We start from the raw sequence: 922,746 nt of genomic DNA, 5'->3' as shown, positions 1-922,746 counted from the left end.
AATCCATCCCGATGCTGCCAGCGCCGAGCCCACCGCTCAAGCCAGTGGCGCCCTGCTCTTCGCCAGCGCCTGTGCCGGTTGCCATGGCGCGGCGGCACCGATGCGCGAAATCGACGGGCGTCCGGCGCTGAATCGTACGTCAGCATTACAAGCCTCAAGCGCGCGCAACTTCCTGAAAACCGTACTCGATGGCATCCCGGCCACCCCGGGCGTGCCGGGTCCGGTGATGCCGCCGTTTGCCGCCAGCCTCGACAACGCCCAACTCTCAGCCCTGGCGTCATACCTGCGCCACCAGGCCAGTCCCGACCAACCCTGGACTGACCTTTCTGCCACCCTTGAAGCGATACGCCAGGAGACGAAATGACCCAAGTCACTCTCAATGTCAACGGCTCGCCCCAGACACTGGAGCTGGAACCTGACATGCCGCTGCTCTACGCGCTGCGCAATCACCTGGGGCTCAATGGCGTCAAATACGGGTGCGGCTTGGGCCAATGCGGTGCCTGTACCGTCATTGTCGATGACAAGCCTGTGTTTTCCTGCGTGACACCCTGCGCGGGCCTTGAAGGCAAACAGGTTAGAACGGTTGAAAGCCTCGGCACCGTCGAGCGCCCCGGCCCTTTACAGAAGGCCTTCATCGATAAACAGGCGGCCCAGTGCGGCTACTGCATCGCCGGTATGTTGATGCGCGCCCAGGCATTACTGGAAAGCAATCCGTCCCCGGACGAACAGACCATACGCCAGTACATGGCAGGCAACCTGTGTCGGTGCGGAACCCACCTGCGAATTATCGACGCGATCAGCCTTGTAGCCAGGCAAAACCGGAGTTCGCTATGACGCAGGTTAAAGAGATGGCTCACAGTCGCCGCGCCTTCTTGAAGGGCGGCGCCTTGTTGATGGCATTCACCCTCGCGCCGATGACCCGACGCGCATGGGCAGACACCGAAGTTGATACGCTTGGCACGGTAGTGCGGGCGCCGGACCTGCCCGGCAGCCTGCGCACCAACCCCTATCTCGATGCCTGGATCCGGGTCGGCGCAGATGGCATCACCGTCTACACCGGCAAGGTTGAGTTGGGCACCGGCGTCAAGACAGCCCTATTGCAAATAGCCGCGGAACGCCTGGAAGTCTCCCCGGCGGCGATCAATTTGCTTACCGCCGATACGGCTCTGACACCTAACGAAGGCTACACCGCCGGTAGCCACAGTATTTTCGACAGTGGGACCGCGCTGTACAACGCGGCGGCGCAGGTGCGTGAGTTACTGCTGGAGTCGGCCGGGCGTAGCTGGGAGGTATTGCCGGCACTGCTGAGCACCGAGCAAGGCATCATTCTCGGCCCCACTGGGCAGCGAATGAGCTATGCCGACGCCGTCAAGAATGTCGATCTGCACCTCTATGCCAAGGCCGAATCGCCAGTCATGCCGGCGACGCAATTCAAGCTGATCGGCCATTCGCTGCAAAGGCTGGATATTGCGGCCAAAGTCAGCGGCGGTGCCGCGTTCGTTCAAGACATTCGTCTGCCAGGCATGGTGCATGCGCGAGTCATCCGCCCGCCGCGTCCCGGCAGCAGGCTGGAGGTCTTCGATGCGAAATCGATCAAGATGCTGCCCGGGGTCGTGCAAGTGATTCGTGATGGTAATTATCTGGCCGTGGTGGCGCTTGATGAATGGCAAGCGATCAAGGCCATGCGCAGCGGATACGAATCGGCCTATTGGAGTGGTGGACAGGCAATCCCCGAGTCTGGATCGATCCATACCTTGCTCGAACGGCTCCCCTCACGCCGTTATCCAATCAGTCATGAAGGTACCCCGCAAGACGTGCCCCACCATAGCTACCGCGCGCGCGTAACCAAACAGTATTTGATGCACGGTTCCATCGGCCCGTCATGCGCCGTGGCCTGGCTCAAGGACGGCACCCTCACGGTCTGGACCCACACACAGGGTGTGTACCCCCTGCGCGCCGGGATTGCCGAAATGACAGGACTGCCACCCGAGCGCGTTCGCTGTATCCACACCGAAGGCTCGGGTTGCTATGGTCACAACGGCGCGGACGATGCAGCAGCCGACGCGGCGCTGATTGCCATGCGACTACCGGGCACCCCGGTTCGGGTGCAGTGGATGCGCGAACAGGAAAATCTCTGGGAGCCCTACAGCTCGGCGATGATTACCGAGGTCCAGGCCAACCTTGATGCGCAGGGTCGACTGCAGGACTGGAACTGCGAGCTATGGACCACGCCTCATAACGAACGCATCGTCAATGCCGGACGCTTGCTGCCGGCGCGGCTGCTGGCCCGCCCTTTCATCTCTGCGCCTTCGGTGCCTATCGCACAACCCGAAGGCGACGGCGATCGCAACGCGGTGCCCTTGTACACATTGGGCTCGACGCGCATCGACATGAACTTCGTCACCGAGATGCCATTTCGCACATCGGCCATGCGTTCACTCGGCGCGCACATCAACATTTTCGCAATCGAAGCCTGCATGGACGAGCTGGCCATCAAGGCCGAAGTCGATCCAGTTGCCTTGCGGCTTGCCCATCTGACCGATCCCAGGGCGCGGGCCGTGGTGGAGCGAGTTCGCGACGCCATTGCCTGGCCGCAAAGAAGCAGCGCTCCTGGCGCGGGCATAGGTTTCGCGTTCGCCCGCTACAAAAACATCATGGGGTATTGCGCCATCGCCGTGCACCTTCAGGTGCACCCTCAGACTGGCGAAGTTCAGATCGATCACGTCGTCACAGCCGTGGACGTTGGGCAGATCGTCAATCCCGACGGCTTGCGCAACCAAGTGCAAGGGGGTGTCGTCCAGTCAACCAGTTGGACGCTGTATGAAAAAGTCGCCTATGACCCCGGAGGCATTCGCAGCTACGACTGGAGTGGTTACCCGATCCTGCGCTTTTCGCAAGTGCCCAAAAAGGTCGACGTCCATCTGCTCGATCAACCGGGACAACCGTTTCTCGGCGCCGCCGAGATCGTCCAGGGACCAATGGCTGCGGCCATTGGCAATGCCATCGCGAATGCCACAGGGCGGCGCTGGTTGAACCTTCCCCTGACTCGCTCGCAGCAGCCGTCATGAACCCGCGCTGCATTGCGAATCACGCAATGCAGCGTGGCGAAGTGTGTGGATTATCAGGCGTCATCGCGCCGTTTAACTTAAGTACAGCCAGTGCCTGGCCCAGGTCAGACGCCACCCTGCCTGCACTTTTCGATTATTGGAGAACACCATGACGCCACATCTGTTTCGTCCCATCGCATTAGGTCCATACACACTTGCACACCGTGTGGCGATGGCACCGCTGACACGCTCTCGCGCCGGGCAACCGGGCGACATTCCGACAGCGATGAATGCCGAGTACTACCGCCAACGTGCAAGCGCCGCCTTGATCATCACCGAAGCGACGCAAATATCGCGACAGGGCCAGGGTTATGCCTGGACGCCGGGCATCTACAGCGATGAACAGGTGCAGGCCTGGGGCGAAGTCAGCGACGCCGTGCATGAGGCGGGCGGCTTGATCTTCATGCAGCTTTGGCATGTGGGCCGCGTATCGCACCCCAGTTTTCAGCCCGACAACGCGCTGCCGGTTGCCCCGAGTGCATTACCCGTACCTGGCAAGACGTTCATTGTCGATACCGATGGTCACGGCGTCTGGGGTGATGTGCCGGTGCCACGAGCGCTGCAAACCTCGGAGCTCGCCGGCATTATCAGCGACTACCGCAAGGCTGCACGCAATGCGATGAACGCCGGAATGGATGGTGTGGAAATTCACGCGGGCAATGGTTATCTGCTGGATCAATTTATCAACAGTAACAGTAACCAGCGCACTGACCGTTACGGCGGCAGCCTGGAAAATCGTGCTCGCCTGTTACTGGAAGTGGTGGCTGCCGTAGTCGATGAGGTCGGTCCAGAACGCGTGGGCGTGCGTCTGACACCCATGGGGCGCTTCATGGGCATGGGTGATGAAACCCCTGAGGCTACATTCGGCCATATCGTGCGTTCGTTGAACCACTGGAACCTGGCCTACCTGCACCTCGTCGAGCCCGCCGTCGTCGGCACTGTAAAAGATGAGAACTTCGATCCGCGCTGGGATGCCATTATCGGTCAGTTGCGTGCAGCCTGGGACGGCGTACTGATGATCGCCGGTGGCTACGATCCAAAGACGGCAGAACAGGCGCTGATCGACGGCCGCGCGGACATCATCGCGTTCGGCAGGCCGTTTCTGGCCAATCCTGATCTGCCACGGCGAATTCGCGAAGGGTTGTCACTCAATACGCCGGATTCGAGCACATTCTTTGGTGGCGACCAGCGTGGATATGTGGATTATCCGCTTCATTCCTGAGCTGTGACCGTTGTAATAGACCAAGCCAAAAGTCGGCCGCCACTGTGGCGGCTGACTTAATCTACGCCCGCCGCCAGCCTCCCACATCGCCCCGCCTCCTTAGCGCTACACTCACGTCATTGACGTACCACGCCACCGTTAGCAGGGAGCTCAACGTGCACCCAGGCAAAAGCAGACCCACGCCACCTATACAACACCAAACAAACACTCCACCCATCGTCCCAAGCGCCGCAATCCTGCCTTGTCTTGGCAACTCACCGATCTGCCCGATCAAGAGCCTTGACGGGAGGACCGCGTGACCACTCTCATTAAAAAATATAAATGGCCCGCCTTATTGGCTGTCGCGCTTGCTGTGTTTTCGGCCTTGATATTCTTTTTAGTCAAGTCCTACACCTACGACGCCTCCACCTATTTCGAGTCCCGGGATTTCATCCGCCAACTCAAACAATCCGACGCCAACTGGAACGTCAAAATCCTGCGAAAAAAGATCGGCATCAATAACAACCTGTCGCTGACCCCGCCACCTGAAGCGGCCAGTCGATGGGCGCAGTTGGAGCAGCTCAACAATTCTGGCCCTTTGGCGGCCCTTTGGGCATCCAGGCGCCAGGGCTATGTGGAGGCGGTGAAGAACAAAAGCCTGCTGGTGGAGCAGTTCCAGCAACACAACACCCGCTTACGCACCGCTTTGGATGCGCTGCCACTTGCCGAGGACGACATCCAGACACGGCTCAGGGAGATGGATGCCGACACTCCGATAAACCGCTTAGAGATTGCCTCCAGTGTCCTTGACCTGACTCTGACAACGCTTGAGTACGCCCTTTATGTCACCTCGGACAAGGCCGAAGAAGTAAGGAGCCAGCTCAATGCGCTGGAGCAATACATCGCCCAACTGCCCCCTTCCTACCAGCCGTCCTTTAGCACGCTGACACAACATGTCGAATCCATTATCCAGGAACAACCGATCGTCAATGACCTCATTGACCGCATCAGTGTGATCCCGGTCGCCCAAGAGCTCGACAGTATTAACGAGCTGTTGAACGAAACCCAACGCAGGACCGCCGAGACCGAACGCCAATATCACGTCTATCTGGCTGTATGCGCCGGCCTCATGGCCATTTTGATGATCTACCTTGCTGCGCGGTTGGTTCGCAGTTCCGCGCTCATCACTCAGATTAACCAGGAACTGCAATTCTCCAATGAACGGCTGGAAGAACGGGTGGAAGATCGCACTCGCGAGTTGATGCAGGCCGAACGTGAGCTGGTGGAGGCGGCGCGAATGGCGGGAATGGCCGAGATCGCGACCAACGTGTTGCATAACGTGGGGAACGTTCTCAACAGCGTGAATATTTCGGCGGACCTGGTGACCCGCAAGTTGAAAAACAGCAAGACGCTCGGTCTGGGCAAAGCGGTAAAAATGATGAATGAGCATGCCGAGGATTTGGGCCGTTTCATTACCCTGGATGAAAAAGGCAAATTGTTGCCTCGTTATTTCAATGAGCTGGTCGAGTCCATCAATGCCGAACAGGGACTGCTCATTGACGAGCTGGCACAACTGACCAAGAGTATTGACCACATCAAGGAAATCGTCGCCACCCAACAAACCTACGCTGGCGCCGCGAGATTGATCGAGCCGCTCAATGTCAGGGATTTGTTCGAAGATGCGTTACGCATGAACGCAGGCGCGCTGAGCCGGCACCATGTCACGGTCATCAAGGATTTTCAGGACATCCCCACCATCCTGGGAGACAAGCACAGGTTGCTGTTGATCCTGATCAACCTGATCAGCAACGCCAAGTTCGCAATGTCGAATGTTTCCGGGCATCCGCGGGAAATCACGCTGGGGATCCAGATCGTCGCTGAGAGTACGTTACGCCTCAGCGTCAAGGATCGAGGCGAGGGTATTGCGCCGCAGAACCAGGCTCGAATCTTTAACCACGGGTTCACGACCCGCAAGGACGGCCATGGATTTGGCTTGCACAGCTGTGCTCTGGCCGCGGTTGAAATGAATGGTCGTCTCTACGCCCACAGCGATGGGCCTGGTCAAGGGGCCTTGTTCACTCTGGAGATCCCGCTGGAACTGGCCAATACCTGAACCACTGGGGCGAGTTGGCTGCGTGCGCAGCATCCTCCGGGGGTTGCGCGCGTGCAGCCAACTCTTACCTGCGAACACGACCTTCTAGCGCTGCTATTTAGTGTTAGCCGATCGCTCGCTTCGGTTTCTGCGTACCGGCAACGCCGCCGCGTAAGCCAGCGCTTCCTCACGGGAAGCAAAGGAGCCAAGCCGGTCCACTTGGGTGCAGACCCGCCATGGGCCGCTGTTCACACTGAGTACGTCATAACCGTTGATGTGCACTTTCGTTAGCATCGCAGCACTCATAGTTACCTCCTGCCAGATAAACCTAAGGTACGCCCCTTACCTTACACTCAGTTGGCATCAGGGCATCAACCGGGCGTCGCAATTTCCCGGGAGCGGCATACTCGTCAGGGTGAGCCCGAACCCCACAACCTGTTCCACAACCCAGGCAATTGCACCGGCTCGGTGCCGTCTTTGACGGTGCGAGCCAGCGCTGCTCGCTCAAGCGCCTGACGGTCGTCATAAAATGGCTTGGTGTCGGTCTTCACCCCAGTCGCCTGGGCAGCGTCGATCAGAATCTGCAGGTACTCCCGGGCGTGTCGTGCGGTGTAGCGATTGAGATCATGAAAGGTCACCACCACCGGAATGACGCCATCAACGGCAGGTATCTGCCCGCCGGCGATACGTTCACGCACTTCGCTGAGCTGACGTATGAGGTTAATTCGCCGTCTCGGACTCGCCGTGATGCCCCAGACTTTGCCGTCGTTGGCACTCAGATCAGTGAGCAACATGTGCAGGCCATGGCGCCGATAGGCCTCGAAGGTGCGGGTGTCGAAGCTCCAGAACGGCGGCCTCACCAGCCTGGGAGCCGCCCCCGTGATGGCGGCAATGTCGGCGCTCCCATTGAGCAGCGACTGTTCCAGTTCATCTGGGCTGAGGAACCGGTGGTTGCTGTGCCCGGAGGTCGCGGTATGAAAGCCCAGCACATGCCCTTCCTGCTGTTCACGACGCATCACCGAACGCCCGATATCACTGCCACCGGCCCGCGACGCTCGAGTCTGCACAAAAAATACCGCCTTGATCCCCGGCTGCACCGGGTTTTGCGCCAGGGCATCGAGCACGCCCATGCTCGGGTTCCAGAAAGATGATGCGCTGGGCCCGTCATCGAACGTCAGCAGAAAGCGGATCGGCGGTTGCGTGCGAAGGCGTTGTTCGGTCTGCGCAGTCAGTTCGATGGGAGCGCCAATGCACCCCAGCAAAGCGCTGGCAAGGGCTACGAGAGACAACACCCTGGCGAAGATTTTCATTGTGTGCCTTTTATGGTGATCGCACTGACTCGCCTTCGATCCATGGCCCTTGGTGCTCAAGCCCAGCTTGGAGAAGGTTAACCGGGTTTGGTTCCCGGCCGCGAGCCTCGCCGCGCCCCCGATTTTGACCGTCTGGAGATCCGATGGAATTTTCCGCCCGCCTCTGCATCCATCCGTATAGAACTAATTAGGGAGGATTTATGGGCGGGCCATCGCTTTACATCATCGACTACATGCTCCATGGCGAGCCCAAGTCATTCATCATTCGTGCAGAAGTGATGAACAATTCCGAAGCCTGGCATTGGGCCAGTTGCGACGCGGGTGTCGGGCGCATCCCCAAATTCGGGAGGGAAAAGGTCAAGCGGGTGTCAAAACCACTGGCAGAAAAATACGGTATTACCGACGTGCGCTGGCGAGCCAGTGTCGCGCCGGCCTGGGTAAAAGAGTCAGGCTGAGTCCGCAACCCTCTTTGGCGCACCGGCCGTCCGGCCGTGCGCCGTTTTCTTCGCCAGACCCGAAATAACTCAACTACGCTTAATTATCGGTACAACCCGCTGCTGGCGGGCTTTGTGCTGCCCTATACACACTCAATGGAGGTGCGACATGTCTGAAAAAGAGTCCATCACCACCGTGCTCACCTTGCTGGAATCGCGTCAGGCGCGATTGGCGGCAGCCTGCAAAGAAATCGCTGACTGGGTCGACCATCAGGGCGGGCACCCTACCGCCGTGCGCATCCGGGATCGTCTCAATGACATCGAAAAAGACGCCCCCTCTATCCAGAGCGCGCTGACGTCCCTCAAGCCCGCCGAGCGACCACTGCCCAAGTTCCGCTAACGCATTGCGCTGCACAGGCTCTTCCCAAGCTCTACCGGTTGGAAAACCGATGGAACGCTGGCGTTCTTTGCGCCTCGATATGGATATGTATCGGAGCAAAGCCGCTAGAGGGAGAACACCATGTACGCCAGAATCGTGCTGTTGATCGCCTGTGCCTGCCCTTCCGTCGCCATGGCGCAAGGCTGCGATGTAATCACTCGGTCCCAGAGCCAAGCGATACCGAAGATCGAAACCCATAGTTGTTACGAATACAAAGGCGTGCCAGCCGAGGCGATTGGCTGGTCGTGCAGCAACGAAAGCAAAGGTGCACTGAGCACTGAAAAGAACCAGGTCGAACGTTGCGCCCAAGGCTATGTAGCGACGTGCCAGGCCCGGCTGACTCAGGAATCCCTGGCCAATCCGCACTCAACCAGCAAGGACCGTGGCGGCGAGTCAGCCAACATCCCTGACGATGCGCAAGTCACCCGGTACTACTACAACACCGAGCAACTGGCGCAAGCACAGAAAGATTGCGAAACCACCGGTGGGCGCTGGAAAAACCAATGAAGGGTCCCTAACCTTTGCTGTGCTCTGGCGACGACGGGCCTTCCTTCACACCGCGAGGGCCGGCAACGCCCCAGATGACCAGGCCCACCACAGGCAAGATGATCAACAACAGCGCCCATCCCGCCTTGGTCCCGACAGTCTTGTCACTGCGAAAGACACTGATGATCGCCCACAGATCCACAAGCAGCAAAAGCACCACAACGCCGATCCAGAAATAGCTGGCTAGTTCAGACATGGTCCAATCCTCTTAAGGTCTATGGTTTAGGCACACCCCCTGACGGTCCGTTCAAAGAATCTGGCTTCGCGTCCTCCACGCCCGGTATTTCGTCTAACTCCGCTCATTCAGATAGGCGACCCACCGTTCATAAGCGTCATGCTGGCGCTGGACGGCCTGCTCCCAAATCACCCCGCTCGTTTGATGTGCGTCGACGAGCGCCATCATTTCTGAGGTGGCCGCGTCCAGCTCCACGAGAAGCTCGTGGGATTTGATTTTGAAGTCTTCAACCGTGGTCATGTCTTCTCACTTCCCCTCTACCCGAGGTTGGCTATCCACCCAACATGGATACGTTTTTTCCAAGCTGATTCAGTCGAGGCGATGATCGGTCCAATGCCCAGTCCAGACACATAGCGAGTGCAGGGATGAAATGAAGTTCAGTCTTTCGCCGATTGCCGCGGTCGTATAGAGAGGCCCCGGTAAAAACTGTAGTGGACAGTCCGTATGACATCGGGCTCAAATATTGCAGTTATATTTCAATTTAATGACAGTCACGGATTGAGCAAGGCCATGAAAATTCGAGCGACCGTCATCTGCGAGGAAGATCGCCACATCTTGCTCGTGCGCAAGGCCAACAGCCGCTGGACATTGCCTGGTGGAACCGTTGAGCGCGGCGAAACCCATGCTGGGGCGGCACTACGCGAGTTGGCAGAAGAGACCGGGCTGGACGCGCACAACCTGCTTTATCTGATGCGCATCAGCGACGGTGAAACCGAACACCACGTGTTCGAAGCCGCGGTCACCGATTCAAAGACCGCCCGGCCACAGAATGAAATCAGCGACTGCCTCTGGCATCCGCTGGACGCTATCGCGCAACTGCAAATGAAAAAGGGCACCCGGGAGATTCTCGAGGCATTTCGGCGCAGGTTGTGAGCGCAGCTTGGATAAGATGGTTTCACGGAGCAGAAACGAACAAGGGTTTGCATTAGCTTTCGCTCGCAAACCCTTGATTTTAGATGGTGCCCGAAGCCGGAATCGAACCGGCACGCCCTTACGAGCGGGGGATTTTAAGTCCCATGCGTCTACCAGTTTCGCCATTCGGGCGGTAGCGCGGTCAACCTTATGGACATCAGCGTGGAGCAGATATGCCAGTCGAGGCTGGTGCAGCAAGAGGGGGGAATATATACATCCCTTCCCGGCGAAGCAAGGTTGCTGCTGTCCTTTTCAAGACAAAACCTGTCGCTGCTCCGAAAATAAAAAAGCTCCGTAAATCATGGATCTACGGAGCTGTTTTAAAGTGGAGGCCGAAGTCGGAATCGAACCGGCGTAGGTGGATTTGCAATCCACTGCATAACCATTTTGCTATTCGGCCTCAATACGTTTGATGCAAGAAAGCTACATCAACCGCGTACAAACCTGATCAGGAAACAAGACGCTTACGAAGCTCTATCTCCTTGAAAACATTGAGATTTTTTACGTCCCAGTGCGTTCGATGGGCGCAATTATGTACTCATTTGCCTAGGCTGACAACCCCTTGATTTCAAAAAAAATTCGTCCAAAGGCCAGCTTCCGCCCGACAACCACATAGGTGTGCGAAGGCTTCTGGGCCTGCGTCGCAACCCAGCGGAGCCAGCTCCCTCGTCACGGAGAACTTCAGGCCCCCTGGAGGCAGTCGCAGCCCTGCCCCATTTATGGGTAACATACCGGCCTTCCCCGCAGCCACCTGCGCCCTGCCAAGTAAGCCCATTTCATGCCTTTCGAACTCAGCGTTGACCTTACCACCCTCGCTATCCTGATCGTCGTCGCCTTCATTGCCGGGTTCATCGATGCCATTGCCGGTGGAGGTGGCCTGTTGACCACCCCGGCCCTGCTGACCGCCGGCTTGCCTCCCCATCTGGTCCTGGGCACCAACAAACTCAGCTCGACCTTTGGTTCGGCCACGGCCAGTTTCACGTTCTACAAGCGCAAGCTGTTCCATCCAAGGCAGTGGCCCCATGCCCTCGTCGGCACGCTGGTCGGTGCCTTGGCCGGCGCCATCGTCGCCCATTACCTGCCCGCCGAGTGGCTGAACAAGATGCTGCCGGTGATCGTCTTCGCCTGTGGCCTGTACCTGTTGTTCGGTGGCACGCCCAAGGCGCCGCTGGACAGCGATGCGCCGATCAAGAAGACCTGGCAAGCGCCCCAGGGTTTCAGCCTGGGCTTCTACGACGGCGTGGCCGGTCCTGGGACGGGTGCATTCTGGACTGTCAGCAGCCTGCTGCTCTATCCCATCGATCTGGTCAAGGCCAGTGGTGTGGCCCGCAGCATGAATTTCGTCAGCAACATCGCGGCGCTGTCGGTGTTCATTTTTTCGGGGCAAGTGGATTGGATCATCGGCCTGAGCATGGGGCTGTCGGTGATGGTAGGGGCATTCTTCGGCGCGCGCACCGCCATCAGCGGCGGCGCGAAATTCATCCGACCTGTATTTATCACCGTGGTACTGGGCTTGACCGTGCGTCTAGCCTGGCAGCACTGGTTCAGCGTGGCCTAAGCGCCGCGCCACATAGAGGTCGATCAGGTAGCGGGCGATGGAGCGCGAGGCTGGCAGCGGCGGCAGATTGTGCACGTTGAACCACTGGGCATCTTCGATTTCATCTTCCTGCCTGATGATGTCGCCACCGGCATATTCGGCATGGAAACCGAGCATCATCGAATGGGGAAACGGCCAGCATTGACTGCCGACATACTGAATGTTCTTCACCTCGATGCTGACTTCTTCGCGCACCTCACGAACCAGGCAATCCTCGGCGGACTCACCTGGCTCGGCGAACCCGGCCAGCGTGCTGTAGACCCCCGTGACGAAGCGAGGCGAACGGGCCAGCAGGACTTCATCGCCACGGGTGATCAGCACGATCATGCTTGGTGAGATTCGCGGGTAATGCCGCAAATCACAGGCATCGCAATACATCGCCCGTTCCCGGGCAATCTGGCCCATGCGTTTGCCACAGCTGCCACAGAAACGGCACTCCCGAGCCCAGGTGCCGATCTGCGCGGCATAGCCCAGGACCTTGTACAGCGTGTGGTCATCCTCGAGCATGAAGGCCCGCAGCCCCTTCCAACTGCAGCCGGGGATGTCCTGTGCGCTGTGCAGTTCCAGCAGATAGACCGGCTCGCCATCCAGGTGGCCAATGCCATGCTCGGCAAGGATCGACAGGTCCTGGCGCTTGAGCCAGTCGCGGGGAAACAGCGCGCCGTTGTCATCGAACAGAAAGCCTTCCGGGCTGCGGGCCACGGCCCAGCCCCCCGGGAGATCGGTATCGAGTACTGCGGTGGTCCAGCGTGAAATCATGATCAATCAATCCTGAAATTCAGGTTTCTGTTTGCTCATATGGGCGGCCATGGCCACGCGCAGGTCGGTCGATTGCAGCATGGCGGCGTTCCAGGTGGCGACGTATTCCAGCCCGTCGTCGATGCGGTGGTCGCGCATGTAGCTGATCATTTCCTTGGTACCGGTCACGGCGATCGGCGACTTGGCGGCGATTTCCCGAGCGATGCCCATGACACCGTCAAGCAGGCTGGCGGTATCACTGTAGACACGATTGACCAGGCCGATGCTGCGCGCTTCGTCGGCACCAAAGGTGCGCCCCGTATAAGCGAGTTCACGCAGCATGCCGTCCCCGATGATCCGGGGCAAGCGTTGCAATGTGCCAACATCGGCCGCCATGCCGATATCGATTTCCTTGATGGAGAACTGTGCATCTTCGGCGGCATAACGCATGTCGCAGGCTGAAATCAGGTCGATGGCGCCGCCCAGGCAATAACCCTGGATAGCGGCAAGCACCGGTTTGCGACAGTTGTCCACGGCGTTGAACGAGGCTTGCAGTTGCAGGATCTTGCGGCGCAACAGGCGTGCGTTGCGGCCCACGTCCTTGCCCAGCTCATTGGCGACGGCGGCCAGCATCATCAGGTCGATGCCCGAGGAGAAGTGTTTGCCGGCCCCGCTCAATACCACCACGCGCGCTTCGTCGGTGTCGTCGATCCATTGGAAGATTTCGACGATCTCGCTCCAGAACGCGGCGTTCATTGCATTGATCTTGTCCGGTCGATTGATCTGCACATGGGCGATATTGTCTGCAAGTTCGACGGTGAACGCTTGGTATTGCGACATGGCAGTGATCCTTTACCGGCTGAAAAAGAGGCCTGAACTATAACAAGTCAACGCACCGGGTCGTAGACAGTGCATCGGCCAAAAGCGGGACCTGGCGACCGGTCAGGTAAAGATGTCTCTGTGGCGAGGGGATTTATCCCCGTTGGGGCGCGAAGCGGCCCCTGCATCCCGACAGAGGTATCTGGGGTCTGCTGCGCAGCCCAGCGGGGATAAATCCCTCGCCACAGGGATCACCTTCAATCACGGATTATTCACTCACCTGCATCTGCCCATCCCACCCACCACCCAACGCGGCGATCAGTTGCACACTCGCGATCAACCGGCTCTGCTGCAAGGTCAGCACACTGCGTTCATTACTCAGCGCGGTGGCCTGGACCGTGACGACATCCAGGTAGGCGATCAGCCCTGCCCTGTACTGGTTTTGGGTCAGGCGCAAGGATTCGCGGGCGGCATCCAGGGCCTCCTGGCGCACGCGGGCTTCGTCTTCCAGGACTTTGAGCTGGATCATGTAATTTTCCACTTCGCGAAAACCGTCGAGCACCGTCTGGCGATAGGTGGCGACCGTCTGGTCGTAGGCCGCAACGGTGCGGTCGACTTCCGCCGAACGCTGGCCGCCATCGAACAGCGTCATCGCCAGCTGCGGTCCCACCGACCAGAAGCGATTCGGCACACTCACCCAGTTGTCGTAGGTACTGCTGCTGTAACCGCCGCTCAAGCTCAGGGTCAGGTCCGGGTAATAGGCGGCCTTGGCCACGCCGATGTTGGCGTTGGCGGCCATCACCGAACGCTCCGCCGAGGCAATGTCCGGCCGGCGCTCAAGCAACTGCGAGGGCAGCGCCACGGGGATTTGCGGAAGGGTCGGGATGTCCTGGGTTTCTGCCAGGCTGAATTCGGCCGGCGGCAGGCCGATCAGCACGGCGATGGCGTTTTCAAATTGAGCGCGTTGCCAGATCAGGTCGATCAACTCGGCCTGGGTAGTCTTGAGCTGAGTCTGCGCCTGGGCCACCGCGTCCCTGCCGGATACGCCCGCGCGGTATTGGTTTTCGGTCATCTTCAGCGAACGCTGATAGTTGTCCACGGTGGTCTGCAACAAGCGCTTCTGCTCGTCGATCACCCGCAATTGCAGGTAGTTTTGCACCAGTTCCGCTTGCTGGCTCAGGCGCATGGCGGCCAGATCGGCGAAGCTGGCTTCGGCGCTGGCTTCATTGGCTTGCAGAGTGCGACGCAACTTGCCCCAGACGTCCGCCTCCCAACTGACACCGGCCTGGGCGCTGTAGGTGTCGCGGATGCCACTGGCCGAACTGCTCAGGCTCGAATTACTGCTGCCGGTGCCCTGGCTGGAGCGGTTCTTGCCGACGGTCAGGTCAACGGAGGGGAAGAACGCGCCCCGGGCACTGCGAACCAAGGCCTGGGCCTGACGGTACTGGGCTTCGGCCTGGGCCACGGTCTGGTTGGAGGTGTTGAGTTTCTCCACCAGGCCATTGAGCCGGGCATCGCCGTACAACTCCCACCAGGCACCCCGAGCCAAGGCGTCGCTAGGATTGGCCTGGCGCCAACCCTCAGCCTCCTTGTACTGCACGGGCGCCGCGGCCACCGGGCGCTGGTAATCCGGGCCGATGGCGCAGGCGCTGAGCATCGCCACGCACAGCGTCAGGCTCAGCAGCCGCGAGCCACGGGCGGTCGCCAGCGGTGCGACAAGATTGAAAAGCGAACGGTCGGTCATAGCGGAGTTTCCAGGGCAGCATCAGTGCGCACGCCGCGCCAGCGGTTGAAGCGATGGCGCAGTTTGTCGAGATAAAGGTAAACCACAGGCGTGGTATAGAGGGTCAGGATCTGGCTGAACACCAGTCCGCCGATGATGGTCAGGCCCAGCGGCTGGCGCATCTCCGAGCCTTCGGCACCGCCAAGCAATAGCGGCAAGGCACCGAGGATCGCCGCCAGCGTAGTCATCAGAATCGGCCGCAAGCGCAGCAGGCAGGCGTTGCGGATCGAGTCCTGCGGCGACTGCCCGCCGCGCTCCAGTTGCAACGCCAGGTCGATCATCAGGATCGCGTTTTTCTTCACCACGCCAATCAGCAGGAACAACCCCAACAACGAGATCAGGCTGAACTCGCCGCCCAACAAATAAATCGACAGCAGTGCGCCGACACCGGCCGACGGTAAGGTGGACAGGATGGTCAGCGGGTGAATGTAGCTCTCGTACAACACACCCAGCACCAGGTACACCGCCAGCAATGCACCCAGGATCATGAACGGCTGGCTTTTCTGGGTTGCCGCGAACGCATCGGCGGTGCCGGCCATTTTTGCGATGATGTCTTCGGGCATCCCGAGCCTGGCAATTGCCCGCTCGATGGCGGCCGTGCCCTGCTCCACCGTCACCCCCTCGGCCAAATCGAACGATATGTCCTCGGAGGCGAACTGACCCTCATGGCTGACCCGATCATCCTCCAGGCTGCTCTCATAATGCGCGATGGTCGACAGGGGCACCCGCGCGCCGTCAGCGGTAATGACCTGGACCTGATCGAGGGTGCTCGGGTCCTGGGCGTACTTGGGGTTGACCTCCATCACCACCTGATACTGGTTGAGGCTGTCATAGATGGTGGATATCTGCCGCTGGCTGTAGGCGTTGTTCAACACCGAGGTGACCATATCCATGTCGATGCCCAGGCGCTTGGCCTGGTCACGGTCCACCACCAGCGTGATCTGCTGGGCGCCGCCGCCGTCGCGAGCGTCGATAGCGGTCAGCTCCGGCAAGGCCCTGAAGGCCGCCGCGACTTTGGGGTACCACTGACGTAGCGACGCCAGGTCACCGCTCTGCAGGATGTAGGAATACTGCGAGGTGGTCTGCTCACGTCCACCACCAAACTGCAGATCCTGGTCGGCCATCAGCATCAAGCGGCCACCCGGCACCAGGGGCATCTCCTTGCGCAAGCGCTCGATGACTTTCTGCGCGGAGATACCACGCTCGTTGATGGGTTTGAGGCGTACCAGCATGAAGGCATTGTTGGTGCCGTTGTTGCCGCCGATGAACCCCGCCACGCTTTCTACGGCTTCATCCTTCAGCACGGCGCGACGAAAGATTTCCATCTTCGGCTGCATGACGTTGAACGATAGGCCGTCGTCGCCGCGCACGAAACCGATCAACTGGCCGGTGTCCTGCTGAGGCATGAAGGTTTTCGGCACCACCACGTAGAGCGCGATGTTCACCCCTATGGTCACCAGCAGGCTCAGCAAGGTCAGGCGCCGATGGCGCAGCACCCAGTCCAGGCTGCGCGCGTAACCACGCACCATCCGCTCGTTGAGGCGCCGGCTCCAGCGCTGCAAGCGATTCTCCTGCCCCGGCACGTGGGGCTTGAGCCAGCGAGCGCAGAGCATCGGCGTGAGGGTCAGCGACACCACCAGCGAGACCACGATGGCCGCCGCCAGGGTGATGGAGAACTCGCGAAACAGGCTCTCGATAATCCCGCCCATGAACAGGATCGAGAGAAACACCGCCACCAGTGAGACGTTCATCGACAGCAGCGTAAAGCCCACCTCTTCGGCGCCCAGGTAGGCCGCCTTCATCGGCGGGACGCCTTCGTCGATGTGCCGGGAAATGTTCTCCAGCACCACGATGGCGTCGTCCACCACCAGGCCGGTGGCGAGGATCAACGCCATCAACGACAGGTTGTTCAGGGAGAAGCCGTAGAGGTACATCACCGCAAACGTACAGGGACACCGGTACCGCCAGGGTCGGGATCAGTGAGGCGCGAAAGTTGCCCAGGAACAGGAACACCACCAACACCACCAGGGCCACGGCAATCAGCAGGGTCATTTCCGCCTCGTGCAGCGTGGCCTTGATCACCGGTGAGCGGTCCATGGCCAGGTTCAGCTTGACGCTGGCCGGCAGCACGGCCTGCAACGCCGGCAGCTGGTTCTTGATCTCATTGACCGTCTCGATGATGTTGGCGCCAGCCTGACGGTTGATCACCAGCAGCACGGCTGCGTCATCGTTGAAGAAACCGCTGTTGTAGCGGTCTTCGACGCCGTCGGTGACTTTTGCTACGTCCTTGAGCCGCAGCACCGAGCCGTCCTGGTAACGGATGATCAGCGTTTCGTAGTCCTTGGCCTTCTCCAACTGATCGTTGGCCTGGATTTGCCACATGCGCTGTGCGTCCTCGACCGAACCCTTGGGCCGGCGAACGTTGCTGTCGGCAATGGCGCTGCGCACATCATCCAGGGCTACGCCGTACTGGTTGAGCAGTTGCGGCTCCAGTTCGATGCGCACCGCCGGCAAGGAACTGCCACCAATCTGTACCTCGCCCACGCCCGACACTTGGGACAGGCTCTGGGAAAGGATGGTTGAAGCCAAATCGTAGAGCTGGCCCTTCTCCAGCACATCCGAGGTCAGCGACAGCACCATGATCGGCGCCTGGGACGGGTTGACCTTCTTGTACGTGGGCATGCTGCGCATGCCGCTGGGCAACAGGTTGCGCGAGGCATTGATGGCCGCCTGCACTTCCCGCGCCGCGCCGTTGATGTCGCGGTCCAGGTCAAATTGCAGGATCACCCGGGTAGAGCCCTGGCTGGACCGGCTGCTCATGGTGTTGACCCCGGCGATGGCGCCAAAGGAACGCTCAAGCGGCGTTGCCACCGTCGACGCCATCACCTCGGGGCTGGCCCCCGGCAAGTTGGCCTGGACCACGATCACCGGAAAATCCATCTGCGGCAACGGTGCAACCGGCAGCAAGCCAAAGCTCACGCCACCGAGCAGCATGATTGCAAAGCTCAGCAGCATGGTCGCTACGGGGCGACGGATGAAAGGGCCGGAGAGGTTCATGGGTGACCGCTCCAGGCTTCAGACGATATGCCGTGAGGGATGGTCGGGCTCTTGTGGCGAGGGGATATATCCCCGCCCTGTGGGAGCAAAGCTTGCCCGCGATGAGGGCGATGCGGTCCTGCAGAATCGAGACGCCTGTTTCGCGAGCAAGCTTTGCTCCCACATAGCGGGAGCAAGCTCCCTCGCCACACAAAGCCCTCAAGCTCCGGGATGCCGGGTGCTGCCGTCATACCCGCACCTCTTCCCCATCAGGCTTGGCAAAGCGGCGCCCCAGGCGGTCGAAATACAGGTAAATCACCGGCGTGGTGAACAACGTCAGCACCTGGCTCACCAACAACCCACCCACCATCACCAGCCCCAAAGGCTGGCGCAGTTCGGCGCCGGAGCCAGTGGCGAGCATCAGTGGCACCGCACCGAACAGGGCCGCCAGTGTGGTCATCAGGATCGGCCTGAAACGCAGCAACGCGGCCTGGTAGATGGCCGTCTGCGGGTCCATGCCTTGGTTGCGCTCGGCGTCGAGGGCGAAGTCGATCATCATGATCGCGTTTTTCTTGACGATGCCGATCAGCAGGATGATGCCGATGATCGCGATCATGCCCAGGTCATTGCCGCTGATGATCAGCGCCAGCAAGGCGCCGATGGCCGCCGAGGGCAATGTGGAGAGAATCGTGATCGGGTGGATGTAGCTCTCGTACAGAACGCCGAGCACGATGTACATGGTCACCACCGCCGCCAGGATCAGCAGCAAGGTACTCGACAGCGAGGCCTGGAACGCCTGGGCCGCGCCCTGGAATTGGGTCTGCACCCCGACCGGCATGCCAATGTCCTGCTGGACCTTCTCGATCACGTCCACCGCGTGCCCGAGGGCTACATCGGGCGCCAGGTTGAACGACATCATCACCGCCGGGAACTGGCCGATGTGAGCAATGGCCAACTGGGCCTGACGCTCCTCGACGCGGGCCAGACTCGACAGCCGCACCTGGCCGCCATCGGTGGTCTTGACGTGAATCTGATCCAGCGCCTGCGGCCCGATGCGCTCCCCGGCCTGGGCCTGCAACACCACCCGATACTGGCTGGCCTGGGTGTAGATGGTGGAAATCTGCCGCTGGCCGAAAGCGTCATACAGTGCATCAGTGATGTCCGCCACCGACACGCCCAGGCGAGACGCGGCGTCGCGGTCGATCACCAGGTAGACCTGCAGACCTTTGTCCTGCAAGTCGCTGGCGACGTCGGTCAACTCCGGCTGCCGGGCCAAGGCTTCGACAAGGCGATCGCTCCAGAGGCTAAGCAACTCGGCATCCGGCGAAGACAGGCTGAACTGGTACTGGGTGCGGCTGACCCGGTCTTCGATGGTCAGGTCCTGCACCGGTTGCATGAACAGGCGGATGCCCACCAGCCGGTCCAGTTGCGGCTGCAAGCGGGCGATGATTTCGGTGGCGCTGTCATCCCGTTCGCTGTGGGGCTTGAGATTGATCAGCAAGCGACCACTGTTGAGCGTGGCGTTGTCACCGTCCACGCCGATGTAGGAAGACAGGCTCTGCACCGCTGGATCGGCCAGGATCACCTTGGCCAGCTGCTGTTGGCGCTCGCTCATGGCGGCGAAGGAAATCGACTGTGGCGCCTGGGAAATACCCTGGATCACCCCGGTGTCCTGCACCGGGAAAAACCCCTTGGGCACGGCCAGGTACAACACCACCGTCAACACCAGGCTGCCCACGGCAACCAGCAGGGTCAGCGGCTGATGCTTGAGCACCCACTGCAACTTGCGACCGTAGGCGGCGATCATCCAGTCGATCCAGGCGCCGCTGGCGCGGTAGAAACGCCCCTGCTCCTGCTCTTTGGGTTCGCGCTTGAGCAACCGGGCACACATCATCGGCGTCAGGGTCAGCGACACCACAAGAGAGATCAGGATCGCCACCGCCAGGGTGATGGCGAACTCGCGGAACAAGCGCCCAACCACGTCGGCCATGAACAGCAACGGGATCAGCACCGCGATCAGCGACAGCGTCAGCGAAATCAAAGTGAAGCCAATCTGCTTCGCGCCCTTGAGCGCGGCCTGCATGGGGCTTTCGCCCTCCTCGATGTAGCGGGCAATGTTTTCCAGCATGACGATGGCATCGTCCACCACAAAACCGGTGGCAATGGTCAGGGCCATCAGCGTCAGGTTGTTGATGGAAAAACCGGCCAGGTACATCACGCCGAACGTGCCGATCAGCGACAACGGTACAGCCACCGACGGAATGATCGTGGCGCTGACCCGACGCAGGAACAGGAACGTCACCATGACCACCAGGGCGATGGCGATCAGCAGTTCATGCTGTACGTCGGTGACCGAAGCGCGAATGGTCTGGGTGCGGTCAGTCAGCACCGTAACGTCCAGGCCGGCCGGCAGGTTGTCGGTAATGCTCGGCAGCAAGGCCTTGATCCGGTCTACCACCTCGATGACGTTGGCCCCCGGCTGGCGCTGGATGTTCAACAACACGGCCTGATTTTCGTTGGCCCAGGCGGCAAGGCGTTCATTCTCGGCGCCATCGACGATCTGCGCGACATCCTTGAGGCGCAACGGAGCGCCGTTGGCATAGGCGAGGATCAGCTCGGCGTAGTCCTTGGGTGAGGTCAACTGATCGTTGGCATCGAGCATCGAGACCCGGGTCGGTCCGTCGAAGTTGCCCTTGGGCTGGTTGACGTTGGAGGCGCCGACCAGGGTGCGCACGTCCGCCAGGTTCAGACCTGCGGCTGCCAGGGCCTCGGGATTGACCTTGATCCGCACAGCCTGGCGCTGACCGCCGGCGATCGAAACCATGCCGACCCCGCTGATCTGGGCGATTTTCTGCGCCATGCGGGTGTCCACCAGGTCATTGAGCTTGGGCAGCAGCATGGTCTTGGAGGTGATCGCCAGGGTCAGCACCGGGGTGTCGGCCGGGTTGACCTTGTTGTACACCGGCGGGGCCGGCAGATCGTTGGGCAGCAGGTTGGTGGCCGCGTTGATCGCCGCCTGCACCTGTTGCTCGGCGACATCCATGTTGATGTCGAGGCTGAAACGCAGGGTAATCACCGACGCGCCGCCGGAGCTGGTGGACGCCATTTGCGTCAGGCCCGGCATCTGCCCGAACTGCCGTTCCAGAGGGGCGGTCACGGCGCTGGTCATCACGTCGGGACTGGCGCCCGGGTACAGGGTCATCACGCGGATGGTCGGGTAATCGACCTGGGGCAATGCCGACACCGGCAGCAACCGATAGGCGATCAGACCGGCCAGCACGATGGCCAGCATGCTCAGGGTGGTGGCGACCGGGCGAAGGATGAACAGACGCGAGAGGTTCATGCGCCGCCCTTTTTCGCCTTGTCGGCCACGGCCGGTTCAGCCGGGGCCGCCGCCGTTTTGCCCTGCAGGTGTTCGGTCGGCGTGGTGGGCACGTCCTGGCTGTCGTTGACCACATCCACCTCACTGCCTTCCTTCAGGCGATCGGTGCCTTCAAGCACCACCCGATCCCCCGCAGCCAAGCCTTCGGTGACTACGGTGTGTTCGCCGTCGCTGGCGCCGATCTTCAGCTTTCTGATGGTGACTTTTTTATCGCCATCCAGGGCGTAGACGAAGGTGCCGTTGGTGCCGAACTGAATCGCAGCGGTCGGCGCCAGGACTACATTTTTGAGGGTGTCGGCCAACAGATGCACATTGACGAACTGGTTGGGGAACAGCGACTGGTCGCGGTTATCGTAGCGAGCCTTGAACTTCAGGGTGCCGGTGGTGATGTCGATCTGGTTGTCCAGGCTTTGCAGTACACCGCTGGCCTGCAGCTTCAGGTCACTACGGTCCCAGGCTTCCACTGGCAGCTTCGCCCCGCTGCGATAGCGGGCAAGCACGGTATCCAGGTTGGTTTCCGGCAGCGTAAACACGACGCTGATGGGTTGCGTCTGAGTGATGACCGCCAGCGCGGTAGTGTCGTTGGCGGCCACCAGATTGCCAACGTCCAGTTGCCGCAAACCGACCCGGCCGGAGATCGGCGCCCGGATCCTGGTGAACTCCAGATTGAGCTTGGCGTCGTTGACTGCCGCCTGGTTGGTCTTGACCGTGCCCTGGTACTGGCCCACCAAGGCGGCGGCGGTATCGAGGGTCTGTTTGGCGATGCTGTCCTCGGCATACAGGCCACGATAACGCTCGAGGTCTACCTGGGCATTTTTCAGTTGGGCCTGATTCTGCAGCAGCGTGCCTTCGGCCTGGAGCAAGGCGTTCTGGTATGGACGCGGGTCGATTTCAGCCAGCAGGTCTCCAGCCTTGACCATTTGCCCTTCTTCAAAGGCGATCTTGACCAGCTCGCCACCCACCCGGCTGCGCACGTTGATGGTATTGAGGGCCGTGACGGTGCCCAACGCCTTGTAGTAAAGCGGAAAATCACCGGTGACTGCCGGCGCTACCCGAACCGGTACCGGCCCTGTCGCCCCCCCAAACCCTGGCCGCATCCCGCCCGACCGCCCCGCCTGTTCAGCAGGCGCTTTTTGCCCTGCTCCGGGCTTTTGGTCCGTCCCGGCGGGCCAGAACTTCCAGGCCAGCGCCGCGACGATCAATACGACGACCAGGCCAAACAGCCAGCGACGGGATTTGTGGGAAACAGAGGATTGCATGGAATGATCAACCATTGGGCGCGTGGGCTTCTTTTACGGGAGGCTGAACGATAAGCACTGGCGGGTATTTAGCAAAGCGCCTTTACCGGCAATTTACCTTGGGCTTACCTATCGCGTAGTTGGCTAAGGTCTTGAAGCACAAATGAAAACGGCCTGGACAAGGCCAGGCCGTTAACAATTGTAATAAATACTTTATTTCAGTACAGCTAGAGCAGCGTCGTAGTTGGGCTCTTCAGCGATTTCCTTGACCAGCTCGCTGTGCAGCACGTTGTCGTTTTCGTCGAGCACCACCACGGCACGGGCGGTCAAGCCTTTGAGCGGGCCATCAGCAATCGCCACGCCATAGTTCTCGATGAACTCACTGCCGCGCAGGGTGGACAGGTTCTGGACATTTTCCAGGCCTTCGGCACCGCAGAAACGCGCCTGGGCGAACGGCAGGTCAGCCGAGATGCACAGCACCACGGTGTTGCTCAGTTCGTTGGCCTGGGCGTTGAACTTGCGCACGGAGGTGGCGCAGGTCGGGGTATCGACGCTTGGGAAAATGTTCAGCACTTTGCGCTTGCCGGCGAAATCCTTCAGGGAAACGTCGGACAGATTGCCGGCTACCAGGGAAAAGGCTGGCGCCTTGGAACCGGCTTGTGGCAACTGGCCGTTGACTTGAACCGGGTTGCCTTTGAGGGTGACTTGAGCCATGAACGGATTCCTTCTGACAGGTTTGAAAATGGTGAGGCCGGAGTTAACCATGAAATGGTTCTGCGACCTATGGTTGGACATAAAAAGTCATGGCTTGGCGGTGTAGGAGCTATCGAGTGCAACGAGGCTGCGACCTTTGCTAATGAATCGCAGGCTTCGCCAGCGCCTACAGCGACGCCTGTGGGCTATTTAGCCTTGAGCTTCAGAAACGACTGATGCAAGTCCGCCGCCCAACCATCGATCACACCTTTGACATCATCGGGCTTCATCACCTGGGCTTCGTTGGACAACGGCTTACCCGTGCCCTTGCGCACCACCTGGGCGACCACTGCATTGTTGCCACCGTCGAGGAATACCGCTTCAGTGCCCAAGGTGGTTTCCTGGTCGCGAATACCGCTGGCGGTACTGACCGCGGCCGCCACTAGCGCGATCGGAATCACTTCATAAGGTTTCAGGCCCTCGGTCTTGCTGCTGACGGCGGTGATGGCCGCGCGCATCACCAGTACTCCCGGCCCAGGGCCGGTCGCCAGGGGCAGGGATTTGCCCGCTTCCCGCTTGAGCGCCTGATCGTAGTAACCGGTAATGCCGGACAAGGTGGCCTGGGGGATCTTCACGGTCGGCTGCGGCTTGGGGTAAAGCTGTGTCGGCTCGACGTAAAGGCTGGTGTATTTGCTCAGGTCTGCCGTGGGATCAACCCAGCGCATCACTTCGGCCCCCGACGGCGACTTCTCCTCCTTGAGCCGGCTGTAATCACCCAGAAAGCCGGAGTACTCATCCGGTTGGGTGATCTTGCTGGAGCAACCCGCCAGGGCAAGCGAGGCCATGCACACGGTGCCAATCATTGACGCAAACTTCATGCTGTCACTCCTGTAAGCCACACGAAACGGGGCCGGGAATTACAGGTATAGCCAATGGGCGCGGTTTTGCCTGCTCCGACAGGAACAAGTCACTGGGCAAGCCCTTTGCTCGCCACCGCCTTCAGCCGCGCTCGCGGGGTATCAGGCTCTGCAATTGCTGCGCGAGGAAGTCCGCGTCGAAGGTAAAAGTATCCGGATCCTTCAACCCGTTGGTTCGACGCCATTGCCACTGCAACGAAGGCGGCAGGCAAACCAGCGAGATGCTGCCGTAACGCGTTGCAGTCAGCCCCATGATCGCCAGGGAAATCTGCCCGCCGGCCCCCATTACATCGGGTATGAATTCCACCGGCTTGCCAGTGATGGACAGTGTCAGCTTTTCTGTCTTGAAGCCGGAGGTTTCTGCCGGAACACTCGGCCCGTGGGCCACATACGCCTCACGGGTCAGCGTCAGAAGGCCGGGGGCCAGGACCGGCGCCAGCCATTGCTCGATCTGCCCGTACAACGCCTCGATCTGTGCGGCCCACACCGCCGCTTGCGCCTCGTGCTGTTGCTTCTTGTGCGCTTCGCTGTCTGCGTAGTGACGAAGCATCTCACCCAATTGCTTTACATCGTCCATGCGCTGTTCCTCGATTCAAGGGGTGCTGCCAAGCTGGATGATGACAGGTTCAAGACGCAGGCGTACGCAAAACCCGCCTGGCCCGTCACGCGCGGCATACATAGTCGTGCGTCAGCACCTTTGCCGCAGATAAGGAATACCTCCGGGAAATCCGATGAGTGGAGAGGTTTTTCTCTGGTTTTTTCGCCTCACCTGTCAGGAATGACAGTAGTCAAAGCCGCGGGCGGGAGGTTTGATGAAGCGAACCGCCAAGACGATAACTCCGACGACGCTTGGCAAGAGGAGGACGCGCCATGACCAGCCTGAGCCCGGACAATGAAATCGAAGTCATCAACCGTGTCATCATCATCGGGATGGTGACGGTTGAACACCCAGCAAACCCGCACGGCGGTATCCCGCTTCGTTTGCTCGCCAATGGATTGCTGCCATTGCTGGTGGAACCCTGGACCCAACAGGCCGAATATGACGACGCCCGCATCTTGCTGAGCAATTCCGACATCCCCGTGCTGAACAAGACCATTATGCCGGGTGAAGTGAATCAGCCATTCACGCTGAACCTGCCGGAAGCCCTGTTGAGCAACGGCATCAACCAGATACGCCTGAGCGTACTGCGTGTAGGTCAGACGATTCCCGAAACATCACAGTCATTGGACGTGCTCTTCCACCGGCCACGGCCGGGGGGCGAAGTCTCGACCCCAGGCGACAATCCCAACCTGACCCTCACCCTGCCCTCCGAGGTCATCACCAAGGGGGTGGATGCGGCAATGGCCAGCCAAGGGGTGATCCTTACCATCCGCTATCCCTACATGAGGGAAAAAGACGTCATCACAGTGGACCGTGACAGCCAGGAAATGACGCGCACCGTAAGCGCTACCGAGGCCGCTGCCGGCAGCGTGGACATCATTCTGCGGACCGCCGACTTCTGGCAAGACAATCCCCGGTTCGCTTTGCGGTTCAGAGTAACTGACCTGCTGGGCAACTCCAGCGGCCCGCAGGCGATATGGTCAAGGGCCACCTACATCGATGTGCACATTCGCCAACCGGCACTCGACCTCACCAAACCCAGGGTCCTGGAGGCCAGGGAACTCAATGGCGAGCGCCTGAATTTCGAAAGAGATTTCTATGACGCCCAATTCGCCAACGTCGAAGTGAACTACATCGGTTCGGCTCCGGGGCAGGACGTAAAAGTGTATTGGGTTGGGCGTAACTCCACCTGGGGCAGTGAGATCCAGACGGTATCGGTTGCTGGTCAAACGTTGAGATTCCAGGTACCCAGAAACGAAGTGGTGGATTGCATCGGCACCGGTGCGGAGGTCTATTACACCGTCAGAGCGCCTGGCACCACTACGGATATTCCATCGAGAGACCTGGACATTACGGTCACGCCACAAAAATACACGCTACGGGAACCGACGCTGGACGGCAGCAAAACCAATCTCCGGGCCTATCATCCAGCCCTGCTCACCGCGCATACCGCACGAATGGCGCTGTTTGGCGTGACGGCCCGCTACGGTGAGGAAATTCGGATAACAGCCGGTACCAGCCAAACCGACCTGTCCGTGCCCCCTGCCTGGATAGCGGAAAACCGCGGGAAGCCCATCATGGTCAACTGGACACTCCGGGAAACCGGCACCGGCACGCCGATCATCTTTTCATGGTTTCTGAGATTGATCGCCTGACTCGGTTTTTCAGCTAACCAACGGTTTTGACGCTGCTTTTCCATTGCAGGAGGACGTACCGTGCGTAAATTAATGGGGTTGCTGTTAATCACGTTGATGGTCGGGTGCGCACAAGTCACGACAGCACCGCCTGCCCCCATCACAATCAACGGAGTCCAGGTACTCGATGGGCCTGAGACCGCCAGTTTCCTGACCACGCTTTACCATCGCAAATTTCCCAACTGCAACAATTCCGACTCGCAACCCTCGTTCCTCTGCTCGGGTGTCACCCTCAGGGTGACGGTAAAAGACCCCGAAGAACAATACAAAGTCTGGGACCCCAGCCCAACCTCAATAACCAGTGGCGGAGTGTCTTTCTCTTATCTACGGGCAGACGCCAATTTCGGGCGGCTGGCGTGGGGCCACGGCAACGGCCTTATCCTCTACCCCATCTTCGGCGCACCGCCTGACAAGATTGACCTGGACTATCTGTGCTCATACCCGATGGATGCCTGGACCTGGCACCGTACCAGCCCTTGTGGCCACCACGTGGACTATCCCGCGTTAAGCCAACTCTGCCATCTGGCCGGCGTGACCACTGCGCAACAATGGCTGGGCATATGGACTATGCCGGGGGGTAATGAACACCTGCGCCAATGCGGATTCGATGTCAACGATGACCGCAATCAACTGGCCGGACCGGCGTTCTACGCCTCGGTGCTGGGCAAGGTTCTGATAGGGGCGAGAGGATTCGCTGAGCATAACGAGATCATCATCAAGACCTGGACACCAGGACGGCCAAACACTTTCCCCATCATGGCGTTCTTCTTTGTTGCAGGAGGCACCAACGAGGGGTTGCCCGACGCTCGCTACAACCAACGCGACTTTTATAACTCCACCAATCCGAAAATTGTCGTGCCGATCATTCGTCTGACACCTGCCAACAGTGCCACCGAAAGCGCCACGTTCACCTACGTCGCGTCCGATCAGGCGGTGACTCAGTGATTCGTTCGTGCTGGGACCTACTCAGCGCAACCGCGCCATCGCCAGGGTGTCCACCCATCGCCCGTCACGCACGGCGTAGTCGCGCAGCAGGCCTTCGGTTTCGAAGCAACATCTGAGGGGCGACCCCGGGTCGTTGTAGAGCGCGGTGACCCCACCGATATGAGCTTCATTGAAGCGAGTGAGGCTGATCGAAGGCTCGGACATGCGGCTCCTCCCTGGAGACCTGAAAAGGCCGTTCACTATAAGCCAGCGAACATTCAGGTATCCAGGGCCAAGCCTGTGGGAGCAAAGCTTGCTCGCGATTGCGGTGATCCGATTGCATCGATACTGACTGTGCCGCCGTCTTCGCGAGCAAGCTTTGCTCCCACATGGGGTTGGGCTTGAGTGCTCTCTTCGCTACTGATGCTGCACCTGAACCATTGAGTTCACCTGCACCCGCGCGTGCATCTGCTCTGCCCCGCCACCGCGGCGCATGCCGCGTACCGGACAGGCGTCGAGGTAGTCCAGGCCGACCGCCAGTTTCAAATGCCGATCCGGACAGGTCAGGCGATTGGTCACGTCGAAGCTGTACCAGCCGTCCTCCAGCCAGGCTTCAGCCCAGGCGTGGCTCGCCAGATGACTTTCATCTTCGGTGCACAGGTAACCGGAGACATAGCGCGCCGGAACCCCCAGGCTACGCGCGCAGGCCAGAAATGCGTGGGTATGATCCTGACAAACCCCCACGCCCCCGGCGAAGGCTTCGGCGGCGGTACTGCTGACCTCGGTCGTGCCCGGGCTGTAGGGCATGCGTGCAGCCAGGCCGTTCATCAAATCGGTCAGTGCCGAGCGATCACGTCGGGCTGCGCATTGCTCCACAGCAAAGGCCGCGAGAGCATCATCGGCCTGGGTGAGGCGGCTGGGGCGCAGAAATGGCAGCGGTGACTGGCTGTCCGGCTCCATCTGCACCGCCTGATGGATTTCCACCTCGCCATAAGCCGTGAGCACCAGAGCGCCATGGGGCTCGTCCATGGTCATCACATGCAGGATATTGCCGTAGGGATCGAGCTGGCTGCGCACCAGACGTGGCAATTCCAGATGCCATTGCAGGATGCGTTGACGCTGAGTGTCCTTGGGGGTCAAGCGCAGGAACTGGATGCTGGTGCACACTTCATCGGCATAGCTATAGGTCGTGTCGTGGCGTATGGAAAGTTTCATACCACCTCCAGATAAGACTCGTGAACGGTCTGGCCCAGGTGGCGAATCTGGCCAATGAGGTCAGTCAGCCATTGATGCAGGCCCGATGCCAGGATCTCGTCGATGCCGGAGTAACGCAGCCGCGCGTTCAGTTCAGCGGCCAGGCGTTGGGCCGGGCGGCCATTGTTGCCCGGCAGGCTGGAGAGGATCTGGTCCAGCTCCTCAATACAGGCATGCAACGAGCGCGGAACGTCGGCGCGCAGCAGCAACATTTCCGAGACCTGCTCGGCGTTGGGCGCATTGCGGTAGATCTCGTTGAACGCTTCAAACGAAGACAACGCCCGCAGCAAGGCGCTCCACTGGTAATAACCGCGTGCCGAGTTGTCGCTGACCTCTTCCGACTCCTCACCAAACATTTCGTAGCGGGCGTCCAGCAGACGCAGGGTGTTGTCCGCCCGCTCGATAAAGGTTCCCAGACGAATGAATCTATAGGCATCGTTGCGCATGATGGTGCCCGACGTCGCGCCACGGAACAGGTGCGAGCGCTCCTTGACCCATTCACAGAAGTGGCTGATGCCGTAGCGGCCCAGACCATTGCTGGCAATGTTGCGCATCTCCAGCCAGGTGGCGTTGATGTTCTCCCACATATCGGCGGTGATGCGTCCACGCACCGCATGGGCATTGGTCCGCGCCGCCCGCAGACAGCTGTAGATGCTTCCTGGGTTGGTTTCGTCCAGTGCGAAAAAATGCAACATGCGTTCGGTGTTCAGCGCGTCATAACGGGCGTTGTAATCGTCCAGCGTGCCGGCCGCCAGCAACGACATCGCCAGCTCGGCATGCCCGTCGCTGCGCCCGGCCTGGGGCATGAGCGACAGCGAGTAACTGACTTCGAGCATGCGCGCCAGGTTCTCGGCGCGCTCCAGGTAGCGGGACATCCAGTAGAGGTCCGAAGCGGTTCTTGAAAGCATGTCTTAGTCCTCCACTACCCAAGTGTCTTTGGTGCCGCCACCCTGGGACGAATTGACCACCAGCGAGCCGTCGCGAAGTGCCACGCGGGTCAGCCCGCCGGGCACCAGGCGAGTTTCCTTGCCCGACAACACGAACGGACGCAGATCGATGTGGCGCGGAGCGATACCGCTCTCGACGAAGGTCGGGCAGGTGGAAAGGCTCAACGTCGGTTGGGCGATGTAGGCTTCGGGGCGGGCCTTGAGGCGTGCGCGGAAGTCTTCGATCTGCGCCGCTGTAGCTGCCGGCCCTACCAGCATGCCGTAACCGCCGGAACCCTGGGTTTCCTTGACCACCAGGTCAGGCAGGTTGGCCAGCACGTGGGACAGATCCTGGGGCTTGCGGCACTGCCAGGTCGGCACGTTCTTCAGAATCGGCTCTTCGGTGAGGTAAAAGCGGATCATCTCGTCGACGTAAGGGTAGATCGATTTGTCATCGGCCACGCCCGTGCCCACCGCATTCGCCAGCACCACGTTGCCTGACCGGTAAACGGCGATCAGTCCGGGGACGCCCAACATGGAGTCGGGGTTGAACGACAGCGGATCGAGGTAATCATCGTCAAGGCGGCGATAGATCACATCCACCTGCTGGGGGCCTGCGGTGGTGCGCATGTAGACATGGTCGTCGCGCACGAACAGATCGGCGCCCTCCACCAGCTCCACCCCCATTTCACGGGCCAGGAACGCATGTTCGAAATAGGCACTGTTGAAACGACCGGGGGTCAGCACCACGGCGGTCGGGTTGTCCAGGGGACTTGAACTCTTGAGGGTGTCGAGCAACAGATTCGGGTAGTGATCAATGGGCGCCACGCGCTGGGCGGCGAAGAGCTCGGGGAACAGGCGCATCATCATCTTGCGGTCTTCGAGCATGTAGCTCACGCCGCTGGGCGTACGCAGGTTGTCCTCCAGCACGTAATAACTGCCATCACCGTCGCGAACCAGGTCGACACCGGCGATGTGGGCATAAATGCCTCGGTGCAAGTCCAGGCCTTGCATCGCGATTTGATAACCCTCATTGGCGAGCACCTGCTCGGCCGGAATGATTTTTTCCTTGAGGATCCGCTGCTCATGGTAGATGTCGGCCAGAAACATGTTCAGGGCCTGGACCCGCTGAATGCAGCCACGCTCGACCATCCTCCATTCGCTGGCCTTGATGCTGCGAGGAATGATGTCGAACGGAATCAATCGTTCGGTACCCTGCTCGTCACCGTAAAGGGTGAAGGTGATACCGGCTCGATGAAACAGCAGATCGGCTTCGCGACGCCGCTGTTCCAGCAGCTCCAGCGGCGTGTCCGCCAGCCAGCGTGAGAAGGCTTGATAGTGCGGGCGGCAGTCACCCTTTGCATCATACATTTCATTAAAAAAAGCTTGGGGCATAGCCAACTCCCAGCCGCGTTCTACACGGCATTTTTTATCACTTCGTCATTCCAGTGGTCCGGCCTTGCTTTGTTTTAATGAGCCCTGTTTTTCTGAGTACCTCGATTGCACCGGTCTCTGATCTGGCCTTTGCGTCTGGATGACGTGCGCCCCCTGATTAAATCTGCGCCGTGAATGCTCCTCTGATAACCCCGCGCTGTAGTGGCCTACTCTCTTGAACTCTAGCAAAGGCTGTGCCTAAGCCCGGTGCACCAGGACATTGCTGGAGAAACCGTCGTAGATGTACGCCCCCCGCGATATTTAGTTTCATTTTTGCGACATACGCTCCTTTATACGCTGAAACGTTTATTTCAGCTTTTCCCTACATGCGCCCGAACGAGTCGAATCGGTGCAATAAGTCAGGTAACAGATCGGTAATGCCCCGAAAGAGGGAAATTTATACTCACCGCCCTTCAGAGCGCTCAAAAGCGACTCTCACTTTAAGCAAAAGATTTATCCCGCAATCAGGAAATGGTGCTGCGTCACACCCACGTGCATACCGCCGACGATCCCGAAGGCTGGAAAATCGGCGCCCAGGCAATCTCCAAGTTCTACCGCACCTTCGATGCCTGGTTCGGCAACAAGCAAGTTCCGGTCAACGGCTTTCTGGCACCAAGCCCGGAAGAAAAATTCGCCGAGCGTCCGGAGTTCCAGCTGGAGAACATTCGCAAGAACACCGTGATCGGCACCCCGCAGCAGATCATCGATCGGATCAAGTATTACCAGGAATTGGGCGTGGATGAGTTCAGCTTCTGGTGTGACAACAGCCTGTCCCATGCCGAGAAGAAGAAGTCCCTGGAGCTGTTTATCCAGCAGGTGGTGCCGGCCTTCAATTGATATCCAACCCTGGAACCCACGGGGTCAGTTCCACCGTCATCGCGAGCAGGCTCGCTCCCACAGGGGGGCTATGGCGTTCACATAATGAGTGAACACCCGCGGCCAATGTGGGAGCGAGCCTGCTCGCGATGGCGGCCTGACTGAGACAACGATGTCATATCTGCCAAATTCCCCCACTTCCCCGTCGCCGCCCCGCAAACCCCTGTTCAGCGCCGATAAACCCCAATAACTTAACCGTTCAACGGATCAACTCTGATTAAGGATGATGGGCGTGGGGAGTTATCGGTTGCTGCTGGCCATGCTCGTGGCGATTTCCCACATGGGCGTGATGTTCGTAGGCTTCAACCCCGGCGTTGTTGCCGTGGTGTCGTTTCTGATTATCAGCGGTTTTGTGATGACGCCCTTGATCGACAGGAGCTACAACGTCCCAGGGAAAATCGGCCTGTTCTACCTTGACCGATTGTTGAGACTTTACCCGCAGTTCCTTCTGTATTTCGTCCTCTCCTGCACGGTGATTCATTTTCTGCTGCCAGGCACGCCACAGGCGGCGGCGCTGACAATCGAAAACATCGCCACCAGCCTGCCCATCGTGCCGCTGGGTTTCTATATGTTCGGCATCACTGTGCCGGAGATCCTGCCACCTGGCTGGTCTCTGGGGCTGGAGATGTGCTTTTACCTGCTGATCCCGTTTCTGATCCTTTATAAGGCCCGAGGCATTGCGTTCGCGGTGTCCGTAACGGTTTTCCTGGTCGCCTCGCTGGGCTACGTCAACACCGACATCTACGGCTACCGTCTACTGCCGGGCGTGTTGTTCATCTTCCTGTGCGGCAGCTACCTGTACCACGCCCAGGCCAAAGGACTATGGGTCGCCTCCATCACCACGGTCGTGGCAGCGATAATGTTCCTGGCCATTGTTGTCGGGTTCATTCCCCGCCGCCCCTTCAACGCAGAAGTAACCTTGGGCATAGTCTTGGGTGTGCCGGCGGTGCATGTGCTCAGCAGGCTCAAGCATCACTGGATGGATGAGTTTCTGGGGAATATCAGCTATGGCGTGTTCCTCAACCATTTTGTGGTGATGTACGTGTTGCGGGCGTTCTGGCCGGTTGAGTACAGCGCCCTGATGATTACACTGGTGCTGGTGTTGTCGCTGGCATTGAGTGGCTTGTCGTATTACTGCGTTGAGCGACCGGCGCTGAAGCTGCGCCACGCGTTGAGGGCGGGCGCTAAACGTGAGATCGCACAGATACCCGTGGGCCGCACACCGGCGTAGCCGCTGACCCCGAATAAAAAAATGCCCGGATTAGTTTCCGGGCATTTTTTGTTTTCAGAACAGCGCACTCAGAACGTCACGCTGGCACTCAGGCGGGCGGTACGCGGTTCGCCGACATTGACCTGCAATTGGCTGCCGGTGGAAGACGGGTAGTAATGTTTATCGAACAGGTTGTCCACGTTCAACTGCAACGAGGTCTTGTGCCCCAATACCGGTGACTCCCAGCGCAGGAAGGCATCAGCCACGGTGTAGCTGCTGAGCCAGAAATCGTTGGCGTTGTTGGCGGCGCGCTCGCCGACATAACGGGCACCGGCGCCGGCGTGCCAGGCGCCGAATTCGGCAGGCACGTTCAGGTGGTGGGTCAGGTACAGGCTGGCGGTGTGCTTGGGTGCGTTGGCCAGGCGGTGGCCTTCGTCATCCGGATCGTCGAGGATTTCCGTGTGGGTGTAGGCGTAGGTGCCGATCAGATCCCAACGCTCGGCCAGACGACCGGTGACGTCGAGTTCCAGACCTTGGGAGCCGACTTTGCCGGCGGCTTCTGCCAACGTGACGCCATTGACCGTGGAGGACGACGTTACGACGTTCTTCTTCACGATGTCATACAGCGCAAGGTTGATGTTCAGGCCCGGTAGCGGGTCGTATTTGGCGCCGATTTCATAACTGCGGCCCTCCTCTGGATCGAAGGTGTTGCCGGCATCGTCCACGTCATCGTTGGGCTTGAAGGAGCGACTGTAGTTGCCATACAGCGACAGGTTGTCGGTGGCTTTGTAGACCAGCCCCAGGAACGGTACAAAAGCGTCGCCGTTGTCATCGCGGTTGACCACATAACGGCTGCCCAAACCTTGGTCGCTGTATTGATCGTAATGCTGGTAGCGGCCACCCAAGACTAGAATCCAGTGGTCGTCGAGGTGCCAGTTGTCCTTGAGATAAACGGAGCTGGAGGTCAACTGGTTACTCAGGTCGCTTTGGGGAGCACTGATCTGGCTTGGCTCTGGCAGGTTGCCGTAGGTCGGCGAAGTGATGTCGAAACCACCCTGAGCAGTATTGCGGTAGGTCTTGCCACGAAATTGGTCAGACACTTGATTGTCAGCCCCAACCAGCAGGTCATGACGCTGACCAAACAATTGCTGCCTGCCGATGAAATCCCAGCTGGCGTAGCGGGTTTCATCGTCATAGTGAGCACCGTTGGCGGCACGGCGCAAATTATTACCCGTCAGCGAATTGGGCTGCGCAATCGAAAGACTATACCGATCATTGTTCCAGCCATAGGTCACGCGGGTCTTCCACGCCTCACTCAGCTCATACTCAAACCGCGCTGTCGCCGTTTCGCGAATCCCCACGCTTTTGGCCCAAGGCTCATCAAGGCGCTTGTTGTAGTCAATGTCGGCCGGATGCCCGTCGGTGAATACAGTGCCGCGGTCGAAGGGATTGGAATATTCGTTGTACTCATAACTGAGGTTCAACGAGGCCCGCTCACCCGTCCAGGCCAGGGACGGCGCCACCAGCGTGCTCTCGTTGACGCCATAGTTGCGCCAATAATCCTCATGCCCACGCTCGGCGATCAACCGATACGCCAGGCCGGTATCGCCCAACGGCCCGGTGGTATCCAGGGCCATGGTGCCGCCACCTTCGCTGTAGGCCGAGCCGCTCAGTGTGGTGCTCTGGGTGTATTCGGGTTTCTTGCTGATGATGTTGACCAGGCCGCCGGGCTCCAGCGCGCCGTATAACATCGAGGCCGGGCCCTTGAGCACTTCGACCCGCTCGGTGGTGGCGCTGAAGTTACGTCCCAGGTTCGAACGCACACCATCGCGCAGGATCGAGCCATCATCGTTGGTGCCGAAACCGCGCTTGACCAGCGAATCCCGCGAACCGCCCAGGGTATTGCCCTGGCTGACGCCGCTGACAAATTTCATCGCATCGCCCAGCGAGCGCACCTGATAGTCCGCCAGGGTCTGCCGGGTCACCACGTTGATCGACTGCGCCTCTTCCTTGATCGGTACATCGCTTTTGCTCGCGGTGCTGGCTTGCGACGCCGTGTACCCTTCGTCCTGAGTGATGCGACTGCCCTGGATGTCCGTGGTTGGCAGTTCGAGAATGTCCTGCGCCCACAAAGGGCTTGCAATGAAACAGCAGGACAGCGTTGGCAACACGCGTTTAAAAAAGGCGTTGCGGGTAGCGAGAGGGGTGGAACGATTCAAGACGCAGCACTCACAGAGGGATGTTAATGAGAGAGAATATACTTTGAGAATGATTCCCAGTAAATATTTCTAACGCTTTCCCGCTTGACCCGCGCAAAAAAAAGACGCCGGATCACTCCGGCGCCTTTGTTCGTTTCCCACCCCTGTTATCAGGGCTTACCGCACATCAATGATCGATGGCCGCACCCGCCCCCCTTGGAACCCGGATATCTTCCACCAGGTGCTGAATGTGCTCCGGCGGCGGCGCGGTAAAGCGTGACACCACCACCGCGGCTACGAAGTTGAAGAGCATCCCCAGGGTGCCGATGCCTTCGGGCGATACGCCCAGCCACCAGTGCTCGGCAGTGTTCATCGCCGGATTGATGAATTTGAAGTAGACGATGTAGGTGAATGTAAACGTCAGCCCCACAATCATCCCCGCGATCGCGCCTTCGCGGTTCATGCGTTTGGAGAAGATCCCCATGACAATCACCGGGAAGAACGAGGACGCCGCCAGTCCAAAGGCGAACGCCACCACCTGGGCCACGAATGCCGGCGGGTAGATGCCGAACAACCCGGCGATCAGCACCGCCACGCCAGCGGCGATCCGGGCGGCCAGCAACTCTTGCTTTTCAGTGATCCTGGGCATGATGTTGCTTTTGAGCAGGTCATGGGAGACCGATGTGGAAATCACCAGCAGCAACCCCGCTGCCGTCGACAGCGCCGCCGCCAGGCCACCGGCGGCAATCAGGGCGATGACCCAGCCTGGCAACCCGGCAATCTCCGGGTTGGCCAGAACCATGATGTCGTTGTCGACATACAGTTCGTTGGCCACCGGTGAAACCTGGTTGCTCAGCAGCCGCTGCTCGTTCGCCCCGCGTTCACCCGTGAAGCTCGGCGCGCCGACCAGGGCTGCCCCCGGGCCATACTGGATGATGCCGTCGTTGTTCTTGTCCGCCCAGGCGATCAGCCCCGAATTTTCCCAGGTCTTGAACCATGTTGGCGCGGTGGCGTAGCTGACGTTGGGGATCGAGGTCAGCAGATTGGTGCGCGCGAAAGCCGCCACGGCCGGCGCGGTGGTGTAGAGGACAGCGATGAACAGCAGTGCGTAACCTGCTGACTTGCGCGCATCACGCACTGTCGGGGTGGTGAAGAAACGCACGATCACATGAGGCAGGCCCGCAGTCCCGACCATCAGCGCCATGGTGATGAAAAACACGTCGGTGGTCGATTTGGTGCCGTCGGTATAGGCCGTGAAACCCAGCTCCGCACCCAGCCCGTTGAGCCGCTCGATCACACTCTGGCCGGAGCCGGTGACCTCGCTGATGAAGCCCAGTTGCGGGATCGGATTACCGGTGATCATGATCGAGATGTAGATCGCCGGCACCATGTAGGCAAAAATCATCACGCAGTACTGCGCCACCTGCGTGTAGGTGATGCCCTTCATGCCGCCCAGCACGGAATAGAAGAACACGATGGCCATACCGATCATCACGCCGGTATTGATATCCACTTCCAGGTAACGGGAGAACACGATGCCCACACCGCGCATCTGCCCTGCCACATACGTGAAGGAAATGAAGATCACGCAGATCACCGCCACCACCCGCGCCGTCTGCGAGTAGTAACGCGCGCCGACGAACTCCGGGACAGTGAACTTGCCGAACTTGCGCAGATACGGCGCCAGACACATCGCCAGCAGCACATAGCCGCCGGTCCAGCCCATCAGGTAGACCGAGCCGTCATAGCCGGCGAAGGCGATGATCCCAGCCATGGAGATGAACGAGGCGGCCGACATCCAGTCGGCCCCGGTGGCCATGCCGTTGAGTACCGGGTGCACGCCTTTGCTGGCAACGTAGTACTCGCTGGTGGAGCCGGCGCGCGTCCAGATGGCAATGGCGATATAGAGCGCAAAGGACGCGCCGACGAACAGGTAGATCAGGGTTTGGGTATCCATGCTCGTCGGCCTCAGTCTTCGTGGACGTCATATTTGCGATCGAGCTGATTCATCTTCCAGACATAGAAGAAGATCTCGAGCACAAAGACGTAGATGGACCCCTGCTGGGCGAACCAGAATCCCAGGGGCGTACCGAAGAAGCTGATGGTGTTGAGCTGGTCAACCAGCAAAATGCCAAAGCCGAACGACACCAAGAACCAGATTGCCAGCAATACCAGCATCCAGCGTAGGTTCTCCGTCCAGTAGGCACGCGCAGCCTGTTGCTTTTGAGTGGACATGGAAATCAACTCCCGTTGTTTTTATTGTTTTCCACTCAAACCGTAGCAGTCGCTGGGCAGAGCGCTAGTACGACTTTCGTCTACCTTCGCCACCCTGGATATTGACATCCGCGTTCCCTCACTTACTGGGACGGGTTAAAGATCGCGGAAACCGCCGCAGTGATATCAAATCGCCCATTTCCCTAAAGCTTTGCCGTGCGCGGTCGAATGTATGCAATCAAAGTGATTTTTTACCCGGGAGCAACGGATGCAGACGCTAAAGGCCTTGTACGAGTCTATCGAGATGCAGTTTTTCGATACGCTCACCAAAAAGCTGTCGAGCCTTTTCCTGCTGGTCGTGGTCAGTGGCTTGCTTTACTGGGTGGCAGTCAGTGCCCGCGCCGACATTGTGCTGCAGTTGCACACTGCGCAACTGGACCCCGCGCTGCTGGGGCAAGTCGAAGGCCGGCTCGACAGCCTCACCCATGCCCTGCTCTTCGGCGCGCTGCTGACGCTGTGCATGATCAGCTTCATGGTCTGGTACTTTCGCCACCTCATCGTGCGCCCCGTCACGGCCATGACCAAGGCCCTCGAGGAGATCGCCAGCGGCGAAGGCGACCTGTCCAAAGACCTGCCTCTGGTGACCCACGACGAAATCCGCGTGCTGGCCGACACTTGCAACCGCTTCCTGGCCAAGCAGCGGGAGATCATCAGTAATGTCCAGGCGCTGACCGTGCACATTGCGGTCGAATCGGCGCGTTCGTTGAAAAACATCAGCGACTCCAGCGACAGCGCTACTCACCAGGCCCGCTTCGCCAAGGAAGTGATGGACCAGAGCAACACCGCCGTAGGTCGCATCGAAGAAGTCTCGCGCCAGACTCAGGGCATTTCCAGCACCACTGCGCAGAACCTGAGCATGGCTCGCGACTCCTATGCAGAACTGCTGGAAGTGACGGGCAACATCAGTGAAATCTCCAGCAGCCTCAATGAATTCGCCACGCTGGTAGGCGCCCTGAACCAACGTTCTTCGAGCATCAAGTCCATCGTTGGGCTGATCCAGCAGATCTCTGCCCAAACCAACCTGCTGGCCCTCAACGCGGCCATCGAAGCCGCCCGGGCCGGTGAAAGCGGTCGGGGGTTTGCCGTGGTGGCCGATGAGGTGCGCACCTTGGCGCAGAATGTCAGCCGGGCTACCGACGACATCTCACGAAACATCGACGCCATGCTCGAAGAAGTCAGTTCCACACATGAACAGACCAACCAGATCAGCCACAGCGCCCGGGAAACCCAGAAAGTCGTGGAGCGTGCCTCGGGCCATTTCGAAAGCATGATCGGCGACTTCGAATCCACCAATGGCAAGTTGGCCGATATCGCGTCCCATATCCAGCTTTTCGCCGAATCCAACACGGGTATCAACGAACGGGTTACGCAGATCCATGCCGACAGCCAGTCGATTGACCAGCGCATGCAGCATTCGGCAACGGCGACCCGTGACTTGTCCGGTGTCGCTGAAAAGGTCCAGGCATTGTTGGGCCGGTTCGTGCTCGGCCATGGCAAGCTGGATGCCGCCATCACCCGGGCCAGCCAGTGCCGCGACGGCCTCCAGGTCCAATTGGAGGCGCTGCAGCAGGATGGCCTCAACCTGTTCGATCAGAACTACCAACTGATCCCCGGCACCGATCCCAAGCAATACATGACCAGCTACACCGAGCGTTTTGCCCAAGTCTGCCAGGAAGAATGCGACAAACTCACCCGCAGCACCCCGGGCGGCAAAGTCTCATTCATCGTCGACACCAAGGGTTATTGCCCAGTGAACAACAGCTGGGTTTCGAAACAACCGACCGGTGACCGCGCCGTCGACCTGCCGGTGTGCCGCAACAAGCGCATCTTCAACGACCCGATCGGCCTGCGCGCGGCGGGCAACACCCAACGCTTCCTGCTCCAGACCTACCTGCGCGATACCGGGGAAATCATGACCGAGATCGACGTACCGTTCTTCTTCGGCGGCCGCCATTGGGGCAACTTGCGGGTCGGGTTCGATGCGGCGGTGCTGCTGGCGGAGTGATTTCCAGGCACAACAGCGATATCAAGCCCGACAAATAACCTGCGCCAAGCCCTGAACGTGCAATACGACGGGGCTGGATGGTGGACACCACATAGCGCTCCGACGCACGGCACAGGGTGCCCAAACCTCGCTTTTACCTCCATGAAGACACCTGGCAAGTGCTGGTGACCGCCCCATGGCACGCCAGGGGCCAGTTGTAGAAGCCCCCCACCCTGACGCTGTTCGTCTATCCGCTGATCCCGCCGGCCTACAACGCCACCCCCCTTGTCTACAATCTTCAGGCCAAGGACTACGCGGCGCTCAACCTGATCGACGACAAGGGGGCGGTGAAGTTCTATGAACGACCAAACAGCATGTTTACCCCACAATCACTGGAACGTTCCGGTGCTCGCTAACAGGTACCGTCCCCTTGGCTTGGGCCGACGAAGTCGTGCGATGGCCAGACGCTTGCTGCTCGGGGGATTGCTGACCCTGGGCGCCGCGCAGATTGCCTCGGCGGCGACATCGGCAGACCCGCTCAATCGCCCGGCGCCCAGTGTGGCGCAACCGCAACGCGCCTTGCTCAATGGCATCGTACGCGCCGGGCAACGCCTGGTAGCGGTGGGTGAACATGGGCTGGTGATCTGGTCCGACGATAACGGCAAGGCCTGGCATCAGGCCGCGGTCCCGGTGGATGTCAACCTGACCGCCGTAGCCTTCGTCGACAAAAACCATGGCTGGGCCATCGGCCATCAGGGTGTGGTGCTGTCCAGCGAGGACGGCGGCGAAAGCTGGCGCAAACGACTCGATGGTATCCAGGCCGCCGCGCTGACGTTGGCCCAGGCCGAACAGGAGGCCGCCTCGCTCGATGAAGCGGCCCGAGACGAATACCTGAATGCGGCCCAGCGCTTGGTGGACGACGGCCCGGACAAACCTCTCCTGGCCCTGATGTTCAACGGCCCGAATCGCGTCAGCGTGGTCGGCGCCTTCAATCTGGCGTTGCGCAGCAGAGATGGGGGCAGGACTTGGCGGGCCTTCTCCGGTCAAGTCGAGAACCCGGACGGCCTGCACCTCTACGCCTTGCAAACCCAGGGTCGGACACGGTTCATCGCCGGGGAACAAGGCCTGCTATTGGCGACAAGTCCAGGCGGCGGCTCCTTCAAACGCGTGGCCTCGCCCTGTGAGGGCAGCTACTTCGGCTTGCTGTCATTGGCGAGCGACCGGCTCCTGTTGTTCGGCCTGCAGGCAAACGTGTTCCGTTCCGACGACGGCGGGCAACAATGGCAACCCGTCACCATTGATGGCGCCAAGGCCAGCTTCAACGCGGGCCTGCAATTGAGCGATGGCAGCGTCGTGCTGCTCGATCAGGGAGGCCGGGTGTACACCAGCCGGGACCAGGGCCGCAGTTTCCGGCCCGTCCCCTTCGGTTGGGGCGCGCCGCTGACTGCTGTCGCCCAAGCCACTGACGGCAGCCTGGTGATCACCAGCCTGGCCGGCATCGTGACCCTGCCGGCGGAGAAACTCGCCGCCCCCCTATCGATCGCCCAGGAGTCTACGCCATGAAGACTACTCACGAAGAGGCTCCGGTGATCGCGGATCTGCGCCAGTTCGACACCCGCTCGGGCTCGCTGCTCGAACGCCTGCTGTTCAACCATCGCCCCTGGCTGATGTTGGCCTGCCTGCTGCTGACCGGGTTCTTTGTCGCGCAGTTGCCTCAGTTGACGCTCAATGTCAGCTTCCAGCGGCTGATTCCCCAGGATCACCCGTTCGTCATCAACTTCCAGGCCAACCAGGACAGCCTCGCCGGCCAGGGCAACGTAGTGCGCGTGGTGGTGGAAAATACCCAGGGCAGCATTCTCGACAAGAACTATCTCGAAACCCTGCAAAAGATCAGCGATGAGGTGTACCTGCTCCCCGGGGTCAACCGGCCCTCTATGAAGTCGCTGTGGACCCCGACCCTGCGCTGGCAGGGCATCACCGAATCGGGCCTGGACGAGGGCCAGGTCATCGACTCGCACTACGATGGTTCGGCCGACAGCCTGGAACAACTGCGTCTGAACATCGAACGCTCGGGTGAAATCGGCAGCATCGTCGCCGGTGATTTCAAATCGAGCATGTTGCTGGTACCGCTGCTGGACATCGACACCGAAACCGGCGAACCGCTGAACTACGGGGTTTTCGGCGCCAAGCTTGAAGACATCCGCGCCAAGTACCAGAACGAGCACATTCGCCTGCACGTTGTCGGTTTTGCCAAGGTGGTGGGCGACCTGATCGAAGGACTCGCCCAAGTACTGACCTTTTTTGCCGTGGCCATCCTGATCGCCGGCCTGGTGATGTTCGCCTGCACCCGTTGCCTGCGCAGTACGTTGCTGGTGTTGTTTTGCTCATCGATCGCGGTGCTCTGGTGGCTTGGCAGCCTGCCGTTGCTCGGTTACGAACTGGCCCCCTACACCGTCCTGGTGCCTTTTTTGGTGTTCGCCATCGGCATGAGCCACGGAGCACAGACGATAAACGGCTACCGGCAAGACATCGGTCGTGGTACCCATCGCCTGATCGCCGCACGCTACACCTTGCGCCGCCTGTTCATGGTCGGGCTCATGGCATTGGCCTGCGATGCCGTCGGCTTCGCCGTGCTGCTATTGATCAAGATCGAGGTGATCCGCCAGTTGTCGCTGACCGCCAGCCTGGGTGTGGCATTCCTGATCGTCACCAACCTGATCCTGCTGCCTGTTCTGCTGAGCTACATCGGCGTCGGCCCCCAGGCCACGGCCCGCAGCCTGCGTAGCGAGCAAGCACAACGGGAGGAAAAGGTACACCCGCTGCTGTGGCGCTGGCTGGACCTGTTTACCCGACGCAAGGTGGCCGCGCCGACCTTGCTCGCCGCCCTGGCCCTGGGCGTCGGCGGGCTCATGGTCAGCCTGCATCTGAAAATCGGCGATCTCGACCCCGGCGCCCCGGAACTGCGCACCGACTCGCGCTACAACCAGGACAACGCCTACATCACGTCCAACTATGGCAGCCGCAGCGACGTGTTCATCGTCATGGTCACCTCGGCGCCACAACAGTGCACGAACTACGCCCTGCTCGAACGCATCGACCGGCTCGAATGGCGCCTGCGCCAGCAGCCCGGCGTGGTCGCCACCGATTCATTTGCCGCGTTCGTCAAGGTCATGACCAGCCAGCTCACCGAAGGCAACCCCAAGTGGATCGGCCTGCTACCCAACCAGGCGGTGATCAATAACCTGGTCAAATACGCGCCCCAAAGCCTGGTCAACCACAGCTGCGACCTGTCGATGCTCAGGATTTTCCTGCGCGACCACAAGGCCGAGACCTTGCAGGCGCTGGTCACAGAGATCCAGGCCTTTGCGGCAGCGAACGATCAAGGCGATGAACGCTTCCTGATGGCCGCCGGCAACGCCGGTCTCGAGGCCGCGACCAACAGCGTGGTGCAAAAGGCCAACCGTGAAATGCTGCTGTGGGTGTATGGCGCGGTGATCCTGCTGTGCTTTTTGGTGTTCCGCTCCTGGCGCGCGGTGGCGTGCGCAATCCTGCCCTTGATGTTGACCTCGGTACTGGCGGAGGCGCTGATGGTCTGGCTGGACATCGGCGTAAAAGTCACCACGCTGCCGGTGATTGCCCTGGGTGTGGTCGTCGGCATCGACTACGCCCTGTATGTGCTGAGCATCCTGCAGTTGCACCTGCGCCGCGGTGAGTCACTGTCCATCGCCTACTACCGCTCGCTGCTGTTCACCGGCCGGGTCGTACTGCTGACCGGTGCGACGCTGGCCATCGGCGTCGCCACCTGGGTGTTCTCGCCCATCAAGTTCCAGGCCGACATGGGCATCCTGCTGGCCTTCATGTTCCTCTGGAACATGCTGGGTGCCCTGGTGCTGCTCCCGGCCCTCGCCAGTTTCCTGCTCAAGCCGGCGCCTGGCCAGAAGCCCTACCCCCTCCCCGTGACTGCACTCAGGAGAACGGCATATCAAACGACAGCCTCTACGACATAGTCGGGCACCTGCTCGGGTAAACGCGGGCCGGATGGTACGGCCCCGAGCGGGCACGCTCCCACAGGGGATCTGGGGTGTAGGCAAATTCTGAGATCCCCACAAGGGGGATCGGTGGTGTATGCAAATCCCGAGGCCACCCCAAAACAACTGTGGGAGCGAGCCTGCTCGCGATGGCGGTGGGTCAGTCAACATCATCGTAACTGACCCGACGCCATCGCGAGCAGACTCGCTCCCACAGGGTTACCTCATCAACCTGAAATCAGTTGATCAACAGCACTTGGGTCCCGCCTTGCCACCGTATCGGGCTTCCTGGCGTTCGCGGAAGAACGCCTCGTAGTCCATCAACGGTTTGTCCGGGTGTTTGCTTTGCATGTGCTCGACGTAGTTGTCGTAGTCGGGCATGCCGACCATCAGGCGGGCGGCCTGACCGAGGTATTTACCGAGGCGACTCAAGTCATTGAACATCGTTGCAATCCTCGATTCAGGCGTCCGGCACGGCCTGGAAGGGCGCTTCTTTATCCGTGCGTTCCTTGTGACCCCAGGCAGCGATGCCGACCTTGAGCGCGTAGAACAGGATGCTGAAGACCACCAGCAGGAACAACACCGTCAGCGTTGCGTTGGTGTAAGCGTTGTACACCACGTGCTGCATCTGCTCGATGCTCTTGGCCGGGGCCAGGATCTGGCCGGCGGCCAGGGCATCGTTGTATTTGCGCGCCAGGGCCAGGAAGCCGATCGCCGGGTTGGCGTCGAACAGCTTGATCAGCCCCGCCGTGGTGGTGCAGATCAGCAGCCAGACCGCCGGCAGCATGGTCACCCAGACGTAGCGCTGGCGCTTCATCTTGATCAGTACCACGGTGCCGAGCATCAGGGCGATACCGGCCAGCATCTGGTTGGAGATGCCGAACAGCGGCCACAAGGTGTTGATGCCGCCCAGCGGATCGATCACGCCCTGGTACAACAGGTAGCCCCACAGCGCCACACAGCCGGCGGTGGCGATCAGGTTGGCGACCCAGGATTCGGTCCGCTTGAGGGCCGGGACGAACGAGCCCAGCAGGTCCTGCAGCATGAAGCGCCCGGCACGGGTGCCGGCGTCTACCGCCGTGAGGATGAACAGCGCCTCGAACAGGATTGCGAAGTGGTACCAGAACGCCATGGTGTTCTCACCCGGCAACACCGAGTGCAGGATCTGCGCGATCCCCACCGCCAGCGTCGGCGCACCGCCGGCACGGGCCAGGATGGTGGTCTCGCCGATGTCATTGGCCACCGCCTGCAGCGCTTCGGGGGTGATTGCAAAGCCCCAGCTGCTGACAGTCTGCGCCACGCTCACCACATCACCGCCGACGATCGCCGCCGGGCTGTTCATGGCGAAGTACACACCCGGCTCGATCACCGAAGCGGCGACCATTGCCATGATGGCCACGAACGACTCCATCAGCATGCCGCCGTAACCGATGTAGCGGGCGTTGACTTCGTTATCGAGCATCTTCGGCGTGGTGCCCGAAGAGATCAGCGCGTGGAAACCGAAACCGCGCCACAGGCGATGGTGATGAACAGGAACGGGAACAATCCGCCCTTCCACACCGGGCCCGTGCCGTCGGTGAACTGGGTCAGTGCCGGCATTTTCAGCTCGGGCATGGTGACCAGGATGCCGATCGCCAGGGCGACGATGGTGCCGATCTTCAAGAAGGTGGACAGGTAGTCGCGCGGCGCCAGGATCAGCCAGATCGGCAACACCGCGGCAACAAAACCGTAGCCGATCAGCATCCAGGTGATTTGCACGCCGGTGAAGGTGAAGGCCTCGGCCCAGACCGGGTCTGCGGCCACTTGCCCGCCGAGCCAGATCGAACCCAGCAGCAACAGCACGCCGATGAGGGAGATTTCACCAATGCGGCCCGGGCGGATGTAGCGCATGTAGATGCCCATGAACATCGCGATCGGGATGGTCGCCATCACCGTGAAGATCCCCCACGGGCTCTCGGCCAGGGCCTTGACCACGATCAGCGCCAGCACCGCGAGGATGATGATCATGATCAGGAAGCAGCCGAACAGCGCGATGGTGCCGGGAACGCGGCCCATCTCTTCGCGGACCATGTCGCCCAGGGAGCGACCGTTGCGACGAGTGGACAGGAACAGGACCATGAAGTCCTGCACGGCACCGGCCAGCACCACCCCGGCGATCAGCCAGAGCGTACCGGGCAGGTAGCCCATCTGCGCCGCCAGTACCGGCCCGACCAGCGGCCCCGCACCGGCAATGGCCGCGAAGTGGTGGCCGAACAGGATGTGTTTGTTGGTCGGGACATAGTCCAGGCCATCGTTGTTGAGCACGGCGGGGGTGGCCCGGCGCGCATCGAGTTGCATCACGTTATTGGCGATGAACAGGCTGTAGTAGCGGTAGGCGACCAGGTAGATGGCCACGGCTGCGACGACGATCCAGAGGGCGTTGATCGGTTCGCCGCGGCGCAAGGCCACGACACTCAACGCACAAGCTCCCAGAACAGCCACGGCAAACCAGGCAAGGTGTTTAACCAGACGGGTTGTCATTGCGTGTCTCCTGCCGATATCCAGTGGATTGCGGCGATTGTTTTTATAGTGTGCCCCGACTATTCGGAGCCGGCCCAATATCCGTGGAAGCCGTCAATAAATAAATCCGCAGTACTACGTACGGGCCACCTACGTAGTTCTACGTAGATTCTCGTGGAATCCCTCTGTGTGAGCCCATGCAAAGCCAATGCAGGCTAACGACTGTGGGAGCAAAGCTTGCTCGCGATAACGCTGGGTCTGTTGGCAACAGTCCAGGCTGATCCGTCGCGATCGCGAGCAAGCTTTGCTCCCACAGCGTTATGATGCCGACCATTCGCCTCCCCCCGTTGAGTCCGGACAGGAGTACACATGCTGCTCAAACACAAAATCGTCGCCTTGGGAATTCTGCCCCTGGTCCTGGCGATTGCCGTCATCTGCGCCTTGGTGATCTCGCTTAATCGCCAGTTGGGTGATCAACAGGCGCAACTGATCGAAGACAGCATCCTGGCCAGCAAGCGAGCAGAGCTGAAAAACTACGTCGAAATGGCGCAAAGCCTGATCGCCCCGCTGTATAACAACGGCCAGGGCGACGCACGCGCGCAGCAGCAGGTGCTGGAGGAGCTGCGCAAGCTCAGTTTTGGCATCAATGGCTATTTCTTCGTCTACGACCGCCAGGGGCGCAGCCTGATGCATGCCCGGCAGTCCGAACTGGTGGGCCAATACCTCTGGGACATGAAAGATCCCCAGGGGCTGCCGGTGATCCAGGCATTGCTCAAGAGCGCTGAATCCGGCGAAGGTTTCCAGCGCTACGCCTGGAACAAGCCCTCCTCCGGCCAGGTGACCGACAAGCTGGCCTATGTGGTGATGCTGGATCGCTGGGGTTGGATGCTCGGGACCGGGATTTACCTGGAGGATGTCGAGCGCGCCACCCAGCAAGCCCGCGCTGAAGTGGCCCAGGGCATCCACACCACCATGCAGGCCATCGCCGCCATTGCGCTGGTGGCGGTCCTGCTGGTGTTTGCCGGCGGCATGACCCTCAACGTCAGCGAACATCGCTTGGCCGACAAAAAGCTGCAACGACTGAACCAGCGCATCGTCAGCTTGCAGGAAGAGGAACGCGCGCGAGTTTCACGCGAGCTGCACGACGGCATCAGCCAATTACTGGTGTCGATAAAATTCCAGTTTGAACTGGCCAGTCACGTCCTCGAAAAGGGGCAGGAAAACGGCCTGGGCATCCTGAAGAACGCGACAGACCGGCTGGGGGAAGCCATTGGCGAGATCCGCAACATCTCCCACGACTTGCGCTCCTCCCTGCTCGACACCCTGGGCCTGTCCGCCGCCATCGGCCAGCTCGCGGCCGAATTTCAGCAACGCAGCGGGCTTGAAGTGTCGTACAAAAGCAACGAATTCGATTGCCGCCTGGAAAATGGAGCACCGGTTTCGCTGTTTCGCATTGCTCAGGAAGCCTTGACCAATATCGAGCGTCACGCCGGGGCGAAAAGTGTCGGCATCACCCTGTTCGGGTCCGGCCAGTCCTTGCGCCTGACGGTGGTGGACGACGGGATGGGTTTCAACGTACCGCAGGTCGAACGTGGCCACGCCGGCATCGGCCTGCGCAATATCCGCGAGCGGGTCGAGCATTTCGGCGGACGGCTGGAAATGACCTCGGTGCCGGGACGAAGCGAGCTCGATATCCTGCTGCCCATGAACATGATGGCGACACAAAGCTGATGCGCGCCCAACCTGACAAGAGCACCTGCCGATGAACCTGCCCTCTGTGATCCGCGTCGCGCTGGTCGATGATCATTCCCTGGTCCGCGATGGCATCAGGGCCCTGTTGTCCGTCATGCCCCAACTGGACGTGGTGGGCGAAGCCGAGAATGGTGCACAGGCCATCGAGATGGTCGGGCGCTGCCAACCGGACCTGTTGCTGATGGACATCAGCCTCAAGGACATGAACGGACTTGAACTGACCCGCCTGCTGGGCAAGCAATACCCCAACCTCAAGATCCTCATCCTGAGCATGTACGACAATTATGAGTATGTGAGTGAGTCCGTGCGCTGCGGCGCCAGTGGCTACGTGCTCAAGAATGCCCCTTCGCGGGAAATCATCGCGGCCATTGAAGCCATCATCAGCGGTGGCACCTTCTACAGTGCCGAGATCGCCCAACGGCTGGCCACCGACCCAACCACCGACAACGAGCTGACGCCGCGCGAGAGTCAGGTGTTGTACAAAATGGTCCAGGGGCTGAACAACAAGGAAATGGCCCGGGAACTGGACATCAGCGTGCGTACCGTCGAAACCCATCGCCTGAGCATCCGCCGCAAGCTCAACATCGACAAGCCCGCGGCCCTGGTGAAATACGCCATCGATCACGGGATCATTTCACGCTAGCAACCCCGGCTCGCGCTCGCGGCTTATGACTGAACCTCGGTGGGCCTTTCGATCCGACCCGGAACTTCATCGGCCACCGTGCGATTGCGCCCGGTTCGCTTCGCCTGGTAAAGCAAGGTATCTACGCGCTTGTAAAGATCCTGCCAGGTTTCCCTGGGGCCTAGACTGCCGACACCGAAACTCGCGGTGACCGGCCCGACAGTATCGCGCGTGACAGGCGTACCGTTCTCGATGGCCGCCCGCAAGCGCTCGGCACATTCGTAAGCTTCCCGGGCATCGGTGTCCGGCAGGAGCACAGCGAATTCTTCACCACCGAGGCGCCCGACGATGTCCCGTTTGCGCGCCGAAGTGCGCAGCAGTTGGCCAACTTCGCGCAAGACGTTATCGCCCACGTCATGGCCATGGCTATCGTTGATGTTCTTGAAGTTGTCGATATCGCACAGTGCCAGCGCTGTCGTGCCGCGCGGGCTCTTCATCAGCAGCATCGACACCCGTTCTTCGAAGCCGCGCCGGTTCAAGACACCGGTCAACGGGTCAAAGTCGCGTTCGCGACGCAGGTCATCGATCACGTCAGCAATGGCCGCGGCGAGAATCACAAAGGCAAGTCCGATACCGAGCACCGCCAGGGACAACTGGAGCGCCTGCCAGAACACCGAGTTGGCGAAAGCGACCCGGTCCAGCGGCACCGACAGCCCGACAGTCAGCAGGGTCCGCGGAAAGAAATGCAACGCGAAGACCAGCAACACCCAGAACAGCGCCTTGTCAACGAGTCGCCCGCGTAACAGCGATCTGAGCTTGACCGCCGCCACAAGCAAAATCGCACCATAGCCGAAGTTCTGGATGTAGATGCGCGCAAGCAGGTTGCGGTCGATATAAAAGAACCAGGCCAGTGCCAGGGAAATGACGCATACCACGGCCACGTCCAGCCGCCAGCCGAGGCGTTTTTGCGAGCGCAGCAAAACGCCTTCGGCCACTGCCAGGACCGCCGAGGTATACAGCGCGCCGGACACAATGGCATTGGGCCCGACCCCAGGAGGCCAGCCGAAAAGCTGCGACGTGGCACCACATGCGAACAGGCCACAGCCACCAGCCAGGAGCAGCAGATAGTCGCGTTTTTTGTCGATAAACCAGGCGCAGACGAACGCAACCCCAAAGACCGACAGGATCCCTGGGACCATCAACATAAGCGTAATTCTGACGACTGATGCGTCCATCCGAAACGTGTTTCTCCCCTGACCCAAGTCTGCCATCGCCCATGATGACAGAGGCGAAGGCAGCACACCTGCGAAGTTTGAGGCGCCAATGACAGCCCGCCAACCTTTTCACTACACTGCCCTTCTTGTCCCCTCCCTTGCGAGACGTGCAGTCCCTATGAAAAACATAACAAACACGATGACGTTCTGTGGCCTGCTGGCGTTCTGCGGCAGCGCCCTTGCCGAGCCAGCCCCTTCGCACCTTGATCAGGTCCTGCAACGCGGCGAGCTGAAAGTGTGTACGACGGGCGACTACAAGCCTTACACCTACAAAGCCGAAACAGGTGAATACGAGGGGATCGACATTGACATGGCCCGTTCGCTGGCCGCCAGCCTAGGGGTCAAGGTTCAATGGGTGCAGACCAGCTGGAAAACCCTGATGCCGGACATGGTCGCCGGTAAATGCGATATCGGCATGGGCGGGATTTCCGTGACCCTGGAGCGTCAGAAAAAAGCCAACTTCAGCACCACCCTGGATGTGGATGGCAAAATCCCGCTGGTGCGTTGCGAGGACCAGGCGCGCTACCAGACCATCGAGCAGCTCAACCAGCCTTCGGTGCGCCTGGTGGAACCGGCCGGCGGCACCAACGAAGCTTTCGTCCGGGCGTTCCTGCCCAAAGGGCAACTTAAGTTCCACGACAACGTGACCATCTTCCAGGAACTGCTGGACAAGCGGGCCGACGTGATGATCACCGATGCCTCGGAAGCGCTCTATCAGCAGAAACTCAAGCCCGGTCTTTGCGCCGTCAACCCCAGCCGTTACTTGCAGTATGGCGAGAAGGCCTACCTGCTGCCACGGGACGACATCACCTGGAAAATGTACGTCGACCAGTGGCTGCACCTGAGCAAAGCAAATGGCAGCTACCAGAAGGTCATCGGCCAGTGGCTGGCGGTGCCCCAGCAACAGTGACAATGCCTGCGCCGCACACGACTCACTCACCCAGGGTTTGTGTGCGGCCCCTGGAACTGGCATGTTGGTCTCTCAATTGATCAGCCACGAGGTTCCATGCAGATCGAGTTACTGGAAATCAGCGAGCACCTGCATCGTTTTCCCCCTTTCGATGCCCTGCCCCAGCAAACCCTGGAGGCCATAGCCCAGCGCGTCGAAGTCAGCTACTTCAAGGCCGGCAGCGATATTCTCGAGGCAGGCTCCATCGTCCACGACCTGCATTATGTGCGCAGTGGCGCAGTCGAGATCTACCGGCGTAACGGCCAGTTGTACAACCGTCTGGTGGAAGGCGATATCTTTGGTCAGGCCAGCCTGCTGCGCAGCAACAAAGTGCGTTTTCCGGCGCGGGCCCTTGAAGACAGCCTGATCTACTTCATCCCGGCGGATGTGTTTGCCCAACTGTGCGAGCAACATGACAGCTTCGCCGACTTTGTCGAGGCCGAAGGACACTCCAGGCTCAAATCCGCCGTAGAGGCCCAGGGCCGCGCCAGCGAACTGATCCAATTGAAATCCCGCGCGCTGATTTCCCGGGACCTGGTCTGGGTCACCCCGCACACCAGCGTTCACGAAGCGGCACGGTTGATGTCCCAGGAAAGCGTTTCCTGCGTCGTCGTCCTGGAACCTGCCGGGCATCACCCGGAAAAAATGCTCGGCATCGTCACCGACCGCGACCTGCGCACCCGGGTAGTGGCCGCCAACCGCAGCGGCGATACCTGCATCGGTGAAGTGATGTCGACCGATCCGGTGGTCATCCAGGCCGATGACTCGTTGTTCGAAGCCATGTTGTGCATGCTTCGCAGCAACATCCACCACCTACCGGTGGTGCACAAGGGACGCACGCTGGGGTTGATCAACCTGTCGGACATCATCCGGCACGAGTCCCAGAGCAGCCTGTACCTGGTCAACAGCATCTCCAACCAGACCTCTGTCGAGGGCTTGCGCTCATTGTTGCGAGATCTGCGCGGCACCTACATTCGCATGGTGCGCGACGGTGCGACGGCTCACATGATCGGCAGCGCCATCTCGGGCATTGGCCGCGCCTTCACCCAGCGGTTGCTCGAGTTGGCCGAGCGGGAACTGGGGCCGCCGCCGGTTCCGTACTGCTTCATGGTGCTGGGATCGATGGCGCGGGACGAACAACTGCTGGTGACCGACCAGGACAACGCCCTGGTACTGGATGATCGTTTCGACCCGGCCCTGCACGACGAATACTTCAAAAGCCTGGCCACCTTCGTCAGCGACGGCCTGGCAGAGTGCGGCTACAGCTACTGCAAGGGCGGCATCATGGCCACCAACGCGCAATGGCGGCAGCCGTTGCGAGTATGGCGCGAGTATTTCAGCCAGTGGATCGAGAAGCCCAATGCCGCCACCCTGCTCAACAGTTGCATCTTCTTTGACCTGGACGGGGTCTATGGGCAACTGGAAATGGTCAACGAACTCAAGGTGCTCTGCGCTGAAAAATCCAGGGTGACCCCCGCCTTCCTGGCGGCGATGGCCCGGAATGCCTTGAACCGCACGCCCCCCTTGGGTTTCTTTCGCACCTTCGTAATGGAAACCGACGGCAAGCAAAAACAGATCATCAACCTCAAGGGCCGTGGCACGGCGCCATTGACCGATCTGATCCGTATCCACGCCCTGGCCTGCGGGACCACGGCGCAGAATTCCTTTGATCGTCTCGAAGCCATCAGCACCACACAGCTCGTGCAACCGCAGGCCATTGAGCATCTGCGCTATGCCTTGGAATTCCTGTCGATGGTGCGTATCCGACACCAGGTCGACGCCATCGAACAGGGCCAGAAACCGGATAACTACATCGAACCGGAGCGCTTTTCCACCACCGAGCGGCACAACCTCAAGGAAGCGTTTCAGGTATTGAGCAATGCGCAGAAATTCCTGCGATTCCGCTACCCCGGTCACGCTCGGCCATCCCGATGAACAATCCGAAGGGGCAAGAAGCGCTGGATTGGGCGGCACGTTTCAAACGTCTGGAACAGCAAGCCCGGCACCCGCTGCTGCAACGCTTCTACCAACAGGGTGTCATAGATGCCGGGACTGCACTGGAGCAGGTGGAACTGCTGGCCATGGACCTTGAAACCACCGGTCTGAACGCGCGCACCGACAGTATCGTCAGCATCGGCCTGCTGCCGTTCACCCTCAGGCGCATACGCTGCGGTGAAGCCCTGTACTGGGTGATCAAGCCCTCGCAGCTCAGTCATGAGTCGGTGACGTTTCACCACATCACACACTCCGACATCCGTCATGCTCCCCGATTGCCGGACGTCATGGAGAAAGTGCTGGAAGCCATGGCAGGGAAGATCATGGTGGTGCATTACCGGGCCATCGAACGCAACTTCCTGGATCAGGCGTTACGCAATCACCTTGGGGAGGGCCTGCAATTTCCGGTGATTGACACGATGCAGCTGGAAGCGCGGCAGGTGCGCGGTCAGCGGCGTTGGCTGGACCGGCTGTTACGCCGTCCACCCGAGTCCATCCGGTTAGCGGACAGTCGCTTGCGCTACCACCTGCCGCCCTATCACGCCCATCATGCCTTGACCGATGCCCTGGCGACGGCCGAGCTGTTGCAAGCGCAAATAGCCACTCACTACAGCCCGTCCGTCCCTATCGGCCAGCTGTGGGATTAAAAGGTCAGGTGCGCGGTTCCGACATCAATCCCTTGACCAGGGAAATACAGCCCAGCAGCAGGACAATGGCAAACGGTAAGCCGGTGGAAACCGCCATGGCTTGCAACGCGATCAAACCGCCACCCAACAACAGCGCAATAGCGATCACACCTTCGATGATGGCCCAGAACACCCGCTGTGGAACGGGCGCATCGACCTTGCCGCCAGCGGTGATGGTGTCGATGACCAGCGAACCGGAATCCGAAGAGGTGATGAAAAACACGATCACCAGCACGATACCGAGCAGTGACGTGATCTCCTTGAGCGGAAGCCCTTCGAGCATGGCAAACAGCTTGAGCTCCAACACCGCATCCTTGACCCCACTCAGCCCCTGGAGGGTGGCCTGGTCGATGGCTGTCCCGCCAAAGGTGGTCATCCACAATACCGACACCAGCGAAGGTACCAGCAGCACCGAGATCAGGAACTCGCGAACAGTACGGCCGCGACTGACGCGGGCAATGAACATCCCCACAAACGGCGACCAGCTGATCCACCAGGCCCAGTAGAACGCCGTCCAGCCTTGGGTGAATTCAGTGTCTGTGCGACCGAAGGGGTTGGACAACGCCGGCAGGTACTCGGCGTAGGTCACCAGGTTCTTGAAGAAGCCGGTGAGGATCGCCAGGGTTGGCCCCACCACGATAATGAACACAAGCAACAACAGGGCCAGGCCCATGTTGATTTCGGAGAGCAGCTTGACGCCCTTCTCCAACCCGGCGAGCACCGACCACAGGGCAATCAGGGTGATGCCGATGATCAGCACGACTTTGCTCACGCTGGTCGATTGAATGCCAAACAGGTGTTCAATCCCCGCAGCGGCCTGCTCGGCACCGATGCCCAGCGAAGTCGCCAGCCCGAACAGGGTGGCGAATACCGCCAGGATGTCGATGATATGGCCGGGCCATCCCCAGACGCGCTCACCCAGCAGCGGGTAGAAGATCGAGCGTATCGACAGCGGCAAGCCTTTGTTGAAGGAGAACAGGGCCAGGGACAACGCGACAATGGCGTAGATGGCCCAAGGGTGCAGACCCCAGTGGAAAATGGTCGCGGCCATGGCCAGGTCGGCGGAGGCTTTCATATCGCCCGCCGCACCGCCCAGAGGCGCCCAGTCGGTACGCGCCCCGCTGGCGTCGAGTGTGACACCCCCCATAGAGGCAGCGTAATGGGACATGGGTTCTGCCACACCGTAGAACATCAGGCCGATGCCCATCCCGGCGGCGAACAACATGGAGAACCAGCCCACATAGGTGTGGTCCGGCGTGGCATCCTGGCCGCCCAACCGAACCTTGCCCAAGGGCGAGACGATCAGCGCCAGACACAGCACTACGAAGATGTTGGCCACGCTCATGAAGAACCAGGCCAGATGCTTGGTCAACCAACTGCGCATGGCGCTGAAAAGCGGTTCGACTTCATTCTGCAGTGCAAGTGTCACGATGACGAACAGCAGAATGGTCGCCGCGGAGATGATGAAAACTTTGCCGTGGATATCCAGAGAGAAAGAGAACTGACCTCGGATATTGTCTTGCCCGATCACGTAGTCGGTGTCGATGAGATTGGCTTTGCCGCTGGGGGCTGGTATCCCCTCTGTGCCGGTTGACTGGGGTTGTCCTGATAGATCGTCTACAGGGTTTTTTCCCACGAGAACCTCCTTTTGTTATCCGCGCGCTTGGGCGCGCATGGTCTGATAAGCCCCGCTGTTCCTATGGTAAAAACGAGATGTGTGCGCATGTATCTTAACAAGCTTATGAGCCAGTCTGGGACATTGCAGCCGTTCAAGCGTTCCCCGGCTGGGAAAATGGCCCGTGCGCGAGCCCTCAGGGGACCGGCATCACGGCTGGGAAAAGCCTGAATCGCAAAGAAAAAAAAGGCGCCGGGATTGCCCCGGCGCCCTTTGATCAGCCTGTGTTTCGCTCAGCTCACTGCGCGGCGCGTACCTTGGCAATTTCGTCGTACATCATCTTCACCAGATTGGCATCCAGGGACTTGGCGAACTTGTCGATCACCGGTTGCACACGCTCGCGAAAGCGATCTTTCTCGGCCGGGGTGATCTCGTTCACGGTCATCGCACCGGCCAGTGTTGCTTTGGCCTTGTCCATGCTCGCAGCGGTGACTTCCCGCTGGTACTTCTGCGCCTCGGCGGCGGCCTGGCGGATCAGGTTTTTTTCATCCTCATTCAGACGGCTCCAGGTTTTCTGACTGATGATCAGCGACTGGGGATTGAAGATGTGGCCGGTCACCGACAGGTACTTCTGCACCTCGAAGAACTTGTTGCCCTCAATCACCGTGAAGGGGTTCTCCTGGCCGTCGATGGTGTGCTGCTCAAGGCCAGTGTAGACCTCGGGAAACGCCATCGGCACCGGGTTAGCGCCCAGGGCGGTAAAGGTTTCCAGGTAGATCGGTGACTGGATCACGCGAATCTTCAAGCCCTGCATGTCTTCAAGCTTGGCCACTGGATGCTTGCTGTTGGTCAGGTTGCGGAAACCCAGGTCCCAGTAGCCCAGGCCAACCAGCCCTTTGCTGTCCAATTGCGCCGCCAGCTTCTGGCCGACCGGCCCGTCGATCACCGCGTGGGCTTCTTCGGCGTTGTTGAACAGGAAGGGGAAATCGAGCATCGCGAAATCCGCTGCCTGGGCGGCCAGGATGCCGGAGTTGAGCACGGTGATGTCCAGCGTACCGCCCTGCAGGGCCGAGACCGTCTGCACGTCACCACCCAGGGTTCCGCCGGGGAACAGACGGACCTTGAGCTTGCCGCCGCTCTTCTCGCTCAGCAGGTCGGCGAACTTCTGTGCGCCTTGCCCTTGGGGGTGCTCCTTGACGTTCTGGAACGCAAATCGCAGGGTACGCTCGCGGATCTCGTCCGCGTGGCTGACCACGCTGCCCAGCAGCAGCCCCGTTGCACATGCCCCGGCCAACAAGGTTTTCATCAGTTGTCCCATGTCACTCTCCGATCATTATTGTTTTAGAAGTCGAGCTACTACCGCTTGCACCGGCGTCAACCGGTGAAGAATTTCAAAGGTCCCAGAACCAGTTGCGGAAACAGGACCAGAAGGAACAGCACCGCCAGTTGCGCGAGCAGGAACGGCCACACGCCACGAACGATCTCTTCGATATTGAGTTTCGAAACCCCGCTCACCACATTGAGCACGGTACCCACCGGTGGCGTAATCAGGCCGATGGCAGTGTTGATGAGAAACAGCACGCCGAAATAAACCGGATCGATACCCGCCTGGGTCACCGCTGGCATCAGCACCGGGGTGAGGATGAGGATGGTGGGCGTCATGTCCATGACCGTACCGACCATGATGATCAACAGCATGATCACCACCAGAAGCAAGGTCGGGCTGTCCATGAACGGTTCGAGCACTGCCGCCAACTGGCCCGGCAAGTCGGCAATGGTCACCAGCCACGAGGAGACCATGGCCGCCGCCACCAGGAGCATCACCACCGAGGTGGTCTTGGCCGAGGACAGGATCACTTCGTACAGCTGGCTGACTTTCATTTCCCGGTAGATGACCAAGGACACAAACAACGAATAGACCGCTGCGACCACCGCCGCTTCCGTCGGGGTGAAAATGCCGAACTTGAGACCCAGGATGATGATCAGCGGCAGGCCCATGGCCCAACTGCCCTCGACCAGGGCCCGCATCACTTCGGCCCGCGAGCGCTTGGGTGGTGTCTGCACATGCTCGCTGCGGGAGATGAACCACCAGGCGATGGCCAGGGCGACACCGAGCATCAGACCCGGCACGATCCCGGCCAAAAACAGCTTGGAAATCGATACCCCGGACGCCACGCCAAACACAATGAAGCCAATGCTCGGCGGAATGACCGGGGCAATGATGCCTCCGGCGGCAATCAAGCCGGCCGAACGCGCCCGGTTGTGCCCCGCCAGCACCATCATCGGCACCAGCAAGGCCGCCAGCGCCGCCGCGTCGGCCACCGCCGACCCCGAAAGCGATGCCAACAGGCAGGACGCGATGATCGCCACGTAACCCAGGCCGCCACGCTTGTGTCCCACCAGCGCCATGGCGATGTTGACGATGCGTTTGGACAGGCCGCCGGAGTTCATCACTTCGCCGGCCAGCATGAAGAACGGCACAGCCATCAACGGAAAACTGTCGGCACCGTTAAGCAGGTTCTGGGCGATGATTTGTGCGTCAAACAGATCCAGATAAAACATCAACGCCACACTGACCACCAGCAAGGCAAAGGCAATGGGAATGCCCAGCGCCATGCTGCCTATCAATGACCCGAGGAAAATAACCAGTGTCATGGGCGGGTACTCTTGATGGGGTTATGGGCGATCACTTCGGCGGCGTCGTTGTCCTTGACCATGACCATTTCGTCATCCCTGAGCTTGCCGAACAGCGCCAGGTAGAGCTCATAGACCAGGATGGCGGCGGCGCTGGCGCCGAACACCAGGCCGGCAGCGTAGAACACTGCCATCGACATACCCGAGGCTGGCGCGACCACATCCAGGTTGATAACCGCCTGCTGCCAACTGCCGCTGAAGATCAGCCAGCAGATGTACAACATCATCAGGTGCCCGATGACCAGGCAGAGGCGCTTGCCGGCCGGAGGCAGGCGTTTGACCAGACTGTCGAGCCCCAGATGGGCACGGTCCTTGAGCGCTACCAAGGCGCCGAGAAAAATCATCCAGACGAAGAACCAGCGCGACAGTTCCTCCGAGACGCTGATGCCTGAGTTGAAGGCATAACGCAGCACCACATTGCCGAACACCAGCACGATCATTGCGACCATGCACAGCACAATCAGCAGTTTGAGCAGTTTGAAATACAGATCGACGACCTTTGTCATCTTGAAGACCTCCCGGACTTGTCGAGCGCCGGCATCCAGCAACCGGCGCGATAGGACCGCAACGATGGGCGGGAGCTATCGGGTCAGGACACAGCAGCTGAGCGTTGTTCCGGGTCCGGAGCAACGAAGCGAGGGATAGGGGCTGAGCGCTTGCAGACGGGTACGCATGGGGGTTCCTCAATTTTTTATTATGGTCTTGGTCAAGCTGAACAAGAGGTGTGCACCTAAAATGTACCAACCGGTTAGTTCGGTCAATCACCTTGGCGGGAGGCCCACACAAAGCGTGCGATTATCGGATAAGCGTGTGGGCCGGCTTATCCGGTATTTTTGGTGTTCGACACCGTGCCCAATGCGTTTTTTTATTTATCAACAGACAACTTTATTTATGAACTAGCGCCACACAAAACTGTTCAACTCCGCTGATCTGAAAATCCAATAATAAAATTGAACCTTATTTAACTTCCGCACTTCACCGGCAACCCGCCAACTCGATAATACTTCCAACCCCGACAACAAACAGGCGTCATTTCAATGACAGACATCCAGGCACCTTTATATAAAGCGGCGCCAGAAATAAGACCTCGATAGACTTGGCGTGATCAAGATGCCCTTTCCAGTACTCAATAAATCACGAAAAAACCTTATCATTCAAAATCTTACACCATTTTAATTTCAGAATAAGAGCGCAACTTTCCAACCTCCCCTCAACCCTTCTTAGTCAAAACAACAAAATACCTTTCAAATAAAACTTTGCGCCCGTGTTCTTTGGTGTTATTACTTCGCCGCTCCAAACTGCAATAGGCCATTACGCAACTTTCCGCGTGCGTAACGCGCCTGCCTGATATTGGATCCCACTTAATTCAACTTGCTTGTTTACTCAAACGCATGATCGCGCTTGGGCGAACGGCTGTGCAGCGCAGCAAACTGCGCGAGGAAGGGCGTCATCGCTACTCATCAGTCACGGATCAGGATTCTTTCGATCTTCGGTACCCGTCCGGAAGCCATCAAGATGGCACCTTTGGTCAAGGCCCTCGCCGCCGAACCGGGCATTGAGTCGCTGATCTGTGTCACCGGCCAGCATCAGAGCATGCTTGAGCAGGTGCTGGACCTGTTCGATCTCAAGGCGCATTTCACCCTCAACGTGATGACGCCGCATCAGACGCTCAACTCGCTGACGGCTGCGTTGTACGGCGCAATCGACCCGGTACTGGAACAGACCCGGCCGGATCGGGTGCTGGTCCATGGCGACACCACCTCGGCCATGGTGGCTTCGATGGCCTCCTTTCATCGACGCATTCCCGTGGGCCATGTGGAAGCCGGGCTGCGCACCGGCGATATCTACAGCCCATGGCCGGAAGAAATGAACCGTCGTTGCATCGACCTCAGCGCCGACCTGCTGTTTGCCCCCACCGCACAATCTCGCGATAACCTGCTGGACGAACGTCTGCAGGGCCGCTGCCTGGTGACCGGCAATACCGTCATCGATGCGTTGCAGATGACCGCCCGGCGCATCGAGCAGGATGCACAACTGCGACAAACACTGGACCAACAGTTCCCGTTCCTGCAAACCGGACGCAAGCTGCTGCTGGTCACCGGCCACCGCCGGGAGAACTTTGGCGAAGGCTTCCTGGACATCTGCAAGGCCTTGCGTCACTTGGCCCAGCGTCCCGACATCCAGATCGTCTACCCGGTGCATCTCAATCCCAGCGTACTGGGCCCGGTGACTGAACAACTGGGTGACCTGCTCAACGTGCACCTGATCAAGCCCCTGGATTACCTGGCGTTCGTGCGCCTGATGCAACACGCCCACGTCATCCTCACGGACTCCGGTGGTGTGCAGGAAGAAGCGCCGTCCCTGGGCAAACCGGTGCTGGTGATGCGCGACGTCACCGAACGCCCCGAAGCCGTAGCTGCGGGTACGGTGCGTCTGGTCGGCACCTCCCCGGCCTCGATCATTGCCGGCGTGGACGCACTGTTCGACGACAAGGCCTTGTGGCGCCGCGCGTCTCAGGCAGCCAACCCCTATGGTGATGGCAAGGCCAGCCAGCGCATCGTCGATACCCTGATGGGGCGCCCGATGGACGAATTTCTCGTGGGCCAGTCGCAATTGCCCCAAGGCTGGGCTCACCCACCGATGTACGCGCCACGCCAGTTGCTCGCCTCCTAATCGCTGCTCCCCCTTATCAGAATCGAGATTTACCTGAATGAAGCCTTCCGTTGCCATCTCTACGGGTGCGCTCAGCGCCCTTGCCTGTGGCCTGAGCCTGCTTGCGCTCATGCCAACCTTTGCCTTGGCTGCCGATAGCCCGCTTACCCAGGCAATCCATCGGCTCAACGCCGATACCCGCCAGGAGCGCGAAGTCCGCTTGAGCGACCTGGGCATCAGTGCGCCGATCCTGCTGGGCGCCAGCGATTCCCGACGGGAACTGTATCTACCCGTGCCGGCCGGGGTTGCCCTCAATGAGGCGACCCTGCAACTAGACGCCAGCTATCTCAATGGCGAAGGGGGCCGCAACACCCTGCTGCTGTCGCTCGATGGCTATCCGGTGCGCGCCGAAGGACTCAGCGAACCTCAGGGCAGTGCCAGCGCCACACTGGGCGTCGACAAGGCTGCGCGCGACAACGGCCTGGTGCGGCTGGGCATTGCCTGGTCTTCGGTGGTCTCCCGGCCGTTGTGCGAAGACGACCGAGTCATCGGCAACGTGCTGCGCATCCAGCCCGACACACGCCTGAACTACAGCTACGACGCCAGCCAACTGCAGGATGTCGGTGCCGCCTGGACGGCATTGCCTGCTCAACCCGGGATCCTGGTTGCACCCGGTTCGTTGTCCGCCGACAGCTATGACGCGGCCTGGCGATTGGGCGTGGCCCTGGAGCGAATGGGCAAGCACAGCCGCATCCTGCCGTTCCCTGCCGTACAAGACAGTGTGGATTTGAGCGCTCTGCGCATCCCGGCCGAACTGTTGAGCCTCCCGGCCTTCGCCAGCCTCAACGCGAAGGGCCAGCATCGCCTGGCCAACCCGGCAGAGATCGGCGCGCTGCTGATGCTGGGGCAAACCCCGAATGTACAGGCCGATCTGGCCATCAACGACCCGCAATTGCTCCAGGCCATCAATCAGTCCCTGGACGCGTTGCAGAGTCAGGTCCAAAGCGTCGACCCAACGGCGGCCAGTGCATTGACCCAATGGCGCGCACAACACGTCAACGCAGCCACGGCAGGCGCCGGTCCGGACGATGTGCGCCTGGCGCTGCTGGGTACTCGCCCGGTCCTGATGATCGCCCCGCACGCCACCGGCAAAGCCCTGTCGCTGCTTGGTTCAGCGTGGAACAAACTGGCGCGCAGCCGTCAGTTGACCGTCAGCCAAGCGCAAACGCCTTTGAGCAACGATGGCCGCGTGGCCCTGTCGCGACTGGGCGGCGCACCTGGCACCTATGACGTGGCCTCCCGATTCGACTGGAGCACTTCGTTCCCCTTGGGCAGCGTGGCGTATGACGGTCGCTTGCCGGTGACAGCCGTGGTGGACCTGTCCGCAGCACCGGGGGCTTCACACACCCCGCCCGTGGCCTCGCTGTTTTTCAACGATTTCCTGATCGGGGCCCAGCAGTTGACCACCGATGGTCAGTCACAACGCATCCAGGCCCATATCCCCAGCTATGCCCTGGGTTCAAAAAACGTATTGCGCGTCTCGTTCCAGCGCCAGCCTGTCAGCGATCGCTGCCTGGAAACACCCCAGGCCTTCCCGGTAGCGGTGCTGCCGAGCAGCCATATCGTGCTGGAAAAAATTGCCCTGGACGACGGTTTCTCCGGCATGGCCGCGCGCTTCGCCGTGGCGACCCAGATCCTCGTTCCCCAGGCATACCTCGACCAACCGGCCGCCAGTCTGGCCCGGGTGATCTCGGTGGCCGATGCCGTCGGTGTTTCACCGTTGCGCGCGCAGTTGAACGTCAGCTCCGATCCCAAAGCCGTGGTCAGCCCGGACAAAGCCTTCCTGGCGTTCGAGTTGCCGCTTGAGGACAGCAAGGAATCGGTCCTGGTCGATGAACAGGGACGTCTGCGCATCAACCATGAAGATCACTTGCTGCTGGATGTGCAGCCCCTCAACCAACTGGCTTCGCTACAAGTGGTGCAAGCCTCGGGACAGCATGGCCTGGTGTATCGGACCCTGGGCAGCCAAGCGCCCGACTTCGCCCAGCCGATTGTACTGACCCGTGGCGATGTGGCGATTCTCGGCGACAGCGGCGCGGTGACGATCATCGACAGCAAGGACCCCAGCGGCAGTCGGTTGCTCGGCCGTGAAGAACCCAAAGGGCTGGATGCCTGGCGTAAACCCTCGCTGCTCTGGCTGATCCCTGGCGCCATTGTGTTGTTCCTTCTCCTGTTGCTGGCTGGCCGTAGCGCCCGTCGCAATCGCCAGTAACGGTACCCTTCGATGACGTCGCTTTATTGGCCCTATTGGCTGGCCCACTACTACAACTACCTGGAAGCGGCGACCATCGTCGTCGCGGTGGTGATCCTGATCTCCAGCCTGGACGACCTGATCATTGACCTGTGGTACTGGTCTCGCCGCCTGTACCGCAAGCTCACCGCGGACCGCAAATACCGGTCGCTGACCGTCGACCAACTGCTGGCCCGGGACGAACAGCCCCTGGCGATCATGGTGCCGGCCTGGCTGGAATATGACGTCATCGCACCGATGATCGAGAACATGGTCTCGACGCTCGATTACCAGAACTACGTGGTCTTCGTCGGCACCTATGTCAACGACCAGCGCACCATCGACGAAGTCGAGCGGATGCGCCGGCGCTACAAGCAACTGCACCGCGTGGAAGTGCCCCATGCCGGACCGACCTGCAAGGCCGACTGTCTGAACTGGGTGATCCAGGCGATCTTCCTGCACGAGAAAACCCATGGCATGACCTTCGCCGGGGTGGTGTTGCACGACAGCGAAGACGTGCTGCATCCATTGGAATTGCGGCTGTTCAACTACCTGCTGCCGCGCAAGGACATGATCCAGTTGCCCGTGGTGTCGCTGGAGCGCAACTGGTACGAATGGGTGGCGGGCGTCTACATGGACGAGTTCGCCGAATGGCACGGCAAGGACCTGGTGGTGCGTGAAAGCATGACCGACACCGTGCCCTCGGCCGGCGTCGGCACCTGTTTCTCCCATCGCGCGTTGCGGGTACTGGCCGGCGAAACCGAAAACCAGCCGTTCAACACCGACAGCCTCACCGAGGACTACGACGTCGGCGCGCGACTGGCCAAGGTCGGCATGAACGCCATCTTCGTGCGTTTCCCGGTGCAGTTTCGGGTGCTGCGCAAATCCTGGTTCCGCAAGCCCTACGAATCGACCCTGACAATGCCACTGTGCGTGCGCGAGTTCTTCCCGGACACCTTCCGCACGGCGTTCCGACAAAAGGCCCGCTGGACTCTGGGCATCGGCCTGCAAGGCTGGGAACAGATGGGCTGGAGCGGCTCGTTGGCCAACCGCTACCTGCTGTTTCGCGACCGCAAGGGCGTGGTGACGGCGTTCGTCAGTATCATCGCCTACGTGATTCTGGTGCAGCTGCTGGGCTTGATCATTCTGCGCAACAGCGGCTGGTGGGACGTCACCTTCCCGACGCCCTTTGAAACCAACGACCTGATCAAATACCTGCTGGTGGCCAACGGCATTGCCCTGCTCTGGCGGATCCTGCACCGTTGTTATTTCACCACCGTGCTGTACGGCTGGCAGCATGGCTTGCTGTCGATCCCGCGCATGCTGGTGGGTAACTTCGTCAACTTCATGGCCGCGTCCAGAGCCTGGCGGATGTTCCTGGTGGGCAAGGTGATGAATCGCAAACTGGTCTGGGACAAGACCATGCACGACTTCCCTTCCACCGACCTGGTGGCCATCGCGCCCCGCCGCCTGGGCAGCGTGTTGCTGTCCTGGCAGGCCATTACCGACACCCACCTGCAGAGTGCCCTGGACCAGCAACAATCACGCAACATGCCCCTGGGGCGCATTTTGCTCAACAACGGCTGGCTGGACGACGAGACCCTGGCCGAAGCCATCGCGTTCCAGAATGACCTGCCCCGGGTCTTCGACGTGTCGCAAAAAGCCGCCGCCTCGACCTCGTCACTGACCGGCGAGTTTGCCCTGCGCTGGCGGGTCATTCCCCTGGGCCGCAACGCTGACGGCTGCGAACAGATCGCCGTTGCCAACCCCCTGTCCGACGAAGGCCTGCAACAGATCGCCGCCGAACTGGGCAGCGAGCCGGTGCAACTGATTGCCAGGGAAAGTGAAATTCTCGCGCTGTTGCGCCAATTGCCGGAACGCAACGGCCACGTCGTACCGAATGCCAGTGCACCGCTACTGGGTGACTTGCTGATCGAAATGGGCCTGCTCGATCGCGATCAGTTCAGCCGCGCCATGTTGCAGTATCGACCGCAGCACCACGGTCGGATCGGCGATTACCTGGTCGACAGCGGTGTGCTGCCCCGGGCCACTATCGAACAGGTGGTGGCGCGTCAGCACAGCGTCTACCCCATGGAGCTTCCGGCATGAACCGCGCCCTTCTGACCCTCTTGGCCACGGGGCTGAGCCTGATACCGGCCGTGGCTGCTGCCGAAACCTTGCCATTGCCGTTGTCCGGCCCGGCCTACACCGCCGCCAACCAAGCCTACAGCGCCTACGAGCGCAAGGACTACGACCTGGCCATCGCCAAGGCGCGCGAGGCCCTGCGCCTGCGCGCCGACGTGACGCGTCTGCACACCCTGATCGCCATGGCCGAACGTGACAAGAAACTGCGCGACCAGCCCCGGACCGCCGCTTCGTCCGCCGTGGCCGCGGCACCGGGTTTCATGGCCGCCACCCAAGGGGACAGGGCCTATGATCGCGAACGGTACGGTCTGGCTGCGCAATCGGCTCGCGAGGCGATTGCCCAGGCTCCCCGTCGCCGGGAGTACCGGCTATTGCTGATCGACGCCTTGCAGCGCCAGCATCTTCTGGTCGAAGCCGACCAGGCTGTGGGCGAAGCGCTCAGGGTCTTCGCCAACGATGACGCGCTCCTGATGCGTCGAACGGCGATTCGTCGCCAACTGGCGGCGCCGCTGGCGGTCCAGGGCTACCGTGCCTTGCAGCAAGGCGATGCGGTGCTGGCCGTGGACAAGGCTCGCCAAGCCATGGCTTGGGCTCCGGAAATCGCCGCCAACCAGCAATTGCTCAACAGCGCGCTGCTGACGGCCGAGGATCGCGACGCACCGATTCTCGAGTGCCAGGAAAGTACCTTCGGCCTGACGTGCGCCACCCGACCGGAGAACACCGAAGGACAGGCACCGGTCAGTGATTTGCAGCTGGCCTATGATTCAGTCCGGGCCGGTGACGACGAGGCGGCCCACGCCGCGTTCCGCAGGGCCGATGCCAGCACCCGGCTCGCCCCGGCAGCGGCTCAGGATGCAGCTTACAACGCCATGCGCGTTCATGAAGACGACGAAGCGGTGGCGTATTTCAAGCGCGTCATCGATGCCCAGGCAACCGCTGAGTCGCCCATGTCTGCACAACAGCTGTTCGATACCCGTCGTGCCGTGGGCGACATTTCACGCACCATGGGCTTGACCAGCACCACCAGCTATCGCGGCAACAGTTCCAGTGGCCTGAGCGCTGCTCCGGGCACCAGCAACAGCGGCAGCCAAAGCAATGATCAACTGCAGAACAGCACTGAGCTGTCCTGGCGGCCGCTGGGGTATCGCAATGCGCGTTTCGTCGAACTCTACGGGCGCGTCACCGACACCCTGTGGAGCAAGAACAGCGACTCGGACACCGGTGCGGATGCCTTGCAAGGGGCGCTGGGGGTACGGATCAAACCCTTCAGCTCCATCAACATCATGGCCGCCTTTGAACGCACCTTTCCCCTGGGCTCCTCGAACGTCGAGGGCGACTGGCTCGCGCGCCTGGGCTACGGTTCGAGTATCGGCACCGACCTGCGGGTCGATGCGCCCAGTTGGTGGACTTCGCAGCTGTACGCCGAAGTCGGTCGATACATCAACGACTCGCGCAATTATTTCAACAGCGAATGGCAAGTGGGACGCAGCTACGCCATCGGCGGCACCGGCTCGCGCTGGGTGACCTTCCCCCACGTCGTGGCGGCGCTCGACTACGATTCCAAGATGAAAAGCGGCGCCGACGGTGACTTCTCGTCAGGCAACGCCGGCGGGATCGGCGTGGGCAACAACGTACGCTACTGGTTCCGCGAAGACGCCTACAACGCCGCCCCGCGCTCCTATGTGGATTTTTCCCTGCAGTACAGGGCCAGGGTATTTGGCGAGGAACGCGCCAAAGGCGTGTTCGCTCGCTTGACCTACTCCTATTGAGGCCGTTGATGTGATGTGCAATTGCAGGAAGACGTTCGCTTGAAAATCTTCGGCCATATCATCAGTCGCACGGCTGTGGCGGCGCTCTCGCTGGCCACGGCCCTCGGCGCAGGCACAGGGACGTATTACATGATGAACCAAGAGGTTGCACCGGACATCGTTGGCATCGTCTGGCAGCCAGACAACCAGACCGTGGGCATCAAAGGCAACTGGGAAAAGCTGGGGGTGCGCGAGCTGCTGGTGCAATGGACGGTGGTGGATGACCAGGCCTTCGTGCCCGGCACCGGCCTGCCCAGCGTGCCGCTACTGCCTGACTGGGCGCGCATCGCCAAGGCGCCCTGGGCCCAGGATGTCATCCTCGGGCTGGCCGGCCATTTCAGTGAAAACCGCTCCAGGGACAACATCGAGCAACTGGCCACGGTGTCGGAGCGCATTGCGCAACTGCCGACGCCACTGCACGTGACCGGGTGGTACTTTCCGGCCGAGGTCGATCCCAGTTGGTCTCGCGCCAAGGAACTGCCCGCCTTGCTGGCCAAGCTGCCGCGCCCGTTGTGGATCAGCGTCTACGACGGCGCCAACATCGGCCCCGCCGCCACTGCCGACTGGCTCAAGCAATGGTTGCCGGACGATATTGGCGTGTTCTTCCAGGATGGCGTCGGCGTCTACGCCCGCACCGCCCCGGTGGCCCGGGACTACGCCGACACCCTGCGTGACCGGCTCGGGAAGGATCGCGTGCGGATCATCGTCGAAGCCTTCCGCCCCAAGTTCGGCGGCGGCTTTCGCTCGGCCACGGTTGCCGAACTCACACCCCAACTGGCCGCCTATGCCGGCTATCCGCTGTACCTGTTCGACGGCCCCCATTATCTGACGCCTGAGTTGGTGGAGCAGCTGGAGCAATCCTTGGCCAAGCCGTGATCATGGCTCGAGGCCTTCGTCCTGGCCTGGCCCCATAGATTTGTATCGCTGTGTATATGAACGGCGAGTTGATACGAAATCGCTGACTTCGAGCCTTGCCGACACACAACGTCGATACACCTTCGCGTTTAACTGTGATCACCGGACAGCAGCACACCCGTTGCCACCGGCCCACTCAATCAAGCGCAAGGAGAATCACCATGTTCACTTTCTCGAAAGTTTCGTCCCTGGCAATCGCTCTGACACTGATGGGCGGGCTCGGCCTGTCGAACATCGCTTCGGCCACGGCCATGAGTGCAGCGGCGAAGGGTCAGGCTGCACAGTTGGTGGTTGAAGGCGGCTCCGATCGTCTGAGCCAGAACCGCGTAGCCGAGGGTGGCTCCGATCGTCTGCTTCAGAACCGCGTGGCTGAAGGTGGCTCCGATCGTCTGCTTCAAAACCGCGTGGCTGAAGGTGGCGCTGATCGTCTTCAGGAACTGCGCGAACGCAACGCTTAAGAGTTGCCGATAGCCGTGCCGAGTTTGGATCGAAGTCTCAGCGCAATGGATTATTCGGGGTGAGGGAGCTTGCCCTCTCACCCCGAATGTTTGCCTGGCTCACGGCTTGATGTTCTTCAGCTCGTTGAGCAGCGCCAACAGTTGCTGCATCTTTTCTTCACCAAACTGTTCTTCGATGCGGCGATAGTTGCTTTCCATCCCCTCACTCATCGACACGAAGCACTGCTGCCCACGCTCGGTCAGCCCTACGAAAACCCGACGCTGATCCTGGCTCGACTTCTGCCGACGCACCAGCCCATCACGCTCCAGACGGCTGAGCACACCGGTCATGCTGGGTTTGAGGATGCAGGCCTGATGAGCGAGCTGGTGGCTCTCCAGCTCTCCTTGCTGATGCAGGATACGGATCACCCGCCATTGTTGTTCCGTAAGGTCATGCTGGTTCAGCGCCGGGCGGAAAAAAGCCATGGCCGCTTCGCGCGCTTGCAACAGGGTCAGTGTCAATGAAGGTCTGGGGTTGGCCATGTTCGGACTGTTTGGATGGACGAGCTGGCAGCTTAGTGTTGCGGACAAGCGGCTGCAAGAAACAACGCCGCGCACTGGACGGCTGCATGACGCCGGTGGCGAGTGCTCCACCAGCAGCGACGCTCAACGCAACCCCGATTGCCGCTGGCGATACTCCCCTGGTGTGAGCCGGGCGTAGCGCTGGAAGAAACGACTGAAATACGCCGGGTCCTTGAACCCGAGCTGGTAGCAGATTTCATTGGCTGAACTGCCGGTAAACAACAGCAACCGCTTGGCCTCCTGCATCAGCCGTTCCATGATCAGCTGCTTGGAAGGCAGGTCGGCGATCCGTCGGCACACATCGTTGAGCCGCGCCTCGGTGACGCCGATGCCCTCGGCGTAGCGCGACAACGGCCAATGTTGCAGATAGTGAGCTTCGATCAGCTCATTGAAGCGGTGGAAAATCTTCAGGTCCTCATGGCGGGCCGGTCGTGCCTGCAGAGAATTGGAACACAGACGCAGCAGACTGATCATGATCAGCCGCGTCAAACCGTCCAGCGCCGCGCTGCGCCCCGGCCGCTCGGCACAGACCTCCTCGCTCAGCTCCTCGAACAGGTACTCCAGTCGCCGCACCTCCCCCGCCTGTTCCGGCCCCAACTGCGCCAACGCAACGCAGGCCGCAGGCATTTGCACACCCGCCGGCGCCAGGCTCGGATCGGCGTCGATCAACTGCCACACCAATTGCTGACGAACGGTCAACACATGCCCGTCACTGTCGGCTTCGGTCACAAAAGAATGGGGAATGGTGGGTGGCGTAAGGAAAAACATAGGCCCGGATTCGACGTATTGCTGGTCGTCCAGATACACCCGTACGGCGCCGCTTTTCACGTAGTGAACCTGAAAGAAACGGTCATGCCGATGCACCGGCATATTGCGACCGAAGAAACCCGCCAGGTTGGCAAGCCGATCGTAGTGAACCTCGGCATCGCTGTAACGCTGGTCGTACACCTGGCCAATGTTGATGTTGGGGATTGGCTGACGGTCAGTCATCACGCATTTCTCGTTTTTTATTCTGATTCAGGCAGCGGCTTGGATTCATCCTGCGCCGATTTCCCGAGGGCAACCAGTGTCCGGTGATTCTGCCACGCTTGACGATAGTTAACATCTTAATTATAACTGTTAACACATTAACAATATCTGCAGAGCCCTCATCTCTGCCGCTGCCAGGAGACAAGCATGAGCCGTGCCCTGCATGACGTCGCGACCGGCACCCTGTTTGGGGTTGCACTGAACTATCAGGGGCTGCTGAAACAGCGCCTCGCCGAGTTCGAGCAACCGCCTTACCAGAAGCCGCCGGTCAAACCGGTGTTGTTCATCAAGACACCCAACACCCGCAACCGGCACGACGCCGACGTGGTTCATCCAGGTCACGGCCAGCGGCTGCAACCGGGGCCTGCGCTTGGCGTGGTGATGGGCAAGTCGGCCAGCCGTGTCAGCGCCGCCGAAGCACTGGACTATGTGGCCGGCTATACCGTGGTCAATGAATTCAGCCTGCCGGAAGACAGCTATTACCGCCCCGCCGTCAAGGCCAAGTGCCGGGACGGCTTCTGTGCCATCGGGCCTGAACTGGTGCCCACGGCCAACGTTGCCGACCCCCATAGCCTGACAATCAGGCTGTACGTCAACGGCGAGGTGCGCCAGCACAACAACACGGCCAATTTCGTTCGCAACATTCCCCAATTGATCGCCGAGATCAGCGAGTTCATGACGTTGCATGCCGGCGACGTTCTGATCACTGGCACGCCCGAGGGCCGGGTTGATGTCGTGCCTGGCGATCGCGTCGAAGTGGAGATCAGCGGCCTGGGCCGCCTCGTCAATAGCGTTGTGGCCGAGCACACAGGAGCACGTTCATGAAACACGCGCGCATTGGTTTTGAAGGCCAGGTCCACACGGTCACCGTTGAAGCTCACAACGCCGTTCGCCTGGCCGACGGTAGGCTGCTGGCCGAGGATCAGGTCCAGTGGTTGCCGCCGGCCACCGGCAGCATGTTCGCCCTGGGCCTGAACTACGCCGATCACGCCGCCGAACTGGCGTTCAAGCCGCCAACCGAACCGTTGGCGTTCATCAAATCCCCGGGCACCTACACCGGCCACAACCAGATGACCTGGCGCCCCGACAACGTCGCCTACATGCACTACGAGTGCGAGCTGGTGGCGGTCATCGGCAAAGCCGCGCGCAACGTCAAGCGCGAGGACGCGCTGGGTTACCTGGCCGGTTACACCGTGTGCAACGACTATGCGATCCGCGACTACCTGGAAAACTACTACCGCCCCAACCTGCGGGTGAAAAACCGTGATGCCACCACACCTGTCGGCCCGTGGATGGTCGATGTGGCCGATGTACCGGACCCCGGCAACCTGAAGTTGCGCACCTGGATCAACGGCGAACTGCGCCAGGAAGGCTCGACCCGCGACATGATTTTCGACATCCCCTACCTGATCGAATACCTGTCCAGCTTCATGACCCTGCAACCCGGCGACATGATCGCCACCGGCACGCCCGAAGGCCTGGCGGACGTAGTGCCCGGTGATGAAGTTGTGGTGGAAGTGGAAGGCGTCGGCCGCCTGGTCAATCGAATTGTCAGCGAAGCCGAGTTCTTCGCATCCCGTAAAGAGGCGTGAGCAGCATGATCAAGCACTGGATCAACGGCCGTGAGGTCGAAAGCAAAGATGTGTTCGTCAACTACAACCCGGCCACCGGTGAAGCCATTGGCGAAGTTGCCAGCGGCGGCGCCGAAGAAGTTGCCCAGGCCGTGGCTGCGGCCAAGGACGCTTTCCCGAAGTGGGCCAACACGCCGGCCAAGGAGCGCGCCCGACTGATGCGCAAGCTCGGTGAACTGATCGAGCAGAACGTGCCGAAACTGGCCGAACTGGAAACCCTCGACACTGGCTTGCCGATTCATCAGACCAAGAACGTGCTGATTCCGCGCGCCTCCCACAACTTCGACTTTTTCGCCGAAGTCTGCACGCGGATGGACGGCCACACCTATCCGGTCGACGACCAGATGCTTAACTACACCCTGTACCAACCGGTGGGTGTCTGTGCATTGGTCTCGCCCTGGAACGTGCCGTTCATGACCGCAACCTGGAAGACCGCGCCGTGCCTGGCGCTGGGCAACACCGCCGTGCTGAAAATGTCCGAGCTGTCGCCGCTGACCGCGAACGAGCTGGGGCGCCTGGCGGTGGAAGCCGGCATTCCCAACGGCGTGTTGAACGTGATCCAGGGTTACGGTGCCACGGCCGGCGACGCATTGGTGCGGCATCCGGATGTGCGGGCGATTTCCTTCACGGGCGGCACCGCCACCGGCAAGAAGATCATGCAGACCGCCGGGCTGAAAAAGTATTCGATGGAACTGGGCGGCAAGTCGCCGGTACTGATTTTCGAAGACGCCGACCTTGAACGGGCCCTCGACGCAGCGCTGTTCACCATCTTCTCGCTCAATGGCGAACGTTGCACCGCCGGCAGCCGGATCTTCATCCAGGAAAGCGTCTACCCGCAGTTCGTCGCCGAGTTCGCCGCCCGGGCCAAACGCCTGATTGTCGGTGATCCGCAAGACCCGAAAACCCAGGTCGGCTCGATGATCACCCAGGCCCACTACGACAAGGTCACCGGCTACATCAAGATCGGCCTCGAAGAAGGCGCCACGCTCCTGGCCGGCGGTCTGGAGCGCCCGGCCAACCTGCCGGCGCACTTGAGTCGCGGCCAGTTCATCCAGCCGACAGTGTTCGCCGACGTGGACAACAACATGCGCATCGCCCAGGAAGAAATCTTCGGCCCGGTGGTGTGCCTGATCCCGTTCAAGGACGAAGCACAAGCCTTGCAACTGGCCAACGAGACTGACTATGGGCTGGCCTCGTACATCTGGACCCAGGACATCGGCAAGGCCCATCGCCTGGCCCATGGCATCGAGGCCGGCATGGTGTTCATCAACAGCCAGAACGTGCGCGACCTGCGCCAGCCTTTCGGCGGCGTGAAGGGTTCCGGAACCGGCCGCGAAGGTGGACAGTACAGCTTTGAAGTCTTCGCCGAGATCAAGAACGTCTGCATCTCCATGGGCGGGCATCACATTCCGCGCTGGGGGGCATGATCACAGACAAATCGGGTGATTAATCTTGTGGCGAGGGGATTTATCCCCGCTGGGCTGCGCAGCAGCCCTACACCCGACGACTCGGTGTGTCAGGCCTATTGAGGGGCCGCTCCGCGCCCCAGCGGGGATAAATCCCCTCGCCACAAGTGCAGTGATCCACCCAGAGCATCAAGACCCGATTCACCCGTTATCCGAGATTCAACAAGAACAATTTTTCAGGAGAATCATCATGGGCGAAGTCGTCCTGGCTGCGAAAATCTGCCACGTTCCCTCGATGTACCTGTCGGAGCTGCCGGGCAAACACCACGGCTGCCGCGCAGCGGCCATTGCCGGCCATAAGGAAATCGGTCGCCGCGCCCGTGAACTGGGCGCCGACACCGCCGTGGTGTTTGACGTGCACTGGCTGGTCAACAGCGCCTACCACGTCAACAGTGGCGCGCACTTCAAAGGCATCTACACCAGCAACGAGTTGCCGCACTTCATCAAGAACATGGAGTACGAATACTCCGGCGCTCCGGAACTGGGCGAATTGATCGCCGCCGAGGCCAATGCCGCCGACGTGCGCACCCTGGCCCACAACATCCCGAGCCTGGAGCTGGAATACGGCACGCTGGTGCCCATGCGCTACATGCACATGGATGTTCCGCAAGACCAGAAATTCGACGTGGTGTCGGTTGCCGCCTGGTGCGCCTGGCACCGTCTGCAAGACAGCTTCACCTTCGGTGCCGCCGTGCGCCGGGCCATCGAAAAAAAGTGATCGCAAGGTGCTGGTGCTGGCTTCCGGCTCGCTGTCGCACCGCTTTTCCGATGATCGCAATGCCGAAGCCAACATCCACAACTGGACGCGCGAGTTCGACAAACAGGTCGACCTGCATGTCGTGGAGCTGTGGCGCCAGGGTCGCTGGAAAGAGTTCTGCGCCATGCTGCCCGATTACGCCGAGCACTGTTTCGGTGAGGGCAAGATGCATGACACCGCCATGCTTCTGGGGCTGCTCGGTGGGCCGGACTATGCCAAACCCGCCGAAATCATCACCGAACCTTTCGGCAGTTCCGGTACGGGCCAGATCAACGCCATTTTTCCAGTTTGAGCCACAGCGGCAGCCGACCACCCTCGACTTGCCGCTTGAAGCTTGCCACTCACAGCTGCCGACGCAGGAGGCCTCCATGCCCCACTTCATTGCCGAATACACCGACAACATCGAACAACAGGCCGATCTGCCCGGCCTGTTTGAAAAGGTTCACACCCTGCTGGGTGACAGCGGTGTGTTTCCCCTGGGTGGTATCCGCAGCCGTGGTGTGCGCCTGGATACCTGGCGCATGGCCGACGGCAAGCACGACTATGCCTTCGTCCACATGACCTTGAAGGTCGGCCATGGCCGTGACCTGGTTACCCGCCAGAAAGTGGCGCAAAAGCTCTTTGAAGTGATCACCGCGCACTTCGCCGAACTCCAGGCCCAACGCTTGCTGGCGCTGTCGTTCGAGATGATCGAGCTGCACGAACAGCTCAACTTCAAGGCCAACAACGTTCACGCCTTCCTCAACACCCAGGCCCATTAAACCCGCCTGCCCGTTCGCCCTTCGGCCTCTCTGACAAAAAGTACAAAATCATGAGCACAGCCAATACCGCCGACACTGCCGGCACAATCGCCCACGACCGCACCCATGCCACCGTCACCTGGCGACTGATGCCATTGCTGTTGGTCTGCTACCTTTTCGCCCACCTGGACCGCATCAACATTGGCTTTGCCAAGATGCAGATGAGCGCCGACCTGCAGTTCAGCGACACGGTCTATGGCTTCGGCGCGGGCCTGTTCTTCATCGCCTACGCGCTGTTCGGCGTACCGAGCAACATCGCCCTGGACCGGGTCGGCCCGCGCCGCTGGATCGCCACGCTGATGGTGGTCTGGGGGGCTTTGTCCACCGGCATGTTCCTGATCGAAAGCGCCGCCGGGTTCTACGTGTTGCGCTTTCTGCTGGGGGTGGCCGAAGCCGGGTTCTTCCCGGGCATTCTGGTCTTTCTCAACCGTTGGTACCCGGCACGGCGCCGCGCCCAGGTGACCGCGCTGTTTGCCATTGCCGTGCCGATGGCCGGCGTGATTGGCGGGCCCTTGTCGGGCGGCATCCTTGAACACTTCCATGACTTCGGTGGCCTGCGCGGCTGGCAGTGGATGTTCGTCATCGAAGGGCTGCCGGTGATTCTGCTCGGCCTGGTGGTGCTCAAGTGCCTGCCGGACAGTTTCGAGACGGTCAACTGGCTGACACCGCAAGCCAAACAGCAATTGCGCGCGCAACTGAGCGTCGAAGAACAACGCAAATCCATCACCTCGTTCTCGGCGATTCTCAACAACCCGCAGGTCTGGTTGCTGGTGGCGGTGTATTTCGCCGTGATGCTGGCGGTGAACACCCTGGCTTTCTGGATGCCCACGTTGATTCACGGCGCCGGAATCGGCAGCGACGGTCAGGTTGGATTGCTCAGCGCCGTGCCGTATCTGGCCGGCTGCTTTTTCATGATCGGCTGCGGCCGTTCGTCAGACCGCCATCGCGAACGGCGCTGGCACCTCTGCGTACCGCTGCTGATGGCGGCGGCAGGCATTGCCATCGCCGGTCTCTCACCCACCAGCCCAACCCTGGTACTGGGTGGCCTGATCATCGCGGGTATGGGTGCCAGTGCAGCGTTGCCGATGTTCTGGCAACTGCCGCCGGCCTTCCTGTCCAACAGCACCCAGGCCGCCGGCATCGCACTGATCAGCTCCTTCGGCAGCATTGCCTCATTCCTGGCGCCCTATCTGATCGGCTGGATGCGCGACACCACCCAGAGCGCCAGCCTGGCCCTTTATGTGCTGGCGCTGCTCATCGCCGTGGGGGGCCTGCTGGTGCTTCGCACCCAGGCCGCCATCGTCAACCCTCAATAAGAGATGCTCTTCATGCTCGATCAAAACCTCATCCAGCAGGCCGCCGCCCGCCTCGACCACGCAGAACGTTCGCGCGAACAGGTTCGGCAGTTTTCCCTCGACCATCCGCATATCACCCTGGACGACGCTTACGCCATCCAGCGCGCCTGGGTTGCGCAAAAGATCAAGGACGGTCGCAAGCTGGTCGGCCACAAGATCGGCCTGACCTCCCGGGCCATGCAGGTCTCGTCGAACATCACTGAGCCGGACTATGGTGCCCTGCTCGATGACATGTTCTTCGACGAGGGCACCGACATCCCGTTCGAGCGCTTCATCGTGCCCCGGGTAGAAGTGGAACTGGCGTTCATCCTCGGCAAGCCGTTGAAAGGTCCGAACGTGACGGTATTCGACGTGCTGGACGCCACCGAATGGGTGATCCCGGCACTGGAAATCATTGATGCCCGCATCCAGCAGATCGATCCACAAAGCAAGGCCACCCGCAAAGTCTTCGACACCATCTCCGACAATGCCGCCAACGCCGGCGTGGTCATGGGCGGGCGCGCGGTGCGCCCCACTGAAATCGACCTGCGCAAGGTGCCTGCGGTGCTCTACCGCAACGGCGTGATCGAGGAATCCGGCGTCTCGGCAGCGGTGCTCAATCACCCGGCCAAAGGCGTGGCCTGGCTGGCGAACAAACTGGCGGCCTACGACGTCACCCTGCAGCCGGGGCAAATCATTCTAGGTGGCTCCTTCACCCGTCCCGTGGCGGCCAACCCGGGGGATACCTTCCATGTCGACTACGACATGCTCGGTTCCATCGCTTGCCGTTTCGTCTGATCGGAGACTGACTCATGGACATGCCCATCAATACCTTCAAGCAACGGCTGCGCAGCGGTGAGGCGCAGATTGGCCTGTGGCTGGGCCTGGCCGACGCCTACTGTGCGGAACTGGCGGCCAACGCCGGCTTCGACTGGTTGCTGATCGACGGCGAACACGCGCCCAATGATGTGCGCGGGATGCTCGGCCAGCTCCAGGCCGTGGCCCCCTACCCCAGCCAACCGGTGATCCGCCCGGTGGTCGGCGACACCGCATTGATCAAGCAGGTGCTCGACATCGGTGTGCAAACCTTGCTGGTGCCGATGGTCGAAAGCGCCGGCCAGGCTCGCGAACTGGTGCGCGCCATTCATTACCCGCCTCAAGGCGTCCGAGGCGTCGGCAGTGCGCTGGCCCGTGCATCACGCTGGAACAGTATTGCCGGTTACCTCGATAAGGCCGACGAACAGATGTGCCTGCTGGTGCAGATCGAAAGCCGCGAGGGCCTGGCCAACCTGGATGCCATCGCCGCAGTGGAAGGTGTTGACGGGGTCTTCATAGGTCCGGCGGACCTGAGCGCGTCCATGGGTTTTCGTGGCAATCCCGGGCATCCGACCGTGCAAGCCGCCATCGAGGACGCCATCGCCCGCATCCGCCAGGCCGGCAAAGCGGCCGGGATTCTCAGCGCCGATGAAAAGCTCGCCCGGCGTTATATCGAGCTGGGCGCTGGGTTTGTCGCGGTGGGGGTGGATACAACCGTGTTGATGCGCGGTTTGCAAAGCCTTGCGGCGACGTTCAAAGACACACCAAAACCTGCGGCTAGCGGTGTGTACTGATAGCAACACAAACCTCTGTGGCGAGGGGGCCTGTGGGAGCAAAGCTTGCTCGCGAAACCGGCACCTCGGTTTCTGAGAGACCGCAGTGCCTTCATCGCGGGCAAGCCTTGCTCCCACAGAAGTTAACCAACCCGGGATCTCAACGCCTGATCGCTTTCAGGTCATTGAGCAACTCCAGTAACGTCTGCAACTTCTGCTCCCCCAACTTGCCCTGCAAACGCTGGTAATTCTCTTCCATGCTCTGGCTCATCGAATCGAAGCTCGCCTGCCCCTGCGGCGCCAGGCGCACCAGCACCCGCCGCTGATCCTGTTCGGCCTTGCGCCGTTCCACCATGCCCGCCGCTTCCATGCGCGTCAGCACGCCGGTCATGCTCGGTTTGAGAATGCAGGCCAGTTCAGCCAGGCGATTGATCTCCAGCTCGTCGTGCTGGCTGAGGATACGGATGACTCGCCATTGCTGTTCGGTCAAACCGTGCTGGTTGAGGGAGGGACGGAAAAAACCCATGGCCGCTTCACGGGCCTGTAGAAGGGTGAGGGTCAAGGATTGGCGCGGTTTGGGCATAGGTGTGTTCGCGAGGAAATTTAGTTAATGAGTTAACTAAATCTTAACAGCTTCGGCGCCAAGTTACCTTGGGGCGAAGGGATTTCTCTCCTCGCCACAAGGCTGAGTGTCGCGCTTGAACCCCTGTAACAACTCAAGCGCCTTTGATGACGCCTTTGAGCACGGCCTTGAAATGCTCCACCTGTTGCTCGCTGAACTGGCCGAATACCTTGTCCTGCTGCTCCTTGGCAATTGCCCAGAGTCCTTCGGTTTCGTCCACGCCCTTGACGGTCAGACGCACTCGCTCGCCCTCATCGGTGACCAGGCCCTTGCGCTTGAGGTTAGCCACGGCCTCTTCGATCTCACGCGCCGGCATCGCCACTTCCCGTTGCAGGTCGCACAGGTTCAGCCCTGCATCGTTTTCCAGCACCATCAACATCCGTGCTTCGCTGGTGCGCAGCCCGGTGGACAGCTGGCGCGGCTGGTAACTGGCCTGATAGGCCCGCAGCGCCTGGGTCATCAGGTAATACAGGTTGTGGCTCAAACGGCCCTGGAAGTGACTGCTGGGGGACTGTCCCTCCTCCCGTTTGGTCATGCGGGTGTGGGGCAAGATCATCGAGTAGGCGCCCTGGTGATAGAGCAACGGTGAGCGGCCGTAATCATCAAACGCCACGACTTTACCGATCATGATCCAGTGATCACCGCCATCGACCTGTTGGAATTTTTCACAGTGAAAACGCGCCGAGCAATCGACAAACACCGGAGCACCTCCCTCCCCGGCCTCGAACTGGATCTCGGCGAACCGATCCTCCTTGGGCCGAGCGAAGTTGTTCGACAGGTCGATCTGATCGGCGGCCAGCACGTTCACCGCAAAATGGCTGGCGGCCTCGAACACACCGTGACTGCTGGAGCGCTTGTCGATGCTCCAGAGAATCAGCGGCGGATCCAGGGACACCGAGTTGAAACTGTTGGCCGTCACACCGACCTTGCGACCATCTTCGGCGGCCGCGGTGACCACGGTCACGCCAGTGGCAAAGTTACCCAGGGCCCGGCGAAACGCACGGGTGTCGAAAGCGCTATCGCACACATCAGACATACAAGACTCCCGGCCGCCTCAGTCGACGGCCTCAATTGTTTTTATATGAGCCAGGCTCAGCGAGCAGGCGGTCAAACCATGGTGGGGTCGGGCTCCAGGCCCATCAGTTCACGGCCCAGAATCTGCGCGCAGACGTCGTAGTCGGTGTAGGCGTGAGCACCGGTCAAATGGGCATCGCGGAACAGTCGTTGCAGTTCATTGGTCTCGAACCAGGCGCCACCCCCGGCTGCTTCCATCAGGCGATCCACTGCCTGAATGCACATTTTGGTGGCGTACCCCTGGTTGGTCCGCCAGAACGCCAGGGTTTCGCGGCTGGGGTATTGGTGGCGCTCACTGTGCTCGGCATGCTCTTGCCAGGTTTTCTCCAGAAACGCCCGGGCTGCCGCCACCTGATGAGTGGACTCGGCCAGGCGCATCAGCGCTGGAGTGGCGGCGCCGACCGCCGCGCCGGTGTAGGCGCGCACGCGGGTTCGGGTTTTCTCGCGAAAAACCTCTAGCATGCGTTCCGCCACACCCAGGCTCACGGTGGAGAAACCGCTGGCGAAATACGGGCGATACGGCGAGTAGAAAATCTTGCTGTCGGGGTACAGGCCAAACCCGGCGGATTTGCCTTCCATCATGTCCTTGGCTTTCTGAATCCGGTGTTCCGGCACAAACGCGTTGTCGATGATCAAGGTCTTGCTGCCACTGCCGCGCATGCCTACCGCGTACCAGTCATCGCGGATTTCATAATCGTTGCGAGGCAGCACCGCGAAGCAATAGTCCTGGGTTCCTTCGGCATTTTTGCGGCGAAATCCCACGATCGCCCACTCGGCATGGTCACAGCCGCTGCTCCAGCCCATTTCGCCGCTGAACATCACACCGCCCTCGACCTCCTCGATGCGACCGAAAGGTGCAATGCTGCTACTGGCAGTCGCATCGGGATCGTCACCCCAGACTTCTTCCTGGGTTTTGGCCGGGAACATTGCCAATTGATGGCTGTGGGTGCACAACAGGCTCATGGCCCAGGCGGTGCTGGCGCAGGAGCCGGCCAGCAACGCGATGCAGTCGGCGAACTGCGGTAGCGATATTTCCATGCCGCCGTACTTTTTCGGCTGGAAAGCCCGGTGCATGCCGATACCTTTGAGCAAGGCTATATTTTCGACAGGAACGCTACGGTCCTTCTCTGCCTGGAAGGCATTGGCGGCAATGACCGGCAGGATAGGCTTGAGATCTTCGAGCAACGGATTTGGCTTTTTCATGGACGGGCTCTTTTATTATTGGCATCTGCCGATCCCGCCTTTGCCCGGCAACCCGGTGGTGCAGAAATGGCGGAATCAGTGATTAAGGCCCGTTCAGTATGGGTAATCCGGGGCAACTGAAAAATGCACCTTCCAGACCCAAGATTGTACTTTCCACGGTGCGACCTTCACTGCCATGGCGCGCTCGATCAAATCCGCCGGCACGGATGATCAAGACAGGCGCCAGCACCAGGGCTCTTAATAGGGCCATCGCGTGCAGTGTCTTGCGAAGGCGCTTGTCACGGCGTTTCTTTTCACTTTGTCAGGTTGCGTCATGATCAATATCGAAACGCCCACCTATTACACCGCTACCAAGAAATACAACCTCAGTTTCCCAACCCTGGAACAGGACGTGGAAGCCGACGTCGTGGTGATTGGCGGCGGTTTCTCCGGCATCAATACCGCGCTGGAACTCGCTGAAAAAGGCATTACCAATATCGTGGTGCTGGAGGCGCGTTACCTGGGGTTCGGCGGCACCGGGCGCAATGGCGGGCAGATCATGGCCGGCATCGGCCATGACCTGGAAAAAATCAAGAAGGATGTGGGAGAAGACGGGCTGCGGCAGGTCTTCGAGATCAGCGATCTGGGCGCGGACATCATCAAGGACCGCATCGCCAAGTACGACATCGATGCCGACTTCTGCCATGGCTACGGCTACATGGGCTTCAACGCTCGCCAGGAAAAAACCCTGCGGGCCTGGGAAAAAGACTTCAAGTCGATCAACAGCAAGCATGAGATCCGCTTTCTCGGCGGTTCCGACGTGCAGCAAATCATCGGGTCCAAGGCCTACAGCAGTGCATTGCTGCACATGGGCGGCGGGCACGTGCATTCGCTGAACCTGTTGCTGGGCGAAGCCAAGGCACTGGTCAGCCACGGCGTGCGGATTTTCGAGAACAGTCCGGCCCTGGAAGTCAGCTACGGCGAGCGCATCACCGTGCGCACCGGGCGTGGCTCGGTCAAGGCCAGCAAGCTGTTGTGGGCCTGCGACAGCTTCCTCAACAAACTGGAGCCGGAGCTGCATCGCTCGACCATCAATACCTATGCCTTCCAGATGATGACCGAGCCATTGTCGGAGGAGCTGATCCAGCGCATCAGCCCGATTCGCGGCGCCTACAGCGATATTCGCCCGGTGATCGACTACTACCGCGTCACCAATGAAAACCGCCTGCTGTTCGGTGCGGCGACGCCGTTGATAGAACACATCCCCCAGGACCTCAAGGCCTGGAATCGGCGCCTGATGCTGAAGATTTTCCCGTACCTCAAGGACGTGAAGATCGACCTGGCCTGGGGCGGCCCGATGGCGTGCAGCCCGAACCTGTTTCCGCAGATCGGCACCCTGCCCGGCCGCAGCAATGCGTTTTTCGTCCAGGGCTATTCAGGCTTTGGCGTCACCCCCAGCCACATCATCTGCAAGGTGCTGGCCGAAGGCATGAGCGAAGGCTCGGCGCGCTACGACCTGGTCAGCTCCGTCAGGCGTCCGACCATCATCGGCAAGGACGCCATCCGTCCACTACTGCTGACCGCCGGCAAGTCCTGGCACCAGCTGTCGGGTTACTGGAATGGCCGTCGCTGATGGCCATGATGCCAGTCAGTTAGGCGCTCCCACAGATCCCAGCGCCTTCACGGACCGGTACTAGACATACATACCCGCTGTTTTTTTCACTCATCAGGAGTCACTGCCATGCCCCTTATCAACCTCAAGAAAGACATCCAGCTGTCCGACCTGGACGCCTGGGGCACCGTCGCCGATCTCGGTTCGCAGATTCTCGAAGGCGAAGTCAAAGCCTTCGGCAAAATGACCTTCGGCGCCCCCACCGATGCGATCAGCAGCGCCTACTTCGGCACGACCAAGGGCAAGTTCCGAATGGTTTATCCGTTCGCCGAACAGGCCACCGTGGTCACTGGCGAAGTGGTGCTGACCGATGAAGCCAGCGGCCAGAGCACCCGCTACAAGGCCGGCGACAGCTGGTTCGTGACCAAAGGTACGCCGGTATTGTGGGAAGTGGTCAGCGAAAGTTTTGTCAAACACTACTTCGCGGTAGTCTGACCGGACCCGGCTGCCGGATTCACCGGCAGCCCTCTTGGCGAAGGTTGCGAGCATGTACGTCATCCACTCCCAGGACATCGCCGGCCATTGCCTGCACGCGTTCACCCAGCTCGTTCCCGCCAGTCGAGCGGCCTTCTATTGCGTCGACCGACAGTTGCAAGCCCATGACTTCAACCTGCATGGCATGAGCGGCGAGATGCATCGCGACTATCTGGACAATTATCGCCAGTTCGACCCGTTGCAGCCGCGCAACTACGTTTCCAGCGACCTGGCCGTGGTGCCTCTTGGCCTGGCCATGGCCCGCCAGCCAATCCGTGACAGCCATCGCTACCGCCATTTTTTACAGCGCTACGACGTGGTGGATGTGGTGGAAGTCTTCGCCCATCGGGGCAGTCGGCCTCAAGCGGCTATTTCCTTGTTGCGCACCGCCGAGCAAGGCGTCTTCACCAGCGAGCAACTGACGCAGCTCGCAGCGCTGCAAGCGTTACTGCAACTGGCCGTCGCCAACCTGCCGCCGCAGGACGACTCGCTCAGTAGCCTGACCCCCAAGGAACGCCAGATAGCGTTGCTGCTGCGCCAGGGCGTCAGTAACAAAGAGTTGGCCCGAGAGCTGGACGTCGGCCTGCCCACGGTCAAGACGCACCTGATCAACCTGTTTCGCAAGACCGGCGTGAGCAATCGAACCGAGCTGGTCAGCAGCCTGTTCCTCTAAGCCATTGCCTGTGCCGGTTCAACCATTCGGTTGATGGGCCAGCCCCGCGCAAGGCGCCATGATCCGGGTGGCTATCTCATCCAACCGGAGTCTTGCAATGACCACACCTACAGACTGGATCACCGTCGGCGCCCTGGCCGACGGCTTTGCCCCTGAAGCGTTCATCCTGCCGAACCTGGCCGACCTGAACGGTAAGACCTTCACGCTGAATTTCGCCAATGGCTGGCAGATCGAACACCGTTTCGAACAGCAAACCCTGTCATGGAACGCAGCCGATGGTCATTCCAGCGGCACCGCGCCTTATCGGGCCACGTCGGTGCGGCCAGGCCTCTACCTGGTGGATTTCATCAAGCACGAAGGCGCACAAGCCTGGTCGGTCAGCCTGGTACTTGATACCGCTCACGCGGCGTTCACCGCAGTGATCGGCAGCATGCCCGGGCAAGAACAAACTCGCGAAGGTCTGTACAGCCGCGCGCTGGCCGGCCAGCCACTGACGGGCGTGAAAGTGGAGTTCCTTCACGGCAGTCTCGACCGCCCCTGGCAGCAGGGCCTGTGCCCACATGCACCGACCACCAAACTGGTGGGCCTGCGCAACCTGTATCGCTACAGCCCCAGCGAAGTCTACGAACACATCTATCTCAACGACCGGTTCTATTCCTGGCAGTGCCTCAAGGGTGTCGAACAGGGCCTGTGCGATACCGACCGGTGTGACACCTACAAGATCGCCGATCAGTTGTACCTGTTCGTCTGGCGGGAAAAGATCATCCCGACCCTGGGCCTGGTGCTGATCGACATGCAGCAGCACCGCAGCGACGGCAAGATTTTCGGTTATGCCGGCGCGTCTTTCGATGAGTTTTCCAATTTCCCCGTCAGTTCCTACTGCCAGGTTCTCAACCGGACGGAATATCCCGATGCCTGAATTGCGCACCATCGTGATCACGGGCGCGGGCACTGGCATCGGTGCCGCCTGCGCCCGGTTGTATGCCGCTGACGGCGCCAATCTGGTGCTGATCGGCCGACGCCGCGAACCTCTGGCGCAACTGGCCGAGGAAATAGGCGGCCTGGTGCTGGTGGGCGATGCCGCATGCCCGACGACCTGGGACGGATTCGTCGCACAGATCCGCGAGCGTTATGGCCGGCTCGATGTGCTGCTGGCCTGCGCTGGCGGCATGGGCCTGGGCAGCGCCACCCAGACCAGCCCGCAGACCTGGGAAGCGGCCATGCGCAGCAATCTCGACAGCGCCTTCTACAGCGCCCGGGCGTGCCTGCCGCTGCTGCAGGAAAGCGCTGGCAACATTGTGCTGATCGCATCCATCGCGTCGTTGGCGGCAGGCCCGCAAGTTTGCGGCTATACCACCGCCAAGCACGCGCTGCTGGGGCTGAACCGCTCCCTGGCGCGCGATTACGGCCCGCGCGGGGTGCGGGTCAACGCCGTCTGCCCGGGCTGGGTGCGCACGCCGATGGCTGATGAGGAAATGCAGGTCTTGATGCAGTTTCACGGCGAAACGCTGCAGCAGGCCTACGACAGGGTCTGCGCGGACGTGCCATTGCGCAGGCCCGCCAGCGCGCTGGAGATTGCCCATGTGTGTCGCTTCCTGGCCTCGAATCAAGCCTCGATCATCACTGGCGCGGCACTGGTGGCCGACGGTGGCTCCAGCATCGTAGACGTACCAACCCTGGCCTTCAGCCGGATGGAGGTCACGGATGTCTGATGATCTGGATTTCAGCGCAAAAACGGTGCTGGTCACAGGCGGTGCCCAGGGTATAGGCCGGGCCATCGTCGAAGCCTTCGCCTGGCGTGGGGGCCGTGTGGTGATCGCTGACCTGGACCTGGCACAGGCCGAGGCGGTGGCGAGCGAATTGACCGCTACAGGTTGTCAGGTACAGGCCGTGGGCGTGGACCTGGCCGATGCAACGGCGATCAGTACGCTGATGGCTGATCTGGAGCAGCGTCTGGGGAGGCTGGATGTTCTGGTGCACAACGCCGGGTACTTTCCCCTGACACCCTTTGCCGGGATCACACCAGCGATGCTTGAGCGCACGCTGGCAGTCAACCTTTCGGCGCTGTTCTGGCTGACTCAGGGAGCATTGCCGATGTTCCGTCGGCAGGGCCAGGGCTGCGTGCTGGTGACCTCCTCGGTCACCGGCCCGCGGGTGGCTTATCCAGGGCTCAGTCACTATGCGGCGTCCAAGGCCGGAGTCAACGGGTTCATCCGCAATGCGGCACTGGAACTGGCGAGTGAGCATATCCGGGTCAACGGCGTCGAACCCGGGATGATCGCGACACCGGCCATGGCGAACCTGGGAGATGATGCGGTCAATCAAGACATCGCCCGTCGGGTACCGCTGGGACGCCTGGGCACCCCGTCCGACATCGCCGGCGCCATGCTCTTTCTGGCATCGGACCTGGCCGCGTATGTGACCGGACAAACCCTGGTGGTGGACGGCGGCTCGACCTTGCCCGAGGTTTGAGCGTGTGGGAGCGGTGCGTCGGCTGGCGATGATGTCGACGCAGCCGTCATCACCGGCAGCCCTGCTCCCACAGCCCCCATCCACCACCCATCCACTGTGGGAGCGAGCCTGCTCGCGATAGCCGTGGGTCAGCTTGAGCCGACCCTGAATGCGCCCACCACTCAAACCACCCCCTGTACCTGTTGCAGATGGCTGGCACGAAATTCCTTGGGCGATAGCTCGAACTGTTTCTTGAACGAACGGCTGAAATGGGCCGAATCGGTGAAGCCCCATTTGTAGGCGATCGAAGTGATGGATTCGTCCCGCAGGAACGGATTGGTCAGGTCATCGGCGCTGCGCTTGAGCCGGGCCCGCTGGATGTAGCGGCAGACGCTGTCATCCTGTTCTTCGAATAAGCGGTACAGGTGGCGCACCGAAATGTTCAGACGGTTGGCCAGGCCCACCGGGCTCAAGCCGGGCTGGGTCAGGGACTCGTCGATGACTTTCTGCACATAACTGCGCAAGTGACTGCCTTGCAACGCAACGCCGTCATCCTCCGATCCGGTGCCCTGCTCCAGGGCCGAACCGAGCAGCGAAACAAACGCATTCTGCAAAGCTTCGCCTTCTCCTGTGGCGCCCTCACCGTCGGGAGTGTCCTTGCACAGCTGATCCATCAAGACGTGCAACATGCGCCCACAAGCCTTGCGCGAGGAGATCTTGCCGAAGGTCCGGGTTTCCCCGCCCAGTTTCCTGGACACATCCTGGCGGGACAGAGACAACACCGCGTGTTCAATCAGGCCGAACGGGCTGATCTCGAGCGAGCCCACCGAATCCATCAATAGCAGTTCGCCGGGCGCCAGCTGGATGCTCAGGCCGTTCTGAGTAATGCGTGAATATCCACTGCGCTGACTGACCAGGAAGCAATCCTGGTCGTCATCGTGGTCGGGATTTGGCGAGTGACGCTTGATACAGCCAGCGTTGGTACGCAAGTTGGCGAGGGAAAGACCGCCACGGAAGAAATTCGACACCTCACCGATAAACAGCGCGCGATTAAAGGCCAGTTCCGTCTCGAAATGGCCGCAAGTCGCGCGCAGATCCCGGTTCCAGGTCTCCAGCCCGTCTTGCCCAACCTGATGCATGCTCATGGCGCTCTCCGCAGTGGCTTATTGTTTTTGTACGGCAATAGTTAACATGTTATCTATATGCACGCAACAAGTACCTGATCGCCAGAGCAGTAGCACAATTGATGCCAGGGCAAAGCCCACAAATCAGAGTGTTCCCAGCACCCTTTGCAAGCCGCTCAAGACCGCCCACAAGGCAATCCGTTGCTCGCGGCTCAAAGCAATGTAGCGCCGAAAGGCCGGCATCCGATTCACCACCTCACTGCCGCCCATGTGCTCCAGCCGCACGCACCACTGGTGGTCTTGCAGATCGATGCGCAGGCGTTTGAAGTCCAGCGGCATGAGGGCTTGGTACAGCGCCGGATCGCCCTCTATCGCCGTCTTCAAACGAGCCGACAGCTGATTGTCCCCTTCCCTGAGCCGACAACGAATACCCTGGCGACGCACGGCCCCGCCATGGTGCAGTTCCACGCGTGCCGTGCCCTCTCTCGACGCAGGCACGCGCAGCACGAACTCGGTCATCACCAGGTGCATCAACAACTGCGACTCGGTGCGCTCGACGATCTCCACCTGCAAGCAACCATCATCGGTGACGGCCATCGCCGTCACCGGGCCGGACATCTCGAATCGCGCCAGCCCGAGGTTGCGCCGCAAGTGTTCCAGCGTCACCCCGGGACGATAACCGACCGGGGCACGGTGGGCACTGAACAGCTCAGACAGTCTTCGCAGCACGTTCGTCAAACTCGCTGACAGGTTGCCCTGGCTCATGGGAAAACTCCTTGGCCAGCACGTCTTCCACCGACGCGGGCTTGAATGGATTGACCTTCTGCACCACCAGGGTCCAGAACAAGGCGTAGGCCGCAGTGCCACCGAGCATCACCGCGAATGGAACGTAAATGTCTGCCGGATTCATGCCTGGTGGAGTGATGAACCACATGCCGATGACGATGCCGACACTGGACAGGATCTGAGGCAGCGGGAAAAACGGTGAGCGATAGGCCCGTGGCAGATCCGGACGACGGATCCGCAGGCTGATCACCGACACGGTCACCAACAGGTAGGCAAAACTCCAGGCACACACTGCAGCCAGCACCAGGTGCATGATGTTGTCGGTATTGCCGCCGAGCCACAGCGCGTGCAGACAGGGAATCAGCATCGCCACAAGGATGCACAGCACGGGGGTCTTGAAACGAGGGTGCAGATAGGTGAAAAACCGCGGCAGCGCACCATCCACCGCCATGCCATACAGAATCCGCGGCACACCGGCCATCAGGGTGTTGATGGTCGCCGCTCCGGCAAACAGGAAGCCGATCCCCAGCCACATCGGGCCGATATCGCCCATGACCTGCTCGGCGAATCGCGGAATCGCCATGGGCGTGTCCAGCAAGTGCACGCCGCTGGTGGCATCGAGCAGCACGTTTTCGACCTGGCGCTTCATCGCCGCGCCATAAATGAACATGCACGTGGCAACGCCGAACAACCCCAGCATCATGGCCCGCGGCATGGTCGTGGCCGAGCGCCGCAGGTCCGGCGCCAGTGGCGTGACGAACTCGCAACCGACAAACATGAACATGGCCATGCCCACCAGCGACAGCACCGTCACCAGGTCGGTGCCCACCACGGATGCGCCAAACCACCCCTCCAGCTCCACCGCCGGAGCGGCGATCAAGCCCAATACGCCGAACACCATCAGGGTCGTCCACATGCCGAACGTGAGGATGATCTCGGCCCGGCCGAAGGCGCTGACACCAAACGCGTTCAGCACGCCGAAGACCACGACGAACCCCACGCCCAACAGCCAGGAGCCACCCGCCGATTCGGCCAGGGTGTTGAGGTGCTCGAAATTCACCAGGGCCATGACCCCGGCCAGGATCGTTTCCGCAGTCCCGGCGAACACATGGACAATCAGGTAGGCCGACAGCGTACCGGTGATTGCAAAAAAGCGTCCCATGCCACAGTTGATGTAGTCGTAGACCGAGCCGGTGGTGGGCAGGATCGAGGCGGCTTCGGCGAAAGTGGTCGCCTGGGCCAGCATCATGACCACGGCGATCAACATCGCCACGGCAAAGGCGCTGCCGCCAATACCGAAGCCCATGGTGGCGGTGAGAATCACCGGGCTTGCCATGATCAGGCCAATGGTGCTGGCCAACGCGGTGGGAAAGCCCACCGTACCCCGGTTCAAGTGCTCGGTGAGCCTGTCATTGATCGACATCGTGAAGATCCTCGAAAGCGGATTTTTAGTATGGATGCCACTGCCGTCCAGGAGCCGGCGCTCAAGCCTTCCCCAGCCAGTCCCTGATCGAAACGGCGTCGCGTGCAGGATCACTGTGCGCCGCCCTCGGCCCGAGCGTCTTGCCCGTGTCTGCCGCCGGTTTTGTTGCTGCCTGCCAGCGCTCGCGCCTTGGCGGGCTGGATCAATTATCTGGCAGGCAGGTAAAAGACTTCCCTGCCCCGGTCTCCCCTTAATGGGCGCTCTGATGTCCTATCACACTGGGGAAAACACCATGGAGCACACCCGCAATACACCTTTGCTGCGCAACGCCATCGGCCTTGGGATCGCCCTGCTGGTGGCTGATTCGTCGGCCCAGGCCTATGAGCTTTACGCCGACGACGACACCACGGTTACCGGCAACTTCCTGGCGGTCTACGGGATGTTCAATAGTCGCAAGAACTATGACGGCACCCGCGGCGGCTCAAGTTGGCGTGAGGGTTTTATCAAGTATGGCCTGAGTATCGACCAGACACTCGGCGCCATGGGCAGCGTCTACGGGACGGCCAATCTGGTCAGCTCCGGCACCTGGGGCGACGGCGATGCCGCGGGCCTGAGCGACGGATCCGAACACACCACCAAGTTCGATGAAGCGTTTGCCGGCTGGCGTTCAGGGGATCTGTTCCCGGCGCTGGGCAAGGACGGCGTCGACCTGTCCTACGGTCGCCAGGTCATTACCCTCGGCGATGGCTTCATCATCAATGACGACGGTCTGAATCTGGGCAAAGGCGTGGCCGACGGTGAGTTCAACCGCGGCGGCGCCTATTACCTGGCGGCCCGTCATGCCTTCGACAAGACCGCCGTGCTGCGCCTGGGCGGCCAGGAAGGCGTACACGGCAGCCTGATGTGGATCAAGTCCGACAACCGCGCCCAGGCCAATACCGAAATGGCCGCCGGTACCCTGCAATACAGCGCAGCACCAGGCACACTGGGGCTGACCTACATCCATGGCATCGACGTCGATGATCGCTACGCCAGCGAGTTCCAGAAGCAGCGCGAAGGCATGGACATCTACAGCCTGCGGGGCGCGGGGAATGCCGGCATCGACAATGCCCACTTTGCCTTCGAATATGCCTGGCAGGACAAGGACGCGGGCCCGGAGAAAGCCTGGTACACCGAAGCCGGCTACACCTTCGCTGAGCTGCCCTGGACCCCGGACCTGACCTATCGCTACAGCCGCTACTCCAAGGACTGGGACTCGATGTTCAACGGCACGAGTCGCGGCTATGGCACCTGGTTCCAGGGCGAAGTCACCGGCAACTATTCCGGGCCGTTCAACAGCAACACCGCTGTCCAGCACCTGGGGCTCAAGCTCAAGCCAACAGAGGCAGTGACTATCGGCGCGCTATTCTTCGACTACAAGACCCTGCACACCCGCGACGCGCTGAATCTCGATGGACGGGAGCTGGACCTGTATGTGGAATGGGCCGTGAACGAACACCTGATCGTCTCGCCACTGGTGGGTCTGTACAAGCCGGAAAAGGACGCGAGCAACGGCGGCAATCAAGTGAATGGCAACGGCACCAATGTCTACAGCCAACTGGTGGTAGCGGTTCCATTCTGAAGCAACCGGGAGCTGCCCCGAAGGCAGCTCCCGGGCGGATTATTGTTTGTGCTGATGCAACATGGTCTGGATCTGATGGGTCGCCTGACGAGTGCTTTCTGCCAGTTTGCGCACCTCATCGGCCACCACGGAAAAACCGCGCCCGACCTCGCCCGCCCTGGCCGCTTCAATGGCGGCGTTCAAGGCCAGCAGATTGGTCTGCTCGGCGATGCCCTTGATCACCCCCACCACGGTGGCAATCTGGGCGTAGGTCACTTGGTTCTGCTCCAGCATGCGCTGGTGGGTAGATTGGGCCGAGCGTTCATCGCTGATATCGCGCACCGCACCGATGACCCGAACCAGGCGTGCGTGCGAATCCCGTAACGCCCGACCACGCTCGCGACACCAGATGTAATCCCGGCTCTTATGGCGCATCCGGTATTCGAATACGTACTCGCCGCTGCCCTGGGAGCCAAGGATTTCCCGCTCGAAAATCGCCATGATCTTTGGCAGGTCGTCAGGGTGGGTGATGCTGACCTGGGCATCCCAGCCATCGGGTAACTCATCGGCGGTGTAGCCCAGCAGCGAGCGAAACTGACTGGAAAAACGCATGGCGCTGGCGGGGTGTTGTAGATCGCCATTGACCACCGTGATGTCCCAGCAGCCTTCGGTCAGGGTCGATTGCAGCAGCTCCCAGATGTGCGCTTGCTGCTGGAGTTGCTGCAACTGCTGGCGGTGTTCATCCAGGCGTGCTTCAAGCCGATGCTCGCGCTCCAGGGCCTGTTCCAACTGCTGGCGAGTCACCTCAAGTTCATGCTCACGTTGCCGGCCTCGCGCGCTCTGCTCGCTCACCTGTGTCCGGGCATTGCGCAGGTCTTCGCTTGCCTGCGTCATCTGCCGTGCGTGTTGCTCAAGACAGTCCCGCAGTGACGGATACACCTCCAGCATCGGGGCGTCGCCGCCCTCTCCGGCCAATGCGCGTTGTATTTGCGCGATCAACGCCAGCTTCTGTTTGTTGGTCTGGAGAAACATCGCCCGCCCCTTTGCCCGTCAGTCGAAACACTGATCTGAACGCAAACCGGTCGCGCTGGCTTGTACTTGGCTGCAATGGCTTTTGCTCCTGGCTGCCAGCCCCTCCCGGAAACTGGCAGCCACAGACATACCCCGCGGCAGGCACAGTCAAGCCGCATCGGCCCCCAGGGATTAACCTCCAGACTTTCCCTTGCCCGCGATCAGGAAACCCTCATGAGCGATATTGCCCTGCTGCCTCAGGTCGAAGCTTTTCTCGCCCGACACCACGCGCTGTTCATCGACGGTCGTTATGTCCAAAGCCAAAGCGCGCAGACGCTGGACGTCGTCAACCCCGCCACCGGCCAGGTCATCGCACAGGTCAGCGAAGCCTCGCCAGGCGATATCGATGCGGCGGTGGAGTCGGCGCGGCGCGGGTTCAAGCAGTGGTCTGCGGTGGCACCGGCCGTGCGCGGTCACGTGCTGCTCAAGCTGGCGGACCTACTGGAGCGCCATCGCGAAGAACTGGCGCAGATCGAAACCTGCCAGTCGGGCAAGATCATCCAGATATCCCGCGCTTTCGAGGTCGACCAGGCCGCGCATTTTTTGCGTTATTACGCCGGCTGGGCCACCAAGATCAGCGGCCAGACCATCACCCCGTCGCTGCCCTCCTTCGCCGGTGAACGCTACACCGCGTTCACGCTGCGCGAACCGGTGGGCGTGGTGGTCGGCATCGTGCCGTGGAACTTCTCCACCATGATTGCCATCTGGAAACTCGCCTCGGCACTGGTGACCGGCTGCAGCATCATCATCAAACCCAGCGAGTTCACGCCGCTGACCATCCTGCGCATCGCCGAACTGGCCATGGACGCGGGCCTGCCACCGGGTGCCCTCAACGTGGTGACCGGCGGTGGTCAAGTAGGCAAAGGGTTGATCGAGCACCCTGGCACAAACAAGGTTTCGTTCACCGGTTCCGTGCCAACCGGCCTCACCGTCGGCCAGAGCGCCATGGGCGCCGGGCTGACCCGTGCCACACTGGAACTGGGCGGCAAGAATGCGGCGGGTTTTCTGCCGGACGTGGCGGCGGACGTGGCGGTCAACGGCATCATCGAAGCGGGTTTTCTGCACTCAGGGCAAATCTGCGCGGCGGCCGAGCGGTTCTTTGTCCATCGTTCGCAGCTGGAACCGATCATGGACAAACTGGCCCAGCGCCTGAGCAAACTCAATATCGGCTCGCCCCTGGACGAAGCCACCGAGTTCGGCCCGGTCACCAACCGCCAGCATCAGCGCAAACTCGGTGAGTTCTTTGCCAAGGCCCGGGCGCAAGACAACACCATCATTCACGGCGGCAAGTTGATCGACGGACCGGGCTGTTATGTCGAGCCGACCATCATCCTTGCCAACAGTCACAGCGATACCTTGCTTCACGAAGAGACCTTCGGCCCGATCGCCACGTTCTTGCCTTACGACAGTGAAGAAGAGCTGCTGGAGCTGATGAACGACACGCCGTTCGGCCTGAGTGCCAGCCTCTGGACCAATGACCTGGGCAAGGCCCTGCGCATGGTGCCCGCCATCGAAGCCGGCACCGTATGGGTGAACATGCACACCCTGCTCGACCCGGCCGTGCCCTTTGGCGGCAGCAAGTCTTCGGGGATGGGCCGGGAGTTCGGCAGCGCCTTCATCGACGACTACACGGAACTCAAGTCCGTGATGATTCGCTACTGAGCCGCGGCGTGGCGCTCACCCCAGGTAACGCTTGAACCACTCAAGGGTGCGCCCCCACGCCAGTTCGGCAGCCGCTTCGTCATAGCGCGGGGTCGAGTCGTTGTGGAAGCCAAGGTTGACGCCCGGATAGATATAGGCCTGATAGGTCTTCTTCCCAGCCTTGAGCGCTGCTTCATAGGCCGGCCAGCCTTCGTTGATGCGGGTGTCGAGTTCGGCGTAGTGGATCAGCAACGGTGCCTTGATTTGCGGCACGTCCTCAGGTTTGGGCCCGCGCCCGTAGAATGGCACCGCCGCGCCGAGCTCGGGATACGCCACGGCGGCGGCATTGGCCACCCCGCCGCCGTAGCAGAAACCGGTGATGCCGACTTTCTTGCCGCCAATGGCGTCGTGTTTCATCAGAAACTCAACAGCAGCGAAAAAATCATTCATCAGCTTCTCGGGATCAACCTGCTGCTGAAGCTCGCGCCCCTTGTCATCGTTACCCGGATACCCGCCCACCGAGGTCAGGCCGTCCGGCGCCAGCGCCACGAAACCGGCCTTGGCCACACGCCGGGCGACGTCCTCGATATAGGGGTTCAAGCCACGGTTCTCATGGGCGACCACCACACCGGGCACCGGGCCGCTAGCCTTGGCTGGCCGGACCAGATAGCCGCGCACCTGACCGTGACCGTTGGGAGAGGGATAAGTGATGTATTGCGCCACGATATCCGGGTCGGTGAAGTTCACCTGCATCGCTTGGGCATAGTTGGGGCTCAACGACGCCAGCAGTGCGCCGGCCGTCAGCCCGCCCACCGCAAACTGACTGGCCCGCTCCAGGAAGATCCTTCGGGATATCTGGCCGTGGGCGTAAAAATCGTAAAGCTCGAGCAGTTCGGGGGCAAAGTCCTTGGCGGTCAGGCGAGTCATGGTTTGATCCTCTTCGGGGATCGAAAAATCATAGACGAAAAAAAACGCCGCTCGATGAGCGGCGTTTTTTATTCACCAGACAACGTCCGGTTTACAGCGCCATGTCGGCCGCCGGGTTGCTTTGCGGGGCAGCGGCCGGCGCAGTCGGTGCAGGCGCGGTGCGCTGCTGGCCGATCGTCGGTGGCGTGTCCAGCTGCAGGACTTCGCTGGTGTAAGCCCACTCCTGAGCCACACGCTCAGGGCTTTCGTTGAGCTTGGTGCCGTAGCTTGGCACGATCTGATGCAGTTTTTCCTGCCAGGCCGGGGTGGCGACCTTGTCCTTGAAGACCTTCTCAAGCACCGTCAGCATGATCGGCGCAGCAGTCGAGGCACCTGGCGAAGCACCCAGCAGAGCGGCGATGCTGCCGTCCTGGGAGGCGACCACTTCAGTACCCAGTTTCAGGACGCCGCCCTTCTCTTCATCACGCTTGATGATCTGCACGCGCTGGCCGGCCTGCCACAGGCGCCAGTCTTGTTGCTTGGCGTCCGGGAAGTATTCCTTCAGGGCGTTGAAGCGATCTTCGTCCGACTGCATCAACTGGCCGGCCAGGTATTCAACCAGCGGGTACTGTTCGATACCCACCTTGGTCATCGGCCACACGTTGTGGGTGGTGGTGCTGGTCAGCAGGTCAAAATACGAACCGTTCTTCAGGAACTTGGTGGAGAAAGTGGCGAACGGGCCAAACAGAATCACACGCTTACCGTCGAGCACGCGGGTGTCCAGGTGCGGAACCGACATCGGCGGTGCGCCAACCGAAGCCTTGCCGTAGGCCTTGGCCAGGTGCATCTGGGCGACGGTCGGGTTCTCGGTCACCAGGAACGAGCCGCCTACCGGGAAGCCGGCGTATTCACGGGCTTCGGGGATGTCGGCTTCCTGCAGCAGGTGCAAGGCACCGCCGCCAGCGCCGATGAACACGAACTTGGCGTCGGTCTCGGTTTCGCTACCGTCCTTCAGGTTCTTGTACGCAACGCGCCAGGTGCCGTCTTCGTTGCGGGTGATGTCCTGCACTTCGCTGGACAGCTTGAGGGAGAAGTTCGGTTTGGTTTGCAGGTGAGCAGCAAACTGACGGGTGATTTCGCCGAAATTCACGTCGGTGCCCAAGGGACTCCAGGTGGCCGCGACTTTCTGGCTCGGATCACGCCCTTGCATCATCAGCGGTACCCACTTGTTGATCTGCTCGCGATCTTCGGAGTACTGCATGCCGGCGAACAACGGGCTGGCCTGAAGGGCTTCGTAGCGCTTCTTCAGGAACGCGATGTTGTCCTCACCCCAGACAAAGCTCATGTGCGGGGTGGAGTTGATGAACGAGCGCGGGTTCTTCAGCACGCCGTTCTTGACCTGCCAGGCCCAGAACTGACGGGAAACCTGGAACGCTTCGTTGATCTCGATGGCCTTGGCGATTTCGACCTTGCCATTCTTGTCTTCGGGCGTGTAGTTCAGCTCGGCCAGCGCGGAGTGGCCGGTACCGGCGTTGTTCCAGCCGTTGGAACTCTCTTGGGCAACACCGTCCAGGCGCTCGACCATTTCCATGGTCCAGTCCGGTTCCAGCTCATTGAGCCAAACGCCGAGTGTCGAGCTCATGATGCCGCCACCAATGAGCAGGACATCCACTTTTTTTGCCTCGGCGGCGTGCGTGGTCGCAAGACCCATCGCCATCGCCAGGCCCAGCAGCGCCGTGTGTGTTCTCTTCAACATGTGTGTATCCCTAGGGTAGAACGCCATTCCGCCCACCAGTCCTGCAAGGATAGACCACGCCATGGCCGGCATACGGCATGACTGGGGTCGAGACGGGACTGGAGGACGGACCTACAGGGGCCGAGAATCATCGGCCTCGCTTTTATGTCTCTCCGGCGCTGACTTCTTGTAGGTCTTGGCTTCAGCTGGGTGAGGGACACTGCAAAACGCTTGTAATCGGGCCAGACATGGCCGCGCCCGATTGTCGCAGCGGGGGGAGTTTACAGAATGAACTAAACAGACCGAAGCCTCTTTTTTCATTCAAGGCATAAACACCGACCAAATGACGGCGTTTTGATGGCGCACTGGCTGAAAAATGTGGGAGCGAGCCTGCTCGCGATGGCGGTGGCGCATTAGAGTGATGCAAGCTGACCCAGTGCTATCGCGAGCAGGCTCGCTCCCACAAGGGATTGTTGGTGAAATCTGGCGTCACCTCGCCACTCGCTATCCGAGCAACTGACTCAACACCGCCCGCAATTTGCCGGGCTTGACCGGTTTGTTGAGCAGTGGCGCATTGAGTTTGCGCAAGGCGCGGCGGCACTGGTCGCTGCGATCGGCGGTGATGATCACCGCCGGGATCGTCTGTTGGAAATGCTCGCGCAAGTGCTTGACCACTTCGCACCCGACGACGCCATGATCCAGGTGGAAATCCGCCAGGATCAGTTCCGGCGCGCGGCCTTGCAGCACGTCAAAGGCACCCGCCTCGTCCGTGGCGGTCAACACGTCACACCCCCACTGCCCCAGCAGCGCAGCCATGCTTTGCAAAATGCTCAGCTCATTGTCGATGACCAGCAGACGGCGGCCAGGCAGCGGGTTACCGGCGACGGCCTGGGCGGGCATCTGGGCCATGGGCAGCAGTCTTTCAGCAGACAACGGCACCTCGATGCTGAATACCGAACCGCGCCCCGGGCGGGAACGTACCTGGACCCGATAACCGAGAATGTGGGCGATACGCTCGACAATCGCCAAACCCAGGCCGACACCCTTGCGATCGGCAGCGCGACCTACGTCCAGCTGGTTGAACTCCAGGAAGATCGACTCCAGGCAGTCGGCAGCAATACCGCGCCCCGTGTCCCAGACCTCCAGGCTCAACCGCTCGCCCCGACGCCGCGCGGCCAACAGGATGCCGCCATGAGCGGTGTAGCGACAGGCATTGCTGAGCAGGTTGCGCAAGATCCGGGTCATCAGCCGCAGGTCGGTCATCACTGTTTCGTCGCCGAAACGTACCCGTAGCTCCAACCCGGCAGCGCCAGCCACTGATTGAAACTCCGAAGCCAGCGGCGCGAGCAACTCATCCAGCCGATACGGCGCCAGGTCCGGCCTGACTGCAGCCTGGTCCAGCCGGGAGATGTCCAGCAGGTCGGTGAGCAGGTCCTCCGCCCCTTCGAGCGCCTGGTGGGTACGCTCCACCAGCACGTGTTCGGAGGTGGGCAGCGAGCGTTCGCGTAATGTGGCGATCAGTAAGCGTGCGGCGTTGAGCGGTTGCAGCAGGTCATGGCTGGCGGCGGCCAGGTATTTGTCCTTGCTGCGGTTGGCCGCCTGCGCAGCATCCCGAGCGTCGCGCAGTTGTTGTTCGATCAACTCGCGTTGGGTGATCTGTTGTTGCAGGTTGCGGTTGGCCTCCAGCAGCGCGTCGGTACGTTCGGCCACCCGCTGTTCCAACTGATCGTTGAGCTGTTGCAGGTGTTGCCGAGCCTGTTCCAGCTCATCGAGGCGCGCGGCCAGTTCCGGATAGTGGCTCTTGCGCGTGGAGTGATTGCCCAGACCGAGCAGCCCGGCCAGGGCTTTTTGCTGTTCGTCAGAGGGCTTCGCCATAGACGACCTCGACATCCCGCTGGCTCGACTCCCGAGGGTTGGTGAGAATGCACGGATCATGCATCGCATGTTGCGACAGGAACGGAATATCCGAAGTGCTCACCCCGTGCAGCCCCAGGGTTTCGTGAAAGCCGATGGTGCGTTTGAGGGCAATCAGGTGTTCCACCAGCCGGGTGCGGATCTGCCGGTGATTGAGGCCCCGGCAATCGATACCCAGCGTCTGGGCAATCACCTTGAAACGCTCGGGCGCCGAGTTGTAGTTGAACGCCACCACATGCTCCACCAGCACCGCGTTGCACAAGCCATGGGGCAAATCCAGGAACCCGCCCAGGCTGTGGGACATCGCGTGCACCGCACCGAGAATCGCGTTGGAGAACGCCAGGCCGGCCTGCATGCTGCCCAGCATGATCTTTTCCCGCAGGGCGACATCCGCCGGGTTGGCGATCATCTGCACCAGATTGCTGTTGATCAGCCGCATGGCCTCCAGCGCATGGGGGTCGGTGAGCGGGCCGTGGCCGGTGGATACAAACGCCTCGATGGCATGCACCAGCGCATCGATGCCGGTGCAGGCGGACAAAAACGGGTCCATGCTCAGGGTCGTTTCCGGGTCGATCAGCGACACGTCCGGCACCGCGGCCTTGCTGACGATGGAAAACTTCATGCGCTCTTGCTGGTTGGAAATGATCACGAACTGCGACACGTCCGCCGAGGTGCCGGCGGTGGTGGGAATCAGGATCAACGGTGGGCTGGGCACGTGCAAGGTGTCCACGCCTTCGAATTCCAGGATATTGCGACCATGGGCAACGACGATGCCGATGCCTTTACCGCAATCCATGGGGCTGCCGCCACCGACCGCGACGATGACATCGCAGTGGTTTTCCCGGTACAGCTCGGCCCCGAGCATGACTTCTTCGACCCGGGGATTGGGCGAGACGGCACTGTAGATGCAGTAATCGATGGCCTGAGCCTGGAGGCTGGCCTCGACGTCGGCGACCCATCCTGCGGCGATCACGCCGGGATCGGTGACGATCAGCACCTTGCGTGCGCCGAACGTCTTGGCGTAATTGCCGACATTGTGCCGGCAACCGGCGCCAAACATGATTTCAGGTGAAACGAACTTGCGCAGCGGACTGAGACTCTGGCTCATCGGTAAGCCTGTTCTTATTGTTCCGGGAATACCCTGAGCCTAAAGCATCCCACCGTGATTGCAATCAGACCAAATGGGTAGCCCGGCCTGAACATCTCAGGCCGGGCCAGCGCTCATCGGTTGGCGAAGTACATCGTCACTTCAAAGCCTATACGCAGGTCGGTGTACGCGGGTTTAGTCCACATGGGTCTTTCCTCTTCTTGTACCGGGCCATTCCGGCAACGTCATTAATGCACGCTGTACCCGGCGTTCGAATGCTACTTTCGAAGCGGTGGGTGGGGTGCGTTGGTAGCAATGCTGCAATCACACAAATCCAAATGTGGGAGCGAGCCTGCTCGCGATGACGTCGGAACATTCAACATAGAGGTTGAATGATCTACCGCTATCGCGAGCAAGCTCGCTCCCACAGGGGGGGGGGCTGGGTTAGAAGAAGCCCAACGGATTAACGTCGTAGCTCACCAGCAGGTTCTTGGTCTGCTGGTAATGGTCGAGCATCATCTTGTGGGTTTCACGACCCACGCCAGACTTCTTGTAGCCACCGAACGCGGCGTGGGCCGGGTACAGGTGGTAGCAGTTGGTCCAGACACGCCCGGCCTTGATTGCCCGGCCCATGCGGTAGGCTCGGTTGATGTCGCGGGTCCAGAGACCGGCGCCGAGGCCGAACTCGGTGTCGTTGGCAATCGCCAGGGCTTCGGCTTCATCCTTGAACGTGGTCACGCCCACCACCGGGCCGAAGATCTCTTCCTGGAACACGCGCATCTTGTTGTGGCCCTTGAGCAGGGTCGGCTGGATGTAATAGCCGCTCGACAAGTCACCCTCCAGGTGCTCTGCCGCACCGCCAGTCAGCAGCTCGGCGCCCTCCTCCCGGGCGATGTCCAGGTACGAAAGAATCTTGTCGTACTGCTGCTGGGACGCCTGGGCGCCGACCATGGTTTCGGTATCCAGCGGATTGCCGCGCTTGATCTTGGCGATCTTCTTCATGACCTCGGCCATGAACGGCGCGTAGATCGACTCCTGCACCAGCGCCCGTGATGGGCAGGTGCAGACTTCGCCCTGGTTGAAGAACGCCAGCACCAGGCCTTCGGCGGCCTTTTCGATGAACGCCGGCTCAGCCTGCATGATGTCTTCGAAGAAGATGTTCGGCGACTTGCCGCCCAGCTCCACGGTGGACGGGATGATGTTCTCGGCGGCGCATTTCATGATGTGCGAGCCCACCGGGGTCGAGCCGGTGAAGGCGATCTTGGCGATGCGCTTGCTGGTGGCCAGGGCTTCACCGGCTTCGCGGCCAAAGCCATGGACGATGTTCAACACACCGGGCGGCAGCAGGTCGGCGATCAGCTCGACGAACACGGTGATCGACAACGGCGTCTGCTCCGCTGGCTTGAGCACGATGCAGTTACCCGCGGCCAGGGCCGGGGCGAGTTTCCAGGCGGCCATCAGCAGTGGGAAGTTCCACGGGATGATCTGTCCGACCACGCCCAGCGGTTCGTGGAAATGATAGGCGGTGGTCAGTTCATTGATCTCGGCGGCCCCACCCTCTTGGGCGCGGATGCAGCCGGCAAAATAACGGAAATGGTCGGCCGACAGCGGTACGTCGGCATTGAGGGTTTCGCGCACGGCTTTGCCGTTGTCCCAAGTCTCGCTGACAGCCAGGCGTTCCAGGTTCTGTTCGATGCGGTCGGCGATTTTCAACAGCACCAGGGAGCGATCCTGCACCGAAGTCTTGCCCCAGGCATCGGCAGCGGCGTGGGCTGCGTCCAGGGCCTTGTCAATGTCAGCGGCGTTGGAGCGTGGGAACTCGGCGATGACCTCGCCGTTGACCGGGGACGTGTTGGTGAAATACTCGCCGTTAACCGGCGCGACGAATTCGCCGCCGATGAAATTGCCATAGCGCGGCTTGAAGGTAACGACGGCGCCTGGGGTTCCGGGTTGTGCATAGATCATAATGGGCCTCTGCCTGGTCGATGCCTGTCGCGGGACAGGCGATAGGCCGATGGTAGAGAGACCCGCATGCTGGACGAATGCGTCATTGGCAGGGGGGCTCTCGTTATTTGGTCGTAGGTTTGTGGATTTTTCAGGACACGAAAAGCGGGAACAAGCGCTGCCTTTGTGGCGAGGGGATTTATCCCCGCTCGAGTGCGCAGCGCTCGCAAAGATTTTGGGGCCGCTTCGCAGCCCAGCGGGGATAAATCCCCTCGCCACAAAAGCAGCCCCCGGCTCAATGACAACTCAGCGCTTGGCCACCAACTCTTTCGGCAACTTGAAGGTCCAGAGCATGCCGCCCTGGTTGAAGTCCTTCACGCGCTTGGCCACTTCGCCGCCCCACAACGGCACCGCGCCACCCCAGCCCGAGAGGACGGAGACGTATTGCTCGCCATCCATTTCCCAAGTGATGGGCGAACCGAGCACACCGGAGCCGGTCTGGAACTCCCAGACCTTTTCTCCGGTCTTGGCGTTGAAGGCCTGCAGGAATCCTTCAGGCGTGCCGGTGAACACCAGGTTGCCCTTGGTGGTCAGCACTCCGCCCCACAGCGGCGCGAAGTTCTTGTGACGCCAGACCTCCTTGCCAGTCTTGGGGTCGATGGCCCGCAGCACACCGATGTAGTCCTCGTTCAGCGGCTTGATGGTGAAACCGGCCCCCAGGAACGCCGCGCCCTTCTTGTAGGCGATGCCTTCGTTCCAGATGTCCATGCCCCATTCGTTGGACGGCACGTAGAACAACCCGGTGTCCTGGTTGTAGGCCATCGGCATCCAGTTCTTCGCCCCGAGGAACGCCGGCGCGACAAACACCGAGCTGCCCTTGGCTTCGCTGCCCGGCGCGCCCGGACGGCCGGCCTCGTTGTAGATCGGCCGCCCTTCCTTGTCCAGGCCGCTGGCCCAGGTGATCTTGTCGACAAACGGGAAGCCGCGGATGAACTTGCCGTTGGTGCGATCGAGCACGTAGAAGAAGCCGTTGCGGTCGGCGGTGGCCGCAGCCTTGATGTCCTTGCCCCCTTCCTTGTAGTTGAAGGAGATCAGTTCGTTGACGCCGTCATAGTCCCAGCCGTCGTGAGGGGTGCTCTGGAAGTGCCATTTGATGCTGCCGTCGTCTGGGTTGAGGGCCAGGCGCGACGAGGAATAGAGGTTGTCGCCAGGGCGCAGATGGGAGTTCCACGGTGCCGGGTTACCGGTGCCAAACAGCAGCAGATTGGTTTCCGGGTCGTAGTAGCCGCCCAGCCAGGGCGCCGCACCACCGGTCTTCCAGAGATCCCCCGGCCAGGTCTTGCCGGCTTCGCCACCGGAAATGCCATTCTCGATAGCCTTGCCGTCCTTGTAGACATAACCCATGTGCCCTTCCACGGTCGGACGGGTCCACAGCAGCTCGCCGTTTTTCGGGTCGTAGGCGCTGATCTTGCCCACCACGCCGAACTCGCCGCCCGCCACGCCGGTAATCAGCTTGCCATTGACGATCATGGGCGCGGCGCTGATGGAATAACCTTCCTTGTGGTCAGCGACTTTCTTGCTCCACACCACCTTGCCGGTGTCCTTGTTCAGGGCCACCAGCTTGGCATCCAGGGTGCCGAAATACACCAGGTCGCCATACAGCGCCACGCCACGGTTGATCACGTCGCAGCAAGGACGGATGTCATCGGGCAGGCGCGCATCGTATTGCCAGAGTTTCTTGCCGGTGCGTGCATCCACCGCGAACACCCGCGAGTAGGAACCGGTGAGGTACATCACCCCATCCTTGATCATCGGCTGGGCCTGCTGACCGCGCTGCTTTTCACCGCCGAAGGAGAACGCCCAGACCGGACGCAGATCCTTGACGTTATTCACGTTGAGCGTGTCGAGCGGGCTATAGCGTTGGCCCTGCACGCCGAGGCCGTTGGTCACGACCTGCTGCGGGTTTTTCGGGTCCTGGAGAATTTCCTGATCGGTCACGGCGGCCAAGGCCGAACCGGACAGCAGCATGGCACTGAGCAGCAGGCTCACGGCGAAGGGCTGGCGACGTGCGGGATGAGTCATGACGGCTACCTCTGCGGTTATTGTTATACCCGGGAAATTTTCCCGGTCTGCCGCAGATTCTTGGCCTTGGGGCCGTCGTCAACAATTGCCCGCTGTGTTGAGTTTTCTAGTTCCTTGGTACATGTGAAGACCGGATTGGACCGTTAAAACGCTGTTCCCTCAGGAAGCCGGTAAGGTGGCGCCAGCCTTACGTGAACGGCATGCCGGCTTCAGGGCGAGTCGGCTTGGAAAAAATCGCGCAAGATTCGGGCAAATTCGTCGGGACGTTCGTCGGCCGGCCAGTGTCCGGCACCTTCAATGACGGTCCCACTCAGGTGCTGCGCCACCGGTTCGAGGAGCAGGCTGGTCTTCTCGGCGAACCCCCATCGACCACCAATGCCGAGCACGGGCATCTGCAGTTTGCCCCGCCGAGCGTTTTCGGAATGGTCGTCCATGTCCTGCCAGACCGCAGCGTAGTAATTGAGGCCCGCTCGCAGCGCGCCTGGTTTGATGATCTGCCGGACATATTCCTCGAAGTCCTCGCCGCTCACGCCCTCAGGGTTGGCGGACATCTTCCAGAAGAACCAGGAGAGCAGCTCGCGCTCCTTTCCGCGAATGAACAGTTCCGCAACATCGGGTTGGGTGAAGAAGCTGAGTTGCCAACTGCTGGCGACGTCCCAGTCTCGAGATGGCGTCAGCTTGGCCTCGTAGCCGAACCCCGGCAGCGCATATTCGGCGAGGGCCAGCCGTCGAACCTCGTTGGGGTGCGCGCCGGCATATTGGTAAGCAACGCCAACACCGTGATCGTAGCCCACAAGGAAGACCGGCCCCAGGTTGAGCTTCTCGATGAGGGCTCGTAGATCGCGCGCCATGGTCCGCTTGTCGTAGCCCCCGGGCGTAATCGACGATCCTCCGGCTCCGCGCAGATCCGGGGCAATGATTAGATACTGGTCGGCGAGTTCCGCCATGACCCGATTCCACATCAGAGAGTGTTGTGGCCAGCCGTGGAGAAGGACGATCGGTGCCCCTTGCCCGGTAAACCGATAGTGCATTTCGATGCCATTGGCGTGGATTTTGTCGTGGAGGATTTTTGTGATGGTCATTTCATCGCTGCTCCAGAGTTCTGCCTTGCGTAGAAAGCACTCTGCGGCCATGACATCTTCGGTTCCGCGACTTCGGCTATTTTTTCAGGCACCACACCCCTGCTGTGTCCTTAACAATGACCTTAGACCAAGGCCCGCCTTTTTTCATTTTTGGCGCTAGCCGGGGGATTTGCCGGGACTACTGAATCTTGGCATCTACTCGCTTCATCCCTACCCGCTCATAACGCGGATAAAGATGACTGACACTGCGAATCAGCTCATACCGACTCAAGCTGATCCCGGCAAAACGCTCGGGGATGGGGCTGCGGATCATCTCGGCCATGTCATCGCCCCGGGCCGCGCCGTCGCGCATCAGTTGGTCGAGCCAGCTGAGGTAGTCGCGCATTTGCAAGAAAGGCCGGGCATCGCTCGCCACTGGACCATGGCCGGGTACGATCTGCTTCCACGACAGGCTTTGCAGGGTGTCCAGGTCCTTGAGCCAGACCTCCAGACCAGGGCTGTTCGGGGTGGTCAGGGCTCGTTCGTAGAACACCAGATCGCCGGCAAACAACACGCCGGTGGTTTCATCGAGGATCGCCAGGTCCGCCCCGGTGTGCCCGGCCAATGCCAGCAGACGCAACGAATGGTTGCCGACCTTCAGCGGACCGGGAACCAGCACTTGGTTTGGCAATACCACTTCGGTGCCACGCATCCAGTCACCGACCAGCCGGTACATGTTCTCGGCCATGGCATCGCCCTGCTGGCGCAACAGATCCGTGGTCCCCGCCAGCGCGCCGATGGGTACGTCGCTAAAGGCCTGGTTGCCCAAGACATGGTCGGGGTGATGATGGGTCAGCAACACCTGGACTACCGGCTTATCGGTGATCGCGGCAATCGCCTGGCGCAAGGCCTGCCCGTAGCGCCGGGACGGGCCGCTGTCGATGACCACCACGCCGGCCTCGGTGACAATAAAAGCGGTGTTGACGATGTTGCCGCCGTTGGCCTTGGCAAAATTGTCCGTGCTGCCTTCCAGCAGCCAGGTGCCTTCGGCGATCTGCCGGGGCTTGAGTGAATAGTCCGCTGCGGCCCATGTCGGCAGGCACAGGCCCAGCCAGATCAGCAACAACCAACGCATGGCGCGCTCCTTGTGGTCAGGGGACCGTTGCCTCGAATTCATTGCCGCTGTTGTCACGCAACAACAGGCGGGTCTGCCCGGGGCCTTGAATGTCGAAGCTCAGGTTGGGGTTTTCGCTGACGGCCGGGAACAGCTCCAGGCGCGCCAGCACCTGGCCGTCGGCGTCCAGCAACTGCGCCTGGTTGAGGTAAAACTCCGGGATGCCGCTCACCAGCCCATTGTCCATCGGGTGGGCGACTTGCAGGCGCAGGCGGCTGTCTTCACCTCGGGGGTAACGAGCTCCCAGCACTTCGCCCAAGTGTTCTTCCCAGCCCGGCTGGGTCCGCACCACGCTTGGCGCGGTGCAGCCGCCACCGGCCGCGTCGATCAACGTCGAGCCGACGTGCCACAGGCCGTCACGGGTCTGCACGGCGGCGCGCAACGGCGTGGCCTGCTCGATGCGAATGCGGATCGACAGCCAGGGCAGCACCCGCTCCCCCGGCTGGAAATCGACGATCTTGGGCAGCGGGTTCAGTTCGGCCCAAACCAGCATACGCACCACGTCGCCGGTGAATGCGCGGGCATCGATCTGCAACGGCACCTGGCGCGCGTCTTCGGCAAAAGGCGGCGCCAGCAATCGGACCCGGTCATCGAACACGAAGGGCGCCTCAGCCAGCAGTTGTTTGTGATAGAAGGCCCACATCACCGAGGGCACCGGGTCCTTCCCGGTCTCGAGCGCCGTCGCCGTCAACGGCAGGCAGCACAACAGCAGACCCCACGCTCGCCAGTTCATCCCTGCGCTCCTATTGATACATCTCGGGCACTTCGTAACGCAGGCCGTAATGGGCATAGATGGTTTTGAGACTGCCGTCGCGGATCAACCCTTCCAGCGCTTCTTCCACCGCATAAGCCAGCTGCCGGTTGCTCTCATGCACCGCCATACCGATTTCCCACCGTTGCTTGCCCATGTTCGGGTAAGCATTTTCGGCCAATGCCAGTTGCGGATCGGCTGCCTCATGCAGTTGCCAGTCGATCTCCCCGCGCATGGCCATGACCGCGTCGACCTGCCCGGCCCGCATGGCCTTGAACGCCTGGCCTACGCCGGGGAAGTGATGGGTCCTGGCGCTGAGCATGCCGTTGAACACCGAGGTCAGGTAGAACGACGGCACGCTGTCGACTTCAACGCCAATGGGGTGCTGCTGGAATACCGCGACACTGCCTACGCTTTCAAGCCGGCGGCGGTCGTACGCCACTTGCCAGCACTCCTGCTGATAAGGCCCGAACATGGCGACCTGGGCGTTTTCCAGTTCACCGATGTCGTTGCGCTTTTGCACGTAGTCGCGATCGTAAGGCACGCGCATCATCAGGTCGGCCAGTTGCCGACCATGCAGGGCGCTGCTGCGCCAGATGTAATCGCGCAGGTCGTCATCGAGCTTTTCGCCGGGCGGCGCCCAGATCAATCGCAGGCGCACGCCAAGGGCTTTGGCGAGGGCCTGGGCCAGCTCCACATCCACGCCCCGAGGCTGGCCGTGGTCTTCGAAGCTATAGGGGGCAAAATCCTTGTACACCGCCACTTTCAGCTCGCCGGCGGCGATCATTTCGTCGTAGTTGCGCACCTGTGCCTGAACCGTCTGGCCACACAGCAACAGGCTGCAGAATATCCACGCGAACAGGCGCATGGCGATCACTCCTCGACGTGCACGCTGTCGAGATAGGTGCGCACCGCCCACAAGGCTTCCTGGCTCAAATAGTCCGCCATTTTCGGCATGTAGACCCGGCCGTCGCGCACCGCGCCGTGACGCACGCGCTCGACAAACCACTCATCTCCGGCTTCGGCGGCATCCAGCATGCGCAGATCCGGCGCGATCCCGCCGGACTTGGCTTCCAGGCCGTGGCACGCGGCGCAGTTCTGGTTGTAGGCCGAGGCGCCGATTTCCACCGCTTTGTCTCGCTCGGGAGAACTACGGTAAGGGTTCTGGGCGACCCAACCATCGCCATCCAACGGCAGGCCGGTGTCCTTGATCGGGGTCAGCCCTTTGGTTTCCACTGCCTGGGGCACTACGTTGCCATGGGCCCACACGGAGCCTGCGCCGGTCAGCCCTATCAGCAATGCGGTAGCGATGATGGCGTTGCGTTTTGTTGTCATTGTTATGCCCTCGAATTTGCACGCAAGACCTCTCTACAGAGGCCGTGCCGTCATCTTAGGAACGCCTGCACCCCAGCCGAATGCTGCTTTGGTGGCCGCACTCTAGTTCCTTGGTAGCGGGTCATCCGGCGCGGTTCGCAAAGACAGCCGGTTCGGGAAGTCTTCCCGGCAAGGGCGGGACTTTTTCCGTATCGGTAGAGCCCTGACGCGACCCAACCTAGTCAGGCCAAAACCTCACTGGGAATGCCCACCATGACAATAAAAACGCTCCCCGCCCTCTCTTCCCTGACCGTGGCCTTGCTGCTGGCCGGCAGCCTGTCCCTGACTCCGCAGGCGAACGCCGCAGTCACCTGGGAAGACATCGCCAACGACCACCTGACCACCCGCGACGTATTGCAATACGGCATGGGCACCAACGCCCAGCGCTGGAGCCCGCTGGCCCAGGTCAATGACAAGAACGTGTTCAAGCTCACGCCGGCCTGGTCTTATTCATTCGGCGACGAAAAGCAGCGCGGCCAGGAGTCCCAGGCCATCGTCAGCGACGGCGTGGTGTACGTCACCGGCTCTTACTCACGGGTATTCGCCCTCGACGCCAAGACCGGCAAACGCCTGTGGACCTACAGCCATCGGCTGCCGGACAACATTCGCCCGTGCTGCGACGTGGTCAATCGGGGCGCGGCCATTTACGGCGACAAGATCTACTTCGGCACGCTGGATGCGCGGGTGGTCGCCCTGAATAAAAACACCGGCAAAGTGGTGTGGAACAAGAAGTTCGGCGATCACGCGGCCGGCTACACCATGACCGGAGCCCCGGTACTGATCAAGGACAAGACCAGCGGCAAGGTGCTGTTGATCCATGGCAGTTCCGGGGATGAGTTCGGCGTGGTCGGGCAACTGTTCGCCCGGGACCCGGACACCGGTGAAGAAGTCTGGATGCGGCCTTTCGTCGAAGGCCACATGGGCCGTCTCAACGGCAAGGACAGCACGCCGACCGGCGATGTGAAAGCACCGTCCTGGCCCGACGACAAAACCACCGAAACCGGCAAGGTCGAGGCCTGGAGCCACGGCGGCGGCGCACCTTGGCAGAGCGCCAGTTTCGACCCCGAAACCAACACCATCATCGTCGGCGCCGGCAACCCGGGGCCATGGAACACCTGGGCGCGCACGGCCAAGGATGGCAACCCGCAGGATTACGATAGCCTCTACACCTCCGGCCAGGTGGGCGTCGACCCGAGTACCGGCGAGGTGAAGTGGTTCTATCAGCACACGCCCAACGATGCCTGGGATTTCTCCGGCAACAACGAGCTGGTGCTGTTCGACTACAAAGACAAAGACGGCAAGCTGGTCAAGGCCACCGCTCACGCCGACCGCAACGGCTTTTTCTACGTCGTGGACCGCAACAACGGCAAGCTGCAGAACGCCTTCCCTTTCGTCGACAACATCACCTGGGCCAGCCACATCGACCTGAAGACCGGCCGCCCGGTGGAAAATCCAGGTCAGCGTCCGGCCAAGCCACTGCCGGGTGAAACCAAGGGCAAACCGGTGGAGGTCTCACCGCCCTTCCTGGGAGGCAAGAACTGGAATCCCATGGCTTACAGCCAGGACACCGGGCTGTTCTACGTGCCGGGCAACCAGTGGAAGGAGGAATACTGGACCGAAGAAGTGAACTACAAGAAAGGCTCGGCCTACCTGGGCATGGGCTTTCGCATCAAGCGCATGTATGACGATCACGTCGGCAGCCTGCGGGCGATGAACCCCACCACCGGCAAGGTGGTCTGGGAACACAAGGAAGCCTTGCCGCTGTGGGCCGGGGTGCTCGCCACCAAAGGCAATCTGGTGTTCACCGGCACCGGCGACGGCTTCTTCAAGGCCTTCGACGCCAAGACCGGCCAGGAATTGTGGAAGTTCCAGACCGGCAGCGGCATCGTCTCCCCGCCCATCACCTGGGAGCAGGACGGCGAACAGTACATCGGCGTGACCGTCGGCTACGGCGGCGCCGTGCCGTTGTGGGGCGGCGACATGGCCGAGCTGACCAAGCCGGTGGCCCAGGGCGGGTCGTTCTGGGTGTTCAAGATTCCGAGTTGGGATAACAAGGTGGTCCGCCAATAACCCTTGCGGGAGCGATCCTGCTCGCGATAGCGGTGGTTCAGTTGGCAGTGATGTTGAATGTGCCGACGGCTTCGCGAGCAAGCCCGCTCCCACTCTTGATCTCATTGGACACAGATTCTGTGTCTAGCAAAGATCCCTTGTGGGAGCGAGCCTGCTCGCGATGGCGGTGGTTCAGTTGGCAGTGATGTTGAATGTACCGCCGCAATCGCGAGCAGGCTCGCTCCCACAGTTAACTCGAGTTCCTGCCATGAACTATCCACTGGTTTTATTGATCGTGTTCGCCGCAAATGCCAGCGCCGCCGACCCCGACATGCCCCTGACCATCAACGGCTGCATCATCGCCGAGTCCAGCCAATGCCCCGGCGCCGACCTTCGCGGCGCCCGGCTGGCCAACCAGGACCTGCGCAAAATGAACCTCAGCGGTGCCGACCTGCGGGGCGCCGATTTGCGCCATGCGCGGCTGGACCTGGCCAATCTGGAAAAGGCTCGTCTGCAAGGCGCCAACCTGACCCGTGCCAGCTTGCAGCAAAGCAACCTGCGCCTGGCGGACTTCAGTGGGGCCACGCTCAAGGCTATCCAGGGCTGGGGCCTGTTTGCCCAGGGCGCGCAGTTCCAGAAAGCCGACCTGAGCGCCGCGTATCTTCAATTCGCCCGGCTGTCCGGCGCCCGAATGCACGAAACCAACCTGCAAGCCGCCGACCTGGAAATGGCCTGGCTGAGCAAGGCAGATCTCAAGGGCGCCGACCTGCGCGACGCCAACCTGCAGGAAGCCAAGCTTGGCGAAAGCAACCTGGAAGACGCCGACATGAGCGGTTCACGCCAGCATTACGGGAATTTTCAGGATGCGAATATGCAAGGGTGTACGGGTTGCCCAGTGTCCTGGGATCAATGAAGTCTCCAGATACATACAAAGCCTTGTGGCGAGGGGATTTATCCCCGCTGGGCTGCGCAGCAGCCCTAAAACAGCCAGCTCAATAGACCTGGCACACCGAGTCTTCAGGCTTTGGGGCCGCTGCGCAGCCCAACGGGGATAAATCCCCTCGCCACAGTTGAGCATCATTGCGAGAACATGAGGGGCTCACCCCGCCACCCGCACCACACCCATGTCGATCCCCAGGTGGACCAGTTCGGCATGGGAACTGACCTGCAGCTTGCTCTTGAGCAGCGTCAAGTGATTGGACACGGTCTTGGCGCTGATGCACAACTGTTCGGCAATGGTGCGAGCCGGGGTGCCCCTGGCGAGCATGACGAAGATCTCCAGCTCGCGCTGGGTCATGCATTGCAAGCGCGGGTCGGTGTCGTGTCGGGTACTGGCGCAGGCCAACTGGGTGGCCAGGGCTTGTTCGATGTAGGCATGGCCGGCCAGCACCCGGCGCACGGCCTCCACCAGTATCTGAGGTGCCGAATTCTTGGTCAGGTAGCCCGCAGCCCCGGCGTCCAGCGCCTGACGGACCAATGGCAGTTCATCGTGCATGCTGAAGAACAGCACCCGCAGTTGCGGCAGGCGCTGGCGCAGGCGCCGGGTGGTTTCCAGCCCGCTGATACCGGGCAGGCCGAAATCCATGATCACCAGATGAGGCACCTGCTCCAGCACTTGACTCAACGCCTCCTCACCGGTGGCGGCTTCGCGCACGTGCAGCTCCGGCATCAGCGCCCGCAATAGGCTGGCATAGCCCTGCCGAACCACCGCATGATCGTCGACCAACAAGATGTTCATCACGCCTCCAGGGGAATATTCAAGGCCAGCGCCCAACCGGCACCGGGCTGGCTGATGATGCGCAGTTCGCCACCCAGGCTGCGGGCGCGCTCGGACATCGAGTGCAGGCCAACGCCCGCTCGATGGGGCCCGGTCGCTCCCCGGCCGTTGTCACGCACCAGCACTCGCAAACGCCCGGCCCGATGCTGCAGGCGAATCCGCACCTGCGTGGCGCCGGCATGCCGGACGACATTGGTCAGCGCTTCCTGCAACAGGCGATACAGGTGGGTCTTGTTCGAGCCCGACAACGGCGGCAACGGCGCGTTGATCCGCAGCTGACAGGCGATGCCCTGGTTTTGTTGCCACTGAGCCACCAGCAGCTCGATGGCCTCGGACAGCGGCAAGTGCTGAAGCACCACCGGATACAGGTCTTGCACCAGCGCACGGAATCCCTGTTGCAGATGCTCGCAATGACCCTCGAGCTGGCTGACGGTCTGCTCCAGCATCGGCGGCTGATCGATCACCAGCCGCAGCAAGCATGCCCGGGCGCGGATCCCTGCCACGTATTGGCCCAGGTCATCGTGCAGGGTCCGAGCCAGCTGCGTGCGTTCCTGCTCCTGCACAGCCAGCAGGGCTTGAGTAAGCCGGGTGTTATCGGCCTGCGCCTGAGTCAGGGCAGCGGTCATGCGATTGAAATGCACCGCCAATTGCCGGGCCTCCGGGATAGCATCAGCGGCCAGCCGCACCCGCAGATCGCCGGCGCAGACCTGACGCAGGGCCTGCAGCAATTCATCGAGCAATCCCATACCACGGCGCACCGCCCAGCGGATCACCAGCAGGCTGACCAACAACGCCAGCGCACAGACGCCGAGCAGTTGCACCAGGGAATCGAGGACTTCTTCGATTTCGTCCCGAGGGTCGACCGCGATCCAGGCCCGGCGACCGTCGCGCAAATCCACCACCGCGGCAGCCGGAGCGTCGCCCAGTAACCAGCGACCAAGCCAGGCGCTCACCCCGCCCTCGCTGTTCCCCGGCTGCACCTGCCCCGCCGCCAACCAGTGCACCCGCACATGACGCAAACTGCCGGTCAGCCGCGACTGGAGACTGGCCGGGTTGCGCTCGGCGGTTTCACTCAGGTAATGCACCACGGACTCGGCCGATTGCAGCTCACGTTTCACATCAGCCGTGGCTTGATGCAGCAACAGGACCGCACAAGCCAGGGTGACCAGGGCGAAAAACGCCGTCACCCAGAGGTTGATTCGCCAGAGGGCCGACATGGTTAGCGGCCCAACCCCTGGCCGGCACAGTACTCCTGTGGGAGCGAGCCTGCTCGCGATGAGATCGGCACATTCAACAGCGCTGTCGACTGAACCACCGCTATCGCGAGCAAGCTCGCTCCCACAGGGGAACCTCTGTGCTCGCAGGTTTTGTGTTCGCGGCAGCTCTTTGGTTTGCCAGACAACCGATCCACGCCAATCAGACTCAAGATCAGCAACAACGGCAGCAGCAGGGCTTTGAGAATCCGCACGGTCTGTCCGCTCCTGATGAATGACGATGACTGGCATCCTAAAACCCCGGCGTCGACAGCGGGTTACTACCTTGGTACTGGCCCGGCGGTACTTTCTGCATATTTCCCCCTGGACACAGGCTTCCTATGCTGGCGCTACCCGCAATGGAGGTGTTATGCGCCGGCTCGTCAGTTACGCCTTGATCCCTTTGCTCGCAGCGGCCAGCGCCGGGTTGCCGGTCGCCGCCCAGGCTGGCGACGGCGCGCCGCTGCAAGTGCGCATCGGCTACCTGGGTTATCGCCCCGACCCGGGCCCGCTGCTGTCCAACGTCATTGAAGAGCCCGCCGATGCTGGGCTGCGCGGGGCGCAGTTGGCGATTGTCGACAGCAACAGCACCGGGCGTTTTCTCAAGCACGATTACCAGCTGCAAAGCGCCAGCGTCGACAGCCCCGAAGCCTTGCTCCAGGCCGCCCAAGCGCAGCATGACCAGGGCCTGCGGTTGTTTGTGGTCAACGCACCATCCGCCAGCCTGCGCCAACTCAGTGCCGCCCTGCCCGACAGCCTGCTGTTCAATGTCGGCAGCGCCGACGACAGCCTGCGCACCACCGATTGCCTGGGCAACGTGCTCCACAGCCTGCCCGACCGGGCGATGCTCGCCGATGCCTTGGTGCAGTTCAGCGTCGTACGCAAATGGCAGCGGGCGTTACTGATCGTCGGCCAGACCGCCGAGGACCAGGCCTATGCTGCCGCGCTACGACGAGCCATGAAGCGTTTCGGCATGAAGGTCGTCGCGCAAAAAGACTGGCAGTTCGACAACGACCAGCGCCGCAGCGCCCAGGCCGACATGCCTTTGTTCACCCAGACCGCCGAATACGACGTGGTGCTGGTGGCCGACGAGCGCGGCGACTTCGGCGAATACGTGCCCTATCAGACCTGGTACCCGCGTCCGGTGGCCGGCACGCAAGGCCTGACCCCCACCGCCTGGCACAAGACCGTGGAAACCTACGGCGCGGCACAGCTGCAAAAACGCTTCGAAGCCCTGGCCGGGCGCTGGATGAATGATCGTGATTTCGCCGCCTGGATCGCCGTGCGCAGCATCGCCAGCGCCGTGAGCAAACTGCGCCAGGACGACCCATTGGCCATCCGCCAACTGGCGCTGAGCGAGCAATTGCCGCTGGACGGTTTCAAGGGGCGCAAGCTCAGTTACCGGCCGTGGAACGGGCAACTGCGCCAGCCGATTCCCCTGGTTCAGCCGCGGGCGCTGGTGAGCACCTCGCCCCAGGACGGTTTTCTTCACCCTACCAACGAAATGGACAGCCTGGGCTATGACCGGCCCGAAGTGAGCTGCCGCTACCCCTGATCCCTTCAAGAACAACAATAAGGAAACCGCCATGCGCCGCCCCCTGCTTGACCTGACCCGGTTCCAACCTGCCCTGCTTTGTCAGACCCTCACCCTGGCGGCGGCGTTGTTGGTCGCCGGCCCCGCCGCCGCCAGCATCGCCTGGGTTTCCAATGAGAAAGACAACAGCCTGAGCCTGATCGACATACAGAGCCTGGAGGTCATCGAGACCCTGCCGGTGGGCCAACGCCCCCGAGGCCTGTTGCTGTCCCACGACAACCGCCTGCTGTACATCTGCGCCAGCGATTCGGACCGGGTCCAGGTGATGGACGTCGCCACCCGCAAGATCATCAAGGAATTGCCCTCCGGCAAGGACCCGGAACAGTTCGCCTTGCACCCCAATGACCGCTGGCTCTACGTGTCCAACGAAGACGATGCCCTGGTGACCGTGATCGACACCCAGACTTCCGAGGTGCTGGGACAGATCGGCGTCGGCGTCGAGCCCGAAGGCATGGCCGTCAGCCCCGATGGCAAATGGGCGGTCAACACCAGTGAAACCACCAACATGCTGCACTGGATCGACACCAGCACCCAGACCTTGGCCGACAACACACTGGTGGACCAACGGCCGCGTTTCGTCGAGTTCAGTCGTGACGGTTCGCAGCTCTGGGCCTCGGCGGAAATCGGCGGCACGCTGACGATTCTCGATGTCGCCAGTCGCCAGGTGCTCAAGACGCTGACGTTCCAGATCAAGGGCGTTCACCCCGACAAGGTACAACCGGTGGGCATCAAGCTCAGCGCCGACGGCAAACTCGCCTTCGTCGCCCTGGGCCCGGCCAATCACGTCGCCGTCATCGATGCCAAGACCTTCGAAGTGCTGGATTACCTGCTGGTGGGGCGGCGCGTCTGGCAACTGGCATTCACCCCCGATCAACGCCAACTGCTGGCAACCAATGGCGTCAGCGGCGATGTGTCGGTGATCGACGTGCAGAGCCGCAAAGTGCTCAAGTCGGTGAAAGTCGGGCGTTACCCCTGGGGTGTAGTGGTGACGCCATGAACGCCCTGGAAGTCAGCGACCTGAGCTTCGCCTACGGCGCGCGCGAAGCCCTCAGGCAGGTGAGTTTCAACCTCGCAGCCGGGCGCTTCGCCGCGTTGCTGGGCCCCAATGGCGCCGGCAAATCGACGCTGATTGCCTTGCTCACGCGCCTGTATGACGTGCAGCGTGGTGAGGTCCGCGTCGGCGGCCATTCGTTGCAGACCTCGCCGCGGCCGGCCTTGCGCCAGTTGGGCGTGGTGTTCCAACAGAGCACCCTGGACCTGGACCTGAGTGTCGAGCAGAACCTGCGTTACCACGTCGCGCTGCATGGCCTGTCGCGGCGCCAGGGCAGTGTGCGCATCGACGCGGAACTGGCCCGCCAGCAGTTGACCGAGCGGCGCCAAGAACGAGTGCGTGCCCTGAATGGCGGCCATCGTCGCCGGGTGGAAATCGCCCGCGCGCTGCTGCATGAACCGCGCCTGTTACTGCTCGATGAACCCAGCGTTGGCCTTGACCCGGCCAGCCGGCTGGCCCTGAACCAACACGTCCGCCAGTTGTGCCACGAGGGCATCAGCGTGCTGTGGACCACGCACCTGCTGGACGAAGTACAGCCCAGCGACGATCTGCTGATCCTGCATCAAGGCCGCCTCGTCGCTAGCGCACGCGCCGACGCCGTGAGCCAGGCACACGGCGGCACCCTCGGTTCGGCCTTCACACATCTGACCGCAGCGGGAGTTCACTCATGAACGCGTATTGGCAATGCTTCAGCGGCATCGTGGTGCGTGAATGGCTGCGTTTCGTGCTGCAACGCACGCGCTTTCTCAGTGCCCTGGTGCGGCCGCTGCTGTGGCTGCTGGTGTTCGCCGCCGGCTTTCGTGCGGCACTGGGCATCGCCATCATTGCCCCCTATGACACCTACATCCCTTATGAGGTGTACATCGTGCCTGGCCTTGCCTGCATGATCCTGTTGTTCAATGGCATGCAGGGTTCGCTGTCGATGGTCTATGACCGGGAAATGGGCAGCATGCGCGTGCTGCTCACCAGCCCTCTGCCGCGGGCCTTCCTGCTGGCGAGCAAGTTGCTGGCAACCTCGTTGATCTCGTTGTTGCAGGTCTACGCATTTCTCGCCATTGCCTGGCTGTACGGCATCCAGCCACCGGCCATGGGCCTGCTGCTGGCGTTTCCGGCGCTGCTGCTGGTGGCCCTGATGCTCAGCGCCCTGGGCTTGCTGCTGTCCAATGCCATCCGGCAACTGGAGAACTTTGCCGGGGTGATGAATTTCGTGATCTTCCCGATGTTCTTCCTGTCCTCGGCACTGTATCCATTGTGGAAAATGCTGGAGGCCAGCCCTTGGCTGTACTGGCTGTGCACGGTGAGTCCGTTCACCCATGGGGTGGAGCTGGTGCGTTATGCGTTGTATGAACGGTTCAATCTGCTGGCAATGGTGGTGTGCGCGGGCTTGACTCTGGTGTTCGCGCTACTGGCGGTGTGGACCTTCAATCCGCAGCATGCGGCGTTGCGCAAAGCAGGCTGATTGCACGACGAATATCCCTTGTGGGAGCGAGCCTGCTCGCGATAGCGGTGCGTCAGTCACGTCTCTGCCAACTGAACCACCGCTATCGCGAGCAGGCTCGCTCCCACAGGGGATAGAGCATGACCTAGGTTTCACACTTGTCTTTGAGCCCGAAATTACTACTTTAGTACCGGTTTTCCTGTCTATGGTCGCATTCACAAGACCTCGACCCTGGCATGTAATGGGCGCATAACAAAAAGGATAAATTCCCATGCCCCGTTTGCTGGTGATCGTCTTGCTGGGCCTGTGGCTGAATGTCGCCCAGGCTGACACTGCGCTGTTCTCCGCGCAGGGCTATCGCATTGCCCAGTACCGCAGCCCGACGCCCGCCACCGTCGATGGCGCAAAGACACTCGATACCCAGGCACTGCAACAACTGATGGGGCAAACGCCATCTGCGATCCTGATCGACGTCTATCGCCGCCCCTGGCTCCAGGGACGCTTCATCGACAACGAGCCCCACGCCAACCTCCCCGGCAGCCTGTGGCTGGCCAATACCGGCGACGGCGAACTCGACCCGACCTGGCAGGATTACTTCAACCATCACCTGGGAAAAGCCACGGGCGGGCGAGCGGATCAACCGCTGGTCTTTTATTGCCGCTCTGATTGCTGGTTGAGCTGGAACGCGGTAAAACGCGCCGCCGCCATGGGCTATAAACAGTTGTATTGGTACCGCGACGGCCTCGACGCTTGGGAGGCGGCCCGCCTGCCCTTGCAAGCGGCCCGGCCCGAACCCTTTCCCTGATTCAAATGAGTGCGTGCCCCCGCCCCACCCACACGACAATAACGAGGTGAATGGCCATGTATAAGATCCTGATAGCCGACGATCACCCACTGTTTCGCGAAGCCATCCACAACGTCATCAGCGACGGTTTTCCTGGCAGCGAGGTGATGGAAACCGCCGATCTGGACAGCGCCCTGGCGTTGACCCGCGAGCACGACGACCTCGACCTGATCCTGCTGGACCTGAACATGCCCGGCATGCACGGCCTCAATGGCCTGATCAACCTGCGCAACGAGGCGCCGACCATCCCCGTGGTGATCGTCTCCGCCGAACAGGACAAACAGGTGGTGCTGCAAGCCATTACCTACGGCGCGGTGGGGTTCATCACCAAGTCCTCGCCGCGCTCGCAGATGACCGACGCCATCGAGCAGATTCTCAACGGCAACGTGTACCTGCCACCGGACATCATCCGCACGCAGAAAAGCCCGATGGGCCGCCGCCTGAACGAAACCCCGGCCTTTGCGCCCGAGCTGCTCCAGGCACTGACCCGTAAACAATTGCTGGTGCTGGAACGCATGACCAAGGGCGAGTCGAACAAACAGATCGCCTACACGCTGGAGATCGCCGAAACCACGGTCAAGGCTCACGTCTCGGCCATCCTGCGCAAGCTCAATGTGCACAATCGGGTGCAGGCGATTCTCAGTGCCGGGGATATTGATTTCGGGGCTTATCTGCGCCGTTGAACCGCTGACACACATCCCTGTGGCGAGGGGATTTATCCCCGCTGGGGCGCGAAGCGGCCCTAAAACCTAAGAACTCGGTCTGCCTGGCAGATCCAGGGGGGCTGCTTCACAGCCCAGCAGGGATAAATCCCCTCGCCACAACAGCGTTCGGCTCAATGACTCTTGGGCCCACTCAACAAATGACTCATCGCAATCTTCAGTTTCATCGGCCGCACCGGCTTGTGCATCAGGGTGTGGCCGCGTTCGCGGATCTGCTGCTTGAGTTCGTTGCTGTAGTTGGCGGTGATCATCATGGCCGGGATCGCCGAGGCCCGGCGGGCGTTGATCCGGGCCACGGCGTCGACGCCGTTCTGCTCGTTGTCCAGGTGATAGTCGGCAATCAGCAGGTCGGCCTCGGCATGGTAGTTGTCCACCTGGCGCGCCAGGTCCTGCTCCGACAGCGCGGTCACCACCCGACAACCCCAACCTTCGAGCAACGTACGCATGCCGGCGCAGATGGCCGCGTCGTTATCCAGCACCCAGACCCGGGCCCCGCGCAAGCGCTCAAGCATCGGCTCGCTCATCTCCAGGCTCGGCAACGGCTTGGGCGCGGTGGCGCTCAGGGGCACGTCGATGGAGAACACCGAGCCCTTGCCCGGCCATGAACGCACCTGGATCCGGTGCCCAAGGATCCCGGCGATTTTCTCGACGATCGCCAGTCCCAGGCCCAACCCTCGATCCTGATCCGGGCGCTGCACATCGCCGCGCTTGAACTCCTGGAAGATCTCTTCAAGACGGTTTTCGGCAATGCCGATGCCGCTGTCCCAGACCTGGATGGACAAGCGCTGACGGTGCCGGCGACAGCCCAGCACCACCCGCCCGCTGGGGGTATAGCGAATGGCATTGCTCAGCAGATTGCGCAGGATCCGCGCCAGCAACTGCATGTCGCTGCGCACCAGGGCCGAACACGGCACAAAGTGCAGTTCCAGCCCCTCACTGCGCGCCACCTGGACGTATTCGGCGGCCAGGTTGTCGAGCAACTCGCTGAGGGCGAACGGCGCGATATCGGCCTTGATCACCCCGGCATCGAGCTTGGAAATGTCCACCAGCGTGCCCAACAGGTTTTCCACGTCCTGCAGCGAGTGGCTGACGTTGCGCACCAGTTGCGCGTTCGCTACCGGCTCACGGCGCTCGAGCAAAGCGCTGGTGAACAGCCGCGCGGCGTTGAGCGGTTGCAGCAGGTCATGGCTGACCGCCGCGAGGAATTTGGTTTTCGACAGGTTGGCCTGCTCGGCCTCGCGCTTGGCCTCGCGCAAGCGCAGCTCCACCCGGCTGCGCTCGTCGATTTCGCGCAATAGCTGGTCATTGAGGGAGGTCAGTTCGGCGGTGCGTTCCTGGACGCGCTGTTCCAGGTTCTGGTAGGCCTGGTGCAGCGCCTCGGCGGTGCGACGCCGCTCGGTGATGTCGCGGATCAGCACGAAGATTCCCACCACTTCACCATTGGCCAGCCGATTGGGCACGTAGGAACGCAGCATATAGCGTTCCTGGTTGTTGATATTGGTCTCGGCAAACTCGAACGTCACACTCTCACCGGCCAAGGCCCGGGCCACGTAGGCCTCCAGGCGCTGGTAATGCTGTTCGCTGTGGGCCTCGCGCAGGCTCTGGCCGAGCATCACGCCACGGGGCCAGCAATACCATTGCTCGTAGACTTTGTTGGTAAATTCGTAGACCAAGTCGGCATTGAGGTAGGCGATCAGCGCCGGCACATGGTCGGTGATCAGGCGGATCCAGCGTTCGCTTTCACTCAGGGCCTCGGCGTGCTGGTAGCGCTCGGTGATGTCGGTGAAGGTGTTGACGTAGCCGCCGGTGGGTAGCGGATGGGTGCGAATCTCCAGGACCCGGCCATCCGACAGGCGCTGCTCGCTTTCGTGGATGAGCCGGCCATTGCTGTCGCGACTGGCCGGGGTCAGCAGTTGCAGTTCACTGTCGGCGATCACCTCGGAAAACGGCCGATGGGCCGCCACTGGCGCCAGACCGCTGAGTTCCAGGAAGCGACGGTTCCACAACTCCAGCACACCCTGGGCATTGACCATGGCCACACCCTGGGAAAGGTTGTCCACGGCCCGTTGCAACAAGTGCGATTTCTGCGCGATGGCCTGTTCGCGACGCACGGTTTCACTGAGTTTGACGTCGGTGATGTCGGTAAACAGAATCACTCGACCGCCTTCCTGGGTTGGTCGTTCGCTGACTTGCAGCCAGCGCCCGTTCTGCAAGCGGTAAAGCACATGCTCGTCGGCCTGGCCACGCGGTTCTTCGCTGAACAACCCGTTGGCGGTCATCAGTCGCTTGACCTCGGAAATGCGCATCCCGGCGATGATACGCACGCGGCTGTGGGCCCAGAATGCCTTGAAGCGGCTGTTGAACAGGACGATGCGCTGTTGTTCGTCGAACAGCACAAATGCATCGGAAATGCTCTCAATGGCATCGATCAGGTGCCGGTGGGCGGTTTCCGCGCGCAGCCGCGCTTCGCCCAGCAGGTGATTGCCGGCCTTGAGCTCGGCCATGGCCTGGTTCAGGGCGTCGGTGCGCTCGCGAACCTGCTCAGCCAGCACCACTGAATGCTGGAACGCCGCATACGGGTCGTTGCCCCGGGTCACGCCGGACTCCACCCGTTCGATCAGTGCGTCGTTGATCCGCCGCAGTTTGCGGTTTTCGTGCTGCAGGCTGGCGATCTGCGCCTGCAGGTCAGCGGTGGCCGGGGACGCGATGGCGGGCAATGGCAACTCCGGTGAAGGTCTGGTTGATGTGCATGCCATTGAACTGCTCTCCGTAGGTGTTGAAGCCCATCACGCGATGGTCGCGCAGGAACTGGCCGATCTGCTCCAGGCCACCGCGATCTTCCAGTTCCATGCGCCTGAGAAAACAGTCACAGCCGATGGTCAGCAGCAAGTCACCCAGGCGCCCCTGCAAGCCGCTGAACAGTTCTTGCAGGTTGTGCAGCAAAGGGCCCGGGGTCATCGCCGTGAGCACGATGCCGTTCTCCACCGCACAGTAAAAACTCAGGCTCAGGTCTGGGTGCACCTGCTGGATCGCCCGCACGTAATACTGGTCGTTGATGCGCACCGCCAGCGGATGGGCGGCGAAGACCCGGTAGTTCAACGCGTTCACCGGCACACCGATGTGCCGGGCATATTCCTCGGCGGCGGGCTCGGCATTGAGCTCGTAGACACGCCGTGAGGTGCTGTCGGCCCCGGTCACGACCAACTTCTCCTCCCGAGGCAGGATGTGATGGGTGGTGAACACCTCGAAATCCAGCCAGGTGTTGATCAGCACCACCACGGCCGCGCCGCTGTGGAACTGACCTTCGTAGTACACGTGGGTGTGAGTCAGGTAGTTGTCGTCGCCGGCCGAACCGCCGAAATGCGGAATGTCCCCCAGCGCCGCGCTCAACGCCGCCAGCACCATCTCCTCGCGACTGGACAACCCATCGAGCAAGGTCAGGGCAAAGCTGTGGCCCTTGATCGGCGCCAGCGCATTGCTGCGGCAACCGCTGGCCAGTCGTTCGACCATTTGCTGGGCGTCGATCAGGCTGAAGTGCTCCATTTCCCCGATCAGCTCGGCGGCAATGGAAAAATGCCGATGATCGAAACCCACCGCTGTGACGCAGTTGCGGCCATAGCCTTGACTGGTGATTTCTCCGGCGCTGGTGCAGCCCACCAGGCGAATCCCGCCGAAGCTCTGGGAGAGTGCCTGGCCAAGAGCCGGCAAGTCGTATTCGGCGGAGCAGAAAAACAGCACGAAACCCAAGTGCGGGTGCAACAACTGCCGCGCCAGCTCCTGGGCAACTTGCTGGACGTTCGTTGCCTGGGACATGGCGCTTATCACACCTTCGCTCTGGGCCTTTAGCATCTTCGCCTCCGACGGGTGCGTGACAGGAACCTTGAGTGTACGAAGCGGCGCCCGACTCACGAATGCTACTTGGGTAGCGGGTAGACGCTTCCATGGGAGGAGAACAGTGGCGGCCCCTGCCGCGATGCGCACGGCAGGGACCACCACAAAAAACCCCGGGCTTCGGCTGGAATGCTCCTGTGGTGAGGGGATTTATCCCCTCACCACAGGGTTGTGCATTGCTCCCGATGGATCCTCTTTACCAGGTCAACACCGCCCCCACCGCAAAGGTGTCGGTGTCTTCGTTCTGGGCGCTGGTGTCATGGCCGTTGATTTCGAACTGGTTGTATTCGGCCACGAGCTTGAGGTTGTCGTTGACGTCATGGAACAGCGCTATGCCACGGGTTTCATAGTCGGCGCCGCTGCCCACCACGCCATTGCCGTCGTCCTCGGTCTTGCCGTAGGACAGCGCCAGGCGGTTCTTGCCCAGTTTGTAGGAGCCCTGCAACAGGTAGCCGGTACTGTCGACATTGCGCAACGTCGCTTCGCCGGCGTTGTTGGTGAAGAACGGGTTGATACCCTTGGCCTGGAACCCGGAACCGGTGAGCGACAGGCCGCCCATCTTCGCCTGTACGCCATAGCCCAGGCCTTTGGAGGTCACTGAATCGACCGTGGTGTCGGTGTTGTCCGAGGTCTGGTAGCTGCCGTTGAGCCAGCTGTAGATCTTCGCCCCACCCAGGTCGAACTGGTAGGTCACCTCACTTTCAGTACGCGGATTTTCCTGGTAGGCCTTGCCGGTGGCGCTGCTGTCGTTGGTGTCTACCGGGTCCATGATGCCCACCGCCACCCGCAGCCCATCCATCACCGGCGTGCGGTAAGTGATCTGCGAAGTCGGGAACGGATATGGGTAGCCGCTGCCGATGTTGCCGAACGACACCCCGCCGCCGTCCACCAACCCGAGGGTATCGCTGACCTGCCCGTAACCGGCCAGCAACTCGTCCAGCAGAATGTTGGAACGGGCGAACAGACCGAAGTCCTTGCCGACCAGCACTTCACCCCACTGCGGATTGGCGACGGTGCCGTAGAACTGCCGCACGTCGATGGCGGTGTCGGTGCCGTTGGTTTCGCTGTCGTTGATGGTCACCCAGAACGAGGCACGGGCGCCAAGCTTGAGGTCATCGACCTGCTTGCCCATGTTGAAGCCCAGGTAGTTGGGCAAGAAGCCCATCTTGACCCGCGCCTGCCGACGGTCGAACTGCTCCCCTGCCCGGTCAACATCGCTGTTGACGTAAAAGGCGTTGATATAGCCGTCGGTGGAAAAGGTGGTCTGGTCCTTGTCGTACAGCATGATTTCAGCCTGGGCCCACGACGTCAGGCCAAGGCTCGAAAGGCCGGCGATGACCGCAGGCAAAAAACGGTGGCGAGTATTTTTATTGTTGTGCATGGCGCGCTCCGCAACATGAGACGGGATGTCGGAGGCGATTATCGAAAGGCGACAGGCCGCGTCATACGCTGCCTTGGAGGCAATTGGCGGATGCTTTGGAGGCGCCGGCCCGGCGCGGCAGTTTGGGTGTAAGACTGCGATGTGACGGAGGGGCAATACTTAGGGCCTAACCCTGAAACTAAGGTGGGAGCGAGCCTGCTCGCGATGGCGGTGTGTCAGCCACCCTAAATGCTGCTGACCCAACGCCATCGCGAGCAGGCTCGCTCCCACAGGATCCTTGACTCAGAACCTCGGTTTGACGGTTTTCCAGTCCGGCTTGTAGCGCTGCATCTGCCGCACATCGTCGCGCTGGCGGATGCCGCAACTGAGGAACTGCTCATGCAGCTTGCCCAGTTGATCGCGGTCCAGCTCCAGTCCAAGCCCCGGCGCACGGGTGATTTTCACGCAACCATCGACAATCGGCAGCTTGCCGCCCTTGATCACCTCTTCATCCGGTTCCTGCCACGGGTAATGGGTGTCACAGGCGTAATCCAGGTTCGGCACCGAAGCCGCGACGTGGGCCATGGCCATCAGGCTGATGCCCAGGTGGGAGTTCGAATGCATCGACACGCCCAGGCCAAAGGTGTCGCACATTTTCGCCAGCGCCTGGGTGTCTCGCAGCCCGCCCCAGTAATGATGGTCGGCCAAGACGATCTGCACGCTGTTCAGCGCCACGCTGCGACGGAACTCGTCGAAATCGGTGACCACCATATTGGTCGCCAGCGGCAGGCCCGTGCGCTTGTGCAGTTCGGCCATGCCTTCGAGCCCTGGTGTAGGGTCTTCGTAATATTGCAGGTCATCGCCCAGCAGCTCGGCCATGCGAATGGAAGTTTCCAGCGACCAGTTACCATTGGGATCGATGCGCAGCGGGTAGCCGGGAAACGCCTGTTTCAACGCCTTGATGCAGGAAACCTCGTGTTCCGGCTCCAGGGTGCCAGCCTTGAGCTTGATACTCTTGAAGCCGTAGTCCTGGATCATGCGCCGGGCCTGGGCGACGATCTGCTGTTCGTTGAGCGCCTCGCCCCAGCTGTCCGGCGGATACGGCGAATCGACGTGCTCGGCGTACTTGAAAAACAGATAGGCGCTGAACGGGATCTCATCCCGAATCGCCCCGCCCAGCAGATCCACCAGCGGCACGTTCAGGTAATGGGCTTGCAGGTCCAGGCAGGCCACTTCAAACGCTGAGTAAGCATTGCTCACCGCCTTGCTCGCATGGGAACCCGGCGCCAGCTCCGCACCGGCAACGCTGGCGGGCCGGTGGGCGGCCACGGTGGCCTGGACGATGGCCCGCAACTGGTTGAGGTTGAACGGGTCCAGCCCGATCAACTGGCTTTGCAGTTGCTGCTGGATCGCCAGGGCCGGCGCATCGCCGTAACTCTCGCCCAGGCCGATGTAACCGTTGTCGCTCTCGATCTCGATGATCGAACGCAACGCGTAGGGCTCATGAATGCCGCTGGCGTTGAGCAACGGCGGATCGCGAAAGGCGATGGGTGTGACGGTGACGCGGGTGATCTTCATGCAGCGGCTCCGATCATTGTTTTTGTAGAGGACGGGTCGATGATGGACGGAGGGTATTGTTCCCGTCTAATCTAACTTGGCACTTGATTGATACCTGGATTGAATCAATGTTTGAACTGGCACAGCTACGCTGCTTCACCACGGTGGCGACCGAACTCAACTTCCGTCGCGCCGCCGAACGTCTGAACATGACCCAGCCTCCGCTGAGTCGGCAGATCCAGTTGCTGGAACATCACCTGGGTGTCGAACTGTTCACCCGCAGCACTCGCAGCGTGGCGCTCACCGCCGCCGGACGGGCGTTTTTCATCGAAGCGCAGAACCTGCTGGAGCAGGCGCAACAAGCCGCCGTGGCCGCCAAGCGGTTTGCCCAGGGCGACATCGGTTCAGTCACCATCAGCTTCGTCGGCAGCGCGGTGTATGAGTTTCTACCCAAAGTCATCGCCGAAGCCCGCTTGAAGCAACCCCAGGTAAAAATCGTTCTGTCGGAGATGAACACCTACCAGCAACACGAGGCCCTGCGCGCTCGCCGCATCGACCTGGGGATCGTCCGCTCGCCACTGCTGGAAACCGGCTACGCCACCGAGTGCCTGGTGCGCGAACCGTTCGTCCTGGCCGTGCCCGTCGGGCATCCGCTGGCCAGTGCCGATTCGGTGGGCGTCGAAGATCTCGACGGTGAACCATTCCTGATGTACTCCCACTCCGCCTACCCACCTTTCAACGAACTGCTCACCGGCATGCTGCGCTCGGCCCGCGTTGCACCGCAGTTCGTGCAATGGCTGGGTTCCTCACTGACGATCCTGGCGCTGGTCAACGCCGGCATGGGTCTGGCACTGGTGCCCCGGTGTGCCACCAGCGTGGTGTTCAGGCAGGTGGTGTTTCGTGAGATCGATCTGGGTGAAGGGGTACAAAGCGAGTTGCACCTGGTATGGCGCCAGGACAATGACAACCCGGCGTTTGCCATGTTGCTGGAGGGCATTCGCGGGGCGGTTCGCGAGGGTCTCTGAATCTGAAGCCTACCGATGTCGCCCTCCGCAGTGACCAAACTTGACGACCTATTCCCGCCACTCCAAACAAGTTGTACGATGACAGACGAGATCAGCCGAAAACGCTAATCCGCTCCGATACCTACAAAAATAAGGAAATACCCATGAAAAAAGCCACATTGGTCATCAGCTTTCTGTGCCTGTTCAGCGGCTACGTCGCGGCTGCCTCTTCATCGGCCGAGCAGGAAGTGGCCCAGGCCGTCGACCACCTGACCCAAGCCATGCTGCACAAAGACATCCCACAACTCCAGGCACTGGCCGCCGAAAACCTGACCTACGGGCACTCCAGCGGGAAGATTCAGGACAAGAAAGCCTTCATTGCCGACATCGAAACCGGCAAGAGCGCGTTCAAGACCCTGGAGATGAAGGATCAGAAAATCACCCTGTCAGGCGATGTGGCCCTGGTGCGTCACCACTTCTCCGCGCAAGCGCTCAAAGGCACCGAAGTGGTTCCGACGGAAATCGAGAACTTTCAGATCTGGCAGAAGCAGAAGAATGGCAAGTGGCTGCTGATTGGGCGGCAGGCGTTTCGGTTCTGAGCTAAAAATCTCCGTGGGCGCCGTTAGTTAACTTGAAGCGGCAGGGATTCAATGTGGCGAGGGGATTTATCCCCTCGCCACAGGTCACCGTTACTTCAATCCGCCGCCCACTGCTCCCGGTACTGCAGCAGGAAATCGACAAAGGCGCGCACCCGCTGCGGCACGTACCGACCGTGGGGATACAGCAAGGTGAACGGACGTGAGCGCCCCGCGAAAGGCGCAAGTACCTCCACCAATTGCCCGTTGGCCAGCTCCTGCTCCACGATGAATTTGTAGGTCTGGAACAAGCCGGCGCCATGTTTGGCCAGCGTCACGCCGCCGAGCACATCGTCCGAACAGCAATACCCTCCTTCGCCGAACACCTCCTTTTCCTTGCCGTCGACATTGAACAACCAGGAAATCCGCCGGCCGCTGCTGGGCAATTCGAACTGGATGCACTCATGGTCGTCCAGATCTTCAAGGACCTGCGGCGTGCCGGCCTTGCGCAAGTAATCCGGGGCCGCGACCACCACCAGTTTCGCGTCTTCCAGCAGCCGGGCGATCATCGATGAGTCGGGTTGCGCTCGCACCCGGATGGCGAGGTCATAACCTTCGGCAACGAAGTCGATGTTTCGGTTGCTCAGGTGCAGGTCCACCGTCACTTGCGGGTACAGCGCCCGAAAGGCCGGCAGCAAGGGCAGGATGCGGTGATGACCGTAGGTGGTGGGCAGGCTGATGCGCAGTTGCCCGGACGGCACCGATTGCGCGCCCATCATTTCCTGTTGCGCCTCCACCAGTTGCGTCAGCGCTTGCCGGCATTGCTCGAAATAGGTCTTGCCGGCTTCCGTCAGCCGAATGCTGCGTGTGGTGCGCACGAAAAGACGCGAACCCAGGCGCTCCTCCAGACGGAAAATCGAGCGACTCACCGCCGCCGGAGTCACACCGGCAAGCTGGGCCGCTGCGGTGAAACTCCCTGCCTCCGCCGCCAGGCAGAACAGTTCTATGCTGCCCAACTGCAAGTCTTCGAAATGACGCTTCATGATTCGTTACACCGCGTATCAACTGAAAGTTCCAGACACCTGTTTATCAGCCGCAGGCGTATAAATATAGTGGCCCCCGTGGCGCGGGAACCTCCTGCGCTCATTTCCCATCAGCAGGAGTGCATCATGCCTTTCGTCAATGTGCGTATTACCCGCGACGGCGTCACTCGCGAGCAGAAAACCCAGGTCATTTCCGAGATCACCGAAACCCTGCAGCGGGTGCTGGGCAAGGACCCGCACTTGACCCACATCGTGATCGAGGAAGTCGACACCGATAACTGGGGTTACGCGGGTATGACGACGACGCAATACCGAAGCTTGCCCAAAGAGTGACGGTTCTACCTTCCCGAGCCCGGTCCAACTGACCGGGCTTTTTTATGCCTGCCAACGAATATCCCTGTAGGAGCGAGCCTGCTCGCGATGACGGTGGACCGGTTACATTGATGTTGGCTGGGATACCGTCATCGCGAGCAGGCTCGCTCCCACATTGAATTAATTACATGACGTATCAACTCAAGTACCAGCCCCCGCATTTATCAAACCCAAGCGCATCAATACCCTGATCTCAACCACCGCCAACATCGGCGCAACGGTTTCAATTCAATTGATCAGGAGTCCAATCATGAGCCTCAACAAAACCGTCATCATCACCGGCGCCTCCAGTGGCATCGGCCTGGGTCTGGTCCAGGCGTTCCTGGATCGGGGCTATAACGTGGTGGGCAATGCCCGCTCTCAGTCCGGCCTGGACAGCGCCGCGCAACAGCTCGCCCACCCGGCGAACTTCATTGGCGTGGCCGGTGATATCGCTGACCCGGCGACTTCAACCCGTCTCATCAACAAAGCCATCGAAACCTTCGGGGCCGTGGACGGGCTGGTGAACAACGCCGGCTTCTTCCTGCCAAAACCTTTCATCGAATACAACCCCCAGGACCTGGAAGCGCTGCTGGACACCAACCTCAAGGGTCTGGTCTACGCCAGCCAGGCGGCTGCCGCACACATGATCGGTCGTCAGCAGGGTTTCATCATCAACATCTCCGCCGCCGTGGCCCTGCAACCGAACATCCAAGTGCCGGCGGCGCTGCCGGTGTTGATCAAAGGCGGAGTCAACCAGATGACCCGTGCCCTGGCGCTGGAGCTTTCGCCCCACAACATCAAGGTCAACGCGGTCGCCCCCGGCATCATCGACACGCCCATGCATGACCCGGCGCACCGCGACTTCCTCAACAACCTGGCCCCGTCCGGTCGCGTCGGTACCATCGAGGAAATTGCCGAGGCCGTGTTGTACCTGGCGGGCGCTGATTTCACGACCGGCGCGATACTGCCGGTAGACGGAGGGATGAGCACGGGCAAGTGGTAAAAAGAAAAACCCCGGAGGCACAACCTCCGGGGTTTTCATGACGCCTGGAGTTCAGAGCGTATAGGAGATGCCGGCCTGCACGGTTCGCGGTGCGCCTGGGTAGGCGTAGACGTTACCGAAAGCGCCTTCTTCGTAGTCGGCGTCGAACAGGTTCTTCAGGTCCAGGTTGAGGCGGATCCGCTCGTTGACCTTGTAGTAGCCGAGCAGGTCCACCACCGTGTAGCTGTCCATGGAGAACGCAGTCGCCGCCGTCTGGCCGGCCCGTTCATCCACATACTTGGCGCCTAGTCCCAGGCCCAGCCCTTTGAGGCCGCCATCCTGGAACTCATAGACGTTCAACAGGCTGAAGGTGTTTTTGGGCACGTTGAGCAAGCGGGTGCCGGACGGGATATTGATGTCCTTGGTCACTTCGGCATCCACATACGCGTAACCACCAATCACGCGCCACTCCGGCGTCAAATTGCCCGCCACGTTCAGGTCAAAACCACGGCTGCGCACTTCGCCAGCGGCCACGCTGAAGGTGGAATCCACTGGGTCAGTGGTGAGCACATTACGTTTTTCGATCTGGTACACCGCCGCATCGACACTCAACTGACGATCCAAGGCTTCCCACTTGATCCCCATCTCATAAGACTTGCCCTCTTCCGGCTTGAACCCGCCGCCTTCGCGACTGGCACCGTTGTTGGGTTTGAACGAGCGCGCGGTATTGGCATAGACAGCCAAGGTGTCGGTCAAATCGTAGATCACACCCAGGCGCGGGGTGACCGCGCTGTCGGTGACGTCCCAGTTCCGACTACCAGGCGGGGTCTGAGGGACGAAACTCTCGTACTGATGCTCGAACCGCTCAAAACGTGCCCCGGCCAACAGCTTCAAGCGCTCAGTCAGCGCCACCTGATCCTGCACGAATACGCCAAACGTCTTGAGGTTTTCCTGATCATCGGTGGGCGTGCGTGTCAGCGCCGGGCGTGGCTGGCCATACACCGGATCGAAGATATCGATCGGATAAGCACTGCTCCCCGCGGCGGAACGTTTGATGATGGACTGGTAGTCGTAGTCTTCATACTCGATGCCGGTCAACAGCGTGTGCTCGAACCCGCCAGTGGAAAAATGCCCGGTGAGGTTGAGTTGGGTGTCCCGGTCAGTCCACTCCAGCTTGCGATAGTTGAAATTGCGCCCCAGGGTACGCCCGTCGGCGGCGATACCGTTGCCTTCCACCGCGTTGCCCTGCAGGGTGCCGTCCAGCCATTGGGTACCGCCGGCCAAGGTCCAGTCGTCGTTGAGCATGTGCTCGAAACGCACCTGCAGCATGTTGTTGTCGTTGTGCAACTTGCCGGCGTCTTTTTCGCCGAAGAACGTATCGCGCGAGGCGGTGCCGCGCTGGCCGGCGTAATGGGTCAGGCCACGGTCCAGCGGCGCATTGTTGCGCATGAAGTCGCCTTCGAAGGTCAGGCGCGTGGTGTCGTTGACCTGCCAGGTCACCACCGGCGCAATGCCGTAGCGTTCGGTCTCGACGTGGTCGCGGAACGTATCGCCACCCTCGCCGATCACGTTCAGGCGATACGCCAGGCGTCCTTCTTCGTCCAGCGGGCCTGAGGCATCCAGGGTCCCGCGACGCATGCCCTGGTCGCTGACCTGGCTGCCCAGGGTCACAGTGCGTTCGGCCAATGGCTGCTTGGACACCACGTTGAAGGTGCCGCCTGGATCGCCGCGGCCGTACAACATCGTCGCCGGGCCGCGCAGCACTTCCAGGCGCTCGATGGTGTTGGCATCTGGCATGTTCGGGTAACCGCGGTTGATCGGGAAACCGTTGCGGTAGAACTCGCCCGTGGTAAAGCCGCGGACCGTGAACGTGGTCAGGCCCTGGCCACCGAAGTTGTTCGCCCTGCCGACCCCGCCGGCGTAATCGAGCGCGTCTTGTAGCCGGGTGGCGCTGAGGTCTTCCACCACGTCGCGCGAAACCACGGAAATCGACTGTGGGGTTTCATGAATCGCGGTGTCGGTACGTGTCGCGCTGGCCGAACGGGTCGCGTGGTATCCCTTGACGGGCCCCTGCGCGGACTCGATATCCGAAAGACCCACGATGTCCGTGGCTTGCAGTTCCACCGGTGCGGAGGTTGCGGCCATGGGCTCGTCTGCCCACGTGGATACGGAATAAGCCTGGAGCACACACAGTGAAACGAGAATCCGACGCATCGATGCACAATCCTAACGAAAATACGTCAGCCCCCCAGAGGCCGACAAGAATGTGTCGCGAAAGATACAGCAACTCATTCTTGTTTGACACAAATTCCCATTCACAACCTAGCAAAATACCCCTTCCTGGCACGTGCCAACTGCACAACGCGACTGCTGGCAAAGTCGTATACCATATCCCCAACCAAGCCAAACGACCGCCGCCGTGACCTTATCCAAGTTCAATCTGCCTGATCTGGGCAACACCCCTTCCACTTCGGAAATCATCACCCGTCATCTGCGCGAAGCCATCGTGGCCGGGCATTTTGCCGAGGACGAGCCCATTCGCCAGGACGACATCGCCCGGCAGTTCAACGTCAGCAAGATTCCCGTGCGCGAAGCCCTCAAGCGCCTGGAAGCCGAGGGGCTGGTGATGTTCCAGCGCAATCGCGGGGCGATGGTCACGCGCATTTCCGAGGCGGAGCTGGCGCAGATGTTCGAGGTGCGGATGCTGCTGGAAGACAAAGTACTGCGTCTGGCGATTCCCAACATGACCGAAGAGACCTTCGTCCGCGCCGAGAGCATCTGCCGTGAGTTCATCGGTGAAGACGACGTGGGTCGTTGGGCTGAACTGAACTGGCAATTGCATGCCTGTCTCTACGAGCCGGCGCAACGCCCCTTTCTGGTGGGTTTGATCCGCTCGGTGCACGACAAGCTGGAGCGCTACCTGCGCATGCAGATGAGCCTTTCGGCCGGCAAGGAACGCGCCGACCACGAACACCGGGAAATTCTTGCGGCCTGCCGCGCCGGTGATGTGGAGCGGGCGGTGAAGTTACTGGACGAACACATCGCCGGCGTTTGCAAGACGCTGTTTGAGTTCCTGCCTTCGAGCCATTGATGCGCCGCTGCTGTGCCGATTTCGTCATGAGTGACAGATAAATCCATCAAGCCGTCACCCCCCAGCGCGGGCCACGCTTGCCGTCACTCATCTGAACGGACGTGGCCCCCCATGAAACGCATTACCGTGATCGATTCCCATACCGGCGGCGAACCGACCCGTCTGGTCACCGACGGTTTTCCCGACCTGGGCCAAGGCAGCATGGCCGAGCGCCGCCAGCGTCTGGCGACACAGCATGACGCCTGGCGCACCGCCTGTGTGCTGGAGCCACGGGGCAGCGATGTGCTGGTCGGTGCGCTGCTCTGTGAGCCGCAGGATCCGAGCGCCTGTGCCGGGGTGATCTTCTTCAACAACAGCGGCTACCTGGGCATGTGCGGCCACGGCACCATCGGCCTGGTGACGTCACTGGCACACCTGGGCAAGATCGGCCCTGGCGTGCACACCGTCGAAACCCCGGTGGGCACGGTGCAAGCGACCTTGCATGAGGACCGTTCGGTCAGCGTACGCAATGTGCCGGCCTACCGTTACCGCAAGGCCCTGAGCCTGGAGGTGCCCGGTATCGGCCCGGTGGTGGGCGATGTGGCCTGGGGCGGCAACTGGTTTTTCCTGATCGCGGACCATGGTCAGCGCGTGGCGGGCGACAACCTCGACGCGCTGACCGCCTACACCTACGCCGTGCAGCAGGCCTTGGAACAGCAAGGTCTGCGGGGTGAGGACGGTGGCCTGATCGATCACATCGAACTGTTCGCCGATGACCCGCACGCCGACAGCCGCAACTTCGTGCTCTGCCCCGGCAAGGCGTATGACCGCTCCCCATGCGGCACCGGCACCAGCGCCAAACTGGCGTGCCTGGCCGCTGACGGAAAACTGCAACCCGGGCAGATCTGGCGCCAGGCCAGTGTCATTGGCAGTGAATTCGAAGGCTCCTATGAGTTCGACGGCGAGCGCATCGTGCCGACCATTCGCGGCCGCGCCTACATCAGCGCCGAAACCACGCTGGTCATTGAGCCGGATGATCCGTTCGCCTGGGGCATCGTCCCGTGAACGCCGGCCACGTCGCCGATGTGATCATCATCGGTGCCGGCATCATCGGCGCCGCCTGCGCCCGGACGTTGGCCCGGCGAGGCTTGAAGGTCCTGGTACTCGATGCCGGTTGGCACGGTGCCACGGCCGCCGGCATGGGCCACTTGCTGGTGCTGGACGACAACCCGGCGGAACTGGCCCTCAGCCAATATTCCCTGCAGCGCTGGCGCCAGTTGGCCCCGGCCCTGCCCGAAGCCTGTGCGTGGCGCAACAACGGCACCCTGTGGCTGGCGGCCAATGCCGAGGAAATGGCCGTTGCCCATAGCAAGTACCTGAACCTGCTGGCTCATGGCGAAGACTGCGAGCTGATCGGGCGTGCGGCCCTGCAGCAGCGTGAGCCGCAACTGCGCGAAGGTCTGGAGGGCGGCCTGCTGATCAAGGGCGATGGGATCCTGTACGCGCCGGCTGCCGCACGCTGGATGCTGGAGGAGGCCAATATTGCTCAGCAACGCGCCCAGGTCGTTGAAGTGGATGGCCATCGAGTGCGTCTTGAGGATGGTCGCCGGTTGAACGCAGAAGCGGTGATTCTCGCCAATGGCATCCAGGCCACCGAGCTGTGCCCGGAGTTGCCGATCGAAGCCAAGAAGGGCCATTTGTTGATCACCGATCGTTACCCCGCCACCGTCTGCCACACCCTGGTGGAGCTGGGGTATGTCACCAGCGCTCACAACGCCAGCGGTCCATCGGTGGCGTGCAATATCCAGCCGCGTCCGACCGGGCAGCTGTTCATCGGTGCCTCGCGACAGTTCGGCACCGTCGACCCGCAGGTGGAAGGCTGGATGCTGGCAAAGATGCTCAAGCGTGCTGTCGACTACATGCCAGGCCTGGCACACCTCAACGGCATCCGCGCCTGGACCGGTTTTCGCGCCGCCAGCCCCGACGGCCTGCCGCTGGTGGGGCAACATCCGCAACGCCCGGGCCTGTGGCTGGCGGTGGGTCACGAAGGCCTGGGCGTGACGACGGCCCCCGCGACAGCCGACCTGTTGGCCGCGCAACTGTTCAACGAAATCTCGCCGCTGGCGGCGCAACCGTACCTGCCACAGCGCTTTCTGGGAGAACCGGCCCATGCCTGATCTGTTTCTCGATGGTCGCCCGCTCACGGTCGTCAGCGGCACCAGCGTCGCCGCCGCCCTTGCCCTGGGAGCCGACGGTTGCAGCCGCACTTCGGTCAGCGGCCAGCGCCGCGCGCCTCTGTGCGGCATGGGCATTTGCCAGGAATGCCGGGTGATGATCGATGGCCATCGACGCCTGGCCTGCCAGACGCTATGCCGCGATGGCATGCAGGTGCAAACACGACCATGAACGAAACCACCGACCTGTTGATCATCGGCGCCGGCCCCGCCGGCATGGCTGCCGCCCTGGCCGCGGCAAGCAGCGGCATGCGCATTGTGCTGCTGGACGATAATCCATTGCCGGGCGGGCAGATCTGGCGCGACGGCCCCCAAGCTCACCTCCCCGCCGAGGCCCGACGTCTGCGCAACTCATTACAGGCCTGCGCCAATGTGCGCTGCCACGCCGGCACCCGCGTCATCGCCTGCGCCGCCGATAAAACCCTGCTGGTGGAAGATTCCGAACGCGGCTGGCAGATCACCTACCAGCGCTTGATCTTGTGCACCGGCGCGCGCGAACTGCTGCTGCCCTTCCCCGGCTGGACGCTGCCGGGGGTGACCGCCGTCGGTGGTTTACAAGCATTGATCAAGAGTGGCCTGCCAGTGCGCGGCGAACGGCTGGTGATCGCCGGCAGCGGCCCATTGCTGCTGGCCAGCGCCGCCACCGCCAAGCATCAAGGGGCGCAGGTACTGCGAGTCGCCGAGCAGGCCAGTCGTGGCGCCGTCGCTGGTTTCGCCGCGCAGTTGCCGCGCTGGCCGGGCAAGTTTTTGCAGTCGTTCAGCCTTTTCGATCCCCACTACCGCACCGGCACGCATGTGCTGGAGGCCCTGGGTCGCGAACGGCTTGAGGGCGTGCGCTTGCTGCAACAGGGCAAGACACTTGAACTGGCCTGTGACCGTCTTGCCTGTGGGTTCGGGCTCATTCCCAATACTCAGCTCGGCCAGGCCCTGGGCTGTGGTCTTGAAGGCCAGGCGCTAGCTGTTGACGCCTGGCAAGCGACTACCCGCCACGACCATTACGCCGCCGGTGAATGCACCGGTTTCGGTGGCAGCGAACTGGCGCTGGTGGAAGGCGCCATCGCCGGCCACAGCGCCGTCGGCAATAGTGTCGCCGCACAACGCTTGTGGCCTCGCCGGGCACGCTGGCAAGGTTTCGCCCGGGCTTTGAACAAAGCCTTCGCCCTGAACGCGCGACTCAAGACCCTCGCTCGGGACGACACACTGGTGTGCCGCTGCGAAGACGTGCCGTATGGCGAGCTGGTCGGCCAGCCGGACTGGCGCGCAGCGAAACTGGCGAGCCGGTGCGGCATGGGGGCCTGCCAGGGGCGGGTCTGCGCTGCCGCGCTGGAACATCTGTTCGGCTGGCCCTCACCCACGCCGCACCCGCCCTTCAGCCCGGCGCGGATCGAGACTTTGCTGCACCTGCAAGAAACCCCGCCCACTTGAGCCCGTGCAAGCCCCACCTGTGGGAGCGAGCCTGCTCGCGATAGCGCCGGTTCAGCAGCATTGATGTTGACTGAGACTCCGCTATCGCGAGCAGGCTCGCTCCCACAGTTGCTTCGGGTCATTCATAAAGAACTGTGCGAACCAGCGTGCGATTGCGAGGTGACAGGTCCCGTATTTTCGATTGACACTGCGCTACCGCGAGCACGCTCGCTCCCATCAGAAGGCGATGCTGGACCATGTACCCCTCGCTCACTTCCTTCGCCCCCTGCGATTTGCCGACCCTGCTCAAAAGCCTGCAAGCCATCGCGCCGTTGCTCGACACCCTGTCGGACGTGGTGTTTTTCATCAAGGACAGGCAAGCCCGCTATGCCTTCGTCAACCAGACCCTGGCCCGGCGTTGCGGCTTCAAACAAAGCGCTGACCTGCTGGGCCTGACTGCCGAGCAGGTTTTTCCCGAGCGTTTCGGCCCGCTGTACACCGAGCAGGACCGACGGGTACTGGCCAGCGGCCGGGAACTGGCCGACCAGCTCGAACTGCACCTGTACTACGGCAACCAGCCGGTGTGGTGCCTGACCCATAAACTCGCCCTGCATGAGCCGAACGGCCAGATCGTCGGCCTGGCCGGGATTTCCCGGGACCTGCAACTGCCCCAGTCGAGTCACCCCGCGTTCCACAAACTGGCGGCGGTGGATGCCCATATCAAGCAGCACTTCGCCCACCCCATCAGCCTGGCCGACCTGACCGCCATCGCCGGGTTGTCGGTGGCGCAGTTGGAGCGCCACTGCAAACGCATCTTCCAGCTCACGCCCCGGCAGATGATTCACAAGGCGCGGCTGGAAGAAGCCTCGCGGTTGTTACTGGACCACGACCTGCCCATCACCGAAATCGCCCTGCGCTGCGGCTACACCGATCACAGCGCGTTCAGCCGGCAGTTCCGTGCCTTGACCAGCCTTTCGCCCAGCCAGTATCGCGAAAATCAGCGCTGACCAGTGTTCCCTGGTGGGGCATGGGGACTGCGATTGCTCCTATCTGTAACACCGCACGCAAGCGTTGTTCGGCGTCTGACGCAGCTCCACGTCTTTTAATGCATGCACATCAAAGCCTTACCAATGACCGCTGACTCAACCTCAAACCGGCACGCTGCTTGCTTTATTTAATATCGTATACGAAATCCTCAATACGATATCTCATCCGCATTTATTCGACAGCGAGGCTTTTATGAAAAACCCTGCATTGGCTGTAGCCCTGAGCGTTGCCCTCACGCCCCTTTTCATCGCCCCCGCTCACGCCGACAAACTCGACGACATCATCGGCTCCGGCAAGCTGCGCTGCGCCGTGACCTTGGACTTCCCGCCCATGGGTTTTCGTGACGCTGGCAATAAACCCGCTGGTTTTGACGTGGACTATTGCCACGACCTGGCGAAAGTCCTTGGCGTGGAACCCGAAGTGGTGGAAACACCGTTCCCGGACCGGATCCCGGCGCTGGTTTCCGGCCGTGCGGACGTGATCGTCGCATCCACCTCCGACACCCTGGAGCGGGCCAAGACCGTGGGCCTGACCGTGCCCTACTTCGCGTTTCAGATGGTGGTGCTGACCCGCGACGATACCGGTATCAACAGCTACGACGACCTCAAGGGCAAACCTCTGGGTAACACCAGCGGCACCTACGAAGCCATCGCCCTGGAAAAAGACCAGAAGAGTTGGGGCAGCGGCAGTTTCCGCGCCTACCAGTCGCAGAACGACACGCTGCTGGCCGTCGCCCAGGGCCACATCGATGCGACCGTGGTGACCAACACCGTGGCGGCCGCGACCATCAAGTCGGGCAAGTACAAGAACCTGAAAATCGCGGGCAACGCGCCCTATGTCATCGACTACGTGTCCCTTGGCGCCAAGCGCAATGAGTACGGGTTGATCAACTACCTCAACCTCTTCGTCAACCAGCAGGTGCGCACTGGCCGTTACAAGGAGCTGTTCGTCAAATGGGTGGGCACCGACATCCCGCCGGCCGACCTGGTGGTGCCGCAGGTCTACTACTGAGGATTGGAGCATGCCAAGCACGCCTACCCGTGTGACGGGCCGAAGTCTGGTGGAGGGTGCCGCCCAGGGCGCCCTGCTGTACGCCGATGTGGGCCTGAGTTTCTGGGGCGGGGTCGATCCGGCCAGCGGCGAGGTGATTGACCGCCATCATCCGTTGAGCGGTGAACGCCTGGCCGGGCGCGTGCTGGCGATTCCCAGCGGGCGTGGCTCCTGCACCGGCAGCAGCGTGCTGATGGAGCTGATCAGCAACGGCCACGCCCCTGCGGCCCTGGTGCTGGCCGAGGCCGATGAAATCCTGACCCTGGGCGTGCTGGTGGCGCAGGTGATTTTCCAGCGTTCCCTGCCGGTGGTGTGTGTCGGGCACGAGGCCTTCAAGCGGTTGCGCGGCCAGGGTTTTGTGCGCATTGAAGGCGCTTGCCTGACCTTGTCAGGTCAGTGCCCCAACGATGGCTGGCACGGGCTGGACTTTCCAACCCCCGCGCTCAGCGGTTCAACCATCAGCCTCAGCCAACAGGACCAGGCGCTGCTGGACGGCAGCCACGGCAAGGCGGCCCAGGTCGCGATGCAGATTGTATTGCGCATGGCCGATATCCAGGGCGCCACACAACTGCTGGATGTGACCCAGGCCCACATCGATGGCTGCATCTATACCGGCCCGGCCAGCCTGCGTTTTGCCGAACAACTGGTGCAATGGGGCGCGAAGGTGCGCGTGCCCACCACGCTCAATTCGATCTCCGTGGACCAGCGGCGCTGGCGGGAACTGGGCGTCGACCCCGCCCTGGGTGAGCCGGCCAGCGCCTTGGGGGATGCCTACATGGCAATGGGTGCGCAGTTGAGTTTCACTTGTGCCCCCTACCTGCTCGACAGCGCGCCCAAGGCTGGCGAACAGATCGTCTGGGCCGAATCCAACGCCGTGGTCTACGCCAACAGCGTGCTCGGTGCCCGCACGCAGAAGTATCCGGACTTCCTGGACATCTGCATCGCCCTCTGTGGTCGCGCGCCATTGACCGGCTGCCATCTTGACGCACAGCGCAAAGCCGCGCTGATTATCGATGTACCGCCGTTGAGGTCCGTGGACGACAGTTTCTATCCGCTGCTGGGTTATCACATCGGCAGCCTGACGGGCCGTCTCATCCCCCTGATCCGCGGCCTGGAGCACGCCGCCCCGACGCGGGATGACTTGAAAGCCTTCGGCGCCGCGTTCGCCACCACCAGCGCCGCGCCGCTGTTCCACATCGCCGGGGTGACGCCCGAGGCCCTCGACCCGGTCGATGTCCTGGAACCGGGAGTCAGTTTGCCGCAGGACACTGTCAGCGCTGCCGGCCTGCTCGCCAGTTGGCGTGAACTCAACAGCGCCCGGCACCGCCAGGTGGACGTGGTCTCCCTGGGCAACCCGCATTTTTCCCTCAGCGAATTCGCCGCCCTGTCGGCCTTGTGCGCCGGCCGCCACAAGCATCCGGAGGTGGTGCTGGCGATCACCTGTGGCCGAGCGGTACTGGAACAGGCTCGCGAAGCGGGCCATCTGCAGGCTATCGAAGCCTTCGGCGCGCTCCTGGTCACCGACACCTGCTGGTGCATGTTGGGCGAGCCGGTCATTCCGCCTGAGGCCACCACCCTGATGACCAACTCCGGCAAATACGCCCATTACGCGCCGGGTCTGGTCGGTCGCGGCGTGCACTTTGCCAGCCTTGCGCAGTGCGTTGAAGCCGCGTGCAGCGCAACGGCCAGCGGTCAACCGCCGACATGGCTGCAACCGACTGTCCATACGGGGGGCCTGACCGATGTTTGACTACAGTTTCCAGTGGCGCCCGGCCTTACGTGCACTGCCCGACATGCTCGCCGGGGCCTGGGTCACCTTCGAGACCGCGGCGCTGTCGATGATCTTCGGCGTGCTGATCGCCCTGGTGCTGACGGTGATGCGCCAGGCCCGCCATCCGCTGCTGCGCGGCGTGGGCAATGGCTGGGTGTCGATCGCCCGCAACACGCCCTCGCTGTTCCAGATCTACATCCTCTACTTCGGCCTCGGCTCTCTCGGGCTGCACGTCAGTTCCTGGCTGGCGTTGCTGGCCGGGATCACCTTCAACAACGCCGGTTACCTGGCGGAAAACTTTCGCGGCGGCCTCAAGGCCGTGCCGAGTACCCAGATGCGCGCCGCCCGCTCCCTGGGCATGAGCGCCTGGCAAGCCTACCGGATGATCATCGTGCCGCAACTGCTGCGCATCGTGTTCTACCCGCTGACCAACCAGATGGTCTGGGCGGTGCTGATGACCTCCCTGGGTGTGGTGGTTGGCCTGAACAACGACCTGACCGGCGTCACCCAGGAATACAACGTCAAGACCTTCCGCACCTTCGAATACTTCGCCCTCGCGGCGGTGCTGTATTACCTGATCGCCAAGCTGATCGTCGGGCTGGCCCGGCTGTTGTCCTGGCGATTGTTTCGTTACTGAGGGCGCGTCATGTTAACCACCAGCCTCACCCTTAACGACCTGCTGTTCTTGCTCGACGGGGCCTGGGTCACGCTGCAACTGACCGCGTGGTCGATCCTGCTGGGCTCCCTGGCCGGCTTGCTGTTCGGCCTGCTGCGGGCATTGCTGCCGCGGGCCAGCCTGCCACTGGCCTGGGTACTGGACGTGTTTCGCAGCGTTCCGCTGCTGATCCAGTTCGTGCTGTTCAACGCCCTCAAGAGCATCGTCGGCCTGAACCTGAGCGCCTTCGCGGTCGGTTGCATCGTGCTCGGCGTCTACGCCGCCGCCTACTTCACCGAGATCGTGCGCGGTGGCGTGCTGGCGGTGCCGTTGAGTACCCGGCGGGCCAGTCGCTCCCTGGGCCTGAGTTACCTGCAGGATCTGCGCTACATCGTCCTGCCGATTGCCACGCGGGTCGCATTCCCTGGCTGGCTGAACCTGGTGTTGGGCGTGATGAAAGACACCGCGCTGGTGATGTGGATCGGCATCGTCGAACTGCTGCGCGCCTCGCAAACCATCGTCACCCGCATCCAGGAACCGTTGCTGGTGCTGTGCATCGCGGGCCTCATTTACTACGTCATGAGCCTGGTGGTCGCCCGCCTTGGCGCACGTCTGGAAAGAAGGTGGCAGGAAAATGATTGAGATCGAGAACGTACACAAATCCTTTGGCGAGCTGGAAGTGGTCAAGGGCGTGAGCCTGACGGTGGACAAAGGGGAAGTGGTGTCGATCATCGGCGGCTCCGGCTCCGGCAAATCGACCCTGCTGATGTGCATCAACGGCCTTGAGCCGATCCACAAAGGCAGCATCCGCGTGGACGGCATCGAGGTTCACGACCGCGCCACCGACCTCAACCGCTTGCGGCAAAAGATCGGCATCGTGTTCCAGCAATGGAACGCTTTCCCCCATCTGACCGTGCTGGAAAACGTGATGCTGGCGCCTCGCAAAGTGCTGGGAAAAAGCAAGCAGGAGGCCGAAGCGCTGGCGCTGCGACAGCTGGAACATGTGGGCCTGGGAGACAAACTCAAGGCCTTCCCCGGCAAGCTTTCCGGTGGTCAACAACAGCGCATGGCGATCGCCCGGGCCCTGGCGATGTCGCCGGACTACATGCTCTTCGACGAAGCCACCTCGGCCCTGGACCCGCAATTGGTGGGCGAAGTGCTGGACACCATGCGCATGCTCGCCGAAGACGGCATGACCATGGTGCTGGTGACCCACGAGATCCGCTTCGCCCGGGACGTGTCCGACCGCGTGGCGTTTTTCTGCGACGGGCGGGTCCATGAAATCGGGCCGCCGGATCAGGTGATTGGCCACCCTGCGCAGCCGGAGACGGCGGCGTTTCTCAAGTCGGTGAAATAGCGGACGGCCCTTTCGCGAGCAGGCTCGCTCCCACAGGTTCTGTGGCGTACGCAAAACAGTGTGGGAGCGAGCCTGCTCGCGATGAGGCCCGACCAGACAACCCAAGGAGCAGCCAATGCGCTCATCAAAAATCATCCATATCGTCAGCTGCCACGCCGAAGGCGAAGTCGGCGATGTGATCGTCGGCGGCGTCGCACCACCGCCCGGTGCCACCGTATGGGAACAGTCACGCTGGATCGCCCAGGACCAGACCCTGCGCAACTTCGTCCTCAACGAACCCCGTGGCGGCGTGTTCCGTCACGTCAACCTGCTGGTGCCGGCCAAGGACCCGCGGGCACAGATGGCCTGGATCATCATGGAACCGGCCGACACACCGCCGATGTCCGGTTCCAACTCGTTGTGCGTCGCCACTGTGTTGCTCGATAGCGGCATCCTGCCCATGACCGAGCCCCAGACGCGCTTGGTCCTCGAAGCGCCCGGCGGGCTGATCGAAGCGGTGGCCGACTGCCGCGACGGTAAAGTCCAGCGGGTGGAAATCAAGAACGTGCCCTCCTTCGCCGACCGCCTCGATGCCTGGATCGAAGTCGAGGGGCTGGGGTCGCTGCAGGTGGACACTGCCTACGGCGGCGACAGTTTCGTCATCGTCGACGCCCAGCGCCTGGGTTTTGCTATCCGTCCTGATGAAGCGGCCGAATTGGTGGCCGTGGGGTTGAAAATCACCCGGGCCGCCAACGAGCAACTGGGCTTTGTCCATCCGTTGAACCCGGACTGGTCGCATATCTCGTTTTGCCAGATTGCCGCGCCCATCGTCCTGGAGAACGGCATCGCCAGCGGTGCCAACGCCGTGGTGATCCAGCCCGGCAAGATCGATCGCTCCCCCACCGGCACCGGTTGCTCGGCGCGCATGGCGGTGTTGCACGCCAAGGGGTTGATGCAAGTGGGAGAGCGTTTCATCGGCCGCTCGATCATCGGCTCCGAGTTCCACTGCCGTATCGATTCATTGACCGAAGTGGCCGGGCGTCCGGCGATTTATCCGTGCATCGCCGGGCGCGCGTGGATCACCGGCACGCATCAGTTGCTGCTCGACCCGGCAGATCCCTGGCCACAGGGGTATCGGCTTTCGGATACCTGGCCTGGCGCATGACTTCTTGAATTGGCATCGCCCCCTGTGGGAGCAAGCTTTGCTCCCACAAATTCCCTCGCCACATACCATTAACAACCGGAGACAACCATGAGCAAACGCATCAACTGGAGCGGCGTATTCCCCGCCGTCACCACGCAGTTCAACGATGACTTTTCCATCAACCTGGAAAAAACCCATCAAGTGATTTCCAACGTCATCCGCGATGGCGTGTCAGGCCTGGTGGTCTGCGGCTCGGTGGGGGAAAACACCTCCCTGAGCGCCGAGGAGAAAATCGCCGTGACCGAAGTGGCGGTGGATGCTGCCCGGGGCCGGGTGCCGGTGATCTGCGGCGTGGCCGAGTTCACCAGCGTGCAGGCGGCCAAGGTCGCCAACGCGGTGCGCCGGGTTGGCGTCGACGGCGTGATGCTGATGCCAGCGCTGGTCTATGGCTCCAAGCCGTTCGAGACCGCCGAGCATTTCCGCTACGTGGCCCGGCATGCCGACGTGCCGTTGATGGTCTACAACAATCCGCCGATCTACAAGAATGACGTGACCCCGGACATCCTGATTTCCCTGGCCGATTGCGACAACGTGGTGTGCTTCAAGGATTCGTCCGGCGACACCCGGCGCTTCATCGACGTGCGCAATGAAGTGGGCGACCGCTTTGTGTTGTTTGCAGGCCTGGACGACGTGGTGCTGGAAAGCTTGGCCGTGGGTGCCGAAGGCTGGGTCTCGGGGATGTCCAACGTGTTCCCCCAAGAAGGCGAAACCATTTTCCGCCTGGCCCGCGCCGGGCGTTTTGCCGAAGCGATGCCGATCTATGAATGGCTGATGCCGATCCTGCACCTGGACGCCCGCGCCGACCTGGTGCAGTGCATCAAACTGTGCGAAGCCATCGCCGGTCGCGGCAGCGCCCTCACCCGCCCACCACGCCTGGCGCTGCCGGAGGAAGATCGCGTGTACGTCGAGCAGATCATGGCCAAGGCCCTGGCCAATCGGCCGGTGTTGCCGGATGTGGGGCTTTGACCGCAGGACATGGCGCTGACCGGCGGTGATAGCGCCGCCGCCATCGCGAGCAGGCTCGCTCCCACATTCACCACAAATCCCTGTGGGAGCGAGCCTGCTCGCGATAGCGGTCTGTCTGAATCGACTATGCTGGATGTGCCGCCCTCATCGTGAGCCAGCTCGCACACAAGGTGCCCCATGAACTATTTCCTGGCCCAGGCCCTGAACAACCAGTGGGCCAATCACCGACTACTCACTGCCTGCGCGCCGTTGAGCGAGGCCCAATACCAGGCACCGCGCACGGCGTTCTTCCCGTCCATCCAAGCCACGCTTTGCCACATCCTGGAAGTGGACCGCTATTACCTCACCGCCCTGGAAGGCGACCGTGATGGCCAGATAAAGGACTTCTCCCAGACCCTGGCCTTTGCCCAACTGCTGCACAACCAGACTCAAACCGACCAGCGGCTGGTGGGATTCTGCGAAGCCCTGCGGGAAACCGACCTCGCCCGCTCCGTCGACCTGGTGCGTGTCGACGGGGTGGTGCGCGAACGAATCGACCGGCTGCTGTTGCACCTGTTCGAACATCAGATCCATCATCGCGGACAGGTCCACACCATGCTCAGCGCCGCCCACATCAAGCCGCCGCAGCTCGATGAGTTCTTCCTCGACTGCGACCGCAGGTTTCGCGAAGAAGACGAGCAGTCACTGCAGCTCGGCGAAGACCGCGTCTGGCGCAACTACCTGCCGGGCTGAACCGATGATCCAACAGGAGACCTGCCATGAAACACATACTCGGTTGCATCGGCTTATCGTTGATGCTGGTGGCAACGACAGCCCTGGCCCATCACGGCTGGAGCGAGTACGACACTGACAACGCCCTGCAACTCAACGGCACGATAGAAGAATCCGGCTATTCGCATCCCCACGGCTTCGTGCGCCTGAAAACGGCGGACAAAACCTGGACCGTGGTCCTCGCCCCGCCATCACGCATGGAGAACCGAGGCCTGAGCAAGGACATGCTCAAGCCTGGCACCCAGGTGGGCGTGGCCGGCTATGCAAACCGCAACAAACCCGATGAGTTGCGCGCAGAACGCATCACCGTCGACAACAAGACCGTCGAGTTGCGCTGATGCAGGCCATCGAGGCAGGCAACGACCCGCAGGGCTGGCTGGACCAACTGGAGGGTTCGTCCCTGGCGCTGGCCATGCGCGGCGAACTGTGGCTATACCCGTTGGTGGAGGTAGTGCACATCATCGGGTTTTCGCTGTTGGTGGGCGCGGTGGTGATGTTCGATTTGCGGGTGCTCGGAGTGTCCAAGGACATTGCCGTGACGGCGCTGGCCCGCCATCTACTGCCCTGGGCCCTTGCGGCCCTGCTGTTGATCGTACCCGCCGGTTTGATGATGTTCAGCGCCCATCCCCATGACTTCGCCGGCAACGGTGTGTTTATCCTCAAGTTGTGCCTGATTGCGGCAGCGGGTCTCAACGCCCTGGTGTTTCACCTCGGGATTTATCGCACGGTCAGCCAATGGAACACCGCCAGCGCGGCACCAGGACTGGCAAAAGCGCAGGCGGTGCTGTCTGTGGCGATATGGTTCACGGTGGTGTTGTGTGGGCGCTTGCTGGCCTATACCTGAGATAAAAAGTGCGATGGCCTTGCCGGCCATCGCCAATCGCCCACCTCAGGCGCGCTCAGATCCGTGCGGGTGACACGATGATTTTCACGTTGTGCTCCTTGTTGTTGACCAGTTCCTCGAACCCCTGGCCAACGATCTGCTCCAGCTGGATGCGCCCGGTCACCAGCGGCGAGATGTCCAGGCGCCCATCGGCGATGAAGGCAATCACGTCGGCGAATTCACCGTTGTAGGCCAGCGCGCCAAGTACCTGCTTCTCGGTGGAGACCAGTTCAAAGAAGTTGAACTCGCTCGGTTCCTCGAAAATCCCCACCAGCACACATTTGCCCGCCTTGCGGATCAGGTCGATGGCAAGTTTGGCGGTGTGTTTGTTGCCGATGCACTCGAAACTGACGTCGGCCCCCAGACCAGCGGTCAAACGACGGACTTCGGCCAGGGCGTCGCACTCGTTCGGATCGATCACATGACTGGCCCCGACTTCCAGGGCCTTGGCCTTGCGCGCACCGGACATTTCCAGGGCGATCACCTGCGCCGCGCCGGCGGCCTTGGCGCACATGATGGTGCACAGGCCGATGGTGCCGGCGCCGACCACCACTACGTTCTGGCCCAACAGGCTGCCGGCCTTTTTCACCGCATGCATACCCACCGCCAACGGCTCGATCAGCGCGCCGGCTTCGGCGGGAAAATCAGCCGGCAGTTTGTAAAGCAGATTGGCCGGCACATTGACCAGCTCCGCGAACGCACCGTTGTTCATCAGCCCGGTGAACGCCAGGTTTTCGCAGATGTTGTAGAGCCCATGTGTGCAGTAATAGCAGGTGCCACAGTGCTGACAGGCATCGGCTGCCACCGGCTCGCCGACGCAGAAGCCCTCGACACCAGCCCCCAATTCGACGATTTCACCGCAGAACTCATGGCCGAGGATGCACTGGCCCTTGATGCCGGTCAGCGGATGCGGCGCGTCCACCGGAATGAACACCGGCCCGGCCACATATTCATGCAGGTCAGAACCACAGATGCCGCACCACTGCACGCGGATCTGCACCCAGCCGGCGGGCGGCGCTACGGGCAGCGGCACGTCTTCGACGCGGATGTCGTTGCGGCCATGCCAGACAGCGGCGCGCATGCTGCGGGTAGGCTTGATTGAAACGTTCATAGCGTTGCCTCCAGAATTTTGTAGGGGCGACGAATCACCGCGCCGCCCGCTTGGTCAGTGCTGCTCAATGAACCCTAGGATCAACCGGTTGACCTGCTCGGCCGCTTCCATTTGCACCATGTGCCCCTGGCCAGGCAGCACCTCGACCTGGGCACTCAGCCCATCGCTGTGGACCGCCGGGATGATCGCGTCGTCGCTGCCCCAGATCACCAGCGTCGGGACGTGGCCGGCCTGCACCACTTCGCGTAAATCCACCTGCTGGCGGCCGTCGGCGAACAGCGTCGCTGACAGTTGCAACAGCGCAGCGTCCACACCCTCCAGGCGCTTGTACTTGAGCATGTCATCGAGCATCTGCCGGTTGACCAGCTCGGCATTGGAGAACAGTTGCACCAGTTGCGGCTTGAGGGCGTTGCGGTTGGCCGCTTCGACAAAACCTTTGAGGTAGCTGCCATTGATCTGCGCGCCCAGCCCGGCACTGCCGATCAAGGTCAGCGACCGCACTCGCTGGGGCATCAGGCGCGCGGCGTTCAGCGACACCGCCCCACCCATGGAATGCCCCACCAGATGCACAGCGTTGATGTCCAGGTGATCGAGCAAGGCCAGCACCACGCCGCTCAGTTCGTCCAGGTCACCGCGTTGCAGTGTCTTGGCGGATTCGCCATGGCCCGGCAGGTCCAGGGCGATGACCCGACGCCCGGCCGCCAGTGCTTCGTGGTTGAACAGCCAATTGTTCAGGTCGCCGCCGAAACCATGCACCAGCAGCAGTGGCGTGCCGCCTTCGCCACGCTCGAAAAAGCGGATCACCCGGCCATCCAGTTCGACTTTCTGCGGTTTCGGGCCGCTGTCTTCGTCGGCAGCGTCGCCGGGCACAAAGGACGACTGGAACTGCTCGATGACCGCATCGATCTCGGCATCGCTCGCTTCACCGTCGACGACAATCCCGAGCAAGGCGCCGACCGCCAGGGTTTCGTCCTGTCGGGCAACCTGCCGCCGCAAGATCCCGGAGAACGGCGCTTCGACGCTGCTGGAAATCTTGTCGGTTTCCACGTCCATCACTTCATCACCCTTGGTGATGGCCTGGCCCTCCTCCTTGAGCCAGGCATCGACCCGGCCTTCGGTCATCGACAGGCCCCACTTGGGCATGGTCAGGGTATGAATCTGGCTCATCAGCGCTTGCTCCACTCGATCACGTTGAGCACGGCTTGTTCGATCTTCGCCGCGTCAGGGATGTACAGGTCTTCCAGGGCATCGGAGAACGGCACCGGGGTATGGGGCGCGGTGACCATTTCAATCGGCGCCTTGAGCGCGCCAAAGGCTTTTTGCGCCACCAGCGCGGAAATGTCGGTGGCCATGGAGCAGCGTGGGTTGGCCTCATCGATGACCACCAGGCGCCCGGTTTTCTCGACGCTTTCCAGGATGCTGTCCTCGTCCATCGGGCTGGTGGTGCGCAGGTCGATGACCTCGCAGTCGATGCCGCGCCCGGCCAGGCTGCGGGCCGCGTCCATCGCGGTATTGACCATGCGCCCGTACGAGACCAGGGTCACGTCTTTGCCGTCGCGCAGGAAATTGGCCTCGCCGAAGGGAATGGTGTAGAGCTCTTCCGGCACCTCGCCCTGCATGCTGTAGAGCAATTTGTGCTCGCAGAAGATCACCGGGTCGTTGTCGCGGATCGCCTGGATCAGCAAGCCCTTAGCGTCGTAGGGCGACGACGGGCACACCACTTTCAGCCCCGGAATGTGCGTCCACAAGGAGGTGAGCATTTGGGAATGCTGGGCGGCGGCGCGCAGGCCGGCACCGACCATGGTGCGGATCACCAGCGGCGTGGAGGCCTTGCCGCCGAACATGTAGCGAAACTTCGCCGCCTGGTTGAGGATCTGGTCCAGGCAGCACCCGGCGAAGTCGACGAACATCAGTTCGCACACCGGGCGCACGCCACAGGTAGCCGCCCCGACCGCCGCGCCGACGTAACCGATTTCCGACAGCGGCGTATCCAGCACACGCCCGGGAAACTGGTCGTAAAGCCCCTTGGTGACACCGAGCACACCGCCCCAGGCGTCGTTTTCACCGGGCGCGCCGGCACCACCGGCGACGTCCTCGCCCATGATGAAGACGCTGGAATCGCGGCGCATTTCCTGGGCCAGGGCTTCGTTGATTGCCTGCTGATAGCTGATTTTTCTCGCCATGATGGGATTCTCTGTTCTTGTTTTATGAAGAGCGTTCAGGGATAGGAGACGTAGACGTCGGTCAGCAGGTCCGCCGCGGTGGGCTTGGGATCGGACTTGGCTTTGTACACGGCGTTTTCGATCAGCAACTCGATCTCCTTGTCGATCTGGTCCAACTGCTCGACGGTGAGCAATCCGGCCCGCGTGGTGCGCTCGCGAAACTGCATCAGGCAATCCTGGTTCTCGCGAAAATGCTTGACCTCGTCGGGTGCCCGATAAGTCTGGGCATCGCCCTCGAAGTGGCCGTAGTAACGGGTCAGCTTGACCTCGATCAGCGAAGGCCCCTCCCCGGCACGGGCGCGTTCGACGGCGGCCCCGGCGGCTTCATGCACGGCAAAGAAGTCAAAGCCATCCACCGTCACCCCGGGCATGCCGAAACCGGCGGCGCGGTCGGCAATGTGATCGCAGGCCACCGACCAATTGGACGCGGTGGCTTCGGCGTAGCCATTGTTTTCAGCGATGAACAGGCACGGCAGGTTCCACACCGAGGCCATGTTCATGGCTTCGAATACCGCGCCTTCGTTGGAGCCACCATCACCGAAAAACACCACGGCGACGCTGTCGGTGCCCTTGAGCCGGGCGGCCAGCGCGGCGCCCACCACCAGGGGCGCGCCCGCCCCGACAATGCCATTGGCGCCGAGCATGCCTTTCTCGAAATCGGCAATGTGCATGGAGCCGCCCTTGCCTTGGCAGACGCCGGTCTTCTTGCCGTAGATCTCGGCCATCATCCCGTACACGTCCACGCCCTTGGCGATGCAATGACCGTGGCCTCGGTGGTTGGAGGCGATGCAATCGTCATCGCCCAAATGGGCCATGACGCCGGCGGCCGACGCCTCTTCGCCGGCATACAGGTGGACGAAACCGGGAATCTCGCCAGTGGCGAACTCCACGTGCAGGCGCTCTTCGAAAGCGCGGATGGTGCGCATCACCTGATAGGCGTGCAGCAGTTGATCGTGGGTGAGCGGTGTCGACATTTTTATTCTCCTGGGGTGTCTTCTTGAAGATTCAGAGGGTGTTGCGGGTGTTCGCGGCCGATGGCCAGCAAACGCTGTTGCGCGGCGTAGGCCAGCACCGCATTGACATCGATGCTCAGCGGGCCGCCGGCATCGAGGGTGACCGTGGGCCGGTCCTGCGCGTTGAATTCGATTTCCCGTTCGCCGTCCAGGGCCAGGGTGCCTCTGGAGAGCGACAGACTGTGGGCGACGCCGGGCTCCAAAGGGCCGGCGGCGAGCACGCCACAGCCTTGCAACAGACCAGGGGCCAGCGGCACCAGCAACGCTTCGGGCGATTGCGGGTCCAGGCGCATCCAGGCACCACCCGCTGCCTGGCGTGACACCGGGAACCACAAGCCGCACAGCGCCGACAGGCCGATGGATTGCGGCTCGGCGAAGGTCACGAACACCTCGGCCAGGTCCTGCGCCCGACTGATGGCCCGGGCGCCGACAAAGCGCAGCGGCGACACGGCGACGTCCACCAGGGCGACTTCGCGCAAACCGCGTCCGGCATCGCAGACCAACAGGCGTTTGTTGCGACGCAGGCCGATCTGCGCAGGTATCCGGCCGCTGGCGTACAACCCACCAGCCAATCCGGCACTGGTGGCTTCGCGCAGTTCGGGGAAGGCGTTATTGGTGCCCGTGGAGAGGGTCAGCAGCGGGATATCACCGACTTCGGCGGCCACGGCCTTGTGGGTGCCGTCGCCGCCCAGCACGGCGATCAGGCTCACCTCGCGTTCTGCCATCAGGCGGGCGGCCTGACGCGTATCTTCGACGGTCTGGCGCAGCGTCAGGTCGAGAAATTCCAGGGCCGGCCAATGGCTGCTGCGCGCCTGGCGGCTGTGGCTGTTCTTCAGCACGGCGGCGGCAATGCCGGTCATGTCGGTCGGCATCAGGACCTGCTCGATACCGGTGGCACCAAAGGCGGCCAGCAGCCGCTGGATCACCGAAACCTTGTCGGTGCTGGAAAACAGCCCAGCGTTGGCGGTCAGGCGTCGCACGTCGCGCCCCGACGCCGGGTTGGCAATGATGCCCACGGTCAGTGGACGGCGACTCATGGCGCCACCGGCAGTTGAGTAGATGGACGACCTGGGCAGCAAAACCCTCGGTGCAGAGACATGGGACACCTCGTTTTTTATTATTGGCAGTCCGAACGGGTCGGTTGCAGACGCTAGAGCAAGGGCGGTGCCAGATACCGATAGAACCGGCGAAAGGCCCGGAACAGAGCCCTCGCAGCGCCTCCTCCGAGGGAATCCACCCACGCGCTGTGAGACGCGACATGTCAGCCTGCACGAGGTTCTGGCGAGACCGTGAGACGTGGCGTCTCACACTTGCCGGTGCGGCTCGCCGAGCTTGTCTGCGCACAACGAACGGCGCTTAATGAGCGCACAACGATAAGAAGCTGAAACGGAGGCCCGTATGCTTTCCGCTCACTCCCGGGCGCATGTGGATTGCGTCAGCCGCGTACTGAAAAACGCGGCGCAACTGCCACAGCTGCCCGTCCCGGACCTGATCCTCGACTCCTGGCGTCGCTCCATGGAGCAACATCATCTGGACCCCGGTTCGCTGCAGGGCCCGCGCATCCTGTCCCAGGACGTGCTCAAGCAATGCCGCGAGCGCTCGGAACTGTTCCTTAATATCGCCAGCGAAGAAGTCGCCCGGCTGCATGGTCGGGTGCGGGATGCCGACTACTGCGTGCTGCTCACCGATGCCCAGGGCCAGACCATCGATTACCGGGTGGAAACCACCATTCGCAATGACTGCCGCAAGGCCGGGCTGTACTTGGGCACCTGCTGGTCGGAGGGGGAAGAAGGCACCTGCGGCGTGGCGGCGGTGCTCACGGCCAAAGCCCCGGTGACGGTGCACAAGCGCGATCATTTCCGGGCGGCGTTCATCGGCCTGACCTGCTCCGCCGCGCCGGTTTTCGACCCGCAAGGGCAGTTGCTCGGGGTTCTGGATGTCTCGGCGGTGCGTTCACCGGATGATCGACGCTCACAGCACCTGATCCGGCAGATGGTGGTCCAGAGCGCTCGGGAAATCGAACAGGCGTTTTTCATGAGCAGCGCCCAGGGCTACTGGGTGCTGCGGGCCCATCGCAACGCCGGCTACGTCGACAGCCAGCCAGACTTGCTGTTCGCCTGGGACGACGACGGTTGCCTGCAAGCCCTGAACCCCGCAGCCCGCCAGTACCTGCTGCAACACTACGGCCAACTGCCGCAGCACATCAGCCAGGTGTTCGACCACCAACTGCTGCACCGTGCCCGCGACGAGCGTCTTTATCCGCTGTCCAGTCCCGGCATCGAGTCGCCTTTGCATGGTCGCTTGAGCGCGCCGCGACAGCGGGCCAATCCGCGCCCCCGGGTTGCCATGGCCCCGGTTGAGCTGGATCCTCGATTGGCCGACAGCCTGCGTCTGGCGGTACGGGTCAAGGATCGCAACTTGCCGGTGCTGATCCAAGGCGAAACCGGCTCTGGCAAGGAGGTATTTGCCCGCCAACTGCATCAGGCCAGCCAGCGTCGTGACCGGCCGTTCGTGGCATTGAACTGCGCGGCGATTCCCGAAAGCCTGATCGAAAGCGAGTTGTTCGGCTACGTTGCCGGGGCCTTCACCGGGGCCTCGGCCAAAGGTATGCAGGGCCTGCTGCAACAAGCCGATGGCGGCACACTGTTTCTGGATGAAATCGGTGACATGCCGCTGGCTTTGCAAACGCGCCTGCTAAGAGTATTGGCCGAAGGTGAAGTGGCGCCACTGGGGGCGTCACGGCGCAGGGCCGTGGACATTCAGGTGATCTGCGCCACCCACCGGGACCTGGAGACATTGGTCGCCGCTGGCGGGTTTCGCGAGGATCTGTACTTTCGCCTGGGCGGCGCCCGCTTCCAACTGCCGCCGCTGCGTGAGCGCAGTGATCGGCTGGCGTTGATCAACCGCATCCTTGAGGAGGAATCGGCGCAGTGCGGGGGGATGGCGCAATTGAGCGGCGCAGCCCTGGAATGCCTGCTCGGTTATCACTGGCCGGGCAATATCCGCCAGTTGCGCCATGTGCTGCGCTACGCCTGCGCGGTGAGCGAGGCGAGTGTGATCCAGCTCAGTCACCTGCCCGAGTCATTGCACTGCACACAAGCGCCTATGGACGCACCACAACCCAGCGCCAGCCCGGAGCGTCAGATGCTGCTCGATGCGCTGGTGCGGCATCGCTGGAAGCCCACCGCCGCTGCACGGGCGCTGGGCATTTCCCGAGCGACCCTGTATCGAAGGGTTCACCTGCATGGCATCGAAATGCCCGGCAGAAGCCCGGCGTGAACCAACGCTTATCTTCGCGCCAGCGCATGCCGCACGCACTGTTCGTAGTAGGTCTGCTTGATGGCCGCGGGCTTGAGACGTGAAGCGCTGTTATAGGTCTGTTCGGTGATGCCCAGAGCGGTCATGCGCATCCACGGCCGGGGAAACTTGCGCACCTGCAACCTTTTACGCGCGCCGTACAAGGTGATCCCGGAAAGCTTCGACGCCTGGGCGCCGGCGGCAATGTCCGAACCCCAACGGCACACCGACTGCTGGTTTTTCGTCAGGGCCTTTGCCTGAGCCTCAAGCGAAACGGCGACCAAGAGACACGTCACCACGACCCACATAGAAATCCGCATAGGTTTGTCGCCCAACTTTCTGAAATAAAAGAAGTTTGACAACCTTGGAAAGAGCAAGGGGCCAGCACGGCTACGCAATTCCTAGTAGGGAGGGATTCATCTGTGGGAGCAAGGCTTGCCCGCGATGAACGATAACGCGGTTCAATTGTTCGACCGCGGTGCAGCTATCGCGGGCAAGCCTTGCTCCCACAGATCCCTTCGCCACAAGCAAGCTCCCTTGCCACGGGTTACTGGCTGGCCTTGGCTTCCTCCAACAATTGCTCAATCACCCGTTCCTGCTCGGCATACCGCCCTTCGCCAAAGTGGCTGTAGCGCACCTGACCCTTGGCATCGATGAAGTAGTGGGCTGGCCAGTACTGATTGTTGAAAGCGCGCCAGATTGCATATTGGTTATCGATGGCCACCGGGTAGTTGATCCCCAGCTTGCGAACCTGCTCGCGCACGTTGTCGATGATTTTCTCGTAGCCGTACTCAGGTGTGTGCACGCCGATCACCACCAGCCCCTCCTTCTCGTACTTGCGCGCCCAATCGTTCACATAGGGCAGCGTGCGCTGGCAGTTGATGCAGTCATAAGTCCAGAAATCCACCAGCACCACCTTGCCCCGCAGTGACTCGCTGCTCAAGGGTGGCGAGTTCAACCATTGCACGGCGCCCTCCAGGGATGGCATCTCGCCCTGAGGCTGAAGCGATTCCAGGGGGGCCGCGCTCGCCTTTTCGACCAGGTAATCGATGGCCTTGGGCACATTCTTCAGTACCCCCTGCTCCAGGGTCGCAGCCCCTTGGGAGGAGGTACTGGCCAACAGGCGATCATCGGCACCCGTGCCAATCGCCACGGCTGCCAGCAATACCACGACACCGGTACCCCGGCGCAGCCAGGTGGTGATCGGCAATGACAGCTTGAGGCGGTCGGCCAATCCGCGCCCGGCCAGGATCAGCACACCCAGCGACAAGGCACTGCCCAGCCCGTAAGCGAGCAGCAGCAGACTGGTTTCAGCGCTCGCGCCTTGCAGCATGGCCCCGGTCAGAATCACCCCGAGTATCGGCCCCGCGCACGGCGCCCAGAGCAGCCCGGTGGCGACCCCGATCAGCACCGAGCCCACAGGCCCGGCCATCCGTCCGGCGCCGTTATCGATACGGTTGCCCAGGCTCACCAGCGGCCGCGCCAGCCATATACCAACCCGGCTGAACATCAGCGACAAGGCGAACAGCACCATCACCCACAGAGCGATTTGCCGGCCAACGCTGCTGGCTCGCACCACCCACTCGCTGCTGACCACCGCCAGACTCGAAACCAGGGCAAACGTCAGCACCATGCCGGCCAGCGTCAGCAGTACCGAGCCCCGCGAGCGATTGGCCCGGGCAAACAGAAACGGCACCACCGGAAGGATGCAGGGACTGAGGATCGTCAGGATCCCGCCCAGAAAAGCGATCAAAAGCATGGCAACACCTCAACGGTAGGTAGATAGACTGAACACACCAAATCGGGCGGCGCCTCTGTGGGAGCAAAGCTTGCTCGCGATAAACGATGACGCGGTATTGCCAGGAATCGAGGCGCCTGCATCGCGAGCAAGCTTTGCTCCCACAGATTTACTGCCACAGGTTGGCTGCCACGGCGAGTCAGTTCTGGTTGCTGCAGTTGTCAGCCAGCTTGCGATAGTCCAGCGCCTGCTTGTGGCCCGCTGAGTCGAGGTAGGTCATGCGGGCATTCACCACGCCGCAGGCCGGGGTCGGATCTTCGCTGAGGGACAGGACCTTCTGGATATCCAGGTGGGTGCCATAGGCGTAGGTCTGAGCCTGGACGTGACTCTCGGCCCGAGCCGACAAGGTGCAGATGTTCAGCGCGGCGAAAAGGCAGGCGGCGTAGACGGCTTTGGTGTTCATGGCGGTATCCTCGATGCATTCAATGGGTGTGTTTTTCGGCCGGGGCGTGTTGTGCCGCCTCGATGGATGCCATTGAATGCCCGTGAGGTATCGCGTCTGTATCGGGCAACGCGGCTTTTTGAATCCCTGTGTATCCGCCGCGCGCCAGATACACTGCAATACAAACCGCCGCGAGCCGGGCTGGCCGGCGCCTGTAGACTGATCACAACGAAACGCCAAGGGGCAGAACACCATGGATCACGTCGATCATGTGTTGATCGTGGATGACGATCGCGAAATCAGAGAACTGGTGGGCAACTACCTGAAAAAGAACGGCCTGCGTACCACCGTGGTTGCCGATGGCCGGCAGATGCGTGCCTTTCTGGAAACGACCCCGGTGGACCTGATCGTGCTGGACATCATGATGCCGGGCGATGATGGCCTGGTGCTGTGCCGGGAACTGCGCGCAGGCAAACACAAGGCCACACCGGTGCTGATGCTCACCGCCCGCAACGATGAAACCGACCGCATCATCGGCCTGGAAATGGGCGCCGACGATTACCTGGTCAAACCCTTCGCCGCCCGGGAGTTACTGGCGCGGATCAACGCGGTGCTACGGCGTACCCGCATGCTGCCGCCCAACCTGGTGGTCACCGAAAGCGGTCGCCTGCTGGCGTTCGGCCGCTGGCGCCTGGACACCACTGCACGGCACCTGCTGGACACTGACGGCACCATGGTCGCCTTGAGCGGCGCCGAATATCGCCTGTTGCGGGTGTTCCTCGACCACCCGCAGCGGGTGCTCAATCGCGATCAGTTGCTGAACCTGACCCAGGGCCGGGACGCCGATCTGTTCGATCGTTCCATCGATCTGCTGGTCAGCCGCCTGCGTCAACGGTTGCTGGATGATGCCCGGGAGCCGGCCTACATCAAGACCGTGCGCAGCGAAGGCTATGTGTTCTCGTTGCCGGTGGAGATCCTTGAGGCGTCGGTATGACCCTGCCGCTGCGCTGGCCGCGCACCCTCGCCTCGCGCCTGTCGCTGATCTTCCTGATCGGCCTGATCCTGGCCCAGGGCCTGTCGTTCGGCGCCCAGTACTACGAGCGCTACCAGAGTGCCAAGACCACCATGCTCGGCAACCTGGAAACCGACGTCTCGACCTCGGTCGCCATTCTCGACCGCCTGCCGGCTGCCGAGCGCCAGGCCTGGCTGCCGAAACTCGCCCGACGCAACTATGGCTACCTGCTCGATGAAGGTCAGCCAGGCCAGCGAATGCTTCCTGACAACGCCCCGGTGTCGGTGACTTCAATCCAGGAGGCGATCGGTCAGGCCTACGCCCTGACGTTCACCGACATTCCCGGACCCAAGCAGCACTACCAGGCGCACCTGCGCCTGGCCGACGGCAGCCCGCTGACCATCGACGTGCGCCCGGCGATGATGCCCCTCTCCCCCTGGCTCCCGGTGGTGTTGCTGGGGCAACTGGCGCTGTTGATCGGCTGCACCTGGCTGGCCGTGCGCATCGCCGTCAGTCCGCTGACCCGACTGGCCCAGGCGGTGGAAACCCTGGACCCGAATGCCCACAGCGTCCGCCTCGACGAAAAAGGCCCGACCGAAGTGGTGCATGCCGCCAAGGCGTTCAATGCCATGCAGGACCGTATCGCCGCCTACCTCAAGGAGCGCATGCAGTTGCTGGCGGCGATTTCCCATGACTTGCAAACCCCCATCACGCGCATGAAGCTGCGCGCCGAGTTCATGGACGACGGCATCGAAAAGGACAAGCTGTGTAGCGACCTGAGCGAAATGGAGCACTTGGTGCGCGAAGGTGTGGCCTATGCCCGCAGCATCCATGGCGCCACCGAAGCCAGCTGTCGCATCAACCTGGATGCGTTTCTCGACAGCCTGGTGTTCGACTATCAGGACATCGGCCAGGACGTGCAGCTATCCGGGAAAAACGCCGCGGTCATCGACACCCGGCCCCATGCCCTGCGCCGGGTGCTGGTCAACCTGGTGGACAACGCCTTGAAGTTCGGCGGCGCGGCGCAGATCCAGGTGCAGCGCACTGACAGCGGACAACTGGCGATTCAAGTGCTGGACCGTGGCCCCGGCATCAATGAGCAGGAGCTGGCCGAGGTGCTCAAACCGTTCTACCGGGTGGAAAGCTCGCGCAACCGGGAAACCGGTGGCACCGGGTTAGGGCTGGCCATCGCCCAGCAACTGGCGATCGCCATGGGCGGTTCGCTGACCTTGAGCAATCGTGACGGCGGCGGGTTGTGTGCAGAGTTGCGGCTCAGCCGGGAAATTTAACCCCGATCCACCTGTGGGAGCGAGCCTGCTCGCGATGGCGTCGGTATAGCCGACATCTGTGCAAGCTGCACCACTGCTATCGCGAGCAGGCTCGCTCCCACAAAGGTTCAGCCCCAGGCTTTAATGTACTCGGGCTTTGTATGCCAATGTGTCCGCCACAGGCACGGTTACACAGGCTTGCAAACGCCCGAATTCCAGACACACCCCACTTACACCCGTTTGAAAAACTCCCTCGTGTTCCCGGTCGCTATTCAAGATCGGGCCCCACACCCAAGGAGCCTTCTCATGCCTGCTTCCACGTTTCGTTTCCAGGGCTGGTCGCTGTTCAGCCTGCTTGCCGCCCTGGTGCTGTTGATGACCGCACTGACCCTGGCGCTCAACCCGGACCTGACCGAGGGCGTGCGCAGCGCCATTCGCGCCACAGCCCGCTCATCCTTCGCCTTGTTTCTGCTGGCCTTTACCGCCTCGGCGTTCGCCGTGCTGGTGCCGTCGCCCCTGAGCCGGTCCCTGGTCCGCGAGCGACGTTTCATCGGTTTGGCCTTCGCATTTTCCCATCTGGTGCACGCCGTGCTGATCTACAGCTATGGGCAGCTCAACCCCGAGTTCTGGCCGGGTCGCACCACCGTTGGCAATATCCCCGGCTCCGTCGGATACGTGTTCATCCTGCTGCTGGCCCTGACCTCCTTCAAAAGCACCGCGCGCCTGATTGGCGGCAAAACCTGGAAACGCCTGCACGTCAGCGGCATGTGGGTGCTGGTGGCGATCTTTGCCTACTCCAACTTCAAGCGCATTCCCATGAGTGCCTGGTACGTGCTGCCCTTCGGCCTGACCTGCGCCGCCATCGCGATTCGTCTGGTGGGCAAGCTCGCCCAGGCCAACGCGCGCCGAAGGAGTTCATCCCCGTCGGGCCGCGCAGCCGCCCCTCTGGTTGCCACTGACCACTCGAATTGAGCCCCTGGGAGATCGATCATGTCTGCAGATGTTTTGAAAGGCCTGCGCACAACACTCGATCAGACCGGAACGTGGCTCGGGCCATTGGGCCTGCGCCTGTTCCTGGCCTGGGAGTTTTTCGAATCCGGTTGGGAGAAATGGCAGGGCGACAACTGGTTTGCCCAAATCCAGGCCGCGTTCCCCTTCCCCTTCAACCACTTGCCGGCCAGTTGGAACTGGGAACTGTCGATGTGGGCCGAACTGCTCTGCGCCCTCGCCCTGCTGATGGGCCTGGGCACTCGCCTTTCGGCGCTGGTGTTGATGGTCGTCACGGTCGTCGCCACCGCCGCCGTGCACTGGCCGGCGGATTGGTCAACCTTGAGTGAACTGGCCCAGGGGTACGCCATCACCAACAAAGGCCACGGCAACTTCAAACTGCCGTTGATCTATCTGGTGGCGTTGTTGCCGCTGCTGTTGCAGGGGGCCGGGAAGTTGAGTGTCGATGCGCTGCTCACTCGGGGATACCGCCGATAACATTGCCTGATACATATCCCTGTGGGAGCGAGCTTGCTCGCGATGGCGGTGGACCAGTCACATCGAAGTTGGCTGGAATACCGCTATCGCGAGCAGGCTCGCTCCCACAAGGAGGTTCTGCGCTTAACCGCCGGATTGCGCCTGCACGCCGACCACCCCTTCCCTGTGCATCTGGCGCAACAACATCACCGCGTTATCCATGAATTCGTTTGAATCCACCCCCGCCTCCCGCGCCAGCGCCAACAACTGATCGCGCCCAGCCAACCCGGGAAACTGCTCGATACGCTGCAACAGCCGCCAGGCCAACGGACTGAGCTCGGAAAAGCGCACCGCAAACCCAGGCGTTCGCCGCACCAGCAGCAGCGTCGGTTGCGGCGGTGGCGTCGTGGGCTGGTGGCCCGGCGCCAAGTGATGCACCGGCCAAAGGTACGCCAGCGGCCAGGCCAAAGGTGATACACGCAAAGGCCGATCGAGCAATGCTGCCTCGTCACTGGCCGGCAGCGACTCGGCTTGCGCTTGCAGCAGCGCCATTTCGACCCACTCGTAGTGAGCCAGCTCGGCCATGAACGCCGGCTCGTCAGGCGACTGCCGGGCCGCGAGATACCCCACGAACTCCCCGGAAATGTCTGCGAACCGGGGGGCGAGGCAACGATGCTCACGCAAGAAACGGCGTACGCAGGCCCGCCACGCCTCCTGACCCAGCACACTCACCAGTACCGGGAATGTGCCGCTGAGCAACGCGCGCATGTTCTCGAAAATCAGCTCGCGATACACCTGCGCCCGAGCCACGTCCATGCCCGGCGGAATCGGACAGTGATCAGGATCGCGCAGGTAGCGGGTCAACGCCTGTTGCTGTTGCTGCAGTGTCTGCATGATTTCAGCCATGGGCCACCGCCTGCCCCGGCTCGGCCTGATGCTGCAATCGGCGAATAGTCTGCAGTTCGGCGGCCAGCGCGGCGTAGGGCGGGAAATTGAAGTCCCGCTCGAGCAAGGTCGGCTGGACGCCGAAACGCGCGTAGGCCTGAGCCAGCAAAGCCCAGACCAGCGGTTTGACCGGCGCGCCATGGCTGTCGATTTTCAAGGTGTCGGACTCGTCGTAGTGCCCGGCCACGTGCATGCCCACTACCCGCTCAGGCTCAAGACCGGCCAGGAATGCCTGGGGATCGAAGCCGTGATTGACCGAGTTGACATAAACATTGTTGACGTCCAGCAGCAGGTCGCAATCGGCTTCGTGCAATACCGCGCGGGTGAATTCCAGCTCCGTCATGTCTTGCTGCGGGGCGGCGTAATAGGAAACGTTCTCCACGGCCAGGCGCCGCCCCAGTACGTCCTGGGCCTGCCGAATCCGTGCCGCTACGTGATGCACCGCTTCCTCGGTAAAGGGCAACGGCAGCAAGTCATACAAGTGCCCTTCATCGCCGCAGTAACTCAGATGCTCGCTGTACATCGGTACATTGAAGCGCTCCAGGAAGTCGCGCACCTGCGCCAGAAACGCCAGGTCCAGCGGCGCCGGTCCGCCCAAAGACAGCGACAGGCCATGACACGACAACGGATAGCGTTCGGCCAGCCCATGCAAAGCGGCGCCGTGAGCGCCGCCAATGCCGATCCAGTTCTCCGGGGCCACTTCGAGAAAGTCGAAATCCCCAGCGGGGGCCTCGCGCAGTTCATCGAGCAAGGCGCGGCGCAGACCCAGGCCTACTGAGGGTTTGGTAATTGAGGGGGTGACCTTTACGGCGGGGCCTTTCAGGCCTGAATGTTGAGGCATGGCACATCTCCTTGGGGTAAGAGATGGGAAGCCATGAAGGGCGATTGCCAATCAGTCTGTAAAAACCAAACCCTGTGGCCAGGGAGCGGCTCCCTGGCCACAGTTGTTCGCTCGACAGGGCATCACTGGCGCCTGCCCCGTCAGGCTTCCCACCGGTGAAAGTCAGGACTCGATAGCCGCCCCGCACTTGCCCTCGCCGCATTTGCCTTCGGCGCTCTTGGCCTGGCCCGCCAGGTATTTCTCGGCCTCAGGCAACGAGATGCCGCCATCATGGTTGGCGTCGATCTTGTCGTATTCAGCCGCGCGCTCCGGCGCCGCCGCAATGAACTCCTCGCGTGAAACCTTGCCGTCGTGGTTGGTATCGGTCTTGGCGAATTTATCTTCGCCGCACTTGCCCTCAGCGGGTTTCTTCACCGTATCGGCCGCCGCCAGGGTGTAGCCCTGGGCCAGATCGTTCATGGTCAGGGCCGAGGCTGCGGTGGAAAGGCCAAGGCCGCCGACCAGGGCCAGACCGAGTGCAAGAGACGAACTGCTGGAGAAGTTGAGCATGGGGGTGTTCCTCGAAAGATCAAATACGCCAGTCACCAGCACCGGGGATCGGTGTCGGCTGGCAGGCGTAGTTAACCGTCGATGTGTATCCGGGCTGTGTCGCCAGCCGAGGTGAAAACAAGCAAATGTATCCAGGCCGCCCTGCTACACACTGGGATACACGCCCATGCGCGCGTGGCCGGTCGATCCGAACGAGCGCGGCATCGTTGTGCAGATCGCCAAACAGCTGCCGGGGAATCGCCAGGACAAGGAATGAGCCAGGCCTCTGCGACGACCGTTTTGCCTGAAGGCCAATAGCCAAGCGCCTCTGCGCCGTGTCAACTGTCGGAACGGTTAAGTTAATTGAGCCGACAGCCGATACAGGGACGTGCGGGATATTTCGCGTTTAGCTGATGGCTTGTTTATGACTGAAGATGCTGGCAACGACTCCACTGTTTCGCCCCCAGGCCTGCCCAGCCAGAGCTTCACCCGTCGCACCTTCCCGGCCATCATGCTTTTGCTGTTCGTCATGTCAGCACTGGCTATCGCACTGTTGCTCAGCATTACCGGGGCCCAGGATAGGCGCGCCCGTGAACAGAGCCTGTTTTTCGCCCAGCGCGCCATCGACGGTATCCGCGCCGGCATCGGGCGGGACCTGAGTGACTATTCCAAGTGGAGCGACGCCTACCGGCATCTGCATGTCGAAATGGACAAAGACTGGGCCTATGACCAGGAAAACGTCGGCAGCAGCGTTTTCGGGCTCTACGGCTACCAGGCGGTGTTTGTCATTTCCCCGACCGGCAAAACCGTCTATTCGGTGATCAATGGCGATATGAGTGAGGTCGACGCCGACACGTGGCTGGCAGGTGACCTGCAAGGGCTGGCGAAGAAAGCCAGCGACCCGCAGAACCGCGATGAAGTCATCGTCGAGCTGCTGCATCACGACGGCGCACCTGCGTTCGTCGCCGCCTCGGCCCTCACTGTCGGCACCGACGACAGCGTGCCCGAAATCCCGGGGCCGCCCAGTTTGCTGCTGTTCGTGAAAGTCCTTGATGCCGCCTCTTTGCAAAACCTGGCGCGAGACTTTGCCCTGCCGGATGCCCACATCACCCATGCGCCGGAGCAGATGGACACGGCCCGGATATCCCTTGACGGCCAGACCGGCGAGGCTTTGGCGTGGCGTCCGGAGACCCCCGGCAACGACCTGCGCAAGGCCCTGCTGCCCTTGCTGGTCCTGGCGCTGCTGGTGTTGGCCATCCTCGCGCTGGCAGTGCTGCGCCATGCCCTGGTCATGCTTCGCGCCCAGGAACGTCAATACGCCAGCCTGTTGGCCCACCGCAAGGCACTGGAACGTAGCGAAGAACGTTTTCGGGATATTGCCGAAGTGTCCTCCGACTGGTTATGGGAAGTGGATTCGACCGGGACGCTGACCTACCTGTCGGAACGTTTTGAACAAGTGACCGGCTTCAACCCCACACAATGGCTGGGCAAGCCCCTGCATCGGTTGCTCCATCCCCACGGTGGCTCGATTTCGATTGCCCAATGGCTGCTCGGCGGGGCCAACAGCGATTCGTCGGCCCCGTTGTTATGCGAGTACACCGCGCGCAATCAGCGTATCCGCACGTGCAAACTTTCGGTCCGCGCCATCGAAGCCGGCACCTTGGGCTTTCGGGGCACCGCCACCGACATTACCGAGGAGCTGCGGGCGCTGGCCCAGATCAAGCACCTCTCGCTGCACGACCCGCTGACCGGGCTGGCCAATCGAAACCGCTTGTTCGATTGCCTCAGCGAACACCTGGACCCGGCCGACGGGGCACCGCTGGCGGTGCTGAACCTGGACATGGACCGGTTCAAGCCGGTCAACGATTCCCTGGGGCATGCCGTAGGCGACAAAGTGTTGCGGGAAGTGGCCCATATCCTTCAGCAGAACGTGCGCAGTTCCGACCTGGTGGCCCGTCTGGGCGGTGATGAGTTTGTCATCGTCATGCCCGATCCCGGCAGTCCCCGGGACCTGGAACAACTCTGTGAGCGCCTGATCGATTGCATGCAGCGCCCTATGCACCTGGACGGCAACACCTTGTACCTGGGCGTGAGCATCGGTGTGGCCTGGTCGCAACCCGGTGACGAGCGCGCCACTGAATTGTTGCGTCACGCGGACATCGCTTTGTATGCGGCCAAGGCGGCGGGCCGCAACACCTGGCGGGTCTATGAGGAGGCCATGGGCAACATGGCTCGCGACCGTCGGCGCTATGAGCAGCAACTGCGCGACGCCATGCAACGCGAACAACTGGAGCTGCGTTACTTGCCTCGCTTCGATGTGTGCGCCGAACAACTGCACGGCTTCGAGGCCCAGACTTTCTGGCACCATCCCGAGAAAGGTGAACTGGGTGGAGCGGACTTCATCCCGATCGCCGAAGCGTCTGGCCAACTGGAAGAGCTGGGAACCTGGATGTTGATCAACGTCTGCGAAGAAGCAGTGACCTGGCCCACCGCTGTCAACGTTTCCGTCGCGGTTTCGCCCAAGTGGTTCAGCAGCAGCTTCTTGCTCAATCAGGTGCGAACGGCCCTTGAGACAAGTGGCCTGGTCCCCCAGCGCCTGACCCTGGAAGTGGCCGAAGGGGTTCTGCTGATCGACCACAAAGCGGTCGCCAGTACCCTTCATGCGCTCAAGGACCTGGGCGTGCGCATCAATATCGACAAGTTCGGCACCAGCATCGCCTCCCTTCGCGAGGTACTGAACCAACCGTTCGATGGCATACGCTTTGATCGCAACATCCTGTCACAGCTGGGCCTGGAACACGATCGCGAAGGCGTGCTGGCGATGATCCGACTCAGCCGCAGCGTGGGTCTCATGGTCACCGCCGAAGGCATCGAAAACGCCCGGCAATTCAGCCAATTGCGCAGCGTGGCCTGCGACCACGTACAAGGCCCCTACTTCGGCTCGGCCCTGGCCCGCTCGGAAATGGCCTCGTTCTTTACAACACCCCGGTGGTTATAGGGCATCGTTCTGGATGACTTGAAACCACTCTTTGCGCTCATCCAGCGTGTGCCGAATCAATTCGACAAGCATCTGCACTTGCGGCATGTCCAGGGCGTGACTGCCCACGGCCATCCATAACTGACGCTGCATCGGGTGCTCGAATACCTTCGGCAACGCGATCAGGCCACGGTCCAAGCCACTCATGTACTGAGGCAACAGACCGATGCAGGCGCTGCAACGAATCATTTCCAGCATCAACGCGTAGGATTGCACCTGCACCACGCCCGCGCGGCGTTGCTCCATCAGAGCGTTCCACGGCGCGAAGCTGTCCACCTGACCGTCTGGCTGCCATTGCACAAGCATGTAGTCGCTCAGGTCGTCCAGGCACTCGGGGCGGGTAGCCGGGCGTGAGTAGCGCTTGGCGATGTGTGGCACATAGTCCAGCCGTGCCAGTCGTTCGGGTGATTGTGTGGGGAAACTCGGCCCCGGTCCCAAGGCGTGCGAATCACTCAACCACAGCACCAGGTCGGCACTGATGGCTTGCAGCGCCAGCTCACTGTCCAGGGTGATAATCTGCAACCGCACACTGGCGTTGCGCCGCAGCAAAGAGATCAGGTCACGGCCCAGGATGTCGTGCAGAATCGACTCGGCCACGGCCAGGCGGACCCGTGGTTGATCATTGTGCGGCACTGAGCTTTCGTGGACCTGTGCAATCAATCGCGCCTGTAGCTGCCGGCCCTCGCGACTGAGGGTCAAGGCGCTGCCCTGGAAACTGAACAACGAGCGTTGCAGCGTCGCCTCCAGCTGCGCCAACTGCTTGCGCAGCCAGGTCGCTTTGACGTTCAGGCTGCGAGCCGCCTGCATGAAACAGCCGCAACGAGCACTGACCAAAAAACACTGCGCCACCTGAGGCGAAATGCCGGATGCCTGGACCAGCCAGGGCTCAGCGATGCGCGACGGTGAGCGATACTCGGTGACAGCCTGGCGTCCTGCGGGCTCGATGAATGACATAGGTGACTCCCTGTCGGTTGTACGGGATAAGCGTTGATGCACATTCCAGCCAAGCACACCTCCCGTGGCGAGGGAGCTTGCTCCCGCTGGGCTGCGCAGCAGCCCCAATGAGGTTGCCGCGGTCCTCCAGCGGGAATCTGGATATAGCTTTTTGGGGCCGCTTCGCAGCCCAGCGGGAGCAAGCTCCCTCGCCACAAAAGCTTGGTGCGGGCTTGGCTAGCGCGCCTCCTCCAGCACCTTGCTCAACTGCGCGCCATCAATACTCAGGGTCGCGGTGTCAAGCATGCCGTCCAGGTAAGCCTTGGCAATCTGTTCCTGGCGCTGGGCACGCAAGGCCTGGGTCAGGCGCTCGCGTACTTCCTCCAGGGTTGCTTCCCGGGGCGGCTGTTGTTCAGTGAGTTTGATCACATGGAAGCCCGCCGCGCTCTGCACCGGGTCCGATACGGCGCCGAGCTTCAAACGCGCCACCGCCTCACGCACTGGCGGCACCAATTGCTGCAACGGTTGCAGGCCACTGTCGCCACCGCGCTCGGCACTGGTGCGATCCTGGGAAAACCGGGTCGCCAGGGCGGCGAACTCTGCGGGCGACGCCTGGGCTTTCTGGCTCAACTCGACGGCTCTGCGGCGCGTCGCCTCCATTGTTTGCGGCTCGGTCGCGGCCAGGAATATCTGGCTGACCCGGTACAGCGCCGGCACTGCCCAGTTGGCTTTCCCTGCCTCGTAAGCCTGCTGCAATTCCTCCTCACTGGGATACTCGGCCGGCACCTGACTAACCGACTGCAAGTAATCACGAAACACGATCTGCTCAGCCGCCGCCCGGGTCTGGCGTTCCACCTCCGGGCGCTGACGCCAGCCCTGGGCATCGGCCTGTTCCAGCACGGCTTTTTCCGCCAGCCGCGTACGGATCCAACCCTCCAGGACCGCTCGGTTGCCGAGCATCTGCTGACGAACTTCCGGCGCCAGAGCTGACAACAACACTTTGAGTTCTTGCGGGCTGACTTGCTGGTTGCCCAAGCGGGCCAGACTCGGCGAATCGGCCGAGGCAACTGTGACGGTCTGCACCGCCGCTACCGGATCGCTGCCCGGCCTCAGGCCAAGCACAACAGCCACGGCGACCAGGCCCAACGCGGCGGCGCTGATAACAAAAGTCGGTTTTTTCACGATGCGGTGGCCTCCTCCAACGGCGGCTCGGCGGGTTCAACCTGGGGCTGCATCCGTGCCGCGTTCTGGCTGTACTCGCGCAGATAAACGATGAATTCCTGCAACAGGCGATCCCACAATTCCAGGTTGCTGCGCAAGTGATCTGCGCTGACACCTGCGGCGACCACGACATCCATTTCCATCACCAGGAACTCGCCCTGCACCGACAACCTTGCAAAACGCCGCGAAGCGTTCCATAGCTCGGCCAGACCGGCCGGCAACTCACCCTGTACCCGCAAGGCGCAACTGAAGGTGAAGTCCAGATACTGATCAGGCGCGGCCGACAGGTTGCCGAAGCGCACCGCATAACCGATGCCCTGGCTGGCGCTAAGCAGTTGCACGATGCCGTTCTGTTCCGTTTCGTTGACCCGGTAGCCGGCGGCTTGCAACAGCTCGGTCAGGGACGTTGGGCTGACGTGTTCAATCAATGAAGTCATGGTCGACTCTTCCTTGCGCTATCAATGGGTGATCGAGGCCTGGGGCGCATCGAAACGGTTCTTGTAGAGGTCATCGCCAAAGCCCTGGGCCAGCTCTTCGAAACGCACCCGGGTCTTGGCGGCGAAGGGCTGGCGGATTTTCATGACGTCGGTGACGTCAATGGTTTCGTAGGCGTGGAGCAGCGTCTTGGCGACTTCGTACATCTGCTGATTCTTGACCGAACATTGCTGCACTTGTGTGTCACGCTCACTCAGTTGAGCTTCCAGACGAGCACGTTCGGCTTCCTTGCCACGGGCCAGGACCAGCAATTCGTCATAGGCTTTCTTGAACTTGCCGATCTGATCGTTGCTGGCCGCCACCTGGGCCTGGGCCTGGCTGCGCAGGCTCTGCTCGTGCCCGGCCAATTGCTCGTTCAGGGCCTGGGCCTTGCTCAACTGCGCGGTCAATTGCTTGATCTGCTCCTGGGCTTGCCGGGCCTGGTCTTGCGCCGCCTGCCGGGCGGCGCTGGCCTGGGCCTGTTCACTCTGCAAGGTTTGCAACTGCGCGGTGGTGCTGCGCAATTGCGCCCGCAGGCGTTCTTCCATTCCTTCGCCGTGGGCCGTGCCGCTTAACAGCAGGCCCAGCACCAGCAACGCTACCGGACAATGGTTCATGGCTCGCCTTTTCATGAGGCCTCCCTGCGCTTAGAAGCGCGTGTTGATTTCAAGCTGCAAGACATCGATGTCATACGGCGCGCCGTACACCGCTTCGGAACTCAGCCAGCGACCGGTGGCGAAGACGTTGCTCGCCAGACCGTAGTTGCCGCCCAGGAAGTAACCTTTGGCATTGGTGCCACCCAGGTGAAACGACGAATCGTTGAAACCGTCCGGCAAGGCATCCGGCTGGATGTACTTGTAGCCGGCGAACAGGTTCCAGTCGCCCTGGCGCTTGAGTTCCAGTGAGTTGCCCAAGGTGAACTGGAGCATCCAGGCGTTGGCGCCGCTTTCCACCTCACCGTTTTCGTCCAGGTTATTGGCGAACTGCCCTTCGGAGCGCTTGCGCATCTCGCCTTCGTCGTAGCCCAGGTTATGCACGTAGTTGGCCTGGCTGCGCAGTTTCAGGTCTTGCGGCAGATCGGTGTCCCACTGCAGATTCAGGTCCAGCAGGTTGAACTCCGAGGCCAGGCCGACATACTGCGGCTGTGGCGTGGTGGACGGGTTGAGAGGATTGGGCGTGATGTCCCGTAGCAGGAACACCGTGTTGCCCTTCTGCATGAACGCCACGCGCGAGCCATCGCTGTCGCAACCCGGGTCACCGGCCCACGGCTCGCACGGCGAGGAGCGCTGGCCTTCGATATCGTCGAAGCGGTAATAGGCCAGCGCGCCCTTGACGCGGTTGCTGTCGTTGATCGCCCAATTGGCCCCCAGCTGCGCCCCGTACAACCACTTGTTGTCGCTCTCCTCTTTGTCGGAACCGTTGCTGGTGCTGGTGTCGTTGGTGTACTCCACCGGGAACGCACCGACGGTGCCGAACAGGCCCCAGTCCTGATTGAGCTTGCGGTTGAAAATCGCCGCCACGCCGTCGAAGTTCAGGTCACCGGAATACAACAGGTCGGTGGAGTAAAACGGATTGGCGATTCGCCCGCCGGTCAGGGTCAAGTCGTCCGAGGGTTTCCAGGTCAGGTAACCCTGGTCGAGCCAGATGTCCTTCTTGCCGAAGCCGCCGCCCAGGGTCTGGGTGGTGGACACCGGGTTGTTGTCCGAGCCGGTGCCGATGCGAATGCCGGCGGTCCATTGCGCAGCGATCACCGCCTTCATGCCCAGGCGTGCGCGCAGGCGGAACAGGTTTTCCCGGTCTTCGCGAGTGTTGAGCAACGGCGGCAGACTGGAGCTGCTGTTGGGGTTGACGTCGTACGGTCCTCGGTCATTGAGCCGGGCGAAGTCGACGATTTCGTTGCTGTTGGTACCCGAGTAGTAGCGTGACTCATCGCGCAGACGAATGTCGCCATCAAAACTGATCCGCGAGACCCAATCCGGAAAGGTGTTGGGCTGGGCCCAGTTTTCCTGCTTGGCGGTGGCCATGACTTCAGCCTTGACCTGATCGCGAATCTGCTCGCGCACGATGTTTGGCACGTATTGCACCCGCACATCCCCCGGTGCGCCGGCCGGTGTTGCGACGACCGCCGTGGCCGCCTGGCGGGCCTGCACGGCTTCCCGTTCGGCCTGGGCGATCAAGCCATCGGCCTGGTCCTGCTTCAACACGCCCTGCTGTACCAGCAGGCGGATCAGATTGATCGTGGCGTTTTCCGACGGCGCCGGGGCGGCCGCCGCGTGCCCGGCCAGGCTCAATACAACCAGGCCGATTGCCCAAGACAATCGATTCACATTGGAAATCATCTGCACACAACTCCTGTTGGCAAACTTTCAAATATTCGGTTAACCCGGACGCCGTCCCTGCAAGGACAGGCGCACGGGCAAAGTCAGGGAGGCCGGTGGCCGTTCACTCAGAGGGGGAGCGGTGCGCAAGGCGGTGATGACTTGTTCATCCACTTGCCCGTTGCCGCTGGACTTGACCAGCTCGACCCGGGTGATCTCGCCCACGGCGCTCAGCCAGACGTCGGCCTGCAGTGAGAAGGCCAGGCTGCGCAGCTCGGGGTTTTCCCGAAGCAGGCGCTGGAAGGTGAACGCCAGGAACTGGCTGTAGGTGCCGTTACCCAGCCGTCCACCTCCAGCCCCGGCCATGCCACCGCCCTTGCCCGCACCGATGTTGAACGCGTCGTTGCCGGCCTGGGCATCACCGTCCATTTGCATGGGGTTCTCCAGGTCATCCACCGGTGACGGCGGCGCTTCTTCTTCGGGCTTGATCTCCTCGGGTTCCGGGGTCGGTTCTGGCTCGAGCACTTTCTCCTCGACCTGGGGCTCCGGCTCCTTGGGTTTTTCCGGCGGCGGCGGGGGCGGCGGTGGCAGCGGAATAATGGTTGGCACCTTTGGCGCTTCACGGCGCACGCCACTCATGTCGTTGGCCCATTGCCACAGCAGCCAGGCCACCACGCCACCCAGCACCAGGGCGGCGGCCCACTTGAACAGGCGCAGCGGCGCGTTCTTCACCGGGGGCGGGTTGATGGGAAGTTTGGCGGTCATGGTCAGCCCTGGCTCGGTTTGCCGGTCACGAGACCGACCTGTGACAGTTCCAGGCGCCGCAACAGATCCAGCACTTCGATGACTTTCTGGTACTGCACCGTGGCGTCGCCGCGCACGATCACCGGAAAATCCGGGCTCTGGGCTTTTTCGATACGCAGACGCTCCTCCAGCTCGCCCAGGGTCACCGGGTAGGCATCAAGGAACACCTGCCCGCCGTCGTTCACCGAAATGGCCTTGGTCTTGGCTTCGGACAACGACACCGAGGCGCTGGCCTTGGGCAGGTTGATCTGAATACCCGACACCTGCGCCGTAGCGGTGAGGATGAACATCACCAACACCACCATGAGCACGTCCACCAACGGCGTGATGTTGATGCTGTCCACTGCGGCGTCATCGTCGTCATCGTGTGAAGCGTTTACGCTAGCCATGACTGCGCTCCTCAGGCCGGTACGGGCGATTGAACGTGATGGTCACGGCGATGCGCCGCTTCACCGGACTGACCTTCGCCGTGCATCTCCGCCAGGCGCGTGATGAACTCGTCGACGAACACCCGCATGTCGGCGCTGACTTCCTTGTTGCGGGTGATCAGCCGGTTGTAGCCAAACAGCGCAGGGATCGCGACGAACAAGCCCATGGCAGTGGCGAGCAAGGCTGCGGCCATGCCCGGGGCAATGGCGTTGATGTTCACGTCACCGGCCATGGCCGTGCCGAGGAACACCACCATGATCCCCAGCACCGTGCCGAGCAGGCCGATGTACGGCCCGCCGGCGATGGCGTTGGACAAGGTCGAGAGTTTCGAGCTCAGTTGCTGGTTTTCCCGGGTGCGCACACCGTCCATGGAGCAGCGGATCGCTTCGATGGTGGCGGCCGACACCGACGAGGTATCGGCGCCCTGCTCGCGACGGGTGCGGATCTCCTTGACCGCCACCAGGTACAACCGCCACAGGGACGAATGTTGCAGGCGCTGGGCGAGGTCCTGATCGTCGGCGAACATTTCCAGGCGCGTGCCGATCGTGGCGAACTGCTCACGGAAGGCTTCGTTGGCGGCACTGAGGCGGCTGACCATGCGGTTCTTGCGGATCATGATGACCCACGACTGGAACATCATCAGCACCAGCACCGCGATGATCACCCAGGCGTCCAGCGGCACAGCGTTGAGCAGGAAACCCAGGCTGCCGAAACCGAAACCGGACTGCTCTTCATCGACACCATAGGCCACCAGTTTCGATTCAGCGCCCTGGGCATTGGCATCAGCCAACAGCAGCGGCGCCGCACGGGCGACCTTGGACAGCCGCACCTCGTCCATGGCCCCGCTGAACGGCACAAAAGCCCCGGTGGGAAGATCAGTTGAAGGGTCGGAGGCAAGCCCCGTAGAAAGATCGGCCCCCAGGGCCATCGGCGAATTGAACGCCGGCATCGCCACCGCCAGGCTCGCGGTTTCACGACCGTTGACGTACAGCACGACCCGGTCGCCCGAGGCGGTCAACGCCAGGTGTTGCCATTGGCCGGGGTTCAACGGTTGAGTCGAGACGGCACGCTGACCGTCAATGTCCAGGAATGGCACACCCTGGTTCACCCCCACCAACAGGCTGGCGGCGGCCTCACGGCGGGCCAGGATCACCTGCTCACCGCTGGCCTGATCCTGGCGCAGCCAGGCGCTGAATGTGAACGCCGCGCCGGCGCTGTGCTGCAATGAAGGGCTGGCCGGCAACAGCAGCGGCTGACCGTTGAATTGCAAGGCACGACCGATCACGCCATCGATGCTGGTTCCAGCGGCACCCTGGGCATTGTTGCCATACGCCGTGGCATCCCGGGGCGGTACACCGGTGGTGCCATCGAAGTGGTAAAGAGCGGTGTAATCCGGGTCGAAGGTCAATTGGCCGCTGCCGGTGGCCGGTGCCTTCTGGTTGCCGTAGTACATCCACAGATCCTGACGCTGGCCACCCTCCACGTTCGGTACATCGACCCAGATCAAGGCCATCCCCATCAACGGGTCGAAGCTTTCGATCTGGTGATTGAGCACGGTCTTGTCATCGGCACTGACAAAACGCAGGTCCGAGCCATCATCCTTGACACCGTCGAAGGTGAAGTTGCCGGTGTGCAGGCGTACCAGCAATGCGGTGCGGCCCAGGGCCTGGCTGATCGCCGCGCCTTGGGGCGTGGTGTCCACGGAAATCTGTTTGCGGTAGTGCCAGTCGTCCTGCCACCAAGCATTGGCCGTGGCTGGAAGCACCAGCCCCAGGCAGATAAACAGGGATAACAATAAGCGTTGCATGGACATGACTCCTAGGTTCAAAACGTCGCTTGCAGGTTGAAATGCAGGCGCGATTCCTGTTTCGAGGTGTTCGGCCCTTCGAGCAGCGGGTAGCCCCAATCGAGGCTGCCGGACAGCCATTTGCCCAGGCTCGCGCGAGTGCCGAGGCCGACACTGGCCAGGCTGTAATCCGCGTCCTGATCGGGCAGTTCGTCGCGCAAGTACAACTGCGCGCCTTCGGCGAAGGCGTAGAACCGCCACTCCTGGACATAACTGCCGAGGAACTTGGCAATGGAAGGTGTACGCAACTCCTGGGACAGCAGGTAGCCGTCATCCCCGGTACGCTCGGCGGCCAGATAACCGCGAACCGATGTCGCGCCACCGGCAGAGAATTGTTCGTTGGAAACCAGCGGCCCGGACGCCAGCTGGAACGCGGCTTTGGACGCGGTCTGCCAGTCGTTGGCGAAGGTGAAGGTGTAATTGCCGTCACCCTTGAGCACGGCAAAACTGGGGCTGGCGCGGTAGCGCTTGTAGTCGAAGTCTTCGTCGGAACTGCCATAGCCCAACAGGCTGCGGGTGCCCGCCACCAGGCTCAGGCCAAGGCCCAACTGGCTGTTTTCGGTGTAGCGAAAGCCGTTGTAGGCGAAGGTGAACGGCGCGTACTTGAGCGGTACTTTGTCGCTGGCGCCGCCCAGATTCAGCTCTTCCTCAAAGTCTTTGAAATCCACGCCAATGGAAAACGTATTGGCCCAGGCGGCGCTGGACGCCAAGGTGTAGATCGCCGAGACACCGTACGAATGGCCCCTGCCCAAGACGTTGCTGCCGCCGATGGTCGCCACGTTGCTGTCGGACTGGTAACCGGAGAACTGCACACTCCAGTGCTCGTCCAGCGGTGCGGTATAGGAGCCCGACCAGACCTTGGCGTTTTCGGTGTCCTGGGGCGCGGTGAAGAAGGTCAGCGAGAGGCTGTGACCCAATTGCCAAAGGTTGTTGTAGCCCAGGCTGGCGACTGTGCGCAGCTTCTCGGTGTCGGCGCTGTAATCGTTATTGAGCCCCAGGCTGGCTTGCCACGGGTTCTGATCCTCGACCTGCAAGTCCACATCCATGGTGCCGGGCCGCTGGCCCTCGCGCACCAACGGCATGACCTGGCGCCCCGGGGTCTTGTTCAACTGCGCCAACTCGGTCTGGACCTGGGCGAAATCGGGCACCTCGCCTTCCTTGAGCGCGGGCACGTCCTCGCGGATCTCCACGGGCGAATAATGCTTGGCACCCACCACGCGGACTCGGCCGACTTTGGTCTCGCTGACCTGCAGGTAGACGATGCCGTCTTCGACTTTCTGCTCCGGCAACTCGACGAACACCGATTGATAACCGCGCGCCTGATAGGCCTTCTGCAGCGCCTCCCGGGCACCTTCGATATCGCTCAAGGCCTTTTGCGGGCCGAGGAACGGGTACACCGCCTCCTCGATGGCCCGGGCATCGAGCACGGTGTTGCCACGCACGAAATACTCGTTCACGTCCACCAGGCGAGCCGGGGCCGATTCGACTTCCTGCTGCGCTTGCGCGGCGAACGCCGACGGCCCCCCGACCGTCAACACCAACCAGCCCCACAGCGCTGGCCGCGATTTGAAGAAATGCTCCACACCACCCCCTGAATTCAAAGTACCGCTCAATTGCTTGCAGTCGATGTCGTGGCGTGCCGCGCCAGCCAGGTGTGCAGCAGCGCGAAATTCAAGGAGAACTCCGGCATTTGCAGCAAGGCACCGCAGAACACTTCACCGATTATTTTCTGGATGAGCCTCACCGCCCGCGCATCGCCCAACAGCGTGGCGAGGTCTTTGCTCAAAACGTCGAAGCGCCAGACCTTCTGGTTCAGGTCCAGGCCGACGAACCAACGGAACAGCAGGTTGTAATTGAGTTGTTCGTAGAGTTGCTGCTCGCTGGGCACCGAATAGAGCAGTTGCAGTAAAAGGATGTGCATGACGGTCTGCGGTGCGATCAGCATCTCGGCGCTTGCGGTGAGGCCTTGCAGCACGTCGCGGTGGTCGTCCAGCAGGTCGTCGATTTGCGGACGCAGCAACACCAGTGAATGGCCTTGCGGGATGTAGCTGGACACTTCCTTGAGTGCGCCCTGCCAGTCATCCTGGGAAACGATCCAGACCCACGGTGCGCCGTAGCGATACACCGAGACCGGCTGCTTGCGCGCCGCCTCGACGATCTTCGACAACCGCTGGTCAAGCTCCTGCATGCCCACTTTCGAATAACGTTCCATAGTTCCCATCGCCTCACTCCCGGCTGCCTGCCCCGGTTCCAAACGACCTTGCAGGTCCCCTCGAACACGTCACACAGGCTTGACGGGAATGGCGATGTGCTACCGAACTTTTGTCATGAAAGCTTCATTTGGATGGACGTCGATGGGAACTTGAGCGCGGCTCCCGTGGCGAGGGAGCTTGCTCCCGTGGCGAGGGAGCTTGCTCCCGCTGGGCTGCGCAGCGGCCCCAAAAAGGCTGCTGGGGAGTATCTGACACACCGCGGTGATTGGCTTGGGGCTGCTGCGCAGCCCAGCGGGAGCAAGCTCCCTCGCCACAGGTACTGGGTGTCCAGCAACCCTGTGGGAGCGAGCCTGCTCGCGATGCCGGCGACTCGGTGTCAGCCGATCGCTACAAACTCAACCGCCCCCGCTCTTCCTCGGTCAAGCGCTGCCGGGTCTGTTCATCCAGGGGGCCGGCTCCCAGCACTTGCACCGGGCTGGCCGGGTCGTAGGCCCGTGGCGTGTCGCGGCTGGCACCGTCGCGGGACGGGGCCAGTTGCTCGGAGCCGAAGCTCACCACCTGCACGGTGAACACCGACGCCTGGTTTTGTCGCGCCGCGTTCTGCTGCTGGCGCGCCACGTCTTCCGCCGCTTGTGTCGCCGAGGACGCCGCCGAACTGGCCGAGGTGATGGCCCCGGTGTTAACCGTGGCCGCCAGTGGCACACCGGAGGATTTGCCCTGGGTCTGGATGTTGGCCGCGTTCACCACGGTCAATGCCGCGATGTTGACGTTGCCCGACACCCGGATCCCCGCCTCGCCCGCATCGATGGTGCCCAAGGGCGCGATCAGGTCGATGTCGCCCGGCGCCACTTCGGCAATCGGGTTGAGCGTGGCGATACCGGCGCCGGTGCTCGGCACCGACGGCGACAGGGTCACGTTGCCCCAGCTGTCATACAAGCGCTTGGGCGGCGTGTAGACCACGGTGGTCTTCGAACCGCGACCGGCGTTGATATCGCCCTGGGCCGACCAGCCGAGAATCGAACCGCCAAAGGTGGTCATGATCCGGCTCTGCCCTAGTAGAATGCTGTTCTGCGCATACAACTGGATATCGCCCTCACCCTGGGTAATGACCCCGGCGGTGGACGGTGGTGCGTTGCCTTCGATGCCGAACGTTTGCCCGCCGCCCGGCGTGAGCATCTGGATGCCACCGCCGAAATCGGTGTGCACACCCGCCCCGCCGAACATCGTGATATCGCCCTTGTAGGTGATCGCGTTACCCGCCACATCCTTGCTTGGGAACAACAAGTCGATAGCCTCCCGCCCGCGCAGGTAGCTGCCCTGGCGCACGCCGCCCACTTCGTTGTACTCACGACCACCGGCCTTGAGCTCGGCGAAGTACACGTCGCGGGCAAACACCCGCTGCTGCTCGGCCGGTAGCGCCGCGAAGTAGCTGCGGGCCTGCTCGGTGTCGCCGCTGAAGCCAAAGCGTTCCTTGAGCCAATCCACCAGTTCCGCCTCGTAGGTCTTGGCGACTTTACCGTCCTGGTTCGCCAGGGGCACACCGGTCAGGGCCTGGTTGGCCGGGTCCAGGTACGCCTTGACGAAGCGCTGGTAATCCGCGCCGTTGAGTCCCGCGCCGGCTTGCAGCACCAGGCTTGCGCCGGGGCGCGAATCCCCCGGCACCACAGCGCCGATACTGTTGATGCTGACCTTGTCGTCCATCAGCAGATTGCGCCCGGCGGTGATCTCCAGCAGGCCGGGGCCGGCGACGTTGAAACTGCTGTAGAGGATGTCGCGCCCGGCCGAGACGATGGAGATGTCGGTGGGGTTGTTGTGGATGAAGAGGTTGCCGGTGCTGGTGTAGTTCCCCAGGTAGAAGTTGCTGGCCAGCGAGCCGCCCAGAGGTATACCGCTGCTTACAATGTCTCGTCCGGCCCTCATCCAAACGGCTCCCATACCTTCGTAGGAAATCTGTCCGAATCGGCTATCGTTCTCGGAGGTGTACCTCATCGTTCGTCCACTCGCGACTGCCAGCAAATCGCCTGTGAGCGCATAAAAGCGAGCAGGATCCGTGTTGCCGACCCACTCGTTGGAGGCGCTGCTGGTATCGAAGGTAATCAACGGTAAAGTATCCGCGCTGGGAGGCACACGATTGGCATCAGCGGAGAGATTGCTGACCACTACACTGCCATTTACGAGCCCGGCAAAGGCTGGGCGCAACGGTGTCGCCAGGGCCGCAGACGATGCACCGGAACGACTGACCGACATATCGCCACCGTAGATGGAATCGCCGGCCATGAATTGCAACTCACTGTTGATGCCAGGAGCGAGCAGCAGGGCTGGACGATCGTTGCCGTTGTAGCCGGTTCCATCCCATACCGAGGATTGGCCATAATAAAGACTGCCATTGGCCGCCACAGCCCTCAGGATCGACGGGTAGACCACGGCTAAATCCGTGGCCGTCGCGCTAACGAAAGGCGTCAGGTTACCTCCCGACGACCACAAGTCGATCGCCGTGTTGGCGGTCCACAACGTAAACCAGCTGACACCCGATCCGTTGGTCGCACCACTTTTGAAGGGCGAAACGCTCATCATCGGCGCCCGGCCCGGGTCTGCTACGTCCATCACTACCAAGTCGCCCGAAGTGCTCAGATTGAACGTGGCATCGCCCGGCATCAGGGTCAGCCCGCCTGTTGGCAAGCTTCGCGTAGCTCTGAAAGAGTCATAAGCGCGTGTTTCTCCGGGAGACTGTACCGAAGCAACGTTGCCATAGCGCAGGTCGATTCGACCGATGGCACCGCTATCGATCTGCGCATGCCCCCGCAGGTTGATGACCGCGCCATTGAGATGCCCGTTCACGAACAGGCTCTCGGGATTCAAAGCACCACCCACACGCAGATCAAGATCACCACCACCGGTCAATTGCAGACTGCCATCAGCGCCCACACGCCCGGTGCTGCCCACGGCAAGAACCAGTCCTTGGCTGCGGCTGTTGCTGATCGGCACAAGACCACTCCCTGCCATTTGATCGAGCACCCCCGCATCGCCGGCCACCTGAACATTCAGGTTACCGCCGCCTAGAGTACCGAACCCCGTAAACCCGACCATCAAATCAGCCTTGCCGTCCTTCGCGGCGGTGTAACTGCCAAAATTGATCCACCAAGCGGTGGGTTGTGCCTGCGTGCCGGTTGCGACTGAGCCATTGCCCTGACGCCACAGCCAATTGCCGACGTTGACCGTATCGTAACCAACGTCTCCCCCATTGGGCCGCCCCCTATCCGTACTCGATACGTCCAGGCTATTACCGGTCAGATTGCCGCCAACCTTCAAGCTCAGGTTGCCGCCAAAGTCCGGGTACCAGGCACGATAAAGACTGTTGCTACCACCATCCACGAACTGCTCGTTTTCACCTAGTGCATCATTGAGCACCTTGCCCGCCGCCCCCAGCGCCTTGGGCTGATTGTACGGGTCGTTGGCATAAGTCTCGCTGGCTGAACTGCCGGCGGTGTAGACGCCGTACAGAGAATCCATTTTCAGATCGCCCGCCGACAGCAGCTCAAGGTCTGCCGCTCCGGTGCGGATCACACTCCAACGTTGGCTGCCTGCCTTGTATTCCGTTTGCCCAACAGCGGTGCAAAACGACGGGGTGTCGTCACACATTCCAGGGTAGGCAAGGTTTTCGAAATCAATCGGTTGACCCACGAGGTCTGGAACCCCGAAGTTTTCCGCCCCTTCCTCCGTCCAGACAAAGCCGCTACTGGCCTTGCAAAACGACGGGGTATCCTCACACATCCCTGGATAGGCAACGTTCTCAAAATCAATGAATTTACCTGCCAGGCTCGGATCTCCGAAATTTTCCGCCCCCTCTTCGGTCCACACCAGCCCCCCCGCCCCGGCCTTGCCAAACATGCCGTAGTGACTATCAGCCAAATGAAGATCTCCACCCGCCAACACAGGCTGCACAACCCGGCTGTCCGCCGCCTGCGTATCGGCGCCGGCCACCAGGCGCAACGACCAGGACTGCGAACCCTCGGCCAGCATCGGCGCAATGGCCCAGTTGCTCCCCGCCACTTCCGGACGCAACTGCACCGACTCGACACCGGCCGGCAACTTGATGTCGGTACCTGAAGGAATTTTCGAACCCACACTCAGCGCCAGGGCCCCGCTGAGACGCAGCACATTGGTCAAGCCGTTGCTCGCGCCCGCAATGCCTGGCAAGGCAACGCCTTTTGGCCAGATCAGGCTGCGTATTGTTGCGCCGCTGCCCAGCAGGCTGCCTACCCCCAGCACCGTGCCCGCCTCCAGGGTCTGGGTCGAAGCCAACAAAGTGCCAGCGGCGAACAACAGATTACCCGAGGCGTCATGCACCGCCGCAGCCAGCACCGTGCCCGCCGGCAGCACCAGTGGCTGATCAAGCGTCGCCGCCACCGGCAGGCGTGTTCCCGCCGCCAGGGTCGCGCCCTTAAGGGGTACGTCGAAGTTGAGCACCGAGCCCGCTGGAAACGCCGTGCCATCCGCCAGGGTCACACCGGTACCGGGCACGACAATATCACCCGCCGCGAAATCAATGCCCGGCAACAGCACCCAGCCCTTGTCGTCGTTGGTCGCGGGCGGTTGGGCGAATCCGTCGGTGATGCTGCCATAGATGTTCAGGTCACCCCCGGCGCGCAGCGTCAGCGCACCCGACTCACCGGAGCCGTACACGGCGGTTTTACGAGTATGCGGATTCACACTGGCGTAGCGATAACCGGACAGGTCCAGGTCACCCCGCACCACCAGATCACCGTCGGCCGTCGCGCTGACGATCTCCACACCGGGCCGCAGGTGGAACGCATCGGCATATCGAGCATTGTTCAGACCGGCGAGTTTACGTTGCATCAAATCGCCGTTGGCCAGCGCCGCGTTGATGAAGGCAATACTGTCCTGGTGCTTGCCATCCAGGTACGCTTGGTCGATGACCTGATAAGGGCGTCCGCTGGCTGCCGGATCGCTGCCGTAGGCTGCGTCGTTGTACTGCCACATACCGTTGACCGCGATGGACCGGGCGCCCTGGATATCCAGGCTACCGCGTGCATCGATGGCAATGTCGCCCTGGGTCGGAATCGAGCCGGCACGCCGTGCATTGAGTTCCAGCGTGCCACGGGCACGACCATCGTGCTGCCCGGCAGGCGCTGCGGTGCCATGACGCAGATCGATGCGTGCACCGTCGGCCAGGGTCAGCACGCCGTTGCGGGAAGTCAGGTCAACGATGGCACGGTTCGGCGAATCGATGATCTTGCCGTAGCTGTCCACCCGCAGACGATTACCGTGGGCGTCAAGCACCGCGTTGCGGCCCAGGGTCAGGGAGCGCCCGGCCGCGAGCCGGATGCTGCCGACCCGCTCGCCGCTGGCGTCCACCTTGCCGTTGACCAGCAGGCTGCCATTGTCCAGGGACACGTCAATGGACGAGGCCTTGAGTTCGTTGCCGATCACCAGGTCGCCCTGTTTGAGCTGGAAGCTGCGGGAACCGAACAGCTGTCCGTCATTCAACCGTTGGTTCAAGGCCGCGAACTGCTCGCTGAGGTTACCGCTACCGCCCAGGCGCTGTGCCTGGATCTCCACGCCACCGGCCAGGTACGGCATGGCTGTGCCGCCGGCGTCATATTCGCCGGTGCTGCTGCCGAGAATCCGCCCTTGCAAATCGACCACACCGGCCGCGCCGTCCAGGGCCACCGCACTGAGCCGGCCAGCCTGGTTTTTGCGCGCCGAAAGGTCGATGCTGGAACCAGCAGCCTGGCGGATGTTGCCGCTCTGGCTTTGCAGGATCACCTCGCCACCGGCGCTGTAGCGTGTCACATCGTTGAAGGTGACGGTGCGGCCCGCCACGTCGATCAGTGCCCCATCGGCCAGGGTCAGGTCATCCGTCGCGCTCAGGGTCAGCTTGCCGCTGGGCAGCATCACCGCGCTGGCAAGGTTCAGGCTCGCGCCTTTGATGGACAACTCGCCCCCAAGCCCGGAGACAGTGCCCGGCTTGGCGCTTGTGCCCGCTACGTTGACCGCGCCGCCTGCGGTGATGCGGTTGACCGAGCCGGCTTCACCGGTCAGCAACGGGGTGAGGATATTCAGGTTGCCGCCGCTGTAGGCGTAGCCCGTTTTCGCGTCATAGGCCCCCTGGCGTTGATACACCGCCAGGCTGCCTTTGTGGTTGGCGGTCAGGCGTTCGCTGGCGCTAAGGTTGACGTTGGCGAAGCCCAGTGCAAGACGGTCCAGGGTAGTGATCGAGCTCGGTTGGGCGAAATCGCCATAGCCGAATTCGATGCGCTGAGCCTGGATGTCCAGGCGACCGGCACCGGTGCCGGCCCCACCGGCAATCACCGAACCCGGCGCGCCAACGGCGCCGTTCCAGATCAGGTTGGCGGTGCGGATGGTCGCCACGTCGTTGACGCTGCCGGCGCCATAAATGGCCGGGGTGCTGAGCATCAGGTTATTCAGGCGCGACTTGCCTGTTGTCGGGTCATAGGTGTCCAGGCTGACGGTGCCGTAGAAATTCAGCGCCTGACTGGCCGACAGTTCGAGGGTTTCCAGGGCCGGGGCGCCGTATTCGGTGTCCCCGCGCAACAGGCGATCGACTACCGTCTGGCTCAGGGTCAGACCGGCCGGCAAGACCTGACGCGCCGCTGCGTCGCTCAATGCCGGGGCGGTGCCGACGTTGATATTGCTCAGGGCCAGGGTCAGGTGACGGGTGCCGTAGCGCACCTTGTCGTCCAATTCCAGGCTCCCTCCGGTGGCGGCGACGATGCCGCCCTCGGAATGAATTCGGGTGACGCCGCTGCATGGCGTCAGGCTGCAGCCGCCGATGTTGATGGAGCCGCTGCTGCCCGATGAGGGTGCCAACACGTTGAGCAAGCCGTTGGAGGCGGCCAGCAAGTTCTGACCACTCACATTGAGGTCATAGATAAAACCGTCATGGGCATCGTAGGCAGCCGCGCCACGACCAATGGTATTGATGGCGGCGCCTTGTTCCATCGACACCTCGCTGCTGGCCAGCAGGAAAACCTCCGGTGCCGCCAACGTAGCGCCTTCACGCAAGATCACTCTGGACGAGGTTCTACCTCCACTGCTCGAGGGCGTGATGTAGTTTCCGCTCTGACCATAGAGCGTCAAGAACTGCCCACCAATAACCTGACGCGATGCATTCAAGGCATTCAGGCTTTCGGCATTGAGGGTCACGCCCTCGAAGCCGGCCGTGGCCCCGCGCCCATCGGCAACGACCTCCAACGCCCCATTACCTCCAACCACCGTGACGGTACCGCCGTAGCCACCTTTCTGAGGCGCGAACTTGCCGATGCCTTTAAAGGAGAACGCCTGATCTCCCGCTCCTGGCGCGAGTTTCAACTTCAAAGTCTTGGCGTCCACCGGCAACAGGGCTCGTGGCACGCCCAGGCGTGCGGCATCGGCTACAGCGAACTGGGCGTAGCTGGTTTCGTTGTACTGCGAATAGCGACGCAGCACATCGCCCGAAGTCAGGATGACCTGGCTGGACAGACTGTTGCGCTGCCCGGTATTGACCACCGACAGCACCCCGGCGGTGGCCCAGGAGCCGTTGCGCATCTGCAACGCACCCGCCGTGGAACCCTGACCCGCCAGACCGTTGACCTCGACCCGGAACGCCCCCGGCAGCAAGGCATAGGTGGACGGCATCAGCGTATAGGTACCGGCGGCCAGCCCCGGTACACCGGCGCCAATGGTGATTTGTTGTCCGATCCTGGGGTCCACTGCGCCGCCCTCGGGCGCCACTGGTGCGTATGCACTCTGGTTGCCCGGCACAATGGCGTAGACCGGGTTGCTGGCCAGGCCCGGTAAAGTAAAGCCGCCGTTGGCACCGATTTGCACCAGCGGGTTGAAGCGCGCGTCGGTGGAGCCGCCACGGCCGGAAATGAAACCGGCACCCAGCAGATCACCGCCACCCGAAAGATCGAGTACCGAGCCTTCCTGGGCCGCAACAGACTTTCCGCCCAGAATCACACCAATATTCAGATCCCCGTTGCCATAGGAGATGGCCCCTTGCCCCAGAAGCACCACCTTCTTGCCCGCGTACTCATAACTCTGACCATCGACGGTACCGCCGTAAGGCAGAACCAGACCGAGGCCACTGACTGAAGTGAGGCTGTTCGGCAGCAAGTCCACTTGGCTAGTGATGCTAGTGCCGTCGTTGGTGCCGACCTCAATCAACCCCAGCGGGGCCCGAACCACCCCCCCCTGCTCGATATTCGCACTGCCCAGTTGTAAGTGACCGAATGCCGAATAAGGTACCTGAGGCGTCACCTGGGTAGTCCGCCCGATGACCAAGCTGCGCGCCGGGTCGTAGGCAGAGGTGCCACTCAAGCTATACCCCGCCAATACCCGAGCCCCGACCCCGGTCGCCGGATACAGTTGCGCCGCTTGCAGGATCATGTCCGAAGGAGTCATTAATTGCGTGCTAAAGCCCGTAGGCAATCCTTCGCTGGAGAATCCCGCCAGGAAGCGCAAATCACCACGGCTGCTTAACTGGACCAGGTCGAACCCGGCGCGCTCCAACTCGACCGTGGTGCCATTGGCCTGTCTCAGCGTGCCTTTGCTGCTGAATCTCACATTGCCCTGTACATCCAACAAGTCGGCGTTAACGGAAAGCACCGCCTTGTTCGCAAGTGGCGATACGTCGCCTTCGATCAGCGGTCGGGTATAGGAATCCATATTCGGTAGACTGGCCGCCGGCCCCGCCAGCAGCAAATGAGCTGCATTAAGTTGAACACGGGTGTCGGCTGGCGCGGCTGTGCTCAACCCGAAGCTACGCGCATATAGGCTCAGGCTTTGGCCGAGGGACAACGACACGTCGCCACGGATACTAATAATGCCGTTACTCAGCAGAGACAGGCTGTCGAAGCCGCCCGCCTGGACCTGGTCCACACCCAAACGCCCATGACCATAGATCAACGAATCCGCCGAGGCCTTGGCGGTGTCGCTTAGCGGGCTCGCCTGGGCGGTTTGTCCCAGCACCAGTTCACGCACCTGCAAGACCCGGTCATTGACCGCGCTTTTCAGGTAATACGGTGTCTCCAGCGCCACCGACAAACTGCCCCCTGCGGCCCCCGTGCCACCGGAACGGGCGCTGAATTCGCCGTCCAGGTACAGACCATTGGCCGACGCCAGGGAAATACTGCCACCGTTGCTCGTCACCGATGTGCGTCCCTGGCCAGGAACATCCAGCATTGCCTGGCTGCCATCCGCTTGCAGGCGTGCCCCCTCGCGCATCACCACGAACAATTCCGGCGCCGAAGCCGATCCTTTCGCGACATCAATCTGACCACCAATGACAATCTCGCCGCCGTCATGCACCAGGCCATAGGTCTGGCCGCGCATGTCTTGGGCAGTCACGGCCCGACTGGAGACATCGATCAATGCTTGCTCGCCTAACCAGATGGAGCGTCCATGGCCTTGGGCATTGACCGGGTTGCGAACTGGGTTGCTGACGCTCAGTTCGGTGAGACTGACTCGTCCGCCCCAGGCGTTGAGGGTGCCGTTGACGGTCAGTTGACCGATGCTGCGCAAGTCGATGCCTTGTCCCGGATCGACGCTGATCACGCTTCCACGCCCGATGTTCAATACCGTGCTGGCCATGTCTGCCGCGCTGGAGTTCGCGGTACCGGCAGTGAGGCTCAGGCTCGCGCCGTGGCGCTGGGTGAGAACACCTTTGATCGCATCTTCCTGATACAGCTCCGGCGTCCAGCGCTGCAAGGCATCAGCCGGCTCTGCGTTGCTGCCGGTAGTCAACGCCTGCTCGCCGAAACGGTACACCGGCATCGTCACATCGACCCGGGTCCCATCGGCCACCGTCAGGCCTTCGTTGCCGGTGATGTCATAGGCCGAGAAACCCTTGTCGAAAAAGTCGCCGTCCAGTTGCAACGTTCCCGGTTCCAGTGGCGAGCCACTGTTGCCGATCAGCACTTTGTTGGCCGCCAGCTTCAAGGTCCCGCCACCGCTCACCCCGGTGCCGCGCAGTTCACCGTCCAGGTTCAAGGCGCCGTTACCGGACGACGCGCCGGTACTGGCGGTCAGGGTCAAGTCACCGCCCTTGCCACCGCGGGTCTTGCCATCGGCCATGACCGCAGCACCGGAGCTGACGTCGATCAGGCTGCCCTGGCGCACATCGATATCGCCACTGCTGCGCACAGACACCGTACCGCCATTGATGAACGGCAGACCTTCACGGTCGTTGCCGTCGAGCAGCAAATTGCTCCACCGCCCAGCGGTGTTCAACGTCACGCCTTCGCCCAACGTGACCGCTGCACGCTGACCGGTGGCAGGCGAAAGCACGACGTCTACCATCTGGAAATTATCGGTTCTGACCTGTTTAAGCACGTTACCCAGGGCAATGCGACCGCTGCGGGCCGTCAGGTCGGCGTTCACTTCCACCTGCGGCGCGTAAAGCGTGATATCACCGCCATCGGCCACGTTGAGCGCGCCGTCGACTTTGATGCCTTGCGCCGCTGCCACCTTGACCGCGCCGAGTTGGAAGCCATTGAGCAGCTCATTGTCCAGCACCAACTTGCCTTGCCGATCAGTGCCGACCACCGAGGTCAGGTCAAGGCCCGCAGCAATCTTGTCGTTGACCTCGCCGACGGTGACCTGATCGAAGGTAGGGTTCAGGCCACTGTTGATCACACCGCTGGCCTTGTCGTAGATCGGCGTGTAACTGCCCACCAGCAACTGAGCCCGCCGGGCCACGGCGTTTTGCGATTGCTGGTAACCGTCGAGGTTGAGGTTCGGTGCCTGGTTCTGGCGTTCGCCCTGGTAGACCTCGCCGACGATCTGGCCTTCCAGCACCGCGTTGCGGGTCGACACCACCAGCTTGCCGGCATCGCGGCCAACGGTGTAGCCGGCCTCAAAGCGCTCGCGGGGGGCGATCAGTGGGTTGTAGTAGTAATCGGTCTGGCCCCAGCGTTGGCTGTGGTCTTCGTAACCCTTGTAGATGCCGCTGTAGAGGATGTCCCCCGGCGCCTTGGACAATTCATACAAGCGCCCATTGGGGCCCCTGAGCCAGGACTGCCGCAGGTAGCCGCTCTGCACATCCAGGGTACCGCCGGACAGGTTCAACTGCGCCGCCTGCTGGGTCACCACGTCGTTGCCGGTGAACGTCAGCGTGCCACCTTGGGCGGCCCATTCACCCATGCTGTGACCCCGTGTGCCCAGGTAGCCGCCGACTTCCAGCAGCCCACCCGCCGTGTACCAACGGTCGGTGGCATAACCGTTGGTGCCCGCCGGCACGTAGATCAAATCACGCACGTCCACCCAGACATCGTTGTTGGTCAACTTGCCGCCCTCGCGGTTGACCGGTGCGTCACGCTGTTCGTTGCCCTGTACGTTGACCTTGATGGAGTTGGACTCCATCGCCACCTTGACGCCGATGGCGCCGGACACGTCGATCACCGCACCATCGCGCACCAGGCTGCGACCGGCGGCGCTGACCGCGACCTGACCGCCGGTGGCCAGGGTGATGGAGCCGTTCTGGAAGTCGACGCTGCCGCCACTGACGATCTCGACCCGCGACTGGTCGGTGCGGTCGACCACGCTGCTGAGGTTGTTGAACCGACCGGTGATCAGGTTGTTCGGCGTACCGTCCAGGCCGGCGGGCCCGGCATTGTATTGGCTGTCCAGGGCACTGCCGCCGCCGGCGTCAAGCAGCACCGCCGTGGCACTGCCCTGCCCCAGGGTGACGCTGCCGGTGCTGTCGCTGAAGGCGTTGAGCAAGTGCACGGTGCCGCGGGTGTCCACCGAACTGCTCGCCACCGCCACGCCATTCTGCTGCACATTGTGCCCGGTGAGGGTGATGTCGCCGGTGCTGGCCTGGATCAGGCCGCTGTTGATCACCGTGCCGGCGCTGCTGCCCGGCTTGAGGGACGTCGCGACCTCGTTGCCACGGGTGGTGGAACGCGGGTTACCGCTGGTGCCCTGACCCCGGCGAATATAAAAACTGTCGCCCGCTGCCAGGGTGGTCTGGCCCTTGGCGGTGATGATGGAACCGGCGTTCTCCACTTCCGAGCCCAGCAGCAAGGCATAGCCGCCCCCGGCGGTGGAGGTGGCGGCGCGGTGGGTCTCGATCCGCGCACCGCGCTGCACTTCGATCTTGCCGGCGGCGTCAGTGAAGGTCGGCTGGGTGCCAGTGGCATCGACGTACAAGCCGCGCTGGCTGAACTGCTCGTCGCTGACGTTGGCCGCCACCGCCGCCAGGTTGCGCACGTTGACCTGGCTGCTGCCGCTGAAAATGATGCCGTTGCGGTTGACCAGCATCACCGTGCCGTTGCCCTTGATCTGGCCCTGGATCTGGCTCGGTCGCGCTTGAGGGTCGTTGACCCGGTTGAGCACGGCCCAGTCCGACTGCTGCTGGAAATCCACTGTGGTATTGCGGCCGACGTTGAAGGTTTCCCAGTTGAGAATCGCCTTGTCGGCGGTCTGCTCGATCTTCACCGTGGTCTTGCCGCCGACCTGGGTCTGCTGCGGTCCCTTGGCGTTGAGCCAGCCCTGGGTCAGGCTGTTATCGACCTTGAGCCCGCCCTCGCCCAAACCGTCGGGCACGGTCTGCACCTGCCCGAATGCGGCTTGCCGCCCCGCAGCCTGGGCCGCCTGCTGGGCCGCGATGGCGGCCACGGTGTTGTTGAGGTTGGTCAGCGAACGCTGCAACTGCGCATTGGCCCGTTGCTGTTGCGCCAGGGGTGGCGGCATGCCTGGCTGCGCGGTCGTAGGTCGCCCCGCGCCACCGGCCTGAGACGCGCCCTTGGCGGCAAACCAGGCCGAACTGAACGCCGTCGCCGCGTGGGCATTGCCGGCCACCATCAGCAGGGCAATGGCCTGGGCCAGCGGCTTGAGCCGCAACATCGACAACTCGCCATCGCGACGGGGGGCATTCAGTTTCGTCTGAGGTTTGCAGCGCAGCATCCTACTCATCCTTTCGGTTTGCTCTAAGGGGCACAACGCAGTGCTATCAAGCTGCCAGCGTTGGTTATAGGGGTTAGGCGGTTACAGCCGCTCGGGACCGAACGGATGTCATGAAAATTTCATGTGGCTGTGTTGGCGCCGGTGTGACGCAAAAATCAGCAACGGCTTGCACCGTTGCTGATCGGGTGTTGCAGGTCGCTCAAGCGTAGGCTTACAACGGACGACCGACGCTATTGCAGACGTTGGTGTTGCCGATGCTCAGAGCGTTAGAGGCGGTCAGGAAGCTGCCGCGGATCGCGGACTTCCAGGCGCCTGGCAGCGGCACGAAACGGTTGGCGGTGATAGCCGCGTCGTTGCTGCTGGCAGCAGTGGCGTTGTAATGGCGAGTGAAGAAGTCACGCACTTGCGTGGTTTGGGTGGCATCGGCGTAGCACTGGCTGAAGATCACGTTAGTGAAGCCCAGGATCGGGTAGCCGGTGGTTGGGTAAGCCACAACGCTTGGATCGCTAGGGTTGGTGGTTGCAGCGAATACCGGTACCCAGGCGTTCGGGTTAGCGCGGTTGGCGGCAGCAGGCACGGTGACAGCTGCGATTGCGGCCGACACGTTGGCCGGGGCTGGGGAAACACCGGCAACGCGAGCGACCTTGGTGGCGTCGTCCAGGCCGGCCAAGGTGGTGGCGGCGTAATCCGGGCTCATGTAGGTGATGCGACCTTGGGCAGCATTCACCGCATCCATCACAGCTTGGCTACCAGTGGCGGCTACGGCGCCGGCTGGCAGACCAAGGCTATAGCTGGAGGCGAAGTTGGTGGTGATGGCGAAAGTGCCGGGCACAGCGGGTACAGCTGTAGGGCACTTGGCGTTCAGAAAGCGGGTGAACAGTTCGGTAGTACCGCTGCTCTCAGCACGATAAGTCACAGTGATCGGGCCGGAACGGCCGGAACCGGTGATTTGGTTCCAGTCAGTCAGCGTGCCGGCGAATACGCCGCACAGCTGAGCGACGCTGAGGTCAACGTTGGCGGTGCCGGTCTTGTTGAAAGGAATGGCAACCGAAGTGGCGACCGAAGGCACTTGAATCAATGGGCCCCAGGCGGCGCCGTGGTTGGTGACGTAGGCGTTCAACTCAGCCTGGGTGAGCTTCGAATCGCTGCCCGCCCAGTGCACGTTCTTGCTGGTGTCACCAGGCACGAAACGGGTGTAATCGTTGTTCAGGAAAGCGGCCTTGCCAGCACCGCTGCCCACGCCAATGTAAGGGGCGAAACCGGCAGTCAGGACGCCGGAAGTCTGGTACAGCGGCTGAGGCAAGGTAGCGCCACCACCGTTGACATCAGCCATGGCGGCCTGAGCGGCGCAGAGGCCGGCGAGGGTCAGGGATACCGCGAGAACGTTGCGCTTAAACATGAAGAATCTCCTTTCATCGTGTTCGTACGTAGGTTGGGTGACGCGTGCTTGCCGTCATGGCGCTCGGTCCTGTGCCGATGGCGATGGGGTGAGGCCATGGGTTAGAAACTCGCAGTTTCCGGTGACAGATAAAGGAAAAAACCTCGGGAGCTGGAGGCTGTTTTTTGGGGTTTTTCCTCGGGTGTTCGAGGGCTCTGGGTTGGGGTTTCAGACAGGTTTTGTGACGGTGTTGCGCAGGGTGGGCGTGGAGATGGCGGCGGGTGGTTGTCTGACGATGGAAGATGACAGAACGAGGAACCCGAGTTTGGCGTTGGCGAGGGTCGGGAGGTGTTGCGGCACTGCAAAAAATAACTGACGGGTCCCTGCTGTTGTGGCGAGGGGATTTATCCCCGCTGGGCTGCGAAGCAGCCCCAAACCAGACACCTCGGTGTGTCAGGCTGGTTGCATTCAATCTGATTGGGGCTGCTGCGCAGCCCAACGGGGATAAATCCCCTCGCCACAAAATCAATGTTCACCACGGATTGCGTGCGCTTATTGAACCAACTGATTGATCTCGATAATCGGCAACAACACCGCCATGACGATCACCAGCACCACACCGCCCATGACCACGATCATCAGCGGCTCCAACAGCGCAGTCATGCCCATGGCCCGGCGTTCGATGTCGCGGGACAGGGTTTGTGCGGCGCGTTCGAGCATTGGCGGCAGGCAGCCGGTTTTTTCGCCGCTGGCAATCAGGTGGATCAGCACCGGCGGGAAGACTTTTTCCACCCGCAACGCCGCCGCCAGGTTGACCCCTTCGCGGACCTTGGCCGTGGCATCGCTGACGCTCAGGCTCAGGCGGTCGTTGGACAGGGTCTGGCGCGCCGCCTCCAGGGCTCGCAGCAAGGGCACCCCGGCGCCGCCGAGAATCGCCAGGGTCGAGGCAAAACGCGCGGTGTTGAGGCCCAGCACGAAACGCCCGATCAGCGGCAGGCGCAGGATGCGACTGTGCCAGTTCAACCGCGCCTGCGGGTTGCGCAAATACAGCCGCCAACCCCAGAACCCACCGGCCAGCATGCCAAAACACAACCAGCCCCAGGCGCGGATGAAATCGCTGGCGGTCAGCATCGCCACGGTCAACCCAGGCAGGTCCTGGCGGGCCTGGGAGAATGCGCTGACCACTTGGGGCACCACGTAGCTGAGCAGGAAAATCACGATGGCAATCGACACCAGCCCCACCACGCCCGGATAGATGAACGCCGTAAGGATCTTGCCCCGCAGGTTGTTGCGCTCCTCGATGTAGTCCGCCAGCCGCTCCATCACCTGGGCGAGGTCGCCGGACTCTTCACCGGCGGCGATCAGTGCCCGGTAGATGTCCGGAAAGTCCCGGGGTCGCGCCGCCAGGGCTTCGGCCAGGCGCATGCCGCTGCGCACATCGGCGCGCACTGCGCTGAGGGTCTGGGCGATGTGTCTGCGCTCAGCCTGTTCCACCGTGGCGCTCAACGCGGCCTCCAATGGCAGGCTGGCTCCCAGCAGGCTCGCCAGTTGCCGGGTGGCCCAGGCCAGGTCGTTGTCCGAGAGTTTGGCGCTGAACAGGCCGCCGCCATGGGCTTGCGTTGTATTGCGTTCGACCTGCACCTGCAACGCCGTCAGCCCGCGACTGCGCAGCAGGTTGAAGGCGCCACTCTGGCTGTCGGCTTCCAGGTGCCCGACCTCGATCTTGCCGGTGGCGTCGGCGGCCTCAAAACGGTAGCGATTCATCAGGCGTCCCGTGTCACGCGCAGGATTTCTTCAGGGGCGGTGGCGCCACTGCGCACCCAGCGTTCACCGTCCTCGCGCATGCTGAACATGCCGGCCTGGCGGGCGGCCGCACGCAGCGCCTGCTCCCCTGCCCCCTGGTGGATAAGCGTGCGGATATCATCGTCGATGCAGAACAATTCATGGATGCCGGTGCGACCGCTGTAACCGGTCTGGTTACAGCTCGGACAGCCCACCGGGCGCCAGGTGCCGGGGGTTGCCGGGTCAGCTTGTTTGCACTGCGGGCAGAGTCTGCGCACCAGGCGCTGGGCGAGTACGCCGAGCATCGACGAGGCCAGCAGGAACGGCTCGACGCCCATGTCAATCAAGCGGTTGATGGCCGACACAGAGTCGTTGGTGTGCAGCGTCGCCAACACCAGGTGACCGGTGAGGGACGCTTGTACGGCAATTTGTGCGGTTTCCAGGTCACGGATTTCGCCGATCATGATGATGTCCGGGTCCTGGCGCAGAATCGCTCGCAGGGCCAGGGCGAAGGTCATGTCGATCTTGGCGTTGACCTGAATCTGGCTGATGCCCGGCAGGTCGTATTCCACCGGATCTTCCACCGTGAGAATGTTGTGTACGCTGGCGTCGAGCCGGGCCAGGGCGGCGTAGAGGCTGGTGGTCTTGCCGCTGCCGGTGGGGCCGGTGACCAGCACGATGCCGTGGGGCTGGCGGATCAGGTGATCGAGTTTGCCCAGTACGTCCGGGTCCATGCCCAGGGTTTCCAGTTGCAGGCGCCCGGCCTGTTTATCCAGCAGGCGCATCACCACCCGTTCGCCATGGCCGGTGGGCACCGTCGAAACCCGGATGTCAATCGGGCGCCCGGCCACGCGCAGGGCAATGCGGCCGTCCTGGGGCAGGCGTTTTTCGGCGATGTCGAGCTGGGCCATGATCTTGATCCGCGACACCAGCGCGCCATGCAGGGCCTTGCGTGGCGAAACCACGTCACGCAGGGTGCCGTCGACCCGGTAGCGCACCACCGAATGGCTTTCGTAAGGCTCGATGTGGATGTCGCTGGCCTCATCCCGGGCGGCCTGGGTCAGCAAGGCGTTGATCATGCGGATCACCGGCGCGCCGTCCTGGGTGTCCAGCAGGTCGGTGATCTCGGGAATGTCCTGCATCAGTCGGTCGAGGTCCACCTCATTCTCTGCCGCGCCCACCACGGCGGCGGCGCTGCCGGTGTCGGCGTAGGCCGTGTTGAGCAACCCGTCGAGTTCCTCGTCACGCACCCGCTCCAGCCGCACCTCGCCGAACTGGCGGCGCACTTCACTGATGGACCAGCCTGGCGTGGAGGGACACACCATCAACACCGCGCCTTCATCCGACTCACGCAGCACCAGGCGCTGGGCCTTGGCCCAGGCGTATGGGAGGGTGTTCATGCTGACACCTCAGACCCAAGAAACACACATGTCCCCTGTGGGAGCGAGCTTGCTCGCGATAGCGGTGGGTCAGTTGCAATGATGTTGAGCGAACTGCCGTCATCGCGAGCAAGCTCGCTCCCACAGTGTCTTGGGGTGGCCTCAGTATTGTGCATACCGCGAACTCCCATAGGTTGGGTGTTCATCAGCGAGTGCCTCCTTCAACCGGAACCGCCTTGATCACCGCCCTGGGCGTTTGCAGCCCGGCGGGCGTGGCCTGCGGAATGGCCTTGGCCGAGGCCGGCAGTTGCGGGGCTTGCATGTCCGGCATCGCCCAGCTGCGCTCCGGTTGCAGCAGGCCCTGGGCGCGGCGCATGAAGTCGTAGCGGTTGAGGGTGATGCCGCGCCCCGCCGCCGTGTCGCGGATGATGTAGGGGCGCAGGAACACCATCAGGTTGGTCTTGGTGATCTGCCGCCGCTCGTTGCGAAACAGCGCACCAATACCGGGGATGGTCGACAGCCACGGCACCGCGTCGTTGCTCTGGCTGTAGCCGTCCTGCAACAACCCGCCAAGGACCATGATCTGCCCGTCGTCCAGCAGGATGCTGGTGTCGATGGCACGCTTGTTGGTGACAATCCCGCTGGCGCTCGAAGCGCGGTTGTCGACGCTGCTGACCTCTTGATAGATGTCGAGCTTGACCGTCCCGCCTTCGGAAATCTGCGGGCGGACGTTGAGCTTCAGACCCACCTCTTCACGGGTCACGGTCTGGAACGGGTTGTTGCTGGTGCCTCCGCCGCCGGTGACGTAACTGCCGCTGACAAACGGAATGGTCTGGCCGACGAAAATGCTCGCCGCTTCGTTGTCCAGGGTCAGCAGGTTCGGCGTCGACAACACGTTGGTGCCGCCCTTGCTCTTCAACGCCCGGGCCAGGACCTTGAGGTCGAGGATCTTGCCGATGCCGGGAATGTCCACCGTGCCGTTGACCAGACCCAGGTTCAAGCCCTGGGGCAACACGTCGATGCTGGTCTTGCCGTTGAGGTTGAGCCCGGTGCCACCGAGGTTGACGCCGCCGATCACGCCGCTGCCGCCCAGGTTACCGGTCTGCCATTGCACGCCGAACTCGCTGGCATCGTCCTCGCCGACCTCGACGATCAGGCTCTCGATCACCACTTGGGCGCGACGCTGGTCGAGCAGGTCGATGACTTCCCGCAGGTTGCGGTACAACGGGTCCGGCGCGGAAATCAGCAGGGTATTGGTGGTGGCGTCGGCCTGGATGGTCACGCCGCCGGCACTGAAGGCGGTGCTCTGATCGTCCTGCGGCGAAGCCGAGCTTTGTCCGCTACTGCCTTGGGCATAACCATTGCCAGAGGTCGAAGCGCTACCGCCCGTGGTCCCGCTGGTGCTGGCGCCATCGCCGCTGCTCTGGCCGTTGGTGCTGGCGCCCATGCTGCTGAGCACCGAACGCGAGTTATCACTGCCCTCGCCTTCGCTTTCCCCGGTGAGCAAGCCGCGCAGGGATTGGGCCAGTTTGCCGGCCTGGGCATTGCGCAGGTACACCACGTGCAGGTTGCTCGGGTTGTTCTGGGCGTTGTCGAGCTTGTAGATCAGGTTACGCGCCAGCTCGGTGCGCTCGGGGCTGCCGGCCCGAATGATGATGGCGTTGGAGCGAGGGTCGCCGATCACGTTGATCTTCTGGGTCTGGTCTCCGCCCTGGGTTTCCAGCAACTCGGAGACCATCTGCGCGATGTCCACGGCGATGCCGTTGTGTATCGGCACCACGTCGGTGTCGATGGCGCTGGGGGTATCGATGCCTTCGATGAGCTGCGCCACCCGCGACAGGTTCTCGGCGTAATCGGTGATGACGATGGTGTTGTTGCCGGGGTAGGCATTGATCGGGTTGTTCGGCGACACGATCGGGCGTAACACCGGGATCAGGTTCACCGCGTTTTCGTATTGCAGGCGAAAGGTGCGGGTCAACATGCCGTTGCCGGCCGGTCTGTCGGCGCTGTAGATCGGCCCGCCCAGCAACTTGGCGTCGGCCTCAGGCACCACCTGGGCCACGCCACCGACGTCCACCACGCTAAAGCCCTGCATGCGCAGCGCGGCCAGCAGCATGTCATAGGCCTGGTGCGCCGGCACCTGACCTTCGGACACCAGCGTCAGGTTGCCCTTGACCCGCGGGTCCACCAGAAACTGTTGGCCGGTGGAACGGGACAAGGCCCGCACCACCGCCTGAATGTCGGCCTCGACAAAGTTCAGGGTCACCGGTTGGTCACCCAGCGGGCTGCGTGCAGGCGTACTGCTGCGGGGCTCGCGGGCACGGGCGGTGAGATCGACCGAGTGCCGCACCGGCGGTTTCTGTTCACGCAAGGTCTGGGCCCGCTGACGGTCCAGCAGCGCATCGCCGCTGCGCTGAGTACTGCCCAGCGGAATGCCCAGTTCACTGTCCACCAGCAACGGTGGCTGCGACGTTGGCGGTGTGCTGTTGCAGGCGCTCAATGCCAGCAACAGAAACGGCACGCTCTTGCGCCAATGACGCGGGTATCGGGACCCCTTCATGAAGCTTCCTTAGCGCCTTGCGCCTGATCCATGCGAACGGTTCCGGACAGGGTGCCGGCGGTGTTTTCAGTGTTTTCGATGTTGTCGGCGTTGTCGGTGTTGGCCGGGGCCGTGCGCCGCAAACGGGCTTCAAGCACTTGCAAGGAAAATTGCCGTGGACTGCTCAACAGCCAGCCCATCACCTCATCGGCCGGCGCGTCGTTGAAAGTGAGTTGCCAAGCCGCGTCCACGGCCTGCAACTGGTAGTGCTCGCTCAAGCCGCCGGCATCCAGGGCCTGGCGCAGAGCCGCTTCCAGAGGCTGGCCTGACGCCGGGCCGCCGACGTCCCGCAAGAGCACTTCGAGGGCCTGGGTCTGCGCGCGCAACTTCGGCGTTTCGACCTGCCAATACGCAAGGGTTTGGAGCGGTGGCTGGATCAACAGCAACCAGACCAGCAGCCCGCCGAGTACCAGCGCCGCCAGCGACACGGCGCGCTGCTCGCGCACCGCCAGGCCCTGCCAGGACGTCCGGCCACGCGCGCGCAGGGTTTGCCACTGCGCCCATAGCCGTGCCGGGAATTGCTTATTCATCGTCGGCTTCCGGGGGGTGTTCGGAGGTGTCCTGCGCGCCCTGTCCGGGCAAAGCAGCACGCAAGGTCCAGCCCTGGTCATTGGCCGCAACGTCGATGCCGGCCTCGGTCAGGGGGATTTTCCAGTCGTCTGCGGCGGATGCTTTTTGTGCCTCGGCCACGAGCGTCAGGCGTAACTCACCGTTTTCAAACACCAGTTCCTGCACGTTGCCGCTCATGAACGGCATGGCGCTGCCCGCCTGTTGCACCAGGCTGGCGAAGCGTTGCGCCGGGTCCGCCGCTGTGCCGCTTTGGCGCGCGGCGATTTGCTGTCGGGCTTGTTGCAAGGGGTTGAGAATCACCGGCAGTTCGGGAAACGCCTGCTTTACCCGCTGGCTCATCTGCGCCTTGAGTCGTTGGCCCTGGGTGGCCTCACGGGTGGCGTAGAGATTGAGGCCGACCACCCACACCGCCAGCGCCACCGCGCAAAGCGTCGCCGCCCTGCCCCAACCGCCACGCTCGGCCGGGCCATGCGTCAGGCCAGCATGCAAGCCCCAGCCCGGCGCGGCACCAGTCCAGCGCTGGGGGGCGGGCAAGGTTTTGATCGAAACCTGCGGCGGCGAATCGCCCACCCACTGCAGCCCGGCCCCTGCCTCCAATAACCATTCATCCAACGCCTCTTCCAGCAGCGGCTGCACCACCGCGTGCTGCACGCTGTAACGCACCAGCAGGTGGCCGTCGTCGACGCAGGCCACCGGCCCGGACAACACTGGCAGGGCGTAGGCCGCCGGGTACAGCCCGTGCAGGTGCAGGCCGGCCTGGCGCAGCATCCGGCCCAGGGCATCGAGTGACTCTCGGTCGAGCCAGGCAATGTGCACCTGCCCGTCGGCACCGCGCGCGCTGTGAGCCACCTGCATGCGCTCGCTGGCACCGAGCATCAGCGCCTGGGCGGCGCAGTTCACCGCGGCGGTGATTTTCGCTGCCGGCAACTGCGGCAGTTCCAGACTGGTGAGCAAGCTGTCGCGCGGATGGAGAAAACATTCGACCCGCTGCTTCTTTGCACCCTGGCCGAGGTCCCGGAGGTTGCTGTGCCCCTGGTCGCGGACCTGGCCCTGGCGATCGAGCCAGGCGAATGCCACCGGGCTGTCGAGGCTCAAGCTGCCCAGTGGCATCAACGCTATGCGCAAGCGAGTCATACGCCCACCCGTGACCAGATCACCTGAGGCATCCGGTCCTGGCTGCGTTGCAGCAAAGCATCCAGCACGACCCGCCGCTGCCCACTGCGCGCCTGCCCCCGCAGGCGGAACCAGTCGCTGGTGATGCCGACCTTGACGGAGGCCATTTCCAGCTCAGGCATGCGCAGGCGATTGACGAAATCCCCACGGTTGATAAACCAGTGGCCGCCGTCTCGCTCAGCGATCAGCGCCTGGGCCCGCTGCAACGATAACCCCGGCACGTAAGCAGCCAGCACCGGGGCGCTGGCGGTGTTGCCGTTGAGCCAGGTATTGGCCGGCAGAATCGTCACATAAGGCGCCAGCGTTTCCAGCACCTGCGGGGTGACACCCTTGATGCTGCGCAAATCCTGCAACGTGCGCAGCATGGGGCGTGTCGGCGCCAACGGCGTACCGGAAGCATCCGGCGAGGTGCTGCGACCGCTGTCGAACGTACTGCTCACCGCGGCCTTGTCCGCCAACTCTGGGTTCAACAGCCGTGGGTACGCGGCAATCACCCGCGCGACGATGCGCGCACGTACCGTCGCGGCGATACCCAGTTGCTCGCACAACCGTTCGAAGGTGCGCACCTGTTCCTGATCCACACGTTCATTGGCGACCAGATTGCGCAGGTTGAATTTGCCTTGCTCATCTTCCAGTCGCCCTTCGAAGGGGATGTCAGCCAGGCTGGAACCGGCCATCACGAAAGGGTTGGCCCAAGCCTGACCGAAGCGCGTGAGCGGGTCGCGCTGCCGCGCATCCCACAACAACTGTCGGCTCAATTGCAGGCCGCCCTGCAACCGCGCCGTGCCCTGGATACGCAACTGCTCGGCCTCCAGGCTGCGGGTAAACAGGGTTTGGCGGGTGAGCATGCCCCCGGCGATGACCGCCACCACGGCGGCGATCAGCAAGGCACTGATGACCGCCATGCCCCGCTGCTTCGCCGCGAAGGGCGAATCCGTTCGCATCACGGCCCTTATAACTGCCAGGAGCCGATGTCGGCATTTACACCATCGCCGTCAGGCTGGCCGTCGGCCCCCAGGGAAAAGATATCGACTTCACCATTGGCGCCCGGGTTGAGGTAGTTGTAGGGACGGCCCCATGGATCGTTGGGCAGGCGCTCCAGGTAGGAACGCCATGTGCTGTTTTTTGCATCAGCGGGCCGTTCCACCAGCACCTTGAGCCCCTGGTTCATGCTCGGGTAACTGCCGTGGTCCAGGCGATAGAGTTTCAACGCCTGCATCAAACCGCCAATGTCCTGTTTTGCCGCCGTCGCCCGAGCCTGGTCCGGCCGGTCGAGGACCTTGGGCACCACCATCGCCGCCAGAATGCCAAGAATGACCACCACAACCATGATTTCGATCAGGGTGAAACCCTGCTGCCCACGAGGGCCTTGGAGACGGGCGTTGTAACGGGCGATCTGCATCTCGACGGTCCTTCGCTGGATTCAATTCGTGGCGCAGTGTTGCAAGAAAATATGTCAGTGATATTGAAAATGCTCAGGAGCTTACGTCGTCAATCGGTCAACAATGGCGGTTAAGCTCGGGGGCTGCCTTCGCCCATAGAGCTCGCGCGATGCCACGTTACGCCCCACAAGCCGGCTTCACCCTGATCGAAGTGCTGGTCGCCCTGGCGATCATCGCCGTGGCCATGTCGGCGGCGGTGCGCGTGGCTGCGGTGATGACCCAAAGCAATGGGCTGCTGCGAGACAAGTCCATCGCACTGCTGGCGGCCCGCAGCCAACTGGCGCAACTGCACTTGGAGGGGCGTTTTGTGCAGGGTTCAAAAGTCATCGAATGCGATCAGGGACGGTTGCTACTGCGTTGCGAACAGAACCTGCGCCCGGCGGAAAATGGCCGCATGTTGCGGGTTGAACTGACCGTGTCGGATCGCAGCCACGAAGCACCGCCGTTGGCGCGGTTGGAGACGTTGGTCAGCCGGGAAAAATAGCGGCTAGACACGGTCCCTCTTGGGAGCTTGCTCCCTCGACAAGAGGGCTCGTCGTGATCTCAAGGACGGGTGAGCGAGGGTAAAGCCACCGAATCCGGCAATCGGGCCAAGGCCAGCCGCGTTTGCTGATTGCCCCGCTCGATCACCACCGCTTGCGCCTCGATCGACACCAGCCGCACCCCATGAGCCACCCGCTCTCCAGCCAGGAAACTACGAGGTGGGCCGTCGTTGAGACTGAGGATCGCCACAGCCCCGCGAGCGCCGGCCAGCACACCGCTGACCTTGATATCCACCGGCGCCGGCTGGCTGGAGAACCATTGCCGTGCAGGATTATCGGAACGCTCGGCCAATCGTTGCGGGGCAACATCCGGCGTGCGGGATTCAGCCGATGTCAGTAGCAGCGAAGACCAGGTCGCCACCCCGGCCAATGCCGCCAACAGACCGAGTGCCTGGAGGAGTTGCGCCGGGGAAACTCGGTCGATGAACACCATGGTCTGGTTCTCCTTTTTTTATCCAGTCTCCAGCGTACGCCTCGATTCTCTCCGTTTTATTTCACATCCTTATCATCTTCACCGTGCAGGATGAAGACCGACGCAAAGGAGCGCGCATGAACCTTGGCAAGCAACGCGGTTTCACCCTGATCGAATTGATGGTGGTACTGGTGATCATCGGCATCGCCAGTGCCGCGGTAGGTTTGAGCATCAAACCCGACCCGCTGAAGTTGCTGCGCCAGGACGCCGAGCGGCTGGCGCAACTGCTACAGCTCGCTCAAACCGAAGCCCGCGTCGACGGCCGGCCGATTAGCTGGCGCTGGGATGCCAAGGGGTTCGGTTTCAGCCGTCGGCAGGATCAAGGGCCAGGGCTGGATCGCTTCAAGGATGATCCACAACTGCACCCGCGGCGGTGGCAGAGCCCGTCCATGGAGGTTCATGTGGAACCTAGGCAGCGGGTCGTGTTGAGCGCCGAGTGGATCGGCGCGCCCCTGAACATTCGTTTGTCGGACGGCCAGAGCAGCATAAACGTCCAGCGCAGCGCCGCTGGCCGGGTGCAGATTCAATGAACGGCCGGGAGACGGGCTTCACCCTGCTTGAAGTCATGGTGGCGATTCTGCTGATGGCGGTGGTCAGCCTGATTGCCTGGCGCGGACTGGACAGCGTCACCCGGGCCGACAGCCATTTGCAGGCCAGCACCGAACAGACCGAAGCCTTGCTGCGAGTGTTGAATCAGCTGGAACGCGACGTAGCATTACGCGCCAGCATCGAGTTGAGCGAACCGTCAAACCCTGGAGTCGATGACCAGCCCTGGACCGCGCCACCCGCCCTCACCGTGCGCAGCACAGAAGGTCGGGGGTTTCGCCTGGATGTGATCCGGGTGGCCGCCGCTCAAGAGGGCACGCTGCAAAGGGTGCGCTGGTGGCTCGAGGGAGACACGCTTTACCGAGCCCAAGGCCAGGCCCGCAGCCGCTACCCATTGCCGGCACCCGACGCGGGCGTGGCGGTGCTCAGCGAAGTCAGCAACGCCGGACTGCGTTACTGGGACAGGGAAAAAGGTTGGCGCAAGCTCAGCGGCAATCGCCAGGAAAACCCGCTGGGCATCGAAATCAGCCTGACACGGCAGACGCCACAAGGCGTGGAAAAGTATCGACAGGTGTTGGGGCCGCTGGAGTGAGAGCAAACCCAGTGTGGCCGCGAGCCTGCTCGCGATGAGGCTCATCCGAATAGCGCTGAATCAGCTCAGCACCACCACCCCGCCCGGCAACTCGGTGCATTTGGCGCCATAGGCATCGCGGATCAACAGCGCCACGCCAGCCAGTTGATCAAGACGGAACCGCGCCTGGACCTTGCGCTGGCCCAATTCGCGATTGAGTAACAGCAACATGCCGGGGCGATAGCGGTTGATTTCGTCGATGACGCTGGCCAGGGTCGCGTCGTTGAACACCAGCACCTGCTCGCGCCAGGCAGTGGCCGCCGACACATCTGCGTTCTTTGGAGTGCCCACCCGGCCGCTGTCGTAGGTCAGTTGCATGCCCGACTCCAGGTGAAAACTCTGGCCGCCCACCTGGACCTGCACCAGACCTTCCAGGCAGGTCGCGCAGACACTCTGGTCGATGTAGCGGATATTGAATCGAGCCCGAGCGGCGCTGATCAAGCCGGCGCCGGCCTGGACGCTGACCGTTGAAGCACTGCTTCCCAGCACTTCAACTTCGCCACCGAGCAACTCCAATCCTTCCCCTCCATCGGCCAACTGACGGCGGCTGAGGCGGGTTTGGGTATTCAGCTCAAGACTGACACCCTTGGCCAGTTCCACCCGGCGCTGTTCGCCAACCTCGGTGACGTAGTCGGCAGCGAGTCCGGAAACCCCACCGGGCACCGTGGCGCGGATCAACAGAAAACCTGCCGACGCCGCGATCGCGCCGCCGAGCAACGCCCGTCGCCCGAAATGTCGCGGAGCCCGCAACGCCTCGGCAGCCGGTTGCAGCCCGTGCCACAGCGCCTTGGCTTGCTCGAACGCCTGAGCGTGTTCGGGGCTTTGCCCGCACCAATGGCGCAGGGCCCGGGCATCGGCCACGGTGGCGCGGCCCGAGGTCAGCAGGACCAACCAGTCTTGGGCCTCGCTGGCCAGTCGGGCCTGAGGCGTGGCATCAGGGGAAGCAATGCTGAAGATGTTCAAGCGCACACATACTCACGAATTGGTCTGGTCTCTACTCTCAAGACTGTTTTCCCGCGCCGGGACCGAACCGCTGAATCACTTTTCTTTCCAGGCGCAGGGCGCAATGCCCCAGCGCGGCCTTGATTTCCTTCTCTACCATGCGCGTGGAAATGCCGAAACGTTGGGATATTTCCAGGTGCGGCGCTTCCTCCAGACGCGCGGCAATGAAAATCCTGCGACGCCGCGCCGGCAGCTCATACAGGGCCTTGAGCAAGGTCTGCAACTCCTTCTGCCCCCCCACCACCCGGGCCGGATCCAGCGCTTCATCGGAAATCTGCAGCAAGTCCTCGATTTCGCTGCCGGTGAGCAGGCGAGCATCGGCCTGCCGACGGTCGGCGGCAATGTTCAGCGCCATGCGATAGAGATAGGCACTGGGCTGGGCGATGTCCGGCGTCTCGACCATGCGATCGACCCGCAAGTAGGTTTCATGCAGCACATCGTTGGCCAGTTCCTCGGAGCCCAGGCGCTTGCGCAGGCGCACCTTGAAATCCTCATAAGAGGTGAGGAACAACTTGACCAACGGGCTGCGACCAGAGTGTTTCATCGCCCCAAAACCCCTTCCCCTGCTGTGCACTCCATGCTTGTTCCTGATGAGTCGGGTAATAAAAGCAGGGTTACCGGTTGGCGCAATGAACTGGGCGCCGGGCGGTCGATCCTGAGGTTTTGCAAACTGTTGACCAAGGCCTTGTCACGCATCGGATCGCCCGTGGAACTGACCAGGCGGCTATGCTGAACCACGCCGTCCCGGCCGATCCACACTTGCAGCACCGCCCGAAAACTTCCCGGGCGGGTGAGTGGTGAACGGCACAAGTTGCGCTGGATGACCGTTTGGATCGCCGCCGCATAGTTGCTGTCGCTCAAGCCCGGGGCCGCGCCGGAAGGCAGCGGCACCTCGTGAACCCGCACCGGTTGCAACGTGAACGCATCCGCTCGGGCGTAATGCGCCGCGAGCCCGGTGCCGCGAAGCAACACATTGAGCCCTTGAGAAGCGGTGAACAGTCCCTGGACGCCCAGCGTATGGCGCTGGCTGGATAGTTGCTGATCCACCAGCACCGCCATACCCGTCGCTCGACTGAATTGCTCCAGCGCCGTGGTCAGTTCCTGCGGGGCGATGTCCAGCTCCACCAGGCCGTTCGCCTGGATCGGCGCGGCCAGCAACCACAACAACGCCATCAGCCCCCCCAAGGGTGACCTGGCCAATCCACGCCTGCGTCCGCCCCCGGCTCTGCCTTGCTGCACGACTGACGTATCCGTTGAAAACCGTCATCCTGAGGGCTGTTTATGAATGTCGTATGACAACTGATACAAATCCCTCGGACCCCACTAAACTCGTGCTCTGACAGCGAACCGCCTTCTGGGCGGGCCAGGAGGTCGACAATGAAACAGTGGATGAAAATGATGGCGGGCCTCGGACTGCTCATGGCCCAGCCTTGGGCCCATGGCGAGGAGGTACCGGCGTGTATCGAGGTGACCGTCGGTGGCTACAGGACCGCGGACTACAACTGCCTGAGCCGGCAAATGGGCAATGATCCGCAGGCCGCGGCGGCCGCGCAACGCACGCAAGAGGCCTTGAATGTGCCCGTTAACAAACGCGCGCCGAACAGCATCGGCCTGGCGACCCCAGCGGCCACCAGCGTGCGCATGGGTAATACGTTTGGCACCTCGGTCAAGCCCCAGAGACCGCCGGTCCCGGCCAGCCCCTCGCCGCTGCCCAGATAACCGCTGTCTGTGGCCAGGGCACTTGCTCCCTCGCCGCAGGAGTGCGTTGCAACGTTGAGTGCTGGAGCCCCTACGCGCCTCAAAACAGGCTTTGCACCTGCTCCAGGACTGCGCGGTTCATCTGGCCGGTGTGGGTATGCAGGCTCACATAGCTTTGCAGCATGTCCAGCTTGGTGTTGAGCAGGTCCCGACGGGCCTGGAATAACCGTTGTTGCGCATCAAGGATGTCCACCGTGGAGCGCACACCGCCCTGGAAGCCTTTTTCCGTCGAAGCCAGTGCCCGCTGGTTAGACTCCACTGCGCGCTGCATCGCCTTGCTTTTGGCGAAGCCGGCCACCACGCCCAGGTAATCGGTTTCGATCGTCTCGGCCAACTGCTGGCGTTGCACGTCATAGTCCGACTGCGCACCGGCCAGTTGCGCCTGGGCCTTGGCCACCGACGCTCGCACCGCCCCACCGCGATACAACGGAATATCCAACTGCAGCCCCACGTAATAGGTGTCCTGGCGCGGGTCAAGTTCCTGGTACTGGCGGGTCTCCCGGCGAGTCAACTGAGTGGTCAGTGCCAAGGTCGGATAATGCCCGGCGCGCTGGCTGTCGGCCTGGGCCTCGGCCACTTTCACCGCCGCCAGCCGGGCCGCCAGCTCGGGGCTGGCCTCGCGGGCAATCGCCGTCCAGTACGGCAGATCCTGCTCGGGTGGGATCGGGCTGCCGGCGGCAAGCTCCTCGCGCATCGGCGCAATGTCATCGATGGGCACATTGGCACGACCGGACAACGCCCGCAGCGCGGCCACGCGACGAGCCTCGGCTTCGGCCTCCTGGGCCTCGACCAGATCAAGCCGCGCCTGGGCTTCATCGATATCGGTGATCGCGCCCTGGCCACCCTCGAAGAGTTTTTTGCTCTGGATGACCAACCCGTGGATGGCGGCTTTTTGCTGGGCGATTAACTTGATCTCGTTTTCCGCCCGGGCGACGTCGAAGTAGCCCTTGGCAACCCGGTCGAACAGCGTCTGGCCGGCGACGTCGAAAAGCTGGCTGCCCAGTTGCCCTCGTGCCTTGCCTTCCTGATACGCCGCCCAGCGCGCCTTGTCGTAGAGCGCTTGCTGCGCCGCCAGGGTGACGTTGTTGGCCTGGTAATCGTTGCTGTTGACGTAGCCGCTGTCGTCACCGCCATCAGTCCGCCCACCGCGGCCATAACGCGAAGTCAGCGACACTTGCGGATAGAGGCCGCCACGGCCAATCGCTTCTTCCTGCCGCGAGGCATCATAAGCATGGGTGGCTGACTGCAAAGTCGGGTCGTTGAGGCGGGAGGCATCGTACGCCGCGGTCAGGCTCAGGCCACCGTCGGCGGCCCAGGCGACATTGAGCATCGCCCAACTGGAGCACAGCCTCAGCAGCACGCGAGCGCTGTAACGGCATCGGTCGATCATGCTCATTCCTCTTTGAAGGCTGCCAGCAAGCGTTCGCGCAACGGTTTCATCAGGTAATTCATGAAGGTGCGCTCCCCCGTGACCACCGTCACATCGGCCAGCATGCCCGGACGCACCCACAACCCGGCGGCCTGCAACGAGGCGACCGTGTCGGCGGGAATCTCGACCTTGGCGGAGAAGTACGGCAAGTGCGTCTGCTCATCGATCAACTGGTCGGCCGACACCGTACTTACGGTGCCGGTTACCGTCGGCGTATCCACCCGTTGCAGCGCGGTGAAATGCACATGCACCGGCAACCCCGGGCGCAACTTGTTGGCCATCAACGGCTCGAAACGCGCGGTAATCGCCATTGGCGCATCCAGCGGTACCACCTGCATCAGGGTTTGTCCGGCCTGGGCCACGCCGCCAACGGTATGCAGGCTCACGTCCATGACCTGCCCGGCCACTGGCGCACGGATAGCGCCGTTGTCGACTTCAAATTGCAAGGCACGCATCTGATCGGCATAACCGGCCGCCTCGGCGGAGACCTCGCTGAGCTGGGTTTCAGCATCGCGACGAAACTCCTGCTGCACTTGCAACGCCTTGAGCCTGCTTTCGTTGATGGCCTGGCGGGTCCGCCCGACATCGCCCACGCCGGAGGCAATCTGGCCGGCCAGTTGGGCGGCGTTGCGCTCGGCCTCGAAGAGTTTGTTGCGCGGAACATAACCCTCACGGGCCAGCTCGCGCAGGCCTTCGAGCTCCTGTTGCTGAAAGCGCATCTGCGCGTCGTAGTTACGCTTGACGCCTTCATAGCCCTGCAATTGCTGCTGCAGCGCCGCGACCTCATGTTCGATGATCTGCAAACGGCTGCCCAGCTCCGCGCGGCGGGTCAGAAACAACTGGTTTTGCAAGGCCATGGCGGCCTTGACCCGCGGCTCGTCGGCGCGCGCCAGCAATTCAGCCGGCCATTGGATCTCGGCGCTGCCCAGACGCTCGGCAATCAACCGCGCTTCAATGCTGCGATCGTTGAGCAACTTGCCCAGGGTCACGTCCAGTTGCGACTGCGCTTGCACGGTATTGAGCTGCACCAGCAACTGCCCCTGGCTGACTCGATCACCATCGCTGACCAGCAGCTGGTCCACTACCCCGCCGACCAACGACTGCACCGCCTTGCGCTCGCCCGCCACCACCACGGTGCCACTGCCCACGACACCCTGGTCGAGGGGTGCCAGGAAGGCCCAGAGCAAAAAGCCGCCCAGCGTCAGGACCAGGAAGCCCACACCATACCGCGCAGCACCGCTGGCATCGGTACTGGCGCTGGGCAGGTTATTGGCGTCGAGCACGCTCAGCTGCTGCTCGCTGTGCGCCGATGCAGCCGGGGTCAGATCACGCATCTTCGCCAGCCTCCCTCACCGCAGCGGGCCTGGGCCCCGGCATCAATGCCTTGAGCACCCGGTCCCGTGGGCCGAAGGCTTGTTGGGCGCCGTCCTTGAGTACCAGGATGTGATCGACCACCGCCAGCACATTGGGTCGATGGGTGATCAGCACCACGGTACTGCCGGCGGCCTTGAGCGCATTGATCGCTTGTACCAGCGCCAGCTCACCTGCTTCATCGAGGTTGGAGTTGGGCTCGTCGAGCACAATCAGCGACGGGCGCCCGTAAAGTGCCCGGGCCAGGCCCAGGCGTTGCTTCTGCCCGCCAGACAAACCCAGCCCACCGGGGCCCAGTGGCGTGTCATAACCTTTGGGGAATCTGAGGATCATCTCGTGAATGCCGGCGTGACGAGCGGCGGCAATGATTTTGTCGGCATCCTGCTCGCCGAAGCGGGCGATGTTGTCGAACGCTGCCATCGAACAGCTCGATGTCCTGGGGCAAGTAACCCAGGTACGGGCCCAGGGCATCATGGGACCACTGGCTGATCTCGGCGTCATCCAGGCGCACCGAACCGCCGATGGCCGGCCATACCCCGACCAGCGCCCTGGCCAGCGTCGACTTGCCACTGGCGCTGGGACCGACTACGGCAAGCACTTCGCCCTTGGCCAGGCTGAAATTGATCCCGCGCACAATCGGTTGCGAGGCGCCGGGCGGGCCGACATACAGTTGCTCCAGGCGCACCGCGCCGGTGGGCGGCGGCAAGGGCATGCGCAGGCGCTCGCGGGGGTGCTGGGTAAGTAGCTGGCTCAGACGCTGATAGCTCTGACGCCCGGCGTTGAACTGTTTCCAGGAGCCGATGGCAATTTCCACCGGTGCCAGGGCGCGGCCCAGCAGCAGCGACATGGCGATCATCATGCCTGCCGACATCTGCCCCTCGAGCACCAGCAACGCCCCCAGGCCCAGGGCCAGCGACTGTCCCGATATGCGCACGAAACGGGTTGCAGAAGTGATACGGGCACCACGATCACTGGCGTGGGCCTGCGCGGCAATGATGCGTTGTTGCAGCAGGCTCCAGCGCTGGCGCAACGGCCCGAGCATGCCCAGCGCCTGAATGACCTCGGCATTGTGGAGCGTGCTGTTGACATAGACAGACGACTGCACCCCCAGGCGATTGGCTTCCCCCAACCGGGCGCGAGTCGCCAGCTCACCCCACAACGCCAGGCCGATCAGCACCAGGGCGAGCACCAGGGTCAACACCCCGAACCAAGGGTGAAAAATAAACGCCACCAGCAGGAAGATCGGCAACCACGGCGCGTCCAGCAAAGCGATCAGACCCTGGCCGGTGATCAACTGGCGCAACGTCGCCAAATCAGTGAGCACCTGGGCCGGGTTGGCGTTGTGCTCGCGCAGGCTGCGGGCGAAGGCGGCGTCGAAAATTCGCTCACCCAAGGCGTCGTCCAGCCCCGCACTCATGCGAATCATCACCTCGCCGCGAACCCACTCGATCAGGGCACTGAACAGAAACAGCGCCAGGGCGATCAAGGTCAGCATGAACAGGGTGGTTTCGTTGCGGCTGGTCAGGACCCGGTCGTACACCTGCATCATGTACAGCGATGGCACCAGCACCAACAGATTGATCACGCCGCTGAACAGCGCCAGCGACCAGAACACCCGGCGGTAACTTAATAAGGCAGCATCAATGTCATGACGCGGATCGAGTAGAAAGCGCATAGAGAATCAACCCGCAAAGGAATAGTCGGTCCCGGCGCAATCCATCGCGAGTTATTTGCCCGAAGGCGTCAAAAAAAGTGCGTCATGTCGCTGACGTGCAGCTATCTGGGTCGATCCTCGCCGCTACAGACGCCAAGTACTGACAACGTAACCACGGGTTAGTGCCAGCGTGGGGCCGGTGTTTTCACCTCAATACGGACAGGATGGGGCATTCAAGACAGACGGCGTGCGATCTTGAACCGGCACCGAAGGGGGGGATGCGCTGGCGCAGGTCAACGACCTTGCGCGGTACCCAAAGACTCGGCCATCCGAACGAGGTCGGCGAAAGACTTGGCTTGCATTTTTTTCATGGCATGGGCGCGGTGGATTTTCACGGTGATTTCGCTGAGGTTCATCTGCCCGGCAATCTGCTTGTTCATCAGGCCCTTGGCGGCCAGGGCCATCACCTCTTTTTCGCGGGTGGTCAACGTTGCATAGCGACTGTGCAGGTCCGCAAACTGCTGTTCGATCTCGCGCCGCCGAACGTCGGCCTCAAGCGCGGCAGTTACAGCGTCCAGCAGATCCTGTTCGCGAAAGGGTTTTGCCAGGAAATCCACGGCGCCGGCCTTCATGGCCTTGACCGACATTTCGATGTCACCGTGACCGGTAATGAAAATGATGGGGATACTGGCGTTGGAGGCGGCCAACTGGCTCTGGAAATCCAGGCCACTGCTGCCTTGGAGCCGGACATCCAGCACCAGGCAACTGGGGCCCGCTGTCCTGGGTTGGCGCAGAAACTCCGTCGTGGAGGCGAACGTCTCGACACGGATGCCGACGGAGCGCAAAAGATTACTTAACGCCTCACGCATGGAGGCATCGTCATCCACCACAAACACAACAGAACCCTGGCTGCCCGGCTCATCTGACGAGGGATTGCCATTCATGCACGATCCTCTTGGGAGGGGACGAAAAAAGTGTAGCACAGCGTTTTTGCTTGCAGAGTTCGCCCCGGCGGGTGCGCTCGGAGAGCAATAAACTATGCAATAAAGTGTGGTTCCAATGCATCAATCAACGCCAATACATCTCGGGGTCGACGCAAGTAAGCACTGACTTGGGCGCTGTAACTTTCTCCACTGATGCACCAACTGCAAAAGTGTTCGCAGTTATTGGAGAACACCCGATAGCGGTTTTCACCGAGTCTTGAACGCGCCCGATCAACGATCTCACGGCTGGAATAGTTGCATTGCTCTTGAAACCGCCAGACCGGCTTGCCCAGAGCGAAGTGTTCCAGATCAGTCACTTCGATAGGACCCGATCTAAACGAGCTGCTGAAACCCGAGTAATGAGCCACCTCTCCGCCGCCCAGATAAATTCCATGGTGGATATAGAATCGGCGCGGACTGATCAAATGCGCACCGACGGGTATGCTGTCTGCGGACCTCTCGATATCGACCAGCTTCAACGGGACATCCACCATGCGCCCAGGCAGATTGCTGCCGTAACGGGCTGCGGAACACAGATGACGTTCCGGCAGCGGCACACTCAAGCGGTAGAAAACGCTCGTCGTTAACAGTGCCATGCCAATCAGTACTAACGAGCGTAGCGAGGACAACTTATCAACGGTGTTGAGCGTTAAATGATTCATGTTGAATACTCCGCAACCCTTGACCGGTACTCTATCGCGGGGCTGGCGGCGCTTCATTTGTACATGCGATTGGTTTAAGTGACCTCTTTATATACGGTCTTTAAACCTAAGTATGAATAACCTGTTAGGCAGGCCGTTGTCAGCCCAATGTTGGCGCTGACAAAGCTGGGTATGGCCTTCATTGCTGAGCGATGGGCAGCGTGAATTGCACAGTGGCGCCCCGAGGCTGGTTTGCGTGCGCCCGCAGGCAACCGCCGTGGGCCTCGATGATCGAACGACAGATTGACAATCCCAACCCCAGACCGGTGGGCTTGGTGGTATAGAACGAAGTGAAAACCAGATCGGTACTCTGCGAGGCGAAACCTGGCCCTGAATCGCTCACACTCACGACCACGTTTCCACCATCGCCCGGCGCCGCGCGGATCAGCAACTGCCGTTCACCTTCGCCGACAGCACTCATCGCCTCCAACGCATTCATGATCAGGTTGAGCAACACCTGCTGCAGCTCGACACGGTCGCCTTCGATGAAAGGCATACCGTCCATCAATTGCGTCTGTATTGAAGCACCGCTCTTGATGATCTGACTGCGGGTAAATTCGATCATCTCGCTGATCGCAGCGTTAATATCCACCAACCCCTTCTGCGGCGGCGCCTTGCGGATATGCCCGCGAATGCGGCCAAGCACATCCGCCGCTCGATTGGCATCGACGATCAGGCGACCAAGGACCTGCCGGACCTCCTCGATCTCCGGTGGTTGGGCGTTCAACCAGCGCAGCGCGGCATCAGCGTTGAGAATGGCCGCAGCGATCGGCTGATTGACTTCGTGGGCGATCGAGGCAACCAACTGCCCCATAGTCGCGACGCGGTTCGCGTGGGCCAGTTCGGTTTGCACCTCGCGATAGCGACGCTCGCTCTCACGGATTTTTTCCTCCGCCAGCTTGCGCTCGGTCAGGTCCAGCACGAAGGCGACCCCTTCCCTGCTGCTGGCTTCGAACGTCACCAGCCCGACGATGACCGGCACGCGGCTGCCATCCTTCCTGAAATATTCCTTCTCATAGGGACTGGCTTGCCCGGTCAGCAGCGCCTGGGCCAACGAGCGCTCGCTGAGTTCGAGAAACTCCGGTACGGTCAGGTCTCTCCAGCGCAGACGGCCCGAGGTGAGGTCCTCTCGCGCATAGCCCACCATGCGCAGGAACGCATCATTGGCCTCAATGATGTCGCCCTCGGCATTCCAGAACAGAATCCCGATGATGTTGGCGTCCACTAGGCGCCGGATCTTCGCTTCGCGTTCGGCGACCTCGCGGTAAAGCCGGGCATTTTCCAACGAGATTGCCGCCCGGGAAGCCACCAGTTTCAACACGGCGATCCGGGTCGGGCTGAACACGCGGGCGGCAAGGTTGTTTTCCAGGTAGAGCGCGCCGACGAGCTTAGCCTGATTCATCAAGGGCAGACAGAGAATAGAACGAGCTTGTTGCTGACGGATGTAAGGATCTTCGGCAAACGTCCCGGCAACCAGCGCATCATCAAGAAAAACGGTCTCTTGGGTGCGCAGGACGTGATAAAGGATCGACTCTGGCAACAGCGTCGCGCTCACCGCAACGTCGTGCAATTGTGTGGTGTCGCCGCCGGTGGTGACCTGCGCCGCTACCCGGTACTCACCGCCGTCCGGGAGAATCAACAGCCCACGCTCGGCACCAGCCTGTTCAATCGCCGTGAACATGATCCTGTCGATCAGCTTCTCCAGGACGATTTCTCCCGACACGGCTTGGGAGACCTTGAGAACCGTGGCCAGATCAAGGTGGTCGACGAGAGTCGTCATCGTCGTCGGCCCAAGCGCAGGTTCTTCAGTGCTCAACGACGGGTACTTGCTCTCCAGATGTCGCACCTTGCCCTCGGCCCCCCAGCGCAGGTAACCGTAACGGGCGTCCTGCAGATAGACGCGAGCGACCTTGGCAAAGCCGCGCGCCGCGTAGAAGCGCGACGCCAGTTCATTGGCCAGCGCCTCGATATGCACGAAACCGCTCTGCTGCGCGGCGTCGATGGCTTGCTCGTAGAGTAGCTCGGCGTCGATCACGCGCCCTTCGACCCGGGCAATTTCGGCGCCGACCAGCGCGGCGCGACTCGCGAAGTTCTCCGGGCACTGCTGCGCCCAGGTCTGGAGCTGGCGGTGATCGGCGGCCATCGCGACCAGATACTGCCTCTGCTCATCCATTGGGGCGCTGTCACAGCAGGCGGCCCGCGCCAGGGCGCCATAGAAATGATATTCGGCTTCCTCAAAGAACGCCTGGCAAACCCAGAGCAAACGCTGCGCTTTGGTGGCCGCCTCAAGGGCCGATACAGGATCGTCGGCCAGATAGCGGGCCTGCAGTTTTCGGACCCAGTACAGACACTCAGCCAATACCAGATCCGGGTTGCTGGACAAGTGGGCTTCGGTGTCGATTTCGTTTGACGGGCCGCCATCCAGGCGGCCGAAGCCGCGGGTCAACCCTCGCAGCATCCGGATCAACGCCAATTGCGTGAGGATGAAATCGGTCACCAGCCCGAAGCGCACCTTCCTGGCATAGGCCAGGCCGCGTTCGGCCTCGTCCTGTACACCGGCCAGCGGCTCACCGGCGAAGAGCAGATCAGCGGTGAGGTTGTTGCCCGCGTAGGCGCCATAGGGCAGATCACCGATCCGGTTCGCCGCCACAAACGAGCGGCGCAACAGGTCTCGGCACTGCTCCACAGGCTTCATCCAGCGCACGGCAAAGCAGGAAAAGCACAAGTACGTGCTGGCCTCGAATCGCGTCAGACCGCGCTTTTCGACGAGTTCGCAGCCCAGCTGACCAAACCGCAAACCCACTTGGTAATCCCCGAAACGTCTACCAGCGACCCTGAACAAATTGGCATAGAGCACACAGGACGCATCGCAGTTGCCATGCTCAAGACTCAGGTTGACCGCCTTGCAGATCAACAGGTCCGCCAGGTTCGCTTCGCTCTGCAAGGCTGGCGCGAAGAGCTTGCCCAGCGCGTCGAGGGTCGCCAGGGCGGTCGCGTCTTCCATCAGAGGCAAATCGATAAGCTCCTCAATGGTCCGTTCTCCCAGCAAAGTCCCGATTCGATCATACTCGTGGCGCACGTCATCGTCGCTCGGATGGGCCGACCATACGATCCCCACATGTCGCAGGTAGTCGAGACAGACAGCGACCGCACCGTCACTGCGATCCAGAAGCAGGTAGACGTCCATTAGCAGACAAGCGACGCTGGCGCGTTCGATCACCGTCACAGCACGCTTGGCCAGCGCACTCAGGCGCTCGTCCGCGACACTCAGTTGCCCGGAGAGAAACTCGCACTCGGCCCTGTTGAGTTCCAGGGCGAAGATCAACTCATGGTGAGCCCCCCAGGCATCGTCGCCCAGCATCTGCGCCCCGGCGGTGAGGTAGTTGAGCGCTGAAGCAAAGGCTGTCGACGCCTTGGCCCGTTGACCGGCCATCAGGTTGAACGCCGCCAGTTGCTCTCGCTCGTCCTGGTCAGTGAGCAACGCAGCGCCGCGATTAAGCTGGCCGACGATCTCGAAAATCGCTTCCTCGCGCTCCTGAGCGGACGTTTGCGCCACCAGCAGCCGACCGATACGCAAGTGAGCAGCGGCGCGCAAGTCGGCGGGGATCAGTGTGTAAGCGGCCTCGTGAATACGATCGTGAACAAACCCATAACCACCGTCGCGCCGCTCGACCAGTTCCTGGCGAGTCGCCTCCCAAAAAAGCGCGCGGACCTGAGCCTTGGGCACGCCCAGAGCGGTGGACAGCGCCTTGAACCCGGCGACGCTGCCCAGGCAGGCAAGCTGCTGCAACGCATCTTGCGTTTCGCTCGGCAAGCGAACCAGTTTGCCAACCATCAAGTCCACAATGTTGTCCGTGTAGCCCTTGGCATGAATACGATCGGGGTCCCACCACCACTGCCGAGTTTCATGATCGAAAGTCAGCAGTTGCTCATCGGCCAATGCTTGCAGAAACTGGATCACAAAGAACGGGTTGCCGGCGGTTTTATCCAGAACCAACTGCGCCAAGGGCTCGATGCGTTCAGGTTCGTCATGAAGCGCATCGCCGATCAGTTGCTCGACATGCACTTTGCCCAGCGGCGCCAGCGAGATCTCACCGATCTTGCCACCTGCGCGGCGAATGGCCTCGAGTTTGGCAGTCAACGGATGCGAGGCGTCCACCTCGTTGCTGCGGTATGCCCCTACCAGCATCAAATGCCGCACGTCCGAACTGGTCAACAGATCCGCCAGCAGGTCGAGCGTGGCAGCGTCGAGCCATTGCAGATCGTCGAGAAACAGCGCCAGCGGATGCTCCTGGCGGGCAAATACACCAATAAAATGCCGGAACACCAGAAGAAAACGGCGTTGCTCCTGTTGAGGATCAAGCGGCGGCACCGGCGGTGGCTCACCGATGATCAGCTTGAGCTCGGGAATGAGATCGGTCATCAGCCGCGCATTGGCACCCAGCGCTTGCAGCAAAGCGTCACGCCAGCTCGCCAGTTCCGTGTCGTTCTTGCCCAACAGCGTGCGCACCAGGCTCTGAAAAGCCTGCACCAGCGTTGAATAGGGAACGTCACGCCGATACTGATCGAACTTGCCACTGGCAAAAAGCCCTCGTGGCGGCACCAGCACCTTGTGCAGCTCATTGACCACCGAGGACTTGCCAATACCGGAGTAACCCGTGACCAGCACCAGCTCCGGTGCACTGCTTTCAACGACCCGGGAGAACGCCGCAACCAGGGTAGCGACCTCACGCTCACGCCCGTAGAGCTTTTCCGGAATCAGCAGCCGCTCGGATGCCCCCTGCTCGCCCAGGACGAAGACATTGATCTGGCACAACTGCTGCCAGTCTGCCAGGCACCGTCGCAGATCATGCTCGACACTGGCGGCCGTCTGGTAACGTTCCTCGGCGGTCTTGGCGAGCAGCTTCATGACGATCCGAGAAAGCATTTGGGGAACAGAGGCGACCCGTTCGCGGGGTGACAAGGGCTTTTTGGCGATATGGCAGTGTACCCACTCCATCGGATCGGCTGCCGTGAACGGCAACGAGGCGGTCAACATCTGGTACAGCGTGACGCCGAAAGAATAGAGATCACAGCGCGAATCGATCGAGCGATTCATCCTGCCGGTCTGCTCCGGTGCCATATAGGCGAGCGTACCGGCCAGGGTCTCGGGCGCCTGCCGCTCCCGCGGCAGCCGCGAGGCAAGACCAAAGCCGGTAAGCCGGGCTTGCCCGTCGGTGCAGTTCACCAGGATATGGCTGGGCTTGATGTCCTTATGGACGAGGCCGCACTGGTGGAGCTTGCCCAGCGCCGAGGCGATGCTCACGGCGAGGGGTAAAAAGATTGCCGTGTCCATGGGGACGTTGAGCAACTGCACAAGCGGTTCGCCCCCTGGATCCTCGAGCACCAACTGCATTCGGGTGCCGTCGCGCACCATTTCCAGAGGCCGCACCGACCAGCTACTGTTCAGTTCATCCTTGAGACTAAACTCATGAGCCAGACGGTCAATACAGCCGGGAGGCGGTTGTTCGGCGGCAGGCCGCGCTATCAGGACGTTGCGATCGCCCTCTACGCCCAGTCGTGATTCGCGACAGAAAATTCGCTCGCCATCGTCCCATAATACTTGCATGTGGTTATCCATCGGCACGGATCAATCAGTTGTGTTATAGGCCGCACGCTGCCGTTGGGCTGTCGTCCTGTGTCATATCGCAAGTGCCGATGTCGTCGCGTGGGGCGGCTTCCGTGGCTTGGCTGGAGGACCGTTGATGAGGCTGTACCGGGATCCAGAACGGGTCGTGTTGTCAAAGCCTAGATTAGCGCCTCATCAAAGCCCTTCAAGTGATTTCATTGAGCGACAGCGGATTAATCGGCAATGCGCGCGCAGACCGGCGGTGGCGAATCTGCACCCGGCGATGGGCGCCAGTCTACGCAGGCAACCAGCCGAGGTCAGTTGTACCCGGGTACAGTGCAAGTATCCCCTGGGTTACGCGCCGCCGACCGTGAGTGAACGAATCAGGCCAACGTCGAGCCTTTAGTCTTAACACGCTATACGTAGGTATACTTTTACGCCCTTCGAGACCGCGTATCGTGTAATGACGACAGGCGCTGTCACGAGCGACCCACTATGCACGACACCCCAAAACGCAATACCGCGACGATAGCCGTCGTGGATGATGATGACGAATCCGTTCGGACAGCTCTGGAAGGCTTGTTGCGCTCCAGCGGCTATCAAGTCCAAACCTATCGCAACGCCCTGGCGTTCCTCGACGCCAACACCCTCGCAGAGACGCACTGCCTGATTTCCGATATCCAGATGCCGGGAATGAGCGGTGTGCAGTTGCACGAAAAACTGAACGCGATGGGTTTTCAGATCCCCACCATATTCATTACCGCTTACCCGCACCTGGGTGCCGACACACCGGGACTGGTTGCCTGCCTGCCCAAACCCTGTGAAGCCGGCCGATTGTTAGGCTGCATCGAAACTGCTGTGCTGCAACGGCACTGATCCCAGTAAGCCCCTCGCCCCTCCATACCTTCGTATATCTCCCCGCCACTGAGGTATGGCTTTGCTGAACCCATGTAGAAGTGCGCCTGCACGCCCGCGTCAATAACATGAATTCACAGCGAGCACGTCGCTGCCGAAGATTTATCGACGCCATGGCGCACGCTCGCCGGGCAACGCTGCAACCTTTCAGGAACAGGCAATGTCGGCTTTCAGAGAGTCACCCCCACGCATCCTGAAGTTCACGAGCGCAATCGCAACGCTTGGCGTGTTGTCCCTGGCCGGTTGTACGGCAGGCCCCGACTTCATGAAACCGGAAAGCGGGCTGAGGGCCGTAGAGCTGGCACCGCGGCCAGAACACGCGAATGTCGCCCCCATGTCCGACGCGGCAGTGCCCTCCCAATGGTGGTTGCTGTTCAACGACACGTTACTCGCCCAACTGCAATCGCGTGCCCAAGCGGGCAATCTTGATTTACAGATAGCCGGCGAACGCATTGAACAAAGCCGAGCGCAACTGGGCATCGCCTCTTCGCGCCTGCTACCCAGCGTGGATGCCAACGCCAGCTACGCCCGTGAGAGGCTCAGCGAACATGGCAAGTTCGCCGCGCTGGGTGCGCCTGTGGGCCCCGGCAATTTCTGGCAACTAGGCTTCGATGCCAGTTGGGAAATCGACCTTTGGGGCCGAGCGCAACGCGGGCGCGAGGGCGCTGCGGCGACCCTGCAAGCCACCATCCATGATCGCGAAGCCGCACGGGTAGCCTTGTCCGCCGAAGTGGCCAGAACTTATTTGCAATTGCGCGGAACCCAGGCGCAACTGGACATCGCCCAGCAAAACCTGACGATTGCCGAGCGCACGCTGGGGCTTGCCGAAAGCCGTGAGCGCAATGGTGTTGCCACGCGCTTCGAAACCTCGTCCGCTCGCGCGCAATTGGCGACAATCAAGGCCACGGTTCCCGAACTGACCCAACAACGCAATGCACAGATGAACGCACTGGCGTTGCTGCTGGGAGAGCAGCCCCGCGCACTGGATGTACAACTGCGTCAAGCCATGCCCTTGCCGTCGCTTCCAACCCACGTTCCGGTTGGCGTCTCTTCCGAATTGGCTCACCGACGCCCCGACATCCAGCGTGCCGAAGCGCAGCTGCATGCCGCTACCGCAGCCATCGGTGTCGCCAAGGCTGACTTTTACCCGCGTATCGGGCTCAAAGGTCGAATCGGCGTGGAAGCCTTCGAAAGCGGTGATCTCTCCAGTTGGGACTCCCGTGTTTTTTCCATCGGCCCGACGGTCTACTTGCCGATCTTCCAGGGCGGACGATTGACGCAACGCCTGGCCTTGAACGAATCACGGCAAAGAACGGCGGCGATCACCTATCGGCATACCGTATTGCGAGCCTGGCACGAGGTGGACAATGCCCTGGATGCCTGGGCTGCCCAACAGCGCCAGCACGAGGATTTGCTGGTTTCCTATGAACAGAACCGGCAGGCATTACGTGCCGCCGAACGAGGCTATGAACAAGGTGCAGCCGACTATCTGAGCGTGCTGACCGCGCAACTCAACCTGCTTGCCAGTCAGACCCGCCTCAATGCCAGCGCAACCGACGCCACGCTCACCGTGGTCAATCTCTACAAGTCGCTGGGGGGTGGTTGGGAGGCGGCGAGACTGCAGAGCACGCCGCAAGCGAGCATCGATGAGTCGCCCGCGTCTTCATCGGATGACCCGCTGGTCCGTGTCTCGCCTCGCTCATCTCGCTCAAGGGCCGCCCCATGAACAGCGCCACATTGTTGCCAGCAACCGTCACGGCCAGCATAGCCCCCCAGGCCACGCCTTCAAAACGTCCGCTGGTGGGTCTGCTGGGGATTTTCATCGCCGCGATGATGGCTGGGTTGAATATCCGGGTCGGCGCATTGGCGTTGGCTGACATCAGGGGGGCCATGGGCCTGGGCTTCGACGACGGCTCGTGGTTAACCACGGCGTACAGTGCCGGGGAGTTGATTGCCATGCCCTTTTCAGCCTGGTTCGCCATTACCCTTTCAGTACGACGCCTGGAACTGTGGATGCTCGGCATCTGTGCACTGCTGGCGGCAATCCTGCCCTTGATCCATAACCTGGACCTGCTGCTGGCCTTGCGTTTTGTGCAAGGCATTGCCAGCGGCACGACGATTCCGTTGCTGATGATGGCGGCCCTGAAATTCCTGCCACCGCCCATCCGCCTATATGGTTTGGCGCTGTATGCGATGACCGCGACCTTCGCGCCCAATCTGTCCATCTGGTTGACCGGACACTGGACCGATGGTCTGAATGATTGGCGGTGGGTGTATTGGCAAATCATTCCCCTGGCGCTCATCGCGGGATGCCTGATCGCCTGGGGCCTGCCGAAGGAATCCATCCAGCAGCACCGTTTTCCACAGGCCAACTGGTTCGGCATGGCTTGCGGTGTACCGGCGCTCGGCCTGATTGCCATCGCCCTGGATCAAGGTGTACGGCTGGACTGGTTTCATTCGCCGTTGATCATCTCATCGCTAGTGGCTGGCCTGGCCCTGTTGGCTATCTACCTGGTGAGCGAGTGGTATCACCCTTCACCGTTCATCAAGTTGCAAATCCTGGGACGCCGCAACCTGGGACTGGGCTGCACGCTGTTCGTTTCCCTGCTGGTAGTGTTGATGTCCAGTTCACTGTTACCGGCAAGCTATCTCACCCCGCTTCAGCAGTATCGACCGTTGCAGATGGCGTCCATCGGCCTGATCGTCGCGCTGCCACAACTGATCCTTGGGCCGTTGGTGGCGCTGCTGCTGTACCAGAAGTGGGTTGATGCCCGCGTGGTATTCGCGTTGGGGCTGCTGCTGATCGCGCTGGCGTGTCTGTGCGGCGCGCAGTTGACCAGCGAATGGAATCGCGACCAGTTCGTCCTGGCGCAAACACTGCAAGCCCTTGGGCAACCGATGGCGGTGGTGTCGATGCTGTTCCTGATCACCAGCGTGGTACAGCCCTCCGAAGGACCTTATGTGTCCGGCACCATCAATACGCTACGCGCCTTCGGCTCGCTGATCGGCGCGGCGGCGGTCACCCAACTGATCACCGTGCGCAGTCGTTTCCATGGGGAAATGTTGCTGGACCAAACCGCCCTGGTCAGCAACATCTCTGCGGTTGCGCCTGAGCCGGCACAGCTGATGGGCATCATCAGCCAGCAGGCGCTGGTGCTGTCGATCGCCGACGCCTATCGCGTACTGGGTTTGCTCGCGCTGTTGCTGATTCCTCTCGTGCTGCGGCTGACCTGCATCCCCCCGCCTGTCACGCAAGTAGCCCCGTCACCTTCCTCCTCACACGGGTAACCCACCATGGCCTTACCAAAGAAAGCCCAGATCATCAGTGCCGTGTTGCTCGTCGGGGCAATCGGCGGCGTGCTGTATTTCAATCGTCCCGAATCCAGTGCATCGATCCAGTCCACGGACGATGCGTACGTCCACGCGGACTTCACCACGGTCGCGCCGCAGGTATCGGGCACGGTTGAGACGGTGCTGGTCGAAGACAATCAGCCGGTCAACAAAGGCGACCTGCTGGCAACCCTCGATGACCGTGATTTCGTTGCCGCCGTGAACGCCGCCAAAGCCCAGCTCGCCAGCGCCCGTGCCGGAGTCGCCAGCTTGCAAGCACACCTGATCCAACAGGACACCGTCATACGCCAGGCACAGGCAGCGGTCGCCGCGGACGAGGCTGCGCTCAAGTTGGCCAAGGTCAATCATGCCCGTTATCGCAACCTGGCCACCGACGGCTCGGGAACCGTGCAAGCGCAGCAACAGGCCGAAGCGCAATTGAGCGTGCAACTGGCCAGTCGGGATAAAAGCCAGGCGGGTCTTCAGGCGGCTCGCCAGCAGGTAGACGTTCTCAAGGCCGACCTGGAAAAAGCCAAGGCAACCCTCGCCCACGCGCAGGCTGCGCTGGACCTCGCGAGACTGAAGCTGTCCTATACCCGAATCACCGCACCGATCAGCGGCACGATCGGGCAAAAATCGGTGCGCATCGGGGCTTTCGTCAACGCGGGAAAACCTTTGCTGGCAATCGTTCCGCTGGAGGCCGTGTACATCAGCGCGAACTTTCGCGAGACACAACTGGCCCGCGTCAAGACAGGTCAAACCGTGGAAATCGAGGTGGATGCGTTACCGGGCGAGGCGCTGCAAGGCACCGTACAAAGCCTGGGACCGGCCAGCGGCGTCAGCTACTCGACCGTGGCACCGCACAATGCCACGGGCAACTTCACCAAGATCGTCCAACGCTTGCCGGTGCGCATCCGCATCGATCCCGACCAGAGCGCTGCGGCAAAACTGCGGGTAGGCATGTCGGTCACACCGAGTATTCGTATCGGTGAATGATAGCTGGGACTGCCGGGTGCGAAGCGGCCGGAATTTTGCTCGGATGACTTGCGGCAGAGGGATCTGATCCGGATGGGGTATGCACGGCCAGAATCGCCTCCCCCCTCAGTGGCTAGTCGTAAAACGGCTCGACCAAGGTCCGACTGCCAAGAAAAAAGCTGTCCGCCACCAGACGCAACGGCTGCAGGTCCAGGTCGCTGGCCTGGTCAGCAATCAACTGCTGGAAATGCCGATACACCGCCGCGTATTCACCTTCCTGGGAAACGGTCTGGCGAACGCCGTCGATGCTCAGCACTGCCCCACCGTTGTCCAGGCGCAGGAGGCCTTCGGTGCAGCGAATCTCGATGCTCCAGAGTTCGTCGTGACCGTGGTCGAAATCGAACTCCGCACGGACATCCAGGTGTTGCGCGTCGGACATCTTGATGCTGGCGGCAATCGGCGATTGGCAGTTACTCGGCACGCGCAGTTCGGCGGACTCAACGAACAGCGGCAGCGCCAGCAGATGGGTCACGATTGAAAACGCGTTGATGCCGGGATCGAATACACCCAGGCCTCCAGGCTGCCAGATCCAGGCCTGGCCGGGGTGCCACTTGCGTACGTCTTCCTTCCAGTCGATCTTGACGCTTTGCAGGGTGCGGCTGGCGAGCCAGTCACGGGCCGCCTCGATGCCGGGCGCGTAGCGTGAATGCCAGGCGAACAGACCACTGACACCTTGCTCGCGTACCTGATCCACCAACGCCATCGCTTCACCCAGCGTGGCGCAGGGCGGCTTTTCTACCAGCACGTGTTTGCCCGCGGCCAGCGCTTGTTGCACCAATGCGAATCGCCCTTGCGGCGGTGTGCAAAACGCAATCGCATCGACCTGCGGGCCGTTTTCAAGCAGCTCGCCCAGGGACCGGAAATTCTCCACACCGGCGCAGGACTGCCCTTGGGTGGCGACAGACACCAACTGGAACGCAGGGTTGGCGAGGATAGCGGGAACGTGTTGATCCTGGGCAATCTTGCCGTAGCCCACCAGACCGAGACGAATCGGTTGCATCGATGACTCCTGATTATTTTTGTACTTTTGATGGGCCAGCAAACTAGCGGTAAATCGCGTGGCCGACAATGGCTCGCCACACATGCGCTTGATTGTCGTGGGCGCTACAGCACACGCTTCACGCCTGCCGCGGTTCGCAGGGCGCGCTCATGACGTTGGCAATCCTGCCCAAGAACGGCTCCAGGCGTTCACCCGGCGCGTCGTGCTCCACCACCAGGGCGGTAACTTCTTCACACGACGCCACCTGATAGTGGGCAATGCTGGAGAGTTTTTCATTGGTCACGGCCACCACCACCTGACCGCTCGCCGCGACGACCGCGCGCTTGAACTCCGCGTCATCCAGGCCGAACGCCGTGACGCCATTGTCCGGGTCGATGGCGCAAGCGCCGAGAAAACACAGGTCAACATTGAACTGCCGCAGTTGCTGCACAGCCGCCAGCCCGATCACCCCACCCGACACCGAGTTCACGCGCCCGCCCAACAGGATCACCTCAGCGCAGGGCAGCTTCATCAGTTGCACGGCAATCAACGGCGAATTGGTGCTCAGCGTCAACTGAAGGCGTGGATCGATGGCGCCGGCAATCGCCAGGTTGGTCGAGCCGGCATCGATGAACACATGCTGGCCCGCCCTCAGCAACGAGGCCGCCGCCAGGCCGAGACTGTCCTTGCGCTCGACGTTCTGCCGTACTCGAACGGCCATCGGCCGTTCCACGGCCGGCAACAGGATCGCGCCGCCATAGACGCGCTTGCATAACCCCGCAGCCGCCAATACGCCAAGATCGCGCCGTATCGAGTGCTCGGAGACATTGAATTCGCTGGCCAGATCGGCCGCAATCACCCGACCATACAGGGCCAGACGCTCGCTGATCCGTTGCTGGCGTTCACCGGGGAACACTTCGTGAGTTGAAGTCATGGCATCTATAACCTTCATAAACGAGCACTAATTATCACTAACGAGCAAATATGCCGATTGCAGAGCCTCTCGTCAAACCTCAACGCCGGGGCCAGCCACCGCTCGTTGGCAGCGGACTCAAGTGAATCTGCCCCCCTCTTCCCCACAGGCAAAAAAAACCCCGCCACCGAATGCGGTGCGGGGTAAAAAAATGGTTGGTTGCGGCCAACCAAAGGAGCACGGTGAAAAACCTGTACGGGCCGGCCTCAGATGCAGTCCTGTGCGGCGCGTTCAAAACTCGAAGGTAGGAAGCTGGAAGCCAACAGATGCCGCTCGTAGATGAATACCTTGCCACCGTTCCCGGCCTTGTAGGCTTCCAGCACGTTGTCCGCCGACACTTTGCTTGGCACCACGATCCGGTAGCCGCGTTGGGACTGGGAGACGGTCGGGCTCATCGCGTGGTCCTGCAATTTCGGCACGACACAGTCGGCGTACTGGGCCGGCGTCTTGCTGGTCTGCAAGGTCAGGGTCGGGTCGTTCGGCGCGCTGGCACAACCGGCGAGCAACAAGGAGGTAAACGCCATGGAAGACGCAAATAAAAGGCGCATTGGTCTGGTCCTGAAAATAAAAGGTTGGTTCATCAGGCAACGGAACTGCGTTACGGGTTGCCGCCACTGCCAGGTGCATCTGGTGTGTGGGTCAGATGAGTGAAACCTCATCGCCCCAACTGCTTGAGTTACCTGTTCGATGGGGGGGATTTTCCAGGCATTGCCGACAAAACAGAACTTGTGTTTCGTAATGATCACTATTGCTTCCAGCAATAGTTGCGGGCGGTGAAGACCGGTTCAGTGGCCTGTGCCGCCCCCCTGCTGATATTCGCGGGGCGTACAGCCAAACTCTCGACGAAACACCGTGTGCAGGTACTGCGCCGATTTGAAGCCGCAGTTCTGGGCGATGTCGGCAATCGCCGAGTCGGTGTTTTCCAAGCCCTGGGCGGCCGCTGCCAGTTTGAAGCGCAGGATCTCGTCGTGCACGCTGCAGCCCCGCGCCTTGCGAAAGTGCGCTTCCAGGGAGGAGCGCGACACGCCCACATAGGCCGCCACCTGAGCGGTCTTGATGCCCTGGCAGGCATATTGGCGAATGAACAGCAGCGCTTGCATGACGTAAGGGTTGCCTAACGGTTGGTGCAGACTCGAGGCCTGGACGTTGATCGCATCCGGAGGTATCAGCACCTGCGTGCCCGTGGACGGCATGCCGTGCAGCATCTGATGGAGCAGGCGCGCGGCGGTCCGGCCCATGGTTTCGGTGCCCTGGATCACCGAACTCAGCGGCACCCGCGTCAGGGTGCGGGTCAGGGGGTCGTTGTCGATGCCGATCAGTGCCACCTGCTCCGGCACGGCGATTCCGGCGGTCAGGCAGGCCTGCAGCAGTTGCCGGGCACGGGCGTCACTGACGGCGATGATACCGATGGGTTTGGGCAGGCTTTGCAGCCAGGCGATCTGTTGTTCGACGGCGCTGTCCCAGAGCGGCGCGCTGGTGCCCATGCCGCGATAGACCTCGGCGTGCAGACCATCGCGTTGCAGCAGCCGGCGAAAGGCGTTTTCCCGTTCCTGGGCCCAGCGATTGGCTTGTGCTTGCGGCAGGCTGAAGCAGGCAAAGCGCGTCAACCCGGCCTCGATCAGGTGCTCGTACGCCAGCTTCATCAAGGCCTCATTGTCGGTGGCGACATAGGGAATGCCCTTCGGATAAGCGCGCTCATCCTGGTAAGAGCCGCCCACCGCCACCACCGGCAAGCCGATCCCGGTCAGCGCTTCGCCGATCAGCGGGTCATCGAAGTCGGCAATGATCCCGTCGCCCTGCCAGCGTTCGATGCCTTTCAACCGGCAGAGAAAATCTTCCTCAAGGAACAGGTCCCAGGACGCGCGGGTGCTGCTCAGGTAGTTGCCGATGCCGCTGATGATGCCTCGGTCGTAGATCTTGCTGCCGTTGAACAACAACGCAATGCGGTGAACGGGCGGGACGGTTTTCATGGTTTTTACCCTGGGCCGATGACCACAGACTAGGCGCGTGACCGTCGGATCTCAATACTCAAAATCGCACTGTGCCTTGGTGATTTTCATAATCAGCGGCCACCGGGCCGGCGTTAGTATCGATACACCGCCAAGAACAATAAGGAAATCGCCCATGTCGTACTTTCCCGCCATCGACAAGGTTCGCTACGAAGGCCCCGCCAGCGACTCGCCTCTTGCTTTTCGCCACTACGACGCCGACAAACTCGTGCTCGGCAAGCCCATGCGCGAGCACCTGCGCATGGCGGTGTGCTACTGGCATACCTTTGTCTGGCCGGGATCCGATGTGTTCGGCGCCGGCACCTTCCAACGCCCGTGGCAGCATGCCGGCGACCCGATGGAACTGGCCATCGGCAAGGCCGAAGCGGCCTTCGAGTTCTTCTCCAAACTGGGCATCGACTACTACTGCTTTCATGACACCGATGTCGCCCCGGAAGGCCACTCGCTGAAGGAGTATCGCAACCACTTCGCGCAGATGATCGACCACCTGGAGCGTCACCAGGAACAAACCGGGATCAAGCTGCTGTGGGGCACCGCCAACTGCTTCAGCAACCCGCGCTTTGCCGCAGGCGCCGCCAGCAATCCGGACCCGCAAGTGTTCGCCTGCGCCGCCGCCCAAGTGTTCAGCGCGATGAACGCCACCCTGCGTCTCAAGGGGGCCAACTACGTGTTGTGGGGCGGTCGTGAAGGTTACGAGACCCTGCTCAATACCGATCTGAAACGTGAGCGCGAGCAACTGGGCCGCTTCATGGGCATGGTGGTCGAGCACAAGCACAAGATCGGTTTCAAGGGCGATCTGCTGATCGAACCCAAGCCGCAGGAACCGACCAAGCACCAATACGATTACGACAGCGCCACGGTGTTCGGCTTCCTGCAACAGTTCGGCCTGGAAAAGGAGATCAAGGTCAACATCGAGGCCAACCACGCGACCCTGGCCGGGCACAGTTTCCATCATGAGATCGCCACAGCCGTCTCCCTGGGGATCTTCGGCAGCATCGACGCCAACCGTGGCGATCCGCAGAACGGCTGGGACACTGACCAGTTCCCCAACAGCGTCGAAGAGATGACCCTGGCCACCTATGAAATCCTCAAGGCCGGCGGGTTCAGCAATGGCGGCTTCAACTTCGACTCAAAGGTCCGTCGTCAGAGCCTGGACGAGATTGACCTGTTCCACGGCCACGTCGCGGCCATGGACGTCCTCGCCCTGGCCCTGGAACGTGCAGCGGCGATGGTGCAGAACGACCGCCTCCAGCAGTTCAAGGACCAACGCTACGCCGGCTGGCAGCAACCGTTCGGTCAGGCGGTGCTGGCGGGTGAGTTCAGCCTCGCTTCACTGGCCGAACACGCCTTCGACAACGAGCTCAATCCGCAGGCTGTGAGTGGTCGGCAAGAGATGCTCGAAAACGTGGTCAACCGGTTCATCTACCCCTGACACCAGGCCCCGTTCGCTGCGCAGAGGTTGTTACATTCTCGCGACAAATCTCTGCTCGCGGCACGCCGGGAGTCTCTACAGTTCTACCCGCATCACGTTCATCGTCAGGCAGTGTCTTTCGAACAACAATAAAAGGACGCACCACCATGAAAAAACTGAAACTCACGCTGCTCGCCGGCGCCCTCGCCCTGCTCTCGCTTCCGGTCATGGCCGACGCTACTAACCCGAAAATCGGTTTCTCCATCGATGATCTGCGCCTGGAACGCTGGTCGCGGGACCGTGACTATTTCGTCGCGGCGGCGGAAAAAATGGACGCCAAAGTCTTCGTCCAGTCGGCCGATGCCAACGAGCAGAAACAGATTTCCCAGATCGAAAACCTCATCTCCCGTGGCGTCGATGTGATCGTCATCGTGCCGTTCAACGCCACCGTGTTGACCAATGCCGTGGCCGAAGCAAAGAAAGCCGGGATCAAGGTGGTGTCCTATGACCGCCTGATCCTCAATGCCGACATCGACGCCTACATTTCCTTCGATAACGAAAAAGTCGGCGAGATGCAGGCCAGCGGCGTGTTGAAAGCCGCGCCCAAGGGCAACTACTTCTTGCTCGGCGGCGCGCCCACGGACAACAACGCCAAGGTCCTGCGCGAAGGCCAGATGAAAGTGCTGCAACCGGCCATCGACAAGGGCGATATCAAGATTGTCGGGCAACAGTGGGTCAAGGAATGGAACCCCACCGAAGCCTTGAGCATCGTTGAAAACGCCCTGACCCGTAACGACAACAAGATCGATGGCATCGTCGCCTCCAACGACGCCACCGCAGGCGGTGCCATCCAGGCACTGGCCGCGCAGAAAATGGCCGGCAAGGTGCCGATCTCGGGCCAGGACGCCGACCTGGCAGCGGTCAAGCGAGTGATCGACGGCACCCAAACCATGACCGTCTACAAGCCGCTGAAACTGATCGCCACCGAAGCGGCCAAGCTCTCGGTGCAACTGGCGCGTAACGAGAAACCCACCTACACCTCGCAATACGACAATGGCAGCAAGAAAGTCGACACCATCCTGCTCACCCCGACCCCGTTGACCAAGGACAACATCGACCTGCTGGAAAAAGATGGGTTCTATACCAAGGCGCAGTTAGCCGGGCAGTGATCCCGGGACAACCCTGGGTTGAATGAGACCTGTGGGAGCGAGCCTGCTCGCGATAGCGGTGGTTCAGCTTGCATCGATGTTGTATGTGCTGCCGCCATCGCGAGCAGGCTCGCTCCCACAGGGGCTTTGCTTGGCTAGCTGCATCTGAGATGCCTGGCCCCAGGGCTGTCACCACCTCTGCCTATGTGTGAGCCCTTTTCATATGAGCCCTCGCCATGTCCGACTACCTGCTGCAAATGAACGGCATCGTCAAAAGCTTCGGCGGTGTCAAAGCCCTCAATGGCATCGACATCAAGGTCAGGCCAGGTGAATGCGTCGGCCTGTGCGGTGAGAACGGCGCCGGTAAATCCACGCTGATGAAAGTCCTGTCGGCGGTCTACCCGTACGGCACCTGGGACGGTGAAATTGTCTGGGACGGACAGCCGCTCAAGGCGCAGTCCATCAGCGAAACCGAAGCCGCCGGGATCGTCATCATTCATCAGGAACTGACCCTGGTCCCCGACCTGTCGGTGGCCGAAAACATCTTCATGGGCCATGAGCTGACGCTGCCCGGCGGACGCATGAACTACCCGGCAATGATCCACCGTGCCGAAGCCCTGATGCGTGAACTCAAGGTGCCGGACATGAACGTCTCGCTGCCGGTTTCACAATACGGCGGGGGTTACCAGCAGTTGGTGGAAATCGCCAAGGCGCTGAACAAACAGGCGCGCCTGCTGATTCTCGATGAACCCTCCTCGGCCCTGACCCGCTCGGAAATCGAGGTGCTGCTGGACATCATCCGCGACCTCAAGGCCAAGGGCGTCGCCTGCGTGTACATCTCCCACAAGCTCGATGAAGTGGCCGCCGTGTGCGACACCATTTCGGTGATCCGCGACGGCAAACACATCGCCACCACCGCCATGACCGACATGGACATCCCGAAGATCATCACCCAGATGGTCGGACGAGAAATGAGCAACCTCTACCCCACCGAACCCCATGACATCGGCGAGGTGATTTTCGAGGCGCGCCATATCACCTGCTACGACGTCGACAACCCCAAACGCAAACGGGTCGACGACATTTCGTTCGTCCTCAAGCGCGGGGAAATACTCGGCATCGCCGGGCTGGTCGGCGCCGGCCGCACGGAACTGGTGTCGGCACTGTTCGGCGCCTACCCCGGCCGCCATGAAGGCGAAGTCTGGCTCGACGGCCAACCGATCGACACGCGCACGCCCCTCAAGTCAATCCGCGCAGGCCTGTGCATGGTGCCTGAAGACCGCAAGCGCCAAGGCATCATTCCCGACCTGGGGGTGGGCCAGAACATCACCCTGGCGGTGCTGGACAACTACTCGAAAATGACCCGTATCGACACCGAAGCGGAGTTGGGCAGCATCGACCGGGAAATCTCGCGCATGCACCTTAAGACCGCGAGCCCGTTCCTGCCAATCACCAGCCTCTCCGGCGGCAACCAGCAAAAAGCCGTGCTGGCCAAAATGCTGCTGACCCAACCGCGCGTGCTGATTCTCGATGAGCCGACCCGGGGCGTGGATGTCGGCGCCAAGTACGAGATCTACAAGCTGATGGGCGCGCTGGCCGCCGAAGGCGTGTCGATCATCATGGTGTCCTCGGAACTGGCCGAAGTGCTGGGGGTGTCCGACCGCGTGCTGGTGATCGGCGAAGGCCAATTGCGCGGTGACTTCATCAACCACGAACTCACACAGGAACAGGTGCTCGCCGCCGCCCTCAGCCACCCCGAAGACCATAACAATAATGATCGGAAGTCCGCGTAGATGAATCAGGTCAAGCAACTCTTCAGCCGCTACAAAATGCTCGCGCTGGTGATCGCCGTGGCGGTGATCTGGCTGTTTTTCAGTTGGCAGACCGAGGGCGGGTTCCTGACCCCGCGCAACCTCTCCAACCTGCTGCGGCAGATGTCCATCACCGGGATTCTGGCCTGCGGCATGGTGCTGGTGATCATCAGCGGTGAGATCGATCTGTCGGTGGGTTCACTGCTTGGATTGCTCGGTGGCCTGGCGGCGATTCTCGACGTGATCTATCACATCCCGCTGCTGGCGAACCTGAGCCTGGTCGCCTTGTGCGGCCTGGTGATTGGCCTGGGTAACGGCTACATGACCGCCTACCTGCGCATCCCGTCGTTCATTGTCGGCCTGGGCGGCATGCTCGCCTTTCGCGGCATTCTGCTGGGGATTACCGACGGCACCACCATCGCCCCGGTGTCACCGGAGCTGGTCTACATCGGCCAGGGTTATTTGCCGCACTCCGTCGGCACGGGCCTGGGCGTGCTGCTGTTTGCCTTGACCCTGTTCCTGACCTGGAAACAGCGGCGCAATCGCGCCCTGCATGGCCTGGCGGCCCACTCTCTGGTGCGTGACGTATTGCGCGTGGTGCTGATCGGCGCAGTGCTGGCCGGGTTCGTCTATACCCTCAACAGCTACGACGGTATTCCGGTTCCCGTGCTGCTTCTGCTGATGCTGCTCGGCGTGTTCAGCTACGTCACCAGCCAGACCGTGTTCGGGCGACGGGTCTACTCGGTGGGCAGCAACATGGAAGCCACGCGCCTGTCCGGCATCAACGTGCAGGCGGTGAAGCTGTGGATCTTCGGCATCATGGGCGTGATGTGCGCCCTGGCGGGCGTGGTCAACACCGCTCGCCTGGCCGCGGGCTCACCCTCGGCCGGCAGCATGGGTGAACTCGACGCCATTGCCGCCTGCTTCATCGGCGGCACCTCCATGCGCGGCGGCTCCGGCACCGTCTACGGCGCCCTGCTCGGCGCGCTGGTGATCACCAGCCTGGACAACGGCATGTCCATGCTCGACGTCGACAGTTACTGGCAGATGATCGTCAAGGGCAGCATTCTGGTGCTGGCGGTGTGGGTGGATGTGAGTACACGCACGGGGCGGCGCTAGTGGTTAGGCGCTCACCTATGGTGGGAGCAAGGCTTGCCCGCGATGAAGATGACGCGGTCTTCCGGGGGACCGAGGTGCCTGCATCGCGAGCAAGCTTTGCTCCCACAGAAAGCCGTGCACTCACAGCGGTGCGGCAAGAGGTGATCCGAAAATCTCGTAGGAATTTACCTCTGTGGCGACGGGGCCTTGCTTGCGCAAGGTGTTTCCTGTCTTATCGAAGATCGGCTCGGATTGGGCCGTTCCTACTTCAACAAGGAGTGACTGCATGGAAGTCCACACTCAGCTACAACCCTGCGATTGCGCGAATATGGAAGACATCCGCCGCGAGATCGATGCCCTTGACCAGGCCGTTATCAAACTGCTGGGCAAACGCTTTCAGTACGTACTGGCAGCGTCGAAGTTCAAGACCTCAGCCACGGCGGTGCGTGCGCCGGAGCGCTTCCAGGCCATGCTGGCGACCCGGCGTCAATGGGCCGAGGCCGAGGGCCTTAGCCCGGATGCGATCGAGAAAATGTACAGTGACCTGGTGAATCACTTCATCGCCCAGGAGATGGAACACTGGACGGCTCTTCGATCCGGGACCTGATCGACACGACAAGCGCCCTGCGCTCAGGCCCAGGCAACCGTCAACAGGCCGGCGCCAAGCACGACACATAACGGTGAATAGACCCAGGTGTCGAGCTTGGCGAACGTCGAGCCCTTGACCTCCTTGAAGAAACCCACCAGGTTCGATTCGCCAATGGCGCGGGCGAACATCAGCAAGGCGATCGCGCTGATCAGCCATTGCAACGCTCGATGGGTGACGGGCGGTGCCAGCAAGCCGACCCGCAGGCACACCAGAACTGCAATCAGCAGCAACGCGAGGGCCACCAGCAGCGTCAGCCATCCCGATGGGTTGAACGCCGGACGCAGCGACTCTCCTTGCCTCACCGGAACCTGAGGCACGACCGCCAGGGCCGCCCATCGCCCGCCCAGGGCCCAATACAAATGAATCAAGCTGATGGTCGCAAATACTGCGACCAGCGACCGAGCCACTAAAAGCGTCATTCGCCAGCCTCCTTGAAAGGTTGAACAATCATCCTAGCTCGAATTCGGCATTTCGCCGCACGGGCGCAGACTGCCGGTTTTCGGCGAATGACGCATTGCTCAAGATCAAGAGTTCAACCTGGCGCGCTACAGACCGGCGGCGACTTTGTCGGCAACCTCCTTGGGCACCCAGGCCTGCCAGACCTGTGGATGGGCCTTGAGGAACGCCTCGGCGGCTTCACGCGGCGGTGTGTGCTTTTCGCTCATGTCGGCCAGGGCCTTGTTCAACGGCTCGATCGGCAGATCAACTTTACTGAAGAACTCGGCAATGTCCGGGTGTTGCTTCTGAAACGGCGCGGATACGCCAATCGACAGCTTCGAGGCCAGGGAGCGGGTTGGCTTGGGGTTGGGGTTGTCGGCATCGGTCAGGGTTTTCCAGGCCTCGGCATCGAACGCAGGCTCTTGCAACTGCACCAACTTGAAACGTCCCAGCAGCGGTGTAGGCGACCAGTAGTAAAACAGGATCGGCTTGCCCCGGCGGATCGACGAGCTGATCTCCGCATCCAGCGCCGCCCCCGAACCACTTCGGAAATTCACATAGCTGTCGGACAACCCATAGGCCTTGAGCTTCTGCTTGTTGACCACTTCGGAGGTCCAGCCGATGGGGCTGTTGAGGAAGCGACCCTTGCTGGGGCTTTCCGGGTCTTTGAAGACATGCTTGTAGCGCGCCAGGTCTTCGACGCTGCGCAAATCCGGCGCCAGAGGCTTGATGCCCCGGGCCGGGTCGCCCTTGATCACATACTCCGGGACCCACCAGCCTTCGGTCGCACCCTTGACGGTATCGCCCAAGGCGATCACCTTGCCTTCGGCCTCGGCCTTGACCCACACCGGGCTGCGACCGGCCCATTCTTCCCCGATCACCTGGATGTCGTTGTTGGCCAGCGCCGTTTCCAGCGTAATGGTGGTGCCCGGCAATGTGTCGGTCGGCAGCCCATAACCCTTTTCGACGATGACCCGCAGGATATCGGTGATCAGACTGCCGCTTTCCCAATTCAGGTCGGCAAAATGGATCGGCGCCTGCGCGGCCGATGCCGGGAGTGACGAAACCAACACCGCACAGGTGGCCCAGGCAGCCAACCACTGTCGAACTCGTTTCATGCGTTGCACCTCGTACCAGACACAGCGATAGCTCAACGGTCCTGCGTAACCGGACGCAAGCCTCTGAATAATTCAGTCAACTGACTGTAGCCGAGGTTCCACGCAGACCTTGCGAAAACCGTTGGCAGGGCGCAAAACCCGAACGCTGTGTCAGCCCGCCTATCACATCCATCAGGCTGACGTGGTGCACATCACTCGCTGGCCTTGAAGGTGACGAGTTCACCTTTGCGCCACTTGGCGGCTTTGGCGGTCACGGCCTTGAGGGTCTTGGTCAGGCCCTCGTGCAACTGCTCGTTGGCGGCGAAAACAGTCAGCACGCTGTGCCCTTCCTTGAACAGGATCGCGTGGCCACCGGGGGTGGCCACGAAAGCGTAATCCCCAAGGCCATAGACCGTCAGCTTGATATCGCGAAAGCGGATTTCAAACTTGCCACCTTCACGGCTGGGCAATACCGCTGCACGAAAATGATCACCGACTTTGAGTTCAAGCCTGGGCTTGTCATCGACCACCAGGGCCGATTCAGTATCGATTTCGGCAACATAAATACCTTCGGCGGTTTGCTCGGTGATGTAGACGAAGCGCGACTGGAACTGCTTGACCAGCTTTGCCCGCAGATCACCAAGTACGAATAACGCATGCATGTCGAGATTACTTACTGCCAAGGAAACATCCCCATCTTTGTAAACGGCCCGCCCTCTGAAAAGGACGGACCACGAGAACCCGTGCCGACTGTGTGTGTCGCAGTGGACCTGTAACTGAAAATTCGAAGTGAACGGCGTGCCCTGCCCCGGGGCGAGAGAAGACTAAAGGATTGCCACTCTCGCCGTCTTTCCCGCGGGGTCGTCAGAGGCTGAAGGAAAACGCCACTCTGAGCATCGGAAAAGGTGGGACTACTAACTTTAGGGAAATTTCTCACTTAGAAAAGCATTTTTCTGACATCGAGGGCAAAAAAAATTGCTTTAGATAGGCACAGCCATCCACACGGTGCTGCCGATTCTAGAGCAGCCGCAGGCGTGGAGACTACTCAAAACACTCGGTAATTCGTCGGTAAACCATAGAAAAGGAATTCACATGGCCACTTTCACAACCCTGACCCAACCCCTCACCCCTTGCATCGCTGACAAGCCTGACGGGTTTGACCAAGCCCATTACCTGCCGGTTTCTTTGTTTCAACCGCGTTATCGGGTGGTTCTGGCCGGTAAGTGCTTTTTCCATATTGAAGAAACCTCGACTGGCCGTGTAAGAGGTTTCCGTACCGATCATAACGAGGCCTGTTACCTGGCCAGGCGTCTGGAACGAAGCGTTTGACCTGAGATACCACACGCCCATCACTTAACTCAGCCGCGACAGGCAACTGCTGCCATACTGCCTGCCCAGCGAAGACCGTCCCCCATTGACGATCGCGCACCCATACTATGACTTGTGAAGGAAAGGCGCGACGTGACGGAATTTGATATTGGCGAGTTTTTCATCCGGGGTGAGGCCAGAGAGGTCGAAGGCGAATTTCAGGCTGTCATCGTGATGCGCGCCAAGCCCCCCTTGACCACCACCCGTTACCATCAGGTGGAAAAGGATCGCTGGTTCAAAACCCCCGAACTCGCCGCCGAGGCTGCGCGGGCAGCGGCAAAAGCCCTGAAACTCGCAGTGGATGAAGGCGCGTTGAAAGCCTGAACCCGATCGAACTCCTGACGGGCGTTTGCCTCAGATAAAGGGAAGCAACCGAGGCGCCATGACGGCGCCCACCCAAAGGAGAACCCCATGGAACAGCCCTCGCACGAACTGAGTACCTTGTTCGATCAACTCGGCCTGCCTTCGGATGACAAAGCCATTGATGACTTCATCATGGCCTATCCGCTGGAGCCGGAGATCAAACTGGTGGAGGCCGACTTCTGGTCGGAGCAACAGAAAGATCTACTGCGCGAATGGCTGCTCGCTGACGGCGAGGAGGCAGTGCTGGTGGATCAATTGAATGTCCGCTTGCACGACGGTAAATAACCCTCAACCCTTTAACCCCTGTGACAAGGGAGCTTGCTTCCGCTCGGCTGCGCAGCAGCCGTGCCCAGCCCCCCAGCGCGGGCCAGCCTAGCGCGGCTTCTCGGGCTTATAACCCAGCCGCAAACCACCCCAATGACGCCCCTTGAGCATGATCGGCACTGAAAGGTCATGCATCAGCTCACCCGTATCTCGGGTGTAGGTCTGCAACAGCACGGGCTGCTGGTGGCTACCGCAACGAATCCCGGTGCGGTCGGAGAACTTGCGTTTAGTGCGATTGTTCACCGTGTCCACTTGCGGATCGCCGGTCAGGGGTTGGCTGAAGACCTTGTTGTGGGTCGGTACATAACCTTCCTGAGTACAAGCAATGGCGAATACCAGGCCTTCGTGCCGGGCGAGCAAAGGTTCCTGGATAGCTGGCAGGACCTGATCGGTGTAGCGGTCGAAACGGGTCTGGAACTTGGCGGGCTGGGTATTGGGGATGGGCTGGTAGCTGCGGTCGAACAGGTCCTCCAGGCTGACACGACCCTGGTCAATGTCTGCCTCGAACTGGGCCGCGATCTGGCTCGCCCCTTCGCGCGCCAGGTCGTAGACCCGTTGGTGATAATCGTCCAGGCCAACCTCGGCCAGGCGTTCGCTGATGGTTTCGGCCTGGCCCTCCATTTGCACTGCCGCTTGGGCCAGGCGCTGGGTCTGCTGGTCGCTGATGGACAGGTCACTGCGCATCTGTTCGATGGCGTGAAACAGGCTGTCGAGTTGTTCGCGATTGGTGTCAGTGCCTTGGGCGATGGCGCTGACCTGGGTTTCAACGCCGGCCGCCAGCCGGGCTATGTTTTCCAGGTGCTGACCGGTGTGCTCGACCTGCTGCACGCCACTGTCCAGGTCGCTGGCCAGTTGCCGGATCTGCTCCACCACCTGGGCGGTGCGCTGCTGGATATCCGCAACCATGACCCCGACCTCGCCGGTGGCCGCGGCCGTACGCCCGGCCAGTCCACGGACCTCGTCCGCCACCACCGCGAAGCCGCGACCGTGCTCACCGGCCCGTGCAGCTTCGATGGCCGCGTTGAGCGCCAGGAGGTTGGTCTGGCTGGCGATCGACTGAATCACCAGGCTGACCCGCTGGATTTCATCGCTGCGCACGCTCAGCGCCTCGATCAACTCGCGGCTGTCGTTCGCGCGCTGGCTGAGCTGATGCATCCGGCTGATGGACTCCACCAGTTCGCTACGCCCGGCAACGCTACTGCGATGGGCCTCACTGGCGGCACTCAGGGCCTGCTGGCTGAGTTGCGAGGTGGCCTGTTCAGTGGTGATCATCGATTCGGCATTACCGACGATCTGCGCCGCCGCGTCGAGCTGCGACTGGACCTTGCCAGCCAGTTGCTTGACCGAATAGGCGACGCCGGCCGCCGACAACGCGTTATGGCTGGTGGTGTAGGACAGATCACGGGTCAGCTCGGCCAGCTTGTCCGCGGCTACCGGCTCAGGCGCGGCGGCCAGGCGCGATCGCAGGCGCGGCAGCCAGACGATGAGCATCGCCAGGGGCAGGCCCAGATACAACGACCAGCCGCCCAACGTCATGCCGCACAGCAGCAATGTCAGCGCCAGACTCTGCAAGGTCGGCGTCAACCAGCGCGCCATGCTGTTGGTTACAGGCACCTGCACCTGCGCCGCATTCGCCACGGAACCGTCTGTCGCCATGTTGATCACCCACATTTCTCGTTGTTATACCTGCATTAAACGCCACTACGGAGCCATTATCCATGGTCCATTAGTCGCGTTCTTGCGGGGGGTCAACGGAAGTAGACGAACAGGCGCAGAAAAAAATAAAAGATCGCAGCTTCCCGAAGAAAGCTGCGATCTTTTCTGAAACGCGGATCAGGCCTGACGCTGGTGCTTGTCGATCTGCTCGTGACGTTCCTGCGCTTCGATGCAGTACTTGGTGGTCGGGCTGATCAGCAGGCGCTTGAGGCCGATCGGCTCGCCGCTGTCATCACACCAGCCGAAGCTGTCGTCGTTGATACGGTCCAGGGCCTGCTCCAGCTGAGGCAGCATGCGCTGGTCGCGATCGATGGCGTTGACCAACCAGGTCCGCTCTTCTTCTACGGAAGCAGCGTCCGCCGGGTCAGCCGGGGTATCCAGGCTCTCAATGGCGATTCGGTTCTGTTCGATGCGCTCGTGGGTTTCCACTTTCATGTTCTGCAACAGCTTGGTGAAGAAAGCCAGCTGCTCGGCATTCATGTAGTCATCCGCCGGCATGGCCAGCAACTTTTCCTTTGTCATTGATTTCTCTATAAAAAAACGTGCATTAAGGCGAATTATGAAGCGTCCCGCAGCGCGCTGCCACGCTCATCGGGAAGGCGCCGTCTATTCCAAGCGCCACCCGGCACTCAATTTACGAGGGGCGGCAGTCTAAGGCCGAGTCGAAGCCTCAGCAACTGAAAACATAGGGAAAATGTCCGACAACCCTTCTAAATGTTCTCTGACAAGCTTTTGGCAGTCATCGGAGTGCGTTTATAACAAGAAATTCGATTCAATAGCTGTATCAAGAAGACAAATGGCAACGCCACGCGGGTCAGGCGTGGCGCTTTGTCGCAGCGTAAGGACCTTCAGCGTTTGAGTTTGCGCTTATTGCGGTACTGGTCGATGACCACCGCCACCACAATGATCAAGCCCTTGATGATGTCCTGAATGTAGGCATCCACGCCGACGAACGTGAAGCCACTGGCCATGACCCCGAGGATCAGCGCGCCGATCACCGTTCCGGTGATGCGCCCCACCCCACCGGCCAGGCTAGTGCCGCCGATCACGGCCGCAGCAATCGCGTCCAGCTCATAGGACATGCCCATGCCGGCCTGCCCGGTGGCGGCCCGCGCCGAGGCCACCACCCCGGCCAGCCCCGCCAGCAGCCCGGCGATGCTGTAGACGATCACCAGATGGCGTTTGACGTTGATGCCCGAGGTGCGTGCCGCCTGCATGTTGCCGCCGATGGCGTAGGTGTACTTGCCGTACTTGGTGTAGCGCAGGGCAATATGGAAGATCACCGCCACCACCAGGAAAATGATCACCGGCATGGCGCCATGGCCGATGGCGGTATAGGAATCGGACAACATGCTCACCGGCTGGCCTTCGGTGTAGTAACGCGCCAGACCGCGGGCCGAGACCATCATGCCGAGGGTGGCGATAAAGGGCGGGATACCCGTGATGGCGATGATGCTGCCGTTGATCGCTCCGGCCAACAGCCCAACGCCCAACCCCGCCACCACCGGTATCCACACCGGTAAGTCAGTCAGGGAGGGAAACACCGCCCGGGTGAAATCCGAGGTTTGGGCCAGGCTGGCGGCGATCATGGCTGACAACGCCAGCACCGAGCCGGACGACAGGTCGATACCGGTGGTGATGATCACCTGGGTCACACCGATGGCCAGCAGACCGATGATCGACACTTGCAGGATCATCAGCACCAGGCGCTGGGAGTTCATCAGGAAACTCTGGTCGCGCATGATCCAGCCAAACACTTCGAACACCAGGCCGATGCCGATCAGCACCAGGAAGATACTCAGTTCCGTCGGCAGCCGCCGACGCGTCCTGGCCGGTGCGGCCGCGGGTTTGTTTTCCAGTATCGCGTTCATAGCATTCACCTTTTTCTCTGTGGCGAGCTTGCGCCCTCAATTATCAGGACAGGCCAGAAGCCAACTGCATTACCCGCTCCTGGGTCGCCTCGCTACGGTCCAGCGTGCCCATCAGGTCACCTTCATGCATCACCATCACCCGGTCGCTCATGCCCAGTACTTCCGGCAGCTCCGAAGAAATCATGATCACCGCCATGCCTTCGCTGGCGAGGTAGGAAATGAGCCGGTAGATCTCGGCCTTGGCGCCAACGTCGATGCCACGGGTCGGCTCGTCGAGGATCAGGATGCGTGGGTTGGTCATCAGCCATCGGGCCAGCAGGGCCTTCTGTTGGTTGCCGCCGGACAAGGTGTCGATGCACTGTTCCAGGGACGGGGTCTTGACCCGCAACTTCTTGCACATGTCTTCGCACAACGCGCGCAAGGCTTTCTGCTGGATGAAGCCGTTGCCGACGTAATGGGGCAACACGGCCATTTCCATGTTTTCCAGCACCGACAGGCACGGGAACAGGCCACTGAGCTTGCGATCCTCGGTCAACAGCGCGAACCCCTTCTCGATGGCCATGTGCGGGTCGCTGATGCGCACCGGTTGCCCGTCGAGCAGGATCTCGCCGCCTGTGCTGGGCGTCACGCCGAAGATCGCCTCGGCCACGTTGGTCCGGCCCGAGCCCATCAGCCCGGCAATGCCCAGGATTTCTCCGGCATGCAAGTCGAAGGACACATTCTTGAAAATGCCCTCCAGGCTCAAATCACGCACCGACAGCACCAGATCGCCGATGGGTTTGTCCCGTTCCGGGAACAACTGGCTCAGTTCGCGCCCGACCATCATTGATATCAGGCTGTCGCCGTCCATGCTGTCGGCCCGTTGCAGGCCGATGTAGGCGCCGTCGCGAAACACCGCCACTTCATCGGCGATGGCGAACACTTCGTTCATTTTATGGGTGATGTAGATGATGCCCTTACCCTGAGACTTGAGGTCGGCGATGATCGAAAACAGATGGGCGACCTCCGTCTCGGTGATGGCCGAGGTCGGCTCATCCATGATCAGAATGTCAGAGTCGTAGGACACCGCCTTGGCGATCTCGACCATCTGCCGCTCGGCAATGCTCAGGTTGCCCACCTGCTCTTCAGGATCGAGGTTGATACGCAGGCGCTCCAGCAACTTGGCGGTGCAGCGGTGCATTTCCCCGTGATCGACCATATGCAAGCCGTTGAGCTGCTCGCGGCCGATCCAGATGTTTTCAGCGATGCTCATGTGGGGCATCAGGTTCAGTTCCTGGTGGATCATCGCGATGCCGGCCTGCAGGGCTGCCAGAGGTGTGTCGAACTTCACCGGCTTGCCCCGCAGGCGCAGTTCACCGGCGTCCGGCTGGTAGATGCCGGCCACGATTTTCATCAGGGTGGATTTGCCCGCACCGTTCTCGCCCATCAAAGCCAGCACGGAACCGGGGCGCACCCGCAATTGCACATCCGACAGGGCCACCACGCCGGGAAAGCCTTTGCTGACGTTGACGACTTCCAGCAGATACGGTTCATCAGGCATTACGTCCGGCCGGAAAGTCATCGCCGGGGCGCTCGAAGCAGTCGCTGAAGCGAACATGATCAGGTACTCCCTCGGCAAGGTCAGTGGGCGACCTCGCCTGTTTATTGTTGTGGTAGCAGTACGTTAAACGTCACTTGAACTGATCGACGTTTTCCGGCGTGATCAGGCGATACGGCACCCATACGGCCTGCTCGACCGGCTGTTTCTTGACCATTTTCACCGCCGTGTCGATCGAACCGTCGGCCTGGCCCTTGGCGTCCTGGAATACCGAGACCGCCATCTCGCCTTTCTTCACGGCGTTCAGGCCGTCCGGCGTGCCGTCGACCCCGGCGATCAGTACGCTGCCTTTCTCCTTGCCGACACCCTTGAGTGCCATGGCCGCGCCGATGGCCATTTCGTCATTGTTGGAGACCACGGCATTGAACTCACGGCCCTGAGTCAGCCAGTCGTTCACCAGTGTCATGCCTTTATCCCGCGACCAGATACCGGTCTGCTCTTGTTCGATCTTGATGTCGGGGTACTTGGCCAGCACTTCCTTGACACCCTTGGTGCGGTTGGTGGTGGAGTTGTTCGCCAGGTCACCCAACAGAATCACGATGTTGCCCTTGCCCGCCATTTTGTCGGCCAGGTATTGCATTTGCATCCGGCCGGCTTCCAGATCGTCGGACGCCACGGTCACCACGCCTGCGGGCAGTTTCAGGTCGTCGGGACGCCGATTGACGTACACCAACGGGATCCCGGCGGCGACCGCGGCCTTGGTAATGCGCTGGGTGGCGGCAGTGTCCACCGGGTTGACGATGATTGCGTCGACCTTCTGGCTGATAAAGCTTTCCACCTGGCTCAGTTGCTTGACCACATCACTGCGTGCATCTTCGAACTGCAAGGTGACGCCATCCGGCAGGGACTTGGCTTTGCTGTCCATCGACTCACGCAGGTACGTCAGCCAGGTGTCATCGAACTGGGACATGCTGACGCCGATCTTCAGGTCCGCCAGGGCGACGCCGCTGGTGAGCATCAACGACAGGGCCAGCGAGGCGATACGGGTCTTGGTCTTCATGAACGGTCTTTCTCCACTTTTTTGTTGGTTTTATGGATAAGGCGTGATGGATCTCAGGAACGGGGCAAACGCACGATGGGCGCACCGGGCATGCAACACACCACGGTGCCGTTGCGCTGAATGCACAGGGATTCGAACAGGGGAAGGATTGCGCACAGGCGCAGCGAGCTTGGCAGGTGAAACGCAGAACGGCTGAAGGTTTTCATCGACGGTACCTGGCTGTGTTTCTTGTTTTTGTTTTGTCCGTCATTTGCTCAAGGCTGACTTGGCAAAAGACGAACAGGGGTGTCGGTAACCTGGAATCGACTTTATTGGAAAATATTTTCCATATCAACTAATTTTAGAATTTTATTCGTTTTTTATTCCATGGCCGACAGACGTGGCCAAAACCACCACTTCGCCCTGCTCGGCGCTCAGCCTTGCAGCGTCGAGGATGCGGGTGGTGGCCAGGGCATCACGGGCCTCCACCGGCAAAGGACCAACGCCTTGCAACGCGGTTTGCAGACGCTGGTAGAACGTCATCCAGCAGCCGCGCTCCGATGCCACACGCTCGCGCTCGCTGCCTTGCTCGAACCAGCCCCAGCGCCGATGCTCTTCGCTCCCCCAGCGCTCACCCTCGGTCGCCGGGCTCAACCCGGCCAGCGCCTGGGCCTCCTGGCCGTCCAGGCCCTCGACGGTGTAGCAGCCTCCGGTGCCGCTGACCCGAAAGCGCGGGCGCGGTGCGTTTTGCAGGCAACTGCCGCTCAGGTGGGAAAGCACGCCGCTGGCATGGGTCAGGGAGATAAAAAAACCGTTGTCGAACACCTGCCCGGGTTGCCGGTAATCCAGCTCGGCGTAAACCCTGGTCACCGGGCCGAACAGTTGCAGCGCCTGGTCCACCAGATGGCTACCCAGGTCCCGCAGAAACCCGCCGCCGCTGCCTTTGCCGACCGATGTTGGCGAATAACGCTCGACGCTGGACTCAAAGCGAATGACCTGCCCCAGCGCACCGGACTCCAGCAGTTTGCGCAAAGTCAGGTAGTCCGAATCCCAGCGGCGGTTCTGATACACGGTCAGCGGCACGTTGCGCTGCTCGGCGGCCAGCACCATCGCCTCGGCCTGTGCGGCATCAAGGGCGAAAGGTTTGTCGCTGACCACTGCAATACCCAGTTCAATGGCCTGCATGACCACGGCCGGGCGACCGTCCAGCGGCGTGGACACCACCACCGCATCGACGCCTGCGGCCACCAACTGTTCGAGGGTATCGAAGGCTTGGGCGTGCGGGTGCTCGTTCGCCAGTTGCTGGCGCCGCTCAGCGGACCGCGTCACCACGCCGACAAACGTAGCCCCGGGCAGACTGCTGATCAGCGGTGCATGGAAAAACCGTCCGCCCTTGCCGTAGCCCACTAGTCCGATTCGCATGAAAGCTCCTGGTTAATCACTGAATGAATGCAACCCCTGTGGGAGCTGAGCTTGCTCGCGATGGCGGTGGATCAGCTTGCATTGATGCTGAGTGTGCCGCCGTCATCGCGAGCAAGCTCGGCTCCCACAGGCGCTCTTGGCTGCTCACAGATTCGGCGTCCGCCACCGAATCCTTGTGGGAGTACCTTCAGGTCAATCCGCTCCCACAGGAGATTGTGGTTAGCCGTAGAAACGCGGGCGTTCGGGCAGTTCGACCTTGACGATCTGCCCGCTCTGCTGCGCTTCAACACAGGCATCGGCCGCCACTGCCGCGGCGAACCCGTCCCAGGCCGACGGCCCGCCCACCTGTCCGGCGCGCACGCCGTCGATGAAAGCCTGCAATTCGACGTCGTAGGCCGCGATGAAACGATCCTTCCAATCCATCAGGATCGCATTGGACAGCTTGGCGCCACTGCGCAGTTGCACCTGGGACGGCTCCGGGAGTTTGGCGATGCCCGTCTCCCCCACCACTTCGCACTGGATGTCGTAGCCATATTGGCAATTGACGAAAACCTCCACATCGATGCGCGTGCCCTTGGCGGTTTCCAGTAACACGATCTGCGGATCGCGCAGGTGCGCCAGCGCCTTGCTGGTCTTGCGCGGGAATACCACCTGCACCGAAACGTAGTCATCGGCCAGCAGCCAGCGCAGCACATCCAGCTCATGGATCAGTGTGTCGGTGATCGCCATGTCGGTCTTGTAATTCTCCCCCACACTCGGATTGCGATGCGCGCAGTGCAGCATCAGCGGTTCGCCGATCTGACCGCTGTCGATCACCGCCTTGAGCGCTCGATAGCCTTCATCGTAAGGGCGCATGAAACCGACCTGAACCAGCCGCTTGCCATGGGCGACTTCGGCTTCGACGATCTTGCGACAGCCTTCGGCCGTGACCGCCAGGGGCTTTTCACAGAACACCGGTTTACCCGCCGCGATTGCCGCCAGCACGAACTCTTCGTGGCTCGGCCCCCAGGAAGTGACCAGGACCGCCTCCACGTCCGGCGCACTGATCAAGGCATGCCCGTCGGGATACACCTCGGCGGTCAGTTTCAAGTCGGCCAGCACCTTCGCCGCCTGGGCGAGGTTGATGTCGGTCACCGCCACCACCTGGCTGTTGAGCAAGGTCTGGCTGCAACGACGGATATGGTCCTGGCCGATGGCCCCGGTGCCGATGACGCCCAGCTTCAAAGACATGAAAAACTCCTTTCGTAGGGTTGGGGCTGTTAATACTGGCGAGCCTCGGCCAGTCGTTCATTGAGGGTTTGGGCGGCCGCATCGGTGCGCGCGCTGGTGGAGACTTGCGCCACGCCGACCCGCCACCAGGACAGGTAGCTGTGGATCATGGTCTTGGGCAAGACCTTGATATCGATGAGGGTCGAGACCGTTTGCAGCCGCGCATCGGCCAGGGCCGCGTGGAGTTCGTCGAGGGTCTTGACCTTGTAGGTCTTGCAGCCGTAGGCCGCCGCGCTCATGGCGAAGTCCACCGGCACGAAGCCGCCATCGAGCTTGCCGGTGTCCGGGTTGCGGAAGCGGAACTCGGTGCCGAAGCTGTCCATGCCGTTGCCCATCTGTAAATTGTTGATGCAACCGAACGTCATGTTGTCCAGCAGCACCACATTGATCTTGCGACGCTCCTGGATCGAGGTCGCCAGCTCCGAATGCAGCATCATGTAGGAGCCATCACCCACCAGGGCATAGACCTCTTTGTCGGGCTCGGCCAGCTTCACGCCCAGCGCCGCGTTTACCTCATAGCCCATGCACGAATAGCCGTATTCGACGTGATAGGTGTTGACCCCCTTGCTGCGCCAGCTGCGCTGCAAGTCGCCGGGCAGGCTGCCGGCGGCGGCAACGATGATCGCCTCATCGGCCAGGGTTTGGTTGAGGGTGCCCAGCACGCGGCTCTGGGTCAGGCAGGAACCGGTGAGTTCGATGAATTCACGAAACACCGCCGGGTCCAAGTGATCGTTGATCTCTGGGACGAAGTCCTGGGTCTGGAAGTCAGCCTGATAGATCCGGTCCACTTCGGCATCCAGTTGGGCTTTGGCATCAGTGATCTGCCCGCCCCATTCGGCACGATAGTCACCCATCGCGGCGGACAAAGCCTCCAGGCCTGAGCGCGCGTCGGCCAGCAGTTGCACACCGTCAAGCTTCAAGGCATCGCAAGGGCTGATGTTGAGGTTGAGAAACTGCACATCCGGATGCTGGAACAGCCATTTGGACCCGGTGGTGAAATCGCTGTAGCGGGTGCCGATACCAATGATCAGGTCCGCTTCCTTGGCCAGCAGGTTCGCCGCCAGGCAACCGGTCTCACCGACGCCTCCGACGTTCAGTGGATGACTGGACACCACCGCACTCTTGCCGGCCTGGGTCTCGGCAAAGGGGATTTCGAAGCGCTCGGCAAAAGCCTGCAACGCTGCGTTGGCCCCGGCGTATTTCACCCCGCCGCCGCAGATGATCAGCGGCTTGCGCTTGCCCTTGAGCAGCGCCTGGGCATCGCCGAGCATGGCTTCGGTGGCCGGGCGACGGTCGATGCGGTGAACGCGCTTTTGCAGAAAGTAATCGGGGTAATCGTAGGCTTCGGCCTGCACGTCCTGGGGCAACGCCAGGGTCACCGCGCCGGTTTCGGCCGGGTCGGTGAGCACGCGCATGGCGTGGATCGCGGCGCTCATCAGTTGCTCGGGGCGGTTGATGCGATCCCAGTATTTGCTCACGGCCTTGAACCCATCGTTGGTGCTGATGCTCAGGTCATGGAACTGTTCGATCTGCTGCAGCACCGGGTCCGGCTGGCGACTGGCGTAGACATCACCAGGCAACAGCAGCAACGGGATGCGATTGGCCGTCGCGGTGGCGGCGGCGGTCAGCATGTTCGCCGCGCCGGGGCCGACCGACGAAGTACAGGCGTAGATTTTGCGGCGCAGATGCTGCTTGGCGAAACCGATGGCAGCGTGGGCCATGCCCTGCTCGTTGCGCCCCTGATGGACCACCAGGTCACCGCTGTCCTGCTCCAGCGCCTGCCCCAGGCCCAGCACATTGCCGTGGCCAAAAATCGTAAAGACCCCGGCGACGAATTTGCTCTGGACGCCATCGACCTCGACGTACTGGTTATCGAGGAATTTCACCAGGGCCTGGGCCATGGTCAGTCGTGTTGTGGTCATGCTTGCACCTTGTCTGGAATGCAAATTTGGCGGCTGGCTCAGTCCACTGTGGGAGCGAGCTTGCTCGCGATAACAGTATTTCAGGCGACTTATCTGTTGAATGTGCTGCCGCCATCGCGAGCAAGCTCGCTCCCACAGGGGGGCTTCGTCATTCTTGAAAGTCGGGTCAGGCCTGGGAGCTTTGCAGGTGATTCATGCTCGCCCCCAACGCCTGGCGGATGTCGGCCAGTTCATGAATGCTCTGGGCAAAGGGTTCGAAGGACAGGTAGCCCTCGTAACCACCGGCCCGCAACGCCTCGATCTGCGCGGCATTGCCGAGAATGTCGGCCTCGCCCACCAGCACGCGGTGGCCGTCGCGGATGGTCGTCAAGGGTGCCTGGGCATCCTCGACACCGGAGATGTGCACCAGCCCGGTCAGCTCGGGGAAAAATTCCTGCTCACCGGCCAGGTGATGATGAAAGGTGTCATACACCAGACGGAACACATCCAGCCCGCCAATGGCCTTGATCGCTTCCACTGCCGTGCGCTTGCGTCGCAGCGAACACTCTTCAAACCCCAACGGCTCGATGAAACCGTAGATGCCGAAAGCCCGCAGGATCGGCGCCAGCTCACTGAGGGCCGTACGCAGCCCCGCGGCGCGTTCGGCCTCGCCGCGCGGGTCGTCGCGCTCGTTGAGCGGGCACATCACCAGCCCCTCGGCGCCGCATTCGCGAGCATAGTCGGCCAGCCGCACGGCTTGGGCACGGCGCTCCTCGTTCCATACGTCGAAGGGATACAACGCGTTGATCGACAACACCTTGATGCCCCGCTCCTCGCACAACTCACGCACCTGTGTCGGTGGCATGCCGTTTTCGATCTCGACGCCCTTCAGATCGTTGCGGATCTCGATGGCATCGGTTTTCAGCGCCAGCGCCAGGTCAATGAAATCGGGCAGTGACAGGCGCGGAGCAACCATTCGGTTCAAGGCAAAACGCAGGGGCTTGTTCATTGTTGTTATCCCTCCGGCATTCATAAACGGTTATTGGGCAGTCGGCATGCTGAACTCGGGGCCCTTGGCGATGCTGTCGGGCCAGCGCTGCATCACGCTTTTGTAGCGGCTGTAAAAGCGCAAACCTTCTTCACCGTAGGCATGGTGATCGCCAAACAGCGAGCGCTTCCAGCCGCCAAAGGAATGCCAGGCCATGGGCACCGGAATCGGCACGTTGATGCCCACCATACCGACCTTGATGCTGCGGGCAAACGCCCGGGCAATGCCGCCGTCACGGGTGAAGCAGGACACGCCGTTGCCGAACTCGTGAGCATTGATCAAGGCCACGGCGCTGGCGAAATCCGCCACGCGAACGATGCCCAGCACCGGGCCGAAGATCTCTTGCTGGTAGATGCTCATCTGGGCGTTGACCTGGTCGAACAGCGTCGCGCCGACAAAGAACCCCTGCTCGGCCCCCGGCACCTTGAAACCACGGCCGTCGACGATCAGGCGCGCGCCCTCGGCGACCCCGGCGTCGATGAAGCCTTCGACCTTGGCCTTGTGCTCGGCGGTCACCAGCGGCCCCATGTCGGTGCCGGGTTGCTGGCCGTTGCCGATCTTCAACTGATCGATGCGCGGCAACAGTTTGGCAATCAATTCATCGCCCACGTCCCCCACCGCCACGGCAATGGAAATCGCCATGCAGCGTTCACCGGCCGAGCCGTAGGCCGCGCCGATCAATGCGTCCGCCGCCTGGTCGAGGTCGGCGTCGGGCATGACGATCATGTGATTTTTCGCCCCGCCAAGCGCCTGCACGCGCTTGCCGTTCGCCGTGCCCTGCTGGTGGATGTACTCGGCAATCGGCGTGGAGCCGACGAAAGAAATCGCCTCGATGTGCGGGTGCTGCAACAGCGCATCTACCGCCACTTTGTCGCCCTGGACCACGTTGAACACACCGTCTGGCAACCCGGCCTCCGTCAACAGTCGGGCCATCAGCAAACTGGCGGACGGGTCACGCTCCGAAGGCTTGAGGATGAAACAGTTACCGGCGACCAGTGCCAGGGGAATCATCCACAGCGGCACCATCACCGGAAAATTGAACGGCGTGACTCCGGCACACACACCCAAGGGCTGGCGCAGGTTCCAGTTATCGATACCGCCGCCGATGTTGTCACTGAAATCGGTTTTGAGCAGGCTCGGCGCGCCGCAGGCGTACTCGACGATCTCGATGCCGCGGGTGACTTCGCCATGGGCGTCGGACAGCACCTTGCCGTGCTCGCGACTGATGATCTGCGCCAGTTCGTCGTGATGGCGGTCGAGCAATTCCTTGAACTTGAACATCACCCGCGAACGGCGCAATGACGATTGCTCGGACCAGCCCGGGAATGCCGCCAGCGCCGAGGTCACCGCGGCCTCGACGGTGCCCGGTTCGGCCAGCGCCACCCGGGCCTGTATCGCGCCGGTGGCCGGGTTGAAGACGTTGCTGAACCGCACCGTGTCGCTGTCCTGCACTCGACCGTTGATGTAATGGCCTACTACCGGGGCATCGCTCATTGTTCTTGTTCTCCGTGCAAAGGGTGGAAATCAGAGATCAAGCAGCCAACTGTGCTGCGGATCGTTATGGAACTGCCAGACCCGCTTCGGGCCGGCCATGACGTTCAGGTAATACGACTCGTACCCGTAGGGCACGCTGACCGGGTGGTAACCCTTGGGCACCACCACCAGGTCGCTGTTTTCCACGGCCATGGCCTGGTCGATGCTGCGGTCGTCGGTATAGACCCGCTGGAACACGAAGCCCTGGGACGGGTTGACCTGGTGGTAATAGGTTTCTTCCAGAAAGCTTTGGTGCGGCAGGTCGTCGGTGTCGTGCTTGTGGGGTGGGTAGCTCGACGAATGCCCCGACGGCGTGCGCACTTCCACCACCAGCAGCGAGTGGGCCGGCTCACTGTCGGGCAGGATGTCACAGACATAGCGGGTGTTGGCGCCCTTGCCGCGCACGCTGCGCTTCATGCTGTCCGGGCGGATCAGCCGTGGACCGTAACTGTTTTGCGCAGAACCCGGCGCAGCACACACGGCAATCTGTACATCGCTCAGGGCGGTGACCTGGGCCTGGCTGCCGGGGGGCAGGTACGCGGCGTAGGGCGATTTATCCTCGAACACCGACTGGCGATCACCGAGGTTGTCCCAATCGAAGGCACCCTGCCCCGGTGCTTCACCCTTGAGACTGATGCGCCCGCTGAGCAAGACCAGGCACAGTTCCTTGTCGGCGGCAGCCACCGGGAGCTTTTCACCAAGGCTCAAGCGGTAGGCGGCAAACCCGACATACTCCAGTTCGCCGGCGGGTAGCTGGACCATGGTCTGGCCGCTTGGCTGGCTTTTGATCAACAGGCTCATGACGCAGTCCTCTCTTGCAGCAAGGCGCGCAGGGTGTCGTAGCCTTTCTTGGCGTAGGCATAACTCGGTGCCACGGCCGGATCCTGTTCGGCTTCGACCACCAGCCAGCCGTGATAGTCGGCGGCCAGCAGCACGTCCAGCAACGCGGCAAAGTCGATGTCACCATCACCCGGTACGGTGAAGGTGCCGTTGACGATGCAGTCGGGGAAACTCCAGAGGTTGTTGCGCGCCAGTTGCACCACAGGCTTGCGCACGTCCTTGAAATGCACATGGCAAATGCGCTCGATGTGCTTGCGTAACACCTGCAAGGGTTCGCCGCCGCCCATGTAACAGTGGCCCGAGTCAAACAGCAGGCCAACCTCACTGCCGGTCAGGGCCATCAGTTTGTCGATGTCCGAAGGCGATTCGACATAGGCGCCCATATGATGGTGATACGCCAGGCGCACACCCCGGGACAGGGTGAAGCGCGCCAGTTCGGTGAGTTTTTCGGCATAGTCTTGCCAGGCTTCGTCCGTGTGAAAACGCGGTCGCTCGATCAGTGGGATGCGCTGGCCTTGAATGGAATCGGCCACCTCGCCGTACACCAGCACCGTCGCACCGTTTTGCGCGAGCAACTCGACATGGCTGGCGATGGCATCGATCTCTTCGGCCGCCGAGCGCCGGGCCAGACGACTGGAATACCAGCCGGAGACCAGCGCCAGGTCATAGGGCCGCAGCACATCGCCAACGCCCTTGGCATCCTTGGGAAATTTGCCGTTGAGCTCGAAACCTTCGTAACCGATTTCCTTGCCTTCGCTCAGCGCCGTACTCAACGGCGTCTCGCCACCCAACGATGGCAGATCGTCGTTGCTCCAGGAAATCGGGTTGATGCCAATTCGAATTGCGGGCATGGCTGCACCTTTTATTGTTTTTACCTAACCATTGAAGGCGGCGATGAACCCTGTGGGAGCGAGCCTGCTCGCGATAGCGGTGTGTCAGGCGACTTAATGTTGACTATCAGTCGGCTATCGCGAGCAGGCTCGCTCCCACAGGATCAGTGTTCACAGCTTTTAACTTCGCGCAGCACGCCACGCCTCGATCAACTCCACAAACCTACCCTGCACCTGCCGGATCAACGTTTCATCGTCGACTTCCCCGGCCAGCCAGGCACGGCTCGGTTCCTGGAAGATTGTCCGTCCCACGGCAAATCCACGGCAGGTTGTGCTCTGGCTGGCCTGGCGGAAACCCTCGGCCAGCACGGCGGCCGGGGCGTTGAGGCCCAGCAGTACCACACCTCGGCAATAGGGATCACGCTGTTGAATCAGCTCATCAAGTTGCTTCCATTCGTCGGCCGTCTGGGCTTCGATTTTCCACCAGGCCGGGAAGATGCCCAGGTTGTAGAGGCGTTTGAGGGCGCGATACAGCACGTCCGGGTGCGGCGACGGATGATCCTTGGGTGGAATGACTTCCAGCAGCAGTTCATGGCCGCTGACCTGGGACGCCTGATACAGCGCCATGAGTTGCGCCTCCTGTTCCAGGCGCAGCAGCGGTTCGTCGTCGGGGTGAAATTGCACCAGGCACTTGATGATCTGTTCCTGTGGCCAGGCGATCAGGTTGCTGCCGATAGAGCGCCCATGTTCGAACGCCAGCGGCCGTGAACCCTGCACCTCCACTGGCCGGGCAACCCACCAGTCACGTCCAGTGGCGGCGTTCAGCGAGTCCTGGCCGAAACGTTGGTCGGCCAGCAGACCGACATCGGCCTCGATGCCCTGACGTTTCAGGTCGGCTTCGACCCGTTCCACGGCCTGGATGAACAGTTGCTTGAGTTCGCTGATAGCGCCCAGCTCACGCCCGCCTTTGTGGGCCAGTTCCACCAGTTGCCAGCGATGATCGAAGGCAAAAATGAACAGTTGCTTCCACTGTTTGCGCGGCACGCTGACCTGATGCAGACGTTGCAATGCCGCGTCTCGATCCGGTCGGGTAATCGGCACCGGGCTATTGAACAGGTAGTCGAGTTCAGCCCGGGTCGGCATCGCTGGCGCACAGGCATGGCGCGACACCACCAGGCCACCGCAGGCATTGGCCAACTGGCAGCAGCGTTCATCGCTGGCGTCCTCCAGCCAACCGGCGAGAAAGCCCGACATGAACGCATCACCTGCGCCCAATACATTCAGGACCTCGACCCGTACACCAGGATAAATCGCGCCGTCTTCAAGCCGGGCCGGGATGGCGCCATGAATCACCGTGCAACCTTGCGGGCCGAGCTTGACCACCAAGGTCGCCGCCGTCAGCGAGCGCACGGTACGCAACGCGCTCAGCAGATCTTCGCTGCCGCCGGCGATCAGGAATTCTTCTTCGGTGCCGACGATCAGGTCGAAACGCGGCAGGATGCTTTGCACATGCTGGCTGACTTTCTGGTCGGCGACGAAACGGGTTTCCCCATCGGCCTTGCCCGCCAGGCCCCAGAGCACCGGGCGATAATCGATGTCCAACACGCGTTTGACGTTGTGTTTCTCGGCGTAATCCAACGCCTGGGTGCTGGCCTTGTAGACACTTTCGGTAGAGAAATGCGTGCCGGTGATCAGCAGCGCCTTGCTGGAGGCAATGAACGTTTCATTGATGTCCACGGCGCGCAGCGCCATGTCGGCGCAGTTTTCCCGGTAGAACACCAGGGGAAAGGTTTCCCGGTCCTTGATACCCAGCAGGACCATGGCCGTCAGGCGTTCAGGGTCGACCTTGATGCCGCTGACGTCGCAGCCTTCGCGGGCCAGGGACTCCACCAGGAAACGGCCCATATGATCGTCCCCTACCCGGCTCAGCATCGCCGACCTGAGCCCTAACCGCGCGGTGCCGAAGGCGATGTTGGCCGACGAGCCACCCAGGTATTTGGCGAAGCTTGCGACATCTTCCAGGCGCGCTCCGACTTGCTGCGCGTAGAGGTCGACGCCCAGGCGTCCCAGGCAGATCACATCCAATTGACGCCCACTGGCAAAACGAGTCTGGCCCATGCTGGCTCCTGTTATTTTTATCAGCCCGCGCTTGCCACCGAAACCGGCGCCAACGCTCTTGGTGGATGCAGACTAAAACGAGCAGCGGCCAATAATCAATAATTATTCTATAAATTTTTTACGTGGAATATTTTTTCCAATACGCTATCACTGAAGCGCGCCAGACGCGGTGCATCGTTTCAGCAGGTGTCGCAACGTTGTCTGCTCATGATTTTCCCCGCGCCTACGCTGTAGACTGCGATCAGCCAACCTATTGTCGAGGGCCGGCCCTTTTCCCGGGCCGCCCTATAAGAACAAGCCAGAAGGATTTTCTATGACCCGCCCCGATCTGCCGGCGCCGTCCGAGAGCGCGTCCGAACCCGCCCTTTCAAGCCCACCGATCAATGCCGAGCGCCTGCTGCAACTGATTACCGACGAGTATGAAAGCCTGCCGCGACAGCTCAAACGCATCGCCAGCTACATGAGCCAGCAAAGCGACCGGATCATGGTCGATCGCATCAGCGACATTGCGCGCGAATGCGAAGTGCATCCGTCGGCCATCGTGCGGTTTTCCCAGCGTTTCGGCTTCAGCGGGTTCAGCGAAATGCAGGCCTTGTTTCGCGAGGCCTATACCCACAAGACCACGCCGGTGCAGAACTACCAGCAGCGCATCCGCAGCATGATCGCCAACAAGTCGCAGAAAGCCAGCGGCGGCGACCTGGCGCGCGAATGCGTCAACGCCACCCTCTCGGGCATCGAGCGTCTGGGCCTGGAGCTGGACGATCAAGCCTTCGACAAAGCCGTAGACCTAGTGGTCAACGCCGACAACATCTATGTGGTCGGCGTGCGACGCTCGTTCGCGGTGGCCGATTACCTGGTCTATAACCTGCAACACACCAACAAGCGCATCCATCTGGTGTCCGGCCTGGGGGGCAGTTATCGCGAGCAAATGCGCAGCGTGCGGGCCAACGACCTGGTGATCGCCATCAGCTTTACGCCCTACGGCAAGGAAACCCAGCACTGCCTGCGCATTGCCCAGCATCATCAGGCCAAGACGCTGATCATCACCGACAGCAACCTGTCGCCCCTGGCCAAACGGGCCAATGCGGTACTGTTGGTGAACGAAGGCAGCTCTTTCGCCTTCCGCTCGTTGAGTGCCACGTTGTGCCTGTGCCAGGCGTTGTTCATCGCCGTGGCTTACCGACTGGAACTCAAGGTCGATGAAATCCATGAACAGGTCGGGTTCGAGGATTAACCCCGCAAGATTCTTCTGAAGGAGACGTCATGAAACTGATCGGCATGCTGGACTCGCCCTACGTGCGACGCGTCGCCATTTCCGCCAAGTGCCTGGGGGTTGCCCTGGAACACGAGTCCGTTTCGGTGTTCAGGCATTTCGAACAGTTCCAGCGCATCAACCCGGTGGTCAAGGCACCGACCCTGGTGCTCAACGATGGCAACGTGCTGATGGATTCCACATTGATCATCGACTACCTCGAAGCCTTGGCCGCGCCGGGCAAAAGCCTGATGCCGGTCGACAGTGGGCAACGGCTGCGCGCATTGCGCGTGATTGGCCTGGCCCTGGCGGCGTGCGAGAAGTCAGTGCAGATCTACTACGAACGCAACCTTCGGCCGACAGAAATCCAACACGCCCCCTGGGTCGAACGCGTGGAAGGCCAACTGGCGGCGGCCTATGACATGCTCGAACAGGAACTGGTGAAACAGCCCCTGGCCACCGATGGCACCCTCGATCAGGCGGGCATCACCGTGGCAGTGGCCTGGAGCTTCACCAACCTGGTGGTGCCGGATCAGGTGCAGGGAAAGTCATTTCCATCGATCAGCGCGTTTACCGCCTATGCCGAAGGGTTGGAGGCGTTCGCCAGCACGCCGATGGTATAGCGGACGAGCGCGGCTTGTGTGGGAGCGGGCTTGCTCGCGAAGACGGTGGCAGACTCAACATCATCGTCTCAGATAGACCGCTATCGCGAGCAGGCTCGCTCCCACAGTTGGTTCCTGAGTGACCATCGGATGAGGACCCCCCAGATCTATGTGGGAGCGAGCCTGCTCGCGATAGCGGTGGGTCAATCAACATCAATGGCACTGATCCGACGCCATCGCGAGCAGGCTCGCTCCCACAGTTTGGGGCCGGGGGACTGCAAAATTTGTGTTCGGCACAAAGAATTGCTTCAAGTCAGCTCCATTTCCTTTGGCTTTACCACCGGCACAACCTCGAAGCGATCCGCCAGGAACGGCGTGATGTCCAGCGGCAGGGGCTCGTTGTTCACCAGTTTGTCCAGCAGCACTCCGGTGATGGCCGAGGTCAGGATGCCGGTGCGAAAGTGCCCACAGGCATTTAGGTACCCTTCCACGCCGCGCATCGGGCCCAGGATGGGCAACTCATCAGGTGAGCCGGGGCGCAAACCGGCCCAGGTGCGTTTCAGGTTGATGTCGGCCAGCTGCGGTATGCAGCGCACCGCGCCCTGCACCAACCCCTCGATTTCCGGGTAGGTGGTGGTCACGTCGAAACCCTTGTCCTCGGTGGTACTGCCGATGAGGATTTCGCCGTTGTCCTTTTGCGCGACATAGCAGTCGCTGGTGGTCAGGCACCCGTTGAGGATCTTCGGCATGCGTTCGGTCAGCAGGATTTGCCCCTTGACCGGCTTGACCGGGATCCGCACACCGGTGGCTTGCTCGCTCAGGTCCGCCGCCCAGGCCCCGGCGGCATTGATCAGCGTCCGGCAGTTGAACGTCCCGGCTTCGGCGGTTCTCACCCCTGTCACCCGCGCCCCGTCTCGAAGCACCTGCGCCACGTTGGTGTTGAAGAACATATCGACGCCGTTCTGCCGGGCGCCCTCGGTGTAGGCATCGGCCAGCCGGAACGGGCTGACCTGATGGTCGCACAGAAACTCCAGCGCGCCCCGGGCCTCATGGCTGACATTCGGCTCGGCCTCGCGCAGGGCGGCCTGATCGAGCCAGCGTACCTGATCGGCCAGGTGGGGAATGCAGGCGACGATGTGCTCGGCATACAAACGGTCTTCATCGTCGTAGATCACGAACTTGAGCCCGGTCTCCTCGAACTTGAAGTCCATGCCGTGGTTGTCCATCAGCTCGCGGTGCAGTCGGGGATACATCGCGTTGGACTGCAAGGCGAAATCGAAGAACGACTGGGGCAGGATGTGCGGCGTGCTGGCGTCCACCGCCACGGCGGCGCCCTGGGCCTGGCGCTTGCGGTTGGCCGACATCATCCGAAAGAAGATCACCCCGCAGCCCAGGCCCACAGATTCACCGATGGCCCACAGGCCGCCGGCCGAAGCGCGGGTGGCGTTGCCGGGGCGCTTGGCGTCGATCAAGGCGATCTTCAGAGGCTTGCGTTTGGACAGTTGATAGGCACAGGACGCACCGATAACGCCTCCGCCGACGATAACGACATCATAGTGCTTGAGGTCTGGATGCTCAGTCATGCCGGAGGGCCTCCGTGCCGACGTTCTGAAAGGCTGAAAAGGGAATCGGGTCGATGGGGAAACGCGGCCGCAGCCAGCCAACGTCGGCACGCCCGGTGGCCTGGCGCAGGCGATCACTGCAATAACCCACGCACATCCGCCCCTGACAGTCACCCATGCTCACGCGGGTGCGCATTTTCAGGCTGGCCATGTCTTGCACGCCCTGCTCCAGGGCGCGGTCGATGTCGGCGCGGGTCGCATGTTCGCAGCGACAAATGACCGTGTCGGCGGTCGGCAACGCGGTTTGTCCGGCGCCGCGTTGCGTGTAGCGGTCCACGGCGGCGCGAAAGCGAATGATCCGCTCCAGTTGCGCCCTATACCGGTCGCGGTACTCCAGGGCAGTGGACGAATCCAGCAGGTCGGCCTGCATCAGGATCGACAGTGCGGCGATGCGCCCGCTCAACATGGCGGCTTCACCACCGCGAATCCCGCCCACGTCGCCGGCTAGGTGAATGTGCGCCTCGCTGCTTTGCTGCCAGGCATCGGACACCGCCCGCAAATAACCGTCATCGCTGAAGCCATGCTCCAGGCCCATCTGCTGGCTCAATTGGGTGCGCGGGATGAAACCATAGCCGACCGCCAGCGTCTGGGCCGGGACCTGTTCGGCTCGTTCGAGGTCGGGCTCCCAGGTACTGGAATACGGTGCAACGGTGACGATGTCCAGCTCGCCCTCGCCGTTGGCCTGTACCACTCCCCAGCCATAACGCACGGGGATGCGATGCAGTTTGAGATAAGCCAGCATGCTCAGGCCGTCGAGGAACAATTGTGGTTTGTTCAGCAATGCCAGGCTTTCCCTGGCGATCTTGCCGAAGGCACAAGCCTCATAGACGCCCGCCACGGCCACGCCCGAAGCGTGAAGTTGACAGGCCACCAGCGGCAGCAACGGACCTGTGCCGGCGATCACCACCGGCCCCGGCGGCTTGACCGCTCCGCTCTTGATCTGCAATTGCAGACCACCGAGCAGCATCACCCCCGGCAGTGTCCAGCCAGGGAACGGCACGCTGCGCTCGTGACAACCGGCCGCCAGCACCAGGTGGGAATAGCTGACCTCGCGCAGTTGTTCATCGGCGTTCAGCAGCATCAGCGCCTTGAACCCTTCGGCGCCGATGACGCGGTGGTTGAGTTGCACATCGATCAGCCCGGCGTAGCGCTGGAACTCACCGTGGAGTTTGTTCAGGGCTTCGCTGTAGCGCGGCCCGAGGTAATCCAGGCTCACCCCGTCGCGCAGCGGCCCGCGGTAGACCACGCCACCCAGGCGCGGCGCTTCTTCGAGTAGGGTGCAACGCACCCCGTGGGTGGCCAGCTCGATGGCCGCGGCCATACCCGCCGGCCCGCCGCCGACAATCACCGGATGGAGGTTCATGGTGCCTCCCTTTCGGCGATGCGATTGGCCCGGGTTTCGATTTGCATGCCGGGACGCACTTGGGTCTGGCAGGCGCGGCGCTTGTGGCGGCCGTCGATCTTGACCAGGCAACATTGGCACACGCCCATGCCACAGTATGCGCCACTGAGTTGGTCGTGATCGTTGCGTGCTACCTGGCGCTGGCCCAGGGCCTGAATGACGCTGAGGACGGTTTCACCTTGGGCCGCGCTGACGGACTGCCCGTCCAGGTGCACCGTCATGTCGGCCTGCTGCAGCGGCTGGATATCAAATTTTCGGCGTAGAAGGTCTTGAGGTTGCATCATGTTGCTCTTCCTTGAAGGTTCAGTGAGGTCTCGGCTCCTTGCGGCACACCATCACCGGTTCGTGTCAGTGCCCATCAGCGACAGCGCGCCAAAGCAGGGCAACGGACGCAGCATGATGGTGCGCACTAAATTTATGTTAGGGATTATTTGTGACCAAGTGTTGATCCAGGCCAGTGAATACCGCTGTCGGCGTCCATGAACATTTTTTCAGAAAGCCGACAGGTATTTTTTGGCAGAATGCTGCGCAATGGCTTCAATTTCTCACCCGGTACCGCCCATGAACCGCATTTTGACCATCGAAGACGACGCCGTGACCGCCCGTGAAATCGTCGCCGAACTGACCCGCAATGGCCTGGATGTCGACTGGGTCGACAACGGCCGCGAGGGCCTGGAACGGGCGGTGAGCGGCGATTACGACCTGATCACCCTGGACCGCATGCTGCCCGAACTCGACGGGCTGGTGATCGTGACGACGTTGCGCACCATGGGCGTGGCCACGCCGATCCTGATGATCAGCGCCCTCTCCGATGTGGACGAGCGGGTGCGCGGCCTGCGGGCCGGTGGCGACGATTATCTGACCAAGCCGTTCGCCACCGACGAAATGGCCGCCCGGGTCGAAGTCCTGCTACGACGCAACAACGGTGCCCGCGAGCCGGAAACCGCACTGCGGGTGGCCGACCTGGAACTCAACCTGATCAGCCGCGAAGCCAGCCGCAACGGGCAACTGCTCAGCCTGCTGCCCACCGAATACAAGCTGCTGGAGTTCCTGATGCGCAACAGCGGCCAGATCCTCTCGCGCATGATGATTTTCGAAGAGGTCTGGGGCTATCACTTCGATCCCGGCACCAACCTGATCGACGTCCATATCGGCCGCCTGCGCAAGAAAATCGATCCGCCGGGCCTGGAACCGCTGATTCGCACGGTACGAGGTTCCGGCTATGTCATTGCTGAACCCCGCTAAGGGCTGGCGCTCCTCCAGCAGTCGCCTGCTGGCGCTGTACAGTTCGCTGTTCGTGCTCTGGAGCGCGGTCCTGATGGGGGTGATGTATTACGAAGTGTTCGGTTACCTCGACAGCCTTGCCAAGCACTCCCTGATGCAGCGTCAGCACCTGTTCGCACGTATTCATGGCGATCAGTTGGAAGATGCTCTCATGGCCAGCCTGACCCTGGATGAACGCGGCGTCGACGCCTACGGCCTGTTCGATCCGCAATTGCGCCACTTGAGCGGACCGATCCGGCACGTCCCCCCCGATCTGCCGCTGGACGGCAATATTCATATGCTCGGCGGCTGCGTCGATTCCAGGGATCCAGGTATTCCTTCCGACAGTTGCGACGCGGTGGCGACCCGGACCCAGGACGGCCGCTGGTTGGTCCTGGCGCGGGACAACGGCTCGCTGTTCGCTGTCACGCGCATCATTCTGCACGCGTTGTTCTGGGGCGTGTCCCTGACCATTTTGCCGGGCATTGCCGGCTGGCATCTGTTGCGTCGGCGACCGTTGCAACGCATCCGCAAACTGCAGGCCAGTGCCGAGGCCATCGTGGCCGGTGACCTGACCCATCGCCTGCCGCTGTCGAGCCGTCGCGATGAGCTGGACATGCTGGCGGCAATCGTCAACGCCATGCTCGATCGTATCGAACGCTTGATGAACGAGGTCAAGGGCGTGTGCGACAACATTGCCCATGACCTGCGCACCCCGCTGACTCGCCTGCGCGCCCAGCTTTATCGCATCCAGCAGCAAGCCCCGGACGGCTCGTCCGAGGCGTTGCAGATGGATCAGGTGATTGCCGAGACTGACACCCTGATGGCGAGGTTTCGGGGCTTGTTGCGGATTTCCGAGCTGGAAGACCAGCAACGACGCTCAGGGTTCGTGCGCCTCGATCCGTTGCAGTTGTTGCAGGAACTGCACGATTTTTATCTGCCGCTGGCCGAGGAGCGGGAACTGACCTTCACCCTCCAAGTACCCGCTGCCCTGCCCTTGCTCAACGGCGACCGGGCATTGCTGTTCGAGGCGGTGTCCAACCTGCTGAGCAACTCGATCAAATTCACCCCGCCGGGCGGTGAGGTGATCCTGCGTGGCGTTGATCAGGGCGACAGCAGCCGCATCGAAGTACTCGACTCCGGGCCCGGAATCCCCGAGGCGGAGCGCAAGGCTGTGTTTCGCCGCTTCTACCGCGCCGAGGGCAGCAGCCAGCAGAGCGGCTTTGGCCTGGGACTGTCGATCGTCGCGGCGATTGTCAACTTGCACGGGTTCACGCTGGAAGTGGGCAGCAGCGAGCAAGGCGGCGCTCGGCTGGCACTCGATTGCCGGGCGACGCTGCTGTAGGTAGCGGCTACCAAGTTCAGCGGAAATGTTCAGCGGATCACTCAGGCGGGGTCACTTCGATACAGCGGGGTATTTTCAAGCTCATACCGCAACTCATCGATCAGCTTTGCCAGGCTTTCTTCCGAGCGGACGCTGTCGACGCTCATGCCACTCACCACCAGATCCACCTCCCCGCTTTCGCGGTGATACAGACGTACGGTAAGGGTTCCGTCGCCGTTGAGGCTGCATTCGCAGGCCAGTGGCTTGAAGCTTTCTTCGAGTCGGGCGCGCAGGGGGGCCAGTAGGGTCATCCGTTGCTCCTCAGCGCTGTAGCCGTGAGCGACCGGCGGGCAACTGCGGGCTCATAGGCCCGGCAAGCGTCCTGGCGATTGCACGATTGATTCGTTCACTGCTCATTGTGGCGTGTTCCTTGACTGTTTCGTGGGGGACGCGGCATTGCGCAGAGAATGCCGCACCCTCACAGCCTAAGGAGCCAACGGCGCGGGCAAAACCCGAATTTGCACCAGCACGCCCGGTGCATTTGCACTGGCCATCATGGTGCCTTCATTCGCCACTCGTTGGCGAACAAGCCACGTTCGCGCGCCCAGACGATTGCCTCGCTGCGGCTGTGAACATCGAGTTTGGAGTACAGCGTCGCCACATGATTGCGCACGGTATTGGGGGCCAGCTTCAAGCGCGCGGCGATTTCCTTGTCGGCCAGGCCCTGGCAGATCAGCCCCAGCACATCACGCTCCCGGGCTGTGAGCTCGGTAAATGAAGTGCTGGGCAACTGGGCGTTGATGCTCTTCACATTGGCCAGTTTTTCGATCAGGGTCCGACTGAACCAGGAGGCATCCTTCATCACCTCTTCGATGGCCGCCACCAGCTCCAGCTCCGAGCGTTTGCGTTCGGTGATGTTCATCAACACCAGCAAATAACACGGCTTGTCCTGAATGACGACAGTATCGGCTGCCATCTCGCAGTCGATCTGTTCCCCACCTTTTTTGTGAACCTTGACGTCGACGCTGGACACGGTTGCGGTTTTTTCCAGCGTGGCAAACAGTGCGGCGCAGGCATCCGCGTCGAGAAAGCCGATTTCCTCCACGGTTTTGCCCAGCAGTTCTTCACTGGCGTAACCGGTGGTCTGAAGAAAGGCTTCGTTGATCTCGAGCAGTTGCTGTTCGGCGCTGCACACCAGGGTTGGCACGGGCGTGAGACGGAACGATTTGGCAAAGCGCTCCTCGCTCTGGCGCAACGCCGTTTCGGCCTTGCGGCGCGGCTCCATGTCCATGAAGGAAAACAGCATGCAGTCTTCGTCATGCAGGTCATCCAGCGGCTGGCCCGCGACAATCACTTGCTTGCTGCCGCCCCCTGGCAGTTTCAACTCAGCCTGCATTTGCGGAATGGTCGCGCCCTGCCCCAGGCGCTCAATGGCCAAGTCACGTTTCTCGGCGGCCTCGAGCACGTCCAGCTCATACACCGAACGCCCGATCACCTGCTCGCGGCTGTAGCCGGTCATTTCCAGAAAGCCTTGGTTGACCTTGATATAGCGCAAGTCACTGAGGCGGCAGATTACCGCTGGCGCCGGGTTGGCCGCGAAGGTTCTTTCAAAACGCTGCTCGGCGCTGGCCCACTCGGTGGCATCGCTGAGAATCAGCACCAGCAATTCCGCCTGGCCGCTACGGTCGGTCAGCACCATGCTGCGAATCCGATGAACCCAGGTGCGATCCGGATCAGCCTCGGGCGTGACCTCCACCAATACATCGCTGAACTCATCGCCACGGGCGACCCGGGCAATGGGGTAGTTGTCCGCGGTCAGCGGGTGGTTGTTGCGATAACGCAAATTGAACCGCTGGGCGTATTCCTCGGCGTTGGCCCCCAGCGCCTTGAGGTCAGTGACCCCGTGCATGGTCAACGCCGCTTCGTTGGCCCAGGCGATGGTCTGATCGACTTCGATCAACATCACCCCGTCAGACAGCCCGGCGATGATTTGCAGCAGTTGACGACGATTGGTATCGGTAGTCGGGACATCCTGGCTCATCGGGTCTCCATGTGGTCAGAGGAGCATGGAGATTACGACCATTCGCGGCGATGACACGTTCCCCTATAGGAACTGTCGAGTGCAACGAGGCTGCGATCTTTTAATCCTCAAGCTGCTTCAAGCCGCCATGCGTCCCTCGGCAATCGCCTGTGAGGCGGCGAGCATCGCTCGCAGCAGCACCGCACACCCGGCAGCCAGATCATCCGGGGCGGCGTTTTCGATTTCGTTGTGGCTGATGCCGCCTTCGCACGGCACGAAGATCATCCCGGCTGGCCCCAGTTCGGCGAGGAAGATCGCGTCGTGGCCTGCGCCGCTGACGATGTCCATGTGGGACAGGCCCAGCCCTTGGGCAGCACCACGCACAGCTTCGACACAACCCTTGTCGAAGTACAGTGGCGGAAAGTCAGCCGTAGGGGTCAGTTCATACGTCAGGCCGTGTTGCTGGCAAGTGTCATCAATGACTTGCCTGACCTCGGCGATCATCGAATCCAGGCGTGCCGGCTCCAGGTGACGAAAATCCAGGGTCATGCGCACTTCGCCGGGGATGACATTGCGCGAACCGGGATAGGCTTGCAGGCAGCCAACCGTGCCACAGGCATGGGGTTGATGGCCGAGGGCCGCGCGGTTGACGGCGCCGACGATGATCGAAGCACCGACCAAAGCGTCCTTGCGCAGGTGCATCGGGGTCGGGCCGGCGTGGGCTTCGACGCCTCGCAAGGTCAGATCGAACCACTTCTGCCCCAGTGCCCCCATCACCACACCGATGGTCTTGCGTTCGTCCTCCAGGATCGGCCCCTGCTCGATATGCGCCTCGAAATACGCCCCCACCGGATGCCCGCTGACCGGGCGTGGCCCGGCGTAGCCGATGGCATTGAGTGCCTGGCCGACGGTAATGCCCTCGGCGTCGGTCTTGGCCAAGGTTTCTTCGAGGGTGAACTTCTCGGCGAATACGCCGGAGCCCATCATGCACGGGGCGAAGCGCGAGCCTTCTTCGTTGGTCCAGACCACCACCTCCAACGGTGCTTCGGTCTCTATTTTCAAATCATTGAGGGTGCGCAGCACTTCCAGGCCGGACAGCACACCGAAGCATCCGTCGAACTTGCCACCGGTCGGCTGGGTGTCGATGTGGCTGCCGGTCATCACCGGTGGCAGGTTCGGATTGCGCCCCGGCCGACGGGCGAAAATGTTGCCCACCGCGTCAATGCTGACGGTGCAGCCGGCTGCCTCGGTCCATTGCACGAACAAATCCCGGGCCTGGCGGTCCAGATCGGTCAGGGCCAGCCTGCACACCCCACCCTTGACCGTGGCACCGAGCTGCGCCAGGTCCATGAGCGACTGCCACAAGCGGTCGCGGTTGATGTGCTGCTGGGTGGACTGTAGAACGTCGACGGCTGCGTTCATGGGGGATCTCCAGTTTTTTCAGGCATTTTCTCGTTGTATTTGAGGCCGCTATCGCGAGCAGGCTCGCTCCCACAGGGGATCTGCTGTGCACACAGACTTGCGTTCACCCCAATCCAGTGTGGGAGCGAGCCTGCTCGCGATGAGGCCCTCCTTTACACCGCAGTTTTAGCGATGGACGGGCTCGCCCGCATACTGCACAACCCGTAATAAATCACCCCGCCCAGTGCCGAGCCGGTGAACCAGCCGTAGCTGTAGAACCAGCTGAATGCGTCGCTGCCCAGCGACAGCAGCGTCAGCACCACGGGCACGCCAAAGGCGATGAAGCCGTTCCAGTTCCAGGCCGGGTAGACGTCGTCGCGGTACAGCCCGGCCAGGTCCAGTTGTTGTTTCTTGATCAGGAAATAGTCCACCACCATGATCCCGGCAATCGGCCCCAGCAGGCTCGAATAGCCCAGCAGCCAGTTGGAATAGACCGACTCAAGGCTGACCTCGGAAACGATCAGACCGAGTTTCTTCAGCAGTTCGTGGGCCATCAGCGCCAGCCCTACCAGCCCGGTCAGCATCACCGCCTTGGTACGGCCGATCAGTTTTGGCGCCAGGTTCTGGAAGTCGTTGGTGGGTGAGACGATGTTGGCGGCGGTGTTGGTCGAGAGCGTGGCGATGATGATCAGCACCATGGCCAGGGCCACCCACAGCGGGCTCTGAATGTGTCCGATCAGGGTCACCGGGTCAGAGACGGTCACGCCCACCAGTTTCGCCGAGGCCGCCGTCATTACCACGCCGAGGGCGGCGAACAGGAACATGGTCAGCGGCAGGCCGATGATCTGCCCCACGATCTGGTCTTTCTGGCTCTTGGCATAACGACTGAAGTCAGGAATGTTCAGCGACAGCGTGGCCCAGAAACCCACCATCGCTGTGAGCCCTGCCAGGAAATAACTGGTCACGCCGGCACCTTCGGGCCGCTTGGCCGGCTGCGCCATCAGTTCGGTCAGGGAGACGTTGGGCAACGCCCACATCAGCAGGCCGACTCCCACCAGCACCAGCAGCGGCGCGGACAGGGTTTCCAGCCATTTGATCGACTCGGCACCGCGCAGCACCACCCACAGGTTCAGGACCCAGAACACCATGAAACCAATCACTTCGCCGGTGCCACCCAGGCTCTTCCAGCCTTCGAACACCGAGCCGAGAAACAGGTGAATCGCCAGCCCGCCGAACATCGTCTGGATTCCGAACCAGCCACACGCCACCAGTGCGCGGATCAGGCAAGGCACGTTGGAGCCGATGACGCCGAAGGACGAGCGCAACAGCACCGGGAACGGAATGCCGTATTTGGTCCCGGCAAAGGCGTTCAGGGTCAGGGGAATCAGCACGATGATGTTGGCGAACAGGATGGCCAGCAACGCTTCACCCACCGACAACCCGAAATAGGCCGTGAGCACGCCGCCCAGGGTGTAGGTCGGCACACAGATCGACATGCCGACCCATAACGCGGTGATGTGCCATTTATTCCAGGTTCGCTCATGCACCTGGGTTGGCGCGATGTCATGGTTGTAACGAGGGCTGTCGAGAACGTCGCTGCCGGCTTCAAGCTCGAATAACCCGTCGCGCTCGGTCACTGTTGATCTGGTCATGTCCGCTCCACTGTTTTCATTATTTTTGCTCATCGACTGGCGATGGCCGGAGTACTTGCATGTAAAGCGCGCGTTCTACCGGCGGCCCTGCCTGGCAGCGACAGCACTCAATAACTGTGCCGATTGCCTCGCCGGGTTGACCGGTTGAACGATATAACACTGACAACTTTATGATATTTAACGTTTTAATTTAATTTCATTGTCCGCTCGCACTGCGCGCCAGTGCCCTTGAGGCTAGATGACCTGCACGTTCTGTCGAGTCCGAGATTCAAAGTGGTGCACCCCACAATATTGCGAAGCGTCTAAACCGTACTTTAACGCCTTTCAAGCTGCTGATTTAGCATGATAAATCTCGCTCAAATAATGATCCTGTCAAGTGCGTCAAAATGGTGAGGCGGCTCACCATTTTGGTGATTTATAGATTAAATTGATATTTTTCAATGAGTTATACATTCCAAAAACCCATTAAAAATAATCTTGCCGATTCGTAAAACTCCAGCTAGCTTCTAATCCTGACAGCTGTGACAGGATTAGAACTCTGCACGACTTCATCACTTCCCCATCATGATCTATACAACATAAAGAACCGGCATCAGTCGGTCATGCCTGCGAGGAACTCGGAATGTCTTTGTTGATCCGTGGCGCCACCGTAATAACCCATGATGAACGTTATCGCGCCGATGTGTTGTGTGCCGAGGGTGTGATCAAGGCCATTGGTGAAAACCTGGATGTGCCCGCCGATGTCGAAGTACTCGATGGCAGCGGCCAATACCTGATGCCGGGCGGCATCGACCCGCATACCCATATGCAGTTGCCGTTCATGGGCACCGTCGCCAGCGAAGATTTTTTCAGTGGCACGGCAGCAGGCCTGGCGGGAGGCACGACGTCGATCATCGACTTTGTCATTCCCAATCCCCAGCAATCGCTGATGGAAGCCTTCCACCAGTGGCGCGGCTGGGCGGAAAAAAGCGCCAGTGATTACGGTTTTCACGTGGCGATCACCTGGTGGAGTGAACAGGTTCGTGAAGAGATGGCCGAGCTCGTCAGCCATCACGGGGTGAACAGCTTCAAGCACTTCATGGCCTACAAGAACGCGATCATGGCGGCCGACGACACCTTGGTGGCAAGCTTCGAGCGCTGCCTGGAACTGGGCGCCGTGCCCACGGTGCATGCCGAGAACGGCGAGCTGGTTGATCACCTGCAGCGCAAGTTGCTGGCCCAGGGCATTACCGGCCCCGAAGCCCATCCGCTGTCGCGGCCCTCGCAAGTGGAAGGTGAAGCCGCGAGCCGGGCCATCCGTATTGCCCAGACCCTGGGCACGCCGCTGTACCTGGTGCATGTGTCGACCAAGGAAGCCCTGGATGAAATCACCTATGCCCGCAGCCAGGGTCAGCCGGTCTACGGTGAAGTACTGGCCGGGCATCTGCTGCTCGACGATAGCGTTTATCGCCACCCCGACTGGCAGACCGCCGCCGGTTACGTGATGAGCCCGCCCTTCCGCCCTCGCGGGCATCAGGAAGCGCTCTGGCATGGCTTGCAATCAGGCAACCTGCACACCACCGCCACCGACCATTGCTGTTTCTGCGCCGAACAGAAAGCCGCCGGCCGCGAAGACTTCAGCAAGATTCCCAACGGCACCGCCGGTATCGAAGACCGTATGGCGGTGCTGTGGGATGAAGGGGTCAACAGCGGCAAATTGTCGATGCATGATTTCGTCGCCCTCACCTCCACCAACACGGCGAAGATCTTCAACCTTTACCCGCGCAAAGGCGCCATTCGCGTCGGCGCCGACGCCGACCTGGTGCTCTGGGACCCGCAAGGCAGCCGCACGATTTCGGCCAAGACCCACCATCAACAGGTGGACTTCAACATCTTCGAAGGCAAAACCGTGCGCGGCGTGCCCAGCCACACCATCAGCCAGGGCAAGCTGGTCTGGGTCGATGGCGACCTGCGGGCCGAACGCGGAGCGGGACGCTACATCGAACGACCGGCTTACCCGGCGGTGTTCGATTTGTTGAGCAAGCGGGCGGAGTTGCACCGGCCGGTTGCAGTGAAACGCTGATAGCGGCCTACGGCCTATCGCGAGCAGGCTCGCTCCCACACTGGATTTTGAATGGATACAAAATCTGTGTGCACCGCAGATCCCTGTGGGAGCGAGCCTGCTCGCGATGAGGCCAGTCCGGACACAAAAAACACTGCCCACCAGAGGCAGCACCTCAAACACCGTGAGGCCAATTCCATGATCCAGCCCTTGAGTCACCTCCCCCATTCCCAGGAAGACCCGACCACCCTGGCCGCGCGTTTCAGCGACCTGGCGCCGCCGCTCAACCCACGACAGGCGCACCTGGAAGCATCCCGTTGCCTGTACTGCTACGACGCGCCGTGCGTGAACGCCTGTCCGAGCGAGATCGACATCCCTTCGTTCATCCGCAACATCCATCAGGACAACGTCCAGGGCGCGGCGCAGAAGATTCTCTCGGCCAATATCCTCGGCGGCAGTTGTGCCCGGGTCTGCCCCACGGAGATCCTTTGCCAGCAAGCCTGCGTGCGCAACAACGCTCAAGAGTGCGCGCCGGTACTGATCGGCCTGTTGCAACGCTACGCCGTGGACAACGCCCACTTCAGCGAACACCCGTTCAAACGCGCCGCCGCCACCGGCAAGCGCATTGCCGTGGTCGGCGCGGGTCCTGCGGGGTTGTCCTGCGCTCACCGCAGTGCGATGCACGGCCACGATGTGGTGGTGTTCGAAGCCCGGGAAAAGGCCGGCGGCCTCAACGAATACGGAATCGCCAAATACAAGCTGGTGGACGATTATGCCCAGCGCGAACTGGACTTTCTGCTGGGCATCGGCGGCATCGAAATCCGCCATGGGCAAAAGCTGGGCGAGAACCTCAGCTTGAGCGACTTGCATCAGCAATTTCGACGCTGTGTTCCTCGGCCTTGGCCTGGCCGCCAGCAAACAACTGGGCCTGAGCGATGAACAGGCGCCGGGGCTGCTGGCCGCCACCGAGTACATCCGCGAACTGCGCCAGGCTGACGACCTTAGCCAGTTGCCGCTGGCCGATCGCTGCATCGTCCTCGGTGCCGGCAACACCGCCATCGACATGGCCGTGCAGATGGCCCGGCTCGGTGCCCGGGACGTCAGCCTGGTGTACCGGCGCGGCCTTGAGGACATGGGCGCCACCCGGCCATGAGCAAGACATCGCCAAGGCCAATCAGGTGCGTCTGCTGACCTGGGCCCAACCGCAACAAGTGCTGCTGGACGAGGCCGGGAATGTGCGCGGCATGCGTTTCTCCCGCACCCACCTGGAGAACGGTCGGTTGGTCACCGGTGCCGACACCTTCGACCTGCCCGCTGACGGGATTTTCAAAGCCATTGGCCAGGCCTTCGATGACCACGCGCTGGCGGACCCGCTGGCCCGGGAACTCAAACGCCAGGATGGACGAATCCTGGTAGACGAGCATTTGCGCACCAGCATCGCCGGCGTGTATGCCGGCGGTGATTGCACCAGCCTGGACCAGGACCTGACGGTGCAGGCCGTGCAGCACGGCAAGCTTGCCGCCGAGGCGATCAACGCTCAACTCATGCTCAACGTGGAGGCTGCGTAAATGGCCGATCTGTCGATTGTCTTCGCCGGCATCAAAGCCCCCAATCCGTTCTGGCTGGCCTCTGCGCCGCCGACCGACAAGGCCTACAACGTGGTACGTGCCTTCGAGGCCGGTTGGGGTGGCGTGGTCTGGAAAACCCTTGGAGAGGACCCGGCGGCCGTGAACGTGTCGTCGCGTTACTCGGCCCACTTCGGCGCCAATCGCGAGGTGCTGGGCATCAATAATATTGAGCTGATCACCGACCGTTCGCTGGAGATCAACCTGCGGGAAATCACCCAGGTGAAAAAGGACTGGCCGGACCGGGCGCTGATCGTGTCGTTGATGGTGCCGTGCGTGGAAGAATCCTGGAAACGCATCCTGCCCCTGGTTGAAGCCACGGGTGCCGACGGTATCGAGCTGAACTTCGGCTGCCCCCACGGCATGCCCGAGCGGGGCATGGGCGCGGCCGTCGGCCAGGTGCCGGAGTACGTCGAGCAAGTCACGCGCTGGTGCAAGACCTATTGCTCGCTGCCAGTGATCGTCAAGCTGACGCCGAACATCACCGACATCCGCGTCGCTGCCCGGGCGGCCCATCGGGGCGGCGCCGATGCAGTGTCGTTGATCAACACCATCAACTCCATCACCAGCGTCGACCTGGACCGCATGGTCGCCCTGCCCATCGTCGGCAGTCAGAGCACCCACGGCGGCTACTGCGGCTCGGCGGTCAAGCCGATCGCGCTGAACATGGTCGCGGAAATCGCCCGCGACCCGCAGACCCAAGGCTTGCCGATCTGCGGCATCGGTGGCATCGGCAGTTGGCGCGACGCGGCGGAATTCATCGCCCTGGGCAGTGGCGCCGTGCAAGTGTGCACGGCGGCGATGCTCCACGGTTTTCGTATTGTCGAAGAGATGAAGGACGGTCTGTCACGCTGGATGGACGATCACGGCCACGCCAACCTGCAGGCATTTTCCGGTCGCGCGGTGGGCAACACCACCGACTGGAAGTACCTGGACATCAACTATCAAGTCATCGCGAAGATCGACCAAGCGGCCTGCATCGGTTGCGGTCGCTGCCACATCGCCTGTGAAGACACGTCCCACCAGGCCATCGCCAGCCTCAAGCAAGCGGACGGGACGCACAAATATGAAGTGATCGATGAAGAGTGCGTAGGCTGCAACCTCTGCCAGATCACCTGCCCGGTGCAGGACTGCATCGAGATGGTGACGGTGGAAACGGGCAAGCCGTTCCTGGATTGGAACCATGATCCGCGTAATCCCTATCATGTAGCGGTCTGAAGAAGCTGTGGCGTCTGGACTGACGCCATCGCGAGCAGGCTCGCTCCCACACTGGGTCGTGTCGTTCACAGATTTTGTGTACGCCAGAAATCCACTGTGGGAGCGAGCCTGCTCGCGATAGGGCCATCAGCCTCAACACAGATCTCAAGGCTCCAACCCAATCCCCCGCAAAATCACACTGGTCACCGTCTGCACCGCCCGTTCGAACTGCATGTCGGACAGTGGCTGGTGATCATTGAGGATGTTGATCTGGTGGTCGAAGTCGGCGTAGTGCTGGGTCGAGGCCCAGATCATGTAGAGCAGGCTTGAAGGCTCTACGGGGAGGATGCGTTTGTCCTCCACCCACTGGCGGATTTTTGCCTCTTTCATCTTGGCCCAGTCATAGAGGCTGGCATCCAGCGCCTGGCCCAGGGTCGGGGCGCCGTGGATGATTTCGTTGGCCCAGACCTTCGAGCCGTAGGGCCGGCTACGGGAGTGGTTCATCTTGGCGCGGATGTAACTGCTGAGCACCACCCGCGGGTCATCGAACATCTCGAAGCACAAGGCATCCTGCTTCCAGACCTCCAACAGATCGAACAGCACGGCGCTGTACAGCTCGCTCTTGGTGCTGAAGTAATAATGCAGGTTGGATCGGGGCAGTTGCACCTCGGCAGCGATGTCGGCCATGGCGGTGCCGCCGAAGCCCTTTTCGGCAAAGACCTTTTCGGCGGCCAGCAGGATTTTCTCGACGTTACTGCGACGAATCTCGATCTTGTGATTGCCCATGAGGGCTCCCTGACGACAGCGTTGGTCAAGACTAGCATTCACCCACTGTCGAAAACACAGGTGTTAACCATGTCTCCCGATGATCGTTCCCACGCTCCTGCGTGGGAATGCCGCCAGGGACGCTCCGCGTTCCGCTTCTGGCAGTGACGCAGAGCGTCACGGGATGCATTCCCACGCAGAGCGAGGGAACGATCAAGGGGTGAGTCAGCTAGTGCGCTTCGACGTTATCCAGCACACGGTTCGCCAGCAATCCGCTCAGTTCGATCAATTGCTGGATGCCCAGGGCGATGTGGCGCCTGGACCCTTCCAGGTCGAAGGCCAAGTCACTGACCATGGCATTGGCCGAGGCCAGGTTTTCGCTGAGGTTGGCGAGCAGGGTTTCGGTGTCGACGCCATTGGCGACGGTGAACAGTTGGCCGGGATCGGCCTCGGATTTTCTGGGTTTGGGCTTGAGGTAGTGGTCGAGGATGCGGTCGGCGGCTTTGTCGAACGCCTTGGAATTGGATGGATCTGTACCGGGCGGGTTGGGGGTTACTTTGAACATAGGTGAATCTCCAAATCGAAAAATGGAGCCATCACTCTCGCTACCAAACGAAGGGTGGCGGCCATACGCGGGTTGGTAGACCGGTGACTTGGAGAACCGGCGCGTCCGAAAACGCCCTGCGCATGACCGCCATAAAACAGATACCAAAACGGACTGTATGACAGGGGCTATGCGTCAAGTCAAAAGCCGGGCTACCAAACCCGATCACTGATTCAATCAGTGACCCGAAAACGATAGAGCCCGGCCCCCAGGCGCACAAGCCGGCGGATTCTGGCGCAGTTGTAGGCAACGGCGCAAGACAACGTAGCCCGACCCCGAACGATCCTACATCTGGATAAACACAAACCCGTTTGGACCCGGCATAGGGTTAAACAACACACCCTTGTGGCGAGGGGATTTAGCGAAGCGTCGCACCGCCCCGCTGGACTGCGCAGCAGTCCCAAAGAAGCTGATAGAGATCAACCTGATTCACCGAGGTGACTGACGTTGGGGCTGCTTCGCAGCCCAGCGGGGCGGTGCGACGCTTCGCTAAATCCCCTCGCCACAAAGGACTTCACCGTCCGTTGGATCGTGCGCATTCGACTAATGTCTTAGACCAGTCATCGCACAACCAAGCACCCTCCCCGCTACTCTCAAACCACGCTTCGACACGGCGCCACGGCCTGCAATCTTGAGCTCGGCCAGCGCCAGCCATTGAAACGTCTCATTTTGAGCGCACCCGAGTTGGACAATTCCGATAATGGCCAGTTGACAACGAGGAGCAGCTTCCAAATAATCCACCTCATGTTGTACGACGACGTATGACAAATAAAAACAACAAAAAAGTAGGGAGCGTCATAGTGAGCACACGTGTCCGTTTTTCGCCCAACCCCCGTCAAAACCGCCGTACCTTTCTCAACGCCAGCCCCGCCCTGGTCCTTCTCGGTTGCAGCAGCCTTGCCGCGTTCCTGCCAATGACCGCCAGCGCCGAAGGCTTCGTCGATGACGCCAAGGTCAATCTCAACCTGCGCAACTTCTACATCAACCGCAACTTCACCAACCCGGCTAACGCCCAAGGCAAAGCCGAGGAATGGACCCAGAGTTTCATTCTCGACGCCAAGTCCGGCTTCACCCAGGGCACAGTCGGTTTCGGTGTAGACGTGCTGGGCATGTACTCGCTCAAGCTCGACGGTGGTCGCGGCACTGCCAATACCGCCTTGTTGCCGGTGCATGACGATGGCCGTCCGGCCGATGACTTTGGTCGCCTGGGTGTCGCACTCAAGGCCAAGGTGTCGAAAACCGAGTTGAAGGTGGGCGAATGGATGCCGGTGCTGCCGATCCTGCGCTCTGACGATGGCCGGTCCCTGCCGCAGACTTTCCGCGGCGGTCAGGTCACCTCCACCGAGATCAACGGCCTGAGCCTGTACGGCGGCCAGTTCCGCGCCAACAGCCCGCGTAACGACGCGAGCATGGAAGACATGTCGATGAACGGCCGCGGCGCGTTCACGTCCGACCGCTTCAATTTCGGCGGCGGCGAATACGCCTTCAACGACAAGCGCACTCAGGTCGGCGTCTGGTACGCGGAACTGTCGGACATCTACCAGCAAAAATATTTCAACCTGACCCACAGCCAGCCCATCGGTGACTGGACCCTGGGCGCCAACCTGGGCTACTTCATCGGCAAGGAAGAAGGCAGTGCCCTGGCGGGCGACCTGGACAACAAAACCGCCTTCGCCATGCTCTCGGCCAAATACGGTGGCAACACCTTCTACGTCGGCCTGCAAAAACTCAGCGGCGACGATGGCTGGATGCGCGTCAACGGCACCAGCGGCGGCACCCTGGCCAACGACAGCTACAACTCCAGCTACGACAACGCCCAGGAAAAATCCTGGCAAGTGCGCCACGACTTCAACTTCGCCGCCGTCGGCGTACCGGGCCTGACCCTGATGAACCGCTACATCAGCGGTGACAACGTACACACCGCTACTGTTAATGACGGCAAGGAATGGGGTCGCGAAAGCGAACTGGCCTACACCGTACAAAGCGGTGCGTTGAAGAGCCTCAATGTGAAATGGCGTAACGCGTCGATTCGTCGAGACTTCAGTAACAACGAGTTCGATGAAAACCGCTTGATCGTCAGCTACCCGATCTCGCTTCTTTAAGCCGGGATCGGTCGCCATGGCCGCTTTTCAAAAGGGCCATGGCGACGCGACAGCCAAAGGCAGGGACGCCGTTGTAGAGCGATTCGTCGATCAAACGTTGACAAGGTAGCGGTAGGATAAGGATATTCCCTCTCGGTCGTACGACAACTTATAACAACTGATACCTCTCACCGTTTGCTCAGGTAATTTCATGACTACGACACACATTCGCCACCCCTTCAATCGTCTGCTGCTGACCGGTGCTGCCGGCGGCCTGGGCAAAGTCTTGCGTGAACGCCTCAAGCCTTTCGCCCGTCACATTCGCCTGTCGGACATCGCCAACATGGCCCCGGCCATTGATGAAAGTGAAGAAGTGGTGCCGTGCGACCTGTCTGATAAACAGGCGGTGCATCAACTGGTGGAAGGCGTCGATGCCATTTTGCATTTCGGCGGTGTTTCGGTGGAGCGTCCGTTCGAAGAGATCCTCGGCGCCAACATCAGCGGCGTGTTCCACATCTATGAAGCCGCCCGCAAGCATGGCGTCAAGCGCGTGATTTTCGCCAGTTCCAACCACGTCATCGGTTTCTACAAGCAGGACGAGGCCCTCGACGCCCTATCCCCTCGCCGTCCGGATGGCTACTACGGCTTGTCCAAGTCCTACGGCGAAGACATGGCCAGTTTTTACTTCGATCGCTACGGCATCGAAACCGTGAGCATCCGCATTGGCTCGTCGTTCCCCGAGCCACAAAACCGCCGGATGATGAGCACCTGGCTGAGCTTCGACGATCTCACCCAACTGATCGAATGCTCGCTCTATACCCCGAAAGTCGGCCACACCGTGGTGTATGGCATGTCCGCCAACCGCGACGTCTGGTGGGACAACAGCCAGGCCGCGCACCTGGGCTACCAGCCCAAGGACAGCTCCGAAGTCTTCCGTGACAAGGTCGAAGCGCAGCCGATGCCAGCCGCCGATGACCCGGCCAGGGTCTACCAGGGTGGCGCCTTTGTCGCAGCCGGCCCGTTCGACGACTGATTCGCCTGTTTTTCATGGGATACGAACGAACCAAGGAATCGCCATGCAAGCCGAATTGATTGTCGATGCACGCAACGCCGTCGGTGAGAGCCCAGTGTGGGTTCCCGAGGAGAACGCCCTGTACTGGGTGGACATTCCCAGCGGTGGGTTGCAGTGCTGGAATGCCGGAACCGGACAGCTCAAAGGTTGGGAAACCCCCGAAATGCTCGCCTGCATCGCCCGTCACCAGGACGGGGGGTGGATCGCCGGCATGGAGAGCGGTTTCTTTCGCCTGCACCCCTTTGATGACGGCAGCCTGGACAGCGAATTGTGCGCCAGTGTCGAGCACGCCCGCACCGACATGCGCCTCAACGATGGCCGTTGCGACCGCCAGGGCCGCTTCTGGGCCGGCAGCATGGTGCTGAACATGGGGGCCAACGCCGACCAGGGGCGGATGTACCGCTTCGATGGCGGACAGCGCGGGCCGGTCGAGGCACAACTGAGCGGGTTCATCGTGCCCAATGGCCTGGGCTTCAGCCCCGATGGGCGCACGATGTACCTCTCCGACTCACATCCGTTGATCCAGCAGATCTGGGCTTTCGACTACGACATCGACAGCGGCACGCCCTCCAACCGACGGCTGTTCGTCGACATGATGCCCCTGGCCGGACGCCCGGACGGCGCGGCGGTGGACGCAGAAGGTTGCTATTGGATCTGCGCCAACGATGCCGGCCTCATCCATCGTTTCACCCCGGATGGCCGACTGGATCGCTCTTTGGCGGTGCCGGTGAAGAAACCGACGATGTGCGCCTTTGGCGGCAGCCGTCTGGACACCCTGTTCGTCACCTCGATCCGCCCTGGCGACGACACTGATCCGCAGTCCCTGGCCGGGGGCGTGTTTGCCCTCAACCCCGGCGTCAAGGGCCTTGCTGAAACGGCTTTCGGAGGATCGAAACCCGCCGCCAACTGACCTGCATTGCCGCTTCATTCGATAGACATAAAAACAACAACACTGGAGATTGACCATGAATTTCAAACGCACGCTTCTGATCGCAGCCCTCCCCCTGGCCTTCCTTGCGCAAGCGGCACAGGCTCTTGAGATCAAGTTTGCCGATATCCATCCTGATGGCTATCCAACCGTGGAAGCGGAAAAAATCCTTGGCAAGACGCTGGTCGAGGAAAGCAAAGGCCAAAAAGACCCGTTCACCTTCAAGATGTATTCCGGCGGTGTGTTGGGCTCGGAAAAAGAAGTCATCGAGCAGCTTCAGGTCGGTGCCGTCCAGATGGCCCGCGTCAGCCTGGGCATCGTTGGGCCGGTGGTGCCGGACGTAAACGTCTTCAACATGCCATTCGTGTTCCGTGACCAGGCGCACATGCGCAAGATCATCGACGGTGAAATCGGCCAGGAAATCCTCGACAAGATCACCAACTCCGAATTCAACCTGGTGGCCCTGGCCTGGATGGACGGCGGTACTCGCAACCTCTACACCAAGAAACCCGTGCACAAGCCCGAAGACATGCATGGCATGAAAATTCGTGTCATGGGCAACCCGATGTTCATCGAGACCCTCAACGCCATGGGCGGTAACGGGATTGCCATGGACACCGGTGAAATCTTCAGTGCTCTGCAGACCGGCGTGATCGACGGTGCGGAAAACAACCCGCCGACCATGCTCGAGCACAACCACTACCAGAACGCCAAGTACTACAGTTTGACCGGCCACCTGATCCTGCCGGAGCCGGTGGTGATGTCCAAGTTCACCTGGGAAAAACTCACCCCCGAGCAGCAAGCCCTGGTGAAAAAAGCGGCCAAGCAATCCCAGCTGGACGAGCGCGAATTGTGGGACAAGAAGACTGCCGCCAGTGAAGAGAAACTCAAGGCCGCGGGCGTTGAGTTCATCACCGTCGACAAGAAACCCTTCTATGACGCCACCGCACCGATCCGGGCCAAATACGGTGCACCGTACGCCGACCTGATCAAGCGTATCGAAGCCGTTCAGTAACACCTCTTAATCTGTACTTGAAAAGGCCAGGTGCGCCCGATGTCACGGGCGCGCCCGGTTACGGTGGAACCCGATGAAGAATTTGCTGCTGCGCATCAACGACAAGATTTACATGACTTGCATCTGGGTCGCCGGCCTCTCTGTCCTGGCAATTGCTCTGATGATTCCTTGGGGCGTGTTCGCCCGCTACGTGCTGGGTACCGGCTCAAGCTGGCCGGAGCCCACCGCGATTTTGCTGATGATCGTGTTCACGTTCATTGGCGCCGCCGCCAGTTACCGCGCCGGTGCGCACATGGCCGTGGACATGCTCACCAACCGCCTGCCCCCTCACTTGAAAACCGCGGCATCGGTGTTTTCCCAGCTGCTGATGGCGGTGATCTGCATCTTCATGATCAGCGGCGGCACCAAACTCTGCCTGTCCACCTGGAACCAGTACATGAGCGCCCTGCCCACACTGCGGGTCGGCATCACGTACATGCCCATACCGGTCGGTGGTTTTCTGACCCTGATTTTTGTCCTGGAAAAACTCTTGCTCGGTGATCAGAGCAAGCGCCGGGTCGTGCAGTTCGACCTGGTCGAAGAAAGTGAAGGTGCCGCTTAATGGACGCTCTGATTCTGCTGGGCAGTTTTTTCCTGTTAATCCTGATCGGCATGCCGGTCGCCTACGCCCTGGGTGCCGCTGCGCTGATCGGCGCGTGGTGGATCGATATTCCGTTCCAGGCCGTGATGATCCAGGTCGCGGGCGGGGTGAATAAATTTTCGTTGCTGGCCATTCCGTTCTTCGTCCTGGCCGGTGCAATCATGGCCGAGGGTGGTATGTCTCGCCGGCTGGTGGCCTTCGCCGGTGTGCTGGTGGGTTTCGTGCGCGGCGGTCTGTCACTGGTCAACCTCATGGCCTCGACGTTCTTCGGTGCCATTTCCGGATCCTCAGTGGCCGACACCGCCTCGGTGGGTTCGGTACTGATCCCGGAGATGGAACGCCGCGGCTACCCGCGGGAGTTCTCCACCGCAGTGACCGTCAGTGGTTCGGTACAAGCCCTGCTGACCCCGCCCAGCCATAACGCGGTGCTGTACTCCCTGGCAGCCGGCGGTACGGTTTCCATCGGTGCGCTGTTCATGGCCGGCATCGTGCCGGGCCTGCTGATGAACGCCTGCCTGATGGTGTTGTGCCTGATCTTCGCGAAGAAGCGCAACTACCCCAAGGGCGAAGTGATTCCCCTCAAGCAGGCGCTGAAAATCTGCCGGGAAGCCATGTGGGGCATGATGACCATGTTCATCATCCTCGGCGGCATCCTCTCGGGTGTTTTCACCGCCACCGAATCGGCCGCTATCGCTGTGCTCTGGGCATTCTTCGTGACCATGTGCATTTACCGCGACTACAAGTGGAGTGAGTTGCCGAAACTGATGCATCGCACGGTGCGTACCATCTCGATCGTGATGATCCTGATCGGCTTCGCCGCCAGCTTCGGCTACATCATGACGCTGATGCAGATCCCGGCGAAAATCACCACCCTGTTCCTGACTATCTCCGACAACCGCTACGTGATCCTGATGTGCATCAACGCGATGCTGCTGGTCCTGGGTACGGTGATGGACATGGCGCCGCTGATCCTGATCCTGACACCGATCCTGATGCCGGTGATCATGGGCATCGGCGTGGACCCGGTGCAGTTCGGCATGATCATGCTGGTGAACCTGGGTATCGGGCTCATTACACCGCCGGTGGGAGCAGTGCTGTTCGTCGGCTCCGCCATTGGCAAGGTCAGTATCGAAAGCACCGTCAAGGCCCTGCTGCCGTTCTACGGCGTGCTGTTTCTGGTGTTGCTGGCCGTGACCTACATTCCGGCGATCTCGCTGTGGTTGCCGCGTCTGGTGCTGTAAGAAACAACAACCATCCCCTTGTGGGAGCAAGGCTTGCCCGCGATGAAGATGACGCAGTCTCCCAGGAAACCGAGGAGCCTGCATCGCGAGCAAGCTTTGCTCCCACAAGTCCTCGCCACAGGGTTCGCACACAAAAATCCGGTTTTCCCCACAACCGTTTTTTCAACCTTGCTAAACAAGGTCACCATGACGCCTCCCCTTCTCCACCTCGAAGACGAACTGACCCGCCTCACCCTGGCCCCGCACCTGGGCGCCAGTCTCGTTGAATGGACATTGCGCAGCACTGGTGCTCCCCTGTTACGCCCGCCCGCGCCGCAAGCGCTGGAAAACGGCCTGCCGGGCAAACTCGGCTGCTTCCCGCTGATCCCATGGTCGAACCGGATCGCCCAGGGCGGTTTCGATTGCCCCGGCGGCTGGCTCGGTCTGGACGCCAACAGCCCCAACGACCCGTTCCCGATCCATGGCAGCGCCTGGCAACAACCGTGGCAAGTGATAGAGCAAAGCGCCCAGAAAGCCTTGTTGCAGCTCGACAGCCAACATCCATTCGCCTATTGCGCCAGCCTGCGGATCCGCTTGAGCGGCGGTCAGTTACAGATCGCGATGCACGTCACCCACCTGGCCGAACAGGCCGCGTGGCACGGGCTGGGTTTACACCCATACTTCCCGCGCACTGCTGGCACACGCCTGCAAACCCGTGCGACCGAAGTCTGGATGTGCGATGAGAAAAAACTGCCAACCACATTGGGCAGCGTTCCTCGAATCTGGGACTTCCAACAACCCCGCTTGCTGCCGGACACACTGGTGGACAACGGCTTTGGCGGCTGGGACGGGCATTGCCTGATCCAGCAACCGGACCTGGGTTATGAGCTGGAATGCCGAGCCAGCGGCAGCGAATACTTCTTGCTGTACTGTCCCGTGGGCCTGGATTTCTTTTGCGTCGAACCGGTCAGCCATCCGGTCAATGCCCACCACCTGCCAGGGCGGCCAGGGTTGCGCTTGCTGGAGCAAGGGCAGTCAGTGACGCTGGGGTTTTCGATGCAGTGTCGACTCCTGTAACCCCTCCAGACAGGTTTCTCTCCCGCTCGGCTGGGCGTCAGGTCCCCAAGGTCAAACCGTTGGCCGGCAAAGGCAGCGCCGTTTTATATCGAACCTGCTTGAGCGCAAAGCTCGAACGGATATTCGCCACCCCCGGGACCTTGGTCAGAAAGTCCATCATGAACCGCTCCAGCGACTGGATCGACGGCACCAGCACGCGGATCAGGTAATCCGGGTCGCCTGCCATCAGGTAGCACTCCATCACCTCCGGTCGGTCGGAGATCGCCTCTTCGAAGTGCTGCAACGCCTCCTCCACTTGTTTTTCCAGACTCACGTGGATGAACACGTTGACATGCAGGCCCAGCAGATCGGCATCCAGCAGCGTGACTTGCTCGCGTATCACCCCCAGCTCCTCCATGGCCCGGACCCGGTTGAAGCAAGGCGTGGGCGATAGATTGACCGACCGGGCAAGCTCGGCGTTGGTGATGCGGGCGTTTTCCTGAAGGCTGTTCAGAATGCCGATGTCGGTGCGATCCAATTTACGCATGAGACAAATAATCCTGTTTTTTATCGTTGTGCAGATTTTTTATCTGCAAATGATCTGAACAGCAACCCAACAGAGAAAAATATTCTTCTGCGTCGAGCCTATGATTGTTGTAGGACAATTTTCCTTACCCGGGAAAGTTCGTCAGCTAGCGCGCCCACTACAAGAAATTCACAAGATCGAGCGTAGAAAGCCATGAACCCAGCGTATGAACCGCTACGCCTGCACGTCCCCGAACCCTCGGGCCGTCCCGGCTGCCAGACCGACTTCTCCTACCTGCATCTGAGCGATGCCGGCACGGTGCGCAAACCCTCCATCGACGTTGAACCGTCCGACACGGCCGACCTGGCCCGCGGGCTGATTCGCGTGCTCGATGACCAGGGCAATGCCCACGGCCCATGGGCCGAAGACGTGCCTCTCGAGATCCTGCGCAAAGGCATGCGCGCCATGCTCAAGACGCGCATCTACGACAACCGCATGGTGGTCGCCCAGCGCCAGAAAAAAATGTCGTTCTACATGCAGAGCCTCGGCGAGGAAGCCATCGGCAGCGGCCAGGCCCTGGCGCTGAACATCGATGACATGTGCTTCCCCACCTATCGCCAGCAAAGCATCCTGATGGCCCGCGAGGTGCCGTTGGTGGGCATGATCTGCCAACTGCTGTCCAACGAGCGCGATCCGCTCAAGGGCCGGCAGTTGCCGATCATGTACTCGGTCAAGGACGCCGGTTTTTTCACCATCTCCGGCAACCTCGCCACGCAATTCATCCAGGGCGTGGGCTGGGGCATGGCCTCGGCGATCAAGGGCGACACCAAGATCGCCTCGGCCTGGATCGGTGACGGCGCCACCGCCGAATCGGACTTTCACACCGCCCTGACCTTCGCCCACGTCTACCGGGCGCCAGTGATCCTCAACGTGGTCAACAACCAGTGGGCGATCTCCACCTTCCAGGCCATTGCCGGCGGTGAAGCCACCACCTTCGCCGGACGCGGCGTCGGCTGCGGCATCGCTTCGCTGCGGGTGGATGGCAACGACTTCATGGCGGTCTACGCCGCTTCGCGCTGGGCCGCCGAACGCGCCCGCCGCAACCTCGGCCCGGCGCTGATCGAATGGGTGACCTACCGCGCCGGCCCGCATTCCACTTCCGATGATCCGTCCAAATACCGTCCCGCCGACGACTGGAGCCACTTCCCGCTGGGCGACCCGATTGCGCGCCTCAAGCAGCATCTGGTGAAAATCGGCCACTGGTCCGAAGAGGAACATGCCGCCGTCAGCGCCGAACTCGAAGCCGAGGTGATCGCCGCGCAGAAGGAAGCCGAGCAGTACGGCACCCTTGCTGGCGGGCAGATCCCAAGCGCCGCGACCATGTTCGAAGACGTCTACAAAGAGATGCCGGAGCACTTGAAGCGCCAGCGTCAGGAGTTGGGGATCTGACATGAACGATCACAACAACAATATCCAGCTGGACACCGCCATGACCACTACCACCATGACCATGATCCAGGCCCTGCGCTCGGCCATGGACGTGATGCTCGAGCGCGACGACAACGTCGTGGTGTTCGGCCAGGACGTGGGCTACTTCGGCGGCGTGTTCCGCTGCACCGAAGGCCTGCAGAATAAATACGGCACCTCGCGGGTGTTCGACGCGCCGATTTCCGAGAGCGGTATCGTCGGCGTGGCCGTGGGCATGGGCGCCTACGGGTTGCGGCCGGTGGCCGAGATCCAGTTCGCCGACTACGTCTACCCGGCCTCGGACCAGATCATTTCCGAAGCGGCGCGCCTGCGCTATCGCTCGGCCGGCGAGTTCACCGCGCCGATGACCCTGCGCATGCCCTGCGGCGGCGGCATCTATGGCGGCCAGACCCACAGCCAGAGCATCGAAGCGATGTTCACCCAGGTTTGCGGCTTGCGCACCGTCATGCCGTCGAACCCTTACGACGCCAAAGGCCTGCTGATCGCCTCCATCGAAAACGATGACCCGGTGATTTTCCTCGAACCCAAGCGCCTGTATAACGGCCCGTTCGACGGCCACCACGACCGCCCGGTAACCCCATGGTCGAAACATCCGTCGGCGCAGGTGCCGGACGGCTACTACACAGTGCCGCTGGATGTCGCCGCCATCACCCGCCCGGGCAAGGACGTGACCATCCTCACCTACGGCACCACGGTGTATGTGTCCCAGGCCGCCGCCGAAGAAACCGGCATCGACGCCGAAGTCATCGACCTGCGCAGCCTCTGGCCGCTGGACCTTGAGACCATCGTCAAATCCGTGAAAAAAACTGGCCGCTGTGTGGTCGTCCACGAAGCCACCCGCACCTGCGGTTTCGGCGCCGAGCTGGTGTCGTTGGTGCAAGAACACTGCTTCCACCACCTGGAAGCGCCCATCGAGCGTGTCACCGGTTGGGACACCCCCTACCCGCACGCGCAGGAATGGGCGTATTTCCCAGGGCCGTCCCGTGTGGGCGCGGCGTTGAAACGGGTCATGGAGGTCTGAATGGGCACGCACGTTATCAAGATGCCGGACATTGGCGAAGGCATCGCCGAAGTTGAACTGTCGGTGTGGCACGTCAAGGTTGGCGACATGGTGGTCGAAGACCAGGTGCTGGCCGATGTCATGACCGACAAGGCGATGGTGGACATTCCCTCGCCAGTACACGGTCGGGTGATCGCCCTGGGTGGCGAGCCCGGCGAAGTCATGGCGGTGGGCAGCGAACTGATCCGCATTGAAGTCGAAGGTGCCGGCAACCTCAAGGAGTCGGCGCAACCCGCCGTCGCGGCGCCAGCGCCGAAACCCGCGCCGGTGGCAACGCCTGAGCCGACGATAGAACAACCCGCTGCTGCGCCACGCCCCGCGCCGCAAGCGCCGGTGGCCCGCGATCCGGACGAGCGGCCGCTGGCCTCCCCGGCCGTGCGCAAACATGCGCTGGACCTGGGCATTCAGTTGCGTCTGGTCCAGGGCAGTGGCCCGGCCGGGCGTATCCTGCATGAAGACCTCGAGGCCTATCTGGCTCAGGGTCCAGCGACCCAGGCCAAAGGCAGCTCGGGTTATGCCGAACGCCACGACGAACAGCAGATCCCGGTGATCGGCATGCGCCGCAAGATCGCCCAGCGCATGCAGGAAGCGACCCAGCGCGCCGCGCATTTCAGCTACGTTGAGGAAATCGACGTCACTGCCCTGGAAGAACTGCGGGTGCATTTGAATGAAAAGCACGGTGCCCATCGCGGCAAGCTGACCTTGCTGCCATTCCTGGTCCGCGCCTTGGTCGTAGCCTTGCGGGACTTCCCGCAAATGAACGCCCGTTATGACGACGAGGCCCAGGTCATCCACCGTTCGGGCGCTGTGCATGTCGGCGTCGCCACCCAGAGCGATGTGGGCCTGATGGTGCCGGTGGTGCGTCACGCCGAAGCCCGTAGCTTGTGGGACAGCGCGGCAGAAATCTCGCGTCTGGCAACGGCGGCCCGCAATGGCAAAGCCAGCCGCGATGAGCTGTCCGGCTCGACCATCACCCTGACCAGCCTCGGTGCGTTGGGCGGCATCGTCAGCACCCCAGTGCTGAACCTGCCGGAAGTGGCGATCGTCGGCGTGAACAAGATTGTCGAACGGCCCATGGTGATCAAAGGCCAGATCGTGATCCGCAAGATGATGAACCTCTCCAGTTCCTTCGATCACCGAGTGGTCGACGGCATGGACGCGGCGCAATTCATCCAGGCCCTGCGCGGCCTGCTCGAACAGCCCGCCACGCTGTTTGTGGACTAATCATCAATGGAGCAGGCCATGCAAACTTTGAACACCACGCTGCTGATCATCGGCGGCGGCCCCGGCGGCTATGTGGCGGCGATTCGCGCCGGCCAGTTGGGCATCCCGACCATTCTGGTGGAAGGCCAGGCGTTGGGCGGAACTTGCCTGAACATCGGCTGCATCCCGTCCAAGGCGTTGATTCACGTCGCCGAGCAGTTCCATCAGACACGGCACCACAGCCAGGGCTCGGCCCTGGGTATCACGGTGTCGGCGCCAAGCCTGGACATCGGCAAGAGCGTGGAATGGAAGGACGGCATCGTCGATCGGCTGACCACCGGCGTCGCGACCCTGCTGAAAAAGCACAAGGTCCAGGTCATTCACGGCTGGGCCAACGTCGTCGATGGCAAAACCGTTGACGTCGGCGACACGCGCATCCAGTGCGAACACCTGCTGCTGGCCACCGGATCGAAAAGCGTCGAGCTGCCGATGCTGCCGATTGGCGGGCCGATCATTTCCTCCACCGAAGCCCTCGCCCCGACCTCGGTGCCCAAGCACCTGGTGGTGGTGGGCGGTGGCTACATCGGCCTGGAGCTGGGCATCGCCTACCGCAAGCTCGGCGCCGAGGTCAGCGTGGTCGAGGCCCAGGAGCGGATTCTGCCGGCCTACGACGGCGAACTGACCCAACCGGTGCACGAGGCGCTCAAGCAGTTGGGCGTGATGCTGTACCTCAAGCACAGCGTCGAAGGTTTCGATGCCCAGGCCAGCACGTTGCAAGTGCGCGATCCCGCTGGCGAGACGCTGAACCTGGAGACCGACCGGGTGCTGGTGGCCGTTGGTCGCAAACCTAACACCCAGGGCTGGAACCTCGAAGCGTTGGACTTGGCGATGAACGGTTCGGCGGTGAAAATCGACAACCGTTGCCAGACCAGCATGCGCAATGTCTGGGCCATCGGCGACCTGAGCGGCGAACCGATGCTCGCCCACCGGGCCATGGCCCAGGGCGAAATGGTTGCCGAGCTGATAGCGGGTCAGCATCGCGAGTTCAACCCGACGGCCATCGCAGCGGTGTGCTTCACCGATCCGGAACTGGTGGTGGTCGGCAAAACGCCGGACGAGGCCAAAGCCGCCGGGCTCGACTGCATCGTTTCCAGCTTCCCGTTCGCCGCCAATGGCCGGGCCATGACCCTGGAATCGAAAAGTGGCTTCGTGCGGGTCGTGGCACGGCGGGACAATCACCTGATCGTCGGTTGGCAAGCGGTTGGCGTTGGTGTGTCGGAGCTGTCCACCGCGTTCGGCCAGTCCCTGGAAATGGGCGCTCGCCTGGAAGACATCGCCGGCACCATCCACGCCCACCCGACGCTGGGCGAGGCGGTGCAGGAAGCGGCGTTGCGAGCGTTGGGGCATGCGTTGCATCTGTAACAGTTGTGGGTGAATAACCTTGTGGCGAGGGGATTTATCCCCGCTGGGTTGCGCAGCAACCCCAAAACCTGTCACCGCCGGGCGTCAGATATCTGAGCTAATGGGGCTGCTTCGCAGCCCAGCGGGGATAAATCCCCTCGCCACAGGCTGCGAAACAGCCCCGGAATGAAGTATTGTTGTCCCCATCCAAAAAACGTCAGAAGCCTTGAACCGTTTCGACGGTTGTTAAGAAATAGAGGGTGTCATGGGTAACGAGAGCATCAATTGGGACAAACTGGGCTTTGACTACATCAAGACCGACAAGCGCTACCTGTCGCACTGGCGCGATGGCGCCTGGGACGCCGGCACCCTGACCGACGACAACGTGCTGCACATCAGCGAGGGCTCCACCGCGCTGCACTACGGTCAGCAGTGTTTCGAAGGCCTGAAGGCCTATCGCTGCAAGGACGGTTCGATCAACCTGTTCCGCCCTGACCAGAACGCCGCCCGCATGCAGCGCAGCTGCGCGCGCCTGCTGATGCCGCAAGTCGAGACCGAGCAGTTCGTCGAAGCCTGCAAGCAAGTGGTCCGCGCCAACGAGCGCTTCATCCCGCCTTATGGCACTGGCGGCGCGTTGTACCTGCGCCCGTTCGTGATCGGCGTGGGTGACAACATCGGCGTGCGCACCGCACCCGAGTTCATCTTCTCGATCTTCTGCATCCCGGTCGGCGCCTACTTCAAGGGCGGCCTGACCCCGCACAACTTCCTGATCTCCAGCTACGACCGTGCCGCCCCACAAGGCACTGGCGCGGCCAAGGTCGGTGGCAACTACGCCGCCAGCCTGATGCCCGGCTCCCAGGCTAAAAAGGCCAGTTTCGCCGACTGCATCTACCTGGACCCGATGACCCATTCGAAAATCGAGGAAGTCGGCTCGGCGAACTTCTTCGGCATCACCCATGACAACAAATTCGTCACCCCCAAATCCCCTTCGGTCCTGCCGGGCATCACCCGCCTGTCGCTGATCGAACTGGCCAAATCGCGCCTGGGCCTGGAAGTGATCGAAGGCGACGTGTTCATCGACAAACTGTCGGACTTCAAGGAAGCCGGCGCCTGCGGTACCGCTGCGGTCATCACTCCGATTGGCGGCATCAGCTACAAGGACAAGCTGCACGTGTTCCACAGCGAAACCGAAGTCGGCCCGATCACCCAGAAGCTCTACAAAGAGCTGACCGGCGTGCAGACCGGCGACGTGGAAGCGCCGGCTGGCTGGATCGTCAAGGTCTAAGCAGCGCTCATGTGGCGAGGGAGCTTGCTCCCTCGCCACATGGGTTTGTCTCCCTTACTCCCGCCGCAAAACCAGCCATCGCCCCCAACGCTGGCGAAACCATCCGTAACCGCTGACCAGCAGAATCCCACTCAATACCAAAGCCGCACCGACGATGAAGTTCGGCTCCAGCGGTTCATCCAATAACCAGACACCAAAACCGATGCCAAACAGCGGCGTCATGAACGACAGCACCCCCAACTGCGAAGCCAGGTAGCGGCGCAGCAGGGAAAACCAGATCAGAAAACTGGCGAAAGACACCAGCAACACTTGAAAGGCCAGGCTGGCCAGCAGTTGCGGTGTGGGGGTGATCGACGTTTGCCCCAGCACCACCGACATCCCTACCAGCAGCACCCCGGCGCCGACCAATTGGTACAGCAACGTCTGGCTGGCGGGCAGGTTCGTCAAGCGTGAACAACGCACCGTCACCGTCGTAGCCCCCCAGAGCGCACCGGCCAGCAGCCCCATGCCATCACCCAGTAACGAACTGCCGTTCGCCGCCCCCGTCCCTCCGCTGAACGCCACAACAATACCGCCGAATGCCACGGCGATACCCAGCCATTGCAGAGGTTTTAGACGTTCGCTCGGCAGTTTCCAGTGCAGGCCCAGAGCGGCGAACATCGGCGCGGTGTAGAGGAAAATCACCATGTGCGAAGCCGTCGTATGGCGCAGGCCTTCGCCCACCATCACGAACTCCAAGGCAAACAACAGCCCCACCAACAGACCGGGACGCCAACTGCCATCGGCCAGGGACAGGCGTTCACCGCGCGCCAGCACCAACAGCCAGACCAGTACCGCAGCGATGGCCGAGCGCACGCCCAGTTGCAGCATCGGCGCCATGTCGGCGGCGCTGGCCTTGATCGCGACTTGCTGGAAACCCCAGATGGCACAGAGGCCCGTCATCAGGGCACTGACCTGGCCATCCAGGGCGCGGCGGGTGGTCATGGGAAAGGTCCTTGGGCAGAAATGGATGAAAGGATTGTCTGCCTGACACCTTTGCTGGATATAGTGATTACCCGACAAGCCATCCCGGTAATCCGCCATTACAGTCGATATGCAGCCTCCAGCTCAACATCTGAAGATTCCTCCGTTCGACGCGGCCCTGCCCTCGCCGATTTTCTTTCGCAGCGCCTGCATGCCGGCCCACGCCACTTATCCTCGGCACCGGCATGCCTGGGGAGAGTTCGTCTACTCCTACAGTGGGGTGATGGAAATCGAGATCGCCCAGCACCATTACCTGGCACCACCGCAGTACGGCATCTGGTTACCGCCGGACATGGAACACGTTGGGTTCAATCGGCATGAAGCCTGTCATTGTTCGTTGTACCTGGCGGCCGAACTGTGCGCTGCGCTGCCGGCCGTACCTTGCGCGCTGACCTTGAGCCCGCTGATCCGCGCGTTGCTGGAAGAGCTGCGCAGCGACCCGCCGAGCCAACCTCAGACGCCCGAGCAGCAACGTTTGTTGCAGGTGCTGGTGGACAAGCTGATCCAGGCGCCCCATGCCGGCAGTTACTTGCCCTCCTCGGATGATCCACTGCTGGGCCCCGTGTTGCGGACCCTTGAGGCGAATCCCAGCGACCCACGCTCCTTGCCGCAACTGGCCCGCGCCGCCAACACCACCGAACGCACACTGATGCGCCGGGCCCAGCGGGACCTGGGCATGTCACTGGTGGAATGGCGCCAGCGCCTGAAGGTCATCGAAGCCCTGGCCCTGCTCGAACGTGGCCAGAGCGTGGAAACCATCGGCCTGGACCTGGGCTACAGCAGCGCCTCGGCGTTCATCAGCATGTTTCGCAAAATGATGGGCACCACGCCGGATGAGTATCGGCGCAGGCACATGGCTGGATAATGAGGGTGGTTCGGGAATGGCTATCGCGAGCAAGCTCGCTCCCACAGGATCTGTCGGTGGCCATCGATCATGTGTTCAGCGCAGTTCCACTGTGGGAGCGAGCTTGCTCGCGAAGGCGGTGGATCAGCTTGAGGCCCCTTCGCGGGCAAGCCCGCTCCCACAGGGTCTGTCGGTGGCCATCAATCATGTGTTCAGCGCAATTCCACTGTGGGAGCGAGCTTGCTCGCGAAGGCGGTGGATCAGCTTGCATGGATGCTGGATGTGAAGGCCCCTTCGCGGGCAAGCCCGCTCCCACAGGGTTTGTCGGTGGCCATCAATCATGTGTTCAGCGCAGGTCCACTGTGGGAGTGGGCTTGCTCGCGAAGGCGGTGAATCAGCTTGCATGGATGTTGGATATGAAGGCCCCTTCGCGGGCAAGCCCGCTCCCACAGGGTTTGTCGGTGGCCATCGATCATGTGTTCAGCGCAGGTCCACTGTGGGAGCGAGCCTGCTCGCGATGGCGGTGAATCAGCTTGCATGGATGCTGGATGTGAAGGCCCCTTCGCGGGCAAGCCCGCTCCCACAGGGTTTGTCGGTGGCCATCAATCATGTGTTCAGCGCAGGTCCACTGTGGGAGCGAGCCTGCTCGCGAAGGCGCCAGCAGGGCCGACATCCATCTCGACATCGACACCCAATCGCGCCGCCATTTCCTTGCGCCCACTGGTCGTCAACGCCAGCGCCCGGCTATCCAGGTCCTGAACCACCCATTTGCGCTTGATCGCCACTTGCAGCAACGCCGCGCCCAAGGCGCCCCCCAGGTGCGGACGGCGCATGCTCCAGTCCAGGCAGGGACAGGCAAATCGGCGTCGCTGACCGGCAAGCGCCTGGACATCAATGCCCAGCCCTTGGAACAGCGCCTCGCCGGAGTCACTCAGGCGATACCCTTTGCCTTCCACATCCACCAGCCATCCAGCTTCAAGCATCCGATCATGCATGCGCACCGCCAGCGTGCCGGCCATGTGGTCGTAGCAGGTGCGGGCGAATTGCAGGCGATCCGGGGCGCGCGCGGTGAAGGTCGGGGCGGCGTTCTGGCCGATCACCATCAACGCTTCAAGCGCCTGGGCAACCCGCTTATCCGCCAGGCTGTAATAGCGATGTCGGCCCTGGACGTACAAACGCACCAAGGCCAGTTCCTTGAGCTTCGCCAAATGGCTGCTGGCGGTAGAGGCACTGACATCGGCGATGCTCGCCAACTCCGTGCTGGTTCGGGCATGGCCGTCCATCAACGCGCACAGCATTCGGGTGCGGGCCGGTTCGGCAATGGCCGCGGCGACCTGGGACACCCCAAGGTCATGTTGCTCTGCATTCATATTTCGCCCCCCGACGAATCGAGCCATGGCAGGACTTCAGATAGTAGCAACACTTTCAATCGTCGCGGGTCAGCACTTCCAGCAGCTCGATTTCGAAAATCAGATTGGCGCCCGGCTTGATGTGAGCGCCCATGGACCGTTCGCCATAGGCCAGATTCGCCGGCACCCACAGCTTGCGTTTGCCGCCGACCTTCATGCCCATCAGGCCGACGTCCCAGCCCTTGATCACCCGACCGGTGCCAATCACGCACTGAAAAGGTTTGCCTCGACTGTAGGACGAATCGAATTCGGTGCCGTCTTCCAGCGTGCCACGGTATTGGGTGGTGATCAGCGCGCCTTTGACTACGCTTTTGCCGTCGCCCTGCTCCAGGTCGATGATTTGCAGTTCTTCGTTCATGGGCTACTCCCGTGTGGTTCAGGCGCGGGTTTTCGCAGAAATCCGCGTGGCTGGCAAACTTTTGTGTATTGGGTGCACAAGGGAACCGCAGCAGTCGCTTCGGTTCACATGGGTATCGACCCTGTATTTCAGATAAGGATGTTCTGATGATCGACTTTCGCCCGCTCCACGGCTTCATTCCTCCCTATATCCTCAACCGAATCATCGCCCACGGTTCCGAACATCAACGCTCCAGCGCCCTCGGCACCCTGACCCACGTACGCAATCTGCGGCACAACCCCGGTCCGCCGCACACCCCGCCCGCCGCCGCAGCGCTGCCCAGGCCCGGCAAGCCAGGCCAACCCCAGCGCAGCGTGCATGACGCACAAAACACCATGGAACTGCCCGGCCAGCCGGTACGCCTCGAAGGCCAGGCAGCCACTGGCGACCCGGCCGTGGACGAGGCCTACGATGCCCTCGGCGCCACCTACGATTTTTTCTGGAAAGTGCTGGGGCGCGACTCCATCGACAACAAAGGCTTCGCCCTGGTGGGTAGCGTGCATTACGGCCAGGACTACGAAAACGCCTTCTGGAACGGCGCGCAGATGGTGTTCGGCGACGGCGATGGCGAAATCTTCCAGCGTTTCACCCGCTCCCTCGACGTGGTGGCCCACGAGTTGGCCCATGGCGTGACCGAAAGCGAAGCCGGATTGATCTACGCCAACCAGTCTGGGGCGTTGAACGAGTCCATGTCCGATGTATTCGGGGTGCTGGTCAAGCAGTTCGTCCTCGAACAGACCGCCGACCAGGCCGACTGGCTGATCGGCGCCGACCTGCTCACTGACAAGATCAACGGTGACGGCCTGCGCAGCATGTCCAACCCCGGCACGGCCTACGATGACCCGCTGCTGGGCAAGGACCCGCAACCGGCGCACATGCGTGAATTCGTCATCACCCGCGAGGACAACGGCGGCGTGCACATCAATTCCGGCATTCCCAACCGCGCCTTCTATCTGGCGGCCACCACGCTGGGCGGATTTGCCTGGGAAAAGGCCGGCCGGATCTGGTATGAAACCTTGTGCGACAGAAGACTGGCCAACGACGCCTCCTTCAGCGACTTCGCCCGCTTGACCGTCGAGCACGCCCGCCAGCGCTTCGGCATCCGGGAAGTGCAAGCGGTGCAGAACGGCTGGGCTCAGGTTGGCGTCGATTTAACCGAGGAGCACTGATGAAACCCCTTCCAAACCTCGATGATCACGCCGTGGTGCGGCTGTCCCGCCAGGGCGGCGTGGCGGCGATGCCCGGCTTGACTCGCCCTCGGGAAATCGATTTCTCCCAGTGCGATCTCGACCAGCGCACGCGTATCTGTTCGGTACTGGAAGGGTGTCTGCCGCTGGACTCGGCGGCACCGGGGCGCGGCGACCAGCGTTTTTTCCGGATCGAGGTGCGCTATCGCGCCAACGACCAGGACGACGAAATGGTGCTGCAGGTGCCTGAAGACCAGGCACCCGGCGAGCTGGTTCGCCTATGGGACAAAGGCGAAGTGAGCTCAAAGGACTAGCGTGTGGCGGGGGTGATTTTCAGGATCCGGCCGGAGGCAATTACTACCATCACGTATTTGTCATGGATCTGCACCCATTGCGCGCCTTCTTCGGGTGCTTCGAGCCCCTTCTCCTTCCAGTTTTTAATGGCCTTGTCCGAGCGCTGATATTCAGAAGGCGTCCGGTCGGCCTCCACCAACCGGCGACCATTGTTGGGTGAATGTTCCACCGCATCTCCGGTGGCCTCGACCGCTTGCGCCACAGGGCCAAAGGCTCCGAGACCGGCGATCAGGACCAGGCTGGCGATCAGGGTAGGCTTGCGCATAAAAACTCCAGTGATTTCGAGAATACTGAAATCTCCGACTTCAACGGCGGCGAATCATTCCTTTTACTGTAGCGACGAATCCGTCGCCGACTGTACGGGGCGGTGATGCCGACAACCGGCGTAGGCTGGCAAAAAAGCCATTTATAAAAACCGGGGCTCGCCATGCACATCGCCATTCTGACCTTCGACGGCTTCAACGAACTGGACTCACTGATTGCCTACGGCATGCTCAGCCGTATTTCCCTGATCGGCGATAAGGAGTGGCGCGTGAGCATCGCTTCACCTACCCCGCGCGTCACGTCCATGAATGGTTTGACCATCGACGCCCAGATCGACCTGGAGCAGGCCTGCAAGGCCGACGCCGTGTTGTTTGGCAGCGGCATGAAGACCCGGGAAGTGGCCGACAACCCGGCCATCATGAGCCGGCTGCGTCTGGACCCGACGCGCCAGTTGCTCGGTTCCCAATGCTCCGGCACATTCCTGCTGGCACGCCTGGGGCTGCTCGGCCAGGCACCGGCCTGCACCGACACCACCAGTAAACCATGGGTCGTGGCGGCGGGTGTCAACGTGGTCAACCAGGCGTTCCACGCCAATGGCAATATCGCCACCGCCGGTGGCTGTTTCTCCGCCCAGTACCTGTCGGCCTGGGTGCTGGCGCGGCTCAAGGGCCTGGAGACCGCGCGGGAAGTGCTGCATTACTTTGCCCCGGTGGGCGAGAAAGAGGCCTATGTGGAACGGGGGTTGGGGCATATCCGCCAGTATGTGAGTGAAGTGGCGCAAGTCTGAGGCCGCGGGAAGAACAACGATGTCCCTGTGGCGATGGCTACACATTGGCAGCCACATCCCCTATAAAGTCCAACACACCTCACCGCACGGACCCCGCCATGAGCAACGCCACCACCTCATCCCCTGCCCTCAAGGAAATCTTCAACGCCACACGCCTTGAGCACATCGCCAGTGAAATGAGCGCGGTGTATCCAGCTTTCGATAGCCGGACGTTCCTGGACATGGCCAATGACGGGCTGAGCGAGTTGTCGGTGATGCAACGCATGGCGCGAGTCAGTGAGTGCCTGCATGCGGTACTGCCCTTGGAGTACGAAGCGTCGCTGGATGTGCTGCGGGACCTGGCGCCCCGACTCAACAGCATGTTTGTCAGCATGTTCCTGCCCCACTACGTGGCGTCCTACGGCCGGCACAGCTTCGACCTGTCCCTGGATGCGCTCAAGTATTTCACCCGGTTCGGCTCCTCGGAGTTCGCCGTGCGGCATTTCCTGCGCGATGACCTGGCGCGCACCCTCAAAGCCATGCACGACTGGGCGCACGACCCCAACGAACACGTCCGTCGCCTGGCCAGCGAAGGCAGTCGACCGCGCTTGCCCTGGTCGTTCCACCTGGAGCCGATCCAGGCCAACCCCGACCTCGCCGCCGCGATCCTTGAGGCGCTCAAGGCCGACAGCAGCCTGTATGTACGCAAGTCCGTGGCCAACCATCTCAACGACATCACCAAGCAGCACCCTGATTGGGTGCTGGACCGGATCGAAGGCTGGCCCCTGCAAGATCGCCATACCGCATGGATCGCCCGCCATGCTTTGCGCAGCCTGATCAAACAAGGCAATTCGCGGGCACTGGCGGTTATCGGCGTCGGCGGCAAGGCGCACATCCAGGTGCTGGACTTACAGGTCACGCCGGCGGTGATTCGTCTCGGCGAACCGATTACCTTGTCGTTCAAGGTGCAATCAACCCTCGAGCAGAACCAGCGCCTGGTGATCGACTATGCCATCGACTACGTGAAAGCCTCGGGCGGCACCTCGGCCAAAGTCTTCAAGCTCAAGACCTTCGACCTGCCTGCCCTTGAGTGCGTCAGCCTCAGCCGTTCCCAGCATATTCGCGAACTGACCACCCGCCGACACTACGCGGGCCGGCATGCGGTGCATCTGCTGGTCAATGGCGAACGGCTGGGCAGCACGGCGTTCGACATCGTTCCCTGAGCGGCCGCTCAGGCCAGCGCCAGCCGTTGTGCCTTGCGAATGTCGTGCAGGAAGCGCTCGGCCGGCAGCGGGTGGCCCAGCAGGTAACCCTGCAGCGAATCGCACCCCAATTGAGTCAGGAAATCCTGCTGCATGTCGGTCTCCACCCCTTCGGCAACAATCCGCAGCCCCAGGGCCTGGCCGAGGGCGACGATGGCCGAGACAATCGCCGCATCATCACTGTCGTGCTCCAGGTCGCGGACGAAACCGCGATCGATCTTCAGCTCGTTGGCCGGCAACCGCTTGAGGTACATCAGGCTCGAATAACCGGTGCCAAAGTCGTCGATGGACAAATCCACGCCCATGTCCGAGAGCTGCTGCAGCACGGTCATGCTTGCATCGGCATCGCTCATCGCCGTGGTTTCGGTGATTTCCAAGGTCAGGCTGTTGGCTGGCAGATGATGAATTTCCAGCGCCGTGGCGACGCTCTGCACCAGGCCCACGTGGCAGAACTGCAAGGCCGACAGGTTCACCGCGATGCGCCAGTCGGTGTAGCCAAGCACGTACCATTCGCGCATCTGGCGGCAGGCCTCGTTCAACACCCATTCCCCGATGGGAATGATCAGCCCGGTCTTTTCCGCAAGGTCGATGAAAGTATCGGGCATCAACAGGCCCTGGTTTGGATGCGTCCAGCGCAACAAGGCTTCGGCCCCCACCGGACGGCCGTTGGCAGCGTCGAACTTGGGCTGGTAATGGAGGCTGAACTGGCGTTGCTCGACGGCGATGCGCAGGTCTTGCAGCAGTTGCAGTTGCTTGCGGGCGTTGCTGTTCATCGAGGCATCGAAAAAGCTGTAGCCATTCTTGCCGGCGCCCTTGGCGTGGTACATCGCCGCGTCGGCATTCATCAGCAGCTCTTCGGCGCTCTGGCCGTTGCCTGGATAAAGCGCGATGCCGACACTGGCGGATATCTGCAGGTCATGATCGGCCACCCGGAATGTGCGACCGATCAGCCCGACCTGGCGGGCCGCCAGGCGCAACGCATCGTCAGGCTCGGCCAGTTGCACCAGCAGCACGAACTCATCACCGCCGATCCGCGCCAGGGTGTCCTGGCTGCGCAAGTCTTCCCGCAGGCGCAGGGCCACGTCGCGCAGCAACAGGTCGCCCATGTGATGGCCGAAAGCATCGTTGACCGGTTTGAAGCCATCCAGGTCGATGAACATCAAGGCGAAACAGCCGCCCTGCTCATGCACCCGATGCATGGCCTGACCGATACGATCGGCCAGCCGCACGCGGTTGGGCAATTCGGTGAGGGGGTCGTGCAGGGCCAGTTGCGTCAGCTCACGGTTGGCCAGAGTCAGCGATTGGGCCAGCTCTGCGGTCCGGGCCTCCAGGCGCGCATCGAGAATCGACGTGAGCAAGGCGATGGCCAGTACCGCCAACGTGGTGATCAGCACCAGATTGTCCAGACCCTTGCCACTCAAGCCGTCCAGAGCACCGCAAAAGCTGCCGTCGCTGAAGCGCGCTGCGGCCATGCCGGTGTAATGCATGCCGACAATGGCCAGGCCCATCACGACAGCAGCGCCGGCGCGGGCCAGACGTACATGGGGGATGTTCTGGCGCAAGCGAAAGGCGATCCACAACGCAGCCGCCGAAGCGCCGACCGCAATCACCAGCGAAGCCCCGAACAACGAGGGGTCATAATCAATACCCGGCTGCATCCGCAGCGCCGCCATGCCGGTGTAATGCATGGCGCTGATGCCGGCGCCCATGATCAACGCGCCGAAAGCCAGTTGCCACGCCGGCAATTGCGGTTGACTGACCAACCACAGGGCAAAACCGCAGGACAGGATGGCGATCAGCAGGGACAAGGCGGTGATCGATACATCGTAGCCAAGCTCCACCGGCAAGGTGAACGCCAGCATGCCGATAAAATGCATGGACCAGACCCCGACGCCCATTGCCAGGGAACCGCCGGCCATCCACCAATGCGCCGCGCGCCCCTGAGTGGTCGCGATGCGGCCGGTCATGTCCAGCGCAGTGTAGGAAGCCAGTACCGCAACAAACAGGGAAATTGAAACAAGGGCCGGGGAGTAACTGCCGATGAGCATGGTTTTTTCTCGTGACTGGAAAGCCGAACTGCTTCCATGCCCGGTTGAAAGGCGGCGATTGTACTCAATTGCGGTACGGGCGTACCGACCAAATATCAAAAAGCCATCAACCCTGGAATATTTGCGACGAAGGACATCTTGTCTCCGGATGACTGAAGGCACCTGCGTCACAGGCCGTTCGGCTAAGCTGTGGTGGGCCATATTTCAGGAGACCCATCCATGATCGCCCCAACCACCGCGTTAGTGGTAATAGACGTTCAGAACGACTTCATCCCCGGAGGCCAATTGGCCGTACCGGGGGGTGACGAAATCGTGCCATTGATCAACCGCCTGGGTCGTTCATTCAGGCAGGTCATCCTCGCCCAGGACTGGCATCCGGCCGGGCATGCTTCGTTTGCCTCCAGCCATCCGGACAAGCAACCGTTCGACCTCATTCAACTGCCCTATGGCGAACAGAAACTGTGGCCCGACCACTGCATACAGGGCACCCAAGGCGCCGCGCTGCACCCGGCCCTGGACCTGCCGCACGCGCAACTGATCATTCGCAAGGGCTGCAACCCGGACATCGACAGCTATTCGGCCTTCATGGAAGCCGACCGCCAGACACCCACCGGCCTGACGGGCTACCTCAAGGAGCGCGGCATCGACACGGTGTACATGGTGGGGCTGGCGCTGGATTTCTGCGTGATGTTCTCGGCGCTGGATGCCCGGGCGGCGGGGTTCAATGCGTTTGTGGTGCTCGACGCCTGTCGGGGCATTGATATCGACGGTTCGATGGAGGCGGCAATCCGGCGGATGCAGCAAGCGGGTGTGGCGCTGATTGAATCGAGCGCAATAAACGCCTGACCCCTCCCCCAGCCTCACCGCGTTGGCAACCACAAGCGCAATCGCGCCCCACCCAGCGGCGAAGCTTGCGCCGTCAGCGTACCGCCCTGGGCTTGCAGGGCGCGACGGCTGATGGCCAGGCCCAGGCCAAAACCGCCCGTGGCGCGATCGCGACTGCGGTCCAGGCGATAGAACGGTTCGAACACACGCTCGCGCTCGCTGTCAGGAATACCGATACCGTCGTCGTCGACCCAGATCTCGCAACCCTGGACGCCGACCAGCACGCCGACCTGGATCCGCTTTTCGCAATAACGCATGGCGTTGCGTAACAGATTCTGCAACGCCCGGGCCGTCAGGCGCGGGTCCAGCACGAAACGCTCCAGCGTGCCGTGCAGCAGCACATCGATCACCACATCCGGCGCCGCCAGGTCCTCGTCGATACTGCCCAGGATACTGTCGATGAACTCGTCCAGCGCCACCTCCACGCGTTCGGGCAGAAGCTCGGGGTTCTGCAGACGGCTGTAAGACAGCAGCTCCAGCACCAACTCATCCAGCTCGCGGATGTGTGCCACCAACCCTTGCAGCCGTTCGCGACTGGCCGGCGGCAGGTCATCGGACAGCGCCAGGGCCAGGCCGAAATCGAGGCGGGTCAATGGCGTGCGCAATTCATGGGACACTGCATTGAGCAGATCGCGCTGCTGGTTGAGCAAGCGCTCGATGTCGCCGGCCATTGTGTCGAACACGTGGGCCAGGCTGCCGATGTTCGAGCTGGAGCCAATCTGCGTACGTTCGCTCAAATGGCCTTTGCCGAAGCGTTCAGCCGTGCGTTTGAGCCGTTCCAGATCGCGCCAATGCGGCCGCAACCAAAGCAGCAGGCACGCCAGCATCGTGGCACCGATCAACACGTTGATGCTCCAGTACAGCCAACTGACCTCGGTCGGGTCCGGGGGCACAATCATCTTGACCGCCGTGTGCTCATCCAGCGGCGCGGCAGCCAAGGTTCGCCAGGCCCATTCGCCCAGGCGCACCACGTTCTCGCCGCGCTTTAGACGCGCCTGCTCGTCGGTGCTGAAACCCTCATCCTCGATGGCCGCCAGTTCGATGCGCAGCGGCTCGAATTCCTTGTCCATCTGTGCCGCCAGTGCCGGCCACTGCTCGCTGGGCACGTTATGGAACTGCCGGACCATCAAGGTTTGCAGGCCACGGGAATAATCGAGGTTGTAGTTCAGGAAGCGCTCATGAAACAGCCGGACCACCAACTCCGGCATCAGATAGATCGCGGCGCTGTAGGACACGATGGTGACCAGGTAAAGGCGAATCAGCAGCTTCCACATCGACTCAGCATTCCCACTCGGAACGGCTGAACAGATAACCCTTGCCCCACACGGTCTTGATCTTGCGGGCTTCGCCGGCGTTGTCGTCGAACTTGCGCCGCAGCTTGGAGATCGCCACGTCCACCGAGCGGTCGGTGCCGTTGAACTCGATGCCGCGCAGACGCTGCAGAATCTGGTCGCGGCTCAGCACCTCGCCGCAATGCCGGGCCAGTACCACCAGCAGGTTGTATTCGCCGCTGGACAGCTCCACCGCTTGCCCGCGCCAGGTCACGGTGCGTTCGGACAGGTCGATGCACAGGTTGCCCATGAGAATGCGATCGTTGACCGTCTGCGGCTCGGTAAGGCTGCTGCGGCGCAACAAGGTCCGAACGCGTGCCAGCAGGACCCGGGGTTCACAGGGCTTGCTGACGTAGTCATCGGCGCCCATTTCCAGGCCCAACACCTGATCATGGCTGTCGTCCCGGGCGGTGAGCATCAGAATCGGCAGGGTCGCCGAATCGGCCCGCAACAAGCGGCAGACCTGCAAGCCGTCCAGCCCCGGCAGCATCAGATCGAGGATCACCAGGTCCGGCGGATCGACCCGCGCCCGTTCCCGCACATGATCGCCACGGCTGAGCACACTGACCCTGTAGCCGTTGCGCTCCAGGTAGCTGGCGATCAGTTCAGAGAGGGCGGTGTCGTCTTCCACCAGGAGGATGTTGGGCATTGGTGTTTCCAGAGTGCTGGGGCGCCTGGCGGATCGCCTTCGCGAGCAAGCCCCTCCCACAATGTTCATGTAAACCTTTGTGGGAGCGGGCTTGCTCGCGAAGGCGACATAACAGGCACCAAGGAATCAAGCTGCCAAGGATATACGCCCTCACCCACCCACGAGCAAACCCCTTACACAATTTCACACAGCACCTACAAAGCTTTACCGATGCGCCCCCTTCCCCCCCTAGCATGCAACGTTCACTGTCGGAGAAGCACCATGCCAAAGAACTCCCTCGCCACTCCAGGGCACAAGCACATTTAAGAGTCAGCCCGCCTGAGAGCTACTCAAAAAATCATAAATAAAAGAGCTTGTAAACTGTCAGGAATGACAGTTTACAAGCCTTTGAAAAACGCGTTCTCTAGAGTTCATCCAGCATTAGGGTCAACACGGCCTTTGGACACCTTAGTTCTAGCAACGGAGACCGAATCCATGAATGCTGCCACTTATCAATTGAGCTTTGCCCCCGGCAACTATGTCACCGCGTCAGCTTTCTCCACCAATGGTAAAGACTTCCCCGAGTTTGTCGCCACCTCTCGGCTGATCGAAAAGAAAAAGGCAGGTATCTCTCAGGCGGACGTCGTGGTGATTACCGCCATTGATCGGGAAGAAAAAAAGACGAGGGCGACAATCACCTCCACTCGCGAGCTCATTATCAGCATTCCGGCAAATTTCGAGCCGGGTAGCTATGAGTTGAACACACGGGATGATGTGGGCTTCAGCCTCAAGGAGTTCACCACTATTTACGAAGGTATTTCCGGCAGCATTGAATTGGTACCGGCCTCGGAGGGGAACGTAAGGGGCAACTTCAATGTTGATCTAGAACTGCCGGGAACCAATGGACAAACCATGCTGCTCAAAGGCCAGTTCCAGGTGCTCAAGGCTTGATAGTTCGCTGCCAACATCACGTAAAAAGGGAAGCCGAAGCTTCCCTTTTTTACATGACTCAGAATGAGTAGTGAGCGCCCAGATTGAAACCGATGTCCTTGGTGACATTGTCACCTTTGCTGGTATCGAGTTCGGCATGCACCTGCCAACGATCGCTCAATGTCCATGAGGCTCCCGCCGCCACTTCGAACCGGGTACCGGACAAGTCGTTGTTGAACTTGTTGTTGTTGACTCGAACTTCGTTGTGCTTGGCGAACTCCTGGACCACCGCGGTGCGAATATGCGGTTGCAGTACGCTGCCATCGTCCAGGGTCATACCCCGTCCCAGCGTCACACCCACTTTGCCCAGCATGGATCGCGTGGTGTCGGCGTCCGCCTTCAAACCATTATCGAGGTTGAAATCCTTGCCCTGCACTGTCGCCATCTGCCACTGAGTAAACGGCTCCACATAGTAGCCATCCTTGATATCGATGTGTTTACCAAACTCCACCGACGCACTGGCCCCCAGGTTGTTGTAGCCGCCCTTGGTCCTGGTGCCATCGCTCATCGTCACCTTGGCGTCGTTACGGAAATGGTTGAGCTTGGCGACGGTATCCAGGTAGTAACCGCTATCACCCAGCCAAGTGCCGTACATACCCAGGGAGGTGCTGTCGATTTCGCCTGAGCTGCCACGGCTCAAATCGAGGTTCGACTTGCTGTAACCGGCGAATACACCCAGCAACACCCGTTCGCCCGCGATCTGCACCGGGGTATCGACCCCCAGGGAGATGCCGTGTTGATTCTGACTGTAGCCGTTGCCGTAAGCGTTGGTGGTGACGCTGTATCGGTTACCGAACGAACGAATCCAGCCACCCGTCTGGCCGCCATTGACCCGCAGATCGCCCATCCGGGTGTTCAACAACGCCATCTCGCCATAGATCACTGTGGGCGCAGTACCGAAGATGGCCATGACCGAACGGGTCGGTGTGCTGATCACATCCTTATCAGGTTGCAGATACCAGTCATCTCCGTTCTTCACCAAGCGGTAGGTATAAGCGCCGACATCCACGCGATCATTGACCAGATCGTACTGGGCGTCTGAGGCGACACTCTGCACCACCTTGATCGAGTCATCATTGACCGGATCAAGACCGGTGCTGGCGACCAACAACTGATGATTGCCGGTAGCGCTGCCCGTGATATTCAGCAGGTCACTGATGCCCTGATTGAAGTCGGTGCCTATTTCGAACCTGCCATTACCCGCCAGATTGGCCACGTCCAGTTGGAAATATTGCTGATTGCTCCCCAGCCGAACGGTCCCGCCAGAGTTGAGCGTAAGATTGCTCACCGCCTGGCTGTCGGTCATCTGCCACAACGCCTGATTGCTGATGGCGAAATTGGATACGCCGCTCACCTGGCCGGTCAGGTTGGCGCCGTTATCCAAGGTCAGATTGGACACACTGTCGGCAGCGCCCATTACATCACCGACCATTACGCTGCGGTTGTTGATCGAGACATTGGCGACATCTTGCAAGTTGCCGGTGAGCGTAGAGGCGTTGTTGATCACCACATTCGAGGCGCCCAGCACGTTGCCCGTCATACTCGCCTGATTGTTGAGGGTCGCACTGGTGACGTTTTGCATATCACCGGTCAACGACGCCGCGTTTTGCAGGACGACGTTACCCGAACCACCCTCATCCACCACGATATTACCGGCCAAGGTACTGTTGTCGACGAGTAAATCAGCCGCGGCACCGGTACGCACTTCCAGCAACGTACCGTTCCCGCCGATCAGGGTTGAACCGTTGCGGACCTCGATGTTGGCCACACCTGGAATATTGGCCGGACTGTAGCCGACGACAATGGCCGAACCGCTTTGACCTTCTACCTGGGTACTGTCCAGCACGATCGACGACTGGATGACCGTTGACGCGTTGGCATCGGTGCCCACGATCAACCCGTTCAGGCCACCAGTGATCGTGCTGCCGCTGGCGGACAGCGCTCCCTCATGCAGACGTATCCCGAAACTGTTGGCGCCGGTGCCCTCCACCGTGGAGTCCTGAACAGTCAGGTCGCTGAAACGGTTGCCAGCGAGCCCTCCCACCAAGCCTCGGACCACACTGTTGTTACCCAGGGTGACCTGAGAGCCGCCAGCACTGTTGATATTACGTGCGGCTAATATGCCAATTCCCTGAGCACTGGTCACCGTGGAGTTATTCAACGTCGCACTGGCGTTGGTCAGCGCAATGCCCTGGGTCAGGCCATTCACTCCATCAGGGGTGACCGTGGAGTTGGTCAGGTTAACCGTGGCACCCGCAACGCCAGTGATGCCTAAGGTCGAGGCCCCCGAGCCTGTTAACGTGGCGCCGGTTTCAACGACCCAGGTTTCCACCGGGGTATTAGCGTCGATAGCCTGACTTTGCCCAGCGGGAACAGTGCCAGCTTGGGCCAGCGATGGATTGATCAGCAGCGGCATGAACAACAAGGCCGACACGCTGGTAGCTGTCTTGCGATAGGAAAATACAGACTTAGACGACATATTAATGAGTCCTACAAGATGACATTCCTTCAGGAACGAATGTCCGACTCAATGAGCGCGAGCCGGAATAAAAAACGGTCGCCAGACTAGTGTTTATCTATTCATCGCTATGTAGGATAAATCCGCATATGCATACGACTTTTCCCATTTAAATGTGGGATCTCTACATCTGAATCTACGGAATCTCGCTTCAACAGTTAAAGACGACAACAACTGTCGTCATTAACTGTTTGTATCTGCAGCGAGATCAAGTTGTAGTTGAAGCCACATCAAGGCGTCTCTGGACGCTCCACTTCGCAATACTTGAGGCTGGAGTTCAGGAGGGACACGCGTAGGGTGGCCGCTGATTCGATACCATTGACCGTGTAAGCGATATGGGCATATCTAAAGGGAGGGCGTACCCCTGCTCCTGGGCTCGGCAACTGGATCTCGCGTATTTTGGCGTAGTCATCCAGCCTGAAGTCCAGGTCGCCGGTCGGCGGCATGACCGCTGAATCCGTAATGCGAGTATTGGGAATGGCCGGCGCCCCCACTGCGTCGGTTTCGCGCCCTTCGAATACCAATGCCACCGTGGCACCCGATGGAATATTGGGGTCTCGCCGGATGCGGATTCGCAGATTGCGTGGCATATAGGGAGGCATGGGGCCATCAGGCACCGCCGGATGGTTGAGGCTCGGGCAATTGATCAAGGTCTCGATTCGTTCCGGCACCACCGAACCGTTTGCACCTCTGTATGCCGATACGACAACTTGTGGGGCGGGCAAGTTGATGACGATAGCCGTTACATCGACTTTGGTCGTTGGCGTCTGTTTCATCACGTTGTCACTGCCGGGGTATTCGATGGTGATGTAGGCCTCACGGGCGTTGCCACCAGCCACTGTGCCGTTCCCCTCAGCCAGAATCGTTCCCCAAGGCAATGGTGTCGTGACCGTTGTAGCACCTACCCGGACAGGCACTGGGCCGCCAACCTGTTTGCCTTGATAGTAGAACTTGACGATTTCACGGCCTGTGACGGGCCGATTGGTGTCAACCCAAACGGGCCAGTTCATGGCCGCGCCCAAACCTGCCTGATCCGGCCCCAGAGTGTTGGGAGCGGGGGGAGTGGTGCCTGCGCCTTGAACCACTACCGGAGCTATGTTGATGTTTTCCGGGTCCGGCAGATTGGGGTTTTCCGGTCCGGCATAGGAAAAGTCGAGGACCGCGAACTGCATGGGAGTCGAAACGGGATTGGGGGTAAGAGTTGCGCGTTCCAGTTCATACCAGTATTCGATCTCGGTTTCGTCGGTTTTATTTTCATCTCCGAAGAACGGAGCCAAGGTCGCGTAGTCCAGATCGAACGTCAATGTTGCAGTCGTGGGGGGAGTCGGGATGACCTGTTCGGGCAAAGCGGTTGGCCCGCTTTCGGTTGAATTGATATAGGGAATGATTCGATCACCACCAAGCGCGTGACGCGGAGGATCTATTTCCATAATCGCCCGGGTGCCGGGAGGCGCCACCGTCGAGAAAGTAATCGGCACGCCACCATCGGTGACCGGGATCCTTGGCACATCGAGAATCGGTGCCGGCGCCTTGACCCGATAGAAAAGAAAGGTGACTGGAGCGTGATTACTGATATTTCCCGGCAGGTCCGTGAGGTTGTAGGAATAATAATAGGTCCCGTCCTCCAACCCTTCCAAAAAAGTGCGGGGAATGTTGATGATCCCGGTAGCAGGCAAAGGGCCGCTAAACGCCGGCGTTTCTGCCTGCATCAAGTTGAAGGTCGTTGCTTTCGAAATGTAGAAAGTGACTTTATCGTCAAGTGCTTCGAACTTTGTATAGGCATTGGGGATAACGATGTTCAATCCGTTGGCATTGGCTGGGTCATTTAGCCAAGCGTCGTCAATGGTGGCGGAAACCGGGGTTATTGCTAGTGGGCGTGCCCCCTGTCCGTTCCCTGGACCTGGCTGCCGTTGGTAGGGCGCGGTCAAATCAACGAGGACGTCGGTAAATGGGCCGGAGGTGTCTATGTTACCGTCATCGTCTTCCAGAACAAACGCCATTTCGTACGCGGCGTAATCACCAGCGATATCGAATACATCGACCAGGCTATCGACCGGTACATCAAACTCTATCGGGAACGTCCAGACATCTCCTGCCTCATCAGCCCTTATTCTTTCTGCGACTATATAGGAGGGATCGTACGGGTCGGGATCGGTGACTGCACCTTGTGGAAATAAATGAAGGGTTATCCTTGCCCCTCCTTTGACTTTATCGTCGATGTCCGCAAGCTCAACTTTGAGCCGTCGATCTGTCTTGAGCTGTTGATAGGTGAGCCGGCCATCCGCCAATTGACCGGCAATCACTGGAGATTCGGCAAATACACCACCACCTGACTTAACCTGTGTGTTCATGTTTGTAGACTCCATCGATGATTGATTCATTGAATTGCCAACTTCATGAAACGCTGAGGCGCCCTCGGTATCTGAACCCAACCCCGCCACGCTACCTGGGCCACAGGGACGCGCCTCGCCCGGGATGATTCGATCGATCTTTACCAACCCAGGTGGTGATTTTCCCAATGCGTTGCCGTTTCGATACAGCGTGTAACTGGCCAAAGCCGATGCATTGCGCTCCATCGGTTTTATGTACTGTTCATATTTATCGCTGCCCAATACGAAATCGAATCCCTGCGTGGACGTGGCCTCTTCCTGAGTCAATAACTTAGGCAAGCGCAGCGCTGTACCCGGGATCGGGCCTACGCCATTGAGCGTGGTAAAACCCTCCCAATTCAGGACGCACTCATCATCCTTGGCGAACCGTCCTGGTTGAGCGGGAACATGAACGAATATGCTTTCCCATAACTTCGGCTGCGAAGAGCAATTGAGATAGCCCCATAACGTAGCGCTGGGAAAATCTGGTTCGGCCAGATTCACAGGAGTAGGCCGTTTGACAATGAACACTTGCGGGGAGGATGTATCCTCGTTTCCATCATCCCCCGTCGTCACCCGATAACGCAGGCGAATATCCCCCTCTATTTGAAGGTATTGCGGCGGCAATAGAACAAAATCCGGAAAGACCACCGGCACAGGAAAGAAGTTGCTGTAGAACCGTATTTCAATCGGGGAACCCGGCGGCACCACCCACACTTCCAGCAAGTCACTTTTACCGGTTGTCTGGGACGGAGCCTCCCACTCCGGAATGAATAGTTTCGCGCCCACGATGGAAGCTTCTGGCGGAAGCACGCTGTCTGCGCCGACCCCTTCAATACTCAAAGGTCTTGCCAGGACACCGATATTTCTTCCACTTTTACTTGACGAAGACATTCACAATTCTCCAAAGCCTGGATTGATCTGGCCTGGAGAAATTAGATGCGGATTTGCCGGTGACGCCTACTGTCAGATCTGACAGGTCTGACGGCCGTTCGTCGGACTGATCACCGTGGCCGCCTTTTGCCAGAGAAGACAATCAAGCTTGGGCTTGCTCCAGTGTTCCCGCCGCGCAACGGGTGATCCGATGGCAGGCCTCCTTGAGTTGTGGCTGGCCAACCACCAGGCCAATCCGTATATGCCCCGCCGCGCTCGCCCCGAACGCCTCGCCCGCCAGCACCGCCACACCAAAGCCGTCCAGCAGCCGCTCGGCAAATGCCTGGGCACCGAGGCCGGTCGGGCGTACGTCGACCATCACGAACATGCCGCCATCGGGCCGCACAGGCTTGAGACCGGGACAGCCATCAAGCATGGCGCACACCAGGTCCCGACGCTGGCGATACTCCTCGTGCATCTGCGCCACTTCAGGCAAGTCCTGCTCCAGTGCCACCTGGGCCGCCCGCTGGACGAAATCCGGCAGACCGAACAGCATGCACAACGACAGGTTGGCCAGATGTTCGGCGAGCGGTTCGGGACCGATCACCCAGCCGATGCGCCAACCGGTCATGGCGTGGGATTTGGACAGGCTGTTGATCGTCGCGGTGCGCTCGGCCATGCCCGGCAGGCTGGCCGGGCTGATGTGTTCGCCTTCGTACAGCAGGTCGCTGTAGACCTCATCGCTGATCAGCCACAGATCATGTTCGATGCACAACTGCGCCAATGCTTGCCAGGTGGACAGCGGCAGGCTGGCGCCGGATGGGTTGTTCGGGCTGTTGAGTAGCATCGCCCGGGTACGGGGAGTGATCAGCCGGGCGACGTCGGCCGGGTCAACCCGAAAAGCGTTTTCCGGGCGCACCGCCACCGGCAGCACTTTCGCTCCGCAGGCACCAAATACGGCTTCGTAGGTGACATACATCGGTTCGGCGATGATCACTTCATCACCGGGGTTGAGCAGACATTGCGCAACCGCATAGACCCCACACTGCGCCCCCGGCAACACGGTGACATGCTCGGCGCCTACCGGCTGGCCACAACGTTGGCGATGGCGCCGGGCAATGCTGGCACGCAGGGTGTGCAAGCCGCGCACGTCCGAATAATGCGTGTCTCCGGCGCGCAGGCTGGTCACAGCGGCGTCGATGATGGCGCGAGGGGTGTCGAAATCCGGGTCGCCCACCGATAACAGCAATACATCCATGCCCTGCTCACGCATGGCCAACGCCCGGTCGTGAATCTGCCACGCGGCGGCGCCGTCGCCGGTGATGCGGCGGGTTAAATCTGAAAAGCGCATGTACCACTCCTGTTTTGCGCGAAGTCCAACCTCAACCCTATCTCAAATTCAACGCCGTGGGAGCAAAGCTTGCTCGCGATACGGGCGACTCGATTCCTGGGAGACCGCAACGCCTGTATCGCGGGCAAGCCTTGCTCCCACTGGTCTATCGGGCGGCCACTCGCCAAAGCCGGGCGATGTCCCGGGCTCGCTCAGTCAGCAGGCGTGGCGCGTCGCCACAGGCCTCCTGCAGGGTCATCGGCCCGCTGACCAGGGCAAAGGCTGCTTCGATGCCGTGCTCATACAGCGCCTGATAACCCTCCCCCAGCGTGCCGGCGATGACCACCACCGGTACGCCATGCTGGCGGGCGATGCGAGCCACGCCAAAGGGGGTCTTGCCACGCAAGGTCTGGGCGTCGAAACGGCCTTCGCCGGTGATCACCAGGTCAGCGCCGTTGATCGCCTCGGCCAGCCCGGTCAACTGGGCGACGACGTCCACGCCGGTGCGAAAGTGCGCGCCCAGAAACGCCTTGGCGGCGAACCCCAGCCCCCCGGCGGCGCCGCTGCCCGGTTCGTCGCGTACATCCTTGTTCAACGCCTGGGCACAGTGTTCAGCGAAATGCCCCAACGCCTGGTCCAGTTGCTGTACCTGCCCAGGGGATGCCCCTTTCTGCGGGCCGAAAATCGCTGAAGCGCCGTGAGGTCCGCACAACGGGTTATCGACATCGGCGGCAATCTCGAAACTGACCTGGGCCAAGCGCGGGTCCATCTTGCTCAAATCGATGCGGGCCAGGTCGGCCAAGGCCAGGCCTCCCGGTGGAAGCGGTCGGTTGTGTTCATCCAGCAGGGCCACGCCCAGGGCCTGCATCGCGCCGGCACCGCCGTCGTTGGTGGCGCTGCCGCCGATGGCCAGGATCACGCGCCCGGCGCCTTCGTCCAGGGCGGCGCAAATCAGCTCGCCGGTGCCATAGGTACTGCTGGAACAGGCATCACGTTGCCCAGGAGGTACCAGCTGCAAGCCGCTGGCCTCGGCCATTTCAATGATCGCGGTGTGGCTGTCGGGCAACCAGCCCCAACGCGCTTCGACGCTGCCCCCCAACGGACCTCTCACCCAACTGCACCGCCACTGCCCGTTGCAGGCCGCCAGCACCGACTCCACCGTGCCCTCCCCGCCGTCGGCCATCGGGCACTTGATCAACTGCGCATCCGGCCAGACCTGGGCCAGGCCTTGGGCGACAGCATCGGCCACGCCCTGGGCGCTCAGGCTGTCCTTGAACGAGTCGGGGGCGATGACTATTTTCATACTTATTCTCCGGTTCCAGTGCACGGCACGGCAGTTGAGCGCAATTGTTCAAGTTCACGCAATCGGGTTGCCATCAACCTCGTTGTCGAGGCTGATGGCCTCATCGCGAGCAGGCTCGCTCCCACAGGGATCCGGGCTAGCTGAAACCTGTGGCCCAGGCAGATCAGTGTGGGAGCGAGCCTGCTCGCGATAGCGGTCTGCCTGTCAAATCTCTATCGAGTGCGTGGGTTGTTGTCCGGAGTGTAAGGGGTCGAGCGTGGCCTGCGATCTTTTCGTTTGCCACGCCCGGTTGTTCTGGGGTTTGATTGGGCCTTTCCCATCGATAAAAGGACCTTGTCATGAGCTACCGCACGCTAGGCCATTCCGGGTTGCAAGTCTCGACATTGACTCTGGGCACCATGATGTTCGGCGAACAGACCAGCACCGAGGATTCGCTGCGGATCATCGACAAGGCCTGGGACCAGGGCATCAATTTCATCGACACCGCAGACGTCTACACCAACGGTCGTTCCGAAGAGATCGTCGGCGAGGCGATTGCCAGTCACCGTCATGAATGGGTGCTGGCCACCAAGGTCGGCTTCGGCCCACCAGATGGTGTCCCCAACCGCAGCGGCCTGAGTCGCAAGCACATTTTCAATGGCATCGAGGCCAGCCTGACGCGCCTGGGCACCGATTACCTGGACATCTATTACCTGCACCGCGAAGACCACAACACCCCGCTTGAGGTCACGGTGTCGGCCATCGGTGACTTGATTCGTCAGGGCAAGATCCGCTACTGGGGCCTGTCGAACTACCGTGGCTGGCGCATCGCCGAGGTGATTCGAATCGCCGATCGCCTGGGCATCGACCGGCCGGTAATCAGCCAACCGCTGTACAACATCGTCAATCGCCAGGCCGAAACCGAGCAGATCACCGCCGCGCAGAACTATGGCCTCGGCGTGGTGCCTTTCAGCCCCCTCGCCCGCGGGGTGCTCAGTGGCAAGTACGCACCGGACGTGGCACCGGACGCCAACAGTCGCGCCGGTCGCCAGGACAAACGCATCCTGGAAACCGAATGGCGGGTCGAGTCCCTGCGCATCGCCCAACAGATCCAGCAATACACCCAGGAACGCGGCGTGGGCATTGTCGAGTTCGCCATTGCCTGGGTGCTGAACAACCGCGCCGTCACCTCGGCCATCGTCGGACCGCGCACCGAGGAACAATGGGATGGCTACACCAAGGCGCAGTCGGTGACGATCACGGCCGAAGATGAAGCCTTCATCGATTCGCTGGTGACACCGGGGCATGCCTCGACGCCAGGCTTCAATGACGTGGGCCACTTCGTACCGGGGCGGGTGGCGCGTACGTCATAATTTCGTCGACTCCGACGAACACTGTGGGAGCATGGCTTGCCCGCGATGGCCGCGCTGCGGTTCAAGGCCTGAACCGCGTTATCGTTCATCGCGGGCAAGCCTTGCTCCCACAGGCCATGCGCCACAGATAAATTTTCCAGTCACAAGTCCGGGTGTCGATGATCGCCCTCATGAGAACCACTGTGTCCAAAGGCATTGTTCTATCGGTCTCGGCCTCTGTGCTGTTCGCCGTCATGTATTACTACACCTCCCTGCTCTCGCCGCTGACCGGCGTGGAAATCTTCGGTTGGCGCATGCTGCTGACGATGCCCTGCATGACGGTGTTCATGCTGGTGGCAAAGGAGTGGAACCTGGTAACGGCGCTCGGTCGGCGCCTGATCGCCGCGCCGCGTCTGTTGCTCGGTGCCATGGCGTCTTCGGCGTTGATGGGCGCGCAGTTGTGGCTGTTCATGTGGGCGCCCCTCAACGGCTACAGTCTGGACGTGTCGCTGGGGTATTTTTTGTTGCCGCTGTCGATGGTTCTGACCGGACGCCTCGTCTATGGCGAGCGCCTGTCCTACCTGCAGAAAATCGCCGTGTTCTTCGCCACCCTCGGCGTGGTCAACGAGTTGTACCAGGTGGGTGGATTTTCCTGGGCAACACTGTTGGTGGTGGTGGGTTATCCGATCTACTTCATCCTGCGCAAACGCCTGGGGACTGACAACCTGGGCGGGTTGTGGCTGGACATGACCCTGATGCTGCCGCTGGCGCTCTGGTTCGTACAAAGTGGGGAGCAGGGTTTCGCTGTTTTCGACCAGTACCCTTGGCTGTCGCTGCTGATCCCGTTGCTCGGGGTGATCAGTGCTTCGGCGCTGGTGGCCTACATCGTTGCCAGCCGGTTGCTGCCGTTCAGCCTGTTCGGGCTGTTGAGCTATGTCGAACCGGTGTTGCTGCTGGGCGTTGCCCTGCTGCTGGGAGAAAGCATCCAGGCCAGTGAATGGCTGACCTACATTCCCATCTGGCTGGCCGTGGCAGTGCTGGTGTTCGAAGGATTCAAGCATCTGATGCGCCAGCGACGCCGGACCTGAAACTTACACGGACCTTGTGGGAGCGAGCCTGCTCGCGATATCGGCTGCACATTCAACATTGATGTATCTGACAGGTCGCGATCGCGAGCAGGCTCGCTCCCACATTGAGATCTGCTGGCCAATAAAAAACCCGTACGGTAGTTACGCCGCACGGGTTGTCTGTTGCCTCAGCCGTCACTCAGTAGCCAACACACCACGCCGCACCTGGTCACGCTCGATGGACTCGAACAACGCCTTGAAGTTGCCTTCGCCGAAGCCATCGTCGCCCTTGCGCTGGATGAATTCGAAGAACACCGGCCCCATCAGGGTTTCCGAGAAAATCTGCAACAGCAGACGCTTGTCGCCCTGTTCGGAAGCGCCGTCCAGCAAAATGCCCCGCGCTTGCAGTTCATCCACCGGCTCGCCGTGGTTCGGCAGGCGACCTTCGAGCATTTCGTAGTAGGTGTCCGGCGGCGCGGTCATGAAGCGCATGCCGATGCTTTTGAGCTGGTCCCAGGTCTTGATCAGGTCATCGGTCAGGAAGGCCACGTGCTGGATGCCTTCACCGTTGAACTGCATCAGAAACTCTTCGATCTGCCCGGCGCCCTTGGACGATTCCTCGTTCAGCGGGATGCGGATCATGCCATCCGGGGCGGTCATGGCCTTGGAGGTCAGGCCGGTGTATTCGCCCTTGATGTCGAAGTAACGGATCTCGCGGAAGTTGAACAGCTTCTCGTAGAAGCCGGCCCAATAGGCCATTCGCCCGCGATACACGTTGTGGGTCAGGTGGTCGATGATTTTCAGGCCCGCGCCCACCGGGTTGCGGTCAACGCCTTCGAGGAACACGAAGTCGATGTCGTAGATCGAGCTGCCTTCACCAAAACGGTCGATCAGGTACAGCGGCGCGCCGCCGATGCCTTTGATTGCCGGCAGGTTCAGCTCCATCGGACCGGTTTCGATGTGAATCGGCTGGGCGCCGAGTTCCAGGGCGCGCTTGTAGGCCTGTTGCGAATCCTTGACCCGGAATGCCATGCCGCACACCGACGGCCCATGTTCGGCGGCGAAGTACGAGGCCACGCTGTGGGGCTCGTTGTTGAGGATCAGGTTGATCGCGCCCTGGCGATACAGGTGCACGTCCTTGGAGCGGTGGCTGGCCACTTTGGTGAAGCCCATGATCTCGAAGATCGGCTCCAGGGTATTGGGTGTCGGGGATGCGAATTCGATGAATTCAAAGCCCATCAGGCCCATCGGGTTTTCGTATAGATCTGCCATGTTGGCGCCTCATCATGCTTATCAATTAACGGAGCGTTAGTTGCCGGCCATGCTGAGGGCACGCGGTGGCGCGCAGGAAATGCCGCGAACGGTGCGGGCGAGGAAATCGCCGTAGATCAGTTGAAACCCGAATATCTTCATTGTCGACCCAAGGCTCTTGCGGGCGAGGCTTCTGCTGCCAGAAGACGTTTATTCTTATATGCGTAACTCGATTCTACACAGCGTAACCATGTTTGTCCGCCTTCGGTATCAAATCGTCTTTTGCGGCGACCGCGCAAGGGGTTTGTTGCACAGGAAAATCCCCGTCAGGATCAGCCCCGCACCTACACCCATCAAGACGGTGAGCCGCTCGTCCAACAGCAGCGCCCCGAACAGCACAGCGGTCAACGGGTTGAGTGCGATGAACACGCCGGAACGGGTCGCGCCAATCCGACGGATGCCGTCGTACCAGGCTATATAGGCCAACGCCGACCCCAGCACGCCCAAGTACAGCAGGCTCAACCATTGCCGGATGTCCAGCCCGCGCAATGCTTCGACGCGAACTTCGCCTGCGGCCGCGCAGGCTAGCCACAACATCAAGGTGCCCAGCAGAATCGACCAGGTCACGGTTTGCAAAGGCCCGAGGCTTTCATTCAGGTTTTTGGAAAACAAGGAATAAATGCCCCAGCCCAGCACGCAGCCAAAAATCAGCAGATCGCCCAGCCAGCCCTGCCCTGCACTCTGTAGCAAGGACGGATCGCGACTGACGATCACCAGCCCCGCCCCGCCGATACACAGCACGATGCCCGCAACTTTCGCCCGACTCAGCCGTTCCTTGAACAGCCACCAGGACGCCAGTCCTATCACCGCCGGATTCAAGGCCACGATCAACGAGGCCCGCGACGCATTGATGTACTGCAAGCCATAGAAGAAACACAGGTTGTAGAAAAAGATCCCGAAGAACCCCAGCGCCGCCAATTGCAGCCCTTGTTTGCGGTTGGGCCTGGCCAGCGGGATCCCGGCCAGACCGAGAAACAGCAACAGCGCGAGACTGGCCAACAGAAACCGCAGGCTGGCGGCGAGCAGCGGGGTCAGGGCATCGGAAAGGATCCTGCCGGCAACGAAGGTGCCGCCCCAGATCATGGTGACCATGGCCAGTTTCAGGTAGACCGGCAGGTCCGAAGGGGTTGGAACGGATTGTTCGAGGGTTTTCATGGTTTCACCACATTGAAATAAAACGACTACCCGTGGCGAGGGAGCTTGCTCCCGCTGGGCTGCGAAGCGGCCCTTTTCTATGAGCGCTTCGCACTCAAGCGGGAGCAAGCTCCCTCGCCACAGGAAAGTGCGCTTGAGATACTCTATTGTTCGCCTCATGCTTGATCATCGTAAAATGAGTATTCCCTCATGACCCTCACCCAACTCGAAATCTTCTCCCAGGTCGCCGAGCTACGCGGTTTCACCGCCGCGGCGACGCGGTTGGGCATCAGCCAGTCAGCGGTGTCCCACGCCATCAAATCGCTGGAGCAGGAGTTGGGCGTAGAGCTGTTCAGACGTCATCAGACCCTCATCGAACCCAGCGACATTGGCCGGCAGTTGCTGCTGCGCGCCCGGGCCATGCTCGGGCTGGCCAATACCCTGCGCCAGGAAGCCGCCGATGCGCGGGGCATGCGCCGAGGCACCCTGCGCATCGGCTCGTTCGGTCCGACTTCGTCGATGAAGTTGTTGCCCGCCATCCTGCAACGTTACCGGGCTCTGCATCCGGGGATCGAAGTGCACATCGACGAAGGGCCGGACCGGCAAGTCATCCAGTGGCTGGATGAACGGCGGATCGACGTCGGTTTCGTGGTGCTGCCCGAAGACCGTTTCGACACGTTCGCGCTGATGCAAGACCAGATGGTCGCCGTGCTGCCCACCGCCCATCCCCTCGCTGCCCAAGCCAGCCTGAGTCTCAAGGACCTGTGCAACGACCCGTTCGTGCTCACCGAGGCCGGTTCTTCTGAACTGGTTTCGCGCCTGTTCAACGCAGCCCGGCTCACACCGAACGTGCGCTATCGTTGTTCGCAGCTGCTCAGTACCCTGGATGTCGTCAGCCGCGGCGAGGCCGTGACCCTGGTGTCCGAAGGTTCACTGCCGGGCGGCGACAACCCACGGTTCGTCACGCGGCCATTGTCGCCACAGGTTCCGCGTCAGATAGGCCTGGCGGTACTGGACAGCCGACAGGCCTCGCCCGCTACCCTGGCATTTATCGAGCTGGCGAGGCAGTCAGTCTGATCACCGGCAACCGAATACACTATCGAAGCTGTTCCTCAAGCCCTCACAGGTTATGCAGATGCCATTGACCGCCACTCGTTTGCGCAAGCGGCCCCGTCGCAACCTGATCACGCTGCTCTGCGGCGTGCTGCCGATACTGTCAGGGCTGGGCATTCTGTACATGCAGGCGGAACGGACACTGGAGCAACAGAGCCGACAGACCAGCGAAGAGTTGATCGGGCAGATCGAGGGGTCATTACCTTGGTGCTGGAACTGACCGAGCGCGAGCTGATCGAACCGACACCCACCACTCACCAGCTGTTCCAGCACCTGCGTGAACTGGGGGTGAAGATCGCAATCGACGACTTCGGCACCGGTCATTCCAGCCTGGGCTACTTGCGCCAGTTCAACGTGGACTTCCTGAAAATCGACCAGAGCTTTGTTGCCATGATTGGCGTCGATGCCCTGTCACGGCACATCCTTGACAGCATCATCGAACTGTCGGGCAAGCTGGACTTGGGTATCGTTGCCGAGGGGGTCGAAACCGTTGAACAAAGCAACTATCTGGCCGCTCACGGGGTGAACTTTTTGCAGGGTTATCTATTTGGTCGCCCGATGAGTGGCGCGGATTTCATTGCGGCGGTGTCCGTCATTGAAAGCCCTGGTGCTACGTCCCTCCACGGACAACCACAGTCGGACTGATAAAATTCGCATCCCTTGTTACATAACGAAAAAGTTACGATTTACACCCGTGGGTTTCACTACTACAATTTTTTTACCTGTGGCTAATAGCAGGAGCGTCATTATCACCGAGTCGCTTCAAGGCACTTGGCTTATAGCTTTGTTTGCGGTTGGTATCAGCCAAATATTCTGATTGGAGTAACGATATTGTCCAGACTCGCTGAATTTCGTAAAGCAGAACAGGACCTTCAAGAGCGGCTCAAGCAGCTGGAAAAGCTGAAGAATGATGCCGGGCTCAAGAAAGAAATCGAATTCGAAGAGAAGCTCCAGGGACTGATGAAAACCTACGGCAAGAGCCTGCGCGACGTCATCGCGATTCTCGACCCGAACCCGGCCAAGGGGGGCCTGCCATCGACCAAGCCTGTCAAAACCCGCCGTGCGCGAGTGGTCAAGGTGTACCAGAACCCGCACACAGGTGAACTGATCGAAACCAAAGGCGGCAACCATCGAGGCCTGAAAGCCTGGAAAGAACAGTACGGTGCAAAAACCGTTGACGCCTGGTTGCGCAGCTGAGAAAGCTGGCCGAATGAAAAAAACCCTGAGCCTGCTCAGGGTTTTTTATGGGGCAGGATTTCTGGATTAAGTAGTTCTAATACCGAGGGCTTTATAGTTTCAGGCTATTTCGTACCGACTGTATTTCATCCTGGTTTTCTACAAACTCCTGAGCCTGCCCCGCATAGGACAGCACATTAGCCCTGCCCTCCTTTAGTGCAGCGACGAGTGTCTGAGATAACACGTGCCGACCGTTTTGCGTGATCGTGCAAGTGGTCTCCAGTGCGGCAACGTCGCCCAACATCGAAGAATGAATCTTATTACAGACACTTTGATAACCGCTCTGATAAAAGTCCTTTTGAATTGATTTGCGCATTTCCAGTAACACGCCTTGCAAGTTGACTTGATGACCCGGCTCGATGGGCGTCGTGGTCAGTTCCATGACCATCACCGCCGTGCCCGCTGAATCACTCTTTGTCGCCCGTTGCCGGGTCGTTCCCGGCGCTGCCGACGAGGTGCCAGCATCAGAGGGCAATGGTTCGATGACCCAGCCTGGGGGCCAGGCGACCTGCGGTTCGGCGGCCTGGACAGCGACATTTGCCATCGCGGCCAGCAGCAGGACAAACAGCGAAAGGAACGGTCGAATCATTGCATTGCACTCAAGGACGATTCGTAAAGTCTGAAGCCCGCCGCCCAGGCAAGCAATAGCCAGAGGCGTTTGGCGATGCCGCGCCCCTTGCGTATCATGGGTGCACCTGCAAGGAAGCCGTTTAGCGCAAGCCCAGGACCGTCGCAGCAAAGTTGCGATGCCGTTTGCCCCACTTATTTTCCGGAGGGCCCATGAGCCTGCACGAACTCAACACTTTCCCTGGCGTCACCGCCCAACCCGATACCGCCACGGCCAAATTCGTCTTCAACCACACCATGCTGCGGGTCAAGGACATCACCCAGTCCCTGGATTTCTACACCCGGGTGTTGGGTTTTTCCCTGGTGGAAAAACGCGATTTCCCGGAAGCCGAATTCAGCCTGTACTTCCTCGCCTTGGTGGACAAGAGCCAGATTCCGGCCGACGCTGCACAGCGCACCGAATGGATGAAATCCATCCCCGGCATCCTGGAGCTGACCCACAACCACGGCACCGAAAGCGACCCGGCGTTCGCCTACCACAACGGCAACACTGACCCACGCGGGTTCGGCCACATCTGCATCTCGGTCCCGGACATCGTGGCCGCTTGCGAGCGCTTCGAAGCGCTGGGCTGCGACTTCCAGAAGCGCCTGAACGACGGTCGCATGAAAAGCCTGGCATTCATCAAGGACCCGGATGGCTACTGGGTTGAAATCATCCAGCCTGCGCCGCTGTAAGCGCCACCGTAGGGTGTGTGGGCAATAAAAATCCCACAGCCCCCTGTGGGAGCGAGCCTGCTCGCGATAGCGGCAGCGCATTCAACATTGATGTACCAGACAGTCTGCTATCGCGAGCAGGCTCGCTCCCACACGGTAATGCGTGATCCAAAAAACAAAACCCCATGAGCACTGGGCCCATGGGGTTTTGTTTTTTTCGCTATCGGCTGTTTATGCCGGCGCGGAGGTACGGATCAGATGGTCAAAGGCGCTCAACGAAGCCTTGGCCCCCTCGCCTACGGCGATCACGATCTGCTTGTACGGAACAGTCGTCACGTCACCGGCGGCGAACACACCCGGGATCGAGGTTTCACCGCGGGCATCGACAATGATCTCGCCGCGTGGCGACAGCTCGACGGTGCCTTTGAGCCAATCGGTGTTAGGCAACAGACCGATCTGCACGAAGATCCCTTCCAGCGCCACGTCCCGTACTTCACCGCTTGGGCGGTCTTTGTAGCGCAAGCCATTGACCTTCTGGCCATCGCCCGTCACTTCGGTGGTCTGGGCGTTGGTGATCACGGTCACGTTCGGCAGGCTGTGCAGTTTGCGCTGCAATACCGCGTCGGCACGCAATTGCACGTCGAACTCCAACAAAGTGACGTGGGCCACGATACCGGCCAGATCAATGGCCGCTTCCACGCCGGAGTTACCGCCGCCGATCACCGCCACGCGTTTGCCTTTGAACAGCGGGCCGTCGCAGTGCGGGCAGTACGCCACGCCCTTGTTGCGGTATTGCTGCTCGCCCGGCACGTTCATTTCACGCCAGCGCGCACCGGTCGCCAGAATCACGGTCTTGGCCTTGAGGCTCGCACCACTGGCGAATTTGATTTCGTGCAGCGCGCCATCCTTGCCTGGTACCAATGCATCGGCGCGTTGCAGGTTCATGATGTCCACGTCGTACTGCTTGACGTGCTCTTCCAGGGCGACGGCCAATTTCGGCCCTTCGGTTTCCTGCACCGAGATGAAGTTCTCGATGGCCATGGTGTCGAGCACCTGACCGCCGAAGCGCTCAGCCGCGACACCGGTGCGGATGCCCTTGCGGGCCGCATAGATGGCCGCCGAAGCGCCGGCTGGGCCACCGCCCACCACCAGCACATCAAAAGCCTGCTTGGCGCTGATCTTCTCAGCCTGGCGTTCGATACCACTGGTGTCGATCTTGGCGAGGATTTCTTCCAGGCCCATGCGGCCCTGGCCAAAGTTCACGCCATTGAGATAAACACTCGGCACGGCCATGATCTGGCGTTCGTCGACCTCGGCCTGGAACAGCGCGCCGTCGATGGCGACGTGGCGGATGTTCGGGTTCAGCACCGCCATCAGGTTCAGGGCCTGGACCACGTCCGGGCAGTTCTGGCAGGACAGCGAGAAATAGGTCTCGAAGTTGAACTCGCCTTCAAGGGAGCGAATCTGTTCGATGACTTCGACACTGGCCTTGGAAGGATGACCGCCGACTTGCAGCAAGGCCAACACCAGCGAAGTGAATTCGTGGCCCATGGGGATACCGGCAAAACGCAGGCTGATATCGGCTCCTGGGCGATTCAACGAAAACGAAGGCTTGCGCGCATCGGTGCCGTTGTCGAGCAAGGTAATCTGGTCACAAAGACTGGCAACGTCTTTGAGTAACGCGAGCATTTCCTGGGATTTCGCACCGTCGTCGAGGGAGGCGACGATCTCGATCGGCTGGGTGACCCGTTCCAGGTATGACTTCAACTGAGCTTTAAGATTGGCGTCCAACATACGGGCGATTTCCATTTTTTGAATTTCAGAAAAAACAACGCCCGAGCGAATCTCGCCCGGGCGTTTTTTGGGGCGAAGCGGCTTGCTTGATTAAGAGCGGATCGCCCTCGGATGACTCACAGACTTAGATCTTGCCGACCAGGTCCAGGGACGGAGCCAGAGTGGCCTCGCCTTCTTTCCACTTGGCTGGGCAGACTTCGCCCGGGTGAGCAGCAACGTACTGAGCAGCCTTGACCTTGCGCAGCAGCTCGGAAGCGTCACGGCCTACACCACCGTCGTTGATTTCAACGATCTTGATCTGACCTTCAGGGTTGATCACGAAAGTACCGCGGTCAGCCAGGCCAACTTCTTCGATCAGCACGTCGAAGTTGCGGGAGATGACGTGGGTCGGGTCACCGATCATGGTGTACTGGATCTTGCCAATGGCTGGCGAGGTGTTGTGCCAGGCAGCGTGAGCAAAGTGAGTGTCGGTGGAGACGCTGTAGATTTCGACACCCAGCTTCTTGAATTCAGCGTAGTTGTCGGCCAGGTCTTCCAGCTCGGTTGGGCAAACGAAGGTGAAGTCGGCCGGGTAGAAGAACACCACGGACCACTTGCCTTTCAGATCGGCATCCGAAACCTGGACGAATTCGCCGTTTTTGAAAGCGGTAGCGTTGAACGGTTTAACTTGGCTGTTGATGATAGGCATTGATGACTCTCCGTCAGGGGTTGAAAAGTTGATGACGTGAATCTTAACCACTCATCCCCCGGCAGGCTCATTGGCAAACCTGATGTGAATGATTGGTTTTGGCTATCAGCCGCTTAATAGATAGAAGAAAACCTAATATGGCGAGCGGGCTCGCTCGCCATAGATGGGTCCCAAGGATCAGGACGCGACGGGGGTTCGCATCGTGACGAATTCCTCGGCGGCAGTCGGGTGTACGCCGATGGTCTCGTCGAAATCACGCTTGGTAGCGCCAGCCTTGAGCGCGATGGCAAGCCCCTGGACGATTTCCCCGGCATCCGGCCCGACCATGTGGCAGCCCAGCACTTTGTCCGTTTGGGCATCCACTACCAGCTTCATCAGCGTGCGCTCCTGGCAGTCGGTGAGGGTCAGTTTCATCGGGCGGAAGCGGCTTTCGAACACCTGGACTTCCTTCCCCTCCTCCCTGGCTTGCTCTTCAGTCAGGCCGACCGTGCCAATATTCGGCAGGCTGAACACAGCCGTGGGGATCATCCGGTAATCCACCAGACGATACTGCTCGGGCTTGAACAGCCGCCGCGCCACCGCCATGCCCTCAGCCAGGGCGACGGGGGTGAGTTGTACCCGACCGATCACATCACCAATGGCCAGGATCGACGGCTCGGCGGTCTCGTACTTTTCGTTGACCTTGACGAAGCCCTTCTCGTCCAGCGTGACACCGGTGTGTTCAAGGCCCAGATTGTCGAGCATCGGCCGCCGGCCGGTGGCGTAGAACACGCAATCGGTGGCCAGTATGCGACCATCCTTGAGCTCTACCTCCAGGCTGCCATCGGCCAGTTTTTCGATGCTTTTGATGTCCGCGTTGAATTGCAGATCCAGGCCGCGACGGCTCAGCTCTTCGGCCAGATGCTTGCGTACCGCGCCATCAAAGCCGCGCAGGAACAGCTCACCGCGATACAGCAACGAGGTCTGCGCGCCCATGCCATGGAAGATTCCGGCGAACTCCACGGCAATGTAGCCACCGCCCACCACGATGACGCGCTTGGGCAGTTCCTTGAGGAAAAACGCCTCGTTGGAGCTGATCGCGTGCTCACGGCCCGGAATGTCCGGTATCACCGGCCAGCCACCTGTGGCGATCATGATGTGTTCGGCGGTGTAGCGCTGGCCGTTGATCTCGACCTCATGGGGTCCGGTGAGCCTGGCGTGGCCCTCGTGCAACACCACGCCGCTGTTGACCAGCAGGTTGCGGTATATCCCGTTGAGGCGATTGATTTCCCGATCCTTGTTGGCGATCAGCGTGGCCCAGTCGAAACTCGCTTCTCCCGTCGTCCAGCCATAGGCCGACGCTTGCTCGAGGTCCTCGGCATAATGCGCACCGTAGACCAGCAGTTTCTTCGGCACACACCCCACGTTCACGCAGGTACCGCCCAGGTAGCGGCTCTCCGCCACGGCCACCTTGGCCCCGAAACCGGCCGCGAACCGCGCAGCCCGCACACCGCCGGAACCGGCGCCAATCACATACAAGTCAAAATCGTAGGCCATTTTCTCTCTCCTTCGGCAGGCCATCAGCATACCTGCTGTTTTCACGCGAGGCAGCGTTGCGATGGTTATGGGGGCGAGAAATGAAAAAGCCAGGCGAAATGGGTAACACCGATCACTTGAGCCAGAACCTGTGGGAGCGAGCCTGCTCGCGATAGCGGTGGGTCAGCTTGTGGTGATGCTGGATGTGTGGGCGTCATCGCGAGCAAGCCCGCTCCCACAGGGGTTTTGTTGGAGTGAGAGCATTATCCAGACAAAAAAACGCCCCGAACCAGTCGGGGCGTTTTTCAAGGTGCGGCGCAGGCGATCAGTACGCCTTACCCGTCTTGTAGAAGTTCTCGAAGCAGAAGTTGGTCGCGTCGATGTAGCCTTCGGCGCCACCGCAGTCGAAACGCTTGCCTTTGAATTTGTAGGCCATGACGCAGCCGTTCTGGGCCTGCTTCATCAGGGCGTCGGTGATCTGGATTTCACCGCCCTTGCCTGGCTCGGTCTGTTCGATCAGGTCGAAGATGTCCGGGGTCAGGATGTAGCGACCGATGATCGCCAGGTTCGACGGTGCATCTTCAGGCTTTGGTTTTTCAACCATGCTGTGGACGCGGTAGATGTCGTCGCGGATCATTTCGCCGGCGATTACGCCGTACTTGTTGGTTTCCTGCGGATCGACTTCCTGGATCGCCACGATGGAGCAGCGGAACTGCTTGTACAGCTTGACCATCTGGGTCAACACGCCGTCGCCTTCGAGGTTGACGCACAGGTCGTCCGCCAGGACCACGGCGAAAGGTTCGTCACCAATCAGTGGGCGACCGGTCAGGATCGCGTGGCCCAGGCCTTTCATTTCGGTCTGGCGGGTGTAGGAGAACGAACATTCGTCCAGCAGTTTGCGGATGCCGACCAGGTACTTCTCTTTGTCGGTGCCCTTGATCTGGTTTTCCAGCTCGTAGCTGATGTCGAAATGGTCTTCCAGGGCGCGCTTGCCGCGGCCAGTGACGATGGAGATTTCCGTCAAGCCCGCAGCAAGGGCTTCTTCGACGCCGTACTGGATCAGTGGCTTGTTCACCACCGGCAGCATTTCTTTGGGCATGGCTTTAGTCGCTGGCAGGAAGCGAGTACCGTAACCGGCTGCTGGGAACAAGCATTTCTTGATCATATAAGTCCTTGAAAAGGCGGTGTGTACGAGTTTCGGCGCAGTCTAATCAGGCCGCAGGCACCTTACAATGCCCAAGCTGGCCAACCGATGCCATCATAGAGAAATAAAAAATGGCGGATAGTTCAATCATCTTTCATTGCGAGGGCCAAGCGGTCTCACTGTACGCTCATGGGCGCTGTTTGCGAGCATTTGACGTATCATGGCGCTCTTGATCCCGCCAATGAGGCAGTTAGATGTCGGCAACAAAAAACGCAAACGGTTATTCGGTCAGCCAGGACAAAGACGGTCAGTGGTGGATCATCAACTACCACGGTGAACAGGTCGCCGGCCCCTTGCCCAGCAAAGCGATGGCGGTGGAAGTGGCCGCCGTGTTTCAGGACGAGCGCGCTGCCCCGGCAACCAAAGAGCGTGAAACGGCTCCAGCGCGCAGCCCCCGTCGTAAAAAGTAACGAGACAAGCCTCAAGTAAATGTCGCCTGGACATGGAACGGGGCTTTGTTTATCTGTACCGAAATGGCCATTCGCTATAACCTCGCGCCAGCCCCTTCCTTCTCGATGACGATTCCATGAAAAAATTTCTGGCGCTGTTTGCAGTCCTGGCCCTGGCAGGCTGTGCCACAGCCGAAAAAACCTACCTGAACACCGGCGAACAAGGCCTGACCATCGATTGCTCGGGCGAAGCGAACTCCTGGGCCACCTGTTATGAAAAGGCTGACGCCTCCTGCGCCGGCACCGGCTACCGCATCGTCGGTACCGATGGCACGCCGCAAGCCAAGGAAAGCGACAAGACCCTGGGTGTGGATGTCGGCAACTTCACCAGCCGCAGCGTCCTGGTGGTGTGTAAATAAACCCGTGGTCTGACTCTCAGATGTGGATCTCGGCGAACTTGATCCCCAGGCCGCGGATGATCTCGATCAGGTCATCGAGGCGGCTGAAGGATTCAACTTCGTCCTGGTCGTCCACCAGAAAAAAGCTGCGTCCTGCGCTTTTCTTGAAAAAGACGATCCACTCCCCCGGGGTCGCCGGGTTCTGAATCACATGGGTGGCGCAGATAAGACCTTCTGCATGGCGCTCACGCACCTGCTCGCGCTTCATCGACTGACTCCATAAATGACAATGCCGCCAACGTCGACCGTGGCGGCATTTTTTTGTCGAGGGCAGCAGTTTATCCGATGCCCGGCCTGCTCGTCAGGCCGAGTCCTGGCTCAACCGGAAATGCAGGCGTTGGCCGCGTCCTGCACATCACCCGGACGCACGGGCACGTTGGACAGGCTTTCGTGCAGCTTGATACTGCTGCCACTGGAGCGCTCGTCAATGTCGAACACCGCCGCCGGCAGCGTCGACAATTTGCCGGGGACGATCAAGCGCACGCCATTCTTGTGAGGTTCCATTTGCAGCGGACCCCGAGTGCTGGCCAGCTTGTCAGCGACGCACTGGGCATATTCCTGAGGTTTCTTTCCGGAGATGACATTCATGGTGGGCGGCGTCTGGTTGATGTCCGATACCGATGCACATCCACTCATGGCCAATGCCAACACCCACACACTGCGCTTCATATGATTCCTCCGATAAAGATCCTCCGACAATGCAAACGCTGCTTTTCTCCAGCATCCTGCGTCTTTTTTTTGCGCATCCTGCGATAAATGAACAAAGCGTGGGGCGCAGGCCGGATATTAGCACCCGGTGCTGATAAACTGCGCAGCATTGACCTTGCTATCGTTTTGATTTGGTAGAAAAAGCCCTTCTGGAGGCGCCCATGAAATTCATACACCAGCGCGAACACCTCAACGAAGACGATATCGTCGTCATCGAATGCTCTCAAATGTGCAACATCCGCTTGATGAACGACGCCAACTTCCGCAGCTTCAAGAACGGCGGCCGGCACACCTATCACGGCGGCGCGTTCGACACGTTCCCGGCCAGGATCACCGCACCGAGCACCGGTTTCTGGAACATCACCATCGACACCGTCAACCGCCGTGCCATCAGCGTCACGCGCAAGCCGACCCTGACCCACAAAATCAAAATCATCCGGCGCTCCAGCTCGAAACTGAGCTGAGCATCGCCCTTCAAGACAGGCAAAACCGTGGCCCAGACAACCAAATACGTCATCAAGTACAAGCTCAACGGCGAACGCCGCTTCGAATTCGCGCAACTGGAAACCGGCACAAAGGAAGAAGCCATGGCAGCGCTGCAGGCGATCCATGGCCAGACCGATGATGTGATCAGCGACGTCAGGGTCAGTAAACCGTTGTAAAGGTTTCGTAGGCTCTTTGTGGCGAGGGGGCTTGCCCTGATTGGCGGCGCAGCATTCGTCAAGCCGGTGTACATCGCCTGCCGGAAGATTGCATCCTCCCCTTTGGACCGGCTGCGCCAACCAGCGCAAGCAAGCGCCCTCGCCACTAAGAATGCTTGCCTTATCTCAAATGTTGCACCGCAGGAAAATAAGACGATTTAAGTTGAAGAGTACTTCCCCCGGCTAAGTCTCTCACGACCCCATGGGTCTGATTCTCATGCCCGCGTCTCGCCCAATACCAAGAATTCGGCCAACCCAGTATCGAGGGTAAATCGCCTTCGTGCCGGTAGTTCCCAATGAAAGCATCATAGACAGCTTCCTCGAGTACCCCACCCTGCCCCCACATGACACTGACCAGAAGTGAGACTACCTGCACGCCCGAAACGGTAATGGTATAGGACGCAGTGATGCCGTCCCCGTCGGTGACAGTGATTTGCGCCTGGCCATTGCCCGCGGCACGCACATACCCCGTATCCGCGTCCACCACAGCCACTTGCGGGTTCGATGACGAGTATTTGTGGGGAGGAACCCCACCTACCGCGACACGCGTGTAACTCGCGTTGCTGGAGGGGATTGGATTGTTGGGCAATCGATGGTCCGCAATGACGTAGTTCTGCGTGGCCATGACATAGGCGTCCCCAAAACTCAGAGGGAACGCCACGGTCAGGTCTCTTGCCGACGACACCTGACCGCTACCGTAGAGCGCTTTCGCGGTAAAACTGTGCTCACCGAGAGCCAGACCGATGACGGCGAAGTTCCAGATACCGTTGCTGCTGACGTGGGCAGAGCCTTTGAAATCCACAACGTCAAAAATATCCACTCCTTTATCGCCACTGGCGGTGCCGCTGAGCATGACGGCCGTTTCCACAGTGCTTGCGCCATGCGGAATTTCAACTTCCTTGCCGTCTTTCACTGAGGTAATTTCTGGCGGAGCAAGACGGTTCAGGTGAATATCCAGAAAATAAACTGACGACTGACTGGAGTTGCCCAATTGGTCGAGCACCCTGAACTCGACCTGTGCCCTGCGGTTGTCACCCGCTTCCTGGAATTTGTCGGTGAACAGTGTCCTCACCTCCGGGACCGGGGCGCCGTCGGCTATCTCCCATTCATCGGTCGCATCGCCCAGCAGAAACTGAATACGATCGTAGGGCCGCCGGTTGCTGTAGTCGAAACCGAACGTCACCCCTTGCGCCGCCCGCTCGGCGCTGACCCCTTCGTCGATTACATCGGCTGGAATCAGCAGTTCCAGGCCTTCCGGCGCAGGTTCACCCGGAGCACGCAGGTGATACAGGACGGTCAAGTCATCCGAGACCTCGTCGCCGCCGCTGGCGCGGGTCACTTTGTAGTACAGCCGGTTGACGCCATGACGCAACCGCCTGTGGGGTACATACAAGCGCATGCGCAGGCTTTCCTCCCCCGGCCGGACTGTATCGCCTGTCACGGGAGCGGGCTCGTCATTGAGATACAAGTCAGCCCGATCATCCGCTTCCAATGTCCAGGAATGACTCTGGGCCAATACCCATGGATCAATCAGACATTCAAGGCCCTTGGGCTGGTCGTCGTAAAGGCTTTTGGGGATACCCACCTGAGCAATGCCGGCCGGTCTCACCGGGGTGACCCAACCCATGATGATCACGGGGTACAACTTGAATAGTTCGTTCAATGTGCTGGATTGGATATCCATCATGCTCTCCTGGTGGGTGACAATCGCGAGCCTCTCGGGAACGTCGTTATCACACTCCAGGGCGGGGGAACTGGCTACTGTCAGATCTAACAGGTGTCGTGACGTTTGAGACAAATGGTTGGGTTGAGCTCGGTCAAGGGACATTGACCGCAAGCCCCGGAGTGCCGCAGACCTGAGCGCCTGCCAGACTGACCGCACTCTATTTGCCAGGTCTTCGATCATGCTCCCGAGCCTTCATGCGCCCTCGCTGGCCCAACACGTCAACACCCTTGACTGGCCCTCCCTGGAACAAGACCTCGACCAGGACGGCAGCGCAATCATCCGTAACCTGCTTACGGCCGAGCAATGCAGGATGCTCAGTGGCCTATACGCCGAACCCAACCTTTTCCGTTCGAAGGTGATCATGGCCCGCCACGGATTCGGGCGCGGGGAGTATCAGTATTTTCGCTATCCGCTGCCCGACCTCGTCCAGCAGTTGCGTCAATCCTTGTATCCGCCGTTGGTACCGCTGGCCAATCGCTGGAACGAATGCATGGGCCTTGAGGTGCGCTACCCCTCCGAGCATCCGGCTTTCATTGAACGCTGTCACACCGCCGGGCAACGGCGTCCTACGCCGTTGTTGCTGCAATACGGCCCGCAGGACTACAACTGCCTGCATCAGGACCTGTACGGCGAGCACGTATTCCCGCTGCAGGTGGCGATTCTGCTGTCGGAACCGGGCCAGGACTTTACCGGCGGCGAGTTCGTTCTCACGGAGCAGCGCCCGCGCATGCAGTCACGTGCGCAGGTTATCGATCTGAAACAGGGCGATGCGCTGGTATTTGCCGTGCATCAACGGCCGGTCAAAGGCGTTCGCGGTTATTATCGGGTGAACATGCGCCATGGCATCAGCCGCGTGCACAGCGGTAGCCGGCATACACTTGGAATCATTTTTCATGATGCGCAGTGACGACACCCCTATCACGCTGGACCTGTTCGCCGACGAGACGCCGACGACACCCGGCCTGACCGAACAGATCGGCGAGCAAGCGTTTGTGTTGCGCGGTTTTGCCCTGCCCTGGCTCGAACGTTTGCTGCCGGCCCTGGAAGCGGTGTTGCTGGCCGCGCCGTTCCGGCAGATGGTCACGCCTGGCGGTTTTACCATGTCAGTGGCCTTGAGCAGTTGCGGCGCGCTGGGCTGGACCACCGACCGCACTGGCTATCGCTACACGGCCCATGACCCACAGACCGGCGCCCCCTGGCCCGACATGCCAGCGGTGTTCCGCGAACTGGCCCAGGCCGCCGCCCGGCAGGCCCACTTCGAGCACTTCGAGCCCGACGCCTGCCTGATCAACCGTTACGTGCCCGGCGCGCGAATGTCGCTGCATCAGGACAAGAGAACGAACGCTGCCTCAGCGTCCCCATCGTCTCCATGTCCCTGGGCTTGCCGGCGGTGTTCCAGTTCGGCGGGTTCGAGCGCAGCGACAAAAGTCTGCGCGTTCCACTGTTCCACGGCGATATCGTGGTCTGGGGCGGCGTGGACCGGTTGCGTTATCACGGCGTGCTGCCGCTCAAGCAAGGCCAGCATCCGAAGCTGGGCGCCCAGCGGATCAACCTGACGTTCCGCACCGCCGGGTAACCGTGCAGAATTCAACCGCAAGACCCGGAGTGTTGCCATCTCACAGGCTCGCTACCTTAGCCAAAACGGGCCAATGGACATAACGACCATGAACAGCACTTCGAACACCCTCACCGCTGAACAGGATCCTCGCTGGGCCGCCGTGCTCGCCCGGGATCCGCGCGCCGACGGGCAATTCGTCTATGGCGTGAAAACCACCGGCATCTATTGCCATCCCAGCAGCCTGTCGCGCCTGCCCAATCCACGGAACGTGGAATTTTTCGACACGCCGGAACAGGCCCAGGCGGCGGGGTATCGTCCCAGCAAGCGAGTGGCCAGGGACCAGACCCAGCTCGCCGCCCAACAAGCGGCCCGGGTCGCGGCCGCCTGCCGACAGATCGAGGCTGCCGAAGAACTGCCTGGGCTCAATGATCTGGCGCAAAGCGCAGGCTTGAGTCCCTTCCATTTCCACCGGGTGTTCAAGGCCGTCACCGGTCTGACACCCAAGGGTTATGCCGCCGCCCACCGCTCGCGCAAGGTGCGCGAGCGCCTGAGCGATGGTGGATCGATCACCCAAGCGCTGTACGACGCCGGCTTCAATTCCAACAGCCGCTTTTATGAAGCCGCCGACAAAGTGCTGGGCATGAAACCCGCCGATTATCGCGCCGCCGGGCAGAACACCGACATTCGTTTCGCCGTCGGCCAATGTTCCCTCGGGGCGATTCTGGTGGCACAAAGCGAACGCGGTGTGTGCGCGATCCTGCTGGGGGACGATCCGGACGCGCTGGTGCGGGATCTGCAAGACAAATTCCGCCGCGCCAACCTGATCGGTGCCGACCGCGAGTTCGAGCAATTGATCGCCCAGGTGGTGGGCTTTATCGAGGCACCGGCCCTGGGCCTGGACCTGCCGCTGGACCTGCAAGGCACGGCGTTCCAGGAACGGGTCTGGCAGGCCCTGCGGGATATTCCGCCGGGCAGCACCGCCAGCTATGCCGAGATCGCCCAGCGCATCGGCATGCCTAAAGCCGTGCGCGCCGTGGCCCAGGCCTGCGGGGCCAACAGCCTGGCAGTGGCGATCCCTTGCCACCGGGTGGTGCGCAGCGACGGCAACCTGTCGGGCTATCGCTGGGGCGTGGAGCGTAAACGTCAGTTGCTGGCGCTGGAGCGCTCGTCCGCGGACTGAACGCCGATGTAGATCGCCACCGAGTCGGGGCCGCTGTAGACCTCGAAATCGGTGGTGAAGCGGCGCAGCGTCTGCGGGTTGTCCGCGAAATATGCCCAGATCAGGCCCCAGGTCTGGATCACGCAATCGGGCATCGGTCCCTTGGCCGAAAACACCAGGTAATCCCCACCTTCGATGTCCACGGCGGGGTAGCCTGCGCTGGTCGCATCCACCTGCACCCCGGCCGTCACATCAAAGTAGCCGGTGGCGTCGGATTCATAGTTGGAATAGACCCCGTAGACAAACGATTCCGACTGCCTGGCGGGGATCTTGTCGAACAACCCTTCGCTGAAGAATTGCTGCCACATCGGGCCGATCCGTGCCGTGTCGGGCTGCTGTTCGTCAGCGTTGCGCGTGTGTACCTGCAGGCCGGCCACGGTGAAGGGTTCGACTGCCTTGAGTTTGACGTCCATGGGTCAGGCTCCTTGAGAAATGAAGCGCGCATGGTAACCCGCTCGCCGTCGGGATCAAGTTGCCGCATCCGATTGAAAAACTCGACTGGCCCTGGCCGGGCCACACCTGCTAAAAACGCTGTTTTCCTCTGCCGTCGGAGACCCGTACATGAGCCAGTGGCCAGACACTCGCATTCTTGACCTGCTTGGCATCGAGCTACCCATCATCCAGGGGCCGATGGCCGGAGTGACGGGGCCGGCCATGGTGATCGCTGCCTGCAATGCCGGCGGGCTGGGTTCGATGCCGGCGGCGATGCTGGATGTCGAGCAGTTGCGCCAGGCGCTGACGACGATCAGCGAACAGACCGACAAGCCGTTCAACGTGAATTTTTTCTGTCACCAGCCACCCGTGCTCGACGAGCCGCGCGCCGAGGCCTGGAAGCAGCACCTCAAGCCCTACTACGAAGAACTGGGCGCTGACTTCGACGCGCCGACGCCGGTGTCCAACCGCACGCCGTTCGATGATGCAGCCTGCCGGGTGCTGGAGCAGATGCGTCCTGCAGTGGTCAGCTTCCACTTCGGCCTGCCGGAGAAGTCCCTGCTGGATCGGGTGAAAGCCACCGGCGCTAAAGTCCTGTCGTCGGCCACCACCGTCGAGGAAGCCATCTGGCTGGAACAGCACGGTTGTGACGCGATCATCGCCATGGGCTATGAAGCCGGCGGCCATCGCGGGATGTTCCTCAGCGACGACCTCAACACCCAGGTCGGCCTGTTTGCCTTGCTGCCCCAGGTGGTGGATGCGGTGAGCGTGCCGGTGATCGCTGCGGGCGGTATTGGCGATGCGCGGGGTATCGTCGCAGCGTTTGCTCTGGGCGCATCGGCGGTGCAACTGGGCAGCGCCTATCTGTTCACCCCCGAGGCGAAGATCAGCGCGGCCCATCACCGGGCGCTGCGCACGGCCAAGGAAAGCCAAACCGCAGTCACCAACCTGTTCACCGGCCGCCCGGCCCGGGGCATCGTCAACCGGGTGATGCGCGAGATCGGGCCGATGAGTCCGATAGCGCCGGCCTTCCCCCTGGCTGGCGGTGCGTTGCTGCCGTTGCGCGCCAAGGATGAAGAAGACTTCAGCAACCTGTGGGCCGGCCAGGCGTTCCCCATGGGTCGGGAGCTGTCGACCGCGGAGCTGACCCGACAACTGGCCCAGGAGGCCCTGGCCCAACTGAACGGCCGTGGGCGGTCCTGACGGTCGTCATCGTCTGTTGGAACGCCATCGCGAGCAGGCTCGCTCCCACAGGGGATCGGTGGTGAACACAACATCTGGGCACACCACTGGACCTGTGGGAGCGGGCTTGCTCGCGAAAGCGGTGGGTCAGCCAATAGAAATGTTGAATGTACCGCCGTCTTCGCGAGCAAGCCCGCTCCCACATGGGTTCTGGTGTGGCAGCAAGAGGTGTGTTCGCCACAGATCCCCTGTGGGAGCGAGCCTGCTCGCGATGGCGGCCGCCCTCTCACACCAACGTCCGCAAAATGCCGCGTTCCGTTTATCGGCCATTCGCTATATATTTCCGTATATAGCGAAACCGACCTTTCGGAGCCTTTATGTACCTCACCCGCTTCGCGCCGTTGCTGCTGACTACACTCTTTTGCGTTGGCGCCGTCCAGGCCGATGAGGTGCAGGTGGCCGTGGCGTCCAATTTCACCGCACCGGTCCAGGCCATCGCCGCCGGCTTCGAGAAAGACACCGGCCACACACTGGTGGCGGCCTATGGTGCGACCGGGCAGTTCTACACCCAGATCAAGAACGGCGCCCCGTTCGAAGTCTTCCTCGCCGCACGACACCACCCCGGCCAGGCTCGAAAGCGAAGGCGACACCGTGAAGGGTTCGCGCTTCACCTATGCGGTCGGCACGCTGGCGCTGTGGTCGGCCAAGGACGGTTATGTCGACAGCCAGGGCCAGGTGCTCAAGGACAACGGCTTCCAGCACCTGTCCATCGCCAACCCGAAAACCGCGCCCTACGGTTTGGCCGCCAACCCAAGTGCTGGACAAACTGGGGTTGACCGGGCAAGTCAAAGGCAAGCTCGTCGAGGGCCAGAACATCACCCAGGCTTATCAGTTCGTTTCTACCGGCAACGCAGAACTGGGCTTCGTGGCCTTGTCCCAGGTGTACAAGGACGGCAAGGTGGCCAGCGGTTCGGCATGGATCGTCCCCGCCGAGCTGCATGACCCGATCAAACAGGACGCGGTGATCCTCAACAAAGGGCGAAACAACGCCGCCGCCTCGGCGTTCATGGATTACCTCAGAGGCCCGAAAGCCACCGCCATCATCCAAGCCTACGGTTATCAACGCTAAATGCCACTGACCAGTGCCGACTACGCCGCCATTTGGCTGACCCTGAAACTGGCCTCGCTGACCACAGTGATCCTGCTGCTGATCGGCACGCCCATCGCCCTGTGGCTGTCACGTACCCAGTCCTGGCTACGCGGGCCGGTGGGCGCGGTGGTGGCCCTGCCATTGGTGCTGCCACCCACGGTGATCGGCTTTTACCTGTTGCTCGCCCTGGGCCCCAACGGCTGGATCGGCCAATTCACCCAGGCCGTCGGGCTGGGCACCCTCACCTTCAGTTTCACCGGGCTGGTGATCGGCTCGGTGATCTACTCCATGCCGTTTGTGGTGCAGCCATTGCAGAACGCATTCTCCGCCATCGGCAGTCGTCCCCTGGAAGTGGCGGCCACTTTGCGGGCCGGTCCCTGGGATACGTTTTTCAGTGTCATCCTGCCCTTGGCCCGCCCCGGTTTCATCACTGCGGCAATTCTCGGCTTTGCCCACACCGTCGGCGAATTCGGCGTGGTGCTGATGATCGGCGGCAATATCCCCGAAAAGACCCGCGTGGTGTCGGTACAGATCTACGACCATGTCGAAGCCTTGGAGTACGCCCAGGCTCATTGGCTGGCGGCGGCAATGCTGGTGTTTTCATTTCTTGTGCTGCTGGCTTTGTATTCCAGCCGCCGAACCCGGGCCGGTTGGAGCTGATCGATGATTCATGCGCGTTTTCAGCTCGACCATGGAGACTTCTCCCTGGACCTGGATGTGCAACTGCCGGGCCGTGGCGTGACCGCGCTGTACGGCCAGTCCGGTTCCGGCAAGACCACCTGCCTGCGCTGCATCGCCGGGTTGGACCGGCCGACCCGGGGGTTCATCGAGGTCAACGGCGAAGTCTGGCAGGACAGCGAGCGCGGGGTGTTCGTGCCGCCCCATCGACGGGCGCTGGGGTACGTGTTCCAGGAGGCGAGCCTGTTCGCGCATCTGTCCGTGCAGGCTAATCTGGCGTTCGGCCTCAAGCGCATCGCACCGGCGCAACGACGGGTGGACATGGACCAGGCCACCGAACTGCTGGGCATTGGTCACTTGCTCGATCGACAGCCACACAACCTGTCCGGCGGTGAACGCCAGCGGGTCGGCATCGCCCGAGCCCTGTTGACCAGCCCGCGACTACTGCTGATGGACGAGCCCCTGGCCGCCCTGGATACCCGGCGCAAGAACGAAATCCTGCCTTACCTGCAACGCCTGCACGATGAGCTGGACATCCCGGTGCTGTACGTCAGCCACTCGCAGGACGAAGTGGCGCGCCTGGCCGACCACATCGTGCTGCTGGAGGCCGGTCGCGTGCTGGCCAGCGGGCCGATCGGCGAAACACTGGCGCGGCTCGACCTGCCACTGGCGTTGGGCGATGACGCGGGCGTGGTGGTCCAGGGCAAGGTCAGCGGTTATGACGCTGCCTATCAACTGCTGTCCCTGACACTGCCCGACAGCCTCTTGAACGTGCGTGTCGCCCACACGCCTCTGGCCATCGGACAGCCGTTGCGCTTCAAGGTCCAGGCCCGTGACGTCAGCCTCAGCCTGGCGAACGATGCCCAGACCAGCATCCTCAACCGTTTGCCAGTCACTGTGGTCAGCGAACTGGCCGCCGACAACGCCGCCCATGTGTTGATTCGGCTGGAGGCTGCTGGCACGCCGCTGTTGGCGCGCATCACCCGTTACTCCCGCGATCAGCTCAAGCTTCATCCGGGACAATTGCTGTGGGCGCAGATCAAGGCGGTGGCGGTGTTGGCGTAGGGTATCGCCCCAGACAAATCCCTTGTGGGAGCGAGCCTGCTCGCGATGGCGGTGGTTCAGTCAACATGGGTGTGAACTGATCTGACGCTATCGCGAGCAAGCTCGCTCCCACAGGTCCGGCGGTCCAACCCTGATTCGTGGGTGTTGCGGGCCACCTCAGAAACTTGGCACGACCGTCACGGGCTGCGGTCAATCGATCACAGGCCCCGGATTTGCTGCCAAGGATTCTTTCATGCCCGACACCCTGCCGCCGGATGCGCTGCCGGCCGATCTGCATTATGTCGATGACACCGCCCCTGGTATCTCCCGCAAAAAGTTGCGGGGCAAGTTCTGCTATTTCGATCCTCAGGGCCAGCGGATCACCGATGCGGCCGAAATCCAGCGCATCAACGCCTTGGCCGTACCGCCGGCCTACACCGATGTATGGATCTGCACCGACCCGCGCGGCCATCTCCAGGCCACCGGTCGGGACGCTCGTGGGCGTAAGCAGTACCGCTATCACCCGCGCTGGCGGGAAGTGCGCGATGCCGACAAATACTCCCGAATGCTGGAGTTCGGCCGTACCCTGCCGCGCTTGCGCAAACGCCTGGAGCAGATCCTGGCCACGCCCGGATTCAGCCGCGACAAGGTCATGGCCACGGTTATCACGTTGCTGGACGTCACCCTGATCCGGGTCGGCAACACCCAGTATGCCCGGGACAACCGCTCCTACGGCCTGACCACCCTGCGCAGCAAGCATGTGGAGGTCAACGGCAGCGCAATTGCCTTCCAATTCCGTGGCAAGAGCGGCGTCGAACACCAGATCACCGTGAAAGACCGGCGTCTGGCGCGGATCATCAAGCGTTGCCAGGAGATTCCAGGGCAGAACCTGTTTCAGTACCTGGACGACAACGGCGAACGCCACTCCGTCAGCTCGTCCGATATCAACGCCTACCTCAAGAGCCTCACCGGCGCGGACTTCACCGCCAAGGACTACCGCACCTGGGCCGGCAGCGCGGCGGCTCTGGCGGGGCTGCGACTGCTGTGCTGGGAAACCGAGAGCGAGGCAAAAAAACACCTCGCCGAGATGGTCAGGCAGGTTGCCCGGCAACTGGGCAATACCCCCTCCGTCTGTCGTAAATGCTACATCCATCCCGCCGTGGTGGAGGGTTTCCTGCTGGGTTCGCTGAGGGAGCTGCCCAACCCCCGGGTCCGCAAAGGCCTCAGCGAGGAGGAAGCCGCGCTGGCGATGTTCCTGCAACGCATGGCCCAAACTGCCGAAGCGTGCTGAACCCGGCGAACCACACCTGCTCGAACGCCAACATCCGGCCTCAGACGAGGAACATCCGCGCACCTGCGAACTCCCAACTGTACGGCGCCACCGCTGCGCAGACCGTTCAACGGGAAGTCGACAGGAGTTTGAAATGTCCGAACACATTGTCCATTTTCATTGCCAGATCGATCAGGGAACGACCGAGCGCTTCCGGGACAACTGCCTGGATGCCATTGAAAAAGGCGCCGACTCACTGATGCTCAATCTCTCGACGATCGGTGGCAGTACCAACTTCGGCTTTACCCTCTACACCTTCATCAAATCCCTTCCGGTGCCGGTGCGTGCCGTGAATGCCGGCAATATCGAGTCCATGGGCATCATCATGTACTTGGCCGCCAGCGACCGCACCACCACGCCTCACTCGCGTTTTCTGATTCACCCGATGAACTGGTATTTCGGCCAGAAGTCGGTGGATCACTCGCGTTTGCGGGAATACCTGTCCAGCCTGGACAACGACGTGGCGCGGTACGTGGAAATCTACGTCAAGGAAACCGCCGGCGCCGCCACTCAGTTGGACATTTTCAAATGTCTTTGCGCCGAAGAACGGGTCATCCCGGCCGAAAACTCTTTGGCCTTCGGCATCGCGCACCGGGTCGAGCAAGTGGTTTTCCCGGTGGATGCCAAGCATTGGAAAATCAGTGGTGGCGAGGACCAGTGACCCCGTGCGGTCAGTGCGTGCCGTTCGTCATCTGACGAAGCGTTTTCATTAAACTTTTGCCGGCCATTTCCTTTCACAAATTATGCGAGGCTCGTTGCTCGCGTAACCAAAATGAGGATGCTCGAAATGGCAAGTAGTGGAAACAAAAACCAAGGCAACTTCGCAAATGATCGGGAAAAAGCATCGGAAGCCGGCAAGAAAGGCGGCCATGCGTCGGGCGGTAACGTTGCAAGTGATCGTCAGAAAGGCACTGAGGCGGGCCGCAAAGGAACTGACCGCAACCAAGGCGCGGGCAGAAAATCGTAACCTGGAAAATCGCTGGGGCGCACGCCTGCTGCGCTCCGGCGCTTAATCTGTCATTGCCCTGAGGCGTCGATCAGCGTCCGCTATAAGCCTTTTTCACCATGTCGATCCAGATCGGGTCCAGCCGAGCTTGCTCGCTGTTGAGATTGAGCGCCTGCATCCTTGTCAGATGCTCATCAGCCTCTCGGGCGAGTGAGCCCTGGGCGCTGGAGTTGGCGTCCAGTTGATGCATCTGCGTCAATCCCAGATGATAAAACCGTAGCAGCTTCATGGCCGCCACGTCCTGGGCCTGCACACCGGCCTTCACCTGGTGCATCACATTGGTGATGCTCATCAGGCTGCGCTTGAGCTGCCAGCCGTACACCGCCGCGGCCATCCACGGCTGCGACCAGAAATACAGACGCATCAAGGCGACCATCACCAACACCGCGGCAATCACCCCGCCGAGATTGAAGCGAAAATTATCCCCCCCGGGTGTGCCGAACAGCATCACCGAAAGGCTGGACAACAGCATCGCCAGTGCCAGGAACGTCACGGCGACGATGAGGGTACTGCGTCGGGTCTGGCGTCGGTAGACTTCGGCGTCCCACGGCTTGAGCTCGAACATCGCGGTGCAATTTCCTTGTGCGGGGTAAAAAAAGTCCCGCATTATCGCCTGCCCGGTGGATTTAGCTATGCTGGAGCTCATTTTGTGTTGCAACCGACCCGAAGGATCCGGATCAAAGTCCATGGCGATACCGCAAGGATCGTGCGATCTTTCTGCGTGGACGTTTTTTTCAAGATGCCGTCGTTGTGAGTACGGCATCGTTTTCAAGGAAAGCTGAATGAATCAAAGACATGTAATCAACGCCTCGGTCAGCCCGAAGGGCAGCCTGGAGACTTTGTCCCAGCGTGAAGTCCAGCAACTGAGTGAAGCCGGTTCCGGCAGTATCTATACCCTCTTCCGCCAGTGCGCCCTGGCCATTCTCAACACCGGCGCCCATGTCGATAACGCCAAGACCATCCTGGAAGCCTACAAGGACTTCGAGATCCGTATTCACCAGCAAGACCGCGGCGTACGCCTGGAACTGCTGAACGCCCCGGCCGACGCCTTCGTCGATGGCGAGATGATCGCCAGCACCCGCGAGATGCTGTTCAGCGCCCTGCGCGACATCGTCTACACCGAGAACGAACTGGACAGCCAGCGCATCGACCTCAGCTCCTCCCAGGGCATCAGCGACTACGTCTTCCACCTGCTGCGCAACGCCCGCACATTGCGCCCTGGGGTGGAGCCAAAAATCGTCGTGTGCTGGGGCGGCCACTCGATCAACACCGAAGAATACAAATACACCAAGAAAGTCGGCCACGAACTGGGCCTGCGCAGTCTGGACATCTGCACCGGCTGCGGCCCGGGCGTGATGAAAGGCCCGATGAAAGGCGCCACCATCGCCCATGCCAAACAGCGCATCCACGGCGGCCGTTACCTGGGCCTGACGGAGCCTGGCATCATCGCCGCCGAAGCGCCGAACCCGATCGTCAATGAGCTGGTGATCCTGCCAGACATCGAGAAGCGCCTGGAAGCTTTTGTGCGCGTGGGCCACGGCATCATCATCTTCCCGGGCGGCGCCGGTACGGCGGAAGAGTTCCTCTACTTGCTGGGTATCCTGATGCACCCGGCCAACCAGGACCTGCCCTTCCCGGTTGTTCTGACCGGGCCCAAGAGCGCCGCGCCGTACCTTGATCAACTGCATGCCTTTGTCGGTGCGACCCTGGGCGAGGCTGCGCAGAAGCACTACCAGATCATCATCGACGACCCGGCCGAAGTGGCGCGCCAGATGACCCAAGGGCTCAAGGCGGTCAAACAGTTCCGCCGCGAACGCAACGACGCTTTCCACTTCAACTGGTTGCTGAAAATCGACGAAGGCTTCCAGCGCCCGTTCGACCCGACCCACGCCAACATGGCCAGCTTGGGCCTGAGGCGCGACCTGCCCGCCCACGAACTGGCCGCCAACTTGCGCCGAGCGTTCTCGGGGATCGTGGCCGGTAACGTCAAGGACAAGGGTATCCGCCTGATCGAAGAACACGGTCCTTACGAGATCCACGGCGATGCCGCCATCATGGAACCCCTCGACCGGCTGCTCCAGGCCTTCGTCGCCCAGCACCGCATGAAACTGCCGGGCGGCGCGGCGTATGAACCGTGCTATCGCGTGGTGACCTGACCGGTTCAACGATCACCACAGATCCAACTGTAGGAGCGAGCCTGCTCGCGATGGCGGCGGGTCAGATTGCATCATTGCTGAATGTGCCGACGCTATCGCGAGCAGGCTCGCTCCCACAGGGGGTCTGCTGCGATCACAGCGTCGGGTTCAGTCGCATCCGTCCGGCCTCATCCACCTCAAGGCCAAGCCCACGGTAATCCTTGATCAGCGGATGGGGGGTGGCCACCGGATGCGTATGCGTCGCCGTCACCACCCGCACATCCGCTCCCGCCGCCTCGCCGGCCTTGATACCCGCTTCGGCATCCTCGAACACCAGGCAATCCTGGGGGGCGACTTGCAAGCGCTCCGCTGCCAGTCGATAACAGGCCGGATTGGGTTTGCCGTCGCTCACATCCTCGGCGGTGACCATCACCGCCGGATGTGGAATGCCGGCCGCTTCCATGCGCCGCAAGGCCAGCGCCATGGGCGCCGAGGTGACGATGGCCCACTGCAGGGGCGGCAGGCTGTTGAGAAATGCTGCAGCACCGGGCACCGGCACCACACCTTCCACGTCTTCGATTTCCTCGCGGGTAATCTGCTCGGCCTCGGCCAGGGCATCTACCCCTGTCAGGCGCTGGCGGGCAATGGTGTCGATGGCGCGCACGCCGTGGATGGTCGGCAGAAAGCTCGCCACCTCCACACCGTGACGAAGGGCCCAGCGCGTCCAGATCCGCTCGGCCGCGGCGATGGAATTGAGCAGCGTGCCGTCCATGTCGAAGAGGAAGGCGCGATAGGAAACACTGGAGGGCGGGCGGGCAGACATCGAAATCCTCGGTGATGGCGGTAGGAGAATGCCGGCCACTGTAACATCGCCAGGCACCGAATCCCTGTGGGAGCGAGCCTGCTCGCGATGGCGGTGAGTCAGCGCGCATCGATGCCGAATGTGCCGACGCTATCGCGAGCAGGCTCGCTCCCACAGGTTTTTTGTTGTGTCAGAAAGCGCAGAGCTACACCAACCGCTCAATCCGCTGATGCTGCCAGACCATCTTGTAGTACAGGGTCTGCAACACCAGCATGCTCAAGTAAGCCACCGGAAACGCCATCCATACCCCTTGCAGGCCGAACTGCGCGTCCAGCAGGTAGGCCACTGGCAGCTGAACGCCGACGATGCAGAAGATCGAAATCGCCACCGGCATCAGCACCGTGCCGCTGGCGCGCATGATGCCGCCGACCACCGCCTGGAAGCCGAAGACCAGCAGGCTCCAGAGCATGATGTGCAGCAGGTGTTCGGCCTGGATTCGCGCCGCCGGGTCGGTGATGAACAGCCCTAGCAGCCAGTGAGACAACAGATATCCCAAGACCACCAGCCCACCGGTGAGCCAGACGTTGATCAACAGGCCGGTGCGCAGGATCGGCCCCAGACGCTCCAGACGCCCGGCACCGATGGCCTGGGCGCCGAGGATCGAGGCGGTGATGGCAATCGACAACGCCGGGAACTGCACGTAATTGACGATCTGCGTCACCGCGCCATAGGCGGCCGTGGCCTGGGACCCGTGGCCATTGACCAGCGCCAGGATCACCAGCTCCGACAGTGAGATCACCACCATCTGCAACCCCGTGGGCAGGCCGATGCGCAGCACCTTGCCGAGGATGTCCATGTCCAGGCGCATCGCCGCGAACAACGCCCGGTCCGGCGCCAGGGCGTGCTCGCGACGGTTCAGGCGCCACGCGAGCATGACCATGGCCGACGCCGTACCCACCAGCCCCGCCAGCGCCGCGCTCTCGATGCCCATCTGCGGCAGCCCCAGCCAGCCGCGAATCAGCGCCGGCGTCAGCAGCAGCCCGACGCTGGTGGACACCAGCAAGGCCAGCATGGGCGACAGCGTATCGCTCACCCCGCGCAGCAACTGGGTAAACACCACGAACACCAGCAGTATCGGCAGGATCCACATCATCACCCGGGCATAGGACACCGCGTCCTCCAGCACATCGGCCGGCGTCCCCAGCCCCTGCAGCGCCTGGCGCGCGAACACGGTGCCGAGCACCGCCGCCACCAGCCCGATGATCGCCGCCAGCAGCAACGTGGTACCGGCAATCGCCTTCACCGTGCCGGTTTCCCCGGCGCCGTAAGCCTGCCCGATCAACACCCCTGCTCCCGCGCCCAGGCCAATCACCAGCGCGATAAAGAAAAACAGGATGGGAAACATGCCTGATACCGCCGCCAATGCCTGGGTGCCGAGCATCTGGCCGATGTAGATGCTATTGAGCGTGCCGGACATCGATTGCAGGAAATTGGACAGGACCATGGGGGCCAGGAACAGAAGGTAGATTTTCCAGAGAGGCTGGGTGGGCATGAGGGCTCGTGATGGCAGGTTCAAAATCCGATGCGGGGTAATTTAGCTTATTCCCGGATGGTGGTGAGGGAATCTGTGGGAGCAAGGCGCAAGGGGTTGTGGGCGACTCATCTGTTCGTCAGGGCGCCTCGACATTTCAGCGACTGCGTCTAATCTCAGATAGCACAGTGCCACTCACTGGGCAGGTCAACGCCCTCGGCCATACCGGAATCGGACGACCGGTCTTAAAGTCCGGGGTGGGGTCGCAGATAACCAGTTATTCGCAAACAACCTGTTAGCAACACTGTTCAAGGACCGAACCATGACGTCGTATTCACACGGTCATTCCCATTCCCAAACTCCGCCGCGCATCCTTTGGTCCAGCTTGTTTGTGGCCCTGATCGCGAGCGTCGGCCTGTTGGTTCTCAACGGCCCAAGTACACAAAACCTGGGGTTGTGTGCCGTGCTCCTGGCCATTGGCGCCGGGGTCGGCGTGTGGGCTGCCCGCGCCCAGCACCAGCAGATCGACAGAGCCGTCGCCGCCGCCATTGCCCATCACGCGCTACACGCCGCCGACCACTTGAACCATAAGGCCAGCGCGCAACTCAACGAAGTCATCCTCGGTGCCATGCCGATCTGGGCCAAGCAGGTGGAAAGCTCCCGGCAGCAGACCGAAACCGCGATCGTCTCGCTGACCAATCGCTTCACCGGCATCTCTTCACGCCTGGAAGATACCGTGCAAGCTTCGCAACTGGCCGCCGGTGAGCTGGCCGGCAACAGCAGTGGCGGCGCCGTGCAGGTGCTGGCCCAAAGCGAAGGTGAGCTGGTCCAGGTCATCGACTCCCTGAAAGCCACCCAGGCCAGCCGCGATGAAACCCTGGCCCAGGTGCGCAACCTCACCGCCTACACCGGCGAGCTGCGGACCATGGCCGCCGATGTCGCGGCCATTGCCGCGCAAACCAACTTGCTGGCCCTCAACGCCGCCATCGAAGCCGCCCGTGCGGGCGAAGCCGGGCGCGGTTTTGCGGTGGTGGCCGACGCCGTGCGCAGCCTGTCGAGCAAGTCCAGCGAGACTGGCCAGCAGATGTCGGCCAAGGTCGACATCATCAATAGCGCCATCACTCAATTGGTCCAGGCCGCCTCCAGCGGCGCGGATCAGGACAGCCAGTCGGTCAGCGTCTCCGAGGACAGCATCCAGCGCGTGCTGGAACGCTTCAAGAGCGCCACCGGGCGGCTGGCCGAATCGGCCGACCTGCTGCAGCAGGAAAGCTTCGGTATTCGCGACGAGCTCACCGAAGTGCTGGTCAACCTGCAATTCCAGGATCGGGTCAGCCAGATTCTCAGCCACGTGCGCGACAACATCGAGGACCTGCATGTGCATATGCAGCAGGCCAGTCAGTCGCCCGACCAGGCCGTTTCCATCGATGCCCGCCAATGGCTGGCACGCATGGAAACCACATACGCCACCGAAGAACAACGCCGCAACCACCACGGCGAATCGGGCGCGCAACAGAATTCACAGGAAATAACCTTCTTCTAGGAGAGCCGTTCATGGCTAAAAGTGTATTGGTTGTCGACGACTCCGCGAGCGTCCGGCAGGTCGTCGGCATCGCGTTGAAAAGTGCCGGCTACGACGTGATCGAGGCCAGCGATGGCAAGGATGCACTGGGCAAGCTCAATGGCCAGAAGGTGCACCTGATCATCAGTGACGTGAACATGCCGAACATGGACGGCATCACCTTCGTCAAGGAGGTCAAGAAGCTGGCCAGCTACAAGTTCACGCCGATCATCATGCTCACCACCGAATCCCAGGAGTCGAAAAAACTCGAGGGCCAGGCGGCGGGTGCCAAGGCCTGGGTGGTCAAGCCGTTCCAGCCGGCGCAGATGCTGGCGGCGGTGTCCAAGCTGATTCTTCCTTGATTCGCGGAGAGTGAAATGCCCTTGCTGTACGAAACACAGGACGACACCGCGCAGGTGCAGATCGACGGCGAGCTGACGATCTACACCGCCGCCGACCTCGCCGCGCAGTTGCTGCCGCGCCTGGGGGCGACGCCGCGCATGGCGCTGGATCTGTCGCAGATCACGGAAATGGACGGCGCCGGCCTGCAACTGCTGATGATGGTCCAGCGCGAGGCTCCCAAGGCCGGTACCCGCCTGGAGATAACGGGCCACAGCAAGGCCGTCACGGAAACACTCGCCCTGTGCAACCTGGTTGTATAGAGATTTCGCAACACGTCGGACACGACAAAGGATATGAGCGTGAGCATCAATCTCGATCAGGCACAACAAACGTTCATCGTCGAGGCACGGGAACAGTTGCAGGCGATGGAAGAGTCCCTGCTGCAACTGGAAAGCGACCCGGGCGACGATGATGCCATCGGCGCGATCTTCCGGGCGGCCCATACGATCAAAGGCTCGGCCGGGCTGTTCGGCCTGGAACCCATCGTCAGTTTCACCCACATCGTCGAAGACGTGCTCGATCGGTTGCGCAATGGCAGCGTCGAAGTGGACGCCGGCCTGATCGCCGTGTTGCTCAAGTCCAGTGATCACATGCTGGAGCTGATCAATGTGGTGGCCAACCAGGGCGCGAAACTGGCGCCCCCGGCCCTGGCCCGGGAAATGGAGCTGTGCCAGATCCTTCAGGAATATCAGGCGCCCTCGCCTGCCGAAGCCCCGAAGCCCGCCGAAGCAAGCGACACACAAGCGCCCGCCGAAACGCGCCTCTGGCATATTGCCCTGCGTTTTGGCCCGGAGGTGTTCCGCAACGGCATGGACCCGCTGTCATTTCTGCGTTACCTGCAAACCCTCGGTGAGATCATCCACATCACCACGCTGACCGACGCAATGCCCTCGGCCGAAACCTGGGATGCCGAGTCCTGCTACCTGGGGTTCGACATTGAGTTCAGTTCGGCTGCCGGCCACGGGGCGATCAACGAAGTCTTCGATTTCGTGCGCGAAGATTGCCAGATCCAGATCGTCGCCATTGATGACCCCGTGCCGCAGATGAACACCGGGCTGGTTGCAACCACTCAAGAGCAGGCTGACCCCAACACGGCAATGGTCACCACCGGCGAACTGATGCCGGACCAGCGTTCGGCTGCGCGCATGCCCGCTCAGGTCTCGCCCGACAAGCAACCGACGACCAGCGACGGCAAGGCCAAGGACGGCGCCTATGTGCGGGTCAACGCCGACAAGCTCGACGAGTTGATCAACCTGGTGGGCGAGCTGGTCATCGCCAGCGCCGGCGCCAGCCTGCTGGCCCGCCACTGCAACGACGACTCGTTGCAGGAATCGACTTCAACGGTGTCCGGGCTGGTGGAAGAGATTCTCGACGGCGCCTTGCGTCTGCGCATGATCCCCATCGGTGAAACCTTCAACCGGTTCCGCCGGGTGGTGCGCGATGTCAGCCAGGAACTGGGCAAGGACATTGACCTGATCATCAGCGGTGCGGAGACCGAGCTGGATAAAACCGTGGTGGAAAAAATCGGTGACCCGCTCATGCACCTGTTGCGCAACGCCATGGACCACGGCATCGAAACCGCTGAGGCGCGGGTGGCGGCCGGTAAACCGGCCAAAGGTCATCTGCACCTCAATGCCTATCACGACTCAGGCAGCATCGTGCTGGAAATCGCCGACGACGGCGCCGGCCTGAACCGTGACCGGATCCTGGAAAAAGCCCAGGAACGTGGTCTGGTTGCCCTTGGCGCCAGCCCCACCGACCAGGAAATCTACAACCTGATCTTCGAGCCGGGTTTCTCCACCGCCCAGGCCGTCACCAACCTTTCCGGGCGTGGCGTCGGCATGGATGTGGTCAAGCGCAACATTACCCTGCTGCGCGGCACTGTCGACCTGGACAGCCAACCGGGCCAGGGCACCGTGGTGCGCATCCGCCTGCCGCTGACGCTGGCGATCATCAATGGCTTTCTGGTGGGCATCGGCCAGTCCACGTACGTCATTCCCCTGGACATGGTTCAGGAATGCATCGAGCTGAGCGAGGACGACGGGGTTTGCAGCCGCGAACAAGGCTACCTCGACCTGCGCGGCGAAGTGCTGCCGCTGGTGTACCTGCGCGATCACTTCAACCACGAAGGCCCGGCCTCGCGCCGACAGAACGTGGTGGTGGTGCGCTACGCCGAACTCAAGGCCGGGCTGGTGGTGGATGACCTGCTCGGTGAATTCCAGACCGTGATCAAACCCCTGGGCAAGTTGTTCGGCGCGCTGCGCGGCATCAGCGGCTCGACGATCCTGGGCAGCGGCGCTGTGGCGTTGATTCTCGACGTGCCGGCGCTGCTCACGCAGATCGCCCAAATAGACAACCGCTACACCTCGACTCAATCACAACAAGCCACTGCTCGCTGACGCTTTAGCAATTCCATGGAGAGGTACTTCCCAATGAAATGGTTCTACGATCTTAGAATCGCCACCAAACTGATCACCTCGTTTCTGGTGGTGCTCGCGTTGACCGCCGTCATGGGGGTGTTCTCGATTATCCAACTCAACGAGGTCAACGGCACAACCATCGAGATCCGCGAAAACTGGATGACTTCGATGCGCGCCGCCTCGGGCATGCGCTTCTACGCGGCGAACTATCGCCTCAAGGAAAATCGCCACATTTCCGCTGACTCCGAGCAGGAGCGCACGGCCATCGAAAAAGAAGCGGACGAAGCCAAACAGGGTTTCGAAACGCGTCTGGCGACCTATGAAAAACTGCTGTCCAGTGCCGAAGATCGCCAGCTGTTCGACACTGCCCGCAGTGACTGGGCCGCGTACCTGGCCGTTAGCAAAGACCTGTTCGCACTGTCCCGACAAAATCTGCTTAACGAAGCCCAGACGTTGCTCAAGGGCGAATCCAAACGTCATTTCGACCTGGTGACCGCCGACCTGCAGAAACTGGTTGAGCTCAATGCCGCCGGGGCCGACGTGGCCAGCGCCCATGGTACGGAACTGTATGAGAATGCGCGTCTGTCGATCATCGCCGTGCTGGTTGCCGCCCTGCTGGTGGGCCTGGGCCTGGCACTGTTCATTTCGCGGATCATTTCCCGCCCCCTGAAACAGGCGGCCTTGGTTGCCGAGCAACTGGCCGAAGGCAACCTGAACGCGAAAATCGAAAGCGGCTCCAAGGACGAAACCGGCATGGTGCTCAACGCCATGCAAAACATGGTGGGCAAGCTGTCCCATATCATCGGTGAAGTGCGCAACGCCGCCGACAACCTGGCCAGCGCCTCCGAAGAAGTCAGCGCCACCGCGCAATCCATGAGCCAGGCCACCAGCGAGCAGGCGGCCAGCGTCGAAGAAACCAGCGCCTCCATCGAACAGATGAGCGCCAGCATCAACCAGAACACCGAGAACGCCAAGGTCACCGACGGCATGGCCAGCAAAGCCGCCAAGGAAGCCACCGACGGCGGTGAATCGGTGCAGCAGACCGTGGTGGCGATGAAGAAAATCGCCCAACGCATCAGCATCATCGACGACATCGCCTACCAGACCAACCTGCTGGCGCTCAACGCTGCAATCGAAGCGGCCCGCGCCGGTGAGCACGGCAAAGGCTTCGCGGTCGTCGCCGCCGAGGTGCGCAAACTGGCTGAACGCAGCCAGGTGGCGGCCCAGGAGATCGGCGAGCTGTCGTCCAGCAGCGTCGACATGGCCGAGAAGGCCGGGCATCTGCTCAACGAAATGGTCCCGTCCATCAACAAGACCTCGGACCTGGTGCAGGAAATCAGCGCCGCTTCCGAAGAACAGGCCGCCGGCGTGGCGCAGATCAACACAGCCATGACCCAGCTCAACCAGGTGACCCAGCAGAATGCTTCCAGCAGCGAAGAATTGGCTGCCACCGCAGAAGAGATGAGCAGCCAGGCCGAACAGCTGCAACAGGCCATGAGCTTCTTCACCTTGGACGCACCAGCCAAATCGGCCAGCCAGCCACTGAAGGTGGACAACACGCCAGGTCCGTCCAGTCGCAAGACAGCCCGTGCGCCCGCGGCGGTGATGCCCAAGGCATTTGCCTACAACATGGCCAGCGCGCCAGACGAATCCGAATTCACCCGGTTCTGACGGTCCGGCCCTACGGGCTTCGCTTAAAAGGAGAAAAGGCATGGGCGCCATCGCGACCACACGTCAAGCCGCCATCGCGGTTGAGGAAGAAGCGCAATACCTGACGTTTATGCTCGGCACGGAGATGTTTGCCATCGGCATCCTGTGCATCAAGGAAATCATCGAGTACGGCAACCTGACGGTGGTGCCGATGATGCCGGCCTTCGTACGCGGGGTGATCAACCTGCGCGGCGCGGTCGTGCCGGTGGTGGACCTGTCGGCCCGGTTCGGCCGACAGAACTCGGCGATCACCCGGCGTTCGTGCGTGGTGATCATCGAGGCCAACACCGAGGACGGCCCCGCCCAGGACATCGGCCTGCTGGTGGACACGGTGTCGGCGGTGCTGGAGATCCCGGCTTCGCAGATCGAACCGCCACCGAGTTTCGGGGCGAAGATCCGCGCCGATTTCATCAGCGGCATGGCCAAGGTCGACGGCAAGTTCGTGATCGTACTGGAGGTGGACCGGGTGCTGTCCATCGATGAAATGTCGCAGCTGGCCCAGGCCAGCCCTGCCGCGCTGGAAGCTGAAAACCAATGAACGCAGACACCTGCAAGGAACGCACTGTGAACTCATTGGCGCTCAATGACCGTGAGTTCAGCCAGTTTCAAGCCTGGCTGTATCAAGCCGCGGGCATCAACCTGTCACCGGCCAAGAAGGCCCTGGTGGCCGGGCGGTTGTTCAAGCGCCTCAAGCACTATGAACTGGGCAGTTATGGCGAGTATTTCAAGCTGATCATGAGCGGCCAGCGCACCGAGGAATTGCAGGTGGCGCTGGACCTGCTCACCACCAACGAAACCTACTTTTTCCGCGAGCCCAAGCACTTCGATTTCCTGCGCGAACATGTGCTGCCCCATGCAACGCCGGGTAAAACCTTTCGCCTGTGGAGCGCCGCCAGTTCCTCGGGTGAAGAGCCCTACAGCCTGGCCATGACCCTGGCCGAAGGACTGGGCACCACACCTTGGGAAATCATCGGTTCAGACATCAGCAGCCAGGTACTGGCCAAGGCCCGTTCCGGGCATTACCCCATGGAACGTGCCCGTACCCTGCCCCAACCGTTGCTGGTGAAATATTGCCTGAAGGGCACCGGCAGCCAGCAAGGCACATTCCTCATCGACCGGGCGTTGCGCAGCCGGGTCAACTTCAGCCAGGTCAACCTCAACGACACCTTGCCGGAGCTGGGCGAGTTCGATGTCATCTTCCTGCGCAACGTCATGATCTATTTCGACCAACCCACCAAAAGCAAAGTGGTCGCCAGGTTGCTCCCGCGGCTCAAGTCCGGCGGGTATTTCATCGTGAGCCACTCCGAAAGCCTCAACGGCGTATCCGATGCGTTGAAACTGGTGGCACCTTCGATTTATCGCAAGCCATGAGCGCCGCGCTCAAGCAAATGCCCGAGGTGTATCTGGCGCCCGGCGAGTTTCGTTTCGCCACCAGCCCGACTCGCCTGCGCACCATTCTCGGCTCTTGCGTGGCCGTCACCCTGTGGCATCCGGAGCGCAAGATCGGCGGCATGTGCCATTACATGTTGCCCAGCCGGGCGCGCTGCTCCACGGCGCTGAACGGCATGTACGCCGACGAAGCCATCGAACTGTTCGTCCGCCAGGCAAAGGCCCATCGCACCGAACCCGAGGATTACCAGCTCAAGCTGTTCGGCGGCGGCGAAATGTTCCCGGAGCTGCAACGCCAGGTGCCGTTCGGCGACGTGGCGCGGATGAACGTCAACGCAGCGCTGGAAATGGCCGCGCTGTACCGCCTGGACCTGATCGCCCAGGACATGGGCAGCACGGGCTACCGAAGCATCATCTTTGACCTGTGCAGCGGCGACGTGTGGGTCAGGCATCAACCGATAAGGACCCGGCATTAACCATGTCAAAAAAGATAAATGTACTGCTGGTGGATGACTCTGCCGTGGTTCGCCAGGTACTGCTGGCGATCCTCAGCGACACGCCGGACATTCATGTGATGGGTGCGGCGTCCGATCCGATTTTCGCCATGGACAAACTGGCCCGGGAGTGGCCCGACGTAATCGTGCTGGATGTGGAGATGCCGCGCATGGACGGCATCACCTTCTTGAAGAAAATCATGAGCGAGCGTCCCACGCCGGTGGTGATCTGCTCGTCCCTGACGCCCAGGGGCGCCGAAACCACCTTGCAAGCCATGGCCGCCGGCGCGGTGGAAATCATCACCAAGCCCACCAGCGGCTTGAAGAATTTCCTGCTGGAGTCGGCACCGGAGTTGATATCAGCCATCCGCGCCGCCGCCCAGGTCAACGTCAAAAACCTGGGCAAACGCCCTGCCCCAGCGCCGCTGACCCCAGCCACCAAACTCACCGCCGACGCCATGCTGCCGGCCGCCAACGGCCATGCCATGGCCCAGACCACCGAACGCATCGTCGCCCTCGGCACGTCCACCGGCGGCACCCAGGCCCTGGAAGCGGTGCTGACCGCCTTGCCACGGGTGTGCCCAGGGATCGTCATCGTCCAGCACATGCCGGAAAAATTCACCGCCTCGTTTGCCGCCCGACTCAACAGCCTGTGCCAGATCGAAGTACGCGAAGCCCGCAACAACGACCGCATCCACCCAGGCCTGGCCCTCATCGCCCCAGGCGGCAAACACATGATGGTGACACGCAGCGGCGCGTTCTATCACGTACAAGTGGTGGATGGCCCCCTGGTCAACCGCCACCGCCCATCGGTGGACGTGCTGTTTCGCTCAGTGGCCAAATTCGCCGGCCGCAACGCCACCGGCATCATCATGACCGGCATGGGCGATGACGGCGCCCGCGGCCTGAAAGAAATGCTCGACGCCGGCAGCAGCACCGTGGCCCAGGACGAAGCCAGCTGCGTGGTCTTCGGCATGCCCAAGGAAGCGATCAAACTCAACGCCGCACAGCGGGTGATGGGGTTGCAGGAGATTGCGCAGGTGATTTTGCATCGGTAGGCGCTGAGAACTGCTCCCCGATCCACACAGAACTCATTGTGGGAGCAAGGCTTGCCCGCGATGCAGGCGATGCAATCTTTCAGCAACCGAGGCGCCTGCTTCGCGAGCAAGCTTTGCTCCCACAACGGGGATAAATCCCCTCGCCACAAAAAGCGACCGGGTTTGCTTCAGTATTCCGCCCAAGCATGCCTTTGCTACAGGGCCACCTTGTCTGCAGGCTTGTGTCTACACCGGCGAAATCGTCGCCAGCACGCCAATCAAAAGGGTCAGTGCCAAAAAGCCACCCAAAAAAATCGCCATCTTCGTCATGAGCACTCCAGGAGCAGAAAACTGCGCTACACGGGCGGTTTGATAGGCAAACCGCGTGGCTATTCTGAGGTGGAAACTGGGTTGATTACAGCGGCAGCTGTAACAGGAAAATACGGATCAGACAGAACGCGTAGAGCCGTGCCTCACGACCGTTGTGAAGTCAGCCGACGATTCTCGTTTTCGCCATGGCAACGGTTCGTCAAGCTGGAGTTGCCTTTCGCAACCCTCCGACGTCATTGCCTACAACCACTACAGAATCAGCTGGCATTTGCCCCCTTCACCGGCTCAAGATTCAACGCCAGCACGCTCATCAACACGATAACCGCCCCAACCACCACCATCACTGACGGGCGCTCCGCCAGCACCACAGAAGCCATCAACATCGCGGTGGGCGGTATCAGGTAAAGCGCCATGGAGGCGCGGCTTACATTGCTATGCGCCAGCACGTAAGCCCATGCGAGGTACGCCAGCGCGCTGGGAAAAATACCCAATATCAGCACCGCCAGATTCACCGAAACAGAAGCGTGTTGTGCGTCAATTAGCAGTCCCTGCGCGAAAATAAATAGCAGGACTGTGCCCGACCAGACGGTGTAGCAAACCATGGTCAATCCATCGTATCGCTGGGCATGACGTTTCTGGAGAGAGAAATACAGACTCCAGGACAGCGCCGCCAGCAGGATCAAGAGTCCATGGGCGTTCATATCACCCAAGCCACGATCCCCCGCCACGACCACGGCAGCGCCAAACAAGCCGCACACTACGCACCCCCACTGCCAACCACTGACTCTGTCCTTGAAGAAAAAATGTGCGAGTAAAGCGCTGAACAAAGGCGTGGACTGGGCGAGCACACTGGCGGCCCCGGCACTGACGCCACGCTGACCGTAATTGAGCGCAATGTGGTGCAAGCTCACAGCGAAGAAACCCAGCACCGCCAGCAATGGCAGGTCCCTGAGACGCGGCCGGGAAATACCCTTGACCATCGCGACCAGGGCCATGAACACCGAAGCGATGAGAAACCGCATCAGCGCCAAGTGACCCGGATCGTAAGCCTGCAAGCCGATGCGAATGCCAATCGGAGAATAGGCCCAGCAAAAAATCACGAACATCGTCGCGAGGATAATTCTCGCACCGGGTTTGCTGGAGGAACCGTCGAACGACACACAACGCGTTTCCATTTAGAAGTCCCTGCCCCATTGAGCGTCTGCCGATTTGCCTCGAAGTATCGAAACCACCTCACATCAGCACAAGTGACTTAAACTCAACCCACCATTCACTTTGGGTGAGCTATGGAACTGTCCCAACTGCGCATGCTCAAGACGGTCTGCGACACCGGCAGCATCGCCCGTGCCGCTGAAGTGCTGCACTGTGTGCCGTCCAACATCACCGCACGCCTCAAATCCTTGGAGCGGGAGCTCGGCACGCCGTTGTTCTTCCGCGAAGGTCGCGGACTGCGAGTCAGCCCGGCGGGTGAAGTGTTTGTGGGGTACGCGACAAAAATACTGAACCTGACAGAAGAAGCCCGCCGCGCAATAGCCCCTGACAGCGCGCCGAGCGGCCCGTTGCGCATTGGCGCGATCGAGTCCAGCGCCACGGGGCGTCTGCCCCAGCTGCTGGCCAAATACCACGCGCAGTACCCGCAAGTATCCCTGGAACTGAGCACGGGCACCTGGGCTCAGCTGCTGGACGATGTCCAGCATCACCGGCTCGATGGCGTAATCGTAGCGGTGGACATGGAGCGACCTGGACTCAAGCGAGCCGTGATGTACCGCGAAGACCTGGTGCTCATCGCCTCCGAGTCTCACGGCCCACTGCGCAGCGCGGCAGATTTGCGAGGCAAAGTGATCTTCATGTGGCCCACGGGCTGTCCGTACCGCTTGGCGCTGGAGCAATGGCTGCTACGCCATGAGCAAACGCAGCCGATCATCAGCATCGCCAGCTACGGCGCCATCGTCGGCTGCGTCAGTGCAGGTGCAGGTGTCTCGCTGGTGCCCCGTGGGATCTATGAGCAATACCGCCAGGGGGCTGGTTGGACGGGGTATGAATTTCCCGAGCTGGCGGGGATCGATAACCTTTTTTATTGGCATGAAAACACCGGTCGGCATCCTGCCAGGGAGGCGTTTTTGGGGATGCTGCAAACGGAGTTCGAGGGCTAGCTGCACCGCCCTCCCTGTGGCGAGGGGATTTATCCCCGCTGGACGTCTTGCACGCAACCGCTGATTACCGCATCCGTGTGGTGACTCAAGTACTGGAAAACATCGCGTTCCGATCCGAGATCGCCAGCGACACAGTGGTGCTTTCGGACTTGGCGCAACTTTTGGTAATTCCGTTGCGTGATGGGTGTGATTTGCTGGAAGTGATTGGTCGACGGCTTCAGGCGCAGGTTGAACATTGACAGAGTTTCGGGCGCTTAAAGCGCCCGTTTCTGCTTAGCTGGCCGATGAGTTCTGCACGGACTTCCCTCGTTGCATGCATTCGACCTTACCTGCCATTTACATCGGATTTGACCACCTATGATTGGCAGAGAATGGCCTTTGCTGCCCATCGCACGCCCTCACCGCACTGATGCCTGATAATCACCCAGAAGTACCGCGGCTTACTAAGCCGTTTCGCAAGAGCGAGCTCGCGGCAAATCACTGGACGAAGTTTCCGAGGGTGAAGTTGTAGCGAACTGAGTCGTTTCAGCTAGCCAACCCTCAGCGCGCCTCCCTGTTAGTCTTGCGCAGCAGTTCGTGGGCCATCTCGATGGCCTGCTCGCGTGAGGCGGCGAACAGCAGCGGGTAGCCCCAGACCTTGGCGAACAGGCCGGCGAATGCCTTGAATCCCAGGCGCTTTGCCGCGCTGGGTTCGACCATGATCAGGGCCAGAACCAGGCTGCGCAGTTGCGCCTTGTGCTTCTTCATCCACAGCGTGGTGCGTTTCTTTTCTTCTGGTGAGTGCTCATGGTCATCGCCGGGTGGCGTTTCGCTGAGCAGCACGAAGGGTTCGCCGCGCTGCAGGTTGGCTGCGAACTCGTCGAAGTCCTTCTGGGTATCGTGCCCGGGCTCGTGGGCGAAACTCATCCACACCAGCGGGAATTCAGCGCTATTCATCGGCATGGCGGGTTCCTTTGCGGTTGAGGTGACGCCAGCTGGCGGCGATGGCGAACACTCCGGGCAGGGTGATGAAGAATACCGCCGAGAAGGCGACGTACCAGCCGTCGCGCAGCCCGTCGGTGACTCCGCCCAGGGTATTGAGCACGACCAGCAGGCTGCCGAGGATCAGGACAGCCCACTGGGCCTTGCGGGTTTCGATCAGGGCGAGGAGCACCGTGACGATCCAGGAGCCATAGAAGGTAGGAAACACCCAAAGCATGCCGGGCTCGAAGGTAATCGCCGGGGCGGTGCCCTGTGCTCTCACAAAGTCGTTTACGTAGAAGAACAACTGGAAGGTCACGAAGAGCACTGCGCCAGCAGTAGTCGTCAACCAGAACAAGGTGACCTTGTTCGCATTGTGTATCGCCAATACGTGAACCGGGTTTTGGGTAGGCATGAGCACGTTCTCGATGTTCAAGGCGGTAGGGGCGCGAGTCGCCGGCAGCGATCCGCGTACTGCGGGCAATCAGTAGCGGTAGTCCAGCGTGGCCATCAGGTTGCGCGGGGCGCCATAGGTCACGGTGTCGAAGTCACCCTTCTGCAAGGCGTACTTCTTGTCGAATAGGTTGTTGACGTTGAGGCCCAGGTCGATGTTCTCGCTCAGGGCGTAACGCCCCATCACCGAGGTCAGGGCATAGGCGCTCTGTTCGCCGCCCAGCGTGCTGGTGCCAACGCCCGGCGCCTGGTAAAAGCGGCTCTGCCACTTCACGCCTGTGCCCAGGGTCAGCTTGTTCCACGCGCCAGGCAGCCGGTAGGTGGTGAAGAACTGGGCCGTGGTGCGCGGTAGCTGGGAGTTCAGGCGCTCGCCGTCGCCATCCTCGGCGGTGAAGTGGGCGATACCGGCGTAGATGTTCCAGCCAGTGGCCAGCTCGCCCTGCAGGTCGAACTCGATGCCGCGAGACTTGGTGCCGTCGGCGCCGGTATAGGCGTTGGCTCCGCCTGGGGTGAACGCGCCGGGGACCAGTTGCGCGGCGTTGTCCAGCTTGGTCTCGAACACCGCCACGGCAGCATTCAGGCGCCCGTCCAGATAGGCGGCCTTGAGGCCGACTTCCTTGGTCTTGCCCTTGGACGGCGTGAGCACGTTGCCGGTCGTGTCGCGGAAGTCGGTTTGCGGGTTGAAGATGCCCGTGTAGCTGACGTAAGCCGAGTAGGTACTGTCGATGTCGTAGACCAGTCCGACGTACGGGGTGAATTCGTTGTTTTTCTTGTAGTGCAGCGTGCTGCCGTTGGCGTCGTCGTCGACCTCGTAATAGTTCAGGCGCCCGCCGACGATGAGCTTCAGCGGATCGGCCAGGGAGAAGCGGGCCGCACTATAGATGCCGCTCTGCTTGACCTCGGTGCGGGTCGGGATATGCGGTATGGCATCAAAGTTGGGCCGTGGCGTGCCTGGGCTCAGGCTATGGATGTTGATCGGCGTAAAGCCTGCGAAGAACGGCGCTACATCGTCCTGACTGGCCTTGCGGCGTGAACTTGTCGCGCCGACCACCAGGTCGTGCTGGCGACCGAGCATTTCGAAGGGGCCGCTGGCCATCACGTCAAAGGTGTTCTGGCGACTGCGCCCCTCGGACGCCACTGCGAACGGGAAGGCGCCCAGCCCCGTGACGGGGTCAGGCCGGCCACCCAGGGAGACCAGTTCGGATTCGCTTTCGGTGCGGTACTGGTTGAACACGCCCTTGAGCGTCCAGCCGTTGTCGAAGCGGTGCTCGACTTCGGCAAAGGCGGTCTTGAGGGTGTTGTCGAAATGGCTCCAGTCCTGCCCATAGCTCTTGGAGCGGGAATAATCGATCTGCGAACCGTCGCTGTACCACAGCGGCAAGCCGCCCCAGGTGGCGCCCTTCGGCGTAATGTCCTGGTAGTCATAGCCCAGGCTCACCGTGGTATCGGCGGTCAGGTCGGCCTCGACGATGCCGTAGAACGCCTTGCGCTCGGGCTTGTAGCCGTCCAGGTAGGAGTTGCCGTCCTGATAGGTGCCTACCAGGCGCGCGCGGATGCGGCCGTCCTCGGTCAGCGGTGTGGAGACGTCGCCCATGCCGCGGTGGGTATCCCAGCTCCCGGCGCCGAGGGAGGCGGATGCGGCGAATTCAGGTGTCGGCCGTTTGCGCACCAGGTTGATGGAGGCTGAAGGGTTTCCGGTGCCGGTCAGCAGGGCCGAGCCGCCACGCACCACCTCGACACGGTCATAGAAGGCGGTGTCCAGGGCGCTGATGCCGCTGCCGTTGACGGCGTTGCCGATCACGGTGGGGATGCCGTCGTACTGCACGTTGTTAATCAGCAACCCCCGCGAATAGAAGCTGGTGCGCTCGCTGTCGGCCTGGCGCGCGGTGACACCGTTGGTGTTCTCCAGCACGCTCTGCACCGTGTTGAGTTGCTGGTCGTCCATGCGCTGGCGCGTGATCACGGTCACCGCCTGGGGCGTTTCCTTCAGCGTCATCGGCAGGCGCGTCGCCGCTGCCGTCTCGCCGGTGGTGTAGGAGCCGGTTCCCTCGGTGGTCGCGTTGTCCATTTGGCCTGTCACGCGGATTGCCGGCAGGGCCACTTCCTTCTGGGCTGAGTCTGCTGCCTTATTTTGCGGCTGCGCCGTCTCGGCGGCAAATGCGCCCGGCGCACTGAGCACAAGCGCTGCCGCAATCGCCGAGCCCAGCGCGCTGCAGGGCGCGTTTTTGAGGTGCCCGGCGAGCGGCGGGCAGACGACTGAATCGGCGCACAGAGCAAGAGACGAGCGAAACTTCCCTGTAATGGATGAAGTTTTCATTTAAGCAATACTCATTTGCATTTAGATGGCGCATTTAACAACAAAGGCAATGCGCCATGATGGTGAAATCAGGCCAGATTGTTATTCGATTCGGCCAATAATGATCACACCCTCCCGCTGGCCGTTTTGAGTAATAGTCATGGTTGATTACGGAATATGGTCGACTTGCCAGGCAGACTGACGAGGGGCAAACGGCCGGCGTGACATGCGGCGATGTCGCCGTTATGCGCGGTCGTCTTCATGGGCGAGCGACGTTGCAGGGTGTGTGGGGGGTGCTGAAGTCCGCGGCTTTTTAATAAAGCAGCGCAGGCTTGCGTCAGGACAGGCGGATTGGATCAGAGGGCGATCGGATCGGGGAGCATGATTCCGGGCGCAGCTGCCGTCACCGCGCTGCCGGTGCGATCCGAAAGGTAGCGAGCCGGCGGCTTGCCCACCGCCTTGCGAAACATCGTGACGAAGCCGCTGGCGTTTTCGTAGCCCAGTTCCAGCGCCACCGTTTGCACGCTGTCACCCTTGGTCAGCCTTTGCAGCGCCAGGATCACGTGCAGCTGCCGACGCCAGCGCCCGAAGCTCATGCCAATTTCCTGCAGCAGCAGGCGGCTCATGCTGCGCTCGCTCATACCTATGCGCGTCGCCCAGGCGGTCTTCGACGTCTTGTCAGCCGGCGTCGCCAGGATCATTTCCGCGAGGCGACGCAAGCGTGGGTCACGCGGCATGGGCAGGTGCAGGTCCTCCACCGGCGCCGCCACCAGCTCGTCGAGCAACACCGCCAGCAACCGTTCCTCCCGTCCGCCTGGGGCGTACAGCTCGGGAACGGCGGTCGCCTTGAGCAGCAACTCGCGCAGCAGCGGCGATACCGAAATTGTGCAGCAGGTGGTCGGCAGATCCGGCGCGGCATCCTGCTCGACGAACAGGCAGTAGCACTCCACTTCACCGGAACCCCAGGCCGAGTGGGGCAAGTCGCCGGGGATCCACAAGGCGCACTGCGGCGGCACGATCCAGACGCCTTCTTCGATTTCGCAGTTGAGGATGCCGCGAACCGAGTAGATCAACTGCGCCTTGCGGTGCTGATGCGTGGCATTTTCCCAGTCCTTGGCGACCAATGTGGCACTCAGAGCCACAACCGGCCGCGAGACGCTGTCGACGTCCATGGTGGAGGTCAGATCGGTAACGGCGATGCTCGACATGAGGTGTAGAGACTCGGATAGAAAAGGAGGCCTTGGCCTAGCTGGAAAGTATCACGAGCCGCTAGTGTAATGACATCCGGCCTTCCCTCCACGTCAGCAGATGTGGATTTCGTGCACATGCGCGATTTCCAGTCCGGTTTTGAGTACCTGTCGCACTCGAAAACGTTTTTACACAGCCTCGGCCGAAAACAGACGAAAGCCCACCCCATCCCCCGATCTACTCCACAACCCCATTAAAAACAACAGTCCCATCCCCCTCCTTCTTAACCGTCAACCTATTCCCCTCCACCACAACCTCAACCAACTCAGAACACCCAGCCACCTCCCGCTTCCCATCAACACGCTCGACCTTGGCATCAAAACTAAAAACATAAGTAGACGCCGGGCAAGCATTCCCACCCTCCCCCGTGGAAACAACCACCACATACCGGCTCGGCCCAAACGTATAAGCCTTTTCAATCGCCACATACCCGGTGTACTCAGCCTCCTCGACAATTGCCTCCATGACATTCACCACCCCAGCGCGCGTTTGATAATTCAGCGCGGTCCCCGTCCCTTGGGTCTGGGTCGTGAAAGGCCCGGCACGCTCGGCACTGACGGGCAAGGTTTCATAGGCAACGCCGGGGGGCGCTGGGGGCGCGATTTGAGTCGTGGCGGTGGGTTTTGCAACGAGGCTTTGCTGGGGTTCAGGAAGATCGCATAGGCCGTTTTTGCAAATGAAATCCCCTTGGCAATCGATATCTTCCGAGCACTGGTTGGTTTCTTCGAAGGTGCTCTGGTTGGCTTTGGCGTAGCCGACGACGGCCAGTGCAAGGAGGGTGCAGACGAACAGACGCTTCATCGGTGAAGTCCTTTTCTTGGATGGTGATCAGATGATAACTGCAAACCTTCCGGGTTTGTCTCTGGTCACTTTCGATTTTGCAGTGTCGGGTGGTCCAACTTTGCTTTGAATACTAGCCTTGTAAACGTGCGCACAAGGAAGTCGAGAAAACCATGACTGACCGCGATCAACTCCATCGAGATGGTTACGCTCTGCTCCGCCAAGCGATCCCAACCGAATGGCTGGAAGACCTGCGTGCCGCGTTCGATGCTGGTGTGAGGCCGTCGGACCAATGGCCCGTGCCGCGTGGCATGGACTGGCGTCATTCGCTGTTGGACGATGATGCGAAGGTTCAGGCTGTGTGTCGTCTGCCCCAGGTGCTGGCGGTCGCGGGGGAGTTGATCGAGGAGCGGTTCTTTCTGTCGCAGGTGGAGGGGCGCGAGCCTCTTGCCGGTGGCGGCCATCAACCGCTGCACCGCGACTTGTCGGCCCAACGGCCAGGCGACATTGCCATGGCCCTGGCTTTTTTTGACGACTATGGCCCTGAGAACGGTGCGACACGCATCGTCCCCGGCAGCCATCGCCCCGAGCCAAGCGAGCAGCCATTCGACTTCACCAACGAATCACGCTCCGTACAGCTTTCAGGTTGCGCCGGTGACATCCTGGTGTTCGATGTGGACTTGGTGCATGCGGGCAGCCTGAACTCGGTGGGCTCGCACCGTCGTTCGATTTTGATCAGTTATTTTTCGGAGCAGTTGTACGCTTCACACTTGGAAACCGTGGGCCTGCGTAATGTTCGTATGGCCACGAGTGAGCGGTTCGAGCCTTTGGATTTTGTCTTCGGTCTACGCTCGCCTAGGTAAAGATGCAATCATTTGCGCATGACACACCGCCAGAATTTCATCGGCCAGCGCCGAGTCGTCAGGACAGGCGCGCGATAGCATGATCGCGCCGACCGCGTGCGCCAGCAGGTCGATCATTTTCCCCCTCGCCTCACCCGGCACCGCATCCGGCCCGGTCGGGTATTTTTCGCCGAGAGTTTGCAACATGCGCTCGATGCCTTCAGCGAATGCCGCCTTCAAATCGTCCGACTGACGTGCCGCGTCACCGCACAACGCTGCCATGGTGCAACCCGTGGCGCGCCCGTCGCGATGGTCCCGCGACACATACACATCAATGAAGTCCTTCACGCTCAATGCGTCGACGCCGATCAGTGACTGCTCAAGACTCTTCGCCGAGGCTTCGGCCATCAGGTCAGCCTTCGAACCGAAATGTTTGTAGAAACCGCCATGGGTGAAGCCGGCGGCGGCCATCAGGTCGGCCACGCCGACCCCGTCAAAACCGCGCTCGCGAAATACGACTGAGGCTGTTTCGACGATGTGCTCCCGATTTGCCTGGGCCTGGGCTTTGGTCACGCGCATGTTTCGATACCTCGTTACCGCTGGAAATTCATCGACTGATCATACATTGATGTTGATCATAATCAAAACCGTTGACAGTTTAGATTTCGATCATCATCATAATTTCCAGCGATCAGACCAGTTACCAACGGACACGGAACAACCTCCCATGAGCGACCTGAATCTGTTTACCGCCTATACCTTGGCCCAGGCACTGGCTGATCGAGCCTGACTTTTTCTCATGCATCAATCCCAATCCATGTTTCTCACAAAGAGCTGACATCATGACTACTCGCCCTACCGTTCTCATCACTGGCGCGTCCACCGGCATTGGCGCGGTTTACGCTGAGCGTTTCGCCCAACGCGGACATGATCTGGTGTTGGTCGCCCGCGATCACTCTCGCCTGGAAACGCTCGCCGCGAAGTTGCGTGGCGAGCACAACGTCGCCGTTGAAGTGCTTCAGGCCGACCTGACTCAACTCACTGACCTGCACAGCGTCGAAGCGCGCCTGCGGGATGATGCGCGCATCGGCATCCTCGTCAACAATGCCGGCGCCGCACAGTCCGGCACCTTCATCGAGCAAAGCACCGACAGCGTTGCACAACTGGTAGCCCTCAACACCACCGCACTGGTGCGGCTCGCCAGCGCCATCGCGCCGCGCTTGGCCAAAGCAGGTGAAGGCGCGATCATCAACATCGGCTCGGTGGTGGGTCTGGCGCCTGAGTTCGGCATGACGGTCTACGGTGCGACCAAGGCGTTCGTGCTGTTCCTGTCCCAAGGCTTGAGCCTGGAACTGTCGCCTCAGGGTGTCTATGTGCAAGCCGTACTGCCCGCAGCCACCCGCACGGAGATTTGGGATCGCGCCGGTATCGACATCAACACTTTGAGCGAAATCATGGAAGTGGGTGATCTGGTCGATGCCGCCCTGGTGGGCTTCGACCGTCGCGAGCCGGTGACCATTCCTCCGCTGCATGAAGGCGAGCGCTGGGATGCCCTGCAAACCGCGCGTCAGGGTCTTTTGTCGCAGATCAGGCAGTCCGCCGTGGCGCAGCGCTATTTGACTCAAGACTGACCCATGCCGACAGGTCGGCCTCGCCCCACTCTCATTCCCCCGACAAGAGCAGCTGCAACATGAAGGCATTTTTTATCGACCGCTACGGCAAGCAGAACGGAATGATTGGCGAAGTGCCCGACCCTGTGGTCGGTGTGCATGACGTTCTGGTTCAGGTGCATGCAACCAGCGTGAACCCGTTGGACTCGAAGATCAGAACGGGGGAATTCAAACTGATCCTGCCCTATACGTTTCCATTGGTATTGGGCAATGACCTGGCCGGAGTGGTTGTTAGCACGGGTTCGGCGGTGAAGCGATTCAAGCCAGGAGACGAAGTCTATGCACGTCCTCCAGAGGCCCGGATCGGGACGTTTGCTGAACTGATCGCCGTGGACGAAAACGCGCTCGCGCTGAAACCCTCGAATCTCGACATGGCCGAAGCGGCTGCCATCCCCTTGGCGGCTTTGACGGCCTGGCAGGTGCTGGTTGAGACCGCCCAGCTGAAAAAAGGCCAGAAGGTGTTGATTCATGCTGGATCCGGTGGCGTCGGCACGTTTGCTATCCAGCTCGCCAAACACCTTGGCGCCTTCGTTGCGACCACCACCAGTACGGCGAATGTTCAATGGGTGAAAGCACTCGGGGCGGATGTGGTCATCGATTACAAACAGCAGGATTTTGCAAAGGAGTTGCGCGATTTCGACGTGGTGTTGAACAGCCTCGGCGCCGATGTACTGGAGAAATCGATCAAGGTGCTCAAACCTGGCGGACAGCTCATTTCCCTTTCAGGGCCGCCGACCGCGCAATTTGCTCAAGAGCAAGGCCTGTCCTGGGTGCTGGGGCAAGTCATGCGCCTGCTGAGCAGCGGTATTCGCAGAAAAGCCCGCAGACATGGGGTGAGCTATGCGTTTTTGTTCATGCGAGCCAACGGGATACAACTGCAGAAAATCACCTCGCTTATCGAGGCTGGGGTCATCAAACCGGTCATCGATCGCTCCTTCCCTTTTGCATCGACCGCAGAGGCGTTGCGCTACGTCGAGCAGGGCAGATCAAAAGGCAAAGTCACCATAACAATCAAATAAGCGCACGACAAAAGATGTCAGTAGATGATGTGCATACCGCCAAGTACCCGACTGCGGCGCCTGAACCAGAGGAGCCGCCAGCGCACGACAAGCCCATAGACGAGCAGTTGCCACCGGAACCCGCACGGGTAGAAAAGCCGATCATCTTTTGGCGTGGTTTGATGCTTGAGCAGTAACCGGGAAACGGTTCAAAAAGCAGGCGGTCGGCCAGGTCGGAGTTGCACTGGGGTACCAGACCTGGCTGCATTTACACCCCCATGCCTACTCCACCGCCTCAGCCACGCCCTGATCCTCCCCCAGAAATCCGCCACTCTGGTGATGCCACAACCGCGCATAGGTGCCGTTTTTCCCGAGCAATTCGGTGTGGGTGCCTTGTTCGATGATGCGTCCATCATCCATGACGATCAGCCTGTCCATCGCCGCAATCGTGGACAATCGATGGGCAATGGCGATCACGGTCTTGCCCTGCATCATTTCATCGAGGCTTTCCTGGATGGCGACTTCGACCTCTGAATCCAGGGCGCTGGTGGCTTCGTCAAGCAGCAGGATCGGGGCATTTTTGAGCATTACCCGGGCAATGGCGACGCGTTGACGCTGGCCGCCCGAAAGCTTGATACCCCGCTCGCCCACCAGGGTGTCGTAGCCGCTGTGACCTTGCTTGTCGCTCAGTTGGCTGATGAACCCATCGGCTTGGGCACTGGCCGCGGCGCTGCGGATTTGCTCGTCGGTGGCATCGGGGCGTCCATAGGCGATGTTGTCGCGAATGGAGCGATGCAGCAGCGAAGTATCCTGAGTCACCATGCCGATGGCACTGCGCAGACTGTCCTGGGTGACGTGCGCGATGTTCTGCCCGTCGATGCGAATCTCACCCTTGTCCACGTCGTAAAAGCGCAGCAGCAGGTTGATCAGCGTGGATTTACCGGCACCGGAGCGGCCCACCAGCCCGATCTTTTCGCCCGGGCGAATGCTCAGGCTCAGGCCATCGAGCACCTGGCGTTCGCCGTTGTAATTGAAGCTCACATTGTCGAAAGTCACCGCGCCGCCCGTGGTGACCAGCTCCCTGGCGTCCGGGGCATCCTGCACCTTGGGGCCGCAGGCCAGGGTCGCCATGCCATCCTGCACGGTGCCGATGCTCTCGAACAGCGAGGTCATTTGCCACATGATCCAGTGCGACATGCCATTGATGCGCAACGCCATGGCAATAATCGCCGCCACCGCACCCGCGCCCACTTGACCTTGGTGCCATAGCCATAGGGCATAACCGCCTGCCCCCATGATCAACCCGACCACCAATGCCTGATTGACGATCTCGAACTGGCTGACCAGGCGCATCTGGCGAAAGCCGGTCTGCTTGAAATCCTCCATGGCAGCGCGCGCGAAGTGGGCTTCACGTTTGGAATGGGAGAACAGCTTTACCGTGGTGATGTTGGTGTAGGCGTCTGAGATACGCCCGGTCATTGATGACCGCGCATGGGCCTGCTCCTGCCCTACTTTCTCAAGGCGGGGCACGAAGTAGCGCATGGCAAGACCGAACAACGCCACCCAGACAATGAACGGCAGCATCAGCTTCAAGTCAAAGCCGCCGGCCAGCGCGATGATCGCGATGAAGTACACCCCGATCCCCGGAGCGATCTCGATAATGGTGAATAACACCTCGCGCACCGACAGCGCCGTCTGCATCACCTTGGTGGTGACCCGGCCGGAGAACTCATCGGAGAAGAACGAAAGGCTTTGCCGCAGCATCAGCCGGTGAAAATCCCAGCGCAACCGCAACGGCAGATTGATCGCCAATATCTGGTGCTGCACCATCGTGCGCATCGCTACCAGCCCAATGCTCGTCACCAGCACCACACCGATGCCCCACAGCACGCGACTTTCCTGTCGGGCCGCATCGCCGCCTGCCTGCCAGATCGACAGCATGTCCACGACCTGCCCGAGAAAAGAAAACAGCCAGGCTTCGTAAATCGACACAGCGGCACTGAGCAGCGCGAGCGCGAGAATGTAACCGCGTGCGCCCCGCGTGCAGGCCCACAGGAACCGCGCCAGACCTTCAGGTGGCGGAGGTGCCTCGTCGGGCGGAAAAGGGTCGAGCCGTTGTTCAAATGCGTGAAGCATGGTGATCTCCAAAACCATCTGGTAAAGAGATTCTGGCATTTAAAGGTTGCTTTGAGGGGTTTGGGTGGAGGAAAGGTTGTTCGCCCGGCACAACGAGGGTGCACGGGAGCAGACGTTTCATGCCTCACAAGGAAACCGAGAACGCCATGATCGACCGCAAACAATTGCATCAGGACGGCTATGCCCTGTCCGCCAAGCGATCCCGGCCGAGTGGCTGGATGGCCTGCGTGCCGTGTTCGATGCCGGGGTGAAACCGTCGGACCAGTGGCCAGTGCCGCGTGGCTTGGACTGGCGTTACTCGATGCTGGACGACGATGCGAAGGTTCAGGCGGTATGTCGCCTACCACTGGTGCTGGCAGTGGTGGGAGAGCTGATCGGGGAGCGGTTCTTTCTCTCGCAGGTGGAGGGCCGCGAGCCTCTGATCGGTGGTCACCAACAACTGCACCACAACTTGTCGGCCCAACGGCCAGGCGACATCGCCATCGCCCTTATTGCCCGACGGGCCGCTCATACCGCCGCTGAATCCGCTCCACCTCCCCTGAGCGCCGCAACTGCTCCAAAGCCTTGGCCCACGCGGCCACCACCTCATCGTCAGAGTCAAGGCTGAAGGCGATGTACAGCGATGACCGATAGAGTTCGATGGGGATTTTGCGCAGTGTGCCCGGTGCGATATTCAACTGGCGGCTGTAGTAAGCCACCCCGGCATCGGTGTCACCTACGATGATCTTGGTCCGCCCGGCGAGCAGCATGCGGTAGAGCAGCTTGCTCTCGGTTGCACTTTTGTCCAGGTTGTTGAAGCCCAGCGACTGCAGCATCTGCGGCACCAGGCCGGCATGTCGCGTGGTGATCTGCGGGGCGTGCAGCAGTTGTTCCAGGGAATTCACCGGCGGCGTACTGGCCAACTGATAGGCATGAATGGACTCTTCCACGATCGGCCCGACCCACTTGTACAACGGCTCGCGCTCCGCCGTGCGAAACAGCGAGAACATGATGGTCTTGCTTCGGGTCCTCAGTACCTGGGTGGCGCGCATGCTGGGCTGCAGCAGCACCTCGAAGTCATCCCCGGTCAGTGCCATGATGGCTCGCACGATTTCAGTGGTCATGCCGGTGAGCTGGTTGTTCTCCTGATAGTTGTACGGGGCCCATTCTTCGGTGACCACCTGATACGGCTCGGCCCTGGCAACGCCAGTACCGAGCAGCAGACAGAGCAGCGCTGCGACAGGTGTCGATTGTTTCACGGGTTCTCCTGATGGGCAGCCTGGTGTTTATGGGGGACCTGATAAGCATAGCCTTAAACACGCACCAAACAGTTGGTGCGCCCCCTTCAGCGGAGATAAATCCCCTCGCCACGGGCTCACCCAAGCGCGTCACTGCCCCCAGCCATTAGCCACAACGATGCGTCGTATAACCGAGGCAGGCGTTCCCCCCGCACCGCCGTCGCCTTATCTTTGCTCCAGCGATCAATGAGGTTCGCGCTGCCCAGGATTCCTGCCATGCACACCCAATCCATTCTCCATCGCACAACATTGCTAGCTGCCCTTTTTCTCACGGCTGCGATCTACCCCCTGACTTCCACCGCAACGCCAATAGAAGCCTCGCGATCACACAAATCCCAGCTGCCGGGCGTCTATCGATTCCAAGTGGGTGAGGTACAGGTCACCGCACTGAGCGACGGTACGCTACCGCTTAATCTTCACCCGCTGCTGCGGGGCATCAGCACCGGGCAAATAGACGCGCTGTTGCAGAAAGGCTTCGTCCGTAACCCGGTGGAAACCTCGATCAACGCCTACGTAATCGACACCGGTTCTCATCTGGTACTGGTGGATACAGGCGCCGGCGAACTGTTCGGCAATGTAGCCGGCAAACTGCCCCAGAGCCTGGCCGCCGCTGGCTATCGGCCGGAGCAGATCAGCGACATTCTGATCACCCACATTCACACCGATCATTCCGGCGGGCTGACGCGGGATGGGCAGATGCTATTCCCCAACGCGACCATTCACGTGGGTCAGGCCGATGTGGATTTCTTCCTGGATCCGGCCAACCTGAGCAGCGGACTCGAACCCAAGCACCTGGAAGAAGCGCGCAAGACGATTGGCCCCTACCTTGAGGCGGGCAAGGTCAAGACGTTCACCGCAAAGACCACCCTCCTCCCCGGCATCACCGCCATCCCGACACCGGGCCACACGCCGGGCCATAGCTTCTACAGGGTCGAGAGTCAGGGTCAAAGCCTCGATTTCTGGGGGGATATCCTGCACGTCGGTCTGATCCAGTTCGCCCGGCCCGAGGTGACCATCAGTTTTGACGTCAATCAGGACAACGCACGAGCCCAGCGGCTGCGTCAGTTCGAAACCTCAGCCGATGAAATGCGCCTGTCTGCGGTCGCGCATTTGCCCTTCCCCGGTATCGGCCATATTCGACGCGAGGCCGGAAAGTATGAGTGGGTGCCGGCCCAGTATCGCAATCGCGACTAAAACGCTTGATCTTGTGGGAGCGAGCCTGCTCGCGATGGCGGCGGCACATTCCCCATCGGCGCTGACTGACACTCCGCTTTCGCGAGCAGGCTCGCTCCCACAGGGGATTTGCGGTGAATGAAGATTCTGCGGCTGGCGGCGATCAAGGGTGGGAGCGAGCTTGCTCGCGATGGCGGCGGCACATTCCCCATCGGCTCTGACTGACACACCGCTTTCGCGAGCAGGCTCGCTCCCACAGGGGATTTGCGGTGAATGAAGATTCTGCGGCTGGCGGTGATCAAGGGTGGGAGCGAGCTTGCTCGCGATGGCGGCGGCACATTCAACATCTTTGCTGACTGATACACCGATTTCGCGAGCAAGCCCGCTCCCACAGGGGATCTGCGGTGAATGAAGATTCTGCGGCTGGCGGTGATCAAGGGTGGGAGCGAGCCTGCTCGCGATGGCGTAGGCACATCCCACATCTTTGCTGACTGACACACCGCTTTCGCGAGCAAGCCCGCTCCCACAGGGGATTTGCGGTGAATGAAGATTCTGCGGCTGGCGGTGATCAAGGGTGGGAGCGAGCCTGCTCGCGATGGCGGCGGCACATTCCCCATCGGCTCTGACTGACACACCGCTTTCGCGAGCAGGCTCGCTCCCACAGGGGATTTGCGACGAATGAAGACTCTGCGGCTGGCGGTGATCAAGGGTGGGAGCGAGCCTGCTCGCGATGTCGGCGGCACATTCAACATCTTTGCTGACTGACACTCCGCTTTCGCGAGCAGGCTCGCTCCCACAGGGGATCTGCGGTGAATGAAGATTCTGCGGCTGGCGGCGATCAAGGGTGGGAGCGAGCCTGCTCGCGATGGCGGCGGCCCATTCCCCATCGGCGCTGACGGACACTCCGCTTTCGCGAGCAAGCCCGCTCCCACAGGGGATTTGCGGTGAATGAAGATTCTGCGGCTGTCGGTGATCAAGGGTGGGAGCGAGCTTGCTCGCGAAGGCGGTGGCACATTCCCCATCGGCGCTGACTGACACTCCGCTTTCGCGAGCAAGCCCGCTCCCACAGGGAATTTGCGGTGAATGAAGATTCTGCGGCTGGCGGCGATCAAGGGTGGGAGCGAGCTTGCTCGCGATGGCGGCGGCACATTCAACATCTTTGCTGACTGATACACCGATTTCGCGAGCAGGCTCGCTCCCACAGGGGATTTGCGGTGAATGAAGATTCTGCGGCTGGCGGCGATCAAGGGTGGGAGCGAGCCTGCTCGCGATGGCGGCGGCACATTCCCCATCGGCGCTGACTGACACACCGCTTTCGCGAGCAGGCTCGCTCCCACAGGGGATCTGCGGTGAATGAAGATTCTGCGGCTGGCGCCGATCAAGAGTGGGAGCGAGCCTGCTCGCGATGGCGGCGGCACATTCAACATCTTTGCTGACTGATACACCGATTTCGCGAGCAGGCTCGCTCCCACCTGCGCAACGCTATACAGACCGGCACCTTGTTTGATTTCATGCCCGCACAGCAGCCTGTCTGATGGCGCTGATCGGGAGATGAAGATGAACTACACAGATTTCGACGGAGCGTTGCTGCTGGCACTCAAGGCGCTGCTGCAAGAGCGCAATGTCACGCGTGCCGCTGCCCAGTTGGGCATCAGCCAACCGGCTCTGTCGGCACGGCTGGCGCGTCTGCGGGATATCCTGGCGGATCCGTTGTTCGTCCCGGCGGCGAACGGTCGTGGCGTGGTCCCCACGCCCCGGGCGCAGGCACTGGAGCAAGAGTTGCTGCAAGTGCTCGAAGGACTCAAACGCCTGGTCAGTCAACCGGAACGTTTCGATCCGGCCACCACGACCCGCACCTTCGTCATCGCCTTGTTCGAAACGCCGGCGGCCGTTCTGGCGCCGGATCTCTGCGCCCGTCTGAAGCATGAGGCAAAGCATGCAAAGCTGGCGTTCATCCATCCCCCACGCGACGTGTTCGAGCGTCTTGAGCAAGGCCAGATCGATCTTCTGATCACCGTGCCAGGCGCTCTTCGCGACGACCTCATGCAGCGACCTCTTTGGGAGGATGGCTTCCTGACCGCCCAGCGCAAGGGCCATCCTCGCGGCACGGGACCACTTGATCTCGAGACGTTTTGCGCCCTTGATCATGTGCTCGTGTCCTCGGAAGGCGGGCGTTTTGCCGGGGTGGTCGACGAGGCACTGGTGGAGATCAACCAGGTTCGCAACGTCGCCTTCTCCATTCAGAATTATGCACTGGCGCCGCTGCTCGTTGCGTCCACCGATACCCTGTGCACACTGCCCTCGCGCTTCCTCTGCCAGTACCGCGACCGGTTGGACCTGTTCGAACCACCCCTCGAGCTGACGGCGCTGCGCCTGGTGCTGGCCTGGCACCCGCGCAATAACAAGGATGCCGGCCATCAATGGCTGCGCCGCCAGGTCTATCTCAGCGCGGAACTGGAGCCCGCTTGAGTGCTCCAGCGTAGGGGGTCCATCCAAGCGCGCCGCAACCATCGGTTATGCGTATAGCAGCTATCGATAGCGCAGCGGTTCTCGGTAGCAGCCTCTCTCTCTAATCTGCCCACCAACGCGATCGACGGCGGTCGCGACAGGTCAAACCGACCCCTATGGAGAGAGACGATGAACACACTCAACCGCACCATGGCCATCGCGACGCTGGCACTGGCAACCCTCAGCGCAGAAGCTGCCTCCCCCGCCCAGACCGCTGCGAGCATGTCCGCCGTCGGCAGCATGATCCAGTCCGCCAGCTATATCACCACCCGGGATGGCGTGCAGCTGTACTACAAGGATTGGGGTCCACGGGATGGCCAGGTAGTCACCTTCAGTCACGGCTGGCCGCTGAACGCCGACAGCTGGGAAGCGCAGATGATGTTCCTCGCCTCGAAGGGTTATCGCGTCGTTGCCCACGACCGTCGCGGTCATGGCCGCTCCAGCCAGCCGTGGGAAGGCAACGATATGGATCACTACGCCGACGATCTGGCGGCGGTGATTGAAGCGTTGGACTTGAAGGATGTCACCCTGGTGGGGTTCTCGACGGGGGGCGGCGAAGTGGCTCGCTACATCGGTCGCCATGGTACAAGCCGGGTGAAGAAGGCCGTGCTGGTTTCCGCCGTCCCACCGCTGATGCTCAAGACCCAAACCAACCCCGGCGGTCTGCCCATCGAGGTGTTCGACGGGCTGCGCAAGGCGTCCCTGGAGAACCGCTCACAGCTTTACCTGGACATCGCCTCCGGTCCATTCTTCGGTTTCAACCGCGAGGGTGCCAAGCCATCCCAAGGGCTGATCCAGTCGTTCTGGGTGCAGGGCATGCAGGCGGGCAGCAAGAACACCTATGAGTCGATCGCGGCCTTCTCGGCCACCGATTTTCGCGACGACCTGAAGAAGTTCGATGTGCCGACGCTGGTCGTTCATGGAGACGATGATCAGATTGTTCCCATTGATGCTTCCGGTCGGGCCTCGGCGGCGCTGATCAAGGGTGCACGTCTGATCGTCTACCCCGGCGCGCCGCATGGCCTGACCGATACGCACAAGGACCGGCTGAACCAGGATCTGCTGACGTTTCTTCAGGAATAAAACAATGACATGCACTGCATGACCTGTGTGGGAGCGAGCCTGCTCGCGATAGCGTCGGAACATTCACGACCCCGACCAGGCGACCTAGCGCCATCGCGAGCAGACTCGCTCCCACCTTTGTCCAGGGGCGCCCAGATTCTGCGCCCACTTTGCAGAGCCCTTCTCAGGAAGGGCTTTTGCGTTCTACGCCTCTCACGTCAAACGGCTTGTGGTCGGCACGCTTATCAATTCATGTGAACCTAGCCGTCCTGCAACCCTCGGATATTCAAGACGTACCAAGGGTGATCCACATGACAATCGAAGACACTTTATTACGTCAACGCAAGGTACTTGCCGAGTTCGGCGAGCTAGCCCTGGTTTCAGACGATTTTGAACACATCCTCGACGAGGCGTGTCGTCTGGTCGGTGAAGCACTGGAAACCCATCTGGCGAAGTTCATGTCGCTGGAAGACGACGGTGTCACTTTCCTGGTGCGCAACGGTGTGGGCTGGTTGCCGGGGGTCGTTGGCGAAGTCCGGGTTCAGGCACTGGAAGGCACCCCGGAACGGTATTCCCTGGACTCCGGCGGCGCCGTCATTTCCACGGACATTGCGACAGAAACACGCTTTCACTATCACGACTTCCAAACGCGCAACGGCGTCCAAGCGTTCGTCAATGTGCTGGTACACGGCGCCACCGAGACGCGCCCCTTCGGCATCTTCGAAGTCGACAGCCGCAGCCCCCGGCAGTTTAGCGAGAGCGACATCGACTTTCTGCGCGTCTACAGCAACCTGCTGGGTGCGGCGTTGAAACGCGCCAAAACCATGCAGGCCATGCGCCTGACTGAAGAAAAATTGCGGGAAAGCGAAAGACACTATCGAATCGCCGCGCAGCTTAATCCACTCTGGCCCTGGACGGCCGACAGCCATGGCGCGGTGACATCGCTGGATCAACGCTGGTATGAATACACCGCACGGTCGCCGGAACAGACACTGGGGCGCCAGTGGTTGAACGCAACGCACCCCGATGACCGCATATCATTTGCCCGGTTGTGGAATCAGTCGCTGGCGAGTTTGCAACCCTTCGACGCACAGATCCAGTTGCGAAAATCCACGGGGGAATATCGATGGTTCAGAATCCGCGCGTTTTGTAGCCTGGATCCCGAGGGACGATGCGAGCGCTGGTATGGCACCGTCGAAGACATCAACGAGCGGGTGCAACTGGAGGCGGCGCTCAGGGACTGGAACGACCTGCTCGAAGACCGGATTGCAACCCGTACCCAGCAGCTTGAAGCCGAACAACAGGAGCGTGCGCTGGCCGAGTCGAAACTGCGGCAAAGTCAGAAGATGGAAGCGGTAGGCCAACTGACGGGGGGTATTGCCCACGACTTCAACAACCTGCTGGCTGGCATCAGTGGCAGCCTTGAGCTGATGCAACGGCACATCGACCGTCAACGCTACGACGAACTGTCTCGCTACAACTCCGTCGCCCTGACCTCAGCGACACGCGCAGCCGCACTGACCCAGCGCCTGCTGGCATTTTCCAGGCAGCAATCGCTAGAACCGGAAGTTCTCGAACCGCGCAAAGTGGTGGCCGGCCTGGAAGAAATGATCCGACGCTCCGTGGGCCCGAGCATTCATGTCGAATGCGCTTTCAGGGGGCATGATCCGATCAAATGCGACCCCAATGGACTGGAGAACGCCCTGCTCAATCTGGCCATCAACGCCCGGGATGCGATGCCCGGTGGCGGAACCTTGAAACTTGACGTGCAACGCTGCGTTATCGACGCGACATCTTCCAGCGAAAAAATGATGCCGCCGGGCCCATATGTGGCGATCTCGGTCACCGACTCGGGCACGGGGATCAGCGCCGACATCCTGTCTCGGGTGTTCGATCCGTTCTTCACCACCAAGCGCATTGGCGAAGGATCCGGCCTGGGCCTGTCGATGATCTACGGGTTTGCCCAGCAATCCGGAGGGCAGGTGAAGATTCAGAGCAGCGTCGGCGTGGGTACGACCGTGACAATGTATTTTCCGGTTGTCAGCCAGTCCCCCATCAGGGTGAAAAGCGCGCATCTGGATGACACCGCACCCTTGCAGCCCGGCGCCAACGAAACCATTCTGGTGGTGGATGACGAAGCGGCGATTCGCCAGTTGGTCTCGGAATTCCTGACTGAAACCGGCTATCACGTCATCGATGCGCTGGACAGCGTCTCTGCCCTCAAGCAGGCCGATAAGACCGAGCATATCGATTTATTGCTGACAGATATCGGCCTGCCGGGAACCATGAATGGCATCAGCCTGGCGAATGAAATGAAGGCCAGATATCCCTCGCTGAAAGTGTTGTTCATCACCGGATTTGCCGAGGGGAAAAATCTGGTTTCGGTCGACACCACGACCCACGTACTGGCCAAACCTTTCAGCTTGACTGACCTGGGCCGACGGGTGAGTGCGTTGATTCACGCCAGTGAGGACAGCGCTGGATGACGGGGCCCCTTTTCCTTTGAATCAGTGCCGCAACAGTTTGCGCAACGGAATCTCGTCCTTGCGCACAGGCGACTTGATGACGATGTAGCTGAAGTATTTGGAGATGCCGATGTTCTTGTCCAGCAGGCTTTCCATCACATCCTGGTAATCCTGGATGCTGCGGGTCATGAAGCGCACCAGGTAATCGTAGCCACCGCTGATCAGGTGACATTCGAGCACTTCATCCACCAGGCGGATGTTGGACTCGAATTTGGCGAAGTCCTCGCGCTTATGGTCGCTCAAGGTGATTTCGGTGAAGACCGTCACCGAGTCGGTAATCTTGGCCAGGTTCAAATGGGCCTTGTAGCTGGAGATGTACCCCAACGACTCCAGCCGTTTGACCCGTTGCAGGCATGGGCTGGCGGACAAGCCAACGGCATCGGCCAGGCTGACGTTGGTCATGCGACCGTCTTTTTGAAGCTCTACCAGAATGCTGATGTCGATCCGGTCCAGTTTCGCTACACCTTCCATCGCCTACCTCTGTCTGCCATTTGTAAGACAATCTTCTAACAAAATCAGCACCGTAAAGACAGCTGATGCTGAGCCACCAGATCGGCCATGCTGTTGATGCAATACTGGCCCGCGCACGGCTTGGGCGGGTTGTCGGGGTTGCGACAGATCAGGCAAACCGCCCCAACCTTGGCGGGACGGGCGCCAGGTCGGGTCACTTGAAGAATAGCCTGCGCATCGAGGTCGTTGGCCTTGAGCCAAACGGTATCGTGCAAAGGGTCACTGGCCAGTGAAATAAAATCCTCCGGCTCGATGCCCAGGCGCTCGCACAACGCGCCCCGGTCTTCTGCATCGCGGTCGCCCAACACGAGCAGGCGATAGAACTTGCGCAGATAGAGCATCGCCCCCGGCGCATCCTCGAACAACGTCCAGGCGGCGGCCGAGCGGGCGAAGCTCATGCCCTCCTCCCAACTGACCTTGAGTTTCCAGCGCTCAGCCAACTGACGGTGGGCGAAACACAGCAAACCGCTGAAGCCCAACTCGCCGAAGCGCGGATATAGCGCTTGCAGCACCTCATCGAACTCGGCCAGCACCTGGGTTTTTTCCGGCGATTCGCCGTGGTTTTCCAACAGCGGCTGCAGCGCCGTCCAGATGGCGGAGTCCCGATCCACCAGGACCTCATCGCAGTCGATCAACAATGCCCGATACTCAGTCAACCTCATGGGTAAAGCCTCCGCTGATGTCCCATCGATCCACGCTCCTTTGATTTGCATTGGCGCTTGCCCTGGCAAACGCCATGAACACCAGGCCTTCAGCCCATGACCCGTGCCAGCGCAGCGTCGAGAATCTGCAAGGCCTCATCGACCTGCGCCTCGCTGGTCACCAGAGGGGCAAGGAAGCGCAATACGTTGCGGTACACTCCGCACTTGATAACCAGCAATCCACCGGCCCGGGCTTCGTCGATCAAGCGCTGGTTGAGGTCGGCATCCGGGGTGCGCGCCAGGTCATCCTTGATCAGTTCGATCGCCAGCATGAAGCCGCTGCCACGCACGTCGCCAATGCGCGGGTAGCGGGTTTGCAGACGTAACAGCCCCTGACGCAGACGCTCGCCCAGGGCTTCGCCACGGGCCAACAGGTGTTCCTGCTCGTAAGCGTCAATCACCGCCAGCGCCGCCGCGCACGACAGCGCGTTACCGCCATAGGTGCCGCCCAGTCCACCAGGCAGCGGCGCATCCATGATTTCGGCCTTGCCGACCACACCCGACAGCGGCAAGCCGCCGGCGAGGCTTTTGGCGACGGTGACCAGGTCTGGCTGGATGCCGGCATGCTGGAAGCCGAACCATTTACCGGTGCGACCAAACCCGGTCTGGATCTCATCAAGAATCAGCACAATGCCGTGTTTTTCCGTCAGCGCGCGCAGGCCTTGGAGGAACTCGACGGGCGCCGAGAGGAAACCACCGTCGCCTTGCACCGGCTCGATGATGATTGCTGCGACCCGCTCAGGTGCCACTTGAGTCGCCAACAGTTCGTCCAGCGCCTGGAGCGCCATTTCGCTGGTGACACCCCGATAGGCATTCGGATAGGGCGTATGAAAGACCTCCGGCGCGAACGGCCCGAAATTCTGTTTATAAGGCTGGCTCATGCCGGTGAGCGTGGTACCCAGCAACGTCCGGCCATGGAAGCCGCCGCGAAAGGCGATCACCGCCGAGCGCTGAGTGTAGGCTCGGGCGATCTTCACCGCGTTTTCTACGGCTTCGGCGCCTGAGGTAAAGAACGCCGCCTTATAGGCTTGCTCACCCCCGATCATTTCGCACAGGCGCTTGGCCAAGTCCAGATAAGGCTGGTAGGCCACGACCTGGAAACAGGCATGGGTGACTTTTTGCAGTTGGGCTTGCACCGCCGCGACCACCTTGGGGTGATTGTGGCCGATGTTCAGCACACCGATGCCGCCGACGAAGTCCAGGTAGCGCTTGCCGTCCACGTCCCACAACTCCGTGCCCTGGGCCCGGTCGATCACCAGCGGATGGGCAGTGACCAGGCCACGTGGCACGAACTGATCACGCTGACGGAGCAGACTTGGGGTTTCTTCGACTTTACTGTTCATGGCATTTCCCATCGTGAGCCTCGCAACCAGGAAGCGGCTGCGGTGTGTTCACAGGTTAAGCGTTCGACACGATTGTCTAAGCCGAACTTGGTCGTTGAGAAATTCGGATCGACTGTTTACACCCCGACAAACAGCAGAATCCTCCAAGGGCGCCTCGCACCATGGAATCTACCGGCAGAGGTGCCTTGCAACGCAGCCTCGTGCTGCTGCACAGGCCCTTTCGACAGATCCTGCTCTGACATTGAGGCATGCTTGATACTTCCCTTTTACATGCGAGAAATGCCCCATGGCCCTGCTGTATAAAGCTGACCCGGTCCGCGGCGAACAATGGCAGCGTCTGTTCGCCAAACATGCCCCGGATATCCAATGGCGTGCCTGGCCGGACATCGGCGATCCTCGGGATATTCGTTACCTGGCGGCCTGGCAGGCACCGGACGATATCGAAACCGTGTTGCCCAACCTTAAAGTGCTGTTCGCCTTGTCGGCGGGGGTCGATCAACTGGATCTGGGGCGCTTGCCGGCGACGCTGCCGGTGGTGCGATTGCTCGACCCCGGCATCAGTCAGGGCATGTGCGAATACGCCAGTTTCGCCGTACTCAGCTTGCACCGCGACATGGTGCGCTATCGCCAGCAACAGACCGAGCGGTGCTGGCAAGCACACCGGTTGGTGCCTGCGCAGCAGCGCCGGGTCGGGGTCATGGGCCTGGGGTTGCAGGCCCGTCACATACTCAACACCTTGAAGCCCTTTGGTTTCGCCTTGTCGGGCTGGGCGCGCAGTGAACATCACATTGATGGAGTGGAGTGCTTTGCCGGAACCGGGCAACTGCCGGCCTTCCTCAGCCAATGCGATATTGTGCTGTGTGTCTTGCCGCTGACCGAACAAACCAAGGGAATTCTCAACCGTCAGTTGTTCCAACACCTGCCCAGGGGCGCGGCCCTGGTCAACATGGGCCGCGGAGGGCATCTGGTAGAAGCGCATTTGCTTGAAGCGCTTGCCAGCGGCCAGCTGAGCGCGGCGGTGCTCGACGTACTGGAACAGGAACCGGCCGCGCCGGATCATCCGTTCTGGAACCATCGGCAAATAATACTGACGCCCCATATCGCAGCGATGACTCAACCCGAGAGTGCGTTTGGCGTGTTATTGGACAATATTCGCCGCCACCAACGGGGCGAAACGATGCTTGGCCTGGTGGACCGTGAGCGCAGCTACTGAACCGTGCGTGACGAGGTGCATCGAGCAAAAAACCATCCGGTATTTACTGCTGGCCCGGCCGCTGATTTGAGCAAGAAATGTGGCCGCAAGAGGCGTTGCAGAAGGAACCTGCCGAATCGTTTTGCGACCCTTGTCAGGCCTGCTTGCAGGTGAGATACAAGCATCACCCGCGGATAAATCCGACCGTTTACACCCTCTCTCAATGGTGATCTGCCATGTCCACTTCGAAACGCCCTGACTACGTCTATCGTGCCATGACCGCCACCGATGTCCCCTCGGCACACGCCTTATCCGTGCAGTTGAAATGGCCTCATCGTCTGGAGGACTGGGCGATGCTGCAGCGCGTCGCCCAAGGTTTTGTCGTTCAGGATCAGGGCCGTTTGATCGGCACTGCATTCACCTGTGCCCAGGGAGACTACGCCACCATCGGCCTGGTGATCGTCGATGACGAATACCAGGGCCAGGGGATCGGTCGCAAACTGATGGAACTGGCCATTGAAGCGTGCGGCTCGCGTACTGCCATCCTCAATGCGACGCTGGCCGGTGCCCCGCTGTATGCCAGCCAGGGATTCGTTGACTTTGGGCATATCCAGCAACATCAGGGCCTGGCTTTACCGCCTGTACCGCAGGGGTTGGCCGACGACGAACGCTGCCGCGCGCTGACCGAAGCCGATCACGCTCAAATGATCAGACTGGCCAATGCGGGAAGTGGCCTGGACCGTCAGGCCGTGCTCACCGATCTGTTCGATGTCGTTGAGCATGCAGTGGGTATTGAGCGGGACGGCCAGTTGTGCGCTTTCGCCCTGCTGCGCCCCTTCGGTCGTGGCCGTTGCATCGGTCCGGTCATCGCGCAGAACCCTGAACAGGCCCGGCATCTGATCGCCGTGTTGCTGGCACGGGTGCCGGATGCATTCGTTCGGATCGACATTCCTTCCGACACGGGGCTGGGCCCCTGGCTCGAAGAAGCGGGCCTCAAGCAGGTCGACACCGTCGCCCAGATGGCTCGTGGCACGCCCCCGCAAGCGACCGGCTCAGTGCGGCAGTTCGTGCTGGTGACCCAGGCCGTTGGCTGACAATCCCATCGCTTATCCAGGTCTTTTTTGGAGAATCATGTTCATGCCCGAACCCACTGCAGTGCTGTTGGCGCATGCCGACGGCAGCCCCGCCTCAACCTCGTTCACCCCAGGCTCATTGGGGGCCAATGATCCGTTCGACAGGCTCATCGCTTATGCCGGGGCGGATGGCATCGCCGCTGGTGTCGTCCGGGCCAGCGGTCGGTTCAGTAGCGACCAGTATCCCTTCAGCGAAATGATCGTGGTGCATGCCGGAGGCGTTGAACTGCGCAGCCAGGCACAAACGCTGCGCCTCAGCGCCGGTGAAAGTGCGGTGATCGCCCGTGGTACGGCGGTTGAGATCGACGCGCAACCCGAGTCTTTCTGGGCCTTCTGTGCCGATACCCAGCGCGTGAATGCCAGCGAGCCCGGGCTGACAGCACTCCCGACGCACACGATGCTCTCGCCTTCGGCGGCCCCCGACGACGCAATACTGCTCAGCCCACCCCCGCAATGTCGCTCGCACAATCTGTTTGTCGAAAAAGCGACCAACCTGCGCATTGGGATCTGGGACTCAACGCCGTACACCCGCCGGACCAGGCCTCACAAGCTGCATGAACTGATGCACCTGATCGAAGGCAGCGTCACCCTGCAGACAGCCGACGGAAACGACCTGACGGTCAACGCCGGCGATACCGTATTCGTCCCCCTGGATGCACCCTGCGCCTGGGACAGCAGCGTTTATGTACGCAAGGTCTACGTCGTCAAATAGCACCGCTATCGCGAGCAGGCTCGCTCCCACAGGGGATCTGCGGTGGATGTGAATCTTGCGGTCACCCCAAAAAAACTGTGGGAGCGAGCCTGCTCGCGATGGCGACGGCACGGTCAAAATCCCCGCTGACTGACACTCCGCTATCGCGAGCAAGCTCGCTCCCACAGGGGATCTGCGGTGGATGTGAATCTTGCAGCCACCCCAAAAACTGTGGGAGCGAGCCTGCTCGCGATGGCGACGGCACGGTCAAAAACCCCGGTGGCTGACACCCCGCTATCGCGAGCAAGCCCGCTCCCACAGGGGATCTGCGGTGGATGTGAATCTTGCAGCCACCCCAAAAACTGTGGGAGCGAGCCTGCTCGCGATGGCGACGCCACAGTCAAAATCCCCGCTGACTGACACCCCGCTATCGCGAGCAAGCCCGCTCCAACAGGGGATCTGCGGTGGATGTGAATCTTGCGGTCACCCCAAAAAAACTGTGGGAGCGAGCCTGCTCGCGATGGCGACGCCACAGTCAAAATCCCCGCTGGCTGACACTCCGCTATCGCGAGCAAGCTCGCTCCCACAGGGGATCTGCGGTGGATGTGAATCTTACAGCCCCCCCCGAAAAAACTGTGGGAGCGAGCCTGCTCGCGATGGCGGCACATTCGAAATCCCCGGTGACTGAACCCTCCGCTATCGCGAGTAAGCTCGCTCCCACAGGGGATTTTGAGTTTTGCGATCGAACTCCAAAAAAAAGCCCGCAGTGTGAGCGGGCAAAAAGGTGTCACAGGTTAGTAAAGCGTCAAAGCGCCGCAACGATGGCCCTGCCGACATCCTGGGTCGAGCCCTGTCCGCCCAGGTCGGGGGTGATCGGCCCTTGGGCAATCACTTGTTCAATGGCCTTGAGAATCCCGTCATGGGCGGCGCGATAACGTTCATCACCATTGCCCAGGAAATCGAGCATCAACGCCCCTGACCAGATCATCGCAATCGGGTTGGCGATGTTCTGTCCATAAATATCCGGCGCCGAGCCATGCACCGGTTCGAACAACGACGGGAAGCGCCGCTGCGGATCGAGGTTGGCCGACGGCGCGATGCCGATTGTGCCGGCGCAGGCCGGGCCGAGGTCGGAGAGGATGTCGCCGAACAGGTTTGACGCCACCACCACATCAAAACGGTCCGGCTGCAGAACGAAACGCGCACACAGGATATCGATGTGCTGTTTGTCCCATTGCACATCCGGGTACTGCTCGGCCATCAACGCCGTGCGCTCGTCCCAATACGGCATGCTGATGGAGATCCCGTTGGACTTGGTCGCCGCGGTCAAGCGCTTGCGCGGTCGGGTCTGGGCCAGATCGAAGGCGAACTTGAGAATCCGATCGACGCCGCGCCGGGTGAACACCGACTCCTGGAGCACGAACTCATGCTCGGTGCCTTCAAACATCTTGCCGCCCACGGAGGAGTATTCGCCTTCGGTGTTCTCACGGATCACCACGAAATCGATATCCCCCGCTTCTCGCCCGGCCAAGGGGCACGGCACGCCCGGGAACAGTCGCACCGGGCGAATGTTCACGTACTGGTCGAAGTCGCGGCGGAACTTGAGCAGCGAGCCCCACAGGGAAATGTGATCCGGCACTTTGTCCGGCCAGCCCACGGCGCCGAAGTAGATCGCATCGAAGCCCTTGAGTTGCTCGAACCAGTCAGCGGGCATCATCTGCCCATGTTCCAGGTAGTAGTCGCAGTGGGCCCAATCGAGCACTTCGATGCTCAACGACAACTGCCATTTTTTCGCGGCCTGCTCCAGTACCCGAAGCCCTTCAGGCAGGACTTCCTTGCCGATACCATCGCCGGCGATGGCAGCGATTCGAAATGGTTTGCTCATCATTCGTGGCTCCCTGGTAGGTGTTCAAACAATGGACGCATCACAGCCCACCGATGTGGAAGGCCTTGATTTCAAGGTATTCATCCAGGCCGTATTTGCTGCCTTCACGGCCCAGGCCCGACTGTTTGACACCACCGAAGGGCGCGACTTCCATGGAAATGAGTCCTGTGTTAAGACCGATCATGCCGAACTCCAGTCCCTCGCCGAACCGCCATGAGCGGCGCAGATCCTGGGTAAAGAAATAAGCCCCCAAGCCATACGGTGTGGCGTTAGCCAGCGCCAGCGCCTCTTCCTCGGTGGAAAAACGCATCAGCGGCGCAACCGGGCCAAACGTTTCCTCACTGGCCAGCAACATGCCAGCGTGGGCCTCGCCAAGCACCGTGGGCTGGACGAACTGGCTGTCACCCTCGGGAATGCCGCCACAGAGCAGACGCGCGCCCTGACTCAACGCATCATCGATATGCCGAGCGACTTTGCTCACCGCCGCCATGTTGATCAGCGGACCGATCATCACGTCGGCCTCCAGGCCATTGCCGACCTTGAGCTTGCCCACTTCTTGCACCAGGCGCTCGGCGAAGCGCTGGTAAATACCGTCCTGCACCAGGATGCGGTTGGCGCAGACGCAGGTCTGGCCAGCGTTGCGAAACTTGCTGAGCATGATCCCGGCCACGGCCTGCTCCAGGTCCGCGTCGTCAAACACAATGAACGGCGCGTTGCCGCCCAGCTCCAGGCTCAGGCGCTTGATGTGTTCGGCGCTCTGGCGCATCAGCAGGCGACCGACCGCCGTGGACCCGGTGAAGGAAATCTTGCGCACCGTCGGGTTGCCGGTCAGTTCTTCGCCGATGCCCGCCGGCATGCCGGTCACCACGTTGAACACTCCCGCCGGAATCCCGACCCGCTCGGCCAGCACCGCCAGGGCCAGGGCCGACAAAGGTGTCAGGTCCGACGGTTTGACGATCACCGGGCACCCCGCCGCCAAGGCTGGCGCGCATTTGCGGGTGATCATCGCGTTGGGGAAATTCCACGGAGTGATCGCCGCGCAGACACCCACTGGCTGCTTGAGGGTGAGCAGACGACGGTCGCCGCTGGGGGCCGGGATGGTTTCGCCATAAACCCGGCGAGCCTCTTCGGCAAACCATTTGGCGAAGCCGGCGCCGTAGCGAATTTCGCCTTTGGCTTCGTTCAGCGGCTTGCCCTGTTCAAACGTCATGATCAGCGCCAGATCGTCCAGGTTGTCGATCATGGCCTGATACCAACGCTCCAGCAGCACCGCGCGTTCCGCCGCCGGGCGCGCACGCCAGGCCGGCCAGGCACGCTCGGCGGCGTCGATGGCACGCCGGGTTTCCACCCCCTGCATGGCCGGCACCCGAGCGAGCACTTTGCCCGTGGCCGGGTTGATGACGTCGAGCGTGGCGGCGTCATCGGCACCGATCCACTGCCCGTCGACGTAGGCGAATTCTGCTAAAAGGCTGGGGTCTTTCAATTGATTCTTGAGCATGATCGCGTCCTGTTCCGAGGTATTTCCAGTCTAGGGAGATGCCGCGGATGAGGATGCTGAAAGCGGGTTTTGGGCAGTGTTGGATGCTGAAGTTTCGAGGTGGGACGGCAGGCTCTACCGAAGCCCCAGGCTAAACACCGAAACCTGTGGGAGCAAAGCTTGCTCGCGATTGCGGTGGATCAGACACTGATCAAGACCATGTCATCGTTCATCGCGAGCAAGCTGTGCTCCCACACGAGTACTCCCACATTTTGTTCTGTGTATGGCTTAGATTTTCAAGGAGCCCAGCAACCCTTCCAGAAACCGCTCCCCCGCTTCCATCTGGCTGATTTCAATGAACTCGTCGGGCTTGTGCGCCTGCTCGATGGAGCCCGGGCCGCAGACCACCACCGGCACATCCAGGCGCTGCTTGAACAGCCCTCCCTCGGTGCCGAAGGAAACCTTGGCGGTGCCGGTGTCCGCTGCGGCGAAGTTCTTCAGAAAGCGCACCGCCTCAACGCTCGGATGAGTATCCAGCCCCGGATAGACGTTCAGGGTTTCGATCTCGATGTCCGCCACGCTGGAGAGTTTCCTGGCCTCGCGCACGATCACTTCGGCGTGCTCGCGCAGTTGCTCGAGGAACTGATCCAGATCGTCGGCCGGCAGGTTGCGCACTTCGAAATCCAGGGTGCACAGGTTTGGCACGATGTTCAGCGCCTTGCCACCGACAATCTGCCCGACGTGCACGGTGCTGTAGGGCACGTCGTAATCGGCGTCCCGGGCGCCCTGCTCTTGCAGCTGCTGCTGGCTCTGGCGCAACGCGGCGATGAAATCGCAGGCCACATGAATCGCATTGACCGAACGCGGCGCCAGGGACGAGTGCGCCTCCAGGCCACGGCAGTAAGTGCGATAAGAGCCTTTGCCCTTGTGCCCGAGCACGAACTGCATGTTGGTCGGCTCGCCGATCACGCACAAAAACGGCCGCACCGGTGCCAGGTGCAGCACGTCAAGCAAGCGGCGTACACCCACGCAACCGATTTCCTCGTCATGGGAGAGCGCCAGTTGCAGCGGTCGGTTCAGGGGATGGTCGGCGGCATCGAGCATGGCATCGATGGCCAAGGCGATGAACCCTTTCATGTCGCAACTGCCACGACCGTACACCCGCCCGTCCCGCACCGTCGCCTGGAACGCCGGAACGGTCCAGGCCTGCCCCGCCGCTGGCACCACGTCGGTATGTCCGGACAGCAGAATCCCCGGCAACTCCCGTGGGCCGATGCTGGCGAAGAGGTTGGCCTTCTTGCCGCTTTCATCCTTGACGATCAGCGACTCGATGCCCTTGCTCAGCAGCAGCTCGCGCACGTACTCGATCAGGGCCATGTTCGACTCTGAAGAGACCGTTTCAAACGCCAGCAGGCGTTCGAAAATAGCTAGCACGCGAGGTTTCATGAGGCTTTGCTCCGTTGCTCGGCAGTGGGGGCGAATCGGCGAATGGAGAACGGTTCGATCGAGGTGCTGGTACTGCCGGTGCTGATCAGCTCGGCCATGACGTCGCCAACCCCTGGCCCGAGCTGAAAGCCGTGGCCGCAGAAACCGAACGCATAATACAAGCCGTCCACGTTGCCGCTGGGGCCCATCACCGGCAGGGAATCGGGCAGATAACCTTCGATGCCGCTCCACACGCGAATGATGTTCAGGTTGCCGACGCCTGGGAGCAAGCGACGCATCTGGTCAAGCTGGTTGAGAATGCTGCGCGGCTCGACATAGGCCCGGCGGTTGAGCATGTCCGGCTTGCTGCGATAGCCGCCACCGATGACGATGTTGCCCCTGGGGATCTGCCGGAAATAGATCACTTCCTCAGGAATTTTGGTGTACACGCCGATCACCGTCGGCAAGGCATAAGGCACCGGTTCGGTGACGGCCATCTGTGGGCCGTTAGTGTCCAGCGGCACCGGCTCACCAAACTGCGCCGAGAGTTTCTGCCCCCAGGCACCCGCCGTAATCAGCAGTTGAGCGGCGCTGAACTGACGGCCATCGGTGGTTGTGACACTGAAATCACCATTGGCCTTCTGCACTTCAGCCACTTCGGTCCGCTCCTCGATGCGTGCGCCGAGTCGCCGCGCCGCCCTGGCAAACGCCGGGGCCGCCAGACGCGGGTTGGCGTGACCGTCGTGCGGCGCATAGGAGCCGCCCTTGACGTCTGGCCCGAGGAACGCAAAACGCTCGTGCAGCTCAGCGCCACGAAAGATCTTCAAGTCCAACTGCTCTGCCTCAGGGGCGTCGGCATAGGCTTGCAGTTCGGCGATCTCCTCTTCGCGATAACACACGCGCATATGCCCGCTGGCGATGAACTCCAGATCGTCGTCGATCAGTTCCGGCAGGCGCTTCCATAGCGCCCAGGAACGATTCGCCAGCTCCAGCTGGCCGAGAAAACGCCCCTGGCGCCGCACGTTGCCGAAGTTCACGCCACTGGCGTACTGACCGATCTGGTCACGCTCCAGCAGGATCACCGACTGGCCCCGCTGACGCAGGAAAAATGCCGCCGCCGAGCCCATCAAACCACCGCCGACGATGACCACATCAGCTTTATTGACCGTCATGGCGTCACCTCCCGAGTGAGCATCGAAAGCGGTTTGACCGGCGCCTGTCCGCGTTGCCGGCCCACTTCCTGAACGTGGACACCGGCGGCTGCGGCAATGACCTCGGCCCCGGCCTGAGAGCAATAACGCCCTTGGCAGCGGCCCATGCCCACCCGACTGAAGGCCTTGGCCCGGTTGACTTCACAGGCGCCCTTTTCACTGACGGTACGGCGCAATTCGCCGGCGCTGATCATCTCGCAGCGGCAGACAATGGCCTCATCCGGCAAGGCTTTGGCTTGCGCGGCGGGCCAGGGAAACGCCTGGGCCAGACCGAGACGAAATTGATCCATGACGTTGAGCGCCTGACGCTGCGCGGCGACCTGCGCGACGTCCACCGGTTGCTGCAAATCGCTCAACAACGCCAGGGCGACCAGGCGCCCGGCATGCTCGGCGGCATCAGCACCACGGATCTTCGACCCATCTCCGGCGGCATAAACACCGCTGACCGAGGTCCGGCCGTCTTCGTCCGTGTCCAGCCACCATTGGCCTGAAGCCTCGTCAAAACGCAGAGCACAACCGGCCAGGTCGGCCAGCTGGGTTTCCGGGCGCAGGTGATAACCCAGCGCCACCGCGTCGCAATCCACGGTCAAGGTTTCACCGGCCGCCGTGCGTACCCGCACGCCACTGACGCCGGAAGTCGCCTCACCCAACACTTGCAACGGAGAGACACCCAGGTGCACCGGGATTTTCGCCCGATACAATTGAGCCAACAGCTTCATGCCGGTAAACAGCAATCCGGGGCGCGCCATGAGTTTGGGCAAGGCTTTGATGCGCAGGCCCAGCGGCGCGGTGTCCAGCACCGCCGCCACGTTGGCACCGGCCTTGAGGTATTGGCTGGCAACCAGATACAGCAGCGGCCCGCTGCCCATGAACACCACGCGGTGGCCGATGGACACCGCCTGGGCCTTCAAGGCTATCTGCGCCCCACCGAGGCTGTAGGTACCGCCCAACTGCCAGCCCTCGATCGGCATCAAGCGGTCAGTGGCGCCGGTGCAAAGAATCAATGCATCGTAATCCACGGTCGAATGCAGGCCCTGGCTGACGCAGCACAGTTGCCCGGGCGTAAGGTTCCACACCAGCGTGTCCGGACGATAGTCAATCTGTGGGCGCAAACGGTCGAAGCTTTCGTGCAAGTCCCGGGCTTTGTCCGCCTCGGTGCCGTAAAGCGTGGCGTAGTTACGAGTGAAGCCTTCAGGCTGGCGCCGGTAGATCTGTCCGCCGTCACGACGGTTTTCGTCGATCAGGACCGGCTTGAAGCCCGCCGCGACCAGGATTTGGGCGCAACGGATGCCGGCAGGCCCGGCGCCGACAATGACGACTCGATGATTGCTCAGCCGCGCAGTGGCCATATCGCCTCCGGTTGCTTGGTGATGATGTCCAGCCCTTCGCGCACTTCATTGGAACAGGCACGCAGCCGTTCGCCGCTGCGGGTCCAGACCCAGCAATCCTGGCAGGCGCCCATCAGGCAGAAACCGGCCCGGCTGCCAGGATCGAACTCCGACTGGCGCAACGCCGGGCCCCGAGTCAGCAATGCGACCATCAGTGTGTCCCCCTGCAAGGCTTCGATGGGTTCGCCATCGACTTTCAAATGGACGATGGGCCGGCCCTGCTCGGCCAACCTCACGAAACGAGCGTTCATGCGTAGGCTCCCATGATCATGCTGTTGGCATCCTGTTGGCTCTTGAGCAGCTCGGCGCTGTCGTGATGGCAGAGGACTTCACTGCCGCCGTCGATGATTCGCCGGGGTGGCGCGGTGTGGTTGCACAGGCCATCGACCCGCACCGGGCAGCGATTGAGGAACGTGCAGAGCGCCGGCTCAGTGGCCTTTGCTCCCAAAGCGGGCAGCGTGCCGCAGGTGGTGGTGCCACAGTTTTCCAGCCAGCCCTGGCGCAATTCCGGCACCGAATGGATCAGCAGGTCGGTGTAAGGATGAAAGGGTGGCTGGGCGAACGATTGCCGGGTGCCCTCTTGAACCTTGTGGCCGCTGTACATCACCACAATGTCGTCGCACAGCGCCCGCACCGTGGAGATGTCGTGACTGATGAACAGGTACGAAACCCCCAATTGCTGGCGCAGGTCGCGCAGCAGCTCGAGGATGGCCGCGCCGACCACCGTATCGAGTGCCGAGGTCACTTCATCGCACAGGATCAGATCCGGCTTGGCCGCCAGCGCCCGAGCCAGATTGACCCGCTGTTTTTGCCCGCCTGAGAGTTCGCTCGGGCGGCGTTCGGCCAGGTCCCGAGGCAAACGCACCAGGTCCAGCAACTCGCCGATACGTTCACGTAGCGCCGCGCCCTTGAGGCCGAAATACATCTTCAGTGGCCGGCTCAGAATGTTGCTGACGCTGTGCATCGGGTTGAGCGCGGTGTCGGCGTTCTGGAAGACCATCTGGATGCGCCGGAATTGCTCGTCAGTGCGCTCGGACAGGCTGCCGCCCAAGGGTTGACCGTCAAACGTCAACCCGCCGAGGGCCGGGGTCAACAGCCCCGCCACCACCCGGGCCAGGGTTGATTTGCCCGAGCCCGATTCGCCGATCACACCGATGGCCTGGCCCCGGCGCACGGTCAGGTCGATGTCTTCCAGCACCCGGATCGACGGCATGCCCTGTTGATTCTTGTTGCCGTAGCCAGCGGTCAAGCCCTGGATAGTCAGCAGCGGCGCATCGCCAGCCACGCCGCAGGGCGGACGGATCGTCGTATCCGGCCGCGCCGCCGCCAGCAGGCTGCGGGTGTAGGCGTGCGCCGGGCCTTTGAGCAGTGGCGCGGTGGCGCTCTGCTCGAAGATCTGCCCGCCGTTGAGCACCACGATCTGATCGGCCATCTGCGCGACGACCGCCAGGTCGTGAGACACATAGACCGCCGTCGCGCCCCGCTCGCGCACAACGCGCTTGAAAGCGCGCAACACGTCGATCTGGGTGGTCACGTCCAGGGCTGTAGTCGGTTCATCGAGCACCACCAGCAGCGGATCGCTGATCAGCGCCATGGCCGCCATCACCCGTTGCAGTTGCCCACCGGACACCTGATGGGGATAGCGTTGGCCGATGCGCTCGGGATCGGGCAGCGCCAGGTCGCGGAACAGTTCGATGGCCTTGGCTTCCAGTACGGGCCGGCTGCCCAGGCCATGAATCAACGCCCCTTCCACCACCTGGTCGATGAGTTTTTTCGCCGGGTTGAACGCCGCGGCGGCGCTTTGGGCGATATAGGACACACGATTGCCGCGCAGACTTTGCAGCTCGCCTTCGCTCAACGCCAGCATGTCATGTTCGCCAATCTGCACCACGCCACCGGCCAGGCGACAGCCGCGCCGGGCATAGCCGAGCAACGCCAGGGCTATGGTGGTCTTGCCGGAACCGGACTCGCCGATCAGCGCCAGCACCTCACCTTTCTCCAGGGAGAAACTCACGCTCTTGACGATCTCCACCTCACTGCGCTCGCCGCAAGCGACTACCCGCAGGTTTTCGACTCGGATCAATTCGCTCATTTCAATGCCCCCCCGTACGTCGACTACGTCGCGAAGACAGGCGGTCGATAAACAGATTGACGCCAATGGTCAGGGTGCCGATGGCCAGGGCCGGAATCACGATGGCCGGCGCTCCCTGATTGAGCCCGCCAATGTTTTCGCGCACCAGCGAGCCCAGGTCAGCATCCGGTGGTTGCACACCCAGGCCGAGGAAGCTCATGCCGCTGAGCAGCAGCACGATGAAGCCGAAACGCAAGCCCAAGTCAGCCAGCACCGGGTTGAGCATGTTGGGCAGGATCTCCACGCAAGCGATGTACAGTCGACGTTCGCCACGGGTGCGGGCCACTTGCACGTACTCCAGCGCCTCGATGTTCACCGCCATGCTGCGGGCAATACGGAACGCGCCCGGCGAGTAGCTCAGCACCGCCGTACACACCAGCAAAGTCACCGACGAGCCAAATGCCGAGACCATGATCAACGCCAGCATCTTGCTCGGGATCGAAATAAAGGCGTCCATCAGGCGACTGATCAGCTCATCCAGCCACTTGGGTGATACCACCGACAGCAGTGCGCAACTGGTCCCCAGCCCACTGGCCAGGACCGCAGCCACCAGCGCCAGGCCCACGGTGAACTGTGCGCCGACCAGCACCCGACTGAGCATGTCGCGGCCCAGGTAATCGGTGCCTAACGGATAAGCGACACTGAGGCTGTCGAAAACATTGTCAGAGACCACTTCCCCCACCGGGTGCGGTGCCAGCCACGGACCGAAGATCGCCACCAGCAACCAGAAGACACACATCGCGGCGCCCACCAGTCCCAGCCAGGACGTGGCGTGAGCGTCTTTGCCCAACGCCAGAGCGACCGCCGCGGTCGGGGATTTTCCAATGAGATTGTTCATTGATTTCTCAGCCTCGGGTTGGAAAGGATCGCGCACAGATCAGCAATCAACACCAATGTCAGGTACGCGGTACAAAACAACATGGTGCAGGCCTGGACCAACGCCATATCACGGTTGGTCACGGCATCGACCATCAGGCTGGCAATGCCGGGATAGTTGAAAATTGTCTCGACGATCACCACCCCGCCCAGCAGGTAGGACAGACTCAAGGCGATGGCATTGGCGATAGGCCCGATGGCGTTGGGCAACGCATGACGCAGTACCACCCGCACCGGGCTCACACCTTTGAGACGGGCCATCTCCACGTAGGGGCTGTCGAGTTGATCGATCACCGCCGCCCGGGTCATGCGCGCCATTTGCGCGATGATCACGCAACACAGGGTCATGACCGGCAAGGCGTAGGTGCGCATGAATTGCCACGGTGAGGTGATCTCGCTGGAATAGGACAACGCCGAGAGCCAACCCAGGTTCACCGCGAAAATCAACACTGCCAGGGTGGCGACCAGAAACTCCGGTACCGCCACCATCATCAAGGTAAAAAAGCTGATGAAGCTGTCGACGCGACCACCACGCCCCATCGCCGAACCTATGCCCAGGGTCAGTGCCACTGGCACCGATACCAGCGCTGTGGCGGCCGCGAGCATCAGGGTGTTGGGCACCCGTCCGGCCATCAGTTCCGTGACCGGCACGGCGTTGGACACCGACACGCCCATGTCGCCGCTGAGCAGGCTCGTCAGCCAATGCAGGTAACGCAACACACCCGGCTGATCGAGGCCCATTTTCACCCTCAGGGCCGCCACCTGCTCCGGCGTGGCGAACTGTCCCAGGGCCTGTTGCGCCGCGTCTCCCGGCAACACCGCCGTGATGGCGAACACCACCATCGAGACGATCAACAACGTCACGATCGCGGCGCCCATGCGCCGGCCGATCAACCAAAGTGTGCTGCTATTCATCCGCCTGCCCTCCTGCCCTGTCACCCAGCCAATACCCGGCGTTCATCAGGCGTCCAGCCAGACTTGCTCGGAGAACATGTAGCCCATGAAACCGCCCAGCGGGTTGGTGCCATAGCCTTTGACGCGCTGATCGACACCGTCGATGTTGCTGATAAACACCGGGATGCCGATGCCGCAGTGGTCATGCACCAGGGTCTGCATGTCGGCGTACATCTTGCCGCGCTTGACCTCATCAGTTTCGCCGCGGGCCTGGACCAATAGCTGATCGAACTGCGGGTTCTTCCAGGCGGACTCATTCCACGGCGCCGTGGACTGGAAGAACTGCGAGAACAGCATGTCGGCGTTGGGCCGCGGGTTGATATTGCCGAAGCTGATCGGGTGCTTGGCCCAGTGGTTGGACCAGTAGCCATCGCTCGGCAGGCGGTTGACATTGAGCTTGAGCCCGGCCTCCTTGGCCGATTGCTGCAGCAACACGGCAACGTCCACCGAGCCGGTGGCAGCCGGCGAGCACATCACCGGCATGGTGATACTTTCCATGCCCGCCTTCTTCAGCAGGAAACGCGCTTTTTCCGGGTCATAGGTCCGCTGTGGCAGGTCAGCATTGAAGAACCGTGCGCCGGGGGCGATCGGATGATCGTTGCCGACCCTGGCGTAGCCACGGAAGATTGCCGACTTGATCTGTTCACGGTCCAACAGCAACTTCATCGCCTGAGTGAACTCCGGGCTCTGGCCCGGCATCTGGTCCTGACGAATGATCAAGTCAGTGTAGTTACCCGACGGCGAGTCCACGACCCGATGGCCAGCACTGTTCTTGATACGAGTGGTGGAACGCGGGTTGACCTCGTTGACAATCTGCACATCGCCCGATAGCAGCGCGTTGATCCGCGATGGCTCGTCGGGAATGCCGATGAACTCGATCTCGTCCAGATACGGCAGGCCGGGTTTCCAGTAATTGGTATTGCGCGCACCGATGGAACGCACTCCCGGCTTGAATTCCTTGACCTTGAACGGACCGGTACCGATGCCCTGGCTGAAATCGCTGGTGCCTTCAGGCACGATCAACAGATGGGAGATGGCCAGGACCGATGGCAGCTCGGCATTCGGGCCGCTCAGGCGTATCTGTACTTCATGGCTGCCGATGGCCTTGACCTCGGCGAACTGCGACGCCAGCGGCAAGACCTTGGATCCCGTGATCGGATCCTTGTGTCGCAACAGGGAAAACACCACGTCAGCGGCGGTCAGCCCCTTGCCATTGTGGAAAGTCACTTCCTTGCGCAGGGTAATCACCCAGAGCGTGGCGTCTGTCGTGTCGATGCGCTCGGCCAGTTCGAGTTGCGGCACCATGTGACTGTCGAAGCGCGTCAGGCCGTTGTAGAACATGTAATGACGCACGTAGTCGGTGGACGATGAGCCTTTGGCCGGGTCCAGGGTGTCGGCGGTGGAACTGGAGATGCCGGCGACGCGGATACGCCCGCCCGGCTTGCCTTTGCCCGGGCTTGCCGCTTCTTCGGCGAACAGCTTGCCGGCGGCGCCGAAGAGGCTGCCTGCACCTGCTGCGGCCACACCTGCCAACCCCAGCATCTGCAATGCATTGCGGCGAGACATGCCGCGATTGAGCCCTTCGAAAACACGCAGACTTTCTGTACCGGTGATCAACTGGTCTTCAATGCCATTTTTGTTGTCAGTCATGTCAGTTCTACCTTTCGGAAAATGATAGGGCTCGATTGCGCACGATTAACGCAACGTGGTTGAAACGCCAAACAACGCCATGAAACTCAGTGCAGGTAGTCCTGCAGGCGGTAATACGCGCCTACCAGCGGCAGGAACCAGGGTTTGCCGAAATGCCCGGGAATGGCCGGCCAATCCAGCTCGCGCCAAGGGTTGGCCTCGACCTCGCCGGCCATGACCTGGGCCATGACCTGCCCCATGTGCACCGACATCTGCACGCCGTGGCCGCTGTAGCCCATGGAGTGATACACCCCCCCATGCTGGCCGGCCCGGGGTAAACGGTCGGACGTCATGTCCACCAACCCGCCCCAGCAATAGTCGATCCTGACGTGGGCCAGCTGCGGGAACATCTGCACCATCGCCGCTTGCAGCACCTTGCCGCTCTTGGCGTCGGAAACGCTGTCAGACATGGCAAACCGCGCCCGACCGCCAAACAACAGCCGGTTGTCCGGCGTCAGGCGAAAGTAGTTACCGATCATGCGGCTGGTGACGTAGGAGCGACGCGCCGGCAGCAAGCTGTCGATCAGCGCCTGGGGCAACACTTCGGTGGCAATGACGAAGCTCCCCACCGGTACGATTCGCCGCCGGTACCAGCCCAATCCGCCTTGCTGACAGGTGCCGGTGGCCAGCAGGATCTGCGAGGCCTGCAGCGCGCCCTTGCTGGTGTTGACCTGATAGCCGCCTGTGTTCGCCTTCCAGTCCTTCACCGACACGCCCTGGAACACCAACGCCCCGTGACGGGCCGCCGCCTCGGCCAGGCCGACACCGAAGCGCCCGACATGCATCTGCACGCCGTTGCGCTGCAGCAGGCCACCGTGGAACTGGGCCGAATTGACCTCCGCCCGCACCGCTTGGGCAGACAGCAACTCGACGTCGGCATCGACTTCCTTGCGGATCAACTCACAGGTGCGCGCCAGTCCTTCGTAGTGCAACGCTTTGGCGGCCAGTTTGAGCTTGCCATGGCGAGTGAGATCGCAGGCAATCGCTTCCTGCTCCACCAGCGAAACCACACTCTGTACGGCGCTTTCATAGGCCAGGTAATAAGCCCGCGCTTTATCGGCGCCGAGGCTGGCGGTGAGTGACGCGTAGTCTTGGGCAACGCCGGTGTTGCACTGACCGCCATTGCGCCCCGACGCTTCGCCAATCACCCTGCCTGCTTCCAGCACCGCCACGCTGGCCCCCTTCAAGGCCAGGGCCCGGGCCGCCGCCAGACCGGTGAAACCACCACCGACAATGGCCACGTCTACCCGCCCGGGCAATCCGCCGAGCTGGGCACCGGTGAAGGCCGGTGCGGTATCGAGCCAATAAGACTCACTGCCCATGTCTAACCCCTTTTCACCTTGAAGAGTGCGCTCAACTCAGAGCCCGACCAGACCGGCCAAACCGCCGATGTCCGGGATTTGGTGGTAGCCATACACAGCGTTCGCCGGCTGCTCATGACCGCGGGCGACGAAGGCTTTGTTCTTGATCTTCATGTCGTGGGCCGACATCAGGTCGTAGCGAAAGCTGGACGAGACATGCAGCACATCCTCCGGCCCGCAGCCGAGGTTATCGAGCATGAATTCGAAGGCCGCCAGGCGCGGCTTGTAGGCCTGGGCCTGCTGGGCGGTAAAGACTTTATGGAAAGGCGCGCCAAGCTTGTCGACGTTGGACATGATCTGTTCGTCCATCGCGTTGGAAAAAATCACCAGGGGAATCTTGTCGGCGATTTTCGACAGACCCGCCGGTACATCGGCGTGAGGGCCCCACGTGGGCACGGCGTCGTAATAGAGCTGGCCTTCGCCCCGATATTCGACACCCCAGCGCTTGCAGACCCGCATCAGGGACGTCTTGATGATTTCATCATAGGGCCGCCACTCGCCCATCACCTGATCCAGACGATAAGCGGAGAAATCCTTGACGAACTGGTCCATCTGCCCGGCATCGACACGATCGGCGAACAGCTCGCGGGTCATGGTGCCCATTTGGAAGTTGGTCAACGTGCCGTAGCAGTCGAAGGTGATGTACTTGGGTCGAAGAAAGCTCATGAGTGCGGTCCTGGATTTGTTGTTGAAGGCAATGCCGAGGCAAACATTGATGCCGTTCGTGAAGCACCGGTACAACGCTGCATCACGTTTTTATTACAACACCATGAGACCGTGGATAAACGGTTAAAAATACCGGCCGCTTGGTACAAACCACCGTTTTGCAGGGCTCGCTCAGCAGACTTTGCGGGATGCTCCAGACACGGGCGTTGCACCCGTGTTTCTGTGGGTTTGCGGACAGTTATGGTGCGTCTGGCGACGCAGTGAAGGCCGCTTTGCGGCAGAATCTACGCCTGCAGCGGGCCGTTCCAGCATCCAGGTTGAACGGGCCGCCGCTATCGCGAGCAGGCTCGCTCCCACAGGGTTTTGATGGGGCAGCCACCTTTGTGTTTGCCACAGATTCATTGCCGGAGTGAGCCTGCTCGCGATGGCGTCAGGCTTTCAACTCAGCCTCAAGAAAACTCACCAACGCCTGCACCCGAGCGCTGCGAACTTTGCGCGACGGCACCAGCAGGTTGATCGATGCGCTGTCGAATTGCCAATCAGCGAGCACCCGGACCAGGTTGCCCTCGGCGATGGCTCTGCTGACATCCCATTGCGAGCGCAGCACCAGGCCCAGCCCCTCTTCGGCCCAGCGTCGGGCCACGCTGCCGTCGTTGCTCAGCAATGCTGGCTGGATGCGCAGGGTCTTGCGCTCCTGCTCATTGCGCAGATGCCACAGCGTGACGTCCTCATCGTTTTCGCGAATGCAAATACAGCGGTGCTCAGCCAGTTGCTCCGGTGAAGACGGCGTGCCGTGCCGCTCCAGGTAGGCGGGGCTGGCGCACAACCAGCGGGCATTGTGGCTCAGGGGCCGGGCGACCCACTGGCTGTCACTGAGGTTGCCGATGTGAATCACCGCATCACTGTCGTGACGATCAGGCCAGGGCGTTTCCCGTAGATCCAAGTGCAGGCACAACTGTGGGTGCAACCTGGCAAAACGCGCCAGCAACGGCGCGATGCGTTGCCGTCCATAGCCGAACGGCGCCGCCAGCCTGAGGGTGCCGGCCAGTTGATCGTCCGGCTGTTTGAACGATTCGGGAAGCGCCTCCAGTTGCTCCAGCAACAGCGCGCTCTGGCGGGAGAAGCGCTCGCCATCGGCGGTGAGGCTCAAGCGCCGAGCATCGCGGTTGGCCAGGGTCAGGCCGAGCAGTGTCTCCAGTTTGCGTAAGCGCATGGACAACGCAGGTGGCGAGACATTGAGGGCCCTGGCCGCTGCGCTCAACGACTCGGAGCGCGCCAGCGTCACGGCCATGCGCAGGTCTTCGATGCTAATCATTCAGTTCAACTTAATGATTGATGACGCAGCATTGAACCACGACTTCACGATCACTGAGTAGAGTCGCCCTGTCCCTATCCATCGAGTGCTGCTCATGACCGCCTCAATTCCGCTCCTTGATACCCCTGTCGCGCTCATCGATGTACCGCGCATGCAGCGCAACATCCAGCGCATGCAGCAACGCATGGACACCTTGGGTGTGCGTCTACGGCCCCACATCAAGACCAGTAAATGCCTGCCCGTGATTCAGGCGCAGATCGCCGCGGGCGCCAACGGTGTCACCGTGTCTACCTTGAAGGAGGCGCAACATTGTTTCGCAGCCGGCATCCAGGACATTTTCTACGCCGTGGCCATGGCGCCCGGCAAACTGGCCCAGGCCCTGATGCTCAAGCGCCAAGGCTGTCGCTTGAGCATCCTCACGGACAGCCTGACGGCGGCCCGGGCCATCGTGGATTTCGGCCAGCAGCACGATGAGCGGTTCGAGGTCTGGATCGAGATCGATTGCGACGGCCATCGGTCCGGCGTACGGGTCGAGGACGATTCACTCGTGGGCATCGCCCGGCTACTTGATGAAGGCGGCATGCAGCTTTGCGGCGTGATGACCCACGCCGGCTCCAGCTACGAACTCGATACGCCCGACGCGCTGCAAGCCTTGGCCGAACAGGAACGCAACCTCTGCGTCCGTGCAGCCCAACGCATTCGCGAGGCCGGGCTGGCCTGCCCTGAGGTGAGCATCGGCTCCACACCCACGGCGCTGTCGGCACAGAACCTGGAAGGCGTCACCGAAGTTCGCGCAGGCGTCTATGTATTCTTCGACCTGGTGATGCACAACGTCGGCGTCTGCCAGGCAGGCGAACTGGCGCTGAGCGTGCTGACCAGCGTCATCGGTCATCAACAGGAAAAAGGCTGGATCATCACCGATGCCGGCTGGATGGCCATGAGTCGTGACCGGGGTACGCAGCGCCAGTCACGGGACTTCGGCTATGGACAAGTGTGTAGCGAAACCGGCGACTGGATCGACGGCGCGCTGCTCACCAGCGCCAATCAGGAGCACGGCATCATCACCCTGACGAACGCCGAGCACGTGGATATCACCGCGCGGTTTCCCATCGGCAGCCGCCTGCGCATCCTGCCCAACCATGCTTGTGCCACTGGCGCACAGTTCCCTCATTACCTCGCCTGTGATGCCACGGGCCAAGTGCACAACTGGAGCCGTCTGCATGGCTGGTGAAATCGGGTTTATCCATACCATTCACGCCGCAGCGCCGCGTGGACATTACACCCAGGCGCTGTCGTACCAGGGCGTCCTGTATGTGTCCGGGCAATTGCCGGTACGCGCCGATGGCAGCCACAGCGTCGACCAGCCCTTCGAGGTCCAGGCCGCCATCGCCCTGGAAAACCTGCTGGCGACTCTCGACGCCGCTGGCCGGGGACCGAGGGATCTGGTGAAGGTGACGGTCTATGTCGCCGGCATCGAACACTGGCCGGCCTTCGACCGAATCTATGCCCGCTATCTGGGCGAGCACCGCCCCGCACGCGCCGTGGTGCCCGTCCCGGCGCTGCATCATGGCTACCTGATTGAAGTCCAAGCGCTGGCGCGCGACGCAAGCCATTCCTAAGGGAAGTGGATGCCCCTGTGGAGCGGGATCGAAAGCCAATGCCTGAATCGGCCAGCGTCGCCAGCACTGGCAAGCTTGTCTGAACCCAAGGGCTACGCCCTGAAACGGATGCCGCTACGTTTTTGCCAAGTTAGCGCGCCAGATACAGCAGATTCTCCTTTGCCAAGGTCGAGAACGGCACAATTGATCAGGGCCGCTTTGTTAGTTTATTGAGCAGACACGGCATAGCGACCTGCTGCAGGCCATGCCATAAACGCTTTATGGGAGCCCGTTGGATGACAACCCGATCTTCGAACAGCTACACCCTTGATCCGCACACAACCAAACAGCTTTATATCAATGGTGACTGGTCGTCCCCGGCACATGCGGCCACCTTGCCGGTGATCAACCCGGCCACCGAAGAGGTTGTTGCCCAAGTCGCCCAAGGGTCGTGCGAGGATGTTGATCGGGCGGTCGCGGCGGCGCGGGCGGCCTTCCCCGGCTGGTCCTCGACTTCGCCAGCTTCGCGCGCGCTGGTGATCGGCAGAATCCATGAACTGATCCTTGAACGAAAGGAGGCGCTGGCCCAGGCGCTCTCTCTGGAAATGGGCGCGGCCATCGGTTTTGCCCGGGCGATGCAAGTGCCACTGGCGGCCGAGCACGTGCGCGTGGCCCGCGATGTACTGTCCAGCTATTGTTTCCAGAAGGTCGAAGGCGGCACAGCCATTACCCGCGAACCCATCGGCGTCTGCGGTCTCATTACGCCGTGGAACTGGCCGCTGTATCAGATCACCGCAAAAGTCGCTCCGGCCATTGCGGCGGGTTGCACGGTCGTTCTCAAACCCAGCGAACTGTCGCCCCTGAGCGCCCTGCTCTTCGCGCAACTGGTGCATGACGCGGGCCTTCCTCCCGGTGTCTTCAACCTGGTGAACGGCAGCGGTGCCGAGGTCGGTGCGGCCATGGCGGCGCATCCCGATATCGACATGATCTCCATCACCGGCTCGAACCGCGCAGGCGCGTTGGTGGCCCAGGCGGCCGCCCCGACGGTGAAACGCGTGACCCAGGAGTTGGGCGGCAAGTCACCCAACGTGCTACTGCCAGACGCTGACTTCGACAAAGCCGTGCCACCGGGGGTGATGTCGGCGTTTCGCAATGTCGGCCAGTCATGCAGCGCACCAACCCGCATGATCGTGCCAAGAAACAGGTTAGCGGAGGTCGAAGCCCTGGCTGCCGCCACCGCCAATGCGATCATCGTCGGTGATCCGCAATCGGAAGAAACCATCCTCGGTCCCATCGCCAATCAAGCCCAGTTCAATCGCGTGCAGGCCATGATCGAAGTGGGCCTGAACGAGGGTGCAAAACTGCTGTGTGGTGGGCCAGGCCGCGTGCAGGGTTTTGCAAAAGGCTTCTACACGCGCCCCACTGTGTTCTCCGAGGTGGACAGCGCCATGCGCATCGCCCAGGAAGAAATCTTCGGCCCGGTGCTGTGCATCATCCCCTATGACACGGTGGATGAAGCGGTCGCCATCGCCAACGACACCGTCTATGGGCTAGGCGCTCACGTTCAGGGTCAGGACCTTGAACAGGCGCGCAACGTTGCCTCGCGTATCCGCGCAGGGCAAGTGCTGTTGAACTATCCGGCGTGGAATCCGATGGCGCCGTTCGGTGGCTACAAGCGTTCCGGCAATGGCCGTGAGTATGGTCTCCATGGGTTTGAGGAGTACCTGGAGATCAAGGCGATTGTGGGCTTTGGCTAAGACCCGCTACCGCGCCTACTCCTCGGAGCGCCCCGTACCCTCACGATCATGCGAGTAGTGCCTGGTGAACGGAAACGCCGGCAACCAGGACTCACGGCGCACGGTCCAGCTTTCGTAGGTGGGCATCAGTTGATCCGGGGCATCCAGCGTTCCCAGGTTCACTTCCACCTCGTCGCCGCTACGGGCAAACACCGACGAGCCGCAGCGCGGGCAGAAGAAGCGCCCGGCGTAGTCCCGGGTTTCGCCCTCGATCGTCACGGCATCCTGGGGGAACACGGCGGAGGCGTAGAAGAGCGCCCCGTGATGCTTGCGGCAGTCGAGGCAGTGGCAAAGACCAACCCGGTACGGGCGCCCCGAGGCTTGGATGCGAACGTTGCCGCACAGGCAACCGCCGGTGAATTGGTCCATGGTACGTCTCCTCTGCAGTCATGTGGTCGGGTTTCATGACCCAGATCGGTCGAGAACAGGCGCATGCTGTGCCATCAACTCCACCACCCATTCAATGAACACCCGCAACTTGGCGCTGATGTGTCGGTTAGGAGGATAGGCCACGTAGAGCGGCATCGGGTCGAGGCGCCAGTCTTCGAACAGGCGCACCAACTCACCTCGCGCCTGGTGGGATCTGGACATGTACTCGGGTAGCCAGAGCACACCCAACCCCGCCAGGCCGGCCGCGAGGTAGGCGTTGCCATCATCGACGGCCAGTGCGTAGCGTCCTTTGATGTGCAAATGCTCGCCGTGGTTGTGCATGGCGTAAGGGAGCGGTTTGCCGGTGCGCGCCCAGAGGAAGCCGACGATGCGATGCTGGGAATCTTCCAGTTCTCGCGGATGCGCAGGCGTGCCCACGCGCTGCAGATAGCTCGGTGCGGCAAACACGCCAAGAGCCAGGTCGCCGACGCGCCGGGCGATCAGCGACTGATCCGTCAGCTCGCCGCCGCGCACCACGCAATCGACGTTTTCATCGAGCATGTCGACGATGCGGTCGCTTGCGCCCATGTCGATCTGAATGTCCGGGTATCGCGCGTAAAATTGCGGCAATGCCGGCATCAGGATCATGGTCGCCAACGGGCTTGGCACGTCCACTCGCAATCGCCCTCTGGGCAGTGCCTGAGCGCCGGACAGGCTGGTCTCGGCATCGTCCATGTCGGCCAGCAGGCGAATCACCCGCTCGTAATAAGCGGCGCCGTCAGCGGTGACGTTGACCTTGCGCGTGGTGCGGTTGAGCAACTTGACGCGCAGCCGGGCCTCCAGTTGCTGCACCAGTTGGGTCACGGTGGTTTTGCTCATGTGCAGTGTTTCGGCGGCTTTGGTGAAGCTGCCCGCCTCCACCACTCGAACGAATGCCTGCATCGCGTCGAAACGATCCATTACTGCCCCGGTGTCCGTCAGATTGTTTGGATTTTACAAACAGTGATCGCCAAGGTTGCTCGTTTATCGTCCGCGCACAAGCCCCTAGAGTGTTTTCAACATTGAATCCGACCCTTTGATGGAGGCACCCATGACACAGCGCGATGTAGTTTTCCCCGCCGGACGCCAGGCACTTTATGAGCGTAATCGCTATTCGCCGGCGATTCGTTCCAATGGCTTTTTGTTCGTATCGGGGCAAGTCGGCAGCACCGAAGACGGCTCGCCAGAGCCTGAACTGGAGGACCAGGTTCGGCGGGCGTTCAACAACCTGAAGGCGATTCTCGCCGCCGCCGATTGCACCTTTGATGATGTGGTTGACGTCACCGTGTTCATCGTCGATCCAGAATCGACATTCGAAACGATCTGGAAAGTGGTGCCCGAATTCTGGGGCAGCGCACCGCATCCAACACTCACGGCGGTGGGGGTGACGTGGCTGTATGGTTTTCAGTTCGAGATCAAGGTGATTGCCAGGTTGCCTGAAGCCGCACAGGGATGAGCTGACTGGCGGTGGGTCAGGTTGCAGCCATGTTGAATGTGCCGCCGTCTTCGCGAGCAGGCTCGCTCCCACAGGGGGTTGTGTTGACCCACCCATCGAGACCGACACAGATCCAATGTGGGAGCGAGCCTGCTCGCGATAGCGGACTGTCAGGCTGCGCCGCTCAACCTTTCAACGCTGCTTCAATGGCCGCGATGTCGATCTTTGTCATCTCCATCATGGCTTCGAACGCGCGCTTGGCGGCTGCCTGATCGGGATTGGCTATCGCGGCAGTCAGCACGCGCGGGGTGATCTGCCAGGACAGGCCCCACTTGTCCTTGCACCAGCCGCAGGCACTGGCCTGGCCACCATTGCCGATAATCGCCTCCCACAAACGGTCCGTTTCGGCCTGGTCATCGGTCGCGACCTGGAACGAAAAGGCTTCGTTGTGCTGGAACGCCGGGCCTCCGTTCAGCCCCAGGCAGGGAATGCCCATTACCGTGAACTCGACCGTCAGCACATCGCCCTGCTTGCCCCATCGGGTAGTCACCGGGGGCGTGATGAACAGCCTGCACCGCACTGTCCGGGAACGTCGCGGCGTAGAACTGCGCAGCCTCCAGCGCAGCACCGTCGTACCAGAGACAAATCGTGTTTTTGTTATTCATCCGATCTCTCCGAGAGATAACTGGACGGTAAAGTCTAGCAGTCTCTGCGTCGGCGCAAGGCTAGCGGACCAGTGGACTCATCCGCTCCCCATGACTGACCATCCAGCGAATCATGCTCGCCAGCGGCACCCGGTAATTCTGGATGTCGCACGCACCAACCTGGTCATGGCTGTACAACTCCAGGTAACGGCTGAGCAGTAAATGTCGGCCATCCTCCGTCAACTGCAACTCGATCTCCCGGCAATGCAGAATGCCTTGCTCAAGGTTTTTCACTCGCCGGTGCAGAACCAATACAGGGTTACTCATCCACGGTCTCTCCCTCCGGGCAAGCGGCGTCGTCCCCCGTCACCGCGCCCAACTTGCCCTGGGCGACAAAATCGGCGCGCCGCTGCGCTACCGCGTCACGAAGCGCCACGTAGTAATCCGGCCGGGCCCGCAACTTGTCCGTCAACGGGAGCGCCTCGGCACGACCATCAACAACCCCGCCTACGGTATTGATCGTGCCCAACGTATCGACCGTATCGCTGTTGCTGCCGAACGGATCGACCGCAGAACTCAGCAGTTTGCCGGTTGCGTCGCGCAGGCTGGACGTTCCCAGCAACGGCAGTTCGACGATCGGCCCGGGAGCGATGTTCCAGACGCCGAACGTCTGGCCGAAATCGGCCTTGTGGCGCTCGATACCCAGTTTGCCCGACACATCGATCAGCCCGACGATGCCTGCGGTGGTGTTGATGACGAAGCGACCCAGGGTGTTGACCGAGCGTTGAGCGTTGCCTTGCAGCAGATCGTTGATGAAGACCTTGGGCTCACCGAAGTTCGCGACGAAGTTATGCACCCCCGTCTGCACCACATCTGGAAGCTTGAGATAACCACGGGCAACCGGGGCCAGCGCATAGTCATCGACAGTCCGGTTGAAAGCGAAGATGCCCCGGTTGACGGGCTCTGCCGGATCATCGACGGTGTAGCTCGCACGTTCACAACTGCCAGGGGTTGCAGCGGGCGTGCTGGTGCAGCCGCTGGCGAATGCCACGAGTCCTACGACAACAGTGCAACGAACAAACAGCGGAGCGGGCTTGGTGATCGGCATACAAGGCTATCTCGGCGAGGAATTGGGGCGATACCGGTCAGTTTGGGAAGACACCGCCGTACACAGCTCTGGTGGCGAGGGTTGTGTTGGGTTGGCCGTCGTTTAACTGACTGACATCGGGTGATCCTGCCCCTGATTCTTTGCCTGAAGATTTCCACAACATTGCCCGTCGGCAACTTTATTACCGAGTTGAAATATATGACGCAGGCCCCGGATTGACCCTAGTATCCCCTTCTGTATTCATTGCCCTGCGTGCCCACTGTGAGCCATCTATTACTGGTGGACGACGACCTCGAAGTCCTCGCCCTATTGCGCAAATTCCTCGAGCAACATGGCTATAGCGTCGAAGTGGCCGCCGACGGTGCTGCCCTGTGGCAGGCGGTGGCGCGTCGCTTGCCGGACCTGATCATCCTCGATGTCATGTTGCCGGGAGACAGTGGACTGGTGCTCTGCCAGCGACTGCGGGCCGAGCATACGGTCGGCATCATCATGCTCACGGCCATGGGTGAGCTGAGTGATCGCGTCGTCGGTCTTGAGTTGGGGGCGGATGATTACCTGACCAAGCCGTTCGATGCGCGCGAGCTGCTGGCCAGGGTGCGCGCCGTGCTCAGGCGCACCGGCGAAGCCAGGGGCACATTGAACAACAACTCGCGCCTGATTCTGGAGTTCGAAAACTGGCAATTGGACGTCGCCCGCCGCGAGTTGCGCTCACCGGACAAAGTCATGATCCCGCTGTCCACCGGCGAGTTTGAGTTGCTGCTGGTCTTTGCCGAACACCCGCGCCGGGTCCTCACTCGCCAGCAATTGCTGGACCTGGCCCGCGGCGAAACATACGACGCCTTCGATCGCAGCATCGACGTCCAGGTCAGCCGGCTGCGCCGCAAGCTGGAGAGCGATATCACTGGCCCATCGATGATCCGCACCATTCGCAACAGCGGCTACCTTTTCAGCCCCCATGTGGTGAAGCGATGAAGCCCCGGCACTCAGCTTTCCATCGGCCACGCGATACGGTAGCCCGCTGGATTGCCCTGACCACCATGCTCGCCATGCTGACTTTACTGGCCCTGAACGAGCTGTTCGGCCTGTTGGCTGGGACCTGGGCACGCCCTCCCCTGATGGAAACCGGCCTGATGGAGAAAGCCGCCGCCATCACTCGTATCATCGACTCGGTGGCGCCCGGACAACGGCCCGATATCGCCAGGGCAGCCAGCGACCAGGCGTTCACCGCACAATGGTTACCCCGCCGTGAAGACGCACGAGTGCCGGTGATCGACGACCCACAGTTCAGTGAGGGGGCGACGTTCCTGCGCAAGCAACTGGGCAGGCCCGAGGCCAGGATAGAGGCCTTCGAACCCGGCGATTGGCCCGCCGATCAGCCAGACAGACGCTACGCGGTCCTCATCCAATTGGCCGACGATTCCTGGGTGGAATTTTCCGTAGCCTCTCGCAGTTGGGGCCTGAAAGAGTGGATGCGCAACCTGATCATTATCGGGCTGATTCTTCTATCGACGTTTATCGTCGCCCTGATTGCTACACGGCATCTGGCAACACCGCTGGAACGCTTTGCCGAAGGCGCCAGGCGCTTTGGCGTGGACTTCCGGGCGCCACCCATCCCGGTGGTCGGGCCTCACGAAATCCGTCAGGCGATCCTCGCGTTCAATGCCATGCAGGCCCAGCTGCAACACTTCGTCCAGGACCGCACGCAGATGCTCGCAGCCATCTCCCACGACCTGCGCGCCCCCCTGACCCGCATGCGCCTGCGTGGAGAGTTCATCGACGACGCCGAACAGCAATCGAGGCTGTTCAGGGACGTGGATGAAATGCAGGCGATGGTCAATAGTGCGCTGGAATTTTTCCGCGACGAAGCTCGGCTCGAACACGCCACCGCGTTCGACCTGGCCGAACTGCTGCACACGGTCGTCGACGACTTCAAGGATGCCGGCACCGAGGTTTCATTCGAGGGCGCTCCTCGTTTCGTTTACATGGGCCGGCCCATCGGGATCAAGCGAGCCCTGGTCAACCTGATCGACAATGCGAGCAAATATGGCAGCGAGCCGGGCGTTCAGCTCAAGGCGTTCATGGACCGTGTCGAAATTCGCGTCCACGACCGCGGGCCTGGTATCGCCCCGCAGTTCCACGAGCAAGTCTTCGCGCCCTTCTTTCGCATCGAAGGCTCGCGCAACAAGCACACCGGCGGTGTCGGGCTGGGGCTGTCGGCAGCGCGGGCGACGGTGCTGGAGCATGGCGGGACGCTGACCCTCAGGAACCGGCGGGGCGGCGGCCTGGAGGTCAAGGTCTCGCTGCCGCTCAATTGACCCCGGCACCATACGCCGGCAAACAATGTTCTAAACAACACGCGCCTTCCTCGGTAGGATGTCCGACCTTTTGACCAGGACCGGCCTACCGGAATTGCCCTGATGATTCTGATCATTTACGCCCACCCCTACCCTGACCAGTCACGGGTCAACCAGCAAATGCTCCAGCGCGCATCCAGTCATCCGGACGTGGTCATACGGTCCCTCTACGATCTTTATCCGGACTTCGACATCGACGTCGAGGCCGAACAACGCGCCATCGAACAGTGCCAACTGCTCGTCCTCCAACACCCGATGTATTGGTACAGCATGCCGCCGCTGCTGAAATTGTGGATCGATAAAGTGTTCACCCATGGCTGGGCCTATGGCAGAGACGCCACAGCCCTCAAAGACAAGCCCCTGCTGTGGGCCGTCTCCACGGGTGGCAACCACGATCATTTCCAGATCGGCGCCTACCCGGGCTTCCAGGTGCTGGCCCAGCCCCTCCACGCAACGGCCGTCTACTGCCACATGCGCTGGCTGGAGCCGGTCGTGGTACACGGCGCGTATGCCGGCGCGTCCGAAACCCTGGATGCACAAATCGAACACTACAGCGCACGCCTGGCCTCCTGGAAGGAAGATTGATATGGAGACTCACAGCCTGATTGAACTGCTTATCTACCTGGGTTCGGCAGTGTTGATCGTGCCGATTGCCGTCAGGTTGGGCCTGGGCCCGGTGTTGGGTTATCTGCTGGCCGGGTGCGTGATCGGCCCGTGGGGACTCAAGCTCGTTACTGACGTAAAGGCGATTCTGGAATTCGCCGAAATCGGCGTCGTCCTGATGCTGTTCGTCATCGGGCTCGAGCTCGATCCCAAGCGGCTCTGGGCGTTGCGCAGGATGGTGTTCGGTGGCGGTGCCTTGCAGATGCTCGCCTGTGGCGGGGCAATCGCGGTGTTCTGTGCGGCCCTGGGGCTGAATTGGACGGCCGCGCTGCTGGTCGGCCTGACCCTGAGCCTGTCCTCCACGGCCATCGCCATGCAAGCCATGAACGAGCGCAACCTGACGTCGACCGCCGTCGGGCGCAGCAGCTTCGCCGTCCTGCTGTTCCAGGACATCGCGGCCATTCCGCTGGTTGCCATGATTCCGTTGTTGGCGGCCCACGGCGACACGCCGTCCGGCACCGCTCTGGTGCTTTCGATTATCAAGATCGTCGTGGCCATCAGCGTCGTCGTGCTGTTGGGACGCTACGTGACACGCCCGCTGCTGCGCTTCGCCGCGCGCTCGGGTCTACGTGAGATCTTCAGCGCCGTGGCGCTGTTTCTGGTGTTCGGCTTCGGGTTTCTGCTGGAAGAGGCCGGCTTGTCGATGGCCATGGGCGCGTTCCTCGCCGGGGTGCTGCTGGCCAGTTCTGAATACCGCCATGCCCTGGAAAGCGACATCGAACCGTTCAAAGGCTTGCTGCTGGGGTTGTTTTTTATCGGTGTCGGCATGTCGATCGATTTCGGCACGCTGATTAATGCTCCGCTGAAGGTCATGACCCTGACCCTGGGTTTCATTCTGATCAAATTGCTGGTGATCAAGGCCGTCAGCCGTTTGCTGAACGTCCCTGCCGGCCAACGCTCATGGCAAGCGGTGTTGCTCGGCCAGGGCAGCGAGTTCGCCTTCGTGGTGTTCGGCGCCGCCACGCTGGCCGGCATTCTGACCGACCAGTGGGGCAAGAGCCTGACGCTGGCGGTGGCCCTGTCCATGTGCCTGACGCCGTTGCTGATCCTGCTGCTGGATCGAATAGAGTCCGCCACCAAGAAAGACCGCCAGGAATCCGACCTCGTCGATCAGCAGAACCCACGGGTGATCATCGCCGGGTTCGGTCGCTTCGGACAGATCGCCGGGCGTCTCTTGATGTCCTGCGGCGTCGAGGTGGTGGTGTTGGACCATGACCCCGACAACATCGAGACGCTGCGCAAATTCGGCGTAAAAGTGTTCTACGGCGACGCCACTCGCCTCGATCTGCTCCACGCGGCCGGCGCCGGCCAGGCGGTGGTGCTGATCAATGCGATTGACGACCAGCAGGACAACCTGACGCTGACCCGACTGGCCCAGGAGCACTTCCCCGCGTTGAAACTGATCGTCCGTGCGCGGGACATGGGGCACCTGATCACCCTGCGGCAGATGGGCGTAGAGACCGCCGAGCGGGAAACCTTCGAGAGCGCGCTGGCATTGGGCCGAAATGCGCTGGTGCAGATGGGCGTCGGGGCTTACGAAGCGCGCGAGCGCGCGGATCAGTTCCGTCGTTTGAATCTGCAGATGCTGGAGGAAATCGTCGCCCAGCCGGAAGACGACCTCAAGTTCAGGCACGAAGCCTACCAGCGCGCCAACGCGTTGCTCACCGAAATGTTCAACGAAGACCGTGCGCGCCCAGTCGACAGTTGGCCTGACCATCATCGAAACGAAACGGATGAGGCGCGCAGTTGACCCGTCCCCCGGCGTCACACCCGCCCGAACTGGCGCCGGTACTCCATCGGCGTCAGCCCAGTCAGTGCCTTGAACATCCGTTGCAGGTTGGAACTGCTGCTGAAACCCAGCTCGGCGCCGATGCTGGCGAGGGATAATGATGTCAGCGTCAGGCGTTCGCTGACCTGGTTCAGCTTGATGCTCCGGGCGTACGCTGCGACGGTCTGGCCCGTTTCGCTGCCGACCTTGCGCGCGAGCGTGCGTTCGGACATGGCGAGCCGCTCCGCCAGCGCCTTGACCGTGATGTGCTCCGCTGGCATTTGCTCGATCAGCCCATGCAACCGACGCAGCAACCCATCGGGCTGCTGGACCAGGGCGATCCCTTGGAACGCCGCGTGAGACACCGCTGGGCGCGCAAGCACCATGAGCCGGGTAATGTCGCGCAGCACATCACGGCTGACGCTCTGTTCGATCAATTTTTCCGCGATGGGCAAATAACCATTCACCCCCGAAGCGGTGGCGGTTCGCTCATTGAACACGCAGTTCTGATCGCTTTGCCAACGGACTTTTCGATACTGCGCTTGCATCGCCTGAGCCAGCCACCACGTCACCGTCGCGCCCTGCCCGTCCAGTTGCCTGCAGGCGGCCAGCAGGCAAACGCCTGTGCAGTAAGCCCAGAGCTGAAGGTGTCGCGGACGTTTCGACAGTGCTTTCAACAGTTGGGTCTGCCCGGTAAGTACCGCGTTTACCTGCTCGGCCGATTCGGCCCAGAAACCGGGAACCAGGACGGCGTCGAGTTCGCAACTGCCCAGGGCCGCCTGCGCTTGCAGGCTTATGCCATGCGCACAGGTTACCGGGCCTGCTTGCAGTGCGACATAAGTCGCCTCGAACAACACCCGGCCGCTTCGGCGGTTGGCCGCATGCAGCAGATCGGCGAACGCAAACAGGCCGGCAGGCATGCAACCGGGAAACAAGAGTAGACCGACACGGAGTTTTTTGGGCATGGCTTGAAATGAATCAATGATGTCAGATTCGGCCATTATGCCCATCACCCCAGATCGACACCATGAAGCGCTCGCCCAAAAAAGGAACGCTCCATGAAAATTCAGCAAGTCCGTAACGCCACGATCATCCTTGAATCCGGCCCGTATCGCGTGCTCGTCGATCCGATGCTGGCCGGCAAAGGCATGCTGCTGCCGCTTCGGTTGTTCGGCGCCACCCAGCGCAATCCGCTGGTGGAACTGCCAGCCGCTACGACTGGCGACCTGGAGACCGTGACTCACTGCCTGATCACGCACTGCCAGAAAGGCCATTTCGATCATCTGGACCGAGCGGCCAAGCGGTGGTTGAGGGAAAAACAGATCCCGGTGATCTGCACGCCTCATGATGCCCCCTACCTCGCCAAGCGGGGCTTGAATGTCCAGCCGCTTGCCAAGGAACACCAACAGCCCGGCGCATTTTTGGGCGGCACGATCCGTACAGTCAGATGCACCCATGGGCAGGGCCTGGTGGGCAAGCTGATGGAACACGGCGTCGGTTACCTGATCGAGCTGCCAGGCGAACCCAGCGTCTACCTCACCGGCGACACCCTGCTTAGCCCCGCCGTGCGCGAGTTCGTCTTGCACCATCAACCGCAGGTCAGCGTGGTGCCGGCAGGCGGGGCCAGGTTCGATTTAGGCGGCGACATCATCATGGGCATCGAGGAAACCCTTGAGTTCGCCCGCTTGTCTCGCGGAACCGTGGTCGCCAATCACCTCGAAGCGCTCAGCCACTGCCCGACGACGCGCAAGGCACTGCGCGACGCCGCCGCGATGGCCGGCCTCGAAGGTCGGATACGGGTACCGGAAGATGGCGAGACGGTGGTGTTCCAGCCTGCCTGAACCAAGCCGTCCAACTCGGTCAGCATCTGCACTGGAATCCTCCGCTCGCTTGCCGTGAGGTTTTCCCGCAGGTGCGCCACTGACGACGTACCGGGAATCAACAGGATGTTTGGCGCGCGTTGCAGCAGCCACGCCAACGCCACGCACAACGGCGACGCCTCCAGGCGCGCCGCTACGCTCGAAAGAGCTTCCGACTGCAGCGGCACGCATCGACCCTGGCGTCCATGAGCAGAAAGGAAATCACGAAAGGCTCGACGATGGACGGTAAACTGGCCGCGCAAGGGCCGCTTGCGTCGCGACCGCCCCATTACCCTTTCCTGAACAAGAGGCTTTCATGGCAAACCAAGACATCACGTTCATCCCCGACCCGGACGCGGACTCCATCTCTTCCGACGTCGCCGGCTTCGGCGGCCTGCTGGTTTCCACCCAGATCCCCACTCGCCCTGACGGCAGCCTGGAGCTGGGTGACATCACCTTGCAAAGCGAATGCACATTGCAGGCGCTCAAGACAGCCCTGGAAGGCGCCGGCAGCTCCATGGACCGGGTCTTGCACCTGACCATCTACCTCACCGACATGGCCGACCGCGCGGCCTTCAACGAGGTGTACCAGCGTTTCTTCGCCAAACCCTGGCCCGTACGCGCCGCAGTGGGCGTGGCGGCGCTGGCGGTTGAAGGAATGCGAGTGGAAGTGACTGCGATGGCGGCCAAAGGCTGAGGTTACGGCTGTTTTTGATCGTTCCCACGCTCTGCGTGGGAATGGATCCCGTGACGCTCTGCGTCACCTTCCAGAAGCGGAACGCGGAGCGTCCCTGGCGACGTTCCTACGCAGGTGCGTGGGAACGATCGATAATCCAAAGTGCCCTTTATGGCGAGGGAGCTTGCTCCCGCTCGGCGGCGCAGCCGTCGCAAACTCAGGTTCTTGATGAGTTCAAACCCGCCGGCCATGTCCCAAATGTGCGATTTCCACGAAAACAGTCATTTGCGCACCTAGCCCAAGCCTCGGCGCCTGTCTAAAGTGCGGCGTTTTCCACCCTCGCGGGCGTATTTATGAATCTCTGGTTCCGACTGTTGCTCATGCTGTTTCGTCGTCCCTGGCGCAAGCCGACCGGCCCCCTGGATACCACCGTGGTGCGCATGCGGGTGTGGCCGTTGGACCTGGACCTCAACCGCCATGTCACCAATGGCCGCTATTTCACCCTGGCCGACGTAGGGCGTATGGATTACGTGCTGCGCAGCGGCGCCTACAAAGTGGCCTTGCGCAACAGGGCAGTGCCGATCGTGGGGGATGTGTGGGGTAAGTTCCGCCGGGAGCTGAAGCTGTTCGAAGCGTTCGAGGTGCACACCCGCCTGCTGGGCTGGGACGAGAAGTGGACCTTCATGGAACACCGCTTCCTGAGCCAGGGGCGCGTGGTGGGCGTGGTGATGATGCGCGGCCTGTTCCGTTCGGCCCAAGGCACGATTGCACCGGGAGAGTTTATTCGCGCACTGGGGTTGGCCGAACACTCACCGGCCATGCCCGAATGGCTCAGCGCCTGGTCGCAAAGCTGCGATGACATGAGCCTTGGGCTTCGGGAGGAGGAAAGTGCTCGTACTGTTGACTAGCAGTGACTGGATCAGATCGATCCGCGCCAGCCGGCACTGCACATCCCTCCCCCACAACAGCGTGAGTCTTACTGAACGGTTTTCAACTTGACCACATCACCGGACACCTTGGTGGTGTAACCGGTCAGGACCCAGGCCCAGAACCAGTCTTCCTGCACTTGGGTGTTGATCATGGCGTCGCCGCCCTTGGCCAGGATCGCGGCATTCTGAGCGCGCACGAAACGGTTGTTCTGGCGGATCGGGATCATGCCGAACAGCAGCAGGCCGGTGGCTTTCGCTTCACTGTGGCCGACCACGGTGTATTGGCTGCTGTCGTACTGCTTGGTTTTCATCGGGGTGCCGGTGCAACCCGCCAAGGCCAGGCCAACCAGTGCGCAGGCGACAATTTTGCTGAGGTGGTTCATTGAATACTCCATGAGAAAACGCCCGGGATCCATCTCTCGGGCGGCGCGTACTCTAACCGATCAGCGTCAAATTGACATCACTGCGCTCAACCGGCCGCAAGGCTCAGCGCAGAGCCATTCGTCAGTTGCCTCTGCAGCTAAACAGGCCCCCGTCGATACCATGGACACTGTGCCACGGAAGGTAATCTTGCCCATTCCGGCTGATGAGTAATGGCCGGTTCCGTCGGAGCATTGACCATGATCGATTTGACTGTCTGGAACATCACCCTACCCGTGCAGACCCCGGCGCAAGTCGTGGCGACCAAGGCCATGCCGACGCTGCAGAACAAGTATTTCAACCGCTCCGGCGAGCGGATTGTCTTCTGGGCGCCGGTGACCGGCTCCCACACCGGTAAAAGTGACTACCCGCGCTCCGAATTGCGCGAAACCACCAAAGACGGCAAGTTGCGCAACTGGCGTTACAACAGCGGCGTCAATACCCTCAAAGGTACTTTGGCGGTGAACCAGGTCCCTTCCGAGGGCCGTGTAGTCGTGGCGCAGATCCACGCCAAGGATGCCCCTACGCCGCTGTTGAAACTGGTGTATCGCTACGCCAAGGGCACCGGCAACATCGATGTGGAATATCGGGTAAAACCCAAGGACAAGAAGAGCCCGGTGATCTATACCGTGCCGAAAGTGGCACTGAACAAAACCTTCAGCTACTCCCTGCAAATGGACAAGCAAGGCAAGCTCACGGTGCTGATCAACAACGTTGGCAAGCAGGTGAAGCTGGACCGCGCCTGGCATGGCTACAACTTTTACTTCAAGGCCGGCGTCTACACCCTGGACAACGTCGGTTCTTCCAGCGAAGGCGGGAAAGTGACCTACACCAAACTGGACGTCAGCTATAAATGACTGACGTCCAGCCCCTCAGGCCTTTGAAGCGGCCACGACCGCCTGCCGGCCGTTGAAGGTAAACAGGAAGCAGACAAACACCAGCAGCGCAAAACCGGCCGGGAACAACCAGATGCTCTTCCACTCATGGCCGCCGTCCACGGCATAGTGATCGGTCACCTGCCCCGCCACCCAGAAGCCGATCAGCATGCCCACGCCATAGGTCGCCAACGTAATCAGCCCCTGGGCCGAGCTGCGAAAACGCTCCGGCGCCTTGGCATCGGTGTAGATCTGCCCCGAGACAAAAAAGAAGTCATAGCAGATGCCGTGCAGGGCAATGCCGGTGAAGAGCATGAACGCCAGGTCGCCGTTATTGCCGTAGGCGAACAGCACGTAACGCAGCGCCCAGGCCAGCATGCCTACCAGCAGCGCCAACTTGATGCCAAAGCGCTGGATGAACAGCGGCAACAGCAACATGAACAGCACTTCGGAGACTTGCCCAATAGCCATTTTTGCCGTGGGGTTGGTCATGCCGGTTTCGGCCAGGAACGGGTTGGCGTTCTGGTAATAGAAGGCCAGGGGGATGCAGATCAGGATCGAGGCGATGAAGAACACCAGGTAGCTGCGATCCTTCAACAGGCCCAAGGCATCCAGGCCCAGCAGCTGTTTGACGTCACCTGCGCTCGCTTGCGCCTTGAGCGGTGCGGTGGCCGGCAACGTGAAGCTGTAGAGTCCCAAGACCAGCGAGGCGATGCTGGCCATCAGGAAGGTATTGCGCAAGCCGCCCGCCGAGATCGCTTCGCGCGAATCCCAGGCAAACACAAAGCTGATCACCACGCCCGCGACGATCCAGCCGATCGTGCCCCACACCCGGATACGGGAGAACTCCAGCGCCGGGTCGCGCATCTGGCGGAACGCCACGGAGTTGACCAGGGCCAGGGTCGGCATGTAGATCACCATGTACGCCAGCACGTACGGGTAGAACACGCTGAAATCCGCCGCCGCATACAGCTGATACAACAACACCGCGCCCAACAGATGCAGCACCGCCAGGATGCGTTCGGCATTGAAGTAGCGGTCGGCGATCAGGCCGATCACGAAGGGGGCAATGATCGCTCCCCAGGACTGGGTGGAGAACGCCATGCCGATCTGCCCACCGCTGGCGCCCAGGGTGCTGGACAGAAAGGTCCCCAGGGTGACGAACCAGCCACCCCAGATAAAGAACTGCAGAAACATCATCACGCTCAAGCGTGCGTTCATCGTGGTCATGACAGTCACCGTTTTATTGTTGTTCTTGTGAAGAAAAATGCTCAGAAGCGCTGGTGTGGCGAGCCGCTGTGGGAGCAAGGCTGGCCCGCGATGGCCGCGCCGCGGTCTAACCGTTGAACCGCGTTTTCGTTCATCGCGGGCGGACCTTGCTCCCACAACGAGTTTTCTCGCCATAGGGTTTTGGGTTGGGCCGGTTACCTCAAAAGGCCCAATAACCGCCGGTTGGAATATTCATCGGCCGTTACCCCGGCAAAATCGTCAAACGCCTTTCGGGTCTTGCTGATCATGTGTCGCTCAATGAACGCCGCGCCTTCTGCAGCACCCTGTTGTGAGTCCTTCAGGCAACACTCCCACTCCAACACCGCCCAGCCGCTGAAATCGTATTGGGTGAGTTTGCTGAAGATCGATTTGAAATCGATCTGGCCATCGCCCAGCGAACGGAACCGCCCAGGACGATCAACCCAGCCCTGATAGCCGCCGTACACGCCGGAACGGGCGTCGGGCCGGAACTCGGCGTCCTTGACGTGGAACATGCGGATGCGCTCGTGATAGCGATCGATGAAGCCCAGGTAGTCCATCTGCTGCAGGAGCAGATGGCTGGGGTCGTAGAGAATCGCTGCCCGAGGGTGATGATCGACGGCCTGCAGAAAGCGTTCGAACGAGGCGCCGTCGTGCAGGTCTTCACCCGGATGGATTTCGTAGCACAGGTCCACGCCGGCTGCGTCGAAGCAGTCCAGAATGGGCAACCAGCGTCGGGCCAGTTCGGCGAATCCCTGCTCCACCAGGCCAGACGGACGTTGCGGCCACGGGTACAGGTACGGCCACAACAGCGCACCGGAAAACGTCGCATGGGCGGTGAGGCCCAGTCGCTGGCTGGCGCGGGCGGCGAGCTTCAATTGCTCTATCGCCCATTCGGTCCGCGCCTGGGGCTGACCGCGCAGATGGGCCGGGGCGAAGTCGTCGAACAGTGCGTCGAACGCCGGATGCACCGCCACCAACTGGCCTTGCAGGTGCGTCGACAACTCACTGATCTGGACACCGGCCTGGGCGCAAATGGCCTTGAGTTCGTCGCAGTATTCCTGGCTCTCGGCGGCGCGGGCCAGGTCGATGTATTGCGTGCCCGACGTCGGCAGCTGGATGGCCTTGTAACCTTGTGCGGCCGCCCATTGAGCGATGTTCGCCAGGGTGTCGAAAGGCGCGTCGGCGGACATGAACTGCGCCAGGAAAATACCTGGGCCACGCAGGCCTGTCGGTGTTTGGGCAACGGGTTTCACGGCGGGGCTCTCCTGATTCATTGTGTGCAGGCCAGTGCGGTCCACTTGGTATCGCCGCGATGGTTGGCGATGGCCGCTTCGATAAAGGCCATGCCCCGCAGACCGGTTTCGATGCCGGGTACGCCGGGGGCGTCTGGCCCTGGCGCGGCGGCCCGTATGGCACGGGCAAAATCGCCATAGAGGTTGGCCATGGCTTCCAGATAACCTTCAGGATGCCCGGCCGGCAGCCGCATCCGTTGGCGGGCGGCCTTACACAGCCAGGGCTGGCCCACACCGGACCGCAAGACTCGCAGGGGTTGGTCGATGGGACGATGGATCAGGCTGGCCGGTTCTTCCTGGCGCCATTCCAATCCACCCTTATCGCCATACAGGCGGATTTTCAGCGGGTTCTCTTCACCTGCGCAGACCTGACTGGCAATCAGCACGCCGCTGGCACCACCGGCCATGCGCAACAGCATCACCGCGTCGTCGTCCAGTTGCCGACCCGGGATGTGAGTGCCCAACGCCGCGCATATCTGCTCGATGGGTTGGTCGGCGACGAACTCTGCCAGGGAAAACGCATGGGTGCCGATGTCGCCAATGCAACCACCCAACCCTGACTGTTGAGGATCGTCGCGCCAACCGGCCTGTTTGTTGCCTTGCCCGGCGACGTCCTGACTGAGCCAGCCCTGGGGGTATTCGACCAGCACTTTGCGCACCGCACCGATCACGCCGGTACGCACCATCTCTCGGGCCTGCCAGACCATCGGATAACCCAGGTAGGTGTGAGCCAGGCCGTAGAGCCGGCCGCTGCTTTGAAGCACTTGCTTGAGGGCCAGCAACTCACGCAGGTTCATAGCGGCGGGCTTTTCACTGAACACATGAAAACCCGCCTGCAGCGCCTGGTTGGCGATGGGGGCGTGCAGATGATTGGGAGTGACGATGACCAGCAGTTCCATGCGCAAGTGGGCCGGCAGCGCCGCTTCGCTGTCGAGCATGCCTTGCCAATCGCTGTAGCAACGGGACGCGGCCAGCCCCAGGGCCGCGCCGGTCTGCTGATTGTTGTGCGCATCACGGCTGAACGCACCGCACACCAGTTCAAAACCACCGTCCAGACCCGCGGCCTGACGGTGGGCCTGGCCGATGAAAGCGCCCTCTCCACCGCCGACAAAGCCCATTCTTATTTTGGCTGCTACAGGATTCATCGCGACTCTCTTATGCTGGGACTGATGACGATGTAACCGGTTACATCATGGCGGAAATCTAGGCTCAGTTTTGCGGCATGTCAAACCCGTTGGCACATGCATGAGCATTTGTGCGACGCGCAACCTGCGGTAAGCTCCCCAACCGTGCCGGCATTCCTGGCGCCGAATCGAGGTGATTTTGTCCAATATCCGTGAAGTGGCCCGGCTGGCCGGAGTTTCGGTGGCCACGGTTTCCAGAACGCTGAAATCTCCCGAACGGGTACTGCCCCAGACTCGCGACAAGGTTAACGCGGCGGTGGAACAGGCCGGTTATCGGCCCAACCTGATGGCCGTGCAGTTTCGCTCCCGGCGAACCGGCAACCTGGTGATTCTGGTCCCGACCATCGCCAACACCTTTTTCGCCCGGGTCATCAGCGGGGCCCAACAGGCTGCGCAGGCGGCCGGTTATCGACTGCTGTTGTGCGACACCCAGGGTCGAGAAGAAATCGAGCGCGAATTTGCCGCCCTCGTCTACGCGCACCAAGCCGACGGGGTGATCCAGTTGCGCGCGAGCAACCCTTTCGAATCGCTTCCCGCGGGCGCCGAATCCTTGCCGCTGGTCAACGCCTGCGAAGTGGTCAAAGGCGCCCCCTACCCGACCATCAGCCTCGACAACCGGGCCGCCGCCCAGGCCATGACCGAACACCTGATCGGGCTCGGCCACCGGCGCATCGGCATCATCAAAGGGCCCCGAAGCAGTCCCCTGACCCTGGACCGCGTAGCCGGTTATCAGGATGCACTGCACCAAGCCGGTATCGCCGCAGACCCTGGCCTGATCTGTCACGGCGACTTCACGTTGAAGGCCGGTTACGACGGGGCCGGCGCGATGCTGGAGCTGGCCGAGCGCCCCAGCGCGCTGTTTTGTGAAAACGACGAGATGGCCATTGGCGCGCTCAAGCGCATCAAGCAAATGGGGTTGCGGGTGCCCGAGGACATTTCACTGGTGGGTTTTGATGACATTCCTTTCGCCGCCTACTGTGATCCGCCGCTGACCACTCTCTCACAACCTGCCGAAACCTTCGGCCAGCGGGCGGTGCAAATGCTGATCGCCCTGATCGAGAAAACACCGCTTGCCGAACGGCATGTCGTGCTGCCGTTCGAGTTGACCGTGCGCGGCAGCAGCGCTGCGCCAGGCCCGGCGTTTAACAAAGATGCTTGAAAAAAACGACGCCCGTCACCTTTTGATGCGCTATTGACTCGCCACCTGCCGGTCCGTTTCGACTACAGTGGCACTACTCTGCATAAAGCCATAACAAGACGGAGAGTTTCCCATGCGAGTCAACAAGCGCTTCACCCTTCTGGCCGCCGCGGCAGCACTGGTGGTCACGACCACAGCCCAGGCAGCACCGGTGTACATCAACATCCTGACGGGGGGCACCAGCGGGGTTTATTACCCGATCGGGGTCGGCCTGTCGCAGATTTACAGCAACGGGATCGAAGGCTCCAAGACGTCGGTACAGGCCACCAAGGCCTCGGTGGAAAACCTCAACCTGCTGCAGGCCGGTCGCGGTGAGCTGGCGCTGGCGCTGGGCGACTCGGTGGCGGACGCCAAGAACGGCGTGGAAGATGCCGGTTTCAAAGCCCCTCTGACCAAACTGCGGGCCATCGCCGGCGCCTACCCCAACTACATCCAGATCGTTGCCAGCCAGGAATCGGGGATCAAGACCCTGGCCGACCTCAAGGGTAAATCCATCTCCGTAGGGGCGGCCAAATCCGGTACCGAGCTCAACGCGCGGGCCATCCTCAAGGCCGCAGGGTTGAGCTACAGCGACATGAAGGTCCAGTACCTGCCGTTCGCCGAATCGGTAGACCTGATCAAGAACCGTCAACTGGATGCCACGCTCCAGTCCTCCGGGCTTGGGATGGCGGCCATTCGTGACCTGGCCTCGACCATGGCGCTCAACTACGTGTCGATCCCGGCAGACGTGGTGGCGAAGATCGGCAACCCGGCCTACCAGAGCGCAAATATCCCGGCCAATACCTACGACGGCCAGGCCGAAGCCGTGCCGACCGTGGCCATCACCAACATCCTGGTTACCCGCGCGACGTCTCGGACGAGGTGGCCTACCAGATGACCAAGCTGATGTTCGATAACCTCACCCGCCTGGGCAACGCCCATTCGGCGGCCAAGGACATCAAGCTGGAAAATGCCGCGAAGAACCTGCCTATCCCGCTGCATCCCGGTGCCGAGCGCTACTACAAGGAAGTCGGCGCGCTGTAGACCGACCCGGTGCAGCGGCGATGATCGCCGTTGCACCCTCCTGGTTCGCACCCTTCGATGTAGACAAGAGGCTTTCAGTTAATGAGTGAAATTCAGCACGGTCTTCCCTCCGACCCACGAGACTGGCCCAAGACGCTGTTCTACGTGGCCCTGCTGTTTTCTGTATTCCAGATCATCACCGCCGCCTTCTCCCCCATTTCCAGCCAGGTGCTGCGTGCCGTGCACGTGGGTTTCCTGTTGTGGGTGGTGTTCCTCAGTTACCCCGCCTATGGCGCAAGCCGCCCCTGGCAGCCCCTGGCATGGCTGTTATCCCTGGCCGGCGTGGCGACGGCGGTGTATCAGTGGGTATTCGAAGCCGACCTGATCCAGCGCTCCGGTGACCTGACGTCCACGGACCTCATCATCGGTATCATTTTGATCGTGCTGGTGTTCGAAGCGGCCCGACGGGTGATGGGGATTGCCCTGCCGCTGATTTGCGGGCTGTTCCTGGCCTATGGGCTGTTCGGAGAATACCTGCCAGGCGACCTGGCCCATCGCGGCTACGGCTTCGATCAGATCGTCAATCAACTGTCCTTCGGCACCGAAGGCCTGTACGGCACGCCCACCTACGTATCGGCCACCTACATTTTCCTGTTCATTCTGTTCGGTTCCTTTCTTGAAAAGGCCGGAATGATCAAGCTGTTCACCGACTTTGCCATGGGCCTGTTCGGCCACAAGCTCGGCGGCCCGGCCAAAGTGGCGGTTGCCTCCTCTGCCTTGATGGGCACCATTACCGGTTCGGGCATCGCCAACGTGGTGACCACCGGGCAATTCACCATCCCGCTGATGAAACGCTTCGGCTACAAGGCCGCGTTTGCCGGCGGCGTGGAAGCCACCTCGAGCATGGGCAGTCAGTTGATGCCGCCGATCATGGGCGCCGTGGCGTTCATCATGGCCGAGACTATCAACGTGCCATTTGTTGAAATCGCCAAAGCAGCGTTGATTCCCGCGTGCCTGTACTTCGGCTCGGTGTTCTGGATGGTTCACCTGGAAGCCAAGCGCTCCAACCTCAAGGGCTTGCCCAAAGACCAATGCCCCAGCGCGCTGGGCGCCGTCAAAGAGAACTGGTACCTGCTGATCCCACTCGCCGTGCTGATCTACCTGCTGTTCTCCGGTCGCACGCCGCTCTTTTCCGGCATGGTCGGACTGGCACTCACCGCCATCGTGATTCTCGGTTCGGCGATCATTTTGCGGGTGTCGAGCTTTGCAATGCGCTGCGCTTTCTGGATCGCCCTGGGCATCTTGTGCGTGGGCTTTTTCCAGTTAGGCATTGGCGTCATATTCGCAGTGATCGCGGTGTTGGTGGCGATCTGCTGGTTCATCAAAGGCGCGCGGGAAACCCTGACGGTTTGCCTGCACGCACTGGTGGACGGCGCGCGGCATGCGGTGCCGGTGGGGATTGCCTGCGCCCTGGTGGGGATCATCATCGGCGTGGTGTCGTTGACCGGTGTGGCGTCAACCTTCGCCGGCTACATCCTGGCCATCGGCAAGGACAACCTGCTGCTGTCGCTGATCCTGACCATGCTCACCTGCCTGGTGCTGGGCATGGGCATCCCGACCATTCCCAATTACATCATCACCAGTTCGATCGCCGCGCCCGCCCTGCTGGAACTGGGCGTGCCACTGATCGTGTCGCACATGTTCGTGTTCTATTTCGGCATCCTCGCCGACCTGACGCCGCCGGTCGCGCTGGCCTGCTTCGCCGCTGCGCCCATTGCCAGGGAAACGGGGCTGAAAATCAGCTTCTGGGCGGTGCGCATCGCCCTTGCCGGTTTCGTCATTCCATTCATGGCGGTCTATAACCCGGCGCTGATGCTCCAGGGCGACAGCCTATGGATGACCGCTTACATGCTGATCAAGACGATGCTGGCGGTCGGGCTGTGGGGCATGGCGTCCACCGGCTACCTGCAACAGAAAATGCCGATCTGGGAACGCCTGATGTGCTTTGCCGCCGGGGCTTTGCTGGTCGTGGCGCTGCCGCTGACCGATGAGATCGGCTTCGTGGTGGGGGCTCTGCTGATCTTTCAACACGTATGGCGCTCGCGGCGCACCGGACGGGCCTTGGCGTGATCGGTTTGTGCCTGGGCCTGGCCGGTGCGGTCTGGGCCCAACTTCCTGTCACGGATTTCACCCTGGCGTGGAATCACACCATCGAGAAAATCCGCTGGGAGGAAGATTACCGCGTGACTGAACAAGGCCTGGTTCTGGGCGAAGCCAGGGTCAAGGGCAACGGCGCCGGCATGGAAGTTCCGGACGGTGCCCGGTTGAAAAACGGCAGCTGGCACTATCAGCGCCAGTTGCCGCCCCTGCAACCGCTGAAACTGGGGCGAACACCCGAAGCGGGTGATTACCAGTTGTGCGTCGACGGGGCTTGCCAGCCGATGAGCCACTGGCTCGGGCCGCCCAAGGCAAGTCAGCCAACGGTGGAATTGTGGAGTTGCGGATAACCAGGTCCCCTGGTCCCCTAGTCCAAACAGAACTCTGTGGCGAGGTTTTTTTGTGGGAGCAAGCCTTGCTCCCACAACTGCCCCCCTCACCACAATCAAACCCAGGGTCTGAAGGTCAGTCACTCAGGCAAACGTCGCCCCACGGGTATTCACAAACAGTGCATACAACGAGTGGCTGCCGGCCATGAACAGGCGATTACCCTCCCGTCCGCCGAAGCAGACGTTAGGGCAACGCTCCGGCAGGGAGATGTGGCCGATAGCCTTGCCCTCGGGGTTGAACACTCGCACACCGTCGAGCTTTTCCAGGTCGGCCTTGGGATCGCCATTACCGCCCCACCCGCACCAGAGGTTGCCACTCTCGTCGCATTTGAGCCCATCGATGGCCGCGTAATCCAAGCCTTCGATGTGCTTGCGCCGTTCGCCCAGGGTGCCATCGTCCTTGACCGTGATCGCCCACACCAGGCGGTTCGGCTTGGCCCGGCCTTCGACCACGTAGAGGATCTTCTCGTCTGGCGAAAAGCACAGGCCGTTGGGCCCTGCCATGTCGTCGATCACTCGCGTGACCTTGCCGGTTTCACCGTCGATGCGATACACCGCGTGGGGCTGGGCAGGGGCGACTTTATGCCCTTCGTAGTTGTTGCCGGTCTGGAACGGTGGATCGGTGAACCAGACAGAGCCGTCGCGCTTGCAGACGATGTCGTTGGGCGAGTTGAAAGGCTTGCCCTCGAAACTGTCCGCCAGCACGGTGATGGTGCCGTTGTGCTCGGTGCGGGTGACGCGCCGGCCTTCAGTCGACGTGGTGGAGCCTTCGCAAACCAGCAAGCGCCCTTGGCGATCGCGGCACAGGCCGTTGGAAAAGTTGGAGTTCTCGCGGTAAACCGACAGGCTGTCGGTGACTTCATCCCAGCGCATGATGCGGTTGTTGGGAATGTCACTGACCAGCAAATAACGACCGTCGCCGACCCACACCGGCCCTTCCGCCCAGCGCAGGCCGCTGGCGAGCTTTTCAACACTGGCGTTGAACAGCCGCAGGTCCATGAAGCTGGGGTCGAGGATCTTGATCAGCGGGTCAGGGTAGCGCTGGCTCAAGGGCTCTGCCTGAGTCAGCCCGGGCAGGTTGCCCAGGGTTGCGGCGGCGGCCGAAACCACCAAGGATTTTTTCAGGAATACCCGGCGGCCCTGATGGGCAGTCGTTGCAGGTTGCGAAGCATCCATCGTGCGTCTCCGTTAATTATTATTGGACGGCGACGACAGTTTTACTCCGTGATAGGACATCGTACAAGTATGCGCTCTGCCCTGTGCAAGAAAAAATTCAGTTGGCGTGGAGCGGGATCCGTACGGTGAAGGTGGTGCCCGATCTGGCCTTGGAATGAACCTCGATAGTGCCCTTATGGGCGGATACGATGGCGGACGCGATGTGCAGGCCCAGCCCGAGCCCAGCCGCAGAGCCATACTGCATGTCACCGCTGCGCAATTGCCGGACCATCGGGTTGAAGATGCTGGCAATGGCGTCCTTCTCGATAAGCTTGCCCTGGTTGTTGATGGCAATCACCGCCGTATCCTCTTCGGTACTCAATGAAACAGTAATCGGCGAACCCTCGCTGCCATGCTGGACGGCATTGCCAATCAGGTTGGCGAACACTTGCTCCATACGCGCCTGGTCAAACAGGCCTTCAAGGGCGCCCGTCGTTTCAAAGATGATTCTGCTTTCCGGATGATAGGCCCGCGCCTCTTCCACCATGCCCTCGCAGGCCGCTACCAGGTCACCGTTGAAGCGCTGCACCGGAATGCCCGCCCCCAGTTGGGTGCGGGTAAAGTCCAGCAGATCGCCGACAATCTTGTTGGCCCGTTTGACGCTGGTGTAGATGCGCGAGGAGATTTTGGTGGCTTTGGCGGGCAGGTCGCCTGCCCGCAGCAGCACTTCGGAACTCAGCAGGATCGCGCCCAGGGGGCTGCGCAAGTCATGCCCCAGGATCCCGAGGAAGATATTGCGGCCCGCATCGACGGCGCCCGAATAGCTGACCACGGACTCCGCCAGGGCCTGGTCTACGGCCTCGTTGAAGCGGATCACGTCGGACACCACTTGCTCGTGGTCCAGTTGGGTCTGCGGCATCCAGAGCATCAGCACGCTGGTGCGCAGCGCCCGGTATTCCGAAACCATCTGCTCCACCGTAAACCCCGAGGACTGGCGAATGACCGCATGGGTTTCGGCTGCAGTTTCAGCCTCTGCCGCCGGCGCATCGCCCTGGGACTTGGCGATCTGCTCCTTGACGGTTTGCGAAGTGCGCAGGTCAGCGGCAATGGTGCGCAGCATCTGCTCGGCGTGATCGCGCAGAGCCACCGAATCCATGCCATGGGAGGCGGGTGTGATGGTTTTGGCGAAGTCTTCCCACGCCTGAAGAATCGGCTCGATATTGTCGAGGATGAAATCAGCCAGGCGCATGGGTTGCTCCGCAGAAAGGGATTATCGAGGGTCAGTGTCGCAACAACGCATGGGCTGCCGGCCTCGCTTCCATTGTTGTACAGCAAACCCAGGGCGATAGGTGATTCATCATGGCGCGTGAGCAGGCTGGCGCTGCACTGCGCAGGCGTTTTGGATGAACAGCCATGCGCCAAAATAGGGCACTTGTCTCTTGCAACGCTATACGGTACAAATCAACTTCATGTTGTACGACAACCTATAACTAAAATAGCCGGTCCGAAGCGTCTTGCTTCGGCGGCCTGCCTTTGAGACCCCCTGCCATGACCCGCTCCACGGCTGCACCTGACACCCCCACTCCGCTCCCTCGGCACCTCGCCGTGCTGGTTCTGCTGTGCATGGGATGTGCCTTCGCCGGCAACCATGTCGCCGCCAGGGCAGCATTTGATGACGGTGCCGGGGTCTTGCTGGCGATCCTGCTGCGCTCGGGCGGCACCTTGCTGGTGCTGGCCGCAATGGTGCTCTGGCAACGCCAGAACCTGCGCCTGCCGCAGGGGGTCTGGCGCTGGCAATTGGCTCTGGGGCTGTTGATTGCCGCCCAGAGTCTGTGCCTGTATTCCGCCGTGGCTCGGGTCCCGGTCGCCCTGGCGCTGTTGGTGGGCAATGTCTTTCCGATCCTCCTGGCGTTGCTGACCTGGGCGCTCGGCGGGCCACGCCCGACCGCGCGCACTGCCGCGTTGATGGGCATGATTCTGGTTGGCCTGGTGTTCGTGCTGGAAGTACCGGCCCGGCTGTCGTCGCAAGACAGCGTCGGCCCGCAGTGGTTGCTCGGCGTGGGCCTGGCCTTCTGTGCCGCCTGCGTGTTCGCCTGCGCGCTATGGATCACCGACCACAAACTGTCCCAGGTGCGCGGTTCGGTCCGCAGCCTGCTGACCATTTTCATCGTGTTCAGCAGCGTCAACCTCGCCGGCCTGACCGGCGCCCTTCCCGGTGGCTTCGACCTGCCGGCCACCAGCACCGGCTGGTTTGCCCTGGCGACCCTGGTGGTGCTCTATGGCACCGGGTTTATCGTGCTGTTCATTTCCGTGCCCCGCCTGGACATGCCGCGCAACGCCCCGGTGATGAACATCGAACCGCTGGCGACCCTGCTGATCGGCTGGCTGGTGCTGGACCAGATGCTCAACCCGGGCCAGGTGATTGGCGGCGCGATTGTGGTCACCGGCATCGTGTTGCTGACTTATCGCAAGGTCGAGCGCATCAAGGCGCCGGTTACCGAGGCCGCCGGACGCAACTGAACTGAAGAATCCATCGTCGCTGTGTGGGAGCAAAAGCTGCTCCCACACACGCTTCAGGCCGGCCGACGCACCGCCCTCACCTTCGCGCTATTGCCACCGCCGCAAAAGAACCGCTCGCCGCCGTCTGACTCAAGACCCGACACGCCAATCCCCGGCGGCATGGTCACGCTTTCCAGCACTTCTGCGGTTTGCGGGTCGATGCGCCGCAGATCGCTTTCATCGTTTTCCCAGGTGCCGTGCCAGAGTTCGCCGTCGACCCAGGTCACGCCCGTGACGAAGCGGTTGGATTCGAGGGTGCGCAGGATCTTGCCAGTGGAGGGATCGATCTGGAGGATTTTGCGCGCCTTGTACTGGCCGACCCAGAGTGATCCTTCGGCCCAGGCCAGTCCTGAATCATCACCACTATTGGGCGCCGCAATGGTCGCCAGTACCTGGCCGTTGCGCGGGTCGATCTTGCGAATGGTGTCTCCGGCGATCTGGAACAGGTGCTTACCGTCAAAAGCCGTTCCGGCGTTTGCCGGAACGTCCAGCGAACGCAACATCTGGCCGCTGGCCGGATCGAGTGCATGCAGCTTGTCGCCGGAAGCGAACCAGACGAGCTCGCCGTCATGACTGACACCGTGCACGCAATCGACGCCGGGAAAAGGGCCGTATTCACGCAGGATCTGCGCATCTGAATGTTTCATCTTGCAAGCCTCCTCGTTGGGGTGTGACTGCATCCTAACCATCGGGCAGCAGCGCGGTGAGTAACAATACCGTCGTGAATCCGGGCAACGGTGGCGCCAGCCAGCGACAGGCCCGCCCACGCCCGACCGACTGCACCTTGCCGGACGCGGCCAGCGTGTCGAGGGCCCGTTGCACGGTGCGCTGGCTGGCATCCAGGGCCAGCGCCAGGGCGGAACTGGACCAGGATTGGCCATCGGCCAGCAACGCCAGCACTGCGGCGTGGGGCTCTTCTACAGGACGCGCCAGCACCACCACTTCGCCGCCCTTGCGTGGCATTAGGGCAAACCCACGCCGGGTCGCCGTCACCTCGGCCAGCGGGCGCAGCGCCACCCGCAAGCGCCCGACTTCGACCCGCAGTCGGGCGCGATGGGAATCATCCGTCAGTTTCAAGCCAAAGGCCTGGGCAACGAGGGTTTCCCTGGACACATCGGCAGGCCAGGCTTGAGCCAATTGCCTGGCGAGGGTGAACAACACCGGGCGCCTGGCAAGAGAGATCCGCAGGCTCGCCCTGTTCACGCCATTGCGACATGCGTCCACCACCAACGCGTCGCTGGACAGGAGTGCTTCAACCTCCTCAAGGGTCAGCAAGCGCTCCTCGCCCCCTGCAATCAGACGCGCCGCCGGAGCCTGCAGGACGCGCCAGGCGCTTTCGACTTCGGCAGTCAGCGCGCCAATGCCGGCTTGTCGCGCAGCCTGGGTGGCACGTTCAAGTGCGGCCCGTGCGGTTTTCGTTCGTAACCGCCGCATGGCGATGCCCGCCACCACCAGTTCGCAAGCGGCTCTGGACGGCGGTGGAAGACAGCCCGGGTCAAGGTCAACCAGCCTCGCCTCGGCCTCGTCGAGATGGCCTAGCAGCAGTAAGCGGCGGATTTCGATTGAGCGTGCGTGGGCGACGTTCGTCCGGTCGCCCTGGCGTTCAAGCACCGCCCGCGCAGCCTCCAGGCGCTTCACCGGCCAAGCCAGATCACGGGACGCCAGGGCGATCTCCCCTTCGGCCACCACGCACCGCGCCTGTGCCACGGCCTCCCGGGGCCCGAAGGCCCGAGCCGCCCGCCGCATCAGCACCCTGGCCCGCTCCAGCTCGCCCAGCTGCGCCATGGCAATGCCGCGAAGCGCCAAGGCCGGCGCATCGTCACGCAGGGAAACGCGATTGAGCGCGGCCACCGGATCCCCCGCCGCCAGTGCTCGTGCTGCGGCGCTGATCAACGCATCCGATGCCATCGTCCGGTTTCCCTCGCCACAGGTTTGGGTGTCGCGATCAGAGACGGATTTCCCCCGCCGGCAGCACATCGATCCGCGACACCGCGCTGCTCAGGCGTCCCAGCCGGTTGTTGTGATTGGCAATGATCTGCTCGGCCGCCATGCTGCCGTTGTCCACGGTGGAATGGGCGTCCGCGGCCAGCACCACGTCATAACCCAGGGCATGGGCCTGGCGTACGGTGGCGTTGACGCAATAGTCGGTTTGCAACCCGCAGATCACCACGCGATCAATCATCCGCGCTTGCAGCAGCGACAGCAGGTCGGTCTGGTAGAAGGCGTCCGGCGTGGTCTTGCGTACTCGCAGGTCATCCGGTGCGGTCAACAGGCCATCGGCCAGTTGCCAGGCGCTGGAACCATAAGTCAGCGACCCCTCCAGCTCTTCGTGCTGGATCAGGATCACCGGCAAGCCGACGGCCCTGGCCCTGGCGCTGAGCTCGTTGATTGTCCGGATCATGCGTGGGCTGTCGAAACACTCCTCTTGGCCGCTGCACAGCGCGCTCTGGACATCGATGATCAGCAATGCGGTGTTCATGACGTTCCTCTTCAAAACGTGTTGGATCCCGACAACAGATTAACAACCTGGCGATCATTCCCTGTCGCGGATCGCTTCAAAACACTAGGCAGTATGGCCCGGTTTGCGTAGTACGCCTGTTCGCCGTCGCTTGGGTGACGCAAAAGCCAGGTTTGGGATAGGCTCGTGCGGCTCATCCCTCACCGCACAAGGACATTGCCGATGACGCTACGAATCGAACGTACGGACACCCCCACCGCAGAAGACCGCGAGGCGATCCTCGTCCCGCTGCGCGCCTACAACACGGCCAAGACCGGCGGGACGGTGCCTGAGTTGGTCGCCTGGCTGGTGCGCGACGAACACAGCGGCGAAACCGTGGGCGGGCTCTACGGTCGAGTGTTCTTTCAATGGTTTTATATCGAGTTGCTGGTGGTGCCGGAACAGGCCCGTGGCCAGGGCACCGGTTCGACGTTGATGCAGATGGCCGAAGACTTTGCCCGAGAGAAAAACTGCGTGGGCATGTGGCTGGACACCTTCGACTTCCAGGCGCCCGCGTTCTACAGGCAACTCGGCTTCACGGAAATCGGCCAGATCGACGATTACCCGCCGGGCCACCAGCGCTTCTTCTTCCAGAAGCGCCTGAGCCAGACCGAGTGAAATACAGGCTCTTGTGGACTTACTCGCGATAGCGGTGGGTCAACTGCGGTGATGTGGGCTGTGCCGGCCTCATCGCGAGCAGGCTCGCTCCCATATGGGTTGCGAGTGTTCACAGGATCTGCAAACGACACAAAAATCTGTGGGAGCGAGCCTGCTCGCGATAGCAGTGCAAGTGGTCTACAGACAAGTCGCCAACGCCGCCAACCGACGCTTGGCAACAAAGTCGTCATGCCGGGCGTAGTAGTTCAGCGCCGTGCCGGAAGCGCTGGTTTGCAGATCCACAAACGACTCGGCCGAGCGGGTGTACACGGTCATGCCACCCGTCTTGCCGGGTTGCAGATAGGCACCGGCATCGACGCCAAACACAGCTTCGTCCTGCCAGGAAAACTGCACACACACGGCCACCACCTGCTGCGGTTTGTCCGAAGTCAATGTCTTATAGGGTGCTTGAGTACGGGCCTGGTTCATCGCCGAACCCGCGCAGCCAACCAGCAACGTTGCGGCCACGGCCACCATCAGCATTCGCATTGCGTTCACTCATAGAGAAAAAAACCGACTGTAGCACTGCGACCTGGGCCTTCATGCTGCTTTACTGAAATTTATACGCGACACAGGGCGATGATTCGCGCAACCTGTCGCGCCATTGCCACTTGCCCGCGCGGAACAGCCCATGACACCCAATGCCGAGTTCTACAAACCCAGCACCGAATACGCTGACAAACTGATCAGCCAGATCGGCCAGACCCCGGCCTGGATCGCCAAGCGAATCGGTGTCACCGACAAGCGGATTCGCTACATCCTCGACGGCGAACGCACCGTCAAGGGCGAAACCACGCCGATACAGATGACCTACACCGAACAGTTCGCCCTCGAATGCCTGGCCGCTGCGGCCAAGGCCAGCAAGAAACACCCCCCGGCACCCAAGGAGTGACCATGGCGGCAACCGAACAGCAACACGAACGAGCGCTGGAAAAATTTCTCGATGCACGCCCCGACCTGCGCGTCGAGCTGGACAACCTCAACCCGCTGCTGGCCCGGGCCAAGGGCGAGACCGCCGCGCAGTATCGCGCCGAGCGCTTGCATGAAGCATTCGAAGCCGAGGCTGAGCACCAGGGCCTGTTCGCTTGGGAACTGACCCTGCAACTGACCGCCAACTCAACCCAGGACTATGAAAACCAGCGCATGGAAGTCCACAAGGAGGTGGCGCAGATGGCGGGGATGGAGTGGGCGGAGTATTGCGAGTTGAATGGTCTCAAAAGCCAAGGCTGAGCACTTCCTGTGGCAGTCACCCCTTCCCTGGCAATCGCCCCTGCGCCCATAAAGCTTTATCATGGCCGCAGTTTTGCTGATCGGGTCTGTCATGAAGTTTGCCATCGCGTTGTTTTCCGCCGCCCATGCGCCCTCCTCGCGCCGCGCCCTGTTGTTTGCCCAGGCCGCGCTGGCCGGTGGACATGAAATCGTGCGGCTGTTCTTCTATCAGGATGGCGTCTATAACGCTGCCGACAGCCTCGTAACGCCCCAGGATGAACAGGATCTGCCCCGACAGTGGCGCGCGTTTGTCAGCGACAACCAGCTCGACGGCGTGGTTTGCATCGCAGCGGCGTTGCGCCGTGGCGTGCTGAACGATGAAGAGGCCCAGCGCTACCAGCGTTCGGCGGTCAGCGTCAGTGCGCCCTGGGCCTTGTCCGGCCTGGGCCAGTTGCACGATGCGATCCAGGACGCCGACCGCTTGATCTGTTTCGGAGGCGCGTAATGGCCAAATCCTTGTTACTCATCAGCCGCCAGGCTCCCTGGTCGGGCCCCGGGGCCCGGGAAGCGCTGGACATCGTGCTGGCCGGCGGCGCGTTCGACCTGCCCATCGGCCTGCTGTTCCTCGACGACGGCGTCTTTCAGCTCGCCAACGGCCAGAACGCCAAGGCGCTCCAGCAAAAGGACCTGAGCGCGAACTTGCAGGCGTTGCCCATGTTTGGCGTCGAGGACCTCTACGTCTGCGCCGACAGTGCCGCCGAACGTGGCGTCGCAACCGCTGCCCTGGCGCTGGACGAGCTGAAAATACTCAGCGCGCCGCAGATCGCCGAGCTCATTGATCGTTATGACCAGGTGATCACCGTCTGATGTCGACTTTGCATGTGTTGTCTCATTCCCCCTTCGGCGATAGCCGCTTCGCCAGCTGCCTGCGGGTACTGGGCGAGCAGGACGCACTGCTGCTGTGCGGCGACGCGACATACGCCTTGCGAGCCGCCACGGTGCCGTTTGCAGAACTGCAGCGCAGAGGCCTGAAGCTTTTCGTGCTTGGCGAAGACGCACAAGCCCGGGCCCTGGACATTCCGCAATGGGCCGAGGCCATCGACTACCCGGCGTTCGTCGCGCTGTCGCTCCACCATGACAAGGTCAACACCTGGTTATGAACGTGCTGAACGTGGGCCAACGCGCCATTGCGCTGGACAAGGACGGCTACCTGGCCGATCTCAATGACTGGTCGGCCGAAGTCGCCACAGCCCTGGCGGCCGCCGAAGACATCCAGTTGAGCCCCGAACACTGGGAAGTCCTCGAACTGCTGCGCGGCTTCTACGACGAATTCCAGCTCTCCCCCGCGACCCGGCCGCTGATCAAGTACACGGCGCTGAAACTGGGCACCGACAAGGGCAACAGCCTGCACCTGAACCGATTGTTCAAAGGCACCCCCGCCAAACTCGCCGCCAAGCTGGCGGGCCTGCCCAAACCGACGAACTGCTTATGACCGACTTCCCATCGCTGACCCTTGAAACCCCGGCCGAACATCCGTTCGCCCAATTCGTGCGCATCCTCGGCAAAGGCAAGCGCGGCGCCCGTGACCTGACCCGCGAAGAAGCGCGGCAAGCCATGGGCATGGTGCTGGACGAGCAGGTTGAGGACACCCAACTCGGCGCCTTCCTGATGCTATTGCGGCACAAGGAAGAAAGCGCCGAAGAAATGGCCGGTTTCACCCAAGCCTTGCGTGAGCGCCTGCAGACCCCAGCGTTGGCGGTGGATCTGGACTGGCCGACCTACGCCGGCAAGAAGCGTCATTTACCGTGGTACCTGCTGGCGGCCAAATGCCTCGGGCAGAACGGTGTGCGGATTTTCATGCATGGCGGCGGCGCGCATACGGCGGGCCGGCTCTACACCGAGCAACTGCTTGGCTTCCTGAACATCCCTCTGTGCCGCGACTGGCAGCAAGTTGGCGCAGCGCTGGACGACGGTGGCCTGGCCTTCATGCCATTGGTGGACTGGGCACCGCAGATGCAACGGATGATCGACCTGCGCAACACCCTGGGCTTGCGTTCGCCGATCCATTCCCTGGCGCGGATCCTCAACCCCCTGGGCGCCCGTTGCGGGCTGCAAAGCATTTTCCATCCGGGCTACCAGGCGGTCCACCGCGATGCCAGCGGTTTGCTGGGAGACACCACCATCGTGATCAAGGGCGACGGTGGCGAGATCGAGATCAACCCGGACGCCGACAGCCACCTGTATGGCACCCGCGACGGTGTGAGCTGGGATGAGGAATGGCCGCGACTGGCCGAACAGCGCCACGTCAAACCGCAAAGCCTCGACCCTGAGCACCTCAAAGCCATCTGGCGAGGCGATGTTGAAGACAGCTACCCGCAACTGGCGCTGATCGCCACCATGGCCCTGGCCTTGCGCGGCCTGGGTCTGGCTCGGGAAGACGCGTTAGAGCAAGCCCGCCAATACTGGGCCGCGCGGGATCGATCGATTTAACCGATCATCAACGCCCAACCTTTGCGCTTTTTGTTCGAACCTATGGGAATAGACTCCTCTCCAACGTTTATTGGTAGAGGAGATCGAGATGGGTTTGTTAGTCGAAGGTCGCTGGCAGGACCAGTGGTATGAAAGCAAGGACGGCGCCTTCCAGCGTGAACAGGCGCAACGCCGCCATTGGATCACCGCCGACGGCAGCGCCGGCCCCACGGGCGACAGCGGATTTGCCGCCGAGTCCGGGCGCTACCATTTGTATGTATCCCTGGCCTGCCCCTGGGCCCACCGGACGCTGATCTATCGCAAGCTCAAAGGCCTGCAAGACCTGATCGATGTCTCGGTGGTCAGCTACCTGATGCTGGAAAACGGCTGGACCTTCGACAAGCGCCATGGCTCCACTGGCGACAAACTCGATCACCTGGATTTCCTGCACCAGCGCTACACCGCCGATACGCCGCACTACACCGGTCGCGTCACCGTGCCAGCGCTGTGGGACAAACGGCAACAACGCATCGTCAACAACGAATCAGCGGAAATCATCCGCATGTTCAACAGCGCCTTCGACGGCTTGACCGGAAACGACCTGGACCTCTACCCCGAGCACCTGCGCCACGATATCGATGCATTGAACGAACGCATTTACCCGGCAGTGAACAATGGCGTGTACCGCGCCGGGTTCGCCACCACTCAGGCAGCCTACGAAGAAGCGTTCGATGGTTTGTTCACTGAGCTGGACCGCTTGGAAGCATTGCTGCAAACCCGACGCTACCTGGCCGGTGAATACCTGACCGAAGCCGATATCCGCCTGTTCACCACCATCATCCGCTTTGACGCAGTGTATTTCGGCCATTTCAAATGCAACCTGCGGCGCATTGCGGATTATCCGAACCTGTCGAACTGGTTGCGGGAGTTGTACCAGTGGCCGGGGATTGCCGAGACTGTGGACTTCACCCATATCCAGCGCCATTACTACGGCAGCCACAAGACCATCAACCCCAACGGAATCGTGCCCAAGGGGCCGGAGCAGGACTTCAGGGTTGCCCATGATCGGGAGCGGTTGAGTGGGAAAGGGATTTGGCGGGGGGTTGAGAACTGATCCAGGATCTTTGTTGATTCTGAAGGCCAATCGCGAGCAGGCTCGCTCCCACATGTGATCGTTGTTCAACCATGAATCTGCGGTTGTACACGATCACTGTGGGAGCGAGCCTGCTCGCGATTGGAGCGACACGGTCTGTCTAGACCTGCCCCTGAGCCCCTTCAAACCAAGCCAGTTTCTCGCGCAGTTGCACCACTTCCCCAACGATCACCAGGGTCGGTGCATGAACCTCATGCTCAGCCACCAGTTTCGGCAAATCTGCCAAGGTGCCGGTAAACACCCGCTGGTTGGAGGTGGTGCCCTGCTGGATCAGCGCCGCCGGTGTGTCCGCCGCGCGACCGTGCTTGATCAACTCGTCGCAGATGATCGGCAGCCCCACCAACCCCATATAGAACACCAACGTCTGCGCCGGCGACACCAAGTCCGCCCACGGCAAGTCACTGGTGCCGTCCTTCAGATGACCGGTGATGAATCGCACCGACTGGGCATAATCGCGATGGGTCAGCGGGATCCCGGCGTAGGCCGCGCAGCCGCTGGCGGCGGTGATGCCCGGAACCACCTGGAACGGGATGCCATGGGCCGCCAATTCTTCGATTTCTTCACCGCCACGACCGAAGATGAACGGATCACCGCCCTTCAATCGCACCACCCGCTTGCCTTGCCGGGCCAGATCGACCAACTGCTGGTTGATCTGCTCCTGGGGCACCGCGTGCTCTGAGCGACGCTTGCCGACGTAGATCCGCTCGGCGTCACGCCGGCACAGCTCAAGGATCGCCGGAGCCACCAGACGGTCGTAAAGCACCACGTCCGCCTGCTGCATCAGGCGCAAGGCGCGGAAGGTCAGCAGGTCCGGATCACCAGGGCCTGCGCCCACCAGATAGACTTCACCCGGTGCATTCGGCGCCTGGCCTGCAATCTTTTCACGCAACAGGCGCTCGGCCTCGGCGCCCTGCCCGGCCAACTGCCGGTCAGCGATCGGCCCCTGGAACACCTCTTCCCAGAACGCCCGGCGTTGCTGCACATCCGGGAACAGCCCTTTGACCTGGCTGCGAAAACGCGCCGCCAGCCCGGCCAGTTGCCCGTAGGTCGAAGGAATCCAGGTTTCCAGCTTGGCCCGGATCAACCGCGCCAGCACCGGCGCATCGCCGCCGCTGGACACCGCGATCACCAGCGGCGAGCGGTCGACAATCGCCGGGAAGATCACGCTGCACAGGGCCGGTGCGTCCACCACGTTGACCGGCACGCAACGCTTGTGGGCGTCGGCCGACACCTGGGCGTTGAGCGATTCGTCGTCGGTGGCGGCGATGATCAGGCCACAGCCGTCCAGGTCCGCTTCCACGTAGCCACGCAGGATGCATTCACCGCCGCTGCCACTGACCAGTTCCCGCAACTGCGGTTCGATATCGGGTGCGACCACCCGCAACAACGCGCCGGCATCGGCCAACAGGCGAGACTTGCGCAAGGCAATCTCGCCGCCGCCGACCACCAGCACGCGACTGCCGCGCAGGTTGTGGAACAGTGGCAAATAGTCCATTTAGCCGATGACCTCGATGCCGCCCATGTAGGGCTTCAACACCTCGGGCACACGGATCGAACCGTCGGCCTGCTGGTAGTTTTCCAGTACCGCCACCAGGGTGCGGCCCACGGCCAGGCCGGAGCCATTGAGAGTGTGGACCAGTTCCGGCTTGCCGGTTTCCGGGTTGCGGAAACGCGCCTGCATGCGGCGGGCCTGGAAATCGCCACAGTTGGAGCACGAAGAAATCTCGCGGTACTTGTCCTGGCTCGGGATCCAGACTTCCAGGTCGTAAGTCTTCACCGCACTGAAGCCCATGTCGCCAGTGCACAGCGCCAGGGTCCGATACGGCAGCTCCAGCAGTTGCAAGACTTTCTCGGCGTTGGCGGTCAGGCTTTCCAGCGCTTGCATGGACACCGAGGGCTCGACGATCTGCACCATCTCGACCTTGTCGAACTGATGCTGACGGATCATGCCCCGGGTGTCACGGCCCGATGCCCCGGCTTCACTGCGGAAACACGGTGTGTGGGCGACGAACTTGATGGGCAATTGCTTGGCGTCGACGATCTCGCCCGCGACGATGTTGGTCAGCGACACTTCGGCGGTAGGGATCAGGTACAGATCGGCCTCGCCTTCGCGGCTGATCTTGAACAGGTCTTCCTCGAACTTCGGCAACTGGCCAGTGCCCTGCAAGGCTGGCGCCTGAACCAGATAAGGCGTGTAGGCTTCTTCGTAGCCGTGCTCGGTGACGTGCAGGTTGATCATGAACTGCGCCAGGGCGCGATGCAGACGGGCAATCGGCCCGCGCAACAAGGCAAAACGGGCGCCCGACAGCTTGGCGGCGGTTTCGAAATCGAGCCAGCCGAACTTCTCGCCCAGGGCGACGTGATCCTGCACCGGGAAATCGAAGACTTTGGGCGTGCCCCAACGGCGCACTTCGACGTTGCCGTCTTCATCTTCACCGACCGGGACCGATTCATGCGGCAGGTTGGGGATACCCAGCAGGATCGAATCCAGTTCGGTCTGGATCGCGTCCAGCTCGACCTTGCCGGCACTCAACTCACCCGCCATGCGCTCGACATCGGCCATCAGCGGTGCGATGTCTTCGCCGCGCTGCTTGGCCTGACCGATGGATTTGGAGCGCGCGTTACGTTCAGCCTGCAGGGCTTCGGTGCGGGTCTGGACGGTCTTGCGCTGTTCTTCCAGCGCTTCGATGCGCGCGACGTCCAGGGCGAAGCCACGGGATGCCAGGCGGTCCGCTACGTCCTGAAGGTTGCTACGTAACAGTTTGGAATCGAGCATGTCGGTCTCTCGTTATCAAAGTTTGGTCAGGGACAGGCCAGCCCAGGTGGCGAGCAGCCCGCCGAATACGCTGATAGCCGCGTAGCCCAGGGCCAGCGGCACCTGCCCGCTTTCCAGCAGGCGCACCGTATCCAGTGAAAAGGATGAAAAAGTCGTCAGGCCGCCAAGAAAGCCGACCAACAGCCCCGCGCGCACCTCGATGGGCACCTCGGGGCGAATCAAAAACAGACCGTATAGAACGCCGATCAGCAGACAGCCCACGATATTAACGGCCAGCGTGGCGGTATAGAAGTGCCGCGGCCAATTTGCGTTGACCCAATTGCCAGTCGCAAAGCGCAACAACGTGCCGGCAACGCCACCAGCAGAGACTGCGAGGATCAAGGGGATCAAGGTTTTCTCCGCTGCCTTGGACTCAGACGGTCCAGTTGTGCCAAATGATTGAGTTTCTCGCCGATCTTCAGTTCAAGGCCACGGGGCACCGGCTGATAGAACGGCTGGGGTTCGAGTTCTTCGGGAAAATAGTCTTCACCGGCGGCATAGGCGTCCGGTTCGTCGTGAGCGTAACGGTATTCATCGCCATAGCCCAATTGCTTCATCAGTTTGGTCGGCGCGTTGCGCAGGTGCAGCGGCACTTCCAGGGAGCCATGCTCGGTGGCGCTGCGCATCGCGGCCTTGAAGCCCATGTACACCGCATTGCTCTTTGGCGCGCAAGCCAGGTAGGTGATGGCCTGGGCCACGGCGAGTTCGCCTTCCGGGCTGCCGAGGCGCTCCTGCACATCCCAGGCGGCCAGGCACAGGCTCAGGGCGCGGGGATCGGCATTGCCGATGTCTTCGCTGGCCATGCGTACCACTCGACGCGCCAGGTACAACGGATCGCAACCGCCGTCGATCATTCTGGCGAACCAGTACAAGGCCGCGTCGGGGTTGGAGCCGCGTATGGATTTGTGCAGCGCCGAAATCTGGTCGTAGAACGCCTCACCGCCTTTGTCGAAGCGTCTACGGGTGTCGCCCAACAAGCTTTGCAGCAGTTCGACGCCGATCTCGCTGTTGTCTTCGGCCAGGTCCGAGGCGTTTTCCAGCAGGTTGAGCAAGCGCCGGCCATCGCCATCGGCGGCCGAAAACAGGATCTGGAAGCCTTCGTCGCTGAGGCTCAACTGGCGTTTGCCCAGGCCGCGTTCCTCGGTCAGCGCCCGGTGCACCAACTTGCGCATCGCCGCCTCGTCGAGGCTCTTGAGCACATAGACCCGCGCCCGGGACAGCAAGGCGTTATTGAGTTCGAACGAAGGGTTTTCGGTGGTCGCGCCAATGAAGATCAGCGTCCCGTCTTCGACGTAGGGCAGGAACGCGTCCTGCTGCGACTTGTTGAAACGGTGCACTTCATCGACAAACAGGATGGTGCGCTTGCCGTATTGCCCGGCCTGCTGCTTGGCGACTTCCACCGCCTGGCGGATTTCCTTGACCCCGGCCAGCACCGCCGAAACCGTCTCGAAATGGGCATCCGAGACTTCGGCCAGCAGCCGCGCCAGGGTGGTCTTGCCCACGCCCGGCGGGCCCCAGAAAATCATCGAATGCAGCGCGCCCTGCTCCAGCGCTTCGCGCAGAGGCTTGCCGCGAGCGAGCACATGCTCCTGGCCGACGTACTCATCCAGGTTGGTCGCGCGCAGGCGGGCGGCCAATGGCTGGGCAATCGGGGCGCTTCGAAACAGGTCCATCACTACTTATGCAACCTCCGCTGGGTCCTGGTGCCGATCCTCTCTACCGGAGCAGATCTGTGGGAGCATCTGTGGGAGCAAGGCTTGCCCGCGATACAGACACCTCGGTGCGTCTGGTAGACCGAGGCGATGCAATCGCGGGCAAGCCTTGCTCCCACAAGCCTTGCTCCCACAGGCCATTTCCGACAGGGGCTTTATGTTTACTCCTGGATCACGTCCGCACCCTTGGGGATGTCGAACTTGAACTTGGACGCAGCGATCGGCTCGTTGGCCTTGACCCCGGTGAACAGGATATTGGTACGCTGACCGACACTGTCGATCAGTTGCATGTCGTTGACCAGACCGTTGCGAAATGACAGGCGCAGGCTGTCGAACAGGCTGTCCCGGGTCTTGGGCTTGAGGGTGAAGTCAATCACGCCACCGGCCTCTTTGGAGCTGATGTCGAAACTCTGGCTGATCTTGGAAACATCGCCGGAGAGCAGCAACGCCGGGGTCTGGGTCAGGCGCTGGTCCAGGGTCTTGATGGTGACCTGTTCCAGGTCCGGGTCCCACAGCGAGACTTTCTTGCCATCGGAAACCATCAGTTGTTCAGCCGGTGCATCGGTGTGCCAATAGAACAGGCCCGGACGCTGCAAGGCCATCTCACCGGCGGTTTCCTGCAACTGGGTACCACTGCCGTCGAGGGTCAGTTGGGAGAAGCGAGCGGTCAGGGTCTGGGAACGTTCCAGCAACTGGGTCAGGCGGGCCACGTCCTTTTCATCGGCATGGGCCGACAAGGTGGTCAGGGCCAGTACGGGCAACAGCAACATGCGAATCAGGCGCATGGGAGTCCTCTTGAAGTCGTGGGAGGTCGAGCGGCGTGTCGCCAGGCCGCTCAGGTCATTAATCGCGCATCGGGCCCGGCGCCAGTACTTCGCGCGAACCGTTGGTGTTCATCGCCGTCACGACCCCGGCCATTTCCATGGCCTCGATCATGCGTGCGGCACGGTTGTAGCCGATCTTGAGCTTGCGCTGAACGGCGGAAATCGAGGCCCGGCGGCTTTCCAGGACAAACTGCACCGCTTCGTCATAGAGCGCATCGGTTTCGGCATCGTCATCGCCACCACCGCTGCTGCCCTCAAAGCCGCTGCCGGCCTCCTCGACACCATTGAGGATGTCGTCGTTGTATTCAGGGGCGCCACGCAGTTTCCAGGCTTCAACGACCCGGTGCACTTCATCGTCGGACACGAACGCACCGTGCACACGAATCGGCAGGCTGGTGCCCGGCGGCATGTAGAGCATGTCACCGTGGCCCAGCAACTGCTCGGCGCCACCCTGGTCGATGATGGTCCGCGAGTCGATCTTGCTCGACACCTGGAACGCCATGCGGGTCGGAATGTTGGCCTTGATCAGGCCGGTGATCACGTCCACCGACGGCCGCTGCGTCGCGAGAATCAGGTGGATACCAGCGGCACGGGCCTTCTGGGCGATCCGGGCGATCAGTTCTTCGACCTTTTTGCCGACGATCATCATCATGTCGGCGAATTCGTCCACCACCACCACGATGGTCGGCAGCTTGTGCAGCAGCGGCGCTTCGTCGTGGATGTTCTCGCGGTGGTACAGCGGGTCGCTCAACGGCGTACCGGCCTCTTCGGCCTCCTTGACCTTGGCATTGAAGCCCGACAGGTTACGCACGCCCATCTTTGCCATCAGCTTGTAGCGGCGCTCCATCTCGGCAACGCTCCAGCGCAGGGCGTTGGCGGCGTCCTTCATGTCGGTCACCACCGGGCACAGCAGGTGCGGAATGCCTTCATAGATCGACAGCTCGAGCATTTTCGGGTCGATCATGATCAGCTTGGCGTCTTCCGGGCCGGACTTGAACAGGATCGACAGGATCATCGCGTTCACACCCACCGACTTACCGGAACCGGTGGTACCGGCCACCAGCAGGTGCGGCATTTTCGCCAGGTCAGTGATGACAGGCTTGCCGCCGATGTCATGGCCCAGGGCGAGGGTGACCGGCGACTTGTGGTTGTCGTATTCAGGGGTGGAGAGCACTTCGGAGAAGCGCACGATCTGCCGGTCTTCGTTGGGAATCTCGATGCCCACGGTGGTCTTGCCGGGAATCACTTCCACTACCCGCACGCTGGTCACGGCCAGAGAACGTGCCAGGTCCTTGGCCAGGTTGGCGATACGGCTGACCTTCACGCCGGCGGCCGGCTGGATTTCGTAACGGGTAATCACCGGGCCCGGGTGGATCGAATCCACCGAAACCTCGACGCCGAACTCCTTGAGCTTGATTTCCAGCAGGTGACCGACGGCCGCCAGGGATTCGGGGGAATAGTTGAGCTGTTTCTTTTCGGCCGGATCCAGGATCGAGATCGGCGGCAAGGTGCCTTCCACTGCACTGTCGACGAACAGCGGCGCCTGTTTCTCTTTCTGCACGCGCTTGCTCTGCTCCGGCGCCTTGGCCGGAGCCATGGTGATGACCGGCGGCACCTGTTTCTCGCGCTCGGACATGTGCTTGCTCAGGGCCTGTTCACGTTCGATCAGGCGTTCCTTGACCTTGGCCTGCTCGCGCTTGTCCGTGACGGTCGGGGCCACCACGTCGTGGACGCGGTCATCCACCTCGCGCAGTTGCGCCACCAGTTGCTTGCGCTCGGTGCGCGCCGCCCACCAGCGATTCATCGCTCCCTGGATCAGCTCGATCAGGTCCAGGGTGATCTTGCCGGTGACATCCATCACCTTGAACCATGACAAATCGGTGAACACCGTCAGGCCGAACAGGAACAGGGCGATGAACAGCAGCGTACTGCCCTGGATGTTCAGGGCGTTTTTGGCCAGCTCGCCAAGACTTTCCCCCAGCGCACCGCCCGCTCCGGCCGGCAGGCCGGTGGGTGCGTGAAAATGGATATGGGCCAGCGCGGCGCCCGACAGCACCAGGAACACCAGGCCGATCAGGCGCCAGGAAAACAGCCAGCCACTCCACTGCCAGGGCTCGTGGCGTTGACGGAAAATCTGATAGGCCTTGATCGCCAGCAAAAGCGGAAAGATGTAGGCGAAATAGCCCAGCACCATGAACAGGATGTCAGCGCTGTAGGAACCGGCCGGACCGCCGAAATTCTGCACATCGTCGATCTTGCTGTTGTGGCTCCAGCCCGGATCGTCCTTGCCATAGGTCAGCAAGGCCATCATCAGGAACAGGCACAAGGCGCCGATGGCGATCAACGCACCTTCCTTGAGCCGGTAGTGCAATTGCTGGCGCCAGAGCGGAACGACTGTTTTAGGTGCTGCGGTGGATTTCTTCAAAACGCTTCTTTTCCTGCGCCAAAGGCGCGTCCATCTGTTGAATGACTATAAAAAACTGCTCATCACGAGCAGGCAAAAAAGTGAATGTGCACAACCGGTACTACTTTTACCACTGTGACGTACATCCAGAAAACCGCAGGTGTTGCCGAAGATTTTGATCTTTTGCCTCTCCTGCGTTCAAAACTCAAGCATTGTACGGGTTTGTCAGCCCCAAGGCATTGCCCGCACGATGGGCTACAGCATAGCCAAAAACCAGCTGTGTTGGCGTCAATTGGAGCATGCATTCTCTTTCGTGACAAAGGCTTATGAGGTGTTTTTATGAGCGAAGTGAAGCATTCACGCCTGATCATTCTCGGTTCCGGCCCTGCGGGATACAGCGCCGCTGTCTATGCCGCCCGTGCCAACCTCAAACCCGTTGTCATTACTGGCCTGCAGGCCGGTGGCCAGCTCACTACCACCGTCGAAGTCGACAACTGGCCCGGCGATGTCACGGACTTGACCGGTCCGGTGCTGATGGAACGCATGCAACGCCACGCCGAGCGCTTCGACACGCAGATCGTCTACGACCATATCCACACCGCCAAGTTGCAACAGCGCCCTTTCGAACTCATCGGCGACAGCGGCACCTACACCTGCGACGCGCTGATCATCGCCACCGGCGCTTCAGCCCAATACCTGGGCCTGGCCTCAGAGCAGACCTTCGCCGGCAGGGGCGTTTCCGCCTGCGCAACCTGCGACGGATTCTTTTACCGCAATCAGGTAGTGGCGGTGGTCGGTGGTGGCAATACGGCGGTTGAGGAGGCTTTGTACCTGTCCAACATCGCCCGCGAGGTACACCTGATTCACCGCCGGGACAAACTGCGCGCAGAGAAAATACTGCAGGACAAGCTGTTCGAAAAAGCCCGCCACGGCAATGTGAAACTGCACTGGAAGCAGAATCTGGATGAAGTGCTGGGTGACGCCAGCGGCGTCACCGGCGCGCGTCTGCGCCAAAGTGAGACCGGCCAGACCAGCACCTTGTCCCTGGCCGGCGTGTTTATCGCTATCGGCCATCAACCCAACACCGAGTTGTTCCAGGGCCAACTGACAATGCGCGACGGCTACCTGATCGTCCGCGGCGGCAGCGAGGGCAATGCCACTGCAACCGATATCGAAGGCGTGTTCGCCGCCGGCGACGTGGCCGATCACGTGTATCGACAGGCCATTACATCGGCCGGCGCCGGTTGCATGGCCGCACTCGACGCCGAGAAGTATCTCGATGACATTCCGGTGGCTTGACGGTTAACCTTTAGGCGGGCTCTTGTCTGCGCACAAGACCCGCCCTCCCCTTCTGCGCGCCCGGATGACCATGCTGACTTGGCTACAACGCAACACCTTCGATTTTCCGCCACTGGCCAAAGCCTTGAGCGACCCCAATGGCTTGCTGGCCGCCGGTGGCGACCTGTCCGCCGATCGGCTGATCCGGGCCTATCGCCACGGCTGTTTCCCGTGGTTCTCCGAAGGCCAGCCGATCTTGTGGTGGTCACCGGATCCACGCACCGTATTGTTTCCCGACGAACTGCATATATCGCGCAGCCTGGGCAAGCTTCTGCGCAAGCAACGCTATGCCGTGACGTTCGACAAGGACTTTGCCGCTGTCATCGAGGCCTGCGCCGCGCCCCGGGACTATGCTGACGGCACCTGGATCACCGAGGCCATGCAAACCGCCTATCTGGAGCTGCATCGACGCGGTTTCGCCCATTCAGTGGAGGTATGGGACCAGGGTATATTGGTGGGCGGCCTGTATGGCCTGGCCATGGGGCAGCTGTTTTTTGGCGAGTCCATGTTCAGTCGGGCCGATAACGCCTCGAAATTCGGCTTCGCCACCCTGGTCCAACATCTCAAAGCGGCCGGTTTCGTGCTGATCGACTGCCAAATGCCCACCGAACACCTGCACAGCCTCGGCGCCCGGTCGATCCCAAGGGCTGAGTTTGCCGGCTACCTCAAGGCGCATCTGGACCAGCCCAACCACGCAACCTGGGTTTGCTGAGCGACAATGGCGCTCCTGGCTTACACTTAATCCAAAGCTTACTCCCGAGGGTTGATCATGACCGAGTTGGCGCGCTTGAAGTTCTATGCCACTCAACCCCACTCTTGCAGTTACCTGCCCGAGGAGCAGGCCACGACGCTGTTCCTCGACCCTAGCCAGCCCATGGATGTGCATGTCTACGCAGATCTGTCGGAGATGGGCTTCCGTCGCAGCGGCGATCATCTCTACCGGCCCCATTGCCAACATTGCAATGCGTGCGTTCCGGCGCGCATTCCCGTGGCTCAGTTTGTACCCAATCGCCAGCAGAAGCGGATTTTCAAGCGCAACGCCGACCTGCAGGTCCGGCCAGCCAAGCCGCAGTTCAGCGAGGAGTATTTCGATCTTTACCAGCGCTACATCGAGCAGCGCCACGCCGACGGCGACATGTACCCGCCCAGTCGTGATCAGTTTTCGACCTTTCTGGTCCGCGACCTGCCCTTTTCCCGCTTCTATGAGTTCCGCCTCGAAGGGCGACTGGTGGCCATCGCCGTCACAGACCTGCTGCCCAACGGGCTTTCGGCGGTGTACACCTTCTATGAGCCCGACGAAGAACGGCGCAGTCTGGGGCGTTTTGCCATCCTCTGGCAGATCAACGAAGCCCGGCGCCTCGGGCTGGAAGCGGTGTACTTGGGCTACTGGATCAAAAACTGCAAAAAAATGAATTACAAGACCCAATATCGCCCCATCGAATTGCTGATTAACCAGAGATGGGTCGTCCTCAGTTAGAACCCCTTGGCTTAAACCCCCTTTTTCGGGCACAATGCACGCCGCTTTTGCCTGGCGCAGTTGCACCGGGCCATTCACTGGATACCGAGGGCTTTACTGCATGTCGAAAGAAGACAGCTTCGAAATGGAAGGCACTGTCGTCGACACCCTGCCCAACACCATGTTTCGTGTGGAGTTGGAAAATGGGCACGTCGTAACCGCGCACATCTCCGGCAAGATGCGCAAGAACTACATTCGTATTCTTACCGGTGACAAAGTGCGCGTCGAGCTGACGCCCTATGACTTGAGCAAAGGGCGCATCACTTACCGCGCTCGCTAACAAGTCAATACAAAACGCCCGGCTGATGCCGGGCGTTTTTGTTTGTCCGCGCCAATAATCACCTCACAACCCTGTGGGAGCGAGCCTGCTCGCGATGAGGCCGGCGCATTCGACATTACAGCCAACTGACCCACCGCTTTCGCGAGCAGGCTCGCTCCCACAGGAAATTTGTGGCGGATACAAATCCTGCAGTTATCCAGACCCGGAGGGGCCAGGTGTTTCTGAAGTCAGCAAAAAGGCGCCTTTCGGCGCCTTTTGCTTTTCCTGCGTGTAACGATCAGGCCATTTCAGCCGTGGTTTCGAAGTCGAAGGTCAGCTCGCCGTCCTTGATGTCGATGTGGACCACACCGCCATGTTCGGCCAGTTCGCCAAAGAGGATCTCCTCCGCCAGTGGACGCTTGATCTTGTCCTGGATCAGGCGAGCCATCGGCCGTGCCCCCATCGTCACATCGTAACCACCGGCCGCCAGCCAACTGCGGGCCGCATCGGTGACTTCCAGCAGCACACGCTTGTCTTCGAGCTGCGCCTGAAGTTCGGTAAGGAACTTGTCCACCACACTCTTGATGACCTCATGGCTGAGGCGACCAAACTGGATAATAGTGTCCAGGCGGTTGCGGAATTCAGGCGTGAAGCTCTTCTTGATCACTTCCATCGCATCGGACGAATGGTCCTGATGGGTGAAACCGATCGAAGCGCGAGCCGCGGTTTCGGCACCGGCGTTGGTGGTCATGATGATGATCACATTGCGGAAATCCGCCTTGCGCCCATTGTTGTCGGTAAGCGTACCGTGATCCATGACCTGCAGGAGCAGGTTGAAGACTTCCGGATGCGCCTTCTCGATTTCATCGAGCAAGAGCACGCAATGCGGCTGCTTGGTGATGGCCTCGGTCAGCAGGCCGCCCTGGTCGAAACCGACATATCCCGGAGGCGCACCAATCAAACGCGATACGGTGTGACGCTCCATGTACTCGGACATGTCGAAGCGAACCAGCTCGATCCCCATCGCCTTGGCCAATTGCCGTGCGGCCTCGGTCTTGCCGACACCGGTGGGACCTGCGAACAGGAAAGAACCCACTGGTTTGTCCGGCGACTTGAGTCCGGCGCGAGACAACTTGATGGCGGTGGACAGCGAATCGATGGCTGCATCCTGACCGAACACGGTCAGCTTCAGGTCACGCTCCAGATTACGCAGCAGCTCCTTGTCGGAACTGGTGACGTGCTTGGGCGGAATCCGCGCGATTTTCGCCACGATGTCTTCGACCTGTGGCACTTCGATGCGCTTGACGCGCTTCTCCACTGGCTGAAGCCGCTGATAGGCACCCGCCTCGTCGATAACATCAATGGCCTTGTCCGGCATATGCCGGTCATTGATATAGCGCGAGGCTAGCTCAGCGGCGGCGCGCAGGGCTTCATCGCTGTATTCGATATTGTGGTGCAGTTCGAAACGCCCCTTCAGCCCACGCAGGATACCGATGGTGTCTTCCACCGAAGGCTCCGACACATCGACTTTCTGGAAACGCCGGGCCAGGGCACGGTCTTTTTCGAAGATCCCGCGAAATTCCTGGAACGTGGTCGAACCGATGCAACGGATATCACCCGAAGACAGCAGCGGCTTGAGCAGGTTCGAGGCATCCATGACCCCACCGGACGCGGCACCGGCACCAATGATGGTGTGGATTTCGTCGATAAACAGGATCGCCTGCGGACGCTTTTTCAGCTCGCCCAGCAATGCCTTGAAGCGCTTCTCGAAATCACCGCGGTACTTGGTGCCCGCCAGCAAGGCCCCCAGATCGAGGGAATACACCACACTGTTGGCGAGCAGGTCCGGCACCTGGTTATCGACGATACGCTTGGCCAGGCCTTCGGCGATCGCAGTCTTGCCCACGCCCGCCTCGCCCACCAGCAGCGGATTGTTCTTGCGGCGTCGGGCCAGGATCTGCGCGACCCGCTCGACTTCCGCCTCGCGTCCGACCAGTGGATCGATACGCCCCTGGCGCGCCAGTTCATTCAGATTGCTGGCATAGGCGTCCAGCGGATTGCCCGAAGAAGAAGACTCACCGCCCTCGTCATCCTGCATATCCTGTTCACCTTCGGAGTGATCGCCGTGCCCAGGTACCTTGGAAATGCCATGGGCGATGTAATTGACGACATCGATGCGCGCAACACTCTGCTGCTTGAGCAGGAAAACCGCCTGGCTTTCCTGTTCGCTGAAGATGGCGACCAGCACGTTGGCGCCGGTCACTTCACGCTTACCCGAGCTCTGTACATGAAAGACAGCACGCTGCAGGACACGCTGGAAGCCCAGGGTTGGCTGGGTTTCGCGATCCTCGTCATGAACGGGGATCAATGGCGTGGTGGAGTCGATGAACTCCTGCAAATCATGCTTGAGTTTATCGAGGTTTGCGCCGCAGGCACGCAAAACGGTGGCGGCAGCCTCGTTATCCAATAGGGCCAGCAGCAGGTGCTCGACGGTCATGAATTCATGACGCTTCGAACGAGCCTCCTTGAAGGCAAGATTGAGGGTGACTTCGAGCTCGCGGTTTAACATAGCTTCACCTCATACCCAAGTGGTCGGCGTTAACCGTCCTTCTCGATTTCACAGAGTAGCGGATGCTGGCTTTCCCGGGCGTACTGGTTGACCTGCATGGCCTTCGTCTCGGCGATGTCGCGGGTAAACACTCCACATACTGCCCGTCCCTCTGTATGGACGGCCAGCATGACCTTGGTCGCCAGCTCGCGATTCAGGTTAAAAAACACCTCGAGCACTTCGACGACGAAATCCATCGGTGTGTAGTCATCGTTGAACAAAACCACCTTGTACATCGGTGGCGCCTGTAATGCAGGCTTTGCTTCCTGAACAGCAATGCCTGCGGAATCGTCGTCATGTAGATCCGGGCGATCCTGATTGAATGTTAGTCGAATCTGGCTGATTGCATGCATGGAAAGAAAGGTTCGTTTAGTTGGCAAATACAGTGATGGGGGCGCTTGTAGGCGATTTCAACCACGTTCGCCGGGTCACCTTGACTATCGGGAAAACGGTGTTACAACCAATAGAGCCCATCGTGGGTTAAAAAGGTCCGTGGAATCGATCCTGTTTTCCAAGATTAGCCTGCGGATGGATTGGATGATACTCCACTGACGGAGTGTGTTGCAGAGGGATATGGCCTATGTCGGTCGTCAAGATGAGTGGCAAAGTCAAATGGTTCAACAATGCCAAGGGCTACGGTTTCATTATCGCAAACGGCAGGGATGAAGACCTTTTCGCCCATTACTCGGCGATTCAGATGGATGGCTATAAAACCCTGAGAGCCGGACAACGCGTCACGTTCGAAGTCATCCAGGGGCCCAAGGGCCTGCACGCGGTCAATATTGCACCCGACACCGTCGAAGATACCTCTTGCGCTACCCCCGTCAATGTCATGACCACTGAAGCCCATTGATCGGCACAAGCCTCCCCTGACAACAACAATGCCCGACTCGATCACTCGAGCCGGGCATTGTTTTGCTGACTGCCGATCCGCTTACATGTGCGAGATCAGTGCATCACCGAAGGCCGAGGAAGACAACAGCGTAGCGCCGTCCATCAGGCGCTCGAAGTCATAGGTCACGGTCTTGGCGGAAATCGCGCCGTTGGTGCCCTTGATGATCAGGTCGGCCGCTTCGGTCCACCCCATGTGTCGCAGCATCATTTCCGCCGACAGGATCAGCGAACCCGGGTTGACCTGGTCCTTGCCGGCATACTTGGGTGCCGTGCCGTGGGTGGCTTCGAACATCGCCACGGTGTCGGACAGGTTGGCGCCCGGCGCAATACCAATGCCCCCCACTTCCGCCGCCAAGGCGTCGGAGAGGTAGTCGCCGTTGAGGTTCAGGGTCGCGATCACGTCGTATTCGGCCGGGCGCAGCAGGATTTGCTGGAGCATGGCATCGGCGATGGCGTCCTTGACGATGACGTTCTTGCCGGTTCTCGGGTTCTTGAACTGCATCCAAGGCCCACCGTCGAGCAAGGTCGCGCCGAATTCCTCGGCCGCCACTTCGTAGGCCCACTCCTTGAAGGCACCTTCGGTGAACTTCATGATGTTGCCTTTATGCACGATGGTCAGCGAATCGCGATCGTTATCCACTACATATTGCAAGGCCTTGCGGGCCAGACGCTGAGTGCCCTGCTTGGAAACCGGCTTGACGCCGATGCCGCAATTCTCGTCGAAACGGATCTTGGTAACGCCCATTTCTTCTTTCAGGAACTTGATGACCTTGGTGGCTTCGGGCGAACCGGCTTTCCACTCGATACCGGCGTAGATGTCTTCGGAGTTCTCACGGAAGATCGTCATGTCCACGTCGCCAGGCTTCTTGACCGGGCTTGGCACGCCTTCGAACCAGCGCACCGGACGCAGGCATACATATAAATCGAGCTGCTGGCGCAGGGCGACGTTCAGCGAGCGAATACCACCACCGACCGGCGTGGTCAGCGGACCCTTGATGGAAACCACGTAGTCTTTGACCGCGTCCAGGGTTTCCTGGGGCAGCCAGGTGTCCTGGTCGTAAACCTGAGTTGCTTTCTCACCGGCGTAGACTTCCATCCAGGAAATCTTGCGCTTGCCGCCATAGGCCTTCTGAACCGCAGCGTCCACCACCTTGATCATGACCGGGCTGATATCGACGCCAATGCCGTCGCCTTCAATGAAGGGGATGATCGGGTTGTCGGGAACATTAAGAGAATGGTCTGCATTGACGGTGATTTTGTCACCGACGGCTGGAACCTGAATCTTTTGATACCCCATGCTGAACTCCATTGCTTGGATTGAACATCTGGCTGCGTTCGAGCGTACCCCAGTTGTATCGGCGCGCAAACCCTACGTTAGGCTCATCCGGGGAAAAGCGTTGCAGTTCGCGGTGTACAACCCTGAAAAACAAGGGAAAAGCGCCAAACGTGAGCATAGCCTGCTCCTCTAGCACTGCGACGTTTAGACCAATGGACGAGTACGCAAGTATATGAACCATCGGCAGATCGCCAGCTACCTATGTATAATGCCGCCGCTGACCACAGGGTCACGACGGCTGATGGCTCTATCACAAGACTTTCGGCCCGTTGAAAGCCGGACCGTTACCGCGGCCCGACCGCTTGACGCTCGACTGATGCACCCAACATCACCGCGAAGAAACCTCGACATTCGACTCACGGATGACTTTGAACGAACGCGCTTACCCGGCGCCCCTCGAGTTTCTGCGCATGCTTTAGCAAAGAAGAGAGTTAATCCGAATATGCCCACCCGCTCGAAGATCATCTACACCTTCACCGACGAAGCTCCCGCCCTCGCCACCTATTCGCTGCTGCCGATCGTCGAAGCCTTTACCGCCTCGGCCGACATCGCCGTGGAAACCCGCGATATCTCCCTTGCAGGGCGCATCCTGGCCAGCTTCCCCGAGCAACTGGGTGACAAAGCCGTCGCCGACCACCTCGCCGAACTGGGCGACCTGGCCGTGACGCCTGAAGCTAACATCATCAAGCTGCCGAACATCAGCGCCTCGGTGCCGCAACTGCAGGCCGCGATCAAGGAATTGCAGGCCCAGGGCTATGCACTGCCGGACTACCCGGAAACCGTGACCAGCGACGCCGAGAAAGACGCACGCGCCCGCTACGACAAGGTCAAGGGCAGCGCCGTGAACCCGGTCCTGCGTGAAGGCAACTCCGACCGCCGCGCACCGCTGTCGGTCAAGAACTACGCGCGCAAGCACCCGCACAAAATGGGCGCCTGGGCAGCCGACTCCAAGTCTCATGTGGCCCACATGAGCACCGGTGATTTCTACGGCAGCGAAAAAGCCGCCCTGATCGACACCGCCGGCAGCGTGAAAATCGAGCTGATCGCTCAGGACGGCACTGCCACTGTCCTGAAAGAAAAAACCACCGTACAAGCCGGTGAGATCCTCGACTGCGCCGTGATGAGCAAGAACGCCCTGCGCGACTTCATCGCCGCTGAAATCGAAGACGCCAAGCAAAAAGGCGTCCTGCTGTCGGTCCACCTCAAGGCCACCATGATGAAGGTCTCCGACCCGATCATGTTCGGTCAGATCGTCGCCGAGTTCTACAAAGACGCCCTGGCCAAGCACGCACAAGTGCTGGAGCAGATCGGCTTCAACCTGAACAACGGCATCGGCGACCTGTACGCCCGCATCAAGGCCTTGCCGGCCGAGCAGCAGGCGCAGATCGAAGCCGACATCCAGGCGGTCTACGCGGCGCGCCCATCCCTGGCGATGGTCAACTCCGATAAAGGCATCACCAACCTGCACGTACCGAGCGACGTCATCGTCGACGCCTCGATGCCGGCCATGATCCGTGACTCCGGCAAGATGTGGGGCACCGACGGCCAGTTGCACGACACCAAGGCCGTGATCCCGGATCGCTGCTACGCCACCATCTACCAGGCGGTGATCGAAGACTGCAAGCAACACGGCGCTTTCGATCCGACCACCATGGGCAGCGTGCCGAACGTCGGCCTGATGGCCAAGAAAGCCGAAGAGTACGGTTCCCACGACAAGACCTTCCAGATCAAGGCCGACGGCGTGGTCCGTGTTTCGGACAAGACCGGTCGCACCCTGCTGGAGCAGAACGTCGAGGCGGGCGATATCTTCCGCATGTGCCAGACCAAGGACGCGCCGATCCAGGATTGGGTCAAGCTGGCCGTCAACCGTGCCCGCGCCAGCAGCACCCCGGCGATTTTCTGGCTGGACCCGATGCGCGCCCATGACGGCGTGGTGATCGAGAAAGTCCAGGCCTACCTGAAGAACCACGACACTGCCGGCCTGGACATCCGCATCATGTCGCCGGTCGACGCGATGAAATTCACCCTGACCCGCACCCGCGAAGGCAAGGACACCATTTCGGTGACCGGCAACGTGCTGCGCGACTACCTGACCGACCTGTTCCCGATCATGGAACTGGGCACCAGCGCCAAGATGCTGTCCATCGTGCCGCTGATGAACGGCGGTGGCCTGTTCGAAACCGGCGCCGGCGGTTCGGCACCCAAGCACGTTCAGCAGTTGCTGGAAGAAAACTTCCTGCGCTGGGATTCCCTGGGCGAGTTCCTGGCCCTGGCCGCGTCCCTCGAACACCTGGGCGTGACCTACAACAACCCTAAAGCCCTGGTGCTGGCCAAGACCCTGGATCAGGCCACCGGTGAGTTCCTGGACCGCAACAAGTCGCCTTCGCGCAAGGTCGGCGGCATCGACAACCGCGGCAGCCACTTCTACCTGACCCTGTTCTGGGCCCAGGCATTGGCCGCGCAAAACGACGACGCAGCCCTCAAGGCCCAGTTCACTGCCCTGGCCAAGACACTGACCGACAACGAAGAAAAAATCGTTGCCGAGCTCAATGCCGTCCAAGGCAAACCGGTGGACATCGGCGGTTACTACTTCGCCAACCCGGAGCTGACCAGCAAGGCCATGCGCCCAAGCAACACCTTCAACGCGGCGATTGCTGCACTGGTGTAAGGTTGTAAAGGAACAACACAAACCCCGGCCCTGGTGCCGGGGTTTGTGTTTCCAGACACAACGCATCCCCCCGTGGGAGCGAGCCTGCTCGCGATAGCGGTATAACATTCAACACTGACGCTGACTGACACACCGCTATCGCGAGCAGGCTCGCTCCCACATTTGACCGTGTTCAACCTTTGAATCGAGAACGCTTCATGGACTGGAACCCCCACATCACCGTCGCCACCATCGTCGAAGACAACGGCCGCTTCCTGATGGTGGAAGAATCCAAGGGCGGACGAGCGGTGCTCAACCAGCCTGCAGGCCACCTGGACCCGAACGAAACCCTGATCGAAGCCGCCGTGCGCGAAACCCTGGAAGAAACCGGCTGGGACGTCGAACCTACCAGCGTGGTGGGCATTTACCTGTACACCGCCCCCAGTAATGGCGTGACCTACCAACGGGTCTGTTTCGCCGCCAAGGCCCTGAACCACCGTCCGGACTATCCACTGGATGATGGCATCCTGGGCGCCAAGTGGCTGACCCGCAACGAGTTGCTCGAACAGCGTGAACACTGGCGCAGCGAGCTGATCATCCGTTGCATCGACGATTATCTGGCCGGTCATCGCCACAGTCTGACGCTGATCCGTCCTTCTCTTTAGCCTTGCGCGTCCGGGCCTGATAGAATCGCGTCCTTTTTCAAGACACTCATTGAACTGCTATGCGTGATCCAGCCCCTTCTGACACCACCAACAAGCGCGTCATTGTCGGCATGTCCGGCGGCGTGGACTCTTCCGTTTCCGCCCTTCTGCTGATCGAGCAGGGTTATGAGGTGGAAGGCCTGTTCATGAAGAACTGGGAAGAAGACGACGGAACCGAATACTGCACCGCCATGGACGACCTGGCGGACGCCCAGGCCGTCTGCGACAGGATCGGCATCAAGCTGCACACCGCCAACTTCGCCGCCGAGTACTGGGACAACGTGTTCGAGCACTTCCTGGCCGAATACAAGGCCGGCCGTACGCCGAACCCGGACATCCTCTGCAACCGCGAAATCAAGTTCAAGGCGTTCCTCGACTACGCCATGATGCTCGGCGCTGACCTGATCGCTACCGGTCACTATGTGCGCCGCCGCGACATCGACGGCCGCACCGAACTGCTCAAGGGCCTGGACCCGAACAAGGACCAGAGCTACTTCCTGCACGCCGTCGGCGGCGAGCAGATCGCCAAGACCCTGTTCCCGGTGGGCGAGCTGGAAAAGCCGCAAGTGCGCGCGATCGCCGAAAAACACGCCCTGGCCACCGCCAAGAAGAAAGATTCCACCGGCATCTGCTTTATCGGCGAGCGGCGTTTCAGCGACTTCCTCAAGCAGTACCTGCCGGCCCAGCCAGGCGAAATCAAGACCACCGAAGGCGAAGTCATCGGCCGCCATCATGGCCTGATGTACCACACCATCGGCCAGCGCCAGGGCCTGGGCATCGGCGGGCTGAAGGACGCCGGTGAAGAGCCGTGGTACGTACTGGTCAAGGACTTGGAGCACAACGAGCTGATCGTCGGCCAGGGCAACGACCATCCGTGGTTGTTCTCCCGCGCCCTGCTCGCCTCCGACATCTATTGGGTCAACCCGATCGACCTCAGCCAACCGCGCCGTCTGACGGCCAAGGTTCGCTACCGCCAGAGTGATCAGCCCTGCATGCTGGAAAAAACCGCCACGGGCTATCGCGCGACGTTCGATGACCCACAACGAGCAGTCACACCCGGCCAGTCCGTGGTGTTCTACGACGGGGAAATCTGCCTGGGCGGCGGCGTGATCGAAGTCGCAGAGCCCTGGAGCAGCAAGGCATGAGCCCGACCCAGGAGCAACTGACGGCATTGGGCGGTGTGTTTCTCGCCGCCGTGCTGGTGGATCGGATCGCCAAGACCGGCCAGGCCACCGAAGCGGGCCTGAGCTGCATGCTCGGCAGCCTGCTGATTCGTGACCCCAAGGACACACTTGAAGTCTATGGCGGCGATGACCTGAACCTGCGCGAGGGTTATCGCGCACTGATCGGCGCCCTGGAGCGCGACCCCAGCACTCTGCAACGCGAGCCGCTGCGCTACGCCCTGTCGATGCTGGGCCTGGAACGTCAATTGGCCAAGCGCGACGACCTGCTGGATACCATCGGCAATCGCCTGCCGCAGATTCAGTCCCAGGTTGAACACTTCGGTCCCGCCCACGAAAACGTCATCGCCGCTTGCGGTGCGCTGTACCAGGACACCCTGAGCACCTTGCGCCAGCGCATCCAGGTACACGGCGACATGCGCAATCTGCAACAACCGAGCAATGCCTCGAAGATCCGCGCCCTGTTACTGGCCGGAATTCGCTCGGCGCGGTTGTGGCGGCAGTTGGGTGGTCATCGCTGGCAGCTGGTGATCAGCCGACGCAAATTGCTGAAAGAGCTTTACCCGTTGATGCGCAACGAATAAGTCGCCTCAACCCGTTTTTTTTGTGGCGAGGGAGCTTGCTCCCGCTGGACTGCAACGCAGTCCTTTGAGTCCGGCTGATCCAGCGGACTGCCTGGACTCAGGGCCGCTTCGCGCCCCAGCGGGAGCAAGCTCCCTCGCCACAGGTGGTAAATAGTGTTCCGTTACGCGTAATACGCCGGTCAGTTGGCGACGGACCGGCGATTGTTTTCATGTATGATACGCGCCCCATTTCGTTGCCCGACTGTCCGAGAACACCCCATGCAGCTTTCTTCGCTCACTGCGGTTTCCCCTGTTGACGGCCGCTACGCCGGCAAAACCCAGGCCCTGCGCCCGATTTTCAGCGAGTACGGCCTGATCCGCGCTCGCGTCCTGGTTGAAGTGCGCTGGCTCCAGCGCCTTGCCGCTCACCCTGGCATTGCTGAAGTCCCGGCGTTTTCCGCGCAAGCCAACGCGGTGCTGAACGCCCTGGCTGAAAACTTTGTGCTGGAGCACGCCGAGCGCGTCAAAGAGATCGAGCGCACCACCAACCACGACGTCAAAGCCATTGAATACCTGCTCAAGGAGCAGGCGGCCAAGCTGCCGGAACTGGCCAACGTCAGCGAATTCATCCACTTTGCCTGCACCAGCGAGGACATCAACAACCTGTCCCACGCTCTGATGCTGCGCGAAGGCCGTGATGACGTGATGCTGCCGCTGATGCGCCAGACCGCCCAGGCCATCCGCGAGTTGGCAATCCGCTTCGCCGACGTACCGATGCTATCGCGCACCCATGGTCAACCGGCTTCGCCGACCACCCTGGGCAAGGAACTGGCGAACGTGGTGTACCGCCTGGAGCGCCAGATCGCCCAGGTCGCCGCCGTGCCACTGCTGGGCAAGATCAACGGCGCCGTGGGCAACTACAACGCGCACCTGTCGGCCTACCCGGACATCGACTGGGAAGCCAACGCCCGCGCCTTCATCGAAGACGAGCTGGGCCTGAGCTTCAACCCGTACACCACCCAGATCGAGCCGCACGACTACATCGCCGAGCTGTTCGATGCGATCGCGCGCTTCAACACCATCCTGATCGACTTCGACCGTGACATCTGGGGCTACATCTCCCTGGGTTATTTCAAGCAGCGCACCATCGCTGGCGAAATCGGTTCCTCGACCATGCCGCACAAGGTCAACCCGATCGACTTCGAAAACTCCGAAGGCAACCTGGGCATCGCCAACGCGCTGTTCCAGCACCTGGCGAGCAAGCTGCCGATCTCCCGCTGGCAGCGCGACCTGACCGACTCCACAGTGCTGCGCAACCTGGGCGTGGGTTTTGCCCACAGCGTCATTGCCTATGAAGCCAGCCTCAAGGGCATCAGCAAGCTGGAACTCAACGAGCAGAAAATCGCCGCCGACCTGGATGCCTGCTGGGAAGTCCTGGCCGAGCCGATCCAGACCGTGATGCGTCGCTACAACATCGAAAACCCGTATGAAAAGCTCAAAGAACTGACCCGTGGCAAGGGCATCAGTCCTGAAGCGTTGCAGACTTTCATTGATGGCCTGGACATGCCTGCCGAGGCCCGCGCCGAGCTGAAAAAGCTCACGCCGGCCAACTACATCGGCAACGCAGCGGCACAAGCCAAGCGCATCTGATCCACCGTTTTGCCCTGAGACGCCCGGCCGCGCCGGGCGTTTTTATTCGCGTCTGAAAAGTATATTTTTTCAATAGGTTACACATGAATCCTGATATTCCTCTGCAACTCCTGGGCGGCATCACGGCACGGGAGTTCCTGCGCGATTACTGGCAGAAAAAACCACTGCTGATCCGCCAGGCGATTCCAGACTTCCAAAGCCCGATCGATGCCGACGAACTGGCCGGCCTGGCCCTGGAAGAAGAAGTCGAATCGCGCTTGGTCATCGAGCACGGCGAACGTCCTTGGGAATTGCGTCGCGGCCCGTTTGCCGAAGACGAATTCAGCAAACTGCCGGAGCGCGAGTGGACCCTGCTGGTGCAGGCTGTCGATCAATTCGTACCCGAAGTCAGCGAACTGCTGGAAAACTTCCGCTTCCTGCCAAGCTGGCGCATCGACGATGTGATGATCAGCTTCGCCGCCCCGGGTGGCAGCGTCGGCCCGCATTTCGACAATTACGATGTGTTCCTGCTGCAGGGCCATGGCCAGCGCAACTGGAAAATCGGCCAGATGTGCGACTCCGAGAGTCCGCTGCTGCAACACGCCGACCTGCGCATCCTCGCCGACTTCGAAGCCACCGACGAGTGGACCCTGGAACCGGGCGACATGCTTTACCTGCCGCCACGCCTGGCGCACTGCGGCGTGGCCGTGGATGACTGCATGACCTACTCGGTAGGCTTCCGCGCGCCGAGCGCCGCCGAAGTGCTGACCCACTTCACCGACTTCCTCAGCCAGTTCCTGCCGGACGAAGAACGCTACACCGACGCCGATGCGCGCCCGGTGGCCGACCCGCACCAGATCCAGCACGATGCCCTCGATCGCCTCAAGGGCCTGCTGGCCGAGCACATGAGCGACGAGCGCCTGCTGCTGACCTGGTTCGGCCAGTTCATGACCGAGCCGCGCTACCCGGAGCTGGTGGTAGGCCCGGAACTGGAAGAAGACGACCTGCTGGCCGGCCTGGAACAGGGCGCAGTGATCATCCGCAACCCAAGCGCCCGCCTGGCCTGGTCGGAAGTCGATGATGACCTGCTGCTGTTTGCCAGCGGCCAGAGCCGTTATCTGCCGGGCAAGCTGCGCGACCTGCTGAAAATGATCTGCGCCGCCGATGCCCTGCACAGCGAAAACCTCGGCCCGTGGCTGGCCGACGAAGACGGTCGCGGCCTGATCTGCGAGCTGGTCAAGCAAGGCAGCCTGGGGTTCGCTGATGAATAAAATCCACGTTCGTGTCGCAGACTGGCAAAAGGATAACGCCGAGATCCGGCGCATTCGTGAGACTGTGTTCATTGCCGAGCAATCCGTCCCGCCTGAACTGGAATGGGATGCCGATGACCAGAGCGCGGTGCATTTTCTGGCGTTTGAAGGCGACTTCCCCATCGGCACCGCGCGCCTGTTGACTGACGGCCATATCGGTCGCGTCTCGGTCCTCAAGGACTGGCGCGGCCTGAAGGTGGGTGACGCGCTGATGCACGCCGTGATCGCCGAAGCCGAGAAGCGCGGGCTCAAGCAGCAGATGCTCAGCGCCCAGGTGCATGCCACGCCGTTCTACGAGCGGCTGGGTTTTGCCGTGGTCAGCGAGGAGTTCCTGGAAGCCGGGATTCCTCATGTAGACATGGTTCGCCATTCGGCCTGAAACCAAACCCTGTGGCGAGGGGATTTATCCCCGCTGGGCTGCTGCGCAGCCCAGCGGGGATAAATCCCCTCGCCACAAGAGCATCATGCAACCACAAAACGCCCCGCCATCCACCGATGCCGGGGCGTTTTGCCGTCTAACATTCAACTTGCCCCACCCCAGGCCGACAAACTGGCAATATCAAGCCTTTGTCTCGCGGAGAAATGGACATGTCCTTACGCACCCTGCTCGCCACCCTGCTGCTCGGCTGCAGCCTGTCGGTGATGGCCGCTACTGAAATCGTCCCGCTGAACTACCGAACCAGCGCCGACCTGTTGCCGGTGGCGCAGAATTTCATCGGCAAGGACGGCCAGGTCAGCGCCTATGGCAACCAACTGATCGTCAATGCCGAGCCCAGTAAAATCGAGGAGCTCAAGGCATTTCTCGCCCAACTGGACACCGCCCCCAAGCGCCTGCTGATCACGGTCGACACCAACGAAAACAACTTGCAGGGCGACCAGGGCTATTCGATCAACGGCGCCGCTCCCAGCCAGACCCGCATCATCAACCGCAGCACCGCCAGCCGCGAAGGCGGCGTGCAGCAGGTACAAGCCAGCGAAGGCCAGCCGGCGCTGATTCAGGTCGGCCAGAGCGTGCCGTTCACCAGCACCCAGACCGACACCTACGGCCGCCTGCAAAGCCAGACCGAATACCGCAACGTCACCCAAGGCTTTTATGTCACGGCCAGCGTCACCGGCGAGACCGTTCATCTGAACATCAGTACCAACCGTGACCGCATGAGCCAGGAACGTCCCGATGTAGTGAACGTTCAAAGTACCGACACAACAGTCAGCGGCCGCTTGGGTGAATGGATCACCCTGGCCGGGGTCAATCGCCAGACTCAGGCCGATAAACAGGGGCTGAGCCGCAGCTACTCGACCCAAGGCCGGGACGACATGATTCTGCGGGTCAAGGTGGATACCCTGAACTGAAGCACCAAAAACTGACTGACGAGTCGTATTAGACCAAAGATGTAGTGCTATAAAAAAAGCACTACAAAACGTTTGACGAGCCAAAAAACCGAAGGCATGATGGCCTCGCTCCCGCTAATCAGGGGCCCTGGCAAGGGCCTTCGGGTCGACGCTTGCAACTACCCTGCGAGCCGATTCGTGTCTGTACCGCCCACAAGGTGTGTTTGACGAGGTTGCGACTGGAACGAAGTTGTCCCGAGGGACGGAAGCGTAACTAGGTAACCCGGCATCACTCTGAGTTCGTATAAAGGCCCACGACGCCCGAATGCGCCCGCAGTTCGCCTCTACCTGCTCACTTTCCCCTCGAGCCCATCGTTCATCCCGTCGCCTCCCCGCCTGAACCGACTTGACCGTCCAACCCCTGGTCGGCAGGAGCAGGAATTTTCCACCCCAGACCTATGCGACGAGGTTTATCTCCATGGCACTGACACGCGAACAGCAAATTGCAGCCCTTGAAAAAGATTGGGCTGAAAACCCGCGCTGGAAAGGCGTGAAGCGCAATTACTCCGCTGCTGACGTCGTCCGTCTGCGTGGCTCGGTTCAACCTGAGCACACTTTTGCGAAAATGGGCGCCGAGAAACTGTGGAACCTGGTCACCCAGGGCGCCAAGCCAGCCTTCCGTCCCGAGAAAGATTTCGTCAACTGCATGGGCGCCCTGACCGGCGGCCAGGCTGTACAGCAAGTCAAGGCCGGTATCCAGGCGATCTACCTGTCGGGCTGGCAAGTGGCTGCGGACAACAACTCCGCCGAGTCGATGTACCCGGACCAGTCGCTGTACCCGGTGGATTCGGTTCCAACCGTGGTCAAGCGCATCAACAACTCGTTCCGTCGTGCCGACCAGATCCAGTGGAAAGCCGGCAAGAACCCAGGCGACGAAGGCTACATCGACTACTTCGCGCCAATCGTGGCCGACGCTGAAGCCGGTTTCGGCGGCGTACTGAACGCCTACGAGCTGATGAAGAGCATGATCGAAGCAGGCGCCGCCGGCGTTCACTTCGAAGACCAACTGGCTTCGGTGAAGAAATGCGGCCACATGGGCGGCAAAGTATTGGTGCCGACCCAGGAAGCCGTGCAGAAGCTCACCGCTGCCCGCTTGGCCGCCGACGTTGCCGGCGTACCGACCATCATCCTGGCCCGTACCGACGCCAACGCCGCTGACCTGCTGACTTCCGACTGCGACCCGTACGACCAGCCGTTCGTGACCGGCACCCGCACCCAGGAAGGCTTCTACAAGGTTCGCGCCGGTCTCGACCAGGCGATCGCCCGTGGCCTGGCCTACGCGCCGTACGCCGACCTGATCTGGTGCGAAACCGCCAAGCCGGACTTGGACGAGGCGCGTCGCTTCGCCGAAGCGATCAAGAAGGAATACCCGGACCAACTGCTGTCGTACAACTGCTCGCCTTCCTTCAACTGGAAGAAAAACCTGGACGACGCGACCATCGCCAAGTTCCAGCGCGAACTGTCCGCCATGGGCTACAAGCACCAGTTCATCACCCTGGCCGGCATTCACAACATGTGGCACAGCATGTTCAACCTGGCGCACGACTACGCCCGCAACGACATGACCGCCTACGTGAAGCTGCAAGAGCAGGAGTTCGCTGACGCCGCCAAGGGCTACACCTTCGTGGCTCACCAGCAGGAAGTGGGCACTGGCTACTTCGACGACATGACCACCGTGATCCAGGGCGGCACCTCCTCGGTAACCGCGCTGACCGGTTCCACCGAAGAAGAGCAGTTCCACTGATCCTCGGCATGCCTTGAGTCAACGGCCCTTGCGGACCGAATAAAAGCTAACCGCAAAGCCGACGTTCTGCAGCCCCGACTGGTTCGGGGCTTTTTTTCGCCGGTTTTCCAGCTTTCACCAACCGTTGATCGTCAAGGCCATGCGGTTTTTTGGTATGAGTGGGGATCGGAACGACCATTGCTGGAATTACCAGTTGGAGCATGGCCGCCAGCCTCCCCCCCTTTCACACCTTGAAGTGACTGACCAACTGCTGCAACTGGTTACCCAGGCGCGCCAATTCGATGCTGGAGGCTGCGGTTTCTTCGCTGGCTGAGGCGGTCTGTTCGGATACATCGCGCACGTTCAGGACACTGCGACTGATTTCCTCGGCCACCGAGCTTTGTTGCACCGCGGCGGCAGCAATCTGTTGGTTCATGGCCTGAATGCCAGAAACCGCCTGGGTGATGTTGCCCAGGGATGTGCCGGCCTTGCATGCCAATTCCACGCTGCTGTCGGTCAGTTCGCGGCTGCTCTGCATAATGCTCGATACCTGACGCGTGCCGCTCTGCAAGCCCGCCACCAGGCTCTCGATCTCTTCGGTGGAATGCTGGGTACGCTGGGCCAGCCCACGTACTTCGTCGGCGACCACGGCAAAACCGCGCCCGGCGTCACCCGCGCGAGCGGCCTCAATGGCGGCGTTAAGGGCCAGCAAGTTGGTCTGCTCAGCCACCGCCCTGATCACGTCCATGATCTTGCCGATGCGACCGCTTTCTTGCTCCAGCTCGTTCATGGCGTCGACTGAGCGCCCGACCTCGCTGGCCAAGCGCTCGATCTGAACGATGGCTTGCGCGACCACCTGGTCGCCAATACGGGCTTGTGCATCGGCCTCTGAAGCGGCTGCGCGAGCCTGTTCGGCATTACGCGCGACTTCATGCACGGTAACCGACATTTCGTGCATGGCGGTCGCCACCTGATCGGTCTCGATCTTCTGACTATTGACCCCGGCACTGGTCTGCTCAGTAACAGCCGATAGCTCTTCGGCGGCACTGGCGATTTGGGTGACACCATCGCGGATGCCACCGATCAGGTCGCGCAAGGTGCTGCCCATACGCTGAATACCCTGCTGCAAGACACCCAGCTCATCACGACGAGTCACGATCATGTGTTGCGTGAGGTCGCCTGCCGCAATGCGATCGACCACAGCCAATGTGTCTTGCAACGGCCGTGTAATCTGGCGGGTGATGATCAGGGCGGCGAAAATCCCCAACAACATCGCCAAGGCCGTACAGCTCAGCTGCAGAATGCGAGCCTGGGCGCTGTCTTCGTCACGGGACGCCAGTTGGCTGGCATACATTTCGTCAGACAGACGGGTGATGGTTTCACCCAAATCGGTGGTGTCCTGCACAGCCATGCCTATGGCCTGATTACTGGCCGTGAAGTCCTGTACCGAACGACGGTAAGCAATCAGCGCGGTTTCCAACTGCTTGATGGTGTCGGCATAGGTTGGGCCGAAAGCGCTGTTGAGCGCTTCGATGCTCTTGAACGCATTTTCGAGCTGGCGGGTGGCGGCTTGTTCGGTGGCGCTGTTGGGGTTGCCGGTATAGCCACGCACTTCATAACGCACCAGCGCCACGTCCTCTTTGGCCTTGAGAATGAGCTTGTAAAGGTCAAAGCGGCGCTCATCCGAGGCGGGCAGTGCTTCCACGTCAGCGATGACCCTGGCAATCAGCGCGGCGCCCTTGACCGCATTGACGCCCATTTCCTTGCGCATGGCTGCGTCATTGCGATAAGCCTCGCGCATCGTATTGAGTGCCACTTGATACTGCGTGCTGGCCTGCTCGATCAGAGCAAGTTTCTTCAGGTTTTCCGGTTTTCTCAGTTCTTTTGCGAGGCTTTTCTGCTGGGCGACAAACTGCTCCAGCGACGCCTGGATCAATGCACCCTTTTGTTCATCACCCCGGTCCAACTGGTACTGCAAGCGAGCTCTGCGCAGGTGATCAAGGCGGTTACCCAGTTCGGTAATGCTGGTCATTCGATCCGTGCGCTCGATCATTTTCCCCAGGCTGAACCAGCCGGTCGCGGCGAGAATAGCGGTCAGAAGCAGCACAACAGCAAAGCCCAAAGCCAGCTTGAGCATAACGCTCATATTCGCGATCCAAGAGTTCATGACTTTCCTTTGGTATCAGCCACGAACGATGAAAACTGACGCGGCTATCTAAGAAGGGGCCGAAAATCTAACCAGCATTGATATAGATGATTAGATGAATGAAGCATAAAGATAGCCATTTGATATCACCTCTTCAAGACCTTAAACCCAACCTCGTGCCGTTTTTTTGCTCGCACGACGGTGGTCACTTAAACACGAAATTCCCTGGCCATAGGATTTGCGCGGGGTTAGCTGAGCGACATTGATCGGACGCCCACGGCTTTTTTGAGCCGTTTTTTTTCAAGCAATCTACTCTGTAGGAGCTAGCCTGCATCTGTGGGTGCCAAGCTTGCCCGTAATGAACGATTGCGCAGTCTGCCTCGGGACAGCGTTGCCGGCATCGCGAGCAAGCTTGGCTCCCACAGGAGCAGTCCCCATGCAGATCCAACCTTCACCGAGCCCGCCCCCCCAAAAAAACTGCGGCGCACGGTTAGAAAAATTGATCGAACGCAGTATTGGGCAGTCCGAAAAGGAGTAAAACGTCCGACGCTGACAATTGCAGTAGCGGCAATGTAAGGCTGCCCCTCGGACACAACACTAAGTGCGTAGCAGAAAGGCCGCCACAGATAATAATAATTATCATTTGAAAGCCATTATCATTGTTGCATTCCGCACGAAATATTATTGATCAACAGCCGGCCAACGCCCACGGGGCCGGGGCCGCAGGGTCCTGGAGGTACGCTATGTGCTTATTCCAATAAATAATTTCGCTATAGGAATTTTACTTGCCCGGTGTTTAGCCATAAAATCACCGCGATTGATTGCTGCGACATATCGTCACTGCGTTATTTCTTTTCAAGCTCAGAGACCTTTGCTCTCTGTTAAGGATTTCCAGCATGCCCGAAGCGACAGGACTCATGGCCCACAACTGGGGCTTTGCCATTTTCCTTCTGGGCGTTGTCGGCCTGTGTGCCTTCATGCTCGGCGTGTCGAGCCTGCTCGGGTCAAAAGCCTGGGGCCGCAGCAAAAATGAACCGTTCGAGTCCGGCATGCTGCCTACCGGTGGCGCCCGCTTGCGGCTCTCAGCCAAATTCTATCTGGTCGCGATGCTCTTCGTGATCTTCGATATCGAAGCCCTCTTTCTCTTTGCATGGTCTGTGTCCGTCCGCGAAAGCGGCTGGACCGGATTCGTCGAAGCTCTCGTTTTCATAGCAATTCTGTTGGCAGGTCTTGTCTACCTTTGGCGGGTGGGGGCTCTTGATTGGGCTCCGGAAGGTCGTCGTAAGCGGCAAGCGAAGCTGAAACAATGAGGCTTTGGCAATGCAATACAATCTCACCAGGATCGACCCCGATGCTCCTAACGAGCAGTATCCGATTGGCGAGCGGGAAACCGTTTCCGATCCGTTAGAAGATCAAGTCCACAAAAACATCTTCATGGGCAAGCTCGAAGACGTGCTGAACAGCACGGTCAACTGGGGTCGCAAGAACTCCCTGTGGCCGTACAACTTCGGCCTTTCGTGCTGCTACGTGGAAATGACCACCGCCTTCACGGCGCCCCACGACATCGCGCGCTTTGGCGCCGAGGTGATCCGGGCATCGCCGCGCCAGGCGGATTTCATGGTTATTGCCGGGACCTGCTTCATCAAGATGGCGCCGATCATCCAGCGTCTCTACGAGCAAATGCTCGAACCGAAGTGGGTTATCTCCATGGGTTCGTGCGCCAACTCCGGTGGCATGTACGACATCTATTCCGTCGTTCAAGGGGTGGACAAGTTCCTGCCCGTGGACGTCTACGTGCCTGGCTGCCCGCCTCGCCCTGAAGCTTTCCTGCAAGGCTTGATGCTGTTGCAGGAGTCGATTGGCCAGGAGCGTCGCCCACTGTCCTGGGTCGTTGGTGATCAAGGCGTCTATCGCGCCGAGATGCCATCGCAAAAGGAACAGCGTCGCGAACAGCGTATCGCAGTCACCAACCTGCGCAGCCCCGACGAAGTCTGATCCAGCTCTGCTCTGCATAAGAAACGAGAACCTGGCTTCATTCTTTACGTTGACCGAAAGCGATAAATAACCATGACTACAGGCAGTGCTCTGTACATCCCGCCTTACAAGGCAGACGACCAGGATGTGGTCGTCGAACTGAACAACCGTTTTGGCCCCGAGGCGTTCACCGCCCAGCCGACCCGCACCGGCATGCCGGTGCTTTGGGTTGCCCGCGCCAAACTCGTCGAAGTCCTGACTTTCCTGCGCAACCTGCCCAAGCCGTACGTCATGCTCTATGACTTGCATGGCGTGGACGAGCGTCTGCGCACCAAGCGTCAAGGGCTGCCCGACGGCGTCGATTTCACCGTGTTCTATCACCTGATGTCGATCGAACGTAATAGTGACGTGATGATCAAGGTCGCCTTGTCCGAGAGCGACCTCAGCGTGCCGACCGTGACCGGTATCTGGCCGAACGCCAACTGGTACGAACGTGAAGTGTGGGACATGTTCGGGATCGATTTCCCCGGCCACCCGCACCTGACGCGCATCATGATGCCGCCGACCTGGGAAGGTCACCCGCTGCGCAAGGACTTCCCGGCCCGCGCCACCGAGTTCGATCCGTTCAGCCTGTCCCTGGCCAAGCAACAGCTCGAGGAAGAAGCCGCGCGCTTCAAGCCGGAAGACTGGGGCATGAAACGCTCCGGGGCGAACGAGGACTACATGTTCCTCAACCTGGGCCCGAACCACCCTTCGGCCCACGGTGCATTCCGCATCATCCTGCAGCTGGACGGCGAAGAGATCGTCGACTGCGTCCCGGACATCGGCTACCACCACCGTGGCGCCGAGAAAATGGGCGAGCGCCAGTCCTGGCACAGCTACATTCCCTACACCGACCGCATCGATTACCTCGGCGGCGTGATGAACAACCTGCCGTACGTGCTTTCGGTCGAGAAACTGGCCGGGATCAAGGTGCCGGAAAAGGTCGACGTCATCCGCATCATGATGGCCGAGTTCTTCCGGATCACCAGCCACCTGCTGTTCCTGGGTACCTACATCCAGGACGTTGGCGCCATGACCCCGGTGTTCTTCACCTTCACCGACCGCCAGAAGGCCTACACGGTGATCGAAGCCATCACCGGTTTCCGCCTGCACCCGGCCTGGTACCGCATCGGTGGGGTTGCCCACGACCTGCCGCGGGGCTGGGAAAAGCTGGTCAAGGATTTCGTCGAATGGATGCCCAAGCGCCTGGACGAATACACCAAGGCCGCCTTGCAGAACAGCATCCTCAAGGGCCGTACCATCGGGGTCGCCGCCTACAACACCAAAGAGGCCCTGGAATGGGGTGTCACCGGTGCGGGCCTGCGTTCCACCGGTTGCGACTTCGACCTGCGCAAGGCGCGTCCTTACTCCGGCTATGAAAACTTCGAATTCGAAGTACCGCTGGCAGTCAATGGTGATGCCTATGACCGCTGCATGGTTCGCGTCGAGGAGATGCGCCAGAGCATCAAGATCATCGACCAGTGCATGCGCAACATGCCGGAAGGCCCGTACAAGGCGGATCACCCGCTGACCACGCCGCCGCCCAAAGAGCGCACGCTGCAACACATCGAGACCCTGATCACGCACTTCCTGCAGGTTTCGTGGGGCCCGGTCATGCCGGCCAACGAGTCCTTCCAGATGATCGAAGCGACCAAGGGCATCAACAGTTATTACCTGACGAGCGACGGCGGCACCATGAGCTACCGCACCCGGATTCGCACCCCAAGCTTCCCACACCTGCAGCAGATCCCTTCGGTGATCAAAGGCAGCATGGTCGCGGATATGATTGCGTACCTGGGTAGTATCGATTTCGTTATGGCCGACGTGGACCGCTAAGCATGAATAGCACGCTTATCCAGACAGACCGTTTCGCCCTCAGCGAAACCGAGCGCTCGGCCATCGAGCACGAGCTGCATCACTACGAAGACCCGCGCGCGGCGTCGATCGAAGCCCTGAAGATCGTTCAGAAGGAGCGTGGCTGGGTGCCTGACGGCGCGCTCTACGCCATCGGCGAGATCCTCGGCATCCCGGCCAGCGACGTCGAAGGTGTTGCCACCTTCTATAGCCAGATCTTCCGCCAGCCAGTGGGTCGCCACATCATTCGCGTCTGCGACAGCATGGTCTGCTACATCGGCGGCCACGAGTCCGTGGTCGGCGAGATCCAGAACAAGCTGGGCATCGGCCTGGGCCAGACCACCGCAGACGGGCGCTTCACCCTGCTGCCGGTGTGCTGCCTGGGCAACTGCGACAAGGCCCCGGCGCTGATGATCGACGACGACACCTTCGGTGACGTCCAGCCTGACGGCGTCGCCAAACTGCTGGAGGGCTACGTATGACCCTGACTTCCTTCGGGCCCGCCAACCGCATCCAGCGTTCGGCCGAAACCCATCCCCTGACCTGGCGTCTGCGTGACGACGGCGAAGCGGTGTGGCTGGACGAATACCAGGCCAAGAATGGCTACGCCGCCGCGCGCAAGGCATTCACCGACATGGCCCAGGACGACATCGTCCAGACCGTCAAAGACTCCGGCCTCAAGGGTCGCGGCGGTGCCGGCTTCCCCACTGGCGTGAAGTGGGGCCTGATGCCCAAGGACGAGTCCATCAACATCCGCTACCTGCTGTGCAACGCGGATGAAATGGAGCCCAACACCTGGAAAGACCGCATGCTGATGGAGCAACTGCCCCATCTGCTGATCGAAGGCATGCTGATCAGTGCCCGTGCGTTGAAAACCTACCGTGGCTACATCTTCCTGCGCGGCGAATACACCACCGCCGCCAAGCACCTGAACCGTGCCGTGGAAGAAGCCAAGGCCGCTGGCCTCTTGGGCAAGAACATCCTGGGTTCGGGCTTTGATTTCGAGCTGTTCGTCCACACCGGTGCCGGGCGCTACATCTGCGGTGAAGAAACCGCACTGATCAACTCCCTGGAAGGCCGCCGCGCCAACCCGCGTTCCAAGCCGCCCTTCCCTGCTGCCGTCGGCGTGTGGGGCAAGCCGACCTGCGTGAACAACGTCGAGACCCTGTGCAACGTGCCGGCGATCATTGCCGACGGCGTGGACTGGTACAAATCCCTGGCCCGCGACGGCAGCGAAGACATGGGCACCAAGCTCATGGGCTTCTCCGGCAAGGTCAAGAACCCTGGCCTGTGGGAACTGCCATTCGGCGTCACCGGCCGCGAGCTGTTTGAAGACTACGCCGGCGGCATGCGCGACGGTTACAAGCTCAAGTGCTGGCAGCCCGGCGGCGCCGGCACCGGCTTCCTGTTGCCGGAACACCTGGACGCACAAATGTACGCCGGCGGCATCGCCAAAGTCGGCACCCGTATGGGTACCGGTCTGGCCATGGCGGTGGACGACAGCGTCAACATGGTTTCCCTGCTGCGCAACATGGAAGAATTCTTCTCCCGTGAATCGTGCGGTTTCTGCACACCGTGCCGCGATGGTCTGCCGTGGAGCGTCAAGCTGCTGCGCGCCATTGAAAACGGCGAAGGCCAGGCCGGCGACATCGAGACCCTGCTGGGTCTGGTGGGTTTCCTCGGCCCGGGCAAGACCTTCTGTGCTCATGCACCGGGTGCCGTGGAGCCGTTGGGCAGCGCGATCAAATACTTCCGCTCTGAATTCGAGGCCGGCATCGCGCCAACGCGCGCAGGCGATCTCAATCAGGTGGTCACGCCGACCATGGTCGGCGCGTAACGACGCTTTAAAAGGCGAAGGGTTCGTGCCCTTCGCCTTTCGTCCGATGACGCCTTTGAAAGGCTGTTTGGATTCGGACGAATAACAAGATTCCATTAGCCACGCCCGCTGACACCGGGCCAACGAAGAACTTTGAACCATGGCCACTATCCACGTAGACGGCAAAGAGCTCGAAGTCGATGGCGCAGACAACCTGTTACAGGCATGTCTGTCCTTGGGCCTCGACATCCCTTATTTCTGCTGGCACCCCGCCCTTGGCAGCGTAGGCGCCTGTCGCCAATGCGCGGTCAAGCAGTACACCGACGAAAACGACAAGCGTGGTCGGATCGTCATGTCCTGCATGACCCCCGCCACCGACGGCAGCTGGATCTCCATCGACGACGAAGAAGCGAAAGTGTTTCGCGCCAGCGTCGTCGAATGGCTGATGACCAACCACCCTCACGACTGCCCGGTCTGTGAGGAAGGCGGCCACTGCCACCTGCAAGACATGACGGTGATGACCGGCCACAACGAGCGCCGTTATCGCTTCACCAAGCGCACCCACCAGAACCAGCAACTGGGCCCGTTCATCTCCCACGAGATGAACCGCTGCATCGCCTGCTACCGCTGCGTGCGTTTCTACAAGGACTACGCCGGCGGCACCGACCTGGGCGTGTTCGGCGCCCCACGACAACGTGTACTTCGGTCGCGTTGAAGACGGCACCCTGGAAAGCGAGTTCTCCGGCAACCTCACCGAGGTCTGCCCGACCGGTGTGTTCACCGACAAGACTCACTCCGAGCGCTACAACCGCAAGTGGGACATGCAGTTCTCGCCCGAGCATCTGCCATGGCTGCTCCAGCGGTTGCAACATCTCCCCGGGCGAACGCTACGGCGAACTGCGTCGCATCGAGAACCGCTTCAACGGTTCGGTGAACCAGTACTTCCTGTGCGACCGTGGCCGTTTCGGCTATGGCTACGTCAACCGCAAGGATCGTCCGCGCCAGCCATTGCTCGCCAACGGCGCCAAGCTGAGCCTGGACGAAGCGCTGGACAAGGCCGCCGAACTGCTGCGCGGGCGCAACATCGTCGGTATCGGTTCGCCACGGGCCAGCCTGGAAAGCAACTACGCCCTGCGTGAACTGGTCGGCGCCGAGCACTTCTACAGTGGCATCGAAGCCGGTGAGCTGGAACGCATCCGCCTGGTCCTGCAAGTGCTCAAGGACAGCCCGCTGCCCGTGCCGACGATGCGTGACATCGAAGACCACGATGCGGTGTTCGTCCTGGGTGAAGACCTGACCCAGACCGCCGCGCGCATGGCCCTGGCCCTGCGCCAGTCGGTCAAGGGCAAGGCTGAAGACATGGCTGACGCCATGCGCGTGCAGCCATGGCTCGATGCCGCCGTTAAGAACATCGGCCAGCACGCGCTGAACCCGCTGTTCATTGCCAGCCTGGCTGAAACCAAGCTCGACGACGTCGCCGAAGAATGCGTCCACGCAGCACCGGATGACCTGGCGCGCATCGGTTTTGCCGTGGCCCACGCCCTGGACGCCAGTGCCCCGGCCGTCGAAGGTCTGGACAGCGAAGCGGTCGCCCTGGCCCAGCGTATCGCCGACGCCCTGCTCGCGGCCAAACGCCCACTGATCATCGCCGGCACCTCGTTGGGTTCCAAGGCGCTGATCGAAGCCGCCGCCAATATCGCCAAGGCGCTGAAGCTGCGCGAGAAGAACGGTTCCATCAGCCTGATCGTGCCGGAAGCCAACAGCCTCGGCCTGACCATGCTCGGTGGCGAGTCGCTGGACGCGGCCCTGCAAGCGGTGATCGACGGCAGCGCCGACGCCATCGTGGTGCTGGAAAACGACCTGTACACCCGCACCGACAAGGCCCGGGTGGACGCTGCCCTGAATGCCACGAAAGTGCTGATCGTTGCCGACCACCAGAAAACCGCCACCACCGACCGCGCCCACCTGGTGCTGCCGGCGGCGAGCTTCGCTGAAGGCGACGGTACGCTGGTCAGCCAGGAAGGTCGCGCCCAGCGCTTCTTCCAGGTGTTCGACCCGACTTACCTGGACGCCAGCATCCTGGTCCATGAAGGCTGGCGCTGGCTGCATGCCCTGCGCGCCACCTTGCTGAACCAGCCGATCGACTGGACGCAACTGGACCATGTCACCGCCGCAGTCGCTTCGAGCAGCCCGCAACTGGCTCGCATCGTCGATGCCGCGCCGTCGGCCGCGTTCCGCATCAAGGGCCTGAAGCTGGCCCGCGAACCGCTGCGCTACTCCGGTCGCACCGCGATGCGCGCCGACATCAGCGTCCACGAACCACGGACCTCCCAGGACAACGACACTGCGTTCTCGTTCTCCATGGAAGGTTACTCGGGCTCCGCCGAACCGCGCTCGCAAGTGCCGTTCGCCTGGTCGCCGGGCTGGAACTCACCGCAAGCCTGGAACAAGTTCCAGGACGAAGTCGGCGGTCACCTGCGTGCCGGTGACCCGGGCACTCGCCTGATCGAAAGCCAGGGCGATGGCCTGAGCTGGTTCGCCAGCGTGCCGCGCGCCTTCAACCCGGCACCGGGCACCTGGCAGGTCGTACCGTTCCATCACCTGTTCGGCAGTGAAGAGAACTCTTCCAAAGCCGCTCCGGTCCAGGAACGCATCCCGGCCGCCTACGTGTCGCTGGCCAAGTCCGAAGCCGATCGCCTGGGCGTCAACGACGGTGCCCTGCTGAGCCTGAACGTCGCGGGCCAGACCTTGCGTCTGCCGCTGCGCATCAATGAAGAACTGGGCGCCGGCCTGGTGGCCCTGCCGGCTGGCCTGGCGGGTATTCCACCGGCGATATTCGGCAAAACCGTCGACGGTCTGCAGGAGGCAGCGCAATGAGCTGGTTTACCCCTGAAGTGATCGACGTGATCCTGACGGTTCTCAAGGCCATCGTGATTCTGCTGGCCGTGGTGGTCTGCGGTGCGCTGCTGAGTTTCGTCGAACGTCGCCTGCTGGGCTGGTGGCAGGACCGCTACGGTCCGAACCGCGTCGGCCCGTTCGGCATGTTCCAGATCGCCGCCGACATGATCAAGATGTTCTTCAAGGAAGACTGGACGCCGCCGTTTGCCGACAAGGTGATTTTCACCCTGGCACCGGTCGTGGCCATGAGCGCCTTGCTGATCGCCTTCGCGATCATCCCGATCACCCCGACCTGGGGCGTGGCGGACCTGAACATCGGCCTGCTGTTCTTCTTCGCCATGGCGGGTCTGTCGGTGTACGCGGTGCTGTTCGCCGGCTGGTCGAGCAACAACAAGTTCGCCCTGCTGGGCAGCCTGCGGGCCTCGGCCCAGACCGTGTCCTACGAAGTGTTCATGGGCCTGGCGCTCATGGGCGTGGTGGTCCAGGCCGGCTCGTTCAACATGCGCGACATCGTCGAGTACCAGGCCCAGAACCTGTGGTTCATCATTCCGCAGTTCTTCGGTTTCTGTACCTTCTTCGTGGCCGGCGTGGCCGTGACTCACCGTCACCCCTTCGACCAACCGGAAGCGGAACAGGAATTGGCCGACGGTTATCACATCGAATATGCCGGCATGAAATGGGGCATGTTTTTCGTCGGTGAATACATCGGCATCATCCTGATCTCGGCGCTGCTGGTGACGTTGTTCTTCGGTGGCTGGCACGGTCCGTTCGGCATCCTGCCGCAACTGTCCTTCGTCTGGTTCGCCCTGAAGACCGCGTTCTTCATCATGCTGTTCGTCCTGCTGCGCGCCTCGATCCCGCGCCCGCGCTACGACCAGGTGATGGACTTCAGCTGGAAATTCTGCCTGCCGCTGACCCTGATCAATTTGCTGGTGACCGCTGCGATCGTGTTGATGAACACGCCTGCGGCCGCGGTTCAGTGAGGATTTGACCCATGTTCAAATATATTGGCGACATCGTTAAGGGTACCGGTACCCAACTGCGAAGCCTGGTCATGATCTTCGGCCATGGCTTTCGCAAGCGCGACACCCTGCAATACCCTGAAGAAGCGGTCTACCTGCCGCCGCGTTATCGCGGCCGCATCGTCCTGACCCGCGACCCCGACGGCGAAGAACGCTGCGTGGCCTGCAACCTGTGCGCCGTGGCGTGCCCGGTGGGCTGCATCTCGTTGCAGAAAGCCGAAACCGAAGACGGTCGCTGGTACCCGGACTTCTTCCGTATCAACTTCTCGCGCTGCATTTTCTGCGGCCTCTGCGAGGAAGCGTGCCCGACCACCGCGATCCAGCTCACGCCGGATTTCGAAATGGCCGAGTTCAAACGTCAGGACCTGGTGTACGAGAAAGAAGATCTGCTGATTTCCGGTCCCGGTAAAAACCCTGATTACAACTTCTATCGTGTTGCAGGTATGGCCATTGCCGGTAAGCCAAAAGGCGCCGCGCAAAATGAAGCCGAACCGATCAACGTGAAGAGCTTGCTGCCTTAAGGAAGAAAGATGGAATTCGCTTTCTATTTCGCATCGGGTATCGCGGTGGTCTCCACGCTTCGAGTGGTCACCAACACCAACCCTGTGCACGCCCTGCTCTACCTGATCATCTCGCTGATCGCCGTGGCCATGACCTTCTTCAGCCTCGGTGCGCCGTTTGCCGGTGCGCTGGAAGTGATCGCCTACGCCGGCGCCATCATGGTGCTGTTCGTGTTCGTGGTGATGATGCTGAACCTGGGCCCGGCCTCGGTGCAGCAAGAACGTTCCTGGCTCAAGCCGGGCATCTGGGCGGGGCCGGTGATTCTCGCCGCGCTGCTGCTGGGTGAACTGCTGTATGTACTGTTCGCTCACCAGAGCGGCCAGGCCATCGGCCACACCACCGTAGACGCCAAGGCCGTGGGCATCAGCCTGTTCGGTCCGTACCTGCTGGTGGTCGAACTCGCCTCGATGCTGCTGCTTGCCGCAGCCGTCACGGCGTTCCATTTGGGCCGTAACGAGGCGAAGGAGTAATCACATGCCTGCTATCCCTCTCGAGCATGGTCTGGCGGTTGCCGGCATCCTGTTCTGCCTCGGTCTGGTCGGCCTGATGGTCCGCCGCAACATTCTGTTCGTGCTGATGAGCCTGGAGGTCATGATGAATGCCTCCGCCCTGGCCTTCATCGTCGCGGGCGCTCGCTGGGCGCAGCCGGATGGACAAGTCATGTTCATCCTGGTGATCAGCCTGGCAGCCGCTGAGGCCAGTATCGGCCTGGCGATTCTGTTGCAGCTGTATCGCCGCTTCCACACTCTCGATATCGACGCTGCCAGCGAGATGCGCGGATGAACCTACTCTTTCTGACTTTCGTATTTCCCCTCATCGGTTTCCTGCTGCTGTCGTTCTCTCGTGGACGCTGGTCGGAAAACCTTTCGGCGCTGGTTGGCGTGGGGTCCATCGGCCTGTCTGCCATCGTCACGGCCTACGTGATCTGGCAGTTCAACGTCGCCCCGCCTGAAGGTGGCGCGTACGTGCAGGTGCTGTGGCAGTGGATGGCGGTGGAAGGCTTCACGCCGAACTTCGCCCTGTACCTGGATGGCCTGTCGGTGACCATGCTGGGCGTGGTGGTCGGCGTGGGTTTCCTGATCCACCTGTTCGCCTCCTGGTACATGCGCGGCGAAGTCGGTTACTCGCGCTTCTTCGCCTACACCAACCTGTTCATCGCCAGCATGCTGTTCCTGGTGCTCGGCGATAACCTGCTGTTCCTGTACTTCGGCTGGGAAGGCGTGGGCCTGTGCTCGTACCTGTTGATCGGTTTCTACTACAGCAACCGCAACAACGGTAACGCGGCGCTCAAGGCGTTCATCGTGACCCGGATCGGCGACGTGTTCATGGCCATCGGCCTGTTCATCCTGTTCCAGCAACTGGGCACCCTGAACATCCAGGAGCTGCTGGTACGTGCTCCGCAGCACTTCCAGGCCGGCGACTTCTGGATCGTCCTGGCGACCCTGATGCTGCTGGGCGGCGCTGTCGGTAAATCCGCGCAACTGCCGTTGCAGACCTGGCTGGCGGATGCGATGGCTGGCCCTACCCCGGTTTCGGCACTGATCCACGCCGCAACCATGGTGACCGCCGGTGTCTACCTGATCGCCCGTACCCACGGCCTGTTCGCCCTGGCGCCAGACATCCTGCACCTGGTCGGCATCGTCGGCGGCGTGACATTGGTGCTGGCCGGTTTCGCAGCCCTGGTCCAGACCGACATCAAGCGTATCCTCGCCTACTCGACCATGAGCCAGATCGGCTACATGTTCCTGGCCCTGGGCGTCGGCGCCTGGGAAGGCGCGATCTTCCACCTGATGACCCACGCCTTCTTCAAGGCGCTGCTGTTCCTTGCTTCCGGTGCGGTGATCGTTGCCTGCCACCACGAGCAGAACATCTTCAAGATGGGCGGCCTGTGGAAGAAACTGCCACTGGCCTACGCCAGCTTCATCGTCGGCGGCGCGGCCCTGGCGGCCCTGCCACTGGTCACCGCCGGTTTCTACTCCAAGGACGAGATCCTCTGGGAAGCGTTCGCCAGCGGTAACCAGGGTCTGCTCTATGCCGGCCTGGTGGGTGCGTTCATGACCTCGCTGTACACCTTCCGCCTGATCTTCATCGCGTTCCACGGTGAAGCCAAGACCGAAGCCCACGCTGGCCACGGCATTGCCCACTGGCTGCCACTGTCGGTGCTGATCGTGCTGTCGACCTTCGTCGGCGCAATGATCACGCCACCGCTGGCCGATGTACTGCCGCAAAGCGTCGGCCATGCCGGCGGCGACGCCAAGCACAGCCTGGAAATCGCTTCGGGCGCCATTGCCCTGGCCGGTATCCTGCTGGCCGCCCTGCTGTTCCTGGGCAAGCGTCGCTTCGTCACGGCGATCGCCAACAGCGGCATCGGGCGATTCCTTTCGGCCTGGTGGTTCGCTGCCTGGGGCTTCGACTGGATCTACGACAAACTGTTCGTCAAGCCATACCTTGCGATCAGCCACATTCTGCGCAAAGACCCGCTCGACCAGACCATTGGCCTGATCCCGCGCATGGCCAAGGGCGGCCACACTGCCCTGAGCCGTACCGAGACCGGTCAACTGCGTTGGTATGCGGCTTCCATGGCGGCTGGCGCCGTGCTGGTTATCGGCGCCATCGTGCTGGTAGCGGTCTGATATGAACCTTGCGAACTTGCGAAAGGAAACGAGCCCGTCATGATTCTGCCCTGGCTAATCCTGATCCCCTTCATCGGCGGCCTGCTGTGCTGGATGGCGGAGCGTTCAAGCTCCACCCTCCCGCGCTGGATTGCGCTGCTGACCATGTCCCTGGAACTCGCACTCGGCCTCTGGCTCTGGGCGACCGGCGACTATTCATTTGCTCCGGCCCCTGGCGCCGATCCAACCTGGGCGCTTGAGTTCAAGCACATCTGGATCGAACGCTTCGGTATCAGCGTGCACCTGGCCCTCGACGGCCTGTCGCTGCTGATGATCCTGCTGACCGGCCTGCTGGGTATCCTCTCGGTCCTGTGCTCCTGGAAAGAGATCCAGCGTCACGTCGGTTTCTTCCACCTGAACCTGATGTGGATCCTGGGCGGTGTCGTCGGCGTGTTCCTGGCGCTGGACCTGTTCATGTTCTTCTTCTTCTGGGAAATGATGCTGGTGCCGATGTACTTCCTCATCGCGCTCTGGGGTCACAGTTCTTCGGACGGCAAGAAAACCCGGATCTACGCGGCAACCAAGTTCTTCATCTTCACCCAGGCTTCCGGCTTGATCATGCTGGTGGCGATCCTTGGCCTGGTGCTGGTCAACTTCAACAACACCGGCGTGATTACCTTCAACTACGCCGACCTGTTGAAAGTGCAGATGTCGCGCACCACCGAGTATGTGCTGATGCTGGGCTTCTTCATCGCTTTCGCGGTGAAGCTGCCGGTGGTGCCGTTCCACTCCTGGCTGCCGGACGCCCACGCCCAGGCACCGACCGCCGGTTCCGTGGACCTGGCCGGTATCCTGCTCAAGACCGCCGCCTACGGCCTGCTGCGCTTCGCCCTGCCGCTGTTCCCCAATGCCTCGGCCGAGTTCGCGCCGATTGCCATGACCCTGGGTCTGATCGGGATTTTCTACGGTGCGTTCCTGGCGTTCGCCCAGACCGACATCAAGCGCCTGATCGCCTTCTCCAGTGTTTCGCACATGGGCTTTGTGCTGATCGGGATCTACTCCGGCAGCCAGTTGGCCCTGCAAGGCGCGGTGATCCAGATGCTGGCCCACGGCCTGTCGGCTGCGGCACTGTTTATCCTCAGCGGCCAGTTGTACGAGCGTCTGCACACTCGGGACATGCGTGAGATGGGCGGTATCTGGTCGCGCATCGCTTACCTGCCGGCCATCAGTCTGTTCTTCGCCGCGGCGTCCCTGGGCCTGCCGGGCACCGGTAACTTCGTCGGCGAGTTCCTGATCCTGATCGGCTCGTTCGTCAGCGCTCCGTGGATCACCGCCATCGCCACCTCTGGCCTGGTGTTCGGTTCGGTCTACTCGCTGATCATGATCCACCGCGCCTACTTCGGCCCGACCAAGTCGGATGAAGTGCTGCGCGGCATGGACGGTCGCGAACTGATCATGGTGCTCGGCCTTGCGGTGCTGCTGGTTTACCTCGGCGTCTACCCGCAACCGTTCCTCGACACCTCTGCCGCCACGATGCATGGCGTGCAGCAGTGGCTCGGCACCGCCTTCTCTCAACTCGCTTCGGCCCGGTAAGAGCGCTATGGAATTCACGATTCAACACTTTATCGCGCTTGCGCCGCTGTTGATCACCAGCGCCACGATCATCGTGGTGATGCTGGCGATCGCCTGGCGGCGCAATCACTCACAGACCTTCCTGCTGTCGGTGGCGGGGCTGAACCTGGCCCTACTGTCGATTTTGCCGGCCCTGAAAGTCGCGCCGCTGGCGGTCACCCCGCTGTTGCAGATCGACAGCTTCGCCTGCCTGTACATGGCGCTGATCCTGGTCGCCACCCTCGCCTGCGTCACCCTCGCCCACGCCTACCTCGGCGATGGCGGTACGGGTTACCCGGGCAACCGTGAAGAACTGTACCTGCTGATCCTGATGGCCGCCGCCGGTGGCCTGGTCCTGGTCAGCGCGCAGCACCTGGCCAGCCTGTTCATCGGTCTGGAGCTGCTGTCGGTGCCGGTCTACGGTCTGGTGGCCTATGCCTTCTTCAACAAACGCTCCCTGGAAGCCGGCATCAAGTACATGGTGCTGTCGGCCGCCGGTTCCGCGTTCCTGTTGTTCGGCATGGCCCTGCTCTACGCCGAAGCCGGTACCCTGAGCTTCGTCGGCATCGGTCAGGCCCTGGCGGCCACCGGCCTGCCTAGCCCGATCGCGCAACTGGGCCTGGGCATGATGCTGATCGGCCTGGCGTTCAAGCTGTCGCTGGTGCCTTTCCACCTCTGGACCCCGGACGTCTACGAAGGCGCCCCGGCACCGGTGGCGGCGTTCCTGGCCACCGCGTCGAAAGTCGCAGTGTTCGCGGTGATGGTGCGGTTGTTCCAGATCTCGCCAGTGGCCAGCAGCGGTGTGCTGAGTGACGTGCTGACCATCATTGCCATCGCGTCGATTCTGTTCGGTAACCTGCTGGCGCTGACCCAGAGCAACCTCAAGCGTCTGCTGGGTTACTCGTCCATCGCCCACTTCGGTTACCTGCTGATCGCGCTGATCGCCAGCAAGGGCCTGGCGGTAGAAGCCATCGGCGTGTACCTGGTCACCTACGTGATCACCAGCCTCGGCGCGTTCGGCGTGATCACCCTGATGTCCTCGCCGTACAACGGCCGTGACGCCGACGCACTGTACGAATACCGCGGCCTGTTCTGGCGCCGTCCGTACCTGACCGCCGTGCTGACCGTGATGATGCTGTCCCTGGCCGGCATCCCGCTGACCGCCGGCTTCATCGGCAAGTTCTACATCATCGCCACCGGCGTCGAGGCTCACCAATGGTGGCTGGTCGGCTCCCTGGTGCTGGGCAGTGCCATCGGCGTGTTCTACTACCTGCGCGTCATGGTCACCCTGTACCTGATGGAACCGAACCTGCGTCGCCACGATGCCGAGTTGCACTGGGAACAGAAGGCAGGCGGCGTGATGCTGCTGGCTATCGCCGTACTGGCGTTCTTCCTCGGTGTGTACCCGCAGCCGTTGCTGACCCTGGTTCAGCAGGCCGGCCTGACGGGTTGATCACCCGAACGCTGTAGCATCAAAAAATGCCCGTATCGCTTGATACGGGCATTTTTTTTTGGGCTGTAGAAGTCGCCTACCTCGGGCTATCCTGAGGCGCTTGAACATACGACTCCAAGAGGGAAAGGCTTTGGGCATGGACATCGATTGCGTGGTGGTGGGCGCGGGCGTGGTCGGGCTCGCCGTGGCTCGGGAACTGGCCCAGGCCGGTCACGAAGTGCTGTTGATCGAAGCCGGCGAAGCCATCGGCATGGGCACCAGCTCGCGCAATTCCGAAGTCATCCATGCCGGCATTTATTACCCTCCGGGGAGCCTCAAGGCGCAACTGTGCGTCGAAGGTCGCCAACAGTTGTACGCGTATTGCGCGAGTCATGGGGTCGCGACCCACAGGCTTGGCAAATTGATCGTTGCCAAGGATCAGCTTCAGGTGGAGGGGCTCAAGGCCTTGCTTGAGCGAGGATTGAAGAACGGAGTCGACGACCTGCGTCTGCTCGATCAGCAGCAGGCGCTGAAGCTGGAGCCCGCTCTGGCCTGCGTCGCCGCGCTGTATTCGCCTTCCACCGGTATCGTCGACGCGCACGCACTGATGCTGGCCTTGCAGGGGGATGCCGAAGCGGCCGGTGCCGACATCGTATTCCACACGCCCTTGCTGGGGGCACGGACCATCACCGGAGGTTTCATGCTGGAGCTGGGTGGTACGGCGCAGATGAGCGTGTCCTGCCGCCGACTGATCAACGCCGCCGGCCTCCAGGCGCCCGCCCTCGCCCGCCGTATCGAAGGCTTGGCGCCGCACTCGGTGCCCCGCGATTATCTGTGCAAGGGCAACTACTTCAGCCTGACTGGACGCGCGCCTTTTCGACATCTGATCTACCCCGCTCCGGAAGCTGCCGGCTTGGGCATTCACATGACCCTGGACCTGGCGGGCCAGGCCCGATTCGGCCCGGACACCGAGTGGCTCGAGCGCGAGGACTACCGCGTGGACCCGGCCCGGGCCGAGGCCTTCTACCCGGCGATTCGCAATTATTGGCCTGGCTTGCCGGACCAAAGCCTGCAACCGGGCTATAGCGGCATCCGCCCGAAAATTTCCGGCCCCGACGAGCCGGCCCGGGACTTCCTCATCAGCAGCCCCGCCGAGCATCAGGTCCCGGGGCTGATCAATCTGTTCGGGATCGAATCGCCAGGGCTGACCTCCTGCTTGGCGCTCGCCGGGCGGGTGCGGCAACTGATCGTCTAGCGGTGGGGGCAGCGCAAAGTGCAATGCATTTTTCCATGCCCTCATGCAGGCTGCACGACCCGCAAAAAACAGACTGATATAACCTGCTGTTTTAAAACGAGTTTATATAAATCATTGGCTGGCACGACTGATGCAATTTCCCTGTAACGCGGCGTTGGCGCTTGAAGCCGGCCCGCATCCGTGAATTGCCAGGAGCTACATATGAACGCCATCGACCTGTTGAAAGCCGACCATGAACGCGTCAAGGCCATCCTTGCCCAGCTGAGCGAATCAACCAGCCGGGGCATCAAGAAACGCACCGACCTGTTGGCGAAGCTGGAAATGGAAATCTCCATTCATACCCGACTGGAAGAAGAGATTCTCTATCCGGCCTACAAGCAGGCCGGCGGCAAGGAGCAGGCCGAGATGTACTACGAGGCCAAGGAAGAGCACCGCACCGTCGACTCGCTGGTGCTGCCGGACCTGAAGAACACCGACCCGTCCACCCCAGAATTTGCCGGCCGGGTGAAAGTGGTCAAAGAGTTGCTTGAGCACCATATCGAAGAAGAGGAAACCGAGATGTTCCCTCAAGCCAAAAAGCTGCTGGGCAAAGCGACGCTGGAGTCGTTGGGCGAGCAGATGGAAGCCATGAAGGCGCAGTACAAAAAAGAAATGAGCAGCTCCAGCATGGCCGCTTGATCAGGCGCTGCCGATGCGTTCAGCCGTTTGCCACGGCTGAACGCAGCCGGGCAGCTCACTGCATCTGTTCTCGCAAGAACTCCAACAGCGCCTGCACCGGGCGCGAACTTTGCCGATGTTGCGGATAGACCGCCGACAGCGCCAAGGCCTCTGTCTCGAAGCCTTCGAGCACCTTGATCAATCGACCGTCCTTCAATGCCTCTCCGACAATGAACGTCGGCAGATACGTGATGCCCATGCCCGCGATAGCCGCGTCCCTGAGTAAATCGCCGTTATTGGCACGCATGCGTCCGGCGACCTCCAGGGTCAGCGGTTTGCTGCGTCCACCGAACCGCCATTGCACCTGACGGCTATGCCCATAGGGCAGGCAATCGTGATTGCGTAGGTCTTCGGGCCGTTCGGGCGTGCCGCGTTGCGCCAGGTAGGCGGGGCTGGCGCAGTACACTCGCTCGATGGTCGCGATACGCCGGGCGATCAACGTCGAATCCTCCAGCACGCCAATGCGCAGCGCGATGTCGTAGCCTTCCCCCAGCAGGTCAACCGAGCGATCACTCAAATCCACTTCGACACTCACCTCTTGGTGGCGCTGCAAGAACAGCGGTAACAGGCTGCCCAGGTGCGCGACCGCGAACGAAAGTGGTGCGCTAAGACGAATGGTGCCGCGAGGCTCGCTGGTCTGGCCGCTGATGCCCTGCTCCACCTGTTCGACTTCATTGAGCAGGCGCAGCGCTGCTTCGTAATAGCGCTGGCCCAGCGGTGTCACATCCAGCCGTCGTGTCGAGCGATTGAGCAAACGCACGCCCAGTCGTTGCTCCAGTTCCATGAGCTTGCGGCTGACGAACTGCTTGGACAGCCCGAGCTTTTCCGCCGCCGCGGTGAAACTGCCCGACTCCATGACCTGGGCAAAAATGCGCATTTCTTCGAAGGGATTCATTGTCATTCCAGGGTGGACAGTCGGGATGTTCTGGTGGGTATTGTGGATAGGGTGAGACAGGTTGCATAGAGGGTGAAGGTGTAGCCGTCATCGCGAGCAAGCTTTGCTCCCACAAGGATCTTGCGGTCACCCTGAATAAATGTGGGAGCGAGCCTGCTCGCGATGACGGCCGATCAGCTTGCCTAAAAGTGGATGCCATGCACAAAAACGCCCGCACAAGGCGGGCGTCATCCAGCAGCAACCACTCAGCTTACTTGGCGGTCAGCGCCGAATAGCTGTTCATCAGGTTGCGGTAGTTGGGAATACGCTGGGACAGCAGATTGCCCAGGCCTTCGATGTCGTTGCGCCAGTCGCGGTGCAGCTCACAGGCCACCGAGAACCAGTTCATCATCTGCGCGCCGGCAGCCGTCATGCGCACCCAGGCCGCCTGTTGCACGGTTTCGTTGAACGTACCCGAAGCGTCGGTGACGACAAACACTTCGAAACCTTCGGCCAATGCCGACAGCGTCGGGAATGCCACGCAGACGTCGGTTACCACGCCAGCGATGATCAGTTGCTTGCGACCGGTGGCCTTGATCGCCTTGACGAAGTCTTCATTGTCCCAGGCGTTGATCTGGCCTGGGCGCGGGATGTACGGCGCGTCCGGGAACATTTCCTTGAGCTCTGGCACGATCGGGCCGTTAGGGCCTTGTTCGAAGCTGGTGGTCAGGATGGTTGGCAGCCCGAAGAATTTCGCCAGATCAGCCAGGGCCAGCACGTTGTTCTTGAACTCGTTGGGCGAGAAGTCCTGGACCAGGGAAATCAGACCCGTCTGGTGATCGACCAGCAGAACGACTGCGTCGTCCTTGTTCAGGCGATTGTAAGCGTAAGCAGGAACGTTGCTCATGGGATGACTCCTTTGGATGGATGTATTGAAAAACAATGTGGGAGCGAGCCTGCTCGCGATGACGGTATGTCAGCTTGCGGCGACGTCGGATTTGCCGACACCTTCGCGAGCAAGCTCGCTCCCACAGGAGAAAATCGGTGTGTCAGTCAGAAGGCAAAGCAGGAGCAGCCAAACGCGCCCCAGAAGCCCTGAAAATCGCTGACTGGAACGTTCGACAGCCGCGCCCGTTCATGGCTATGGGCGTGCACCGTGCACGGGCCGCTGCACTGGTGGACTTGCGCCTGCAACGGTGAAGTCGGACGCCAGTGGCCGGGCACCTTGACCACCGGCGACCAGTCCGGGAGTACCGGCACGCTGGCGGGGCCGAGTTTTTCGAAGTCGCCGGCGCCGTACACCACCTTGCCGTCGACCACTGTCAGCACCGACTCGATCCACTTGATGGCCTCTTCCTCGACGCTGAAGAAATCCGCGCTCAGTGCCGCCAGGTCCGCCAGTTGGCCAACCTTGATCTGGCCTTTCTTGCCCTGCTCCGAGGAGAACCAGGCGCTGCCATGGGTGAACAGTTCCAGCGCCGTCAGGCGCGGCAGGCCTTCTTCGTGCAACGAGAGGCCACCGACGGTGCGGCCGCTGACCATCCAGTACAGCGAGGTCCAGGGGTTGTAGCTCGACACCCGAGTAGCGTCGGTACCAGCCCCCACCGGCACGCCTTCGGCCAGCATGCGCTTGATCGGTGGCGTGGCCTCGGCGGCCTTGGCACCGTAGCGGTCGACGAAATATTCACCCTGGAAGGCCATGCGGTCCTGGATCGCGATACCGCCGCCCAGCGCTCGCACGCGTTCGATGTTCTTCGGTGTGATGGTCTCGGCGTGGTCGAAGAACCACGGCAGGCCGTTGAACGGAATGTCGCGGTTGACCTTCTCGAACACATCGAGCATGCGGCTGATGGATTCGTCATAGGTGGCATGCAGGCGGAACGGCCAGCGTTGCTCCACCAGGTGCCGAACCACCGGCTCCAGATCTTGCTCCATGCCCGGTGGCAGGTCCGGACGCGGTTCGAGGAAGTCTTCAAAATCCGCTGCCGAAAACACCAACATCTCACCGGCGCCGTTGTGCCGCAGGAAGTCATCGCCCTGGTGCAACTTGACGCTGCCGGTCCAGTTCTTGAAGTCGGTGAGTTCTTCCTTGGGTTTCTGGGTGAACAGGTTGTAAGCGATGCGCACCGTCAACTGCTGCTCGCGCGCCAGTTGCTCGATCACCGCGTAATCATCCGGGTAATTCTGGAAGCCGCCGCCGGCATCGATGGCGCTGGTCAGGCCCAGGCGATTGAGTTCACGCATGAACTGGCGCGTGGAGTTGACCTGATACTCCAAAGGCAGCTTCGGCCCCTTGGCCAAAGTCGAGTAAAGGATCATTGCGTTGGGCCGCGCCACCAGCATGCCGGTGGGTTCGCCCTTGCTGTCGCGCACGATCTCGCCGCCCGGCGGGTTTGGCGTATCGCGGGTGTAGCCAGCCACTCGTAGCGCCGCGCGGTTGAGCAAGGCACGGTCATACAGGTGCAAGACGAATACCGGGGTGTCCGGGGCTGCCTGGTTGAGTTCTTCCAGAGTCGGCATGCGTTTTTCGGCAAACTGGAATTCGTTCCAGCCGCCCACCACCCGCACCCATTGCGGCGTCGGCGTGCGATCGGCCTGGTCCTTGAGCATGCGCAAGGCATCGGCCAGGGACGGCACGCCTTCCCAGCGCAGTTCCAGGTTGTAGTTCAGGCCACCACGGATCAGGTGCAAGTGCGAGTCGTTGAGCCCGGGAATGACGGTGCGGCCCTTGAGATCGATAACCTGGGTGCCGCTGCCGCGCAGGGCCATGGCCTCGGCGTCGGTCCCTACCGCGACGAAGCGCCCCTGGCTGATGGCGACCGCACTGGCGCGGGGTTTCTCACGGTCGACGGTATGGAACTGGCCATTGAATAGAATCAGATCGGCGTTCATCGGACTTCCTTTGGCGATAAATGTGCAGGTGAATCAATCGGTGGTGGCATTTAGAAGGGGGCTGCTCCGCAGCCAGCGGGGCTAAATCCCCTCGCCACAACAGTGTTTGTCACAACAGCTCGGCGCTGCTTAGGGCTCCAGGTGTTCGTGGGTTTGAGAGGCTTCTAGCCACGGCGCGAACAGGCGGGTGGCCAGCGGCATGCACACGTACACCACCGACAGCACGATGGTCAGGGTGATCAGGAATGTGGCGACTACGTAGTTGGAAAGAAATGCGTGAAGTTGCAGCACAGGCCCCCAGATCAGCGGTACCAGCAAGGTGTGGGGCAGGATGACCAACAGCGTCACCACCGCCTGTTTCCAGCGTGGCGGAGGAATGGCGGCATCGGCCAGCGGGGCGAACCAGAACTCCTTGTGGGGGGCGACTTCGGTCTGGTCGCCATCAGCCAGCAGCGGCGCGGCCTCTTCCACCAGCTCGCGGCGCTGGGGCGAATCCAGCCAGCGTTGCATCGCCTCGGTGGAGCAGAAACGCAGCACGCAGGTAAACAGCGACAACCCGCCCAGCTTGCCCCGCACCACATCCACACCCAAGTGCCCAGGCCACTGACCAGCCACCCGCACGGTGCGGCGCAACCAGGCCTCATAAGCCGCGTCCTGGCCGGACTTGATCCGGTGCTTGATCACCAGGGTGACGATTTCGTCGAAGCCGGGTTTTGCAGGGCCGCTGGTGGATTCAACGGTTTGAGGTTCAGACATGACGTAGCACTCCAACAAAACGCGTGTTCATCGCCAGGCGCCCAGGCCCGGCAATCAACACGCTGGTAAATACAATCAGCAGCAGCCAGCCGAACTGCCCTTCTTCCAGGGTCCACTGCGGGTGTACCACCACAAGTGCGACGGCCAGCAGAAACAGGATGGGCACGCACGCCAGACGCACGAGGACCCCGGCCATGATCAACAGGGGGCAAAGCACTTCGGCGAAAATCGCCAGCATCAGGGTGGGCGCGGCGCCCAGGTGAAACGGATCCTCGATGCGCGTCAGCTCAACGCTGTAATGCAACAGCTTGGGCAGACCGTGGACCCACAGTAAAAACAGCCCACCGCTCAGGCGCAGAAACAGCAAACCCAGATCCTGCAGGGAACGTTCGTGCACGTTGCTCATCGCTGCACTCCATCCAGATCCGCATAGGCGGCGGCCGGCAACGCTTGAGACATGTGGGTGGCAATGCGCGAGCGCAGCCAGCGCTCGGCCGGATCGTTGTCATGCACACCGCTCCAAACCATCGACAACTCGGCGGCATTGATCTGAAACGGCGGATCCTCAGCGCGCAACGCGCAGCCTTCCACCAGCGCGCAGGCGGCGTAGTCAGGCACGGTGGCGATCAGTTCGGTGCCTGCCAGCAAGGCTCGCAGACCGCTGAACTGCGGCACCGCCAACACCACTTTGCGCGTTCGACCAATGCGGGCCAGGTCCAGGTCGATGTTGCCGCTCAGGTCGCCCGAAAACGAAACCATGGCATGGGGCCGCGCGCAGTATTCGTCCAGGGTCAGCGGCCCAGGGCGCTGGTCGCCGCGCAAGACCTTGCAGGGAATGTCGCGCAATTTCTTGCGCTTGGCATTGGCCGGCAGGTCGGTGGTGTAACTCACGCCGACGCTGATTTCACCACTGGCCAGCAGCGACGACATCAGCAGAAAATTGGCCCGGCGCACCACCACAATGATGCCGGGTGCTTCTTCGCGCAGTTGACTGAGCAAGGGTGGAAACAGGCCGAATTCGGCATCGTCGGACAAACCGATGCGGAATACGTCGCAACTGGTGGATGGATCGAAAGCCTTGGCCCGGCTGACCGCGCCCGAGATCGTGTCCATGGCCGGCTGCAGTTCCTGCAGGATCGCCAGGGCCCGCGGCGTCGGCTCCATGCCGCGACCGTTGCGGATCAGCAGCGGATCGTCAAACAGATCCCGCAGCCGTCCCAGTGCAGCGCTTACCGCCGGCTGGCCCATGAACAGCTTTTCGGCGACACGGGTCAGGTTCTTCTCGAACATCAGCGCCTCGAAGATCACCAGCAGGTTCATGTCGAGGCGGCGTAAATCATTGCGGTTCATGGGTGTTGTTCCTGTTGAATACCGGTCCTGTGGGAGCGAGCCTGCTCGCGAATGTGGTAACACAGTCGACATAAGTGCCAGCTGACCCACCGCTTTCGCGAGCAGGCTCGCTCCCACAGGCTTGCGGCTTGGTCAACCCTGGATAAACGCCAGCAGGTCCGCGTTCAGGCGGTCCTTGTGGGTATCGGTCAGGCCATGCGGCGCGCCGGGGTAGATCAGCAACTGCGAGTTCTTGAGCAACTTGGCGGCGGCGATACCGGCGGTTTCGATGGGGACCACCTGATCATCATCGCCATGCACCACCAGGGTCGGCACATCGATATTGCGAAGGTCTTCGGACAGATCCGTCTCCGAGAACGCCTTGATGCAGTCGTAGGTGTTCTTGTGACCGGCGAGCATGCCCTGCATCCAGAACCAGTCGATCATGCCCTGGGAGACCTTGGCGCCCGGCCGGTTGGCACCGAAGAACGAACTGGCCACCTCTTTGTATAGCTGAGATCGGTCAGCCAGGGAGGCCTGGCGGAAACCGTCGAACACCTGCACGGGCAAGCCACCCGGGTTGGCCGGGGTCTTGAGCATCAACGGGGTCACCGCCGAAATCAGCCCGAGCTTGGCGACGCGGGCGGCACCATGACGACCCATGTAGCGGGCGACTTCGCCACCGCCGGTGGAGAAGCCCAGCAGCACCGCTTCCTTGAGGTCCAGCCGCTCGATCAGCTCGGCCAGGTCATCGGCATAGGTGTCCATGTCGTTGCCGTCCCAAGGCTGGCTGGAGCGCCCGTGCCCGCGGCGGTCATGGGCGATCACGCGGTAACCGTTGGACGCCAGGAACATCATCTGCGCCTCCCAACTGTCCGAGTTCAACGGCCAGCCGTGGCTGAAGACCACCGGTTGACCACTGCCCCAATCCTTGTAGTAGATCTCGGTGCCGTCGCGGGTGATGAAGGTGCTCATGACGTGACTCCTTGAGGTGGGTGGATTGCTCAATGGTCCGGTCAGAGGGGGCATTTGCGTGAGTTAAACGTTGTTAATTTTTTGGAACCGGCGTGTTAAGCCGCGATGAGGACTGCTTTTTTTGTGGCGAGGGGATTTATCCCCGCTGGACTGCAAAGCAGTCCCGAGACTGACACCTGGGTGTGTCAGATTCATGGGGGATTGGGCTTTTGGGGCCGCTTCGCGACCCAGCGGGGATAAATCCCCTCGCCACAAGGTTCTAGCAACCAGAGGGTTGTGTGTTTGCCAGTGAGAAGGCCCTTCACCGTTGCGCTTGAAACAAAACCTGAGGAATATGCTCGGGAAAAGCCCCTGCACCGGGACCAGAACATTGAGAGCAACATGAGCCAATACCTCAACCTGCCTGTCGAACAGACGGTGCATTTCGGCCCTTACCGCGTCCATCCTCGCCAGCGGCTGGTGCTGGAGGCCGGGCAGCCGTTGCGCCTGGGACGCCGGGCAGTGGAGATCCTGCGGTATTGCTCGAACACGCTGGAAACGTGGTGAGCAAGCACGAACTGATGGCCCGTGTCTGGCCCAAGAGCGTGGTGGAAGACACCAACCTGCGGGTGCACGTGGCGGCGCTGCGCAAGGCCCTGGGAGACGGCCAGTCCGGGCAGCGTTACATCATCACTGTGGCGCAGCGCGGTTACAGTTTCGTCGCACCGGTGTCCCTGGAGCCGGTCGAGCAACTGGCGCGCATCCCGCACCCTTCCCTGGCCCACAACCTGCCGCCGCGCCGCACCCGGCTGATCGGACGCCAGGGCCTGGTGGAAAACCTGGTGGCCCAGCTGCCGAGAAAACGTTTCATCACCCTGGTGGGGGCCGGCGGGATCGGCAAGACCACCGTCGCCTTGCGTGTCGCTGAGCGGTTGATCGGTCACTACCGCGACGGTGCCTACCTGCTGGACCTGGCGTCGCTCAACGATCCGTGCATGATTGCCCCAAACCTGTGTGCGCTGCTGGACCTGCCACTGCATGAAGGCGACCCGCTGGATGCCATCACCCGGCGACTCAAAGAGCGACACCTGCTGCTGGTCATCGATAACTGCGAGCACCTGATCGATGCCATCGCCCAGCTCAGTGAAACCCTGCTGCGCGGTGCGCCTCACTTGCACATCCTGGCCACCAGCCGCGAAGGCCTGCGGGCCGAAGGTGAGCACGTGCAGCATCTGGATTCCCTGGCGTTCCCACCCCGGGAGATGCCCATCAAGGGGTATCCGGCCCTGGAGTTCCCGGCGCTGCAGTTGTTCGCCGAACGGGCAATGGCCAGTCATGACAGCTTCGAGCTGACGGATCAGGACATACCGCTGGTGGTCGACATCTGCCGTCGGCTGGACGGTATCCCCCTGGCCATCGAACTGGCCGCCGGTCAGATCGGGGTATTCGGACTGGAGGCCCTTCACCGGCAACTGCAAGACAGCGTCGCCCTGCTCCACAACGACACCAATGTCGCCGCACCACGCCAGCAAACCCTGCGGGCCACGCTGGACTGGAGTTTTGCGCTGCTTACCGACTGCGAGCAAACCTGCCTGCGACGGCTGGCGGTGTTCATGGGCAGCTTCAATCTGGCGTCGGCCGCAGCGGTGATCGTGGGTCAACATATCGCGCCGGACCAGGTGCTGATGTCGGTCAGCCAGCTGGTCGCCAAATCGCTGCTCAACGTCGAGGTCGGCGATGAAGAGGTGCGTTATCGCCTGCTGGACACGACCCGCAGCTATGCCCTGGAAAAACTGACTGAAGCCGGGGAACTGGCTGCCAGCCACCAGCGTCACGCCGAGCGCTGCCTGACGCTGATGGAGCATGCCGAAAAAGACTGGGAAACGACCCCCACGCGGCAGTGGATCGCCCGCTACGCCCTCTATCGCGACGACATCCGTGCCGCGCTCGACCGGGGGCTGGGCCCGCAGGGGTCGCACGCGGTAGCGATCCGCCTGACTGCCCGCACCCTGCCCCTCTGGCAGGAGTTGTCGCTGCTCAGGGAGCACGGGCTTTACGTGAGCAAGGCGCGGGCGTTATTGCGCCACAGCCCCGTGCCGTGCCCACGACTGACCCTGGCCCTGGAACTGGCCCATGCCAGTTTCAATTACCATACCCAAGGCGGCACGCCTGCCACTGTCGAAGCCTTCATCACGGCCCGGGGCCTGGCGCAACAATGCCAGGACCTGGCTGGCGAGCTGCGAGCCGTGTCGGGGCTCATGACCGTCAACCTCAGCTGCGGCAACTACCAAGAGGCGCTGGAGCAAAGCCTGGATTTCGACCGACTGGGCATGCACGGCGACCCGACCCTGTCCTTGAGCACCCAACGCCTGCGGGTGCTGGCGCAGCATTTCACCGGCGACCAGACGGCCGCCCGGCGTGATGCCGAACAAGTGATCCAGCGCCTGGCCCAGAGCGGCCACCTCAGCCGTTTCTCCCACGGCTTCGGCGTGCAATACGATCAGAGCGTGGCGGCACTGACCGTGCTGGCGCGCATTCTCTGGCTGCAAGGCTTTGCCGAAAAAGCCCGGCGCACCGCCGATCTTGCGCTGCAGATTGCCTTGCAGATCAACCACGGCATCTCGATCTGCTACACCCTGGCGCTGAGCGGTTGTGTGATTGCGCACTACAACGGCGATCATTCACGCGCCCGGGAAAGGCTCGAACTGTTGAAGCACCAGGCGAAAAAACATTCGGTCATGCTGTTCCATGACTGGGCCAGCCACTATGCCCGCGCTTTCGATGACGAAACCCTGGAAGCGAGTTCGACCAACGCCGGACTGATCCAGGACATCGTTGTCACCCTGCGCATCGATTGCGTCAACCAGGCACAGGTCGAACGCGCCCGCAACGGTGCGGCAGGCTGGTGTTCGGCGGAGATCCTGCGGGCCGATGCCGAAGCCCTGCTGGCGCAAAACGACCCCGCCCTTGAGCGCTGCGCCGAAGAGCAACTGCTGAGCGCCCTGACGGTGGCCCGGCGGCAAAATGCCTTGGCTTGGGAATTGCGCAGCGCCATGTCCCTGGCCCGGCTGTGGCAACGCCGGGGCATGGACCATGCCGCCCAGGATCTGCTCGGGCCGGTCTATCGTCGTTTCAGCGAAGGGTTCGACACCCCCGACCTACAGCAAGCTGGCGCGCTCCTGCAAAAACTGGCCCGACGGCTGGGGCCTTGAACGACGCACCTCCCAAGCTTCTTGCAACGCGTGGCGCCGACTGAAAACAGCCCACTGACCACTGCGCCGCAATTTTTCCAGGGCATAGGCGCGAGTGGTGTGGAGCAAGTGGAACCGAACCCCGTCCACGCGCTGCTCGACCATGACCAGCGATTGGTTCGCCAGCCGTGACAGCAGACCAGGCAATTGCCCGGCTTCCAGCTCGGCACAACTGATGACGGCCAGCGCAGCCTTGAGCGTAAACGGCCCATCGAACACGGCCAGGCGCTGGAACACCGCTTGCTCATCGTCACTCAAACGCTCGAAACTCCAATCCAGCATGGCCTCCAGGCTTCGATGGCGCGCCACAGCCGTGCGGCGCCCATGGTTCAAGAGTGACAGCCCACAATCCAACTGTTCCAAGACCCCCGCCACGCCCAACACACCCACCTGGGCCGCTGCCAGTTCCAGCGCCAGCGGTAACCCGTCCAGGCGTTGGCATATCTGGACAATCACCGCCAGCTCGCGGTCATTGGGCTCGAAACCCTGCTGCCGGGCAGCGACCTGATCGATCAACAACTGCACCGCCGGACACGCCAATATCTGGTGCGCCGGCTCACGGGGCGAGGCCACTGTCAGCCCCAGCAGTTGTACGACGCGCTCATCCGTCAGATTCAAGGGCTCGCGGCTGCTGAACAACAGCGAGACCTGCGGAGCCGATGCGCCCAACGCCCGGGCCAGGTCCCGGCAGGCGTCGAGCAGATGGTCGCCGCCATCGAGCACCAGCAAAACCCGCCAGGATTTCAGTTGCTGGCCCAAGGCGCCATGTCCCAGGCCCAGGGTGCGGGAAACCTGCCTCGTCACCTGCGACGGGTCGCTGATGGCGGACAGGTCCACAAACCAGGCACCGTGGTCAAAGTGTTCCAGCAACAGTTCGGCCACCCGCAGCACCACGGTGGTCTTGCCGACCCCACCCGGTCCGGTCACGGTGGTCAGGCGCTGACGGGGCACCTCGCTGAGCAACCGGCCCAGCACTTTGTCGCGACCGATCACCGGGCTCAGGCGCGCGGGCAGGTTGTGGCGCTCGATCGGCTGCTCGACGTCAGCATCCACGACCACGGGCGCGGCAAAGCAATAGCCCTGCCGGGGATGATTGAGGATGTAGCGCGCCCCCTGCGCCGCGTCACCGAAAGCCCGCCGCAGAGCCGCGATGTGCACCCGCAGGTTGATGTCTTCCACCACGCTGTCAGGCCAGACGCGCGCGATAAGCGCTTGCTTGCTGACGAAGTGACCGGCGTTCTCCAGCAACACTTGAAGAATGTCCAGGGCGCGACCGCCCAATACCAGGGGCTCGCCGTCACGCGTGACAAGTCGCTGCTGGCGATAAAAGCTAAACGGGCCGAAGCACACCGCCGGCTCGGTGTCGGGTCTGGCGAAACTGTTCATGGGCGATCCAGCGCCGGATAACCATCGCGGGCATGACACTACGGCGATCCGAACGCGTCTGCCCTGGCTCCTGCGCATCCTTTCCAGAGGGTTCGCGGTTATCTTGGCAGCCATCGCCCAGAGGACAATGCTGGCACAGGGCGCATCACGGACATTGCGGTGCCCTGGACGGACACCGACGGCTCAACTGAACTGCTGGCGGTATTGCACGGGGGTCAGGCCAAGCTTTTCGCTGAACAGCGAGCGCATGTGCCGCACACTGCCGAAGCCGCTGCGAAACGCCACGGTCTTGAGGGGCAAATCCGTGGATTCCAGCAACTGGCGGGCGCGGTCGATGCGCGCACCTTGCAGGAACTCCATGGGCGTCATCTTCACTTCGCGAACGAACATCCGGGCGAAATGGCGCGAACTCATGGCAGCGATCGCGGCCATGCGTTCGATGGTGAACGGTTCCTCCAGGTGCTCCATCACATGATGCTGCACCCGGGTAATAGCAGACTCTTGAGCCGCCACCGCCGCCACCAGCGGGCTGAACTGCGCCTGGCCGCCCTGGCGCTTCATCACCACCAGCAACACCTTGGCCACATCCAGCGCGACTTTACGACCGTGGTCCTGAGCGACGATGGACAGCGCCAGGTCGATACCGGCGGTCACACCACCGGAGGTAAACAAACGTCGATCCTGCAGGAAGATTTTGTCGGTCTCCACCCGTGCCTTGGGGAAACGCTGGATCAGGCGTTCGGTGTAGTGCCAATGGGTGGTGACGCGATAGCCGTCAAGCAGCCCCGCCTCTCCCAGCACAAATACGCCGGTGCAAATGGAGCCGTAGCGCGTGGCCCGCGGCGCTGCCGCGCGCAACCAGGTGTGCAATCCCGGATGCTGGTCGTTATAGGCGCCCGGGCCACCCGGCACCAGCAACACGTCATAGGCCGCCCAAGCCTGGTCGATGTGGATATCGGCCTGTACCGCCACGCCATTGGACGCTCGCAACGCGCCGCGCTCGGTTCCCAGGGTCAGCAATTGATAACGAAGATCGGGTTCAAGGTAACGATTGGCGATGGAAAACACTTCAAGAGGCCCGGCCATGTCGAGCAATAAAAAATCCGGGAACAGCACCATTGCAACGGTTTTCATCGAAAATACGCCAAAATATTCAGGACCTGCAGATGCCACTTGTGGGAGCGAGCCAGCTCACGATAGCGCACTGGCAACCAACAAAGGGCCAAGCTGAAGCGGCTCTACGCACACAGGTTCGCTCCCACAGGGTTGTGTAGCCTGCAAAACCAACATTATGTCGAAGCCACGTGCCTGCGGGTAGGCACTGCTTATTGTCCACTTAGAACGGACAGTATTTCGTTTCCCACCTGCTTATTGAACAATTCAATAACCATTAACCTTCTTCTGAACCTGGCGAACGCCCAACGCCGCCGCCCATACACATCAGGAGAGCTACCATGCTGACCCTTCGCAAAGCTTCAGACCGCGGCATAGCCCGCCACGGCTGGCTGACCTCGTTCCATACCTTTTCCTTTGCCAGCTACCGCAACGTCAATGAACAAGGCTTCTCCGACCTGCTGGTCATCAACGACGACCGGGTCGCAGCGGCCAAGGGCTTCGGCCAGCATCCTCATCGGGACATGGAGATTTTTTCCTATGTACTTGAAGGCGCGCTGGAGCATAAGGACACCTTGGGTACCGGCTCCGTCATTCGCCCCGGTGATGTGCAACTGATGAGCGCCGGCAGCGGCGTGGCCCATAGCGAGTTCAACCACAGCGCCGAGGAGCTGGTGCACTTCCTGCAGATCTGGATCGTGCCCAACGTCAGTGGCGCCACACCGCGCTATCAACAGGAGCACTTCAGCGCCGAACAGAAACGGGGTCGTCTGCAATTGATCATTTCCCCGGACGGCGCCAACGGCTCGCTCCAGGTGCGCCAGGACGCACGGGTCTATGCCGGGCTGTTCGACGGCAAGGAAAACGCTACCTTGACATTGGCGCCTGATCGTTATGCCTACGTGCATGTGGCCCGCGGCAGCATCGAGCTCAATGGGGTGCCGTTACAGGAAGGTGATGGCGTACGGGTGCGCGAGGAACAGCTGCTGACGTTGAGCAACGGTCAGGATGCCGAGGTCCTGGTGTTTGATCTGCGGCCACAGGAATTGCCGCAGATGCCATGAGGGCAGGTCCTGTTCGCGATAGCGGTTTCCCATCCAGCATTCTTGTTGAATGGAACACCTATATCGCGGGCAGGTTCTCCTTCCGCCGCTTCTCATTGCCCTCCGCCATACCAACCTCAGTAACTCCATTCATATAGGGCCGCAGGCTCAGTTTGAAATGTTTAATCAAAACATTGATGAGCCACATAACGATTAAACAAGTACCGAAGCGTTGCGACATATCATTTGGCCATCTTTCATGCTGCTCAGGGGTATATAGCGAAAGCATCTTTAGAAAATTAAACTGCATGAGCTGAGTGAAACAAATAGTGCGAAGCGACAGTTCTTTCCGACCGGTGGTGCACTGTCCTTATTAAAACTACAATATCGTCTTAACGTTACTGGCTATCGAAATGATTTCAATTGGCCATCAATTATCCTCACTCAGTTAATCATGGAAGAAGTATGAAAACGGTTATGTCTCTCGCTGTGCTTTCCGTTGCCTGCTACGCAACAGCAGACGTTCAAAAAATTCAATATGCCTACGACGATTCGAAGGCCGAATACTCCATCGTCTCGTTTACCGAGAGCGGTTCGACCCTCCAGGTTACCGTCCAAAGAGCGGGTCCCTACTTCACCAACTACACAAAACTGGCACTCGACTGCGTTGACCACAATGTTCGGCACATGGGCATGTACAACAGCCTCGAAAGGCTGGAAAAAGCTCAGTTCGACCCGATGCAGGAGCGCATCGTCGCAGGCTCGATCGCCGATGAAGTGCGCAAAGTACTTTGCCGCGGCACAAGCATGACCGCCTCACAGGCCGACGAAGTACCTGCCAAGGTAAAAGCTGACGATAAAATCTGATCTTAACGTCGCTAGCCTGCTATCCCCGAACGCCCTGTTTTCGCTCAAACGTCGAACGATAACTGCCGGGCGGAACGCCGAAGAAATCGCGAAAACGACGCTGAAAGTGCGGCGAGCTGACAAAGCCCGTCGCCACGGCGATTTCTGTGACGGATCGATTGGTCTGCTGGATAAGTTGGCGCGCACGGGTCAGGCGCAGTTCCAGGTAATAACGTGTCGGGGTTGCGCCGAGGAAACTGCAGAAGCGCCGTTCCAACTGCCGCTTGGAAATCTTCACGCATGCCGCCAGCTCATCGATGGTCAACGGCTCCTCGATGTTTTGCCACATCAACTCCAACGCCAGCTTGAGACTTTCTGGCAGCGTCGGATCGGTTTCGACGAAGACCGGCGGCAGATCCGACGCGTCGCCCGACTCATCATCACACCGCAGGATCTCCTCGATCGCCCCCACCAGTGCCTCGCCTCCCGTCTGGCGGATCAACTGAAGCATCATGCGCAGCGAGCTGTTGGCACCTGCGCAACTGACCCGCTGCCGGTCCACCACATAAGCGCGGCTGGAAACTTTCACATGGGGAAAAACCTCCGCCATCATGGCGCGACTTTCCGGGTGAACCGCGCACTCGAAACCATCGAGCAAACTGGCATCGGCGACGAAAAAAACGCCGTTCCACAACCCCGCCCAGTATTGCCCCGGACGCGGCGTTGGCGCGCAGCTTGCGTCGCAGCAGCGGCATGCCCTGCAACTTCACGCGAAAGCCACCGGCGACGATCAGGACGTCCTGGTTTTCCGGCAACTGCGCCAACTCGATATCGGCAGAGATGACGATCCCCAGGTCACTGGTCACCTGACTCCCCGAGGCCCCAACCGTCAGCACCTCATACAGAGGCCTGTCGCTCATCAGGTTGGCCGTCACCAGCGCATCCACCGCACCGGTAAAGGACATCATCGAGAAGTTGTCCATCAATACGAACGCGACACGAACCGGAGCCTGGTCAGCACCTGAGGATCCGAGCGGCCGGTAAGCCATATTCTTGTTTTTAAGTACGCTCTCGAATGCGCTTGGCATAGGGCCTCGTCAATACATGAAGGCATCAGGACTTGCATCACGCTCGCGCTTTAAGCAGCAGAGCAATTGGCACATCTTCCAGATTAACCACGACGGCTGCAATCGACTCGCGACACCGCAGGGTCATCGCCCCCTCCTCGACCTCAAGTACCGTCGATTCTGGTCGATATCGTGTAGGTACGCATGGGCGCTTCCCCCGTTCCAGAAACTCGCAACGCGCACCGCTACTGTTTCCTGTTTCCGCCGTTTCAACACCTATAAATATCCGCGGGAGAAGTCATGAATATCAAACAGAAGCTGACATGGGCGTTCGCGGCCATCGCCTGCCTGCCAGTTATCCTGGTGGCGGTGCTGGTCGTGTTGAACCTGCGCGACGCCGCACAAACCAACTTCCTGGACAGCAGCGGCCGTGAAATCCGCCAGATCGACAACGGCATGAAGCAGTTCTTCGATGGCATCAGCCAGAACGTCGAGTTCTTCGCCAAGGACCCACGGATTATCGCGGCCAAGGATCTGAAAAATTATTCCGGTGCCGACGCGGCACAAATTCCGCTGCCTGAGAACAACAAACAGCTGCTGGACATATTCGACAGATTCGCCAAAAGCCATCCGACCACCGCCTATCTTTCTCTGGGGCTGGCCGACGGCGGTTACGCCAGCTGGCCTGACGACCCCAAAATTTCCAATTACGACCCCCGCGTACGCCCCTGGTACAAGGCCGCCATAGCTTCGCCGGGCACCACCGTGCGCACAGACGCCTATTACTGGGCACCGGACGACGTGTCGCTGATCGGCATCGTCCATACGGTCTCCGACGCCGCCGGCAAGCTGGTGGGTGTGGTGGGCCTGGACGTGTCGCTCAAGCAACTGACCGAACTGGTCAAGAACATCAAGCTGGGCGACAGCGGTTACCTGATGCTGGTCGAAGCCAATGGCAACGTCCTGGTCGATCCCAGCGATGCCAAGCACAACTTCAAGCCCATGGCAGAAATTGGCCCCAACTATGCCGAACTGGCCAAAAGCGGTGATGGCGTGACTCAGATCGAGATCGATGGCGTGCCCTACATGGCCAACGTCGTCAGTTCCAAAGGCCTGGGCTGGCGCTTCATCGGTCTGATCAAACGCGACGAAGTCATGGCCGAAGCCGCGAGCCTGACCTGGTTGATCGCCATCATCGCCGCCGCGCTGGCAGTGGTGTTCGCCATCGTCGGCGCCAGTTTCGCCAGCGTGATCGTGCGACCGATTCGCGGTGTTGCCAATGGCCTGCAGGAAATCGCCGAAGGTGAAGGCGACCTCACCCGCAAGCTCTCGGTGCAAGGCAAGGACGAAACCGCCACTCTGGCCAGTTGGTTCAACCAGTTCCTGGGCATGATCGCCCAACTGGTGCAGCGCATCGGCAGCGCCTCCTCCGACCTGCAAAGCGCCGCCGCCGATACCAGCGAAGTGGCGCAAAACATGAACGAAGCCGCCGGACGTCAACGCCAGGCCGTTGAACTGGTAAGCACCGCGTTCAACGAAATGGTCGCCACCGCCAATGAGGTCGCCCGCTCTTGCAGCCAGGCGGCCTCCAGCGCGGACGAAGGTTATCGCGACGTGCACGACGGCCAGCATCACATCGGCGAAGCCACGGGCAGTGTGCTGAAATTGAGCGAGGATCTGCAAAAGTCGACCCAGACCATGCAGGCGCTGGAGCAGGACAGCAAGAACATCAACACCATCCTCGACACCATTCGCTCGATTGCCGAACAGACCAACCTGCTGGCCCTCAACGCCGCCATCGAGGCCGCGCGGGCCGGCGATCAAGGTCGTGGGTTCGCCGTGGTGGCCGATGAAGTCCGCGCCCTGGCCCGGCGTACCGCCGACTCCACCGGCGAGATCGACAGCCTGCTGGGCAACCTCGCGCGCCGGACCCAGGAAGTCACCCTGCAGATGCAAGGCAGTCTGCAGGGCTCCAAAACCAGCGTTGAACGCATCCAGCAGGCCCGCGACAGCTTCGACAAGATCCGTATCTCGGTGGACTCGATTCGCGACCAGAACACCCAGATCGCCACGGCGGCCGAGGAACAGCACCAGGTGGCCGAGGACATCAACCGGCACATCTCGCAAATCCATACCGATGCACAACTGGTGGAAGAATATGCCCACTCGGCGCAGACGGGCTCGGGGCGCTTGACGGATATTTCCGGGCAGCTCAAAGGATTGGTGGGGCGGTTCAAGTTCTAGTTGTAGAGCCTGAGACAGCCCCCCAAATGTGGGAGCGAGCCTGCTCGCGATGGCGGTGGCTCAGCTTGCATTGATGTTGAATGTGCTGACGCTATCGCGAGCAGGCTCGCTCCCACACTTGCTGTGTCACCGAGTCATTGCGGCCCTGTTGTCACCGATGCGGTTTGCCCGCCAAACATGGCCTCGAAGCGCGGTTTGTTGGCTGCGTAGTACTCGGCGACCACCTTGTCTGCCGAACTGTCCCGCGCCGCCGCCATCAATCTCTCAAGGTCAGCTTGAGGAATATTGAAGTGAGTGAAGAAGCGGGCGACGTCGGGATACTCCGCGCTAAAACCTTTGCGGGCCACCGCGTGAATCTGCTCTGCGCCCCCAAAAATCTTCTTGGGATCATCCAGATAGCGCAGCGACCATTTGGAGAACATCCAATGCGGGCTCCAGGCGTTGACCAAAGACCATTTGTCACGCTTGAGGTTACGATCCAACTCACTCAACATCCCGGATTCGGACGAAGCAACCATTTTGTAGCCATCGAGTTTGTATAGCTCAATGGCTTTTTCTGTCAGCTTGTATTGGCCGTTGCCCACTTCTGAAGTGAGGATTTTGCCGCCGAGCTTTTCCCGCACATCTGGTTTGTTGAGATCCTCGATGCTGGCGATCTCACTGGCGGCAATGGAAGTTGGCACCGCCATACCGATCCGACCTTCATACAACACGCCAAGGTCTTCGAGCTTGTCGCTGTACTTGTCATAGAAGGCTTTGTGAGTGCTCGGCAGCCAGACCATCGGGATCAGGTCGATATTACCGTTAGCCAGCGCCTGGAACTGAATGCCGATATCGGCCAGCACCAGTTTGACCGGTTGCTTGAGGTGGTCTTGCAGGGCGGTGCTTGCCAGCTTTACAGCGATTTCCGTATCCGACCAATTCACCCATCCAATGCGCACAGGCGCAGGCTCCTCGGCATGGGCAAGCAAGCTGCAAAAGACCATACACAGGCCTGCAAGCCAGCCGCTAAAAGTCTTACTGGATAACGTAACCATAGTGCCTCTCCGCGTTCTGTGTGAGTTGTTGTTGGCAGGACAGCAGAAGCAATCACCTTCACTCATGAGCGCAAAAGCGCCCTCATCTTCAGGCGGTTTTGATCTCTACGTTCACGTTGGGGTCAATGGCGCCGTTCACTGCGGCAGACATTTTCAGTGCCTCTAGCCCTCTTGAGCCCAAGCCTGGAGTCCCTCACCCCGAGCAAGCCAAATCACCTCGCTGCGAGCCGATCTTAATCCTGGCATTTTGACGGCGCAAGAAAAATGTACATCACCGTCTGAATCATTGACACACATGAACATCCAACTTACCGTTATGTCAAAACCACGCCTGACGTTCTGCTCCGGAGCGCAACACCATGTCCAGCGACCCCTTGCTGCAGCCTTACAAGATCAAACACCTGACACTCAGAAACCGGATCATGACCACCTCCCATGAGCCCGCTTACCCCGTCGATGGCATGCCGAAGGACCTGTACCGGGCGTATCACGTTGAACGGGCAAAGGCCGGCGTGGCGTTGACCATGACCGCAGGTTCCGCTGCCGTTTCCCGTGACAGCCCGCCGGTGTTCAACAACGTGCTGGCGTACAAGGATGAGGTGGTCAAATGGATGAAGGACCTGACCGACGAGTGCCATGAACATGGCGCCGCGGTGATGATTCAACTGACCCACCTGGGACGGCGTACACGCTGGGACAAGGCCGACTGGCTCCCGGTCGTATCGCCCTCTCATCGCCGCGAAGCGTCCCACCGGGCCTTTCCGAAGAAACTGGAAGACTGGGACATCGACCGGATCATTGAGGACTACGTGGATGCCGCCGAACGCATGAAGGCCGCAGGCCTTGATGGATTGGAGTTACAGGCGTACGGGCACCTCATGGATCAATTCTGGTCGCCGCTGACCAACGACCTCGACGGCCCCTACGGCGGCTCGCTGGAAAACCGCTTGCGCTTCACTTTTGATGTGCTGCGTGGCATCCGCCAGCGCTGCGGCGAGGACTTCCTGCTGGGAGTGCGCTACACCGGCGATGAAAACCTGCCGGGGGGCTTCGGTGCCAGCGACGGCATTCAGATATCTCACATGCTCAAGGACAGTGGGCTGGTCGATTTTCTCAACGTTGTACGCGGGCACATCGACACCGATGCCGGCCTCACCGACGTGATTCCAATCCAGGGCATGCGCAACTCGCCACACCTGGATTTTGCCGGCGAGATCCGCTCGGCCACCGGTTTCCCGACGTTCCATGCGGCCAAGATCCCGGACGTGGCCACGGCACGGCACGCCATCGCCTCGGGCAAGGTGGACATGATCGGCATGACGCGGGCGCACATGACCGATCCACACATCGTGCGCAAAATTATCGAAAAACGCGAAGAAGACATCCGCCCCTGCGTCGGCGCCAACTACTGCCTGGACCGCATCTACCAGGGTGGCGCCGCGTATTGCATCCACAACGCCGCCACCGGGCGCGAAACCACCATGCCCCACGAGATCCCCAAGGCACCCACCAAGCGCAAGGTGGTGGTGATCGGTACCGGCCCGGCGGGCCTGGAGGCAGCGCGGGTCGCCGGCGAGCGCGGCCACGACGTCACGGTGTTCGAGGTGGCTGACCAACCCGGCGGCCAGATCCGCTTGACCGCGCAGAGCGAACGGCGTCGCGAGATGATCAGCATCATCGATTGGCGCATGGCGCAATGCGAACGCTTGGGCGTGAAGTTCCATTTCAACACTTGGGCCGAAACCGAGACCGTCATCGCCGAGGAACCGGACGTGGTGATCGTCGCCACAGGCGGCTTGCCGCACACCGAGGTGCTCAAGCAGGGCAATGAACTGGTGGTGTCGACCTGGGACATCATTTCCGGCGACGTCAAGCCTGGCAAGAACGTGCTGATCTTCGACGACGCCGGCGACCACGCGGCGCTACAGGCTGCCGAAATCATCGCCAACAGCGGCGCACAACTGGAGATCGTCACGCCGGACCGGTCGTTTGCGCCGGAGGTGATGGCGATGAACCTGGTGCCTTACATGCGCAGCCTGCAGGACCTGAACGTCACCTTCACGGTCACCTATCGCGTCGACTCCGTAGAGACGCGCGACGGTCAGCTGGTGGCCAGCTTCGGCAGCGATTATGGCCAGGTGCACAAGCAGCGCGTGGTCGATCAGGTGGTGATCAACCACGGCACCCTGCCCCTGGACGATCTGTACTTCGACCTGCGCCCGCATTCGAGCAACAACGGCGCGGTGGAGCAGCACAATCTGATCGCCGGGAAAACCCAGAATATCGTGACCAACCCTGAAGGCCGTTTCCAGCTGTTCCGGATCGGCGACGCGGTGTCGGCACGTAATACCCATGCCGCTATCTACGATGCACTGCGGCTGGTGAAAGACGTCTGAAGGTCATGCCCCTGACCCCATGAGTCAGGGGCAATTTTTGAGACTTAACATTGACTTTCACCCCGTGCGAGCCTGCTGGCGATAGCGGTGGTTCAGCTACATGGATGCCGGATGTGCTGTTGTCATCGCGAGCCGGCTCGCTCCCACAGGGGGTCTGTGTTGGACATGAATTTTAGATCGACTGAAGATTGAATGTGGGAGCGAGCCTGCTCGCGATACGGTGGTAACTGCTACCCCAATACACACACGAGCCCCGATCGCGCAGGGGCTGCTTTTTTCAGGCTTGAAGCCCCTGACGAGCAACCGCTGCACCTGCCTGCAACGCCCTGCCCACCTGCTCCTCGAAGTGCCCATCGATCATCGCTTGCAAGGCGGCAGCCGTCACCCCACGGTAGGCCACCAGGGCGTCGATCATGTGTTGGGCATCGTGACTGGCCAACAACTGGCTGCTGCTTACCACCACATTTTTCGCGGCACGTTGGGCGATATCGCAGGGAATGCCGGCAGCCATCGCCTGATTGGCCAGCGTCGTTATCAACAAGGCAGGGAAAGCCGGGCCCATACCCGAGAGCGCCGAGAGGTAATCGATGAAGTCCTCTTGCTGCACCTCTGCCGCCGTGCCTACACACTCGAACAAGCGCTGCACGAGGCTTTTCGTCGTTGCCGCTACCTCTGCAAAGCAATACCAAGGCGTAAAGGACTGCCCGATCTCCACCGCCGCATTGGGCATCGCCCGCACCACTGCCGCAGCCGAGGTCTGTGCAGCAATTGTCTGTGCGCCAATCCCAGCCATCAGAGAAATAACGGTTTTACCCGTCGCGTTGATGTTCAGGCTGGCGAAATGCTCGGGGCGAACGGCGATGATCACGACGTCGCTGCGATCCACCAGGCCCTGGTTGTCCGCGACCAGGCAAGCACCTTGCTGAGCCAACGGGTGGTTTCCCGAACGATTGGAAATGACCAGGTTCGCCGCCGGCAACAGTCCCTTCGCCAACACCGCCTTGGCAATCGACCCGCCCAGCCAGCCGGTCCCGCCAATGATCCCCACGGTCTCATTGATCATCGGCGCTGCCTTCGAAAGTGTCGGTCAAGGGAACAAAGATCCCAGGCTCCTTTTCGGCATAGCCGAACTTCCCATAGAAGCGATCCAGCTCGCGCTGCTTGGGGACTTTGCCGGTGAAAATACTCACGTAATGCGGAATGCGCTGGAAGCGCACAGTAATCAGCTCACTCGTATTCATGGTGATATAGCCGATCTGCGTCAGATAAATCGTTCGGGCCCGGGTATCAGCGCCTTGGCTGTCATAACCGAAGCGCTTGAACATGCTCGCCAGAGCATTCATCCGCTGCTCGTCTACGGCAGCGACCTCTTGGGCCACTTCAGCGGACTGTAGCGCCCAACTGCGCACGGCAAACTCGAACTGCGAGTCGAACAACTGCGGGTTGAGCCAGCACTCGAACACATTCAGGATCGCCTCGGAAATGCTTTCGGCATAACTTTCGCTTTGCCTGATCAAGCCCCCGGTATTGGTCTCCCGCCACCGAGACAACAAAGCCGCCAGCAACTGCTCGCGGTCCTCGAAGAACCAGTAGAAGCTGGTGCGTGACAAGCCCAGGCGCTTGGCCAGCGGCATGACCCGAACAGCATCGATGCCCGACTCCTTCAGAGCCTCGTAGGCCGCTTCCAGCCACCCCTCCGGCGACCCCCGCCAGCCTGCGTCTTGAGCCTTGCCACGTGCTTTCCCTACTTGGGACATCGTGCCTACCTTATTCAAATCATACGTAAAGAGAATGTACTCGGATGAACCCTGAATGTACACGTGAGTACATTTGATTGACTTTCTTCTACTCCGCCTTTGAGAGCGAGCGGCATTAGTGACGCCCCCACAGGCTGTTTACTTAGTATGCCTGGCCCGCTGCGCCGAAGACCTTCGCAGCCGGGAACATGCCCATCGCTCGCTCACCGAGATCGCCTACGCCTGGGGCTATGGCAGCAGTTCCCACTTCAGCCGGCACTTCAAGTCGACGTTCGGCATGTCGCCTCGACTGTTCCGGGAAACCGCGAGCGACAGCCGGGTGAAATCGACGGCGGCCTAAGTAGGCTTCTGCGCTCTAAAGCCTCCAGAAGAAAGGGGGAATGAAACCGCTGCCAACCAGGGCACCAAGGTTGACCGTTGGTCGAGAGCAAAATAGGGTAACAGGCCGTTCCCGACATCCTGACCTAGTATCAATCCAGGTTCGGCTGGACAACGCAGGAGATCGACATGTCCGCCTCCGAATCCAGCCTCCTCCAGAGCTGGCAGCACAACGCCCAATCCTGGATCGAAGCGATCCGCACCGGCACCCTCGAGAGCCGCGTCAACGTCACCGACCAAGCCATCCTGTTGGCGGTACTGAGCCGTCAACCCGAGCGTGTGCTCGATCTGGGTTGTGGCGAGGGCTGGTTGTTACGAGCCTTGGTCGAACGAGGCATCGAAGCGGTCGGTGTGGACGGCAATGCAACGCTGGTCGAGGCCGCGCGAGCCGCAGGCTCTTCGCCGGTGCATCTGGCAAGCTACGAGGCGCTGGCGCAGGCGACGGTGGACATCGGCTGCAACTACGACCTGATCTGCGCCAACTTCGCCCTGCTGCACCAGGACATCATCCCGCTGCTCAGCGCCATGAACGCCCTGCTCGCCCCCGGCGGCACCCTAGTGATCCAGACACTGCATCCGTGGGCCGCAGCGGCGGGCAACTATCAGGACGGTTGGCGGGAAGAAACCTTCGCCGGCTTCCAGGGACAATGGCAGCCCATGCCCTGGTACTTTCGTACCTTGTCCAGTTGGCTCAATGCACTGGATATGGCCGGCTATCGACTGGCCGGCCTGCAGGAGCCGCAGCACCCGCAAAGCTCGGCGCCGCAGTCGTTGCTACTGCTGGCCGAGCCGCAAGGTTGAACGCCGCAGTGAACATGCTCTTCAGGGGCGCTCAACGCCTCTGAATGTCGGCTCAATTCCAGCCGCCCCCCATTACCTTGTACAGCGTCACACGGTTGCTCTGTTCGGTCAGGCGCAGGCTGATCAGGTCCTGCTGCGCGCTGTACAGCGAGCGCTGGGCATCCAGGGCTTCGAGATAGCTCTGGGATCCACCTCGGTATAAGGCGTCGGACAGTTCGAAGCTCTTGCGGCTGGCGTCGGTCAACGCCTGCTGGGCCTCGATGCGTCGGTCCAGGGTGCTGCGCACCGCCAGGGCATCGGCCACTTCCTTGAACGCGCTTTGCAACGTCTGCTGGTAGGTCTGCACCTGAATCTCACGCTCGGTCTTGGCGGCATCCAGCGTTGCACGGTTGCTGCCACCGTCGAAGATCGGCAGGCTGACGCTCGGAGCAAACGACCAGGCGCCACTGCCGGACTTGAACAGGCTGGACAAGGCCGAACTGGAAGAACCGGCACTGGCCGTCAGGCTGATGCTCGGGAAGAACGCCGCACGGGCTGCGCCGATGTCGATATTGGCCGACTTGAGGGTGTGTTCGGCGGCCAATACATCCGGACGCCGTTGCAGCAGGCTGGAAGGCAGCTCGGCCGGTACCTGGACCAGCGCCGCAGCCGATTCCAGGGTCGAGCCCGGCAGCAGTTCTTCGGGTACATCACTGCCCACCAGCAAACGCAGGGCATTGCGGTCCTGGAGAGTCTGGCTTTCATACTCCGCCACGTCAGCTCGGGCCGACTCCACGGTGGTTTGCGCCTGGGCCACGGACAGACCGGAGGAGCCACCCAGTGCGTGGCTGCGACGGGTCAACTCATAGGTCGCCTGCTGGCTGCGCAAGGTCTCCTGGGCCAATTGCAAACGCTCGTTGTCCGCCGCCAGGGTCAACCAGGCCGTGGCCACTTCGGCCACCAGGCTGATCTGCGTGCTGCGCCGGGTTTCGGTCAGGGCCAGATAGTCTTCCAGCGCCTCGTCCTGGAGATTTTGCATGCGCCCGAATACGTCCAGCTCATAGCTGCTCAGCCCCAGCTGCGCGCTGTAGTCATGGCTGGTGGTCACCGAGCCGCTGTTGGACAATGAGCCGGGCGTACGACTGTGGGTGCCGCTGACGCTGGCATCGACCGACGGCAAAGACTCTGCGCGCTGGATGCGGTATTGGGCCTGGGCCTTTTCGACGTTCAGTGCGGCCAGGCGCAGGTCGCGGTTGTTGGTCAGGGCCAGGGATTGCAGGCGCGCCAGACGGCTGTCAGTGAAAAAGTGTTGCCATTGAATATCGGCGGCCACCTCTCCCTTGGGCGTACCGGTGCCGGGCAGCCATTGCTCGGAGACCGGTGCCTCGGGACGTTCATACAGTGGTGCCAGATTGATGCAGCCACCGAGCAGTGAAAGTAAGGCCAGCAATGGCCAGCGGAACTTGATCATTCGTCACCTGCCTGGGTGGTTGGTACAGCAGTCGAAACCGTGGAGACGCGGGAAAAACGCCGACGAATCTGCACGAAGAACAAGGGTACGAAGAAGATCCCCAGCACCGTCGCGGTGAACATGCCGCCCAGCACGCCGGTACCGATTGCCTGGCGTCCGGCGGAACCGGCGCCGCTACTCAGCGCCAGCGGCAATACACCAAACATGAAGGCCAGGGACGTCATGAGAATCGGCCGCAGGCGTTGGCGCACGGCGATCAGCGTCGCCTCTCGCAAGCTGTTGCCCTGCTCTTGCAGGTGCTTGGCGAACTCGACGATCAGAATCGCGTTCTTGGCCGCCAACCCCACGGTGGTCAATAGCCCTACCTGGAAGTACACGTCGTTGCTCAAACCACTGACACGAGTGGCCAGCACCGCGCCCACCACCCCCAGCGGCACCACCAGCATCACCGAGAAAGGCACTGACCAGCTCTCATAGAGTGCAGCGAGGCAGAGGAAGACGAACAACACCGATATCGCGTACAGCAACGGCGCCTGCGAACCGGAAAGGCGCAGTTGATAGGACTGTCCGGTCCACTCATAGCCGATGCCCTCAGGTAACTGTTTGACGATAGCTTCCACCGCATCCATGGCGTCCCCGGTACTGACCCCGGGTGCCGGGTCGCCAACCACTTCCAGCGAAGCGTTGCCGTTGTAGCGCTCCAACAACGGTGACCCGTAGCTCCACGAACTGCTGGCGAATGAGGAAAAAGGCACCATCTCGTCGTTGCTGTTGCGCACGAACCAATGTTCCAGGTCGGCCTCCTGCATCCGCGATGCGGCCTCGCCCTGGACGTAGACCTTCTTCACCCGGCCCTGATTGAGGAAGTCATTGACATAGGTGCCCCCCAGGGCCGTGGACAAGGTGGTGTTGATGTCACTGGTGCTCAGGCTCAAGGCCCCGGCCTTGCGATCATCTATGCTGACCTTGAGCTGCGGGGTGTCGTCCAGGCCGTTGCTGCGCACTCCCAGCAAACGCGCGTCTTTGTTCGCCAGCTCGATGAATTGCTCCCGCGCGGCGACCAGAGCGTCATGCCCCAGTCCACCGAGGTCCTTGAGTTGCAGGTCGAAGCCGGATGTCTGCCCCAGCCCGCGCACGGCCGGCGGTTGCATGACGAACACATTGGCATCACCAATGCTCGACAGCGCCATGGTTGCGCGCTGAGCGATGGACGCGGCATCCTGCCCTGCCCCTGTGCGCTCGCTCCAGTCCTTGAGCCGGATAAACGCGCGGGCGCTGTTCTGGCTGTTGCCGTTCATGCCCAGGCCGGAAATGCTGATCAGCGCTTCGACTTCCGGTTGTTCGAGCAGGTAGCTTTCGAATTGCTTGACCACCGCTTGGGTGCGGCTGTCCGTGGCTCCCACCGGCAATTGCACCTGAGCCATGAGAATGCCCTGGTCTTCATCAGGCAAGAATGACGTGGGCAGGCTCAGATAACCGACCGCCATCACCAGCACCACCAGCGCATACACCAGCCAACTGACGCGGCCACGCTGCAAAATAGCGTCCACCCGGCCTTTATAGACCTGGGCAGCGCGCTCGAACGTGCGGTTGAACCAGCCGAAGAATCCGCCTTGAGCGCCATGTCCCTTGCCATCGGACGGCTTGAGCAGGGTCGCGCACAATGCCGGCGTCAGCGTCATCGCTACCAGCACCGAGAGCACCATGGCCGAGACGATGGTGACCGAAAACTGCCGGTAGATGATCCCGGTGGAGCCGCCGAAAAACGCCATGGGAATGAATACCGCACTGAGGACCAGGGTGATGCCGATCAGAGCGCTGGTGATTTCATCCATCGACTCGCGCGTGGCGTCCAGGGCCGACAGCCCGCGCTCAGCCATTACCCGCTCGACGTTCTCTACCACCACAATCGCGTCATCCACCAACAGGCCGATGGCCAGGACCATGGCGAACATGGTCAGGGTGTTGATTGAATAGCCGAACAGGGCCAGCACACCGAACGTACCCAGCAGCACCACCGGTACTGTGATCGCCGGGATCAGCGTGGCCCGCAGGTTCTGCAAGAAAAGGAACATGATCAGCACGACCAGGACAATGGCCTCGCCCAAGGACTTGACCACCTCTTCGATGGACAGGCTGACAAAGGGCGTGGTGTCGTAGGCGATAACGTTCTTAAGCTGCATTTCCGTGGGATAGAACGGCTCCAGCTCCTGAAGCTTGGCCTTCACCGCCTCGCCCACATTCAGGGCGTTGGCCCCGGCGGCGAGCTGCACACCCATGGCAGCAGCGGGTTTACCGTTAAGGGCGGAGGTTACGTCGTAGCTTTCACTGCCTAACTCAACCCGTGCCACATCCCCAAGCAATACCACCGCACCGTCACTGGTGGACTTGACCACGACATTGCGAAACTCTTCAACGGTTTGCAGCTTGCTGCGGGCGCTGATGGTGGCGTTCAACTGCTGGCCCTTCACCGCCGGCATGGCGCCGAGCTGACCGGCGGAGACCTCAGTGTTCTGCGCTTCCAGGGCAGAGCTGATGTCCGACGGCATCAGCGCGTATTTTTGCAACAGCGCCGGATCCAGCCAGATGCGCATGGCATAGCCCGAGCCCAATGTCTGCACATCGCCGACGCCGTCAATACGGCTGATGGAATCGAGCAAGGTGCTGGAAATGTAGTCGCCAATCTGGGTGCCGGTGACGCTCGGATTGTCGGACGCCAGAGCGGCAATCATCAGGAAGTCCGAGCCGCCCTTGGTCACGGTCAGGCCCTCGCTTTGCACCGACTGCGGCAGCCTCGACTCGGCCTGTTGCAGCTTGTTCTGCACCTGCATCTGCGCCACGTCCGGGTTCGTGCCGGCGGTGAACGTCAGGCTGATGCTGGCACTGCCGTCCGAACTGCTGGAGGCCGACATATAGGTCAGGTTATCCAGGCCTTTCATCTGTTGTTCGATGACCTGGGTCACCGAGTCTTCCACGGTCTTGGCCGAGGCGCCGGTGTAGGTGGCGGAGATACGCACTGTCGGTGGCGCGATGTCCGGGTACTGCTCCAGGGGCAACTGACTGATGGACAAAGCGCCCGCAAGCATGATGACGATGGCAATAACCCAGGCAAAAATCGGCCGATCGATGAAAAAACGCGCCATGCTCAGCCCTCCTGCGCAATGGCGACTGGCGCCGATTTCAGCGTGCGACTGCGCGTGCCGGGGTTCTGCGCCACGACTGCTTCACCAACCCGGACTTTCTGCCCGCCCTCGACAATCACCTGGTCACCGGCATTGAGGCCGGTCTTGACCCACCACTGGTTGCCCACGGCACGGTCGATGGTCAAGACGCGCTGCTCGACCTTGCCATTGACCACCAACAAGACCGTGGTCACCCCGCTGGCGCTGCGGGTTACGGCCTGTTGCGGAATCAAAATCGCTTGGTCGTCGCGAGCCTGCTCCAGCACCGCCCGCACGTACATGCCCGGTAGCAACAGCCGGTCCGGGTTGGCGATTTGCGCCCGCAAAGTCACCGTCCCAGTGCCCTCGTTCACACTCACGCCGCTGAACTTCAAGCGACCTTCATGGGCATAGGTGCTGCCGTCATCAAGCTTGAGGCTGATTCGCGCCTCGCCTTCGCCGTTGCTTTGCAGCACACCGCTGGCCAGGTCGCGCTTGAGGCGCAACAACTCGGTGGTCGACTGGGTGACGTCAACGTAGAGCGGGTCCAGTTGCTGCACCGTGGTTAACGCGCTCTCTTGATTGGCGACCACCAGCGCGCCCGGCGTGACCGTTGAGGTTTCTATGCGCCCACTAACAGGAGAACTGATACGGGTGTACGCCAGGTTGATCCGCGCAGTCTCCACGCCGGCCTGGGCCACTTGCAGTTCGGCTTCGGCGGTCAGCAGGCTGGCCTGAGCGTCCTCGTTGTCTTGCTGGCTAATGGCATCGATCTTGGCCAACTGTGCGTCACGCTTGGCCGTGGCCTGGGCCGACTTCAAGGTGGCACGGGCCTTGGCGAGGTTCGCCTGTGCCTCGGCCAAAGCGGCCTTGTAAGAGGAAGCATCCAGTTGGTACAGCGCCTGTCCGGCCTTGACCTCGGCTCCTTCGACAAACAGTCGTTGCTGGACGATACCACCGACCTGCGGGCGAATCTCGGCGACCATGAACGCCTGGGTGCGCCCGGCCAGTTCTGTGGTCAGCGCCTGGCTTTGCGGCTGCACAGTGATCACGGACACCTTGGGCGGTTCGACAACCGGTGCCGATTCACCGGAGCAACCGCCCAACAGAAACAGAACGATCAGGAACACCAGCACGGCGCTGGTCACCAGGGATTTGGCGAATAATTTGGTCGACATAAATGCCTCTGCAAGACGGATGGTTCAAGCCAGGCGCCATACTGCGAGGCAAATGTGCAGGAAAATTGAAGATTGCCCGCCGCCCTTGAATCTTCCTCACACCAGGGCCTAAATGGACGGGCCATTCACCGACCTGCCCGAGCCCATGAAACTGAGCATCTCCACCAAGCTGTTTATCGCAGTGCTGGCCAGCGTACTGTTCGTCATCCTGAGCATGGGGGTGGCCAACGGCTGGAGCTTTGGCAAAGGCTTTCTCGACTATCTCAACGAACAGGCTCTGTTGCGCATGTCGCCGGTGCTGCCGCGTCTGGCCAACGCCTACGAGCGCGAGGGCGACTGGGAGTTTCTGCGCAATCAACCGGATCGCTGGTTCGAACTACTGCGCCCCGAACCTGGGGAAAACGACAGCGACCCGCAACGGCCCCCCATGCCCATGTCCGACCTGACCGGTGCGGTGTTTCGCATTGCCCTGCTGGACGTGCAAAAGCAATTGGTCATGGGCTACTCGGCAATTGCCGACGACGCCTTGATGCGCCCGGTCCAGGTCGCTGGGAAAACCGTTGGCTGGCTGGCGGTGACGCCGTTTCAGAACGTGACCGAAGCCGGAGGCGAACGCTTCCGTCTGTATCTGATACGCACCAGCCTGGCCGTAGGGGTGTTCTCTTTGCTGTTGGCGATGCTGATCGCCTGGTGGATCGCCCGCACCCTGCTTGATCCGGTCAAGCGCGTGGCCGCTGCTACGCATCGCCTGGCCGCCGGTGAATACAGCAACCGAGTCACTGTGTCTTCCAATGACGAAGTCGGTCAGTTGGCCCGGGACTTCAATCAATTGGCGTATACCCTGGAGCGCAATGAAAAAATGCGTCGGGAGTTCATGGCCGATGTCTCCCATGAGCTGCGAACCCCCCTGTCGGTACTGCGCGGCGAACTGGAAGCCATTGAGGACGGCGTGCGCACACTTGATCAGTCTTCGATGAAATCGCTGCAAGGCGAAGTCGGCATGCTCAGCAAACTGGTGGACGATCTGTATGAACTGTCCCTGGCCGATGTGGGCGCGTTGACTTACCGCAAGAGCAAATGCGATCTCAACGAGCTGCTGGACGGTTGCGTGGCGATGTTCCAGGAGCGTTGCAATGCTCGGCACCTGGGTTTGGAGCTGGAGCTGCCGATAACGCCGCTACAGGTTGAAGCCGACCCCAAACGCCTGCAGCAACTGTTCGGCAATCTGCTGGAAAACGCACTGCGCTATACCGATGAAGGTGGTGTCCTGCGCATTTGTGCCGCCAGCGAGGACGACGTCGTGCGCATCGATTTTCTCGACTCCGGCCCCGGGGTCGATGCGGATCAATTGCCGCGGCTGTTCGAGCGTTTCTACCGCGGCGAATCCTCACGCAATCGCGCCAGTGGTGGCGCCGGCCTGGGGCTGGCCATCTGTCACAGTATCGCCCTGGCCCACGGTGGCAGCCTCAGTGCCGAACACTCGCCCCTGGGCGGCCTTTGGCTGACCCTGCGCCTGCCACGGAACGCCTGAACCATGGTCAACGACAGTCCGATCCTCATCGTCGAAGACGAACCCAAACTGGCCGCGTTGATACGCGACTACCTGATCGCCGCCAGCTACACGACCCAGTGCCTGGACAACGGGCTTGAGGTGGTACCGGCGGTACGTGCCAACGAGCCGCGATTGATCCTGCTCGACTTGATGTTGCCAGGACGCGACGGTTTGCAAGTGTGCAAGGACCTGCGCAGTTTCAGCGCCGTGCCGATCATCATGATCACCGCTCGCGTCGAGGAGGTAGACCGTTTGCTCGGGCTGGACCTGGGGGCCGATGACTACATCTGCAAACCCTTCAGCCCCCGCGAAGTGGTGGCCAGGGTCAAGGCCATCCTGCGGCGCAGCCCACAACTTCTTACCTCTGCGCCGCCGCGTCTGCTGATTGACGAAGAACAGTACCTGGCGTCTCTCGACGGTATTGCGCTGGACCTGACGCCTTTGGAGCTACGCCTGCTCAGCACCCTCGCCCGCGCGCCGGGGCGGGTATTTTCCCGCGATCAATTGCTGGACAGAATCTACTCCGATCACCGGGTGGTCACCGATCGCACCGTCGACAGCCACATCCGTAATCTGCGACGCAAACTCGAGCAGGCATGCCCAGGTGAACAGCCGATCGAATCGTTGTATGGAGTGGGTTATCGGTTTCAGCTTGCCGACGCCTGAGGGTCTTTTCGCGCTGATGCTGGCTGCGACAGCGTCAGCGCGAGCCGGCTCGCGATGGACGGTATTCAACGCCGTAGATGCACCTGGCAGTCGAGCCTACTGATCCGCCGAATAGATGACGGTTTGCGCACTGTCGTCCATGGCAGGCCGACGGGTGAAGTAGGTGTCGCCTTCATCTGTCTGGATCTCGTAGTCGGCCTTGCTGGCGACTCGGGCCGAGGCATCGGTGTGCTTGATGATTTTCAGCACTCGCTGGAACTTCACGCTTTGAGTGCCGTTCTGGGCGGGGCCGGTGAGCACATTGACCTTCTGAAACCAGCCTGCATGCTTTTTGTTCGACACCAGAGTACCGCTCAACGCTTCAAAACGTTCCAGACGGGTAAATCCCCAGAGTGTCTGCTCCTCGACCACTTTGCCCGGGGTGGCGGAGCCCGTGAAGACAAACAGGTTAAGGCTCGGATTGTCTTCACAGAAGAAATCGTAGGGCACCAGACCGTCGACCATTCTCTTGCCGGGAACGAAGCCCTTCTTATGGACCAGAAACATGAGCACCTCCACGCTGAAACATCAGCAAACGCTGAGTAAGTTTGAGCGCAAAGTCTACTGAGACGGGGCGTACAGAGCCGTCAAGCCAATGTAATATCGTGTAAAGGTCATGCCCGATGGGGCAAGCTGATCTCCATAGTCAGGCCACCCGTTGGCGCGTTGTGCGCCATGATCGTGCCGCCGTGGATTTCCACAGCCCTTGCAGCGATTGCCAAGCCCAATCCGAAACCGACACTGCTGTCGTTCAGGCCGCGCTCGAACGGATGGAAAATCTCCTGCAAGCGCTCGTCTTCAACACCCGGTCCCTGATCACTGATCTGAACCGTCAGGCAGCCTGCCTCAGGGGTGGCCTGAGCCACGACCACCACCGTGGTGGCCGGCCGGGTGTAACGCACCGCGTTTCGAATGACGTTCTCGAAACAGCGATACAACAGCTCGCCGCTGGCCCGACTGACAAAGGCCGGGCACGCCTGCAAGCTGACCTGGCAGCCTTTCATCTGCGCCTCGAACTGAGCATCCTCGACGATCACCGACAACAACTCGACGATATCGATTGGCTCGCGTTCGATACTCTCAGGCCGCCCCTGCAGACGCGCCAGGGTCAACAACGCCTCGATCAGCGTGTCCATGCGCACCGACTCACGGTCGATGCGCCCCACCATCTCCAGACGAGCCGGATCTTGCTGCAGCAATCCGATGGCTGCCTGCATGCGCGTCAACGGCGAGCGCAGTTCATGAGAGATGTCGTGCAGCAGGTGCTGTTGGGCCTCCACCAGCAGTTTCAGCTGATTGGCCATTCGATCGCAGTCCTCGGCCAGGTCAACGATTTCATCCCGGCGCGCGCCCATCATCGGCTTGACCCGGGTTTCGAAGTGCCCTTGGGCCACGTCGCCCATGGCCCGCCGAAGATAAACCAACGGCCATGCCAGGTAGAACGCCATATATCCACTGAACAGTGCGCTCATGACTGTGCCGATGATCAACGGAGTCCAAGGGCTCGGCCCTTTGTCGCGCTCTTGAGCCAGAGGATGAGTAGACTTGAGCAACAGCGCGGCGCCGTCCTTGCCAATGACCGATCGCGTGTAGGCCGGTTGCGCAACCGGCGCCCCGGCCAGCAGTTGACCGGCACTGTCGTACACACCAACAGCCTGGTCATCAGGACGCTCCCACACCGCCAGCAATTGCCGGCCCGACTCAACGCCGAACTGGCGCAAGAGCTGCTCTTCAGTGGCCAGAATGGTTTCCAGATGAGGATCTCCGGGCCTGGAACTGCCCATCACCAGCAAGCCCAAGCCGACCAGAAACGTCAGGCTGGTGGAGAGCCAAAATGCCAGGAACAGTTTCCAGAACAGCCGACTGGGTTTCATTGTTCGGCGATCATCAGGTAACCCAGGCCACGCACGCTCTGGATCCAGGCCTTCGCGTCGGGCCGCGGCCCGAGTTTGTGGCGGATACTGCTGATGTGCACGTCGATACGCCGGTCGTAGCGGGTCAAGGGGCAGCCCAAGGCATTGAGGGACAGGTCCTGTTTGCTCACCACCTGCCCGGCACAACGGGCCAGCTCTTCGAGCAGGCTGAACTCGGTGCTGGTCACCGCCAGCTCGCGTCCATGCCATTGGGCCTGACGTTTGCCAGGCCACAGGACCAGCGGGCCGGTCCGGATCACTTCGCTGGTGGGCTGATCCGTCGGCTGCACCCGGCGCATGATGGCCCGTAGACGCGCCACCAACTCTCCCGGTGAGCTGGGCTTGGGCACATAGTCATCGGCACCCAGTTCCAGGCCGGTGATCTTGTCGATGTTGTCGCCTCGGGCCGTCAGCAACACCACCGGCACCTGGTTCACCGCCCGAATGCGCCTGAGTACCTCGATACCCGATAACCCCGGCAGCATCACGTCCAGCACCACGATGCTATAGCGACCGGACAGAGCCTGGACTTCGCCCTCCTCGCCGCTGTGCACGGCCGTCGCCTCAAAGCCTTCACGCTCAAGGTATTGGCTGAGCATTCCAGTCAGCTCCTGGTCATCGTCGACAAGCAATACGCGGATCATGGGACGCTCTTGAGTGGGAGGCGGTGCATTATCGCCATTGCATGGCACAGCGTCATCGCCACAGGCCAACCTTTACCTAACTTGACACTGGGTTAACCGCACCAAACGCACCGAACTTTTATCCTGCACTTCCACCAGCCTGCTCGCTGCGCGGTGACTTGTCTTGCTTTGAGATATCCGCGCCCGCCTACGCTGCTTGTCGATGTGTCCTGGAAAAGATCTTGATGAATTTTTCGCGCCTGCTCTGCTCGGCTGCACTGCTGCTCAATGCCACATTTGCACACGCTCAAGGCTTCAAAATTTCCGACATCCGTATCAACGGCCTTCAGCGCGTTTCCGCCGGCAGCGTGTTCGGTGCCTTGCCATTGAACGTGGGTGATCAAGCGGATGAGCGGCGTCTGGTGGAGTCCACTCGCGCGTTGTTCAAGACCGGGTTCTTCCAGGATATCCAACTGGGGCACGACGCCGATGTCCTGGTGATTACGGTAGTCGAGCGTCCATCGGTTGCCAGTATCGAGATCGAAGGCAACCAGGCGATCTCCACTGAAGACCTGATGAAGGGCCTCAAACAGTCCGGTCTGGCCGAAGGCGAGATCTTCCAGCGCGCCACCCTCGAAGGTGTTCGTAACGAGCTGCAACGCCAGTACGTTGCCCAGGGTCGTTACTCGGCCACCGTCGACACCGAAGTGGTGCCGCAGCCGCGCAACCGCGTAGGCCTGAAGGTCAACATCAATGAAGGCACCGTGGCGGCGATCCAGCACATCAACGTGGTGGGCAACACCGTTTTCCCTGATGAAGACCTGATCGACCTGTTCGAACTCAAGACCACCAACTGGCTGTCGTTCTTCAAGAACGACGACAAGTACGCCCGTGAAAAGCTCTCCGGTGACCTGGAACGTCTGCGTTCCTACTACCTGGACCGCGGCTACATCAACATGGACATCGCTTCGACCCAGGTGTCCATCACTCCGGACAAGAAGCACGTCTACATCACCGTCAACGTCAACGAAGGCGACAAGTACACCGTTCGTGACGTCAAGCTCAGTGGCGACCTGAAGGTGCCTGAAGACCAGGTCACCTCTCTGCTGCTGGTGCAGAAGGGCCAGGTGTTCTCGCGCAAGCTGATGACCACCACTTCCGAGCTGATCACCCGTCGTCTGGGCAACGAGGGCTACACCTTCGCCAACGTCAACGGCGTGCCGCAACCGCACGATGAAGACCATACCGTCGACATCACCTTCGCCGTGGATCCGGGCAAGCGTGCCTACGTCAACCGCATCAACTTCCGTGGCAACACCAAGTCCGAAGACGAGGTGCTGCGCCGTGAAATGCGCCAGATGGAAGGTGGCTGGGCGTCGACCTACCTGATCGACCAGTCCAAGACCCGTCTGGAGCGCCTGGGCTTCTTCAAGGAAGTCAACGTCGAGACGCCGGCAGTACCGGGCGTCGATGACCAGATCGATGTGAACTACAGCGTCGAAGAGCAGGCGTCCGGCTCGATCACCGCCAGCGTCGGTTTCTCCCAGAGCGCCGGTTTGATCCTCGGCGGTTCGATCACCCAAAACAACTTCCTCGGCAGCGGCAACTACGCCAGCCTCGGCCTGACCCGTTCCTCTTACCAAAGCAAGTACAACATCGGCTTTACCGATCCCTATTTCACGCCGGACGGCGTGAGCTTGGGTTACAACGCGTTCTACAACGCCACCGACTATAACGAGTATTACGACGACGATTACTCGTACTACTCCATCAATAGCTTTGGTGCCGGGACCACCGTGGGTTATCCGATCAATGAAACCTCACGGCTGAGCTTCGGCGTGACCGTGCAACATGACAGCATTGACGCCGGCACCTACAGTTCTGATGAGATCTACGACTTTATCCAACGTGAAGGCAGCGCGTTCACCAACCTCAAGGCCAATCTCGGCTGGTCGGAATCGACCCTGAACCGTGCCGTGATGGCGACCCGCGGTCATTCGCAAAACCTCAACCTGATGATGACCGTGCCGGGCAGCGACCTGAATTTCTACAAGCTCGACTACACCGGGCAAACCTTCCTGCCGGTCACCGACACCACTTCCCTGCGGTTCCATACCAAGCTCGGCTACGGCAACAGCTACGGCTCGACCGACGGCCTGCCTTTCTACGAGAACTATACGGCCGGCGGCGAGGGTTCGGTCCGCGGCTTCGAAAGCGGCACCCTCGGTCCCCACAGCACCCCGGCCACCGGTAACTATGCCAGTGAAGGACAGCAGTATTATTCCGACCGCGACACCGAATCACTGGGCGGCAACATCCTCATCACCGGCGGCGTGGAATATCTGTTTCCGATGCCCTTCATCAAAGACAACAAATCGGTGCGCACGTCGGTGTTCTGGGACGTTGGCAGCGTGTACTCCAACAAGTGCTACTTGAGCACCACCCAGGGCTGCGACGGAGTCGACCTTGACCAGATGGCCAGCTCCGTCGGGCTTGGAGTGACTTGGTACAGTCCGTTGGGTCCGTTGAGTTTCAACCTGGCCTTTCCGGTGCGCACACCTGAAAACGCGGACACACAGGTGTTCCAGTTCTCCATGGGGCAGACTTTCTAAGTTTGTGGCTCGTCCCGCTCCACCAGGCACGCCACTCATCAATAAACCTCAACAACACAAAAAAACTGCCGATACCCAAGGTAAGACCCCAGTGACTGGGTTTCAGGATTGAACGGCGGACCAGGTAATGACAGAGATTTATCTGCTGATAGCACACGGCACGGATCAGGGCGAAGCGTACGTCCTGGGTTGGTTCGATGACAGGACCAAAGCCAGGGAAGTGGCCGAGCAGAAAGAATGGGAAGCCTACCGGGCGAGCCTGAAGGCGGAGCATCCATGGTCAACCCACAAGCCCCTGGCGCCGGACCAGACCGACTATCGGCGCTACTGGATCAAGACCGTTTCGAAGTTTGATCAGGTGCCTGTTCCGAGGTCTTGGGCGGTTCATTGATCACCGTGGGTGAAATTCAACGAAACGAGCGTTGTCGAGGGTGGTCTAGAAAATTAAGCCCATCCGATGAGAGCATCATTATGTTGAAATTTCTTGGCGGCACCGTAGGTATCATTTTCATAATCGGCCTGATCGTGGTCATCGCCCTGTTCAAGCTGGTCTTCTGACGGCGACAGTGTCGACCACAGGCCTGGGAACGCCGTTTCTCAAGGCGTGAAAAAAGCCCAATCTTTGCAGATTGGGCTGAACCGCTCCGGGAATTCGCTAACGGGCAAATGCATAATAGCTCTTTGCCATTTATTTCACCCACCCCGCTTTCAATCGGGTGGTGTATTCACTACATTGAGTGCAACTCTGCTCTGTTGACACGGACTGTCATGACTACCCTATCCTTGATCACTTCCGCCATTCCCCTCCAGACTCGCTCCGCTGTCGCGGCATCCCCTGCAACAGCGATAGACAGTGCTGATGCCTTCCCGGCTCGACCGTCGGCAATCGTCAGCCTGGGCAGCCCGGTGGTCGATGTTAAATCACAGACCTATTCCCGCCTGGGGCAACTGCCTGGCCAGGAGAATGTTCGTGTTTGGGAAAAGGAAGGTCAGGACGCTATCACCAACATCATGGGAACCAACCCCAGATCGCTGTCGATAGCCAACCGCTTTCACCGCCTGGGTGCGGTCCTGGTGGAGCAGTTCGCCAAGAATGGTTCGAGCATTTCCCAGTCAGTGCTCCATACCACCACGGACAGGGCTTACGACGTCGCCGGGATAAAATCCGAACAGACGCTGCTGCACAATAAAGCCGACAACTTGATCAGCCTCAGCATCAAGACCGCCAGCGGCAAGACGGTCACCTTCAGCCTGACAAGCCAGGACGATGGTCTTGGCGTCCAGGCTACCGTGAATGGTGGCCCGCTGAGCGAGGAGGAACTCAAGGCGATTGGCGCTCTGAGCAGTGCCTTTCAGGCAGCTGTCGACGGGTTGACCGCCGAGCCGCCCAAGCTCGACCTGGGCAAGCTGACGCAGTTTGACTCCAGCGTATTGGCATCCATTGACCTGAACGCCAAGCTTAAGGGCGTGGACGGTGAAGATCTGACCCTCGCCTTTAGCGCCGACAACCAACGCCGCACCACGCAAATGAGCGGTCCGGAGGGCAAACTGAACCTGAGCGTTGACCTGAAGAACAGCGCAATCCTGGGCGATGCCAAGCAACAGGCCAACGCACTGAACAGCTACCTTGCCCAGTTTGACCGAGTGCAGGAGCGTGGCAACGCCAAGGCGGCCCTGATGGAGATGTTCAAGGATGCGTTCAGCGCCATGAACAGCCACTACCCAGAGGGCATTACCCTACCTGACCGATTGACCCGTAATGCGGCGGACAAAGGCCTGTTGACCGGACTGGCAGACTTCGAGGCGTCCATCACTCAGACTAACAAGGCGTCCAACCCGATGCACCTGTCTGAACTCGATAGCTTTGCCTATACCCTCTCGCAAAAGACTGTCGTCGCAGGCTCCATCATGCGTGACCGCAAGATCGATCAAACCCAGCAATCGAGTCTATCGGCCAGCTTTCACAAAAGCCTGAAGGGCGGGAAAGCACCTGCGCTGGGCAAAGATTACGAATCGCAGAACTATCTCTACGTACAAGTGAATGACAAGGCCAGCAGCTCGGCCAGCCTCGCCTACAAGGATGGCCGACTGACCAAAGCCTCCGTCACGCAACACGCCAGCCAGGACACACGGACACAGAAGTACGTCACGGGCAAACTGATTGAAGAGACCGTGGTGCCGAAGGAGGCTTCAGCCAGCCGCAGTCACTTGGTATTGCTGGAGTACGCCGCCAAGGAGAGCAAGAAATCCAAGGATGCGCAGGAGCAATCCTTACTCAAGGAAGCGCTCGCTACCCTCCACAGTTCGGTGATGTTGCAGGAAAATCCTTTGGCGTTGATGCGTTGAACACCGTGCTTTGCGCTGGAACAACCGTGAGCCGGTTTGATTCGACCGTCGCAGTCATCTGCATTGCCTGCGGATGAGCCAGCATACACTCAGCGATCGCAGGCTCCAGCTCAACCCGCACTCGCCTTGTCAGAGCCCGAGCACCAAAGCGTGGGTCATGCTTTCGGCACAGCCAGTCGCTTGCCGCAACGTCCAGGACCAGCGTACGACGATGCTGACCGAGACGTTGGTTGAGTTTGTTCAGTTCGATCTGCAACAACGCTTCCAGCCATTGGGTTTCGATGCGCTGGAAAACCAGAATGCGATCAATACGGTTTAGAAATTCCGGTTCGAACCAGGCGTGCAGCGCTTGTTCCAACATGGCCTGCTCACCTTGGGGGGCGATGCCGAGCCAGCGCCGCCAACCGCGTGAAAAACGTTCCCTGTAGGTGGTCGCTTGCTGGGCTCCAATGTTGCTGGTCATGAAAATCAGGCTATTGCGAAAATCCAGCGTTCGGCTACCGCCCGCCAAGGTCAGTTGGCCGTTCTCAAGAATGCCCAACAAGCTGCGCACCACTTCCTTGCTGGCCTTTTCCAGTTCATCGAACAGCACGATGCCTGGGCGACTGTAGGTACCTTGAATCAATTCGCTATTGAACAGACTGACGCCCTCTTTACTCCCCACATAACCAGGTGGCGCTCCGGTGAGCGCCGCCGAGTAATGCTCCTGGGCCAGGGTGTGCATGTCGATGCGACAAAAAGCATCGGAGCGACCGTGTATGGCCTGTGCCAGCAGACGGACGATTTCGGTCTTGCCGACACCGGTTGGCCCCATGAACAGGTTCACCGTCAACGGCCTCTCACGTTCACCAATATCGACCTTAACCACGTTTAGCAACGCCTCGACCGCGCTCATGGCTTGTTCTTGGCCGACAATTCGACTGCGCAACAACGCCATGACCTGAGCGGGATTGAAGACGAAGCGTGAGGTCAACAAATCTGCTGCCGGTGATGCGTTGGTCAGGCTAGGCTGTGGGTGGTTTGGGTCGATGCGATCATTCACGAAAGGCATGGTTTAGCCTGCGTGTTTTTCTTTACCGTCGTGGGGAATCTCTCCCACCGGGCAATGAGCCACGCCGACGGTGCGACGGGTAAGTTTTTCGACGTTTTCCTGGGCTTTCTGCGCATCCAGTACCCAGGTGCGGTAAAAGTCGAACGGGCAGTCAGCCACTCCCTTGTCGCCGTCCCCGGAGTTATAGACCCCGGTGTAACCGCGATGCAGCAGCTTGAACAAATGATTCTGTGATTGGTCGTTCGCTCGCGCATCGCGGATTTGCGAAACGGATAATTGTGCGTACTGAATGCCCATTTCCTCTTCACCGCATTCGCCCAGAGTGCGACCGTCGAAGCCAATGATCGCCGAGTGACCAAAGTAGGAGTAAACCCCATCGAAGCCGGCGGCATTGGCCACTGCCACATAGCAATTATTGGCCCAGGCCATGCTTTTGGACATCATCACCTGCTGCTCTTTGGCCGGGTACATATAGCCCTGGCACCGGACGATCAACTCCGCCCCTTTCATTGCACAGTCGCGCCAGATCTCCGGGTAGTTACCGTCATCACAAATGATCAAGCTGATCTGCAAGCCCTTCGGCCCCTCGCAGACATAGGTCCGATCACCCGGATACCAGCCTTCTATGGGGCACCAGGGAATGCACTTGCGGTACTTCTGGACGATTTCGCCCTGGTTATTGATCAACACCAACGTGTTGTACGGGGCTTTGTGAGGGTGTTCCTCATGCCGCTCACCGGTCAGTGAAAACACCCCCCACGTGTCTGCCGCACGGCACGCGGCGGAAAAGATCGCAGTCTCTTCGCCTGGAATGCTGGCAGCAGTCGCCATCATCTCATCGTGGTCGTACATGATGCCCATGGTGCTGTATTCAGGAAACACCACCAGGTCCATGCCGGGGAGACCGCTTTTCATACCAGTGATGATGTCGGCAATCTTGCGGGCGTTTTCAATGACCTCGGCTTTTGTATGCAGCCGCGGCATTTTGTAATTGACGACCGCGACACCCACGGTATCCGGGCTGCTGGAAATATCACCATGACGCATGAAATTTACCTCTGTTAATGGCTGATCATCCAAGGTCTGGAGCCGGTTTTACTCTTGAGCCCCTGTGGATTGGCTTTGGTCGGGGCCAGCGGTTTGCTCGGTGCGCAACAACTGCACCCACTGGGGTGACGACGGTTCTGCTGGTACTCACCAAGGGTCTGCGGCGAGTGGGCACTTCGCTCGTTGGTCGCCATGGCCTGGCGTTGACTGCTCGACAACGTCGTCAGCGCCGGCGCAGACAACAGCAAAGGCCCTCCTGGGCCCGCGCAAAACGGGCACTGGCACGGCTCGTGCCGTTGGGCCATAGGCCGCAACATTGTGAAACAGCCACAGGTTTGGCATTCGTACTCATAGGTCGGCATGGCGCTCTCCGGACATTGATCGGGCTCGGGCGTGTCTCACAGGTCCGGGGCGATCGGCAGATCGATACTGCCGTCGAGGTGTTTGATGGGGCCGTTGGCGTTGGGGTTGATGTCGAACTCGAAGATTTCGGTGGGTAACCAGAGGGTCGCGCAGGCGTTGGGGATGTCGACCACGCCGCTGATATGCCCTTGCACCGGCGCAGAACCCAACAGTGCATAGCCCTGGGCGGGCGAATAACCAAACTTGGTCAAATAGTTGATCGCATTCAGGCAGGCCTGGCGGTACGCGATATTGACGTCCAGGTAGTGCTGCTTGCCGGCTTCATCCACCGAGATACCTTCAAAGATCAGGTAGTTCTGGTAGGTCGGGATAATCGGGCTGGGTTTGAACACCGGGTTCTTGATTGCGTACTTGGCCATGCCGCCCTTGATCAGCTCGACTTTCATATGCACCCAGCCGGCCATCTCGATTGCGCCGCAAAAAGTGATCTCGCCGTCGCCCTGACTGAAGTGCAGGTCTCCCACCGACAAGCCGGCGCCGTTGACGTAGACCGGGAAGAAAATCTTCGAGCCCCGGGACAGGTCCTTGATATCGCAGTTACCACCATGTTCACGCGGCGGCACGGTGCGTGCGCCGGTGGCCGCGGCATCATCCCGGGCCTGGCCTTTGAGCTTGCCCATGTGCGCGGTGGCGGCCAGCGGGGCGTTGGCCAAGGGCGGCACGCGGGTCGGGTTGGTATCGATCAGCTCCTGCTCACGGCGGTTCCAGTCGGCGAGCATTACCGGGTCGGGCAGGCAACCGATCAATCCGGGGTGGATCAGGCCGGCAAAGTTGACCCCGGGAATGTGCCGCGAGCTTGTGAACATGCCTTTGAAATCCCAGATGGCTTTCTGTGCGCTGGGAAAGTGATCCGTGAGGAATCCGCCGCCGTTCTGCCGCGAGAAGAAACCGTTGAAGCCCCACATGGATTCGGCCTTGGCACCGATGTCCAACAGGTCGACCACCAGCAGATCCCCTGGCTCGGCGCCATGCACGCCCACCGGACCGGACAGGTAGTGCACGGTGGACAGGTCGACGTCACGCACATCCGAGGCGTCGTCGTTGTTCTTGATCGCGCCGGCGGTCCAGTCGTAAGTCTCAAGAATAAAGTCATCCCCTGGCTTGACCCAGCAAGCCATGGGAATGTCCGGATGCCAGCGGTTATGGATCTGTTCGTTCTCGGTGGCGGGCTGGTTGAGGTCGACTTTGATCAAGGTATCGGTCATGGCGAAGCTCCTGAACATTGGGGATGTACCGCGTTGGAACCAGTCTCGAATGGCGGCCCGAATCGGCCAATACGTTGGATGACGTACCCCTGCAGGAGCTGGCTTGCCAGCTGCAGCAAAGGGGGCCGATAAACCATCGCGCCGCCCGGCCGCACCTACACAGAGAGGTAGCGACTGATGGTGGCTTCGTCGACCTTGTCCCGGGTCTCTTCAATCACGAAGCGGCCCTTCTCGATCACCAGGAAGCGGTCGGCGATTTCCAGGGTGAATGACAGCACCTGCTCGGAGACCACAATGGTCAGGTCGCGCAGGTTGCGGATCTCTTTCAAAGTGCGGGCGATGTCCTTGATGATCGACGGCTGGATGCCTTCGGTAGGTTCATCGAGCAACAACACCTTGGGATTGGTCGCCAGCGCCCGGGCAATGGCCAGTTGCTGCTGTTGCCCGCCCGAGAGATTGCCGCCCTTGCGCGAGCGCATGTCGTGAAGCACCGGAAACAACGCATAAAGATCTTCGGGGACCTGGCCCCGGGCCGATGCCGGCAGGCCGGTCTGAATATTTTCCAACACCGTCATGCTGGGAAAAATCATCCTCCCCTGGGGCACATAGGCGATGCCGAGCTCCACCCGCTCGTGGGTTTCCAGGTTCGAGACCTCCTGGCCATCGACGCTGACCTGCCCCCGCCACTGCGGAAGGATGCCCATCAAGCTCTTGAACAGCGTGGTCTTGCCCATACCGTTGCGTCCCATCACGGCGACGATTTCGCGTTTGGCCACGGCCAGGTCGAGGTCGTGGAGGATCTGGCTCTGGCCGTAACCACAGGACAGCTTGTCTACGTTGAACATGCCTGCTTCCTCAATGGCCTAAATAGACTTCGATGACTTTCGGGTTGTTCTGCACCGACTCCATGCTGCCCTCGGCCAGGACCTTGCCCTGGTGCAGCACCGTGACCTTATGGGCGATGCTCTTGACGAACTCCATGTCGTGTTCGATCACCAGCACCGAGCGTCCCTGGCTGATGCGCTTGAGCAGTTCTGCGGTCTGGACGCGTTCGTTGACGCTCATCCCGGCGACGGGTTCATCGAGCATCAACAGGTCAGGGTTCTGCATCAGCAGCATGCCGATCTCCAGCCACTGCTTCTGGCCGTGGGACAGCAGATCGGCCTGTTGCTGCAACAGCTCACCGAGAAAGATCTCCCGCGCCACCTCTTCAACCCGGGCAATCACTGCGGCACTGCGTTTGAAGAACAACGCGCCCAACACCTTGCGCCCCGCCGGGTAGGACATCTCCAGGTTCTCGAACACCGTGAGGTTTTCGTAGATCGACGGGTTCTGGAATTTGCGCCCGACACCAGCACGGACGATGTTGTACTCGCGCATCTTGGTCAGCTCCTGACCATCGAACTGAATACTGCCGCTGGTGGCGCGGGTCTTGCCGCAGATCAGGTCGAGCACCGTGGTCTTGCCTGCGCCGTTGGGCCCGATCACCACCCGCACTTCATTGCGGTCGATGTACAGGTTGAGGTTGTCCACGGCCTTGAAACCGTCGAAGGACACCGTCAGCCCCTCGATAACCAGCACCGGCTTGTTCATTTTAAAACCCACGGCGGTCATGGCTGCGTCTCCAGCGAAGGACGTTCAGGAGCCGAGGCTGGCGGCGCGGTGCGCGGCGCCTCTGGCAGGGGTTCGGCAACGGCAGCTTGCTGCGAGGGACGCCGCAATAAACGGCCAAGGGTCTGGCGGCCATGGCTGTCCCAGAGTCCGGCCAAGCCATTGGGGAAGTACATGACCACGGCAATGAACAGCCCACCCATCAGGTACAGCCATAATTCGGGGAACGACTCGGAGAAATAGGTCTTGCCGTAGTTCACCAGTAAGGCCCCATACACCGCGCCGAGCAGCGACATGCGCCCGCCGACAGCGGCAAAGATCACCATCTCGATGGACGGCACGATGCCGACGAACGAAGGCGACATGAAGCCCACCTGCAAGGCGAACATGGCGCCGCCAATGGCCGAGAAGGCGGCGGCGATGCAGAACACGAAAATCTTGAAACTGGCTACGTCATAACCGGAGAAGCGCACCCGTTCCTCTCTATCGCGCATCGCCATCAGCAGCCGCCCGAGCTTCGACGCGAGGACGAAACGGCCGATGAAAATGCAGCCGAACAACAAGGCCGCGTTGATGAAGTACAGCAGCAGCTTGGCGCTGTCGCTGCGCAGGTCCCAGCCGAGCAGAGTCTTGAGATCGGTGATGCCGTTGACCCCGCCGGTCAGGCCCTGCTGGCCGACGATCAGCACCGTGAGAATCAGCGCGATGGCCTGGCTGACGATAGAGAAATAAACATCCCCCACCCGCCGCTTGAACAGCGCCATGCCAATGATGAAGGCCAGCGCCACCGGCACCAGGATCACCGCTAGCAGGGTGAAGCTGAAACTGTGGAACGGCACCCAGAGCCACGGCAGTTCGGTGATCTGGTTCCAGTCCATGAAATCCGGAATGCCCGGCGTCGACTGGATTTTGGTGCTCTGCGGGTCGGAGGCTTCGAGCTTGAGAAACATCGCCATGCAGTAGCCGCCGACGCCGAAGAACACCCCTTGCCCGAGGCTGAGAATGCCGCCATAGCCCCAACACAACACCAGGCCGACAGCGACGAAGGCATAGGTCAGGTACTTGCCCACCATGTTCAGGCGAAAGGCATCCAGGGTCAGCGGGAAGACCACGAAGATCAGCAGCGCCAACAGGGCCACGCCCAACAGGTTCTGCTTGCCCGCCAGCATCTTGTCTAAAAGCTTCATTGGCTCGCCTCTACTTGCGCACTTTGATGGAGAACAACCCTTGAGGGCGCAACATCAGGATCAGAATCACCCCGGACAGGGTCAGCACCTTGGCCATCGAACCACTGAGGAAAAACTCCGAAATCGATTGGGTCTGGGCAATGACGAACGCCGACGCAATGGTGCCGAACAGGCTTTGTGCGCCGCCGAAGACCACCACCAGGAAGGTGTCGACGATGTACTGCGAGCCCGCGGTGGGACCGGTGGAGCCGATGGTGGTAAAGGCCGCGCCGGCCACCCCCGCGACACCACAACCGAGGGCAAAGGTCATTCGGTCGACCTTGCGCGTATTGATGCCCACGGCACGGCTCATCAGTCGGTTTTGCACCGTGGCCCGCACTTGCAGGCCCCAGCGTGAGCGGTAGAGCAAGAGAAAAATGGCCCCGGTGAGCAGCAGGGTCAGGGCCATCATGAACAGACCGTTGCGCGGGATCTCGATGGACTCAGTGAAGTTGAACGAACCCATCAGCCACTCCGGCGGCGTCGCGCTGACTTCACGGGCGCCGAACACCGAACGGAAGGTCTGCTGCATCACCAGGGACAGCCCCCAGGTCGCCAGCAATGTGTCCAGTGGACGCTTGTAGAGCCGACTGATCATCGCCCACTCCACCAGCCAGCCGATGGCCCCGGCCATCAGGAACGACAGGGCGATGGCGATGAAAAAATAATAGGGTTGAAACCACGGGGCGAAATGACTGGTCAGGCTCGAGCAGACATAGGTGGTGTAGGCGCCGATCGTGAGGAACTCGCCGTGGGCCATGTTGATGACCCCCATCTGGCCGAAAATGATCGCCAACCCCAATGCCATCAACAGCAGCACGCAGAACACGGACAAGCCGTTGAACCCCTGCATCGCCGCGATGGCACCAAATTCCGATAGCCATTCCATGATGATGGACTCCTGCTTGGAGGGAGGATGTGGAGAAACGATGGAGCTCCATCGCCGGCAAGCCAGCTCCTACAAAGTGTTGGAGTCGGCTTGCCGCGATAGGCCCAGACCTTACTGATAGCCTTTAGGAAACGGATTCGGTTCGATCAGATCGGACTCGTACACCACTTTGAACTGGCCATCGGGTTGCACTTCACCGATGCGGGTCTTGCTCCACAGGTGATGGTTTTCATGCACTTTGACGTAGCCTTCAGGCGCGGTTTTCAACTCGATGCCCGGCGAGGCTGCTACCACTTTGTCGATATCGAAGCTGCCGGCTTTCTCCACCGCAGCCTTCCACAGCCATGGGCCCAGATACGCGGCCTGGGTCACGTCGCCGATCACCGAATCCTTGCCGTACTTGGCCTTGAAAGCGTCGACGAAGGCTTTGTTGTTGGGGTTGTCCAGGCTCTGGAAGTACTTCATCGAGGCGTAGAAGCCGGCCATGTTTTCGCCGCCGATGCCCAGCAATTCATCCTCGGTCACCGACAGGGTGAGCAAGGTCTGCTTGGCCGCATTGACGCCCGCCGCATTGAGTTGTTTGTAGAAGGCCACGTTGGAGCCACCTACCACGGCGGCGAACACAACGTCGGGCTTCTTCAGCTTGACTTTGTTGATCAGCGAGCCGAACTGGGTGTTGCCCAGCGGGTAGTAGTCTTCGCCGACCACGGTGCCGTGCAGCACGTTCTCAATGTGTTTGCGCGCAATCTTCATCGAGGTGCGTGGCCAGATATAGTCCGACCCCACCAGGTAGAAGGTTTTGGCGCCTTTGGTCTTGGCGATCCAGTCGAGGCTGGCGAGGATTTGCTGGGTGGCTTCCTGGCCGGTGTAGATCACGTTCTTCGACTGCTCCAGCCCCTCGTAGAAAGTCGGGTAGTAGAGCAGGCCGTTTTCTTTCTCGAAAATCGGCAGCACAGCCTTGCGCGAGGCCGAGGTCCAGCAACCGAACACCGTTGCCACCTTGTCGTTGACCAAAAGCTTCTTGGCCTTCTCGGCGAAGGTCGGCCAGTCGGAGGCGCCGTCTTCCTGGATCACCTTGATCTGCCGACCGAGGATGCCGCCTGAAGCGTTGATCTGCTCGATGGCCAGGCGTTCGGCCTGGATCGAGCCGGTCTCGGAAATCGCCATGGTGCCGGTGGCCGAGTGCAACTGGCCGACCGTGACTTCAGTGGCGGTCACCGCCAGGCCGGTGCTGTTGGCCTCGTCCGCCCATACCCCCTGGCTGAACACACTGGCAGCCAATAACGACAGGGCCGCCGCCCCCAGCGCCAGGCGGCGCGGCAACAGGCCTTTAGTGCGGATCAATCGTGGTTCCATGCTGCTACTCCTCTGCGGTGACGCTGACAGCTCGCCTTGGGGCGGCCGGCAACGGTGGTGGCATCAGCATGGCGGCGCGGATCGGTGACGGGTATACGCAGCCTGACGTAAGCGCATACGTCATTTGACGTAGGGAAAAATGCACCAAGGCGGCGCAGGCTATCGCCCCAGGCCCCGCCTGAACGGCACTGCGCGGACGCGCGCGCAGGCAACAGCTGGCGCGGCAAGACGGCGTGGTGCAGGGCATGAAAATTGCTCGGCTATCCGCCACGGGCACACCCGACAGGCACGGAGCGCCTTGACCCCAGGAGTCTTTCGCCGTGCTTCCACCTGGCACCCAGCGCATCGCCAAGATCCGTCGCGACTACAACAGTTGGGTCGCCGACGAAACCATGGAAGACTACGCCCTGCGTTACACACCAAAGTCCTTCCGCAAGTGGTCGGAGCTGCGCATTGCCAACACCGCCCTGGGCGCGGTGTCGTTCCTGGCCCTGGAGGCGATTGGCGGGGTATTGGCCCTGAGCTACGGCTTCACCAACACCTTCTGGGCGATCCTCGCCGTGAGCCTGATCATCTTCCTCACCGGCCTGCCCGTCAGCTACTACGCCGCCCGCTACGGCGTCGATATGGACCTGCTGACCCGCGGTGCCGGCTTCGGCTACATCGGCTCGACCATCACCTCGCTGATCTACGCCAGCTTCACCTTTCTGTTCTTCGCCCTGGAAGCAGCGATCATGGCCCTGGCCTTGGAGCTGTACTTCCATATCCCATTGGCCTTTGCCTATGTGATCTGCTCTGTGCTGGTGATCCCCCTGGTGGCCTATGGGGTGACCCTGATCAGCCGCCTGCAACTCTGGACCCAGCCACTGTGGCTGGTGCTGCTGGTGCTGCCCTATCTGTTTGTGCTGCTGAAAAACCCCGAGGCCTTCAGCGACTGGACCAGTTTCCAGGGCCGTGATGCCAGCGGCGACTTCAATCTGCTGGCGTTTTGCGCAGCCTGTACCGTGGCCCTATCCCTGGTGACGCAGATCGGCGAACAGGTCGACTACCTGCGCTTCCTGCCGGAAAAAACCGCGGCCAACCGCAAGCGCTGGTGGGCCGCCCTGCTCTGCGCCGGCCCCGGCTGGATCCTGCCCGGCGCCCTGAAAATGTTCGCTGGCGCCTTCCTGGCGTTTCTCGCTCTGCAACACGAGATCCCCATCGAGCGCGCTACGGAACCTACCCAGATGTACCTGGTGGCCTTCGGTTATGTGTTCGCCTCGCCGGAATGGGCCCTGGCGGCCATGGTGCTGTTCGTCTTCGTCTCGCAGATGAAGATCAACCTGACCAACGCCTACGCCGGCTCCCTGGCTTGGTCGAACTTTTTCGCCCGGGTCACCCACAGTCACCCCGGCCGCGTAGTTTGGCTGGTGTTCAATGTGGCCATTGCCCTGATGCTGATGGAGTTGGGGGTATTCGACGTCATCGACCAGGTGCTCGGTCTCTACGCCAACATCGCCATCGCCTGGATCGGCTCGGTGGTCGCCGACCTGGTGATCAACAAACCCTTGGGGTTGTCACCGAAGTACATCGAGTTCAAGCGCGCTCACCTCTACGACATCAACCCGGTGGGCGTCGGCTCCATGCTGATCGCCTCGCTGCTGTCGGTCCTCGCCCACTTCGGTCTATTTGGTGCACTGGCCCAGGCCGCTCCGCCCTTCGTCGCCCTCGGCACCTCGCTGGTCATGACCCCGCTGCTGGCCTGGGCCACCCGTAGCCGCTATTACATCGCCCGCACCAGCGATCCGTTACTGCTGCAACCGGTAGCTGCGAGCACGCAGATCACCTGCGGCCTGTGCAGCAACCCATTCGAAACCGCCGACATGGCTTTCTGTCCGGCCTACAGCACGCCCATCTGCTCGCTTTGCTGTTCGCTGGACGCGCGTTGCGGCGATCGCTGCAAACCCCACGGGCGTCTGTCGGCGCAATTCGAAGCGCTGTTGCATTGGTTGTTGCCCAATGCCACGGTGCCACGCCTGCACACCCGGCTAGTCCATTACCTGGGCCTGCTGCTCGCGCTGATCCTGATGCTCAGCGGCGCTCTGGCGCTGATCTATGGCCAGGCCTCCCAGGGGCTGCCCCACTCGCCGCAAGCCCAGGCGACGCTGTACCAGGCATTTTTCCAGGCCTTCCTGACGCTCTCGGTACTGGCGGCCATCCTCGCCTGGTGGGTGGTCCTGACGCGGGAAAGCCGCCGCGTGGCCCAGGAAGAATCGGACCGCCAGACCCTGCTGCTGATGCAGGAAATCGAAGCCCACCGCTTGACCGACCAGGCCCTGCAAGATGCCAAGGAGGCTTCCGAGGCGGCCAACGCGGCCAAGAGTCGCTACGTCACCGGACTGTCCCACGAACTGCGTACGCCGTTGAACAGCATCCTCGGTTTTACCCAGATCCTGCAGCGCGATGCGGCCATGCCGGAGCAGCATCAGGATGCCCTGGCGACCATCCTGCGCAGCGGCTCGCACCTGCTGTCGCTGATCGACGGCCTGCTCGATGTAGCCAAGATCGAGGCCGGCAAATTGCGCCTGGAACCGACGGAAATCCCCTTCCCGGAACTGATCCACGATCTGGAGCTGATGTTCACCCCACAAGCCCGGGACAAAGGGTTGCGCTTTCGCCTGGAGCTGATCGGCAAGATACCGGCGGTAGTGCGGGGCGACGAAAAGCGCGTCCGGCAGATCCTCATTAACCTGTTGGGCAATGCGGTCAACTTCACCGACAGCGGCGAGGTCTGCCTGCGGGTCAGTTACATGCGCGAGACGGCAACCTTCGACATCATCGACACGGGTATCGGCATCGACCCCGAGCACATCGAGCGAATCTTCCAGCCTTTCGAGCGCGGTGATCTGATGCGCCAGGACAAGGGCGTTGGCCTGGGCCTGACCATTACCCGCATGCTCACCTCGCTGATGGGCGGCGAGTTGCAGGTCAAGAGTCAGCAGGACAAGGGTACCTGTTTCCAGGTGCGCCTGTTTCTCTCGCAAGTACGGGTGCCGCAAGCGGTAATCCATGTCGAACACGACATCATCGGCTACCAGGGGCCGCGGCGTCTGGTGCTGGTAGTGGACGACCATGTGGACCATCGCAAGGTCCTCAGCGGCATGCTTACGCCCCTGGGCTTTGAAGTGATCCAGGCCAGCAACGGCCAGGAAGCGATTCGCCAGGTCGCCCTGCGGGGGCCGGACCTGATCCTCATGGACCTGTCGATGCCGACGATGGATGGCTGGGAAACCAGCCGACTGATCCGCCGCAATGCGTTGTCCACAGCACCGATCATCGTGATATCGGCCAATGCCTTTAACGACGAGCGCGAGCGCAGCCTGGCCAGTGCCTGCAACGACTACCTTGCCAAGCCGGTAAACACCCCGGAGCTGCTCGAACGGATCCAGCAGCAACTCGACCTGCACTGGCTGCGCCGCGAAAAACCAGCCCCTGCGACATTCCCCGTACCGGGGGTATTGCCCTCACAGCCTGACCTCATCGCCCTCGGCGAACTCAGCGCCATTGGCTACGTACGCGGTCTGCACGAAAAACTTGACGCCATCCAGGCCGAGACGCCAGCCACCGCCCCTTTCATCAGTTCGCTACGCAAGCTGCTGAAAAACTTTCGCCTGGACGAAATCAACCGCGCCCTCAAGGAGGCAGAAGATGAATGTATTGACCACAGTCGCTGAACCCGGTGTCGTGCTGATTGTGGACGACACCCCGGACAACCTCGCCATGCTCTCCGACGCCCTCAACGATGCCGGCTACATGGTCCTGGTGGCCCTCGACGGGCTCAGCGCCCTGAACCGCATCGAACGCCGGCGTCCGGACCTGATCCTGCTGGATGCGATGATGCCGGGCCTGGACGGTTTCGAGACCTGCCGGCGGATCAAGGAGCAACCGGCCAACGCCGATATTCCGGTGCTGTTCATGACCGCACTGACGGAAAGCAGGCATGTGGTCCAGGGCTTTGAAGTCGGTGGCAGCGACTACGTGACCAAGCCGATCCAGACCGACGAAGTGCTGGCCCGGGTCGCCGCACACCTGCGCACCTCGCGCATCCTGCTGTCGGCCCGAGCGGCGTCACAGCCAGCCGCGCCGAGCCTGGACGACGAGCCGGCGCAGAGGGTGCTGTCGGCACGCTTTCAGCTCACCGGTCGGGAAGTCGAGGTTCTGCGCTGGGTGGCCTGCGGCAAGACCAACCGCGACATCGGCACCATTCTTGATCTGAGCCCACGCACCGTGAACAAACATCTGGAGCATGTGTATGTGAAGTTAGGTGTAGAAACGCGCACAGCAGCGACCTCCGTGGCCTTGTCGGCCATGACCGATTCTCGCAACAGTGTTTCAAGGTAAGCCGCGATAACCAGACGTATTGCTGGATGAGCACTAGCTGGTGGATGAAGCAGGAACGTTGGAAACGGCTCTCGCCAAATTACGTTTGTATCGCGGCAATGTCTTTGATGATGTGCCGACGGCTTATCGGTCAAGCGGGTTCCTTTCAGAGTGCCTTGGCCCAGCCGCGCAGTACGTACTTCTGGATTTTGCCCGTCGAAGTTTTCGGCAACTCGCTGAACACGACGGTTTTCGGGAGTTTGAACCCTGCCAGATGCTCACGACAGAAGCGAATGATCTCGGCTTCCCGAGTGTCCTGGCAGTCAGCTTTGAGAGTGATGAAGGCACACGGAGTTTCACCCCATTTTTCGTCCGGACGGGCGACCACCGCAGCTTCCAGTACCGCCGGGTGACGATACAAAACGTCCTCAACCTCGATGGTGGAAATGTTCTCTCCTCCCGAGATGATTATGTCCTTGAGCCGATCCTTGATTTCGACATAGCCGTCCGGGTGACGAACCGCCAAGTCGCCGGTGTGAAACCAGCCGCCCCTGAACGCCTCACGGGTGGCATCGGGGTTCTTCAGATAGCCTTTCATCACTGTGTTGCCGCGCATGAAGATTTCGCCAACGCTGATCCCATCGCAAGGCACCGGCTCCATGGTCTGCGGATCGGCAACCATCAGGCCCTCCAGGGTCGGGTAGCGCACGCCTTGGCGTGACTTGATCTTCGCCCGTTCGTCGAGCGGGCGCTCATCCCATTGCGCGTGCCAGGCACAAACAGTCACAGGACCGTAAACCTCGGTCAATCCATAGACGTGAGTGACCTTGATGCCCATCTCCTCGACCGCACCGATGACCTTGGCCGGCGGCGCGGCGCCCGCCACCATGGCGTTGACCGGGTGATCGAAAACGACCTTGGCCGAGTCTGGCAGGTTGACCAGCGCGTTGAGCACAATGGGCGCACCGCACAGGTGGCTGACCTGATGCTGGTTGATCAGGGTGAGAATTTTTTCCGGGTCCACGCGGCGCAAAAACACATGAGTACCGGCCAATGCGGTGACGGTCCACGGGAAGCACCAGCCATTGCAATGGAACATCGGCAGAGTCCAGAGGTACACCGGATGGTTGCCCATCGCCCAGGTCATCTGATTGCCCAGTGAATTGAGATAGGCACCACGGTGGTGGTAAATCACGCCTTTCGGGTTGCCAGTAGTGCCGGACGTGTAGTTGAGGGCGATGGCTTGCCACTCGTCCTCAGGCCATTGCCAGGCGAATTGCGGGTCGCCTTCAGCGAGGAAGGCTTCATAGTCCAGATTGCTGAGCGCTTGGCCTTCGCCATACTCCGGGTCGTCCACATCGACCACCAGGGGAGGATTGGACAGCAGGCTCAAGGCTTCACAGATCACCCGGTGGAATTCACGGTCGGTGATCAACACCCTGGCTTCACCGTGTTCCAGCATGAAGGCAATGGCTGGCGCATCCAGCCGTACATTGAGGGTGTTGAGGACTGCACCAATCATTGGCACAGCGAAGTGCGCTTCGAGCATGGCCGGGATGTTGGGCAGCATCACCGCGACCGTATCGCCCTTGCCGATACCCCGCCCGTTGAGCGCGCCGGCCAGGCGTCGGCAGCGCTCATAAGTCTGTTGCCAGTTGCGCCGTACCGCGCCGTGGATCACCGCCGGATACTCACCGTAGACCGAGGCCGTGCGCTCAATGAAGCTCAGTGGCGAGAGCGCGACATAGTTGACTGGCGAGGGCGCCAAGCCCGTTTCGAAAATCGACATAAGATATTCCTGTGAGGAAGTTCCCAGCCGCGTAGCACGGCTGGACACTTCCAATGGCTGATTGTTGGCTCTGCTCAGGTGTACATCACGCCCCTGGGACGCTGCATCAGTGCAACCGCTGGTTCAAACCGTGCGCTTATCGTTTTTGCGCACGTACGAGCGCCATGTCATGGCCCACTGCTGCGGGTCTTCCAACTGCGCGCTCTTGAGCCGGTGGATCGCCTGGTTATGCGGCGAGGTTTTGACAATCTCGGGATTAGAGTAGGCCTCGTCAGAGATCCGCGCGAGCACCTGGATCCAGGTGTCCAGCGCTTCCTTGCCATACATTTCGCCCGGCTCTGGGGTGAACGGCTCAGGTATCAGCCAAGGGTGGTGGCTGCTCCACATCGGATCAATACCGAAATCGCTCATGCGGTTCTGCACGTCGTGGACATCGACCCCGGTGTCCTCCTTGAGTTGCTCAAGGCTGTAGCGGGTCATCTCCATTCGCGCACTTGTGGCCTCGGGATGGGAACGGGTGACACCGCGAATGGCCAGCAGGCCTTTTTCCATGTAGTTGTTGGCCAGCACGGAAATATCCGAAGCCTCAGACATGCCCGCTGCACCCATGGCGCGGGACCAGGCGTAGGCCTTGAGAATCACTGGGACATTGCCCCAGAACTCGCGAATCTTGCCGCAGCTCTGTGGACGGTCGTGATCGAGGCGGTAGCGCTCACCGTCAAAGGCGACCACTGGCGCGGGCAAGAACGGCGCAAGTTCCGCCGAGCAGCCATACGCTCCAACAGCGGGCCCGCCGACACCACTCTTGGGCGCGCCGAAGGTCTTGTGCAGCATAAACATGCAGGCATCAAAACCGAGTTCGCGTGCACGGATTTTGGTCATCACGCCATTGAAGTTGGCGTGATCGTAGAAGCACAGGCCGCCGGCCTCGTGCACCACGCGCACCCATTCGCGGATCTCGGGATTGTAGACGCCCATGTCGTCGGGGTTGTTCACCATCAATGCGGCGGTGCGGTTGGACACGGCAGCCTTGAGCGACTCGAGCGACGGATAGCCATTCTCCTCAATCATCAGGGTGATGACTTTGAACCCCGCCGCAGCGGCCGTCGCGGCACTGCTGGGGTGTGTCTGGATGGTGGTGATGATCTCATCACGCTGGGCCAGTTCACCACGGGACGCATGGTAGGCGCGGGTCACGGCGCAACTGGTATAGGCCGCGTCGGCACCACCGCCCGCCTGGAAGATGAACTGATCCATCCCGGACAATTCACGCAAGATCGTGTCCATGCCGTGTACCACTTCCAGCGCACCTTGCAGGGTGTCTTCGTCCTGATACGGATGTACGTGGGTGATTTCCGGGCGCCAGGCCATGGCCTCGTTGATCTGCGCGTTGTACTTCATGGTGCAGGTGCCGAACAGGCTGATGTTCATCATGCCCAGGGTCTGCTGCGACAAACGCAGGTAGTGGTACAGCACCTCGGGCTCGGACATTTGCGGCAACGCCGGTTTGCGCGAGCGGCGCATAGTCGCGGGAATCAAATCAGCGGCGCTGCCGACAGCTGTTTGAACGTCGGCTTCGACATCGGAAAAAATCACTCCGCGACGGCCGGGATAGCCCATTTCCAAAATGACAGGTTCGCTCCAGACGGGGGCGTGGTATTCCCTGAGTGTGGTGCTCATTGTGCGATTACCTTCTTGAGTGCAGCGGTCAGACGCTCAAGGTCTGCCTGGGTGTGAATCTCGGTGACGCAATACAGGGCACTGGCGCCCAGCTCCGGGAAGTCCTGCGTCAGGTCTTTGCCGCCGAAGATCCCGAGTACGAGCAACTGCTTGTTGATGTCTTTCACACTGAGCCCGGTGGCGTCGAAATTGACCACGAACTCTTTGAAAAAACCGGACGCAAATGTCACGCCTACCCCTGGAATTTCAGCCAACAGCTTCGCGGCGTAGTGAGCCCGTTGCAGAATGACCTTGCCGACGTCTTCAAAACCTTGCGGCCCCATCATGGCCATGTACACGGCGTTGGCGATGGCCCACATGTACACCGAGTGGCCGGTCCAGTCGTTACCCTTGTCACGCAAGCCATAGGACGATTGCTCGAACAGGCTCAGGCCAAAACCGTATTCGCCGGGCTTGGTGGTCTCACCGATACTGATGAACAACGTCGGGTACTGGTGGGCGTAGAGTTCTTCATCGCGGGTTGCAATGAAGCCACTGACACCGCCGCCACAATTCATGTGCACACCGAGCGGCTGAGTGGTACCGACCACGATGTCCGCGCCGAAATCGATGGGCGCGGCCAGCACGCCCAGGGAGATAGGGTCGACACCGACGATCACTTCGGCACCCGCCGCGTGGGCAATCGCCGCAATCTCGGCGCCTTGCTGTTCAATCACCCCGAAGTAGGACGGGGTTTCGAAATACACGGCAGCGGTTTGTGCACCGATTGAGGCGCGTAGGTGATCGAGGTCGAGCAAACCGGTGTTCGGGTCATAGTCGACGAGGCGCACGACGATGTGGCTCGGCATGTCGACCGGTTCGCAGTAGTTGCGAATAATCGACAGCCGCTCCGGGTCGATGGCGCGGACCACCGCCACTTCGTGACGCCCGGTGATGCGTGTGGCCATACGGATGGCGTGGCCGGCGGCGCAACCCCAACTGCGCACAGGCAAGCCGACCAGGTCCATATTCAGTAGCTCGCCGAGCTGGCTGCAGAATTCGAACCAGGCCTGGTTGCGCCCGTGATCGGAACTCGGTTCGCCGAACACCGACGTCAGCCATTCGTTGCGCCGTACCACCTCGTCGCAGGCCGCCGGGACGTGATGCTGCCAACAGCCGGCGCCGAGGAAGTTGAGGTTCTGCTCGCAGGTCTTGTTCTTCGACAGCGTACTGACCAGGTGTCGGCGCAGCTCACTCTCGTTCAGTGCCGGCGGCAGGTTGATCGGCCGCTGCAGGCGATGTTCCTCGGGGATTTGCTGGAACAGTGCCTCGATGCTGTCAACACCAATCGAGTCCAGCATCTCCTGCTTGAGGGCGGGGACGGAGTTCGCCATGTAGGGGTGGGCGACATGATTACTCATGGGGTTATCCTCGGTTTTTTCGGATGGAACAGATGGTCAGGATCGAACCCTGAAAAAGACGGACCGGTCAGGTCCTGTGTGCACGCGTATATGGCCGCTGAGCGCGGCGTCGACTTGGGCGTCGCCGGTGTCGACGCGCAAGCAACCGGCGTCGAGGGAGAGCAGCTTGTCCATCGAGGCGATCACGATGAGGTGCTCGCGTCCTGCCCGGCGGATGACCTCGGCGCTGATCTGCTGATTGCCACGGCCGAACAAGCTGCCATGCCCGCCAAGGACGCCGACGATGATGCGGATCTCATAGCCCTCCATCAGCCGGATCAACTGGTGTTCGTTGAGGTCAGAGCCCACCAGCGCGCCGTTCAGTACGGCATCGACACCCAGCAGCGTCGATGGCAGGCCGAGTTCGGTCATCACGCGCCGCGTGGTGGTGCCGGGCCCCAACAGGTACAGGCAGCCTGGCTGCATCTCTCGAACGACCTGCCGACAGGCGGCGTCCAGCGCCAAGCTGTCACTGGCGACAGACCCGGACTTGGCGTTTTGTACGAGGTGACGTTCATAAGGGCTGCGTGCATAGCCATAGAGTTGCGCAGACACCTGGTCATTTCGTGTGGCCGCTTCATCGATGTCCATCACCTCGGCCTCGCGAAAGCGCACTGAAGGCTCGCCAGCAATAAAGCGTGCGGCGAGGCTTCCGGCGTTTTCGGGATTGGTACCGAAGACGGCGGAATACATTTTCACGCCCGTTGGGATACCGAGGATCGGCACCCGGTCGCTGACCATTCCCAGCACATCCCGCGCCGTGCCATCACCGCCGGCGAAAAGCAGTAGATCAACGTTGGCGTAAGCCATGACAATCGCCGCGCTTCGCGTGTCATCAGCTTCGCTCGATTCGGATATTGAGCGGTAGACGACGATAGGATCGAGACCGGCGGCGCGTGCAACGTCTTCGCCCAACGCACCAGAGCCGGTGAGCAAGCGAAAAGGCATGGACGAGGCAGCCAGGCGTTTGAGCGCAAGCACGGCGCGCTCGCTGGAGACCGGCCGCGCACCACGGCGTCGCGCCTCTAGCAGGACATCGGGGCCATCGGTGCCCTTCAAACCCACCGGGCCGCCCATGCCCGCCACAGGATTGACGATCAGCCCGAGGGTTTTGCCCTGGCCGACGCTGGTGACTGAACTCTCGGGATCGCGCTGCTCACACATTGCTCGGTATCCTGTGCTGAAGAGCGGCGTCACCGGCACTGAAGAAACAGATCTCCATGCCGATTGCATACGCCGCGTATGTGAGCAACAATACGACATACGCAGCGTATGTCAACTGACATACGCCATGCATGTTGAATTTTTGATGAGGAAAACGATCGATGGCGCAGAAGCGTGCGGACATGATTTCGGAGACCCGCGGCAAGCTGATCAAGGCAGCACGGGAAGCCTTCGCGACGAAAGGCTATGCGGACAGTTCGATGGACGATCTGACCGCGCAAGCGGGGCTCACCAGGGGCGCGCTATACCATCACTTCGGTGACAAGAAAGGGTTGCTGCAGGCAGTCATCACCCAGATCGACGAAGAAATGATGGCGCGCCTGTCCGTCATCATCGATGAGGCGGCCACGATCTGGGACGGCTTCATTGATGAATCCATCGCGTACATCAAGATGTCCCTGGAACCTGAAATCCAACGCATCGTGTTCCTAGACGGGCCATCGGTGCTGGGCGATCCTTCGCAATGGCCCAGCCAGAACGCCTGTATCCGCAGCACCCAACGCAGCATCCAACGGCTGATCGATGAGGGGACGATTCGCAAGGTCAACACCGAAGCGACGGCGCGCCTGATCATGGGCGCCCTGCTCGGCGCGTCCTTGTGGATCGCCAACGCCGATGATCCGCACACAGCGTCCGAGCAAGTGGTGGAGAGTTTTGTCGCATTGGCGTCGGGATTGTTGCTGGTGTCTGAAACGGCAGGTCAGTAGTGGGGCTGGGTCAGACGGATGCCGAAATCGGAGAACTCAAACAACTCAACCATCGACGCAGGAGGTACTGGTCTGTCCATTTGCGCTCCTGTACTGCCGAGTTGCCATCACTGCATGCAGTCATTGAGAATGAGCGATTTCATTTGAAGGAAAGACATGGAAAGGCAACAAAGACCGCCGAACAATACATTTTGGTCGAATGTTAAGAAGCTCGCATTGATCGTGCCGATCGCCGGACTGGTGGGAGCCGGTCTGTCTCAATTGTTAGTAGGCGGCATCGATTACGGTGAGCTCAGAAGCTCTCTAAAGACAGCAAATAGCCGTAACGAATCACTTGAAAAAACGCTTGGTGAGTTCCGGCAAGCAAACGAAGAGTGGCGCAATGCCTACACGAAACTGAACGCTGACCTTTCAGCCGCCAGGGCAAGTGTGGCCGATATGCAGAACGATCAATGCGAATCGATTCGGAGCGTCATCTCGAACTTGCAATACAAAATTGAGAATGCCTACGGATATGGTGAAACTGAGGAAAAGCGTATGAACCTTCAGATAATAATGAAGCAGCATCAAGAGTCTTTACGCGCATGCTTCGCCTCTAGGAAGTGAGACCAGCCATACTCGTCGCCCCGCTATCAGCCTGTCCTGAACGGCAGAGCTTTGATTTGGTCTAAAGGCAGCCCGCCGCCTTGAAGGCGTCGATTGAATCGCGATGGTACTCAAGTCGGTCGGGACTTTGTTGACGTCTTTGGCTCATAATGAGGCACGTGGCGCTGGCAGGATACGTTGGTCACGCCGACCTGAATGTAGCGACGCAATTTGCTGATACGCAAAACGTGTCGCGCTTTACTCGGGCTTCCGGCCAGGAAGCTTGAAGTCATTCACCCGATCAGCAATGGATCGGATCTTCTCCACCCCGAGGAAGCCAACCCAGCCGCCCACGAAGGTAGCCATGCTCTGGGGCAGCGAGAAGAACTCAAGGCCGCTGATGATGGTGAGAGGCAGAACACCACAGATGGAGCCCTCTTCGATCGTGTGCCGCCGCCGTACGTGATTCGCAGGACGGCCATAGCGCAGGACAACGCAGCCGCGTAGAGGATTTGCGAATTCTGGCTCAACCACGCAAGCGCTATCGCCCAGGTGTCTGGTTTGTCTGCATGTTGGACATCTCTGTTCCTCCCCGTCAGGGACAGGAATACGACAGACCGCAACCTGCGGGATAGATCAGCTCCAGCCACACTCCCAGCTCGGAGCGATGGGCGTGCTGAGCCGAAAACTAAAGAGCCCCGGCAAATGCCGAGGCTCTGTGAACGTAGAAAGCCAAAAAACCCAACACTGGATCGGGCTTTGCTCGCAAAAAAAACACAAAGTAACGGAAAAACTAAAAACTCAAATCGATTCCGTCAGGCATTCTCCGCGCCTCCATTTGCATCAATTCTGCTTACTTCAACAGCTCGCAATCTTCGAACATAGGAGTTTTGACGACATCCCCTTTACCAGTGCAAATGACTTTGACGGTGGCACCCTTCTTCAACGTTGCCATAACGGCCAAGTCGGATTTTTCAAACTTAAAATGCGGCCCCATGAACTGGTTCGTGCCGGCCAGCACCAGGTAAGGCTTTCCGAGGAAGTCAGTATTGATGTCGGTGATCCGGCCGGTCACCTGAACTCGTTTATCCTTGAACTGGACGTCTGCGGCAACGGTGTTGTCCTCATAACTCGACGCTACTTGTGCGGCGGTGTAGGCCTTAAGAGGTTCGGCAGGAGCAGTTGCAGCAGCAGGGGCTGGCGACGATGCGGATGTCTTGGAAATCTGAGAACTGGTGTTGTGGCTTGACGTTGAGGACGGCGCCCCGGCGACAATAAGAATGGACAGCACAAGCCAGCCGAACCCAATGATTCGAGCGAGAAGCGAATGCCCGTTCCGCAGCAGAAACCATACAAATACAAAGGGCAGGAACAAAATCCCAAGCCCGAGAAGAAAACCGACATTGCGTTTAGTTGGCGCGGTCACTGCAGTCATATCGCTCTCCGTGGCGATCGATGGGGGAGAGCATTTTGTACGCAGCGACATCAAAATGCTACCAGCGCATAAAGGAAGCCTTTAAAGCTTAAGGAATGCAATCCTAGCAACGGCCCAGCGCTCTTCACTCATTTCCTCCAGTCTCGAATAAGCAAGAAGGTTTTTCGTTCTTTCGCTTGGCATCTGGCCATAAAAAAGCCCGACTCAATGGCCGGGCTGTAAAACAGTTGTGAATCGTGATACCTAGATTTTTTGAACCACCGCCTGCAAGGCGCCACCATGGAAAAGGAGCTTCACAATGTTAGTAGATATCTACCGAGACCGGGCGCTTGAAAAGATCCTGATCGTCGAGGACGGCAAAGGCATTCCAAGAATATCTGACTCCGGCTCTGAATTTCTGGATGGCTTGGCGTTTCATCGCCAAACAGATATCAGCACAGACGATCTGCCGACAGGACTTAACAAAAATGAGGTCCTCACATCTCTAAAGAAGCACGGGTTTTACGTGGCAAGTAACGCTGCAACAATCAGCGAGGTTGAGATCCTGGACTAGCCCTGAAACGAAAAAGCCCCGCACGGTGGCGAGGCTGGCAACTGGTGCAGGAGGCGACAGGGTCTTGCGTGAGCACCCGATAAACTTGCGTCCATGTCCCAGAGGATCGACCTAGCCATGCTTCGAAGCATGTTTAGCTTTCTTCCTTCGCCCCGGGAAGGGAGCGACAGCTATGCTTTAATGCTATGGCCAGTTTGTAAATATTGTCCGGGTCCGACTCCGCTCGCACTTCGTTTGCTCTCGCGATAATCAGAGAGGCTATACCATCGCGCTCTCGCATAAATGCCGCTGGAGCCAAAGGACCTTTTTCGGCGCTACCCAAAGTAATGCTTGCAACGCCCGCAAGCCCCGCCGTGATAGCGGGAGCAAAACCTCCAGTTCCAGCAGCAGCCAACATGGCACCTGTAAAGCCCATCACGCCTCCACCAGCACCCACACCAAGCCGCCAGAACTCTGCGTTCTTGGTTCTAATTTCATAATTGTTCGAACGGGTCCAGCAATACTCTGCGACGGTATCGAAGTCCTTGAGCGCCGCGACCATCGGGGCTTTTGTTGAGTCGGATTTAACAAAGCTCTCATATGCCGTCAACGCTGGAGGGCTTACTTTGGTCACGTGATAGCAACCTGACAAAAGAAGAGCGCCGACTACGACAAAGTTTCCTTTAGTCATACCTACCTCCAATTACCCAAAATAGGGCACTTGTGATTGTAGATACGAATTCAATTATGCGAGTGGCATTTTGATATGGGCGACTGGGCTGATAGCCAATCTTAAAACATCACGCTGCTTGATCAATTTAACGAAGCCAGCCGTGCAGATTGAGAGGTGCGATCAAGAATTGACGGCCCGCATGATCGCCGGGCACTTCATTCAACGTGTCTCTGTGTCGCGCTGGATTCGCCCCGCTCACCCTGGGTATGCATCCATAAGGGTGCACGACTTGAAACACACGTTTGGCCGTCGCCTTCGGGCGGCAGGTGTCACGCAGGAAGACCGAAAGGCTTTGCTGGGGCACAAGAACGGCAGCATCACCAGTCACTACTCGGGCGCCGAGCTCGGGCATCTGATCGAAGCTGCGAATATGGTATCAGCAAACGACTCTAGGGGACCGGTGCTGACAATCTTGAAGAGGAAAACAGGATGAAGTCCCGAAAAACTCCCCACCAATGAAAAAGCCCAACTGGCTAGAGTTGGGCTAAGTCATTGAATAATATGGTCGGGACGGAGTGATTCGAACACTCGACCCCTAGCACCCCATGCTAGTGCGCTACCGGACTGCGCTACGCCCCGACTAGGCGTGAATCTTGTTCCGTCTCTCAACGGAACGCTCAGGAATATATCGCAAGCTTTTGAAAACTGGAAGATTTAAAAGCAGAAATTTATTTCTTGAGCACCACCAGCACATCTTCAAGCTCGGCGATCATCTGGCGGATCATCTGTTTGTACTGGGTTGTATCGTCTTTGGCCTCATCACCGGAGAGGCGCAAGCGCGCTCCGCCGATGGTGAACCCCTGGTCGTACAGCAGCGCGCGGATCTGCCGGATCATCAGCACGTCTTGTCGCTGATAATACCGGCGGTTTCCGCGGCGCTTGACCGGGTTGAGTTGAGGAAACTCCTGCTCCCAATAGCGCAGCACATGCGGTTTTACCGCACACAGCTCGCTGACTTCACCAATGGTGAAGTAGCGTTTGCCTGGGATGACGGGTAGCTCGTCGTTATGACTTGGTTCCAGCATAAGCCTCAACTCGGGCCTTCAACTTCTGCCCTGGACGAAAGGTGACCACACGGCGAGCCGTGATCGGGATTTCTTCACCCGTTTTCGGATTGCGGCCAGGCCGCTGGCGTTTGTCCCGCAGGTCGAAATTGCCGAAACCGGACAATTTGACCTGTTCGTTGTCTTCCAGAGCGTGCCTGATTTCTTCGAAAAACAGTTCGACCAATTCTTTGGCCTCCCGTTTATTCAGGCCCAGCTCCTCATACAGACGTTCCGCCATCTCAGCTTTCGTCAGAGCCCCCATACGTCACTTCCTTAACGTGGCGTTCAACCTGTTTTCGAGCGAGGTGAGGATATTCTGCGTTGCGGTATTCACCTCATCGTCATTAAGAGTGCGCGATGGATGCTGCCAGGTCAAGCCGACTGCAAGGCTTTTTCTATGCGGATCAATGCCTTTACCCTGATACACGTCAAATAGCCTGAGGTCCGTGAGCCATTCGCCTGCATTTTCACGGATTACATCCAGTACGGCGCTGGATGCAACGTCGCGATCGGCCAGCAGCGCAAGGTCACGCCGCACTTCAGGAAAGCGCGATAACTCCTGGAATTTCGGCATTTTCCCCAGTGCCACTTCGCCCAGAACCAGCTCGAAAACAAACACAGGACGATCAAGCCCCAGAGTCTTGGACAGTTCAGGGTGAATCGCCCCGACATAGCCGACTTCACGCCCGTCACGCTCAATGCGTGCCGTCTGGCCCGGATGCAGCGCCGGATGCTTGCCCGGCACGAAGGTGAACGCGTCGAGCGCACCGGCGAAGCCCAGCACCGCTTCCACGTCAGCCTTGACGTCGAAGAAGTCGACAACATCGCGACCTTGCGCCCAGCCTTCCGGCAAACGACTGCCGCAAACGACACCGGCCAGCATCGGCTCTTGCTTCAAGCCTTCCAATTGACCAACGAAACGCAGGCCGCTTTCGAACAGACGTACGCGGTCCTGTTGGCGGTTCAGGTTGTGCTGGAGCGACTTGACCAGGCCCGGCCACAGGGACGAGCGCATGGCGGCCATGTCGTTGGAAATCGGGTTGGCCAGCAACAGCGGCTCGACACCTGGATTGAACAGCTCGAACTGGCGTGGATCGATGAAGCTGTAGGTGATCGCTTCCTGATATCCACGAGCCACCAGCAGACGGCGCAGTTCCGGCAGGTCGCTACGGGCTTCGGCCTTGGCCTGTGGGGCCAAGCGCGCCTGCGGGTAGCGAACCGGCAAACGGTTGTAGCCGTACAGACGGGCCAGCTCTTCGATCAGATCGACTTCCAGGCTGATATCGAAGCGATGGCTTGGCACTTCGACACGCCACTGCCCTGCCCCGTCGGCGCTGATGTTCAGGCCCAGGGCACTGAGTAGGCGTTCGACTTCAGCCGGGGCCATTTCCATGCCGAGCATCTGCGTGATGCGCTGGGCACGCAGGGTGACCGGTGCGATTTGGGGCAGGTGCTGTTCGCTGACGGTTTCGATGATCGGGCCAGCTTCGCCGCCAGTGATTTCCAGCAGCAGGCCAGTGGCGCGCTCCATGGCTTCACGGGCCAGTTGCCAGTCCACGCCGCGCTCGTAACGGTGCGAGGCATCGGTGTGCAGGCCATAGGAACGGGCCTTGCCAGCCACCGCAATCTGGTCGAAGAACGCACTTTCAAGGAACACATCACGGGTCGTCGCGGAGACGCCGCTGTGCTCACCACCCATCACGCCGGCAATCGCCAGGGCACGGGAGTGGTCGGCGATGACCAGCGTATCGCTGCGCAGGGTCACTTCCTGGCCATCGAGCAGTACCAGCTTCTCGCCTTCATCAGCCATGCGCACGCGGATGCCGCCGTTGATTTCGGCAAGGTCGAACGCGTGCAGCGGCTGACCCAGCTCCAGCATCACGTAGTTGGTGATGTCGACGGCAGCGTCGATGCTGCGCACGTCGGCGCGACGCAGGCGCTCGACCATCCACAGCGGGGTCGGCTTGGACAGGTCGACATTCCGGATAACGCGCCCCAGGTAACGTGGGCATGCCGCCGGCGCCAGCACTTCAACCGAGCGCACTTCATCATGCACCGCGGCAACGGTCGCGACCGCTGGACGTGCCACTGGGGCGGCATACAACGCACCCACTTCACGAGCCAGACCGGCCAGGGACAGGCAGTCGCCACGGTTCGGGGTCAGGTCGACCTCGATGCTCGCATCGTCCAGGCTCAGGTACTCACGGATGTCCTGGCCGACCGGTGCGTCAGCTGGAAGCTCCATCAGGCCATCGTTGCCTTCGCCAATCTGCAGTTCAGCCTGGGAGCACAACATGCCGTTGGACTCGACGCCACGCAGCTTGGCTTTCTTGATCTTGAAGTCGCCCGGCAGTTCGGCACCGATCATGGCGAACGGGATCTTCAGGCCCGGGCGCACATTTGGCGCGCCACAGACCACCTGGAAGGTTTCCGCGCCATTGCTGACCTGGCACACCCGCAGCTTGTCGGCGTCCGGGTGCTGCTCGGTGCTCAGCACCTCGCCCACCACCACACCACTGAATTCACCGGCGGCCGGCGTCACGCTATCGACCTCAAGACCGGCCATCGACAGGCGAGCAACCAGCTCGTCCCGGCTTACCTGCGGGCTTACCCAGCCGCGCAGCCATTGTTCACTGAATTTCATCCTGCTCTCCTATTAGATTCGTTACGGGTCTGCGGCTTAGCGAAATTGCGCAAGGAACCGCAAGTCGTTGTCGAAGAACAGGCGCAAGTCATTTACACCGTAACGCAGCATGGCCAGACGCTCGACGCCCATGCCGAAAGCAAAACCCGAGAACTCTTCCGGGTCGATCCCGGACATACGCAGCACGTTCGGGTGAACCATGCCGCAGCCCATGACCTCCAGCCAGCCGGTCTGCTTGCAGACGCGGCAGCCTTTACCGCTGCACATCACGCATTCCATATCGACTTCAGCGGATGGCTCGGTGAACGGGAAGTACGAAGGACGGAAACGCACCGCCAGTTCTTTCTCGAAGAACACCCGCAGGAACTCTTCGATAGTCCCTTTCAGGTCGGCGAAATTGATGTCGCGATCCACCAGCAGGCCTTCGACCTGATGGAACATCGGCGAGTGGGTGATATCGGAGTCGCTACGGTACACACGGCCTGGGCAGACGATGCGGATCGGCGGCTGCTGCGATTCCATGGTGCGGACCTGTACCGGCGAGGTATGGGTGCGCAACAGCATGTTCGCATTGAAATAGAAGGTGTCATGCATCGACCGGGCCGGGTGATGGCCTGGGATGTTGAGCGCCTCGAAGTTGTGATAGTCGTCTTCGACCTCAGGGCCTTCGGCAATGCCGTAGCCGATGTGGGTGAAGAACTGCTCGATACGTTCCAGGGTCCGGGTAACCGGATGCAAACCACCGGAAGTCTGGCCGCGGCCAGGCAGGGTCACGTCGATGGATTCGGCGGCGAGCTTGGCAGCCAGATCCGCTTCCTCGAACAAGGCCTTGCGCGCATTAAGGACTTCTGTAACACGCTCCTTGGCAACGTTGATCAGCGCACCGACCTGCGGACGCTCTTCGGCCGGCAGGTTCCCCAGGGTCTTCATCACCTGAGTCAACTCGCCCTTCTTGCCAAGGTAGTGAACCCGGATTTGCTCCAGGGCATTGATATCTTCAGCGCTTTGCACAGCCTCTAGTGCTTGAGAGACCAGCGCGTCCAGGTTTTCCATGTACAGACTCCAGATACAAAATAGGGGAAGAGCTTGAAGGCTCTTCCCCTATTTATGACGTTTAACACCTGGCCCCACAGAGGTGAGGCCGGGTGACTGTCGGGGGTACTTAAGCCAAGGTGGCTTTAGCTTTCTCGACAATCGCAGCAAACGCCGCTTTTTCGTTCACTGCCAGATCAGCCAGAACCTTACGGTCGATCTCGATGGACGCTTTTTTCAGGCCGGCAATGAAACGGCTGTAGGACAGACCGTTAACACGAGCACCAGCGTTGATACGAGCGATCCACAGAGCGCGGAACTGACGTTTTTTCTGACGACGGTCACGGTAGGCGTATTGGCCTGCCTTGATTACCGCTTGCTTGGCAACACGGAATACGCGGGAACGCGCGCCGTAGTAGCCTTTAGCAAGTTTCAGAATTTTTTTGTGACGCTTACGGGCAATGACGCCACGCTTTACACGAGCCATGAGTTACTTCCTCTATTCTTGATCCAAAAATTAACGAAGGCGCAGCATGCGCTCGACTTTTGCCACGTCAGACGGATGCAGCAAGCTGCTACCGCGCAGTTGACGCTTACGCTTGGTCGACATTTTGGTCAGGATGTGGCTCTTGAAAGCGTGCTTGTGCTTGATACCGTTAGCAGTTTTCAGAAACCGCTTAGCAGCACCACTTTTAGTTTTCATCTTTGGCATGTTCGGATACTCCGCATTCAGTTGATAAACATAATCGCAAGGCCTGCCGTGCCCTGTTGATTACTTCTTCTTTTTCGGGGCGATGACCATGATCAGCTGGCGTCCTTCCATCTTAGGATGCTGTTCGACCGAACCGTACTCGAGCAGGTCTTGTTCAACCCGCTTGAGGAGTTCCATCCCCAGCTCCTGGTGGGCCATCTCACGGCCGCGGAATCGCAAGGATACCTTGGCCCTGTCCCCGTCACTCAGGAAACGTACCAGGTTGCGCAGTTTTACCTGGTAATCCCCTTCCTCCGTCCCTGGACGAAACTTGATTTCTTTTACCTGAATCTGCTTCTGGTTTTTCTTCGCCGCGGCAATCTGCTTCTTCTTTTCGAAGATCGACTTGCCGTAGTCCATCACCCGGCAAACCGGCGGGACTGCGTCTGCGGAAATTTCTACCAGATCAAGCTTGGCTTCTTCAGCAATACGAAGCGCTTCATCAATCGAGACGATGCCAATCTGCTCGCCGTCAGCGCCAATTAACCGAACCTCGCGTGCCGAGATATTCTCGTTGATCGGGGCTTTCGGTGCAGCTCGTTTATCTTGTCTCATTTCACGCTTAATAATAATTACTCCAAATCTGGGCGACCACGCCGGGAAACCGCTTGCGCGAGGAACTCAGCGAATTCGGCGACGGGCATCGAGCCCAGGTCAGCACCTTCACGAGTACGCACAGCGACAGTCTGCATCTCGACCTCCCGATCTCCAATAACCAAGAGAAAGGGAACCTTGAGCAAAGTATGCTCGCGGATTTTAAAGCCGATCTTTTCATTTCTCAAGTCGGACTTGGCACGAAATCCGCTTTGGTTGAGAGTTTTTTCGACCTCGGCGGCAAAATCTGCCTGTTTATCAGTGATATTCATGATCACTGCCTGGGTCGGCGCCAACCACGCGGGGAACGCACCCTCGTAGTGTTCGATCAGAATCCCGACGAAGCGCTCGAACGAACCGAGGATCGCGCGGTGAAGCATGACCGGGTGCTTGCGGCTGTTGTCTTCGGACACGTATTCGGCGCCCAGACGGATCGGCAGGTTAAAATCGAGCTGCAGGGTACCACACTGCCACACGCGACCAAGGCAATCTTTGAGCGAGAACTCGATCTTCGGCCCGTAGAAAGCCCCTTCGCCCGGTTGCAGATCGTACGCAAGGCCCGCGCTATCGAGTGCGGCGGCCAGCGCTGCTTCGGCGCGATCCCACAACTCATCGGAACCAACGCGTTTGTCCGGACGAGTGGACAGCTTCATCTCGACTTCGGTAAAGCCGAAATCCCGGTAGACGTCCATGGTCAGCTTGATGAAGGCAGCGGATTCGGCCTGCATCTGCTCTTCGGTGCAGAAGATATGCGCATCGTCCTGGGTGAAGGCACGCACGCGCATGATGCCGTGCAGCGCACCCGATGGCTCGTTACGGTGGCAGGCACCGAACTCAGCCAGGCGCATCGGCAGCTCGCGGTAGCTTTTCAGGCCCTGGTTGAACACCTGCACGTGGCAAGGGCAGTTCATCGGCTTGATGGCGTAGTCGCGGTTTTCCGACTGGGTAGTGAACATGTTGTCGGCGTAGTTGGCCCAGTGCCCGGATTTCTCCCACAGGCTACGGTCAACCACTTGCGGCGTCTTGATCTCCAGGTAGCCGTTTTCACGCTGGACCTGGCGCATGTACTGCTCGAGCACCTGGTACAGGGTCCAACCGTTCGGATGCCAGAACACCATGCCCGGGGATTCTTCCTGGGTGTGGAACAGGCCCAGGCGCTTGCCGATCTTGCGATGGTCACGCTTCTCGGCTTCCTCGATACGCTGGATGTAAGCGGCCAGTTGCTTCTTGTCGGCCCAGGCAGTGCCGTAGACGCGCTGCAACTGCTCGTTCTTCGCATCGCCACGCCAATAGGCGCCGGACAGCTTGGTCAGCTTGAAAGACTTCAGGAAGCGGGTGTTCGGCACATGCGGGCCACGGCACATGTCGACGTATTCTTCGTGGTAGTACAGGCCCATGGCCTGCTCGTCCGGCATGTCTTCCACCAGACGCAGCTTGTAATCCTCGCCACGCGCCTTGAACACTTCGATGACTTCGGCACGCGGGGTCACTTTCTTGATGACGTCGTAATCTTTCTCGATCAGCTGCTGCATGCGCTGTTCGATGGCCGCCATGTCTTCCGGCGTGAAAGGACGCTCAAAGGCGATGTCGTAATAGAAGCCTTCGTCGATGACAGGCCCGATGACCATCTTCGCGCTCGGGTACAGCTGCTTGACCGCATGGCCCACCAGGTGCGCGCAAGAGTGGCGAATGATCTCCAGCCCCTCTTCATCCTTTGGCGTGATGATTTGCAGCGTGGCGTCGCTGTCGATGACATCGCTGGCATCGACCAGTTTGCCGTTGACCTTGCCAGCCAGGGTGGCCTTGGCCAGGCCCGCGCCGATGGATGCTGCGACCTCGGCTACGGAAACCGGGTGATCGAATGAACGTTGACTGCCGTCGGGAAGAGTAATAGTTGGCATGGCGCCTCCTCTCCTAGTGGTGACCCCTACCAAAGGTCACGTGGGTTGGGATGAGCCAGTACAAGATCCAGTCCAGGCCATTCAATGACGAACGCCTGCCTTACAGCGGCAGGAGCCTTGCGGCCAACCGGGAAAACCGAACCAGAGTGACTGGGATTCAAATCAGGGTTAATCGAACATTTGCCGCAGCCGGGACCTGTTGTCCTCCGGAGCCTGAAAATACCCGAGCCCGGCATGCTAGCACAGATGAACGGTCATCGCCGCGCCCGGATTGAAGCGGACGTAAATCCACGGTTTTTATGCCAGAGTGCTGAACTGTACCGCCCGCTACGCCTCAGATAACAAGACATCGACCCGAAAGGAGCATCTTCGCATGCGTCTGAACACATTATTTGCAGTAGTCGCCCCCCTCGCCCTGCTGCTCCCGCTGACCGCCCACGCCGAATGGCCCAAGGGGGAGCGTGAAAAATACATGGCCCAATGCACCGAGGCGGCCACGCCACAGATCGGCGCGGCAGCGGCCAAATCCCATTGCGCCTGTGGCGCCGATGCGATCAAGTCCTACCCGGCAGCCGACATTCAAGCCTTGATGGACAATAAGGCGACCCCGCAGCTGCAGCAAAAAGCACTGGGGCAGATTGCAAAATGCAAGGCCGATAACAAGGCCAAAAAGTAAGAAAACAGATCTTTGCACAGAGCCGTGCATCGATAAAAAACGCTGATTTCGGGCCTTTTTGACCGATTTATTCAGGTTTTACAGCTTTTTTTATCGTCTTTACGTTCGGCTGAAAGCCTTTAAAACCGGGCCTTTCAGCCGGATCAGGCAGTAAAGAAAACACGACTGATTGGCAAACAGCGCGTGCGGGGGGCTCCCAAATCGAACATTTCGACTATGATACCCCGGTGTGCCCAGTTGGCCTGAGCAGCACAGTACACTGAAAATATATGTTTCTTGGAGATACACCATGTCTAATCGCCAAACCGGCACCGTTAAATGGTTCAACGATGAAAAAGGCTTCGGCTTCATCACTCCTACAGGTGGCGGTGACGACCTGTTCGTACACTTCAAAGCTATCGAAAGCGACGGTTTCAAAAGCCTGAAAGAAGGCCAGACCGTTTCCTTCGTGGCTGAGAAAGGCCAAAAGGGTATGCAAGCTGCACAGGTTCGCCCAGAGTAATTACTCGGCGAGCACAAAAAACCCCGTCCATGTGACGGGGTTTTTTATGGGCGATTGAAAAATCAATCAGCCGCAGTTCACCCGGTTGATGATCAGATTGGCGTCAGTGTTGAGATTCAGGCGATCCGAGCGGTACTCAAGCGTCACCATATCGTTGGGCTTGAGGATCCGCGCATATTGCGCACCGGCGCGGGTGCGGGCTTGTTCCAGCAGTTGCGGCGAGGCCTTCTTGCCGATGGCGAACTCGGCAGCTGTTGCTTCGCAGCGGCTGTAGCCTGTTTCTGTTGCTACCGGATCAGGGGTCGATTCAGAGGTGCTGCTGCAACCGCTCAAGAGCGCGACGGCCAGCAAAGTACCCAATGACGCGAGCTTCCAAGGCATGAAGCCTCCTTTTGTTGATGATTAAACAGAGAGCGTGCGACAGCCCAAACGAAGCTTGGTTTCAACCCAAGGGCTATCATGGTGCCCTCATCAGGAAAACAGGCAGTTTGCCTGAGCCGACATCCCGCTTCAGGGGTGAATCGTGACTGAATATGAATGGTGTTCAGTAAACGTCGATGTAGTCAAAGGGCGGATTGGGCCAGTTGTCCTTCAACGCATTGTAGATCTGCATGACCCAGACCTCGTCACTGGCGGCGACCAGCCCGACGTAGCCTGAACCTTTTGCCCACGTTTCCAGCCGAAACGATAGCCCGTCGATGTCCACACCGCCCACCACGCCCGAAGACAAATAGGCGATACCCGCCTTGGTCACGCGCAGTTGGGTGTGCTCGTCATCACTGGCCGAAGCCAGCAACTGACGAACCGCGTCGAGGGTCAACCCGTCAGGAGCGTTCAAATCGATCTGCACGGCGGGGGCCTCTTCAGAAAGTCAAAAAGCAAGTGTCGCACAGCCCTTCCCTGATGCCTAAGTCGCAGTGCAAAACCCCAGGCAAAAATGGTTAACTCACCCTACAGACCTCCCAACTCGCGAGCCCGACCATGAGCACCGTCAGCATCGAAGCCACCATCAATGCCAAATGGTCGGAGGGCCACAGCTCCTACAGCCCTGGCAGCCCCGAAGAACTGGCAATCATCGGTATAGAACTGTTGGTCAAGGAGCTGGGAACGAAGGCGGCCCTGAACTTTATCCAGCAAGCGTTCGAACGATACCCCAGCAGCATTGAAGCAGTGGATTGAAACACACCCGCAGGCCTTGACCTGCGAGTGTTCGGCAAGACCGATTACTTCAGACGCGCCAAGCGCTCGGTCAGCAGGTCAAAAAAGCCCTGAGCATCGCCATCCTGCACCCAGTAGGCATTTTTGGGTGCCTTCAGGCCGTCGTACCAGTCAACGATGGTCTGTCCGAAAGTCGGCCCTTCACGGCTGTCCACCACGACGTTGACTGAACGCCCGGTAAACAACTCTGGCTTGAGCAGGTAGGCAACCACCGTGGCATCGTGCACCGGCCCGCCCGTCATGCCGTAATGCTCCATATCACCTTTGACGTATTCGTTGAGAATGTCGCCGACGATCTTGCTGGCCTTGTTGTCCACGGCAGCGATCTGCTTCAGGCGTGCTTCGCTGGTGAGGATCTTGTGGGTCACATCCAGCGGCAGGTAAGTGAGCTTCACACCGCTCTTGAGCACCACTTCTGCGGCCTGTGGATCAGCGTACAGGTTGAACTCGGCCACCGGAGTGATGTTGCCGCCATTGAAGTGCGCACCGCCCATGATCACCACTTCCTTGATGCCCTGGACAATTTCGGGCTCCTGTATCAATGCCAGGGCCAGGTTGGTCTGCGGGCCAAGCATGGCAATGGTGATGCTATGGGGCTTGGCAGCCTTGAGGGTATCGATCAGGTAGTTGACGGCGTTGCCCTTGGCCAGCCCCTTCTTCGGCTCATACACCTCGACACCCGACAGGCCTTCCTTGCCATGGATGTTTTCCGCGTAGATAGGCGTGCGCATCATCGGCTTCGGCGCACCGGCATACACCGGCACGTCTTCGCGCCCCGCCCATTCCCGGGCCAGGCGAGCGTTGCGCGATGTCTTGTCCAGACGCACGTTGCCAGCGACGGTGGTCAACGCGCGGATATTCAGTTCTTCGGGGGAAGCCAGGGCAAACAACAGGGCAACCACATCGTCGGCCCCCGGATCAGTGTCGATGATCAGGTCGATTTTTTCCGCCGCCTGGGCGCTCGTAGCAGTGATCAGTGACAAAAGCAGCAGACTCCGGAACAGTTGACGCATTTTCTGAGCATAGCGGTGCATGGCGCATTCCTTGTGCAGGGTTGAGAAGGTTAGAACGTTACTCCGGCAATCAACACGATGTTGCAATACGGGGAGCATTCTCCCGTGCGAATAATCGCCCGAGCTTGCTTGCTGACCGCCTTGAATTGTTCATGGCTGACCAGCTCCCGCGCCCCCAGCGCGCCATCGGCATGCAGTGCCTCCAGTGTCGCCAGGGCCGCAGGTTGTTTATCGAAAATCTCTTCAGCGAGTACGTGGCTTTCCACCTGCATTTCGCTGAGCAGCACTTTCAGGGTGCTGACAAAATCAGGGATGCCGTGGGTCAGGGCCAGGTCGATCAACTCGACCTGTGGGGGCACCGGCAAACCCGCATCACCGATGACCACCTTGTCGCCGTGGCCAAGGGAAGCGATCAGTCGCGACAGCGCGATATTCAACAACGGCGTCTTTTTCATGATTTGAAAGCCTGTACTTCCAGCAAGGTGGGAATGGAGGGCTGCGCCCCCGCACGGGTGACCGACAACGCGGCGGCGACCTGACCAAAACGAATCGCCTCGACCTCGCTTTTGCCGTCAGCCAAGGCTGCCGCGAAGCCGCCGACAAAGGTGTCTCCGGCCGCCGTGGTGTCCACCGCCTTGACCAACGGCGCCGGGAAGTGCTGGAAACTCGCGCCGTTGGCGAACATCAGACCCTGGGCGCCCAGGGTCACGATCACCTTGCCGGCACCGGCGGCGAGCAATTGCGTCGCGGCCGCTTCGGCGGTTTCCAGAGAGTCCACCGCCAGCCCGCTCAGCACGGCGGCTTCGCTCTCATTGGGAATCAGATAGTCGATACAGGCGTACCAGTCGGCCGGCAAGGGCCGGGAGGCCGGCGCGGGGTTCAGGATGACGGTCTTGCCCAGTTCCCGACCGCGCTTGAGTGCATGCCCGACGGTCGCGTCCGGCACCTCGAGCTGGCAGATAATGACGTCGGCGCTGCGCAGCACCTCATCGAACTGGTCCAGGACATCAGGGGTAAGCACGCCGTTGGCCCCGGCGACGATCACGATCGCATTCTGGCTGTTGTCGTCGACAACGATCAGCGCAACTCCACTGGAGCCGGCCACGACACTGACCGGCTGGCAATCGATGCCTTCGGCCAGCAGCGCCCCGCGCAGTTCCTGGCCGTAGGCATCACTGCCCACGCAACCGACCATGGACACCTTCGCTCCCAGGCGCGCCGCGGCCACAGCCTGATTGGCGCCCTTCCCGCCCGGGATGGTGCAGAACGATTCACCAATCAGCGTTTCACCGCCCCTGGGCAGACGCGGTGCACGGGTCACCAGGTCCATGTTCAGGCTGCCTACTACCACTACTTTTGCTGGCATACGTCTTCACTCATCAATTCGGTTCAGCGGTATTGGGCGAATGTACCTGACAGCGGTGCAGTCGACTCTCGCAAGACAATGCTGGGTGTCACGATGCGCTGAACGGTGGCCAGCCCCGGCGTTGCGATCCGCCGCAACAGCACTTCAGCGGCCATCTCACCGAGCTGCAGGATCGACTGCCCCACCGTAGTCAGCGCCGGATAGACATAACGGCTCATCTGAATGTCATCGAAACCAATGACCGACAGTTCACTGGGCACGCGCACGTTGCGCTCGGCGGCGGCACGCAGCACACCGATTCCGATCATGTCGTTGGCCGCAAAAATCGCACTGGGCGGCCGTTGTTCGAGCAGCCTGGCCGCCGCCTGATAACCACCGGTGCTGGTGAAATCGCTTTCGAGCATGCGTTCGACGGGCAGCTCGACCCCGGCTTCTTTCAGGGCGCGGCAGTAACCGGCCAGACGCATCTGCGCCACGCTGGTGTCCGCCGGGCCACCGATAAAGGCGATATCACGGTGGCCAAGCTCCAGCAGGTGCTGGGTGGCGAGGTAGGCGCCGTGCTCATGATCGATGCGCACCAGGTCCGCGTCGACACCGTCGAGCCCACGGTCGACGATGACCATGGGCGTACGCACGCTGGTCAGCCCCTGGGCGAGACCGGCATCGCCGCCGGCGGAAGCGACGATCAGACCGTCGATGCGTTTTTCCAGCAGCACCCGCAGATAACTGCGCTGCTTGTCCGGGTTGTCGTCGGAGTTGCACAGGATCACGCAGTAGCCGTTGCGCTCACAGTAATCCTCGATCCCCCGGGCCAGTTCGGCAAAGTAGGGGTTGAGGCTGTTGGGCACCAGCAAGCCAATGGTTGCAGTGGTCTTGGCCTTGAGCGAGCGGGCCACCGCGCTGGGCACGTAGTCGAGCTGCTCGATGGCGGCCTCGACCTTGCGCCGCACCTCTTCGCTGACCGGTCGCGTCTTGTTCACTACGTGGGAGACGGTCGTGTAGGAAATTCCCGCGAGCGCCGCCACATCCTTGATCGTCGCCATGGTTCAGGCCCGCCGACTGGCGCGCTGACTGCGGTAAGTATCGAGCACCACCGCAACCACAATCACCGCGCCGGTAATGATGCGCTTGGTCGGTTCGGTGGCGCCAATCTGCGCCAGGCCCGCGGCCAGCACGGAGATGATCAGCACGCCAAAGAAGGTGCTGATGACCGAACCGCGCCCGCCCATCAGGCTCGTGCCGCCGATGACCACAGCAGCGATGACCTGCAGCTCGAGCCCCGAACCGGCGTTCGGGTCGGCCGCTTCCAGACGGGAAATCTGGAACAGCGCGGCCAGGCCGGCCAGCAACCCCATCAGGCTGAACACCAGGATCTTGTATGGTTTTGGATTGATACCCGCCAGTCGCACGGCTTCTTCATTGGTGCCGATACCGATCAGATAACGGCCAAACACGGTGCGGGTCAGCACAGCCTGGGCGATGAAGATCACCAGCAAGGCAATGATGAAGGACGGTGAAATACCGAAGGCGATCGGATTGGATAGCCAGGCGAAGGAATCCCCGATGTAGGCCGTCCGCGACCCGGTCATCTGGTACGCCAGGCCTCGGGCCATTTCCAGCACGCCGAGGGAAACGATGAACGACGGGATCCGCCACGCCACGGTAATCGAACCGGTAACGGTGCCGGCCAGGGCCGCCACAGCCATGCCCAGCAACGCCGCCGGCCCGACGCTCCAGCCCCAGCCCAGCACCGCCACGCTCACCGTCGATGCGGCCAGGGCCAGCACCGACCCGACCGACAGATCGATACCGCCGATGATCAGGATGAAGGTCATGCCGACCGCCAGCACCATGAGGTCTGGAATCTGGTTGGCCAGGGTGCTGAAGGTGTCATACGAAAGAAAATGGCTGCTCAGGACCGAGAACAACGCGATCATCGCCAACAAGGCCCCGGCCAGTCCCAGGTAGGTGCCCAGGCCATAGAAGTTGCCACTCGGTTTGCCGACGGCCGATACGGTTTTCATGAGAAGTCCCTAGGCGCTGCTTCGTTGAGCAACGCATCACGTTTCTGATAGCCGGCGAATGCGGCGGCAAGCAAGTCATCCTGGGTCCAGCTGTCGCGCTCGAAGGTGTCAATCAGACGGCCGGCGGACAGCACGCCGATCCGGTCACAGATCAGCATCAATTCCCGCAGGTCGCTGGACACCACAACCAACGCCTTGCCCTGGCGCGTCAGCTCACCGAGCAGCGCATAGATGTCGAATTTGGCGCCGACGTCGATGCCTCGGGTCGGCTCGTCGAACAGCAATACCGAGCAATCGCGTTCCAGCCAGCGACCGATCACCACCTTCTGTTGATTGCCGCCCGACAGTTCGGACACCAACTGTGTCGGACTGGAGCTGCGGATTCGCATGGCGTCGATCTGTCGCTGCGCCAACGCGAACTCTTCGCTGCCATTGACGAAGCCGGCGCTGGAGATTTCCGGCATGTTGCCCAAGGCAATGTTGGCGGCGATGGATTGAGTCAGTAGCAGGCCTTCGCCCTTGCGGTCCTCGGTGATCAGCGCGATGCCGTGGGCCACCGCATCGGACGGCGAGCGAATGCTGACGACATTGGCCGGCGAACCCAGCGCCACCGTGCCGCTGTCGGCCGCATCGGCGCCGAAGATCAACCGCAGCAGCTCGGTGCGCCCTGCCCCGATCAACCCGGAAATACCGAATATCTCGCCGCTGCGCACCTCGAAGGACACATCGCGGACCTTGTCCGAACGGCTCAAGCCGTTGACGGTCAACGCCGGCGCGCCGATCTGGCGCGGGCCCAGGTCGATGTGCTCGCCCAGCTCCCGCCCGACCATCAGCGTCACCAACTGCTCGCTGTTGTAGTTGGCCATCGGCTCGACGCAGACTAGGTTGCCGTCGCGCAGTACCGCAATGCGCTGAGCCACCCGAGCCAGTTCTTCGAGGCGATGGGAAATATAAATGATCGACACGCCCCGCGCCTGCAGACGAGTGATCTGCTCGAAGAGCATCTCCACCTCACGAGCGGTCAGCATCGCAGTCGGCTCGTCGAGAATCAGCACATGGCAATCGCCGATCAGGTTGCGGGCGATTTCGACCATCTGTTGGTGACCGATGCCCAACTCACTGACCAGTGTGTCAGGGTCGATTGCATCGAGCCCCACCTGGGCCATGGCCTCGACCGCCGCTTTGCGCAGTTGCTTGCGACTGATCCAGCCGCCACGACTGGGCAGGTTGTGGAGGAACAGGTTTTCGGCCACGGAAAGCGTCGGCAGCAGGTTGAGCTCCTGCATGACCATGCGCACGCCCAGCTCTTCAGCCTGGGTACGACTGCCGGGACGATAATCCTGTCCCTGGAATTGCATCTGCCCGGTGGTCGGCGTCACCAGCCCGCCGATGATCTTGGACAGGGTGCTCTTGCCGGCGCCATTTTCGCCGGTCAGCGCCAGCACTTCGCCGCGCATCAACGTCAGGTCGATGTCGCTCAGTACCGGTTGGGCATAGGTCTTGCCGATGCCGCTGACCGAAAGGACAGCGTTCGGGTCGCGAACGGACATAAAAAACTCTCCAATACGCTCGCCAGCAAGGGCGAGCGTCGTTGTGTCGCCAGGATAACTACTGGGTCACCAGCTCGACCGGAGTTTCGATAACGCCGTTAGTGCCGCTGTCGACGGCTTCGCCCTTGAGGATCTTCAGGGCCGTCTCGATGCCGAAAACAGCCTGTTTGGCGGCGAACTGATCGGCAGTCGCCAGGACGCGACCGTCCTTGAGCATGGGCTTGATGGCGTTGATGTTGTCATAACCGACCACTTTTACCTTGCCCGCCTTGCCGGCAGCGCGAATGGCCGATACCGCGCCGACCGCCATGCTGTCGTTACCGGCCAGCAGTGCCTTGATGTTCGGGTATTCGCTGAGCATCGAGGCGGCAACCTGATTGCCCTTGTTGATTTCCCAGTCGCCCGATTGCAGGGAAACGACCTTGATCTGCGCCGCTTCCATTGCATCCTTGAAGCCGGCGGTGCGTGCCTGGGCATTGGTGGTGGTGGACACGCCTTCAATGATACCGACCTCATCACCAGCCTTGAGCTGCTTGGCCAGGTACTCACCCACCAGGCGCGCGCCCTTGCGGTTGTCCGGGCCTACGAACGGCACAGTGATGTTTTTGCTTTTGACCACGTCCGGATCGAGCTGGTTATCGATGTTGATCACGGTGATGCCGGCGTCGACGGCTTTCTTGATCACCGGCACCATGGCCTTGGAGTCGGCTGGTGCGATGATGAGGGCATCGACCTTGGACACGATCATCTGCTCGACAATGCGGATCTGGTTGGCGGTGTCGGTTTCATCCTTGATCCCATTGGAGATCAGGTCGAAATCGGCGGAGTGTTCCTTCTGATAGGCCTTGGCGCCATCTTCCATGGTCAGGAAGAACTCGTTGGCCAGGGATTTCATGACCAGGGCAACCTTGGGTTTTTCCGGGGTCTGGGCAAATGCCGAAGAGAAAGGCAGCGCAGCGGATGCGGCCGCGAGCATGGCGACGGCGAGAAGGCGTCCAGCGAATGGCAACTTCATGGGTTCACTCCGATTTTATGATTATTTTGAGCAAAATCGTTGCACGGGAAGTCGTTCCACAGGCCGTCGCCAAGCATCAACGAAGGCTGCGCAAACGTTTGCGTGAAGGGAACTATGGTAAAGCTTCCGGGTTTTGTCAACGTGCGGATTTCACCGCAAGGCTGGGGATCAGACGGTCGTGTTGACCAGCGCACCCGAACCGGAGCCCTTGGCCAGCTCTGTGATCAGATGGCCAGTGACTTCCAGCAATGCACCGCTGGTGTCGGCAATCTGGCCTTGTATCGCCATGACCGCAGTGGTTTTGGCTTCGGGTGTCGGATAGACCTGCTTCTGCGCAGCAGACAACTGCTGTTGCTGTTCTCTGAGCTGCTGTTGCAGCTCTTGCATGCGTTTGAGCAACACCTGCACGGCAATGCTCTGGGTGCTCCCGCTCTTTTCGGTCTTGCCTTCGGACGCAGGGCTCATGCTCGTACGAACCTGGCCTGGCGCCTGCGTTTGACCAAGGGTCTCATCGGCTGCCTCAGCGCTCGCTTGGCTCAAGGCCTTGAGCGTGGCCGCGGACTGGCCGCCGATGGTGACGGCAGCTGCATTTGGAAAGCCGACGGAAAACGACATAACAAAACTCCATGGATAAGATTCCTACGAAGGCCATCGACTGCTTGAGCGGCTTCTTTAGCTTAATTTTTCCTACACCAAAACGGAAAAAGCGTTGTCAGAGGATTTTCTTGAATTTTAAGCAGTTGCGTAAATGCCTACGGTTAAATACTGTACGCACGTACAGCTCAATAAGGATAATCCTGTGGCAACGCCGTCCGCTGCAACTACCCCCTTAGATTCCTATACTCGCCTCGGCCTGCGGGTCTCGAAAATCATCAACTCCCCCACCGCACAAAAAGCCAAGGCGGCCCTGCTCTTCCGGCTTCCCGAGGAGCCGGTGGATGAGTGGGAGCGCCTGCTGGAAGAAATCGACGAGAACGACAATGTGACCCTCGCCTATCGCGACGATGGCGGTGTGCAGGTGTTCTGGGTTGTGCCGAAGGAAGATTGAGCCTGATGAGTGTTCGTTGTTTTGCTTTATTGCTTGCGATTGTCGCCATGGGCGCGCAGGCCGATGCGCCCCGCACGTTCAGCGAGGCCAAGAAAGTCGCCTGGAAACTCTATGCCCCCCAATCCACCGAGTTCTACTGTGGCTGCAAATACTCAGGCAATCGCGTGAACCTGGCAGCCTGCGGTTATGTGCCGCGCAAAAACGCCAATCGCGCCGCGCGTATCGAGTGGGAGCATATCGTCCCGGCGTGGCAGATCGGTCATCAGCGTCAATGCTGGCAACAAGGCGGGCGGAAGAATTGCACCCGCCACGACCCGGTCTATCAACGGGCCGAGGCCGATCTTCATAACCTGGTGCCCAGCATCGGGGAAGTGAACGGCGACCGCAGCAACTTCAGCTTTGGCTGGCTGCCGGCGCAGACGGGCCAGTACGGCTCATGCCTGACCCAGGTGGATTTCAAGGCCAAGAAAGTCATGCCCCGCCCTTCCATCCGCGGAATGATCGCCCGGACGTATTTCTACATGAGCAAACAATACGGCCTGCGCCTTTCGAAACAGGACCGGCGCCTGTACGAAGCCTGGGACAAGACCTACCCGGTACAGAGCTGGGAGCGCCAGCGCAACCAGAGCGTGGCGTGCGTGATGGGGCGTGGCAACGAGTTCGTGGGCCCGGTGAATTTGAAGGCCTGCGGCTGATCTCGCATGGGTGAACAGCGCCAATCAACTGTGGGAGCTTGCTTGCTCGCGATAGGGGCATGCCCGTCAACGTCAACGTTGGCTGAGCCACTGCTATCGCGAGCAGGCTCGCTCCCACAGGTGTTGTGGCTTACCTGACTGTTCTGCTCTGCGGGGTTTATTGAGCGCTCGGGTAATCCACCACCAGCGACTCGATGTTGCGCTTTTTCGCTCGAACCAGGGCGGCGTTCAATTGCTCCTGCTTCGCCTCGGCTTCAGCCTTTGAATTGAAAGGCCCGACCAGGACCCGGTCCTTGCCATTGTCTTTCACCACACTCGATACAAAACTGTGCTCGATGAGCCAGGCGGTCAGGTCGCTGACCGCTTGCGGGATTTCGCCCCGGACCTCGACGCCCCATTGCGGCGCAGCGGCGGCGCTCGGTGCAGTGGTTGCCGCCACCTTTGGCTTCGGTGTGTCGACGTCACGCCCTTCACCGCATCCTGCCAGCGCCAATACCGCGATTACCCAAGCCAATTTGCGCACAACGTTTTACCCCGGAAGACATGGAGTGGGGATTTTAACACTCAAGCCCGTCAATAACGCCGTAAACAGCGCTCAAAACACGAGAAACCTGCACGGCGTCTCTGTATAGTCGCACCCTGGGAATTAATGCTGCGTCTGCGCGTCAGAAAGAGGCACCCACATTGTGACACTTGGCACTAATCTATAAGCAGTACCGACATCTGCACTGCCTGAATCAGGTGCCCTATAAAGCAATCAAGGAGAACACCATGCTGATACTCACCCGCAAAGTCGGTGAAAGCATAAACATTGGTGACGACATCACGATCACCATTCTGGGCGTTAGCGGCCAACAAGTCCGTATCGGCATCAACGCTCCGAAAAACGTTGCGGTGCATCGCGAAGAGATTTATCAGCGCATTCAGGCGGGCCTTACCGCCCCTGACAAGCCGCAAACGCCCTGAGCCCTGTAGCAGTCCGTAGCCAGCCCTTCTGCATCGTCGCAAGGCTGGCTAAAGATTCATGCCGACTGTCCCTCATCATCCCCGCTCCATCTCGCCTTTGATTTTTTCGTTCATCCCGTCAAACCGATACTAATGACATGGCTCATAGCATGGCTGTCAGACGTTTCGTTTTAATGGCGATGAAGCAGGTATTCGTGGCGGCTCAACCCAGCCCCACGCCGCGAGCCATTCCTGTGGCAGCGACCACCATCAGCACCAGCAACAAAGCTTCAATGTGACTGATCCGCGCAAACCGGCCAGCTTTCGAAGGATCGATCGCACGCCCTTTGCCCAGCGCCATCCGCCATTTGATCAGCGCGATCATCGGCGCGATTTCAAGCAACAGGATCAGCACGAACAACGTCATCTTCAGGTGAAACAGCGGTTGGTGCAGGTAATAGTCCGTGCCTTTTTCAAACCCACCAAAAGCACGCATCCCGCCGGTCACCAGCAGGACCACCGCCGATAGCCCCCACAGGTTGTCCGCCATCAAGACATTTCGAACCGCGTCCGTCCCGCCCGCCAGGCGTCGCAACGCCGTGCCCCGGGTAAGTACCGCCCAGAATGCCAGGGCGAAAGCCAGAAGATGAATTGCCGCAAGAGACCAATGAGCCAACATGGAAGATTCCTGTCAGAGGATGTCGAATCGACCTGACAGTACTAGCTCATAAAACAATGATTGCCAGGATAGGCATACAAAAAACTGTGGGAGCGAGCCTGCTCGCGATGGCGGTGTATCAGCCGACAACAATGTTGTCTGACACTCCGTCATCGCGAGCAGGCTCGCTCCCACAGGGGTATTGCGTAAGGACTCAGTCAGCCAAACGCCAGGTCGTCCCGCCCTTGCCGTCTTCCAGCACCACGCCCATGGCGGTGAGCTGGTCGCGGATGCGGTCGGATTCTGCCCAGTCCTTGTTGGCCCGCGCAGTCAGGCGCGCCTGGATCAACGCTTCGACCTCGGCGGCGTCCACGCGACCTTCGGCACCGGCCTGAAGGAAATCATCCGCCTCGAGCTGCAACACACCCAGTACGCCGGCCAGTTCTTTCAGACGCGCCGCCAGGCCCGCCGCCGCGTTGAGATCACTCTCCCGCAGACGATTGATCTCGCGCACCATCTCGAACAGCACCGCGCAGGCTTCCGGCGTGCCGAAGTCGTCGTTCATCACTTCAGTGAAACGCGCGACAAAGGCTTCTCCACCGGCGGCAGGGACCTTCGGCAGGCCCTTCAACGCATGGTAGAACCGCTCCAGGGCGCCCTTGGCGTCCTTGAGGTTGTCTTCCGAGTAGTTGATGGCGCTGCGATAGTGACTGGACACCAGCAGGTAACGCACGACTTCCGGGTGGTACTTGTCGAGCACGTCGCGGATGGTGAAGAAGTTGTTCAAGGACTTGGACATCTTCTCGCCGTTGATCCGGATCATGCCGCAATGCATCCACGCATTGGCGTAGGTCTTGCCGGTGGCCGCTTCGCTCTGGGCGATTTCGTTTTCGTGGTGCGGGAATTCCAGGTCGCTGCCGCCGCCATGAATGTCGAAGGTCTCGCCCAGGCAGCAGGTCGACATCACCGAGCATTCGATGTGCCAGCCCGGACGCCCGGCGCCCCACGGCGACTCCCAGCTCGGCTCACCCGGCTTGGCGGCTTTCCACAGCACGAAGTCCAGCGGGTCCTGTTTCGACTCGTCGACTTCGATGCGCGCGCCGATGCGCAGGTCTTCGATTTTCTTGCGCGACAGCTTGCCGTAGCCCATGAACTTGGCGACGCGGTAATACACGTCGCCATTGCCCGGTGCGTAGGCATAACCCTTGTCGATCAAGGTCTGGATCATCGCCAGCATGCCTGGGATGTGGTCCGTGGCACGGGGTTCCAGGTCGGGCTTGAGGATATTGAGGCGCGCCTCGTCCTCGTGCATGGCCTTGATCATGCGCTCGGTCAGCGCATCGTAAGGCTCGCCGTTTTCCCGGGCACGGTTGATGATCTTGTCTTCGATGTCGGTAATGTTGCGCACGTAGGTCAGGTCATAACCACTGAAACGCAACCAGCGGGTCACCAGGTCGAAAGCGACCATGCTGCGACCATGGCCGATGTGGCAGTAGTCGTACACGGTCATCCCGCAGACGTACATGCGGACCTTGTTACCGTCCAGCGGCTTGAAGACTTCTTTGCTCTTGGTGAGCGTGTTGTAGATCGTAAGCACAGGGTTTCCCTTAAGACTTGATCACTGACCCCAGGAATCGCGCAAGGTCACGGTACGGTTGAATACCGGAGCACCGGGTTTCGAGTCCTTGATATCCGCGCAGAAGTAACCTTCGCGCTCGAACTGGAAACGGTCTTCCGGCTGTGCGTTGCCCAACGAAGGCTCGGCACGACAACCAGTGAGTACTTGCAGGGAGTCAGGGTTGATGTTGTCCAGGAAGCTGGCGCTGTCCTCGGCCTTTTCAGGGTTCGGCGAACGGAACAGGCGATCGTACAAGCGCACTTCGCACTCGACGCTGGCAGCGGCCGGCACCCAGTGGATCACGCCCTTGACCTTGCGACCCTCCGGGTTCTTGCCCAGGGTCTCGGGATCGTACGAGCAATGCAGTTCGACGATGTTGCCGTCGGCGTCCTTGATCGCTTCATCGGCGCGGATCACGTAGCTGCCGCGCAGGCGCACTTCACCGGCAGGCTCCAGGCGCTTGTAGCCTTTTGGCGGCTCTTCCATGAAGTCTTCACGGTCGATGTAGATTTCCCGCGCGAACGGCAGGACGCGCACGCCCATGTCTTCTTTCGGGTGGCAAGGCAGTTCGAGGTTCTCGACTTTGTCTTGCGGGTAGTTGGTGATCACCACTTTCAACGGACGCAGCACGCACATGGCGCGTGGGGCGCTGTGGTCCAGGTCGTCGCGGATACTGAATTCCAGCATGCCGAAGTCCACCACGCCGTCGGAACGGTTGGTGCCGACCATCTCGCAGAAGTTGCGGATCGATTTTGGCGTGTAGCCACGACGACGGAAGCCCGACAGCGTCGACATGCGCGGGTCATCCCAGCCGTTGACGTGCTTTTCGTCCACCAGTTGCTTGAGCTTGCGCTTGCTGGTGATGGTGTAGTTCAGGTTCAGGCGGCTGAATTCGTACTGGCGCGGCTGAGCCGGCACCGGCAGGTGCTCCAGGAACCACTCGTACAAAGGACGATGGCTTTCGAATTCCAGGGTGCAGATCGAGTGGGTGATGCCTTCGATGGCGTCCGACTGACCGTGGGTGAAGTCATAGTTGGGGTAGATGCACCATTTGTCGCCGGTCTGGTGGTGATGGGCGTGACGGATGCGGTACATGATCGGGTCGCGCAGGTTCATGTTCGGCGAGGCCATGTCGATCTTGGCACGCAGCACCCGTGCGCCGTCCGGGAACTCGCCGCCGCGCATGCGGGCGAACAGGTCCAGGTTCTCCTCGACGCTGCGATCACGGAACGGGCTGTTCTTGCCCGGCTCGGTCAGGCTGCCACGGTATTCCTTGGCCTGCTCGGGGGTCAGGTCGCACACGTAGGCCTTGCCAGCCTTGATCAGCTCCACCGCCCAGTCGTGCAACTGGTCGAAATACTGCGAGGCATAGCGCACCTCACCGGCCCATTCAAAGCCCAGCCATTTAACGTCGCTTTCGATCGCGTCGATGTACTCCTGGTCTTCCTTGGCCGGGTTGGTGTCGTCGAAACGCAAGTGCGTGACGCCGCCAAACTCCTGGGCCAGACCGAAGTTCACGCAAATCGACTTGGCGTGACCGATGTGCAGGTAGCCATTGGGCTCCGGCGGAAAACGGGTGACGATCTGCGTGTGCTTACCCGAATCCAGGTCCGCCTGGATGATCGGGCGCAGGAAATTGACCGGCACGGCCGGGCCGGTCTTGGAATTCGAGGTAGGGTCGACAGTGGGCTTGCTCATAGGATCCTTGAACGTACAAGTGCGCGGCCGGGTGCGGCCTGATAAATCAAAGCCCGTATCATAGCCGATGCTGTCAAGCACCTGACAGGCCAGGTCGGTAAACGATTGAATTTAATCGACGACCCGATGAAAAACAGCCTCGAAAAACCCGCTCGGCGCGCTAAACTGCCCAGCCTGGCCGATTACAGCCAGACCGGTTGCGGGCAGCAAAGCCCCGAAACCCACGAATTCCTTGAAAGAGTAGCGATCATGACTCAAGTCAAACTGACCACCAACCACGGCGACATCGTCCTGGAACTGAACGCCGAGAAGGCACCGATCACCGTTGCCAACTTCGTTGAATACGTCAAGGCCGGCCACTACGAAAACACCGTTTTCCACCGTGTCATCGGTAACTTCATGATCCAGGGCGGCGGTTTCGAGCCAGGCATGAAAGAAAAGAAAGACAAGCGCCCAAGCATCCAGAACGAAGCCGACAATGGTCTGGCGAACGAGAAGTACAGCGTCGCCATGGCCCGCACCATGGAACCGCATTCGGCTTCCGCGCAGTTCTTCATCAACGTGGCCGACAACAGCTTCCTGAACCACAGCAGCAAGACCACCCAGGGCTGGGGTTACGCGGTGTTCGGCAAAGTGGTTGAAGGCACCGACGTGGTCGACAAGATCAAAGGCGTTTCCACCACGTCCAAGGCCGGCCACCAGGACGTGCCAGCAGAAGACGTGATCATCGAGAAAGCCGAGATCATTGAGTGATACTGCTGATTTCAGATTTGCATCTGGAAGAGGAGCGCCCGGACATTACCCGGGCGTTTCTGGATTTGATCGCCACACGCGCCCGCTCGGCGCAAGCGTTGTACATCCTGGGCGACTTTTTTGAAGCCTGGATCGGCGACGATGCCATGACGCCGTTCCAGCGTTCCATCTGCCAGGCCCTGCGCGAATTGAGCGACAGCGGCACGGCCATTTTCCTGATGCACGGCAATCGTGACTTCATGCTCGGGCAAGCCTTCTGCAAAGCGGCCGGCTGCACCCTGCTCAAGGACCCCAGTGTCGTGCAGTTCAACGGCGAACCGGTGCTGCTGATGCACGGCGACAGCCTCTGCACCCGCGACGAAGGCTACATGAAGTTGCGGCGCTGGCTGCGCAACCCGGTCACGCTGTTCATCCTGCGTCACCTGCCATTGGCCAGTCGCCAGAAACTGGCGCGCAAACTGCGCAGCGAAAGCCGCACGCAGACGCGAATGAAAGCCAATGACATCGTCGACGTCACGCCCGAAGAGATCCCGCGGATCATGCAGGAATACGGCGTGAAGACCTTGATCCACGGCCACACCCACCGCCCCGCTATCCATAAGCTGCAACTGGGCGAACACGCCGCCCGGCGCATTGTGCTGGGGGATTGGGACAAGCAAGGCTGGGCGTTGCAGGTGGATGAGCAAGGGTTTGCCTTGGCGCCGTTTGGTTTTGGCAATGCGCAGTTGGCGTTGCCAAGCAACTGAAGAACGCAGATATCCCTTGTGGGAGCAAAGCTTGCTCGCGATGCAGGCGACACGGTTCCACTGCAAGACCGTGTCATCGTTCATCGCGAGCAAGCTTTGCTCCCACAGGCTCGCTCCCACAATGGATTGCATTTCACTTCTGAATCAATGCCCCGCCGACGCAGGCCCCGCCTTCGCCGCAAACGGCGGCTTCGCCAGCCACACCAGCACAATCAACCCCATGAACGCCCAACCCAGCAGCGTGAAGTAATCCACGGTGGAGAGCATGTACGCCTGGCTGTTGAGGATCTGGTCGAGCTGGGCATAAGCCGGTGTGCTCGCGCCACCGAGATGGTTAAGCGCCTCGCGGGTGGCCGGCTCATAGGTGCTGATGCTTTCACTCAGGTAGGCATGGTGCTGGTCGGCCCGGCGTATCCAGATCCAGGTGGTCAGCGATGCGGCAAAGCTGCCGCCCAGGGTGCGCAGGAACGTCGCCAGTCCCGCGCCATCAGCGATCTGTTGTGGCGGCAGGTCCGACATCAGGATGCTCAAGGTCGGCATGAAGAACAGCGCCACGCCGATCCCCATGAACAACTGCACCAAAGCGATGTGCTGGAAATCCACTTCGTTGGTGAACCCGGCGCGCATGAAGCAGCTCAGGCCGATGGCCAGAAACGCCAGCCCGGCCAGCAGGCGCAGGTCGAACTTGTGGGCGTATTTGCCAACGAAGGGCGACATCAATACCGGCAGGATGCCAATGGGCGCCACCGCCAGCCCGGCCCAGGTGGCGGTGTAGCCCATCTGGGTCTGCAACCACTGCGGCAGGATCAGGTTGATGCCGAAGAACCCGGCGTAGCCCCCCACCAGCACAATGGTGCCGATGCGAAAGTTGCGGTAGGCGAACAGCCGCAGATTGACCACCGGATGGCGGTCGGTCATTTCCCAGATCACAAACACCGCCAGGGCAATGACCGAGATCAGCGCTCCGATAATGATGAAGTTCGACTCGAACCAATCCAGGTCGTTGCCTTTGTCGAGAATCACCTGCAGCGCACCGACACCGATGATCAGCGTGATCAAACCCACGTAATCCATTGGCTGGTGGCTGGTGACCACCGGCCGCGCCTTCAGTTGCTGGCGCACCACCATCACGGCGAAGATCCCGATGGGCACGTTGATAAAGAAGATCCACGGCCAGCTGTAGCTGTCGGTGATCCAGCCGCCGAGGATCGGCCCGGCGATCGGCGCCACCACCGTGACCATCGCCAACAACGCCAGGGCCATGCCGCGCCTGGCCGGCGGATACACGGCAATCAGCAAGGTCTGGGTCATCGGGTACAACGGCCCGGCCACCAGCCCCTGAAGGACGCGAAAGCCAATCAGCTCCGGCATCGAAGTCGAGATACCGCACAGAAACGAGGCGAGCACGAACAGCAGGGTCGCCCACAAAAACAGCTTCACCTCACCAAACCGACGGCTGAGCCAGCCGGTCAGCGGCAGCGCGATGGCGTTGCTCACCGCGAACGAGGTGATGACCCAAGTGCCCTGCTCCGAACTGACACCCAGGTTGCCGGAAATGGTCGGCAAAGCGACGTTGGCAATGGTGGTGTCGAGCACTTGCATGAACGTCGCCAACGACAGCCCGATGGTGCTGAGCAACAGGCTGGGCGGCGTGAAGGACGCGTTATTGCTCATTGCGAAATCCTATGAAGCGAAACGGACATGACAAAGTCGCGCAAAAGTCCCGGTTGAAATGGGGGACAAAACTGTGGGAGCGAGCCTGCTCGCGATGGCGGTTTGTCAGTCGCCATAAACCCTGGCTGATCCACCGCTATCGCGAGCAGGCTCGCTCCCACAGGTTCAGGTCATTACCCAAGTCGCCAGGCATGGCTACCTCAGCGCTGCGCGGTCTTGCTGGCAGCGGCACTGTTTTCGTGGATCAGGCGGGTGATCATCGCGTCGGCGTCGACCAGTTGCCGGTCATAGACCTGGGTGCTGAAAGAGGCTTGTTTCGGTGGCTGCTGGGCCAGCACCGGACCACTCTGGTCGCGCAGGTTGACGTCGACCTGGGTCGACAGGCCGACCCGCAGCGGATGCTTGGCCAGTTCCTGGGCGTTGATATGAATACGCACCGGCACCCGCTGCACGATCTTGATCCAGTTGCCGGTGGCGTTCTGCGCTGGCAACAAGGCAAACGCGCTGCCGGTGCCCGCACCGAGGCTGTCGACGGTGCCGCTGTACTTCACGTCGCTGCCATAGAGGTCGGTTTCGATGTCCACCGGCTGGGGCCGATGCGCATGTCCCGCAGCTGGGTTTCCTTGAAGTTGGCGTCAATCCATAACTGATCCAGCGGAATCACCGCCATCAGCGCCGTGCCCGGCTGCACCCGCTGGCCCAACTGCACCGTGCGCTTGGCGACGTATCCGGTGACCGGCGCGATCAAGGTGCTGCGGGCGTTGGTCAGGTAGGCCTGACGCAATTGCGCGGCGGCCGATTGCACGTCTGGATGGGAAGCCACCACGGTGTCATCCACCAAGGCACTGGAGGTCTTGAGTTGCTGTCTGGCGTTGGCCAACGCATTCTGCGCCGAGGTCAAATCGTCACGGGCGTGGGACAGTTCCTCCCGGGAAATCGCCCCGCCGGCCGCCAGGTTCTTGCGTCGGTTGTAGTTCTCCTGGGCCTTCTGTACTTCGGCCTCCTGGGCTTTGACCTGGGCGCGCATGCCATCGACGTTGCTGTACAAGCCACGCACCTGGCGCACGGTACGGGCCAGGTTGGCCTGGGCACTTTGCAGCCCGACCTCGGCGTCGTTCGGGTCGAACTGCACCAGCACCTGGCCTTCACGCACCAGGTCACCGTCGTCGGCACCGATGCTCACCACGGTGCCGGTGACCTGCGGCGTGATTTCCACCACGTTGCCGTTCACATAGGCATCGTCGGTGCTCTCGCTCCAGCGGCCATACAGTTCGTGCCAGGCCCAGACGCCCAGGCCACCCAGGACGACAATCAGTGCCAGTCCCAGCAGCATCAGCTTGCGCTTGCGCGGGTTGCTGCTGTCCTGGGCAGTTTCAGAGGGTTGGGTAGTTTCGGCAGTAGCCATGACAAGTACCTCGAATCAGTTGTGCGACGTGGTGGAGGCCGGCGCGGCCGAAGCCAGGGTGTCGGCCTCGAAGCCACCGCCCAGGGCCTGCATCAGTTGGATCGACAGGTCGATCTGCTCGGCATTCAGGTTCGCCAGTTGGCGCTGCGCCTGGAGCAATTGCTGCTCGATGCTCAGCACGTCCAGGTAATTTCCGATGCCGGAGCCATAGCGCTGGACCACGGTGTCGTAAGAGTTCTGCGCGATATCGGTAGCGTGTTGCTGCGCGGCGATCTGCCGAGCGATGTCGCGCAACTGGTTGATGGTGTCGCTGACATCCCCAAGGGCCTTGACCAGGCTCTTGTTGTACTGCGCCACCGCCATGTCGTAATCGGCATCCCGGGCATCCAGGTCCGCCCGCAGTCGCCCACCGTCGAAGATCGGCAGCGACACCGTCGGCGCTACGTTGAAGAAGCGGCTGGCCGAACCGAACATCGCGTCTCCCAACAATGACTGCACCCCCGCCGCCGCGCTCAGGTTGAGGTTGGGGTAGAAATTCGTCTTGCCGGCTTCAATGTCCTTGCCCGCCGCCTCGACTCGCCAACGACCGGCGACCAGATCCGGACGACGGCCCAGCAATTCGGCCGGCAGGTTCGATGGCAGGGCGACGGCGCTGGCTTGCAGCACGTGAGGGCGAGCAATTTCATTGCCGCGGTCCGGCCCCTTGCCCAACAGCACCGCCAAGGCGATTTTTGCGCTTTGCAGGCGTTTTTCTGCGTCGATCCGGCTCGCATCGGCGCTGGCTTCCAGGCTTTCGGTCTGCTGGAACTGATATTCGCTGTCGATCCCGGCGCTGAGGCGGCGCTTGCTCAGATCGAGCATTTGCCGGGTGCGCTTGAGGTCCTCGGAGGCCAGGTCATAAATGATATGGGCCTGCCCCAGATCGCTGTAGGCCCGGGCCACGTCAGCGGCGAGCGTCAGGCGAGCGGCCTGCCGGTCGATCTCGGCGGCGCGGGCCTCGCCCAGGGCCGCTTCCCAGGCCGCACGCTGGCCGCCCCAGAGGTCGAAGTTGTAATTGAAATCCACGCCCAGCGAACGCAGGGTGCTGTACGCCCCGCCCTGCCCTTGCGGGTCCTGGTCACGGGCCAGCCGCGAACGGCTGACACTGGCGCTGGCGTCCAGGGTCGGCATGCGCGCCGCATTGGCGGCGTAGGCAGCGGCACTGGCCTGATGCACCCGAGCGCTGGCGATCTGCATGTCCGGGCTGTCGCGCAACGCTTCGTGGATCAGACCGTCGAGTTGTGGATCGCCGAGGCTTTTCCACCAATCGCTTTTCGGCCAGGAAGCGGGCGACAGCGTGACGCCGTTGAGAGATTGCCCGGCCTTGAGGTTTTGAGCCTCAAGGCGGACGCCTTCGGTGTTCAGGCCGCTGTAACTGGCACAACCGGCCAGGCTCATGGCCAGCAACACCAGGCTGATGCGGGTACGCAAGGTTTTACGACTCATTTGTCCCCCAACCGCAACACGGTGATGGGATCACCGGCGGCAAGCAGAATTTTCTTGAGGATTTGTTCGAGGATTTGCAACTCCTCGCGGCTGATAGCGCCCGCCAACTGGTTCATGGCATCGGCGCCGATAACAGGCAGACGATCGGCCAGGGCCTGGCCGGCTTCGGTCAGCACCAGTCGCACCTGCCGACGGTCATCCGCCGAGCGCTGGCGGATCAGAAAACCTTTCTGCTCCAGACGATCGACCATTCGCGTCATCGAGCCGCTGTCCAGGGACAGGTACCGACACAGCTCGACCGGCGTATCGATGCCGTGCTGGGCCATGATGATCAACACCTTGAACTGCGCGGCAGTGATGCCGACGGGTTCCATGTGGGTGTCGATGATTCGGTCTTTGAGCAGCGCGGCACGACCGAGCAGCATGCCGAGGTGGCAATTGTGGAAATCGTCCGGGGTGAAATGTTTCATCTGACCACCTTTTACTGCCTAGGCAGTGAATGTATGTCGAGATGTTACTGCCTAGGCAGCAAATGTCAAACAAATAGTTAGCTTGCTATGCACAACCCGACAAACGCAGATAAAAAATGTGGGAGCGAGCCTGCTCGCGATAGCGTCGTGACAGTCAACATTGAGTCGGCTGATACATCGCTATCGCGAGCAGGCTCGCTCCCACAGGAGGTGGCGCGAAGGCTTAGAAATCGCGCTTGTAGAAGATATCCAGGGAGCTGGCGACGCCGCTGGCGGCTTCCAGGTACACCCGCTTGCTGAGTTTGTAGCGCAGGGCGATGGTGTTGGCCGGTTCGAACACGCCGACGCCGTAACGCAGGCTGAGTTTTTCCGTCAGATTGCCGCTGGCCACGACACTGGTGGCATCGCCGCTGCCCTGGGTGTCGAGCTGGAAATCTTCGATGCCCAGATTGTTGGCGAGGCTGGTGGTCACCCCCGCACTGCCCATCAGCCCCAGGCCCAGTGCCGCCTGGGCGAGCATGTTGTTGTCCTCGCCCGTAGTGCTCAGCGGCCGGCCGAGTACCAGATAAGACAACGCCTGCTCCTGGCTCATGGCCGGTTCAGAGAAGATTTGCGTGGTCGGCTGTTCGGCGCTGCCGCTCAAACGAATGCCGGCGATCACGTCGTCGGTCTGGCGAATCGCTTCGATATCCAGGTAAGGCTGGTCGATGGGCCCGGCGAACAACAGCCGCGCCCGACGCACCGTCAGCCGTTGCCCATAGGCCCGGTAGCGACCGTCGTTGAGCCAGAGTTCACCGCGAGTGTCCATGTTGTCGCCGATGTGCACCTGGCCTTGTACGTTGGCCGTCAGGCCGAAGCCCGAAAACGCGAGCTTTTCCTGGCCCACGATCACATCGATGTCCATCGCCATGGCCATCGGTGTCTTGCCCTCCTCGGTCTGGTGGCCAACGATCACCGTATCATCCGACACCTTGACGGTAGACGGCGGCAGTTCGCGCACGGTGATTTCGCCTTTGGGCACCAGGACCTTGCCGGCGATGGAAAGCCGCTCGCCCTGCAACGTGATGGTCAGGTCCGGCGCCACCTCCAGCACCGCGTAAGGCTCGACGGTGACCGGCAATTGCGACCCCTTGAGCGCCAGGTCCAGGCTCAGGGCTTCGCCCCAGCCGATGTCCCCGGTCAGGCTGCCTCGGCCGACCTTGCCACTTTTCCAGTCACCGTTGAGGCGCACCGTTTCACCGGCAATCGTTGCGCGCATCTGCAAGTCTTCGAGGCTGACCGGCAGTTCCGGGCCGGACACTTCGCCATCGCTGATCAACAGGTTGCCGTTGACCTGGGGCGCCAACAAACCACCCGACAGCGTGCCGCTGCCATTCAGGTGACCGGTGAGGGTTTCCACCATTGGCAGGAATGGCCGCGCCACGGACAAGTCCAGACCGCTCAGGCGGAACGAGCCGCTCAGCGGTTTGCTGGCCGGCAACGGGTTGATCTGCGCCTGGAGCATCAGTTCGCCCAGCTTGGCCCCAACGAAATTCAGGCTGGTGTCGATCCGCTTGGGCGTCAGGCGACTGTCGAGGGTCAAGGTCTGGTAGGGGAAGTCCAGCCATTGCTCATTGTCGCGGTCCTTGTCCCGGATCCGCAAAGTGCCGCCGCTGGCGTCCACCAGAATACGCCCGTTCGGGCCGCTGGCCGGCAGGTCCAGTTGCAGGTCGGCGTTGAGTCGGCCCTGCCAGGCAAAATCCTTGGGCATCCACTGGGCCAGGCTTTCGATGGGGAATTGCTTGAGGTGATAGCGCAGCTTCGGCTCCGGCATCAGGCGCTGATCCTCACCACACAGGCTGGCCTCGCCGGAACGCCAACAGTGAGCCCCCAGGTTGAGCGTGCCATTGGCCAGGCGCTCCAGCTTGGCCGGGGCTTGCAGCCGCCAGGCCTGGCCGCCGGCCTGCACATTGCCACTGCTGAGGCGCCCGCGCCAGTTGCCTTGGTCGAGCACGCCATCGAGCGCCAGGGCCGTTTCCAGCTGTGGCCCTTGCAGGTCGAGGGTCAGTTTTTGCTGCCTGATGTCGCCCTGCCCGCTCACCGTCAGGACACCGAGCGACGTATCGCCCGCCCGAATGCCGCTGGCCTTGAGGTCAACCTTGCCGCGCTGCGCGCTGTCGAGGGTCGCATCCAGGTTCAGGCTTTGCAGGCGGTTGTCCTGCAACGCCAGTTGCGTGCCTTGCAGATCGAGCTTGCCTTGGGGGGCCTTGAGTGTCCCGGCCACGTTGAGGCGACCGATCAACTGGCCGCGCAATTGCGGCCAGAGCTGGGCCAGGCGCGAGAGTTTGATATCGATCTGACCGCTGAGTTTTTCTTGCAGGCTGCCCGTGCCGTTGATGCGGTTGTCACCCAGGCGAATGTCCAGCGCGCTGAGGTTCCACTGCTCGCCAACACCGTTGGCCTTGGCCTGGAACAGCGCCGGTTGGCCGCGCAACTTGCCCTTGAGGTCCAGGTCCGCATCAAGCTCCAGGCGGTCATTTTTCATCGAACCCTTGCTGCGCAACGGCCCGGCCAGAGTGCCGGGCAGCTCCCCCAGCCAATACGCCGGGTTGATGGCCGACAGCTCCAGCGCCGTGTCCCAGGCGATGCCGTCGGCAAACTCAAGGTTCAGATGGCCTTCGGCCTTGCCCTGCCCGGCGGCGAGTTTGAGTTCCGGCAAATGGATTGTCGTCAGGTCGCCGCTGAACGGGCTGTCCAGGCTGAACGCTCCGGCGGGACCGTCCAGCGCCGCCTGGAAATTGCCTAGGTACTTGCCATCGGTATACGACACTTCACCGTTGAAACTGCGCAGCGTCACTTGCGGCTCGTCGATCAGCGGATAGAGGCGATGCCAGGGGAAGTCCAGCCAGGCGATTTTCGCCTCGGCGCTCAGGCCTTCGCGCCAATCCAGCTGGCCGGTGAGCTTGAGGTATTGCTGATCACTGGCGTTGAGGTCCAGGCCGGCGATCTGCGCACCGTTGGCGTCCACTTTGCCTTGCAGCAGCAAGGCCACCGGGCCTTTTTCGGCGGGCAACGTTGCTTTGCCATGCAACTGGTAGCCGCTGTTCAGATCGCCTTCGCCCGTCAGCTCCAATTGATTGAGCATCAGGGTATCCGGCAGATCGGCGCCGCCCCTGAAGCCGTCAGCGGTGATGCGTACCTTGGCCGGCAGGTTGTCCGCCAGCGGTTGCAGCTCACCGACCAACCGGCCTTGCAGATAACCACTGCTGTCGGCGTTAAGGTTGAGGGTTTTGAGCAGGTTGCCATCGATGTTCAGGTCCAGCGTCCAAGGCGTGGCGCCTGGCGCCGGCAAGGTCAACCGGCCCTGGGCCTTCAGCGGCCAGTCGCCGCCGGGTTGCAGCAAACCGGACAGCGTCAGGCTCAGCTCGTCGCGCTGCAGCTGCACCGAGTCGATCTGCAGACCCTGGGCGGTCCAATGCGCGGCCAGTTGCAAGCCCTTGAGCTGTTCGCTGCCATTGAACAACAGGATGCCGACTTGCACGTCGCCCAGTTCCAGGGCAAGCGGCAAGTTCAGGTCCGGCAAGGTGATCGGACCGCTGCTCGGTTCGTCAGCGGACGGAGGAAATTGCAGGCTGACCTTGTCGGCCTTGAGCTGATCGATGCACAGGGTCATGCGCGCCAGGCATAGCGGCGACCAGGCGAAAATCACCTGATCGAGTTCCACTCGGCTGCTGTCCTGCTGCCACAACAGGTGGTCGGCACTCCACTGGCCGCCCAACCGTCCCTGAAAATTATCCGTACTCAAACCCGGCACAACACCAAGCGCCCAACGACTGCCCCATTGCGTGCCGAGCACGATGCCCAGGGTCAGCAAGACCACCAGCAGCAAAGTGCCGAGCGCCAGCAGCGCTATTTTCAAACCACGATTCACAACTCGGGCCCCATGGAAAAGTGCAAGCGAATGCCGCCGTCGTCGTCCAGTGCATGGGCGAGGTCGAGGCGGATCGGCCCCACCGGCGACACCCAGCGCACACCGACGCCGACACCCGTCTTGAGGCTCGGCAGCTCAAGGCTGTTAAAGGAGTTGCCTTGGTCGACGAAGGTCGCCACCCGCCATTTTTGCGCAATCGAATACTGATACTCGAGGCTGCCGGCGACCATGTAGCGACCACCGATGCGATCACCTTCGGAGTTTTCCGGTGACAGGCTCTGATAATCGTAACCGCGCACGCTCTGGTCGCCACCGGCGAAGAAGCGCAGGGATGGCGGGATGGATTTGTAGCCATTGGTGGCACTGCCACCGACCTGGGCCCGGGCCAGCAGACGATGCTTGTCAAACACCGTAGTCAGGCCCTTGACCATGGCCGTGCCATATAAAAGGTTGTTGTCCGATCCAAGCCCTTCCTTGGCGACCTTGGTGTCGAACTGAATGCGATAGCCGTTGCGCGGATCGATGCGGTTGTCACTGCGCAAGTAGGAATAGCTCACGCCCGGCATCAGCAAGGTACTCAGGCCCGAATCGTCGCCGAGCCGATACTCCTCACGCTGCCACTTGAGCGACACCACCCGTTGCCAGCCACTGGGCAACTTGCTGTGCCATTCGGGGCCCACGGTCAGCAGTTTGCTGAGGCTATCGGTGCCGGACAGCTCTTCATATTGATAGCCACCGGCGTAGCGCATCTTGTCGGTCAACGGCGGGTCCAGGGGGACGTCGTACCACAGGCCAACGTTCTGCCGGGGCGCCGACACTTCCGCTTCCCAGCCATAACTGTGACCCTGGGGATTGACCCAGTGGCGCGTCCAATTGGCCTTGGCCCGCGGGCCGACGTCGGTGGAGAACCCCAGGCCCAGGCCCATGGTGCGCGGCTTGCGGGTCTCGAGCTTGACCGCCACCGGGATCACGTTATCGGTGGCGGCGGTCGGTGCCGCGTCCACCCGAACGCCTTCGAAATATCCGCTCGATTGCAGGGCCTGGTTGAGTTCTGCGATGAGTTCCGAGTCGTACGCCTCGCCCGCTTTGAACGGCACCATGCGCTGCAACAACTCTTCATCAAAGGGCGTGTCACCCTCGAAACTCACCGGGCCCAGGGCGTAGCGCGGGCCGCTGTCGTAGACCAGCTCGATGTCGGCCACGCCGGCCTGGGGGTCCACCAACAGCTTCTGGCTGACAAATCGCCCGCTGAAAAACCCGTAGCGCGAGGCCTGGTTCTGGATGATCCGTTTGGCGTCTTCATAGCGCCCATGATTAAGCACCGCGCCAGGTTTGAGCGCGGCGTTGTCAGGTACACGAAAAGCCTTGAGGGAAGCGGCCGGACCATCGATGCGCACGGTGACATTGCGCAGGTGCACGGGCTCGCCAGGGTCGATGGTCAGGATCAGACGCGGGGTCTTGCCGCCCTCGACCTCGCTGTCGATCTGCGGCTGGTAGTAACCCAACGCCTGGGCGGCTTTGCGCGCCTGTTCTTCAGCACCACGACTGAAACGCAGCAAGGCCTCTTCGTCACGATCGCCCACGCCGCCGATATAGCCTTCTACGTTAGCCTTGAGCTGGTCGTTGGACGGCTTGACCCGTACATCCAATTCACTTTGTGCCAGTGCCGCACAGCTGAGGGACAGCAAGAGCGCACCACTGGTCATTCGTCCTGGGAAATTCATGGCGCGGATGCTATCACGAGCTTGGAAGCCTGATAGAGCCGGACATGTCTCAAAAGTTTCCCCGGATTACGCCGTCGCGCTCTGCAATACCTGCGGGTTGGCGTGAAAGAAGACATGTTCGCGGACGGGTCCTACCGCAATCTCGCCGATTTCCTCATAACCCTGACGTTTATAGAACTCCAGGTAACGTGGGTTGCCGGTATCCAGCACCACACCTTGGGAGTTTTCGTCCACCGCACACCAGTTATGCACCGCCGCCAGTAACTGTTCGCCGAAGTGTTGGCCTTGGAACTGCGGATGAACTCCCAGCAGGGGCAATACATGGACAGAATCCGACGGCAGGCAAGCCGTCACTGCGGCATGGTAGTCCAGGTAACGCCGGGTGCAGCGAAAGCCGGTGCTCAACACCATGCGCAGGCGCCAGGCCCAGCTTTCAGTGATACCCAGGCGGCGCTGCGGTGGAGCAATCAGTGCGATGCCGATCAGGCGGTCGTTGACCAGCAAGCCGATGGCCGGCAGATCCTGGAGAAAATGCTGTTTGACCAACTCACGCACCGTGGCCCGTACCCGATGTTCATAACCGGGCCGCTCGGATTCGAACAGGAAGCTGAAGGTCGGTTCATGACGATAGGCCTGGTAGAGCAATGAACGTGCCTCGCGGGAATAACCGCTGTCGAGCATATGGATGTCGGCGATGGCGGTGGCGGTTTCTGGCATGACGGTCAATCTCCTGGGCGAGGCTCGGTGAGGCCCCGCTCTTATTGAGTACGAACCCGATTGGGCTGTGATCGTTCCTACATGCACAGGACATTAGCAGCGCATTTGTCCTACTGCCACGCTGGCCGTGCTCCTACATGTCAGCTAGCATCGCAGTTTTGCCAGGACAGCCGACCATGAAGATCGTCTCCTTCAACATCAACGGGCTGCGCGCCCGCCCCCATCAGCTGGCGGCGCTGATCGAGAAGCACCAGCCGGACGTGATCGGCCTGCAGGAAACCAAGGTCCACGACGAGCAATTCCCCCTGGCCGAGGTGCAGGCCCTGGGTTATCACGTGCATTACCATGGACAGAAGGGCCACTACGGCGTCGCCCTGCTCTCCCGCCAGGCTCCACTGACGCTGCACAAAGGCTTCGAGAGCGACGATGAAGACGCCCAACGGCGTTTCATCTGGGGCACCTTCGCCGATGCCAACGGCGTGCCGGTGACCATCATGAACGGTTACTTCCCCCAAGGCGAAAGCCGCGACCACCCGACCAAGTTCCCGGCCAAGGAGCGTTTCTACAACGACCTGCAACAACTTCTGGAAAGCCGTTTCAGCAACGACCAGCCCGTAGTGGTGATGGGCGACGTGAACATTTCCCCGGAAGACAGCGACATCGGCATCGGCCCGGACAACATGAAGCGCTGGCTGAAAACCGGCAAATGCAGCTTCCTGCCGGAAGAGCGCGAGTGGATGGCCCGCCTGAAGAACTGGGGCCTGGTGGACAGCTTCCGGCACCTGAACCCGGACGTCACCGACCGCTTCAGCTGGTTCGACTACCGCAGCCGCGGTTTCGAAGACGAGCCCAAGCGTGGCCTGCGCATCGACCTGATCCTCACCTCCCATGGGCTGCTGCCACGGGTCAAGGATGCCGGGGTGGATTATGAACTGCGCGGCATGGAGAAACCTTCGGACCATGCGCCGATCTGGCTGCAGTTGAGCTAAATCCAGGGCATACACAAACCTTGCACAAGCCTGTGGGAGCTAAGCTTGCTCGCGATGAACGATGACACGGTCCCGCCGTTAAACCGAGTCGCCTGGATCGCGAGCAAGCTTTGCTCCCACAGAACGCAGCTTCTGACAAGTCGCACGCCTGTCACTTTTCAGTAACCTGACTGACTTAATCTTCCGGCACTTCCTCAGGTTCAGAAGGTGTCGGCATGCGGCTGCGCGTTGTTTTTTTCATGGGCCTCTGGCTGCCGCTCACGGCATGGGCCAGCGGCCTGCCGATTCCCGAACAAGGCCCCGCGCTGCGCCTGCAAGGCTCGAACACCATCGGCGCTACGCTGGGGCCGGCGCTGGTCAAGGCGCTGATGGTGGATCAGGGGCTGCTCAAGGTCCGTACCGAAATCACCGACCGTGAGAACGAGCAGCGTATCGTCGGCCAGGCCGCCGATGGTCGGCGGGTGGAAATCGACATTGCCGCCCATGGCTCCAGCACCGGTTTTTCCGCCCTCAAGCACGCCAGCGCCGAACTGGCGGCATCTTCGCGACCGATCAAGGACAGCGAGCTCAGGGAGCTGGCACATCTGGGGGACCTGAAAAGCCCCAGCGCCGAACAGGTCATCGCCATCGATGGCCTGGCGATCATTCTTCATCCACAAAACCCGCTGCGCCAGCTCGACACCCGGCAACTGGCGAAGATATTCAGCGGCGAAGTAAACACCTGGGAATCGGTGGGCGGCACCGGCGGCCCGATTCATCTCTACGCGCGGGATGAGCAGTCCGGCACCTACGACACCTTCAAGGAACTGGTGCTCAACCGACAGGGAAAACGCCTGGCCCCTTCTGCCCGGCGCTTCGAATCCAGCGAACAGCTTTCCGACGCTGTCAGCCAGGACCGGCAAGGCATCGGTTTCATCGGTTTGCCCTACGTGCGCCAGGCCAAGGCGCTGGCGATTGTCGACGGCGACTCCCAGCCCATGATGCCGCTGACCCACCTGATCGCCACCGAAGACTACCCTTTGTCGCGCAGGCTGTTCTTTTACCTGCCACCGCAAGAAACCAACCCGTGGGCCGAGGCACTGGTTGAGTTCACCCAAAGCGAAAAGGGCCAGGCCATCGTCGCGGCCAACGGGTTCATCGCACAAACCGTCCAGGCCATGGCCGTCACCCCCAATGCGCTGATGCCTGAGGGCTATCAGGCCCTGAGCCGCCACGCCCAACGGCTGTCGGTCAACTTTCGCTTCGAAGAAGGCAGCGCCAGCCTCGACAACAAGGCCCAGCAGGACCTGGGGCGTGTGCTCGCCTATATAAAGCAGCACGACAAGCTCGACCGCCGAGTGACGCTGGTTGGGTTTGGCGACGCCAAGGACGACCCGGCACGCGCCGACCTTCTGTCCCGGTTGCGGGCCATGGCGGTACGGCGCGAATTGGTCAAACACGGTGTGGCGCTGCGCGAAGTACGCGGCTTCGGCGCCCTGATGCCGGTGGCGGCCAATAGCGAGGATGAAGGCCGGGTGAGGAATCGGCGGGTGGAGGTTTGGGTTTACTGACACCGAAAGGCCAAATGTTTATCCCGCCAGCCCAGGCGTAGGACCTGACCGCCTCGCCTTGCGCCGTTGCCTACAACTACGCCAGAATCCGCCGGCTTGTGCGCCTTGGGGTGGGGCTTTATCGTTTTCCGGTCGCTGACGAATCAGCGATCGGGTTTGGTAGCCCGGGTAAAACTAAGGCGCACAGCTCCGGCAGACACACGCCGCCGATAACTTTCGTCGGCAGGTTTGTTATGGCGGCTGTGCGTGGGGCGCCCTTGTGGCGCGCTGGGTTTGCCTTGGTACCCGGTCTACCAACCTGCGTATAGCCGCCACCTAATGTTTGGTAGCAATAGGTGCGGCTCCATTAACCAAGGAGTTTCATCTATGTTCAAACCAACACCTAATCCGCCAGACACCGATCCAACCACGCTTAACACCAAAGAATTCGGCAAAGCCGCCGACCGTGCCCTCGACTTCTACCTCAAGCCCAAACCCACCAAGCCCGAGCCTGCTCCAAGCCAAGTCTTCACCGTCGTCAACGGCATCGACACCGAAGCCCTGCTCGCCAACCTCAGCGAAACCCTGGCCTCGGCCAATGCCATGGTCAGCGACCTGGCCTTCGATCTGGAAGGTTCCCGGCGTCACGTCGCCCTGGGCATTCAGCAACTGATCGAACTGGGCGGCTTGTTGGCGAACCGAGCGCTGGATAACGTCGACCCACGCTAGCCGCTACCACACACTCCCACTGTGGGAGCGGGCTTGCTCGCGAAGGCGGTCTGCCAGTCAGCACCTGATTGGCAGGCAGATCGCATTCGTGAGCAAACCCGCTCCAATTGCATCGCGAATTCATTTCCAACAAAAGCAAACTACTAAGTGCAACAAAAACTCTTCAGGCAGCCCCCGCTCCACGACAACACTTATCGCACTTGTTTACACATCACTTCTTGCCAACTTTTATTCCAAAATCCATAGTCCGGCGCCTCACACAAAACCAAGTAAGAGCAGTTCGCCATGAAGTTCACCACTATCACCACCACAGCCGCCATGCAAAAAATGAAGAATTTCATTATTGCCTGTCCTACGGAAAAACTGACTTACGTAAAAAAACGCTTTCAGCAGCTTGGATATCATTCCGCCTTGGAAATGTCTGACGAAGACATTCTCAGCGCATTAACATCCAATGAAAATAACATGCAGGCTTTTATTCAACAATACGACGCCGTTAAAGACACCCCCCTTATCGATCTGCCCCTTGACCCTCGACTTCTTAGCTTGAGCAACAGCTTTATCACTGCCGTACCCCCGGCGATAGAGTTGATTCTCGCCACCCTTGACGAAAACACACCCTCACCAGCCTGCATCTCCCGCCACATCAGCACGCATATAGATGAGCTATTCAACGACCGGGAGCATCTGCGAGAAAAGCTCCGCTTGATATTGTCACAGATCCAGCAACCAATGCTCCAATCAGAAATCATCTACACAGACCTGAACACTTTCCGTCATGTTTACCAGCCCATTACCTCCCCTGACGCAACAGAGTCTGAAGAAACCTACGGCCTGGCCTTCCTGGATCTCATGGGAGTTGAATTATGCATCCTGATTAATCAGCCCTGCCTTGAGTTGAACGCACGGCATACACCTATGATTGCAGGATTCCAGAACGAGTTTTATCTATACACCCTACTGCATGAGCTGACGCATTTACTGATTGGATCAAATGACGACTCCTATAATACGCCCACCGAGGAAACAGAAGACATCAACCTCTATTCCACTGCGAACCTCAAACCACACGAAATCGACAACGCGGACAACTATTGCACCTTAATATTCATCACCCTCGCACTTATGCATAAACAGGGGTGCCTGGACCTCACTCAATTTTAAGAAAATCACTCCACCACGCGGATGCAATCGACCGAGCGAAGATGCCGTTGCGCCGATAGGAACCGATGTCAGCCGCGCTACCTCCAGCGTGAAACGCTTGGTCCATCATCCTCAAAGATTGGGGAGAGCTTAAGCCTTGCGAAATTTTAGTGCGAGCCCAAAAACCTGCTACATTTTATTTTAGCACGCAGGCAATACGCCAAATGCTACTTATATATGAGCCTATATTTTCCGTCATAGACAACAGAGTTAAAGAGGGAATTCCGCAAAGAACTGATTGATGCCGCTGCCCGCTCGATGACAACAAACCTATCTACATGGAGTTCATAGATGATTCGTCAACCCTGCGCTATAATCGGTAATTTTGCCGCCGCTGTTGTTGTTTTGCTAACCGCAACCAATGTAGTCCACGCAGAGGCGCCCCATAGCTTTACTATTAAAAACAATAGCAGAGACACAATAAGCATAACCAGCATGCATGGATATTGTATAAAATCAATAGATACACCGCAGCCTATTGCCCCGGGAGGAACCGCAACTGTGAACTGGGTCGACTCCAACAATAGCACTGAAATTGAATGGATGGCTGCGCACGGCCCCCATAGTGCTCGCACTCGCGCCGTCCACCCCAACTCCAAGGGAATAGATGGATTTATGTGCGCTGACGCACAAAAATGGGTCGTTTTTCAAATGAGTAATTACGCGGGATCCTATGGAATGGTTCATCGCAAAATAAGCGGCGACTGGTATAACGGCCAATTTTGGGCTGTGTCCGCTGAGATAACCTCTGACGGAGGCTGGCAATGGATAGATTCGAACCAAGTTCCCGACTCTGGCGTTTCAGCCTCTTGCAGCCATATGAACACAGGATGCTTCGGGACATTTGGCGAAATGGTCAGCAATGGTAAGGACAGTTATAACTGGCCCCGCATTTATAAAACAGAGGACGGATATCAATTTCAATTCAACTAATCCTTCGCGATCAAAGACAGTTCACCATGCCGGTCCCTCTTCGGCTTAGTGGTCTGGCCAGAAAATCCCCGGCTAGAACATAGCCGCTATCCGTACCCATGGTGCTGGGTATGTGGCGTTTTTGGCGGAAGAGGTTCGTATTCGCTGGCTGTAACGCCCATTCTTGCCTGCTTGCGTAAATGCATAGCGGGCATTGAATGGCATGGTTTGGCGTACGATTTGCCCCCTTTTGCCCCCCCGGGCCGATTAGAATCCGAGCCTGTGTCTGGCGGAGCATAATTACACCGCTAGTTAGGGTGGATTCAGCTTGGTGGGCAGAGGTAATGAAATTGGGGGTTCCGTGAATAGGACTACCTGAATTTGCTCGCAAAAAGCAACGCTTGGTACGGATATTGGTACCAGAATTCGCGCATCCTAGAGCCCCGTGTCCGGTGCAAAGACTCGGGGCTTTTTCTGAGCTGAAGATAACCCCTTTTTTCGCTTGCTCAGTGTCGGGTTACGGCAAGAATCGGTCACTCACTAGTCCAGAAATGGTGACGATTACTGGCCAGCCTCGAATCACTCGTTTCTTGAGAGCCTACATGCTAGCCAGATAGGCTTCCACACCAGGAGCGAGGATTATTCTTCGACGTTACCGTGAGTCTTCTCGAATAACAGACCACGAACTTCCAATTTACCCAGCTTTTTCCACTGAATCCGCGCAAATTGGCGGCCAGGAGTTTCCTCTCCGAGTAGTGAGATCCATGCACTTCGAAAGCTCTTATACGTAACGCCGTTGACCAAGCATTGAGGGCTGTCCAGGCGTGCGGCCCGCACTTCCGGAATGTCCCAGCCATTCATTCTTGATTGAACCTTGATGTGGCCTTCTATATCGCACACCTCATAGCCTTCACCCAACGGCGACTCGAGTGCGGCAAGGAGGAGATTGCTCACCAGGCGAAGGTATCCGATACGAAAGCATTCTGTCCGGCCATCAATAATGCGGCTAGCCCCTTTACCGCGCGCACTTGGTAGAGAGCGAAGGATCAGCAGTTCAACGTGACGCGCGGCTTCGATACTCGGGAGCTTGTAAAGCGTACCATCAACGACCTCGAAATCTTGACGGGTATGCTTGTAGAGCCGTTTGGTGGGCACTGTACTAATCCCGACCTTAAACACATCACCGCGACTGTGAACGAGCAAGTAGATATACCCATGGGCCATATTCATGACTCCCAGTGACGATCCAGTCACGTTCATTGTATCTCACGAAGTAAGTGCCCAACCCGCGACATAGATCCGACTCTACATTACTCGACGTTACAGTAAGAGAAAAAGAGTACGAAAAAGAGTACAGAATTATTTACCGGCCCTGCGACGGCGTGCAATCCCAACATAGCAACCAGCGCCCTAAGATTCCCGACTAAACCTGGGAATCTCTGACCCTGCCGGGAGATTCAACTCTCTCACCAATCTAGCCCGCCAGCCTTACCCTATCCCATTCCTGATAAACTCCCCGCCTCTGCCCTACCCATTCAGATTCCCCAATGCCCTTAATCACAGCCGCCCCCCAATCACTCTCCCGCCGCTTCTCCGTTGCCCCAATGATGGATTGGAACCTCTAATTCTACAGGCCACGTAATACGTGCGCTTTAGCACCCTGCGCCAAGCCCCGTACCATTTTTGTACCAACGCCAACCTAATACGTTGAAGCCCTGCCCCTTTCTCGCTAGCTCCAGCAATCCCGAGCATTGCTGCTGCTATGCTCAATTCCTTTCGAAACGAGTCGGCGATCATGGCAAGCGAATACTCACTAGCGGATGTACTGGAACGGCTTTATCAGAATCAACTGGCCCTAGAGGCGGCAGTAATGGAGCTGACCCTGTGGGCTGAGCAGCAAGACGCTGTGGAGGCAGGTGAGAATGTTCGAGGGGCGCTTAACACGATTACTGAAAATGCCGGACATATTAAACAAGGCCTGGCCCGGTTGAGAGGGGCGGATCTCACCTAAATGGCAGTAGCGGCTGTTTGTTTATTGACCTGCTGGCAGCGGATAAAAGCCAGGCTTTGTCGGCGTCTGGAGTACGAGCGATCCGTAGGATGCGACAAAAATAGTAAGCGCGCCCCGCGTCGTCGAATGGGCGTTCCTCCGCTTGAACGAGGCCACAGCGATGGATGAAAAGATAGATGAGCAGTCCATCTTGCGTGCAGCTAGAGAGTGGGCCTTCCGAACTGGAAGGGATGAAGCAACGGCCGTCAGCAACGCATCAGAAACGATGGCAGCGCTGAAGACGAAGCTACCGTTGGGCGAGTTTGAAGCCGTCTTGGAAAATCTTCTTCGTCAATACAATAAAGGTGGCTGAGACGATGCCGCTTGATTGGCGCGGTCCGTTGCCACGGGCAGTCTCCTAACCGCCCGACATATAACGATAGCTATCGCATCCCGGGCGCGAACGATCCATTCCGCTATGCCAAACGCACGTATGCGAGTTTCACCAGAAGCCCGTAATCCCCGTTACAGCCCACCTTGACGAGCGGAGCCGTGCGCATGGGTGCGCTGTAATGCTTGTCGCTCCAATCCCAACACCACCCACAACCTCACCCACTGACGCTCCGTGGACGAGAGTGCGTGCGGATGAATGGGAACGTGCGAACTGCGCAGTTCTGTACGCACCTTCAGTAGATATCCACCCTAAGCTTATCCGCCGTTTTATGTTGACCCACGGGAAAGAGGTTAGGAGGGTTAGTTTTTATCCCACCGCCCTGGAAGCCTTGTCTGGTAAGGCTTTGCGAAGGAATGCTGAGGTTAGCTTCTGGTTAGTTTTTGGTAATTTCCTAACCTTTATTGATGTTAAATACTCAATTTATAAATTCCTTTAAAAACAGTTACTTATGAAATACTAACCTTTAACCTAACCCAACCTAACCTATCAAAGTTAGGTCTCAAGCCCAGCAAATACGGGCGCTCCAGCTCAATGCACCCCTCTCAAAAAAAACCTAACCCTTTTCCCGCGCCGCCTCCGAAATCCGTACGCCTGAGCATGCGTATGAGTGCTGCGAAAGACACCCACCTTCGCAGGGATCCGCAGGTATTCGATAGCCTGGATCAGCTCCGCTAGCGCCCAGCGGGCTTGATTTCAACGGGGGTGCAGAAGTGCGGAAAAAAAGGCCTATTTAGACCGGAGGCGAGGTGGGGGGACGACGGCGCGCGCCAGGTTTGAAGCACGCCACAGCCCGCCGACTGCGCACCATTTCGGGGCAAAAAAAAAACCGCCTCGGCGGGCGGCTCATGGGGTCAGCAGGTCACCGACAGGATACCTGCCACAGCTGGTCCAGCCTGGTCGTGTAGCTCTGGCTCATCATCTCCCGACGCATGCCCCAGTCTGGGTTGACGGGCACGCTGGCTGATCGGAGTGTCCCTCTACCCCATCGCCCGTTGATCTGGTCCAGCACCGCCATCAACTTCGTGGCGTCGGCTGGTTGGGAGGTGGCAAACAGGTCGTCGGTGTACTCCCCCTGCTGACAGAGGTTCATCAACAGCACCTCAGCCTTGCTGTACTTGAAGCCCGGCCGAAACACGCGGTCGAGCGCGTCCACCGCTGCCTTGGTCAGCAGCCGCACATCATCAGTGGGGTACGGCATGTCGATCAGCACACCATTGGCGTACTTCGCCTCCTCCGGGTTGAACATGCCGGTGCGGATGCTGACGCGGATCTTCTTGCACAGCGACTGCTGCGCCCTGAGCTTTTCCGAAGCACGCATCATGTAGGTAGCCACCGCTTCCTTGATGGGTGCCAGGTCCGTGAGCCGCTTCCCGAACATCCGACTACAGCAAATTTCCTGCTTCGGAGGGTCCGGTTCATCCAGCTCCAGGCACGGCGTGCCGGCCAGCTCCCGGGCGGTCTTCTCAATCACCACGCTGAACTTCTTGCGTAGCGTCCACGGGTCGGCCTTAGCCAGGTCCATCGCGGTCTTGATCCCCATGGCGTCCAGGTGAAGTTTCATCTTGCGACCAACGCCCCAGACCTCGGACACGTCGGTGTTGCGCAAAACCCAGTCACGCTTGAACGGGTCGCAGATATCGACCACGCCGCCGGTCTCCACTTGGAGCCGTTTGGCGGTGTGGTTTGCCAGCTTTGCCAGGGTTTTGGTGTGGGCGATCCCCACCCCGACCGGGATGCCGGTGCAGCGCAGCACTTGGCTGCGGATCTTCCGCCCGAGGGTATCCCGGCCGTCGATGCCAGTCATGTCGGCAAAGGCTTCGTCGATGCTGTAGACCTCAACGGCAGGCACCATTGATTCAATGAGTGTCATGACCCGCTCACTCATGTCGCCGTAGAGCGCGTAATTCGACGAGAACGGGACGATGCCGTGCTTATGCAGCTTGTGCTTGATCTGGAAATATGGCTCGCCCATCTTCACATAGGGCTTGGCGTCGTAACTGCGGGCAATCACGCAGCCGTCGTTGTTGCTCAGCACCACGATGGGCACGCGGGCCAGGTCGGGTCGAAATACGCGCTCGCAACTGGCGTAGAAGCTGTTGCAGTCGATCAGGGCGAAAACTGGCAGGGGTTTAGACATGGCTGCGCACGCTGCATGTGATGACGCCCCAGATAACCAGCTCGTCGCCCTCAAGCACGTACCTCGGTGGATACTTTGGGTTCTCCGAAAGGAGAATCACCTCCCTGCCGCGAATGCAAAGCCGCTTGCATACGGGCTCGTTGTTCAGCAGCGCTACGACGATGTGACCGTGCGCCGGCTCCAAAGCGCGGTCCACCACCGCGAGATCGCCTTCAAAAATACCGGCGCCTTGCATGCTCTCCCCAGCGATTGAGACCAGGTAGACATGCGGGGCGCGAATGTTCAGAACCTCATCCAATGAGATGTGCGCTTCGATGTGGTCCGCCGCCGGAGATGGGAACCCGGCGGGCACTCGAAACGAACACAAGGGCAGCTTCAAGCCACCCTCGGCAATAGGGCCTAGAATTGAAAAGCTCATGACGCACGTTCCAAGATACTGTACGAACATACAGTTAACTTTGTACAAGGTTGGCGGTCAATTTTGTATAGGAAAAATCTGACAGGCGGGACAACCCATGTGCGGGAGATTCGTGCAGTACGAGGGGATGGCGGTGTTTATGGAGGAGCTAGGGCCACAGCTCCCGCTATTCAGCGGTTTCGATGCAGTGCCGATCAACCGGTACAACATTGCCCCGACGACACGGGTGCAAATCTTGCACACCAGCGATGCCGGTCTTCACATCACCCCGATCAGGTGGGGCTGGTCGCCATTTTGGGCGAAGGGAAAACGCCCCGACCCCATCAATGCGAGGGTTGAAACTGTCACGACGGGGAGGTTTTTCAAACAGCTCTGGCCGAACGGGCGTGCTCTGGTTCCAAGCGAGGGCTGGTATGAGTGGGTCAAAGACCCCAATGACCCGAAGAAAAAACAGCCCTATTTCATTCGCCTGAAAACCCAAAAGCCTATGTTCTTCGGCGCCCTTGCACAGGCTCAACCAGGGCTAGAGGGACAAGAAGGCGATGGTTTTGTCATCGTTACCGCTGCCAGCGATCAGGGCATGGTGGATATCCATGACCGACGCCCTTTGGTGCTATCGCCGCAGGAAGCTCGCGAGTGGTTAACGCCTGACCTTAAGCCGGGGCGCGCTGAGGAAATTGCATTAGAGCGCTGTCGGCCTATCGAGGATTTCGAGTGGTATCCCGTAGGCAGAGCAGTGGGAAATGTGAAAAATCACGGTCCAGAGCTGATAGAACCTTTGGCAGACGCTGGGGCTTGGCCTTAAAAAGCACTCTTACAGCCCCTCACGCCAACTTAGACAAACGAGGCAAAAGTGAATTTTTTATACATAACAGGCCTGACCGATTTAAACATATCCCAGACACTAAAAGACCCAATAAAAACCGCAAAAAACACTTTCATAACGAATAACCCGAGCCTTATAAAGTCAAAAATACCACTTTGGCAAATTCCAGCTCTAGGCCAACTCGAATACAATTTTCTCACAAGCGGAATACCAGTAATCTACACTACTGGCAGCGTTCTAGCTGAAGAGGGAGCACAAATAGAGATCATTAATCTGTTAAGAGAAGCACAAGCTTTTTTGATCGCGCTTTGGCTGGAACGCGACTGCAATGTTAACAGCGATACCGGCTTCGCCATAGGAACCGATAGCACATGCATTCATAGCAATTCATTGAGCATGCATTATTCCTTAGCAAAAGGTGGCAAGGAAAAGCTTACCTTAAATCAGGAAGAGATTGAGTCGGCTTGCGCACTGTCTTTCAACGCCTTTAGAGGACTAAAAGAGCAGAACAATCCAGCGCATACCGCGTTACAAAAATCTACAGGCAGAATAAACGTAGCTAGCTACCATCTACAAATGGCGCGCGGAGCGAGTGACTTAGCAATAAAAATATCAACCTACTGTTCATTTTTTGAATCATTATTAAGCACCAACGCAGTGGAACTCTCGCATCAGCTAGCCGAGCGAATAGCTTTTTCTCTATCAAACGATCCGAATGAAAGACTTGAAATATTTAAAAGAACAAAAAAAGCTTACGGTATTCGGTCAAAGGCCGTACACGGGGATATCATCCCAGACAAGGATATAAAAGACCTCATAGAAACATCTCAGCATTGCGATGACATAGCAAGGAAAATCTATACAAAGATATTAACCTCAGATGATATTTATCACCTGTTCGAGGGGACCAATGTCGCAATCGAAGAGCACATGAGAAAATTAATATTCGGCATAATAACGGAATTGTAATTGCCGTCGCTGCTCACCTTGGGCCTAACTCTCTAGGCCCTTAACCTTAAATGAAATAACCTCCTCACCGATCCAATCGTTAAGCTGGCTCATCCTTTGTTGAATAGGTTCCAGTTCATTGGCTGCGTAGATCTGAGCAGCCTCGCTAATAGATCCAAATCCACCCGCGTTCTGCGGCACAATGCCCATCAACTGTGGTGGAATCCGCAGGCTCGCCAACACGTCATCACGGGTCTGATTCTTGATCGAGTTGAATTCGTCCTTGGCCGCTACCTCGCTGACAGGGATTAGCTGAATGCCATCCTTCTTGCCCGTGGGCGAGTAGACAAACAGGTTTCGAAAATTCCCCGGCCCCTTGGACTCCTTCAACGCTTTACGCAAGGCATCGATATCCGCCTCAGTCTGCGCCGCGTCGGTCATGTACAGGATGAAACCGGCGTGACTGCCGTTCTCGTAATACTTGCGCCGGAACAACGTCGCCGACTCATTCAATAACGCCGATTGCAACGCACTGATCCACTCCGGCAGTCCATAAATCTCCTGGTGCAAATCCGCTTCGCGCAGATGAAAAATGCTGCCCGGCTCAAAGGCGTGCTCGTTCTTCCACCCTTGCACCTGGTAGAACTGCCCCTCCGGCCCGGCTCGCATGTACTTCGCCAACGACGGTACCAGTTGCCGTGTGTTGCCCAGCACCGACCGGCGCTTCTCCAGGTACCCATTGCCCAGGCACAGGAAGTCCAGGGCGAACTGTTCAAAAGCCGCCCGGGACAACATCGGATGCGGGATAAAAGTCTTGCTCAACAGGTTGCGCTTGAACATCAACCCCGAATGCAGATGCACGCTCGCTCCCACAGACCGAGCCAAACCGTTAAGCGACAACGGCGGCTCATACCACCGCCCGTTGAACCAGCACTCCAGGTAGTCGAACACCTCCCGACCACCCAGCACCGGCGTCGGGTCACCGAAGCTGAACACCTGGGTACCCGCACCGGCGGCGTCGAGGGTGGCCGGCAGTAGCTCTTGGCTGGCGAGTTGTTCGGTCATGTGAAAATCTCCATTCGCCCGGTATTGGCAGCGGTCTGCCCTTCGAGCGGTTCGTTTTGCAATGCGTGGAAGAGCGCCCATGCCAGGTCGGCATGGCCGGTGTTGTCGTTGCGGCCGGCGGTGTAGGTGAACTGGCGACCGCCTGCGGTGATGGTTTTGCGAATCGCCATGAGCGACTGGGCCATGTCGGTCCAGCCGGCGTCGAACTCCAGCCGGCCCTTGTGGATCACGTCGTAGGCCTTCAGCACCAGGCGGGTTTTCACCTCGGGCGAGTAGCTGAAGGTGGTCACCGCCGGGAAGAACTGGCGCACCAGCTGGGCAACGCCACTGCCTAGGCCGGTGACATCGATACCGATGTAGGTGACCCAGTAGCGGTCGCACACGCCCTTAATGGCGGCGGCCTGGGCGGCGAAGTCCATGCCGCGAAATTGGTGGCGCTCAAGCACGCGAAATTTGCCGCCGGGCACCAGGGGCGGCGCGACCACCACCAGGCCGGAACAATCGCCCGTCTCGGCCGGGTCATAGCCGACCCATACCTGACGGTCGCCGAACGGGCGCATCGCGAAAGGTTTGTAGTCCTCGGCCCACTCCACCCAGCTATCGACCATGCAGGACTGCAACACCGACAGCGGGAAGATGCTCGCGCCGTCATCAACGAACTCGCACATCAGCAGGTTGGCGAAGGCCTCGGGGCTGTACTCCCGGCGCAACTCTTCGATGTCGAACAGATCGCACCCGCCCCGCTCGGCGTCGAGGATCGTGACGATCTGTCGCCACAGCCGATCCTCACAGAACCGGCCCTGCTGGAGTGCGCCGTGGGTCACGTCCACTTTGGTGTGCTGCGCGGCCGGCTTGCCCTTGTTGAATCGTTCCCCCGTCCAGAAGGTGTACGCCTCGTGAGCCATGCTCGACGGCGTGGAGAAATAGGTTTTGCGCCACTTCTTGTGCATCGCCATGCCCGAGGCGACCTTGTTCAACTCCTCGAACTTGAACGTCCAGAAGAATTCGTCGAAGTAGAAATTGCCGTGGTAGCCCTGGGCGGTGCGGGCGTTGGTTCCGAGGAAGAACAGCTCGGCGCCATTGGGCAGCACAATCGGGTCACCGGTCAGCTCAACGCCGATGACTTCCCGGGCGAAGGCCTGGATGTAGCCACGAAACAGGTAGGCCTGGTTCTTCGAAGCCGACAGGAAAATCTGGTTGCGCCCAGTGTCCAGGGCGTCGATAAACGCCTCGCGGGCGAAGTAGTACGTGGCGCCGATCTGCCGACTCTTGAGAATGACGCGGGTGCGCTGGTTGCCCGCCCGGTACCAGTCTTTTTGGTAGTCGAAACAGCCGTCGATGAACGCCTCGCGCAGCAGCTCGATCTGGTCTTCGCTGATGTCGTTCTTCGGTGACTTTTTCTTCGGCCCCTCGTTGCGCTTGGCGAGGTTCGGATTGAGGTCGGTTTCGGTACCACCGTCCTGGAAGCGCTGAATGCGGGCCTGGCGTTCAAGCTGTCGATGCAACAGATCGATCTCTTTGAAATCGCCGCCGGTCTTGTTGTCCTTGAGGATCAACTGCACCAAGCGCGCTTCCAGGGCGCCACCGATGCGTTCAACATTGTCGGCCCGGTCCCACTCGTCGCGGGCCTTCCAGCTGTGTAGCGTTTTTTCTTTTTCGCCCGTAGCCTCGGCAATCTCGCAGATGCGCCAACCCATCCAGTACAGGAACTTGGATTGGCGTCGTGGATCGATAGGCAGCAGGCAGGTCGTCGTCATGGCCGAGATGCTGCCGCCCATGGCGACGACTCAATAGCGCTGCCCCTTGTACCCTCCCCGCCTACAGTCCCGCCTCGTTGCCGCCGCTCGCGCCCGTGACGACCATGCCCCTCATTGCAACGCACTGCTCAACCCAGCAGGCGCCCCACGCACTGAGGATTCCCAGCATGAAGAAGTTTCGCAGCAACTGGTTCCGCGTCGCCGTCGAGGGCGCTACTTCGGACAAGCGCACCATCAAACGCAGCTGGCTGGAACAGGCCGCCAAGAACTTCAACCCGTCCACCTACGGCGCCCGTATTTGGCTGGAGCATTTCCGCAGCCTGTTGCCCGATAGCCCGTTCAAGGCCTACGGCGATGTCCTGGCAGTAAAAACCGAAGAGGTGGACATCAACGGCCAGAAAAAACTGGCCCTGTTCGCCCAGGTTGAACCCACCCCTGAGCTGATCGCCATGAACAAGGCGAAACAGAAGATTTACACCTCCATCGAAATCGACGACAGCTTTGCCGACACCGGCGAAGCCTACATCGTCGGCCTGGCGGTCACTGACTCGCCCGCCAGCCTGGGCACCGACGTCCTGGCGTTCTCAGCCCAGAAACCGGACGCCAGCCCCTTCAAGGATCGCCACTACTCGGCAACGTCGATGTTTACCGAGGCGGTGGAAACCGAGTTGAAGTTCGAGGAAATCGAAGAGAAGCCCAGCATCGGCGCCCAGTTGTTCAACAAGGTGCAAGCGCTGCTGACCGGCAAGCAGGCCAAGGACGATACCGAGTTCGCCCAGATCGGCGAAGCCGTCGAAGCCATCGCCGAACACGTCAAGGATCTACCCGACCAACTGGCCGCCGAAAAGAAATTCTCGGCGGGGCTGAAAACCCAGCTCGACCAGGTCAGCACGGAACTCACAGAGCTGAAAAACAAGCTCTCCACCACCCAGGACCACAGCCAGAAAACGCGCCCGCCTGTAACCGGCGGCAATGACCTGGTCGTGACCGACTGCTGACAGTCAGCCCAACCACAGCCCCGAATCATGAAGGACGATCAACATGCGTAACGACACCCGAGTACTGTTCAACGCCTACCTGCAACAACTGGCGCAGCTGCATGGGGTGACTGACGTCACCACCAAATTCACCGCAGACCCAAGCGTCGCCCAGACCTTGGAAACCCGCATGCAGGAATCCAGCGCGTTCCTCAGCGCAATCAACTTCTACCCCGTATCGGAACAGTCGGGTGAAAAGATTGGCATCGGTATCGACGGCACCATTGCCAGCACTACCGACACCACCGTCAAAGACCGCGAACCACGCGATCCAAGCGGCCTGGACGACCGTGGGTACACCTGCACCCAAACCAACTTCGATACCGGTCTGCGCTATCAGAAGCTGGACCAGTGGGCCAAGTTCAAGGACTTCCAGGCACGCATCCGCGACGCCATCATCAAAGCCCAGGCCCTCAACCGGATCATGATTGGCTGGAACGGGATCAGCCGTGCCGCTACATCCAACCCGCTCACCAACCCGCTGTTGCAGGACGTCAACATCGGCTGGCTTCAGAAAATGCGCCTGGAGAACCCCGCCCGGGTTCTGGATGAGGTCGTGGCCGGTAGCGGCAAAATCGAAATCGGCTCCGGCAAGGATTTCGAAAACATCGACGCCCTGGTCGTCAGCATGGTCAACGAGTTCATCGAACCTTGGTATCAGGAGGACACCGAACTGGTGGTCATCTGCGGTCGCCAACTGCTGGCCGACAAGTATTTCCCGATCATCAACAAGGTCCAGGCGCCGACCGAAATGCTGGCGGCCGACATCGTCACCAGTCAAAAACGGCTCGGCAACCTGCCAGCGGTACGCGTGCCGCACTTCCCGGCCAACGGCCTGCTGGTGACCCGCCTGGACAACCTGTCGTTGTACTGGCAGGAAGGTACCCGCCGCCGCACCGTTGTGGACAACGCCAAGCGCGACCGCATCGAGAACTACGAATCGGTGAATGAAAGCTACGTCATCGAAGACCTGGGCTGCGCGGCCATGGCCGAAAACATCACCCTGAACTGAGGCGGCCATCATGACCAACCCCTGCCGCCGCCATTTTGAACGTGTCACTGCCGCCATTGAGGCGGCAGCGACCGAACCCACCCAAACCATGGCCGGCGCTACAGCATACGAACACCAACTCAACCAGCTGCTGCAAGACCGCTTGCGCCTGAAACAGGTCCAGTCCAACCAGGGCAAGGCCGAACTCAAGCGCCAGTTGCTGCCGAGTTATGAATCCTACGTGCAAGGTGTGCTGGAAGGCGGCCAGGGGGCGCAGGACGAGGTACTGACCACCGTCATGGTCTGGCGCTTCGATGCCGGTGACTTCACCGGAGGGCTCGACATCGCGACCTACGTGCTGGAACACAAGATGGTCATGCCCGACCGCTTCGCCCGCACCTTGGGTTGCCTGGTCGCCGAGGAAGTCGCGACGGCAGCCTTCAAGGCTCAGAAGGTTGGCGAACCGTTCGACCTGGAAATCCTGCACCGCACCGCCGAACTCACCGACGCCGAGGACATGCCCGACCAGGCCCGCGCCAAGCTGTTTCTCGCCATGGGCCGCGCCACGTTGGAAGGCATCACGGAGGAGGCCCCGGGCCAACCCGGCAAGGTCCAGGCCGGTGTGGATCTACTGAAAAAAGCCATCGCCCTGCACGACGCCTGCGGTGGCAAGAAAGATCTGGAGCGGGCCGAACGCCTGCTCAACAAACTTGCCGGCCCTGCCGGCTAACCGAGCGTCCCCACGCACCCCGCCGGCTCGGGGCGGATCGGCCAGGCCGCTCCTCCTGAACGTGAAGCCCCGACCACCGGCGACCTATTTTTGAGTGCTGTTCCATGAGTGGATTCGTAGCCAGCGGCCCCGTCGCCAGCGGCCATATCAACACCGACGCCTTCTGGCCCTCGATTGATCTCGACGAGCTGCGAGCCACCCTGCGGATCGATGCCAGCGTCACCGTGCCACGTTTGGAAACCGCCGCCGTTGCCGCCGCCATCAGCGTCAACCGTGAGCTGAGCGGATGGCGCGCCATCCAGCAGACCGCAGGCCATGCCGAACTAGCAGACGTTCCCGGCGAAAAAATCAACGACGTATCTGTCCTGGTGCACCTCTACCGCCGCGCCATCGAAGCCGCTACCGGCGCCGAAGTGTGTGAGCGCTACCGCTCCTACGACACCACCAACAGCGGCAACCAGAACGCCGAAGACGCCCAACATCGATGATTACCGCCGCGACCTGCGCTGGGGCCGTGCGTGACTTCCTCGGCATCAACCGCACCACCGTGGAGCTGATCTGATGCCCGTCACCGTCCACGCCTTCCAAAACGACACCGTTGACGCCCTGTGCTGGCGTCACTACGGCCGCACCGCCGGCGTGACCGAAGCGGTGCTCGAAGCCAACCCCGGCCTGGCCGACTACGGGCCGATCCTGCCCCAAGGCCTGCCTGTGAAAATGCCAGAAGCCCAGACGGCTGCGCCACAGCGGCAGATGGTGAACCTATGGGACTGATCAACCTGCAACGAGCCCACGAACCCACCAACCCTGGATTACGGAATGAAGCGCATGCCTGAACGTCCCGACACCTGGGCCTGGCTCGCCGCCTGGCTCGAACAGAACTGGCCTGCCCTTTATGCGGGGATCCTGGCTCTGACCATCGCCGCCCTGCGGATCATGTACGGCGGCGGCACCTTGCGGCGGATGGCTGTTGAGGCCCCCCTTTGCGGCGCCCTGGCACTGGCCGCCAGTCATGGCCTGGCGCTGCTCGGCATCCCCGTCTCAACCGCACCGTTCTTCGGTGGGGTAATCGGTTTGCTTGGAGTCGAGGGGACTCGCGCCGCAGCCAAGAAGTTTTTCACTCGCAAGGTAGAACAGCTATGACGACGCTTCGCCACGGCGACCGCTCCCAGGCGGTGCGCATCCTGCAAAAAGACCTGAACGACCACGGCGCCGCGCTGGTGGTGGATGGCGACTATGGCGATTCCACCGAGGCCGCCGTGCGGGCGTATCAGTTGAAAGTCGGCTTGGTCGCCGATGGCGTTGCCGGCGAAAAGACCCAGGCCAGCCTGGCCGGCGGTGACTGTCAGCTCCTGTTGAGAAACGAAGACCTGGTGCAGGCTGCACAGATCCTCGACGTACCGCTGGCAAGCGTCTATGCCGTCAACGAGGTTGAATCGAAGGGCAAAGGCTTTTTGGCGAACGGCAAGCCGGTGATTCTGTTCGAACGGCACATCATGTACCGCCAGCTCGCCACGCCGCGCCACGAAGGCGACAACCCCGACGAACTCAAGCGCCACGCCGACCAACTGGCCGTCGCCAATCCGGCCATCGTCAATCCGAAGTCCGGCGGCTATTCCGGCGGCACTGCTGAGCATCAGCGCCTGAGCCATGCGCGCCTGATCGATGACACCGTCGCACTGGAATCCGCTTCCTGGGGCGCGTTCCAGATTATGGGCTTTCACTGGCACCGCCTGGGCTATGCCAGCGTGCAAGCGCTGGTCGAGGACATGAGTGCAGGCGAGTCTCAACAGTTCGCCGCCTTCGTGCGTTTCATCCAGACCGACCCGGTGCTGCACAAGGCCTTGAAAGGCCGTAAATGGGCCGAATTTGCCAAGCTCTACAACGGCCCGGATTACCAGCGGAACCTGTACGACATCAAGCTCCAGCGCGCCTATGAGCGGCACGCTGAGTGCGGCTGCGGCCAGGCGGTGGCGGCATGATCGATCTGGAGGCGGTGCGCAAACTGGACGTCCAAGACGGCAACCTGTTGGTGGTGCCGGAAAATACCAAGCAAGCCGATATGGAATTGCTGTGCGAAGCCCTGGCCTACATGACACCTGGTTGCCGGGTAGTCATCGTGCGAGGTCCGGTGGAGCTGATGGACGTCGGCGAAATGAACAAACTGGGCTGGTACCGCGCATGAGTACCCTGCGCCAGGCGCTGTACGGCATCGCCCTGCTGGGCGCCCTGGCACTGCTCATCTGGGGCCAGGAACAACGCATCACCGTGGCCGAGAAGAACACCGAACTGGCGGGGAAGGACATCAAAATTGCCCGCGATGAAGCTGACAGGCTGCGCGCCAATCTCAGCACCCTGCAAAACACCCTGAACGGCGAGCGCATCGCCCAGGCTGCCCTGCGAACCCAGCAGGATCAGCTGCGCCAGGGCCTGGCAAAGCGCGAGCAAACCATCGAGGCGCTGAAACGTGAAAACGAAGACCTTCGCAACTGGGCTATCCAGCCTTTGCCTGAGCTTGCTCGCCGGCTGCGCGAGCGCCCCGCCTTCACCGGCGCCGACGCTTATCGTAAGTGGCTGTCCGGCCGTGGTGCCCTGCACCCTCCCGGCGACAAGCCCACTCAATAACGGCGATCAGCTCACCGACCAGGACCGCGTCGAAGCTGCATGGGCTGAATGCGCCGGCCAGGTAGACATGGTGTTCAAGCATCAACAGGCGGCCCAATGAACAAACCCGAAAGCCTGCGCGCCCACCTGCTGAGCACAGTGGCCGAACTCAAGCACAACCCCGACCGGCTGCTGATCTTCATCGACAACGGCAAAATCCGCTGCACCGCGGCTGCATCGTTGTCGTTTGAATACAGCTTTGATTTACAGGTCATCCTCACCGACTACGCCGGTCACCCCGACAGCGTTATGTTGCCGTTGCTGGGCTGGCTGAGCGTGAACCAGTCCGAGCTGCTGGAGAACCTGAACAAGTCCGCCGAGGGCATCCAGTTCGAGGCCGACATCTTGGACAACAGCAAGGTGGACCTGAGCCTGACACTGCCGCTGACCGAGCGTGTGGTTGTAGGGAAAGACGCCGACGGCAATACCACCGTCCACCATCCTGGTGAACCTCGGCAGGTAGCCGCGTTCCTCGATCCGGCGTGGATACCTGGCACCCAAGGCACCGGCAGTGAATGGGTCGTGCCTAAATGACCAACCGATTGGAAACGCTGGAGGATTGGGCCGCCGGCCTGCTGGGACAACTGGAACCGGCATCGCGCAACAAACTGGCCCGCAGCATCGGCCAGGCCCTGCGGCGCAGCCAGCAACAGCGGATCATCGCCCAGCGCAACCCGGACGGCAGCAAATACGCGCCGCGAAAGCAGCGCAACCTGCGGGGGAAACAAGGACGGGTGAAGCGAAAGGTGCAGATGTTTCAGAAGCTGCGCACAGCGAGCTTTTTGAAAGTCAAAGGCGACGGAAACAGTATTAGCGTCGGGTTTACAGGACGGATTGCCCGAATCGCCAGGGTGCACCAGTACGGCTTGAAGGACAGGGCCGAACGGGGTGCACCGGATGTGCGGTACGAACAAAGGGAGATACTTGGCTTCATCGACGCGGATATAGATTTGATCCGCGACGGCCTCCTGGCACATTTCACAAGCAATTCATGACTTAGGAGTATCGCGCTTAACAATTGCCTCCCGGAGGTTCTCAGGTAAGGATTCATATATTTCTTTAATGTGCTTAGGTTCGGAAATTGTCTTATCAACAATCAAGTTAAGAAGTTTGAATAGAGCTTCAGCAGTTGCACGATCATCCCTAATATCAATTTTCCCTGGATGGACAGCTGAGTTACCAATCACGCGCACGGCGTCAAGCGACTGCTGAACTCTTGTATCCAATCCAGCTGCAACGAGCGATTTAATATCTTCGTTAATATTTTCCCCCGGTTGCCCCAGTTCCTTGCAAAGTTTCTGAATGGCAAGTCTTAAAAGCGCCGCAGCACCACGAGGTGATTGGTTTAGAATCGCTCCAGCCTCTTCATAATCACGCCTAATGTCATCAGACATATCAGGATTAGCGGGAACAACATTACCAACAACAGGATAGATTAATTTATCGTAGATCCAAATCGAGATTTTGCGACAGTTAAAACAGTTGCTGATATTACAATTCCTAATTTGGCGCTTCAAATATGCGCCATCATCCTTAACATCGACAAAAGGGGCGCCTTCTGCCATCCGTACAAACCAAGAAAGAAGTTCTTCTCGCTCAGCAACATCCTTAATCTCGCTAAGATCCAATTCATCAAGAAAAGCCTTATCAACAAGTCTAGGACGCGGCGTATCTTCGGGATAACTATCAATGAATACATTTGACCAAAACTGTTTTGCTAGTGCTCCACAGTGCGGACAGTTGAATGCGGTTTCTTGTATAGATGGTGAGATATATTTCATTTACATTCCTTTGATTTCTGAACCGTTGAAAATGGTTGACCCGTCCGCCACAGCAGCACATTACTGGACTGTAACCAAGCTTGCTACAAGTTGACAAAGCTGCGCTTGCGCACGCGTGACGCCACCATCGGCACCATGAACGACTTAGCCACCCTCGCCCGCCTGATCGAAAATCTCATCCGCTTCGGCACCATCGCTGCCGTCCAGATGCAGCCTCCACGTGTGCAGATCAAAACCGGAACCCTGACCACTGCCTGGCTGCCGTGGATTGCCCTGCGCGCCGGTGCTGACCGGGAGTGGAACCCGCCGACCGTCAACGAACAGGTTTTGCTGTTTCAGCCCTTCGGGCCAACTCGGCAACGGTGTCGCCCTGACCGGCCTTTTCAGCGACCAGATCCCCGCCAACGGAGACCGCGAAGGCCTGCACCGCTTCACCTACCGCGACGGCACGGTGATCGAGTACGACAGCGTCGCTCACCACCTCAACGCCACGCTCACCGATGGCGGCACCACCAACCTAGTCAGCACCGGAGGTATCAATATCGTCGGCAACATCACGCACAAGGGCAATTACACCCAGACCGGAGACCAGAATGTCACCGGTAAGGTCACCGTCTCGGTAGATGTGATAGCCGCTGGCATCAGCCTGGTGAAGCACCTGCACGGCGGCGTCATGCCTGGCAGCGGCAAGACGGGGAAACCGGAATGAATCGACACACCGGCGCCGCCATCAGCACCGTGGAAAGCATCGCTCAATCCATGAGCGACATTCTCAGCACGCGCATCGGCACCCGGGTCATGCGCCGCGAATACGGCAGTCTGTTGCCCGAGCTGGTGGACCACCCCTTCAACGACATCACCCGCTTGCAGGTGTACGCGGCCACCGTCATGGCGCTGATGCGCTGGGAGCCGCGTATCAGCCTGAGCCGCGTGCAGTTCCAGGGCGCCACGCTGCAAGGACAATCCTTGTTGGATATCGAGGGCAGCATCGTCGATAGCAACGAGCCGTTGAGCCTGAGCGTGCCTCTGAATTTGGGGGGTAGCGCATGAACTCATTCGTCGCAATTGACCTGGGCCAGCTCCCCGCGCCCGAGGTCGTTGAGCAGATCGATTACGAGCAGATCCTCGCCGAGCGCAAGGCCTACGCCATCGGCCTCTGGCCGGTCGAGGAACAAGCCGAGATCGCTGCACGGCTTGAGCTGGAGTCTGAGCCTTTGACCAAGCTGCTACAGGAGAACGCCTACCGCGAGACGGTATGGCGCCAGCGCGTCAATGAGGCGTCCGTCGCCAACATGTTGGCCCTCGCCAAGGGCAGCGACCTGGAGAACCTGGCCGGCAACTTCAACGTCAAGCGCCTGGTCATTCAGGCCGCCAAGCCCTCGGCCGTACCGCCAGTTCCGTTGCTGATGGAGAGCGACGACAGCCTGCGGGAGCGGGCTCAAATGGCGTGGGAAGGCCTCAGCACTGCCGGCCCGCGTAACAGTTACATCTTTCATGCGCGCTCTGCTGACGGCCAGGTGGCCGACGCCACTGCCGAGAGTCCCGCCCCGGCCGAGGCGGTGGTGACTGTGCAATCGATCCTGGGTGACGGCACCGCCTCGCCCACGCTAATGGCAAAGGTCAATGCCTACCTCAGCGACGACGACCGCCGCCCTGTCGCGGATCGGCTCACTGTGCAAAGCGCCCAGGTCATCAACTACCAGATCAAGGCCAAGCTGTTTCTCTCGACGTCCGGCCCTGAGAGCGAGTTGATTCTCGCGGCCGCCAATGCGCAGTTGCTCGCCTTCGTGCACCAACGGCGCCGCCTGGGCTTGGAGGTTTCGGAATCCATTATCCATGCCTCGCTGCACGTCGAGGGGGTGCGTAAGGTCGTGCTGGAAAACTGGGCGGACATCGTAGCTACGAAGTACCAAGCCCCATACTGCACAGCCGTCGATTTGGCGCTGGGGGTCGAATGATGGCAAACGCTCCCCTTCTTCCAGGCAATTCGACGCCGTTGGAGCGTCAAGCGGCGCAGGCGCTGGCCCAGATCCAGCGTGTGCCGATTCCATTACGCACGCTGTACAACCCCGACCTTTGCCCACTGCCCCTTTTGCCCTACCTGGCCTGGGCCTTTTCCGTGGATCGCTGGGACAGCAAGTGGACAGAGGCGGCCAAGCGCGCCGCCATCCGCAGTGCGTACTACATCCACTCGCGAAAAGGCACCATCGGGTCACTGCGTCGCGTGGTTGAACCACTCGGTTACCTGATTGAAATCATCGAATGGTGGCAGACCGTTCCGGTCGGCCCTCGCGCCACCTTCAGGCTCAAAGTCGGCGTGCTGGACACCGGTATCACTGAAGAGATGTACCAGGAACTGACCTGGCTGATCGACGATGCCAAGCCCCTGACACGCCACCTCACCGGTCTCGCCATCAGCCTGGAAACCACCGGATCAGTTCATATCGGCGCCTGCATCACCGAAGGCGACGAGATTGATATCTACCCACCAACACAGCGAGACATTGAGGTCACGGGCTACATCCACCAGGGCGGCCGTGAACACCAGATCGACACCATGGACATCTACCCATGACAGACCAGAACAGCCAGTTTTTCGCCATCCTCACCACTATCGGCAAAGCCAAGCAGGCCAACGCGGACGCACTGGGCATTCCCTGGACATTCGCGCAGATGGGCGTGGGTGATGCCAACGGCACGGAGCCAATGCCCAACGAGCAGCAGACACAGTTGATCAACGAGCGCCGACGTGCCCCGCTGAATCAGCTCAAGGTTGACCCAGCCAACCCAAACATCATCATTGCCGAACAGGTCATCCCCGAAAACGTCGGCGGCTGGTGGATTCGTGAGGTGGGACTGTACGACGCCGCCGGTGACCTGGTAGCCGTGGCTAACTGCGCGCCGAGCTTCAAGCCGTTATTGACCCAGGGTTCAGGCCGCACACAAGTCGTGCGGATGAACCTGATCGTCAGCAACACGGCGAATGTCGAATTAAAGATTGATCCCTCAGTTGTTTTGGCGACACGTCAGTACGTTGATTCCAAGATTCTTGAGGAACTGTACAAGCTCGACAGCAAGCAATCGGTGCGCGTAGCCACCACGGCGAGCATCGCATTGACCGGGTTGCAGAGCGTTGATGGCGTGACGTTGGTTGCTGGGGATCGGGTTTTGGTGAAGAACCAGGCGGCCGCCAAGGACAATGGCATCTACGTTGTTGGAGCAGCAGCATGGCAGCGTGCGCCGGATGCTGACAGCAGTGCTGAAGTCACCTCGGCGATGATTCTGTCAGTCGAGCAAGGCGCTACGCTGGCCGACACTCGCTGGCAGTTGGTAACGGATGGGGCAATTGTCCTTGGAACCACGTCGCTGACCTTTCAGAACATCACCCAGGGGTTTGCAACCATCAACTCCCCGGCGTTGGTGAACCCAACGGCAAACACGCCGCCTCAGTTTGATAATACGAAGGCGCTGGCCACTTCCGAGTTTGTAAAGAGGATGGGGCTCGAATACGGGGATTACACCAACTACGCGGCGACGGCGGCGCTAACCGCTGCTGACGTTGGCAAGGTGGCTGCGTTTGCTGGCGCTGGGGCTATGATCGCCACTCTCCCAACTGGCGGGACAATTCCGCGAGGGGCGGTTGTTAAGATCCTGTGCGGCATGGGCACGGTAACGGTAAAGGCAGCCGCAGGTGATTCGATCGATGCCGTTAACTTCGTCGGCAACATCGCCATGGCTCAAGGTGATACCGCTGAATTTATTCGTATCGGCTCGCTGTGGCGGTTGATTGGCGGCAGCGTTTCGCTGGAGTATTCAGCGTATTTTTCTACCGCAATAAAACGGCAGGTAAATCCGACCGATGTTACAGCCGGCGCCCTTATGCCGGTCGGCGCCTTCGGGGCTGGTCGCGGTATCTTGAGCACTGAAGTTGATATGAATAATTACCTGATCCCCGGTAATTATCTCACTCCCATGGCCGGCTTAGTAAACATCCCACCCGGCTGGTCGCCGTCGGCTCGTTACAGCGTCGTTGTTGAAGGCTATATGAGCAACAACTACCTGGTACAGCGAATCACTGGCGGCTTAGGAAGCGGCCAGACGCCGGTATTTGCCTCGCGTGCCATGCAGAACGCTGGGGAATGGACGCCTTGGCAGTTCGGCATCACCAGTGAGCAAGCGCCTTTTCGCGGTACCCAAGTATTTAAAACCGCAGGTGTATTCACCTGGGCGGTGCCTGCTGGCGTGAAAAAGGCTTGGGTTACGGTTATCGGGGGTGGCGGTGGCGGAGGTCGCGCAGGCGTCTCCGGGGCAGGATCAGGTGGCGGTGGTGGAGGTGGCTTGGCACAAGAGCTAGTTGATCTCACAGGCGTGACCAGTGTCACGGTGACCGTTGGCGCTGGTGGCGCTGGCGCTACCGTAGAAGCGGGTGTTGGCGAAACCGGTGCGACGTCTTCATTTGGGACCTATCTATCTGCTACTGGCGGGGCCGGGGGCTTTGGTAACGCCTCGTCCGGTTATGCAAATGGCCCGGGGAGTGGTGGGCTGGGCACTGGCGGGGACTTCAACACGTCACTTGGGGCCGGACATCCAAGTTATGGGCCATACGGTGGTTCAGGTGGTGGCCCCGGTAGTCGATCCACGCAAGGGCAGGTCCCAGGTAATACCGGTGTTGGGCCTGGCGGCGGCGGGTCAGGTGCGTTTTACGGGTACAACGGTGGTGCAGGTGCTGCCGGTAACGTAATCATTCAGTGGTGATCAGCATGTGGGCACGAATCGAAAACGGGACGGTAGTCGAAACTACCGACATTGATCCAATCGAGCGCTTTCACCCGGATTTATTCTGGCAAGCCTGTCCCACTGGGACACGGCCTGGCTGGACGATAGAGGAGGATGAATTTCTACCTCCGCCGACCGTCCCTGCCTCCGACCTGGCCGATGCTGAGCGGGTATGGCGCAACAATGAACTGCAATCAACCGAGTGGCTGGTTACCCGCCATCGTGATGAACAGGCCTTGGAGCGCCCCCCCACCCTGACCTCTGAGCAATACTCGGAACTACTCATCTATCGCCAGGCACTTCGAGACTGGCCTCAGACGGGGGACTTCCCAAACATAGAGTTCCGACCCATCGCGCCGTCATGGATAGCTGAGCAGATTCAGTAACGCTACTCCTTTTCTTCCTGTAACCCCCTCCCCTACAAGCCCCCGCGCTCGCCCAACAGGCGCGCGCGCGGCAGCCTGTGCACTGTCATCCCAATCACTGCGCAGGCAAACCCATGGCCGATTATCTTCACGGCGTGCGGGTCATCGAACTCAACGACGGCACCCGCCCCATTCGCACCATCCCCACCGCTGTTATCGGCATGGTCTGCACGGCCGACGACGCTGATGCCACCGCTTTCCCATTCGACACACCGGTACTGCTGACCAACGTCCAAACCGCCATCGGCAAAGCCGGCACCACTGGCACGCTGGCGAAGAGTCTTCAGGCCATCGCCGACCAGACCAAGCCCTACACCATCGTCGTGCGGGTGAAGGAAGGTGCCACCGAGGCAGAAACCACCAGCGCCCTGATCGGCACCACCACGGCAGAGGGCAAATACACCGGCATGAAAGCCCTGCTCGCTGCCAAGGCTCGCGTTGGCATGGTGCCGCGCATTCTGGGTGTGCCAGGCCTCGACAGCCTGCCGGTTGCCACCGCGCTGGTCACCATTGCGCAGCAGTTGCGTGGCTTCGCTTACGTCAGCGCCTGGGGCTGTAAAACCAAGGAAGAGGTGGTCGCCTACCGTGACAACTTCGGCGCTCGCGAAGCCATGGTCATCTGGCCGGAATTCCAGAACTGGAGCACCGTTACCAACGCGACCGTCACCGCCTCGGCCGTGGCCCGGGCATTGGGCCTGCGCGCCAAGATCGATCAGGACGTGGGCTGGCACAAAACGCTGTCCAACGTCGCGGTCAACGGCGTCACCGGCATCAGCGCCGACGTGTTCTGGGATCTGCAAAACCCGGCCACGGATGCCAACTACCTCAACAGCAACGAAGTCACCACGCTCATCAACGAAGGCGGCTTCCGCTTCTGGGGCAGCCGCACCACCAGCGAAGACCCGTTGTTCGCCTTCGAGAACTACACCCGTACCGCGCAGATTCTGGCCGACACCATGGCCGAGGCGCACATGTGGGCTGTGGACAAGCCGCTGCATGCCTCCCTGGTGCGCGACATCATCGAAGGGGTCAATGCCAAGTTCCGCGAGATGATCTCGGCGGGCTACCTGATCGGCGGCAAGTGCTGGTACCCGGAAGATGCCAACGATAAGGACACGCTCAAGGCCGGCAAGCTGTTCCTGGACTACGACTACACGCCGGTGCCACCGCTGGAAGACCTCACGCTGCGGCAACGCATCACCGACCGCTACCTGATCGACTTCGCCAGCAAGATCAACAGCTAACCTGGGCCTCCCCGCAAGGGGAGCTGTCCCCGCGTCAGCGCAACGGAGAACACCACCATGGCTATGCCCAGCAAGCTCAAGAACCTCAACCTTTTCAACGATGCCAACAGCTACCTCGCCGTAGTCAAATCCGTCACCTTGCCGCCGCTCGGTCGCAAGATGGAAGCCTATCGTGGCGGCGGCATGAACGGCCCGGTCAAGGCCGACATGGGCTTCTCGGACGACGGAATCCAGTTCGAATGGAAGACCGGCGGTCTGGATCTTATCGCTCTCAAACAGTTCGGCGCCGTCAATGCCTCGGGTATCGCCTTGCGCTTTACCGGCGCGTTCCAACAGGACGACACCGAGGAGGTCAGTGCCGTGGAAGTAGTCATGCGCGGCCGGCACGAGACCATAGAAATGGGCGATGCGCAGCCGGGCGAAGACACCGAGCACAGCATCACCACCACCTGCACCTATTACAAATTGATCGTCGATAACGAGGAAATCATCGAAATCGACCTGCTCAATTTCATCGAAATCGTCAATGGCGTGGACCTGCTGGCAGAGCAGCGCAAAGCCCTCGGCATCTGATCACTCTCGCCCTGCCCCAGGGCGGTTAACCATGCAATCTGGAGCCCCATATGAAACCTGAAGAAACCCTCGAAGCCCTGCCGCCGGTTGACGACAACACCGTCACCCTGGACACCCCGATCACCCGTGGCAAGACCGTCATCGACAGCATCACCCTGCGCAAACCGCAATCCGGCGAACTGCGCGGTGTGCAACTGGTGGACCTGCTGAATATGGACGTCGCCACCCTCATCAAAATCCTGCCGCGCATCAGCGCACCAGGCATCACCGCGCCCGAAGTCGCCAGCATGGACCCGGCCGACCTGCTCGCCTGTGGCAGCAAGATCTCCGGTTTTTTGTTGCAGAAGTCGGTGAAGACGGACGCGTCCCTCGTTGCGTAGAAGACGCCATGGCCGACTTGGCCGTGGTTTTCCATTGGGCACCGGCTGACATGGACCAGCTGGGCCTGCAAGAACTGATGGAGTGGCGCGAGCGCGCCCGGGTGCGGAGTTCCACCGATGGCGAATGACTTAAAACTTCAGGTGTTGCTCAACGCCATCGACAAGGCGAGCGGCCCCCTGAAGGCCATCAACAACGGCAGCATCGGTGCCGCCCGCGCCCTCAAGGAAGCCCGCGACCGCCTCAAGGAACTCAACACCCAACAGAAGGACATCAGCGCCTGGCGCACCCAGCGCGCTGCCGCCGAGCAAACCGAGCAAGCCCTCGTCGCCGCCCGCGACAAAGTACGGGCGCTTTCCCAGCAGTTCGCTGCCACCGGTGCGCCGACCAAGGCGATGACCAAAGACTTTCGAGCAGCCGTTCGCGAAGCGCAGAAACTCAAGGAACAACATCAACAACAGGGCGAACAGCTCCAGGCCCTGCGTAGCAAACTGCAAGGCGCCGGCATCAGCACCAAGAACCTCAGCAGTCACGAACGCCAGCTGCGCGAGCAAATCAGCGCCACTAACGCAAGCATCAGCGAACAGGGCAAACGCCTGGTCGCGTTGAATGCTCAGCAAAAGCGCCTTGCCATCGAGCGCGCCAAGCTGGAGAAAACCCAGAACCTCGCCGGCAACATGGCTATGAACGGCGCCGCCGGCCTGGGTGTGGGATATGCAGCGAGTCGGCCGGTGGCTAAGGCGATCGGTGCGTTTGCGCCGAACGAAGACTCGGCCACACAACTCAAGGTTTCTATGATGGACGACACCGGCAAGGTGTCTGAAGACTTCCAGAAAATCACCGACCTGGCGACCAAGCTGGGCGACCGCCTACCTGGTACCACGGCCGACTTTCAAGAAATGATGACCATGCTGCGGCGCCAAGGCCTGAGCGCCAAGAGCATTCTCGGCGGCACCGGCGAAGCGGCCGCATACCTGGGCGTTCAGTTGCAGATGCCGGTAACCGCCGCGGCTGAATTTGCCGCGAAGATGCAGGACGCCACCCGAACATCCGAAAAAGACATGATGGCGCTGATGGACATCATCCAGCGGGGGTTCTACTCGGGTGTAGACCCGACCAACATGCTCCAGGGCTTCAGCAAGATCGCGCCGGTCATGGACACCATCAAAAAATCGGGCATCGACGCGGCCGCCGAGCTGGCCCCGCTGCTGATCATGATGGACCAGGCTGGCATGGAAGGCGGCGCGGCCGGTAACGCCTACCGGAAGATCTTCCAGGCCGGCCTGGACAAGGACGGGGTCAAGGACGTCAACAAGATCATGGAGCTGGAAGGCAAAAACATCCGCTTCAAGTTCACCGACGACAAAGGCAACTTCGCAGGCCTGGACAACCTGTTCGCCCAGGTCGAAAAACTAAAGTCACTGAACGATGAGGACCGCACGTCCACAATCAAGCTGCTGTTCGGGGACGACTCCGAAACCATGACCACCTTGAACACCATGATGAACAAGGGGATCGCGGGTTATCGGGAAGTGCAACAGAAGCTGCAAAACCAAGCCGACCTGCGCAAACGGGTCAACGAACAACTCGCCACTCTCACCAACGTCATGGAGGCCGCAGAGGGCAGCTTCACCAACGCCCTGGCCGAGTTTGGCGCCGCTGTTGCGCCCGAACTGAAACAAATCATCAGCACCCTCGGGGAGGTTGCCAACAACATCGGCGCCTGGGCTCGGGAGAACCCACGATTGGCCGGCGGCCTGGTCAAGGTCGTAGCGGCTGTGGCCGGCCTGGCCTTCGTGTTTGGTGGCCTGGCATTGACGATGGCGAGCCTTCTCGGCCCATTCGCCATGGTGCGGTACGGCATGGGCATGTTTGGCATTCGCTTGGGCATTGTTAAGGCCCAGTTGATCGGCACGCGCACCGCAGCAGCAGGCGCCGGTACCAACATCGGCAGGCTTGGGAAAGTCTGGCGGTCCCTGGTAGCAACTCGCTCGGCGGGTGGTTTGCTCAGTGCGTTACCCGCTTTCGTTAGCAGCGCCCGCCTGGCTGCCGCCAGCGTGCTGCCGATGCTCGGCGGCGCGATCAGTGCGGTCGGTACCGCCATCATAGCGACGCCCATCGGCTGGCTGCTGGCGGCCATTGCTGCCCTGGTTGCTGCTGGCGTGCTGGTCTACAAATATTGGAACCCGATCAAGGGCTTCTTCCTCGGCTTCTGGCAAGGCCTGGTCGGGGCCTTGCAACCGGTACTCGATAGTTTCGCCGGGCTCGGCCAATCGCTTCTGAACCTGGGCCAGGCCGTCATGACGCTGCCAGGTGTCGGCGCGGCCATGGAGCTTCTGGGCAGCATCGCACGCCCCCTGTTCACTCTGATATCAGATGGCGTCAGCAGCCTGATCACCTGGTTCGGCCAGCTACTTGCGCCCGTCGAAGACGTCGGTGGCGCCGCTCAGTCAATGGGCGAACGTTTCGGTGCCGTCATCGGCAATATGCTCAGCCTTTTGTTAGGCCTGCCTGCACAGTTCGCTGAACTGGGCACGCAGATGATTCAAGGCCTGGCAAATGGCATCACCAACAGCCTGACCGTAGCCAAGGAGGCCATCACCGGCGCAGGCGATGCGGTGATTGGTTGGTTCAAGGAAAAGCTCGACATCCACAGCCCCTCCCGTGTGTTCGCAGAGCTGGGCGGCTTCACCATGGCCGGCCTGGCCCAGGGGCTTGAGGGCAGTCAGAACGGGCCACTGAGCGCCATGACCAGCCTGAGCAAACAACTCACGGCAGCCGGCACACTGGCCCTCGGCGCAACCGCCATGCCGCTGGCCGCCATGCCGTTGCCGCAATTCCCGGTCGGGGCTGCCGCTGCCTCTTCGTTGTCGATCGATGATCGGGCGCCCATCAGCCCTGCCCCGGCGCCGGTTCATGACAGCCACGACACCTACGAAATCAACATCCATACCACGCCAGGCATGGACGCCCAGGCGATCAGCCGCGCCGTACGGGCCGAGCTGGCGCGCATCGCCAGCGAAAAGGCCGCTCGCCAGCGCAGCAAACTGTCAGATCTGGAGTAATCCCTATGATGCTTGCCTTGGGCATGTTCGTGTTCAGCCTGTCCACCGCCGCTTACCAGGAGCTGCAACGCCAAACCGAATGGCGCCATGCGAGCAACAGCCGCGTCGGCGCCGCTCCGGCTCGGCAGTTTGTCGGGCGCGGCGACGACACCATCACCCTACCCGGCGTCATCCTCCCGGAGCTGGCCGGCAGCGCCCTTAGCCTCGACGCTCTGCGGCTGATGGCGAACACCGGCAAGGCCTGGCCGATGGTCGAAGGCAGCGGCCGCATCTACGGCTTGTGGATTATCGATGGTCTGAGCGAAACCAAAACGCTGTTCTTCCGTGACGGCACGCCTCGGCGTATTGAATTCACGGTCAACCTCAAGCGCATCGATGACGACCGGATCGATCTGCTCGGCGCCGGTACCAGCGCAGGCGTCAACATTTTGAGGGCGCTGCTGTGATTGATGCTGCCCTGTCCAAGGTTACCGGCTACGTAGAAGACCTGGTCGAACGCTACCGCCGCGATGCGGCCTACCCGGTGCCGGCGTTTCGTATCACGGTCGATGGCAACGACATCGCCCAATTGATCAGCCCACGACTGATGAGCCTGGAGCTGACCGACAATCGCGGGATCGAGGCCGACCAGCTCAGCATCACCCTCAGCGACCACGATGGGCTGCTGGCGATACCGCCCAAAGGCGCGACCATCCGACTGTGGCTGGGTTGGAGTGATACAGGCCTGGTGGACAAAGGCACCTACACGGTCGATGAAACCGAACACAGCGGCGCGCCGGATGTTTTGAGCATCCGCGCCCGCTCGGCGGACCTTCGCAAAGGCCTGAAGACCAAGCGCGAGCGCAGCTGGAGCAACACCACCCTCGGCGATGTTCTGGGCGATATCGCCCTGGGTAACGGCCTTACCGCCACCATCGCCGGCGCCCTGGACGGATTGCCCATCCTTCAGCTGGACCAGGCCAACGAATCCGACGCCAACCTGATCAGCCGCGTGGGGGAAGAGTTCGACGCAGTGGTCACCGTCAAGGCCGGTTGTCTGCTGTGCCTGCCGGCGGGCGGCGGCAAGACGGCCACCGGCGCCGAGCTGCCGCATGTCACCCTCACCCGCATCGATGGAGACCAACACCGCTACCTGCAAGCTGACCGCGACAGCTACGACGGTGTGCGGGCCTATTTCTATGACGTGAACAGTGCTAAGAAACAGGAGGCCATTGCCGGCGGTGGTGAAAACCTCAAAGACCTGCGCCACACCTTCAGCGACCGCCAGTCCGCCTTGCGTGCTGCCCGGGCCGAGTTCAACCGCTTGCAACGCGGCAGCGCTACGCTCAGCTACACCCTGGCCCGGGGCAGGCCTGACCTGATTCCCGAACTGACCTACACGCTCCAGGGCGTGAAGCCTGAGATCGACGAGATCATCTGGTATGGCGGCAATGTGCAGCACACCCTTAGCCCGGACAATGGTTACACCGTCAGCCTAGAGCTGGAGAGCAAGTTGCCCGAGGATACGGTTGAGGGGTTGGCTGAGGAAAACAAAGGGGATTACACAGGGATCATCGCGTACTACCGCGACAAGAAAACAGGGAAGGAAAAGACTGTAACGGCGGGGGATCAGAGCAAACCGAGGCGGCTGCGGTGGTTGTATGCCACCGAGAAGACGGCGAAGCGGGCGGTTGATCGAGAGTGGAATCGTATGCGAGGGTAGCGAATCGACATCACTCTGCTATCTTCAGAGGCAGAATTCAAGAGACTAGCCCTATGACAGATCATTCAGTAGAAGAACTAGACAATAAGCTTTCTGCATTAGAGGATTTATTGCCAAAACTCGACCCGATTGGGAACGCTTTTTGGAAGACCACCGCAACTTTCCAAACATTACTAGACGCTACAACCTCAACATCTAGCACTGTCAAAACAACCAGCACTATAAGGCGCTTTACCCCAACAGGTCTATTCTACATAGACTCTATAGATTTCTATGCGGAAAATAACGAAAAACTAGCATCAAACTTGACCGTAACAATCAAACCAATTGGAGCCCAACCTTACAAACTGAAACTCTCGCTTGTAGACAAAGCGACCTTCGCATATGGATACGTTAGAAAATTCTGTGAATGGTTTGAAATATCAAGCGATTCAATCATATACAAACCCACACTCAAAAAAATCTCAGTTTTTGGCTGCGACTCCACCCTGCTTTCCGAGTACGCCAAAGACATTCAACAAATATTAGACTTAAAGAGGAGCATATCAGCATTCAAAACAAAAGCAAAATCAGAATACCAGGATATACTTTCCGAGACAGAAAAATTAACAGAGGAGTCGCTCAACCTCACCAACTCCATAACCATAACAAAGGAAGAGATAGCCAACCTGGATGCAGAACAGCTTCTACTTAAATCCGCACTTGAAAGCAGCAACAAAGAACTTACAAAGCTTAACTTATCCGTTCTAAATGCAGAAAACAATCTTACCAATGCAACCAACAACACAGCTCAGCTAAAAGAAAGTGCTGAAAAACTGAACAAGCAGATCTCAAACCTAAACGCCGACCTAGCAAAGCTAACCAACGATAAGAACTTAATATCCGATGAGTATGGTCCCTACGTAAAGGAGGGTAACACCCAAGCTAAAATCTACTTATCCCTAATAATACTTCCACTGCTAGCTATTATTTTTTCGGTTTATCAAGTCTACGTTGGGGCTAGCAATCTCCTAGCAGCACAATACACCTCCTTCATGGATGTATTAGCCGCCTTCATCTTAAGAATTCCATTTGCAGCGATCTTTGGACTGGCAATTATTTATAGCTGGAAACTCGCACTAGCAATGATACAAAAAGTTTTCAAAATTCATAGCGATCGATTAACACTTGCTAAACTTTTGGTAGTAGCAAGAGAAACCGTTCACTCTTCGGCAAAAAATTTAGACATAACAGACCATGAAAAATTCCAAGAACAAACCGCCCTTAAAATTGAAGTATTAAAAAGCCATATGGCACGTGATCTCAATGAAGGCTTTTCTTACAAACCCGTACCTAACCAGAAACAATCAGTAAAAGAAGCTTCAGCTGAGGCTTCACCGGAAGCAGTTAATGATGAGTTTGTACCACAGGATGTGAAAAGTCCTGCTTAACGCACGAGTCAGCATAATCGTAAGAAAACCCGGCTCATGGCCGGGTTCATTTTACTTAGGGGTTAGGAGCACATCGAGAAAGCGAATTATATCTTTCTGACTAACCTCGTCGAGAAGCCTGAAAAGCAGCACAAACTTCCGTTCACGCTCATTCAATTCAGACCATCCAATTGCTTCAGATTGATCGACATCTACCTTTTTCATCACCGACATGTGTCACTCCATTCAACACGTTCGGGTGCCCGATACCAACATCGGTACCAACCAAAGCACCCGGGGAGCGAGCAATTTTCAGCATGTTTGGCTGTGTCATCAGCCTAGGAGATTAAAAATTCATTACAAATTACGCACCACTGCAAAGCGCCTGGGCACGCTGAACGATATCGCTGTAGTCCATCTTGATGGACGGTATCGAGGGATTGGCCTTGGTGATGTCCTGACCGTCCGACCAACCACGATCTTTTGCCTGGCTCCGAGCACTACCGCTCAATGCATAGACGGTTCCATCCGAGGTTCGGGCCAACGCCTTGGGCGAAGGCCCAAAGCACAACAGGTCAACGCTATCGACCGTAAAAGGCCAAGCGTCTCCGTAATCCTTGCTCGAAACTGTCTGGGTCCTCTCCTTGGCCCCACACATACCCGAAGCGAGCATTGCCAGCGTCACTACCGATAACGTCATCCTTTTCATGCCACAACTCCTTATTTTTTCACTGTAAAAGCCCTGAGTAGGCGCATCACCGCGCCTTTGTCCTCATCGTCCAGACTGCGCACGTGCATCACGATTTCCAAGTCGTCGTTGGAAAGCTGATTTTCGCCCACGGATGAGCGCTGGCCGGTTACCACGTAAAGGACGTCCACCCCTTGTTCAGCAACTGCTGCCAGGTAACTGGCATCTGGGCTGCGCTCGCCCTTTTCATAGTTGTACTGACTGTTTTTCGAGGCGCCAGCCTTCGACGCGAACTCGGTCTGATTGAAGCCCAAGCGCTCGCGCTCTTCTTTCAGGCGATCACCAATTCCCACAAACGTCTCCACGACGAGTTGACATTCCCACATTCATGGGAAATACTCCGTCTGTCATCACACGAAATCACACGAAACGAGACTATGCCGAACGCATACCCCACGGAGCAAGCTTGCCGAAAGGCACGTGAGCGCCTCGCGCATCAAGGCCTCTCTGCCAAAGACTGGGCCGATCAGCACAACTTGACCCCGTCCACGGTGTACGCCGTGTTGAACGGACAGAAGAAATGTCTGCGGGGCGAGTCCCACCGCGCTGCGGTGTTGCTCGGTATCAAAGACGGCGTCGTCCCAAATTAGGCCCGTTGGCTCAGGTAGGAAACCAGAAGATGAAACGCTCAGTTCTAGCCAACCGCAAAGACGTAGTCAGCGCCGTCATTGCCGCTTATCCCGGGGGCCGGCATTACGCCGCAACTGACCTTGGGATGCCGATCAAGAAGTTTGACAACCAAGCCTATGAGAACGCTGGCAGCCGGCCGCTGAGCGACGAACATATCCATCGCCTCGAGCAAGTTGCGGGTACGTCATACCTCGCGGATTACATCACCGGCATGTATGGCGGCATGTTTGTGCCCGTCGCGGTGCCTGGAACGCTGGATAACGTCGAGCTGTACAACCGCTCCGTAAGAGCTGCCGCCAAGCGTGGGTTGGTTGACCAGATCATTGCCCAGGCCCTGGACGACGGTGTCATCGAGCAGAGTGAGGCCGAAGTCATTGTTTCCGCACTGATGAAGTACATGTCAGCCCGCTACGCCGAAGTGCTAGCGACCATTCAACTGCACGGCCGGGGGTTCGCTGGGTGAGCACCTACAAACTTGTCTGCCCTCACTGCCTCGGCCGCATGCGTATCCGCACCAGCGAAGGCACGCACATCTTCCTGCGGGTGGCCTACCTGCAATGCACCAACGAGGCCTGCGGCTGGTCGGTGCGAGCTGAGTTCGAAATGACTCATGAAATGAGCCCCAGCGGCATGGCGAACCCCTCCGTCAAGCTGCCCATCGCCGACATTGCCCTGCGCCGTGCCGCGATGAAGTCCGCCAACGATCAACCCGACCTGCTCGACCAAATGGAAATGGAGTGTGCGCAATGAACCATGAACAGCTTGACCACGACTACCGCAGCAGCATGCAACGGGCGGCGTTTGCCTACCTGCAACGGCACGAAGCGCAGCACCTGGTGGAATCAGATCTGTTGTACGAAAACTGCGTTCGGCACATGACCACCGCGCTGGAAGTGCCGGTGTTCATGGCGCAGAAGCTGGTGCACAACGCTTGGACTGAATTGCAAGTCATCAACCAGCGCAAGTGGATCGGCGTGGACTGGGGCAACAGCCCAGGCAGCACGGTCGTCCACCTGATCGATACCCGGGCTGACCTTCGGTATCCGGTTCCGGCAAGGCTGCTGCCGCAAACCCTGCTCGCCCAGCGCGATGACGCGCTGAAGCAACACCCTCAGTAATCCCCGTTTAAACAACCTGCCCTGCCCCGCTTCCCGTGGGTTTGGGTGAGCTTTGCCCGAAATCCGAGGTGGACCATGCAAATCGACGTCGCCATCAACGCAAAACTGCCACGCGAAGAGGCTGAAGCGCTGCTCCAAGCGCTACGGAACCAGTACGCCCAGCAGTTTAACGAGCATTGGTACGACGACCGCTTTCGCATGATCCCAGAAGGGTTGCGGCATGGCTCGTTGCTCGCGGCCTTCCCGGTGATGGCCGCGCAAAAACGCCTGATTGGCGCCCTTAAATACAGTCTCGGCGAAGTGAAGTAAGACCCGATGAATAAGCGACTCGACATTTCCCATGGCTCAAAAACTTATGTACGTAAGCCCATGGAACACAAGCTGCGCGCTGATGTGCTTCAGCGCCTTGAGTCCGATTACGGCCTGCAACACATGGTCGGTACGAATTACATGCGCAAGGGCACTTGCCCTCAGTGCAACCAGAAGCGCTTGTTTTCTCGCCATGATGAACCCTGGTTTATTCGCTGCGGCCGTGAGGACAAGTGCCGATACCAGGCCCCAGTCAAGGAGCTTTACCCCGACCTTTTTGACGACTGGAGCAAGCGAGCGCCAGCCACCAACGATGAGCCAACAGCTACTGCAAAGGCATACCTCACCTTTGCTCGCGGCTTTCGGCTGGAGCTGATTGAGGGCTGGTACACCCAGGAAAGTTACTTTGACCGCGACCTGAATATTGGCTCGGCCACGGTGCGATTCCCCCTGGAGCACGGCGGGTACTGGGAGCGCTTGATCGACCAGCCCTCACGCTTCGGTAAGAAGAAGGCTCGCTTCCAACCCAAGCAAAGCTACAAGGGCTACTGGTGGTGTCCACCTTGTGTCGATGTTCTCCAGGTTGATGAACTGTGGATCGTCGAGGGCATTTTCGACGCCATAGCGCTCATCCATAACGGCATTTCCGCAGTCGCCGCGTTGTCCTCCAACGCTTTTCCCGAAGAGTCGTTAAAGGCCTTGATAGCGGACCGTAGCGGGAAGCCGCCGAAGTTGGTCTGGGCCCTGGATAACGAGCCTGGCGCGCAAAAGTACACCAAGTCGTGGGTCAGGCAGGCTCGCGAGCTGGGTTTCGTTTGCGAGGCCGCGCAGATCCCGCAACCAGATGCTCGCAAGGTCGATTGGAACGATCTGCATCAACGCTGGGCGTTTCTGGACGGTGACGAGGCACGTGCCCAGCGGATCGACAAAGACCTCAAAGAAGCCAAGCATCAGGGCGCTCTGCTGATCGCCGAGAGCGCCACCGATAAAGCATTGCTCATGTACCAGTGGCGGGAACGGGAGGAGTTTCACTTCTGTTTCGACTCCCGCTTGTACTGGTGGAAGTTGGATATTTCCAAGTTCAACAGCGCCAAACAGGCGCTCGATGACAGCGACAAAAAAGAAGACCAATTACTCAACGAAAAGGCCATTCGCGAAAAGGCACTGCGCATGTCTGGCTGCGTGGTCGAGATCGCGAATTGCTACCCCAAGGCACTGTATTTCCAGCGCAACGAGATAACCGACGAGTCCTGGTATTTCTTCCGCGTCGATTTCCCGCACGACGGTGGCTCTGTGAAAAACACCTTCACGGGCGGCCAGGTCGCTGCTGCCAGCGAGTTTAAGAAACGACTTCTCGGCATGGGCGCCGGTGCGGTGTTCACCGGCAGCGGACAGCAGCTGGACAAGATCATGAAAGACCAACTGTTCGGCATTAAAACCGTCCAGACCATCGACTACGTCGGCTACAGCCGGGAGTACGGGTGCTATGTATTCAACGACGTGGCCGTTCGCGAAGGGCAACTGATCACCATCAACGAAGAAGAGTTTTTCGAAATGGGCAAGCTGAAACTCAAGAGCTTGCAGAAAGGAGTCAAGATCCAACTCACCAAAGACGCGAAGAACTATGACCCGCGCTGGCTGGATCTGCTCTGGCAATGCTTCGGTACCCAGGGCATCGTCGCTCTGACGTTTTGGTTCGGCTCGCTGTTCGCCGAGCAAATTCGTCATCGCTACCAGTCGTTCCCCTTCCTTGAGGCCACCGGTGAAGCCGGTGCCGGCAAGACAACCTTGCTGACGTTGTTATGGAAGCTACTCGGCCGTGATGGGTATGAGGGCTTCGACCCGTCCAAATCCACCAAGGCCGGCCGCAGCCGCTTGATGGGCCAGGTGTCTGGCATGCCTATCGTGTTGCTGGAATCCGACCGTAGTGGTGAGGACAAGGCACACGCCAAAACTTTCGAATGGGATGAGCTGAAGGATTATTACGGCGGCGGCACGCTGGCGACTAAAGGGGTTAAAACCGCCGGCAACGAAACGTACGAGCCGCCATTCCGGGGAACCATTGCCATCAGCCAGAACGCGCCGGTGGTGGCCTCTGAAGCGATCATGACCCGCATCGTCAAACTGCACTTCGTGCGGCCGAACGTGACCCCAGAGAGCCGCGCAGCTGCGGACTTACTCAACGCTTTGGAAGGCGCGACGCTGAGCAACTTCGTGTTGCAGGCCGTGCGCAAAGAAGCCGAGGTCATGGATCTGTTTGCACAGTGCCTGCCCGGCTACGAAGCGAAACTGCGCTGCCTGCACTCGCACTGCTTCGCTTGCGACACTCCTTTCAAAGATGAACAAAGCGACTGCGTACATTGCGGCAACAAGCTGCGCGGCTATATCCGTGTCGAGCGGATCAACAAGAACCACGCCCAATTGCTCGCGTTGCTCGACTGCCTGCGAATGGTGGTTTCGCTCACCGATGCGCAGATCAGCAACACCCGCACCCAGATTATTCGCATGGCGATAGAGCGCCAGGCCTCCATCAGTTCCGATCATCCGGTCGTGGCCGAATTTTGGGAGGTGTACGAGTACCTGGAAGGCCTCGACGCCGATGGGCCCGTGGTCAACCACAGCAAGAAAGACAACATCATCGCCATCAACCTCAACGACTTCGTGAAGTGCGCCGCAGAACATCGCCAGAAAATTGCCGATGTCAGCGAGCTGCGCGAGCGGCTGAAGGACTCCCGCTCTCGAAAGCTGATCGACATCAACAAAGCGACGGATAGCGCGGTGCGGGCTCACCAGGCCAAGCACAGCAACGCGGTCATCACCAAGCAGCCCATCGTGAAGTGCTGGCACTTCCAGGCCTGACCAATCGACAGCAACACACACCAGGCGCGGCAACGCCTGCCATTCGAGGAGAAGCACCATGCAAAACGAAACTCTCAAAGATGCCTTTGACGAGCTGTTCCAGTACCAGGCCGAGCGTCCGGCCATCCGCAAAGCCGGTGTCGAGGCGCTTGTTCGCTTGCTGCCGGTCGCGCAACGCGACACCGGGCAAAGCGGGGTCATCGGGCGCTTTCTGCTCGGTTTGTACAACGGCCCGGCACATCCGTTTGACCTGACCGAGCTGCGCCGTCTCGACGCTGGCCTATTCGACGACTGCATTGCCGTCCTGCGGCTGGATAACAGCCCCGAGCAAGAGGTTCACACCTACTTCCCCGACGGCGATGCGATCTGGCAGGACCTGCGCAGGGCCTGGGCATGAAGTGGGCAGCGAAACGCAACCGAGACGGACAAGTGCAGCAGAACTGCTGGATTACCGACAGCGGCTACACGGTGGCCGAGTGCCGGTTGCCTGAAGCGCGCTACCCGATCACTCGCCCAGGCGGCGAACTGCCTTTCGCGTATGCGAAGGATCGGGACGAAGTCATAGCGATCATTAAGCAAGACCAGGCCAGAACGGCCTGAAAAGACGGTGCCGGGGAGCGGCAACTCCCCGACACCTACCACCAAAGGAGAAGCACCATGCAAGTGAATCAAACCCAAGGTAGCGCCGCAGAGGCTACCACAACCCCGTTGGCTATCGGCGACACGGTCAGCTACGTGGCAATCAGTGGCGGCGGTCGCAGCTATCGCTTCAGTGCTCGCAAAGCTGTGATCGAAGAGATCGACGGCGACGTAGCCACATTGCGTAGCGCCAATGGACGCACCACCACCCAGCCGCTGAACAAATTGACACCGGACGGCCAACCCAACGCCCTGACACGCATGCTCATGGGAGGGAAGTAATTATGGCTGTCAGCCCAGCGCGGACACGGCCAGTCATGGCAAGTCAACGCCTCGACCTGCCCAGCCGCTGCGATATCTGTGGCAAAGCGCGCTCCACCCGCAAGCACCAGGCCTGTAGCCGTATTCGGCAGCAGCGCAAATCGCTGGAGTGGGCCGCTCTTATGGCCGAGCGGGAAGCGATCAGACAAAACAAAACGCGTCGATACGCACGCTGACTATCAAAAAAGGCGGAACGGGGGAGCGGCAACTCCCCCACCGCTTACGAGGAGAAGCACCATGCAAGCAAACATGCCCCGTGGAGGCGATGCGAAGGTCCAGGCCAAGCTACGCAAGCTAATGGCCCTCGCAGAGCGTGGCGAAGGCGGCGAGAAGGATAATGCGCAACGCATGCTGAATAACTTGTTAGCGCGTCACGGTTTAACCATCGACGACTTAAACGACGAGTGCCGAGAAATCCGTTGGTTTCCGATTTTGAACGTGTACGACCGTAGGCTCGCGGCGCAGATCATGTCCAAGGTGTGCGACATATGTACACCTGGCCTGTACACCAGCCGGGGCCGACCAAAGAAGGTCGGCGTGGAAGTTACACCGGCTGAGGCAATTGAGTTCAAGCTTCACTACGACGCATTGCGAAACGCGCTGGCCGCGCACTTCGACGAGGCCTTCTCCGCATTTGTACAGGCCAACCGATTATTTCCCGCAACCCCATCAGGCAGTAAGGAGATGGAGCTGAGCGAGAGCGATATGCGGGTCGTCTCTATGGCTTCAGCGATAAAACCAACACCTGTCCGCCCCCGCCTTGGGCGGAAGGGGAACGTATGACGGTCCTCTTGCTTTTGTACTTATGCAGCGACGCAACTCGTACTGACTGCCAGGTTTTGCCTGCCCAGAGCTGGCATGGGCCGGATGCCTATGAGCAATGTATCGGCGCGTTGCCACGGCTCACCAACGCGCTGAGCGCAACGAATCGGAATAGGCACAGGTTCATTTGCGAGATTCAGGCGAACGAGGCGCAACCTGCAGGACGTACCGCCCGGCCGACGCTCATTCATCAATCGTTTCGGATGTGAGAGACATCATGAACACAGCCTTTATCCTGATGGCCCAGTACGACGGCCAAGCGATTATCTCGCTGGAGCAGGTTTGCCGGGACTACTTCACGCACCTGACACCTGACATGTTCCAGCGCAAGGTGATGAGCGGTCAGATCAAGATACCCATCACCCGCCTGGAACGTAGCCAGAAGTCGGCCAGGGGGATCCACTTAACCGACCTGGCTGCGTATCTCGATCTACAGCGCGCAGCCGCGGTTAAAGAGAACAGCCAGCTCAACGGGTTAAAACACGCCTTTTAAGCCACTTCATTGATGCGGCGCCCAGTTGGACGGGCGCCCTCAATATCTCTTCGTACCATTCCCAACCCACATAGCGATCCCCCTTGCCACGTAGGTGGGTGTAGCGCCTCAACGAATTCCAGTCCCTGTGTCCTGAAACGCTCGCCACTCGGGGGATATCCCAGTCCATTTCGAACAGACGGCTTACACCCTCGTGCCGGAGGTCATGGAAGTGCAGATTCTGGATATTCAGGATCTTGCAGGCCTTCGCCCAGGATGAGGAAATTGATTCAGGGCTATAGGGGAAAATATCTTCGCCGGCACGGGGCATGGTCTTGAGAATCCTCCAGGCCTCGTCTGGCAGGTAGCACCACACGTCGTTACCGATCTTCTGGCCCGGGTTCTTCATGTCGCGTACCAGCACCCGCTGGCCGGGCTCGTCGAGATCGTCCCAGCGAATCCGGGTGATTTCGTCGAGGCGACGCGTCGAAAACAAGGCGAAGCCCACCACTTTCATCATGTTGATAATGCTTCGACGCCTGGCCTGCATGTCCTGGTAGTGCTTCATGAGCGCCCCCAGCTCGTCCAACGTAGGGCGCCGGTCACGCTCGCGGCTTTTCAAGTTGTAGCCGAGCTTGCGCAGTACGCGCCGTGCGCCCCCCATCGCCAGAGGATCAAGCTGGTAACCCCAAGCGTCCTTGCCGATGGAAAGCACCGCGCCGAGGTGGGCCAGGTCGTTGCCGGCGGTCTGCGCCTGGACGCCTCCCCCCTCGGGGCTCATCCGCCATAACGCGTAATCGACCAGGCATTGGGTGTTGACCTCTGTATCGGCCAGCTTGCCCATGTACGTTTCGCCTATGGCCGTAAGGGTTGCACGCTTGGTCTTGCCCAGCGGCCGGGCCTTCTCAACCTCGATAAGGTACTGGTCAATCATGTCTTTGAGCGTGACGCCTTTGCGGCTCGCCCGCTCAATCGCACCAGGTTCATCCAATTCGGATTCGCGCTTGCGTGCCCAGGCCTGCGCCGCCTGTTTTCGGGCGAAGGTTTGGCTCTCTTGATAGACTTGCACTCCGTCGCGCTTGATGCGGATCTGAGCCGTGTAGCTAACAGACCCATCCGCCAGTTTTCTTGCCCTGATAGTCGCCATGTCAAAAGTGGTACGCGTCAGTTTTTAAGTGGTACATCGTACCACCGAGCCCTAAAAAACGCCTGAAAACGCCCGAAATCACGCCCAGAACACGTTGAGTAAAATGCTAGATAAACAGAGCCTTAGCCCAGTAAATACGCGGCCTACGCTGTCTCGGCGCTTCAGTGTTGCACCCATGATGGATTGGACTGACCCCCACTGCCGGTTCTTCCTACGCATCCTCTCCAAACACGCCCTGCTCTACACCGAGATGGTCACCACTGGCGCGTTGCTCAACGGCGATCACGAGCGTTTCCTGCGCCACCACGAAGCCGAGCATCCCCTGGCGCTTCAGCTCGGCGGCAGTGTCCCGGCCGATTTGGCCGCGTGCGCGCGGATGGCTCAGGAGCATGGCTATGATGAGGTCAATCTCAACGTCGGCTGCCCAAGCGATCGCGTGCAGAACAACATGATTGGTGCATGCCTGATGGGGCATCCTGAGTTGGTGGCCGATTGTGTGAAGGCGATGCGTGATGCTGTGTCGATTCCGGTGACGGTCAAGCATCGGATCGGGATCAACGGGCGGGACAGTTACGAGCAGTTGTGTGAGTTCGTCGGGACGGTGCGTGACGCCGGTTGTACGAGTTTTACCGTGCATGCGCGGATTGCGATTCTGGAGGGGCTGTCGCCCAAGGAGAACCGTGAGATCCCGCCGCTGCGGTATGACGTGGCGGCACAGTTGAAGAAGGATTTCCCGGAGCTGGAGATTGTGCTCAACGGCGGGATCAAGACGCTGGAAGCCTGCCACGAGCATTTGCAGACATTCGACGGTGTGATGCTGGGGCGCGAGGCGTATCACAACCCGTATCTGCTGGCCGAGGTGGATCAACAACTGTTTGGCAGCAGCGCACCTGTCATCAGTCGGGCCGAGGCGTTGGCGCAGTTGCGGCCTTATATCGCCAAGCACCTGGACGCCGGCGGAGCGATGCATCACATCACTCGCCATGTACTGGGGCTGGGTACCGGGTTTCCTGGGGCGCGCCGTTTTCGGCAGTTGTTGTCGGTGGACATCCACAAAACCAAAGACCCGTTGGCGCTGCTGGATCAGGCGGCGGGCATGCTGGAAGGACGCTGACCGTCACTTGTTTTGAACCTGAGTCCTGTTTTGGCATCGTATCTACCGATACCCGCCCCGGCCTTTCAAACATCCGTTTTCAGGTTGTTGCCGCTGGGGCCATCGATCCCCCTTCACGCCCTTGAGTGGCTGCCGGCCCTCGGGTAATGTCAACAGACCCATAGGACAGAGCACGCTCATGACTTCCAAGCTGGAACAACTCAAACAATTCACTACCGTAGTGGCCGATACCGGCGACTTCGAAGCCATCGCCCGCGTTAAACCCGTGGATGCCACCACCAACCCTTCCCTGCTGCTCAAGGCCTCGGCCATTCAAGGCTACGCCGAGCTGCTGAACGCCTGTGTGGCCGATTGCAAGGGCGATGTGGGCCTGGCCAGCGACCGTTTTGGCGTGGCGGTCGGGCAAGAGATTCTCAAGGTGATTCCGGGGCGTATTTCCACTGAAGTGGATGCGCGTCTGTCGTTCGACACCGAGGCCATGCTGAAACGTGCGCATCGCCTGATCGACCTGTACGAAAAGGCCGGCGTTGGCCGCGATCGCGTGCTGATCAAGATCGCGTCCACCTGGGAAGGTATTCGCGCCGCCGAGCAGCTGGAGCGTGAAGGCATCCAGTGCAACCTGACACTGCTGTTTTCCTTCGCCCAGGCTGCGGCTTGTGCCGATGCCGGCGTGTTCCTGATTTCGCCTTTTGTCGGCCGCATCTACGACTGGTACAAGAAGGCCAACGGCAACGACTACACCGGTGCCGATGATCCGGGCGTGCAGTCGGTGACGCGTATCTACAACTACTACAAGGCCAATGACTACAAGACCGTGGTCATGGGCGCAAGCTTCCGCAACCTCAACCAGATCGAGCAACTGGCCGGCTGCGACCGTTTGACGGTCAGCCCGGATCTGCTGGAGAAACTGGCCGCTGACGAGGGCAAGCTGGAACGCAAACTGGCGCCTGGGCAAGCCGGCGAGGCGCGCTTGAGCCTCAATGAAGCGCAGTTCCGCTGGTTGTCCAACGAGGACGCCATGGCGACTGAGAAACTGGCTGAAGGCATTCGTCAGTTCGCCCGGGACCAGGAGAAGCTTGAGGCGTTGCTGCAAGCCAAGCTTTGAGGTGATTTCGAAGTCATAAAGAAGGGCGAACCTGGGTGGGTTCGCCCTTTTTTATAGGCTTGGGAAGGTGGCGGCTGGCCGGGCGCCATCGCGAGCAGGCTCGCTCCCACAGGGGGATTTGTGCAGATTCGGAGATCGTGGTCGATGCGAGACCTTGTGAGAGCGAGCCTGCTTGCGATGAGGCCCGCTCAGTCTACGCAAAACCTATGAATCAGGGCCGCTCCAGCGCACTCACCAGGTCATGGAACGCTTCACGATTGGAGTCGTTCAGCCCCATGAGGATCTTATGGGCTTCGAGCACCTTGATCCGCACTTCCTCTTCCGATTGATCCTGATCGGGCAGATCGTCCAGGCACTCAGGGCATGGCACGGGATCGCCGACGATATTGAATACCTGGTCAAAGCCCATGGATTGCAGCAACCGGGTGATGTCGTTGTGGGTGGTGACCACGGTCGGCAGCAGGCCGACCTTTTGCCGCGACAGGATCGACAGCTTGGCCAGCAGGCCCAGGGTGGTGCTGTCGATGCTGCGGGTTTCGGTCAGGTCGATCACGATGGCGTTGAAGTTCAACGCGGTGAAGATCCGCTCAATAGTCGCATCCAGCGCCGAACAGAGAGTCAGACGCACTTCACCGACAAACTTCAGGACAAAGGTGCCGTCCTGCTCGGCGAACTGGATTCTACCGGTACTCATCAAAGATTCCTGCTCAACACTAACAGGGCGATATCATCCGGCATCTCCCCTAGCGTGGCTAATCCAAACACTTGACGCAAGCCTTCCAGGCTGCCGCCCGCTGCGCTTACCCGTTCAGGCAAGGCCGCTTCTTTCTCTTTGAGTGTAGGTTCTGACAAAAGGTCCAGAATGCCATCAGACATCAGCGTCAAACTGAAGGTCGGTGGCAGTTCCAGTACGTGGTCTTCGTAGGTGGCCTCGTTGAACAGGCCCACCGGCAAACCACGCCCTTCCAGGTAACGAACACTGTCAGGCGTATACAACACAGGCAACGGCAGATGACCGCCGATGCTATAGGTCAACAAACCCGTCTCCTCGTCGATGACCCCACCGACCATTGTCACGTGTTTGCCCAGCTTACAACTGATCAGGCCCCGGTTGATATGACCAAGGACTTCTGATGGCTTGAACTCAGGCAACGTGCCGTTGCGCTTGGATTCGAACAGCAGGCGCGTGGTCATGAACTTCAACAGTACCGTCACGAACGCTGACGAAGCGCCATGGCCGGAAACGTCCGCCAGATAGAACGCCACTCGACGTTCATCGACCCGGAAATAGTCGACGAAATCCCCCGACAGATACAAAGACGGGATGATCTGGTGGGCAAAACGGAAATCGTCGGCGGTCCAGGGACTGACCGGCAACATGTTCATCTGCACCTGGCGGCCGGCGTTCTGGTCTTCCTGCAACAGGTTCAGGCTGGCTTCCAGCTCGCGGTTGGCGGTTTCCAGCTTCTCGCGATAACGCTGGTTCTCCACCAACAGGCGCGAACGGTCCAGAGCCCGGCGCACCGAGTGCTCGAGCACGGCCAGGTCTTCAAGGGGCTTGATCAGGTAATCGGCCGCGCCCAGGCGCAACGCCTCAACCGCGTCGTTCATCACGCCCGCACCCGAAACCACGATGACCGGGGTCTGCGAGGAAAGCTCGGTGACTTGGCGAATGAGTTCGAGTCCGCCCATCTGCGGCATGCGCAGGTCGCAGATGACCAGGTCGGGCTTGTCTTGCTCGAATACCTGAAGACCCTGTTGACCGTTGCTGGCCTGCAGGACGCTGAAACCACTGTCTTCCAAGTAGGCTGCGAGGCTGGCTCGCACCACTTCGTCATCATCGATTATCAGCAGCGTGGCACTGGTTTTTGGCATGTGGGCAAACGGCGCCAGAATTAGGTTGGCGTAGCGGGCTGGGCAACTGGGCCTGGCGCTCACTACTGGATTCGCTTTCTAGCCTCTCTGTCGTACCGGATGTAGGCCCTTGTCCTACACACAGTTACATCAGAGGTGCCCTTCTAAGGCGCAGACGGTACTCCCATCCGCGGGGCGTTTCAAGCTCATGCAGATAGCCGCTTGCCGTCTTGGTTTGTCAAAGTACAGAGAGTTATAAGAACCGAGCGAAGCGTAACTCAATGGAAGGTTCGATCCCTGCTTAAACAGTGCCTCAAAACAAAGAAGGCGGCCCTGAGGCCGCCTTCCTGGGGTTACCGGGCGAAATTAAAAATCATCTTCGACCTGGCCATCCTTGACCTTGAATTCACGGTTTTGCAGGAAGGCGTTGCGGATAAACACATACTTGTCGCCACTCACCAGTTTTTCGGCGGACAACAGGCTGGCGCGGGTATCGACGATGTTCAGACCGAAGATCGAGTTACGCACCGAGACGTTGTCGATGTAACGATAAGGGGCCGTGTAGTCATCGACAAGCTTGGCCGGCGCGTCACGCAAGGTGCTTGGTCCCAACAACGGCAGCATCACGTACGGGCCACTGCCGACTCCCCAATAACCCAGGGTCTGGCCGAAATCTTCATCGCTGCGTTGCAGGCCCATATGGGTGCCCACGTCGAAGAACCCCAACAGGCCGAAGGTGGTGTTGAAGATCAACCGGGCCGTGTCGACCCCGGCTGCGGCCGGTTTGGCCTGCAGGACATTGTTGGCCAGATTGCCCACGTCGCCGATGTTGCGGAACATGTTGTGGATGCCGTCTTCGAGAAATTGCGGCGTCACGTACTGATAACCCTGAGCCAGCGGCTTGAGTGCGTAGGTATCAACGGTGTCGTTGAAGGTAAAGATCGGGCGGTTGATGCTTTCCCAAGGATCGTCTTCCGTTGCGGCCTGGGCGGCGAAGGGGACTAGCAGGACGCAGGCAGACAAACACAGCTGAGCTAGACAATGGCTCCAGCGCATAGGGAAAACTCCTTGGATTATTCAGGCAAGGGCGCCGAGCCCAGGCGGTAAGGGCGCTAGTATAAAGCGGAACGCTTGGATAGACAGCACTGAAAGAGAAGCTGCTCGTAGGATTTTTCCGCACCCGGCGCCTTCATTTCACTGTCATTGGACTGTCATTGAGGCACGTTAGGCTGCGGGATATTTCAAGGACGTTCCCATGCCCCGCGCCGAAACCCTGCCCCTGCCCTCCCCCAGCCTGACCGCCGTACTGTTTGGCTTGAGCGGTTGTCTGGTGGATTTCGGGGCAAGGGCGCGACAGTCAGGAGCAGTGCCCACCGAGCATTCGCAGCCAACCCCCGGCGCCCTCGAAAGCCTGCGCCTTTTGCAGCTTCAGGAGATTCCCTGCGCCTGGCTCGACGAACTGCCACCTGCCATCAGTCATAGCCTGGCTGCTTCGTTACCGGCGTGGATCAAATCGCCGCAACTTCCCGCAACAAATTATCCGTGGCCGGCCCCGCATGCCTGCTGGCAGGCCTTGATGGCGTTGAACGTCCAGCAATTGGACGGTTGCGTGCTGGTCAGCGGCGAGCCGCGCTTGTTGCAGTCGGGGCTCAATGCCGGCTTGTGGACCATCGGCCTGGCGTCCTGCGGCTCGCTGTGTGGCCTGGCGCCGAACGAATGGCAGCTCCTGAGCCAACAGGAACGAGAGACCAAGCGCGCCAAAGCCACCGTGCAGTTGTTCGGCCTGGGCGTGCATTCGGTGATCGATCACCTGGGTGAACTCGACACCTGCCTGGCGGATATCAGCCTGCGTCGGCTCAAAGGTGAAAAGCCCTGACCGAGATCATGCAGGGTGCACGAGGGTGGATTACTCTTAAGGCAAGCCACGGACTTTTGACGCACCGTCGCGGTCCATGGCTGTGCCTATCAATAAAGGGAGTACGCCAATGCCTGCCCGCGAATTGCAGAAACAACTTGATGAACTGCGCGAGCAATTGGAACAGAACCCGCCGCTTTCCGAACCGGAGCGCGAGAATCTGCATCAACTGATGATTCAGCTCGAAGCCGAGATCGAACTGGATAATTCGCTTCAGAATGCCGACCTGGTCGATGGTGTGAACCTGGCCGTCGAGCGCTTCGAACTGGATCACCCCACTATTGCCGGGACGTTGCGCAACATCGTACAAGCCTTGGGCAACATGGGGATCTAAACCCGCCAGATGCAAAAAAGCCCCGCTATTGATAGCGGGGCTTTTCATTTTTCACGATATGAAATGTAATCCCCTGTGGGAGCGAGCCCGCTCGCGATAGGTGGCTCAGCCAACATCAATGCTGAATGTGCCTGACTCATCGCGAGCAGGCTCGCTCCCACAGGATTATTTATTGCCGGACCAGGCGATGGTTCGGCAGCTGCACCTCTTCGGTACTGCGATACGGGTTGATGTCCAGCCCACCCCGCCGCACATAGCGCGCATACACCGTCAATTTTTCCGGTTTGAGCAAGCGTTGCAGGTCGAGAAAGATCCGCTCCACGCACTGTTCGTGGAAATCCGAATGCTGGCGGAAGCTGACGATGTAGGCCAGCAAGCTGGCAGGGTCCAGCGCTGCACCGCGATATTGCACTGCAACGCTGCCCCAGTCCGGCTGGCTCGTCACCGGGCAATTGGATTTGAGCAGATGGCTGTGCAGGCTTTGCTCCACGATGCGCGAATCATCGCAGCGCAGCAGCTCCGGGCGCGGATGCTCGTAGGAGTCGACGGTGATGTCCAAGTCATCGATGCACACGCCGGGTAGTGCCACGACCCCTTCACTTTCCACGTCCTTGAGGCTGCGGATGCGCACGCCCACCGGTTTACCGGCGGCCGCCGACAGGTCCTGACGCAAGGTCGCTTCCAGGCTCGCGGTATCAGCGAATGGCGTCTGGTTCAGCGAGTTGAGGTACAGCTTGAAGGATTTGGATTCGATGATGTTCGGTGAATCCGCCGCGATTGCGAATTCACCAATGGCCACCACCGGTTTGCCAGACGGCAGCAGCCATGACAGCTCGAAACAGTTCCAGAAATCCACGCCCTTGTACGGCAGGGTCTCGGCCGTCAGGCCCAGTTCCGCCCATTTCGCGGTGCGCGGGATCGGAAACAGCAGTGACGGCGTGTACGTGGCGATGTATTCGCTGGATTTGCCCAGCGGCGAATGTTCGGCTGCGGGATGCATGACGGAAACCTGACTGAAGAATCAGCCAATTCTATCAGCCTTTGCCCCAGCCTTTGAGTGCTTACTGACTGACTGTCAGCTTGCCTTTCATCCCGGCCTGGTAATGGCCGGGCACATTACAGGCGAACTCCAGCCGCATGGCCTTGTTGAAGGTCCAGGTCAGCTCGGCGGTTTTGCCCGGCTCCACCAGCACACTGTTGGGGTCTTCATGGCGCATGCCGACCTCCCCGTGCCCCATGGAGTCATGGGCCATCCCTTGCTTCATTGCGGTCGGGGTCAGTTGTCCGCTCTGTTGCATCTTGAGCATTTCCTGCTGATGCTGGGCGTGCATCGCGGCATTGCCCAGGTTGAACTCATGCAGCAACTGACCTTTATTGATCAGCACGAACCGAACGGTCTCGCCAGCCTTGATATCAAGTGCACCGGGGTCGAAGGTCATGTCCCCCATCACCACATCGATGCTGCGACTGGCCTTGGCCGCCGAGGCAGGCTGGCCGAAATCAAAATGGCCCGGTGACGCCCACGTGGGCGTACTGAGCACCAGTGCAAAGGCGGTCAGGATCAAGCGGTTTGCCATTAACATGTCCATACTCCTGTCAGATTCAGCGTGTGAGAACTCTATCTCTGCACACCTGCCAATCGGCTTACGGCTCGATTACAACTTTGTCAGGTAGAGCCACGGCCACGTCCGACGCGGTATAACGCCCTCGTTCCAACAACGCCTTGAGCTGCCCATGAAACTGCTGATCGTCGAAGACCAAACCAAAACCGGCCAGTACCTGCGCCAGGGCCTGACCGAAGCCGGGTTCAACGCCGACCTGGTGGCCGATGGCATTACCGGCCAGCAATTGGCCTTGAGCGGTGAATATGCCTTGCTGATCCTCGATGTGATGCTGCCCGGCCGCGATGGCTGGCAGATTTTGCAGGCCGTGCGCGGCGCCGGCCTGGATACGCCGGTGCTGTTTCTCACCGCGCGGGATGCGGTCCAGGATCGCGTGCATGGCCTGGAGTTGGGCGCCGACGATTACCTGGTCAAACCCTTTGCCTTTTCCGAACTGCTGGCGCGAGTCCGCAGCCTGTTGCGCCGTGGTAGTTCGACGCCCCAGGAAACCAGCTTGCGACTGGCGGATCTACGCCTGGACCTGATCCGCCGCCGCGTCGAACGCAGCGGCCAGCGCATCGACCTCACGGCCAAGGAGTTCGCGTTGCTGGAAATGCTCCTGCGTCGCCAGGGCGAGGTCCTGCCCAAATCCCTGATTGCTTCCCAGGTCTGGGATATGAATTTCGACAGCGACACCAACGTCATCGAAGTCGCGATACGGCGCCTGCGAATCAAGATCGACGACGATTTCCCCAGCAAGCTGATCCACACCGTGCGGGGCATGGGGTATGTCCTTGAAGAGCGCAACCTGTGAGGGGGCGTTGGTCGCTGAGCAGCCGGCTGGCGCTGCTGTTCGCCGCCTGCACCGCCGTGGTCTCCCTGTTTGCCGGCGTGCTGTTCAGCCGTGGCAGCGAGGCGCACTTCATCGAGCTGGATCAGCAACTGCTCGAAGGCAAACTGATCGGCCTGCGTCGCGCCCTGCAGGGGCTTGATGCCGAGCAAACCCAAAACCGTCTGGCAGATGAACTCAGTCGCCAGGCCGACCTGGCCTTGCGCATCAAGGATAGCGATGGCGTGCGCTGGTACGACAGTTCGCTGCGGATTCCGGCTCAGTTGCCGGAGCGTCCCGGCCTGTCCACCCTCAGCGATGCCGACACTGACTACCGGGTATTGAATGCACCGCTGTACCCCGACCGCCCGGACTCGCCGCAACTGACGCTGCTGCTGGACATCACCCACCACCAGCACTTCCTGCAACGCATGCAGCGCCTGATCTGGCTGACGGTCGGCCTCTCGGCCCTGGCTACCGCCCTGCTCGGCGCCTGGGCCGCCCGCCGCGGCTTGCGACCGTTGCGGCGTATGGGGGCCATCGCCGGCAGCGTCTCGGCCCGCTCGCTCAATGCCCGACTGCCGGAAGAACACATGCCCGCCGAACTGGCGGAACTGGCCCACAGCATCAATGACATGCTCCGACGTCTCGATGACGCGTTTCAACGGCTCTCGGCGTTCTCTGCCGACATCGCCCATGAACTGCGCACCCCTTTATCGAACCTGCTGACCCACACCCAGGTCACCCTCACCCGCGAACGCTCGCTGGAGGATTATCGCGAAGCATTGCACAGCAATCTTGAAGAGCTGCAATGGATGGCGCAGTTGGTCAACGACATGCTTTACCTGGCCAAGGCTGACCACGGCTTGCTGGCACCCAGCCGCGAACCGCTGGAACTGGCTCAGGAAGTGGATCTGCTGCTCGAGTTTTTCGCCCCGCTGGCCGAAGACGCCCACGTCCGCTTGAGCCGTGAAGGCAACGGCCGCATCGACGGAGACCGCAGCATGTTGCGCCGGGCGCTGTCCAATCTGCTGGACAATGCTTTGCGCTTCACGCCTGACGGTGGCGAAGTACGGGTACATATTGTCGAGGGCGTTGGGCAGGTGCATGTGAACGTGGAGAACAGCGGTGACGGGATTTCAGCGCATTTGCTGCCGCGTTTGTTCGACCGTTTCTATCGCGCCGACCCGGCCCGCCAGGAAGGCAGCAGTGAACACGCCGGGCTGGGGCTGGCTATCACCCGCTCCATCGTCCGCGCCCATGGCGGGCAGATCCGCTGCGAATCGGCCGATGGCTGGACGCGGTTTTTGATTGAGTTGCCGAAGGAAGATTAAGCCCAACGCAAACCCTGGTGGCGAGGGGATTTATCCCCGCTGGGTCGCGAAGCGGCCCTAAACCCTGGCACCTGGGTGTAGCAGGCAGGTTGAGTTGACTGTATTGGGGCTGCTTCGCAGCCCAGCGGGGATAAATCCCCTCGCCACAGAGAGTGTCGCCCTTGGCACAAGGTTTTGCGCTGATTCAGGAATAGCGCAACGCCTGCGCCGGCTCGACCTTCGCTGCACGCCAGGCCGGGTAAACCGTGGCGAGGAAGCTCAGGATGAACCCGGCCGAGCAGATCAGCACTACATCACCGCGTTGAAGCTCCGAAGGCAGGTTGCTGACGAAATACACGTCGGAACTGAAAATATGCTGGCCAGTGACCCTTTCCACCCAACCCACTAAATCACTGACGTTCAGTGCCGCAATCACCCCCAGCACGCCGCCAATCAGCGTGCCGACCACGCCAATCACCGTGCCCTGGACCATGAAAATCGCCATGATCTGCCGCGGCGTGGCGCCGATGGTGCGCAGGATCGCGATATCCGCGCCCTTGTCGTTCACCACCATGATCAGGGTCGCGATGATGTTGAAGGCCGCCACTGCGACAATCATCAACAACAGCAGGCCGATCATGGTTTTTTCCATCTTCATTGCACTGAACAGGCTGCCCTGAGTGTGGGTCCAGTCGTCGGCCTTGTAGTCCGCGCCGAGGCCCGTGGCGATGTCGCCGGAAACTCGCGGCGCGGCGTACAGGTCCTTGACCGCCAGGCGCACGCTTTGCACCTGGTTTGGCTGCCAATGTTGCATTTGCGCGGCGTCGGCCACGTGGATCAGTGCCATGGAGCCATCCAGTTCGGCGCCTACCTTGAACACGCCGACCACATTCAAGCGCTGCATCCGCGGGGTGATGCCGCCCGGCGCGGTGCTGATTTCCGGCACGATCAGGGTCAGTTTGTCCCCGACGTTCAAACGGAAGCGCCGAGCAGTGATTTCGCCGATCACTACGCCAAACTCGCCCGGTTTCAAGGCATCGAGACGCCCCTGGACAATATGCTGGGCGACGATGGATACCTTGCCTTCCTGGGCCGGGTCGATGCCGCTGATCTGGATCGGTTGCATCGCGCCTTTATGGCTGAGCATGCCTTCCATTTCAGTGAACGGCACGGCAGCGATCACCTCAGGATTTTTCAGCGCCGCGGCAGCCACCGGCTGCCAGTCGTCGATCGGCTTGACGCCGACGATGGTGGCGTGAGGCACCATGCCCAGGATGCGCGAGCTCATTTCGCGCTGGAAGCCATTCATCACCGACAGCACCACGATCATCGCCAGCACCCCCAGGGCGAGGCCGATCATCGAGGTCATGGAAATGAACGAAACAAAGCGATTGCGGCGCTTGGCGCGGGTATAGCGCGTGCCGATGAAGATCGATAACGGTCTGAACATTCGCGGGGCACCGTATGAAAATAAAAGACCCGGCGCTTGCAGCAAGCGCCGGGTTTCGGTCGGTCAAATGGGCGTCAGGCAACCTTCCTGCAAGTGCAGGACGCGGTCCATCTGCCGGGCCAGGTTCATGTCGTGGGTCACCACCAGGAACGCGGTACGCATTGAGGTACTGAGTTCCAGCATCAGGTCCTGAATGCCTTGGGCGGTGTGGGAGTCGAGGTTGCCGGTCGGCTCGTCGAGCATCACCAGCCCCGGCTTGTTGACCAGGGCCCGGGCAATCGCCACGCGCTGGCGCTCGCCACCGGACAACTCCGCCGGCTTGTGCTCCAGACGATGGCCCAACCCGACCCGCTCCAACAACGCCGTGGCCCGCTGGCGGGCTTCAGGGATCGCGGTGCGACCGATCAGCAGCGGCATGCAGACGTTCTCCAGCGCGGTGAACTCCGGCAGCAAATGGTGGAACTGGTAAACGAAGCCCAGGGAACGGTTGCGCAGCAGGCCACGGGCCTTCTCGTTCAGCGCCGAGAGTTCCTCGCCGGCCAGCCAGACACTGCCGGCAGTCGGTGTATCGAGGCCGCCCAACAGATTGAGCAAGGTACTTTTGCCCGACCCGGACGTACCGACAATCGCCACACGCTCGCCCGGATGCAGCTCCAGCTGCAAGCCCGACAACACCACCACCGATTCCGGCCCCTCCTCGTAGGATTTGCCCAGGTTACGGCAGCTCAAGATTGCTTTTTCACTCATACCCGACTCACTCATAACGTAACGCCTCCGCAGGCTGGGTGCGCGCGGCACGCCAGGCTGGATACAGGGTGGCGAGGAAACTCAGGACCAACGCGGCGCCGCAGACCATCAACACATCGTCTGTCTGCAACTGCGACGGCAGGTAGTCGATGAAGTACACGTCGGCGTTGAGAAACTTGTGCCCGATCAGGCCTTCGAGAGCGGCAATCGCGGCGCTGACGTTCAGCGCGGCAAACATCCCGACCAAGGCGCCGACCACCGTACCGATCACGCCAATGACCGTGCCCTGGACCATGAAGATCCGCATGATCTGCCCCGGTGTAGCGCCAAGGGTGCGCAGGATGGCGATGTCGCCTTTCTTGTCATTCACCACCATCACCAGGGTGGAGATGATGTTGAACGCGGCAACGGCGACGATCAGCAGCAATAGCAGGCCGATCATGGCTTTTTCCATGCGGATCGCCTGGTACAGGTTGCCGTGGGTGCGGGTCCAGTCTCGGGCGTAGTAGCGGTCTTCGCCGAGCTGCTGGGCGATGGTCCACGCGACGCGCGGCGCCTGGAACAGATCATCGAACTTCAGCCGCAGGCCCTGGACCTGATCCGGCTTCCAGCGATGCAGGCGCGCCAGGTCCTGAAGGTTGGTGACGCCCAGGTAACCGTCCAGCTCGCCGGCGCCGACATGGAAAATGCCGACCACGGTAAAGCGCTTCATGCGCGGGAACATACCGCCCGGGGTCACGGTGACTTCCGGTGCCACGAAGGTCAGCTTGTCGCCGATGGCGGCGCCGAGCTTGGCAGCGGCCTTGTCACCGATGACGATGCCAAAGCTGCCCGGCGCCAGGTCGTCGAGTTTGCCCTGCTTCATGAAGTTGTCGATGATCGACACCTGCCGCTCAAGCCCAGGGTCAATGCCATTGAGCAAGACCTTGGAAACCTTGCCATTGTGGGTCAGCAGCCCCTGCATCTGGGTGAACGGCGCAACCGCCAGCACCTGCGGGTTCTGCTTGACCTTGGCGGCCAGGCTCGGCCAGTCGCTGATGGCTTCGCCGGTTTCGAGGGTGGCGTGGGGCACCATGCCCAGCACGCGAGTGCGCATCTCATGGTCGAACCCGTTCATCACCGACAGCACGACGATCATCACGACCACGCCAAGGGCCAGCCCGATGATTGAAGTCAGGGAAATGAACGATACGAAATGATTGCGACGTTTTGCACGGGTATAACGCGTGCCGATAAATACGAAGAGAGGTCTGAACATGTCGGGGCTTGTTCGGAGGGAAAAGGAACGTCCTTGTGGCGGGGGTCACAAACCAGCTTTACACTCAGACCACCGCCGCTACCATGGGTTCGCCATGTCGACATTAGATGAAGAAGATCGCCGCGAATACTACCGTATCGAGGACACGATCGCACTGGAAATTCGGCCCCTCTCCATTCCTGAAGCTGCTGGCCAGGAAGTGTTGCAGGATGCTTCTCCACTGTTCAATCTGCTCAGCGAATTGCACCTGAGCGAATTCGAATCGCAACACCTGCTGCGCCAGATCAGCGAGCGCGAGCGCAGCATCGCGGCTTACCTCAAGGCGATGAATAAACGCATCGACCTGCTCAGTCAGGTCATTGCCCTGACGGCGCTCGGCGAAATCGGCGAACCGCAGCCGGTGATCATCTCCGAGGGCGGCATCGACTTCCAGCACGCCACGCCTGTCGGCGTTGGCACGCACCTGTCGATCAAGATGGTGCTGATGCCCCAGGCCCTGGGGCTGTTGCTCCGGGCCCGGGTCACTCATTGCGACCCCAAGGGCGACGGCTATGACGTGGGCACCGAGTTCGAACGCCCCACCGACGCCCAGCGCCAGTTACTGGCCCGCTACATCCTGCAGAAACAGGCGCAAGAGCGACGCCTGGCGCGGGAACTGAACGAATCCGGCATCAATAAGGAAGAACCGTGACCCTCATTTATGGCCACCGTGGCGCCAAGGGCGAAGCGCCAGAAAATACCCTGACCGGTTTTCAGGAGTGCCTCAAGCACGGCGTGCGCCGATGCGAGCTGGACCTGCACCTTTCAATGGACGGCGAGTTGATGGTGATCCACGACCCGACCCTCAAGCGCACCACCGATCGCCGGGGCAAGGTGGTGGAGCATTCGGCCGCCGAGCTGGTGACCTACGATGCGCGCAAGGGTGGCCCGGGCTGGATCAAGCCGTGCCCGATCCCGCGCCTGGAGGAGCTGTTCGAAAAATGTGATTTCGAGCATTGGCAACTGGAGGTCAAGAGTGCCTCACGCACCCGCGCCGCCGCCACCGTGCTGGGGATCCGCGAAATGGCCCAGCGTTTCGGGTTGCTGGACAAAATCACCATCACCTCCAGCTCCCGGGAAGTGCTCAAGGCTGCCCTGGACCTGACCCCGGACATCTCCCGCGGGCTGGTGGCCGAATACGCCTGGCTCGACCCACTGAAGGTCGCCCAGAGTTACGGCTGCGAGATTCTGGCGCTCAACTGGACGCTGTGTACGCCGGAACGCCTGATCAAGGCCCAGCGTCAGGGGTTGCATGTATCAGTGTGGACCGTCAACGAACCCGCGCTGATGCGCAGGCTCGCCGACTTCGGCGTTGACAGCCTGATTACAGACTTTCCCGGTTTGGCCACTGCCACCCTCGAGAATTGCTGAAATCGGTCTCCCCGGCCGGCTCAGGCCACCGGCCGGAGCCGCTCAAAAAAGCCGGTTGAGCCCGTCATAGGCCGCTACCCGATAGGCTTCGGCCATGGTCGGGTAGTTGAAGGTCGTGTTGACGAAGTATTTCAGCGTGTTCAACTCGCCCGGCTGGTTCATGATCGCCTGGCCGATGTGAACGATCTCCGACGCCTGGTAACCGAAGCAGTGCACGCCCAGCACTTCCAGCGTCTCGCGGTGGAACAGGATCTTCAGCATGCCCTGCGGCTCTCCGGCGATCTGCGCCCGCGCCATGCTCTTGAAGAAGGCCTTGCCCACTTCATAGGGCACCTTGGCCTGGGTCAGCTCCTGCTCGTTCTTGCCGATCGAGCTGATCTCCGGAATGGTGTAGATGCCGGTCGGTACGTCGTTGACGAAGCGCCAGCTCCCGTTGTCGACAATGCTGCCGGCCGCTGAACGGCCCTGGTCATGGGCGGCGCTGGCCAGGCTCGGCCAACCGATCACGTCACCGGCGCCGTAGATGTTCGTCACACAGGTGCGGTAGTTCTCGTCAACTTCGATCTGGCCACGGCTGTTGACCTTCACGCCGATGTTTTCCAGGCCCAGGGTGTCGGTGTTGCCGGTACGGCCGTTGCACCAGAGCAAGGCGTCGGCCTTGATTTTCTTGCCGGACTTGAGGTGCAGGATCACGCCGTTGTCCACGCCTTCGACGCGGTCGTAGTCCTCGTTGTGCCGCACGGTGATGTTGTTGTTGCTGAAGTGATAGCTCAGGGCCTGGGAGATTTCCGAGTCCAGGAAGCTCAGCAACTGGCCGCGGTTATCCACCAGCTCCACCAGCACACCGAGGCCGCTGAAGATCGAGGCGTATTCGCAACCGATCACCCCGGCGCCGTAGACAATCAGCTTACGCGGGGTGTGGCCCAGGCTCAGGATCGTGTCGCTATCGTAGATACGTGCGTGGTTGAAATCGATATCGGCCGGACGATACGGGCGCGAGCCGGTGGCGATGATGATGTGCTTGGCCACCAGCTTTTCGACCACGCCATTGCCGCAGACCACTTCAACGGTCTGCTCATCGGCAAAGCTGCCGGTGCCAAAGAACACGTCGACCCGGTTGCGGGCGTAGTAACCGGTGCGCGAGGCGACTTGCTTGGAGATCACCTTCTCGGCGCTCTTGAGCACGTCCGGGAAGGAGAACCAGCGCGGCTCGCCGATGGCGCGAAACATCGGGTTGGTGTTGAACTGCATGATCTGCCGGACCGAGTGACGCAAGGCCTTGGACGGGATGGTGCCCAAGTGGGTGCAGTTGCCACCGACCTGCCGACGGCTGTCGACCATCGCGACCTTGCGCCCTGCCTTGGCGGCGTTCATTGCCGCGCCCTCTCCCGCCGGGCCGGAACCCAATACCACCACGTCGTAGTTGTAGACAGCCATGCGTACTCCTCAGAACAGGCCGCGGCGCCACATTTGGCACCACGGCTAAATCATGCCGGCCAGCGACATGAAGGAACAATTTGGGGCCGGTTCATGAGCCCGGCCACAGTCTATAGAAGCGTCAACGCCGCGCACATTACCCCTTGGTCGCGTCGTAGGCTAGTTTTGCCTGCGCTATTTCGCCACAGGTATGCTTTCACAACGCTGTCATCATTGGGTTTTTCCGCGACTGATCCGTTCAAACTCATCATTGGTGCGAACAATAAAACGGTCATTGTCCCGCAATACGAAAAATACCCCGACACCGTATTTTTCGGCATAGTCCCAACCCCGTTCAGGACCGAGAATCAGCAACAGCGTCGATAGTCCATCGGCCATCAACGCCGAAGGATGAATCACCGTGACTGACGCCAGGTTGTGTAGGACTGGTGTACCGGTGCGCGCATCAAAGGTGTGGGAATAACGCCTGCCGCCCTGTTCGAAATATTTGCGGTAGTCGCCCGAGGTGGAAACCCCGTAGCCGTTGACCTCGATGACGCGCTCAGCCACCCGCCGGTCGTCCCGGGGTTCCTCCAAGGCGATACGCCAGACGGCACCATCGGGTTTGCGTCCGGCGGCCTTGAGTTCGCCAGTGACCTCGGCCAGATAGCTGTCGATGCCCAAGGCCTTGAACCGGCTGGCGATCCGGTCGACGGCATAACCGGCGGCGATACTGTTGAAATCGACTTCCACCGCAGCGTCTTTGCACAAGCGGTCGCCGTCGATACGCAGATGAGCATGCCCGACGCGTTGGCGCACCTGGGCCAGGGCTTCTGCGGTCGGTACTTTCTCTGCTCGGGACTGAGGACCGAAGCCCCACAGGTTGAGCAGCGGCTCCACCGTCAGATCGAAAGAGCCGTCGCTTTGGGAGGACAACTGCTCACCCACGCGGATCAACTCCAGGACAGGGCCAGGCATGATCTGGCAGCTATTGGCCGGCAACGCATTGAAACGTTCGATGTCCGAATCGCTGCGATAGGTCGAGAACTGTCGATCCACTTCGGCGAGGATGCTTTCCACCTCGGCCCGCACCGCTTTCGGTGCAGGCGCGGCGGAATGCCTGACGTACTGAATCGAATAGTGGCTGCCCATGGTCGGGCCGTCGAAGCGCTCCAGGGTGTCGCCGTTGCCGCAACCGGACAACACGCCGAGCAGCACCACAAGCCCCATCCATCGTCCAGTTAACAAATCTTCATCCCCCCTCGAAACCGCGCCGGCCATTATGGGCTTCAGCGCCCTTCAGTCCAGATGCAAAAAAACTGTGGGAGCAAAGCTTGCTCGCGACGAACGATAACGCGGGTCTTGCAACTGAACCGTGTCGCCTGCATCGCGAGCAAGCTTTGCTCCCACGGGCTTCCACAGGAACAGCACCTTCATACAAGATTTACCAGAACGAGTACCTACCCATGCCTTCCAACACCAGCAACGGCAAGGCGATCTTTCGCGTTGTCAGCGGCAACTTCCTGGAGATGTTCGACTTCATGGTCTATGGCTTCTACGCCACGGCCATTGCCAAGACGTTCTTCCCGACCGACAGTGCTTTCGCCTCGCTGATGCTGTCCCTGGCCACATTTGGCGCCGGGTTCTTGATGCGCCCGCTGGGGGCGATTTTTCTCGGGGCCTACATCGACCGGCACGGCCGCCGCAAAGGCTTGATCATCACCTTGGCGATGATGGCCGCCGGCACCGTGCTGATCGCTTGTGTGCCGGGTTACACCACCCTCGGCGTGGCGGCACCGCTGCTGGTGCTGCTGGGGCGATTGCTGCAGGGCTTTTCCGCCGGGGTTGAGCTGGGCGGCGTATCGGTGTATCTGGCGGAAATTTCCACGCCGGGGCGCAAGGGTTTCTTTGTCAGTTGGCAATCCGCCAGTCAACAGGCCGCCGTCGTGTTTGCCGGCCTGCTGGGCGTTGGCCTCAATCACTGGCTGAGCCCCCAGGAGATGGGCGAATGGGGCTGGCGCGTGCCGTTCCTGGTGGGTTGCATGATCGTGCCGGTGATATTCGTGATTCGTCGCTCCTTGGAAGAAACACCTGAGTTCCAGGCGAGAAAACATCGCCCTACCCTGTCGCAAATCATCCGTTCCATCGGTCAGAACTTCGGCATCGTCCTGGCGGGCATGGCGCTGGTGGTGATGACCACGGTGTCGTTTTACTTGATCACGGCGTACACGCCGACCTTCGGTAAAGCCGAACTGAACCTGTCGGACCTGGATGCGTTGCTGGTGACGGTATGCATCGGGCTGTCGAACTTCTTCTGGCTGCCGGTGATGGGCGCATTTTCCGACAAGATCGGACGCAAGCCCTTGCTGCTGGGTGCGACTATTCTGGCGATCCTCACGGCATATCCGGCGCTGTCCTGGCTGGTGGCGAACCCCAGCTTCAGCCATTTGCTGATCGTGGAGTTGTGGTTGTCGTTCCTGTATGGATCGTACAACGGTGCCATGGTAGTCGCCTTGACGGAAATCATGCCGCTGGAAGTGCGCACCACCGGTTTCTCCCTGGCCTACAGCCTGGCAACAGCGACCTTCGGCGGGTTTACGCCAGCGGCCTGTACTTATCTGATTCATGTGCTAGGCAACAAGGCCGCGCCAGGGATCTGGCTCAGTGGCGCGGCGGTGTTGGGGCTGATTGCTACCTTGGTGTTGTTCAAGGGTAATCGGCATGAACTGCGCACTGCACAAGCTTCAGTCGTCGGCGGCGCCTGACACATCGCTATCGCGAGCAGGCTCGCTCCCACAGGGATTTACGCGCTCCAATGTGGGAGCGAGCCTGCTCGCGATGAGGCCAGCCCAGGCGACAGAAAACCCAGACAAAAAAAACGCCCCGACAAGTCGGGGCGTTTTCACAAGCGGCTAAAGCTTAGCGCGGGAATGCTGGCGGGTTTACACCGGCCATGTCTTCCATCACGCGAACGACCTGGCAGCTATAACCGAACTCGTTGTCGTACCAGACGTACAGCACAACGCGGTTATCCTGAACGATGGTCGCTTCAGCGTCGACCACACCGGCATGGCGCGAGCCAACGAAGTCGGTGGACACCACTTCCTGGGAATTGACGAAATCGATCTGCTTGTGCAGGTCGGAGTGCAGCGCCATATAGCGCAGGTACTCGTTCATCTCTTCACGGGTGGCGGCTTTCTCAAGGTTCAGGTTGAGGATGGCCATCGACACGTTCGGCGTCGGTACACGGATCGCGTTGCCGGTCAGCTTGCCGGCCAGCTCAGGCAAAGCCTTGGCAGCAGCGGTGGCGGCACCGGTCTCGGTGATCACCATGTTCAGCGCGGCGCTGCGGCCACGACGGTCGCCTTTGTGGAAGTTGTCGATCAGGTTCTGGTCGTTGGTGTACGAGTGAACGGTTTCAACGTGACCGTTGATGATGCCGAACTTGTCGTTCACAGCCTTGAGCACCGGCACGATGGCGTTGGTGGTGCACGAAGCGGCGGAGACGATCTTGTCGTCAGCGGTGATTTCGTTGTGGTTGATGCCGTGAACGATGTTCTTGAGCTTGCCCTTGCCAGGTGCGGTCAGAACAACGCGGTCGACACCCGGGCATGCCAGGTGCTGGCCCAGGCCATCGGCGTCACGCCATACACCGGTGTTGTCCACCAGCAGTGCGTCCTTGATGCCGTACTGGGTGTAATCCACCTCGGTCGGGTTCTTCGCGTAGATCACCTGGATCAGGTTACCGTTGGCCGTGATGGTGTTGTTTTCTTCGTCGATGGTAATGGTGCCGTTGAACGAACCATGGACCGAATCGCGACGCAGCAGGCTGGCGCGCTTGGTCAGGTCGTTCTCCGCGCCTTTGCGCACCACGATGGCACGCAGGCGCAAACCATCGCCACCACCGGTTTTCTCGATCAGGATGCGCGCCAGCAGACGACCGATACGACCGAAGCCGTAGAGCACGACGTCGGTGCCTTTGCGTGCCGAAACGTTTTGCTGGCCAACCACATCAGCCATCTCTTCGCGAACGAACTGCTCGGCGCTACGGCCGTTGCCCTCGTTACGGAATTTGAACGCCAGCTTGCCCAGGTCCACCGAAGCCGCGCCGAGCTTGAGCTCGCTCATGGCCTTGAGCAGAGGGAATGTTTCGTGGACGGAGAGTTCGCTGTCGTCGGAAGAACGGTGGCGAGCAAAGCGGTGAGCCTTGAGAATCGCGATGACAGACTGGTTGATCAGGCTGCGGCCATAGATCGAGCTCACCACGTTGTTATTGCGGTAGAGCTGACCGATGAGAGGGATCATCGCTTCTGCGAGTGCTTCACGATCGATCCATTCACCAAGACACTGGTCGGGCTTCTGAGTCACGGGAACCTTCCACATGTAGGGGCTGAAAAAAGGGGCTACATTATGCCGCCGACTCTTCGGCGGAGCAATGCGCGCCTGTCGCACCGTGGTTTTCCTGTTCGCCAGGGTAGTCTGCGACTGACAGCTGCCCCCTTCCCCCGCTACAATTGCCGACTTTGTCGCAACGCTGGAGCTCAACCTTCCGTGCCCGTTCTGCGTCTCCCGCTTCTCCCTGCCGCGGCAGGTAAACAGCACTGGGGCAACCTGCCCGGTGCCGCCCTGAGCCTGGCCATTGCCGAGGCTGCCAGCGCTGCAAAGCGCTTTACCCTGCTGCTGACCGCCGACAGCCAAAGCGCCGAGCGGCTCGAACAGGAACTGAGTTTCTTCGCCCCGGATTTGCCTGTGCTGCATTTCCCGGACTGGGAAACCCTGCCCTACGATCTGTTTTCGCCCCACCAGGACATCATTTCCCAGCGAATCGCCAGCCTTTATCGATTGCCGGAGCTCAGTCATGGCGTTTTGGTAGTGCCGATCACCACGGCCCTACATCGTCTGGCACCGACCCAGTTTTTGCTCGGCAGCAGCCTGGTGCTGGACATCGGCCAGAAGCTCGACGTCGAGCAAATGCGCAGCCGTCTTGAAGCCAGTGGCTATCGTTGCGTCGACACGGTGTACGAGCACGGCGAGTTCGCGGTACGCGGCGCGCTGATCGATCTGTTCCCGATGGGCAGCAAGTTGCCTTACCGCATCGACCTGTTCGATGACGAAATCGAAACCCTGCGCACCTTCGACCCGGAAAACCAACGCTCCATCGACAAAGGACAGTCGGTGCGCCTGCTGCCGGCCAAGGAATTCCCGCTGCAAAAAGACGCCGTGACCCGCTTCAAGGCGCGCTTTCGCGAACGTTTCGATGTGGATTTCCGTCGCTGCCCGATCTTCCAGGACCTGAGCAGCGGGATCACTCCCGCCGGTATCGAGTACTACCTGCCGCTGTTTTTCGAAGAAACCTCCACCCTGTTCGATTACCTGCCCCAGGACACTCAGGTGTTTTCCCTGCCCGGCATCGAGCAGGCGGCGGAAAACTTCTGGAACGATGTGCGCAATCGCTACGAAGAGCGCCGCGTCGATCCTTCCCGTCCTTTATTGCCACCGGCCGAGCTGTTCCTGCCGGTGGAAGACTGCTTCGCCCGGCTCAAGAACTGGCCACGCGTGGTGGCAAGCCAGCAGGACGTGGAAACGGGCGTCGGCCGCGAACGCTTCCCGGCCAAGGCCTTGCCGGACCTGGCGATCGAAGCCAAGGCCACGCAGCCACTGGCGGCCCTGGCCGGTTTTCTCGACGGTTTCCCCGGCCGCGTGCTGTTCACCGCCGAATCCGCCGGTCGTCGTGAAGTGCTGCTGGAACTGCTTGAACGCCTGAAACTTAGGCCGAAAACCGTCGATAGCTGGCCAGACTTCGTCGCCGGCAAAGACCGCCTGGCGATTACTATCGCGCCGCTGAACGATGGCCTTGTCCTGGAAGACCCGGCCCTGGCGCTGGTGGCCGAAAGCCCATTGTTCGGCCAGCGCGTCATGCAGCGTCGGCGTCGCGAGAAACGTGCCGACGCCGCCAACGACGCGGTCATCAAGAACCTCACCGAGCTGCGCGAAGGCGCGCCAGTGGTGCACATCGACCACGGCGTAGGCCGCTACCTGGGTCTGGCGACCCTGGAAATCGACAACCAGGCCGCCGAGTTCCTCACCCTTGAATACGCCGAAGGCGCCAAGCTCTACGTGCCGGTGGCTAACCTGCACCTGATCGCCCGCTACACCGGTAGCGACGACGCCCTGGCGCCGCTGCATCGGCTGGGTTCGGAAACCTGGCAGAAAGCCAAGCGCAAGGCCGCCGAACAGGTGCGCGACGTGGCCGCCGAGTTGCTGGACATCTATGCCCGTCGCGCCGCCCGCGAGGGCTACGCCTTCGCCGACCCGAAAGCCGACTACGAAACCTTCAGCGCCGGGTTCCCCTTCGAGGAAACCGTCGACCAGCAAACCACCATCGAGGCCGTGCGCGCTGACATGCTCGCGCCCAAACCGATGGACCGGCTGGTGTGCGGCGATGTCGGTTTCGGCAAGACCGAAGTGGCGATGCGCGCCGCATTCATTGCCGTGCACGGCGGCAAGCAGGTGGCAATCCTGGTGCCCACCACCCTGCTTGCCCAGCAGCACTACAACAGTTTCCGCGACCGCTTCGCCGACTGGCCGGTGACCGTGGAGGTGATGAGCCGCTTCAAGTCCACCAAGGAAGTGAACGCGGCGGTGGCCGATCTGGCCGAGGGCAAGATCGACATCGTCATCGGCACGCACAAACTGCTGCAGGACGATGTGAAGATCAAAAACCTGGGGCTGGTGATCATCGACGAAGAGCACCGCTTTGGCGTGCGCCAGAAAGAACAGCTCAAGGCCCTGCGCAGCGAGGTCGACATCCTGACCCTGACGGCCACGCCGATCCCGCGCACGCTGAACATGGCAGTGTCGGGCATGCGTGACCTGTCGATCATCGCCACGCCGCCGGCCCGTCGCCTGTCGGTGCGCACCTTCGTCATGGAGCAGAACAAAAGCACGATCAAGGAAGCCCTGCTGCGCGAGTTGCTGCGTGGCGGCCAGGTCTATTACCTGCACAACGACGTCAAGACCATCGAGAAATGCGCCGCCGACCTGGCTGAGCTGGTGCCGGAAGCCCGCATCGGCATCGGCCACGGGCAGATGCGCGAACGTGAACTCGAACAGGTGATGAGCGATTTCTACCACAAGCGCTTCAACGTGCTGATCGCCTCGACCATCATCGAGACCGGCATCGATGTGCCGAGCGCCAACACCATCATCATCGAGCGCGCCGACAAATTCGGCCTGGCCCAGTTGCACCAGTTGCGCGGTCGGGTCGGGCGCAGTCACCACCAGGCCTACGCCTACCTGTTGACGCCACCGCGCCAGCAGATCACCCCGGACGCGGAAAAGCGCCTGGAAGCCATCGCCAACACCCAGGACCTGGGCGCCGGTTTCGTGCTGGCCACCAACGACCTGGAAATCCGCGGTGCAGGCGAGTTGCTGGGCGACGGCCAGAGCGGCCAGATCCAGGCCGTGGGTTTCACCCTGTACATGGAAATGCTCGAACGGGCGGTCAAGTCGATCCGCAAGGGTGAGCAACCGAACCTCGACCAACCGTTGGGCGGCGGGCCGGAAATCAATCTGCGGGTGCCGGCGCTGATCCCGGAAGACTACCTGCCGGATGTCCACGCACGGCTGATCCTCTACAAACGCATCGCCTCGGCCACTGACGAAGAAGGCCTCAAGGACCTGCAAGTGGAGATGATCGACCGCTTCGGCCTGCTGCCGGAGCCAACCAAGAACCTGGTGCGTACCACCTGGCTCAAGCTCAAGGCCGAGCAACTGGGCATCAAGAAAGTCGACGGCGGCCCCAATGGCGGTCGTATCGAGTTCGAAGCCCAGACGCCGGTCGACCCGCTGGTACTGATCAAGCTGATCCAGGGCCAGCCCAAACGCTACAAGTTCGAAGGTGCCACGATGTTCAAATTCATGGTGCCCATGGAACGCCCGGAAGAGCGTTTCAATACCGTAGAAGCGCTGTTCGAGCGCCTCACTCCGACCCCTGCTTGAAGGACGCCCCATGCGCCTGTTTCGCTCACTGACCTTGTTGATGACCCTGGTCGCTCCCCTGGCGTTTGCCGATGACCTGTATCAGGTTGAAATGATCCTGATGCGCCAGAACGCCGAACCGGCGATTGTCAGCCGCGCCGCACCGGAGGACTGGGACGCGGGCGCGCAACGCCTGGACGCGAAGAGCCAGCGCACGCCTGCATTGGGTCACATCGTGGAAAAACTCAACGCCAGCGGCCAGTACACGGTGCTGATGCACAAAGCCTGGCAGCAGAACCTGGGCGAACAGGGCAGCCGAATCGCCGTCAGTGATGGCGTAGAACAGTTCGGCCAGTTTCCCATCGAAGGAACCCTGGAACTGAAACTGGGGCGGTTTACCGACGTGGACGCCGACTTCTGGATCAACCAGATCGACACCAATGGCCTGGTCACTTCCAGCGAACGCCTCAAACAGCAGAGCCATACCAAAAATGGCCAGTTGAATTTCCTCGACAACGGCCACCTCGGCCTGCTGATCAAAATCACCTCGCTGACTGCGCCTGCGCCACGGCAGGCGCCTGACGTCATTCCGGACTGATCGGCGCGCCTATGCCCTCGCCCCTGAGCAAACCCCTGGCACCCTCCTGGGTCAATCGATTCAAGGAACAGAGCCTGGAGCGCGGGCGCCGTTACGCGCTGGAAAACCGCGTCAGGATCGTCGAGGCTGGCGACAGCACCATCACCGCCAGTTGTGAAGGCTCTGGGGGTAACGTTTACCGCCAGACGATTCGTCTGAAAGAATCAGCCAAAGGCACGTTGATTCTGCTTGAAGCCGCCTGTACCTGCCCGGTGCGCATCAACTGCAAGCATTGCGCGGCGGTACTGCTGCAAGTCCAGGAAACCCTGGCCTACCCGGCCGCCCAGAAAGACGCGCAGTTGCTGGAGAAACTCCAGGCCGTGCTGGAAAACCGCAGCCCCAAGGCCCCGCCGCAAGTGCTGGTGGACAACGTCCAACCAATGCCGCGGCTGTGGCTGGCGAGCATCGAGTTCAGCGCTTTCGAGCCGCGCAATGGCAAGATGCAGCGCTACATCCAGCACCGCGCCGCCCTGTCTTTCAGCTACCTGGACGAATACGTCAGCGGCCAGCGCAACACTGACGTACTGATTCGCCAGGACACACAGACGCTGCGGATAAAACGCCAGACAGAAGTGGAGCAGTCCTACCGCGAACAGCTTCGAATCCTCGGCTTCAAAATCGCAACCCGACAAAGCAAGGCCCTGCCCGAAAGCGCCGGTGAACTGTACGAGATGGTCAACGACAGTGCGTGGCTGACGTTCACCCTCAACGATCTGCCGAAACTGCGTAGCCAGGGCTGGGAGTTGCAGATCGACGAGGATTTCGGTTTCGACCTGACGGCGGTGGACGAATGGTACGCCACGGTCGAAGAAACGCCGGAACGGGACTGGTTCGATCTGGAACTGGGGATCATCGTCAACGGTGAGCGATTGAGCCTGCTGCCGATTCTGCTGAACCTGATGCGTTCGCACATCGAGCTGTTCAACCCGGAACGCCTGGCCAGGCGTCGCGATGACGAACTCATTCTGGTCAACTTGCCTAACCGCCCGAACTCCGAGTTCGGCCCGCAGCAAGTGGCCCTGCCCTATGGCCGGCTGAAACCGGTGCTGGCCACCCTGGGCGAGTTTTACCTGCAAGAACCGGGCACCACCAAACTGCGCTTGAACAGCGCGGATGCCCTGCGCCTGAACCCGCTGCAAGACATGCCCTTGCGCTGGGAAGGCGGCGAACACATTCGTGGCCTGGCCCAGCGCCTGCGGGACATCAAGGACTTCACCAGCACCGCGCCAGACGGTCTGAACGCCACGCTGCGGCCTTATCAGCTCGAAGGTTTAAGCTGGATGCAATCGCTCAGGCAACTGGAAGTCGGCGGCATCCTCGCGGACGACATGGGCCTGGGCAAAACCCTGCAAACCCTGGCGCACATCCTCAGCGAAAAAAACGCCGGGCGCCTCGACCGCCCTTGCATGGTGGTCATGCCCACCAGCCTGATCCCCAACTGGCTCGACGAGGCCGCCCACTTCACCCCGCAACTCAAGGTGCTGGCCTTGTACGGCGCCGGGCGCAAGAAGCACTTTGACCGGCTGAACGATTACGACCTGGTCCTCACCACCTATGCGCTGTTGCCCAAGGATGTCCAGCGCCTGGCGGAGCAGCCGTTACACGTGCTGATCCTCGATGAAGCCCAGTACATCAAGAACCCGAACAGCAAAGCCGCCGAGGCCGCCCGCGAACTCAACGCCCGCCAGCGGCTGTGCCTGTCCGGTACGCCGCTGGAAAACCACCTGGGCGAATTGTGGTCGTTGTTCCACTTCCTGCTGCCGGGATGGCTCGGGGACGTCAAGAGCTTCAACCGCGACTACCGCGTGCCGATTGAAAAGCGCGGCAGCGATGTGCGACTGCAGCACCTCAACGGTCGGATAAAACCTTTTCTGCTGCGCCGGACCAAGGAGCAAGTGGCGACAGAACTGCCACCCAAGACCGAGATCATTCATTGGGTCGAGCTCAGCGATGCCCAGCGGGACGTCTACGAAACCATGCGCCTGGCCATGGACAAGAAGGTACGCGACGAGATCACCCGCAAAGGCGTGGCTCGCAGCCAGATCATCATTCTCGAGGCGCTGCTCAAGCTGCGCCAGGTCTGTTGTGACCTGCGCCTGCTCAACGATGCCGCCCTGCCCGCCCGCGGCAGCACCTCGGGCAAGCTCGACAGCCTGATGGAGATGCTCGAAGAGCTGTTTGAAGAAGGTCGCCGGGTGCTGCTGTTTTCTCAGTTCACCTCGATGCTGTCGCTGATCGAAGACGAACTGAAGAAACGCGGCGTCGATTACGCCATCCTGACCGGCCAGACCCGGGACCGACGTACGCCGGTCAAGGAATTCCAGAGCGGCAAGCGTCAGATCTTTCTGATCAGCCTGAAGGCCGGCGGCGTAGGCCTGAACCTCACCGAGGCCGACACGGTGATCCACTACGATCCATGGTGGAACCCCGCCACCGAAAACCAGGCGACCGACCGCGCCTATCGCATCGGCCAGGAGAAGCCGGTGTTCGTCTACAAGCTGATTGCCCGAGGCACGGTGGAAGAGAAGATTCAGCTACTACAGAAGGAAAAATCCGACCTCGCAGCCGGCGTATTGGACGGGCGCGTGGCCGGAGACTGGAAACTGCAAAGCGACGATATCGAGGCACTGTTCGCGCCATTGCCGGACAAGCTGGAAAAACGCTGATTCACAGCAATCCCTGTGGGAGCCGAGCCTGCTCGCGATAGCGGTGATTCAGATGTTGAAGATGTGGCTGTGCCGCCGTCATCGCGAGCAAGCTCGCTCCCACATTGCCCTGAGGTGAGCGCCGGATAGGTCTGCACCCCGAATCTCCTGTGGGAGCGAGCCTGCTCGCGATAGCGGTGATTCAGATGTTGAAGAGGTTGGCTGTGCCGCGGTCATCGCGAGCAGGCTCGCTCCCACATTGCCCTGAGGTGAGCGCAGCATAGGTCTGCACCCCGAATCTCCTGTGGGAGCGAGCCTGCTCGCGATAGCGGTGATTCAGTTGTTGGAGATCTTGGCTGTGCCGCCGTCATCGCGAGCAAGCTCGCTCCCACATTGCCCTGAGGTGAGCGCCGGATAGGTCTGCACCCCGAATCTCCTGTGGGAGCGAGCCTGCTCGCGATAGCGGTGATTCAGTTGTTGGAGATCTTGGCTGTGCCGCCGTCATCGCGAGCAAGCTCGCTCCCACATTGCCCTGAGGTGAGCGCTGGATAGGTCTGCACCCCGAATCTCCTGTGGGAGCGAGCCTGCTCGCGATAGCGGTGATTCAGTTGTTGGAGATCTTGGCTGTGCCGCCGTCATCGCGAGCAAGCTCGCTCCCACATGGTCCTGAGGTGAGCGCAGGATAGGTCTGCACCCCGAATCTCCTGTGGGAGCGAGCCTGCTCGCGATAGCGGTGGTTCAGTTGTCGGAGATGTTGGCTGTGCCGCCGTCATCGCGAGCAAGCTCGCTCCCACATTGCCCTGAGGTAAGCGCCGGATAGGTCTGCACCCCGAATCTCCTGTGGGAGCGAGCCTGCTCGCGATAGCGGTGATTCAGTTGTTGGAGATGTTGGCTGTGCCGCCGTCATCGCGAGCAGGCTCGCTCCCACATTGCCCTGAGGTGAGCGCTGGATAGGTCTGCACCCCGAATCTCCTGTGGGAGCGAGCTTGCTCGCGATAGCGGTGATTCAGATGTTGAAGAGGTTGGCTGTGCCGCCGTCATCGCGAGCAGGCTCGCTCCCACATTGCCCTGAGGTGAGCGCAGCATAGGTCTGCACCCCGAATCTCCTGTGGGAGCGAGCTTGCTCGCGATAGCGGTGGTTCAGTTGTTGGAGATGTTGGCTGTGCCGCCGTCATCACGAGCAGGCTCGCTCCCACATGGTCCTGAGGTAAGCGCCGGATGGGTCTGCACCCCGAATCTCCTGTGGGAGCGAGCCTGCTCGCGATAGCGGTGGTTCAGTTGTTGGAGATCTTGGCTGTGCCGCCGTCATCGCGAGCAGGCTCGCTCCCACATTGCCCTGAGGTGAGCGCAGCATAGGTCTGCACCCCGAATCTCCTGTGGGAGCGAGCTTGCTCGCGATAGCTGACTAACCGGTAGATACCTTGTCACTTTGAAAATCCCTCACCGGCGTGCGCCGATCCGTGGTGCTGCCGGTCAACAACGAATAGTCAAGGCTGCGCTTTTGCAGCTCCTCCTCAATCAAGGCCAGCATTGAGGTGAACTGGGAAAACAACAGAATCTTGCCCGAATAGCCCTTGCTGGCAGCAGGAAACCTTTGCGCCCGTTTTCACTGCCTGTTCCGCTAGCCAGCCATCAATACCCGCGCCAACGTCGACTTCACCTTCCCCATCCCATCATGCAGCGCCTGCTCGATTTCCGCCATGGTGATCACAGCCGTGGACTTGCCCGCCGCCGGATTCACCACCAGCGCCAGGCAGGCGTAATCAAGCTCCAGTTCACGGGCCAGCGCCGCTTCCGGCATGCCGGTCATGCCGACGATGTCGCAACCGTCGCGCTCCAGGCGGGCGATTTCGGCCACGGTTTCCAGGCGCGGGCCCTGGGTGCAGGCGTAGACGCCATGGCTGCTGTAGCCACAGCCTTCGGCGGCCAGGGCGGCGATCAGTTGCTGGCGCAGCGCCTCGCTGTAGGGGTAGCTGAAATCAATGTGGGTAACCGCCTCCAGGTCATCGGCAAAATAGGTGTGCTGACGGCCGCTGGTGTAATCGATCAATTGGTGAGGCACGCAGAAATGCCCGGTCCCCATCGCGGCGTGAATCCCGCCCACGGCGTTGACCGCCAGGATCGCCTCGGCGCCGGCCTGCTTCAGGGCCCAGAGATTGGCGCGATAGTTCACTTGATGAGGTGGAAAGCGATGAGGATGGCCGTGACGGGCCAGAAACAGCACTTCGCGCCCGGCGTAGTCACCGATCTGCACCTCGGCCGATGGCGCACCATAGGGCGTTTCTACTGCCAGGGACTGGCGAATGGTCAGACCTTCGAGTTGGGTCAGGCCAGTGCCGCCGATAATTGCGTAAACGGTCATGACAAATGTCCTTAATCGATCAGTTGGGCGGCTTTCAGCGCGCTGATTGCCGTCAGCCAGCGTGGGTCCTGGCGGTACTCGGTGGAGGCGAAGGCCTGCCCGCGCATGCGTGCGATGCGCGCCGATGGTTTGACCTTCAACCGCTGGGCGGCGCTCAAGGCCAGTTCGGCGGCGGCGCGGTCGTTGCACACCAGCCCCATGTCGCAACCGGCCGACAACGCCGCCTCGATACGACTGGCGGCATCACCCACCACATGAGCACCCGCCATCGACAGATCATCGCTGAAGATCACACCATCGAACTGCAATTCGCCACGCAGAATGTCCTGCAGCCAGCGCCGGGAAAAACCGGCCGGATTGGCATCGACCTGCGGATAAATGACATGGGCCGGCATGACGGCCGCCAGTTGCTTGCTCAGTTTGGCGAACGGAACGAGATCGTGGGCGCGGATCTGTTCAAGGCTGCGCTCATCGTTGGGAATGGCCACATGGGAATCGGCTTCGGCCCAGCCGTGGCCGGGGAAATGCTTGCCGGTGGCAGCCATACCGGCGGCGTTCATACCCCGAATGAAGGCACCTGCCAGCAGCGCTGCGCGCTCGGGGTCGCCTTCGAAGGCACGACTGCCGACCACCGCGCTACGTTGATGATCGAGGTCCAGCACCGGGGCAAAACTCAAATCGAGGCCGACCGCCAGCACTTCAGTGGCCATGATCCAGCCGCACTGCTCGGCCAGGTATTCGGCATTCGGGTTGTCGGCAATCGCCCGCATTGCCGGCAAACGCACAAACCCCTGGCGCAGGCGCTGCACACGCCCGCCTTCCTGATCGACCGCCAGCAGCAGGTCGGGGCGGATGGCGCGAATCGAGGCGCTCAGCTCGCGCACCTGGCGTGGATGCTCGATATTGCGAGCAAAAATGATCAGGCCACCCACTTCGGGCTGGCGCAACAGGTGGCGATCTTCGGCCGTCAACCAGGTACCGGCGACGTCCACCATCAACGAGCCTTGCAGGCCAGCAGTCATAATATTTCCTTGATAACAATGAACCCGCACAGCGGCGCACGCACGACCGCGCCGCCGGGCTCCAGGCCCGGCAGGTCACGGTTATGCAATGAAATATAAAGCGGGTTCGAAACGAGAGTCGGCATGGGCCGCTAGCTTAGCGGATGTAGGCAGCCGCGCCCACCCGTGCACTCAGGCCTTGGCGAGCGCCGGGGTTGATTTGCTGCGCGGGCGCAACTGCGCGGCAGCCATGGCCTCATCGGTGACGCCACTTTCGGCGCGCATGCCAGCAGCCAGGAATGGCACCATCAGACGCATCACTTGCTCAATCGAGGTATTCACACCGAAATCGGTTTCAGCGATGGCCCGCAGCGCCTTGATGCCGGACATGCTGAAGGCAGCGGCGCCGAGCATGAAATGCACGCGCCAGAACAACTCGATCGGCGGAATGCGCGGCGCGGCCTCGTTGACCAGAAGCATATAGCGGCGGAAAACCTTGCCGTACATGTCTTCCAGATACCGCCGCAGGTGGCCTTGGCTCTGGCTGAATGCCAGGCCCAGCAAGCGCATGAAAATGGAAAGGTCGTTACCGCTGCGTGGCTGCACGACAAGGGCTTGCTCGACCAGGATCTCCAGCAGCTCTTCCAGGGTTGGCTTGACGTCAGGCTTGGCCTGACGCCGCTCCAGCTCACGATCCAGGCTGACACAGAAAGGCCCGAGGAAACGCGAGAACACGGCCTGGATCAGCGCTTTCTTCGAACCGAAGTGATAATTCACCGCCGCCAGGTTCACCCCGGCCTTGCTGGTGATCAGACGCAATGAGGTTTCAGCGAAACCTTTTTCCGCGAACAATTGCTCGGCAGCATCGAGAATGCGTTCTACGGTTTCCGACTGGGCCATGGCTACTCCGCCTGACAAACACTTGTTTGAAACATACGTTTCAGCCTTGGGGTTGTCAAGCCTGCCGGGACGTTTTGCGAACGCTCGGTCAGATATTTAACCACACCTGCGGCCCGCTGTAGCCCATGACGTTTTTGCGGCCCGACCGACCGTCCAGCGGCCTGTGCGAAAAGGAGGATTGCCAAGCCGCGCCCACTGTATATAATCCCAGTCACTGTATAAAAAGACAGAGCGATCAATATGCTAAAGCTGACGCCACGCCAAGCAGAGATTCTAGCCTTCATCAAACGCTGCCTCGAAGACAACGGCTACCCGCCGACCCGCGCGGAAATCGCCCAGGAACTGGGCTTCAAGTCGCCCAACGCGGCTGAAGAGCACCTCAAGGCGCTGGCTCGCAAGGGCGCTATCGAAATGACCCCGGGCGCGTCCCGTGGCATTCGCATCCCCGGTTTCGAGGCCAAGGCCGACGAAACCACCCTGCCGATCATCGGCCGGGTAGCGGCAGGTGCTCCGATCCTCGCCGAGCAGCATGTCGAGGAGTCCTGCAACATCAACCCATCGTTCTTCCATCCGCGAGCTGACTACCTTCTTCGCGTGCACGGCATGAGCATGAAGGACATCGGCATCTTCGACGGCGACCTTCTTGCGGTCCACACCACTCGCGAAGCCCGCAACGGCCAGATCGTGGTGGCGCGAATCGGTGATGAAGTAACCGTCAAGCGTTTCAAGCGCGACGGCAGCAAGGTCTGGCTGATTGCCGAGAACCCCGAGTTCGCCCCCATCGAAGTCAATCTTAAAGATCAGGATCTGGTCATCGAAGGCTTGAGTGTCGGCGTTATTCGCCGCTAAAGGAGGCTTTATGCAGTTCCCACACACACCACAACACACTCAACTTCCGCTGTTCGAGGCGTTCATGGCCCAACCGCTGGTTCCCGCCCTCAAAGAGGTGATCGAGTCACCTTGGGGCGCCGAGCCCGAGGCCTTCAGCGAACTGTCGTTACGTGGTGCCGCCGGGAACTGCCTGAACCTGCTGGCGCCGATCCTGCGCGAGCTGAGCCAGGACCAGGACGCTCGCTGGCTGACGCTGATCGCACCACCGGCCAGTGTCACCCAGGCCTGGCTGCGAGATGCGGGCCTGAACCGTGAGCGCATCCTGCTGCTACAGCCGCGAGGCACTCAAAGCGCCCAGCAACTGACCTGCGAAGCGTTGCGCCTGGGCCGCAGCCATACGGTGGTCAGTTGGCTCAATCCGTTGACCACGACCGCACGGCAACAGTTGATCAGCGCCGCGCGCACCGGGGACGCACAAAGCCTGAATATTCGATTGGGCTAAAAAACGCAGGGCTTCTCCAGGACAGAGAAGCCGGCCAGGAACACTATCGTCCAAAAAGCCGACAGGCGGGATCAATGAAGAACCCGCGGCCCCTCTTCCTTGTTGAATTCGCCTTCAACCAGACGACCTGCCATCTGCACGCCCACACTCAACATCGCCTTGGCGACTTCGACGTGCTGGCCTTGCAGGAAGGCCTTGGCGTCCTCGGAGAAGTTCAAGGTAACCAGAGAACCCTCGTCCTCGGCCCTGCGCAGCTCGATGCGGCCATCAGGAAGTTCGACAATTTCTAGAAAGGACGTTGGCATAAAAGTCTGTTCTCCACGAAAGGCGAGGATTATATAGTCATCGGCCAGGCTTCGCTCGGGATCTTGACCAAGCGTTATGGGCGAATATTACGGATCGAGGGAAAACTCAGCACTCGTTCAGCCCTTCGCGAAAGCGGATTGCCAGGCTCTTGAGGTTCTGACGCCAGCTTTCCAGCTCCTCTCGGCTCAACGCCTGCTCGGGCTCTTCTTCGTCCAGATTGACCGCCATGATCAAAGGTTGGGTCACGTCGCCCTTAGGCTTGCGAGGAGCACGGGGTGGCTCGAACAGTGCCGCGTGTGCCGCCAACAGTTGCGCCAGCCAGGTTTGCGGGTTGTGCGCCAGCTCGACCATTTCGGCCAGTTCCGGAATGGCGATGGTTTCCAACACTTCTTCTGTCAACAACAGTTCGGCCCGGGGCGCATTTGCCTGCGGCAGACGGTAGAAACCGGCAATTTCGTGGCAAAGCCCCAACAACGCGCCGTACAGATGAAACAGCGCTGATTCGCGCCCGGCCTGGGTCAGCGCGGGGGAATTCATCGCACGCCCATCCTCTGCCCTGGCGAGCGCTTCGAGCGACAGGCCGGCGAAATAAATTTTCTGATTGGTGCGGGTGTAGAGTTCGTGGGCCATGGCGGCATTCTCCCCAACGAAATAAAAGCTTCACGCAAGGGCGACAGTGTCGTGGAACAACCGAGGCCACTGCAAGGCAAAAACAAAAAGGCCGCATGAAAACCTACGGGTTGTCATGCGGCCTTTTGTTTACTTGAGGCTATTGGGACGGCTGCGCCCGAAATATCGGACTGGTCCAGCGGGAGCAAGCTCCCTCGCCACAGAGGCCCCGTACGCCACAAGAAAGCACTTTATCAATCAGCGCTTGTCTTCAACCTTCCATTTGCCGCCGTCGTAGTACGCCTTCCAGCCGGTTGGCTTGCCGTCGACTTCGGTCTGCACGTACTGCTCCTTGGTCTTGCGGCTGTAACGAATCACCGCCGGCCGACCCTCCGGATCCTTCTGCGGAGCTTCGCAGAGGAAATGGTACTTCGGATCGATTTCATCCTTGTGCGGCACGATCTCCAGCACCAGCGGCGCACGGGTCTCGCGGTTTTTCGGGAACTGGCTCGCCGCCAGGAACAGGCCGGACGCGCCGTCGCGCAGGATGTAGGTGTCGTTGACCTTCTCGCACTTGAGTTCAGGCATCTTCACCGGGTCCATCTTCGGCGGCGCCGCGTCACCGCTCTTGAGCAGTTTGCGGGTGTTCTTGCAGGTCGGATTGGTGCAGCCGAAGAACTTGCCGAAACGGCCGGTCTTGAGCTGCATCTCACTGCCACACTTGTCGCACTCAAGGCTCGGACCTTCATAGCCCTTGATGCGATAGGTGCCCTCTTCGATCTCGTAACCGGCGCAATCGGGATTGTTACCGCAGATGTGCAGCTTGCGCTTCTCATCCAACAGGTAGGCATCCATCGCTGTGCTGCAGATCGGGCAGCGGTGCTTGCCGCGCAGCACCAGGGATTCCGATTCCCCCTCGTCGTCCGCGGCGATTTCGTCGCCCGGCACCAGGTTGACCGTCGCCTTGCAGCGCTCTTTGGGAGGCAGGCTGTAGCCCGAGCAACCCAGGAACACGCCAGTCGAGGCGGTACGGATCTGCATCGGACGACCACACGTCAGGCATGGGATGTCGGTCATGACGGGCTGGTTGGCCCGCATGCCGTTCTCGGCACTTTCGGCTACTTCGAGCTTTTTCTTGAAGTCGCCATAAAACTCGTCGAGGACGTTTTTCCAGTCCCGCTCACCCTGGGCCACATCGTCGAGGTTCTCTTCCATGCCGGCGGTGAAGCCGTAGTCCATCAGGTTGGAGAAGCTCTCGGACAAACGTTCGGTGACGATGTCGCCCATCTTTTCCGAATAGAACCGACGGTTGTGCAGCGCCACGTAACCGCGGTCCTGGATGGTGGAAATGATCGCCGCGTAGGTCGAAGGACGACCGATGCCACGCTTTTCCATTTCCTTGACCAGGCTGGCTTCCGAATAACGGGCCGGCGGCTTGGTGAAGTGCTGGGTCGGATCAAGCTTGATCAGCTTCATCACATCGCCCTGGGCCATGTCAGGCAGGACGTCGTCGTCACCCGGCTTGGTGATTTGCGGCATGACGCGGGTGTAGCCGTCGAACTTCAGGATGCGGCCCTTGGCGCGCAGCTCGAAGTCGCCAGCACCGACGGTGACCGTGGTCGACAGGTATTGCGCCGGCAGCATCTGGCAGGCCAGGAACTGGCGCCAGATCAGCTCGTAGAGGCGCTCGGCATCGCGCTCCATGCCCGACAGCTTGCTTGGCTCGGTGTTGGCATCGGAGGGACGAATCGCTTCGTGAGCCTCTTGTGCGCCTTCCTTGCTGCTGTAGACGTTCGGCGTCTCCGGCAGGTATTTCTTGCCGAACTCGCTTTCTATATAAGTGCGCGCCATTGTCACGGCATCGGCCGAGAGGTTGGTCGAGTCGGTACGCATATACGTGATGTAGCCCGCTTCGTACAAACGCTGGGCCATCATCATGGTTTTCTTCACGCCGAAACCCAGGCGGTTGCTCGCGGCCTGTTGCAACGTGGAGGTGATGAACGGTGCCGACGGCTTGCTGCTGGTCGGCTTGTCTTCGCGCTTGACGATGCTGTAGCTGGAAGCCTTGAGCTTCTCCAGCGCAGCCATGGCCTGGGCTTCGTTGAGCGGCTTGAAGGCTTCACCCTTCTCGCGCGCCACGTCGAAGCGCACGGTGGCGCCCTTGGCGGTGCCGAGGTCGGCGTGGACTTCCCAGTATTCTTCAGGGATGAACGCACGGATCTCCCGCTCGCGTTCCACCACCAGCTTCACGGCGACCGACTGCACACGCCCGGCCGACAGGCCACGGGCGATCTTGGCCCACAGCAGAGGCGAGACCATGTAGCCCACCACGCGATCGAGGAAGCGCCGCGCCTGTTGGGCGTTGACCCGATCGATGTCCAGCTCGCCTGGCTGGGAGAAGGCCTCCTGGATGGCCTTCTTGGTGATTTCGTTGAACACCACGCGCTTGTAGCGGCTGTCATCCCCACCGATGGCTTCGCGCAGGTGCCAGGCAATGGCTTCCCCTTCGCGGTCCAAGTCCGTCGCCAGATAGATGGTGTCGGCATCCTTGGCGAGCCGACGCAGTTCTTCGATGACCTTTTCCTTGCCCGGGAGGATCTCGTACTTGGCTTTCCAGCCGTGTTCCGGATCAACCCCCATGCGCGAGACCAGCTGCTTGCGCGCCTTGTCCTTGGGCGACAGCGCCGGCGCTTCACCGGCAGCAGCCTTGCCGCGCTTGGCGGCTGGCTCCTTGCTGGCGCTAGCCGAACCGCTGGTGGGCAGGTCTCGGATATGGCCGATACTCGACTTCACCACGTATTGGTTGCCCAGATACTTGTTGATGGTCTTGGCCTTAGCCGGGGATTCCACAATGACCAGCGATTTGCCCATGGATCAGAAAATTCCTGAATTCTAAAAAGTGAAAGGCGGTTGGCGCCTGACGCGGCACCGCTATATATAGTGGCTGCAAGGTGAGGTCAAGCGCAGGGTTGCCCCGGTATCGGCCTCAAGGCTTGGAAAAAAGGCTCTCTTCGGCCTGCACCAAAGCAAAGCGTGGCACCTGCTCGCCGTCAACTTCGACAGACTCCTGGAACATGCTCAACGGTCGCACCCAAAAGCCGTAATCGCCATACAGGGCTTGATAGAAGACCACTTCTTCCTCGGTCTCGGAATGCCGCGCGATGCTGAATACGCGGTACTGCGGACCTTTGTAATGTTGGTAGAGCCCAGGTTGTATCGGCATGCTTCGGCCCTCGCTCAAATATTTTTTAAATAAAAACAAAATCTTTTTTTCTAAACCCGGAAAAACAAAAACCGGGGCACTTGGCCCCGGCTTCCATCGACGTAACGCTTAGACGCGTTCGAAGACAGTGGCGATGCCCTGGCCGAGGCCAATGCACATAGTGGACACCCCAAAGGTGCCGCCGTTCTGCTTCATGACGTTGAGCAGCGTGCCGGAGATACGCGCACCGGAGCAACCGAACGGGTGACCCAGGGCGATCGCGCCGCCGTGCAGGTTAACCTTCTCGTTCATCTTGTCGAGCACTTTCAGATCTTTCAGCACTGGCAGGGCCTGTGCGGCGAAAGCTTCGTTGAGCTCGAAGAAGTCGATATCGGAAATACTCAGACCCGCACGCTTCAAGGCTTTCTGCGTCGCCGGTACTGGACCATAGCCCATGATTGCCGGATCAACACCGGCCACGGCCATCGAACGAATCACCGCCATCGGCTGGATGCCCAGGTCCTGGGCACGCTGGGCCGACATCACGATCATGCACGAAGCACCGTCGGTGATCTGCGAAGAAGTACCGGCTGTCACGGTGCCGCCCTTTGGATTGAAGGCCGGCTTGAGGGCTGCCAGGCTTTCCAGGGTGGTTTCCGGACGAATGGTTTCGTCGTAGTCGAACAATTTCAGGAAACCGTTCTCGTCATAGCCCTGCATCGGGATGATTTCGTCCTTGAACTTGCCTTCCACGGTCGCCTTGTGGGCGAGCTGGTGGGAGCGCACGCCGAAGGCGTCCTGCTGTTCGCGGGTGATGCCGTGCATTTTGCCGAGCATTTCCGCGGTCAGGCCCATCATGCCCGAGGCTTTTGCCGCGTACAGCGACATGTGCGGGTTCGGATCGACGCCGTGCATCATGCTCACGTGGCCCATGTGCTCGACACCGCCGACGACGAACACATCACCGTTGCCGGTCATGATCGCCTGAGCAGCGGTGTGCAGCGCGCTCATGGACGAACCGCACAGACGGCTGACGGTCTGGCCGGCCGCGGTGTGAGGGATCTGGGTCATCAGCGATGCCATGCGGGCAATGTTCCAGCCCTGCTCCAGGGTCTGGTTCACACAGCCCCAGATCACGTCTTCGACTTCGTTGGGGTCGACCTTGACGTTACGTTCCAGCAGCTTGCTGATCAGGTGCGCCGACATGTCTTCGGCGCGGGTGTTGCGGTGCATGCCGCCCTTGGAGCGGCCCATCGGCGTACGACCGAAGTCGACAATCACGACGTCTCTAGGATTCAAGCTCATAAATGTTCTCTCGCTCTAGTCGTTGGGCGCTTAACCGAAGAAGCTCTGGCCGTTCTTGGCCATTTCACGCAGCTTCGCGGTCGGGTGGTACAGCGCGCCCAAATCAGCGTACTGGTCTGCCAGGGCAACGAACTCGGCCACACCGATCGAATCGATGTAGCGCAGCGCACCGCCACGGAATGGAGGGAAACCGATACCGTAGACCAGACCCATGTCGGCTTCGGCGGCGGTTTCAACAATGCCGTCTTCCAGGCAACGCACGGTTTCAAGGCACAGCGGGATCATCATCCAGTTGATGATGTCCTCGTCGGTGACTTCGCGCTGCTCGTAGACGATCGGCTTGAGCACTTCCAGCACCGACGAATCGGCCACTTTCTTCTGCTTGCCGCGCTTGTCAGTCTCGTAGGCGTAGAAGCCCTTGCCGTTCTTCTGGCCCAGGCGCTTGGCTTCGTAGAGCACGTCGACGGCCGACCGGCGGTCGTCTTTCATGCGGTCCGGGAAGCCTTCAGCCATGACGTCACGACCATGGTGGCCGGTGTCGATGCCGACCACGTCCATCAGGTACGCAGGGCCCATTGGCCAGCCGAATTTTTCCATGATCTTGTCGATGCGCACAAAGTCCACACCGGCGCTGACCAGCTTGGCGAAACCGCCGAAGTATGGGAACAGTACGCGGTTGACCAAAAAGCCCGGGCAGTCGTTGACGACGATCGGGTTCTTGCCCATTTTCTTGGCGTAGGCCACGGTGGTGGCGATCGCTAGTTCGCTGGACTTCTCGCCACGGATCACTTCCACCAGCGGCATCATGTGCACTGGGTTGAAGAAGTGCATGCCGACGAAGTTTTCCGGACGCTTGAGGGCCTTGGCCAGCAGCGAGATGGAAATGGTCGAGGTGTTCGAAGCGAGGATGGTGTCCTCTTTGACCTTGTCTTCGACTTCAGCCAGTACCGCCTGCTTGACCTTCGGGTTCTCGACAACGGCTTCGACCACCAGGTCGACATGGCCGAAATCGCCGTAGGACAGGGTCGGACGAATGCCGTTGAGCACTTCGGCCATCTTCGCCGCGGTCATGCGACCTTTATCGACGCGGCCAACCAGCAGCTTGGCCGCCTCGGCCAGGCCTTGCTCGATACCGTGCTCGTTGATGTCTTTCATCAGGATCGGCGTGCCTTTGGACGCCGACTGATAGGCGATACCGCCACCCATGATACCGGCGCCGAGTACGGCGGCCTGCTTCACGTCACGGGCGATTTCGTCGTAGGCCTTGGCCTTTTTCTTCAGTTCCTGGTCATTGAGGAACAGACCGATCAGGCTTTGTGCAGCCGAGGTCTTGGCCAGTTTGACGAAGCCGGCGGCTTCGACTTCCAGGGCCTTGTCGCGACCGAAGTTCGCGGCTTTCTGGATGGTCTTGATCGCTTCGACCGGCGCCGGGTAGTTCGGGCCTGCTTGACCTGCGACGAAACCCTTGGCGGTTTCGAAAGCCATCATTTGTTCGATGGCATTGAGCTTGAGCTTTTCAAGCTTCGGCTGGCGCTTGGCCTTGTAGTCGAACTCGCCACTGATGGCGCGCTTGATCGTTTCGAGGGCCGCTTCCTGGAGTTTGCCTGGCTCGACCACGGCATCCACGGCGCCGACTTTCAGTGCGTCTTCAGCACGGTTTTCCTTGCCGGCGGCAATCCACTCGATAGCGTTGTCGGCACCGATGAGGCGCGGCAGACGCACGGTACCGCCAAAGCCTGGGTAGATGCCCAGCTTGACTTCCGGCAGGCCGATCTTGGCCGTGCTGGACATGACGCGGTAATCCGCTGCCAGGCACATCTCAAGGCCGCCACCCAGGGCGATGCCATTGATGGCCGCGACGGTCGGTACGTTGAGGTCTTCGAAGTCGCTAAAAATACGGTTCGCTTCGAGGTTGCCAGCGATCAGTTCGGCATCGGGCAGCTTGAAGTTATCGACGAATTCGGTGATGTCGGCGCCGACGATGAAGACGTCCTTGCCGCTGCTGACGATCACACCCTTGATCGAAGCATCTGCCTTGATAGTGTCCACAGCCTGACGCAGTTCATTCAGGGTTAGACGGTTGAACTTGTTGACGGACTCACCCTTGAGATCGAACTTCAGTTCGACGATACCACTTTCAAGAGCCTTAACCGTGATGGCTTTACCTTCGTAAATCATCAACTGATCTCCACGATATGGAAGCTGAACAGTACACGTTGAACGCTGACTGCTGGTTCGGCATTGACGTTTACCGCCGATGCTACGCCAATCCGCCAGGCACACCCGTCAACGCGATAGTCGGGGTTCTGTAGGAACGTTCGGAAAATACAAACGCTCAATTCATACGCCCGTTTGATTTGGGTACGCCACCTTCACGGAATTTCCGACAATTGTCAATCGCCCTAAACAGGGGCTTGAACGCGACTTCCCGGTCATTTGCGTACCGCACGGATCCGCAACACGGCGCTGCATGTACAGCCATTCATAGGATCAATAATTAGAAAAGTCGCCCTAATTCCAAGCGCGCTGGATTCAACCGACTACTCTGTCGGGAGCGCGATTGAAGATTTTGAGCAAAGGACGTTACGAACGAACGTCCGGATAGGCGTTTTGATTACCGGCCTGCCTGGCCAACCCGCCCGATGAGACTGTCGGGCTTTTTTATGCCTCAGGCCAGCGCCTTGAGCACCGCGCAAATATCCTGCAACACAGCGGCTTCGCCCTTCTCGCCCCAATACAAGGCGATCATTTGCCCATCGGCCTCGATTTTGTAGACGTTGGCGGGCAATTTTTCGAAATGATTGAGCAACGACTCATCCTGGCAGACTTCGCGCCACTGATTGACCCATACGCCCGGCGCGGTTTGCCAGTAGGTCCAGATAGCCGGCTGCTTGCCCCGTCGGGGCCGATGGTACTGGGCGCAGGGGTTTGGCGCCTGCTGCCCGAGCCAGTGGGGCCACTCCTGCGGAGCCAGTTGCATGGCCAGGCCAAGGCGTCGCGCCTCCATGCGCAACGCCATGCGACCGCTCTGAACACGGGACGGGCGCAACCATGCCAGGGGGCTTAATACCACCAACAGGATTGACACCACTATCCAGACCGTCATATTCGTACTCCCCGAATTCTGATGAGCCATGACGATTGACCCACGTCGCCGTCGATGCGCTTGAAACCAGCCATACTTACCGTATCGCAATTCTCTGGAGTGCCTTCCATGTACTACGAACACGTCCTGGTCGCCGTCGACCTCACTGAAGAATGTGATCCCGTCGTCAAGCGTGCTCTGGCCCTTTGCGAAGGTCGAGACACCAAACTGTCGCTGGTTCACATCGTCGAACCAATGGCCATGGCCTTCGGTGGTGATGTGCCGATGGACCTTTCCCAGTTGCAACAACAACAATTCGATCAAGCCAAGGAACGCCTTGACCGGCTGATCGTGAAATACCCCGCCCTGAAAAAGGAATACAGCCACCTGACCTACGGCCAGCCGCGTCAGGAGATCCATCACCTGGCCAAGGAACAAGGTTGCGACCTGATCGTCGTGGGCAGCCATGGCCGTCATGGCCTGGCACTGCTGTTGGGCTCTACAGCCAACGACGTGCTGCATGGCGCGCCTTGCGATGTGCTCGCGGTGCATCTGGTCAAGCGCACATAAAACCTAAACCTGTGGGAGCGAGCTTGCTCGCGATAGCGTCCTGACAGTCAACATTGAAGTCGACTGATACACCGCTATCGCGAGCAGGCTCGCTCACACAGGGGAATAGCGTTTCAAATAGAAATCCCGGCGTTCATCTCTGAGCACCGGGATTCTTTACAACAGTGGATCAAGCGTCCAGTTCAGCCCAGCGCTCGACCAGCGCATCCAGCTCGGCCTGCAGCTGCTCCAGATGCGCGATCACCTTGGCGGTTTCAGCCGCAGGGCGCTGGTAGAAGCCAATGTCAGCCATTTCGGCTTGCACCGCTGCGATCTGCTGCTCCTTCGCGTCGATATCACCCGGCAATGCTTCCAGCTCACGCTGCAACTTGTAGCTGAGCTTCTTCTTTGCCGGTGCCGCCGCCGGTGCAGCAGCAACCGGAGCAGGCTCGGCCTTGACCACCGCCGAATTCAGGTCGGCCTTGCCGGACTTGCTCTCAGTCACGCCCAGCAAGCGCGGCGAGCCGCCCTGGCGCAGCCAGTCCTGATAACCACCGACGTATTCACGCACCAGGCCTTCGCCTTCGAACACCAGGGTGCTGGTCACCACGTTGTCGAGGAATGCCCGGTCGTGGCTGACCATCAGCACAGTACCGTTGAAGGTCAGCAGCACCTCTTCCAGCAACTCGAGGGTTTCCACGTCCAGGTCGTTGGTCGGTTCGTCGAGCACCAGCAGGTTCGCCGGCTTGCTGAACAGTTTGGCCAGCAGCAGACGGGCACGTTCACCGCCGGACAGCGCCTTGACCGGGGTACGAGCACGTTGAGGGCTGAACAGGAAGTCGCCCAGATAGCTCAACACATGGCGGCTCTGGCCATCGATGTCGATGAAATCGCGGCCTTCGGCAACGTTGTCGATGACGGTTTTTTCAAGGTCCAACTGATGGCGCAACTGGTCGAAGTAGGCGACGTCGATCTTCGTGCCCTCCTCCACCTTGCCATTGGTCGGTACCAGACCGCCGAGCATCAGCTTGAGCAAGGTGGTCTTGCCGGTGCCGTTGGCGCCCAGCAGACCAATGCGGTCACCACGCTGCAGCACCATGGAAAAGTCCTTGATCAGGAACGGGCCGCCAGGGTGCGCAAAACTCACGTTCTCAAGAACCATCACCTGCTTGCCGGACTTGTCAGCGGTATCCAGCTGAATATTGGCCTTGCCGGTGCGCTCGCGACGCTCACTGCGTTCCATGCGCAGTGCCTTGAGCGCTCGTACACGGCCTTCGTTGCGGGTGCGACGGGCCTTGATACCCTGGCGAATCCAGACCTCTTCCTGGGCCAGCTTCTTGTCGAACAGCGCGTTCGCGGTTTCTTCCGCCGCCAGCGCCGCTTCCTTGTGCACCAGGAAGCTGGCGTAGTCGCCGTTCCAGTCGATCAGGCCGCCGCGATCCAGTTCGAGGATACGGGTCGCCAGATTTTGCAGGAAAGAACGGTCGTGCGTGATGAACAGCACCGCGCCCTGGAAATCCTTCAGGGCTTCTTCAAGCCAGGCGATGGCGCCGATGTCCAGGTGGTTGGTGGGCTCGTCGAGCAGCAGCAGGTCCGGCTCGGACACCAGGGCCTGGGCCAACAACACCCGGCGACGCCAGCCACCGGACAGCTCGGCCAGGGTCTTGTCGGCCGGCAGTTGCAGACGGCTCAGGGTGCTGTCCACCAACTGCTGCAGGCGCCAGCCATCGCGGGCTTCGAGGTCGTGCTGCACGTGCATCAACTTGTCCAGGTCGGCATCGGTGACGATGTTCTGGCTCAGGTGGTGATACTCGGCCAGCAGCGCGCCGACACCGTCCAGGCCTTCGGCGACCACGTCGAACACCGTCCGCTCGTCGGCCACCGGCAGTTCCTGGGGCAATTCGCCGATTTTCAGGCCTGGCGCGCGCCAGACCGAGCCGTCATCGGGCTTCTGATCGCCCTTGACCAGCTTCATCATGCTGGACTTGCCAGTGCCGTTGCGGCCGATGATGCACACCCGCTCACCACGGGCGATCTGCCAGGACACCTTGTCCAACAACGGCATAGCGCCGAAAGCAAGGGACACATCGCTGAATTTGAGCAGGGTCATGAGCTTCTCCAAAAACCGGGCGCGCATTCTACCTGAGATGAGGCCTCAGAAGTCCGCCAATTTCGCCCTCGAAGCACTCTGCATAACAAATGTTGCGAACTTGCGCGGATGACCCCGCAAAGCTTTCGCCCATTGCTGGCAAAAGGCTAAGCTACAGACAGTTACCCTGGGTCAAACCTTGGGCTTGTCATGTTTTTTTCTGCCCGGACGTATCATGCGCAGTCGCCTTTTCAGTGTTTTATCTTGCTTGTTTGTATGTGCCACTGCCGTTCAAACCGCCCAGGCGGTGGATATCTCCACCCAGCGTCAGTATTACGATGAAGCCAAGCGTGCCTTGGCCAAAGGTGATTCCGGCCCCTATTTTCGCTACAGCCAGGCCCTGCGTGACTATCCGCTGGAACCCTACCTGGCCTACGACGAACTGACCGCTCGCCTCAAGAGCGCCAGTAATGCCGAAATCGAGAAATTTCTCGCCGAACATGGCGACCTGCCCCAGGCCAACTGGATGAAGCTGCGCTGGTTGCGCTGGCTGGCCGACCGTGGCGATTGGGCGACCTTCGTCAAGTACTACGACCCCAAGCTCAACTTCACCGAACTGGACTGCCTCAACGCCCAGTATCAGCTCAGTCATGGCCTCAAGGCCGAAGGCTACGCCAACACCGAAAAGCTTTGGCTCACCGGCAAATCCCAACCGGCCGCGTGTGATGCGCTGTTCGGCCTGTGGGCGACCCAGGGTCAACTGACTGAACAGAAGCGCTGGGAGCGCGCCAAACTGGCCGCCCAGGCCCGCAATTATCCACTGGCTAAAAGCCTGATCAGCGGCCTGAGCACCCTCGCCCCTCGCGGCCAACTGCTGATAGACGTGGCGCAAAAACCGGAACTGCTCAATCAGCCATCGCGTTTCCGTCCGGCCGATGAGCCGATGGCCGATATCGTCAGCCTCGGCTTGCGGCGCCTGGCCCGTCAGGATCCAGAGAAAGCCATGGCGCTGTTGGACGGCTACGCCAGCACCATGCATTTTTCCAAGCCTGAGAAAGTCGCCATCGCCCGGGAAATTGGCCTGACCCTGGCCAAGCGTTTCGACAGTCGCGCCTTGGGCGTGATGACTAAATATGACCCGGAACTGCGCGACGATACCGTCTCGGAATGGCGCTTGCGCCTGCTGTTGCGCCTGGCCCGCTGGGACGACGCCTATGAGTTGACCCGCCGCCTGCCCGAGACGCTGGCCAGCACCAGTCGCTGGCGTTACTGGCAGGCCCGCAGCCTGGAGCTGGCGCAGCCTCAGAATCCCGAGGCGCTGACGCTTTACAAGCATCTGGCCCGTGAGCGGGACTTCTACGGTTTCCTGGCCGCCGATCGTTCTCAATCGCCCTATTCGCTCAACAACAAGCCGCTGGTGATGAGCCAGGCGCTGATCAATAAAGTGCGCAACACACCGGGTATTCGTCGGGCCCTGGAGTTTCATGCCCGGGGTCAGATCGTCGACGGTCGCCGCGAGTGGTATCACGTCACTCGCCACTTCAACCGGGACGAGATGGTCGCCCAGGCGAAACTGGCCTACGACCTGAAATGGTACTTCCCGGCGATCCGCACCATCAGCCAGGCTAAGTATTGGGACGACCTGGATATTCGCTTCCCAATGGCCTACCGCGACACCCTGGTGCGTGAAGCCAAGGTTCGCGGCCTGCATTCAAGCTGGGTGTTCGCCATCACTCGACAGGAAAGTGCCTTCATGGAAGATGCGCGCTCCGGTGTTGGCGCCAGCGGCCTGATGCAGTTGATGCCGGCCACCGCCAAGGAAACCGCGCGCAAGTTCAACATCCCGCTGGCCTCGCCCAAGCAAGTGCTGAACCCGGACAAGAACATCCAACTGGGCGCGGCGTACCTGAGCCAGGTTCACAGCCAGTTCAACGGCAACCGCGTCCTGGCCTCCGCCGCCTACAACGCCGGCCCTGGTCGGGTGCGCCAGTGGCTGCGCGGTGCCGACCACCTGAGCTTCGATGTCTGGGTCGAAAGCATCCCCTTCGACGAAACCCGGCAATACGTGCAGAACGTGTTGTCGTACTCGGTGATCTACGGCCAGAAACTCAACTCGCCGCAACCGCTGGTGGACTGGCATGAGCGCTATTTTGATGATCAGTGAGTGGGCAGCAGCAAGCCATAGGCTTCAAGCGGCAAGTTGTTCCTGAAAAAATGCCCGCATCTTTCGATGCGGGCATTTTTTTGCTCGGTTGCAGACCCTGTGGGAGCGAGCCTGCTCGCGATAGCGGTGTGACAGTCGACCTCATGGTTGCCTATCTGCCCCTATCGCGAGCAGGCTCGCTCCCACATTGGTTTCGGCTCGGCAGGCTCACGGAACAGAATCACCCTGCTGATTGAACTGCAACGCTGCCAATCGCGCATACAGCGCGTTACTGGCCACCAGTTCCCTGATGGGTGCCCACGGCGACTACTTTGCCCTGGTCCATCACCGCGATCCGGTCGGCATTTTTCACCGTGGCCAGGCGGTGGGCGATGACCAGGGTGGTGCGATTTTTCATCAGGCTGGGCAGCGCTTGCTGGATCAAGTGTTCGCTTTGCGCGTCGAGGGCGCTGGTGGCTTCGTCCAATAGCAGGATCGGTGCGTCCACCAACAGCGCTCGGGCGATGGCCAGACGCTGGCGTTGACCGCCGGATAACCCCAGACCGCCGTCACCCAGGTGGGTCTGGTAACCCTCCGGCATTTTTTCGATGAAATCGTGGGCATGGGCGATCTGCGCGGCTTCGCGCACCTGCTCGGACGTCGCCTCGGGGTTGCCGTAGCGGATGTTCTCTTCAACCGTGCCGAAAAACAGCGCCGGATTCTGCGAAACCAGGGCGAAATGGCGACGCAGGTCCAGTGGATCGAGCTGGGTCAGCGGCACATCATCGATGAGAATCCGCCCTTGCGCCGGGTCGTAGAAGCGCAGGAGCAAGTCATACACCGTGGATTTCCCGGCACCGGACGGCCCGACCAGGGCCAGGGTCTCGCCAGCCTGGACGCTCAGGTCCAGGCCGTCGACCGCATAGCTGTCCGGCCGGGACGGATAAGAGAAGCGCACGCCTTCGAGACGTAAATCACCCCGTACCCGCTCAGGCAGAGTCACCAGGCCAGAAACCGGCGGCTGGATGATGTTTTCCGAGCGCAGCAATTCGGCAATGCGCTCAGCCGCACCAGCCGCCCGCTGCAACTCGCCGATGACTTCGCTCAGGGTGCCGAAAGCGCTGCCGACGATCAGGCTGTAGAACACAAACGCCGCCAGCTCACCACCGGAAATCCGTCCGGCGATCACATCCATGCCCCCGACCCAGAGCATCACCCCCACCGCCCCCAGCACCAGCACGATCACCAGTGTGATCAGCCAGGCCCGCTGGGCGATGCGCTTGCGGGCGGTGTCGAAGGCCTGCTCCACGGTCACGGCAAAGCGCCGTTCATCCTGGACCTGATGGTTGTAGGCCTGCACGGTTTTGATCTGGCCGAGGGTCTCGGAGACGTAGCTGCCGACATCGGCAATGCGGTCCTGGCTCTGGCGCGACAGGCTGCGCACCCGCCGCCCGAATATCAGGATCGGCGCCAAGACCAACGGCAGCGCGATCACCACGATACTGGTGAGTTTGGGGTTGGTGATGAACAACAACACAATGCCGCCGACCACCATCAAGGCGTTGCGCAAGAATAGCGACAACGACGAGCCGATCACTGACTGCAACAAGGTCGTATCGGCGGTCAGGCGCGACTGGATTTCCGAGCTGCGGTTGTTTTCGTAAAAGCCCGGGTGCAGGTACACCAGATGGTTGAAGACCTGCCGGCGGATATCGGCCACCACTCGTTCGCCAATCCAGGACACCAGGTAGAAACGGGAAAAAGTGCCGATCGCCAATCCCACCACGAGCACCATGAACAGGCCAATGGACTGGTTGAGCAGGTGCGGGGAGCGCGTCATGAAGCCCTGGTCCACCAGCAACCGGATGCCTTGCCCCATGGACAAAGTGATTGCGGCGGTGACGATAAGGGCCAATAAGGCGCCAGCAACCTGCTTGCGATAAGGAGCAATGAAGCCACTGGCCAGGCGTATGGCACGGCGTTGTTGGGAAGAGAGCATCAGAAGCATCCGATAATGCAGCAGGAAATGGACCGCCCGGCGACACCGAAGCGCAGCGGAACTTGGTTGAATCAGAATGAGTCAGGTTAAATATGACCGTAGCGACTAGAGGCTAGATGTTATCGGTCTAAAGTCTGGCTGGAAACGCGACCGTGTTTCTGATTGAGTGGAGCTGTCGCCATGAACCTACAAGGAGTGTCATGGCTCGGTCACCTGGCGACACTAAAATAGGCACACAACCTGATGAGGAGACAGGCCATGTCCTTGCAACACAGCAGCGACGACAAGATTCAAGTGATCCGCACGCAACCGGACCAGTCTCTGGGCTGCTCGTTCATCGACGCCCAAGGGCGCGAAGTACCGATCACCGAAGACATGATCCAGAAAGCCTGCAGCGAGCTGGAAAAACGACTGGTCAAGCCTGCCGAACAAAAGTGATACAGCCCGTCTTCATTGAACCCGACCATGATGTCGGGTTTTTTATGCCCGCAGCCTTTGCGGGCTCCTGTGACCTGTCGCTTGTGGGTTGGCTCTTGTGGCGAGGGAGCTTGCTCCCGCTCGGCTGCGCAGCAGACGCCAGGTTTTGGGCCTGCTTCGCAGTCCAGCGGGAGCAAGCTCCCTCGCCACAAAAGCGATCCACGATTAAAGGCTGGTGGCGCCCAGAGCGCTCACGATCTGTTGCAACGCCGGCGACTGCCCCTCGATGCGAACCTTCAGGCTATCGATCTCCCGACGCGGCGGATAATGCTTGCGCAGGGCATCGAAAGCGCTGCGTTGGTCGCTGACCGTTCCCACCAGGCTGCGACGAAAATCCGCGTCGTCACGACGTGGGTCATACACGCCACGGCACAACATCGCCAGCGCCCAGGCCGGATCAGTGTCAGCGTCCAGCGTGATGCCGCCCAGCCATGGCCGGGGCAGCAGATCGCTCAACCGGACCGCAACCGGTTGCTCGAGGAATGCGCACAAGGATTCGTAGATCTGCGCCGTACCACGCTGGCGACCATCGAGGCTGTAGCCGGCAATGTGCGGGGTGGCGATCACGCACAGGTCGGCCAGATCCGCATCCACGCTCGGCTCATGCTCCCAGACATCCAGCACCGCTTGCAGGTCTTCGCGCTCCAGCAGCACCTCGCGCAGCGCCGTGTTGTCGATCACCGGTCCACGGGCTGCGTTGATCAGCCAGGTACCGGGCTGGAGCCGGCGCAGGCGCTGCTCATCGAACAGGTGCCAGGTCGGTTGCGCGCCGTCGCGAGTCAACGGTGTGTGCAGGCTGATCACATCGCACTGCTCGATGATCTGTTCCAGACTCACGTAGTCGCCGCCTTCGGCAGCCTGACGGGGTGGGTCGCAGACTTTCACCGTCCAACCCAGGCCCTTGAGCACCTCAACCAACCGCCCGCCCACCTGCCCGGCACCGACCACGCCAAAGGTGCGTTGCTTGAGGTCCGCGCCTTCGATTTCAGCCAGGGTCATCAGGCTGCCCAGCACGTAGTCCACCACGCCACGGGCGTTGCAACCCGGGGCGCTGGCCCAACGAATACCGGCCTCGGCGAAATAATCCAGATCCAGGTGATCGGTGCCGATGGTGCAGGTGCCGACGAACTTCACCTTGCTGCCTTCCAGCAGCGTGCGGTTGACCTGGGTGACGGAGCGCACCAGCAACACATCGGCCTGCTCGACCATTGACCGGTCAATCCCCCGGCCCGGAACCCGGCGGATCTCGCCAAACCCTTGGAAAAACGCATCGAGCAGGGGAATATTTTCGTCGGCGACGATCAGCATGGCAGAGCTCCTTTGGCGGGATGGGCAGTGTAGGCGTTCCGTTAGGCCTGTGCATTACCCGAAGCAAATGATGTTGTGGCGAGGGGATTTATCCCCGCTGGGTGCGCAGCCCCCCAACGACTTTGCGACTGCTGCGCAGTCGAGCGGGGATAAATCCCCTCGCCACAAGGTATTCGCAAGCCAGCTAAACGATTACAAATCCACAACACAGGTTTTTTCCTGACCACTGTGTCAAGGCGTAGAATGCGCCGCCTCGCGCTTATTTTTTCGGACGTTTCGCCTGTGAATCCTGTGATCGACCACGCCACCACCCTCTCCCGCCCGGCCCGGGTTCGCCTGGAGCTCAAGACGCTGCTGGCCCTGGCATTGCCGATCATGGTGGCGCAGCTGGCGACCACTGCCATGGGCTTTGTCGACGCGGTGATGGCCGGCCGGGTCGGACCACGGGACCTGGCGGCGGTGGCACTGGGCAATTCGATCTGGGTGCCGGTGTTCCTGTTGATGACCGGCACACTGTTGGCCACCACGCCGAAAGTCGCCCAGCGCTTCGGCGCCGGCACGTTCGACGAGATTGGTCCGCTGGTGCGCCAGGCGTTGTGGCTGGCGCTGGTGGTGGGGTTGATTGCCACGCTGGCGCTGCTCGGCGCCGAACCGATCCTGCACATCATGAACGTGGACCCCGAACTGATCGGTCCTTGCATGGAGTACCTGCAAGGCATCGCCACCGGCCTGCCGGCGGTGGCGCTGTATCACGTGCTTCGCTGCTTCAGCGACGGCCTGGGCCGAACGCGACCGGCGATGGTCCTGGGTTTGTGCGGGCTGGCGCTGAACATTCCGCTCAATTACATCTTCATTTACGGGCATCTGGGCCTGCCCGCCATGGGCGGCGTCGGTTGCGGCTGGGCCACGGCCCTGGTGATGTGGTTCATGGCCCTGGGCATGGCCGGTTGGGCGCGCTGGGCGCCGGCCTACCAGTCGAGCCGGCTATTCAACCGCTTCGACTGGCCACAATGGACCGTCATCAAGCGCCTGCTGGGTATCGGCCTGCCGATTGGCATCGCGGTATTTGCCGAATCGAGCATTTTTGCGGTGATTGCCCTGCTGATCGGCAGCCTCGGCGCCACCGTGGTGGCCGGGCACCAGATTGCCCTGAACTTCAGCTCCCTGGTGTTCATGATTCCCTATTCGTTGGGCATGGCTGTGACGGTGCGGGTCGGCCAGGCCCTGGGCCGGCGCCAGCCGCGCGAAGCGCGCTTCGCCGCCGGAGTCGGCATGGGTACGGCGCTGGCTTATGCCTGCCTGTCGGCGAGCCTGATGTTCTGGCTGCGCGGGCCCATCGCGGCGATCTATACCGGCGATCCGGTGGTGATCGAAGTGGCGTCGATGTTGATCGTCTATGCGGCGTTGTTTCAGTTTTCCGACGCGATCCAGGTCACGGCGGCGGGCGCGTTGCGCGGCTACCAGGACACCCGGGTGACGATGATCCTGACGCTGTTCGCCTACTGGGGCATTGGCCTGCCCGTGGGTTACATCCTGGGCCTGACCGACTGGCTCGGCACCGCCAGCGGTCCGAGCGGGTTGTGGCAGGGCCTGATCGTGGGCTTGAGCTGCGCGGCGCTGATGCTGTCGATCCGCCTGGCACGCAGCGCACGCAAGCAGATCCGCATCAGCCGTTCGGCGGACTAAGCGAGCTTTTTGCGGATCCAGTAGCGGTAGGTGCCATCGACCTCGTCCTGGGCCACCAGTTCGTGGTCGAGGAACACACAGAACTTGGGAATGTCGCGACGGGTCGAGGGGTCGGTGGCAATCACCTTCAACAGCCCGCCGGGCATCAGGTCGCGGATGTGCTGGTGCAGCATCATCACCGGCTCCGGGCAATTGAGGCCGGTGGCATCCAGCGTGCCGTCGACCGGCGTATCGTTCATTTCACTCATGTTCTACTCCTGAAACTGGCGGGCATTGTCGCGCAATGTCGGTGCAAGGTCACCTCTGGCTTAACACTGCCCCCTGTGGGAGCGAGCCTGCTCGCGATAGCGTCGGGCCACCCAACATCGATGTCCACTGATGCACCGATATCGCGAGCAGGCTCGCTCCCACAGGGATTTCATTGCCTTTCAAGCGCTAGCGGGACTTGGGCTTTTTGGTGTCCAGCCGCCGCAGATGGCACGTCACTTCCTCACGGTCGTGGTACAGCTGCTTGCAGCCGATCTCGACCTTGATGCCCCGGGCCTTGAAGCCGTCGGCGATACGTTCGAGCAGGCGTTTCACTTCGGCGTAACGCTGCTTCATCGGCAGCTTGAGGTTGACCACCGCCTCGCGGCAGTGCCCTTCGCCGATCCACTCTTCCAGCATCGCCGCATTACGCGCCGGCTTCTCGACGATGTCGCAGACCATCCAGTCCACCGGCTGCTTGGGCTTGAACGTAAAGCCGTCCGCCATCAGATGCTGCACCAGGCCAGTGTCCATCAGGCTTTCGGCCATCGGCCCGTTGTCGATGGCCGTCACCAGCATGCCGCGGTTGACCAGTTGCCAGGTCCAGCCGCCCGGCGCGGCGCCTAGGTCCACACCGGTCATGTCGCTGTGCAGGCGCTCGTCCCACTGATCCCGAGGAATAAAGTGGTGCCAGGCCTCTTCAAGCTTGAGGGTGGACCGGCTCGGCGCCTCCCGAGGAAATTTCAGGCGTGGAATGCCCATCGGCCACATGGCCGAATTATCGGCCTGCGCCAGGCCCAGGAAGACTTCGCGACCGCTCTTGAAGGTCAACAGCAGGCGTGGCTTGTACGGGTCATCCACCAGTTTGCCGGCGCCGGTCAGCGCCTTGCGCAGCGGCCCTTCGAATTTCTTGCAGAAGTTCGACAGCTCTTTACCGTCATTGGTGTCCACCACCTCCAGCCACAAGCTACCGCAGGTCGGGAAGGCGCTCATGTGGGCCAGGATGACACTGATGCGGTCTGTTTCCGGCAGATCGATGAAGCTGCCACGCGCCCACTGGCGCGGAAAAATCAGCTCGGCGAAACGCTGGCCGTGCATAAGTCGCTCGGCGCCGTCGTCTTCGGTACAGACAAATTCGGCGCAGGCGCTGGCCGGCTTGGCCTTGGCGTAGCCGGCCACGTTCAGCCGTGCGGCGTGTTCGGCGATCTCGGAACAGACCTCGCCTTCGAAGCCTGGTCGGCAGTGCATGAAAAGCGTGTTCATTGAAACTCCGTAGCAAAGCCTGTCACGAAAACCGGCGCATGATAGCGGAGTTCGGAACCCCAAACCCGCTCGTAGAGTCCAGTGATTAGTCATACGCTCAAAACAGGGCTAGGTTAAAGGCTCTGTCCGTCCCGTCAGTCCGTAGCCGTGCGGACTCAAAGGAGTCATTTCAATGCCGTCCCTCGATAGCCTGAAAACCCTTAAAACGCTGCAAGTCGACGCCAGGATTTACCACTATTTCAGCCTGCCCGACGCTGCCCGAAGCCTGGGAGACCTGGACCGGTTGCCCATGTCCCTCAAAGTGCTGCTGGAGAACCTGCTGCGCTGGGAAGATGAAAAAACGGTCACCGGCACCGATCTCAAGGCCCTCGCCGGCTGGCTGAAGGAGCGTCGTTCCGACCGGGAAATTCAATACCGTCCTGCTCGGGTACTGATGCAAGACTTCACCGGCGTCCCGGCCGTGGTCGATCTGGCCGCCATGCGCGCCGCCATGGAAAAGGCCGGTGGCGATCCGCAGCGGATCAACCCGCTGTCACCCGTGGACCTGGTGATCGACCACTCGGTGATGGTGGACAATTTCGCCAGCAGCCAGGCGTTCGAACAGAACGTCGACATCGAAATGCAGCGCAACGGAGAGCGCTACGCCTTCCTGCGTTGGGGCCAGAGCGCCTTCGACAATTTTAGCGTGGTGCCGCCGGGCACCGGCATCTGCCACCAGGTCAACCTCGAATACCTGGGCCGCACCGTGTGGACCAAAGAGGAAGACGGACGGACCTATGCGTTCCCGGACACCTTGGTGGGCACCGATTCCCACACCACCATGATCAACGGCCTCGGTGTACTGGGCTGGGGCGTCGGCGGGATTGAGGCCGAAGCGGCCATGCTCGGCCAGCCGGTGTCGATGCTGATTCCAGAAGTCATCGGTTTCAAACTCATCGGCAAGCTGCGCGAAGGCATCACCGCCACCGACCTGGTGCTGACGGTCACCCAAATGCTGCGCAAGAAAGGTGTGGTGGGCAAATTCGTCGAGTTCTATGGCGACGGCCTTGCCGACCTGCCGCTGGCCGACCGCGCCACCATCGCCAACATGGCCCCGGAATACGGCGCCACCTGCGGTTTCTTCCCGGTGGACGACGTGACCCTGGACTACCTGCGCCTGTCCGGACGTCCGACCGAAACCGTGAAGCTGGTGGAAGCCTACTGCAAGGCTCAGGGCCTGTGGCGGCTGCCCGGCCAGGAACCGGTATTCACCGACACGCTGGAACTGGACATGGGGAGTGTCGAGGCCAGTCTCGCCGGGCCCAAGCGTCCTCAAGACCGGGTCTCACTGCCGAATGTCGGCCAGGCTTTCAGCGACTTCCTGGGCCTGAACGTCAAACCCACCAGCAAGGAAGAAGGCCGCCTGGAAAGCGAAGGCGGCGGTGGGGTCGCGGTAGGCAACGCCGATCAGGTGGGGGAAAGCGAATACGAGTTCGAGGGCCGGACCCATCGCCTGAAAAACGGCGCAGTGGTGATTGCGGCCATTACCTCTTGCACCAACACCTCCAACCCCAGCGTGATGATGGCCGCCGGGCTGCTGGCGAAAAAAGCCGTGGAGAAAGGCCTGACCCGTAAGCCGTGGGTCAAGAGTTCCCTGGCACCAGGTTCGAAGGTGGTCACCGATTACTACAAGGCCGCCGGGCTGACCGAGTACCTGGACAAACTGGGTTTCGATCTGGTGGGTTACGGTTGCACGACCTGTATCGGCAACTCGGGGCCGTTGCCCGAGCCGATCGAAAAAGCCATCCAGAGCGCCGACCTGACGGTGGCCTCGGTGCTGTCGGGTAATCGTAACTTCGAAGGCCGCGTGCACCCGTTGGTAAAAACCAACTGGCTGGCGTCACCGCCCCTGGTGGTCGCCTATGCCCTGGCCGGCACGGTGCGCATCGACATCAGCAGTGAACCGCTGGGCAATGACCGCGACGGCAACCCGGTGTACCTGCGCGATATCTGGCCCAGCAGCCAGGAAGTCGCCAACGCGGTGGCCCAGGTCAACACCAGCATGTTCCACAAGGAATACGCCGCCGTGTTTGCCGGTGATGAGCAATGGCAGGCTATCGAGGTGCCGCAAGCCGCGACTTACGTCTGGCAATCGGACTCGACCTACATCCAGCACCCGCCGTTCTTCGAGAACATCAGTGGGCCGCCACCGGCCATCAACAATGTCGAAGGTGCACGAATCCTGGCTTTGCTCGGCGACTCGGTGACCACCGACCACATCTCCCCGGCCGGCAATATCAAGACCGACAGCCCGGCCGGCCGTTATCTGCGCGAACAGGGCGTGGAGCCCCGGGACTTCAACTCCTACGGTTCAAGACGCGGTAATCATCAGGTCATGATGCGCGGCACCTTCGCCAATATCCGGATCCGCAACGAAATGCTCGGCGGCGAAGAAGGCGGCAATACGATCTACATCCCCAGTGGCGAGAAAATGCCGATCTACGACGCCGCCATGTTGTATCAGGCCATGGGCACACCTCTGGTGGTGATCGCCGGACAGGAATATGGCACCGGCTCGAGTCGGGACTGGGCCGCCAAGGGCACCAATCTGTTGGGGGTCAAAGCGGTGATCGCCGAGAGCTTCGAGCGCATCCATCGCTCCAACCTGGTGGGCATGGGCGTGCTGCCGTTGCAGTTCAAGCTCGATCAGAATCGCAAGAGCCTGAACCTCACCGGCAAGGAAACCCTGGACATCCTGGGCCTGAGCGACGTCGAACTGACGCCACGCATGAACCTGCCACTGATCATCACCCGCGAGGACGGCCGCCAGGAGCGGATTGAAGTGTTGTGCCGGATCGACACCTTGAATGAAGTGGAATATTTCAAGGCTGGGGGGATTTTGCACTACGTCCTACGGCAATTGATTTCAGAATAAAAAGAAGCGTCTTACGAAAACACCGCCTGTTAATAGGCGGTGTTTTCGTATGGGTCTGCCTATAATCCCGCCGGTCCTGCCATCACCATCGCCACAAACGGTTCTTCAGTCTCAAAGGATGTGATATGCCTGCCCTGCCCTGGCCATACCTGGCCTTCCTTTCCATCGGCTATGCCTTGGCCCTGGCCTTCGGCCATCTGGCCTGGACTGCTGCGATCTCGGTCGCGCTGCTGCTGTTCGCCGGGTATGCGGTGCGCCAGCAGCAGACACCGGTCGGGCAGTTTCTCGGCCACGCCCTGTTTGTGGTGATGGCCCTGGCGTTGGCCTTGCACTGGATGCCGGGTTTTTTCAATGGCCGGGCAATCGCGCCGCAACGTTTTACCGACGATGCCGTGCCGTTTGCCATGTACCTGAACCAGGACAAGCCACTGATCGGCTTCTGGTTACTGCTGGCGTGTCCCTGGATCGTCGGCAGGCGCTCGTTTCGCCTGTCGCTACAGGCCACGGCCCTGGGGCTGACCCTGAGCGCCGTGCTGGCGCTGGGCGGGGCGATGCTGCTGGGAATGATCCATTGGGCACCGAAGTGGCCGGAGTCGGCCTGGATATGGGTACTCAATAATCTTTTATTGGTGACGTTGGTGGAGGAAGCGCTGTTTCGTGGCTACATTCAGGGTGGCCTGAGCCGACGCTTCAAACATCTGAACTATGGCGACAATCTGGCATTGGTCCTGGCCTCGCTGCTGTTCGGCCTGGTGCATGCCGGGGCGGGATGGCAATGGGTGTTGCTGTCGGGCATGGCGGGGGTCGGTTATGGCCTGGCTTATCGCTTTGGTGGGCTGGGCGCGGCGATTGCCGCCCACTTTGGCCTCAATCTGCTTCATTTCGCCCTATTTACCTACCCGATGCTGGCGTGATACCGACCGGAAAAATAACTTCAATAAAAACCTGACGACGCCGACAACCTTTCAAAGCCTTGCGGATCTACACACCATGCGTAACAACCAGCCCGTCACACAACGCGAAAGGACCTTCCCGGCCCAACAACGTCTGATTTCCACTACCGATGCCAAAGGTGTGATCACCTATTGCAACGACGCGTTCGTTGAAATCAGCGGGTTTTCCAAGGAGGAACTGATCCGCTCGCCCCACAACCTGGTACGCCATCCCGATGTGCCGTCGGCCGTGTTCGCCCATATGTGGAACACGCTCAAACAAGGCTTGCCATGGATGGGTATCGTCAAGAATCGCTGCAAGAGCGGTGACCATTACTGGGTCAACGCCTATGTCACCCCCGTGTTCGAAGGTAACCAGGTGATCGGCTACGAGTCGGTGCGGGTCAAGCCCAGCGCCGAGCAGATCAGCCGGGCCGAAGCGCTCTATCAACGCATCAATCAGGGCAAGCCGGCGATCCCGCGCAGCGACAAATGGTTGCCGATCCTGCAGGACTGGCTGCCGTTTATCCTGGTCAGCCAATTGAGCTTCGTCGTTGGTGCGTTTCTCAATTCCTCCTGGGGCTTTGCCCTGGCTGCCGTGCTCTCGGTGCCCCTGGGCCTGATGGGCCTGCAATGGCAACAGCGCGGGATCAAGCGCCTGCTGCGTCTGGCCGAGCAAACCACCTCCGATCCGTTGATCGCCCGGATGTACACCGACAGTCGAGGCGTCCAGGCGCGCCTGGAGATGTCGATCCTCAGCCAGGAAGCTCGCCTGAAAACCTGCCTGACCCGGTTGCAGGACACTGCCGAACACCTCAACGAGCAGGCGCGGCAGTCGAATTCGCTGGCCCATAACAGCTCCAGTGGGCTGGAACGCCAGCGAGTGGAGACCGAACAGGTGGCCACCGCCGTCAACGAGATGGCCGCGACGACCCAGGAAGTCGCCAGCCACGTGCAACGCACCGCCGACGCCACCCAGGAAGCCAATCGCCTGACCAGTCGTGGACGCGACATCGCCGGGGAAACCCGTGAAGCCATCGAGCGTTTGTCGGTGGTGGTGGGCGAGACCGGGCAGACCGTGACCCAGCTGGCCAAGGACAGCGACGAGATTGGTGGCGTGGTGGACGTGATCAAAGGCATTGCCGACCAGACCAACCTGCTGGCCCTCAACGCCGCCATCGAAGCGGCCCGCGCCGGAGAGATGGGTCGCGGCTTTGCCGTGGTGGCGGACGAAGTGCGCCAACTGGCGCAACGTACCAGTGAGTCCACCGGGCAGATCCACGCCCTGATCGCCAAACTCCAGCAAACCGCTACCAATGCCGTGCAGACCATGGATGCCGGCCACCGCCAGGCCGAAGAAGGCGTGGCTCGGGTCATGGAGGCGGACGCAGCGCTGGTGGGCATCAGTGAAGCGGTGGCCAACATCACCGACATGACCACCCAGATCGCTGCCGCTACCGAAGAGCAGAGTTCGGTGGCTGAAGAGATCAGCCGCAATATCAGCAACATCTCGGAACTGGCCGACCAGACCTCGGGCCAGGCCCACAGCTCGGCGCTACTGAGCGAAGAACTGACCCGCACCGCCAATACGCAGTATTCACTGGTGGAGCGGTTCAACCGCTGATAGAAGTAGAAGCCTGCCTCATGAAAAACCCGGACAGCGAAAGCTTCCGGGTTTTTTGTTGCCTGACAGGCCGCTATCGCGAGCAGGCTCGCTCCCACAGAGGGTCAAGGTTGCTCATTCAAAGGCATTCCAATTGTGGGAGCAGGCTTACTCCCTCAGAGGGTCAAGGTTGCTCATTCAAAGGCATTCCAATTGTGGGAGCGAGCCTGCTCGCGATGAGGCCTTGATAGTCGGCAAGGAACCTACTGAAGAAACCCGGCCACCCTGCCCGCCGCCGCCTCCAAATGCTGCTCGTGACTAAACCCCGAGGCCTTCAGCGGTTTCAGATCATGATCCCCCGCCACCAGCCACATCACCTCGATACTCGGTGACAGCACGTAACCCTGCACCGCCTCGCGGTTACCCAAGGCATCGCGCTCGCCCTGGACGATCAAGGTCCGGGTCTTCAAGGCTGCCAAGTGCTCGACCCGCGGTTTCTCCGGTTTGCCCACCGCGTAGAAGGGATACCCCAGGCACACCAGGGCATCAGCTTTCAGCTCATCGGCCAGCAAACTCGCCATGCGCCCGCCCATGGACTTGCCGCCAATGGCCAACCGCCCAGCGACATAAGGCCGCACCGTGGCGTACACCTCACGCCAGCATTCCAGCAACTTGGGAGCCGGGTTCGGCGGACGCTTACCGCCGTCCAGGCGTCGTTGAGCCATGTAGGGAAACTCAAAACGCAACACGTTGATGCCATGCCCGGCAAGGCGCGCGGCCATTTCGTTCATGAACCCGCTGTCCATCGGCGCGCCGGCGCCATGGGCCAGGATCAGGGTCGGTGGCTCGGCGCTGACACCCGTTTGCGCCGCCGTCCATAGCCAACCGTGTTCGGCCACACATCGCGCCCATTGATCCCCGTCAATACTGGCCTTGTGCTGTTTGTCCATGCTTGCCTCGCTTTTAGTCTGCCTATAACTCCAGGCGAAGAATGCCGCGCTGCCTTGCGCAAGCGCTCACTTCGGCTGAACCGTGGATGGGGAACCATGAACACATCTATCAGTACCGCCTACAACTACAAGGTGGTCCGCCAATTCGCCATTATGACGGTGGTGTGGGGCATCGTCGGCATGGGGCTCGGGGTTTTTCTCGCGGCCCAATTGGTCTGGCCACAGCTCAACTTCGATTTGCCGTGGACCAGCTTCGGCCGCCTGCGCCCGTTGCATACCAACGCGGTGATCTTCGCCTTCGGCGGCTGCGCCCTGTTCGCCAGTTCGTTCTACTCGGTGCAACGCACCTGTCAGACACAGCTGTTCGCGCCGAAAATCGCCGCGTTCTGCTTCTGGGGCTGGCAATTGGTGATCCTGCTGGCGGCCATCAGCCTGCCGCTGGGCTACACCAGCTCCAAGGAATACGCCGAACTGGAATGGCCGATCGACATTCTGATCACCATCGTCTGGGTCGCCTACGCCATCGTGTTCTTCGGCACCGTGGCCAAGCGCAACACCAAACACATCTATGTCGGTAACTGGTTCTTCGGCGGGTTCATCCTGACCGTGGCGATCCTGCACATCGTCAACAACCTGGAATTGCCGGTGAGCTTCACCAAATCCTACTCGGTGTATGCCGGGGCCACGGATGCGATGGTGCAATGGTGGTACGGCCACAACGCCGTAGGCTTTTTCCTCACCGCCGGCTTTTTGGGGATGATGTACTACTTCGTGCCGAAGCAGGCCGAGCGTCCGGTGTACTCCTATCGGTTGTCCATCGTGCACTTCTGGGCGCTGATCACCCTGTACATCTGGGCCGGCCCGCACCACCTGCACTACACCGCGCTGCCGGACTGGGCACAGTCCCTGGGCATGGTGATGTCGCTGATCCTGCTGGCACCGAGCTGGGGCGGCATGATCAACGGCATGATGACCCTGTCGGGTGCCTGGCATAAATTGCGCAGCGACCCGATCCTGCGGTTCCTGGTGGTGTCCCTGGCGTTCTACGGCATGTCGACCTTCGAAGGCCCGATGATGGCCATCAAGACCGTCAACGCCCTCTCCCACTACACCGACTGGACCATCGGCCACGTACACGCTGGTGCCTTGGGTTGGGTGGCGATGATTTCCATCGGCGCGCTGTATCACATGATCCCGAAAGTCTTCGGCCGCCCCCAGATGCACAGCATCGGCCTGATCAACGCGCACTTCTGGCTCGCGACCATCGGCACCGTGCTGTACATCGCCTCCATGTGGGTCAACGGCATCGCCCAGGGCCTGATGTGGCGTGCGGTGAACGAGGACGGGACCCTGACCTACTCCTTCGTTGAAACCCTGGTGGCCAGCCACCCCGGCTTCGTCGTACGGCTGGCGGGCGGGGCGATCTTTCTCCTCGGCATGCTGCTGATGGCCTACAACACCTGGCGCACCGTGCGGGCCTACCAGCCTGCCGAAGCCGCCGCTGCCGCGCAGATGGCTTGAGGAGTCCGCCATGAAACACGAAACAATCGAAAAAAACGTCGGCCTGCTGATGCTGCTGATGGTTCTGGCCGTGAGCATTGGCGGCCTGACCCAGATCGTGCCGCTGTTCTTCCAGGACGTGACCAACAAACCGGTGGACGGCATGAAGCCCTACACCGCCCTGCAACTGGAAGGTCGCGACATCTATATCCGCGAAGGCTGCGTCGGCTGCCATTCGCAGATGATCCGTCCGTTCCGCGCCGAGACCGAGCGCTACGGCCACTACTCGGTGGCCGGTGAAAGCGTCTGGGACCACCCGTTCCTGTGGGGCTCCAAGCGCACCGGGCCGGACCTGGCCCGGGTCGGCGCGCGCTACTCCGATGACTGGCATCGCGCCCACCTGTACAACCCGCGCAACGTCGTGCCTGAGTCGAAGATGCCGGCCTACCCGTGGCTGGTAACCCAAGCGGTGGACAGCAGCCACACCGAAGGCAAGCTGCGCGCCATGCGCACCCTGGGCGTGCCGTACACCGACGACGACATCGCCGGCAGCGTGGCCTCGCTCAAGGACAAGACCGAGATGGACGCCCTGGTGGCCTACCTGCAAGTGCTCGGCACTGCCATCAAGAGCAAGAGGTGAGCCTATGTTTCTTGAAATGAGCACTGGAATGATCCGCGGCCTGGGCACGGTCGTGGTGTTCGTGGCCTTCATCGGCCTGACCCTGTGGGTATTCAGCAGCAAGCGCAACTCGGAGTTCGCCCAGGCGCGCCTGCTGCCATTCGCCGACGAGCCATCCGCCGACATCGCCAACCCCCAAGACCCTGCAACAAGGAGCACCCGGCCATGACCACCTTCTGGAGTACGTGGATCAGCGTACTGACCATCGGCAGCCTGATCGGTCTGACCTGGCTGCTGATCGGCACCCGCAAGGGCGAGACCAAGGGCAGCGTCGACCAGACCATGGGCCACAGCTTCGACGGCATCGAGGAGTACGACAACCCGCTGCCGCAGTGGTGGTTCCTGTTGTTCGCCGGCACTTTGGTGTTTTCCGTCGGCTACCTGGTTCTCTACCCGGGCCTGGGCAACTGGAAAGGCATCCTGCCCGGCTACGAAAATGGCTGGACCGGCGCCCATGAATGGGAAAAGGAAATGGCCAGGGCCGACGCCAAGTTCGGGCCGATCTTCGCCAAATTCGCCGCCATGCCGGTGGAAGAAGTCGCCAAGGACCCACAGGCATTGAAGATGGGTGGCCGCTTGTTCGCCTCCAACTGCTCGGTCTGCCACGGCTCGGACGCCAAGGGTGCCTTCGGCTTCCCGAACCTGGCCGACAGCCACTGGCGCTGGGGCGGCAGTGCCGAAACCATCAAGGCCACCATCATGGGCGGTCGCATGGCCGCGATGCCGGCCTGGGGCGAAGTGCTGGGCGAAGCAGGCGTCAAGAACGTGGCCGCGTATGTGCGCCATGATCTGGCGGGCCTGCCGCTGCCGGCAGACAGCGGCGCCGACCTGCAAGCAGGCCAGCAAGCGTTCAACACCACTTGCGTTGCCTGCCACGGTGCCAACGGTAAAGGCACCGAAGCCATGGGCGCGCCAGACCTGACCTTGCCGGCCGGCTTCATCTACGGCACCAGCCTGGCGCAACTGCAACAGACCATCCGTCATGGCCGCCAGGGCCATATGCCGGCGCAGAATGAGCTGCTCGGCAATGACAAGGTGCAACTGCTCGCGGCTTACGTCTACAGCCTGTCCCACGCGGCGGGCGCCGAGCGCCTGCAAGCTGAACGCAAAAGCGAATAAATCCTGACCACGCGAACAGCCGCATCCATCTGGATGCGGCTGTTTCGTGCCCCTGCGCGACGCATTGTCGCACCCTCCCTTCGTCTTCCTTTCGGTTCCCCGGAATCAAGTCTAAGCTTGCCTCTGCGTGCGCTGGCGACTGCCGGTTTCAGGTCGACCCGACCCGATGCGTTCGACAATCGTTCGACAAAAAGGCCGCAAAGGCAGGTGAATACCGGCTGTTGCGACAGTTACCTGGCATCACCCGAACGCCGTGCTCGAACACACCCCGTTACAACCGACCTGCCCCCCTCGCCTCTTTCCTTCGTTGCGACATTTTACCGAGGGCCAATTTTGTCCCTACTCAGCACATGGAAAGGCCGCAGAATCTGCTTTGGAAAGCATTGACCCAGGTCATGGCGCGTTGCAATGACCCCCCGCTTTCTCCATACTTGCGACCGATTTTTATCCTAATAAAACACCCAAACCGTGGAACCTTAGAATGAGCACAGCAATCAGTCCGACTGCTTATAACTATAAGGTAGTCCGCCAGTTCGCCATCATGACGGTGGTCTGGGGGATCCTTGGCATGGGGCTCGGTGTATTCATCGCCTCGCAACTGGTCTGGCCGGAGTTGAACTTCGATCTGCCATGGACGACGTTTGGACGCCTGCGCCCGCTGCACACCAACCTGGTGATCTTCGCCTTCGGTGGTTGTGCGTTGTTTGCCACTTCCTATTACGTCGTGCAGCGAACCTGCCAAACGCGACTGATTTCCGACAGCCTCGCCGCCTTCACCTTCTGGGGTTGGCAAGCGGTCATCGTCGGTGCGATCGTGACCTTGCCGATGGGTTTCACCACCACCAAGGAATACGCAGAGCTGGAATGGCCCCTGGCTATTCTGCTGGCCATCGTCTGGGTGACCTACGGTCTGGTGTTCTTCGGCACTATCGTCAAGCGCAAGACCAAGCACATCTATGTCGGTAACTGGTTCTACGGTGCCTTCATCGTCGTGACCGCCATGCTGCACATCGTCAACCACGCGTCCCTGCCGGTCAGCTTCTTCAAGTCCTACTCGGCCTACTCGGGCGCCACCGACGCGATGATCCAGTGGTGGTACGGCCACAACGCCGTGGGCTTCTTCCTGACCACCGGCTTCCTGGGGATGATGTATTACTTCGTGCCGAAACAGGCCGAGCGTCCGATCTATTCCTATCGCCTGTCCATTGTCCACTTCTGGGCGCTGATCACCCTGTACATCTGGGCCGGCCCGCACCACCTGCACTACACCGCGCTGCCGGACTGGGCACAGTCCCTGGGCATGGCGATGTCGATCATCCTGCTGGCTCCGAGCTGGGGCGGCATGATCAACGGCATGATGACCCTCTCGGGCGCCTGGCATAAGCTGCGCACCGACCCGATCCTGCGGTTCCTGGTGGTTTCCCTGGCGTTCTACGGCATGTCGACCTTCGAAGGCCCGATGATGGCCATCAAGACCGTCAACTCCCTGAGCCACTACACCGACTGGACCATCGGCCACGTACACGCCGGGGCCTTGGGCTGGGTTGCGATGATTTCCATCGGCGCGATCTACCACATGATCCCGAAACTGTTCGGTCGTGCGCAGATGCACAGCACCGGCCTGATCAACACTCACTTCTGGCTCGCCACCATCGGCACCGTGCTCTACATCGCCTCGATGTGGGTCAACGGCATCACCCAGGGCCTGATGTGGCGTGCAATCAACGACGACGGCACCCTGACCTACTCGTTCGTTGAAGCGCTGCAAGCCAGCCACCCTGGTTTCATCGTCCGTGCCCTGGGCGGCGCGTTCTTCGCCAGCGGCATGCTGTTCATGGCCTACAACGTGTATCGCACCGTTCGTGCCTCTGACCCGGCTGAAGCTGAAGCCGCCGCCAAGATCGCCGTAGTTGGAGCTCACTGATGAAGCACGAAACAGTAGAGAAGAATATTGGCCTGCTGGCCTTCTTCATGGTCATCGCCGTCAGCATCGGCGGCCTGACCCAGATCGTTCCGCTGTTTTTCCAGGACGTGACCAACAAGCCGGTCGAAGGCATGAAGCCGCGCACCGCTCTTGAACTGGAAGGTCGCGACGTTTACATCGCCAACGGCTGTGTCGGCTGCCACTCGCAGATGATCCGTCCGTTTCGCGCCGAAACCGAACGCTATGGTCACTACTCGGTTGCCGGTGAAAGCGTCTGGGACCACCCGTTCCTGTGGGGTTCCAAGCGTACCGGCCCGGACCTGGCCCGTGTGGGCGGTCGCTACTCCGACGACTGGCAGCGTGCGCACCTGTACAACCCGCGCAACGTAGTACCTGAGTCGAAAATGCCGGCTTACCCGTTCCTCGTAGAAAACAAGCTCGACGGCAAAGACACCGCCAAGAAAATGGAAGTCTTGCGGACCCTGGGCGTGCCTTACACCGATGAAGACATCGCCGGTGCCAAGGATGCCGTGAAGGGCAAGACTGAAATGGACGCGCTGGTGGCCTATCTGCAAGGCCTGGGCACCATCATCAAAAGCAAACGGTGATTTAGATGGATATCGGGATGATTCGTGGCCTGGGCACCGTCGTCGTGATGGTGGCCTTTATCGGTCTGGCGTTGTGGGTGTTCAGCCCCAAGCGCAAGTCGGAGTTTGACGACGCGACCTTGCTGCCGTTCGCGGATGATCCCGAAGCCATCAAGCACGTCGAGCAAGCTTCTAGGAGTAACAAAGAATGACTACGTTCTGGAGTCTGTACGTCACAGTCCTCAGTCTGGGTACGATCTTCGCCCTGACCTGGCTGCTGCTGTCGACCCGTAAGGGCCAGCGCGCCGAACAAACGGACGAGACTGTTGGTCACTCGTTCGATGGCATCGAAGAGTACGACAACCCACTGCCTAAATGGTGGTTCATGTTGTTCGTGGGCACCATTGTCTTCGCCTTGGGTTATCTGGTGCTCTACCCGGGCTTGGGCAACTGGAAAGGCCTGCTGCCAGGGTATAACTACCTGGACACCGAAAAGCAGACCCCTTTCGCCAATGGCCAGACCGGCTGGACCGGCGTTCACGAGTGGGAAAAGGAAATGGCGCGTTCGGATGCCAAGTTCGGCCCGATCTTCGCCAAGTTCGCCTCCATGCCGATTGAAGAAGTCGCCAAAGACCCGCAAGCCCTGAAGATGGGTGGCCGCCTGTTCGCCTCCAACTGCTCGGTCTGCCACGGTTCCGACGCCAAGGGTGCCTATGGCTTCCCGAACCTGACCGACGCCGACTGGCGCTGGGGTGGTGAGCCGGAAACCATCAAGACCACCATCATGGGCGGTCGTCATGCCGTGATGCCGGGCTGGGCTGCCGTGGTTGGCGAGCAAGGCGTTGCCGACGTCTCCGCCTACGTGGTGACCAGTCTGCACGGCCGTAAACTGCCGGAAGGCGCCAAGGCCGATCCGGCCAACGGCCAGAAGCTGTTCGCGGCTAACTGCGTGGCCTGCCACGGCCCAGCTGGCAAGGGCACGCCTGCCATGGGCGCACCTGACCTGACGCACCCGGCCGGTTTCATCTACGGTTCGAGCTTCGCTCAGCTGCAGCAGACCATCCGTTACGGTCGCCAGGGCCAGATGCCTGCCCAGGCCGATCTGCAGGGTAACGACAAGGTCCACCTGCTGGCTGCGTACGTCTACAGCCTGTCTCATGGGGAACCGGCGCCAGCCGCCGATGCCCAGTAAGGCACACGCCTGATGTACCAAAGGCCCCGTCAACCCATGTTGGCGGGGCCTTTTTTATTGGTGGGTATCCAGGAGCGAAGCTGTTTAACTTGCTCGCCGCCCACGCCAGTAGTAACGTGCCTACATTGTAGTTTATGAGGGCACTGCCATGTCCATCACGACCATTTCCAGCCGCGAATTCAACCACGACACAAGTGGTGCCAAAAAAGCCGCCCGCCAGGGGCCAGTCATCATCACTGACCGTGGCAAGCCGGCCCACGTACTGCTAAGCATTGAGCAGTACCAGAAACTGACCGGCATTGGCACCAGCATTGTCGAGTTGCTGGTCATGCCTGACGCGCCGGATACCGATTTCGATACCGAACGTGCCGTCATCACTCCCCGGCCAGTGGACCTGTCCTGATGTTTCTACTCGACACCAATGTCATTTCGGAACTGCGCAAGCCGCATGCAGATAAAAACGTACAGGCCTGGGCACGGAGCGTGTCCGCCCCCAACCTGTACGTCTCGGCAATCACCGTATTGGAGCTGGAAACTGGTGTAATGCGCTTCGAACGCAAGGATCCGGTGCAAGGCAGCCGCCTGCGCGCGTGGCTGGATAACCACGTCCTGCCCGCATTTTCCGGCAGGATCCTGGCGGTCGACCGCACCGTCGCGCTGCGCTGCGCTCGCCTGCATATACCGGATCGCAGCAATGAATGCGATGCACTGATTGCCGCCACCGCGCTGGTCCATGGCCTGACCGTGGTCACCCGCAATGTGAGTGATTTTCAAAGCAGCGGCGTGGCCTTGCTCAATCCATGGTCAAGCTAATATAACGTCGCGACGGACCATCAATTACCGCCAAGGAGATAGGCGCAATGGGCATCGAAACACTTCAGCGCGCAACGATGAGCCCCCGGCATGTCTGACGCGCTCTGGGCCGCTCGCCTGGGCGATGCACTGAACCACACCTCCATGATGGCCGACATTCTCGGCGGCGTGCTGGAAGTGGCGGCCAACATCGCCATCACCGCCCTGGCGACGGCAGCGGTGGTGGCCGCCACCGGCATCACCGTCGCCACGGGTGGCTTGGGTTGTTTCCTGCTCGGTGCGGTGGTGGGGGCGGTCGTGGGCATTGCCATGAGCAAGACCGGGGCCGACGAAGGCCTGAGCAATATCTGCGAAGGCATCGGCAACGCGCTCTTCCCGCCCACGGTGCAGGCCAACATCCTCACCGGCTCCAAGGACACCTTTACCAACAACATCCCCTCGGCCCGCGCCGCCGGAGCGGTTGTTTCCCATGTCGCGCCGGCCGGCACCGAACTGGACATGCCCGAGCCGGAAGAAGAAGCCGAGGCCAGTTACCTGGACATGGCCGGCAACTTCTTCTCGCAGATGTGGCGCCCCACCGTCGCCTCGCCCGCCCCCGGCACAGAGACTCGGCCGGAAGACCTGGTGATCTGCACCAAGCACCCACCGATGCCGCCGCAGTTCATGGCTGAAGGCTCGGACAAAGTCACCATCAATGGCCAGCCCGCCGTGCGCAGCGGCGACCGCAGCACCTGCGATGCGACGGTGGTCTCGGCCGGGTTGATTTCCCCGGACGTGACCATCGGCGGCGGCTCAGTGGTGGTGCGTGAGATTCGCAGCGGCAAGACCCCGGGCGTGGGGCTGGCGGTCACCGCGTTGCTGATGCTCAAGGGGGGCAAGGGCAAGTTCTTCAGCAAACTGCCGTGCATGCTGGCCGGTGGCGCGGCGTCGATGGCGGTCAGCAGCGCCATGGGCGCCGCGGCCAACGCCACCATGGGCTCGTCGAACCCGGTGCATGCCGCCACCGGCGCCAAGGTGCTGGGCCGCGATGAAGAGCTGGACTTCGTTTTGCCCGGTGTTCTGCCAATCGACTGGCAACGCTTCTACAACAGCCGCGACGAGCGCCGCGAAGGTATGTTCGGTGCGGGCTGGAGCGTGGTCTACGAGGTGCAGGTGGAGATCCTGGCCCATCCCGAGGGCGGCGAGACCCTGCTCTACACCGACGAACAGGCCCGGCCCATCGACATGGGTTCGATCCCGTTGGGCGGCGCGGTGTTCAGTGCTGGCGAAGGCCTGGCCGTGCGACGTCATCTCAACGGGCAGTTGCTGATCGAAAGCGACGACGGTGTGTATCGCCTATTCGAACCCACGCCGGGCCACACATCCCTGCTGCGCCTGAGCCAACTCGGTGACCGCAACGACAATCGCATCTTCCTCGACTACGACGCCGCCGGACGACTGATACGCCTGCGCGACACCTTCGATCTGGTGCAAGTCGAGCTGATCCGCGAGCGCGAACGCGTCACCCAGATAGAACGCCTCTACCCCGACCAACAGCGCGAAGTGCTGGTCAGCTACGCCTACGACACAGCGAACAACCTGAGCGAAGTACGCGACGCCACCGGCCAGGTGCAACGGCGTTTCAGCTACGACGCCGGCCAGCGAATGCTGGAACACCAACTGCCCACCGGGCTGCGTTGCTTCTACGAATGGGCCTTGGTCGAAGACCAGGAATGGCGCGTGGTCCGCCACTGGACCGACGAGGGCGACACCTACCAGTTCGACTATGACCTCAAGGCCGGTGTAACCCGCATTACCGACGGTTTGCAGCGCGTCAGCACGCGCCACTGGAACAGCCAACACCAGATCACCCGATACAGCGACAACCTCGGCCAGACCTGGCTGTTCGAGTGGAACGACGAACGCCAACTGCTCAGCGCCACCGACCCACAGGGCGGGCGCTATGAATACAGCTATGACGAGGCCGGTAACCTGATCGGCGAAACCGATCCCTTGGGCCGCAGTGATTCGACGTTATGGCTCGAGCACTGGGCGCTGCCGCTGGTGGACACCAATGCCGCCGGCCACAGCTGGAAATACCGCTACGATCAACGCGGCAACTGCACCGCCGAAACCGATCCTCTGGGCCACGTCACCCGCTATCGCTATGACGCCCACGGTCAGGTCATCGAAATCATCGACGCCACCGGCAAGCTTAAAAAGCTGCGCTGGAATCCGTTCGGGCAGTTGGTGGAGCACATCGATTGCTCGGGTTACCCGACACGGTTCAGCTACGACCAGCGCGGCTACCTGCAGACCATCACCGACGCCCTCGGCGAGCGCACCCAGTTCAGCTACGACGCCCAAGGCCGTTTGCTCAGCAGCCAATTGCCGGATGGCCGCACCGAACAGTACCAGCGCGACCTCGCCGGTCAGTTGACCGGCTACACCGACCCGGCCGGGCACACCACGCTCTACCAGCACAACCGTCGCGGTCAGGTCCGCCAACGCACCGACGCCCAGGGCCGGCAGGTGCAATTCGCGTACGACAGCTACGGGCGGCTGCAGGCGCTGGTCAATGAGAACGGTGAGAGCTATCGGTTTACCTGGGATGCGGGGGATCGGTTGGCCGAACAGCGCAACCTTGATGGCAGCGCCAAAGGCTACACGTACGACGTCCTCAACAACGTAAAACGAGTCGAAACCATCGCAGCGCCGCGAGGTGATCATCAGCCCAGTGAAAGGACCATTGTTCATCATCTCGAACGTGATGCCATTGGCCGGCTGACCACCCGAATCACACCTGATGGACAGTCCCGGTACAGCTATAGCCCGTTGAATCAGTTAATCGAAGCCACCGTCATCGCTAACGACGGCAACGAACAACGACTGGGCTTTGCTTATGACGCGCTGGGTTATCTGATTGAGGAGCAGAGTTCAGCGGGCGTTCTGAAGCATCACTACGACGAACTCGGCAACCTGATCCAGACCCACCTACCCGACGGCCGTTGGGTCAGCCGCCTGTACTATGGCAGTGGTCATCTGCACCAAATCAACCTCGACGGCCACGTCATCAGCGACTTCGAACGCGACCGGCTGCATCGAGAGGTGCTGCGCACCCAAGGCCAAATCAGCACACGGAGTGAATATGACCGTAGCGGGCGCTTACGCAGCCGCCAACGCCGGCATACCAGCCAGCCGTCGTTGATGCCTGCCGCAGATCAAACCCATTTTGAGTTTGATCCTGGCGACCACCTGGTGGCGCGCCTTGAACGGCAGCCAAAAGGTCAACAACGCCAATTGCTGCACTACGATGTGACCGGCCGCATCCTGGCAAGCCAGGGCACTCGACAAGGCCAGAATGAAACATTTTCCTTCGATGCCGCCGCCAATCTCCTCGACAGTTCACCTGGTACAGGTGGGCGGGTTACGCACAACCAACTCAAGCGCTATCAGGATAAGCACTATCGCTACGATGATTTTGGCCGAATGATTGAAAAGCGCAGTGGGCGACATGGCCTGCAGCGCTTCAGTTACGACTCGGATCACCGGCTGGTTGAAGTTCGAACCCAGAAATCCGACGGTGGAAACGTCGTCAGGATGCGCTACGACCCGTTGGGCCGAAGGATTGAGAAAACCGAACATGACGACAACGGGCGTCTCATCGCCCGCACGCGTTTCGACTGGGATGGCCTGCAATTACTCAAGGAACATAAAAATAGCCTGACCAGCCTGTACCTCTATATTGGCGACAGTCACGAGCCCTTGGCCCGGGTCGACGGCATCGGTGAACATCAACGCATCCGCTATTACCACAACGACCCCAATGGTCAGCCACAGGCCTTGACGGAAAGTGACGGCCATCCGCTATGGCACGCTCACTACCAGGTATGGGGCAATACCACTGATGAAGTCCGTGAGCCGTACTACATCGAAGAACAGAACCTGCGTTTTCAGGGGCAATACCTGGACCGGGAAACAGGCCTGCACTACAACACCTTCCGCTTCTATGATCCCGACATAGGCCGCTTTACCACGCCCGACCCCTTGGGCCTGGCCGCAAGCCTGAATCTTTATCGCTACGCACCGAATCCATTTACCTGGATCGACCCGCTGGGGCTTAAAGAGAATGAGATTATCCGGTACATGGGCGAGAGCGAAACCGTCTCGTCCAAGGCCGCCAACGGAGGCAAAGGCGGCTTGGTTCCGAATATCCGAGGAGAGAAAGCGGTCTGGGTCAACCAGGACAGTAACCCTGGATTCAACCCAGGCAATGAGAAGTATCGGGTAGTGGCCACCGTCAATAACGAAGGGGTCAGCATGCTCAATAACCACAAGGACATCTCTACCGTTGACTATAAAGAGACGGGCCTGAAAGATGGCGTGCTGTCCAAGACGAATGAGCCCAAGGCCAGAGGCATCGGTTTCCGATTATTGGATAAATTCAATAAAACCATTACGTCATTTCGTGTCGAGAAGAAAGGCCCGAACGGAAAATGGAAGACCTGCGGATAAAGCCAGATGGACATATTCGATCTTCTCTCATACAAGCTTGAAAATTTCCTGAACGTCCGGCCGTATCCGAAGGCGTTGGGTGCTGTTTTTTACAAAGAAGACGAGCCTTCGCTACTGAACGTCGTCGCGAAAAAACACAATGGCGCTCCCTTCAGCGTTAGCCGCTGGCGGGACTTGTTTTCCACCAGCGCTTTCGAAAAAGCCATGCTGAAGAACGGCTTCACGGAACCCGACTGCTACGCCCTCCTCCTGGTCCTGTCGCGCTTTGGCTACCTGCTTGAAATCGACAACCGTCAACGAACCAACAAGGAATATTTTATTTTCTTCTACCTGATCCAACTGATCAGCTTGAAGAACAGCACCCTGGATGCGGATGCGCGCCTCAGGAACTACATGCTTAGGTTCCTCCTCTTCGAATTGAGCATCGATGACGAGGCGTATCGTCGGTTCAGCATCGAGGGCAATCAGTTGATGATGGCGACCGATGGGCTGGGGTCCGTGGCTTTTCTGGATGTGATTGATCTGGTTTACAAAGCGATCAAGGCCGACAGCAGGAAAGAGCATCAACTGCTGAGTACGTTGAAAACGTTTCAAACAAGCACAGTCAGATTACTCAGCGAGCCCGACGATACCCATTACCGCTGCGCGATCAATGATCGTCACAGCGAGCTTATGTACCCCGACGTTTTTTTGCCCACCTATGCTCAGGACAGGCAAAAAATATTTGATGCTTTGATCGACGCGGTCAATCCGCTTCAGTCAACGGCAAACCTGTTCGTCTCCAATATGGTTGTGATGAATTACGCCTTTCACGTCCTGAAAGACAAGCCTCACGAAATTCTAAAACTGAAAAAACACGTCCGTGATGAAGCGCTGTTCGGCCAATTGCTGGAGGTGATCATCATGCGTCGGATGGCAGTCAACAAAGCGCTGTTCGAAAAAATTCCCACGGGGCACGATCTGTCCTTGATCAAGGATGAGCAAACCGCGTTCTACAACATTTTGTACCGCCGGTAGAAACTTGATGCATTTGTGCGCCTGACGCTTCTCTTTGCAGCGCAAAAAAATAATCAGAGCCGGGATTCGGCTGTGCTCAAGAAAACCCTGGCGGCTAGATCAAATTGGGAAACAAGCAGTTCGATCTGGCGCTTGCGAACAAATGACCAGGCGCAGGTTAAGCGCAAATCCCCGTGGCGAGGGAACTTACCCCCGCTGGGCGGCGGAGCCGCCAAAAATAGTGGCACAAAACAATCAGGAGGGGCTGTCGAACGAGTCGGCAGGCCCATGGTTTTTTCGCCAACGCCATGGAATGTCTATAGTCAATTGATCTGGGTCATGACTTGTTACATCCGCTACACCATTCTATGCAGAGTCCCAACGCGACCAAAGGTCGCACCCTTGAGCTAGACCTACAGGCGTATCATTGCACCACTGCAATACCCTTTCTGACCGTGGTCGGCACGTACTGATCCCGGCACTTTTCCACTGCCGTGGGATGCATTTTGATGAGTAACCAGATTCCGGTACATGACGTCACCCCGCCTGCCAAGGACGCGAACCAAAGCGTCGACCTGTATGCCTCTCGGGAAAAAATCTACACCCGTGCCTTCACCGGCCTGTTCCGCAACCTGCGGATGGTCGGCGGTGGCGTGTTGTTCCTGCTGTATTTCGGTACGGTCTGGCTGAACTGGGGCGGGCATCAGGCCGTCTGGTGGAACCTGCCCGAACGCAAATTTTTCATTTTCGGTGCGACCTTCTGGCCCCAGGACTTCATCCTCCTGTCCGGACTGCTGATCATTGCCGCCTTCGGCCTGTTTTTCATTACGGTCTATGCCGGGCGGGTCTGGTGCGGCTACACCTGTCCGCAAAGCGTGTGGACCTGGATTTTCATGTGGTGCGAGAAGGTCACCGAAGGCGACCGCAACCAACGCATCAAGCTCGACAAGGCGCCCATGAGCGGGAACAAGTTCCTGCGCAAGTTGGCCAAGCACAGCCTGTGGCTGCTGATCGGTTTTGTGACCGGCATGACCTTCGTCGGTTATTTCACGCCGATTCGCGAACTGGTGTTCGAATTCTTTACCGGCCAGGCCGATGGCTGGTCGTATTTCTGGGTCGGCTTCTTTACCCTCGCCACCTACGGCAACGCCGGCTGGCTGCGCGAGCAGGTGTGCATCTACATGTGCCCTTACGCCCGTTTCCAGAGCGTGATGTTCGACAAGGACACCCTGATCGTTTCCTACGACCCGCGTCGGGGCGAAAGCCGTGGCCCGCGCAAGAAGGGCGTTGACTACAAGGCCCTGGGCCTGGGGGACTGCATCGACTGCACCATGTGCGTCCAGGTCTGCCCCACCGGTATCGACATTCGCGATGGCCTGCAGATTGAATGTATCGGCTGCGCGGCGTGCATCGACGCCTGCGACAACATCATGGACAAGATGGATTATCCGCGCGGGCTGATCAGTTACACCACCGAACATAACCTCTCGGGGCAGAAAACCCATAAACTGCGCCCACGCCTGATCGGTTATGCCCTGGTGCTGCTGGCAATGATCAGTCTGCTGGTGACCGCGTTCTTCATGCGTTCGCTGGTCGGTTTCGACGTCAGCAAGGACCGCGTGCTGTACCGCGAGAACGCCGAAGGCCGGATCGAGAACGTCTACAGCCTCAAGATCATGAACAAGGACCAGCACGACCATACGTACGTGCTGGAGGCCTCCGGCCTGCCGGATCTCAAGCTCCAGGGACGCCGGGAAATCAAGGTCGCGGCCGGTGAGATCTTCACCCAGCCGGTAGAACTGTCCAGTGCACCGGACCAACTGCCGTCGAGCACCAACGAGGTGACGTTCATCCTCAAGGATGCCGATGACGACAGCGTTCATGTTGAAGCCAAGAGCCGGTTCATCGGCCCACAAATTCGTTGAGAGAACTGAACATGCCTGCAGCAACCGCCACCAGCCCCTGGTACAAGCATCTCTGGCCGTGGATCATCATTGCGATCCTGGCCTGCTCGGTGACGCTGAGTCTGACCATGGTGACCATCGCCGTGAACAACCCGGACAACCTGGTCAACGACAACTACTACGAAGCCGGCAAGGGCATCAACCGCTCCCTGGAGCGCGAACTGCTGGGCCAGACCCTGCAACTGCATGCCAACGTGCAACTGGATGACGTCACCGGCGAAGTAAACCTGCGCCTGAGCGGCGACAGCCGGCCCCAGACCCTGGAACTGAGCCTGATCTCGCCCACCCAGCCGGAGAAGGATCGCAAGATCGTCCTGACGCGCAACGACAGCGAGCCGGGACGGTATGTCGGTCAGTTGACGGACAAGATCGAAGGCCGGCGCTTTGTCGAATTGCTGGGTGTGGAGAACGACAAGACCTGGCGCCTGTTCGAAGAAGAGCAGATCAACCATGACCAGGCCATCCTGCTCGGCGATGAACCGCTGCAAGGCGCTGAAGACCTGAAGAAATAGACGGCTGCGCTGCGCGCAATCGCGAGCAGGCTCGCTCCCACATTGAGGTGTCGTTAGGTTCAATTCACAACGACGCAGACCTGTGGGAGCGAGCCTGCTCGCGAAAAGGCCTTCAGATGCCAGAAAGTTTCGATATGTGAATACCTCATGACCACCCCACTGCCTTGCTACCACTGCGCCCTGCCCGTCCCCCCGGGCAGTCGCTTCACCGCCGTTGTCCTGGGTGAAACCCGTGAGCTGTGCTGCCCGGGCTGCCAGGCGGTGGCCGAGGCCATTGTCGCTGGTGGTTTGGAAAGCTATTACCAGCATCGCAGCGAAGCGTCGGCCAACCCCGAAACCCTGCCGGTCCAGTTGATCGATGAGCTGGCGCTGTACGACCGCCCGGACGTGCAGCAGTCGTTCGTGCGCCATGAAGGCGAGCTGGCCGAAACCACGCTGCTGATCGAAGGCATCAGTTGCGCCGCCTGCGGCTGGCTGATCGAAAAACAACTGCGCAGCCTGCCCGCCGTGGCCGAGGCGCGGCTGAACCTGTCCAATCACCGCCTGCACGTGAGCTGGGCCGACGCTCAATTACCGCTGAGCACCTTGCTGGCCGAACTGCGCCAGATCGGCTACGTCGCCCATCCCTACCAGGCCGATCAGGCCAGCGAACAGTTGGCCGCGCAAAATCGCCTGGCCCTGCGCCAATTGGGCGTAGCCGGTTTGCTCTGGTTCCAGGCGATGATGGCGACCATGGCCACCTGGCCGGAATTCAACATCGACCTGAGCCCGGAGATGCACACCATCCTGCGCTGGGTCGCGCTGTTCCTCACCACACCTATCGTGTTTTATAGCTGCGCGCCGTTCTTCAAGGGCGCGATGCGCGACCTGCGCACCCGACACCTGACCATGGACGTTTCGGTGTCCCTGGCCATTGGCGGCGCCTACGTGGCCGGGATCTGGACGTCCGTCACCGGGGTGGGCGAGCTGTATTTCGATGCCGTGGGCATGTTCGCACTGTTCCTTCTGGCCGGTCGCTACCTGGAACGCCGTGCCAGGGAGCGCACCGCTGCCGCCACCGCACAACTGGTTAATCTGCTGCCGGCCTCGTGCCTGCGCCTGGAGGATAACGGCCAGAGTGAACGCATCCTGCTCAGCGAATTGCGCACCGGTGACCGGGTCCTGGTGCATCCCGGAGCGGTTCTGCCGGCCGACGGCAGAATCCTCGACGGCCAGTCCAGTGTCGACGAATCGCTGCTGACCGGCGAATACCTGCCACAACCTCGCCAAGTGGGCGACACGGTGACGGCCGGCACCCTTAACGTAGAAGGCGCATTGACGGTCCAGGTGTTGGCACTGGGGCAAGACACCCGGCTGTCGGCCATCGTCCGGTTGCTGGAACGAGCCCAGGCCGAGAAGCCGCGGCTGGCGGAAATCGCCGACCGCGCCGCGCAATGGTTCCTGCTGTTCTCCCTGGTCGCTGCGGCGGCCATCGGTGTGCTGTGGTGGCAACTGGATGCCTCTCGCGCCTTCTGGATTGTGCTGGCGATGCTGGTCGCCACCTGCCCTTGCGCACTGTCCCTGGCCACGCCAACCGCTCTTACCGCCGCCACCGGCACGCTGCACAAGCTTGGCCTGCTGCTGACTCGCGGCCATGTGCTGGAGGGCCTGAACCAGATCGACACGGTGATTTTCGACAAGACCGGCACCCTCACCGAAGGGCGTCTGGCGTTGCGCGCCATTCGCACGCTGACGGCCCTGGACAGTGATCAATGCCTGGGCCTGGCCGCTGCCCTGGAAAATCGCTCCGAACACCCCATCGCCCGTGCCTTTGGCCGCGCGCCACTGGCCGCCGAGCATGTGCAAAGCACCCCGGGGCTGGGCCTGGAAGGGCTGGTGGGTGACCAGCGCCTGCGCATCGGCCAACCCGGTTTTGTCTGCGAACTCAGTGGCGCGGCGGTGCCGGTGATGCCGGATGAGCCCGGACAATGGTTGCTGCTGGGTGATGACATCGGTCCGTTGGCCTGGTTCGTCCTCGACGACCGCTTGCGTACCGACGCCCCGGCATTGCTGGCCGCCTGCAAAGCGCGGGGCTGGCGCACACTGTTGCTGTCGGGCGACAGTTCGCCCATGGTTGCCAGTGTCGCCGCCGAACTGGGCATCGATGAGGCCCGCGGCGGTTTGCGCCCGGACGACAAACTGGCCGTGTTGCAACAGTTGCACCAGCAGGGCCGCAAGGTGCTGATGCTCGGCGACGGGGTGAATGACGTGCCGGTGCTGGCGGCGGCGGACATCAGTGTCGCCATGGGCTCGGCCACCGATCTTGCCAAGACCAGCGCCGATGCGGTGCTGCTGTCCAACCGTCTCGACGCCCTGATCCACGCCTTCAGCCTGGCCCGGCGCACACGGCGGGTGATCATCGAGAACCTGGTGTGGGCGGCACTGTACAATGGCCTCATGTTGCCGTTCGCCGCCCTCGGCTGGATTACGCCGGTGTGGGCCGCGATCGGCATGTCCATCAGTTCGCTGACCGTGGTGTTGAATGCGCTGAGGCTGACTCGCCAGCCCAAGATGCAGGTTTTCGATGCCTCGCCCGATACCCGCCCGCTGCCGGCCTGAGCCGCGCGGGCATGGAGTTCCGACATGCCAGCTCTTTACGTGATGATCCCGGCCGCACTGCTGATCGTGGCCATTGCCGTCTACATCTTCTTCTGGGCCGTGGACAGCGGGCAGTACGACGACCTCGACGGTCCGGCCCACAGCATTCTGTTCGACGATCAGGATCCGAACCACAAGGCAGCGGTGGACGAAGCCAGCGGCGAGCCCCGCAAGCCGGACGACAAGGCCCCGCCCCATGCTTGATCTGGCGCCATTGTTGGTCTCGGCGCTCATCCTGGGTTTATTGGGCGGCGGCCATTGCCTGGGGATGTGCGGCGGCCTGATGGGCGCCCTGACCCTGGCAATCCCCAAGGAACAGCGCAGCCGGCGCTTTCGATTGCTGCTGGCCTACAACGTTGGGCGGATTCTGAGCTACGCCAGCGCAGGGCTACTGATCGGCCTGGCTGGTTGGGCCGTGGCCAATAGTCCGGCGGCGATGGTCATGCGCGTGTTGGCCGGCCTGCTGTTGATCGCCATGGGCCTGTATCTGGCGGGCTGGTGGAGCGGCTTGACCCGCATCGAAGGCGTCGGTCGTGGCCTGTGGCGGCATATCCAGCCCGTCGCCAACCGCTTGCTGCCGGTGTCGAGCCTGCCCCGGGCCTTGCTGCTCGGCGCGCTCTGGGGCTGGCTGCCGTGTGGGTTGGTCTACAGCACCCTGCTCTGGTCGGCCAGCCAGGGCGATGCGCTGGACAGCGCGTTGCTGATGCTCGCCTTCGGCCTCGGCACCTGGCCGGTGTTGCTCGCCACCGGCATGGCCGCCGAACGCATCACCGCCCTGTTGCGCAAACGCAGCGTGCGCATGGCCGGCGGGCTGTTGGTGATTGTCTTTGGTATCTGGACCCTGCCAGGGCCGCATCAGCATTGGCTCATGGGGCATTGACCGAGTCGCCGCCATCGCGAGCAGGCTCGCTCGCACACTGGATCGCGGCTGACCCAAACCTCATGAACACCGCAAATCCCTGTGGGAGCGAGCCTGCTCGCGATTGGCCCTCGCCCAGACTCCACCCCCCGTTGACGCAAATCAAAACCGCCCCGCGCCCTCCCTCTTAAACTCTCGCCCATGCCAGCCTATCCGGGAAACGCCCGCATGCTCGACGCCATTCGTTGGGACTCAAACCTGATCCACCGTTACGACCTGGCGGGGCCCCGCTACACCTCGTATCCGACCGCGGCGCAATTCGGCAGCCAGGTGGGGACCTTCGACCTGCTCCACGCCCTGCGCGACAGCCGCAAAGCCTTGAGGCCACTGTCGTTGTATGTGCATGTGCCGTTCTGCGCGAACATTTGCTACTACTGCGCCTGCAACAAAGTCATCACCAAGGACCGTGGCCGCGCCCACGCCTATCTGCAACGCCTGGAACAGGAAATCCAGCTGATCGGCTGCCACCTCGACCCGGCCCAGCGCGTAGAACAGTTGCACCTGGGCGGCGGCACCCCGACGTTCCTCAACCATGACGAACTGCGCCAGTTGATGGCCAGGTTGCGCCAACACTTCAACCTGCTGGAGGACGATTCCGGCGACTACGGGATCGAAATCGATCCCCGGGAAGCCGACTGGTCCACCATGGGCCTGTTGCGGGAACTGGGTTTTAACCGCGTCAGCATCGGCCTGCAGGACCTTGACCCGGCCGTGCAGCGCGCCGTCAACCGCCTGCAAAGCCTGGAAGAAACCCGCGCGGTGATCGAAGCCGCCCGGACCTTGCAGTTCCGTTCGATCAACATCGACCTGATCTACGGGCTGCCCAAACAGACCCCGGAAAATTTCGCCCGCACGGTCCAGGAAGTCATCCAGCTGCAGCCGGACCGGCTTTCGGTGTTCAACTACGCCCACTTGCCGGAACGCTTCATGCCCCAACGCCGCATCAACAGCCAGGACCTGCCCAACCCGGCGCAGAAACTGGCGATGCTGCAAGGCACCATCGAACAACTGACCGCGGCGGGTTATCGCTATATCGGCATGGACCACTTCGCCCTGCCCGACGACGAACTGGCGATTGCCCAGGAAGACGCTACCCTGCAACGCAACTTCCAGGGCTATACCACCCATGGTCACTGCGACCTGATCGGCCTTGGCGTGTCAGCCATCAGCCAGATCGGCGATTTGTACTGCCAGAACAGCAGTGACCTGAACCATTACCAGAACACCCTGGCCGACGGTCAACTGGCGACCAGCCGCGGGCTGCTGTGCAATGCCGACGATCGGCTGCGGCGCGCGGTGATCCAGCAGTTGATCTGCCATTTCAATCTGCTATTCACCGACATCGAACAAACGTTCAACATCGATTTTCGCGGTTACTTTGCACCGTTGTGGCCGCAATTGCAGGGGATGGCCGAAGACGGCCTGATCGAATTGGACAGCAGCCACATCAAGGTACTGCCCGCCGGGCGCCTGCTGGTGCGCTCGGTGTGCATGGTCTTTGATGCCTATCTGGAAGGACACAATCGACAGCGCTTCTCCCGAGTCATCTGAGCGCGACAATTTGACGATGAAAGCCCACTGGCCGGAGTACCTTAGCTGAGTTACCCTTACGGCTTATGTGTGTTTCCCACAAGGATTTAAGAAATGTCCGAGCCAGTCAAACTGCGCGCCCACAACCAGGCACATTGCAAGGATTGCAGCCTGGCTCCGCTCTGCCTGCCACTTTCATTGAATCTGGAGGATATGGACGCGCTGGACGACATCGTTAAACGGGGTCGACCGTTGAAAAAAGGTGAATTCCTGTTTCGCCAGGGCGACACCTTCGATTCCGTCTATGCCGTGCGCTCGGGCGCCTTGAAAACCTTCAATCTGAGCGATGGCGGCGAAGAACAGCTCACCGGCTTCCACCTGCCCAGCGAGCTGGTGGGTCTGTCGGGCATGGACACCGAAACCCATCCGGTCTCGGCCCAGGCGCTGGAAACCACCTCGGTGTGCGAGATACCCTTCGATCGCCTGGACGAGCTGGCCTTGCAACTGCCGCAACTGCGTCGTCAGTTGATGCGGGTCATGAGCCGGGAAATCCGCGACGATCAGCAAATGATGCTGCTGCTCTCGAAGAAAACCGCCGACGAACGCATCGCCACGTTCCTGGTGAACCTCTCGGCACGTTTCCGCGCTCGTGGGTTTTCGGCCAACCAGTTCCGCCTGAGCATGTCGCGTAACGAAATCGGCAACTACCTGGGCCTGGCGGTGGAAACCGTGTCCCGGGTATTCACCCGTTTCCAACAGAACGAGTTGATCGCCGCCGAAGGCAAGGAGATTCATATTCTCGACCCGATCCAGCTCTGCGCCCTGGCGGGTGGCTCGATCGACGGCTGATGAGCATGCGCGCGGCCCAGATTCGCCTTGCCGCGCTATACTCCGGCGTTTGCAGCCTGCCAGGACACCTAGACGATGGTCTTCGACTCCTTCGATATCAAATCCCTGATCCGCCCCGTGATCGATTTCCCCAAGCCGGGCGTGATCTTTCGCGACATTACCCCACTGTTCCAGTCCCCCACCGCGTTGCGGCTGGTGATGGACAGCTTCGCCCATCGTTATGTCGAGGCCGAGTTCACCCACATCGGCGCGATGGATGCGCGAGGCTTCCTGATCGGCTCAATCCTGGCTTATCAGTTGAACAAGCCCTTGGTGCTGTTTCGCAAGCAAGGCAAGCTGCCGGCGGATGTGCTGGCCGAGGGTTACCAGACCGAATACGGCGAAGCCTTCCTTGAAGTTCACGCCGACAGCCTGTGCGAGGGTGATTCGGTGGTGATGTTCGATGACCTGATCGCCACCGGCGGCACGCTGATCGCCGCCGCCAACCTGATCCGCCGCATGGGCGCCAAGGTCCACGAGGCCGCGGCGATCATCGACCTGCCGGAGTTGCTTGGCTCGCAGCGCCTGGAAGACATGGGGATACCGACGTTCTGCCTGACGCAGTTTTCGTTGAGCGAAAGGTAACGCCCGTCAATAGCACACACACCCCATGTGGGAGCGAGCCTGCTCGCGATAGCGGCGTGTCAGCCGACATCGATGGTGACTGACACACCGCTATCGCGAGCAAGCTCGCTCCCACAGGGTTATTCGTAGCAGTTATAAAGCGATCGGTTTGCGCCCGGCAAACGAATGCGCCAGCGTCCCGCCGTCCACCAGTTCCAGCTCGCCGCCCAGCGGCACGCCATGAGCGATGCGTGAGGCGATCAGGCCCTTGTTGTTGAGCAATTGCGCGATGTAGTGGGCGGTGGCTTCGCCTTCGACCGTCGGGTTGGTGGCGAGGATGACTTCGGTGAAAGTCCCGGCCTCTTCGATCCGCGCCATCAGTTGCGGAATGCCGATGGCTTCCGGTCCCAGGCCGTCGAGCGGAGACAAATGCCCCTTGAGCACGAAATAACGGCCGCGAAAACCGGTCTGCTCCACGGCGTACACATCCATGGGTCCTTCCACGACGCATAGCAGGCTGTCGTCCCGACGCGGGTCGGCGCATTGCGGGCAGAGGTCGTCTTCAGTGAGGGTGCGGCATAAGCGGCAATGCCCTACCCCTTCCATGGCCTGGCTCAGGGCCAGAGCCAGACGCGAACCGCCGCTGCGATCACGCTCAAGCAATTGCAACGCCATGCGCTGAGCAGTTTTCTGACCCACACCCGGCAAAGTTCGCAGGGCGTCGATCAGTTGGCGAATCAAAGGGCTGAAGCTCATGGAGGAAATGTCCGACATAACAACGAGACGCGGTTTATACCCGCGCCTCCGATTAGCGTCAAATACTCAATCCTGCGCCACCCGCACCACCAGCTTGCCGAAGTTGCGCCCTTCCAGCAGGCCGATAAAGGCCTGTGGGGCATTCTCAAGGCCATCGACCACGTCTTCGCGGAACTTGACCTTGCCGTCACGCACCCAAGGCGCCATGGCGCTGATGAACTCCGGCTGACGACCACTGAAATCGTCGAACACGATAAACCCCTGGATCCGCACGCGCTTGGTCAGCAAGGTGCGCTGCAATTGCGGCAAGCGATCCGGGCCAGTGGGAGCTTCATGCTCGTTGTAGGACGCGATCAGGCCACAGAGGGGAATCCGCGCCTTGGCGTTGAGCAGCGGCACCACGGCGTCGAACACCTTGCCACCGACGTTTTCGTAATAGATGTCGATGCCCTTGTCGCAAGCCCGGGCCAGTGCCTCGGCAAAGTCATCGCGCTTGTGATCGACACAGGCGTCGAACCCCAACTCGTCGACCACGTACTTGCATTTCTCGGGGCCGCCGGCCACACCGACCACCCGCAGGCCCTTGATCTTCGCCACCTGGCCGACCACCGAGCCGACTGCGCCCGAGGCTGCCGCGACCACCAGGGTTTCCCCGGCCTTGGGCTGACCGATCTCCATCAAGCCCATGTACGCGGTCATGCCCGGCATGCCCAGCACACCCAGCGCCATCGACGGGCTGGGCAGCCCGGACGGGATCGGAATGACATTGCGGCCATCGCTGACAGTGTGGCTCTGCCACCCCGTAGCGCCCACCACCAGATCCCCCTCCTGAAACTTCGGATGCATAGAACGCTCGACCCGGCTGACAGCACCACCGGTCATCACCTCATCGATTTCCACCGGCGCGGCGTAGGAAGGTGCGTCGCTCATCCGTCCGCGCATGTAAGGGTCCAATGAGAGAAACAGCGTCTTGAGCAGGATCTGCCCCTCCTGCAGCTCCGGCAACGTCACCTGCTCCAGACGGAAGTTGTCCGGGGTGGGAGCACCTGTGGGGCGGGAGGCGAGGACGATGCGCTGGTGGGTGGTCGATGCTTGTGACATGGAAGCGTCTCCTTGATCGTTGAGTGGCACTTACAGGAAGCAGACCATTGCCGGCTGGGCGGCGTTCGATGTTTGTTCAGTGGGTACTGGTGGGAGCAAGGCTTGCCCGCGATGCAGACGCTCCGGTTCGTCGCTGCGGCGCGTCATCGTTCATCGCGGGCAAGCCTTGCTCCCACAGGTAAAGTTTCTAGCGCACTCGCCTTGTGACACAAACAAAAATGCCAGGCGCGATGCCTGGCATTGTATGTAGCCCATCCCGATCGGGATGGCGAGTCAGAACGGCAGTTTCATGCCCGGCGGCAGTTGCATGCCAGCGGTCATGCCGGACATTTTGTCCTGGCTGTTGGCTTCGATCTTGCGCACTGCATCATTGACGGCGGCGGCGAACAGGGCTTCGAGCATTTCCTTGTCGTCTTCGCTCAGGCCTTCGACCACGCTCGGGTCGATGCTCACGCGCTTGATGTCGTGGCGACCGGTCATGACCACGGTCACCATGTCGCCGCCGGACTTGCCGGTGACTTCGGCGTTGGCCAGTTCTTCCTGCATCTTGGCCATTTTTTCCTGCATCTGCTGCGCCTGCTTCATCAGGCCGGCCATGCCACCTTTCATCATGGGAATCACCTCGAAAGTACTTGGATAAACACCGCGCCCGGCCCGTTCGGCCTGACGCTTTCAGTTATGAGCCCTGGGTCACCGGGGCCTCGATAGGTTCGATAGTATCGTGACGGACCACGGCACCGAACTGTTGCATCATTTGCTGGATGAACGGATCACCGTGGATCGACTCCTCGGCTTCGCGCTGACGGTCGGCACGGCGGCGGGACGCGGCCTGGGCCGGCGTCTCCTGCTCAGGCTTGATCAGCTCGATGCTCAGCGTCAGCGTGCGCTGGTGATACTGGTTCAGTGCATCGTTGAGACGGCGCTGCTGCGTGGCGTTGAACAGCGCGCTGTGGGCCGGGTCCAGGTGCAGCAGCCAGTGGTCGCCCTCCACGGAGATCAGCGTGCAGTTGGCGGCAATGCTGCCGGTCATGCCGGTAATCGGCAGTTTCGGGAACAGCTCCAGCCATTGCAGGGCCAGCCCGGTAGCCGGCATCGCCGCCGGTTCAGGCTCGGGCTCCGGGGCCGGCTCGGCGGCGTGCTCGCTGGCCAGTTCATCCAGATAGCTGTAGGCCGAATCCATGTCCGGCTCGATGTAATCCTCGTCCAGTGGCGGCTCATCATCCAGGTCCATGCCTGGCGTGGCGACATCAACGTCCGCCACCGTGGGCTCAGGCACCGGGGCAGCCACCCACTCGGGCGCGTCGGGTACCACGCTGTCGGGCGTGGGCATGGGCATCGGCGGCAACTCGGGTTGCTCGGCGACGGTTTCCAGCACCGGTTCCACGGCAGGCTGCTGGACGACCTGAGCCTCGACCGGGTCGTTCCAGGGCAGGTCGACCACTTCTTCAGCGACCGGCTGCGGCAACGCCTCGACGACAGGCTCGGGCTCAGGCGCCGCGACGACAGGCACCGGGGCCGGTTGCTCAACCGCTGCCGGGGCAGAGGCCACTGCCGGCGCAACAACGGGCGCGGCAGCCACTGGCTTGGCGGAATCAGCTGTGGCCTGGCTGATCCCCACTGGCTTTAGCGGTTGCCTCGGGGCGTTGTCCGTGTCGGCCGGCCGGAACGCGAGCATTCGCAGCAGCACCATTTCGAAACCACCGCGCGGATCCGGCGCCAGGGGTAGGTCGCGCCGACCGATCAGCCCCATCTGGTAGTAGAACTGCACGTCTTCGGCCGGCAGCGCCTGAGCCAATGCCAGCACCCGATCGCGGTCGCCATGACCGTTGTCGACCCCCTCAGGCAAGGCCTGGGCGATGGCGACACGGTGCAATACGTTGAGAATTTCCGAAAGCACGCCATTCCAGTCCGGCCCCTGCTCGGCCAGGTGACGCACCGCTTCGAGCAACGCCTTGGCGTCACCGTCGATCAGCGCATGCAACACGTCGTAGACCTGGCCGTGGTCGAGGGTGCCAAGCATGGCCCGCACATCGGCGGCCATGACCTTGCCTTCACCAAAGGCAATGGCCTGGTCGGTCAGACTCATGGCGTCACGCATCGAACCATCGGCGGCGCGACCCAGCAGCCACAGCGCATCGTCTTCGAACGGTACATTCTCGACACCCAACACGTGGGTCAGATGCTCGACCACCCGCTCCGGGGTCATGTTCTTGAGGGAGAACTGCAGGCAGCGGGACAAAATCGTTGCAGGAAGCTTCTGCGGGTCGGTGGTCGCCAGGATGAACTTGACGTAGGGCGGCGGCTCTTCGAGGGTCTTGAGCAGCGCATTGAAGGAATGGCTGGAAAGCATGTGCACTTCGTCGATCAGGTAGACCTTGAAGCGCCCACGGCTTGGCGCGTACTGCACGTTGTCGAGCAGTTCACGGGTGTCTTCGACCTTGGTGCGGCTGGCGGCGTCGATCTCGATCAGGTCGACGAAACGGCCTTCGTCGATTTCCCGGCATACCGAGCACTCGCCACACGGCGTCGAGGTAATACCGGTTTCACAGTTCAGGCACTTGGCGATGATCCGCGCGATGGTCGTCTTGCCGACGCCGCGCGTGCCGGTGAACAGGTAGGCGTGATGCAGCCGCTGGCTGTCCAAGGCATTGATCAGGGCCTTGAGCACATGGGTCTGGCCGACCATTTCGCGGAACGAGCGCGGACGCCATTTACGTGCAAGAACCTGATAACTCATCGAAAACCATCGCCACTGGGAAGCAGAAGCGGCTAATGCTAGCGGAGCAGGGGCGAAATTGCATCCGGTGTGCTCGTCTAATCTGTCTAAGCTTGGGTCAGGGGCCTGGTTGCCGACAGGATTTTGCACCATCAGGAGAGTTTATGCGTTCGGCCATGGGGGCTTTGCTGTTATTGGGTTCAGGGTGTTTTGCTGGCGAAATCCCGTTGCGTTTCGCCATTACCGATAGCTGGGCCATGCCCATGGTGCAGACTGAAGAAGGTCGCCCGATCCAGGGTATCATCCCCGACGTAATGACCCGCCTGGCGGCCCAGGTGGGGATGCCGGCGCAGTTTCATGTGCTGGCCCGCGCCCGGCTGGACAATGCCATGAACCACGGCGAAGTCGACGTACGGTGTTATGTCACCCCCGAGTGGGTAAAGGATACGGGGGGCAATTACCTGTGGAGCGTCCCGCTGTTTTTCCAGCGCGACGTGCTGGTGGGCACGGCCAGCTCCCCCAAGGTGGTGACGCCCGCCACCCTGCCCCACCAGCCGGTCGGGACCGTCCTCAGCTATACCTACCCGACCTTGCAGCCGTTATTCGACGGCGGGCATCTGCGACGTGACGATGCACGCAGCCAGGAACAAGTCCTGGCCAAGCTTCTGGCCGGGCGCTATCGCTACGCGGTGAGCAATCAATGGGCGCTGGACTGGTTCAATCAACGACATCCCCCAGACCGGCAACTGCGTGCCGTGGCGGTTCTCCAGGAGCGCGGGCTGGGCTGTTATGTGCGCGATGATCAAAACATTCCGGCCCAACGCATTCTGCGCACCTTATTGAAGATGAAAACGTCGGGGGAAATCGACGCGATCATCCAGTCCTACACCGGACATAAAGAGTCGCCGCAAGCCGGATCCGATTCGCCCTGAACGTCCGACTGATGCTGCCATTGCGGCGGCGAAACAAATCCTTTCACCCAGCCAGGCACCTGATCGGGTGGCATGGGCCGGGCGATGAAATAGCCTTGGGCCACTTCGCAGCCCAGGCGCAGCAGCAATTGACCATGCTCCAGGCTGTCCAGCCCCTCCGCCACCACCTGGCGCCCAAACGCCCTGGCCAAACCGATGACCGCTTCGGTCAGCGCCAGATCATCGCGGTCATTGAGTATGTCGCGGACAAAGGTCTTGTCGATCTTGATGGTCTGCGTGCGCAGGTGTTTGAGGTCATTGAGCGAACAGTATCCCGTGCCGAAACCGCCCAGGGAAAACCCCACGCCCAAGGCCTGGCACGCCTGGAGACAGGCGCTGACGTGGGCAAGGTTTTCCACCGCCAAGGATTCAACGATCTGCAGATCCAGCATGCGCGGCGACACCGCCGGGTGCCGTTGCAGCACCTGCCGCAACCGCTCGACGAAATCTGCCCGCTGGAAATGCCGCGCCGAGATATTGATGCTCACCGGACAGACTTGCCCCGCGTGCTGCCATTGCTGCAACTGAATCAGCACCTGCTCCATGACCCACTCACCGATCTCGACGATCAGGTCGGTTTCCTCCACCAGCGGCAGGAACTCCCGGGGCGGTACCAGGCCCCGTTGGGGGTGTTTCCAGCGCAGCAGCGCCTCGAGCCCCACCACCGTGCCATGGCGCATGTTGACCTTGGGCTGAAAATGCAGGCGCAATTCGTTGCCGGCCATGGCCTGCCGCACCCGCTCGACGGTCTGGTAAGTGGCCCGCACTTCCTGGTCCCGGGACACGTCGAACAAATGAAAGCGATTGCGGCCGCTCTGCTTGGCCACGTACATCGCCTGGTCGGCGTGGCGCAACAAGGTATCGGCGTCTTCGTTGTCACCGGGAAACAGGGTGACGCCAATGCTGGCGAAAACCTTGATGGCCTTGCCATCAATGGCATACGGCATGGAGACGGCAATCAGCACCCGGTTCAACGCGGCATGCAATTCCTCAAGCCCGCATACATGGCGCAGTACCAGCACAAACTCATCGCCGGCCAACCGCGCCACCACATCCTCCCCCCGCACGATGCTGCGCAGACGCCGGGCGACCTCCACCAGCAACTGGTCACCACTGGCATGGCCGTGGCCGTCGTTCACAGCCTTGAAGCCATCCAGGTCAAGCATGCACACCGCCAGGGGCAAGCTCTGCGACCTGGAAAATTCCAGGGCCTGATCCAGCAGGTCGGACAGGTAGGTGCGGTTGGGCAACCCGGTCAACACGTCGTGACCGACCCGCCATTGCAGCGAATGCAACAACTGACGCTTCTCGCTGACATCAAAACGAATCGCCAGATAGCGCTCGATCTGACCGGTCGCATCGTCGATCACCGGCACCAGAGTGGTATCGACCCAATGCAGCGTACCGTCCTTGGCCCGGTTGCAGATCTCACCCTTCCAGACCTGCCCCAGGGCGATGGTGCGCCACATGGCGCTGAAGAACTCGTCCGGGTGCTGGCCGGAGTTGATCAGGCGATGGTTAGCCCCCAACAGCTCATCGCGCGGGTAGCCAAAAAGCTTACAGAACTGGTCGTTGACGTAGGTAATGCGCCCGCTCAGATCGGTTTCAGAAAAAATCGCGGCGGCGTCAACGGCTCTGCGGTACTTCTTATCCATCGAAGCAGTCATCCATGAGTCAGGCTCATTTGTCGCGCGCGGTTGCACCGCCCCAGGACAGGCGAAAAATCAACTAGGCTCAAACACCTTGAGATACGCTGGAGCGCGGGCCGTGGCGGTGCTACCTGAAGGCGCCAAGCGTCGCCTTGTGTACAACAAGAAAACGCAAGGCTCGCCTTTTTCGCACATCCAGGCTTCTGAAGCAGGTCACCAAATGCCCGTGCCAAAGGCCGATTCTACGAAACACATCACATTTTGCAAAGCAAGGTGATGGATCATGCGGTTGCCTAATGCAAAAATCTATCGTTAAGTTCTTGATTCTAAATGGGAATTAAGCGATGCAAATTTCAAGTTTGGGTCCGGCCATCAGACGCTATCGCAAAGTAGCGGGGCTTACTCAGGCTGAACTTGGCGAAAAAACCGGTTTTGACCCCAAAACCATCAGCCGCTTCGAAACCGGCACCTACACCCCGAGCATGGAAGCCTTGGTCTTGCTTGCCGACAAACTGGATGTGCAGCTCAAAGCATTTTTTGCCGACATGGACGATGAGGACGAACAGCGAGCGTACCTGTTTGGTGTCATACACAGAGCCACCGCGAAGGATCTGGGGAAGCTGATTGCGGCGGTAGACCAGGCACTGTCGAAGCCTTGAAGCAGGCATGAAAAAAGAGGAGTCCGGGCTGTCGGTGTGCGACGGATCGGGTTCCTCTTTGGCTTTTTTGCTTGTTCGCTGTCCGGCTCTATTGAAAGGCTACTGTCACAAATTCCGAAGTGTATCCATCCGATCATGCAAGACACGAATCACCGCAATCCCATAAGCCGTGATCCGAAAGTAAATCATGTGTCGTTCGACACTACGTCGGCGATAACCAGTTCGAACATGGTCACAGGCTGGAGCTATCTTAGGCTGCTGCGCCAGTTCAGAAAACGCCGCAATGATGGTATCAACGTATCGATTGGCCTGCGCCACGCCCCATCGTTGGGCGGTATAGGTCCAGACAATTTCAAGATCACGCTCGGCGGCAGGTGTAAGGCGGTATTCAGCCATGCGCTGTCAGCATTCTCTTCTTGAACGCATCGGGATCGAATGGTTGAGGTTTTCCACTGGATTCACCCTCTTTCAGGGCGGACCGGATAGCCTCAAGTTCAGCGCTACGCTCCTGCTCGCGCCGAATCAGATCGCGAATGTATTCGCTATCATTGGTGTAGTGACCCGCTTCGATCTGAGCCTTGATCCAGCCGTCTTGTTGGTCGGTGACGGTGATGGTTTTTCGAACGGTACCCATGATGAGCCTCCGGAAAAATGATCGACTCACGCAAAATTATCATACTATTGGTGCGATATCGAGAATGAGCACTGCAAAGGCCCGTACGCAAATCCTTTGCCCCCTCCAGTCAAAAAGCCCCACTGCGCAGCAACGCACTGGAGCTCTTTGCTTTCCATCAGGCAGCAGAAAATATCGACCGGTAATCGATCAACAAACAAAGTAGATAAGAAAATTCGACAAACCTTGCGAACGAAGGCCTGGGCGTTATGGAGGCAACCCCACCAGCCACACCCCGGCACACAATGTTCCCGCTGTGGCTGCTTCCTTCCGGATCTGACCAGGTTCACGGGTAATCGTTGCGGGGGGACCGATGGGGTCACCATAACGACGCCCGCCTGACGGCGAGCCGCGCCATTGTACCTATCTGACGAGAAGTTACAACCGTTCGCGCCGGATTAAAAAACTGAAGATGTTCAAGCACTTGCCTGTGAGAACAAAGCTTGCTCCCACAAGTCGGCGGTTACAGCAGCACCTCGTCAGCCCGGCCGCCCTCCTCCTGAATCACCAGATGGATGAAATGCAGCTTGGTGATCACCGCGGCGGGTACGACGAACGGGTAGAAATCCGGTTGGCCCATGCTGCGCGACAGTTCGTTGAGCATGCCGGCCAGTTCGATCCAGGCGTTGACGAACGAAAGAAAGGCCACGCCCCCCGTATGTTCAGGGTCGAACAAGGTCTCGGGCGGGAACGGCTGGTAGTCGAAATCCATTTCCCCGGCGCTCATGCCAAAACCCAGGGCCGTGTCCACCGCGTCCATCATATGCAGGTAATGCGCCCAGGTTTCCGCCCAGTCTTCCCAAGGATGCATGGTGGCGTAGGCGCTGACGTAGTGGGTTTGCCAGTCCAGCGGCGCGCCTTGCTGATAGTGACGCTCCAGGGCATCGCAATAGCTGGCCCGCTCGTCACCAAACTGCTCGCGAAATGCATCGAGCCAATGGCTGTTGGCGATCAACCGGTCCCAGTAGTAGTGCCCCACCTCATGACGAAAATGCCCGAGCAAAGTGCGATACGGCTCGCGCATCTGCTGGCGCACATGCTCGCGGTGGGCATCGTCGGCCTCTTTGATGTCAAGCGTGACCAACCCGCTGGCGTGGCCGGTGGTCGGAGGCGTGCCATCGAGGTCGACGCCGATGAAATCGAAGGCCAGCCCCTCACTTTCACTGACGGTTTTCGGGATGACAGGCAAACCGAGGGTGATCAATTGCGCCACCAGCCGCCGCTTGGCGGTTTCGACCTTGCACCAGCGTTCGGGGTTTTCCGGGATCGACAGGTCGGGAATGGTGCGATTCAAGCTGCAGGCGATGCACAAGGTGTCGTGCCCATTGGCCGGCAGCAGCCAATTGCAGGCCGCCGGCGTGTCGAGGTTGGCGCAACGGCGAAACAACCCGGCTTGTGGGTCGGCATCCAGGGTCCAGGTGCCAGGCTGCTCGCCGGGTTGCAGGGACGACAAACGGCTTTGCTCGGGCTGATAGCCCAACACCGCCTGGCAGGCCAGGCACTGGCTGTTGCGAAAAAACAGCGACTGGCCGCAGCGACACGGCCAGATCTTGCTGTTACGCGAGCGATCGCCCGTAAAGGGCGCGGCGATGCGTGAACTCAGTTGCTCGAAGAAGCGGTACATGGTGATCTCCGGGGGCCTGCAAGACTAGATCCCCTCCTGTGCGTGATCGTTCCCAGGAGCGTGCGAATCATCCGAAGATTGTGAGCATTGTGTAGGACGCTGCCGGGCCGGGCTACCCCGCCTTGCGCCATTGCCTACAACTGCGCCAGAATCCGCCGGCTTGTGCGCCTATGGGCCGGACTTTATCGTTTCCGGGTCGCTGACGAATCAGCGATCGGGTTTAGCGACCCGGATCATTCTAGGTGCATAAGCGGCCCATGCTTCGTTGCAGGTCTAACTGCAATGACGTTATGGCGGCTGTATGTGGGAGACCTTCGAGTCTGCCGGGTGCCTATGACCGGTTCGCTAACCTGCGTGCAGCCGCCACCATTTCTGTTTAGCGACAGGCCTTGGTGGCTCCATCCCATAGGAGCGTCACCATGTTCAAAGCAACCCCCAACCCACCGGACACCGATCCAACATCCCCGCACAAAACCGCCGCCGCTAAAAACTCGACGAAGCCGCCGAGCGCGCCCTCGACTTCTACCTGAAGCCAAAACCGGAAACGCCGGAAGCCGATCCCGCACCCGCTCAGCTCTTCACCGTGATCAACGGCATCGACACCGAATGCCTGCTCGCCAACCTCAGTGAAACCCTGGCTTCAGCCGATGCCATGATCAGCGATCTGGCGTTCGAGCTGGAGGGTTCGCGGCGGCATGTTGCGCTGGGTATTCAGCAGTTGATCGAGCTGGGAGGGTTGCTGGCGAATCGGGCGCTGGATAACGTCGACCCGCGCTAGCCGACTCGCCACATAACCCTGTGGCGAGGGGATTTATCCCCGCTGGGCCGCGCAGCGGCCCCAATCCTGTCGACTCAATCAGCCAGACAGACCGAGATGGCAGATTTTAGGGCTGCTGCGCAGCCCAGCGGGGATAAATCCCCCTCGCCACAATGGGTCCGAGTTTCCTGGCGACATGACTAAACCGTAATGCCGTGCTGGCTCAAGAACGCCACAAACGCTTCTTCATCCAGCACCTTGAGCCCCAGCTCATTGGCCTTGGTCAGTTTCGACCCGGCCCCCGGCCCGGCGACGACGCAATGGGTTTTCGCCGACACGGAACCGGCCACCTTGGCCCCCAGGCTTTCCAGTTTGTCCTTGGCGACATCGCGGCTCATCAACTCCAGCGATCCGGTCAGCACCCAGGTGTGCCCGGCTTCGGGCAAACCTTCGACGACTTTTTTCTCGCTCTGCCAGTGCATGCCGAAGGCCTGCAGTTGCTTCTCGGCGGCTTCGGCTTGTTGGCGGTTGGCGGCGATGGCGAAGAACTCGTGCACGGCGTTGGCCTGTTTTTCCGGCAGGGCCTGGCGCATGTCCAGCCAGTCGGCGTTCATCACCGCTTCGAGCGAACCGAACTTGTCCGCCAGCTTCTGCGCCCCGCCCGGCCCGACCGAGGGAATGTTCAGCTTGTCCAGGAAACCGCCCAGGGTGGTGCTGGCGGAGAACTCGGCGCCCAGTTCGCCCTGGTCCTGGATATCCAGGCCATGGCGCAGCAAGCCCTCGATCACCTGGCGGTTGTGCGAGTCTTCGAAGAAGCTGTGGATCTCGTGGGCCACTTCCAGGCCGACGTCCGGCAAGTACGTGAGCACTTGCGGCAAGGCCGCTTGCACACGCTCCAGTGAGCCGAGGGAGCGGGCCAGGACCTTGGCGGTTTCCTCGCCCACGTCCGGGATGCCGAGGGCGTAGATGAAGCGCGCCAGGCTCGGCTTCTTGCTGTCGACGATGGCCGCCAACAGGTTCTTGCTCGACAGTTCGGCGAAGCCTTCCAGGTCGACCACTTGCTCGAAGGTCAGGGCATACAGATCCGCAGGCGAGCCCACCAGCCCCTCGTCCACCAACTGTTCGACGCTCTTCTCGCCCAGGCCTTCGATGTCCATGGCCCGGCGCGACACGAAATGAATGATTGCCTGCTTGAGCTGCGCACCACAGGCCAGACGACCAACGCAGCGGTACACCGCGCCTTCGCTGATGGTTTCACGACCCTTGCTGCGCTTGACCAGCTGCGTACGCTCCACATGGGAGCCACACACCGGGCACTGTTGCGGGATTTCAACGGGACGGGCGTTTTCCGGGCGACGCTCGGTGACCACTTGCACCACTTGCGGGATCACGTCACCGGCGCGGCGGATAATCACCGTGTCGCCGATCATCAGGCCCAGGCGCGCCACTTCGTCCATGTTGTGCAGCGTGGCGTTGGCCACGGTCACACCGGCTACCTTGACCGGCTTGAGCCGCGCCACGGGTGTCACGGCGCCGGTGCGGCCGACCTGGAACTCGACGTCCAACAGTTCGGTGAGTTCTTCGCTGGCCGGGAATTTATGGGCGATGGCCCAGCGCGGTTCCCGGGCGCGGAAACCCAGTTCGCGCTGGGAGGCGATGCTGTTGACCTTGAACACCACGCCGTCGATTTCGTATGGCAGCGCGTTACGCCGCTCGCCAATGTCGTGGTAGTAATCCAGACACTCGTCGATGCCGTGGGCCAGTTTCAGTTCGCGACTGATGGGCAAGCCCCAGGCCTTGAGCTGCTTGAGATTGCCGATGTGGGTGTCGGCAATGTCCGCCGTCACCTGGCCGATGCCGTAACAGCAGAATTCCAGCGGACGATTGGCGGTGATCTTCGAATCCAGCTGGCGCAGGCTGCCCGCGGCCGCGTTGCGCGGGTTGGCGAAGGTCTTGCCGCCCGCCTCCAGTTGCGTGGCGTTGAGACGCTCGAAGCCGGCCTTGGACATGTATACCTCGCCGCGCACTTCCAGCACCGGCGGCCAGCCACTGCCCTGCAACTTGAGGGGGATGTTGCGCACCGTGCGCACGTTAACGCTGATGTCTTCGCCGGTGGTGCCGTCGCCGCGCGTGGCGCCGCGCACCAGCAGGCCGTCCTGGTACAGCAGGCTGACCGCCAGGCCGTCGAGCTTCGGCTCACAGCTGTACTCCACCGCCGCGCCACCGCCCAGCAAGTCGCCCATGGGCAGGTCGAGGCCTTCGGTCACCCGGCGGTCGAATTCACGCATGGTGGTTTCGTCGAAGGCATTGCCCAGGCTGAGCATCGGGATTTCGTGGCGGACCTGGCTGAAGGCCGACAGTGCAACACTGCCGACACGCTGGGTCGGGGAGTCGCTGGTCACCAGCTCCGGATGCTGCTCTTCCAGGGCCTTGAGCTCATGGAACAGGCGGTCGTACTCGGCGTCCGGGATGCTCGGTTCGTCGAGGACGTGGTAGCGGTAGTTGTGCTGATCCAGCTCGGTACGCAACTGTTGGATGCGGGTTTGGACGGCAGTCATGGATGTTCTCTCATAAAGCAAAAGAGCAGCCTAGGCTGCTCAATTTTTTGAAATCATCGGCAGTCGGACCTGAGCCCGCCGAACATACAACCTGTGGCGAGGGGATTTATCCCCGCTGGGCTGCGAAGCAGTCCCAAAGCTAACGACTCAACTAGCTGATAAGGCCAAGGGGCCAGGATTTAGGGCTGCTGCGCAGCCCAGCGGGGATAAATCCCCTCGCCACAAAAGCCCTTCAGCCAAAAAAATTCTGCCGACTTTAGCGCTTCTGGGTCAGCGCCCGGCGTTCGAATTCGACGATGCGCTGGCGGTAGTGTTCGATGGTCTGGGCGGTCAGCACGCTGCGCTGGTCGTCCTTCAGCTCACCGTTGAGTTCCTGGGACAGCTTGCGCGCCGCGGCCACCATCACGTCAAAGGCCTGCTTGGGATGACGCGGGCCGGGCAGGCCGAGGAAGAAGCTCACCGCCGGGGTGCTGAAATGGTCGATGTCGTCCAGGTCGAACACGCCTGGCTTGACCGCGTTGGCCATGGAGAACAGCACCTCGCCGTTGCCGGCCATGCTTTCATGGCGGTGGAAAATGTCCATCTCGCCAAAACGCAGACCGCTCTCCAGGATGTTCTGCAACAGCGCCGGGCCCTTGAAGCCGGCCGGGTCGCGGCAGATCACGCTGATCACCAGCACTTCCTCGGCCTGGGCCTGGTCCTTGTCGCCGCGCACGGGTTTGTTCTCGTCCGGGAAGTCGTCGTCGCGGCTGCTGAAGCTCGGGCCGCCGTCCAGGTCAAGATTGAGGTTCAGGTCGCCCTGGGACGGTTCGCTGTTGCGCTTGCCGCGCTTGGAACCCGTTTCCCGTGGCTCGCGCACTGGCGCGCTCATCGACGGCAGGTCATGCTCATCCAGTTGCGGCTCCTTATGGGTATCCAGCACCCGGGGCGGGCCCAACAGCTCGGCATTGCCATCGTCATCCGGCAGGTTCGACAGGCTGCGGTCGAGACGAAACTTGAGTTTCCCCTTGCCGCCGCGCATGCGGCGCCAGCCGTCGAAAAGAATACCGGCAATGACAATAATGCCGATGACGATCAGCCACTCGCGCAGACCGATTTCCATGTAATCCCGTGCCTCTATAAAAATGCTGAAAAATAAGGGGCTTAGCTATGTGCAAACCGCTTTAAAACGTGGCGCCAACTCTATGTTCTGAATGGCGTTTTGCCCACGCATACGAAAAATTGACATTAAACTAGCACGACCAAAGATAACTTTACACCGTCTGTCGCGTAGGCTTGCGCCATTCTGTGAATTGAACGACAAGCCCAAGGCTCAAAAAAATCCTACAGCATCCTAAATAGATGCCCTACAAGCAGTGTTTCACGCGTCCACCATCGCCATCGCCTCCTCCACATCCACGGCCACCAGACGCGAGCAACCCGGCTCATGCATGGTCACGCCCATCAACTGGTCGGCCATTTCCATGGCGATCTTGTTGTGGGTGATGTAGATGAACTGCACAGTCTCAGACATCTCTTTTACCAGCCGCGCATAACGCCCCACGTTGGCGTCGTCCAGCGGCGCGTCCACCTCATCGAGCATGCAGAACGGCGCCGGGTTCAATTTGAAAATGGCAAAAACCAGGGCCAATGCCGTCAGCGCTTTTTCACCCCCGGAGAGCAAATGGATGGTGCTGTTCTTCTTGCCCGGGGGACGCGCCATGATGGTCACCCCTGTATCGAGTAAATCTTCGCCCGTCAGTTCCAAGTAAGCGCTGCCGCCACCGAAAACTTTCGGGAAAAGTGCCTGCAAACCGCCGTTGATCTGATCAAAGGTATCCTTGAAGCGATTACGGGTTTCCTTGTCGATCTTGCGGATGACGTTTTCCAGGGTCTGCAACGCTTCCACCAGATCGTCGTTCTGGGCATCCAGATAGCGCTTGCGCTCGGACTGCTGCTGGTACTCGTCGATGGCCGCCAGGTTGATAGCGCCCAGACGCTGAATGCGCGCGGCGATGCGTTCCAGCTCTTCTTCGGCGTCTTTCTCGTTGGCCCCGGCCACCAACGTGGCGAGCACGCCGTCGAGGTCGTAGCCGTCTTCCAGCAATTGGTCCTGCAAGGCTTTGCGGCGCACCGTCAGGGCCTGCCATTCCATGCGTTGCTGTTCCATCTGGCTGCGGATCAGCTGGGATTGCTGTTCGGCCTGGCTACGACGCTTTTCGGCGTCGCGCAGTTCGCGGTCGGCATCTTCCAGGGCAATTTGCGCAGTCTTGAGTTCCTCATCAACGCTCATGCGCTTGTCGAGCAACTCTTCGAGTTTGAGGCGCAACTCTTCCAGCGGCGCTTCGCCCTCCTCCAGGTTCAGGCTCAATTGCTCGCGCTTTTCGGTCAGGCGTTCGGACTGCATTTCCAGCCGCTCCAACGCTTGGCGCGTGGAATCGTACTGGGCCTTGAGCGAGCCCAGGCGCACCGCCAACTGATGGGCGTGATCCTTATGCTGGCGGGCATCCTGGCGCACCCGGTCGAGGCGTTCGCGCAGACTGTCGCGCTGAGCCAGCAGCAACTCGCGCTGCTCGGTGTCCACGGCCATGGCATCGAGGGCTTCCTGCAGTTGCAGGCGCGCTTCACCGATCTGCTCATGCTCCAGCGCCCGTTGTTCGCCCAGCTCGGCGATTTCCTCCTCAAGGCGCGTGCGGCGCAAGGCCAGTTGTTCAACCTTGGCCTTGCCGGCGGACAGCTGCGCTTTGAGTTCGCCTTGCTGGCGTGCTTCGTCCTGCAACAGCCGACGCAAGTGTTCGCGACCATTTTCCTGCTGACGCTGTTGCGCCCGCAGATTCTGTAATTCGGTTTCCAGGGCTTCGACGCTCGCTTCGCGTTCTTCACGCTCAGCGCTCAGGCGCTGGATTTCCTGGCCCCGGGCAAGCATGCCGCTCTCGGCTTCGCTGGCCCGGCGCACCCGCAGGAAATGCCGACCGACCCAATAGCCGTCCCGGCTGATCAGGCTTTCCCCGGCCGCCAGTTGTCCGCGCAGGGCCAAGGCCTGTTCAAGGCTGTCCACCGGTTTCACCTGCCCCAACCAGGGAGACAGGTCGACCTGGGCCTCGACTTTATCCAGCAAGCTGCCCGGCATCCGCACGCCATCGCCAGCCGGGCTGAGCAGGCGCAGATCGCCCTGAGTGAAGCCCGACAGATCGAAGCCTGCGAAGTCATCCACCAGCACCGCTTGCAGATCGGCGCCTAGCACGGTTTCCACCGCCAGCTCCCAACCGGCATCGACCTTCAGGCCTTCGGCCAGTCGCGGACGCTCGGCCAAATGCTGGTCGCGCAGCCATTCAGCAGCGCCGGTGCCGGGGTCCAGCGCCGCTTGCTGCAAGGCCTCCAGCGAAGCCAGACGGCCATTGAGGCGCTGCAATTCGCCCTGGGCCTGCTGCTGATTCTGCAGAGCCAGTTGCAAAGCCTGGCGCAGTTGCTCGAGCCGTTCGACCTGGGCATCTTCGCTGGCTTGCAAGTCTTCAAGGGTGGCTTCGCTGGCAGCCAGTTGTTCGCTCAGATCGACAATCGCCGCATCTTCAGGGTCCGCCGCGAGCAAGGCGCGCTCTTCGGCCAAACGGCGCTGACGCTCGGCCAGGCGTTCCATGCTGGCTTCCAGTTGCTGGATGCGCGACTGCTGGACTTCGGCCTGACGCCGCGGCTCGGCAGAGCTCAGGTTGAAACTGTCCCACTGCTCTTGCCAGCCATGCATGCTCAGCTCGGCTTCTTCCAGGGCGGCGGCAGCCTCTTCGGCGGCGGCGCTGGTGAGTTCCTGCTCGGGCGTGAGCCGGTCCAGTTCTTCGCCCAGGGTCAGCAGCAACGTGCGGTCGTGGCCCAGGTGGGATTCGGTTTCCAGGCGCGCGCGCTCGGCCTCTTTCAAATCATCCTGCAGCTGGCGCAGCCGTTGCTGACCGTGCTGGATGCTCTGCTCGACCCGGGCGATGTCGCCACCCACCGAATAGAAGCGCCCTTGCACCAGGTTGAAGCGTTCGGACAGGTCGTGGTGGCCGTCACGCAGGCGCTCAATGGCGGCGTCGGCATTGCGCTGCTCGGCCACCAGGGCTTCGAAGCTGACTTCCTGATTGCCAATGATCGCCTCGCGCTGGCCGACCTGCTCGTTCAGCGCCTGCCAGCGCAGGGCCGAAAGCTGGGCCTTGAGCTGACGTTCTTCGCCTTTGTATTCCTGATATTTCTTGGCGGCTTCGGCCTGGCGGTGCAAGCGCTCGAGCTGGCGTTCGAGTTCTTCGCGCAGGTCGGTCAGGCGGGCCAGGTTTTCGTGGGTGCGACGGATGCGGTTTTCGGTCTCGCGGCGCCGCTCCTTGTACTTGGAAATGCCGGCGGCTTCTTCGATGAAGTTGCGCAGGTCTTCGGGCTTGGCCTCGATCAGCTTGGAGATCATGCCCTGCTCGATGATCGAATAGCTGCGCGGGCCGAGGCCGGTGCCGAGGAAAATATCGGTGATATCGCGACGTCGGCACTTGGCGCCGTTGAGGAAGTAACTGTTCTGGCTGTCGCGGGTCACTTTGCGGCGGATGGAGATTTCCGCGTAGGCCGCGTACTCGCCGATCAAGGTGCCGTCTGAATTGTCGAACACCAGCTCGATGCTCGCCTGGCTCACCGGTTTGCGACTGGTGGAGCCGTTGAAGATGACGTCGGTCATCGACTCGCCGCGCAGGTTCTTGGCCGAGCTCTCGCCCATCACCCAGCGTACGGCGTCGATGATGTTCGACTTGCCGCAACCGTTGGGCCCCACCACCGCCGCCATGTTGCTGGGGAAGTTCACCGTGGTCGGATCGACGAAGGATTTGAACCCCGCCAGTTTGATGCATTTGAGCCGCACGTTCAGGCCGCCGTCAGGGCAGAAACCACCAGATCGCAACTGCGCTGGGCATAAGCCGTCAGCACGATGCGGATCTGCGGCAAATCACGGGCCAGCACGGCGGTCAGCAAGCGCTGGAACAGGTCGAGGAATTCGCTCATCTCGGCCTTGCGTTGTTCCAGGGCCAGGAAGTAGGCGCGGCTCATGGCCGGTTGCAGGTTCTCGACGGTTTCCTGCAAGTACGGGTTGTTGGCAAAGGGATACGCGGCGCGCATCACGCTGAAACTTTCATCGACGAAGGTGCGGATGTCCTGGCGCGCGAAGGCGTCCTGAAGACGCTGCTGGATCTCGATGAACGGCGCCATGTCGGCCTGTTCCTGCCAGCCATGAGCCACGGCATTGCCCAGCAGGATGTACAGCTCGCTCATCAGCGCACAGAGGCTGCGCACCTTGTGTTCGCTCAATTCGGTGACGTGTGCACCACGGCGCGGCAGGATCGCGATCAGATGCCGGCGCTCCAGTATCAGCAAAGCCTCACGGACCGAACCGCGACTCACGTTGAGCGCCAGCGTGACCTTCTGCTCCTGGATGCGCTCGCCCGGCTTCATTTCACCACGAATGATGCGCTCGGCCAGGTGATGGGCGATTTGCTCGGCGAGGCTGTCCGGGGCCTTGAACGTCATGGTTGTCCTTCAAACTCTTCGATTTGCACAAGCGGCGCAGTGTAGCGCACTCAATACGTCATGGCGCAGGGCCTGCAGCGGGTTTTTGGCACGATCCAAGCAAAAAAGTTTGAGCCCTCATCCTGAAACAGAATCTGTGGAAGAACCTGTGGGAGCCGAGCTTGCTCGCGATAGCGGTCTGTCAGCATGCATCCATACTGAATGTACCGCCGTCATCGCGAGCAAGCTCGGCTCCCACAGGGTTCTACAGTGTCTATAGACCGTTGTTCATCGACAAAGCAGATTTTCTTGACCTTTAAGTCAGAAAATCGTTGACCGCAAAGTCAGACCTGCTAAATTCAGCCCAAGTCGATACAACAATAATGAGTCTGCGAGGCCTTCCGTGATCCAGTTTTTACTCAACCAGGAACTCCGTAGCGAGCACGCCCTGGACCCGAACCTGACGGTGCTCAACTATTTGCGCGAACACCTCGGCAAATCCGGCACCAAAGAAGGCTGCGCCAGCGGCGACTGTGGTGCGTGCACCGTGGTGGTGGGCGAGTTGCAGACCGACGAGGACGGCCGTGAACGCATTCGTTATCGCAGCCTCAATTCGTGCCTGACCTTCGTCTCGTCCCTGCACGGCAAGCAACTGATCAGCGTTGAAGACCTCAAGCACCAGGGCCAGTTGCACAGCGTCCAACAGGCGATGGTCGATTGCCACGGTTCGCAATGCGGCTTCTGCACACCGGGCTTCGTGATGTCCCTGTTCGCCCTGCAAAAGAACAGCGAACAGCCCGACGCCCATAAGGCCCACGAAGCCTTGGCCGGCAATCTGTGCCGCTGCACCGGCTACCGGCCGATTCTGGCCGCCGCCGAGCAGGTCTGCTGCGCCAGGCAAGCGGACCAGTTCGACGCCCGCGAAGCCGAGACCATCGCTCGCCTCAAGGCCATCGCACCGACTGACACGGGTGAGCTCAACAGCGGCGACAAACGCTGCCTGGTGCCCTTGACCGTGGCCGACCTGGCCGACCTTTACGACGCTTATCCCCAGGCGCGCCTGCTGGCCGGTGGCACGGACCTGGCCCTGGAAGTCACCCAGTTCCATCGCACCCTGCCGGTGATGATCTACGTGGGCAACGTCGCTGAGCTCAAGCGTATCGAGCGTTTCGCCGATCGTCTGGAGATCGGCGCCGCCACCGCACTCTCCGACTGTTACGAAGCCTTGCAGGCTGAATACCCGGACTTCGGCGAACTGCTGCAGCGCTTCGCTTCGTTGCAGATCCGCAACCAGGGCACCTTGGGCGGCAACATCGGCAACGCCTCGCCGATTGGCGACTCGCCGCCTTTGCTGATCGCCCTCGGCGCGCAGATCGTCTTGTGCAAGGGCCAGACCCGCCGCACCCTGGCGCTGGAAGACTATTTCATCGACTACCGGGTCACCGCCCGCCAGGAAAGCGAATTCATCGAGAAGATCATCGTGCCCCGGGCCAGCGCCGAGCAGGCGTTCCGCGCCTATAAGGTCTCCAAGCGCCTGGACGATGACATTTCCGCCGTATGCGCGGCGTTCAACCTGCGTATCGAGCATGGCGTGGTCCAGGACGCCCGGGTGGCCTTCGGTGGCATGGCCGCGACGCCCAAGCGCGCCAAGCATTGTGAAGCCGCGTTGATCGGTGCCGCGTGGAACGACAACACCGTCGAACGTGCCTGCGCCGCACTGGCCGAGGACTTCACACCGCTGTCGGACTTCCGCGCCAGCAAGGAATACCGCCTGCTCAGCGCCCGCAACCTGCTGCGCAAATACTTCATCGAACTGCAAACGCCGCACATCGAGACTCGGGTGACCGCTTATGTCTAACCATCACGCCGTAGAGAAGACTCAAGCCGAGCTGGCCGAACTGTTCGCCCGCGACCTGACCACCGGCGTGGGCCGCAGCGTCAAGCATGACAGCGCCGCCAAGCATGTGTCCGGCGAAGCCCAGTACATCGATGATCGCCTGGAATTTCCGAACCAGTTGCACGTCTATGCCCGGCTGTCGGACCGCGCCCACGCCCGGATCATCCGTATCGATACCGCGCCCTGCTACGCCTTCGAAGGCGTGCGCATCGCCATTACCCATGTAGACATTCCGGGGCTGAAGGACATCGGCCCGCTGTTACCCGGCGACCCGTTGCTGGCCATCGATGACGTACAGTTCGTCGGCCAACCGGTGCTGGCGGTTGCCGCCAGGGACCTGGAAACCGCGCGCAAGGCAGCGATGGCGGCCATCATCGAATACGAAGATCTGGAACCGGTGCTGGACGTGGTCGAGGCCCTGCGCAAGCGGCATTTCGTGCTGGATAGCCACACCCACCAGCGCGGAGATTCGGCGGCGGCACTGGCCAGCGCCGAGCATCGCATCCAGGGCTCGCTGCACATTGGCGGCCAGGAACACTTTTACCTGGAAACCCAGATTTCCTCGGTGATGCCCACCGAAGACGGCGGCATGATCGTCTACTGCTCCACACAGAACCCCACCGAAGTGCAGAAACTGGTGGCCGAAGTGCTGGACGTTTCGATGAACAAAGTCGTGGTGGACATGCGCCGCATGGGCGGCGGCTTTGGTGGCAAGGAAACCCAGGCCGCCAGCCCGGCGTGCCTGTGCGCGGTCATCGCCCACCTCACCGGCCAACCGACCAAGATGCGCCTGCCCCGGGTCGAAGACATGCTGATGACCGGCAAGCGCCACCCTTTCTACATCGAATACGACGTCGGCTTCGACAGCACCGGGCGCCTGCACGGTATTGCCCTGGAGCTGGCCGGCAACTGCGGTTGCTCGCCGGACCTGTCGGCCTCGATTGTCGACCGGGCGATGTTCCATGCCGACAACGCCTACTATCTGGGCGATGCAACCATCAACGGCCATCGTTGCAAGACCAATACCGCGTCGAACACCGCTTACCGTGGCTTCGGCGGGCCGCAAGGCATGGTCGCCATCGAAGAGGTGATGGACGCCATCGCCCGGCATCTGGGGCTGGATCCGCTGGCGGTGCGCAAGGCCAACTACTACGGCAAGACCGAGCGTAACGTCACCCATTACTACCAGACCGTCGAGCACAACATGCTCGAGGAGATGACCGCCGAACTCGAGCAAAGCAGCCAGTATGCCGAGCGCCGCGAAGCGATCCGCCGCTACAACGCCAATAGCCCGATCCTGAAAAAAGGCCTGGCGCTGACCCCGGTGAAATTTGGTATCTCCTTCACCGCCAGCTTCCTCAACCAGGCCGGGGCGCTGATTCATGTCTATACCGACGGCAGCATCCACCTGAACCATGGCGGCACGGAAATGGGCCAGGGCTTGAACACCAAAGTCGCGCAAGTGGTGGCCGAAGTGTTCCAGGTGGAAATGGACCGGGTGCAGATCACCGCGACCAACACCGACAAGGTGCCGAACACCTCGCCCACCGCTGCCTCCAGCGGTGCCGACCTCAATGGCAAGGCTGCGCAGAATGCCGCCGAAACCATCAAGCAGCGCCTGGTGGAGTTCGCCGCGCGGCAGTACAAGGTCAGCGAAGAAGACGTGGCGTTCCACAACGGCCATGTGCGGGTGCGCGATCACATCCTGACGTTCGAGGCGCTGGTGCAGCAGGCGTATTTAGCCCAGGTCTCGCTGTCGAGCACCGGTTTCTACAAGACCCCGAAAATCTATTACGACCGCAGCCAGGCCCGGGGCCGGCCGTTCTACTACTACGCCTATGGCGCGGCGTGCGCCGAGGTAATCGTCGACACCCTGACCGGCGAATACAAGATGCTGCGCACCGACATCCTCCACGACGTCGGCGCCTCGCTGAACCCGGCCATCGACATCGGCCAGGTCGAGGGCGGTTTCATCCAGGGCATGGGCTGGCTGACCATGGAAGAGCTGGTATGGAACGACAAAGGCAAGCTACAGACCTGCGGCCCGGCCAGCTACAAGATTCCGGCGGTGGCCGACATGCCGTTGGATCTGCGGGTCAAGCTGGTGGAAAACCGCAAGAACCCGGAAGACACGGTGTTCCATTCCAAAGCCGTGGGCGAACCGCCGTTCATGCTCGGCATCGCCGCGTGGTGCGCCATCAAGGATGCCGTGGCGAGCCTGGGAAATTACCAGCACCAGCCGAAAATCGATGCACCGGCGACCCCGGAGCGGGTGTTGTGGGGGTGTGAGCAGATGCGTGGGTTGCGGGTGGCGAAGGTTAAGGAAGCCGAGTCCGAAGCCATTTGATGATCGTTCCCACGCTCTGCGTGGGAATGCAACCCCCCGACGCTCTGCGTCGAAGTTTGAAGAGCGGACGCGGAGCGTCCAAAGATGCATTCCCACGCAGAGCGTGGGAACGATCAGTTGAGGTGAAATATGTACAACTGGATCAGCGCCCTCGCCGACCTGCAAGATCGCGGTGAACCCTGCGTGCTGGTGACGATCATCGAAGAACTCGGCTCGACCCCGCGCAATGCCGGTTCGAAAATGGTGATCAGCGCCAGCCAGACGTTCGACACCATCGGTGGCGGCCACCTGGAATACAAGGCCATGGAGATCGCCCGGCAGATGATCGCCAGCGGCCAGCAAAGCACCCATCTGGAGCGCTTCAGCCTCGGTGCCAGCCTGGGCCAGTGCTGCGGCGGCGTGACCGTGTTGCTGTTCGAACCCATGGGCCAGGTCCAGGCGCAGATCGCCGTATTCGGCGCCGGCCACGTCGGCCGCGCCCTGGTGCCGCTGCTGGCGAGCCTGCCCTGCAAGGTGCGCTGGATCGACTCCCGGGAAGCGGAGTTTCCTGAACACCTGCCCCACGGCGTGCGCAAGATCGTCAGCGAGGAGCCGCTGGATGAAATCGACGAGCTGCCCGCCGGCAGCTACTGCATCGTCATGACCCACAACCATCAGCTCGACCTGGAACTGAGCGCCGCGATCCTCAAGCGCAACGACTTCGCTTACTTCGGCCTGATCGGTTCGAAAACCAAACGGGTCAAGTTCGAACATCGCCTGCGCGATCGCGGCTTCGACAGCAGCACCTTGCAGCGCATGCGCTGCCCGATGGGCATTGGCGACGTCAAAGGCAAGTTGCCTGTGGAAATCGCCATCTCCATCGCCGGTGAAATCATCGCCACCTATAACGCGGATTTCGGCCAGCACACCACGCGCGCCGAACCGATTGCCAAGCTGCTGCCGGCCTCGCGCCGCAGCCAGGCGAACCGTTGAACAATTGTTGAGAACCCCCATGCCATTGACACGTAAAGCCTACCGCGCCGCCCTGCTCCACAGCCTTGCCGACCCCGCCGAAGTCGGCATTGAAGCGTCCTATGAATATTTTGAAGACGGCCTGCTGGTGGTGGAAAACGGCCAGATCAGCGCCATCGGCCACGCCAGCGAGTTGCTGCCGACCCTGGCGGCCGACATCGAGATCACTCATTACCAGGACGCGCTGATCACGCCCGGCTTCATCGACACCCACATCCACCTGCCACAGACCGGCATGGTCGGGGCTTACGGCGAGCAATTGCTGGACTGGCTCAACACCTACACCTTCCCGTGCGAAAGTCAGTTCGCCGACAAGGCCCATGCCGACGCTGTCGCCGATATTTTCGTCAAGGAACTGCTGCGCAACGGCACCACCACCGCGCTGGTGTTCGGCAGTGTGCACCCGCAATCGGTGAACGCGTTTTTCGAGGTGGCCGAGAAACTCGACCTGCGGATGATCGCCGGCAAAGTGATGATGGATCGCAACGCCCCGGACTACCTGACCGACACCGCCGAATCCAGCTACACCCAAAGCAAAGCGCTGATCGAGCGCTGGCATGGCAAGGGCCGCCTGCATTACGCCGTGACCCCGCGTTTTGCGCCGACCAGCACGCCGGAACAACTGGCCCTGGCCGGTCAGTTGCTGGGGGAATATCCCGACCTGTACATGCAGACTCACATCAGTGAGAACCTGCAGGAAGTGCAATGGGTCAAGGAGCTGTTTCCAGAGCGCAAAGGTTATCTGGACGTCTACGACCACTACCAACTGCTCGGCGAACGCTCGGTGTTCGCCCACGGCGTGCACCTGTGTGACGACGAATGCGCGCGCCTGGCCGAGACCGGTTCGGCCATCGCGTTCTGCCCGACCTCGAACTTTTTCCTCGGCAGCGGCCTGTTCAACCTGCCAATGGCCGAGAAGCACAAAGTGAACGTGGGGTTGGGTACGGATGTGGGGGGCGGCACCAGTTTTTCGCTGCTGCAAACCCTGAACGAAGCCTACAAGGTGATGCAGTTGCAGGGCGCCCGCCTGAGCCCGTTCAAGTCGCTGTACCTGGCCACTCTTGGCGGCGCCCGGGCCTTGCGCCTGGAAGACCGGATCGGGACCTTGCAGCCGGGCAGCGATGCGGACTTTCTGGTGTTGGACCACAACGCCACGCCGCTGTTGAGCTATCGCCTCAAGCAGGCCCGGGACATTGCCGAGAAGTTGTTTGTGTTGATGACGCTAGGGGATGACCGGACGGTGGCGCAGACCTTTGCGGCTGGCCGGTTGGTGCATCAGCGCTAGATTTCTAGCGCCTGTCAGACCGCCAATCGCGAGCAGGCTCGCTCCCACAGTGGATTTGTCTCAGTCACATAACCCTTGTGGGAGCGAGCCTGCTCGCGATGAAGGCAACTCGATACGTCTGATTCAACCCATCAAAGCTTGGCTGTCGACCGCCCTGGCTTCTTGCTCTGCAACAAATGCGAAAACACCGCATGCAAATCATCCGACGCGCTTTCTTCGTCGAGGTTGAGCTTGCTGTCGATGTGGTCCATGTGGTGCATCATCAGGTCCACCGCCAGGGTGGCATCGCGGGCCTCGATGGCGTCGATCAATTGGGTGTGTTCGTCGTAGGAACAGTGGGAGCGGTTGCCGCTTTCATACTGGGCGATGATCAGCGAGGTCTGCGACACCAGGCTGCGCTGGAAGCTGATCAGCGGGGCGTTCTTCGCCGCCTCGGCCAGCTTGAGGTGGAACTCGCCTGACAGGCGGATGCCGGCGCCACGGTCACCACGGGAAAAACTGTCGCGCTCGTCGCTGACCATCTGCCGCAGTTCGGCAAGCTGCTCGGCGGTGGCGTGCTGCACGGCCAGTTCGGTGATGGCCCGCTCCACCAGACGCCGGGCCATGAATACCTGGCGGGCCTCTTCAACACTCGGGCTGGCCACCACGGCGCCGCGATTGGGCCGCAACAGCACCACACCTTCATGGGCCAAGCGCGACAACGCGCGGCGAATGATGGTGCGACTGACCCCGAAAATCTCCCCCAACGCCTCTTCGCTCAACTTTGTACCGGGCGCCAGACGCTGTTCGAGGATGGCCTCGAAAATATGCGCATAGACAATATCGTCCTGGGTTCCGCTGCGGCCGGCTTTGCCTGCTCGCGGTTGTTTCTTGAGGGGCTGCAACTGTTCGTTCATGGGCACTCGAGTCGGAGAACTGCGGCGAATTGACCGTGACTGTAATACGCCTCAGCGGGTCGCTGACAAGTATCACGTAAATAATACGTCGATTGTACACAACCTCTGATGGCAACACGACTGTACGGCTGTTTACGGACGTGGCTGTATTGCAATTGGCAACGGAGTTGAGTTTAGGCTTAAACCCCGAATCTGTGGCCCCCGCCCTCCTGCAATTTACAACAAGGACCACCGCCCACCATGACCGAAGTCACGACCACGCCACTTCGTCCGTTGGCCGATACATCGCCATCGGCGATCGTCGCCGGTTTCATCGCCATGATGACCGGCTACACCAGTTCGCTGGTGTTGATGTTCCAGGCCGGACAGGCGGCAGGGCTGACCAGCGGGCAGATTTCTTCGTGGATCTGGGCGATTTCCATCGGCATGGCCGTGTGCTCCATTGGCCTGTCGTTGCGGTATCGCACACCGATCACCATCGCCTGGTCGACACCCGGCGCGGCGCTGCTGATCACCAGCCTGGGCGGGGTCAGTTATGGCGAGGCCATCGGCGCCTACATCACCTGCGCGGTGCTGGTGACGATCTGTGGCCTGACCGGCAGCTTCGAGCGCCTGGTCAAGCGCATTCCGGCCTCGCTGGCGGCGGCGTTGCTGGCGGGGATCCTGTTCAAGATCGGCAGCGAGATTTTCGTCGCCACCCAGCATCGAACCGGTCTGGTGCTGGGGATGTTTTTCACCTACCTGATCGTCAAGCGCCTGTCGCCGCGCTACGCAGTGCTGGCGGCGTTACTGATCGGTACAGCTCTGTCAGGCTTGATGGGGCTGCTGGACTTCAGCGGCTTTGCCCTGGAAGTCGCCACACCGGTATGGACCACGCCGCACTTCTCCCTGGCGGCCACCATCAGCATCGGCATTCCATTGTTCGTGGTGGCGATGACTTCGCAAAACATGCCTGGCATCGCGGTGCTGCGGGCCGACGGTTACAACGTACCGGCCTCGCCGCTGATCACCAGCACCGGCATCGCCTCGCTGCTGCTGGCACCGTTCGGCTCCCACGGCATTAACCTGGCGGCCATTAGCGCGGCCATCTGCACTGGGCCCCACGCCCATGAGGATCGTAACAAACGCTACACGGCAGCAGTCTGGTGCGGGGTTTTCTATGGGCTTGCCGGGGTGTTCGGCGCGACACTGGCGGCGTTGTTCGCGGCGCTGCCCAAGGAGTTGGTACTGTCCATCGCGGCGCTGGCGCTGTTCGGCTCAATCATCAATGGCTTGAGCATCGCCATGAGCGAAGCCCGGGAACGGGAAGCGGCACTGATCACCTTCATGGTCACGGCATCGGGGTTGACGCTGTTTTCCATCGGCTCGGCGTTCTGGGGGATTGTGGCGGGGGTGTTGACCTTAGTGATCCTGAACTGGCGTAACGATTGATCGTGCCCACGCTCTGCGTGGGCATGCCACCCGTGACGCTCCGCGTCACTGGACGCGGAGCGTCCCTAGAGGCATTCCCACGCGGAGCGTGGGAACGATACCCCCAACCGACAGGCACAAAAAAACCGGCACCCAAACGGGCTGCCGGTTTCAGACCATCAAGCGACCGGATTGATCGGCTTTTCCGGGTACCAGACGTCCATCAGCGGGCTGACTTCAACGCTGGTCAGTTCAGGACGTGCCTTGAGCCAGGCTTCAACGGCCGCACGCTGCTCTTCGGACACCGAGCCACGCTTCTGCAGGCAAACCAGACCGTAGTCGTCGCCGCCAACATAGCCCAGGCCATTGGCTTCCATGGCTTCTTTCAGGAAAGCGTCGAGGAAAGCGTCAACGGCCTCATCGGCCAGATCTTCTTTGAAATCCAGGTTCAGTTCGAAACCCAGCTCTTGAAATTCATCCACGCACAGTTTTTTGCGCAGACGCTGGGAACGGTTAGTCGCCATTGGAACAATCCTCATAAGTAATAACGGCCGGCACTCTACCAGTTTGGTGCACTGTTTGCCCGCCTGATCGGGTGTGTGGGCCTACCGTCGGTAAAAAATAGCGCCCTGAAGGGCTCAGGCACGGCACAAGCCGTTGCACCTTGGGGCATAATGCCGACACTTTCATGACGTTGAGGGCGTTCATTTTCATGTCCTCGTTTTTTCCCCCCTCGCCCGTAGGGTTTTATTTCAAATGATCAGATCTTTGCGTCCACTGCTTTTGGCCAGCCTTCTTCTTCCCCTGGCCCTGCCCGCATCCACCAGCGCCGCCACTATCAACACGGCCCTGACGCCCAATGTGCAAAAGGCCCTCAAGAACAGCAAGCTGCAAAACAACGCCTTGTCCCTGGTGATGATCCCGCTCAACGGCCCTGGCACCCCGACCCTGTACAACGCCGACGTCTCGGTGAACCCGGCCTCCACCATGAAGCTGGTGACCACCTATGCCGCCCTGGAGATGCTGGGGCCCAATCACCAGTGGAAAACCGAGTTCTATACCGACGGCACCCTCAGCGGCGGGATTCTCAACGGCAACCTGTACCTCAAGGGCGGCGGCGACCCCAAGCTGAACATGGAAAAACTCTGGCTGCTGATGCGCGACCTGCGGGCCAATGGCGTGCAACAGGTGACCGGGGACCTGGTGCTGGACCGTGGTTTCTTCATCAAACCGCAGTTGCCTGAATTCAACGACGACGGCAACGACAAGAACAAACCGTTCCTGGTCAAGCCCGACTCCTTGCTGGTCAACCTCAAGGCCCTGCGTTTTGTCGCCCGCAATGACGCCGGCCGGGTGCTGGTGTCGGTGGAGCCGCCGATTGCCAGCATTCGCATCGAAAACCAGGTCAAGGCACTCAACTCCAAGCAATGCACCGGTGGCGTGCGCTACAACCCGGTGCCCCAGGCAGACGGCAGCGTGACCGTGACCGTCGGCGGCCAGCTCGGTGACGGTTGCAGCTCCCAGACTTACCTGGCGCTGCTGGACCACCCCACCTACACCGCCGGAGCGGTGCGGGCGATCTGGAAGGAACTGGGCGGCAGCATTCAGGGCAAGGACCGCCTGGCGGCGACCCCGAGCAGCGCCAAGGTGCTGGCCCGGGCGTTCTCGCCGGACCTGGCGGAGATCATTCGCGACATCAACAAATACAGTAACAACACCATGGCCCAGCAATTATTCCTGAGCCTGGGCGCAGAGTTCCGCAACGAAGCCGACGGTGACGACGCCAAAGCGGCACAGCGGGTGGTACGCCAGTGGCTGGCCAGGAAAGGCATCACCGCGCCGCACCTGGTCATGGAAAACGGCTCCGGCCTGTCCCGCGCCGAAAGGGTGAGTGCCCGGGAAATGGCGGCAATGCTGCAAGCCGCGTGGCGCAGCCCGTACTCCGCCGAATTCATCAGTTCGATGCCCATCGCCGGCACCGACGGCACCATGCGCAAACGTCTCAAGACCACCGCCATGGCCGGCGAAGCGCACGTCAAGACCGGCACCCTGAACACCGTTCGCGCCATCGCGGGCTACAGCCGTGACATCAACGGCAACACCTGGGCCGTCGTGGCGATTCTCAACGATCCGCGGCCATGGGGCGCTTCGTCGGTGCTGGACCAGGTGCTGCTGGACCTGTACCGCCAGCCGAAACTGCCGCAGACGGCTTCGGTGCTCTAAACCCGTACCAAATTGAATGTGGGAGCGAGCCTGCTCGCGATGCGTCAGCCAGTGAACAGCGATGTTGAATGGCACACCGTTATCGCGAGCAGGCTCGCTCCCACATCGATCACCGGCGCGAACGCCTACCCCAACTGCACCTCAACCCGATCCCGTCCGGCCTGCTTGGCCGCGTACACCCCCGAGTCGGCCCGCAGCAGCAGCGCATCCGCCCCCTCCCCGACCCGCCAGGTGGCGATACCGAAGCTGGCCGTGATGACACCCACGTCCTCGATCGGCGCGCTGCGCAGCCCTTCCCACAACCCCGTGGCCAAGGCCTGGGCACTTTCGCCGTCGGTGTCCGGGCATAACACCACGAACTCTTCACCGCCCAGCCGACAGAACACGTCGGTACGTCGCAGCCGCTGGGTGATGCGCTGACAAACCGCCTGCAACACCCGATCGCCCACTGCATGACCATGCTGATCGTTGATGCGCTTGAAGTGATCGATGTCGAGCATGATGACCGCCAATTCCCCGGTACCCCGCTCCACCCGCGCCATCTCCGTGGTCAGGCGCTCCTGGAAATAGCGCCGGTTGCGAATACCTGTCAGGGCGTCGGTCACTGACAAGGCTCGCAGTTCCTCCTCCACCCGCTTGAGATCGGAAATGTCGGAAATATAACCGTGCCACAACACTCCGCCGCCTGGCAGCTCCTCAGGCGTGGCCTCGCCGCGCACCCAACGCAACCCCCGCTGCGGCAGCTGCAGGCGATACTCCTCGCGCCATGGGCTCAGGGTGTCGGCCGAAGTGCGGATCGATCTGCGCACGCGCGCACTGTCCAGCGGATGGATGCGCGAGAAAATCGATTCGGCGTTGCGCACCAGTGTCTCGGGCTCCAGTTCATAGATATCGCGAATGCCATCACTGGCATAAATCACGCTGAAACGCCCATTGAAATCCATCTTGAACTGGTAGATGCCCCCAGGCACGTGGGCACTGAGCTTTTTCAGCAACAGGTCCCGGGCGGCCAGGGCCTCATGAACGCGCTTGCGTTCGGTGATGTCGATGCAGATCGCCAGATGTCCGACCCACAGTCCCTGATCATCAAGCATCGGTGTCGCCAGCATGTTCACGGTCAGATGACTGCCATCGCGGCGCACCAGAGTCCATTCCCGGGCCTGCTGGCCACCCTGTTCGCCGCCCTCGACCAACATTGCGTGGCACGTGGGAATCGGTTTGCCATAACGCGCAGCAAGTTGTACGGCCCGGGCCTGGAGCTCGCGCGGCAAGTGAAGGCTTTCGAGGGTCATGCAGTGCAGAACCTCGCCGCTGTCGTAGCCAAGCATCTGCTCGGCGCCCGCATTGAACGTGGTGATCACCCCGCGAAGATCCGTGGCGATGATCGCAACCTGGGTCGCGGCATTCAGCACACCACGCAACTGACCATGAGTGCCCCGCAGTTCCTGCTCACGCTCGCGCAGCTCTCGGGTCCGCAGCTCGACCAACTGCAGGGCCCGCTGTCGCTGGCTGACCAGCACATACAGCAGCGCACTGAGGAGCAGGCTGAGCAAGCCCCCCAATACCACCAGGCTGGCCACCGAGGAAGGGTTGGTGGACAGGAACATACGACTGGGCCGCAACTCTATCCGATAGTCACGATCGGCCAGGCGTAACAGGCGGGTCGCCGACAAGTCACTTTCGCCCGGTGGATCGAGTGACTCGAACAGCACTTCCTCCCGATCGTCCGTGGACAGGTCTATGACCCGCATCGAAAGGTTGTCCTGACCGGGCGCCGGCAGGCCATCACCCACCAGTTGGCGCATGCTGACGGCAGCCACGACATAACCGAAAGGTTCCTTGGACCACGCCTTGGAGACCGGCGCGACCAGCAACACCCCGCGGGTGGCGGTGGCGGCCTCTCCCGCCAGGTCCAAAGGTTGCGATACCACTATGGTCTCCCGGTGGCGAGCGCGCTCAAGGGTGGCACGGCGCAAGGGATGGGCGAACAGGTCCAAGCCCCGTGGAGCCTTGAAGGAAGGTTGATTCTGGAGGTACAACACCGGCACGTATTCGTCCCGTTCGGCGGCCAGACGCAAGCCACCGGAGTCGTCCGGCTCACGGATGGAAAACGTATCGCCCCCCTCGGTGCGGGCTTGTTGTTCGAACGATGATCGTTCGTCGCGCAGCACCCGAGGCGCCCAGGCGAACGCCTGAGTGCGCCGCAGCAACGCTTCGGCATAGCCATGGAATTCCCTCTCGGAAACCCCGGCCGAGTTGGCAAAGAAACGCCTCAGGCTGTCGAGACGTTGCTCCTGGTCCTGAAAACGTTCCTCGATGCGGCTAAAGCGTTCATCGGCTTGCAGTTCAAAGCGCTGGCGCAATTGCTGGTCAAACAGATTAGCCATCGCCCAGGTCAACAAACCGGTCAGGAACGCACCGGCCAGCAGCACCAGCGAAGCCACCAGCCAGGCCGACACATCTTCGCTGATAAAACCCAGGATTCTGGGGCGTACCTGATGCAATGCCATAAATACAACTCAGAAAGGGGCAGGCAGTAGGTACTGCCCTGTCCACAGGCTTAAGTTATAGCTATTAGCCATCACTTTGACCAGCACAAAAACGCCTGAAAGCCTTGAGTTTCAAGGCTTCCATGGATCCAATCGGCTATAGGTCAGCGGGCCATGATTTTCCAGGCACGGTGAATCTTGCCATTGCGGGCAAAATCCGGATCGATGGTCTTGGCGGTGATTTCCTCCACCGCGTAACGCTCGGCCAGATTGTCCTCGAGCTGGAACTTGCGGAAGTTGTTGGAGAAGTACAGCACACCACCCGGCGCCAGGCGGGCCATGGCCAAGTCCAGCAGTTGGACGTGGTCGCGCTGTACGTCAAACACCCCTTCCATGCGCTTGGAATTGGAGAATGTCGGCGGATCGATGAAGATCAGGTCGTATTCGTCACGGCTGGCTTCAAGCCAAGCCATCACGTCGCCCTGCTCCAGGCGATTCTTGTCCGAAAAACCATTGAGCGACAGGTTGCGCCGCGCCCAGTCCAGGTAGGTTTTCGACAGGTCGACACTGGTGGTGCTGCGCGCACCGCCCTTGGCGGCGTGGACACTGGCGGTCGCGGTGTAGCAGAACAGATTGAGGAAGCGCTTGCCGGCCGCCTCTTTCTGGATCCGCAGGCGCATCGGCCGGTGGTCGAGAAACAGCCCGGTGTCCAGGTAGTCGGTGAGGTTGACCAGCAGCTTCACGCCGCCTTCGTTGACCTCGGTGAACTTGCCCTGGGTGCTCTGGCGCTCGTACTGCTTGGTGCCGCTCTGCCGCTCGCGACGCTTGATCACCACGCGGCTCTTGTCGACGTTCAGTGCCTGGGGAATCGCCGCCAGGGCGTCGAACAGCCGGGCCGAGGCCTTTTCCGGGTCGATGGATTTTGGCGCGACGTATTCCTGGACGTGAACCCAATCGTGGTACAGGTCGATGGCCATGGAGTATTCCGGCATGTCGGCATCGTAGACCCGATAGCAGTCCACGCCCTCACGCTTGGCCCATTTACTCAGCAGCTTGAGGTTTTTTTGCAGGCGATTGGCGAACATCTGCCCGCCTTCGCTCAAACGGGCCTGCTCGACCACAGGAGCCGGAGCCGGTGCCGGCTTGATCGGGTTACCGTTCTTGTTGTACTGGCGCTCTTGCGGTACTTCCGGCGCCTGATCGTACTCAGCCTGCTCACGCTCGGCCTGGCGCTGTTCCGGGGTACGACGCTCGCCGGTGACGAACTGATCGGGCAGGACCTTGATCAGCAGCAATTTGCACGGCAAGGCGCCGTTCCAGAACGAATACTGCTTGTGACTGCGAATGCCCATGCGCTTGCCCAGGTCCGGCGCGCCGGTGAACACTGCGGCCTCCCAGTTCAGGCAGGCCTGGCGCAGGCGCTCGCCGAGGTTCTGATAGAGATAGAGCAAGCTGGCTTCGTCGCCCAGACGCTCGCCGTACGGCGGGTTGCAGATCACCAGGCCTTTCTGGTTCTGGTCCGGGCGGGGTTCGAACGTGGCGACTTCCCCCTGATAAATCTTGATCCACTCGCTCAGGCCCGCCCGCTCAACGTTGTTGCGGCCCGGCTGGATCAGCCGTGGGTCGGCTTCGTAGCCGCGAATCCACAATGGTGGCTTGGCCAGGCCGGCAGCGGCACGCTCGGTGGCTTCTTCGTGGAGCTTCTTCCACAACGCCGGCACATGGCCGAGCCAGGCGGTAAAACCCCACTGCTGGCGACGCAGGTTCGGCGCCATGTCGGCGGCGATCATGCCGGCTTCCACCAGGAAGGTACCGACGCCGCACATCGGGTCAGCCAACGCCCCGCCTTCAGCGGCAATACGCGGCCAGCCGGCACGGATCAGGATGGCCGCGGCGAGGTTTTCTTTCAGGGGCGCGGCGCCTTGCTGCAGGCGATAGCCGCGCTGGTGCAGGCTGTGGCCGGAAAGGTCCAGGGAAAGGATCGCTTCGCCGCGGTCCAGGCGCAGGTGGATGCGCAGGTCCGGGTTGAGCTTGTCGATGGATGGCCGCTCGCCTGTCGGGGTACGCAGCTTGTCGACAATGGCGTCCTTGACCTTCAAGGCGCCGAAGTGGGTGTTGTCGATACCCGAGCCGTGGCCGCTGAACTCCACCGCCAGGGTGCCATCGGCGAGCATGTGGTCTTGCCAATCCACATCCAGCACGCCGTGGTACAAGTCTTCGGCATCCTTCATCGGGAAGCGCTTGAGCACCAGCAATACGCGGTTGGCCAGGCGCGACCACAGGCACAGGCGATAAGCCGTTTCCATGTCGGCCATGCCGCGCACGGCCGAGGTGTGCTCACGCGCCTCTTCAAGGCCAAGCCCGACGGCTTCCTCGATCAGCAGGCCTTCAAGACCTTTGGGGCAAGTGAGGAAGAGTTCGAAACGATCGGACATGGGATTTCCAGAGCCTTTGGCTAAGTGGACCGGGCAACGCATTGCCGGGCCGGGTTCAATCAGGTGCTTTTCTCAAGAGCACCCGTGTGGCACGAAAGTGTGCCGTGCCGCCCTCGCCGCTCAGGTTAAAAGAGCTTAGAGGCGAGGGCAGATAAAAAATTCTGTGCAACAAATTGTGAAAACTCGACCCTTTCGTCGAATAGTACCCGAGTGCAACGGGGGGACATTCTCATTCGCCTGAGGGCTGCACCCTTCGATGCAGGGCCGATCATACAGGGGTCTTGCCTGAAAGCGGGTGACGAACATCATGTTACTTATCGCCCTAACATCTTTATTGTTACGTGCTTATGACAAAACGATCATTCCATCCATGTGACGCTTTGGTTAGAACTCAACACAGGTTGACGTCGCAACGGCGTCAACACCTCGGCTCGTCACGCCGGCAACGAGCCACCAACGGCAGAATGATTCTGCCCCGGCCTCAATAGAGGTCGACGCTAAGCAACAGTCAACAAGTGAGGGCAACACCCTATGAGAAGACTTAAGCGTGATCCGTTGGAAAGAGCATTTTTACGCGGTTACCAATATGGCGTTGGTGGTAAATCCCGTGAGCTTTGCCCCTTTACTCTACCGTCGGTACGTCAAGCCTGGATCAATGGCTGGCGAGAAGGACGCGGCGACAATTGGGACGGTATGACCGGCACTGCGGGTATCCATAGACTCAACGAACTTCACGCCGTCGGCTGACACAGGGCTTAACACTCAAGAACTCGACAATTTGATACTCACATCGATTTAACCACGCACGTCCCATCCGGACGGCGGGCTTCGGCCCAGGGGGCTCCTTCGAGGAGCCCTTTTTAATGCCTGGGTTTCATGAACACTGCAAAAAGCTGGGCTGTGAATACAGTTGTGGCGAGGGGATTTATTCCCGCTGGGCTGCGCAGCAGCCCCTCAGAGTGTCAGGTTTAACGAGTGAGCTGTTTGGGGCCGCTTCGCGCCCCAGCGGGGATAAATCCCCTCGCCACAGTTGAATCGCGTTGCACCTTGAGAATCAACGCAGTGCAGCAATCGCATCCACCGATTCCCGAATCAACGCCGGCCCCTTATAGATAAAGCCCGAATAAATCTGCACCAGGCTCGCGCCTGCGCTGATTTTTTCGGCAGCATGCTTGCCCTCGGTGATGCCACCCGCCGCGATGATCGGCAAGCGCCCCGCCAGTTCGGCGGCCAGCACTTTCACGGTATGGGTGCTCTTGTCCCGCACCGGCGCACCGGACAGCCCGCCCGCCTCGTCGGCGTGTTCCACCCCTTCGACGCCTTCGCGACCCAGCGTCGTGTTGGTGGCAATCACCGCGTCCATTCCGGTGTCGATCAGGGCCTGGGCCACCTGTGCGGTCTCTTCGTCGGTCATGTCCGGGGCGATCTTGATGGCCAGTGGCACATGCTTGCCATGGATCACCGCCAATTCGGCGCGACGTCGAGCCAGGTCAGCCAGCAGTTGCTTGAGCGAATCACCAAATTGCAGGCTGCGCAGCCCCGGAGTGTTCGGGGAACTGACGTTGACGGTCACATAACTGGCGTGGGCGTAGACCTTGTCCAGGCAGATCAGATAATCGTCAACCGCGCGCTCCACCGGTGTGTCGAAGTTCTTGCCGATGTTGATGCCCAGCACGCCCTTGTACTTGGCGGCAGCCACACGCCCCAGCAAATGGTCGACGCCCAGGTTGTTAAAGCCCATGCGGTTGATGATCGCCTCGGCTTGCGGCAGGCGGAAAATCCGTGGCTTGGGGTTGCCCGGCTGGGCACGCGGGGTAACGGTGCCGATTTCCACGAAACCGAACCCCAACTGGGCAAAACCGTCGATGGCCGCGCCATTCTTGTCCAGGCCCGCCGCCAGCCCGACCGGGTTGGGGAACTCAAGCCCCATCACATTCACCGGCAATTTAGCCGGCGCCTTGCACAGCAGACCATTGAGGCCCAAACGTCCACCCGCACCGATCAGGTCCAGGGACAGATCGTGGGAGGTTTCCGGGGAAAGTTTGAACAGCAGTTCACGGGCCAGGGTGTACATGGGCGGCTTGGACTCAGGCGACGAAATGAGGCGGCGATTATAGCCGGGCTACGACGACGCACGCGAGGCGCCTGCACAAAACAGCGGCGATGGCATATGCCTTGCACCACTTGCGTTCATCGGCACCCATGCCAACGACGGAATGAGTGCCACACTGTATTTGAAGGACAACGGCGTCGTCATCCGGCCTTGCAAACGTCCGGATACGGCGCCTTTTTTTGTGGAAAGGTGATGCGCGATGAATGAAGTTCCAGCCAACCCCCTGGCCTGGGTCAACGGCAGCGATGCCCCGGAAAAGAGCGCGATCAATCTTGGCTTCATGGCCTTGAGCGACTGCGCGCCGCTGGTGGTGGCCGCCACCCAGGGCTTTGCCCAGCCTTACGGGCTGACTTTGAACCTCAAGCGCCAAGCGTCCTGGGCCAACCTGCGGGACAAGCTGGTCAGTGGTGAAATCGATGCCGCCCACAGCCTTTATGGCCTGATCTACGCGGTGCACCTGGGCATCGGCGGGGTCGCGCCGACCGACATGGCGGTGTTGATGGGGCTGAACCAGAACGGCCAGAGCATCAACCTTTCCCATGGCTTGCAGGCCCAAGGCGTGACCAGTCCTGAGGCACTGGAACAGCATGTGCACCAAACTCGCCCGAAACTGACTTTCGCCCAGACCTTCCCCACTGGCACCCACGCCATGTGGCTCTATTACTGGCTCGCCGCTCAAGGCATCCATCCGCTGTCGGATGTCGACAGCGTGGTGGTACCGCCGCCGCAAATGATCGCCCACCTGCAGGCCGGACGGATCGACGGGTTCTGCGTGGGCGAGCCGTGGTGCGCCAGTGCGGTAAAACAGAACCTGGGCTTCACCCTGGCGACAACTCAAACCATCTGGCCCGATCACCCGGAAAAAGTCCTCGGCTGCACCCGTGCATTCGTCGAGCAATACCCCAATACCGCCCGCGCACTGGTGATGGCGATCCTGCAAGCCAGTCGCTTCATTGAGCAAAGCACCGAGAACCGCCGCAGCACCGCACAACTATTGAGTGCCCCCGAATACCTGGACGCGCCGCTGGATTGCATCGAGCCGCGCCTGTTAGGGATTTACGCCGACGGGCTGGGCAACAGCTGGCAGGACCCTCACGCGATGCGTTTCCACGGCCACGGCGAAGTGAACCTGCCCTACCTGTCCGATGGCATGTGGTTCATGACCCAGTTCCGCCGCTGGGGCCTGTTGCGTGAAGACCCGGATTATCTGGCCGTGGCACAGCAAGTCCAGCAGCTCACGCTATACCGTCAAGCCTGCGCGGCACTGGACATCGCCGCCCCCCGCCAGGACATGCGCAGCAGCCAATTGATCGACGGCACCATCTGGGACGGCTCGGATCCGGCCGCTTATGCCAAAAGCTTCAAACTGCACGCTTTGAGCGATGCGGCTCCCCTCTTCGCCAGCCGCTGACAGGAGCCACGACCATGCTGCGTATCCTGCTGATCAACGACACCGCGAAAAAAGTCGGCCGTCTCAAAGCGGCCCTGATTGAGGCCGGGTTCGAAGTCATCGATGAATCCGGATTGACCATCGACCTGCCGGCACGCGTCGAAACAGTGCGTCCGGACGTGATCCTGATCGATACCGAGTCACCCGGACGCGATGTCATGGAGCAAGTGGTGCTGGTCAGCCGCGACCAGCCACGACCGATCGTCATGTTTACCGACGAGCACGACCCGGATGTAATGCGCCAGGCGATCAAATCGGGCGTGAGCGCCTACATCGTCGAAGGCATCCACGCCGCGCGCCTGCAACCGATCCTCGACGTGGCCATGGCCCGCTTCGAAAGCGACCAGGCCCTGCGCGCCCAGCTCCTGGCCCGGGACCAGCAACTGGCCGAGCGCAAACGCATCGAACTGGCCAAGGGCATGCTGATGAAGATGAAAGAATGCAACGAAGAACAGGCCTACACCCTGATGCGCCGCCAGGCCATGAGTCGCCAGCAGAAGCTGATCCAGGTGGCCGAGCAGATCATTGCGATGAATGAGCTGCTCGGCTGAAAGCCTTGCAGCGCCAGACCTGGCGCTATCGCGAGCAGGCTCGCTCCCACAGATCCTGTGGCCACTGGAACTCCAATGTGGGAGCAGGCCCGCTCCCACAGGTTTCATGGCCACTGAAGATCCACTGTGGGAGCGAGCCTGCTCGCGATAGGTCTCACACTGCTCCCCTGTTGGCACAGTTCTCGCTTTAGCAAAGCCACAGGTAACCAACGGCGGTTGCCCCACCTACGACAAAGACGTCGCACACCCTCCTCGCCCCCTGGCGATTCGGGTTGCGGCGTTTTTTTGTTTTGATCCCACAGTCCGGGGTCGGTGGTGCAGCCACAGGCGGCGCACTGCTTCAAGGCACTGACTCATTTCTCGAGACTTTTACAGCTGAGGTGCGCGATGAATTCAAGCTTCTGGAAATCCGGCCACACCCCGACACTGTTCGCGGCCTTCCTCTATTTCGACCTGAGTTTCATGGTCTGGTACCTGCTCGGTCCACTGGCGGTGCAGATCTCTGCCGACCTGCACCTGACCACCCAGCAACGCGGCCTGATGGTGGCTACGCCGATCCTGGCCGGTGCCGTGCTGCGCTTGTTCATGGGCCTGCTCGCCGACCGGATTTCACCGAAAACCGCCGGTATGGTCGGTCAGGTGATTGTGATCGGTGCACTGTTCTGTGCCTGGAAACTGGGCATCCACAGCTACGAACAAGCCTTGCTGCTGGGACTGTTCCTCGGCGTGGCCGGTGCTTCATTCGCCGTGGCCCTGCCGCTGGCCTCCCAGTGGTATCCGCCACAGCACCAGGGCAAGGCCATGGGCATTGCCGGCGCTGGTAACTCGGGCACCGTACTGGCTGCGCTGATCGCCCCGGTGATGGCGGTGGCATTCGGCTGGAGCAACGTGTTCGGTTTCGCGCTGATCCCGCTGATCGTGACCCTGATCCTCTTTGCCTGGCTGGCCAAGAACGCTCCCGAGCGACCAAAAGCCAAATCCATGGGCGACTACCTCAAGGCCCTGGGCGACCGGGACAGCTGGTGGTTCATGTTCTTCTACAGTGTGACCTTCGGCGGCTTCATCGGCCTGGCCAGCGCACTGCCCGGCTACTTCAACGACCAGTACGGCCTGAGCCCGGTGACCGCCGGTTACTACACCGCCGCTTGCGTCTTCGGGGGCAGCCTGATGCGTCCACTGGGCGGCGCCCTGGCGGATCGTTTCGGTGGCATTCGCACCCTGTTGGGCATGTACACCGTGGCCGCTGTCTGCATCGCGGCAGTGGGCTTCAACCTGCCAAGCTCCTACGCGGCCCTGGCCTTGTTCGTCTGCACCATGCTCGGTTTGGGTGCGGGCAACGGCGCGGTATTCCAACTGGTGCCACAACGCTTCCGTCGCGAGATCGGCGTGATGACCGGATTGATCGGCATGGCCGGCGGCATCGGCGGTTTCGCCCTGGCGGCAGGCATGGGCGCGATCAAGCAAAGCACCGGCAGCTATCAACTGGCACTGTGGTTGTTCGCCAGCCTCGGCGTCCTGGCCTGGTTCGGCCTGTACGGCGTCAAGCGTCGCTGGAGGACCACCTGGGGTTCGGCCGCTGTCACCGCGGCTCGGGTATAAATAGCCTCCATGAGCCTGCAACTGAGTTTTGCCGAAGCCAGTGCCATTGGCCCTCGGGAAGAAAACCAGGACGCCCTGCGCCTGGTGACCCCGGCGCCGGCCCTGGCCGCGAGCAAGGGGTACCTGTTCGCCATCGCCGACGGTGTGAGCCAATGCGCCGATGGCGGGCTGGCCGCCCGTTCGACCTTGCAGGCCCTGGCCCTGGACTACTATTCCACGCCGCAAACCTGGGGTGTGGCCCAAGCGCTGGACCGGCTGTTACTGGCCCAGAATCGCTGGCTGCAAGCCAACGGGGGCGGGCAACCGCTGCTCACCACCGTCAGCGCGCTGGTCCTTCGGGGCCGGCGCTTCACCCTGGCCCACGTGGGCGATTGCCGGGTCTACCGCTGGCACGACAATCATCTGCAGCGGGTCAGTGAGGATCACGTCTGGGAACAACAGGGCATGCAGCACGTGCTCAAGCGTGCCCTGGGGCTGGATCAGCACCTGATCCTGGACTTCCTCGATGGCGAACTGCGCACCGACGAGACCTTCGTACTGCTCAGCGATGGCGTCTGGGCGGTTCTGGGGGACACGGCCATCGCCGGTATCCTTCGCGACCAGCCGGACCTGGACATTGCCGCGCAAACCCTGGTCAACGCTGCGCACCTGGCCGGCAGCCAGGACAACGCCAGCGCACTGCTGGTGCGGGTCGATGCGGTGGGCGAAGCGAGCATTGGCGATGCGCTGGCCCAGTTGCAGCAATGGCCCCTTCCCCCGGCATTGAAACCGGGGCAAGTGTTCGAGGGCTGGCAGATCGAAAACCTGCTCGGTCAGAGCCAGCAATCGCTGCTCTACCGCGTACACGATGGCCAGGGCCAACCATGGTTGCTGAAAACCTTGCCGGGGCATCTACGGGACGATACTCAGGCCGGGCAGTCGTTGCTGTCGGAAGAGTGGTTCCTCAGGCGGGTCGCCGGGAGGCAGTTTCCGGAAGTCCACGGCGTTGCCCAGCGTCAGCATTTGTACTACGTCATGCGGGAATATTCGGGCAAGACCCTGGCCGAGCTGTTCAACCAGGGCGGCCCGTTGCCTCTGCCCCAGTGGCAGGATCTGGCGCAGCGGCTGGTGCACGCGGTGGGCCTGTTGCATCGAAGACAGATCTTTCACCGCGATATCAAGCCGGAGAACCTGCACCTGGGCGAGGATGGGGAACTGCGCTTGCTGGATTTCGGACTGGCGTACTGCCCGGGATTGTCCGAAGACCAGGCCAACGTGCTGCCCGGCACGCCCAGCTATATCGCCCCGGAAGCCTTCGTGGGTGCGCCGCCGACGGCGCAACAAGACTTGTATGCGGTCGGCGTGACTTTGTATTTCCTGCTCACCGGACACTATCCCTACGGCGAAATCGAGGCGTTCCAGCGACCGCGCTTTGGCATACCGGTCAGTGCCCATCGCTATCGACCGGACCTGGCCGAATGGCTTGGGCAAAGCCTGGAGCGTGCCGTGGCGGCGGATCCTGGGCAACGCTTTGAAACCGCCGAGGAATGGCTGTTACTGCTGGAACAGGGTGAACGGCGCAGCTTGAGCGTCAGGCCTCGGCCGCTACTGGAAAGGGAGCCGCTAAAGGTCTGGCGCACGTTGGCGCTGGTGTCGTTGGTGGTGAATCTGGTGCTGCTGTATTTAGCGTTTCATGGCTGAAACCCAGTCGCGTCTATCGCGAGCATGCTCGCTCCCACAGGTTTTGTGTCCACCGCAGATCCAATGTGGGAGCGAGCCTGCTCGCGATGGCGGCCTGATGGTCCCTGCAACTGCGCCTGCGGGACGCTCCATTACCGGGCAACACGCTTTGATTCGGTGCAATAAATCCCGCTCCCATCCGTGCAACCCGCCTCCCCTCCAATAAATCCGCGCCCTCAAGCCAGTTGGCACAACCACTGCATAACCTCTCTCACCATACATAAAGCAACGCCTCCAACGATGAGGGCGGTGCTTCCCGAGAGAACGGGACAAGGACAAAGGCGTCCTCGCTAGGCAACTAGCGGGACGCCTTTTTTTGTTTTCGTAAAAGTATCGAGCCAGTCCGAGCACCGTGATGAACCGGGCCTGAGCTTGTGGAGAACCCTGATGAAGAAACTCAAACTGGTGATGATCGGCAACGGCATGGCCGGGGTTCGAACCCTTGAAGAACTGCTCAAGCTGAGCAATGAGCTATACGACATCACGGTGTTCGGCGCCGAGCCTCATACCAACTACAACCGCATCCTGCTCTCGCCCGTGCTCGCCGGCGAGCAGACGTTTGAAGAGATCGTGCTCAACGACCTGAGCTGGTACCTGGACAACAACATCAAGCTGCTGCTCAACCGCAAGGTCGTGGAGATCGACCGAGTCAAGCGCCGGGTCATCGCCGAGGACGGCAGCGAAGCCGAATACGACCGTCTGCTGATCGCCACAGGCTCCACGCCATTCATCCTGCCGATTCCCGGCAACACCCTGGAGGGCGTCATTGGCTACCGCGACATCGCCGACACCCAGGCGATGATCAACACCGCCAAGACCCACAAACACGCCGTGGTGATCGGCGGCGGGTTGCTCGGCCTGGAAGCCGCCAACGGCTTGAAACTGCGGGGCATGGACGTGACAGTGGTGCACCTGGGTGAATGGCTACTGGAGCGGCAGCTGGACAAGACCAGCGGTCAGTTGCTGCAAACCGCCCTGGAAAATCGCGGGCTGAAATTCCGCCTGAGCGAACAAACGCAAGCCCTGCACGACGCCGGCAATGGCCGGGTCGGCTCGGTGCAATTCAAGAACGGTGACATCATCCCGGCCGATCTGGTGGTGATGGCCGCCGGTATCCGCCCCAATACCGAACTGGCGGAAAAGTCCGGCATCCCTTGCAACCGCGGGATTCTGGTCAACGACACGATGCAAACCTACGACCCGCGCATCTATGCCATCGGTGAATGCGCCAGCCACCGTGGAACCGCCTACGGCCTGGTGGCACCGCTGTTCGAGCAAGCCAAGGTCTGTGCCAACCACCTCGCGCAACTGGGCTTCGCCACCTACAAGGGGTCAGTGACCTCGACCAAACTCAAAGTCACCGGCATCGACCTGTTCTCCGCCGGGGACTTCATGGGCGGCGAAGGCACCGAGACCATCACCCTTTCCGACCCGATTGGTGGCGTCTACAAAAAACTGGTGATCAAGGATGACGTGCTGGTCGGCGCCTGTCTGTACGGCGATACGGCAGACGGTGGCTGGTATTTCCGTCAGATCCGTGAGAACCACACCATCAGCGAGATCCGCGATCACCTGATGTTTGGGGAAAACGCCCTGGGAGACGTAGGACACCAGGGCCAGGACAAAGCCATGAACATGGCCGACACCGCCGAAGTCTGCGGCTGCAACGGCGTGTGCAAGGGCACCATTGTCAAGGCGATCCAGGAGCATGGGCTGTTCAGCGTCGATGATGTGAAAAAACACACCAAGGCCGCCAGTTCCTGTGGCTCCTGCGCCGGTTTGGTGGAGCAGATCCTGATCAACACCGTGGGCGGCGCGGCGGACGTCAAACCGAAAAGCGAAAAAGCCATCTGCGGTTGCAGCGATCTCAACCACGGGCAGATTCGCCAGGCGATCCGCGACCAGCATCTGCTGACCATCGCCGCAACCATGAGCTACCTGAACTGGCGCACCCCGAACGGCTGCGCCACCTGCCGCCCGGCGCTCAACTACTACCTGATTTCCACCTGGCCCGGCGAAGCGCACGACGATCCGCAGTCGCGCCTGATCAACGAGCGTGCCCACGCCAACATCCAGAAAGATGGCACTTACTCCGTCGTCCCGCGGATGTGGGGTGGCGTGACCAATCCGTCTGAGTTGCGGCGCATTGCCGATGTGGCCGACAAATACAACGTGCCGATGGTCAAGGTCACCGGCGGCCAGCGTATCGACTTGCTAGGGATCAAAAAGCAGGACCTGCCCGGAGTCTGGAAAGATCTGGACATGCCGTCCGGCCACGCTTATGGCAAATCCATCCGCACCGTAAAAACCTGCGTAGGCAGCGAGTTCTGCCGCTTTGGCACGCAGAACTCCACCCAATTGGGAATCGAGCTGGAGCACGACCTCTTCAACATGTGGTCGCCCCACAAAGTGAAGCTGGCCGTTTCCGGTTGCCCCCGCAACTGCTCGGAAGCGGGCATCAAAGATGTCGGCATTATCGGCGTCGATTCCGGCTGGGAGATGTACATCGGCGGTAACGGCGGGATCAAGACTGAGGTCGCCGAATTCTTCGTCAAACTCAAGACCGCCGAAGAAGTGCGCGAATACAACGGCGCATTCCTGCAGTTGTACCGCGAAGAAGCCTTCTACCTCGAACGCACCGTGCACTACATGCAACGGGTCGGCATGGAGCACATCAAGAAAGCGGTACTTGAAGATCCGCAACGACGCAAAGCCTTGCATGACCGCCTGAAGTTCTCCCTGTCGTTGGAACAGGACCCATGGAAAGAACGCCTGGAACAGCCCCAGCTGAAGAAAGAGTTTGAAGTCATCACCGTGAAAAACCTGGAGGTACCGGCATGAACTGGCTGGATATCTGCGCACTGGAAGAGATCAACGCCCTGGGCTCGCGCATCATCAATGGCCCGAAAGGCGATATCGCGATTTTTCGTACCAGCGACGATGAGGTTTTCGCACTCGATGACCGCTGCCCGCACAAGGGTGGCCCGCTGTCCCAGGGGTTGATCTATGGCAAGCGCGTGGCCTGCCCGCTGCACAACTGGCAGATCGACCTGGAAACCGGCCAGGCCCAGGCCCCGGATGTGGGTTGCGCTCATCATCATGCGGCGCGGGTCGAAAACGGCCGGGTGATGCTGGCATTGCGGGAAGCAAGCTGATGAGCCGTCAAACCACCGCCTCGACCTGCTGTTATTGCGGGGTCGGTTGCGGCGTGCTGATCGAACATGACGACGAGCGTATCCTCGGCGTCAGTGGCGATCCCGCCCACCCGGCCAACTTCGGCAAACTGTGCAGCAAAGGTTCGACCCTGCACCTGACCGGCGACCTCGCCGCGCGCGCCTTATATCCCGAACTGCGCCTGGGCAAGGGCCTGTCCCGCGCCCGCACCGATTGGGACAGCGCGCTGGATCACGCGGCCAGCATCTTCGCCGATACCATCGCCGAACACGGCCCCGACAGCGTGGCGTTCTACATCTCCGGGCAACTGCTGACCGAGGACTACTACGCCTTCAACAAACTCGCCCGGGCACTGGTGGGCACCAACAACATCGACAGCAATTCCCGGCTGTGCATGTCCTCGGCGGTGGTGGGTTACAAGCGCAGCCTCGGTGCCGACGCCCCGCCCTGCAGCTATGAAGACCTGGAGCTGAGCGACTGTGTGATGATTGTCGGCAGTAACATGGCCTACGCCCATCCGATCCTGTTTCGCCGCCTCGAGGACGCCAAGTCCCGCCGACCACAGATGAAAATCATCGTCATCGACCCACGGCGTACCGACACCTGCGACCTTGCCGACCTGCATCTGGCGATCCTGCCGGGCACCGATGTCGCCTTGTTCCATGGGATTTTGCACCTGTTGTTGTGGGAAGACTGGGTCGACCGCGGCTTCATCAAGGCCCACACCGAAGGCCTGGCGGACCTCAAGAACCTGGTGCGCGACTACACCCCGGCCATGGTCGCCCAGATCTGCGGCATCAGCGTCGAGCAACTGCACCAGTGCGCCGAATGGGTCGGCACGTCGCCCAGCTTCCTGTCGTTGTGGTGCATGGGCTTGAATCAGTCCACCGCCGGCAGTGCGAAGAACAGCGCGTTGATCAACCTGCACCTGGCCACCGGCCAAATCGGCCGGCCGGGCGCCGGGCCCTTCTCGCTGACCGGTCAGCCCAATGCCATGGGCGGTCGGGAAACCGGTAGCTTGTCGAACCTGCTGCCGGGTCATCGCGACGCCGCCAACGCCGAACATCGCGCCGAAGTCGCCCGCTACTGGGGTGTTGAACAATTGCCCGCGACCACGGGTTTGAGCGCCATCGAACTGTTCGAACAGGTTCGCAGTGGCAAGATCAAGGCACTGTGGATTGCCTGCACCAACCCCGCGCAGTCGATGCCTGACCAGACGGCGGTCCGGGAAGCCCTGCAAGCCTGTCCATTCGTGGTGCTGCAAGAGGCCTTCCGGACCACCGAAACCGCCGCGTTTGCCGACCTGCTGCTGCCAGCGGCCAGTTGGGGCGAGAAAGAAGGGTCGGTGACCAACTCCGAACGGCGTATTTCCCACGTCCGCCGGGCGATTGCCGCACCGGGTGAGGCACGGCCGGACTGGGCAATTACCGTGGATTTCGCCCAACGCCTGGAGAAACGCCTGCGCCCGGGTCAACCCAGCCTGTTCGCCTTTGAAACCCCGGCCCAGTTGTTCGATGAATACAAGCAACTGACCCGTGGCCGCGACCTGGACTTGTCCGGTATCAGCCATGCCCTGATCGATCAACTCGGTCCTCAGCAATGGCCCTTCCCGCAAGGCGCCAGCAGCGGAACACCGCGCCTGTATCTGGACGGGATTTTTCCTACCGACAATGGCCGCGCGCGGTTTGTCGCAGAACCGTATCGCGCCGCCAAAGAGTTGCGCGACGCCCGCTACCCATTGACCCTCAACACGGGTCGCCTGCGGGACCAATGGCATGGCATGAGCCGCACCGGCACCGCCGCGCAATTGTTCGGTCATGTGAACGAAGCCGTGCTCAGCCTGCACCCTGACGAACTGCTTCGCCATCGCCTGCAAGCCGGTGACCTGGTCAGCCTCAAGAGCCGTCGTGGCGCCGTGATCGTGGCGGTGGACAGCGACGACAGCGTGCGCCCCGGGCAGGCGTTTCTGCCTATGCACTGGGGCGATCGCTTTCTCAAGGGTGGGGTCAATACCCTGACTCAACCGGCCTTCGACCCCCTGTCAAAACAGCCGGAACTCAAACACAGCGGCGTGCGCCTGGAACCGGTGAACCTGCCCTGGCAGCTTTTCGCCCTGGTCGAAGGCGATGTTCAACAGCACTTGGAGACTTTGCGACCACTGTGTGAGGCGTTTGCCTACGTCAGCCTGAGCCTGACTGGGCGCGAACGTCCCGCGTTGCTGATTCGCGCGGCCAGCGCCGTCGCCCCCGAACCGCAGTTGCTGCAGGCGATCGACGAGCAATTGGGGCTGATCGAAGGGCCGGTACTGGCCTATGACGACCCGCGTCGTTCCATCGGTAAACGGGTGCGAATCGAGAACGGTCGCATCACCGCCATTCGCCTGGCCGGCGAAACCCTGGCCCGCCACTGGCTGCAAAACCTCTGGCTGGAAGGCCGCGCCGATGAGCAGTTGCGGCGCTGGCTGCTGGCGCCTTTGAGCGCCCCACCAGGCAATGCCGGCGCCGCCGTTGGCGGCAGCAAAACACTGTGCAACTGCATGAACGTCAGCCAGCGTGCGATCTGCGCCGGCATTGAACGTGGCCTGGACTTGCAGGGGCTGAAACAGGAACTGGGCTGCGGCACGCAATGCGGCTCCTGTGTACCGGAAATCAAACGCCTGCTGGTTGCCACCGCGCAACCGGTGGCCGCTGTCTCGTGAGGAAAACACTATGAACGCAAAAGTCTGGCTGGTGGGTGCAGGTCCTGGCGACCCTGAATTGCTGACCCTCAAAGCCGTGCGCGCCTTGGGCGAAGCCGACGTGGTGTTGATCGACGATCTGGTCAACGATGCAGTGCTGGAGCACTGCCCTGGCGCGCGGATCATCGCCGTCGGCAAGCGCGGCGGATGCCGTTCCACGCCACAGGCTTTTATCCATCGGCTGATGCTGCGTTATGCCCGTCAGGGCAAATGCGTGGTACGCCTCAAGGGCGGCGACCCGTGCATCTTCGGCCGGGGCGGCGAAGAGGCGCAGTGGCTGCGCGAGCATGGCGTCGAAGTGGAACTGGTCAATGGCATTACGGCCGGCCTCGCGGGTGCGACGCAATGTGATATTCCGCTGACGCTGCGTGGGATTGCCCGGGGCGTAACGCTGGTCACCGCCCACACCCAGGACGGTAGCAGCCTGAACTGGCAAGCCTTGGCACAAAGCGGGACCACCTTGGTGGTGTACATGGGGGTGGCGAAACTGAGCGAGATCCGCGAGCAACTGCTGGCCGGAGGCCTGGCGGCGGACACGCCGGTGGCGATGATTGAAAATGCCTCTCTGCCCCATCAGCGCGACTGTCGCAGTGACCTGACCTCGATGGAGGCCGATGCAGGCGCATTTCAACTCAAGAGCCCGGCGATCCTGGTGATTGGCGAGGTGGCCAGAGCTGCTGAGCTGGCAGGCGCGCAACCGGCCTGGGTCCAGGCTTCGGCGCTATAGCACAGACACCAGCAAACCTGTGGGAGCGAGCCTGCTCGCGATGGCGGTGGATCAGCAACATTGATGCTGACTGACACACCGCCATCGCGAGCAGGCTCGCTCCCACAGTTTTTTGTGTTTCTCCAGCCCCGCCCCTGATTTTCATAAATCGCAGGCAAAGAAAAGCCCGGCCTAAGCCGGGCTTTTCCAAAGCTGTGGGCTAATTACTTAGCTTCGGCTTCAACCTGCGCTTCTACGCGACGGTTAACAGCACGGCCAGCGTCAGTAGCGTTGTCGGCAACTGGGCGGGATTCGCCGTAGCCAACAGACTGAACGCGGGACGATTCAACACCGTACTGGTTGGTCAGGACTTGCTTAACGGCGTTTGCACGACGCTCGGACAGAGCCTGGTTGTAAGCGTCAGGACCGACGGAGTCAGTGTGACCTTCAACAGTAGTGGTGGTGGATGGGTACTGCTTCATGAAATCAGCCAGGTTCTTGATGTCGCCGTAGCTGTTTTCTTTAACGACCGACTTGTCGAAGTCGAACTTGACGTCCAGCTCAACACGTACGACTTCAGCAACAGCTGGGCAGCCATCAGCGTCAACGGTTACGTTGGCTGGGGTGTCAGGGCACTTGTCGACGTTGTCGCACACGCCATCGTTGTCGCTGTCGGAGCAGACTTCAGCCGGAGCTGGAACTGGAGCAGCAGCAGGCTTGGAGCCGCCACCGAAGTTCACACCGATACCGACGCTTGGAGCCCACTCGGTGTCGCCCTGGTCGATGTTGTACTGAGCTTCAACGCCGGCACGGGCGTAGAAGTTGTCAGTGAAGTACAGCTTGGCACCGCCGCCAACGTTGGCGAAGGTGGAGCCGTTGCGACCGCTACGGCCGTTCTGACCGATGCTCTGATCGGAGAAACCAGCCGATACGTAAGGACGCAGCATGTCGCCTGGGTTGTTGAAGTGGTACAGAGCGTCCAGAGCGGTGTTGGAGCCCTTGATGTTACGACCGTCTTCGGCACGTGCGTTGTGCACTTCGTCGTAGGCCAGACGCAGTTCTACGTCGTCGGTCAGGAAGTAACCAATCGAGCCGCCGAACAGGTTGCCGTTGTTCTTGAAGTCGCGAGCGCTGTCGAACATTTCTTTCTTGGCGAAGCCTTCGATTTCAACTGCGCCTTGGCCTTGTGCCAGAGCGCCGAACGAAGTGGCAGCAATCAAAGAACCAATGGCAAAGCCCAAGGTGTTTTTCAGTTTCATCCGTTAAATCCCCATCTGGTGATTGTAAAGCAGTCCCGCAAACCGGGGGACAACTCGGCGACAAGTCTATCAGAACTTGCCTACACGTAAGAGATATTTGCGCCGAACTAAGTTTCAGCAATACCCGCAAATTTCTCACGCAATTTATCAAGAGCGCGCTTGTAACGCATTTTTGTCGCGCTCAACCCCATGTGCATTATGTCTGCGATCTCTTGGAATTCCAGCTCTGCGACAAATCGTAGCACCAGAATTTCCCGGTCGATCGGGTTCACATGGACAAGCCAGCGATCCAGCCCACCCTTTTCCTCTGGTTTGGGCGCCTTTTCTTCAGACGCTTCCTCCAGAGGATCCAGGCTCAAAGCATCCATCAAGCGACGCTTTCGCCGTTCCTTGCGGTACTGCGTGATGCATTCGTTGTACGTGATGCTATAGAGCCATGTCTTGAACTTCGATTTCCCCTCGAAGTTCTTCAGGCCATACAGCACCTTCAACATCACCTCCTGACAGACATCGTCAGCATCACGATCGTTCCCCAGATAACGCGCACAAACGTTAAATAATGTTCTCTGGTAACGGCGCATCAATTCTTCGTAAGCACGCGTTACGTGGAAAAGTTCCGTATGCGCGCGCGCGACCAACTCCTCATCGGAGAGATCACGGGGGTCGTAGCGCGTGGATAGCGATTGGGGTTTGTTCAAAACAAGTCGGGCCGACAGTCTAGGTCAATGTGCGCCGCAGCCTGCGTTAACGGGCATTTTGCGGCGGCATACATTAGCAGGGTTTGCCGGGTTAGCGGCTACTCACATGCTGTTCCAGTAGGATCCGATTGGAGAGCGATACCAATTCACCCTCCTCGGTCAGCAATGTGGTCTTCACCGTGCCGATCTCTTCGATCTGGCCTTCGACCTCGCCAACACGCACTTGTTGCCCAACCTCATACAATTCACGCACATAGATTCCCGCAAGAATCTGGCCGGCGATTTCCCGGCTTCCCAACCCCATTGCCAGCGCAACCGCCAGACCAACGGTAATCAATACGATGACGATCACATGGTTGAGCAGGTCAGTCTTGACCTCCAACTGGCTGATCGCGACCGAAATACTGATGATGATCACCAGGCCCTGGGCAATTCGCCCCAAGCCCTGGGCGTAGTCAAGCCCGACACCTTCGGCCGCGCCGCGCACCAGCCCGTTGGCCAATTGCGCCAGCAGAACGCCCACCAGCAATACCAGCGCGGCACCGAAAACCTTCGGCAAATACAGCGCAAGCATATCGAGCGTAGCTGAAACTCGCTCAAGGCCCAGGGATTCAGCGGCAGAAACCAGGAAAATCAGCAGAACGAACCAGTAGACGATCTTGCCGACCAAGGTCGAGATCGGAACCTGAATGCCACCGCGCGACAGCAGCTTGGTCAGGCCGGTGCCGCCCATCAGGCGGTCGAGCCCCAATTTGGCGAGCAGTTTTGAAAGCAGGGTGTCCAGCAGCTTGGCCACCACGAACCCCAACAACAGCACCACCAGGGCGCCGAAGAGGTTGGGGATGAAATTAGCCACCTTGGTCCACAACGCGGTCATTGCCGTGACGAGGCTCTGGGTCCAGAGATCAAGTTCCATATTCAATCAGCCTTATCAGCGGTGCGAGTAACAGGTTTACGACGGGAAACCGGCGAAACGTGGGCCGACCCGTTATTCAGGGCGATCATCAGCGCGGGCAACCAGCGGCCCAGCAGGCTGAACAGATCGCCGGCGCCAACCTGGCGGTTGGCGGTTTTCAGTACACGTCCCAGGCATGCATCGTCGTCCCGGCTGGACGGCGAAGCCTTGAGCATGTCGCGCAAAGACTGTTCAAACGGATCGTGCATACGCACCTCTCGTGATGTCTGTGAAAGACGCGATCAAATTTCGGCAGGTCACATGGCGCCCCGTCAAACCCAGCGCAAACGGCGGAACAGCCACCACTGACCGAGGGCCACGCCGACCATCAACAGGCATGCAACCAGGAAGCCATAAGGGCTTTCGGAGAACGGAATACCGCCGACGTTGATGCCCAAAAGACCGGTGAGAAAACTCATCGGCAGAAAAATCCCGGTGATGATGCCGAAGCGGTACATGGTGCGATTCATACGCACCGACAGACGCCGGTCCTCGGCCTCCAGCACAAGCCCCACGCGCTCTCGGGTCAATTCCAGCTCTTCGAGGTAGCGGGTCAGGCTGTTGTTCAATTCATTCCAGTAATCGCCATCATCCTCGACAAACCACGGCAGTTTGAGCCGTGTCATCTGGCCGAAAATATCCCGCTGGGGGGCCAGGAACCGCTTCAGCCCGGCCGCCCTTCTGCGAATGTGCAAAATGGCATCATGCTCGGGGGTATACCGTTCGTCGGTATCAATCTTTTCTTCTTCGCTATCGACGATTTCCGAGAGCTGGGTGACCAGATCCTGCACCTTGTTGGTCAGGTACTGCGCCATATAAAGGATGAGTTCCGACGCAGTCCTTGGCCCCTCGCCCTCGGCCAGTTGCGTCAACAGTTCATCGGTGGCGCGCAACGGACGCAGGCGCAGGGAGATCACTCGCTGGGGGGACGCGAAGATCCGCACCGACACCATGTCCTCCGGTTCTGCGCCCGGATTGAGGTTGACGCCGCGCAGAAACAGCAGCAGTTCGGCGTTGGGCAGCGGCAACAGGCGCGGCCGGGTGTTCTCCTCCAGCAGCAGGTCGCAGTTGAATTCGCTCAGGCCACTGGACTTGCGCAGCCAGGTGTGGGTTTGCGGATGACTGCGATCCCAGTGCAGCCACAAGCTTTCGTGGGCCTGTAACTGCAAATCGTCGAGTTCTGTCCGGGCTATCGAACGCGCGCCACCATTACCGTCCAGCACCAGGGCATGCACCAGCCCCCATTGCGCGTTTTCTTCCTCGAACATCCTCATCCCTTATGGCTTTGACGCTTCATTCAGGCATTTTCAGCGGGCTGGGCGACACAATCACGCCGTTGTTGTCCGCATAGACATACTCGCCTGGACGAAACGTCACGCCGGCAAAGGTCACCGCGACATTGAGATCGCCGATGCCACGCTTGTCGGTTTTCATCGGATGGCTGGCCAGGGCCTGGACACCAAGGTCTGTCTGGGCAATGACGTCGACGTCGCGGATGCAACCGTAAATCACCAGCCCTTCCCAGCCGTTTTTCGCGGCTTTTTCGGCCAGCATGTCACCCAGCAATGCCCGGCGCAGTGAGCCGCCGCCATCGACCACCAACACTTTGCCGTTGCCCTTGAGTTCCACCTGCTCCTTGACCAGGGAGTTGTCCTCGAAGCACTTGATGGTCACGATTTCGCCGCCGAAGGAATCGCGGCCACCGAAATTGCTGAACATCGGCTCCAACACTTGCACCAACTCCGGGTAGGCGTCGCACAGGTCGGGCGTGAGGTAATGGTTCATTGAACAACTCCTGTAAAGGCTGGAACGTCAGGCTGAGTGAGCAACCGTTTGTGACCGGAACCGCGTATCGCGTCATATCTTAGCCGCAAGCCGACAAGAGCGAAATGCCCTTGTCAGAGCCTTCGCTTCAAACCGCTTCGGCCAGCCTGGATGGATCCGCCAGTAGCGGTGCATGCTGATCTGCCAGCCAACGCGCCACCAGCGGCCAGACCTCAGCATGGGCCGCTTTGCTGACCAGCATCTCGACATGGCCGAAATCGTCGGTAAAGCCCTGCTCCCGGCCCAGGCAGACAAACTGCTTGTGCGCAGAGCCGACCTGCTCGAAGAGTTTGCGGCAAGCCCAGGTCGGATCCTGCTGGTCGCCGGCCGCGCTCACCGCCAGTATCGGCACCTGCACATCGGCCAGCCCCGCCCACCAGTTCTTCTGCGCATCACCAAAACGCCCGAACAGGCCATACCAGCGCATGCTCTCCAGCGCCAGGCCGATGGGCTCGTCCTCCGGGCCGCGCTTGAGCCGCGAACCGGACAACTGGGCAAAACGCTTGAGAATGAAACGTCCGCTCCATTCCACCGGCGGGATCTTCAGCGGCCAATAGGTGCGGCTGACCTGGGTGCCAAAAAACGCCGCCGAAGCCACCGCCGGCTCGCCCAGATAGTGACCGCCCAAGGCCGCCGCCAGGGTGATGCCGCCCAAAGAATGGCCGATCCAGTGCGGCACCTGCCCGCTCTGCTCACGCACAAAGGCGCCGATGGCCGGCAGGTCGTAACGAGCGTAATCGGCCACGCGGTTCTTGCGGTAGTCGTGATTGCGCTGGGACAGCCCATGGCCGCGCATTTCGGGAATCCACACGTCAAAGCCCAGCCGCGCAAGATAGGCCCCCAACCCCAGGCCCTTGGGCGAATACCAGAAGCGCCGGTTGGAAAAACTGCCGTGCAGCAGGATCACGGGAACGCCGCGAACCTCGCTGCCGTCGGCCATGCCCAGTCGGGTGACGGCCAGTTCAACGCTGTAGTCCGGGCTGTTGCCGGGCTTCAGACGATAGACGTCTTCGCTCAGATCACCACGCCGCTCGGCGCTGATCAGGGCGACAGGAAAAAGGTTGCTGCTGCTTTGCATAATGCTCTTGCACAAAAAAGGGCGGCATCCGCCTGGAGCCCGCCCTACTTCAATCAAAAGGGGCTGCCGCGCAACCTGTGGGAGCGAGCCTGCTCGCGATGGCGGTGGATCAGCAAATCAACGTTGACTGACACTCCGCCATCGCGAGCAGGCTCGCTCCCACAAGGGCTGCGCTCACCGACTGACATCAGCCGGTGAGGCCCCTTCACTCGATCAGACCGCAGCCTGACCTTCAGCCAGGAAGAACCAGGTCTCCAGTACGGAGTCGGGGTTCAACGAAACGCTTTCGATGCCCTGCTCCATCAGCCACTTAGCCAGGTCCGGGTGGTCCGAAGGGCCCTGACCGCAGATGCCGATGTACTTGCCGGCCTTGTTGCAGGCGGCAATGGCATTGGCCAGCAGCTTCTTGACCGCCGGGTTCCGCTCGTCGAACAGGTGCGCGATGATGCCGGAGTCACGGTCCAGGCCCAGGGTCAGCTGGGTCAGGTCGTTGGAGCCGATGGAGAAACCGTCGAAGAATTCAAGGAATTCTTCAGCGAGGATCGCGTTGGACGGCAGCTCGCACATCATGATCACGCGCAGGCCGTTGTCACCACGGGCCAGGCCGTTTTCCGCCAACAGGTCGACAACCTGGCTCGCTTCGCCCAGGGTGCGCACGAACGGCACCATGATCTCGACGTTGGTCAGGCCCATCTCGTTGCGCACACGCTTGAGGGCGCGGCACTCGAGTTCGAAGCAGTCACGGAACGATTCGCTGATGTAACGCGAAGCGCCTCGGAAGCCCAGCATCGGGTTTTCTTCTTCCGGCTCGTAGAGCTTGCCGCCAATCAGGTTGGCGTATTCGTTGGACTTGAAGTCCGACAGGCGCACGATGACCTTTTTCGGCCAGAACGCAGCCGCCAGGGTGCTGATGCCCTCCACCAGTTTCTCGACGTAGAAACCGACCGGATCGTTGTAACCGGCAATGCGCTTGTCGACGCTGTCCTTGATCTCCGGCGGCAAGCCGTCGTAGTTCAGCAACGCCTTGGGGTGCACGCCAATCATGCGGTTGATGATGAATTCCAGGCGGGCCAAGCCCACACCCGCGTTCGGCAGTTGCGCGAAGTCGAAGGCGCGATCCGGGTTGCCGACGTTCATCATGATCTTGAACGGCAGGTCCGGCATGGCGTCCACGGAGTTCTTCTTGATGTCGAAGCCCAGTTCGCCTTCGAAGATATAGCCGGTATCGCCTTCGGCGCAGGACACGGTGACGCCCTGGCCGTCCTTGAGCAACTGAGTGGCGTTGCCGCAACCGACCACAGCCGGAATGCCCAGTTCACGGGCGATGATCGCCGCGTGGCAGGTACGTCCGCCGCGGTTGGTGACGATGGCGCTGGCGCGCTTCATCACCGGTTCCCAATCCGGGTCGGTCATGTCGGAAACCAGCACATCACCGGCCTGGACCTTATCCATCTCCGAGACGTCCTTGATGATCCGCACCTTGCCGGCGCCGATGCGCTGGCCGATGGCACGGCCTTCCACCAGCACGGTGCCGGTTTCCTTGAGCAGATAGCGCTCCATGACATTGGCCTGGGTACGGCTCTTCACGGTTTCCGGACGGGCCTGCACGATATACAGCTTGCCGTCGTCACCGTCCTTGGCCCATTCGATGTCCATCGGGCACTTGTAGTGCTTCTCGATGATCATCGCCTGCTTGGCCAGCTCGCTGACTTCGGCGTCGCTCAGGCAGAAGCGCGCGCGCTCGGCCTTGTCCACGTCGACGGTCTTGACCGAACGACCGGCCTTGGCTTCGTCGCCGTAGACCATTTTGATGGCCTTGCTGCCCAGGTTACGGCGCAGGATGGCCGGACGACCGGCTTCCAGTGTGCCTTTATGGACATAGAACTCATCCGGGTTCACCGCGCCTTGTACGACGGTTTCACCCAGGCCGTAGGCGCCAGTGATGAACACCACGTCACGGAAACCCGACTCGGTGTCGAGGGTGAACATTACCCCGGCGGTGCCGGTTTCGGAGCGGACCATGCGCTGAACACCGGCAGACAGGGCGACCAGTTTGTGGTCGAAGCCCTGATGCACACGGTAGGAAATGGCACGGTCATTGAAAAGGGAAGCGAAGACTTCCTTGGCGGCACGGATGACGTTTTCCACGCCACGGATATTCAGGAAGGTTTCCTGCTGGCCGGCGAAGGAGGCATCCGGCAGGTCTTCGGCGGTGGCCGAGGAGCGCACGGCGACGGCAATGTCGGGATTGCCTTCGGACAGTTTGGCGAAGGCGGTGCGAATTTCGGCGTTCAGCTTCTCGGGAAACTCGGCTTCCATGATCCATTGGCGGATCTGGGCGCCGGTCTTGGCCAAGGCGTTGACGTCATCGACGTCCAGGGCATCGAGCGCGTCGTGGATCTGTTTGTTCAGGCCGCTCAGTTCCAGAAAGTCACGATAAGCCTGAGCCGTCGTGGCGAAGCCACCTGGCACCGATACGCCGGCACCGGCGAGGTTACTGATCATCTCGCCCAGGGATGCGTTCTTGCCCCCCACATGCTCTACATCATGGACGCCGAGCTTATCGAGGGAAACTACGTACTCTACCAAGGTGATCTCTCCACTAACTGTGTTGGAAAAGCTCAAGGCACCGGTGGCTCCAGGGGAGCGAATACCGGCGATATGGCCTGGACCTGGAAAATAAGTGAGAATGCGGGCCACTGGCGGCCGGCAAATCGCGCCTATCATATCCAAGAATCGTCACTAGCTCACTAGGGCCCAAGGCGCAAATGAAACGATCTGCTTTCTTTATCTCCGACGGCACCGGCATCACGGCCGAAACACTGGGCCAAAGCCTGTTGGCGCAATTCGAAAACATTACCTTCGCCAAGTTCATACGTCCGTACATCGACAACGTCGACAAAGCGCGGGCCATGGTACAGCAAATCAATAAAGCCGCCGAAACCGACGGTTTTCGCCCGATTATCTTCGATACCATCGTCAATCAGGACATCCGTGAGATTCTCGCAATGTCCAATGGTTTCATGATCGACATTTTTTCCACCTTCCTGGCGCCTTTGGAGCAGGAGCTGAGCGAGCATTCGTCCTACTCGGTCGGCAAGTCCCATTCCATTGGTCATAACTCCAACTACATGGAGCGCATCGAGGCGGTCAACTTCGCCCTGGACAACGATGACGGCGCCCGTACGCATTATTACGACAAGGCCGATTTGATCCTAGTGGGTGTGTCGCGCTGTGGTAAGACGCCGACGTGCCTGTACATGGCGATGCAATTTGGTATCCGCGCGGCCAACTATCCGCTGACCGAGGACGACATGGAGCGCCTGCAACTGCCCAGCGCCCTGCGCGCCCACCAGCACAAGCTGTTCGGCCTGACCATCGATCCGGATCGCCTCACCGCGATCCGCAACGAGCGCAAGCCCAACAGCCGCTATTCGAGCTACGCCCAGTGCGAATTCGAAGTGCGCGAGGTGGAAAACCTGTTCCGGCGGGAGAACATTCCCCACATCAACTCCACGCATTTTTCCGTGGAGGAGATTTCGGCGAAGATCCTGGTGGAGAAAGGGGTGGAGCGGCGGTTCAAGTAACCCGCAACAACACAAAACCCTGTGGGAGCGAGCCTGCTCGCGATAGCGGAGTGCCAGCCAACATTAATGTCGCTGATCCACCGCTATCGCGAGCAGGCTCGCTCCCACAGAGGTTGAGGCGATCTTACATGCTCTGCAGTCAGTGAACCACAGCCACCTGCTCTTCCATCTTCTTGCGCAGGCTCAAGGGACGCATGTCGGTCCAGACTTCTTCGATGTAGGCCAGGCAGTCCTTTTTGAAGCCGCTTTTGCCAACCGCACGCCAACCTTCGGGGATGGCTTTGTACTCAGGCCAGATCGAATACTGTTCTTCGTGGTTGACCACGACCTGAAAGACGATGTCCTCGCGGTCGAATACTGAAGTCATGGGTGTCTCTCCATCTTTGCTCGAGGTTCACTGCGGCGCATGCGCAGCCAGGGTATGAAAGGAACGTTTGGAGCCGGGTGAAAATTAGGCTTGGGCAACGGCAGCCTTCAAGGCGCGTCCGAAAATCTCGGCAACCCGGTCGATCTCCGTCGCTGTGATGGTCAGCGGCGGCAGGAAACGCACCACGCCGCCCTGCCGGCCACCCAACTCCAGGATCAACCCGCGTTTGAGGCATTCACGTTGCAACCGTGGCGCCAAGCGCGCATCTACCGGCGGGTGGCCCAAGGCATCCGGCATTCCGGCCGGGTCAACCAGTTCGACGCCAAGCATCAGCCCGCGTCCACGGATATCGCCCAGTTGCGCAAAATCCCGCTGCAGGACGTGCAGGTGTTCGCTCAAGCGATCGCCCATGGCGCTGGCGTGGGCCGGCAGGTTGTGTTCCACCAGATAACGCATCACCGCGGAACCGGCAGCCATGGCCATTTGATTGCCACGGAAGGTCCCGGCATGGGCTCCCGGCAGCCAGGTGTCGAGCCAATCGCGATAAACCACCACCGCCAGCGGCAGACTGCCGCCGATGGCCTTGGACAGCACCACCACGTCTGGAATGATGCCGGCGTGTTCGAACGCGAACATTTTACCGGTGCGGCCAAAACCACTCTGGATCTCGTCGACAATCAACGCCACGCCCGCCTGCTCGGTGATGCGCCGCAACCCGCGCAACCAATCCAGATCGGCCGGTATGACCCCGCCCTCGCCCTGCACCACCTCGACGATCACCGCCGCCGGCAATTGCACGCCGGCCTCGGGGTCGGTCAGCAGGTTTTCCAGATAATGCAGATTGGCCTTCACCCCCGAGGCACCGCCCAAACCGAACGGACAGCGGTAATCGTAGGGGTAAGGCATGAATTGCACACCGTTACCGAGCAAGGCGCCCAAGGGTTTCTTCGGTCCCAGGCTGCCCATCAGGCTCAGCGCCCCCTGGCTCATGCCGTGATAACCGCCCTGAAACGACAACACGGTGCTGCGCCCGGTGGCCGTGCGCACCAGTTTGAGAGCAGCTTCCACCGCATCAGTGCCGGTGGGGCCGCAGAACTGGATCTTCGCCTCGGCGGCAAGGTCCGCCGGCAACAGGCCGAACAGGTCCTGAACGAAGCGATCCTTGACCGGCGTGGTCAGGTCCAGGGTATGCAAAGGCAACTCATCGCTCAGCACCTGCTGGATCGCCTCGATCACCACCGGATGGTTATGCCCCAGGGCCAGGGTGCCGGCCCCGGCCAGGCAGTCGATGAAAGTGCGACCCTCGACGTCCTCGACATACAAACCCCTGGCGCGCTTGAGGGCCAAGGGAATGCGCCGTGGATAGCTGCGGGCGTTGGACTCCTGCCGGCTCTGGCGGGCCAGCAGCGGCGACTCGTTGAATTGGTAGAGCGTCTCGGTCGGCGCGCAACTGACCCGCGCCGGCTGTGCTTCGATAAGACTATTGGCGACTGACATCTCTCGACCCCGCAATACACTGTAGTAGTGACCCAAATGGCACACCGGGCAGGTGCGCATCCGGTCGGGGCGCACGTGCAGGTTTCCTGTTGTGGAAACGCACCGGCGCGGCAAGGATTTACTCTGGAATCGAACTTTCCCCCGCAGGCTCGACCAGTGGCTTGTGCATGGCAATGGCGGTGACACCGCCGATGGCGAACGCCTCGGCGCTTTGCCTGAACCCCAGATGTCGATAGAACCCATGGCTGCTGCGTGTGCTGTTGAGTGTCACCTGGACGACCCCGCGACCGCGCAACCACCCCTCGATATCCCGTACCAGCGCTCGCCCGGCACCGCGGCGAAACCATTCCGGTTGCACATAGCAGAACGCGATCCGGCCTGAAACCGAGGCCATGGCGGTGCCCACCAGCCGCCCCTGCAAACGCGCCAGGGTCAGGCGCAACCTTGGGTCGAGCAGTAAGGGTTGTAGGTGAGCGAGGGTGTTGTGGCGTATCCAGGCTGCCACGATGCGCGGGTCGTTACGGTGTTCGGCGGCACATCCGAGGCGGATGGAGCGTTCGGCGATCCGGCTGATGATGCCGGCATCGCTGGGGGTGGCGGTGCTTATTTCAATGAGTGGTTCCATGGCGCGGTGTTCCTCAGTCCTTGAGTCGAGCTGAGAAAAACATAGCCCCGGATGAGGTGGGTGCGCCAATGGCAGGTCGTTACAACGGATGTATGCAGCTCCCCGGTAGACCTGGGTTAACCCACCTGTACAGGCATCGTCAATTCAACCCGCAATCCGTCCGGACGGCTGTCGAAATGCAGACCGCAACCACAACGCTGGACGATGGCCTGGACAATCGCCAACCCCAGTCCGCAGCCGGTGCTCTGGCCATTGCGCCAGAAGCGCTGGGTCAGGTACTGGATATCGTCGGCGTCAATGCCGGGACCATGATCGCGAACCTGGAAGCGTACACGCTGGCCAATCATTTCCAGGCTCAATTGCACCTCGGTCCCGTCCGGCGTATGACGCAAGGCGTTGTCCAGCAGATTGCGCAAGGCGGCGATGGAAAGCACCGCCGGCATTTGCACCGGCGCGTCGGACACCCCGGGTGCCAAATGCAACTTGATCCGCTGGGGAGCTCCGCCGGTCGCATCCTGGATCGCCAGTCGCGCCACTTGCTCGGCGTTGCATTGCACGCCATCGTCGAACGACAGGCTGCCCTCGACCCGGGCCAGCAGCAACAACTGTTCGAGGGTGCGGTGCAAGCGGTCGGCGCCCTCCTCGGCCCGGGCCAGGGACTGATCGCGGGCGACGCCTTCGGTCATGCGCGCCACTTGCAGGTGAGTCTTGATAGCCGTCAACGGGCTGCGCAACTCATGGGCGGCATCGCCGGTCAGCCGGCGCTCGCGCTCAATGGTCTTACCGATACGCTGGAACAGCTGGTTCTGGGTCTCCAGCAACGGCCGCAGCTCACTGGGCAGCGGATGGATCTGCAGAGGCTCCAGGGAGTCGGCATTGCGTCGCATCAATGCATCGCGCATGCGATTGAGCGGTGCCAGGCCCTGGCCGATGCCCAGCCATAACAGGCACAGGCAGCCCAGCAGCGCCACGCCGACCGGTACCGAGGCCGCCAACAGCACCGACATGTTCAAGGCTTCGCGTTCGATCTGGCGGTCGGCGGTGGTGATGCGCAAATCCCCTCGGGCCAGGGTGAAACTGCGCCAGGGCGCGCCGTCGATCATCTGGTCGTGAAAGCCCAGCTTCTCGGCTTCCAGGGTTTGGTCTGGGGTGCCATGGCTGCGGGCCAGGATCTCCCCCCGCAAGGAGCTGACCTGGCAAGCCATGCCCCCCGGAATGCTCACATGCTCGGTCCTCAGGTGCGTGCCTTCACCTTTGCTGGGCAATGGCGGCATCTGCTCCAGCAGCCCGGCGACCATCCGCGCCGAAGCCACCAGTCGCTGGTCAAGGGAAAACATCATCTGGTTGCGCAGATCACTGAGCATCCACGCCGCCGCCAGGGCCCAGATCAGGGCGAAGGCCGCGCCGAGGGTCAGACTCAGGCGCAATCGCAGGCTCATCACTTGGAGGACTCCCCGTCGTCGGCCGGCCCCAGCCGATAACCCAGCCCGCGGACCGTCTCGACAATGCCATTGCCGAGCTTGCGCCGCAGGTGATGGATATGGACGTTGAGGGCGTTGCTTTCCAGTTCGTCATTGAACCCGTAGACGCTGTCCTTGAGTTGCTCGGTGGACAGGACCCGACCGCGACTGTGCAACAGCGCCTGCAGCAATGACTGCTCACGCCGGGAAAGGTCCACCGGCTGTCCGCCGAGGGTGGTTTCCCGGCTGCTGGGGTCGTAGGTCAGGCGACCGTGCTCGATCAGATTGACGCTGCGCCCCGCCACGCGCCGTAGCAAGGTGTGCAGGCGCGCCGCGAGTTCACGCAGATCAAAGGGTTTGAGCAGATAATCATCGGCACCGGCCTGCAAGCCGTCGACCCGGTCGGTCACCGAGTCCCGGGCGGTGAGGATCAGCACCGGTATTTCCAGACCTTGCTGGCGCAATTGGCGCAACAATTTAAGGCCGTCCTCGTCGGGCAGCCCCAGGTCCAGCACCATGACGTCGAACCGGGCCACGCCGACCATCGCCCGCGCCGCCGACGCCGTGGCGACGTGTTCGACGGTCAGGCCCTGGGCCGTGAGCCCGGCGACGATCCCGCTGGCGATCAACTCATCGTCTTCGCAGACCAGTACGTGCATGGTAAGCCCCGTGGAAAAAGGTACATTAGGCCGCCGGCCGATTAAGCCGACATTATGCGACGAGTACGGCAAACATGGGCGATCATTGCTACCTGCCGATCGTCGCCGGGTTAATCGACGGTTAATCGCCAGTCGCCATCGTGCATTCCACTTGCTTCGTTCTAAGGCTTTATCCATGCGTCGATTGTTTTTGCTGTGGCTGCTCCTGATCTCGGGCCTGGCCCAGGCCGCCAATCCGTTCGAGACCAAAACCGATTTCCTGCCGGTGGAAAAAGCCTTCGTGTTCACCTCCGAACGCCTGGACTCCGGTGAAACCCAGTTGTTCTGGCAGATTGCCGACGGCTACTACCTGTATCAGCAGCGACTCAAATTCGACGGTCTTGCCGAGGCGCAAAAGCCGAAGTTGCCGGAGGGTGAAGCCCATAGCGACGAGTTTTTCGGCGATCAACAGGTTTATCGCCAGGCGCTGGAACTAAAGATTCCCGCCGGTGCCACCGGCAAGATCAAGGTCGGCTTCCAGGGCTGCGCCGACGCGGGCTTGTGTTATCCGCCCCAGACCCAGGTGGTGGACCTGGGTGGCACTGCACCAGCGGTTGCCAATGGTGAGGCGCCGGACCAGGCCTTGGCCAGCGGCCTGCAGCAACGGGCCTTGGGCTGGAGCCTGCTGGTGTTCTTTGGCCTGGGCCTGTTGCTGGCGTTTACGCCGTGCTCGCTGCCCATGTTGCCGATCCTGGCCGGGGTGGTGGTGGGCAGCGGCGCCAGCCCTCGGCGTGGATTGGCATTGGCCATCAGCTACGTGATCAGCATGGCCCTGGTGTATGCCGCCATGGGCGTAATCGCCGCGCTGCTGGGGGCCAACCTTCAGGCGCTGCTGCAACAACCGTGGCTGCTGGGCACTTTCGCGGCGATCTTCGTGGTGCTGGCGCTACCGATGTTCGGTTTTTTCGAATTGCAGTTACCGGCCGCCCTGCGCGACCGCCTGGAAAGTGCCGGACGCCAGCGCCGCGGCGGCAGCCTGGTGGGCGCCGGTATTCTCGGAGCCTTGTCCGGCCTGTTGGTGGGCCCGTGCATGACTGCCCCGCTGGCCGGTGCGCTGCTGTACATCGCCCAAAGCGGCAATGCGTTGCACGGCGGGCTGATCCTGTTCGCCATGGGCGTGGGCATTGGCCTGCCGCTGTTGCTATTGGTGACCGTGGGCAATCGTTTCCTGCCCAAACCCGGCGCCTGGATGAATGTGCTCAAGGGCGTGTTCGGTTTTCTGTTCCTGGGCACCGCGATCCTCATGATCCGCCCGGTCATCGACGGCTCGCTGTGGATCGGCCTGTGGGGCACGCTCTTGTTGATTGCCGCCTATAGCGCCTGGCGGCAGACCGAAGGTTTCGGTCGCACAGCCTATGTATGCGGCAGCGCGTCGCTGCTGTTCGGTCTGTGGGGCAGCCTGCTGGTGATCGGCGCGGCGGGTGGCGGCGATGATTTCTTCCAGCCCCTGGAGGTCTATGCAGGCACCTCGGAAAGCTCGGCCGTCAGCGCCCATGATGCCTTTATCACGGTCAGCGAGCCTGCCGCCCTGCAGCGGGAACTGGATGCGGCCAAGGCCCAGGGCCAATGGGTCTTGCTGGACTACTACGCCGACTGGTGCGTGTCCTGCAAGATCATGGAAAAACAGGTGTTCGGCCGCGCCGATGTGCTGGACGCCTTGAAAGACGTACGTCTGGTGCGTCTGGACGTCACCGCCGACAATGCCGCCAGTCGCGAACTGCTGGGCCGCTATCAAGTGCCGGGGCCACCGAGCCTGCTGTGGATTGGCGCCGACGGTCAAGAGCGGCGCAGCCAGCGGATCACCGGGGAAGTCAATGCCAAGGAATTCCTGGAGCACTGGAACATGACTCGGAACGCGCGCTGATGCTGACGTTTACCCTCGGCACCTTTGCCATTGCGCTTAACCATCTATTGCTGATCAGCGCGTTGGCACTGGCGACCCTGGTGGGCTGGCGAGTAGCCAAGCGCGGTGGCGAAAACCCGGAATCGGTGCTGTTCGTGCTGTTTTTGCTGGGGCTTCTGGCCGCACGGATCGGCTTCGTCGCCGCCTACTGGAACCATTACCAGGATGACCTGTGGCAGATCGTCGACCTGCGCGACGGCGGTTTTCTGGCCTGGCCGGGGATCGTCGCGCTGGTGATTGGCGCGTTGCTGTGGGGCCGGCACCGACCGGCCTTGCGCCGGCCGTTGGGTTTCGGCGTGGGCAGTGGCCTGTTGTTCTGGCTGGTGGCGACGATGTCGTTGACGATCTATGAACAAGGTACCCGACTGCCGGAAATCAATCTGCGTAACGCCAACGGCGAGACGGTGAAACTCACCGATTATCAGGGCGGGCCCCTGGTGATCAACCTCTGGGCCACCTGGTGCCCACCCTGCCGGCGCGAAATGCCCGTGCTGGAAGAGGCCCAGCAGCAGCGCCCGGACCTGACGTTCCTGTTCGTCAACCAGGCCGAAAGCATGCAAAGCGTCAGCACTTATCTGGCCACCCAGGGCTTGAGCCTGGACAACGTGCTGTTTGATGGCAGCGGTCGCCTCGGTCAAGCCGTCGGTTCCATGGCACTGCCAACCACCTTGTTCTACAGCGCCGACGGCCGCCTGCTGGACAGTCACTTGGGCGAATTGTCAGAAGCGAGCCTGGCCCGCGCCCTGGAGAACTTCGAAACGCCGGATTCAACCTCGGCTCCCCACTCCGCCACAAGGAAACCCTCATGCCCCGCCTCCGCCACTTGCTGACCCTGGCCGTCGCCGCCACGCTGTCGCAGGCACCGCTGCTGCACGCCGAAGAACTGCCCGCGGCCATCAAGAAAATCGAAGCCAAGGGCGCGAAAATCGTCGGCACGTTCGAGGCGCCGGACGGATTGCGCGGTTACGCGGCGCAATACCAGAACCGTGGGATGGCGCTGTACCTGACACCCGATGGCCAGCATGTCTTGCTGGGCAACCTGTACGACGCCGACGGCAAGGACCTGAGCGCCGAGCCGCTGCAAAAGCTGGTCTATGCCCCAATGGCCAAGGCCATCTGGGGGAAGATGGAAGCGAGCAACTGGATCGCCGACGGCAGCAAGGACGCGCCGCGCACCGTCTATCTGTTCAGTGACCCGAACTGTCCGTACTGCAACATGTTCTGGGAACAGGCACGGCCATGGGTCAAAGCCGGCAAGGTGCAGTTACGCCACATCATGGTGGGCATCATCCGTGAAGACAGCCCAGGAAAATCCGCCGCATTGCTGGCGGCCAAGGACCCTGAGCAGGCCCTGGAAACCCACGAGAAGGCCGGCAAGGGCAGCGCGCTCAAACCCCTCAAAAACATACCGCCGGCCATCCAGGCAAAACTGGACGCCAACCTGCAGTTGATGGAAGAACTGGAACTGTCCGCCACCCCGGCGATTTTCTACCTGGATGACAAGGGCGAACTGCAACAGCAGCAAGGCGCACCGTCGCCGGACAAGCTGGTGAAGATTCTCGGGCCGAAGTGAGATCGACCTAGAGGGCCTCATCGCGAGCAGGCTCGCTCCCACAGGGGATATGTGGCGACGACAAATTCAGCGTCAGGCACAGATCAAAATGTGGGAGCGAGCCTGCTCGCGATGGCGTCAGGTCAGCTGCGCAGAAACTCCAGCAAGGCTCGGGTGACGAATTCCGGGTTTTCCAGGTTGGAGATATGCCCAGCCTCTGGAATCAGCACATGCGGGCAGCCAATCAGCTCAGCCATTTCCAGCGCCTCGGACGGTGGTCGCGGTTTGTCCTGGTCGCCGCACATCACCAGCGTGCGCCCGGCGTCGAGCTCAGGCAGGCGCGGCAGGATGTCGTCCCGACCAAAAATGATCCGTCCCAACGGCACGATACTGTCGCGCAGGCGGTCGGCCGGCAGTGCAGCCAGCGTGGCGCGGAACTGCTGGTAGAGCGCTGACTGCGGATCGATGCCCGACCGGAAAAAGATCGGCACGACAATGTCCAGCAACGGCTCGGGGATGCTGCCGCTGGCTTCGATCTTGTCGAACAACGAAAAGTAATACTGGCGAGTCGGTTCAGGTTCGCCCCCCACGTAAGTGTCCATCAACACCAACGCCTCAAGCCGCTTGGGCGCCATCAGCGCCAGCCGTGCGCCCCACATCCCGCCCACCGAAAGCCCCACCAGACTGAAGCAATCGACCTCCAGATGATCCATCAACGCCAGTGCCTGGCGGGCCAGATCGTCCAGGGATTTCATGCCCTCAGGCAAACGCCCGGACTGGCCGTGGCCCCAAAGGTCCAGGGCGATCACCCGGTAATGCCGGGACAGTGCCTCGATCTGCGGCGCCCACATGGTGTGATCCCACAGGTAGCTGCTGCCCAGCAGCACCACCGGGCCCTGGCCTTGGTCCAGGTAGTGAAGTGATTGCCCATCAAGGGTTGCAAAAGGCATTGATGACCTCCTTGTGTTGAATGGAGAAAAAGCCTGGGAGGCTGAGCCGTACAGGGCGAGGCGTCAACCTTGGGCTTTGCGGTGTTAGTAATGACGCCATCGCGAGCAGGCTCGCTCCCACCGGGGATTTGCGTCGATCACAAATCCATTGTGGGAGCGAGCCTGCTCGCGATGAGGCCTCTTATAGACGCCGCAGAACTACAATCCTTCCAATTGCGCCATCAAATCATTCAACCGATCCACCTTCTCCTCGGTGATTTCACTCGCCGCCAGCCCATCGATGTATTCGGCCAGTTCCTGCACCGTGCTGCACTCGAACATCGCCCGCAGCGGCACATTGCGTTGCAGGGCCTTTTGTACCCGCGAGGCGATTTGCGTCGCCAGCAACGAGTGGCCGCCCAGTTCGAAGAAATTGTCTCGCACCCCCACCCGCTCGACCTTGAGCACCTGGGCCCAGATGTCCGCCAGGGTCTGCTCCAGCTCATTGCCTGGCGCCTGGTAATCCTGGCTGTGCAACTGGCCGATTTCCAGGGCCGGCAAGGCGTTGCGGTCGAGTTTGCCGTTGGCGTTGAGGGGCAAGCGCTCAAGCCACAGCCAGTGCAGCGGTACCATGTATTCCGGCAGTTCGGCGCGCAGACGCTGCTTGATGCGTTCCAGGCGTTCGGCTGGCTTGAGTGCCGAATCGGCGGCGACCAGATAGCCCACCAGATGCTTGCCGTTGGCGCCTTCCTGCACCCCCACCGCCCCATCGCGGACCTCGGGCTGTTCATGCAAGCGCGCTTCGATTTCCCCCAGTTCGATGCGGTAACCACGAATCTTCACCTGATGATCGATGCGTCCAACGTACTCCAGCACGCCGTCGCGACGCCGCCGCGCCAGGTCGCCAGTGCGGTACAAGCGCTCCCCTGGCGCACCAAACGGGTTGGGCACAAACACTGGGGCAGTGCGCAATGGGTCACTGACGTAACCGCGCCCTACCCCGGTGCCTGCCACGCACAACTCGCCCACCGCACCCAGCGGCACCAGGTCCAGCGCACCATCGAGCAAGTACAAACGGTTGTTGTCGGTGGGCGTACCAATCGGCAGGTAGCTGCCACGGGTCGAGGCCATGTCGACCCGGAAGAACGCCACGTCATCGGAGCATTCCGCCGGGCCATAGGCGTTTACCAGGCCAATGTCCGGGTAACGCAACAACCATTGATGGGCCAGCTCCGGCGGCATCGCTTCACCAGTGGGCAGCATCCAGCGCAGGCCGTCCAGGCCGATGCGGTCCTGGGCGAGCATGCCCTGGATCAGTGACGGCACGCTTTCCAGCACCGTGATGGCCTGGCGTTGCACATGCTCGAGCAGCCCTTGCGGGTCGTGGGCGATAACGTTGGGCACGATGTCCACCCGGGCGCCGAACAACGGCGCGGCGAGGAACTGCCAGACGGAAATGTCGAAACTCTGGGAGGCGGTCTGGGCGATCACGTCAGTCTCGCTCAAGGCCAGGTACGGCACCTTGCTGAGCTGGTTGTTGAGCATGCCGCGTTGTTCCACCATGACGCCTTTGGGCAACCCGGTGGAGCCCGAGGTGTAGATCACGTACGCCAGGTTGTCCGGGCCGCTGTAGATGCCAGGGTTTTGCTGCGAAACATCGCTGGCCTGGATACTTTCCCACACCAGCAACTTCGGTCGCCCGGAACAGGCGAACTCGTCCAGCAGCGCCAGCGCCTGGGCATGACAGGCCTGGGTGCAGACCAGCAGCGGCGTGCGGCTCAGCTCAATGATGCGGCTCAGACGCTGACTCGGCAGGCCTGGGTCCAGCGGCAGGTAACCGGCACCGGCCTTGAAGCTGCCGATGATCATGCCGAGCAGGTCCAGGTCGCGCTCGGCCAGCAACGCCACCGGTTGATCGAGGCCCACGCCCGACGCGATCAAGGCATGGCCGAGGCGGTTGCTCCGTGCATTCAACTCGGCGTAGCTGTACGTCTTCTCCAGGCAGGTGGCGGCCACCCGTTGCGGATGGGCCGCGACCCGGGCCTCGAACAGCTCGACGTAACTTTGCTCCAACGCATAGGCACGCTCGCTCTGGTTGCAGCCTTCGATCAGGAAGTCCTGCTCCTGGGCGCCAATCAGCGGCAGCTCGGCCATGTCACCGTGAAAACCTTCCATCAGCGCCAGCAGCAAGCGCTTGAACTCACCCAGCAAGCCCTGGACAGTGGATTCATCGAAGTAACGCTGGTCGTAGGACAGATGCAACCCCAAGTCATCCCCCGGGTAGCAGACCGCCGTGAGCGGGAAGTTGGTGTGGGTGCGGCCCGAGTCAGAGGTGGCGTTGAGGCTTTGGGCGCGATCCAGCACCGAAACTTCCACCGGCGCGTTCTCAAACACGAACAGACTGTCAAACAACGGTTGGCCCTTGGGCAGTTCGCTGACTTCCTGGATGCTCACCAATGGCAGGTATTCGTACTCGCGCAGTTGCATGTTGCTGTCGAGCAACTCACTGAGCCATTGGCGCACACTGCAACGCTGATGATCGTCGGGCATCCGCACGCGCAAGGCGATGCTGTTGATGAACAGGCCGACGGTGCGTTGCATTTGCGGCAGTTCCACCGGGCGTCCGGCCACGGTGACGCCGAACAGCACGTCCCGATCGCCGCTCACCCGCCGCAGCACCAGCGCCCACGCGGCCTGGGCGAAGGTGTTGACCGTCAGTTGGTGAGCCTGGGCCAGTTCGCGCAACCGGGCACCGTCGTGGACATCGAGGCGGGTGTAGCAGTCACCGACAATCATGCCGCCGCTGTCACCGGCGTGTTCACGCAGCAACGGCCGGTCGGTGGGGATCGGCGTGGTCCGTTCGAAACCTTGCAGGTTGCGCGTCCACCATTGCCGCGCCTCGGCCAGACTCTGGTGTTGTAACCAGCCGATGTAATCGCGATAACGCGGCGGCTCGGCCAGTCGCGGTTCGCGGTGTTCGCCAAGGGCGGTGTAGATCTCGAAGAAATCCTCCATCAGCAACGAACGGCACCAGGCATCGATCAGGATGTGGTGGTTGCTCATCATGAACCAGTAACGCGCCGCGCCAACCCGGATCAGGCGCAAGTGGAACGGGGCCTGGTTCAACAGATCGAAACCGGCCTCGCGCTCGTGCTTGAGCAACGCCTGGAGTTTGGCGTCCTGCTGATCCTCGGGCACTTCACACCAGTCCAGATAATCCACTGGCGTGCTGCCAGGCTTGTGGATGATTTGCAGCATTTCTTCGCCGACATTCCAGCAGAACGACGCGCGCAAGGCTTCATGACGAGCGATCACGGCTTGCCAGGCTTGAGCGAAACGTTGCCGATCCAGTTCGCTGTTGATGCGGTAGCGGTCCTGCATGTAGTACAGGCCCGTGCCTGGCTCCAGCAATGTGTGCAGCAGCATGCCCTCCTGCATCGGCGTCAGCGGGTAGACATCTTCGATCTGCGCGGCCGGCACCGGCAGGCTGTCGAGTTGGGCCTGGGTCAGTTTCGCCAGGGGGAAGTCCGAGGGCGTCAGGCCGCCCGCCGCGTCCGTCAGGCAATGTTCGATCAGGCCCTGCAGCTCATCGAGGTAGGCATCGGCCAGCGCAGCGATGGCCTGGCGGTCGTGCCGCTCAGCGCTGAACGTCCAGCGCAGCACCAGCTCGCCGCCGCTGACCTGACTGTCGACACTCAGCTCGTTGGGCAGCGGCGCATCGGGGTCGTGGATCGCCCCCAACGCAGCGTCCAGCGGCTGGAACAGCGCGTCGTGGCCCAGGGTCTGATCGAGCTGCCCCAGGTAGTTGAAGGTGATCGCCGCGTGCGGCAGGCCGGCCATCGCCTGGCGCGTCGCGGCGTCAGCCAGGTAGCGCAACACGCCGTAACCGAGGCCCTTGTGAGGCACCGCGCGCAGTTGTTCCTTAATGGCCTTGATCGAGGTGCCGAAGTCGTCACCCGCCGGGCTCAGGCGCAATGGATAAACGCTGGTGAACCAACCCACCGTACGGGTCAGGTCGATGTCATCGAACAGCGCCTCACGGCCGTGCCCTTCGAGCTGGATCAGCGCCGATTCGTGGCCGCTCCAGCGACACAGCACCCGGGCCAGGGCGGTGAGCAGCAGGTCGTTGACCTGGGTGCGGTAGGCCCGCGGTGCCTGTTGCAACAGTTGCCCGGTGCGCTCGGCGTCCAGGCGCACGCTGACGGTTTCGGCGTGACGTTCCTCAAGCCCGCCGTCAGGATGGGCGCAGGGCAGCGCCACATCCGGGCCGCTCAACCGCGCTTGCCACCAACCCAGTTCCTCGCGCAGCGACTCGCTGCCGGCGTAGGCCTGCAAGCGTGCGGCCCAATCCCGGAACGGGCTGGTCTTGGCCGGCAGGTCTGCGGTTTGCCCGGCACTGATCTGGCGGTAGAGCGTTTGCAGGTCATCCATCAATACCCGCCACGACACACCATCAACGACCAGGTGATGGATCACGATCAGCAGACGTTGGCGGCCATCGGGCAACTGCGCCAACACCGCGCGCAGCAAAGGCCCGCTCGACAGATTCAGGCTGCGCTGCGTCTGGGCAAACACCGTTTCACAGGCCTGCTCACTCTCCACGTCCACCTGCCGCAACAGCGCCGCTTCGGACAATGGTCGGTGCTCGGCGCGCCAATGCCCGGCCATTTCGGCAAAGCCCAGGCGCAACGCATCGTGCTGTTGGAAAACGCTGCGCAATGCCTGTTCCAGCACGGAGGGTTGCAGGGTAATGGCCGGCTCCAGCAACAACGCCTGGTTCCAGTGGTGACGGTTGGCAATCCTGCTATCGAAGAACCAATGCTGGATCGGCGTCAGCGCCGACTCACCGGCGAGCAGCCCCTGCTCAGCGCTCACTGACTGACTGTGGCTGGCAACACAGGCCAGGGCCTGCACGGTCTGGTGCTGGAACAGGTCGCGGGGCGTGAAGTGAATGCCCTGTTGCCGGGCACGGCTGACGACCTGGATGGACAGGATCGAGTCGCCGCCCAGTTCGAAGAAGTTGTCGTTCAGGCCGACCTGCTTCACGTTCAGTACGTCGCACCAGATCGCCGCCAGGGCCTGCTCCAGGGCACTGCTAGGTGCCAGGTAATGTTGGCGATTGAGCTCAGGATCCGGCATTGGCAAGGCACGCCGGTCGAGCTTGCCATTGGCGGTCAGCGGCATGCTCGCCAGCAGGATCAGGTGGGTGGGCACCATGTAGTCCGGCAGTTGAGCCTTGAGGTGATTTTTCAGCGCTTCGCGCAGGGCCGCTTGTTGCTCGGTGTCCTGTTCAACGATGTCGGTTACCAGGTAGCCGGCCAGTTGCTTGCCGCCTGACATATCGAGCGCCAATACCACCGCCTCGCGCACGGCGTCATGTTCCAGCAGGCGGTTTTCGATTTCCCCCAGTTCGATGCGGAAACCGCGGATCTTCACCTGATGGTCGATCCGCCCCAAATACTCCACCTGACCATCGACGCGCTGGCGCACCAGGTCACCGGTGCGGTACAGCCGTCCGCCATCGACGGCAAACGGATCGGCGACGAAGCGTTCGGCGGTCATGCCCGGACGCTGGTGATAGCCCTGGGCCAATCCCGCGCCGCCGACGTACAACTCCCCGGTGGCACCTTGGGGCACCAGGGCCAGGTCGGCATCGAGGATATAGGCCACCCGCGCGCCGACCACGCTGCCAATCGGCACACTCGCCGCGCCCTCTTCCAGTTGCTCAGGGGCCAGGCTCGCCAGTGGCATGACCACGGTTTCGGTCGGGCCATAGGCGTTGAAGAACAGGCTCGGCTTGAACGCCGCCCGGATGCGTTGCAAATGCTCGCCGGTCAGGGCTTCGCCACCGGTGATGCACATGCGCACCGGCAGGGTTTGTCCCTGGGTCGCCAGCCATTGCGCCAACTGGCTGCCGTAGCTGGGGGTGAAGCCGAGGATGTTGATGCGCTGTTCGCGAATCAGCCCGCAGATCTGTTCGGCGTCCCACTGCCCTTGTGCGCGCAGCACCACCTGGGCACCGCTGAGCAGCGGCACCAGCAGGCGCTCGGTGGCGGCGTCGAAGTTGATGGAATAGAAATGCAGCTCGCAATCGTCCGGGCGCATGCCGAAACGCTGGATCACCGCCTTGCAGTGCATGGCGATTTCACCGTGGGACACCACCACGCCCTTGGGCTTGCCAGTGGAACCTGAGGTGTAGATCAGGTAGGCCTGATGCTGCGGCAGGTTGATCAGCGGCGGTGCCTGGTCCGGGTAGCCGGCCAGGGCCGGGCTATCGTCCTCCAGGCACCAGCCCTCTACACCGGCCGGCAATGGGCCCAGGGCCTGGAACATCGCCCGGTCGCTGAGCAGCAGACCGAGGCCACTGTCTTGGATCATGTAATGCAAACGGTCCAGCGGGTATTCCGGGTCCAGCGGCACGTAGGCGCCGCCGGCCTTGAGGATCGCCAACAGGCCAACGACCATCTCCAGCGACCGTTCCAGGGCCAGGCCCACCCGCACCTGCGGCCCGACGCCGCGCTCGCGCAGCATCCAGGCCAGGCGGTTGGCACGGCGTTCGAGTTCGGCGTAAGTCAGGGTCTGCCCGGCAAAGGTCAGGGCCGGTGCGTCGGGGCGCGCCAGGGCCTGTTCGCTGAACAGTTGATGGATGCATTGATCCAGGCGGTGTTCGCCGGGTTCGACGCCGAGGCTGTCGAGCATCTGTTGCTGCTCGCGGGCATCGAGCAACGGCAATTCACTTAGCCGCTGGGTCGGATCGGCCAGCAGTGCCTCCAGCAAATTGCGCCAGTGTCCGGCCATGCGGGCGATGCGCGGTTCGTCGAACAGGTCGGTGCTGTAGGTCAGGCAGCAACCCAGGCGATGGTCCAGGTCGGTGACTTCCAGATTCAGGTCGAACTTGGTGGCCCGGGCATCGTTGGCCAGGTATTCGACGCTCATCCCGGCCAGCGTGCGGCTCTGCTGGAACTCCCAGCGCTGCACGTTGCACATCACCTGGAACAGCGGGTTGTACGCGGCACTGCGCGGTGGTTGCAGGGCTTCGACCAGATGATCGAACGGCAAATCCTGATGGGACTGGCCTTCGATCACCGTCTGACGCACCTGCTCGAACAACTCAGCCACCGACATTTGCCCATCGAGCTGGCAGCGCAGTACCTGGGTATTGAGGAACGCACCGATCAGCCCTTCGCTTTCCGGACGGATGCGGTTGGCCACCGGCGCGCCGATGCGCAGGTCGGTCTGGCCGCTGTAGCGATAAAGCAGCACGGCCAGGGCGGCGGTCATGGTCATGAACAGGGTCAAGCCCTGTTGCGCATTGAAGGCGCGGACTCGGGCGGCGAGATCATCACTGAGGTCGAATCGGAACAATTCACCGCGATGGCTTTGCACCAGCGGACGCGGACGGTCGCCCGGCAATTCGAGCAACGGGTGTTCGCGACCCAGTTGTGCGGTCCAGTAGTCCAGTTGCCGTTGACGCTCGCCAGACTCCAGCCACTGGCGCTGCCAGACGCTGTAGTCCAGATACTGCACCGGCAAGGGTTCCAGTGGCGATTCACGGTCGTCGATAAAGGCTTCGTACAGCGCACTCAGTTCCCGGGCAAAAATATCCATTGCCCAGCCTTCGGTGACGATGTGGTGCAGGGTCAGCACCAGGTAATGTTCCTGCTCGGCGGTCTTGACCAGACAGACCCGCAGCAATGGCCCGGTTTCCAGGTCGAAGGGTTTGTGGGCTTCGCTGTCGGCCAGGTGCTGCACCCGCTGTTGGCGAATATCGACGGCCAACGTCGAAAAATCTTGCCAGTCCATGCGCAGGCCGGTGTTGGCGTGCACCTGCTGCCGGGGCACGCCATCGACGCTGGGGAAAGTGGTGCGCAGGGTTTCATGGCGCAGGACCAACGCCTGCAACGCCGCCTCGAAACGCCCGACATCCAGCACCCCGCGCAACCGCGCCATGCCGCCGACGTTGTAGGCCGGGCTGTCGGGCTCCATTTGCCAGAGGAACCACATGCGCTGCTGGGAATAAGACAACGGCACCGGTTGGCTGCGATCGACCTTCTCGATCGGCGGTTGCCGGTTGGTCTGGCCGCTGGCCTTTATCAAGCGAACCTGTTCGGCGAACGCACCCAACTCGCTGGCCTCGAACAAGGTGCGCAACGGCAGCTCGATATCGCAGGCCTGGCGGGTGCGGGAAATGATCTGGGTCGCCAGCAGCGAATGACCGCCCAGGGCAAAAAAGTCGTCCCGCAGACCGATGCGGTCGAGCCCCAACACGTCGCGCCAGATGCCAGCGACCTGCTGCTCGAGGGCACTGACCGGCTCGACGTGTTCACGTACTTGCCAGTGCGGTTCGGGCAAGGCACGACGGTCGAGTTTGCCGCTGGGGCTCAGGGGCATGGCGTCCAGGCGCAGCAATTGCGCGGGCACCATGTAGTCCGGCAGTTCGGCGGCCAGGGCGGCGTTGAGTCGGGCGTTTTGGAGGTCCTGATCTTGCCCGACATCGCAAGCGGTGTAATAGCCGATCAGTTGCGGGCCGGCCGAGGTCTCGCGTACCAGCACCGCCACTTGGGCCACGCCGTCCTGGGCCAGCAGCCGCGCTTCGATTTCCTGTGGTTCGACCCTGAAGCCGCGCAGCTTGACCTGTTGGTCGAGACGGCCAAGGTATTCGATCACGCCATCGGCGCTCCAGCGCGCCCGGTCACCGCTGCGATACAGCCGCGTGCCCGCTACGCCCAGCGGGTCGGCGATAAAGCGCTCGGCGCTCAAACCCGGACGCCCGAGGTAACCCCGAGCCAGCCCCAGGCCGCCGATACACAATTCACCCGGCACACCGGCGGGCACGGGGTTAAGTTCACTGTCGAGCACGCGGCACACCACATTGCCCAGCGGCCGGCCGATGGGCGAGCGCTCGCCGTCGGCGACGCTGCAATGCCAGTGGGTGACGTTGATGGCGGTTTCGGTCGGGCCATAACGGTTGTGCAATTGCGCCGACGGCAGCTGCGCCAGCACGCGGTTGCGCAGTTCGGCCGGCAAGGCCTCACCGCCACAGAAGACCCGGCGCAGGCTGGTGCAGCGGGCGCTCAGGGGCTCGTCGATAAACAGGCTGAGCAGCGGCGGCACGAAGTGCAGCGTGGTCACGCCAAATTGTTGGACCAACTGCGCGATGCGGTGCGGGTCACGGTGTTCGCCAGGGCCGGCCAGCACCAGTTGGCAACCGGTGATCAGCGGCCAGAAACACTCCCACACCGACACGTCGAAACTGATCGGCGCCTTTTGCATCAACACATCGGTTTCGTCCAGCCCGTAAGTGTCCTGCATCCATTGCAGTCGCTCGGCCAGGGCGGCATGGGTGTTGCCGACGCCTTTGGGTTGGCCGGTGGAGCCGGACGTGTAAATCACGTAGGCCAGGTGATCGCCATCCAGGTGCAAGCCCGGCGGGTTGCTCGGCCATTGCTCCAGATGCAAGGCATCCATGGCGATGACGCTGACGCCCTCGCAGAGGGGCAAGCGTTCAAGCAATGCAGTTTGCGTCAGCAGCAGATCGACGCCGCTGTCCTTGAGCATGTAGGCCAAACGCTCGGCCGGGTAATCGGCATCCAGCGGCACGTAGGCGCCGCCGGCCTTGAGGATAGCCAGGACACCGATGAGCAACTGCGGCGAACGCTCGGCGGCAATCGCCACGCACACGTCCGGACCGACGCCTTTGTCGCGCAGGTAATGGGCCAGGCGATTGGCCTGGGTGTGCAGCTCGGCGTAATCCAGGCAGCCATCGTCCCACAGCAGCGCAGTGCGTTGCGGCGTGCGCCGGGCCTGCTCGTTCAACAACTCCGGTAGCCATTGGCCGGCCGGCGCGCACGGGGCCGCGCCCCACTGCTGCTGTTGGGTGTATTCATCGGCGCTCAATAACGGCACATCGCCGATGGCCTGCTGCGGATCGGCACAGACCGCGTGCAACAGGTTGCAGTAATGCATCGCCAACCGCGCGATGGTCGGAGCCTCGAACAGCTCGTCGGCGTAGTCGAACGACAGCGTCAGCCGGCCGTTGCGATCCTCTTCGCTGTGCAGTTGCAGGTCGAACTTGGCTTCGCGGCTGTGCCACGGCAACTCCTCGGCCAACAGCCCCGGCAAACGACGCAAGGCGCTCAGGTCTCGCTGTTGATGGTTGAACATCACCTGGAACAGACCTTGCTCGCGCGCCTGAGGGAACGCTTCGAGCAGTTGTTCGAACGGCAGGTCCTGATGGGCCTGGGCACCGAGCGTGGCCTCCCGAGCCTGGGCCAACAGTGCGGCAAACGGCTGGCGCGAATCGATCTGCCCGCGCAGCACCTGGGTATTGATGAAAAAGCCGATCAGCCCCTGGGTCTCCAGGCGTGGACGGTTGGCGTTGGGCACGCCGATGCGGATGTCGGACTGGCCGGTGTAACGCTGTAACAGCGCCTGGAAGGCCGCCAGCAACAGCATGAACGGGGTTGCATCGTGGGCCTGGGCCACTTGGCGCAAGGCATCGCCGAGGCCTTTGTCCAGGCGCAGGCTATGGCGGGCGGCGCTGCGCTGGCGTTGCGCACTGCGGGGATGGTCCGTGCTCAGGGCGAGGGTCGGATGTTCGTCGCCCAGTTGCTGTTTCCAGTATTTCAGTTGCCGCTCGGCCTCCCCTTGAGCCAACCACTGGCGCTGCCAACTGCCGTGGTCGGCGTACTGCAACGGCAACGGCGCCAACGCGGCGACCTGCCCCTGGCATGCAGCAATGTACAACCGGGAAAACTCATCGATCAGTACGCTCATCGACCAGCCGTCGGCGATGATGTGGTGCAGCGTGACCAACAATTGGTGGTCACCCTCATCGAGACGCAACAAGGTGACCCGCCACAGTGGGCCCTTCTGCAAATCGAACAGCAGCGCCGCTTCATCCTCACGCATCTGCCGCGCCTGGGCTTCGCGTTGGTCGGCGGGCAGGTCGCTGAGGTCGATCACGCGCAGCTTGAACTCACCGGCCGGATCGACCTGTTGCAGGGCGACACCCTCGCGCTCCAGAAATCGTGTGCGCAGGGCTTCGTGGCGTTCGAGCAGTTGCTGGAAACTTGCCCGTAGTGCGTCTTCGTCCAACTCACCGCGCAGGTGCAAGCCGCCGGGGATGGTGTAGGCGCTGCTCGCCGGATCCAGTTGCCAGGTGATCCACAACCGATTCTGGGCAAGGGATTGCGGCAACGCTTCGTGGCGCGGCAACGGGCTGATCACGCCTTGGGCCTCGCCCCCTGCCTGTTGCTGATTCGCCACCGCTGCCGTGAACGCTGCGAGGGTCGGCGCTTCGAACAACAAGCGCAGATTCAGCGCCAGCCCCAGCCGCTCTTGCAGCCGTGCGACCACTTGAGTGGCGGCGATGGAGTTACCGCCCAACAGGAAGAAATGATCGTCGCCATGGACGTGTTCAATCTGCAACTGTTCGCACCAGACCTGGCCGATCAATGTTTGCAACGGCGATGACGAGCGAGCGTCAGGGCTTGCTTCAACCGCGACTGAGGGGAACAGCGCATAACTGTCAAGACTGCCGTCGGCCAATCGGGTCCGACAGGCCGAGCGTTGCAACTTGCCGCTGGAGGTCTTGGGCAACGCGCCCGGATTGAGCAACACCACCACACTCGGCGCTTGCTGACAGGCTTCGGCCACCGCCTGGCGAATGGCTTTGATCAACGCTTCGGGGGGCAGGATCTTCTGCACGCTGCGGCTGATTTCCGCTGCGATGCCGATGCCTTCCTCGCCGCCATCGTCGACCGCGAACGCCGCCACCCGGCCCTTGCGCACGACGTCCACTTCCCGCTCGATGGTTTGCTCGATGTCCTGGGGATAGAGGTTATGACCGCGCACGATCAACAGATCCTTCAGGCGGCCGGTAATGAACAGCTCACCCTCACGCAGGAAACCCAAGTCGCCGGTGCGCAGCCAGGTGCGGCCATCGTACTGGACGAATGTCTTGGCGCTGGCCTCAGGGTTTCGCCAGTAGCCATGCGCAATGCTCGGCCCGCAGGCCCAGACTTCGCCGACCCGGTTGTCGGTCAGCGGCTGCAACGTGTTGGGCTCGACGATCAGCACCGCATGCCCGGGCTGGCTCACGCCGCAACTCATCACCGTACAGCCCTGCCCTGGCTCGGCACGGTGGTGCGCCAGTGCCGTGTCGTCCATTTGCAACGACGGGATGCCTTGACTGCGCGGTGTGCCCGCGACGAACAAGGTCGCTTCAGCCAGGCCATAGGACGCCATGAAACTGTCCGGCGTGAAGCCGCACGGCGCGAATTTCTCGGCAAAGCGTTCCAGGCTGTCGAGACGGATCGGCTCGGAGCCTGAATAAGCCACGCGCCAGCCGCTCAGGTCGAGGCGCTTGAGCGCCGACTCACTGACCCGCTCGCTGCACAGCCGATAGGCGAAGTCCGGGCCGCCGCTGATGGTGCCGCCGTATTCGCTGATCGCTTCCAGCCAGCGCAACGGCCGGGCCAAGAAGTATGCGGGCGACATCAGCACGCAGGGCACACCGCTGAAAACCGGCTGCAACAGGCCGCCGATCAGGCCCATGTCGTGGTACAGCGGTAGCCAACTGACGATCACGTCGTCAGGGTTCAGATCAATGCCGAAGCCGTGGCGGATCAATAATTCGTTGGCCACCAGGTTGCCATGGCTGACCTGCACCCCCTTGGGCAATGCGGTGGAGCCGGAGGTGTATTGCAGGAAAGCGATGTCATGGTCCTGCAGATTCGGTTGCAGCCATTGCCCGGCGCGGGCCGGATCAAGGTTATCGACGCACAGCACCGGCGGTGCCGACTCGATGGCTTGCAGCGGCTCGCGCAGATCGCTGCGGGTGAGCAACAGGCGCGGCTCGGCATCGGCAATGATCGACAGCAGGCGTTCCTGGTGGTGGCGACGGGCGGACTCCGGCGGATAGGCCGGCACCGCGATCACACCCGCGTACAGACAGCCAAAAAACGCCGCGACGTAGTCCGGGCCACTGGGAAACAGCAAAACCGCACGGTCACCAAACGCCGCCTCGGCCTGCAAGGCGGCGGCGATGGTCCGGGCACGCAGGTCCAGGTCGCGATAACTCAGTACAACACTTTGCTCCGGAACGTCGGCAAGGAAGCGCAAGGCCACACGGTCCGGCGACAACGCGGCGCGGCGCTGAAGGGCATGAGCCAGGGTGCTGGGGAGTTCGAACGCGTCGGTCATGAGGTTTCCTGCCTGAAATTCGGCTTGCGAGTGGTATCTGGTGGCCTGCGGAATGCGGTTCGGCATCGGGACTGCCGCCCGAAACCTTCATCCCTGAGAACGGATACCGTCGGCAAATAATTAGTCAGCAGCCTCTTGATCCAGACCCGCCGGAAAGCAGAACACCGCGGCAACGGGTCGCAGTTCTCACGCTGGACTTCTCAGCATCAATAATTCTTCTTCTCAATTGACAATCATTATCATTCAGCCTAATTTGTCGCTCGATATGCAGGACGAGTCGGACAGATCCCTCGTCCTGCTAACTTTTTGCAACAAGGTGAATTCCATGACGGAACAAGTATCCACAAGCAGGTGCGACTCACCGTTACTTCAGGCATTCGTGGATAACCGGATGATCCTGGTCAAGATCGCAGCCCGAATCACCGGTTGCCGGTCCCGGGCAGAAGACGTGGTGCAGGATGCGTTTTTCCGGCTGCAATCGGCGCCCCAGATCACCTCGTCCTTCAAGGCTCAGCTCAGTTACCTGTTTCAGATCGTGCGCAACCTGGCGATCGACCATTACCGCAAGCAGGCGCTGGAACAGAAATACTCCGGGCCGGAAGAGGAAGGGTTGAATGTGGTGATCCAGGGGGCTTCGCCAGAAACGTCACACATCAATTTCTCGACGCTGGAGCACATCGCCGACGCGCTCACCGAACTGCCCAGCCGCACCCGCTATGCCTTCGAGATGTACCGCCTGCACGGTGTGCCACAGAAGGATATCGCCAAGGAGCTGGGGGTCTCGCCGACCCTGGTGAACTTCATGATCCGCGACGCCCTGGTGCATTGCCGCAAGGTGTCGGGAGTGCGTGGGGATACCTTTGCCCGGCGGTGATTTTGCACTGATTTTTCGGGCCTTATCGCGAGCAGGCTCGCTCCCACAATGGATCTGCGCACTCACAAAGTCTGTGCTGTGCGCAATCCCTGTGGGAGCGAGCCTGCTCGCGATGGGGCTCTAGGGGCTTACAACCTCACATCAACCTACACCGATCAAAAAACCGCTCACGCCCCAGAATCATCAGCGCCGCGCGCTTGTGGGGGAAATCGAATTCCTTTTCACAGTGGAAACACTGGTTGTGCAGATGACCGATCATCCGGGCGTTGTCGGCTCGAGGTTCGGCCACCACCCGCTCGGTGCGCGGGTCGTCGAGAAACAGGTAATGCACCAGCGCCGACAGCCAGCTCGCCACCTTGTGCGGGCCGCGGTGTTGCTCCTCGCCCACCAACATGTGAATGCCGCGATCATAATTGTGCACGTCATAGAACGGCGCGATCCGATCCTCCTTGGCCCAATAGGCTTCGAAGTAGGCGAAAGGCTGGTCGTCGAAACAACCGATCAAGGTTAGCACCCGGGGATCGCGCTGCAGTGTGCTCAGATACTCGCGATGTTGTTCCAGGCTGCCCTCCTCCTGCCAGAAACTCGCCACCCGAGGACTGTTCTGCCAGCGGTTGAAGCGCGTCAGGTCCTGTTCGATTTCCAGCGTGCGCAACGACACCCAGGCTCCCAGGCGCGCATCGAAGCGCCGATACACCTCGCCTCGCGGCTTCATGGGCCGGCGCGGATGACGCTTGCCATCGGTGATGATCATTTGTTGCGGATAGCTGCCGTTGAACGACTCCCCCAGCCAGGGTTGCGGCAGTTGCCAGAACATCGTGCGCTCGCAGATGTATTCGTCGGCACACTCGCCGGGCGTCAGCAGTCCGCTGAGCAAGGCTTCACCGGGGCGCTCGGGCAGATGCCAAGTCAGGCGTCGGCATTCAGGATCGCGGGCGAACAGCCAATAGCAGGCCGCCCAAAGCGCCGGGCCTACGGGCCGATCGTTGATTTCCTGCAAATGCACATGCAGCTCGGTACCACGCTCCAGGCGCAGCCGGATCAGCGGCGCGCCCTCAAGCATCAGGCTCAGGTGGCGTTCGGTTTCATCGGCGCCGAGACGGCGACCGCCGGGTAAAGGCAGCGTCGTCGGGTGCTTGAGATTGGACATGGGCGGGGCTCACGTAGTCGTCGGTAGTCAACGTGTGACGTGAGCCAGGCAGGGAAATTTAGTGCCCCGTTCAATGATCGTGCGCTGGCACCAGCTGTATCTGGTAGGGCTTGAAAATCGCCAGCATCTGCCCGTCGTCCCGCAGCTTTTGCAGCAGTCGCTCGAACGCTTCGCCAGAGATCGGCGCCTGGGGGCGGATCAGCGCGTAATGGTGGTAAATCTGATCGATACGTTCGGATATCAGCAATTGAGGGTCGACGTCAGGATTGCGCAGCACGTAGTCGATGAGGTACGAACGGGTGACCAGCGCAATGTCCGCACGCCCGCGCAAGACCATCAGCAGGTTGCTGTCATGGGAATACGTCAGCGTGGCGTTGTATTGGCCGGTCAGGAACTTGGGGTCGGCGTTGAATTCGGCAAAGGCGTAGTGGTAGCCGCTGAAGAGCGCCAGGCGCTTGCCCCTCAGATCAGAGAAATAGTCTTGCTGACGATCCGGTTGACGCTGGGCAACGAAGATTTCCGCATCTTCCAGACCCATGTCTACCGCAGTATGAGGCACATCCTTCCAGCCCCAGTCCGGGTTCTCGAAAATGGCCATGTCGACCCGGCCCTGCTTGAAATCATTGAAGCGGCGCGGAATCGACGTCGGAACCAGCACGAATTGATAGTCGCTTTGGGACCGGTTCAAGGCCTCGACCAACTGCGGCAGCAAACCGGTATCCGCGCCAGTTTCGGGGCGTATCGTGTAGGGCGGAAAATGCGCTGCGCCAATCCGGACCAGTTGCGCAGCCGTGGCCGGCAACGCGAACACCGCAATAAACGCAGCCAGCAAGACGCGCGAGGCTATCCCCATCGTTGAAAACGTCAAGACAGCTCACTCCCCAGAAAGTTAATCATCAGTGAATCCAACCAGGCATCTCAATGCACATTACGCAGGGCACGCAAGGCGACCACTCAGCGGCATTGCTGCCTCTTTTTATTTTTCTTCAAGCACCAGAATCAAGGCTTGCTCGGCCAACTCATCAAGACTCAGGCTGCCCTCGGCGCGAAACCAGGTGGTGGTCCAGGACAGGGCGCCGGTCAGGAAACGACGGGTGATGAACACGTCGCCCCGAATATACCCCGCGTCCTTGGCCTGCCCAAGAACCTCAAGCCACAGGGCCTCATAAATATCACGCAAAGCCAGCACCTGTCTTTGACCTTGCTCAGACAACGAACGCCATTCGTAGACCAGGACCGCCATCGCCTCGCCGCTGCCGCCCATGATCGATTGCAACTCGCAGCGAATCAGCGCCAGGACCCGCTCGCGCACACTATCGGCCTCGGCCAGCGCCGCGCGCATCAACGCCGTGTTGTAGCGAATGGTCTCTTCCATCACCGCCCGCAGGATCTCGTCCTTGCTTTTGAAGTGATGAAAGATACTGCCCGACTGGATGCCCACCGCGCTCGCCAGGTCGCGCACCGTGGTGCGCTCGAACCCTTTGTTGCGAAACAGATGGGCGGCGGTCTGGAGCAGTTTGCCGCGAGCGCTGTCAGGATCGGTCAGTTGCCCGTTATCGACCAGCTCACGCATCACGTTCAGGGCTTTTTGCTCATCCACCCATTCTCTCCTACAGTCGATCGATCAACGTCGGGCCACGCTTGCGGAACCGACGAGGTGGCGCGGGCAATTTAAGCTGGCCGGGGCACCCAAGCAAGCGCTTGGATCGAAGAACCGGCGGTCGTTTACAAACCAAGCGCTTGCTTGGTAGTCTCGGGCGACGTCGGCCGGAGGGAGCACCATGCCAAAAACGATACGTATCGGTTGTGCCAGCGCCTTCTGGGGCGACACCTGTACCGCTGCGGCGCAACTGGTCGAAGGCGCCGAACTGGACTACCTGGTGTTCGATTACCTGGCCGAGGTCACGATGTCGATCATGGCCGGGGCGCGCATGAAAGACCCTCGGGGCGGCTATGCCACGGACTTCATCGAAGTGCTCTCACCGCTGCTTGCTCGTTTGCATGAACGCAAGATCCGCGTCATCAGCAATGCCGGCGGGGTCAACCCCCAGGCCTGCGCCGCCGCTCTGCAAGCGGCCTGCGACAAGGCCGGCGTGCCCTTGAAGATCGCGGTGCTGCTGGGAGACGACCTGCAACCACGATTCGAACAGCTCGCCAGCCAGGGCATTATCGAGATGTTCAGCGGCGCGCCCCTGCCGGCGGTGTGCGTGTCCACCAACGCTTACCTGGGTGCCCCCGGCATTGTCGAGGCCTTGCGTCTGGGAGCCGACATCGTGATCACCGGCCGGGTGGTGGACAGCGCCGTGGTCAGCGCGGCCCTGGTGCATGAGTTTGGCTGGGCCTGGCACGACTACGACAAACTGGCCCAGGCCGCATTGGCCGGGCACCTCATTGAGTGCGGGGCCCAATGCACGGGCGGTAATTTCACCGACTGGCGGGAGGTACCGGATTACGAGCACATCGGTTTTCCCATCGTTGAAGTCAGCGCCGACGGCCAATTCATCGTCACCAAGGCCGAAGGCACCGGCGGGCTGGTCACGCCGCTGACTGTCGGGGAACAACTGCTCTATGAAATCGGCGATCCCCAAGGCTATCTCTTGCCGGACGTGATCTGCGACTTCAGTCAGGTCAGGTTGATCCAGCAAGGCAAACACGCGGTGCGCGTCCAAGGCGCCAAGGGCTTGCCGCCCACCGATCAATACAAGGTCTGCGCCACCTGGGCCGACGGTTTTCGCTGCACCGCCCTGTGCCTGATCGCCGGCATCGATGCGGTGGCCAAGGCCGAACGGGTCAGCCAGGCGATCATCGCCAGGACTTCGCAGCTGTTCAGTTCGCGCGGCTGGGCGCCCTACAGCGAGGTGAACATCGAGCTTCTGGGCAGCGAAGCCACTTACGGCCAGCACGGCAGGCGCCAGGACAGCCGTGAAGTGGTGATCAAACTGGCGGTGCGCCACCCCGACAAACAGCCGCTGGTGCTGTTTTCCAGGGAAATCGCCCAGGCCGCCACCGGCATGGTGCCGGGGCTGACCGGCCTGATGGGCGGTCGCCCGACGGTGTATCCGTTGATTCGCCTGTTCTCGTTCCTGATCGACAAATCCGCTTGCCGGCTCGACATTGAACTCGACGGGCAGAGTCATCCTTGCCTGCTGCCCGCCGTTGAAGCGCTGCAAACCCGCGACTTGCCGGTCGCTCCCGACCTGCCCAAACCCCAGGGCCGGGCTGATGCCAGCGTGCCGTTGGTCAAACTGGCGGTGGCGCGCTCCGGCGACAAGGGCAACCACAGCAACATCGGTGTGCTCGCCCGCGCCCCCGAATACTTGCCGTGGATCGCCGAGGCGCTGACGCCCCAAGTGTTGGTTGACTGGATGAGCCACGTGCTCGACCCACTGCTGGGGCGCGTCGAGCGCTGGTATCTGCCGGGCACCCACAGCCTGAACTTCGTGCTGGAAAATGCCCTTGGCGGCGGTGGTGTCGCCAGCCTGCGCATCGACCCGCAGGGCAAGGCGTTCGCTCAGCAGTTGCTGGAGATCCAGATACCGGTGCCACAGAGCATCGCCGATCAGGTCAATTAAAGGACGATCGCCATGGCGTTCGGTTCGAGCACAAGGAACACCCATGCCAGTCATCGAATCGCACCTTGACCCACACAGCGCCGACTTCGCCCGCAACCACGCGGCCATGTTGGCTGGCGTCGCACACCTGCGTCAGATCGAACAGGCGGTGCTGGAGAAAGCCGCCCAGGCCCAGGCCAGGTTCGAGCAACGCGGCCAACTGCTGCCACGCGAGCGTCTGAACCTGCTGCTGGACCCCGGCGCGCCGTTCCTGGAACTGGCGAGCCTGGCCGGCTACAAACTCCATGACGACAAGGACGGCAGCCAGGCCGGTGGCGGCTTGATCGCGGGGATCGGCTACGTATCCGGCGCTCAGGTCTTGGTGGTGGCGAACAACAGCGCGATCAAGGGCGGGACCATCTCCCCCAGCGGCTTGAACAAGACCCTGCGTCTGCAACAGATCGCCATGGAGAACAAACTGCCGGTCATCACCCTGGCCGAAAGCGGCGGCGCCAACCTCAATTATGCCGCGCAGATTTTTGTCGAAGGTGCGCGCAGCTTCGCCAATCAGGCGCGGATGTCCGCCATGGGCTTGCCGCAGATTACTGTGGTGCATGGTTCGGCCACGGCGGGCGGGGCCTACCAGCCGGGGCTCTCGGATTACGTAGTAGTGGTGCGCGACAAAGCACGGCTGTTTCTGGCCGGCCCCCCGCTGCTCAAGGCCGCCACTGGCGAAGTCGCCACGGAAGAAGAACTGGGCGGTGCGCAAATGCATGCGCAGGTGGCCGGCACCGCTGAATACCTGGCCGAGAATGACGCCGATGGCATACGCCTGGCCCGGGAGATCGTCAGCCTGTTGCCCTGGAACGAGCAACGGCCGACACCGCCTGAACGCACCTGGAAAGAGCCGCTCTACCCGGCCGATGAGTTGCTGGGGTTGATCCCCGACGACCCGAAAAAGCCCTATGACGTGCGGGAAATCGTCGCCCGCATCGCCGATGGTTCGGACTTCCTGGAATTCAAAAGCGAGTTCGATCAACAGACGATTTGTGGCCACCTGCGCATTCGTGGTCATGCCTGTGGCCTGATCGGCAACAACGGCCCGATCACGCCCAAGGGCGCGAGCAAGGCCGCGCAGTTCATCCAGCTGTGCGACCAGAGCCGCACACCGCTGCTGTTCCTGCACAACACCACCGGCTTCATGGTCGGCACCGAGTCGGAACAACAAGGGGTGATCAAGCATGGGGCGAAGATGATCCAGGCCGTGGCCAACGCCCGAGTGCCGAAGCTGACGGTTGTGGTGGGCGGCTCCTACGGCGCCGGCAACTACGCCATGTGCGGCCGAGGGCTGGACCCACGCTTCATCTTCGCCTGGCCCAACAGCCACACAGCGGTGATGGGTGGTGCTCAGGCCGGCAAGGTTTTGCGCATCGTCACGCAGGCGACGCAGATCAAGAATGGCCTCACCCCCGACCCGAAGATGCTGGACCAGCTCGAACACACCACCGCGCAGACACTCGACAGCCAGTCCACTGCGCTATACGGCAGCGCCAACCTGTGGGATGACGGGCTCATCGACCCGCGCGACACCCGCACGTTGCTAGGCTACCTGCTGGACATCTGCCACGCGGCTGAGCTTCGCCCGCTGCAACCCAACAGTTTCGGTGTGGCCCGTTTCTGAACGTGTGAAGGACTTTTGATCGCTGCTCACAGGAGAACAATAAAATGATCTTCACCCAGGAACACGCAGCTCTGCGGCGCACCGTTCGCCAGTTTGTCGACCAGCAGATAAACCCCTATGTCGACGAATGGGAGAAGGCTGGACGGTTTCCCATCCACGAGGTTTTCCGCAAGGCCGGTGAACTGGGGTTGCTGGGTATATCCAAGCCGGAGCAGTTCGGCGGCATGGGCCTGGACTACAGCTATTCGATCGTCGCCGCCGAGGAGTTCGGCACCATTCATTGTGGCGGCGTGCCGATGTCCATCGGCGTGCAGACCGACATGTGCACCCCGGCCCTGGCGCGTTTCGGCTCCGATGAGCTGCGTGAAGCATTCTTGCGCCCGGCCATCAGCGGTGAGCAGGTCGGTTGCATCGGCGTCTCGGAAGTCGGGGCCGGCTCTGATGTCGCCGGGCTCAAGACCACGGCCCGCAAGGATGGCGATGACTACGTCATCAACGGCAGCAAGATGTGGATCACCAATTCACCGAGTGCCGATTTCATGTGCCTGCTGGCCAACACTTCGGACGACAAGCCCCACATCAACAAATCACTGATCATGGTGCTGATGAACAGCCCGGGTATCAGCCTCGGCGGGCACCTGGACAAACTCGGCATGCGCAGTTCGGAAACCGCCCAGGTGTTCTTTGACGACGTACGGGTGCCGCAACGCAATCGCGTTGGCCAGGAAGGCGCCGGGTTCATGATGCAGATGTTGCAGTTCCAGGAGGAACGCCTGTTCGGCGCGGCGAACATGCTCAAGGGGCTGGAGCACTGCATCGACAGCACCATCGAGTACTGCAAGGAGCGCAAGACCTTCGGCACCGCCCTGATCGACAACCAGGTGATCCACTTTCGCCTGGCGGAACTGGCCAGCGAGATCGAATGCCTGCGGGCGCTGGTCTACCAGGCCACCGAGCAGTACATCAACGGCCAGGATGTGACGCGGCTGGCGTCCATGGCCAAGCTCAAGGCCGGGCGCCTGGCCCGGGAAGTCACCGACAGTTGCCTGCAATACTGGGGCGGCATGGGTTTCATGTGGGACAACCCGGTGGCGCGGGCGTATCGCGACGTGCGACTGGTGTCCATCGGCGCCGGTGCGGACGAGATCATGCTGGGCATCATCTGCAAACTCATGGGCATTTTACCGGGCAAGAAAAAATGACTGTGTTCACTCTCCATTGTGGGAGCGAGCCTGCTCGCGATGAGGCCCTGACTGCCACCGAAAAACCCAGGAATGACCACCATGCCCGCCTTCAGCAAGATCCTCATCGCCAACCGCGGTGAAATCGCCTGCCGGATCCAGCGTACCGCCCAGGCCCTGGGCTATCGCACCGTGGCGGTGTTCAGCGAGGCCGACGCCGACGCGCTGCACGTGCGCATGGCCGATGAAGCAGTACTCATCGGCGCAGCACCGGTGCCGCAGTCCTACCTCAATCAGCCGGCCATCCTCGATGCGGCCCGGCGTACTGGCGCCGACGCCATCCACCCTGGCTACGGTTTTCTCTCGGAAAACGCCGGATTCGCCAAGGCCTGCGCAGAGGCCGGTATCGTGTTCATTGGCCCCAGCCCCGACGCCATCGACCTGATGGGCAGCAAACGTCGCTCGAAAATCGCCATGATCGCCGCCGGCGTACCGTGCATCGCCGGTTACGAAGGCACCGATCAGGACGACGACACCTTGTGCCGTGAAGCCGAACGCATCGGCTATCCGTTGATGATCAAGGCCAGCGCCGGCGGTGGTGGCCGAGGCATACGCCTGGTTTGGCGGGCTGAAGACCTGCTGGAACAGTTACGCACCGCGCGCTCCGAGGCGCTGCATGGTTTTGGCAACGATGAGTTGATCCTCGAACAGGCCTTGATCAATCCACGGCATGTGGAAATCCAGATTTTCGCTGACCACCACGGCAATCTGCTCCATTTGGGCGAAAGGGATTGCTCGATCCAGCGACGCCACCAGAAAATCATTGAAGAAGCGCCCTGCCCGGTCATGACCGCCGATCTGCGCCAGGCCATGGGTGACGCCGCGCTCAAGGCTGGCCGCGCGGTCAATTATGTGGGTGCCGGGACCGTGGAGTTTTTGCTCGCCCCGGACGGCGGTTTTTACTTTCTGGAGATGAACACGCGCTTGCAGGTCGAACATCCGGTCACCGAGCTGATCACCGGACTGGACCTGGTGGCCTGGCAACTGGATGTGGCCGCCGGCCTGCCACTGCCCCTGCGCCAGGACCAGGTCCAGTTCAGTGGTCACGCCATGGAGGTGCGGTTGTATGCCGAAGACCCGGCTGCGAACTTTCTGCCGCAAACCGGCCATTTACTCAGTTGGGAACCCCCTATCCGCGACGGTGTACGAATCGACCATGGTTTGCTTGAAGGCCAGACCATCAGCCCGTTCTACGACCCGATGCTGGGCAAAGTCATCGCCCACGGCGCTACCCGTGAAGAGGCCCGACGCAAATTGCTGCGAGCCGTGGAGGACTGCGTGCTCCTGGGTGTACAGGCCAATCAACGCTTGCTGGCGGGGTTGCTGGCTCATCCACAATTCATTGATGGAGATTTCGGCACCGATTTCATCCAGCAACACTTCGCCGATCATCCTGCCTTGCAGGCCCCCGCCCCCTCGGCTGAGCAGCTCGCCATCGCCGCAGCCTTGTTCTATCAGGCCATGCATGCACGTCATGCGCCCGGCCTGGGAGGATGGAGCAACAATAGCGGCGCGGTGCGGCGCTATTGCATTGGCCTGGGCGAGCGCGACTGGACCCTGACCCTGACCGCCGGAACCGGCGGCACGCTGCATATCCGGATAGCCGAGCGTGTGATCGAGTTGAAATTGCTCGAAGCTGATCAGTGCGGCGCGACGCTGATGATCGACGGCATTCGCCAACGCCATGCCTGGCACCTCGATGGTAATGACCTGTGGCTGTTCACTCGCCCAGGCGGCCTGCATTTACAGGATCGGACCCAGGCCCCCGTCGCCGCCAGGGCCAGCGTCAGCGATGGCTCCCTCAACGCGCCAATGGACGGCGCTATCGTCGAAGTACTGGTCAGCGAAGGGACGGCAGTACGCCAGGGACAGCTACTGATGGTGCTCGAAGCGATGAAAATGGAGCACCCACTCAAGGCAGGTATTGATGGAGTGGTCAGGACCTTACACGTCAAGCCAGGCGATCAGGTGAAAAACCGCCAGTTATTATTGCAGGTTGAAACAGCGCACTAGGCGGATGCGCAGGGTTTGACTACGCTCAAACCCATCAGCACGCCGATACCGGGAACCTTGCGATGCCTCACTGGCTGGTGATTGATCTGGAGGCCACCACCGATGAAGGTGGCTGGCCGGTAACCGAAATGGAAATTATCGAAATCGGCGCCACGCTGGTGAATCGGGATGGCCGCGAGCTGGACCACTTCCAGCGGTTCGTAAAGCCGTTGAGGCGTCCCTTGCTCACACCTTTCTGTCGCGAGCTGACCCATATCACCCAGGCCAATATCGACAGCGCCGCGCCATTGACCGAGGTCTGGCCGGCGTTCGAACGCTGGCTGGCGCAGTACCACGCGAACCTGGAGAGCTGGGTCAGTTGGGGCGATTACGACCGCAAGCAATTGCTTCAGGAATGGCAGCATCAGCGGTTGCACAGCTTTCTCGGCCAAGTGCCGCACATGAACCTCAAGCAGCGCTTCGCCAAAGCCCGCCGGCTGGAGCGCCCCCTGGGGCTCAACGGGGCGCTGCAACTGGCCGGCCTGCAATTCTGCGGTCAACAACACCGGGCCCTGGAAGATGCGCGCAATACGGCGCGGTTATTACCCCTGGTACTCCCAGGCTGAACGCGAGCCACGACTGCGGCGCGGCAGATGACGAACGTTGAAGCCTTGTGCATACTGGCCGGCCTTTTCCAGCCCCTTTTTTCGAGGAATCGCCCATGTTTAAAGTCAACGAGTACTTCGACGGCACCGTCAAGTCGATCGCTTTCGGCACTGCCGAAGGCCCTGCGACCATCGGCGTCATGGCTGCGGGCGAATACGAATTCGGCACGGCCCAGCGGGAAATCATGCACGTCGTCTCCGGCGCCCTGACCGTGAAACTGCCCGACAGCACCGACTGGGAAACCTTCGAGGCCGGCAGCCAGTTCAATGTACCGGCCAATAGCAAGTTCCAGCTCAAGGTCGCCGTCGACACCGCCTACCTGTGTGAATACCGCGGCTAAGCCTGTGGCGAGGGGCGGTGCGACGTTTCGCTAAATCCCCTCGCCACAAAAGCCCCGGCGTGGCATCGGGTAATGAAAAATGCCCGTGTCCAGTGGACACGGGCATTGTTTTTTCAAAAGCGGTGTTTATTCGAGCACTTCAACCGGCATACCCACTTCAAGCCAACCATTGCTGTCATTGACTAGGTTCTGGCCGAACATCGCACCGTCCGGTGTCGAACGATACTGCTGCAGCGTGGCGAAGGGTTCGCGGTCAGGGTCGCGTTCGCCGGTTTGCGGGTCGACCGTGGTCATGATGCAGCGTGAGCAGGGCTTGACCAGCCGGAACTCCACATCGCCGATACGAATGCGCTTCCAGCCATCCTCGGCAAATGCCTCACTGCCCTCGATAACCAGATTGGGACGAAAGCGCAGCATCTCCAAAGGGCGGCCGACCCGATCGGACACGTCCTGCAAAGAGGCCTGGCCGATCAGCAGCAAGGGGAAACCGTCCGCGAACGCCACCTTGTCGTCATCCTTGCCGTAACCGGCGGCGGTGGTGCGCGCCAGTTCCACCGGAACGTGAACCAGCCGGGTGGGCTTGCCGATGAACTCGCTGACCCAGGCCGCCGCCTCGTCACCGGCATCCGGTACGCGCAAGGTGTCGCGCCAGATGATCACTCCGCGCCGTTGCTCTTCGTCAACAGGTGGCAGGGGCACATCCAGGGTGGCAAAACCTGGCGCACTGAGCGTCAGACCGCCGGCCTCATTCCACAATGCCGAGAGCTGGCTCATCTGGGTCACCGCCCGCTGGGTCAGGAAGCGCCCGGTGCCCTCGTCCACCAGCATCCAGCGCCGGTCACCGTCCAGGCCCAGCTTGTCCAGGCCTATGCCTTGCAGGAGCTGGCCCTTGCCGGACTTCAACGGATAACGATACAGCGCGCTCAGCCGCAACATGGTCGACTTCCCCGGTGACGAAAAAACGCCACCTTATACGAGCCGGCCATTGAAGCAAACCATGATCAGCCTCAGTCGAGCATCAGTCGCTGGCGCACCACATCAACCAGCTTGTCCGGCTGGAATTTGGAGAGGAAGTTGTCGCAGCCGACCTTCTTGACCATCGAATCGTTGAAGCTACCGGACAGCGAGGTGTGCAGCACCACGTAGAGCCCGCGCAAACGTGGGTCGTTGCGGATCTCGGTAGTCAGGCGATAGCCGTCCATTTCCGGCATTTCCGCGTCGGTGAAAATCATCAGTAATTTGTCGGTCATCACTTCGCCAGTATCGGCCCAGGCCTTGAGCATGTTCAGGGCTTTCAAACCGTCGCTGGCAACGTGCATCTTCACACCCAACTGACCCAGCGTATCGCGCAGTTGAGAGAGCGCGACATTGGAGTCGTCCACCAGCAGCACTTCGCGTCCACGGGCGCGCTCCAGTACCGGATCTTCGAGCTTGTCCCGGGAAACCTTGGCGTTATAAGGCACGATTTCGGCCAGGACCTTTTCCACGTCGATGATTTCCACCAACTGATCGTCAACCTTGCTGATCGCCGTCAGGTAGTGCTCACGCCCAGCGCTGGTCGGGGGCGGCAAGATGGCTTCCCAGTTCATATTGACGATGCGGTCCACGCCGCCCACCAGGAACGCCTGAACCGAACGGTTGTATTCAGTGACGATAATGGTGCTGTTAGCTCCCGGCACCAGCGGACGCATACCGATGGCCTGGGACAGGTCGATCACCGGCAATGTCTGGCCCCTCAGATTGACTACACCGCACACAAACGGATGGCGCTGCGGCATCAACGTCAGCTTCGGCAACTGCAGTACTTCCTGGACCTTGAACACGTTAATGGCGAACAACTGCCGCCCTGCCAGGCGAAACATGAGAATTTCCAGGCGATTCTCACCCACCAGTTGGGTTCGTTGATCTACTGTGTCGAGAATGCCGGCCATCTATGACTCCTAGGCTTGTTCGGATGAATCCATGAAGGAGATATCGGCCGTGCAGACGGGATCTTGACCCCTGTATAAAATCTCGCGCAGGGCATTGATGTCACATTAGCATCATGCTTTACTTGCTTCACGGATTTCATCCCCCAGCTCTGCCGCTGCGCGACCTCAGTTTGCGCACAAAGTTCCCCCGCCTAGGGGTTTCCCCTAGGGACAATCAGGTCCAACCTGATATTCCCGCTATCCAATAGCCATTAATGTGACGCCATTCTCATTGCTGAACGGAGTCAGGCCTTTGTGCGCGACCGCAGGACACCGGACTTCCAGCCATTTGGCCGATCCCGCCAGTGCAATCGTTTGCGCGCATGCCTTTGTCTACGGGCGAAAGAGTGCCTGCGGGTCTTCGTTAGTTGCCGGCCGAGAAGTCCAGCCGTTCGCCACACGCGATTTTCTTGCGTCTGACATGATGTTGTGGAGATAAGCATGCCGAACGATCGTAAAAACTGGAATCAGCGCCTTCCCGAATTTCTGATCGAGGCCGAAACGCTTTTGGCCAAGTCAGAGGAATGCCTGACCCATCTGCAGCTGATCAACGACGACAGGGACGCCATTGATTGCATGCTCAGCACCTTGCTGAAGCTGGCAAACAAGGCCGACGCCCTGGCGCTGGAAGCCATTTCAGAATTTTCGCTGCATATCCATGGCTTGCTCAGCAACGCGCAGAGTCACGTTGAATTGCATGAGCAGGCGCTGGGCGCGCTGAAGGATTGCTTCACCCTGATGGCCTGGCAACTGGAACTGGTCGATCACACCACCGGCCAGCTCAGCCTGGACAGCAGCGAACAGACCTCGTTGATCGAAGCCTTTGCCTTCCAGGTAGGCCAGAGTCCTGGCCAGACATTGCCTGCTTCGCGCCCCCTGGGTTTGGTGCCCTACTCACAAAAGCAGGCCTGAGGCCGATGAGTGCGGTTCGACCCGATGCGGCTGACACTTGGCACTTTCACGCCACCATGCTGAACGCGACCAACGAAATATGAAGTGGTACTATCTCCCGCGTCAGAGGCTTCAAGATAGTGGCATTAAGCCGCCAACTGAGGCCATCTTCGACCTGAAACGTTTATCCGTCCCGGCCTGTCAGATACGCTGACCAGCCTGCCCGCAGCGAACATTCATTGGCTCCATCCGTCATGTACGCCAGCCTCAAGTCAATCATCACCTGGCCACCCTCCCGAGAAAATGCCCGCCGTTTCACGCTGTTGTTGTGCATCTGCTCGACCCTTGGCAGCCTGCTGGCCTATCTGTTCGCCTCGACCGTCCCGTTGAGTTTGCTGGCGCTCAATAGCGCAGCCATGACCTGTGTCTGGATCCAGCATCGCCTGTCACACAAATCCATCAAGTTCCAGCCCCAGGAATTGGCCGATCGGTTGCTTGAGGTCCAGGAAAACGAGCGTCACCGGCTCAGCCGTGAATTGCACGACGATATCGGCCAGTTGCTGACCGCGGCCAAACTGCAAAGCGAATGGCTCAAGCGCCGTATTCCGGAAGAACTGCACGGCCAGTGCACGATCCTCTGCGAGACGCTGGACGAAACGCTCAACAAGGTTCGCGACGTATCAGCCATTCTCAACCCAAGACAACTGACCAGCCTGGGACTTGAAGCCAGCCTGCGCGCGCACCTGCTCAAGACGCTGGCTAATACGCCGCTGAAATGGAGCCTGGACTGCCAACAACGCATGACCGGCATCCCTGAGGAAATGACGGTCGCCGCGTTTCGAATCACCCAGGAAGCCGTGACCAATATTTTGCGCCATGCCCAGGCGAAAAACCTGCTGGTGCGCCTGCAACGCTTGCCCGAAGGCCTGACCCTGTTGATCAGTGACGATGGCAAGGGATTCGTCCCGGCCTCCCACCCCGCTCATGAAGGACAACGCGGCATGGCCGGCATGTCGGAGCGGGTTGAACAACTGGGCGGCACCTTGAAGGTCATCAGCGAGGCCGGTAAAGGCACCCATATTGAGGCAAGCTTTCCCTGGACACCTCGCGCCCTGGAACGGGCCAGCAAGAATAAGGTTCTCCATTGATTTGTAATTTGCTTCTGATAGATGACCACTCGCTGATCAGGGCCGGTGTGCGCGCCCTGGTTATGGATCTGCCCGGATATGCCGTGATCGGCGAAGCCAGTGACGGGACGCAATTGCTGGAACTGGTTGAACGGCTGGTTCCAGATATCGTCTTGCTGGATATCTCCATGAAAGACACCTGCGGCCTGGACGCGCTGCAACAGCTCAAGCGCGTGCGTCCCCAGAGCAAAGTGCTGATTCTGTCGATGCACACCGATCCGGCGTTAATCATGCAGGCGCTGGAATCCGGAGCCCATGGCTATCTGCTCAAGGACACCACCGCCACCGAGCTGGAACACGCGCTGGAAGCGCTGCGCAACAACGAACGCTACCTGAGCCCTGCCATTGCCCACACCGTGATCAACCAGGCACTGACCCGTACCCAGAAACCGCAACCCGATCCTGGCCAAGCTCATAATCTGACCGCCCGCCAGTTGGAGATCCTGCGGCTGATCGTGCGTGGCAAGTCCACCCGGGAAATCGCTAACGGCCTGAGCTTGAGCATCAAGACCATAGAAACCCACCGGGCGCAAATCATGAAACGCCTGCAGATCCATGATGTGGCCGGACTGGTGCTGTTCGCCGTGCGCGAGCAGATCATCAGCCTGGACGATTAAGCGCCACCGAGGTACTCAGCAAAGGCGAATCGGCGGGCAGGTGAACACGCAGCGCTTTGGCCTGCACAGTGAAACGCAAACTGTCGACCTGCAACGGTTCGCCATCAAGATTGATATCCAGGCCTTGAGCGACCTTGATTTCCACCCATGGCAGGCGTGCGCGCACGAACATGTTGTCGATCCCCAGGCCACCGGCCAGCAAATCCTTCAGGGTACTGACCACCTCCTGAGGCGCCGGCAGGACACTGATGTCCAGCAATCCATCATCGACCAGCGCCTCAGGGCACAGTACATGCCCCCCTCCGGCCTGCCGGCCATTGCCGATGCCCAGCGCCAGCAAATCGCCCTGCCAGTGGAAATCCGGGCCCTGCAGCTCACCGTAGGCCGCACTCAGTTCACTGAAACGTGATAAACCGGTGAACAAATAGGCGGCGCCACCCAAGACCTTTTTCAAGTCCTCGGAGGTGTTCGCCGTCACTTGGCTGCCAAAACCGCCCGTGGCCATATTCAGGAAGATCTGACCGCCCACTTCGCCCAAATCGATAGCCTGGGGCGTCACATCCAGCAGATCCAGGGCCTGCTCCGGCTCCAGCGGGATACCGGCGGCACGGGCAAAGTCATTGGCCGTACCCAGCGGCAGCAATACCAGGCTCACCTCACTCGATTGACGCACGATCGCCTCGGCGATATCACGCAAGGTCCCGTCCCCACCGCCGGCGATCAGCGTCGTGTAACCGGCATCCAGCGCCTCATCGACACAGCGTCGGGCATCGCCGGCCTCCCACGTCACTCGGACCGCAAGGTCCCAGCCCTGCTTGCGCTTGAGCATCACTGCGGCGCGAACCTCATCGTTGAGCGCTTGCTTGCCATGCAAAATCAACAGCGCCTTGCCTTTGCTCATTGTTATCTCCGTCATGGGAAGGTTCAGAGAATGGGACCACTCACACGGCCGAAAAAGCCCGGACCGATTCAAATTAAATAAAAGACTGCGCCGCGCGCCCATGGGGAAAACCGGCGGACAGCCCCCGCCGCCCGCTTCTCGACTCGAAGAATTTTCTTACAAGAACTGGCGAATCAGCTCAATTGACCCGTCAACGGTATTGAGACACTTTGGTGCTCTGTTGTGCTGGATCGTTTAAATGCTCATTACACAAGGATGTCTTAACCCATGGATGGATACATCACGGCCCGCTGGGGCCGGAACAGTGGTTCGAACAGTTATGGCCAAAGGGATGAAACGCCCCATGCATAGCCATAAATACAAGCTGTCGCCCCGGCAGCTCGCATCATTTGGAAGCGAACAGGCCAACGTTCAAAACGAATGCAAAAGTTGCAGTAATCCCGCAGGAGGAATTGATTTGGAACCGCGCGTCGTTGAACTGGAAACCCACCTTAAATACATCCGTAAAGACATGGATGAAATCCGAACCGATGTGAAGGTCATCCGCCACAGGCTCGCCTATTCAGCAGGCGCAGCAGCGGTGGTCTTTGGCCTGCTGGGCTGGATTGCGAACAGTCGATTCGATCAACTGGTCATGCTGCTCTCGCGATAAAGCCGATGGGCATGAAAAGCCCGAGCACTCGACTCGGGCCGGATACTCCCACTGCCGCAGCGCTAGCCCAGGACCTCGCTCAAGGGAATAAAACCCACTTCGTCGCCTTCGACCAGGGTTCGCCCCTCAAGCACCTCAACCAGTCCTTCAGCCCAGGCCGCGCTGCGCAGCACACCGGAGCTTTGATTGCGGTAGATGATCGCCCGACCGTTCTCGAGGCGACCTCGCAAGTATTCTCGTCGACCGCCTGCCTTCGGCCAGTCGAAGCCAGCCGGTACCTTGAACTTGAGCGGCGTTACCGCCTGAACACCCTGGCGGCGTAACAAGTAAGGCCGGGCTAACAATGCGAACGTCACCAAGGTCGAGGCAGGGTTTCCGGGCAGGCCGATCACAGGCACACCACGAAAATGCCCGAACGTCAGCGGTTTCCCAGGCTTGATGGCAAGCTTCCAGAGCGCGAGTTCACCCTCTTCGCGCAAGGCGGTCCCCAGGAAGTCAGCCTCCCCCACCGATACGCCGCCAGTGGACAGGATCAGATCGACATCCGACAACTGCCCCAGACGCTGGCGGGTGGCGGGCAAGTCGTCGGGCAGAATACCTGCGTCGACCACCTCACAACCCAGCTGCTGCAACCAGCCACAGAGCAGTACGCGATTGCTGTTATAGATCTGGCCAGGGCCCAGCGCCTGACCTGGCTCTACCAGTTCGTCACCGGTGGAGAGCACTGCAACACGCACCTTGCGCACCACCTCCAGCGACGCGCAGCCAAGAGACGCCGCCAGCCCCAGTTCAATCGGCCCCAGGCGAGTACCGCAGGAAAGAACCGTTTCTCCGACCGTTGCCTCCTGCCCCTGCGGGCGGATGTTTTGCCCGCTCACCATCGGCTCGGTAAAGCGTACGCGCAGGTCATCTTCAACCACGGCGTTTTCCTGCATCTCGACGCAGTCAGCGCCGGCAGGGACAGGCGCTCCGGTGAAGATCCGTGCACAGGTTCCTGCAGCCAGCGGCTCCGGGGCCTGGCCGGCGAAAATTCGCTGACTGACCACCAGCGGCTCACCTGTGCAGTCAGCCAGCCGCAACGCGTAGCCGTCCATGGCGCTGTTGGGCCATGGCGGCAAATCAAGGGTCGATACCAGATCTTCTGCAAGCACCCGGCCTTGCGCCGCGGCCAAAGGCAAACGTTCACGCTGGACAATCGGCGTAGCCGCCGCCATCTCGAGCAAACGCTCCAACGCCACCTCCACGGCCATCAAGGCACCGGCCTTGCCCGGTTTACCCACGGGATTTCACAAGGCGCTGCCTGTTTCAGATGGGCCACGAAGTTACACGGACGATGCCGCGCATCCAGTTGCTCGGCCAGTATCCCGTCCCAGCCAGTACGCACCGCGTTGGTTGAGCCAGGCAGGCAACAAACCAGCGTGCCATTGGCCAGACCTGCCAGCGCCCGAGACTGGACGGTGGAAGTGCCGATGTCCGCCACCGATATTTGGCGAAACAGTTCACCGAAGCCGTCGACCTGTTTGTCCAGCAGGCACGCGACGGCTTTCTGGAGTGCTGTCGCGCCCCGTGAAACCGGTGCCGCCAGTAATCAGCACCACTTGCACCACGTCCTCGGCGATCCAGTTCGCGACTTGCGCGCGGATCTTGTACAAATCATCTTTGAGCAGAACCCGCGCCGCCAGGTTGTGACCGGCCGCCGTGAGCCGATCGACAAAGACCTGCCCCGACGTATCGGTTTCAAGGGTGCGGGTATCACTGACTGTCAGCACCGCGATATTGAGCGGCACGAAAGGTACATCAGCCTTGGCTTTCATAGGCTCGTCCAGTTGTAGAGGAAACAGCCCGGTGTTATATCACAGCGCTTCATTTTTTCGCCCGTGCGGAGACACACCATGACCTCGAATACTTCCCCGCCATCATGCTCCATCCTGCTGCTGGCGGGGGGGCGCGGACAACGCATGGGCGGGCAGGACAAGGGCCTGTTGCAGTGGCAGGGCGAACCGTTGATCGCCCATCTGCATCGACAGACGCGCGCACTGAGCGACGACCTGATTATCTCCTGCAACCGCAATCCGGAACGCTATGCGCTGTATGCCGATCAATTGGTGCATGACGATGAAGGGGGCTTCCCCGGTCCGTTGGCAGGCATCCGGGCGGGCCTCAAGGTGGCACGATACCCTTCTCTGCTGGTGCTGCCGTGTGATGTACCGCAGATCGACTCCAGCCTGCTCGACAGCATGCTCAGCGAGGCGAGCCAGCATCCCGACAAGCCACTGATGGTACGTCATGGTGAACATTGGGAACCGTTGCTGTGCGTCATTCCTGTGGCGCTGGCCCCGGCTTTCGAACAGGCCTGGAGCGAAGGCGAACGCAGCCCGGGCCGCATCATGCGGGCGTTGCATGCGACTGCACTGCAATGCCCTGCCAACGATATTCGCCTGGCAAATCTGAACACGCCTGAACTGCTCAGCGGCCACAAAGGTGTGTCAGATTGACACTAGCCAGGAACTTGCGCGCGCTGTATACGTCTGAAGGTCAGTAACTTGAAGAATCCTATTTCGGAGAAACACCATGACTCAACGGACCCTCGCCACTTTCATGCTCGCACTGGGCCTCGCCACTCTCGCCGGGTGCGCATCGCCAACAGTGATTACCTTGAATGACGGTCGCGAAATCCAGGCCGTCGACACCCCCGAGTACGACGAAGACACCGGCTTCTACGAATTCGAGCAACTGGACGGTAAAGAGACTCGCGTGAACAAGGATCAGGTTCGTACCGTTAAAGACCTGTAACCTTCAACGCCACAGCCAGCTACAGAAAAGCCCGCGATACTTGCGGGCTTTTTGATGCCTGCTCGTAAGTCAGCCCGATTACCACTGCAAGCTGATATCGCTTTGAAAAGCACGTTCCTGGCCGGTGACAGGATCGATAAAACTCAACCCCTGGGCCAGCAGCTTGAGCGGGTTGGCGTAATCGTCCTCCACGTCCCGCAGCACGTCCGGGTAGAACGGATCGTTACAGATAGCCGCCCCGAGGGCATTCATATGCACTCGCAACTGGTGCTTCTTGCCCGTGACCGGAGACAGACCGTAGCGCCACAACTCGCCGTTCTTTTCCAGGACTTCGATGGCCGTTTCGGTATTGGGCTCGCCCGGCCCTTCCTGCATCCGGAAGAACGGCTCGCCATCGATCATTCGGCTCTTATGCACCCGAGGGAAGGTCATCTGAGGTAACGCAGGGGCTATGGCCTGGTAGCGTTTCTCGATTTTGCGCGTTGGAAACAGCGACTGATAAGCCGAACGGGTCTGCGGGTTGGCTGAAAACAGCACCAGCCCCGCCGTATGCCGGTCGATACGGTGCAAGGGCACCAGATGGGGATTGTCCAGACGTCGGATCAGACGTCGCAACAGGGTCTGCTCGACATACTCGCCCGCTGGAGTGACAGGCAGAAAATGCGGCTTGTCTGCTACCACCAGATGTTCGTCGGCATACAGAATCGATTCCACGACCGGGATCGGCTTCTCGTCAGGCACCTCACGAAAGTAGTGGATGCGCAGACCTTCCCGGTACGGCAGGTCGGCAGCAATGGCCCTGCCCTCGCCGTCCAATACCCGCCCCCGGGTGATGCGGTCCAGCCACTGCTCGCGACTGATGGTGCTGAAATGCTCGCACAGGCACTCCAGCACCGTCTGCCAGGAGCCGGGCGGAAGATACAAGGTACTGGCCTGATGGTGAGCGGCGCAAAATGATGACCGGGACATTGAAAACTCTAATCTTTTGGCAGGGCGGCATTATCCGCCAGCCGCGCATGTCAGCCCAGCAATGATTGCTTCACGCCGGGATCGACGTCGTCTTTGCTGCCGCTTCAGTGAACTCTTTCAGCCAGCGCAGCACCTCCACCGCCTCCCAGCGACCCGGATCGTACAATGCATACAACAGGCCCTGGTAACCCACCACATCCAGTTGCTTGTGGTAGCCGGCACGCTGGAACAGTGCTTCGATCTCGGCGAAGCAGGTGTTGAAATGCAGTTTGTTGAAGGGCGTCTTGCCTTCGGTTACCAGCCCGTCCAGGCGCAACTCCTGGACCGCCTCGCGCACAACGTCCACGGACATCCTGTTCACGCTGTTTTTCAGTTGTTCGACATTGACCAAGGGACGCACTCCAGATAACTGTATGGGCATACAGTAACCGAAGAAGGGGATTTTCGCCAATGGCAGTGCCCGGACGCGACGTATGGCAGGGTTCAACTCAGGAAAGCGGCGACCTGATCAGCATCATCGAAAGGCCAATCCAGTTCCGCGCCCGTATCGATCCGGCGCAGGACCGGGATTCGCAGCCCATAACGTTCGGACAAAACCTCGCTCTCGGCGATATCCACCAGCTCCACCAACAATCCATGCTCGACGAAAGACATCAATACACCTTCGGCAACTTCACAAAGATGACAACCCAGGGTGCCGAACAACTGGCATTCAGGAGGCATGGCAGGTAGACCCACTAAAGAGAGACGGTCATTCTAGGCCCACCCTGCAAAACCGTCGAGCCGGGTAGAAAATCTGACAGTGCTTCGGTAAAACGCTGTGCAAATCATTGAGCGCCAATACTTTTCCGACAATGCCCGGCGCTTTTTTTCCTTCTACGCTGTGTGGCGCAAACCTTGAAACGGAGTACCCCTTGTTTGCCAATCTGCTGATCATTCTTGCCTCGTCCCTGGTGGTCATCGCCCTGTTCAGGCGACTGCGCCTGCCGCCGGTACTGGGTTATCTCTGTGTCGGTCTGGCGGTCGGCCCCACCGCCCTGGACTGGGTGAACGACAGCGAGGAACTGCCAGACCTGGCCGAGCTCGGGGTGGTTTTCCTGTTGTTCTCGCTGGGGCTGGAGTTCTCCCTGGCGAAGATGATCGAACTGCGCAGGGTCGTGTTCGGCCTTGGCAGCCTGCAGGTGCTGTGCTCAGGGATACTGCTGGGCAGTCTGCTGCTGCTCTTCGGCGCCCCACCTGTCGCCGCCATGCTGCTCGGCGCCGGGCTGGCCTTGTCCTCCACCGCTATTGTCAGCAAGGAGCTGACCAGCCTGGGGGAAATATTCAGCAGCCATGGCCAGAACGCAATCGGTGTGCTGCTGTTCCAGGATGTCGTCGCGGTGTTGCTGTTGACCCTCGTCCCCGTGTTCGCCGGCAGCAGCGAGCAACCATGGTACTGGGCGTTGCCCCTGACCCTGGGCAAGACCCTGGTGCTGTTCGGCGGTTTACTGCTGGCCAGTCGTCTACTGCTGCCACGGCTGTTCCATGAAGTGGCCGAATCCCGGTCCGCTGAGCTGTTCGTGCTGCTGGCCCTGGTGATCGTATTGCTGACAGCGTGGCTGACCCATCTGCTGGGTCTGTCACCGGCGCTTGGGGCGTTTCTGGCAGGCATGTTGTTGGGGGAAAGCCATTACCGACATCAGATCGAGGCAGACATACGGCCGTTCCGCGACATTCTGCTGGGGCTGTTTTTCGTCAGCATCGGCATGCTGATCGATCTGCAGTTGTTTGTGGAGGACGGCTTGCTGATCCTCGGGTTGACCCTGGGATTGATGCTTATCAAAGGCTGCGTGGTCGCAGTGCTGGTGAAATGGCAAGGGGACGACGGCGAAACCTCCTGGCGCAGTGGCCTGGCCCTGGCCCAGGGCGGCGAATTCTGTTTTGCCCTGATGGCACTGATGCAGCAGAACCGCCTCATGCCCGCCGACATCAGCGGCCTGCTGCTGGCAGCGACCTTCTGCTCGATGCTGCTGACGCCACTGCTGTTGCGTGCCGCGCCGCGCATTGCTGCCCGCCTGCACCGCAAACCCAACGAAGAGGCACAGCTGGACCAGATAAGCGCACTCAATGCCGATTTGTCGGGTCATGTAGTCATTTGCGGGTATGGTCGCGTCGGCCAGTCAATCGGCAGGTTTCTGCGCAGGGAACGCCAGGCGTTTGTGGCCCTGGACGACGATCCAGTCATCATTCAGGAAGCCAGCGTCGGGGAAAGCTGCGTGCACTATGGAGATTCACGCCGGGGCGACCTTCTGGCCGCCGTCGGACTGAGTCGCGCCAAGCTGCTGGTGATCGCCGTGGACAAAACCGACATCGCCATCAGCGTGCTCAAGGAAGCCCGCCGGCTCAATCCCCAGGTGCCGATTCTGGTGCGTACCCGCGATGACAGCCAATTGGCGGAGTTGCAGGCTGCCGGGGCCAGCGAAGTGGTCCCGGAGCTGCTGGAGTCAAGCCTGATGCTGGCCTCCCACGCCCTGATCATGCTCGGGCTGCCGAACCAGCAGGTCCAGCAGCATGTGGATCAGGTCCGCCACGACCGCTATCGCTTGCTACACGGTTTTTATCCTGGGAATCAGGACAAAGAGCCTTAGGATCAGTCCTGACTGACCGCGCCGATCTTGTGGATCGAAAGGTCGGCGCCGTAGTACTCCTGCTCCTGAGTCAGCCGCAGTCCCACCACAGCCTTGATCGCACCATAGACCGCGAACCCGCCGCACAGGGCAACGACAACGCCCAGCGTGGTGCCGATCAGTTGGCTGATCAAACTGACCCCGCCCAGGCCGCCCAGAGCGCTCTGGCCGAAGATCCCGCAAGCAATGCCGCCCCAGACACCACACAACCCGTGGAGCGGCCAGACACCGAGCACATCGTCGATCTTCCACTTGCCCTGGGCCGCGGTGAAAAACCAGACAAACAAGGCACCGGCAATAGCGCCGGTCACGAGTGCGCCGATCGGGTGCATCAGGTCCGAACCGGCACAGACCGCTACCAGCCCGGCCAACGGACCGTTGTGCAGAAAGCCGGGGTCATTGCGTCCGACGACCAACGCCGCCACGGTCCCGCCGACCATGGCCATCAATGAATTGATCGCCACCAACCCGCTCACCGCCGGCAGCGTCTGGGCGCTCATCACGTTGAAGCCGAACCAGCCGACAATCAGGATCCACGAACCCAAGGCCAGGAAAGGAATACTCGATGGCGCGAACGCCACCAGACGACCGTCGCGGTAACGGCCGTTACGCGGCCCCAGCAAGAGCACGGCCGCCAGCGCCAGCCATCCGCCCATGGCATGCACGACCACCGAACCGGCAAAATCATGGAAGCCAGCGCCGAACTGGGCTTGCAACCAGGCCTGCAGGCCGAAATTGCCATTCCAGACCACGCCTTCGAAGAATGGATACACAAACGCGACGATCAACACCGTGGCACACAACTGAGGGGCAAATCGGGCACGCTCGGCAATACCGCCGGAAATGATCGCCGGGATCGCGGCGGCGAACGTCAACAGGAAGAAAAACTTCACCAGGCTGTAACCATGATCGACGTTGAGCACCGCAGCAGGTTGCAGGAAGGTCACGCCGTAGGAAACCCAGTAGCCCACGAAGAAATAGGCCAGGGTGGAGACGGCGAAATCACTGAGAATTTTCGACAGTGCATTGACCTGGTTCTTCTGTCGGACAGTTCCCACTTCAAGGAACGCGAAACCGGCGTGCATCGCCAGAACCATGACCGCACCGAGCAAAATGAACAGCGTGTTGGAGCTGTGGACCAGAGTGTCCACAGCGCTTTGCATATTTTCCATGGTTGGCAGACCTGAAAAGTTGAAAAAAGCACCAAACCGGTTCGCCCGCCCAGACGACGCACCAAGTCGAGACATCTCATCTGACTACCGAAAAACCGATGAACCGAATGAGTGCACAAAAAATCGACAATGCGGTGTTGCGCTTGGAGTGCTTCGCGGATTTTGTTTTTCTGGGTTAAGGTTTTGCGGGCTGACGCCCAGCTTCAGCGCACAGGCGCAGGGGGACGCACCAGTACATGGCAAAACCCTGAGCAAAAGTTGTACCAGTCAGTTTCACTGAACCTTCCGGTATGGCTCATACTCGAACGCTTCAGACGTCACTTACGGAGATTCCCCCATGGCCAGAACCCAGGCAAAGACTGCTCAAGAAATCCTGATGGAAGATTTTCAGACGCTGGTCAGCGACACCGAACGGCTGTTGGATCACACCGCGACACTGGCTGGCGACCAGGCAGATGAGCTGCGCAGTCAGATCCATGAAACCCTTTTGCGCGCCCGCGAGACCCTGAAGTTGACCGAAGACTCGGTGCGTGAGCGCGGCCAGGCGGCGGTGATCGCCACCGAGGAATACGTTCAGGCCAATCCTTGGCAATCCGTCGGCATCGCAGCTGGCGTGGGCTTTCTGATCGGCCTGCTGGCGACACGGCGCTAATGATGGGCATTGACGAATCCGGCTCGTCCGAAGCGGGCACCCAACCTACAGCACGCCGCCTGGGCGCCGCGTTCCTTGGCTTGCTGCACAGTCATGTCGAATTGTTCGGCATCGAATTGCAGGAACAGAAAGCACGCACAGTCAGCCTGTTGTTGTTCGCCGGGCTGGCGCTGGTATTTGCGTTGTTGCTACTGGTGGGGCTGTCGGCGCTGGTACTGATCCTGGTATGGGATACCTATCGTCTGGCGGGGATTATTGGCCTGTGTCTGTTCTATCTGCTGGCCGCCCTGTTCTGCGGCCTGCGACTCAAGGCAGCGATCTATGACGAGTCCTCCCCTTTCCATGCCACTTTGGAAGAATTGGCCAACGACCGGGAGCGCCTGTTGCCATGAGCCTGCCTGATATTCCTCAAGCCCGGACCCGCCAGGAAATGCGCAAGGCGCTGGTACGTCTGCGCATGGAAATGCACCGACAGGAAATCCGCCAGGAAACCCGTCAACTGTTGCAACCTCTGCAGCGGGTGCGCGGTTTCACACAGAGTTGGCACGAGGGCTTCGGCATCAAGCACGCGCCGCTCTGGGGCGTGGCGGCGGTGTCCTTGCTCGGTTTTCTCACCGGCAAACGGACCCGCAGCGGCCGCAACAGCAGCCTGACGGGACTGATCCGGCTGGCAACGACCCTGCTGCCGCTCATCAAGCTGGCCAAAAGTGTGCGCAAACCCTGACGTAGCAATAGCCTATAGGTCTTGCGAGGTGCCCCGCGAACCGCGAAGCTAGGACATCGACCTTATCAAACGGAGCAACCAGCCTTGGATTGGCACACCCTGCTGACTCGCGAGCGCCTCGGAAAAACGCTGCACAGCCCGGAAGAGTTGGGCCGCAGCCCGTTCCACAAAGACCATGACCGCATCATTTTTTCCGGCGCGTTCCGGCGCCTGGGACGCAAGACCCAGGTGCATCCGGTCTCCAGCAACGACCACATCCACACACGCCTGACCCATTCGCTGGAAGTCAGTTGCGTCGGACGCTCCCTGGGCATGCGGGTGGGAGAAACCATCCGCAGCGCCCTGCCTGAGTGGTGCGAGCCAAGTGACCTGGGCATGGTGGTGCAATCGGCCTGCCTGGCCCATGACATCGGCAACCCGCCATTCGGTCATTCCGGTGAAGACGCCATCCGCTATTGGTTCCAGCAGGCCGCAGGCCGCGGTTGGCTCGACGCCATGACCGAGGCCGAGCGCAACGACTTTCTCAATTTCGAAGGCAACGCCCAGGGGTTCCGGGTGCTCACCCAGCTTGAATATCACCAGTTCGACGGTGGTACGCGGTTGACCTATGCCACCCTCGGTACTTACCTCAAATACCCCTGGACCGCCCGTCACGCGGATTCCCTGGGCTACAAGAAGCACAAGTTCGGTTGCTACCAGAGCGAACTGCCGTTGCTGGAACAGATCGCCCACAAGCTCGGCCTGCCTCAGCTCGAAGACCAGCGCTGGGCACGGCATCCGCTCGTTTACCTGATGGAAGCCGCCGATGACATCTGCTACGCGCTGATCGACCTGGAAGACGGCGTGGAAATGGAGCTGCTGGAATACCCGCAAGTGGAGTCGCTGCTTCTGGACCTGGTGGGCGACGATCTCCCGGACACTTACCGTCAACTGGGACCACTGGACTCGCGAAGACGCAAACTGGCCATCCTGCGGGGCAAGGCCATCGAACATCTGACCAACGCCGCAGCCAGGGCTTTCGTCGAGCAGCAGCAAGCGTTGCTGGCCGGTACGCTGCCAGGGGACCTGGTGGAACACATGCATGGCCCAGCCAAACGTTGCGTATTGAATGCCAAGGACATGGCGCGCAAGAAGATCTTCCAGGACAAGCGCAAGACCCTGCATGAGATCGGCGCCTACACCACGCTGGAAATCCTGCTCAACGGATTTTGCGGCGCCGCCCTGGAGCAACATGGCGGTCGCACGCCTTCGTTCAAGAATCGGCGAATTCTCGACCTGCTGGGTAACAACGCGCCCGATCCGAACGGTTCGTTGCATGGTGCATTCTTGCGGATGATCGATTTTATCGCCGGGATGACTGACAGCTACGCCAGCGAAATGGCTCAGGAGATGACGGGCCGTACTCGCCAATGAGAGGGCGTCGGCGGCAAGCCTGGATGCGAAGGCACAGTCATTGAGGTTTGGCAGGCCCGCCCCTCGGGGCGGGGTAAACGGCAATGAAGCGTCGTACTCGTTTCTGAAAAGTCGATGGCCTGCCATTTAATACTGAATAAAACCCTTCCTCTATTTGTTTGTATAAACAACATCCTGAAAGAAATCTCCCCTTCAAAACGGGCAATAATTCCCCTTCCTAGTTCATTCACCTACTAAAAACCCAATCACATCGTAGTACCCCGCCTCTTTTTTTGTAGGAAACTTCTGAAATTGAATATGTATGCCTGTCTCCTCATACGACCCCGGCATTAACTGGGCTAAGGTGCGCGCTTTATTAAGCTCGTAGGGACTTTATTCATGAACTCCGTTTTCATTGTCGACGACCACCCGGTCATCCGCCTCGCCGTTCGCATGCTCCTGGAGCATGAGGGCTATAAAGTCGTAGGGGAAACTGACAACGGTGTGGATGCGATGCAAATGGTGCGCGAATGCATGCCGGACCTGGTCATTCTGGACATCAGCATCCCCAGGCTTGACGGGCTGGAAATTCTCTCACGGTTCAACGCCATGACCACGCCCCTTAAAACATTGGTGCTCACCGCTCAGTCCCCAACGCTTTTCGGTATCCGGTGCATGCAATCCGGTGCCTCTGGATACGTTTGTAAACAGGAAGACCTCAGCGAGCTGGTCAGCGCAATCAAGGCCGTTTTGTCCGGTTATAACTATTTCCCCAGCCAGGCACTGAACCCGGTCCGCCAGGATGATCCTCGCAGCATAGAGCTGGATCTGTTCAAAAGTGTCAATGACCGAGAGTTGATGGTGCTGCAACTTTTTGCTCAGGGCCGTACCAATAAGGAAATAGCCAAAGGTATGTTTCTCAGCAATAAGACTGTCAGCACTTACAAAAAAAGATTGATGCAAAAACTCAAGGTCAAGTCCCTGGTAGAACTGATTGAAATGGCGAAGCGCAACGCGCTGGTGTGAGAAAAGACCGGATGCTCAAATGCATAAGTAGATGCCTCCTGCTATTAAGCGCGGGGTTATATGCGCACGTCCTCATGGCGACGCCGGGCACGCCCGAGCACTACACGCTTTTGGGTCGTTCGACGGCGGCTCATGTCGAGGTCCTGCTGGATGACGCTCACCGTAGCCTGTTACAGGACCGGCAGGAATTGGTACTGGGAACGTCTGCCCCTGATTATCCGCCCTTCGATCTGTCCACCAGCGGGCAAGACTACGAGGGCATGACTGCCGACTACGCCGGCGTCATCGCCAGGGCGATCGGTCTGCCAATGCGGGTTTTGCGTTTCGCTTCCCGGGACGAGGCCATTGCGGCCCTCAAGAATGGAAAAATCGACCTGCTCGGCACCGCCAATGGTTTCGAAGCGCGCACCCCCGGCATTGTGCTATCGACCCCTTATGCAGTGGACCAGCCCGTTCTCGTCACCCGGACGAATGAAAGCCGTTCCCTGACCGAAGATCTCCAGGGATTGCGGTTGAGCATGGTTTATCACTACCTGCCGCTGCGGGAAATCGAAAAGCTTTACCCCAAGGCAATCATCAGCACCTACCCCTCCTACCAGAACGCCATAAACGCCGTCGCTTTCGGCCAGGCGGATGTCTTTCTCGGCGATACCATTTCCACCCACTACATGATCAGCAAGGGTTACCTGAGCAACATCCGCATGGCCAGCTTCGGCAAGCATGAGTCCTATGGATTCGGTTTCGCGGTTCGAAGTCACGATACCCGGCTGCTGGAGGCCATCAATGCCACGCTGAACCAGATTTCCATCACCGAGCAAGCGGCCATTTCCAAACGCTGGAGCGCTGGCAGCGACTTGTATCTCACGGAACACAAGATACAACTGACCGCCCGGGAGCAACGCTGGCTGGCACGGCACCCGGTGGTGCGAGTCGTGGTCAACGAAACCGCGGCGCCCTTCACTTTTTTCGACTCCGATGGTGACTTTCGCGGCATCAGTGCCGACCTGCTGGAGCTGATCCGGTTGCGCACCGGCATCCGCCTGGAGATCCAGCGCACTCAGAATGACAGCGAAATGATTGCCGCGGTCCTGAACGGTCAGGCCGACATGATTGCAGCGCTTTTACCGAGCAGCGCGCGGCAGCAACAGTTGAAGTTCAGCCGCCCCTACGTCGACAGCTCATTCGTCCTGCTGACCCGCAAGCAAGCCGACACCCCGGCAACCCTCGACCAGTTCGGCGACCGAAGCCTGGCCATCACTCAAGGCAATCCGGTCATTGAATGGCTACGCAGCCAGTATCCGGACATCAAGATCATCGAAACCGACGACCCTCTCCATGCCGTTGAAATGCTCGCCAAGGGCCAGATCGATGGCAGCGTGAACTCTCTGGTCATGGCCAACTACTTCATCTCGTCGCACTCGTTGCGAGACACCTTGCAAATCAGCAGCACCGTAGGAACCCGCCAGGCCATGTTCTCGTTGGCCACTGCCAAAGACGCCGTGGAGCTGAACTCCATTCTCGACAAAGCCCTCACCAGCATCGACCCGGACGAACTGGGCGTGATCAATAATCGTTGGCGAGGTTACGTGTCGGCATCGGAACACGTGTGGCGCACCTATAACCGCCTGTTTTTTCAGATCGTCGCCGGCGTCGGCCTCTTGTTGCTGCTGTCGCTGGCATGGAATGCCTACATGCAGCGCCAGATCAGGCAACGTCAACGGGCGGAGCTGGCCCTCAATGACCAGCTTGAGTTCATGCACTCACTGCTCAACGGCACCCCTCACCCGATCTACGTCAGAGATCGCAACGGTTTCCTGCAAAGTTGCAATGACAGTTACTTGCAGACGTTCAACGTGAAACGCGAAGAAGTCATCGGCAAGAACGTCATGCCTGGGTCCATGAGCAATGCTTTCGAAGCGCAGGAGTACCAGGCGGACTATCAGCGGGTCATGGCCGAAGGCACTCCGCTGGTCCTGGATCGCCCGTTACATATCGGGGCTGACAAGCTGACCATCTACCATTGGATTCTCCCCTATCGCAACTCAAACGCCGAAGTACAGGGCATCATTGGCGGCTGGATCGACATCAGCGAACGACGCCAATTGTTCGACGAACTGCGCGCCGCCAAGGAGCGGGCCGACAATGCGAACCGCGCCAAAAGCACGTTCCTGGCGACCATGAGCCATGAGATCCGCACCCCCATGAACGCGGTGATCGGCATGCTGGAGCTGGCTTTGAAACATGCCGACAAGGGCCATCTGGACCGTTCGACCATAGAAGTGGCGTACGAATCGGCTTCCGGCATGCTCGAGCTGATCGGCGACATCCTGGACATTGCACGGATCGAGTCAGGTCACCTGAGCCTGGCGCCCGAGCGGGTCAATCTCAGGGCCTTGCTGCAATCGGTCATACGGGTTTTCGAAGGCGTTGCTCGACAGAAGAACCTGGCATTGTCGCTGCTGTTCGACCCGGCCGAAGGCAACCCGGACGTCCTGATAGATCCCTTGCGATTCAAACAGGTGCTCTCGAACCTGATCAGCAATGCCCTCAAATTTACCGAACAGGGTCAAGTTCAAATCAAGGTCCAACTGTCTCCGGCCGCCCCGGATGACACCCTGCACATGCAACTGGAGGTCAGCGACAGCGGCATCGGCATCAGTGCGGCAGACCTGCAACGTCTGTTCGAGCCGTTTTCCCAGGTCGACAACACCGGCCGGATGGCGCGAACGGGCGCAGGACTTGGCCTGGTGATCAGTCGCAACCTGTGTCAGATGATGGGCGGCAGTCTGCACATGAGCAGTGAGCCGGGCATCGGCACCCGGGTCCAGATTTCACTGCAACTGACTACCCTGCCGACCACCACGGTTTGCGTGCCCCCGGAACCTGTCGTTGAAACGGCCACGGCCGCCTTGAGCGTTCTGGTCGTGGATGACCATCCGGCCAATCGCTTGTTGATGTCGCAACAACTGGAGTACCTGGGTCATCACCATCAGGTCGCCCATGATGGCGCACAAGGACTCAAAGCCTGGCATGAAGGGGATTTCGACCTGGTCATCGCCGATTGCAACATGCCCATCATGAGTGGCTACGAACTGGCCAGTTCGATTCGTCGCCATGAGTGCGAACGCGAACTGCCGCGCTGCACCATCCTGGGGTTTACCGCCAACGCACAACCGGAGGAAAAACAACGCTGCCGGGACGCCGGAATGGACGACTGCCTGTTCAAACCGATCAGCCTGAGCGCCCTGAGCCAATGGATGAAAACAGTCAGATCCACCAGCCGGCCCAAGGCTTTCAATGTGCAAAGCCTGCAGACCTTGACCGGTGGCAACCCCTTGTCCATCCGGCGCCTGTTGGAAGAACTGCTCAGCAGCAATCGCTCGGACCGCCGGGAGTTGCTCGATATTGCCCGCAGTGGGGACCGACAGGCACTGACCGAGGCCGCGCACAAAATAAAAGGCGTCGCCCGAATCGTGCAGGCGACCTCGTTGATACAAAGATGTGAGGCGCTGGAACACGCCTGCCACCAGGCACAGGGTGCGCAACCCATTGGCGAATGTACCGAGGCGCTCGACCAGGCCATGATCGAACTGGAGCGCGCCCTGGAAACAGAGATCGCCAAGGCAAAATAATCCAGCGTTTACTATGCTGATCGCTCAGCAGTGCGCACCAGGGGCGTTCTCGATTGGTTTCCCCCGGCGCGGCAGGGAATGAGTTGGGAACGCCCATCAACACTTGGAGTGACTGCAATGCCCAGCGCACCGCGTCCGCAACAACGCCGGTTCCCCTTGCACGTACACATCAGCGTGATGTTTACGTTGCTCCTGCTGCTGACCGGTGTGGTGCTAGGCATTTTCAACTATCACCAGACCACACAAATCATCCTGTCCAGCAGTGAAAAACTGTTCAACCGCATCGAGCAGGACGTACGCCTGGATTTGTATGACACCTATGAACCCATCCGCCACCTGTTGGGCCTGCTAGCCGATTACCCGGCGACACGTGAACCCAGGATCGCTCAGCGCCTGGCCCTGCTCGCCCCCTTCAGCCAGGCGCTGCGGGACAACCCGAACCTGGCGTCGCTGTACCTGGGCGACAGCAATGGCGACTTCCTGATGGTCCGTCCCTTGCGTACCGAAGCCCTGAAGACCGCGCTGAAAGCACCGGCCAACGCGGCCTACCAGGTCTGGACCGTGGATCGGACAGCTACCCCCGGCCAGGTTCGTGCCCAGTCGCTGTTCTACGACCAGAGCCTGACGCTCGTCAGCCGTCAGGACATTGCCGACGAATCCTACGATCCGCGCAACCGAGGCTGGTTTCGCAGCGCGCTGGGAAGCGCCGAGCAAATCACCACCGAACCCTACGTATTCTTCTCCACCCAAAACCTGGGCACCACCCTCGCCCGGCGCAGTGGCGAACAGGCGGTCATCGCTGCCGACCTGACCCTGGCGTCCCTGTCCCAGACCCTGGCCAAGCACAGGGTGACCGCCGGCACCGAAATTGTGCTGCTCGACCCCCAGGGCAATACAGTCGCCTACCCCGACAGTCATCGGCTGATCACCGACATCCAGTCGGCACGCCTGATCAAGGCACGCGACCTCAGCCCGGCCATCGCCGCCGCACTCGACGACAACACCGACACCCCACGCCTGGAGGCTGGTGGACGCCAATGGATCGTTTCGCGCAGCCACATGCAGGAAGGCGGGCCGCAGGGTCTGGAACTGGCGTTGCTGGTCCCTGAGGATGAGTTGCTGGCCGATGCCTATCGCATGCGCTGGCAAGGCGCGCTGATTACCCTCGCCACTCTGCTCCTGTGCCTGCCCCTGGGCTGGTTGACCTCCAGGATTCTGGTCAAGCCCCTGCGCGCACTGGTGCAGGAGGCGGACGCCATCCGCAGCTTCGATTTCAACTACCCGGTGTCCCGTCGCTCCCCCGTGCTGGAGGTCGATCAGTTGGGCGTCTCAATGGCGCGAATGAAAGAGACCCTGGCAAGCTTCTTCGAAATCACCGCCAGTCTGCGCGCCGAAACCCGCTTTGCCCCGTTGCTGGAGCGGGTGCTGTTCGAAACAGTGAAAATCGGCCAGGCCCAGGCCGGCCTGATTTACCTGCGCGAGAACGATGACGATCAGGTCAGGCCCTACGGGTTGGTCATCGATGGAAGGCCTCGGGACCTTGCTGCCTTCGGCTTGCAAGGTCAAGCGGTCAAGGCACAGGACAGCCCGTCATGGCTGCAGCAACTGGACGCCTCGGACAACCTCGTCACCTCGTTGGGCTTCGAGCAGGCCGGCGACCTCAAGAGTGTCCTGCTGGCACTGGATGCGCCACGGGTTCACCTGATCGGCATCCGCCTGCGCAATCGTCACCAGGAAACCGTCGGGGTTCTGGTGTTGCTGATAACCGACAGCGGCACCGAAGCCGACCTGGAAAAACTGCAGCCAGACCGCATCGCCTTCCTGCAGGCCGTGTCCGGCGCCGCCACCGTGAGCATTGAAGGCCAGCGCCTGCAAGCCCGGCAAAAACAACTGCTCGATTCGTTCATTCAACTGCTGGCTGGGGCGATCGATGCCAAGAGTCCTTACACCGGCGGTCATTGCCAGCGGGTGCCAGCCCTGACGCTGATGCTCGCCCAGGCCGCCGCTGCCAGCCAGGCGTCGGCATTCCAGGCCTACCGTCCCACGGAAGATGAGTGGGAAGCGCTGCACATCGCCGCCTGGCTGCACGATTGCGGCAAGGTCACCACACCCGAATACGTGGTCGACAAAGCCACCAAACTGGAAACCCTGAACGACCGGATCCACGAGATCCGCACGCGCTTCGAGGTGCTCAAGCGCGACGCCTGGGTCGATTATTGGCAGGCCCTGGCAACGGGTGGCGAGCCGTCATCCCTGGCCCAGCGACGCGACGCCACACTGGCCAGCCTCGATGACGACTTTGCCTTCGTCGCCCGCTGCAACCTCGGCTCCGAGGCCATGGCCGACGCCGACCTGCAACGTTTGCAAGATATCGCCCAACGCCCCTGGACCCGGACCCTGGATGACCGCCTGGGGGTTTCCTGGGAAGAGAACCGGCGCCAGGCACGCACGCCCAAGCCTGCGCTTCCAGTCACTGAACGGTTATTGGCGGACAAGCCCGAGCACCTGCTGGAGCGGCACGAAGCCGAGCTGATCCCGACAGACAACCCGTGGGGGTTCCAGCTCGACGTGCCGCCCTGGAAGTACAACCGCGGCGAGCTTTACAACCTCAGCATCAAACGAGGCACGCTGACGCGTGAAGAGCGTTACGTCATCAACCACCACATGGTGCAAACAATCCTGATGCTCAGCCAGTTACCCTTTCCCAGCCATTTGGGCAACGTGGCGGAGATCGCTGGCGGGCATCACGAGAAGATGGACGGCACGGGATATCCCAAGCGGCTCAAACGCGAGGAGATGAGCCTGCCGGCACGCATGATGGCGATTGCGGACATTTTCGAAGCACTGACGGCTGCCGATCGTCCTTACAAGAAGGCCAAGAAACTGAGTGAAGCCCTGGGCATCATGGCCACCATGTGCCGTGACGCCCACATCGATCCAGAGCTGTTCGGGCTGTTCATCGATGAAAAGATCTACCTGAGCTACGCCAACCAGTTTCTCGATCCGCGCCAGATCGATGAAGTCGACCCGGACAGCCTGCTGGACAAGGCCGGACTGAAGGCATGAAAGCCGCCGTTGTAGGCGCTGCCGAGCCGAACGCGGTCCGAGCTTTGGCCAACTGCTACGGCAAGCGGGTCAGCAGTCTGTCAGGCGCAGGAAGATATCGGCCAGTTGCTCGATACCGGCCCGGTCATGCTCGGTAAAACGTGCCAGTTTCGGACTGTCCAGGTCGAGCACGCCGATCAGGCGCCCGCCCTTGACCAGCGGCACCACCAGTTCGCTGTTCGACGCGCTGTCGCAGGCGATATGCCCGGCAAAGGCATGGACGTCTTCAACACGCTGAGTCTGGCGGGTCGCCGCCGCTGTCCCGCACACACCACGGCCAAAGGGAATTCGCACGCAGGCGATCTGCCCCTGGAATGGGCCCAGCACCAGTTCTTCGTTGCGATTGAGGTAAAAGCCGGCCCAGTTCAAGTCGTCCAACTGACTGAACAGAAAGGCCGAAAACTGCGCGGCATTGGCGATGAAGTCCCGCTCCTCGGCCAGCAAGGACTCAAGCTGTGCCGCTAACAAGCCATAGCCGTCGAGACCTTCGCCCGTGCCTTTCAAATCGATCATGCCTTATTCTCCAGAAGTTTGAGGCCCACCCAATATCGGGCAAACTGATAAGCGCAACGTCCGTTGCGGTTGCCGCGCCCGGTGGCCCAACGCACTGCCTGCACATCCAGCGCTTCATCACGCTGCCAGGCCAGCCCGGCCTTGGCCGCCAGCTCGCCGATCCAGTGCTCCACCACGTTGAGGAAATGCTCCTGGGTAAACGGATAAAACGACAGCCACAACCCGAAACGGTCAGACAGGGCGATCTTGTCCTCCACGGCCTCGCTGGGGTGAAGCTCGCCATCGACCCGCTTCCAGTTCTCGTTGTCGCTTTCCTTTTCCGGCACCAGGTGACGGCGGTTGGAGGTGGCGTACAACAGCACGTTGTCCGGCGCCTGTTCCAGAGACCCGTCCAACACGCTTTTAAGAACGCGGTAATCGCCCTCCCCGGACTCGAACGACAGGTCATCGCAGAACAGCACAAAGCGCTGCGGCAGCTTTGCGATTTGTTCGACCACCCGCGGCAGATCGGCCAGGTGATCGCGCTCGATCTCGATCAACCGCAAGCCATGCTGGGCATGTTCGGCCAGCAACGCGCGCACCAGAGACGACTTGCCAGTGCCACGCGAGCCCCACAGCAACGCATGGTTGGCCGGCATGCCATCGATGAACTGGCGGGTGTTGCGACCCAGCTGTTCAACCTGACGATCCACGCCAATCAGGTCCGACAGGCGCATGTCGAGGCTGACTTCAAGCGGCAGCAGGTAACCACTGCGCCCGTCGCGCTGCCAACGGGCCGCCAGCGTTCGGGTCCAATCGATAGCCGGCCGTGGAGCAGGCAACAAGGGCTCTATGCGAGCCAGCACCGCATCGGCACGCTCAAGAAAAGCATTCAATCGAGAGTCCATGTCTTCTCCTCGGACAGGTTCACAGTGATGATGGCGCTACAGCGACGAAACGCCGTACCCAATGGCGGGTCTATCCCACACAACATAAACCGGCTGCATCGGTATTCAGAGATGATCAGCTATGCTTGAGCGGCGAAGGGAAACGTAAGTGGTTCATCATTCCATGGACATCAGATTCACCCAACGGCTGTCCTACAAGCAGGCCCGGCTGACCGTTCTGGTGGGTTTCGTGCTGGGTACTTTGCTCAGCCTGATGCAGATCGGCATCGATTATGCCAGCGAAGACGCGTCGATCAACCGTGAAATCCTGTCGCTGCTGGAAATCAGCCACAACCCGGCATCGCGTATCGCCTATAACATCGATGCCGAACTCGCCCAGGAGCTGTCCTTGGGCCTGTTGCGCTCACCGGCCATCATCGGTGCCCAACTGATCGATAACAACAACACCGTGCTGGCCAGCGTCAAACGCCCCGAACTGCAGAGCAGTTACCGGTTCATCAGCGACTTTCTCTTCGGTGCCCAGCGCCAGTTCGAAGACCGCCTCTATCTGGACCACCTGCCGGCCGAGTCCCTGGGCGTGCTGCGGCTGGAGGTCGACACCTATGCTTTCGGCAGCCGGTTCCTGCGCCGGGCCGAAGTGACGCTGCTCAACGGTTTCGCCCGCAGCCTGATCCTGACCGGTCTGCTGCTGGCGTTGTTTTATGTGATGCTGACCAAGCCGCTGGTTCGGGTCATCCGCGAACTGAGCAGCCGCGATCCCAGCAGCGGCGAGCAGAGTCGTCTGGAATGCCCCTCCGGCCACCAGCAGGACGAGATCGGTGTACTGGTCTCGGTGGCCAACCAGCAGTTCGAAAATATCGCCACCGAGATCCAGCAACGGCGCACGGCCGAAAATCGCCTCACCGATTACCTGGCGCAGTTGGAAAACATTGTCTCGGCCCGTACCGCCGAACTCAAAGCCATCAATGCCCGCCTCAGCCAGTCCAACGAGGAGTTGGAAGTGGCCCGGCGCACCGCCCTGGATATGGCCGAAGCCCGCTCCGTCTTTCTGGCCAACATGAGCCATGAGATCCGCACGCCGCTCAACGGTCTGTTGGGAATGATCGCGCTGTCACTGGATGGCCCCCTGACGGCCGAACAACAGCAACAGCTATCGATCGCCCATGACTCGGGCAAGGTGCTGGTTGAACTGCTCAACGATATCCTTGATCTGTCGAAATTCGACGCCGGTCAACTGGAACTCGAACGCATCCCGTTCGACCTTGGCTCGCTGGTCGAAGACACCGCCAACCTGCTTTCCCAGAACGCAGCTCCCAGCGTCGAGCTGGCCTGCCTGATCGACCCGGCGCTTCCAGCACAGGTCCTGGGTGACCCTACCCGGGTGCGCCAGATCGTCAGCAACCTGCTGTCCAATGCGCTGAAATTCACTCGCTTCGGCCGGGTCGACGTACGTTTGAGTCCACATGAAGACGGCGTGCGAATCGAGATCTGTGACACCGGCATCGGCATCCCCCAGGAAGCCCAAGCACGAATTCTCCAGCCGTTCACCCAGGCCGGTGTTGGCATTACCCGCCAATTCGGTGGCACCGGGCTGGGCCTGGCGCTGACCTACAACCTCTGTGAAGCCATGCAAGGCCAGTTGACGATCACCTCCGAGGCCGGTTTCGGCAGCCAGTTCTGCGCTGACCTGCCCCTGCCCTGCCATACCCCGGCGACGCCCGTCGAGCCCTTGCGCGGCAATATTGTGGCCATCACCGACCGCAGCAGCGGCCTGGCCGAATTGCTCAACATGCTATTGCCCGGCTGGGGGCTGGACTATGAAAGACGTTCGGTGGATGACGGATTGCTGGGCCTCAAGCCTGATGTCCTGATTACCGACTGCCCGGAATGCCTGTTCACTATGCGTCCCACCTTCGACGCGCCCATCCTGCTGGTCACCGCATATGGCAGTTTTCTGCCCAGCGAAGAAGCCGCCGCCCTCGCCCCCTTGTTACAGCAGGCCCGGCCCCTGGCGCGCCATGCCCTCTATCAGATCCTGCGTCGCGCCTTGCAAAGCGACGCCACCACCATCAATGACGCTCAGATCGAAACCCTGGCGCCGTCCAAACGCGGGCGGGTGTTGCTGGTGGAAGACAATCCGGTCAACCAACTGGTGGCCAAGGGCATGCTGGTGAAGCTCGGTTGCGAAGTCATCGTCGCGGCCCATGGCGCCGAAGCCCTGGACCTGCTCGAACAGAGGGATTTCAATTTGGTCCTGATGGATTGCAACATGCCGGTCATGGACGGTTACGAAGCCAGTCGCCAGATCCGTCGCAGCGGGCGCTGGCCGGATCTGCCGATTGTCGCACTGACAGCCAACGCCATGCCTGAGGAACGTGAGCGATGCCGGGCCGCCGGCATGAACGATTACCTGTCCAAGCCGTTTCGGCGCGAAGAGCTGGCGGCGTTACTGGACCAGTGGGTGCCGCTTACGTCAGCGCTTTGATCTGCCCCAACAGATGATCGAGACCGTCTCGCAACTCTCCCAGGCGGTCCAGGTCAAGCCCACTGTCGCATAACAGGCGGGCCTTGAGCGGACCGACCTGCTCACGCAATTCCCAGCCGGTTTGCGTAAGGCTCAGATGCACCTCCCGCTCATCGCGGGCCGAACGCTGGCGCTGAACCAGGCTCAGTTGTTCCAGGCGCTTGAGCAACGGCGTCAGCGTGCCTGAATCCAGCAGTAGCCGTTCGCCCAGCGCCTTGACCGTGGGTTGTTCCGGCGCATTTATCTGCCACTCCCACAGCACCAGCATCGCCAGGTATTGCGGATAAGTCAGGCCGAGCTGATCGAGCATGGGCTTGTAGCCGCGAATGACCGCCCGCGACGCGGCGTACAGTTTGAAGCACAACTGGCTGTCGAGTTTCAGCGCATCGACTGACAGATCATTCATTTGAGTAAGGCTTCGATCTCACCGGTCAGGTCCTGGGGTTTGGTGGTCGGCGCAAACCGCTTGACCACCTGGCCGTCCTTGCCGATCAAGAACTTGGTGAAATTCCACTTGATGCCCTTGGACCCCAGTACGCCGGGCGCCCGCTGCTTGAGCTGGACAAACAGCGGATGGGCATTGGCGCCGTTGACCTCGATTTTCTTGAACAGCGGAAAACTCACACCGAAGTTCAACTCGCAGAACTCGGAAATCGCCCCCTCGTTGCCCGGCTCCTGCTTGCCAAATTGATTGCAGGGAAAGCCCAGCACCACCAGGCCCTGGTCCTTGTAGGTCTGCCACAACGCCTCAAGCCCCTTGTACTGGGGAGTGAAGCCGCACTGGCTGGCAGTATTGACCACCAGCACAGCCTTGCCGGCGAAATCGGCGAGGGTCTTTTGCTCCCCCTTGATCGTGGTGCACGGGATGCTCAGCAGGTTGTCGCTCATGGCAAGGCTCCAGATGGGAAGAAGAGGACAATGAAGATAGCGAGCAATTAAATTGCATGCAATTTAATTATCCAAAAATACCCGCATCACAGATTGTGGGAGCCAGGCTTGCCCGCGATGAAGGCGACACGGTCTTTCAGAGATCGAGGTGCCTTCATCGCGAGCAAGCTTTGCTCCCACAGAGTTACCCTCGGGGCACCAGATCCAGGCACACCGAATTGATGCAATAACGCAAGCCCGTGGGTGGCGGGCCGTCAGGGAAGACGTGGCCCAGGTGCGCGTCACATTTGGCGCAGACCACTTCGGTGCGGATCATGCCGTGGCTGACATCGCGCACTTCCACCACTGCGCTGCCTTCGATCGGCGCGTAGAAACTGGGCCAGCCGCAGCCGGAATCGAATTTGGTCTGCGAATCGAACAATGGCTCGTTGCAGCAGATGCAGTGGTACACACCATCAGTCTTGGTGTCGTTGTATTTACCGGAGAATGGCCGTTCGGTGCCCTTTAGCCGACAGACGTTGTACTGCTCCGGGTCAAGCATGGCGCGCCATTCTTCAAGGGTTTTCTGCAACTTTTCCATCGTCCTACCTCGGCAATTGAAAAAGCCCGATCCGACGCTTTTCCGCAGATCGGGCGGCACGTATGATTGCGCCTCGTCAGGCGCCAGTCTGGCAGTCACGTCATGCGCATTCAAACGGATTGTCACGCATGTACCGCGTCAAGCCTGGGCACAGACGCAGGATCCCCAGTACGGTAGTTCACTCGCCGCCTGGATCGTTCATTTTCGGGAACACATCGCCATGCAGGTCAGCAAATCGAACAAGCTCGCCAACGTCTGCTACGACATTCGCGGCCCGGTGCTCAAGCACGCCAAACGCCTGGAAGAGGAAGGCCATCGCATCCTCAAGCTGAACATCGGCAACCCGGCACCCTTTGGTTTCGAAGCGCCCGATGAAATCCTCCAGGACGTTATCCGCAACCTGCCGACCGCCCAGGGCTACAGCGACTCCAAGGGCCTGTTCAGCGCCCGCAAGGCCGTGATGCAGTACTACCAGCAGAAACAGGTCGAAGGTGTCGGCATCGAAGACATCTACCTGGGCAACGGCGTGTCCGAACTGATCGTGATGTCGATGCAGGCCTTGCTCAACAACGGCGATGAGGTGCTGGTGCCGGCCCCGGACTACCCATTGTGGACCGCCGCCGTGAGCCTGTCGGGCGGCAACCCGGTGCATTACCTGTGCGATGAACAGGCCAACTGGTTTCCCGACCTGGCGGACATCAAGGCCAAGATCACCCCGAACACCAAGGCACTGGTGATCATCAACCCGAACAACCCCACTGGCGCGGTGTACTCCAGGGAGGTCCTGCTGGGCATGCTGGAACTGGCTCGCCAGCATAACCTGGTGGTGTTTTCCGACGAGATCTACGACAAGATCCTGTACGACGATGCCGTGCACGTCTGTACCGCTTCCCTGGCGCCGGACCTGTTGTGCCTGACCTTCAACGGCCTGTCCAAATCCTATCGGGTGGCGGGTTTCCGCTCCGGCTGGATCGTTATTTCCGGTCCCAAGCATCACGCCCAGAGCTACATCGAAGGCATCGACATGCTGGCCAATATGCGCCTGTGTGCCAACGTACCGAGCCAACACGCAATCCAGACAGCGCTGGGTGGCTACCAGAGCATCAACGACCTGGTCCTGCCCCAGGGCCGGTTGCTGGAGCAACGCAACCGTACCTGGGAATTGCTCAACGACATTCCTGGTGTCAGTTGCGTCAAGCCAATGGGTGCGTTGTACGCCTTTCCGCGGATCGACCCGAAGGTCTGCCCGATCCACAACGATGAAAAATTCGTCCTCGACCTCCTGCTGTCCGAAAAGCTGCTGGTGGTCCAGGGCACGGCGTTCAACTGGCCATGGCCGGATCACTTCCGCGTCGTGACCCTTCCCCGGGTCGACGACCTGGACCAGGCCATTGGCCGGATCGGCAACTTCCTCAAGTCCTACCGCCAGTAATCCAGGTGGCGTGCGAGGGGACGACTCGCACGCTGTTTGATTCAGCAACACATCCGTTTCGCCCGTTGCGGCAGGCCTTCTACACTGAAGGCGCGGCAGACGGTGCGCGGCGCGACTCAACGTTCACGGGGTACGGGCGCTCCTTTTCTTTTCCGCGGTCACTTTCAGAAAAGTCTTTCAAACATTTGCGACGCGTGTAGGACACAGTTTGAAATAGTCGGCGTGTTGAATAGCCTGCGGCGGCACCTTATATACCCCGCATAACGCTACATCTTTAGCATGAGGAGATTTCCACAACCATGATGCGCATCCTGCTGTTTTTGGCCACTAACCTGGCGGTCGTGCTGATTGCCAGCATCACCCTGAGCCTTTTTGGCTTCAACGGGTTCATGGCGGCCAACGGGGTTGACCTCAACCTCAGTCAGCTGCTGATCTTCTGTGCGGTGTTCGGTTTCGCCGGTTCCCTGTTCTCGCTGTTCATCTCCAAGTGGATGGCGAAGATGAGCACCAGCACCCAGATCATCACTCAGCCGCGCACTCGCCACGAACAATGGCTGCTGCAAACCGTCGAGCAGTTGTCACGCGAAGCCGGCATCAAGATGCCGGAGGTGGGCATCTTCCCAGCCTACGAGGCCAACGCCTTCGCCACCGGCTGGAACAAGAACGACGCGCTGGTCGCCGTCAGCCAGGGCTTGCTCGAGCGGTTTTCGCCGGATGAAGTCAAGGCTGTGCTGGCCCATGAGATCGGTCACGTCGCCAACGGCGACATGGTGACGCTGGCGCTGATCCAGGGCGTCGTGAACACCTTCGTCATGTTCTTTGCCCGCATCATCGGCAACTTCGTCGACAAGGTGATCTTCAAGAATGAAGAAGGCCAGGGCATCGCCTACTACGTGGCGACCATTTTCGCCGAGCTGGTACTGGGCATCCTCGCCAGCGCCATCGTCATGTGGTTCTCGCGCAAACGTGAGTTCCGCGCAGATGATGCCGGCGCACGCCTGGCTGGCACCAGCGCCATGATTGGCGCACTGCAACGCTTGCGTGCCGAGCAAGGTTTGCCGGTACACATGCCCGACACCCTCAATGCCTTTGGCATCAACGGTGGCATCAAGCAAGGCCTGGCTCGCATGTTCATGAGTCACCCGCCACTGGAAGAGCGTATCGACGCACTGCGTCGTCGCGGCTGACAGGTTCAAGCTTCAAGAAAAAGCCCGCAGCGATGCGGGCTTTTTTTCTGCCTGATTTATGAGTTGCCTGGTCTGGCCCCATCGCGAGCAGGCTCGCTCCCACAGGGCGTCTTCGGCGAGCGCCAATTCACAGTTCGCAACGGATCAACTGTGGGAGCGAGCCTGCTTGCGATAAGGCCAGCGGGCACGCCACATCAACGACTGGAAACCCGATACACCCGCTCATCCAGCCTTTTGACCCCAGCCTGCAAGAACTTCCAGCTTTCCCCCAGCACATCCTGCTCCTGCAATACCTCCAGCCGCCAGACCTCGCCCAGCAGCCTCTGCACTTCGCCATCCCCTACGGAAAACGGCGGGCCAGGCATTTCATCCTGTGAGTAATCCAGAGTAATGAGCAATCCGACACACTGCGGCAGAATCTTCTGCAGATGAGCCGCATACCGCTCCCGCATCGGCCCAGGCAGGGCGATCAATGCAGCGCGATCGTACAGCGCCGTGCAATCGCTCACATCCTCCGGGCTCAGGGCAAAGAAGTCACCGCAGCGGATTTCAATGTCAGCGGCACGGAACACCTTGAATGCGCCCTCTTCACTCACGCTCGGCTCAAGCTGATGCTCAAGGAAGAAATCCGCGGCGGCTTTTTCCGACAGCTCCACCCCCAGTACCGAATACCCCTGTTGGGCAAGCCACAAGAGGTCGAGCGTCTTCCCGCATAGGGGCACCAGCACCCGACTGCCCTGCTCAACCCCCAGTTGCGACCAGAAACGTTGCAGATAGGGATTCACCTCTGGCAGATGAAAACCGATCTGATTCGTTGACCAGCGCTTGTGCCAAAACTCAGGCTCCATCACTCACTCCAGAAAAACCGATTAAAACGGGCTAAAACTTATATTAGATTTAGATCATAGACCTGACAGAAGATGGCGACATCTTAACGCTCAGGAGTCCGTTCATGCTGCCCAGCCTGTTTATCTCCCATGGCTCACCGATGCTGGCCCTGGAACCCGGCGACAGCGGCCCGGCACTGGCTCGCCTCGCCGCGCAACTGCCCACACCCAAAGCCATCGTCATCGTGTCCGCGCACTGGGAAAGCAGTGAACTGCTGGTCAGCGCCAATCCGCATCCACGGACCTGGCACGACTTCGGCGGCTTCCCGCCGGCTCTGTACGAGGTGCAATATCCGGCGCCGGGCAATCCACAATTGGCGGGGCAAGTGGCGGCCCTGCTCAACGCCGCACACCTGCCGGCACGCCTGGACACAGAGCGACCCTCCGATCATGGCGTGTGGGTGCCGTTGTCCTTGATGTACCCCAAGGCCAAGATTGCCGTCGTGCAGATCTCCCTGCCCAGCCGACAAGGGCCGGCCCTGCAAACCCAGGTCGGCCGGGCCTTGGCGAGCCTGCGCCAGCAAGGCGTGTTGCTGATCGGCTCAGGCAGCATCACCCATAACCTGCGCGACCTGGACTGGAACGCCGGCCCCGAAAGCATTGAGCCCTGGGCCAAGGCTTTTCGTGACTGGATGGTGGAGAAATTGGCAGAGGACGACGAAGCCGCGCTGCATGATTACCGTCGCCAGGCACCCCACGCCGTGCGCAGCCATCCCAGTGACGAGCACTTGTTGCCGTTGTATTTTGCCCGAGGTGCGGGAGGTGAATTCAGCGTTGCCCATCAGGGGTTCACCCTGGGGGCTTTGGGGATGGACATCTATCGGTTTGACTGATGAACCGAGTCGCGTTCAATCGCGAGCAGGCTCGCTCCCACATTTGACTGCATTTACCTGTGCCACTGTGGGAGCGAGCCTGCTCGCGATGGGCTCGCCCTGAAAAGACACCCAGCTTCAGGCAAAAAAAATACCCGAACCAGTCGGGGATTTTTTATGTTCGATCAATCAGCCCGAGAGCGGATCAATCTTCGCGATAGCGACGCAGTTTAAGCTGCTTGCCGGCGACACGAGTGTCCTTCAGTTTGGTCAGCAACTTCTCCAGACCATCTTCCGGCAGCTCTACCAGGCTGAAGCTGTCACGTACCTGGATGCGACCGATGGCCTCACGAGCCAGACCGCCTTCGTTGAGGATGGCGCCCAGCAGGTTCTTGGCCGCGATGCCGTCACGGGCACCCAGCGCAGTACGGCAGCGCGCACGGCCTTCGGCCAGCGGGATCGGCGCACGACGCTCGCGATCACCACGGTCCGGACGATCACCGCTACGCTCTGGACGATCGCCACGCGGTGCGTTGTTCGGCACCAGTGGACGTTCTTTCTCGATCGCAGCGAGGGTCAGCGCCTGGCCATTGGTGGCCTTGCGCAGCAGAGCAGCGGCCAGGGCACGTGGGGTGCAACCGATGTCGGCGGTCAGGCGATCGAGCAGATCACCGTGGGTCGATTCGGCGTCAGCCACCAGTGGCGACAGGCTGTTGGTGAGCTTCTTGATGCGGGCATCGAGAACTGCCTGGGCGTCCGGCAGGCGAACCTCGGCGACCTTCTGACCGGTTACACGCTCGATCACTTGCAGCATGCGGCGCTCACGCGGGGTGACCAGCAGCAGTGCACGACCTTCGCGACCGGCACGGCCAGTACGGCCGATACGGTGAACGTAGGATTCCGGATCGTACGGCATGTCCACGTTGAACACGTGGGTGATGCGCGGAACGTCCAGGCCACGGGCGGCAACGTCAGTGGCCACAACGATGTCCAGACGGCCATCCTTGAGGGAGTCGATCACACGCTCACGCTGGTTCTGGGCAATGTCACCGTTCAGCGCAGCGGCTTTGTAGCCTTTGGCTTCCAGGGCGCTGGCCAGGTCCAGGGTCGCTTGCTTGGTACGTACGAACATGATCAGGGCGTCGAAATCCTCGACTTCCAGCAGGCTCAGTACGGCCGAGGTCTTCTGGTCGGCGTGAACCAACAGGTGAGCCTGTTCGATCGCGGTGACGGTCTGGGTCTTGGTCTGGATCTTTACGTGTTGCGGATCGCGCAGGTGGCGCTCGGCAATGGCGCGGATCGACTGCGGCAGAGTGGCCGAGAACAATACAGTCTGACGGGTCGCTGGCAGGGCCTTGAAGATGACTTCCAGGTCATCCATGAAACCCAGCTTGAGCATTTCGTCGGCTTCATCGAGAACCAGGTGGTTCACGGTGGCCAGGACTTTTTCGTCACGACGCAGGTGGTCGCACAGACGGCCCGGAGTGGCGACAACAATCTGCGCGCCGTTACGGATGGCTTTGAGTTGCGGGCCCATTGGAGCGCCGCCGTAAACAGCCACAACGGTTACACCAGGCATTTGCTTGGAGTAGGTTTCAAAAGCGGTTGCTACTTGCAGCGCCAACTCACGAGTTGGCGCCAGGATCAGGGCTTGCGGTTCGCGCTTAGCAGGATCGATGCGATGCAGGATCGGCAGGGCGAACGCGGCGGTTTTACCCGTACCGGTTTGCGCCTGACCAATCATGTCGTGACCGGCCATGATGATCGGGATCGATTGCTGCTGAATAGCCGAAGGTTCTTCGTAACCGGTCGCAATGACGGCTGCAAGAATGTTCGGATTAAGATTAAAAGCGACGAAGCCGCCGGTTTCCTGGGTCATGGGTCTGCCTCTAAGTGCATCCGCAAAGACCCATGCTCCAAAGCTGCGCATGCCGTGTTGAGACTCAAGAGTCGCCCTGGCTGCTTTGTCGGCGGGGATTTGCGAAAACGAATGAATGAAAAAGAACGTCGTGGAAGCATCCGTTGTGCGGACATGCAACCGAAGCTGGCTTCGGGGAATTGCGCTACCTTGACGCGGCCCGGCTAAAGGCCGGCGCGCACTATACCGGAAATCGCCCGAAAAGGGAGATTTTTTATTGCCAAACCCGGTTATGGGACTGGCTGTCATGGGCGTCGGGACAGCCGGCTTAAACGATTTACCTTCCGACAGCTTGCCTATCAAGTCGCCGGACGAATGGCCTTGATCAACGACTGCAACGAATAACCCAGCCGCGGCGCCAGCCCTTCGGCCCGGGCGACCAGTCCTTGCATGTCCAGTTCCTGGTCCAGATCCGCCGGCACGATCAGGATGACATTGCCTTCTTTAACCGGCAGCTCCCAGTAATGCCGGTGGTACAAGCCGCGCAGCAGCGCCGCGCCCAATGGCTTGCCGTCGTCGGTGGCCCATTGGTTGATCACCAGCCAGCCGCCGGGGTTGAGGCGTTTCTGGCAGTTCTCCAGAAAACCCCAGGCCAGGTGCCCGACGCCAGGGCCGACGTCGGTATAGAGGTCGACAAAGATCAAATCCGCAGGCTCGGCGGTTTCAAGCAGCTCCAGGGCATCGCCGACGCGGATGTACAGCCGCGGATCGTCGTCCAGCCCCAGGTATTGGATGGCCAGGCGCGGCACATCGGGGCGCAGTTCGATGGCTTCGACATCTTCCAGCGGCAGAAACTTGAGGCAAGCCTGGGTCAGCGTCCCGGCGCCCAGCCCAAGAAACAGCGCGCTTTCCGGCTGCTCGTGGCACAACGCGCCAATCAACATGGCGCGGGTGTAATCATATTCGAGCCAGCTCGGGTCGGCCGTGAACACGCAGCTCTGTTCGATGGCATCGCCAAATTCCAGAAAACGGTAGTCCGCCACTTCGAGAACCCGGATAACACCGAACTCGTCATGCACTTCGGCGAGCAAATGCTCGACGCGCTCCTCTGTCATTTCATCTCCTGTGGCTGCGCTGACCCTGAACATAACCGGGGCAAAAGCGCGATTGTCCGCGAAGCGACGCAAACAGGTCACGCACTAATTTGCTGATAACATGGCAACCCGAGCGTAAACCACCTAGAGATCATGATGAGCCAACCCTGGAGCCCTGACAGCTGGCGCGCCCTGCCGATCCAGCAGCAACCCCAATACCCCGACGCGGCGCATTTGCTGCAGGTCGAGCAGACCCTGGCCAGTTATCCGCCGCTGGTGTTTGCCGGTGAAGCCCGGGAGTTGCGCCGTCAGTTCGCCGAAGTCACCCAAGGCCGGGCCTTCCTGCTGCAGGGCGGCGACTGCGCCGAGAGCTTTGCCGAGTTCTCGGCGGCGAAGATCCGCGACACCTTCAAGGTGTTGCTGCAAATGGCCATCGTCATGACCTTCGCCGCCGGTTGCCCGGTGGTCAAGGTCGGTCGTATGGCCGGACAGTTCGCCAAACCGCGCTCGGCCAACGATGAGACGATTGGCGGGGTAACCCTGCCGGCCTATCGCGGCGACATCGTCAACGGCATCGGCTTCGACGAAAAAAGCCGCGTACCGGACCCGGAGCGGCTGCTGCAGTCCTACCATCAGTCCACCGCCACCTTGAACCTGCTAAGGGCCTTCGCCCAGGGCGGATTCGCCGATCTGCATCAGGTGCACAAGTGGAACCTGGACTTCATCGCCAACTCGGCCCTGGCTGAGAAGTACAGCCACCTGGCCGACCGTATCGACGAAACCCTGGCCTTCATGCGCGCCTGCGGCATGGACAGCTCGCCGCAATTGCGCGAAACCAGCTTCTTCACCGCCCACGAAGCGCTGCTGCTCAATTACGAAGAAGCTTTCGTGCGCCGCGACAGCCTGACCAACGACTACTACGACTGCTCGGCCCACATGCTGTGGATCGGTGACCGCACCCGTCAGTTGGACGGTGCCCATGTCGAATTCCTGCGCGGGGTGAACAACCCGATCGGCGTCAAGGTCGGCCCGAGCATGAACCCCGACGACTTGATCCGTCTGATCGACGTGCTCAATCCGGACAATGATCCGGGGCGGCTTAACCTGATCGCGCGAATGGGCGCGAACAAGGTCGGCGATCACCTGCCGCAGCTATTGCGCGCCGTGCAACGAGAAGGCAAGCAGGTGCTGTGGAGTTCGGACCCGATGCACGGCAACACCATCAAGGCCAGCAGCGGTTACAAGACCCGGGACTTCGCGCAAATCCTCGGGGAAGTGAAACAGTTCTTCCAGGTTCACGAAGCCGAGGGCACCTATGCCGGGGGCATCCACATCGAAATGACCGGGCAGAACGTCACCGAGTGCATTGGCGGCGCGCGGCCGATCACCGAGGACGGGCTGTCGGACCGTTACCACACTCATTGCGATCCGCGGATGAATGCCGATCAGTCGCTGGAACTGGCGTTTTTGATTGCCGAGACGTTGAAGCAGGTGAGGCGGTGAGTCAGTAAGTCATTCGCCGTTTGTTGGATTGCTATCGCGAGCAGGCTCGCTCCCACATTGACCGCGGCGTTCACAAATCCTGTGTTCACCAAAGGTCAACTGTGGGAGCGAGCCTGCTCGCGATGAGGCCAATTCAGTCAGCCCCCACCTCAGCCAACGCCCCCGCCAGCCGAACCCCACCCGCCCGAGCGCAATTGAGCTGGACCCGCGCCAACCCCAGCCAGTCGGCCAAGCGTCGCAGGTTCACCGCCAAAGCCTGCATCCCTTCCTCGTCCAGCCCCGGCGCCTCCTCGTGCACGGCATGCACCGCCAATCGACCCAAAGCCCGCTCCGCCCGCAGATCCACCCGCGCGGCGATACGTTCGTTGTGCAGGAATGGCAGCACGTAGTAGCCATACACCCGCTTGTGAGCCGGGGTATAAATCTCCAGCCGATAACGGAAATCGAACAGCCGCTCGGTACGGCTACGCTCCCAGATCAATGAATCGAAGGGCGACAACAACGCACTGGCCGCCACCTTACGGGGAATCTTCGCGGTGGGTCGGCACCAGGCCGGTTGCTTCCAGCCTTGCACCTGGCAGCGCACCAGTTCACCGGCCTCCTCCAGTTCGGCCAGTCGTCCACGGCTATCGGCCGGATCGAGTCGAAAATAGTCGCGCAAATCTTTCTCGGTGCCCACACCCAAGGCTTGGGCGGCATGCAGCAGCAAGGCGCGCTGAGCCTGGGGCTCGTCCGGCAGCGGTTGTTGCAGGACCGAGGACGGAAACACGCGTTCCGGCAAGTCGTAAAGCCGCTCGAAGCCCGCCGCCCCGCCACCGTCACTTCACCCGCCGCGAACAGCCATTCCAGCGCATGCTTCTCGGCGCTCCAGTCCCACCAGGGGCCGGCCTTTTCCTGGCGCGTGGACAAGCTGCCCGCACCCACGGCGCCTTGCTCGCGGACCGAAGCCAGTACGCGACGAATGACATCCTGACGCTCCTGACCGAACTGCGCCAACTGTCGATAAATGCCCTCACCGCGGGACGCACGCTCCATGCGCCAGCGCATCAGCGGATACATCGCCAGCGGCAGCAATGAGGCTTCATGACCCCAGTATTCGAACAGCGTACGACGTCGGCCCTGGCTCCAGGCTGCCTGGTCGAGCAAATCAGGGGTGTAGTGACCGAGACGGGAAAACAGCGGAAGGTAGTGCGAACGCACCAATGCATTGACTGAATCAATCTGCAGGACGCCGAGGCGTTCAATCAGGCGGTTAAGGCGCGCCGGTTGCACCGAAGCTGACGTCGGCCGCCCGTCGAATCCTTGGGCGGCCAGCGCCAGACGCCGGGCCTGTTTGAGGGTAAAGGACAGAGTCGCGGGCATGAAGATCTCCTTGTCTGCTCGCAACCTACCTCACCATTAAGCGGTTTGTGTAGGGAAGGATGGCTCATTTGTGCATCGGGTCATCCCAGAATGGCCGAACCACTTCCTTTTCGACGTCGGCACGGCTGACGCCGATGTCCTTGAGCGCCTCATCGCTCATTCCGGCAAGCAGTTCACGTTCGTGGTGCAATTCGTACCAGCGGCTAAACTTGTGCAGCAGAGCGCTGATGGAAAAGCCATGGGATGAGAGTTTTTCTATCAGTAGATAACCTTTTTGACCTTTCATCGTGATGTCCTCCGTTGGGGATGGCTCAAGTCTCACGCTAACGCTAAGATCAATCCAACGAATGTTTCTTATGCAATACATCTCGGAGATTGATCAATTGTCGAGTTACCCGAGCATCGATACGGAAGTGCTGCGTACCTTTGTCGCCATCGCTGACCAGGGCGGTTTCACCCGTGCCGGTGAGTTGGTCAATCGCACCCAGTCCGCCGTCAGCATGCAGATGAAGCGACTGGAAGAAGATGTATTGCAGCGGCGGCTGTTCGAGCGTGACGGGCGCCAGGTCAAGCTGACCGCCGAAGGCCAGGTGTTGCTCGGCTACGCCCGGCGGATCCTCAAGCTGCACAGCGAAGTGTTCAACACCCTGCGTGAGCCACACATGGTCGGCACGGTGCGCATCGGCACCCCGGACGATTATGTGATGCGTTTTTTGCCGGGGATCCTGCAGCGCTTCGCCCAGTTCTATCCCTTGATCGAAATTGAAGTGCACTGCGAGTCGTCCAAGCAGTTGCTGCTGCGCCAGGATCTGGACCTGTCCATCGTCACCCGCAAACCGGGGGACGAAATCGGCCAGTTATTGCGCAAGGAGCGCTTTGTCTGGGCCGAAGCGGCATGCTTCAACGTCCACGAACAAACACCGTTGCCGCTGGCGATGTTCAACAGTGATTGCTTCTGCCGGCAATGGGCCTGCAATGCACTGGATGCCATGGGCCGCGATTATCGCGTGGCGTACAACAGCTCGAGCCTGTCGGCGCTCATGGCAGTGGTTGGCGCGGGCCTGGCGATCACCGCGCAACTGGAAAGCCTGCTGACCCCGGACATGCGCGTGCTGGGCGAGGCGGAAAACCTGCCGCAGTTGCCCGAAGCGAGCATCATGCTGATCCGCAACCTGCATAATCCGTCGCCGATCACCGAGTGCCTGGCCGAGCACATCGTCGAAGGTTTCAAACTTTAAAGGCGAGCAAGATCGCGCACAGCACCAGGAAACCGCAGAACAGCCCGCGCAGCAGCCGCTCCGGCATGGCGTGGGCGACTTTTACCCCCCAACTGATACTGAGCAAGCCACCAGCGGCCAGCGGCAGGCCGATCCACCAGTCCACTTGGTGATGCACCGCATACGTGGCGAGGGTCACACCAGTACTGGGCAAGGCCAACGAGAGAGACAACCCCTGGGCGACCACCTGACTGGTACCGAACAGGCTGGTCAGGAACGGCGTCGCGACGACCGCCCCGCCGACACCGAACAATCCGCCCATGGTCCCCGACGCCGCCCCCAACACGGCGAGCCACGGCCAGCCATAACGCATCTGCGCCGAAGCCGGGGGGCTGGCGGCAAACATGCGAATCAGGTTGTAGGCCGCCAGCACGATCAGGAAGGCCACGAAGCCGATTCGCATGCTTTGCGCGTCGATACCCACCGCCCAGATCGAGCCAAGCCAGGCAAAGCAAAAACCCATGGAGGCCAGTGGCAGTACATGACGCATTTCAATGCGATTGCGCTGGTGGTAGCGCCACAAAGCGAGCATCACGTTTGGCACGACCATCACCAGGGCCGTGCCCTGGGCGATCTGCTGATCGAGGCCGAACAACAGGCCCAGCACCGGAATGGCGATCAACCCGCCACCAATCCCGAACAATCCCCCCAAAGTGCCCAATGCGGCACCGAACGCCAGATACATCACACCTTCGATCACAGCCGATTCCCCCTTGATCAGGGCGCTTATCCTACGCAGTCGGCGCTCGCGGGGGAACGCAACTTCCGATCAGAACGTCAGAATTATCTGGCGCATTAAAGGTTCGCCCGCTAGATTCGTAGCGATCATTGATTGAAGGTTCTGCCATGAGCACCCAACGCGACACCCCCGACCCCTGCGAAGCCCTGTTGCTCGACAACCAGGTGTGCTTCGCCCTGCACTCCACGTCGCTGCTGATGACCAAAGTCTACAAGCCGCTGCTGCAAGCCCTGGGCCTGACTTATCCGCAGTACCTGGCGATGATGGTGCTGTGGGAAAAGGACGGCCTGACTGTCGGGGAAATCAGCAACCGCCTGCTCACCGATCCGGGTTCACTGACCCCGTTGCTCAAGCGCCTGGAGGCCGAGGGCTTGCTGAGCCGCACCCGCAGTCGTGAGGATGAACGCGTGGTCATCGTCGAGCTCACCGAACAGGGACGCGCCCTGCAGGAAAAGGCCCTCAACATTCCCCAGTGCATTCTCGGCGCCAGTGGCCAGACCCTGGAGCAATTGAAGAAGCTGCAGCATGACCTGCAAGAGCTGCGCGGGAATTTGCAAGACAGCCTCTGAAACGCAGCCTGTCCAGCAGCACCGTCAACTGCCCCAACGCTATCGCGAGCAGGCTCGCTCCCACAACGATCTGTGTTGAACACAAAAAGTGCGTCCACCAAAGATCAAAATGTGGGAGCGAGCCTGCTCGCGATGGCACCAGTCCGATCACCTCCTGACCCCCTTCGCCCCTCCCTGAAAAAAAATTTTCAGCTGATGAAACCGCTCTAACTCAAGGGATCTACGCCGTTTGAGCGAGCGAAATTCAATTCCCCTTAAAAATTTATCTTGCGCGCAAAATATTAGCGCTATACATTTGCCTCACACCTACTTAGCGCACAAATATTTAGCGCTGCAACAGCAACCAAAACCGAGGCTCTCACCATGCAAACGCTCTACACCGCAATCGCAACTTCCACCGGTGGCCGTGATGGTCGTGCAATCTCCAGCGACAACATCCTGGACGTCAAACTCGCCACCCCCAAAGAACTCGGCGGTGCAGGCGGCGCGGCAACCAACCCGGAACAACTGTTCGCTGCCGGCTACTCGGCCTGCTTTATCGGTGCCCTGAAATTCGTCGCAAGCCAAAGCAAGCGCAAGATTGCGGATGACGCCTCGATCACCGCCCATGTCGGTATCGGCCAGATTCCCGGTGGTTTCGGCCTCGACATCGACCTGCACATCAGCTTGCCCGGTCTGGACCTGGCCGATGCACAGAGCCTGGTGGACGCAGCTCACCAAGTCTGCCCGTACTCCAACGCCACTCGTGGCAACGTCGATGTGCGCCTGCACGTCACCGTTTAACCAACGCCTTCCAGCCTGCACTTAAGGAGATGCACATGAACACCTTCAGCAAAGCCTTGACCGGCACCCTTCTGGCACTGAGCGTCGGCAGCGCGTTCGCCGACGGCATCGTGGAACACAACACCCAGGCGTTTCTCGACGCGCTGAATGCCGGCACCGGCAAGCCATTGGAGCAACTGTCGCCCAAGGACGCCCGCGCGGTACTGGTCGGCGCCCAGGCCGGGGTGAAACTGAGCTTGCCCAAGGCCGACGTCAGCGAGAAAACTATTGAGGTCGATGGCCAGCCGATCAGCCTGACCATCGTCCGGCCGGCCGGCGTCAAGGGTGAACTGCCGGTGTTCATGTTCTTCCACGGCGGTGGTTGGGTATTGGGGGATTTCCCAACCCACGAACGGCTGGTTCGGGATCTGGTGGCCGGATCAGGTGCCGTCGCAGTGTTCGTCAACTACACGCCTTCGCCGGAAGCGCATTACCCGGTAGCGATCAATCAGGCCTACGCCGCGACGAAATGGGTGGCCGAGCATGGCAAGCAAATCAATGTCGACGGCAAGCGCCTGGCCGTGGTGGGCAACAGCGTCGGCGGCAACATGGCAGCGGTCGTGGCGTTGATGGCCAAGGACAAAGGTACCCCGGCGATCAAATTCCAGGCCTTGTTGTGGCCGGTGACCGATGCCAGTTTCGAGACGGCGTCCTACAACCAATTCGCCGAGGGACACTTCCTCAGTAAAAACATGATGAAGTGGTTCTGGGACAACTACACCACCGATGCCGGGCAACGCAGCGAGATCTATGCCTCCCCGTTACGCGCCAGCACCGCGCAACTCAAGGGCCTGCCGCCCGCGCTGGTACAGACCGCCGAGGCCGACGTGTTGCGCGATGAGGGTGAAGCCTACGCCCGTAAACTGGACGCGGCTGGCGTGCCGGTCACGGCGGTGCGCTACAACGGCATGATTCACGATTATGGTTTGCTCAATGTGGTGAGCCAGGTGCCAGCGGTGCGTTCGGCGATGTTGCAGGTATCCCAAGAACTGAAACAACATCTGAAGTGACTTGTGGCGCAACCCTGTGGGAGCAAGGCTTGCCCGCGATGAACACAGCGCGGAACCGAGGCGCCTGGATCGCGAGCAAGCCTTGCTCCCACAGGGCAGGATTAAATCCCCTCGCCACCGTCTCCATCCTGCCCTCTGTCTGAACATGATCCGCAGGCATGAAAAAGCCCGACTCAATGGTCGGGCTTTTTCATACACAAGACTTCGCTTATTTAGCGCGGCCTTTGTAGGAACCGCCTTCGCGGGTATCGATCTCGATCATGTCGCCGATTTCGATGAAGTCAGCAACCGACAGCTCGGTACCGTTCTTCAGTTTGGCAGGCTTCATTACCTTGCCGGAAGTGTCACCGCGAGCGGAACCTTCGGTGTAGTCAACCTGACGCACGATGGTGGTCGGCAGTTCTACGGAGACCAGACGCTCTTCGAAGAACACGGCTTCGCAGACGTCGGTCATGCCTTCTTCGATGAACGGCAGAACGCTTTCGATGTCTTCGGCGTTCAGCTCGTACATGGTGTAGTCAGTGGTGTCCATGAACGTGTAGGTGTCGCCGCTGATGAAGGACAGGGTCGCTTCTTTGCGGTCGAGGATCACGTCGTCCAGTTTGTCATCGGCGCTGTAGACGATCTCGGTTTTGTAACCGGTCAGCAGGTTCTTCAGCTTGGTCTTCATGATCGCGCTGTTACGACCCGACTTGGTGAACTCAGCTTTCTGAACCAGCCAAGGATCGTTTTCGAGACGGATCACGGTCCCGGGTTTCAGTTCTTTACCAGTTTTCATTGCGAATATCCGAATTTGGATGGGATTTACAAAAATCTAGGCCGCGTATCATATCCAATTTACATAAAACTTCACCAGCGCTGCGGCAAGATCGGGTCGTGAGGCCTGTTCCAGACACCATGCCTGGGCATGATCAAGCAGTTCCTGCTGCTGTTGATCGACCATTTTCCAGTGTTCGGCCATGTCCTGGCCAGCATTCCAGGATCGCCAGAGACCGCTGATCGCTTTTTCAGCCGGCTCCGAAAGGCCGTGGGTGTACAGCCGGAGAAATGCCTCGAGTTTTTCCAGATGAACGTCTTCTTCCTGCTGGTAGATATGCCAGAGCAGCGGCCGACCCGCCCATTGGGCGCGCACGAAGGAGTCTTCACCCCGCACGGCGTTGAAATCGCAGCACCATAGCAGTTGATCGTACTGATCCTGGCGGACGAACGGCAGCACCTGCACCGTCAGGGCACCACGTTGTTGTACCGCACCGGCCTTCAGGCCATCGATGCCGAGCCAACGCTGGACATCGCCGAGCACCCGACCTTCGGGGATCAATACATGAGAGGCCTGGGTATCGGTTGCCATGGCATCGAACCAACTGGCAAGCCCGGCGTTTTCGTAGGCAAACAGCGAGATCAGACGCGAGCCCGGCGTCCGATGGACGCCCAACGCCTCCAGGAAAATCCGTTGCGCCTGGGCATCCTGCTGAAACTGCCGACGCCGCTCCAGCAGGCCGGCTTCACGCAGCAGCCCGCCCGTGCCCTCGCGGAAGCCCGGAAAAAAGAAATATTTCTGCACGTGCTTGTATTTGACCGAGGGTAATCCGTGGCACCCGATCACCCAATCTTCCGCACTCAGGTAATCGAGGTTCATCCACAACGGCGTGGTCTGCCGCTCGGCCATCGCATCCATGTAGGCGCTCGGCAACTGGCAGGCAAACGCGGCGATGACTACATCGGCGGCGTCGGTGGACTGCCAGACCTCAGGCCAATGGCAGACTTGCACACCCTGCTGCCATTGCTCGGACAGCGTGATGTCGATTTGCGGACACAGTCGTTCAAAGGCCCGCAGGTCATCGACCCATAACCGCACCGCACATTGATGCTCGGCCACCAATTGCCGAGCCAGGCGCCAAGTGACGCCGATGTCGCCAAAGTTATCGACGACGGTGCAAAAAATATCCCAGCGCACGGTCATTCCCGACTCCCTGTGGCAAAGGCCTGATTGTCCCGCATTAAACCGATGATGCAGAAGAGCCGACGGCGATTAATCTTCATGCGACAATCGCCGCCTATCACGTGTTCATTGCCAGGAAGCAGCCATGTCCGATCACCCGCCAGCGCCACGCCTTACAGCCCTGCAATTGACCGTCAGCATTGCCCTGGGCCTGTGGCTGGGGTTTCTCGCCATCGTATTGACCGGTTGGCTGCTGTCCAGATTCCTGTTCAACGAACAACTGGCGCCAGTGGCCGCGGCCGTGCAGCAACTGGGGCAACCGCCAGCGATGCAACCGGCCCCGGAACCGCCAACCCCCATGTTCGAGCAGTACCAGCAAAATCTGCAACGAAACGAACAACGACAGGCCCTGGATCAAGCCCGCAGCGATCCTCGCAACCTGTCCAACCCCAAGTGTCAGTTCTGGTTGCAACAGGACCAGAACGCGCCCAGTGAAAAGAGCCGGGCCAACGTTTTGCAGTTTTGCGATTGATCATGAACAAACAGATCGTCCACCAACTGATTCTCGACAAACTCAGGATTGACCTGGGTATCGCCGAGCGCGCCGCGCAAACGGCCTACGAAACCGCGACCCACGAGGAAAACATCGCCGAGAACAAATACGACACCCTGGGTCTTGAAGCGTCTTACCTCGCTGCCGGGCAAGCCAGGCGTGTCGAAGAAATCCGCCAGGCCCTCGCCCTCTGCCAGAACCTGATACTCAGGCCCTACGACGAACAGCGCGGCATTCAGATTGGCACCCTGATCGGGCTGGCGGATGAGGATGATCGTCAGCAATGGTTGTTTCTGGGACCGGATGCCGCGGGGTTGAAAGTGTCGCTGGTGGGCCAGCCGATCACCGTCATCACCCCTCGCTCGCCGCTGGGACGAAGCCTGCTGGGCAAGTTCGAAGGGGATGAAGTAGAGATCGTCGTCGCAGGCGCCCGGCAACAGTTCGCTGTCACCGAGGCGATCTAGCACTCACTGTTCAGTGCACCGGTAATTCCACACCGTCGAACAGCTCTTCGAGTTCCTGCTTGTTGTGGCACTGGATGGCCTTGGCCATGACTTCCCGGGTCAGGTGTGGGGCGAACTTTTCGATGAAGTCGCACATGAAACCACGCAGGAAGGTGCCACGCCGGAAACCGATCTTGGTCACGCTGGACTCGAACAACTCGCTGGCATCCAGCACCACCAGATCGCCGTCCAGCTTGGTATCGACGGCCATTTTCGCCACGATGCCCACGCCCAGGCCAAGGCGGACATAGGTCTTGATGACGTCGGCGTCGGCGGCGGTGAACACCACTTTCGGGGTCAGGCCGCGATGGCTGAAGGCTTCGTCGAGTTTCGAACGGCCGGTAAAACCGAATACGTAAGTCACGATGGGGTATTCGGCCAAGGCTTCAAGCGTCAACTTTGGCAGCTTGGTCAGCGGATGGCCCTGAGGCACAACCACGCAGCGGTTCCAGCGGTAGCACGGCATCATCACCAGATCGCCGAACAGTTCCAGAGCCTCGGTGGCGATGGCGAAATCCACGGTACCGTCCGCCGCCATTTCGGCGATCTGCATCGGCGAGCCCTGGTGCATATGCAAGGCCACGTCCGGGTATTGCTTGATGAAGTTGCTGATCACCGGAGGCAGTGCATAACGGGCCTGGGTGTGGGTGGTGGCAATCGACAGCGTGCCTTTTTTCTCGTTGGAAAATTCCTGGGCAATCTGCTTGATGCTTTCGACCTTACGCAGGATCTCCCCGGCCGTGGTGATGATGCGCTCACCGGCCGGGGTCACGCGGGTCAGGTGCTTGCCGCTGCGGGCGAAAACTTCGACACCCAGCTCATCCTCCAACAGGCGGATCTGCTTGCTGATGCCGGGTTGCGACGTGTAGAGGCTTTGGGCAGTAGCGGAAACGTTGAGGTCGTGGTGCGCCACTTCCCAGATGTAGCGCAGTTGTTGAAGCTTCATATGTATCCCTCAAAGCAGTTGGACGCCACGGGCATCAGCGACGGTATATAACTATATGAATGGTTGCATCAATTAATCTAGAACTTTTTATAAAAAAGCCACTACTTTGCCTCAAGCCTCCCCTTGACGTCGCCGCTGCACCAACGGCACCAGGTAGACCGGTACCCGGGATAACTGCAATACCCGCGCAGCGGTCCTGCCTAGCGGCGTTTCACCGCTCGCCCCTTGGCAGTGACTGCCTACGATCAGCAAATCCACAGAGAGTTTCGCAGCCTGATCGAGAATGACCTGGGATGGATCGCCCTGGAAAACCCGCACCGACTTGATCAGCTTCAAGTCCTGCTGCCCCTCACCCAACTCTTCACGAAAGCTGTCGAGCACCCGCTGCTCAATGTTGGCCATCACCGTATTCAGACCCTGGCGATGAAATTCGTTCAGCGCTTGCTCATCGAGATAACTTTGCAACACCGACTCCGCGAACAGCCCCATCGGCTCTACCGCATGCACCACATACAACTCGGCTTCGAACGTCCGTGCCAACGCCAAGGCATGCTGCATCACATAAGGGGCGTAAAGTCCCAGGTCTGTGGCGTACAGCATCGAACGAATCATGTGACCTCCTCGCGTGCCAGAATGGCGGAGATGGATTCAGCTTAGCAGCGCCTTGAGGAGTACGACGTCCAGCGTAACGCCCTAAACAACGGGCAGTCAGAGCTTCACTTCATTGCTGATGCCGTGAGGCACATGCCCCGTGGCGACCACCTCGCGAGCCAGTTCGCAGTGGCCGGTCTGGTCGTCGAAAAAGACGTCGGCGGCGAAGGCTTCGAGAAATGCCGATTTGGTCAGGCCACCGAGAAACAGCGACTCATCCAGACGAATGTCCCATTCGCGCAACGTCCGGATGACGCGCTCGTGGGCCGGTGCCGAACGGGCAGTGACCAGCGCCGTGCGAATCGGGCAGGCGTCTTCGGGGAACTCGCGTTGCAGTGCATTGAGTGCCGCCAGAAACCCCTTGAACGGCCCGCCTCGCAGCGGCTCACGAGCCGCTTGCCGTTCGCTGGCCTGGAATGCAGCTAGGCCGCCGCTCTGATAGACACGCTCGGATTCGTCGGAAAACAGCACCGCATCGCCGTCGAAAGCGATACGCAGTTCCTCGCTGGCGGCGCGGCTGGCGCCACCCGACAGAATGGTCGCAGCGGCGAATCCGGCGTCCAGGGCACTGCGCACATCTTCAGCGTGGGTGGACAGAAACAGATCACAGCCGAACGCCTTCAGATAGGGGTAAGGACTGCGGCCGCCGACGAACGCCGCGCGGGAAATCGCCAGCCCGTAATGATGAATCGAGTTGAACACCCGCAGGCCGGTGTCGGCGCTGTTGCGCGAAACCAGAACTACCTCGACTCGCGCACGCCCCAGATGCTCGTTGAGATTCAGCAGCTTTTGTACGAGAGCGAAGGCGTCGCCGGGTTCGAGGACTTCGTCCTCATGCTCAATCTGATATTGCCGGTAAGCCTCGACGCCGCCCGACAGATACACCTTATGGCTGTCACTCAGATCGAACAGCGCCCGCGAGGAAATCGCCAGCACCAGTTTGTCGTCGATGTTGTTTGCCATGTCGCTCCCCCTTTCGCCTGATCAGCGGTTTCGTCGGTCCATAAATGCCAACGCCTGATACAAGGCTTCGATTTTCGGCAGCTCACAACCGGCTTTTTTCGCCGCCGCCAATGGTCGGCTGTAAATAGCCTCCAGCTCCAGCGCGCGCTGGTGGGAATAATCGTGATACATACTCGGCCAGTAGTCGGGCATCTTTTCGGTCATCGCAAACAGATACTCGGCGTAACCCGGCGCAATCTGGTGACCGCAAGCCTGAGCACCCCGCACCACCTCCCCCATCAGGGCCTGGATCAAGCCTCGGCTGTCACTGTCGGCCATCAACGGCGTGGTACTGGCACCCAACAGAACCGAAAGACCGTTGTAGGGCACGTTCCACACCAGTTTCTGCCAGCGCGCCTGCCGCAGGTCGGGCATGGCCTGGGAATCCAGGCCGGCGGCACGGAACAGCCCGGCCCCCTGCTCGACAATCGCCATGCGTTGCGCCTGATCGTGGCAAGGACCGCTGTGGTAACCGAGGTTGACTGCACCGAGGGCCTGGTGGGCAATGACGCCAGGACCGACCCGATGCACACAGATCAGGCACAGGCCGCCCAGCAGATGCAGCGAATCGGGCAGCAACGGTCGGAGGTCGTCCTCAACATCCAGGCCATTTTGCAGCAACAGGACTTTTGCACCCTGAGCGGCAGCTTGAATGATGGCCGGGGCCAGGTCGGCATTGCTGGTGGTCTTGGCACCGACCAGTAGCCAGTCGCAGGGCGGCATGTCCGCCGCCGAACGATACGCCTGGACCGGGTTGAGCGTCAGGGCGCCGTGAACCGCGCTGTCGACTCGCAAGCCGCCCTCGGCCACCGCCCCAAATTCGCTGCGCAGTAAAAAATGCACGTCAAAACCGGCGCGAGCCAGCATCACGCCATAGAACCCACCGATCGCACCGGTGCCGATCATCCCGATCCGCGGTTTAACGCCTGCCTGCATCATTGCCACTCCTCAGCTAACAGTCCCTGCGCATCATTACATAGGTGCGGGCCAACGTGGCGAGACAGCCGGGTTCCGCCGGGCCGGTTCACGTTCGGGCGCAGCAGGTCCTTTTGTGAAGGCTGCGCCGTCAAGCGCGAGCAAGCTCCCCCGCCGCAATTAACCCGTCCCTGCCCATTGTCGAGCAACCTCGTAACGCGCTAAGGTTCCGCTCCCCGACGCGCTTAAATCCGCTGTGCACCGCCGCGCGGGGATCGCTGGCGGCCGGCACCCGTGACCTGACGAGTAACACGATGGCTGATTTACCGATCAATGACCTTAACGTCGCCTCCAACGAGACCCTCATCACGCCTGACCAGCTCAAGCGCGATATCCCCCTGAGCGACGCTGCACTGCGCACCGTGACCAAGGGCCGGGAAGTCATTCGCAACATTCTCGACGGCACCGACCATCGCCTGTTCGTGGTCATCGGGCCCTGCTCGATCCATGACATCAAGGCCGCCCACGAATATGCCGAGCGCCTGAAAGTGCTGGCGGCGGAAGTTTCCGACACCCTGTACCTGGTAATGCGGGTGTATTTCGAAAAGCCGCGCACCACCGTCGGCTGGAAAGGCCTGATCAACGACCCGTACCTGGACGACTCCTTCAAGATCCAGGATGGCCTGCACATCGGTCGCCAATTGCTGCTGGATCTGGCCGAAATGGGCCTGCCCACCGCCACCGAAGCCTTGGACCCGATCTCCCCGCAATACTTGCAGGACCTGATCAGTTGGTCGGCCATCGGTGCGCGGACCACCGAATCCCAGACTCACCGTGAAATGGCCTCCGGCTTGTCCTCGGCCGTGGGTTTCAAGAATGGCACCGACGGCGGCCTCACCGTGGCGATCAACGCCTTGCAGTCGGTTTCCAGCCCTCACCGCTTCCTGGGCATCAACCAGGAGGGTGGCGTCTCGATCGTCACCACCAAGGGCAACGCTTATGGTCACGTGGTGCTGCGCGGTGGCAACGGCAAACCGAACTACGATTCGGTCAGCGTCGCGCTGTGTGAGCAGGCACTGAACAAGGCCAAGATCAAGCCGAACATCATGGTCGACTGCAGCCACGCCAACTCCAACAAGGATCCGGCGCTGCAACCGCTGGTGATGGAGAACGTGGCCAACCAGATTCTGGAAGGCAACCAGTCGATCATCGGCCTGATGGTCGAAAGCCATTTGAATTGGGGCTGCCAGGCGATCCCCAAGGATCTGGCGGACTTGCAGTACGGTGTGTCCATCACCGATGCCTGCATCGACTGGAGCGCAACCGAGAACACCCTGCGCAGCATGGCCAAGCTCAAGGACGTGTTGCCTAAACGTCAGCGTGGCTAAAAGGATCGCAGCCTCGTGGCACTCGACGGCGCCTAGGCCGGCTATGTGTAGGCGAAGGCTGCGACCTTTGCTCTTTTCAAGGCTAAAAAAAAACGCCGGGCTTTTCAGCCCGGCGTTTTTATTGGGGAATCCGTAAGGTCAGAGCTTGGCCGCGTGACGCTGGTGACGCTCCATGTAGCGCTCCACGTAGGAGCAGGACGGGATCACCGTGTAGCCCATTTCGTCGGCGTATTGCAGCGCCCTTTCGGTCAGCGCCGCCGCAATGCCGCGTCCGCGCAAGGCATTGGGCACGAAGGTGCGATAGATATCCAGGGTCTGTTTGCCCAGGTCCATATAAGTCAGATAGGCACGATGACCGTCCACATTGGTCTCGAACTGATGACCAGCCTGGTCATGGTGGATGGACAACGCCTCGCTCATCACTACTCCTCGCGGGTCTGAATGCTGACCCCTACCTTACCGATGTTTTTCCGGCGAAGGAACATCTACGCCACCCCGTGCCTGTCTGGTCACCGAGCGCCAACACCCACCGCTCAACCCCGAGCACGTCGTGAATAGTAGGCACCAATGACGCAAATGCTCAAGGCACGCCCGTCAATGGGGGTAAAACCCGGTCGGGTTTATCGATTGAGCGCCACCGTCACGCGCTAGTCGGCCAAGGCGCAATAGCTGAACATCGCCAGTTGTTGAGTCGTGAGACGAGCGCCGGTTATTAAAGTCACCGCCAACACCAATAAAGATAGCCGCCCCCCTGAGCAAAAAACGCTCAAAAGTGTAGACGAATCAATAAACAACGACGTTAACGGCTTAAGGAAAGTTCTCCCGGGCACGGAACTTTTGCTCAATGACGCGCTCAAGCCAGGTGCCGGAGGCTGCATATTTTTTAAACAACACCCCAAAAAGTTGCTCGAAAAAGAATCACCGCCTACAATTTTTTTGCTTCTTGCGCGACGTCAGTTTACTTACTACAAGTAATGGGTAGTATGTACGCCGGCTAACTCCTCGCTGTGAGGAGACAGTCACTTAATAGAAAGTCCTTGAAGGGGAACACGATGAACAACGTTCTGAAATTCTCTGCTCTGGCCCTGGCCGCAGTTCTGGCTACCGGTTGCAGCAGCGCATCGAAAGAAACCGAAGCACGTCTGACTGCTACCGAAGACGCAGCAGCTCGCGCCCAAGCTCGTGCAGACGAAGCTTACCGTAAAGCTGATGAAGCTCTGGCTGCTGCTCAAAAAGCACAACAGACTGCTGACGAAGCTAACGAGCGTGCTCTGCGCATGCTGGAAAAAGCTAGCCGCAAGTAATAGTCCTCCGGGATTGTTATCGAGCCGACCCATTTTTTGGGTCGGCTTTTTTATTGCCCGGCGTTTCCCCAGGCGATAAAAAACCCGCCGACATCGCGAAACGCCGGCGGGTCTCTATTGCAGGTTTTACTGTTGCAGATCGATCGGCGCGCTGGAGACCATCGGTGCCGAAGTATTCGGAACGGCGATCTCGACCGGCAGGCCGTCTTCGGCCGCCACCACATCACGCACAACATCCCAGTCCATGCGCAGGTTGCTGGTGATGTCCTCACGCTTGAGCATCGTGTTGATCACCGCGGTGTGCTTGTCCACCACCGATGGGTTGCCGTTGTCGTCCAGCGGCGTGTGGGCCTCCAGATAAACCTTCCCGCCGCTCACACCCAGCTTGTAGGGATCGTTGATGATCCGTACCGAGGTGCCCACCGGCACCATGCCGGCCATCTGCAGTACGTTGTTGTTGAACATGCGGAAGCAGCCGTGGCTGGTGCGCATGCCGATGCCGAACTTCTTGTTCGAACCGTGGATCAGGTAACCCGGGGTGCCCAGGGTGAACTTGAACGGACCCAAGGGATTATCGGGACCGGCCGGCACCACGTTCGGCAACGGATCGCCGTCGGCGGCATGCTCAGCCTTGATCGAGGCCGGCGGAGTCCAGGTCGGATTCGGGGTCTTGGCAATGATGCTGGTGTGGGCGATCGGCGATCCCCAACCTTCACGGCCAATGCCCAGCGGGAAGGTGTAGACCACATTCCGGCCCTTGGGGAAGTAGTAGAGACGGTACTCGGCGAGGTTGATCACGATGCCTTCGCGCGGGCCAGGCGGCAGGATGAAACGGGTCGGCAGCACGACCTCGGTGCCCGCACCCGGCAACCAGGGATCGACGCCCGGGTTGGCAGCGACCATCTCGGTGTAGCCCAGGTCGTAGGTAGTGCCCAGGTCGGCGAAGGTGTCTTCGTATTTGGCCTTGATGACCTGCACCTGGCCAACAATGTCTTCGCCTGGCGGTGGCAGAGGCAGCTCCAGGGCGGCAACGGGACCAGCCATGCACAGGGCGGCAAGAGACAGGCAGCGGGTGACGGCAGGCAAGCGCAGCAACATCCGGGAAATCCTTTGCAGGTCGAACAGAGGGTATGAAGACTGTGATTGTACACCGGCCCCCGTTATTTCGGGGAGGGCAGGAATGAGGCGTCCGATGCCTAGCATGCCTGGAGACTGAAATAAAAACCTGTGGGAGCGAGCCTGCTCGCGATAGCGGCGGCACATCCAACATCAATGCAAGCAGGCCCACCGCCATCGCGAGCAGGCTCGCTCCCACAAGGGGCATGCCGGGGATCTGGGGAATTACAATTCGAACCGCAGTTCCGGCCAGATCGGCGAGGTGCCGCGCTTCTGGGACTCCAGGATCGCCCGGCACAATGAACACAGGCGATGGTCCTGGAATATCTTGCGGTCAACAGCCGACCAGCGCGGCTGGGCCGGCAGCAGGCTGCCGCACAGGGTCCGGTCGGCCGAGCCACCGAGTTCCAGTTGCCGGGTCACCAGATGCACCCGCACTTCCTGGCAGGCGAACAGGTCCAGCTGTTCGTCAGGCTCGATCAGTTGGTAGGCAAACAGGGACCAGGCGGGACGCGGCATCGGGGGCTCCAAATCGGGGGCGCCACATTAGCCGAAAGACCGCCTGTAGAAAAGCTTCACAGCAGCGGTTTTAGCGTCGGCCAGACATTTTCCAGCAACTTGCCCTGGGCCGCGACGGACGGGTGCAAGCCATCGCCCTGCATCATCCCCGGAACACCACCAACGTCCTGAAGGAAAAACGGCACCAGCGGCACGTTTTTCTCCTCGGCCAGGGTGCTGTAGACCCGGGCAAAGGCATCGGTGTAGCGCTGCCCATAATTGGGCGGCAACTGCATGCCCAGCAGCAGTACCTTGGCACCGCTGGCGCGGGAGCTGTCGATCATCGCTGCAAGGTTTTGTTGCAATTGCGTTGGCGGCTGTCCACGCAAGCCATCGTTGCCACCCAGTTCCAGGATCACCAGGTCCGGCTTATGGGCTGCAAGCAGCGCCGGCAGCCGCGCCTGGCCGCCTGCACTGGTGTCACCACTGATAGAAGCATTGACCACTTTGTCGTCGAAACCTTCGGCCTTGAGCCGTTGTTCGAGCAAGGATACCCAACCTTGCCGGGTATCCAGGCCGAAAGCGGCGCTGATACTATCGCCAACGATCAGGACTGTACCCGCCGCTGCGTTCTGGGCCATGCACATCAGGGCCAGGCCGGCACTCAAAAACCACACACGCATCGGATTCTCCATGGGCTCAAGCATTCTCACCGCGAAGGACCTTAGCAAAGTGGTTCCCAGCGCGGAAGGTGAACTGACTATCCTGCACGAACTCAGCCTGGAACTGAACAAGGGCGACAGCCTGGCCATTGTCGGCGCATCCGGTTCCGGCAAATCCACCCTCCTGGGCCTGCTGGCCGGCCTCGACCTGCCCAGCAGCGGTGAAGTGACCCTCGCAGGTCAAGCCCTCAGCGTTCTGGATGAAGACCAGCGGGCCCGGATCCGCGCCGAGCATGTCGGCTTTGTCTTCCAGTCGTTCCAGTTGCTCGACAGCCTCAATGCGCTGGAAAACGTCATGCTGCCATTGGAGCTTGATGGTCGCCAGGATGCCCGCGAACGCGCTACGGAATTGCTGCAGCGGGTCGGCCTGGGCCAGCGTCTGACCCATTCGCCCCGCCAGCTCTCCGGCGGCGAGCAGCAACGCGTGGCGATTGCCCGTGCCTTTGCGGCCGAGCCGGACGTGCTGTTTGCCGACGAACCCACTGGCAACCTCGACAGCCACACCGGTGAGCGCATCAGCGATCTTCTGTTCGAGTTGAACAAGGAAAGCGGCACGACCCTGGTGCTGGTCACCCATGACGAACGCCTGGCCCATCGTTGCCGGCGCCTGATTCGACTTGAAGCCGGCCAGATGGTCGCCCCCCTGGAGCCTTGATGGCACGCTTGCCGCTGTTGCGTCTGTTCAGTCTCGCTGTCCGCCAATTGCTGCGCGACGCCCGCGCCGGCGAACTGCGGGTGTTGTTCTTCGCCCTGCTGGTGGCGGTGGCGGCGAGTACCGCCATCGGCTACTTCGGAGCCCGTCTCAACGGCGCGATGATGATGCGCGCCACCGAATTCCTTGGCGCCGACCTGCTGCTCGAAGGCAGCTCGCCTGCCCGTCCCGAACAGATTCGCGGCGGCACCGATCTGGGCCTCGAACATGCCCGGGTGGTGGAGTTTTCCAGCGTCGTGGCCACCGACAATGGCATTCAGCTCTCCAGCGTCAAGGCCGTCGATGACATCTACCCCCTGCGCGGCGAACTGAAAAGCGCCCCTGCCCCGTTCGCCCCGGAAGAAACCGGCGGGCGACCGAACCCTGGCGAGGCCTGGGTTGAAGCACGGCTGCTGACGGCACTGGACCTGAAAATAGGCGACAGCATCGACGTCGGCAACCAGCCCCTGCGCCTGAGCCGTGTGTTGACCTACGAACCGGATCGCGCCGGCAATTTCTATAGCCTCACGCCCCGGGTCATGATCAACCTCAAGGACCTGGACGCTACCGGCGTCGTGCAGCCCGGCAGCCGCGTCAGTTATCGCGACCTGTGGCGCGGCCCGGCACCAGCGCTGCAAACCTACCGCGACCTGATCAAGCCGGGCCTGGAGCCCAATCAGCGGCTGCAGGATGCACGCGATGGCAACCGGCAGATCGGTGGCGCCCTGGGCAAGGCCGAACGGTATCTGAACATGGCCAGCCTGGTGGCGGTGCTGCTGTCCGGCGTCGCCGTCGCCCTCTCGGCCAACCGCTTTGCCACCCGACGCTTTGATGCCAGCGCACTGCTGCGTTGCCTGGGGTTGTCACGCCGGGAAACCATGGTGCTGTTCAGCCTGCAATTGACCGTGCTGGGCCTGCTGGCCAGCCTCAGCGGTGCGCTGCTTGGCTGGGTCGCCCAACTGGGACTGTTTGCACTGCTGCATGACCTGTTACCCACGACCGTCCCGCCGGGTGGCCTGCTGCCGGCCATTGCCGGAATCGGCACCGGAATGGTGGCGTTGGCCGGCTTCGCCCTGCCCCCTCTGGCCGCGCTGGGACGGGTACCCCCCTTGCGCGTTTTACGCCGGGACATGCTGCCGATTCCTTCCAGCACCTGGGTGGTCTATGGGGCCGCCCTGGGTGCCCTTGGCCTGATCATGTGGCGCTTGAGCCTGGACCTGGTCCTGACGTTCGCCCTGCTCGGCGGTGGCGTCATCGCAGCACTGGTGCTCGGCGGCCTGCTGTTGCTGCTGCTCCAAAGCTTGCGCAGGATGCTGGCCCGCGCCTCGTTACCCTGGCGGCTCGGCCTGGGCCAGTTGCTGCGCCACCCCTTGGCGGCGGCCGGCCAAGCGTTGGCCTTCGGCTTGATTCTGTTGTCCATGGCGCTGATCGCCCTCTTGCGCGGCGAGCTGCTGGACACCTGGCAAAACCAGTTGCCGAAAAACGCCCCGAACTATTTCGCCCTGAATATCTTGCCCAACGACAAGCAGGCCTTCACCGACAAGCTGCTGGCGTTGTCGGCGCAATCGGCGCCGCTCTACCCCGTGGTACCGGGACGCCTGATCAGTATCAACGGCGAGCCGGCCAAGGAGTTTGTCACCAAGGACTCGGCTGGTGACCGGGCCCTGCAGCGCGACCTGAGCCTGACCTGGGCTGCGGACCTGCCGGCGGGCAACGTCGTCACGGCCGGGACCTGGTGGCCGCAGCAACCGCCGGACGATATTCCGGGCGTTTCGGTAGAAGGCAAGGTGGCCGAGAACCTCAAGATCCAGCTGGGGGACCGTCTGGTTTTCAACGTGGGCGGCGTCAATCGCGAGGCGAAGGTCACCAGCTTGCGAGAAATCAACTGGGACAACTTTCAGCCTAACTTTTTCATGATCTTCCAACCCGGCACGCTGAAGGATCTACCGGCCACCTATCTCACCAGCTTCTATCTGGCGGCAGGCCACGACCAGCAGATTGTCGACCTGTCCAGGGCCTTCCCGGCGGTGACGATCCTGCAAGTCGAAGCCCTGCTCGAGCAGTTGCGCAGCATCCTGGCCCAGGTCACCCTGGCCGTGGAATATGTGTTGCTGTTTGTACTGGCTGCGGGAATGGCCGTGCTGTTCTCCGGCCTGCAAGCCACCCTCGATGAACGGATCCACCAAGGTGCGCTGCTCCGCGCCCTGGGTGCCGAACGAGCCCTGTTGGTCAAGGCCCGGCGCATCGAGTTCGGGCTGTTGGGTGCGGTCAGTGGCTTGCTCGCGGCCTTGGGTTCGGAACTGGTGAGCCTGGTGCTTTATCGTTACGCGTTCGACCTGCCCTGGCATCCGCATCCATGGCTGCTGGTACTGCCTTTGGTGGGAGCATTATTGATCGGGGCTGCTGGTGTGTTCGGCACGCGTCGAGCCCTCAATGCCAGCCCGCTGACAGTCTTGCGCGAGGGTTGATAGACTCCCGGCTTCGCCACCACAAGAAGTTGCCATGAGCCGTTATCGCCCACCCCGCACCGCCGGCACCGCGTTGATCACCCCTGAGGGCGAGGCGCGGATGCGCGCTGAATTTCATGAACTGTGGCATGTGCGCCGCCCTCAGGTGACCCAAGCAGTCAGCGAGGCGGCGGCCCAGGGGGATCGTTCGGAAAACGCCGAATACACCTATGGCAAGAAAATGCTGCGGGAAATCGACAGCCGCGTGCGTTTCCTCACCAAGCGCCTGGAAGCCCTCAAGGTGGTCAGTGAAAAACCCAGTGACCCGAACAAAGTGTATTTCGGCGCTTGGGTCACGGTTGAAGATGAGGACGGCAAAGAGTCTCGCTATCGCATCGTCGGCCCCGACGAACTGGACCTGAAAAAGAACCTCATCAGCATCGACTCGCCCTTGGCGCGGGCGTTGATCGGCAAAGCGCTGGATGCTGAGATCAAGGTTCAGACACCCGCAGGTGAACAACTTTTATATGTCACTCACATTGAATACATATAAAGCTTCACCGGCCCAAGGCCCGAAAAACCCAGTCATCTCAGCTCACCTCAGCGGCGGGTAATCAGCCCCTGTCGGGCCACGCGGGTCAATTGCCGGATCATTTCGCTGGCGTGCGCCGCACTGGGGGACTGGATAACGGCCAGATCGAAACTGTCATCGGCAAAACGCGCCAGAGACTCACCGTCTTCGACAAACTGGATAAGGAACGCCGCCGGCCCGTGGTTGCGTCGCGGCCAGCCGTCGAGATAGCGCAATAACGTAGGCTGGTGAGTACCGCCCAGAAGGATTTTTGGATTGCGTTGCAGAAGGTTCGCCGTGATCGGCGCAAGACGTACAAGGGGGCTGGATGCGTTCATCGTGTCGTGTCTCTGCCTCAAAAGTCTGCATGGCAGGTGAGAGGCAACACCGAACCAGCGCTTTAGCGGTATTTCGAAGCCCCGTGTGACCGGCTTCTATCGGTGACTGAATGAGTCACCTGGCGCCCCGCAAGTAGCTGTTTAAATCGGCGCATGAGCGGCATCCTAGAGAAGCTGACCGGCCAGTGTCAAGAATCTGCGCGCACAAAAAAGGCCCGTTCCAGACGGGCCTTCAATGATTCAGGTATGCAATCAGCGGGCGATGGCCTGGTCGACCGACAACTTGCCAGCACCTTCGATCAGCACCGCGACGCTGCCTGCCAGCAAAGCCAGGGCAAACTCATAACCGTTGTTGGCCATGAACAGACCGTTGCCAATGTGCACGGAGAAAATCGCCACCAGCGACAGGAAGGCCAGTCCCAGCGCCGCTGGACGGGCCAGCAGACCGATGATCAAGGCCAGCCCGGCGAAAAACTCGGTGCCGCCGGCCAGTGTCGCCATCAGATAACCTGGGGTCAGACCAATGCTTTCCATCCACTGCGCCGTCCCCGTCAGGCCGTAGCCACCGAACAGACCGAAGAGTTTCTGGGAGCCATGGGCGGCGAAGATGATCCCGACAACGATGCGCAGGACAGTCAGGCCATAGCCAGCGCGAGTAAACAGAACTTTGTTGATGAAAGTGCTCATTAGGTTCATTCCTTGGGATAAGTGGGTTGGCCGCTATATTAATCAACAAAATGCATGATAAAAGCGGAAAAAATCCGTGATACCAATCAGTTTACTCGATCATTTACGCACAACAACCTTTTGTTCCCTGGGTTCCAGCGACTCCCGTTCACGATCAAATGCCAGATAGTATTTGTTCACACTATTAACGTAGCTTACTGCGCCCATTCCCACCTGCTCCATGGCGATGCGTTCGACCTGGAAGAACCACTGATTGGGATTGAGTCCCCGCCGCCTGGCCTCGGCCCGCATGCCTTGGACACGCTCAGGCCCCATGTTGTAGGCGGCCAGGACGAAGGCCATTCGCTCGCGCTCATTGAGCTTGGGGCTGGCGAAAAACTTTCGGCGTATCAAGGCCAGGTACTTGGCGCCAGCCTGCACGTTGGCGTCCAGGTTCTGGATGTTGCGCACCCCGACCCTCTGGGCTGCTGAAGGGGTAATCTGCATAAGACCCGTAGGGCCGCTGCCACTGCGGGCATTGGGTTGCAGGGAAGACTCCTTGAACGCCAGTGCCGCCAGGTTCAGCCAATCCATGCCTTGGGCCGTGGCATGTTTTTGCAACACCGGGCGCAGTTTCTCAAGACGCTGGCGATTGGCACGGGCCAGCGGATAGTGAACCCGGTACAAGCGGCGATAGATGCGCAGAAACGCCGCGTCCTGATTGGAAGGCGCCTTATAAGTCGTCAGGAAGCGGTCGATGCTCGCTCGCAGCATGGCGGCGTCACGACGGACAAACCAATACTCGTCAGCCGGCTCGCCAATGAGCACCTGCCGGTCGAAACGCAGCTTGGGCAGGATCTTGCTCCAGCGTTCGGCAATGGGCTGCTCGACGATGGTCAGATGGAAAATCCCGGCCTGAACCATTTCCAGCACATCTTCCACCGCCAGGGTCGGGTCGACCCACTCGATCTTCACCGGCGGTAATTTACGCAGTGCCAGCTTCTGGTTGATCTGACTCAGGGCTTCCCCTGCGGCGCTACCGTTGGGCAGGGCCAGGGTCTTGCCCGACAGTTGCTCTACGCGGGTGTAGCGCCGCTGGCCCTTGGCTCCCACCAGAAGCAACGGCACGTCGGTGCGAATCGGATTGCTGGCGCTGACCGCAAGGCCAGCCAGGGGCTCGAGCAACTCGCCGGGCGCGACCAGATCGCCTTCTCCGCGTTGCAAGGCGCCCAGCAGTTGGTCCTTGGCCTTGGGAATGATTTTGAGGGTGATTTTCTGGTCATCCCGAGCGTGGCCGTTGAGGTATTGCTCGAAGGCACGTAAGCGATGATATTCGACGCCAATGGGTTGCCCCTTGACTTCGCCAGAGCTGTTGCGGCTCTGGTTGACCAAAACTTTCAGCACCCGGCTGCTGCGGATTTGCGCAAGGTCGCGCACCGTAGTCGGCGCTACCACCTGTACCGGGCCGGGCAGCCGCGCCTCGGCCGGCATCGGCAGCAACAGCGAACAACACAGCAGCAACAACACTTGGGGACGTGTCATCCACTCTCCGAAAGGATACCGCGGCCCGCAGCCTTGAAATATCGAAGCTGGGGTCGACAGAAACAGAGCACCTGGGGCGCTGAAAAGTGCGAAAGACTGGCACAGTGCTGGCGTTTATACCAACCCGACCGGTCTGGCGGCCTCAACAGACAGCCTCAACTCGTTGTAGTTCTTGGCTTTTCTTATAAATCTACAGCTCTGATATGCTTTGCGGCCTTTGGGTCGAGGTAGCACCATGCAACTCATCGATATCGGCGTCAACCTGACCAACCCCAGTTTTGCCGACAAACACGAGGCCGTGCTTGAGCGCGCCTATGCGGCCGGTGTCTGCCAACTGGTCTTGACCGGTACCAGCGTCGACGGCAGCGAACAGGCGTTTGAGCTGTGCCAGCGCCTCGATGACGCCGGGGAACGGCTGTTTTCCACCGCCGGTGTTCACCCCCATAGCGCCAGCGACTGGACCGCCGATAGCGCCAGGCACCTCAAAGACCTGCTGAAACAAGACCGCGTTCGCGCAGTGGGTGAATGCGGGCTGGATTTCAACCGGGACTTCTCCCCGCGCCCGCAGCAGGAAAAAGTCCTGGAAGAACACCTCGCCCTGGCGGTGGAGTTGCAATTGCCGGTCTTTCTTCACGAACGTGATGCCGATCAGCGACTGCTGGAAATCCTGCGGGATTTTCGCGACCAATTGCCCGCAGCGGTGGTGCACTGCTTTACCGGTGAGAAAAAGGCCCTGTTCAGCTATCTCGACCTGGACTTGCATATAGGCATCACAGGCTGGATCTGCGACGAGCGCCGGGGCACCCATTTGCATCCATTGGTACGGGAAATTCCTCGCACTCGCTTGATGCTTGAAAGCGATGCACCGTACCTGTTGCCTCGCACACTGCGCCCCAAACCCAAGAATGGTCGAAACGAACCGGCCTACCTGACGGAAACCTTGCGCGAAGTCGCCTTGCACCGGGGCGAAAGCCAGGAAGACCTCGCTGCCCATAGCACCGCCTGTGCCCGCGCGTTTTTTGGCTTGCCCACCCTCTCCTGACCCAGTGAAAACCTGTGGGAGCGAGCCTGCTCGCGATAGCAATGGATCAGCTTGCCCATAGGCCGACTGGTACACCGCTATCGCGAGCAGGCTCGCTCCCAAAGGGGATAGGCGTTGTCTGTTGACCCATATCAACACCCCACACCTTGGATAGCGGCACAATAATGGCACCTTGCCAAAACTGTTTCCGCTATCAGAGAAGACCTTCCATGGGTGCCTGGCTTAGCAATATCTCACTGAAGTACAAATTCTGGGCGGTCAATGCGGTCGCCTTTGTCACGACCTTGCTGCTCGTACTCTACGCGGTGCAGCTCGAACAACAGGCGCGCAACCATGCGGCCCAGGCAAACGCCCAGGCCCAGGCACGCTTGCTCAGTGCCTGGCCTGCCGGGCAGCCATTGCCCAAGGCCGATCACCTGCTGGCATTCCAGCGCGGCCAGATTCCCACATTGAACGATCAATCATTGCCTTCAATAGCAGAGGCCAACGGCTGGGTAGCACTCTCGGCCAGCCCCCTGTTGGGCGACAACCCACTGCTGGGCGCCGAAGTAATCCGTGGCGGTGACGGCCAACAGTTGGCCGTGCTGGCCCAAGGCGCAAGCCTGAGCCAGGTGTTCAGGGAACGCTTCAGCCAATACGCCGTGGCGGTGTTCGTGTTGATGCTGGCCATGCTGGGCGCATCGCAGCTGCTAATCCGGTTTCTGCTCAGCCAGCTCAACACCCTGAAGGATGTGATGCTGCACGTGGAAAAAACCGGTGACCTGTCCGCCCGCGTCCCCTTGGCCTGCAAGGACGAAGTGGGCCAGATGGCGGCGGCGTTCAATGCCATGCAAGCCGGATATCAACGTGTGGTTGACACCGTTGCCAGCACTGCTCGGCAACTGGACAGCGGTGCAGCACGCCTGGCATCGAGCATGAACGATGTTCGCCACGGCATGCTCGGCCAGCAAAGCGAAACCGATCAGGCGGCGACGGCGATCAACGAGATGTCCGCTACGGTTTATCACATCGCCCAACATGCCGGCGCCACCCGCGACCTGTCGAAAAGCGCCGATACCTTGGCCGGCAATGGCCGCGAAGTAGTCAGCCGGGTGCAACAGTCGATCACCGGACTCTCCCGCGGCGTGCAGCAGACCGCCGAAATGATCCAGCGCCTGGCCGAGGACAGCCAGAAGATCAACAGCGTGGTCAGCGTGATCCACAGCATCGCCGAACAGACCAATCTACTGGCCCTCAACGCGGCCATTGAGGCGGCGCGAGCCGGGGAAATGGGTCGAGGGTTTGCAGTGGTGGCCGACGAAGTACGCAACCTGGCCAAGCGGGTACAGACCTCTACGGATGAAATCACCGCCATGGTGTCGGCCTTGCAGGCGGGAACCCGGGACGCGGTGGATTTCATGCAGGAAAGCTCCTACAAGGCCGACGATTGCGTGCAACAGGCCCGGGAAGCCGGTGAGGCTCTGGAGCAAATCACCGGGGCGGTGGCGCAGATGCGCGAGAGCAACACCCAGATCGCCGTGGCGGCCGAGCAGCAAAGCCAGGTTGCCGAGGAAATGAACCGGGCGGTCGTGAGTATTCGTGACGTGACTGAAAACACCGTGCGCCAGACGGTGGACTCGGCCACCACCAGCCATGAGCTGGCGACGTTGGCCGGTGAGTTGAACAAGGCGATCGGGCAGCTCAGGCTCTAGGGCCCCGCTGCCAATTGACCTGCCTGGGAGAGTTCTTGCGGCCGGGGGTTTATCTGTGGGAGCAAGGCTTGCCCGCGATGAAGACAATATGGTCTCCCTGGGGAACGAGGCGCCTGCATCGCGGGCAAGCCTTGCTCCCACAACGGTGAAAGGCTATGGCCACCTATCACGTCGATAGCCAACCGCGATTCGTCGCGCTGCCCGGCCGGGCTTACGCTTGGGTTACTCGGTTAGCGAACTCAAGGATCAGCATCATGGGCAAACGTCACCCCCACTTCCCGGCCTGGCAATGGCGCACCTGCCTTGACCATCATGGTCACCCGAGCAATCCGGTGTTGCACCAGATTGCCGTACCGCTGTTCATCGTCGCGTTTTTGCTGATGGTATCGGGGGTGTTCAGCCTCAGCCTGGCCAATGTCGCCATCGGCTCCCTCGGCATGATTGCCGCACTCGTGTTGCAGTGCCACGGTCATGAAGAGCCTTAGGCGAAAACTGTCACTGTCTGCCGGCTCAGGGCGATCAAGCGACCATCCGCGCTCCAGAACCTGGCGGCGACATGGCCGTAACCGTCCTGAGCATGCTCGATCTCGGCCAGGTATTTACACCAGTCCAGTGTCGTGAGTTCCAGCAGTGGCTGGACGAACTCAATGGTCCAGGTGAGCGTACTGCCCGGTGCCATTTGAGTGAGATGGGGTAGCAACGCCGGAGGCCAGGCATCGACCAATGCCAGGATGTGCCCCTCGTTCAGCGGCTCCTCTTTGACATCACCACGCAAGCGCACCCAGCCCCCCATGCTGCGGGATTTGTTGCCGGTAAACGGCAGGCCACCAACACTCCAGCACAGCGCCAGGTGACGCATGAATTCCGGCGTAGCGCCCTTGATGTAGGGCAGTTCCTGGCATTGCTCCACGCTTTTGAACTCAGGCGCGGGGTCGGCCTGGACCGCCACCACGGAAGAGCGCGAGGCGCCGAAGCTGCCTTGTACCACGGTCACTACCTGACCGTTCTGTACCGCTCGCCCCAATACTTGGCTGACCGCCTTGCCTTCACGCAATACGTCGACTTCGAAACTGACGGGTACGTCGGCCGCTACCGGCCCGACGAAGGTGATCGCCAGCGAACGCACCGGGCGATCCGCCGGAACCCGCGCACGCATCGCTTCATATTGCAGCGCCGCCACCAGACCGCCAAAACTGGCGCGTCCCTGGCCCCATTCAGGCGCGATGATCACGCAGTCAGGCTGACGGCGCACGGCATCGATCAAATCGGAAAAGCGCATGACAACCTCGAAAACATGGGAAAAAGATGCAGGAATCTTAACCAGCCCAGACGGGTGGCACAGCGCTCATTCTGGCCAAAGAGACTGACAGATAGGCCGCGGCATCCCAACCCCCGCCAATCTACTGTGGGAGCGAGCCTGCTCGCGATAGCGGTGAGTCAGCTTGAATAACTGGTGACTGACGCGGCGCTATCGCGAGCAGGCTCGCTCCCACAAGGGAATATCTGCAGGACTCAGGATTTTTTGAAGCAACTGGCAACGAGTTTATCGAGCACTTTATCGGACTTGGCCTCGGCCTTTTCCATGGTGCTGAGCCAGACCGGCACGCAGGATTGCAAGTCGCTTTCCTGCTTGGCCCTGGCCAGCCATTGCCAGCAATCGTGCCAGTCCCCCAAGGCGCCTTGGGCGGACTTGAGCCGTGGCATGGCCGCTTCGGGTAGGCGGTCAAGTTCGGGGTAGGCTTCGATGGCGTAGCGCACACGCTTGATCAGCAGCCGCAAACGGTGGCGATCATGGGCCGGATCGCCCAAGGCTTCGCCGAGTTTCTTCCATTGTTTGTCCAGGCGCTTTTCGATGCGTTTGCGCAGACCTTTAAGCAGGTCCTGACGTTGCGCCGCGCGAATGAAGCGCGGGAAAGCATCAAGCACCATCAGCAATTGGGCCAGCTCCGGGCTGCCGGCAACGGCGGGATAAGCATCGGCCATTTGCACCTGGCGCCGCCACGCGGCTTCGATCTTGCCGTGCTGCTCAAGGTAGGCGGCCAGCACTTCCCGGTCACGCAGGGGCGTGGTCAGCACGCCGACCGCCGAGGCCGCCGTTTCCAGCTGCTCGACACCGGGCAAACCGCGCAACGGACGAAGCAAGCTGCGCAAACGGCGAACCGTGGTCCGCAGGTCATGCAGGGCTTCACTGTCGGTATGGGCATTGAGGCGGGCCTGACAGGCCAGCAGCCGGACTTCCAGGCCCAGTATCCGGGCCACCAGCCGATCAATCATGGGGACGTACTCCGTACGTAGCGTTGAGCGTCAAGCTGCAAGCTTCAAGTGAGGAGCAGAGTGCTCCCCTAACTTGTAGCTTGCCGCTGACAGCTTGTCGCTGCTATTAACGCCCTGCGCGGGATTCGCGGATGTAGAAACGGGCCTTCTCGGCCTTTTTGGTGCACCCCTCAAACGCTTCGAACTGCTGCTGGGTCTTGGCGCCGGTCAACAACGACAGGGCCTTGGAATAACTCACGGTGCCGGCAAAACCTTCGGCCTTGGCCAGGTCCAGTTCGCGCCAGGCACTGTCGAGCTGGCTGCCGCAGCTATCGCGGTAAGCGGTCTTGCCGGCACAACCGGCCAGGGCCAAAACCATCAAGGATGCCACCAGGGGCAGACAAATCCGGGCTTTCATCAATTACACCTCAAGTCAGGTCAACAGTCGTGCAAGTAAGACGGTCCAGCCCGCAAAAAGTGCCAATGCCCGACCGCGTAAATACAAGTGTGGGCGAGCATACGCAAATGCCGGCACGGCGTATCAAAAAACGACACCTGCGCCACAACGATTGAGCCCAGCCGTCGATAAGTGCATTGTTAAAGTCTGTTTTACAAGAGGCCGGGTCATGACAAAACGTGTCGCATTGGTACTGGGATCGGGTGGCGCCCGGGGCTACGCCCATATCGGGGTGATCGAAGAAATCGAACGACGTGGCTACGACATCGCTTGCATCGCCGGCTGCTCCATGGGTGCCGTGGTGGGCGGAATCTATGCCGCGGGCAAGCTCGACGATTATCGTAACTGGATTGAAAGCCTGGATTACCTGGATGTGCTGCGACTGGTGGACGTCAGCTTTCGCCTGGGGGCGATTCGCGGCGAGAAAGTCTTCGGGCAAATTCGCAAGATCGTCGGCGAACTCAATATCGAAGACCTGCGTATTCCCTACACTGCCGTGGCCACCGACCTGACCAATCAGCAGGAAATCTGGTTCCAGGAAGGTTGCCTGCACCAGGCAATGCGCGCCTCGGCGGCGATTCCCAGCCTGTTCACCCCCGTGATGCAAGGCAACCGCATGCTGGTGGATGGCGGCCTGCTCAATCCGTTACCCATCGTGCCGGTGGTGTCGAGCCATTGCGACCTGATCATCGCGGTCAACCTCAACGCCACCAACCAGAAACAGTACCGACTGCCGGTCATCCAGCGCCCGGCAGCGTTCAAGCGTCGCTTCGACACCCTCGTCAGTTCCCTGGGCTCGCGTCTACCGTTCCGTCGCAAGCAAGCCGAGCAGTTGCTGCTGCTGGAACAGGAGGCGCTAAAAGCTGAAGCCGCCGAGATCAATCCATGGCTGGAATCCGCCGAGCCCGAGGGCCAACAACCGGCCGCCGCGCCGGAATCCGAAGGTGCGCCGAAATCGGCGACCGGTTCGTTCATCATCGACAACGTTGGCCCGGCCTCGCTGCTGGATCTGATCAACCAGAGTTTCGAGGTGATGCAGACGTCCCTGGCCCAATACAAAATCGCCGGGTATCCACCGGATGTGCTGATCAACGTGCCGAAACGGGTGTGCCGGTTTTTCGAGTTCTACAAGGCGCCGGAGCTGATCGCCCTGGGGCGGGAGATTGCCAGCGATACGTTGGATCGCTATGAGAATGAGCAGAACTGATAGAGCGCTCGTGGCGGTGAGGGCCTCTTCGCGAGCAGGCTCGCTCCCACACTAGATCTGCGGATTCAAGAACATCACAACGCCTGTGGGAGCGAGCCTGCTCGCGATGACGGCAGCTCAGCCAACATCAAACTCAAAGTCCACCCTCCCCCAACAACCGATACCCAACCCCCGCCTCGGTCGCAATGAACCGGGGCCGGGTCGGGTCGTCCGCCAGTTTTTGCCGCAGATGACCGACCACGATCCGCAAGTAATGGGTGTCTTCGGTGTGGGTCGGGCCCCAAATGTCCTTGAGCAATTGCTGCTGGGTAATGACCCGCCCGGGATGGCGCGCCAATTGCGCCAGCACGGCGTATTCCTTGCGGGTCAGGGCCACTTCGGTGCCATCGAGCAGGACCCGGCGATAAGCCAGGTCCACCGTCAGCGGACCAAACGTCAGCGCCGCTTCCCGCGCCTCGCCTGCCGGGGCCTGACGCAACAAGGCACGAATGCGCGCCAGAAACTCCTGGATGCCGAACGGCTTGGTGACGTAATCATTGGCGCCGTTGTCCAGTGCCTCGACTTTCTGCGCTTCGCTGGCCCGCACCGAGAGCACCAGCACCGGCACCGTGGACCATTGGCGAAACTCGCGCAGTACCTGCTGGCCGTCCATGTCCGGCAGGCCCAGGTCGAGCACCAGCAGATCGGGCTTGTTCAGCGCCGCCTGGGCCAGGCCTTCGGCGCCGGTGCCGGCTTCGAGCACCTTGTAGCCTTGGGAAGTCAGGCTGATGCGCAGGAATTTGCGAATCTGCGGTTCGTCATCGATGACCAAAAGGGTCGCGGTCTGGCTCATGAGGTCCGTTCAATGCAATCAGGTGGAAAGAGAGTAACCCAGCGCCGCTCAGGCTTCATCGTCCAGGCCCGGTTGTGTCTGTAATGGCAGGTGCAGGATGATGCAGGTACCGCGTCCGTCCAGGCCGGTGTCCACGCTGATCCGCCCGCCATGGGCACCGACCATGCCCTGACAGATCGCCAGCCCCAGCCCCGTGCCCTGCCCGCCGCGATCCCCGCGCGCAGCGGTATAGAACATGTCGAAGATTTTCTCGCGCTCTTCTTCAGGGATCCCGGGCCCCTCGTCGGCCACGGCGAAAAAAACTTCGCTGTCCGTCGCCCCTGCGCTGAGCAGCAATCGCCCGTGAGTCGGTGAAAATCGTGCGGCGTTCTCCAGCACGTTCACCAAGGCCTGTTCGATCAACGCCGCGTGAACATACAACAACGGCAACTCGGCCGGCACTTCGATGCCCACCGTCAACGGTGCCAGCACCGCCCGCAACCGGTTCAACGCGCTGCCGACAATATCGGCCGGCGACACCCAGTCCCGCGCCAGCTTCAGAGCCCCATGGCCGAGACGAGTCATGTCCAGCAAGTTCTGGATGTAGCGATCCAGGCGCTCAGCTTCATCACGGGTGCCTTCCAGCAGTTCGCGGCGATCGGCCAGCGGGATCGCCTCTCCCAACGCCAACAGGCTGTCGATACTGCCGCGCATGGAGGTCAGCGGCGTGCGCAAATCGTGGGACACCGACGCCAACAACGCACTGCGCAGTTGCTCGGTTTCGCCGTGCAGGCGCGCTGCTTCCAGATCCTGGGCCAGTTGCGCCCGCGCCAGGGCCTGCGCCAGTGGCTGACTGAGAGCTGCCAGCAGACGACGCCGCTGGCCGCTCAACGGCTTGCCTTCTTTCGGGCAAACGCCCAGCAACGCCAGCGGGCCCTCCTCTGTCGACAACGGCCACCACCACCAGCGCCCGGACGGCAGTGTCCCGGTGCCGGCGCCGGCCGGTTGGTCGTGTTGCCAAGCCCAATCGGCGGCCGCGCGCTCAGCTTCAGTGAAGGTCAATGGTTCAGCTGTCTCAACCTTCCAGCCGTCCTGGCCGTCACGGTTGAGCAGGCACAGTTGCAGGTCGTGCCAGCCGTTGAGGTGTTGCGCGGCGGCGCTGATCACCGCCTGGCGGTCGGTCGCGGCGGTGAGTTTGCGGGACAGATCAAGCAGCTCGCCGGTTTCCTGCTGGGTCTCGCGCAGCGCCTGCAACTGTCGTCGCTGGCGGGCCGCAAGGTTGCCGGTCAGGGCCGCCATGAGCAAGAAGAACACCAGGGTGAGTACATCTTCTTCACGCTGGATGGTGAAGGAAAAATTCGGTGGGATGAACAGAAAGTCATAGGCCAGGAACGACAGCGCCGCGCAGGCCAGCGCAGGGCCGAGGCTGCTGCGAACCGCCACCAGCAACACCGCCATCAGAAACACCAGGGAGATATTAGGCAAGGGAAGAAGCCCGGAGACCCCCCAAGCCAGCGCACTGGCCGCCGCCGTCGCCAACAGCGCCAGCACGTAGTCGAAACCAGCCAGGGCGGCGTTTGAACGCTCACGGGCCGCAGGGGGCTGTTCATCGCGATCCAGTACGTTGATTTCCAGCCCCCTGGCATCGCGCAGCAAACGCGCAGCCAAGCCACCACCGAACAGCCGCCGGCGCAGACGCCTCCTGGACTGTCCCACCAGCACCAGCGTAGCGCGACGTTCGGTGGCGTGCTGGATCAAGGTCCTGGCGACTTCACCGGCCCGTAGCAGCACCACTTCCCCACCCAGGCGTTCGGCAAGTTGCTGGGCATTTTGCAGGCGCTGGCGCGATGGCTCGTCCCGCGTGCTGCCGTTGTCCACATGCACCAGGCTCCAGGGAAGATGCCGACGCTGGGCGACGCGGCTGGCGTGGCGTACCAGACGTTCGGCCTGGGCATCACCGTCAACCCCCACCAATAATCGTCCCCGCACCGCCGGAGCCGCCTGGCCCAGTTGGCGATAGCCCTGGGCAAGATCGTTGTCCACCTGTGCAGCGGCAGTTTGCATGGCCAGCTCACGCAATGCGGTGAGGTTGGTCTGGCTGAAAAATGCATCGATCGCAGCGCGCGCCTGTTCCGGCACATAAACCTTGCCATCGCGCAGGCGCTCCAGCAGCTCGCGCGGTGGCAGGTCGATCAACAGCAGTTCATCGGCCTCCTGCAGGACCCAGTCGGGCAGCGTCTCTCGAACTTGCACGCCGGTGATACCGCGCACCTGATCGTTGAGACTTTCCAGGTGCTGGACATTGACGGTGGTGTAGACATCGATGCCGGCGGCCAGCAACTCCTGAATGTCTTGCCAGCGTTTGGCATGTCGGCTGCCGGGCGCGTTGCTGTGGGCCAGTTCGTCCACCAGCACCAAGGCCGGTCGAGCCGCGAGCAGACCATCAAGGTCCATTTCCTCGAGCATCACACCGCGATACTCCGAACGCACCAGCGGCTGCTGCACCAGACCACCGAGCAGCGCTTCAGTCTCACTGCGGCCGTGAGTCTCCACGACGCCGGCAACCACCCTGACACCTTGGCGCAGTTGCGTGTGGGCCGCCTGCAGCATGGCGTAGGTCTTGCCGACACCCGGCGACGCACCCAGGAAGACCTTGAGCCGGCCCCGGTCATTGCGGGGCAGCTTGGCTAACAGTGCATCGGCGCGGCCGGAGTCGCTCATGTGTTCGGGTTCTCTTTCAGATGTTGATCAAACGCCCTGTGGGAGCAAAGCTTTGCTCCCACAGGTGCCACTCCCACAGGTGCCACTCCCACAGGGGTCTACAGTTTTTCCAGCGCCAGGTTCAAGGCCAGCACATTTACCACCGGCGGCCCCACCAGCGGTTGTTCGATGTGAGCGTCGAGCAGTTGCTGCACGGACGATACCGGCAGATTGCGTGCGGCGGCGACACGCGCCAGTTGATAGGCAATCGCTGCTGGTGGCAAGTGGGGATCCAGTCCGCTGCCCGAGGTGGTCAGCAGCGCCAACGGCACTGGGCCTTGACCCGGCACTTGCAAGGCCTGGGCGTCACCGATCACCCGTGCGGCCAGGGCCGGATTGCTCGGGGAAAAGTTGCTGGCGCCGCTGGCTACCGTGGCGAAAGCACCCGCCGATGGACGTGGATGGAACCAGGCATCGCCCTGGAAATCCTGGGCGATCAACAGAGAGCCGCGGACCTTGCCGTCGGCATCAACGATCAGGCTGCCGTTGGCCTGGGCGGGAAACGCGACTTGCGCCGCGCCCGTAACCAGCAAGGGGTACGCAACGCCGGTGATCAGGGTCATCAGAAGCAATAGGCTCAAGGCCGGGCGTATCAGAGTGAACATCCAGAAATCCTCGAATTGAATGAAAAATTACCTGTGGGAACCACTTTGTGGGAGCAACGCTTGCTCGCGATGCGGTCACCTCGGTCTGAACCAACACCGCGTCATCGTTCATCGCGGGCAAGCCTTGCTCCCACAAGGTGAAGGCGAGCGTCGGTTATCCGCTCAAACCAACCCCAACGCCGTCAGCAACATGTCGATCGCCTTGATCCCCACGAACGGCACCACGATCCCACCCAGGCCATAGATCAGCAGATTGCGCCGCAGCAGCGCCGCCGCGCTGGCGGCCTGCACCCGCACGCCACGCAACGCCAACGGGATCAGCACCACGATGATCAAGGCGTTGAACACAATGGCCGACAGAATCGCGCTTTGCGGGCTGCTCAGGTGCATCACGTTCAGCACACCCAGTTGTGGATAGATCGAGGCAAATAGCGCCGGCAGGATAGCGAAGTACTTGGCGATGTCGTTGGCGATGGAAAACGTCGTCAAGGCCCCACGGGTCACCAGCAGTTCCTTGCCGATTTGCACCACGTCCAGCAACTTGGTCGGATCGCTGTCCAGATCGACCATGTTGGCCGCCTCTCGCGCCGCCTGTGTGCCGTCGTTCATCGCCATGCCGACGTCAGCCTGGGCCAGGGCCGGCGCATCGTTGGCACCGTCACCACACATCGCCACCAGACGACCGTCATTCTGCTCATGACGGATGCGCGCCAGTTTTTTCTCCGGTGTGGCCTCGGCCAGCACGTCATCGACGCCGGCCTCGGCAGCAATGGCGGCGGCGGTCAGTGGGTTGTCGCCGGTGACCATCACCGTGCGAATCCCCAACTTGCGCAGCTCGGCAAAGCGCTCACGGATACCGGGCTTGACCACGTCCTTCAGATGAATCGCCCCCAGCAGCTTGCCGTCAACGCACACCAGCAAGGGGGTACCGCCGCTCTGGGCGATCTTGTCCACCTCCCGTGCCAATGCAGGTGGCAGTTCGCTTTTCGACAGGCCGATAAAACTCAGCAACGAATCCACGGCCCCTTTGCGGTACACCCGGCCCTGATAGTCGACACCGGACAATCGGGTTTCAGCACTGAACGGCACAGCGGTCAGCAGTTCGGCGCCAGGCTCGGGTTGCGAATGCAAACCCCGCAGGTACTCGACGATGGACTTGCCCTCCGCCGTGTCGTCGGCCAACGAAGCGAATAACGCGCCTTCGGTCAGTTCCTTGACGCTCACGCCGGGCGCGGCGTGAACCGCGGCACAACGACGATTGCCGAAGGTGATGGTGCCGGTCTTGTCCAGCATCAGCACATGCACGTCCCCCGCCGCTTCCACGGCGCGGCCGGACTTGGCGATCACGTTCAGGCGTACCAGTCGATCCATCCCGGCGATGCCGATGGCCGACAACAGCCCGCCGATGGTGGTGGGAATCAACGTCACCAGCAGCGCCACCAGAAACACCAGCGGCAAATTACCGTTGGCGAAATGCGCGAACGGCTGCAGCGTCACCACCACCAGCAGGAAGATCAGCGTCAGGCCGATCAGCAGAATATCCAACGCCACTTCGTTGGGCGTCTTCTGCCGCTTGGCGCCTTCGACGAGGGCGATCATACGGTCCAGGGTGGATTCACCGGGGTTACTGGTGACGCGCACCAGCAGCCAGTCGGAGACCAGGCGCGTGTTGCCGGTGACGGCTGAACGGTCGCCGCCGGACTCGCGGATGACCGGGGCCGATTCGCCAGTAATCGCCGCCTCGTTCACTGCAGCGATGCCTTCGATCACTTCACCATCGCCAGGAATCATCTCCCCCGCCTCGACGCGTACCACGTCGCCTTTTCGCAGGCGGGTGGCGGCTATCACCTCAAAGCCGTTGGCCGTCTGGCGACGTGCGCTCAGGCCTTCGCTACCGGCCTTGAGACTGTCTGCCCGGGCCTTGCCGCGACCTTCGGCCAGGGCTTCGGCAAAGTTGGCGAACAGCACCGTGAACCACAGCCACAGGGCAATTTGCGCGGCGACAAAAGTCGGCACGCTGCTGTCCGGAACGAAACACAACACCGTGGTGAGAATCGCGGTCAGCTCCACCACCAGCATCACTGGGGCACGGTGCAACTGGCGCGGATCGAGCTTGACGAAAGCTTGCACCAGCGCTGGCCGCCACAAGGCCGAAATCGCGGTTTTCGGTTGCTCCGACGCCTTGGCGACGACGGTTTTGCTCATTGGCATATTCATCATCAGATCCTCAGAAACCCAGGCTCAGGTGTTCGGCAATCGGCCCCAGGGCCAGGGTCGGCAGGAAGGTCAGGCCGCCCACCAACAAAATGGTCACGGTGAGCAGGGTCACGAACAGCGGGCCGTGGGTCGGGAAGCTGTTCGGGCCGATAGGCGCGGTTTTCTTCAGCGCCAGGCTACCGGCCAAGGCCAGCACCGGCAGGATGTAGCCGAAACGACCGATCAACATGCCCAGGCCCAGCATCAGATTGTGAAAGGGTGTGTTGGCACCAAAACCGGCGAAGGCCGAACCGTTGTTCGCACCCGCCGAGGTGTAGGCATACAACAACTGGCTGAAACCATGGGCGCCAGGGTTGCTCACCGCTGCAGCAGGTCCGGGCAGGCTCGCAGCAATGGCCCCCAGCCCCAACACGCTCACCGGCATGACCAACAGGGTTATCACCAGCAGTTGCACTTCCCTGGCAGCGAGCTTTTTGCCCAGGTATTCCGGGGTACGGCCAATCATCAATCCAGCCAGGAACACCGCGATCAGCACGTTCAGCAGCATCCCGTAGAGCCCCGCGCCGACGCCGCCAAAAATGACTTCGCCGACCATCATGTTCACCAGCGAGACCATGCCGCTCAGAGGATTGAGGCTGTCATGCATGCCATTGACCGAGCCATTGGAGGCCGCCGTGGTGGTGACGGACCACAGCACCGTGGCCGTGGTGCCAAAGCGCGCCTCCTTGCCCTCCAGTGGCGCGGTCTGCTCCACCGAAGCGTTATGCAGCGCCGGATTGGGTTGGGATTCGGCCCACAACGAGGTGGCGCCGCCGATCAGAAACAGTACTAGCATGCAGGCGATGATCGCCCGACTCTGGCGCAGGTCCTTGACGTAATGGCCGAAGGTGAACACCAGCGCGGCGGGAATCAGGATGATCGAGGCAACTTCGAACAGGTTGCTCCAGGCCGTCGGGTTTTCGAAGGGGTGTGCCGAATTGACGCCGAAGAAACCACCACCGTTGGTGCCCAGTTGCTTGATCGCGATCTGGCTCGCGGCCGGGCCCAATGGAATCACTTGATCCGCGCCTTGCATCGTCAACCCATGCACATAGTGCGCGAAGGTTTGCGGCACGCCCTGCCACACCAGGAACAGGGCCAGCAACAGGCACAGCGGTAACAGCCCGTAGAGGGTGGCGCGGGTCATGTCGACCCAGAAGTTACCCAGCGTTGCAGCGGATTTGCGCCCGATTCCGCGACACAGCGCCACCAGCACGGCCAGGCCGGTAGCTGCACTGACAAAGTTCTGCACAGCCAGGCCAAGCATCTGGCTCAGGTAGCTCAACGACGCTTCACCGCTGTAGGACTGCCAATTGGTATTGGTGGTGAAACTCACCGCCGTATTGAATGCCTGGGTCCATTCCATACCCGGCACTTTTTCGGGGTTGAGTGGCAAATGCCCCTGTAACAACAGAATCGCGAACAACAGCGAAAAGCCGGCCAGGTTGAAAGCGAGCAAGGCCAGGGTGTATTTCTGCCAGCTCTGCTCAACGGTGTGATCAACGCCGGCCAAGCGATAGCAACCACGCTCCACCGGGCCAAGAACAGGTGAAAGCCAAGTGCGCTGGCCTTCCATCACCCGGTAGTAGAAACGCCCCAGAAACGGTGCAGGGATCAGCACCAGCGCAAAGAAGGCGAGGATCAGCCCGTAGTCATAACCGTGCATAGCCACTCCTAGTTCCGATCCGCGCGCAGCAGCGCAATCAGTAGATAAATGAACAGCGCCGCTGCCAGCAGCAGCGACACCCCGTCCAGAAGGCTCATGGGATTTCTCCGTCGTACGGCGTCATGCCGTGTGTGGAGTGATTGTCGGCAGGGAGGGCGTAAAGGAACGAGATCGAGAGAGGGGTTGGGGGATAAAGAATGTGTAAAAAAGGGGTTGGTAGTTGGCTGGGCGGGCCTCATCGCGAGCAGGCTCGCTCCCACATTTGATCTGTTGTGAATAGAGAATTTGCCTCCACTGAAGATCCCCTGTGGGAGCGAGCCTGCTCGCGATGAGGCCCGCCCTGGCGCTGACGCTCCGAACTGGAGCACAAAATCGAGCCATCAGGCAGCGAACATCCCCGATACGACACAATTTCACCCATTACGACCACCGCCGCCACACTGGCACGCCCACTGCACTGCCCCACCCCAGCGCTTTTGCTATGGATCGAGGGGGAGCCACCGATGAACACACAACTCAAACCCACCCTGGGCACCCTGCATTTATGGGGCATTGCCGTCGGGCTGGTGATCTCCGGCGAGTACTTCGGCTGGAGCTACGGCTGGGGCGTTGCCGGAACGCTGGGCTTTCTGGTGACATCATTCATGGTCGCGGCCATGTACACCTGCTTCATCTTCAGCTTCACCGAGCTGACCACCGCCATCCCCCACGCTGGCGGACCGTTCGCCTACAGCCGTCGGGCCTTTGGAGAGAAAGGTGGGTTGATCGCCGGCCTGGCGACGCTGATCGAATTCGTTTTCGCACCACCGGCCATCGCCCTGGCCATCGGTGCCTACCTGAACGTGCAATTCCCGGCCCTGGACCCGAAACACGCGGCGGTCGGTGCCTATATCGTGTTCATGGGCCTGAACATCCTCGGGGTGAAACTGGCGGCGACCTTCGAACTGATCGTCTGCGTGCTGGCGGTGGCCGAACTGCTGGTGTTCATGGGCGTAGTCGCCCCGGCGTTCAGCTTCAGTAGCTTCGCCTTGAACGGCTGGGCCGGTTCCGATGTGTTCGGCGCGCCGGCCATCGCCGGGATGTTCGCCGCAATCCCCTTCGCCATCTGGTTTTTCCTGGCCATCGAGGGCGCGGCCATGGCCGCCGAAGAAGCCAAGGACCCGAAACGCACAATTCCCAAGGCCTACATCAGCGGCATCCTGACCCTGGTGTTCCTGGCCATGGGCGTGATGTTCTTCGCCGGTGGCGTAGGCGACTGGCGCACCCTGTCCAACATCAACGACCCGCTGCCCCAAGCCATGAAAACCGTAGTCGGCGAAAGCTCCGGCTGGTTGCACATGCTGGTGTGGATCGGCCTGTTCGGCCTGGTAGCAAGCTTCCACGGCATCATCCTCGGCTACTCGCGCCAGTTCTTCGCCCTCGCCCGCGCCGGCTACCTGCCCGCCTCCCTCGCCAAACTCTCACGCTTCCAGACCCCGCACCGGGCCATCATCGCCGGTGGCCTGATCGGCATCGCGGCGATCTACAGCGACGGCCTGATCAACCTCGGCGGCATGACCCTGACCGCCGCCATGATCACCATGGCGGTGTTCGGCGCGATCGTCATGTACATCATGAGCATGCTCAGCCTGTTCAAACTGCGTAAAACCGAACCCAACCTGGAACGCACCTTCCGCGCGCCGGGCTATCCGATCATCCCGGGTATCGCCCTGGTACTGGCAGTGGTGTGCCTGGTAGCGATGGCCTGGTTCAATGCCCTGATCGGGCTGATCTTCCTCGGTTTCATGGCGGTAGGCTTCTTGTACTTTGTGCTGACCGCACAACTGCGCGCCGATGCCCCGGCCGATGCGATGCTCACCGGGCTTTGAGGTGAACCCGGCACAACGGGCGTAATATGGAACCACTGCGAACAACCTTCGCTCATAAGTGGTAGGTGCGGTGGACAGGCGAAACGTTCGTCGTCCATCGCCCCCTCAAGGAGAACCCTATGCCCTGGTACGCCTGGTTAATTCTGATTGTTGCAATCGGCTCGATCGTGGGTGGCTTGATGATGCTGCGCGACACCGCCCACAAGGTCGAACTGACGGATGAACAACGCAAGCGTGTTGCCGAGCGCAATGCCGAGATGGATGCGAAGGAGGCCAAGGATCGTTGAGCCGCTACAGTCCTGATTGCATGACGCTTTGTGGCGAGGGAGCTTGCTCCCGCTGGGGCGCAAAGCGGCCCTGAATCTGCTGGCGCGGAGTGTCAGGCTAATCGGGTTTGGGCTATTGGGGCTGCTACGCAGCCCGGCGGGAGCAAGCTCCCTCGCCACAAAAAGCCAGCGCTTGCTACATCACTGCTCCCAATCAGCCTTGGCGATATGCAAGCCATGCAACCCCTTGTACGCCGCCCGCTCAGGCTGGCTCCAGCCCGACAGCAATGAATCCTCCAATCGATAGATCTCCACCCCCAACGGACGACAGACACTGAGGGGATCCTGCGCATCCGGCCCCCACATCGCCAGCGACAGATCGCCGCCGGGGCAAGTGGACAAGGCACACAGCAAATCGATCTCGGCAAAGAACTCCAAATAATCGCCCTTCTTCGCCGGACAGGCCTTCATGAAGTACATGTCATCATGATTGAGCCCAGTACATTGGAAAATATTCAGCACATCGTGCACATCGAACTCGGTCAGCCCATGGGGTAATACCGCACGGGTCAGGTTCGAGTGGCAGTGATGGTGAAAATCCTCGCCGGTCAGCATCCTGTTCACGTACGGATCACAGCGCGTCCCCAGCAGGTCGTGCAATCGTCCACCATGCTCGTCGATGCCATAATCGGCCAGACTGTCATCGGTAATAGTCACCAATGGACGCAAGAATGGCAGGTTCGACCACAACCGATCATGAGTGCTGACATGAGCGCCCTGCAGCTGACGCGTGCGCGCAGCCCACAGGCGTTCCCGTGGATCGTGGGCATTCCACACGTTGAAGTCCCCCACCTGCGGGCCCACCGGAGTCGTAACGCGGAACACATGCCCGGCGGGTACGTGCCAAGCGCGGCCGGTACGGATGGGGACCTCGAACTGTTCGATCAGGGTGCGCTTGTCCTGCTGGGTTCGGATGCGGTCGTAGAAGGGTTTGTCCACTTGCAGGGCCGAGCCTTTGCTGACTTGGTAGGCGGCTGGGTAGTTTTTATGCATGGGGTGGGTCCTTGATCTGAGGTGGTTGGCGGGGACGAAGCTCCAAAAGGCGGATGGTCGAACCTAGACCAAGACGCATCCGATCATCGTTTTAAGTGGCATTGAGCCAAAATGCAAAAAGGCCAGTCATATTTCGACCGGCCTCTTTCACCATCACACCTCAGTTCACTTCCAGCTTGTCACGATTCCTGTCGAGAATCGCCTTGCCAATCCCCTTGACCTCCAGCAACTCCTCTACTGAAGAGAAGGCTCCATTACTCTCGCGATACGCAACAATCGCATCAGCCTTGGCCTTGCCTATCCCCGCCAGCTCGCGTTGCAGCGTAGCGGTGTCCGCCACGTTCAGATCCACCTTGACGCCTTGCGGTTTAGCCGACAGTTCCAGTGCCTGCGGCGCCGCCGTCGTCTCGGGCTTGACCGCGGGCGCAGCGATAACAGCTATAGAGGCGCTGGTCAGAAGGGCAAAAACCAGAGAGTAGAAATAGCCTGTACGCATAAGTGACGCTCCATGACATCGTTAAGAGAGAAGCAGCTTTTCCGAAGCTGCTTCTCAAACTTAGGCGATGATGGGGGGCTGTCAAAAGTGTGTACGTTACAGGTTGTGTAACAATCAGGGTTCGAGACGGCGCTGCTGGTAGATCCAGTCGACGATCTCACCGTCGGGGGCGTAGCCGCTGACGGTATCGCGCAGCAACTGACGGACTCTCGCGTAATCATCGTGTTCGATGGCAGCCAGCAGCTCCTCCAGCCGTGCCTTGAGCACATCCCAGGGCAGGTGATCTTCGTTGGCACTCATGATCATCGGATGCGGGGTCGCGACAACGTTATCGCCAATCAGCAACTCCTCGTAAAGCTTCTCGCCAGGACGCAGACCTGTGAACTCGACTGAAATGTCGCCATGAGGGTTCTTTTCCGAACGAACACTCAAGCCAGACAGGTGAATCATCTTCTCCGCCAGCTCGACAATCTTCACCGGCTCGCCCATGTCCAGTACAAACACATCCCCACCCAAGCCCATGGAGCCAGCCTGAATCACCAACTGTGCGGCCTCGGGAATGGTCATGAAATAACGCGTGATCTTGGGATGTGTAACGGTTAATGGGCCGCCGGACTTGATCTGCTTATGGAACAGCGGAATCACCGACCCTGACGAGCCCAGCACATTGCCGAACCGGACCATGGTGAAGCGAGTTTTATTAACACGCGAGACATTGGCCTTATCGCCGAACAGCACTGGCGCCAGTTCACGGCTCAGGGCTTGCAAGGTCAGTTCTGCGAGGCGCTTGGTGCTGCCCATCACGTTGGTGGGGCGCACGGCTTTGTCGGTGGAAATCAATACAAAATTCGAGACGCCCGCTTGCAACGAAGCTTGCGCGGTGTTCAACGTCCCGATCACGTTGTTCAAGACACCTTCGGCAATATTGTGCTCAACCATGGGCACATGCTTATAAGCGGCGGCGTGATAGACCGTGTCGACATTCCAGGTTTTCATCACGTCCAGCAACTTGTGCTGATCGCGCACCGAACCCAGGATAGGCAGCAAGCGGACAGACAACGATTCCCGAGCGATTCGCGGCTCAAGTTCAGACAGAATACTGTAGAGATTGAACTCACTATGCTCGAATAGCAGCAGCGTAGTGGGCTTGAGGGCTACGATTTGCCGACAAAGCTCAGAACCGATTGAACCTCCCGCCCCCGTCACCAAAACCGACTGTCCGGCGATGCAATGCTCAAGCAAGTCAGCTTGTGCAGGCACAGGATCGCGCCCAAGAAGATCCGCAATATCCACTTCCTGGATGTCGTCGACCTTGACCCGGCCACTCGCTAGATCCATGAAACCGGGAACACTGCGCACATGCAGCGGAAAACCTTCCAGCAACGTCAATATTTCACGCCGACGACCTCGTGACGAAGACGGGATCGCCAGCAAAATCTCTTGCGCACCGGTCGCATCGATCATCTTTTGAATATGTTTGGGTTGGTAGACCTGCAACCCGGCGATCACCCGGTCTGCAATGCTGCGATCGTCATCGATGAACGCGACAGGACGCATCACCCGTCCCATACGCAATGCGGCGACGAGTTGGTTACCGGCGGCACCGGCACCGTAAATAGCGACTTTCGGTAACCCGCCATCACGGTTGGTGAAGGGTACATGCTGGGCTGCGGTGAACCAGTCTCCCAGAAAGTATTGGCGCATCATGAGGCGCAAACCGCCGATCATGATCAGGCTCAGCCACCAATAGTTGAAGATGATGGAGCGCGGGACTACATTTTTATGGTTACTGTACCAATATACCAAGAGAGCCAACAGCAAGGCAGAGAGACTGACTGCCTTGCAGATAGTGATCAGCGCGTCATTGCCGAAATAACGCATGACAGCGCGGTACATGCCAAAGCGGATGAAAATCGGGATAGCGACCAGCGGAGCAGATGCGAAAAGCCAAAGATGCGTTTCGATCGGGCTCGCCAAGGCGTCGATACCGAGTCGAACGACGAATGCCAGCCATAGGGCCGCCCAAACCAAAAGCACGTCTGTGGCTACCTGGATTGCGCGTTTGTGGCGTCTCGGTAAGCCTAACAAAGCCGATCTTATTTTATCCATAACCCCTTCACGCACCTTGGCCTGCTCCTTAAACAAAATCCGCTTCCATTGTACGTTTCCTCCACGTCAAACACTCGACAAAAGCACCACTAAAGGGGACCTGCCTCATCTCCAAAATGAGATGAGCGCGTCTCAGGCCCTCCAGCGTGAAATCTGAGGGCCATTATTACCAGAGGAACATACGCCAGAATCAGACCCAACGCACCATCAAGATCCCAGAACACCACACATGCAGCGATAGGCAACAGCCATAGCAGGTTAATCGCGACCACTGCCAATGTCACTGGTAAGTGACGTCTGTATTGACGTGAAGCAAATTGGTAAGCGTGGCTACGATGGGCCTCATATACCTTCTCACCGCGTAACGCACGTCGTATCAACGTAACAGTGGCATCGACAATAAAAACGCCAAGTAAAATCAGCCAAACCCAAAAAAATTCGGATGAAACCCAAGCTGCTTGTAACGAGATCAAACCCAGAGTGATCCCTAAAAAACCACTTCCGCCATCGCCCATAAAAATTCGCGCTGGAGGAAAATTCCAGTAAAGAAACCCCGATACAGCCATAACAAGTACTAGAGGCACAACGATCAAGCTGTCAAAGCCAGCAGCCCAATAAAGAACACAAGCGCAGAGACAACTACAAATAGCTTCGACACTTGCAATGCCATCGATACCGTCCATGAAGTTATAAAGATTTAGCATCCAGACCAGATAAAAGACAGTGAGGATATGTCCTCCCCAGCCAAAATCCATCACAAAACCAAATACCTCCAAAGGTGGCAGCCCGCCCAACCAAAAAAGAGCCCATATGGAACCCGCAAAATGTCCAAATAGCCTCCAGCGGACGGAAAGGTGTCGATGATCATCGAAAAAACCGATTAATGCAATTCCGCCTCCTGCGCCGAACATAGCCCATGCGAACGGCCAAGCTAGTAAACTGTCCAACACCAGTATAATCATAGCGAACAAAAAACTAAGTACGATCGCAATGCCGCCACCACGTGGAATCACGCTGGTATGCGAACTGCGTGCATTAGGTATATCTAAAATTCTTTGACGAATGGCATAGCAACGCAACAACCAAGTAAGTACTACAGACAAGCCTATTGTCAATATAAGAACAAATAAGAGCTCCATAACCAGCACACCTTGGCAAACCGTTCAAATTCGTCTTAGGCAGCCCTTAAAACACTCCAAAAATAGCAACCTATAATGTCATCATCTATTCATCAAGCAATACAGTCCCTAGCCGTGAGATGCCTGTTTCATAACATCGCTCAAAACATCACATGTCTTGGTTATTTCATCATCTGTTAAGGTCGGATGCACAAGGAACATCAAGCTTGTTTCTCCTAACTCCTTAGCTGTTGGCAAAAAGCTGGACGGACGCCAATTTGTTCCATCAAACGCCTTCTCTAAATAAACCTCGGAGCATGATCCTGAAAAAACAGGAACACCTTGAGCGGAGATCTCTTGTAAAATGCGATCACGGTCCCAGCCAGCCGCAAGCTGATCCAGCCTCAAGAATACGTAACATTTATATGCAGCATGGATACTCTCGGAGGAAATCATTGGAACGCGCAAACTATCTATTTTCTGAGCGCAGGCCCAAATGCGATTGGCATTACTCAGGCGTCTTTCGTGCCATTCAGCCATACGTCGTAACTGTATGCGTCCAATGACCCCCTGAACCTCAAGCATCCTCCAGTTGGTACCGAAGCTATCATGTAGCCAACGAAAACCAGTTGCATGTTTACGCTCGTAAACTGCCTCCCAGCTTTTTCCATGATCTTTGTAAGACCACATTCTTGACCATAAAGCGTGGTCGTTTGTCGTCACCATGCCACCCTCTCCACCAGTGGTCATGATTTTGTCCTGACAAAAGGACCACGCTCCGATATGCCCAATAGACCCAACCGGGCGTCCTTTGTAACGGGCACCATGCGCCTGGGCGCAATCTTCGATTACCTTCAAACCGTGCTTAGCCGCAAGCCCCATAATCGGATCCATATCACAGGGCCACCCAGCCAAATGGACACAAATCAGAGCCCGTGTCCGAGGGGTCAGCACCGCCTCAATAGAGTCGGCAGTAATGTTTTGCGAATTACGGTCAACATCAGCAAACACTGGTATCGCGCCAGCATTGACAATGCAAGAAACAGAAGCGAGAAAAGTACGAGAAGTTACAATGACCTCATCGCCAGCACCGATATCTAACGCTAATAATGCCAAATCCAAAGCGACGGTACCATTGGTAACAGCAACGGCATAACGGGTGTCAGTCCAGGCGGCAAACTCCTTCTCAAATTCTCGACATTCAGTACCGGTCCAATAATTTACCTTATTGGAAAGAATGACATCACGGACTGCATCACCTTCTTCTTCGGTGAAAGATGGCCAGGGAGCAAAAGGAGAGTTAAGCATTCTAAATCCATTCTATTAGCATTCTAAGAAAACCGCCAGTTACTTCGCGGCCACATGTCTTAAATAACAAACCCTAGCAACAATGAGAAACCAACAAAAACAGACAGCCTTTATCCAATATTTTTTATATATCTTGCAGGATTACCGAAAAAAAGCTCGGACTCCGGAATATTTTTCGTCAAAACACTTCCCATCCCTAACATCGAACCAGCACCAAGATCAAGCCCCTGACGAATACATGAGCCAGTGCCTATTTCTGCTAACGAATCAATATGCACGTTGCCCGAAATAGCAACCTTAGGCGCCAATGTAACAAAATCTCTAATAACGACCTCATGCGCAACAGAACAACTTGGATTAATTACTACATGAGCACCTATATTAATTTCAACAGTACAGGTCGTCCCAGCGCAAATCAAACTACCTTCCCCCACAGAAACCTGAGTGAAATCGACAACAGCACTAGGATCAACCAACGTAGCGAAATTTGGCACGCCATACTGAAGCATCTTATCTCGAATTCTCATACGAATTCTAGGGTTTCCAATCGCGATTATGAACTCACACTCGCTATAGGCCTTCCAATCACTTACAGTTCCCAGTACGGTGGCATTACAAAACTCCGCGCCGAGCAGATTGGGATTATCGTCGAGAAAACCGCGTACGTGAACTCCTAAACGCGCGGCCAGCCAATGTACCTCTTTGCCTAGACCACCAAATCCTATGACAATCAAACTTTTGGCTGGTACCACTTCGACCTCCTACAGCACAATGAAACACATTACCGGCATACAAAAATCATTTCGTGCCAGTAAATTTAGACATAGAGGCTTCGCCCGCCTCATTTATATCATCACGAAGAGCAACTTTTTTGATTGTAAGAAACACAATCCTCACATCTAGCCAAAACGAGTGATTATCAACATACCAAGTATCCAGCTCAAACTTTTTCTCCCAACTTAAAGAATTCCTCCCATTAACTTGAGCCCACCCCGTGACACCAGGACGAACCAAATGACGCCTATATTGTTCAGGAGTATAAAGAGATAAGTACTCCATTAATAATGGTCTGGGGCCTACCAAACTCATATCACCCTTTAAAACATTCCACAATTCCGGTAACTCGTCCAAACTACTAGAGCGCAGGAAACTGCCAAATGGTGTCATGCGTTCGGCGTCTGGCAATTGATTGCCTACAGCATCCACAGCATCGCGCATGGTACGGAACTTGATCATCTCGAATGGTTCACCATTCAGGCCGGGACGCACCTGACGGAACAACACAGGAGTACCAAGCTTGCGGCGAACCAGCCATGCAACGACAGCAATGACTGGGGCTAACAGTAAAAGACCGAAAAAAGAGGCGACGATATCGGTAAGACGCTTGATCATCACTTTACCCCCTCCAACCAATCGACAAAGCGACTCGCCAGAAGCTCGCGGTCAAATTCTCGCTCAGCCAACTCACGGCTCCGTTTGCCCATTTCCTTTGCTTCCGCCCTATCATTCGCAGCCTGCTCCAGCGCATCGGCAAAAGCGTGTCGATTTTCTGGTTCAACTGAATAGCCGCACAGGTTGTCGCGGATCATCTCGGCTAACCAGCCGGGGTAATTGTTCAGTACCGGCAAACCAGCCGCAATATAGTCGAAGAACTTGTTCGGTGAGGTACCAACGTAGAAAGCAGGCACATTTGCCAATACCTGTAACCCAACATCCGTACTTGCCATCAGACCAGCAAGCCGAGACTTGTTAACTGGCTCGTGGAATACAACACAATCTAACGCCTCATGCTGCGCCCGTGCCTGCAGAGCTGGTTTGAGCTTTCCCTGGCCGATCAAAAGCAACTTGATATTGTCACGTCCACGCTGTTTCAGTTCCGCTGCTGCATCGAGCACCGCATCCAGACCATTGGCCACGCCATGGGTACCCGCAAAGACAGCCAGCAGATCGTCCGGTTTTATCTGCTCGGGGCGCCAGGGTTCGATGTCGCCAGCAAAAATATCGAGATCGCAGCCATTGGGGATCAGAGCAATCCGCTCGGGCGGGACCCCACGTTTAGCGATGCCCGCAACTATCCCGGGGGACAAGCCAATCAACCTATGCGCCGACCGATAGCTCATCCATTCCAGTATCGACATGGCACCCAACACTAGAGGATTGCGGATCACCCCCATAGCCTTGGGCAATTCCGGCCACAGATCACGCACCTCGAATACAAACGGTTTAGCCCTTAACCAACGAGCGAAAATTCCGGGAATACCCGCCGTCAATGGTGTAGTAGTTGCAAATACTAGATCGTAGCGCTCAGTCAGCGCCAAACCGACACTGCGCAGAGCAAACTTGGCGAAGGTCACAACTCTCTTTGCTAAGCCATCACTATTTGCATACGCCAGATCGAACTCAATAATGTTGATACCTTCGACTGTTCCGCGTCGTTTACCACCAATAAAAGGCAGACTCAGACCTGTCTCCCCGCCACTATAACTCCCGCACACCATCGTCACTTCATGACCACGCGCAAGTAAACGGCGAGCCATTTCATAAGAGCGGGTGCCGACCGCACCTTTCGGGGTTGAAAAGTGTTGATGAAAGTACAGAATTCTCATAGGATCCAGCGATACTCCGTAATTAACGATCCCGGCTGATGGACTTCAACTTCCAATACCGGTACTTGTTCTTTGTCCAGATAATAACGCGACTCCCCCTCCTCTGCCAGCGATAGGTATTGAAGCCGCCAATGGCGGCGTGTGCTGACCATTGCAAGAGTTGGAGCCCTCCACTCGGCTCACCGGATTCGAGCCACCAGCGAAATATAGCCTTCTTGACGAATCCCCGACATTATCGATCACCCTAAACGCTCTTCCACCAGGCGGACACTGCGCTGATGACAGGCTTACGCCCACATTGGTAGTCAACGATAAAGATTGTCATACCACCCAAGAAAATAGCTTTATCCGTTAGTCTCATCAAAAATCGATACGACTGCTGAGTCCATATCCAAAGCATTACTATTTATTTGATACAGGTTCATACCCGAAGAACTCTTTCTCGTACAACCCAGAACGAAAGAATGGAAAAGATAAAAAATGAAATCCAGGTTGCTATAGCAGCCCCTACACCACCCCAAAATGGAATCAAAGCAAAATTCGCAACAATCCCGCTAACCGCACCAGCAAAAGATAATTTCGCGACAACACCTGTAAGATCATAGGCACTCAGCACGGGTACAAATATCTGATACCCCACACGAGCCATAAATGCAGACAGCACAATAATCGCCGTTACCCAAAAAAGGTAATCAAAAGAAAAAAATGAATTCTTATAGACAAAAACAAAGCCAGCCCCAGACAGCAAAAGTAAAGACAGTAAGTTAGCAACTCCAAAAACAAGCAAGGTCTTAGGATACAGATCAGTCTTAAAATCACCGATTCTTCTGACGACTAGCGGCGCCCACAATAAGGAAAAACTATCAATGAGCATTCCCGCAGCCGACCCAATAAGATAGGCTTTACCATACTTACCAAGCTCCTCCACAGTTACAAAGGCACTCAAAATATATCGATCACCAACATTATTGAGCAAGGCCATCAACTGAACCATCACCAACGGAAATAAATACAGCACAACCTCCTTCTCACCCAAGGATGACTGCGACTTATTAAACAACTTTGAACGAAGATGAAAGACCGAAACAGAAACGACCAACAGCAAAGAGGAACAAAGGACAACCAAATATACCGCTACAGCTGAAAATTCGAACTCCATCAACAGAAAGGCAGTCAACGAAAGAAAAACCAGAAGGGGCCTTCCCAGCTCAGCGAAAGCATAACCAGAAAAGTTATTTGAACACCTATATATTGCATTAAAACTAGCAATATGTGCTGCCAAAAAGCCAGAAACGGGAAGCAACGCAAACCAAACGAAATATTTGTGATCTATAAACACAAAGTACAACAGCAACCCAGATAAAACAGAAATAACAAAAAGCAGTAAATAGATCCGTTTTAATGCCTTATAAATGGCAGAAATTCCTTCGCTATAAAAATACCTGACATACGCCGCAGAAGAGTTAAACCCCATCAAAGCAACTGAAGTAACGAACAGAGCTTGAGCAAGTGAGAAATAGCCGAACTCGGTGTTACTCACAGAGAAGGCAACCATATAACTTACCAAAAGGGTAAGTCCTTTTGACATTAACAAGACCGATGAGTAACTAAACACTAAGCCAAAATTTTTATAGATAGCAGGCATCTTGTTTCATCTTAAAATAATGGTCCTGATCACGAAATCGAATAACTTCGGCTGGATTACCGCCCGCAATGGCTAAATCAGGTATTGACTTTGAAACCACCGAGCCGGCTTGAATAATTGCTCCCTCCCCAATTCGCACGCCTGGCAGAACCATTACCCCCATACCAAGCCACACATTATCACCGATAACGACATCTTTCACTATAACCGTTTTGTCATAGGGGATAGACTCGCCGTTATAGTTATGACTCTGAGTCAGTATCTTCAACCCCACACCCGAGTGAAAGTTATTCCCAATATAAACCTTACCACCCCCATATGTTCTAGCCCCATTAAAATTGGCGTTAGTTCCCAAAATCAACTTCGCTCCGAATTTACAGAAGCCGTTTATCTTAGGGCGTCCTGCTGGCGCATTAAAGTTACGCCCCGATGCCAGATAATAAAAACCAGAAAGAGTCTTCTTAATCACGCGCTTAAACATTAATCACCTTTGATCCCCGGGCAACTTCATCAACATTAATTTTTGGGGACTTCGATCTTAATAGATAGAACATCAACCCAAAAAAGACTACATCATTAAACACCAGCCCCCAAAGCAACCCATATTGAAACACCGAATAGATCAATATGGGTAACGCTGCCAGCATTCGCCCTCGTAACACCAGAAGATAATAGCCCGAAAAAAACACAAGCGAGATGAAGATACCGTTCGACACCAAAAACTCAAGATACGAACTATGAGCATGATATAGACCATCATTAATCTCTAGCCAAACTTTTTGCGCAGCGTTACCGAAAAATGGACTTTGATCCAGAACATTAAAAAACTCATAAAAAATAAAATCCCGGCCAGACAAATCCAGCTCACCCCTGCCACGCGTAAGATTATCAACTATAGTGGATAGGTAGAACGCGCCCACCGCACAACCCACCACACATCCGGAAAGCACAACCCTCCAATTAGTCACGTAATAGAAAATAAGGCTAATCGCCGCAGCAACAATGGCAGTCCTATTGAACGACGTAATAAACCCGACAGAAAGTACCACCGAACAAACTAGAAAAACCCGCCGAGACAACTCAGACTTTATTGCCATCAGAATAACAAAGCCAACCAAGACCTTGAACGCATAAACACTGGAGTTCATACTCAAACCGAAAACCCGATTATAGTAGAGCAACTCAGTGTCACCTATTTGAGTCAGCCCTTTCGACTCAACCGAAAAAAACGAATGAACCCCAACAATATATTCAGCAAAACCTACAGCTATTTCAAAAAAAACCAGCAGAAGCACCACTATCAAATCGTGCCTGCGAAATGCCATGCCCACGAATAAAGAAATCAGTATTAGCACTACATAGGGGAAAGCACCTAATATTGACTTTTCAAAATTACCAATCAAAGGCTCCATAAAAACAAATACAGCAACTGACAGAAACGCTGACAACAGCAACAGCATCATTCCGATCTTATGCCCCACCTTCAAATAACTCAAACTCCTCCCATAGCGAGTCAAAAACAATCTATAGAGGACAATCGGGAGGAGCAATAGATTAACGACTGGAGAAAAAAACACAATCGTCGAAAGAAAAGTGAGCAAGCCAAGCATTTAGAGGCCTATAGATAATTTTACTGTTAACGCAAGAAGCCTACGCCACCATACAACACGACATAAATTTTATTGCAAATAACTATGAAACATAATCTATCACGATAGATTTATGTTTTTCAAAAGACTCCATTATCAGATCATGATGCACAAACATTTGCGTCTTCAATGTACTCGGAATCATGGCAACGGCCCTTGAGTCAGGAAACAGGCTCGCCAGCGTGAAAAGTGCCGTAGAGTTAACTGAATATATTTTCTGCGGACGCCACTTATTCCGTAACATGAAGTACTCCACAGCCACATTCGCATGTAATAACTGGAGACCTTTTACTTCCTTCACAGCCTCCAGACACTCTAAACTTTCAGTGCGATGCGGGATATAATGCACAATTGACCCAGGCGCCCCCCTTACTGCAGCCTCTAGAACTCTAATATAGGCAGCCATATCCATAGCACCGATATCAACCAACTTCTGCCCTATAAAGAAAACAGAATAATCTTCATTTTCCTTGCAATCATATTCACCGGCAATTGAATCAAACCGGTTCACCTCACAATTAACATAATTCTTTCTATTCAAATCAAATATGCTAAATACTGAATATTTCCCTCCTCGCTCACTTATTATTCTATCAGCCAATAAAGTCGCCACACCATCGTCCAAAAGGACTATTTCTTTTTTTTGAACAATAGAAGAAAGCACCTTTTGGAAGCCAGAAAAAAAACTACCTAGAACAACCTTATCATAACGATGAAAACCGCTAAACCAGAAGCTTAAGACCGATAAAATATAATCCGCCTTATTGCCAGGCCTAACCAAGAATTCCTTCTTTACTTGAAGTTTTAAATCCCTGACCATAGCGTTCATCTGCTGGTCATTACTGCCGACACCGCTATTCCTTATATATAAAGAAATATTAGTTGGATTTTTACGCAAATACTCATAAGCGCATAAGAGTTGAAATGGCGTTTCTACTAGAATCAACACCTTATCGTTCATTTATTTAAACTCAGAAATTATAAAATATCGCTTATGCATCTCTTAGCCCTTCCAGAACAACAGGACTGTTAGCAGAAACATCAGACATTACTTTCTTACCAAGCACATAGCCTAAATACTTCGGAGCAGCACCATATCCTGGCCGCACACTTCGCACTGCATCTTCAGTAATCACATCGCCAGCCTTCAAATTTTTCACAAAATAAAGAGATCGGCGGAATTTTGCGTTACTTTGCTCGCTGGACTTGCGACCATAATCCACTCTTCCTAGCGCAGCCCACGCGGTCTTACTGTCACGACAAAGCGCAGTGAGTTCAGCGGGCTCTAGAGAAAAACTATCATCAGCCCCTCCACCGTTGCGGTCTAGGGTGAAGTGCTTTTCAATCACACAGGCGCCCAGAGCAACACTTGTAATAGCGGTAGTATTATCAAGCGTGTGATCAGACAATCCCGTAACCAAGCCGAAGCGCTGGATCATGTCGGGAATAGTCCGTAAGTTGTAGTCTGCTGCTGGGGCAGGATAACCACTCACACAATGCAATATAGCCAACTCCTTGCATCCTCCGTCGCGCGCAGCCACTATCGCTTCCTGAATCTCTTCCGCATCGGCCATACCGGTAGAGATGATCATCGGTTTACCAGTGCTGGCGACATATTTGATCAGAGCCAGATCAATGGCCTCGAAGGAGGCGATCTTGTAGGCTGGAGCTCCGAGGCTTTCCAGCAGGTCAACAGCGGTGTTGTCGAATGGCGAACTGAAGATGGTGATACCTAATTTACGCGCATGCTCGAACAGCGGGGCATGCCAGTCCCAAGGCATATGGGCTTCCTGGTAAAGCTGATAGAGACTTTTACCGTCCCACAATCCACCGTGGATCTGAAACTCTTCCGAATCGCAATTCAAGGTAATGGTATCGGCAGTGTAGGTCTGGAGCTTGATGGCGTCGGCGCCCGCCTTTTTTGCTTCTTCGATTATCTTCAGTGCCGTTTCCAGCTTGCCATTATGGTTAGCGGAAAGTTCGGCAATTATGTAAGGCGGCGCATCGAGAGCGATGCGCCGACCGGCAATGCTGATACTTGGGATAGTTGCCATACGGTTATCTCTCAGAGGTTCGATTGCCATTCAGAGGCAAGTAGGCCAAAGCACACAACATCGTGATAGCTCTGGCCGTCAAAGTGTTGCTCACGCAGAACTCCTTCCTGCTGGAAGCCAAGTCTCTGATGAAACTTGATGGACCGCGTATTGAAGCACAGCGCCTGGCCACAGAGCTTGTGCAAGGCTAGATGAGTGAAAGCATGTTGCAATACTGCATACCCCAGTAGACGGCCTGTTCCTTTCGGCGCGTCAGGAGCAACATAGAAACCCCAGTCAGCCACACCACCGGGAGCAATTTGATGAAGGTTTATGAAGCCAAGAGGCACCGCATTACTTTCAAATATCAGCAGGTGGCGGCTGGAGTCTTGGGATGTCCGCTCGAACCAGCGTGAATGCTCGATGAGGCTAATCTGGTGCTGAGTGTACATGTAGCGGCGCACTTCTTCGTGGTTACGCCAAGCAAGTACCCGCTCGAGATCCTTGTTTGTCATCGGGCGTACTCGTTGCGGAGCCGATGCTGTTACGGTCACTTCAAGACTCCAGATGCTGGATTACAGTAGACATCCCATTGCCGTCTGCAACGCGCTGCGCAGCTTGGCTCATGGAAGCCCGAAGGGCTGACGATGAAACCAGTGAAGCCAGTGCCTGAGGGAGGTGCGCCGTGATCAACCGTGGTTCCTGCACGACATGGACCGCGCCCGCTTGTTCCAGACCTTGTGCGACCTGTTGTTGATTGGCGGCAAGAACCACCAGCACCGTCGGAAGTCCTAGACAACAGCGCTCCCAAGACGTCGAGCCGGCGGCGCCAATCGCCAAGTCGCTATCGGCCATCAACTGTGCCATATCGTCGACGTTTACGCGAACGTCGACAGCCCATGGCATTTGCTCAGCCAGCTGACGAACCTCAGCTAGCCAAGGCGCGGTTGCCCCCATCACCACAGTGATGCAGCAATTGGCGGGCAGTTCGCTGGACAGGAGGGCATGCAGTACCTGCCCGGTCGCATTGTCCTTGTCGACACCGCCCATGGTGATTAGCAGGTGCCTTAGCTGCATATTTACCCGCCGAGCCAGACTGTAGGCTCGCAGTGCGGAAAACTCGGGACGTAGCAGGGCGTATCGCGAGCCGCAGAGGAGCGTGCATGTAGCTGGCACCCACGGAGCATAGTCTGCTGGATTACGACCGAAGGTCTGGTCCAATAGCAGGTGGCCTTGATGGGGCCGATCGGCTAGGTCATCAATCACCATCAACTTGTGGTAGTACCGCTTGAGTGCAACTTCCCAGCGAGCATCGAGGGCGTAGTGATCGACGACTAGCCAATCGGTGTTCAGCTCGCCAAGGATGACAGCACACTCGGCGACATCCTGCTCCTGAGTGGTGCCGAGCCAATCAGTCTGGGGCAATTCCTGCCCACCACCAGCTTCACTGGTCACGAGCAAGCTTGCTTTTTGCGGTTCACTGAAAGGTAAGCCATGGACTAAATAGCCCTTGCTACGAATGAACTCAATCAGATTGCCGGGGTGCTCGCGACAGATAAACCGGCACTCTGTACCCCGGGTACTGAGAGCATCGGCCAGGGACAGACAGCGCATGACATGGCCGGTACCGATCTGTTGCGAGGCGTCGGCGCGGAAGACAACCTTCATAGCTGATTTGTACCCTGTTGCGCCTGCATAGCTTTGAACAGCCACTCAGCTCGCATCCAGTCCTCCGGCGTATCGATATCTTGCACACGATGGCGCGGCAAGAGGACGGGTGCCGAGCCGGGATTGAAAATCATTTTGCCTTGCAGCCAAGCGCTGGCGCGACCCCAATAAAACTGGCCTGCATCATGGAAGGCTTCCTCCAGATCCTGCGAGCGGGTATTGAAATATTCGGGATTGAACATCTCGACTCTACCCTGCTCGGTGAGGCGAAGGGCCCGCTGGATCGGGAAGGCGTAGGTGGTCACCGAAAAGGCATAGTCGCTACCTGTCTCTTCGAGGATCTGCAACCCTCTTTGAATGTCATCAACTCGGACAAAAGGGGCCGTCGCATACAAGCAGCAGACTTGTTCAACCGCCTGCCCTCGGGCGTTGAACCACTCGATGACATGCCGAATCACCGGGAGAGTGCCGGTGTAATCGTCGGACAGCTCGGATGGACGCGTGAATGGTACGCTGGCGCCATACTGGCGAGCGACGTCGGCGATCTCCGCATCGTCGGTGGAGACGATGACCTGATCGAAGCAGCCACTTTGCAGCGCCGCCTCAATGGACCAAACGATCATCGGTTTGCCACAAAACGGTTTGATGTTCTTGCGCGGGATGCGTTTGCTGCCCCCTCGTGCAGGGATGACTGCCAGTCTCATTCGTTGAGCACCTCACGCAGAGCGGCAATAACCGTGTCCTGCTGTTCTTCGCTCATAGTCTGGAACATCGGCAGGCTAATAGCTTCGCTGTAATAGCTTTCTGCCGAGGGATAGTTGCCGACCTCGAATCCCATACGTTGGTAGTAAGGTTGGGTATGCACAGGGATGTAGTGCAGGTTGACCCCAATACCCAGCTCCCGCAGGGAATCGAATACTTGGCGATGACTCTTTTGGAGCTTGCCCAATTGCAGGCGGATGACATACAGGTGCAGCCCCGAGTAGCTGTCCGGATGCTGCCAGGGCGTGATGACCGGTAACTCAGCCAGCAACTCGTCGTAACGGCGAGCTAACTGGTGACGACTCGCCACGTACTGATCCAAACGTGTCATCTGACTGACACCCAAAGCAGCCTGCAACTCGGTCATGCGGTAATTGAAGCCGAGGTCGACCTGCTGGTAGTACCAGGGGCCGTCGGCCTCGTGGGTCATCAGTGCCGGATCGCGGGTGATGCCGTGACTACGCAACAAGGCCATCTTGCTGGCCAGTTCGGCATCATTGGTCAGCGCCATGCCGCCTTCGGCGGTGGTGATTATCTTCACCGGGTGGAAGCTGAACACGGTGATATCGCTGTAGCGGCAGTTGCCAATGAATTCGCCTTGGTATCTGCCGCCGATAGCATGGGAGGCATCCTCTATCACTTTGAATCCATAGCGCCGGGCCAGCGTATGAATGGCTTGCATATCGCAGGGTTGCCCGCACAGATGCACGGGCACCACGACCTTGGGCAGCTTGCCTTCATGCTTGGCACGCTCCAACTTACGCTCAAGGGCTTGCGGGCAGAGGTTATAGGTTTGCGGATCGATATCGACGAAGTCTATCTCCGCTCCGCAGTACAAACCACAGTTGGCCGAGGCGACGAAAGTGATCGGGGTGGTCCACAAGCGGTCGCCGGGACCAAGCCCAAGCGCCAAGCAGGCGATATGCAGCGCCGAGGTGGCGCTGTTCACAGCCAACGCATGACTAACGCCGACATGCTGCGCCACACTCTGCTCGAAACGCGGCACCATGGGGCCCTGAGTCAGGAAGTCAGATTTCAATACTTCCAGAACCGCATCGATATCGGTCTGGGTGATGTCCTGGCGACCGTAAGGGATCATGGATCAGATGCTCCCTATCTTTTCGCGGTTCGTATCAATCCAGACCTGCAACTCCTCGTCGCTCATCCACTCGGCATTATTGTCGCTGGAATAGACAAAGCCATCAGGGACTTTTGTGCCATCCTTGATACGCTTGGCGCATGTCGACCAGTTATTGATGACCGGCAGGATTTTGTAATGCTCGGGGTAGTCATAGGTGTAGTACGAGTCCTCTGCGCTGATCATCTGCTCATGCAGCTTTTCACCGGGACGAATGCCGATGATTTCCTGCCGGGCTTCGGGCGCGACCACACGTGCCAAATCCGTGACCTTCATGGACGGAATCTTTTTCACATATATCTCGCCGCCCTCCATATCTTCGAAAGCGTGCCAAACCAGTTCAACACCTTCTTCGAGGGAAATCATAAAGCGGGTCATGCGGTCGTCGGTAATAGGCAGCACTCCCTTGTCCTTGATTGACATGAAGAACGGAATCACCGAACCACGCGAGCCCATTACATTACCGTAGCGGACGACGGCAAAACGGGTGTCATGCCCACCGGCATAGGAGTTGCCAGAGACGAACAGCTTGTCCGAAGCCAGCTTGGTCGCACCGTACAAATTGATCGGGCTGCTGGCCTTGTCCGTGGACAGTGCGACCACGCGCTTGACGCCTTTGTCGATACAGGCATCGATCAAGTTCATGGCGCCATTGATGTTGGTCTTGACGCACTCGAACGGGTTGTACTCGGCGGTCGGCACGATTTTGGTGGCGGCAGCATGCACGACGTAGTCGACACCATCCAGGGCACGGTAGAGACGGTCCTTGTCACGTACATCGCCAATGAAAAAACGCACGCGGGGGTCACCCTCGAATTTCTTCGCCATGTCCCACTGCTTCATCTCATCACGGGAGAAAATGATGATTTTCTTCGGATTATACTTAGCCAGGGTCATTGGTACGAAAGTGTTGCCGAAGGAGCCAGTTCCGCCAGTGACGAGAATTGTTTGGTTAGTGAACATTTGATCAATCCCGCTTAAGTTAAACTTTTAAATAAGTTCTATTGGGTAGATTTACATCTCGACACCCATGAACAATTTACCAATCAAGAGATCCAGACACCCCTGGTGTCAATGATCTTATGGTCCCGAAGCGCAGCCACAGGAATACTTCTAAACACCTTGTGATCGACCAACAACACCAATACATCAGATTCGGCAAGTGCTTGATCAATACTTTTCAGGACTAATTTTTTACCCGCCAGCTTAATCGGCAGCGCTTCAATGTTTGGTTCAACCGCCAATACACAACCGGGGTGGGCTGCGGCAATCTTCTGGGAAATTGCCAAAGCGGGGCTTTCACGCAGATCATCGATATCAGGCTTAAAAGCCAGGCCAAAACAGGCAATAGTCACATCCAAAGCAGTCCTCTCTGGATTCTGCTGTAAGAATTCAGCTACGGCCAATTTCACTTTATCCTCAACCCAGTACGGCTTGCTGTCGTTAACCTCGCGGGCAGCGCGGATGAGCCTTGCTTCTTCTGGAGTGCTACTAACGATAAACCAAGGATCCACAGCAATGCAGTGTCCACCTACCCCGGGACCAGGCTGCAAGATGCTCACCCGCGGATGACGGTTAGCTAGGCGGATTAGCTCCCAGACGTTGATGTCCAGCTTGTCGCAAATAATCGATAACTCATTGGCGAAGGCGATATTCACGTCGCGAAAGCTATTTTCGGTGAGCTTGCACATTTCTGCTGTGCGTGCGTTGGTAATGACGCACTCACCTTCTACGAAAGTTTTATAAAGCTTGACCGCTGCCTCGGAGCATTTGGCTGTCATGCCGCCAATCACTCGATCATTCTGCACAAGCTCTCTCAAGACATGGCCTGGCAAGACCCGTTCCGGGCAGTGCGCTACGCGAATGTCTGAGTCTTCCCCATGAGTCTGCGGAAAACTCAGATCGGGGCGGGACGCAGCCAGCCAGGCTGCCATCTGTTCAGTCGCGCCCACCGGGGAGGTAGACTCTAGAATCACCAAGTCACCCTTCTTCAGAACTGGCGCAATAGACTTACTCGCTGATTCTATATATGAGAGATCCGGTTCGTGATCGCCCTTAAACGGAGTTGGTACCGCAATTAAAAACGCATCCGCTGGCTCTGCCTGTGTCGTAGCACGCAGATAACCTTCAGTGACCGCAGCATGCACAACCATATCTAGATCGGGTTCGACGATATGAATCTCCCCCCGGTTGATGGTATCCACCGCCTGCTGATTGACATCAACACCAATCACTTTCTTCTTGCGGGATGCAAATACTGCAGCGGTAGGTAGACCGATATAGCCGAGACCTATGACTGAAATGGTTTGGAAAAGCATCGTGCGTCCTTGAATATTCTTAAATAAATATGTTTGCATTAGAGTCAGACTATTGCGAGCGAACTCGCTCTACAACCGCTAATGTGTGATGCAAGCTCAGAATGTTTGGCACAAGGCGTCAATGATTCGACCACAAGCATGGCCATCACCATAGGGGTTATGGGCATAACTCATGGCGCGGTATGCGTCTTGATCAGTTAGCAACCGATTCAGCTCGCCAACTATGTTGCTGGTATACGTACCCACCAGTTTAACGGTACCTGCATCTACGGCTTCGGGACGCTCAGTGGTATCGCGCATGACCAACACTGGTTTACCCAACGACGGGGCCTCCTCTTGGATGCCACCCGAGTCGGTCAGGATGATGTGCGCGCGGCTCATCAAGGAGACGAAGGGCAGATAGTCCAACGGCTCGATCAAATGGACATTACTGATACCATTGAGCAGACGATTGACCGGCTCACGCACATTGGGATTAAGGTGAACCGGGTAAACGATATCAACATCAGGTTGTTGCTGGGCAACTTCCATCAGTGCCTGGCAAATACGCTCGAAGCCATCACCGAAACTTTCACGGCGATGCCCGGTAACCAGGATCAGTTTGCGAGCAGGATCCAGGAATGCCGAAGGCGCAGATGCTATGGCGTTCAGCTCTTCATCATGGTCGAGGCGCTTAACAACATCCAGTAGTGCATCGATCACAGTATTGCCCGTGACGATGATTTTCGCGGGGGCAACGCCCTCTCGCAGCAAGTTGGCCTGGGAGGTTTCAGTGGGAGCGAAATGAAGATTCGCCAAAGCGCCAGTCAGTTTGCGGTTGGCTTCTTCGGGCCAGGGGGAATAAATATTACCTGTCCGCAAGCCCGCTTCTACGTGTGCGACCGGGATTTGCTGGTAATAAGCCGCCAGAGTGGTAGCAAAAGTTGTAGCCGTATCGCCATGAACCAATACGACGTCTGGCTTGAACTCAGCGAAAACCGTTTTCATACCCTGAAGAATCGAAGTCGTTACATCTGTCAGATCTTGTCCGGGCTTCATGATATTCAGGTCAAAATCTGGCTCGATGGCAAACAAACCCAAAACTTGATCAAGCATTTCTCGGTGCTGGCCAGTCACGCATACTTTGGACTCGAAGCGCTCGTCAGCAGCCAAAGCCAAAGCCAAGGGTGCCATTTTGATTGCTTCGGGGCGGGTACCAAATACACATAGAGTTTTCATCTAGTAAATTTCCTTGGCCTGAATATACGACGGGCCTTTTTAAGCTCAAAAACCACAGCCTTAACTCGGAAGTTATCAAGCTTTTTTAAGCGACGATTTGTTCGATTTTTCCCAGCTGCTCTGTTACGAGAGCAACGTCAACACCAAGGCTATTAACGACGCAGTTGAATTCATCACTAAGGATGTTCCGTCATACGCTCCACCCCCCATTTGCGACAACGACTTGCCCCGGCTGCTTATTCGTTCGGCTACCAGCGCCTTAGGACAAGAGCTCTAGACACGCAAAGAATCGCGCCCGGACGGCCCTACGGACAGATGTAAATAACGCATTGCCTGTAGGCTCCCACGAAACAATGACGGCCAGCTCCCGCCCAAAACTAAACCTGCAAAAATAAAAATATCGCCCTAGGGACCGAAAACAGCCCTAACCTTCCTGAGCGTGTTGAGGTTTGATCTGCACCAGACACGCTACCGCCCCAGGATTTACCGTTGGTTCCCTGAGAACGTCGCAGGCTTTAAATTTTACTGGCACAGCCAGGGTGTAGCTTTGACCTCGGCCGAGCCGAGGCTGATTCAATTCTTGATTATGCTCACCAACGGCATGCTGATCTTTTGCTGGCGGTTGAGCATATTAAGCAGCAGTATTACGCGCTGCTCGCCATCCATTGCTACGAAGATGGCGTCCAGCTCTGCAAAGCCGCCCTGGGTAATGCGTACGCTATCCCCTGCCGCGAGTGCCGGTTTAGTAGCTGTTGCCGTGCGTTGCCGCAAATGCGTAATCAGGCGGTCATCAAGCCGTAGCGGAATGCCGCCGAAGCCCACTATACGGTTGACCCCGCGAGTCGAGCGCAGGGGAGCCCAGTTTGCATCGGCAGCCAGCTGAATGAATAGATATCCAGGGAACAGCGATTCGGCGACGATTAGCCGACGGCTTCGCACTATCCGCTCGCAGCTGTGTTGCGGCCGATAGCAAGTGTAACCCTGGCGTAGCAGGTTCTCTTCCGCACGCTCATCCTGGCGAGGCTTGCAGTGCACGAGGTACCAGGCCGGGGCCATATCTGCAATGCTTATGGGATTCTCAGAGCTTACATTCATAGGGTGACAAGCAAATCGGCGCGATATTTGCGCACCGACAGTTTACTCCTGTGTGCAGCTGGCTCGAATAGGCCGGTTGCGGGATTCGTTTTAGCCTAGCCAACGGTTTGGAGTGGATAGGGAGGACTTTTGTTGTTGAAACCACATCCATCTGCGTTACCAGGTGCCGGTTAAGTGGCGACCCGTTTGAAGTCATTTTAACCCCTTTGAGGGGAACGTCTCTCCCGCGGGAGCCAACTGCCGGCGCTCCGCTGTGGTCGCAAAGCTGGTGATAGCCCCAAAGCAGCCAAGACAAACCCTCTCCAGATTCGTACAGTCTAACATCGTTGGTGCCACTGGGAATTAGTAGCTCCGGTTGAGTTGCGCCGTAGCCCACGGTACCAGACATGCGGGCCGTTCGATCCAGGCTTGTCCGCATTGCCGGCCTTATCCCCACGAGAGACAGCGCTTTTTCGCTCCCCCGCAAGACGTAAGGTTTCTGCTGTTGATGAGGCCCTAAAAAACGGGACTCCTGAATCGCAAAACTAGAGAGAGCCCTTACCTCTTAGTAATACCTATATCTTCTAAAATAGAATCGATTTTTAAAGGCTGCCGCTCATCCAGCCAAAGATTGAGCATTGTCCAAAAACACAACCTATTATAGTGTATATAATAATTAGGGTTTGAGGCGGCACCATTGATAAAGTCAGTCAGCCATTTCGCCGTCTGGGACATAGCCGTAGACGCTCTCACGAAGCAAATGACGAACCAGCGCATAGGCATCACGCTCAACGGCGGCTAGCAACTCCGTCAATCTTTCCTCATGCAAATCCCCGCCAATATATCTTCATAAGTGCGCACAGCTATAGAATGCTGAGTTACGACTATGTAGCAACCATTAAAGACAGAGCTCCATCCATACTCAAGAAGACAACATCTACAGCCAACCCAGGTTGATTTAAGCGCCCGTGAAGGGTACGGAGAAATTTCAACCGAATTTTCGCAAAGCGAACTGATAGGCGCGATAGCAATGGACCGGATTCATTTTATCGCACCAAAATAGCCAGCCAATTAACTTTACCACTGCATCAACTATAAAAAACATCAAGTAAAATTAGCTGTAACAAGCAGCTTAAATGCAGCCAAGGCCATCTCCTGCGACAGCAGCCGTAGCTTTACGCCAACAGACCCACTTCTGCGTTGTGCATGAAAATTCGCACACTAGTAGAGGATATCTACCACCACTATTGCGAATACCTACAACGCCTTGACCAGTGTTTAAAATTACCCAACAAATACTCAGACCAACTCCAAAGAGACGAACACCTTGGAAGTTGGCAAAAACGTTAAATAGCCTCCCACCATCAAAAAACCAAATTTGATGAAGAAAGGCTATTCAGGTCACACCGCAGCTATGCTTCCCACATTTAAAATTTCAATATTCACTGAGATTTATGGAACGGCGCTCAGCCTCTCCCAGCTTTTCCACCCCATCGACCATCTTGATTGCGGAAAAATACAAAGTAAACCAATGCCATAAATACACCCAACACAAGCCCAGCAAAAAAACCAAACCCGACGATCAAGCTTTTCCTGGGTTTTATCGGACTCTCCGGCACCTCAACACTACCATCCTGCCGATAAACCGAAATTCTTTCAGGATCAACATTCAACTTACGATAAAAACCGTACTGCATCTGAAGCGGCCGTAAATCAGTGATAAATGCATCATCAGAAGACCTGGACTCCAGCGCATTGATTTCCGCTGCCAATGCTTTGCTACCCCGCTGGTAATCCATTTTATCGCCGGTCTCTACCGTGATATCCACCGCTGCAGAAGAGTTGATTATCGGCGAGGTCAAACCGATCGTTTCAGCGATCTTCAACGCCTCCCGCAGCTGCTGAATGCGGTCCTCGCGAACTCGCTGGGCAGTCTCGCGCAAGCTCACAATTTGCTGCTCAAGGTTACGCGCATTTACCGACGCCTCGGTGGTCACGTTCTTGACCAGCTCCGACTCAGCAGCTTCGCTGGCGTGTTGGACGTAGATCTTTGCCCATTCGGTGGCCCGGACAGGGTCTCCACCTTGAACGGTCACCGAAAAGCGATCTGGCGTATCTTTTCCCGGCCCCTTGATCACCAGCTCCCGGGAAAAGCGCGCGTACAAACGGTCGAGAGCGCCCTGTCGTTGAGACTCTTCAAGGGAAGGAAGATAAACCTCATCGAAAAATTTCCGACGAAGGGATTCACCTTGGAGGTTTCTGGCAAAAACGTCATAAACATACTTGATCGAATAAGGTTCCAGCTCAGTGCTTTTCCCACGACCAAAATTCAGCTCGGCTATATCATTCTGCGTTGGCGGCATGATGAAAAGCTTGGACTCATAGACCGGCTTACTGAGAAGCGCATACGCAGCCGCACCTACCGTGACTAAAAGAGTCACACCAATGATCAGCCATTTTTGGGACCAAAGCCCCTGAGTAAGGGCGATAAGGTCAATCTCATCAGAGCGATGGGTTTCGACTTGATTATTTTGCATCTGAGGCCTCGTGTCCTTTTTTTGACATAGCGCCCGCACACAAACTGGACGCGCTAAAAGGCAGAACGATCAGCCCCTCGGCGGATACCGCAGTAAACTGAGTTAAATTAAACACGATCAAAACGCACCCAAAAGCCAGAAAAAAGTTGCAGACAGTGATCCTTTTACACAAAGACTTCCGGGCTCACACATCCATTATTTAAACCGCCGGCGCAGGCCCATGAACCATGCGAGTAGCGGGCCCAACATCATACCAGCGAGAAATGCCAACAGCACGAAAACCGAAACAGGAACCTGCGGCGTCGACCAGCCCAAGAACAACAATGCGACAGAGTGGGTATTTTCAAGCACAAACAGAACGATGACTGCAGCCACTAGCAACGCGAGCAAGACGAGGGCAAAACGTTTAAAGCGGTGCATGAATTTCCCCTTGCATAAACGCCTCCTTACAGGTCATCCCCCTCCTCCTCATTGACGCGATCCCTGAGTTCCTTGCCCGGCTTGAAATGCGGAACAAATTTACCGTCCAGGCTCACGGATTGGCCGGTTTTGGGATTGCGACCGACACGCGGCGCACGGTAATGGAGAGAGAAGCTGCCGAAGCCACGGATCTCGATGCGGTCTCCGGTCGCCAGGCACTGGGACATTTGCTCAAGCATGGTCTTGATGGCCAGCTCCACATCTTTAGATGAGAGTAGCCCTTGATGGGTGACAATTCGTTCGATCAACTCCGACTTCGTCATATTTTTCCCTTCTTTTTCAAGCAGCTAGGAAAATCGCTTGAAAAGGTTTTAGCATGACCGGAAGAATTTGAACAGCCCAAGTCTTGACATATCTTCATCCTGTCGTATTTGCCCCGCTTCTGCACAAGCCTTGCACTTGAGCGAATTCAACGACAAATGACCAACATCGTGCGGGTCAGGTAGCCTGCCGGATTGAAGCCGAATGGATACTGATCTTCATCCTTGGCATCATCGGAGCGAGTGATGACTTTGTACCCTGCGCCCTTGCACTCCTTCGCAGCGCGCTTGTGGCATTTTTCCCAGCCCGATCCCAGGCCGGAACAATCGACCTCGATGCCACTGACGCCACGCACCGCATGGGTCTTGGCACTTGTGGTGCAACCTGCCAAGGCCAATACCGCGAATACCAGGATGAGCCTGTTCATTCGTCTCCTTAAATAGCCAGCACCCGACTGGGTGGTGTCTGACCTGACGCTATCGCGAGCAGGCTCCCCCCCACATTGGCCCGGGGAGACCAGGGCATCCACAGTCTAACCTTGAACAGGTGATTGATCTGCTTAAAGAAAGAGACAGTTAGGTTGCAGGATTGGTTTCACTGCCGAGTCAGACAGAGGAGCCAACTTACAAACAGGCCAGTTTTCCCGAATCACGCCCACAAAAAAGGGCGACCGAAGTCGCCCTTTTTTATGGTCTGACAGAACTCAGTTCTGCTTTTCCATCTGTGCACGCAGCAGGTCGCCCAGAGTGGTAGGACCAGCAGCAATGTCAGAGGTAGCTGGCTTGTCGCGCAGGCTCTGGATTGCTTCTTTCTCTTCAGCATCGTCTTTCGACTTGATGGAGAGCTGGATTACGCGGCTCTTGCGGTCAACGCTGATGATCTTGGCTTCTACTTCTTCGCCTTCTTTCAGAACGTTGCGCGCGTCTTCAACGCGGTCACGGCTGATTTCAGAGGCTTTCAGAGTCGCTTCGATATCGTCGGCCAGGGTGATGATGGCGCCTTTAGCGTCAACTTCTTTCACGATGCCCTTAACGATTGCGCCTTTATCGTTCTCTTGAACGTACTCGGAGAACGGATCGCTTTCCAGTTGCTTGATGCCCAGGGAGATGCGCTCGCGCTCTGGGTCAACCGACAGGATAACGGTGTCCAGCTCGTCGCCCTTCTTGAAGCGGCGCACGGCTTCTTCGCCCACTTCGTTCCAGGAGATGTCGGACAGGTGAACCAGACCGTCGATGCCACCGTCCAGACCAATGAAGATACCGAAATCGGTGATCGACTTGATGGTGCCGGAGATTTTATCGCCCTTGTTGAACTGGCCAGAGAAATCTTCCCATGGGTTAGATTTGCACTGCTTGATGCCCAGGGAGATACGACGACGCTCTTCGTCGATGTCCAGAACCATAACTTCCACTTCGTCGCCGACTTGTACGACTTTCGAAGGGTGGATGTTCTTGTTGGTCCAGTCCATTTCGGAAACGTGTACCAGACCTTCAACGCCTTCTTCCAGCTCAGCGAAGCAGCCGTAGTCGGTGAGGTTGGTAACACGAGCGGTGACGCGGGTGCTTTCTGGGTAACGGGCTTTGATAGCAACCCATGGATCTTCACCCAGTTGCTTGAGGCCCAGGGAAACACGATTGCGCTCGCGATCGTACTTCAGAACCTTGACATCGATCTCGTCGCCAACGTTGACGATTTCCGAAGGATGCTTGATACGCTTCCAGGCCATGTCGGTGATGTGCAGCAGGCCATCGACGCCACCCAGATCGACGAATGCGCCGTAATCGGTGAGGTTCTTGACGATACCCTTGACCTGCTGGCCTTCCTGCAGCGATTCCAGCAGAGCTTCACGCTCGGCGGAGTTCTCGGCTTCCAGGACACTGCGACGGGAAACGACAACGTTGTTGCGCTTCTGGTCCAGCTTGATGACCTTGAATTCCAGCTCTTTGCCTTCCAGGTGCGTGGTGTCGCGCACTGGACGGACGTCAACCAGGGAACCTGGCAGGAACGCACGGATGCCGTTAACGTCGACAGTGAAGCCGCCTTTAACCTTACCGTTGATAACGCCCTTGACCACTTCCTCAGCTGCGAAAGCCGCTTCCAGAACGATCCAGCATTCAGCGCGCTTGGCTTTTTCACGGGACAGCTTGGTTTCACCGAAGCCATCTTCAACCGAGTCCAGCGCAACGTGAACTTCGTCACCGACGTTGATGTTCAGTTCGCCAGCGTCGTTGTAGAACTGCTCAAGCGGGATGAGTGCTTCAGACTTCAGACCAGCGTGAACGGTTACCCAGCGAGCTTGGTAATCGATATCAACGATAACACCGGTGATGATGGAGCCTGCCTGAAGGTTCAGGGTTTTCAGGCTTTCTTCAAAGAGTTCCGCAAAGCTTTCGCTCATTTTAATTCCTGTTGATTAGGGCGAAGAATACGCCCGCCTCCACACCCCAGACGGTGTGGGTTAGTTTCATATAAAAGAAGCACCGCAGGACTATGACTGGTCCCCTGCGGAGCTTCCTGGTCACCCGGCGATATCGCGGATGGCGATTTCGCTCATGATGCGTTGCAACACCTGATCGATGGACAACTCCGTGGAATCCAGCTGCATCGCGTCAGCCGCCGGCTTGAGCGGGGCTACTGCGCGCTGGGTGTCACGCTCGTCGCGTGCACGGATCTCATCTAGCAGACTCGACAGACTAACATCCTCGCCTTTGCCCTTCAACTGCAAATATCGGCGACGAGCCCTCTCCTCGGCACTGGCGGTGAGGAAAATCTTCAGCGGGGCATCGGGAAACACCACGGTCCCCATGTCGCGCCCATCGGCCACCAATCCGGGCGGCTCCTGGAAAGCGCGCTGGCGCTGTAGCAACGCCTCGCGCACCGCCGGCAGCGCGGCGACCTGGGAGGCCCCGGCCCCGACGCTTTCGGTACGAATGACATTGCTGACTTCGTCACCCTCCAGAATGATGCGCTGCAGCTGACCGTCGGTCGCCGCGATGAACTGCACGTCCAGATGCGCAGCCAGGGCCTTGAGCAGCTCTTCGTTGGTCAGATCGACGCCATGATTGGCCGCGGCGAACGCCAGCAGACGATACAAGGCGCCCGAATCAAGCAGGTTCCAGCCCAATTGTTTGGCCAGTATTCCGGCGATGGTGCCCTTGCCCGAACCGCTTGGGCCATCGATGGTGATAACCGGTGCCTTGATGTTCACGACTGTGCCTCTTGTGCTACTCGAATACCGACCTGGGCACACAGCGCCAGGAAGTTCGGGAACGACGTCGCGACGTTGGCGCAATCATGGATGCGGATCGGCGCACTGGCGCGCAAAGACGCAACACTGAAGGCCATGGCGATACGGTGATCACCGTGACCATGGACTTCGCCACCGCCGATCTGGCCGCCGTCGATAATGATGCCGTCCGGCGTCGGCTGGCATTTCACGCCCAACGCGATCAGGCCGTCAGCCATCACCTGGATACGATCCGACTCCTTGACCCGAAGTTCTTCAGCGCCGGTCAGCACGGTGCGCCCTTCGGCACAGGCCGCCGCCACGAACAACACCGGGAATTCGTCGATGGCCAGTGGCACCAGCGCTTCGGGAATCTCGATACCCTTGAGTTTAGCTGCTCGTACGCGCAGGTCTGCAACCGGCTCGCCGCCCACTTCACGCTGGTTTTCCAGGGTGATGTCAGCGCCCATCAGGCGCAGGATGTCGATCACACCGGTACGGGTCGGGTTGATGCCCACATGCTCAAGCACCAGCTCGGAGCCTTCGGCAATCGAGGCGGCCACAAGGAAGAACGCCGAGGACGAGATATCGCCCGGCACCTCAATGTGGGTCGCGGTCAGTTTGCTGCCGGACTCGACGGAGGCCGTGGCACCGTTGACCGTGACCGGGTAGCCGAAGCCGCGCAGCATGCGCTCGGTGTGGTCGCGGGTCGGGGCCGGCTCGGTGACAGTGGTCTTGCCTTCGGCATAGAGACCGGCCAACAGCAGGCAGGATTTCACCTGGGCGCTGGCCATCGGCATGGTGTAGGTCAGGCCCTTGAGCTTGTTGCCACCGCGAATGGTCATTGGCGGACGACCTTCGGCCGCCGTCTCGATCACCGCACCCATTTCCCGCAGGGGGTTGGCCACGCGATTCATCGGCCGCTTGGACAGCGAAGCGTCACCGGTCAGGGTGCTGTCGAAGTCCTGGGCGGCCAGCAGTCCGGACAGCAGGCGCATCGACGTGCCGGAGTTGCCCAGGTAGATCGGCCCCGGAGCCGGCTTGAGGCCGTGCAGGCCGACACCATGAATGGTCACGCGACCGTGATGCGGGCCTTCGATGACCACGCCCATGTCGCGGAACGCTTGCAGCGTCGCCAGGGCGTCTTCACCTTCGAGAAAGCCTTCCACTTCGGTCACGCCTTCAGCCAGGGAGCCGAGCATGATCGAACGATGGGAAATCGATTTATCGCCCGGTACACGAATACGCCCACTCAGGGAGCCACCAGGTTGTGCCAGGAAAATCAGATCGTTGGAGTTCATAGCGTCCACATAGGCCCGACGGGCCAGGATTTTACTGAAATGCTCGCGGGCCACCCTGGCGCGTGTGAAAACGCCCAGCAATTGGTGCCCGTCCCCTGCATCGACCGCGTCGCGCAAGGCGTCGAGGTCGCTGCGAAATGTATCGAGTGTGCGCAGGACAGCTTCGCGGTTGGCGAGGAAGATGTCGTGCCACATGACCGGGTCGCTACCGGCGATTCTCGTGAAATCGCGGAAACCGCCGGCAGCGTAACGGAAGATCTCAAGATTTTCATTGCGTTTGGCCAATGAATCCACCAGACCGAACGCCAACAGGTGTGGCAAATGGCTGGTGGCGGCCAATACTTCATCGTGGCGCTCGACCTGCATGTGCTCGACGTCCGCACCCAGCTCGCGCCACAGGCGATCCACCACTGCCAGCGCAGCCGGATCGGTCTGGTCCAGTGGCGTCAATATTACTTTGTGACGACGAAACAGTTCGGCGTTGGAGGCTTCCACCCCGCTCTGCTCGGAACCGGCAATCGGATGACCCGGCACAAAGCGCGCCGGCATCCCGCCGAAGGCTTCGGTGGCCGCCCGCACGACATTGCCCTTGGCACTGCCGACGTCCGTGAGAATCGCCTGCCCCAGGTCCATGGTCGCCAGGCGTGCCAGCAGCTTCTCCATGGCCAGGATCGGCACAGCCAACTGGATCACGTCCGCACCCTGGCAAGCAATCGCCAGGTCGTCCTCACAGCGATCCACCACTCCCAGTTCCACCGCCAGCCGACGCGACTGCGGGTCCAGATCGACACCCACCACTTCACGACACAGACCGCTTTCGCGCAGGCCTTTGGCGAAAGAGCCGCCGATCAATCCCAGACCGACCACCACCAGGCGACCGATCATAGGTGCAGCAGATTGCAGTGAAGTGACATCAACCACGAGCCAGAACCTTGCTCAACGCCTCGAGAAAGCGGCTGTTTTCCGCTGGCAGGCCAATGGTGACGCGCAGGTGGTTCGGCATGCCGTAGTTGGCCACCGGACGCACGATCACACCCTCGCGCAGCAAGCCCTGGAACACCGGGGCAGCGACACGGCCCAGGTCGACGCAGATGAAGTTGCCTTTCGATGGAATCCAGCTCAGGCCCAACTCACGGAACCCGGCTTCCAACTGCTGCATGCCAGCCTCGTTCAGGCGGCGACTTTCGGCCAGGTAGGCGTCGTCCCCGAGCGCAGCACAGGCAGCGGCCAGGGCAAAGCTGTTGACGTTGAACGGCTGACGCACGCGGTTGAGCACATCGGCCACCACGGCGGTGGACAGGCCGTAACCAACCCGCAGCGATGCCAGGCCATAGGCCTTGGAGAACGTGCGCGAGACCAGCAGGTTCGGGTAGGCGGCGAGAAAATCCAGGCCATCGGGCAAATCGCTGCCTTCGGCGTATTCGATGTAGGCCTCATCCAGCACCACCAGCACGTGCTCGGGCACGTCCTGCAGGAAGTCGTCCAACGCCTGGGCATCGAACCAGGTGCCGGTCGGGTTGTTTGGGTTGGCGATGAAGACTACGCGCGTGTTGGCGTCGATGGCCGCCAGCATGGCGGGCAGGTCGTGCCCCCAATCCTTGGCCGGCACCACATGGGCGTCGGCACCGACGGCCTGGGTGGCGATCGGGTAGACCGCAAACGCATGCTCGCTGAACACGGCGTTGAGGCCCGGCGCCAGATAGGCACGCGCCACCAGCTCGAGAATGTCATTGGAACCGTTGCCCAGGGTGACCTGGCTCAACTCCACGCCACAGCGCTCGGCCAGCAGGCTCTTGAGGGCGAAACCGTTGCCGTCGGGATAACGGGTCAGCTCGGCCAGCTCGTCCCGGATCGCCTCCAGCGCCTTGGGGCTCGCCCCCAAAGGGTTTTCGTTGCTTGCCAGCTTGACGATGCTGGCCGGGTCCAGATCCAGCTCACGGGCCAATTCGTCCACCGGCTTGCCTGGAACGTAAGGCGAGAGTTGTTGCACGCCTGGCTGAGCCAGAGCGAGGAAGTTGCCACTCATTAGCTATCCGCCCTTAAAGAACTGCTTTGGGGTAGGAACCCAGCACCTTGAGTGCCACTGCTTCCTGACTGATTTTTTCCAGCACACCTTTTACCAGTGGATCGCGGTGGTGGCCGACAAAATCGATGAAAAACACGTAGGTCCATTTACCGCTGCGCGACGGACGGGTCTCGATCCGTGTCAGATCGATGCCATTGTCATGGAACGGCACCAGCAGCTCATGGAGCGCGCCGGGCTTGTTGCTCATGGAGACGATGATCGACGTCTTGTCGTCGCCGGTCGGCGGCACTTCCTGGCTGCCAATCATCAGGAATCGCGTGGAGTTGTCCGGGCGATCCTCGATTTTTTCCGCCAGGCGGGTCAGGCCGTAGAGGCCGGCCGCCATGTCGCCGGCAATCGCCGCCGAGTTCCATTCACCCTTGACTCGCTTGGCCGCCTCGGCGTTGCTGGAGACCGCCACGCGCTCGACATTCGGGTAGTGGGCATCCAGCCACTTGCGGCACTGGGCCAGTGACTGGGCGTGGGAGTAGATCCGGCTGATACTGTCGGTCTTGGTGTTCTCCCCCACCAGCAGGTGATGGTGGATGCGCAGCTCGACTTCGCCGCAGATCACCATGTCGTGCTCAAGGAAACTGTCCAGCGTGTGGTTGACCGCGCCTTCGGTGGAGTTTTCCACCGGCACCACGCCGAAGTTCACCGCGCCCGCCGCCACTTCACGGAAGACTTCGTCGATGGCCGCCATCGGCTTGCTGATCACGGCGTGGCCGAAATGCTTCATGGCGGCCGCCTGGGTGAAGGTGCCTTCCGGGCCCAGGTAAGCGACTTTCAGAGGCTGCTCGAGGGCCAGGCACGAAGACATGATCTCGCGGAACAACCGCGCCATTTCTTCGTTGCCCAGAGGCCCCTTGTTGCGCTCCATGACACGCTTGAGTACCTGCGCTTCACGCTCCGGGCGATAGAACACCGGCACTTCGCCTTCGGCCAGGGAGGCCATTTTCACCCGCGCCACTTCCTGGGCGCAGCGCGCGCGCTCGCTGATCAGCTCCAGGACCTTTTCGTCCAGGGCATCGATGCGCAGGCGCAGCGCCTTGAGTTCTTGCTCAGACATCAACCATGTTCCTTCTCGAACTCTGCCATGTAGGAAATCAACGCATTGACCGCGTTGATATCGACGGCGTTGTAGATGGAAGCGCGCATGCCGCCGACCGAACGGTGACCCTTGAGGTTCAGCAGCCCGCGCTCGTCAGCACCGGCCAGGAACGGCTTATCGAGACGATCGTCGGCCAGGCGGAACGGTACGTTCATCCACGAACGATCAGTCTTGTTGATCGGATTGCTGTAGAGGCCGCTGGCGTCAATGAAGTCATAGAGCGTGCGCTGCTTCACTTCGTTGAGCTTGCCGATGGCCTCGACACCGCCCTGTTCTTTGAGCCACTCGAATACCAGGCCGGACAGGTACCAGGCCAGGGTCGGCGGGGTGTTGTACATCGAGCCATTGTCGGCGGCGACCTTGTAGTTGAGCATGGTCGGGCACAAGGAACGGGCGCGTCCCAGCAGGTCTTCGCGAATGATGCTGACCAGGATGCCGCTGGGACCGATGTTCTTCTGGGCGCCGGCGTAGATCATGCCGAAACGGGAGATATCCACCGGGCGCGACAGGATGTCCGAAGACATGTCAGCCACCAATGGCACGTCGCCGGTTTCCGGAATCCAGTTGAATTCCAGGCCGCCGATGGTTTCGTTCGGCGCGTAATGAACGTAGGCCGCGTCCTTGGACAGGTTCCACTCGTTCTGGCCGGGAATGGCGAAATAGTCGTAGGGCTTGGCCGTGGCCGCGACATTGACGTGGCCGTAGCGCGAGGCTTCTTCGATGGCTTTCTGCGACCAGATCCCGGTGTCGATGTAGTCGGCCTTGCCGCTTTCGGGCAGCAGGTTCAGCGGGATCTGGGCAAACTGCTGGCTGGCGCCGCCCTGCAGGAACAGCACCTTGTAGTTGGAGGGGATGCTCAGCAGATCACGCAAGTCCTGCTCGGCCTTGGTGGCAATGGACACGAACTCATCGCTGCGATGGCTCATTTCCATGACGGACAGGCCCTTGCCATGCCAGTCGAGAAGTTCACCTTGGGCACGCTTCAGGACCGCTTCAGGAAGCGCCGCCGGGCCGGCACAGAAGTTATAGGCTCTCTTGCTCACATCCAATCTCGCTCTGATCTGGTGGTCACATCAATCTTCAATCAACACATGACCCAAATGTGGGAGCGAGCCTGCTCGCGATAGCGATGTAACAGTCAGCATCCATGTTGAATGTCAGTCCGTTATCGCGAGCAGGCTCGCTCCCACAGTTGCGCGTCATGTGCAGTGTCGCAAATTTTCAAACGGGACAAACAACAAGGGGGCGAATCTTCATCCGCCCCCTGCATGTCCGCTTAGTCCTGCGGTTCTTCTTCGTCTGCGGCAGCGTCGAGCGGTTGGTCGCCGGTCATGTCGTCAACGTCGGTAGCAAGAGTGCCGTCGAACGCCACGCCCTCCTCGCCTTCCAGCTCCTCGCCTTCGACTTCCGATGGCTCCTGCACCCGCTCAAGCCCGACCAGCGTTTCGTCGCTGGCCAGCTTGATCAGCGTCACACCCTGGGTGTTACGACCCAGGCTCGACACTTCGGCCACCCGCGTGCGCACCAAGGTGCCCTGGTCGGAGATCAACATGATCTCCTCGCCATCGAGCACCTGGACAGCGCCGACCAGACGACCGTTACGGTCGTTGCTGACCATGGCGATCACGCCCTGGCCGCCACGCTTGTACTCAGGGAATTCGCTGATGGCCGTGCGCTTGCCATAACCACGCGCCGAAGCGGTGAGGATCTGGCTGCCTTCTTCGGGGATCAGCATGGAAATCAGCTTCTGACCTTCCGGCAGGCGCATGCCGCGCACACCGCGGGCGGTACGGCCCATGGCGCGAACGTCGGATTCCTTGAAACGGGTAACCTTGCCGCCGTCGGAGAACAGCATGACCTCACGCTCACCGTCGGTGATGGCAGCGGAAATCAGCACGTCGCCCTCGTCCAACTCCAGGGCGATCAGGCCGACACTGCGCTGACGACTGAAGGATTCCAGCGGAGTCTTCTTCACGGTGCCCTTGGCGGTGGCCATGAAGATGTAGTGACCTTCGGTGTATTCCTCCACCGGCAGCATGGTAGTGATGTACTCATCGCTATCGAGCGGCAGCAGGTTGACCAGCGGACGACCACGGGCGGCACGGGACGCTTCGGGGATTTCGTAGGTCTTGAGCCAGTACACCTTGCCCTTGCTGGAGAACAGCAACAGCGTGGTGTGGCTGTTGGCAACCAGCAGGTGAGCGATGTAGTCCTCGTCCTTGACGCCTGTGGCCGACTTGCCTTTGCCGCCGCGACGCTGGGCCTGGTAGGCGGCCAACGGCTGGGTCTTGGCGTAGCCGCCGTGGGAAATGGTCACCACGCGCTCTTCTTCCGGGATCATGTCACCCAGGGTCAGGTCCAGGCGCGCATCGAGAATCTCGGTGCGGCGCACGTCGCCGTATTCGGCGCGGATCACTTCCAATTCTTCGCGGATCACTTCCATCAGGCGCGTGGCGCTGTTGAGGATGCGGATCAGCTCGCCGATCTGGTTGAGGATTTCCTGGTATTCAGCCAGCAGCTTCTCGTGTTCCAGGCCGGTCAGGCGGTGCAGACGCAGTTCCAGGATGGCTTGCGCCTGTTCCGGGGACAGGAAGTACTTGCCATCGCGCAGGCCGTATTGCGGGTCGAGGTTTTCCGGACGGCACGAGTCGGCGCCGGCACGCTCGACCATCGCCACTACCGCGGTGGATTCCCAAGGCGTGCTGATCAGCGCTTCCTTGGCTTCCGACGGGGTTGGCGAGGCCTTGATCAGAGCGATGACCGGGTCGATGTTCGACAGGGCAACGGCCTGGCCTTCGAGGATATGACCACGCTCGCGGGCCTTGCGCAGCTCGAACACGGTGCGGCGGGTGACCACTTCGCGACGGTGACGCACGAAGGCTTCCAGCAGATCCTTGAGGTTCAGGATCCTCGGACGGCCGTCGATCAGCGCCACGATGTTGATGCCGAACACCGCTTGCAGCTGGGTCTGGGCATAGAGGTTGTTGAGGATCACCTCGGGCACTTCGCCGCGACGCAGTTCGATCACGACGCGCATGCCGTCCTTGTCGGACTCGTCCCGCAGCTCGGTGATGCCTTCAAGCTTCTTCTCTTTCACCAGCTCGGCGATCTTCTCGATCAGACGGGCCTTGTTCAGCTGGTATGGGAGTTCGGTGATGACGATCTGCTGGCGACCACCGACCTTGTCGATGTCTTCGATGGTCGAGCGGGCGCGCATGTAAATGCGGCCGCGACCGGTGCGGTAGGCTTCGATGATGCCGGCGCGACCGTTGATGATCGCAGCGGTCGGGAAGTCAGGACCGGGGATGTACTGCATCAGCTCATCGACCGTCAGCTCGGGATTGTCGATGAGGGCCAGGCAACCGTCGATGACTTCACCGAGGTTGTGCGGCGGGATGTTGGTCGCCATGCCCACGGCGATACCGCTGGAGCCGTTGACCAGCAGGTTCGGGATACGGGTCGGCATGACCGCCGGGATCATTTCGGTGCCGTCGTAGTTCGGCACCCAGTCCACGGTTTCTTTATGCAGGTCGGCCAGCAGTTCGTGGGCCAGCTTGGTCATGCGCACTTCGGTGTATCGCATGGCCGCAGCATTGTCGCCGTCCACGGAACCGAAGTTGCCCTGGCCGTCTACCAGCAAGTAGCGCAGGGAGAATGGCTGGGCCATCCGGACGATGGTGTCGTACACGGCGGTGTCACCGTGGGGGTGATACTTACCGATCACGTCACCGACGACACGGGCTGATTTCTTGTACGGCTTGTTGAAGTCGTTGCCCAGCTCGCTCATCGCGAACAGCACGCGCCGGTGCACGGGCTTCAAGCCATCGCGCGCATCCGGCAGCGCCCGCCCGACGATTACGCTCATTGCGTAGTCGAGGTAGGACTGTTTCAGCTCGTCTTCGATATTGACCGGGAGGATTTCTTTGGCCAGTTCGCCCATGAGAAGCCTGATTCCTTTTTCTGGTGAAACCTCGTCACATCCAGATGGGACGAACGAAGCTCGCCGCTGCAGAACAAGTGCCATGCAGCGACTTACGACAAATCAACGAGTTATGCCATGGATCTGCGCAGTAAACGCCACCTCGTGAGGCAGCCCTGGAAACCGCCGGATGTTATCACAAGAGCCGCCACGCACCTATCCCCCTGATGCGCATGGAGCATAGTTAGTTGACCGGTGACAGGCTGATATGGGACGAGAGGGGCTTAGAGGCTTGCCGAAAGCAGATTTGAGGTTCAATTCAGACTCATTTGCTGACTTTTAGGGCCTCATCGCGAGCGGGCTCGCTCCCACAGGGGATCTGTGTATGCCGAAGATTCCGGCCACAACACCGATCCAATGTGGGAGCGAGCCCGCTCGCGATAGCGGCAGATCCGACACTTAAAGCCTTCAGTGCAACCGCTTGCGACACATCAACTGCGCCATCTTCGCCGTATCCGGGCGCTCGACGATGCCTTTCTCGGTGACAATGGCGTCGATCAGGTCCGCCGGGGTGACGTCGAACACCGGGTTGAAGGCATCCACCTCCGCCCCGACCCGCTTGCCACCAACCTCCAGCAGTTCGCGCCCGTCGCGCTCTTCAATCGGAATGTCTTCGCCGCTGGCCAGGTTCATATCGATGGTCGAACTCGGCGCCACCACCATGAAGCGCACGCCATGGTGCATGGCGCAGACCGCCAGTTGATAGGTGCCGATCTTGTTCGCCACGTCGCCATTGGCCGTGATGCGGTCGGCGCCGACGATGACCCAGGTCACGCCCTTTGTCTTCATGATGTGGGCGGCGGCGGAATCGGCATTGAGGGTCACCGGGATGCCTTCATTGGCCAACTCCCACGCGGTGAGGCGCGAGCCTTGCAGCCACGGACGGGTTTCGTCGGCGTAGACGCGCTCGACCATGCCCTCGATAAACGCCCCCCGGATCACGCCAAGGGCCGTGCCAAAACCGCCGGTGGCCAGGGCGCCGGTATTGCAATGGGTCAGGATGGCCTGGGCGTTGCCCTGATGCTTGCGGATCAGGTCGACACCCAACTGAGCCATGGTCAGGTTGGCTTCGCGGTCGCTTTCATGGATTGCGATGGCTTCGGCCTCCAGGGCCGCCAGCGGTTCGGCATGCTCTTTCAAGCGCCCCAGCCGGTCGCGCATCCGGTCAAGCGCCCAAAACAGGTTCACCGCCGTCGGCCGGGAGTCGGCCAGCAGGGCAAAATCAGCTTCCAGCGCCGTCTGCCAGTCCCCGCCCTCGGCCACCCGCGCCCGCGCTGCCAACACCACGCCATAGGCCGCACTGATGCCGATGGCCGGCGCGCCCCGCACCACCATCGAGCGAATGGCCTCGGCCACGCCGGCCGCCGAGGTATAGGCGATCCAGGTTTCCTCGAACGGCAAAATACGCTGATCCAACAGATAGAGGGCGCCATCACGCCAATCGATGGCCTTCACCTTCTCCGCAGCCAACAGTCGATCGCGCATCCCACACCCCGCACTCATGAACAAAAGCCGCCGATTATAGCGATCCCTCCGCGAAGACGCTCGGGTATACTTCGCCATCCTTTATACGCCATGGAACCGTTCCACGATGCCCAAGCCTGCCGTTGCGCTCGACTTATTACTGCTGCCGACCTGGTTGGTGCCTGTCGAACCCGCCGGTGTCGTGCTCAAGGATCATGGCCTGGGCATCCGCGACGGCTGCATTGTGTTCATCGGTCCAAGGGCAGAAGCCCTGAAGTGTGACTCAGCCCAGGTCCGCGAACTGCCGGGCATGCTCCTGAGCCCCGGATTGATCAACGCCCACGGCCATGCGGCGATGACCCTGTTCCGCGGGCTGGCCGACGACCTGCCCTTGATGACCTGGCTTGAACAACACATCTGGCCGGCCGAGGGTAAATGGGTCGACGAAGATTTTGTTCGCGACGGCACTGACCTGGCGATCGCCGAGCAGCTCAAGGGCGGCATCACGTGTTTCTCGGACATGTATTTCTACCCCAAGGTTGCCAGCGAGCGTGTGCATAACAGCGGTATCCGCGCACAAATCGCCATTCCGATCCTCGATTTTCCGATCCCCGGTGCCGCCAGCGCCGACGATGCCATTCGTCAGGGCATCGAATTGTTTGGCGACCTCAAGCATCATCCACGGATCAAAGTGGCATTCGGCCCCCATGCGCCCTACACCGTCGGCGACGAGAACCTGGAAAAAATCCGGGTAATCGCCGAAGAACTGGACGCGGCCATTCATATGCATGTTCACGAAACCGCCTTCGAAGTACAGCAGGCTGTGGATAACACCGGTGAGCGACCCATGGCCCGGCTTGGGCGACTGGGCCTGCTGGGGCCACGCTTTCAGGCGGTGCACATGACTCAGGTCAGCGATGAAGACCAGGCGTTGCTGGTAGAAAGCAACTGTAGCGTGATCCATTGCCCGGAATCGAATATGAAGCTGGCCAGCGGTTTCTGCCCGGTGGAGCGCTTGTGGCAGGCCGGGGTCAATGTCGCGGTCGGCACTGACGGGGCGGCGAGCAACAACGATCTGGACCTGCTGGGCGAGACGCGTACCGCCGCGTTGCTGGCCAAGGCCGTCGCCGGTTCGGCCACGGCCCTGGACGCCCACCGGGCGTTGCGCATGGCCACGCTCAATGGCGCCCGGGCACTGGGCATCGAAGCGACGGTCGGCTCGCTGGAAGTCGGCAAGGCCGCCGACCTGGTGGCCTTTGACTTGTCGGGACTGGCCCAGCAGCCGGTCTATGACCCGGTGTCGCAACTGATCTACGCCACCGGTCGCGACTGCGTGAAACATCTGTGGGTGGCCGGCAAGCCCTTGCTTGAGGACGGCCGCCTGACCCGCCTGGACGAATCGCAGCTCAGTGCCACGGCACAGGCATGGGGTCGTCGCATCAGCGGCCACAACGAATAACCAGGCCCCTTGAGCCACGGCTCGGGCCCTACGATTTTTCAAGTTTTTCGAGGATCTGCACATGAGCAACGTCGACCACGCTGAAATCGCCAAATTCGAAGCCCTGGCCCATCGCTGGTGGGACCGTGAAAGCGAATTCAAACCGCTGCACGATATCAACCCGCTGCGGGTCAACTGGATTGACGAGCGAGTCAGCCTGGCTGGCAAGAAGGTGCTCGATGTCGGCTGCGGCGGCGGCATCCTCAGCGAAGCCATGGCCCAGCGCGGAGCGACGGTGATGGGCATCGACATGGGCGAAGCACCGCTGGCGGTTGCGCAACTGCATCAACTGGAATCCGGCGTCAGCGTGGAATACCGGCAGACCACCGCCGAAGCCCTGGCCGAGGAAATGCCCGAGCAGTTCGATGTGGTCACTTGCCTGGAAATGCTTGAACACGTACCGGATCCATCATCAGTCATCCGCGCGTGCTTTCGCATGGTCAAGCCCGGTGGCCAGGTGTTCTTCTCCACCATCAACCGCAATCCGAAGGCCTACCTGTTCGCCATCATCGGCGCCGAATACATCATGAAGCTGTTGCCACGTGGCACTCACGACTTCAAGAAATTCATCCGGCCTTCGGAGCTGGGGGCTTGGAGCCGCATGGCCGGGCTGACCGTCAAGGACATCATCGGCCTGACGTACAACCCGCTGACCAAGCACTACAAGCTGGCCGCCGACGTTGATGTCAACTACATGATCCAGACCTTGCGCGAGGAGTAAGTCGATGCGTCTCAAAGCGGTTCTCTTCGACATGGACGGCACGCTGCTCGACACCGCGCCGGACTTCATCGCCATCTGCCAGGCCATGCGTGCCGACCGTGGCCTGCCACCGATGAACACGCAGCATATTCGCGACGAAATTTCCGGCGGCGCCCGGGCGATGGTCGCGGTGACCTTCTCCATGGACCCGGAGTCGCCGGGTTTCGAGGAACTGCGCCAGGAATTCCTCGACCGCTACCTCAAGGGCTGCGCGGTACACAGCCACCTGTTTGACGGCATGGCCCAGGTGCTGGCCGACATTGAGGCCGCCAACCTGATCTGGGGGGTGGTCACCAACAAACCGGTGCGCTTTGCCGAGCCGATCATGCAGCAGCTAGGCCTGGCCGAACGCTCGAAAGTGCTGATCTGCCCCGACCATGTAAAGAACAGCAAGCCGGACCCCGAACCGCTGACCCTGGCGTGCAAGATGCTCGACCTGGATCCGGCCAGCGTATTGTTCGTGGGCGACGACCTGCGGGACATCGAGTCTGGCCGCAGCGCCGGCACCAGGACCTGCGCGGTGACCTACGGCTACATTCACCCAGACGACAACCCGAACCATTGGGGCGCGGATGTGGTGATCGATCACCCCTCGGCGCTGCGTGAAGTGCTGGATAACGCGTTGTGCAGTTGCTGAGCTGACCGTACTCACTGTTGTCGATGCTTTTGTGGCGAGGGGATTTATCCCCGCTGAGGCGCGAAGCGCCTCTCCTACAGCATCAGGCCAAGCTGCAAAAATTTGGGGCTGCTTCGCAGCCCAGCGGGGATAAATCCCCTCGCCACAGATCAATCCCTTCGCCACACGTGCGCATCACCACGCATTTGTTCTGTTTCGTGAGGTTTTTTTATGTTTGAGTATTCCGCCCGCCCCGACCTGCTCAATGGCCGGGTCATCCTGGTCACCGGCGCTGGTCGCGGCATCGGCGCCGCAGCCGCCAAGGCCTATGCCGCCCACGGCGCTACTGTATTGCTGCTGGGCAAGACCGAAGCCAACCTGACCCAGGTCTACGATGAAATCGAAGCGGCCGGGCATCCACAGCCGGTGGTAATCCCGTTCAACCTCGAAACCGCCCTGCCCCATCAGTACGATGAACTGGCGGCGATGATTGAAACCGAATTCGGCCATCTGGACGGCCTGCTGCACAACGCCTCGATCATCGGCCCGCGTACGCCGCTGGAGCAGTTGTCCGGCGAGAACTTCATGCGGGTGATGCAGGTGAACGTCAACGCCATGTTCATGCTCACCAGCACCTTGCTGCCGCTGCTCAAGCTGTCCAAGGACGCGTCCGTGGTGTTCACCTCCAGCAGCGTCGGGCGTAAGGGACGGGCTTACTGGGGGGCTTATGGTGTCTCCAAGTTTGCCACCGAGGGGCTGATGCAAACCCTGGCCGACGAAGTCGAGACCGTCGCACCCATGCGCGCCAACAGCATCAACCCCGGCGCCACCCGCACCAGCATGCGCGCCCAGGCCTATCCGGGGGAAAACCCGCTCAACAACCCTACGCCTGAAGAAATCATGCCGGTCTACCTGTACCTCATGGGGCCGGATAGCACAGGCGTCAACGGTCAGGCGTTCAACGCCCAATAATTGTTCACCTTCGCGTCGCGTCGGTTTACCGTCGCGACGTCTCTGCGCCCGATACGTAGCCAGGCGAACCGCCAAGTCCATGTCGCCCCATGCCGACGACGCGCTCGCCGTTTGCAGTCAATACATTGATTTACAATCGGTTTTTATTCTACTGAACCGAATGGCACGACTTTCGCTCTAAAGATCCTCAAACACGCCATGTTCGGCGGGTAATGGATGTTGAGATGAGACTTATGCCTGCCAGGTAAAGCGGACTAAACTCAAATCAGATGTCCTACGGGACTGAAGGACCAGTACGACGCGCCGCCCAAAGCCGCCTCACCCAACCTGTCAGGACAGATTTGCTTAGGGGCTCACGCCATATGAAAACGCCAACCCAGATCAACGCGATTGATTTCGACAGCGCCAAACTGCAGCGCCTGGGCTTTGGCCAGCCGTCACCGCTGGTGGCACGCTCTGTCAATCTTTCGCAGTTGCGTCAGCAGCTGAGCCAGCAATTGCAGACCAGCCTGGAGCCGCAACGGATCCTGGGGCTGTTTTTTCGTGAGGTTCAGCGGCTGGTGCCGCTGGACGCGCTGATCTATCGCCACAGCCCCAGCGATCTGCGCCTGGAGCTGGGGCAACGCGGACATCACACCCTCACCTACAACCTCAGCCATGAAAGCGAGTATTTGGGCGAGCTGGTGTTTCGCCGCAATCAACGCTTCACCGAGACCGAACAAGCCGACCTTGAGTCTGTGTTGTCGACGCTGCTGTTTCCGTTGCGCAATGCTCTGCTCTACCGCGCCGCGACCCAAAGTGCCCTGCGTGACCCACTGACCGGCACCGGCAACCGCATCGCCATGGACCAGACGCTGATCCGTGAAATTGATATGGCCAAGCGTCATTTGCAACCGCTGTCACTGTTGATGCTGGACATCGATCATTTCAAGCGCGTCAACGACAGTCATGGGCACGGTATCGGCGATGAGGTGTTGAAGGGCGTAGCCGAGGCCATCAAGAATCAGCTGCGCAATGTGGACATGGTGTTCAGGTTCGGCGGCGAAGAATTCCTGATTCTGCTCTCGAACACCAGCCGGGACGCCGCGGCCTTGGTCGGAGAACGACTGCGTCATGCCGCCCAGGCGCAGGATTATTTTGCCGCAGGCACCAGAATCGAACTGACGGTCAGCCTGGGTTGCGCGACGTTGCTGCCGGGTGAGTCAGTCGAAAGCCTGCTGCGCAGGGCCGACAACGCGTTGTACGTGGCCAAGCGCGAGGGCCGCAACCGGCTGGCGATGGCGGGTTGAAAACCAGCAATGACAGATTCTGTGAACACCGTCGAAAAATGTGGGAGCGAGCGTGCTCGCGATGGCGATCAGGCAATCAACCTCCCCGTTGACTGTCCTGACCCCTTCGCGAGCACGCTCGCGCCCACCTGGGTTGGCTATCGGATATCAGCTCCCGGCCAACGCCAGGCGCTCACGGGTCGATGAGGTTTTCCCCACCGATTCCGATTGCTCCAGTTGCATGCAGCGTTCCAGGAAGAGGTACATGTAGTCGTAGCTCTTGCAGACGGCCTGGCGCAGTTCGATCTGCAAGGCCTTGCTGGGGTTCATGCCCGCCAGGGTGCAGATGATTTCCAGGGCTTCCCAGGGATGGGCATCATCGTACTGGGCGTGCATCTTCAGCCACTTCATGGCTCGCTTGCGGTCTTCCTCGGCGAAAGCCGCCGCGTAGATACCGCTGGAACACACCAGTGCCGACCACTCCCCGGTTGCCCCCTCGATGGCATAGTTGGTCGCGGCGATGGCCACGATCAGCGAGTCCGAAGAACTCGTATGCCAGCACCAGTGGCTCAGCGCATGGAGTTCGGGTGGCACTTGCTGCGCTTGCAGATCTTCCAGGGTCACGCCATGGGCGGCGCTCCAGTTGACCCAGTAATCGGCATGGTTGAGTTCGACACGAATGTTGCGCATCAGCCAGCGACGCGCCATGTCCTCGCCGGGATGGCGGGCAAAGCGCGTCTTGGTGAGGTTCTGTGCCATGTATAAGGCGAACTGTTCAACGACCGGCCAACCACCAATAAGGTAGTGGCGCATGGTCTTGGCACTGAGCTTGTTATCGCGCATGCGTTGATACAGCTCGTGTTCGACAACCCGGCGCTTGCTCTCGCTGCAATCGGTAATGAGCTGTTGTGCCCATTTCGGATAGCTTGTGGCGTCCATGAGCGGGCCTGTTCGGTTGAATGTGTCGATCACTGTCGGGCTCCTTTTGATTGTGATTTTTTCCGGATCAACAAGAGGTTCAGCGGAACGTGCCGGGGGCCTTGAATAACAGCGGCTGCGGCCGGGCCGGCCTGCATTGCAACGTATCACAGGTAAACAACTGCGGGCGTTCAATCACATACCCTTGAGCGTAATCCACCCCAATCTCCAGCAACGCCTGCTCGATCTGGGTAGTTTCAACAAACTCGGCAATCGTGCGCTTACCCATGACGTGGCCGATGTGATTGATCACCTCGACCATTGCACGGTTAATCGGGTCGTCCAGCATATCCTTTACGAAACTCCCGTCGATCTTCAGGAAGTCTACAGGTAAATGTTTCAGGTAAGCGAATGAAGACATTCCGGCACAAAAGTCATCGAGCGAAAAGTAACAACCCAAGCTCTTGAGTTCATTGATAAAGCGGATGGCGCTGCCCAAATTCGAAATAGCACTGGTCTCGGTTATTTCAAAACAAATCATTTCTGGTGGAATCGAGTAGGCCGCGAACTGTTTACGCAGGAAATCAAGGAATGCCTGATCTCCGATAGTTGTGCCTGACAGATTAATCGCACACATGGCCATCGGTCCCTGTCGCGAATCGTTCAGGCACTGGCGGATGATCTTGAAGACGTTTTCCACCACCCAGCGATCCAGGGAAGTCATCAAGCCATAGCGTTCTGCCGCAGGAATGAAACTGTCCGGCAGAATCATCCTTCCGGCTTCATCATGCAGGCGCAACAGGATCTCGATATGCCCGCCGCCATGGTCGCCCGGACCCAGCGCGGCAATTTCCTGGGCATAAAGACAGAAGCGATTCTCCTCCAGGGCCATGTGCAAGCGCTGGACCCAAGCCATCTCGCCAAAGCGCAGGGACAGCTCCGAGTCGTCGGCGTGATAGACCTGGACGCGATTGCGGCCCTTTTCCTTGGCCATGTAACAGGCCATATCGGCGGCACGCAGGGACGCCTCCAGCGTCGTCGGGCTTTGGGCGATATGCACCAGACCGATGCTCACGGTGGTCACGAATGGCCGGCCCTTCCAGACAAAATGCAGGTTCTGTACGGTCTGGCGCAGCCCTTCGGCGATCTTTTCCGCGGCCTCCGGCGAGCAGTTCTCCAGCAAGATACCGAACTCATCGCCCCCCAGTCGGGCCAGGGTGTCGTTTTCCCGCAGCCCCGATTGCAACAGTGCGCATATATGCCGCAACAGTTCGTCACCCGCCGCATGACCACAGGTGTCATTGACCAGCTTGAATTGGTCCAGGTCGAGGAACATCAATGCATGGCGCCCCACCTGGCGCGTCAGATTGTGCAGGGCTTGCTCAAGGCGATATTCAAATTCCCGGCGATTGGCCAGGCCGGTCAGCGCATCATGGGTGGCTTGCCACGACAGGTTGGCGATGTATTGGCGTTCCTGGGTCATGTCGTGCAACACCAGCACCGCTCCGCTGACCTTGCCGGCATGGCGGATCGGCGCACCTACGAGCGTGACGGACACAGTGCTGCCATCCAGGCGCTGGATCAGTTTGGAATGCTCGCTGCCGCCACCGAGCCGGCCGCTGAGAATATGTTCGATCAGGGTCAGGCCTTCACTCTGGGCGTTGTCATCGAGCAAATTGAACAGGGCGGCCAGAGGCAGTCCCGTGGCGTGCTCGGCCTTCCAGTGAGTCATCGCTTCGGCGGCGGGATTCATGTAGGCAATTGCCCCTTCCACATCGGTGGTGATCACGCCATCGCCAATGGACTGCAAGGTGATCTGCGCCCGCTCCTTTTCCAGTTGCAGGGCATTGGCGAAGACCTGCCGCTGGGGCCAGCAGTTTATGCGTGCGCAACAGCGCCAGCACGATCAACCCCAGTGCGGTGGCGAAGTTGGTCACCAGCAACAGGCGCAGGATGAAGCGCGACCCCTCCCCCAGCGCATCGCTGAAAGCTTTGGCTGCCGGGGTGACGGAATCGTTGATGGCAAAGATTTTCGCCTTCCAGCCGCGAATATCTGCCTCAGAAGCCTGACCTGCGGGTAATCCGGCTGTGCATCTGGCGGGCGACGTCATCCAGTTCAATCAGGTAGCCGTCGCCCACCGTCCAGAGATCGATAGCCTCTTCCAGGTAACTGAAGTGTCGAAAATTCAGGTAGAGCCAGATCAGACTGGACACGTCGTCCGGGTGGTTGCCGCCCTTGAGGATTCCCGCCCGTGCAGCCTCCAGATCCGGCGGCTGACGGTCCAAGGCCACCCGCAGCTCATGCCCGCCCTCAGGTACGGCGATGGCCCGCTGGTACTTTTGAAAGATTGTTTCGTCACGACTGTCGGCATAAAGATTGAGGTAGTAAATGGCGTCTTTCTGACCCTTGGACCAAAGGCTTTCTCCCGCCACGTAGCCGCGCACCGCAGACAACACGTAAAGACTGACACCCCCCAACAATGCCTGAAACAGGACGACGGCGATAAAAGGCCAGACGATGCCCAACAACCGGGGGGTTCCGAGAGTCCGCGCTTGAGTCATGAGATCCCTTGCATAGGCGTAGGCGATCAGCATTCAGACCGCTCATTCCCGCAAGACTAGGAGGCGTAGCAGCTCCCCGCAAGAGGCCGGACACTATTTGACACCCCATGCCCCTGGATGCCTGAGACAACAGCGGTGATAAAGCCCTGGTAATTGCCAAACGCCGTTACAACTTTCCTGCACCCCATACATATCTACCACCCCGGGTTTGCCTGGACTGTTTTGATACGGAACTTCTCTAGACCTTGCACTTTATCGAGGCGCGTAGAGAAACGTTCGTTAATCACCAGGAAACCTCCATATGCAATCTACCGCCGCCCCCGGCCTTTCAACGAGTCTGAGCCCGACACCCTCTTATGCCGAGAAACATCAGGGTTTGCTGGGCGATTACGAGGCCATGCTATCGCTCGTTCGAAACCATCAGATACCGCCGCAGACGTTGGCCGACAGCCTGGTCAAGCCCAGGCTTTGTTCACCCATGGCGTTGGAAAATGAAACCGGACAACGAGCACTGCACACGCTCATCCAGGATAAAAACTATCAGGCGCTGTGCAAAACGCTAAGCGCCCCTCATTACCACTTGATCGTCACTTTAAAAGACGGCAAAGCCCTCTACGAGACACTGTCAAGGAACAGAGAAACCACCATTCAGATTCCACTGAACAACGACCCCTCTTGGAACGGGCTGCGTGCAAAGATTGAAAAAACTGCTCGACTATTAGGCGGGCAAATTCGTTTCGACGGCCAAGTAACATTTGCACGAATGACCTGGTTTTACGGTATTACCCCATGCAATCGGCAAAACACCGAGCAACGCAACGCCACGATGAATGCGCTGGAAGAGAAACGCGCTCACCACACGCTGGGGCTTGGACATGGAATAAACATCGACGCCCTGAGCCCCCACACTGAGAACCTGATCACTGACACAGTGCGTCAATTCCTGCCTACGCCGCACACCCCATTGCTGGCCTACCTGGGCGCTTCGGATATCGACACATTGACGACGACGCAAATCCGGGCGAAGCCTTCGGCGTATCTGGAGGCTATTCTGCAATCGACGAACGCCCGGCAGCTGGCAACCAGGTTATTGCAAGTGCTGGGCTGGTTTGGCGGCAGACCCGGTGAGGACACGGCTGCAGGGATATGCACCAAGCTGCTCGCCCACGCCATTCGTCTTTGGCTTGAAAACGGGCAAAACGAGAGCCCGGACAGTATCGCCGGTTACCCGTGGCAACGTTCGTCCAACTGGGGGAAAAGCTATGGGCAGATTCGGGCCGAGTTCGAAGCGCATCTGCTGTCTTCAAAACGCGCCGCGTCAGTGAACGAATCCATTCTGCTCGCGTGTCTTTATCAACCCTTGTTCCCACCGCAATTCCAGATTCACGATATACCGTCGCAACTGCCTTACCGAAGCTCCACCGTCTGGGTAAATTTTGCTCATGGTGTGGGTCTTGCTGACGCGATCGACCCGACGTTGCTGCAAAGACTGAGTTTCCAGCAACTGGTCGACTTCCCTGGCCAATACGCCAGTGAAGCCACGGCTGATGACCTGAAACTGGTCACCCTCACACGATTGAAACCCATGCTGGAATGGGCCGTGACAAACGGCCTGGTTGCCCATAAGGCCGACGGGCACTACACCCTGCAGGACATACAGACTGCTGCAGAAAAGCTCGACTTCACCATCGATAGCTTGACCCAGGCGGTCAACTGGCTGGATAGCCGCCCCCCCGAGAGGCTGAACATCGCCCGGCTTAAAATGGCGAAGCTCTTCGCAGACGGCCGGTTCGTGACGGATGGCCGGAAGCTGGTGAAGGAGGCCAGCACGTATGCCGCCCCCGTGACTCGGCTCAGCGGCCCCATCGCAAGACTCGCCCCCCAAACCTACACATTCACGGATGTGTATGCAGCCGGCCAACTCACTGAGCATAAATGGTTCGTCACCCGGCCCGATGGAAAAGTCATCACCGATGTCTGGTTCAAGATCGACCACGATACGACCCTACAGACTAACTTTGCCGGGCCCGGCTTTAGCGCTATTGCCCAGCAGGACAGGAAGCTCCCCGATATCGAGCAAACGTTCAAAACCCATTTCGACATCTACCTCAGCTTCATCAGAAGTTCCTATCGCACGTTGATCACCCACCTGCTCGCATCCCTACCCCTGGCTGATCGCCAAGCCCTGGAGTACGGCGTGACAAAGGTCTACACCCTCAGAAAAGAAACCACGGGCATTGAAGCAAACAATGAATCCGAAGATAAGACGCTGCCCCTGCGCGCGCGTAATGGCTTCATCCTGGAAACGACGAGCCAGCGCAAAACCTCGTACTACGAACTGCTCCCGCGGGCTGGGGTGATCCGCCCACGACCGGATATTCAGCCACACCATATTGGCGCAGAGCGCAAAATCGAAAAGTGGAGAATCAGCCGCGGCTCGGCAGTGAGTGTGGATGTTCTTCGCCATAAAACCCTTCCGTTCGATTGGGATGCCCACGTAAAAGGCACCACCCCCCGTGCTCACGAGGAATGCCAAGCCATCCTGGACCCGCTGGGCGGCACGTTCGGCGAATCGAACAATAGCGACGCCAACCACACCCTACCGCGGACATTGGAGTCGAAAGTCACCCTGGATCTGGCCCGGTACATTTGCGAGAAGCTGCTTTTCGTTGACGAAAAACAGCTCTACGACAGTTGTTATGGCGAAACCGAATTCGACCGTCAAAAGGCCAGGCGTGAAAAAAACCTGGAAATCCTCAAAATGTTTGTGCCCTTCTGGGGCAGTATCGAAGACCTGGCTTCGGGGGACCGTGATCGCCTGGTGAGTGGAGCCTTTGGCCTATTCACAGATTTTGTTGCATTCGCCCGGCCCATGGGCAAGTTTGCGTCAGGCTCGCTGAAGTTGGTCAGCGCTGCGGGCAAGTTGAGCATTGGCAAAGCACTGCCTGCCTTTGCAACGCTGACAGGTAGTTTGCTCAACGCCACCCTGAACCCGCTCGACGGCATTGCGTCCTTGCTACGGGCAGGCAGCCAGAGCGTGTACAGGTTCAGTAAAAAGGGCTATCTGAGTCTCAAGACGTTGTCCGGGCGCGCCGGCCAATACGATTTCGTCCAAGGCATGGCCCAAGCCACGGACCCGGGCCGCTGGCGTCCACTGACAATGAATGACCAGTTGAGCACTGTGCGCGGAGTTGACGATGTTCCTGTGCGCAACACC

General features: G+C 60.6%; 790 protein-coding genes, 3 tRNA genes, 1 other RNA gene and 33 pseudogenes (2 of these 827 running past the window's edge). 405 read left to right on the top strand and 422 right to left on the bottom strand.

Annotated features, from left to right (window positions below; translation table 11 throughout):
• The 5 genes from PSH91_RS12270 to PSH91_RS12250 form a co-directional block, all read left to right on the top strand.
• Positions 1-364: the final stretch of a cytochrome c gene (locus PSH91_RS12270; protein ID WP_160892610.1), read on the top strand. 917 nt of this gene lie to the left of the window's left edge; only the last 364 of its 1,281 coding nucleotides appear in the window; the start codon falls outside the window, past its left edge; its stop codon occupies positions 362-364.
• Positions 361-834 carry a (2Fe-2S)-binding protein gene (locus tag PSH91_RS12265; RefSeq protein ID WP_305468333.1) on the top strand — a complete coding sequence of 158 codons (474 nt, stop codon included), beginning with the start codon at positions 361-363 and terminating at the stop codon, positions 832-834. Before PSH91_RS12270 ends, PSH91_RS12265 begins: the two co-directional genes overlap by 4 nt.
• Positions 831-3,068: a molybdopterin cofactor-binding domain-containing protein gene (locus PSH91_RS12260; protein ID WP_274090384.1), complete on the top strand. Its 2,238-nt coding sequence runs from the start codon at positions 831-833 to the stop codon at positions 3,066-3,068. The genes PSH91_RS12265 and PSH91_RS12260 overlap by 4 nt, the downstream gene beginning before the upstream one ends.
• 148 nt (positions 3,069-3,216) lie before the next feature.
• Positions 3,217-4,329 carry an alkene reductase gene (locus PSH91_RS12255; RefSeq protein WP_274090383.1) on the top strand — a complete coding sequence of 371 codons (1,113 nt, stop codon included), beginning with the start codon at positions 3,217-3,219 and terminating at the stop codon, positions 4,327-4,329.
• A 295-nt stretch (positions 4,330-4,624) separates the two neighbouring features.
• Positions 4,625-6,421 carry a DAHL domain-containing protein gene (locus PSH91_RS12250; RefSeq protein WP_305468331.1) on the top strand — a complete coding sequence of 599 codons (1,797 nt, stop codon included), beginning with the start codon at positions 4,625-4,627 and terminating at the stop codon, positions 6,419-6,421.
• 389 nt (positions 6,422-6,810) lie between these two features.
• On the opposite strand, the gene PSH91_RS12240 is transcribed toward PSH91_RS12250, so the two are convergent.
• The gene (locus tag PSH91_RS12240) at positions 6,811-7,710 is read right to left on the bottom strand and encodes a polysaccharide deacetylase family protein (RefSeq protein WP_047226591.1); all 900 of its coding nucleotides are present in this window, start codon (positions 7,708-7,710) and stop codon (positions 6,811-6,813) included.
• A gap of 200 nt (positions 7,711-7,910) precedes the next feature.
• Here PSH91_RS12240 and PSH91_RS12235 point away from each other — a divergent pair, with 200 nt between their 5' ends.
• From PSH91_RS12235 to PSH91_RS12225, 3 genes are all read left to right on the top strand, one after another.
• Complete coding sequence (locus PSH91_RS12235; RefSeq protein ID WP_047226592.1) at positions 7,911-8,165, top strand: DUF6555 family protein; 255 nt, start codon at positions 7,911-7,913, stop codon at positions 8,163-8,165.
• Between the two features lie 148 nt (positions 8,166-8,313).
• On the top strand, positions 8,314-8,544 hold the full coding sequence (locus tag PSH91_RS12230; RefSeq protein ID WP_047226593.1) for a hypothetical protein: 231 nt from the start codon (positions 8,314-8,316) through the stop codon (positions 8,542-8,544).
• A gap of 120 nt (positions 8,545-8,664) precedes the next feature.
• Positions 8,665-9,090, top strand: a complete 426-nt coding sequence (locus PSH91_RS12225; protein ID WP_305468327.1) for a hypothetical protein — start codon at positions 8,665-8,667, stop codon at positions 9,088-9,090.
• A 7-nt stretch (positions 9,091-9,097) separates the two neighbouring features.
• Here PSH91_RS12225 and PSH91_RS12220 read toward each other — a convergent pair whose 3' ends face one another.
• Positions 9,098-9,325 (bottom strand): PLD nuclease N-terminal domain-containing protein, encoded by a 228-nt coding sequence (locus PSH91_RS12220; protein WP_092397840.1) that lies wholly within the window; start codon positions 9,323-9,325, stop codon positions 9,098-9,100.
• A 93-nt stretch (positions 9,326-9,418) separates the two neighbouring features.
• The gene (locus tag PSH91_RS12215) at positions 9,419-9,604 is read right to left on the bottom strand and encodes a hypothetical protein (protein WP_305468326.1); all 186 of its coding nucleotides are present in this window, start codon (positions 9,602-9,604) and stop codon (positions 9,419-9,421) included.
• Positions 9,605-9,874: 270 nt separating this feature from the next.
• Here PSH91_RS12215 and PSH91_RS12210 point away from each other — a divergent pair, with 270 nt between their 5' ends.
• Positions 9,875-10,237 carry an NUDIX hydrolase gene (locus PSH91_RS12210; protein ID WP_047226597.1) on the top strand — a complete coding sequence of 121 codons (363 nt, stop codon included), beginning with the start codon at positions 9,875-9,877 and terminating at the stop codon, positions 10,235-10,237.
• Between the two features lie 84 nt (positions 10,238-10,321).
• Here PSH91_RS12210 and PSH91_RS12205 read toward each other — a convergent pair.
• Positions 10,322-10,408, bottom strand: a tRNA-Leu gene (locus PSH91_RS12205).
• A gap of 194 nt (positions 10,409-10,602) precedes the next feature.
• A tRNA-Cys gene (locus PSH91_RS12200) sits at positions 10,603-10,676 on the bottom strand.
• Positions 10,677-11,054: 378 nt separating this feature from the next.
• On the opposite strand from PSH91_RS12200, the gene PSH91_RS12195 reads away from it, so the two are divergent.
• Positions 11,055-11,834, top strand: coding sequence for a TSUP family transporter (locus tag PSH91_RS12195; protein ID WP_305468324.1), 780 nt, complete (start codon positions 11,055-11,057; stop codon positions 11,832-11,834).
• Here the strand turns inward: PSH91_RS12195 and nudC are convergent.
• The 9 genes and pseudogenes from nudC to PSH91_RS12150 all read right to left on the bottom strand — a co-directional run bounded on the left by nudC (position 11,802) and on the right by PSH91_RS12150 (position 25,056).
• A complete protein-coding gene (gene nudC, locus PSH91_RS12190; RefSeq protein WP_160892594.1) occupies positions 11,802-12,632 on the bottom strand; it encodes an NAD(+) diphosphatase in 831 nt (276 codons plus the stop codon). The genes PSH91_RS12195 and nudC overlap by 33 nt on opposite strands.
• Before the next feature lie 6 nt (positions 12,633-12,638).
• Positions 12,639-13,451 (bottom strand): crotonase/enoyl-CoA hydratase family protein, encoded by an 813-nt coding sequence (locus tag PSH91_RS12185; RefSeq protein WP_047226600.1) that lies wholly within the window; start codon positions 13,449-13,451, stop codon positions 12,639-12,641.
• 247 nt (positions 13,452-13,698) lie between these two features.
• A complete protein-coding gene (locus PSH91_RS12180) occupies positions 13,699-15,174 on the bottom strand; it encodes an efflux transporter outer membrane subunit (RefSeq protein ID WP_305468321.1) in 1,476 nt (491 codons plus the stop codon).
• A pseudogene (locus PSH91_RS12175) lies at positions 15,171-18,270 on the bottom strand (efflux RND transporter permease subunit). The gene PSH91_RS12180 and the pseudogene PSH91_RS12175 overlap by 4 nt, the downstream one beginning before the upstream one ends.
• A 226-nt stretch (positions 18,271-18,496) precedes the next feature.
• Complete coding sequence (locus PSH91_RS12170) at positions 18,497-21,592, bottom strand: MdtB/MuxB family multidrug efflux RND transporter permease subunit (RefSeq protein WP_139050387.1); 3,096 nt, start codon at positions 21,590-21,592, stop codon at positions 18,497-18,499.
• Complete coding sequence (locus tag PSH91_RS12165) at positions 21,589-22,905, bottom strand: MdtA/MuxA family multidrug efflux RND transporter periplasmic adaptor subunit (protein WP_047226604.1); 1,317 nt, start codon at positions 22,903-22,905, stop codon at positions 21,589-21,591. Before PSH91_RS12165 ends, PSH91_RS12170 begins: the two co-directional genes overlap by 4 nt.
• Positions 22,906-23,082: 177 nt before the next feature.
• Complete coding sequence (tpx, locus tag PSH91_RS12160; protein ID WP_047226605.1) at positions 23,083-23,583, bottom strand: thiol peroxidase; 501 nt, start codon at positions 23,581-23,583, stop codon at positions 23,083-23,085.
• A 185-nt stretch (positions 23,584-23,768) separates the two neighbouring features.
• Positions 23,769-24,440: a DUF3313 domain-containing protein gene (locus PSH91_RS12155; protein ID WP_047226606.1), complete on the bottom strand. Its 672-nt coding sequence runs from the start codon at positions 24,438-24,440 to the stop codon at positions 23,769-23,771.
• Between the two features lie 121 nt (positions 24,441-24,561).
• Positions 24,562-25,056, bottom strand: a complete 495-nt coding sequence (locus PSH91_RS12150; RefSeq protein ID WP_047226607.1) for a hypothetical protein — start codon at positions 25,054-25,056, stop codon at positions 24,562-24,564.
• Positions 25,057-25,349: 293 nt separating this feature from the next.
• Between PSH91_RS12150 and PSH91_RS12145 the strand changes: the two genes are divergently transcribed.
• Positions 25,350-26,735: a hypothetical protein gene (locus PSH91_RS12145; protein ID WP_047226608.1), complete on the top strand. Its 1,386-nt coding sequence runs from the start codon at positions 25,350-25,352 to the stop codon at positions 26,733-26,735.
• A gap of 60 nt (positions 26,736-26,795) precedes the next feature.
• Positions 26,796-27,719 carry a hypothetical protein gene (locus PSH91_RS12140; protein ID WP_052915293.1) on the top strand — a complete coding sequence of 308 codons (924 nt, stop codon included), beginning with the start codon at positions 26,796-26,798 and terminating at the stop codon, positions 27,717-27,719.
• Positions 27,720-27,740: 21 nt separating this feature from the next.
• On the opposite strand, the pseudogene PSH91_RS12135 reads toward PSH91_RS12140, so the two are convergent.
• From PSH91_RS12135 to PSH91_RS12120, 4 genes and pseudogenes are all read right to left on the bottom strand, one after another.
• Positions 27,741-27,824 (bottom strand): annotated as a pseudogene (locus PSH91_RS12135) (GNAT family N-acetyltransferase); the annotation flags it as partial.
• A 291-nt stretch (positions 27,825-28,115) separates the two neighbouring features.
• The gene (locus tag PSH91_RS12130) at positions 28,116-28,913 is read right to left on the bottom strand and encodes a transglutaminase family protein (RefSeq protein WP_047226610.1); all 798 of its coding nucleotides are present in this window, start codon (positions 28,911-28,913) and stop codon (positions 28,116-28,118) included.
• Positions 28,910-29,860 (bottom strand): alpha-E domain-containing protein, encoded by a 951-nt coding sequence (locus tag PSH91_RS12125; RefSeq protein ID WP_047226611.1) that lies wholly within the window; start codon positions 29,858-29,860, stop codon positions 28,910-28,912. The genes PSH91_RS12130 and PSH91_RS12125 overlap by 4 nt, the downstream gene beginning before the upstream one ends.
• Before the next feature lie 3 nt (positions 29,861-29,863).
• On the bottom strand, positions 29,864-31,273 hold the full coding sequence (locus PSH91_RS12120) for a circularly permuted type 2 ATP-grasp protein (protein ID WP_139050395.1): 1,410 nt from the start codon (positions 31,271-31,273) through the stop codon (positions 29,864-29,866).
• A 489-nt stretch (positions 31,274-31,762) separates the two neighbouring features.
• Here PSH91_RS12120 and PSH91_RS12115 point away from each other — a divergent pair.
• Positions 31,763-32,149, top strand: a pseudogene (locus PSH91_RS12115) (LLM class flavin-dependent oxidoreductase); the annotation flags it as partial.
• Between the two features lie 262 nt (positions 32,150-32,411).
• Complete coding sequence (locus PSH91_RS12110; RefSeq protein WP_305468319.1) at positions 32,412-33,419, top strand: acyltransferase; 1,008 nt, start codon at positions 32,412-32,414, stop codon at positions 33,417-33,419.
• A gap of 68 nt (positions 33,420-33,487) precedes the next feature.
• Here PSH91_RS12110 and PSH91_RS12105 read toward each other — a convergent pair whose 3' ends face one another.
• The 3 genes from PSH91_RS12105 to PSH91_RS12095 form a co-directional block, all read right to left on the bottom strand.
• A complete protein-coding gene (locus PSH91_RS12105) occupies positions 33,488-35,617 on the bottom strand; it encodes a TonB-dependent siderophore receptor (RefSeq protein WP_305468318.1) in 2,130 nt (709 codons plus the stop codon).
• A 166-nt stretch (positions 35,618-35,783) separates the two neighbouring features.
• Positions 35,784-37,553: a sodium:solute symporter family protein gene (locus PSH91_RS12100; protein ID WP_107322618.1), complete on the bottom strand. Its 1,770-nt coding sequence runs from the start codon at positions 37,551-37,553 to the stop codon at positions 35,784-35,786.
• An 11-nt stretch (positions 37,554-37,564) separates the two neighbouring features.
• A complete protein-coding gene (locus tag PSH91_RS12095; RefSeq protein WP_047230535.1) occupies positions 37,565-37,831 on the bottom strand; it encodes a DUF4212 domain-containing protein in 267 nt (88 codons plus the stop codon).
• 247 nt (positions 37,832-38,078) lie between these two features.
• Between PSH91_RS12095 and PSH91_RS12090 the strand changes: the two genes are divergently transcribed.
• From PSH91_RS12090 to PSH91_RS12080, 4 genes are all read left to right on the top strand, one after another.
• A complete protein-coding gene (locus PSH91_RS12090; protein ID WP_047230536.1) occupies positions 38,079-39,875 on the top strand; it encodes a methyl-accepting chemotaxis protein in 1,797 nt (598 codons plus the stop codon).
• Between the two features lie 116 nt (positions 39,876-39,991).
• A complete protein-coding gene (locus PSH91_RS26725) occupies positions 39,992-40,075 on the top strand; it encodes a hypothetical protein (RefSeq protein WP_370695193.1) in 84 nt (27 codons plus the stop codon).
• Between the two features lie 235 nt (positions 40,076-40,310).
• Positions 40,311-41,417: a YCF48-related protein gene (locus PSH91_RS12085; protein WP_160892582.1), complete on the top strand. Its 1,107-nt coding sequence runs from the start codon at positions 40,311-40,313 to the stop codon at positions 41,415-41,417.
• The gene (locus PSH91_RS12080; protein WP_305468316.1) at positions 41,414-43,861 is read left to right on the top strand and encodes an RND family transporter; all 2,448 of its coding nucleotides are present in this window, start codon (positions 41,414-41,416) and stop codon (positions 43,859-43,861) included. The genes PSH91_RS12085 and PSH91_RS12080 overlap by 4 nt, the downstream gene beginning before the upstream one ends.
• Positions 43,862-44,128: 267 nt before the next feature.
• On the opposite strand, the gene PSH91_RS12075 is transcribed toward PSH91_RS12080, so the two are convergent.
• Together PSH91_RS12075 and PSH91_RS12070 are read right to left on the bottom strand one after the other, a co-directional pair.
• A complete protein-coding gene (locus tag PSH91_RS12075) occupies positions 44,129-44,326 on the bottom strand; it encodes a YbdD/YjiX family protein (RefSeq protein WP_047230563.1) in 198 nt (65 codons plus the stop codon).
• Between the two features lie 16 nt (positions 44,327-44,342).
• Positions 44,343-46,402: pseudogene (locus PSH91_RS12070) on the bottom strand (carbon starvation CstA family protein).
• Between the two features lie 348 nt (positions 46,403-46,750).
• Between PSH91_RS12070 and PSH91_RS12065 the strand changes: the two are divergent.
• Both PSH91_RS12065 and PSH91_RS12060 read left to right on the top strand, forming a co-directional pair.
• Complete coding sequence (locus PSH91_RS12065; protein ID WP_092398613.1) at positions 46,751-48,112, top strand: cache domain-containing protein; 1,362 nt, start codon at positions 46,751-46,753, stop codon at positions 48,110-48,112.
• A 31-nt stretch (positions 48,113-48,143) separates the two neighbouring features.
• Positions 48,144-48,776 (top strand): response regulator transcription factor, encoded by a 633-nt coding sequence (locus tag PSH91_RS12060; RefSeq protein ID WP_047229883.1) that lies wholly within the window; start codon positions 48,144-48,146, stop codon positions 48,774-48,776.
• A gap of 23 nt (positions 48,777-48,799) precedes the next feature.
• Here the strand turns inward: PSH91_RS12060 and PSH91_RS12055 are convergent, their stop codons facing one another.
• Positions 48,800-49,960 (bottom strand): GGDEF domain-containing protein, encoded by a 1,161-nt coding sequence (locus tag PSH91_RS12055; protein WP_197685212.1) that lies wholly within the window; start codon positions 49,958-49,960, stop codon positions 48,800-48,802.
• A gap of 187 nt (positions 49,961-50,147) precedes the next feature.
• Here PSH91_RS12055 and PSH91_RS12050 point away from each other — a divergent pair, with 187 nt between their 5' ends.
• The 3 genes from PSH91_RS12050 to PSH91_RS12040 all read left to right on the top strand — a co-directional run bounded on the left by PSH91_RS12050 (position 50,148) and on the right by PSH91_RS12040 (position 53,620).
• Positions 50,148-50,939, top strand: a complete 792-nt coding sequence (locus tag PSH91_RS12050) for a transporter substrate-binding domain-containing protein (protein WP_076385101.1) — start codon at positions 50,148-50,150, stop codon at positions 50,937-50,939.
• A gap of 96 nt (positions 50,940-51,035) precedes the next feature.
• Positions 51,036-52,913 carry a DUF294 nucleotidyltransferase-like domain-containing protein gene (locus PSH91_RS12045; protein WP_076385103.1) on the top strand — a complete coding sequence of 626 codons (1,878 nt, stop codon included), beginning with the start codon at positions 51,036-51,038 and terminating at the stop codon, positions 52,911-52,913.
• Positions 52,910-53,620, top strand: coding sequence for a 3'-5' exonuclease (locus tag PSH91_RS12040; RefSeq protein ID WP_288913489.1), 711 nt, complete (start codon positions 52,910-52,912; stop codon positions 53,618-53,620). Before PSH91_RS12045 ends, PSH91_RS12040 begins: the two co-directional genes overlap by 4 nt.
• Positions 53,621-53,624: 4 nt before the next feature.
• Here the strand turns inward: PSH91_RS12040 and PSH91_RS12035 are convergent, their stop codons facing one another.
• The 4 genes from PSH91_RS12035 to PSH91_RS12020 form a co-directional block, all read right to left on the bottom strand.
• Positions 53,625-55,295 carry a BCCT family transporter gene (locus tag PSH91_RS12035; protein WP_305468311.1) on the bottom strand — a complete coding sequence of 557 codons (1,671 nt, stop codon included), beginning with the start codon at positions 55,293-55,295 and terminating at the stop codon, positions 53,625-53,627.
• Positions 55,296-55,572: 277 nt separating this feature from the next.
• Positions 55,573-56,592 (bottom strand): TRAP transporter substrate-binding protein, encoded by a 1,020-nt coding sequence (locus tag PSH91_RS12030; RefSeq protein ID WP_047229889.1) that lies wholly within the window; start codon positions 56,590-56,592, stop codon positions 55,573-55,575.
• A gap of 56 nt (positions 56,593-56,648) precedes the next feature.
• On the bottom strand, positions 56,649-57,929 hold the full coding sequence (locus PSH91_RS12025; RefSeq protein ID WP_047229890.1) for a TRAP transporter large permease subunit: 1,281 nt from the start codon (positions 57,927-57,929) through the stop codon (positions 56,649-56,651).
• Positions 57,926-58,474, bottom strand: coding sequence for a TRAP transporter small permease (locus PSH91_RS12020; protein WP_076385109.1), 549 nt, complete (start codon positions 58,472-58,474; stop codon positions 57,926-57,928). Before PSH91_RS12020 ends, PSH91_RS12025 begins: the two co-directional genes overlap by 4 nt.
• A 1,009-nt stretch (positions 58,475-59,483) precedes the next feature.
• On the opposite strand from PSH91_RS12020, the gene wecB (PSH91_RS12015) reads away from it, so the two are divergent.
• From wecB (PSH91_RS12015) to PSH91_RS11990, 6 genes are all read left to right on the top strand, one after another.
• Positions 59,484-60,641 carry a non-hydrolyzing UDP-N-acetylglucosamine 2-epimerase gene (gene wecB / locus PSH91_RS12015; RefSeq protein WP_047229892.1) on the top strand — a complete coding sequence of 386 codons (1,158 nt, stop codon included), beginning with the start codon at positions 59,484-59,486 and terminating at the stop codon, positions 60,639-60,641.
• Between the two features lie 37 nt (positions 60,642-60,678).
• A complete protein-coding gene (locus tag PSH91_RS12010) occupies positions 60,679-62,892 on the top strand; it encodes a hypothetical protein (RefSeq protein WP_305468310.1) in 2,214 nt (737 codons plus the stop codon).
• 12 nt (positions 62,893-62,904) lie between these two features.
• Positions 62,905-65,019 (top strand): glycosyl transferase family protein, encoded by a 2,115-nt coding sequence (locus tag PSH91_RS12005; protein WP_305468309.1) that lies wholly within the window; start codon positions 62,905-62,907, stop codon positions 65,017-65,019.
• Entirely contained in the window at positions 65,016-66,824 is a 1,809-nt protein-coding gene (locus tag PSH91_RS12000; RefSeq protein ID WP_305468308.1) for a bacteriophage N4 adsorption protein A, read from the top strand. The genes PSH91_RS12005 and PSH91_RS12000 overlap by 4 nt, the downstream gene beginning before the upstream one ends.
• Before the next feature lie 39 nt (positions 66,825-66,863).
• The gene (locus PSH91_RS11995; RefSeq protein ID WP_305468306.1) at positions 66,864-67,739 is read left to right on the top strand and encodes a hypothetical protein; all 876 of its coding nucleotides are present in this window, start codon (positions 66,864-66,866) and stop codon (positions 67,737-67,739) included.
• Positions 67,740-67,939: 200 nt separating this feature from the next.
• The gene (locus PSH91_RS11990) at positions 67,940-68,236 is read left to right on the top strand and encodes a hypothetical protein (RefSeq protein WP_047229897.1); all 297 of its coding nucleotides are present in this window, start codon (positions 67,940-67,942) and stop codon (positions 68,234-68,236) included.
• A gap of 99 nt (positions 68,237-68,335) precedes the next feature.
• Here the strand turns inward: PSH91_RS11990 and hpaR (PSH91_RS11985) are convergent, their stop codons facing one another.
• Positions 68,336-68,758 (bottom strand): homoprotocatechuate degradation operon regulator HpaR, encoded by a 423-nt coding sequence (gene hpaR / locus PSH91_RS11985; protein ID WP_003201625.1) that lies wholly within the window; start codon positions 68,756-68,758, stop codon positions 68,336-68,338.
• A gap of 123 nt (positions 68,759-68,881) precedes the next feature.
• Positions 68,882-69,787, bottom strand: a complete 906-nt coding sequence (hpaA, locus tag PSH91_RS11980) for a 4-hydroxyphenylacetate catabolism regulatory protein HpaA (RefSeq protein WP_076385117.1) — start codon at positions 69,785-69,787, stop codon at positions 68,882-68,884.
• A 186-nt stretch (positions 69,788-69,973) separates the two neighbouring features.
• Here hpaA and PSH91_RS11975 point away from each other — a divergent pair, with 186 nt between their 5' ends.
• The 8 genes and pseudogenes from PSH91_RS11975 to hpaI all read left to right on the top strand — a co-directional run bounded on the left by PSH91_RS11975 (position 69,974) and on the right by hpaI (position 77,424).
• On the top strand, positions 69,974-70,651 hold the full coding sequence (locus PSH91_RS11975) for a fumarylacetoacetate hydrolase family protein (protein WP_047229900.1): 678 nt from the start codon (positions 69,974-69,976) through the stop codon (positions 70,649-70,651).
• The gene (locus PSH91_RS11970; protein ID WP_107321715.1) at positions 70,648-71,418 is read left to right on the top strand and encodes a fumarylacetoacetate hydrolase family protein; all 771 of its coding nucleotides are present in this window, start codon (positions 70,648-70,650) and stop codon (positions 71,416-71,418) included. The genes PSH91_RS11975 and PSH91_RS11970 overlap by 4 nt, the downstream gene beginning before the upstream one ends.
• A 5-nt stretch (positions 71,419-71,423) precedes the next feature.
• A complete protein-coding gene (hpaE, locus tag PSH91_RS11965) occupies positions 71,424-72,884 on the top strand; it encodes a 5-carboxymethyl-2-hydroxymuconate semialdehyde dehydrogenase (RefSeq protein WP_047229902.1) in 1,461 nt (486 codons plus the stop codon).
• Between the two features lie 229 nt (positions 72,885-73,113).
• Positions 73,114-73,972, top strand: a pseudogene (gene hpaD / locus PSH91_RS11960) (3,4-dihydroxyphenylacetate 2,3-dioxygenase).
• Between the two features lie 76 nt (positions 73,973-74,048).
• Complete coding sequence (locus PSH91_RS11955) at positions 74,049-74,441, top strand: 5-carboxymethyl-2-hydroxymuconate Delta-isomerase (RefSeq protein ID WP_139050429.1); 393 nt, start codon at positions 74,049-74,051, stop codon at positions 74,439-74,441.
• Positions 74,442-74,491: 50 nt separating this feature from the next.
• A complete protein-coding gene (locus PSH91_RS11950; protein ID WP_047229905.1) occupies positions 74,492-75,796 on the top strand; it encodes an MFS transporter in 1,305 nt (434 codons plus the stop codon).
• A gap of 12 nt (positions 75,797-75,808) precedes the next feature.
• Entirely contained in the window at positions 75,809-76,612 is an 804-nt protein-coding gene (gene hpaH, locus PSH91_RS11945) for a 2-oxo-hept-4-ene-1,7-dioate hydratase (protein WP_047229906.1), read from the top strand.
• Between the two features lie 14 nt (positions 76,613-76,626).
• Positions 76,627-77,424: a 4-hydroxy-2-oxoheptanedioate aldolase gene (hpaI, locus tag PSH91_RS11940; protein WP_076385127.1), complete on the top strand. Its 798-nt coding sequence runs from the start codon at positions 76,627-76,629 to the stop codon at positions 77,422-77,424.
• A 139-nt stretch (positions 77,425-77,563) separates the two neighbouring features.
• On the opposite strand, the gene hpaR (PSH91_RS11935) is transcribed toward hpaI, so the two are convergent.
• The 3 genes from hpaR (PSH91_RS11935) to PSH91_RS11925 all read right to left on the bottom strand — a co-directional run bounded on the left by hpaR (PSH91_RS11935) (position 77,564) and on the right by PSH91_RS11925 (position 80,302).
• Entirely contained in the window at positions 77,564-77,986 is a 423-nt protein-coding gene (hpaR, locus tag PSH91_RS11935; RefSeq protein ID WP_047229908.1) for a homoprotocatechuate degradation operon regulator HpaR, read from the bottom strand.
• A 133-nt stretch (positions 77,987-78,119) separates the two neighbouring features.
• Positions 78,120-79,061 (bottom strand): p-hydroxyphenylacetate 3-hydroxylase reductase component, encoded by a 942-nt coding sequence (locus PSH91_RS11930; RefSeq protein ID WP_047229909.1) that lies wholly within the window; start codon positions 79,059-79,061, stop codon positions 78,120-78,122.
• 71 nt (positions 79,062-79,132) lie between these two features.
• Positions 79,133-80,302: a p-hydroxyphenylacetate 3-hydroxylase oxygenase component gene (locus tag PSH91_RS11925; protein ID WP_107321712.1), complete on the bottom strand. Its 1,170-nt coding sequence runs from the start codon at positions 80,300-80,302 to the stop codon at positions 79,133-79,135.
• A 313-nt stretch (positions 80,303-80,615) separates the two neighbouring features.
• Here PSH91_RS11925 and PSH91_RS11920 point away from each other — a divergent pair, with 313 nt between their 5' ends.
• From PSH91_RS11920 to PSH91_RS11895, 6 genes are all read left to right on the top strand, one after another.
• Entirely contained in the window at positions 80,616-81,914 is a 1,299-nt protein-coding gene (locus tag PSH91_RS11920; protein WP_047229911.1) for an FAD-binding oxidoreductase, read from the top strand.
• Positions 81,915-82,022: 108 nt separating this feature from the next.
• Positions 82,023-82,388, top strand: coding sequence for a cupin domain-containing protein (locus PSH91_RS11915; RefSeq protein WP_188251602.1), 366 nt, complete (start codon positions 82,023-82,025; stop codon positions 82,386-82,388).
• Between the two features lie 52 nt (positions 82,389-82,440).
• A complete protein-coding gene (locus tag PSH91_RS11910; protein WP_305468297.1) occupies positions 82,441-83,100 on the top strand; it encodes a helix-turn-helix transcriptional regulator in 660 nt (219 codons plus the stop codon).
• A gap of 97 nt (positions 83,101-83,197) precedes the next feature.
• Complete coding sequence (locus tag PSH91_RS11905) at positions 83,198-84,019, top strand: molybdenum cofactor biosynthesis F family protein (RefSeq protein WP_305468295.1); 822 nt, start codon at positions 83,198-83,200, stop codon at positions 84,017-84,019.
• Positions 84,012-84,812 (top strand): SDR family NAD(P)-dependent oxidoreductase, encoded by an 801-nt coding sequence (locus PSH91_RS11900; protein ID WP_305468293.1) that lies wholly within the window; start codon positions 84,012-84,014, stop codon positions 84,810-84,812. Before PSH91_RS11905 ends, PSH91_RS11900 begins: the two co-directional genes overlap by 8 nt.
• Positions 84,805-85,572 (top strand): SDR family oxidoreductase, encoded by a 768-nt coding sequence (locus PSH91_RS11895; RefSeq protein WP_305468292.1) that lies wholly within the window; start codon positions 84,805-84,807, stop codon positions 85,570-85,572. The genes PSH91_RS11900 and PSH91_RS11895 overlap by 8 nt, the downstream gene beginning before the upstream one ends.
• A gap of 161 nt (positions 85,573-85,733) precedes the next feature.
• Here PSH91_RS11895 and feaR read toward each other — a convergent pair whose 3' ends face one another.
• The 3 genes from feaR to PSH91_RS11880 form a co-directional block, all read right to left on the bottom strand.
• Complete coding sequence (gene feaR / locus PSH91_RS11890; protein WP_047229917.1) at positions 85,734-86,696, bottom strand: transcriptional regulator FeaR; 963 nt, start codon at positions 86,694-86,696, stop codon at positions 85,734-85,736.
• 123 nt (positions 86,697-86,819) lie between these two features.
• A complete protein-coding gene (locus tag PSH91_RS11885) occupies positions 86,820-87,440 on the bottom strand; it encodes a DUF3156 family protein (protein WP_139050441.1) in 621 nt (206 codons plus the stop codon).
• A complete protein-coding gene (locus PSH91_RS11880) occupies positions 87,385-88,884 on the bottom strand; it encodes an APC family permease (RefSeq protein ID WP_139050442.1) in 1,500 nt (499 codons plus the stop codon). Before PSH91_RS11880 ends, PSH91_RS11885 begins: the two co-directional genes overlap by 56 nt.
• A gap of 292 nt (positions 88,885-89,176) precedes the next feature.
• Here PSH91_RS11880 and PSH91_RS11875 point away from each other — a divergent pair, with 292 nt between their 5' ends.
• Positions 89,177-90,505 carry an alginate export family protein gene (locus tag PSH91_RS11875; RefSeq protein ID WP_305468530.1) on the top strand — a complete coding sequence of 443 codons (1,329 nt, stop codon included), beginning with the start codon at positions 89,177-89,179 and terminating at the stop codon, positions 90,503-90,505.
• A 39-nt stretch (positions 90,506-90,544) separates the two neighbouring features.
• Here the strand turns inward: PSH91_RS11875 and PSH91_RS11870 are convergent, their stop codons facing one another.
• Positions 90,545-91,516: a methyl-accepting chemotaxis protein gene (locus PSH91_RS11870; protein WP_288913455.1), complete on the bottom strand. Its 972-nt coding sequence runs from the start codon at positions 91,514-91,516 to the stop codon at positions 90,545-90,547.
• A gap of 213 nt (positions 91,517-91,729) precedes the next feature.
• Between PSH91_RS11870 and PSH91_RS11865 the strand changes: the two genes are divergently transcribed.
• Positions 91,730-93,217, top strand: a complete 1,488-nt coding sequence (locus PSH91_RS11865; RefSeq protein WP_305468288.1) for an aldehyde dehydrogenase family protein — start codon at positions 91,730-91,732, stop codon at positions 93,215-93,217.
• Between the two features lie 15 nt (positions 93,218-93,232).
• Here PSH91_RS11865 and yghX read toward each other — a convergent pair whose 3' ends face one another.
• The 12 genes from yghX to pedF all read right to left on the bottom strand — a co-directional run bounded on the left by yghX (position 93,233) and on the right by pedF (position 107,185).
• Positions 93,233-94,123, bottom strand: a complete 891-nt coding sequence (gene yghX, locus PSH91_RS11860; RefSeq protein WP_305468286.1) for a YghX family hydrolase — start codon at positions 94,121-94,123, stop codon at positions 93,233-93,235.
• Between the two features lie 91 nt (positions 94,124-94,214).
• On the bottom strand, positions 94,215-95,858 hold the full coding sequence (gene mqo / locus PSH91_RS11855) for a malate dehydrogenase (quinone) (RefSeq protein ID WP_047229923.1): 1,644 nt from the start codon (positions 95,856-95,858) through the stop codon (positions 94,215-94,217).
• A 483-nt stretch (positions 95,859-96,341) separates the two neighbouring features.
• On the bottom strand, positions 96,342-97,712 hold the full coding sequence (locus PSH91_RS11850) for a hybrid sensor histidine kinase/response regulator (RefSeq protein WP_305468284.1): 1,371 nt from the start codon (positions 97,710-97,712) through the stop codon (positions 96,342-96,344).
• On the bottom strand, positions 97,696-98,859 hold the full coding sequence (gene ercA, locus PSH91_RS11845; protein WP_076385145.1) for an alcohol dehydrogenase-like regulatory protein ErcA: 1,164 nt from the start codon (positions 98,857-98,859) through the stop codon (positions 97,696-97,698). The genes PSH91_RS11850 and ercA overlap by 17 nt, the downstream gene beginning before the upstream one ends.
• A gap of 113 nt (positions 98,860-98,972) precedes the next feature.
• Positions 98,973-99,044: a pyrroloquinoline quinone precursor peptide PqqA gene (gene pqqA / locus PSH91_RS11840; protein WP_003243383.1), complete on the bottom strand. Its 72-nt coding sequence runs from the start codon at positions 99,042-99,044 to the stop codon at positions 98,973-98,975.
• 238 nt (positions 99,045-99,282) lie between these two features.
• Complete coding sequence (locus tag PSH91_RS11835) at positions 99,283-100,803, bottom strand: aldehyde dehydrogenase family protein (RefSeq protein ID WP_076385147.1); 1,521 nt, start codon at positions 100,801-100,803, stop codon at positions 99,283-99,285.
• 285 nt (positions 100,804-101,088) lie between these two features.
• Positions 101,089-102,864: a PQQ-dependent methanol/ethanol family dehydrogenase gene (locus PSH91_RS11830; protein ID WP_076385149.1), complete on the bottom strand. Its 1,776-nt coding sequence runs from the start codon at positions 102,862-102,864 to the stop codon at positions 101,089-101,091.
• Positions 102,865-103,073: 209 nt separating this feature from the next.
• Positions 103,074-103,946 carry an alpha/beta fold hydrolase gene (locus PSH91_RS11825; RefSeq protein ID WP_305468281.1) on the bottom strand — a complete coding sequence of 291 codons (873 nt, stop codon included), beginning with the start codon at positions 103,944-103,946 and terminating at the stop codon, positions 103,074-103,076.
• A gap of 178 nt (positions 103,947-104,124) precedes the next feature.
• Positions 104,125-105,060: a quinoprotein relay system zinc metallohydrolase 1 gene (locus tag PSH91_RS11820; protein WP_305468279.1), complete on the bottom strand. Its 936-nt coding sequence runs from the start codon at positions 105,058-105,060 to the stop codon at positions 104,125-104,127.
• Between the two features lie 16 nt (positions 105,061-105,076).
• Positions 105,077-105,832, bottom strand: a complete 756-nt coding sequence (locus tag PSH91_RS11815) for a quinoprotein dehydrogenase-associated SoxYZ-like carrier (RefSeq protein ID WP_047229005.1) — start codon at positions 105,830-105,832, stop codon at positions 105,077-105,079.
• Positions 105,833-105,842: 10 nt separating this feature from the next.
• Positions 105,843-106,718 (bottom strand): ABC transporter substrate-binding protein, encoded by an 876-nt coding sequence (locus PSH91_RS11810; RefSeq protein WP_047229004.1) that lies wholly within the window; start codon positions 106,716-106,718, stop codon positions 105,843-105,845.
• Between the two features lie 5 nt (positions 106,719-106,723).
• Positions 106,724-107,185: a cytochrome c-550 PedF gene (pedF, locus tag PSH91_RS11805; protein WP_160892508.1), complete on the bottom strand. Its 462-nt coding sequence runs from the start codon at positions 107,183-107,185 to the stop codon at positions 106,724-106,726.
• A 252-nt stretch (positions 107,186-107,437) separates the two neighbouring features.
• On the opposite strand from pedF, the gene exaA reads away from it, so the two are divergent.
• Entirely contained in the window at positions 107,438-109,294 is a 1,857-nt protein-coding gene (gene exaA / locus PSH91_RS11800; RefSeq protein WP_281459294.1) for a quinoprotein ethanol dehydrogenase, read from the top strand.
• 247 nt (positions 109,295-109,541) lie between these two features.
• Positions 109,542-110,186: a pentapeptide repeat-containing protein gene (locus PSH91_RS11795; RefSeq protein ID WP_281459295.1), complete on the top strand. Its 645-nt coding sequence runs from the start codon at positions 109,542-109,544 to the stop codon at positions 110,184-110,186.
• Positions 110,187-110,372: 186 nt separating this feature from the next.
• Here the strand turns inward: PSH91_RS11795 and PSH91_RS11790 are convergent, their stop codons facing one another.
• On the bottom strand, positions 110,373-111,011 hold the full coding sequence (locus tag PSH91_RS11790) for a response regulator transcription factor (protein ID WP_047229000.1): 639 nt from the start codon (positions 111,009-111,011) through the stop codon (positions 110,373-110,375).
• Positions 111,011-112,267 (bottom strand): sensor histidine kinase, encoded by a 1,257-nt coding sequence (locus PSH91_RS11785; RefSeq protein WP_305468276.1) that lies wholly within the window; start codon positions 112,265-112,267, stop codon positions 111,011-111,013. Before PSH91_RS11785 ends, PSH91_RS11790 begins: the two co-directional genes overlap by 1 nt.
• Positions 112,268-112,673: 406 nt before the next feature.
• Here PSH91_RS11785 and PSH91_RS11780 point away from each other — a divergent pair, with 406 nt between their 5' ends.
• The 6 genes from PSH91_RS11780 (at position 112,674) to PSH91_RS11755 (ending at position 117,913) form a co-directional block, all read left to right on the top strand.
• Positions 112,674-113,858 carry an ABC transporter substrate-binding protein gene (locus PSH91_RS11780; RefSeq protein ID WP_188251613.1) on the top strand — a complete coding sequence of 395 codons (1,185 nt, stop codon included), beginning with the start codon at positions 112,674-112,676 and terminating at the stop codon, positions 113,856-113,858.
• Positions 113,859-113,889: 31 nt separating this feature from the next.
• Positions 113,890-114,894, top strand: coding sequence for a YVTN family beta-propeller repeat protein (locus tag PSH91_RS11775; RefSeq protein ID WP_305468274.1), 1,005 nt, complete (start codon positions 113,890-113,892; stop codon positions 114,892-114,894).
• Complete coding sequence (locus PSH91_RS11770; RefSeq protein WP_160892500.1) at positions 114,891-115,619, top strand: ABC transporter ATP-binding protein; 729 nt, start codon at positions 114,891-114,893, stop codon at positions 115,617-115,619. Before PSH91_RS11775 ends, PSH91_RS11770 begins: the two co-directional genes overlap by 4 nt.
• Positions 115,616-116,407, top strand: a complete 792-nt coding sequence (locus PSH91_RS11765) for an ABC transporter permease (RefSeq protein ID WP_160892498.1) — start codon at positions 115,616-115,618, stop codon at positions 116,405-116,407. Before PSH91_RS11770 ends, PSH91_RS11765 begins: the two co-directional genes overlap by 4 nt.
• A gap of 250 nt (positions 116,408-116,657) precedes the next feature.
• Entirely contained in the window at positions 116,658-117,191 is a 534-nt protein-coding gene (locus PSH91_RS11760; protein WP_076385173.1) for a PQQ-dependent catabolism-associated CXXCW motif protein, read from the top strand.
• Positions 117,192-117,247: 56 nt separating this feature from the next.
• Positions 117,248-117,913: a response regulator transcription factor gene (locus PSH91_RS11755; RefSeq protein WP_047229013.1), complete on the top strand. Its 666-nt coding sequence runs from the start codon at positions 117,248-117,250 to the stop codon at positions 117,911-117,913.
• 152 nt (positions 117,914-118,065) lie between these two features.
• Here PSH91_RS11755 and nahK read toward each other — a convergent pair whose 3' ends face one another.
• From nahK to PSH91_RS11735, 4 genes are all read right to left on the bottom strand, one after another.
• Positions 118,066-120,708, bottom strand: coding sequence for a hybrid sensor histidine kinase/response regulator NahK/ErcS' (gene nahK, locus PSH91_RS11750; RefSeq protein ID WP_305468271.1), 2,643 nt, complete (start codon positions 120,706-120,708; stop codon positions 118,066-118,068).
• Complete coding sequence (gene nosP / locus PSH91_RS11745) at positions 120,638-121,801, bottom strand: nitric oxide-sensing protein NosP (RefSeq protein ID WP_047228991.1); 1,164 nt, start codon at positions 121,799-121,801, stop codon at positions 120,638-120,640. The genes nahK and nosP overlap by 71 nt, the downstream gene beginning before the upstream one ends.
• 238 nt (positions 121,802-122,039) lie before the next feature.
• Positions 122,040-123,224: a porin gene (locus tag PSH91_RS11740; protein ID WP_076385177.1), complete on the bottom strand. Its 1,185-nt coding sequence runs from the start codon at positions 123,222-123,224 to the stop codon at positions 122,040-122,042.
• Between the two features lie 282 nt (positions 123,225-123,506).
• Positions 123,507-124,781 (bottom strand): glucarate dehydratase family protein, encoded by a 1,275-nt coding sequence (locus PSH91_RS11735; RefSeq protein WP_047228989.1) that lies wholly within the window; start codon positions 124,779-124,781, stop codon positions 123,507-123,509.
• Positions 124,782-124,888: 107 nt separating this feature from the next.
• On the opposite strand from PSH91_RS11735, the gene PSH91_RS11730 reads away from it, so the two are divergent.
• Both PSH91_RS11730 and PSH91_RS11725 read left to right on the top strand, forming a co-directional pair.
• A complete protein-coding gene (locus tag PSH91_RS11730) occupies positions 124,889-125,785 on the top strand; it encodes a LysR substrate-binding domain-containing protein (protein WP_047228988.1) in 897 nt (298 codons plus the stop codon).
• Between the two features lie 143 nt (positions 125,786-125,928).
• Entirely contained in the window at positions 125,929-126,363 is a 435-nt protein-coding gene (locus tag PSH91_RS11725) for a nuclear transport factor 2 family protein (RefSeq protein WP_047228987.1), read from the top strand.
• A 95-nt stretch (positions 126,364-126,458) separates the two neighbouring features.
• Here PSH91_RS11725 and PSH91_RS11720 read toward each other — a convergent pair whose 3' ends face one another.
• A complete protein-coding gene (locus PSH91_RS11720; protein ID WP_047228986.1) occupies positions 126,459-127,382 on the bottom strand; it encodes a LysR family transcriptional regulator in 924 nt (307 codons plus the stop codon).
• 126 nt (positions 127,383-127,508) lie between these two features.
• Here PSH91_RS11720 and PSH91_RS11715 point away from each other — a divergent pair, with 126 nt between their 5' ends.
• Both PSH91_RS11715 and PSH91_RS11710 read left to right on the top strand, forming a co-directional pair.
• On the top strand, positions 127,509-127,715 hold the full coding sequence (locus tag PSH91_RS11715) for a 4-oxalocrotonate tautomerase family protein (RefSeq protein ID WP_047228985.1): 207 nt from the start codon (positions 127,509-127,511) through the stop codon (positions 127,713-127,715).
• Positions 127,716-128,004: 289 nt separating this feature from the next.
• Entirely contained in the window at positions 128,005-128,739 is a 735-nt protein-coding gene (locus tag PSH91_RS11710; RefSeq protein ID WP_305468268.1) for an SDR family NAD(P)-dependent oxidoreductase, read from the top strand.
• Positions 128,740-128,790: 51 nt separating this feature from the next.
• On the opposite strand, the gene PSH91_RS11705 is transcribed toward PSH91_RS11710, so the two are convergent.
• The gene (locus PSH91_RS11705; protein ID WP_305468266.1) at positions 128,791-130,932 is read right to left on the bottom strand and encodes a TonB-dependent siderophore receptor; all 2,142 of its coding nucleotides are present in this window, start codon (positions 130,930-130,932) and stop codon (positions 128,791-128,793) included.
• A gap of 205 nt (positions 130,933-131,137) precedes the next feature.
• Between PSH91_RS11705 and PSH91_RS11700 the strand changes: the two genes are divergently transcribed.
• From PSH91_RS11700 to PSH91_RS11625, 16 genes are all read left to right on the top strand, one after another.
• A complete protein-coding gene (locus tag PSH91_RS11700; protein WP_047228982.1) occupies positions 131,138-131,809 on the top strand; it encodes a GntR family transcriptional regulator in 672 nt (223 codons plus the stop codon).
• A gap of 111 nt (positions 131,810-131,920) precedes the next feature.
• Complete coding sequence (locus PSH91_RS11695) at positions 131,921-132,853, top strand: 4-hydroxyproline epimerase (RefSeq protein WP_047228981.1); 933 nt, start codon at positions 131,921-131,923, stop codon at positions 132,851-132,853.
• Entirely contained in the window at positions 132,850-133,965 is a 1,116-nt protein-coding gene (locus tag PSH91_RS11690; RefSeq protein WP_305468264.1) for an FAD-binding oxidoreductase, read from the top strand. The genes PSH91_RS11695 and PSH91_RS11690 overlap by 4 nt, the downstream gene beginning before the upstream one ends.
• Positions 133,958-134,194, top strand: a complete 237-nt coding sequence (locus PSH91_RS11685; protein WP_047228979.1) for a 2Fe-2S iron-sulfur cluster-binding protein — start codon at positions 133,958-133,960, stop codon at positions 134,192-134,194. Before PSH91_RS11690 ends, PSH91_RS11685 begins: the two co-directional genes overlap by 8 nt.
• A complete protein-coding gene (locus PSH91_RS11680; protein ID WP_305468263.1) occupies positions 134,191-135,447 on the top strand; it encodes an FAD/NAD(P)-binding oxidoreductase in 1,257 nt (418 codons plus the stop codon). Before PSH91_RS11685 ends, PSH91_RS11680 begins: the two co-directional genes overlap by 4 nt.
• Positions 135,448-135,683: 236 nt before the next feature.
• On the top strand, positions 135,684-136,433 hold the full coding sequence (locus tag PSH91_RS11675; protein ID WP_305468261.1) for an AraC family transcriptional regulator: 750 nt from the start codon (positions 135,684-135,686) through the stop codon (positions 136,431-136,433).
• Between the two features lie 232 nt (positions 136,434-136,665).
• Positions 136,666-137,484, top strand: a complete 819-nt coding sequence (locus tag PSH91_RS11670; protein ID WP_047228976.1) for a transporter substrate-binding domain-containing protein — start codon at positions 136,666-136,668, stop codon at positions 137,482-137,484.
• A 10-nt stretch (positions 137,485-137,494) separates the two neighbouring features.
• Positions 137,495-139,273, top strand: coding sequence for an aconitase family protein (locus PSH91_RS11665; RefSeq protein WP_305468260.1), 1,779 nt, complete (start codon positions 137,495-137,497; stop codon positions 139,271-139,273).
• The gene (locus PSH91_RS11660) at positions 139,266-139,931 is read left to right on the top strand and encodes an amino acid ABC transporter permease (protein ID WP_047228974.1); all 666 of its coding nucleotides are present in this window, start codon (positions 139,266-139,268) and stop codon (positions 139,929-139,931) included. The genes PSH91_RS11665 and PSH91_RS11660 overlap by 8 nt, the downstream gene beginning before the upstream one ends.
• A 9-nt stretch (positions 139,932-139,940) precedes the next feature.
• The gene (locus PSH91_RS11655; RefSeq protein WP_047228973.1) at positions 139,941-140,591 is read left to right on the top strand and encodes an amino acid ABC transporter permease; all 651 of its coding nucleotides are present in this window, start codon (positions 139,941-139,943) and stop codon (positions 140,589-140,591) included.
• Positions 140,584-141,306: an amino acid ABC transporter ATP-binding protein gene (locus tag PSH91_RS11650; protein ID WP_305468257.1), complete on the top strand. Its 723-nt coding sequence runs from the start codon at positions 140,584-140,586 to the stop codon at positions 141,304-141,306. Before PSH91_RS11655 ends, PSH91_RS11650 begins: the two co-directional genes overlap by 8 nt.
• A 115-nt stretch (positions 141,307-141,421) precedes the next feature.
• Complete coding sequence (locus PSH91_RS11645; RefSeq protein WP_076385197.1) at positions 141,422-142,450, top strand: proline racemase family protein; 1,029 nt, start codon at positions 141,422-141,424, stop codon at positions 142,448-142,450.
• A gap of 87 nt (positions 142,451-142,537) precedes the next feature.
• Positions 142,538-143,455 (top strand): dihydrodipicolinate synthase family protein, encoded by a 918-nt coding sequence (locus PSH91_RS11640; RefSeq protein ID WP_047228970.1) that lies wholly within the window; start codon positions 142,538-142,540, stop codon positions 143,453-143,455.
• A 177-nt stretch (positions 143,456-143,632) separates the two neighbouring features.
• Positions 143,633-144,187, top strand: a complete 555-nt coding sequence (locus tag PSH91_RS11635; protein ID WP_305468255.1) for a DinB family protein — start codon at positions 143,633-143,635, stop codon at positions 144,185-144,187.
• A 26-nt stretch (positions 144,188-144,213) separates the two neighbouring features.
• Positions 144,214-144,564, top strand: coding sequence for a DUF6152 family protein (locus tag PSH91_RS11630; RefSeq protein WP_305468253.1), 351 nt, complete (start codon positions 144,214-144,216; stop codon positions 144,562-144,564).
• Positions 144,564-145,070: a DUF6644 family protein gene (locus tag PSH91_RS11625; RefSeq protein WP_274091103.1), complete on the top strand. Its 507-nt coding sequence runs from the start codon at positions 144,564-144,566 to the stop codon at positions 145,068-145,070. Before PSH91_RS11630 ends, PSH91_RS11625 begins: the two co-directional genes overlap by 1 nt.
• 55 nt (positions 145,071-145,125) lie before the next feature.
• Here the strand turns inward: PSH91_RS11625 and PSH91_RS11620 are convergent, their stop codons facing one another.
• The 5 genes from PSH91_RS11620 to PSH91_RS11600 all read right to left on the bottom strand — a co-directional run bounded on the left by PSH91_RS11620 (position 145,126) and on the right by PSH91_RS11600 (position 150,492).
• Positions 145,126-146,190, bottom strand: a complete 1,065-nt coding sequence (locus tag PSH91_RS11620) for a 2,3-butanediol dehydrogenase (RefSeq protein WP_240539598.1) — start codon at positions 146,188-146,190, stop codon at positions 145,126-145,128.
• A gap of 84 nt (positions 146,191-146,274) precedes the next feature.
• Complete coding sequence (locus PSH91_RS11615; protein ID WP_107321688.1) at positions 146,275-147,387, bottom strand: acetoin dehydrogenase dihydrolipoyllysine-residue acetyltransferase subunit; 1,113 nt, start codon at positions 147,385-147,387, stop codon at positions 146,275-146,277.
• Positions 147,387-148,403 carry an alpha-ketoacid dehydrogenase subunit beta gene (locus PSH91_RS11610; protein ID WP_047228964.1) on the bottom strand — a complete coding sequence of 339 codons (1,017 nt, stop codon included), beginning with the start codon at positions 148,401-148,403 and terminating at the stop codon, positions 147,387-147,389. The genes PSH91_RS11615 and PSH91_RS11610 overlap by 1 nt, the downstream gene beginning before the upstream one ends.
• Positions 148,404-148,438: 35 nt before the next feature.
• On the bottom strand, positions 148,439-149,416 hold the full coding sequence (locus tag PSH91_RS11605; RefSeq protein WP_047228963.1) for a thiamine pyrophosphate-dependent dehydrogenase E1 component subunit alpha: 978 nt from the start codon (positions 149,414-149,416) through the stop codon (positions 148,439-148,441).
• 2 nt (positions 149,417-149,418) lie between these two features.
• A complete protein-coding gene (locus tag PSH91_RS11600; RefSeq protein WP_047228962.1) occupies positions 149,419-150,492 on the bottom strand; it encodes an ATP-NAD kinase family protein in 1,074 nt (357 codons plus the stop codon).
• Positions 150,493-150,853: 361 nt separating this feature from the next.
• On the opposite strand from PSH91_RS11600, the gene PSH91_RS11595 reads away from it, so the two are divergent.
• The gene (locus PSH91_RS11595) at positions 150,854-152,734 is read left to right on the top strand and encodes a sigma-54-dependent Fis family transcriptional regulator (protein WP_305468251.1); all 1,881 of its coding nucleotides are present in this window, start codon (positions 150,854-150,856) and stop codon (positions 152,732-152,734) included.
• 8 nt (positions 152,735-152,742) lie between these two features.
• Here PSH91_RS11595 and PSH91_RS11590 read toward each other — a convergent pair whose 3' ends face one another.
• The 3 genes from PSH91_RS11590 to PSH91_RS11580 form a co-directional block, all read right to left on the bottom strand.
• Positions 152,743-153,072, bottom strand: coding sequence for a hypothetical protein (locus PSH91_RS11590; protein WP_047229012.1), 330 nt, complete (start codon positions 153,070-153,072; stop codon positions 152,743-152,745).
• 227 nt (positions 153,073-153,299) lie between these two features.
• Positions 153,300-154,511 carry a cytochrome c biogenesis protein DipZ gene (locus tag PSH91_RS11585; protein ID WP_047228960.1) on the bottom strand — a complete coding sequence of 404 codons (1,212 nt, stop codon included), beginning with the start codon at positions 154,509-154,511 and terminating at the stop codon, positions 153,300-153,302.
• Positions 154,512-154,689: 178 nt separating this feature from the next.
• Positions 154,690-154,953 (bottom strand): DUF2790 domain-containing protein, encoded by a 264-nt coding sequence (locus PSH91_RS11580; protein WP_047228959.1) that lies wholly within the window; start codon positions 154,951-154,953, stop codon positions 154,690-154,692.
• Between the two features lie 232 nt (positions 154,954-155,185).
• On the opposite strand from PSH91_RS11580, the gene PSH91_RS11575 reads away from it, so the two are divergent.
• The 4 genes from PSH91_RS11575 to PSH91_RS11560 all read left to right on the top strand — a co-directional run bounded on the left by PSH91_RS11575 (position 155,186) and on the right by PSH91_RS11560 (position 158,697).
• Positions 155,186-155,926 carry a response regulator gene (locus tag PSH91_RS11575; protein ID WP_003202589.1) on the top strand — a complete coding sequence of 247 codons (741 nt, stop codon included), beginning with the start codon at positions 155,186-155,188 and terminating at the stop codon, positions 155,924-155,926.
• Positions 155,923-157,233 (top strand): ATP-binding protein, encoded by a 1,311-nt coding sequence (locus tag PSH91_RS11570; protein ID WP_305468248.1) that lies wholly within the window; start codon positions 155,923-155,925, stop codon positions 157,231-157,233. Before PSH91_RS11575 ends, PSH91_RS11570 begins: the two co-directional genes overlap by 4 nt.
• 285 nt (positions 157,234-157,518) lie before the next feature.
• Entirely contained in the window at positions 157,519-158,184 is a 666-nt protein-coding gene (locus PSH91_RS11565) for a ferric reductase-like transmembrane domain-containing protein (protein WP_047228957.1), read from the top strand.
• An 18-nt stretch (positions 158,185-158,202) separates the two neighbouring features.
• A complete protein-coding gene (locus tag PSH91_RS11560) occupies positions 158,203-158,697 on the top strand; it encodes a DoxX family protein (RefSeq protein WP_047228956.1) in 495 nt (164 codons plus the stop codon).
• A 123-nt stretch (positions 158,698-158,820) separates the two neighbouring features.
• Here the strand turns inward: PSH91_RS11560 and PSH91_RS11555 are convergent, their stop codons facing one another.
• The 3 genes from PSH91_RS11555 to PSH91_RS11545 all read right to left on the bottom strand — a co-directional run bounded on the left by PSH91_RS11555 (position 158,821) and on the right by PSH91_RS11545 (position 161,011).
• Complete coding sequence (locus tag PSH91_RS11555; RefSeq protein ID WP_305468246.1) at positions 158,821-159,582, bottom strand: DUF2063 domain-containing protein; 762 nt, start codon at positions 159,580-159,582, stop codon at positions 158,821-158,823.
• Positions 159,575-160,462 (bottom strand): DUF692 domain-containing protein, encoded by an 888-nt coding sequence (locus PSH91_RS11550; RefSeq protein WP_305468245.1) that lies wholly within the window; start codon positions 160,460-160,462, stop codon positions 159,575-159,577. The genes PSH91_RS11555 and PSH91_RS11550 overlap by 8 nt, the downstream gene beginning before the upstream one ends.
• A gap of 162 nt (positions 160,463-160,624) precedes the next feature.
• Positions 160,625-161,011 (bottom strand): EF-hand domain-containing protein, encoded by a 387-nt coding sequence (locus PSH91_RS11545; protein ID WP_047228954.1) that lies wholly within the window; start codon positions 161,009-161,011, stop codon positions 160,625-160,627.
• A 403-nt stretch (positions 161,012-161,414) separates the two neighbouring features.
• Between PSH91_RS11545 and PSH91_RS11540 the strand changes: the two genes are divergently transcribed.
• Positions 161,415-163,988 (top strand): EAL domain-containing protein, encoded by a 2,574-nt coding sequence (locus PSH91_RS11540; RefSeq protein WP_281459310.1) that lies wholly within the window; start codon positions 161,415-161,417, stop codon positions 163,986-163,988.
• Here the strand turns inward: PSH91_RS11540 and PSH91_RS11535 are convergent.
• The 19 genes from PSH91_RS11535 to gspG form a co-directional block, all read right to left on the bottom strand.
• Entirely contained in the window at positions 163,983-164,981 is a 999-nt protein-coding gene (locus tag PSH91_RS11535; protein ID WP_305468242.1) for a LysR family transcriptional regulator, read from the bottom strand. The genes PSH91_RS11540 and PSH91_RS11535 overlap by 6 nt on opposite strands.
• 216 nt (positions 164,982-165,197) lie before the next feature.
• A complete protein-coding gene (locus PSH91_RS11530; RefSeq protein ID WP_107321680.1) occupies positions 165,198-166,142 on the bottom strand; it encodes a peptidylprolyl isomerase in 945 nt (314 codons plus the stop codon).
• On the bottom strand, positions 166,139-166,618 hold the full coding sequence (locus tag PSH91_RS11525; RefSeq protein ID WP_076385216.1) for a YbjN domain-containing protein: 480 nt from the start codon (positions 166,616-166,618) through the stop codon (positions 166,139-166,141). Before PSH91_RS11525 ends, PSH91_RS11530 begins: the two co-directional genes overlap by 4 nt.
• Before the next feature lie 21 nt (positions 166,619-166,639).
• Positions 166,640-167,287: a hypothetical protein gene (locus tag PSH91_RS11520; protein WP_047228949.1), complete on the bottom strand. Its 648-nt coding sequence runs from the start codon at positions 167,285-167,287 to the stop codon at positions 166,640-166,642.
• A 15-nt stretch (positions 167,288-167,302) separates the two neighbouring features.
• Positions 167,303-168,994: a putative porin gene (locus tag PSH91_RS11515; protein WP_305468240.1), complete on the bottom strand. Its 1,692-nt coding sequence runs from the start codon at positions 168,992-168,994 to the stop codon at positions 167,303-167,305.
• 39 nt (positions 168,995-169,033) lie between these two features.
• Positions 169,034-169,738: an energy transducer TonB gene (locus PSH91_RS11510; RefSeq protein ID WP_305468239.1), complete on the bottom strand. Its 705-nt coding sequence runs from the start codon at positions 169,736-169,738 to the stop codon at positions 169,034-169,036.
• A gap of 2 nt (positions 169,739-169,740) precedes the next feature.
• Positions 169,741-170,166, bottom strand: coding sequence for a biopolymer transporter ExbD (locus PSH91_RS11505; protein WP_047228946.1), 426 nt, complete (start codon positions 170,164-170,166; stop codon positions 169,741-169,743).
• An 11-nt stretch (positions 170,167-170,177) separates the two neighbouring features.
• The gene (locus tag PSH91_RS11500) at positions 170,178-172,013 is read right to left on the bottom strand and encodes a DUF2341 domain-containing protein (protein WP_047228945.1); all 1,836 of its coding nucleotides are present in this window, start codon (positions 172,011-172,013) and stop codon (positions 170,178-170,180) included.
• A gap of 17 nt (positions 172,014-172,030) precedes the next feature.
• Positions 172,031-173,587 (bottom strand): ShlB/FhaC/HecB family hemolysin secretion/activation protein, encoded by a 1,557-nt coding sequence (locus PSH91_RS11495; protein WP_370695192.1) that lies wholly within the window; start codon positions 173,585-173,587, stop codon positions 172,031-172,033.
• A gap of 74 nt (positions 173,588-173,661) precedes the next feature.
• Positions 173,662-174,264, bottom strand: a complete 603-nt coding sequence (locus tag PSH91_RS11490) for a transposase (RefSeq protein WP_047228943.1) — start codon at positions 174,262-174,264, stop codon at positions 173,662-173,664.
• A gap of 388 nt (positions 174,265-174,652) precedes the next feature.
• Positions 174,653-187,195: a filamentous hemagglutinin family protein gene (locus PSH91_RS11485; RefSeq protein WP_305468236.1), complete on the bottom strand. Its 12,543-nt coding sequence runs from the start codon at positions 187,193-187,195 to the stop codon at positions 174,653-174,655.
• Positions 187,196-187,406: 211 nt separating this feature from the next.
• Positions 187,407-188,594 carry a substrate-binding domain-containing protein gene (locus PSH91_RS11480; protein WP_305468235.1) on the bottom strand — a complete coding sequence of 396 codons (1,188 nt, stop codon included), beginning with the start codon at positions 188,592-188,594 and terminating at the stop codon, positions 187,407-187,409.
• Positions 188,595-189,125: 531 nt separating this feature from the next.
• Entirely contained in the window at positions 189,126-190,337 is a 1,212-nt protein-coding gene (gene gspF / locus PSH91_RS11475) for a type II secretion system inner membrane protein GspF (protein WP_305468233.1), read from the bottom strand.
• The gene (gene gspE, locus PSH91_RS11470) at positions 190,337-191,755 is read right to left on the bottom strand and encodes a type II secretion system ATPase GspE (protein WP_047228938.1); all 1,419 of its coding nucleotides are present in this window, start codon (positions 191,753-191,755) and stop codon (positions 190,337-190,339) included. Before gspE ends, gspF begins: the two co-directional genes overlap by 1 nt.
• A 184-nt stretch (positions 191,756-191,939) precedes the next feature.
• Positions 191,940-194,294, bottom strand: a complete 2,355-nt coding sequence (gene gspD, locus PSH91_RS11465) for a type II secretion system secretin GspD (RefSeq protein ID WP_305468231.1) — start codon at positions 194,292-194,294, stop codon at positions 191,940-191,942.
• Positions 194,291-194,863, bottom strand: coding sequence for a type II secretion system protein GspM (gene gspM / locus PSH91_RS11460; RefSeq protein ID WP_188251640.1), 573 nt, complete (start codon positions 194,861-194,863; stop codon positions 194,291-194,293). The genes gspD and gspM overlap by 4 nt, the downstream gene beginning before the upstream one ends.
• Positions 194,856-196,037 (bottom strand): type II secretion system protein GspL, encoded by a 1,182-nt coding sequence (gene gspL, locus PSH91_RS11455; RefSeq protein WP_047228935.1) that lies wholly within the window; start codon positions 196,035-196,037, stop codon positions 194,856-194,858. The genes gspM and gspL overlap by 8 nt, the downstream gene beginning before the upstream one ends.
• Positions 196,034-197,020 (bottom strand): type II secretion system minor pseudopilin GspK, encoded by a 987-nt coding sequence (gene gspK, locus PSH91_RS11450; RefSeq protein WP_076385240.1) that lies wholly within the window; start codon positions 197,018-197,020, stop codon positions 196,034-196,036. Before gspK ends, gspL begins: the two co-directional genes overlap by 4 nt.
• Positions 197,021-197,028: 8 nt before the next feature.
• Positions 197,029-197,478, bottom strand: a complete 450-nt coding sequence (gene gspG / locus PSH91_RS11445) for a type II secretion system major pseudopilin GspG (protein ID WP_076385242.1) — start codon at positions 197,476-197,478, stop codon at positions 197,029-197,031.
• A gap of 149 nt (positions 197,479-197,627) precedes the next feature.
• Between gspG and gspI the strand changes: the two genes are divergently transcribed.
• Complete coding sequence (gene gspI / locus PSH91_RS11440; protein WP_305468227.1) at positions 197,628-198,002, top strand: type II secretion system minor pseudopilin GspI; 375 nt, start codon at positions 197,628-197,630, stop codon at positions 198,000-198,002.
• Between the two features lie 59 nt (positions 198,003-198,061).
• On the opposite strand, the gene PSH91_RS11435 is transcribed toward gspI, so the two are convergent.
• A complete protein-coding gene (locus tag PSH91_RS11435; RefSeq protein WP_076385246.1) occupies positions 198,062-198,493 on the bottom strand; it encodes a type II secretion system protein N in 432 nt (143 codons plus the stop codon).
• Between the two features lie 116 nt (positions 198,494-198,609).
• On the opposite strand from PSH91_RS11435, the gene gspH reads away from it, so the two are divergent.
• The gene (gene gspH / locus PSH91_RS11430; RefSeq protein ID WP_047228930.1) at positions 198,610-199,062 is read left to right on the top strand and encodes a type II secretion system minor pseudopilin GspH; all 453 of its coding nucleotides are present in this window, start codon (positions 198,610-198,612) and stop codon (positions 199,060-199,062) included.
• Positions 199,059-199,670: a type II secretion system protein GspJ gene (locus PSH91_RS11425; protein ID WP_274091084.1), complete on the top strand. Its 612-nt coding sequence runs from the start codon at positions 199,059-199,061 to the stop codon at positions 199,668-199,670. The genes gspH and PSH91_RS11425 overlap by 4 nt, the downstream gene beginning before the upstream one ends.
• Positions 199,671-199,730: 60 nt before the next feature.
• Here PSH91_RS11425 and PSH91_RS11420 read toward each other — a convergent pair whose 3' ends face one another.
• From PSH91_RS11420 to PSH91_RS11410, 3 genes are read right to left on the bottom strand one after another with little or no spacing between them, the layout of a single operon-like run.
• A complete protein-coding gene (locus tag PSH91_RS11420; RefSeq protein WP_305468527.1) occupies positions 199,731-200,672 on the bottom strand; it encodes a DUF4880 domain-containing protein in 942 nt (313 codons plus the stop codon).
• Positions 200,673-200,709: 37 nt separating this feature from the next.
• Positions 200,710-201,255: a sigma-70 family RNA polymerase sigma factor gene (locus PSH91_RS11415; protein WP_047228928.1), complete on the bottom strand. Its 546-nt coding sequence runs from the start codon at positions 201,253-201,255 to the stop codon at positions 200,710-200,712.
• Complete coding sequence (locus tag PSH91_RS11410; RefSeq protein WP_173407055.1) at positions 201,252-201,884, bottom strand: TonB C-terminal domain-containing protein; 633 nt, start codon at positions 201,882-201,884, stop codon at positions 201,252-201,254. The genes PSH91_RS11415 and PSH91_RS11410 overlap by 4 nt, the downstream gene beginning before the upstream one ends.
• A gap of 204 nt (positions 201,885-202,088) precedes the next feature.
• Between PSH91_RS11410 and PSH91_RS11405 the strand changes: the two genes are divergently transcribed.
• Positions 202,089-202,430: a hypothetical protein gene (locus PSH91_RS11405; protein WP_047228926.1), complete on the top strand. Its 342-nt coding sequence runs from the start codon at positions 202,089-202,091 to the stop codon at positions 202,428-202,430.
• A 79-nt stretch (positions 202,431-202,509) separates the two neighbouring features.
• Here PSH91_RS11405 and PSH91_RS11400 read toward each other — a convergent pair whose 3' ends face one another.
• The 6 genes and pseudogenes from PSH91_RS11400 to PSH91_RS11375 form a co-directional block, all read right to left on the bottom strand.
• On the bottom strand, positions 202,510-203,859 hold the full coding sequence (locus tag PSH91_RS11400) for a TolC family outer membrane protein (protein ID WP_047228925.1): 1,350 nt from the start codon (positions 203,857-203,859) through the stop codon (positions 202,510-202,512).
• 2 nt (positions 203,860-203,861) lie between these two features.
• Positions 203,862-205,232, bottom strand: coding sequence for an HlyD family type I secretion periplasmic adaptor subunit (locus tag PSH91_RS11395; RefSeq protein ID WP_305468224.1), 1,371 nt, complete (start codon positions 205,230-205,232; stop codon positions 203,862-203,864).
• A pseudogene (locus PSH91_RS11390) lies at positions 205,225-206,944 on the bottom strand (type I secretion system permease/ATPase). Before PSH91_RS11390 ends, PSH91_RS11395 begins: the two are co-directional and overlap by 8 nt.
• A 272-nt stretch (positions 206,945-207,216) precedes the next feature.
• Positions 207,217-207,867 (bottom strand): response regulator transcription factor, encoded by a 651-nt coding sequence (locus tag PSH91_RS11385; protein WP_173407056.1) that lies wholly within the window; start codon positions 207,865-207,867, stop codon positions 207,217-207,219.
• 92 nt (positions 207,868-207,959) lie between these two features.
• Positions 207,960-208,568, bottom strand: coding sequence for a lecithin retinol acyltransferase family protein (locus tag PSH91_RS11380; protein ID WP_107321666.1), 609 nt, complete (start codon positions 208,566-208,568; stop codon positions 207,960-207,962).
• A 178-nt stretch (positions 208,569-208,746) separates the two neighbouring features.
• Entirely contained in the window at positions 208,747-214,215 is a 5,469-nt protein-coding gene (locus PSH91_RS11375; RefSeq protein ID WP_305468222.1) for an AAA family ATPase, read from the bottom strand.
• A 495-nt stretch (positions 214,216-214,710) separates the two neighbouring features.
• On the opposite strand from PSH91_RS11375, the gene PSH91_RS11370 reads away from it, so the two are divergent.
• From PSH91_RS11370 to PSH91_RS11355, 4 genes are all read left to right on the top strand, one after another.
• Positions 214,711-215,091 (top strand): response regulator transcription factor, encoded by a 381-nt coding sequence (locus PSH91_RS11370; protein WP_305468220.1) that lies wholly within the window; start codon positions 214,711-214,713, stop codon positions 215,089-215,091.
• Positions 215,092-215,290: 199 nt separating this feature from the next.
• Positions 215,291-216,856 (top strand): efflux transporter outer membrane subunit, encoded by a 1,566-nt coding sequence (locus PSH91_RS11365; protein ID WP_173407057.1) that lies wholly within the window; start codon positions 215,291-215,293, stop codon positions 216,854-216,856.
• Complete coding sequence (locus PSH91_RS11360; RefSeq protein ID WP_188251643.1) at positions 216,853-218,418, top strand: MFS transporter; 1,566 nt, start codon at positions 216,853-216,855, stop codon at positions 218,416-218,418. Before PSH91_RS11365 ends, PSH91_RS11360 begins: the two co-directional genes overlap by 4 nt.
• A 6-nt stretch (positions 218,419-218,424) precedes the next feature.
• A complete protein-coding gene (locus PSH91_RS11355; RefSeq protein ID WP_107321661.1) occupies positions 218,425-219,456 on the top strand; it encodes an HlyD family secretion protein in 1,032 nt (343 codons plus the stop codon).
• A 112-nt stretch (positions 219,457-219,568) separates the two neighbouring features.
• Here PSH91_RS11355 and PSH91_RS11350 read toward each other — a convergent pair whose 3' ends face one another.
• The 4 genes from PSH91_RS11350 to PSH91_RS11335 form a co-directional block, all read right to left on the bottom strand.
• Positions 219,569-220,495 carry a Gfo/Idh/MocA family protein gene (locus tag PSH91_RS11350; RefSeq protein ID WP_188251644.1) on the bottom strand — a complete coding sequence of 309 codons (927 nt, stop codon included), beginning with the start codon at positions 220,493-220,495 and terminating at the stop codon, positions 219,569-219,571.
• 118 nt (positions 220,496-220,613) lie between these two features.
• Positions 220,614-221,408, bottom strand: a complete 795-nt coding sequence (locus PSH91_RS11345) for a DeoR/GlpR family DNA-binding transcription regulator (RefSeq protein WP_305468218.1) — start codon at positions 221,406-221,408, stop codon at positions 220,614-220,616.
• Positions 221,409-221,653: 245 nt separating this feature from the next.
• Positions 221,654-221,995 carry a hypothetical protein gene (locus PSH91_RS11340; RefSeq protein WP_288916101.1) on the bottom strand — a complete coding sequence of 114 codons (342 nt, stop codon included), beginning with the start codon at positions 221,993-221,995 and terminating at the stop codon, positions 221,654-221,656.
• Between the two features lie 237 nt (positions 221,996-222,232).
• Positions 222,233-223,417, bottom strand: a complete 1,185-nt coding sequence (locus PSH91_RS11335; protein ID WP_047228919.1) for a XylR family transcriptional regulator — start codon at positions 223,415-223,417, stop codon at positions 222,233-222,235.
• A 154-nt stretch (positions 223,418-223,571) separates the two neighbouring features.
• Between PSH91_RS11335 and xylA the strand changes: the two genes are divergently transcribed.
• The 5 genes from xylA (at position 223,572) to PSH91_RS11310 (ending at position 229,531) form a co-directional block, all read left to right on the top strand.
• On the top strand, positions 223,572-224,888 hold the full coding sequence (xylA, locus tag PSH91_RS11330; protein WP_281459316.1) for a xylose isomerase: 1,317 nt from the start codon (positions 223,572-223,574) through the stop codon (positions 224,886-224,888).
• Between the two features lie 146 nt (positions 224,889-225,034).
• Positions 225,035-226,036 (top strand): D-xylose ABC transporter substrate-binding protein, encoded by a 1,002-nt coding sequence (gene xylF, locus PSH91_RS11325; RefSeq protein WP_281459317.1) that lies wholly within the window; start codon positions 225,035-225,037, stop codon positions 226,034-226,036.
• A gap of 215 nt (positions 226,037-226,251) precedes the next feature.
• Positions 226,252-227,808: a D-xylose ABC transporter ATP-binding protein gene (gene xylG, locus PSH91_RS11320; RefSeq protein ID WP_047228916.1), complete on the top strand. Its 1,557-nt coding sequence runs from the start codon at positions 226,252-226,254 to the stop codon at positions 227,806-227,808.
• A complete protein-coding gene (locus tag PSH91_RS11315; RefSeq protein WP_047228915.1) occupies positions 227,809-228,945 on the top strand; it encodes a sugar ABC transporter permease in 1,137 nt (378 codons plus the stop codon). It begins immediately after the preceding gene.
• A gap of 265 nt (positions 228,946-229,210) precedes the next feature.
• On the top strand, positions 229,211-229,531 hold the full coding sequence (locus PSH91_RS11310; RefSeq protein ID WP_047230213.1) for an isochorismate lyase: 321 nt from the start codon (positions 229,211-229,213) through the stop codon (positions 229,529-229,531).
• 23 nt (positions 229,532-229,554) lie between these two features.
• Here PSH91_RS11310 and PSH91_RS11305 read toward each other — a convergent pair whose 3' ends face one another.
• The 3 genes from PSH91_RS11305 to PSH91_RS11295 form a co-directional block, all read right to left on the bottom strand.
• Complete coding sequence (locus PSH91_RS11305; protein WP_047230212.1) at positions 229,555-229,992, bottom strand: DUF3995 domain-containing protein; 438 nt, start codon at positions 229,990-229,992, stop codon at positions 229,555-229,557.
• A 126-nt stretch (positions 229,993-230,118) separates the two neighbouring features.
• Complete coding sequence (locus PSH91_RS11300) at positions 230,119-231,129, bottom strand: ABC transporter substrate-binding protein (protein WP_047230211.1); 1,011 nt, start codon at positions 231,127-231,129, stop codon at positions 230,119-230,121.
• Between the two features lie 191 nt (positions 231,130-231,320).
• Positions 231,321-231,770: a hypothetical protein gene (locus PSH91_RS11295; protein ID WP_047230210.1), complete on the bottom strand. Its 450-nt coding sequence runs from the start codon at positions 231,768-231,770 to the stop codon at positions 231,321-231,323.
• 430 nt (positions 231,771-232,200) lie between these two features.
• On the opposite strand from PSH91_RS11295, the gene PSH91_RS11290 reads away from it, so the two are divergent.
• The 3 genes from PSH91_RS11290 to PSH91_RS11280 all read left to right on the top strand — a co-directional run bounded on the left by PSH91_RS11290 (position 232,201) and on the right by PSH91_RS11280 (position 233,124).
• Positions 232,201-232,437, top strand: a complete 237-nt coding sequence (locus tag PSH91_RS11290) for a hypothetical protein (protein WP_107321656.1) — start codon at positions 232,201-232,203, stop codon at positions 232,435-232,437.
• A 132-nt stretch (positions 232,438-232,569) separates the two neighbouring features.
• Complete coding sequence (locus PSH91_RS11285; RefSeq protein ID WP_047230209.1) at positions 232,570-232,800, top strand: hypothetical protein; 231 nt, start codon at positions 232,570-232,572, stop codon at positions 232,798-232,800.
• Positions 232,801-232,887: 87 nt separating this feature from the next.
• Entirely contained in the window at positions 232,888-233,124 is a 237-nt protein-coding gene (locus tag PSH91_RS11280) for a DUF2789 family protein (protein ID WP_107321655.1), read from the top strand.
• Between the two features lie 87 nt (positions 233,125-233,211).
• On the opposite strand, the gene PSH91_RS11275 is transcribed toward PSH91_RS11280, so the two are convergent.
• The 14 genes from PSH91_RS11275 to iolC all read right to left on the bottom strand — a co-directional run bounded on the left by PSH91_RS11275 (position 233,212) and on the right by iolC (position 250,287).
• Positions 233,212-234,435, bottom strand: a complete 1,224-nt coding sequence (locus PSH91_RS11275) for a methyl-accepting chemotaxis protein (protein ID WP_370695191.1) — start codon at positions 234,433-234,435, stop codon at positions 233,212-233,214.
• 561 nt (positions 234,436-234,996) lie between these two features.
• Positions 234,997-235,401 carry a TraR/DksA C4-type zinc finger protein gene (locus PSH91_RS11270; protein WP_003202859.1) on the bottom strand — a complete coding sequence of 135 codons (405 nt, stop codon included), beginning with the start codon at positions 235,399-235,401 and terminating at the stop codon, positions 234,997-234,999.
• A 326-nt stretch (positions 235,402-235,727) separates the two neighbouring features.
• Positions 235,728-236,750 carry an ABC transporter permease gene (locus PSH91_RS11265; RefSeq protein ID WP_047230207.1) on the bottom strand — a complete coding sequence of 341 codons (1,023 nt, stop codon included), beginning with the start codon at positions 236,748-236,750 and terminating at the stop codon, positions 235,728-235,730.
• 43 nt (positions 236,751-236,793) lie between these two features.
• A complete protein-coding gene (locus PSH91_RS11260; protein ID WP_047230206.1) occupies positions 236,794-238,347 on the bottom strand; it encodes a sugar ABC transporter ATP-binding protein in 1,554 nt (517 codons plus the stop codon).
• Between the two features lie 73 nt (positions 238,348-238,420).
• The gene (locus PSH91_RS11255) at positions 238,421-239,347 is read right to left on the bottom strand and encodes a sugar ABC transporter substrate-binding protein (RefSeq protein WP_305468211.1); all 927 of its coding nucleotides are present in this window, start codon (positions 239,345-239,347) and stop codon (positions 238,421-238,423) included.
• A gap of 53 nt (positions 239,348-239,400) precedes the next feature.
• Positions 239,401-239,553, bottom strand: a complete 153-nt coding sequence (locus PSH91_RS11250; RefSeq protein WP_171061383.1) for a hypothetical protein — start codon at positions 239,551-239,553, stop codon at positions 239,401-239,403.
• Between the two features lie 142 nt (positions 239,554-239,695).
• Entirely contained in the window at positions 239,696-240,748 is a 1,053-nt protein-coding gene (locus PSH91_RS11245) for a Gfo/Idh/MocA family oxidoreductase (protein ID WP_305468210.1), read from the bottom strand.
• A 219-nt stretch (positions 240,749-240,967) separates the two neighbouring features.
• Positions 240,968-241,978 carry a Gfo/Idh/MocA family protein gene (locus tag PSH91_RS11240; protein ID WP_305468209.1) on the bottom strand — a complete coding sequence of 337 codons (1,011 nt, stop codon included), beginning with the start codon at positions 241,976-241,978 and terminating at the stop codon, positions 240,968-240,970.
• A gap of 29 nt (positions 241,979-242,007) precedes the next feature.
• Positions 242,008-243,939: a 3D-(3,5/4)-trihydroxycyclohexane-1,2-dione acylhydrolase (decyclizing) gene (gene iolD / locus PSH91_RS11235; RefSeq protein ID WP_305468208.1), complete on the bottom strand. Its 1,932-nt coding sequence runs from the start codon at positions 243,937-243,939 to the stop codon at positions 242,008-242,010.
• A gap of 166 nt (positions 243,940-244,105) precedes the next feature.
• Complete coding sequence (locus PSH91_RS11230) at positions 244,106-244,927, bottom strand: TIM barrel protein (protein ID WP_305468206.1); 822 nt, start codon at positions 244,925-244,927, stop codon at positions 244,106-244,108.
• 30 nt (positions 244,928-244,957) lie between these two features.
• The gene (locus PSH91_RS11225; protein ID WP_305468204.1) at positions 244,958-246,460 is read right to left on the bottom strand and encodes a CoA-acylating methylmalonate-semialdehyde dehydrogenase; all 1,503 of its coding nucleotides are present in this window, start codon (positions 246,458-246,460) and stop codon (positions 244,958-244,960) included.
• Positions 246,461-246,490: 30 nt separating this feature from the next.
• Positions 246,491-247,300: a 5-deoxy-glucuronate isomerase gene (gene iolB, locus PSH91_RS11220; RefSeq protein ID WP_139050520.1), complete on the bottom strand. Its 810-nt coding sequence runs from the start codon at positions 247,298-247,300 to the stop codon at positions 246,491-246,493.
• Entirely contained in the window at positions 247,297-248,190 is an 894-nt protein-coding gene (gene iolE, locus PSH91_RS11215) for a myo-inosose-2 dehydratase (protein WP_047230198.1), read from the bottom strand. The genes iolB and iolE overlap by 4 nt, the downstream gene beginning before the upstream one ends.
• Positions 248,191-248,349: 159 nt before the next feature.
• Complete coding sequence (gene iolC, locus PSH91_RS11210; protein ID WP_305468202.1) at positions 248,350-250,287, bottom strand: 5-dehydro-2-deoxygluconokinase; 1,938 nt, start codon at positions 250,285-250,287, stop codon at positions 248,350-248,352.
• A gap of 313 nt (positions 250,288-250,600) precedes the next feature.
• Between iolC and PSH91_RS11205 the strand changes: the two genes are divergently transcribed.
• Positions 250,601-251,521 carry a MurR/RpiR family transcriptional regulator gene (locus PSH91_RS11205; protein WP_047230196.1) on the top strand — a complete coding sequence of 307 codons (921 nt, stop codon included), beginning with the start codon at positions 250,601-250,603 and terminating at the stop codon, positions 251,519-251,521.
• A gap of 29 nt (positions 251,522-251,550) precedes the next feature.
• Positions 251,551-252,162 carry a glutathione S-transferase gene (locus PSH91_RS11200; RefSeq protein ID WP_047230195.1) on the top strand — a complete coding sequence of 204 codons (612 nt, stop codon included), beginning with the start codon at positions 251,551-251,553 and terminating at the stop codon, positions 252,160-252,162.
• A 287-nt stretch (positions 252,163-252,449) separates the two neighbouring features.
• On the opposite strand, the gene hcnC is transcribed toward PSH91_RS11200, so the two are convergent.
• From hcnC to hcnA, 3 genes are read right to left on the bottom strand one after another with little or no spacing between them, the layout of a single operon-like run.
• Positions 252,450-253,724 (bottom strand): cyanide-forming glycine dehydrogenase subunit HcnC, encoded by a 1,275-nt coding sequence (gene hcnC / locus PSH91_RS11195; protein ID WP_274091075.1) that lies wholly within the window; start codon positions 253,722-253,724, stop codon positions 252,450-252,452.
• Entirely contained in the window at positions 253,717-255,126 is a 1,410-nt protein-coding gene (hcnB, locus tag PSH91_RS11190; protein WP_281459321.1) for a cyanide-forming glycine dehydrogenase subunit HcnB, read from the bottom strand. Before hcnB ends, hcnC begins: the two co-directional genes overlap by 8 nt.
• Complete coding sequence (hcnA, locus tag PSH91_RS11185; protein ID WP_076386697.1) at positions 255,123-255,446, bottom strand: cyanide-forming glycine dehydrogenase subunit HcnA; 324 nt, start codon at positions 255,444-255,446, stop codon at positions 255,123-255,125. The genes hcnB and hcnA overlap by 4 nt, the downstream gene beginning before the upstream one ends.
• A 280-nt stretch (positions 255,447-255,726) precedes the next feature.
• Here hcnA and PSH91_RS11180 point away from each other — a divergent pair, with 280 nt between their 5' ends.
• Together PSH91_RS11180 and PSH91_RS11175 are read left to right on the top strand one after the other, a co-directional pair.
• Positions 255,727-256,410, top strand: a complete 684-nt coding sequence (locus PSH91_RS11180) for a response regulator transcription factor (protein WP_047230191.1) — start codon at positions 255,727-255,729, stop codon at positions 256,408-256,410.
• Positions 256,388-257,773: a HAMP domain-containing sensor histidine kinase gene (locus PSH91_RS11175; RefSeq protein ID WP_076385276.1), complete on the top strand. Its 1,386-nt coding sequence runs from the start codon at positions 256,388-256,390 to the stop codon at positions 257,771-257,773. The genes PSH91_RS11180 and PSH91_RS11175 overlap by 23 nt, the downstream gene beginning before the upstream one ends.
• Before the next feature lie 41 nt (positions 257,774-257,814).
• Here PSH91_RS11175 and PSH91_RS11170 read toward each other — a convergent pair whose 3' ends face one another.
• From PSH91_RS11170 to PSH91_RS11155, 4 genes are all read right to left on the bottom strand, one after another.
• Complete coding sequence (locus tag PSH91_RS11170; RefSeq protein ID WP_047230189.1) at positions 257,815-258,063, bottom strand: DUF1652 domain-containing protein; 249 nt, start codon at positions 258,061-258,063, stop codon at positions 257,815-257,817.
• A gap of 242 nt (positions 258,064-258,305) precedes the next feature.
• Complete coding sequence (locus PSH91_RS11165) at positions 258,306-259,793, bottom strand: PAS domain S-box protein (protein ID WP_188251654.1); 1,488 nt, start codon at positions 259,791-259,793, stop codon at positions 258,306-258,308.
• 117 nt (positions 259,794-259,910) lie between these two features.
• Positions 259,911-261,194: a Zn-dependent hydrolase gene (locus PSH91_RS11160; protein ID WP_047230187.1), complete on the bottom strand. Its 1,284-nt coding sequence runs from the start codon at positions 261,192-261,194 to the stop codon at positions 259,911-259,913.
• 152 nt (positions 261,195-261,346) lie between these two features.
• The gene (locus tag PSH91_RS11155; RefSeq protein WP_047230186.1) at positions 261,347-262,825 is read right to left on the bottom strand and encodes an NCS1 family nucleobase:cation symporter-1; all 1,479 of its coding nucleotides are present in this window, start codon (positions 262,823-262,825) and stop codon (positions 261,347-261,349) included.
• A gap of 622 nt (positions 262,826-263,447) precedes the next feature.
• Here PSH91_RS11155 and hydA point away from each other — a divergent pair.
• From hydA to preA, 3 genes and pseudogenes are all read left to right on the top strand, one after another.
• Positions 263,448-264,887 carry a dihydropyrimidinase gene (hydA, locus tag PSH91_RS11150; RefSeq protein WP_076385280.1) on the top strand — a complete coding sequence of 480 codons (1,440 nt, stop codon included), beginning with the start codon at positions 263,448-263,450 and terminating at the stop codon, positions 264,885-264,887.
• A 177-nt stretch (positions 264,888-265,064) separates the two neighbouring features.
• A pseudogene (locus PSH91_RS11145) lies at positions 265,065-266,434 on the top strand (NAD(P)-dependent oxidoreductase).
• A complete protein-coding gene (preA, locus tag PSH91_RS11140; RefSeq protein ID WP_047230183.1) occupies positions 266,435-267,709 on the top strand; it encodes an NAD-dependent dihydropyrimidine dehydrogenase subunit PreA in 1,275 nt (424 codons plus the stop codon). It begins immediately after the preceding pseudogene.
• A 144-nt stretch (positions 267,710-267,853) separates the two neighbouring features.
• Here the strand turns inward: preA and PSH91_RS11135 are convergent, their stop codons facing one another.
• Both PSH91_RS11135 and PSH91_RS11130 read right to left on the bottom strand, forming a co-directional pair.
• Positions 267,854-268,474: a TetR/AcrR family transcriptional regulator gene (locus PSH91_RS11135; RefSeq protein WP_047230182.1), complete on the bottom strand. Its 621-nt coding sequence runs from the start codon at positions 268,472-268,474 to the stop codon at positions 267,854-267,856.
• A gap of 208 nt (positions 268,475-268,682) precedes the next feature.
• A complete protein-coding gene (locus PSH91_RS11130) occupies positions 268,683-269,018 on the bottom strand; it encodes a DUF6124 family protein (RefSeq protein WP_160892432.1) in 336 nt (111 codons plus the stop codon).
• 839 nt (positions 269,019-269,857) lie between these two features.
• Between PSH91_RS11130 and PSH91_RS11125 the strand changes: the two genes are divergently transcribed.
• From PSH91_RS11125 to PSH91_RS11095, 7 genes are all read left to right on the top strand, one after another.
• Positions 269,858-271,159: an OprD family porin gene (locus PSH91_RS11125; RefSeq protein ID WP_305468197.1), complete on the top strand. Its 1,302-nt coding sequence runs from the start codon at positions 269,858-269,860 to the stop codon at positions 271,157-271,159.
• A gap of 190 nt (positions 271,160-271,349) precedes the next feature.
• Positions 271,350-272,171, top strand: coding sequence for an NAD(P)-dependent oxidoreductase (locus PSH91_RS11120; RefSeq protein ID WP_160891782.1), 822 nt, complete (start codon positions 271,350-271,352; stop codon positions 272,169-272,171).
• Between the two features lie 43 nt (positions 272,172-272,214).
• A complete protein-coding gene (locus PSH91_RS11115) occupies positions 272,215-273,120 on the top strand; it encodes an SMP-30/gluconolactonase/LRE family protein (RefSeq protein WP_076385292.1) in 906 nt (301 codons plus the stop codon).
• Between the two features lie 55 nt (positions 273,121-273,175).
• Entirely contained in the window at positions 273,176-274,153 is a 978-nt protein-coding gene (locus tag PSH91_RS11110) for a TRAP transporter substrate-binding protein (protein WP_047227599.1), read from the top strand.
• 73 nt (positions 274,154-274,226) lie between these two features.
• Positions 274,227-274,754: a TRAP transporter small permease gene (locus tag PSH91_RS11105; RefSeq protein ID WP_047227600.1), complete on the top strand. Its 528-nt coding sequence runs from the start codon at positions 274,227-274,229 to the stop codon at positions 274,752-274,754.
• Positions 274,754-276,034 (top strand): TRAP transporter large permease, encoded by a 1,281-nt coding sequence (locus PSH91_RS11100; protein WP_047227601.1) that lies wholly within the window; start codon positions 274,754-274,756, stop codon positions 276,032-276,034. The genes PSH91_RS11105 and PSH91_RS11100 overlap by 1 nt, the downstream gene beginning before the upstream one ends.
• Before the next feature lie 186 nt (positions 276,035-276,220).
• Positions 276,221-277,090 carry an aldose 1-epimerase gene (locus tag PSH91_RS11095; protein ID WP_305468193.1) on the top strand — a complete coding sequence of 290 codons (870 nt, stop codon included), beginning with the start codon at positions 276,221-276,223 and terminating at the stop codon, positions 277,088-277,090.
• Between the two features lie 37 nt (positions 277,091-277,127).
• Here the strand turns inward: PSH91_RS11095 and bkdR are convergent, their stop codons facing one another.
• The gene (gene bkdR / locus PSH91_RS11090; protein WP_047227603.1) at positions 277,128-277,616 is read right to left on the bottom strand and encodes a Bkd operon transcriptional regulator BkdR; all 489 of its coding nucleotides are present in this window, start codon (positions 277,614-277,616) and stop codon (positions 277,128-277,130) included.
• Positions 277,617-277,808: 192 nt separating this feature from the next.
• On the opposite strand from bkdR, the gene PSH91_RS11085 reads away from it, so the two are divergent.
• The 5 genes from PSH91_RS11085 (at position 277,809) to PSH91_RS11065 (ending at position 284,032) form a co-directional block, all read left to right on the top strand.
• On the top strand, positions 277,809-279,044 hold the full coding sequence (locus tag PSH91_RS11085; RefSeq protein WP_107322737.1) for a 3-methyl-2-oxobutanoate dehydrogenase (2-methylpropanoyl-transferring) subunit alpha: 1,236 nt from the start codon (positions 277,809-277,811) through the stop codon (positions 279,042-279,044).
• Position 279,045: 1 nt separating this feature from the next.
• Entirely contained in the window at positions 279,046-280,104 is a 1,059-nt protein-coding gene (locus tag PSH91_RS11080; RefSeq protein WP_047227605.1) for an alpha-ketoacid dehydrogenase subunit beta, read from the top strand.
• On the top strand, positions 280,105-281,367 hold the full coding sequence (locus PSH91_RS11075; RefSeq protein ID WP_107322738.1) for a dihydrolipoamide acetyltransferase family protein: 1,263 nt from the start codon (positions 280,105-280,107) through the stop codon (positions 281,365-281,367).
• A gap of 18 nt (positions 281,368-281,385) precedes the next feature.
• Entirely contained in the window at positions 281,386-282,768 is a 1,383-nt protein-coding gene (lpdA, locus tag PSH91_RS11070) for a dihydrolipoyl dehydrogenase (RefSeq protein ID WP_076385298.1), read from the top strand.
• Between the two features lie 244 nt (positions 282,769-283,012).
• The gene (locus PSH91_RS11065) at positions 283,013-284,032 is read left to right on the top strand and encodes a branched-chain amino acid aminotransferase (protein ID WP_047227608.1); all 1,020 of its coding nucleotides are present in this window, start codon (positions 283,013-283,015) and stop codon (positions 284,030-284,032) included.
• Positions 284,033-284,086: 54 nt separating this feature from the next.
• Here the strand turns inward: PSH91_RS11065 and PSH91_RS11060 are convergent, their stop codons facing one another.
• Positions 284,087-285,016 carry a DMT family transporter gene (locus PSH91_RS11060; RefSeq protein ID WP_305468191.1) on the bottom strand — a complete coding sequence of 310 codons (930 nt, stop codon included), beginning with the start codon at positions 285,014-285,016 and terminating at the stop codon, positions 284,087-284,089.
• Positions 285,017-285,125: 109 nt separating this feature from the next.
• Here PSH91_RS11060 and PSH91_RS11055 point away from each other — a divergent pair, with 109 nt between their 5' ends.
• Positions 285,126-285,920 (top strand): helix-turn-helix transcriptional regulator, encoded by a 795-nt coding sequence (locus PSH91_RS11055; protein ID WP_047227610.1) that lies wholly within the window; start codon positions 285,126-285,128, stop codon positions 285,918-285,920.
• Between the two features lie 593 nt (positions 285,921-286,513).
• Here PSH91_RS11055 and PSH91_RS11050 read toward each other — a convergent pair.
• Together PSH91_RS11050 and PSH91_RS11045 are read right to left on the bottom strand one after the other, a co-directional pair.
• Entirely contained in the window at positions 286,514-287,269 is a 756-nt protein-coding gene (locus tag PSH91_RS11050) for a helix-turn-helix transcriptional regulator (protein ID WP_305468190.1), read from the bottom strand.
• A 55-nt stretch (positions 287,270-287,324) separates the two neighbouring features.
• The gene (locus tag PSH91_RS11045) at positions 287,325-287,666 is read right to left on the bottom strand and encodes an FKBP-type peptidyl-prolyl cis-trans isomerase (protein WP_047227612.1); all 342 of its coding nucleotides are present in this window, start codon (positions 287,664-287,666) and stop codon (positions 287,325-287,327) included.
• A gap of 146 nt (positions 287,667-287,812) precedes the next feature.
• Between PSH91_RS11045 and PSH91_RS11040 the strand changes: the two genes are divergently transcribed.
• Positions 287,813-288,874 (top strand): M4 family metallopeptidase, encoded by a 1,062-nt coding sequence (locus PSH91_RS11040; RefSeq protein WP_047227613.1) that lies wholly within the window; start codon positions 287,813-287,815, stop codon positions 288,872-288,874.
• The gene (locus PSH91_RS11035; protein ID WP_139050564.1) at positions 288,874-289,206 is read left to right on the top strand and encodes a protealysin inhibitor emfourin; all 333 of its coding nucleotides are present in this window, start codon (positions 288,874-288,876) and stop codon (positions 289,204-289,206) included. The genes PSH91_RS11040 and PSH91_RS11035 overlap by 1 nt, the downstream gene beginning before the upstream one ends.
• On the opposite strand, the gene PSH91_RS11030 is transcribed toward PSH91_RS11035, so the two are convergent.
• Complete coding sequence (locus PSH91_RS11030; RefSeq protein WP_047227615.1) at positions 289,203-289,511, bottom strand: RcnB family protein; 309 nt, start codon at positions 289,509-289,511, stop codon at positions 289,203-289,205. The genes PSH91_RS11035 and PSH91_RS11030 overlap by 4 nt on opposite strands.
• Positions 289,512-289,673: 162 nt before the next feature.
• On the opposite strand from PSH91_RS11030, the gene PSH91_RS11025 reads away from it, so the two are divergent.
• Both PSH91_RS11025 and PSH91_RS11020 read left to right on the top strand, forming a co-directional pair.
• Positions 289,674-290,297 carry a DJ-1/PfpI family protein gene (locus tag PSH91_RS11025; RefSeq protein WP_047227616.1) on the top strand — a complete coding sequence of 208 codons (624 nt, stop codon included), beginning with the start codon at positions 289,674-289,676 and terminating at the stop codon, positions 290,295-290,297.
• Between the two features lie 98 nt (positions 290,298-290,395).
• Positions 290,396-291,499, top strand: coding sequence for a DNA alkylation repair protein (locus PSH91_RS11020; RefSeq protein ID WP_305468186.1), 1,104 nt, complete (start codon positions 290,396-290,398; stop codon positions 291,497-291,499).
• Between the two features lie 8 nt (positions 291,500-291,507).
• On the opposite strand, the gene PSH91_RS11015 is transcribed toward PSH91_RS11020, so the two are convergent.
• On the bottom strand, positions 291,508-293,586 hold the full coding sequence (locus PSH91_RS11015; RefSeq protein WP_305468184.1) for a bifunctional diguanylate cyclase/phosphodiesterase: 2,079 nt from the start codon (positions 293,584-293,586) through the stop codon (positions 291,508-291,510).
• A 219-nt stretch (positions 293,587-293,805) separates the two neighbouring features.
• Between PSH91_RS11015 and pncA the strand changes: the two genes are divergently transcribed.
• On the top strand, positions 293,806-294,432 hold the full coding sequence (pncA, locus tag PSH91_RS11010; RefSeq protein ID WP_281459332.1) for a bifunctional nicotinamidase/pyrazinamidase: 627 nt from the start codon (positions 293,806-293,808) through the stop codon (positions 294,430-294,432).
• Between the two features lie 14 nt (positions 294,433-294,446).
• Here the strand turns inward: pncA and PSH91_RS11005 are convergent, their stop codons facing one another.
• On the bottom strand, positions 294,447-295,745 hold the full coding sequence (locus PSH91_RS11005; RefSeq protein ID WP_281459333.1) for an ATP-binding protein: 1,299 nt from the start codon (positions 295,743-295,745) through the stop codon (positions 294,447-294,449).
• Between the two features lie 4 nt (positions 295,746-295,749).
• The gene (locus tag PSH91_RS11000; RefSeq protein ID WP_047227621.1) at positions 295,750-296,451 is read right to left on the bottom strand and encodes a response regulator transcription factor; all 702 of its coding nucleotides are present in this window, start codon (positions 296,449-296,451) and stop codon (positions 295,750-295,752) included.
• A 474-nt stretch (positions 296,452-296,925) separates the two neighbouring features.
• Between PSH91_RS11000 and PSH91_RS10995 the strand changes: the two genes are divergently transcribed.
• Positions 296,926-297,381: a hypothetical protein gene (locus PSH91_RS10995; RefSeq protein WP_305468180.1), complete on the top strand. Its 456-nt coding sequence runs from the start codon at positions 296,926-296,928 to the stop codon at positions 297,379-297,381.
• Between the two features lie 58 nt (positions 297,382-297,439).
• Here the strand turns inward: PSH91_RS10995 and PSH91_RS10990 are convergent, their stop codons facing one another.
• From PSH91_RS10990 to PSH91_RS10975, 4 genes are all read right to left on the bottom strand, one after another.
• Positions 297,440-299,899 (bottom strand): autotransporter outer membrane beta-barrel domain-containing protein, encoded by a 2,460-nt coding sequence (locus PSH91_RS10990; protein WP_305468179.1) that lies wholly within the window; start codon positions 299,897-299,899, stop codon positions 297,440-297,442.
• 269 nt (positions 299,900-300,168) lie between these two features.
• A complete protein-coding gene (locus PSH91_RS10985) occupies positions 300,169-303,201 on the bottom strand; it encodes a hypothetical protein (RefSeq protein WP_305468178.1) in 3,033 nt (1,010 codons plus the stop codon).
• 142 nt (positions 303,202-303,343) lie between these two features.
• The gene (locus PSH91_RS10980; protein ID WP_305468177.1) at positions 303,344-304,531 is read right to left on the bottom strand and encodes a pyridoxal phosphate-dependent aminotransferase; all 1,188 of its coding nucleotides are present in this window, start codon (positions 304,529-304,531) and stop codon (positions 303,344-303,346) included.
• A 145-nt stretch (positions 304,532-304,676) separates the two neighbouring features.
• Entirely contained in the window at positions 304,677-305,813 is a 1,137-nt protein-coding gene (locus PSH91_RS10975) for a glycerate kinase (RefSeq protein WP_305468175.1), read from the bottom strand.
• 338 nt (positions 305,814-306,151) lie between these two features.
• On the opposite strand from PSH91_RS10975, the gene PSH91_RS10970 reads away from it, so the two are divergent.
• Both PSH91_RS10970 and rarD read left to right on the top strand, forming a co-directional pair.
• Positions 306,152-307,165: an aldo/keto reductase gene (locus PSH91_RS10970; protein ID WP_076385320.1), complete on the top strand. Its 1,014-nt coding sequence runs from the start codon at positions 306,152-306,154 to the stop codon at positions 307,163-307,165.
• A 182-nt stretch (positions 307,166-307,347) separates the two neighbouring features.
• Positions 307,348-308,232, top strand: coding sequence for an EamA family transporter RarD (gene rarD, locus PSH91_RS10965; protein ID WP_139050620.1), 885 nt, complete (start codon positions 307,348-307,350; stop codon positions 308,230-308,232).
• A 174-nt stretch (positions 308,233-308,406) separates the two neighbouring features.
• Here rarD and hppD read toward each other — a convergent pair whose 3' ends face one another.
• On the bottom strand, positions 308,407-309,483 hold the full coding sequence (gene hppD / locus PSH91_RS10960) for a 4-hydroxyphenylpyruvate dioxygenase (protein WP_047227629.1): 1,077 nt from the start codon (positions 309,481-309,483) through the stop codon (positions 308,407-308,409).
• 249 nt (positions 309,484-309,732) lie between these two features.
• Entirely contained in the window at positions 309,733-310,677 is a 945-nt protein-coding gene (locus tag PSH91_RS10955) for a DMT family transporter (RefSeq protein ID WP_047227630.1), read from the bottom strand.
• Between the two features lie 189 nt (positions 310,678-310,866).
• Here PSH91_RS10955 and PSH91_RS10950 point away from each other — a divergent pair, with 189 nt between their 5' ends.
• From PSH91_RS10950 to PSH91_RS10935, 4 genes and pseudogenes are all read left to right on the top strand, one after another.
• Positions 310,867-311,733: a LysR family transcriptional regulator gene (locus tag PSH91_RS10950; RefSeq protein WP_076385324.1), complete on the top strand. Its 867-nt coding sequence runs from the start codon at positions 310,867-310,869 to the stop codon at positions 311,731-311,733.
• 58 nt (positions 311,734-311,791) lie between these two features.
• Positions 311,792-311,989: a hypothetical protein gene (locus PSH91_RS10945; protein WP_160892843.1), complete on the top strand. Its 198-nt coding sequence runs from the start codon at positions 311,792-311,794 to the stop codon at positions 311,987-311,989.
• Positions 311,962-312,414, top strand: a pseudogene (locus PSH91_RS10940) (EAL domain-containing protein); the annotation flags it as partial. The gene PSH91_RS10945 and the pseudogene PSH91_RS10940, both read left to right, overlap by 28 nt.
• A gap of 186 nt (positions 312,415-312,600) precedes the next feature.
• Positions 312,601-312,966 (top strand): histone-like nucleoid-structuring protein, MvaT/MvaU family, encoded by a 366-nt coding sequence (locus tag PSH91_RS10935; protein ID WP_047227632.1) that lies wholly within the window; start codon positions 312,601-312,603, stop codon positions 312,964-312,966.
• Positions 312,967-313,057: 91 nt separating this feature from the next.
• Here PSH91_RS10935 and PSH91_RS10930 read toward each other — a convergent pair whose 3' ends face one another.
• Positions 313,058-313,594, bottom strand: a complete 537-nt coding sequence (locus tag PSH91_RS10930; protein ID WP_047227633.1) for a DUF4946 domain-containing protein — start codon at positions 313,592-313,594, stop codon at positions 313,058-313,060.
• Positions 313,595-313,785: 191 nt separating this feature from the next.
• On the opposite strand from PSH91_RS10930, the gene gloA reads away from it, so the two are divergent.
• Positions 313,786-314,307 (top strand): lactoylglutathione lyase, encoded by a 522-nt coding sequence (gloA, locus tag PSH91_RS10925; protein ID WP_076385332.1) that lies wholly within the window; start codon positions 313,786-313,788, stop codon positions 314,305-314,307.
• 210 nt (positions 314,308-314,517) lie between these two features.
• On the opposite strand, the gene ahpF is transcribed toward gloA, so the two are convergent.
• From ahpF to galU, 4 genes are all read right to left on the bottom strand, one after another.
• Positions 314,518-316,080 (bottom strand): alkyl hydroperoxide reductase subunit F, encoded by a 1,563-nt coding sequence (gene ahpF / locus PSH91_RS10920; RefSeq protein WP_076385334.1) that lies wholly within the window; start codon positions 316,078-316,080, stop codon positions 314,518-314,520.
• Between the two features lie 124 nt (positions 316,081-316,204).
• Positions 316,205-316,768, bottom strand: a complete 564-nt coding sequence (ahpC, locus tag PSH91_RS10915) for an alkyl hydroperoxide reductase subunit C (protein ID WP_047227636.1) — start codon at positions 316,766-316,768, stop codon at positions 316,205-316,207.
• A 177-nt stretch (positions 316,769-316,945) separates the two neighbouring features.
• Entirely contained in the window at positions 316,946-318,304 is a 1,359-nt protein-coding gene (gorA, locus tag PSH91_RS10910) for a glutathione-disulfide reductase (protein ID WP_274091195.1), read from the bottom strand.
• Between the two features lie 304 nt (positions 318,305-318,608).
• Positions 318,609-319,448: a UTP--glucose-1-phosphate uridylyltransferase GalU gene (gene galU / locus PSH91_RS10905; RefSeq protein ID WP_047227638.1), complete on the bottom strand. Its 840-nt coding sequence runs from the start codon at positions 319,446-319,448 to the stop codon at positions 318,609-318,611.
• A 233-nt stretch (positions 319,449-319,681) separates the two neighbouring features.
• Here galU and PSH91_RS10900 point away from each other — a divergent pair, with 233 nt between their 5' ends.
• Both PSH91_RS10900 and PSH91_RS10895 read left to right on the top strand, forming a co-directional pair.
• Positions 319,682-319,897, top strand: a complete 216-nt coding sequence (locus PSH91_RS10900) for a hypothetical protein (protein ID WP_047227639.1) — start codon at positions 319,682-319,684, stop codon at positions 319,895-319,897.
• A gap of 116 nt (positions 319,898-320,013) precedes the next feature.
• Positions 320,014-320,295: a hypothetical protein gene (locus PSH91_RS10895; protein ID WP_047227640.1), complete on the top strand. Its 282-nt coding sequence runs from the start codon at positions 320,014-320,016 to the stop codon at positions 320,293-320,295.
• 16 nt (positions 320,296-320,311) lie between these two features.
• Here PSH91_RS10895 and PSH91_RS10890 read toward each other — a convergent pair whose 3' ends face one another.
• Positions 320,312-320,542: a hypothetical protein gene (locus PSH91_RS10890; RefSeq protein ID WP_047227641.1), complete on the bottom strand. Its 231-nt coding sequence runs from the start codon at positions 320,540-320,542 to the stop codon at positions 320,312-320,314.
• A gap of 110 nt (positions 320,543-320,652) precedes the next feature.
• Positions 320,653-321,003, bottom strand: a complete 351-nt coding sequence (locus tag PSH91_RS10885) for a hypothetical protein (protein ID WP_107322749.1) — start codon at positions 321,001-321,003, stop codon at positions 320,653-320,655.
• A gap of 200 nt (positions 321,004-321,203) precedes the next feature.
• Between PSH91_RS10885 and PSH91_RS10880 the strand changes: the two genes are divergently transcribed.
• Both PSH91_RS10880 and PSH91_RS10875 read left to right on the top strand, forming a co-directional pair.
• Positions 321,204-321,506, top strand: a complete 303-nt coding sequence (locus PSH91_RS10880) for a DUF1883 domain-containing protein (protein ID WP_003182962.1) — start codon at positions 321,204-321,206, stop codon at positions 321,504-321,506.
• Between the two features lie 27 nt (positions 321,507-321,533).
• A complete protein-coding gene (locus PSH91_RS10875; protein ID WP_172833800.1) occupies positions 321,534-321,704 on the top strand; it encodes a hypothetical protein in 171 nt (56 codons plus the stop codon).
• 160 nt (positions 321,705-321,864) lie between these two features.
• Here PSH91_RS10875 and PSH91_RS10870 read toward each other — a convergent pair whose 3' ends face one another.
• A complete protein-coding gene (locus PSH91_RS10870) occupies positions 321,865-323,427 on the bottom strand; it encodes an Ig-like domain-containing protein (RefSeq protein ID WP_305468169.1) in 1,563 nt (520 codons plus the stop codon).
• A 220-nt stretch (positions 323,428-323,647) separates the two neighbouring features.
• Here PSH91_RS10870 and PSH91_RS10865 point away from each other — a divergent pair, with 220 nt between their 5' ends.
• The 3 genes and pseudogenes from PSH91_RS10865 (at position 323,648) to ada (ending at position 326,207) form a co-directional block, all read left to right on the top strand.
• Positions 323,648-324,376, top strand: a complete 729-nt coding sequence (locus PSH91_RS10865; protein ID WP_305468167.1) for a 2OG-Fe(II) oxygenase — start codon at positions 323,648-323,650, stop codon at positions 324,374-324,376.
• Positions 324,366-325,045 (top strand): annotated as a pseudogene (alkB, locus tag PSH91_RS10860) (DNA oxidative demethylase AlkB). The gene PSH91_RS10865 and the pseudogene alkB overlap by 11 nt, the downstream one beginning before the upstream one ends.
• 88 nt (positions 325,046-325,133) lie before the next feature.
• Positions 325,134-326,207, top strand: a complete 1,074-nt coding sequence (ada, locus tag PSH91_RS10855; protein ID WP_288914918.1) for a bifunctional DNA-binding transcriptional regulator/O6-methylguanine-DNA methyltransferase Ada — start codon at positions 325,134-325,136, stop codon at positions 326,205-326,207.
• Here the strand turns inward: ada and PSH91_RS10850 are convergent.
• Entirely contained in the window at positions 326,171-326,659 is a 489-nt protein-coding gene (locus PSH91_RS10850; protein ID WP_305468163.1) for a GyrI-like domain-containing protein, read from the bottom strand. The genes ada and PSH91_RS10850 overlap by 37 nt on opposite strands.
• Positions 326,660-326,807: 148 nt before the next feature.
• Here PSH91_RS10850 and PSH91_RS10845 point away from each other — a divergent pair, with 148 nt between their 5' ends.
• The 7 genes and pseudogenes from PSH91_RS10845 to PSH91_RS10815 all read left to right on the top strand — a co-directional run bounded on the left by PSH91_RS10845 (position 326,808) and on the right by PSH91_RS10815 (position 333,029).
• Entirely contained in the window at positions 326,808-327,881 is a 1,074-nt protein-coding gene (locus PSH91_RS10845; protein WP_305468161.1) for a nitronate monooxygenase family protein, read from the top strand.
• 356 nt (positions 327,882-328,237) lie between these two features.
• Positions 328,238-328,989, top strand: a pseudogene (modA, locus tag PSH91_RS10840) (molybdate ABC transporter substrate-binding protein).
• Positions 328,990-329,670, top strand: a complete 681-nt coding sequence (modB, locus tag PSH91_RS10835) for a molybdate ABC transporter permease subunit (RefSeq protein WP_047227648.1) — start codon at positions 328,990-328,992, stop codon at positions 329,668-329,670. It begins immediately after the preceding pseudogene.
• A gap of 3 nt (positions 329,671-329,673) precedes the next feature.
• Positions 329,674-330,753, top strand: coding sequence for a molybdenum ABC transporter ATP-binding protein (gene modC / locus PSH91_RS10830; protein WP_160892855.1), 1,080 nt, complete (start codon positions 329,674-329,676; stop codon positions 330,751-330,753).
• A 232-nt stretch (positions 330,754-330,985) separates the two neighbouring features.
• Entirely contained in the window at positions 330,986-332,023 is a 1,038-nt protein-coding gene (locus PSH91_RS10825; protein WP_047227650.1) for a DNA topoisomerase IB, read from the top strand.
• Positions 332,024-332,156: 133 nt separating this feature from the next.
• Positions 332,157-332,723 (top strand): ATP-dependent Clp protease proteolytic subunit, encoded by a 567-nt coding sequence (locus PSH91_RS10820; RefSeq protein ID WP_047227651.1) that lies wholly within the window; start codon positions 332,157-332,159, stop codon positions 332,721-332,723.
• A gap of 126 nt (positions 332,724-332,849) precedes the next feature.
• Positions 332,850-333,029 carry a general stress protein gene (locus PSH91_RS10815; RefSeq protein ID WP_047227652.1) on the top strand — a complete coding sequence of 60 codons (180 nt, stop codon included), beginning with the start codon at positions 332,850-332,852 and terminating at the stop codon, positions 333,027-333,029.
• A 70-nt stretch (positions 333,030-333,099) separates the two neighbouring features.
• Here the strand turns inward: PSH91_RS10815 and PSH91_RS10810 are convergent, their stop codons facing one another.
• Positions 333,100-333,633: a DUF3087 family protein gene (locus PSH91_RS10810; RefSeq protein WP_047227653.1), complete on the bottom strand. Its 534-nt coding sequence runs from the start codon at positions 333,631-333,633 to the stop codon at positions 333,100-333,102.
• 217 nt (positions 333,634-333,850) lie between these two features.
• Between PSH91_RS10810 and ppnN the strand changes: the two genes are divergently transcribed.
• Positions 333,851-335,224 (top strand): nucleotide 5'-monophosphate nucleosidase PpnN, encoded by a 1,374-nt coding sequence (gene ppnN / locus PSH91_RS10805; protein WP_047227654.1) that lies wholly within the window; start codon positions 333,851-333,853, stop codon positions 335,222-335,224.
• 133 nt (positions 335,225-335,357) lie between these two features.
• Here the strand turns inward: ppnN and PSH91_RS10800 are convergent, their stop codons facing one another.
• Positions 335,358-336,026, bottom strand: coding sequence for an HAD family hydrolase (locus tag PSH91_RS10800; protein WP_305468159.1), 669 nt, complete (start codon positions 336,024-336,026; stop codon positions 335,358-335,360).
• A gap of 184 nt (positions 336,027-336,210) precedes the next feature.
• Complete coding sequence (locus PSH91_RS10795) at positions 336,211-337,557, bottom strand: MATE family efflux transporter (protein WP_047227656.1); 1,347 nt, start codon at positions 337,555-337,557, stop codon at positions 336,211-336,213.
• Between the two features lie 301 nt (positions 337,558-337,858).
• On the opposite strand from PSH91_RS10795, the gene PSH91_RS10790 reads away from it, so the two are divergent.
• The 9 genes from PSH91_RS10790 to PSH91_RS10750 are packed head-to-tail and all read left to right on the top strand — an operon-like array spanning position 337,859 to position 346,567.
• Positions 337,859-339,076, top strand: coding sequence for a methyl-accepting chemotaxis protein (locus PSH91_RS10790; RefSeq protein WP_160892859.1), 1,218 nt, complete (start codon positions 337,859-337,861; stop codon positions 339,074-339,076).
• A gap of 11 nt (positions 339,077-339,087) precedes the next feature.
• Positions 339,088-339,456 (top strand): response regulator, encoded by a 369-nt coding sequence (locus tag PSH91_RS10785; protein ID WP_047227658.1) that lies wholly within the window; start codon positions 339,088-339,090, stop codon positions 339,454-339,456.
• Between the two features lie 15 nt (positions 339,457-339,471).
• Positions 339,472-339,756 (top strand): lipid asymmetry maintenance protein MlaB, encoded by a 285-nt coding sequence (locus tag PSH91_RS10780; RefSeq protein WP_047227659.1) that lies wholly within the window; start codon positions 339,472-339,474, stop codon positions 339,754-339,756.
• 39 nt (positions 339,757-339,795) lie between these two features.
• Positions 339,796-341,895: a chemotaxis protein CheA gene (locus tag PSH91_RS10775; protein WP_305468156.1), complete on the top strand. Its 2,100-nt coding sequence runs from the start codon at positions 339,796-339,798 to the stop codon at positions 341,893-341,895.
• 33 nt (positions 341,896-341,928) lie between these two features.
• Positions 341,929-343,587: a methyl-accepting chemotaxis protein gene (locus PSH91_RS10770; RefSeq protein ID WP_047227660.1), complete on the top strand. Its 1,659-nt coding sequence runs from the start codon at positions 341,929-341,931 to the stop codon at positions 343,585-343,587.
• 40 nt (positions 343,588-343,627) lie between these two features.
• Positions 343,628-344,164 carry a chemotaxis protein CheW gene (locus PSH91_RS10765; RefSeq protein ID WP_047227661.1) on the top strand — a complete coding sequence of 179 codons (537 nt, stop codon included), beginning with the start codon at positions 343,628-343,630 and terminating at the stop codon, positions 344,162-344,164.
• Positions 344,161-344,997: a protein-glutamate O-methyltransferase CheR gene (locus PSH91_RS10760; protein ID WP_305468154.1), complete on the top strand. Its 837-nt coding sequence runs from the start codon at positions 344,161-344,163 to the stop codon at positions 344,995-344,997. The genes PSH91_RS10765 and PSH91_RS10760 overlap by 4 nt, the downstream gene beginning before the upstream one ends.
• On the top strand, positions 344,994-345,491 hold the full coding sequence (cheD, locus tag PSH91_RS10755; protein ID WP_047227663.1) for a chemoreceptor glutamine deamidase CheD: 498 nt from the start codon (positions 344,994-344,996) through the stop codon (positions 345,489-345,491). Before PSH91_RS10760 ends, cheD begins: the two co-directional genes overlap by 4 nt.
• 2 nt (positions 345,492-345,493) lie before the next feature.
• On the top strand, positions 345,494-346,567 hold the full coding sequence (locus PSH91_RS10750) for a chemotaxis response regulator protein-glutamate methylesterase (protein ID WP_160892863.1): 1,074 nt from the start codon (positions 345,494-345,496) through the stop codon (positions 346,565-346,567).
• Between the two features lie 566 nt (positions 346,568-347,133).
• Here the strand turns inward: PSH91_RS10750 and PSH91_RS10745 are convergent.
• The gene (locus PSH91_RS10745; RefSeq protein WP_305468150.1) at positions 347,134-348,051 is read right to left on the bottom strand and encodes a DMT family transporter; all 918 of its coding nucleotides are present in this window, start codon (positions 348,049-348,051) and stop codon (positions 347,134-347,136) included.
• Between the two features lie 111 nt (positions 348,052-348,162).
• Between PSH91_RS10745 and PSH91_RS10740 the strand changes: the two genes are divergently transcribed.
• Together PSH91_RS10740 and PSH91_RS10735 are read left to right on the top strand one after the other, a co-directional pair.
• Positions 348,163-349,029, top strand: coding sequence for a LysR substrate-binding domain-containing protein (locus PSH91_RS10740; RefSeq protein ID WP_160892867.1), 867 nt, complete (start codon positions 348,163-348,165; stop codon positions 349,027-349,029).
• A gap of 14 nt (positions 349,030-349,043) precedes the next feature.
• Positions 349,044-349,268, top strand: a complete 225-nt coding sequence (locus PSH91_RS10735) for a hypothetical protein (RefSeq protein WP_076385358.1) — start codon at positions 349,044-349,046, stop codon at positions 349,266-349,268.
• A gap of 301 nt (positions 349,269-349,569) precedes the next feature.
• Here PSH91_RS10735 and PSH91_RS10730 read toward each other — a convergent pair whose 3' ends face one another.
• From PSH91_RS10730 to PSH91_RS10710, 5 genes are all read right to left on the bottom strand, one after another.
• The gene (locus tag PSH91_RS10730; protein ID WP_076385360.1) at positions 349,570-349,971 is read right to left on the bottom strand and encodes a hypothetical protein; all 402 of its coding nucleotides are present in this window, start codon (positions 349,969-349,971) and stop codon (positions 349,570-349,572) included.
• The gene (locus PSH91_RS10725; protein ID WP_139050612.1) at positions 349,958-350,404 is read right to left on the bottom strand and encodes a hypothetical protein; all 447 of its coding nucleotides are present in this window, start codon (positions 350,402-350,404) and stop codon (positions 349,958-349,960) included. Before PSH91_RS10725 ends, PSH91_RS10730 begins: the two co-directional genes overlap by 14 nt.
• 69 nt (positions 350,405-350,473) lie before the next feature.
• On the bottom strand, positions 350,474-352,510 hold the full coding sequence (locus tag PSH91_RS10720; protein WP_256676893.1) for a TonB-dependent siderophore receptor: 2,037 nt from the start codon (positions 352,508-352,510) through the stop codon (positions 350,474-350,476).
• A 584-nt stretch (positions 352,511-353,094) separates the two neighbouring features.
• Positions 353,095-353,946 (bottom strand): helix-turn-helix domain-containing protein, encoded by an 852-nt coding sequence (locus tag PSH91_RS10715; RefSeq protein WP_028941359.1) that lies wholly within the window; start codon positions 353,944-353,946, stop codon positions 353,095-353,097.
• Positions 353,947-354,163: 217 nt separating this feature from the next.
• Complete coding sequence (locus tag PSH91_RS10710; protein WP_305468147.1) at positions 354,164-354,787, bottom strand: hypothetical protein; 624 nt, start codon at positions 354,785-354,787, stop codon at positions 354,164-354,166.
• A 152-nt stretch (positions 354,788-354,939) separates the two neighbouring features.
• On the opposite strand from PSH91_RS10710, the gene PSH91_RS10705 reads away from it, so the two are divergent.
• On the top strand, positions 354,940-355,629 hold the full coding sequence (locus PSH91_RS10705) for a phytanoyl-CoA dioxygenase family protein (RefSeq protein ID WP_305468145.1): 690 nt from the start codon (positions 354,940-354,942) through the stop codon (positions 355,627-355,629).
• On the opposite strand, the gene PSH91_RS10700 is transcribed toward PSH91_RS10705, so the two are convergent.
• Complete coding sequence (locus PSH91_RS10700; protein WP_160892875.1) at positions 355,612-356,187, bottom strand: TetR/AcrR family transcriptional regulator; 576 nt, start codon at positions 356,185-356,187, stop codon at positions 355,612-355,614. The two genes, PSH91_RS10705 and PSH91_RS10700, sit on opposite strands and share 18 nt — an antisense overlap.
• A gap of 263 nt (positions 356,188-356,450) precedes the next feature.
• Here PSH91_RS10700 and PSH91_RS10695 point away from each other — a divergent pair, with 263 nt between their 5' ends.
• Both PSH91_RS10695 and PSH91_RS10690 read left to right on the top strand, forming a co-directional pair.
• Positions 356,451-357,239 (top strand): SDR family oxidoreductase, encoded by a 789-nt coding sequence (locus PSH91_RS10695; RefSeq protein ID WP_076385372.1) that lies wholly within the window; start codon positions 356,451-356,453, stop codon positions 357,237-357,239.
• A gap of 59 nt (positions 357,240-357,298) precedes the next feature.
• The gene (locus tag PSH91_RS10690) at positions 357,299-358,297 is read left to right on the top strand and encodes an NADP-dependent oxidoreductase (RefSeq protein ID WP_173407093.1); all 999 of its coding nucleotides are present in this window, start codon (positions 357,299-357,301) and stop codon (positions 358,295-358,297) included.
• A 261-nt stretch (positions 358,298-358,558) separates the two neighbouring features.
• Here the strand turns inward: PSH91_RS10690 and PSH91_RS10685 are convergent, their stop codons facing one another.
• Positions 358,559-360,412, bottom strand: a complete 1,854-nt coding sequence (locus tag PSH91_RS10685; RefSeq protein WP_107322768.1) for an ABC transporter ATP-binding protein — start codon at positions 360,410-360,412, stop codon at positions 358,559-358,561.
• A 146-nt stretch (positions 360,413-360,558) separates the two neighbouring features.
• On the opposite strand from PSH91_RS10685, the pseudogene PSH91_RS10680 reads away from it, so the two are divergent.
• Positions 360,559-360,902: pseudogene (locus PSH91_RS10680) on the top strand (phytanoyl-CoA dioxygenase); the annotation flags it as partial.
• Here PSH91_RS10680 and PSH91_RS10675 read toward each other — a convergent pair.
• Positions 360,901-361,650 carry an ABC transporter substrate-binding protein gene (locus PSH91_RS10675; protein ID WP_107322769.1) on the bottom strand — a complete coding sequence of 250 codons (750 nt, stop codon included), beginning with the start codon at positions 361,648-361,650 and terminating at the stop codon, positions 360,901-360,903. The pseudogene PSH91_RS10680 and the gene PSH91_RS10675 sit on opposite strands and share 2 nt — an antisense overlap.
• 255 nt (positions 361,651-361,905) lie before the next feature.
• Between PSH91_RS10675 and PSH91_RS10670 the strand changes: the two genes are divergently transcribed.
• From PSH91_RS10670 to PSH91_RS10655, 4 genes are all read left to right on the top strand, one after another.
• The gene (locus tag PSH91_RS10670; RefSeq protein ID WP_305468143.1) at positions 361,906-362,883 is read left to right on the top strand and encodes an MBL fold metallo-hydrolase; all 978 of its coding nucleotides are present in this window, start codon (positions 361,906-361,908) and stop codon (positions 362,881-362,883) included.
• 1,536 nt (positions 362,884-364,419) lie between these two features.
• The gene (locus PSH91_RS10665) at positions 364,420-365,331 is read left to right on the top strand and encodes a LysR family transcriptional regulator (RefSeq protein ID WP_083714446.1); all 912 of its coding nucleotides are present in this window, start codon (positions 364,420-364,422) and stop codon (positions 365,329-365,331) included.
• 168 nt (positions 365,332-365,499) lie between these two features.
• On the top strand, positions 365,500-366,453 hold the full coding sequence (locus PSH91_RS10660) for an alpha/beta fold hydrolase (protein WP_076385384.1): 954 nt from the start codon (positions 365,500-365,502) through the stop codon (positions 366,451-366,453).
• A gap of 290 nt (positions 366,454-366,743) precedes the next feature.
• Entirely contained in the window at positions 366,744-368,918 is a 2,175-nt protein-coding gene (locus tag PSH91_RS10655) for an ATP-binding protein (protein ID WP_139050623.1), read from the top strand.
• A 21-nt stretch (positions 368,919-368,939) separates the two neighbouring features.
• Here the strand turns inward: PSH91_RS10655 and PSH91_RS10650 are convergent, their stop codons facing one another.
• From PSH91_RS10650 to gabT, 3 genes are all read right to left on the bottom strand, one after another.
• The gene (locus PSH91_RS10650; protein WP_076385388.1) at positions 368,940-369,428 is read right to left on the bottom strand and encodes an Lrp/AsnC family transcriptional regulator; all 489 of its coding nucleotides are present in this window, start codon (positions 369,426-369,428) and stop codon (positions 368,940-368,942) included.
• A 44-nt stretch (positions 369,429-369,472) separates the two neighbouring features.
• Positions 369,473-370,129, bottom strand: coding sequence for an HAD family hydrolase (locus PSH91_RS10645; RefSeq protein ID WP_160892883.1), 657 nt, complete (start codon positions 370,127-370,129; stop codon positions 369,473-369,475).
• 89 nt (positions 370,130-370,218) lie between these two features.
• Positions 370,219-371,511, bottom strand: a complete 1,293-nt coding sequence (gene gabT, locus PSH91_RS10640; RefSeq protein ID WP_305468140.1) for a 4-aminobutyrate--2-oxoglutarate transaminase — start codon at positions 371,509-371,511, stop codon at positions 370,219-370,221.
• 286 nt (positions 371,512-371,797) lie between these two features.
• Here gabT and PSH91_RS10635 point away from each other — a divergent pair, with 286 nt between their 5' ends.
• The 3 genes from PSH91_RS10635 to PSH91_RS10625 all read left to right on the top strand — a co-directional run bounded on the left by PSH91_RS10635 (position 371,798) and on the right by PSH91_RS10625 (position 374,548).
• Positions 371,798-372,724: a glyoxylate/hydroxypyruvate reductase A gene (locus PSH91_RS10635; protein ID WP_107322775.1), complete on the top strand. Its 927-nt coding sequence runs from the start codon at positions 371,798-371,800 to the stop codon at positions 372,722-372,724.
• 215 nt (positions 372,725-372,939) lie between these two features.
• A complete protein-coding gene (locus PSH91_RS10630) occupies positions 372,940-373,797 on the top strand; it encodes a GNAT family N-acetyltransferase (RefSeq protein ID WP_305468138.1) in 858 nt (285 codons plus the stop codon).
• A gap of 43 nt (positions 373,798-373,840) precedes the next feature.
• Positions 373,841-374,548: a cupin domain-containing protein gene (locus PSH91_RS10625; RefSeq protein WP_107323294.1), complete on the top strand. Its 708-nt coding sequence runs from the start codon at positions 373,841-373,843 to the stop codon at positions 374,546-374,548.
• A 784-nt stretch (positions 374,549-375,332) separates the two neighbouring features.
• Here the strand turns inward: PSH91_RS10625 and PSH91_RS10620 are convergent.
• From PSH91_RS10620 to PSH91_RS10560, 13 genes are all read right to left on the bottom strand, one after another.
• Positions 375,333-376,412 carry a tartrate dehydrogenase gene (locus PSH91_RS10620; RefSeq protein ID WP_076385398.1) on the bottom strand — a complete coding sequence of 360 codons (1,080 nt, stop codon included), beginning with the start codon at positions 376,410-376,412 and terminating at the stop codon, positions 375,333-375,335.
• 40 nt (positions 376,413-376,452) lie between these two features.
• Entirely contained in the window at positions 376,453-377,910 is a 1,458-nt protein-coding gene (locus PSH91_RS10615) for an NAD-dependent succinate-semialdehyde dehydrogenase (RefSeq protein ID WP_076385400.1), read from the bottom strand.
• Between the two features lie 267 nt (positions 377,911-378,177).
• Entirely contained in the window at positions 378,178-379,335 is a 1,158-nt protein-coding gene (argE, locus tag PSH91_RS10610; protein WP_107322318.1) for an acetylornithine deacetylase, read from the bottom strand.
• Positions 379,332-380,486 carry an FAD-binding oxidoreductase gene (locus PSH91_RS10605; RefSeq protein WP_076385404.1) on the bottom strand — a complete coding sequence of 385 codons (1,155 nt, stop codon included), beginning with the start codon at positions 380,484-380,486 and terminating at the stop codon, positions 379,332-379,334. The genes argE and PSH91_RS10605 overlap by 4 nt, the downstream gene beginning before the upstream one ends.
• Positions 380,483-381,874 carry an NAD(P)/FAD-dependent oxidoreductase gene (locus tag PSH91_RS10600; RefSeq protein WP_305468133.1) on the bottom strand — a complete coding sequence of 464 codons (1,392 nt, stop codon included), beginning with the start codon at positions 381,872-381,874 and terminating at the stop codon, positions 380,483-380,485. Before PSH91_RS10600 ends, PSH91_RS10605 begins: the two co-directional genes overlap by 4 nt.
• Positions 381,856-382,164 carry a (2Fe-2S)-binding protein gene (locus tag PSH91_RS10595; protein WP_076385408.1) on the bottom strand — a complete coding sequence of 103 codons (309 nt, stop codon included), beginning with the start codon at positions 382,162-382,164 and terminating at the stop codon, positions 381,856-381,858. The genes PSH91_RS10600 and PSH91_RS10595 overlap by 19 nt, the downstream gene beginning before the upstream one ends.
• Positions 382,161-384,005 (bottom strand): ABC transporter ATP-binding protein, encoded by a 1,845-nt coding sequence (locus tag PSH91_RS10590; RefSeq protein WP_305468131.1) that lies wholly within the window; start codon positions 384,003-384,005, stop codon positions 382,161-382,163. Before PSH91_RS10590 ends, PSH91_RS10595 begins: the two co-directional genes overlap by 4 nt.
• 1 nt (position 384,006) lies before the next feature.
• A complete protein-coding gene (locus PSH91_RS10585) occupies positions 384,007-384,882 on the bottom strand; it encodes an ABC transporter permease (RefSeq protein WP_076385412.1) in 876 nt (291 codons plus the stop codon).
• Positions 384,879-385,835 carry an ABC transporter permease gene (locus PSH91_RS10580; protein WP_076385414.1) on the bottom strand — a complete coding sequence of 319 codons (957 nt, stop codon included), beginning with the start codon at positions 385,833-385,835 and terminating at the stop codon, positions 384,879-384,881. The genes PSH91_RS10585 and PSH91_RS10580 overlap by 4 nt, the downstream gene beginning before the upstream one ends.
• Positions 385,836-385,880: 45 nt before the next feature.
• On the bottom strand, positions 385,881-387,524 hold the full coding sequence (locus PSH91_RS10575; RefSeq protein WP_107322316.1) for an ABC transporter substrate-binding protein: 1,644 nt from the start codon (positions 387,522-387,524) through the stop codon (positions 385,881-385,883).
• A gap of 86 nt (positions 387,525-387,610) precedes the next feature.
• Entirely contained in the window at positions 387,611-388,885 is a 1,275-nt protein-coding gene (locus PSH91_RS10570) for an FAD-binding oxidoreductase (RefSeq protein ID WP_076385417.1), read from the bottom strand.
• A 36-nt stretch (positions 388,886-388,921) separates the two neighbouring features.
• Positions 388,922-389,590 carry a haloacid dehalogenase type II gene (locus PSH91_RS10565; RefSeq protein WP_076385419.1) on the bottom strand — a complete coding sequence of 223 codons (669 nt, stop codon included), beginning with the start codon at positions 389,588-389,590 and terminating at the stop codon, positions 388,922-388,924.
• Positions 389,591-390,020: 430 nt separating this feature from the next.
• Positions 390,021-390,905 carry a LysR family transcriptional regulator gene (locus PSH91_RS10560; RefSeq protein ID WP_305468129.1) on the bottom strand — a complete coding sequence of 295 codons (885 nt, stop codon included), beginning with the start codon at positions 390,903-390,905 and terminating at the stop codon, positions 390,021-390,023.
• 94 nt (positions 390,906-390,999) lie between these two features.
• On the opposite strand from PSH91_RS10560, the gene PSH91_RS10555 reads away from it, so the two are divergent.
• The 3 genes from PSH91_RS10555 to PSH91_RS10545 all read left to right on the top strand — a co-directional run bounded on the left by PSH91_RS10555 (position 391,000) and on the right by PSH91_RS10545 (position 394,260).
• Positions 391,000-392,136, top strand: coding sequence for a DSD1 family PLP-dependent enzyme (locus PSH91_RS10555; RefSeq protein ID WP_305468128.1), 1,137 nt, complete (start codon positions 391,000-391,002; stop codon positions 392,134-392,136).
• On the top strand, positions 392,126-392,524 hold the full coding sequence (locus tag PSH91_RS10550) for a RidA family protein (RefSeq protein WP_305468126.1): 399 nt from the start codon (positions 392,126-392,128) through the stop codon (positions 392,522-392,524). The genes PSH91_RS10555 and PSH91_RS10550 overlap by 11 nt, the downstream gene beginning before the upstream one ends.
• A gap of 275 nt (positions 392,525-392,799) precedes the next feature.
• Positions 392,800-394,260 (top strand): aldehyde dehydrogenase family protein, encoded by a 1,461-nt coding sequence (locus tag PSH91_RS10545; RefSeq protein WP_305468125.1) that lies wholly within the window; start codon positions 392,800-392,802, stop codon positions 394,258-394,260.
• Positions 394,261-394,275: 15 nt separating this feature from the next.
• Here PSH91_RS10545 and PSH91_RS10540 read toward each other — a convergent pair whose 3' ends face one another.
• Positions 394,276-394,668: a GFA family protein gene (locus PSH91_RS10540; RefSeq protein ID WP_173407100.1), complete on the bottom strand. Its 393-nt coding sequence runs from the start codon at positions 394,666-394,668 to the stop codon at positions 394,276-394,278.
• Between the two features lie 33 nt (positions 394,669-394,701).
• Positions 394,702-395,628, bottom strand: coding sequence for a LysR family transcriptional regulator (locus tag PSH91_RS10535; protein ID WP_076385429.1), 927 nt, complete (start codon positions 395,626-395,628; stop codon positions 394,702-394,704).
• Between the two features lie 130 nt (positions 395,629-395,758).
• On the opposite strand from PSH91_RS10535, the gene PSH91_RS10530 reads away from it, so the two are divergent.
• A complete protein-coding gene (locus PSH91_RS10530; RefSeq protein ID WP_139050626.1) occupies positions 395,759-396,163 on the top strand; it encodes a RidA family protein in 405 nt (134 codons plus the stop codon).
• A gap of 163 nt (positions 396,164-396,326) precedes the next feature.
• On the opposite strand, the pseudogene PSH91_RS10525 reads toward PSH91_RS10530, so the two are convergent.
• The 3 genes and pseudogenes from PSH91_RS10525 to PSH91_RS10515 form a co-directional block, all read right to left on the bottom strand.
• Positions 396,327-396,807: pseudogene (locus PSH91_RS10525) on the bottom strand (VOC family protein).
• 60 nt (positions 396,808-396,867) lie between these two features.
• Positions 396,868-397,113, bottom strand: coding sequence for a hypothetical protein (locus tag PSH91_RS10520; RefSeq protein WP_047227683.1), 246 nt, complete (start codon positions 397,111-397,113; stop codon positions 396,868-396,870).
• Positions 397,106-397,894, bottom strand: a complete 789-nt coding sequence (locus PSH91_RS10515) for a VacJ family lipoprotein (protein WP_288915595.1) — start codon at positions 397,892-397,894, stop codon at positions 397,106-397,108. Before PSH91_RS10515 ends, PSH91_RS10520 begins: the two co-directional genes overlap by 8 nt.
• 261 nt (positions 397,895-398,155) lie before the next feature.
• Here PSH91_RS10515 and PSH91_RS10510 point away from each other — a divergent pair, with 261 nt between their 5' ends.
• The 4 genes from PSH91_RS10510 (at position 398,156) to kefC (ending at position 402,661) form a co-directional block, all read left to right on the top strand.
• On the top strand, positions 398,156-398,866 hold the full coding sequence (locus PSH91_RS10510; RefSeq protein WP_076385435.1) for a response regulator: 711 nt from the start codon (positions 398,156-398,158) through the stop codon (positions 398,864-398,866).
• Positions 398,863-400,209, top strand: coding sequence for an ATP-binding protein (locus PSH91_RS10505; protein ID WP_076385437.1), 1,347 nt, complete (start codon positions 398,863-398,865; stop codon positions 400,207-400,209). Before PSH91_RS10510 ends, PSH91_RS10505 begins: the two co-directional genes overlap by 4 nt.
• Positions 400,210-400,311: 102 nt before the next feature.
• Positions 400,312-400,833: a glutathione-regulated potassium-efflux system oxidoreductase KefF gene (kefF, locus tag PSH91_RS10500; protein WP_047227687.1), complete on the top strand. Its 522-nt coding sequence runs from the start codon at positions 400,312-400,314 to the stop codon at positions 400,831-400,833.
• A gap of 1 nt (position 400,834) precedes the next feature.
• On the top strand, positions 400,835-402,661 hold the full coding sequence (gene kefC / locus PSH91_RS10495) for a glutathione-regulated potassium-efflux system protein KefC (RefSeq protein WP_305468124.1): 1,827 nt from the start codon (positions 400,835-400,837) through the stop codon (positions 402,659-402,661).
• Positions 402,662-402,675: 14 nt separating this feature from the next.
• On the opposite strand, the gene PSH91_RS10490 is transcribed toward kefC, so the two are convergent.
• Positions 402,676-403,752 (bottom strand): GlxA family transcriptional regulator, encoded by a 1,077-nt coding sequence (locus tag PSH91_RS10490; protein ID WP_305468123.1) that lies wholly within the window; start codon positions 403,750-403,752, stop codon positions 402,676-402,678.
• On the opposite strand from PSH91_RS10490, the gene PSH91_RS10485 reads away from it, so the two are divergent.
• Positions 403,738-404,520, top strand: a complete 783-nt coding sequence (locus PSH91_RS10485; protein ID WP_076385441.1) for an MBL fold metallo-hydrolase — start codon at positions 403,738-403,740, stop codon at positions 404,518-404,520. The genes PSH91_RS10490 and PSH91_RS10485 overlap by 15 nt on opposite strands.
• Here the strand turns inward: PSH91_RS10485 and PSH91_RS10480 are convergent.
• Positions 404,520-404,723: pseudogene (locus PSH91_RS10480) on the bottom strand (aldo/keto reductase); the annotation flags it as partial. The gene PSH91_RS10485 and the pseudogene PSH91_RS10480 sit on opposite strands and share 1 nt — an antisense overlap.
• Before the next feature lie 131 nt (positions 404,724-404,854).
• On the opposite strand from PSH91_RS10480, the gene PSH91_RS10475 reads away from it, so the two are divergent.
• Complete coding sequence (locus PSH91_RS10475) at positions 404,855-405,235, top strand: RidA family protein (protein ID WP_047227689.1); 381 nt, start codon at positions 404,855-404,857, stop codon at positions 405,233-405,235.
• A 332-nt stretch (positions 405,236-405,567) separates the two neighbouring features.
• A complete protein-coding gene (locus tag PSH91_RS10470) occupies positions 405,568-406,122 on the top strand; it encodes a thioesterase family protein (protein WP_047227690.1) in 555 nt (184 codons plus the stop codon).
• A gap of 68 nt (positions 406,123-406,190) precedes the next feature.
• On the opposite strand, the gene PSH91_RS10465 is transcribed toward PSH91_RS10470, so the two are convergent.
• Entirely contained in the window at positions 406,191-406,526 is a 336-nt protein-coding gene (locus PSH91_RS10465; RefSeq protein WP_047227691.1) for a lipoprotein, read from the bottom strand.
• Positions 406,527-406,763: 237 nt separating this feature from the next.
• Between PSH91_RS10465 and PSH91_RS10460 the strand changes: the two genes are divergently transcribed.
• Positions 406,764-407,420, top strand: coding sequence for a polysaccharide lyase family 7 protein (locus PSH91_RS10460; RefSeq protein WP_305468120.1), 657 nt, complete (start codon positions 406,764-406,766; stop codon positions 407,418-407,420).
• A 15-nt stretch (positions 407,421-407,435) separates the two neighbouring features.
• Here the strand turns inward: PSH91_RS10460 and PSH91_RS10455 are convergent, their stop codons facing one another.
• The 3 genes from PSH91_RS10455 to PSH91_RS10445 form a co-directional block, all read right to left on the bottom strand.
• On the bottom strand, positions 407,436-408,668 hold the full coding sequence (locus PSH91_RS10455; RefSeq protein ID WP_305468118.1) for a nucleoside permease: 1,233 nt from the start codon (positions 408,666-408,668) through the stop codon (positions 407,436-407,438).
• A gap of 194 nt (positions 408,669-408,862) precedes the next feature.
• The gene (locus PSH91_RS10450; RefSeq protein WP_370695179.1) at positions 408,863-409,963 is read right to left on the bottom strand and encodes a sugar phosphate isomerase/epimerase family protein; all 1,101 of its coding nucleotides are present in this window, start codon (positions 409,961-409,963) and stop codon (positions 408,863-408,865) included.
• A complete protein-coding gene (locus PSH91_RS10445) occupies positions 409,960-411,126 on the bottom strand; it encodes a Gfo/Idh/MocA family protein (RefSeq protein WP_305468116.1) in 1,167 nt (388 codons plus the stop codon). The genes PSH91_RS10450 and PSH91_RS10445 overlap by 4 nt, the downstream gene beginning before the upstream one ends.
• A gap of 178 nt (positions 411,127-411,304) precedes the next feature.
• On the opposite strand from PSH91_RS10445, the gene PSH91_RS10440 reads away from it, so the two are divergent.
• The 4 genes and pseudogenes from PSH91_RS10440 to PSH91_RS10425 all read left to right on the top strand — a co-directional run bounded on the left by PSH91_RS10440 (position 411,305) and on the right by PSH91_RS10425 (position 415,872).
• Positions 411,305-412,324, top strand: coding sequence for a LacI family DNA-binding transcriptional regulator (locus tag PSH91_RS10440; protein WP_047227695.1), 1,020 nt, complete (start codon positions 411,305-411,307; stop codon positions 412,322-412,324).
• Positions 412,325-412,436: 112 nt separating this feature from the next.
• Positions 412,437-413,386, top strand: a pseudogene (locus PSH91_RS10435) (TAXI family TRAP transporter solute-binding subunit).
• Between the two features lie 81 nt (positions 413,387-413,467).
• The gene (locus PSH91_RS10430; RefSeq protein WP_047227697.1) at positions 413,468-415,495 is read left to right on the top strand and encodes a TRAP transporter permease; all 2,028 of its coding nucleotides are present in this window, start codon (positions 413,468-413,470) and stop codon (positions 415,493-415,495) included.
• The gene (locus PSH91_RS10425; RefSeq protein ID WP_107322309.1) at positions 415,492-415,872 is read left to right on the top strand and encodes a DUF1850 domain-containing protein; all 381 of its coding nucleotides are present in this window, start codon (positions 415,492-415,494) and stop codon (positions 415,870-415,872) included. The genes PSH91_RS10430 and PSH91_RS10425 overlap by 4 nt, the downstream gene beginning before the upstream one ends.
• Before the next feature lie 123 nt (positions 415,873-415,995).
• Here the strand turns inward: PSH91_RS10425 and PSH91_RS10420 are convergent, their stop codons facing one another.
• The gene (locus PSH91_RS10420; RefSeq protein WP_047227698.1) at positions 415,996-417,087 is read right to left on the bottom strand and encodes an SMP-30/gluconolactonase/LRE family protein; all 1,092 of its coding nucleotides are present in this window, start codon (positions 417,085-417,087) and stop codon (positions 415,996-415,998) included.
• Positions 417,088-417,184: 97 nt separating this feature from the next.
• Positions 417,185-418,315 (bottom strand): sensor histidine kinase KdpD, encoded by a 1,131-nt coding sequence (locus PSH91_RS10415; RefSeq protein WP_047227699.1) that lies wholly within the window; start codon positions 418,313-418,315, stop codon positions 417,185-417,187.
• Positions 418,316-418,614: 299 nt separating this feature from the next.
• Here PSH91_RS10415 and PSH91_RS10410 point away from each other — a divergent pair, with 299 nt between their 5' ends.
• A complete protein-coding gene (locus tag PSH91_RS10410) occupies positions 418,615-419,586 on the top strand; it encodes a DMT family transporter (RefSeq protein WP_370695178.1) in 972 nt (323 codons plus the stop codon).
• A 53-nt stretch (positions 419,587-419,639) separates the two neighbouring features.
• On the opposite strand, the gene PSH91_RS10405 is transcribed toward PSH91_RS10410, so the two are convergent.
• Genes PSH91_RS10405 through PSH91_RS10395 form a run of 3 tightly spaced genes read right to left on the bottom strand, consistent with a single transcriptional unit; the run spans position 419,640 to position 422,104 of the window.
• Positions 419,640-420,272, bottom strand: coding sequence for a DUF5074 domain-containing protein (locus tag PSH91_RS10405; RefSeq protein WP_160892929.1), 633 nt, complete (start codon positions 420,270-420,272; stop codon positions 419,640-419,642).
• Between the two features lie 34 nt (positions 420,273-420,306).
• Positions 420,307-421,533: a helix-turn-helix domain-containing protein gene (locus tag PSH91_RS10400; RefSeq protein ID WP_173407109.1), complete on the bottom strand. Its 1,227-nt coding sequence runs from the start codon at positions 421,531-421,533 to the stop codon at positions 420,307-420,309.
• 37 nt (positions 421,534-421,570) lie between these two features.
• Positions 421,571-422,104, bottom strand: coding sequence for a cysteine hydrolase family protein (locus tag PSH91_RS10395; protein WP_076385459.1), 534 nt, complete (start codon positions 422,102-422,104; stop codon positions 421,571-421,573).
• A 201-nt stretch (positions 422,105-422,305) separates the two neighbouring features.
• Between PSH91_RS10395 and PSH91_RS10390 the strand changes: the two genes are divergently transcribed.
• Positions 422,306-422,740, top strand: a complete 435-nt coding sequence (locus PSH91_RS10390) for an N-acetyltransferase (protein ID WP_076385461.1) — start codon at positions 422,306-422,308, stop codon at positions 422,738-422,740.
• 177 nt (positions 422,741-422,917) lie between these two features.
• Here the strand turns inward: PSH91_RS10390 and PSH91_RS10385 are convergent, their stop codons facing one another.
• The gene (locus tag PSH91_RS10385; RefSeq protein WP_305468113.1) at positions 422,918-423,268 is read right to left on the bottom strand and encodes a hypothetical protein; all 351 of its coding nucleotides are present in this window, start codon (positions 423,266-423,268) and stop codon (positions 422,918-422,920) included.
• Between the two features lie 142 nt (positions 423,269-423,410).
• On the opposite strand from PSH91_RS10385, the gene PSH91_RS10380 reads away from it, so the two are divergent.
• The 8 genes from PSH91_RS10380 to PSH91_RS10345 all read left to right on the top strand — a co-directional run bounded on the left by PSH91_RS10380 (position 423,411) and on the right by PSH91_RS10345 (position 427,571).
• Positions 423,411-423,671, top strand: coding sequence for a hypothetical protein (locus tag PSH91_RS10380; protein ID WP_274091058.1), 261 nt, complete (start codon positions 423,411-423,413; stop codon positions 423,669-423,671).
• A 2-nt stretch (positions 423,672-423,673) separates the two neighbouring features.
• On the top strand, positions 423,674-424,009 hold the full coding sequence (locus PSH91_RS10375; protein WP_305468111.1) for a DUF6388 family protein: 336 nt from the start codon (positions 423,674-423,676) through the stop codon (positions 424,007-424,009).
• A 91-nt stretch (positions 424,010-424,100) separates the two neighbouring features.
• Entirely contained in the window at positions 424,101-424,493 is a 393-nt protein-coding gene (gene tusD / locus PSH91_RS10370; protein ID WP_047227753.1) for a sulfurtransferase complex subunit TusD, read from the top strand.
• A complete protein-coding gene (gene tusC / locus PSH91_RS10365) occupies positions 424,493-424,855 on the top strand; it encodes a sulfurtransferase complex subunit TusC (RefSeq protein ID WP_305468110.1) in 363 nt (120 codons plus the stop codon). Before tusD ends, tusC begins: the two co-directional genes overlap by 1 nt.
• A complete protein-coding gene (tusB, locus tag PSH91_RS10360) occupies positions 424,855-425,148 on the top strand; it encodes a sulfurtransferase complex subunit TusB (protein WP_107322303.1) in 294 nt (97 codons plus the stop codon). Before tusC ends, tusB begins: the two co-directional genes overlap by 1 nt.
• Positions 425,145-425,480: a TusE/DsrC/DsvC family sulfur relay protein gene (locus PSH91_RS10355; RefSeq protein WP_047227710.1), complete on the top strand. Its 336-nt coding sequence runs from the start codon at positions 425,145-425,147 to the stop codon at positions 425,478-425,480. Before tusB ends, PSH91_RS10355 begins: the two co-directional genes overlap by 4 nt.
• Complete coding sequence (locus PSH91_RS10350) at positions 425,477-426,478, top strand: glycosyl transferase family protein (RefSeq protein ID WP_305468108.1); 1,002 nt, start codon at positions 425,477-425,479, stop codon at positions 426,476-426,478. Before PSH91_RS10355 ends, PSH91_RS10350 begins: the two co-directional genes overlap by 4 nt.
• 88 nt (positions 426,479-426,566) lie before the next feature.
• Positions 426,567-427,571: a glutathione S-transferase family protein gene (locus PSH91_RS10345; protein ID WP_076385473.1), complete on the top strand. Its 1,005-nt coding sequence runs from the start codon at positions 426,567-426,569 to the stop codon at positions 427,569-427,571.
• A 139-nt stretch (positions 427,572-427,710) separates the two neighbouring features.
• Here PSH91_RS10345 and cysG read toward each other — a convergent pair whose 3' ends face one another.
• From cysG to PSH91_RS10315, 6 genes are all read right to left on the bottom strand, one after another.
• Positions 427,711-429,105, bottom strand: coding sequence for a siroheme synthase CysG (gene cysG, locus PSH91_RS10340; RefSeq protein WP_076385475.1), 1,395 nt, complete (start codon positions 429,103-429,105; stop codon positions 427,711-427,713).
• Positions 429,106-430,386, bottom strand: coding sequence for a serine--tRNA ligase (serS, locus tag PSH91_RS10335; protein ID WP_047227714.1), 1,281 nt, complete (start codon positions 430,384-430,386; stop codon positions 429,106-429,108).
• A 15-nt stretch (positions 430,387-430,401) separates the two neighbouring features.
• Complete coding sequence (crcB, locus tag PSH91_RS10330; protein WP_047227715.1) at positions 430,402-430,776, bottom strand: fluoride efflux transporter CrcB; 375 nt, start codon at positions 430,774-430,776, stop codon at positions 430,402-430,404.
• On the bottom strand, positions 430,773-432,098 hold the full coding sequence (locus PSH91_RS10325) for a replication-associated recombination protein A (protein ID WP_047227716.1): 1,326 nt from the start codon (positions 432,096-432,098) through the stop codon (positions 430,773-430,775). The genes crcB and PSH91_RS10325 overlap by 4 nt, the downstream gene beginning before the upstream one ends.
• 200 nt (positions 432,099-432,298) lie before the next feature.
• Positions 432,299-432,922, bottom strand: coding sequence for an outer membrane lipoprotein chaperone LolA (lolA, locus tag PSH91_RS10320; RefSeq protein ID WP_047227717.1), 624 nt, complete (start codon positions 432,920-432,922; stop codon positions 432,299-432,301).
• 58 nt (positions 432,923-432,980) lie between these two features.
• Entirely contained in the window at positions 432,981-435,386 is a 2,406-nt protein-coding gene (locus tag PSH91_RS10315) for a DNA translocase FtsK (protein WP_076385477.1), read from the bottom strand.
• Between the two features lie 318 nt (positions 435,387-435,704).
• Here PSH91_RS10315 and trxB point away from each other — a divergent pair, with 318 nt between their 5' ends.
• From trxB to infA, 4 genes are all read left to right on the top strand, one after another.
• Complete coding sequence (gene trxB, locus PSH91_RS10310; RefSeq protein ID WP_173407110.1) at positions 435,705-436,664, top strand: thioredoxin-disulfide reductase; 960 nt, start codon at positions 435,705-435,707, stop codon at positions 436,662-436,664.
• A gap of 70 nt (positions 436,665-436,734) precedes the next feature.
• Positions 436,735-437,415 carry a leucyl/phenylalanyl-tRNA--protein transferase gene (gene aat / locus PSH91_RS10305; RefSeq protein ID WP_274091066.1) on the top strand — a complete coding sequence of 227 codons (681 nt, stop codon included), beginning with the start codon at positions 436,735-436,737 and terminating at the stop codon, positions 437,413-437,415.
• Positions 437,416-437,472: 57 nt separating this feature from the next.
• Positions 437,473-438,180 carry an arginyltransferase gene (locus PSH91_RS10300; RefSeq protein WP_047227720.1) on the top strand — a complete coding sequence of 236 codons (708 nt, stop codon included), beginning with the start codon at positions 437,473-437,475 and terminating at the stop codon, positions 438,178-438,180.
• Between the two features lie 100 nt (positions 438,181-438,280).
• Positions 438,281-438,499, top strand: a complete 219-nt coding sequence (gene infA, locus PSH91_RS10295; protein WP_002553999.1) for a translation initiation factor IF-1 — start codon at positions 438,281-438,283, stop codon at positions 438,497-438,499.
• Between the two features lie 277 nt (positions 438,500-438,776).
• On the opposite strand, the gene clpA is transcribed toward infA, so the two are convergent.
• Together clpA and clpS are read right to left on the bottom strand one after the other, a co-directional pair.
• A complete protein-coding gene (clpA, locus tag PSH91_RS10290; RefSeq protein WP_047227721.1) occupies positions 438,777-441,047 on the bottom strand; it encodes an ATP-dependent Clp protease ATP-binding subunit ClpA in 2,271 nt (756 codons plus the stop codon).
• 29 nt (positions 441,048-441,076) lie between these two features.
• Positions 441,077-441,439 (bottom strand): ATP-dependent Clp protease adapter ClpS, encoded by a 363-nt coding sequence (clpS, locus tag PSH91_RS10285; RefSeq protein WP_015094394.1) that lies wholly within the window; start codon positions 441,437-441,439, stop codon positions 441,077-441,079.
• Between the two features lie 227 nt (positions 441,440-441,666).
• Between clpS and cspD the strand changes: the two genes are divergently transcribed.
• Positions 441,667-441,939, top strand: a complete 273-nt coding sequence (gene cspD / locus PSH91_RS10280) for a cold shock domain-containing protein CspD (protein ID WP_107322299.1) — start codon at positions 441,667-441,669, stop codon at positions 441,937-441,939.
• Positions 441,940-442,020: 81 nt separating this feature from the next.
• Here the strand turns inward: cspD and icd are convergent, their stop codons facing one another.
• Complete coding sequence (icd, locus tag PSH91_RS10275; protein WP_047227723.1) at positions 442,021-443,277, bottom strand: NADP-dependent isocitrate dehydrogenase; 1,257 nt, start codon at positions 443,275-443,277, stop codon at positions 442,021-442,023.
• A gap of 481 nt (positions 443,278-443,758) precedes the next feature.
• Between icd and PSH91_RS10270 the strand changes: the two genes are divergently transcribed.
• From PSH91_RS10270 to aceA, 9 genes are all read left to right on the top strand, one after another.
• On the top strand, positions 443,759-445,984 hold the full coding sequence (locus PSH91_RS10270; RefSeq protein ID WP_305468103.1) for an NADP-dependent isocitrate dehydrogenase: 2,226 nt from the start codon (positions 443,759-443,761) through the stop codon (positions 445,982-445,984).
• Between the two features lie 197 nt (positions 445,985-446,181).
• Positions 446,182-446,628, top strand: a complete 447-nt coding sequence (locus PSH91_RS10265) for an NUDIX hydrolase (protein WP_047227725.1) — start codon at positions 446,182-446,184, stop codon at positions 446,626-446,628.
• A gap of 59 nt (positions 446,629-446,687) precedes the next feature.
• Positions 446,688-447,812 (top strand): tRNA 2-thiouridine(34) synthase MnmA, encoded by a 1,125-nt coding sequence (mnmA, locus tag PSH91_RS10260; RefSeq protein WP_047227726.1) that lies wholly within the window; start codon positions 446,688-446,690, stop codon positions 447,810-447,812.
• Positions 447,809-448,432 carry a high frequency lysogenization protein HflD gene (hflD, locus tag PSH91_RS10255; RefSeq protein WP_047227727.1) on the top strand — a complete coding sequence of 208 codons (624 nt, stop codon included), beginning with the start codon at positions 447,809-447,811 and terminating at the stop codon, positions 448,430-448,432. Before mnmA ends, hflD begins: the two co-directional genes overlap by 4 nt.
• Before the next feature lie 258 nt (positions 448,433-448,690).
• On the top strand, positions 448,691-450,061 hold the full coding sequence (gene purB, locus PSH91_RS10250) for an adenylosuccinate lyase (RefSeq protein WP_047227728.1): 1,371 nt from the start codon (positions 448,691-448,693) through the stop codon (positions 450,059-450,061).
• Positions 450,062-450,144: 83 nt separating this feature from the next.
• On the top strand, positions 450,145-451,311 hold the full coding sequence (locus PSH91_RS10245) for a cupin domain-containing protein (protein ID WP_047227729.1): 1,167 nt from the start codon (positions 450,145-450,147) through the stop codon (positions 451,309-451,311).
• The gene (locus tag PSH91_RS10240; protein WP_072339633.1) at positions 451,304-451,729 is read left to right on the top strand and encodes a GNAT family N-acetyltransferase; all 426 of its coding nucleotides are present in this window, start codon (positions 451,304-451,306) and stop codon (positions 451,727-451,729) included. The genes PSH91_RS10245 and PSH91_RS10240 overlap by 8 nt, the downstream gene beginning before the upstream one ends.
• 209 nt (positions 451,730-451,938) lie before the next feature.
• Complete coding sequence (locus tag PSH91_RS10235; RefSeq protein ID WP_047227731.1) at positions 451,939-452,700, top strand: secretin N-terminal domain-containing protein; 762 nt, start codon at positions 451,939-451,941, stop codon at positions 452,698-452,700.
• Between the two features lie 457 nt (positions 452,701-453,157).
• Complete coding sequence (aceA, locus tag PSH91_RS10230) at positions 453,158-454,483, top strand: isocitrate lyase (protein ID WP_014337679.1); 1,326 nt, start codon at positions 453,158-453,160, stop codon at positions 454,481-454,483.
• Positions 454,484-454,706: 223 nt separating this feature from the next.
• Here the strand turns inward: aceA and PSH91_RS26720 are convergent, their stop codons facing one another.
• Positions 454,707-455,411: a methyl-accepting chemotaxis protein gene (locus PSH91_RS26720; protein WP_370695190.1), complete on the bottom strand. Its 705-nt coding sequence runs from the start codon at positions 455,409-455,411 to the stop codon at positions 454,707-454,709.
• 198 nt (positions 455,412-455,609) lie between these two features.
• A pseudogene (locus tag PSH91_RS26715) lies at positions 455,610-456,494 on the bottom strand (methyl-accepting chemotaxis protein); the annotation flags it as partial.
• Between the two features lie 1,010 nt (positions 456,495-457,504).
• Here PSH91_RS26715 and PSH91_RS10220 point away from each other — a divergent pair.
• From PSH91_RS10220 to PSH91_RS10150, 15 genes and pseudogenes are all read left to right on the top strand, one after another.
• A complete protein-coding gene (locus PSH91_RS10220) occupies positions 457,505-457,918 on the top strand; it encodes an NADH-quinone oxidoreductase subunit A (RefSeq protein ID WP_011062185.1) in 414 nt (137 codons plus the stop codon).
• Between the two features lie 10 nt (positions 457,919-457,928).
• Positions 457,929-458,603: an NADH-quinone oxidoreductase subunit B family protein gene (locus tag PSH91_RS10215; RefSeq protein ID WP_024779314.1), complete on the top strand. Its 675-nt coding sequence runs from the start codon at positions 457,929-457,931 to the stop codon at positions 458,601-458,603.
• A gap of 72 nt (positions 458,604-458,675) precedes the next feature.
• Positions 458,676-460,460, top strand: coding sequence for an NADH-quinone oxidoreductase subunit C/D (gene nuoC / locus PSH91_RS10210; RefSeq protein ID WP_047227734.1), 1,785 nt, complete (start codon positions 458,676-458,678; stop codon positions 460,458-460,460).
• Positions 460,461-460,462: 2 nt separating this feature from the next.
• On the top strand, positions 460,463-460,960 hold the full coding sequence (nuoE, locus tag PSH91_RS10205) for an NADH-quinone oxidoreductase subunit NuoE (protein ID WP_003203372.1): 498 nt from the start codon (positions 460,463-460,465) through the stop codon (positions 460,958-460,960).
• Positions 460,957-462,315, top strand: a complete 1,359-nt coding sequence (gene nuoF / locus PSH91_RS10200; RefSeq protein ID WP_076385483.1) for an NADH-quinone oxidoreductase subunit NuoF — start codon at positions 460,957-460,959, stop codon at positions 462,313-462,315. Before nuoE ends, nuoF begins: the two co-directional genes overlap by 4 nt.
• A gap of 139 nt (positions 462,316-462,454) precedes the next feature.
• Positions 462,455-465,171 (top strand): annotated as a pseudogene (gene nuoG, locus PSH91_RS10195) (NADH-quinone oxidoreductase subunit NuoG).
• Positions 465,168-466,175 carry an NADH-quinone oxidoreductase subunit NuoH gene (gene nuoH, locus PSH91_RS10190; RefSeq protein WP_047227737.1) on the top strand — a complete coding sequence of 336 codons (1,008 nt, stop codon included), beginning with the start codon at positions 465,168-465,170 and terminating at the stop codon, positions 466,173-466,175. The pseudogene nuoG and the gene nuoH overlap by 4 nt, the downstream one beginning before the upstream one ends.
• Before the next feature lie 11 nt (positions 466,176-466,186).
• Positions 466,187-466,735 carry an NADH-quinone oxidoreductase subunit NuoI gene (gene nuoI / locus PSH91_RS10185; protein ID WP_047227738.1) on the top strand — a complete coding sequence of 183 codons (549 nt, stop codon included), beginning with the start codon at positions 466,187-466,189 and terminating at the stop codon, positions 466,733-466,735.
• Between the two features lie 9 nt (positions 466,736-466,744).
• Positions 466,745-467,245, top strand: a complete 501-nt coding sequence (nuoJ, locus tag PSH91_RS10180; protein ID WP_047227739.1) for an NADH-quinone oxidoreductase subunit J — start codon at positions 466,745-466,747, stop codon at positions 467,243-467,245.
• A 4-nt stretch (positions 467,246-467,249) separates the two neighbouring features.
• Positions 467,250-467,558, top strand: coding sequence for an NADH-quinone oxidoreductase subunit NuoK (gene nuoK / locus PSH91_RS10175; RefSeq protein ID WP_044463936.1), 309 nt, complete (start codon positions 467,250-467,252; stop codon positions 467,556-467,558).
• Entirely contained in the window at positions 467,555-469,408 is a 1,854-nt protein-coding gene (gene nuoL, locus PSH91_RS10170; RefSeq protein WP_305468099.1) for an NADH-quinone oxidoreductase subunit L, read from the top strand. The genes nuoK and nuoL overlap by 4 nt, the downstream gene beginning before the upstream one ends.
• Before the next feature lie 39 nt (positions 469,409-469,447).
• Positions 469,448-470,980: an NADH-quinone oxidoreductase subunit M gene (gene nuoM, locus PSH91_RS10165; protein ID WP_047227741.1), complete on the top strand. Its 1,533-nt coding sequence runs from the start codon at positions 469,448-469,450 to the stop codon at positions 470,978-470,980.
• A gap of 7 nt (positions 470,981-470,987) precedes the next feature.
• Positions 470,988-472,451 (top strand): NADH-quinone oxidoreductase subunit NuoN, encoded by a 1,464-nt coding sequence (nuoN, locus tag PSH91_RS10160; RefSeq protein ID WP_047227742.1) that lies wholly within the window; start codon positions 470,988-470,990, stop codon positions 472,449-472,451.
• Between the two features lie 130 nt (positions 472,452-472,581).
• Positions 472,582-473,685 (top strand): NAD(P)/FAD-dependent oxidoreductase, encoded by a 1,104-nt coding sequence (locus PSH91_RS10155; protein ID WP_305468096.1) that lies wholly within the window; start codon positions 472,582-472,584, stop codon positions 473,683-473,685.
• A 201-nt stretch (positions 473,686-473,886) separates the two neighbouring features.
• A complete protein-coding gene (locus PSH91_RS10150; RefSeq protein WP_160892945.1) occupies positions 473,887-474,363 on the top strand; it encodes a hemerythrin domain-containing protein in 477 nt (158 codons plus the stop codon).
• A gap of 55 nt (positions 474,364-474,418) precedes the next feature.
• Here the strand turns inward: PSH91_RS10150 and PSH91_RS10145 are convergent, their stop codons facing one another.
• The 7 genes from PSH91_RS10145 to PSH91_RS10115 all read right to left on the bottom strand — a co-directional run bounded on the left by PSH91_RS10145 (position 474,419) and on the right by PSH91_RS10115 (position 481,228).
• A complete protein-coding gene (locus tag PSH91_RS10145) occupies positions 474,419-475,297 on the bottom strand; it encodes a LysR family transcriptional regulator (protein ID WP_274091162.1) in 879 nt (292 codons plus the stop codon).
• 250 nt (positions 475,298-475,547) lie between these two features.
• On the bottom strand, positions 475,548-476,183 hold the full coding sequence (gene ycaC / locus PSH91_RS10140) for an isochorismate family cysteine hydrolase YcaC (RefSeq protein WP_281459371.1): 636 nt from the start codon (positions 476,181-476,183) through the stop codon (positions 475,548-475,550).
• Positions 476,184-476,329: 146 nt separating this feature from the next.
• Entirely contained in the window at positions 476,330-478,168 is a 1,839-nt protein-coding gene (locus PSH91_RS10135) for an amidohydrolase (RefSeq protein WP_047229368.1), read from the bottom strand.
• A 129-nt stretch (positions 478,169-478,297) separates the two neighbouring features.
• On the bottom strand, positions 478,298-478,924 hold the full coding sequence (locus tag PSH91_RS10130) for an antibiotic biosynthesis monooxygenase (RefSeq protein ID WP_047229367.1): 627 nt from the start codon (positions 478,922-478,924) through the stop codon (positions 478,298-478,300).
• The gene (locus PSH91_RS10125) at positions 478,917-479,330 is read right to left on the bottom strand and encodes a DoxX family protein (protein WP_139050656.1); all 414 of its coding nucleotides are present in this window, start codon (positions 479,328-479,330) and stop codon (positions 478,917-478,919) included. Before PSH91_RS10125 ends, PSH91_RS10130 begins: the two co-directional genes overlap by 8 nt.
• On the bottom strand, positions 479,327-480,274 hold the full coding sequence (locus PSH91_RS10120; RefSeq protein WP_173407113.1) for a LysR family transcriptional regulator: 948 nt from the start codon (positions 480,272-480,274) through the stop codon (positions 479,327-479,329). Before PSH91_RS10120 ends, PSH91_RS10125 begins: the two co-directional genes overlap by 4 nt.
• Before the next feature lie 132 nt (positions 480,275-480,406).
• Positions 480,407-481,228 (bottom strand): alpha/beta fold hydrolase, encoded by an 822-nt coding sequence (locus tag PSH91_RS10115; protein ID WP_305468092.1) that lies wholly within the window; start codon positions 481,226-481,228, stop codon positions 480,407-480,409.
• Between the two features lie 381 nt (positions 481,229-481,609).
• Between PSH91_RS10115 and PSH91_RS10110 the strand changes: the two are divergent.
• Positions 481,610-484,419 (top strand): annotated as a pseudogene (locus tag PSH91_RS10110) (winged helix-turn-helix domain-containing protein).
• On the opposite strand, the gene PSH91_RS10105 reads toward PSH91_RS10110, so the two are convergent.
• Both PSH91_RS10105 and PSH91_RS10100 read right to left on the bottom strand, forming a co-directional pair.
• Positions 484,366-485,844, bottom strand: a complete 1,479-nt coding sequence (locus tag PSH91_RS10105) for a winged helix-turn-helix domain-containing protein (RefSeq protein ID WP_305468090.1) — start codon at positions 485,842-485,844, stop codon at positions 484,366-484,368. The pseudogene PSH91_RS10110 and the gene PSH91_RS10105 overlap by 54 nt on opposite strands.
• Before the next feature lie 183 nt (positions 485,845-486,027).
• Positions 486,028-486,978 (bottom strand): GlxA family transcriptional regulator, encoded by a 951-nt coding sequence (locus PSH91_RS10100; RefSeq protein ID WP_047229361.1) that lies wholly within the window; start codon positions 486,976-486,978, stop codon positions 486,028-486,030.
• A 320-nt stretch (positions 486,979-487,298) separates the two neighbouring features.
• Here PSH91_RS10100 and PSH91_RS10095 point away from each other — a divergent pair, with 320 nt between their 5' ends.
• Together PSH91_RS10095 and PSH91_RS10090 are read left to right on the top strand one after the other, a co-directional pair.
• Positions 487,299-488,021 carry a pirin family protein gene (locus tag PSH91_RS10095; protein WP_047229360.1) on the top strand — a complete coding sequence of 241 codons (723 nt, stop codon included), beginning with the start codon at positions 487,299-487,301 and terminating at the stop codon, positions 488,019-488,021.
• A gap of 444 nt (positions 488,022-488,465) precedes the next feature.
• A complete protein-coding gene (locus PSH91_RS10090) occupies positions 488,466-488,867 on the top strand; it encodes a hypothetical protein (RefSeq protein ID WP_160892953.1) in 402 nt (133 codons plus the stop codon).
• Positions 488,868-488,886: 19 nt separating this feature from the next.
• Here PSH91_RS10090 and PSH91_RS10085 read toward each other — a convergent pair.
• Positions 488,887-489,934 (bottom strand): annotated as a pseudogene (locus PSH91_RS10085) (GlxA family transcriptional regulator).
• Between the two features lie 279 nt (positions 489,935-490,213).
• Here PSH91_RS10085 and PSH91_RS26710 point away from each other — a divergent pair.
• Positions 490,214-491,248 (top strand): annotated as a pseudogene (locus tag PSH91_RS26710) (cache domain-containing protein); the annotation flags it as partial.
• A gap of 54 nt (positions 491,249-491,302) precedes the next feature.
• On the top strand, positions 491,303-492,157 hold the full coding sequence (locus PSH91_RS26705) for a methyl-accepting chemotaxis protein (RefSeq protein WP_370695189.1): 855 nt from the start codon (positions 491,303-491,305) through the stop codon (positions 492,155-492,157).
• 134 nt (positions 492,158-492,291) lie between these two features.
• Here the strand turns inward: PSH91_RS26705 and PSH91_RS10075 are convergent, their stop codons facing one another.
• The gene (locus PSH91_RS10075) at positions 492,292-493,194 is read right to left on the bottom strand and encodes a glycine betaine ABC transporter substrate-binding protein (protein ID WP_076385501.1); all 903 of its coding nucleotides are present in this window, start codon (positions 493,192-493,194) and stop codon (positions 492,292-492,294) included.
• Between the two features lie 359 nt (positions 493,195-493,553).
• Between PSH91_RS10075 and PSH91_RS10070 the strand changes: the two genes are divergently transcribed.
• Positions 493,554-495,590, top strand: coding sequence for an NADH:flavin oxidoreductase (locus PSH91_RS10070; RefSeq protein ID WP_305468086.1), 2,037 nt, complete (start codon positions 493,554-493,556; stop codon positions 495,588-495,590).
• Positions 495,591-495,867: 277 nt separating this feature from the next.
• Here the strand turns inward: PSH91_RS10070 and PSH91_RS10065 are convergent, their stop codons facing one another.
• Both PSH91_RS10065 and PSH91_RS10060 read right to left on the bottom strand, forming a co-directional pair.
• A complete protein-coding gene (locus PSH91_RS10065; RefSeq protein ID WP_305468084.1) occupies positions 495,868-496,653 on the bottom strand; it encodes a pyrroline-5-carboxylate reductase in 786 nt (261 codons plus the stop codon).
• A complete protein-coding gene (locus PSH91_RS10060) occupies positions 496,643-497,347 on the bottom strand; it encodes a TetR/AcrR family transcriptional regulator (RefSeq protein WP_305468082.1) in 705 nt (234 codons plus the stop codon). The genes PSH91_RS10065 and PSH91_RS10060 overlap by 11 nt, the downstream gene beginning before the upstream one ends.
• 151 nt (positions 497,348-497,498) lie before the next feature.
• Here PSH91_RS10060 and PSH91_RS10055 point away from each other — a divergent pair.
• Both PSH91_RS10055 and PSH91_RS10050 read left to right on the top strand, forming a co-directional pair.
• A pseudogene (locus PSH91_RS10055) lies at positions 497,499-497,687 on the top strand (helix-turn-helix domain-containing protein); the annotation flags it as partial.
• A gap of 167 nt (positions 497,688-497,854) precedes the next feature.
• The gene (locus tag PSH91_RS10050) at positions 497,855-498,526 is read left to right on the top strand and encodes a bifunctional 2-polyprenyl-6-hydroxyphenol methylase/3-demethylubiquinol 3-O-methyltransferase UbiG (RefSeq protein ID WP_305468080.1); all 672 of its coding nucleotides are present in this window, start codon (positions 497,855-497,857) and stop codon (positions 498,524-498,526) included.
• Positions 498,527-498,578: 52 nt separating this feature from the next.
• On the opposite strand, the gene PSH91_RS10045 is transcribed toward PSH91_RS10050, so the two are convergent.
• From PSH91_RS10045 to PSH91_RS10035, 3 genes are read right to left on the bottom strand one after another with little or no spacing between them, the layout of a single operon-like run.
• Positions 498,579-499,976, bottom strand: a complete 1,398-nt coding sequence (locus PSH91_RS10045; protein WP_305468078.1) for an efflux transporter outer membrane subunit — start codon at positions 499,974-499,976, stop codon at positions 498,579-498,581.
• Positions 499,973-503,119, bottom strand: coding sequence for an efflux RND transporter permease subunit (locus tag PSH91_RS10040; protein ID WP_305468077.1), 3,147 nt, complete (start codon positions 503,117-503,119; stop codon positions 499,973-499,975). Before PSH91_RS10040 ends, PSH91_RS10045 begins: the two co-directional genes overlap by 4 nt.
• 2 nt (positions 503,120-503,121) lie before the next feature.
• Positions 503,122-504,315, bottom strand: a complete 1,194-nt coding sequence (locus PSH91_RS10035) for an efflux RND transporter periplasmic adaptor subunit (RefSeq protein WP_305468075.1) — start codon at positions 504,313-504,315, stop codon at positions 503,122-503,124.
• A gap of 112 nt (positions 504,316-504,427) precedes the next feature.
• On the opposite strand from PSH91_RS10035, the gene baeS reads away from it, so the two are divergent.
• Together baeS and PSH91_RS10025 are read left to right on the top strand one after the other, a co-directional pair.
• Positions 504,428-505,846: a sensor histidine kinase efflux regulator BaeS gene (gene baeS, locus PSH91_RS10030; RefSeq protein ID WP_305468073.1), complete on the top strand. Its 1,419-nt coding sequence runs from the start codon at positions 504,428-504,430 to the stop codon at positions 505,844-505,846.
• Positions 505,847-505,849: 3 nt separating this feature from the next.
• Entirely contained in the window at positions 505,850-506,533 is a 684-nt protein-coding gene (locus PSH91_RS10025) for a response regulator (protein ID WP_305468071.1), read from the top strand.
• Between the two features lie 96 nt (positions 506,534-506,629).
• Here PSH91_RS10025 and PSH91_RS10020 read toward each other — a convergent pair whose 3' ends face one another.
• The 3 genes from PSH91_RS10020 to PSH91_RS10010 form a co-directional block, all read right to left on the bottom strand.
• Entirely contained in the window at positions 506,630-507,079 is a 450-nt protein-coding gene (locus tag PSH91_RS10020) for a hypothetical protein (protein WP_305468069.1), read from the bottom strand.
• A 107-nt stretch (positions 507,080-507,186) separates the two neighbouring features.
• Positions 507,187-508,446, bottom strand: coding sequence for an ATP-binding protein (locus tag PSH91_RS10015; protein WP_305468067.1), 1,260 nt, complete (start codon positions 508,444-508,446; stop codon positions 507,187-507,189).
• Positions 508,443-509,129 carry a response regulator transcription factor gene (locus PSH91_RS10010; RefSeq protein WP_305468065.1) on the bottom strand — a complete coding sequence of 229 codons (687 nt, stop codon included), beginning with the start codon at positions 509,127-509,129 and terminating at the stop codon, positions 508,443-508,445. The genes PSH91_RS10015 and PSH91_RS10010 overlap by 4 nt, the downstream gene beginning before the upstream one ends.
• A 224-nt stretch (positions 509,130-509,353) precedes the next feature.
• Here PSH91_RS10010 and bamA point away from each other — a divergent pair, with 224 nt between their 5' ends.
• The 3 genes from bamA (at position 509,354) to PSH91_RS09995 (ending at position 514,066) form a co-directional block, all read left to right on the top strand.
• The gene (gene bamA, locus PSH91_RS10005) at positions 509,354-511,720 is read left to right on the top strand and encodes an outer membrane protein assembly factor BamA (protein WP_305468063.1); all 2,367 of its coding nucleotides are present in this window, start codon (positions 509,354-509,356) and stop codon (positions 511,718-511,720) included.
• A 127-nt stretch (positions 511,721-511,847) separates the two neighbouring features.
• Complete coding sequence (locus PSH91_RS10000) at positions 511,848-512,111, top strand: hypothetical protein (RefSeq protein ID WP_047229356.1); 264 nt, start codon at positions 511,848-511,850, stop codon at positions 512,109-512,111.
• A gap of 377 nt (positions 512,112-512,488) precedes the next feature.
• A complete protein-coding gene (locus tag PSH91_RS09995; protein WP_305468061.1) occupies positions 512,489-514,066 on the top strand; it encodes a lactate dehydrogenase in 1,578 nt (525 codons plus the stop codon).
• On the opposite strand, the gene PSH91_RS09990 is transcribed toward PSH91_RS09995, so the two are convergent.
• The 9 genes from PSH91_RS09990 to urtA all read right to left on the bottom strand — a co-directional run bounded on the left by PSH91_RS09990 (position 514,011) and on the right by urtA (position 522,874).
• Positions 514,011-515,117, bottom strand: a complete 1,107-nt coding sequence (locus PSH91_RS09990) for an AAA family ATPase (RefSeq protein WP_305468060.1) — start codon at positions 515,115-515,117, stop codon at positions 514,011-514,013. The two genes, PSH91_RS09995 and PSH91_RS09990, sit on opposite strands and share 56 nt — an antisense overlap.
• 3 nt (positions 515,118-515,120) lie before the next feature.
• On the bottom strand, positions 515,121-516,164 hold the full coding sequence (locus PSH91_RS09985; protein WP_047229353.1) for an aliphatic amidase: 1,044 nt from the start codon (positions 516,162-516,164) through the stop codon (positions 515,121-515,123).
• A gap of 14 nt (positions 516,165-516,178) precedes the next feature.
• Positions 516,179-516,526, bottom strand: coding sequence for an FmdB family zinc ribbon protein (locus tag PSH91_RS09980; protein ID WP_047229352.1), 348 nt, complete (start codon positions 516,524-516,526; stop codon positions 516,179-516,181).
• Positions 516,527-516,562: 36 nt separating this feature from the next.
• Positions 516,563-517,792 carry a formamidase gene (gene fmdA, locus PSH91_RS09975; protein ID WP_047229351.1) on the bottom strand — a complete coding sequence of 410 codons (1,230 nt, stop codon included), beginning with the start codon at positions 517,790-517,792 and terminating at the stop codon, positions 516,563-516,565.
• 155 nt (positions 517,793-517,947) lie between these two features.
• The gene (gene urtE / locus PSH91_RS09970) at positions 517,948-518,637 is read right to left on the bottom strand and encodes an urea ABC transporter ATP-binding subunit UrtE (protein ID WP_139050668.1); all 690 of its coding nucleotides are present in this window, start codon (positions 518,635-518,637) and stop codon (positions 517,948-517,950) included.
• A gap of 10 nt (positions 518,638-518,647) precedes the next feature.
• The gene (gene urtD / locus PSH91_RS09965; protein WP_305468058.1) at positions 518,648-519,406 is read right to left on the bottom strand and encodes an urea ABC transporter ATP-binding protein UrtD; all 759 of its coding nucleotides are present in this window, start codon (positions 519,404-519,406) and stop codon (positions 518,648-518,650) included.
• Positions 519,403-520,590 carry an urea ABC transporter permease subunit UrtC gene (gene urtC, locus PSH91_RS09960; protein ID WP_173407117.1) on the bottom strand — a complete coding sequence of 396 codons (1,188 nt, stop codon included), beginning with the start codon at positions 520,588-520,590 and terminating at the stop codon, positions 519,403-519,405. The genes urtD and urtC overlap by 4 nt, the downstream gene beginning before the upstream one ends.
• Before the next feature lie 10 nt (positions 520,591-520,600).
• A complete protein-coding gene (gene urtB / locus PSH91_RS09955; protein WP_047229347.1) occupies positions 520,601-521,518 on the bottom strand; it encodes an urea ABC transporter permease subunit UrtB in 918 nt (305 codons plus the stop codon).
• Between the two features lie 111 nt (positions 521,519-521,629).
• Positions 521,630-522,874, bottom strand: a complete 1,245-nt coding sequence (gene urtA, locus PSH91_RS09950; RefSeq protein ID WP_173407118.1) for an urea ABC transporter substrate-binding protein — start codon at positions 522,872-522,874, stop codon at positions 521,630-521,632.
• 320 nt (positions 522,875-523,194) lie between these two features.
• Here urtA and PSH91_RS09945 point away from each other — a divergent pair, with 320 nt between their 5' ends.
• Both PSH91_RS09945 and PSH91_RS09940 read left to right on the top strand, forming a co-directional pair.
• On the top strand, positions 523,195-526,587 hold the full coding sequence (locus PSH91_RS09945) for an ATP-binding protein (RefSeq protein WP_305468055.1): 3,393 nt from the start codon (positions 523,195-523,197) through the stop codon (positions 526,585-526,587).
• Positions 526,562-527,254, top strand: a complete 693-nt coding sequence (locus PSH91_RS09940) for a response regulator (protein ID WP_047229344.1) — start codon at positions 526,562-526,564, stop codon at positions 527,252-527,254. The genes PSH91_RS09945 and PSH91_RS09940 overlap by 26 nt, the downstream gene beginning before the upstream one ends.
• Positions 527,255-527,399: 145 nt before the next feature.
• On the opposite strand, the gene PSH91_RS09935 is transcribed toward PSH91_RS09940, so the two are convergent.
• The 4 genes from PSH91_RS09935 to PSH91_RS09920 form a co-directional block, all read right to left on the bottom strand.
• On the bottom strand, positions 527,400-529,022 hold the full coding sequence (locus PSH91_RS09935; RefSeq protein WP_305468054.1) for an acyl-CoA synthetase: 1,623 nt from the start codon (positions 529,020-529,022) through the stop codon (positions 527,400-527,402).
• Positions 529,023-529,145: 123 nt separating this feature from the next.
• Complete coding sequence (gene gcvPB / locus PSH91_RS09930) at positions 529,146-530,702, bottom strand: aminomethyl-transferring glycine dehydrogenase subunit GcvPB (RefSeq protein ID WP_076385518.1); 1,557 nt, start codon at positions 530,700-530,702, stop codon at positions 529,146-529,148.
• Positions 530,699-532,102, bottom strand: a complete 1,404-nt coding sequence (gene gcvPA / locus PSH91_RS09925; protein ID WP_107322870.1) for an aminomethyl-transferring glycine dehydrogenase subunit GcvPA — start codon at positions 532,100-532,102, stop codon at positions 530,699-530,701. The genes gcvPB and gcvPA overlap by 4 nt, the downstream gene beginning before the upstream one ends.
• A 36-nt stretch (positions 532,103-532,138) precedes the next feature.
• Complete coding sequence (locus PSH91_RS09920) at positions 532,139-533,305, bottom strand: ATP-NAD kinase family protein (protein WP_107322871.1); 1,167 nt, start codon at positions 533,303-533,305, stop codon at positions 532,139-532,141.
• A 161-nt stretch (positions 533,306-533,466) separates the two neighbouring features.
• On the opposite strand from PSH91_RS09920, the gene PSH91_RS09915 reads away from it, so the two are divergent.
• Positions 533,467-534,072, top strand: coding sequence for a TetR/AcrR family transcriptional regulator (locus tag PSH91_RS09915; RefSeq protein ID WP_107322872.1), 606 nt, complete (start codon positions 533,467-533,469; stop codon positions 534,070-534,072).
• Positions 534,073-534,228: 156 nt separating this feature from the next.
• Positions 534,229-534,678 (top strand): hypothetical protein, encoded by a 450-nt coding sequence (locus PSH91_RS09910; protein ID WP_107322873.1) that lies wholly within the window; start codon positions 534,229-534,231, stop codon positions 534,676-534,678.
• Between the two features lie 237 nt (positions 534,679-534,915).
• Here PSH91_RS09910 and PSH91_RS09905 read toward each other — a convergent pair.
• Together PSH91_RS09905 and PSH91_RS09900 are read right to left on the bottom strand one after the other, a co-directional pair.
• Positions 534,916-535,307: pseudogene (locus tag PSH91_RS09905) on the bottom strand (phage holin, lambda family).
• Between the two features lie 203 nt (positions 535,308-535,510).
• The gene (locus PSH91_RS09900) at positions 535,511-536,092 is read right to left on the bottom strand and encodes a hypothetical protein (protein WP_177513927.1); all 582 of its coding nucleotides are present in this window, start codon (positions 536,090-536,092) and stop codon (positions 535,511-535,513) included.
• A 298-nt stretch (positions 536,093-536,390) separates the two neighbouring features.
• Between PSH91_RS09900 and PSH91_RS09895 the strand changes: the two genes are divergently transcribed.
• Positions 536,391-536,645 (top strand): hypothetical protein, encoded by a 255-nt coding sequence (locus tag PSH91_RS09895; protein ID WP_107322875.1) that lies wholly within the window; start codon positions 536,391-536,393, stop codon positions 536,643-536,645.
• Between the two features lie 133 nt (positions 536,646-536,778).
• Here PSH91_RS09895 and PSH91_RS09890 read toward each other — a convergent pair whose 3' ends face one another.
• A complete protein-coding gene (locus tag PSH91_RS09890) occupies positions 536,779-537,315 on the bottom strand; it encodes a hypothetical protein (protein WP_107322876.1) in 537 nt (178 codons plus the stop codon).
• 226 nt (positions 537,316-537,541) lie between these two features.
• On the opposite strand from PSH91_RS09890, the pseudogene PSH91_RS09885 reads away from it, so the two are divergent.
• Positions 537,542-537,790 (top strand): annotated as a pseudogene (locus PSH91_RS09885) (site-specific integrase); the annotation flags it as partial.
• A 69-nt stretch (positions 537,791-537,859) separates the two neighbouring features.
• On the opposite strand, the gene PSH91_RS09880 reads toward PSH91_RS09885, so the two are convergent.
• From PSH91_RS09880 to thrS, 9 genes are all read right to left on the bottom strand, one after another.
• Positions 537,860-537,936, bottom strand: a tRNA-Pro gene (locus PSH91_RS09880).
• Positions 537,937-538,025: 89 nt separating this feature from the next.
• The gene (locus PSH91_RS09875; RefSeq protein WP_003179985.1) at positions 538,026-538,382 is read right to left on the bottom strand and encodes a MerR family transcriptional regulator; all 357 of its coding nucleotides are present in this window, start codon (positions 538,380-538,382) and stop codon (positions 538,026-538,028) included.
• On the bottom strand, positions 538,363-538,665 hold the full coding sequence (ihfA, locus tag PSH91_RS09870) for an integration host factor subunit alpha (protein WP_002553164.1): 303 nt from the start codon (positions 538,663-538,665) through the stop codon (positions 538,363-538,365). The genes PSH91_RS09875 and ihfA overlap by 20 nt, the downstream gene beginning before the upstream one ends.
• Positions 538,666-538,668: 3 nt before the next feature.
• Positions 538,669-541,047 (bottom strand): phenylalanine--tRNA ligase subunit beta, encoded by a 2,379-nt coding sequence (gene pheT, locus PSH91_RS09865; protein ID WP_305468050.1) that lies wholly within the window; start codon positions 541,045-541,047, stop codon positions 538,669-538,671.
• A 36-nt stretch (positions 541,048-541,083) separates the two neighbouring features.
• A complete protein-coding gene (gene pheS, locus PSH91_RS09860) occupies positions 541,084-542,100 on the bottom strand; it encodes a phenylalanine--tRNA ligase subunit alpha (protein ID WP_047229332.1) in 1,017 nt (338 codons plus the stop codon).
• Positions 542,101-542,209: 109 nt separating this feature from the next.
• Positions 542,210-542,566 (bottom strand): 50S ribosomal protein L20, encoded by a 357-nt coding sequence (gene rplT, locus PSH91_RS09855; protein WP_002553161.1) that lies wholly within the window; start codon positions 542,564-542,566, stop codon positions 542,210-542,212.
• Between the two features lie 30 nt (positions 542,567-542,596).
• Positions 542,597-542,791 carry a 50S ribosomal protein L35 gene (gene rpmI, locus PSH91_RS09850; RefSeq protein ID WP_002553160.1) on the bottom strand — a complete coding sequence of 65 codons (195 nt, stop codon included), beginning with the start codon at positions 542,789-542,791 and terminating at the stop codon, positions 542,597-542,599.
• A gap of 60 nt (positions 542,792-542,851) precedes the next feature.
• Positions 542,852-543,403: a translation initiation factor IF-3 gene (gene infC, locus PSH91_RS09845; RefSeq protein ID WP_169432615.1), complete on the bottom strand. Its 552-nt coding sequence runs from the start codon at positions 543,401-543,403 to the stop codon at positions 542,852-542,854.
• Positions 543,403-545,325 (bottom strand): threonine--tRNA ligase, encoded by a 1,923-nt coding sequence (thrS, locus tag PSH91_RS09840; protein WP_305468049.1) that lies wholly within the window; start codon positions 545,323-545,325, stop codon positions 543,403-543,405. Before thrS ends, infC begins: the two co-directional genes overlap by 1 nt.
• Before the next feature lie 373 nt (positions 545,326-545,698).
• On the opposite strand from thrS, the gene PSH91_RS09835 reads away from it, so the two are divergent.
• Together PSH91_RS09835 and PSH91_RS09830 are read left to right on the top strand one after the other, a co-directional pair.
• A complete protein-coding gene (locus PSH91_RS09835; protein ID WP_047229331.1) occupies positions 545,699-546,001 on the top strand; it encodes a hypothetical protein in 303 nt (100 codons plus the stop codon).
• 289 nt (positions 546,002-546,290) lie between these two features.
• On the top strand, positions 546,291-546,503 hold the full coding sequence (locus PSH91_RS09830) for a cold-shock protein (RefSeq protein ID WP_047229330.1): 213 nt from the start codon (positions 546,291-546,293) through the stop codon (positions 546,501-546,503).
• Between the two features lie 66 nt (positions 546,504-546,569).
• Here the strand turns inward: PSH91_RS09830 and PSH91_RS09825 are convergent, their stop codons facing one another.
• Positions 546,570-546,884, bottom strand: a complete 315-nt coding sequence (locus tag PSH91_RS09825) for an I78 family peptidase inhibitor (protein ID WP_047229329.1) — start codon at positions 546,882-546,884, stop codon at positions 546,570-546,572.
• A gap of 163 nt (positions 546,885-547,047) precedes the next feature.
• Complete coding sequence (locus PSH91_RS09820) at positions 547,048-547,353, bottom strand: hypothetical protein (protein WP_139050680.1); 306 nt, start codon at positions 547,351-547,353, stop codon at positions 547,048-547,050.
• A gap of 131 nt (positions 547,354-547,484) precedes the next feature.
• On the opposite strand from PSH91_RS09820, the gene PSH91_RS09815 reads away from it, so the two are divergent.
• Complete coding sequence (locus tag PSH91_RS09815) at positions 547,485-547,682, top strand: hypothetical protein (protein ID WP_047229327.1); 198 nt, start codon at positions 547,485-547,487, stop codon at positions 547,680-547,682.
• A 44-nt stretch (positions 547,683-547,726) separates the two neighbouring features.
• On the opposite strand, the gene PSH91_RS09810 is transcribed toward PSH91_RS09815, so the two are convergent.
• The 8 genes from PSH91_RS09810 to PSH91_RS09775 form a co-directional block, all read right to left on the bottom strand.
• The gene (locus PSH91_RS09810; RefSeq protein WP_076385524.1) at positions 547,727-548,755 is read right to left on the bottom strand and encodes a nucleoside hydrolase; all 1,029 of its coding nucleotides are present in this window, start codon (positions 548,753-548,755) and stop codon (positions 547,727-547,729) included.
• Positions 548,756-548,784: 29 nt separating this feature from the next.
• The gene (rbsD, locus tag PSH91_RS09805) at positions 548,785-549,189 is read right to left on the bottom strand and encodes a D-ribose pyranase (protein WP_281459385.1); all 405 of its coding nucleotides are present in this window, start codon (positions 549,187-549,189) and stop codon (positions 548,785-548,787) included.
• Positions 549,186-550,100 carry a ribokinase gene (gene rbsK / locus PSH91_RS09800; RefSeq protein ID WP_305468043.1) on the bottom strand — a complete coding sequence of 305 codons (915 nt, stop codon included), beginning with the start codon at positions 550,098-550,100 and terminating at the stop codon, positions 549,186-549,188. Before rbsK ends, rbsD begins: the two co-directional genes overlap by 4 nt.
• A gap of 23 nt (positions 550,101-550,123) precedes the next feature.
• Complete coding sequence (locus PSH91_RS09795; protein ID WP_305468041.1) at positions 550,124-551,143, bottom strand: LacI family DNA-binding transcriptional regulator; 1,020 nt, start codon at positions 551,141-551,143, stop codon at positions 550,124-550,126.
• 3 nt (positions 551,144-551,146) lie between these two features.
• Positions 551,147-552,124 (bottom strand): ABC transporter permease, encoded by a 978-nt coding sequence (locus tag PSH91_RS09790; RefSeq protein WP_076385532.1) that lies wholly within the window; start codon positions 552,122-552,124, stop codon positions 551,147-551,149.
• The gene (locus PSH91_RS09785) at positions 552,121-553,674 is read right to left on the bottom strand and encodes a sugar ABC transporter ATP-binding protein (RefSeq protein WP_047229321.1); all 1,554 of its coding nucleotides are present in this window, start codon (positions 553,672-553,674) and stop codon (positions 552,121-552,123) included. Before PSH91_RS09785 ends, PSH91_RS09790 begins: the two co-directional genes overlap by 4 nt.
• A 58-nt stretch (positions 553,675-553,732) precedes the next feature.
• Positions 553,733-554,689: a sugar ABC transporter substrate-binding protein gene (locus PSH91_RS09780; protein WP_047229320.1), complete on the bottom strand. Its 957-nt coding sequence runs from the start codon at positions 554,687-554,689 to the stop codon at positions 553,733-553,735.
• 168 nt (positions 554,690-554,857) lie between these two features.
• Complete coding sequence (locus PSH91_RS09775) at positions 554,858-555,304, bottom strand: hypothetical protein (protein WP_047229319.1); 447 nt, start codon at positions 555,302-555,304, stop codon at positions 554,858-554,860.
• A gap of 133 nt (positions 555,305-555,437) precedes the next feature.
• On the opposite strand from PSH91_RS09775, the gene PSH91_RS09770 reads away from it, so the two are divergent.
• Together PSH91_RS09770 and PSH91_RS09765 are read left to right on the top strand one after the other, a co-directional pair.
• Entirely contained in the window at positions 555,438-555,737 is a 300-nt protein-coding gene (locus PSH91_RS09770) for a DUF1654 domain-containing protein (protein ID WP_047229318.1), read from the top strand.
• Between the two features lie 5 nt (positions 555,738-555,742).
• Entirely contained in the window at positions 555,743-556,432 is a 690-nt protein-coding gene (locus PSH91_RS09765; RefSeq protein ID WP_047229317.1) for an endonuclease, read from the top strand.
• 157 nt (positions 556,433-556,589) lie between these two features.
• On the opposite strand, the gene PSH91_RS09760 is transcribed toward PSH91_RS09765, so the two are convergent.
• The gene (locus PSH91_RS09760; RefSeq protein WP_047229316.1) at positions 556,590-556,955 is read right to left on the bottom strand and encodes an SPOR domain-containing protein; all 366 of its coding nucleotides are present in this window, start codon (positions 556,953-556,955) and stop codon (positions 556,590-556,592) included.
• Positions 556,956-557,203: 248 nt separating this feature from the next.
• On the opposite strand from PSH91_RS09760, the gene csrA reads away from it, so the two are divergent.
• Positions 557,204-557,398: a carbon storage regulator CsrA gene (gene csrA / locus PSH91_RS09755; protein WP_003179932.1), complete on the top strand. Its 195-nt coding sequence runs from the start codon at positions 557,204-557,206 to the stop codon at positions 557,396-557,398.
• A 202-nt stretch (positions 557,399-557,600) separates the two neighbouring features.
• Here csrA and PSH91_RS09750 read toward each other — a convergent pair whose 3' ends face one another.
• The 3 genes from PSH91_RS09750 to PSH91_RS09740 form a co-directional block, all read right to left on the bottom strand.
• On the bottom strand, positions 557,601-558,056 hold the full coding sequence (locus PSH91_RS09750; protein WP_305468038.1) for a DUF2214 family protein: 456 nt from the start codon (positions 558,054-558,056) through the stop codon (positions 557,601-557,603).
• Positions 558,057-558,249: 193 nt separating this feature from the next.
• On the bottom strand, positions 558,250-559,632 hold the full coding sequence (gene cysS, locus PSH91_RS09745; protein ID WP_047229314.1) for a cysteine--tRNA ligase: 1,383 nt from the start codon (positions 559,630-559,632) through the stop codon (positions 558,250-558,252).
• A 21-nt stretch (positions 559,633-559,653) separates the two neighbouring features.
• On the bottom strand, positions 559,654-561,351 hold the full coding sequence (locus tag PSH91_RS09740; protein ID WP_076385540.1) for a glutamine--tRNA ligase/YqeY domain fusion protein: 1,698 nt from the start codon (positions 561,349-561,351) through the stop codon (positions 559,654-559,656).
• 249 nt (positions 561,352-561,600) lie between these two features.
• Between PSH91_RS09740 and PSH91_RS09735 the strand changes: the two genes are divergently transcribed.
• Both PSH91_RS09735 and lpxH read left to right on the top strand, forming a co-directional pair.
• Positions 561,601-562,104 (top strand): peptidylprolyl isomerase, encoded by a 504-nt coding sequence (locus PSH91_RS09735; protein ID WP_047229369.1) that lies wholly within the window; start codon positions 561,601-561,603, stop codon positions 562,102-562,104.
• Positions 562,101-562,850: a UDP-2,3-diacylglucosamine diphosphatase gene (gene lpxH, locus PSH91_RS09730; protein WP_160892977.1), complete on the top strand. Its 750-nt coding sequence runs from the start codon at positions 562,101-562,103 to the stop codon at positions 562,848-562,850. The genes PSH91_RS09735 and lpxH overlap by 4 nt, the downstream gene beginning before the upstream one ends.
• A 144-nt stretch (positions 562,851-562,994) precedes the next feature.
• Here the strand turns inward: lpxH and PSH91_RS09725 are convergent, their stop codons facing one another.
• The 7 genes and pseudogenes from PSH91_RS09725 to PSH91_RS09695 all read right to left on the bottom strand — a co-directional run bounded on the left by PSH91_RS09725 (position 562,995) and on the right by PSH91_RS09695 (position 574,235).
• Positions 562,995-564,524 carry a DHA2 family efflux MFS transporter permease subunit gene (locus PSH91_RS09725; protein ID WP_107322885.1) on the bottom strand — a complete coding sequence of 510 codons (1,530 nt, stop codon included), beginning with the start codon at positions 564,522-564,524 and terminating at the stop codon, positions 562,995-562,997.
• A 200-nt stretch (positions 564,525-564,724) separates the two neighbouring features.
• Positions 564,725-565,929 (bottom strand): annotated as a pseudogene (locus PSH91_RS09720) (HlyD family efflux transporter periplasmic adaptor subunit).
• Between the two features lie 15 nt (positions 565,930-565,944).
• Positions 565,945-567,414, bottom strand: coding sequence for an efflux transporter outer membrane subunit (locus tag PSH91_RS09715; protein ID WP_305468036.1), 1,470 nt, complete (start codon positions 567,412-567,414; stop codon positions 565,945-565,947).
• Positions 567,411-567,884: a MarR family winged helix-turn-helix transcriptional regulator gene (locus PSH91_RS09710; RefSeq protein WP_047229308.1), complete on the bottom strand. Its 474-nt coding sequence runs from the start codon at positions 567,882-567,884 to the stop codon at positions 567,411-567,413. Before PSH91_RS09710 ends, PSH91_RS09715 begins: the two co-directional genes overlap by 4 nt.
• A 223-nt stretch (positions 567,885-568,107) precedes the next feature.
• Positions 568,108-571,794, bottom strand: a complete 3,687-nt coding sequence (locus PSH91_RS09705) for a translocation/assembly module TamB domain-containing protein (RefSeq protein WP_305468035.1) — start codon at positions 571,792-571,794, stop codon at positions 568,108-568,110.
• Positions 571,791-573,518, bottom strand: coding sequence for an autotransporter assembly complex family protein (locus tag PSH91_RS09700; protein WP_047229306.1), 1,728 nt, complete (start codon positions 573,516-573,518; stop codon positions 571,791-571,793). Before PSH91_RS09700 ends, PSH91_RS09705 begins: the two co-directional genes overlap by 4 nt.
• A 66-nt stretch (positions 573,519-573,584) precedes the next feature.
• On the bottom strand, positions 573,585-574,235 hold the full coding sequence (locus PSH91_RS09695) for an N-acetyltransferase (RefSeq protein WP_047229305.1): 651 nt from the start codon (positions 574,233-574,235) through the stop codon (positions 573,585-573,587).
• Between the two features lie 176 nt (positions 574,236-574,411).
• Here PSH91_RS09695 and xthA point away from each other — a divergent pair, with 176 nt between their 5' ends.
• From xthA to PSH91_RS09670, 5 genes are all read left to right on the top strand, one after another.
• Positions 574,412-575,224, top strand: a complete 813-nt coding sequence (gene xthA / locus PSH91_RS09690; protein ID WP_107322891.1) for an exodeoxyribonuclease III — start codon at positions 574,412-574,414, stop codon at positions 575,222-575,224.
• Positions 575,225-575,439: 215 nt separating this feature from the next.
• Positions 575,440-576,774, top strand: coding sequence for a phosphate ABC transporter substrate-binding/OmpA family protein (locus PSH91_RS09685; RefSeq protein ID WP_305468032.1), 1,335 nt, complete (start codon positions 575,440-575,442; stop codon positions 576,772-576,774).
• A gap of 366 nt (positions 576,775-577,140) precedes the next feature.
• Entirely contained in the window at positions 577,141-577,482 is a 342-nt protein-coding gene (locus PSH91_RS09680) for a DUF6124 family protein (protein ID WP_139050691.1), read from the top strand.
• 285 nt (positions 577,483-577,767) lie between these two features.
• Positions 577,768-578,646, top strand: coding sequence for a hypothetical protein (locus PSH91_RS09675; protein ID WP_305468029.1), 879 nt, complete (start codon positions 577,768-577,770; stop codon positions 578,644-578,646).
• Between the two features lie 330 nt (positions 578,647-578,976).
• Positions 578,977-579,618: a hypothetical protein gene (locus PSH91_RS09670; protein WP_305468027.1), complete on the top strand. Its 642-nt coding sequence runs from the start codon at positions 578,977-578,979 to the stop codon at positions 579,616-579,618.
• 618 nt (positions 579,619-580,236) lie between these two features.
• Here PSH91_RS09670 and PSH91_RS09665 read toward each other — a convergent pair.
• Complete coding sequence (locus PSH91_RS09665) at positions 580,237-580,857, bottom strand: GIY-YIG nuclease family protein (protein WP_305468026.1); 621 nt, start codon at positions 580,855-580,857, stop codon at positions 580,237-580,239.
• A 535-nt stretch (positions 580,858-581,392) separates the two neighbouring features.
• On the opposite strand from PSH91_RS09665, the gene PSH91_RS09660 reads away from it, so the two are divergent.
• Positions 581,393-581,608, top strand: a complete 216-nt coding sequence (locus PSH91_RS09660) for a hypothetical protein (protein ID WP_095962958.1) — start codon at positions 581,393-581,395, stop codon at positions 581,606-581,608.
• A 160-nt stretch (positions 581,609-581,768) separates the two neighbouring features.
• Positions 581,769-581,960, top strand: coding sequence for a hypothetical protein (locus PSH91_RS09655; RefSeq protein WP_305468023.1), 192 nt, complete (start codon positions 581,769-581,771; stop codon positions 581,958-581,960).
• Positions 581,961-582,900: 940 nt separating this feature from the next.
• Here the strand turns inward: PSH91_RS09655 and umuC are convergent.
• Together umuC and PSH91_RS09645 are read right to left on the bottom strand one after the other, a co-directional pair.
• Positions 582,901-584,178: a translesion error-prone DNA polymerase V subunit UmuC gene (gene umuC, locus PSH91_RS09650; protein WP_305468021.1), complete on the bottom strand. Its 1,278-nt coding sequence runs from the start codon at positions 584,176-584,178 to the stop codon at positions 582,901-582,903.
• Positions 584,171-584,596, bottom strand: a complete 426-nt coding sequence (locus PSH91_RS09645; RefSeq protein WP_014338712.1) for a LexA family transcriptional regulator — start codon at positions 584,594-584,596, stop codon at positions 584,171-584,173. Before PSH91_RS09645 ends, umuC begins: the two co-directional genes overlap by 8 nt.
• Before the next feature lie 97 nt (positions 584,597-584,693).
• Here PSH91_RS09645 and PSH91_RS09640 point away from each other — a divergent pair, with 97 nt between their 5' ends.
• A complete protein-coding gene (locus tag PSH91_RS09640) occupies positions 584,694-585,401 on the top strand; it encodes an SOS response-associated peptidase family protein (protein ID WP_305468017.1) in 708 nt (235 codons plus the stop codon).
• 48 nt (positions 585,402-585,449) lie between these two features.
• Positions 585,450-586,391 (top strand): HEPN domain-containing protein, encoded by a 942-nt coding sequence (locus tag PSH91_RS09635; RefSeq protein WP_305468015.1) that lies wholly within the window; start codon positions 585,450-585,452, stop codon positions 586,389-586,391.
• Positions 586,392-586,415: 24 nt separating this feature from the next.
• Here the strand turns inward: PSH91_RS09635 and PSH91_RS09630 are convergent, their stop codons facing one another.
• Positions 586,416-587,435, bottom strand: a complete 1,020-nt coding sequence (locus tag PSH91_RS09630; RefSeq protein WP_305468013.1) for a phage portal protein — start codon at positions 587,433-587,435, stop codon at positions 586,416-586,418.
• Positions 587,432-589,192: a terminase ATPase subunit family protein gene (locus PSH91_RS09625; RefSeq protein WP_305468520.1), complete on the bottom strand. Its 1,761-nt coding sequence runs from the start codon at positions 589,190-589,192 to the stop codon at positions 587,432-587,434. The genes PSH91_RS09630 and PSH91_RS09625 overlap by 4 nt, the downstream gene beginning before the upstream one ends.
• Before the next feature lie 167 nt (positions 589,193-589,359).
• Here PSH91_RS09625 and PSH91_RS09620 point away from each other — a divergent pair, with 167 nt between their 5' ends.
• The 12 genes and pseudogenes from PSH91_RS09620 to PSH91_RS09565 all read left to right on the top strand — a co-directional run bounded on the left by PSH91_RS09620 (position 589,360) and on the right by PSH91_RS09565 (position 595,609).
• Positions 589,360-590,190 (top strand): GPO family capsid scaffolding protein, encoded by an 831-nt coding sequence (locus tag PSH91_RS09620; protein ID WP_027912630.1) that lies wholly within the window; start codon positions 589,360-589,362, stop codon positions 590,188-590,190.
• Positions 590,191-590,233: 43 nt separating this feature from the next.
• On the top strand, positions 590,234-591,241 hold the full coding sequence (locus PSH91_RS09615) for a phage major capsid protein, P2 family (protein WP_258690735.1): 1,008 nt from the start codon (positions 590,234-590,236) through the stop codon (positions 591,239-591,241).
• Positions 591,242-591,251: 10 nt separating this feature from the next.
• Positions 591,252-591,950 (top strand): terminase endonuclease subunit, encoded by a 699-nt coding sequence (locus PSH91_RS09610; protein WP_305468010.1) that lies wholly within the window; start codon positions 591,252-591,254, stop codon positions 591,948-591,950.
• Positions 591,951-592,054: 104 nt separating this feature from the next.
• Positions 592,055-592,512, top strand: a pseudogene (locus PSH91_RS09605) (head completion/stabilization protein).
• The gene (locus tag PSH91_RS09600) at positions 592,512-592,724 is read left to right on the top strand and encodes a tail protein X (RefSeq protein WP_305468008.1); all 213 of its coding nucleotides are present in this window, start codon (positions 592,512-592,514) and stop codon (positions 592,722-592,724) included. Before PSH91_RS09605 ends, PSH91_RS09600 begins: the two are co-directional and overlap by 1 nt.
• A 45-nt stretch (positions 592,725-592,769) precedes the next feature.
• Positions 592,770-593,093 carry a phage holin, lambda family gene (locus PSH91_RS09595; RefSeq protein WP_305468006.1) on the top strand — a complete coding sequence of 108 codons (324 nt, stop codon included), beginning with the start codon at positions 592,770-592,772 and terminating at the stop codon, positions 593,091-593,093.
• On the top strand, positions 593,090-593,932 hold the full coding sequence (locus tag PSH91_RS09590; protein WP_305468005.1) for an N-acetylmuramidase family protein: 843 nt from the start codon (positions 593,090-593,092) through the stop codon (positions 593,930-593,932). The genes PSH91_RS09595 and PSH91_RS09590 overlap by 4 nt, the downstream gene beginning before the upstream one ends.
• A complete protein-coding gene (locus tag PSH91_RS09585; protein ID WP_305468003.1) occupies positions 593,929-594,135 on the top strand; it encodes a hypothetical protein in 207 nt (68 codons plus the stop codon). The genes PSH91_RS09590 and PSH91_RS09585 overlap by 4 nt, the downstream gene beginning before the upstream one ends.
• Positions 594,132-594,575, top strand: a complete 444-nt coding sequence (lysB, locus tag PSH91_RS09580; protein WP_305468001.1) for an Rz-like lysis system protein LysB — start codon at positions 594,132-594,134, stop codon at positions 594,573-594,575. The genes PSH91_RS09585 and lysB overlap by 4 nt, the downstream gene beginning before the upstream one ends.
• Positions 594,487-594,675: pseudogene (gene lysC / locus PSH91_RS09575) on the top strand (Rz1-like lysis system protein LysC); the annotation flags it as partial. The gene lysB and the pseudogene lysC, both read left to right, overlap by 89 nt.
• Complete coding sequence (locus PSH91_RS09570) at positions 594,672-595,148, top strand: phage tail protein (protein WP_305467999.1); 477 nt, start codon at positions 594,672-594,674, stop codon at positions 595,146-595,148. The pseudogene lysC and the gene PSH91_RS09570, both read left to right, overlap by 4 nt.
• Positions 595,145-595,609 (top strand): phage virion morphogenesis protein, encoded by a 465-nt coding sequence (locus PSH91_RS09565; protein WP_305467997.1) that lies wholly within the window; start codon positions 595,145-595,147, stop codon positions 595,607-595,609. The genes PSH91_RS09570 and PSH91_RS09565 overlap by 4 nt, the downstream gene beginning before the upstream one ends.
• Here the strand turns inward: PSH91_RS09565 and PSH91_RS09560 are convergent.
• Positions 595,604-596,395: a DUF4145 domain-containing protein gene (locus PSH91_RS09560; protein ID WP_305467995.1), complete on the bottom strand. Its 792-nt coding sequence runs from the start codon at positions 596,393-596,395 to the stop codon at positions 595,604-595,606. The genes PSH91_RS09565 and PSH91_RS09560 overlap by 6 nt on opposite strands.
• A gap of 135 nt (positions 596,396-596,530) precedes the next feature.
• Here PSH91_RS09560 and PSH91_RS09555 point away from each other — a divergent pair.
• The 14 genes and pseudogenes from PSH91_RS09555 to PSH91_RS09490 all read left to right on the top strand — a co-directional run bounded on the left by PSH91_RS09555 (position 596,531) and on the right by PSH91_RS09490 (position 609,988).
• Positions 596,531-597,104, top strand: a pseudogene (locus PSH91_RS09555) (phage baseplate assembly protein V).
• The gene (locus PSH91_RS09550; RefSeq protein ID WP_305467993.1) at positions 597,101-597,445 is read left to right on the top strand and encodes a GPW/gp25 family protein; all 345 of its coding nucleotides are present in this window, start codon (positions 597,101-597,103) and stop codon (positions 597,443-597,445) included. Before PSH91_RS09555 ends, PSH91_RS09550 begins: the two are co-directional and overlap by 4 nt.
• Positions 597,442-598,353 carry a baseplate J/gp47 family protein gene (locus tag PSH91_RS09545; protein WP_305467991.1) on the top strand — a complete coding sequence of 304 codons (912 nt, stop codon included), beginning with the start codon at positions 597,442-597,444 and terminating at the stop codon, positions 598,351-598,353. Before PSH91_RS09550 ends, PSH91_RS09545 begins: the two co-directional genes overlap by 4 nt.
• Entirely contained in the window at positions 598,353-598,970 is a 618-nt protein-coding gene (locus PSH91_RS09540) for a phage tail protein I (protein ID WP_305467989.1), read from the top strand. The genes PSH91_RS09545 and PSH91_RS09540 overlap by 1 nt, the downstream gene beginning before the upstream one ends.
• A complete protein-coding gene (locus PSH91_RS09535) occupies positions 598,967-601,150 on the top strand; it encodes a phage tail protein (protein ID WP_305467987.1) in 2,184 nt (727 codons plus the stop codon). Before PSH91_RS09540 ends, PSH91_RS09535 begins: the two co-directional genes overlap by 4 nt.
• 5 nt (positions 601,151-601,155) lie before the next feature.
• Positions 601,156-601,557, top strand: a complete 402-nt coding sequence (locus PSH91_RS09530) for a phage tail assembly chaperone (RefSeq protein WP_305467985.1) — start codon at positions 601,156-601,158, stop codon at positions 601,555-601,557.
• 113 nt (positions 601,558-601,670) lie between these two features.
• Positions 601,671-602,840 (top strand): phage tail sheath protein, encoded by a 1,170-nt coding sequence (locus PSH91_RS09525; RefSeq protein ID WP_305467983.1) that lies wholly within the window; start codon positions 601,671-601,673, stop codon positions 602,838-602,840.
• A gap of 57 nt (positions 602,841-602,897) precedes the next feature.
• Positions 602,898-603,413, top strand: coding sequence for a phage major tail tube protein (locus PSH91_RS09520; RefSeq protein ID WP_305467982.1), 516 nt, complete (start codon positions 602,898-602,900; stop codon positions 603,411-603,413).
• 50 nt (positions 603,414-603,463) lie between these two features.
• Positions 603,464-603,793 carry a phage tail assembly protein gene (locus tag PSH91_RS09515; RefSeq protein ID WP_305467980.1) on the top strand — a complete coding sequence of 110 codons (330 nt, stop codon included), beginning with the start codon at positions 603,464-603,466 and terminating at the stop codon, positions 603,791-603,793.
• Positions 603,794-603,801: 8 nt separating this feature from the next.
• Positions 603,802-603,921 (top strand): GpE family phage tail protein, encoded by a 120-nt coding sequence (locus PSH91_RS09510; RefSeq protein WP_003183333.1) that lies wholly within the window; start codon positions 603,802-603,804, stop codon positions 603,919-603,921.
• Positions 603,911-606,856: a phage tail tape measure protein gene (locus PSH91_RS09505; protein WP_305467978.1), complete on the top strand. Its 2,946-nt coding sequence runs from the start codon at positions 603,911-603,913 to the stop codon at positions 606,854-606,856. Before PSH91_RS09510 ends, PSH91_RS09505 begins: the two co-directional genes overlap by 11 nt.
• 5 nt (positions 606,857-606,861) lie before the next feature.
• The gene (locus tag PSH91_RS09500) at positions 606,862-607,302 is read left to right on the top strand and encodes a phage tail protein (protein WP_027912651.1); all 441 of its coding nucleotides are present in this window, start codon (positions 606,862-606,864) and stop codon (positions 607,300-607,302) included.
• A complete protein-coding gene (locus PSH91_RS09495; RefSeq protein WP_305467976.1) occupies positions 607,299-608,558 on the top strand; it encodes a phage late control D family protein in 1,260 nt (419 codons plus the stop codon). The genes PSH91_RS09500 and PSH91_RS09495 overlap by 4 nt, the downstream gene beginning before the upstream one ends.
• A 53-nt stretch (positions 608,559-608,611) precedes the next feature.
• Positions 608,612-609,988 carry a hypothetical protein gene (locus PSH91_RS09490; RefSeq protein WP_305467974.1) on the top strand — a complete coding sequence of 459 codons (1,377 nt, stop codon included), beginning with the start codon at positions 608,612-608,614 and terminating at the stop codon, positions 609,986-609,988.
• A gap of 51 nt (positions 609,989-610,039) precedes the next feature.
• Here the strand turns inward: PSH91_RS09490 and PSH91_RS09485 are convergent, their stop codons facing one another.
• The 3 genes from PSH91_RS09485 to PSH91_RS09475 form a co-directional block, all read right to left on the bottom strand.
• Positions 610,040-610,201, bottom strand: a complete 162-nt coding sequence (locus PSH91_RS09485) for a hypothetical protein (protein WP_305467972.1) — start codon at positions 610,199-610,201, stop codon at positions 610,040-610,042.
• Positions 610,202-610,331: 130 nt separating this feature from the next.
• Positions 610,332-610,676 (bottom strand): DUF2511 domain-containing protein, encoded by a 345-nt coding sequence (locus tag PSH91_RS09480; RefSeq protein ID WP_305467970.1) that lies wholly within the window; start codon positions 610,674-610,676, stop codon positions 610,332-610,334.
• A gap of 11 nt (positions 610,677-610,687) precedes the next feature.
• Positions 610,688-611,008, bottom strand: coding sequence for a helix-turn-helix domain-containing protein (locus PSH91_RS09475; RefSeq protein ID WP_305467968.1), 321 nt, complete (start codon positions 611,006-611,008; stop codon positions 610,688-610,690).
• An 84-nt stretch (positions 611,009-611,092) separates the two neighbouring features.
• Here PSH91_RS09475 and PSH91_RS09470 point away from each other — a divergent pair, with 84 nt between their 5' ends.
• The 11 genes from PSH91_RS09470 to PSH91_RS09415 all read left to right on the top strand — a co-directional run bounded on the left by PSH91_RS09470 (position 611,093) and on the right by PSH91_RS09415 (position 617,906).
• Entirely contained in the window at positions 611,093-611,305 is a 213-nt protein-coding gene (locus PSH91_RS09470) for a DNA-binding protein (protein WP_305467966.1), read from the top strand.
• 29 nt (positions 611,306-611,334) lie between these two features.
• The gene (locus tag PSH91_RS09465; protein WP_305467964.1) at positions 611,335-611,808 is read left to right on the top strand and encodes a YmfL family putative regulatory protein; all 474 of its coding nucleotides are present in this window, start codon (positions 611,335-611,337) and stop codon (positions 611,806-611,808) included.
• Positions 611,805-612,095 carry an ogr/Delta-like zinc finger family protein gene (locus tag PSH91_RS09460; RefSeq protein WP_003183346.1) on the top strand — a complete coding sequence of 97 codons (291 nt, stop codon included), beginning with the start codon at positions 611,805-611,807 and terminating at the stop codon, positions 612,093-612,095. Before PSH91_RS09465 ends, PSH91_RS09460 begins: the two co-directional genes overlap by 4 nt.
• Positions 612,092-612,463 (top strand): hypothetical protein, encoded by a 372-nt coding sequence (locus PSH91_RS09455; RefSeq protein WP_305467962.1) that lies wholly within the window; start codon positions 612,092-612,094, stop codon positions 612,461-612,463. Before PSH91_RS09460 ends, PSH91_RS09455 begins: the two co-directional genes overlap by 4 nt.
• Before the next feature lie 75 nt (positions 612,464-612,538).
• On the top strand, positions 612,539-612,772 hold the full coding sequence (locus tag PSH91_RS09450) for a hypothetical protein (RefSeq protein WP_305467960.1): 234 nt from the start codon (positions 612,539-612,541) through the stop codon (positions 612,770-612,772).
• Between the two features lie 6 nt (positions 612,773-612,778).
• Entirely contained in the window at positions 612,779-615,631 is a 2,853-nt protein-coding gene (locus tag PSH91_RS09445; protein WP_305467959.1) for a toprim domain-containing protein, read from the top strand.
• A 58-nt stretch (positions 615,632-615,689) separates the two neighbouring features.
• Complete coding sequence (locus PSH91_RS09440) at positions 615,690-616,028, top strand: hypothetical protein (protein WP_305467958.1); 339 nt, start codon at positions 615,690-615,692, stop codon at positions 616,026-616,028.
• Positions 616,025-616,231 carry a hypothetical protein gene (locus PSH91_RS09435; RefSeq protein ID WP_305467957.1) on the top strand — a complete coding sequence of 69 codons (207 nt, stop codon included), beginning with the start codon at positions 616,025-616,027 and terminating at the stop codon, positions 616,229-616,231. The genes PSH91_RS09440 and PSH91_RS09435 overlap by 4 nt, the downstream gene beginning before the upstream one ends.
• A gap of 57 nt (positions 616,232-616,288) precedes the next feature.
• The gene (locus PSH91_RS09430) at positions 616,289-616,552 is read left to right on the top strand and encodes a hypothetical protein (protein WP_305467955.1); all 264 of its coding nucleotides are present in this window, start codon (positions 616,289-616,291) and stop codon (positions 616,550-616,552) included.
• Between the two features lie 276 nt (positions 616,553-616,828).
• A complete protein-coding gene (locus tag PSH91_RS09420; RefSeq protein WP_305467951.1) occupies positions 616,829-617,374 on the top strand; it encodes a DUF2786 domain-containing protein in 546 nt (181 codons plus the stop codon).
• 256 nt (positions 617,375-617,630) lie between these two features.
• Positions 617,631-617,906 (top strand): pyocin activator PrtN family protein, encoded by a 276-nt coding sequence (locus PSH91_RS09415; protein ID WP_305467949.1) that lies wholly within the window; start codon positions 617,631-617,633, stop codon positions 617,904-617,906.
• On the opposite strand, the gene PSH91_RS09410 is transcribed toward PSH91_RS09415, so the two are convergent.
• The gene (locus tag PSH91_RS09410; RefSeq protein WP_305467947.1) at positions 617,881-619,032 is read right to left on the bottom strand and encodes a site-specific integrase; all 1,152 of its coding nucleotides are present in this window, start codon (positions 619,030-619,032) and stop codon (positions 617,881-617,883) included. The genes PSH91_RS09415 and PSH91_RS09410 overlap by 26 nt on opposite strands.
• 103 nt (positions 619,033-619,135) lie before the next feature.
• On the opposite strand from PSH91_RS09410, the gene dusA reads away from it, so the two are divergent.
• Positions 619,136-620,146: a tRNA dihydrouridine(20/20a) synthase DusA gene (gene dusA, locus PSH91_RS09405; protein ID WP_305467945.1), complete on the top strand. Its 1,011-nt coding sequence runs from the start codon at positions 619,136-619,138 to the stop codon at positions 620,144-620,146.
• 178 nt (positions 620,147-620,324) lie between these two features.
• Complete coding sequence (gene tal, locus PSH91_RS09400; RefSeq protein ID WP_047227233.1) at positions 620,325-621,251, top strand: transaldolase; 927 nt, start codon at positions 620,325-620,327, stop codon at positions 621,249-621,251.
• A gap of 211 nt (positions 621,252-621,462) precedes the next feature.
• On the opposite strand, the gene rssC is transcribed toward tal, so the two are convergent.
• The 3 genes from rssC to PSH91_RS09385 all read right to left on the bottom strand — a co-directional run bounded on the left by rssC (position 621,463) and on the right by PSH91_RS09385 (position 624,161).
• Positions 621,463-621,945, bottom strand: a complete 483-nt coding sequence (rssC, locus tag PSH91_RS09395; protein WP_047227232.1) for an anti-sigma factor antagonist RssC — start codon at positions 621,943-621,945, stop codon at positions 621,463-621,465.
• Positions 621,945-623,126: a two-component system response regulator RssB gene (gene rssB / locus PSH91_RS09390; protein ID WP_076385574.1), complete on the bottom strand. Its 1,182-nt coding sequence runs from the start codon at positions 623,124-623,126 to the stop codon at positions 621,945-621,947. Before rssB ends, rssC begins: the two co-directional genes overlap by 1 nt.
• Before the next feature lie 345 nt (positions 623,127-623,471).
• A complete protein-coding gene (locus PSH91_RS09385; protein WP_047227230.1) occupies positions 623,472-624,161 on the bottom strand; it encodes a VacJ family lipoprotein in 690 nt (229 codons plus the stop codon).
• Between the two features lie 199 nt (positions 624,162-624,360).
• Here PSH91_RS09385 and PSH91_RS09380 point away from each other — a divergent pair, with 199 nt between their 5' ends.
• Together PSH91_RS09380 and PSH91_RS09375 are read left to right on the top strand one after the other, a co-directional pair.
• Positions 624,361-624,981: an HAD family phosphatase gene (locus PSH91_RS09380; protein WP_305467943.1), complete on the top strand. Its 621-nt coding sequence runs from the start codon at positions 624,361-624,363 to the stop codon at positions 624,979-624,981.
• A 109-nt stretch (positions 624,982-625,090) separates the two neighbouring features.
• Positions 625,091-625,354 (top strand): DUF4404 family protein, encoded by a 264-nt coding sequence (locus PSH91_RS09375; protein ID WP_047227228.1) that lies wholly within the window; start codon positions 625,091-625,093, stop codon positions 625,352-625,354.
• A gap of 169 nt (positions 625,355-625,523) precedes the next feature.
• Here PSH91_RS09375 and queF read toward each other — a convergent pair whose 3' ends face one another.
• A complete protein-coding gene (gene queF / locus PSH91_RS09370) occupies positions 625,524-626,354 on the bottom strand; it encodes an NADPH-dependent 7-cyano-7-deazaguanine reductase QueF (RefSeq protein WP_139050702.1) in 831 nt (276 codons plus the stop codon).
• Between the two features lie 61 nt (positions 626,355-626,415).
• Positions 626,416-626,937, bottom strand: a complete 522-nt coding sequence (locus tag PSH91_RS09365) for a cupredoxin family protein (protein ID WP_305467940.1) — start codon at positions 626,935-626,937, stop codon at positions 626,416-626,418.
• Between the two features lie 151 nt (positions 626,938-627,088).
• Here PSH91_RS09365 and PSH91_RS09360 point away from each other — a divergent pair, with 151 nt between their 5' ends.
• Both PSH91_RS09360 and PSH91_RS09355 read left to right on the top strand, forming a co-directional pair.
• On the top strand, positions 627,089-627,769 hold the full coding sequence (locus tag PSH91_RS09360) for a heavy metal response regulator transcription factor (protein WP_047227225.1): 681 nt from the start codon (positions 627,089-627,091) through the stop codon (positions 627,767-627,769).
• Entirely contained in the window at positions 627,766-629,118 is a 1,353-nt protein-coding gene (locus tag PSH91_RS09355; protein WP_305467938.1) for a heavy metal sensor histidine kinase, read from the top strand. The genes PSH91_RS09360 and PSH91_RS09355 overlap by 4 nt, the downstream gene beginning before the upstream one ends.
• Before the next feature lie 184 nt (positions 629,119-629,302).
• Here PSH91_RS09355 and PSH91_RS09350 read toward each other — a convergent pair whose 3' ends face one another.
• From PSH91_RS09350 to PSH91_RS09340, 3 genes are all read right to left on the bottom strand, one after another.
• A complete protein-coding gene (locus PSH91_RS09350; RefSeq protein WP_047227223.1) occupies positions 629,303-630,547 on the bottom strand; it encodes a lipoprotein-releasing ABC transporter permease subunit in 1,245 nt (414 codons plus the stop codon).
• A gap of 63 nt (positions 630,548-630,610) precedes the next feature.
• Positions 630,611-631,294, bottom strand: coding sequence for a lipoprotein-releasing ABC transporter ATP-binding protein LolD (gene lolD, locus PSH91_RS09345; RefSeq protein WP_162843734.1), 684 nt, complete (start codon positions 631,292-631,294; stop codon positions 630,611-630,613).
• A 7-nt stretch (positions 631,295-631,301) separates the two neighbouring features.
• Positions 631,302-632,552, bottom strand: a complete 1,251-nt coding sequence (locus PSH91_RS09340) for a lipoprotein-releasing ABC transporter permease subunit (protein ID WP_047227222.1) — start codon at positions 632,550-632,552, stop codon at positions 631,302-631,304.
• Positions 632,553-632,646: 94 nt separating this feature from the next.
• On the opposite strand from PSH91_RS09340, the gene PSH91_RS09335 reads away from it, so the two are divergent.
• On the top strand, positions 632,647-633,243 hold the full coding sequence (locus tag PSH91_RS09335; protein WP_076385586.1) for a PilZ domain-containing protein: 597 nt from the start codon (positions 632,647-632,649) through the stop codon (positions 633,241-633,243).
• Positions 633,240-633,962 carry a glycerophosphodiester phosphodiesterase family protein gene (locus PSH91_RS09330; RefSeq protein WP_047227220.1) on the top strand — a complete coding sequence of 241 codons (723 nt, stop codon included), beginning with the start codon at positions 633,240-633,242 and terminating at the stop codon, positions 633,960-633,962. Before PSH91_RS09335 ends, PSH91_RS09330 begins: the two co-directional genes overlap by 4 nt.
• A gap of 42 nt (positions 633,963-634,004) precedes the next feature.
• Here PSH91_RS09330 and sthA read toward each other — a convergent pair whose 3' ends face one another.
• Together sthA and PSH91_RS09320 are read right to left on the bottom strand one after the other, a co-directional pair.
• The gene (sthA, locus tag PSH91_RS09325) at positions 634,005-635,399 is read right to left on the bottom strand and encodes a Si-specific NAD(P)(+) transhydrogenase (RefSeq protein ID WP_047227219.1); all 1,395 of its coding nucleotides are present in this window, start codon (positions 635,397-635,399) and stop codon (positions 634,005-634,007) included.
• 210 nt (positions 635,400-635,609) lie between these two features.
• Positions 635,610-636,608 carry an FAD:protein FMN transferase gene (locus PSH91_RS09320; protein WP_305467937.1) on the bottom strand — a complete coding sequence of 333 codons (999 nt, stop codon included), beginning with the start codon at positions 636,606-636,608 and terminating at the stop codon, positions 635,610-635,612.
• 236 nt (positions 636,609-636,844) lie between these two features.
• Between PSH91_RS09320 and PSH91_RS09315 the strand changes: the two genes are divergently transcribed.
• Positions 636,845-638,143, top strand: coding sequence for an MFS transporter (locus tag PSH91_RS09315; protein ID WP_047227218.1), 1,299 nt, complete (start codon positions 636,845-636,847; stop codon positions 638,141-638,143).
• A gap of 154 nt (positions 638,144-638,297) precedes the next feature.
• Here PSH91_RS09315 and PSH91_RS09310 read toward each other — a convergent pair whose 3' ends face one another.
• Complete coding sequence (locus PSH91_RS09310) at positions 638,298-639,761, bottom strand: glyceraldehyde-3-phosphate dehydrogenase (protein WP_047227217.1); 1,464 nt, start codon at positions 639,759-639,761, stop codon at positions 638,298-638,300.
• A gap of 168 nt (positions 639,762-639,929) precedes the next feature.
• On the opposite strand from PSH91_RS09310, the gene mfd reads away from it, so the two are divergent.
• The 3 genes from mfd to PSH91_RS09295 are packed head-to-tail and all read left to right on the top strand — an operon-like array spanning position 639,930 to position 646,661.
• Positions 639,930-643,379, top strand: coding sequence for a transcription-repair coupling factor (mfd, locus tag PSH91_RS09305; protein ID WP_305467936.1), 3,450 nt, complete (start codon positions 639,930-639,932; stop codon positions 643,377-643,379).
• 10 nt (positions 643,380-643,389) lie between these two features.
• The gene (locus PSH91_RS09300; protein WP_160893006.1) at positions 643,390-643,956 is read left to right on the top strand and encodes a CsiV family protein; all 567 of its coding nucleotides are present in this window, start codon (positions 643,390-643,392) and stop codon (positions 643,954-643,956) included.
• Positions 643,957-643,967: 11 nt separating this feature from the next.
• Positions 643,968-646,661 (top strand): DEAD/DEAH box helicase, encoded by a 2,694-nt coding sequence (locus PSH91_RS09295; protein WP_305467934.1) that lies wholly within the window; start codon positions 643,968-643,970, stop codon positions 646,659-646,661.
• A gap of 1,396 nt (positions 646,662-648,057) precedes the next feature.
• On the opposite strand, the pseudogene PSH91_RS26700 reads toward PSH91_RS09295, so the two are convergent.
• The 4 genes and pseudogenes from PSH91_RS26700 to PSH91_RS09280 all read right to left on the bottom strand — a co-directional run.
• Positions 648,058-648,201 (bottom strand): annotated as a pseudogene (locus PSH91_RS26700) (hypothetical protein); the annotation flags it as partial.
• A gap of 60 nt (positions 648,202-648,261) precedes the next feature.
• The gene (locus PSH91_RS09290; RefSeq protein WP_047227213.1) at positions 648,262-649,002 is read right to left on the bottom strand and encodes an S-methyl-5'-thioinosine phosphorylase; all 741 of its coding nucleotides are present in this window, start codon (positions 649,000-649,002) and stop codon (positions 648,262-648,264) included.
• A gap of 11 nt (positions 649,003-649,013) precedes the next feature.
• Positions 649,014-650,012 (bottom strand): beta-N-acetylhexosaminidase, encoded by a 999-nt coding sequence (nagZ, locus tag PSH91_RS09285; RefSeq protein WP_196304600.1) that lies wholly within the window; start codon positions 650,010-650,012, stop codon positions 649,014-649,016.
• Between the two features lie 183 nt (positions 650,013-650,195).
• Positions 650,196-650,903 (bottom strand): TetR/AcrR family transcriptional regulator, encoded by a 708-nt coding sequence (locus PSH91_RS09280; protein ID WP_047227211.1) that lies wholly within the window; start codon positions 650,901-650,903, stop codon positions 650,196-650,198.
• A gap of 240 nt (positions 650,904-651,143) precedes the next feature.
• Between PSH91_RS09280 and lexA the strand changes: the two genes are divergently transcribed.
• Positions 651,144-651,752 carry a transcriptional repressor LexA gene (gene lexA / locus PSH91_RS09275; protein ID WP_047227210.1) on the top strand — a complete coding sequence of 203 codons (609 nt, stop codon included), beginning with the start codon at positions 651,144-651,146 and terminating at the stop codon, positions 651,750-651,752.
• 10 nt (positions 651,753-651,762) lie between these two features.
• Positions 651,763-652,236: an SOS-induced cell division inhibitor SulA gene (gene sulA / locus PSH91_RS09270; protein WP_047227209.1), complete on the top strand. Its 474-nt coding sequence runs from the start codon at positions 651,763-651,765 to the stop codon at positions 652,234-652,236.
• Between the two features lie 71 nt (positions 652,237-652,307).
• Here sulA and PSH91_RS09265 read toward each other — a convergent pair whose 3' ends face one another.
• The 7 genes from PSH91_RS09265 to PSH91_RS09235 all read right to left on the bottom strand — a co-directional run bounded on the left by PSH91_RS09265 (position 652,308) and on the right by PSH91_RS09235 (position 660,764).
• Positions 652,308-652,541 carry a hypothetical protein gene (locus PSH91_RS09265; protein WP_047227208.1) on the bottom strand — a complete coding sequence of 78 codons (234 nt, stop codon included), beginning with the start codon at positions 652,539-652,541 and terminating at the stop codon, positions 652,308-652,310.
• 106 nt (positions 652,542-652,647) lie between these two features.
• Complete coding sequence (locus PSH91_RS09260) at positions 652,648-653,172, bottom strand: DUF6586 family protein (RefSeq protein ID WP_274090240.1); 525 nt, start codon at positions 653,170-653,172, stop codon at positions 652,648-652,650.
• 237 nt (positions 653,173-653,409) lie between these two features.
• On the bottom strand, positions 653,410-656,022 hold the full coding sequence (gene topA, locus PSH91_RS09255; protein WP_047227206.1) for a type I DNA topoisomerase: 2,613 nt from the start codon (positions 656,020-656,022) through the stop codon (positions 653,410-653,412).
• A 115-nt stretch (positions 656,023-656,137) separates the two neighbouring features.
• The gene (locus tag PSH91_RS09250) at positions 656,138-656,374 is read right to left on the bottom strand and encodes a DUF1653 domain-containing protein (RefSeq protein WP_047227205.1); all 237 of its coding nucleotides are present in this window, start codon (positions 656,372-656,374) and stop codon (positions 656,138-656,140) included.
• 108 nt (positions 656,375-656,482) lie between these two features.
• The gene (gene fadA, locus PSH91_RS09245; RefSeq protein ID WP_025212747.1) at positions 656,483-657,658 is read right to left on the bottom strand and encodes an acetyl-CoA C-acyltransferase FadA; all 1,176 of its coding nucleotides are present in this window, start codon (positions 657,656-657,658) and stop codon (positions 656,483-656,485) included.
• A gap of 30 nt (positions 657,659-657,688) precedes the next feature.
• Positions 657,689-659,836 carry a fatty acid oxidation complex subunit alpha FadB gene (fadB, locus tag PSH91_RS09240; RefSeq protein ID WP_047227204.1) on the bottom strand — a complete coding sequence of 716 codons (2,148 nt, stop codon included), beginning with the start codon at positions 659,834-659,836 and terminating at the stop codon, positions 657,689-657,691.
• A gap of 490 nt (positions 659,837-660,326) precedes the next feature.
• Positions 660,327-660,764 (bottom strand): hypothetical protein, encoded by a 438-nt coding sequence (locus PSH91_RS09235; RefSeq protein WP_076385600.1) that lies wholly within the window; start codon positions 660,762-660,764, stop codon positions 660,327-660,329.
• Positions 660,765-660,872: 108 nt separating this feature from the next.
• Between PSH91_RS09235 and PSH91_RS09230 the strand changes: the two genes are divergently transcribed.
• A complete protein-coding gene (locus PSH91_RS09230; RefSeq protein WP_047227202.1) occupies positions 660,873-661,313 on the top strand; it encodes a universal stress protein in 441 nt (146 codons plus the stop codon).
• A 169-nt stretch (positions 661,314-661,482) separates the two neighbouring features.
• Here PSH91_RS09230 and PSH91_RS09225 read toward each other — a convergent pair whose 3' ends face one another.
• Positions 661,483-663,402, bottom strand: coding sequence for an ATP-binding cassette domain-containing protein (locus PSH91_RS09225; RefSeq protein ID WP_076385602.1), 1,920 nt, complete (start codon positions 663,400-663,402; stop codon positions 661,483-661,485).
• 214 nt (positions 663,403-663,616) lie between these two features.
• Here PSH91_RS09225 and PSH91_RS09220 point away from each other — a divergent pair, with 214 nt between their 5' ends.
• Positions 663,617-665,545, top strand: a complete 1,929-nt coding sequence (locus tag PSH91_RS09220) for a transglycosylase SLT domain-containing protein (RefSeq protein ID WP_076385604.1) — start codon at positions 663,617-663,619, stop codon at positions 665,543-665,545.
• Positions 665,546-665,752: 207 nt separating this feature from the next.
• Here PSH91_RS09220 and PSH91_RS09215 read toward each other — a convergent pair.
• Positions 665,753-667,532, bottom strand: a pseudogene (locus PSH91_RS09215) (ABC transporter transmembrane domain-containing protein).
• Positions 667,533-667,781: 249 nt separating this feature from the next.
• Here PSH91_RS09215 and PSH91_RS09210 point away from each other — a divergent pair.
• Positions 667,782-667,961 carry a PA1571 family protein gene (locus PSH91_RS09210; RefSeq protein WP_003199629.1) on the top strand — a complete coding sequence of 60 codons (180 nt, stop codon included), beginning with the start codon at positions 667,782-667,784 and terminating at the stop codon, positions 667,959-667,961.
• A gap of 204 nt (positions 667,962-668,165) precedes the next feature.
• On the opposite strand, the gene pdxB is transcribed toward PSH91_RS09210, so the two are convergent.
• Positions 668,166-669,308: a 4-phosphoerythronate dehydrogenase PdxB gene (gene pdxB / locus PSH91_RS09205; RefSeq protein WP_188252450.1), complete on the bottom strand. Its 1,143-nt coding sequence runs from the start codon at positions 669,306-669,308 to the stop codon at positions 668,166-668,168.
• A gap of 282 nt (positions 669,309-669,590) precedes the next feature.
• On the opposite strand from pdxB, the gene PSH91_RS09200 reads away from it, so the two are divergent.
• Positions 669,591-670,994, top strand: coding sequence for an MATE family efflux transporter (locus PSH91_RS09200; protein WP_076386715.1), 1,404 nt, complete (start codon positions 669,591-669,593; stop codon positions 670,992-670,994).
• Here PSH91_RS09200 and tusA read toward each other — a convergent pair.
• Both tusA and rlmM read right to left on the bottom strand, forming a co-directional pair.
• A complete protein-coding gene (gene tusA / locus PSH91_RS09195) occupies positions 670,991-671,242 on the bottom strand; it encodes a sulfurtransferase TusA (protein ID WP_047227197.1) in 252 nt (83 codons plus the stop codon). The genes PSH91_RS09200 and tusA overlap by 4 nt on opposite strands.
• 187 nt (positions 671,243-671,429) lie before the next feature.
• A complete protein-coding gene (rlmM, locus tag PSH91_RS09190; RefSeq protein ID WP_305467930.1) occupies positions 671,430-672,503 on the bottom strand; it encodes a 23S rRNA (cytidine(2498)-2'-O)-methyltransferase RlmM in 1,074 nt (357 codons plus the stop codon).
• 172 nt (positions 672,504-672,675) lie between these two features.
• On the opposite strand from rlmM, the gene acnA reads away from it, so the two are divergent.
• The 3 genes from acnA (at position 672,676) to PSH91_RS09175 (ending at position 677,973) form a co-directional block, all read left to right on the top strand.
• On the top strand, positions 672,676-675,417 hold the full coding sequence (gene acnA / locus PSH91_RS09185) for an aconitate hydratase AcnA (RefSeq protein ID WP_305467928.1): 2,742 nt from the start codon (positions 672,676-672,678) through the stop codon (positions 675,415-675,417).
• A 125-nt stretch (positions 675,418-675,542) separates the two neighbouring features.
• A complete protein-coding gene (locus tag PSH91_RS09180; protein WP_288916380.1) occupies positions 675,543-676,331 on the top strand; it encodes a CPBP family intramembrane glutamic endopeptidase in 789 nt (262 codons plus the stop codon).
• A gap of 76 nt (positions 676,332-676,407) precedes the next feature.
• Entirely contained in the window at positions 676,408-677,973 is a 1,566-nt protein-coding gene (locus tag PSH91_RS09175) for a PAS domain-containing methyl-accepting chemotaxis protein (protein ID WP_076385612.1), read from the top strand.
• Between the two features lie 242 nt (positions 677,974-678,215).
• On the opposite strand, the gene PSH91_RS09170 is transcribed toward PSH91_RS09175, so the two are convergent.
• The gene (locus PSH91_RS09170) at positions 678,216-678,902 is read right to left on the bottom strand and encodes an alpha/beta family hydrolase (protein WP_047227192.1); all 687 of its coding nucleotides are present in this window, start codon (positions 678,900-678,902) and stop codon (positions 678,216-678,218) included.
• 96 nt (positions 678,903-678,998) lie between these two features.
• Between PSH91_RS09170 and ccoN (PSH91_RS09165) the strand changes: the two genes are divergently transcribed.
• The 20 genes from ccoN (PSH91_RS09165) to PSH91_RS09070 all read left to right on the top strand — a co-directional run bounded on the left by ccoN (PSH91_RS09165) (position 678,999) and on the right by PSH91_RS09070 (position 701,241).
• Entirely contained in the window at positions 678,999-680,423 is a 1,425-nt protein-coding gene (gene ccoN / locus PSH91_RS09165) for a cytochrome-c oxidase, cbb3-type subunit I (protein WP_014339375.1), read from the top strand.
• Between the two features lie 10 nt (positions 680,424-680,433).
• Entirely contained in the window at positions 680,434-681,042 is a 609-nt protein-coding gene (gene ccoO / locus PSH91_RS09160) for a cytochrome-c oxidase, cbb3-type subunit II (protein ID WP_076385616.1), read from the top strand.
• Between the two features lie 4 nt (positions 681,043-681,046).
• On the top strand, positions 681,047-681,250 hold the full coding sequence (locus PSH91_RS09155) for a cbb3-type cytochrome c oxidase subunit 3 (RefSeq protein WP_047227189.1): 204 nt from the start codon (positions 681,047-681,049) through the stop codon (positions 681,248-681,250).
• Complete coding sequence (gene ccoP / locus PSH91_RS09150; protein ID WP_047227188.1) at positions 681,247-682,200, top strand: cytochrome-c oxidase, cbb3-type subunit III; 954 nt, start codon at positions 681,247-681,249, stop codon at positions 682,198-682,200. The genes PSH91_RS09155 and ccoP (PSH91_RS09150) overlap by 4 nt, the downstream gene beginning before the upstream one ends.
• 481 nt (positions 682,201-682,681) lie before the next feature.
• The gene (gene ccoN / locus PSH91_RS09145) at positions 682,682-684,124 is read left to right on the top strand and encodes a cytochrome-c oxidase, cbb3-type subunit I (protein ID WP_047227187.1); all 1,443 of its coding nucleotides are present in this window, start codon (positions 682,682-682,684) and stop codon (positions 684,122-684,124) included.
• Positions 684,124-684,732, top strand: a complete 609-nt coding sequence (gene ccoO / locus PSH91_RS09140) for a cytochrome-c oxidase, cbb3-type subunit II (RefSeq protein WP_014339380.1) — start codon at positions 684,124-684,126, stop codon at positions 684,730-684,732. Before ccoN (PSH91_RS09145) ends, ccoO (PSH91_RS09140) begins: the two co-directional genes overlap by 1 nt.
• A gap of 5 nt (positions 684,733-684,737) precedes the next feature.
• On the top strand, positions 684,738-684,923 hold the full coding sequence (locus PSH91_RS09135; RefSeq protein WP_003183474.1) for a CcoQ/FixQ family Cbb3-type cytochrome c oxidase assembly chaperone: 186 nt from the start codon (positions 684,738-684,740) through the stop codon (positions 684,921-684,923).
• A complete protein-coding gene (gene ccoP, locus PSH91_RS09130; protein ID WP_076385618.1) occupies positions 684,920-685,903 on the top strand; it encodes a cytochrome-c oxidase, cbb3-type subunit III in 984 nt (327 codons plus the stop codon). The genes PSH91_RS09135 and ccoP (PSH91_RS09130) overlap by 4 nt, the downstream gene beginning before the upstream one ends.
• Positions 685,904-686,051: 148 nt before the next feature.
• Entirely contained in the window at positions 686,052-686,306 is a 255-nt protein-coding gene (locus tag PSH91_RS09125) for a type II toxin-antitoxin system Phd/YefM family antitoxin (RefSeq protein ID WP_076385620.1), read from the top strand.
• Positions 686,306-686,716 carry a type II toxin-antitoxin system VapC family toxin gene (locus tag PSH91_RS09120; protein ID WP_076385622.1) on the top strand — a complete coding sequence of 137 codons (411 nt, stop codon included), beginning with the start codon at positions 686,306-686,308 and terminating at the stop codon, positions 686,714-686,716. The genes PSH91_RS09125 and PSH91_RS09120 overlap by 1 nt, the downstream gene beginning before the upstream one ends.
• 90 nt (positions 686,717-686,806) lie before the next feature.
• Entirely contained in the window at positions 686,807-691,210 is a 4,404-nt protein-coding gene (locus PSH91_RS09115; protein WP_305467926.1) for an RHS repeat-associated core domain-containing protein, read from the top strand.
• Positions 691,211-691,216: 6 nt separating this feature from the next.
• Positions 691,217-692,227: a hypothetical protein gene (locus PSH91_RS09110; RefSeq protein WP_076385624.1), complete on the top strand. Its 1,011-nt coding sequence runs from the start codon at positions 691,217-691,219 to the stop codon at positions 692,225-692,227.
• Positions 692,228-692,715: 488 nt separating this feature from the next.
• On the top strand, positions 692,716-694,131 hold the full coding sequence (gene ccoG / locus PSH91_RS09105) for a cytochrome c oxidase accessory protein CcoG (protein WP_047227182.1): 1,416 nt from the start codon (positions 692,716-692,718) through the stop codon (positions 694,129-694,131).
• A gap of 11 nt (positions 694,132-694,142) precedes the next feature.
• Positions 694,143-694,682, top strand: coding sequence for a FixH family protein (locus tag PSH91_RS09100; RefSeq protein ID WP_047227181.1), 540 nt, complete (start codon positions 694,143-694,145; stop codon positions 694,680-694,682).
• Positions 694,683-694,829: 147 nt separating this feature from the next.
• Positions 694,830-697,280, top strand: coding sequence for a heavy metal translocating P-type ATPase (locus PSH91_RS09095; protein ID WP_305467925.1), 2,451 nt, complete (start codon positions 694,830-694,832; stop codon positions 697,278-697,280).
• 24 nt (positions 697,281-697,304) lie between these two features.
• Complete coding sequence (ccoS, locus tag PSH91_RS09090; RefSeq protein WP_047227179.1) at positions 697,305-697,523, top strand: cbb3-type cytochrome oxidase assembly protein CcoS; 219 nt, start codon at positions 697,305-697,307, stop codon at positions 697,521-697,523.
• Positions 697,516-698,199, top strand: coding sequence for a sulfite exporter TauE/SafE family protein (locus PSH91_RS09085; protein ID WP_076385628.1), 684 nt, complete (start codon positions 697,516-697,518; stop codon positions 698,197-698,199). The genes ccoS and PSH91_RS09085 overlap by 8 nt, the downstream gene beginning before the upstream one ends.
• 207 nt (positions 698,200-698,406) lie before the next feature.
• Positions 698,407-699,789: an oxygen-independent coproporphyrinogen III oxidase gene (gene hemN, locus PSH91_RS09080; RefSeq protein ID WP_188251213.1), complete on the top strand. Its 1,383-nt coding sequence runs from the start codon at positions 698,407-698,409 to the stop codon at positions 699,787-699,789.
• 93 nt (positions 699,790-699,882) lie between these two features.
• Positions 699,883-700,617 carry a fumarate/nitrate reduction transcriptional regulator Fnr gene (gene fnr, locus PSH91_RS09075; protein ID WP_047227176.1) on the top strand — a complete coding sequence of 245 codons (735 nt, stop codon included), beginning with the start codon at positions 699,883-699,885 and terminating at the stop codon, positions 700,615-700,617.
• Between the two features lie 75 nt (positions 700,618-700,692).
• A complete protein-coding gene (locus tag PSH91_RS09070; protein WP_041020481.1) occupies positions 700,693-701,241 on the top strand; it encodes an adenine phosphoribosyltransferase in 549 nt (182 codons plus the stop codon).
• 132 nt (positions 701,242-701,373) lie between these two features.
• Here the strand turns inward: PSH91_RS09070 and recR are convergent, their stop codons facing one another.
• The 4 genes from recR to dnaX form a co-directional block, all read right to left on the bottom strand.
• Positions 701,374-701,976: a recombination mediator RecR gene (recR, locus tag PSH91_RS09065; RefSeq protein ID WP_047227281.1), complete on the bottom strand. Its 603-nt coding sequence runs from the start codon at positions 701,974-701,976 to the stop codon at positions 701,374-701,376.
• Between the two features lie 66 nt (positions 701,977-702,042).
• On the bottom strand, positions 702,043-703,077 hold the full coding sequence (locus PSH91_RS09060; protein WP_047227175.1) for an NADP-dependent oxidoreductase: 1,035 nt from the start codon (positions 703,075-703,077) through the stop codon (positions 702,043-702,045).
• A gap of 273 nt (positions 703,078-703,350) precedes the next feature.
• Positions 703,351-703,689, bottom strand: a complete 339-nt coding sequence (locus tag PSH91_RS09055; RefSeq protein WP_003183512.1) for a YbaB/EbfC family nucleoid-associated protein — start codon at positions 703,687-703,689, stop codon at positions 703,351-703,353.
• A gap of 64 nt (positions 703,690-703,753) precedes the next feature.
• Positions 703,754-705,814, bottom strand: coding sequence for a DNA polymerase III subunit gamma/tau (gene dnaX, locus PSH91_RS09050; RefSeq protein WP_305467924.1), 2,061 nt, complete (start codon positions 705,812-705,814; stop codon positions 703,754-703,756).
• Between the two features lie 143 nt (positions 705,815-705,957).
• On the opposite strand from dnaX, the gene PSH91_RS09045 reads away from it, so the two are divergent.
• Entirely contained in the window at positions 705,958-706,725 is a 768-nt protein-coding gene (locus PSH91_RS09045; RefSeq protein WP_076385634.1) for an ABC transporter substrate-binding protein, read from the top strand.
• Here the strand turns inward: PSH91_RS09045 and PSH91_RS09040 are convergent.
• The gene (locus PSH91_RS09040) at positions 706,677-708,419 is read right to left on the bottom strand and encodes a bifunctional diguanylate cyclase/phosphodiesterase (RefSeq protein ID WP_305467922.1); all 1,743 of its coding nucleotides are present in this window, start codon (positions 708,417-708,419) and stop codon (positions 706,677-706,679) included. The genes PSH91_RS09045 and PSH91_RS09040 overlap by 49 nt on opposite strands.
• A gap of 338 nt (positions 708,420-708,757) precedes the next feature.
• Here PSH91_RS09040 and PSH91_RS09035 point away from each other — a divergent pair, with 338 nt between their 5' ends.
• On the top strand, positions 708,758-709,072 hold the full coding sequence (locus PSH91_RS09035; protein WP_047227171.1) for a helix-turn-helix domain-containing protein: 315 nt from the start codon (positions 708,758-708,760) through the stop codon (positions 709,070-709,072).
• A gap of 105 nt (positions 709,073-709,177) precedes the next feature.
• Here PSH91_RS09035 and PSH91_RS09030 read toward each other — a convergent pair whose 3' ends face one another.
• The 4 genes from PSH91_RS09030 to PSH91_RS09015 form a co-directional block, all read right to left on the bottom strand.
• The gene (locus PSH91_RS09030; protein ID WP_076385640.1) at positions 709,178-709,468 is read right to left on the bottom strand and encodes a type II toxin-antitoxin system RelE/ParE family toxin; all 291 of its coding nucleotides are present in this window, start codon (positions 709,466-709,468) and stop codon (positions 709,178-709,180) included.
• Positions 709,461-709,706, bottom strand: a complete 246-nt coding sequence (locus PSH91_RS09025) for a type II toxin-antitoxin system ParD family antitoxin (RefSeq protein WP_047227170.1) — start codon at positions 709,704-709,706, stop codon at positions 709,461-709,463. The genes PSH91_RS09030 and PSH91_RS09025 overlap by 8 nt, the downstream gene beginning before the upstream one ends.
• 258 nt (positions 709,707-709,964) lie before the next feature.
• Positions 709,965-710,061: signal recognition particle sRNA small type (gene ffs, locus PSH91_RS09020), an RNA gene on the bottom strand.
• A 147-nt stretch (positions 710,062-710,208) separates the two neighbouring features.
• Positions 710,209-711,369 (bottom strand): putative zinc-binding metallopeptidase, encoded by a 1,161-nt coding sequence (locus PSH91_RS09015; protein ID WP_047227169.1) that lies wholly within the window; start codon positions 711,367-711,369, stop codon positions 710,209-710,211.
• A gap of 419 nt (positions 711,370-711,788) precedes the next feature.
• Between PSH91_RS09015 and PSH91_RS09010 the strand changes: the two are divergent.
• Positions 711,789-712,147: pseudogene (locus tag PSH91_RS09010) on the top strand (DUF6124 family protein).
• Between the two features lie 179 nt (positions 712,148-712,326).
• Here the strand turns inward: PSH91_RS09010 and ligA are convergent.
• The 4 genes from ligA to PSH91_RS08990 all read right to left on the bottom strand — a co-directional run bounded on the left by ligA (position 712,327) and on the right by PSH91_RS08990 (position 720,195).
• Positions 712,327-714,684 (bottom strand): NAD-dependent DNA ligase LigA, encoded by a 2,358-nt coding sequence (gene ligA, locus PSH91_RS09005; RefSeq protein WP_305467918.1) that lies wholly within the window; start codon positions 714,682-714,684, stop codon positions 712,327-712,329.
• Positions 714,685-714,940: 256 nt separating this feature from the next.
• On the bottom strand, positions 714,941-715,786 hold the full coding sequence (gene zipA, locus PSH91_RS09000) for a cell division protein ZipA (RefSeq protein WP_047227166.1): 846 nt from the start codon (positions 715,784-715,786) through the stop codon (positions 714,941-714,943).
• A 258-nt stretch (positions 715,787-716,044) separates the two neighbouring features.
• On the bottom strand, positions 716,045-719,533 hold the full coding sequence (gene smc, locus PSH91_RS08995) for a chromosome segregation protein SMC (RefSeq protein WP_274090251.1): 3,489 nt from the start codon (positions 719,531-719,533) through the stop codon (positions 716,045-716,047).
• A 2-nt stretch (positions 719,534-719,535) separates the two neighbouring features.
• Positions 719,536-720,195 carry a GntR family transcriptional regulator gene (locus PSH91_RS08990; protein ID WP_047227164.1) on the bottom strand — a complete coding sequence of 220 codons (660 nt, stop codon included), beginning with the start codon at positions 720,193-720,195 and terminating at the stop codon, positions 719,536-719,538.
• Positions 720,196-720,577: 382 nt separating this feature from the next.
• Between PSH91_RS08990 and xdhA the strand changes: the two genes are divergently transcribed.
• The 4 genes from xdhA to guaD all read left to right on the top strand — a co-directional run bounded on the left by xdhA (position 720,578) and on the right by guaD (position 726,714).
• A complete protein-coding gene (gene xdhA / locus PSH91_RS08985; protein ID WP_305467916.1) occupies positions 720,578-722,032 on the top strand; it encodes a xanthine dehydrogenase small subunit in 1,455 nt (484 codons plus the stop codon).
• On the top strand, positions 722,025-724,418 hold the full coding sequence (gene xdhB, locus PSH91_RS08980) for a xanthine dehydrogenase molybdopterin binding subunit (RefSeq protein WP_305467915.1): 2,394 nt from the start codon (positions 722,025-722,027) through the stop codon (positions 724,416-724,418). Before xdhA ends, xdhB begins: the two co-directional genes overlap by 8 nt.
• Positions 724,419-724,547: 129 nt before the next feature.
• Positions 724,548-725,390, top strand: coding sequence for a xanthine dehydrogenase accessory protein XdhC (gene xdhC, locus PSH91_RS08975; RefSeq protein ID WP_305467913.1), 843 nt, complete (start codon positions 724,548-724,550; stop codon positions 725,388-725,390).
• A 19-nt stretch (positions 725,391-725,409) separates the two neighbouring features.
• Complete coding sequence (gene guaD / locus PSH91_RS08970) at positions 725,410-726,714, top strand: guanine deaminase (protein WP_305467912.1); 1,305 nt, start codon at positions 725,410-725,412, stop codon at positions 726,712-726,714.
• Positions 726,715-726,845: 131 nt separating this feature from the next.
• Here guaD and PSH91_RS08965 read toward each other — a convergent pair whose 3' ends face one another.
• The gene (locus tag PSH91_RS08965) at positions 726,846-727,610 is read right to left on the bottom strand and encodes a GntR family transcriptional regulator (protein ID WP_003183531.1); all 765 of its coding nucleotides are present in this window, start codon (positions 727,608-727,610) and stop codon (positions 726,846-726,848) included.
• Positions 727,611-727,850: 240 nt separating this feature from the next.
• Between PSH91_RS08965 and PSH91_RS08960 the strand changes: the two genes are divergently transcribed.
• Positions 727,851-729,041 (top strand): benzoate/H(+) symporter BenE family transporter, encoded by a 1,191-nt coding sequence (locus PSH91_RS08960; RefSeq protein ID WP_173407159.1) that lies wholly within the window; start codon positions 727,851-727,853, stop codon positions 729,039-729,041.
• A 158-nt stretch (positions 729,042-729,199) separates the two neighbouring features.
• Here PSH91_RS08960 and PSH91_RS08955 read toward each other — a convergent pair whose 3' ends face one another.
• On the bottom strand, positions 729,200-729,544 hold the full coding sequence (locus PSH91_RS08955; RefSeq protein ID WP_047227158.1) for a YggL family protein: 345 nt from the start codon (positions 729,542-729,544) through the stop codon (positions 729,200-729,202).
• A gap of 232 nt (positions 729,545-729,776) precedes the next feature.
• Between PSH91_RS08955 and dacB the strand changes: the two genes are divergently transcribed.
• Positions 729,777-731,243, top strand: a complete 1,467-nt coding sequence (gene dacB / locus PSH91_RS08950) for a D-alanyl-D-alanine carboxypeptidase/D-alanyl-D-alanine-endopeptidase (RefSeq protein ID WP_076385650.1) — start codon at positions 729,777-729,779, stop codon at positions 731,241-731,243.
• A 125-nt stretch (positions 731,244-731,368) separates the two neighbouring features.
• Here dacB and PSH91_RS08945 read toward each other — a convergent pair whose 3' ends face one another.
• Together PSH91_RS08945 and rlmKL are read right to left on the bottom strand one after the other, a co-directional pair.
• Positions 731,369-733,753: a GGDEF domain-containing protein gene (locus tag PSH91_RS08945; RefSeq protein WP_305467908.1), complete on the bottom strand. Its 2,385-nt coding sequence runs from the start codon at positions 733,751-733,753 to the stop codon at positions 731,369-731,371.
• A 143-nt stretch (positions 733,754-733,896) separates the two neighbouring features.
• Positions 733,897-736,167: a bifunctional 23S rRNA (guanine(2069)-N(7))-methyltransferase RlmK/23S rRNA (guanine(2445)-N(2))-methyltransferase RlmL gene (rlmKL, locus tag PSH91_RS08940; protein ID WP_076385654.1), complete on the bottom strand. Its 2,271-nt coding sequence runs from the start codon at positions 736,165-736,167 to the stop codon at positions 733,897-733,899.
• A 531-nt stretch (positions 736,168-736,698) separates the two neighbouring features.
• Between rlmKL and rmf the strand changes: the two genes are divergently transcribed.
• On the top strand, positions 736,699-736,914 hold the full coding sequence (gene rmf, locus PSH91_RS08935) for a ribosome modulation factor (RefSeq protein WP_003223300.1): 216 nt from the start codon (positions 736,699-736,701) through the stop codon (positions 736,912-736,914).
• 307 nt (positions 736,915-737,221) lie between these two features.
• Here rmf and PSH91_RS08930 read toward each other — a convergent pair whose 3' ends face one another.
• Positions 737,222-738,241: a quinone-dependent dihydroorotate dehydrogenase gene (locus tag PSH91_RS08930; protein WP_047227154.1), complete on the bottom strand. Its 1,020-nt coding sequence runs from the start codon at positions 738,239-738,241 to the stop codon at positions 737,222-737,224.
• A gap of 238 nt (positions 738,242-738,479) precedes the next feature.
• Between PSH91_RS08930 and PSH91_RS08925 the strand changes: the two genes are divergently transcribed.
• From PSH91_RS08925 to cobA, 8 genes are all read left to right on the top strand, one after another.
• A complete protein-coding gene (locus PSH91_RS08925; RefSeq protein WP_305467907.1) occupies positions 738,480-739,691 on the top strand; it encodes a CmpA/NrtA family ABC transporter substrate-binding protein in 1,212 nt (403 codons plus the stop codon).
• A gap of 14 nt (positions 739,692-739,705) precedes the next feature.
• Positions 739,706-740,281: an ANTAR domain-containing response regulator gene (locus PSH91_RS08920; RefSeq protein WP_025212689.1), complete on the top strand. Its 576-nt coding sequence runs from the start codon at positions 739,706-739,708 to the stop codon at positions 740,279-740,281.
• Between the two features lie 387 nt (positions 740,282-740,668).
• On the top strand, positions 740,669-741,880 hold the full coding sequence (locus PSH91_RS08915; protein WP_047227151.1) for a NarK/NasA family nitrate transporter: 1,212 nt from the start codon (positions 740,669-740,671) through the stop codon (positions 741,878-741,880).
• A gap of 9 nt (positions 741,881-741,889) precedes the next feature.
• A complete protein-coding gene (locus PSH91_RS08910) occupies positions 741,890-743,560 on the top strand; it encodes a bifunctional protein-serine/threonine kinase/phosphatase (RefSeq protein ID WP_305467905.1) in 1,671 nt (556 codons plus the stop codon).
• Positions 743,561-743,986: 426 nt separating this feature from the next.
• Positions 743,987-746,440: a nitrite reductase large subunit NirB gene (gene nirB / locus PSH91_RS08905; protein ID WP_160891977.1), complete on the top strand. Its 2,454-nt coding sequence runs from the start codon at positions 743,987-743,989 to the stop codon at positions 746,438-746,440.
• A complete protein-coding gene (gene nirD / locus PSH91_RS08900; protein ID WP_047227148.1) occupies positions 746,437-746,754 on the top strand; it encodes a nitrite reductase small subunit NirD in 318 nt (105 codons plus the stop codon). Before nirB ends, nirD begins: the two co-directional genes overlap by 4 nt.
• Complete coding sequence (locus tag PSH91_RS08895; RefSeq protein ID WP_107322191.1) at positions 746,754-749,471, top strand: nitrate reductase; 2,718 nt, start codon at positions 746,754-746,756, stop codon at positions 749,469-749,471. Before nirD ends, PSH91_RS08895 begins: the two co-directional genes overlap by 1 nt.
• Before the next feature lie 10 nt (positions 749,472-749,481).
• A complete protein-coding gene (gene cobA / locus PSH91_RS08890) occupies positions 749,482-750,237 on the top strand; it encodes a uroporphyrinogen-III C-methyltransferase (protein WP_047227146.1) in 756 nt (251 codons plus the stop codon).
• Between the two features lie 203 nt (positions 750,238-750,440).
• On the opposite strand, the gene PSH91_RS08885 is transcribed toward cobA, so the two are convergent.
• From PSH91_RS08885 to ppsA, 8 genes are all read right to left on the bottom strand, one after another.
• Positions 750,441-751,475 carry an OmpA family protein gene (locus PSH91_RS08885; protein WP_076385661.1) on the bottom strand — a complete coding sequence of 345 codons (1,035 nt, stop codon included), beginning with the start codon at positions 751,473-751,475 and terminating at the stop codon, positions 750,441-750,443.
• A gap of 107 nt (positions 751,476-751,582) precedes the next feature.
• Positions 751,583-752,173, bottom strand: a complete 591-nt coding sequence (sigX, locus tag PSH91_RS08880; protein ID WP_042729583.1) for an RNA polymerase sigma factor SigX — start codon at positions 752,171-752,173, stop codon at positions 751,583-751,585.
• Between the two features lie 91 nt (positions 752,174-752,264).
• Positions 752,265-753,089: a mechanosensitive ion channel domain-containing protein gene (locus PSH91_RS08875; protein WP_047227144.1), complete on the bottom strand. Its 825-nt coding sequence runs from the start codon at positions 753,087-753,089 to the stop codon at positions 752,265-752,267.
• 2 nt (positions 753,090-753,091) lie between these two features.
• Positions 753,092-753,337, bottom strand: coding sequence for a hypothetical protein (locus PSH91_RS08870; protein WP_014337331.1), 246 nt, complete (start codon positions 753,335-753,337; stop codon positions 753,092-753,094).
• 63 nt (positions 753,338-753,400) lie between these two features.
• The gene (locus PSH91_RS08865) at positions 753,401-754,396 is read right to left on the bottom strand and encodes a zinc transporter ZntB (protein ID WP_047227143.1); all 996 of its coding nucleotides are present in this window, start codon (positions 754,394-754,396) and stop codon (positions 753,401-753,403) included.
• A gap of 25 nt (positions 754,397-754,421) precedes the next feature.
• The gene (gene rraA / locus PSH91_RS08860) at positions 754,422-754,913 is read right to left on the bottom strand and encodes a ribonuclease E activity regulator RraA (protein ID WP_047227142.1); all 492 of its coding nucleotides are present in this window, start codon (positions 754,911-754,913) and stop codon (positions 754,422-754,424) included.
• 127 nt (positions 754,914-755,040) lie between these two features.
• Positions 755,041-756,030 carry an alpha/beta fold hydrolase gene (locus tag PSH91_RS08855; protein ID WP_047227141.1) on the bottom strand — a complete coding sequence of 330 codons (990 nt, stop codon included), beginning with the start codon at positions 756,028-756,030 and terminating at the stop codon, positions 755,041-755,043.
• A gap of 213 nt (positions 756,031-756,243) precedes the next feature.
• Positions 756,244-758,619, bottom strand: a complete 2,376-nt coding sequence (gene ppsA / locus PSH91_RS08850; protein ID WP_186658914.1) for a phosphoenolpyruvate synthase — start codon at positions 758,617-758,619, stop codon at positions 756,244-756,246.
• Positions 758,620-758,798: 179 nt separating this feature from the next.
• On the opposite strand from ppsA, the gene PSH91_RS08845 reads away from it, so the two are divergent.
• On the top strand, positions 758,799-759,617 hold the full coding sequence (locus PSH91_RS08845) for a pyruvate, water dikinase regulatory protein (RefSeq protein WP_092401788.1): 819 nt from the start codon (positions 758,799-758,801) through the stop codon (positions 759,615-759,617).
• 139 nt (positions 759,618-759,756) lie between these two features.
• Here the strand turns inward: PSH91_RS08845 and PSH91_RS08840 are convergent, their stop codons facing one another.
• The 5 genes from PSH91_RS08840 to PSH91_RS08820 form a co-directional block, all read right to left on the bottom strand.
• On the bottom strand, positions 759,757-759,984 hold the full coding sequence (locus tag PSH91_RS08840) for an MbtH family protein (protein ID WP_305467899.1): 228 nt from the start codon (positions 759,982-759,984) through the stop codon (positions 759,757-759,759).
• A gap of 84 nt (positions 759,985-760,068) precedes the next feature.
• On the bottom strand, positions 760,069-761,481 hold the full coding sequence (locus tag PSH91_RS08835; protein ID WP_047227280.1) for an aspartate aminotransferase family protein: 1,413 nt from the start codon (positions 761,479-761,481) through the stop codon (positions 760,069-760,071).
• Positions 761,482-761,599: 118 nt separating this feature from the next.
• Entirely contained in the window at positions 761,600-762,106 is a 507-nt protein-coding gene (locus tag PSH91_RS08830; RefSeq protein ID WP_076385663.1) for a GNAT family N-acetyltransferase, read from the bottom strand.
• Positions 762,107-762,222: 116 nt separating this feature from the next.
• On the bottom strand, positions 762,223-763,548 hold the full coding sequence (locus tag PSH91_RS08825) for an ATP-binding protein (RefSeq protein ID WP_047227136.1): 1,326 nt from the start codon (positions 763,546-763,548) through the stop codon (positions 762,223-762,225).
• Entirely contained in the window at positions 763,545-764,225 is a 681-nt protein-coding gene (locus PSH91_RS08820) for a response regulator (protein ID WP_047227135.1), read from the bottom strand. The genes PSH91_RS08825 and PSH91_RS08820 overlap by 4 nt, the downstream gene beginning before the upstream one ends.
• Positions 764,226-764,400: 175 nt before the next feature.
• On the opposite strand from PSH91_RS08820, the gene dsbD reads away from it, so the two are divergent.
• From dsbD to dsbG, 3 genes are read left to right on the top strand one after another with little or no spacing between them, the layout of a single operon-like run.
• On the top strand, positions 764,401-766,128 hold the full coding sequence (gene dsbD / locus PSH91_RS08815; protein ID WP_107322188.1) for a protein-disulfide reductase DsbD: 1,728 nt from the start codon (positions 764,401-764,403) through the stop codon (positions 766,126-766,128).
• Positions 766,128-766,997, top strand: coding sequence for a TlpA disulfide reductase family protein (locus PSH91_RS08810; RefSeq protein ID WP_076385667.1), 870 nt, complete (start codon positions 766,128-766,130; stop codon positions 766,995-766,997). Before dsbD ends, PSH91_RS08810 begins: the two co-directional genes overlap by 1 nt.
• On the top strand, positions 766,973-767,740 hold the full coding sequence (gene dsbG, locus PSH91_RS08805; RefSeq protein WP_076385669.1) for a thiol:disulfide interchange protein DsbG: 768 nt from the start codon (positions 766,973-766,975) through the stop codon (positions 767,738-767,740). Before PSH91_RS08810 ends, dsbG begins: the two co-directional genes overlap by 25 nt.
• 122 nt (positions 767,741-767,862) lie before the next feature.
• Here the strand turns inward: dsbG and PSH91_RS08800 are convergent, their stop codons facing one another.
• Together PSH91_RS08800 and PSH91_RS08795 are read right to left on the bottom strand one after the other, a co-directional pair.
• Positions 767,863-768,669 carry an alpha/beta fold hydrolase gene (locus PSH91_RS08800; protein ID WP_305467892.1) on the bottom strand — a complete coding sequence of 269 codons (807 nt, stop codon included), beginning with the start codon at positions 768,667-768,669 and terminating at the stop codon, positions 767,863-767,865.
• Positions 768,670-768,867: 198 nt separating this feature from the next.
• Positions 768,868-781,854, bottom strand: a complete 12,987-nt coding sequence (locus tag PSH91_RS08795) for a non-ribosomal peptide synthetase (RefSeq protein ID WP_305467891.1) — start codon at positions 781,852-781,854, stop codon at positions 768,868-768,870.
• A 325-nt stretch (positions 781,855-782,179) separates the two neighbouring features.
• Here PSH91_RS08795 and PSH91_RS08790 point away from each other — a divergent pair, with 325 nt between their 5' ends.
• Positions 782,180-782,728, top strand: a complete 549-nt coding sequence (locus PSH91_RS08790; RefSeq protein WP_025212663.1) for an RNA polymerase factor sigma-70 — start codon at positions 782,180-782,182, stop codon at positions 782,726-782,728.
• Between the two features lie 136 nt (positions 782,729-782,864).
• Here PSH91_RS08790 and PSH91_RS08785 read toward each other — a convergent pair whose 3' ends face one another.
• The 3 genes from PSH91_RS08785 to PSH91_RS08775 all read right to left on the bottom strand — a co-directional run bounded on the left by PSH91_RS08785 (position 782,865) and on the right by PSH91_RS08775 (position 785,478).
• Complete coding sequence (locus tag PSH91_RS08785; RefSeq protein ID WP_188251196.1) at positions 782,865-783,878, bottom strand: GNAT family N-acetyltransferase; 1,014 nt, start codon at positions 783,876-783,878, stop codon at positions 782,865-782,867.
• A 70-nt stretch (positions 783,879-783,948) separates the two neighbouring features.
• Positions 783,949-784,731 (bottom strand): ABC transporter substrate-binding protein, encoded by a 783-nt coding sequence (locus tag PSH91_RS08780; RefSeq protein WP_172833829.1) that lies wholly within the window; start codon positions 784,729-784,731, stop codon positions 783,949-783,951.
• Between the two features lie 123 nt (positions 784,732-784,854).
• Positions 784,855-785,478: a TetR/AcrR family transcriptional regulator gene (locus PSH91_RS08775; RefSeq protein WP_047226408.1), complete on the bottom strand. Its 624-nt coding sequence runs from the start codon at positions 785,476-785,478 to the stop codon at positions 784,855-784,857.
• Positions 785,479-785,659: 181 nt separating this feature from the next.
• Between PSH91_RS08775 and PSH91_RS08770 the strand changes: the two genes are divergently transcribed.
• The 6 genes from PSH91_RS08770 to PSH91_RS08745 all read left to right on the top strand — a co-directional run bounded on the left by PSH91_RS08770 (position 785,660) and on the right by PSH91_RS08745 (position 793,349).
• A complete protein-coding gene (locus PSH91_RS08770; RefSeq protein WP_305467888.1) occupies positions 785,660-787,450 on the top strand; it encodes an acyclic terpene utilization AtuA family protein in 1,791 nt (596 codons plus the stop codon).
• Positions 787,451-787,493: 43 nt separating this feature from the next.
• Entirely contained in the window at positions 787,494-789,110 is a 1,617-nt protein-coding gene (gene atuC / locus PSH91_RS08765) for a geranyl-CoA carboxylase subunit beta (RefSeq protein ID WP_274090266.1), read from the top strand.
• 44 nt (positions 789,111-789,154) lie between these two features.
• Entirely contained in the window at positions 789,155-790,312 is a 1,158-nt protein-coding gene (gene atuD, locus PSH91_RS08760; protein WP_305467886.1) for a citronellyl-CoA dehydrogenase, read from the top strand.
• Between the two features lie 81 nt (positions 790,313-790,393).
• Positions 790,394-792,364: an acetyl/propionyl/methylcrotonyl-CoA carboxylase subunit alpha gene (locus PSH91_RS08755; protein WP_305467885.1), complete on the top strand. Its 1,971-nt coding sequence runs from the start codon at positions 790,394-790,396 to the stop codon at positions 792,362-792,364.
• Between the two features lie 62 nt (positions 792,365-792,426).
• Positions 792,427-792,969: an exonuclease domain-containing protein gene (locus PSH91_RS08750; RefSeq protein WP_047226403.1), complete on the top strand. Its 543-nt coding sequence runs from the start codon at positions 792,427-792,429 to the stop codon at positions 792,967-792,969.
• Between the two features lie 95 nt (positions 792,970-793,064).
• Positions 793,065-793,349 carry a pyrimidine/purine nucleoside phosphorylase gene (locus PSH91_RS08745; RefSeq protein ID WP_047226402.1) on the top strand — a complete coding sequence of 95 codons (285 nt, stop codon included), beginning with the start codon at positions 793,065-793,067 and terminating at the stop codon, positions 793,347-793,349.
• A gap of 126 nt (positions 793,350-793,475) precedes the next feature.
• On the opposite strand, the gene PSH91_RS08740 is transcribed toward PSH91_RS08745, so the two are convergent.
• On the bottom strand, positions 793,476-794,285 hold the full coding sequence (locus PSH91_RS08740) for an MOSC domain-containing protein (protein ID WP_076385687.1): 810 nt from the start codon (positions 794,283-794,285) through the stop codon (positions 793,476-793,478).
• 71 nt (positions 794,286-794,356) lie between these two features.
• Positions 794,357-795,280: a chemotaxis protein CheV gene (locus PSH91_RS08735; RefSeq protein WP_076385689.1), complete on the bottom strand. Its 924-nt coding sequence runs from the start codon at positions 795,278-795,280 to the stop codon at positions 794,357-794,359.
• Positions 795,281-795,760: 480 nt separating this feature from the next.
• Between PSH91_RS08735 and PSH91_RS08730 the strand changes: the two genes are divergently transcribed.
• The 3 genes from PSH91_RS08730 to PSH91_RS08720 all read left to right on the top strand — a co-directional run bounded on the left by PSH91_RS08730 (position 795,761) and on the right by PSH91_RS08720 (position 798,014).
• Complete coding sequence (locus PSH91_RS08730) at positions 795,761-796,231, top strand: hypothetical protein (protein ID WP_047226399.1); 471 nt, start codon at positions 795,761-795,763, stop codon at positions 796,229-796,231.
• A 233-nt stretch (positions 796,232-796,464) separates the two neighbouring features.
• The gene (locus PSH91_RS08725; RefSeq protein ID WP_139050847.1) at positions 796,465-797,358 is read left to right on the top strand and encodes a sensor histidine kinase; all 894 of its coding nucleotides are present in this window, start codon (positions 796,465-796,467) and stop codon (positions 797,356-797,358) included.
• Positions 797,355-798,014 (top strand): response regulator transcription factor, encoded by a 660-nt coding sequence (locus tag PSH91_RS08720; protein WP_047226397.1) that lies wholly within the window; start codon positions 797,355-797,357, stop codon positions 798,012-798,014. The genes PSH91_RS08725 and PSH91_RS08720 overlap by 4 nt, the downstream gene beginning before the upstream one ends.
• Here the strand turns inward: PSH91_RS08720 and yegS are convergent.
• Positions 797,998-798,915, bottom strand: a complete 918-nt coding sequence (gene yegS, locus PSH91_RS08715; protein ID WP_288912853.1) for a lipid kinase YegS — start codon at positions 798,913-798,915, stop codon at positions 797,998-798,000. The two genes, PSH91_RS08720 and yegS, sit on opposite strands and share 17 nt — an antisense overlap.
• A 343-nt stretch (positions 798,916-799,258) precedes the next feature.
• Here yegS and PSH91_RS08710 point away from each other — a divergent pair, with 343 nt between their 5' ends.
• Positions 799,259-799,567 (top strand): hypothetical protein, encoded by a 309-nt coding sequence (locus tag PSH91_RS08710; RefSeq protein ID WP_225248412.1) that lies wholly within the window; start codon positions 799,259-799,261, stop codon positions 799,565-799,567.
• A 62-nt stretch (positions 799,568-799,629) separates the two neighbouring features.
• Here the strand turns inward: PSH91_RS08710 and glp are convergent, their stop codons facing one another.
• Together glp and moaB are read right to left on the bottom strand one after the other, a co-directional pair.
• Positions 799,630-800,817 (bottom strand): gephyrin-like molybdotransferase Glp, encoded by a 1,188-nt coding sequence (gene glp / locus PSH91_RS08705; RefSeq protein ID WP_288912904.1) that lies wholly within the window; start codon positions 800,815-800,817, stop codon positions 799,630-799,632.
• A pseudogene (moaB, locus tag PSH91_RS08700) lies at positions 800,817-801,381 on the bottom strand (molybdenum cofactor biosynthesis protein B). Before moaB ends, glp begins: the two are co-directional and overlap by 1 nt.
• A 78-nt stretch (positions 801,382-801,459) precedes the next feature.
• Between moaB and mobA the strand changes: the two are divergent.
• Together mobA and PSH91_RS08690 are read left to right on the top strand one after the other, a co-directional pair.
• Positions 801,460-802,062 carry a molybdenum cofactor guanylyltransferase MobA gene (gene mobA / locus PSH91_RS08695; protein ID WP_047226392.1) on the top strand — a complete coding sequence of 201 codons (603 nt, stop codon included), beginning with the start codon at positions 801,460-801,462 and terminating at the stop codon, positions 802,060-802,062.
• Between the two features lie 76 nt (positions 802,063-802,138).
• Entirely contained in the window at positions 802,139-802,360 is a 222-nt protein-coding gene (locus tag PSH91_RS08690; protein ID WP_047226391.1) for a YgdI/YgdR family lipoprotein, read from the top strand.
• Between the two features lie 78 nt (positions 802,361-802,438).
• On the opposite strand, the gene PSH91_RS08685 is transcribed toward PSH91_RS08690, so the two are convergent.
• The 3 genes from PSH91_RS08685 to PSH91_RS08675 all read right to left on the bottom strand — a co-directional run bounded on the left by PSH91_RS08685 (position 802,439) and on the right by PSH91_RS08675 (position 804,052).
• The gene (locus tag PSH91_RS08685; RefSeq protein ID WP_076385697.1) at positions 802,439-803,329 is read right to left on the bottom strand and encodes a pseudouridine synthase; all 891 of its coding nucleotides are present in this window, start codon (positions 803,327-803,329) and stop codon (positions 802,439-802,441) included.
• Positions 803,330-803,399: 70 nt separating this feature from the next.
• Entirely contained in the window at positions 803,400-803,720 is a 321-nt protein-coding gene (locus tag PSH91_RS08680; RefSeq protein WP_047226389.1) for a transcriptional regulator, read from the bottom strand.
• Between the two features lie 92 nt (positions 803,721-803,812).
• Positions 803,813-804,052 (bottom strand): glutaredoxin family protein, encoded by a 240-nt coding sequence (locus PSH91_RS08675; RefSeq protein WP_047226388.1) that lies wholly within the window; start codon positions 804,050-804,052, stop codon positions 803,813-803,815.
• 191 nt (positions 804,053-804,243) lie between these two features.
• Here PSH91_RS08675 and PSH91_RS08670 point away from each other — a divergent pair, with 191 nt between their 5' ends.
• Positions 804,244-805,956 (top strand): monovalent cation:proton antiporter-2 (CPA2) family protein, encoded by a 1,713-nt coding sequence (locus PSH91_RS08670; protein WP_305467882.1) that lies wholly within the window; start codon positions 804,244-804,246, stop codon positions 805,954-805,956.
• A gap of 2 nt (positions 805,957-805,958) precedes the next feature.
• Here the strand turns inward: PSH91_RS08670 and PSH91_RS08665 are convergent, their stop codons facing one another.
• Positions 805,959-807,167: an ammonium transporter gene (locus tag PSH91_RS08665; protein ID WP_274090268.1), complete on the bottom strand. Its 1,209-nt coding sequence runs from the start codon at positions 807,165-807,167 to the stop codon at positions 805,959-805,961.
• A gap of 337 nt (positions 807,168-807,504) precedes the next feature.
• Here PSH91_RS08665 and PSH91_RS08660 point away from each other — a divergent pair, with 337 nt between their 5' ends.
• The 7 genes from PSH91_RS08660 (at position 807,505) to PSH91_RS08630 (ending at position 817,659) form a co-directional block, all read left to right on the top strand.
• Positions 807,505-807,819, top strand: a complete 315-nt coding sequence (locus PSH91_RS08660) for a YqjD family protein (RefSeq protein ID WP_047226385.1) — start codon at positions 807,505-807,507, stop codon at positions 807,817-807,819.
• A 2-nt stretch (positions 807,820-807,821) separates the two neighbouring features.
• On the top strand, positions 807,822-808,211 hold the full coding sequence (locus tag PSH91_RS08655) for a phage holin family protein (RefSeq protein WP_047226384.1): 390 nt from the start codon (positions 807,822-807,824) through the stop codon (positions 808,209-808,211).
• Positions 808,208-808,543, top strand: a complete 336-nt coding sequence (locus PSH91_RS08650) for a hypothetical protein (RefSeq protein ID WP_305467879.1) — start codon at positions 808,208-808,210, stop codon at positions 808,541-808,543. The genes PSH91_RS08655 and PSH91_RS08650 overlap by 4 nt, the downstream gene beginning before the upstream one ends.
• A gap of 84 nt (positions 808,544-808,627) precedes the next feature.
• Positions 808,628-809,956, top strand: a complete 1,329-nt coding sequence (locus PSH91_RS08645; protein WP_047226382.1) for a deoxyguanosinetriphosphate triphosphohydrolase — start codon at positions 808,628-808,630, stop codon at positions 809,954-809,956.
• 378 nt (positions 809,957-810,334) lie between these two features.
• A complete protein-coding gene (locus PSH91_RS08640) occupies positions 810,335-810,961 on the top strand; it encodes a response regulator transcription factor (protein ID WP_047226381.1) in 627 nt (208 codons plus the stop codon).
• A 74-nt stretch (positions 810,962-811,035) separates the two neighbouring features.
• A complete protein-coding gene (locus PSH91_RS08635) occupies positions 811,036-814,593 on the top strand; it encodes a transporter substrate-binding domain-containing protein (RefSeq protein WP_305467877.1) in 3,558 nt (1,185 codons plus the stop codon).
• Positions 814,594-814,710: 117 nt separating this feature from the next.
• Positions 814,711-817,659 (top strand): HD domain-containing phosphohydrolase, encoded by a 2,949-nt coding sequence (locus PSH91_RS08630; protein ID WP_305467876.1) that lies wholly within the window; start codon positions 814,711-814,713, stop codon positions 817,657-817,659.
• Between the two features lie 69 nt (positions 817,660-817,728).
• On the opposite strand, the gene PSH91_RS08625 is transcribed toward PSH91_RS08630, so the two are convergent.
• Both PSH91_RS08625 and PSH91_RS08620 read right to left on the bottom strand, forming a co-directional pair.
• On the bottom strand, positions 817,729-818,211 hold the full coding sequence (locus PSH91_RS08625; protein ID WP_305467874.1) for a GAF domain-containing protein: 483 nt from the start codon (positions 818,209-818,211) through the stop codon (positions 817,729-817,731).
• Positions 818,208-819,098, bottom strand: coding sequence for an ATP-binding protein (locus PSH91_RS08620; protein ID WP_047226377.1), 891 nt, complete (start codon positions 819,096-819,098; stop codon positions 818,208-818,210). Before PSH91_RS08620 ends, PSH91_RS08625 begins: the two co-directional genes overlap by 4 nt.
• A gap of 163 nt (positions 819,099-819,261) precedes the next feature.
• On the opposite strand from PSH91_RS08620, the gene PSH91_RS08615 reads away from it, so the two are divergent.
• Positions 819,262-821,583: a response regulator gene (locus PSH91_RS08615; protein WP_076385708.1), complete on the top strand. Its 2,322-nt coding sequence runs from the start codon at positions 819,262-819,264 to the stop codon at positions 821,581-821,583.
• On the opposite strand, the gene PSH91_RS08610 is transcribed toward PSH91_RS08615, so the two are convergent.
• The 3 genes from PSH91_RS08610 to msrB form a co-directional block, all read right to left on the bottom strand.
• Positions 821,567-822,028, bottom strand: a complete 462-nt coding sequence (locus PSH91_RS08610) for a MarR family winged helix-turn-helix transcriptional regulator (protein ID WP_188251188.1) — start codon at positions 822,026-822,028, stop codon at positions 821,567-821,569. The two genes, PSH91_RS08615 and PSH91_RS08610, sit on opposite strands and share 17 nt — an antisense overlap.
• Positions 822,025-822,510, bottom strand: a complete 486-nt coding sequence (locus PSH91_RS08605) for a glutathione peroxidase (RefSeq protein ID WP_047226374.1) — start codon at positions 822,508-822,510, stop codon at positions 822,025-822,027. The genes PSH91_RS08610 and PSH91_RS08605 overlap by 4 nt, the downstream gene beginning before the upstream one ends.
• A 184-nt stretch (positions 822,511-822,694) precedes the next feature.
• Positions 822,695-823,090: a peptide-methionine (R)-S-oxide reductase MsrB gene (msrB, locus tag PSH91_RS08600; protein WP_047226373.1), complete on the bottom strand. Its 396-nt coding sequence runs from the start codon at positions 823,088-823,090 to the stop codon at positions 822,695-822,697.
• A 220-nt stretch (positions 823,091-823,310) separates the two neighbouring features.
• Between msrB and PSH91_RS08595 the strand changes: the two genes are divergently transcribed.
• Both PSH91_RS08595 and htpX read left to right on the top strand, forming a co-directional pair.
• The gene (locus PSH91_RS08595; protein ID WP_047226372.1) at positions 823,311-824,522 is read left to right on the top strand and encodes a pyridoxal phosphate-dependent aminotransferase; all 1,212 of its coding nucleotides are present in this window, start codon (positions 823,311-823,313) and stop codon (positions 824,520-824,522) included.
• Between the two features lie 299 nt (positions 824,523-824,821).
• A complete protein-coding gene (htpX, locus tag PSH91_RS08590; RefSeq protein WP_047226371.1) occupies positions 824,822-825,709 on the top strand; it encodes a protease HtpX in 888 nt (295 codons plus the stop codon).
• Positions 825,710-825,903: 194 nt separating this feature from the next.
• On the opposite strand, the gene PSH91_RS08585 is transcribed toward htpX, so the two are convergent.
• Positions 825,904-826,557: a thiopurine S-methyltransferase gene (locus PSH91_RS08585; protein WP_188251187.1), complete on the bottom strand. Its 654-nt coding sequence runs from the start codon at positions 826,555-826,557 to the stop codon at positions 825,904-825,906.
• A 104-nt stretch (positions 826,558-826,661) separates the two neighbouring features.
• Here PSH91_RS08585 and PSH91_RS08580 point away from each other — a divergent pair, with 104 nt between their 5' ends.
• Entirely contained in the window at positions 826,662-827,429 is a 768-nt protein-coding gene (locus PSH91_RS08580) for a class III extradiol ring-cleavage dioxygenase (protein WP_305467870.1), read from the top strand.
• 184 nt (positions 827,430-827,613) lie between these two features.
• Here PSH91_RS08580 and PSH91_RS08575 read toward each other — a convergent pair whose 3' ends face one another.
• Together PSH91_RS08575 and PSH91_RS08570 are read right to left on the bottom strand one after the other, a co-directional pair.
• Positions 827,614-829,287 (bottom strand): DEAD/DEAH box helicase, encoded by a 1,674-nt coding sequence (locus PSH91_RS08575; protein WP_047226368.1) that lies wholly within the window; start codon positions 829,285-829,287, stop codon positions 827,614-827,616.
• A 338-nt stretch (positions 829,288-829,625) separates the two neighbouring features.
• The gene (locus PSH91_RS08570; RefSeq protein ID WP_047226367.1) at positions 829,626-830,381 is read right to left on the bottom strand and encodes a spermidine synthase; all 756 of its coding nucleotides are present in this window, start codon (positions 830,379-830,381) and stop codon (positions 829,626-829,628) included.
• A gap of 135 nt (positions 830,382-830,516) precedes the next feature.
• Here PSH91_RS08570 and PSH91_RS08565 point away from each other — a divergent pair, with 135 nt between their 5' ends.
• Positions 830,517-831,863 (top strand): class II 3-deoxy-7-phosphoheptulonate synthase, encoded by a 1,347-nt coding sequence (locus tag PSH91_RS08565; protein WP_047226366.1) that lies wholly within the window; start codon positions 830,517-830,519, stop codon positions 831,861-831,863.
• Positions 831,864-831,996: 133 nt separating this feature from the next.
• Here PSH91_RS08565 and PSH91_RS08560 read toward each other — a convergent pair.
• Positions 831,997-833,225: pseudogene (locus tag PSH91_RS08560) on the bottom strand (winged helix-turn-helix domain-containing protein).
• 64 nt (positions 833,226-833,289) lie between these two features.
• Positions 833,290-833,511, bottom strand: a complete 222-nt coding sequence (locus PSH91_RS08555) for a DUF1127 domain-containing protein (RefSeq protein ID WP_047226364.1) — start codon at positions 833,509-833,511, stop codon at positions 833,290-833,292.
• A 97-nt stretch (positions 833,512-833,608) separates the two neighbouring features.
• Between PSH91_RS08555 and PSH91_RS08550 the strand changes: the two genes are divergently transcribed.
• Positions 833,609-834,463: a LysR substrate-binding domain-containing protein gene (locus PSH91_RS08550; protein WP_171061402.1), complete on the top strand. Its 855-nt coding sequence runs from the start codon at positions 833,609-833,611 to the stop codon at positions 834,461-834,463.
• Here PSH91_RS08550 and PSH91_RS08545 read toward each other — a convergent pair.
• The gene (locus PSH91_RS08545) at positions 834,453-835,187 is read right to left on the bottom strand and encodes a sulfite exporter TauE/SafE family protein (RefSeq protein ID WP_047226362.1); all 735 of its coding nucleotides are present in this window, start codon (positions 835,185-835,187) and stop codon (positions 834,453-834,455) included. The two genes, PSH91_RS08550 and PSH91_RS08545, sit on opposite strands and share 11 nt — an antisense overlap.
• Positions 835,188-835,348: 161 nt before the next feature.
• Between PSH91_RS08545 and PSH91_RS08540 the strand changes: the two genes are divergently transcribed.
• From PSH91_RS08540 to PSH91_RS08530, 3 genes are all read left to right on the top strand, one after another.
• Positions 835,349-835,810, top strand: a complete 462-nt coding sequence (locus PSH91_RS08540) for a MarR family winged helix-turn-helix transcriptional regulator (protein ID WP_047226361.1) — start codon at positions 835,349-835,351, stop codon at positions 835,808-835,810.
• 363 nt (positions 835,811-836,173) lie between these two features.
• A complete protein-coding gene (locus PSH91_RS08535) occupies positions 836,174-836,593 on the top strand; it encodes an organic hydroperoxide resistance protein (protein ID WP_047226360.1) in 420 nt (139 codons plus the stop codon).
• 35 nt (positions 836,594-836,628) lie between these two features.
• Positions 836,629-837,642 carry an alpha/beta hydrolase gene (locus tag PSH91_RS08530; protein WP_076385714.1) on the top strand — a complete coding sequence of 338 codons (1,014 nt, stop codon included), beginning with the start codon at positions 836,629-836,631 and terminating at the stop codon, positions 837,640-837,642.
• A gap of 208 nt (positions 837,643-837,850) precedes the next feature.
• Here PSH91_RS08530 and PSH91_RS08525 read toward each other — a convergent pair whose 3' ends face one another.
• Entirely contained in the window at positions 837,851-838,420 is a 570-nt protein-coding gene (locus tag PSH91_RS08525) for an elongation factor P (protein WP_003199385.1), read from the bottom strand.
• Positions 838,421-838,468: 48 nt separating this feature from the next.
• Complete coding sequence (gene earP, locus PSH91_RS08520; protein ID WP_305467867.1) at positions 838,469-839,602, bottom strand: elongation factor P maturation arginine rhamnosyltransferase EarP; 1,134 nt, start codon at positions 839,600-839,602, stop codon at positions 838,469-838,471.
• A 124-nt stretch (positions 839,603-839,726) separates the two neighbouring features.
• Here earP and PSH91_RS08515 point away from each other — a divergent pair, with 124 nt between their 5' ends.
• Together PSH91_RS08515 and PSH91_RS08510 are read left to right on the top strand one after the other, a co-directional pair.
• On the top strand, positions 839,727-840,113 hold the full coding sequence (locus tag PSH91_RS08515; protein ID WP_281459420.1) for a hypothetical protein: 387 nt from the start codon (positions 839,727-839,729) through the stop codon (positions 840,111-840,113).
• A gap of 2 nt (positions 840,114-840,115) precedes the next feature.
• Positions 840,116-840,598 carry a GreA/GreB family elongation factor gene (locus PSH91_RS08510; protein ID WP_047226356.1) on the top strand — a complete coding sequence of 161 codons (483 nt, stop codon included), beginning with the start codon at positions 840,116-840,118 and terminating at the stop codon, positions 840,596-840,598.
• A gap of 10 nt (positions 840,599-840,608) precedes the next feature.
• Here PSH91_RS08510 and cysB read toward each other — a convergent pair whose 3' ends face one another.
• The 4 genes from cysB to PSH91_RS08490 form a co-directional block, all read right to left on the bottom strand.
• A complete protein-coding gene (gene cysB / locus PSH91_RS08505; RefSeq protein ID WP_018603112.1) occupies positions 840,609-841,583 on the bottom strand; it encodes an HTH-type transcriptional regulator CysB in 975 nt (324 codons plus the stop codon).
• A 111-nt stretch (positions 841,584-841,694) separates the two neighbouring features.
• On the bottom strand, positions 841,695-842,195 hold the full coding sequence (locus PSH91_RS08500; protein WP_047226355.1) for a universal stress protein: 501 nt from the start codon (positions 842,193-842,195) through the stop codon (positions 841,695-841,697).
• 96 nt (positions 842,196-842,291) lie between these two features.
• Positions 842,292-843,197 carry a 5'-nucleotidase gene (locus PSH91_RS08495; RefSeq protein WP_047226354.1) on the bottom strand — a complete coding sequence of 302 codons (906 nt, stop codon included), beginning with the start codon at positions 843,195-843,197 and terminating at the stop codon, positions 842,292-842,294.
• Positions 843,198-843,218: 21 nt separating this feature from the next.
• Entirely contained in the window at positions 843,219-844,172 is a 954-nt protein-coding gene (locus tag PSH91_RS08490) for a putative 2-dehydropantoate 2-reductase (protein ID WP_047226421.1), read from the bottom strand.
• Between the two features lie 293 nt (positions 844,173-844,465).
• Here PSH91_RS08490 and PSH91_RS08485 point away from each other — a divergent pair, with 293 nt between their 5' ends.
• On the top strand, positions 844,466-845,539 hold the full coding sequence (locus PSH91_RS08485) for a 3-deoxy-7-phosphoheptulonate synthase (protein ID WP_305467864.1): 1,074 nt from the start codon (positions 844,466-844,468) through the stop codon (positions 845,537-845,539).
• A 138-nt stretch (positions 845,540-845,677) separates the two neighbouring features.
• Here PSH91_RS08485 and PSH91_RS08480 read toward each other — a convergent pair whose 3' ends face one another.
• The gene (locus tag PSH91_RS08480; protein WP_047226353.1) at positions 845,678-845,959 is read right to left on the bottom strand and encodes a GNAT family N-acetyltransferase; all 282 of its coding nucleotides are present in this window, start codon (positions 845,957-845,959) and stop codon (positions 845,678-845,680) included.
• Between the two features lie 632 nt (positions 845,960-846,591).
• On the opposite strand from PSH91_RS08480, the gene oprI reads away from it, so the two are divergent.
• Positions 846,592-846,843, top strand: a complete 252-nt coding sequence (oprI, locus tag PSH91_RS08475; RefSeq protein ID WP_011335311.1) for an outer membrane lipoprotei OprI — start codon at positions 846,592-846,594, stop codon at positions 846,841-846,843.
• 126 nt (positions 846,844-846,969) lie between these two features.
• On the opposite strand, the gene PSH91_RS08470 is transcribed toward oprI, so the two are convergent.
• The 3 genes from PSH91_RS08470 to PSH91_RS08460 all read right to left on the bottom strand — a co-directional run bounded on the left by PSH91_RS08470 (position 846,970) and on the right by PSH91_RS08460 (position 849,140).
• Complete coding sequence (locus tag PSH91_RS08470; protein WP_047226352.1) at positions 846,970-847,941, bottom strand: L,D-transpeptidase family protein; 972 nt, start codon at positions 847,939-847,941, stop codon at positions 846,970-846,972.
• Positions 847,942-848,184: 243 nt separating this feature from the next.
• Entirely contained in the window at positions 848,185-848,478 is a 294-nt protein-coding gene (locus PSH91_RS08465) for a hypothetical protein (RefSeq protein WP_047226351.1), read from the bottom strand.
• 56 nt (positions 848,479-848,534) lie between these two features.
• On the bottom strand, positions 848,535-849,140 hold the full coding sequence (locus PSH91_RS08460) for an arylesterase (protein WP_047226350.1): 606 nt from the start codon (positions 849,138-849,140) through the stop codon (positions 848,535-848,537).
• A 10-nt stretch (positions 849,141-849,150) separates the two neighbouring features.
• Here PSH91_RS08460 and PSH91_RS08455 point away from each other — a divergent pair, with 10 nt between their 5' ends.
• The 3 genes from PSH91_RS08455 to greB are packed head-to-tail and all read left to right on the top strand — an operon-like array spanning position 849,151 to position 852,870.
• A complete protein-coding gene (locus PSH91_RS08455) occupies positions 849,151-849,834 on the top strand; it encodes an ABC transporter ATP-binding protein (protein ID WP_092397715.1) in 684 nt (227 codons plus the stop codon).
• Positions 849,834-852,338: an ABC transporter permease gene (locus PSH91_RS08450; RefSeq protein ID WP_076385720.1), complete on the top strand. Its 2,505-nt coding sequence runs from the start codon at positions 849,834-849,836 to the stop codon at positions 852,336-852,338. Before PSH91_RS08455 ends, PSH91_RS08450 begins: the two co-directional genes overlap by 1 nt.
• Positions 852,339-852,372: 34 nt before the next feature.
• Complete coding sequence (greB, locus tag PSH91_RS08445) at positions 852,373-852,870, top strand: transcription elongation factor GreB (protein WP_047226347.1); 498 nt, start codon at positions 852,373-852,375, stop codon at positions 852,868-852,870.
• A 47-nt stretch (positions 852,871-852,917) separates the two neighbouring features.
• Here greB and PSH91_RS08440 read toward each other — a convergent pair whose 3' ends face one another.
• The 3 genes from PSH91_RS08440 to PSH91_RS08430 all read right to left on the bottom strand — a co-directional run bounded on the left by PSH91_RS08440 (position 852,918) and on the right by PSH91_RS08430 (position 855,434).
• A complete protein-coding gene (locus PSH91_RS08440; protein ID WP_047226346.1) occupies positions 852,918-853,226 on the bottom strand; it encodes a hypothetical protein in 309 nt (102 codons plus the stop codon).
• Between the two features lie 252 nt (positions 853,227-853,478).
• Positions 853,479-853,913: a DoxX family protein gene (locus PSH91_RS08435; RefSeq protein WP_047226345.1), complete on the bottom strand. Its 435-nt coding sequence runs from the start codon at positions 853,911-853,913 to the stop codon at positions 853,479-853,481.
• 99 nt (positions 853,914-854,012) lie between these two features.
• Positions 854,013-855,434 (bottom strand): transglycosylase SLT domain-containing protein, encoded by a 1,422-nt coding sequence (locus PSH91_RS08430; RefSeq protein ID WP_047226344.1) that lies wholly within the window; start codon positions 855,432-855,434, stop codon positions 854,013-854,015.
• 235 nt (positions 855,435-855,669) lie between these two features.
• Here PSH91_RS08430 and PSH91_RS08425 point away from each other — a divergent pair, with 235 nt between their 5' ends.
• The 3 genes and pseudogenes from PSH91_RS08425 to PSH91_RS08415 form a co-directional block, all read left to right on the top strand.
• Complete coding sequence (locus PSH91_RS08425; protein WP_305467860.1) at positions 855,670-856,476, top strand: TatD family hydrolase; 807 nt, start codon at positions 855,670-855,672, stop codon at positions 856,474-856,476.
• A 209-nt stretch (positions 856,477-856,685) separates the two neighbouring features.
• Positions 856,686-858,167 carry a methyl-accepting chemotaxis protein gene (locus PSH91_RS08420; RefSeq protein ID WP_047226342.1) on the top strand — a complete coding sequence of 494 codons (1,482 nt, stop codon included), beginning with the start codon at positions 856,686-856,688 and terminating at the stop codon, positions 858,165-858,167.
• 254 nt (positions 858,168-858,421) lie between these two features.
• Positions 858,422-858,640, top strand: a pseudogene (locus PSH91_RS08415) (terminase); the annotation flags it as partial.
• An 8-nt stretch (positions 858,641-858,648) separates the two neighbouring features.
• On the opposite strand, the gene PSH91_RS08410 reads toward PSH91_RS08415, so the two are convergent.
• The 3 genes from PSH91_RS08410 to PSH91_RS08400 form a co-directional block, all read right to left on the bottom strand.
• A complete protein-coding gene (locus PSH91_RS08410) occupies positions 858,649-859,446 on the bottom strand; it encodes an acyl-CoA thioesterase II (RefSeq protein WP_047226341.1) in 798 nt (265 codons plus the stop codon).
• A 233-nt stretch (positions 859,447-859,679) separates the two neighbouring features.
• Positions 859,680-860,441, bottom strand: coding sequence for a CHAD domain-containing protein (locus tag PSH91_RS08405; protein ID WP_305467858.1), 762 nt, complete (start codon positions 860,439-860,441; stop codon positions 859,680-859,682).
• A gap of 106 nt (positions 860,442-860,547) precedes the next feature.
• Positions 860,548-860,838, bottom strand: coding sequence for a hypothetical protein (locus PSH91_RS08400; RefSeq protein ID WP_039588883.1), 291 nt, complete (start codon positions 860,836-860,838; stop codon positions 860,548-860,550).
• A 208-nt stretch (positions 860,839-861,046) separates the two neighbouring features.
• On the opposite strand from PSH91_RS08400, the gene PSH91_RS08395 reads away from it, so the two are divergent.
• Positions 861,047-862,084 carry a patatin-like phospholipase family protein gene (locus tag PSH91_RS08395; protein WP_047226339.1) on the top strand — a complete coding sequence of 346 codons (1,038 nt, stop codon included), beginning with the start codon at positions 861,047-861,049 and terminating at the stop codon, positions 862,082-862,084.
• Between the two features lie 133 nt (positions 862,085-862,217).
• On the opposite strand, the gene PSH91_RS08390 is transcribed toward PSH91_RS08395, so the two are convergent.
• From PSH91_RS08390 to kdpF, 6 genes are all read right to left on the bottom strand, one after another.
• The gene (locus tag PSH91_RS08390) at positions 862,218-862,916 is read right to left on the bottom strand and encodes a response regulator (protein WP_047226338.1); all 699 of its coding nucleotides are present in this window, start codon (positions 862,914-862,916) and stop codon (positions 862,218-862,220) included.
• Positions 862,917-862,964: 48 nt separating this feature from the next.
• On the bottom strand, positions 862,965-865,616 hold the full coding sequence (locus tag PSH91_RS08385; RefSeq protein WP_305467856.1) for a sensor histidine kinase KdpD: 2,652 nt from the start codon (positions 865,614-865,616) through the stop codon (positions 862,965-862,967).
• Positions 865,617-865,714: 98 nt separating this feature from the next.
• Positions 865,715-866,260: a potassium-transporting ATPase subunit KdpC gene (kdpC, locus tag PSH91_RS08380; protein ID WP_305467854.1), complete on the bottom strand. Its 546-nt coding sequence runs from the start codon at positions 866,258-866,260 to the stop codon at positions 865,715-865,717.
• Positions 866,261-866,422: 162 nt separating this feature from the next.
• Entirely contained in the window at positions 866,423-868,477 is a 2,055-nt protein-coding gene (gene kdpB, locus PSH91_RS08375; RefSeq protein ID WP_076385736.1) for a potassium-transporting ATPase subunit KdpB, read from the bottom strand.
• Between the two features lie 10 nt (positions 868,478-868,487).
• The gene (gene kdpA / locus PSH91_RS08370; RefSeq protein WP_047226334.1) at positions 868,488-870,182 is read right to left on the bottom strand and encodes a potassium-transporting ATPase subunit KdpA; all 1,695 of its coding nucleotides are present in this window, start codon (positions 870,180-870,182) and stop codon (positions 868,488-868,490) included.
• 8 nt (positions 870,183-870,190) lie between these two features.
• Positions 870,191-870,280: a K(+)-transporting ATPase subunit F gene (gene kdpF, locus PSH91_RS08365; protein ID WP_047226333.1), complete on the bottom strand. Its 90-nt coding sequence runs from the start codon at positions 870,278-870,280 to the stop codon at positions 870,191-870,193.
• A 405-nt stretch (positions 870,281-870,685) separates the two neighbouring features.
• Here kdpF and eat point away from each other — a divergent pair, with 405 nt between their 5' ends.
• Both eat and PSH91_RS08355 read left to right on the top strand, forming a co-directional pair.
• Positions 870,686-872,050 carry an ethanolamine permease gene (gene eat, locus PSH91_RS08360; protein ID WP_047226332.1) on the top strand — a complete coding sequence of 455 codons (1,365 nt, stop codon included), beginning with the start codon at positions 870,686-870,688 and terminating at the stop codon, positions 872,048-872,050.
• A gap of 119 nt (positions 872,051-872,169) precedes the next feature.
• Positions 872,170-872,337 (top strand): DUF2897 family protein, encoded by a 168-nt coding sequence (locus PSH91_RS08355; protein ID WP_014337248.1) that lies wholly within the window; start codon positions 872,170-872,172, stop codon positions 872,335-872,337.
• A gap of 180 nt (positions 872,338-872,517) precedes the next feature.
• On the opposite strand, the gene PSH91_RS08350 is transcribed toward PSH91_RS08355, so the two are convergent.
• The 33 genes from PSH91_RS08350 to mtnA form a co-directional block, all read right to left on the bottom strand.
• Positions 872,518-873,369, bottom strand: a complete 852-nt coding sequence (locus PSH91_RS08350) for a DUF1989 domain-containing protein (protein WP_047226331.1) — start codon at positions 873,367-873,369, stop codon at positions 872,518-872,520.
• Between the two features lie 160 nt (positions 873,370-873,529).
• Positions 873,530-873,865 (bottom strand): helix-hairpin-helix domain-containing protein, encoded by a 336-nt coding sequence (locus PSH91_RS08345; RefSeq protein WP_076385744.1) that lies wholly within the window; start codon positions 873,863-873,865, stop codon positions 873,530-873,532.
• 114 nt (positions 873,866-873,979) lie between these two features.
• A complete protein-coding gene (locus PSH91_RS08340) occupies positions 873,980-875,974 on the bottom strand; it encodes a nucleoside-diphosphate sugar epimerase/dehydratase (protein WP_305468515.1) in 1,995 nt (664 codons plus the stop codon).
• An 89-nt stretch (positions 875,975-876,063) separates the two neighbouring features.
• Complete coding sequence (locus PSH91_RS08335; RefSeq protein WP_305467851.1) at positions 876,064-877,113, bottom strand: glycosyltransferase family 4 protein; 1,050 nt, start codon at positions 877,111-877,113, stop codon at positions 876,064-876,066.
• Positions 877,114-877,221: 108 nt separating this feature from the next.
• Positions 877,222-878,400 (bottom strand): DegT/DnrJ/EryC1/StrS aminotransferase family protein, encoded by a 1,179-nt coding sequence (locus tag PSH91_RS08330; RefSeq protein WP_305467849.1) that lies wholly within the window; start codon positions 878,398-878,400, stop codon positions 877,222-877,224.
• 110 nt (positions 878,401-878,510) lie between these two features.
• Complete coding sequence (locus PSH91_RS08325; RefSeq protein ID WP_305467848.1) at positions 878,511-879,152, bottom strand: acetyltransferase; 642 nt, start codon at positions 879,150-879,152, stop codon at positions 878,511-878,513.
• A 46-nt stretch (positions 879,153-879,198) separates the two neighbouring features.
• Positions 879,199-879,792: a sugar transferase gene (locus PSH91_RS08320; protein ID WP_305467846.1), complete on the bottom strand. Its 594-nt coding sequence runs from the start codon at positions 879,790-879,792 to the stop codon at positions 879,199-879,201.
• Positions 879,792-881,006, bottom strand: a complete 1,215-nt coding sequence (locus tag PSH91_RS08315) for a glycosyltransferase family 4 protein (protein WP_305467844.1) — start codon at positions 881,004-881,006, stop codon at positions 879,792-879,794. The genes PSH91_RS08320 and PSH91_RS08315 overlap by 1 nt, the downstream gene beginning before the upstream one ends.
• 421 nt (positions 881,007-881,427) lie before the next feature.
• Positions 881,428-882,651 (bottom strand): polysaccharide biosynthesis C-terminal domain-containing protein, encoded by a 1,224-nt coding sequence (locus tag PSH91_RS08310; RefSeq protein ID WP_305467842.1) that lies wholly within the window; start codon positions 882,649-882,651, stop codon positions 881,428-881,430.
• Positions 882,635-883,132 carry a DapH/DapD/GlmU-related protein gene (locus tag PSH91_RS08305; protein ID WP_305467840.1) on the bottom strand — a complete coding sequence of 166 codons (498 nt, stop codon included), beginning with the start codon at positions 883,130-883,132 and terminating at the stop codon, positions 882,635-882,637. The genes PSH91_RS08310 and PSH91_RS08305 overlap by 17 nt, the downstream gene beginning before the upstream one ends.
• Positions 883,125-884,114 (bottom strand): O-antigen ligase family protein, encoded by a 990-nt coding sequence (locus PSH91_RS08300; protein WP_305467838.1) that lies wholly within the window; start codon positions 884,112-884,114, stop codon positions 883,125-883,127. Before PSH91_RS08300 ends, PSH91_RS08305 begins: the two co-directional genes overlap by 8 nt.
• A 229-nt stretch (positions 884,115-884,343) precedes the next feature.
• The gene (locus PSH91_RS08295; protein WP_305467836.1) at positions 884,344-885,261 is read right to left on the bottom strand and encodes a polysialyltransferase family glycosyltransferase; all 918 of its coding nucleotides are present in this window, start codon (positions 885,259-885,261) and stop codon (positions 884,344-884,346) included.
• A 31-nt stretch (positions 885,262-885,292) separates the two neighbouring features.
• Positions 885,293-886,354: a pseudaminic acid synthase gene (gene pseI / locus PSH91_RS08290; RefSeq protein WP_305467834.1), complete on the bottom strand. Its 1,062-nt coding sequence runs from the start codon at positions 886,352-886,354 to the stop codon at positions 885,293-885,295.
• An 11-nt stretch (positions 886,355-886,365) separates the two neighbouring features.
• On the bottom strand, positions 886,366-886,848 hold the full coding sequence (gene pseH / locus PSH91_RS08285) for a UDP-4-amino-4,6-dideoxy-N-acetyl-beta-L-altrosamine N-acetyltransferase (RefSeq protein WP_305467832.1): 483 nt from the start codon (positions 886,846-886,848) through the stop codon (positions 886,366-886,368).
• A 40-nt stretch (positions 886,849-886,888) separates the two neighbouring features.
• On the bottom strand, positions 886,889-888,001 hold the full coding sequence (pseG, locus tag PSH91_RS08280; RefSeq protein WP_305467831.1) for a UDP-2,4-diacetamido-2,4,6-trideoxy-beta-L-altropyranose hydrolase: 1,113 nt from the start codon (positions 887,999-888,001) through the stop codon (positions 886,889-886,891).
• Complete coding sequence (gene pseF, locus PSH91_RS08275; RefSeq protein WP_305467830.1) at positions 887,998-888,705, bottom strand: pseudaminic acid cytidylyltransferase; 708 nt, start codon at positions 888,703-888,705, stop codon at positions 887,998-888,000. The genes pseG and pseF overlap by 4 nt, the downstream gene beginning before the upstream one ends.
• Positions 888,702-889,862, bottom strand: coding sequence for a UDP-4-amino-4,6-dideoxy-N-acetyl-beta-L-altrosamine transaminase (gene pseC, locus PSH91_RS08270; protein ID WP_305467828.1), 1,161 nt, complete (start codon positions 889,860-889,862; stop codon positions 888,702-888,704). The genes pseF and pseC overlap by 4 nt, the downstream gene beginning before the upstream one ends.
• Before the next feature lie 3 nt (positions 889,863-889,865).
• Complete coding sequence (pseB, locus tag PSH91_RS08265; RefSeq protein WP_305467826.1) at positions 889,866-890,864, bottom strand: UDP-N-acetylglucosamine 4,6-dehydratase (inverting); 999 nt, start codon at positions 890,862-890,864, stop codon at positions 889,866-889,868.
• Between the two features lie 83 nt (positions 890,865-890,947).
• Positions 890,948-892,219 (bottom strand): UDP-N-acetyl-D-mannosamine dehydrogenase, encoded by a 1,272-nt coding sequence (gene wecC / locus PSH91_RS08260; protein WP_305467824.1) that lies wholly within the window; start codon positions 892,217-892,219, stop codon positions 890,948-890,950.
• Between the two features lie 96 nt (positions 892,220-892,315).
• Positions 892,316-893,437, bottom strand: a complete 1,122-nt coding sequence (gene wecB, locus PSH91_RS08255; RefSeq protein WP_305467823.1) for a non-hydrolyzing UDP-N-acetylglucosamine 2-epimerase — start codon at positions 893,435-893,437, stop codon at positions 892,316-892,318.
• 573 nt (positions 893,438-894,010) lie between these two features.
• Complete coding sequence (gene rfaH, locus PSH91_RS08250; protein WP_305467822.1) at positions 894,011-894,493, bottom strand: transcription/translation regulatory transformer protein RfaH; 483 nt, start codon at positions 894,491-894,493, stop codon at positions 894,011-894,013.
• A 1,484-nt stretch (positions 894,494-895,977) separates the two neighbouring features.
• Positions 895,978-897,048 carry an LPS O-antigen chain length determinant protein WzzB gene (locus tag PSH91_RS08245; RefSeq protein WP_305467820.1) on the bottom strand — a complete coding sequence of 357 codons (1,071 nt, stop codon included), beginning with the start codon at positions 897,046-897,048 and terminating at the stop codon, positions 895,978-895,980.
• Positions 897,049-897,243: 195 nt separating this feature from the next.
• Positions 897,244-897,468 carry a LapA family protein gene (locus PSH91_RS08240; RefSeq protein ID WP_047226314.1) on the bottom strand — a complete coding sequence of 75 codons (225 nt, stop codon included), beginning with the start codon at positions 897,466-897,468 and terminating at the stop codon, positions 897,244-897,246.
• A 26-nt stretch (positions 897,469-897,494) separates the two neighbouring features.
• Positions 897,495-897,791: an integration host factor subunit beta gene (ihfB, locus tag PSH91_RS08235; protein WP_047226313.1), complete on the bottom strand. Its 297-nt coding sequence runs from the start codon at positions 897,789-897,791 to the stop codon at positions 897,495-897,497.
• A gap of 146 nt (positions 897,792-897,937) precedes the next feature.
• The gene (locus PSH91_RS08230; protein WP_076385780.1) at positions 897,938-898,216 is read right to left on the bottom strand and encodes a hypothetical protein; all 279 of its coding nucleotides are present in this window, start codon (positions 898,214-898,216) and stop codon (positions 897,938-897,940) included.
• Between the two features lie 276 nt (positions 898,217-898,492).
• A complete protein-coding gene (rpsA, locus tag PSH91_RS08225; protein ID WP_014337228.1) occupies positions 898,493-900,187 on the bottom strand; it encodes a 30S ribosomal protein S1 in 1,695 nt (564 codons plus the stop codon).
• Between the two features lie 120 nt (positions 900,188-900,307).
• The gene (gene cmk, locus PSH91_RS08220; RefSeq protein WP_305467816.1) at positions 900,308-900,997 is read right to left on the bottom strand and encodes a (d)CMP kinase; all 690 of its coding nucleotides are present in this window, start codon (positions 900,995-900,997) and stop codon (positions 900,308-900,310) included.
• The gene (locus PSH91_RS08215) at positions 900,994-903,201 is read right to left on the bottom strand and encodes a bifunctional prephenate dehydrogenase/3-phosphoshikimate 1-carboxyvinyltransferase (RefSeq protein WP_047226310.1); all 2,208 of its coding nucleotides are present in this window, start codon (positions 903,199-903,201) and stop codon (positions 900,994-900,996) included. Before PSH91_RS08215 ends, cmk begins: the two co-directional genes overlap by 4 nt.
• 28 nt (positions 903,202-903,229) lie before the next feature.
• The gene (gene hisC / locus PSH91_RS08210; RefSeq protein ID WP_107322147.1) at positions 903,230-904,342 is read right to left on the bottom strand and encodes a histidinol-phosphate transaminase; all 1,113 of its coding nucleotides are present in this window, start codon (positions 904,340-904,342) and stop codon (positions 903,230-903,232) included.
• A 13-nt stretch (positions 904,343-904,355) separates the two neighbouring features.
• Positions 904,356-905,450 (bottom strand): prephenate dehydratase, encoded by a 1,095-nt coding sequence (pheA, locus tag PSH91_RS08205; protein ID WP_003199233.1) that lies wholly within the window; start codon positions 905,448-905,450, stop codon positions 904,356-904,358.
• The gene (gene serC / locus PSH91_RS08200) at positions 905,450-906,535 is read right to left on the bottom strand and encodes a 3-phosphoserine/phosphohydroxythreonine transaminase (RefSeq protein ID WP_047226308.1); all 1,086 of its coding nucleotides are present in this window, start codon (positions 906,533-906,535) and stop codon (positions 905,450-905,452) included. The genes pheA and serC overlap by 1 nt, the downstream gene beginning before the upstream one ends.
• A gap of 233 nt (positions 906,536-906,768) precedes the next feature.
• Positions 906,769-909,432, bottom strand: coding sequence for a DNA gyrase subunit A (gyrA, locus tag PSH91_RS08195; RefSeq protein WP_047226307.1), 2,664 nt, complete (start codon positions 909,430-909,432; stop codon positions 906,769-906,771).
• A gap of 447 nt (positions 909,433-909,879) precedes the next feature.
• Positions 909,880-910,956: an S-methyl-5-thioribose-1-phosphate isomerase gene (gene mtnA / locus PSH91_RS08190; RefSeq protein ID WP_076385788.1), complete on the bottom strand. Its 1,077-nt coding sequence runs from the start codon at positions 910,954-910,956 to the stop codon at positions 909,880-909,882.
• Positions 910,957-911,062: 106 nt separating this feature from the next.
• Between mtnA and PSH91_RS08185 the strand changes: the two genes are divergently transcribed.
• From PSH91_RS08185 to PSH91_RS08165, 5 genes are all read left to right on the top strand, one after another.
• Positions 911,063-912,394, top strand: a complete 1,332-nt coding sequence (locus PSH91_RS08185; RefSeq protein ID WP_047226305.1) for a TRZ/ATZ family hydrolase — start codon at positions 911,063-911,065, stop codon at positions 912,392-912,394.
• Between the two features lie 61 nt (positions 912,395-912,455).
• Positions 912,456-913,154: a bifunctional 2-polyprenyl-6-hydroxyphenol methylase/3-demethylubiquinol 3-O-methyltransferase UbiG gene (gene ubiG / locus PSH91_RS08180; protein ID WP_047226304.1), complete on the top strand. Its 699-nt coding sequence runs from the start codon at positions 912,456-912,458 to the stop codon at positions 913,152-913,154.
• 4 nt (positions 913,155-913,158) lie between these two features.
• Entirely contained in the window at positions 913,159-913,830 is a 672-nt protein-coding gene (gene mupP, locus PSH91_RS08175) for an N-acetylmuramic acid 6-phosphate phosphatase MupP (protein ID WP_047226303.1), read from the top strand.
• Positions 913,831-914,040: 210 nt separating this feature from the next.
• Positions 914,041-914,781, top strand: a complete 741-nt coding sequence (locus PSH91_RS08170) for a YciK family oxidoreductase (protein ID WP_047226302.1) — start codon at positions 914,041-914,043, stop codon at positions 914,779-914,781.
• A 362-nt stretch (positions 914,782-915,143) separates the two neighbouring features.
• Complete coding sequence (locus PSH91_RS08165; RefSeq protein WP_047226301.1) at positions 915,144-916,070, top strand: GGDEF domain-containing protein; 927 nt, start codon at positions 915,144-915,146, stop codon at positions 916,068-916,070.
• Between the two features lie 147 nt (positions 916,071-916,217).
• Here the strand turns inward: PSH91_RS08165 and PSH91_RS08160 are convergent, their stop codons facing one another.
• Together PSH91_RS08160 and PSH91_RS08155 are read right to left on the bottom strand one after the other, a co-directional pair.
• Positions 916,218-916,988: a TenA family transcriptional regulator gene (locus tag PSH91_RS08160; protein ID WP_370695177.1), complete on the bottom strand. Its 771-nt coding sequence runs from the start codon at positions 916,986-916,988 to the stop codon at positions 916,218-916,220.
• Positions 916,989-917,067: 79 nt separating this feature from the next.
• Positions 917,068-919,529 (bottom strand): annotated as a pseudogene (locus PSH91_RS08155) (EAL domain-containing protein).
• A 301-nt stretch (positions 919,530-919,830) separates the two neighbouring features.
• Here PSH91_RS08155 and PSH91_RS08150 point away from each other — a divergent pair.
• A protein-coding gene (locus tag PSH91_RS08150) for a hypothetical protein (RefSeq protein ID WP_305467809.1) crosses the window boundary here: on the top strand, positions 919,831-922,746 show its 5' portion. Its footprint extends 1,026 nt past the window's final position; the window shows 2,916 of its 3,942 coding nt (coding positions 1-2,916); it begins with the start codon at positions 919,831-919,833; its stop codon lies beyond the right edge, outside the window.

The organism is Pseudomonas sp. FP1154, assembly GCF_030687245.1.
GTDB lineage: Bacteria > Pseudomonadota > Gammaproteobacteria > Pseudomonadales > Pseudomonadaceae > Aquipseudomonas > Aquipseudomonas rhizophila.
The sequence above is the reverse complement of the archived record's forward strand: the minus strand, read 5'-3'. Positions and strand labels throughout refer to the sequence as shown.

Bases quoted from the DNA above. Each gene is read 5' to 3' on its own strand.
- PSH91_RS09360 (WP_047227225.1), top strand. From the start codon at position 627,089: ATGAAACTGCTGATCGTCGAAGACCAAACCAAAACCGGCCAGTACCTG.
- hcnC (WP_274091075.1), bottom strand. From the start codon at position 253,724: ATGACTGAGCATCCAGACCTCAAGCACTATGATGTCGTTATCGTCGGC.
- PSH91_RS10955 (WP_047227630.1), bottom strand. From the start codon at position 310,677: ATGAAAACCCTCGAACAATCCGTTCCAACCCCTTCGGACCTGCCGGTC.
- PSH91_RS08580 (WP_305467870.1), top strand. From the start codon at position 826,662: ATGCTGCCCAGCCTGTTTATCTCCCATGGCTCACCGATGCTGGCCCTG.
- PSH91_RS10615 (WP_076385400.1), bottom strand. From the start codon at position 377,910: ATGCTCAAGAATCAATTGAAAGACCCCAGCCTTTTAGCAGAATTCGCC.
- PSH91_RS12170 (WP_139050387.1), bottom strand. From the start codon at position 21,592: ATGAACCTCTCGCGTCTGTTCATCCTTCGCCCGGTCGCCACCACCCTG.
- nuoF (WP_076385483.1), top strand. From the start codon at position 460,957: ATGACCCTGACTTCCTTCGGGCCCGCCAACCGCATCCAGCGTTCGGCC.
- PSH91_RS11020 (WP_305468186.1), top strand. From the start codon at position 290,396: ATGAGCAACGCCACCACCTCATCCCCTGCCCTCAAGGAAATCTTCAAC.
- urtA (WP_173407118.1), bottom strand. From the start codon at position 522,874: ATGGAACCACGATTGATCCGCACTAAAGGCCTGTTGCCGCGCCGCCTG.
- PSH91_RS09250 (WP_047227205.1), bottom strand. From the start codon at position 656,374: ATGCCGATACAACCTGGGCTCTACCAACATTACAAAGGTCCGCAGTAC.
- PSH91_RS11275 (WP_370695191.1), bottom strand. From the start codon at position 234,435: ATGATCACCACTGAACAGGCCACCTCGCAACTCAGCCAGCAGGCCCTG.
- iolD (WP_305468208.1), bottom strand. From the start codon at position 243,939: ATGACCACAACACGACTGACCATGGCCCAGGCCCTGGTGAAATTCCTC.
- PSH91_RS10100 (WP_047229361.1), bottom strand. From the start codon at position 486,978: ATGAAAACCGTTGCAATGGTGCTGTTCCCGGATTTTTTATTGCTCGAC.
- nirD (WP_047227148.1), top strand. From the start codon at position 746,437: ATGAACTGGCTGGATATCTGCGCACTGGAAGAGATCAACGCCCTGGGC.
- greB (WP_047226347.1), top strand. From the start codon at position 852,373: ATGAGCCGTTATCGCCCACCCCGCACCGCCGGCACCGCGTTGATCACC.
- PSH91_RS11165 (WP_188251654.1), bottom strand. From the start codon at position 259,793: ATGAGCCAGGATGTCCCGACTACCGATACCAATCGTCGTCAACTGCTG.
- PSH91_RS09485 (WP_305467972.1), bottom strand. From the start codon at position 610,201: ATGTCGGTGATGAAAAAGGTAGATGTCGATCAATCTGAAGCAATTGGA.
- PSH91_RS11290 (WP_107321656.1), top strand. From the start codon at position 232,201: ATGGCCACTTTCACAACCCTGACCCAACCCCTCACCCCTTGCATCGCT.
- xdhB (WP_305467915.1), top strand. From the start codon at position 722,025: ATGTCTAACCATCACGCCGTAGAGAAGACTCAAGCCGAGCTGGCCGAA.
- PSH91_RS11370 (WP_305468220.1), top strand. From the start codon at position 214,711: ATGCACGACACCCCAAAACGCAATACCGCGACGATAGCCGTCGTGGAT.
- gspM (WP_188251640.1), bottom strand. From the start codon at position 194,863: ATGAATAAGCAATTCCCGGCACGGCTATGGGCGCAGTGGCAAACCCTG.
- PSH91_RS11155 (WP_047230186.1), bottom strand. From the start codon at position 262,825: ATGACCAGATCAACAGTGACCGAGCGCGACGGGTTATTCGAGCTTGAA.
- PSH91_RS11900 (WP_305468293.1), top strand. From the start codon at position 84,012: ATGCCTGAATTGCGCACCATCGTGATCACGGGCGCGGGCACTGGCATC.
- PSH91_RS11175 (WP_076385276.1), top strand. From the start codon at position 256,388: ATGTCATTGCTGAACCCCGCTAAGGGCTGGCGCTCCTCCAGCAGTCGC.
- PSH91_RS11665 (WP_305468260.1), top strand. From the start codon at position 137,495: ATGCCAAGCACGCCTACCCGTGTGACGGGCCGAAGTCTGGTGGAGGGT.
- PSH91_RS11810 (WP_047229004.1), bottom strand. From the start codon at position 106,718: ATGCGCCTGTTCGCGTGGATATTCTGCAGCCTGTTGCTGTGTGGCCAG.
- PSH91_RS09265 (WP_047227208.1), bottom strand. From the start codon at position 652,541: ATGCCAACGTCCTTTCTAGAAATTGTCGAACTTCCTGATGGCCGCATC.
- PSH91_RS11340 (WP_288916101.1), bottom strand. From the start codon at position 221,995: ATGCGCCTTTTATTTGCGTCTTCCATGGCGTTTACCTCCTTGTTGCTC.
- PSH91_RS11115 (WP_076385292.1), top strand. From the start codon at position 272,215: ATGCAAGCCGAATTGATTGTCGATGCACGCAACGCCGTCGGTGAGAGC.
- PSH91_RS12120 (WP_139050395.1), bottom strand. From the start codon at position 31,273: ATGCCCCAAGCTTTTTTTAATGAAATGTATGATGCAAAGGGTGACTGC.
- earP (WP_305467867.1), bottom strand. From the start codon at position 839,602: ATGACCGTGCGCTGGGATATTTTTTGCACCGTCGTCGATAACTTTGGC.
- mobA (WP_047226392.1), top strand. From the start codon at position 801,460: ATGACCTCGAATACTTCCCCGCCATCATGCTCCATCCTGCTGCTGGCG.
- PSH91_RS08865 (WP_047227143.1), bottom strand. From the start codon at position 754,396: ATGTTCGAGGAAGAAAACGCGCAATGGGGGCTGGTGCATGCCCTGGTG.
- topA (WP_047227206.1), bottom strand. From the start codon at position 656,022: ATGGGCAAATCGCTGGTCATTGTGGAATCCCCGGCTAAGGCCAAGACC.
- PSH91_RS11015 (WP_305468184.1), bottom strand. From the start codon at position 293,586: ATGCTCATCGGCAGTTACTCCCCGGCCCTTGTTTCAATTTCCCTGTTT.
- PSH91_RS11555 (WP_305468246.1), bottom strand. From the start codon at position 159,582: ATGGCTGAAATCATGCAGACACTGCAGCAACAGCAACAGGCGTTGACC.
- PSH91_RS10520 (WP_047227683.1), bottom strand. From the start codon at position 397,113: ATGAGTAACCCTGTATTGGTTCTGCACCGGCGAGTGAAAAACCTTGAG.
- PSH91_RS09170 (WP_047227192.1), bottom strand. From the start codon at position 678,902: ATGGACAAACAGCACAAGGCCAGTATTGACGGGGATCAATGGGCGCGA.
- PSH91_RS09665 (WP_305468026.1), bottom strand. From the start codon at position 580,857: ATGAACGTGACTGGATCGTCACTGGGAGTCATGAATATGGCCCATGGG.
- PSH91_RS09310 (WP_047227217.1), bottom strand. From the start codon at position 639,761: ATGTGGAAGGTTCCCGTGACTCAGAAGCCCGACCAGTGTCTTGGTGAA.
- PSH91_RS12110 (WP_305468319.1), top strand. From the start codon at position 32,412: ATGATGGGCGTGGGGAGTTATCGGTTGCTGCTGGCCATGCTCGTGGCG.
- PSH91_RS09135 (WP_003183474.1), top strand. From the start codon at position 684,738: ATGGATATCGGGATGATTCGTGGCCTGGGCACCGTCGTCGTGATGGTG.
- PSH91_RS10070 (WP_305468086.1), top strand. From the start codon at position 493,554: ATGTCCAGCGACCCCTTGCTGCAGCCTTACAAGATCAAACACCTGACA.
- PSH91_RS08620 (WP_047226377.1), bottom strand. From the start codon at position 819,098: ATGGACTCTCGATTGAATGCTTTTCTTGAGCGTGCCGATGCGGTGCTG.
- PSH91_RS10475 (WP_047227689.1), top strand. From the start codon at position 404,855: ATGGCAAACCAAGACATCACGTTCATCCCCGACCCGGACGCGGACTCC.
- ccoP (WP_047227188.1), top strand. From the start codon at position 681,247: ATGACCACCTTCTGGAGTACGTGGATCAGCGTACTGACCATCGGCAGC.
- PSH91_RS11865 (WP_305468288.1), top strand. From the start codon at position 91,730: ATGAGCGATATTGCCCTGCTGCCTCAGGTCGAAGCTTTTCTCGCCCGA.
- rbsD (WP_281459385.1), bottom strand. From the start codon at position 549,189: ATGAAAAAGACGCCGTTGTTGAATATCGCGCTGTCGCGACTGATCGCT.
- PSH91_RS08870 (WP_014337331.1), bottom strand. From the start codon at position 753,337: ATGCACGATCCGTTTGAACAGTCTTTGCGCGACATGCTCAAGGCTTCG.
- PSH91_RS09180 (WP_288916380.1), top strand. From the start codon at position 675,543: ATGCCTGCCCTGCCCTGGCCATACCTGGCCTTCCTTTCCATCGGCTAT.
- PSH91_RS11695 (WP_047228981.1), top strand. From the start codon at position 131,921: ATGAAACGCATTACCGTGATCGATTCCCATACCGGCGGCGAACCGACC.
- PSH91_RS09440 (WP_305467958.1), top strand. From the start codon at position 615,690: ATGCAAAACGAAACTCTCAAAGATGCCTTTGACGAGCTGTTCCAGTAC.
- PSH91_RS08530 (WP_076385714.1), top strand. From the start codon at position 836,629: ATGAACACCTTCAGCAAAGCCTTGACCGGCACCCTTCTGGCACTGAGC.
- PSH91_RS11910 (WP_305468297.1), top strand. From the start codon at position 82,441: ATGTACGTCATCCACTCCCAGGACATCGCCGGCCATTGCCTGCACGCG.
- lolA (WP_047227717.1), bottom strand. From the start codon at position 432,922: ATGCGCCTGATTCGCATGTTGCTGTTGCCCGTACTGGCCCTGACCACC.
- wecC (WP_305467824.1), bottom strand. From the start codon at position 892,219: ATGCTTTTCCAAACCATTTCAGTCATAGGTCTCGGCTATATCGGTCTA.
- tusB (WP_107322303.1), top strand. From the start codon at position 424,855: ATGTCGACTTTGCATGTGTTGTCTCATTCCCCCTTCGGCGATAGCCGC.
- PSH91_RS11335 (WP_047228919.1), bottom strand. From the start codon at position 223,417: ATGAAAACCGTCCCGCCCGTTCACCGCATTGCGTTGTTGTTCAACGGC.
- cysG (WP_076385475.1), bottom strand. From the start codon at position 429,105: ATGGACTATTTGCCACTGTTCCACAACCTGCGCGGCAGTCGCGTGCTG.
- PSH91_RS09280 (WP_047227211.1), bottom strand. From the start codon at position 650,903: ATGGCCCAGTCGGAAACCGTAGAACGCATTCTCGATGCTGCCGAGCAA.
- pseI (WP_305467834.1), bottom strand. From the start codon at position 886,354: ATGGCAACTATCCCAAGTATCAGCATTGCCGGTCGGCGCATCGCTCTC.
- PSH91_RS11915 (WP_188251602.1), top strand. From the start codon at position 82,023: ATGCCCCTTATCAACCTCAAGAAAGACATCCAGCTGTCCGACCTGGAC.
- PSH91_RS11615 (WP_107321688.1), bottom strand. From the start codon at position 147,387: ATGAGCCAGATTCATACCCTGACCATGCCCAAGTGGGGCCTGTCGATG.
- PSH91_RS10820 (WP_047227651.1), top strand. From the start codon at position 332,157: ATGTCCGAACACATTGTCCATTTTCATTGCCAGATCGATCAGGGAACG.
- ccoN (WP_014339375.1), top strand. From the start codon at position 678,999: ATGAACACATCTATCAGTACCGCCTACAACTACAAGGTGGTCCGCCAA.
- hppD (WP_047227629.1), bottom strand. From the start codon at position 309,483: ATGGCAGATCTATACGAAAACCCGATGGGCCTGATGGGCTTTGAATTC.
- PSH91_RS10090 (WP_160892953.1), top strand. From the start codon at position 488,466: ATGAAAACGGTTATGTCTCTCGCTGTGCTTTCCGTTGCCTGCTACGCA.
- PSH91_RS11540 (WP_281459310.1), top strand. From the start codon at position 161,415: ATGACTGAAGATGCTGGCAACGACTCCACTGTTTCGCCCCCAGGCCTG.
- PSH91_RS09710 (WP_047229308.1), bottom strand. From the start codon at position 567,884: ATGAAACATTTCACCCCGGACGATTTCCACAATTGCCACCTCGGCATG.
- PSH91_RS26705 (WP_370695189.1), top strand. From the start codon at position 491,303: ATGATCGCCCAACTGGTGCAGCGCATCGGCAGCGCCTCCTCCGACCTG.
- PSH91_RS08960 (WP_173407159.1), top strand. From the start codon at position 727,851: ATGACCGAAGTCACGACCACGCCACTTCGTCCGTTGGCCGATACATCG.
- PSH91_RS09900 (WP_177513927.1), bottom strand. From the start codon at position 536,092: ATGACTGCAGTGACCGCGCCAACTAAACGCAATGTCGGTTTTCTTCTC.
- pheA (WP_003199233.1), bottom strand. From the start codon at position 905,450: ATGTCTGAGCAAGAACTCAAGGCGCTGCGCCTGCGCATCGATGCCCTG.
- PSH91_RS09060 (WP_047227175.1), bottom strand. From the start codon at position 703,077: ATGTCACAAGCATCGACCACCCACCAGCGCATCGTCCTCGCCTCCCGC.
- PSH91_RS09655 (WP_305468023.1), top strand. From the start codon at position 581,769: ATGGATGAAAAGATAGATGAGCAGTCCATCTTGCGTGCAGCTAGAGAG.
- PSH91_RS10445 (WP_305468116.1), bottom strand. From the start codon at position 411,126: ATGAATCCTGTAGCAGCCAAAATAAGAATGGGCTTTGTCGGCGGTGGA.
- PSH91_RS11720 (WP_047228986.1), bottom strand. From the start codon at position 127,382: ATGAAGCGTCATTTCGAAGACTTGCAGTTGGGCAGCATAGAACTGTTC.
- PSH91_RS11545 (WP_047228954.1), bottom strand. From the start codon at position 161,011: ATGCTCAACTTCTCCAGCAGTTCGTCTCTTGCACTCGGTCTGGCCCTG.
- PSH91_RS11035 (WP_139050564.1), top strand. From the start codon at position 288,874: ATGAAACCCCTTCCAAACCTCGATGATCACGCCGTGGTGCGGCTGTCC.
- PSH91_RS10670 (WP_305468143.1), top strand. From the start codon at position 361,906: ATGCACACCCAATCCATTCTCCATCGCACAACATTGCTAGCTGCCCTT.
- PSH91_RS10815 (WP_047227652.1), top strand. From the start codon at position 332,850: ATGGCAAGTAGTGGAAACAAAAACCAAGGCAACTTCGCAAATGATCGG.
- PSH91_RS08605 (WP_047226374.1), bottom strand. From the start codon at position 822,510: ATGAGCGACAACCTGCTGAGCATCCCGTGCACCACGATCAAGGGGGAG.
- PSH91_RS08640 (WP_047226381.1), top strand. From the start codon at position 810,335: ATGAACTCCGTTTTCATTGTCGACGACCACCCGGTCATCCGCCTCGCC.
- PSH91_RS11825 (WP_305468281.1), bottom strand. From the start codon at position 103,946: ATGACCATCACAAAAATCCTCCACGACAAAATCCACGCCAATGGCATC.
- PSH91_RS12085 (WP_160892582.1), top strand. From the start codon at position 40,311: ATGGCCAGACGCTTGCTGCTCGGGGGATTGCTGACCCTGGGCGCCGCG.
- PSH91_RS09410 (WP_305467947.1), bottom strand. From the start codon at position 619,032: ATGGCGACTATCAGGGCAAGAAAACTGGCGGATGGGTCTGTTAGCTAC.
- PSH91_RS09585 (WP_305468003.1), top strand. From the start codon at position 593,929: ATGATCGATCTGGAGGCGGTGCGCAAACTGGACGTCCAAGACGGCAAC.
- xthA (WP_107322891.1), top strand. From the start codon at position 574,412: ATGAAGATCGTCTCCTTCAACATCAACGGGCTGCGCGCCCGCCCCCAT.
- yegS (WP_288912853.1), bottom strand. From the start codon at position 798,915: ATGAGCAAAGGCAAGGCGCTGTTGATTTTGCATGGCAAGCAAGCGCTC.
- PSH91_RS08855 (WP_047227141.1), bottom strand. From the start codon at position 756,030: ATGCAAAGCAGCAGCAACCTTTTTCCTGTCGCCCTGATCAGCGCCGAG.
- PSH91_RS11625 (WP_274091103.1), top strand. From the start codon at position 144,564: ATGCAGGCCATCGAGGCAGGCAACGACCCGCAGGGCTGGCTGGACCAA.
- PSH91_RS10845 (WP_305468161.1), top strand. From the start codon at position 326,808: ATGAGCCAGTGGCCAGACACTCGCATTCTTGACCTGCTTGGCATCGAG.
- PSH91_RS09660 (WP_095962958.1), top strand. From the start codon at position 581,393: ATGGCAAGCGAATACTCACTAGCGGATGTACTGGAACGGCTTTATCAG.
- PSH91_RS11400 (WP_047228925.1), bottom strand. From the start codon at position 203,859: ATGATCGACCGATGCCGTTACAGCGCTCGCGTGCTGCTGAGGCTGTGC.
- PSH91_RS08240 (WP_047226314.1), bottom strand. From the start codon at position 897,468: ATGCACCGCTTTAAACGTTTTGCCCTCGTCTTGCTCGCGTTGCTAGTG.
- PSH91_RS09300 (WP_160893006.1), top strand. From the start codon at position 643,390: ATGCGCCTGTTTCGCTCACTGACCTTGTTGATGACCCTGGTCGCTCCC.
- sthA (WP_047227219.1), bottom strand. From the start codon at position 635,399: ATGGCTGTCTACAACTACGACGTGGTGGTATTGGGTTCCGGCCCGGCG.
- nuoC (WP_047227734.1), top strand. From the start codon at position 458,676: ATGACTACAGGCAGTGCTCTGTACATCCCGCCTTACAAGGCAGACGAC.
- PSH91_RS08955 (WP_047227158.1), bottom strand. From the start codon at position 729,544: ATGGCGACTAACCGTTCCCAGCGTCTGCGCAAAAAACTGTGCGTGGAT.
- csrA (WP_003179932.1), top strand. From the start codon at position 557,204: ATGCTGATACTCACCCGCAAAGTCGGTGAAAGCATAAACATTGGTGAC.
- PSH91_RS11130 (WP_160892432.1), bottom strand. From the start codon at position 269,018: ATGTTCAAAGTAACCCCCAACCCGCCCGGTACAGATCCATCCAATTCC.
- PSH91_RS11005 (WP_281459333.1), bottom strand. From the start codon at position 295,745: ATGTGGAAGCTGCTGATTCGCCTTTACCTGGTCACCATCGTGTCCTAC.
- PSH91_RS08450 (WP_076385720.1), top strand. From the start codon at position 849,834: ATGGCACGCTTGCCGCTGTTGCGTCTGTTCAGTCTCGCTGTCCGCCAA.
- PSH91_RS10465 (WP_047227691.1), bottom strand. From the start codon at position 406,526: ATGAACCACCTCAGCAAAATTGTCGCCTGCGCACTGGTTGGCCTGGCC.
- PSH91_RS10060 (WP_305468082.1), bottom strand. From the start codon at position 497,347: ATGTCCCAAGTAGGGAAAGCACGTGGCAAGGCTCAAGACGCAGGCTGG.
- PSH91_RS09095 (WP_305467925.1), top strand. From the start codon at position 694,830: ATGACCACCCCACTGCCTTGCTACCACTGCGCCCTGCCCGTCCCCCCG.
- PSH91_RS11355 (WP_107321661.1), top strand. From the start codon at position 218,425: ATGGCCTTACCAAAGAAAGCCCAGATCATCAGTGCCGTGTTGCTCGTC.
- PSH91_RS11105 (WP_047227600.1), top strand. From the start codon at position 274,227: ATGAAGAATTTGCTGCTGCGCATCAACGACAAGATTTACATGACTTGC.
- pseF (WP_305467830.1), bottom strand. From the start codon at position 888,705: ATGAGACTGGCAGTCATCCCTGCACGAGGGGGCAGCAAACGCATCCCG.
- PSH91_RS09115 (WP_305467926.1), top strand. From the start codon at position 686,807: ATGTCTGACGCGCTCTGGGCCGCTCGCCTGGGCGATGCACTGAACCAC.
- lolD (WP_162843734.1), bottom strand. From the start codon at position 631,294: ATGAGTGAAAAAGCAATCTTGAGCTGCCGTAACCTGGGCAAATCCTAC.
- PSH91_RS11820 (WP_305468279.1), bottom strand. From the start codon at position 105,060: ATGCGTTGGTTGTTGCTGATCTGGCTGGGCCTGTGCCTGCCGACATGG.
- PSH91_RS08490 (WP_047226421.1), bottom strand. From the start codon at position 844,172: ATGCAGGCAGGCGTTAAACCGCGGATCGGGATGATCGGCACCGGTGCG.
- gspI (WP_305468227.1), top strand. From the start codon at position 197,628: ATGCCACGTTACGCCCCACAAGCCGGCTTCACCCTGATCGAAGTGCTG.
- ahpF (WP_076385334.1), bottom strand. From the start codon at position 316,080: ATGTTGGACGCCAATCTTAAAGCTCAGTTGAAGTCATACCTGGAACGG.
- PSH91_RS10395 (WP_076385459.1), bottom strand. From the start codon at position 422,104: ATGAACACCGCATTGCTGATCATCGATGTCCAGAGCGCGCTGTGCAGC.
- PSH91_RS10850 (WP_305468163.1), bottom strand. From the start codon at position 326,659: ATGGACGTCAAACTCAAGGCAGTCGAACCCTTCACCGTGGCCGGCCTG.
- pheT (WP_305468050.1), bottom strand. From the start codon at position 541,047: ATGAAATTCAGTGAACAATGGCTGCGCGGCTGGGTAAGCCCGCAGGTA.
- PSH91_RS10660 (WP_076385384.1), top strand. From the start codon at position 365,500: ATGAACACACTCAACCGCACCATGGCCATCGCGACGCTGGCACTGGCA.
- PSH91_RS10050 (WP_305468080.1), top strand. From the start codon at position 497,855: ATGTCCGCCTCCGAATCCAGCCTCCTCCAGAGCTGGCAGCACAACGCC.
- PSH91_RS09990 (WP_305468060.1), bottom strand. From the start codon at position 515,117: ATGCCTTTCGTGAATGATCGCATCGACCCAAACCACCCACAGCCTAGC.
- PSH91_RS09625 (WP_305468520.1), bottom strand. From the start codon at position 589,192: ATGACGACGACCTGCCTGCTGCCTATCGATCCACGACGCCAATCCAAG.
- PSH91_RS11880 (WP_139050442.1), bottom strand. From the start codon at position 88,884: ATGTCGATCAATGACAGGCTCACCGAGCACTTGAACCGGGGTACGGTG.
- oprI (WP_011335311.1), top strand. From the start codon at position 846,592: ATGAACAACGTTCTGAAATTCTCTGCTCTGGCCCTGGCCGCAGTTCTG.
- PSH91_RS09510 (WP_003183333.1), top strand. From the start codon at position 603,802: ATGGCCGACTTGGCCGTGGTTTTCCATTGGGCACCGGCTGACATGGAC.
- PSH91_RS10375 (WP_305468111.1), top strand. From the start codon at position 423,674: ATGGCGGCAACCGAACAGCAACACGAACGAGCGCTGGAAAAATTTCTC.
- PSH91_RS09380 (WP_305467943.1), top strand. From the start codon at position 624,361: ATGCCCCGCGCCGAAACCCTGCCCCTGCCCTCCCCCAGCCTGACCGCC.
- PSH91_RS11620 (WP_240539598.1), bottom strand. From the start codon at position 146,190: ATGCGCGCCGCTGTCTGGCATGGCCGCAACGACATCCGCGTCGAAGAC.
- PSH91_RS09415 (WP_305467949.1), top strand. From the start codon at position 617,631: ATGAACACAGCCTTTATCCTGATGGCCCAGTACGACGGCCAAGCGATT.
- PSH91_RS08350 (WP_047226331.1), bottom strand. From the start codon at position 873,369: ATGCATAAAAACTACCCAGCCGCCTACCAAGTCAGCAAAGGCTCGGCC.
- PSH91_RS08215 (WP_047226310.1), bottom strand. From the start codon at position 903,201: ATGATCGGTCGCCTGGTGGTGGTCGGTCTGGGATTGATCGGCGGCTCT.
- PSH91_RS12220 (WP_092397840.1), bottom strand. From the start codon at position 9,325: ATGTCTGAACTAGCCAGCTATTTCTGGATCGGCGTTGTGGTGCTTTTG.
- umuC (WP_305468021.1), bottom strand. From the start codon at position 584,178: ATGTCTAAACCCCTGCCAGTTTTCGCCCTGATCGACTGCAACAGCTTC.
- fadA (WP_025212747.1), bottom strand. From the start codon at position 657,658: ATGAGCTTGAATCCTAGAGACGTCGTGATTGTCGACTTCGGTCGTACG.
- PSH91_RS08555 (WP_047226364.1), bottom strand. From the start codon at position 833,511: ATGAAAGGTCAAAAAGGTTATCTACTGATAGAAAAACTCTCATCCCAT.
- PSH91_RS10540 (WP_173407100.1), bottom strand. From the start codon at position 394,668: ATGGACCAATTCACCGGCGGTTGCCTGTGCGGCAACGTTCGCATCCAA.
- PSH91_RS10035 (WP_305468075.1), bottom strand. From the start codon at position 504,315: ATGTCGACCAAATTATTCGCCAAATCCCTGGTGACCAGCGCCGTGCTG.
- PSH91_RS09830 (WP_047229330.1), top strand. From the start codon at position 546,291: ATGTCTAATCGCCAAACCGGCACCGTTAAATGGTTCAACGATGAAAAA.
- mqo (WP_047229923.1), bottom strand. From the start codon at position 95,858: ATGTTGAAGAGAACACACACGGCGCTGCTGGGCCTGGCGATGGCGATG.
- PSH91_RS09770 (WP_047229318.1), top strand. From the start codon at position 555,438: ATGCCTACGGTTAAATACTGTACGCACGTACAGCTCAATAAGGATAAT.
- PSH91_RS10115 (WP_305468092.1), bottom strand. From the start codon at position 481,228: ATGAGCACCTTCATCACCCGCGACGGCACCGAGATCTACTACAAGGAT.
- PSH91_RS11380 (WP_107321666.1), bottom strand. From the start codon at position 208,568: ATGAATCATTTAACGCTCAACACCGTTGATAAGTTGTCCTCGCTACGC.
- htpX (WP_047226371.1), top strand. From the start codon at position 824,822: ATGATGCGCATCCTGCTGTTTTTGGCCACTAACCTGGCGGTCGTGCTG.
- PSH91_RS10535 (WP_076385429.1), bottom strand. From the start codon at position 395,628: ATGGATCGTTTCGACGCGATGCAGGCATTCGTTCGAGTGGTGGAGGCG.
- PSH91_RS09125 (WP_076385620.1), top strand. From the start codon at position 686,052: ATGTCCATCACGACCATTTCCAGCCGCGAATTCAACCACGACACAAGT.
- iolB (WP_139050520.1), bottom strand. From the start codon at position 247,300: ATGAGCCTGTTGATCAAAAGCCAGCCAAGCGGCCAGACCATGGTCCAG.
- PSH91_RS11795 (WP_281459295.1), top strand. From the start codon at position 109,542: ATGAACTATCCACTGGTTTTATTGATCGTGTTCGCCGCAAATGCCAGC.
- aceA (WP_014337679.1), top strand. From the start codon at position 453,158: ATGGCACTGACACGCGAACAGCAAATTGCAGCCCTTGAAAAAGATTGG.
- PSH91_RS11425 (WP_274091084.1), top strand. From the start codon at position 199,059: ATGAACGGCCGGGAGACGGGCTTCACCCTGCTTGAAGTCATGGTGGCG.
- dsbD (WP_107322188.1), top strand. From the start codon at position 764,401: ATGCGTCGATTGTTTTTGCTGTGGCTGCTCCTGATCTCGGGCCTGGCC.
- PSH91_RS08440 (WP_047226346.1), bottom strand. From the start codon at position 853,226: ATGAACGCATCCAGCCCCCTTGTACGTCTTGCGCCGATCACGGCGAAC.
- kefC (WP_305468124.1), top strand. From the start codon at position 400,835: ATGGAGACTCACAGCCTGATTGAACTGCTTATCTACCTGGGTTCGGCA.
- PSH91_RS08735 (WP_076385689.1), bottom strand. From the start codon at position 795,280: ATGGCCGGCATTCTCGACACAGTAGATCAACGAACCCAACTGGTGGGT.
- PSH91_RS08160 (WP_370695177.1), bottom strand. From the start codon at position 916,988: ATGGACGCCACAAGCTATCCGAAATGGGCACAACAGCTCATTACCGAT.
- bkdR (WP_047227603.1), bottom strand. From the start codon at position 277,616: ATGCGTAAATTGGATCGCACCGACATCGGCATTCTGAACAGCCTTCAG.
- ihfA (WP_002553164.1), bottom strand. From the start codon at position 538,665: ATGGGGGCTCTGACGAAAGCTGAGATGGCGGAACGTCTGTATGAGGAG.
- PSH91_RS09435 (WP_305467957.1), top strand. From the start codon at position 616,025: ATGAAGTGGGCAGCGAAACGCAACCGAGACGGACAAGTGCAGCAGAAC.
- pseG (WP_305467831.1), bottom strand. From the start codon at position 888,001: ATGAAGGTTGTCTTCCGCGCCGACGCCTCGCAACAGATCGGTACCGGC.
- PSH91_RS10120 (WP_173407113.1), bottom strand. From the start codon at position 480,274: ATGAACCGCAATGATTTACGCCGCCTCGACATGAACCTGCTGGTGATC.
- PSH91_RS09935 (WP_305468054.1), bottom strand. From the start codon at position 529,022: ATGTCGATTTTCGAAACGGGCTTGGCGCCCTCGCCAGTCAACTATGTC.
- PSH91_RS10010 (WP_305468065.1), bottom strand. From the start codon at position 509,129: ATGATCCGCGTATTGCTTGTCGACGATGACCAGGAGCTGACTGGAATG.
- PSH91_RS09340 (WP_047227222.1), bottom strand. From the start codon at position 632,552: ATGTTCAGACCTCTCTTCGTATTTATCGGCACGCGTTATACCCGTGCA.
- PSH91_RS08650 (WP_305467879.1), top strand. From the start codon at position 808,208: ATGAGCCTGCCTGATATTCCTCAAGCCCGGACCCGCCAGGAAATGCGC.
- PSH91_RS10240 (WP_072339633.1), top strand. From the start codon at position 451,304: ATGAATAAAATCCACGTTCGTGTCGCAGACTGGCAAAAGGATAACGCC.
- mtnA (WP_076385788.1), bottom strand. From the start codon at position 910,956: ATGCGCGATCGACTGTTGGCTGCGGAGAAGGTGAAGGCCATCGATTGG.
- PSH91_RS11080 (WP_047227605.1), top strand. From the start codon at position 279,046: ATGAACGATCACAACAACAATATCCAGCTGGACACCGCCATGACCACT.
- PSH91_RS12095 (WP_047230535.1), bottom strand. From the start codon at position 37,831: ATGTCCACTCAAAAGCAACAGGCTGCGCGTGCCTACTGGACGGAGAAC.
- PSH91_RS09645 (WP_014338712.1), bottom strand. From the start codon at position 584,596: ATGAGCTTTTCAATTCTAGGCCCTATTGCCGAGGGTGGCTTGAAGCTG.
- PSH91_RS10655 (WP_139050623.1), top strand. From the start codon at position 366,744: ATGACAATCGAAGACACTTTATTACGTCAACGCAAGGTACTTGCCGAG.
- PSH91_RS08795 (WP_305467891.1), bottom strand. From the start codon at position 781,854: ATGACCGACGCGTTCGAACTCCCCAGCACCCTGGCTCATGCCCTTCAG.
- PSH91_RS09430 (WP_305467955.1), top strand. From the start codon at position 616,289: ATGCAAGTGAATCAAACCCAAGGTAGCGCCGCAGAGGCTACCACAACC.
- glp (WP_288912904.1), bottom strand. From the start codon at position 800,817: ATGGCCGTGGAGGTGGCGTTGGAGCGTTTGCTCGAGATGGCGGCGGCT.
- PSH91_RS12255 (WP_274090383.1), top strand. From the start codon at position 3,217: ATGACGCCACATCTGTTTCGTCCCATCGCATTAGGTCCATACACACTT.
- PSH91_RS08570 (WP_047226367.1), bottom strand. From the start codon at position 830,381: ATGACAGAGGAGCGCGTCGAGCATTTGCTCGCCGAAGTGCATGACGAG.
- gyrA (WP_047226307.1), bottom strand. From the start codon at position 909,432: ATGGGCGAACTGGCCAAAGAAATCCTCCCGGTCAATATCGAAGACGAG.
- PSH91_RS08485 (WP_305467864.1), top strand. From the start codon at position 844,466: ATGGCTGATTTACCGATCAATGACCTTAACGTCGCCTCCAACGAGACC.
- PSH91_RS08845 (WP_092401788.1), top strand. From the start codon at position 758,799: ATGAAACGATCTGCTTTCTTTATCTCCGACGGCACCGGCATCACGGCC.
- PSH91_RS09570 (WP_305467999.1), top strand. From the start codon at position 594,672: ATGAACAAACCCGAAAGCCTGCGCGCCCACCTGCTGAGCACAGTGGCC.
- PSH91_RS08730 (WP_047226399.1), top strand. From the start codon at position 795,761: ATGCCGAACGATCGTAAAAACTGGAATCAGCGCCTTCCCGAATTTCTG.
- PSH91_RS12150 (WP_047226607.1), bottom strand. From the start codon at position 25,056: ATGGACGATGTAAAGCAATTGGGTGAGATGCTTCGTCACTACGCAGAC.
- PSH91_RS11415 (WP_047228928.1), bottom strand. From the start codon at position 201,255: ATGAAACACTCTGGTCGCAGCCCGTTGGTCAAGTTGTTCCTCACCTCT.
- PSH91_RS08540 (WP_047226361.1), top strand. From the start codon at position 835,349: ATGAGCACCCAACGCGACACCCCCGACCCCTGCGAAGCCCTGTTGCTC.
- PSH91_RS12180 (WP_305468321.1), bottom strand. From the start codon at position 15,174: ATGACCGACCGTTCGCTTTTCAATCTTGTCGCACCGCTGGCGACCGCC.
- hpaE (WP_047229902.1), top strand. From the start codon at position 71,424: ATGATCAAGCACTGGATCAACGGCCGTGAGGTCGAAAGCAAAGATGTG.
- PSH91_RS10645 (WP_160892883.1), bottom strand. From the start codon at position 370,129: ATGAGGTTGACTGAGTATCGGGCATTGTTGATCGACTGCGATGAGGTC.
- rpmI (WP_002553160.1), bottom strand. From the start codon at position 542,791: ATGCCAAAGATGAAAACTAAAAGTGGTGCTGCTAAGCGGTTTCTGAAA.
- PSH91_RS09295 (WP_305467934.1), top strand. From the start codon at position 643,968: ATGCCCTCGCCCCTGAGCAAACCCCTGGCACCCTCCTGGGTCAATCGA.
- PSH91_RS11310 (WP_047230213.1), top strand. From the start codon at position 229,211: ATGGAAGTCCACACTCAGCTACAACCCTGCGATTGCGCGAATATGGAA.
- PSH91_RS11630 (WP_305468253.1), top strand. From the start codon at position 144,214: ATGAAACACATACTCGGTTGCATCGGCTTATCGTTGATGCTGGTGGCA.
- PSH91_RS08660 (WP_047226385.1), top strand. From the start codon at position 807,505: ATGGCCAGAACCCAGGCAAAGACTGCTCAAGAAATCCTGATGGAAGAT.
- ycaC (WP_281459371.1), bottom strand. From the start codon at position 476,183: ATGAGCAACGTTCCTGCTTACGCTTACAATCGCCTGAACAAGGACGAC.
- PSH91_RS09085 (WP_076385628.1), top strand. From the start codon at position 697,516: ATGCTTGATCTGGCGCCATTGTTGGTCTCGGCGCTCATCCTGGGTTTA.
- PSH91_RS10455 (WP_305468118.1), bottom strand. From the start codon at position 408,668: ATGACCACGATGAACGCACGCTTGAGCGTGATGATGTTTCTGCAGTTC.
- PSH91_RS11565 (WP_047228957.1), top strand. From the start codon at position 157,519: ATGCCTGCTTCCACGTTTCGTTTCCAGGGCTGGTCGCTGTTCAGCCTG.
- rlmM (WP_305467930.1), bottom strand. From the start codon at position 672,503: ATGAACACGCTTTTCATGCACTGCCGACCAGGCTTCGAAGGCGAGGTC.
- PSH91_RS10730 (WP_076385360.1), bottom strand. From the start codon at position 349,971: ATGCCGATGAATAGCGCTGAATTCCCGCTGGTGTGGATGAGTTTCGCC.
- PSH91_RS09895 (WP_107322875.1), top strand. From the start codon at position 536,391: ATGTTAGTAGATATCTACCGAGACCGGGCGCTTGAAAAGATCCTGATC.
- PSH91_RS12090 (WP_047230536.1), top strand. From the start codon at position 38,079: ATGCAGACGCTAAAGGCCTTGTACGAGTCTATCGAGATGCAGTTTTTC.
- PSH91_RS11815 (WP_047229005.1), bottom strand. From the start codon at position 105,832: ATGAACTGGCGAGCGTGGGGTCTGCTGTTGTGCTGCCTGCCGTTGACG.
- PSH91_RS10350 (WP_305468108.1), top strand. From the start codon at position 425,477: ATGACCGACTTCCCATCGCTGACCCTTGAAACCCCGGCCGAACATCCG.
- PSH91_RS10325 (WP_047227716.1), bottom strand. From the start codon at position 432,098: ATGGACCTGTTTCGAAGCGCCCCGATTGCCCAGCCATTGGCCGCCCGC.
- infA (WP_002553999.1), top strand. From the start codon at position 438,281: ATGTCGAAAGAAGACAGCTTCGAAATGGAAGGCACTGTCGTCGACACC.
- PSH91_RS11990 (WP_047229897.1), top strand. From the start codon at position 67,940: ATGTTCACTTTCTCGAAAGTTTCGTCCCTGGCAATCGCTCTGACACTG.
- PSH91_RS11895 (WP_305468292.1), top strand. From the start codon at position 84,805: ATGTCTGATGATCTGGATTTCAGCGCAAAAACGGTGCTGGTCACAGGC.
- guaD (WP_305467912.1), top strand. From the start codon at position 725,410: ATGCCATTGACACGTAAAGCCTACCGCGCCGCCCTGCTCCACAGCCTT.
- PSH91_RS10625 (WP_107323294.1), top strand. From the start codon at position 373,841: ATGCCCGAACCCACTGCAGTGCTGTTGGCGCATGCCGACGGCAGCCCC.
- PSH91_RS10025 (WP_305468071.1), top strand. From the start codon at position 505,850: ATGGTCAACGACAGTCCGATCCTCATCGTCGAAGACGAACCCAAACTG.
- PSH91_RS11560 (WP_047228956.1), top strand. From the start codon at position 158,203: ATGTCTGCAGATGTTTTGAAAGGCCTGCGCACAACACTCGATCAGACC.
- PSH91_RS09070 (WP_041020481.1), top strand. From the start codon at position 700,693: ATGGTCTTCGACTCCTTCGATATCAAATCCCTGATCCGCCCCGTGATC.
- PSH91_RS11480 (WP_305468235.1), bottom strand. From the start codon at position 188,594: ATGTTTAAGCGCAACGTTCTCGCGGTATCCCTGACCCTCGCCGGCCTC.
- urtC (WP_173407117.1), bottom strand. From the start codon at position 520,590: ATGAAGCTTTTAGACAAGATGCTGGCGGGCAAGCAGAACCTGTTGGGC.
- PSH91_RS11775 (WP_305468274.1), top strand. From the start codon at position 113,890: ATGCGCCGCCCCCTGCTTGACCTGACCCGGTTCCAACCTGCCCTGCTT.
- PSH91_RS09700 (WP_047229306.1), bottom strand. From the start codon at position 573,518: ATGAATTTCCCAGGACGAATGACCAGTGGTGCGCTCTTGCTGTCCCTC.
- PSH91_RS10650 (WP_076385388.1), bottom strand. From the start codon at position 369,428: ATGGAAGGTGTAGCGAAACTGGACCGGATCGACATCAGCATTCTGGTA.
- nuoJ (WP_047227739.1), top strand. From the start codon at position 466,745: ATGGAATTCGCTTTCTATTTCGCATCGGGTATCGCGGTGGTCTCCACG.
- PSH91_RS09515 (WP_305467980.1), top strand. From the start codon at position 603,464: ATGAAACCTGAAGAAACCCTCGAAGCCCTGCCGCCGGTTGACGACAAC.
- PSH91_RS09535 (WP_305467987.1), top strand. From the start codon at position 598,967: ATGACAGACCAGAACAGCCAGTTTTTCGCCATCCTCACCACTATCGGC.
- hpaR (WP_047229908.1), bottom strand. From the start codon at position 77,986: ATGCCCAAACCGCGCCAATCCTTGACCCTCACCCTTCTACAGGCCCGT.
- pedF (WP_160892508.1), bottom strand. From the start codon at position 107,185: ATGACAACAAAACGCAACGCCATCATCGCTACCGCATTGCTGATAGGG.
- PSH91_RS12265 (WP_305468333.1), top strand. From the start codon at position 361: ATGACCCAAGTCACTCTCAATGTCAACGGCTCGCCCCAGACACTGGAG.
- PSH91_RS11280 (WP_107321655.1), top strand. From the start codon at position 232,888: ATGGAACAGCCCTCGCACGAACTGAGTACCTTGTTCGATCAACTCGGC.
- PSH91_RS08455 (WP_092397715.1), top strand. From the start codon at position 849,151: ATGGGCTCAAGCATTCTCACCGCGAAGGACCTTAGCAAAGTGGTTCCC.
- PSH91_RS08595 (WP_047226372.1), top strand. From the start codon at position 823,311: ATGCAGGTCAGCAAATCGAACAAGCTCGCCAACGTCTGCTACGACATT.
- hcnB (WP_281459321.1), bottom strand. From the start codon at position 255,126: ATGAACCTCCATCCGGTGATTGTCGGCGGCGGGCCGGCGGGTATGGCC.
- PSH91_RS11835 (WP_076385147.1), bottom strand. From the start codon at position 100,803: ATGATCTATGCACAACCCGGAACCCCAGGCGCCGTCGTTACCTTCAAG.
- PSH91_RS08830 (WP_076385663.1), bottom strand. From the start codon at position 762,106: ATGGAACCACTCATTGAAATAAGCACCGCCACCCCCAGCGATGCCGGC.
- PSH91_RS11135 (WP_047230182.1), bottom strand. From the start codon at position 268,474: ATGGGCAATCACAAGATCGAGATTCGTCGCAGTAACGTCGAGAAAATC.
- PSH91_RS10470 (WP_047227690.1), top strand. From the start codon at position 405,568: ATGAATCTCTGGTTCCGACTGTTGCTCATGCTGTTTCGTCGTCCCTGG.
- tusA (WP_047227197.1), bottom strand. From the start codon at position 671,242: ATGAGTGAAATGAACGATACGCCGGTCGACGGCACGCTGGATGCCACC.
- PSH91_RS10945 (WP_160892843.1), top strand. From the start codon at position 311,792: ATGCCATTGACCGCCACTCGTTTGCGCAAGCGGCCCCGTCGCAACCTG.
- PSH91_RS11760 (WP_076385173.1), top strand. From the start codon at position 116,658: ATGCCCCGTTTGCTGGTGATCGTCTTGCTGGGCCTGTGGCTGAATGTC.
- PSH91_RS08345 (WP_076385744.1), bottom strand. From the start codon at position 873,865: ATGCGTACAGGCTATTTCTACTCTCTGGTTTTTGCCCTTCTGACCAGC.
- PSH91_RS08320 (WP_305467846.1), bottom strand. From the start codon at position 879,792: ATGATCAAGCGTCTTACCGATATCGTCGCCTCTTTTTTCGGTCTTTTA.
- iolC (WP_305468202.1), bottom strand. From the start codon at position 250,287: ATGGGCCAGACTCGTTTTGCCAGTGGGCGTCAATTGGATGTGATCTGC.
- PSH91_RS09620 (WP_027912630.1), top strand. From the start codon at position 589,360: ATGAAGAAGTTTCGCAGCAACTGGTTCCGCGTCGCCGTCGAGGGCGCT.
- PSH91_RS12195 (WP_305468324.1), top strand. From the start codon at position 11,055: ATGCCTTTCGAACTCAGCGTTGACCTTACCACCCTCGCTATCCTGATC.
- PSH91_RS11535 (WP_305468242.1), bottom strand. From the start codon at position 164,981: ATGTCATTCATCGAGCCCGCAGGACGCCAGGCTGTCACCGAGTATCGC.
- PSH91_RS09505 (WP_305467978.1), top strand. From the start codon at position 603,911: ATGGCGAATGACTTAAAACTTCAGGTGTTGCTCAACGCCATCGACAAG.
- queF (WP_139050702.1), bottom strand. From the start codon at position 626,354: ATGCATCCCGCAGCCGAACATTCGCCGCTGGGCAAATCCAGCGAATAC.
- nirB (WP_160891977.1), top strand. From the start codon at position 743,987: ATGAAGAAACTCAAACTGGTGATGATCGGCAACGGCATGGCCGGGGTT.
- PSH91_RS10410 (WP_370695178.1), top strand. From the start codon at position 418,615: ATGACCCGCTCCACGGCTGCACCTGACACCCCCACTCCGCTCCCTCGG.
- PSH91_RS11590 (WP_047229012.1), bottom strand. From the start codon at position 153,072: ATGCGGATTTCTATGTGGGTCGTGGTGACGTGTCTCTTGGTCGCCGTT.
- PSH91_RS09780 (WP_047229320.1), bottom strand. From the start codon at position 554,689: ATGAAGTTGCCATTCGCTGGACGCCTTCTCGCCGTCGCCATGCTCGCG.
- pncA (WP_281459332.1), top strand. From the start codon at position 293,806: ATGATCGCCCCAACCACCGCGTTAGTGGTAATAGACGTTCAGAACGAC.
- PSH91_RS10385 (WP_305468113.1), bottom strand. From the start codon at position 423,268: ATGCGAATGCTGATGGTGGCCGTGGCCGCAACGTTGCTGGTTGGCTGC.
- PSH91_RS10560 (WP_305468129.1), bottom strand. From the start codon at position 390,905: ATGATTAGCATCGAAGACCTGCGCATGGCCGTGACGCTGGCGCGCTCC.
- PSH91_RS12230 (WP_047226593.1), top strand. From the start codon at position 8,314: ATGTCTGAAAAAGAGTCCATCACCACCGTGCTCACCTTGCTGGAATCG.
- dusA (WP_305467945.1), top strand. From the start codon at position 619,136: ATGCTAGATAAACAGAGCCTTAGCCCAGTAAATACGCGGCCTACGCTG.
- PSH91_RS11295 (WP_047230210.1), bottom strand. From the start codon at position 231,770: ATGCATGCGTTATTCGTACTTGGTGATCTGCGGGCAAAGCTGGTCAAG.
- PSH91_RS10505 (WP_076385437.1), top strand. From the start codon at position 398,863: ATGAAGCCCCGGCACTCAGCTTTCCATCGGCCACGCGATACGGTAGCC.
- PSH91_RS10590 (WP_305468131.1), bottom strand. From the start codon at position 384,005: ATGAGCGAATTGATCCGAGTCGAAAACCTGCGGGTAGTCGCTTGCGGC.
- PSH91_RS09375 (WP_047227228.1), top strand. From the start codon at position 625,091: ATGCCTGCCCGCGAATTGCAGAAACAACTTGATGAACTGCGCGAGCAA.
- tusC (WP_305468110.1), top strand. From the start codon at position 424,493: ATGGCCAAATCCTTGTTACTCATCAGCCGCCAGGCTCCCTGGTCGGGC.
- PSH91_RS12060 (WP_047229883.1), top strand. From the start codon at position 48,144: ATGAACCTGCCCTCTGTGATCCGCGTCGCGCTGGTCGATGATCATTCC.
- PSH91_RS10595 (WP_076385408.1), bottom strand. From the start codon at position 382,164: ATGAACGCTCGTTTCGTGAGGTTGGCCGAGCAGGGCCGGCCCATCGTC.
- ccoP (WP_076385618.1), top strand. From the start codon at position 684,920: ATGACTACGTTCTGGAGTCTGTACGTCACAGTCCTCAGTCTGGGTACG.
- PSH91_RS10695 (WP_076385372.1), top strand. From the start codon at position 356,451: ATGACTACTCGCCCTACCGTTCTCATCACTGGCGCGTCCACCGGCATT.
- PSH91_RS11885 (WP_139050441.1), bottom strand. From the start codon at position 87,440: ATGAGCCAGGGCAACCTGTCAGCGAGTTTGACGAACGTGCTGCGAAGA.
- PSH91_RS08625 (WP_305467874.1), bottom strand. From the start codon at position 818,211: ATGATCGATTTGAAAGGCACGGGCGAAGGTCTCGACGGCTATGGCTTG.
- PSH91_RS10745 (WP_305468150.1), bottom strand. From the start codon at position 348,051: ATGGAAACGCGTTGTGTGTCGTTCGACGGTTCCTCCAGCAAACCCGGT.
- hpaR (WP_003201625.1), bottom strand. From the start codon at position 68,758: ATGGCCAACCCCAGACCTTCATTGACACTGACCCTGTTGCAAGCGCGC.
- PSH91_RS10135 (WP_047229368.1), bottom strand. From the start codon at position 478,168: ATGAACGCCGATCTGATTCTATTCAATGGCCAGTTCCATACCGTCGAC.
- PSH91_RS09915 (WP_107322872.1), top strand. From the start codon at position 533,467: ATGGCGCAGAAGCGTGCGGACATGATTTCGGAGACCCGCGGCAAGCTG.
- PSH91_RS10700 (WP_160892875.1), bottom strand. From the start codon at position 356,187: ATGCGCGTGACCAAAGCCCAGGCCCAGGCAAATCGGGAGCACATCGTC.
- pseC (WP_305467828.1), bottom strand. From the start codon at position 889,862: ATGATCCCTTACGGTCGCCAGGACATCACCCAGACCGATATCGATGCG.
- PSH91_RS11925 (WP_107321712.1), bottom strand. From the start codon at position 80,302: ATGAAAAAGCCAAATCCGTTGCTCGAAGATCTCAAGCCTATCCTGCCG.
- PSH91_RS10825 (WP_047227650.1), top strand. From the start codon at position 330,986: ATGCCCGACACCCTGCCGCCGGATGCGCTGCCGGCCGATCTGCATTAT.
- rlmKL (WP_076385654.1), bottom strand. From the start codon at position 736,167: ATGTCCGATCGTTTCGAACTCTTCCTCACTTGCCCCAAAGGTCTTGAA.
- PSH91_RS11780 (WP_188251613.1), top strand. From the start codon at position 112,674: ATGCGCCGGCTCGTCAGTTACGCCTTGATCCCTTTGCTCGCAGCGGCC.
- hydA (WP_076385280.1), top strand. From the start codon at position 263,448: ATGTCTTTGTTGATCCGTGGCGCCACCGTAATAACCCATGATGAACGT.
- PSH91_RS08910 (WP_305467905.1), top strand. From the start codon at position 741,890: ATGAGCCTGCAACTGAGTTTTGCCGAAGCCAGTGCCATTGGCCCTCGG.
- PSH91_RS11395 (WP_305468224.1), bottom strand. From the start codon at position 205,232: ATGCGTGATCTGACCCCGGCTGCATCGGCGCACAGCGAGCAGCAGCTG.
- PSH91_RS11725 (WP_047228987.1), top strand. From the start codon at position 125,929: ATGAAAAAAGCCACATTGGTCATCAGCTTTCTGTGCCTGTTCAGCGGC.
- PSH91_RS09775 (WP_047229319.1), bottom strand. From the start codon at position 555,304: ATGTCGTTTTCCGTCGGCTTTCCAAATGCAGCTGCCGTCACCATCGGC.
- PSH91_RS10580 (WP_076385414.1), bottom strand. From the start codon at position 385,835: ATGAATAGCAGCACACTTTGGTTGATCGGCCGGCGCATGGGCGCCGCG.
- msrB (WP_047226373.1), bottom strand. From the start codon at position 823,090: ATGGAAAAGTTGCAGAAAACCCTTGAAGAATGGCGCGCCATGCTTGAC.
- recR (WP_047227281.1), bottom strand. From the start codon at position 701,976: ATGAGCTTCAGCCCTTTGATTCGCCAACTGATCGACGCCCTGCGAACT.
- PSH91_RS09560 (WP_305467995.1), bottom strand. From the start codon at position 596,395: ATGAAATATATCTCACCATCTATACAAGAAACCGCATTCAACTGTCCG.
- PSH91_RS10150 (WP_160892945.1), top strand. From the start codon at position 473,887: ATGAACGCCATCGACCTGTTGAAAGCCGACCATGAACGCGTCAAGGCC.
- PSH91_RS11645 (WP_076385197.1), top strand. From the start codon at position 141,422: ATGCGCTCATCAAAAATCATCCATATCGTCAGCTGCCACGCCGAAGGC.
- PSH91_RS08335 (WP_305467851.1), bottom strand. From the start codon at position 877,113: ATGGAGCTCTTATTTGTTCTTATATTGACAATAGGCTTGTCTGTAGTA.
- PSH91_RS08230 (WP_076385780.1), bottom strand. From the start codon at position 898,216: ATGAACAGGCTCATCCTGGTATTCGCGGTATTGGCCTTGGCAGGTTGC.
- PSH91_RS12000 (WP_305468308.1), top strand. From the start codon at position 65,016: ATGAACCGCGCCCTTCTGACCCTCTTGGCCACGGGGCTGAGCCTGATA.
- PSH91_RS11030 (WP_047227615.1), bottom strand. From the start codon at position 289,511: ATGCGCAAGCCTACCCTGATCGCCAGCCTGGTCCTGATCGCCGGTCTC.
- PSH91_RS11525 (WP_076385216.1), bottom strand. From the start codon at position 166,618: ATGACTTCATTGATTGAACACGTCAGCCCAACGTCCCTGACCGAGCTG.
- PSH91_RS11205 (WP_047230196.1), top strand. From the start codon at position 250,601: ATGACCCGCCCCGATCTGCCGGCGCCGTCCGAGAGCGCGTCCGAACCC.
- PSH91_RS10975 (WP_305468175.1), bottom strand. From the start codon at position 305,813: ATGAAAATAGTCATCGCCCCCGACTCGTTCAAGGACAGCCTGAGCGCC.
- rbsK (WP_305468043.1), bottom strand. From the start codon at position 550,100: ATGCCAGCAAAAGTAGTGGTAGTAGGCAGCCTGAACATGGACCTGGTG.
- ligA (WP_305467918.1), bottom strand. From the start codon at position 714,684: ATGACTGCCGTCCAAACCCGCATCCAACAGTTGCGTACCGAGCTGGAT.
- PSH91_RS09795 (WP_305468041.1), bottom strand. From the start codon at position 551,143: ATGGCGACGATCAAGGATGTGGCGGCGCTCGCGGGAATTTCCTACACG.
- ubiG (WP_047226304.1), top strand. From the start codon at position 912,456: ATGAGCAACGTCGACCACGCTGAAATCGCCAAATTCGAAGCCCTGGCC.
- PSH91_RS09725 (WP_107322885.1), bottom strand. From the start codon at position 564,524: ATGAGCAATAACGCGTCCTTCACGCCGCCCAGCCTGTTGCTCAGCACC.
- PSH91_RS08655 (WP_047226384.1), top strand. From the start codon at position 807,822: ATGGGCATTGACGAATCCGGCTCGTCCGAAGCGGGCACCCAACCTACA.
- cspD (WP_107322299.1), top strand. From the start codon at position 441,667: ATGTCGGTCGTCAAGATGAGTGGCAAAGTCAAATGGTTCAACAATGCC.
- PSH91_RS11230 (WP_305468206.1), bottom strand. From the start codon at position 244,927: ATGAACAAGCCCCTGCGTTTTGCCTTGAACCGAATGGTTGCTCCGCGC.
- PSH91_RS10685 (WP_107322768.1), bottom strand. From the start codon at position 360,412: ATGCTTCACGCATTTGAACAACGGCTCGACCCTTTTCCGCCCGACGAG.
- PSH91_RS10485 (WP_076385441.1), top strand. From the start codon at position 403,738: ATGAAAATTCAGCAAGTCCGTAACGCCACGATCATCCTTGAATCCGGC.
- xylF (WP_281459317.1), top strand. From the start codon at position 225,035: ATGAAAAAACTGAAACTCACGCTGCTCGCCGGCGCCCTCGCCCTGCTC.
- gloA (WP_076385332.1), top strand. From the start codon at position 313,786: ATGAGCCTGCACGAACTCAACACTTTCCCTGGCGTCACCGCCCAACCC.
- PSH91_RS09210 (WP_003199629.1), top strand. From the start codon at position 667,782: ATGTCCTTGCAACACAGCAGCGACGACAAGATTCAAGTGATCCGCACG.
- PSH91_RS10715 (WP_028941359.1), bottom strand. From the start codon at position 353,946: ATGTCGAGCATCGCCGTTACCGATCTGACCTCCACCATGGACGTCGAC.
- PSH91_RS08875 (WP_047227144.1), bottom strand. From the start codon at position 753,089: ATGGAACTTGATCTCTGGACCCAGAGCCTCGTCACGGCAATGACCGCG.
- PSH91_RS11375 (WP_305468222.1), bottom strand. From the start codon at position 214,215: ATGCAAGTATTATGGGACGATGGCGAGCGAATTTTCTGTCGCGAATCA.
- PSH91_RS10515 (WP_288915595.1), bottom strand. From the start codon at position 397,894: ATGCCGATCACCAAGCCCGCTCCGCTGTTTGTTCGTTGCACTGTTGTC.
- rplT (WP_002553161.1), bottom strand. From the start codon at position 542,566: ATGGCTCGTGTAAAGCGTGGCGTCATTGCCCGTAAGCGTCACAAAAAA.
- PSH91_RS08915 (WP_047227151.1), top strand. From the start codon at position 740,669: ATGAATTCAAGCTTCTGGAAATCCGGCCACACCCCGACACTGTTCGCG.
- kefF (WP_047227687.1), top strand. From the start codon at position 400,312: ATGATTCTGATCATTTACGCCCACCCCTACCCTGACCAGTCACGGGTC.
- PSH91_RS08410 (WP_047226341.1), bottom strand. From the start codon at position 859,446: ATGCGCTTTTCCGATTTGATCGATGCCGTGCGCCGTCAGCCTGACTGC.
- PSH91_RS09230 (WP_047227202.1), top strand. From the start codon at position 660,873: ATGTACTACGAACACGTCCTGGTCGCCGTCGACCTCACTGAAGAATGT.
- PSH91_RS08770 (WP_305467888.1), top strand. From the start codon at position 785,660: ATGCCAAAAACGATACGTATCGGTTGTGCCAGCGCCTTCTGGGGCGAC.
- PSH91_RS11600 (WP_047228962.1), bottom strand. From the start codon at position 150,492: ATGAGTCGCCGTCCACTGACCGTGGGCATCATTGCCAACCCGGCGTCG.
- PSH91_RS11570 (WP_305468248.1), top strand. From the start codon at position 155,923: ATGACCCTGCCGCTGCGCTGGCCGCGCACCCTCGCCTCGCGCCTGTCG.
- PSH91_RS09055 (WP_003183512.1), bottom strand. From the start codon at position 703,689: ATGATGAAAGGTGGCATGGCCGGCCTGATGAAGCAGGCGCAGCAGATG.
- ccoN (WP_047227187.1), top strand. From the start codon at position 682,682: ATGAGCACAGCAATCAGTCCGACTGCTTATAACTATAAGGTAGTCCGC.
- PSH91_RS10620 (WP_076385398.1), bottom strand. From the start codon at position 376,412: ATGAGCAAACCATTTCGAATCGCTGCCATCGCCGGCGATGGTATCGGC.
- PSH91_RS10570 (WP_076385417.1), bottom strand. From the start codon at position 388,885: ATGGGCAGTGAGTCTTATTGGCTCGATACCGCACCGGCCTTCACCGGT.
- PSH91_RS11120 (WP_160891782.1), top strand. From the start codon at position 271,350: ATGACTACGACACACATTCGCCACCCCTTCAATCGTCTGCTGCTGACC.
- nudC (WP_160892594.1), bottom strand. From the start codon at position 12,632: ATGATTTCACGCTGGACCACCGCAGTACTCGATACCGATCTCCCGGGG.
- PSH91_RS10785 (WP_047227658.1), top strand. From the start codon at position 339,088: ATGGCTAAAAGTGTATTGGTTGTCGACGACTCCGCGAGCGTCCGGCAG.
- PSH91_RS11315 (WP_047228915.1), top strand. From the start codon at position 227,809: ATGAATCAGGTCAAGCAACTCTTCAGCCGCTACAAAATGCTCGCGCTG.
- PSH91_RS09875 (WP_003179985.1), bottom strand. From the start codon at position 538,382: ATGCTGGAACCAAGTCATAACGACGAGCTACCCGTCATCCCAGGCAAA.
- PSH91_RS08500 (WP_047226355.1), bottom strand. From the start codon at position 842,195: ATGATTCGTTCGATGCTGTACGCCACAGACCTGGGACTTTACGCCCCT.
- PSH91_RS09155 (WP_047227189.1), top strand. From the start codon at position 681,047: ATGTTTCTTGAAATGAGCACTGGAATGATCCGCGGCCTGGGCACGGTC.
- PSH91_RS11365 (WP_173407057.1), top strand. From the start codon at position 215,291: ATGTCGGCTTTCAGAGAGTCACCCCCACGCATCCTGAAGTTCACGAGC.
- PSH91_RS10130 (WP_047229367.1), bottom strand. From the start codon at position 478,924: ATGTCTGAACCTCAAACCGTTGAATCCACCAGCGGCCCTGCAAAACCC.
- PSH91_RS08515 (WP_281459420.1), top strand. From the start codon at position 839,727: ATGTCCGATCACCCGCCAGCGCCACGCCTTACAGCCCTGCAATTGACC.
- PSH91_RS10415 (WP_047227699.1), bottom strand. From the start codon at position 418,315: ATGCGCCTGGCTGATTTCATCCTCGACAATATCGAGCCGATTCTTCAG.
- pheS (WP_047229332.1), bottom strand. From the start codon at position 542,100: ATGGAAAACCTGGACGCGCTGGTCTCTCAAGCACTAGAGGCTGTGCAA.
- PSH91_RS12005 (WP_305468309.1), top strand. From the start codon at position 62,905: ATGACGTCGCTTTATTGGCCCTATTGGCTGGCCCACTACTACAACTAC.
- PSH91_RS09260 (WP_274090240.1), bottom strand. From the start codon at position 653,172: ATGGCCCACGAACTCTACACCCGCACCAATCAGAAAATTTATTTCGCC.
- PSH91_RS10405 (WP_160892929.1), bottom strand. From the start codon at position 420,272: ATGAAACATTCAGATGCGCAGATCCTGCGTGAATACGGCCCTTTTCCC.
- PSH91_RS10770 (WP_047227660.1), top strand. From the start codon at position 341,929: ATGAAATGGTTCTACGATCTTAGAATCGCCACCAAACTGATCACCTCG.
- PSH91_RS10995 (WP_305468180.1), top strand. From the start codon at position 296,926: ATGAATGCTGCCACTTATCAATTGAGCTTTGCCCCCGGCAACTATGTC.
- PSH91_RS09350 (WP_047227223.1), bottom strand. From the start codon at position 630,547: ATGTTCAGACCGTTATCGATCTTCATCGGCACGCGCTATACCCGCGCC.
- preA (WP_047230183.1), top strand. From the start codon at position 266,435: ATGGCCGATCTGTCGATTGTCTTCGCCGGCATCAAAGCCCCCAATCCG.
- PSH91_RS11670 (WP_047228976.1), top strand. From the start codon at position 136,666: ATGAAAAACCCTGCATTGGCTGTAGCCCTGAGCGTTGCCCTCACGCCC.
- PSH91_RS10380 (WP_274091058.1), top strand. From the start codon at position 423,411: ATGACACCCAATGCCGAGTTCTACAAACCCAGCACCGAATACGCTGAC.
- PSH91_RS11870 (WP_288913455.1), bottom strand. From the start codon at position 91,516: ATGTTTCTCCAGACCAACAAACAGAAGCTGGCGTTGATCGCGCAAATA.
- PSH91_RS08945 (WP_305467908.1), bottom strand. From the start codon at position 733,753: ATGGCATTGCATCAGGTACGCCCCAGAATCCTGGGTTTTATCAGCGAA.
- PSH91_RS10720 (WP_256676893.1), bottom strand. From the start codon at position 352,510: ATGGACAACGCGACCACCGAGGGAACCGGCTCCTACACCACCGGCGAG.
- PSH91_RS09450 (WP_305467960.1), top strand. From the start codon at position 612,539: ATGCAAATCGACGTCGCCATCAACGCAAAACTGCCACGCGAAGAGGCT.
- PSH91_RS09640 (WP_305468017.1), top strand. From the start codon at position 584,694: ATGTGCGGGAGATTCGTGCAGTACGAGGGGATGGCGGTGTTTATGGAG.
- xylA (WP_281459316.1), top strand. From the start codon at position 223,572: ATGTCGTACTTTCCCGCCATCGACAAGGTTCGCTACGAAGGCCCCGCC.
- nuoM (WP_047227741.1), top strand. From the start codon at position 469,448: ATGATTCTGCCCTGGCTAATCCTGATCCCCTTCATCGGCGGCCTGCTG.
- pseB (WP_305467826.1), bottom strand. From the start codon at position 890,864: ATGTTCACTAACCAAACAATTCTCGTCACTGGCGGAACTGGCTCCTTC.
- PSH91_RS09835 (WP_047229331.1), top strand. From the start codon at position 545,699: ATGCGTCTGAACACATTATTTGCAGTAGTCGCCCCCCTCGCCCTGCTG.
- ercA (WP_076385145.1), bottom strand. From the start codon at position 98,859: ATGAGCCAGAGTCTCAGTCCGCTGCGCAAGTTCGTTTCACCTGAAATC.
- cysB (WP_018603112.1), bottom strand. From the start codon at position 841,583: ATGAAGCTTCAACAACTGCGCTACATCTGGGAAGTGGCGCACCACGAC.
- xylG (WP_047228916.1), top strand. From the start codon at position 226,252: ATGTCCGACTACCTGCTGCAAATGAACGGCATCGTCAAAAGCTTCGGC.
- PSH91_RS08300 (WP_305467838.1), bottom strand. From the start codon at position 884,114: ATGATGCTGTTGCTGTTGTCAGCGTTTCTGTCAGTTGCTGTATTTGTT.
- PSH91_RS11270 (WP_003202859.1), bottom strand. From the start codon at position 235,401: ATGACAAAGGAAAAGTTGCTGGCCATGCCGGCGGATGACTACATGAAT.
- PSH91_RS10890 (WP_047227641.1), bottom strand. From the start codon at position 320,542: ATGAAGCGCGAGCAGGTGCGTGAGCGCCATGCAGAAGGTCTTATCTGC.
- PSH91_RS10705 (WP_305468145.1), top strand. From the start codon at position 354,940: ATGACTGACCGCGATCAACTCCATCGAGATGGTTACGCTCTGCTCCGC.
- PSH91_RS11655 (WP_047228973.1), top strand. From the start codon at position 139,941: ATGTTAACCACCAGCCTCACCCTTAACGACCTGCTGTTCTTGCTCGAC.
- rpsA (WP_014337228.1), bottom strand. From the start codon at position 900,187: ATGAGCGAAAGCTTTGCGGAACTCTTTGAAGAAAGCCTGAAAACCCTG.
- dsbG (WP_076385669.1), top strand. From the start codon at position 766,973: ATGCCCCGCCTCCGCCACTTGCTGACCCTGGCCGTCGCCGCCACGCTG.
- kdpF (WP_047226333.1), bottom strand. From the start codon at position 870,280: ATGAGCCTTCTGGACGGGGTGTCGCTGCTGCTGGCAGCGGCGCTGTTC.
- PSH91_RS11930 (WP_047229909.1), bottom strand. From the start codon at position 79,061: ATGTCTGATGTGTGCGATAGCGCTTTCGACACCCGTGCGTTTCGCCGG.
- PSH91_RS10740 (WP_160892867.1), top strand. From the start codon at position 348,163: ATGGAACTGTCCCAACTGCGCATGCTCAAGACGGTCTGCGACACCGGC.
- PSH91_RS08745 (WP_047226402.1), top strand. From the start codon at position 793,065: ATGTTTAAAGTCAACGAGTACTTCGACGGCACCGTCAAGTCGATCGCT.
- PSH91_RS10765 (WP_047227661.1), top strand. From the start codon at position 343,628: ATGGGCGCCATCGCGACCACACGTCAAGCCGCCATCGCGGTTGAGGAA.
- PSH91_RS09335 (WP_076385586.1), top strand. From the start codon at position 632,647: ATGTCGACATTAGATGAAGAAGATCGCCGCGAATACTACCGTATCGAG.
- PSH91_RS09750 (WP_305468038.1), bottom strand. From the start codon at position 558,056: ATGTTGGCTCATTGGTCTCTTGCGGCAATTCATCTTCTGGCTTTCGCC.
- PSH91_RS10665 (WP_083714446.1), top strand. From the start codon at position 364,420: ATGAACTACACAGATTTCGACGGAGCGTTGCTGCTGGCACTCAAGGCG.
- PSH91_RS11950 (WP_047229905.1), top strand. From the start codon at position 74,492: ATGAGCACAGCCAATACCGCCGACACTGCCGGCACAATCGCCCACGAC.
- gspE (WP_047228938.1), bottom strand. From the start codon at position 191,755: ATGAACACCCTCCCATACGCCTGGGCCAAGGCCCAGCGCCTGGTGCTG.
- PSH91_RS12080 (WP_305468316.1), top strand. From the start codon at position 41,414: ATGAAGACTACTCACGAAGAGGCTCCGGTGATCGCGGATCTGCGCCAG.
- PSH91_RS08400 (WP_039588883.1), bottom strand. From the start codon at position 860,838: ATGAAAGCCCGGATTTGTCTGCCCCTGGTGGCATCCTTGATGGTTTTG.
- PSH91_RS08565 (WP_047226366.1), top strand. From the start codon at position 830,517: ATGAGCCAACCCTGGAGCCCTGACAGCTGGCGCGCCCTGCCGATCCAG.
- pdxB (WP_188252450.1), bottom strand. From the start codon at position 669,308: ATGCTGATCGTCGCCGACGAAAATATTCCCCTGCTCGATGCGTTTTTC.
- PSH91_RS08925 (WP_305467907.1), top strand. From the start codon at position 738,480: ATGAATGAAGTTCCAGCCAACCCCCTGGCCTGGGTCAACGGCAGCGAT.
- urtD (WP_305468058.1), bottom strand. From the start codon at position 519,406: ATGACCGCCGTGGGTTTTAAAATGAACAAGCCGGTGCTGGTTATCGAG.
- PSH91_RS08690 (WP_047226391.1), top strand. From the start codon at position 802,139: ATGACTCAACGGACCCTCGCCACTTTCATGCTCGCACTGGGCCTCGCC.
- galU (WP_047227638.1), bottom strand. From the start codon at position 319,448: ATGATCAAGAAATGCTTGTTCCCAGCAGCCGGTTACGGTACTCGCTTC.
- PSH91_RS09175 (WP_076385612.1), top strand. From the start codon at position 676,408: ATGCGTAACAACCAGCCCGTCACACAACGCGAAAGGACCTTCCCGGCC.
- PSH91_RS09590 (WP_305468005.1), top strand. From the start codon at position 593,090: ATGACGACGCTTCGCCACGGCGACCGCTCCCAGGCGGTGCGCATCCTG.
- serS (WP_047227714.1), bottom strand. From the start codon at position 430,386: ATGCTCGATTCCAAACTGTTACGTAGCAACCTTCAGGACGTAGCGGAC.
- PSH91_RS09045 (WP_076385634.1), top strand. From the start codon at position 705,958: ATGCGTTCGGCCATGGGGGCTTTGCTGTTATTGGGTTCAGGGTGTTTT.
- hflD (WP_047227727.1), top strand. From the start codon at position 447,809: ATGAGCCCGACCCAGGAGCAACTGACGGCATTGGGCGGTGTGTTTCTC.
- PSH91_RS11410 (WP_173407055.1), bottom strand. From the start codon at position 201,884: ATGGCGTTGTTGTGGTTGCTGGCCGCGCCGATCCAGGCGAACGGCCTG.
- sulA (WP_047227209.1), top strand. From the start codon at position 651,763: ATGCAGTTCCCACACACACCACAACACACTCAACTTCCGCTGTTCGAG.
- lysB (WP_305468001.1), top strand. From the start codon at position 594,132: ATGAGTACCCTGCGCCAGGCGCTGTACGGCATCGCCCTGCTGGGCGCC.
- PSH91_RS08185 (WP_047226305.1), top strand. From the start codon at position 911,063: ATGCCCAAGCCTGCCGTTGCGCTCGACTTATTACTGCTGCCGACCTGG.
- ada (WP_288914918.1), top strand. From the start codon at position 325,134: ATGAACAGCACTTCGAACACCCTCACCGCTGAACAGGATCCTCGCTGG.
- PSH91_RS10790 (WP_160892859.1), top strand. From the start codon at position 337,859: ATGACGTCGTATTCACACGGTCATTCCCATTCCCAAACTCCGCCGCGC.
- PSH91_RS11160 (WP_047230187.1), bottom strand. From the start codon at position 261,194: ATGAACGCAGCCGTCGACGTTCTACAGTCCACCCAGCAGCACATCAAC.
- PSH91_RS10430 (WP_047227697.1), top strand. From the start codon at position 413,468: ATGAGTGAAATTCAGCACGGTCTTCCCTCCGACCCACGAGACTGGCCC.
- PSH91_RS12065 (WP_092398613.1), top strand. From the start codon at position 46,751: ATGCTGCTCAAACACAAAATCGTCGCCTTGGGAATTCTGCCCCTGGTC.
- PSH91_RS08930 (WP_047227154.1), bottom strand. From the start codon at position 738,241: ATGTACACCCTGGCCCGTGAACTGCTGTTCAAACTTTCCCCGGAAACC.
- PSH91_RS11265 (WP_047230207.1), bottom strand. From the start codon at position 236,750: ATGAACGCGATACTGGAAAACAAACCCGCGGCCGCACCGGCCAGGACG.
- PSH91_RS09615 (WP_258690735.1), top strand. From the start codon at position 590,234: ATGCGTAACGACACCCGAGTACTGTTCAACGCCTACCTGCAACAACTG.
- PSH91_RS08685 (WP_076385697.1), bottom strand. From the start codon at position 803,329: ATGTCCCGGTCATCATTTTGCGCCGCTCACCATCAGGCCAGTACCTTG.
- atuD (WP_305467886.1), top strand. From the start codon at position 789,155: ATGATCTTCACCCAGGAACACGCAGCTCTGCGGCGCACCGTTCGCCAG.
- PSH91_RS08420 (WP_047226342.1), top strand. From the start codon at position 856,686: ATGGGTGCCTGGCTTAGCAATATCTCACTGAAGTACAAATTCTGGGCG.
- PSH91_RS11500 (WP_047228945.1), bottom strand. From the start codon at position 172,013: ATGCAACGCTTATTGTTATCCCTGTTTATCTGCCTGGGGCTGGTGCTT.
- PSH91_RS09610 (WP_305468010.1), top strand. From the start codon at position 591,252: ATGACCAACCCCTGCCGCCGCCATTTTGAACGTGTCACTGCCGCCATT.
- PSH91_RS11060 (WP_305468191.1), bottom strand. From the start codon at position 285,016: ATGACCACCCGCCGCGCCCTGGATGGCCAGGTCAGTGCCCTGATGACG.
- PSH91_RS09715 (WP_305468036.1), bottom strand. From the start codon at position 567,414: ATGAGTCGTAAAACCTTGCGTACCCGCATCAGCCTGGTGTTGCTGGCC.
- PSH91_RS08245 (WP_305467820.1), bottom strand. From the start codon at position 897,048: ATGCAAAATAATCAAGTCGAAACCCATCGCTCTGATGAGATTGACCTT.
- PSH91_RS09890 (WP_107322876.1), bottom strand. From the start codon at position 537,315: ATGACTAAAGGAAACTTTGTCGTAGTCGGCGCTCTTCTTTTGTCAGGT.
- PSH91_RS10125 (WP_139050656.1), bottom strand. From the start codon at position 479,330: ATGAGCAACGTGCACGAACGTTCCCTGCAGGATCTGGGTTTGCTGTTT.
- PSH91_RS12020 (WP_076385109.1), bottom strand. From the start codon at position 58,474: ATGACAAAGGTCGTCGATCTGTATTTCAAACTGCTCAAACTGCTGATT.
- PSH91_RS10885 (WP_107322749.1), bottom strand. From the start codon at position 321,003: ATGAAGCGCAGTGTGTGGGTGTTGGCATTGGCCATGAGTGGATGTGCA.
- fadB (WP_047227204.1), bottom strand. From the start codon at position 659,836: ATGATTTACGAAGGTAAAGCCATCACGGTTAAGGCTCTTGAAAGTGGT.
- PSH91_RS08990 (WP_047227164.1), bottom strand. From the start codon at position 720,195: ATGACGTTCAAGGCCCCGGACAGCCTCGCCGAGCAAATCGCCCATCAC.
- PSH91_RS11595 (WP_305468251.1), top strand. From the start codon at position 150,854: ATGCTTTCCGCTCACTCCCGGGCGCATGTGGATTGCGTCAGCCGCGTA.
- PSH91_RS11705 (WP_305468266.1), bottom strand. From the start codon at position 130,932: ATGCGTCGGATTCTCGTTTCACTGTGTGTGCTCCAGGCTTATTCCGTA.
- PSH91_RS09910 (WP_107322873.1), top strand. From the start codon at position 534,229: ATGGAAAGGCAACAAAGACCGCCGAACAATACATTTTGGTCGAATGTT.
- PSH91_RS12210 (WP_047226597.1), top strand. From the start codon at position 9,875: ATGAAAATTCGAGCGACCGTCATCTGCGAGGAAGATCGCCACATCTTG.
- PSH91_RS11170 (WP_047230189.1), bottom strand. From the start codon at position 258,063: ATGACCCTACTGGCCCCCCTGCGCGCCCGACTCGAAGAAAGCTTCAAG.
- PSH91_RS08470 (WP_047226352.1), bottom strand. From the start codon at position 847,941: ATGTTGCTGCGCTTGCCTGCCGTCACCCGCTGCCTGTCTCTTGCCGCC.
- PSH91_RS11790 (WP_047229000.1), bottom strand. From the start codon at position 111,011: ATGAACATCTTGTTGGTCGACGATCATGCGGTGGTTCGGCAGGGCTAT.
- PSH91_RS12040 (WP_288913489.1), top strand. From the start codon at position 52,910: ATGAACAATCCGAAGGGGCAAGAAGCGCTGGATTGGGCGGCACGTTTC.
- PSH91_RS08385 (WP_305467856.1), bottom strand. From the start codon at position 865,616: ATGAGCGACTCCGGCCGCGCCGATGCACTGTTAGCCAAGCTGCCCCGC.
- feaR (WP_047229917.1), bottom strand. From the start codon at position 86,696: ATGAGCATGCATCAGGTTGGGCAAGACGGGCTGGAGACCTGGAACCGG.
- PSH91_RS12235 (WP_047226592.1), top strand. From the start codon at position 7,911: ATGGGCGGGCCATCGCTTTACATCATCGACTACATGCTCCATGGCGAG.
- cobA (WP_047227146.1), top strand. From the start codon at position 749,482: ATGAACGCAAAAGTCTGGCTGGTGGGTGCAGGTCCTGGCGACCCTGAA.
- rfaH (WP_305467822.1), bottom strand. From the start codon at position 894,493: ATGGCCCCGGCCTGGTACCTCGTGCACTGCAAGCCTCGCCAGGATGAG.
- PSH91_RS11975 (WP_047229900.1), top strand. From the start codon at position 69,974: ATGAGCCGTGCCCTGCATGACGTCGCGACCGGCACCCTGTTTGGGGTT.
- PSH91_RS11065 (WP_047227608.1), top strand. From the start codon at position 283,013: ATGGGTAACGAGAGCATCAATTGGGACAAACTGGGCTTTGACTACATC.
- gspD (WP_305468231.1), bottom strand. From the start codon at position 194,294: ATGAAGGGGTCCCGATACCCGCGTCATTGGCGCAAGAGCGTGCCGTTT.
- PSH91_RS09290 (WP_047227213.1), bottom strand. From the start codon at position 649,002: ATGACCGTTTACGCAATTATCGGCGGCACTGGCCTGACCCAACTCGAA.
- PSH91_RS08170 (WP_047226302.1), top strand. From the start codon at position 914,041: ATGTTTGAGTATTCCGCCCGCCCCGACCTGCTCAATGGCCGGGTCATC.
- gspG (WP_076385242.1), bottom strand. From the start codon at position 197,478: ATGCAGATCGCCCGTTACAACGCCCGTCTCCAAGGCCCTCGTGGGCAG.
- PSH91_RS09980 (WP_047229352.1), bottom strand. From the start codon at position 516,526: ATGCCGACCTATGAGTACGAATGCCAAACCTGTGGCTGTTTCACAATG.
- PSH91_RS10040 (WP_305468077.1), bottom strand. From the start codon at position 503,119: ATGGCGCGTTTTTTCATCGATCGGCCGATTTTTGCCTGGGTTATTGCC.
- yghX (WP_305468286.1), bottom strand. From the start codon at position 94,123: ATGACTCGCCTGACCGCCAAGGACTTTGCCCCCGAACTGCTCGAGCTT.
- PSH91_RS09035 (WP_047227171.1), top strand. From the start codon at position 708,758: ATGCAAATTTCAAGTTTGGGTCCGGCCATCAGACGCTATCGCAAAGTA.
- PSH91_RS10550 (WP_305468126.1), top strand. From the start codon at position 392,126: ATGGCTGGTGAAATCGGGTTTATCCATACCATTCACGCCGCAGCGCCG.
- PSH91_RS11110 (WP_047227599.1), top strand. From the start codon at position 273,176: ATGAATTTCAAACGCACGCTTCTGATCGCAGCCCTCCCCCTGGCCTTC.
- PSH91_RS11510 (WP_305468239.1), bottom strand. From the start codon at position 169,738: ATGACCGCCAAACTTCCCATCAACCCGCCCCCGGTGAAGAACGCGCCG.
- dacB (WP_076385650.1), top strand. From the start codon at position 729,777: ATGATCAGATCTTTGCGTCCACTGCTTTTGGCCAGCCTTCTTCTTCCC.
- PSH91_RS26720 (WP_370695190.1), bottom strand. From the start codon at position 455,411: ATGTCGGTTACCGTGCATGAAGTCGCGCGTAATGCCGAACAGGCTCGC.
- PSH91_RS11650 (WP_305468257.1), top strand. From the start codon at position 140,584: ATGATTGAGATCGAGAACGTACACAAATCCTTTGGCGAGCTGGAAGTG.
- rraA (WP_047227142.1), bottom strand. From the start codon at position 754,913: ATGAACCATTACCTCACGCCCGACCTGTGCGACGCCTACCCGGAGTTG.
- PSH91_RS09465 (WP_305467964.1), top strand. From the start codon at position 611,335: ATGAAACGCTCAGTTCTAGCCAACCGCAAAGACGTAGTCAGCGCCGTC.
- PSH91_RS10555 (WP_305468128.1), top strand. From the start codon at position 391,000: ATGACCGCCTCAATTCCGCTCCTTGATACCCCTGTCGCGCTCATCGAT.
- PSH91_RS10075 (WP_076385501.1), bottom strand. From the start codon at position 493,194: ATGGTTACGTTATCCAGTAAGACTTTTAGCGGCTGGCTTGCAGGCCTG.
- PSH91_RS10300 (WP_047227720.1), top strand. From the start codon at position 437,473: ATGACCGAGTTGGCGCGCTTGAAGTTCTATGCCACTCAACCCCACTCT.
- xdhC (WP_305467913.1), top strand. From the start codon at position 724,548: ATGTACAACTGGATCAGCGCCCTCGCCGACCTGCAAGATCGCGGTGAA.
- tal (WP_047227233.1), top strand. From the start codon at position 620,325: ATGACTTCCAAGCTGGAACAACTCAAACAATTCACTACCGTAGTGGCC.
- gabT (WP_305468140.1), bottom strand. From the start codon at position 371,511: ATGAACAGTAAAGTCGAAGAAACCCCAAGTCTGCTCCGTCAGCGTGAT.
- PSH91_RS10095 (WP_047229360.1), top strand. From the start codon at position 487,299: ATGCTGACCCTTCGCAAAGCTTCAGACCGCGGCATAGCCCGCCACGGC.
- PSH91_RS10810 (WP_047227653.1), bottom strand. From the start codon at position 333,633: ATGTTCGAGCTCAAGCCGTGGGACGCCGAAGTCTACCGACGCCAGACC.
- PSH91_RS11610 (WP_047228964.1), bottom strand. From the start codon at position 148,403: ATGGCGAGAAAAATCAGCTATCAGCAGGCAATCAACGAAGCCCTGGCC.
- PSH91_RS10760 (WP_305468154.1), top strand. From the start codon at position 344,161: ATGAACGCAGACACCTGCAAGGAACGCACTGTGAACTCATTGGCGCTC.
- PSH91_RS08750 (WP_047226403.1), top strand. From the start codon at position 792,427: ATGCCTCACTGGCTGGTGATTGATCTGGAGGCCACCACCGATGAAGGT.
- wecB (WP_305467823.1), bottom strand. From the start codon at position 893,437: ATGAAAACTCTATGTGTATTTGGTACCCGCCCCGAAGCAATCAAAATG.
- clpS (WP_015094394.1), bottom strand. From the start codon at position 441,439: ATGCATGCAATCAGCCAGATTCGACTAACATTCAATCAGGATCGCCCG.
- PSH91_RS12240 (WP_047226591.1), bottom strand. From the start codon at position 7,710: ATGAAAATCTTCGCCAGGGTGTTGTCTCTCGTAGCCCTTGCCAGCGCT.
- icd (WP_047227723.1), bottom strand. From the start codon at position 443,277: ATGGGGTATCAAAAGATTCAGGTTCCAGCCGTCGGTGACAAAATCACC.
- PSH91_RS08810 (WP_076385667.1), top strand. From the start codon at position 766,128: ATGCTGACGTTTACCCTCGGCACCTTTGCCATTGCGCTTAACCATCTA.
- baeS (WP_305468073.1), top strand. From the start codon at position 504,428: ATGGACGGGCCATTCACCGACCTGCCCGAGCCCATGAAACTGAGCATC.
- PSH91_RS12045 (WP_076385103.1), top strand. From the start codon at position 51,036: ATGCAGATCGAGTTACTGGAAATCAGCGAGCACCTGCATCGTTTTCCC.
- mupP (WP_047226303.1), top strand. From the start codon at position 913,159: ATGCGTCTCAAAGCGGTTCTCTTCGACATGGACGGCACGCTGCTCGAC.
- PSH91_RS10865 (WP_305468167.1), top strand. From the start codon at position 323,648: ATGCTCCCGAGCCTTCATGCGCCCTCGCTGGCCCAACACGTCAACACC.
- PSH91_RS08340 (WP_305468515.1), bottom strand. From the start codon at position 875,974: ATGGATAAAATAAGATCGGCTTTGTTAGGCTTACCGAGACGCCACAAA.
- PSH91_RS10980 (WP_305468177.1), bottom strand. From the start codon at position 304,531: ATGCGCTTTTCAGATTTAACCCGCCGCATCACCGGCGACGGCGCCGCC.
- PSH91_RS10460 (WP_305468120.1), top strand. From the start codon at position 406,764: ATGATCGATTTGACTGTCTGGAACATCACCCTACCCGTGCAGACCCCG.
- PSH91_RS08165 (WP_047226301.1), top strand. From the start codon at position 915,144: ATGAAAACGCCAACCCAGATCAACGCGATTGATTTCGACAGCGCCAAA.
- PSH91_RS10690 (WP_173407093.1), top strand. From the start codon at position 357,299: ATGAAGGCATTTTTTATCGACCGCTACGGCAAGCAGAACGGAATGATT.
- PSH91_RS09600 (WP_305468008.1), top strand. From the start codon at position 592,512: ATGCCCGTCACCGTCCACGCCTTCCAAAACGACACCGTTGACGCCCTG.
- dnaX (WP_305467924.1), bottom strand. From the start codon at position 705,814: ATGAGTTATCAGGTTCTTGCACGTAAATGGCGTCCGCGCTCGTTCCGC.
- PSH91_RS08635 (WP_305467877.1), top strand. From the start codon at position 811,036: ATGGCGACGCCGGGCACGCCCGAGCACTACACGCTTTTGGGTCGTTCG.
- PSH91_RS09735 (WP_047229369.1), top strand. From the start codon at position 561,601: ATGACTCAAGTCAAACTGACCACCAACCACGGCGACATCGTCCTGGAA.
- PSH91_RS10400 (WP_173407109.1), bottom strand. From the start codon at position 421,533: ATGGCATCGGATGCGTTGATCAGCGCCGCAGCACGAGCACTGGCGGCG.
- PSH91_RS11580 (WP_047228959.1), bottom strand. From the start codon at position 154,953: ATGAACACCAAAGCCGTCTACGCCGCCTGCCTTTTCGCCGCGCTGAAC.
- PSH91_RS11435 (WP_076385246.1), bottom strand. From the start codon at position 198,493: ATGGTGTTCATCGACCGAGTTTCCCCGGCGCAACTCCTCCAGGCACTC.
- PSH91_RS11740 (WP_076385177.1), bottom strand. From the start codon at position 123,224: ATGCACAACAATAAAAATACTCGCCACCGTTTTTTGCCTGCGGTCATC.
- PSH91_RS10575 (WP_107322316.1), bottom strand. From the start codon at position 387,524: ATGACTGACAACAAAAATGGCATTGAAGACCAGTTGATCACCGGTACA.
- fmdA (WP_047229351.1), bottom strand. From the start codon at position 517,792: ATGACCGATACCTTGATCAAAGTCGACCTCAACCAGCCCGCCACCGAG.
- kdpB (WP_076385736.1), bottom strand. From the start codon at position 868,477: ATGAATATGCCAATGAGCAAAACCGTCGTCGCCAAGGCGTCGGAGCAA.
- PSH91_RS08310 (WP_305467842.1), bottom strand. From the start codon at position 882,651: ATGCCTGCTATCTATAAAAATTTTGGCTTAGTGTTTAGTTACTCATCG.
- PSH91_RS09985 (WP_047229353.1), bottom strand. From the start codon at position 516,164: ATGCGTCATGGTGATATTTCCAGCAGCCCGGATACCGTGGGTGTCGCG.
- PSH91_RS08885 (WP_076385661.1), bottom strand. From the start codon at position 751,475: ATGAAACTGAAAAACACCTTGGGCTTTGCCATTGGTTCTTTGATTGCT.
- PSH91_RS08405 (WP_305467858.1), bottom strand. From the start codon at position 860,441: ATGATTGATCGGCTGGTGGCCCGGATACTGGGCCTGGAAGTCCGGCTG.
- PSH91_RS11685 (WP_047228979.1), top strand. From the start codon at position 133,958: ATGCCTGATCTGTTTCTCGATGGTCGCCCGCTCACGGTCGTCAGCGGC.
- PSH91_RS09110 (WP_076385624.1), top strand. From the start codon at position 691,217: ATGGACATATTCGATCTTCTCTCATACAAGCTTGAAAATTTCCTGAAC.
- atuC (WP_274090266.1), top strand. From the start codon at position 787,494: ATGCCAGTCATCGAATCGCACCTTGACCCACACAGCGCCGACTTCGCC.
- PSH91_RS11660 (WP_047228974.1), top strand. From the start codon at position 139,266: ATGTTTGACTACAGTTTCCAGTGGCGCCCGGCCTTACGTGCACTGCCC.
- PSH91_RS10895 (WP_047227640.1), top strand. From the start codon at position 320,014: ATGAAAAAATTTCTGGCGCTGTTTGCAGTCCTGGCCCTGGCAGGCTGT.
- PSH91_RS12130 (WP_047226610.1), bottom strand. From the start codon at position 28,913: ATGAAACTTTCCATACGCCACGACACGACCTATAGCTATGCCGATGAA.
- PSH91_RS10750 (WP_160892863.1), top strand. From the start codon at position 345,494: ATGTCAAAAAAGATAAATGTACTGCTGGTGGATGACTCTGCCGTGGTT.
- PSH91_RS12260 (WP_274090384.1), top strand. From the start codon at position 831: ATGACGCAGGTTAAAGAGATGGCTCACAGTCGCCGCGCCTTCTTGAAG.
- PSH91_RS09680 (WP_139050691.1), top strand. From the start codon at position 577,141: ATGTTCAAACCAACACCTAATCCGCCAGACACCGATCCAACCACGCTT.
- PSH91_RS09015 (WP_047227169.1), bottom strand. From the start codon at position 711,369: ATGTACCGCTTCTTCGAGCAACTGAGTTCACGCATCGCCGCGCCCTTT.
- PSH91_RS09480 (WP_305467970.1), bottom strand. From the start codon at position 610,676: ATGAAAAGGATGACGTTATCGGTAGTGACGCTGGCAATGCTCGCTTCG.
- PSH91_RS12155 (WP_047226606.1), bottom strand. From the start codon at position 24,440: ATGAAGTTTGCGTCAATGATTGGCACCGTGTGCATGGCCTCGCTTGCC.
- PSH91_RS11485 (WP_305468236.1), bottom strand. From the start codon at position 187,195: ATGCTGCGCTGCAAACCTCAGACGAAACTGAATGCCCCCCGTCGCGAT.
- PSH91_RS08575 (WP_047226368.1), bottom strand. From the start codon at position 829,287: ATGACCCAGGAAACCGGCGGCTTCGTCGCTTTTAATCTTAATCCGAAC.
- gcvPA (WP_107322870.1), bottom strand. From the start codon at position 532,102: ATGAGTAATCATGTCGCCCACCCCTACATGGCGAACTCCGTCCCCGCC.
- PSH91_RS11345 (WP_305468218.1), bottom strand. From the start codon at position 221,408: ATGACTTCAACTCACGAAGTGTTCCCCGGTGAACGCCAGCAACGGATC.
- PSH91_RS12075 (WP_047230563.1), bottom strand. From the start codon at position 44,326: ATGTTCAATGACTTGAGTCGCCTCGGTAAATACCTCGGTCAGGCCGCC.
- PSH91_RS10930 (WP_047227633.1), bottom strand. From the start codon at position 313,594: ATGATTCGACCGTTCCTTTCGCTGTTTGTCCTGCTGCTGGCCGCGATG.
- gspL (WP_047228935.1), bottom strand. From the start codon at position 196,037: ATGACTCGCTTGCGCATAGCGTTGATGCCACTGGGCAGCTTGAGCCTC.
- PSH91_RS10235 (WP_047227731.1), top strand. From the start codon at position 451,939: ATGTCCTTACGCACCCTGCTCGCCACCCTGCTGCTCGGCTGCAGCCTG.
- rmf (WP_003223300.1), top strand. From the start codon at position 736,699: ATGAGAAGACTTAAGCGTGATCCGTTGGAAAGAGCATTTTTACGCGGT.
- PSH91_RS09670 (WP_305468027.1), top strand. From the start codon at position 578,977: ATGATTCGTCAACCCTGCGCTATAATCGGTAATTTTGCCGCCGCTGTT.
- PSH91_RS12165 (WP_047226604.1), bottom strand. From the start codon at position 22,905: ATGGTTGATCATTCCATGCAATCCTCTGTTTCCCACAAATCCCGTCGC.
- PSH91_RS09530 (WP_305467985.1), top strand. From the start codon at position 601,156: ATGTGGGCACGAATCGAAAACGGGACGGTAGTCGAAACTACCGACATT.
- PSH91_RS09550 (WP_305467993.1), top strand. From the start codon at position 597,101: ATGAATCGACACACCGGCGCCGCCATCAGCACCGTGGAAAGCATCGCT.
- trxB (WP_173407110.1), top strand. From the start codon at position 435,705: ATGAGCGAAGTGAAGCATTCACGCCTGATCATTCTCGGTTCCGGCCCT.
- PSH91_RS12010 (WP_305468310.1), top strand. From the start codon at position 60,679: ATGAAGCCTTCCGTTGCCATCTCTACGGGTGCGCTCAGCGCCCTTGCC.
- PSH91_RS12055 (WP_197685212.1), bottom strand. From the start codon at position 49,960: ATGTTGATGGTCCCAGGGATCCTGTCGGTCTTTGGGGTTGCGTTCGTC.
- PSH91_RS10870 (WP_305468169.1), bottom strand. From the start codon at position 323,427: ATGGATATCCAATCCAGCACATTGAACGAACTATTCAAGTTGTACCCC.
- PSH91_RS08785 (WP_188251196.1), bottom strand. From the start codon at position 783,878: ATGTCCAATCTCAAGCACCCGACGACGCTGCCTTTACCCGGCGGTCGC.
- PSH91_RS12185 (WP_047226600.1), bottom strand. From the start codon at position 13,451: ATGTCGCAATACCAAGCGTTCACCGTCGAACTTGCAGACAATATCGCC.
- PSH91_RS11305 (WP_047230212.1), bottom strand. From the start codon at position 229,992: ATGACGCTTTTAGTGGCTCGGTCGCTGGTCGCAGTATTTGCGACCATC.
- hcnA (WP_076386697.1), bottom strand. From the start codon at position 255,446: ATGCAACCTCAAGACCTTCTACGCCGAAAATTTGATATCCAGCCGCTG.
- nuoI (WP_047227738.1), top strand. From the start codon at position 466,187: ATGTTCAAATATATTGGCGACATCGTTAAGGGTACCGGTACCCAACTG.
- PSH91_RS10215 (WP_024779314.1), top strand. From the start codon at position 457,929: ATGCAATACAATCTCACCAGGATCGACCCCGATGCTCCTAACGAGCAG.
- PSH91_RS08480 (WP_047226353.1), bottom strand. From the start codon at position 845,959: ATGAGCGAGGCGTTGTCCATCCACCATGACCAGGCTGGTCATCAGTTC.
- PSH91_RS08510 (WP_047226356.1), top strand. From the start codon at position 840,116: ATGAACAAACAGATCGTCCACCAACTGATTCTCGACAAACTCAGGATT.
- PSH91_RS10800 (WP_305468159.1), bottom strand. From the start codon at position 336,026: ATGTCTGCCCGCCCGCCCTCCAGTGTTTCCTATCGCGCCTTCCTCTTC.
- PSH91_RS08525 (WP_003199385.1), bottom strand. From the start codon at position 838,420: ATGAAAACTGGTAAAGAACTGAAACCCGGGACCGTGATCCGTCTCGAA.
- modB (WP_047227648.1), top strand. From the start codon at position 328,990: ATGCCACTGACCAGTGCCGACTACGCCGCCATTTGGCTGACCCTGAAA.
- PSH91_RS09540 (WP_305467989.1), top strand. From the start codon at position 598,353: ATGGCAAACGCTCCCCTTCTTCCAGGCAATTCGACGCCGTTGGAGCGT.
- PSH91_RS09810 (WP_076385524.1), bottom strand. From the start codon at position 548,755: ATGCACCGCTATGCTCAGAAAATGCGTCAACTGTTCCGGAGTCTGCTG.
- zipA (WP_047227166.1), bottom strand. From the start codon at position 715,786: ATGGAAATCGGTCTGCGCGAGTGGCTGATCGTCATCGGCATTATTGTC.
- PSH91_RS09765 (WP_047229317.1), top strand. From the start codon at position 555,743: ATGAGTGTTCGTTGTTTTGCTTTATTGCTTGCGATTGTCGCCATGGGC.
- PSH91_RS10630 (WP_305468138.1), top strand. From the start codon at position 372,940: ATGTCCACTTCGAAACGCCCTGACTACGTCTATCGTGCCATGACCGCC.
- PSH91_RS09315 (WP_047227218.1), top strand. From the start codon at position 636,845: ATGCCTTCCAACACCAGCAACGGCAAGGCGATCTTTCGCGTTGTCAGC.
- PSH91_RS09695 (WP_047229305.1), bottom strand. From the start codon at position 574,235: ATGCCAGAAACCGCCACCGCCATCGCCGACATCCATATGCTCGACAGC.
- PSH91_RS09525 (WP_305467983.1), top strand. From the start codon at position 601,671: ATGGCCGATTATCTTCACGGCGTGCGGGTCATCGAACTCAACGACGGC.
- PSH91_RS08495 (WP_047226354.1), bottom strand. From the start codon at position 843,197: ATGGCAAACAACATCGACGACAAACTGGTGCTGGCGATTTCCTCGCGG.
- PSH91_RS10450 (WP_370695179.1), bottom strand. From the start codon at position 409,963: ATGAATCAGGAGAGCCCCGCCGTGAAACCCGTTGCCCAAACACCGACA.
- PSH91_RS10725 (WP_139050612.1), bottom strand. From the start codon at position 350,404: ATGCCTACCCAAAACCCGGTTCACGTATTGGCGATACACAATGCGAAC.
- PSH91_RS09030 (WP_076385640.1), bottom strand. From the start codon at position 709,468: ATGGCTGAATACCGCCTTACACCTGCCGCCGAGCGTGATCTTGAAATT.
- PSH91_RS08780 (WP_172833829.1), bottom strand. From the start codon at position 784,731: ATGGGGATAGCCTCGCGCGTCTTGCTGGCTGCGTTTATTGCGGTGTTC.
- PSH91_RS09385 (WP_047227230.1), bottom strand. From the start codon at position 624,161: ATGCGCTGGAGCCATTGTCTAGCTCAGCTGTGTTTGTCTGCCTGCGTC.
- PSH91_RS10565 (WP_076385419.1), bottom strand. From the start codon at position 389,590: ATGAGCTTTCTTCGACCCAAGTACATCACCTTCGACTGCTACGGCACG.
- PSH91_RS11635 (WP_305468255.1), top strand. From the start codon at position 143,633: ATGAACTATTTCCTGGCCCAGGCCCTGAACAACCAGTGGGCCAATCAC.
- argE (WP_107322318.1), bottom strand. From the start codon at position 379,335: ATGAAACCTCGCGTGCTAGCTATTTTCGAACGCCTGCTGGCGTTTGAA.
- PSH91_RS12215 (WP_305468326.1), bottom strand. From the start codon at position 9,604: ATGACCACGGTTGAAGACTTCAAAATCAAATCCCACGAGCTTCTCGTG.
- wecB (WP_047229892.1), top strand. From the start codon at position 59,484: ATGGCACCTTTGGTCAAGGCCCTCGCCGCCGAACCGGGCATTGAGTCG.
- rssB (WP_076385574.1), bottom strand. From the start codon at position 623,126: ATGCCAAAAACCAGTGCCACGCTGCTGATAATCGATGATGACGAAGTG.
- fnr (WP_047227176.1), top strand. From the start codon at position 699,883: ATGTCCGAGCCAGTCAAACTGCGCGCCCACAACCAGGCACATTGCAAG.
- urtB (WP_047229347.1), bottom strand. From the start codon at position 521,518: ATGGAATGGCTATCGGAATTTGGTGCCATCGCGGCGATGCAGGGGTTC.
- PSH91_RS10105 (WP_305468090.1), bottom strand. From the start codon at position 485,844: ATGAACAGTTTCGCCAGACCCGACACCGAGCCGGCGGTGTGCTTCGGC.
- PSH91_RS08965 (WP_003183531.1), bottom strand. From the start codon at position 727,610: ATGAACGAACAGTTGCAGCCCCTCAAGAAACAACCGCGAGCAGGCAAA.
- PSH91_RS08725 (WP_139050847.1), top strand. From the start codon at position 796,465: ATGTACGCCAGCCTCAAGTCAATCATCACCTGGCCACCCTCCCGAGAA.
- PSH91_RS10390 (WP_076385461.1), top strand. From the start codon at position 422,306: ATGACGCTACGAATCGAACGTACGGACACCCCCACCGCAGAAGACCGC.
- thrS (WP_305468049.1), bottom strand. From the start codon at position 545,325: ATGCCAACTATTACTCTTCCCGACGGCAGTCAACGTTCATTCGATCAC.
- PSH91_RS10530 (WP_139050626.1), top strand. From the start codon at position 395,759: ATGACACAGCGCGATGTAGTTTTCCCCGCCGGACGCCAGGCACTTTAT.
- mnmA (WP_047227726.1), top strand. From the start codon at position 446,688: ATGCGTGATCCAGCCCCTTCTGACACCACCAACAAGCGCGTCATTGTC.
- PSH91_RS08460 (WP_047226350.1), bottom strand. From the start codon at position 849,140: ATGCGTGTGTGGTTTTTGAGTGCCGGCCTGGCCCTGATGTGCATGGCC.
- PSH91_RS11785 (WP_305468276.1), bottom strand. From the start codon at position 112,267: ATGTCGGCCCTCTGGCGAATCAACCTCTGGGTGACGGCGTTTTTCGCC.
- rssC (WP_047227232.1), bottom strand. From the start codon at position 621,945: ATGAGTACCGGTAGAATCCAGTTCGCCGAGCAGGACGGCACCTTTGTC.
- PSH91_RS08295 (WP_305467836.1), bottom strand. From the start codon at position 885,261: ATGAACGATAAGGTGTTGATTCTAGTAGAAACGCCATTTCAACTCTTA.
- gspF (WP_305468233.1), bottom strand. From the start codon at position 190,337: ATGAATCGCTACCGTTTTGAGGCCGCCGACGCCACCGGCAAGATCGAG.
- PSH91_RS09815 (WP_047229327.1), top strand. From the start codon at position 547,485: ATGAGCACCGTCAGCATCGAAGCCACCATCAATGCCAAATGGTCGGAG.
- PSH91_RS09790 (WP_076385532.1), bottom strand. From the start codon at position 552,124: ATGAAAACCGTATCGGCCGTCGGCAAACCGAGTGGCAACTTCTATGGC.
- hisC (WP_107322147.1), bottom strand. From the start codon at position 904,342: ATGAGTGGCAACTTCCTCGCTCTGGCTCAGCCAGGCGTGCAACAACTC.
- PSH91_RS08710 (WP_225248412.1), top strand. From the start codon at position 799,259: ATGCATAGCCATAAATACAAGCTGTCGCCCCGGCAGCTCGCATCATTT.
- PSH91_RS10710 (WP_305468147.1), bottom strand. From the start codon at position 354,787: ATGAAGCGTCTGTTCGTCTGCACCCTCCTTGCACTGGCCGTCGTCGGC.
- PSH91_RS08465 (WP_047226351.1), bottom strand. From the start codon at position 848,478: ATGCCGCGTCCCGCCTGGTCCCTGTTTGCCTACCAACTGATCGAGCCT.
- PSH91_RS11955 (WP_139050429.1), top strand. From the start codon at position 74,049: ATGCCCCACTTCATTGCCGAATACACCGACAACATCGAACAACAGGCC.
- ihfB (WP_047226313.1), bottom strand. From the start codon at position 897,791: ATGACGAAGTCGGAGTTGATCGAACGAATTGTCACCCATCAAGGGCTA.
- pseH (WP_305467832.1), bottom strand. From the start codon at position 886,848: ATGACAAACAAGGATCTCGAGCGGGTACTTGCTTGGCGTAACCACGAA.
- hpaI (WP_076385127.1), top strand. From the start codon at position 76,627: ATGGACATGCCCATCAATACCTTCAAGCAACGGCTGCGCAGCGGTGAG.
- PSH91_RS10780 (WP_047227659.1), top strand. From the start codon at position 339,472: ATGCCCTTGCTGTACGAAACACAGGACGACACCGCGCAGGTGCAGATC.
- PSH91_RS11520 (WP_047228949.1), bottom strand. From the start codon at position 167,287: ATGAAAAGGCGAGCCATGAACCATTGTCCGGTAGCGTTGCTGGTGCTG.
- ppnN (WP_047227654.1), top strand. From the start codon at position 333,851: ATGAATCAAAGACATGTAATCAACGCCTCGGTCAGCCCGAAGGGCAGC.
- PSH91_RS09995 (WP_305468061.1), top strand. From the start codon at position 512,489: ATGACTACCCTATCCTTGATCACTTCCGCCATTCCCCTCCAGACTCGC.
- gspH (WP_047228930.1), top strand. From the start codon at position 198,610: ATGAACCTTGGCAAGCAACGCGGTTTCACCCTGATCGAATTGATGGTG.
- PSH91_RS11245 (WP_305468210.1), bottom strand. From the start codon at position 240,748: ATGCGAATCGGACTAGTGGGCTACGGCAAGGGCGGACGGTTTTTCCAT.
- PSH91_RS10970 (WP_076385320.1), top strand. From the start codon at position 306,152: ATGAGCTACCGCACGCTAGGCCATTCCGGGTTGCAAGTCTCGACATTG.
- PSH91_RS10605 (WP_076385404.1), bottom strand. From the start codon at position 380,486: ATGACGGTCAATAAAGCTGATGTGGTCATCGTCGGCGGTGGTTTGATG.
- PSH91_RS08330 (WP_305467849.1), bottom strand. From the start codon at position 878,400: ATGCTTAACTCTCCTTTTGCTCCCTGGCCATCTTTCACCGAAGAAGAA.
- PSH91_RS09100 (WP_047227181.1), top strand. From the start codon at position 694,143: ATGCCTGCAGCAACCGCCACCAGCCCCTGGTACAAGCATCTCTGGCCG.
- PSH91_RS11755 (WP_047229013.1), top strand. From the start codon at position 117,248: ATGTATAAGATCCTGATAGCCGACGATCACCCACTGTTTCGCGAAGCC.
- PSH91_RS10015 (WP_305468067.1), bottom strand. From the start codon at position 508,446: ATGAAACCCAGTCGGCTGTTCTGGAAACTGTTCCTGGCATTTTGGCTC.
- ccoO (WP_014339380.1), top strand. From the start codon at position 684,124: ATGAAGCACGAAACAGTAGAGAAGAATATTGGCCTGCTGGCCTTCTTC.
- PSH91_RS11095 (WP_305468193.1), top strand. From the start codon at position 276,221: ATGACGCCTCCCCTTCTCCACCTCGAAGACGAACTGACCCGCCTCACC.
- iolE (WP_047230198.1), bottom strand. From the start codon at position 248,190: ATGCCCGCAATTCGAATTGGCATCAACCCGATTTCCTGGAGCAACGAC.
- PSH91_RS10585 (WP_076385412.1), bottom strand. From the start codon at position 384,882: ATGAACAATCTCATTGGAAAATCCCCGACCGCGGCGGTCGCTCTGGCG.
- PSH91_RS10220 (WP_011062185.1), top strand. From the start codon at position 457,505: ATGCCCGAAGCGACAGGACTCATGGCCCACAACTGGGGCTTTGCCATT.
- tpx (WP_047226605.1), bottom strand. From the start codon at position 23,583: ATGGCTCAAGTCACCCTCAAAGGCAACCCGGTTCAAGTCAACGGCCAG.
- PSH91_RS08790 (WP_025212663.1), top strand. From the start codon at position 782,180: ATGACGGAACAAGTATCCACAAGCAGGTGCGACTCACCGTTACTTCAG.
- PSH91_RS10345 (WP_076385473.1), top strand. From the start codon at position 426,567: ATGGGTTTGTTAGTCGAAGGTCGCTGGCAGGACCAGTGGTATGAAAGC.
- PSH91_RS09630 (WP_305468013.1), bottom strand. From the start codon at position 587,435: ATGACCGAACAACTCGCCAGCCAAGAGCTACTGCCGGCCACCCTCGAC.
- PSH91_RS09470 (WP_305467966.1), top strand. From the start codon at position 611,093: ATGCCGAACGCATACCCCACGGAGCAAGCTTGCCGAAAGGCACGTGAG.
- ccoG (WP_047227182.1), top strand. From the start codon at position 692,716: ATGAGTAACCAGATTCCGGTACATGACGTCACCCCGCCTGCCAAGGAC.
- lexA (WP_047227210.1), top strand. From the start codon at position 651,144: ATGCTAAAGCTGACGCCACGCCAAGCAGAGATTCTAGCCTTCATCAAA.
- PSH91_RS08610 (WP_188251188.1), bottom strand. From the start codon at position 822,028: ATGAATGATCTGTCAGTCGATGCGCTGAAACTCGACAGCCAGTTGTGC.
- nuoL (WP_305468099.1), top strand. From the start codon at position 467,555: ATGAACCTACTCTTTCTGACTTTCGTATTTCCCCTCATCGGTTTCCTG.
- PSH91_RS08315 (WP_305467844.1), bottom strand. From the start codon at position 881,006: ATGAGAATTCTGTACTTTCATCAACACTTTTCAACCCCGAAAGGTGCG.
- PSH91_RS09545 (WP_305467991.1), top strand. From the start codon at position 597,442: ATGAACTCATTCGTCGCAATTGACCTGGGCCAGCTCCCCGCGCCCGAG.
- PSH91_RS11350 (WP_188251644.1), bottom strand. From the start codon at position 220,495: ATGCAACCGATTCGTCTCGGTCTGGTGGGCTACGGCAAGATTGCCCAG.
- PSH91_RS12145 (WP_047226608.1), top strand. From the start codon at position 25,350: ATGACCAGCCTGAGCCCGGACAATGAAATCGAAGTCATCAACCGTGTC.
- ahpC (WP_047227636.1), bottom strand. From the start codon at position 316,768: ATGCCTATCATCAACAGCCAAGTTAAACCGTTCAACGCTACCGCTTTC.
- PSH91_RS11550 (WP_305468245.1), bottom strand. From the start codon at position 160,462: ATGCCTCAACATTCAGGCCTGAAAGGCCCCGCCGTAAAGGTCACCCCC.
- PSH91_RS09320 (WP_305467937.1), bottom strand. From the start codon at position 636,608: ATGGGGCTTGTGGTGCTGCTCGGCGTGTTGTCCGGTTGCGGCAACGGC.
- exaA (WP_281459294.1), top strand. From the start codon at position 107,438: ATGACAATAAAAACGCTCCCCGCCCTCTCTTCCCTGACCGTGGCCTTG.
- PSH91_RS12050 (WP_076385101.1), top strand. From the start codon at position 50,148: ATGAAAAACATAACAAACACGATGACGTTCTGTGGCCTGCTGGCGTTC.
- PSH91_RS11830 (WP_076385149.1), bottom strand. From the start codon at position 102,864: ATGACTCATCCCGCACGTCGCCAGCCCTTCGCCGTGAGCCTGCTGCTC.
- ccoO (WP_076385616.1), top strand. From the start codon at position 680,434: ATGAAACACGAAACAATCGAAAAAAACGTCGGCCTGCTGATGCTGCTG.
- lpdA (WP_076385298.1), top strand. From the start codon at position 281,386: ATGCAAACTTTGAACACCACGCTGCTGATCATCGGCGGCGGCCCCGGC.
- PSH91_RS08545 (WP_047226362.1), bottom strand. From the start codon at position 835,187: ATGTATCTGGCGTTCGGTGCCGCATTGGGCACTTTGGGGGGATTGTTC.
- PSH91_RS09500 (WP_027912651.1), top strand. From the start codon at position 606,862: ATGATGCTTGCCTTGGGCATGTTCGTGTTCAGCCTGTCCACCGCCGCT.
- nuoE (WP_003203372.1), top strand. From the start codon at position 460,463: ATGAATAGCACGCTTATCCAGACAGACCGTTTCGCCCTCAGCGAAACC.
- PSH91_RS11605 (WP_047228963.1), bottom strand. From the start codon at position 149,416: ATGTCGACACCGCTCACCCACGATCAACTGCTGCACGCCTATCAGGTG.
- PSH91_RS11730 (WP_047228988.1), top strand. From the start codon at position 124,889: ATGTTTGAACTGGCACAGCTACGCTGCTTCACCACGGTGGCGACCGAA.
- PSH91_RS11250 (WP_171061383.1), bottom strand. From the start codon at position 239,553: ATGAAAACCTTCAGCCGTTCTGCGTTTCACCTGCCAAGCTCGCTGCGC.
- PSH91_RS08395 (WP_047226339.1), top strand. From the start codon at position 861,047: ATGACAAAACGTGTCGCATTGGTACTGGGATCGGGTGGCGCCCGGGGC.
- PSH91_RS09220 (WP_076385604.1), top strand. From the start codon at position 663,617: ATGCGCAGTCGCCTTTTCAGTGTTTTATCTTGCTTGTTTGTATGTGCC.
- ccoS (WP_047227179.1), top strand. From the start codon at position 697,305: ATGCCAGCTCTTTACGTGATGATCCCGGCCGCACTGCTGATCGTGGCC.
- PSH91_RS11100 (WP_047227601.1), top strand. From the start codon at position 274,754: ATGGACGCTCTGATTCTGCTGGGCAGTTTTTTCCTGTTAATCCTGATC.
- urtE (WP_139050668.1), bottom strand. From the start codon at position 518,637: ATGTTCAACGTAGACAAGCTGTCCTGTGGTTACGGCCAGAGCCAGATC.
- gspK (WP_076385240.1), bottom strand. From the start codon at position 197,020: ATGCGAACGGATTCGCCCTTCGCGGCGAAGCAGCGGGGCATGGCGGTC.
- PSH91_RS09040 (WP_305467922.1), bottom strand. From the start codon at position 708,419: ATGGATAAGAAGTACCGCAGAGCCGTTGACGCCGCCGCGATTTTTTCT.
- PSH91_RS10265 (WP_047227725.1), top strand. From the start codon at position 446,182: ATGGACTGGAACCCCCACATCACCGTCGCCACCATCGTCGAAGACAAC.
- PSH91_RS09940 (WP_047229344.1), top strand. From the start codon at position 526,562: ATGAATGTATTGACCACAGTCGCTGAACCCGGTGTCGTGCTGATTGTG.
- nosP (WP_047228991.1), bottom strand. From the start codon at position 121,801: ATGCTAAAGGCCCAGAGCGAAGGTGTGATAAGCGCCATGTCCCAGGCA.
- gorA (WP_274091195.1), bottom strand. From the start codon at position 318,304: ATGGCCTACGATTTTGACTTGTATGTGATTGGCGCCGGTTCCGGCGGT.
- modC (WP_160892855.1), top strand. From the start codon at position 329,674: ATGATTCATGCGCGTTTTCAGCTCGACCATGGAGACTTCTCCCTGGAC.
- PSH91_RS09740 (WP_076385540.1), bottom strand. From the start codon at position 561,351: ATGAGCAAGCCCACTGTCGACCCTACCTCGAATTCCAAGACCGGCCCG.
- PSH91_RS11200 (WP_047230195.1), top strand. From the start codon at position 251,551: ATGAAACTGATCGGCATGCTGGACTCGCCCTACGTGCGACGCGTCGCC.
- PSH91_RS10985 (WP_305468178.1), bottom strand. From the start codon at position 303,201: ATGTCTTCGTCAAGTAAAAGTGGAAGAAATATCGGTGTCCTGGCAAGA.
- PSH91_RS10000 (WP_047229356.1), top strand. From the start codon at position 511,848: ATGACAGAGATTTATCTGCTGATAGCACACGGCACGGATCAGGGCGAA.
- PSH91_RS08820 (WP_047227135.1), bottom strand. From the start codon at position 764,225: ATGCACGTACTGGTCTGCGAAGACGATGAGTTGATCGCCAGCGGGATC.
- PSH91_RS12225 (WP_305468327.1), top strand. From the start codon at position 8,665: ATGTACGCCAGAATCGTGCTGTTGATCGCCTGTGCCTGCCCTTCCGTC.
- PSH91_RS08430 (WP_047226344.1), bottom strand. From the start codon at position 855,434: ATGACACGTCCCCAAGTGTTGTTGCTGCTGTGTTGTTCGCTGTTGCTG.
- bamA (WP_305468063.1), top strand. From the start codon at position 509,354: ATGAATTTTTCGCGCCTGCTCTGCTCGGCTGCACTGCTGCTCAATGCC.
- PSH91_RS08675 (WP_047226388.1), bottom strand. From the start codon at position 804,052: ATGCCTCCTGAATGCCAGTTGTTCGGCACCCTGGGTTGTCATCTTTGT.
- PSH91_RS11875 (WP_305468530.1), top strand. From the start codon at position 89,177: ATGGAGCACACCCGCAATACACCTTTGCTGCGCAACGCCATCGGCCTT.
- PSH91_RS08755 (WP_305467885.1), top strand. From the start codon at position 790,394: ATGCCCGCCTTCAGCAAGATCCTCATCGCCAACCGCGGTGAAATCGCC.
- nahK (WP_305468271.1), bottom strand. From the start codon at position 120,708: ATGGCATGCACATCAACCAGACCTTCACCGGAGTTGCCATTGCCCGCC.
- PSH91_RS10880 (WP_003182962.1), top strand. From the start codon at position 321,204: ATGAAATTCATACACCAGCGCGAACACCTCAACGAAGACGATATCGTC.
- PSH91_RS10545 (WP_305468125.1), top strand. From the start codon at position 392,800: ATGACAACCCGATCTTCGAACAGCTACACCCTTGATCCGCACACAACC.
- PSH91_RS11225 (WP_305468204.1), bottom strand. From the start codon at position 246,460: ATGAGCGATGCCCCGGTAGTAGGCCATTACATCAACGGTCGAGTGCAG.
- clpA (WP_047227721.1), bottom strand. From the start codon at position 441,047: ATGTTAAACCGCGAGCTCGAAGTCACCCTCAATCTTGCCTTCAAGGAG.
- PSH91_RS10065 (WP_305468084.1), bottom strand. From the start codon at position 496,653: ATGATCAATGAGACCGTGGGGATCATTGGCGGGACCGGCTGGCTGGGC.
- PSH91_RS11300 (WP_047230211.1), bottom strand. From the start codon at position 231,129: ATGAAACGAGTTCGACAGTGGTTGGCTGCCTGGGCCACCTGTGCGGTG.
- purB (WP_047227728.1), top strand. From the start codon at position 448,691: ATGCAGCTTTCTTCGCTCACTGCGGTTTCCCCTGTTGACGGCCGCTAC.
- PSH91_RS09685 (WP_305468032.1), top strand. From the start codon at position 575,440: ATGCGGCTGCGCGTTGTTTTTTTCATGGGCCTCTGGCTGCCGCTCACG.
- PSH91_RS09825 (WP_047229329.1), bottom strand. From the start codon at position 546,884: ATGCCTTGGAAGCTCGCGTCATTGGGTACTTTGCTGGCCGTCGCGCTC.
- nuoN (WP_047227742.1), top strand. From the start codon at position 470,988: ATGGAATTCACGATTCAACACTTTATCGCGCTTGCGCCGCTGTTGATC.
- PSH91_RS09120 (WP_076385622.1), top strand. From the start codon at position 686,306: ATGTTTCTACTCGACACCAATGTCATTTCGGAACTGCGCAAGCCGCAT.
- PSH91_RS11735 (WP_047228989.1), bottom strand. From the start codon at position 124,781: ATGAAGATCACCCGCGTCACCGTCACACCCATCGCCTTTCGCGATCCG.
- tusD (WP_047227753.1), top strand. From the start codon at position 424,101: ATGAAGTTTGCCATCGCGTTGTTTTCCGCCGCCCATGCGCCCTCCTCG.
- PSH91_RS09565 (WP_305467997.1), top strand. From the start codon at position 595,145: ATGACCAACCGATTGGAAACGCTGGAGGATTGGGCCGCCGGCCTGCTG.
- PSH91_RS11850 (WP_305468284.1), bottom strand. From the start codon at position 97,712: ATGGCGAAGCCCTCTGACGAACAGCAAAAAGCCCTGGCCGGGCTGCTC.
- PSH91_RS08615 (WP_076385708.1), top strand. From the start codon at position 819,262: ATGGACATCAGATTCACCCAACGGCTGTCCTACAAGCAGGCCCGGCTG.
- PSH91_RS11490 (WP_047228943.1), bottom strand. From the start codon at position 174,264: ATGGAACGTTATTCGAAAGTGGGCATGCAGGAGCTTGACCAGCGGTTG.
- nuoK (WP_044463936.1), top strand. From the start codon at position 467,250: ATGCCTGCTATCCCTCTCGAGCATGGTCTGGCGGTTGCCGGCATCCTG.
- PSH91_RS09420 (WP_305467951.1), top strand. From the start codon at position 616,829: ATGCAAGCAAACATGCCCCGTGGAGGCGATGCGAAGGTCCAGGCCAAG.
- hemN (WP_188251213.1), top strand. From the start codon at position 698,407: ATGCTCGACGCCATTCGTTGGGACTCAAACCTGATCCACCGTTACGAC.
- PSH91_RS10045 (WP_305468078.1), bottom strand. From the start codon at position 499,976: ATGATCAAGTTCCGCTGGCCATTGCTGGCCTTACTTTCACTGCTCGGT.
- PSH91_RS09225 (WP_076385602.1), bottom strand. From the start codon at position 663,402: ATGACCCTGCTCAAATTCAGCGATGTGTCCCTTGCTTTCGGCGCTATG.
- hpaH (WP_047229906.1), top strand. From the start codon at position 75,809: ATGCTCGATCAAAACCTCATCCAGCAGGCCGCCGCCCGCCTCGACCAC.
- PSH91_RS11255 (WP_305468211.1), bottom strand. From the start codon at position 239,347: ATGAAGACCAAGACCCGTATCGCCTCGCTGGCCCTGTCGTTGATGCTC.
- PSH91_RS09455 (WP_305467962.1), top strand. From the start codon at position 612,092: ATGAACCATGAACAGCTTGACCACGACTACCGCAGCAGCATGCAACGG.
- hpaA (WP_076385117.1), bottom strand. From the start codon at position 69,787: ATGACTGACCGTCAGCCAATCCCCAACATCAACATTGGCCAGGTGTAC.
- PSH91_RS09920 (WP_107322871.1), bottom strand. From the start codon at position 533,305: ATGTGTGAGCAGCGCGATCCCGAGAGTTCAGTCACCAGCGTCGGCCAG.
- PSH91_RS11055 (WP_047227610.1), top strand. From the start codon at position 285,126: ATGCAGCCTCCAGCTCAACATCTGAAGATTCCTCCGTTCGACGCGGCC.
- PSH91_RS09785 (WP_047229321.1), bottom strand. From the start codon at position 553,674: ATGTCCGTTCGCGACCCGAACGCTGTCCTTTCGGTCAGCGGCATCGGC.
- PSH91_RS08740 (WP_076385687.1), bottom strand. From the start codon at position 794,285: ATGTTGCGGCTGAGCGCGCTGTATCGTTATCCGTTGAAGTCCGGCAAG.
- PSH91_RS11075 (WP_107322738.1), top strand. From the start codon at position 280,105: ATGGGCACGCACGTTATCAAGATGCCGGACATTGGCGAAGGCATCGCC.
- PSH91_RS11385 (WP_173407056.1), bottom strand. From the start codon at position 207,867: ATGAATGGCAATCCCTCGTCAGATGAGCCGGGCAGCCAGGGTTCTGTT.
- PSH91_RS09235 (WP_076385600.1), bottom strand. From the start codon at position 660,764: ATGACGGTCTGGATAGTGGTGTCAATCCTGTTGGTGGTATTAAGCCCC.
- PSH91_RS08665 (WP_274090268.1), bottom strand. From the start codon at position 807,167: ATGGAAAATATGCAAAGCGCTGTGGACACTCTGGTCCACAGCTCCAAC.
- PSH91_RS10900 (WP_047227639.1), top strand. From the start codon at position 319,682: ATGTCGGCAACAAAAAACGCAAACGGTTATTCGGTCAGCCAGGACAAA.
- PSH91_RS11360 (WP_188251643.1), top strand. From the start codon at position 216,853: ATGAACAGCGCCACATTGTTGCCAGCAACCGTCACGGCCAGCATAGCC.
- PSH91_RS10635 (WP_107322775.1), top strand. From the start codon at position 371,798: ATGGCCCTGCTGTATAAAGCTGACCCGGTCCGCGGCGAACAATGGCAG.
- PSH91_RS12025 (WP_047229890.1), bottom strand. From the start codon at position 57,929: ATGACACTGGTTATTTTCCTCGGGTCATTGATAGGCAGCATGGCGCTG.
- PSH91_RS11040 (WP_047227613.1), top strand. From the start codon at position 287,813: ATGATCGACTTTCGCCCGCTCCACGGCTTCATTCCTCCCTATATCCTC.
- acnA (WP_305467928.1), top strand. From the start codon at position 672,676: ATGCCGTCCCTCGATAGCCTGAAAACCCTTAAAACGCTGCAAGTCGAC.
- PSH91_RS11710 (WP_305468268.1), top strand. From the start codon at position 128,005: ATGAGCCTCAACAAAACCGTCATCATCACCGGCGCCTCCAGTGGCATC.
- PSH91_RS09490 (WP_305467974.1), top strand. From the start codon at position 608,612: ATGACAGATCATTCAGTAGAAGAACTAGACAATAAGCTTTCTGCATTA.
- PSH91_RS10795 (WP_047227656.1), bottom strand. From the start codon at position 337,557: ATGCCCACCCAGCCTCTCTGGAAAATCTACCTTCTGTTCCTGGCCCCC.
- PSH91_RS11515 (WP_305468240.1), bottom strand. From the start codon at position 168,994: ATGATTTCCAATGTGAATCGATTGTCTTGGGCAATCGGCCTGGTTGTA.
- PSH91_RS11680 (WP_305468263.1), top strand. From the start codon at position 134,191: ATGAACGAAACCACCGACCTGTTGATCATCGGCGCCGGCCCCGCCGGC.
- PSH91_RS09445 (WP_305467959.1), top strand. From the start codon at position 612,779: ATGAATAAGCGACTCGACATTTCCCATGGCTCAAAAACTTATGTACGT.
- PSH91_RS11640 (WP_047228970.1), top strand. From the start codon at position 142,538: ATGAGCAAACGCATCAACTGGAGCGGCGTATTCCCCGCCGTCACCACG.
- PSH91_RS11765 (WP_160892498.1), top strand. From the start codon at position 115,616: ATGAACGCGTATTGGCAATGCTTCAGCGGCATCGTGGTGCGTGAATGG.
- PSH91_RS11180 (WP_047230191.1), top strand. From the start codon at position 255,727: ATGAACCGCATTTTGACCATCGAAGACGACGCCGTGACCGCCCGTGAA.
- PSH91_RS11405 (WP_047228926.1), top strand. From the start codon at position 202,089: ATGAAACAGTGGATGAAAATGATGGCGGGCCTCGGACTGCTCATGGCC.
- kdpC (WP_305467854.1), bottom strand. From the start codon at position 866,260: ATGTTCACTCTGATACGCCCGGCCTTGAGCCTATTGCTTCTGATGACC.
- PSH91_RS11025 (WP_047227616.1), top strand. From the start codon at position 289,674: ATGCACATCGCCATTCTGACCTTCGACGGCTTCAACGAACTGGACTCA.
- gcvPB (WP_076385518.1), bottom strand. From the start codon at position 530,702: ATGAGCACCACACTCAGGGAATACCACGCCCCCGTCTGGAGCGAACCT.
- aat (WP_274091066.1), top strand. From the start codon at position 436,735: ATGCTGACTTGGCTACAACGCAACACCTTCGATTTTCCGCCACTGGCC.
- PSH91_RS11970 (WP_107321715.1), top strand. From the start codon at position 70,648: ATGAAACACGCGCGCATTGGTTTTGAAGGCCAGGTCCACACGGTCACC.
- PSH91_RS11920 (WP_047229911.1), top strand. From the start codon at position 80,616: ATGATCAATATCGAAACGCCCACCTATTACACCGCTACCAAGAAATAC.
- PSH91_RS11085 (WP_107322737.1), top strand. From the start codon at position 277,809: ATGAACCCAGCGTATGAACCGCTACGCCTGCACGTCCCCGAACCCTCG.
- nuoH (WP_047227737.1), top strand. From the start codon at position 465,168: ATGAGCTGGTTTACCCCTGAAGTGATCGACGTGATCCTGACGGTTCTC.
- PSH91_RS09675 (WP_305468029.1), top strand. From the start codon at position 577,768: ATGAAGTTCACCACTATCACCACCACAGCCGCCATGCAAAAAATGAAG.
- PSH91_RS11905 (WP_305468295.1), top strand. From the start codon at position 83,198: ATGACCACACCTACAGACTGGATCACCGTCGGCGCCCTGGCCGACGGC.
- PSH91_RS11505 (WP_047228946.1), bottom strand. From the start codon at position 170,166: ATGGCTAGCGTAAACGCTTCACACGATGACGACGATGACGCCGCAGTG.
- PSH91_RS09025 (WP_047227170.1), bottom strand. From the start codon at position 709,706: ATGGGTACCGTTCGAAAAACCATCACCGTCACCGACCAACAAGACGGC.
- PSH91_RS08895 (WP_107322191.1), top strand. From the start codon at position 746,754: ATGAGCCGTCAAACCACCGCCTCGACCTGCTGTTATTGCGGGGTCGGT.
- PSH91_RS09520 (WP_305467982.1), top strand. From the start codon at position 602,898: ATGGCTATGCCCAGCAAGCTCAAGAACCTCAACCTTTTCAACGATGCC.
- PSH91_RS08390 (WP_047226338.1), bottom strand. From the start codon at position 862,916: ATGAGCCAGACCGCGACCCTTTTGGTCATCGATGACGAACCGCAGATT.
- PSH91_RS10990 (WP_305468179.1), bottom strand. From the start codon at position 299,899: ATGTCGTCTAAGTCTGTATTTTCCTATCGCAAGACAGCTACCAGCGTG.
- PSH91_RS08305 (WP_305467840.1), bottom strand. From the start codon at position 883,132: ATGTTTAAGCGCGTGATTAAGAAGACTCTTTCTGGTTTTTATTATCTG.
- PSH91_RS10420 (WP_047227698.1), bottom strand. From the start codon at position 417,087: ATGGATGCTTCGCAACCTGCAACGACTGCCCATCAGGGCCGCCGGGTA.
- PSH91_RS12030 (WP_047229889.1), bottom strand. From the start codon at position 56,592: ATGGGACAACTGATGAAAACCTTGTTGGCCGGGGCATGTGCAACGGGG.
- PSH91_RS12100 (WP_107322618.1), bottom strand. From the start codon at position 37,553: ATGGATACCCAAACCCTGATCTACCTGTTCGTCGGCGCGTCCTTTGCG.
- PSH91_RS08800 (WP_305467892.1), bottom strand. From the start codon at position 768,669: ATGCCTTTTGCAACCCTTGATGGGCAATCACTTCACTACCTGGACCAA.
- PSH91_RS08630 (WP_305467876.1), top strand. From the start codon at position 814,711: ATGCCCAGCGCACCGCGTCCGCAACAACGCCGGTTCCCCTTGCACGTA.
- PSH91_RS10950 (WP_076385324.1), top strand. From the start codon at position 310,867: ATGACCCTCACCCAACTCGAAATCTTCTCCCAGGTCGCCGAGCTACGC.
- PSH91_RS09595 (WP_305468006.1), top strand. From the start codon at position 592,770: ATGAAGCGCATGCCTGAACGTCCCGACACCTGGGCCTGGCTCGCCGCC.
- PSH91_RS10245 (WP_047227729.1), top strand. From the start codon at position 450,145: ATGAATCCTGATATTCCTCTGCAACTCCTGGGCGGCATCACGGCACGG.
- PSH91_RS11715 (WP_047228985.1), top strand. From the start codon at position 127,509: ATGCCTTTCGTCAATGTGCGTATTACCCGCGACGGCGTCACTCGCGAG.
- PSH91_RS08585 (WP_188251187.1), bottom strand. From the start codon at position 826,557: ATGGAGCCTGAGTTTTGGCACAAGCGCTGGTCAACGAATCAGATCGGT.
- PSH91_RS10020 (WP_305468069.1), bottom strand. From the start codon at position 507,079: ATGTTTCTGGTCCATAAGAAGGGCTTCGTTCCCGGCAAGAGAATGGTC.
- PSH91_RS10355 (WP_047227710.1), top strand. From the start codon at position 425,145: ATGAACGTGCTGAACGTGGGCCAACGCGCCATTGCGCTGGACAAGGAC.
- PSH91_RS10270 (WP_305468103.1), top strand. From the start codon at position 443,759: ATGCCCACCCGCTCGAAGATCATCTACACCTTCACCGACGAAGCTCCC.
- PSH91_RS10145 (WP_274091162.1), bottom strand. From the start codon at position 475,297: ATGAATCCCTTCGAAGAAATGCGCATTTTTGCCCAGGTCATGGAGTCG.
- PSH91_RS11675 (WP_305468261.1), top strand. From the start codon at position 135,684: ATGTACCCCTCGCTCACTTCCTTCGCCCCCTGCGATTTGCCGACCCTG.
- PSH91_RS08435 (WP_047226345.1), bottom strand. From the start codon at position 853,913: ATGAGCACTTTCATCAACAAAGTTCTGTTTACTCGCGCTGGCTATGGC.
- PSH91_RS11770 (WP_160892500.1), top strand. From the start codon at position 114,891: ATGAACGCCCTGGAAGTCAGCGACCTGAGCTTCGCCTACGGCGCGCGC.
- PSH91_RS11050 (WP_305468190.1), bottom strand. From the start codon at position 287,269: ATGAATGCAGAGCAACATGACCTTGGGGTGTCCCAGGTCGCCGCGGCC.
- PSH91_RS11575 (WP_003202589.1), top strand. From the start codon at position 155,186: ATGGATCACGTCGATCATGTGTTGATCGTGGATGACGATCGCGAAATC.
- PSH91_RS11585 (WP_047228960.1), bottom strand. From the start codon at position 154,511: ATGCTTTTGATCGCTTTTCTGGGCGGGATCCTGACGATCCTCAGTCCC.
- eat (WP_047226332.1), top strand. From the start codon at position 870,686: ATGAACACACAACTCAAACCCACCCTGGGCACCCTGCATTTATGGGGC.
- cheD (WP_047227663.1), top strand. From the start codon at position 344,994: ATGAGCGCCGCGCTCAAGCAAATGCCCGAGGTGTATCTGGCGCCCGGC.
- PSH91_RS08425 (WP_305467860.1), top strand. From the start codon at position 855,670: ATGCAACTCATCGATATCGGCGTCAACCTGACCAACCCCAGTTTTGCC.
- PSH91_RS11260 (WP_047230206.1), bottom strand. From the start codon at position 238,347: ATGTTCGCTTCAGCGACTGCTTCGAGCGCCCCGGCGATGACTTTCCGG.
- PSH91_RS08835 (WP_047227280.1), bottom strand. From the start codon at position 761,481: ATGTCAGTCGCCAATAGTCTTATCGAAGCACAGCCGGCGCGGGTCAGT.
- PSH91_RS10600 (WP_305468133.1), bottom strand. From the start codon at position 381,874: ATGGCCACTGCGCGGCTGAGCAATCATCGAGTCGTCATTGTCGGCGCC.
- kdpA (WP_047226334.1), bottom strand. From the start codon at position 870,182: ATGCACGGTTATGACTACGGGCTGATCCTCGCCTTCTTTGCGCTGGTG.
- PSH91_RS12125 (WP_047226611.1), bottom strand. From the start codon at position 29,860: ATGCTTTCAAGAACCGCTTCGGACCTCTACTGGATGTCCCGCTACCTG.
- PSH91_RS11045 (WP_047227612.1), bottom strand. From the start codon at position 287,666: ATGAACGAAGAACTGCAAATCATCGACCTGGAGCAGGGCGACGGCAAA.
- PSH91_RS08355 (WP_014337248.1), top strand. From the start codon at position 872,170: ATGCCCTGGTACGCCTGGTTAATTCTGATTGTTGCAATCGGCTCGATC.
- PSH91_RS08920 (WP_025212689.1), top strand. From the start codon at position 739,706: ATGCTGCGTATCCTGCTGATCAACGACACCGCGAAAAAAGTCGGCCGT.
- PSH91_RS11000 (WP_047227621.1), bottom strand. From the start codon at position 296,451: ATGCCCAACATCCTCCTGGTGGAAGACGACACCGCCCTCTCTGAACTG.
- PSH91_RS11240 (WP_305468209.1), bottom strand. From the start codon at position 241,978: ATGTCTTTGAAGCTGGGCGTCATCGGCACCGGGGCCATCGGCCAGGAC.
- PSH91_RS09365 (WP_305467940.1), bottom strand. From the start codon at position 626,937: ATGTTAATGGCAAACCGCTTGATCCTGACCGCCTTTGCACTGGTGCTC.
- PSH91_RS08840 (WP_305467899.1), bottom strand. From the start codon at position 759,984: ATGACTTCAGTATTCGACCGCGAGGACATCGTCTTTCAGGTCGTGGTC.
- PSH91_RS08535 (WP_047226360.1), top strand. From the start codon at position 836,174: ATGCAAACGCTCTACACCGCAATCGCAACTTCCACCGGTGGCCGTGAT.